This window comes from Phyllobacterium ifriqiyense (genome assembly GCF_030817885.1).
Lineage (GTDB): Bacteria > Pseudomonadota > Alphaproteobacteria > Rhizobiales > Rhizobiaceae > Phyllobacterium > Phyllobacterium ifriqiyense.
This window is the reverse complement of sequence record NZ_JAUSZT010000003.1, coordinates 1,657,491-2,580,236: the sequence shown is the minus strand read 5'-3', so window position 1 is coordinate 2,580,236 and position 922,746 is coordinate 1,657,491. Positions and strand designations below refer to the sequence as shown.

The 922,746-nt window shown below is 53.3% G+C and carries 882 protein-coding genes, 19 tRNA genes, 17 pseudogenes and 3 riboswitches (1 of these 921 cut by a window edge); of the genes and pseudogenes, 348 read left to right on the top strand and 570 right to left on the bottom strand.

Going from position 1 to position 922,746, the window contains the following annotated elements:
- On the top strand, nt 1–565 hold the 3' portion of the coding sequence (locus QFZ34_RS20260) for a PilZ domain-containing protein (RefSeq protein WP_307284779.1). Its footprint begins 44 nt before the window's first position; only the last 565 of its 609 coding nucleotides appear in the window; its start codon lies off the left edge, out of view; the stop codon is at nt 563–565.
- Nucleotides 566–898: 333 nt separating this feature from the next.
- On the top strand, nt 899–1,504 hold the full coding sequence (locus QFZ34_RS20255) for a transglutaminase-like cysteine peptidase (RefSeq protein WP_307284777.1): 606 nt from the start codon (nt 899–901) through the stop codon (nt 1,502–1,504).
- 37 nt (nt 1,505–1,541) lie between these two features.
- Here the strand turns inward: QFZ34_RS20255 and QFZ34_RS20250 are convergent, their stop codons facing one another.
- Entirely contained in the window at nt 1,542–2,069 is a 528-nt protein-coding gene (locus tag QFZ34_RS20250; RefSeq protein ID WP_307284773.1) for a gamma carbonic anhydrase family protein, read from the bottom strand.
- Between the two features lie 100 nt (nt 2,070–2,169).
- Here QFZ34_RS20250 and QFZ34_RS20245 point away from each other — a divergent pair, with 100 nt between their 5' ends.
- Nucleotides 2,170–2,895, top strand: coding sequence for a hypothetical protein (locus QFZ34_RS20245; RefSeq protein WP_307284768.1), 726 nt, complete (start codon nt 2,170–2,172; stop codon nt 2,893–2,895).
- Between the two features lie 33 nt (nt 2,896–2,928).
- Here QFZ34_RS20245 and QFZ34_RS20240 read toward each other — a convergent pair whose 3' ends face one another.
- From QFZ34_RS20240 to QFZ34_RS20220, 5 genes are all read right to left on the bottom strand, one after another.
- Nucleotides 2,929–3,135 (bottom strand): DUF3126 family protein, encoded by a 207-nt coding sequence (locus tag QFZ34_RS20240; RefSeq protein ID WP_008122972.1) that lies wholly within the window; start codon nt 3,133–3,135, stop codon nt 2,929–2,931.
- A 99-nt stretch (nt 3,136–3,234) separates the two neighbouring features.
- Complete coding sequence (gene cysE / locus QFZ34_RS20235) at nt 3,235–4,059, bottom strand: serine O-acetyltransferase (protein WP_115053171.1); 825 nt, start codon at nt 4,057–4,059, stop codon at nt 3,235–3,237.
- A gap of 209 nt (nt 4,060–4,268) precedes the next feature.
- Entirely contained in the window at nt 4,269–5,030 is a 762-nt protein-coding gene (locus tag QFZ34_RS20230; protein ID WP_370878819.1) for an alpha/beta fold hydrolase, read from the bottom strand.
- Nucleotides 5,031–5,041: 11 nt separating this feature from the next.
- Complete coding sequence (locus QFZ34_RS20225; protein ID WP_307284762.1) at nt 5,042–5,518, bottom strand: DUF192 domain-containing protein; 477 nt, start codon at nt 5,516–5,518, stop codon at nt 5,042–5,044.
- Nucleotides 5,519–5,528: 10 nt separating this feature from the next.
- Entirely contained in the window at nt 5,529–6,110 is a 582-nt protein-coding gene (locus QFZ34_RS20220; protein WP_115053174.1) for a cold-shock protein, read from the bottom strand.
- A 266-nt stretch (nt 6,111–6,376) separates the two neighbouring features.
- On the opposite strand from QFZ34_RS20220, the gene gloA reads away from it, so the two are divergent.
- The 4 genes from gloA (at nt 6,377) to QFZ34_RS20200 (ending at nt 9,478) form a co-directional block, all read left to right on the top strand.
- Nucleotides 6,377–6,817 carry a lactoylglutathione lyase gene (gene gloA / locus QFZ34_RS20215; protein ID WP_307284757.1) on the top strand — a complete coding sequence of 147 codons (441 nt, stop codon included), beginning with the start codon at nt 6,377–6,379 and terminating at the stop codon, nt 6,815–6,817.
- A 138-nt stretch (nt 6,818–6,955) separates the two neighbouring features.
- Nucleotides 6,956–8,488, top strand: coding sequence for an acyl-CoA carboxylase subunit beta (locus QFZ34_RS20210; protein WP_115053176.1), 1,533 nt, complete (start codon nt 6,956–6,958; stop codon nt 8,486–8,488).
- A gap of 50 nt (nt 8,489–8,538) precedes the next feature.
- A complete protein-coding gene (locus tag QFZ34_RS20205; RefSeq protein ID WP_307284753.1) occupies nt 8,539–8,751 on the top strand; it encodes a hypothetical protein in 213 nt (70 codons plus the stop codon).
- A gap of 295 nt (nt 8,752–9,046) precedes the next feature.
- Nucleotides 9,047–9,478 (top strand): DUF2267 domain-containing protein, encoded by a 432-nt coding sequence (locus QFZ34_RS20200; RefSeq protein ID WP_307284748.1) that lies wholly within the window; start codon nt 9,047–9,049, stop codon nt 9,476–9,478.
- Here QFZ34_RS20200 and QFZ34_RS20195 read toward each other — a convergent pair.
- The 10 genes from QFZ34_RS20195 to QFZ34_RS20150 all read right to left on the bottom strand — a co-directional run bounded on the left by QFZ34_RS20195 (nt 9,475) and on the right by QFZ34_RS20150 (nt 17,459).
- A complete protein-coding gene (locus QFZ34_RS20195) occupies nt 9,475–9,654 on the bottom strand; it encodes a flagellar FlbD family protein (RefSeq protein ID WP_115053179.1) in 180 nt (59 codons plus the stop codon). The two genes, QFZ34_RS20200 and QFZ34_RS20195, sit on opposite strands and share 4 nt — an antisense overlap.
- Nucleotides 9,655–9,711: 57 nt before the next feature.
- Complete coding sequence (locus QFZ34_RS20190) at nt 9,712–10,077, bottom strand: GFA family protein (RefSeq protein ID WP_307284744.1); 366 nt, start codon at nt 10,075–10,077, stop codon at nt 9,712–9,714.
- 109 nt (nt 10,078–10,186) lie between these two features.
- Entirely contained in the window at nt 10,187–11,365 is a 1,179-nt protein-coding gene (locus tag QFZ34_RS20185) for a BaiN/RdsA family NAD(P)/FAD-dependent oxidoreductase (RefSeq protein WP_307286517.1), read from the bottom strand.
- Entirely contained in the window at nt 11,365–12,159 is a 795-nt protein-coding gene (locus QFZ34_RS20180; protein WP_307284741.1) for a YdcF family protein, read from the bottom strand. The genes QFZ34_RS20185 and QFZ34_RS20180 overlap by 1 nt, the downstream gene beginning before the upstream one ends.
- Nucleotides 12,159–12,638, bottom strand: coding sequence for a GNAT family N-acetyltransferase (locus QFZ34_RS20175; protein WP_307284738.1), 480 nt, complete (start codon nt 12,636–12,638; stop codon nt 12,159–12,161). Before QFZ34_RS20175 ends, QFZ34_RS20180 begins: the two co-directional genes overlap by 1 nt.
- Nucleotides 12,629–14,110, bottom strand: coding sequence for an Asp-tRNA(Asn)/Glu-tRNA(Gln) amidotransferase subunit GatA (gene gatA, locus QFZ34_RS20170; protein ID WP_115053183.1), 1,482 nt, complete (start codon nt 14,108–14,110; stop codon nt 12,629–12,631). Before gatA ends, QFZ34_RS20175 begins: the two co-directional genes overlap by 10 nt.
- Before the next feature lie 10 nt (nt 14,111–14,120).
- On the bottom strand, nt 14,121–14,603 hold the full coding sequence (locus tag QFZ34_RS20165) for a GNAT family N-acetyltransferase (RefSeq protein WP_115053184.1): 483 nt from the start codon (nt 14,601–14,603) through the stop codon (nt 14,121–14,123).
- A 7-nt stretch (nt 14,604–14,610) separates the two neighbouring features.
- Nucleotides 14,611–14,898: an Asp-tRNA(Asn)/Glu-tRNA(Gln) amidotransferase subunit GatC gene (gene gatC / locus QFZ34_RS20160; protein ID WP_115053185.1), complete on the bottom strand. Its 288-nt coding sequence runs from the start codon at nt 14,896–14,898 to the stop codon at nt 14,611–14,613.
- 81 nt (nt 14,899–14,979) lie between these two features.
- Nucleotides 14,980–16,671, bottom strand: coding sequence for a hypothetical protein (locus QFZ34_RS20155; RefSeq protein ID WP_307284733.1), 1,692 nt, complete (start codon nt 16,669–16,671; stop codon nt 14,980–14,982).
- Between the two features lie 83 nt (nt 16,672–16,754).
- Entirely contained in the window at nt 16,755–17,459 is a 705-nt protein-coding gene (locus QFZ34_RS20150; protein ID WP_307284730.1) for a metal-dependent hydrolase, read from the bottom strand.
- A gap of 102 nt (nt 17,460–17,561) precedes the next feature.
- Between QFZ34_RS20150 and ruvX the strand changes: the two genes are divergently transcribed.
- Nucleotides 17,562–18,062, top strand: coding sequence for a Holliday junction resolvase RuvX (gene ruvX, locus QFZ34_RS20145; protein ID WP_115053188.1), 501 nt, complete (start codon nt 17,562–17,564; stop codon nt 18,060–18,062).
- Here the strand turns inward: ruvX and QFZ34_RS20140 are convergent.
- Entirely contained in the window at nt 18,026–18,349 is a 324-nt protein-coding gene (locus tag QFZ34_RS20140; RefSeq protein WP_115053189.1) for a DUF6105 family protein, read from the bottom strand. The two genes, ruvX and QFZ34_RS20140, sit on opposite strands and share 37 nt — an antisense overlap.
- A gap of 272 nt (nt 18,350–18,621) precedes the next feature.
- Nucleotides 18,622–20,253, bottom strand: coding sequence for an acyl-CoA dehydrogenase family protein (locus QFZ34_RS20135; protein WP_307284726.1), 1,632 nt, complete (start codon nt 20,251–20,253; stop codon nt 18,622–18,624).
- Nucleotides 20,254–20,465: 212 nt separating this feature from the next.
- Here QFZ34_RS20135 and QFZ34_RS20130 point away from each other — a divergent pair, with 212 nt between their 5' ends.
- The 11 genes from QFZ34_RS20130 to QFZ34_RS20080 all read left to right on the top strand — a co-directional run bounded on the left by QFZ34_RS20130 (nt 20,466) and on the right by QFZ34_RS20080 (nt 33,484).
- A complete protein-coding gene (locus tag QFZ34_RS20130; RefSeq protein WP_307284723.1) occupies nt 20,466–21,431 on the top strand; it encodes an aspartate carbamoyltransferase catalytic subunit in 966 nt (321 codons plus the stop codon).
- On the top strand, nt 21,428–22,714 hold the full coding sequence (locus tag QFZ34_RS20125) for a dihydroorotase (protein WP_307284719.1): 1,287 nt from the start codon (nt 21,428–21,430) through the stop codon (nt 22,712–22,714). The genes QFZ34_RS20130 and QFZ34_RS20125 overlap by 4 nt, the downstream gene beginning before the upstream one ends.
- 18 nt (nt 22,715–22,732) lie before the next feature.
- Nucleotides 22,733–23,341 (top strand): glycerol-3-phosphate 1-O-acyltransferase PlsY, encoded by a 609-nt coding sequence (gene plsY, locus QFZ34_RS20120; protein ID WP_307284717.1) that lies wholly within the window; start codon nt 22,733–22,735, stop codon nt 23,339–23,341.
- Nucleotides 23,338–24,471, top strand: coding sequence for a DNA-processing protein DprA (gene dprA / locus QFZ34_RS20115; protein WP_307284714.1), 1,134 nt, complete (start codon nt 23,338–23,340; stop codon nt 24,469–24,471). The genes plsY and dprA overlap by 4 nt, the downstream gene beginning before the upstream one ends.
- Nucleotides 24,472–24,963: 492 nt before the next feature.
- On the top strand, nt 24,964–27,573 hold the full coding sequence (topA, locus tag QFZ34_RS20110; RefSeq protein WP_307284710.1) for a type I DNA topoisomerase: 2,610 nt from the start codon (nt 24,964–24,966) through the stop codon (nt 27,571–27,573).
- 9 nt (nt 27,574–27,582) lie between these two features.
- The gene (gene rnr / locus QFZ34_RS20105; RefSeq protein WP_370878818.1) at nt 27,583–29,934 is read left to right on the top strand and encodes a ribonuclease R; all 2,352 of its coding nucleotides are present in this window, start codon (nt 27,583–27,585) and stop codon (nt 29,932–29,934) included.
- A complete protein-coding gene (locus QFZ34_RS20100) occupies nt 29,931–30,356 on the top strand; it encodes a DUF983 domain-containing protein (RefSeq protein ID WP_115053197.1) in 426 nt (141 codons plus the stop codon). The genes rnr and QFZ34_RS20100 overlap by 4 nt, the downstream gene beginning before the upstream one ends.
- 7 nt (nt 30,357–30,363) lie before the next feature.
- Nucleotides 30,364–31,104, top strand: coding sequence for an NUDIX hydrolase (locus QFZ34_RS20095; RefSeq protein WP_115053198.1), 741 nt, complete (start codon nt 30,364–30,366; stop codon nt 31,102–31,104).
- 3 nt (nt 31,105–31,107) lie between these two features.
- Nucleotides 31,108–32,280, top strand: coding sequence for an MFS transporter (locus tag QFZ34_RS20090; protein ID WP_115053199.1), 1,173 nt, complete (start codon nt 31,108–31,110; stop codon nt 32,278–32,280).
- 534 nt (nt 32,281–32,814) lie between these two features.
- Nucleotides 32,815–32,982 carry a 50S ribosomal protein L33 gene (rpmG, locus tag QFZ34_RS20085; RefSeq protein ID WP_008122896.1) on the top strand — a complete coding sequence of 56 codons (168 nt, stop codon included), beginning with the start codon at nt 32,815–32,817 and terminating at the stop codon, nt 32,980–32,982.
- A gap of 94 nt (nt 32,983–33,076) precedes the next feature.
- Nucleotides 33,077–33,484, top strand: a complete 408-nt coding sequence (locus QFZ34_RS20080; RefSeq protein ID WP_307284698.1) for a GNAT family N-acetyltransferase — start codon at nt 33,077–33,079, stop codon at nt 33,482–33,484.
- Nucleotides 33,485–33,491: 7 nt separating this feature from the next.
- Here the strand turns inward: QFZ34_RS20080 and QFZ34_RS20075 are convergent, their stop codons facing one another.
- On the bottom strand, nt 33,492–34,871 hold the full coding sequence (locus QFZ34_RS20075) for a PleD family two-component system response regulator (RefSeq protein ID WP_307284695.1): 1,380 nt from the start codon (nt 34,869–34,871) through the stop codon (nt 33,492–33,494).
- Nucleotides 34,872–34,889: 18 nt separating this feature from the next.
- Complete coding sequence (locus QFZ34_RS20070) at nt 34,890–35,261, bottom strand: response regulator (RefSeq protein ID WP_008122893.1); 372 nt, start codon at nt 35,259–35,261, stop codon at nt 34,890–34,892.
- Between the two features lie 338 nt (nt 35,262–35,599).
- On the opposite strand from QFZ34_RS20070, the gene QFZ34_RS20065 reads away from it, so the two are divergent.
- Nucleotides 35,600–35,884 (top strand): DUF3572 domain-containing protein, encoded by a 285-nt coding sequence (locus tag QFZ34_RS20065; protein ID WP_115053202.1) that lies wholly within the window; start codon nt 35,600–35,602, stop codon nt 35,882–35,884.
- 84 nt (nt 35,885–35,968) lie between these two features.
- Entirely contained in the window at nt 35,969–37,285 is a 1,317-nt protein-coding gene (locus QFZ34_RS20060; RefSeq protein WP_115053203.1) for a DNA polymerase IV, read from the top strand.
- Nucleotides 37,286–37,395: 110 nt separating this feature from the next.
- Here the strand turns inward: QFZ34_RS20060 and dnaE are convergent, their stop codons facing one another.
- From dnaE to proS, 4 genes are all read right to left on the bottom strand, one after another.
- Nucleotides 37,396–40,866: a DNA polymerase III subunit alpha gene (gene dnaE, locus QFZ34_RS20055; protein WP_115053319.1), complete on the bottom strand. Its 3,471-nt coding sequence runs from the start codon at nt 40,864–40,866 to the stop codon at nt 37,396–37,398.
- Between the two features lie 389 nt (nt 40,867–41,255).
- Nucleotides 41,256–41,936: an ABC transporter ATP-binding protein gene (locus QFZ34_RS20050; protein ID WP_115053204.1), complete on the bottom strand. Its 681-nt coding sequence runs from the start codon at nt 41,934–41,936 to the stop codon at nt 41,256–41,258.
- Between the two features lies 1 nt (nt 41,937).
- Entirely contained in the window at nt 41,938–43,224 is a 1,287-nt protein-coding gene (locus QFZ34_RS20045) for a lipoprotein-releasing ABC transporter permease subunit (RefSeq protein WP_307284673.1), read from the bottom strand.
- Complete coding sequence (proS, locus tag QFZ34_RS20040; protein ID WP_115055280.1) at nt 43,221–44,570, bottom strand: proline--tRNA ligase; 1,350 nt, start codon at nt 44,568–44,570, stop codon at nt 43,221–43,223. Before proS ends, QFZ34_RS20045 begins: the two co-directional genes overlap by 4 nt.
- Nucleotides 44,571–45,181: 611 nt before the next feature.
- On the opposite strand from proS, the gene QFZ34_RS20035 reads away from it, so the two are divergent.
- Entirely contained in the window at nt 45,182–46,156 is a 975-nt protein-coding gene (locus QFZ34_RS20035) for a glycosyltransferase family 2 protein (protein ID WP_307284668.1), read from the top strand.
- An 11-nt stretch (nt 46,157–46,167) separates the two neighbouring features.
- Here QFZ34_RS20035 and QFZ34_RS20030 read toward each other — a convergent pair.
- From QFZ34_RS20030 to QFZ34_RS19930, 21 genes and pseudogenes are all read right to left on the bottom strand, one after another.
- Nucleotides 46,168–46,438: pseudogene (locus tag QFZ34_RS20030) on the bottom strand (DUF1467 family protein).
- A complete protein-coding gene (gene mce, locus QFZ34_RS20025; protein WP_115055286.1) occupies nt 46,438–46,842 on the bottom strand; it encodes a methylmalonyl-CoA epimerase in 405 nt (134 codons plus the stop codon). Before mce ends, QFZ34_RS20030 begins: the two are co-directional and overlap by 1 nt.
- Before the next feature lie 8 nt (nt 46,843–46,850).
- Nucleotides 46,851–48,524: a ribonuclease J gene (locus QFZ34_RS20020; protein ID WP_115055288.1), complete on the bottom strand. Its 1,674-nt coding sequence runs from the start codon at nt 48,522–48,524 to the stop codon at nt 46,851–46,853.
- Between the two features lie 22 nt (nt 48,525–48,546).
- The gene (locus QFZ34_RS20015; RefSeq protein ID WP_307284665.1) at nt 48,547–49,389 is read right to left on the bottom strand and encodes a biotin--[acetyl-CoA-carboxylase] ligase; all 843 of its coding nucleotides are present in this window, start codon (nt 49,387–49,389) and stop codon (nt 48,547–48,549) included.
- A gap of 10 nt (nt 49,390–49,399) precedes the next feature.
- Nucleotides 49,400–50,836 (bottom strand): NADH-quinone oxidoreductase subunit NuoN, encoded by a 1,437-nt coding sequence (gene nuoN / locus QFZ34_RS20010; protein ID WP_307284662.1) that lies wholly within the window; start codon nt 50,834–50,836, stop codon nt 49,400–49,402.
- A 19-nt stretch (nt 50,837–50,855) separates the two neighbouring features.
- Entirely contained in the window at nt 50,856–52,361 is a 1,506-nt protein-coding gene (locus QFZ34_RS20005) for an NADH-quinone oxidoreductase subunit M (RefSeq protein ID WP_307284659.1), read from the bottom strand.
- Nucleotides 52,361–54,352, bottom strand: a complete 1,992-nt coding sequence (nuoL, locus tag QFZ34_RS20000; RefSeq protein WP_307284657.1) for an NADH-quinone oxidoreductase subunit L — start codon at nt 54,350–54,352, stop codon at nt 52,361–52,363. Before nuoL ends, QFZ34_RS20005 begins: the two co-directional genes overlap by 1 nt.
- Nucleotides 54,353–54,359: 7 nt before the next feature.
- Nucleotides 54,360–54,668, bottom strand: coding sequence for an NADH-quinone oxidoreductase subunit NuoK (gene nuoK / locus QFZ34_RS19995; RefSeq protein ID WP_115055399.1), 309 nt, complete (start codon nt 54,666–54,668; stop codon nt 54,360–54,362).
- Nucleotides 54,669–54,670: 2 nt separating this feature from the next.
- The gene (locus QFZ34_RS19990; RefSeq protein ID WP_115055298.1) at nt 54,671–55,291 is read right to left on the bottom strand and encodes an NADH-quinone oxidoreductase subunit J; all 621 of its coding nucleotides are present in this window, start codon (nt 55,289–55,291) and stop codon (nt 54,671–54,673) included.
- A gap of 155 nt (nt 55,292–55,446) precedes the next feature.
- Nucleotides 55,447–55,938, bottom strand: coding sequence for an NADH-quinone oxidoreductase subunit NuoI (nuoI, locus tag QFZ34_RS19985; RefSeq protein WP_115055300.1), 492 nt, complete (start codon nt 55,936–55,938; stop codon nt 55,447–55,449).
- Nucleotides 55,935–56,981 carry an NADH-quinone oxidoreductase subunit NuoH gene (nuoH, locus tag QFZ34_RS19980; protein ID WP_115055302.1) on the bottom strand — a complete coding sequence of 349 codons (1,047 nt, stop codon included), beginning with the start codon at nt 56,979–56,981 and terminating at the stop codon, nt 55,935–55,937. The genes nuoI and nuoH overlap by 4 nt, the downstream gene beginning before the upstream one ends.
- 16 nt (nt 56,982–56,997) lie before the next feature.
- The gene (gene nuoG, locus QFZ34_RS19975) at nt 56,998–59,079 is read right to left on the bottom strand and encodes an NADH-quinone oxidoreductase subunit NuoG (RefSeq protein WP_307284650.1); all 2,082 of its coding nucleotides are present in this window, start codon (nt 59,077–59,079) and stop codon (nt 56,998–57,000) included.
- A gap of 94 nt (nt 59,080–59,173) precedes the next feature.
- The gene (locus QFZ34_RS19970) at nt 59,174–59,725 is read right to left on the bottom strand and encodes a helix-hairpin-helix domain-containing protein (RefSeq protein WP_307284647.1); all 552 of its coding nucleotides are present in this window, start codon (nt 59,723–59,725) and stop codon (nt 59,174–59,176) included.
- Nucleotides 59,726–59,738: 13 nt separating this feature from the next.
- Nucleotides 59,739–61,043, bottom strand: coding sequence for an NADH-quinone oxidoreductase subunit NuoF (nuoF, locus tag QFZ34_RS19965; RefSeq protein ID WP_115055306.1), 1,305 nt, complete (start codon nt 61,041–61,043; stop codon nt 59,739–59,741).
- 65 nt (nt 61,044–61,108) lie between these two features.
- Complete coding sequence (locus tag QFZ34_RS19960) at nt 61,109–62,287, bottom strand: NADH-quinone oxidoreductase subunit E (RefSeq protein ID WP_307284642.1); 1,179 nt, start codon at nt 62,285–62,287, stop codon at nt 61,109–61,111.
- The gene (locus QFZ34_RS19955) at nt 62,287–63,477 is read right to left on the bottom strand and encodes an NADH-quinone oxidoreductase subunit D (protein WP_115055310.1); all 1,191 of its coding nucleotides are present in this window, start codon (nt 63,475–63,477) and stop codon (nt 62,287–62,289) included. Before QFZ34_RS19955 ends, QFZ34_RS19960 begins: the two co-directional genes overlap by 1 nt.
- 56 nt (nt 63,478–63,533) lie before the next feature.
- Complete coding sequence (locus QFZ34_RS19950) at nt 63,534–64,142, bottom strand: NADH-quinone oxidoreductase subunit C (protein ID WP_115055312.1); 609 nt, start codon at nt 64,140–64,142, stop codon at nt 63,534–63,536.
- Nucleotides 64,143–64,152: 10 nt separating this feature from the next.
- Complete coding sequence (locus tag QFZ34_RS19945; protein ID WP_115055314.1) at nt 64,153–64,734, bottom strand: NuoB/complex I 20 kDa subunit family protein; 582 nt, start codon at nt 64,732–64,734, stop codon at nt 64,153–64,155.
- Complete coding sequence (locus QFZ34_RS19940; RefSeq protein ID WP_115055317.1) at nt 64,725–65,090, bottom strand: NADH-quinone oxidoreductase subunit A; 366 nt, start codon at nt 65,088–65,090, stop codon at nt 64,725–64,727. The genes QFZ34_RS19945 and QFZ34_RS19940 overlap by 10 nt, the downstream gene beginning before the upstream one ends.
- Nucleotides 65,091–65,526: 436 nt before the next feature.
- Nucleotides 65,527–66,738, bottom strand: coding sequence for an MFS transporter (locus QFZ34_RS19935; RefSeq protein ID WP_307284635.1), 1,212 nt, complete (start codon nt 66,736–66,738; stop codon nt 65,527–65,529).
- A gap of 151 nt (nt 66,739–66,889) precedes the next feature.
- On the bottom strand, nt 66,890–67,237 hold the full coding sequence (locus tag QFZ34_RS19930; RefSeq protein WP_115055319.1) for a hypothetical protein: 348 nt from the start codon (nt 67,235–67,237) through the stop codon (nt 66,890–66,892).
- Nucleotides 67,238–67,365: 128 nt separating this feature from the next.
- Between QFZ34_RS19930 and QFZ34_RS19925 the strand changes: the two genes are divergently transcribed.
- The 3 genes from QFZ34_RS19925 (at nt 67,366) to QFZ34_RS19915 (ending at nt 70,875) form a co-directional block, all read left to right on the top strand.
- Entirely contained in the window at nt 67,366–69,186 is a 1,821-nt protein-coding gene (locus QFZ34_RS19925) for a PHA/PHB synthase family protein (protein WP_307284632.1), read from the top strand.
- Between the two features lie 304 nt (nt 69,187–69,490).
- On the top strand, nt 69,491–70,654 hold the full coding sequence (locus tag QFZ34_RS19920) for a D-Ala-D-Ala carboxypeptidase family metallohydrolase (protein WP_442439617.1): 1,164 nt from the start codon (nt 69,491–69,493) through the stop codon (nt 70,652–70,654).
- A 146-nt stretch (nt 70,655–70,800) separates the two neighbouring features.
- Nucleotides 70,801–70,875, top strand: a tRNA-Glu gene (locus tag QFZ34_RS19915).
- Between the two features lie 114 nt (nt 70,876–70,989).
- On the opposite strand, the gene QFZ34_RS19910 is transcribed toward QFZ34_RS19915, so the two are convergent.
- Complete coding sequence (locus QFZ34_RS19910; protein ID WP_307284627.1) at nt 70,990–71,166, bottom strand: hypothetical protein; 177 nt, start codon at nt 71,164–71,166, stop codon at nt 70,990–70,992.
- Between the two features lie 504 nt (nt 71,167–71,670).
- Between QFZ34_RS19910 and sfsA the strand changes: the two genes are divergently transcribed.
- The 3 genes from sfsA to radC are packed head-to-tail and all read left to right on the top strand — an operon-like array spanning nt 71,671 to nt 74,036.
- Nucleotides 71,671–72,372 (top strand): DNA/RNA nuclease SfsA, encoded by a 702-nt coding sequence (sfsA, locus tag QFZ34_RS19905; RefSeq protein ID WP_115055325.1) that lies wholly within the window; start codon nt 71,671–71,673, stop codon nt 72,370–72,372.
- Between the two features lie 18 nt (nt 72,373–72,390).
- Entirely contained in the window at nt 72,391–73,221 is an 831-nt protein-coding gene (map, locus tag QFZ34_RS19900; protein ID WP_307284624.1) for a type I methionyl aminopeptidase, read from the top strand.
- A gap of 11 nt (nt 73,222–73,232) precedes the next feature.
- Complete coding sequence (radC, locus tag QFZ34_RS19895) at nt 73,233–74,036, top strand: RadC family protein (protein WP_307284622.1); 804 nt, start codon at nt 73,233–73,235, stop codon at nt 74,034–74,036.
- Here radC and QFZ34_RS19890 read toward each other — a convergent pair.
- Both QFZ34_RS19890 and tig read right to left on the bottom strand, forming a co-directional pair.
- Nucleotides 74,033–74,722 carry a class I SAM-dependent methyltransferase gene (locus QFZ34_RS19890; RefSeq protein ID WP_307284620.1) on the bottom strand — a complete coding sequence of 230 codons (690 nt, stop codon included), beginning with the start codon at nt 74,720–74,722 and terminating at the stop codon, nt 74,033–74,035. The two genes, radC and QFZ34_RS19890, sit on opposite strands and share 4 nt — an antisense overlap.
- Nucleotides 74,723–74,840: 118 nt before the next feature.
- The gene (gene tig, locus QFZ34_RS19885) at nt 74,841–76,265 is read right to left on the bottom strand and encodes a trigger factor (protein WP_307284617.1); all 1,425 of its coding nucleotides are present in this window, start codon (nt 76,263–76,265) and stop codon (nt 74,841–74,843) included.
- A gap of 572 nt (nt 76,266–76,837) precedes the next feature.
- Between tig and QFZ34_RS19880 the strand changes: the two genes are divergently transcribed.
- Both QFZ34_RS19880 and QFZ34_RS19875 read left to right on the top strand, forming a co-directional pair.
- On the top strand, nt 76,838–78,022 hold the full coding sequence (locus tag QFZ34_RS19880) for an efflux RND transporter periplasmic adaptor subunit (RefSeq protein ID WP_307284615.1): 1,185 nt from the start codon (nt 76,838–76,840) through the stop codon (nt 78,020–78,022).
- A complete protein-coding gene (locus QFZ34_RS19875; protein WP_115055338.1) occupies nt 78,019–81,183 on the top strand; it encodes an efflux RND transporter permease subunit in 3,165 nt (1,054 codons plus the stop codon). Before QFZ34_RS19880 ends, QFZ34_RS19875 begins: the two co-directional genes overlap by 4 nt.
- A gap of 53 nt (nt 81,184–81,236) precedes the next feature.
- Here QFZ34_RS19875 and QFZ34_RS19870 read toward each other — a convergent pair whose 3' ends face one another.
- Nucleotides 81,237–81,443, bottom strand: coding sequence for a hypothetical protein (locus QFZ34_RS19870; protein WP_307284612.1), 207 nt, complete (start codon nt 81,441–81,443; stop codon nt 81,237–81,239).
- A gap of 115 nt (nt 81,444–81,558) precedes the next feature.
- On the opposite strand from QFZ34_RS19870, the gene QFZ34_RS19865 reads away from it, so the two are divergent.
- Nucleotides 81,559–82,446, top strand: coding sequence for a LysR substrate-binding domain-containing protein (locus QFZ34_RS19865; protein ID WP_307284610.1), 888 nt, complete (start codon nt 81,559–81,561; stop codon nt 82,444–82,446).
- Here the strand turns inward: QFZ34_RS19865 and QFZ34_RS19860 are convergent.
- The 4 genes from QFZ34_RS19860 to QFZ34_RS19845 all read right to left on the bottom strand — a co-directional run bounded on the left by QFZ34_RS19860 (nt 82,436) and on the right by QFZ34_RS19845 (nt 84,912).
- On the bottom strand, nt 82,436–82,957 hold the full coding sequence (locus QFZ34_RS19860) for a GNAT family N-acetyltransferase (RefSeq protein WP_307284608.1): 522 nt from the start codon (nt 82,955–82,957) through the stop codon (nt 82,436–82,438). The genes QFZ34_RS19865 and QFZ34_RS19860 overlap by 11 nt on opposite strands.
- 73 nt (nt 82,958–83,030) lie before the next feature.
- A tRNA-Leu gene (locus QFZ34_RS19855) sits at nt 83,031–83,113 on the bottom strand.
- Nucleotides 83,114–83,233: 120 nt separating this feature from the next.
- Nucleotides 83,234–83,806, bottom strand: coding sequence for a GDYXXLXY domain-containing protein (locus QFZ34_RS19850; RefSeq protein ID WP_307284606.1), 573 nt, complete (start codon nt 83,804–83,806; stop codon nt 83,234–83,236).
- Nucleotides 83,806–84,912: a DUF2157 domain-containing protein gene (locus tag QFZ34_RS19845; protein ID WP_307284604.1), complete on the bottom strand. Its 1,107-nt coding sequence runs from the start codon at nt 84,910–84,912 to the stop codon at nt 83,806–83,808. The genes QFZ34_RS19850 and QFZ34_RS19845 overlap by 1 nt, the downstream gene beginning before the upstream one ends.
- A 251-nt stretch (nt 84,913–85,163) precedes the next feature.
- Between QFZ34_RS19845 and QFZ34_RS19840 the strand changes: the two genes are divergently transcribed.
- Nucleotides 85,164–85,310: a DUF1127 domain-containing protein gene (locus QFZ34_RS19840; protein WP_081497128.1), complete on the top strand. Its 147-nt coding sequence runs from the start codon at nt 85,164–85,166 to the stop codon at nt 85,308–85,310.
- A 152-nt stretch (nt 85,311–85,462) separates the two neighbouring features.
- Here QFZ34_RS19840 and QFZ34_RS19835 read toward each other — a convergent pair whose 3' ends face one another.
- The gene (locus tag QFZ34_RS19835) at nt 85,463–86,029 is read right to left on the bottom strand and encodes a hypothetical protein (protein ID WP_307284602.1); all 567 of its coding nucleotides are present in this window, start codon (nt 86,027–86,029) and stop codon (nt 85,463–85,465) included.
- Nucleotides 86,030–86,155: 126 nt separating this feature from the next.
- Here QFZ34_RS19835 and QFZ34_RS19830 point away from each other — a divergent pair, with 126 nt between their 5' ends.
- Nucleotides 86,156–87,103, top strand: coding sequence for an aldo/keto reductase (locus QFZ34_RS19830; RefSeq protein ID WP_307284600.1), 948 nt, complete (start codon nt 86,156–86,158; stop codon nt 87,101–87,103).
- An 87-nt stretch (nt 87,104–87,190) separates the two neighbouring features.
- Nucleotides 87,191–88,600: a methylenetetrahydrofolate--tRNA-(uracil(54)-C(5))-methyltransferase (FADH(2)-oxidizing) TrmFO gene (gene trmFO / locus QFZ34_RS19825; RefSeq protein WP_307286505.1), complete on the top strand. Its 1,410-nt coding sequence runs from the start codon at nt 87,191–87,193 to the stop codon at nt 88,598–88,600.
- Between the two features lie 169 nt (nt 88,601–88,769).
- Here trmFO and lpdA read toward each other — a convergent pair whose 3' ends face one another.
- The 5 genes from lpdA to QFZ34_RS19800 all read right to left on the bottom strand — a co-directional run bounded on the left by lpdA (nt 88,770) and on the right by QFZ34_RS19800 (nt 95,180).
- On the bottom strand, nt 88,770–90,167 hold the full coding sequence (gene lpdA / locus QFZ34_RS19820; protein ID WP_115055352.1) for a dihydrolipoyl dehydrogenase: 1,398 nt from the start codon (nt 90,165–90,167) through the stop codon (nt 88,770–88,772).
- 3 nt (nt 90,168–90,170) lie between these two features.
- Nucleotides 90,171–91,472: a dihydrolipoamide acetyltransferase family protein gene (locus QFZ34_RS19815; RefSeq protein ID WP_307284596.1), complete on the bottom strand. Its 1,302-nt coding sequence runs from the start codon at nt 91,470–91,472 to the stop codon at nt 90,171–90,173.
- A gap of 1 nt (nt 91,473) precedes the next feature.
- Nucleotides 91,474–92,490 carry an alpha-ketoacid dehydrogenase subunit beta gene (locus QFZ34_RS19810; RefSeq protein WP_307284594.1) on the bottom strand — a complete coding sequence of 339 codons (1,017 nt, stop codon included), beginning with the start codon at nt 92,488–92,490 and terminating at the stop codon, nt 91,474–91,476.
- A 5-nt stretch (nt 92,491–92,495) separates the two neighbouring features.
- Nucleotides 92,496–93,743, bottom strand: coding sequence for a 3-methyl-2-oxobutanoate dehydrogenase (2-methylpropanoyl-transferring) subunit alpha (locus tag QFZ34_RS19805; RefSeq protein ID WP_115055358.1), 1,248 nt, complete (start codon nt 93,741–93,743; stop codon nt 92,496–92,498).
- Nucleotides 93,744–94,031: 288 nt separating this feature from the next.
- Nucleotides 94,032–95,180, bottom strand: coding sequence for a DUF2336 domain-containing protein (locus QFZ34_RS19800; RefSeq protein WP_307284588.1), 1,149 nt, complete (start codon nt 95,178–95,180; stop codon nt 94,032–94,034).
- 125 nt (nt 95,181–95,305) lie between these two features.
- Between QFZ34_RS19800 and QFZ34_RS19795 the strand changes: the two genes are divergently transcribed.
- Together QFZ34_RS19795 and QFZ34_RS19790 are read left to right on the top strand one after the other, a co-directional pair.
- Nucleotides 95,306–95,797, top strand: coding sequence for a MaoC family dehydratase (locus QFZ34_RS19795; protein WP_337353880.1), 492 nt, complete (start codon nt 95,306–95,308; stop codon nt 95,795–95,797).
- Nucleotides 95,797–96,666 (top strand): HpcH/HpaI aldolase/citrate lyase family protein, encoded by an 870-nt coding sequence (locus tag QFZ34_RS19790; protein ID WP_115055362.1) that lies wholly within the window; start codon nt 95,797–95,799, stop codon nt 96,664–96,666. The genes QFZ34_RS19795 and QFZ34_RS19790 overlap by 1 nt, the downstream gene beginning before the upstream one ends.
- 7 nt (nt 96,667–96,673) lie before the next feature.
- On the opposite strand, the gene QFZ34_RS19785 is transcribed toward QFZ34_RS19790, so the two are convergent.
- A complete protein-coding gene (locus tag QFZ34_RS19785) occupies nt 96,674–97,267 on the bottom strand; it encodes a nitroreductase family protein (protein WP_115055413.1) in 594 nt (197 codons plus the stop codon).
- Between the two features lie 123 nt (nt 97,268–97,390).
- On the opposite strand from QFZ34_RS19785, the gene QFZ34_RS19780 reads away from it, so the two are divergent.
- Nucleotides 97,391–98,458, top strand: a complete 1,068-nt coding sequence (locus QFZ34_RS19780) for an RgsD C-terminal domain-containing protein (protein ID WP_307284581.1) — start codon at nt 97,391–97,393, stop codon at nt 98,456–98,458.
- 441 nt (nt 98,459–98,899) lie between these two features.
- On the opposite strand, the gene QFZ34_RS19775 is transcribed toward QFZ34_RS19780, so the two are convergent.
- From QFZ34_RS19775 to QFZ34_RS19760, 4 genes are all read right to left on the bottom strand, one after another.
- Nucleotides 98,900–99,724: a lysophospholipid acyltransferase family protein gene (locus QFZ34_RS19775; RefSeq protein WP_307284578.1), complete on the bottom strand. Its 825-nt coding sequence runs from the start codon at nt 99,722–99,724 to the stop codon at nt 98,900–98,902.
- 86 nt (nt 99,725–99,810) lie between these two features.
- A complete protein-coding gene (gene thrS / locus QFZ34_RS19770; RefSeq protein WP_307284576.1) occupies nt 99,811–101,793 on the bottom strand; it encodes a threonine--tRNA ligase in 1,983 nt (660 codons plus the stop codon).
- Nucleotides 101,794–102,076: 283 nt separating this feature from the next.
- Nucleotides 102,077–103,390: a replication-associated recombination protein A gene (locus QFZ34_RS19765; protein WP_307284573.1), complete on the bottom strand. Its 1,314-nt coding sequence runs from the start codon at nt 103,388–103,390 to the stop codon at nt 102,077–102,079.
- 111 nt (nt 103,391–103,501) lie between these two features.
- Complete coding sequence (locus QFZ34_RS19760; protein WP_307284568.1) at nt 103,502–104,941, bottom strand: DegQ family serine endoprotease; 1,440 nt, start codon at nt 104,939–104,941, stop codon at nt 103,502–103,504.
- A 157-nt stretch (nt 104,942–105,098) separates the two neighbouring features.
- On the opposite strand from QFZ34_RS19760, the gene QFZ34_RS19755 reads away from it, so the two are divergent.
- Together QFZ34_RS19755 and QFZ34_RS19750 are read left to right on the top strand one after the other, a co-directional pair.
- On the top strand, nt 105,099–105,923 hold the full coding sequence (locus tag QFZ34_RS19755; protein WP_307284565.1) for an AraC family transcriptional regulator: 825 nt from the start codon (nt 105,099–105,101) through the stop codon (nt 105,921–105,923).
- A gap of 102 nt (nt 105,924–106,025) precedes the next feature.
- The gene (locus tag QFZ34_RS19750; RefSeq protein WP_115055374.1) at nt 106,026–106,637 is read left to right on the top strand and encodes a LysE family translocator; all 612 of its coding nucleotides are present in this window, start codon (nt 106,026–106,028) and stop codon (nt 106,635–106,637) included.
- 184 nt (nt 106,638–106,821) lie between these two features.
- Here the strand turns inward: QFZ34_RS19750 and rplQ are convergent, their stop codons facing one another.
- The 31 genes from rplQ to rpsL form a co-directional block, all read right to left on the bottom strand.
- Complete coding sequence (gene rplQ / locus QFZ34_RS19745; protein ID WP_115055376.1) at nt 106,822–107,250, bottom strand: 50S ribosomal protein L17; 429 nt, start codon at nt 107,248–107,250, stop codon at nt 106,822–106,824.
- 98 nt (nt 107,251–107,348) lie between these two features.
- Nucleotides 107,349–108,362: a DNA-directed RNA polymerase subunit alpha gene (locus tag QFZ34_RS19740; protein ID WP_008124954.1), complete on the bottom strand. Its 1,014-nt coding sequence runs from the start codon at nt 108,360–108,362 to the stop codon at nt 107,349–107,351.
- Between the two features lie 124 nt (nt 108,363–108,486).
- The gene (gene rpsK / locus QFZ34_RS19735; RefSeq protein ID WP_008124952.1) at nt 108,487–108,876 is read right to left on the bottom strand and encodes a 30S ribosomal protein S11; all 390 of its coding nucleotides are present in this window, start codon (nt 108,874–108,876) and stop codon (nt 108,487–108,489) included.
- A gap of 128 nt (nt 108,877–109,004) precedes the next feature.
- The gene (gene rpsM / locus QFZ34_RS19730; protein ID WP_008124949.1) at nt 109,005–109,373 is read right to left on the bottom strand and encodes a 30S ribosomal protein S13; all 369 of its coding nucleotides are present in this window, start codon (nt 109,371–109,373) and stop codon (nt 109,005–109,007) included.
- Nucleotides 109,374–109,584: 211 nt separating this feature from the next.
- On the bottom strand, nt 109,585–110,235 hold the full coding sequence (locus QFZ34_RS19725; RefSeq protein WP_307284552.1) for an adenylate kinase: 651 nt from the start codon (nt 110,233–110,235) through the stop codon (nt 109,585–109,587).
- Entirely contained in the window at nt 110,232–111,572 is a 1,341-nt protein-coding gene (secY, locus tag QFZ34_RS19720; RefSeq protein ID WP_307284549.1) for a preprotein translocase subunit SecY, read from the bottom strand. Before secY ends, QFZ34_RS19725 begins: the two co-directional genes overlap by 4 nt.
- A 213-nt stretch (nt 111,573–111,785) precedes the next feature.
- Complete coding sequence (gene rplO, locus QFZ34_RS19715) at nt 111,786–112,262, bottom strand: 50S ribosomal protein L15 (RefSeq protein WP_115055382.1); 477 nt, start codon at nt 112,260–112,262, stop codon at nt 111,786–111,788.
- 17 nt (nt 112,263–112,279) lie between these two features.
- Complete coding sequence (gene rpmD, locus QFZ34_RS19710; RefSeq protein WP_008124941.1) at nt 112,280–112,480, bottom strand: 50S ribosomal protein L30; 201 nt, start codon at nt 112,478–112,480, stop codon at nt 112,280–112,282.
- A gap of 67 nt (nt 112,481–112,547) precedes the next feature.
- Nucleotides 112,548–113,114, bottom strand: coding sequence for a 30S ribosomal protein S5 (gene rpsE / locus QFZ34_RS19705; protein ID WP_008124939.1), 567 nt, complete (start codon nt 113,112–113,114; stop codon nt 112,548–112,550).
- Nucleotides 113,115–113,282: 168 nt separating this feature from the next.
- The gene (rplR, locus tag QFZ34_RS19700; RefSeq protein ID WP_008124937.1) at nt 113,283–113,645 is read right to left on the bottom strand and encodes a 50S ribosomal protein L18; all 363 of its coding nucleotides are present in this window, start codon (nt 113,643–113,645) and stop codon (nt 113,283–113,285) included.
- 12 nt (nt 113,646–113,657) lie between these two features.
- A complete protein-coding gene (rplF, locus tag QFZ34_RS19695; protein WP_115055384.1) occupies nt 113,658–114,191 on the bottom strand; it encodes a 50S ribosomal protein L6 in 534 nt (177 codons plus the stop codon).
- A 25-nt stretch (nt 114,192–114,216) separates the two neighbouring features.
- Nucleotides 114,217–114,615, bottom strand: a complete 399-nt coding sequence (rpsH, locus tag QFZ34_RS19690) for a 30S ribosomal protein S8 (protein WP_008124933.1) — start codon at nt 114,613–114,615, stop codon at nt 114,217–114,219.
- A gap of 12 nt (nt 114,616–114,627) precedes the next feature.
- On the bottom strand, nt 114,628–114,933 hold the full coding sequence (rpsN, locus tag QFZ34_RS19685) for a 30S ribosomal protein S14 (protein WP_008124931.1): 306 nt from the start codon (nt 114,931–114,933) through the stop codon (nt 114,628–114,630).
- 25 nt (nt 114,934–114,958) lie between these two features.
- On the bottom strand, nt 114,959–115,516 hold the full coding sequence (rplE, locus tag QFZ34_RS19680; protein WP_115055386.1) for a 50S ribosomal protein L5: 558 nt from the start codon (nt 115,514–115,516) through the stop codon (nt 114,959–114,961).
- Nucleotides 115,509–115,820 (bottom strand): 50S ribosomal protein L24, encoded by a 312-nt coding sequence (gene rplX / locus QFZ34_RS19675; protein ID WP_008124927.1) that lies wholly within the window; start codon nt 115,818–115,820, stop codon nt 115,509–115,511. The genes rplE and rplX overlap by 8 nt, the downstream gene beginning before the upstream one ends.
- Before the next feature lie 10 nt (nt 115,821–115,830).
- Nucleotides 115,831–116,199: a 50S ribosomal protein L14 gene (gene rplN, locus QFZ34_RS19670; RefSeq protein ID WP_008124924.1), complete on the bottom strand. Its 369-nt coding sequence runs from the start codon at nt 116,197–116,199 to the stop codon at nt 115,831–115,833.
- An 84-nt stretch (nt 116,200–116,283) separates the two neighbouring features.
- Complete coding sequence (gene rpsQ, locus QFZ34_RS19665; RefSeq protein WP_115055388.1) at nt 116,284–116,526, bottom strand: 30S ribosomal protein S17; 243 nt, start codon at nt 116,524–116,526, stop codon at nt 116,284–116,286.
- Between the two features lie 11 nt (nt 116,527–116,537).
- A complete protein-coding gene (gene rpmC / locus QFZ34_RS19660; protein ID WP_008124920.1) occupies nt 116,538–116,738 on the bottom strand; it encodes a 50S ribosomal protein L29 in 201 nt (66 codons plus the stop codon).
- Between the two features lie 12 nt (nt 116,739–116,750).
- Nucleotides 116,751–117,164 (bottom strand): 50S ribosomal protein L16, encoded by a 414-nt coding sequence (gene rplP / locus QFZ34_RS19655; protein ID WP_115055391.1) that lies wholly within the window; start codon nt 117,162–117,164, stop codon nt 116,751–116,753.
- Nucleotides 117,165–117,205: 41 nt separating this feature from the next.
- The gene (gene rpsC, locus QFZ34_RS19650; RefSeq protein WP_115055393.1) at nt 117,206–117,916 is read right to left on the bottom strand and encodes a 30S ribosomal protein S3; all 711 of its coding nucleotides are present in this window, start codon (nt 117,914–117,916) and stop codon (nt 117,206–117,208) included.
- Complete coding sequence (gene rplV, locus QFZ34_RS19645; protein ID WP_106716807.1) at nt 117,916–118,305, bottom strand: 50S ribosomal protein L22; 390 nt, start codon at nt 118,303–118,305, stop codon at nt 117,916–117,918. The genes rpsC and rplV overlap by 1 nt, the downstream gene beginning before the upstream one ends.
- Nucleotides 118,306–118,307: 2 nt before the next feature.
- Nucleotides 118,308–118,586 carry a 30S ribosomal protein S19 gene (gene rpsS / locus QFZ34_RS19640; protein ID WP_008124912.1) on the bottom strand — a complete coding sequence of 93 codons (279 nt, stop codon included), beginning with the start codon at nt 118,584–118,586 and terminating at the stop codon, nt 118,308–118,310.
- 15 nt (nt 118,587–118,601) lie between these two features.
- A complete protein-coding gene (rplB, locus tag QFZ34_RS19635) occupies nt 118,602–119,435 on the bottom strand; it encodes a 50S ribosomal protein L2 (protein WP_008124910.1) in 834 nt (277 codons plus the stop codon).
- A 20-nt stretch (nt 119,436–119,455) separates the two neighbouring features.
- Nucleotides 119,456–119,749, bottom strand: a complete 294-nt coding sequence (locus tag QFZ34_RS19630) for a 50S ribosomal protein L23 (protein WP_008124907.1) — start codon at nt 119,747–119,749, stop codon at nt 119,456–119,458.
- Nucleotides 119,746–120,366: a 50S ribosomal protein L4 gene (rplD, locus tag QFZ34_RS19625; RefSeq protein WP_115055395.1), complete on the bottom strand. Its 621-nt coding sequence runs from the start codon at nt 120,364–120,366 to the stop codon at nt 119,746–119,748. Before rplD ends, QFZ34_RS19630 begins: the two co-directional genes overlap by 4 nt.
- Nucleotides 120,366–121,115, bottom strand: coding sequence for a 50S ribosomal protein L3 (rplC, locus tag QFZ34_RS19620; protein WP_115055397.1), 750 nt, complete (start codon nt 121,113–121,115; stop codon nt 120,366–120,368). The genes rplD and rplC overlap by 1 nt, the downstream gene beginning before the upstream one ends.
- A gap of 25 nt (nt 121,116–121,140) precedes the next feature.
- Nucleotides 121,141–121,449 carry a 30S ribosomal protein S10 gene (rpsJ, locus tag QFZ34_RS19615; RefSeq protein WP_008124902.1) on the bottom strand — a complete coding sequence of 103 codons (309 nt, stop codon included), beginning with the start codon at nt 121,447–121,449 and terminating at the stop codon, nt 121,141–121,143.
- Between the two features lie 63 nt (nt 121,450–121,512).
- Entirely contained in the window at nt 121,513–122,688 is a 1,176-nt protein-coding gene (tuf, locus tag QFZ34_RS19610; protein WP_115055874.1) for an elongation factor Tu, read from the bottom strand.
- Between the two features lie 65 nt (nt 122,689–122,753).
- Complete coding sequence (fusA, locus tag QFZ34_RS19605) at nt 122,754–124,841, bottom strand: elongation factor G (protein WP_307284497.1); 2,088 nt, start codon at nt 124,839–124,841, stop codon at nt 122,754–122,756.
- 33 nt (nt 124,842–124,874) lie between these two features.
- A complete protein-coding gene (gene rpsG / locus QFZ34_RS19600) occupies nt 124,875–125,345 on the bottom strand; it encodes a 30S ribosomal protein S7 (RefSeq protein ID WP_008121762.1) in 471 nt (156 codons plus the stop codon).
- Between the two features lie 60 nt (nt 125,346–125,405).
- Nucleotides 125,406–125,777, bottom strand: a complete 372-nt coding sequence (gene rpsL / locus QFZ34_RS19595; protein ID WP_008121760.1) for a 30S ribosomal protein S12 — start codon at nt 125,775–125,777, stop codon at nt 125,406–125,408.
- A gap of 500 nt (nt 125,778–126,277) precedes the next feature.
- Between rpsL and QFZ34_RS19585 the strand changes: the two genes are divergently transcribed.
- A complete protein-coding gene (locus QFZ34_RS19585) occupies nt 126,278–126,559 on the top strand; it encodes a hypothetical protein (protein ID WP_307284458.1) in 282 nt (93 codons plus the stop codon).
- A 365-nt stretch (nt 126,560–126,924) separates the two neighbouring features.
- Here the strand turns inward: QFZ34_RS19585 and rpoC are convergent, their stop codons facing one another.
- The 12 genes and pseudogenes from rpoC to QFZ34_RS19525 form a co-directional block, all read right to left on the bottom strand.
- Complete coding sequence (gene rpoC, locus QFZ34_RS19580; protein ID WP_115055805.1) at nt 126,925–131,133, bottom strand: DNA-directed RNA polymerase subunit beta'; 4,209 nt, start codon at nt 131,131–131,133, stop codon at nt 126,925–126,927.
- 144 nt (nt 131,134–131,277) lie between these two features.
- Nucleotides 131,278–135,433: pseudogene (gene rpoB, locus QFZ34_RS19575) on the bottom strand (DNA-directed RNA polymerase subunit beta).
- Between the two features lie 184 nt (nt 135,434–135,617).
- Complete coding sequence (gene rplL, locus QFZ34_RS19570; RefSeq protein ID WP_115055809.1) at nt 135,618–135,992, bottom strand: 50S ribosomal protein L7/L12; 375 nt, start codon at nt 135,990–135,992, stop codon at nt 135,618–135,620.
- Between the two features lie 47 nt (nt 135,993–136,039).
- Nucleotides 136,040–136,558: a 50S ribosomal protein L10 gene (rplJ, locus tag QFZ34_RS19565; protein ID WP_115055811.1), complete on the bottom strand. Its 519-nt coding sequence runs from the start codon at nt 136,556–136,558 to the stop codon at nt 136,040–136,042.
- A gap of 342 nt (nt 136,559–136,900) precedes the next feature.
- Nucleotides 136,901–137,599, bottom strand: a complete 699-nt coding sequence (gene rplA, locus QFZ34_RS19560) for a 50S ribosomal protein L1 (RefSeq protein WP_115055813.1) — start codon at nt 137,597–137,599, stop codon at nt 136,901–136,903.
- Between the two features lie 4 nt (nt 137,600–137,603).
- Complete coding sequence (gene rplK / locus QFZ34_RS19555) at nt 137,604–138,032, bottom strand: 50S ribosomal protein L11 (RefSeq protein ID WP_115055815.1); 429 nt, start codon at nt 138,030–138,032, stop codon at nt 137,604–137,606.
- 165 nt (nt 138,033–138,197) lie between these two features.
- Entirely contained in the window at nt 138,198–138,728 is a 531-nt protein-coding gene (gene nusG, locus QFZ34_RS19550) for a transcription termination/antitermination protein NusG (protein ID WP_008121728.1), read from the bottom strand.
- A 38-nt stretch (nt 138,729–138,766) separates the two neighbouring features.
- A complete protein-coding gene (gene secE, locus QFZ34_RS19545; protein WP_008121726.1) occupies nt 138,767–138,967 on the bottom strand; it encodes a preprotein translocase subunit SecE in 201 nt (66 codons plus the stop codon).
- Nucleotides 138,968–139,192: 225 nt separating this feature from the next.
- Nucleotides 139,193–139,268: transfer RNA gene (locus QFZ34_RS19540), tRNA-Trp, on the bottom strand.
- 205 nt (nt 139,269–139,473) lie between these two features.
- Nucleotides 139,474–140,649, bottom strand: coding sequence for an elongation factor Tu (gene tuf, locus QFZ34_RS19535; protein WP_115055874.1), 1,176 nt, complete (start codon nt 140,647–140,649; stop codon nt 139,474–139,476).
- Between the two features lie 240 nt (nt 140,650–140,889).
- A tRNA-Gly gene (locus QFZ34_RS19530) sits at nt 140,890–140,963 on the bottom strand.
- A 79-nt stretch (nt 140,964–141,042) separates the two neighbouring features.
- Nucleotides 141,043–141,127 (bottom strand) — tRNA-Tyr (locus QFZ34_RS19525).
- A 240-nt stretch (nt 141,128–141,367) separates the two neighbouring features.
- Here QFZ34_RS19525 and rlmB point away from each other — a divergent pair.
- Complete coding sequence (gene rlmB / locus QFZ34_RS19520; protein ID WP_307284438.1) at nt 141,368–142,225, top strand: 23S rRNA (guanosine(2251)-2'-O)-methyltransferase RlmB; 858 nt, start codon at nt 141,368–141,370, stop codon at nt 142,223–142,225.
- Between the two features lie 30 nt (nt 142,226–142,255).
- Here the strand turns inward: rlmB and QFZ34_RS19515 are convergent, their stop codons facing one another.
- Nucleotides 142,256–143,908 (bottom strand): FAD-binding dehydrogenase, encoded by a 1,653-nt coding sequence (locus QFZ34_RS19515; protein WP_307284436.1) that lies wholly within the window; start codon nt 143,906–143,908, stop codon nt 142,256–142,258.
- Nucleotides 143,909–144,171: 263 nt separating this feature from the next.
- On the opposite strand from QFZ34_RS19515, the gene QFZ34_RS19510 reads away from it, so the two are divergent.
- The 4 genes from QFZ34_RS19510 (at nt 144,172) to QFZ34_RS19495 (ending at nt 147,362) form a co-directional block, all read left to right on the top strand.
- Nucleotides 144,172–144,247, top strand: a tRNA-Thr gene (locus QFZ34_RS19510).
- A gap of 173 nt (nt 144,248–144,420) precedes the next feature.
- On the top strand, nt 144,421–145,227 hold the full coding sequence (locus QFZ34_RS19505; RefSeq protein ID WP_336441924.1) for an NAD kinase: 807 nt from the start codon (nt 144,421–144,423) through the stop codon (nt 145,225–145,227).
- 201 nt (nt 145,228–145,428) lie between these two features.
- Nucleotides 145,429–146,952 (top strand): DEAD/DEAH box helicase, encoded by a 1,524-nt coding sequence (locus QFZ34_RS19500; RefSeq protein ID WP_307284428.1) that lies wholly within the window; start codon nt 145,429–145,431, stop codon nt 146,950–146,952.
- Nucleotides 146,953–146,954: 2 nt separating this feature from the next.
- Nucleotides 146,955–147,362 carry an NUDIX domain-containing protein gene (locus QFZ34_RS19495; protein ID WP_115051638.1) on the top strand — a complete coding sequence of 136 codons (408 nt, stop codon included), beginning with the start codon at nt 146,955–146,957 and terminating at the stop codon, nt 147,360–147,362.
- A 2-nt stretch (nt 147,363–147,364) separates the two neighbouring features.
- Here QFZ34_RS19495 and QFZ34_RS19490 read toward each other — a convergent pair whose 3' ends face one another.
- Entirely contained in the window at nt 147,365–147,685 is a 321-nt protein-coding gene (locus tag QFZ34_RS19490; RefSeq protein WP_115051639.1) for a TfoX/Sxy family protein, read from the bottom strand.
- Between the two features lie 10 nt (nt 147,686–147,695).
- A complete protein-coding gene (sufA, locus tag QFZ34_RS19485) occupies nt 147,696–148,070 on the bottom strand; it encodes a Fe-S cluster assembly scaffold SufA (RefSeq protein WP_115051640.1) in 375 nt (124 codons plus the stop codon).
- A 125-nt stretch (nt 148,071–148,195) separates the two neighbouring features.
- Here sufA and QFZ34_RS19480 point away from each other — a divergent pair, with 125 nt between their 5' ends.
- A complete protein-coding gene (locus tag QFZ34_RS19480) occupies nt 148,196–148,774 on the top strand; it encodes a hypothetical protein (RefSeq protein WP_307284418.1) in 579 nt (192 codons plus the stop codon).
- Nucleotides 148,775–148,797: 23 nt separating this feature from the next.
- Here the strand turns inward: QFZ34_RS19480 and QFZ34_RS19475 are convergent, their stop codons facing one another.
- From QFZ34_RS19475 to QFZ34_RS19440, 8 genes are all read right to left on the bottom strand, one after another.
- Nucleotides 148,798–149,049, bottom strand: a complete 252-nt coding sequence (locus QFZ34_RS19475; protein ID WP_307284414.1) for a hypothetical protein — start codon at nt 149,047–149,049, stop codon at nt 148,798–148,800.
- A gap of 661 nt (nt 149,050–149,710) precedes the next feature.
- The gene (locus QFZ34_RS19470; RefSeq protein WP_370878865.1) at nt 149,711–150,112 is read right to left on the bottom strand and encodes an SUF system Fe-S cluster assembly protein; all 402 of its coding nucleotides are present in this window, start codon (nt 150,110–150,112) and stop codon (nt 149,711–149,713) included.
- Nucleotides 150,112–151,353, bottom strand: coding sequence for a cysteine desulfurase (locus QFZ34_RS19465; protein WP_307286499.1), 1,242 nt, complete (start codon nt 151,351–151,353; stop codon nt 150,112–150,114). The genes QFZ34_RS19470 and QFZ34_RS19465 overlap by 1 nt, the downstream gene beginning before the upstream one ends.
- A gap of 38 nt (nt 151,354–151,391) precedes the next feature.
- Complete coding sequence (sufD, locus tag QFZ34_RS19460) at nt 151,392–152,672, bottom strand: Fe-S cluster assembly protein SufD (protein WP_370878864.1); 1,281 nt, start codon at nt 152,670–152,672, stop codon at nt 151,392–151,394.
- Nucleotides 152,673–152,674: 2 nt separating this feature from the next.
- Nucleotides 152,675–153,430 (bottom strand): Fe-S cluster assembly ATPase SufC, encoded by a 756-nt coding sequence (sufC, locus tag QFZ34_RS19455; RefSeq protein ID WP_115051645.1) that lies wholly within the window; start codon nt 153,428–153,430, stop codon nt 152,675–152,677.
- 72 nt (nt 153,431–153,502) lie between these two features.
- The gene (locus tag QFZ34_RS19450) at nt 153,503–153,712 is read right to left on the bottom strand and encodes a hypothetical protein (RefSeq protein ID WP_307284406.1); all 210 of its coding nucleotides are present in this window, start codon (nt 153,710–153,712) and stop codon (nt 153,503–153,505) included.
- The gene (gene sufB, locus QFZ34_RS19445) at nt 153,712–155,241 is read right to left on the bottom strand and encodes a Fe-S cluster assembly protein SufB (RefSeq protein ID WP_115051647.1); all 1,530 of its coding nucleotides are present in this window, start codon (nt 155,239–155,241) and stop codon (nt 153,712–153,714) included. Before sufB ends, QFZ34_RS19450 begins: the two co-directional genes overlap by 1 nt.
- A gap of 166 nt (nt 155,242–155,407) precedes the next feature.
- A complete protein-coding gene (locus tag QFZ34_RS19440; RefSeq protein ID WP_307284401.1) occupies nt 155,408–156,583 on the bottom strand; it encodes a cysteine desulfurase family protein in 1,176 nt (391 codons plus the stop codon).
- Between the two features lie 205 nt (nt 156,584–156,788).
- Between QFZ34_RS19440 and QFZ34_RS19435 the strand changes: the two genes are divergently transcribed.
- Nucleotides 156,789–157,463 carry an alpha/beta hydrolase gene (locus QFZ34_RS19435; RefSeq protein WP_008120868.1) on the top strand — a complete coding sequence of 225 codons (675 nt, stop codon included), beginning with the start codon at nt 156,789–156,791 and terminating at the stop codon, nt 157,461–157,463.
- A 110-nt stretch (nt 157,464–157,573) separates the two neighbouring features.
- On the top strand, nt 157,574–158,827 hold the full coding sequence (gene tyrS, locus QFZ34_RS19430; protein WP_307284396.1) for a tyrosine--tRNA ligase: 1,254 nt from the start codon (nt 157,574–157,576) through the stop codon (nt 158,825–158,827).
- 54 nt (nt 158,828–158,881) lie between these two features.
- Here tyrS and QFZ34_RS19425 read toward each other — a convergent pair whose 3' ends face one another.
- Nucleotides 158,882–162,316: a YhdP family protein gene (locus QFZ34_RS19425; protein ID WP_307284393.1), complete on the bottom strand. Its 3,435-nt coding sequence runs from the start codon at nt 162,314–162,316 to the stop codon at nt 158,882–158,884.
- Between the two features lie 108 nt (nt 162,317–162,424).
- On the opposite strand from QFZ34_RS19425, the gene QFZ34_RS19420 reads away from it, so the two are divergent.
- Both QFZ34_RS19420 and QFZ34_RS19415 read left to right on the top strand, forming a co-directional pair.
- Entirely contained in the window at nt 162,425–162,898 is a 474-nt protein-coding gene (locus QFZ34_RS19420) for a peroxiredoxin (protein WP_115052174.1), read from the top strand.
- Nucleotides 162,899–163,001: 103 nt separating this feature from the next.
- The gene (locus QFZ34_RS19415) at nt 163,002–164,264 is read left to right on the top strand and encodes a M23 family metallopeptidase (protein ID WP_307284390.1); all 1,263 of its coding nucleotides are present in this window, start codon (nt 163,002–163,004) and stop codon (nt 164,262–164,264) included.
- A gap of 6 nt (nt 164,265–164,270) precedes the next feature.
- Here QFZ34_RS19415 and prfB read toward each other — a convergent pair.
- The 3 genes from prfB to QFZ34_RS19400 all read right to left on the bottom strand — a co-directional run bounded on the left by prfB (nt 164,271) and on the right by QFZ34_RS19400 (nt 169,442).
- A protein-coding gene (gene prfB / locus QFZ34_RS19410; protein WP_115051651.1) for a peptide chain release factor 2 occupies nt 164,271–165,399 on the bottom strand; the annotation gives its coding sequence in 2 pieces (ribosomal slippage) (nt 164,271–165,329 and nt 165,331–165,399; 1,128 coding nt in all).
- 105 nt (nt 165,400–165,504) lie between these two features.
- Nucleotides 165,505–167,964 (bottom strand): penicillin-binding protein 1A, encoded by a 2,460-nt coding sequence (locus QFZ34_RS19405; protein ID WP_115051652.1) that lies wholly within the window; start codon nt 167,962–167,964, stop codon nt 165,505–165,507.
- A 248-nt stretch (nt 167,965–168,212) separates the two neighbouring features.
- Nucleotides 168,213–169,442 carry an N-acetylmuramoyl-L-alanine amidase gene (locus tag QFZ34_RS19400; RefSeq protein WP_307284385.1) on the bottom strand — a complete coding sequence of 410 codons (1,230 nt, stop codon included), beginning with the start codon at nt 169,440–169,442 and terminating at the stop codon, nt 168,213–168,215.
- Between the two features lie 925 nt (nt 169,443–170,367).
- On the opposite strand from QFZ34_RS19400, the gene QFZ34_RS19395 reads away from it, so the two are divergent.
- The 8 genes from QFZ34_RS19395 (at nt 170,368) to QFZ34_RS19360 (ending at nt 179,301) form a co-directional block, all read left to right on the top strand.
- Nucleotides 170,368–173,292, top strand: coding sequence for an Rne/Rng family ribonuclease (locus tag QFZ34_RS19395; RefSeq protein WP_115051654.1), 2,925 nt, complete (start codon nt 170,368–170,370; stop codon nt 173,290–173,292).
- Between the two features lie 171 nt (nt 173,293–173,463).
- Nucleotides 173,464–174,873, top strand: a complete 1,410-nt coding sequence (locus QFZ34_RS19390; protein ID WP_307284380.1) for a M48 family metalloprotease — start codon at nt 173,464–173,466, stop codon at nt 174,871–174,873.
- Nucleotides 174,874–174,921: 48 nt separating this feature from the next.
- Nucleotides 174,922–175,713 carry a DsbA family protein gene (locus tag QFZ34_RS19385; RefSeq protein ID WP_115052176.1) on the top strand — a complete coding sequence of 264 codons (792 nt, stop codon included), beginning with the start codon at nt 174,922–174,924 and terminating at the stop codon, nt 175,711–175,713.
- Between the two features lie 114 nt (nt 175,714–175,827).
- Nucleotides 175,828–176,268 carry a type II 3-dehydroquinate dehydratase gene (gene aroQ, locus QFZ34_RS19380; protein WP_307284376.1) on the top strand — a complete coding sequence of 147 codons (441 nt, stop codon included), beginning with the start codon at nt 175,828–175,830 and terminating at the stop codon, nt 176,266–176,268.
- 39 nt (nt 176,269–176,307) lie between these two features.
- On the top strand, nt 176,308–176,775 hold the full coding sequence (gene accB, locus QFZ34_RS19375; RefSeq protein WP_115051657.1) for an acetyl-CoA carboxylase biotin carboxyl carrier protein: 468 nt from the start codon (nt 176,308–176,310) through the stop codon (nt 176,773–176,775).
- 28 nt (nt 176,776–176,803) lie between these two features.
- Nucleotides 176,804–178,165, top strand: coding sequence for an acetyl-CoA carboxylase biotin carboxylase subunit (gene accC / locus QFZ34_RS19370; protein ID WP_115051658.1), 1,362 nt, complete (start codon nt 176,804–176,806; stop codon nt 178,163–178,165).
- A gap of 14 nt (nt 178,166–178,179) precedes the next feature.
- Nucleotides 178,180–178,794, top strand: coding sequence for a leucyl/phenylalanyl-tRNA--protein transferase (gene aat, locus QFZ34_RS19365; protein ID WP_307284371.1), 615 nt, complete (start codon nt 178,180–178,182; stop codon nt 178,792–178,794).
- Nucleotides 178,795–178,878: 84 nt separating this feature from the next.
- Nucleotides 178,879–179,301 carry a VOC family protein gene (locus tag QFZ34_RS19360; protein WP_307284367.1) on the top strand — a complete coding sequence of 141 codons (423 nt, stop codon included), beginning with the start codon at nt 178,879–178,881 and terminating at the stop codon, nt 179,299–179,301.
- A gap of 7 nt (nt 179,302–179,308) precedes the next feature.
- Here QFZ34_RS19360 and QFZ34_RS19355 read toward each other — a convergent pair whose 3' ends face one another.
- The 5 genes from QFZ34_RS19355 to gatB all read right to left on the bottom strand — a co-directional run bounded on the left by QFZ34_RS19355 (nt 179,309) and on the right by gatB (nt 182,794).
- Nucleotides 179,309–179,680 (bottom strand): DUF2155 domain-containing protein, encoded by a 372-nt coding sequence (locus QFZ34_RS19355; RefSeq protein WP_307286496.1) that lies wholly within the window; start codon nt 179,678–179,680, stop codon nt 179,309–179,311.
- Nucleotides 179,681–179,827: 147 nt separating this feature from the next.
- Nucleotides 179,828–180,226 carry an NADH:ubiquinone oxidoreductase subunit NDUFA12 gene (locus QFZ34_RS19350; protein WP_115051661.1) on the bottom strand — a complete coding sequence of 133 codons (399 nt, stop codon included), beginning with the start codon at nt 180,224–180,226 and terminating at the stop codon, nt 179,828–179,830.
- A 70-nt stretch (nt 180,227–180,296) separates the two neighbouring features.
- On the bottom strand, nt 180,297–180,785 hold the full coding sequence (locus tag QFZ34_RS19345; protein ID WP_307284358.1) for a GNAT family N-acetyltransferase: 489 nt from the start codon (nt 180,783–180,785) through the stop codon (nt 180,297–180,299).
- Nucleotides 180,782–181,291: a GNAT family N-acetyltransferase gene (locus QFZ34_RS19340; RefSeq protein ID WP_115051663.1), complete on the bottom strand. Its 510-nt coding sequence runs from the start codon at nt 181,289–181,291 to the stop codon at nt 180,782–180,784. Before QFZ34_RS19340 ends, QFZ34_RS19345 begins: the two co-directional genes overlap by 4 nt.
- Complete coding sequence (gene gatB / locus QFZ34_RS19335) at nt 181,292–182,794, bottom strand: Asp-tRNA(Asn)/Glu-tRNA(Gln) amidotransferase subunit GatB (protein ID WP_307284353.1); 1,503 nt, start codon at nt 182,792–182,794, stop codon at nt 181,292–181,294.
- 190 nt (nt 182,795–182,984) lie between these two features.
- On the opposite strand from gatB, the gene QFZ34_RS19330 reads away from it, so the two are divergent.
- The 6 genes from QFZ34_RS19330 to QFZ34_RS19305 all read left to right on the top strand — a co-directional run bounded on the left by QFZ34_RS19330 (nt 182,985) and on the right by QFZ34_RS19305 (nt 188,395).
- Entirely contained in the window at nt 182,985–183,356 is a 372-nt protein-coding gene (locus tag QFZ34_RS19330; protein WP_307284350.1) for an anthrone oxygenase family protein, read from the top strand.
- A 204-nt stretch (nt 183,357–183,560) separates the two neighbouring features.
- On the top strand, nt 183,561–183,818 hold the full coding sequence (locus tag QFZ34_RS19325) for a YjhX family toxin (protein ID WP_115051666.1): 258 nt from the start codon (nt 183,561–183,563) through the stop codon (nt 183,816–183,818).
- A 171-nt stretch (nt 183,819–183,989) separates the two neighbouring features.
- Nucleotides 183,990–186,221, top strand: a complete 2,232-nt coding sequence (gene purL, locus QFZ34_RS19320) for a phosphoribosylformylglycinamidine synthase subunit PurL (RefSeq protein WP_307284344.1) — start codon at nt 183,990–183,992, stop codon at nt 186,219–186,221.
- Nucleotides 186,222–186,233: 12 nt separating this feature from the next.
- Nucleotides 186,234–186,467: a BolA/IbaG family iron-sulfur metabolism protein gene (locus tag QFZ34_RS19315; protein WP_008120822.1), complete on the top strand. Its 234-nt coding sequence runs from the start codon at nt 186,234–186,236 to the stop codon at nt 186,465–186,467.
- 115 nt (nt 186,468–186,582) lie between these two features.
- Nucleotides 186,583–186,915: a Grx4 family monothiol glutaredoxin gene (gene grxD, locus QFZ34_RS19310; RefSeq protein WP_115051668.1), complete on the top strand. Its 333-nt coding sequence runs from the start codon at nt 186,583–186,585 to the stop codon at nt 186,913–186,915.
- A gap of 274 nt (nt 186,916–187,189) precedes the next feature.
- A complete protein-coding gene (locus QFZ34_RS19305) occupies nt 187,190–188,395 on the top strand; it encodes a multidrug effflux MFS transporter (RefSeq protein WP_307286492.1) in 1,206 nt (401 codons plus the stop codon).
- A gap of 23 nt (nt 188,396–188,418) precedes the next feature.
- On the opposite strand, the gene ttcA is transcribed toward QFZ34_RS19305, so the two are convergent.
- The 3 genes from ttcA to rpsD all read right to left on the bottom strand — a co-directional run bounded on the left by ttcA (nt 188,419) and on the right by rpsD (nt 190,958).
- On the bottom strand, nt 188,419–189,276 hold the full coding sequence (gene ttcA, locus QFZ34_RS19300; RefSeq protein WP_307284340.1) for a tRNA 2-thiocytidine(32) synthetase TtcA: 858 nt from the start codon (nt 189,274–189,276) through the stop codon (nt 188,419–188,421).
- A gap of 54 nt (nt 189,277–189,330) precedes the next feature.
- Entirely contained in the window at nt 189,331–190,260 is a 930-nt protein-coding gene (locus tag QFZ34_RS19295; RefSeq protein ID WP_115051670.1) for a glutaminase, read from the bottom strand.
- Nucleotides 190,261–190,340: 80 nt separating this feature from the next.
- Nucleotides 190,341–190,958 (bottom strand): 30S ribosomal protein S4, encoded by a 618-nt coding sequence (gene rpsD / locus QFZ34_RS19290; protein WP_008120815.1) that lies wholly within the window; start codon nt 190,956–190,958, stop codon nt 190,341–190,343.
- Between the two features lie 295 nt (nt 190,959–191,253).
- Here rpsD and QFZ34_RS19285 point away from each other — a divergent pair, with 295 nt between their 5' ends.
- Entirely contained in the window at nt 191,254–192,201 is a 948-nt protein-coding gene (locus QFZ34_RS19285) for an extensin family protein (RefSeq protein ID WP_307284332.1), read from the top strand.
- Nucleotides 192,202–192,217: 16 nt separating this feature from the next.
- Here the strand turns inward: QFZ34_RS19285 and QFZ34_RS19280 are convergent, their stop codons facing one another.
- A complete protein-coding gene (locus tag QFZ34_RS19280) occupies nt 192,218–192,406 on the bottom strand; it encodes a DUF3008 family protein (RefSeq protein ID WP_115051672.1) in 189 nt (62 codons plus the stop codon).
- 62 nt (nt 192,407–192,468) lie between these two features.
- Nucleotides 192,469–192,885: a winged helix-turn-helix transcriptional regulator gene (locus tag QFZ34_RS19275; RefSeq protein WP_307284329.1), complete on the bottom strand. Its 417-nt coding sequence runs from the start codon at nt 192,883–192,885 to the stop codon at nt 192,469–192,471.
- A 149-nt stretch (nt 192,886–193,034) separates the two neighbouring features.
- Between QFZ34_RS19275 and QFZ34_RS19270 the strand changes: the two genes are divergently transcribed.
- Nucleotides 193,035–193,679 (top strand): NAD(P)-dependent oxidoreductase, encoded by a 645-nt coding sequence (locus tag QFZ34_RS19270; RefSeq protein WP_307284326.1) that lies wholly within the window; start codon nt 193,035–193,037, stop codon nt 193,677–193,679.
- 32 nt (nt 193,680–193,711) lie between these two features.
- Here QFZ34_RS19270 and QFZ34_RS19265 read toward each other — a convergent pair whose 3' ends face one another.
- From QFZ34_RS19265 to QFZ34_RS19230, 8 genes are all read right to left on the bottom strand, one after another.
- Nucleotides 193,712–194,095 (bottom strand): hypothetical protein, encoded by a 384-nt coding sequence (locus QFZ34_RS19265; RefSeq protein WP_503128821.1) that lies wholly within the window; start codon nt 194,093–194,095, stop codon nt 193,712–193,714.
- 79 nt (nt 194,096–194,174) lie between these two features.
- Nucleotides 194,175–194,957, bottom strand: a complete 783-nt coding sequence (locus QFZ34_RS19260) for a Y-family DNA polymerase (protein WP_307284322.1) — start codon at nt 194,955–194,957, stop codon at nt 194,175–194,177.
- Nucleotides 194,958–195,025: 68 nt separating this feature from the next.
- Entirely contained in the window at nt 195,026–196,816 is a 1,791-nt protein-coding gene (gene recJ / locus QFZ34_RS19255) for a single-stranded-DNA-specific exonuclease RecJ (protein WP_307284319.1), read from the bottom strand.
- A 55-nt stretch (nt 196,817–196,871) separates the two neighbouring features.
- Nucleotides 196,872–197,861: a class II fructose-bisphosphatase gene (gene glpX / locus QFZ34_RS19250; RefSeq protein ID WP_115051677.1), complete on the bottom strand. Its 990-nt coding sequence runs from the start codon at nt 197,859–197,861 to the stop codon at nt 196,872–196,874.
- Between the two features lie 169 nt (nt 197,862–198,030).
- A complete protein-coding gene (locus tag QFZ34_RS19245) occupies nt 198,031–199,347 on the bottom strand; it encodes a homoserine dehydrogenase (RefSeq protein WP_307284314.1) in 1,317 nt (438 codons plus the stop codon).
- A 72-nt stretch (nt 199,348–199,419) separates the two neighbouring features.
- A complete protein-coding gene (locus QFZ34_RS19240; RefSeq protein WP_307284311.1) occupies nt 199,420–200,637 on the bottom strand; it encodes an LL-diaminopimelate aminotransferase in 1,218 nt (405 codons plus the stop codon).
- A gap of 184 nt (nt 200,638–200,821) precedes the next feature.
- The gene (locus QFZ34_RS19235; protein WP_307284307.1) at nt 200,822–201,004 is read right to left on the bottom strand and encodes a Flp family type IVb pilin; all 183 of its coding nucleotides are present in this window, start codon (nt 201,002–201,004) and stop codon (nt 200,822–200,824) included.
- Between the two features lie 264 nt (nt 201,005–201,268).
- Entirely contained in the window at nt 201,269–202,042 is a 774-nt protein-coding gene (locus QFZ34_RS19230) for an SDR family oxidoreductase (protein ID WP_307284305.1), read from the bottom strand.
- Nucleotides 202,043–202,176: 134 nt separating this feature from the next.
- On the opposite strand from QFZ34_RS19230, the gene QFZ34_RS19225 reads away from it, so the two are divergent.
- The gene (locus QFZ34_RS19225) at nt 202,177–203,085 is read left to right on the top strand and encodes a LysR family transcriptional regulator (protein WP_307284302.1); all 909 of its coding nucleotides are present in this window, start codon (nt 202,177–202,179) and stop codon (nt 203,083–203,085) included.
- Between the two features lie 149 nt (nt 203,086–203,234).
- On the opposite strand, the gene QFZ34_RS19220 is transcribed toward QFZ34_RS19225, so the two are convergent.
- A tRNA-Asp gene (locus QFZ34_RS19220) sits at nt 203,235–203,311 on the bottom strand.
- Between the two features lie 188 nt (nt 203,312–203,499).
- Between QFZ34_RS19220 and QFZ34_RS19215 the strand changes: the two genes are divergently transcribed.
- Nucleotides 203,500–203,575 (top strand) — tRNA-Val (locus QFZ34_RS19215).
- 308 nt (nt 203,576–203,883) lie between these two features.
- On the opposite strand, the gene lon is transcribed toward QFZ34_RS19215, so the two are convergent.
- The 10 genes from lon to QFZ34_RS19165 all read right to left on the bottom strand — a co-directional run bounded on the left by lon (nt 203,884) and on the right by QFZ34_RS19165 (nt 214,106).
- Nucleotides 203,884–206,304 carry an endopeptidase La gene (gene lon / locus QFZ34_RS19210; RefSeq protein ID WP_115051683.1) on the bottom strand — a complete coding sequence of 807 codons (2,421 nt, stop codon included), beginning with the start codon at nt 206,302–206,304 and terminating at the stop codon, nt 203,884–203,886.
- Between the two features lie 329 nt (nt 206,305–206,633).
- Nucleotides 206,634–207,908: an ATP-dependent Clp protease ATP-binding subunit ClpX gene (gene clpX, locus QFZ34_RS19205; RefSeq protein WP_008120789.1), complete on the bottom strand. Its 1,275-nt coding sequence runs from the start codon at nt 207,906–207,908 to the stop codon at nt 206,634–206,636.
- A gap of 217 nt (nt 207,909–208,125) precedes the next feature.
- Nucleotides 208,126–208,755: an ATP-dependent Clp protease proteolytic subunit gene (locus QFZ34_RS19200; protein ID WP_115051684.1), complete on the bottom strand. Its 630-nt coding sequence runs from the start codon at nt 208,753–208,755 to the stop codon at nt 208,126–208,128.
- Nucleotides 208,756–208,902: 147 nt separating this feature from the next.
- The gene (locus QFZ34_RS19195) at nt 208,903–210,006 is read right to left on the bottom strand and encodes an NAD(P)/FAD-dependent oxidoreductase (RefSeq protein WP_307284286.1); all 1,104 of its coding nucleotides are present in this window, start codon (nt 210,004–210,006) and stop codon (nt 208,903–208,905) included.
- Between the two features lie 56 nt (nt 210,007–210,062).
- Complete coding sequence (locus QFZ34_RS19190; RefSeq protein WP_115051686.1) at nt 210,063–210,407, bottom strand: cupin domain-containing protein; 345 nt, start codon at nt 210,405–210,407, stop codon at nt 210,063–210,065.
- Between the two features lie 4 nt (nt 210,408–210,411).
- The gene (locus QFZ34_RS19185; protein WP_115051687.1) at nt 210,412–211,695 is read right to left on the bottom strand and encodes an O-acetylhomoserine aminocarboxypropyltransferase; all 1,284 of its coding nucleotides are present in this window, start codon (nt 211,693–211,695) and stop codon (nt 210,412–210,414) included.
- 246 nt (nt 211,696–211,941) lie between these two features.
- Complete coding sequence (locus tag QFZ34_RS19180) at nt 211,942–212,466, bottom strand: CoA-binding protein (protein WP_307284279.1); 525 nt, start codon at nt 212,464–212,466, stop codon at nt 211,942–211,944.
- A gap of 5 nt (nt 212,467–212,471) precedes the next feature.
- Nucleotides 212,472–212,705 carry a methionyl-tRNA formyltransferase gene (locus tag QFZ34_RS19175; protein ID WP_307284275.1) on the bottom strand — a complete coding sequence of 78 codons (234 nt, stop codon included), beginning with the start codon at nt 212,703–212,705 and terminating at the stop codon, nt 212,472–212,474.
- Nucleotides 212,705–213,529, bottom strand: a complete 825-nt coding sequence (locus QFZ34_RS19170; protein ID WP_115051689.1) for an enoyl-CoA hydratase — start codon at nt 213,527–213,529, stop codon at nt 212,705–212,707. Before QFZ34_RS19170 ends, QFZ34_RS19175 begins: the two co-directional genes overlap by 1 nt.
- 31 nt (nt 213,530–213,560) lie before the next feature.
- Entirely contained in the window at nt 213,561–214,106 is a 546-nt protein-coding gene (locus QFZ34_RS19165) for a hypothetical protein (RefSeq protein WP_307284270.1), read from the bottom strand.
- 83 nt (nt 214,107–214,189) lie between these two features.
- Between QFZ34_RS19165 and QFZ34_RS19160 the strand changes: the two genes are divergently transcribed.
- Nucleotides 214,190–214,618: a PaaI family thioesterase gene (locus QFZ34_RS19160; RefSeq protein ID WP_115051691.1), complete on the top strand. Its 429-nt coding sequence runs from the start codon at nt 214,190–214,192 to the stop codon at nt 214,616–214,618.
- 176 nt (nt 214,619–214,794) lie between these two features.
- On the opposite strand, the gene mbfA is transcribed toward QFZ34_RS19160, so the two are convergent.
- Nucleotides 214,795–215,778 (bottom strand): iron exporter MbfA, encoded by a 984-nt coding sequence (mbfA, locus tag QFZ34_RS19155; protein ID WP_115051692.1) that lies wholly within the window; start codon nt 215,776–215,778, stop codon nt 214,795–214,797.
- 211 nt (nt 215,779–215,989) lie between these two features.
- Here mbfA and QFZ34_RS19150 point away from each other — a divergent pair, with 211 nt between their 5' ends.
- Together QFZ34_RS19150 and cysK are read left to right on the top strand one after the other, a co-directional pair.
- Nucleotides 215,990–216,610: a LysE family translocator gene (locus QFZ34_RS19150; protein WP_115052179.1), complete on the top strand. Its 621-nt coding sequence runs from the start codon at nt 215,990–215,992 to the stop codon at nt 216,608–216,610.
- Nucleotides 216,611–216,750: 140 nt separating this feature from the next.
- Complete coding sequence (gene cysK / locus QFZ34_RS19145) at nt 216,751–217,728, top strand: cysteine synthase A (protein ID WP_115051693.1); 978 nt, start codon at nt 216,751–216,753, stop codon at nt 217,726–217,728.
- 59 nt (nt 217,729–217,787) lie between these two features.
- Here cysK and QFZ34_RS19140 read toward each other — a convergent pair whose 3' ends face one another.
- Nucleotides 217,788–218,075, bottom strand: coding sequence for a HigA family addiction module antitoxin (locus tag QFZ34_RS19140; RefSeq protein WP_307284264.1), 288 nt, complete (start codon nt 218,073–218,075; stop codon nt 217,788–217,790).
- A gap of 11 nt (nt 218,076–218,086) precedes the next feature.
- Nucleotides 218,087–218,287, bottom strand: coding sequence for a type II toxin-antitoxin system RelE/ParE family toxin (locus tag QFZ34_RS19135; protein WP_307284261.1), 201 nt, complete (start codon nt 218,285–218,287; stop codon nt 218,087–218,089).
- A 378-nt stretch (nt 218,288–218,665) separates the two neighbouring features.
- Here QFZ34_RS19135 and rplM point away from each other — a divergent pair, with 378 nt between their 5' ends.
- The 5 genes from rplM (at nt 218,666) to QFZ34_RS19110 (ending at nt 222,790) form a co-directional block, all read left to right on the top strand.
- Complete coding sequence (gene rplM / locus QFZ34_RS19130) at nt 218,666–219,130, top strand: 50S ribosomal protein L13 (RefSeq protein ID WP_115051695.1); 465 nt, start codon at nt 218,666–218,668, stop codon at nt 219,128–219,130.
- A 2-nt stretch (nt 219,131–219,132) separates the two neighbouring features.
- The gene (gene rpsI, locus QFZ34_RS19125) at nt 219,133–219,609 is read left to right on the top strand and encodes a 30S ribosomal protein S9 (protein ID WP_122084539.1); all 477 of its coding nucleotides are present in this window, start codon (nt 219,133–219,135) and stop codon (nt 219,607–219,609) included.
- Nucleotides 219,610–219,863: 254 nt separating this feature from the next.
- Nucleotides 219,864–220,826: an agmatinase gene (gene speB / locus QFZ34_RS19120; protein ID WP_307284250.1), complete on the top strand. Its 963-nt coding sequence runs from the start codon at nt 219,864–219,866 to the stop codon at nt 220,824–220,826.
- A 181-nt stretch (nt 220,827–221,007) separates the two neighbouring features.
- Nucleotides 221,008–221,943, top strand: coding sequence for an N-acetyl-gamma-glutamyl-phosphate reductase (gene argC, locus QFZ34_RS19115; protein ID WP_307284247.1), 936 nt, complete (start codon nt 221,008–221,010; stop codon nt 221,941–221,943).
- Entirely contained in the window at nt 221,936–222,790 is an 855-nt protein-coding gene (locus QFZ34_RS19110; RefSeq protein ID WP_307284244.1) for an aminoglycoside phosphotransferase family protein, read from the top strand. Before argC ends, QFZ34_RS19110 begins: the two co-directional genes overlap by 8 nt.
- Here the strand turns inward: QFZ34_RS19110 and arsK are convergent.
- Together arsK and QFZ34_RS19100 are read right to left on the bottom strand one after the other, a co-directional pair.
- Nucleotides 222,779–224,002 (bottom strand): arsenite efflux MFS transporter ArsK, encoded by a 1,224-nt coding sequence (gene arsK / locus QFZ34_RS19105; protein ID WP_307284241.1) that lies wholly within the window; start codon nt 224,000–224,002, stop codon nt 222,779–222,781. The two genes, QFZ34_RS19110 and arsK, sit on opposite strands and share 12 nt — an antisense overlap.
- A gap of 79 nt (nt 224,003–224,081) precedes the next feature.
- Nucleotides 224,082–225,179 carry a COX15/CtaA family protein gene (locus QFZ34_RS19100; protein ID WP_115051701.1) on the bottom strand — a complete coding sequence of 366 codons (1,098 nt, stop codon included), beginning with the start codon at nt 225,177–225,179 and terminating at the stop codon, nt 224,082–224,084.
- A gap of 160 nt (nt 225,180–225,339) precedes the next feature.
- On the opposite strand from QFZ34_RS19100, the gene QFZ34_RS19095 reads away from it, so the two are divergent.
- Nucleotides 225,340–225,555, top strand: a complete 216-nt coding sequence (locus QFZ34_RS19095; RefSeq protein ID WP_115051702.1) for a DUF2842 domain-containing protein — start codon at nt 225,340–225,342, stop codon at nt 225,553–225,555.
- A gap of 4 nt (nt 225,556–225,559) precedes the next feature.
- Here QFZ34_RS19095 and QFZ34_RS19090 read toward each other — a convergent pair whose 3' ends face one another.
- The gene (locus tag QFZ34_RS19090) at nt 225,560–226,375 is read right to left on the bottom strand and encodes a polysaccharide deacetylase family protein (RefSeq protein ID WP_307284236.1); all 816 of its coding nucleotides are present in this window, start codon (nt 226,373–226,375) and stop codon (nt 225,560–225,562) included.
- A gap of 360 nt (nt 226,376–226,735) precedes the next feature.
- Here QFZ34_RS19090 and QFZ34_RS19085 point away from each other — a divergent pair, with 360 nt between their 5' ends.
- Nucleotides 226,736–227,872, top strand: a complete 1,137-nt coding sequence (locus QFZ34_RS19085; protein ID WP_307284232.1) for a GNAT family N-acetyltransferase — start codon at nt 226,736–226,738, stop codon at nt 227,870–227,872.
- On the opposite strand, the gene QFZ34_RS19080 is transcribed toward QFZ34_RS19085, so the two are convergent.
- Nucleotides 227,869–230,028, bottom strand: a complete 2,160-nt coding sequence (locus QFZ34_RS19080; protein ID WP_307284230.1) for a GumC family protein — start codon at nt 230,026–230,028, stop codon at nt 227,869–227,871. The two genes, QFZ34_RS19085 and QFZ34_RS19080, sit on opposite strands and share 4 nt — an antisense overlap.
- Before the next feature lie 220 nt (nt 230,029–230,248).
- On the opposite strand from QFZ34_RS19080, the gene QFZ34_RS19075 reads away from it, so the two are divergent.
- The 5 genes from QFZ34_RS19075 (at nt 230,249) to QFZ34_RS19055 (ending at nt 235,134) form a co-directional block, all read left to right on the top strand.
- Nucleotides 230,249–230,770, top strand: a complete 522-nt coding sequence (locus QFZ34_RS19075) for a polysaccharide biosynthesis/export family protein (RefSeq protein ID WP_307286487.1) — start codon at nt 230,249–230,251, stop codon at nt 230,768–230,770.
- A gap of 9 nt (nt 230,771–230,779) precedes the next feature.
- A complete protein-coding gene (locus tag QFZ34_RS19070) occupies nt 230,780–231,916 on the top strand; it encodes a glycosyltransferase (RefSeq protein WP_307284227.1) in 1,137 nt (378 codons plus the stop codon).
- A gap of 45 nt (nt 231,917–231,961) precedes the next feature.
- Entirely contained in the window at nt 231,962–233,500 is a 1,539-nt protein-coding gene (locus tag QFZ34_RS19065) for an undecaprenyl-phosphate glucose phosphotransferase (protein WP_307284224.1), read from the top strand.
- Nucleotides 233,497–234,738 carry an O-antigen ligase family protein gene (locus QFZ34_RS19060; RefSeq protein WP_307284221.1) on the top strand — a complete coding sequence of 414 codons (1,242 nt, stop codon included), beginning with the start codon at nt 233,497–233,499 and terminating at the stop codon, nt 234,736–234,738. The genes QFZ34_RS19065 and QFZ34_RS19060 overlap by 4 nt, the downstream gene beginning before the upstream one ends.
- A gap of 213 nt (nt 234,739–234,951) precedes the next feature.
- A complete protein-coding gene (locus QFZ34_RS19055; protein WP_307284217.1) occupies nt 234,952–235,134 on the top strand; it encodes a hypothetical protein in 183 nt (60 codons plus the stop codon).
- 11 nt (nt 235,135–235,145) lie between these two features.
- Here the strand turns inward: QFZ34_RS19055 and QFZ34_RS19050 are convergent, their stop codons facing one another.
- The 3 genes from QFZ34_RS19050 to QFZ34_RS19040 form a co-directional block, all read right to left on the bottom strand.
- A complete protein-coding gene (locus tag QFZ34_RS19050; protein WP_307284213.1) occupies nt 235,146–235,868 on the bottom strand; it encodes a pentapeptide repeat-containing protein in 723 nt (240 codons plus the stop codon).
- 155 nt (nt 235,869–236,023) lie between these two features.
- Nucleotides 236,024–236,100, bottom strand: a tRNA-Pro gene (locus QFZ34_RS19045).
- Nucleotides 236,101–236,279: 179 nt separating this feature from the next.
- Nucleotides 236,280–236,558, bottom strand: a complete 279-nt coding sequence (locus QFZ34_RS19040) for a DUF982 domain-containing protein (RefSeq protein ID WP_115051712.1) — start codon at nt 236,556–236,558, stop codon at nt 236,280–236,282.
- Nucleotides 236,559–236,926: 368 nt separating this feature from the next.
- Between QFZ34_RS19040 and QFZ34_RS19035 the strand changes: the two genes are divergently transcribed.
- The 3 genes from QFZ34_RS19035 to QFZ34_RS19025 all read left to right on the top strand — a co-directional run bounded on the left by QFZ34_RS19035 (nt 236,927) and on the right by QFZ34_RS19025 (nt 238,383).
- Nucleotides 236,927–237,631, top strand: coding sequence for a DUF899 family protein (locus QFZ34_RS19035; protein WP_307284208.1), 705 nt, complete (start codon nt 236,927–236,929; stop codon nt 237,629–237,631).
- Between the two features lie 152 nt (nt 237,632–237,783).
- Nucleotides 237,784–238,035: a hypothetical protein gene (locus QFZ34_RS19030; RefSeq protein ID WP_307284204.1), complete on the top strand. Its 252-nt coding sequence runs from the start codon at nt 237,784–237,786 to the stop codon at nt 238,033–238,035.
- Nucleotides 238,036–238,053: 18 nt separating this feature from the next.
- Nucleotides 238,054–238,383 (top strand): hypothetical protein, encoded by a 330-nt coding sequence (locus QFZ34_RS19025; protein ID WP_307284201.1) that lies wholly within the window; start codon nt 238,054–238,056, stop codon nt 238,381–238,383.
- Between the two features lie 26 nt (nt 238,384–238,409).
- Here the strand turns inward: QFZ34_RS19025 and QFZ34_RS19020 are convergent, their stop codons facing one another.
- From QFZ34_RS19020 to QFZ34_RS18995, 6 genes are all read right to left on the bottom strand, one after another.
- Entirely contained in the window at nt 238,410–238,967 is a 558-nt protein-coding gene (locus tag QFZ34_RS19020; RefSeq protein ID WP_115052180.1) for a MerR family transcriptional regulator, read from the bottom strand.
- Between the two features lie 262 nt (nt 238,968–239,229).
- Nucleotides 239,230–239,550 (bottom strand): integration host factor subunit alpha, encoded by a 321-nt coding sequence (locus QFZ34_RS19015; protein WP_008128366.1) that lies wholly within the window; start codon nt 239,548–239,550, stop codon nt 239,230–239,232.
- Between the two features lie 123 nt (nt 239,551–239,673).
- The gene (locus QFZ34_RS19010; RefSeq protein ID WP_115051716.1) at nt 239,674–240,645 is read right to left on the bottom strand and encodes a beta-ketoacyl-ACP synthase III; all 972 of its coding nucleotides are present in this window, start codon (nt 240,643–240,645) and stop codon (nt 239,674–239,676) included.
- A complete protein-coding gene (plsX, locus tag QFZ34_RS19005) occupies nt 240,642–241,730 on the bottom strand; it encodes a phosphate acyltransferase PlsX (RefSeq protein WP_115051717.1) in 1,089 nt (362 codons plus the stop codon). Before plsX ends, QFZ34_RS19010 begins: the two co-directional genes overlap by 4 nt.
- A gap of 189 nt (nt 241,731–241,919) precedes the next feature.
- Nucleotides 241,920–242,486, bottom strand: coding sequence for a YceD family protein (locus tag QFZ34_RS19000; RefSeq protein WP_307284184.1), 567 nt, complete (start codon nt 242,484–242,486; stop codon nt 241,920–241,922).
- A gap of 10 nt (nt 242,487–242,496) precedes the next feature.
- A complete protein-coding gene (locus tag QFZ34_RS18995) occupies nt 242,497–243,060 on the bottom strand; it encodes a ubiquinol-cytochrome C chaperone family protein (protein WP_307284181.1) in 564 nt (187 codons plus the stop codon).
- Between the two features lie 124 nt (nt 243,061–243,184).
- Here QFZ34_RS18995 and QFZ34_RS18990 point away from each other — a divergent pair, with 124 nt between their 5' ends.
- The gene (locus QFZ34_RS18990) at nt 243,185–243,691 is read left to right on the top strand and encodes an outer membrane protein assembly factor BamE (RefSeq protein WP_370878817.1); all 507 of its coding nucleotides are present in this window, start codon (nt 243,185–243,187) and stop codon (nt 243,689–243,691) included.
- 82 nt (nt 243,692–243,773) lie between these two features.
- Here the strand turns inward: QFZ34_RS18990 and QFZ34_RS18985 are convergent, their stop codons facing one another.
- A complete protein-coding gene (locus tag QFZ34_RS18985) occupies nt 243,774–245,930 on the bottom strand; it encodes a sodium-translocating pyrophosphatase (RefSeq protein WP_115051721.1) in 2,157 nt (718 codons plus the stop codon).
- Between the two features lie 286 nt (nt 245,931–246,216).
- Between QFZ34_RS18985 and QFZ34_RS18980 the strand changes: the two genes are divergently transcribed.
- Complete coding sequence (locus QFZ34_RS18980; RefSeq protein ID WP_307284176.1) at nt 246,217–246,495, top strand: hypothetical protein; 279 nt, start codon at nt 246,217–246,219, stop codon at nt 246,493–246,495.
- Here the strand turns inward: QFZ34_RS18980 and nusB are convergent, their stop codons facing one another.
- The 10 genes from nusB to QFZ34_RS18930 all read right to left on the bottom strand — a co-directional run bounded on the left by nusB (nt 246,496) and on the right by QFZ34_RS18930 (nt 255,228).
- Nucleotides 246,496–247,002 carry a transcription antitermination factor NusB gene (nusB, locus tag QFZ34_RS18975; RefSeq protein WP_307284173.1) on the bottom strand — a complete coding sequence of 169 codons (507 nt, stop codon included), beginning with the start codon at nt 247,000–247,002 and terminating at the stop codon, nt 246,496–246,498.
- A gap of 3 nt (nt 247,003–247,005) precedes the next feature.
- Nucleotides 247,006–247,467, bottom strand: a complete 462-nt coding sequence (gene ribH, locus QFZ34_RS18970) for a 6,7-dimethyl-8-ribityllumazine synthase (protein ID WP_115051724.1) — start codon at nt 247,465–247,467, stop codon at nt 247,006–247,008.
- A 145-nt stretch (nt 247,468–247,612) separates the two neighbouring features.
- Nucleotides 247,613–248,227 (bottom strand): riboflavin synthase, encoded by a 615-nt coding sequence (locus tag QFZ34_RS18965; protein ID WP_115051725.1) that lies wholly within the window; start codon nt 248,225–248,227, stop codon nt 247,613–247,615.
- Between the two features lie 10 nt (nt 248,228–248,237).
- Nucleotides 248,238–249,332, bottom strand: a complete 1,095-nt coding sequence (gene ribD, locus QFZ34_RS18960) for a bifunctional diaminohydroxyphosphoribosylaminopyrimidine deaminase/5-amino-6-(5-phosphoribosylamino)uracil reductase RibD (RefSeq protein ID WP_115051726.1) — start codon at nt 249,330–249,332, stop codon at nt 248,238–248,240.
- A gap of 5 nt (nt 249,333–249,337) precedes the next feature.
- On the bottom strand, nt 249,338–249,820 hold the full coding sequence (gene nrdR, locus QFZ34_RS18955; protein ID WP_115051727.1) for a transcriptional regulator NrdR: 483 nt from the start codon (nt 249,818–249,820) through the stop codon (nt 249,338–249,340).
- 121 nt (nt 249,821–249,941) lie between these two features.
- On the bottom strand, nt 249,942–251,261 hold the full coding sequence (glyA, locus tag QFZ34_RS18950; protein WP_307284166.1) for a serine hydroxymethyltransferase: 1,320 nt from the start codon (nt 251,259–251,261) through the stop codon (nt 249,942–249,944).
- A 144-nt stretch (nt 251,262–251,405) separates the two neighbouring features.
- Complete coding sequence (locus tag QFZ34_RS18945) at nt 251,406–252,698, bottom strand: L,D-transpeptidase family protein (RefSeq protein ID WP_370878863.1); 1,293 nt, start codon at nt 252,696–252,698, stop codon at nt 251,406–251,408.
- Between the two features lie 372 nt (nt 252,699–253,070).
- Entirely contained in the window at nt 253,071–253,586 is a 516-nt protein-coding gene (gene ldtR, locus QFZ34_RS18940; protein WP_115051729.1) for a transcriptional regulator LdtR, read from the bottom strand.
- Between the two features lie 161 nt (nt 253,587–253,747).
- The gene (locus QFZ34_RS18935; RefSeq protein WP_115051730.1) at nt 253,748–254,176 is read right to left on the bottom strand and encodes a DUF6163 family protein; all 429 of its coding nucleotides are present in this window, start codon (nt 254,174–254,176) and stop codon (nt 253,748–253,750) included.
- Nucleotides 254,173–255,228 carry an enoyl-CoA hydratase/isomerase family protein gene (locus QFZ34_RS18930; RefSeq protein WP_115051731.1) on the bottom strand — a complete coding sequence of 352 codons (1,056 nt, stop codon included), beginning with the start codon at nt 255,226–255,228 and terminating at the stop codon, nt 254,173–254,175. Before QFZ34_RS18930 ends, QFZ34_RS18935 begins: the two co-directional genes overlap by 4 nt.
- 183 nt (nt 255,229–255,411) lie before the next feature.
- Here QFZ34_RS18930 and hemB point away from each other — a divergent pair, with 183 nt between their 5' ends.
- From hemB to QFZ34_RS18905, 5 genes are all read left to right on the top strand, one after another.
- On the top strand, nt 255,412–256,449 hold the full coding sequence (hemB, locus tag QFZ34_RS18925; protein WP_115051732.1) for a porphobilinogen synthase: 1,038 nt from the start codon (nt 255,412–255,414) through the stop codon (nt 256,447–256,449).
- Between the two features lie 69 nt (nt 256,450–256,518).
- Nucleotides 256,519–256,989, top strand: a complete 471-nt coding sequence (locus tag QFZ34_RS18920; protein WP_307284157.1) for an RDD family protein — start codon at nt 256,519–256,521, stop codon at nt 256,987–256,989.
- A 45-nt stretch (nt 256,990–257,034) separates the two neighbouring features.
- Entirely contained in the window at nt 257,035–257,451 is a 417-nt protein-coding gene (locus QFZ34_RS18915) for a hypothetical protein (RefSeq protein ID WP_162802406.1), read from the top strand.
- Nucleotides 257,452–257,553: 102 nt separating this feature from the next.
- Nucleotides 257,554–258,303, top strand: a complete 750-nt coding sequence (locus QFZ34_RS18910; protein WP_307284154.1) for an arginyltransferase — start codon at nt 257,554–257,556, stop codon at nt 258,301–258,303.
- A 79-nt stretch (nt 258,304–258,382) separates the two neighbouring features.
- The gene (locus QFZ34_RS18905) at nt 258,383–259,282 is read left to right on the top strand and encodes a DMT family transporter (RefSeq protein WP_307284151.1); all 900 of its coding nucleotides are present in this window, start codon (nt 258,383–258,385) and stop codon (nt 259,280–259,282) included.
- A gap of 8 nt (nt 259,283–259,290) precedes the next feature.
- On the opposite strand, the gene parC is transcribed toward QFZ34_RS18905, so the two are convergent.
- Entirely contained in the window at nt 259,291–261,606 is a 2,316-nt protein-coding gene (gene parC / locus QFZ34_RS18900; RefSeq protein ID WP_307284148.1) for a DNA topoisomerase IV subunit A, read from the bottom strand.
- A gap of 226 nt (nt 261,607–261,832) precedes the next feature.
- Here parC and QFZ34_RS18895 point away from each other — a divergent pair, with 226 nt between their 5' ends.
- Nucleotides 261,833–263,029 carry an aq_1923 C-terminal domain gene (locus tag QFZ34_RS18895; RefSeq protein ID WP_162802407.1) on the top strand — a complete coding sequence of 399 codons (1,197 nt, stop codon included), beginning with the start codon at nt 261,833–261,835 and terminating at the stop codon, nt 263,027–263,029.
- A gap of 76 nt (nt 263,030–263,105) precedes the next feature.
- Here the strand turns inward: QFZ34_RS18895 and aspS are convergent, their stop codons facing one another.
- Nucleotides 263,106–264,896, bottom strand: coding sequence for an aspartate--tRNA ligase (gene aspS, locus QFZ34_RS18890; RefSeq protein ID WP_115051739.1), 1,791 nt, complete (start codon nt 264,894–264,896; stop codon nt 263,106–263,108).
- 141 nt (nt 264,897–265,037) lie between these two features.
- On the opposite strand from aspS, the gene rnd reads away from it, so the two are divergent.
- A complete protein-coding gene (rnd, locus tag QFZ34_RS18885; RefSeq protein WP_115051740.1) occupies nt 265,038–266,198 on the top strand; it encodes a ribonuclease D in 1,161 nt (386 codons plus the stop codon).
- Nucleotides 266,199–266,415: 217 nt separating this feature from the next.
- A complete protein-coding gene (locus QFZ34_RS18880; protein WP_307284143.1) occupies nt 266,416–267,330 on the top strand; it encodes a DMT family transporter in 915 nt (304 codons plus the stop codon).
- Here the strand turns inward: QFZ34_RS18880 and QFZ34_RS18875 are convergent, their stop codons facing one another.
- Nucleotides 267,331–268,392: a serine hydrolase domain-containing protein gene (locus QFZ34_RS18875; protein WP_307284141.1), complete on the bottom strand. Its 1,062-nt coding sequence runs from the start codon at nt 268,390–268,392 to the stop codon at nt 267,331–267,333.
- Between the two features lie 229 nt (nt 268,393–268,621).
- On the opposite strand from QFZ34_RS18875, the gene QFZ34_RS18870 reads away from it, so the two are divergent.
- Nucleotides 268,622–269,836: an MFS transporter gene (locus tag QFZ34_RS18870; protein WP_307284138.1), complete on the top strand. Its 1,215-nt coding sequence runs from the start codon at nt 268,622–268,624 to the stop codon at nt 269,834–269,836.
- Nucleotides 269,837–269,842: 6 nt separating this feature from the next.
- Here QFZ34_RS18870 and ppx read toward each other — a convergent pair whose 3' ends face one another.
- Both ppx and QFZ34_RS18860 read right to left on the bottom strand, forming a co-directional pair.
- Entirely contained in the window at nt 269,843–271,354 is a 1,512-nt protein-coding gene (gene ppx, locus QFZ34_RS18865) for an exopolyphosphatase (protein ID WP_115051744.1), read from the bottom strand.
- A 58-nt stretch (nt 271,355–271,412) separates the two neighbouring features.
- Entirely contained in the window at nt 271,413–273,605 is a 2,193-nt protein-coding gene (locus QFZ34_RS18860; RefSeq protein WP_307284133.1) for an RNA degradosome polyphosphate kinase, read from the bottom strand.
- Between the two features lie 181 nt (nt 273,606–273,786).
- On the opposite strand from QFZ34_RS18860, the gene QFZ34_RS18855 reads away from it, so the two are divergent.
- Both QFZ34_RS18855 and QFZ34_RS18850 read left to right on the top strand, forming a co-directional pair.
- Complete coding sequence (locus tag QFZ34_RS18855) at nt 273,787–274,032, top strand: zinc-finger domain-containing protein (RefSeq protein ID WP_115051746.1); 246 nt, start codon at nt 273,787–273,789, stop codon at nt 274,030–274,032.
- Nucleotides 274,029–275,291 carry an FAD-dependent monooxygenase gene (locus QFZ34_RS18850; RefSeq protein ID WP_307284126.1) on the top strand — a complete coding sequence of 421 codons (1,263 nt, stop codon included), beginning with the start codon at nt 274,029–274,031 and terminating at the stop codon, nt 275,289–275,291. The genes QFZ34_RS18855 and QFZ34_RS18850 overlap by 4 nt, the downstream gene beginning before the upstream one ends.
- A 133-nt stretch (nt 275,292–275,424) precedes the next feature.
- On the opposite strand, the gene QFZ34_RS18845 is transcribed toward QFZ34_RS18850, so the two are convergent.
- The 5 genes from QFZ34_RS18845 to QFZ34_RS18825 all read right to left on the bottom strand — a co-directional run bounded on the left by QFZ34_RS18845 (nt 275,425) and on the right by QFZ34_RS18825 (nt 280,887).
- Complete coding sequence (locus QFZ34_RS18845; RefSeq protein WP_115051748.1) at nt 275,425–276,228, bottom strand: amino acid ABC transporter ATP-binding protein; 804 nt, start codon at nt 276,226–276,228, stop codon at nt 275,425–275,427.
- A gap of 12 nt (nt 276,229–276,240) precedes the next feature.
- Nucleotides 276,241–277,398, bottom strand: coding sequence for an amino acid ABC transporter permease (locus tag QFZ34_RS18840; RefSeq protein WP_115051749.1), 1,158 nt, complete (start codon nt 277,396–277,398; stop codon nt 276,241–276,243).
- Between the two features lie 2 nt (nt 277,399–277,400).
- Nucleotides 277,401–278,594, bottom strand: coding sequence for an amino acid ABC transporter permease (locus QFZ34_RS18835; protein ID WP_307284121.1), 1,194 nt, complete (start codon nt 278,592–278,594; stop codon nt 277,401–277,403).
- Between the two features lie 106 nt (nt 278,595–278,700).
- Nucleotides 278,701–279,729, bottom strand: a complete 1,029-nt coding sequence (locus QFZ34_RS18830) for an amino acid ABC transporter substrate-binding protein (RefSeq protein ID WP_115051751.1) — start codon at nt 279,727–279,729, stop codon at nt 278,701–278,703.
- 393 nt (nt 279,730–280,122) lie between these two features.
- Complete coding sequence (locus QFZ34_RS18825) at nt 280,123–280,887, bottom strand: phosphatase PAP2 family protein (protein WP_307284116.1); 765 nt, start codon at nt 280,885–280,887, stop codon at nt 280,123–280,125.
- A gap of 95 nt (nt 280,888–280,982) precedes the next feature.
- Here QFZ34_RS18825 and QFZ34_RS18820 point away from each other — a divergent pair, with 95 nt between their 5' ends.
- Nucleotides 280,983–282,152 (top strand): cystathionine beta-lyase, encoded by a 1,170-nt coding sequence (locus QFZ34_RS18820; protein ID WP_115051754.1) that lies wholly within the window; start codon nt 280,983–280,985, stop codon nt 282,150–282,152.
- A 77-nt stretch (nt 282,153–282,229) separates the two neighbouring features.
- Nucleotides 282,230–282,616, top strand: coding sequence for a CopM family metallochaperone (copM, locus tag QFZ34_RS18815; protein WP_115051755.1), 387 nt, complete (start codon nt 282,230–282,232; stop codon nt 282,614–282,616).
- A gap of 84 nt (nt 282,617–282,700) precedes the next feature.
- On the opposite strand, the gene QFZ34_RS18810 is transcribed toward copM, so the two are convergent.
- Complete coding sequence (locus tag QFZ34_RS18810; protein WP_115051756.1) at nt 282,701–283,039, bottom strand: BRA0787 family protein; 339 nt, start codon at nt 283,037–283,039, stop codon at nt 282,701–282,703.
- 499 nt (nt 283,040–283,538) lie between these two features.
- Between QFZ34_RS18810 and QFZ34_RS18805 the strand changes: the two genes are divergently transcribed.
- Nucleotides 283,539–283,871, top strand: a complete 333-nt coding sequence (locus tag QFZ34_RS18805) for a hypothetical protein (RefSeq protein WP_162802409.1) — start codon at nt 283,539–283,541, stop codon at nt 283,869–283,871.
- A gap of 667 nt (nt 283,872–284,538) precedes the next feature.
- Here QFZ34_RS18805 and QFZ34_RS18800 read toward each other — a convergent pair.
- Together QFZ34_RS18800 and QFZ34_RS18795 are read right to left on the bottom strand one after the other, a co-directional pair.
- Nucleotides 284,539–285,525 carry an MlaD family protein gene (locus tag QFZ34_RS18800; RefSeq protein WP_307284109.1) on the bottom strand — a complete coding sequence of 329 codons (987 nt, stop codon included), beginning with the start codon at nt 285,523–285,525 and terminating at the stop codon, nt 284,539–284,541.
- 19 nt (nt 285,526–285,544) lie between these two features.
- Complete coding sequence (locus QFZ34_RS18795) at nt 285,545–285,697, bottom strand: hypothetical protein (protein ID WP_307284107.1); 153 nt, start codon at nt 285,695–285,697, stop codon at nt 285,545–285,547.
- Between the two features lie 107 nt (nt 285,698–285,804).
- Between QFZ34_RS18795 and QFZ34_RS18790 the strand changes: the two genes are divergently transcribed.
- Both QFZ34_RS18790 and QFZ34_RS18785 read left to right on the top strand, forming a co-directional pair.
- Nucleotides 285,805–286,437, top strand: coding sequence for a LysE family translocator (locus QFZ34_RS18790; RefSeq protein WP_307286484.1), 633 nt, complete (start codon nt 285,805–285,807; stop codon nt 286,435–286,437).
- Nucleotides 286,438–286,750: 313 nt separating this feature from the next.
- Nucleotides 286,751–286,993, top strand: coding sequence for a hypothetical protein (locus tag QFZ34_RS18785; RefSeq protein WP_115051760.1), 243 nt, complete (start codon nt 286,751–286,753; stop codon nt 286,991–286,993).
- A gap of 29 nt (nt 286,994–287,022) precedes the next feature.
- Here the strand turns inward: QFZ34_RS18785 and QFZ34_RS18780 are convergent.
- The 5 genes from QFZ34_RS18780 to QFZ34_RS18760 form a co-directional block, all read right to left on the bottom strand.
- A tRNA-Arg gene (locus QFZ34_RS18780) sits at nt 287,023–287,099 on the bottom strand.
- A 13-nt stretch (nt 287,100–287,112) separates the two neighbouring features.
- On the bottom strand, nt 287,113–287,418 hold the full coding sequence (locus QFZ34_RS18775) for an ETC complex I subunit (protein WP_307284099.1): 306 nt from the start codon (nt 287,416–287,418) through the stop codon (nt 287,113–287,115).
- Between the two features lie 75 nt (nt 287,419–287,493).
- Nucleotides 287,494–287,570: transfer RNA gene (locus QFZ34_RS18770), tRNA-Pro, on the bottom strand.
- A gap of 124 nt (nt 287,571–287,694) precedes the next feature.
- The gene (gene hdaA / locus QFZ34_RS18765; protein WP_115051762.1) at nt 287,695–288,387 is read right to left on the bottom strand and encodes a DnaA regulatory inactivator HdaA; all 693 of its coding nucleotides are present in this window, start codon (nt 288,385–288,387) and stop codon (nt 287,695–287,697) included.
- 34 nt (nt 288,388–288,421) lie between these two features.
- Complete coding sequence (locus QFZ34_RS18760; protein WP_370878816.1) at nt 288,422–289,627, bottom strand: AI-2E family transporter; 1,206 nt, start codon at nt 289,625–289,627, stop codon at nt 288,422–288,424.
- 152 nt (nt 289,628–289,779) lie between these two features.
- Between QFZ34_RS18760 and purM the strand changes: the two are divergent.
- Both purM and purN read left to right on the top strand, forming a co-directional pair.
- A pseudogene (purM, locus tag QFZ34_RS18755) lies at nt 289,780–290,857 on the top strand (phosphoribosylformylglycinamidine cyclo-ligase).
- Entirely contained in the window at nt 290,854–291,480 is a 627-nt protein-coding gene (gene purN, locus QFZ34_RS18750; RefSeq protein WP_307284091.1) for a phosphoribosylglycinamide formyltransferase, read from the top strand. The pseudogene purM and the gene purN overlap by 4 nt, the downstream one beginning before the upstream one ends.
- Nucleotides 291,481–291,505: 25 nt before the next feature.
- Here purN and QFZ34_RS18745 read toward each other — a convergent pair whose 3' ends face one another.
- Together QFZ34_RS18745 and QFZ34_RS18740 are read right to left on the bottom strand one after the other, a co-directional pair.
- Complete coding sequence (locus QFZ34_RS18745) at nt 291,506–293,614, bottom strand: molybdopterin oxidoreductase family protein (RefSeq protein WP_307284088.1); 2,109 nt, start codon at nt 293,612–293,614, stop codon at nt 291,506–291,508.
- A gap of 95 nt (nt 293,615–293,709) precedes the next feature.
- Nucleotides 293,710–294,552, bottom strand: a complete 843-nt coding sequence (locus QFZ34_RS18740; RefSeq protein WP_307284085.1) for an EamA family transporter — start codon at nt 294,550–294,552, stop codon at nt 293,710–293,712.
- Nucleotides 294,553–294,695: 143 nt separating this feature from the next.
- On the opposite strand from QFZ34_RS18740, the gene QFZ34_RS18735 reads away from it, so the two are divergent.
- From QFZ34_RS18735 to QFZ34_RS18720, 4 genes are all read left to right on the top strand, one after another.
- The gene (locus QFZ34_RS18735) at nt 294,696–295,556 is read left to right on the top strand and encodes a 23S rRNA (adenine(2030)-N(6))-methyltransferase RlmJ (protein ID WP_307284082.1); all 861 of its coding nucleotides are present in this window, start codon (nt 294,696–294,698) and stop codon (nt 295,554–295,556) included.
- A 58-nt stretch (nt 295,557–295,614) separates the two neighbouring features.
- Entirely contained in the window at nt 295,615–296,061 is a 447-nt protein-coding gene (locus tag QFZ34_RS18730) for a hypothetical protein (RefSeq protein WP_307286481.1), read from the top strand.
- A gap of 13 nt (nt 296,062–296,074) precedes the next feature.
- Nucleotides 296,075–296,821, top strand: coding sequence for a ribonuclease T2 family protein (locus tag QFZ34_RS18725; protein WP_307284079.1), 747 nt, complete (start codon nt 296,075–296,077; stop codon nt 296,819–296,821).
- Nucleotides 296,822–296,978: 157 nt separating this feature from the next.
- On the top strand, nt 296,979–297,575 hold the full coding sequence (locus QFZ34_RS18720; protein WP_307284076.1) for a glutathione S-transferase: 597 nt from the start codon (nt 296,979–296,981) through the stop codon (nt 297,573–297,575).
- 73 nt (nt 297,576–297,648) lie between these two features.
- Here the strand turns inward: QFZ34_RS18720 and QFZ34_RS18715 are convergent, their stop codons facing one another.
- Nucleotides 297,649–298,293: an outer membrane protein gene (locus QFZ34_RS18715; RefSeq protein WP_307284073.1), complete on the bottom strand. Its 645-nt coding sequence runs from the start codon at nt 298,291–298,293 to the stop codon at nt 297,649–297,651.
- Between the two features lie 474 nt (nt 298,294–298,767).
- Here QFZ34_RS18715 and QFZ34_RS18710 point away from each other — a divergent pair, with 474 nt between their 5' ends.
- The 5 genes from QFZ34_RS18710 (at nt 298,768) to QFZ34_RS18690 (ending at nt 303,066) form a co-directional block, all read left to right on the top strand.
- Nucleotides 298,768–299,550: an SDR family oxidoreductase gene (locus QFZ34_RS18710; protein ID WP_115051770.1), complete on the top strand. Its 783-nt coding sequence runs from the start codon at nt 298,768–298,770 to the stop codon at nt 299,548–299,550.
- A complete protein-coding gene (gene uvrC, locus QFZ34_RS18705; RefSeq protein WP_370878815.1) occupies nt 299,547–301,625 on the top strand; it encodes an excinuclease ABC subunit UvrC in 2,079 nt (692 codons plus the stop codon). The genes QFZ34_RS18710 and uvrC overlap by 4 nt, the downstream gene beginning before the upstream one ends.
- 126 nt (nt 301,626–301,751) lie before the next feature.
- Nucleotides 301,752–302,336, top strand: coding sequence for a CDP-diacylglycerol--glycerol-3-phosphate 3-phosphatidyltransferase (gene pgsA / locus QFZ34_RS18700; protein WP_115051772.1), 585 nt, complete (start codon nt 301,752–301,754; stop codon nt 302,334–302,336).
- Between the two features lie 3 nt (nt 302,337–302,339).
- The gene (gene moaD, locus QFZ34_RS18695; protein WP_115051773.1) at nt 302,340–302,594 is read left to right on the top strand and encodes a molybdopterin converting factor subunit 1; all 255 of its coding nucleotides are present in this window, start codon (nt 302,340–302,342) and stop codon (nt 302,592–302,594) included.
- Between the two features lies 1 nt (nt 302,595).
- Nucleotides 302,596–303,066, top strand: a complete 471-nt coding sequence (locus QFZ34_RS18690) for a molybdenum cofactor biosynthesis protein MoaE (protein WP_307284064.1) — start codon at nt 302,596–302,598, stop codon at nt 303,064–303,066.
- A gap of 130 nt (nt 303,067–303,196) precedes the next feature.
- Here the strand turns inward: QFZ34_RS18690 and ndk are convergent, their stop codons facing one another.
- Both ndk and QFZ34_RS18680 read right to left on the bottom strand, forming a co-directional pair.
- Nucleotides 303,197–303,619 carry a nucleoside-diphosphate kinase gene (ndk, locus tag QFZ34_RS18685; RefSeq protein WP_115051775.1) on the bottom strand — a complete coding sequence of 141 codons (423 nt, stop codon included), beginning with the start codon at nt 303,617–303,619 and terminating at the stop codon, nt 303,197–303,199.
- 117 nt (nt 303,620–303,736) lie between these two features.
- Complete coding sequence (locus QFZ34_RS18680) at nt 303,737–304,429, bottom strand: glutathione S-transferase family protein (RefSeq protein WP_115051776.1); 693 nt, start codon at nt 304,427–304,429, stop codon at nt 303,737–303,739.
- A 65-nt stretch (nt 304,430–304,494) separates the two neighbouring features.
- Between QFZ34_RS18680 and QFZ34_RS18675 the strand changes: the two genes are divergently transcribed.
- A complete protein-coding gene (locus QFZ34_RS18675; RefSeq protein ID WP_307284055.1) occupies nt 304,495–305,007 on the top strand; it encodes a DinB family protein in 513 nt (170 codons plus the stop codon).
- A gap of 253 nt (nt 305,008–305,260) precedes the next feature.
- Entirely contained in the window at nt 305,261–307,156 is a 1,896-nt protein-coding gene (locus tag QFZ34_RS18670; RefSeq protein ID WP_115051778.1) for an ABC-F family ATP-binding cassette domain-containing protein, read from the top strand.
- 100 nt (nt 307,157–307,256) lie between these two features.
- Here QFZ34_RS18670 and QFZ34_RS18665 read toward each other — a convergent pair whose 3' ends face one another.
- Nucleotides 307,257–308,687, bottom strand: coding sequence for an MFS transporter (locus QFZ34_RS18665; RefSeq protein WP_307284051.1), 1,431 nt, complete (start codon nt 308,685–308,687; stop codon nt 307,257–307,259).
- Between the two features lie 117 nt (nt 308,688–308,804).
- Here QFZ34_RS18665 and QFZ34_RS18660 point away from each other — a divergent pair, with 117 nt between their 5' ends.
- Complete coding sequence (locus QFZ34_RS18660; RefSeq protein ID WP_307284048.1) at nt 308,805–309,440, top strand: helix-turn-helix transcriptional regulator; 636 nt, start codon at nt 308,805–308,807, stop codon at nt 309,438–309,440.
- Here the strand turns inward: QFZ34_RS18660 and QFZ34_RS18655 are convergent.
- From QFZ34_RS18655 to QFZ34_RS18635, 5 genes are all read right to left on the bottom strand, one after another.
- Nucleotides 309,419–309,970, bottom strand: a complete 552-nt coding sequence (locus tag QFZ34_RS18655; RefSeq protein WP_307284046.1) for a GNAT family N-acetyltransferase — start codon at nt 309,968–309,970, stop codon at nt 309,419–309,421. The genes QFZ34_RS18660 and QFZ34_RS18655 overlap by 22 nt on opposite strands.
- On the bottom strand, nt 309,967–310,560 hold the full coding sequence (locus tag QFZ34_RS18650; RefSeq protein ID WP_307284043.1) for a hypothetical protein: 594 nt from the start codon (nt 310,558–310,560) through the stop codon (nt 309,967–309,969). Before QFZ34_RS18650 ends, QFZ34_RS18655 begins: the two co-directional genes overlap by 4 nt.
- A 137-nt stretch (nt 310,561–310,697) precedes the next feature.
- Nucleotides 310,698–311,147, bottom strand: coding sequence for a DNA polymerase III subunit chi (locus tag QFZ34_RS18645; protein ID WP_115051783.1), 450 nt, complete (start codon nt 311,145–311,147; stop codon nt 310,698–310,700).
- Between the two features lie 13 nt (nt 311,148–311,160).
- On the bottom strand, nt 311,161–311,787 hold the full coding sequence (locus QFZ34_RS18640) for a glutathione S-transferase family protein (RefSeq protein WP_307286475.1): 627 nt from the start codon (nt 311,785–311,787) through the stop codon (nt 311,161–311,163).
- Between the two features lie 2 nt (nt 311,788–311,789).
- On the bottom strand, nt 311,790–313,280 hold the full coding sequence (locus QFZ34_RS18635; protein ID WP_307284039.1) for a leucyl aminopeptidase: 1,491 nt from the start codon (nt 313,278–313,280) through the stop codon (nt 311,790–311,792).
- A gap of 270 nt (nt 313,281–313,550) precedes the next feature.
- Here QFZ34_RS18635 and lptF point away from each other — a divergent pair, with 270 nt between their 5' ends.
- From lptF to rsmA, 6 genes are all read left to right on the top strand, one after another.
- Nucleotides 313,551–314,756: an LPS export ABC transporter permease LptF gene (gene lptF / locus QFZ34_RS18630; RefSeq protein ID WP_307284031.1), complete on the top strand. Its 1,206-nt coding sequence runs from the start codon at nt 313,551–313,553 to the stop codon at nt 314,754–314,756.
- The gene (gene lptG, locus QFZ34_RS18625; RefSeq protein ID WP_115051787.1) at nt 314,753–315,841 is read left to right on the top strand and encodes an LPS export ABC transporter permease LptG; all 1,089 of its coding nucleotides are present in this window, start codon (nt 314,753–314,755) and stop codon (nt 315,839–315,841) included. The genes lptF and lptG overlap by 4 nt, the downstream gene beginning before the upstream one ends.
- A 1-nt stretch (nt 315,842) precedes the next feature.
- Entirely contained in the window at nt 315,843–318,185 is a 2,343-nt protein-coding gene (locus QFZ34_RS18620) for an LPS-assembly protein LptD (protein ID WP_307284027.1), read from the top strand.
- 135 nt (nt 318,186–318,320) lie between these two features.
- Nucleotides 318,321–319,250, top strand: a complete 930-nt coding sequence (locus QFZ34_RS18615; RefSeq protein WP_307284024.1) for a SurA N-terminal domain-containing protein — start codon at nt 318,321–318,323, stop codon at nt 319,248–319,250.
- 75 nt (nt 319,251–319,325) lie between these two features.
- Nucleotides 319,326–320,342 carry a 4-hydroxythreonine-4-phosphate dehydrogenase PdxA gene (pdxA, locus tag QFZ34_RS18610; protein ID WP_307284021.1) on the top strand — a complete coding sequence of 339 codons (1,017 nt, stop codon included), beginning with the start codon at nt 319,326–319,328 and terminating at the stop codon, nt 320,340–320,342.
- The gene (gene rsmA, locus QFZ34_RS18605) at nt 320,339–321,160 is read left to right on the top strand and encodes a 16S rRNA (adenine(1518)-N(6)/adenine(1519)-N(6))-dimethyltransferase RsmA (RefSeq protein WP_115051791.1); all 822 of its coding nucleotides are present in this window, start codon (nt 320,339–320,341) and stop codon (nt 321,158–321,160) included. Before pdxA ends, rsmA begins: the two co-directional genes overlap by 4 nt.
- Here rsmA and gmk read toward each other — a convergent pair.
- The 7 genes from gmk to fabD form a co-directional block, all read right to left on the bottom strand.
- Nucleotides 321,157–321,774 carry a guanylate kinase gene (gmk, locus tag QFZ34_RS18600; RefSeq protein ID WP_307286473.1) on the bottom strand — a complete coding sequence of 206 codons (618 nt, stop codon included), beginning with the start codon at nt 321,772–321,774 and terminating at the stop codon, nt 321,157–321,159. The two genes, rsmA and gmk, sit on opposite strands and share 4 nt — an antisense overlap.
- A gap of 32 nt (nt 321,775–321,806) precedes the next feature.
- Nucleotides 321,807–322,697, bottom strand: a complete 891-nt coding sequence (locus QFZ34_RS18595) for a YicC/YloC family endoribonuclease (RefSeq protein WP_307284016.1) — start codon at nt 322,695–322,697, stop codon at nt 321,807–321,809.
- Between the two features lie 32 nt (nt 322,698–322,729).
- Entirely contained in the window at nt 322,730–323,965 is a 1,236-nt protein-coding gene (gene mltG, locus QFZ34_RS18590; protein WP_370878862.1) for an endolytic transglycosylase MltG, read from the bottom strand.
- Nucleotides 323,966–324,108: 143 nt separating this feature from the next.
- Nucleotides 324,109–325,371, bottom strand: coding sequence for a beta-ketoacyl-ACP synthase II (fabF, locus tag QFZ34_RS18585; RefSeq protein WP_307284011.1), 1,263 nt, complete (start codon nt 325,369–325,371; stop codon nt 324,109–324,111).
- A 108-nt stretch (nt 325,372–325,479) separates the two neighbouring features.
- Nucleotides 325,480–325,716 (bottom strand): acyl carrier protein, encoded by a 237-nt coding sequence (locus QFZ34_RS18580; RefSeq protein ID WP_008128530.1) that lies wholly within the window; start codon nt 325,714–325,716, stop codon nt 325,480–325,482.
- 278 nt (nt 325,717–325,994) lie between these two features.
- A complete protein-coding gene (gene fabG, locus QFZ34_RS18575) occupies nt 325,995–326,732 on the bottom strand; it encodes a 3-oxoacyl-[acyl-carrier-protein] reductase (RefSeq protein WP_307283997.1) in 738 nt (245 codons plus the stop codon).
- Nucleotides 326,733–326,758: 26 nt separating this feature from the next.
- Nucleotides 326,759–327,703 (bottom strand): ACP S-malonyltransferase, encoded by a 945-nt coding sequence (gene fabD / locus QFZ34_RS18570; protein ID WP_307283993.1) that lies wholly within the window; start codon nt 327,701–327,703, stop codon nt 326,759–326,761.
- A 516-nt stretch (nt 327,704–328,219) separates the two neighbouring features.
- Between fabD and QFZ34_RS18565 the strand changes: the two genes are divergently transcribed.
- From QFZ34_RS18565 to QFZ34_RS18510, 12 genes are all read left to right on the top strand, one after another.
- Nucleotides 328,220–328,960, top strand: coding sequence for a glycosyl transferase family 90 (locus QFZ34_RS18565; RefSeq protein WP_307283990.1), 741 nt, complete (start codon nt 328,220–328,222; stop codon nt 328,958–328,960).
- A gap of 279 nt (nt 328,961–329,239) precedes the next feature.
- Entirely contained in the window at nt 329,240–329,665 is a 426-nt protein-coding gene (gene rpsF, locus QFZ34_RS18560; protein WP_106664746.1) for a 30S ribosomal protein S6, read from the top strand.
- Nucleotides 329,665–329,913, top strand: coding sequence for a 30S ribosomal protein S18 (gene rpsR / locus QFZ34_RS18555; RefSeq protein WP_008128538.1), 249 nt, complete (start codon nt 329,665–329,667; stop codon nt 329,911–329,913). Before rpsF ends, rpsR begins: the two co-directional genes overlap by 1 nt.
- Nucleotides 329,914–330,066: 153 nt before the next feature.
- Entirely contained in the window at nt 330,067–331,038 is a 972-nt protein-coding gene (locus tag QFZ34_RS18550) for a DUF2232 domain-containing protein (RefSeq protein WP_115051797.1), read from the top strand.
- Nucleotides 331,039–331,066: 28 nt separating this feature from the next.
- Nucleotides 331,067–331,636, top strand: coding sequence for a 50S ribosomal protein L9 (gene rplI, locus QFZ34_RS18545; protein WP_115051798.1), 570 nt, complete (start codon nt 331,067–331,069; stop codon nt 331,634–331,636).
- Nucleotides 331,637–331,827: 191 nt separating this feature from the next.
- Entirely contained in the window at nt 331,828–333,108 is a 1,281-nt protein-coding gene (locus tag QFZ34_RS18540; RefSeq protein ID WP_115051799.1) for a cyclopropane fatty acid synthase, read from the top strand.
- Between the two features lie 322 nt (nt 333,109–333,430).
- On the top strand, nt 333,431–334,924 hold the full coding sequence (locus tag QFZ34_RS18535) for a replicative DNA helicase (protein ID WP_115051800.1): 1,494 nt from the start codon (nt 333,431–333,433) through the stop codon (nt 334,922–334,924).
- 14 nt (nt 334,925–334,938) lie between these two features.
- Complete coding sequence (alr, locus tag QFZ34_RS18530; protein WP_307283961.1) at nt 334,939–336,096, top strand: alanine racemase; 1,158 nt, start codon at nt 334,939–334,941, stop codon at nt 336,094–336,096.
- Complete coding sequence (gene radA, locus QFZ34_RS18525; RefSeq protein ID WP_307283959.1) at nt 336,096–337,496, top strand: DNA repair protein RadA; 1,401 nt, start codon at nt 336,096–336,098, stop codon at nt 337,494–337,496. Before alr ends, radA begins: the two co-directional genes overlap by 1 nt.
- A 35-nt stretch (nt 337,497–337,531) precedes the next feature.
- Nucleotides 337,532–338,131 (top strand): CvpA family protein, encoded by a 600-nt coding sequence (locus QFZ34_RS18520; RefSeq protein WP_115051803.1) that lies wholly within the window; start codon nt 337,532–337,534, stop codon nt 338,129–338,131.
- 132 nt (nt 338,132–338,263) lie between these two features.
- A complete protein-coding gene (gene purF / locus QFZ34_RS18515; protein WP_115051804.1) occupies nt 338,264–339,757 on the top strand; it encodes an amidophosphoribosyltransferase in 1,494 nt (497 codons plus the stop codon).
- A 9-nt stretch (nt 339,758–339,766) separates the two neighbouring features.
- Nucleotides 339,767–340,519 carry an SDR family NAD(P)-dependent oxidoreductase gene (locus QFZ34_RS18510; RefSeq protein ID WP_115051805.1) on the top strand — a complete coding sequence of 251 codons (753 nt, stop codon included), beginning with the start codon at nt 339,767–339,769 and terminating at the stop codon, nt 340,517–340,519.
- On the opposite strand, the gene QFZ34_RS18505 is transcribed toward QFZ34_RS18510, so the two are convergent.
- Entirely contained in the window at nt 340,516–341,568 is a 1,053-nt protein-coding gene (locus QFZ34_RS18505; RefSeq protein WP_307283953.1) for a helix-turn-helix domain-containing protein, read from the bottom strand. The two genes, QFZ34_RS18510 and QFZ34_RS18505, sit on opposite strands and share 4 nt — an antisense overlap.
- Before the next feature lie 150 nt (nt 341,569–341,718).
- Here QFZ34_RS18505 and QFZ34_RS18500 point away from each other — a divergent pair, with 150 nt between their 5' ends.
- Together QFZ34_RS18500 and QFZ34_RS18495 are read left to right on the top strand one after the other, a co-directional pair.
- Nucleotides 341,719–342,426: a hypothetical protein gene (locus QFZ34_RS18500; protein WP_307283950.1), complete on the top strand. Its 708-nt coding sequence runs from the start codon at nt 341,719–341,721 to the stop codon at nt 342,424–342,426.
- Between the two features lie 43 nt (nt 342,427–342,469).
- Entirely contained in the window at nt 342,470–343,516 is a 1,047-nt protein-coding gene (locus QFZ34_RS18495; protein ID WP_307283947.1) for an alpha/beta hydrolase family protein, read from the top strand.
- Between the two features lie 18 nt (nt 343,517–343,534).
- Here QFZ34_RS18495 and pssA read toward each other — a convergent pair whose 3' ends face one another.
- The 5 genes from pssA to QFZ34_RS18470 form a co-directional block, all read right to left on the bottom strand.
- On the bottom strand, nt 343,535–344,383 hold the full coding sequence (gene pssA / locus QFZ34_RS18490; protein ID WP_307283945.1) for a CDP-diacylglycerol--serine O-phosphatidyltransferase: 849 nt from the start codon (nt 344,381–344,383) through the stop codon (nt 343,535–343,537).
- A 3-nt stretch (nt 344,384–344,386) separates the two neighbouring features.
- Nucleotides 344,387–345,085, bottom strand: a complete 699-nt coding sequence (locus QFZ34_RS18485; RefSeq protein WP_115051809.1) for a phosphatidylserine decarboxylase — start codon at nt 345,083–345,085, stop codon at nt 344,387–344,389.
- A 124-nt stretch (nt 345,086–345,209) separates the two neighbouring features.
- Entirely contained in the window at nt 345,210–347,027 is a 1,818-nt protein-coding gene (locus QFZ34_RS18480) for an ABCB family ABC transporter ATP-binding protein/permease (RefSeq protein ID WP_370878861.1), read from the bottom strand.
- A 71-nt stretch (nt 347,028–347,098) separates the two neighbouring features.
- Nucleotides 347,099–347,458: an ArsR/SmtB family transcription factor gene (locus QFZ34_RS18475; protein ID WP_115051811.1), complete on the bottom strand. Its 360-nt coding sequence runs from the start codon at nt 347,456–347,458 to the stop codon at nt 347,099–347,101.
- A gap of 89 nt (nt 347,459–347,547) precedes the next feature.
- Entirely contained in the window at nt 347,548–348,780 is a 1,233-nt protein-coding gene (locus QFZ34_RS18470) for a LysM peptidoglycan-binding domain-containing protein (RefSeq protein ID WP_307283935.1), read from the bottom strand.
- 162 nt (nt 348,781–348,942) lie between these two features.
- Between QFZ34_RS18470 and QFZ34_RS18465 the strand changes: the two genes are divergently transcribed.
- The gene (locus QFZ34_RS18465; protein ID WP_307283933.1) at nt 348,943–349,548 is read left to right on the top strand and encodes an LOG family protein; all 606 of its coding nucleotides are present in this window, start codon (nt 348,943–348,945) and stop codon (nt 349,546–349,548) included.
- A 120-nt stretch (nt 349,549–349,668) separates the two neighbouring features.
- Nucleotides 349,669–350,559 carry a CorA family divalent cation transporter gene (locus tag QFZ34_RS18460; RefSeq protein WP_307283930.1) on the top strand — a complete coding sequence of 297 codons (891 nt, stop codon included), beginning with the start codon at nt 349,669–349,671 and terminating at the stop codon, nt 350,557–350,559.
- On the opposite strand, the gene rarD is transcribed toward QFZ34_RS18460, so the two are convergent.
- The 4 genes from rarD to cysS all read right to left on the bottom strand — a co-directional run bounded on the left by rarD (nt 350,556) and on the right by cysS (nt 355,163).
- On the bottom strand, nt 350,556–351,506 hold the full coding sequence (gene rarD / locus QFZ34_RS18455; protein ID WP_307283927.1) for an EamA family transporter RarD: 951 nt from the start codon (nt 351,504–351,506) through the stop codon (nt 350,556–350,558). The two genes, QFZ34_RS18460 and rarD, sit on opposite strands and share 4 nt — an antisense overlap.
- Nucleotides 351,507–351,607: 101 nt before the next feature.
- Nucleotides 351,608–353,245, bottom strand: coding sequence for a citramalate synthase (gene cimA, locus QFZ34_RS18450; RefSeq protein ID WP_307283924.1), 1,638 nt, complete (start codon nt 353,243–353,245; stop codon nt 351,608–351,610).
- Nucleotides 353,218–353,712 (bottom strand): GFA family protein, encoded by a 495-nt coding sequence (locus QFZ34_RS18445; RefSeq protein WP_115051817.1) that lies wholly within the window; start codon nt 353,710–353,712, stop codon nt 353,218–353,220. The genes cimA and QFZ34_RS18445 overlap by 28 nt, the downstream gene beginning before the upstream one ends.
- Entirely contained in the window at nt 353,709–355,163 is a 1,455-nt protein-coding gene (cysS, locus tag QFZ34_RS18440; RefSeq protein WP_307283919.1) for a cysteine--tRNA ligase, read from the bottom strand. The genes QFZ34_RS18445 and cysS overlap by 4 nt, the downstream gene beginning before the upstream one ends.
- 381 nt (nt 355,164–355,544) lie before the next feature.
- Here cysS and QFZ34_RS18435 point away from each other — a divergent pair, with 381 nt between their 5' ends.
- Entirely contained in the window at nt 355,545–355,712 is a 168-nt protein-coding gene (locus tag QFZ34_RS18435) for a hypothetical protein (RefSeq protein ID WP_307283916.1), read from the top strand.
- Here the strand turns inward: QFZ34_RS18435 and QFZ34_RS18430 are convergent.
- Together QFZ34_RS18430 and QFZ34_RS18425 are read right to left on the bottom strand one after the other, a co-directional pair.
- Nucleotides 355,689–356,303, bottom strand: a complete 615-nt coding sequence (locus QFZ34_RS18430; RefSeq protein ID WP_115051819.1) for a LysE/ArgO family amino acid transporter — start codon at nt 356,301–356,303, stop codon at nt 355,689–355,691. The two genes, QFZ34_RS18435 and QFZ34_RS18430, sit on opposite strands and share 24 nt — an antisense overlap.
- 29 nt (nt 356,304–356,332) lie before the next feature.
- Entirely contained in the window at nt 356,333–357,097 is a 765-nt protein-coding gene (locus QFZ34_RS18425) for an SOS response-associated peptidase (protein ID WP_307283913.1), read from the bottom strand.
- Nucleotides 357,098–357,195: 98 nt separating this feature from the next.
- On the opposite strand from QFZ34_RS18425, the gene QFZ34_RS18420 reads away from it, so the two are divergent.
- The 7 genes from QFZ34_RS18420 (at nt 357,196) to QFZ34_RS18390 (ending at nt 361,493) form a co-directional block, all read left to right on the top strand.
- Nucleotides 357,196–357,627 (top strand): NUDIX hydrolase, encoded by a 432-nt coding sequence (locus tag QFZ34_RS18420; protein WP_307286470.1) that lies wholly within the window; start codon nt 357,196–357,198, stop codon nt 357,625–357,627.
- Nucleotides 357,628–357,739: 112 nt separating this feature from the next.
- Nucleotides 357,740–358,075, top strand: a complete 336-nt coding sequence (locus tag QFZ34_RS18415) for a TIGR02301 family protein (RefSeq protein ID WP_115052189.1) — start codon at nt 357,740–357,742, stop codon at nt 358,073–358,075.
- Between the two features lie 102 nt (nt 358,076–358,177).
- The gene (locus QFZ34_RS18410) at nt 358,178–358,435 is read left to right on the top strand and encodes a hypothetical protein (RefSeq protein ID WP_115051821.1); all 258 of its coding nucleotides are present in this window, start codon (nt 358,178–358,180) and stop codon (nt 358,433–358,435) included.
- 20 nt (nt 358,436–358,455) lie between these two features.
- Entirely contained in the window at nt 358,456–359,250 is a 795-nt protein-coding gene (locus QFZ34_RS18405; protein ID WP_307283906.1) for a hypothetical protein, read from the top strand.
- Between the two features lie 90 nt (nt 359,251–359,340).
- Nucleotides 359,341–359,796 carry a carboxymuconolactone decarboxylase family protein gene (locus QFZ34_RS18400; RefSeq protein WP_307286465.1) on the top strand — a complete coding sequence of 152 codons (456 nt, stop codon included), beginning with the start codon at nt 359,341–359,343 and terminating at the stop codon, nt 359,794–359,796.
- The gene (locus tag QFZ34_RS18395) at nt 359,783–360,673 is read left to right on the top strand and encodes a sigma-70 family RNA polymerase sigma factor (protein ID WP_307283903.1); all 891 of its coding nucleotides are present in this window, start codon (nt 359,783–359,785) and stop codon (nt 360,671–360,673) included. Before QFZ34_RS18400 ends, QFZ34_RS18395 begins: the two co-directional genes overlap by 14 nt.
- 31 nt (nt 360,674–360,704) lie before the next feature.
- The gene (locus QFZ34_RS18390) at nt 360,705–361,493 is read left to right on the top strand and encodes a PhzF family phenazine biosynthesis protein (RefSeq protein WP_307283899.1); all 789 of its coding nucleotides are present in this window, start codon (nt 360,705–360,707) and stop codon (nt 361,491–361,493) included.
- Here QFZ34_RS18390 and QFZ34_RS18385 read toward each other — a convergent pair.
- On the bottom strand, nt 361,481–362,815 hold the full coding sequence (locus QFZ34_RS18385) for a dihydroorotase (protein WP_307283896.1): 1,335 nt from the start codon (nt 362,813–362,815) through the stop codon (nt 361,481–361,483). The two genes, QFZ34_RS18390 and QFZ34_RS18385, sit on opposite strands and share 13 nt — an antisense overlap.
- Nucleotides 362,816–362,889: 74 nt before the next feature.
- Between QFZ34_RS18385 and ygfZ the strand changes: the two genes are divergently transcribed.
- The 5 genes from ygfZ to QFZ34_RS18360 are packed head-to-tail and all read left to right on the top strand — an operon-like array spanning nt 362,890 to nt 366,387.
- Entirely contained in the window at nt 362,890–363,738 is an 849-nt protein-coding gene (ygfZ, locus tag QFZ34_RS18380) for a CAF17-like 4Fe-4S cluster assembly/insertion protein YgfZ (RefSeq protein WP_307283894.1), read from the top strand.
- A 13-nt stretch (nt 363,739–363,751) separates the two neighbouring features.
- Complete coding sequence (locus QFZ34_RS18375; RefSeq protein WP_307283892.1) at nt 363,752–364,390, top strand: HD domain-containing protein; 639 nt, start codon at nt 363,752–363,754, stop codon at nt 364,388–364,390.
- 3 nt (nt 364,391–364,393) lie between these two features.
- A complete protein-coding gene (locus QFZ34_RS18370) occupies nt 364,394–364,915 on the top strand; it encodes a tyrosine phosphatase family protein (protein ID WP_307283889.1) in 522 nt (173 codons plus the stop codon).
- A complete protein-coding gene (locus QFZ34_RS18365) occupies nt 364,912–365,871 on the top strand; it encodes an NUDIX hydrolase (protein ID WP_307283886.1) in 960 nt (319 codons plus the stop codon). Before QFZ34_RS18370 ends, QFZ34_RS18365 begins: the two co-directional genes overlap by 4 nt.
- A gap of 9 nt (nt 365,872–365,880) precedes the next feature.
- The gene (locus QFZ34_RS18360) at nt 365,881–366,387 is read left to right on the top strand and encodes a cupin domain-containing protein (protein WP_307283883.1); all 507 of its coding nucleotides are present in this window, start codon (nt 365,881–365,883) and stop codon (nt 366,385–366,387) included.
- Here the strand turns inward: QFZ34_RS18360 and QFZ34_RS18355 are convergent.
- Nucleotides 366,384–367,268, bottom strand: a complete 885-nt coding sequence (locus tag QFZ34_RS18355; RefSeq protein ID WP_370878860.1) for a VOC family protein — start codon at nt 367,266–367,268, stop codon at nt 366,384–366,386. The two genes, QFZ34_RS18360 and QFZ34_RS18355, sit on opposite strands and share 4 nt — an antisense overlap.
- Before the next feature lie 186 nt (nt 367,269–367,454).
- Here QFZ34_RS18355 and QFZ34_RS18350 point away from each other — a divergent pair, with 186 nt between their 5' ends.
- Nucleotides 367,455–368,003: an RBBP9/YdeN family alpha/beta hydrolase gene (locus QFZ34_RS18350; protein ID WP_307283877.1), complete on the top strand. Its 549-nt coding sequence runs from the start codon at nt 367,455–367,457 to the stop codon at nt 368,001–368,003.
- Nucleotides 368,004–368,026: 23 nt separating this feature from the next.
- Here the strand turns inward: QFZ34_RS18350 and QFZ34_RS18345 are convergent, their stop codons facing one another.
- From QFZ34_RS18345 to QFZ34_RS18335, 3 genes and pseudogenes are all read right to left on the bottom strand, one after another.
- Nucleotides 368,027–368,476 (bottom strand): thiol-disulfide oxidoreductase DCC family protein, encoded by a 450-nt coding sequence (locus QFZ34_RS18345; RefSeq protein WP_307283874.1) that lies wholly within the window; start codon nt 368,474–368,476, stop codon nt 368,027–368,029.
- An 8-nt stretch (nt 368,477–368,484) separates the two neighbouring features.
- Nucleotides 368,485–369,250, bottom strand: a pseudogene (locus QFZ34_RS18340) (HpcH/HpaI aldolase family protein).
- Between the two features lie 157 nt (nt 369,251–369,407).
- Nucleotides 369,408–369,728, bottom strand: coding sequence for a DUF1476 domain-containing protein (locus QFZ34_RS18335; RefSeq protein WP_115051835.1), 321 nt, complete (start codon nt 369,726–369,728; stop codon nt 369,408–369,410).
- 292 nt (nt 369,729–370,020) lie between these two features.
- On the opposite strand from QFZ34_RS18335, the gene purC reads away from it, so the two are divergent.
- The 5 genes from purC (at nt 370,021) to QFZ34_RS18310 (ending at nt 372,941) form a co-directional block, all read left to right on the top strand.
- On the top strand, nt 370,021–370,785 hold the full coding sequence (purC, locus tag QFZ34_RS18330; protein WP_307283868.1) for a phosphoribosylaminoimidazolesuccinocarboxamide synthase: 765 nt from the start codon (nt 370,021–370,023) through the stop codon (nt 370,783–370,785).
- A gap of 21 nt (nt 370,786–370,806) precedes the next feature.
- A complete protein-coding gene (purS, locus tag QFZ34_RS18325; RefSeq protein ID WP_115051837.1) occupies nt 370,807–371,046 on the top strand; it encodes a phosphoribosylformylglycinamidine synthase subunit PurS in 240 nt (79 codons plus the stop codon).
- Nucleotides 371,046–371,714 carry a phosphoribosylformylglycinamidine synthase subunit PurQ gene (gene purQ, locus QFZ34_RS18320; protein ID WP_115051838.1) on the top strand — a complete coding sequence of 223 codons (669 nt, stop codon included), beginning with the start codon at nt 371,046–371,048 and terminating at the stop codon, nt 371,712–371,714. The genes purS and purQ overlap by 1 nt, the downstream gene beginning before the upstream one ends.
- A gap of 78 nt (nt 371,715–371,792) precedes the next feature.
- Nucleotides 371,793–372,452, top strand: coding sequence for a glutathione S-transferase family protein (locus QFZ34_RS18315; RefSeq protein ID WP_307283863.1), 660 nt, complete (start codon nt 371,793–371,795; stop codon nt 372,450–372,452).
- Between the two features lie 72 nt (nt 372,453–372,524).
- Nucleotides 372,525–372,941, top strand: coding sequence for a hypothetical protein (locus QFZ34_RS18310; protein WP_115051840.1), 417 nt, complete (start codon nt 372,525–372,527; stop codon nt 372,939–372,941).
- 5 nt (nt 372,942–372,946) lie between these two features.
- Here QFZ34_RS18310 and panB read toward each other — a convergent pair whose 3' ends face one another.
- The 20 genes and pseudogenes from panB to rpoZ form a co-directional block, all read right to left on the bottom strand.
- Entirely contained in the window at nt 372,947–373,762 is an 816-nt protein-coding gene (gene panB, locus QFZ34_RS18305; protein WP_307283857.1) for a 3-methyl-2-oxobutanoate hydroxymethyltransferase, read from the bottom strand.
- Nucleotides 373,763–373,783: 21 nt separating this feature from the next.
- Entirely contained in the window at nt 373,784–374,629 is an 846-nt protein-coding gene (gene panC, locus QFZ34_RS18300; protein WP_115051842.1) for a pantoate--beta-alanine ligase, read from the bottom strand.
- Nucleotides 374,626–375,495, bottom strand: a complete 870-nt coding sequence (gene nadC / locus QFZ34_RS18295; RefSeq protein WP_307283853.1) for a carboxylating nicotinate-nucleotide diphosphorylase — start codon at nt 375,493–375,495, stop codon at nt 374,626–374,628. The genes panC and nadC overlap by 4 nt, the downstream gene beginning before the upstream one ends.
- Nucleotides 375,495–377,054, bottom strand: a complete 1,560-nt coding sequence (locus tag QFZ34_RS18290; protein WP_307283849.1) for an L-aspartate oxidase — start codon at nt 377,052–377,054, stop codon at nt 375,495–375,497. Before QFZ34_RS18290 ends, nadC begins: the two co-directional genes overlap by 1 nt.
- Before the next feature lie 17 nt (nt 377,055–377,071).
- Complete coding sequence (gene nadA, locus QFZ34_RS18285; RefSeq protein ID WP_115052192.1) at nt 377,072–378,151, bottom strand: quinolinate synthase NadA; 1,080 nt, start codon at nt 378,149–378,151, stop codon at nt 377,072–377,074.
- A gap of 225 nt (nt 378,152–378,376) precedes the next feature.
- Complete coding sequence (locus tag QFZ34_RS18280) at nt 378,377–378,598, bottom strand: hypothetical protein (protein WP_162802417.1); 222 nt, start codon at nt 378,596–378,598, stop codon at nt 378,377–378,379.
- Nucleotides 378,599–378,706: 108 nt separating this feature from the next.
- The gene (locus QFZ34_RS18275) at nt 378,707–379,885 is read right to left on the bottom strand and encodes a glycoside hydrolase family 5 protein (protein ID WP_307283842.1); all 1,179 of its coding nucleotides are present in this window, start codon (nt 379,883–379,885) and stop codon (nt 378,707–378,709) included.
- Nucleotides 379,886–380,006: 121 nt separating this feature from the next.
- The gene (locus QFZ34_RS18270; RefSeq protein WP_115051846.1) at nt 380,007–380,294 is read right to left on the bottom strand and encodes a PTS sugar transporter subunit IIB; all 288 of its coding nucleotides are present in this window, start codon (nt 380,292–380,294) and stop codon (nt 380,007–380,009) included.
- 27 nt (nt 380,295–380,321) lie between these two features.
- Nucleotides 380,322–380,783, bottom strand: a complete 462-nt coding sequence (locus QFZ34_RS18265; RefSeq protein ID WP_307283839.1) for a PTS sugar transporter subunit IIA — start codon at nt 380,781–380,783, stop codon at nt 380,322–380,324.
- A gap of 23 nt (nt 380,784–380,806) precedes the next feature.
- A complete protein-coding gene (locus QFZ34_RS18260; RefSeq protein ID WP_115051848.1) occupies nt 380,807–382,210 on the bottom strand; it encodes a PTS galactitol transporter subunit IIC in 1,404 nt (467 codons plus the stop codon).
- A gap of 183 nt (nt 382,211–382,393) precedes the next feature.
- Complete coding sequence (locus QFZ34_RS18255; protein WP_307283834.1) at nt 382,394–382,897, bottom strand: PaaI family thioesterase; 504 nt, start codon at nt 382,895–382,897, stop codon at nt 382,394–382,396.
- A gap of 4 nt (nt 382,898–382,901) precedes the next feature.
- Complete coding sequence (gene recO, locus QFZ34_RS18250) at nt 382,902–383,684, bottom strand: DNA repair protein RecO (RefSeq protein ID WP_307283831.1); 783 nt, start codon at nt 383,682–383,684, stop codon at nt 382,902–382,904.
- Nucleotides 383,685–383,702: 18 nt separating this feature from the next.
- Complete coding sequence (era, locus tag QFZ34_RS18245; RefSeq protein WP_115051851.1) at nt 383,703–384,641, bottom strand: GTPase Era; 939 nt, start codon at nt 384,639–384,641, stop codon at nt 383,703–383,705.
- A complete protein-coding gene (gene rnc / locus QFZ34_RS18240; protein WP_115051852.1) occupies nt 384,634–385,350 on the bottom strand; it encodes a ribonuclease III in 717 nt (238 codons plus the stop codon). The genes era and rnc overlap by 8 nt, the downstream gene beginning before the upstream one ends.
- A gap of 7 nt (nt 385,351–385,357) precedes the next feature.
- Entirely contained in the window at nt 385,358–386,140 is a 783-nt protein-coding gene (gene lepB, locus QFZ34_RS18235; protein ID WP_115051853.1) for a signal peptidase I, read from the bottom strand.
- Between the two features lie 78 nt (nt 386,141–386,218).
- Nucleotides 386,219–386,623 carry a holo-ACP synthase gene (acpS, locus tag QFZ34_RS18230; protein WP_115051854.1) on the bottom strand — a complete coding sequence of 135 codons (405 nt, stop codon included), beginning with the start codon at nt 386,621–386,623 and terminating at the stop codon, nt 386,219–386,221.
- The gene (locus QFZ34_RS18225) at nt 386,620–387,177 is read right to left on the bottom strand and encodes a DUF2062 domain-containing protein (protein ID WP_307283822.1); all 558 of its coding nucleotides are present in this window, start codon (nt 387,175–387,177) and stop codon (nt 386,620–386,622) included. Before QFZ34_RS18225 ends, acpS begins: the two co-directional genes overlap by 4 nt.
- 61 nt (nt 387,178–387,238) lie before the next feature.
- Nucleotides 387,239–387,817, bottom strand: coding sequence for an orotate phosphoribosyltransferase (gene pyrE / locus QFZ34_RS18220; protein WP_115051856.1), 579 nt, complete (start codon nt 387,815–387,817; stop codon nt 387,239–387,241).
- A gap of 37 nt (nt 387,818–387,854) precedes the next feature.
- On the bottom strand, nt 387,855–390,059 hold the full coding sequence (locus QFZ34_RS18215; protein ID WP_307283817.1) for a RelA/SpoT family protein: 2,205 nt from the start codon (nt 390,057–390,059) through the stop codon (nt 387,855–387,857).
- 158 nt (nt 390,060–390,217) lie between these two features.
- Nucleotides 390,218–390,617, bottom strand: a pseudogene (gene rpoZ, locus QFZ34_RS18210) (DNA-directed RNA polymerase subunit omega).
- Between the two features lie 291 nt (nt 390,618–390,908).
- Between rpoZ and QFZ34_RS18205 the strand changes: the two are divergent.
- Together QFZ34_RS18205 and QFZ34_RS18200 are read left to right on the top strand one after the other, a co-directional pair.
- A complete protein-coding gene (locus tag QFZ34_RS18205) occupies nt 390,909–391,484 on the top strand; it encodes a LabA-like NYN domain-containing protein (RefSeq protein ID WP_115051859.1) in 576 nt (191 codons plus the stop codon).
- 66 nt (nt 391,485–391,550) lie between these two features.
- A complete protein-coding gene (locus QFZ34_RS18200; RefSeq protein ID WP_307286462.1) occupies nt 391,551–392,204 on the top strand; it encodes a uracil-DNA glycosylase in 654 nt (217 codons plus the stop codon).
- 12 nt (nt 392,205–392,216) lie between these two features.
- Here QFZ34_RS18200 and smpB read toward each other — a convergent pair whose 3' ends face one another.
- The gene (gene smpB, locus QFZ34_RS18195; RefSeq protein WP_115051860.1) at nt 392,217–392,705 is read right to left on the bottom strand and encodes an SsrA-binding protein SmpB; all 489 of its coding nucleotides are present in this window, start codon (nt 392,703–392,705) and stop codon (nt 392,217–392,219) included.
- A gap of 24 nt (nt 392,706–392,729) precedes the next feature.
- Nucleotides 392,730–393,611, bottom strand: coding sequence for a 4-hydroxy-tetrahydrodipicolinate synthase (gene dapA / locus QFZ34_RS18190; protein ID WP_307283808.1), 882 nt, complete (start codon nt 393,609–393,611; stop codon nt 392,730–392,732).
- Between the two features lie 554 nt (nt 393,612–394,165).
- Between dapA and QFZ34_RS18185 the strand changes: the two genes are divergently transcribed.
- Nucleotides 394,166–396,259, top strand: a complete 2,094-nt coding sequence (locus QFZ34_RS18185) for a lytic transglycosylase domain-containing protein (protein ID WP_307283805.1) — start codon at nt 394,166–394,168, stop codon at nt 396,257–396,259.
- A gap of 181 nt (nt 396,260–396,440) precedes the next feature.
- Nucleotides 396,441–397,331 carry an alpha/beta fold hydrolase gene (locus QFZ34_RS18180; protein ID WP_307283803.1) on the top strand — a complete coding sequence of 297 codons (891 nt, stop codon included), beginning with the start codon at nt 396,441–396,443 and terminating at the stop codon, nt 397,329–397,331.
- A gap of 153 nt (nt 397,332–397,484) precedes the next feature.
- Here QFZ34_RS18180 and QFZ34_RS18175 read toward each other — a convergent pair whose 3' ends face one another.
- The 3 genes from QFZ34_RS18175 to QFZ34_RS18165 form a co-directional block, all read right to left on the bottom strand.
- Nucleotides 397,485–398,093, bottom strand: coding sequence for a helix-hairpin-helix domain-containing protein (locus tag QFZ34_RS18175; protein WP_307283799.1), 609 nt, complete (start codon nt 398,091–398,093; stop codon nt 397,485–397,487).
- A 159-nt stretch (nt 398,094–398,252) separates the two neighbouring features.
- Entirely contained in the window at nt 398,253–398,915 is a 663-nt protein-coding gene (locus QFZ34_RS18170) for a BON domain-containing protein (RefSeq protein ID WP_115051865.1), read from the bottom strand.
- Between the two features lie 156 nt (nt 398,916–399,071).
- Nucleotides 399,072–400,184 (bottom strand): porin, encoded by a 1,113-nt coding sequence (locus QFZ34_RS18165; protein ID WP_307283795.1) that lies wholly within the window; start codon nt 400,182–400,184, stop codon nt 399,072–399,074.
- 464 nt (nt 400,185–400,648) lie between these two features.
- On the opposite strand from QFZ34_RS18165, the gene QFZ34_RS18160 reads away from it, so the two are divergent.
- The 3 genes from QFZ34_RS18160 (at nt 400,649) to QFZ34_RS18150 (ending at nt 403,385) form a co-directional block, all read left to right on the top strand.
- The gene (locus QFZ34_RS18160) at nt 400,649–400,978 is read left to right on the top strand and encodes a DMT family transporter (RefSeq protein ID WP_115052194.1); all 330 of its coding nucleotides are present in this window, start codon (nt 400,649–400,651) and stop codon (nt 400,976–400,978) included.
- Nucleotides 400,979–401,037: 59 nt separating this feature from the next.
- Nucleotides 401,038–402,054 carry a porin gene (locus QFZ34_RS18155; RefSeq protein WP_307283790.1) on the top strand — a complete coding sequence of 339 codons (1,017 nt, stop codon included), beginning with the start codon at nt 401,038–401,040 and terminating at the stop codon, nt 402,052–402,054.
- A 386-nt stretch (nt 402,055–402,440) separates the two neighbouring features.
- A complete protein-coding gene (locus QFZ34_RS18150; protein ID WP_307283787.1) occupies nt 402,441–403,385 on the top strand; it encodes a tyrosine-type recombinase/integrase in 945 nt (314 codons plus the stop codon).
- 203 nt (nt 403,386–403,588) lie between these two features.
- On the opposite strand, the gene QFZ34_RS18145 is transcribed toward QFZ34_RS18150, so the two are convergent.
- The 3 genes from QFZ34_RS18145 to QFZ34_RS18135 all read right to left on the bottom strand — a co-directional run bounded on the left by QFZ34_RS18145 (nt 403,589) and on the right by QFZ34_RS18135 (nt 405,578).
- Nucleotides 403,589–404,338: a L,D-transpeptidase gene (locus tag QFZ34_RS18145; RefSeq protein ID WP_115051868.1), complete on the bottom strand. Its 750-nt coding sequence runs from the start codon at nt 404,336–404,338 to the stop codon at nt 403,589–403,591.
- 165 nt (nt 404,339–404,503) lie between these two features.
- On the bottom strand, nt 404,504–404,674 hold the full coding sequence (locus QFZ34_RS18140; protein WP_307283780.1) for a hypothetical protein: 171 nt from the start codon (nt 404,672–404,674) through the stop codon (nt 404,504–404,506).
- A gap of 202 nt (nt 404,675–404,876) precedes the next feature.
- A complete protein-coding gene (locus tag QFZ34_RS18135; protein ID WP_115051869.1) occupies nt 404,877–405,578 on the bottom strand; it encodes a glycosyltransferase in 702 nt (233 codons plus the stop codon).
- Between the two features lie 183 nt (nt 405,579–405,761).
- On the opposite strand from QFZ34_RS18135, the gene QFZ34_RS18130 reads away from it, so the two are divergent.
- Nucleotides 405,762–406,319, top strand: coding sequence for an AAA family ATPase (locus QFZ34_RS18130; RefSeq protein WP_307283773.1), 558 nt, complete (start codon nt 405,762–405,764; stop codon nt 406,317–406,319).
- On the opposite strand, the gene ampC is transcribed toward QFZ34_RS18130, so the two are convergent.
- On the bottom strand, nt 406,286–407,449 hold the full coding sequence (gene ampC / locus QFZ34_RS18125; RefSeq protein WP_307283771.1) for a class C beta-lactamase: 1,164 nt from the start codon (nt 407,447–407,449) through the stop codon (nt 406,286–406,288). The two genes, QFZ34_RS18130 and ampC, sit on opposite strands and share 34 nt — an antisense overlap.
- Nucleotides 407,450–407,559: 110 nt before the next feature.
- Between ampC and QFZ34_RS18120 the strand changes: the two genes are divergently transcribed.
- Nucleotides 407,560–408,429: a LysR family transcriptional regulator gene (locus tag QFZ34_RS18120; RefSeq protein WP_307283769.1), complete on the top strand. Its 870-nt coding sequence runs from the start codon at nt 407,560–407,562 to the stop codon at nt 408,427–408,429.
- Nucleotides 408,430–408,543: 114 nt separating this feature from the next.
- Here QFZ34_RS18120 and QFZ34_RS18115 read toward each other — a convergent pair whose 3' ends face one another.
- Together QFZ34_RS18115 and QFZ34_RS18110 are read right to left on the bottom strand one after the other, a co-directional pair.
- Nucleotides 408,544–409,068 carry a GNAT family N-acetyltransferase gene (locus QFZ34_RS18115; RefSeq protein ID WP_307283766.1) on the bottom strand — a complete coding sequence of 175 codons (525 nt, stop codon included), beginning with the start codon at nt 409,066–409,068 and terminating at the stop codon, nt 408,544–408,546.
- Nucleotides 409,069–409,079: 11 nt separating this feature from the next.
- Nucleotides 409,080–409,640 (bottom strand): helix-turn-helix domain-containing protein, encoded by a 561-nt coding sequence (locus QFZ34_RS18110; RefSeq protein WP_307283763.1) that lies wholly within the window; start codon nt 409,638–409,640, stop codon nt 409,080–409,082.
- 180 nt (nt 409,641–409,820) lie between these two features.
- Between QFZ34_RS18110 and QFZ34_RS18105 the strand changes: the two genes are divergently transcribed.
- A complete protein-coding gene (locus tag QFZ34_RS18105; protein WP_307283760.1) occupies nt 409,821–411,227 on the top strand; it encodes an adenylate/guanylate cyclase domain-containing protein in 1,407 nt (468 codons plus the stop codon).
- A gap of 43 nt (nt 411,228–411,270) precedes the next feature.
- Here QFZ34_RS18105 and QFZ34_RS18100 read toward each other — a convergent pair.
- A tRNA-Ser gene (locus QFZ34_RS18100) sits at nt 411,271–411,362 on the bottom strand.
- A gap of 17 nt (nt 411,363–411,379) precedes the next feature.
- Between QFZ34_RS18100 and QFZ34_RS18095 the strand changes: the two genes are divergently transcribed.
- Nucleotides 411,380–411,904: a hypothetical protein gene (locus QFZ34_RS18095; protein ID WP_307283757.1), complete on the top strand. Its 525-nt coding sequence runs from the start codon at nt 411,380–411,382 to the stop codon at nt 411,902–411,904.
- Nucleotides 411,905–412,074: 170 nt separating this feature from the next.
- A complete protein-coding gene (locus QFZ34_RS18090; RefSeq protein WP_307283754.1) occupies nt 412,075–412,239 on the top strand; it encodes a hypothetical protein in 165 nt (54 codons plus the stop codon).
- Between the two features lie 139 nt (nt 412,240–412,378).
- On the opposite strand, the gene QFZ34_RS18085 is transcribed toward QFZ34_RS18090, so the two are convergent.
- Complete coding sequence (locus QFZ34_RS18085; RefSeq protein WP_115051894.1) at nt 412,379–412,966, bottom strand: TetR/AcrR family transcriptional regulator; 588 nt, start codon at nt 412,964–412,966, stop codon at nt 412,379–412,381.
- A 180-nt stretch (nt 412,967–413,146) separates the two neighbouring features.
- Between QFZ34_RS18085 and QFZ34_RS18080 the strand changes: the two genes are divergently transcribed.
- The 3 genes from QFZ34_RS18080 to QFZ34_RS18070 all read left to right on the top strand — a co-directional run bounded on the left by QFZ34_RS18080 (nt 413,147) and on the right by QFZ34_RS18070 (nt 418,544).
- Nucleotides 413,147–414,367: an efflux RND transporter periplasmic adaptor subunit gene (locus QFZ34_RS18080; protein WP_307283750.1), complete on the top strand. Its 1,221-nt coding sequence runs from the start codon at nt 413,147–413,149 to the stop codon at nt 414,365–414,367.
- Nucleotides 414,368–414,489: 122 nt separating this feature from the next.
- Entirely contained in the window at nt 414,490–417,708 is a 3,219-nt protein-coding gene (locus QFZ34_RS18075) for an efflux RND transporter permease subunit (protein ID WP_115051896.1), read from the top strand.
- Nucleotides 417,709–418,280: 572 nt separating this feature from the next.
- Complete coding sequence (locus tag QFZ34_RS18070; protein ID WP_115051897.1) at nt 418,281–418,544, top strand: hypothetical protein; 264 nt, start codon at nt 418,281–418,283, stop codon at nt 418,542–418,544.
- A gap of 54 nt (nt 418,545–418,598) precedes the next feature.
- Here QFZ34_RS18070 and QFZ34_RS18065 read toward each other — a convergent pair whose 3' ends face one another.
- A complete protein-coding gene (locus tag QFZ34_RS18065) occupies nt 418,599–419,117 on the bottom strand; it encodes a DUF1236 domain-containing protein (RefSeq protein WP_115051898.1) in 519 nt (172 codons plus the stop codon).
- Between the two features lie 211 nt (nt 419,118–419,328).
- Between QFZ34_RS18065 and QFZ34_RS18060 the strand changes: the two genes are divergently transcribed.
- Nucleotides 419,329–420,429, top strand: a complete 1,101-nt coding sequence (locus QFZ34_RS18060) for a pyridoxal phosphate-dependent aminotransferase (protein ID WP_370878814.1) — start codon at nt 419,329–419,331, stop codon at nt 420,427–420,429.
- A gap of 14 nt (nt 420,430–420,443) precedes the next feature.
- Nucleotides 420,444–420,809, top strand: coding sequence for a DUF423 domain-containing protein (locus QFZ34_RS18055; protein WP_115051900.1), 366 nt, complete (start codon nt 420,444–420,446; stop codon nt 420,807–420,809).
- 50 nt (nt 420,810–420,859) lie between these two features.
- On the opposite strand, the gene QFZ34_RS18050 is transcribed toward QFZ34_RS18055, so the two are convergent.
- A complete protein-coding gene (locus QFZ34_RS18050) occupies nt 420,860–421,456 on the bottom strand; it encodes a hypothetical protein (RefSeq protein WP_307283738.1) in 597 nt (198 codons plus the stop codon).
- Nucleotides 421,453–421,935 (bottom strand): hypothetical protein, encoded by a 483-nt coding sequence (locus QFZ34_RS18045; RefSeq protein ID WP_307283735.1) that lies wholly within the window; start codon nt 421,933–421,935, stop codon nt 421,453–421,455. The genes QFZ34_RS18050 and QFZ34_RS18045 overlap by 4 nt, the downstream gene beginning before the upstream one ends.
- 135 nt (nt 421,936–422,070) lie before the next feature.
- Here QFZ34_RS18045 and QFZ34_RS18040 point away from each other — a divergent pair, with 135 nt between their 5' ends.
- The 5 genes and pseudogenes from QFZ34_RS18040 to QFZ34_RS18020 all read left to right on the top strand — a co-directional run bounded on the left by QFZ34_RS18040 (nt 422,071) and on the right by QFZ34_RS18020 (nt 428,749).
- Nucleotides 422,071–422,727, top strand: a complete 657-nt coding sequence (locus QFZ34_RS18040) for a TetR/AcrR family transcriptional regulator (protein ID WP_307283732.1) — start codon at nt 422,071–422,073, stop codon at nt 422,725–422,727.
- Nucleotides 422,693–423,858: pseudogene (locus QFZ34_RS18035) on the top strand (isovaleryl-CoA dehydrogenase). The gene QFZ34_RS18040 and the pseudogene QFZ34_RS18035 overlap by 35 nt, the downstream one beginning before the upstream one ends.
- A gap of 194 nt (nt 423,859–424,052) precedes the next feature.
- Nucleotides 424,053–424,925, top strand: a complete 873-nt coding sequence (locus QFZ34_RS18030) for a DUF1444 family protein (RefSeq protein ID WP_307283729.1) — start codon at nt 424,053–424,055, stop codon at nt 424,923–424,925.
- A 17-nt stretch (nt 424,926–424,942) separates the two neighbouring features.
- Nucleotides 424,943–426,550, top strand: coding sequence for a carboxyl transferase domain-containing protein (locus tag QFZ34_RS18025; protein ID WP_307283725.1), 1,608 nt, complete (start codon nt 424,943–424,945; stop codon nt 426,548–426,550).
- 210 nt (nt 426,551–426,760) lie between these two features.
- Nucleotides 426,761–428,749: an acetyl-CoA carboxylase biotin carboxylase subunit gene (locus QFZ34_RS18020; protein ID WP_307286460.1), complete on the top strand. Its 1,989-nt coding sequence runs from the start codon at nt 426,761–426,763 to the stop codon at nt 428,747–428,749.
- Nucleotides 428,750–428,779: 30 nt separating this feature from the next.
- On the opposite strand, the gene QFZ34_RS18015 is transcribed toward QFZ34_RS18020, so the two are convergent.
- Nucleotides 428,780–429,016, bottom strand: a complete 237-nt coding sequence (locus QFZ34_RS18015) for a hypothetical protein (protein ID WP_307283723.1) — start codon at nt 429,014–429,016, stop codon at nt 428,780–428,782.
- A gap of 194 nt (nt 429,017–429,210) precedes the next feature.
- On the bottom strand, nt 429,211–429,477 hold the full coding sequence (locus QFZ34_RS18010; RefSeq protein ID WP_115051908.1) for a tetratricopeptide repeat protein: 267 nt from the start codon (nt 429,475–429,477) through the stop codon (nt 429,211–429,213).
- A 479-nt stretch (nt 429,478–429,956) separates the two neighbouring features.
- On the opposite strand from QFZ34_RS18010, the gene QFZ34_RS18005 reads away from it, so the two are divergent.
- Complete coding sequence (locus tag QFZ34_RS18005; protein ID WP_307283717.1) at nt 429,957–430,304, top strand: DUF2147 domain-containing protein; 348 nt, start codon at nt 429,957–429,959, stop codon at nt 430,302–430,304.
- Between the two features lie 92 nt (nt 430,305–430,396).
- On the opposite strand, the gene QFZ34_RS18000 is transcribed toward QFZ34_RS18005, so the two are convergent.
- Both QFZ34_RS18000 and QFZ34_RS17995 read right to left on the bottom strand, forming a co-directional pair.
- Nucleotides 430,397–431,518: an ABC transporter substrate-binding protein gene (locus tag QFZ34_RS18000; protein WP_115051911.1), complete on the bottom strand. Its 1,122-nt coding sequence runs from the start codon at nt 431,516–431,518 to the stop codon at nt 430,397–430,399.
- 913 nt (nt 431,519–432,431) lie between these two features.
- Nucleotides 432,432–433,133: a glutathione S-transferase N-terminal domain-containing protein gene (locus QFZ34_RS17995; protein ID WP_307283709.1), complete on the bottom strand. Its 702-nt coding sequence runs from the start codon at nt 433,131–433,133 to the stop codon at nt 432,432–432,434.
- A 180-nt stretch (nt 433,134–433,313) separates the two neighbouring features.
- Here QFZ34_RS17995 and QFZ34_RS17990 point away from each other — a divergent pair, with 180 nt between their 5' ends.
- Together QFZ34_RS17990 and QFZ34_RS17985 are read left to right on the top strand one after the other, a co-directional pair.
- Entirely contained in the window at nt 433,314–433,478 is a 165-nt protein-coding gene (locus QFZ34_RS17990; protein ID WP_162802424.1) for a hypothetical protein, read from the top strand.
- Nucleotides 433,479–433,522: 44 nt separating this feature from the next.
- A complete protein-coding gene (locus QFZ34_RS17985; RefSeq protein WP_307283706.1) occupies nt 433,523–435,031 on the top strand; it encodes an AMP nucleosidase in 1,509 nt (502 codons plus the stop codon).
- Between the two features lie 3 nt (nt 435,032–435,034).
- Here QFZ34_RS17985 and QFZ34_RS17980 read toward each other — a convergent pair whose 3' ends face one another.
- Complete coding sequence (locus tag QFZ34_RS17980) at nt 435,035–435,796, bottom strand: VOC family protein (RefSeq protein ID WP_307283703.1); 762 nt, start codon at nt 435,794–435,796, stop codon at nt 435,035–435,037.
- Between the two features lie 68 nt (nt 435,797–435,864).
- Between QFZ34_RS17980 and QFZ34_RS17975 the strand changes: the two genes are divergently transcribed.
- Entirely contained in the window at nt 435,865–436,311 is a 447-nt protein-coding gene (locus tag QFZ34_RS17975; protein WP_307283700.1) for a MarR family winged helix-turn-helix transcriptional regulator, read from the top strand.
- 14 nt (nt 436,312–436,325) lie between these two features.
- Here the strand turns inward: QFZ34_RS17975 and QFZ34_RS17970 are convergent, their stop codons facing one another.
- Nucleotides 436,326–436,676: a VOC family protein gene (locus QFZ34_RS17970; RefSeq protein WP_307283696.1), complete on the bottom strand. Its 351-nt coding sequence runs from the start codon at nt 436,674–436,676 to the stop codon at nt 436,326–436,328.
- A 469-nt stretch (nt 436,677–437,145) separates the two neighbouring features.
- Between QFZ34_RS17970 and QFZ34_RS17965 the strand changes: the two genes are divergently transcribed.
- Nucleotides 437,146–438,153 (top strand): endonuclease/exonuclease/phosphatase family protein, encoded by a 1,008-nt coding sequence (locus tag QFZ34_RS17965; protein ID WP_307283692.1) that lies wholly within the window; start codon nt 437,146–437,148, stop codon nt 438,151–438,153.
- A 36-nt stretch (nt 438,154–438,189) separates the two neighbouring features.
- Here QFZ34_RS17965 and QFZ34_RS17960 read toward each other — a convergent pair whose 3' ends face one another.
- Nucleotides 438,190–439,857, bottom strand: a complete 1,668-nt coding sequence (locus QFZ34_RS17960; RefSeq protein WP_115051919.1) for an electron transfer flavoprotein-ubiquinone oxidoreductase — start codon at nt 439,855–439,857, stop codon at nt 438,190–438,192.
- A gap of 300 nt (nt 439,858–440,157) precedes the next feature.
- Between QFZ34_RS17960 and QFZ34_RS17955 the strand changes: the two genes are divergently transcribed.
- From QFZ34_RS17955 to QFZ34_RS17945, 3 genes are all read left to right on the top strand, one after another.
- Nucleotides 440,158–440,751: a hypothetical protein gene (locus QFZ34_RS17955; protein WP_307283687.1), complete on the top strand. Its 594-nt coding sequence runs from the start codon at nt 440,158–440,160 to the stop codon at nt 440,749–440,751.
- 16 nt (nt 440,752–440,767) lie between these two features.
- On the top strand, nt 440,768–441,652 hold the full coding sequence (locus QFZ34_RS17950) for a uracil-DNA glycosylase (protein ID WP_307283684.1): 885 nt from the start codon (nt 440,768–440,770) through the stop codon (nt 441,650–441,652).
- Between the two features lie 91 nt (nt 441,653–441,743).
- Nucleotides 441,744–442,991, top strand: coding sequence for an MFS transporter (locus QFZ34_RS17945; RefSeq protein ID WP_115051922.1), 1,248 nt, complete (start codon nt 441,744–441,746; stop codon nt 442,989–442,991).
- A 3-nt stretch (nt 442,992–442,994) separates the two neighbouring features.
- Here the strand turns inward: QFZ34_RS17945 and QFZ34_RS17940 are convergent, their stop codons facing one another.
- Nucleotides 442,995–443,918: a DMT family transporter gene (locus QFZ34_RS17940; protein WP_162802441.1), complete on the bottom strand. Its 924-nt coding sequence runs from the start codon at nt 443,916–443,918 to the stop codon at nt 442,995–442,997.
- A 369-nt stretch (nt 443,919–444,287) separates the two neighbouring features.
- Here QFZ34_RS17940 and pepN point away from each other — a divergent pair, with 369 nt between their 5' ends.
- A complete protein-coding gene (gene pepN / locus QFZ34_RS17935; RefSeq protein ID WP_307283680.1) occupies nt 444,288–446,933 on the top strand; it encodes an aminopeptidase N in 2,646 nt (881 codons plus the stop codon).
- Between the two features lie 250 nt (nt 446,934–447,183).
- Nucleotides 447,184–449,518: pseudogene (locus QFZ34_RS17930) on the top strand (PAS domain-containing sensor histidine kinase).
- 10 nt (nt 449,519–449,528) lie between these two features.
- Here the strand turns inward: QFZ34_RS17930 and QFZ34_RS17925 are convergent.
- The 18 genes and pseudogenes from QFZ34_RS17925 to QFZ34_RS17840 all read right to left on the bottom strand — a co-directional run bounded on the left by QFZ34_RS17925 (nt 449,529) and on the right by QFZ34_RS17840 (nt 472,302).
- On the bottom strand, nt 449,529–452,504 hold the full coding sequence (locus tag QFZ34_RS17925) for a bifunctional [glutamine synthetase] adenylyltransferase/[glutamine synthetase]-adenylyl-L-tyrosine phosphorylase (protein ID WP_307283677.1): 2,976 nt from the start codon (nt 452,502–452,504) through the stop codon (nt 449,529–449,531).
- A complete protein-coding gene (locus QFZ34_RS17920; RefSeq protein WP_307283673.1) occupies nt 452,501–453,898 on the bottom strand; it encodes a sensor histidine kinase in 1,398 nt (465 codons plus the stop codon). The genes QFZ34_RS17925 and QFZ34_RS17920 overlap by 4 nt, the downstream gene beginning before the upstream one ends.
- Complete coding sequence (locus QFZ34_RS17915) at nt 453,895–454,599, bottom strand: response regulator transcription factor (protein WP_115051928.1); 705 nt, start codon at nt 454,597–454,599, stop codon at nt 453,895–453,897. Before QFZ34_RS17915 ends, QFZ34_RS17920 begins: the two co-directional genes overlap by 4 nt.
- Nucleotides 454,600–454,727: 128 nt before the next feature.
- Entirely contained in the window at nt 454,728–456,263 is a 1,536-nt protein-coding gene (locus QFZ34_RS17910) for a Do family serine endopeptidase (RefSeq protein WP_307283670.1), read from the bottom strand.
- Nucleotides 456,264–456,431: 168 nt separating this feature from the next.
- A complete protein-coding gene (locus tag QFZ34_RS17905; protein ID WP_307283666.1) occupies nt 456,432–459,122 on the bottom strand; it encodes a hypothetical protein in 2,691 nt (896 codons plus the stop codon).
- 318 nt (nt 459,123–459,440) lie between these two features.
- Nucleotides 459,441–459,923: a cytochrome c-type biogenesis protein gene (locus tag QFZ34_RS17900; protein WP_307283661.1), complete on the bottom strand. Its 483-nt coding sequence runs from the start codon at nt 459,921–459,923 to the stop codon at nt 459,441–459,443.
- Nucleotides 459,920–461,938, bottom strand: a complete 2,019-nt coding sequence (locus QFZ34_RS17895; RefSeq protein WP_115051935.1) for a heme lyase CcmF/NrfE family subunit — start codon at nt 461,936–461,938, stop codon at nt 459,920–459,922. Before QFZ34_RS17895 ends, QFZ34_RS17900 begins: the two co-directional genes overlap by 4 nt.
- Nucleotides 461,935–462,381, bottom strand: coding sequence for a cytochrome c maturation protein CcmE (gene ccmE / locus QFZ34_RS17890; RefSeq protein WP_307283657.1), 447 nt, complete (start codon nt 462,379–462,381; stop codon nt 461,935–461,937). The genes QFZ34_RS17895 and ccmE overlap by 4 nt, the downstream gene beginning before the upstream one ends.
- Nucleotides 462,381–463,541 (bottom strand): c-type cytochrome biogenesis protein CcmI, encoded by a 1,161-nt coding sequence (gene ccmI, locus QFZ34_RS17885; protein WP_307283654.1) that lies wholly within the window; start codon nt 463,539–463,541, stop codon nt 462,381–462,383. Before ccmI ends, ccmE begins: the two co-directional genes overlap by 1 nt.
- A gap of 92 nt (nt 463,542–463,633) precedes the next feature.
- The gene (locus tag QFZ34_RS17880) at nt 463,634–464,059 is read right to left on the bottom strand and encodes an RT0821/Lpp0805 family surface protein (RefSeq protein ID WP_115051938.1); all 426 of its coding nucleotides are present in this window, start codon (nt 464,057–464,059) and stop codon (nt 463,634–463,636) included.
- Between the two features lie 69 nt (nt 464,060–464,128).
- A complete protein-coding gene (locus tag QFZ34_RS17875; protein WP_115052198.1) occupies nt 464,129–465,430 on the bottom strand; it encodes an ATP-binding protein in 1,302 nt (433 codons plus the stop codon).
- Between the two features lie 113 nt (nt 465,431–465,543).
- On the bottom strand, nt 465,544–466,215 hold the full coding sequence (locus QFZ34_RS17870; protein ID WP_115051939.1) for a response regulator transcription factor: 672 nt from the start codon (nt 466,213–466,215) through the stop codon (nt 465,544–465,546).
- 27 nt (nt 466,216–466,242) lie between these two features.
- Nucleotides 466,243–466,494: a hypothetical protein gene (locus QFZ34_RS17865; RefSeq protein WP_115051940.1), complete on the bottom strand. Its 252-nt coding sequence runs from the start codon at nt 466,492–466,494 to the stop codon at nt 466,243–466,245.
- 92 nt (nt 466,495–466,586) lie between these two features.
- Complete coding sequence (locus QFZ34_RS17860) at nt 466,587–466,805, bottom strand: hypothetical protein (RefSeq protein ID WP_307283646.1); 219 nt, start codon at nt 466,803–466,805, stop codon at nt 466,587–466,589.
- 12 nt (nt 466,806–466,817) lie between these two features.
- Nucleotides 466,818–470,462: a baseplate multidomain protein megatron gene (locus QFZ34_RS17855; protein ID WP_307283643.1), complete on the bottom strand. Its 3,645-nt coding sequence runs from the start codon at nt 470,460–470,462 to the stop codon at nt 466,818–466,820.
- Nucleotides 470,461–471,084, bottom strand: a pseudogene (locus QFZ34_RS17850) (terminase large subunit domain-containing protein); the annotation flags it as partial. The gene QFZ34_RS17855 and the pseudogene QFZ34_RS17850, both read right to left, overlap by 2 nt.
- On the bottom strand, nt 471,011–471,547 hold the full coding sequence (locus QFZ34_RS17845) for a hypothetical protein (protein ID WP_307283641.1): 537 nt from the start codon (nt 471,545–471,547) through the stop codon (nt 471,011–471,013). The pseudogene QFZ34_RS17850 and the gene QFZ34_RS17845, both read right to left, overlap by 74 nt.
- A 125-nt stretch (nt 471,548–471,672) precedes the next feature.
- Nucleotides 471,673–472,302 carry a LysE family translocator gene (locus tag QFZ34_RS17840; RefSeq protein ID WP_115051946.1) on the bottom strand — a complete coding sequence of 210 codons (630 nt, stop codon included), beginning with the start codon at nt 472,300–472,302 and terminating at the stop codon, nt 471,673–471,675.
- A 263-nt stretch (nt 472,303–472,565) separates the two neighbouring features.
- Between QFZ34_RS17840 and QFZ34_RS17835 the strand changes: the two genes are divergently transcribed.
- The 4 genes from QFZ34_RS17835 (at nt 472,566) to QFZ34_RS17820 (ending at nt 477,019) form a co-directional block, all read left to right on the top strand.
- A complete protein-coding gene (locus tag QFZ34_RS17835) occupies nt 472,566–474,713 on the top strand; it encodes a transglycosylase domain-containing protein (RefSeq protein ID WP_115051947.1) in 2,148 nt (715 codons plus the stop codon).
- A 35-nt stretch (nt 474,714–474,748) separates the two neighbouring features.
- The gene (locus QFZ34_RS17830; RefSeq protein ID WP_115051948.1) at nt 474,749–475,333 is read left to right on the top strand and encodes a DUF1214 domain-containing protein; all 585 of its coding nucleotides are present in this window, start codon (nt 474,749–474,751) and stop codon (nt 475,331–475,333) included.
- Nucleotides 475,326–475,871: a DUF1254 domain-containing protein gene (locus tag QFZ34_RS17825; protein WP_115051949.1), complete on the top strand. Its 546-nt coding sequence runs from the start codon at nt 475,326–475,328 to the stop codon at nt 475,869–475,871. The genes QFZ34_RS17830 and QFZ34_RS17825 overlap by 8 nt, the downstream gene beginning before the upstream one ends.
- A 104-nt stretch (nt 475,872–475,975) precedes the next feature.
- Entirely contained in the window at nt 475,976–477,019 is a 1,044-nt protein-coding gene (locus QFZ34_RS17820; RefSeq protein ID WP_307283630.1) for a YdcF family protein, read from the top strand.
- Between the two features lie 91 nt (nt 477,020–477,110).
- Here the strand turns inward: QFZ34_RS17820 and QFZ34_RS17815 are convergent, their stop codons facing one another.
- Both QFZ34_RS17815 and QFZ34_RS17810 read right to left on the bottom strand, forming a co-directional pair.
- Nucleotides 477,111–477,395 (bottom strand): YciI family protein, encoded by a 285-nt coding sequence (locus QFZ34_RS17815; RefSeq protein ID WP_115051951.1) that lies wholly within the window; start codon nt 477,393–477,395, stop codon nt 477,111–477,113.
- Between the two features lie 63 nt (nt 477,396–477,458).
- Nucleotides 477,459–477,650 carry a hypothetical protein gene (locus tag QFZ34_RS17810; RefSeq protein WP_162802427.1) on the bottom strand — a complete coding sequence of 64 codons (192 nt, stop codon included), beginning with the start codon at nt 477,648–477,650 and terminating at the stop codon, nt 477,459–477,461.
- Nucleotides 477,651–477,840: 190 nt separating this feature from the next.
- On the opposite strand from QFZ34_RS17810, the gene QFZ34_RS17805 reads away from it, so the two are divergent.
- Nucleotides 477,841–478,779 (top strand): DUF2336 domain-containing protein, encoded by a 939-nt coding sequence (locus tag QFZ34_RS17805; RefSeq protein ID WP_307283623.1) that lies wholly within the window; start codon nt 477,841–477,843, stop codon nt 478,777–478,779.
- 54 nt (nt 478,780–478,833) lie between these two features.
- On the opposite strand, the gene QFZ34_RS17800 is transcribed toward QFZ34_RS17805, so the two are convergent.
- From QFZ34_RS17800 to QFZ34_RS17790, 3 genes are all read right to left on the bottom strand, one after another.
- Nucleotides 478,834–479,181, bottom strand: coding sequence for a DUF1491 family protein (locus QFZ34_RS17800; RefSeq protein WP_307283620.1), 348 nt, complete (start codon nt 479,179–479,181; stop codon nt 478,834–478,836).
- A 141-nt stretch (nt 479,182–479,322) separates the two neighbouring features.
- Nucleotides 479,323–480,198: a peptidoglycan-binding domain-containing protein gene (locus QFZ34_RS17795; protein WP_307283617.1), complete on the bottom strand. Its 876-nt coding sequence runs from the start codon at nt 480,196–480,198 to the stop codon at nt 479,323–479,325.
- Entirely contained in the window at nt 480,173–482,047 is a 1,875-nt protein-coding gene (locus tag QFZ34_RS17790) for a sensor histidine kinase (protein WP_307283614.1), read from the bottom strand. The genes QFZ34_RS17795 and QFZ34_RS17790 overlap by 26 nt, the downstream gene beginning before the upstream one ends.
- Before the next feature lie 381 nt (nt 482,048–482,428).
- Between QFZ34_RS17790 and QFZ34_RS17785 the strand changes: the two genes are divergently transcribed.
- Complete coding sequence (locus QFZ34_RS17785) at nt 482,429–482,890, top strand: DUF5330 domain-containing protein (protein ID WP_307283611.1); 462 nt, start codon at nt 482,429–482,431, stop codon at nt 482,888–482,890.
- Between the two features lie 64 nt (nt 482,891–482,954).
- Nucleotides 482,955–483,395 carry a SufE family protein gene (locus tag QFZ34_RS17780; protein ID WP_115052199.1) on the top strand — a complete coding sequence of 147 codons (441 nt, stop codon included), beginning with the start codon at nt 482,955–482,957 and terminating at the stop codon, nt 483,393–483,395.
- A 30-nt stretch (nt 483,396–483,425) separates the two neighbouring features.
- Here the strand turns inward: QFZ34_RS17780 and QFZ34_RS17775 are convergent, their stop codons facing one another.
- The gene (locus QFZ34_RS17775; RefSeq protein ID WP_307283606.1) at nt 483,426–484,226 is read right to left on the bottom strand and encodes a DUF6456 domain-containing protein; all 801 of its coding nucleotides are present in this window, start codon (nt 484,224–484,226) and stop codon (nt 483,426–483,428) included.
- Nucleotides 484,223–484,675 carry a helix-turn-helix domain-containing protein gene (locus QFZ34_RS17770; RefSeq protein WP_307283603.1) on the bottom strand — a complete coding sequence of 151 codons (453 nt, stop codon included), beginning with the start codon at nt 484,673–484,675 and terminating at the stop codon, nt 484,223–484,225. Before QFZ34_RS17770 ends, QFZ34_RS17775 begins: the two co-directional genes overlap by 4 nt.
- Before the next feature lie 197 nt (nt 484,676–484,872).
- Between QFZ34_RS17770 and QFZ34_RS17765 the strand changes: the two genes are divergently transcribed.
- Nucleotides 484,873–485,172, top strand: a complete 300-nt coding sequence (locus tag QFZ34_RS17765; RefSeq protein ID WP_307283601.1) for a cytoplasmic protein — start codon at nt 484,873–484,875, stop codon at nt 485,170–485,172.
- Between the two features lie 165 nt (nt 485,173–485,337).
- Here QFZ34_RS17765 and QFZ34_RS17760 read toward each other — a convergent pair whose 3' ends face one another.
- Nucleotides 485,338–485,775 carry a Ros/MucR family transcriptional regulator gene (locus tag QFZ34_RS17760; protein WP_115051961.1) on the bottom strand — a complete coding sequence of 146 codons (438 nt, stop codon included), beginning with the start codon at nt 485,773–485,775 and terminating at the stop codon, nt 485,338–485,340.
- A 393-nt stretch (nt 485,776–486,168) separates the two neighbouring features.
- On the opposite strand from QFZ34_RS17760, the gene msrB (QFZ34_RS17755) reads away from it, so the two are divergent.
- Together msrB (QFZ34_RS17755) and QFZ34_RS17750 are read left to right on the top strand one after the other, a co-directional pair.
- Nucleotides 486,169–486,573, top strand: a complete 405-nt coding sequence (msrB, locus tag QFZ34_RS17755) for a peptide-methionine (R)-S-oxide reductase MsrB (RefSeq protein ID WP_115051962.1) — start codon at nt 486,169–486,171, stop codon at nt 486,571–486,573.
- A 156-nt stretch (nt 486,574–486,729) separates the two neighbouring features.
- A complete protein-coding gene (locus QFZ34_RS17750; RefSeq protein ID WP_307283597.1) occupies nt 486,730–488,835 on the top strand; it encodes a S9 family peptidase in 2,106 nt (701 codons plus the stop codon).
- 56 nt (nt 488,836–488,891) lie between these two features.
- Here QFZ34_RS17750 and QFZ34_RS17745 read toward each other — a convergent pair whose 3' ends face one another.
- The 3 genes from QFZ34_RS17745 to QFZ34_RS17735 are packed head-to-tail and all read right to left on the bottom strand — an operon-like array spanning nt 488,892 to nt 490,143.
- Nucleotides 488,892–489,308, bottom strand: coding sequence for a GFA family protein (locus QFZ34_RS17745; RefSeq protein ID WP_307283594.1), 417 nt, complete (start codon nt 489,306–489,308; stop codon nt 488,892–488,894).
- 44 nt (nt 489,309–489,352) lie between these two features.
- Nucleotides 489,353–489,817 (bottom strand): SRPBCC family protein, encoded by a 465-nt coding sequence (locus QFZ34_RS17740; RefSeq protein WP_307283590.1) that lies wholly within the window; start codon nt 489,815–489,817, stop codon nt 489,353–489,355.
- On the bottom strand, nt 489,814–490,143 hold the full coding sequence (locus QFZ34_RS17735; protein WP_307283586.1) for an ArsR/SmtB family transcription factor: 330 nt from the start codon (nt 490,141–490,143) through the stop codon (nt 489,814–489,816). The genes QFZ34_RS17740 and QFZ34_RS17735 overlap by 4 nt, the downstream gene beginning before the upstream one ends.
- 149 nt (nt 490,144–490,292) lie before the next feature.
- Here QFZ34_RS17735 and QFZ34_RS17730 point away from each other — a divergent pair, with 149 nt between their 5' ends.
- Entirely contained in the window at nt 490,293–490,631 is a 339-nt protein-coding gene (locus QFZ34_RS17730; RefSeq protein WP_307283582.1) for a metallophosphoesterase, read from the top strand.
- Nucleotides 490,632–490,660: 29 nt separating this feature from the next.
- Here the strand turns inward: QFZ34_RS17730 and QFZ34_RS17725 are convergent, their stop codons facing one another.
- The 5 genes from QFZ34_RS17725 to QFZ34_RS17705 form a co-directional block, all read right to left on the bottom strand.
- Nucleotides 490,661–490,954: a hypothetical protein gene (locus QFZ34_RS17725; RefSeq protein WP_307283578.1), complete on the bottom strand. Its 294-nt coding sequence runs from the start codon at nt 490,952–490,954 to the stop codon at nt 490,661–490,663.
- Nucleotides 490,955–491,192: 238 nt separating this feature from the next.
- Nucleotides 491,193–492,116, bottom strand: a complete 924-nt coding sequence (locus tag QFZ34_RS17720; protein ID WP_307283575.1) for a cytochrome c — start codon at nt 492,114–492,116, stop codon at nt 491,193–491,195.
- A gap of 10 nt (nt 492,117–492,126) precedes the next feature.
- Complete coding sequence (locus QFZ34_RS17715) at nt 492,127–492,576, bottom strand: c-type cytochrome (protein WP_307283572.1); 450 nt, start codon at nt 492,574–492,576, stop codon at nt 492,127–492,129.
- Nucleotides 492,577–492,713: 137 nt separating this feature from the next.
- Nucleotides 492,714–493,697 (bottom strand): D-alanine--D-alanine ligase family protein, encoded by a 984-nt coding sequence (locus tag QFZ34_RS17710; protein ID WP_307283569.1) that lies wholly within the window; start codon nt 493,695–493,697, stop codon nt 492,714–492,716.
- Nucleotides 493,660–494,169 carry a hypothetical protein gene (locus tag QFZ34_RS17705; protein ID WP_307283566.1) on the bottom strand — a complete coding sequence of 170 codons (510 nt, stop codon included), beginning with the start codon at nt 494,167–494,169 and terminating at the stop codon, nt 493,660–493,662. The genes QFZ34_RS17710 and QFZ34_RS17705 overlap by 38 nt, the downstream gene beginning before the upstream one ends.
- A gap of 313 nt (nt 494,170–494,482) precedes the next feature.
- Between QFZ34_RS17705 and QFZ34_RS17700 the strand changes: the two genes are divergently transcribed.
- Nucleotides 494,483–495,559 carry a CaiB/BaiF CoA transferase family protein gene (locus QFZ34_RS17700; protein ID WP_307283563.1) on the top strand — a complete coding sequence of 359 codons (1,077 nt, stop codon included), beginning with the start codon at nt 494,483–494,485 and terminating at the stop codon, nt 495,557–495,559.
- A 109-nt stretch (nt 495,560–495,668) separates the two neighbouring features.
- On the opposite strand, the gene QFZ34_RS17695 is transcribed toward QFZ34_RS17700, so the two are convergent.
- On the bottom strand, nt 495,669–496,268 hold the full coding sequence (locus QFZ34_RS17695; RefSeq protein WP_115051974.1) for a superoxide dismutase: 600 nt from the start codon (nt 496,266–496,268) through the stop codon (nt 495,669–495,671).
- A 154-nt stretch (nt 496,269–496,422) separates the two neighbouring features.
- Nucleotides 496,423–497,301 (bottom strand): branched-chain amino acid aminotransferase, encoded by an 879-nt coding sequence (locus QFZ34_RS17690; RefSeq protein ID WP_307283557.1) that lies wholly within the window; start codon nt 497,299–497,301, stop codon nt 496,423–496,425.
- Between the two features lie 354 nt (nt 497,302–497,655).
- Here QFZ34_RS17690 and QFZ34_RS17685 point away from each other — a divergent pair, with 354 nt between their 5' ends.
- Nucleotides 497,656–498,366 carry a L,D-transpeptidase gene (locus tag QFZ34_RS17685; protein WP_115052201.1) on the top strand — a complete coding sequence of 237 codons (711 nt, stop codon included), beginning with the start codon at nt 497,656–497,658 and terminating at the stop codon, nt 498,364–498,366.
- A 218-nt stretch (nt 498,367–498,584) separates the two neighbouring features.
- Here QFZ34_RS17685 and QFZ34_RS17680 read toward each other — a convergent pair whose 3' ends face one another.
- Nucleotides 498,585–500,117 carry a helicase HerA-like C-terminal domain-containing protein gene (locus tag QFZ34_RS17680; RefSeq protein ID WP_307283554.1) on the bottom strand — a complete coding sequence of 511 codons (1,533 nt, stop codon included), beginning with the start codon at nt 500,115–500,117 and terminating at the stop codon, nt 498,585–498,587.
- Nucleotides 500,118–500,417: 300 nt separating this feature from the next.
- Here QFZ34_RS17680 and QFZ34_RS17675 point away from each other — a divergent pair, with 300 nt between their 5' ends.
- Nucleotides 500,418–500,783 (top strand): DUF2267 domain-containing protein, encoded by a 366-nt coding sequence (locus QFZ34_RS17675; protein ID WP_115051976.1) that lies wholly within the window; start codon nt 500,418–500,420, stop codon nt 500,781–500,783.
- A gap of 56 nt (nt 500,784–500,839) precedes the next feature.
- On the opposite strand, the gene QFZ34_RS17670 is transcribed toward QFZ34_RS17675, so the two are convergent.
- Nucleotides 500,840–501,604 carry an SDR family oxidoreductase gene (locus QFZ34_RS17670; RefSeq protein WP_307283548.1) on the bottom strand — a complete coding sequence of 255 codons (765 nt, stop codon included), beginning with the start codon at nt 501,602–501,604 and terminating at the stop codon, nt 500,840–500,842.
- Nucleotides 501,605–501,792: 188 nt separating this feature from the next.
- Between QFZ34_RS17670 and QFZ34_RS17665 the strand changes: the two genes are divergently transcribed.
- From QFZ34_RS17665 to corA, 3 genes are read left to right on the top strand one after another with little or no spacing between them, the layout of a single operon-like run.
- Nucleotides 501,793–503,226 carry a methylmalonyl-CoA mutase subunit beta gene (locus tag QFZ34_RS17665; protein ID WP_307283545.1) on the top strand — a complete coding sequence of 478 codons (1,434 nt, stop codon included), beginning with the start codon at nt 501,793–501,795 and terminating at the stop codon, nt 503,224–503,226.
- A gap of 4 nt (nt 503,227–503,230) precedes the next feature.
- Nucleotides 503,231–505,363: a methylmalonyl-CoA mutase gene (scpA, locus tag QFZ34_RS17660; RefSeq protein ID WP_307283541.1), complete on the top strand. Its 2,133-nt coding sequence runs from the start codon at nt 503,231–503,233 to the stop codon at nt 505,361–505,363.
- A 1-nt stretch (nt 505,364) separates the two neighbouring features.
- Complete coding sequence (gene corA, locus QFZ34_RS17655; protein ID WP_115051980.1) at nt 505,365–506,357, top strand: magnesium/cobalt transporter CorA; 993 nt, start codon at nt 505,365–505,367, stop codon at nt 506,355–506,357.
- 196 nt (nt 506,358–506,553) lie between these two features.
- Here the strand turns inward: corA and QFZ34_RS17650 are convergent, their stop codons facing one another.
- On the bottom strand, nt 506,554–507,027 hold the full coding sequence (locus QFZ34_RS17650) for a GreA/GreB family elongation factor (protein WP_115052202.1): 474 nt from the start codon (nt 507,025–507,027) through the stop codon (nt 506,554–506,556).
- A gap of 91 nt (nt 507,028–507,118) precedes the next feature.
- On the bottom strand, nt 507,119–508,141 hold the full coding sequence (locus QFZ34_RS17645) for an asparaginase (protein WP_115051981.1): 1,023 nt from the start codon (nt 508,139–508,141) through the stop codon (nt 507,119–507,121).
- A gap of 92 nt (nt 508,142–508,233) precedes the next feature.
- On the opposite strand from QFZ34_RS17645, the gene QFZ34_RS17640 reads away from it, so the two are divergent.
- Both QFZ34_RS17640 and QFZ34_RS17635 read left to right on the top strand, forming a co-directional pair.
- Nucleotides 508,234–508,971: a DUF3750 domain-containing protein gene (locus tag QFZ34_RS17640; protein WP_307286451.1), complete on the top strand. Its 738-nt coding sequence runs from the start codon at nt 508,234–508,236 to the stop codon at nt 508,969–508,971.
- Nucleotides 508,972–509,104: 133 nt separating this feature from the next.
- Nucleotides 509,105–509,776: a class I SAM-dependent methyltransferase gene (locus QFZ34_RS17635; protein ID WP_307283536.1), complete on the top strand. Its 672-nt coding sequence runs from the start codon at nt 509,105–509,107 to the stop codon at nt 509,774–509,776.
- 9 nt (nt 509,777–509,785) lie between these two features.
- Here QFZ34_RS17635 and QFZ34_RS17630 read toward each other — a convergent pair whose 3' ends face one another.
- Nucleotides 509,786–510,952, bottom strand: coding sequence for an acetyl-CoA acetyltransferase (locus QFZ34_RS17630; RefSeq protein ID WP_115051984.1), 1,167 nt, complete (start codon nt 510,950–510,952; stop codon nt 509,786–509,788).
- A gap of 153 nt (nt 510,953–511,105) precedes the next feature.
- Here QFZ34_RS17630 and betI point away from each other — a divergent pair, with 153 nt between their 5' ends.
- The 4 genes from betI to betB all read left to right on the top strand — a co-directional run bounded on the left by betI (nt 511,106) and on the right by betB (nt 516,510).
- A complete protein-coding gene (gene betI / locus QFZ34_RS17625; RefSeq protein WP_307283527.1) occupies nt 511,106–511,708 on the top strand; it encodes a transcriptional regulator BetI in 603 nt (200 codons plus the stop codon).
- Nucleotides 511,705–513,225, top strand: coding sequence for a choline-sulfatase (gene betC / locus QFZ34_RS17620; protein WP_307283524.1), 1,521 nt, complete (start codon nt 511,705–511,707; stop codon nt 513,223–513,225). The genes betI and betC overlap by 4 nt, the downstream gene beginning before the upstream one ends.
- 7 nt (nt 513,226–513,232) lie before the next feature.
- The gene (gene betA / locus QFZ34_RS17615) at nt 513,233–514,882 is read left to right on the top strand and encodes a choline dehydrogenase (protein WP_307283521.1); all 1,650 of its coding nucleotides are present in this window, start codon (nt 513,233–513,235) and stop codon (nt 514,880–514,882) included.
- 164 nt (nt 514,883–515,046) lie between these two features.
- On the top strand, nt 515,047–516,510 hold the full coding sequence (betB, locus tag QFZ34_RS17610) for a betaine-aldehyde dehydrogenase (protein ID WP_115051988.1): 1,464 nt from the start codon (nt 515,047–515,049) through the stop codon (nt 516,508–516,510).
- A gap of 76 nt (nt 516,511–516,586) precedes the next feature.
- Here the strand turns inward: betB and QFZ34_RS17605 are convergent, their stop codons facing one another.
- Nucleotides 516,587–518,833: an AGE family epimerase/isomerase gene (locus tag QFZ34_RS17605; RefSeq protein ID WP_307283516.1), complete on the bottom strand. Its 2,247-nt coding sequence runs from the start codon at nt 518,831–518,833 to the stop codon at nt 516,587–516,589.
- Nucleotides 518,834–519,021: 188 nt separating this feature from the next.
- Between QFZ34_RS17605 and QFZ34_RS17600 the strand changes: the two genes are divergently transcribed.
- A tRNA-Pro gene (locus QFZ34_RS17600) sits at nt 519,022–519,098 on the top strand.
- Nucleotides 519,099–519,396: 298 nt separating this feature from the next.
- Here the strand turns inward: QFZ34_RS17600 and QFZ34_RS17595 are convergent.
- The 10 genes and pseudogenes from QFZ34_RS17595 to QFZ34_RS17555 all read right to left on the bottom strand — a co-directional run bounded on the left by QFZ34_RS17595 (nt 519,397) and on the right by QFZ34_RS17555 (nt 530,591).
- A complete protein-coding gene (locus QFZ34_RS17595; RefSeq protein ID WP_115051992.1) occupies nt 519,397–520,083 on the bottom strand; it encodes a response regulator in 687 nt (228 codons plus the stop codon).
- Complete coding sequence (locus tag QFZ34_RS17590; RefSeq protein WP_307283511.1) at nt 520,080–521,684, bottom strand: DUF4118 domain-containing protein; 1,605 nt, start codon at nt 521,682–521,684, stop codon at nt 520,080–520,082. The genes QFZ34_RS17595 and QFZ34_RS17590 overlap by 4 nt, the downstream gene beginning before the upstream one ends.
- A complete protein-coding gene (locus QFZ34_RS17585; protein WP_307283508.1) occupies nt 521,681–522,772 on the bottom strand; it encodes a KdpD family sensor histidine kinase in 1,092 nt (363 codons plus the stop codon). Before QFZ34_RS17585 ends, QFZ34_RS17590 begins: the two co-directional genes overlap by 4 nt.
- Before the next feature lie 13 nt (nt 522,773–522,785).
- Nucleotides 522,786–523,355 carry a potassium-transporting ATPase subunit KdpC gene (kdpC, locus tag QFZ34_RS17580; protein WP_307283505.1) on the bottom strand — a complete coding sequence of 190 codons (570 nt, stop codon included), beginning with the start codon at nt 523,353–523,355 and terminating at the stop codon, nt 522,786–522,788.
- An 11-nt stretch (nt 523,356–523,366) separates the two neighbouring features.
- A pseudogene (gene kdpB, locus QFZ34_RS17575) lies at nt 523,367–525,416 on the bottom strand (potassium-transporting ATPase subunit KdpB).
- Between the two features lie 11 nt (nt 525,417–525,427).
- A complete protein-coding gene (gene kdpA / locus QFZ34_RS17570; protein ID WP_307283502.1) occupies nt 525,428–527,137 on the bottom strand; it encodes a potassium-transporting ATPase subunit KdpA in 1,710 nt (569 codons plus the stop codon).
- Between the two features lie 171 nt (nt 527,138–527,308).
- Nucleotides 527,309–527,395, bottom strand: a complete 87-nt coding sequence (locus tag QFZ34_RS23395; RefSeq protein WP_115052002.1) for a potassium-transporting ATPase subunit F — start codon at nt 527,393–527,395, stop codon at nt 527,309–527,311.
- A gap of 217 nt (nt 527,396–527,612) precedes the next feature.
- A complete protein-coding gene (locus QFZ34_RS17565) occupies nt 527,613–528,809 on the bottom strand; it encodes an extracellular solute-binding protein (RefSeq protein ID WP_370878813.1) in 1,197 nt (398 codons plus the stop codon).
- Nucleotides 528,810–528,840: 31 nt separating this feature from the next.
- Nucleotides 528,841–529,857: an N-acetylglucosamine-6-phosphate deacetylase gene (locus tag QFZ34_RS17560; protein ID WP_307283499.1), complete on the bottom strand. Its 1,017-nt coding sequence runs from the start codon at nt 529,855–529,857 to the stop codon at nt 528,841–528,843.
- Nucleotides 529,854–530,591 (bottom strand): glucosamine-6-phosphate deaminase, encoded by a 738-nt coding sequence (locus QFZ34_RS17555; RefSeq protein ID WP_115052008.1) that lies wholly within the window; start codon nt 530,589–530,591, stop codon nt 529,854–529,856. The genes QFZ34_RS17560 and QFZ34_RS17555 overlap by 4 nt, the downstream gene beginning before the upstream one ends.
- Nucleotides 530,592–530,707: 116 nt before the next feature.
- Here QFZ34_RS17555 and QFZ34_RS17550 point away from each other — a divergent pair, with 116 nt between their 5' ends.
- Together QFZ34_RS17550 and QFZ34_RS17545 are read left to right on the top strand one after the other, a co-directional pair.
- On the top strand, nt 530,708–531,901 hold the full coding sequence (locus QFZ34_RS17550) for an ROK family protein (protein ID WP_307283496.1): 1,194 nt from the start codon (nt 530,708–530,710) through the stop codon (nt 531,899–531,901).
- A gap of 79 nt (nt 531,902–531,980) precedes the next feature.
- Nucleotides 531,981–532,343: a DUF427 domain-containing protein gene (locus tag QFZ34_RS17545; RefSeq protein ID WP_115052010.1), complete on the top strand. Its 363-nt coding sequence runs from the start codon at nt 531,981–531,983 to the stop codon at nt 532,341–532,343.
- Nucleotides 532,344–532,349: 6 nt separating this feature from the next.
- Here QFZ34_RS17545 and QFZ34_RS17540 read toward each other — a convergent pair whose 3' ends face one another.
- The 9 genes from QFZ34_RS17540 to QFZ34_RS17500 all read right to left on the bottom strand — a co-directional run bounded on the left by QFZ34_RS17540 (nt 532,350) and on the right by QFZ34_RS17500 (nt 545,603).
- Nucleotides 532,350–533,129: an ABC transporter ATP-binding protein gene (locus QFZ34_RS17540; RefSeq protein WP_307283492.1), complete on the bottom strand. Its 780-nt coding sequence runs from the start codon at nt 533,127–533,129 to the stop codon at nt 532,350–532,352.
- A complete protein-coding gene (locus QFZ34_RS17535; RefSeq protein ID WP_307283489.1) occupies nt 533,126–533,920 on the bottom strand; it encodes an ABC transporter ATP-binding protein in 795 nt (264 codons plus the stop codon). Before QFZ34_RS17535 ends, QFZ34_RS17540 begins: the two co-directional genes overlap by 4 nt.
- The gene (locus tag QFZ34_RS17530; RefSeq protein ID WP_307283486.1) at nt 533,917–534,711 is read right to left on the bottom strand and encodes an ABC transporter permease; all 795 of its coding nucleotides are present in this window, start codon (nt 534,709–534,711) and stop codon (nt 533,917–533,919) included. The genes QFZ34_RS17535 and QFZ34_RS17530 overlap by 4 nt, the downstream gene beginning before the upstream one ends.
- Complete coding sequence (locus QFZ34_RS17525; RefSeq protein ID WP_307283483.1) at nt 534,708–535,688, bottom strand: ABC transporter permease; 981 nt, start codon at nt 535,686–535,688, stop codon at nt 534,708–534,710. Before QFZ34_RS17525 ends, QFZ34_RS17530 begins: the two co-directional genes overlap by 4 nt.
- A gap of 191 nt (nt 535,689–535,879) precedes the next feature.
- Nucleotides 535,880–537,493: an ABC transporter substrate-binding protein gene (locus QFZ34_RS17520; protein WP_307283479.1), complete on the bottom strand. Its 1,614-nt coding sequence runs from the start codon at nt 537,491–537,493 to the stop codon at nt 535,880–535,882.
- A 12-nt stretch (nt 537,494–537,505) separates the two neighbouring features.
- Nucleotides 537,506–538,624, bottom strand: a complete 1,119-nt coding sequence (gene ppaT / locus QFZ34_RS17515) for a pyridoxamine--pyruvate transaminase (protein ID WP_307283475.1) — start codon at nt 538,622–538,624, stop codon at nt 537,506–537,508.
- 168 nt (nt 538,625–538,792) lie between these two features.
- Entirely contained in the window at nt 538,793–539,671 is an 879-nt protein-coding gene (locus tag QFZ34_RS17510; RefSeq protein WP_115052019.1) for a transglutaminase family protein, read from the bottom strand.
- 15 nt (nt 539,672–539,686) lie between these two features.
- Nucleotides 539,687–542,101 (bottom strand): circularly permuted type 2 ATP-grasp protein, encoded by a 2,415-nt coding sequence (locus QFZ34_RS17505; RefSeq protein WP_115052205.1) that lies wholly within the window; start codon nt 542,099–542,101, stop codon nt 539,687–539,689.
- A gap of 166 nt (nt 542,102–542,267) precedes the next feature.
- A complete protein-coding gene (locus tag QFZ34_RS17500) occupies nt 542,268–545,603 on the bottom strand; it encodes a transglutaminase family protein (protein WP_307283471.1) in 3,336 nt (1,111 codons plus the stop codon).
- A 541-nt stretch (nt 545,604–546,144) separates the two neighbouring features.
- Nucleotides 546,145–546,358, top strand: a riboswitch (cobalamin riboswitch).
- 270 nt (nt 546,359–546,628) lie between these two features.
- On the opposite strand from QFZ34_RS17500, the gene QFZ34_RS17495 reads away from it, so the two are divergent.
- The 3 genes from QFZ34_RS17495 to QFZ34_RS17485 are packed head-to-tail and all read left to right on the top strand — an operon-like array spanning nt 546,629 to nt 549,396.
- On the top strand, nt 546,629–547,435 hold the full coding sequence (locus QFZ34_RS17495; RefSeq protein WP_307283467.1) for an ABC transporter ATP-binding protein: 807 nt from the start codon (nt 546,629–546,631) through the stop codon (nt 547,433–547,435).
- Entirely contained in the window at nt 547,435–548,382 is a 948-nt protein-coding gene (locus tag QFZ34_RS17490) for an ABC transporter substrate-binding protein (RefSeq protein ID WP_307283463.1), read from the top strand. Before QFZ34_RS17495 ends, QFZ34_RS17490 begins: the two co-directional genes overlap by 1 nt.
- Complete coding sequence (locus tag QFZ34_RS17485) at nt 548,383–549,396, top strand: FecCD family ABC transporter permease (RefSeq protein ID WP_307283457.1); 1,014 nt, start codon at nt 548,383–548,385, stop codon at nt 549,394–549,396. It abuts the gene before it with no gap.
- Nucleotides 549,397–549,527: 131 nt separating this feature from the next.
- On the opposite strand, the gene cysQ is transcribed toward QFZ34_RS17485, so the two are convergent.
- The 3 genes from cysQ to cysD are packed head-to-tail and all read right to left on the bottom strand — an operon-like array spanning nt 549,528 to nt 553,213.
- Nucleotides 549,528–550,346, bottom strand: a complete 819-nt coding sequence (gene cysQ, locus QFZ34_RS17480) for a 3'(2'),5'-bisphosphate nucleotidase CysQ (protein WP_307283453.1) — start codon at nt 550,344–550,346, stop codon at nt 549,528–549,530.
- Nucleotides 550,347–550,358: 12 nt separating this feature from the next.
- Complete coding sequence (cysN, locus tag QFZ34_RS17475) at nt 550,359–552,308, bottom strand: sulfate adenylyltransferase subunit CysN (protein WP_307283450.1); 1,950 nt, start codon at nt 552,306–552,308, stop codon at nt 550,359–550,361.
- Nucleotides 552,308–553,213 carry a sulfate adenylyltransferase subunit CysD gene (cysD, locus tag QFZ34_RS17470; RefSeq protein ID WP_115052206.1) on the bottom strand — a complete coding sequence of 302 codons (906 nt, stop codon included), beginning with the start codon at nt 553,211–553,213 and terminating at the stop codon, nt 552,308–552,310. Before cysD ends, cysN begins: the two co-directional genes overlap by 1 nt.
- 348 nt (nt 553,214–553,561) lie before the next feature.
- Between cysD and QFZ34_RS17465 the strand changes: the two genes are divergently transcribed.
- Nucleotides 553,562–554,359, top strand: a complete 798-nt coding sequence (locus tag QFZ34_RS17465) for a glycosyltransferase family 32 protein (protein WP_307283445.1) — start codon at nt 553,562–553,564, stop codon at nt 554,357–554,359.
- 37 nt (nt 554,360–554,396) lie between these two features.
- Here QFZ34_RS17465 and QFZ34_RS17460 read toward each other — a convergent pair.
- Nucleotides 554,397–554,522: pseudogene (locus tag QFZ34_RS17460) on the bottom strand (helix-turn-helix domain-containing protein); the annotation flags it as partial.
- A 91-nt stretch (nt 554,523–554,613) separates the two neighbouring features.
- A tRNA-Gln gene (locus QFZ34_RS17455) sits at nt 554,614–554,688 on the bottom strand.
- 166 nt (nt 554,689–554,854) lie between these two features.
- Here QFZ34_RS17455 and QFZ34_RS17450 point away from each other — a divergent pair.
- Complete coding sequence (locus QFZ34_RS17450) at nt 554,855–555,850, top strand: MraY family glycosyltransferase (protein WP_307283442.1); 996 nt, start codon at nt 554,855–554,857, stop codon at nt 555,848–555,850.
- A gap of 12 nt (nt 555,851–555,862) precedes the next feature.
- Here the strand turns inward: QFZ34_RS17450 and QFZ34_RS17445 are convergent, their stop codons facing one another.
- Nucleotides 555,863–557,698: a polysaccharide biosynthesis protein gene (locus QFZ34_RS17445; protein ID WP_307286440.1), complete on the bottom strand. Its 1,836-nt coding sequence runs from the start codon at nt 557,696–557,698 to the stop codon at nt 555,863–555,865.
- A 175-nt stretch (nt 557,699–557,873) separates the two neighbouring features.
- Between QFZ34_RS17445 and QFZ34_RS17440 the strand changes: the two genes are divergently transcribed.
- Complete coding sequence (locus QFZ34_RS17440) at nt 557,874–559,058, top strand: DUF2793 domain-containing protein (protein WP_307283439.1); 1,185 nt, start codon at nt 557,874–557,876, stop codon at nt 559,056–559,058.
- Between the two features lie 165 nt (nt 559,059–559,223).
- Here the strand turns inward: QFZ34_RS17440 and uraH are convergent, their stop codons facing one another.
- From uraH to QFZ34_RS17405, 7 genes and pseudogenes are all read right to left on the bottom strand, one after another.
- On the bottom strand, nt 559,224–559,580 hold the full coding sequence (gene uraH, locus QFZ34_RS17435) for a hydroxyisourate hydrolase (protein ID WP_307283436.1): 357 nt from the start codon (nt 559,578–559,580) through the stop codon (nt 559,224–559,226).
- A gap of 13 nt (nt 559,581–559,593) precedes the next feature.
- On the bottom strand, nt 559,594–560,112 hold the full coding sequence (gene uraD / locus QFZ34_RS17430; protein WP_162802431.1) for a 2-oxo-4-hydroxy-4-carboxy-5-ureidoimidazoline decarboxylase: 519 nt from the start codon (nt 560,110–560,112) through the stop codon (nt 559,594–559,596).
- Nucleotides 560,113–560,274: 162 nt separating this feature from the next.
- Nucleotides 560,275–562,593 (bottom strand): xanthine dehydrogenase molybdopterin binding subunit, encoded by a 2,319-nt coding sequence (gene xdhB, locus QFZ34_RS17425; protein WP_307283432.1) that lies wholly within the window; start codon nt 562,591–562,593, stop codon nt 560,275–560,277.
- The gene (gene xdhA / locus QFZ34_RS17420) at nt 562,590–564,005 is read right to left on the bottom strand and encodes a xanthine dehydrogenase small subunit (RefSeq protein ID WP_307283428.1); all 1,416 of its coding nucleotides are present in this window, start codon (nt 564,003–564,005) and stop codon (nt 562,590–562,592) included. Before xdhA ends, xdhB begins: the two co-directional genes overlap by 4 nt.
- A 233-nt stretch (nt 564,006–564,238) precedes the next feature.
- Entirely contained in the window at nt 564,239–564,739 is a 501-nt protein-coding gene (locus QFZ34_RS17415; protein ID WP_307283425.1) for an ureidoglycolate lyase, read from the bottom strand.
- A pseudogene (gene puuE, locus QFZ34_RS17410) lies at nt 564,723–565,625 on the bottom strand (allantoinase PuuE); the annotation flags it as partial. The gene QFZ34_RS17415 and the pseudogene puuE, both read right to left, overlap by 17 nt.
- A gap of 6 nt (nt 565,626–565,631) precedes the next feature.
- Nucleotides 565,632–566,219, bottom strand: a complete 588-nt coding sequence (locus QFZ34_RS17405) for a biotin transporter BioY (RefSeq protein ID WP_307283418.1) — start codon at nt 566,217–566,219, stop codon at nt 565,632–565,634.
- Nucleotides 566,220–566,315: 96 nt separating this feature from the next.
- On the opposite strand from QFZ34_RS17405, the gene QFZ34_RS17400 reads away from it, so the two are divergent.
- Nucleotides 566,316–567,218 (top strand): MBL fold metallo-hydrolase, encoded by a 903-nt coding sequence (locus tag QFZ34_RS17400; RefSeq protein ID WP_307283415.1) that lies wholly within the window; start codon nt 566,316–566,318, stop codon nt 567,216–567,218.
- A 98-nt stretch (nt 567,219–567,316) separates the two neighbouring features.
- On the opposite strand, the gene QFZ34_RS17395 is transcribed toward QFZ34_RS17400, so the two are convergent.
- From QFZ34_RS17395 to QFZ34_RS17385, 3 genes are all read right to left on the bottom strand, one after another.
- Nucleotides 567,317–568,183 carry a DUF1499 domain-containing protein gene (locus QFZ34_RS17395; protein ID WP_307283412.1) on the bottom strand — a complete coding sequence of 289 codons (867 nt, stop codon included), beginning with the start codon at nt 568,181–568,183 and terminating at the stop codon, nt 567,317–567,319.
- A gap of 72 nt (nt 568,184–568,255) precedes the next feature.
- A complete protein-coding gene (locus QFZ34_RS17390) occupies nt 568,256–570,535 on the bottom strand; it encodes a phosphocholine-specific phospholipase C (protein ID WP_307283408.1) in 2,280 nt (759 codons plus the stop codon).
- A 78-nt stretch (nt 570,536–570,613) separates the two neighbouring features.
- Nucleotides 570,614–571,537: a coiled-coil domain-containing protein gene (locus QFZ34_RS17385; RefSeq protein ID WP_307283404.1), complete on the bottom strand. Its 924-nt coding sequence runs from the start codon at nt 571,535–571,537 to the stop codon at nt 570,614–570,616.
- 232 nt (nt 571,538–571,769) lie between these two features.
- Here QFZ34_RS17385 and QFZ34_RS17380 point away from each other — a divergent pair, with 232 nt between their 5' ends.
- From QFZ34_RS17380 to QFZ34_RS17370, 3 genes are all read left to right on the top strand, one after another.
- Nucleotides 571,770–572,096 (top strand): hypothetical protein, encoded by a 327-nt coding sequence (locus QFZ34_RS17380; protein ID WP_115052056.1) that lies wholly within the window; start codon nt 571,770–571,772, stop codon nt 572,094–572,096.
- Nucleotides 572,097–572,190: 94 nt separating this feature from the next.
- Nucleotides 572,191–573,585: an aminotransferase gene (locus QFZ34_RS17375; RefSeq protein WP_307283397.1), complete on the top strand. Its 1,395-nt coding sequence runs from the start codon at nt 572,191–572,193 to the stop codon at nt 573,583–573,585.
- Between the two features lie 277 nt (nt 573,586–573,862).
- Nucleotides 573,863–574,753 (top strand): NAD-dependent epimerase/dehydratase family protein, encoded by an 891-nt coding sequence (locus QFZ34_RS17370; protein WP_307283395.1) that lies wholly within the window; start codon nt 573,863–573,865, stop codon nt 574,751–574,753.
- Nucleotides 574,754–574,823: 70 nt separating this feature from the next.
- Here the strand turns inward: QFZ34_RS17370 and QFZ34_RS17365 are convergent, their stop codons facing one another.
- The 8 genes from QFZ34_RS17365 to QFZ34_RS17330 form a co-directional block, all read right to left on the bottom strand.
- Nucleotides 574,824–576,182: an esterase-like activity of phytase family protein gene (locus QFZ34_RS17365; protein WP_307283392.1), complete on the bottom strand. Its 1,359-nt coding sequence runs from the start codon at nt 576,180–576,182 to the stop codon at nt 574,824–574,826.
- Between the two features lie 279 nt (nt 576,183–576,461).
- Complete coding sequence (locus tag QFZ34_RS17360) at nt 576,462–577,211, bottom strand: polysaccharide deacetylase family protein (RefSeq protein WP_115052064.1); 750 nt, start codon at nt 577,209–577,211, stop codon at nt 576,462–576,464.
- Between the two features lie 74 nt (nt 577,212–577,285).
- The gene (gene ppdK, locus QFZ34_RS17355; RefSeq protein WP_307283387.1) at nt 577,286–579,955 is read right to left on the bottom strand and encodes a pyruvate, phosphate dikinase; all 2,670 of its coding nucleotides are present in this window, start codon (nt 579,953–579,955) and stop codon (nt 577,286–577,288) included.
- A 146-nt stretch (nt 579,956–580,101) separates the two neighbouring features.
- Nucleotides 580,102–583,560 (bottom strand): chromosome segregation protein SMC, encoded by a 3,459-nt coding sequence (gene smc / locus QFZ34_RS17350; protein ID WP_307283384.1) that lies wholly within the window; start codon nt 583,558–583,560, stop codon nt 580,102–580,104.
- 81 nt (nt 583,561–583,641) lie between these two features.
- A complete protein-coding gene (locus QFZ34_RS17345) occupies nt 583,642–584,328 on the bottom strand; it encodes a DsbA family protein (protein ID WP_115052070.1) in 687 nt (228 codons plus the stop codon).
- 130 nt (nt 584,329–584,458) lie between these two features.
- Nucleotides 584,459–584,959 (bottom strand): DUF721 domain-containing protein, encoded by a 501-nt coding sequence (locus tag QFZ34_RS17340; protein ID WP_307283381.1) that lies wholly within the window; start codon nt 584,957–584,959, stop codon nt 584,459–584,461.
- A 24-nt stretch (nt 584,960–584,983) separates the two neighbouring features.
- Entirely contained in the window at nt 584,984–585,958 is a 975-nt protein-coding gene (locus QFZ34_RS17335) for an NAD-dependent epimerase/dehydratase family protein (protein ID WP_307283378.1), read from the bottom strand.
- Between the two features lie 17 nt (nt 585,959–585,975).
- On the bottom strand, nt 585,976–587,295 hold the full coding sequence (locus tag QFZ34_RS17330; protein ID WP_115052076.1) for an O-antigen ligase family protein: 1,320 nt from the start codon (nt 587,293–587,295) through the stop codon (nt 585,976–585,978).
- Between the two features lie 84 nt (nt 587,296–587,379).
- Between QFZ34_RS17330 and mutY the strand changes: the two genes are divergently transcribed.
- Entirely contained in the window at nt 587,380–588,459 is a 1,080-nt protein-coding gene (gene mutY, locus QFZ34_RS17325; RefSeq protein WP_307286435.1) for an A/G-specific adenine glycosylase, read from the top strand.
- On the top strand, nt 588,456–589,067 hold the full coding sequence (locus tag QFZ34_RS17320) for an HAD family hydrolase (RefSeq protein ID WP_115052079.1): 612 nt from the start codon (nt 588,456–588,458) through the stop codon (nt 589,065–589,067). The genes mutY and QFZ34_RS17320 overlap by 4 nt, the downstream gene beginning before the upstream one ends.
- Before the next feature lie 96 nt (nt 589,068–589,163).
- On the opposite strand, the gene QFZ34_RS17315 is transcribed toward QFZ34_RS17320, so the two are convergent.
- On the bottom strand, nt 589,164–590,297 hold the full coding sequence (locus QFZ34_RS17315; protein WP_115052081.1) for a site-specific DNA-methyltransferase: 1,134 nt from the start codon (nt 590,295–590,297) through the stop codon (nt 589,164–589,166).
- A 208-nt stretch (nt 590,298–590,505) separates the two neighbouring features.
- Between QFZ34_RS17315 and QFZ34_RS17310 the strand changes: the two genes are divergently transcribed.
- The gene (locus QFZ34_RS17310) at nt 590,506–591,192 is read left to right on the top strand and encodes an HAD family hydrolase (RefSeq protein WP_115052083.1); all 687 of its coding nucleotides are present in this window, start codon (nt 590,506–590,508) and stop codon (nt 591,190–591,192) included.
- A 33-nt stretch (nt 591,193–591,225) separates the two neighbouring features.
- On the opposite strand, the gene QFZ34_RS17305 is transcribed toward QFZ34_RS17310, so the two are convergent.
- The gene (locus tag QFZ34_RS17305) at nt 591,226–591,831 is read right to left on the bottom strand and encodes a hypothetical protein (RefSeq protein WP_307283367.1); all 606 of its coding nucleotides are present in this window, start codon (nt 591,829–591,831) and stop codon (nt 591,226–591,228) included.
- A gap of 141 nt (nt 591,832–591,972) precedes the next feature.
- Between QFZ34_RS17305 and thrC the strand changes: the two genes are divergently transcribed.
- The 4 genes from thrC to QFZ34_RS17285 all read left to right on the top strand — a co-directional run bounded on the left by thrC (nt 591,973) and on the right by QFZ34_RS17285 (nt 598,283).
- The gene (gene thrC / locus QFZ34_RS17300) at nt 591,973–593,379 is read left to right on the top strand and encodes a threonine synthase (protein ID WP_307283364.1); all 1,407 of its coding nucleotides are present in this window, start codon (nt 591,973–591,975) and stop codon (nt 593,377–593,379) included.
- A 100-nt stretch (nt 593,380–593,479) separates the two neighbouring features.
- Nucleotides 593,480–594,775 (top strand): M16 family metallopeptidase, encoded by a 1,296-nt coding sequence (locus QFZ34_RS17295; protein ID WP_115052088.1) that lies wholly within the window; start codon nt 593,480–593,482, stop codon nt 594,773–594,775.
- 6 nt (nt 594,776–594,781) lie between these two features.
- Complete coding sequence (locus tag QFZ34_RS17290) at nt 594,782–595,363, top strand: GNAT family N-acetyltransferase (protein WP_307283360.1); 582 nt, start codon at nt 594,782–594,784, stop codon at nt 595,361–595,363.
- Nucleotides 595,364–595,424: 61 nt separating this feature from the next.
- Entirely contained in the window at nt 595,425–598,283 is a 2,859-nt protein-coding gene (locus QFZ34_RS17285; protein ID WP_307286432.1) for a putative bifunctional diguanylate cyclase/phosphodiesterase, read from the top strand.
- Nucleotides 598,284–598,295: 12 nt separating this feature from the next.
- Here the strand turns inward: QFZ34_RS17285 and QFZ34_RS17280 are convergent, their stop codons facing one another.
- On the bottom strand, nt 598,296–598,898 hold the full coding sequence (locus QFZ34_RS17280; RefSeq protein WP_115052210.1) for a YqgE/AlgH family protein: 603 nt from the start codon (nt 598,896–598,898) through the stop codon (nt 598,296–598,298).
- Nucleotides 598,899–599,162: 264 nt separating this feature from the next.
- Here QFZ34_RS17280 and QFZ34_RS17275 point away from each other — a divergent pair, with 264 nt between their 5' ends.
- Entirely contained in the window at nt 599,163–599,852 is a 690-nt protein-coding gene (locus tag QFZ34_RS17275) for a protein-disulfide reductase DsbD domain-containing protein (RefSeq protein WP_307283357.1), read from the top strand.
- 68 nt (nt 599,853–599,920) lie between these two features.
- On the top strand, nt 599,921–600,406 hold the full coding sequence (locus QFZ34_RS17270; RefSeq protein ID WP_307283355.1) for a peroxiredoxin: 486 nt from the start codon (nt 599,921–599,923) through the stop codon (nt 600,404–600,406).
- A gap of 43 nt (nt 600,407–600,449) precedes the next feature.
- On the opposite strand, the gene rnhA is transcribed toward QFZ34_RS17270, so the two are convergent.
- The 12 genes from rnhA to coxB all read right to left on the bottom strand — a co-directional run bounded on the left by rnhA (nt 600,450) and on the right by coxB (nt 609,995).
- Nucleotides 600,450–600,890: a ribonuclease HI gene (gene rnhA, locus QFZ34_RS17265; RefSeq protein WP_115052096.1), complete on the bottom strand. Its 441-nt coding sequence runs from the start codon at nt 600,888–600,890 to the stop codon at nt 600,450–600,452.
- The gene (locus tag QFZ34_RS17260) at nt 600,887–601,867 is read right to left on the bottom strand and encodes a homoserine kinase (RefSeq protein WP_307283352.1); all 981 of its coding nucleotides are present in this window, start codon (nt 601,865–601,867) and stop codon (nt 600,887–600,889) included. The genes rnhA and QFZ34_RS17260 overlap by 4 nt, the downstream gene beginning before the upstream one ends.
- Nucleotides 601,868–601,869: 2 nt before the next feature.
- Complete coding sequence (gene ispH, locus QFZ34_RS17255) at nt 601,870–602,874, bottom strand: 4-hydroxy-3-methylbut-2-enyl diphosphate reductase (protein WP_307286428.1); 1,005 nt, start codon at nt 602,872–602,874, stop codon at nt 601,870–601,872.
- 42 nt (nt 602,875–602,916) lie between these two features.
- Entirely contained in the window at nt 602,917–603,702 is a 786-nt protein-coding gene (locus QFZ34_RS17250) for an SURF1 family protein (protein WP_307283349.1), read from the bottom strand.
- A complete protein-coding gene (locus tag QFZ34_RS17245; protein ID WP_115052104.1) occupies nt 603,692–604,090 on the bottom strand; it encodes a DUF983 domain-containing protein in 399 nt (132 codons plus the stop codon). The genes QFZ34_RS17250 and QFZ34_RS17245 overlap by 11 nt, the downstream gene beginning before the upstream one ends.
- 10 nt (nt 604,091–604,100) lie before the next feature.
- On the bottom strand, nt 604,101–604,604 hold the full coding sequence (locus QFZ34_RS17240) for a L,D-transpeptidase family protein (RefSeq protein WP_115052211.1): 504 nt from the start codon (nt 604,602–604,604) through the stop codon (nt 604,101–604,103).
- Between the two features lie 87 nt (nt 604,605–604,691).
- A complete protein-coding gene (locus tag QFZ34_RS17235; protein ID WP_115052106.1) occupies nt 604,692–605,573 on the bottom strand; it encodes a cytochrome c oxidase subunit 3 in 882 nt (293 codons plus the stop codon).
- 47 nt (nt 605,574–605,620) lie between these two features.
- A complete protein-coding gene (locus tag QFZ34_RS17230; RefSeq protein WP_370878859.1) occupies nt 605,621–606,241 on the bottom strand; it encodes a cytochrome c oxidase assembly protein in 621 nt (206 codons plus the stop codon).
- A gap of 5 nt (nt 606,242–606,246) precedes the next feature.
- Nucleotides 606,247–606,402, bottom strand: a complete 156-nt coding sequence (locus QFZ34_RS17225; protein ID WP_307283337.1) for a cytochrome c oxidase system small membrane protein — start codon at nt 606,400–606,402, stop codon at nt 606,247–606,249.
- Nucleotides 606,403–607,347 (bottom strand): heme o synthase, encoded by a 945-nt coding sequence (locus QFZ34_RS17220; protein WP_307283335.1) that lies wholly within the window; start codon nt 607,345–607,347, stop codon nt 606,403–606,405.
- A 77-nt stretch (nt 607,348–607,424) separates the two neighbouring features.
- Nucleotides 607,425–609,086 (bottom strand): cytochrome c oxidase subunit I, encoded by a 1,662-nt coding sequence (gene ctaD / locus QFZ34_RS17215; RefSeq protein ID WP_115052112.1) that lies wholly within the window; start codon nt 609,084–609,086, stop codon nt 607,425–607,427.
- 39 nt (nt 609,087–609,125) lie between these two features.
- Nucleotides 609,126–609,995, bottom strand: a complete 870-nt coding sequence (gene coxB, locus QFZ34_RS17210; RefSeq protein WP_307283329.1) for a cytochrome c oxidase subunit II — start codon at nt 609,993–609,995, stop codon at nt 609,126–609,128.
- A gap of 353 nt (nt 609,996–610,348) precedes the next feature.
- Here coxB and QFZ34_RS17205 point away from each other — a divergent pair, with 353 nt between their 5' ends.
- Nucleotides 610,349–610,867 (top strand): invasion associated locus B family protein, encoded by a 519-nt coding sequence (locus tag QFZ34_RS17205; protein WP_115052212.1) that lies wholly within the window; start codon nt 610,349–610,351, stop codon nt 610,865–610,867.
- 80 nt (nt 610,868–610,947) lie between these two features.
- The gene (gene tldD / locus QFZ34_RS17200) at nt 610,948–612,360 is read left to right on the top strand and encodes a metalloprotease TldD (RefSeq protein WP_307283323.1); all 1,413 of its coding nucleotides are present in this window, start codon (nt 610,948–610,950) and stop codon (nt 612,358–612,360) included.
- Between the two features lie 734 nt (nt 612,361–613,094).
- Here tldD and QFZ34_RS17195 read toward each other — a convergent pair.
- The 10 genes from QFZ34_RS17195 to aroC all read right to left on the bottom strand — a co-directional run bounded on the left by QFZ34_RS17195 (nt 613,095) and on the right by aroC (nt 622,972).
- Nucleotides 613,095–614,324 (bottom strand): class I SAM-dependent RNA methyltransferase, encoded by a 1,230-nt coding sequence (locus QFZ34_RS17195; protein ID WP_307283320.1) that lies wholly within the window; start codon nt 614,322–614,324, stop codon nt 613,095–613,097.
- Between the two features lie 13 nt (nt 614,325–614,337).
- Nucleotides 614,338–615,072 (bottom strand): TlyA family RNA methyltransferase, encoded by a 735-nt coding sequence (locus tag QFZ34_RS17190; RefSeq protein ID WP_307283317.1) that lies wholly within the window; start codon nt 615,070–615,072, stop codon nt 614,338–614,340.
- A 9-nt stretch (nt 615,073–615,081) separates the two neighbouring features.
- Nucleotides 615,082–617,001 (bottom strand): 1-deoxy-D-xylulose-5-phosphate synthase, encoded by a 1,920-nt coding sequence (gene dxs / locus QFZ34_RS17185; RefSeq protein WP_307283314.1) that lies wholly within the window; start codon nt 616,999–617,001, stop codon nt 615,082–615,084.
- 104 nt (nt 617,002–617,105) lie between these two features.
- On the bottom strand, nt 617,106–617,264 hold the full coding sequence (locus QFZ34_RS23390; protein WP_370878812.1) for a pirin-like C-terminal cupin domain-containing protein: 159 nt from the start codon (nt 617,262–617,264) through the stop codon (nt 617,106–617,108).
- On the bottom strand, nt 617,191–618,030 hold the full coding sequence (locus QFZ34_RS17180) for a pirin family protein (RefSeq protein ID WP_370878811.1): 840 nt from the start codon (nt 618,028–618,030) through the stop codon (nt 617,191–617,193). Before QFZ34_RS17180 ends, QFZ34_RS23390 begins: the two co-directional genes overlap by 74 nt.
- A gap of 72 nt (nt 618,031–618,102) precedes the next feature.
- A complete protein-coding gene (locus tag QFZ34_RS17175; RefSeq protein ID WP_307283309.1) occupies nt 618,103–618,357 on the bottom strand; it encodes an exodeoxyribonuclease VII small subunit in 255 nt (84 codons plus the stop codon).
- Nucleotides 618,358–618,360: 3 nt separating this feature from the next.
- Nucleotides 618,361–619,287: a histone deacetylase family protein gene (locus QFZ34_RS17170; RefSeq protein WP_307283305.1), complete on the bottom strand. Its 927-nt coding sequence runs from the start codon at nt 619,285–619,287 to the stop codon at nt 618,361–618,363.
- An 84-nt stretch (nt 619,288–619,371) separates the two neighbouring features.
- Nucleotides 619,372–620,655, bottom strand: a complete 1,284-nt coding sequence (locus tag QFZ34_RS17165; protein WP_115052126.1) for a cystathionine gamma-synthase family protein — start codon at nt 620,653–620,655, stop codon at nt 619,372–619,374.
- 103 nt (nt 620,656–620,758) lie between these two features.
- The gene (ribB, locus tag QFZ34_RS17160) at nt 620,759–621,862 is read right to left on the bottom strand and encodes a 3,4-dihydroxy-2-butanone-4-phosphate synthase (protein WP_115052128.1); all 1,104 of its coding nucleotides are present in this window, start codon (nt 621,860–621,862) and stop codon (nt 620,759–620,761) included.
- Between the two features lie 15 nt (nt 621,863–621,877).
- On the bottom strand, nt 621,878–622,972 hold the full coding sequence (aroC, locus tag QFZ34_RS17155) for a chorismate synthase (RefSeq protein ID WP_115052130.1): 1,095 nt from the start codon (nt 622,970–622,972) through the stop codon (nt 621,878–621,880).
- A gap of 168 nt (nt 622,973–623,140) precedes the next feature.
- On the opposite strand from aroC, the gene QFZ34_RS17150 reads away from it, so the two are divergent.
- Nucleotides 623,141–623,395, top strand: a complete 255-nt coding sequence (locus QFZ34_RS17150; RefSeq protein WP_115052131.1) for a DUF1344 domain-containing protein — start codon at nt 623,141–623,143, stop codon at nt 623,393–623,395.
- Nucleotides 623,396–623,406: 11 nt separating this feature from the next.
- Here QFZ34_RS17150 and QFZ34_RS17145 read toward each other — a convergent pair whose 3' ends face one another.
- The 4 genes from QFZ34_RS17145 to QFZ34_RS17130 all read right to left on the bottom strand — a co-directional run bounded on the left by QFZ34_RS17145 (nt 623,407) and on the right by QFZ34_RS17130 (nt 626,425).
- The gene (locus QFZ34_RS17145) at nt 623,407–623,997 is read right to left on the bottom strand and encodes a histidine phosphatase family protein (protein WP_307286424.1); all 591 of its coding nucleotides are present in this window, start codon (nt 623,995–623,997) and stop codon (nt 623,407–623,409) included.
- Nucleotides 623,998–624,010: 13 nt separating this feature from the next.
- Entirely contained in the window at nt 624,011–624,829 is an 819-nt protein-coding gene (gene fabI, locus QFZ34_RS17140) for an enoyl-ACP reductase FabI (protein ID WP_008125268.1), read from the bottom strand.
- 90 nt (nt 624,830–624,919) lie between these two features.
- Nucleotides 624,920–625,828: a DnaJ C-terminal domain-containing protein gene (locus tag QFZ34_RS17135; protein WP_307283291.1), complete on the bottom strand. Its 909-nt coding sequence runs from the start codon at nt 625,826–625,828 to the stop codon at nt 624,920–624,922.
- 126 nt (nt 625,829–625,954) lie between these two features.
- A complete protein-coding gene (locus tag QFZ34_RS17130) occupies nt 625,955–626,425 on the bottom strand; it encodes an RT0821/Lpp0805 family surface protein (RefSeq protein WP_307283289.1) in 471 nt (156 codons plus the stop codon).
- 50 nt (nt 626,426–626,475) lie between these two features.
- Here QFZ34_RS17130 and pdxH point away from each other — a divergent pair.
- A pseudogene (gene pdxH / locus QFZ34_RS17125) lies at nt 626,476–627,088 on the top strand (pyridoxamine 5'-phosphate oxidase).
- Nucleotides 627,089–627,093: 5 nt separating this feature from the next.
- Here the strand turns inward: pdxH and QFZ34_RS17120 are convergent.
- Both QFZ34_RS17120 and QFZ34_RS17115 read right to left on the bottom strand, forming a co-directional pair.
- Entirely contained in the window at nt 627,094–627,846 is a 753-nt protein-coding gene (locus QFZ34_RS17120) for a crotonase/enoyl-CoA hydratase family protein (protein ID WP_307283287.1), read from the bottom strand.
- Nucleotides 627,847–627,856: 10 nt separating this feature from the next.
- Nucleotides 627,857–629,632 (bottom strand): acyl-CoA dehydrogenase family protein, encoded by a 1,776-nt coding sequence (locus QFZ34_RS17115; protein ID WP_307283284.1) that lies wholly within the window; start codon nt 629,630–629,632, stop codon nt 627,857–627,859.
- A gap of 186 nt (nt 629,633–629,818) precedes the next feature.
- On the opposite strand from QFZ34_RS17115, the gene QFZ34_RS17110 reads away from it, so the two are divergent.
- Nucleotides 629,819–631,009, top strand: a complete 1,191-nt coding sequence (locus QFZ34_RS17110; RefSeq protein WP_307283281.1) for a glycoside hydrolase family 25 protein — start codon at nt 629,819–629,821, stop codon at nt 631,007–631,009.
- A 5-nt stretch (nt 631,010–631,014) separates the two neighbouring features.
- On the opposite strand, the gene purD is transcribed toward QFZ34_RS17110, so the two are convergent.
- The gene (gene purD / locus QFZ34_RS17105) at nt 631,015–632,292 is read right to left on the bottom strand and encodes a phosphoribosylamine--glycine ligase (protein WP_307283277.1); all 1,278 of its coding nucleotides are present in this window, start codon (nt 632,290–632,292) and stop codon (nt 631,015–631,017) included.
- Nucleotides 632,293–632,430: 138 nt separating this feature from the next.
- Here purD and ubiA point away from each other — a divergent pair, with 138 nt between their 5' ends.
- On the top strand, nt 632,431–633,426 hold the full coding sequence (gene ubiA / locus QFZ34_RS17100) for a 4-hydroxybenzoate octaprenyltransferase (protein ID WP_307283274.1): 996 nt from the start codon (nt 632,431–632,433) through the stop codon (nt 633,424–633,426).
- A gap of 11 nt (nt 633,427–633,437) precedes the next feature.
- Here the strand turns inward: ubiA and QFZ34_RS17095 are convergent, their stop codons facing one another.
- From QFZ34_RS17095 to QFZ34_RS17085, 3 genes are all read right to left on the bottom strand, one after another.
- Nucleotides 633,438–634,010 carry a DUF6101 family protein gene (locus QFZ34_RS17095; RefSeq protein WP_307283270.1) on the bottom strand — a complete coding sequence of 191 codons (573 nt, stop codon included), beginning with the start codon at nt 634,008–634,010 and terminating at the stop codon, nt 633,438–633,440.
- 224 nt (nt 634,011–634,234) lie between these two features.
- Entirely contained in the window at nt 634,235–635,650 is a 1,416-nt protein-coding gene (locus tag QFZ34_RS17090; RefSeq protein ID WP_307283268.1) for an FAD-binding oxidoreductase, read from the bottom strand.
- The gene (locus tag QFZ34_RS17085) at nt 635,647–636,639 is read right to left on the bottom strand and encodes an L-threonylcarbamoyladenylate synthase (protein ID WP_370878810.1); all 993 of its coding nucleotides are present in this window, start codon (nt 636,637–636,639) and stop codon (nt 635,647–635,649) included. Before QFZ34_RS17085 ends, QFZ34_RS17090 begins: the two co-directional genes overlap by 4 nt.
- Nucleotides 636,640–636,822: 183 nt before the next feature.
- Here QFZ34_RS17085 and QFZ34_RS17080 point away from each other — a divergent pair, with 183 nt between their 5' ends.
- Nucleotides 636,823–637,194 carry a hypothetical protein gene (locus QFZ34_RS17080; RefSeq protein ID WP_115052142.1) on the top strand — a complete coding sequence of 124 codons (372 nt, stop codon included), beginning with the start codon at nt 636,823–636,825 and terminating at the stop codon, nt 637,192–637,194.
- A gap of 41 nt (nt 637,195–637,235) precedes the next feature.
- Here QFZ34_RS17080 and glyS read toward each other — a convergent pair whose 3' ends face one another.
- The 4 genes from glyS to QFZ34_RS17060 all read right to left on the bottom strand — a co-directional run bounded on the left by glyS (nt 637,236) and on the right by QFZ34_RS17060 (nt 643,581).
- Complete coding sequence (glyS, locus tag QFZ34_RS17075; RefSeq protein ID WP_307283264.1) at nt 637,236–639,530, bottom strand: glycine--tRNA ligase subunit beta; 2,295 nt, start codon at nt 639,528–639,530, stop codon at nt 637,236–637,238.
- Nucleotides 639,530–640,465 (bottom strand): glycine--tRNA ligase subunit alpha, encoded by a 936-nt coding sequence (locus QFZ34_RS17070; RefSeq protein ID WP_370878858.1) that lies wholly within the window; start codon nt 640,463–640,465, stop codon nt 639,530–639,532. Before QFZ34_RS17070 ends, glyS begins: the two co-directional genes overlap by 1 nt.
- A 161-nt stretch (nt 640,466–640,626) precedes the next feature.
- On the bottom strand, nt 640,627–642,429 hold the full coding sequence (locus tag QFZ34_RS17065) for a tetratricopeptide repeat protein (protein ID WP_115052145.1): 1,803 nt from the start codon (nt 642,427–642,429) through the stop codon (nt 640,627–640,629).
- Between the two features lie 135 nt (nt 642,430–642,564).
- The gene (locus QFZ34_RS17060; protein WP_307283260.1) at nt 642,565–643,581 is read right to left on the bottom strand and encodes a polyprenyl synthetase family protein; all 1,017 of its coding nucleotides are present in this window, start codon (nt 643,579–643,581) and stop codon (nt 642,565–642,567) included.
- Between the two features lie 259 nt (nt 643,582–643,840).
- Between QFZ34_RS17060 and QFZ34_RS17055 the strand changes: the two genes are divergently transcribed.
- The 6 genes from QFZ34_RS17055 (at nt 643,841) to moaB (ending at nt 647,478) form a co-directional block, all read left to right on the top strand.
- Nucleotides 643,841–644,062 (top strand): putative signal transducing protein, encoded by a 222-nt coding sequence (locus tag QFZ34_RS17055; protein WP_115052215.1) that lies wholly within the window; start codon nt 643,841–643,843, stop codon nt 644,060–644,062.
- Between the two features lie 3 nt (nt 644,063–644,065).
- The gene (locus tag QFZ34_RS17050; RefSeq protein WP_307283255.1) at nt 644,066–644,839 is read left to right on the top strand and encodes a tRNA1(Val) (adenine(37)-N6)-methyltransferase; all 774 of its coding nucleotides are present in this window, start codon (nt 644,066–644,068) and stop codon (nt 644,837–644,839) included.
- Nucleotides 644,840–644,910: 71 nt separating this feature from the next.
- Nucleotides 644,911–645,768, top strand: coding sequence for a S49 family peptidase (locus tag QFZ34_RS17045; RefSeq protein ID WP_307283252.1), 858 nt, complete (start codon nt 644,911–644,913; stop codon nt 645,766–645,768).
- 83 nt (nt 645,769–645,851) lie between these two features.
- On the top strand, nt 645,852–646,037 hold the full coding sequence (locus tag QFZ34_RS17040; RefSeq protein ID WP_115052149.1) for a hypothetical protein: 186 nt from the start codon (nt 645,852–645,854) through the stop codon (nt 646,035–646,037).
- Nucleotides 646,038–646,042: 5 nt separating this feature from the next.
- Entirely contained in the window at nt 646,043–646,927 is an 885-nt protein-coding gene (locus QFZ34_RS17035) for a 4-(cytidine 5'-diphospho)-2-C-methyl-D-erythritol kinase (protein WP_307283247.1), read from the top strand.
- Nucleotides 646,928–646,929: 2 nt separating this feature from the next.
- Nucleotides 646,930–647,478, top strand: coding sequence for a molybdenum cofactor biosynthesis protein B (gene moaB / locus QFZ34_RS17030; RefSeq protein WP_307283244.1), 549 nt, complete (start codon nt 646,930–646,932; stop codon nt 647,476–647,478).
- On the opposite strand, the gene QFZ34_RS17025 is transcribed toward moaB, so the two are convergent.
- Nucleotides 647,475–648,011 (bottom strand): glycosyltransferase family 2 protein, encoded by a 537-nt coding sequence (locus tag QFZ34_RS17025; RefSeq protein WP_115052152.1) that lies wholly within the window; start codon nt 648,009–648,011, stop codon nt 647,475–647,477. The genes moaB and QFZ34_RS17025 overlap by 4 nt on opposite strands.
- 108 nt (nt 648,012–648,119) lie before the next feature.
- On the opposite strand from QFZ34_RS17025, the pseudogene QFZ34_RS17020 reads away from it, so the two are divergent.
- Both QFZ34_RS17020 and rnhB read left to right on the top strand, forming a co-directional pair.
- Nucleotides 648,120–649,273: pseudogene (locus QFZ34_RS17020) on the top strand (PA0069 family radical SAM protein).
- Between the two features lie 120 nt (nt 649,274–649,393).
- Nucleotides 649,394–650,053: a ribonuclease HII gene (gene rnhB / locus QFZ34_RS17015; RefSeq protein WP_307283241.1), complete on the top strand. Its 660-nt coding sequence runs from the start codon at nt 649,394–649,396 to the stop codon at nt 650,051–650,053.
- 410 nt (nt 650,054–650,463) lie between these two features.
- Here rnhB and QFZ34_RS17010 read toward each other — a convergent pair whose 3' ends face one another.
- From QFZ34_RS17010 to QFZ34_RS16965, 10 genes are all read right to left on the bottom strand, one after another.
- Nucleotides 650,464–650,949 (bottom strand): F0F1 ATP synthase subunit B, encoded by a 486-nt coding sequence (locus QFZ34_RS17010; RefSeq protein ID WP_115052155.1) that lies wholly within the window; start codon nt 650,947–650,949, stop codon nt 650,464–650,466.
- 11 nt (nt 650,950–650,960) lie between these two features.
- Entirely contained in the window at nt 650,961–651,611 is a 651-nt protein-coding gene (locus QFZ34_RS17005) for a F0F1 ATP synthase subunit B (protein WP_307283236.1), read from the bottom strand.
- Nucleotides 651,612–651,698: 87 nt separating this feature from the next.
- The gene (locus tag QFZ34_RS17000) at nt 651,699–651,926 is read right to left on the bottom strand and encodes a F0F1 ATP synthase subunit C (RefSeq protein ID WP_008125314.1); all 228 of its coding nucleotides are present in this window, start codon (nt 651,924–651,926) and stop codon (nt 651,699–651,701) included.
- A 67-nt stretch (nt 651,927–651,993) separates the two neighbouring features.
- Nucleotides 651,994–652,746 carry a F0F1 ATP synthase subunit A gene (locus tag QFZ34_RS16995; protein ID WP_115052157.1) on the bottom strand — a complete coding sequence of 251 codons (753 nt, stop codon included), beginning with the start codon at nt 652,744–652,746 and terminating at the stop codon, nt 651,994–651,996.
- 48 nt (nt 652,747–652,794) lie between these two features.
- On the bottom strand, nt 652,795–653,205 hold the full coding sequence (locus QFZ34_RS16990; RefSeq protein WP_307283218.1) for an AtpZ/AtpI family protein: 411 nt from the start codon (nt 653,203–653,205) through the stop codon (nt 652,795–652,797).
- A 406-nt stretch (nt 653,206–653,611) separates the two neighbouring features.
- Nucleotides 653,612–654,496, bottom strand: a complete 885-nt coding sequence (locus QFZ34_RS16985; protein ID WP_370878809.1) for a bifunctional helix-turn-helix transcriptional regulator/GNAT family N-acetyltransferase — start codon at nt 654,494–654,496, stop codon at nt 653,612–653,614.
- 512 nt (nt 654,497–655,008) lie between these two features.
- Nucleotides 655,009–656,208: a cell wall hydrolase gene (locus QFZ34_RS16980; RefSeq protein WP_370878808.1), complete on the bottom strand. Its 1,200-nt coding sequence runs from the start codon at nt 656,206–656,208 to the stop codon at nt 655,009–655,011.
- 148 nt (nt 656,209–656,356) lie between these two features.
- Nucleotides 656,357–657,832, bottom strand: a complete 1,476-nt coding sequence (gene der, locus QFZ34_RS16975) for a ribosome biogenesis GTPase Der (RefSeq protein WP_307283211.1) — start codon at nt 657,830–657,832, stop codon at nt 656,357–656,359.
- A gap of 24 nt (nt 657,833–657,856) precedes the next feature.
- Nucleotides 657,857–658,537 carry a tetratricopeptide repeat protein gene (locus tag QFZ34_RS16970; protein WP_307283208.1) on the bottom strand — a complete coding sequence of 227 codons (681 nt, stop codon included), beginning with the start codon at nt 658,535–658,537 and terminating at the stop codon, nt 657,857–657,859.
- A gap of 111 nt (nt 658,538–658,648) precedes the next feature.
- On the bottom strand, nt 658,649–659,230 hold the full coding sequence (locus QFZ34_RS16965; protein WP_115052162.1) for an NnrU family protein: 582 nt from the start codon (nt 659,228–659,230) through the stop codon (nt 658,649–658,651).
- 140 nt (nt 659,231–659,370) lie between these two features.
- Here QFZ34_RS16965 and QFZ34_RS16960 point away from each other — a divergent pair, with 140 nt between their 5' ends.
- On the top strand, nt 659,371–660,408 hold the full coding sequence (locus QFZ34_RS16960) for a polysaccharide deacetylase family protein (protein ID WP_307283205.1): 1,038 nt from the start codon (nt 659,371–659,373) through the stop codon (nt 660,406–660,408).
- A 12-nt stretch (nt 660,409–660,420) separates the two neighbouring features.
- On the opposite strand, the gene QFZ34_RS16955 is transcribed toward QFZ34_RS16960, so the two are convergent.
- The 4 genes from QFZ34_RS16955 to QFZ34_RS16940 form a co-directional block, all read right to left on the bottom strand.
- Nucleotides 660,421–660,603 carry a hypothetical protein gene (locus QFZ34_RS16955; RefSeq protein WP_307283202.1) on the bottom strand — a complete coding sequence of 61 codons (183 nt, stop codon included), beginning with the start codon at nt 660,601–660,603 and terminating at the stop codon, nt 660,421–660,423.
- Nucleotides 660,604–660,611: 8 nt separating this feature from the next.
- Nucleotides 660,612–660,854, bottom strand: a complete 243-nt coding sequence (locus tag QFZ34_RS16950; protein WP_307283199.1) for a type II toxin-antitoxin system HicB family antitoxin — start codon at nt 660,852–660,854, stop codon at nt 660,612–660,614.
- Nucleotides 660,855–661,075: 221 nt separating this feature from the next.
- Nucleotides 661,076–662,326 (bottom strand): peptide antibiotic transporter SbmA, encoded by a 1,251-nt coding sequence (gene sbmA / locus QFZ34_RS16945; protein WP_115052164.1) that lies wholly within the window; start codon nt 662,324–662,326, stop codon nt 661,076–661,078.
- A 339-nt stretch (nt 662,327–662,665) separates the two neighbouring features.
- The gene (locus tag QFZ34_RS16940) at nt 662,666–663,829 is read right to left on the bottom strand and encodes a YbfB/YjiJ family MFS transporter (RefSeq protein WP_307283195.1); all 1,164 of its coding nucleotides are present in this window, start codon (nt 663,827–663,829) and stop codon (nt 662,666–662,668) included.
- A 182-nt stretch (nt 663,830–664,011) separates the two neighbouring features.
- On the opposite strand from QFZ34_RS16940, the gene QFZ34_RS16935 reads away from it, so the two are divergent.
- The 5 genes from QFZ34_RS16935 to dhaL all read left to right on the top strand — a co-directional run bounded on the left by QFZ34_RS16935 (nt 664,012) and on the right by dhaL (nt 667,339).
- Complete coding sequence (locus QFZ34_RS16935; RefSeq protein WP_115052166.1) at nt 664,012–664,368, top strand: ArsR/SmtB family transcription factor; 357 nt, start codon at nt 664,012–664,014, stop codon at nt 664,366–664,368.
- A complete protein-coding gene (locus QFZ34_RS16930) occupies nt 664,365–664,841 on the top strand; it encodes an SRPBCC family protein (RefSeq protein WP_307283190.1) in 477 nt (158 codons plus the stop codon). Before QFZ34_RS16935 ends, QFZ34_RS16930 begins: the two co-directional genes overlap by 4 nt.
- 100 nt (nt 664,842–664,941) lie before the next feature.
- A riboswitch (FMN riboswitch) is annotated at nt 664,942–665,091 on the top strand.
- 93 nt (nt 665,092–665,184) lie between these two features.
- Nucleotides 665,185–665,658: a 6,7-dimethyl-8-ribityllumazine synthase gene (locus tag QFZ34_RS16925; RefSeq protein WP_115052168.1), complete on the top strand. Its 474-nt coding sequence runs from the start codon at nt 665,185–665,187 to the stop codon at nt 665,656–665,658.
- Between the two features lie 31 nt (nt 665,659–665,689).
- Entirely contained in the window at nt 665,690–666,697 is a 1,008-nt protein-coding gene (locus QFZ34_RS16920; protein ID WP_307283185.1) for a dihydroxyacetone kinase subunit DhaK, read from the top strand.
- Between the two features lie 3 nt (nt 666,698–666,700).
- Nucleotides 666,701–667,339 carry a dihydroxyacetone kinase subunit DhaL gene (dhaL, locus tag QFZ34_RS16915; protein ID WP_307283181.1) on the top strand — a complete coding sequence of 213 codons (639 nt, stop codon included), beginning with the start codon at nt 666,701–666,703 and terminating at the stop codon, nt 667,337–667,339.
- 113 nt (nt 667,340–667,452) lie between these two features.
- Here the strand turns inward: dhaL and derI are convergent, their stop codons facing one another.
- The 16 genes from derI to QFZ34_RS16835 all read right to left on the bottom strand — a co-directional run bounded on the left by derI (nt 667,453) and on the right by QFZ34_RS16835 (nt 684,259).
- Nucleotides 667,453–667,890: a D-erythrulose-4-phosphate isomerase gene (gene derI / locus QFZ34_RS16910; protein WP_307283178.1), complete on the bottom strand. Its 438-nt coding sequence runs from the start codon at nt 667,888–667,890 to the stop codon at nt 667,453–667,455.
- Between the two features lie 26 nt (nt 667,891–667,916).
- On the bottom strand, nt 667,917–668,717 hold the full coding sequence (locus QFZ34_RS16905; RefSeq protein ID WP_307283175.1) for a triose-phosphate isomerase: 801 nt from the start codon (nt 668,715–668,717) through the stop codon (nt 667,917–667,919).
- Nucleotides 668,714–669,658: a sugar phosphate isomerase/epimerase family protein gene (locus QFZ34_RS16900; protein WP_307283173.1), complete on the bottom strand. Its 945-nt coding sequence runs from the start codon at nt 669,656–669,658 to the stop codon at nt 668,714–668,716. Before QFZ34_RS16900 ends, QFZ34_RS16905 begins: the two co-directional genes overlap by 4 nt.
- A gap of 7 nt (nt 669,659–669,665) precedes the next feature.
- The gene (locus tag QFZ34_RS16895) at nt 669,666–670,514 is read right to left on the bottom strand and encodes a TIGR01459 family HAD-type hydrolase (RefSeq protein ID WP_307283170.1); all 849 of its coding nucleotides are present in this window, start codon (nt 670,512–670,514) and stop codon (nt 669,666–669,668) included.
- Nucleotides 670,511–671,791, bottom strand: coding sequence for an FGGY-family carbohydrate kinase (locus QFZ34_RS16890; RefSeq protein WP_307283167.1), 1,281 nt, complete (start codon nt 671,789–671,791; stop codon nt 670,511–670,513). Before QFZ34_RS16890 ends, QFZ34_RS16895 begins: the two co-directional genes overlap by 4 nt.
- On the bottom strand, nt 671,788–672,837 hold the full coding sequence (locus QFZ34_RS16885; RefSeq protein WP_307283165.1) for a class II aldolase/adducin family protein: 1,050 nt from the start codon (nt 672,835–672,837) through the stop codon (nt 671,788–671,790). Before QFZ34_RS16885 ends, QFZ34_RS16890 begins: the two co-directional genes overlap by 4 nt.
- A complete protein-coding gene (locus QFZ34_RS16880) occupies nt 672,834–674,348 on the bottom strand; it encodes a glycerol-3-phosphate dehydrogenase (protein ID WP_307283161.1) in 1,515 nt (504 codons plus the stop codon). The genes QFZ34_RS16885 and QFZ34_RS16880 overlap by 4 nt, the downstream gene beginning before the upstream one ends.
- Complete coding sequence (locus QFZ34_RS16875) at nt 674,345–675,019, bottom strand: class II aldolase/adducin family protein (protein ID WP_307283159.1); 675 nt, start codon at nt 675,017–675,019, stop codon at nt 674,345–674,347. Before QFZ34_RS16875 ends, QFZ34_RS16880 begins: the two co-directional genes overlap by 4 nt.
- Nucleotides 675,020–675,029: 10 nt before the next feature.
- The gene (locus tag QFZ34_RS16870) at nt 675,030–676,070 is read right to left on the bottom strand and encodes a 2-hydroxyacid dehydrogenase (RefSeq protein WP_115055138.1); all 1,041 of its coding nucleotides are present in this window, start codon (nt 676,068–676,070) and stop codon (nt 675,030–675,032) included.
- A 17-nt stretch (nt 676,071–676,087) separates the two neighbouring features.
- On the bottom strand, nt 676,088–677,638 hold the full coding sequence (locus QFZ34_RS16865; RefSeq protein WP_307283155.1) for an FGGY-family carbohydrate kinase: 1,551 nt from the start codon (nt 677,636–677,638) through the stop codon (nt 676,088–676,090).
- Nucleotides 677,638–678,762 carry an ABC transporter ATP-binding protein gene (locus QFZ34_RS16860; protein WP_307283152.1) on the bottom strand — a complete coding sequence of 375 codons (1,125 nt, stop codon included), beginning with the start codon at nt 678,760–678,762 and terminating at the stop codon, nt 677,638–677,640. Before QFZ34_RS16860 ends, QFZ34_RS16865 begins: the two co-directional genes overlap by 1 nt.
- The gene (locus tag QFZ34_RS16855) at nt 678,759–679,871 is read right to left on the bottom strand and encodes an ABC transporter ATP-binding protein (RefSeq protein ID WP_115055141.1); all 1,113 of its coding nucleotides are present in this window, start codon (nt 679,869–679,871) and stop codon (nt 678,759–678,761) included. Before QFZ34_RS16855 ends, QFZ34_RS16860 begins: the two co-directional genes overlap by 4 nt.
- A 4-nt stretch (nt 679,872–679,875) precedes the next feature.
- The gene (locus tag QFZ34_RS16850) at nt 679,876–680,733 is read right to left on the bottom strand and encodes a carbohydrate ABC transporter permease (RefSeq protein WP_307283147.1); all 858 of its coding nucleotides are present in this window, start codon (nt 680,731–680,733) and stop codon (nt 679,876–679,878) included.
- Between the two features lie 10 nt (nt 680,734–680,743).
- Nucleotides 680,744–681,613, bottom strand: coding sequence for a carbohydrate ABC transporter permease (locus tag QFZ34_RS16845; protein WP_115055143.1), 870 nt, complete (start codon nt 681,611–681,613; stop codon nt 680,744–680,746).
- A 146-nt stretch (nt 681,614–681,759) separates the two neighbouring features.
- Nucleotides 681,760–683,202, bottom strand: coding sequence for an extracellular solute-binding protein (locus tag QFZ34_RS16840; protein WP_115055144.1), 1,443 nt, complete (start codon nt 683,200–683,202; stop codon nt 681,760–681,762).
- Between the two features lie 94 nt (nt 683,203–683,296).
- Complete coding sequence (locus QFZ34_RS16835; RefSeq protein ID WP_370878857.1) at nt 683,297–684,259, bottom strand: sugar-binding transcriptional regulator; 963 nt, start codon at nt 684,257–684,259, stop codon at nt 683,297–683,299.
- Nucleotides 684,260–685,458: 1,199 nt separating this feature from the next.
- Between QFZ34_RS16835 and QFZ34_RS16830 the strand changes: the two genes are divergently transcribed.
- Together QFZ34_RS16830 and QFZ34_RS16825 are read left to right on the top strand one after the other, a co-directional pair.
- Nucleotides 685,459–688,824, top strand: a complete 3,366-nt coding sequence (locus QFZ34_RS16830; RefSeq protein WP_307283141.1) for an autotransporter domain-containing protein — start codon at nt 685,459–685,461, stop codon at nt 688,822–688,824.
- Nucleotides 688,824–689,357 (top strand): invasion associated locus B family protein, encoded by a 534-nt coding sequence (locus QFZ34_RS16825; RefSeq protein WP_307283138.1) that lies wholly within the window; start codon nt 688,824–688,826, stop codon nt 689,355–689,357. Before QFZ34_RS16830 ends, QFZ34_RS16825 begins: the two co-directional genes overlap by 1 nt.
- A gap of 32 nt (nt 689,358–689,389) precedes the next feature.
- Here the strand turns inward: QFZ34_RS16825 and QFZ34_RS16820 are convergent, their stop codons facing one another.
- Nucleotides 689,390–690,037 (bottom strand): response regulator transcription factor, encoded by a 648-nt coding sequence (locus QFZ34_RS16820; protein ID WP_307283136.1) that lies wholly within the window; start codon nt 690,035–690,037, stop codon nt 689,390–689,392.
- 211 nt (nt 690,038–690,248) lie between these two features.
- Here QFZ34_RS16820 and QFZ34_RS16815 point away from each other — a divergent pair, with 211 nt between their 5' ends.
- Genes QFZ34_RS16815 through QFZ34_RS16800 form a run of 4 tightly spaced genes read left to right on the top strand, consistent with a single transcriptional unit; the run spans nt 690,249 to nt 692,468 of the window.
- Nucleotides 690,249–690,755, top strand: coding sequence for a hypothetical protein (locus tag QFZ34_RS16815; protein WP_307283133.1), 507 nt, complete (start codon nt 690,249–690,251; stop codon nt 690,753–690,755).
- On the top strand, nt 690,739–691,356 hold the full coding sequence (locus QFZ34_RS16810) for a sensor histidine kinase (RefSeq protein ID WP_307283131.1): 618 nt from the start codon (nt 690,739–690,741) through the stop codon (nt 691,354–691,356). The genes QFZ34_RS16815 and QFZ34_RS16810 overlap by 17 nt, the downstream gene beginning before the upstream one ends.
- Entirely contained in the window at nt 691,353–692,126 is a 774-nt protein-coding gene (locus tag QFZ34_RS16805) for a LytR/AlgR family response regulator transcription factor (RefSeq protein WP_115055150.1), read from the top strand. The genes QFZ34_RS16810 and QFZ34_RS16805 overlap by 4 nt, the downstream gene beginning before the upstream one ends.
- A gap of 48 nt (nt 692,127–692,174) precedes the next feature.
- Nucleotides 692,175–692,468, top strand: coding sequence for an ester cyclase (locus QFZ34_RS16800; RefSeq protein WP_307283127.1), 294 nt, complete (start codon nt 692,175–692,177; stop codon nt 692,466–692,468).
- On the opposite strand, the gene guaA is transcribed toward QFZ34_RS16800, so the two are convergent.
- The 5 genes from guaA to katA all read right to left on the bottom strand — a co-directional run bounded on the left by guaA (nt 692,410) and on the right by katA (nt 698,255).
- Nucleotides 692,410–693,972 (bottom strand): glutamine-hydrolyzing GMP synthase, encoded by a 1,563-nt coding sequence (guaA, locus tag QFZ34_RS16795; protein WP_115055165.1) that lies wholly within the window; start codon nt 693,970–693,972, stop codon nt 692,410–692,412. The genes QFZ34_RS16800 and guaA overlap by 59 nt on opposite strands.
- Before the next feature lie 237 nt (nt 693,973–694,209).
- Nucleotides 694,210–694,848 (bottom strand): 5'-methylthioadenosine/S-adenosylhomocysteine nucleosidase, encoded by a 639-nt coding sequence (locus QFZ34_RS16790; RefSeq protein WP_115055166.1) that lies wholly within the window; start codon nt 694,846–694,848, stop codon nt 694,210–694,212.
- Nucleotide 694,849: 1 nt separating this feature from the next.
- The gene (locus QFZ34_RS16785) at nt 694,850–695,308 is read right to left on the bottom strand and encodes a TspO/MBR family protein (protein ID WP_307283122.1); all 459 of its coding nucleotides are present in this window, start codon (nt 695,306–695,308) and stop codon (nt 694,850–694,852) included.
- Nucleotides 695,309–695,346: 38 nt separating this feature from the next.
- Nucleotides 695,347–696,636 (bottom strand): RsmB/NOP family class I SAM-dependent RNA methyltransferase, encoded by a 1,290-nt coding sequence (locus QFZ34_RS16780; RefSeq protein ID WP_307283120.1) that lies wholly within the window; start codon nt 696,634–696,636, stop codon nt 695,347–695,349.
- 122 nt (nt 696,637–696,758) lie between these two features.
- A complete protein-coding gene (gene katA, locus QFZ34_RS16775) occupies nt 696,759–698,255 on the bottom strand; it encodes a catalase KatA (RefSeq protein WP_307283118.1) in 1,497 nt (498 codons plus the stop codon).
- 135 nt (nt 698,256–698,390) lie between these two features.
- Between katA and QFZ34_RS16770 the strand changes: the two genes are divergently transcribed.
- The gene (locus QFZ34_RS16770) at nt 698,391–699,320 is read left to right on the top strand and encodes a hydrogen peroxide-inducible genes activator (protein WP_115055170.1); all 930 of its coding nucleotides are present in this window, start codon (nt 698,391–698,393) and stop codon (nt 699,318–699,320) included.
- 2 nt (nt 699,321–699,322) lie between these two features.
- Here the strand turns inward: QFZ34_RS16770 and QFZ34_RS16765 are convergent, their stop codons facing one another.
- Together QFZ34_RS16765 and QFZ34_RS16760 are read right to left on the bottom strand one after the other, a co-directional pair.
- A complete protein-coding gene (locus QFZ34_RS16765) occupies nt 699,323–699,748 on the bottom strand; it encodes an MAPEG family protein (RefSeq protein ID WP_115055171.1) in 426 nt (141 codons plus the stop codon).
- An 86-nt stretch (nt 699,749–699,834) separates the two neighbouring features.
- Nucleotides 699,835–700,752 carry a LysR family transcriptional regulator gene (locus tag QFZ34_RS16760; RefSeq protein WP_307283110.1) on the bottom strand — a complete coding sequence of 306 codons (918 nt, stop codon included), beginning with the start codon at nt 700,750–700,752 and terminating at the stop codon, nt 699,835–699,837.
- Between the two features lie 102 nt (nt 700,753–700,854).
- Between QFZ34_RS16760 and QFZ34_RS16755 the strand changes: the two genes are divergently transcribed.
- Entirely contained in the window at nt 700,855–701,913 is a 1,059-nt protein-coding gene (locus QFZ34_RS16755) for an SDR family oxidoreductase (protein ID WP_307283108.1), read from the top strand.
- Between the two features lie 2 nt (nt 701,914–701,915).
- Here QFZ34_RS16755 and QFZ34_RS16750 read toward each other — a convergent pair whose 3' ends face one another.
- From QFZ34_RS16750 to QFZ34_RS16735, 4 genes are all read right to left on the bottom strand, one after another.
- The gene (locus QFZ34_RS16750; protein WP_307283106.1) at nt 701,916–704,102 is read right to left on the bottom strand and encodes a mechanosensitive ion channel family protein; all 2,187 of its coding nucleotides are present in this window, start codon (nt 704,100–704,102) and stop codon (nt 701,916–701,918) included.
- 125 nt (nt 704,103–704,227) lie between these two features.
- Entirely contained in the window at nt 704,228–704,764 is a 537-nt protein-coding gene (locus tag QFZ34_RS16745; protein WP_307283102.1) for a DinB family protein, read from the bottom strand.
- Nucleotides 704,765–704,784: 20 nt separating this feature from the next.
- Nucleotides 704,785–706,290 (bottom strand): IMP dehydrogenase, encoded by a 1,506-nt coding sequence (guaB, locus tag QFZ34_RS16740; RefSeq protein ID WP_115055176.1) that lies wholly within the window; start codon nt 706,288–706,290, stop codon nt 704,785–704,787.
- A 197-nt stretch (nt 706,291–706,487) separates the two neighbouring features.
- Entirely contained in the window at nt 706,488–707,471 is a 984-nt protein-coding gene (locus tag QFZ34_RS16735) for an MBL fold metallo-hydrolase (protein ID WP_307283096.1), read from the bottom strand.
- Between the two features lie 190 nt (nt 707,472–707,661).
- On the opposite strand from QFZ34_RS16735, the gene QFZ34_RS16730 reads away from it, so the two are divergent.
- A complete protein-coding gene (locus QFZ34_RS16730) occupies nt 707,662–709,065 on the top strand; it encodes a DHA2 family efflux MFS transporter permease subunit (protein ID WP_115055178.1) in 1,404 nt (467 codons plus the stop codon).
- Nucleotides 709,066–709,068: 3 nt separating this feature from the next.
- Here QFZ34_RS16730 and QFZ34_RS16725 read toward each other — a convergent pair whose 3' ends face one another.
- The 3 genes from QFZ34_RS16725 to QFZ34_RS16715 form a co-directional block, all read right to left on the bottom strand.
- Nucleotides 709,069–709,779, bottom strand: coding sequence for an RlmE family RNA methyltransferase (locus QFZ34_RS16725; RefSeq protein WP_115055179.1), 711 nt, complete (start codon nt 709,777–709,779; stop codon nt 709,069–709,071).
- 45 nt (nt 709,780–709,824) lie between these two features.
- A complete protein-coding gene (locus tag QFZ34_RS16720) occupies nt 709,825–711,294 on the bottom strand; it encodes a Ppx/GppA phosphatase family protein (RefSeq protein ID WP_115055180.1) in 1,470 nt (489 codons plus the stop codon).
- A 157-nt stretch (nt 711,295–711,451) separates the two neighbouring features.
- Nucleotides 711,452–712,378, bottom strand: coding sequence for an NAD-dependent epimerase/dehydratase family protein (locus tag QFZ34_RS16715; protein WP_307283090.1), 927 nt, complete (start codon nt 712,376–712,378; stop codon nt 711,452–711,454).
- A gap of 769 nt (nt 712,379–713,147) precedes the next feature.
- Between QFZ34_RS16715 and QFZ34_RS16710 the strand changes: the two genes are divergently transcribed.
- From QFZ34_RS16710 to QFZ34_RS16685, 6 genes are all read left to right on the top strand, one after another.
- Nucleotides 713,148–713,288, top strand: a complete 141-nt coding sequence (locus tag QFZ34_RS16710) for a hypothetical protein (protein ID WP_307283087.1) — start codon at nt 713,148–713,150, stop codon at nt 713,286–713,288.
- Nucleotides 713,289–713,318: 30 nt separating this feature from the next.
- Nucleotides 713,319–713,612, top strand: a complete 294-nt coding sequence (locus tag QFZ34_RS16705) for a hypothetical protein (protein WP_307283084.1) — start codon at nt 713,319–713,321, stop codon at nt 713,610–713,612.
- Nucleotides 713,613–713,662: 50 nt separating this feature from the next.
- On the top strand, nt 713,663–713,935 hold the full coding sequence (locus tag QFZ34_RS16700; RefSeq protein WP_115055182.1) for a hypothetical protein: 273 nt from the start codon (nt 713,663–713,665) through the stop codon (nt 713,933–713,935).
- 326 nt (nt 713,936–714,261) lie between these two features.
- Nucleotides 714,262–714,471 (top strand): cold-shock protein, encoded by a 210-nt coding sequence (locus QFZ34_RS16695; RefSeq protein WP_091881096.1) that lies wholly within the window; start codon nt 714,262–714,264, stop codon nt 714,469–714,471.
- Between the two features lie 416 nt (nt 714,472–714,887).
- A complete protein-coding gene (locus QFZ34_RS16690; RefSeq protein ID WP_307283063.1) occupies nt 714,888–716,144 on the top strand; it encodes a D-amino acid dehydrogenase in 1,257 nt (418 codons plus the stop codon).
- A gap of 148 nt (nt 716,145–716,292) precedes the next feature.
- Nucleotides 716,293–716,628 carry an RcnB family protein gene (locus QFZ34_RS16685; RefSeq protein WP_307283059.1) on the top strand — a complete coding sequence of 112 codons (336 nt, stop codon included), beginning with the start codon at nt 716,293–716,295 and terminating at the stop codon, nt 716,626–716,628.
- A 39-nt stretch (nt 716,629–716,667) separates the two neighbouring features.
- On the opposite strand, the gene pbpC is transcribed toward QFZ34_RS16685, so the two are convergent.
- From pbpC to QFZ34_RS16640, 9 genes are all read right to left on the bottom strand, one after another.
- Entirely contained in the window at nt 716,668–718,752 is a 2,085-nt protein-coding gene (pbpC, locus tag QFZ34_RS16680) for a penicillin-binding protein 1C (protein ID WP_307283057.1), read from the bottom strand.
- Nucleotides 718,752–724,190, bottom strand: coding sequence for an alpha-2-macroglobulin family protein (locus QFZ34_RS16675; RefSeq protein WP_307283055.1), 5,439 nt, complete (start codon nt 724,188–724,190; stop codon nt 718,752–718,754). The genes pbpC and QFZ34_RS16675 overlap by 1 nt, the downstream gene beginning before the upstream one ends.
- Nucleotides 724,191–724,346: 156 nt before the next feature.
- Nucleotides 724,347–726,002, bottom strand: a complete 1,656-nt coding sequence (locus QFZ34_RS16670; protein WP_307283052.1) for an OFA family MFS transporter — start codon at nt 726,000–726,002, stop codon at nt 724,347–724,349.
- A gap of 49 nt (nt 726,003–726,051) precedes the next feature.
- On the bottom strand, nt 726,052–726,300 hold the full coding sequence (locus QFZ34_RS16665) for a formate dehydrogenase subunit delta (protein WP_115055188.1): 249 nt from the start codon (nt 726,298–726,300) through the stop codon (nt 726,052–726,054).
- A complete protein-coding gene (gene fdhD / locus QFZ34_RS16660) occupies nt 726,293–727,228 on the bottom strand; it encodes a formate dehydrogenase accessory sulfurtransferase FdhD (protein ID WP_370878805.1) in 936 nt (311 codons plus the stop codon). The genes QFZ34_RS16665 and fdhD overlap by 8 nt, the downstream gene beginning before the upstream one ends.
- A 2-nt stretch (nt 727,229–727,230) precedes the next feature.
- Nucleotides 727,231–730,107: a formate dehydrogenase subunit alpha gene (fdhF, locus tag QFZ34_RS16655; RefSeq protein WP_307283046.1), complete on the bottom strand. Its 2,877-nt coding sequence runs from the start codon at nt 730,105–730,107 to the stop codon at nt 727,231–727,233.
- 9 nt (nt 730,108–730,116) lie between these two features.
- A complete protein-coding gene (locus tag QFZ34_RS16650) occupies nt 730,117–731,673 on the bottom strand; it encodes a formate dehydrogenase beta subunit (protein WP_307283043.1) in 1,557 nt (518 codons plus the stop codon).
- Nucleotides 731,670–732,143: a formate dehydrogenase subunit gamma gene (locus tag QFZ34_RS16645; RefSeq protein ID WP_307283040.1), complete on the bottom strand. Its 474-nt coding sequence runs from the start codon at nt 732,141–732,143 to the stop codon at nt 731,670–731,672. The genes QFZ34_RS16650 and QFZ34_RS16645 overlap by 4 nt, the downstream gene beginning before the upstream one ends.
- Before the next feature lie 102 nt (nt 732,144–732,245).
- On the bottom strand, nt 732,246–733,142 hold the full coding sequence (locus tag QFZ34_RS16640) for a LysR family transcriptional regulator (protein ID WP_115055193.1): 897 nt from the start codon (nt 733,140–733,142) through the stop codon (nt 732,246–732,248).
- Between the two features lie 129 nt (nt 733,143–733,271).
- On the opposite strand from QFZ34_RS16640, the gene QFZ34_RS16635 reads away from it, so the two are divergent.
- Complete coding sequence (locus QFZ34_RS16635) at nt 733,272–733,610, top strand: protein tyrosine phosphatase family protein (RefSeq protein WP_307283036.1); 339 nt, start codon at nt 733,272–733,274, stop codon at nt 733,608–733,610.
- A gap of 5 nt (nt 733,611–733,615) precedes the next feature.
- Nucleotides 733,616–734,050 carry a cell envelope integrity protein TolA gene (gene tolA / locus QFZ34_RS16630; protein WP_307283033.1) on the top strand — a complete coding sequence of 145 codons (435 nt, stop codon included), beginning with the start codon at nt 733,616–733,618 and terminating at the stop codon, nt 734,048–734,050.
- An 11-nt stretch (nt 734,051–734,061) separates the two neighbouring features.
- Here tolA and QFZ34_RS16625 read toward each other — a convergent pair whose 3' ends face one another.
- Nucleotides 734,062–735,252 carry an acyl-CoA dehydrogenase gene (locus QFZ34_RS16625; RefSeq protein ID WP_307283030.1) on the bottom strand — a complete coding sequence of 397 codons (1,191 nt, stop codon included), beginning with the start codon at nt 735,250–735,252 and terminating at the stop codon, nt 734,062–734,064.
- A 147-nt stretch (nt 735,253–735,399) separates the two neighbouring features.
- On the opposite strand from QFZ34_RS16625, the gene mutL reads away from it, so the two are divergent.
- The 3 genes from mutL to QFZ34_RS16610 all read left to right on the top strand — a co-directional run bounded on the left by mutL (nt 735,400) and on the right by QFZ34_RS16610 (nt 738,044).
- The gene (gene mutL / locus QFZ34_RS16620; protein WP_307286406.1) at nt 735,400–737,262 is read left to right on the top strand and encodes a DNA mismatch repair endonuclease MutL; all 1,863 of its coding nucleotides are present in this window, start codon (nt 735,400–735,402) and stop codon (nt 737,260–737,262) included.
- Nucleotides 737,263–737,358: 96 nt separating this feature from the next.
- A complete protein-coding gene (locus QFZ34_RS16615; protein WP_307283027.1) occupies nt 737,359–737,595 on the top strand; it encodes a DUF2093 domain-containing protein in 237 nt (78 codons plus the stop codon).
- Entirely contained in the window at nt 737,592–738,044 is a 453-nt protein-coding gene (locus tag QFZ34_RS16610) for a hypothetical protein (protein ID WP_307283024.1), read from the top strand. The genes QFZ34_RS16615 and QFZ34_RS16610 overlap by 4 nt, the downstream gene beginning before the upstream one ends.
- Here QFZ34_RS16610 and lpxK read toward each other — a convergent pair.
- Genes lpxK through QFZ34_RS16580 form a run of 6 tightly spaced genes read right to left on the bottom strand, consistent with a single transcriptional unit; the run spans nt 738,039 to nt 743,624 of the window.
- The gene (gene lpxK / locus QFZ34_RS16605) at nt 738,039–739,070 is read right to left on the bottom strand and encodes a tetraacyldisaccharide 4'-kinase (RefSeq protein ID WP_307283021.1); all 1,032 of its coding nucleotides are present in this window, start codon (nt 739,068–739,070) and stop codon (nt 738,039–738,041) included. The two genes, QFZ34_RS16610 and lpxK, sit on opposite strands and share 6 nt — an antisense overlap.
- Nucleotides 739,067–740,389: a lipid IV(A) 3-deoxy-D-manno-octulosonic acid transferase gene (gene waaA / locus QFZ34_RS16600; RefSeq protein WP_307283019.1), complete on the bottom strand. Its 1,323-nt coding sequence runs from the start codon at nt 740,387–740,389 to the stop codon at nt 739,067–739,069. Before waaA ends, lpxK begins: the two co-directional genes overlap by 4 nt.
- On the bottom strand, nt 740,386–741,147 hold the full coding sequence (locus QFZ34_RS16595; protein WP_307286403.1) for a lysophospholipid acyltransferase family protein: 762 nt from the start codon (nt 741,145–741,147) through the stop codon (nt 740,386–740,388). The genes waaA and QFZ34_RS16595 overlap by 4 nt, the downstream gene beginning before the upstream one ends.
- A gap of 43 nt (nt 741,148–741,190) precedes the next feature.
- Nucleotides 741,191–741,439, bottom strand: coding sequence for a DUF4170 domain-containing protein (locus QFZ34_RS16590; RefSeq protein WP_115055200.1), 249 nt, complete (start codon nt 741,437–741,439; stop codon nt 741,191–741,193).
- Nucleotides 741,440–741,484: 45 nt separating this feature from the next.
- Nucleotides 741,485–742,294, bottom strand: a complete 810-nt coding sequence (locus QFZ34_RS16585; RefSeq protein ID WP_307283013.1) for a 3'(2'),5'-bisphosphate nucleotidase CysQ — start codon at nt 742,292–742,294, stop codon at nt 741,485–741,487.
- A complete protein-coding gene (locus tag QFZ34_RS16580) occupies nt 742,281–743,624 on the bottom strand; it encodes a TldD/PmbA family protein (protein ID WP_307283010.1) in 1,344 nt (447 codons plus the stop codon). The genes QFZ34_RS16585 and QFZ34_RS16580 overlap by 14 nt, the downstream gene beginning before the upstream one ends.
- A gap of 143 nt (nt 743,625–743,767) precedes the next feature.
- Here QFZ34_RS16580 and QFZ34_RS16575 point away from each other — a divergent pair, with 143 nt between their 5' ends.
- Nucleotides 743,768–745,600 (top strand): monovalent cation:proton antiporter-2 (CPA2) family protein, encoded by a 1,833-nt coding sequence (locus QFZ34_RS16575; RefSeq protein ID WP_115055202.1) that lies wholly within the window; start codon nt 743,768–743,770, stop codon nt 745,598–745,600.
- Nucleotides 745,601–745,602: 2 nt separating this feature from the next.
- Here the strand turns inward: QFZ34_RS16575 and QFZ34_RS16570 are convergent, their stop codons facing one another.
- The 4 genes from QFZ34_RS16570 to QFZ34_RS16555 are packed head-to-tail and all read right to left on the bottom strand — an operon-like array spanning nt 745,603 to nt 750,872.
- The gene (locus QFZ34_RS16570) at nt 745,603–746,913 is read right to left on the bottom strand and encodes a M16 family metallopeptidase (protein ID WP_370878803.1); all 1,311 of its coding nucleotides are present in this window, start codon (nt 746,911–746,913) and stop codon (nt 745,603–745,605) included.
- Nucleotides 746,910–748,379, bottom strand: a complete 1,470-nt coding sequence (locus QFZ34_RS16565; RefSeq protein ID WP_115055204.1) for a M16 family metallopeptidase — start codon at nt 748,377–748,379, stop codon at nt 746,910–746,912. The genes QFZ34_RS16570 and QFZ34_RS16565 overlap by 4 nt, the downstream gene beginning before the upstream one ends.
- A 55-nt stretch (nt 748,380–748,434) precedes the next feature.
- The gene (gene rsmD, locus QFZ34_RS16560) at nt 748,435–748,992 is read right to left on the bottom strand and encodes a 16S rRNA (guanine(966)-N(2))-methyltransferase RsmD (protein WP_115055205.1); all 558 of its coding nucleotides are present in this window, start codon (nt 748,990–748,992) and stop codon (nt 748,435–748,437) included.
- 8 nt (nt 748,993–749,000) lie between these two features.
- Nucleotides 749,001–750,872, bottom strand: coding sequence for a pseudouridine synthase (locus QFZ34_RS16555; protein WP_307283001.1), 1,872 nt, complete (start codon nt 750,870–750,872; stop codon nt 749,001–749,003).
- A 99-nt stretch (nt 750,873–750,971) separates the two neighbouring features.
- Here QFZ34_RS16555 and QFZ34_RS16550 point away from each other — a divergent pair, with 99 nt between their 5' ends.
- Nucleotides 750,972–751,403 (top strand): nucleoside deaminase, encoded by a 432-nt coding sequence (locus tag QFZ34_RS16550; protein ID WP_370878856.1) that lies wholly within the window; start codon nt 750,972–750,974, stop codon nt 751,401–751,403.
- Nucleotides 751,404–751,408: 5 nt separating this feature from the next.
- Here the strand turns inward: QFZ34_RS16550 and QFZ34_RS16545 are convergent, their stop codons facing one another.
- The 6 genes from QFZ34_RS16545 to QFZ34_RS16520 all read right to left on the bottom strand — a co-directional run bounded on the left by QFZ34_RS16545 (nt 751,409) and on the right by QFZ34_RS16520 (nt 759,376).
- Nucleotides 751,409–752,392 (bottom strand): Lnb N-terminal periplasmic domain-containing protein, encoded by a 984-nt coding sequence (locus QFZ34_RS16545; protein ID WP_307282995.1) that lies wholly within the window; start codon nt 752,390–752,392, stop codon nt 751,409–751,411.
- A 134-nt stretch (nt 752,393–752,526) separates the two neighbouring features.
- The gene (locus tag QFZ34_RS16540; RefSeq protein ID WP_307282992.1) at nt 752,527–753,207 is read right to left on the bottom strand and encodes a hypothetical protein; all 681 of its coding nucleotides are present in this window, start codon (nt 753,205–753,207) and stop codon (nt 752,527–752,529) included.
- A gap of 189 nt (nt 753,208–753,396) precedes the next feature.
- Nucleotides 753,397–756,315 (bottom strand): isoleucine--tRNA ligase, encoded by a 2,919-nt coding sequence (gene ileS, locus QFZ34_RS16535; protein ID WP_307282990.1) that lies wholly within the window; start codon nt 756,313–756,315, stop codon nt 753,397–753,399.
- A 271-nt stretch (nt 756,316–756,586) separates the two neighbouring features.
- A complete protein-coding gene (locus QFZ34_RS16530; RefSeq protein WP_307282988.1) occupies nt 756,587–757,432 on the bottom strand; it encodes a MipA/OmpV family protein in 846 nt (281 codons plus the stop codon).
- Nucleotides 757,433–757,534: 102 nt separating this feature from the next.
- A complete protein-coding gene (locus tag QFZ34_RS16525; RefSeq protein WP_307282985.1) occupies nt 757,535–758,515 on the bottom strand; it encodes a bifunctional riboflavin kinase/FAD synthetase in 981 nt (326 codons plus the stop codon).
- A 12-nt stretch (nt 758,516–758,527) separates the two neighbouring features.
- On the bottom strand, nt 758,528–759,376 hold the full coding sequence (locus QFZ34_RS16520; RefSeq protein ID WP_307286396.1) for a TIGR01459 family HAD-type hydrolase: 849 nt from the start codon (nt 759,374–759,376) through the stop codon (nt 758,528–758,530).
- A 161-nt stretch (nt 759,377–759,537) separates the two neighbouring features.
- Between QFZ34_RS16520 and QFZ34_RS16515 the strand changes: the two genes are divergently transcribed.
- The 4 genes from QFZ34_RS16515 to groL all read left to right on the top strand — a co-directional run bounded on the left by QFZ34_RS16515 (nt 759,538) and on the right by groL (nt 763,243).
- Nucleotides 759,538–760,572 (top strand): cation diffusion facilitator family transporter, encoded by a 1,035-nt coding sequence (locus QFZ34_RS16515; RefSeq protein ID WP_307282982.1) that lies wholly within the window; start codon nt 759,538–759,540, stop codon nt 760,570–760,572.
- Complete coding sequence (locus QFZ34_RS16510) at nt 760,569–760,880, top strand: ArsR/SmtB family transcription factor (protein WP_115055215.1); 312 nt, start codon at nt 760,569–760,571, stop codon at nt 760,878–760,880. The genes QFZ34_RS16515 and QFZ34_RS16510 overlap by 4 nt, the downstream gene beginning before the upstream one ends.
- A 363-nt stretch (nt 760,881–761,243) precedes the next feature.
- Complete coding sequence (groES, locus tag QFZ34_RS16505; protein WP_115055216.1) at nt 761,244–761,540, top strand: co-chaperone GroES; 297 nt, start codon at nt 761,244–761,246, stop codon at nt 761,538–761,540.
- A gap of 56 nt (nt 761,541–761,596) precedes the next feature.
- Nucleotides 761,597–763,243 (top strand): chaperonin GroEL, encoded by a 1,647-nt coding sequence (groL, locus tag QFZ34_RS16500; protein ID WP_115055217.1) that lies wholly within the window; start codon nt 761,597–761,599, stop codon nt 763,241–763,243.
- A 72-nt stretch (nt 763,244–763,315) separates the two neighbouring features.
- Here the strand turns inward: groL and QFZ34_RS16495 are convergent, their stop codons facing one another.
- Entirely contained in the window at nt 763,316–763,723 is a 408-nt protein-coding gene (locus tag QFZ34_RS16495) for a winged helix-turn-helix transcriptional regulator (RefSeq protein ID WP_115055218.1), read from the bottom strand.
- A gap of 88 nt (nt 763,724–763,811) precedes the next feature.
- Between QFZ34_RS16495 and QFZ34_RS16490 the strand changes: the two genes are divergently transcribed.
- On the top strand, nt 763,812–764,372 hold the full coding sequence (locus tag QFZ34_RS16490; protein WP_115055219.1) for an NADPH-dependent FMN reductase: 561 nt from the start codon (nt 763,812–763,814) through the stop codon (nt 764,370–764,372).
- 33 nt (nt 764,373–764,405) lie between these two features.
- On the opposite strand, the gene QFZ34_RS16485 is transcribed toward QFZ34_RS16490, so the two are convergent.
- On the bottom strand, nt 764,406–764,762 hold the full coding sequence (locus QFZ34_RS16485; protein ID WP_307282971.1) for a VOC family protein: 357 nt from the start codon (nt 764,760–764,762) through the stop codon (nt 764,406–764,408).
- A gap of 3 nt (nt 764,763–764,765) precedes the next feature.
- Entirely contained in the window at nt 764,766–765,176 is a 411-nt protein-coding gene (locus tag QFZ34_RS16480; protein WP_115055221.1) for an SRPBCC family protein, read from the bottom strand.
- A gap of 139 nt (nt 765,177–765,315) precedes the next feature.
- On the opposite strand from QFZ34_RS16480, the gene fumC reads away from it, so the two are divergent.
- Together fumC and QFZ34_RS16470 are read left to right on the top strand one after the other, a co-directional pair.
- Nucleotides 765,316–766,707 carry a class II fumarate hydratase gene (gene fumC / locus QFZ34_RS16475; protein WP_307282967.1) on the top strand — a complete coding sequence of 464 codons (1,392 nt, stop codon included), beginning with the start codon at nt 765,316–765,318 and terminating at the stop codon, nt 766,705–766,707.
- Between the two features lie 99 nt (nt 766,708–766,806).
- A complete protein-coding gene (locus tag QFZ34_RS16470; RefSeq protein WP_115055223.1) occupies nt 766,807–767,202 on the top strand; it encodes a DoxX family protein in 396 nt (131 codons plus the stop codon).
- A 59-nt stretch (nt 767,203–767,261) separates the two neighbouring features.
- Here QFZ34_RS16470 and msrA read toward each other — a convergent pair whose 3' ends face one another.
- The 6 genes from msrA to QFZ34_RS16440 all read right to left on the bottom strand — a co-directional run bounded on the left by msrA (nt 767,262) and on the right by QFZ34_RS16440 (nt 772,659).
- The gene (gene msrA / locus QFZ34_RS16465) at nt 767,262–767,948 is read right to left on the bottom strand and encodes a peptide-methionine (S)-S-oxide reductase MsrA (RefSeq protein WP_370878802.1); all 687 of its coding nucleotides are present in this window, start codon (nt 767,946–767,948) and stop codon (nt 767,262–767,264) included.
- A 21-nt stretch (nt 767,949–767,969) separates the two neighbouring features.
- Nucleotides 767,970–768,464: a peptide-methionine (R)-S-oxide reductase MsrB gene (msrB, locus tag QFZ34_RS16460; protein ID WP_115055225.1), complete on the bottom strand. Its 495-nt coding sequence runs from the start codon at nt 768,462–768,464 to the stop codon at nt 767,970–767,972.
- Between the two features lie 119 nt (nt 768,465–768,583).
- A complete protein-coding gene (gene hisG / locus QFZ34_RS16455; protein WP_307282961.1) occupies nt 768,584–769,276 on the bottom strand; it encodes an ATP phosphoribosyltransferase in 693 nt (230 codons plus the stop codon).
- Nucleotides 769,273–770,403, bottom strand: coding sequence for an ATP phosphoribosyltransferase regulatory subunit (locus QFZ34_RS16450; RefSeq protein ID WP_307282959.1), 1,131 nt, complete (start codon nt 770,401–770,403; stop codon nt 769,273–769,275). Before QFZ34_RS16450 ends, hisG begins: the two co-directional genes overlap by 4 nt.
- A 6-nt stretch (nt 770,404–770,409) precedes the next feature.
- Nucleotides 770,410–771,924, bottom strand: a complete 1,515-nt coding sequence (hisS, locus tag QFZ34_RS16445; protein WP_307282956.1) for a histidine--tRNA ligase — start codon at nt 771,922–771,924, stop codon at nt 770,410–770,412.
- Between the two features lie 87 nt (nt 771,925–772,011).
- Nucleotides 772,012–772,659 carry a DNA-3-methyladenine glycosylase I gene (locus tag QFZ34_RS16440; RefSeq protein ID WP_307282953.1) on the bottom strand — a complete coding sequence of 216 codons (648 nt, stop codon included), beginning with the start codon at nt 772,657–772,659 and terminating at the stop codon, nt 772,012–772,014.
- 190 nt (nt 772,660–772,849) lie between these two features.
- On the opposite strand from QFZ34_RS16440, the gene QFZ34_RS16435 reads away from it, so the two are divergent.
- On the top strand, nt 772,850–773,638 hold the full coding sequence (locus QFZ34_RS16435; RefSeq protein ID WP_307282950.1) for a L,D-transpeptidase: 789 nt from the start codon (nt 772,850–772,852) through the stop codon (nt 773,636–773,638).
- A 71-nt stretch (nt 773,639–773,709) separates the two neighbouring features.
- Here the strand turns inward: QFZ34_RS16435 and glcF are convergent, their stop codons facing one another.
- The 3 genes from glcF to QFZ34_RS16420 are packed head-to-tail and all read right to left on the bottom strand — an operon-like array spanning nt 773,710 to nt 777,753.
- Nucleotides 773,710–775,041: a glycolate oxidase subunit GlcF gene (gene glcF, locus QFZ34_RS16430; RefSeq protein ID WP_307282947.1), complete on the bottom strand. Its 1,332-nt coding sequence runs from the start codon at nt 775,039–775,041 to the stop codon at nt 773,710–773,712.
- A gap of 1 nt (nt 775,042) precedes the next feature.
- Complete coding sequence (gene glcE / locus QFZ34_RS16425) at nt 775,043–776,254, bottom strand: glycolate oxidase subunit GlcE (RefSeq protein WP_307282943.1); 1,212 nt, start codon at nt 776,252–776,254, stop codon at nt 775,043–775,045.
- Nucleotides 776,255–776,256: 2 nt separating this feature from the next.
- Nucleotides 776,257–777,753: an FAD-linked oxidase C-terminal domain-containing protein gene (locus QFZ34_RS16420; RefSeq protein ID WP_307282941.1), complete on the bottom strand. Its 1,497-nt coding sequence runs from the start codon at nt 777,751–777,753 to the stop codon at nt 776,257–776,259.
- Between the two features lie 158 nt (nt 777,754–777,911).
- Here QFZ34_RS16420 and QFZ34_RS16415 point away from each other — a divergent pair, with 158 nt between their 5' ends.
- Nucleotides 777,912–778,277: a metallophosphoesterase gene (locus tag QFZ34_RS16415; protein WP_307282938.1), complete on the top strand. Its 366-nt coding sequence runs from the start codon at nt 777,912–777,914 to the stop codon at nt 778,275–778,277.
- Nucleotides 778,219–778,650 carry a metallophosphoesterase family protein gene (locus tag QFZ34_RS16410; RefSeq protein WP_307282936.1) on the top strand — a complete coding sequence of 144 codons (432 nt, stop codon included), beginning with the start codon at nt 778,219–778,221 and terminating at the stop codon, nt 778,648–778,650. Before QFZ34_RS16415 ends, QFZ34_RS16410 begins: the two co-directional genes overlap by 59 nt.
- A gap of 321 nt (nt 778,651–778,971) precedes the next feature.
- Here QFZ34_RS16410 and QFZ34_RS16405 read toward each other — a convergent pair whose 3' ends face one another.
- The gene (locus QFZ34_RS16405) at nt 778,972–779,673 is read right to left on the bottom strand and encodes a type 1 glutamine amidotransferase (RefSeq protein ID WP_307282933.1); all 702 of its coding nucleotides are present in this window, start codon (nt 779,671–779,673) and stop codon (nt 778,972–778,974) included.
- 67 nt (nt 779,674–779,740) lie between these two features.
- Here QFZ34_RS16405 and QFZ34_RS16400 point away from each other — a divergent pair, with 67 nt between their 5' ends.
- Nucleotides 779,741–780,346: a hypothetical protein gene (locus QFZ34_RS16400; protein WP_307286390.1), complete on the top strand. Its 606-nt coding sequence runs from the start codon at nt 779,741–779,743 to the stop codon at nt 780,344–780,346.
- Nucleotides 780,347–780,350: 4 nt separating this feature from the next.
- On the opposite strand, the gene QFZ34_RS16395 is transcribed toward QFZ34_RS16400, so the two are convergent.
- A complete protein-coding gene (locus tag QFZ34_RS16395) occupies nt 780,351–781,250 on the bottom strand; it encodes a DMT family transporter (RefSeq protein ID WP_307282930.1) in 900 nt (299 codons plus the stop codon).
- A gap of 133 nt (nt 781,251–781,383) precedes the next feature.
- Between QFZ34_RS16395 and QFZ34_RS16390 the strand changes: the two genes are divergently transcribed.
- The 6 genes from QFZ34_RS16390 to QFZ34_RS16365 all read left to right on the top strand — a co-directional run bounded on the left by QFZ34_RS16390 (nt 781,384) and on the right by QFZ34_RS16365 (nt 786,879).
- Entirely contained in the window at nt 781,384–781,821 is a 438-nt protein-coding gene (locus QFZ34_RS16390) for an Lrp/AsnC family transcriptional regulator (RefSeq protein WP_307282926.1), read from the top strand.
- Nucleotides 781,822–781,836: 15 nt separating this feature from the next.
- On the top strand, nt 781,837–782,571 hold the full coding sequence (locus tag QFZ34_RS16385; RefSeq protein ID WP_307286387.1) for a 16S rRNA (uracil(1498)-N(3))-methyltransferase: 735 nt from the start codon (nt 781,837–781,839) through the stop codon (nt 782,569–782,571).
- A gap of 104 nt (nt 782,572–782,675) precedes the next feature.
- Nucleotides 782,676–784,049 carry a glutamate--cysteine ligase gene (locus tag QFZ34_RS16380; RefSeq protein WP_115055239.1) on the top strand — a complete coding sequence of 458 codons (1,374 nt, stop codon included), beginning with the start codon at nt 782,676–782,678 and terminating at the stop codon, nt 784,047–784,049.
- Between the two features lie 17 nt (nt 784,050–784,066).
- Nucleotides 784,067–784,810, top strand: coding sequence for an SDR family oxidoreductase (locus tag QFZ34_RS16375; RefSeq protein WP_115055240.1), 744 nt, complete (start codon nt 784,067–784,069; stop codon nt 784,808–784,810).
- Nucleotides 784,811–784,892: 82 nt separating this feature from the next.
- Nucleotides 784,893–785,831: a phosphoribosylaminoimidazolesuccinocarboxamide synthase gene (locus tag QFZ34_RS16370; protein ID WP_307282917.1), complete on the top strand. Its 939-nt coding sequence runs from the start codon at nt 784,893–784,895 to the stop codon at nt 785,829–785,831.
- Between the two features lie 76 nt (nt 785,832–785,907).
- Entirely contained in the window at nt 785,908–786,879 is a 972-nt protein-coding gene (locus QFZ34_RS16365; protein WP_307282914.1) for a DUF937 domain-containing protein, read from the top strand.
- A gap of 123 nt (nt 786,880–787,002) precedes the next feature.
- On the opposite strand, the gene QFZ34_RS16360 is transcribed toward QFZ34_RS16365, so the two are convergent.
- Entirely contained in the window at nt 787,003–787,284 is a 282-nt protein-coding gene (locus QFZ34_RS16360; RefSeq protein WP_307282911.1) for a YjiS-like domain-containing protein, read from the bottom strand.
- Nucleotides 787,285–787,485: 201 nt separating this feature from the next.
- Here QFZ34_RS16360 and QFZ34_RS16355 point away from each other — a divergent pair, with 201 nt between their 5' ends.
- The gene (locus QFZ34_RS16355) at nt 787,486–788,442 is read left to right on the top strand and encodes a LysR substrate-binding domain-containing protein (RefSeq protein ID WP_115055244.1); all 957 of its coding nucleotides are present in this window, start codon (nt 787,486–787,488) and stop codon (nt 788,440–788,442) included.
- Here QFZ34_RS16355 and QFZ34_RS16350 read toward each other — a convergent pair whose 3' ends face one another.
- Nucleotides 788,443–789,033: a DUF2585 domain-containing protein gene (locus tag QFZ34_RS16350; protein ID WP_115055245.1), complete on the bottom strand. Its 591-nt coding sequence runs from the start codon at nt 789,031–789,033 to the stop codon at nt 788,443–788,445.
- A 117-nt stretch (nt 789,034–789,150) separates the two neighbouring features.
- Here QFZ34_RS16350 and xseA point away from each other — a divergent pair, with 117 nt between their 5' ends.
- Nucleotides 789,151–790,734, top strand: coding sequence for an exodeoxyribonuclease VII large subunit (gene xseA / locus QFZ34_RS16345; protein ID WP_307282905.1), 1,584 nt, complete (start codon nt 789,151–789,153; stop codon nt 790,732–790,734).
- A gap of 182 nt (nt 790,735–790,916) precedes the next feature.
- On the opposite strand, the gene QFZ34_RS16340 is transcribed toward xseA, so the two are convergent.
- The 3 genes from QFZ34_RS16340 to QFZ34_RS16330 all read right to left on the bottom strand — a co-directional run bounded on the left by QFZ34_RS16340 (nt 790,917) and on the right by QFZ34_RS16330 (nt 794,332).
- Nucleotides 790,917–792,011, bottom strand: a complete 1,095-nt coding sequence (locus QFZ34_RS16340; protein WP_307282902.1) for an ABC transporter substrate-binding protein — start codon at nt 792,009–792,011, stop codon at nt 790,917–790,919.
- A gap of 247 nt (nt 792,012–792,258) precedes the next feature.
- Nucleotides 792,259–793,665 carry a sensor histidine kinase gene (locus QFZ34_RS16335; protein ID WP_307282899.1) on the bottom strand — a complete coding sequence of 469 codons (1,407 nt, stop codon included), beginning with the start codon at nt 793,663–793,665 and terminating at the stop codon, nt 792,259–792,261.
- Nucleotides 793,655–794,332, bottom strand: coding sequence for a response regulator transcription factor (locus tag QFZ34_RS16330; RefSeq protein WP_115055249.1), 678 nt, complete (start codon nt 794,330–794,332; stop codon nt 793,655–793,657). The genes QFZ34_RS16335 and QFZ34_RS16330 overlap by 11 nt, the downstream gene beginning before the upstream one ends.
- Before the next feature lie 503 nt (nt 794,333–794,835).
- Here QFZ34_RS16330 and QFZ34_RS16325 point away from each other — a divergent pair.
- On the top strand, nt 794,836–795,915 hold the full coding sequence (locus QFZ34_RS16325; RefSeq protein ID WP_307282895.1) for an AbrB family transcriptional regulator: 1,080 nt from the start codon (nt 794,836–794,838) through the stop codon (nt 795,913–795,915).
- Between the two features lie 14 nt (nt 795,916–795,929).
- Here the strand turns inward: QFZ34_RS16325 and QFZ34_RS16320 are convergent.
- Both QFZ34_RS16320 and QFZ34_RS16315 read right to left on the bottom strand, forming a co-directional pair.
- A tRNA-His gene (locus QFZ34_RS16320) sits at nt 795,930–796,006 on the bottom strand.
- 282 nt (nt 796,007–796,288) lie between these two features.
- The gene (locus tag QFZ34_RS16315; RefSeq protein ID WP_115055277.1) at nt 796,289–796,744 is read right to left on the bottom strand and encodes a phasin; all 456 of its coding nucleotides are present in this window, start codon (nt 796,742–796,744) and stop codon (nt 796,289–796,291) included.
- A 294-nt stretch (nt 796,745–797,038) separates the two neighbouring features.
- Between QFZ34_RS16315 and QFZ34_RS16310 the strand changes: the two genes are divergently transcribed.
- Nucleotides 797,039–800,113, top strand: a complete 3,075-nt coding sequence (locus QFZ34_RS16310) for a sensor histidine kinase (RefSeq protein ID WP_307282892.1) — start codon at nt 797,039–797,041, stop codon at nt 800,111–800,113.
- Between the two features lie 58 nt (nt 800,114–800,171).
- Here QFZ34_RS16310 and QFZ34_RS16305 read toward each other — a convergent pair whose 3' ends face one another.
- Nucleotides 800,172–800,528 carry a hypothetical protein gene (locus tag QFZ34_RS16305; RefSeq protein ID WP_115055254.1) on the bottom strand — a complete coding sequence of 119 codons (357 nt, stop codon included), beginning with the start codon at nt 800,526–800,528 and terminating at the stop codon, nt 800,172–800,174.
- Nucleotides 800,529–800,829: 301 nt separating this feature from the next.
- Here QFZ34_RS16305 and QFZ34_RS16300 point away from each other — a divergent pair, with 301 nt between their 5' ends.
- Nucleotides 800,830–802,722 carry an AsmA family protein gene (locus QFZ34_RS16300; RefSeq protein WP_307282886.1) on the top strand — a complete coding sequence of 631 codons (1,893 nt, stop codon included), beginning with the start codon at nt 800,830–800,832 and terminating at the stop codon, nt 802,720–802,722.
- Between the two features lie 82 nt (nt 802,723–802,804).
- On the opposite strand, the gene QFZ34_RS16295 is transcribed toward QFZ34_RS16300, so the two are convergent.
- The 4 genes and pseudogenes from QFZ34_RS16295 to QFZ34_RS16280 form a co-directional block, all read right to left on the bottom strand.
- Nucleotides 802,805–803,623, bottom strand: a complete 819-nt coding sequence (locus QFZ34_RS16295; protein ID WP_115055256.1) for an ABC transporter permease subunit — start codon at nt 803,621–803,623, stop codon at nt 802,805–802,807.
- A gap of 1 nt (nt 803,624) precedes the next feature.
- Nucleotides 803,625–804,536, bottom strand: coding sequence for an ABC transporter permease subunit (locus QFZ34_RS16290; protein ID WP_307282883.1), 912 nt, complete (start codon nt 804,534–804,536; stop codon nt 803,625–803,627).
- Between the two features lie 13 nt (nt 804,537–804,549).
- Entirely contained in the window at nt 804,550–805,695 is a 1,146-nt protein-coding gene (locus QFZ34_RS16285; RefSeq protein WP_115055258.1) for an ABC transporter ATP-binding protein, read from the bottom strand.
- A gap of 67 nt (nt 805,696–805,762) precedes the next feature.
- A pseudogene (locus tag QFZ34_RS16280) lies at nt 805,763–806,852 on the bottom strand (polyamine ABC transporter substrate-binding protein).
- A 489-nt stretch (nt 806,853–807,341) separates the two neighbouring features.
- On the opposite strand from QFZ34_RS16280, the gene QFZ34_RS16275 reads away from it, so the two are divergent.
- Complete coding sequence (locus tag QFZ34_RS16275; protein ID WP_115051247.1) at nt 807,342–808,211, top strand: LysR family transcriptional regulator; 870 nt, start codon at nt 807,342–807,344, stop codon at nt 808,209–808,211.
- Here the strand turns inward: QFZ34_RS16275 and QFZ34_RS16270 are convergent, their stop codons facing one another.
- The gene (locus QFZ34_RS16270; protein WP_307282876.1) at nt 808,212–809,657 is read right to left on the bottom strand and encodes a helix-turn-helix domain-containing protein; all 1,446 of its coding nucleotides are present in this window, start codon (nt 809,655–809,657) and stop codon (nt 808,212–808,214) included.
- 236 nt (nt 809,658–809,893) lie between these two features.
- On the opposite strand from QFZ34_RS16270, the gene aceA reads away from it, so the two are divergent.
- Both aceA and QFZ34_RS16260 read left to right on the top strand, forming a co-directional pair.
- A complete protein-coding gene (aceA, locus tag QFZ34_RS16265) occupies nt 809,894–811,183 on the top strand; it encodes an isocitrate lyase (protein ID WP_115051249.1) in 1,290 nt (429 codons plus the stop codon).
- A gap of 22 nt (nt 811,184–811,205) precedes the next feature.
- A complete protein-coding gene (locus QFZ34_RS16260) occupies nt 811,206–811,439 on the top strand; it encodes an SMc00767 family acetate metabolism repressor (RefSeq protein ID WP_115051250.1) in 234 nt (77 codons plus the stop codon).
- A gap of 297 nt (nt 811,440–811,736) precedes the next feature.
- Here the strand turns inward: QFZ34_RS16260 and QFZ34_RS16255 are convergent.
- A pseudogene (locus tag QFZ34_RS16255) lies at nt 811,737–812,060 on the bottom strand (inorganic phosphate transporter); the annotation flags it as partial.
- A gap of 140 nt (nt 812,061–812,200) precedes the next feature.
- Between QFZ34_RS16255 and QFZ34_RS16250 the strand changes: the two are divergent.
- Nucleotides 812,201–813,325 (top strand): beta-ketoacyl-ACP synthase III, encoded by a 1,125-nt coding sequence (locus QFZ34_RS16250; RefSeq protein ID WP_307282871.1) that lies wholly within the window; start codon nt 812,201–812,203, stop codon nt 813,323–813,325.
- 23 nt (nt 813,326–813,348) lie between these two features.
- On the opposite strand, the gene QFZ34_RS16245 is transcribed toward QFZ34_RS16250, so the two are convergent.
- The 5 genes from QFZ34_RS16245 to QFZ34_RS16225 form a co-directional block, all read right to left on the bottom strand.
- The gene (locus QFZ34_RS16245; RefSeq protein WP_307282868.1) at nt 813,349–814,635 is read right to left on the bottom strand and encodes an NAD(P)/FAD-dependent oxidoreductase; all 1,287 of its coding nucleotides are present in this window, start codon (nt 814,633–814,635) and stop codon (nt 813,349–813,351) included.
- 193 nt (nt 814,636–814,828) lie between these two features.
- Entirely contained in the window at nt 814,829–816,265 is a 1,437-nt protein-coding gene (locus tag QFZ34_RS16240) for a glutamine synthetase family protein (RefSeq protein WP_115051253.1), read from the bottom strand.
- A 145-nt stretch (nt 816,266–816,410) separates the two neighbouring features.
- Complete coding sequence (locus tag QFZ34_RS16235) at nt 816,411–817,253, bottom strand: oxidoreductase (RefSeq protein ID WP_115051254.1); 843 nt, start codon at nt 817,251–817,253, stop codon at nt 816,411–816,413.
- A 121-nt stretch (nt 817,254–817,374) separates the two neighbouring features.
- Entirely contained in the window at nt 817,375–818,124 is a 750-nt protein-coding gene (locus QFZ34_RS16230; protein WP_307282860.1) for an SDR family oxidoreductase, read from the bottom strand.
- Nucleotides 818,125–818,162: 38 nt separating this feature from the next.
- The gene (locus QFZ34_RS16225) at nt 818,163–819,638 is read right to left on the bottom strand and encodes an aldehyde dehydrogenase family protein (RefSeq protein ID WP_307282857.1); all 1,476 of its coding nucleotides are present in this window, start codon (nt 819,636–819,638) and stop codon (nt 818,163–818,165) included.
- Nucleotides 819,639–819,808: 170 nt separating this feature from the next.
- Here QFZ34_RS16225 and zwf point away from each other — a divergent pair, with 170 nt between their 5' ends.
- The 3 genes from zwf (at nt 819,809) to edd (ending at nt 823,890) form a co-directional block, all read left to right on the top strand.
- Nucleotides 819,809–821,281, top strand: a complete 1,473-nt coding sequence (gene zwf, locus QFZ34_RS16220; RefSeq protein WP_115051257.1) for a glucose-6-phosphate dehydrogenase — start codon at nt 819,809–819,811, stop codon at nt 821,279–821,281.
- Nucleotides 821,263–821,997 carry a 6-phosphogluconolactonase gene (gene pgl, locus QFZ34_RS16215; protein WP_307282852.1) on the top strand — a complete coding sequence of 245 codons (735 nt, stop codon included), beginning with the start codon at nt 821,263–821,265 and terminating at the stop codon, nt 821,995–821,997. The genes zwf and pgl overlap by 19 nt, the downstream gene beginning before the upstream one ends.
- Before the next feature lie 66 nt (nt 821,998–822,063).
- Nucleotides 822,064–823,890 carry a phosphogluconate dehydratase gene (edd, locus tag QFZ34_RS16210; RefSeq protein ID WP_307282848.1) on the top strand — a complete coding sequence of 609 codons (1,827 nt, stop codon included), beginning with the start codon at nt 822,064–822,066 and terminating at the stop codon, nt 823,888–823,890.
- Between the two features lie 77 nt (nt 823,891–823,967).
- Here the strand turns inward: edd and QFZ34_RS16205 are convergent, their stop codons facing one another.
- Together QFZ34_RS16205 and folD are read right to left on the bottom strand one after the other, a co-directional pair.
- A complete protein-coding gene (locus QFZ34_RS16205) occupies nt 823,968–824,930 on the bottom strand; it encodes a GlxA family transcriptional regulator (protein WP_115051260.1) in 963 nt (320 codons plus the stop codon).
- Between the two features lie 38 nt (nt 824,931–824,968).
- Complete coding sequence (gene folD / locus QFZ34_RS16200; RefSeq protein ID WP_115051261.1) at nt 824,969–825,868, bottom strand: bifunctional methylenetetrahydrofolate dehydrogenase/methenyltetrahydrofolate cyclohydrolase FolD; 900 nt, start codon at nt 825,866–825,868, stop codon at nt 824,969–824,971.
- Between the two features lie 200 nt (nt 825,869–826,068).
- Here folD and QFZ34_RS16195 point away from each other — a divergent pair, with 200 nt between their 5' ends.
- A complete protein-coding gene (locus QFZ34_RS16195; RefSeq protein WP_307282845.1) occupies nt 826,069–827,322 on the top strand; it encodes a sarcosine oxidase subunit beta family protein in 1,254 nt (417 codons plus the stop codon).
- A gap of 26 nt (nt 827,323–827,348) precedes the next feature.
- Here QFZ34_RS16195 and QFZ34_RS16190 read toward each other — a convergent pair whose 3' ends face one another.
- From QFZ34_RS16190 to QFZ34_RS16175, 4 genes are all read right to left on the bottom strand, one after another.
- Nucleotides 827,349–829,523 carry a GumC family protein gene (locus QFZ34_RS16190; RefSeq protein WP_307282842.1) on the bottom strand — a complete coding sequence of 725 codons (2,175 nt, stop codon included), beginning with the start codon at nt 829,521–829,523 and terminating at the stop codon, nt 827,349–827,351.
- 121 nt (nt 829,524–829,644) lie between these two features.
- On the bottom strand, nt 829,645–829,923 hold the full coding sequence (locus QFZ34_RS16185; RefSeq protein WP_307282839.1) for a helix-turn-helix domain-containing protein: 279 nt from the start codon (nt 829,921–829,923) through the stop codon (nt 829,645–829,647).
- The gene (locus QFZ34_RS16180; protein ID WP_307286383.1) at nt 829,920–830,123 is read right to left on the bottom strand and encodes a type II toxin-antitoxin system RelE/ParE family toxin; all 204 of its coding nucleotides are present in this window, start codon (nt 830,121–830,123) and stop codon (nt 829,920–829,922) included. Before QFZ34_RS16180 ends, QFZ34_RS16185 begins: the two co-directional genes overlap by 4 nt.
- 41 nt (nt 830,124–830,164) lie before the next feature.
- Nucleotides 830,165–830,317, bottom strand: a complete 153-nt coding sequence (locus QFZ34_RS16175; RefSeq protein ID WP_307282837.1) for a hypothetical protein — start codon at nt 830,315–830,317, stop codon at nt 830,165–830,167.
- A gap of 68 nt (nt 830,318–830,385) precedes the next feature.
- On the opposite strand from QFZ34_RS16175, the gene QFZ34_RS16170 reads away from it, so the two are divergent.
- On the top strand, nt 830,386–831,645 hold the full coding sequence (locus tag QFZ34_RS16170) for a lipopolysaccharide biosynthesis protein (protein ID WP_115051595.1): 1,260 nt from the start codon (nt 830,386–830,388) through the stop codon (nt 831,643–831,645).
- Here QFZ34_RS16170 and QFZ34_RS16165 read toward each other — a convergent pair.
- Genes QFZ34_RS16165 through QFZ34_RS16155 form a run of 3 tightly spaced genes read right to left on the bottom strand, consistent with a single transcriptional unit; the run spans nt 831,642 to nt 834,417 of the window.
- Nucleotides 831,642–832,502, bottom strand: coding sequence for a DUF6492 family protein (locus tag QFZ34_RS16165; protein WP_307282832.1), 861 nt, complete (start codon nt 832,500–832,502; stop codon nt 831,642–831,644). The genes QFZ34_RS16170 and QFZ34_RS16165 overlap by 4 nt on opposite strands.
- A complete protein-coding gene (locus tag QFZ34_RS16160) occupies nt 832,499–833,245 on the bottom strand; it encodes a WecB/TagA/CpsF family glycosyltransferase (RefSeq protein WP_307282830.1) in 747 nt (248 codons plus the stop codon). The genes QFZ34_RS16165 and QFZ34_RS16160 overlap by 4 nt, the downstream gene beginning before the upstream one ends.
- A gap of 2 nt (nt 833,246–833,247) precedes the next feature.
- Nucleotides 833,248–834,417: a glycosyltransferase family 4 protein gene (locus QFZ34_RS16155; RefSeq protein ID WP_307282826.1), complete on the bottom strand. Its 1,170-nt coding sequence runs from the start codon at nt 834,415–834,417 to the stop codon at nt 833,248–833,250.
- Nucleotides 834,418–834,494: 77 nt separating this feature from the next.
- On the opposite strand from QFZ34_RS16155, the gene QFZ34_RS16150 reads away from it, so the two are divergent.
- The 3 genes from QFZ34_RS16150 to proC all read left to right on the top strand — a co-directional run bounded on the left by QFZ34_RS16150 (nt 834,495) and on the right by proC (nt 837,657).
- Complete coding sequence (locus tag QFZ34_RS16150; RefSeq protein WP_370878799.1) at nt 834,495–835,493, top strand: glycosyltransferase family 2 protein; 999 nt, start codon at nt 834,495–834,497, stop codon at nt 835,491–835,493.
- On the top strand, nt 835,462–836,766 hold the full coding sequence (locus tag QFZ34_RS16145; protein WP_307282822.1) for an O-antigen ligase family protein: 1,305 nt from the start codon (nt 835,462–835,464) through the stop codon (nt 836,764–836,766). Before QFZ34_RS16150 ends, QFZ34_RS16145 begins: the two co-directional genes overlap by 32 nt.
- 72 nt (nt 836,767–836,838) lie before the next feature.
- Nucleotides 836,839–837,657, top strand: coding sequence for a pyrroline-5-carboxylate reductase (gene proC, locus QFZ34_RS16140; RefSeq protein ID WP_307282818.1), 819 nt, complete (start codon nt 836,839–836,841; stop codon nt 837,655–837,657).
- A 61-nt stretch (nt 837,658–837,718) separates the two neighbouring features.
- Here proC and QFZ34_RS16135 read toward each other — a convergent pair whose 3' ends face one another.
- From QFZ34_RS16135 to QFZ34_RS16100, 8 genes are all read right to left on the bottom strand, one after another.
- A complete protein-coding gene (locus QFZ34_RS16135) occupies nt 837,719–838,096 on the bottom strand; it encodes a hypothetical protein (RefSeq protein WP_307282814.1) in 378 nt (125 codons plus the stop codon).
- Nucleotides 838,097–838,230: 134 nt separating this feature from the next.
- Nucleotides 838,231–839,253, bottom strand: coding sequence for an LLM class flavin-dependent oxidoreductase (locus tag QFZ34_RS16130; protein WP_307282812.1), 1,023 nt, complete (start codon nt 839,251–839,253; stop codon nt 838,231–838,233).
- A 105-nt stretch (nt 839,254–839,358) separates the two neighbouring features.
- A complete protein-coding gene (locus QFZ34_RS16125) occupies nt 839,359–839,565 on the bottom strand; it encodes a hypothetical protein (protein WP_115051270.1) in 207 nt (68 codons plus the stop codon).
- Nucleotides 839,566–839,740: 175 nt separating this feature from the next.
- Nucleotides 839,741–840,079: a hypothetical protein gene (locus QFZ34_RS16120; RefSeq protein ID WP_307282810.1), complete on the bottom strand. Its 339-nt coding sequence runs from the start codon at nt 840,077–840,079 to the stop codon at nt 839,741–839,743.
- Nucleotides 840,080–840,679: 600 nt separating this feature from the next.
- On the bottom strand, nt 840,680–840,892 hold the full coding sequence (locus QFZ34_RS16115) for a hypothetical protein (protein WP_307282808.1): 213 nt from the start codon (nt 840,890–840,892) through the stop codon (nt 840,680–840,682).
- Nucleotides 840,893–841,046: 154 nt separating this feature from the next.
- Nucleotides 841,047–842,318, bottom strand: coding sequence for a glycerate kinase type-2 family protein (locus tag QFZ34_RS16110; RefSeq protein ID WP_370878798.1), 1,272 nt, complete (start codon nt 842,316–842,318; stop codon nt 841,047–841,049).
- A 5-nt stretch (nt 842,319–842,323) separates the two neighbouring features.
- Nucleotides 842,324–842,635 carry a Dabb family protein gene (locus QFZ34_RS16105; RefSeq protein ID WP_115051274.1) on the bottom strand — a complete coding sequence of 104 codons (312 nt, stop codon included), beginning with the start codon at nt 842,633–842,635 and terminating at the stop codon, nt 842,324–842,326.
- Nucleotides 842,636–842,720: 85 nt separating this feature from the next.
- Nucleotides 842,721–844,019, bottom strand: a complete 1,299-nt coding sequence (locus tag QFZ34_RS16100; protein ID WP_307282801.1) for an amidase — start codon at nt 844,017–844,019, stop codon at nt 842,721–842,723.
- Nucleotides 844,020–844,201: 182 nt separating this feature from the next.
- On the opposite strand from QFZ34_RS16100, the gene QFZ34_RS16095 reads away from it, so the two are divergent.
- From QFZ34_RS16095 to QFZ34_RS16085, 3 genes are all read left to right on the top strand, one after another.
- Nucleotides 844,202–844,345: a DUF1127 domain-containing protein gene (locus tag QFZ34_RS16095; protein ID WP_115051276.1), complete on the top strand. Its 144-nt coding sequence runs from the start codon at nt 844,202–844,204 to the stop codon at nt 844,343–844,345.
- 141 nt (nt 844,346–844,486) lie between these two features.
- Nucleotides 844,487–845,242, top strand: coding sequence for a glycosyltransferase family 25 protein (locus tag QFZ34_RS16090; RefSeq protein WP_307282799.1), 756 nt, complete (start codon nt 844,487–844,489; stop codon nt 845,240–845,242).
- 2 nt (nt 845,243–845,244) lie between these two features.
- The gene (locus QFZ34_RS16085; protein ID WP_307282798.1) at nt 845,245–845,946 is read left to right on the top strand and encodes a polysaccharide deacetylase family protein; all 702 of its coding nucleotides are present in this window, start codon (nt 845,245–845,247) and stop codon (nt 845,944–845,946) included.
- Here the strand turns inward: QFZ34_RS16085 and QFZ34_RS16080 are convergent.
- The 7 genes from QFZ34_RS16080 to QFZ34_RS16050 form a co-directional block, all read right to left on the bottom strand.
- Nucleotides 845,943–846,668, bottom strand: a complete 726-nt coding sequence (locus tag QFZ34_RS16080; protein ID WP_307282795.1) for a membrane-anchored protein — start codon at nt 846,666–846,668, stop codon at nt 845,943–845,945. The two genes, QFZ34_RS16085 and QFZ34_RS16080, sit on opposite strands and share 4 nt — an antisense overlap.
- A 129-nt stretch (nt 846,669–846,797) precedes the next feature.
- Complete coding sequence (gene arsH / locus QFZ34_RS16075; protein WP_307282792.1) at nt 846,798–847,526, bottom strand: arsenical resistance protein ArsH; 729 nt, start codon at nt 847,524–847,526, stop codon at nt 846,798–846,800.
- Nucleotides 847,501–847,923 carry an arsenate reductase (glutaredoxin) gene (gene arsC / locus QFZ34_RS16070; protein ID WP_115051281.1) on the bottom strand — a complete coding sequence of 141 codons (423 nt, stop codon included), beginning with the start codon at nt 847,921–847,923 and terminating at the stop codon, nt 847,501–847,503. Before arsC ends, arsH begins: the two co-directional genes overlap by 26 nt.
- Nucleotides 847,920–848,981 carry an ACR3 family arsenite efflux transporter gene (gene arsB, locus QFZ34_RS16065; RefSeq protein WP_307282787.1) on the bottom strand — a complete coding sequence of 354 codons (1,062 nt, stop codon included), beginning with the start codon at nt 848,979–848,981 and terminating at the stop codon, nt 847,920–847,922. Before arsB ends, arsC begins: the two co-directional genes overlap by 4 nt.
- 11 nt (nt 848,982–848,992) lie before the next feature.
- Nucleotides 848,993–849,484, bottom strand: a complete 492-nt coding sequence (gene arsN2, locus QFZ34_RS16060) for an arsenic resistance N-acetyltransferase ArsN2 (protein WP_307282785.1) — start codon at nt 849,482–849,484, stop codon at nt 848,993–848,995.
- Nucleotides 849,477–849,833, bottom strand: coding sequence for an ArsR/SmtB family transcription factor (locus QFZ34_RS16055; RefSeq protein ID WP_307286378.1), 357 nt, complete (start codon nt 849,831–849,833; stop codon nt 849,477–849,479). The genes arsN2 and QFZ34_RS16055 overlap by 8 nt, the downstream gene beginning before the upstream one ends.
- 69 nt (nt 849,834–849,902) lie before the next feature.
- Nucleotides 849,903–850,433: a DUF6428 family protein gene (locus tag QFZ34_RS16050; protein WP_307282782.1), complete on the bottom strand. Its 531-nt coding sequence runs from the start codon at nt 850,431–850,433 to the stop codon at nt 849,903–849,905.
- A gap of 40 nt (nt 850,434–850,473) precedes the next feature.
- Between QFZ34_RS16050 and QFZ34_RS16045 the strand changes: the two genes are divergently transcribed.
- The 5 genes from QFZ34_RS16045 to chrA all read left to right on the top strand — a co-directional run bounded on the left by QFZ34_RS16045 (nt 850,474) and on the right by chrA (nt 853,743).
- On the top strand, nt 850,474–850,803 hold the full coding sequence (locus tag QFZ34_RS16045) for an ArsR/SmtB family transcription factor (RefSeq protein ID WP_307282780.1): 330 nt from the start codon (nt 850,474–850,476) through the stop codon (nt 850,801–850,803).
- Nucleotides 850,804–850,835: 32 nt separating this feature from the next.
- The gene (locus tag QFZ34_RS16040) at nt 850,836–851,435 is read left to right on the top strand and encodes an MFS transporter (RefSeq protein WP_307282777.1); all 600 of its coding nucleotides are present in this window, start codon (nt 850,836–850,838) and stop codon (nt 851,433–851,435) included.
- Nucleotides 851,425–852,099 (top strand): MFS transporter, encoded by a 675-nt coding sequence (locus QFZ34_RS16035; RefSeq protein WP_307282774.1) that lies wholly within the window; start codon nt 851,425–851,427, stop codon nt 852,097–852,099. The genes QFZ34_RS16040 and QFZ34_RS16035 overlap by 11 nt, the downstream gene beginning before the upstream one ends.
- A gap of 77 nt (nt 852,100–852,176) precedes the next feature.
- A complete protein-coding gene (locus tag QFZ34_RS16030; protein ID WP_307282771.1) occupies nt 852,177–852,476 on the top strand; it encodes a PadR family transcriptional regulator in 300 nt (99 codons plus the stop codon).
- 52 nt (nt 852,477–852,528) lie between these two features.
- Nucleotides 852,529–853,743 (top strand): chromate efflux transporter, encoded by a 1,215-nt coding sequence (chrA, locus tag QFZ34_RS16025; RefSeq protein WP_307286375.1) that lies wholly within the window; start codon nt 852,529–852,531, stop codon nt 853,741–853,743.
- A 63-nt stretch (nt 853,744–853,806) separates the two neighbouring features.
- Here the strand turns inward: chrA and QFZ34_RS16020 are convergent, their stop codons facing one another.
- Nucleotides 853,807–854,556, bottom strand: coding sequence for a hypothetical protein (locus QFZ34_RS16020; protein WP_307282769.1), 750 nt, complete (start codon nt 854,554–854,556; stop codon nt 853,807–853,809).
- A gap of 508 nt (nt 854,557–855,064) precedes the next feature.
- Nucleotides 855,065–855,140, bottom strand: a tRNA-Phe gene (locus tag QFZ34_RS16015).
- Nucleotides 855,141–855,325: 185 nt separating this feature from the next.
- Between QFZ34_RS16015 and QFZ34_RS16010 the strand changes: the two genes are divergently transcribed.
- A complete protein-coding gene (locus QFZ34_RS16010; RefSeq protein ID WP_307282766.1) occupies nt 855,326–856,411 on the top strand; it encodes a Gfo/Idh/MocA family protein in 1,086 nt (361 codons plus the stop codon).
- A 26-nt stretch (nt 856,412–856,437) separates the two neighbouring features.
- Here the strand turns inward: QFZ34_RS16010 and yacG are convergent, their stop codons facing one another.
- From yacG to QFZ34_RS15965, 9 genes are all read right to left on the bottom strand, one after another.
- Nucleotides 856,438–856,647 (bottom strand): DNA gyrase inhibitor YacG, encoded by a 210-nt coding sequence (yacG, locus tag QFZ34_RS16005; protein WP_370878797.1) that lies wholly within the window; start codon nt 856,645–856,647, stop codon nt 856,438–856,440.
- 29 nt (nt 856,648–856,676) lie between these two features.
- Nucleotides 856,677–857,303, bottom strand: coding sequence for a Maf-like protein (locus QFZ34_RS16000; protein WP_307282764.1), 627 nt, complete (start codon nt 857,301–857,303; stop codon nt 856,677–856,679).
- Nucleotides 857,304–857,336: 33 nt separating this feature from the next.
- Entirely contained in the window at nt 857,337–857,555 is a 219-nt protein-coding gene (gene infA, locus QFZ34_RS15995; RefSeq protein ID WP_008122731.1) for a translation initiation factor IF-1, read from the bottom strand.
- Between the two features lie 127 nt (nt 857,556–857,682).
- Nucleotides 857,683–858,150 (bottom strand): arsenate-mycothiol transferase ArsC, encoded by a 468-nt coding sequence (locus QFZ34_RS15990; RefSeq protein ID WP_115051291.1) that lies wholly within the window; start codon nt 858,148–858,150, stop codon nt 857,683–857,685.
- Between the two features lie 17 nt (nt 858,151–858,167).
- Nucleotides 858,168–858,644: a UPF0262 family protein gene (locus tag QFZ34_RS15985; protein ID WP_115051292.1), complete on the bottom strand. Its 477-nt coding sequence runs from the start codon at nt 858,642–858,644 to the stop codon at nt 858,168–858,170.
- 7 nt (nt 858,645–858,651) lie between these two features.
- Complete coding sequence (gene hisD / locus QFZ34_RS15980; RefSeq protein WP_115051293.1) at nt 858,652–859,944, bottom strand: histidinol dehydrogenase; 1,293 nt, start codon at nt 859,942–859,944, stop codon at nt 858,652–858,654.
- A gap of 25 nt (nt 859,945–859,969) precedes the next feature.
- Nucleotides 859,970–860,407 carry a DUF2948 family protein gene (locus QFZ34_RS15975; protein WP_115051294.1) on the bottom strand — a complete coding sequence of 146 codons (438 nt, stop codon included), beginning with the start codon at nt 860,405–860,407 and terminating at the stop codon, nt 859,970–859,972.
- A gap of 128 nt (nt 860,408–860,535) precedes the next feature.
- Nucleotides 860,536–861,825 (bottom strand): UDP-N-acetylglucosamine 1-carboxyvinyltransferase, encoded by a 1,290-nt coding sequence (murA, locus tag QFZ34_RS15970; protein WP_115051295.1) that lies wholly within the window; start codon nt 861,823–861,825, stop codon nt 860,536–860,538.
- 213 nt (nt 861,826–862,038) lie between these two features.
- Nucleotides 862,039–862,230 (bottom strand): hypothetical protein, encoded by a 192-nt coding sequence (locus QFZ34_RS15965; protein WP_115051296.1) that lies wholly within the window; start codon nt 862,228–862,230, stop codon nt 862,039–862,041.
- Between the two features lie 155 nt (nt 862,231–862,385).
- Here QFZ34_RS15965 and QFZ34_RS15960 point away from each other — a divergent pair.
- A tRNA-Thr gene (locus QFZ34_RS15960) sits at nt 862,386–862,460 on the top strand.
- A gap of 157 nt (nt 862,461–862,617) precedes the next feature.
- Here QFZ34_RS15960 and QFZ34_RS15955 read toward each other — a convergent pair.
- Nucleotides 862,618–863,520, bottom strand: a complete 903-nt coding sequence (locus QFZ34_RS15955; protein WP_307282722.1) for a LysR family transcriptional regulator — start codon at nt 863,518–863,520, stop codon at nt 862,618–862,620.
- Between the two features lie 108 nt (nt 863,521–863,628).
- Between QFZ34_RS15955 and QFZ34_RS15950 the strand changes: the two genes are divergently transcribed.
- Both QFZ34_RS15950 and QFZ34_RS15945 read left to right on the top strand, forming a co-directional pair.
- Nucleotides 863,629–864,246, top strand: coding sequence for an FMN-dependent NADH-azoreductase (locus tag QFZ34_RS15950; protein ID WP_307282719.1), 618 nt, complete (start codon nt 863,629–863,631; stop codon nt 864,244–864,246).
- Between the two features lie 452 nt (nt 864,247–864,698).
- On the top strand, nt 864,699–865,142 hold the full coding sequence (locus QFZ34_RS15945) for an MgtC/SapB family protein (protein ID WP_115051299.1): 444 nt from the start codon (nt 864,699–864,701) through the stop codon (nt 865,140–865,142).
- 15 nt (nt 865,143–865,157) lie between these two features.
- Here the strand turns inward: QFZ34_RS15945 and galE are convergent, their stop codons facing one another.
- Nucleotides 865,158–866,147 (bottom strand): UDP-glucose 4-epimerase GalE, encoded by a 990-nt coding sequence (galE, locus tag QFZ34_RS15940; RefSeq protein ID WP_115051300.1) that lies wholly within the window; start codon nt 866,145–866,147, stop codon nt 865,158–865,160.
- Between the two features lie 524 nt (nt 866,148–866,671).
- Between galE and QFZ34_RS15935 the strand changes: the two genes are divergently transcribed.
- Nucleotides 866,672–870,064: an autotransporter domain-containing protein gene (locus QFZ34_RS15935; protein ID WP_307282715.1), complete on the top strand. Its 3,393-nt coding sequence runs from the start codon at nt 866,672–866,674 to the stop codon at nt 870,062–870,064.
- Between the two features lie 197 nt (nt 870,065–870,261).
- The gene (hemA, locus tag QFZ34_RS15930; protein ID WP_115051302.1) at nt 870,262–871,539 is read left to right on the top strand and encodes a 5-aminolevulinate synthase; all 1,278 of its coding nucleotides are present in this window, start codon (nt 870,262–870,264) and stop codon (nt 871,537–871,539) included.
- Nucleotides 871,540–871,551: 12 nt separating this feature from the next.
- Here the strand turns inward: hemA and QFZ34_RS15925 are convergent, their stop codons facing one another.
- Complete coding sequence (locus tag QFZ34_RS15925; protein WP_307282709.1) at nt 871,552–872,718, bottom strand: pyridoxal phosphate-dependent aminotransferase; 1,167 nt, start codon at nt 872,716–872,718, stop codon at nt 871,552–871,554.
- Between the two features lie 194 nt (nt 872,719–872,912).
- Nucleotides 872,913–873,317 (bottom strand): large conductance mechanosensitive channel protein MscL, encoded by a 405-nt coding sequence (gene mscL / locus QFZ34_RS15920; protein WP_307282707.1) that lies wholly within the window; start codon nt 873,315–873,317, stop codon nt 872,913–872,915.
- A gap of 196 nt (nt 873,318–873,513) precedes the next feature.
- Between mscL and QFZ34_RS15915 the strand changes: the two genes are divergently transcribed.
- On the top strand, nt 873,514–876,999 hold the full coding sequence (locus QFZ34_RS15915; protein WP_307282704.1) for a PAS-domain containing protein: 3,486 nt from the start codon (nt 873,514–873,516) through the stop codon (nt 876,997–876,999).
- A 27-nt stretch (nt 877,000–877,026) separates the two neighbouring features.
- Here the strand turns inward: QFZ34_RS15915 and QFZ34_RS15910 are convergent, their stop codons facing one another.
- Nucleotides 877,027–877,689 carry a response regulator transcription factor gene (locus QFZ34_RS15910; RefSeq protein ID WP_307282701.1) on the bottom strand — a complete coding sequence of 221 codons (663 nt, stop codon included), beginning with the start codon at nt 877,687–877,689 and terminating at the stop codon, nt 877,027–877,029.
- A gap of 226 nt (nt 877,690–877,915) precedes the next feature.
- Here QFZ34_RS15910 and pip point away from each other — a divergent pair, with 226 nt between their 5' ends.
- A complete protein-coding gene (gene pip / locus QFZ34_RS15905; RefSeq protein WP_115051307.1) occupies nt 877,916–878,866 on the top strand; it encodes a prolyl aminopeptidase in 951 nt (316 codons plus the stop codon).
- A 41-nt stretch (nt 878,867–878,907) separates the two neighbouring features.
- Here the strand turns inward: pip and QFZ34_RS15900 are convergent, their stop codons facing one another.
- Both QFZ34_RS15900 and QFZ34_RS15895 read right to left on the bottom strand, forming a co-directional pair.
- Nucleotides 878,908–879,351 (bottom strand): VOC family protein, encoded by a 444-nt coding sequence (locus tag QFZ34_RS15900; protein WP_115051308.1) that lies wholly within the window; start codon nt 879,349–879,351, stop codon nt 878,908–878,910.
- A 123-nt stretch (nt 879,352–879,474) separates the two neighbouring features.
- Entirely contained in the window at nt 879,475–879,915 is a 441-nt protein-coding gene (locus QFZ34_RS15895) for a hypothetical protein (protein WP_115051309.1), read from the bottom strand.
- A gap of 134 nt (nt 879,916–880,049) precedes the next feature.
- Between QFZ34_RS15895 and QFZ34_RS15890 the strand changes: the two genes are divergently transcribed.
- Both QFZ34_RS15890 and QFZ34_RS15885 read left to right on the top strand, forming a co-directional pair.
- Nucleotides 880,050–880,397: a DUF952 domain-containing protein gene (locus QFZ34_RS15890; protein WP_115051599.1), complete on the top strand. Its 348-nt coding sequence runs from the start codon at nt 880,050–880,052 to the stop codon at nt 880,395–880,397.
- Complete coding sequence (locus QFZ34_RS15885) at nt 880,394–881,491, top strand: quinone-dependent dihydroorotate dehydrogenase (protein ID WP_307282692.1); 1,098 nt, start codon at nt 880,394–880,396, stop codon at nt 881,489–881,491. Before QFZ34_RS15890 ends, QFZ34_RS15885 begins: the two co-directional genes overlap by 4 nt.
- Here the strand turns inward: QFZ34_RS15885 and QFZ34_RS15880 are convergent.
- The 5 genes from QFZ34_RS15880 to QFZ34_RS15860 form a co-directional block, all read right to left on the bottom strand.
- Nucleotides 881,488–882,843 (bottom strand): MATE family efflux transporter, encoded by a 1,356-nt coding sequence (locus QFZ34_RS15880; RefSeq protein ID WP_307282688.1) that lies wholly within the window; start codon nt 882,841–882,843, stop codon nt 881,488–881,490. The two genes, QFZ34_RS15885 and QFZ34_RS15880, sit on opposite strands and share 4 nt — an antisense overlap.
- 89 nt (nt 882,844–882,932) lie before the next feature.
- Complete coding sequence (locus QFZ34_RS15875) at nt 882,933–883,427, bottom strand: CAP domain-containing protein (protein ID WP_307282684.1); 495 nt, start codon at nt 883,425–883,427, stop codon at nt 882,933–882,935.
- 86 nt (nt 883,428–883,513) lie between these two features.
- A complete protein-coding gene (locus QFZ34_RS15870; protein WP_115051313.1) occupies nt 883,514–883,780 on the bottom strand; it encodes a DUF6460 domain-containing protein in 267 nt (88 codons plus the stop codon).
- 93 nt (nt 883,781–883,873) lie between these two features.
- A tRNA-Gly gene (locus QFZ34_RS15865) sits at nt 883,874–883,947 on the bottom strand.
- Between the two features lie 60 nt (nt 883,948–884,007).
- Nucleotides 884,008–885,099, bottom strand: a complete 1,092-nt coding sequence (locus QFZ34_RS15860) for a 2'-deoxycytidine 5'-triphosphate deaminase (RefSeq protein WP_307282677.1) — start codon at nt 885,097–885,099, stop codon at nt 884,008–884,010.
- A gap of 82 nt (nt 885,100–885,181) precedes the next feature.
- A riboswitch (SAM riboswitch) is annotated at nt 885,182–885,261 on the top strand.
- A gap of 61 nt (nt 885,262–885,322) precedes the next feature.
- On the opposite strand from QFZ34_RS15860, the gene QFZ34_RS15855 reads away from it, so the two are divergent.
- The 3 genes from QFZ34_RS15855 to QFZ34_RS15845 all read left to right on the top strand — a co-directional run bounded on the left by QFZ34_RS15855 (nt 885,323) and on the right by QFZ34_RS15845 (nt 887,455).
- On the top strand, nt 885,323–886,531 hold the full coding sequence (locus QFZ34_RS15855; protein ID WP_115051315.1) for an O-succinylhomoserine sulfhydrylase: 1,209 nt from the start codon (nt 885,323–885,325) through the stop codon (nt 886,529–886,531).
- Between the two features lie 220 nt (nt 886,532–886,751).
- Nucleotides 886,752–887,144 carry a Co2+/Mg2+ efflux facilitator ApaG/CorD gene (gene apaG / locus QFZ34_RS15850; protein WP_307282673.1) on the top strand — a complete coding sequence of 131 codons (393 nt, stop codon included), beginning with the start codon at nt 886,752–886,754 and terminating at the stop codon, nt 887,142–887,144.
- A 14-nt stretch (nt 887,145–887,158) separates the two neighbouring features.
- Nucleotides 887,159–887,455, top strand: a complete 297-nt coding sequence (locus QFZ34_RS15845) for a hypothetical protein (protein ID WP_307282669.1) — start codon at nt 887,159–887,161, stop codon at nt 887,453–887,455.
- Nucleotides 887,456–887,466: 11 nt separating this feature from the next.
- Here the strand turns inward: QFZ34_RS15845 and QFZ34_RS15840 are convergent, their stop codons facing one another.
- From QFZ34_RS15840 to QFZ34_RS15825, 4 genes are read right to left on the bottom strand one after another with little or no spacing between them, the layout of a single operon-like run.
- Complete coding sequence (locus tag QFZ34_RS15840; protein ID WP_115051318.1) at nt 887,467–887,679, bottom strand: alkylphosphonate utilization protein; 213 nt, start codon at nt 887,677–887,679, stop codon at nt 887,467–887,469.
- A gap of 11 nt (nt 887,680–887,690) precedes the next feature.
- Nucleotides 887,691–888,743 carry an Hsp33 family molecular chaperone gene (locus tag QFZ34_RS15835; protein WP_307282664.1) on the bottom strand — a complete coding sequence of 351 codons (1,053 nt, stop codon included), beginning with the start codon at nt 888,741–888,743 and terminating at the stop codon, nt 887,691–887,693.
- Entirely contained in the window at nt 888,688–889,626 is a 939-nt protein-coding gene (gene argF, locus QFZ34_RS15830; RefSeq protein ID WP_115051319.1) for an ornithine carbamoyltransferase, read from the bottom strand. Before argF ends, QFZ34_RS15835 begins: the two co-directional genes overlap by 56 nt.
- Before the next feature lie 10 nt (nt 889,627–889,636).
- Nucleotides 889,637–890,842 (bottom strand): aspartate aminotransferase family protein, encoded by a 1,206-nt coding sequence (locus QFZ34_RS15825; protein ID WP_307282660.1) that lies wholly within the window; start codon nt 890,840–890,842, stop codon nt 889,637–889,639.
- Between the two features lie 499 nt (nt 890,843–891,341).
- On the opposite strand from QFZ34_RS15825, the gene QFZ34_RS15820 reads away from it, so the two are divergent.
- On the top strand, nt 891,342–891,863 hold the full coding sequence (locus QFZ34_RS15820) for a GcrA family cell cycle regulator (protein ID WP_115051321.1): 522 nt from the start codon (nt 891,342–891,344) through the stop codon (nt 891,861–891,863).
- 63 nt (nt 891,864–891,926) lie between these two features.
- Here the strand turns inward: QFZ34_RS15820 and phoR are convergent, their stop codons facing one another.
- Nucleotides 891,927–893,192, bottom strand: coding sequence for a phosphate regulon sensor histidine kinase PhoR (phoR, locus tag QFZ34_RS15815; protein ID WP_115051322.1), 1,266 nt, complete (start codon nt 893,190–893,192; stop codon nt 891,927–891,929).
- Nucleotides 893,193–893,284: 92 nt separating this feature from the next.
- On the opposite strand from phoR, the gene ppk2 reads away from it, so the two are divergent.
- Complete coding sequence (gene ppk2, locus QFZ34_RS15810) at nt 893,285–894,190, top strand: polyphosphate kinase 2 (protein WP_307282656.1); 906 nt, start codon at nt 893,285–893,287, stop codon at nt 894,188–894,190.
- Between the two features lie 261 nt (nt 894,191–894,451).
- Here ppk2 and QFZ34_RS15805 read toward each other — a convergent pair.
- Nucleotides 894,452–895,327 (bottom strand): annotated as a pseudogene (locus QFZ34_RS15805) (glycosyltransferase); the annotation flags it as partial.
- Nucleotides 895,328–896,307: 980 nt separating this feature from the next.
- Between QFZ34_RS15805 and QFZ34_RS15800 the strand changes: the two are divergent.
- The 3 genes from QFZ34_RS15800 to QFZ34_RS15790 all read left to right on the top strand — a co-directional run bounded on the left by QFZ34_RS15800 (nt 896,308) and on the right by QFZ34_RS15790 (nt 899,337).
- On the top strand, nt 896,308–897,147 hold the full coding sequence (locus QFZ34_RS15800; RefSeq protein WP_307282651.1) for a transporter substrate-binding domain-containing protein: 840 nt from the start codon (nt 896,308–896,310) through the stop codon (nt 897,145–897,147).
- A gap of 127 nt (nt 897,148–897,274) precedes the next feature.
- Complete coding sequence (locus QFZ34_RS15795; RefSeq protein ID WP_307282648.1) at nt 897,275–898,930, top strand: lysine--tRNA ligase; 1,656 nt, start codon at nt 897,275–897,277, stop codon at nt 898,928–898,930.
- 23 nt (nt 898,931–898,953) lie between these two features.
- Complete coding sequence (locus tag QFZ34_RS15790) at nt 898,954–899,337, top strand: VOC family protein (RefSeq protein WP_307282645.1); 384 nt, start codon at nt 898,954–898,956, stop codon at nt 899,335–899,337.
- A gap of 4 nt (nt 899,338–899,341) precedes the next feature.
- On the opposite strand, the gene QFZ34_RS15785 is transcribed toward QFZ34_RS15790, so the two are convergent.
- From QFZ34_RS15785 to QFZ34_RS15755, 7 genes are all read right to left on the bottom strand, one after another.
- A complete protein-coding gene (locus QFZ34_RS15785; RefSeq protein ID WP_307282642.1) occupies nt 899,342–900,220 on the bottom strand; it encodes a thermonuclease family protein in 879 nt (292 codons plus the stop codon).
- Nucleotides 900,221–900,232: 12 nt separating this feature from the next.
- Nucleotides 900,233–900,874, bottom strand: a complete 642-nt coding sequence (locus QFZ34_RS15780; RefSeq protein ID WP_307282639.1) for a S24 family peptidase — start codon at nt 900,872–900,874, stop codon at nt 900,233–900,235.
- Nucleotides 900,875–901,042: 168 nt separating this feature from the next.
- Nucleotides 901,043–903,262: a 3-hydroxyacyl-CoA dehydrogenase NAD-binding domain-containing protein gene (locus tag QFZ34_RS15775; protein ID WP_307282637.1), complete on the bottom strand. Its 2,220-nt coding sequence runs from the start codon at nt 903,260–903,262 to the stop codon at nt 901,043–901,045.
- Between the two features lie 11 nt (nt 903,263–903,273).
- Nucleotides 903,274–904,482, bottom strand: coding sequence for an acetyl-CoA C-acetyltransferase (locus tag QFZ34_RS15770; protein WP_307282633.1), 1,209 nt, complete (start codon nt 904,480–904,482; stop codon nt 903,274–903,276).
- A gap of 27 nt (nt 904,483–904,509) precedes the next feature.
- Nucleotides 904,510–905,682, bottom strand: a complete 1,173-nt coding sequence (locus QFZ34_RS15765; protein WP_115051331.1) for an acyl-CoA dehydrogenase family protein — start codon at nt 905,680–905,682, stop codon at nt 904,510–904,512.
- A 66-nt stretch (nt 905,683–905,748) separates the two neighbouring features.
- The gene (locus QFZ34_RS15760; protein ID WP_115051332.1) at nt 905,749–907,542 is read right to left on the bottom strand and encodes an acyl-CoA dehydrogenase C-terminal domain-containing protein; all 1,794 of its coding nucleotides are present in this window, start codon (nt 907,540–907,542) and stop codon (nt 905,749–905,751) included.
- A gap of 186 nt (nt 907,543–907,728) precedes the next feature.
- Entirely contained in the window at nt 907,729–909,564 is a 1,836-nt protein-coding gene (locus QFZ34_RS15755; protein WP_307282626.1) for a glycoside hydrolase family 9 protein, read from the bottom strand.
- Between the two features lie 2,695 nt (nt 909,565–912,259).
- On the opposite strand from QFZ34_RS15755, the pseudogene QFZ34_RS23420 reads away from it, so the two are divergent.
- The 3 genes and pseudogenes from QFZ34_RS23420 to QFZ34_RS15735 form a co-directional block, all read left to right on the top strand.
- Nucleotides 912,260–913,056: pseudogene (locus QFZ34_RS23420) on the top strand (peptidoglycan-binding protein); the annotation flags it as partial.
- Nucleotides 913,057–913,309: 253 nt separating this feature from the next.
- Nucleotides 913,310–914,188, top strand: coding sequence for a sulfite exporter TauE/SafE family protein (locus QFZ34_RS15740; protein ID WP_370878855.1), 879 nt, complete (start codon nt 913,310–913,312; stop codon nt 914,186–914,188).
- Complete coding sequence (locus QFZ34_RS15735) at nt 914,185–914,979, top strand: TIGR02186 family protein (RefSeq protein ID WP_307282618.1); 795 nt, start codon at nt 914,185–914,187, stop codon at nt 914,977–914,979. The genes QFZ34_RS15740 and QFZ34_RS15735 overlap by 4 nt, the downstream gene beginning before the upstream one ends.
- A gap of 3 nt (nt 914,980–914,982) precedes the next feature.
- Here QFZ34_RS15735 and QFZ34_RS15730 read toward each other — a convergent pair whose 3' ends face one another.
- Both QFZ34_RS15730 and QFZ34_RS15725 read right to left on the bottom strand, forming a co-directional pair.
- Nucleotides 914,983–915,897, bottom strand: coding sequence for a methyltransferase domain-containing protein (locus tag QFZ34_RS15730; protein ID WP_307282615.1), 915 nt, complete (start codon nt 915,895–915,897; stop codon nt 914,983–914,985).
- Between the two features lie 5 nt (nt 915,898–915,902).
- Complete coding sequence (locus tag QFZ34_RS15725; protein ID WP_307282612.1) at nt 915,903–916,982, bottom strand: hypothetical protein; 1,080 nt, start codon at nt 916,980–916,982, stop codon at nt 915,903–915,905.
- 210 nt (nt 916,983–917,192) lie between these two features.
- Here QFZ34_RS15725 and QFZ34_RS15720 point away from each other — a divergent pair, with 210 nt between their 5' ends.
- Entirely contained in the window at nt 917,193–918,155 is a 963-nt protein-coding gene (locus QFZ34_RS15720) for an NAD(P)H-dependent flavin oxidoreductase (RefSeq protein WP_307282609.1), read from the top strand.
- Here the strand turns inward: QFZ34_RS15720 and QFZ34_RS15715 are convergent.
- Entirely contained in the window at nt 918,152–918,661 is a 510-nt protein-coding gene (locus tag QFZ34_RS15715) for a GNAT family N-acetyltransferase (protein ID WP_307282607.1), read from the bottom strand. The two genes, QFZ34_RS15720 and QFZ34_RS15715, sit on opposite strands and share 4 nt — an antisense overlap.
- A 38-nt stretch (nt 918,662–918,699) precedes the next feature.
- Between QFZ34_RS15715 and QFZ34_RS15710 the strand changes: the two genes are divergently transcribed.
- Nucleotides 918,700–919,269 carry a helix-turn-helix domain-containing protein gene (locus QFZ34_RS15710; RefSeq protein WP_307282605.1) on the top strand — a complete coding sequence of 190 codons (570 nt, stop codon included), beginning with the start codon at nt 918,700–918,702 and terminating at the stop codon, nt 919,267–919,269.
- A gap of 170 nt (nt 919,270–919,439) precedes the next feature.
- Nucleotides 919,440–919,515 (top strand) — tRNA-Thr (locus QFZ34_RS15705).
- 5 nt (nt 919,516–919,520) lie between these two features.
- Here QFZ34_RS15705 and QFZ34_RS15700 read toward each other — a convergent pair.
- On the bottom strand, nt 919,521–919,763 hold the full coding sequence (locus QFZ34_RS15700; protein ID WP_307282603.1) for a helix-turn-helix domain-containing protein: 243 nt from the start codon (nt 919,761–919,763) through the stop codon (nt 919,521–919,523).
- Nucleotides 919,764–919,859: 96 nt separating this feature from the next.
- On the opposite strand from QFZ34_RS15700, the gene QFZ34_RS15695 reads away from it, so the two are divergent.
- Nucleotides 919,860–920,186 carry a hypothetical protein gene (locus tag QFZ34_RS15695; RefSeq protein ID WP_307282600.1) on the top strand — a complete coding sequence of 109 codons (327 nt, stop codon included), beginning with the start codon at nt 919,860–919,862 and terminating at the stop codon, nt 920,184–920,186.
- A gap of 144 nt (nt 920,187–920,330) precedes the next feature.
- Here QFZ34_RS15695 and QFZ34_RS15690 read toward each other — a convergent pair whose 3' ends face one another.
- Nucleotides 920,331–920,909, bottom strand: a complete 579-nt coding sequence (locus tag QFZ34_RS15690; protein ID WP_307282598.1) for a TetR/AcrR family transcriptional regulator — start codon at nt 920,907–920,909, stop codon at nt 920,331–920,333.
- A gap of 139 nt (nt 920,910–921,048) precedes the next feature.
- Here QFZ34_RS15690 and QFZ34_RS15685 point away from each other — a divergent pair, with 139 nt between their 5' ends.
- Nucleotides 921,049–921,606: a DUF308 domain-containing protein gene (locus QFZ34_RS15685; protein ID WP_307282596.1), complete on the top strand. Its 558-nt coding sequence runs from the start codon at nt 921,049–921,051 to the stop codon at nt 921,604–921,606.
- A gap of 152 nt (nt 921,607–921,758) precedes the next feature.
- Here QFZ34_RS15685 and QFZ34_RS15680 read toward each other — a convergent pair whose 3' ends face one another.
- Nucleotides 921,759–921,935, bottom strand: coding sequence for a YegP family protein (locus tag QFZ34_RS15680; protein ID WP_115051345.1), 177 nt, complete (start codon nt 921,933–921,935; stop codon nt 921,759–921,761).
- A gap of 141 nt (nt 921,936–922,076) precedes the next feature.
- Here QFZ34_RS15680 and QFZ34_RS15675 point away from each other — a divergent pair, with 141 nt between their 5' ends.
- On the top strand, nt 922,077–922,712 hold the full coding sequence (locus QFZ34_RS15675; RefSeq protein ID WP_307282593.1) for a class I SAM-dependent methyltransferase: 636 nt from the start codon (nt 922,077–922,079) through the stop codon (nt 922,710–922,712).
- The last annotated feature ends 34 nt before the right edge of the window (nt 922,713–922,746 follow it).

The window sequence follows — 922,746 nt, the reverse complement described above, 5'->3', positions numbered from 1 at the left end:
GACAAGGTATTATAGCGTTAAAGTGCAGCTCTATGGGCGTTTTATGCTCGAAGACCGCACGGAACATGTTTGCCAGATCAGCGAAATGTCGCCTGGCAATGTTGTCATCGGCACAGATATCATGGCCCATAATGGCGAGCGCATTATCGCTTATATAGACCATATTGGCCGTGTCGAAGGAACTGTCGAAAAGCTGGTTAGTGGGGGCTTTCTCCTGTCGCTCATCGTTTCTGACCGCAAGAAAAACAAGATAGCGGCGCAGCTGACATGGCTTGCAAACAAACATGAACTGGATACGCCTGAAGATCGCCGGCATCAGCGTGTCGCACCGCGCAACCCAATCACCACGCTATCCATGGCCGATGGTCGGCAATATCCCTGCCGTATTGTTGATCTATCCATATCGGGTGCAGCGGTGGAACTGCGCATGCGCCCTGCCCTGAACAGCCAGGTCATTCTCGGCACCATGAGGGGCCGTGTTGCCCGGCATTTTGACGAAGGCGTGGCAATCGAGTTTGCTTCGGTGCAAAGCCGCGACGCCATTGATGCGGCCTTTGAGAGTTAAAGCCAGTTTTTCTCTGACTTAGTTTTTCTTCACACGGCAGAAATATTTTTGGCGCGATTGCTGCGAGAGAACGGCATTTGTCTGGCATCTGTATGGAGCGCGTTAAGCCAATGGAAATAACGACATATTTATTTAAACCGATACTTAATTCTAATATTCTGCAACTTACTTAAATCTATACTTTGTTAAACTAAATAATAATAAACATTAATACATCGTAATTGCCTAATTCCTTTATTTTTTACTACCTAATTCGATCAGATTTACTCGCCATCGTTTCCGCTCAATCAAACTCTCTCTGCCATTGTCGCCTCAACCGGGGAGACGACGGTAATGATAAAAAAGACAATCCTATTTGGCGCTGCATTCCTTTTAATGTGCATCGCCGCCTATGCTGAGGCAGGCGCTTCGGCAATGATCATGAAGACCGGCGGTCGCACCTCGCAGCCGATTGGTCATTATGAATTCTGCCAGACATATCGCGGCGAATGCAGCGTCAAGAGTAGTAATGATACGCCGCTTAGCCTGACATCAAAGACATGGAATTTGCTGGTTCTGGTCAACAGTCAGGTAAACGCGCAGGTTCGCCCAGAGACGGACATGGATATCTGGGGTAAAGCAGAAGTATGGTCCTATCCGACAACAGTTGGGGACTGTGAGGATTATGTTCTCCTGAAGCGCAAGCTGCTGAATGAAGGCGGCATTCCGCTCAGCGATCTATTGATCACCGTCGTTCGGCAGATGAACGGCGAAGGTCACGCCGTGTTGACCGTGCGCACCGGCCAGGGCGATTACATTCTTGATAATCTCGAAGCCCGTATCAAGCCATGGAATGAAACGAACTATGATTACCTCAAGCGCCAATCAACGAAGAACACCGGCGCATGGGTTTCAATCAATGATGATCGCCAGGTGCTGGTCGGCAGTATCGAGCAATGAGTCCGGATCCATTGGCCGGTGCATTTACACCGGCTTGTTAAGCAATCTCCAGACCGCTCATGAAACGCTTCCCGTTTTCGACATAGTGAGCGGCAGAAAGCTTCAACTGTTCTACCGCTGCCTCGTCCAGCGTACGGACCACCCTGGCCGGTGATCCCACGATCAGGGAATTATCCGGAAATTCCTTGCGTTCGGTGACCAAAGCCCCCGCACCCACCAGAGAATTCTTGCCGATTTTTGCACCATTGAGAATAATCGCTCCAATACCGATCAGGGTATTTTCCCCAATAGTACAGCCATGCAGCATGGCGCGATGCCCGATGGTGCATCCGTCGCCGATTGTCAGCGGATATCCCAGATCGGTGTGCATGATCGTGTGTTCCTGCACATTCGTATTGCGACCAATGTGAATGAGCTCGTTATCCCCGCGCAATACAGCGCCGAACCAGATCCCGGCATTTTCACCTAGAAAAACTTTGCCGATAATCGTCGCATCAGGCGCTATCCAGTTTGACTTTCGGTGCTCAAATTGCGGTGCTTGGCCGTTAAGTGTATAAATCGGCATTTGGCGTCCTCCAGAATCACGCGGTTCATTGATACTCAATTAACCATAAATCAGCACATGAGCAGTTAGAATGTGCCGAAGGAAACCTTCGGGCCACATCATGCAGGCGACCACAGAGAAAATAGAGGCAATTTCGGCAAGCTTTCTCTTGCGAAAGGTCTTCTATGGCGTGGTCGCACTTGGCTTCTTGTCCCTATGTCTGGCTCTTGCCGGCTTTTTCCTTGGACACATAATTTCCCTTGGCGGCCATACGGAAGATCGTTCTGCGCAGCAAATCGTCATTGGCAATGACGTGCTCGAGATTCCCGCAAATATGATCCGGTTTGATAGGCAGCGGCGCGATGGCATAGCCGAGCGCGTTGACCTTTATCTGCACTGGCCGGAAATGCAGGGGTACGCCGTAGAATTTAAAAATGATTTCAATGGCGCGGGACCAGACAAGAAATTGATCTTCCTGACATTTGAGGCAAGGCAGGGATCGCAGGATATGCCGGGGCGTTATGGTCCCGTCTATCTTCCACTGACCGAAGGGCCCGGCGCTGCCGGTCCTGCCGGTTTAACGCTCCAACGCTTCAGGGGCGATAGCGGCTTCATCAATGAGGAGCTTCTCGTTGCACCGGATCACGGTGCGAAACCTTCATTTGTTGCGCGTTGTCTTGATGAACCGTCATCCCGCGATAATCTTGCATCCTGCCAAAGCGATATTTTCGTCGGCGGTGATTTGCAGCTGACCTATCGGTTTCCGAGAGAAATGCTTGAGGATTGGCCGCTTCTGGACAAAAAGATTGCAGAATTTGCGCGTGGCCACATCAAAAGTGTTGAGTGATGCTCGAGCACCACTCAACATAGTAAGAATGGGCTAAAGGTCCATTTCCAGGATTGCCATGGAGAAATTATAAGACAATTCGCCTTCGTCTTCATCCTTGTAGATCAGACCGAGGAACTCGTCGCCCAGATAAAGTTCTGCGGAATCATCTTTCCGCGGGCGAGCCTTCACTACCAATTCCGTGTTGCGGAATGTCCGCTTGAAGTAGCTGTCGAGTTTTTTCAGTTCTTCGGGTTTCACCTAAAATCTCCTGTCTTATTCGTCGAGTCAGAGCGGTTTGCCATGTGGCATGGCGCCCTGTAAAGGGTTGACTGCAATCGTTAGTGGTAAGAACCAGGCTTATTCGAAGTTGGTAACGAGCTGATCCATGGCGCGCGAAGGCTCCGAGCAGCCTGCTTCCCCGACAATACGGGCAGGCACACCAGCCACGGTCACATTATGCGGGACAGGCTTCAGAACGACCGAACCGGATGCCACCTTTGAGCAATGACCAATTTCGATATTGCCAAGAATATTGGCTCCTGCGCCAATCAGCACGCCATTACGAATTTTCGGATGACGGTCGCCGGTCTCTTTTCCCGTGCCGCCAAGGGTAACGCCCTGCAGGATTGAAACATTGTCTTCAATAACAGCCGTCATGCCCACAACGATGCCCGTTGCATGGTCGAAAAACACGCCCTGCCCCATGGGAACTGCGGGATGAATATCTGTCTGGAAAACTGAAGATGAGCGGCTTTGCAGATAAAGCGCAAAATCATGACGACCCTCATGCCACAACCAGTGCGCAAGACGATGGGTCTGGATAGCCTGAAACCCCTTGAAATAAAGGATGGGCTCCATAAACCGCGTGCATGCCGGATCGCGGTCATAAACAGCCTGTATGTCGACGCGTAAAATCTGCGACCAGGAAGGATTGGCGTCGAGCATGGCTGTAAACGTCTGGCGCAGCAGTTCCGACTCCACATCCGGGTGGTCGAGGCGCTGGGAAATACGATGTATAACCGCCTGTTCCAGCGACTGATGGTTCAGGATGGTAGTGTAAAGAAATGTCGCAAGCAGCGGCTCATTGCGCACGACCTCTTCTGCCTCGGCCCGGATCGCATGCCAGATCGGGTCGATCTGTTTGATCGATCCGGTCATCTTTATAGGAAGGCTTGCTGACATTTTCTAGCTCCAGGCATTCAGCCGAATTTTATACTCTGCAACGGATTATACGGCAAAAGTGGTTTCTTGACACCTCAAAATCCAGTGCCGCAAGCGCAAGAAATTTTGAAGATACCATTCATCTGCCTGATGCTGATCAATGCCAGCATCGCCATGGGTAAGTTAAACTGTGCTTTTTCGCAAGGAATGAAGCATTTCCGGATCGCAAATCACACAGTAATGGGATTACGCTTCAGAAACTCCAGCACCGCCTCTTTAAAGACCTTGTCGCCTACTGCCAGCATATGGTCACGGTTCGGAATATCGATTGCTTCACCTTGGGGCATCAGCTCTGCAAGCTTTTGCGCGCTGCCGCCAATATCGTCCTTGGTGCCGACAGCTACAAGCGTCGGCTGCTTGATGCGCGCCATGTTTTCTGCGCTAATCTCTTCCTTGGAGGTGATGACGCACGCAGCCAGCGCGATCTTATCGCTCTTGGTCTTGTCGGCAAACATCCTGAACATTTTGCCGCGTGGATGAGTAATTGCATCAGGGTCGTCTGCCAGAAGAGCCTCGGCTATCGGCGACCAGTCCCCGGCACCTTCGACCATGCCAATACCAAGGCCGCCAAACACCAGATCATGCACGCGATCCGGATGCTCAAGGGCAAGAAAAGCACTGATACGTGCGCCCATGGAGTAACCCATGACATGAGCCGACTTTATACCGAGATGATCGAGTAGCGCCGCAGCATCCCCAGCCATGCGGGTTGGTGTGTAAACTGACTTGTCATGTGGCTTATCGGAATTGCCGTGACCACGATTGTCGATAGCAATTGTCCGGTATCCCGATGCGGTCAAAGTGGAAATCCAGCCCGGCTGAATCCAATTGTATAATGACGACGATGCAAAGCCGTGAATAAGCAGGATCGGTTCGCCCTCGCCTTCATCAATATAGGCAAGTTTTAAGCCGTCATTTTCAAAGAATTGCATTTTTCCGTCCGTTATTTGGCTGCAATTGCGGGATGCCGCACCTTATCGCCAACTCTTAAACCGAGACGCTGCACGGTTCCAGCCTTTACCTCAACAACAAATTTCACCGGACCGCCGGACGAAATCACATCACGCGAAAACGGCACGGCGTTCTGATGGATTGCAGTAATGCGCCCGCCATGATCGAGAAACAGCATATCCAAGGCCGACGGCGTATTTTCCATCCACATGGAGATCAGCCTGGCCTGGTCAAAAACAAACAGCATCGCGCTATTGTCTTTAAGGTCCGTGCGGAACATCAATCCGCGCTGACGTTCCTCCTCATTATCGGCGATTTCGACCGTGAAAGGCACATCGCCCTTGGCCGTATTAATGGTCAGCGCAACAGGATCGATGGGCAAATGCATGGGCATCTGCTGTGCCAGCACCGGAAAAGCGGAAATCAAGCAGAATATGACGGCGGCCAGAGATAATCTCAGACGATTCATCAACTGATCTTCAGTGGGAGACCGGCATCTGCGTGCCGATATCAGGATGAATTTCCGAAGCCATAAGACCTTTTTCGCCATTGCCGAAACGAATAAGGACGACCTGTCCGGGCCGCAGTTCAGTGAGACCGAAATGACGCAGCGTTTCCATGTGAACGAAAATGTCTTCCGTACCCTCGCCCCGCGTTAGAAACCCGAAGCCTTTCGTGCGATTGAACCACTTGACGAGAACCCGTTCAAGCCCGCTCGAAGGCGTTACCGTGACATGGGTACGCACTGGCGGTAACTCGGTCGGATGCACCGCAGTCGAATTGTCCATCGACTTTACGCGGAAGCACTGCATACCACGCTCGCCCTGCTTGACCTCGCAAACAACGCGCGCACCCTCCAGCGCGGTCTGGAAGCCATCGCGGCGCAGGCAGGTTACATGGAGCAGAATGTCGGGAAGATCAGAATTGTCGGGAACTATGAAACCATATCCCTTGGCAACGTCGAACCATTTTATCGAGCCTGAAATCTCGACAAGATCAAGACTGTCGCTTGCGCCTTGGTCGTTATGAGAGATCTGGGTCGATACTGTTCTGTCTGACATGAAGCGATCCCCTCCTCTCCATAAACTAAACACTGATTCTCTTGTTGAAGAATAACACCGGTCCGATAGCGGAGAGCAAGCATCATCTTGATGTTTTCTTTCAAACTATAACCAAAACCCGTGTTTATCCTCAATCAGTCTCGTCAAATTAGCTCCCAGATTTGTTTGCGTAAGCAATTAGTGTTATCGATATTGCCAGTCACTTGCCCTTGCTGGCGAGCAGACGTTGCTATTTCAATCCCATGAAAAGAATTCAAAGGCAAAAGATGCGTTATCTTCACACTATGGTTCGCGTTCGCGACATCGATGAATCGCTGGATTTTTACTGCAACAAGTTCGGCTTGAAAGAGGTTCGCCGCACGGAAAACGAAAAAGGCCGGTTTACATTGATCTTCCTGGCCGCGTCGGAAGATGAAACCCGTTCTGCCGCTGAACGTGCTCCCGAGCTTGAATTGACCTATAATTGGGATCCTGAAGAATATACGGGCGGACGCAATTTCGGTCACCTCGCCTATGTCGTGGATGACATTTATAAAACTTGTCAGGATTTGTCAGACAAAGGCGTCGTGATCAACCGGCCTCCCCGCGATGGCAATATGGCGTTCATTCGCTCGCCCGATGGCATCTCTATTGAGCTTATCCAAAAGGGGTCTGCACTGGCGCCACAGGAACCATGGCTATCCATGCCAAACACCGGCTCCTGGTAATCTGCACTACTACACAATACATCGCCTGCCCGGTCGTTCGGGGCAGGCGAAAACCGCAACCCGGCTAAATTCAATCCCCGGCATCTTCCAAGCCTTGACGTCTCCTGTTATCAGAAATGGTCAATGTGGAGGAACGCTATGAAGGATGTGCTTATCGAGCTTGAGCGTCGCAGGACCCTTGCGCGCGAAGGTGGCGGAAAGGCCCGTATCGAAGCGCAACACAAGCGCGGCAAACTCACAGCGCGTGAACGTATCGATATTTTCCTCGATGAAGGCTCTTTTGAAGAGTTTGACACATTCGTCGAACACCGCTCCACTGATTTTGGTATGCAGGACACCAAATTTGCTGGCGACGGTGTTGTTACCGGCTGGGGCACCATCAATGGCCGGACTGTCTTTGTCTTCGCCAAGGATTTCACCGTGTTCGGCGGCTCACTCTCTGAAGCCCACGCGGAGAAAGTTCAAAAGATCCAGGATATGGCATTGCGCAATCGCGCGCCGGTCATCGGGCTTTACGATGCGGGCGGTGCACGCATTCAAGAAGGCGTTGCCGCGCTGGGCGGTTATGCGGAAATTTTCCAGCGCAATGTACTGGCCTCCGGCGTCATTCCGCAAATCTCGGTGATTATGGGTCCCTGCGCGGGCGGCGATGTTTATTCGCCAGCCATGACCGATTTCATCTTCATGGTCCGCGACACTTCATACATGTTCGTCACAGGGCCGGACGTTGTGAAAACCGTCACCAATGAAACTGTGACGTCAGAACAGCTTGGCGGAGCATCAATCCACACGACCAAATCATCTATCGCCGATGGCGCTTATGACAATGACGTGGCGGCACTGCTTCAGATGCGCCGTCTGATCGATTTTCTCCCGGCTTCGAACACTGCCGAACTGCCTCAAATCGAATGCTATCAGCCAACAGACGAAATGGATTACTCATTGGATCGTCTGGTGCCCGATAATGCGAACAAGCCCTATGACATCAAGGAACTGGTTCGCAAAACTGTCGATGAGGCTGACTTCTTTGAAATTCAGGAAAGTTTTGCCAAAAACATCGTGGTCGGCTTCGGCCGTATCGAAGGTCGCACCGTCGGCATCGTCGGCAATCAACCAATGGTTCTGGCCGGCGTTCTCGATAGCGATGCGTCGCGCAAGGCCGCGAGGTTCGTCCGGTTCTGCGACTGTTTCAACATTCCGATCGTAACCTTTGTCGATGTACCGGGCTTTCTTCCGGGCACCGCGCAGGAATATGGCGGGCTTATCAAGCATGGCGCCAAACTGCTTTTTGCCTATGCGGAAGCAACGGTTCCTAAAATCACGCTCATTACCCGCAAGGCCTATGGCGGCGCCTATGATGTGATGGCCTCCAAACATCTGCGCGGCGACCTCAATTACGCCTGGCCATCCGCCCAGATTGCCGTCATGGGCGCAAAAGGCGCTGTCGAGATCATTTACCGGAAAGACATTGGTGATGCCGAGAAAATCGCCGAGCACACCAAGCGTTATGAGGATCGCTTCCTGTCACCGTTCGTCGCTGCCGAGCGCGGCTATGTTGACGAGGTGATTATGCCCCATTCCACTCGTAAGCGGATTTCACGGGCATTGCGCATGCTGCGCAATAAGGATCTCGAAAATCCCTGGAAGAAGCACGATAATATTCCGCTCTAATAATACCGAGCAGAACCACACAATAAAAAGGCTCCCATGGGGAGCCTTCGATGCCGTTTATGAAACTTCAAAATTACCTGCGGAAGCTGAAGCCGCCGCTTGAGTCACGTAAAATCTGGGAAATTGTACGCTTGTCACATGGCTCGCTTAGTTTCGCCGCAGCTTTTACCAGCGCAGGCTTAACTTTGGCCACTTGTGCAATCTTAAGTGCATTTGTTCCAATTGTTGACGATGTATCTTTATTTATTGTTATCATTCTTTGATACCTCCATTAAAAATACTCTCAGCGAGAGTAATCCTCTACCGGCATACAGTTTATATTCCGTTGCATAGTGAACTTCTAGAGAAACTAAACCGATTTAACAAATCACTATTTGTATCCAATTTTGACTTGTATTTGAATAAACCGATCCCGAGGTAAAAGGTTCCGCTGAGCCCAGAAAAACGCCTGCGACGTCGGCATCCGCGCTTTCGCCTGCTATCGGTGGACCTGACCCGAAAAATGTCAAAAAATGACGCTTAACTGGCTTCTACATCATGAGGAAAGCGAGACCGCGCATGACACAACCACAAGAGATCGTTCAGGCTTCGAAACAATTTCAAGATTGGTTGGCTGCGCTCAAAGCGAAATCCATGTTTTCGACCCACAATCAGAGCTTTGCGAGCATGCGCGGCGTTATGCATGGTTTGCGCCGCCACATGGACACGGACCAGATACTGACATTTGCGGACGCGCTGCCGCCTTTGCCGCGCGGCCTATTTCTAGAAGGATGGCGGCCCGCTCTTGCGCTTCCTTTGCAGTCTGAAGCGCAACTTGCCAAAGAAGTCTATGATAATCTCACGGCGCATCACAGCCCGCCCGAGACCATTGTCAGCGATGTGCTCGCCACTATCGCCCAGCATCTCGATCCGCATAATGCCAAGATGGCAGGTGAGCAGTTGCCAACTGCGCTAAAGCCGATCTGGTCAAAACATCGACAAGATCTCTAGCTGCTTTTTACGCCAACCTTGTTTTGGATGTCTTCGGCGGTTTCTTTGACGAAGAAGGTAAGTCCTTCCGTGATTGTCACGATATGAGTCCCCGTCCCATAGGGATTGAACGAAACAACATGGTCGAAATTCAGCGTGATGTGATCGCCATTAACGTCTGTGAGTTTGATCCACATGGCCATACCTCCCTGTATAGGACCAAGGAAGCAGGATTCTCTCAATGAAGCAATAATTTACCAGAGATTCCTTCCGTCAATATGATCTACCCTTAACGACGCAATATCAAAATCATCGAAGAGCCGGACATTCACGCTGACGCGCAGATTCTCAAAATCCGGTTTGAAATCCACCCAGTTGGGTACTTCCGAAAAAGTACCGCAGCCGCAAACATTGCAATGATGATGCTTGTTCATGCCGTTGCGGGAATAAATGGCATCGGCTTCCGGCTTCACCGAAATTTTCACTTGGTCGGGTGTGTAATAAGCCCAGAGCGCACCCCGCTTGGTGCAGAAAGTGCAATTGCACACCGTGACCGACTCCGGCGCTTCGCTGATTTCGAGCTTGATTGCACCGCAATGACAACTGGCAAAAATGGCCATAATTTCCTCCCGTTTGAACATGTCTCCTGGAATCGATATAGCACATCCACTGACAACCTCATGTCAGCAGGCTTTGTGCTCATTCGTTCTTATCGCGAGTGATTTTGCCCTAAACCACTTGCCCTGACACCCAGCCGGAAGACCATGCCCATTGGAAATTATATCCACCCAGCCAACCGGTTACATCGACAACCTCACCTATGAAATAAAGACCTTTCGCTGACTTTGCTTCCATAGTTTTCTGGTCCAGGCCATCCGTATCGACACCGCCAAGTGTCACTTCGGCAGTCCGGTAGCCCTCCGAACCTGCAGGTTTCACCTGCCATTCATTCACCGCTTTTTCGACCGCCCGCAATTGTTTATCGGTCAGGTCAGCCAGATGCCGGTCAATGCCGCTATTTTCCGCAATCAACTGCGCCAGACGCTTCGGCAGAAGCTCACTTAGGGCTGTTTGCAATGCCTGTCGGCCATTGCGGACTCGCGCTACGCGCAAAGCATCAAACACTTTCACACCGGGCAACATGGCAACGCTGATCGTATCGCCTTCCCGCCAATAAGAAGAAATCTGCAATATGGATGGACCACTCAATCCGCGATGGGTGAAGAGCATTGCCTCTGCAAATTTTGTCTTGCCGTGGCTTACCACTGCATCGACCGAAATACCCGATAGCGGTTTCAACGGAGCAAGTGTGTTTTCGTCAAAGGTAAGCGGAACCAGTGCAGGACGTGTGTCTGTAATTTTCATGCCGAACTGCCGGGCGATATCATAGCCGAAGCCGGTTGCACCCATTTTCGGAATGGATTTCCCACCGCACGCGACGACCAGTGACGTGCATCTCACCTTGTCTCCGGCCAGATCAACCAGATACCTATTATCTTCTCTTACGATGGAATCGATCGTAGTGCGCAACCGTAACTCGACCCCGGCCTGCCTCATTTCTGTTACCAGCATATCGATGATCTGCTTGGCTGAACCATCGCAGAAAAGCTGACCGAGGGTCTTTTCGTGCCAGGCAATACCGTATTTGTTTACCAGAGCGAGGAAATCGCGCTGCGTATAGCGGCGCAAAGCCGAGATACAGAAATGCGGGTTTTTGCTGATGTAGTTTTGCGGCGCCGCGTTAATATTGGTGAAGTTGCAGCGGCCGCCACCGGATATGCGTATTTTGTCGCCTGGTGTTGCGGCATGATCGATGATCAGCACGGAACGTCCACGCTTGCCCGCCTCAATAGCGCACATCATGCCAGCCGCGCCTGCGCCTATGATGAGAACGTCAACTTGTTTTATCATGGCGCAGGCAATAATTGTTCAGTTCGACCAGCCAGCCAATAGGCCAGCAGCCCTGCCCATTCGCGCGCAGCAATCGCCATATTCTGCAATGAATCCTGTGGGTTGTCTTCTGCAAGTCCAATGGTTTCGGCACCAGATGCGCGATAATCCGCTGGCCATGGCACCACGTCAAACCCCGCTTTGCGAAACAGGCCGATCGAACGCGGCATATGGAATGCCGAGGTGATGAGCAGCCAGGTTTCGCCCGGCTTCGCGTCCACTATCTGCTTTGTGAATAGTGCATTTTCGTAAGTGTTGCGCGACTTGCTTTCGAGAATGAGGCGCTCTGGTGCTACGCCAAGAGCTGTCAGCAGGCGCGGCGCGGTCACGCCATCGGCTTCGCCATCCAAAAGCAATGTGCCTGTTCCACCCGTAACGACAACCTTCGCTTCCGGATGTTTGCGCGCCAAAATGGCAGCCTCGACAAAGCGGTCGCCACTGGCATTGAGTTCATAGCCGCCGCGCACCAGATTTACACCGCCTTCAAAGCCGCCGCCAAGAACGATTATGCCATCCACCTTTGCCGGAAGTGCGTCTGGGCGTTGGAAACGATCCTCCAACGGATTGATCATTAAAGCACCAAGCGTCGTCCACGCGCCAAGTCCCAGAACAAGAAATGCGATAGCAGCCGTTGCCATTGCCAGACGCCGCCAGCGCCAGATGAGCAGCAGGAAAGTCAATCCCATGAAAATGATAGCGAAGTTCAGCGGTTGGGCGAAAAACCAGAAGACCTTTGAAAGCACGAAAAACACTATTTGAGCTCCGCCAGCATCTGCACTTTGTCAATTTCACGTTCAAGACTTGTAGACCATTCCGGTCCTTGTTCGACAATATTGAAGCCTTCGCGCTGATAGAGTCTGATTGCGCCGATATTGCGGGCATGCGTGCTGATGCGCGCCTTCAAGTACCCCGCATGTCGAATTGCCGCCATCATTTCACGCAGCAGCGACGATCCGACCCCTTGCCCCTGCACGGCTGGGTCCACCCAAAGATCGGAAATATAGTCGTTATTTTCTTCCCGAGCGCCCCAGCCAAGCAGCGTCTGCTCCAATTGAGCCACCAGCACCGTATTGTAAGAGCTTCGTGCGAATTCCCTGAAAGCCTTTTCGACATGCATGCGCATGCCGGGCAGTTCCGGTTCAAACGAAAAGATATTTGATGCCCAAGCGCTGGAGCCGACAGCAGCGATTGCTGTTATGTCAGCTTCTGTGGCGCGCCTGATTACCACCATTTCGGCGCGTTGAACTTGCCTGCCGCCTGTTCAATTACATAAGCGGTCTGAAACAGAGTTTCTTCGTCGAATGGACGGCCGATCAGCTGGAGACCGAGCGGCAGTCCGCGGCTGTCCAGCCCGGCAGGAACGGCGATACCCGGCAAGCCCGCCATGTTCACGGTCACGGTGAAAATATCATTGAGATACATTTTCACCGGGTCGGAATTCATTTCCTGATCAGCGATGCCGAAAGCAGCAGAAGGCGTAGCTGGCGTAAGGATAGCATCGACACCTGCATGGAAGGCGTCTTCGAAATCCTTCTTGATCAGTGTGCGAACCTTCTGAGCCTGCAAATAATAGGCATCGTAATAGCCAGCCGAAAGCACATAGGTGCCAATCATGATACGGCGCTTCACCTCTTCACCAAATCCCTTGGCGCGGGTGTTTTCGTACATGTCGACAATGTCCTTGCCAGGAACGCGCAGGCCATAGCGAACGCCGTCATAGCGCGCCAGATTTGACGATGCCTCGGCAGGCGCAACAATATAATAGGCCGGCAGTGCATATTTCGTATGCGGCAGCGAAATATCGACAATGGTTGCCCCTGCATCCTTCAGCCAGCTAATGCCCTGCTGCCAAAGCTTTTCGATCTCTTCCGGCATGCCGTCAACGCGGTATTCCTTGGGAATGCCGATCTTTATGCCCGCAAGCGGCTTGCCGATAACCGCCTCATAGTCAGGCACCGCAATATCGACCGAGGTTGTATCCTTGGCATCGACGGAAGCCATGGACCTCAACAGGATCGCGGCATCGCGCACATCGCGTGCAATTGGCCCCGCCTGATCCAGCGACGATGCAAACGCGACAATGCCCCATCGTGAGCAACGGCCATAGGTAGGCTTGATTCCGACCGTGCCGGTAAAAGCCGCAGGCTGACGGATTGAACCGCCCGTATCGGTTGCGGTCGCTCCTGCGCAAAGCCGTGCGGCGACAGCTGCTGCAGAGCCGCCCGATGATCCACCCGGAACGAGATCAACATTGGAGCCTTTTGCGCGCCAAGGGTTTTTCACTGGCCCGTAATAGGAACTCTCATTGGATGAGCCCATTGCGAACTCGTCCATGTTGAGCTTGCCGAGCATCACCGCGCCGTCAGCCCATAAATTTGCTGTCACAGTGGATTCATAATGCGGCTTGAACCCATCCAGAATATGCGATGCGGCCTGCGTATGGACACCTTCCGTACCGAATAGATCCTTGATGCCAAGTGGAATGCCTTCCAGCGCGCCGCCATTGCCAGCCGCCAGCCGTGCATCGGATGCCTTCGCCATTTCCAGCGCCTTCTCAGGCGTGGTGACGATATAGGCGTTCAGCGCCTCATTTGCGTTCTCGATTGCCTGAAGATAGGCGCCAGTAAGCTCCGTGGCGGTAATCGCCTTGGCTTTCAGCTGGTCGCGCGCCTCGGCAATGGTGAGAGCGGTCAGATCGGTCATCTTAAAGTCCTTATTGAGCAACTGCTAAAGCGAGCCGCTTTTCGTAAAATGCACTATATTCGGAATCCGGATAGTCAAGCAGCACACCGCAGCGGGTAAATCCGGAGCGTTCATAAAGTCGCCAGGCCGGTTCAAAGCCCGGTGTAGTGCCCGTCTCCAGAACGAGGCGATTCATGCCCTTTTCATTGGCCAGCGCCGTAATTGCATCGAGCAAAGCAGAACCAATGCGCTGTCCGCGCACGGTGGGCCGGGTGAACATGCGTTTCACCTCACCAATTCCATCATCATGTTCTTTGAGTGCGCCGCAGCCGATAGCCTTGCCTGTTTCATCGCGAGCTACAAAAACAGTCGTGTCTTCATCTGCCATCTGCTCGACAGTCATTTTGAACTGGAATTCCAGCGGTGAAAGCGGCGAAAGGTGATCATTGAGATCGCTTACCAGCGAGCGCACATCGTCCTGCAAGGGTGTTTCTATCGCAATGGAAACAGCCATGGTTCAATTACTCCACGACTTTTGGCACAACAAAGAAATTTTCTTCGGTTGTCGGGGCATTGGCGACGATATCTGCAACCTTGTCGCCATCGGTGACAACGTCCTGGCGCTTCTTCATCGCCATGGGGGTTACCGACGTCATCGGCTCCACGCCTTCGACATTCACTTCGTTCAACTGTTCCACGAAACCAAGGATCGCATTCAATTGGCCGGTCATCCGGGAAACATCATCCTCGGTGACCGCGATGCGGGCAAGATTCGCAACGCGTTTTACAGTGGCAGTATCGACGGACATAGGGATTCCTGAATTCAGATTTTGATGTTGAAGCTATAGTGTCCGTTACGCCCAAGCGCAACGGACAACAACAGATAAGCGTTACTGCGCCGCGTCTGGCGCAACTTCCTGCTGCTCGCTATCCAGCGGGGCATCTTCAGTGTCCAAGGCATCATCATCCGATGCAGCGGCACCGTCGTCTGTCGCAGTTGTATCATCATCGGGAGCAATCCCGAAGATGGAACTGTCAAACAGCGGCTTTCCAGCGGCATCGGGACCTTTGACGGCATTGCCGTTAACCTGGATCGATCCATCGCTTTTCTGGTCGACAATCCACTGAATGCGGCCATCGGGCAGCTCATTGCCAAAGTCTTTGGCCAGTTTGACGAAGACGATGTAGTTCTTGATCTCAGGCTCTTCTTCTGATGCCTTGTTCAGCCGGTCGACCAGCTTGTCAAACCCTGCCATTTCCCAAGTTGTCCGGCTCTGCGGCTTTAGCGTGGCAAATGTGACCTCGCCTTCGACGGTAAGTTCAGCATCTACGGTTCTCACAAGGCTTTTCGAGATCGTGACCTTTGGCGGATTGAGCATGAAGGCGGTGCCCATTTCCTCGGCAAACGCATCCGAAATCGGCTTCTCCTTGTTCAGATCCATCTCCTTGATCCCGCCACGCACCACCGTATCGAGATCAAGCCCTGCGGCGCCGAAAGAAAGCTCCACATCGGTTGGAAGGAAAGGAATGGTCCAGTCAGGAATTGGCAGAGGCGGATACTGAAGTCCATTTGTGCGCACTGCGTAATTATAGGCGCCGCTTTTGCTGATGCCGTCGAAGTTCACCTCCTGAGAAATGTTCTTCGTTACGAATGGGCCGATCGGGGTGTCGACGCTCATATCCGAGAACCGATATGAGCCAGCCAATTTTTCCCAAAGCGGCAAAGCGGCAAGCAATTTTGTTTTCAACTCGGCTTGTTCAGCGTCGCTAAGCTTCGTCTTTTCTTCCGGTGTTTTTGCAAAGTCGTCGGAATGGGCGACGAAAAACGCCCAAAGATCCAGAATCTCAACATTCCTCACACCGCTGCCTTTTGCGTCGACACCAAGGTTGGCAGCACTGATACCCACCTTCATAAACTCTTCCGGTGCTGTCGGGACGGCTGGTTTGGCTTCACCATCCGTCACTGTCTCTTCAACTGCCGGGTCAGATTTGAATGAAATCGTTTCCTTGAAGTTCTCGGCTGTCTGGACTTGTGTGAAGTCCACTCCTCCCGACGCGCCAGCAGATGCAGCCATTTCAGCCTTTGCCTTGCCGGCAGTGGCTTCCATTTCCTGCGTCGACGATGACGAACTCATTTTAAAGCCGTCATACGTGGAAGTAGCCTTGGAGAAAGTGCCGATTTTCGGATCAAAGACGCCGCGAAGGTCCATATTGTCGATAGACCACTTGAAGCTTTCCTTGCCGGTTGGCGCATTTATCTCGACAGAACCGTTCACGGTAGTTTTCGACGAAACGTCCCACGAGCCGTCAGCCAGCGGCTTGGTCAAAAAGCTATATTCGCCGAAGTCACCTTTGAAGAGGTCCTGCTTCGGCAAAATCTCCAACAGCTTGGCTGTGCTGAAGGTGATTTTGTAGCTGTCTCCTTCCGGCTTGACACTCAGAACCTTCTTCTCAAGAGCGGTTTTGCCAAAATATTTCGACAAGGTAGCTGACAGCTCTTTTGCCCCATTGGCATCGACCGTTTGCGCACTGGCAGGTGTTAGCGCCAGCAGAGAACAGGAAATCAGCAGCAATTTACGCAAGATATTCTCCAAAGCTCGGTTATCTGACGATAGGGTCAACAACCCTAGCGATCATCTTTTGCAACGGCTCTAACAAACTCAAATCAAACAGTAAAATGCTTATTTGGTTCGGCGACGATTACTTCGCTCGTACCACCTTCCATTCCGGCAACAAACTTATCGGCCGTCTGATCTATTATCGGAAAGGAAGCATAGTGACAGGGTATGACCTTGCCAAACTTGAAGTAGCGCCGCGAAGCAAGCGCTGCTACCGCACCGCCCATGGTGAAGCGGTCTCCAATCGGCACAATACCGATTTCCGGCTGGTGCAGCTCATTGATCAAGGCCATGTCGGAAAAGATATCCGTATCGCCCATATGATAGAGCGTAGGTTCATCGTCAAAATGCAGCACCACGCCATTTGCATTGCCGAGTGAATGCGAAACGCCATCCTCGGTCATTTGCGCAGATGAGTGCAGCGCATTGACGTAAGTCACTGTAAATCCGTCATAAGAAACGGTTCCACCTGTATTTGTCGGATCGACGCGCGCCACGCCTTTCGAGCCGAGCCATGTCACAAGATCAGCATTGCCGGTCACCAGCGCACCTGTATCCTTGGATATATCAACAGTATCGCCCACATGGTCGCCATGGCCATGTGTGAGGATAATGTGATTGGCGCCCTTGGTTACATCCTTGAAGTCCACGCCCTTGGCGCCGGGATTCCCATTCAGAAACGGATCAATGAGGATGATGTTCTTCGCAGTTTCGATACGGAAACCGGATTGTCCCAGCCAGATAATTTTCATTGTTCAGAATCCTTCATCATTTAGGTCAGGCCTCGCCAGAGGCGTCTAATAGCGTTATGTGAACAGATTAAACCGATCAGACAACCGCAGGAAGCAAACAGTTTGACAATTTTGGCGATTGAGCAGTTGGAAGAGCATGTTGCGGACGGTAAGACTGTTGCTGGTCTTGATCTTGGCACAAAGACGATTGGTATCGCCATATCAGATCGTGGCTTTTCCTTTGCCAACCCGCGTCCGGTTCTCAGGCGCAGCAAGTTCACCCATGATGCGCAAGACCTGCTGAAGGCGCTCGCCGCAGACAATGTCGGGGCAATTATCATCGGACTGCCGGTTAATATGGATGGTAGCGAAGGACCGCGTGTCCAGGCCACCCGCGCCTTCGTCCGCAATATGGAGAAACTTACCGATCTGCCATTTGTCTATTGGGATGAACGCCTATCCACTGTTGCAGCGGAACGCGCTCTCATCGGCATGGATGTTTCAAGGCAAAAACGGGCGGAGCGGATTGATTCCGCCGCCGCCGCCTTCATTCTGCAAGGCGCATTGGACCGCCTGCAAGGCCTGCGTCAGGAAGCTGATGCAGTCGGCAATTCTTCAGAATAACGCGCACGCTCTGCGCGCCATGCCTTGACCCATGCGATAATCTTGCGGCGACGCCGGAAGGCGATCAGCAATAGAACCAATCCTGTGTCGAAAACACATGCTCTGGCGACCAGCGGAGGAATGCTCTCAGGCGCTATTCCGAGGATGTTGCCGTAGATCATGAAGACCTGATCATGCAACTCACGGCTGAAAAAATGCATGCCCATGTTGAGATCGTAATAAGACAGAAAATACCATCCCCACAAGAAAACCAGCGGTCCGCCCCAGAAAATCAGGAAATTGCGCATTCAATGCTCCTCGAAGGGCTTGCATGGTTCATTGGCTAACCCTCGGTTTTTATGAAGGCTTTTCGACTCAGAGTGATATCTGTTAAGACGTTAGCCGCAACGTAAACCGTTTGTTAAGGTTAATTTAAGAAAATTTAATTCAAATTGAAGGAATTAGCGAGGGCCCTATCCGAGCCTTCGGCAAATTTTTTCAGCTATTTTAGGAAAATTTGACTCAAATGCCACGCAAGCGGTGGCAAGATGGCCGCCGGTCGGCATCTCTGCTACTCGAATCAGCCTGCAGATGGATAGAGTGAATTAACAATATTGGCGGCGTTATGCCGGGCGTCCAGCATGCCGTAAGTCGTGCGCCATTGGCCACCAAGGCGCGTTTCAATAAAGGCGTCTGCAATATCTTCGGACTGAAGATAGCGCAATTCCGCTCCTGCCGCAGCCAATGCCAATTGCTCAGTCAGGATGCGTGCCGCACCTTCATCATTTTCAGCAACGCGCATGGCGGCGCGGAGCACTTCCACCGTCCCCTGCCCACCACGGCCAAGCTGAGAGCCGATCCAGTTCAGCACTTCGTCGAAAAGTTGCGGTCCGCGCTTCAATACGCGAAGCACATCCAGCGCCATGACATTGCCGGAGCCTTCCCAAATCGCATTGACCGGCGCTTCACGATAAAACCGCGCCAGATTGCCTTCTTCGATGTAACCATTTCCGCCAAGGCATTCCATTGCCTCATAGAGCATTGCCGGGGCAATTTTGGCCACCCAATATTTAACGACAGGGGTCATGACGCGCGCGAATGCCGCCTCGCCGCGATCTCTGGCTGCATTATCAAATGCCCGTGCCAGACGCAGTGTCAGTGCTGTTGCGGCAGCAGAATCCAGCGCCATGTCCGCCAGAACGCGCAGCATTAAAGGTTTGTCTATCAGCGGACCGCCAAAAACGACACGGTGTCTGGCGTGATGCACTGCCTCGGCCAGGCCCGCCCTCATCAAACCAGCTGAAGCAATGGAGCAATCGAGCCGTGTCAACGTCACCATATCGATGATGGTTTTAACGCCATCACCAGGATTGCCGACCATCTGGCCAAGCGCATTCTCAAATTCCACCTCCGATGAGGCATTCGAGCGATTGCCGAGCTTGTCTTTCAACCGCTGGAATCGAAAGCCATTGGACGAGCCATCAGGCAGTATGCGCGGCACCAGAAAGCACGACAGACCTTCGCGGGCTTGCGCCAATACCAAAAATGCATCTGACATTGGCGCGGACATGAACCATTTATGCCCGGTCAGACGATAAAAGCCGCTGCCAGCGGGCTCCGCTTTGGTTGTATTCGTGTTGACGTCTGTTCCGCCCTGCTTTTCCGTCATGCCCATGCCAAGCGTCAGGCCTGTTTTCTTCGCGGGCGATTTATTACTGGAATCATATTTGCGCGGCAGGATCAGCGGCGACCATTCGCGGTAGAGATGAGGCGCAGCCATGAGCGCTGCCAGTGAAGCGCTTGTCATCGTCAATGGGCAAAGATGCCCGCATTCCAGTTGCGACGTCAGATAGAAACGGCTTGCGCGCGACTGATGCCGCAAACCGGATTCCGCCTTGCCATCTTCCCAGATCGAAGAATGCAGTCCTTGCCCGACAGACCGCCGCATGAGCGCATGGTATGCTGGATGATACTCAACCACATCAGACCGAAAGCCCTGGCGATCATGGGTGCGCAGACGAGGTGCTTCCGTATTGGCGAGCCTTGCCAGATCCAACGCATCCGCCGACAGCACAAAACGACCGCTCTGTTCCAGCTCGTCACGTACGCTTTTCGGGAACCGCTTGGTGATCTGCATCAGCAATGGATCACCCAGATAAGCGTTTTGCCCGGTCATTGGTGGTGTCTGGTTAAGAACGTCGTGGGTTTTCAAGAAACTGTCCTGATTCAAATTCGCTTTTCTTTTATATGGAGCGAACATTCTGACAAGCGGTTAATATATGGACTCTTCGATGATAGTCGATATTCATCATACTTATGCTAAGTCCGTTCCGGCTTTTCAAAATTTTTATTGGGGAGCGATGGACAATGACGCATGGCAGCGCTTGCAGCCGTGAACTATCGCGCTTATAGGGGGGACTTGATATGACATCAAAAACATCTCCTTTGCTTTTCCCCCATCGCCACTTGCTTGGCATCAAGGGCCTTTCCCCGCAAGATATCATCCATCTTCTCGATCTCGCCGACAGCGAAGTCGCCGTTTCGCGGCAATCGGAAAAGAAAAAGAGCGTCCTGCGGGGCCGCACACAGATCAATCTGTTCTTTGAAGCATCCACCCGCACGCAATCATCCTTTGAGCTTGCGGGCAAACGCCTTGGCGCTGATGTGATGAACATGTCGGTCGGCAATTCGTCGGTGAAAAAGGGCGAAACGCTAATTGATACAGCGATGACGCTCAATGCGATGCGCCCCGACATTCTTATCATCCGTCATGCGTCTGCCGGTGCCGCGGCGCTCCTTGCCCAAAAGGTAGGCTGCTCGGTGGTCAATGCCGGCGACGGCGCCCATGAACACCCGACGCAAGCCCTACTTGATGCGCTGACTATTCGCCGCGCCAAGGGCAAGGTCGCACGGTTGACGGTGGCGATCTGCGGTGACGTTCTTCATTCCCGGGTGGCGAGATCGAATATCATCCTGCTAAATGCGCTGGGTGCGCGGGTGCGCGTGATTGCGCCGTCCACCCTCTTGCCTGCCGGCATTGCCCATATGGGTGCAGAGGTCTTCCACAGCATGGAAGAAGGCCTGAAGGATGTGGACGTTATCATGATGCTGCGTTTGCAGCGCGAGCGTATGGCCGGCTCATTCGTCCCGTCCGTGCGCGAATATTTCCGCTATCACGGCCTTGATCGCGAGAAGCTCAAATATGCCAAGCCGGATGCGCTTGTCATGCATCCCGGCCCGATGAATCGCGGCGTCGAAATCGCTTCCGATGTTGCCGACGGCTCGCAAAGCGTCATTCAGGAACAGGTGGAGATGGGCGTTGCCGTTCGCATGGCGGTCATGGAAGCCCTGCTTGATCCACGCCGTAATCCGGAAGGAGTTGCCGGATGAACACCACGGTTCTTAACAATGCCCGCATTGTCGACCCCTCGCGCGGTCTCGACGAAATTGGCACGCTGATTATACAAGGCGGAAAAATCGTTGCCAGCGGCGCCGATGTCCGCAATCAGGGTACACCTGAAGATGCGACCATCATTGATTGCCGTGGCAAGGCTGTGCTTCCGGGCCTCGTGGATGCGCGCGTTTTCATCGGTGAGCCCGGCGGCGAACACCGCGAGACTATCGCATCGGCAAGCCATGCAGCTGCGGCAGGCGGTGTTACCTCAATCATCATGATGCCGGACACCGATCCGGTCATCGATAATGTTGCACTGGTCGAGTTCGTCAAGCGTACCGCGCGCGACACGGCAGTCATCAATGTTTATCCGGCGGCGGCGGTCACCAAGGGCTTATCCGGCGAAGAAATGACCGAGCTTGGTCTGCTGCGTGAGGCTGGTGCGGTGGCGATCACCGAAGGGCGCCATTCCATTGCCAATACGCAATTGTTGCGACGCGCCCTCACCTATGCGCGGGATTTCGGTGTCGTCCTTGCCCATGAAACGCAGGATGCTCATCTGGGCGTCAATGGCGTTATGAATGAGGGCCTTTACGCCAGCTGGCTCGGCCTTTCCGGCACACCGCGCGAAGCCGAAGTCATTCCTCTGGAGCGGGACATGCGCCTTGCTGCCTTGACGAAGGGCGCCTATCACGCTGCACAGATTTCCACCGCCATGTCTGCGGAAGTCGTTAATCGTGCAAAACAGAACGGCTTGAATGTCACCTCTGCGGTGTCCATCAATCACCTTTCGCTCAATGAGAATGACATTGGCGAGTTCCGGACATTCTTCCGCCTGCAACCTCCTCTGCGTCTCGAAGAAGATCGCCTCGCCATGGTTGAAAGCCTGCGGGACGGAACGATTGACATTATCGTATCGGCACATGATCCACAGGATGTCGACACGAAGCGCCTGCCTTTTGCCGATGCGGCAGCGGGTGCGATCGGTCTTGAAACCCTGCTCGGTGCGGCGCTGCGGCTTTATCACAATGGCGATGTTCCGCTTCTTCGCATCATTGAAGCATTGTCCACCGCCCCGGCCCGGATTTTCGGTCTGGAGGCGGGATCGCTTCGTCCGGGTTCGGTCGCGGATATGACCATAGTCGATCTTGACGAACCATGGATTGTCAGAGAAGAAGATTTGACGTCACGCTCCAAGAACAGCTGTTTTGAAGGCGCACGTTTTCAAGGCCGTGTTGTCCAGACATTTGTTGCTGGAAAGTCAGTTTTTTCCATCTAAAACCCGAGGGGATGGGTCATGTCGGATTTCTTCAATGCCGGAATTCCACTTTTACTCCTCTCATTGATTTTCGGTTACCTGCTGGGTTCGGTCCCCTTCGGGCTGATTCTGACACGCATGGCTGGTTTGGGTGATGTGCGCAGCATTGGCTCCGGCAATATCGGGGCGACCAATGTGCTTCGAACCGGCAATAAAAAGCTGGCCGCAGCGACGTTGATCCTTGATATGCTGAAGGGAACCGTTGCCGTGCTGGTTGCCGGTATTGCCGGTCCCGAGGCTGCAATCGCTGCTGGGCTCGGCGCTTTTCTTGGTCACATTTTTCCGGTCTGGCTGAAATTCAAAGGCGGCAAGGGCGTAGCCACATATCTTGGCGTATTGCTTGGACTGTTCTGGAAAGGTGCGCTTATCTTCGCCGCCGTCTGGCTGCTGATTGCCTTTGCCACCCGTTATTCGTCTCTTGCCGCTCTTGTAGCAGCCGTCGTCACTCCTATTGCCTTATACTTTATTGGTTATCATCAGATCGCATTTCTATTTCTCATCTTGACAATCATCGTATTCCTTAAACACCGAGCCAATATTCAGCGGCTTGTTTCGGGTACCGAAGGTAGAATCGGCTCCAAAAAATGAACGAAGAGAAGAAAGGCATTCGCCTTTCTGATGAGCAAAGGTTGAGCTGGGTTCGGCTCATCCGCAGCGAGAATGTGGGTCCGGCTACATTTCGTGAGCTGATAGCCCATTGCGGCTCTGCGTCGAACGCCATTGAGATGCTGCCTGATCTCGTTCGGCGTGGTGGCAGAGGAAAGCCCATCCGCGTCACCAGCAAAGAAGATGCCGAGCGGGAAATTCATGCCGCAGCCAAAATGGGCGCTTTCTTCATCGGCATCGGCGAACCCGATTATCCGCGTTACCTCAAACAATGCGACAATCCTCCGCCTCTAGTAGCAATAAAGGGAAATCCTGATGTTTTCCGTTTGCCGCCCGTGGCAATTGTCGGCGCACGAAATGCTTCATTGGTCGGAATCAAATTTGCCCGAACCATCGCTCGCGAGCTTGGTGAGGTTGGGTTTGCCACGATTTCCGGGCTTGCACGAGGTATCGATACCGCTGCCCATGAAGCAAGCCTGCATCACGGGACTGTCGCTGCTATGGCGGGCGGTCTTGATCACCCCTATCCCCCGGAAAATCTGGGATTATACAAGGCTATTCCCGAACATGGCGGTGCCGTCATCAGCGAAATGCCTTTGGGATGGGAGCCACGCGCCAGGGATTTTCCACGACGGAACAGAATAATCGCCGCTTTGTCTCTTGGCCTGGTCGTTGTGGAAGCAGCGGAGCGGTCAGGTTCGCTCATCAGTGCAAGACTGGCCGGTGAGCTTGGCAGACTGGTGTTCGCCGTGCCCGGATCGCCGCTCGATCCAAGAGCAAAAGGTACCAATGCACTGTTGAAACACGGTGCGATTGTGACAACGGGCGCCGAAGATATCATCAGCGCTATTGTGCCGCTGATTGACCGCCCCACTCTCGACGAGACCGGCTTTCCTGCCCCTTCAGAAGATTGGACCTCGCCAGTGCCTCCCGATCAAACCGAGAGAGACCGGCTGTTTAATCTGCTGGGGCCGGTGCCGGTGGATATCGATGATTTGATCCGAACCAGCCAGTTACATCCGTCAGTGGTAATGCTGATTTTGCTGGAACTTGATCTGGCCGGTCGACTACAGCGCCACTCAGGAGGTAACGTTTCTCTTGCGTGGGACTGACTTCACGCCCATTTGCTTGCGCAATTGGTCATTGCTCTCTATATACGCGATCTCGATCAAATAGCTTAACATATCCATATTGTTGGTTTTTGCCATTACACGTAATTCACCAAGCATTTGCTGAATAAATCTCGCGCTTTCGATTTCATTAATTTCCTTGCTGCTCATAAATGTTACCCTCAAATACAATTTAATATCTAAAATATATGTTATACGCGGCTAAGAGCATTCAAATTTAAGTTAATATAAGCTTCTGTTTTTAATGCTTTTTCCACGCAACCAAAAACAGTTGCATGAATCAGTTCTCCCTTTGCACCTGAATTCAAATTACCATTAATTGCACAAGACCGGCGAGCAACTCAGGGTTGTATTTCACGATTTTTCGCTTACAGACCTTGACGTTGTGTGTAAGCCTGTTCATTTCACAGGCCAATTCCGAACTGAAATTAGTGCTTTTGTAATCTGACAAGGGCAGGAAAGCTCAATTCTGCAATGAACGTTGTTGTCGTCGAATCGCCTGCCAAGGCCAAAACCATCAATAAATATCTCGGCTCGGGTTACACCGTCCTGGCTTCGTTTGGCCATGTCCGTGACCTGCCTGCCAAGGATGGGTCTGTGCGCCCGGATGATGATTTTTCCATGTCCTGGGAGGTGGATTCAGCCTCATCCAAGCGCCTTGGGGATATTGTAAAGGCTCTCAAAGACAGTGACGGCCTCATTCTCGCAACCGATCCGGATCGCGAGGGCGAAGCCATTTCGTGGCATGTGCTGGAGGTTTTGCAGCAGAAAAAGGCGATCGGCAAAAAGTCGGTCAAGCGTGTTGTATTCAACGCAATAACCAAGGGTGCCGTGCTTGAAGCCATGGCCAACCCGCGTGACATTGATATGCCGTTGGTTGACGCCTATTTGGCGCGCCGAGCGCTGGATTATCTGTTCGGCTTCACGCTTTCGCCCGTACTTTGGCGCAAATTACCCGGTGCTCGATCCGCTGGGCGTGTGCAATCGGTTGCATTGCGGCTTGTTGCGGATCGCGAAGCGGAAATCGAACGTTTTGTCCGCGAAGAATACTGGAACATCGCTGCGCTGCTCAAGACACCGCGCAATGATGGCTTTGAGGCGCGTCTGGTTTCCGTCGATGGCAAGAAGCTCGGCAAGCTGGACATAAAGAACGGCGAGCAGGCAGGCGAGATTCGCACCATGCTTGAAGGCGCAGCTTTCAAGGCGGCGTCTGTTGAAGCCAAGCCGATCAAGCGCAGCCCTGGACCTCCCTTTACCACATCCAGCTTGCAGCAGGCGGCATCGGGCCAACTCGGCTTCTCCGCTTCGCGTACCATGCAAATCGCGCAGAAGCTTTATGAAGGTATGGATCTTGGCAATGAGACTGCCGGTCTGATCACCTATATGCGTACGGATGGCGTGCAGATGGCACCGGAGGCTGTCCAGGCAGCGCGCCAGACCATCGGCAAGGTATTCGGCGAGAAATATGTGCCGGAAAAGCCGCGCTTCTACTCGACTAAAGCCAAGAATGCGCAGGAAGCCCACGAAGCAATCCGCCCGACGGACTTCAACCGGCATCCAAAGGATATGCGCAAGTTTCTTGATGCGGATCAGGCCAAGCTTTACGAGCTGATCTGGAAACGTGCGATTGCCAGCCAAATGCAATCGGCTGATATTGAGCGGACCACTGTCGAAATCGATGCAAACAATGGAGCGCGATCGGCCCAGCTACGTGCCACCGGTTCTGTCGTTCGTTTCGACGGGTTCCTGGGTGCCTACACGGATCATCGCGAAGAAGAAGATGTCGATGAAGACGGCGCACGTCTTCCTGAGGTTCGCGCTGGCGAGGCTCTTGCCCGCGAAAAAATCAATGCCACACAGCATTCGACCGAACCGCCGCCTCGCTATTCGGAAGCCACGCTAATCAAGAAGATGGAAGAGCTCGGCATTGGCCGTCCCTCCACCTACGCCTCGACACTCGCGACATTGCGTGACCGCGAATATATAACGATCGAGAAAAGAAAACTCATTCCGGAAGCAAAGGGCCGTCTGGTCATCGCGTTTTTGGAAAGTTTCTTCCAGCGTTATGTCGAATATGATTTCACGGCGGACCTCGAAGAGAAGCTTGATGAGATTTCCGATGGCAAGCTCAAGTGGAAAGATGTCCTGCGCGCCTTCTGGACGGATTTCTTCGGTTCTGTCGATGGAATCAAGGAGCTGCGCGTAACCAATGTGCTCGACGCACTGAATGATCGCCTCGGACCGCTTGTGTTCCCTCCCCGTGAGGACGGTAGCGATCCGCGCATTTGTCAGGTCTGCGGTACGGGCAATCTGTCGCTCAAGCTTGGGAAATACGGCGCTTTCGTCGGTTGCTCGAACTATCCGGAATGCAAATTCACCCGTCAGCTGGGCGGTAGCGAGGCTGCAAGCGAAAATGGCAATGGCGGCGATGAGCCGAAACTGCTTGGTAAAGATCCTTATACGGATGAGGATATTACTGCCCGCAATGGCCGGTTTGGTCCTTATGTGCAACGCGGCGAAGGCAAGGAAGCCAAGCGCGCCAGCTTGCCAAAAGGCTGGACATTCGATGCGCTCGACCATGAAAAGGCGCTGGCACTTCTGTCGTTGCCGCGCGATGTGGGCCAGCATCCTGAAACGCAAAAAATGATTTCGGCTGGTATTGGCCGTTATGGCCCCTATCTTACCCATGATGGCACTTATGCCAATCTGGAAAATGCCGATGAAGTTTTCACAATCGGTCTGAACCGGGCTGTGACAGTCATTGCGGAGAAGCAGGCCAAAGGTCCAGGACGTGGGCGGGGTACGCCAGCGGCTCTTAAAGAACTTGGCGAGCATCCCGATGGCGGCCCGATTACAGTTCGCGATGGCAAATATGGGCCTTACGTTAATTGGGGTAAGGTCAATGCCACGCTGCCCAAAGGCAAAGATCCGGCTGGCGTCAGCGTTGAGGAAGCGCTTGTATTGATTGCCGCAAAAGCTGGTTCGGCGCCGAAAAAGAAAGCGCCAGCCAAAAAAACAGCGGCAAAAAAGCCCGCAGTCAAAAAGGCGGCTCCTAAAAAAGCCGCAGCGAAAAAAGCAAGTTAGGATAAAGAATTGGCACGCCGTATCTCTCCACCCAGCGGAAAAAAAAGGCCTGCCCATTCTGCCACTTCCGGCCTTATCAAGCCAGTTCGTGAAGCTCGCATGCCCAGCCGCGAGGAAATTCTCCAGTTCATCAAGGAGAATCCCGATCTGGCCGGAAAGCGGGATATCGCCAAGGCCTTCAATCTGAAGGGCGATGCCCGTATTGCTCTGAAAGATATTCTGCGCGATCTGGCTGGCGACGGTCTGGTTGAAAAACGTGCCAAGCGTCTCGCCGTGCCTGGAAGCCTGCCAAGTGTAGCAGTTCTTGACATTACCGGACGCGAAGGCGATGGCGGCTTGATAGCAAAACCAACCGAATGGGAAGCAACCCATGCGGACGAACGCCCGCCGGTCGTTTTCATCCGCGCCTCGCGCGGGCACAAAGGCCCTGCTGTCGGCGTTGGTGATCGCGTGCTTGCCCGTATCTTCCAAGGTGCTGATCCAAGCGGTCCAGCCTATACGGGCCGCGTCATCAAGAAGATTGAGCATCGCAAGGATGCCGTGCTTGGCGTTCTGCGCAAACTCGACAATGGCGAATGGCGTCTTGAACCTGTCGAACGTCGTCAGGCTGAACTTGCCATCGATCCGGCACAACTCGACAACGCCAAGGTTAATGATCTGGTCGAGGTCGAGGTCTCGAAGATAAGCCGCTACGGTCTTGCCCTTGGGCGCATTACCCAGATCATCGGTTCAGTTGCCAGTGAAAAAGCACTGTCCATGATCGCTATTCATGAACATGAGATACCGCATGTCTTTCCTGACAGCGTTATGGCCGAAGCGGAAAAGGCGAAGCCCGCGACCATGGCCCACCGCGAGGACTGGCGGAAGGTGCCGCTCGTGACGATCGATCCGGCCGATGCCAAGGATCATGATGATGCCGTATATGCGGAGCCCGATACGGACGAGAAGAATATCGGCGGATATATTGCGACCGTTGCCATTGCCGATGTTGCGGCCTATGTGACGCCGGATTCGCAGCTCGACCGGGAAGCATTGAAGCGGGGCAATTCTGTTTATTTCCCTGACCGGGTTGTGCCGATGCTCCCTGAGCGCATCTCCAACGATTTGTGTTCCCTCAAAGAATTGGTGGATCGCCCTGCCCTGGCCGTTCGCATGATTTTCGACAGCGAGGGGCGTAAAATCTCGCATACATTCCATCGCATCATGATGCGCTCCCATGCGCGCCTGTCCTATCCGCAGGCGCAGGCTGCGATTGATGGCGCAACGGATGAGAAAACAGCGCCTATTCTTGATACGATCCTCAAGCCGCTTTGGGCTGCATATGCCGCTTTGAAACGTGGACGCGATGCGCGCGAGCCGCTCGAACTTGATTTGCCGGAAAAGAAGATTTTGCTGACGCCCGAAGGTGGTGTCGACAAGGTCATTATCCCGCCCCGCCTTGATGCGCACAAGCTCATCGAGGAATTCATGATCCAGGCGAATGTTGCTGCTGCCGAAACGTTGGAGCGCAAGAAACAGCCGCTCATCTTCCGGATTCACGACGCCCCATCTTTGGCAAAACAGGAAGGCCTGCGGGAATTCCTGCGCACGCTCGACATCTCGCTCGCTCGCGGCGCTGATATGCGTCCCAGCCACTTCAACAATATATTGAAGCGCGTTGATGGTTCTGAACAGCAGGACATGGTCAATCAGGTCGTGCTGCGGTCGCAATCGCAGGCCGAGTATAATCCAGCCAATATCGGGCATTTCGGCCTCAACCTGATGCGCTATGCGCACTTCACCTCGCCGATCCGCCGCTATGCCGACCTTATCGTGCATCGTGCGCTTATTTCAGCGTTAGGTTTGGGCCCCGATGGCATCACGCCCAAGGAGGAAGCCGCGCTAGCCGAGATTGCAGCGCTCATTTCCACCTCTGAACGACGCGCCATGGCAGCCGAACGGGCCACTGTGGACCGCCTGATAGCGCATCATCTTGCCGATAAGATCGGTGCGAGTTTCGAAGGCCGCGTGCAGGGTGTGACCAAAGCTGGTCTTTTTGTCTCACTTGCGACATATGGTGCCGATGGCTTCATCCCCATTTCAACTCTGGGTGATGACTACTATCATTATGACGAAACCAATCACGCGCTGTCCGGCGAACGCAGCGGCAAGGGATTTCGTCTCGGCGATAATGTCGAGGTACGTCTCGTGGAAGCCCTGCCCGTCGCCGGCGCGTTACGATTTGAAATGCTGACAGAGCCACACCCGGTTCCCAGCGGCGTGCGCTCGCATCACAAGGCGACACGCTCTGCACGCAACGGCCAGAAACGTTTTCCTGGCGGGTCGCGCGGCAAGCCGGGAGGCCGGAGAGGTCGAGGATGACAGAACAGCTTATTGGAAAAAGCATCGCACAGGCGAAACCGCATCGGCCTGTCGGTCAGGCCATGTGGCGCGGTTTTCTAGGCCGCTGCCCGCATTGCGGCCAAGGAAAACTCTTCCGAGCCTTCGTGAAATCAGTCGATAATTGTTCCGTATGCGGTGAAGATTATACGCATCATCAAGCCGATGATTTCCCCGCCTATATAACCATCACAATTGTCGGGCATATTGTGCTTGGCGGCTTTCTGGCGATGGAAACACTTGTCATATTGTCGAACTGGGCGCATCTGGCAATATGGGTACCGCTGACGATCATCATGTCGCTCGCGTTGCTCCAGCCGGTAAAAGGCGCGATTATAGGCTTGCAATGGGCAAATTACATGCACGGGTTTGGCGAGAGCAGCGATCCAAAATCATCGGAATAACAATTTAATGGCCGTGAATGAGCTGAGGAAGCCGGTTCTTGCACAACAGGGCACCCTGAAGAAGCGGATACGCCCGCGCGATGCTGCCTCTCTTCTGATTGTCGACCGTTCCGGCGATGAGTTGCGCATTCTCATGGGAAAGCGTCACATGCGGCATGTCTTCATGCCAGGGAAATTTGTTTTTCCAGGTGGCCGGACAGAACCGGCCGATGGGCGCATGCAGGCAATCGCGGAATTGTCGGAGCAGGACAGGACCAAGCTTCTCGATGATATGGCAGGGCGTTCGAGCATCACGCGCTGCCGTGCGCTGGCTCTTTCGGCCATCCGCGAGACTTATGAAGAAGCCGGGCTGTTTCTTGGTCAAAGAACTGAGTTCTCGAATGTTTCCCATCCGGACTGGGCTGCTTTTGCCGAGCGCAATGTCATGCCTGACCTTTCCGCGCTTCGCTATTTTGCGCGAGCAATCACCCCGCCCGGCATGCCTCGCCGCTTCGACACGCGGTTTTTTCTGGCATTTCGCGAGGCCGTTGCCGATTCGCTTCCCGAACAAACCGGCCCCTCACAGGAACTCGAGGAACTGGCATGGCTTTCCTTTGCTGAAGCGCTGGAACTTGATATTCCGGACATCACCAGAATTATCATCCGCGAAGCGCAAGGTTTGCTTGAAGCAAATCCTTCTCTTGATCCCGGTAATCCTGTGATCCGTTACCGTTTAAAATACGGGCGATTCGTCCGCGAGGTTATTTGATCCATGGATGCACTTAATTCTGACCGCGTAAAAGTCGGTTCGTCCTGGCGCGCGCTTGTAGCGGCCATAGCAACGATCAGCGCTGTTGGTGTCGCCATCGGCCTCGGTATTCCGCTTCTTAGCGTGATCCTCGAAAACCGCGGCCATTCCGCCACGATGATTGGCCTGAACGCCGCTGTTGCGGGCATTGCCTCCATTGTGGCAGCTCCGTTCGCGGCTCCAATCGCTGCGCGATTCGGCGTCGTGCCCACTTTGCTGGCAATGCTACTTATGGGCGGCCTCGCCTTTTTTGGCTTTCATTTTTTCACCGATTTCTGGATGTGGGTGGTCTTGCGTGTGTTTTTGCACTTCGCACTGACCATGCTCTTCATCCTGTCTGAATACTGGATCAATGCTGCCGCTCCACCCGAAAGGCGCGGCTTGGTGCTCGGCATTTATGGAACAGTGCTTTCCATGGGCTTTGCGCTTGGGCCATGGCTGTTTGCGCAAATAGGCAGTGTGGGAATCACGCCTTTTGCAGTTGGCTTCGGCATTATTGTTGTAGCCATGCTGCCCGTGCTGTTCGCATGGAAAGAGAGCCCTGATTTTCACGAAGAAGAACATGTTCCATTCGCCCCCTTCATCTGGGCAGTACCAACTGCAACCGCTGCTGTCTTTGTTTTCGGTGCTGTCGAAACAGGCGGCTTCGCCTTGTTTCCGGTATTCGGCGCCCGCATCGGCTATAGTGAGGCCAATGCAGCCCTGCTTTTGACAACAATTGGGCTTGGTAACGTTTTGATGCAGATTCCGATTGGTCTGCTCAGCGATCACGTGAAAGACCGACGCAAGATCCTTTTAGCCTGCACATTGATCGGGCTTCTCGGCATGGGGCTTTTGCCCTTTATCTACTATAGCTGGTATCTTGTCGCTGCCCTGTTGTTTGTCTGGGGCGGTGCCGTGGCCGGGCTCTATACGGTTGGCTTGGCGCATCTCGGATCACAATTGACAGGACGCGAACTCGCATCGGCCAATGCAGCCTTTGTGTTTTGCTATGCAGTGGGCATGCTCGTTGGCCCGCAGGCAATCGGCATTGGCATGGACATGATGGGACCAAGCGGCTTCGCCGTTGCCCTGGCGCTGTTCTTTGCTGCTTATGCGCTATTGGTTGGCTCGCGACTCATCAGCAGGAAGGGTTGATTGTTACAACTGCAAGGTGCTGGGACTTTCTCTAAAAGTGCCATATATTGGTTATCGGAGCGAGAGGCGAGCTTTCGCCCGCCTCTCTTTTCCTTAGTGTTTGAATTGAACCCGGACGGTCATTGACCAGCTCGTCCGGGTTTTCTCACAATAACGCTGATACAAAACGGCAGATACCGCATCGTTCAATTCCAAGTTTGAGGGCAAGGCTAGCTCCTGTTGTTGGAGAAGCCAATCTTCCCCAATGCACCGCTGGCCCAGTGCTTTCTGCTTTTGCCTTCAAAACCTGAAATTACTCGAGCTATTGATGACGTGGTTCTTCACGCTGAACAACAAACGCAGGGTTGAATGTGCCAGACACAAATCATCGCGCCGGTTGTCCATGCACTTTCTGACGCTTTAAAAATCGGGAGATCGCCAGCCAAGGGTTGACTTTTATCGAGGTTGGTTTATGTGTCCGACCAACTTTCCGCTTGATGCCACACTGCTGGACTTGAATAGCGGTCCTTCATACTCAGAACAGGTAGTTTTAAAATGGCTAAGGCTGCGAATATCAAGATCAAGCTTCTGTCGACCGCTGATACCGGTTTCTTTTACGTTACGAGCAAGAACAGCCGTACAAAGACGGAAAAGATGTCTTTCCGCAAGTACGACCCGGTCGCACGCAAGCACGTTGAATTCAAGGAAACCAAGATCAAGTAATCTTGCTTTCTTCAAACAAATCAGCCGCCTTCGGGCGGCTTTTTTGTTGTGGTATTTATTGCTGTATTCTTATTGATTATATTTTGGAAAATGCATGGAAATCGATATTTTAAACGGTGATACGCTTCGTGAAGACGAAGTGGTTAGCATTTACAAAGCCAATAATTGGTCCTCCGCGCAAAAGCCGCAAACCTTGCTGGCAGCACTCAGTAACTCCCACACTCTCCTTACGGCACGTTCCAATAACCAGCTGCTGGGATTAGCCAATGCTATTTCTGATGGCCATCTGGTAGTCTATTTCCCCCATTTAATTGTGCACCCCGACTATCAGGGGATGGGCATCGGCCGGAAGTTGATGACAGCCATGCTGCAGCGATATGCTGATTTTCATCAAATTATGCTGACGGCAGATATTGGCGCTCTATCCTTTTACGAAACGCTTGGTTTCGTAAAAGCCGGCAAAACCGTTCCCATGTGGATCTATGCAGGCGGCGACCACTAAGGCGCGGTCACGCAGCTGCAGACACGACCTTGTTGCGCCCCGATGATTTGGCTCCGTAAAGCGCATCATCGGCACGTTTCATCAGATTATGCACCGTGTCGCCCTCCTGCAGAACGCTTGCAATACCAATGCTGATTGTTACAGGTATGGCTGGGCCCATATTGTTGATCTGGAAAGGCGTCGATGCCACCTCGCGACGGATTCGCTCTGCGACGATGGAGGCCAGTGTCTGATCTGTATCTGGCATCACTATGAAGAATTCCTCGCCGCCATAGCGGCTGGCCAAATCGCTGCCGCGCACATTGCGACGCAGCCGCCTGGCAAATTCACGCAGAACCTCATCGCCGCCATCATGTCCGTATGTATCATTTATCAATTTGAAGCGATCAATATCAGTCATGAGAATCGATAGTGGACGACGACGCTCTACCGCGCGTTTGAACAGCGTTGCCAGATGAGTCTCGAGATAAAGCCGGTTGTGCAGGCCCGTCAGACTGTCAGTCACAGCCATTTCATAGGTTTTCACGACGCTGGCGCGCAGACCGTCATGATAGGCCTTACGGCGCAGCTGGGTGCGTAGACGCGCGAGAAGCTCGTTCGGATTGACCGGCCGCACCAAATAGTCGTTTATCCCTAGTTCTAAAGCCCGCCGGATCAATGGCTCTTCCCCCATATCCGCCACCAAGATGATCGGCAACGATCTGGTATTGTCCAGCGAGCGCAGCTGCGCGCAAATCCGCAATGGATCAAATGCGGCGAAGCTTGAAGAAATAATAAGGCAATCATGATTGCCTTGCACGGCCTTGAAGAAACCGGTTTGCGGATCACTCTCCACGTCGACCGAACATTCTTCGCCCAATACGCGTTTTATTTTTTCGGTGCTTTCCGGACGTTCATCAATCAACAGAACGCGTGCAAATTTCATCGCCTCGTGGACGCCAGTTGGCAGGCGCAGAATGGATTCGAGCCCCACATCACGGGTCGTTGCCACACGAAGACGCAGTTCATCCGTCAGGTTTTTCAACCGAACCAGGCTTTTGACGCGCGCCATAAGCTGGAGATCATCGACAGGCTTGGTCAGAAAATCATCAGCACCAAAATTCAAGCCGGTAATCCGGTTTGAATCCTGATCAAGCGCGGTCACGAGAATCACCGGGATGTGGGCCGTTGCCGCTCTCGATTTTAACCGGCGGCAAACTTCAAATCCGTCGAGACCGGGCATCATTACGTCAAGTAAAATGACATCGATATTGCCGCTTTCAGAAATCTCGAGCGCTTCATAACCATCGGTCGCCGTAACCACCTCATAATACTCGGCACGAAGCCGGGCTTCCAGAAGCTTTACATTGGCTGGAACGTCGTCAACGACAAGAATACGGGCCGTCATGTTCAATTCTCCCGACGTTCAAGCGTCGCCAAGGTAGGATTTGATTGTTTCGATGAATTTGGGAACTGAGATAGGTTTGGAGATGTAAGCTTCACACCCACCTTGGCGGATGCGCTCTTCGTCGCCCTTCATTGCAAAGGCCGTCACTGCGATAATGGGAATAACATGAAGGTCGTCATCGGCCTTCAACCACTTTGTGACCTCAAGACCCGACACTTCGGGAAGCTGTATATCCATGAGGATAAGGTCTGGACGATGCTCGCGAGCAAGGTCCAACGCTTCCAAGCCATTGCGTGTGCGTATGGTTTCATAACCACTGGCTTCAATAAGATCGCGGAAGAGCTTCATATTAAGCTCATTATCCTCGACGATCATGACTTTCTTTACCATTGGCAATTTCCTGTTGGTCACTCTCGAAGGATACGGTCCACGCCATGCAAACTCTTACGGCGAGACACTAAATCCTACCTTTACCAGTTTCTGAAATAACGTCTGATGATTGATGAAAAGAAAACTCTGCCGTTTAATTCAGAAATGCTGCTGATCATGTTTAACCAAGCATTTATTCAACATGTTCTTTTGGATATGTTCAACTGCTATTAGGCTCAAGACTCATTAATCTGGTCTAAATGGATTGAAGCTTTTCATTTGGATAGCAGCGCCAAGGCTTGAGGTAATGTGGTTTATTTTCAAGACCTTCAACACAACTTATGGATGAAATATTCTAGATGCAGAAGATTGACTTGGATGGAGCACACGACCTTGCCATCAATTCGCTTGTGTTCATGTCGCAAGACAGCGAATTGTTCTCCCGTTTCCTGGCTTTGACCGGCATTACCGCCGATCAAATCCGCACGGCCGCACAAGAGCCGGGTTTTCTTGCGGGCGTGTTGCAATTCTATCTGGCGCATGAGCCGACGCTGATGCGTTACTGCACTGAGACCGGCACAGATCCAGCTCTGTTTCAGCAGGCATTGCGCCTGTTGCCCGGCGGGCGTCAGGATGCCTATTGAAACGGTTGGTAAGTCACTGAGGCTTGTTGCAACGCCTCCTACTGTTCGCTAAGGTCCAGACGTTCATTTTATGTTCCGGGCATCATGGCCAGTCTTAACAATCCGCAATTCGGTTTTTGCCGTGACTGCCTGGCCAATCAGGCGCACGAGGCCAAGCGTTGCCAATCATGCGGTAGCCCTCGCTTGCTTCGGCATCCCGAACTTTATCGCCTGGGTATCGCCCACGTGGACTGTGACGCCTTCTATGCGTCGGTCGAAAAACGCGACAACCCCGAACTGCGCAACAAACCTGTCATCATTGGAGGCGGAAAACGAGGCGTTGTTTCAACGGCTTGCTACATTGCCCGCATCCATGGTGTTAAGTCCGCCATGCCTATGTTCAAGGCGTTGGAAGCATGTCCGCACGCCATTGTCATCAAGCCGGATATGGAAAAATATGTCCGAGTCGGGCGCGAGATCAGGCAGATGATGCGCGACCTCACGCCTCTCGTTGAGCCACTGTCCATTGATGAAGCTTTTCTCGATCTTTCCGGTACGGAACGGCTCCACCATGATCCTCCGGCGCGGGTCATGGCGCAATTTTCTAATCGGGTTGAACGTGAGTTGGGATTATCGGTTTCGGTCGGTCTTTCCTATTGCAAATTCCTCGCCAAGATCGCCTCCGATTTCGAAAAACCGCGTGGCTTTTCTATTATCGGTGAAGAAGAGGCCCTCACCTTTTTGCGCGACAAGCCCGTGACAATGATCTGGGGTGTCGGCAAGGCTTTTGATGCAACCTTGGAGCGAGATGGCATTCGTACCATTGGTCAATTGCAAACCATGGAGCTTGGTCCCCTGATGCGCTCCTATGGCACCATGGGTCAGAGGCTGTACCGTTTGTCTCGCGGCATGGACACAAGACGGGTTGAGCCTGAAGGTGAAAGCAAGAGTGTTTCCGCAGAGACAACGTTCAATGAAGACATCTCGTCAATGGAAGAGCTCGTCGCCATTTTGCGGGCCCTGTCAGAGAAAGTATCCCGACGGTTAAAAGCAGCCGACATTGCTGGGCGAACCATCGTTCTCAAGTTGAAGTCACGCGACTTCAAATTGAAGACCCGTAATCGTCAGCTCGCCGATCCGACCCAGCTTGCCGACAGGATTTTTCGGACAGGTGTTTCGCTGCTTGAAAAGGAAATTGACGGCACCCGATATCGCTTGATCGGGATCGGAGTGAGCGATCTCACCGACGACGGCAGAGCCGACCCGCTCGATCTTGTTGACGTGCAGGCTACTAAACGTGCAGTTGCCGAAACTGCCATAGACAAGCTACGCGGGAAATTTGGCAATCAAGCCGTGGAAACAGGATATACATTCGGCAAGATAAAATCACGCGCAAAAGAAGCGCCGGATGAAATAGATTAGCGGAAAAAAGCTGAGATAGTCTGAACTTTTGCTCAAAAATGCCAGAAAACAGGCGATTTTTGCTGAAAAAATTCAATCTGCAATTGCAATATAGTTGCGCTAAGTTGAATTCACCCCATTTCAACTTCGACAATGCCCGGAATAGCCTTCATGGCGCTCGCTATTTGCGGGCCTATCCGGTAGCGGTTAGGCAGTTCAATCTCAACTTCATTGGCACCGTTCTGCTTGATCAGAATAAGGCTGACAATCTGCCCGTCATTTTGCGGCGTCAAATAGGGCGTAATAGCCGCCAGAGGCTCGCTGGAGCGCATATATAGCCGCAACGCCTTCTGCATGCGTGTAGCTTCATCTTCAAGCGAATGTGCCGTCTGTATGCGCAGGCTAATGCCCTCAGGCCTGTCCTCTGCGCCAACTGTGATGACAACGGAACGGCCCGGTTCCAGCAAGTCGCGGAATTGCGCCAGCGCTTCTGAAAATAGGATCGCTTCAAATTGCCCTGAGGAATCAGAGAATTGGATGATTCCCATCTTGTTGCCAGTTTTGGTACGACGTTCCTGCTTTGCGGTAATTGTACCTGCCAGCCGCCCGGCATTGGCACCACGCTTCACTGCCGCAGAAAACTCTGACCAGGTTTGAACGCGCATTTTGTCGAGGATGGGTTGATATTCATCAAGAGGATGCGCGGAAAGATAAAAGCCCGCCGCCTCAAATTCCCGTCGCAGTTTTTCTGATGAAAGCCAAGGGCTTACGGACGGAAGCTGAATTGTTTGCGCAGTTGCAGCCATACCGCCGAAAATGTCCGTTTGACCGCTGACACTGTCTTCTTGTGTGCGTTGCGCATGGCCAATTATACGATCCAAACCGGCGATAAGTGCTGGCCGCTCCCGTCCAAAACAGTCAAATGCGCCGACATTGATAAGGCTTTCGAACACCCGCCTGTTGACGACCCGCGGATCGATCCGCTCACAAAAATCTTCAAGGCTGGCATAAGGCGTCGATCCGCGCTTTTCGACAATATGATCGACAGCGGCTTCACCAACGCCTTTGATGGCGGCCAACGAATAGTAGATGCGGTTTTCGCCGACTTCAAATAGCCGGTAGGACGTATTGACCGAAGGCGTGACAACCTCGATACCGAGCCGCACAGCTTCACGCCGGAAATCATTGAGCTTGTCCGTGTTCGACATATCGTAAGTCATTGACGCGGCTAAGAATTCAACCGGGTAATGCGCTTTCATATAGGCGGTCTGGAACGATACGATAGCGTAAGCGGCCGCATGGGATTTATTGAAGCCATAATCGGCAAACTTCGCCAGGAGGTCGAAAATAAAGTTGGCCTGCGGCTTTGTCACGCCCCGCTCAACGGCGCCATCAACAAAGCGAACTCGCTGCAAATCCATTTCAGAGCGGATTTTCTTACCCATGGCGCGCCGCAGAAGATCGGCTTCACCGAGCGTATAGCCCGACATTTCCTGCGCGATCTGCATCACCTGTTCCTGGTAGATGATGACGCCCTGCGTTTCCTTGACGAGATGGTCGATTTTGGGATGAATCGACGCCATCTCCTCATCGCCATTCTTGCGCGCATTATAGGTCGGGATGTTCTCCATTGGCCCCGGACGATAAAGCGCGACAAGCGCAATAATATCCTCGATCCGATCAGGTTTCATACCAATCAGCGCCTTGCGCATGCCGGTACTTTCCACCTGAAACACGCCGACAGTCTCGCCGCGCGACAGCATCTCGTAAGTCGGTTTATCGTCGAAAGGCAGATTTGAGAGATCCACGATTATATCGCGGCGACGGACCAGATTCACCGCAGTTTGAAGAACTGTCAGCGTTTTCAGGCCGAGAAAGTCGAATTTGACCAGCCCGGCCTCTTCCACCATCTTCATGTTGAACTGCGTAACCGGCATATCGGAACGCGGATCCCGATACATCGGGACGAGTTCAGAAAGTGGGCGGTCACCAATGACGATACCGGCGGCATGTGTCGATGCGTGCCGGTAAAGGCCTTCGAGTTTCAAAGCAATATCAAGCAAACGCTCGACCACGGGTTCCTTGTCACGTTCTTCGCGCAGACGCGGCTCATCCTCAATAGCCTTTGAAAGCGTTACCGGATTGGCGGGATTGGCAGGAACCATCTTTGTCAGGCGATCCACCTGCCCGTATGGCATTTCAAGAACGCGCCCGACGTCACGCAAGACAGCGCGCGCCTGCAATGTTCCGAACGTTATGATTTGCGCTACCTGATCGCGCCCATATTTTGCCTGAACATAACGGATGACCTCGTCACGCCGTTCCTGACAGAAGTCGATGTCAAAGTCAGGCATAGAAACGCGGTCGGGATTGAGAAAGCGTTCGAACAGAAGCGAGAATCGCAGCGGATCGACATCCGTAATAGTCAGAGCGTAGGCAACAAGCGAGCCAGCACCGGAACCACGCCCCGGCCCAACAGGAATATCATGCGCCTTTGCCCATTTGATGAAGTCCGAAACGATAAGGAAGTACCCAGGATACTTCATTCGGGTAATGACGGAAATCTCATATTCGAGACGTTCGGCATATTCTTCCCGTGTATGGGCTCCCGCAAGCCCTACAGTCGCAATCCGCTGTTCAAGCCCTTCGCGAGCCTGGCGCGCAAGCTCTTCCGCCTCTGCTGCCAATGCAGCTTCAGGATCGGCGCTTTCTCCGGTAAAGCGCGGCAAAATCGGAGCGCGATTCTTCGGGTAGTACGAACAGCGCATGGCGATTTCGACAGTGTTTTCTACAGCCTCCGGCAAATCAGCGAAGAGCTCCACCATCTCATCTTCGCTCTTGAGATAGTGGTCCGGACTAAGGCGACGCCTGTCGTCAATCGATAGCAGCGATCCAGATGCGATTGCCAGCAAGGCATCGTGGGCTTCATAGTCGGCACTCTTGGAGAAGAACACGTCGTTGGTGGCAACAAGCGGGAGTTCCAGCTCATAGGCCAGGTCCACCTGTGTCGCTTCCAACGCCTTGTCATAGCCGCGATGGCGCTGCAACTCGACATAAAGTCTGTCGCCGAACAGTGATTTCAGCATCAAAAGCCGCTGGCGGGCACGATCAATCCGATCATCCTTGATTGCCTTGGCAATAGCACCCTCTGGTCCGCCGGATAGCATGATAATGCCATCCGTTTTTCCTGCCAGCCAGCTGGAAACTATGTGGACCGGATCACCAGAGGGAGTTTCAAGATAAGCCCGGCTGACAAGCCGAACGAGATTGGCATAGCCCTCTTCCGTCGCCGCCAGCAAAACCAGTGGCGCGAGCCCGAGCGCTTCACGCCGGTTTACATTGCGGCTCTCCTCGGTCTGGTCGTGAAACGCGATATCCATCTGACAGCCGATGATAGGCTGCAATCCGGCTTTTGAGCCTTTCTGCGCAAACTCAAGAGCGCCGAAAAGATTGTTTGTGTCAGTAATTGCAATGGCGGGAGCCTTGCTGGCCACAGCAAGGTCGATCACCTTGGGAACCTGCAACGCGCCTTCAAGCAATGAATATGCGGAATGAACTCTCAGATGGACAAAGCGCAATGGGCGCTTGCCTGCATTGCTCATATTGCCGTGCCCATCTGCCACTTTTTATCTCCGATACTGAACGGAGAACCGATTCCACCGCGCGCATATAGTCCGATATGCGTGATGAGGTGTCTACTCAAATTGAACGTTTGGGCCGCGTGAACAGTGGATAGTCGGGGCTCGCTCAATCATCCCCGAAGGGATGTTTCTTCAGATGACGCTCACCCACATCGCGAATGTCGCAATGAAGAGACTGACGGTAACAAATGACATCACATCCTGGAAAAGTTCGCTCATCGGTAAAACCCTTCTTCGTTTGCACTATGTATATGTTTTGTTCCATTTTTGTTCTAAAGTCAAGCGCATCTCCGGCATGGTGAGTGCTATGGTTTTCAAATTGCTAATGAGAGGTAAATACTGCTGACTAATCAGAGATTGGTGATCTTGCCGTCTTTCAACGTAACACGTCGATCCATACGCCGGGCAAGTTCATGATTATGCGTAGCAATCATTGCCGACAGGCCGGATTGACGAACAAGCGCCTCCAGTGCTTCGAACACGTAAGATGAGGTAACGGGGTCGAGATTGCCCGTAGGCTCATCGGCGAGTAATACAAGCGGCGCGTTGGCCACAGCGCGGGCAATCGCCACTCTTTGCTGTTCACCGCCGGAAAGTTCGCTCGGGCGGTGAGCTGCCCTCGCCCCCACCTTCATATAGTCGAGCAGCTGCTGAGCACGTTCCGAGGCAACGCCCGGCTTCATGCCGCGAATCATCTGAGGCATCATCACATTCTCGAGAGCAGAAAATTCGGGCAGAAGATGGTGGAACTGATAAACAAATCCCACATCATTGCGACGGATGGCCGTCCGCTCTTCGTCCGACAAAGAACCGCAGGAGCGCCCGTCAAGAATTACATCGCCACTATCGGGCCGCTCAAGCAAACCGGCAGTGTGTAGCAATGTGGATTTCCCTGCACCCGAAGGCGCAACAAGCGCAACCATTTCTCCCTTGCCCAGAGAAAAACTGGCATTGTCGAGAATGATGAGTTCGCGGCCGATTTCATCATAGCGGCGACCGACATTCGTCAGCTGCAAAATAGGCCCGGCCATTTTATTCGTACCTCAGAGCTTCAACGGGATCGAGTTTGGCTGCGCGCCAAGCGGGGAAAAGCGTCGCCAAAAACGATAGGACAAGCGCCATGAGAATTACAGTAAAGGTCTCGTTGAAGTCCATTTTGGCCGGAAGAGTACTTAGGAAATAGAGTTCAGGATTGAAGAGTGTCGTCCCGGAAAGCCAGGAGAAAAACTCCCTGATCCGCTCGACATTGAGGCAGACGACGACGCCAAGCACGACCCCGGCAATCGTGCCAGTCACGCCGATGGCTGCGCCAGTCATCAAGAATATGCGCAGGATGGAATTTCGCGTTGCACCCATGGTTCGAAGGATGGCGATATCGCGGCCCTTGTCTTTCACGAGCATGATGAGTCCCGATATGATGTTCAACGCCGCGACGAGCACGATAAGCGTCAGAATCATGAACATGACGTTACGCTCAACTTGAAGCGCGGAAAAGAATGTCTGGTTGCGCTGTCGCCAATCGGTCAACATGACCGAGCGCTGTGCCGCTTCTTCAATCGGCTTTTTCAGTGCGTCAACATCGTCCGGTTTGTCGGCAAATATTTCGATCGATTGAACCTTGTTGTCCTGATTGAAATAGAGCTGCGATTCCTCGAGCGGCATGAGCACGATTGAGGCGTCATATTCTGACATGCCAATCTCAAAAATGGCAGTCACCGGGTAGGATTTGACCCGTGGCGCCATCCCAAGCGGCGTCACATCGCCATCAGGAGAAATCAGCGTCAGCCGGTCACCGAGGCCCAAGCCCATATTTTCGGCCATGCGCGTACCTATTGCCACGCCGCCTGCGGTGTTAAAACCCTGAAATGTGCCCTGCCGTACGTTCTTCGCCACAAGTTGCAGCTTGGCGATATCGTCTTCGCGCAAACCGCGGACAAGCGCGCCTGATCCGGCCCCCACATTGCCTTTGGCCAGGACCTGGCCTTCGACGACGGGGATGGCAAAAGATACGCCTGGCACGGCATCGACACGCTTGATAACAGCGTCAAAATCATCCAATGGCCGATCCATTGGCTGCATGATGACATGGCCGTTGATTCCGAGAATTCGGGTCAAAAGCTCGGCCCGAAAACCATTCATCACCGCCATGACGATGATAAGCGTCGCCACCCCAAGCATGATACCCGTAAACGAGAACCCGGCGATAACCGAAATAAACGTTTCCTTGCGCCGGGCACGCAGATAGCGCCAGGCAATCATACGCTCAAAGGCTGAGAATGGCTTTGAACCAGAGGGCGCGGTCGCTGCTTTTTCTGTCATAAAGTTCCCGCCTGAAAGTCCGCAGGACCGGCCAATTTGTTGATTGCGGCTTCGATGGAGAGCGTTTCACGCTCGCCTGTAGCACGATCCTTGATCTCGACTTCGCCAGCGGCCACACCACGCGGACCAACAATTACCTGTGTCGGTAAACCGATCAGATCCATCTTGGCAAATTTTGCACCCGGGCGATCATCCGTATCATCAAGCAGCGGCTCAAGGCCGGCCCTCGTCAAGGCGTCATAGAGCTTCAGCGCAACTGCATCACATGCATCGTCGCCGGGCTTCATGTTCACAATACCCGCACCAAACGGAGCAACTGCCTTGGGCCAGATGATTCCGTTTTCGTCATGTGAGGCCTCGATGATCGCTGCAATAACGCGCGACGGCCCAATGCCATAAGACCCCATCGAGACCAAATGCTCCTTTCCGTCAGGACCGCTTACCTTGGCCCCCATTGGTTCGGAGTATTTTGTGCCGAAGTGGAAAATGTGGCCAACTTCAATACCGCGTGCAGCCATCTGGTGGGAGCCATCCACCTTGGACCAAGCCGCCTCATCGTGCATTTCGTCAGTGGCAGCATAGGGCGTCGTCCAACGCGTGACGATATCGGCAATCTGCTGATTATCGTCGAAATCCGTATCAGCACCTGGCACTGGCAGATCGAGATAGGCGCGATCGCAAAAAACCTGGCTTTCTCCGGTTTCGGCAAGAATAATGAATTCGTGGCTCAAATCACCGCCGATTGGACCCGTATCCGCGCGCATCGGAATGACCTTGATACCGAGGCGCGAGAATGTCCGTAAATATGCAACGAACATACGATTATACGCAGCCTTGGCACCCTCAAAATCCATATCGAAAGAATAGGCATCTTTCATAAGGAATTCGCGCGAACGCATAACACCAAACCGGGGACGGCGCTCGTCGCGGAATTTCCACTGAATATGATAAAGATTGAGCGGCAAGTCCTTGTAAGATTTGACATAAGCCCGGAAAATCTCGGTGATCATTTCTTCATTTGTCGGGCCAAACAACATTTCCCGATCGCCGCGATCTTTAATACGCAGCATCTCGTCGCCATAAGCATCATAACGGCCGCTTTCACGCCAAAGATCTGCTGACTGAATTGTCGGCATCAGCAATTCAATTGCGCCCGAGCGATTCTGTTCTTCGCGGATGATGTTGCTTACCTTGTTGAGAATGCGCAGTCCCGCCGGCAACCAGGCATAAATGCCTGCTGATTCTTGGCGAATCAGTCCGGCACGCAGCATGAGCCGGTGCGAGACGATTTCAGCCTCTTTAGGATTCTCTTTAAGGATGGGCAGAAAGTAACGGGAAAGCCGCATTGAGGGTCACCAAAATTGAACAACGCCTGAGTGCTTGAAGAATCAGGCAAAACCAAGTGCAAAGTCGATATTTCTTATCGGCTTCATGGCTGATTGGGAACCCGCAACTGCATATAACACAGGATGATATTGAGGGGTGATTCACTCTGCTGCAAGATTTCTAATCAAAAGATGACAGTAACGAATATTTTTCGTGACATTTCGAAGGCAGTCCGCTATTTTTTTAAGCATAAGGAGAAAGTAAGAATATTTCTGCTTTCCTACGCGGTCAAAGTCTTGGGAGGATGTGACCCTTGGCGCGGTTTCCGCAGCCGCCACGCAAGTGGATGGGTCAGACGCGATCTTTAAATGCAAGGCGAAAGCCTTGCATTTTTTTTGTCTTCATTTATGGGTTTGACGAATATTTTTCATTTTAAATTCAATACCTTATTTTTCGTGCCTAATATCCTAATTTTAAAATAGGTGTGATTCCCGATTGACGGTCGGCTGCAACAGCGCTGTAAGTAGAAATTAAATTTATTTTAGGCACCCATTCAATGAACTTGCACGGTCGCACGTGCGAACAGCATTTTTAGTCCAAGCTATTTTATTTATTTCAGGCAGATTATTTCATGACAGAATTATTGCGCAGAATTTGCGTGGGAACCGTTACCCGCAATCGCCCGATCATGTTGCAAGTACTCCTCGCCTCCTATGCGAAAATGGCTATCCCTGCCAACACGCAGCTGCATTTTGTTATTGTTGAGAACAATTCCTTTCCGACGCTTACCGAAATTATAGAGCGCTTTCGTACGAGCGTTCCCAACTGCAGCGTACAATATGAAGTCGAATCGCGCCTTGGAATTGCATATGTACGCAACCGCGTACTCGATATTGCAATTTCCAGCGGCCACGACCTGCTTACCTTTGCCGATGATGATGAAACAGTAGAACCGGATTGGCTGGTTGAGCTGCTCGCGGAACGGGATGCTTCAAATCTTGATATTGTCGGCGGACCAGTACGGCCAGCGCCGGTAGCAGGTGTTTCATTATGGCAAAGAATGATTTGGAACGCCTTGAAAAACATGGCGGAAAAAGGTGAATGCAGCGCCTGCGCCTGTAGGTCGAAAGGTGAAGCCGGCAAACTTTGGCTCGCCACTAACAACTGGATGGGCAATCTCAACTTCTTTCGATCAAGCGGATTACGCTTTGACGAAGCACTTGCGCTTAATGGCGGTGAAGATTGGCGACTTTACCGTGAAACAAAGAAGATCGGAGCAAATACCGGCTGGGCCCCCAAAGCGATTGTGTATGACCATATACCGAAAGAAAGACTGACCTTGGCCTATCAATTCAAAAGAAGCCGCGACCATTGTGCCATTGAAACCAGAACTAAATTAGCAACGCAGCGAGTATACACATTGTATCGTATACCGGGATCAATTGCAGCCCGCCTTCTAAAAATGATAATTCAATTGATCATTGCACCCGTTACGCCTGGGGAGTCACTTGTAAAATCTGCTGCATATTTGGGAAGTATTACGGGAATGCTGCAGGCGTTTACGAACATACAGTCTCCACACTATCAAACGATTACTGGAGCCTAGCTATATACAGTTCAGTCGAGCTGCGGAAAAAATACCGGCAGGTCGTTGACGCCATAACCAAGCCGTTGATTGACAACGTAGAAAAATTGCGAAAATGACTGCGGATACAAGCGTGGTCCACAGGAAGACTCGTCCCATGCGATGCTTGTGCGGCGCGCTCGGCGTTGTGCCCAGTGTTACGTCATTCTCTTCAGCCTGCGTGCGCAGGCCAATCGGCAGCATGGTAAAAAGCGTCAACCACCAGAAAATGAAATAAACTGCCAGCGCTGTTGCAATCGGCATTACTCTTGCTCCAGTTCGATCAACGTTCCGTTGAAATCCTTCGGATGAAGAAACAGAACAGGTTTGCCATGAGCTCCAAGCTTCGGCTCGCCATCACCCAAAACCCGGGCACCCTGCTCTTTTAGGCGATCTCGCGCGCTCAGTATATCGGGCACTTCGTAGCACACGTGGTGAATACCACCTGACGGATTTTTCAGGAGGAAAGCCGATATGGGCGACTCGGAAGAAAGCGGTTCAAGCAGTTCGATCTTGGTGTTTCCGACATCGATGAACACAACTGTAACGCCATGCTCAGGCAATATCTGCGGTTCTGTCAGCTTTGCTCCGAGCGTATCCCTATAGATGGCGGACGCAGCCGCCATATCTGGAACTGCGATAGCCACATGGTTGAGCCGTCCCAGCATTGCTTACCTCAGACCTTGGTTACGAACACAGTGACAATCGGCTTTTTGCCCCATGCTTCGTTGGCGGCGGAGCGAACCGCACGGCGAATTGCCTCACGCACCATGGCAAGATCGCGTCGCTTCTCCCTCGGGATACTTTGGACCGCACCAACAGCAGCATCGTAAAGAAGATCCTCCAGGAGCTCACCTTCATCGTCTACTTCCGGAACTCCGAAAGGGACAAGCTCCGGATCTTCAAGAACGTTGTACTTGGCGTCGAGAATAAACGACACCGCAACATGGCCGACATAGGAAAGCTTTCGGCGATCAACGATGCCGACCTCTTCCTCGTCGCCGATCAGCCTGCCGTCTTTGATCAGGCGGCCAAAGGGCGCTTCACCAATGATCTCTGCCTTGCCCGGAGCAAGGCGCAATATATCGCCATTGCGCACTTGCGGCACTTCTGGAATGCCTGCCATTGCAGCCAGTGATCCCTGCCCGACAAGATGCGCAGCCTCACCGTGAACAGGAACAAGAATGCGCGGGCGAACCCACTCATACATCCGCTTCAATTCGTTGCGTCGCGGATGCCCCGACACATGCACCAATTGATCACCATCGGAAATGATCTGGACACCCTGCTCTATCAGAAGGTTTTTGGTGTCATTAATCGCCTTTTCATTGCCGGGAATGGCACGCGATGAGTAAATAACCGTATCGCCGGGCGAAAGTGCAACACTGCGCATTTCATCGCGCGCCAGTTTGGCAAGGGCAGCACGTGGTTCACCTTGGCTGCCGGTCAATATGATGACCATGTTTTCCCGCGGAATATAGCCGTAATCATCCTCCGACAGGAACTCAGGCACACCATCCAGATAACCAAGCTCGGTCGCGACATCGATCATGCGCTTCATCGAACGTCCGAGCACAAGCGTTTGCCTGCCGGCATCGCGCGCTGCCAGGGCAATAGAACGGATACGCCCGACATTGGATGAAAACGAAGTTATCGCAACGCGTCCACGGGCGTTTTCAATGATTTGCCGCAGGCTTTCGCCAACTTCTTGTTCGGATGGCGATTCGCCATCACGCAAGGCGTTGGTAGAATCGCACATCATGGCGAGAACGCCTTCGTCACCCAGAGCGCGGAATCGCGCTTCATTGATCAGCGGTCCGATCGAGGGTTCCGGGTCCATCTTCCAGTCGCCTGTATGGATGACTGTTCCAAGCGGAGTCTTGATTGCCAATGAAACCGGCTCAGGAATGGAATGCGTCACAGCCAGTGCTTCGAACTCGAAAGGGCCGACATTGAAGGTTTCGCCAGCACGGTAGATTGTGACTGGGATATCCGGTGCACCGGGTTCCGAGTGCCGCTTGGCGGCAAGAAGTCCGGCAGTAAATGGCGTGGCATAAACAGGAACATTGAGAAGTGGCCAGAGATCAAGCAGCGCTCCGTAGTGATCTTCATGCGCGTGGGTGATAACAATACCCTTGAGGTTGTTGCGCTCAGCCTGCAAAAAACGAATATCGGGCAGGATCAGGTCAGCTCCGGGAAGATCTGGGCCAGCAAAGCTCACACCCATATCGACCACGACCCATTCGCGTTTGCGCGCGGGGCCATAGCCGTAAAGGGCCAGATTCATGCCGATTTCGCCGACACCACCTAAAGGCAGGAAAACAAGTTCCGCTTGATCGGAATTTGCCATTTATGCTCCTAAAAACTGAAACTCATTCAGCGTTTGCCGATGCCACTGTTCCAAAATGGACGTCACCGGCTGCAATTTTTTGCCGTACACCGTCATTATCACGAATGACGAACTGGCAATCTTCGTCAATTGTTTCGAATATACCACGCAGTACAGCTCCGTCTATTCGAACGGCGACTTCACTGCCAATTCCTGCCGCCTGCGAGAGCCAACGTTTGCGAATGTCACTTAAGCCCCGTCCATTCGCCCAAATGCGATAGTTCTCTTCCCAGGCGTCCGACAAGGCCAGAAACACTGTTTCGGCATCGCAGTTCGCACCAAGCCGTGCCAATGACGTAGCTGGATAAGGGACATCCTGCGGATAGGCAACAACATTAACGCCGATGCCGATAACTACTGCCAAATGCCCATCCGCCATCAAGGTCGATTCAAGCAGGATACCGGCGAGCTTTGCGCCACCCGCCAGCAAATCGTTTGGCCATTTAAGCTCCACCCGTAATGGCGATTTTCCAGCACCTGCATTGCTTGCGCCATCAATGCCAACGGAAAAATTTGCTGAAGGACATACTGCGTTGAGCGCATCAGCAAGCGAAAGACCAGCTACAAAGCCGAGCGTCGCCGCACTTTTCAGTTCAAGATTTCCGGTAAGCAATAAGGAAGCCGCCAGATTGCCCTCGGGAGAAGACCAAGCCCGGCCGCGCCGCCCTCGCCCGCTCGCCTGCTTCTTGGATACGATCCACAGCTTGCCAGGATCACCCGCCTGTGCGCGCTCGAGCGCGACAGCATTGGTGGATCCAATCGTTTCGAAAGCTTCCAGTCGAAAACCATTCTGCTCTGCGATAGGCGATAGGGCAAATCCCGTCAAATTCTTCGCCCTAGAAGAAGGACTTGGATGCCGCTTCCGCGTAGGTACTAATCGGACCGCCGATCAGAACATAGAGCAGAACAAGCAGACCGGAGGCACCAAGCACGAGTCGAAGTTCGCCAGCGACTGGAACGAAACCGCCAACCGGTTCATCGAACCACATGATCTTGATGATGCGCAGGTAGTAGAACGCGCCCACAACCGAAGCCACAATGCCGATAATAGCAAGCGCATAGAGATTAGCCTGCATCGCTGCAAGGAAGGTGTACCACTTGCCCCAGAACCCGGCGAGCGGTGGGATACCTGCGAGCGAGAACATGAGGATGGTCAATATGGTCGCCATAATCGGATTTGTACGCGAGAGACCGGCAAGGTCGCTGATCTGTTCGACATTTCCATCCTTGCGGCGCATTGCCAGAATGAATGCAAATGTACCAAGCGTTGTGACCAGGTAGATCAGCATGTAAATGGCAACGCCTTTAACGCCAACCTGCGTACCTGCAGCAAGCCCAACAAGGGCATAGCCCATATGGCTGATGGAAGAATAAGCCATCAGCCTCTTGATATTGCGCTGGCCGATGGCCGCAAAAGCGCCAAGGATCATCGACGCAATGGCAATAAACACGACAATCTGTTGCCAGTCATGCGTGATCGGCTGAAAGGTATCCACTGATACGCGTGTCAGCAGCGCCATCGCCGCCATTTTCGGCGCAGTTGCAAAGAAAGCTGTTACCGGTGTCGGCGCGCCTTCATAAACATCTGGCGTCCACATATGGAATGGAACTGCCGATATCTTGAATGCAAGACCAGCAAAAATGAAAACCAATCCAAAAACAACGCCGAGCTGACGTTCGGAGCTGGCGAGAGACTGGGCAATACCTTCAAAGCCGGTATGACCCGTAAAGCCATAAACCAGTGAAATACCATAGAGGAGCATGCCGGATGACAGCGCGCCAAGAACAAAATATTTCAGGCCAGCTTCCGTGGAGCGAACGCTGTCGCGGTTGATGGCGGCGACGACGTATAGCGCGAGTGATTGCAGCTCAAGGCTCAGATATAGAGACAGCGTGTCATTGGCTGAAATCATCAGCAGCATGCCGACATTGGCCAAAAGGATCAGGATCGGGAATTCGAACTTGTCGAATTTCTCGCTTTTGGCAAAGCCGGACGACATGATGAGAGTAACGATCGAGCCTGCCAGTGTGAGTACTTTCATGAAGCCGGAAAAGGAATCATTGATGAAAGCACGACCGAAAGCGTTTCCCTGTTGAGGAAACACGGCAACAAGCACCAGTGCCAGCAACAGCAATATGATGCTGAGACCATTGACCAGCTTGTACGACTTCTCGCCGGAAAATGCTCCGACCATCAGGAGAGCCATCGCTCCCACTGCTAGAAGCAGTTCGGGAGCCATGAGCGTCAGGTTGGCAATCATATCGGTCTGCATCGGCCTTGGCCTCTTCCTGCTATTTCAACGCCAAAGTGGCCGCTGAGGACAGCGCGTTATTATATTGATTGATAAGTGCATGGACGGAGCTGGCCGTCGCATCGAATACCGGCATCGGATAAACACCGTAGAAGATCGTCAGGATCAGCAGCGGATAAATCACTGCCTTTTCCCGCGGCGACATATCCAGAAGCGCCTTCAGGCTTTCCTTGTCGAGCGAACCGAACACAACGCGCCGATAGAGCCACAATGCATAGGCCGCCGAGAAGATAACACCTGAGGTGGCAAAAAGAGCAACCCATGTATTGACGCGGAACACGCCCATCAAGGTCAGGAATTCACCGATGAAACCGGATGTGCCAGGCAAGCCGACATTGGCCATGGTGAAGATCAGGAACACGACCGCATATTTCGGCATATTGTTCACAAGGCCACCATAGGCAGAGATTTCGCGCGTATGGGTGCGGTCATAGACAATACCGACACACAGAAACAGCGCTGCCGAAACCAGGCCGTGGGAAAGCATCTGGAACAATGCACCCTGAATGCCCTGCTCGTTTGCTGCGAAAATACCCATGGTCACATAGCCCATGTGAGCGACCGAGGAGTAAGCGATCAGCTTCTTGATGTCTTCCTGCATGAGGGCGACAAGGGATGTGTAAACAATGGCGACAACCGAAAGAGTATAGATGATCGGCGCGAAATCAGCCGATGCTATCGGGAACATCGGAAGCGAGAAGCGCAGGAAGCCATAGCCGCCAAGCTTCAACAGAATACCGGCAAGAATGGCGGAAGCTGCGGTCGGCGCTTCAACGTGCGCATCCGGCAACCAGGTGTGAACCGGCCACATAGGCATTTTCACCGCGAAGGATGCGAAGAAGGCGAACCAAAGCCATGTTTGCATTGAAGCGGGGAAAGAATGTGCAAGCAAGGTAGGAATATCGGTCGTTCCAGCCTGCCAGTACATTGCCATGATGGCTAGCAGCATCAGAACCGAGCCGAGCAGCGTATAAAGGAAGAACTTGAAGCTGGCATAGACCCGGCGCTTTCCGCCCCAGACACCGATGATAATGAACATCGGGACCAGTACTGCTTCAAAGAACACGTAGAATAGCACGATATCGAGTGCGCAGAACACACCAATCATCAGCGTTTCCAGAACCAGAAACGCGATCATATATTCTTTAACGCGGTTCTGGATCGCTTCCCAGCTGGCCAGAATGCATAGGGGCATAAGGAAAGTGGTGAGGATGACGAACAGCATGGAAATGCCATCGACTCCCATATGGTACGATATACCACTATCGAGCCATGCGGCCTTTTCCACAAATTGAAAGCCCGCTTCTGCATTGTCGAAATAATACCAGATCGGCAATGACAGAAGGAAGGTAATGATCGTCGTCCACAAAGCGACATTGCGAATGTTGCGGCGTGCAGCATCGCTGTCATCCCGGATGAGCAGGATCAGAAAGGCACCGACCAATGGTAAGAAGGTAACGGTGGTAAGAATTGGCCAGTCGGTCATCAGAAGTTGCTCCCGAGCATCATCCACGTGACGAGTGCGGCGACCCCGATGAGCATCGCGAACGCATAGTGATAAAGGTAACCGGTTTGCAGGCGCACCACGCGGTTGGTGACATCAACAACACGGGCGGAAATACCATCCGGGCCATGCCCATCAATCAGCCAACCATCGCCGCGCTTCCAGAGGAATTTGCCGAGTGCCATTGCCGGGCGAACGAAGAGGAAATCATACAGCTCGTCAAAATACCATTTGTTCAACAGGAACTGGTAAAGTCCGGAATGCTGTTCGGCCAAACGGCGTGGGGTTGCCGGTGAGCGAATGTAGAAGTACCAGGCACCGATAAAGCCCGCTACCATTGCCAGGAATGGCGACATGGCAACGATGAACGGCACGTGGTGATACTCCGCCAATATTTCGTTTTCAGGCCCGGTAAACAGCGCACCCTTCCAGAACTCGGCATATTCGTGGCCGAAGAAAAACTCTTTGAACACGACACCGGCAAAGAGAGCGCCAATGGCCAGAATGAACAGAGGCACGAGCATGATGTAAGGCGATTCATGGACGTGATGCATCACATCATGGCTTGCACGCGGCTTTCCATGGAATGTCATGAATATCAGGCGCCATGAATAGAAGCTGGTAAATACAGCCGCAATCACAAGCAGAATGAAAGCGTAGCCTGAAACCGGATTATGCGAAGCAAAGGCGGATTCGATAATCGCATCCTTGGAGAAGAACCCTGCCGTGCCGATAACGGTACCTGGAATACCAAGCCCAGTCAGTGCAACTGTTCCGATGATCATCATCCAATAGGTCTTGGGGATGAGCTTACGCAGACCACCCATGCGGCGCATGTCCTGTTCGTCGGAAACGGCATGGATAACCGAACCGGCGCAAAGGAAAAGCAAGGCTTTAAAGAAAGCATGCGTGAACAGATGAAACACACCTGCGCCATAAGCACCAAGACCGAGCGCCACAAACATATAGCCAAGCTGCGAGCAGGTTGAATAGGCGATGACGCGCTTGATATCGTTCTGGACCAGACCGACGGTCGCAGCAAAGAAAGCTGTTGTTGCGCCGACGACCGTCACGAAGATCAAAGCGGTATGCGACAGCTCGAATATTGGTGACAGACGCGCCACCATGAAAACGCCGGCCGTGACCATCGTTGCAGCATGGATCAGCGCCGACACAGGTGTCGGGCCTTCCATGGCGTCCGGCAGCCATGTGTGCAGCAAAAACTGTGCCGACTTACCCATGGCGCCCATGAACAGTAGCAAACAGGCAATGGTGATTGCGCCCTGCTTGTCGAGTTCATAGCCAAGGAAGTTCAAGACAACCTTCCCTGCATCCGCAGCGCCTTCAGTAGGAAGATAGGTAGCAGCGGCGCTAAACAATGTATCGAACTGAACAGTATCGAAAAGTACGAAAAGCGAGAAAATGCCGAGCAAGAAACCAAAGTCACCGACACGATTGACTATAAAGGCTTTCATGGCAGCAGCATTTGCCGAAGGCTTCTTGAACCAGAAGCCGATAAGCAAATAGGAAGCAAGACCAACACCTTCCCAGCCAAAGAACATCTGGACAAGGTTGTCGCCGGTCACAAGCATCAGCATTGCGAAGGTAAAGAGCGAAAGATAGGCGAAGAAACGCGGGCGATGCGGATCGTGATGCATATAGCCGATGGAATATGTATGCACGAGCGCCGATACAGTATTGACCACGACGAGCATGACAACCGTCAGCGTATCAATACGAAGAGTCCAGTCGAAGCTCAACGAGCCGGATTCCACCCAATGCAGAACCGGAACTTTGAACGCCTCGCCGTGACCAAGACCTACGCTTACAAAGGCTACCCAAGACAGGATAGCGACAATGATCAGCAGACCAGTCGTTACATATTCACTCGCCTTGGCACCGATTGACGAGCCAAAAAGGCCCGCTATCAGAAAGCCGATCAGCGGCAGGAAGACAATCGCCAGATACAGCATGCCCCCGTCAACCTTTCATCATATTGACGTCTTCCACGGCAATCGACCCACGATTGCGGTAGAACACGACGAGAATTGCAAGACCGATCGCAGCCTCGGCAGCAGCAACAGTCAGAACAAACAATGCGAAGATCTGGCCAACCAGATCACCCAACGCGGCTGAGAAAGCCACGAAATTCAAATTAACTGCCAGAAGGATCAATTCGACCGACATCAGGATAATGATCACGTTCTTCCTGTTAAGGAAAATGCCGAAGATGCCCATCGTGAACAACAAGGCAGAGACAGTGAGATAGTGAGCGATACCGATTTCCATCATCAAATACCTTTGCCTGTTTCAACCTGTTTGATCTCGACCGCCGTTTCAGGCGTGCGCGCGACCTGCTGCGAGATATTCTGACGCTTGATGCCCTCCTTGTGGCGCAGCGTCAGGACGATCGCACCGATCATTGCAACCAGCAGCACAAGACCTGCAATCTGGAAGAAATAAACGTAATCAGTGTAGAGAATATCGCCGAGCGCCGCCGTATTGGACCGTGTGGCAATGTCCGGCGTTGGCTGAACGACGACCGACGCAACATTTGGCGCAAAGACTGAACCGCCGAGCACCACAATCAATTCAACTGCAAGGATAATACCAACAAGCGCCCCAACCGGAGCATACTGCAAGGCGCCGCTTTTCAGTTCGGCAAAGTCCACATCCAACATCATGACAACGAAGAGGAAGAGAACAGCCACCGCACCGACATAGACAACAAGAAGGATCATCGCCAGGAATTCAGCGCCGGTCAGCAGGAACAGTCCCGCCGCATTAAAGAAGGCAAGGATAAGGAACAGTACGGAATGCACTGGATTGCGGGCTGCAATCACCATGAAAGCACTGGCGATTGTTATGAAGGCGAAGAGGTAAAAAAACGCCGCCGCTATACCTGTCAGCATGGGTTCCCCCGATTTCCATTCCGGCAGAATGTTCTGCCATTTTCAACGAATCGGCCGCACATTCGGCAACCGGTCCTTCCAAATTTCATGCGTCTTAGCGCATGTTCATGTCTGGTTGAAGCGACCGGACATGGACACAAGCGCGCAGTCGTCAATTAACGGTAAGGCGCGTCCAGAGCGATATTGCGCGCCAGTTCCCGCTCCCATCGATCGCCATTGGCGATCAACCGTTCCTTGTCGTAGTAAAGTTCTTCACGGGTTTCCGTGGCGAACTCAAAATTCGGCCCTTCGACAATCGCATCGACCGGGCAAGCTTCCTGACAGAAGCCGCAGTAAATGCACTTCACCATATCGATATCGTAACGAACGGTGCGGCGCGTTCCATCATTGCGGCGTGGGCCAGCTTCGATGGTTATCGCCTGCGCCGGACAGATCGCCTCGCAAAGCTTGCAGGCAATGCAGCGCTCTTCCCCATTGGGGTAGCGGCGCAACGCATGCTCACCACGAAAGCGCGGGCTGATTGGTCCCTTTTCATAGGGATAATTCAATGTTGCCTTCGGCGCGAAGAACTGCCGCATCGACAAAAAGAATGCGTTGACGAACTCTAAAAGGAGTAGCGATTTGGCAGCTTGTGCGAGCGAACTCATGGTGTAAGCCCCGTGATTTTGAGAAAGGCTGCGGTCGCAACAACCATGAAGAGCGAGATCGGGAGGAATACTTTCCAGCCAAGACGCATCAACTGATCATAGCGGTACCGCGGAACAAATGCCTTCACCATGGCGAACATGAAGAAGCACATAAAGAGTTTCAGCAGGAACCAGACAACACCCGGAACCCAGTTCAGGAACCAGACATCGACCGGCGGCAACCATCCACCGAGGAACATGATGGTCGTCAATGCGCACATCAACGTGATGGCAACATACTCGCCGAGGAAGAAAAGCAAAAACGCTGTCGAAGAGTATTCGATCATATGACCGGCAACGAGTTCGGATTCAGCTTCAACCAGATCAAAGGGTGGGCGATTGGTTTCAGCCAAAGCCGAAATGAAGAAGATGATGAACATCGGGAAGAGGCCGAGCCAATACCAGTCAAGGAAAGAGCTTGGCAGGCCAGCCATTGTGCCTAGGCCATCCCTCTGCGAATTGACGATATCCGTCAGGTTCAGTGAACCCACGCAAAGCAGGACGGTGACAATCACGAAGCCGATGGAGACTTCGTAGGAAACCATCTGCGCTGCAGACCGGAGCGCGCCGAGGAACGGATATTTCGAGTTGGACGCCCAACCAGCCATGATCACGCCATAGACTTCCAGTGACGAAATCGCGAGAACATAAAGAATACCGACATTGACGTTGGCTACGGCCCAGCCTTCATTGACCGGGATAACAGCCCATGCAGCCATGGCAAGAACCGATGAAACCAAAGGCGCAAGAAGGAAAATACCCTTGTTTGCACCCGATGGAATAATCGGTTCCTTGACAACAAACTTGAGAAGATCGGCGAAGGACTGCAGCAAACCGAAGGGGCCGACAACGTTTGGACCACGACGCAACTGTACAGCGGCCCAGATCTTGCGATCTGCCAAAAGCAGGTAAGCGATGATCAACAGCATCACGACCAGCAGCAGCAGTGATTTTCCGAGGATAATCAGCAGCGGGACGATGTACGTGTAGAATATGTCTTCCATGTCAGTCTCTTCCCGCCTACTCGGCTGCCTGCTTGAAGCCGCCCTTGGCAAGCGCAGAGCACTCCGCCATGACAGCAGAAGCCCGCGCTATCGGGTTGGTTAGGTAAAAATCAGCGATCGGCGAAACGAAGGCCGTCTTTTCAATCGAAAGGGATGCATTTGCCAGCTTTGCAACATCGGCAGAGGCACCAGATTCGATTGCATCGACCGCTGCCAGATGCGGATACTCTGCATAGAGCTTCGAACGCAAGGCCACCAGAGAGTCGAAGGGAAGTTTTTTACCAAGAACATCAGACAGGGCACGCAGCACGGCCCAATCTTCTTTGGCATTGCCCGGAGCAAAACCGGCACGATTGGTCATCTGCACCCGGCCTTCCGTGTTCACATATGTTCCGGACTTTTCAGTATAGGTTGCCCCAGGCAGAATAACGTCCGCATTATGCGCACCTTGATCGCCATGCGTGCCGATATAGACTGTGAACGCACCGCTCTTGCCCGACCATGGAAGTTCGTCAGCGCCGAGCAGGAACAATACATCCAGTGCGCCGTTCATCTCGGCAACAGTCTTGCCGCCCTCACCCGGTACAAAGCCAATATCGAGCGCACCGACACGGCTTGCAGCCGTATGCACGACGCCAAAACCATTCCACTCATCGCCAAGCGCGCCGGTATCAGCAGCGATTTTCGCCGCAAGACCGAGAACTGCCGCACTATCAGCACGGTTAAGCGCGCCCTGACCGATAAGAATCAGCGGATTCTTTGCTTTCTTAAGGACGCCATGGAACTTCAGCGAACCGGCGGCAAGGTCAGCCAGGGTTTCAGCACCCGCGCCAAGATATTCGTACTTGAAGCGCATATCGGCCTGCTCGCCGATAACTGCAACCGGTATCCCAGCAGCTCGCCAACGCTTGCGCAGACGCGCATTGAGCAAGGAAGCCTCAAAGCGCGGATTCGAACCAATGATCAAAACCGCATCGGCTTGCTCAATTCCATCAATCGATGGGTTGAAAATGTAGGATGCGCGGCCATTGGCCGTGTTGAGCACCGAACCATCCTGGCGCGCATCGGTATTGGCTGAACCAAGCGACTGCATCAGCAGCTTCAGGGCATACATTTCTTCGACGGTTGCCAGATCGCCTGCAATCGCGCCGATCTTTTCGCCGCTTGTCTTCGCAACAGCGGCCTTGATCGCCTCAAAGGCTTCCGGCCAGCTGGCAGCAACAAGACGTCCGTCCTTGCGGATATATGGCCGGTCAAGACGTTGTGTACGCAAACCGTCCCAGATGAAACGTGTTTTGTCGGAAATCCATTCCTCGTTCACCTGCTCATTGACGCGCGGCAGAATGCGCATCACTTCGCGGCCTCGCGTATCAACGCGGATCGCTGAACCGACAGCGTCCATCACATCGATGGATTCAGTCTTCGTTAGTTCCCAGGGCCGCGCCTGGAAAGCGTAGGGCTTGGATGTCAAAGCACCAACCGGGCAAAGATCAATCACATTGCCCTGCAGTTCGGAGGTCATCGCCTGTTCAAGATAGGTGGTGATCTCGGCATCTTCGCCGCGACCAATCAGACCGAGCTCGGAGATACCAGCAACTTCAGTGGTAAAGCGAACGCAACGCGTGCAATGAATGCAGCGTGTCATGATCGTCTTGACCAATGGGCCGATATATTTGTCCTCAACGGCGCGCTTGTTTTCCTTGTAGCGTGATGAATCCACGCCAAAAGCCATCGCCTGATCTTGCAGATCGCACTCGCCGCCCTGATCGCAGATCGGGCAATCCAGCGGATGGTTGATCAAGAGAAATTCCATCACGCCTTCGCGGGCCTTCTTGACCATAGGCGTATTGGTAAAGATTTCAGGCGTCTCGCCATTTGGACCTGGACGCAGATCGCGGACACCCATGGCGCAGGAAGCAGCTGGCTTAGGCGGTCCACCCTTGACCTCGATCAGGCACATGCGGCAATTGCCGGCGATCGACAAACGCTCATGGAAACAGAAACGCGGCACTTCTGCACCAGCCGTTTCTGCGGCCTGCAGAAGCGTGTAGTGATCCGGTACCTCGATTTCATTACCGTCGACTTTGATCTTCGCCATCGTCTGTCCAACCTCGCGGAACATTCCGCATTCTTTTCCGGCTGCCTTAAAGGCCGCCAACAATTTCATACCGCCGGTACGACCGGCATGCTCTTTATTTTACTTCACTTACAAAACGGTTTGCCTGACCAACCCAGTCATCCCGCGAAATCCGGCCATTCAACTTCAGCTGTCCATCAATCTTGGCAATATCATCCGCTGTCCATGCTGCGATCTGCGCATAAGAACGAATGCCCATGGAGTTGAGAACTTGTTCAAGCTTCGGCCCTACCCCCGAAATCTTTTTAAGATCCTCGATTGCTGCCGATGAAATATTTTCCAACGAATTGGCGATAACATCGTTCTTGCTGCGCTGGGCCGGTTCGGAAGCCTTTGCTGCCTCGCCTGTCTTCTCACGAATGGCTGCCTTAAGATCAGCAATAGCGACAGGAGCGGTTTGTTTCACGCCTGTCGTCTTCAAATCGAACGAGCCAAGCATGGCATTTGTCCAAATACCGAACATGCGTGTGGCAATAGCAGTGCTCGCAACAGAAACAGCCGCGGCAACCTCGAGCTGAGGTGCCAATAGATTGGCAACCGGAATCATCTGTTTCGGCAAGAAAGCCGCCCAGTCAGATCCCAGTGGTTTGTTTCCGATGTTGGACATCAATCCTTCAACCCTATTCCGCAGCCACAAGCACAGGACGGCTTGCATCTGCGTTACGTGAAAACTCATCGATACGGCGTTCGATTTCCGGGCGGAAATGACGGATCAATCCCTGAACCGGCCATGCAGCGGCATCGCCCAATGCACAAATCGTGTGGCCTTCAATCTGCTTTGTTACATCAAGCAGCATGTCGATTTCGCGCTTCTGCGCATTACCGGTCACCATGCGCTCCATGACACGCCACATCCAGCCAGTGCCTTCGCGGCAGGGAGTGCATTGACCACAGCTCTCATGTTTGAAGAAGTAGGAAAGGCGGGCAATCGCACGCACAATATCCGTGGACTTGTCCATGACGATAACTGCAGCAGTTCCGAAAGATGATTTCACGGCTCGCAGCCCGTCAAAATCCATCGGGCAATCAATAATGTCAGCCGCAGGAACCACCGGACACGAAGCACCGCCTGGGATTACGGCCAGCAAATTATCCCAACCGCCGCGAATACCGCCCGCATGACGTTCGATCAATTCGCGGAAAGGGATGCCCATTTCTTCTTCAACGGTACATGGATTGTTGACATGACCGGATACCATGAAAAGCTTGGTGCCGACATTGTTTGGACGGCCAATACTCGAAAACCAGGCAGCACCACGACGCAAGATGGTCGGCGCAACAGCGATGGACTCGACATTATTTACAGTTGTCGGGCAGCCATAAAGACCCATATTGGCCGGAAATGGTGGCTTCAGGCGGGGTTGACCCTTCTTGCCTTCAAGGCTTTCAAGCAGCGCTGTTTCTTCACCGCAAATATAAGCACCCGCGCCGTGATGGACGTAGATGTCGTAGTCCCAGCCATTCTTGTTATTCTTGCCAAGCAGACCGGCATCGTAGCATTCATCAATGGCGAGCTGCAGCGCTTCGCGTTCACGGATATATTCGCCGCGCACATAGATATAGCAGGTATGTGCAGCCATGGCGAAACCGGCGATCAGGCAACCCTCGATCAATGTATGCGGATCGTGCCGCATAATATCACGATCCTTGCATGTGCCCGGCTCGGATTCATCCGCATTGATAACGAGATAATGCGGACGGCCGTCGCTTTCCTTCGGCATAAAGGACCATTTCAGACCGGTCGGAAAGCCTGCCCCGCCGCGTCCGCGCAAGCCGGAGGCCTTCATCTCGTTGATGATCCAATCACGGCCCTTGGCAATGATGCCCGCGGTGCCATCCCAATGGCCGCGTGACATCACGCCCTTCAACGACTTGTCGTGAAGGCCATAAATATTATTGAAGATGCGGTCCTTATCAGCAAGCATTTCGCACCGGTCCTACTCTCTTCGTCCATACTCGCGAATGCAAATTGCGCATCCGCCAATCCAATTTATCTCGGCTTCTTGCCGAAAACCTTGATGTATTCGGCTTCGCCGCCCTTGGCCAAAGCCTTGGCTTGCTTGACCCAATCGTCGCGCTCGATACGTCCCTTGAAATTCAGGTAATTATCAACCCATTCACGTTCGGCTTTTTTCCACGCCGCGACCTGCGCGTAGGTGAATATACCAAGATCGTGAAGAATGCCTTCAATCTTCGGGCCAACACCGGCAATCAACTTGAGATCGTCAACGATCGCTGGCTTTTCGATGCCGGCCGGGCGGTTATTGTCAGTGAGCGAAGCTGCCTTGGCAGGCGCCTTGATGGTCTGCACATCGGGCTTCTCGCCAAGCGAACCTTCCGCCAATGGCGGGTTCTTGATCATCCGGGCCGCTGAACTGGCTGTCGGCGCTGGCTTTGATGTCGCCGCCTCACCACCCTTTGCCGCCTTCACCGGAGAAGGTGTTTTGATTGCCGGATTAGTTGCATCATCATGCGTTACCGGCTTGCTCGCATTGGAGGGCGGAACCTGCGACGTTGCGCTGGCGGCCTTGCTTCCACGGCCTGATTTGGCAGTTGCGGCAGTATCAATAAGCGAAGTCGGAAGACCTTGGGGAGCCGAGAAATGACGGTCAATCTGAGGGCCAACGGGCACGGACGCGCCGTTTCCTGCCTCGAACGCATCGATAATCTCTTCAAGACGTTCTGGCGTCAGATCTTCATAAGTGTCTTTGAACACCATGATCATGGGGGCATTGACACAGGCCCCGAGGCATTCAACCTCTTCCCATGACAAAGTACCAGATTCATTCAAATGAAACTGCTCATGATGAATCTTGCTCTGGCAGACCTTTTTCAGGTCTTCCGAACCGCGAAGCATGCAAGGCGTTGTACCGCAAACCTGAATATGCGCACGCGTACCGACCGGCTTCAGCTGAAACTGCGTGTAAAAAGTTGCGACTTCAAGGACACGGATCATCGGCATGTCGAGCATTTCTGCAACATGCTCGATGGCTGCTTTGGTGACCCAGCCATCCTGTTCCTGCGCCCGCATCAAAAGCGGGATGACAGCGGACTGCTCGCGGCCTTTGGGATATTTCTTGATTGCAAGCTTCGCCCAGGCGCTGTTTTCGCGATTGAACGCGAAGGTAGCTGGCTGGACGTTATCTTCGGCTAGACGACGGACTGACATTAACGATCAACCTCACCAAATACGATATCAAGCGAGCCGAGAATGGCGGAAACGTCGGCTAGCATGTGACCACGGCATAGAAAATCCATGGCTTGAAGATGGGCAAAACCTGGTGCGCGCAGCTTGACGCGGTAAGGCTTGTTCGACCCGTCGGAAACCAGAAACACACCAAATTCACCCTTTGGCGCTTCGACTGCGGCATAAACCTCGCCAGCAGGCACATGGTAACCTTCAGTATAGAGCTTGAAGTGGTGAATCAGCGCTTCCATGGAGCGCTTCATCTCACCGCGCTTCGGCGGAACGATCTTTGCAGACGTATTGGAAACAGGCCCTACCCGCTCCTTGCCAAGCAATTGCTCGACACACTGGCGCATGATGCGAACCGACTGGCGCATCTCTTCCATACGGATCAGATAACGATCATAGCAATCGCCATTCTTACCGATTGGAACATCAAATTCCATTTCCGAATAGCATTCATAAGGCTGCGACTTGCGCAAATCCCAAGCCGCGCCAGAGCCGCGAACCATCACACCGGAAAAGCCCCAAGCCCAGGCATCTTCAAGATTTACGACGCCGATATCGACGTTACGCTGCTTGAAAATACGGTTTGGCGTAATCAAATCATCGAGATTTTTTACAGTTTGCAAAAATGGATCACACCATTTGCCAATATCTTCGATGAGCTGATCCGGCAGATCCTGGTGCACACCACCTGGACGGAAATAGGCAGCATGCATGCGTGCGCCACATGCGCGCTCATAGAATACCATCAGCTTTTCGCGCTCTTCAAAGCCCCAGAGCGGCGGTGTCAGCGCACCCACGTCCATCGCCTGCGTCGTCACGTTCAGCAGATGGGAAAGAATACGGCCGATTTCAGAAAAGAGCACGCGGATCAGCTGGCCGCGCTTAGGGACTTCGATCTTGAGCAAACGCTCCACAGCAAGCGCATAGGCGTGCTCCTGGTTCATCGGCGCCACATAGTCCAGGCGATCAAGATAAGGCACAGCCTGTAGATAGGTCTTGGCTTCCATCAACTTTTCGGTGCCACGATGCAGCAGGCCGATATGCGGGTCGACACGTGCTACAACTTCGCCGTCAAGCTCCAGCACGAGGCGCAAAACGCCATGCGCCGCAGGATGTTGCGGGCCAAAGTTTATGTTAAAGTTACGAACTTGAGTTTCAGCCATTGTTGGCTTCCTGACATTGTGCGGATGGATTGCCGTGCTCGCTCATCGGGCGGACCTCAATTCACCTTGGCCTTCTCATCGCCCGGAAGCACATAATCGGTGCCTTCCCAAGGAGACTGGAAGTCGAAGTTGCGGAATTCCTGCCTGAGTTCAACCGGCTCATAGACAACGCGCTTTACTTCGTCGTCGTAGCGAACCTCGACAAACCCGGTCAACGGAAAATCCTTGCGAAGCGGGTGACCCTCAAAGCCGTAATCGGTCAGAATGCGGCGAAGATCCGGATGACCGGAGAAGAGAACACCATAAAGATCATATGTCTCGCGCTCATACCAATCAGCACCGGGATATACAGGCGTGGCTGAAGGAACCGGCGTATCTTCATCGGTTGAAACCTTCACCCGGATGCGCAGATTCTGGCGGGGTGAAAGCAAGTGATAAACCACATCGAAGCGATTTACGCGCGATGGATAATCAACGCCGCTAATGTCAATCAACGAGATGAACTGGCACTGCACATCGTCGCGAAGGAATGCCAGCGTTGCGAGCAGCGCATCAGCATCCACCTCTACGGAAAGATCACCATAGGCAATACCAACCGACTTCAATGTGAGACCCGGCTTTTCCGTCAGATAGGTCGCAAGTTCACTCAATGCTTCTTCAAACATCGCACCCACCCTATCGCTCGATCGTGCCGGTTCGGCGAATTTTCTTCTGCAGCATCAACACGCCATACAAGAGCGCTTCAGCAGTCGGTGGGCACCCGGGGACATAAATATCTACCGGAACCACCCGATCGCAGCCGCGAACGACAGAATAGGAATAATGATAGTAACCGCCGCCATTGGCGCAGGAGCCCATCGAGATAACATAGCGGGGTTCTGGCATCTGGTCATAGACCTTGCGCAGCGCTGGAGCCATCTTGTTGGTCAGCGTTCCCGCGACGATCATCACGTCGGACTGGCGCGGTGAAGCGCGTGGGGCAAAACCAAAACGCTCGCCGTCATAGCGCGGCATCGAGGTATGCATCATTTCAACCGCGCAACATGCAAGACCGAAGGTCATCCACATCAGCGAGCCGGTGCGCGCCCAGGTTACCAATGCATCAGCGGAAGTAACGAGAAAGCCCTTATCGGCCAATTCATTATTGATCTCGCCGAAGAAAGCATCGTCAGAACCAATTGGCTTGCCCGTATTGGGATCAATGATGCCCTTTGGTTGCGGTGCCACAAGGGTGGTGGTGCTGTCGGTCAATCCCATTCCAGCGCTCCCTTTTTCCACTCATAAATAAAGCCGACCGTGAGGACGCCCAGGAATACCATCATTGACCAGAAACCGAACCAACCCACGTCACCGAACGATATCGCCCAGGGGAAAAGAAAGGCCACTTCCAGATCAAAGATAATGAAGAGGATGGAGACGAGATAAAAGCGCACGTCGAACTTCATGCGGGCGTCGTCAAATGCGTTAAAGCCGCACTCATAGGCCGACAATTTTTCAGGGTCAGGCGCGCTGTATGCAACCAGAAACGGTGCAATCAACAGTGCCAGACCGATTACCAGCGCCACACCGATAAAGATAACGATGGGCAGGTAGGAACTTAAGAGCTCGTTCATGATCCGTCTTTTTCTGCCTTGTGAACTCAGGCTGACAAGAATGCCATGTCATACACATGACTGCCGATAATGCACGGCAGATCGCGCCGTCTTTTGAAGTTGGCTCGATGGCCGAGGGTTAGCGCGTTAGCGCCATGCACGCAAGTGCAACAATCGTCGCGAAGCTGCGCGCGTATTATCATCCACACGCTATTCCGCCACGGAAATATCGTCTCATTTAGGCATTTTTACCCCCATTTTAGTGTAAAAAGGCCGCAAAAAGCTTTTTAGAATGATATTAATGTAGATTGCAGGTTGCAGCGGCCCGGCATGGCAAATCCCAACTGCGACATTCGGTCCTACAACCGATTTAGCCCTAAATGCGGACATGCATAAGTGGGCCGCAAGGCCCTTTTGACTTCCACGTGATTTGCAGACTTTACGCACTGGCAGAAGTTCAAATACCGGCAAGCGGTTCAAGGCCGAATTGCTCGCCTTCTTCTGAGATCATCCTGGCGTGATGCGCCTTGCGGTCAAGCAAAGTTGACCATACCGCCACAGCCAGCCCCATGAGAGCCAGGGCAGCACCAACGAATGGCAAATACTGGTATGGAACGCCCAGAGTAAGCGCTGCCCCACCAATCCAGGCACCGGAGGCATTCCCCACGTTGAAAGCACCCTGATTGAGCGTAGCTGCAAGATTTGGTGCTTCATCTGCAGATTCGACGACTCGCATCTGCAAAGGTGGAACAATGATAAAGGTCAAAACACCCCAGAAAAACACGGTAATGATTATCGCTGTCGGCAAACCCGAAATCTCGGCCAAGATGACATGTGTCAGCACCAGCGCAATCAAAGTCCCTATAACGGTCGGCATAAGTTTCCAGTCGGCGAGTTTACCGCCGATAACATTGCCGACAGTCATGCCCGCACCGAAAAGCAGGAGAACCCATGTTACTGCCGAAGTCGAAATGCCGGAAACATCTGTCAGGATTGGCTTGATATAGGTGAAGACCGCAAAAAGACTGGCCGAGGCAAGCGCCGATATTACCATGGCAAGCCAGACCTGCAGCTTGCCCAGCACCTTGACCTCGCTGAGAATGCCGCTTCCTTTCGGCTCATTCTTGGAAAACGGCACCAGCGCTATAATTGCAATCACAGCCGCAACGCCAATAGCGACAACGGCAAAGAAGGTGGCGCGCCAGCCGTAAACTTCACCGAGAGCCGTTCCAGCCGGAACACCAAGAATGTTGGCAAGCGTTAGCCCTGCAAACATCAGCGCAATAGCGCTCGCCCGCTTATGGCGTGGCACGAGGTTTGCGGCCACAACCGAGCCGATACCAAAGAAAGCGCCATGTCCGAAGGCAGTGACAACACGGGCGATCATCAGCATCCAGTAATTGGGCGCGATGGCGCAAAAAAGATTGCCGACAACAAAGAGCATGGCAAGCCCGATGAGCACGGGCTTTCTCGGCAGGGAAGCCGTGGCTATTGCGATGATCGGTGCTCCAATGACCACGCCTAGCGCATAACCCGTCACGAGTAGTCCGGCACTGGGGATCGATACACCAAGATCAGCCGCAACTTCCGGCAGCAGTCCCATGATGACAAACTCGGTGGTGCCTATGCAAAAGGAAGCAATGGCCAGGGCAAGAATCGGTAAAGGCATAGCGAGCAACCGCAAATGAGAGAAAGCATGATGCTGCCTATTCCGCGATGGCTGCACAACCAATTTTTGTGCAATGCAGCAATGCATAATCGGATGGCTACTTAATCGCCATTGGAATAGCGGTCAGCGCAGCGGCAAAATGAGGACGGTCCTACTGCTGGCCGCTTTCAATAGCCTTCAGATCTTCTGCCTGCTGCTGACGCAGCAAGCGGATTTCGGCCTGTTTGCGCGCAGCGGCCGCAGGATCGGCGGAAGGACCTCTTTGGCTGTTCTTTGCCGCAGTCGTGCGGTTGCGCAAAGCGTCTTTCTCTTCCGGCGTAAACTGGGTCGTTTCACCTTTAGGGTCAGGCGTAAAATGCGGATAGGTTCCGGTGTTGACCGGTCCTGTCATTGGAGAATTCGACATTGGCGCAGGGCTTGTATTGGCGCACGCGCTCAAGCCAACGATCATAACGGCGCTTGCCGAGCAGCGCATGAGCAGTTTGAGCGAGATTTTCATTGTGTGTCCTGACTCAGAAAAACGATATTTATCATGGCTACAATAAATGCACCTTGGAGGGATAGCACCAACTTATGTTATCATGTCAATAATGCTGATCGGGAGAATTGGCGGGAGGATGCCACTGTATGGATAATCAAGGCGATAAAAGCACAAAGATACCCAGCCTGGATCACTATGTGGTCAAGGACCCGGAGGCCTTTGCCCGCAATGTCGCCCATATGATCGAACAGGCTGGCAAAGCGGCCTCTGCCTGGGTCGAGCCGCGCGAAAAAGGCTTGAAGCGCGACACGCTCGCCGATCCTGTCACCGATATTGTCAAAACATTATCGAAGGTCTCCGAATATTGGCTCTCAGAACCCAGCCGCGCGCTTGAAGCCCAAACAAAATTGTTTTCGAGCTATATGGCGATCTGGTCAAACTCCATCAGGCGCATAAGCGGCGAGGAAGTTGAGGATATTGCTGCGCCGGAAAAGGGCGATAAGCGATTCACTGACGAGGATTGGGGACGAAACGCATTCTTTGACTTTTTAAAACAGGCCTATCTGGTCACTGCGAGGTGGGCAGGTGACCTGGTTGAGAATGCCGAAGGGCTCGATGATCACACGCGCCACAAGGCGTCATTTTACGTCAAACAGATCACAACCGCGGCTTCACCAAGTAATTTCCTTTTGACCAACCCGGAACTCTATAAGGAAACAGTTGCCAGCAATGGCGAGAATCTCGTTCGCGGCATGAAAATGCTTGCGGAGGACATTGTTGCTGGCGGCGGCGATCTTCGCTTGCGCCAATCGGATTTGACCAAGTTTGCTCTTGGAGAAAACGTGGCAACAACACCAGGAAAGGTCATCGCCAGAAGCGACGTTGCGGAAATTATTCAATACGAGCCCACCACCAAGGATGTGCTCAAGCGCCCTCTCCTGATTTGCCCGCCCTGGATCAACAAGTTCTATATTCTCGATCTGAACCCTGAAAAATCATTTATAAAATGGGCAATTGATCATGGTCATTCGGTTTTTGTCATTTCATGGGTGAACCCGGATCAACGGCACGCGCACAAGGATTGGACAGCCTATATCAATGAGGGCTTGCGCTTCGGCCTTGACGCAGTTGAGGCTGCAACCGGCGAACGGGCGGTCAATGCGATCGGGTATTGTGTAGGTGGCACATTGCTTAGCGCTGCGCTCGCTCTCTTTGCCAAGGAAGGCGAAGATCGAATCAAAAGTGCCACTCTGTTTACAACGCAGGTAGACTTCACCCACGCCGGTGATTTGAAAGTGTTTGTTGACGAGGATCAGATTCGCGCCCTCGAAAACGCAATGTCTGCGGAAGGCTATCTTGACGGAACCCGCATGGCGACCGCTTTCAATATGCTGCGGTCTGGCGATCTTGTCTGGCCCTATGTCGTCAACAATTACATGCGCGGGCGCGATCCTGTCCCGTTTGACCTCCTGTACTGGAATGCAGATGCGACGCGTATGAGTGCAGCCAACCACTCCTATTACTTACGCAATTGCTACCTTGATAATAATCTCGTTAAAGGAATGATGAAGCTGGCCGGCGAAAGCCTGTCACTGGCTGATGTGAAGATTCCCATCTACAATCTTGCGGCAAAAGAAGATCACATCGCTCCCGCATTGTCCGTATTCACCGGCTGCCAGTATTTTGGTGGCGACATCACCTATGTCCTTTCCGGTTCCGGCCACATAGCTGGCGTGGTCAATCCTCCTGCCAAGAACAAGTATCAATTCTGGACCGGAGATACACCTGTTGGTTCATTCGAATCATGGTTGGAGAAGAGTGTCGAGCACCCGGGATCATGGTGGAATCACTGGCATGCCTGGATAGAAAAACAGGATAATACGCGTGTCGCGCCGCACATACCGGGCGAAAATAACGTGCAGGTATTGGCAGATGCGCCCGGCACTTACGTGAGAATACGCGTGTAATTACGCAGCTATAGCATTAAATTTCACTGTAACTTTCGATTAAGGACCATGGCAGGAAAGTGTCAGATCACGCTTTTGCCTCATTGTGTATATAGTTCGTGTCTTGTGCGGATCGCTAAAAACAACTAGTTATTGTTGCTCTCTGCCGGTGTATTTGCGCCTCAATAGAACTTCGTGGGCTTAATGCTCTTATAAACGGGCCGGATTGAATTATCGAATCGTGCCGGACGTCCAGACGGGGGAATCGTTGAAAACACTGCCGCGTTCAGTTTCAGCCTTACGGGCAAGCACAGTCGTATGCGTTATGAGCCTTGCAGCTCTTATAGCAACTTCTTGCACATCTACTGGCTCCAATCCCAGCGTTACTTCCGCATTGACTGTTGCCCCAACTGATCAAGCTGCTGCGAGCGATACCCAAACCTCCCTGCCCTCTGGCGGTAATGCGCAAGTTACCCCTGAGGCGCTGGCATTGGCTGGATCAACAGAAACAAACGCCTTGCAGGCGGTCAATGGCGCGGTAAAGCCAGGCGAAAGCAAGCCTGAGCTCGCCAAGACGGATGCAAAGACCGATGTGGCGGCTGATACCGGGACAAAAACAGAAGAAGTACAAGTGGCAAGTGCAGCGACCGTTGTTGCGCAACCTCCCGTCAGGACTTCTCTTTTTGGAAGCATGACGAAAAAAACAGAGACTGCACCGGCTCCCGCGCCTGAAACACCTGCAGCGGCAGCAGAATCCACAAAGCCTGAACCCAAGGCTGCAGAAACAACCGTTGCGGACACGGCTCCTCCGGAAGAAACCAAACCGGCGGCTGCTACACAGAAGAACAATGGCGCACTTTTGCGACTGTTCTCCAATAATCGCTCCAAACCCGCCAATCAGCGGCTTGTTGCGGTAATCGAGCCTAAATCAAAGCCTGCCGGGGCATCTGAAAGCGACCTTCCATCCGCTGATTCCTTTGCTGGCCGGACTGAACATCTTGCATCCCTGCCCGGTGTACGGCCAAATGCTGGCATCCAGATCATGCAGCGCGATAGTCTCTATGAAGATGACGACATTGAAGCAGCGGGCGCTCCTGTAATTTTGGCTTCGGCGGCGGGTCTTGCACGCCTGGCACCCAATGGCCTGAAAGTTCAACGTGAAAGCGTTGATGTTGCCTGCCTGAAACCGCAACTGGTGGGCATTTTGAAGCTGATCGAGCGCAAGTATGGCAAATCCGTCATTGTAACCTCCGGCTATCGCAGTCCTCCCTATAATCGCAAAGTAAACGGCGCCAAGGCTTCTCTTCATATGTCATGCGCCGCCGCTGATATTCAGGTCCCTGGAATCAGCAAGTGGGAATTGGCCAATTTTGCTCGCGCCATGACAGGTCGTGGCGGCGTCGGCACTTACTGTCATACCGAATCGGTACATGTGGATATTGGCCCGCGCCGGGATTGGAATTGGCGCTGTTCGGGCAGAAAAGGCTGATTCCAATAGGCTTTTCTCGTGGGGTTGACGGTTTCCGGGCAACTGTCTTTTCAACAAATTTCGCATAAACTGCACTTTTTCTAAAAAAGAATGCATTATGGGGTTGCGGCGGAAATACTGTTTCACTATAAGCCGCTTCACCGGAGGCGCCCATCGTCTAGCGGTTAGGACGGCGCCCTTTCACGGCGCAAACAGGGGTTCGATTCCCCTTGGGCGTACCAGTCTTTTTCCAATAAAAATCAGCACTTTGTACGGCAAAGATAATTGCCTGTGCTTTACGCATATAAAAACGGCCAGCTCTGGGTGAGCGGGCCGTTATTTCAATCTCGGATAGGTTAATTCGCTGGTGCAGGTTGCGATGGAGCAGGCTCTGCTGGGGCCGGAGCTGCCGGTGGGGTTGCAGGCTCCGTAGTGGTCGCAGGCGGGGTGCCTGTGTCTGCAGGCTTGTTATCGCAGGCTGCAAGGGAGAAAGCCGCCACTGCCATCAGAGGCAGGAAAATCTTGTATTTCATCAAAGTCCTCCTAACGTTTGTCCCTCCGCGCAGCATGTGACACTCTGAAGAATTAGAACAGCCCGGTTTTTTTCAAGCTTTGTCACGACATGTTAGACAAAGTTATGAGGCTGAAATGGTGAGCTGGCATATCATAAATTGTTGCCACGATTCCCATTGTGACAACAGGACTCGCATTTTACCTCCAACGAGTCCGATTCTCCCACCCCAGAGCAAACTTACCTGCCTTTCCCAAGGCAGGTTTTTTGTATGACGGTCGCCTTTGTACAAACGTCATTGGAACACATTATAGGCTCGTTTTCCGCTAGGATGAATTCATGCAGGAAATCACGAGTATGAATAATAATATCAACACTACATTGAAATTTCTCGCGGCCGGATTGGCCGCTGCGACCATGGTCCTAATGGCCAACACCACTTTCGCAGATGTCATTAATGCTGTGTTGCGAAACCACTGAATTTAAACCTATCGATTTAATGACCGGCTTGCGCTAGTTCTGCCGGATGATCTTTGCTTTCCCACTTGTTACCGGCACTTTGGTGCAGCGCTATAAACGCTTTCTTGCAGACATCGTTCTGGATGATGGCAAGGCTATTACCAGTTCGGTCCCCAATACCGGGTCCATGTTGGGTTTGACCGATCCGGGAATAAAGGTCTGGCTTTCCCATAGTGACGATCTGAAGCGAAAATACCCGCACACGCTGCAAATGGTTGAAGTCTCCGGGCACATAGTTGGAATCAATACCGGCCTGCCCAACCGCATTGCAGAAGAAGCGATTATTGCCGGATTAATCCCGTCGCTTGCTGGTTATGCCGCTCTTAAGCGCGAACAACGTTATGGTGCCAATTCACGCATCGATATATTGCTCACCGACCCGAACCGTCCAACCGCCTATGTTGAAGTGAAGAACGTACACTTTTCGCGTACGCCCGGCTTGGCCGAATTTCCCGATTCTCCCACCGCTCGCGGCGCAAAACATCTGGACGAGCTTGGCAACATGGTGGAAACTGGCCATCGTGGCGTGATGCTCTATGTGATTCAGCGAGGAGATTGCGATCAATTGAGGATATGCGGCGATTTGGACCCGGTTTACGCGGCGGCTTTTGAACGGGCGATGCGGCGCGGGGTTGAAGCTTACGCCGTAAAATGCCACATCACGCCTGCAGGTATCGCTGCAGTCAGCACGATGCCGATTATAGATTAACGTCAACCGGTCAGTTCAATGGTTACCTATCTCGACGCACAAAGCGCGCCCCTGAAAAATACAGGGCAAATTCGGCTTCATGGCCCCGAAGGCTTCGAAGCGATGCGTAAGGCTTGTCAGTTAACGGCACGCTGTCTGGATGAACTCGCCTCGATCGTAGCTCCGGGCGTTACAACCAACACAATTGACCGCTTCGTGTTCGAGTTTGGTGCCGATCAAGGTGCCCTGCCCGCAACGTTGAATTATCGCGGCTACACTAAATCCAGTTGCACGTCGATCAATCATGTCGTCTGCCACGGTATTCCTGATGACAAGCCGTTGCGCGAGGGCGATATCGTCAATATCGACGTTACCTATATCGTTGACGGCTGGCATGGTGATTCCAGCCGCATGTACCCGGTTGGCGAGATCAAACGCGCCGCAGAGCGGCTTATGGAAGTAACGCATGAAAGCCTGATGCGCGGCATTGCCGCCGTTCGCCCAGGCGCACGCACTGGTGCCATCGGCGCAGCCATACAGACCTACGCTGAAGCGGAACGTTGTTCCGTCGTTCGCGACTTCTGCGGCCACGGTGTGGGGCAACTGTTCCATGACGCACCCAATATCCTGCATTACGGCACGCCGAACGAGGGTGTGGAAATGCGCGAAGGCATGATTTTTACCATTGAACCTATGATTAACCTTGGCCGTCCGCATGTGAAGGTTCTTGCCGATGGTTGGACCGCTGTTACCCGCGACCGGTCACTGACAGCTCAATATGAGCATACTGTGGGTGTCACGAATAAGGGCTGCGAGGTTTTCACCCTGTCTCCGGCTGGCCTGTTCGCACCTGGATTGAAACTCGGATAGATGGAAGCCGTATGAGTGAAGAAAAGCCCAACCTGACCTTCTTCCTCAACGAAACTTCCGCAAAACTCTCCTCAGAACAACCTGCCGTTGATATAAACAGGACCTCGCGCAACGCACAGCCGCAGTCGGCCGAAGTCGAACCCATTCCGCACTACGTCGGACATCGCGAACGCATGAAGGAGCGGTTTCAAAGCGTCGGCCACGTCGGCTTTGCCGATTATGAAATGCTGGAAATGTTGCTCTATCGCTCCATAAGACAGGGTGACACAAAACCTTTGGCGAAGGCACTCATTGCGCGCTTCGGCTCTCTGGCAGAAGTCCTTGGGGCACCTGAGCACCTCTTGCGTGAGGTCAAGGGTTGCGGTCCAGCTATTGCCTTCGACCTTAAATTCGTCTCCGCCCTCACCCACAGGATGATCCGCAGCGAAATTCGCGATAAGATCGTGCTTGGTTCATGGGCCAAAGTCATGGATTATTGTGTCGCAGCAATGGCTTATGAGTCACGGGAACAATTTCGCGTCTTGTTTCTGGACAAGAAGAACGCCCTTATCGCCGACGAGGTCCAACAGGTGGGCACTGTCGACCACACGCCTGTTTATCCGCGCGAGGTTATTGCTCGCGCCTTACAGCTCTCTGCCAGTGCTATCATTCTTGCACACAACCATCCCTCCGGCGATCCGACACCATCGAAAGCTGATATTGAGATGACAAAGACAATCGCCAATATCGGCACACAGATGGGTATTGTCGTGCACGATCACATCATTATCGGCAAAAGCGGGCACGCCAGCCTGAAAGGGCTTGGCCTCTTTTAGGCTGGCTTACTTTCAAACAAATAGACCGCACTTGTGTCCGTCGAAGCGGCGCTGCCATTGCCAAAATCGGGCACTGAATATTTTGATAAGATGCGCAAGCGGTGGTGAGGCAGATATTCTCTTCCGGGATCACCTATGAGCACTTTGATACCCGCGGTGGTGCATCTGTCGAGATAGGAAACGACCCTTCCGGCAATATCTGACGCATAGAATAAGTCACCCACAGCAATCATATCCACCTCTGGCGGATCATCGTCGAGAATGTCCTTACAAATTGTGTCGATGTTCACCGCATTAACCGCTGCATTCATACGGCTCGCTATAGCAGCGTAAGGATCAGTATCGACGCACACCACTGTGGTTGCTTGCGCTTTGGCAGCCGCAATTCCAACAATTCCGGAACCTGCCCCCAAATCGAGCACATGCAAGCCCGCGACCATTGCCGGATGGTCTAAAATATACCGGGCTAAAACTGTCCCGCCCGCCCAGCGATAGGCCCAGTATGGCGGATGATCATTGCCATATATGTCTTGATTTCCAAGTTTACCCAATCCGCTTGCTGGATGCGCCGTATAGAGCAATATCTCCGCCACAGCAGGAGTGGGCAGAATATGCAGGTTCTCCAAAATGAAAGCGCGTGGATCAGCCAAGGGGGCGCCGAGGTGAGCCAATTTGGGTTTTTTCAATTTCAACTTTCTGGGCTGTAAATATTAAACTAGGCTATCGCCCTGGGATGGAAAGAAAAACGGCCCCGCAATGCGGAGCCGTTTTTCTTAACTGGCGATAAGCCGCTTACCGAGAAGCTTACGCTTCGTCTTCAGTCTTCTTCTTGGCTGCCTTTTTTGGCGCTGCCTTTTTGGCAGGCTTCTTGGCTTCGCCGGACTTTTCTTCCGACTCGTCTTCAGCCATCAACTCTTCCTTGGTCACCTTCTTGTCGGTGACATTGATGCTGGCGAGCAGGTGGTCAACCACCTTCTCTTCGAAGATCGGAGCGCGAAGATTGTTGATCGCCTCCGGTGTCTTGCGGAAGAATTCATAAATCTGCTGTTCCTGACCAGGATACTGACGAACCTGATCGTAAACGGCGCGCTGCATTTCTTCTTCGGTTACTTCGATACCGGCCTTGTTGCCGATTTCCGAAAGAACGAGGCCAAGACGAACGCGGCGTTCAGCAAGCTTGCGATATTCGGCGCGTGCTTCTTCTTCCGTTGTATCTTCGTCTTCAAAGGTCTTGCCAGCCTGCGCAAGGTCCTGACCGATCTGAGCCCAGATATTGTTGAACTCGGCATTGATCAGACGTTCTGGCGACTCGAACTGGTATTCGCCATCCAGCGCATCCAGAATCTGACGCTTCACTTTCTGGCGTGTGAAAGAACCGTATTGGCTCTCGATCTGCTCGCGAATAACCTGACGCAGACGATCAGCGCTTTCAATGCCGAGCTTCTTTGCGGTTTCGTCGTTGATTTCGAGTTCGCCTGGCTTTGCAACTTCCTTGACAGTGATGTCGAAGGTAGCGTCCTTGCCTGCAAGATGAGCAGCCTGGTATTCAGCCGGGAAAGTAACCTTGATCTGCTTTTCATCGCCAGCTTTTACGCCGATCAATTGATCTTCGAAGCCTGGAATGAACTGGCCGGAGCCAAGAACCAATGTTGCATCGCTATCTGCACCACCGTCGAAAGGAACATCATCGACCTTGCCGAGATAATCCATGGTAACGCGATCGCCGCTTTCAGCCTTGCCCTTCTTTGGTTCGAAGGTCTGGGCAGAGCTTGCAACACGCTTAACCTGCTCTTCGACTTCCTCATCGGAAACGTCAACGATCTCGCGGGTAATGCTGATCTTGGAAGTGTCTTTGATTTCAATCGCTGGCAGAACTTCATAATTAAGCGAGAATTCAAAGTCGGCTTCGCCGGAAAGAACCTTGTCAGCTTCCTTTTCGTCTTCGGTCATGACGACTTCAGGCTGGGTAGCCGACTTTTCGTTGCGATCCGAAAGAATGGTGCGCGAAGAATCGCTCAGGATTTCATTGACGACTTCAGCCATGAATGACTTGCCATACATCTTGCGAAGGTGGCTCATTGGCACCTTGCCGGGACGGAAGCCATTGATGCGCGCCTTTGCGCTGGCACCCTGGAGGCGTTCGGAAAGCTTTGCTTCCAGATCCTTGGCCGGAACAACGACCTTGATCTCGCGCTTCAGCCCTTCATTGAGCGTTTCAGTAACCTGCATGTCCAAACCTTCACTTTTTTAACATTTGTCCCGCCGTCGCCGGCTCGTTCGCCAAATTGCGGGAGAAAAACTGTTGCCTATGTGGCTTCGGGTGCGGATGAGCAATTTTTGCTTGGCCATCCACGCTGATTCTATTGCCGTATTTCCAACTCAACTCTCGATTTATGCCACGCATTGTATCACAGACTGTGGCACAAAGTTGGGTGAGAAATCGCACCTTCACCGACTGGTCGCTCCCTTTACTCGGCTCGGGTATAAAAATCAATGGCACTGCCATGCAGGCTGGCAAAATAGCATTGTTTGGTGCCGCTACGGCCTGAGATTGCAGGGTGACAAGAAAATGGAACTATGCAAATCTATTCATGTGGGGATTTTCGGATAGGTCAATTATGGCTGCACTATGTTAAAATTGTGCAGAGCCCTCTCGTAAACGCTCCCCGCCAGCATTATGTGACTTCGCTCTACTCGACCTTATCGTCCGCAAAGACTGATCAAAGTTGATACCGTTTCAGCATTGCTGACACACCTTTGCGACACGCGTGGGACGTCTTACTGTCATGGAGGCCTACCCTTTGTCACGATCACTTTTAACAATAATCAAGGTTGGTTTGACAGCCGCTCTTCTGTCCTCTGGTGCTTCATTTGCCCAGGAAGCAGCGGCCCCGCCACCTCCCCCGCCGGTATCGGTCGCCAAGCCGGTCGTCCGTGATGTCGTTGACAGCGACGAATTCATTGGCCGCTTTGAACCTGTTGATGAAGTATCCATACGTTCCCGCGTCGCCGGATATCTCGACAAGATCGAATTTACAGATGGTGCGCTGGTTAAAAAAGGCGATCCGCTTTTTACAATCGACCAGCGACCTTTCGAAACCGCCCTGTCGCAGGCGCAGGCCTCGCTCGAAGTGTCAAAGACCACGCTTGTCTATGCCGAAGCGCAATTTAAGCGCACCGAGTCATTGGCTGCAAACGGCACGCTTTCCGCTTCGCAACTCGATGACAGGCGCCGCGACTTCATTTCGGCTCAGGCAAATGTCCGCGGCGCAGAGGCAGCTCTTGCCCGTGCGCAGCTTGATCTTGAATATACAAAGATAACAGCCCCCTTGAGCGGGCGCATTGATCGCCGCCTGATCTCCGTTGGCAATCTCGTTCAGCCAGACCAGACGATCCTTACGACAATCGTCTCACTCGACCCGATTGATTTTTACTTCAATGTCGATGAGCGTAACCTGCTTTCCTATGCACGCACCGCTCGTGAAAACGGCAGCACCTTGCAGGAAGGCGCCTCCGGTCTGGAAGTCACCGTCCGGCTTACCGATTCCGCCGAGCCGCCCGTAAAGGGCAAGGTTGATTTCGCGGAAAATCGTCTGGATGACCAGACGGGCACAATGCGCGTTCGCGCCCGCTTCAGCAATCCGAATTTTGTTTTGCAGCCAGGCCTGTTCGGCCGCGTCGATGTTGCCGCATCCAATACCTATAAGGGTATTTTGATCCCGGATGAAGCAATCGGCTCTGACCAAAATGAACGCATCGTCTTCACAGTCAGCGAAGATGGCACTGTAACCCCGAAGCCGGTTCGCCTTGGACCGAAGCTTCATGGCTACCGCGTGATCCGCTCCGGAATGACGGGCGATGAAACCATTGTGGTGAATGGCCTGATGCGGATTCGCCCCGGCGTAAAAGTCAAGCCGGAACTGGTGGTGCTACCACCGGAAGCTGTAACGGCTGACGCGACCAGAGCGCCGGAGGCTGCGCAATGAGATTCGCGCACTTTTTCGTCGACCGGCCGATCTTTGCGAGCGTTCTTTCGATTGTCTTGCTGATTGTCGGCGGCATAGCTTACACACAGCTGCCAGTTGCGCAGTACCCCGAAATAGCCCCGCCAACCATTGTCATCCGCACTTCCTATCCGGGCGCCGACGCTGAAACCATTGCCAACACGGTGGCGACGCCAATCGAGCAGGAAATCAACGGCGTTGAGGGCATGTTGTATATGTCCTCCTATTCCACGGCCGATGGCTCCATGGCATTGACCGTGACATTTCGGCTGGGAACAGATCTCGATAAGGCGCAGGTTCTTGTACAGAACCGCGTGTCCATTGCGGAGCCGCGCCTTCCGGAAGAAGTCAGACGTCTTGGTATCACCACCACCAAAAGCTCGCCTGATCTCATGATGGTTGTGCATATTCTTTCGCCAAATGGTCGTTATGATCAGCTTTACGCCTCCAATTATGCACGCTCGCGCGTTCGCGACGTGTTGTTGCGTCTGGATGGCGTCGGCGATCTGATCATCTTCGGTGAGCGAGAATACTCGCTGCGTATCTGGCTCGACCCTGAGAAACTCTCAGCCTATGGCATGACATCAAGTGATGTTGTGCAATCGCTGCGAGATCAGAACGTGCAAGTTTCGGGCGGTTCCATTGGCGGTCCGCCAACCTCCGGCACCAATGCGTTTCAATATACTGTCACCACTGAGGGCCGCTTCAGTGATGCCCGGCAGTTCCGCTACGTCATCGTCAAGGCGACAGAAAGCGGGCGCCTCGTGCAGTTGCAGGATGTGGCGCGCATCGAACTTGGTGCCAAGGATTATGTCACCAACTCCTATCTGAACGGCAATCCGGCAGTGGCCTTGGGTATTTTCAGCCGCCCGGGCACCAATGCCCTTGCTGCTGCGGATTCAATCCGAAGCACAATGGAGGAACTCAAGAAGGATTTTCCTGACGGGCTGACCTACGATATCGTTTACAACCCCACCGAGTTCATCGCGGAATCGATCAATGAGGTGTACAAAACGATCATTGAAGCCGTCATTCTCGTGGCGCTCGTCGTCCTTGTCTTCCTGCAATCGTGGCGCACCGCGATCATACCGATTGTCGCAATTCCCGTCTCCCTTATCGGAACGCTGGCATTGCTGCTCGCCTTCGGCTTCTCGCTCAATATGCTCACATTGTTTGGATTGGTCCTTGCTATCGGCATTGTCGTCGATGACGCCATTGTGGTTGTCGAAAATGTCGAACGAAACCTTGCAGCCGGCATGACGCCCAAGGAAGCCTCGCACGTCACTATGGACGAGGTCGGCACCGCCGTTATTGCCATTTCGCTGGTGCTGATTGCGGTCTTCGTACCGACTGCTTTCATTCCCGGCATTACGGGGCAATTCTACCTGCAATTTGCGATCACAATCGCAGTGGCAACGGCAATCTCCGCTCTTAACTCGCTGACGCTTTCGCCAGCGCTTGCTGCGATTGTGCTGCGGCCACACAACCACAGCGAATCGAAAAACCCGGTTGCCCGTTTGGGCCGGGCCATGGCCAATGGCTTCAATACCGGCTTTGACAAGATGGCGAATGGCTACTCTTGGGTCATTCGCCACCTCGTCAGTTCAGCCATTGGTATCACGGCCTCCCTGCTTGTCTTTGTCGGGTTGCTTGTCGCCACATGGTATATGGCAACCGCTGTTCCACGCGGCTTTATCCCGACCATGGATCAGGGGTACGCCATCGTCGTGGTACAGTTGCCTGACGGTGCGTCTCTCAATAGAACCGATGCAGTCATTGAAAAGGTTTCAAAGATCGTTCGGGACGTGCCGGGTGTGAAAAATGCCGTCGCCTTCTCTGGCTTTAACGGCGCGACTTTCACCAATGCGTCAAACTCCGGCGTGGTTTTCGCCGCCTTCGACTCCTTCGAAAATCGCCTGGAGGAAGGTCATAACGCCAACCAGATTATTGGTCAGCTTTATGGCAGTCTGCAAAGTATTCAGGAAGCCTTCATCATTGCCGTTCCTCCACCCGCCATCAGCGGTATAGGCAATTCCGGCGGCTTCAAGATGCAGCTGCTGGACCGTGACAGCTCCGACATGCGCCGCGTGCTCGCCCTGGCCTATCAGATGATGGGCGAAGCCGCACAGACACCGGGTGTAACCGGCGTTTTCACCACCTTCTCTGCCTCCAGCCCGCAATACTTCCTTGAAGTAGACCGGGACAAGGCAAGAGCGCTTAATGTGCCCATTCCGAGCATTTTCGAAACGCTTTCGACAAATCTTGGAACATCATATGTCAATGATTTCAATGCTTTCGGGCGCGTTTATCAAGTTCGTGCGCAGGCGGATCAACAATACCGCCTCGACCGGCAGGATATTTTGAACCTGAAGGTACGATCAGCCACGGGAGCGCTTGTTCCACTTGGCACGTTGATCGAGATCAGGGACACTACAGGGCCGTCGCTCGTGCAGCGCTACAATATGTACGTATCCGTACCGTTGCAGGGCAATGCTGCTCCCGGTGTATCGACCGGCGCAGCTCTTGATCAAATGGAAGCGCTGGCCGCCAAAACGCTGCCACAAGGCACATCGTTCAATTGGACGGAACTTGCCTTTCAGGAACGCGCGACCGGCAATACGGCGGTGTTTATCTTCGCCCTGTCTGTCATCTTCGTGTTCCTGGCCCTTTCAGCCCAGTATGAAAGTTGGGTATTGCCGCTCGCAATTATCCTGATTGTTCCACTGGCTGTCCTTGCGGCGCTGATAGGCGTGGCGTTGCGCGGGATGGACAATAATATCCTCACGCAAATCGGGCTCGTGGTTCTCATTGGTCTGGCGGCGAAAAACGCCATTCTTATTGTGGAGTTTGCCCGTCAACACGAAGAAGAAGGCGCAAACCCGGTAGAAGCAGCGATCGAAGCCAGCCGCTTGCGCCTGCGTCCGATCCTGATGACCGCCTTTGCCTTCATCTTTGGCGTTGTGCCTTTGATGATTGCAACTGGGCCCGGTGCGGAAATGCGTCAGTCGCTCGGAACAGCGGTGTTCTCCGGAATGCTTGGGGTTACATTCTTCGGTCTGTTCCTGACACCGGTGTTCTACGTCGTGCTCAGATCCTTCCGGCGCAAACCGAAACCTGCGGCAGAACAAGCCGCAGCGCATTAAAATAAAAGCGCGGGGCCTTAACTGCCCCGCGCTTTTGCATTGGCTTCAATATTCTATGGGAGACGATATCTGTACGCCGGTGAAAGCATATCGCGCATCTTATATGTGAATGCGGCACGCTCGCTTGGCGTAAGATTGATGTCGCGCAGCATATAGGCATTCAAATCCCCAGGGTCGCCTGCCGGCACTGAAGTCTGCTTGGAAAAGCCCGCCCAAAAAACCGCAAGCGAACTCAATCCGAATAATCGCAATTCGGTCATGACACTCTCCATCAAGCTATTAACTGTCCTGTTGTGTGGACAGATGTATTATCTTATTAACAGGCATACCAACGCGAATTTGATGATTAGACATCAATAGATTTAATGGCTCGACATGACGTCACTTCCTCTTGGTTCTATCCGGGTTTTTGATAGTGTTGCGCGGCTGCAGAACTTTACGAAAGCAGCCGATGAGCTCAACATGACCCAATCGGCCGTCAGCTATCAGATCAAATTGCTGGAAGATTTTGCCGGTACGCCCTTGTTTCAGCGCCGCGCACGCGGCGTTACCTTGACGCCGAAGGGCGAAGTAATAGCGCCGGTGATACGCAGAGCTTTGGCTGATATGGGCGAGACATTCCGCGCCATTCGCGAAGAACAAAATTCCGTGCTGGTTATTTCAGTCATCCATACATTTGCCAGCAATTGGCTGACGCCGCGCATTACCGATTTTCAAAACCTGCATCCCGAGGTTTCGGTGCGCTTCGATATTTCCTCCCGCTTGGTTGATTTTTCCAGTGAGGGAATCGACTGCGGCATCCGGCTCGGTCGTGGAAATTGGCCAGGCTTGACCTCACATCGGCTTTTATCGGGCGGTTTCACACCCTTGGCCAGCCCCGCCTATCTTGAACGATATGGCAGACCGCAAACACCGGCAGACCTCCTGCAATGTCATCTGATCACGCCAGACGATAATTGGTGGCCCGTCTGGTTTCGCCAAGCAGGTGTCGAAGGGCCATTGACCATGACCAAACCCGGGGTAACGATTGATACCCAGCAGATTATCGGCGGATTGGCATTGTCCGGCGGCGGCGTCGGACTGGTTTCTTCAGCTTTTTTCCAGAATGAAATAGAGTCGGGCACGCTGGTAAAGCTTTTCGATATCGAAGCCTCAACCGGCACTAATTATTATCTGGTCTATCCCGAAGCCGGGCAATTGCCAGCCAAGGTGAAGTTCTTTCGGGACTGGATCATAGACTGCTCATGCAACACTAAGTTTTGACGATACGATCAAGCAACACGACATCACTGTCCTTGTAGATTGCACGTGAAAACTCGTTGAACCCGAGTTTTCCGGCCAGCTTTAACGAAGTGTCGTTCCAATGATCAATCATGCAAACGGTTCGCTCGGATATTTTCCGGGCATCGTACCATTGCAAGGCCGCGTACGCTGCTTCTGACGCCAGGCCTTGGCCATGGCGGGTATATTTGATCCTCCACAATGCCTCCGGAACTCCGTCGAAAGCCGGGCCATTGGCGCGGTGAAACCTTGCCACCCCCGTTTCTCCGACCAGCTCCCCGGTTTGACGGTCGATGACCAGAAGCGGACCATAGCCAAAAACGTTCCAATGCCCGATCCAGCGCAGCAGCCTGTCCCAGCTTTGCTCATCGGTAAGTCCGGGCAAGACTTGAACACCCTCGCTTAGGTTGGGATCATTGATCCATATCGCCTTATAGAGTTCGAAATCCTCAATACGTTGCGGGCGCAACAAAAGGCGGCTTGTTTCAATCATGATCAGGTTTCCCCCACATGCACGCGAGTTTATCTGTCCAGTGCCTTATTCTCAATTGTGTTTGGAAAGATTGTGGTGCGGATAGAGGGACTCGAACCCCCACGGTCTCCCGCCAGAACCTAAATCTGGTGCGTCTACCAATTTCGCCATATCCGCATCCGAGGCACGTAGCCGAACCTCAAGCGCGGGTCTCTATAGCACCGTCTTTCTGAGGGTCAAAGGAAAAAGCCGGGTAATCGACACTATTATTTCAAACCCGTAATTTCCCGCTTATTTCTAATAGAGGGGTTCCTCGTAGAGAACCTTTCCATCGCTTCTTAAAGCCCGTATCTGGGCGTCTCCCTCATTCGATACAGCAATAACGACATCGATCTTTCTCTCGCGCTGCTGTTCTTCGATTGCCAGGCCCTGACCTTCCGGAACGTAATAGCGCTCAATGCCATAATCGACATGATAGGTGTTGTCCGAAGCAAAATAGGCGTAGTTTGGCGTACGTCCCCGAAGCTGCACTTCATCGGGCTTCAGGTCAGTGCGGGCCTGCCACGAAGCACTTGCAAAGTTCCAACGCTCATCTGCCCCTTTGACCAGTGTGACATAGACGTTAATGAGGCCCTTCGCGTCCGGGCGCGTACCGGATATCTTGTCGATGCTGACATTGGAGATATCATAGGAGAGGATCACATAGTCTCCGCGCAGGAAATCCCGGGGATCAATGGGCTGGCTTAGCAGGATCACGTCTTTGCCGCTCCGCAGGATGGATGCGCGCTGCTCAACCATTGCGTATAAAGCGCCCGATTGCAGCAAGGCGACGATAATACCCAGCCAGATAATGCGCTTGCCAGTGAACATCAGGCGGCTCCTTCCGCTTGCGCAATCTTCTTTTGCAGCCGCCGCTCCATGCGCACAACAAAGGCGGCAAGCAGCAATACCAGCACGCCCGCACTCAAGAAGAAGCTCGCGGTTCCGATAAGCGTCCCTATCGTCTTGAATGCCAGATAAAGCACTTCGAGCGAAAATACGGTGTAAGACATCCATCTGACGGCAAGATTGCGATAACCGGAGAGAACCAGCCCGGCAATCGCACAGGCCAATATACCAAAGCCGATAATGACCTGATCGCTTACTTCACTATCGAAGCGATCAAACTGAAAATAGCTCAGCACCAGAAGAAGCATCAGAAACCCGTAAGCGCCGATTGCCTTGCTCCAGCCGGTGAGCCGTTGCAGCACTGCAGTCGACAGCGCATCGCCAAGAAAGAGCGCCCCGCCCGCCATAGCGGCGAGCCACAATATCCAATCACCGCTCAAATCATCATAAAGGGCGAAAACATAGGCCATCAGTACAAGCGCGATAAAATGGCGGGCGATCTGCGCCTTGGTATACCAGACAAGTCCCGCACTGATGAAAAGCAATACCGGCAGAAGCCAGCTATAGGTGTGCGAGTCATTGGTATCCAAAACCATGAAAAGGTAGAGCGCAGTTATCGCTACCCCGGTTGCGACCAACACAGGCGAGCGTAGCAAAAGCGCCGCAACCATTGTTCCCGCAGTCCAAAGCAAGGCGGCTTCCGTTGCATCGCCTGATAAATGATACATCTGCCCGATGAGCGCTATACCGGCTCCAAAGGTGATTGCAGCAATCAGATAGAGCGCCTGACTAAAACGATTATCGCCGAGGCTCGCCCGCCATGCGCCGCCAACATAGCCGATCCATAGCACCAAGATGATCATCACGACGCGAACAAGGCGCGGCATTACTTCCCAATTTGCCGCGACGAGCGAAATGATGGCAGCACCCAAGAGAACTGCGCCGAGCACCGCAAGAATCCCGCCAAGGCCAAAGCCGGAGCGGGTTTTCTCTACGTCCTTGCGCAAAAGATCGGCTGTCACCTCGTCTATCAGACCTGCCTGCTGCCAGCGGGTAATGTGTTTTTTGATGCCGATCGAAAATGCCACGAAGTGCTCCTGAGTCGTACAGGGATTCAAATAACGCCAGCGACAGGAAAAACGCAATTGCCACCGCAGTGCCGAACCGATCGCGATTTTGACATTTGTGCGCCGCAGCAATTAAAATCGATTAATGATGCGATGCAACATATGCATAGCTGATCTGCAATCTTGTCTCTGCAAATTCTGCATGGGCTGCACTATCTTCAGTACAACGATCAAGAGTGATCAACCAAACAACAACCGAAGTGGTGATTGAAATGAACCTTATCCGCTCTTACAGCAACTGGCGCCGTTATCGCGACACGGTTACTGAATTGAACCGTCTGTCGACCCGCGAACTTAGCGATCTGGGCATTGCCCGTTCGGACATTCCGTTCGTCGCCAAGAAGTCCGCAGTACGTTAATAGTTTGACGAATATCGCCGGGGCTTTACCTCCTCCCAAAGCCTCCCGCGATCAAAGCCCGGCACTCCTCCTCCCAGCCGGTCTTTATATAACGACACCCACCGCACCTCCTCCCGCGGTGGGTGTTGTTGTTTGTAGGATGCGCTGAGACATCAGCGCTGCCCGCCATAACCCCGCTCTTTCCATTCCGACAAACGCATCACATCTGGCGCCCCTCCTGCTGGTTCGTACCAGGAGTCGACGGCCCAGGATGTACCCGAGCGATCCCGCAACACTGCGGTGAAATGCGGATAGCGGCCATCAAGGAAACTCCCGCGTGAATCCCTGTTTCCCACTGTGTGGTGGCGCAACAGCCCGGCGCGCTGCAAATAGCTGAGGAAGCCGCCTGTATTGGCTGCCTCGTCGACGCAATGCATCTGGCCTCTCTCGCGCCCTTGGCCAAAATCCATTTTCGGGCGATCCCGGATACCGATTATTTGAGCGCTGCGACGCTCAAATATCTGCACAGCGCGCCGCACCGCAGCCCGCTCGGCTTGTGCCGACTTGCCTCCGCTCTTCATGATTGACGCGATTCTGCCGCGATCGGCAGGAGAAAGCGTCACACTGGTTTTGAACGTACAGCCATAGCCATGGCAAACGCTGAATGTTTGCGCATTGGCGTTTGATACGCATGCCCAGGCAATGGCAGCGGGCAAAATAAGAAAGGCATATCTCATCATGAGAGAATATATCAGAAGTTGCCTTTCGGCCTGTTGAAGAAATTGTGTTTGCAATGACGGGGTGGAAACCCGCATCGTCACGTCCTACATTCAAGCTCCCACCTCAATAATCCCCGGGAGTTCATCATGGAACAACGTCGTCTTGGCCGTACGGGCCTCACTATCGCTCCATTGGTCTTTGGCGGAAACGTCTTCGGCTGGACCGCCGACAAGAAAACTTCCTTCGATCTGCTTGATCGGTTCGTTGATGCGGGCCTCAACGCCATTGATACTGCGGATGCTTATTCGCGCTGGGTGCCGGGCAATGAAGGTGGCGAGTCCGAAACCATAATCGGCGAATGGATGAAAGAACGCAAATCCCGCGACAAGGTGGTGATAATCACCAAGGTTGGCTCCGATATGGGACAAGGCAAGAAGGATTTGTCTCCCGCCTACATTGCAAAGGCCGCCGAAGCCTCCTTGAAACGGCTTCAGATTGAAGAAATTGACCTTTATCTTTCGCATTGGCCGGATCCGGACACACCATATGAAGAAACCCTTGCCGCGCACGAGAAGCTGCTCAAGGCTGGCAAAATCAAATCAATAGGCTGCTCCAATCTCGACGCTGATCAATTGCGGAAATCGCTTGATGTGGCCAAGAATAAGGGGCTGCATCGCTACGATGTTTTGCAGCCGGAATATAACCTTTACGATCGCGCAAGCTATGATGGCCCACTGCGCGATCTCTGTATGGCTGAAGATATCGGCGTCATCACATATTTCAGTCTCGCGAAAGGCTTTCTGTCCGGCAAATATCGCAGCGAAGCCGATCTTGGCAAAAGCCCGCGGGGCGGCGGTGTGAAGGATTATCTCAACCCCCGTGGAAATCGTATCCTCGCAGCCCTTGATGATATATCCGCCAAGCATAAGGCAAAACAGGCCGAAGTCGCATTGGCCTGGATCATCCACCGCGATGGCGTAACTGCACCAATTGCCAGTGCAACATCGCTTGAACAGCTTGATAGTCTGATCAAGGCTGCCACTATGGAACTTAGCAAAGATGATTTGGCGACGCTTGATACTGCCAGCGCCTGATCTGCCCTAGGCGTCATGAAAGCCGTCACAATCATCTGTGACGGCTTTTTCATTGAAGCCAGCAATCAAAACGACTATTGGTGCGCCATGTCACATAAACCCGTACACATTATTGGCGGCGGTCTCGCCGGTTCCGAAGCATCATGGCAGCTCGCAGAGGCTGGCATTCCCGTTATCCTGCACGAAATGCGTCCTGTTCGCGGCACAGATGCCCATAAAACGCAGGACCTTGCAGAGCTTGTATGCTCCAACTCCTTCCGTTCCGATGACGCCGAAACTAATGCTGTTGGCGTGCTTCATGCGGAAATGCGTCTGGCCAATTCACTCATTATTGCCTCTGCCGATGCCCATCAGGTTCCGGCCGGCAGTGCGCTTGCGGTTGACCGTGATGGCTTTGCACAGGCCGTTACGGCAAAAATAGAAGCCCATCCGCTCATCACCATTGCGCGTGAGGAAGTCACCGGACTGCCACCGGCAGAGTGGGACAAAGTCATTATTGCAACAGGTCCGCTGACCGCGCCCTCATTGGCGGAAGCAATCGGCAATGAGACGGGCGCCGATTCCCTCGCCTTTTTCGATGCGATTGCACCGATCGTGCATTTCGATTCCATCGACATGAATATTTGTTGGTTCCAGTCGCGCTACGACAAAGTTGGCCCCGGCGGCAATGGCAAGGACTATATCAACTGCCCCATGTCAAAGGAGCAATATGAAGCCTTCATTCAAGCATTGATTGCGGGCGACAAGACCGAATTCAAGGAATGGGAAGGCACGCCCTATTTCGATGGCTGCCTGCCAATCGAGGTCATGGCAGAACGCGGACCGGAGACATTGCGTCATGGACCGATGAAGCCAATGGGTCTGACCAACGCCCATAATCCGACAGTGAAAGCCTATGCGGTGGTGCAGTTGCGTCAGGACAATGCGCTTGGCACGCTCTATAATATGGTCGGTTTCCAGACCAAGCTGAAATATGGCGCGCAGACTGACATATTCCGCATGATCCCGGGCCTTGAAAATGCCGAATTTGCCCGGCTGGGTGGACTGCATCGCAACACTTACCTCAATTCACCGATTTTGCTTGATCCGACCTTGCAACTGAAATCCCGGCAAGGACTGCGGTTTGCCGGACAAATCACGGGATGCGAAGGCTATGTTGAATCCGCGGCCATCGGTCTTTTGGCGGGCCGTTTCATGATTGCCGAGCGTTTGGGTCAGCCAGTCACGCCGCCCCCTCTGACAACGGCTTTCGGCGCGCTGCTCGGACACATTACCGGCGGGCATATCGTATCGGATGAAGAACCCGGCAAACGTTCATTCCAGCCAATGAATGTTAATTACGGGTTATTCCCGCCGATTGAAGCGCCCGTCTCTGAGGGCAAGCGTTTGCGTGGCAAGGAAAAGACCAATGCCAAAAAACGCGCCATGAGCGCCCGCGCACTGGCAGATTGCCGTGCCTGGCTTGGCCTGCCCGCTGTCGCCGAGGCCGCTGAGTAACCCAATTTGTTCAGCAGTAGCGCTTTGCGTGCTTCGACAAGCTCAGCATGAGGTGACATTGCGCCTGGCATAATAGTCCCAAAGATTGCAGGATTTAGCGTTCTGCAATCAGACCCCGTTCCTCATGCTGAGCTTGTCGAAGCACGCAAATTGCTTTTGCAAAGGTGCTTTAAATATGCAGCGCGTGTCCCAGTGCTTTCAGCGCAGCTTCCTGGAAGCCCTCGCTCTGTGTTGGATGGGCGTGGATTGTCCCGGCTATATCTTCCAGGCGCGCGCCCATTTCCAAGGCCAGTGCAAACGCTGCTGACAGTTCGGAGACTCCGGTTCCAACCGCCTGAATTCCCAATACAAGATGATTGCCCGCAGCAGCAACCACACGGACAAACCCCTCCTCGCCTTCTTGTGTCATGGCGCGGCCATTGGCAGCAAATGGGAACAGACCAATTTTGACCTCGTGCCCGGCCTGCTTTGCCTCTTCTGGCGAAAGGCCGACAGTCACGATTTCCGGATCGGTAAAGCAGACAGCTGCAATGGCTCGCTTGTCCCAGCTGCGATTATGCCCGGCGACGATTTCTGCCACCATCTCGCCTTGTGCCATGGCACGATGGGCCAGCATGGGCTCGCCTGTCACATCACCGATGGCATAGACGCCGCGCATCGAGGTACGGCACTTGTCGTCAATGCGAACAAACTTTCCGTCCATGTCCAAAACAACTTCCTCAAGCCCCCAACCGGTGGTCACAGGCTTGCGGCCGACAGTTACCAGTATTTTATCCGCTGCAATCCTGTCATCCTTGCCATCAGCCGTTTCGATGAGCAGGGCATCACCCTTGGCGCTCACCCCTTTTGCTTTAACTCCGGTAAGAACTGTCACACCTAAGCTATTGAGACTCTTCACGATTGGCCGCGTCAGCTCTGCATCATATTGCGGCAGTATTTTTGCTTGCGCTTCAACAACAGTGACCTTTGATCCGAGTTTGGCATAGGCAGTGCCAAGCTCAAGGCCAATATAACCACCTCCCACAACCACCAGTTTTTCGGGCACAGTCTCAAGTGAGAGAGCTTCGGTGGATGAAATGACATTGCCGCCAAATGGCAATGAAGGCACCTCCACGGGCGCAGAGCCTGTTGCGATTACAATGTTTTCAGCGCGGATGATTTGCTGGCCCGTCAGGGTTTCCACTTCGACGGTTTTTCCGTCGCGGAACTTTGCCCTGCCCGTGACGATCTTCACATTGGCCTTCTTCAAAAGTCCGGCTACGCCGTTGTTCAAACGGCTGACAATTCCGTCTTTCCAAGCGATAGTTTGCGTGAAATCGATTGCCGGATTGCTGACGGATATGCCTAGAGGCGTCTGATTTGCTGCAAAATGCGCAACCTTTGCAAATTCATCAGCGGCGTGAATCAACGCCTTGGAGGGTATGCAGCCGACCATCAGGCAAGTGCCGCCGACCTTGGCCGCTTCAACGATCACCGTATCAACATTCAGCTGCCCGGCACGAATAGCGCAGATATAGCCACCCGGACCGGCGCCAATGACCAGCAGTTTGCAGGAAATATCCTTCATGGCTCAGTCCTCAACAAATATCATGGCTGGCGTTTCGAGAAGCGCCTTGATGCGCTGGATGAATACGGCGGCATCCCAGCCGTCGATAACCCGGTGGTCGAAGCTTGACGACAGGTTCATCATCTTGCGCGGTATGAAGGCAGTGCCGTCCCACATGGGCCGGATCATGATCTTGTTGACGCCGATGATTGCTACTTCCGGGTGATTGATCACAGGCGTGGTCACCACGCCGCCCATGCTACCGAGTGAAGTGATCGTTATCGTCGAGCCACTCAGCTGTTCACGTGTCGCTGTACCCGTTTTTGCAGCATCTGCCAGCAGATTAACCTCGGCAGCACAGTCCCAAAGCGTTCTCGCCTCGGCATGTTTGACCACCGGCACGACGAGGCCGCCAGGCGTCTGCGCGGCAATCCCGATATGCACGCCTCCATGCTGATGAATAATATTCGCCTCGTCATCATACAGAGCATTGAGCTGCGGCTGATCGGCAATGGCTTTGACCATGGCCCGCATCAAGAACGGCAAGATCGTCAGCTTGGCCTGATCCGGGCGCTTTTTGCTATTCAGGGCTGCCCGCAGCTCTTCCAAGGATGTCACGTCGATTTCTTCGACATAGGTAATATGCGGAATCCGGGATTTCGCGATTGCCATTTTCTCGGCAATCTTGCGGCGAAGCCCGACAACCTTGATCTCCTTGACGGAATTGTCCGGGCTGAGCGCTGCACTACCGGGTTTCTGCGAGCCCCGCGCGAAGAAGGCATCAAGATCTTCGTGAGTGATCCGGCCTGCCGGTCCTGTACCGCTCACTTGACGCAAATCAACGCCGGAATCACGCGCACGCTGGCGTACAGCTGGAGAAGCCAAAGGCTTTTCACCTTCGCTGCGCGGCGCGCTCGTATTGAAAACAGGTTTGGCAGCGGGCTTTACAGCTTCCTGTGGCTTTGCAACAACTGCTGCAGGCTTGCTCTCGGTCTTTGCAGCCTCGGCAGGCTTTTCATCCGGTGCAGGCGCTTCAGCCTTGGCAGGCTTGGAGGGCTCCGCGGCTGCCGGTGCATGGCCCTCGCCGTCGATCTTCAGGCGAATAATCGGCGAGCCGATCGGAATGACCTCACCGATCTCACCGCCAAGCCAGATAATCTCGCCATCGACCGGCGACGGGATTTCCACCGTTGCCTTATCGGTCATCACGGCGGCAAGAACCATATCCTCGCGTACCAGATCACCGACCTTTACATTCCATTCGACAAGCTCTGCTTCTGCAACGCCTTCGCCGACATCCGGCAGCTTGATGACATATTCGCCCATCTTAGAGCCCCTCCAGCGTTTCAACCAGCGCACGCCCGACCCTCGATGGCCCGGGGAAGTAATCCCACTCCTGGGCATGGGGATAAGGCGTGTCCCAACCGGCAACGCGAGCCACCGGCGCTTCAAGCTTATAGAAACAATGTTCTTGCACGAGTGCCGCCAGTTCCGCGCCAAAGCCCGATGTCAAGGTCGCCTCATGAACCACGACACAGCGCCCGGTTTTTGAAACGGATTCAATAATCGTTTCGAGATCGAGTGGGAGTAATGTGCGCAGGTCGATGATTTCCGCATCTATATTATGTTCAGCTGCAGCGGCCTCTGCCACGTAAACCATGGTGCCATAGGTCAGGATCGTTAGCTGTGAGCCTTCACGGCGCTTGATGGCTTTGCCCAGCGGCACCGTATAATGACCATCAGGCACTTCGCCGAGATCGTGCTTGGACCACGGCGTGACTGGCCGGTCGTGATGTCCATCAAACGGACCATTATAAATGCGCTTGGGCTCAAGGAAGATCACCGGATCCGGATCTTCTATTGCCGCAATAAGCAGCCCCTTGGCATCATATGGGTTGGACGGCACAACCACCTTCAGGCCCGAAACATGGGTAAAAAGCGCTTCCGGGCTCTGGCTATGTGTTTGCCCACCGAAAATGCCGCCGCCCACCGGCATGCGCACGACCATCGGGCAGGTAAAATCGCCATTTGAACGATAGCGTAAGCGTGCAGCCTCTGAGACAATCTGGTCATAGGCGGGGTAGACATAATCTGCGAACTGGATTTCAACACATGGCTTAAGTCCATAGGACGCCATGCCAATTGCAGCTCCGACGATGCCCGCCTCATTGATGGGCGCATCGAAACACCGCGTCTTTCCATATTTTGTCTGCAGCCCTTGCGTGCAGCGAAAGACGCCACCGAAAAAGCCGACATCCTCGCCGAACACAACCACGTTTTCGTCGCGTTCCATCATTGTATCCATCGCATCGCGGATGGATTCGATCATTGTTTTACGTGGCATTTGGCTTAAACCCCCGCCTGCTGACGTTGACGGCGCAGATGCGGAGGCATTTGTTCATAAACACCCTCGAACATATCGCGCGCTGATGGCTTGCCTCCGGCATGCAATGTTCCGAAGCTTTCGGCTTCTTTCTGCGCAGCGATAACTGTGTCGAGTATCTCGGCTTCGGTCTGGGTATGACGCTCTTCCGACCATGCGCCGCGTGCAATCAGGTGGTTCTTCAACCGAACAATAGGATCGCCCAGAGGCCAGGCCTCCGACTCCATCTTGGGCCGATAAGCAGATGGGTCATCCGAGGTCGAATGAGCACCGGCGCGATAGGTGACATATTCCACCAGCGTCGGCCCCAAATTGCGGCGCGCGCGTTCGGTTGCCCACTGCGCCACCGCAAAAACCGCGAGGTAATCATTGCCATCGACGCGCAGCGCCGGAATACCGAAACCAAGGCCACGCGCTGCAAAGGTACCTGAGCCACCGCGCGCAATGCCTTGAAATGTCGAAATCGCCCATTGATTGTTGACGATATTGAGAACTACCGGCGCCTTATAGGTTGAAGCGAAAACCAGCGCGGCATGGAAGTCAGACTCGGCCGTTGAGCCATCGCCGATCCATGCGGCAGCTATCTTGCTGTCTTTCTTGATGGCGGATGCCATGGCCCAGCCAACACCTTGAATATACTGGGTGGCCAGATTGCCAGAGATCGAGAAAAAACCGTGTTCTTTGGAAGAGTACATGATTGGCAGCTGCCTGCCCTTCAACGGATCGCGCTCGTTGGAGTAGATCTGGCACATCATTTCGACCATGGGATACCCGCCGGCGATCAACAGACCAGCCTGACGATAGGTCGGAAAATTCATATCGCCTTGCACCAGCGCCTTACGGAAAGCGCAACTGACTGCCTCCTCGCCAAGATGCTGCATATAAAATGAAGTCTTGCCCTGCCGCTGGGCGATCTGCATACGCGCATCGAACGTGCGCAGCGTCATCATATGGCGCAGACCTTCAACCAGTTGATCGTCGGTCAGCAGATTTGCCCATGGCCCGACTGCCTCGCCTTCAGGGTTAAGCACACGAATAATCGAAAATGCGAGGTCACGCATGTCTTCAGGGTTTGTATCGACATCGGGGCGTCTCACCGAGCCTGCATCGGGAAAGGTGACGTTGGAAAAATCCGGTGTACCGCCCGGACGCACAGCCGGTTCAGGGACGTGCAGACTTAGCGGGCCAAACTCAACACTACCATTGTCCGACATTATGTAGACCTCCCAATCGATTATGCCTTTGTCCATAATAGCATAAAAGACCAATGGGGCGGCAACGGGCCGTTTGGCACAATCGAATTGCTGTATCTTGAGTTTTGAATCAGAAATCAGACATAAACGCCTGATTTAATTAGGTTTACCGAGTATAATATTGGAAATCCTGGCTTTCAATGCCAATAAAAAAGCAATGATGCGCCGGTTCTGGTGCGGCGCATCGATTATTTCATTCAAAGAGTGGCACTATTTTGTAATGAAATGTTCGATCAAGCGGTCAGAAGCCTATGCCGCCGCTATCGACAACATGCTTCGGCGCGCATTTTCGCGAATAGCATCGCGGTGAATACCGTTGAGCAAGGAAAGCAAATCATCATTTGCGGCGGCGGGAACAGCCCCTGCATAGGCTTCTACCCTCGCGATCTGCTCAATCATTGCGCGCGCGACATCATGCAAACCCAGCTTGCGCTTGCCGTTGATAATATCGCGCCATGCCTGAACTGCGGTGCACAGGGAAGCGTGCGTGCTTTCGGCCAGACCCGCAGCGCTAAACAGCGCCCCCAGCACGTTCGGACGGCCATCAATGAGCAGGCCGCGCACGCGACTATGCTTGTAACCGGACAGCGCAACAAGGATCGCGCCGAAGAAATCGATCTGTCCTTTCGCAACCACCCGAATGACAAAAGCTGTTGTTATGTCTCCGCGCAGTTGTAGGTGTTCAACGAGAGCCGGATATTCTTCGATAGGCGTTGCGGCAACGAGGCCGATGGATGCTTTGACACAGGCATCATGTGTCATTCGTTCCGCTCTGCGACCTCCCATGAGTGCCTGCACAATATTCATCTGGCACAGCGCCTCTGCGGTCTTGACTGCAAGCGAGTGGCGGCAATCGGCTGGCAGGCTTTCATGATCGACGAGCAATGCACGCACTTCGGCAATATGTCCTGACCGTTCAAGCAGTCGACGATAACTCACCGGCATTATTTTCGCCTGTGTATTGGCTAGCAGCTCCAGTATGGCATCGGTCTCGCCAACTTCGATAATGGCGGCACAAACAGTTGGCGAAACGCGTGCCCGACCGGCAATGACGCGTTGCGCCTCTCCGCAACCACTCACAACACAGTCAATCAGGTCGCTATCGCTGAGCAAAACCGAGCGGCCGAGCATATAGGTCGAGATTTCAATCTGGTCGCGTGCGAGACTAGCAACGATATGGGCAGGAGCGCGGACACTTGTAGAAAACGCCTCAGCCAGCGCGAGGCGCACTTTTGGCGAAGAATCGTCCAGCAGGAGCGTTAGTACAGCCTCTGTCGCGCAACGCTCGTCATTGTCGAGTTCTGAATGCAGATAGATATGCGCCAAAGCCGCCGTTGCATGACAACGTTGCGCCACTGACGCATTCTCGATCATTCTGAGATATTGCTGTACCGGCATCCCTTATCGCCCCCATTTTTTCTAGCAAAAGCCTAGCGGAAAAAGGTTTACGATCAGTTCACCATATCCATTAACCATGACGACAAGGGTTTTGCCCCTGTTGCGATCCGCAGAGCACCGTCATAATGTCCCGCAAATCATTGCGGAGGTTCGAAATCATCATGGCTGGATTGTATCTGGAAGAGTTCGAGGTCGGACGCGTTTTCAATCATTCGCTGCGCAAAACGATCACTGAAAGTGACAATATGCTATTTTCGGTCATGACATTGAACACCCAGCCGCTGCATATTGACTTTGATTTTGCTAGCAAGACAGAATGGGGAAAGCCTCTCGTCAACTCATTGTTTACGTTGGGTTTAATGATAGGTATTTCTGTCAATGACACGACAATTGGCACGACAATTGCCAATCTCGGCATGACCGATGTCACTTTTCCTTCCCCGCTATTTCATGGCGATACAGTACATGTTGAGACTGAGGTTATTTCAACACGCCCGTCCAAATCCAAGCCTGATCGCGGCATTGTCGAGTTCGAACACCGTGCCTTCAACCAGCATGGTGTTCTCGTTGCAAAATGCACGCGGCAAGCCATGATGAAATCAAAGAGTGCGGCGTGATGCGCTCGCTCCTGTTTGTTCCCGGCGATTCGGAAAAGAAACTTGAAAAAGGACTCGCCAGCGAAGCCGACATGCTTTTGATCGATCTTGAAGATTCGGTAAGCGCAGAGCGCAAGGCCGCCGCGCGGCAGATCACCGCTGATTTTCTGAAATCGAACCGCGGTACGGCCTCGCCTCGCCTTTTCGTTCGCATCAATGATCTCTCCAGCGGTTTCGCCGATGATGATCTTGCCGCCATTATGCCGTCGCTGCCCGTTGGCATTCTTCTGCCCAAATCCAATAGCGGTAAGGATGTGACGCGGCTTTCGGTGAAACTGAATGTGCACGAAGCGCAGGCAGGGCTTTCTGAAGGCGTCACGCAGATCATTGCAATCATTACCGAGACTGCAATTGGTACCTTGTCTGCAGCCACCTATCCGGATGCATCCAAACGATTAATCGGCCTCAGTTGGGGTGCGGAAGACCTTTCGGCAGTTATCGGCGCAACCGCGGTGCGCAACGAGGCGGGTCATTACACGGACGTGTTTCGCATGGCTCGCGCCTTGACGGTCCTTGGCGCATCCGCCGCTGATGTTGCGGCCATTGATACGGTCTACATCGACTATCGCAATGAAGAAGGTCTTGCCCGCGAATGCACCGAAGCCGCGCGCGATGGTTTCACAGCCAAACTGGCAATTCATCCGGCCCAGGTCGCAATCATCAATCAGATTTTCACGCCTTCGGCTGAAGCGGTCGATCAGGCAGAGCGTATCGTTGCAGCCTTCGCGGCTGAGCCCGCTGCCGGTGTAATTGGTATTGATGGTAAAATGTTCGACCGCCCGCATCTGAAGCGAGCGGAGCGGCTCATTGCCAGAGCGCGATCATTTTGATCTTACGCTAGCCTTTCCACGGCCCCGAATATTCGGAAAGTACCGCATCCACTTCCGGGCGAGGCCGCTCCGGCACTTTCTGCGCGCAAGTTCCAATATGAACAAACCCCGTGACCCGCTCATGTGGGGCCAGCCCTAGCAGCGCCCGGCCCTTTTCATCCGACGAGTACCAATTGCTGATCCAATTGGTGACATAGCCCAATGCATTGGCGGCCAGGCAAAGCTTCATCGCCGCCGCACCCGAGGAAAGAAACTGCTCCCACTCCGGAATATGATGTTCAACTGGAGAGAACACCACGCCAATGACCAGCGGAGCGCGAGCAAAGCGCTTCAGTTCCTGCTCGCGGCGTTGTTCAGTCAGTGGCCCTTCACGTTCTTCACAAAGTTCGGCGAGATATTTCCCGACTTCGACACGTGCATCACCCCGATACAGAATAAAGCGCCAGGGCGTCAGACGACCATGATCCGGCACACGCGAAGCAATCGTAATGATCTTGCGAATCTCTTCGTCAGATGGTCCTGGAAGGCCGATGGCCGAGATCGGGGTGGAGCTTCGTGTCGACAAAAAATCGAGGATTGGATTGGATGAGGAAGTGTTCATGGAATAATCGTAGCGACCCTGTTGCACTATTGCGCGGACAATGGCTTCGTTTTGTCGGTCAAGTAAAGACATGAGAGCGAGAAAAGCCTTGAAATTGCCATCGGCTTCGGATCAAAAGCTTGCATGGGCGTATTCCAGACAATTGCCACGGGCAGCATTTTCCGCAAACCCTTGTTTGCTATCGCGGCATGTGCGTGTCTGGCGTCGGGACCAGTCGCATTTGCACAGTCGCTGACACCGGATTCACCGGAAGTCGCCCCGCTTGAGCTACCCACCATTGCGCCGCCCGCCGGTAAAGGCGATATACCTAAAATTCCCAATCTGAATGAATATGCCAATCCAAAGGCTCCGCAGAACAATCCGCTGGTCAATGAGCCCGAGCTTGTTCTTACTGCAAAACTTTCAGACGAGAGTGAAGCGATTGGCCGGGGGCTGGTATGGCGGGTATTCTCACCCGATCCCGGCCCCGACGGCAAGCTGGCGCTTCTCGCCACTGCCAAAGGCGGTACCACTTCGTTCAATCTTGCTCCCGGCAGCTACCTGATCCACGTCGCCTTTGGTCGTGCTGGCGCAACCAAGCGCATTTCCATGACACGCGCCAAGCGCACTGAAACAATGATTCTCGATGCTGGCGGGATCAAGCTTAATGCTGTGCTTGCTGGCGGTGGTCGCATTCCTCCCGATCGTCTGCGATTTTCGATTTATGAGGATCATGAAGACGCCAATGGCGAACGCGCTTTGATCATTCCCGATGTCAAGCCGGACAGCGTTGTCCGTCTGAACACTGGAACCTATCAAATCGTGTCAAACTACGGCACGGCGAACGCCGTCATTCGGTCTGACATCCGCGTTGAGGCTGGTAAAATCACGGAAGCGAATGTTGAACACCGCGCGGCACTGATGACGATGAAACTGGTGCGCGAAGCTGGCGGCGAAGCGCTAGCCGATACGGCTTGGTCTGTTCTCACCACGTCAGGTGATATTGTCCGGGAAAGCGTGGGGGCTTTCGCATCCATGGTGCTTGCGGAAGGTGAATATGTCATCATCGCCAAGAACAAGGACAAGATTTACCAGCGTGACTTCAAGGTTGTTGCCGGTCGCAATCAGGATGTGGAGGTCATCGCCTCCAATGGCGCAAGCACGGCGGCAAGCGCCAACCAGCCGGCGAAAGGCGAAGAGCCGCTGGACTGACCCCTAACATCTGCTCAAAACAGGCTGCATGGCTGCTTTGCGTGGTTCGACAAGCTCACCATGAGGAAGGTGGTGTTTTGCATGCCAATCTCCCCCTACCTCAAATCCCTCCCACCTGATGCATGCCAGCCTCCACCTTTCCTCATGGTGAGCGTGTCGAACCACGCATCACGCATTTGCAAATCTTGTTTGCTCGGTAACATTCAGCTCATCGCACATTGATGGATTTGCCGGGGAAAAAGGCTAAACCTCGCTTATTAGCTGCATAACCGCTTTGCGTGGTTCGACGGGGCTCACCATGAGGAAGTGTGGGGATTGCAGGGGCAAATCTCCTGCGCTGGAAGCTGGCGGGCAATTCACCACCTTCCTCATGGTGAGCTTGTCGAACCACGCACCACATGCGCAAATTCACCACAGGCCAACGACATGAGTATTGAGCTCTTATTTGCTCGATGAACCCGGCTGCAGCGAAAAAACGGCATTATAGAGATATTGCAAAAGAGTCTGGCGATCTTCCAGCACCTTCAATTCATCCCAACTGATGATATTGCCGATCCGCACATTGATGGATTTACCGGAAAGACGCCGGAATTCTCGAATCAACAATGATATGCGCAGCGTCATCGATACTTTGCTGGCGAGGTGAAATAGCCAGCCATTCTGCCCGCTGAAGTAGACTGGAATGACAGAAGCCTGTGCTTGCCTGATGAGCTTGGCAGGGAATATTTTCCAAGGCAGATCTTCCGCACGACCAAAACCCTTGCGCGCTGTCGCAACACCGCCTGCTGGAAAGACAATGATTGTCACGCCTTCCTTGAGCAAGCGCACTGCTTCGTGCCGCGTTGCCATGTTCATCGCCATGGCTTCCTTGGTTTCGTCGAAACATACCGGCAAGGCATAAGGGCGGATTTCCGGTACTTTCAGCAGATCATTATTGATCAGCACGCGGAAAGGCCTGCCCAATTGTTCGGCCAGCGCCAAAGCTGCGATGCCGTCTCCAATACCGAATGGATGATTTGCAATAAGCACCAGCGGCGTGTCAGGCAGATTTTGCGGCGGCCACTGATCCGGCCCCTCTAGCCTGATGTTGATCAGTTCCATCATGCGGCAAAAAACATCGATACCAGCGGGGACTATCTCAGTTCGCCATACATTATACAGCCCGACATAATGATTTCTGCCCGAGATCGCCTCAATCGAGCGGATCAGCCATTGCGTAAGGCGCGTCTGAGTATCGTTGGCATAGGAAAGTTCGGAAAACTGCACCGCGTGAAAACCCCGGAGGTTAATTCGGGGATTATCCCGGATATTTGTGACAGCGCGATGAAATCACCGCGCTGTCAACGGCATTGTCATTCGGCAGCCAGACGCAGAAGATCGGGCGGCGTAGCCTCGTGCTTCAATTGCTGTATTGCCTCGTCCAATGAGAGAGAAGTTTGGTTTTGCGAACCAAGACGGCGCATATTCACTGTCCGCTCTTCCGCTTCACGCATGCCGCAAACGAGAATCACCGGAACTTTCTGCAAGGAATGCTCACGCACCTTGTAGTTGATCTTCTCATTGCGGAAGTCGGTTATGACCTGAAGACCTGCGGCTTTCAGCTCCTTGGCGACCTGACGGCCATAATCATCGGCTTCCGTCGTGATCGTCGCAACCACAACTTGCACCGGCGCGAACCATAGCGGCATGTGACCCGCAAAGTTCTCGATCAAAATGCCGAGAAAGCGCTCCATGGAACCGCAAATGGCGCGATGGATCATAACCGGCTGCTTCTTCTCCGACGTTGAGTCGATATAAAATGCACCGAAACGCTCCGGCAGATTGAAGTCGACCTGCGTCGTGCCGCATTGCCACTCACGGCCAATAGCGTCTTTCAGCGTATACTCGAATTTGGGGCCGTAAAACGCACCCTCGCCCGGCAGAATTCCAGTTTTGATGTCGTTTGACTGTTGCTGGATCTGCTCAAGTACGCCGGTCATGACCGCCTCGGCACGGTCCCACAATTCATCCGAGCCGACGCGTTTTTCAGGACGGGTCGAAAGCTTGATCGTGATCCCTTCGAAGCCGAAATCCTTGTACACTGAAAGGATCAGATCATTGATGCGCAGGCATTCTGCGGCCATCTGCTCATCCGTGCAGAACACATGCGCGTCATCCTGCGTAAAGCCACGCACACGCATCAAGCCATGCAACGCGCCTGATGGCTCATAGCGATGCACATTACCGAATTCTGCAAGGCGCACAGGCAGATCACGGTATGATTTCAGGCCATGCTTGAATATCTGCACATGACCCGGACAGTTCATCGGCTTGAGCGCAAAGACGCGTTCATCGTCGGTCTCGTCGCCTGCGACCGTGACCTTGAACATATTGTCACGATACCAGCCCCAGTGACCGGAAGTCTCCCAAAGCGACTTGTCGAGCACTTGCGGTGCGTTGACCTCCTGATAGACGCCATCAAGCCGCCGACGCATATAGCTGACCAGAGACTGGAACATGCGCCAGCCCTTGGCATGCCAGAACACGACGCCCGGACCTTCTTCCTGGAAATGAAACAGGTCCATTTCACGGCCGAGCTTGCGATGGTCGCGCTTCTCCGCCTCTTCCAGCATATGAAGATAGGCATTGAGATCATTATCATTGGCAAAGGCCGTACCATAAATGCGGCTCAGCATCGGATTATTGCTGTCACCGCGCCAATAGGCACCTGCAACCTTCATCAACTTGAAGGAGTTGCCGATCTGCCCTGTTGAGGCCATATGCGGTCCACGGCATAGATCATACCAGTCGCCCTGCGCATAGATTTTTAGGTCTTGCCCTTCGGCAATCGCATCAACGAGCTCAACCTTGTAGACTTCGCCCTTTTCGGCAAAGACCTGACGGGCCTTTTCACGCGACCAGATTTCCTTGGTGAAAGGCTTGTTGCGGGCGATGATCTCCCGCATCTTCTTCTCGATCAGCGGAAGATCTTCCGGCGTGAACGGCTCGTTTTTGGCAAAATCATAATAGAAGCCGTTTTCAATAACAGGCCCGATAGTGACCTGCGTTCCGGGGAAAAGCTCCTGTACCGCTTCCGCCAGAACGTGCGCGCAATCATGACGGATGAGTTCAAGCGCGCGCGGATCATCGCGGGTCAATATTTCGATAGCGCCTGAAGCACCAAGCGGATCAGACAAATCGCGGACCGTGCCATCGACAGCATAGGCCACAGCTTTCTTGGCGAGCGATTTTGAAATGGATTCGGCAAGTTCCGCACCGGTCATGGCGGCGTCATAATCACGCTTTGAGCCATCGGGGAATTGCATGGATACAGTTTTGGCAACTGCTTGCGACATAAGACTTCTCCTATCCAGTCCCGCCAACGATTGCGGGTGGTTTTCTAAAACCCCCGGATTTCTTATCCGGTCGCGGACTTCTAAATGCAGATTGCTTTGAGGTAAAGAGGTTTGGGATAAAAGCATGCATAGATCATGTGCGTGGTTCGACGGGGCTCACCATGAGGAAACTCGTTGATTGCAGAAAGTTGAATTTTCCACGCTGGAGACCATTATTGCAGCACACCGATCTTTCCTCATGGTGAGCCCCGTCGAACCACGCGTAGCGATTGTGCAGCCAACGCTACTCCTCGCCGCGTTCCTGGCGCAGCTTTTGCCAATATTCCATGCGCTTGCGGATTTCCCGTTCGAACCCGCGCTCCGGCGGATCGTAGAAGCTTTGCCGTCCAAGCGCTTCCGGAAAATAGTTCTGCCCGGAAAAGGCGTCAGGCTGGTCATGATCATAGGCATAACCCTTGCCATAACCCTCACCCTTCATCAGCTTGGTCGGCGCATTGAGAATATGTTTGGGCGGAAGCAGTGAGCCATTGGCCTTGGCCGCTCCCATTGCTGCCTTATAGGCTGTATAAACTGCATTGGATTTCGGCGCCGTAGCGAGATAGACGCAGGCTTGCGCCAGCGCCAGTTCACCTTCGGGCGACCCCAGATAATCATAGGCATCCTTTGCTGCATTGCAGATGACCAGAGCCTGCGGATCGGCAAGGCCAATGTCTTCGCTTGCCATGCGCACGAGCCTGCGTCCCAGAAACAACGGGTCTTCACCAGCATCGAACATGCGGCACAAATAGTATAATGCCGCGTCGGGATCAGAGCCGCGCACGGATTTATGCAAGGCAGAGATCAGATTGTAATGGCCATCCTGCCCCTTATCATAGACAGGAGCGCGCCGTTGCACGATCTGCTGCACCCGTTCCGCATCAAAAACCTCGCCTTCACGCGCCGCGCGCCAAACCTCTTCAGCCAGCGTCAAAATTGCGCGGCCATCACCATCTGCCATGCGTACCAGACTTGCCCGCGCCTCGTCATTCAACGGAAGCGCTTTGCCCTCATGGCTTTCCGCCCGCTCGAGCAATGCCACAAGACTGGTTTCATCATGGGGTTTAAACACCAGAACCCGCGCCCGCGATAGCAAAGCCGCATTGAGTTCAAAGGAGGGATTTTCCGTCGTGGCGCCCACCAGCACGATCGTTCCATCCTCCATGACCGGCAGAAATGAGTCCTGCTGGGCGCGGTTGAAGCGATGAATTTCGTCAACAAAGAGCAATGTCTGGCGGCCGGACATTTTCCGTGACCGTGCCATCTCAAAGACCTTTTTCAGGTCGGCCACGCCGGAAAATATTGCAGATATCTGCTCAAATGCGAGATTTGTCTCATTGGCGAGCAGCCGGGCAACGGTGGTCTTGCCTGTTCCGGGCGGTCCCCAGAAGATCATCGATCCGAGCGAACCGGAAGCGATCATCCGCGTCAGCGCGCCTTCCGGTCCCGTCAGATGTGTCTGGCCGGTGACCTCGCTCAGGTTACGCGGTCGCAGGCGGTCAGCAAGCGGCCTGCTTCTGTCCGAAGCAGGATCGCCGCTTACTGAAAATAAATCCGCCATGCTCTTGCTGCCTTGTCGCGTCTAAAGCAATTCCAGCAAAAGTGTGAAGCGGTTTTGCGTCCGAAATTGCGTAAAAAAGTTTAGAGCGTCGTTTTTAAAAAGCAAAACGCTCTACCGAATGATCTGACGAATTATGGCACCCCCGCGCTCAAATTCGAAGCGCCAAAGCACGGGATTGGTCGACATTGCCTTGCTAAGATCGGCAATACTGTCAATTGAGGTGCCATTTATGCCCCGGATAATATCGCCGGGTTGCAAACCGATACGCGCAGCTGGAGAGTTTGGATAGACCTTGTCAACAGCAACACCGTCCGTCCCCTCCGGCAAGCGCAAACGCGCGAGGCTTGCAGGGCTTAGCTTGAGAACAAGTGCACCCGAAAGCGGGTTCTTGCCTTGAATCATCAGTTTATTGTCCGCAGAGTCAGGATCGGGCTTTTGCAAAGTCACTGAGACGGACTTTTCCTTGGAACGGCTCAATATGTCGAACTTGACTGTCTTGCCGATGCCCGCCGTCGTCATGCGATATCCAAGCCCATCCGGATTTTCAATGCGAACGCCATCAACATTCAACACCACGTCGCCAACCTGCAGTCCGCCTTTATCAGCCGGGCCACCTTTGGTGATATCGGTTACGAGCGCGCCGTAAGGCTGTCTCATTCCAAGACTTTCGGCCACATCAGCGGTCACGTTTTGGAAAGCAGCACCGATATAGGGGCGCTCGAATGTGTCTGCGCCGCCCTTGGCTGTATCAACAACTGCGCGCACCATATTGGCCGGTATGGCAAATCCGATTCCAACGGAGCCACCGGACTTGGAGAAAATTGCGGTATTCACACCGACAAGTTCTCCATCCATGCCAATCAAGGCGCCGCCCGAATTACCGGGATTGATGGCCGCATCGGTCTGAATGAAAAAATCAAAGTCGGAAATACCGACGCGCGTGCGCGCCTGTGCCGAGACGATACCGCTCGTCACAGTCTGACCGACACCGAACGGGTTACCGATAGCCAGAACCAGATCACCCACCTCAACCTTGTCGGAATCTGCAAGTTTCAAAGATGGCAGCGGTTCGCCGGCATCAATTTTCAATATGGCCAAATCTGTCGACTCATCCTTGAGAAGGACTTTCGATTCAAACTCGCGGCCATCTGACAGCGCGATTTTTACGGTGTCAGCGTCGCGGATGACATGATTATTGGTTACGATAATACCCGAACCGTCCACAATCACGCCGGAGCCAAGGGACGACTGAACGCGAGGCGGACCGCTAAACTGTCTCCCACCGAAGAACTGTTCAAAAAATGGATCACCCGCAAAAGGCGAGCGTTGCTGAACCGAATGGGCCGCGTAGACATTGACCACAGCGCCTGCCGTCTGTTTGACCAGTGGCGCAAAGGATAATTGCGCCTCAGTACGGCTTTCCGGCACTTGCTTTGTAGTATCTGCAGTTTGCGCATAAACCGGAAGAGCGGTAGCGGAAAAGACAGCCGCACCAAGCAAAATCGCCCGGGCCGAAGCGCCTATTGTCGAGCTTCGCGAAACAGAACCCATATTAATCTCCGATAGCTAATGAATCAGTCAAACTGCTTCGACCAATGTGGTGATTTCGAGCGAGGATACCAGCTATTAAACAAAGCAAATTTGAGACATATCGTTTCACCATCAGCTTATTTGATGCGACTTCATCTTTAATAGGCATTCAGATAATATGCACGAAACAGGCGATGGACGATTGGGCAATATAAGAGGCCATTTCCGGATTTATCCGAGCGGCAATCCTGGCATACAAATTGTCGAGGCGGCTACGCGCCATTCTTTTGCCCGCCATACACATGACCAGTTCGGCATTGGCGTCATTCATCAAGGGGCACAAAAATCCCTTAGCGGGCGCGGTACTGTGGAAGCCGGACCGGGTTATGTCATCACCGTCAATCCCGGCGAAATACATGATGGCGTACCAATCGGCGATTCAGGCCGCTCTTGGCGGATGATCTATTTTGACCCCGCTCTCATTGAAAATATCATTGATGATATTAACGAAGGTGGTGCGACCACAACAGAATTCACTGAACCGGCCATGGATAACGCCCTCGCCGCCAAACAATTTCAGGAGCTTTTCAGCGCCTTGACGCGCAATGCGCATGAGCCGCTTCTTCCTGAAGAAAAACTGATTGACCTGCTTTCCATCACGCACAAAAAACCAGCTAAATCAGAACCGATCCCCCCTGCCATTCATATGGTGAGGCAGCACATAGATGATGCACCAACCGCATCATATACTTTGTCGGATCTGGCAAAAATAAGCGGCCTTAGCCGTTTTCAGGTTCTGCGAGGCTTTGCAGCGGCAACTGGCTTTACCCCCCACGCCTATCTTATGCAGCGACGCGCCGATATTGCCCGCCGCCTGATCTTGCAAGGCATGGCGCTTGCAGAAACTGCGGCAGCAAGCGGCTTTGCCGACCAAAGCCACATGAACCGCATTTTCGCGCAAAAGTTTGGATTGTCGCCCGGTTCCTATGCGGCATCGGTATAGTTAAGCCTCCGGCCATCTGGCGATAAGCGCTGCAATCCTGTCCAAGACGCTGCCAGCATTCCTTGATTTAATCCTTCTCCATAAGAGTAAGGAGCTTAGACTATGAGTCTGGAATTTATCATCACATCACTGATCATTGTCATATCGCCCGGTACCGGCGTGGTTTATACGCTGGCGACCGGATTGACGCGGGGCGCAAGAGCGAGCATCGCCGCGGCGTTTGGTTGCACAATCGGCATAATTCCCCATATGGCAGCGGCGATAGGCGGGCTGGCTGCGATCATGCATACGAGCGCCATTGCGTTTCAGACGCTCAAATATCTCGGCGTTATCTATCTTTTGTTCATGGCGTGGAATGCTTTGCGCGATAACGGCTCACTACGGGTGGATCAGGAAAATACCGAAAGCTCATTTAGTCGTGTAACTTTGACCGCAATCCTCATTAATATTCTTAATCCGAAACTATCGATCTTCTTTCTCGCTTTCCTGCCGCAATTCGTAACCGCAGATGAAAGGCGGCCCGTGCTGACCATGCTCGGTCTCAGCGGTGTGTTCATGGCAATGACATTCGTTGTCTTCGCCATTTATGGGCTCTTTGCAGCTTCTGTTCGAGACAAGGTAATTTCCCGGCCCATCGTTCTCACGTGGATGCGCCGCTCATTCGCCGCTGCTTTTATCGGGTTGGGTATAAAGCTTGCTTTGACACAGCGCTAAGTTCGGGTGGGTGGCTTCACGATATCCACAATCACTAAGCTATCGGTAGGCAGTCGATACGCCTCGCTTACCAACGAGAGCCACAATGTTGCGCACCTCTGCGCTGGTTTGGATAGTCCCCGAAGCCACAAACAGAAAAAGGGAGCCGAAGCTCCCTTTAAACTTTCTACCGTAGAAGCGTTGATTACGCTGCTTCGGCTTCGTTGGCGCGCTCTTCTTCAACGCGGGCCAAATCCTTGGAACCCTTTGCGCTGACATCACGATCAACGAATTCGACAACTGCGAGCGGTGCATTATCACCGGTGCGGAAGCCTGCTTTCATGATGCGGATGTAGCCGCCATTACGCTGACCATAACGTGGTGCAAGCGTATCGAACAGCTTGGCAACCAGCTTGGCATCGCGGATAGCCGAGATGGCCTGACGACGAGCGTGCAGATCACCGCGCTTGCCGAGTGTGACAAGCTTTTCTACGATTGGACGAATTTCCTTGGCCTTGGGCAGCGTTGTCACGATCTGCTCATGCTCGATCAAAGATGCAGCCATATTGGCAAACATCGCCTTACGATGGCTGGCAGTCCGGTTAAGCTTGCGGCCTGAATTACCGTGGCGCATGAGCCTTCTCCTTCAGTTTTCTTTTCGGGCTCATTGCCCGGGCTAAATTTCTCAGTTCGGGCTCATTGCCCGGGCTTATTTGTCGGGCAGAGCCCGGATTAGTACTGGTCTTCGTAACGCTTGGCGAGATCTTCGATGTTCTCTGGCGGCCAAGCTGGAACTTCCATACCAAGATGGAGGCCCATGGAAGCCAGAACTTCCTTAATTTCGTTCAACGACTTGCGACCGAAATTCGGTGTGCGCAGCATTTCTGCTTCTGTCTTCTGAATGAGATCGCCAATGTAGACGATATTATCATTCTTCAGGCAGTTTGCCGAGCGAACCGAAAGTTCGAGTTCATCGACCTTCTTGAGCAGAGCAGGATTGAACGCGAGTTCAGTAACCTGTTCCTGCTGAACTTCTTTTTGCGGCTCGTCAAAGTTGACGAAGATCGCCAGCTGGTCCTGAAGAATACGTGCTGCGTAAGCAACAGCATCTTCACCGGAGATCGAACCATCTGTCTCGATCTGGAGGATCAGCTTGTCATAATCGAGAACCTGACCTTCACGGGTGTTCTCGATTTTATAGGAAACCTTGCGGACCGGTGAGTAAAGGCTATCGACTGGAATAAGACCAATCGGAGCATCTTCAGCGCGGTTGCGGTCAGCTGGAACATAACCCTTGCCGGTGTTGACAGTGAATTCCATGCGGATTTCAGCGCCTTCATCGAGCGTGCAGATAACGTGTTCCGGGTTGAGAATTTCAATATCGCCAACAGTCTGGATATCGCCAGCTGTTACAACGCCTGGGCCTTCCTTACGGACGACCATGCGCTTTGGACCATCGCTTTCCATGTGGATAGCGATTTCCTTGATGTTGAGGACGATGTCTGTAACATCTTCGCGAACGCCAGGGATCGACGAGAATTCATGCAGAACGCCGTCGATCTGTACCGCAGTCACGGCAGCACCGCGCAGCGAAGACAGAAGAACGCGGCGCAAGGCATTGCCCAGCGTCAAGCCATAACCGCGCTCTAGCGGTTCAGCGACGACAGTAGCCTTGGTCTTCGAGCCGGAAGTCTGAAACTCGACCTTGTTCGGCTTGATCAATTCTTGCCAGTTTTTCTGGATCATCTATGTTTTCCTTATCCTTGCCAGTGCCACCATCCAATCGTGGCCTTGAAGCGTGGAAACCCCGTCAGGGGCTTGAAGCCGATGAGTTGAAATCAACCCACCGGCCAAATCCTAGAGCAAAAGACTAGACGCGACGACGCTTGCGCGGACGGCAGCCATTGTGCGGGATCGGTGTCACGTCACGGATCGATGTGATTGTGAAACCCGCAGCCTGCAATGCGCGCAAAGCGGATTCACGGCCGGAGCCAGGTCCGCAAACTTCAACTTCCAAAGAACGCATGCCGTGTTCCTGTGCCTTCTTTGCACAATCTTCAGCAGCCATCTGAGCAGCAAATGGTGTGGACTTGCGCGAGCCTTTGAAGCCCTGCGCACCAGCCGACGACCAGGCAATCGCATTGCCCTGCGCATCAGTGATGGTGATCATTGTATTGTTGAATGTCGAATTCACGTGGGCAACGCCCGACGAAATGTTCTTCCGCTCGCGGCGGCGAACGCGTGTGGCTTCCTTGGCCATAGTAGTCCTTTCAGTTGATCTCGACGCCTCCGTATTTCCAGAGGCTCCACCGTGGTTCAGTTAACGTGTGAAACCAGCACGTCCGCCCTAAAAGGCAGAACCGGCGCAGCGAACCGCGCCGGACAATATTACTTCTTCTTGCCGGCAATTGCCTTGGCAGGACCCTTACGGGTGCGCGCATTTGTATGCGTGCGCTGACCGCGGACCGGAAGCGAGCGGCGATGACGCAGGCCGCGATAGCAGCCCAAATCCATCAGACGCTTGATGTTCATGGAAACTTCACGACGCAGATCACCCTCAACGTGGTAATCACGATCGATCGTTTCACGGATCTGCAGCACTTCGGCATCGGTCAACTGATTGACGCGACGCTCTGCAGGAATGCCGACTTTCTCGACGATTTCCTGTGCAAATTTTTGACCAATCCCGTGAATGTACTGAAGCGCGATAACAACGCGCTTGTTCGTCGGGATGTTGACGCCAGCGATACGAGCCACGTCTGTTCTCCTTGTTAACCGGCAGAGCTGGATTACCGATACGGCGGCCAGATGACGGGATGAAAATTAATATTCGAGGACAAACATAAACGATCAGCCCCGAACCTTTATTACTGGATCGGCGCCGACCGCTTTATATCCAAGCGAATTTGCGCCGTACTTGAAGGAATCGCTGTCAAAAGTCAACTCCTCCAAGAAAATTAAGTCAGTCCTAGAGTTCCGACAGAATTTTCTCGATCGATGCCGTGACCTCTTCAAAGTCGGCCATGCCATCAACCTTCTTCAACTTGCCCTTGGCATAGTAGTAGCCAATCAACGGCGAAGTCTGCTTGTAGTATGCCTCAAGGCGCGTGCGCACCGTTTCAGCATTGTCGTCCGGACGGCGTTTGAATTCCGTCGAGCCGCATTTGTCGCAGACACCCGCAACTTTCGGCTTTTTATTGGTATCGTGATACCCGGTTCCGCATTTTGCGCAGGTATATCGGCCCGATATGCGCTCGACGAGAACGTTGTCGTCCACTTCAAGCTCGATCACGCAATCCAACTCCAGATCCTTATCAGCGAGCATGCGCTCTACTGCATCGGCCTGAACCAGAGTGCGCGGATAGCCGTCGAGAATAAATCCCTTGACTGCATCCGGCTGATCAATGCGTTCGGAGACGATCGCATTGACGATCTCGTCAGAAACCAGATTGCCGGCATCCATGACGGCTTTGGCCTTCAGGCCTACATCTGTTCCCTTAGTGACTGCTTCGCGCAACATGTCCCCCGTGGAGAGTTGCGGTATGCCTAACTTTTCGACCAAGCGCTGAGATTGAGTTCCCTTACCTGCCCCCGGTGGTCCGAGAAGTATTAATCTCATCTGTTGCGTTTCCCTCCACGGAGCTTCGACTTCTTGATAAGCCCCTCATATTGATGCGCGATCAGGTGCCCCTGGATCTGTGCAACCGTATCGAGCGTAACGCTCACGACGATCAGCAGCGACGTACCGCCGAGATAGAAAGGAACACCAGCCCACGAAATAAGGAACTCCGGCAGCATGCAGATCAGAACCAGATAGGCTGCGCCGAGGACTGTGATACGGGTGAGCACAAAATCGATATATTCTGCTGTACGCTCACCGGGACGGATGCCAGGAATGAAGCCTGAATGCTTCTTCAACTGATCGGCAGTGTCCTTCGGATTGAAGACAAGCGCCGTGTAGAAGAAGGCGAAGAAAACGATCATCGCAGCGTAGAGGAACATATAGGCAGGCTGGCCATGGCCGAGCGAAGACAGGATGCTCGTCGCCCAGGCAGGCATTTGTTCATTCTGGGCAAATCCGGCAACGGTTGCAGGCAAAAGCAGCAACGAGGAAGCGAAGATCGGCGGGATAACGCCAGCAGTGTTCAGCTTCAAAGGCAGATGCGAAGTATCGCCCTGGAACATGCGATTACCGACCTGACGCTTCGGATACTGGATCAGAAGGCGGCGCTGTGCGCGTTCAACAAAGACGATAATACCGATAACAGCAACCGTCAGCACGATAATCGCCAGAATCACGCCCGTGGACAAAGCGCCGGTACGGCCAAGTTCCAGCGTACCGGAAATGGCTTGCGGCAGGTTGGCGACGATGCCCGAGAAGATGATCAGCGAAATACCGTTGCCGATGCCGCGCGCAGTAATCTGCTCGCCAAGCCACATCAGGAACATTGTGCCGCCGACAAGAGTGATCACTGTCGAGAACAGGAAGAAGGGCCCCGGATCGGTGACAATGCCCTGACTGCCCTGCAAACCGACAGCAATCGCATAGGCCTGTACAGTCGCAAGCAGCACGGTGCCGTAGCGTGTATATTGATTGATAACCTTGCGGCCCTGCTCGCCATCCTTCTTCAACTGCTCGAGAGCAGGAATGACGGACGTCATGAGCTGGACGATGATCGATGCCGAGATATAAGGCATGATACCAAGCGCAAAGATCGCCATGCGTTCAACCGCACCGCCCGCGAACATGTTGAACATGCCGAGGATACCCTGCGCCTGATTGTTGAAAGCCTGAGCGAATGCGCCGAGATTGATGCCCGGCAACGGGATATAGGTGCCAAGCCGGTAAACCAGCAATGCGCCAAGTGTAAACCAGATACGCTTCTTGAGCTCACTGGCTTTTGAAAAAGCTGAGAAATTGAGATTTGACGCGAGCTGTTCAGCGGCTGAAGCCATTATAGTCTCCGGTCTGTGCCGTCAGAGCGGTATCCCGCTTCGACTTTTGTTCTTTCGCCATTTCAAACGGAAAACCGGCAGCCACTTTTCCTGAAATTGCGTTAGAGCCCGTTCTAAACCCGGTATCGAGAATCGACGGTCTTACCCCCAAATATGATGTGGGGAGAAAAGGTACAAGCGGCGATCGTAAAGATCGCCGCTTGCCTGTCCGTATTATTCTGCTGCTGCAGGTGCAGCTGGCAGCTTGACTGTACCGCCGGCCTTTTCGATCTTTTCGATCGCAGCCTTTGATGCACCGGAAACTTCGAAAGTTACCGCAGTCGTGATTTCGCCGTCAGACAGAAGACGAACGCCATCCTTGGCGCGGCGGATAACGCCGGCAGCCTTGAGCGTTTCAATCGTGACAGCAGCCTTCGGGTCGAGCTTCTTGGCATCGATTGCAGTCTGCACGCGGCCGACTGAAACGGTGTTGAAGTTCTTCGAGAAGATGTTGGTGAAACCGCGCTTTGGCAAGCGACGGTAAACTGGCATCTGTCCGCCTTCGAAACCGTTGATGGCAACGCCCGAACGGGACTTCTGACCCTTGACACCACGACCGGCTGTCTTGCCGGAACCAGAACCAATACCGCGGCCGACGCGCTTGCGAGCCTTGGTTGCGCCTGGATTTTCACTCAGATCATTGAGTTTCATTTGTCTAATCTCCGGTATCAAGCCTCGTCCACGACGCGGACGAGATGTTGAACCTTGGCAATCATGCCGCGAATTGAAGGCGTATCTTCAAGTGTGCGACGACGATGCATTTTATTGAGGCCCAGGCCAACAAGCGTTGCACGCTGTTCTGCCGGACGGCGGATAGGGCTGCCGATCTGTTCGACCGTAACCGTCTTACCCTTCTTCTTCTCAACCATGACTTTGTCCTTTAGTCTCTACAGTGAGCAAAGCCGTAGGCCCTGCCCTGCTGCGCCACTTTATGGCCTATTCTTCCGAACCGACCACATCGCGGCGGCGAGCCTGCAGTGTCGAATACTTGATACCGCGCTGTGCAGCGATGTCCTTCGGGTGCATCTGATGCTTGAGAGCATCGAATGTCGCGCGAACCATGTTGTATGGGTTCGACGAACCGAGTGACTTGGCAACAACGTCCTGTACGCCGAGAGTCTCGAAGACTGCGCGCATTGGACCACCGGCGATGATACCCGTACCAGCTGTAGCTGCACGAAGCAGAACCTTGCCGGCGCCGTGACGGCCATGCACATCGTGATGCAATGTACGGCCCGAACGCAGCGGAACGAAGATCATTTCGCGTTTGGCAGCTTCAGTTGCCTTACGGATAGCTTCCGGCACTTCGCGCGCCTTGCCATGACCAAAACCAACGCGGCCCTTCTGATCGCCGACAACGACGAGAGCAGCAAAACCGAAACGACGTCCGCCCTTAACAACTTTGGCGACGCGGTTAATGTGTACTAGCTTGTCAACGAATTCGCTATCGCGCTCTTCGTTACGGCCACCACGATCGTCGCGGCCTCTCTTTTCCTGTGCCATGCTCCTAATTCCTTTTTCTTTTCCGGTAGCACGAATGACATTACAGCGCCGTGGATATGAATTGATCCACATAGATCGCGGTAACAGTTTTAGTACGCGAAGTCCGGCTTACAAGAGACGAGCCCTTGCAGTCCCGGACTTCGAAAGTCTTGACCCTGAAGTCCGATCTTAGAAACTAAGACCTGCTTCGCGGGCAGCTTCAGCAAGCGCCTTTACACGGCCGTGGTAAATATAAGCGCCACGATCGAAGACAACTTCCTTGATGCCAGCCTTGACGGCGCGCTCTGCAACGAGCTTGCCAACCAGTGCCGCTGCATCCGAATCTGCACCAGTCTTCAGCTTGCCCTTGAGGTCAGCTTCGAGAGTGGATGCGGATGCAATAGTGTGACCATGCGCATCATCAATGATCTGCGCATAGATATTCTTTGAAGAACGGTGGACGCTGAGCCGCGGACGGTCACCGGCAACCGCCTTGAGCTGGCGGCGAACACGCGAAGCGCGACGCTGAATGATTTCTTTCGGCGATGCCATGACACGAGTTCCTTACTTCTTCTTACCTTCTTTGCGAACGATCTTCTCGCCCGCATATTTCACGCCCTTGCCCTTGTAAGGCTCTGGGCTACGATATTCGCGAATTTCAGCTGCGACCTGGCCTACCTGCTGCTTGTCGATGCCGGTTACGACGATTTCCGTCGGCTTCGGCACTGCAACTGTGATGCCTTCCGGCACCTGATAGACAACTTCGTGGCTGAAGCCAAGTGACAGCTGCAGGTTTTTGCCCTGCATGGCTGCACGATAGCCGACGCCGCTGATTTCAAGACGCTTTTCAAAACCGTCCTTCACACCCGTGAAGATGTTGACGACCATAGTGCGGCTCATGCCCCACTTTGAACGAGCGACTTTGGAGTTGTCACGCGGGTTAACGCTGACAGCACCGTCTTCAAACTTGACCACTACGTCGTCATTGGCAACGAAGGACAATTCGCCCTTCGGGCCTTTGGCCTTGATGGTCTGGCCGTCTACGCTGGCTGTTACGCCTTGCGGGACTGCCACTGGTTTTTTACCGATACGAGACATTTTTCAAACCTTTTCAAGCCGGTGCTTAGAATATACGGCAGAGCAGTTCGCCGCCGACATTCTGTTCACGTGCCTCGTGGTCTGCCATAACGCCCTTCGGCGTCGACAGGATCGAAATACCAAGACCGTTCGCAACCTGCGGGATCGACTTGACCGACACGTAAACGCGGCGACCGGGCTTCGAAATACGGGTAATCTCACGAATTACCGGTACATTCTCAAAATACTTCAGTTCGATTTCGATTTCGGACTTGCCGTTGTCGAAGTCTACCTGGCTATATCCACGGATATAGCCTTCGGACTGAAGAACATCCAGAACGCGAGCGCGAAGCTTGGAGGCTGGTGTTGAAACCTTGCCCTTCTTGCGCATGATTGCGTTACGGATACGTGTCAGCATATCGCCGAGAGGATCTGTCATAGACATCGCGTTCTCTCCTTACCAGCTCGATTTCACGATGCCAGGCACCTGGCCGAGCGAACCCAGCTGGCGCAATGCGATACGCGACATTTTGATCTTGCGGTAATAACCGCGCGGACGACCCGATACTTCGCAACGATTGCGAATACGAACCTTGGTGGAATTGCGTGGCAGTTCTGCCAGCTGGATGGTGGCGCGGAAGCGCTCATCCAGAGGAAGCGACTGATTCATCACGACAGCCTTCAGGCGCGCCCGCTTTGCAGCGAAACGCTTAACCAGAAGACCGCGGCGCTTGTTCTTTTCGACTGCGCTCGTCTTTGCCATTTCAAATACCTCGCTACGCTTGCCGTTACTGGCGGAAAGGGAAGTTGAAGGCGCGCAGAAGAGCGCGGGCTTCATCATCCGTTTTTGCAGTCGTGCAAACGATGATGTCCATGCCCCAGATCTGATCAACCTTATCGTAGTTGATTTCCGGGAACACAATGTGTTCCTTGATACCCATGGCAAAGTTGCCACGGCCATCAAAGCTCTTTGGATTCAGGCCGCGGAAATCTCGAACGCGTGGAAGCGCGATCGTGATCAGGCGGTCAATGAATTCGTACATGCGCTCTTTACGAAGAGTTACCTTCGTACCGATCGGCATATTCTCACGCACCTTGAAGGTAGCGATCGAATTGCGCGCACGGGTAATAACCGGCTTCTGGCCAGCAATCAATGCCAGATCTTCAGCTGCGACAGTTGGCTTCTTCGAGTCAGCTGTTGCTTCGCCTACACCCATGTTGAGAACAACCTTGGTGATGCGTGGGATCTGCATCTCGTTTTCGTATTTGAACTCTTCGAGAAGAGCTTTACGAACCACGTCGAAGTACTGTGTCTTCAGACGAGGTGTAATGTTTGCATCAGCCATCGATCAGATCTCCTGAACGCTTTGCTACACGTACCTTCTTGCCGTCCTCTAGGACCTTGAAACCAACGCGAGTTGGCTTGCCGTCCTTGTCGGCAATAGCAATGTTCGACAGATGGAGCGGCGCTTCTTTCGAAATAATGCCGGCTTCCTGGCTCTGTGTCTGCTTCTGGTGACGCTTTACAAGATTAACGCCGCGAACGAGCGCTTGCTCATCCTTCGGCAAAACTTTGATTACTTCGCCGGTACGGCCCTTGTCCTTACCAGCCAGAACGACAACGCGGTCGCCTTTACGGATCTTCTGCATCGTCTGCTCCTTACAAAACTTCTGGAGCCAGCGAGATGATCTTCATGTGGCTCTTTGCGCGAAGTTCGCGCGGAACCGGTCCGAAGATACGCGTGCCGATAGGCTCTTTCTTATTATCGATCAAAACAGCAGCGTTCTTGTCGAAACGAATTACGCTACCATCTGCGCGACGGATGTCTTTGGCTGTACGAACAACCACAGCCTTCATCACGTCACCCTTTTTAACACGGCCGCGCGGAATTGCTTCCTTGATCGAAACGACAATAATGTCGCCGACCGAAGCATATTTCCGCTTCGAGCCGCCCAGCACCTTGATGCACATGACACGACGTGCGCCGGAATTATCCGCCACGTCGAGGTTTGTTTGCATCTGAATCATGACTAGCCGCCTTCTTCTTGTTCAACCGGACTGGGCTTTCTTTGCCCCTCGCGATTGTTGCGTACTTACATACAGATATTAATATTAACTTGCTGGGGCGTCAGTTACGACAACCCAACACTTGTCTTTCGAAATTGGCTTGGATTCCTCGATGGAAACCCGGTCGCCAACCTTGAACTGGTTGCTCTCATCATGCGCCTTGTACTTCTTGGACTGGCGCACAGTCTTCTGGAGGAGCGGGTGCGAATAGCGCCGCTCGACCTTGACCACGATGGTCTTGTCGTTTTTGTCGCTCACGACAACGCCCTGCAGAATGCGTTTAGGCATGGTTTTCTTCCTTAAGCCTTGCTCTCGACCGCTTTTTGGCGGGCGACAGTTTTGATGCGCGCAATATCACGGCGGATCTGCCGAACGCGAGCGGTTTTTTCCAACTGACCGGTTGCCTTCTGGAAGCGCAGGTTAAACTGCTCTTTCTTCAGCGAACCAAGTTCTTCATTCAACTGATCGAGGCTCAAGGCCCGAACTTCTGCGGATTTCATAACATCCACCCCTTATTCTGCGATGCGCTGAATAAAGCGCGTCTTGACCGAAAGTTTCGCAGCTCCGAGGCGAAGTGCCTCACGGGCGGTTTCTTCCGAAACACCGTCGAGCTCGAACATGATGCGGCCTGGTGCGACACGGGACGCCCAATAATCAACCGAACCCTTACCTTTACCCATGCGGACTTCAGTAGGCTTCGATGTAACTGGCACATCCGGGAAAATCCGGATCCACACGCGACCGGCACGTTTCATGTGACGGGTAATTGCACGGCGAGCGGCCTCGATCTCACGCGCTGTAACGCGGTTCGGCTCGAGGGCCTTCAGGCCGAAAGCACCAAAATTCAGATCCGTGCCGCCCTTCGATGCGCCGTGAATACGGCCCTTGAACTGCTTGCGGAACTTTGTGCGCTTAGGCTGCAGCATTGTTCTCTACTCCAAAATTCTCAGTTACGAAAGACGCTATTTTAAGCGTTTTCGCGACGACGGCCTGAACCCTGATGACTGGCATCGCCTTCAACAGCACGGCGTTCGGAAGCCATTGGGTCATGCTCAAGGATTTCGCCCTTGAATACCCAGACTTTAACACCGCAAATGCCGTAGGCAGTGTGCGCTTCAGCAGTTCCGTAATCGATATCGGCACGAAGGGTATGCAGAGGCACGCGGCCTTCACGGTACCATTCCATACGAGCAATTTCCGCGCCGCCAAGACGACCCGAGCAATTGATACGAATGCCTTCTGCACCAAGACGCATTGCCGACTGAACGGCACGTTTCATGGCACGGCGGAAAGCGACGCGGCGTTCAAGCTGCTGCGCGATCGACTGAGCAACCAGAACAGCGTCTGTCTCTGGCTTGCGGACTTCGACGATATTGAGCGTTGTATCCGCATTGGTCATTTCTGACAGCTTCTTGCGCAACTTCTCGATATCGGCGCCCTTTTTGCCGATGATCAGACCTGGACGGGCAGCATGGATCGTAACGCGGCACTTCTTGTGCGGACGCTCGATAACTACCTTGGAAATGGCAGCCTGCTTCAACTCATCCATCAGATACTTGCGGATCTTCAGGTCTTCGTGCAGCAGCTTGCCATATTCACCAGTGTTCGCGTACCAACGCGAGTCCCAGGTGCGATTGATGCCCAGGCGGAAACCAATCGGATTAATCTTCTGGCCCATTATGCGGCCTCCCCTTTTTCCTCAGCTTCGCGAACAACGATCGTCAGATGCGAGAATGGCTTCTCGATCCGGCTTGCACGACCGCGGCCACGAACGTGGAAACGCTTCATCACGATTGACTTGCCTACATAGGCTTCAGCAACAACCAGAGTATCAACATCCAGATCATGGTTGTTCTCTGCGTTGGCGATAGCTGATTCGAGAGTCTTTTTCACCGTTCCTGCAATGCGCTTGCGCGAAAATTCCAGATCGGCAAGAGCGGCGTTAACCTTCTTGCCACGGATCAGAGCAGCCACCAGATTGAGCTTCTGAGGGCTGATGCGGAGCGTGCGGGCAACGGCTTTCGCCTCGTTGTCCTTTAGCTGGCGCGGAGCCTTAGCCTTGCCCATCGTTATTTCCTCTTCGCTTTCTTGTCCGCGCCATGACCGTAATAGGTACGCGTCGGAGCGAATTCACCAAACTTGTGTCCGATCATCTCTTCGTTGACCGAAACCGGCACATGCTTGTTACCATTATACACACCGAAGGTCAGACCGACGAACTGTGGCAGGATCGTGGAGCGACGGCTCCAGATCTTGATAACTTCACTGCGACCGCCCTCACGTACCTTCTCAGCCTTCTTGAGAAGATAGCCATCGATGAACGGGCCTTTCCAAACTGAACGAGCCATTTCAGACTACCTCTCTTACTTCTTGCGCTGATGACGCGAACGAGCGATGAACTTGTCCGTCGACTTATTGGAGCGCGTCTTCTTGCCCTTCGTAGGCTTGCCCCACGGAGTAACCGGATGACGTCCACCGGATGTACGGCCCTCACCACCACCATGGGGGTGATCGACCGGGTTCATGGTGACACCACGATTGTGAGGCTTGCGACCGAGCCAACGGCTACGACCTGCTTTACCCAGGTTGATGTTGCCATGGTCGGGGTTCGATACTGCACCAACCGTTGCAAAGCAAGAACCATGTACAAGACGCTGTTCGCCCGAGTTCAGGCGAAGGATCGCCATTCCCTGGTCGCGGCCAACGAGCTGCGCATAAGTTCCAGCCGAACGGGCAATCTGACCGCCCTTGCCTGGCTTCATCTCCACATTGTGGATGATGGTGCCGACTGGCATGGCTGACAATGGCATCGCATTGCCTGGCTTCACGTCTGTCTGTGCGCCGGCAATAACACTGTCGCCAACTGCAAGACGCTGCGGAGCAAGGATGTAGCTCAGCTCACCATCTTCATAGCGGATCAGCGCAATGAATGCGGTCCGGTTCGGATCGTATTCAAGCCGTTCAACCTTTGCAGCCACGTCATGCTTGCGGCGCTTGAAATCAACGAAGCGGTATGTGCGCTTGTGACCGCCACCCTGGAAACGCACGGTAATGCGACCAGTGTTGTTGCGACCACCCTTCGACGACAGACCTTCGGTCAATGCCTTGACAGGCTTGCCCTTGTAAAGCTCCGAACGGTCCACGATGACCAGCTGGCGCTGGCTTGGCGTGGTTGGATTATAATGTTTGAGTGCCATTGTCTTTACTCCACGGCCCCTCAGAGACCAGTCGAAATGTCGATTGACTGGCCTTCGGCCAACGTCACGACTGCTTTCTTGACATCACTCTGGCGTCCGACGATGCCGCGAAAACGCTTCACCTTGCCTTTGCGCACAGAAGTATTGACTGCAGTAACCTTCACGCGGAACAGCGCTTCGACTGCGGCCTTGATTTCCGGCTTCGTCGCCTTCTTGGCTACATTGAAGACAACCTGGTTGTTTTCGGAAACCATGGTCGACTTTTCAGTAATTACCGGGCTGACGATCACGTCATAATGGCGAAGATCGGTCATTTGAAACGCTCCTCGAGTGCTTCAACTGCAGCTTTGGAAAGCACGAGCTTGCCGCGACGCAGAATGTCATAAACATTGATGCCCTGAATTGGTAGAACATCGATGTTCGGGATGTTCGAAGCAGCGCGAGCAAAGTTCGCATCAATCTCGGCACCGCCGATCAGGAGCGCATTCTGCAAGCCAAGCTTGGCGAACTGCGAAACAAGTGTCTTTGTCTTGGCTTCTGTCGCGAGCAGATCATCGATGATGATCAGATCGGATGCCTTGACCTTGGCGGACAGGGCATGACGAAGTGCAAGAGCGCGAACCTTCTTTGGCAGGTCATGGGCATGGCTGTGAACAACCGGTCCATGAGCCTTACCACCGCCGCGGAACTGCGGTGCACGTGCTGAATGGTGACGAGCGCGGCCCGTACCCTTCTGCTTGTACATCTTGGCGCCGGTCCGTGCGATTTCCGAACGGGTCTTTGCCTTGTGCGTGCCCTGCTGCTTGCGTGCAAGCTGATAGCGGACCATGCGCTGAAGGATGTCGTCGCGTGGCTCCAGACCGAAAATCTCTTCGGAGAGTTTCAGCTTGCCGGCGTCCGCGCCTTCAAGTGTTGTAATCGTGAGATCCATTATTCGGCCCCCTCAGTTGTCTGCGCTACTTCTGCATCAGACACAGCTGCTGCGGCGTTTGCGGCATCGTCGATCAATGCGCGAAGGCCAGCTGGCTTCGGAGCATTCTCGGGCAGCGCTACCTTGACGGCATCACGCACGAGGATCCATGCACCCTTCGAACCAGGAACAGCACCACGAACCAGAATAAGGCCGCGATCCAGATCAGTCGAAACAACTTCGATGTTCTGGGTGGTGATACGGGTTGAACCCATATGACCGGCCATCTTCTTGCCCTTGAACACTTTACCCGGGTCCTGACGCTGACCGGTAGAACCGTGAGCGCGGTGAGTAACCGAGTTACCGTGTGTTGCGCGGTGACCGCCGAAGTTATGGCGCTTCATTGAACCGGCAAAACCTTTACCGATTGAAGTACCAGTCACATCGACCTTCTGGCCTGCAACATAATGTTCGGCGGTGATCTCGACGCCGACATCTAGAAGATTGTCAGCAGAGACGCGGAATTCCGCTACTTTCGCCTTTGGTTCGACCGAAGCTGTCGCGAAATGACCGCGCAAGCTCTTCGTCGTATTCTTTACCTTGGCCAGACCAACACCGAGCTGAACGGCAGTGTAGCCATTCTTCTCGACTGTACGCTGAGCCACAACCTGGCAGTTCTCCATGCGAAGAACTGTTACCGGCACATGCTCGCCAGCGTCGTTGTAGACGCGAGTCATACCCAGTTTCTGTGCAATTACACCTGAACGCATCGGTTCATCCTTCCGTCCTCAAGCCTTACAGCTTGATCTCGACATCAACACCAGCAGACAGATCGAGCTTCATCAGCGCGTCCACAGTCTGGGGGGTCGGGTCTACGATATCGAGAAGACGCTTATGTGTGCGCATCTCGAACTGCTCGCGGCTCTTCTTGTCGATGTGCGGCGAGCGGTTAACCGTGAACTTCTCGATCCGTGTAGGTAGCGGGATCGGTCCGCGCACATTGGCACCGGTACGCTTGGCAGTCGACACGATTTCCCGCGTCGAATCGTCAAGGATCCGATGATCAAACGCCTTGAGGCGAATGCGGATGTTTTGACCGTTCATTTCATCTTTTCCTTGTTTAGCGGAGACGCCCTATAACAGGCGTCTTCCGCATAAAACCTTAATTTACTCAATGATAGAAGCGACGATGCCAGCACCGACGGTGCGGCCACCTTCACGGATAGCGAAGCGGAGCTTCTCTTCCATGGCGATTGGCACGATCAGCGTCACATCAACCGAGATGTTGTCGCCAGGCATGACCATTTCCGTACCTTCCGGCAAAGTCACTACACCCGTCACGTCGGTCGTGCGGAAGTAGAACTGTGGACGGTAGTTGGAGAAGAATGGCGTATGACGGCCACCTTCGTCCTTCGTCAGAATATAGGCTTCTGCCTTGAACTTCGTGTGCGGCTTGACCGAACCTGGCTTGGCAAGGATCTGACCGCGCTCAACGTCTTCACGGCCAACACCGCGAACCAGTGCACCGATGTTGTCGCCTGCCTGGCCCTGATCGAGCAGCTTGCGGAACATTTCAACGCCGGTAACTGTTGTCTTTGTCGTCGGCTTGATGCCGATGATTTCAACTTCTTCACCAACCTTGACGATACCGCGTTCAACGCGGCCAGTCACAACCGTACCACGACCCGAGATCGAGAAAACGTCTTCGATCGGCATCAGGAATGGCTGGTCAATCGGACGTTCTGGTGTTGGAATGTACTTGTCAACTTCAGCCATCAGCGCGCGAACTGCGTCTTCGCCGATTTCCTTGTTGCTGTCTTCAAGTGCAGCCAAAGCCGAACCCTTGACGATCGGTACATCGTCGCCCGGGAAATCATACTTGGAAAGAAGCTCACGAACTTCAAGCTCAACCAGTTCGAGCAATTCGGCATCGTCAACCTGATCAACCTTGTTCAGGAACACGACGATCGCAGGAACGCCAACCTGACGGGCAAGCAGAATGTGCTCGCGGGTCTGGGGCATCGGGCCGTCAGCGGCAGACACAACCAGAATCGCGCCATCCATCTGCGCAGCGCCGGTGATCATGTTCTTCACATAGTCGGCGTGGCCAGGGCAATCAACGTGTGCATAGTGACGCGCAGGCGTCTCATACTCAACGTGTGCCGTCGAAATGGTGATGCCGCGTGCCTTTTCTTCCGGTGCAGCGTCGATCTGGTCATACGCCTTGTACTCACCAAAATACTTCGTAATCGCTGCCGTCAACGACGTCTTGCCATGGTCAACGTGACCAATCGTGCCGATGTTTACGTGCGGCTTATTACGTTCAAACTTGCTCTTAGCCATCTGAGCTCTCCGTTATATGTTCGCCTGCTCAGGCTTAACTTCAACTGTCACGCGCAACCTTATGGTTACGCAAACTTCTTCTGAATTTCCTGCGCGACTGCTGCCGGGACAGGTTCGTAGTGGTCGAACTGCATGGTGTACTGTGCACGGCCCTGGCTCATCGAACGCAGATTGCTCACATAACCAAACATGTTGGCCAGTGGGACGTTTGCGTTGACTACAGTGGCAATACCACGCGCTTCGGTACCCGAGATCTGACCACGACGTGAATTCAGATCGCCAATTACGTCACCGACGTAATCTTCAGGCGTAACAACCTCGACCTTCATGATCGGCTCGAGAAGCTGGGCACCAGCTTTCTGTGCACCTTCGCGGAATGCAGCGCGAGCTGCGATTTCGAAGGCGAGAACCGAGGAGTCGACATCATGGTAGGCACCGTCGATCAGCGTGGCTTTCACGCCGAGCATCGGGAAGCCTGCGAGCGGACCCGCACCCATAACACTTTCAATGCCCTTCTGTACGCCTGGAATGTATTCCTTTGGTACAGCACCACCGACGATCTTCGATTCGAAGATGAAATCATCACCTTCATGCGGCTCGAAGATAACCTTGATGCGAGCGAACTGGCCCGAACCACCGGACTGCTTCTTATGCGTGTAGTCGATTTCAGCCTTGCGGGTGATCGATTCACGATAAGCAACCTGTGGGTTACCAATGTTTGCTTCTACCTTGAACTCGCGACGCATACGGTCAACGAGAATGTCGAGATGAAGCTCGCCCATGCCGGCGATGATTGTCTGACCGGATTCTTCATCCGTCTTGACGCGGAATGAAGGATCTTCAGCTGCCAGGCGGTTGAGCGCGAGGCCCATCTTTTCCTGGTCGGCCTTGGTCTTTGGTTCGATCGAAATCTCGATGACCGGATCCGGGAAGATCATGCGTTCAAGAATAACCGGCTTCAGAGGATCGCAAAGCGTATCACCTGTTGTCGTTTCCTTGAGGCCAGCAAGAGCAACGATATCGCCAGCAAAGGCTTCTTCGATGTCTTCGCGGGAATTGGAGTGCATCTGCAACATACGGCCGATACGCTCACGCTTCAGCTTAACAGTATTGTCAAGCGAAATGCCCTTGGTCAGCTTGCCGGAATAGATGCGGCAGAATGTCAGCGAACCAACAAATGGATCGTTCATGATCTTGAACGCGAGCATTGACAGTGGCTCTTCGTCCGAGGACTTGCGAACTGTTTCCGCATCGGTCTTCGGGTCGATGCCCTTGATCGAAGGAACATCAACAGGCGAAGGCAAGAAGTCAACAACACCGTCGAGCAGAGGCTGTACGCCCTTGTTCTTGAATGCCGAACCACAGAATACCGGATGGAATTCAACGCGGCATGTACCGATACGGATCAGTTCACGCAGCTTGTCATTGTCTGGCATATTGCCTTCGAGGTAAGCCTCGGTAGCAGCTTCGTCGACTTCAACAGCGGTTTCGATGAGCTTTTCGCGGAATTCTTCAGCACGATCCTTAAGATCGGCAGGAATTTCAACGACATCCCATTCAGCACCGAGCTGTTCGTCGCGCCATACAAGTGCCTTCATCTCGATCAGATCGATAACGCCCTTGAACTCTGTCTCAGCGCCGATTGGCAGCTGCATGACGAGTGCCTTGGCACCAAGACGTGTCTTGACCATATCAACGCAGCGATAGAAGTCGGCGCCGGTCTTGTCCATCTTGTTGACGAAGATCATGCGTGGAACGTGATACTTCTCAGCCTGACGCCATACGGTTTCAGTCTGCGGCTCTACACCGGCGTTTGCATCGAGAAGTGCAATTGCACCATCGAGCACGCGCAGTGAGCGCTCTACTTCAATCGTGAAGTCAACGTGACCAGGCGTATCGATGATGTTGAAGCGACGCTTCTTGCCATCACGGCCAGTCCAGTAAGTCGTGGTTGCAGCGGAAGTGATCGTGATACCACGCTCCTGCTCCTGCTCCATCCAGTCCATCGTAGCGGCGCCGTCATGGACTTCACCGATTTTGTGCGACTTACCGGTGTAATAAAGAATACGCTCGGTCGTCGTTGTCTTGCCGGCGTCGATGTGCGCCATGATACCGAAGTTACGGTAGTCTTCGATTTTATATTCGCGGGCCATGATCTGGTGCCTCTAAGAATAGGGTTTCGACGATTACCAGCGGTAATGCGAGAATGCGCGGTTGGCTTCTGCCATGCGATGCGTGTCTTCACGCTTCTTCACAGCCGAGCCACGGTTGTTTGCAGCATCCAGAAGTTCACCCGACAGGCGATCAACCATTGTCGTCTCGTTGCGACCACGGGCTGCATTGATCAGCCAACGGATTGCAAGAGCCTGACGGCGCTCCGGACGAACATCGACCGGAACCTGGTAAGTCGCACCACCAACGCGGCGCGAACGTACTTCTACGTGTGGCGCTACATTGTCGAGAGCCTGATGGAACAGGGCAACTGGCTCCTGCTTGCTCTTGGCTTCGACTGACTCAAGCGCACCGTAAACGATACGCTCAGCAATCGACTTCTTGCCATGATGCATGACTGCATTCATGAACTTTGTCAGAACGAGATCGCCGAACTTTGGATCCGGGTTAATCTCACGCTTTTCTGCACTATGGCGTCTGGACATATTCTCTGTCTCTTATCTGCATCGGGTTGACCTACCTGGTGGCCAAATTCCCGGAAAATCTTACTTCGGACGCTTTGCACCGTACTTGGAACGGCGCTGCTTACGATTCTTGACGCCCTGAGTATCCAGAACACCACGGATGATGTGGTAACGAACACCTGGCAAATCCTTTACACGGCCGCCGCGGATCATCACGACAGAGTGCTCTTGAAGGTTGTGACCCTCACCCGGAATATACCCGATAACTTCGAAGCCGTTGGTCAAACGCACCTTGGCGACCTTACGGAGAGCCGAGTTTGGCTTCTTCGGTGTCGTCGTATAGACGCGAGTGCAAACGCCGCGCTTTTGCGGGTTTTCCTGCAATGCAGGGACTTTATTGCGCTTTACCGGCGCAGTGCGCGGCTTGCGGATCAACTGGTTTACGGTAGGCATTCAACCTTCCCTCTTTGTAATGCGTATCAAAGCGCTAGCGCTTCGGCACAAATCTCGTATCTTCGCCCGTCAGGGCCGTTTCAGCGCCATGCTCATGCACGAATTCGGGCAACTAAACCACCCCAAGGGTGGTTGCCCGAATAAAAGCAGAGGAAGCCATAAGGCCTCATGCGAGCGGCAAATTGCATTTCGTTCGTAAAACGAACCCTGTTTGAGATGAACTCCAGAGCGTGTCGCTCCGAAATGGCCAATCTCACATCGGCTCAGATGGGCTGCTGATACTGGTGTTTCAGCCTTTCGTCAAGCCTGAACCCCCAATATTCTTTGAGCGCACAGCATTTGCTGGCGCTTTTGCATCCCGACGACCGATAGTTTCGTTGAACAATCGTTAATTCAAGTTAAATTTCGTCTTCTTCACAGGGATTCTTGCCGACTCGCATGCCAGACCGACTCGTTACGTCTATTCTGACTGTAGAATCGAAGAATCAGGAATCAAACCAATGCCATCAGACAAGCCTGAACCGAAAATCGTCCATCTCGTCATTGCCGATGTATGGAAAGAGAAGCAGGATGAGCCGCGACAGGTTCATCTCCTTCTTATGCGGGACGATGCTGAAGGGCTGGTCGACTTCGCCCTACAGATTCTCGCCAATGAAGGCTATGATGAAGCAGAGCTACTCGAGATCGGCACCCTCACCGAAGAGCCAACTGAAGAGCCTCATCTGTCAGCCTACAAGAATGCCCTGACCGGGCAGATCGCGATGATAGAGTTCAACGAATAGCTGTCGCCGGCCGATCTACAGATTTTTTGAAATTCGCACCAGAGCACCATAATGGGTGTTTGCTTCCGACAACGCAGGTACTGCCGAACAATACAACTGGACACTCTTATTGATTGCGAGCTCATGGGCGTTTCGGGACAATCCTTCAGATCGCCTCCCTGCCCTTTCCGACATATTCCTTCATTATCTCAAACATCGGCAACGTCTCTGAGAGATTTGAAGCATTTTTGCTGAAAAACCGCCGATTTTTGCTGAAGATTTTCCATCGTGAGTAGTAGTTTGGTTGCAGTCGGTTGAAAAGCCCATGAAAAAGGCCGCCTCGGATTTCTCCGGGGCGGCCTTTTGATTTGGTGCAGCTAACCAGCTTACTCGGCTGGCTGGCCTGTCATGTCTGTCAGCATCGGGCCAGCTTTCGCGGCGCTTGCTCCAGCTTCCTTGCGGCGCTCGTCGATGATCAACTCGTCGCGAGCTCCGGCAATGCGGCGGATCTGCTTGACCGTTCCGCCTGTACCTGCCGGGATCAAACGTCCAACAATGACGTTCTCCTTCAGGCCCTGCAGAGCATCCATCTTACCGGCAACAGCAGCTTCTGTGAGGACGCGTGTGGTTTCCTGGAAGGACGCTGCCGAGATGAACGACGGTGTCTGCAAAGAAGCCTTGGTGATGCCGAGCAGCACCGGAGTGCCGTAGCCTGGCTTCTTGCCATCTTCTTCAAGACGCTCGTTAATTTCGTCCAGCTCGATCCGGTCAACGTGATCGCCAGCAATAAAGCCGGTGTCACCAGACTCGGTGATTTCGACCTTCTGCAGCATCTGACGGACAATCACTTCGATGTGCTTGTCGTTGATCAGAACGCCCTGCAAGCGATAGACTTCCTGAATTTCATTGACGAGATATGAAGCCAAAGCTTCCACGCCCTTGATCGCCAGAATGTCGTGCGGTGCCGGGTTGCCGTCGAGGATATAATCGCCCTTTTCGATCGCATCGCCATCCTGAAGATGGAAAGGCTTGCCCTTGGGGATCAGATACTCAACAGGCTCTAGAGTCTCGTCGTTCGGTTCGATGACAATGCGGCGCTTGTTCTTATAGTCGCGGCCAAAACGAACCGTACCATCAATCTCAGCGATGATAGCGTGGTCCTTCGGACGACGGGCTTCGAATAGTTCCGCAACGCGTGGAAGACCACCGGTGATGTCCTTGGTCTTGGCGCTTTCCATCGGAATACGCGCAAGAACGTCACCAGCCTTAACGTGCGAGCCTGGCTCGACCGAAAGGATGGATTCCACTGACAGCTGGAAGCGTGCGTCGCCGCCCTTTGCCAGTTTCAGAACCTTGCCTGCCTTGTCCTTGACCACGATTGACGGTTTCAGATCCGAACCACGCGGTGTTGAGCGCCAGTCGATAACCACACGCTTGGTGATACCGGTGGACTCATCCGTCGTTTCCGTAACCGAGAGACCGTCGACCATGTCTTCGAATTCGACGTGACCTTCGACTTCCGTCATGACCGGGCGGGTATAAGGATCCCACTCGGCAACGCGCTGACCGCGCTTAACCGTGTCGCCGTCATCAACATAGATGCGCGAACCATAGGTAACGCGGTGTGTTGCGCGTTCCTTGCCCGTTGCATCCAGGATGACAACTGCCATGTTGCGGCCCATGACAACCAGATGGCCATCGGAGTTACGCACCACGTTGCGATTGCGGATTTGTACGGTGCCTTCATAACTGGCTTCGAGGAACGACTGATCGACAACCTGCGCTGTACCACCAAGATGGAACGTACGCATGGTCAACTGCGTGCCTGGCTCACCAATGGACTGAGCAGCGATAACACCGACCGCCTCACCCTGGTTGACCGGCGTACCACGGGCAAGATCGCGACCGTAGCACTTGGCGCAGATACCGCCGCGCGTCTCACAGGTGAGAGCCGAGCGAATGCGGATCGACTGAACACCAGCCTTCTCAATGGCATCGATATCGAACTCGTCGATGATATTGCCACCAGTTACAAGCACGTCGCCTGAAATCGGGTGCAAGATATCTTCAAGCGCGGTACGACCGAGAACGCGCTGGCCAATTGTCGCAACGACCTGACCCGCATCAACGATCGGCTGCATTGTGAGACCGGTTGTGGTGCCACAATCAACAGAGATGACGATGCAATCCTGAGCGACGTCAACCAGACGGCGTGTCAGATAGCCGGAGTTAGCCGTCTTCAATGCAGTATCTGCAAGTCCCTTACGGGCACCGTGGGTCGAGTTGAAGTACTCGTTCACAGTCAGACCTTCCTTGAAGTTCGAAATGATTGGCGTTTCGATGATTTCGCCCGAAGGCTTGGCCATCAGACCGCGCATACCGCCCAGCTGACGCATCTGGTTCGGAGAACCACGAGCGCCGGAGTGCGACATCATATAGATCGAGTTCATCTGCTTCTGGCGACCAGTAACAGGATCAAACTCAACGGCCTTAATGCGGGCCATCATTTCGTCGGCGACCTTCTCGGTGCACTTACCCCAAGCGTCAACAACCTTGTTGTACTTCTCGCCCTGAGTGATCAGGCCGTCATTGTACTGCTGTTCGTATTCGGTCGCCAAAGCTTCGGTTTCAGCAACCAGCTTCGCCTTGGTTTCCGGAATAACCATGTCGTCCTTGCCGAACGAGATACCGGCGCGGCAAGCATGGCTGAAGCCAAGCTGCATGATGCGATCGCAGAAAATGACCGTCTCTTTCTGTCCGCAATGGCGATAAACCGTGTCGATCATCTTGGAGATGTTCTTCTTGGTCATTTCCTGATTGCAGATATCGAAAGGCACATTGTGGTGTTTCGGAAGAAGCTCACCGATGATCATGCGGCCAGGCGTCGTGTCGAAAATCTTCGACGTTGGCTTGCCGTCAGCGTCGATGCTCTTGAAGCGGCCCTTGATCTTCGTGTGAAGAGTGACCGAACCATTGCCGATAGCATGATGAAGTTCGCCCATATCGGCAAACGCCATGCCTTCGCCCGGCTCTTTAACCGCAACGATCGACAGATAGTAAAGGCCGAGAACCATGTCCTGAGACGGTACGATAACCGGCAGACCATTTGCAGGATGCAGGATATTGTTCGTCGACATCATCAGAACGCGGGCTTCAAGCTGCGCTTCCAGCGAAAGCGGTACGTGGACAGCCATCTGGTCACCGTCAAAGTCCGCGTTGAAAGCGGTACAAACGAGCGGATGCAGCTGGATTGCCTTGCCTTCGATCAGGGTGGGTTCGAATGCCTGAATACCAAGACGGTGCAGCGTCGGAGCGCGGTTCAACAGAACCGGATGCTCGCGAATGACCTCATCAAGAATATCCCAGACTTCCGGCTTTTCCTTTTCAACCAGCTTCTTGGCCTGCTTGACGGTTGAGGAATAACCCTTTGCGTCAAGACGGGCGTAGATGAATGGCTTGAACAGTTCGAGCGCCATCTTCTTTGGCAGACCGCACTGGTGAAGCTTGAGTTCAGGACCAGTCACGATAACTGAACGGCCGGAATAATCGACGCGCTTGCCCAGAAGGTTCTGACGGAAGCGGCCCTGCTTGCCCTTGAGCATATCGGACAGCGACTTCAGCGGACGCTTGTTGGCACCGGTGATAACACGACCACGACGGCCGTTGTCGAACAACGCATCGACCGATTCCTGAAGCATGCGCTTCTCGTTGCGGATGATGATGCCAGGAGCACGCAGTTCGATCAGGCGCTTCAAGCGGTTGTTACGGTTGATTACGCGACGATACAGATCATTAAGATCGGATGTAGCGAAACGTCCGCCATCCAGCGGAACCAGAGGACGAAGATCCGGAGGAATGACCGGAACGATCTTCATGATCATCCATTCCGGACGGTTACCCGACTCCAGGAAGTTTTCGACGATCTTAAGACGCTTCATCAGCTTCTTCTGCTTCAGATCAGACGTTGTTGTCGCCAGATCTTCGCGCAGATCGCCAGCAATCTTTTCCAGATCCATGGAAGCGAGCAGCTCATGAATTGCTTCCGCACCGATCAGCGCAGTGAAGGAATCTTCACCATACTCATCGACAGCAATCATGTATTCTTCTTCCGAAAGAAGCTGGTGCTCCTTCAGTGCAGTCAGGCCTGGCTCGGTCACAATGTAGTTCTCGAAATAGAGAACGCGCTCGATGCCCTTAAGGGTCATATCAAGCAATGTGCCGATACGGCTTGGCAGGGACTTCAGGAACCAGATGTGCGCAACCGGCGCAGCAAGTTCAATATGGCCCATGCGCTCACGGCGAACGCGTGACAGCGTGACTTCCACACCGCACTTTTCGCAGATGATGCCCTTGTATTTCATGCGCTTGTACTTGCCGCACAAGCATTCGTAGTCCTTGATCGGCCCGAAGATCCGAGCACAGAAAAGACCATCCCGCTCCGGCTTAAAGGTGCGGTAGTTGATCGTCTCCGGCTTCTTGATCTCACCGTATGACCAGGACAGAATCTTCTCAGGGCTGGCGATCGAAATCCTGATGGAATCGAATGCCTGCACAGGCGCCTGAGGATTGAAAAGATTCATGACCTCTTGGTTCATGCCGTTTCTCCATGGGGCAAAAAAGTGCCCTCTCCTTGCGATGAATATCCGCCACCGCGGTCCATCTAGATCAAATGCCGCTTCTTCAGCGGCTCGAAACGAATGCCGGGGTGCGCGGAAACTAATCGCGCACCCTGACGTTTTTTACTCTGCAGCGTCAGGCAATGCCTGTTGCTGTTCCTGCTGGCGTGTATCGTCCAGCTCGACATTAAGTCCGAGCGAACGCATTTCCTTGACGAGAACGTTGAAGCTCTCGGGAATGCCTGCTTCGAACGTATCGTCGCCGCGGACAATCGCCTCATAGACCTTGGTACGACCGGCAACGTCATCGGACTTGACCGTAAGCATTTCCTGCAGCGTGTAAGCCGCACCATATGCTTCCAGTGCCCAGACCTCCATTTCACCGAAGCGCTGACCGCCGAACTGGGCTTTACCACCCAGAGGCTGCTGCGTAACGAGCGAGTAAGGTCCGATCGAACGGGCGTGGATCTTGTCGTCAACCAGATGGTGCAGCTTCAGCATATAGATGTAGCCGACAGTCACCTGACGATCAAAAGTTTCACCCGTACGTCCGTCGTACAGTGTCGACTGACCGGAGGATTTTAGGCCGGCCTGCTCCAGCATCACATTGATGTCTGGTTCATGCGCACCGTCAAATACCGGCGTTGCAATCGACACACCGCGCTTCATCTGTTCGCCAAGACGAATGATGCTTTCATCATCATAGTTGCGAACCGGTTCGTTGCGGTCATTGTCCGGGATGATCGACTCAATCGTCGCCCGAAGCGGAGCAATGTCGCCCTGCTCGCCTAGTGCGTGCTGTGCCTTATAGGCTTCGATCAGTTCCCCGATCTTCTTGCCCATTCCGGCGCAAGCCCAGCCCAGATGCGTCTCAAGGATCTGACCAACGTTCATTCGGCTTGGCACGCCAAGCGGATTGAGAACGATGTCAACATGCGTTCCATCTTCAAGGAACGGCATATCCTCAACAGCAGCAATACGCGAAACAACACCCTTGTTGCCGTGACGGCCAGCCATCTTGTCGCCTGGCTGGATCTTGCGCTTCACAGCGACAAAGACCTTGACCATCTTCATGACCCCTGGAGGCATCTCATCGCCGCGCTGGACCTTTTCGACCTTGTCCATGAAGCGCTGTTCAAGCAGCTTCTTGGAGTCGTCATACTGGTTGCGCAGAGCTTCGATTTCGCCCTGGATCTTTTCGTCTTCGACAGCAAACTGCCACCACTGCGAACGTGGGTATTCACCCATGATGTCCTGCGTAACGACTGTGCCCTTCTTGAACGCTTTCGGTCCGGCAACAGCAGATTTGCCGTTGAGAACATCAGCAAGACGGCCATAGACGTTGCGGTCCAGGATAGCCTGTTCGTCGTCGCGGTCCTTGGCCAGGCGTTCGATTTCCTCACGCTCAATAGCCATGGCACGTTCGTCCTTTTCAACGCCGTGGCGATTGAAAACGCGAACTTCCACTACCGTACCGTAAGTCCCGGGCGGCATGCGCATCGAGGTGTCACGAACGTCCGAAGCCTTTTCACCGAAAATGGCGCGAAGAAGCTTCTCTTCCGGCGTCATTGGGCTTTCGCCCTTCGGGAGTGATCTTGCCGACAAGAATATCGCCCGGCTGAACTTCGGCACCGATGTAGACGATACCGGCTTCGTCCAGATTCTTCAGCGCTTCTTCCGAAACGTTCGGAATGTCACGCGTGATTTCTTCCGGTCCAAGCTTCGTGTCGCGAGCCATAACTTCGAACTCCTCGATATGGATCGAGGTGAAGACGTCATCCGAAACGATCTTTTCAGAAAGCAGGATGGAATCTTCGTAGTTGTAGCCATTCCACGGCATGAACGCGACCAGCACGTTACGGCCAAGAGCCAAATCACCCAGATCCGTCGAAGGACCGTCAGCAATGATATCGCCCTTTTCGATCCGGTCGCCTACACGTACCAGCGGACGCTGATTGATGCAGGTGTTCTGGTTCGAGCGCTGGAACTTCATCAGGCGATAAATATCAACGCCAGACTTGCCCGGTACGAGATCTTCCGTCGCACGGATAACGATACGGGTTGCGTCAACCTGATCAACGATACCTGTACGGCGGGCACCGATAGCAGCACCGGAGTCGCGAGCAACAACCGGCTCCATACCTGTTCCGACGAATGGCGCCTCAGCACGAACCAGAGGAACGGCCTGACGCTGCATGTTCGAGCCCATCAGAGCGCGGTTGGCGTCGTCGTTTTCAAGGAACGGAATAAGCGCGGCGGCAACCGATACAAGCTGCTTTGGTGAAACGTCCATCAAATCCACGTTTTCACGTGGGGCCATCAAGACTTCACCCGCATGACGGCAGACAACGAATTCATCTGTGAATCCGCCGGAAGAGTCGAGCTCCACATTGGCCTGCGCCACGTGATACTTGGCTTCTTCCATTGCCGACAGATAAACAACGTCGTCGGTAACCTTGCCATCAATGATCTTGCGATACGGACTTTCGATAAAGCCGTACTTGTTGACCCGGGCAAAGGTTGCGAGCGAGTTGATCAGACCGATATTCGGGCCTTCCGGCGTTTCAATCGGGCAGATACGGCCGTAATGTGTCGGATGAACGTCGCGAACTTCAAAGCCTGCACGTTCACGAGTCAAACCGCCAGGTCCCAAAGCTGAAAGACGACGCTTATGCGTAATCTCGGACAGCGGGTTGGTCTGATCCATGAACTGCGAAAGCTGCGAAGAACCGAAGAACTCACGAACCGCTGCTGCTGCTGGCTTCGCGTTAATCAGATCCTGCGGCATGACAGTGTCAATTTCGATGGATGACATACGTTCCTTGATGGCACGCTCCATGCGAAGCAGACCAACCCGGTACTGGTTTTCCATCAATTCGCCGACCGAACGCACACGGCGGTTGCCGAGATTATCGATGTCGTCGATTTCACCACGGCCATCGCGCAGATCAACCAGCATCTTGACCACGGCAAGAATGTCTTCCTTGCGCAGGATACGGACAGTGTCTTCCGCATCCAGATCAAGGCGCATGTTCATTTTGACGCGACCAACAGCCGACAGATCATAACGTTCGCTGTCGAAGAACAGCGACTTGAACATGGCTTCAGCCGAGTCAATTGTCGGTGGCTCACCCGGGCGCATGACACGGTAAATGTCAAACAATGCGTCCTGGCGGCTCTCGTTCTTGTCCACGGCGAGCGTGTTACGGATGTATGGTCCGATATTGACATGATCAATATCGAGAACGTTGATTTCCGAAACGCCCGTGTCGAGCAGAACCTTGAGGGTCTTCTCGTCAAGCTCGTCGCCTGCTTCGAGATAAACTTCACCAGTTTCCATGTTGACGATATCTTCGGCTAGATAGGAGCCGAGCAGATCGTCTTCGGTCGCCTTGATGAACTTCAAGCCTTTTTCAGCAAGCTGCTTGGCGCTACGCGCAGTCAGCTTCTTACCGGTTTCGAGGATAACCTCGCCCGTATCAGCATCGATAACGTCAGTGGTCGCCTTGAAGCCGCGGAAACGGTCGACTGAGAATGGAATACGCCATGTCTCGCCGTCACGGTTGAATGTGAGCGAATTGTAGAAAGTCGACAGAATCTCTTCTGGATCCATGCCGAGCGCCATCAACAGCGATGTCGCCGGAATTTTGCGGCGGCGGTCGATACGCGCATACACAACGTCCTTTGCATCGAATTCAATATCGAGCCATGAGCCGCGATACGGAATGACGCGCGCAGCAAACAGAAGCTTGCCGGACGAATGGGTTTTGCCCTTGTCGTGATCAAAGAAGACGCCCGGTGAACGGTGCATCTGCGAAACGATCACGCGCTCGGTGCCGTTTACAATGAACGTACCATTATCGGTCATGAGCGGCATATCGCCCATGTAAACGTCCTGTTCCTTGATGTCCTTGATCGACTTCGCGCCGGTATCTTCATCGATATCGAACACGATAAGGCGCAGCGTCACCTTAAGCGGCGCAGCATATGTCAGATCGCGCTGACGGCATTCGTCAACGTCGAATTTTGGAGCTTCGAACTCGTACTTGACGAATTCGAGCATGGAAGCACCAGAGAAATCCTGGATCGGGAAAACAGACTTGAATACAGCCTGCAAACCTTCGTCCAAACGTCCGCCCTTGGGCTCTTCCACCATCAGAAACTGATCGTAGGAAGCCTTTTGAACCTCGATGAGGTTCGGCATCTCTGCGACTTCCGGAATCTTACCGAAAAACTTGCGTACGCGCCTACGACCATTGAAAGAATGGGTCTGAGCCATCGTCGCTCCTCGTCTTTATGCCAGAAACTGGCCTGTTTCTTAAAACCGCGTATGCGGCCCCGTGAACGGGACAAAACCCGTTTCCTGAAAGCACCAAATTGCCATCAGGAAAAGGGTTGAGTACCGGGCCCTCCGGAGAGGGTAGTCGGCGGACAGGTCACCCTGCCCGCCAATAACGCAAGGATTACTTGAGTTCAACCTTGGCGCCAGCTGCTTCGAGCTGTGCCTTGATCTTGTCAGCTTCATCCTTAGTCGCTGCTTCTTTAACTGCCTTAGGAGCAGCTTCAACGAGGTCCTTGGCTTCTTTCAGGCCAAGACCGGTGATTGCGCGGACTTCCTTGATCACGTTGATCTTGTTAGCGCCGGCATCGGTCAGAACGACGTCGAATTCAGTCTTTTCTTCAACAGCAGCTGCAACTGCACCACCGCCAGCAGCGGCAACAGCAACAGGAGCGGCAGCAGAAACGCCCCACTTCTCTTCAAGAAGCTTGGAAAGTTCCGCAGCTTCAAGAACTGTAAGGTTGGACAGGTCTTCTACGATCTTTGCGAGATCAGTCATTGTGATATTCCTTTACAAGGTTCGATATATTGACAGCGAGAACGGCCTTATGCCGCTTCGTCCTTCCGGGCATAGGCGCCAAAAACGCGGGCAAGCTGAGCTGCCGGTGCGTTTACGACCTGAGCGATGCGAGAAGCTGGTGTCTGGATCATACCAACCAGCTTTGCGCGCAACTCGTCGAGTGATGGAAGTGCGGCCAGAGCCTTCACGCCATCTGCATCAAGAGTTGTTGCTCCCATTGAGCCACCGAGGATAACGAGCTTTTCGTTGCCCTTGGCAAATTCAATGGCGATCTTTGGTGCCGTAATCGGATCATTGGAATAGGCAACAAGTGTCTGACCTACGAATAGATCAGAAATGCCTTCCGATTCCGTGCCTTGAAGAGCGATCTTGGCAAGGCGGTTCTTCGCGACTTTAACAGTGCCACCAGCATCACGCATCTTGGAGCGAAGATCGCTCAGCTGCGCAACGGTGAGACCGGTATAGTGGGCCACGACAACTGAACCGGAATCCTTGAAGACCCCATTCAGCCAAGTGACAAATTCGCGCTTTTCCGCTTTTTCCACTGTCTCTCTCCATTTGACAGTAATGCGATATTGCATTCCTGCCGGGTTGCCTTTTGTTGCAAGCCTTCAGTCCGAAAACTGAAACCAAACAACAGTTGAGGATCCTGTCCCCCCTGCTTCGCCGGATTGGCTGCAAGCGAAAGGCAACTACGGTTCGAACCTTGTTCTTTGGGCAAAGCCCTCAAATCAAAGTTTTTCCACGTCTCATGCAGGTTCTTACGAATTAAGGCGAACCACCCGCAATCTCGGACAGGATAACCGGATTTTCGTCCGGTTATCCAGGCCCCGAAAGGCCTGGAATTCTTTCAATCAAGCGGTTAAGCTTGAAAACTCAATCAACAGTTACGCAATGCGTACTGTTGCCGGGTCGATCTTTACGCCAGCGCCCATTGTCGAGGAAATCGCGACGCGCTTGACATACTCACCCTTGGAACCAGCAGGCTTGGCCTTGGTTACCGCATCAGCGAAAGCCTTGATATTCTCTTCAAGCGCCTTGGCATCAAAAGAAGCCTTACCGACGCCAGCATGAATAATACCGGCCTTCTCCACGCGGAACTCAACAGCGCCGCCCTTCGAAGCCTTAACTGCAGCCGTAACGTCAGTCGTAACCGTGCCAACCTTTGGGTTTGGCATCATGCCGCGAGGTCCTAGAACCTTACCGAGACGGCCAACGAGCGGCATCATGTCCGGTGTTGCAATGCAGCGATCGAAATCGATCTTGCCGCCATTGACGATCTCGAACAAATCTTCTGCACCAACGATATCTGCGCCGGCAGCCGTGGCTTCATCAGCCTTGGCACCGCGTGCAAACACGGCAACACGAACGGTACGGCCAGTGCCGTTTGGCAGATTGACAACACCACGAACCATCTGGTCCGCATGACGAGGATCAACGCCGAGATTCATTGCAACTTCGATAGTTTCGTCGAACTTGGCGACTGCACGCTCCTTGACCATGGCAATTGCCGAAGTCAGATCATAGAGCTTGTTGCGGTCAATGCCTTCACGAACCTTCGCTACGCGCTTTGCTACTTTTGCCATCGGATCAGCCCACCACTTCCAGGCCCATCGAACGGGCAGAACCTTCGACCATGCGCATTGCAGATTCAACATCTGCTGCGTTCAGGTCTTTCATCTTCGCTTCAGCGATTTCGCGGACTTTCTCGCGCGTAACCTTACCGGCAACTACCTTACCTGGTTCTTTGGAACCGGACTTCAGATTTGCAGCCTTCTTGAGGAAGTAGGAAACCGGAGCGGTCTTCATTGCAAAAGTGAAGGACTTGTCCTGATAATATGTGATCACGACTGGAACGGGCGAGCCCTTTTCCATTTCCTGCGTAGCCGCATTGAAGGCCTTGCAGAATTCCATGATGTTGATGCCGCGCTGACCAAGTGCCGGTCCGATTGGCGGGGATGGCGTTGCCGATCCTGCCGAAACCTGCAGCTTGAGCTGGCCTGCTATTTTCTTAGCCATTGTACTCTGCCTTATGGTTATGCCGGATAAACCAGCACCTTTACATTATGCTGGAAAACCAGCGGTTGCAGTTTGGTGGTTCGGTTTAAAACCCGGCTAAGGTTTCTCGCCTCCCACCTCTTCGTCACCGGAGTGACAGGACAACTTCGAGAGCCGCCCTTATGATCAGACCTTTTCCACCTGACCAAATTCCAGATCGACGGGAGTTGCACGACCAAAGATCGAAACCTCGACCTTGAGGCGCGAACGCTCCTCATCAACTTCCTGTACCGTACCGTTGAACGACGCAAAGGGTCCATCAGCAACACGAACGCTTTCACCAATCTCAAACGAGATCGATGCCTTAGGACGCTCAACACCCTCCTGAACTTGGGTCAGGATGCGCTCTGCTTCCTTGTCGGAAATTGCGATCGGCTTATTATCCGAACCCAAAAAACCGGTTACCTTCGGCGTGTTCTTGATCAAATGATATGCATCATCCGTCAAATCAGCACGAACCATGACATAGCCCGGGAAGAATTTACGCTCAGCATCAACCTTACGGCCACGGCGCACTTCAACCACTTTTTCGGTCGGAACAAGGATCTTTTCAAAAAGATGCGACAGACCCTTCTGTCGCGCCTTTTCTTCGATCGACTCGGCGACCTTCTTCTCAAAATTCGAATAGGCGTGAACGATATACCAGCGCGCGGTCATTGTTGAATTCCCAATCCCGATTTTCTTGTCAGCCTGCGTTAACGACCAAGACCGAGAATGAGATCAATCCCGTATGCCATCAACTGATCAGCTGCGAAAAAAAAGATCGCAGCAAAGAACGCCATTATCATCACCATCGCAGTGGAAATGAGCGTTTCGCGACGCGAAGGCCATGTGACCTTTGCGGTTTCAGCGCGCACTTGCTGAAAAAAAGTTATTGGATTCGTTTTGGATGCCATTTACCGCTCGTGCGTGTCATTTCGCTGCAAACACACTGCATTAATATTCAAATGCCGACTGTTCACACCATTACGGCCCGTAAAGCTGATTATTCAGCTCCACGCACCGCGTGTCTGTTGACGTTACATAGAACCGATTCCGGTAAAACACAAGGCCCCGGAGTCAATTCCTTCTCAACATCTGCAGTTACACCATCCAATCGTGTACCCAGCAGACTATATAGATGGCAGGGGAGACAGGATTCGAACCTGCGACCTACGGTTTTGGAGACCGCCGCTCTACCAACTGAGCTACTCCCCTATCTTCGGGGCGTACATTCCACAAAGCCGTGGCCTTTTCAAGGGCCAATACGCGACTTCTTGCGCCTTGCTGAAAAATTATCTGTTTAGCTTGCCAACAATTGCGCCTGGCTGCGCCTATTTTCGATTCGAAACCAAATTCTTTGCAAACAAAAAGGGCGATCCAATGGACCGCCCTTCCCGATTCGAACTGTCAGGCGACAGTCTTACTCAATGATAGAAGCGACGATGCCAGCACCGACGGTGCGGCCACCTTCACGGATAGCGAAGCGGAGCTTCTCTTCCATGGCGATTGGCACGATCAGCGTCACATCAACCGAGATGTTGTCGCCAGGCATGACCATTTCCGTACCTTCCGGCAAAGTCACTACACCCGTCACGTCGGTCGTGCGGAAGTAGAACTGTGGACGGTAGTTGGAGAAGAATGGCGTATGACGGCCACCTTCGTCCTTCGTCAGAATATAGGCTTCTGCCTTGAACTTCGTGTGCGGCTTGACCGAACCTGGCTTGGCAAGGATCTGACCGCGCTCAACGTCTTCACGGCCAACACCGCGAACCAGTGCACCGATGTTGTCGCCTGCCTGGCCCTGATCGAGCAGCTTGCGGAACATTTCAACGCCGGTAACTGTTGTCTTTGTCGTCGGCTTGATGCCGATGATTTCAACTTCTTCACCAACCTTGACGATACCGCGTTCAACGCGGCCAGTCACAACCGTACCACGACCCGAGATCGAGAAAACGTCTTCGATCGGCATCAGGAATGGCTGGTCAATCGGACGTTCTGGTGTTGGAATGTACTTGTCAACTTCAGCCATCAGCGCGCGAACTGCGTCTTCGCCGATTTCCTTGTTGCTGTCTTCAAGTGCAGCCAAAGCCGAACCCTTGACGATCGGTACATCGTCGCCCGGGAAATCATACTTGGAAAGAAGCTCACGAACTTCAAGCTCAACCAGTTCGAGCAATTCGGCATCGTCAACCTGATCAACCTTGTTCAGGAACACGACGATCGCAGGAACGCCAACCTGACGGGCAAGCAGAATGTGCTCGCGGGTCTGGGGCATCGGGCCGTCAGCGGCAGACACAACCAGAATCGCGCCATCCATCTGCGCAGCGCCGGTGATCATGTTCTTCACATAGTCGGCGTGGCCAGGGCAATCAACGTGTGCATAGTGACGCGCAGGCGTCTCATACTCAACGTGTGCCGTCGAAATGGTGATGCCGCGTGCCTTTTCTTCCGGTGCAGCGTCGATCTGGTCATACGCCTTGTACTCACCAAAATACTTCGTAATCGCTGCCGTCAACGACGTCTTGCCATGGTCAACGTGACCAATCGTGCCGATGTTTACGTGCGGCTTATTACGTTCAAACTTGCTCTTAGCCATAATCGTCGTTCTCTCGTCATCACAACCGGTCTAGAGGCCGGTACCATGTTTGTAGTCAGACGAGACAGCGAGCCGTCCGTCAGCACAGTCACCCGCCCGGCCAAACACGACCGATCCGGGTTGGGTTTGTCTTGGGATATGCTCGTTCATATGGGGACACATGAGCGGCGTACAAGCTCAAGACAAAATCGAAGAGCACCATACGCGCTCTCGCGTGTACGCGGTGCTCTCTGTCGAAACTGGAGCGGGTAGCGGGAATCGAACCCGCATATTCAGCTTGGAAGGCTGCTGCTCTACCACTGAGCTATACCCGCACAACACTCAAATTGGCACATAATCTCCACCAAGACCAATTCGTCTTGGGATTATGCGCCAGGCGGGCGGTTCCGGCAGTGGTGGAGGAGGTTGGATTCGAACCAACGTAAGCCAAGCTAACGGATTTACAGTCCGTCCCCTTTAACCACTCGGGCACTCCTCCGGTCACTGCCGATGGAACCGCGCCATTTGGCACTTCGCAAACACCCGCCGGACAGTTCATCAGGCTGCTGCTTGCGGAGGGCCTTATGCCGACTAGGTCACGTGGTGTCAACACTTACTGGCAGAAAATGAATGAGTTGTGGAAATTGCCTGACAAATTATGCGGTTCAACCGACCGAAGCCAATAAATTCAACGAATAGTCGTATCGCTGAACGAAGTGAAAGCGTATATGGTCGCGTTATGACGACACAAAAACCCACACATACGCAAAAAGATTCCCATTACGCGACATTGCGCCGCCAGTACCGCGATCAGAAGGCTGGCGGTACACCGCAACAGGCTGAACGAGCTTCGCGTCCTCAAGTCGCCGGCACACAAGCACCGGAAGGGCTTGTCCGGCTCTATGGTTTGCATACGGTCCGCGCAGCACTGGATAACCCTGCCCGCCAGATCAAACGCATGCTGGTCACGAAGAATGCTCTCGATCGACTGGAAATCGCTGATCCAGACGCCCTGGGATTCGACGTTGAAATTGTTGAGCCCCGCGCTATCGATAAGGAAACCGGCTCTGATGCCGTGCATCAAGGCGTGATGATCGAAGCAAAGCCTTTAAAAGCCCAATCTTTGAAAGTGCTTCAAGAAAGCGATCTCCTGCTGATTCTTGATCAGGTTACTGATCCACACAATGTCGGCGCAATCATGCGGTCCGCAGTGGCCTTCGGCGCTGGAGCTATCATCACAACGGCAAGGCACAGCCCACAAGAATCAGGCGTCCTTGCAAAAGCCGCTTCTGGCGCGCTTGAACTTATTCCCCATATAGAAGTTCGCAATCTTGCTGATGCGATCAGTGAATTACACGAGCTCGGCTTCACAACAATTGGGCTTGATTCGGAAGGGCCGCTCGAACTCGAAAAAACGATGAAGCCAGGACGCATTGCCTTGGTCCTCGGCGCAGAAGGCAAAGGCTTACGTCAGAAGACGCGCGAGACAGTTACCCACCTCGCCCGTCTTGATATGCCCGGCGCTATCAAATCATTGAATGTGTCCAACGCGGCTGCAATCTCACTTTATGCAGCCCAACGCTATCTGACGCGATGAAGGAACTGCCCACCACGGTATTGGCGTGATCTAAACAACCTTGGCGGCTGCCCGACCAGCAATACGGCCGGAAAATATGCAACCGCCAAGAAAAGTTCCTTCAAGCGAGTTATATCCGTGAACTCCTCCACCGCCAAAGCCAGCCGCCTCGCCCGCCGCGTAAACTCCCGGTAGCGGCTCGCCGCCTTGTTTCAGAACACGTGCATTCAGATCAGTCTCTATGCCGCCCAATGACTTGCGCGTCAGAATATTGAGTCTCACCGCTATCAGGCGCCCATGTTTTGGGTCCAGTATCTTGTGGGGAGGCACGACGCGAACGAGCTTGTCGCCGATATAATTGCGCGCGCCCCTTATCGCCGTGATTTGTGCGTCCTTCGTGTAGGTGTTCTCGACTTCGCGATCGCGTGCGGCAATTTGTGCGTGAAGTTTTTGCTCATCAATCAAATTATCCCCGCTCAGAGCGTTCATTCGCCGCACCAGATCAGTCAGATTATTTTCAACGATGAAATCTTCGCCCTTATCGAGAAACGCTTTAACAGGTGAGGGAATGCCACCGGTGGCTCGCTTCAATACCTGCCGCCAACTCTTGCTGGTGAAATCAGGGTTTTGTTCTGAGCCTGATAGCGTGAATTCTTTTTTCACAATGGTCTCGTTGAGTATGAACCAGGAATAATCATATCCCGTTTTCATGATGTGACTGAGTGTGGCCAATGTGTCGAAGCCCGGCAAGCATGGTGCAGGCAAGCGATTTCCATTGGCATCAAACCATAAGGATGATGGCCCCGGCAAAATACGGATAGCATGCCTAGACCAAATCGGGTTCCAATTGTGCACGCCTTCGACATAGTGCCACATGCGATCGCAGTTGATTAGATGCGCGCCGCTTTGTTCGCTTATACCCAGCATCAATCCATCAACATGATCCGGCACCCCGCTGATGAGGCGTTTAGGAGCTTCACCCAAGCGTTTTGGCCAATTTTTGCGCACAAGATCGTGATTGGCTCCCATGCCTCCACTGCAAACAACAATTACCTGCGCCCTTAAAATGAACGAGCTGGCAACCACACGTGAACTGGGCTCACTGCGCTTGACATTGCTAGGCTCAAGCACCTCACCCTCCACGCTGTCCACAATGCCGCCATTCGTGCCGAGCGACGTGACCCTGTGGCGAAATCGGAAACTTAAAAGTCCTTTTTGTTCAGCCTCACGGGCCCGCCGGACAAAGGGCTCGACCACGCCCAACCCCGTTCCCCACGTAATATGAAAGCGTGGCACAGAATTTCCGTGGCCCGTCGCCAATGAACCGCCCCGCTCCGCCCAACCGACGATAGGAAACCAGCGCATCCCTTGCGCATGCAGCCATGAACGTTTTTCGCCGGCAGCAAAATCGACATAGGCCTCAGCCCATTTTCGCGGCCAATGGTCCTCCTCACGATCAAAGCCCGCAGATCCCATCCAATCCTGCAATGCCAACTCGTAAGAATCTTTAATTCGCAGTCGACGCTGCTCGGGACTATTTACAAAGAACAATCCACCAAAAGAGCGCCACGCCTGTCCGCCCAATGTCTGCTCGGGTTCCTGATCAACAATGATTACCCGCTTGCCCGCATCGGTCAGTTCCGTGGCAGCTACCAACCCCGCCAGCCCCGCCCCAATCACAATAGCATCAGCATCATATGTCATCTCTGAGATCCCCCTTCAGCAACATTGAACTACAGATAACCTTTACGTCAACGTTATTACGCACGTCGATTCTTCGAGCGCCTGATTATCGTGGCGCTTACGCGCGTTTTCGATGATATCGAGACATGCTTGGCCAGACTGCTCTATTCGACCAACCCTGAAAGACAGTATCGGCCCGGTTTTCGGGCTTTTCGTAAAATTATTTCGTATAAACCACATTTTCCGTTTTACACTTCGGAGCTTTGTGCTAATCGAACGCCGCTGCCCTTATAGCTCAGTTGGTAGAGCATCTGATTTGTAATCAGAGGGTCGGGAGTTCGAGTCTCTCTGGGGGCACCACCTTTTCCTTTAATGTTTGCACGCGAGCACGCTGGTAATTCTTTACCTGCTTCGCGCATGATGCACGCTCCAGATCTTTTCGCCGGCTAGTTGTACAAGCGCTGCAGCGGCGTTGTTTCTTTACCAATATCACTTTCGCGTTTTGCCAGATCACGCCCAGCGTGCTAGGCGATATATCCTTATTCCTTTACATTTCGCAGGCAGTCATGAACCGGAAAATTGAAACATTTGCTTTTCTTTCCTCCGGCACGCCGGATTCGGATGAAGCTGCTCAAGAACTCATCAAATTCTACGGTCAGTCCGACGCTCGCGATGCTGATGTGATCGTTGCGCTTGGTGGCGACGGTTTCATGCTGCAGACGTTGCAGCACTACATGAACCAAGGAAAAATGATCTACGGCATGAACCGCGGATCCGTTGGCTTTCTAATGAACGAGTTCAGCAGCGTTGGCCTGAAGGATCGAATTGAGGCTGCGCAATCCGAGACGATCCGGCCACTGAAGATGGTAGCGGAATCGGTGGAAGAAGGCACTGTCACGGCCTTCGCCCTCAATGAAATCTCCTTGCTTCGCCAATCATACCAGGCAGCGAAAATCCGCATCAGCGTTGACGATCAAATCCGGCTGGAAGAACTCATTTGCGATGGTGTCATGGTTGCCACGCCTGCAGGTTCGACGGCTTACAATCTTTCAGCCCAAGGGCCCATCCTGCCGCTTGATGCGCGCCTTCTTGCGCTTACACCTGTTTCGGCTTTCCGGCCGCGGCGCTGGCGTGGTGCGCTCCTGCCCAATAAGGTGACTGTGCGTTTCGATATTCTTGAGCCGGAGAAACGACCTGTCAACGCCGTTGCAGATCATACGGAAGTAAAGTCGGTTTTATCGGTCACCATTGAAGAAGCTTCCCAGCTGCGAGCTACCATTCTCTTTGATAAAAACCATTCGTGGAACGAACGAATTCTAAAGGAACAGTTCCTTTATTGACAACATTAGAATAAAATGACGGACAATTGTAACAAACGGTTAAATGTGACCATACCAAAGAGTTGACTTTTGCTGGTATGCGCCGTAACGCAATTACAGCAAACGCTATGCAATCAAGCGTCAGATGCTTCTGGCAAATGCAGCTTTACGCCACTAACAGGCATGTATGGTACCGACTGCAGATAGAAAGTTAAATCTCCATTGACCACCTTTGCTGATCTGGGCCTTTCACCGAAAGTGCTCGATGCTGTAGAAGCAGCAGGATATACGATCCCGACCCCCATCCAGGCAGGCGCAATTCCACATGCGCTGCAACGCAAGGATGTCCTCGGCATTGCCCAGACGGGAACCGGCAAAACCGCTTCATTTGTATTGCCTATGCTGACACTGCTCGAGCAGGGGCGCGCCCGTGCCCGCATGCCCCGCACGCTCATTCTCGAACCCACGCGCGAACTCGCAGCGCAGGTCGAGGAAAATTTTGTTAAATATGGAAAAAACCACCGCTTGAATGTTGCGTTGCTCATCGGCGGCGTTTCTTTCGACGACCAATTGCGCAAGCTTGAACGTGGCGCAGACGTACTGATCGCTACGCCAGGCCGTTTGCTTGATCATTTCGAGCGCGGTAAACTGCTGCTGAGCGCAGTAGACATTCTCGTGATCGATGAAGCTGACCGGATGCTCGACATGGGCTTTATCCCGGATATTGAGCGCATTTGTAAACTCATTCCCTTCACACGGCAGACACTGTTTTTCTCGGCTACCATGCCACCTGAGATCACCAAGCTGACGGAACAGTTTTTGCACTCGCCAGTACGCATCGAAGTGGCGAAGGCTGCAACGACTGCAAAGACGGTTGAACAGAAGCTAGTAAAGTCCGGCAAGAAGGATTGGGAGAAACGGGCAATATTGCGCGATCTTATCCGCGCTGAGGCCGATGGACTTAAAAACGCAATCATCTTCTGCAACCGCAAGAAAGATGTATCGGAGCTCTTCCGCTCGCTCGTTAAACATGAGTTCGACGCTGGCGCACTCCACGGTGATATGGATCAACGTGCGCGCACGACAATGTTGGCGAATTTTAAGGATAACAAGCTTAAAATACTTGTTGCATCCGATGTCGCCGCGCGCGGGCTCGATATACCCGATGTGAGTCACGTGTTCAATTTCGATGTACCAATTCATTCCGAGGATTATGTTCATCGTATTGGACGCACGGGACGCGCAGGACGCTCCGGAAAGGCGTTTACGCTCGTAACACAAGCAGACGTCAAATATCTGGCATCCATAGAAAAACTGATCGGCGAAGATATCGTCTGGTACGATGGTGATCTGTCGACACTGCCCGTATCGAACGAGCCGGATGAGGCCCCTCGTCGTGGACGCGGTGGCCGTGACAAGCCAGCACCAAAGCGTCGCCGCAATGAAGGTCGTGAGCGCGAGCGCCCACAGTCCGAAATTGACATCATAGCGGCTGCTGAGAAGGCAAAAGACATTGAAGTCGAGCCTTTGGACGATCAGCCTGTTATTCGTACAGCTGATAAGCCCAACAAGGTTGCGATTAAAACTGAGAATGAACAACGTCGCGCTCGCCCCGCTGCAGCTCGGCCCGAGCAACGGCCGGAACCACGCCGCGACCATCGCAGAGACCGTGATGATATGGGGACAGCCCCCATTGGCTTTGGCGACGAAATTCCTGCGTTTATGCTGATTGATACTAAAATCTGAGCATGAATAGTCCGGGCGTTGGGTGCGGCATCGTATTTCTGAAAGAGGGGCATATTCTTCTTCTGCAGCGCAAGAAGAGCCCGGAAATAGGTTGTTGGGGCATACCAGGCGGTAAAGTAGATTTTCTTGAAACCGCCGAACAGGCTGTGCATCGCGAAGCACTCGAAGAAACCGGGCTTTACGCCAGCACCATGAGTTTGCTCGGCATCAGCGAACAGCTATTTCATGATGAACAGCAACACTGGCTGGGAGTGTTGTTTCTTGCTGAAAATTTTTCAGGTGAAGTGCAATTGCTGGAACCCGAAAAGCATGCGGGAGTAGGCTGGTTCCCGTTTCAACAATTGCCAAATTTATTGACCTTGCCCACAAGGCATGCTCTCGGCTTTCTCGAGCAGCGCGGCTTGATCTGAGACTATTTGGCCACGCGCAGAGCGGCTTCATAAGCCCGCTTGGCCCATTCGGTCATGATATCCGGGTCATCAAAAGCCTCCTCCGGAACGGACCAGTAGGGCATTTTTACCTGCTTAGACTTACCTGTGTAGGTCCATTGCTCACAGCCTGCCGCTTCAAATTCCGGAATTGATACCTCATCGGCTTTAAGAAGGACATTTCCGGTTGAAAGTTCAAGGGCGATAATTACCCCCTCGAAATAGATGCCCTTACCACCAAACATCCGCCGGATGCTAACGCCGCCCAATCCCGCAAACAAATCGTGGATCGCATCATTATCCACGTGACGACTATCAAGAAATGGCAGGCGTCAAAGCTTCAGGGCGAGCCGGTGTCAATTCAACCGATTCGCCGCAGCCGCAAGCTGACGTTTGATTTGGGTTATTGAATACAAAACCAGTGCGCAGTTTGGTAATTTCGAAGTCCATTTCGGTGCCAAGCAAGTAAAGCACTGCTTCAGGCGCAACAAAGACCTTGGAGCCATTTTTCTCGATAACGTCATCGCCCGGCTTGGCCTCAGTGACGAGATCGATTGTATATTCCATACCTGCACAACCGCCCTTCTTGATTCCGACGCGGATACCCAGCGCATCTTCACGCGACGATGTAATTTCGTCGACGCGGCTCGCAGCAGCGTCAGTCAATGTTATGACAGAAAAACGACCCATTTATCAGCTTTCTTGTTCAGACGGTGCAACAATCACCTGCCACTATAATTAGTGTTACACGGACGTCACTGCAAGTGTTCACAATAGGCATGGGCTCGAAAACAGACAAACGGAAGGCAATGACCATGAAAAATCGTTATTGTGTCCTTATCGGCATTGCAATGCTGGCTCTCCACACGGCTCCAGTTATTGCACAGGAACCAAAAGCACCTGCCGCAAGCAGCGAAACACCTGCGGTGTCTGACACACCTTCCAAAATCGAAACGGCACTGAGTCCAACTCAGACGCCCTCCGAATACCTGGATAATCGAAGCACGCCGGAAACTCTCATCAAATCCTACTACAATGCTATCAATCGACAAGAATATGCGAGAGCGTACAGCTATTACTTACCTGAAAGCCCTCCCCAGCCATTTCCACAGTTTCAGGCTGGATATGAAAATACCAAATCGGTGACGGTTCAGTTTGGAAAGGTGGAAGGCGAAGGTGCTGCAGGATCAGCCTATTGGAGCCAACCGATTGCGGTAAAATCCGAAGAGAAAGACGGCTCAATCAAAGTCTTTTACGGTTGCTATCGACTAAAGCTTGCGAACCCTGCCATACAGGGCGTTCCATTCGTGCCGCTTTCATTGATAGACGGCACGCTGCAAAAGTCCGAAAAAAGCATGGAAGAAAGTGTGCCGGAAGGTTGTGAAGCCCCTTGAATTCCGGCACTCTTTTTCGTGGATTAGATGAAGCAGATTACCGCTCCGATAATCGCAGCAATACTAAGCAGGTCGATGGTGCGATTTTTTCTGTCCTTCATCACTGCACGGCTACTATTCACCATGATCAAACGCTGGATGCCATGAGCGCCCGAAGCACCGACCCAGCCATTTCTAGCGAGAGTTCGGCGATACCACAGCGCTTGCAGCACGAAGCAACCGAAGAAAATTGTGATCAAAAAATTGATATTCGCTAAGGTTACATAACTGGTCATCACTATCGCTCCAACAACCACAAACAGTGCAGCTCTTAAAAGAGAAATGTCCTTGCATGACATTCGCTCTCATCTGCTGGTTGCAATAGAATGGAATATTTGCAGTAACAATCCGTACCTTAGTCGTACGTCTATAGTCTAATACCCTGCACGCGGCTCATTAAAACGATTTATGAATTCGTTGAAAGTTCAGAAATTTATAGGAGAGAGTGCCACAGATCGGGGCCATTGGCGCGGTATAATCGCGCCCATCAATCGAAATAACAGTATAATATTGTTGCTGTAATGACAGCGGCGCTAGCCAAACCCATTGAAACCAAGGTCTCGCGCAACAGTTTTTTCCGCTCCTTTGCCACGTCGGCCAAAAGGGTCAACGTGCAGCGCCCGTCCGACAGGCCCGCAATATCTGCCGCATTTAATATCTCAGATAATTCGTGGCTGTGCCAACACGCTTTTATTATGAATGAGAGGCTAACGGAGACCAAAAGGATCCGAGCCACAGACACACCATCAAACATTCTTATTCCACTGTAAAATAAGCAGCAAAAATGGATAAATCAGAACGAAAATTTCTGTTCCGGGAATAATGTAATGTATCGAAAAGAATAAGCTGATTCCAGCCAGACTTTAGTCTAACTCGTTGAAAAATAAAGACTGCTTATTAATACCAACCAACGGCGACTTGGGCTTCTTCAGACATCCGATCTGGCGTCCATGGTGGATCGAACGTCATCGTTACGTCGACAAAACTCACGCCCTCTACGGCGCTGACTGCATCTTGTACCCAGCCAGGCATTTCACCGGCAACCGGGCAGCCCGGCGCGGTAAGCGTCATCTCAATTTTCACCGAACGATCATCTTCGATATCAATCTTATAGACGAGGCCGAGTTCATAAATATCGGCGGGAATTTCCGGATCGTAGACAGTTTTTAAGGCGCCAATAACATCATCTGTCATGCGCGCCAATTCGTCGGCAGGGATGGCAGAGACTGGTTCCGAGTCGACTATCGGCGCGGCTTCGAGGGCCACATTTTCTGTTTCGACTTTATCGGTCATGATCATCACCCAAAAAACTTTCGCGCTTTTTCAAGCGCATCGGCGAGAACATCGATCTCGTCTCTGGTATTGTACATTGCAAACGATGCACGGCATGTGGAGGTTACGCCGAAGCGTTTCAAGAGCGGCTGTGCGCAATGCGTTCCCGCACGGACAGCCACACCGGCACGGTCAATAACCATCGACACATCGTGTGCGTGAATGCCCTGAAGCTCAAATGAGATAATGGCACCTTTGTCTTTGGCATCGCCAAAAATACGCAGTGAATTGATCTCGCGCAGCCGTTGGTGGGCATAGTCGCGCAGATCTTCTTCATGTGCCAAAATGGCATGGCGTCCAATTTTCTCGACATATTCAATTGCCGCGCCAAGCCCGATCGCCTGCGCTATCGGTGGCGTACCGGCCTCAAAACGATGCGGCGGATGATTATAGGTGACATAATCCTCAGTCACCTCCTCAATCATTTCGCCTCCGCCCTGAAACGGTCGCATCGATTCGAGTATCTGTTTGCGGCCGTAAAGCACGCCGATACCGGACGGACCATAAATCTTATGGCCTGTGAAAATATACCAATCGCAACCGAGCTCCTGGACGTCGACCGGCAAATGCACGGCGCCCTGACTACCGTCGACAAGAACCGGAATGCCTCGCGCGTGGGCGATACGCACAATATCTTTGATCGGCGTTACGGTTCCCAGCACATTCGACATATGCGTAATAGCGACCAGCTTGGTACGATCCGTCAGACGCTTCTCAAATTCTTCGACGTGAAACGCGCCCTGTTCATCGACCGGTACCCACACAAGTTTGGCGCCTTGCCGTTCACGAATGAAATGCCAAGGAACAATATTCGAATGATGCTCCATTATCGACAGAACGATCTCGTCGCCCTCGCCGATATTTGGCATACCGTAACCATAAGACACTGTGTTGATGGCTTCAGTGGCTGACTTCGTGAAGATGATCTCGTCAACCGATGCGGCATTTATAAAACGCCGGACACTTTCCCGTGCTTTTTCATATGCGTCGGTGGTAGCGTTAGAGAGAAAATGCAGCCCCCGATGCACGTTAGAATATTCATTGGAGTAGGTCTGTGAGATCGTGTCGATAACGGCCCGCGGTTTTTGTGCCGAAGCGCCATTGTCAAGATAGACGAGTGGCTTGCCATAGACTTCACGTGATAGGATCGGAAAATCCCTACGGATCGCGTCTACATCATACCCGCTATTGATGATCTTCGTATCCATGATCGCTGCACTTGTCCTTGGGATTGTCGCGTTATCGATCAGATATGCGCGCTCAGCCATTTGTCGAGAATTGCTTCAAGCGCTTCTACCAATGCTTCGCTTTCAAGTTCTTCAATAATCTCAGCAACGAAAGCTTTGATCAAAAGTCCACGCGCTTCATTTTCAGGTATTCCGCGCGCTTTTAGATAGAACAGATGATTACCATCGATTTCAGTGACAGTTGCACCATGACCGCAAGCGACATCATCAGCGAAGATTTCAAGTTCAGGCTTTGCATCAAACTCGCCGTCATCGGATAACAGAAGGGTATTGCACGCCATGCGTGCATCGGTCTTCTGGGCGATCCTGTTCACTTTAATCTGACCCTGAAACACACCGCGAGCACGATCCGTAACAACGTTGCGAACAACCTGCACCGAAGTCGTATTTTCAACCAAATGACCCAGCGTCATAGTAACGTCGGTGTGCGTATCGCCGGCAAGGAGGTTTACGCCGCGCAACTGGAAATCAGAGCCTTCGCCTTTTACCAGCACATGCACTTCCTGGCGTACGAGCTTACCACCTGCATTAACAACATAGAGTGTGAGCTTTGAATTGGTGCCAAGCGTCGCCGTTAATTGCGCCAACTGCGTTGCATTGGCACCCTGTTCACGCAAAATGATCCAGTTTACTTCCGCATCATCAGCAACAGTCAAATTACTGACGCTTGTCGAAAACCCTTCGCCATCGCCGCCGGTCTGGCGCTCTATGACTGTAGCCTTGACGCCTTTTCCGAATTGAACCGGAAAACGAACATGGCCCTGCCCGCGAAGCTGCGCATTTTGTATCTCTAATGGCGCTTCGAGTTCCACGCCATCGTCAACAATGATGCTCCAACCGTCAGTGACATAAGCTGCGTTGATCTGACCAATAGCGTCATCGCCATCCCGAATAGCCAGATGCCGTATCGCGGAACCATTGGCGAGTAACTCGCTGAACTTCGTGAACGTGACAGAATCAATCTTCGGGGCGTTCAACGCAGTACCGTTTGAAACGGTTGCTACTAATGATCCTGCGATAACCGAAGGTAGGGCCGCGCTACCCGCGGATGAATCATAGTCAGGTATGCCGCGTAACAAAGTGCGAAGATCGGTATAATGCCAAGCTTCGACGCGCCTTGATGGCAATCCTTGCGTCTTCAAAGCCTCGATTGCGTTATCGCGAGCACTAACAACCTCGGCATCGCCAGGCAACTCACCCATGCGATCAACAAAAGCGTCGACCAAAGCCGATTCCGCTGCAGTGGGCTGACGCCCTGTGTGAACATTCATGACATCAATCCTCAAGCGGCCTCACCGATGATATCGGCGTAGCCATTCTCTTCGAGATGAAGTGCAAGATTCTTGTCGCCAGACTTGATGACCTGGCCTTTGTAAAGCACGTGCACGCTATCTGGCACGATATAGTCGAGCAGACGCTGATAGTGGGTAATAACTATCACGGCCCGATCAGGCGAGCGCAGTGCATTCACGCCGTCGGACACGATCTTTAGAGCATCAATGTCAAGCCCAGAGTCTGTTTCATCGAGCACGCAAAGCTTTGGCTCCAACAGTTTCATCTGCAGGATTTCAGCACGCTTTTTCTCACCGCCCGAAAAACCAACATTCAGAGGACGCTTGAGCATTGCCAGATCCATGTCGAGCGATCCAGCTGCAGTTTTAACACGTGAAATGAATTCAGGAATCTTCAAAGGCTCTTCACCGCGCGCCTTGCGCTGCGAGTTCAGAGCAACTTTCAGGAATTCCATCGTTGCTACGCCAGGTATTTCCATCGGATACTGGAATGCCAGAAAGATGCCTTTTGCGGCACGCTCGGCTGGATCAAGTTCCAGAATGGACTCGCCATTATAAAGAATATCGCCTTCAGTAACTTCATAATCGTCACGGCCAGCAAGAATATAGGACAAAGTTGACTTACCCGACCCGTTCGGTCCCATGATGGCCGCAACTTCACCAGCCTTCACCGTCAAATTAAGACCGCGAATGATTTCGGTATCTGTGTCTGCGATCTTCGCATGGAGATTTCTGATTTCCAGCATTTTAGTACCCTTTGATATTCCGTGGATCCACACTCGTGATCCCAGTTAAATTTTATGGTAGTCGGCGCCGAGCTATGACGAACTTTCGCCACTTAAGCTTTTGAGGCGCTCGACCACCGAAACAAGCTCCTTGCGAGCTCTCATCAGTTCCGGTTCGAGGACACGTTCCGTCGCGGTGGAAGCCCGACCGAGCGTATCGGTCAGTTCATCGATGACATCGCCAAGCTCTTTATAGCGCTTGCGTAGCCGATCCAGTTCTTCCTTCGTGACGGTTACGGCCATTATCCGACGCTCCCCTCGAGACTGATACCGATCAGTTTTTGGGCCTCAACGGCGAACTCCATCGGCAATTCCTGAATGACTTCCTTGACAAAACCATTAACGATCAAGGCAATCGCCTCTTCCTCGGGAATGCCGCGTTGCATCACATAGAACAACGCATCTTCGGAAATTTTCGACGTTGTGGCTTCATGCTCGAACTGAGCCGTCGCATTTTTCGCTTCGATATATGGCACCGTATGCGCACCGCAATCATTGCCGATCAGCAGCGAGTCACACTGGGTAAAGTTACGCGCGTTTTCAGCCTTGCGATGGGCGGAAACTTGACCGCGATAGGTATTGTTAGACTTACCTGCGGAAATGCCTTTAGAGATGATGCGGCTTGATGTGTTTTTGCCAAGATGCAACATCTTGGTGCCGCTATCGATCTGCTGATGGCCATTGGAAACCGCAATCGAATAGAATTCGCCGCGAGAATTATCACCGCGTAGAATAACTGACGGATATTTCCAAGTGATCGCTGAGCCCGTCTCAACCTGCGTCCAGGAAATCTTGGAATTGACCCCGCGGCAATCACCACGCTTGGTGACAAAGTTGTAAATACCACCCTTGCCTTCCGCATCGCCCGGAAACCAATTCTGAACGGTTGAGTATTTGATCTCGGCATCGTCCAATGCAATCAGTTCGACAACTGCGGCATGCAACTGGTTTTCGTCACGTTGCGGTGCGGTACATCCTTCCAAATAGGACACGTATGCACCTTCCTCGGCGATGATCAATGTACGTTCGAACTGGCCTGTATCGCGCTCGTTAATACGGAAATAAGTGGAAAGTTCCATCGGGCAACGCACACCCTTGGGTACATAGACAAACGAACCATCCGTGAAGACTGCCGAGTTCAGCGTCGCATAAAAATTATCCGAGACTGGAACGACCGTGGCAAGATACTTCTTCACCAGTTCCGGATGCTCACGAATGGCTTCGGAAATGGAACAGAAGATGACACCCGCTTTTGCCAGCTCGGCCTTAAATGTCGTTACAACAGAGACGCTGTCGAACACGGCATCAACTGCAACGCGGCCTGATTTATAAACGTTGTCACTGGCTTCTTCGTCTTCATCGCTTGGGCTTGGTTCACCGACCTTGCGGACACCGGCTAGGATTTCCTGCTCCTTCAGCGGAATACCTAATTTTTCATAGGTACGCAGAAGCTCCGGGTCGACTTCAGCAAGCGAGGTGGGGCCTGTCTGATTCTTCGGACCGGCGTAGTAAACCATGTCCTGAAAATCGATCTTGGGATAGTTGACCCGGGCCCATGTGGGCTCTTCCATCGTCAACCAACGCTCATAGGCTTTAAGGCGCCATTCCAGCATCCATTCTGGCTCATTTTTCTTGGCTGAGATGAACCGGATAATGTCGGCGTTCAGGCCCTTTGGCGCTTTATCCATTTCGATAAGCGTTTCAAAGCCATACTTATATTGGTCCACGTCAAGCGTACGGACCCGATCAATGGTTTCCTGCACTGCAGGCATTGGCGTTCTCCATCCTCGCGGGGTTCAAGGTCCCGCAGTTGCAAACGTCAAGGCAGTATGTCGTCTTGAATATTTGCCTTTATGTAATGTGCATTCGCACGATTTAACACCGGCATTTACCGGATTTTTTGCAACTATCGACGAAAAACGTCAATAATTGAAATTTTTATGCTGCATCAGCAGCGGCGGTTCCCGAACGGTCGCTTCGAATAACGATTTTCTTCAGCGCATCGAGAAATAATTCGATGTCATCATCATCCGTGTCCGGCGCGGTAGACACACGAATCCCTCCGGTACCGTCGCCATGCCCCATGGCTGCCAGAACGTGACTAGGGCCAACTTTACCGGATGAGCACGCAGAGCCCGCAGATAAGGCGATCCCTGCCAGATCAAAAGCTATTTGCACCGTTTCTGCTTTGGCGTGTGGCAAGGAAAAGAAGGTCGTATTCGGGAGCCGTTCTACATCCGAACCGTAGATTATTGCATTTGGAGCAATGACACGAATACCACGCTCAATCTTGTCCCGCTGTAAAACGGGCCAACCGCCCTGCTCAAGGCGCTCGCGCGCAATTCGCGCAGCAGCTGCAAAGCCAACAATCAACGTCAAGGCTTCAGTTCCGGCACGATGCCCTTTTTCTTGCCCTCCACCACGTATAAGCGGCTTGGGCATGATCAAGTCTGACACGGCGATAATTGCCCCAATTCCTTTAGGACCACCAATCTTGTGCGCTGACAAAATGAAGTAATCCACGGAACTCGTTGTAATATCTAATGCAATTCGACCAGCAGCCTGGACGGCATCCACGACAAATACACCGCCGAACTGCTTTACCAGAGCGCCGATTTCTGCAATTGGTTGCAAAACACCGGTTTCATTATTGGCTGCTTGTACGGCCACTAACGGCAAGCCTTCGTTGCGATCATGAAGTGCCAACAGTTCCCGCAACCGATCACGATTCAACAAGCCCCTGCCGTCAACGGGGATAATTTCAATCTGTTCCGCTGCAAACCGACCACCAGCAAGTATGCAAGGATGCTCGCTCGCACTGACATATAGTTTGGACAGGCGCATTTCTGCACGTCCCATCAAATATTGCGGTGTTAGAAGGGTTGAAGCTGCCTCGGTTGCCCCCGATGTAAAGAATACATGATCAGGTTTGGCGTTTACGAGTCCTGCCACGTCGCGTCGGGCAGCTTGCAGAGTTGCTTTAGCGGCACGGCCCTCCATATGTACCGATGAAGGGTTACCCGGCAATGCCAGCGCATCGACAATTGCATCGCGCGCAGCTGTTATCAGCGGGGCGCTAGCATTGTAGTCGAAATAGGCGCGGTTGCGGGCCATACGCGGTCAAATCCTGTTCTTTTGCGATCAATGTGGTCTTAAAGCGCAATTTTCTTGAAATTGCACCTCAGACCAGCCTATTAAGCCGCTTCGATATAGTTTCTACACCAGTTTTGAACGGTTCTAAACTGGTTTTATGGGCGCTATTGATTGCCGTCAAGCCCGGCTGGTCAAGAAGCATCCGTTGGCGAAGACTGGAGTATACATGCCTGAAGTAATTTTCAATGGACCTGCGGGACGCCTTGAGGGCCGCTATCAGCCTTCTATGGAAAAAAATGCTCCTATAGCCATCATCCTGCATCCGCATCCGCAGTTTGGCGGCACGATGAATAATAAGATCGTCTATGATCTTTTCTACATGTTTCAGCAGCGCGGTTTTACGACACTGCGGTTTAACTTTCGTGGCATTGGGCGCAGCCAAGGTGAATTCGATCATGGTTCTGGCGAACTGTCTGACGCTGCAGGAGCGCTTGATTGGGTGCAATCCCTACATCCGGACTCAAAAACATGCTGGGTTGCGGGTTATTCTTTCGGCGCCTGGATTGGCATGCAGTTACTTATGCGCCGTCCTGAAATCGAAGGTTTTATCTCCGTTGCGCCGCAACCCAATACCTATGATTTCTCGTTCCTGGCGCCCTGCCCCTCATCCGGTCTGATTCTCCATGGCGATCAGGACAAGGTCGCACCACCCAAGGATGTACAAGGGCTGGTTGACAAGCTGAAGACGCAAAAAGGCATAACCATCACTCAGAAAACGATGGTTGGAGCAAACCACTTCTTTTCCGGCATGACTGATGAAGTTATTGCTGAATGCTCTGACTATCTCGACCGTCGCCTCAATGGGGAATTGGTCGAAGCCAAGCCTAAACGTCTACGTTAAGCCACTAGATGACGCGCCCTGAAAATTCGGGCGCGTCACACATTGCCCAAAAAGCACAGACGCCTCGGTAGCGCTTCTTTCGCAGCGCCGATCTAATCAGGAATAAATCTATGTCTGCCTTCAAATCCGAATTCTTGCATACGCTTTCCACGCGCGGGTTCATCCATCAGACCTCCGATGATGCGGGACTGGATGCACTGTTCACCAAGGAAACTGTATCGGCTTATATCGGCTTTGATCCTACAGCTTCCAGCCTGCATGCGGGCGGTTTGATTCAGATCATGATGCTGCATTGGATGCAGAAGACTGGTCACAGACCTGTCGCGCTGATGGGTGGTGGCACAGGGATGGTTGGCGACCCTTCGTTTAAGGATGAAGCGCGCAAACTGATGACGCCTGAAATTATCCAAAACAATATTAACGGCATCAAACAGGTTTTTACCAATTACCTGAATTTTGGCGACGGCCCGCAGGATGCCCTTATGGTCAATAATGCCGAATGGCTGATGCCTCTCAATTACCTTGAGTTCCTGCGTGATGTGGGTCAGCATTTTTCCGTCAACCGCATGTTGTCGTTCGACTCTGTCAAACAGCGGCTTGATCGTGAACAATCGCTTTCATTCCTCGAATTCAACTACATGATTTTGCAGGCCTATGACTTTGTCGAGCTTAACAAGCGGTACGGACTTCGACTACAGATGGGCGGCTCAGATCAGTGGGGAAATATTGTCAATGGCATTGATCTGGGTCATCGCCTTGGCACGCCGCAGCTATATGCCTTGACCTCACCTTTGTTGACCACTTCTTCAGGTGCCAAAATGGGCAAATCGATGAATGGTGCGATCTGGCTGAACGCGGACCTGCTTAGCCCATACGATTTCTGGCAGTATTGGCGTAACACAGAAGACGCCGACGTAACCCGCTTTCTCAAGCTTTACACGACCTTACCACTTGATGAAATTGAACGGCTCGGGGCGTTGGGTGGTGCGGAAATCAACGAAACCAAGAAAGTTCTTGCAACGGAAATTACGGCTTTGTTGCATGGCAGACAAGCAGCCGAAGATGCGGCTGAGACTGCTCGCAAAACTTTCGAAGAAGGTGCGCTGGCAACCAATCTGCCGACTGTCGAAGTCGCTGCCAGCGACTTGGAAACTGGAGTGGGCATTCTCACCCTTCTGGTTAAAGCTGGCCTTGCAGCATCAAACGGTGAAGCGCGCCGCCATGTTAAAGGCGGTGCCGTACGTGTGAATGATGAGAGCGTCTCAGACGAAAAACTCCAAGTCGGAGCATCCGAAGTGACGACTGATGGCGTAATCAAATTATCGCTCGGCAAGAAGAAGCATATTCTGGTTCGCCCAGCGTAAGTAAAATGCCGATGTTTGTGCGTGTTCAAAGTCACGCACAAACTTCGAGGAAAACTATTGAAACTCGAATATTGAGCGGAAAATACCCGGTGCAATTACCGAAATCGGGTTGACGATGATCTGAGGTTGCTTCAGAGGCCCCACCAATTTGTAGGTGATGCCTATCAAGCCCCGATCACGACCATTCCCTAGAAACAAACCCAATACGGGCAAGTCGCCAAATATACGATTAAGGCCATAGGCTGGCATGAAGGTACCCGTGAGAGCCATATTTCCGCTGGGATCGCTTAATACACCTTGAAAAGTCGTTCCGATAGTGGAGCCGCGGATAACCCCGTTTGCCAAGTTAATATAGTTTTCTCCCTTTTCGATTTGGGAGAAACCGCGCTCGAATGTAACTGTCGAAACATCGATATTCTTTTTCACTGCCTCATTGAGACTTGTTCCGTTAGGAGAAGACGACACAAGGCTTGCCAGTCTTGGCTCGTTGACCAGCGTGAAATTTCGCGCATCAATTTGACCGCGCAACGGCCCATCGCCTTTAGAATCCAGCGTTACATTGATATCGCCACCCTGCATCTTGTCGTAAAAGCCAAAGAAACGGAGCACGGCACCGGCATCCTTCGACTGCAGACTTATGGAGCGGGAACCGCTTTCGGAGCTGTCAGCCGCAAATATCTTTCGACCGGCCTTCGTCGATGCGTTGAACGCGAGGCCGGAAACAGCGGTCCCCACCCCCTCATAAGACAGCGACACGTTGCTGAGATCTTCTGAATAAAATCCGGTAACAGAACCTATGTCTGCATTGACCAGAATACGTTGTTTACCGCCCGCATTGGCGCTTTCGCCACGCTGTTTTCGCTCGGTAATCTGATTGAGCAGAGGTCTTGCGTCGAATGTATCGCCTTTCACATCGACACGATAACCATACTGGGTCCGCGTAACTTTAACTGCAACATCATCGCCGCGATTGAGTTTAGCTGTACTGAATTCCGCAGTTGTCAGATCACCATTGACGACGCTCACATCACCTCGGAGGCGGAATGTGTCTCCGGCCACATCGAGATTGCTGATTTCCACATTGTCGCCGTCCTGTTTGATAGCAAACTTTGCACTCGCTTTGACGCCAGCTCCCTTCGTCCAGCCGAGTTGCGCCAATCTGATCTCGGCCTTGCTCAAATCTGCCACCGCGAGCTTTGAGCCATTAGGCGCTTTTTCAATATCTACAGAAATTGGCCCAGACAGAAGCGGGGTGAGCGCCGGGAAAAGAGTGTTGCGGGTTTTATCGTCGAGCTTAAGCGTAACTTTCTGTTCACGTTGGGCGGTGTTGTCGCCCAAAGGCTCGAAAAGCTCGATTTCAGCTGGCACACCGTTGAGCTCCGCCTCTGCACCTATACGCGCTTCCGACTGGGTAACAAACAAGCTGCCATTGGCATTATCTACCTTTTGGCCATCGATTTTCTTTCCGATCGAGATATCGGACAGTTGCATATCCGCGGACCATTTAAGACTACCTGGCGGCGAATGCCTGGTGACTGGAAATGTCACCAATACATGTGACTTCACATTGCCTTTGATGTCGTCCGGACCAAAAGGCAGACTTTTCAAACCATTTATTGGCTTGAAACCAATAATTTCGGCAACAGCAGAGGCATCCCCCTCCAGATTAAGATCAAGCTCTGACAATACTGGCCTTTGCGGACCCCACGGAATGATAAGCTTGCCATTAATGATCCGCGCCTCTCGATTATTCGGCGTGAAGGACGATCCCTTTTCAAGCGTGATGGTTGTATAGGCACCACGCACGCTAATCTTTCCATTGGCATCGCGCACCGGCGGCAAGTCGCCGACAATATCAAACCGCGAATGCTCAACAGCAAAATCAACCTGAACCTCATCTTTGGTTAAAGGTGGAGGTTTTCCAGGACCGTCAAAGTGCCCTGCCTGGAATGCGACATCAATACGACCATCTTTCGCTGTGCCGCCGAAAAGGTTGTCGAGAACCCAACGCCGTGCTCCGGTAGCCGCCCAAATCGGCCATAATTGCTTAACCTGCGAAACGGGCATTTGGGGAATTCGCAAATTTAAATTCATGGCAGGCGACCCCTGCCCGAACGTTGCTCCTGCCTGTCCGTAAAGTTCGCTTTCATCATTACTGCGAACAGCAATTTCGGAAACATCCAGCCGTTTCACTGTGGGATCATATCGGCCAGCGACCCTGGCATTGAAGATCAGTGGTTGTTCGGTCGAATCCTGTGGCGCGGATTTGGCCCGTTCTGTTACAAGCTCGAACCGGTAACCGGGGTTCGAGGCGGCACTGCCGTCTATTTTAGCTGGCTCTGGTCCGATCGCTCCTTCGAGCACGCCGTCAAAAGCACCAAAATGAAGTCTCGAAGGTTTTATCTCGATTTTATCCGAACCGGAGACGTGTTCAAACGCAATGACAGAGGCAACGGTCATGTCATCAACATTGCCTATAGTGACAGGTCCTTCTCCAATATTGACAGTTCCCCAGAGTCTTGCTGACGCGGTGGCATTTGCTGCGATACCATCAAGCTTCAGATCGGAAACATTGTCGTAAGAAAGGTAAGCTCCGTCCGGCTTGATCCCATCAATATCCGGGACGGGCGCGGTTCCGAGCTTTGCAGCCAGCGGGATCTTGTTGATTGCCAGTGAGAAAGCCTCGATTTTTCCACCGGTAGCTGACCTCTTCGCCTGCGCAGATACTTCAATCTCTTTGCCTTCCCACTCGACAATTCCCTCGATGGACACAGGGCCTCCGGTCTCTGACAGATCAAGCTTTACTATGCGCAAGCGCTTTGATTCACCGGCTAAAGTGAAGTCAAACGCAGTATCCAGGATGGAAATATCCCGCGTCTCACGTTGATCAAGTAATGATACTGCGCTTTCCAGACCGGTAAAAATCGCCGCCGCTGCTCCGTCCAGATCAATAAGTCCGCGTTCATCCTTGGGAACAAGGCTCATGAAATCGAACGGCGCGTGTGACGTTACCTTTATTTGAGCGCCTTCGAGCTCCAAACGTTGCACGCGCACCTTGCCCTGAAGCAAGGGCAAGGTCGCCAGACCAATACGCACCGCGCGCACATTACTGATCGCGATCCCGCGCTTGTTATCGGTAATATTGACATTGCGAGCTTCCAAAGCCACATGCCGGCGCTGATCAAGTGAGATTTGCGCTGACTGGATTGTCGCATACGCATCGGGACCTGCGACCGATTTCAGAGCTTGTTCGGCACGCTGTGTCAGCGCTTCTCCGCCTATACCGGCAAGCAGCACTGCAAATGCTATCCCAGCAAGCACAGCGAAAAGAATAATAAAGGAAATACAAGCACTTGTGAGCTTGTGCAGAAGCGATCGCCGGCGCAAAGTGGCAACAGGCGCCTGAGCTTGAGTGCTGGCAGACGGGTGCTTGTGCAGCTTAGTGAAATCACGCTTTGTAAAGCGGACTTTTTCCGGTTTCTCTGTCAAATTCCCAAGCCAATTGAGGAATCAATTGGGAAACCGTAGATGATTCCCGTACCTCGCTATAGTTGCGTAATTGAAGACTGCACACAAGAATCAAAGAAAGGCATTCCTATGACAATTCTCGAAATTGGTAACACACCTCCGGATTTTACGTTGCCGAAAGATGGTGGTGGCGCGATCACATTGTCAGCGCTACGCGGCGGCCCTGTGGTTCTGTACTTTTATCCCAAGGATGATACCAGCGGCTGTACACAAGAAGCCATTGAATTTTCTGGACTGAAAACCGAATTTGAAAAGCTGGGAGCAAAGGTCATTGGCATGTCGCCTGACCCCGTTAAAAAACACGACAAGTTTATCGCCAAGCACGATCTGAAAATCGCTCTGGTTGCGGATGAAGACAAAAAGATTGTTGATGCATATGGCCTCTGGGTTGAGAAAAGCATGTATGGCCGCAAATATATGGGAGTTGAGCGTACAACAATTCTCATTGGTGCCGACGGCAAAATTGCAAAAATTTGGAACAAGGTCAAAGTTCCTGGTCACGCAGCCGAAGTATTGCAAGAAACTAAGGCTCTCATTGCCTGACAGCCATCGAAAGCATTGATATCTTGCACTTTATTAGAGTTTATTAACCTTACTGAAGTCTAATAATTGAAAGATTGAAGCTGCTAACAATGGTGTAGCCGCAGTGAAGAAACTTCAAAATCAACGTATCTTCAACGGTGCAAATGAGCCCCACACGATTATTGTCGCGCGGGGCGATACCATTCGCCATTTCACTTTGAAACCTTGGATGACGATTGCGGTGGGGACCCTCGCGATCGGACTGGCTGCTTGCTATCTGTTGGCCACATCCTATCTGGTCTTTCGTGACGACCTAATCCACGGCAGTGTTGCACGCCAAGCACGTCTGCAACAGGCTTATGAGGATCGCATCGCTGCGCTTCGAACGCAGCTGGATCGGGTAACAAGCCGCCAGATGCTCGATCAGAAGCTTATGGAAGGCAAAATAAGCGAACTCATTGATCGCCAGAAAATATTGAGCGAACAGAATAATCGTTTGGCACCTGTACTCCAGCGCGCGAGCGAAAGCCTACCCTTACAACTTCGGGCCGACAACACTGGTCCTGGCATTGATTCAGAAGAATCCGATGGATATTATGGAATTGATCCCATTATTACAGGTCCAACGACAACGAGCCGGAAGATCGTCCCGCCCCAAGGTAAGCCGTCAAAGCTTGGCGTTGATAAGGCTGAGCTGTTATTCGACCGTGTTGATTATTCACTTGGTAAACTTGAAACACTTCAGGCCAAGCGATTGCAGGCATTATCAATCAAGGCTTATGAACGCGCGAATTCAATTAAAGGCGCACTTGCAAATGCAGGTATAACCTCTCCTGCGCTCGGCGAGCGGGCTGGCACCGGAGGACCGTTGATCCTGGCAAATGCGAGCCAGGCTACCGATTTTGAGTCAAATATTTCTGATCTTGATGCTGCGCTTGTAGAGCTCGAGCAAGCTAAAACACTGGCGAACTCAACTCCCATCGCTCATCCTGTACCAGGCATGCCGGTTTCCAGCTCATTCGGTATCCGCAGAGACCCCCTGCTCGGGCTATTGGCATTCCATTCCGGCATGGATTTTCGAGCGGCAAGTGGAAGTTCTGTCTATGCCACGGCCAAGGGAACAGTCACTGCTGCCGATTATAATGGCAGTTATGGTAACATGATTGATCTCGACCACGATAATGGTCTTTCGACGCGCTATGGCCACTTGAGCCAGATTCTTGTAGCACCTGGGCAACAAGTCAATATCGGCGATGTCATTGGCAAAGCTGGCAGCACCGGGCGATCGACTGGCCCTCACCTTCACTACGAAGTCCGCAAAAGCGGTAATGCTGTAAACCCAGCCAGCTTTCTCAGCATCGGCCGCCAGATTGCAGCCGAGCTATAGTAATCCTTAGGCGATATCTTCCACTTCGACATCGGTACCATGCACCCGGTGCGCAAGTGCGGCTTCCATGAACATATCGACTTCGCCGTCGAGCACATCCTGAGGACTGGTGCTTTCAACGCCTGTGCGCAGATCCTTCACCAATTGATAAGGCTGAAGAACGTATGAGCGAATTTGATGCCCCCAACCAATATCGGTTTTCGAAGCGGAAATGGCGTCAGCCGCTTGTTCGCGCTTCTCCAATTCAGCTTCATAAAGCCGCGCGCGCAACATTGACCATGCGGTTGCGCGGTTCTTATGCTGCGAACGTTCAGCCTGACACTGCACAACGATTCCAGTGGCAATATGCGTGATACGCACTGCGGAATCAGTGGTGTTTACGTGCTGGCCTCCGGCACCAGACGCACGATATGTGTCGATGCGCACATCTGCTTCCGTAACCGCGATGTCGATATTATCGTCAACAACGGGGTAGACCCAAATGCTGGAGAACGAAGTATGCCGACGTGCATTCGAATCGTAAGGCGAAATACGGACCAGCCGGTGCACACCCGACTCTGTCTTCATGAGACCATAGGCATTGTGTCCCTTAACGAGAATTGTCGCAGATTTAATACCTGCTTCTTCCCCGTAATGAACTTCCAGCAATTCCACCTTATAGCCCTTACGTTCCGCCCAGCGTGTATACATGCGCAAAAGCATATTAGCCCAGTCCTGGCTTTCGGTACCACCGGCACCGGAATGCACTTCGACATAGGTATCGTTGGCATCGGCCTCGCCTGACAGGAGTGTATCAATCTGACGCCTGTCGACTTCGGTTTTAATGTCGCGGATAGCGGCCTCAGCTTCGTCGACAATGGACTTGTCGCCTTCCTCTTCGCCCATGGCGATCAACTCGATGTTGTCTTCGAGTGTTTGCGACAATGTACGAATGGAATTGATGCTGTCTTCGAGCTGTTGACGCTCACGCATCAATTTTTGTGCTTCCTGCGCATCGTTCCATAGCGCAGGATCTTCTGCAAGCTGGTTCAGATAGCCCAAACGTTTGATTGAAGTATCCCAGTCAAAGATGCCTCCTCAGCAGGCTTATGGCCTGCTTGATCTCATCGACCAGCGTCTCGATTTCGGCGCGCATGGGGTATTATTCCTTAAAGTTCATTCAAATTTCGGCGGACCATATTGACTGGTCCGCGCGATGTAAAGTCTTGAAAACTTCGACCAAGACACAAGGATTTGAGGATCAGAAGAGTCCGCCGCCGCCGCCCTGTATTGCGCGGTTGACGTTAGGTGACTGAACTTCAACAGGTGAACCTTCGGAGAAAGTATCCATGCCGATAACTGAATAGCTGCCTGCTGGGCCAGTACCCGGCTTGAAAGCCTCCATTATGACATTGGCACCACCTTCGGACGCCTGCATACCAGTTTTACGATCAATAGGCAGAACCGTCATCCCGTCGGGTACCCGGAAGTCAACTGACCTTTGATCTTTCAAGGCAGCTTCAGCAAAGGCCTTAAATACGGGAGCAGCAAGACCGCTACCTGTAAAACCGTGCCCCATGGGCTGAGGATTGTCGTACCCGAGATAAACGCCGAAAACGAGATCAGGCGTAAAGCCTATGAACCAGGCGTCTTTTTCGTCATTCGTCGTTCCGGTCTTTCCAGCAATCGGACGGTTCAGACTCTTAAGAATAGTTGCAGTGCCGCGCTGGACCACGCCCTCCATCATGGAAGTAATCTGATAAGCAGTCATCGGATCGAGCACCTGATCCCGATCATCGATCAGTTCCGGTTCGTCCTGACCATTCCATTGTTCAGCGGAGCACTTTTCGCATTTGCGTTCGTCGTGCTTGAACACAGTCTTGCCGTAGCGGTCCTGAATGCGGTCAACCATGGAAGGCGTGATCTTGCGACCACCATTGGCGATGATTGAATAGCCAGTTACCATACGCAAGACCGTCGTTTCGCCCGATCCAAGTGACATTGCCAGAACTGGCAGCATTTTGTCATAAATGCCAAAGCGTTCGGCGTATTCCGCAACGAGCTTCATGCCCATGTCCTGGGCAAGGCGAACAGTCATCAAATTGCGAGACTGTTCAATGCCGTAGCGCAGAGTCGATGGTCCAGCAAATTTGCCGCTGTAGTTCTTCGGTGCCCAAACGCCGAGGCTTCCACCTTGGTCAACCGAGATTGGTCCGTCGAGAACCACGGACGCCGGTGTATATCCATTATCGAGCGCTGCTGAGTAAACAAACGGCTTGAAGGAAGAACCTGGCTGGCGCATGGCCTGCGTTGCGCGATTGAACTCAGATTGAGCGAAGGAGAAACCGCCAACCATTGCGAGGACACGTCCTGTATGTGGATCCATCGCAACAGCACCACCTTCAATCTTGGGAATTTGGTGCAGATCGAATTCAGCCTCGCTTCCTTCTTTTTTCTGGACAAATACGACATCGCCGACTTTGAACACACCCTCCAGCGATTTGGCAGTGGTGCGCTTGTCACCGTCTATGATGCGGAACGCCCATTTGACATCATCAGCAGCGATTGTACCCTGCGTGCGTTCCTGCACAACTTTGCCAGATGCGTCCAGTTCCGGTCGCAATCCGATTACCGCCTGCTGCGGTGTGACTTCCAGAATAACGGCTAGCTTCCAATCCGGGACGTCCGAAAACTCTTTGATTTCGGAAAGTGGAATACCCCAATCACCTGCTGTCGAAATGGTTTTATATGCGCCACGATAGCCTTTGCCTTCGTCAAACTTGAAGAGGCCATGCTGCAACGCGGCGCGTGCCTGAACCTGCATTTTGGGATCGAGGGTGGTGCGGACAGACAGTCCACCCTCATACAATGCATTCTCGCCATAACGTTGAATGATCTGGCGGCGCACTTCTTCAGTGAAATACTCCGACGCAAAGAGGTAATTGCCCGTGTGACGCGGTGTTACACCCAAAGGCTCAGTCTTTGCTTCTTTAGCTTCTTCCATCGTCACATAGCCATTTTCAGCCATGCGATCGATAACCCAGTTTCGGCGCTCAATTGCGCGATCTGGCTGGCGGAAAGGATGATAATTCGAAGGGCCCTTTGGCAGCGCGGCAAGATAGGCTGCCTGCGCGATAGTCAGTTCATTGACTGACTTGTTGTAGTAGGTGAGCGCCGCTCCGGCGATACCATACGAGTTCAAGCCGAAGAAAATCTCATTGAGATAAAGCTCAAGAATACGGTCCTTTGAATAGGCTTGCTCAATACGGAATGAAAGAATGGCTTCCTTGACCTTCCGGCCAATGGTCTGATCGTTACTGAGAAGAAAATTCTTGGCGACCTGTTGCGTGATGGTCGAAGCGCCGACAGGACGCCGTGCACCCCAGTTCTGGATATTTACGACAATGGCGCGCGCCAAACCGCTGATGTCGACACCTGGATGCTGATAGAAATTCTTGTCTTCGGCTGAGATAAAGGCGGCCTTCACCCGGTCCGGAACTGCCTGAATTGGCAGATATAGCCGGCGTTCCCGGGCAAACTCCGCCATCAGTTGCCCGTCCGATGAGTGAACCCGCGTCATAACTGGCGGTTCGTATTTCGCCAAAACCTCGTAGTCCGGCAAATCCTTGGAAATACTGACAACGTAAAGTGCCACGCCTGCGGCACCCAGCAGTGCCATCACCGTGCCGATTCCGAAAAAATATCCGATCAAGCGTATCATCTGTATCCGGAATCCATTTTACCCAGTTGGCATTTAACATTGCTGCATTTGAATTTATGCAGGTCGTGTTGCGGAAAACACCAACCCCCGAAGGGTTTTCCATATCCGGTATCACATTGGCGACGCCGGATGTTGCTGACGCAATTGGGCGACAAATGTGACAAAGGCAAGGACAACCCATCTGCGTTCACAATTTAAATACTAATTGTGGAGTTTCGGCAACGCACGCATGGATGAACTCACACGGCCTAATTCTGCGCGCCAGCAGTCTTTAATCCGGAAAATGCAGCGACTGCCGTTGCAAGTCTAGTTGCTACATGGGCGCGCCACGCCGGATCAAGCATGAGTTTTTCATCTTCAGCGTTCGACAAGTAGCCGATTTCAACCAGCACGGAAGGCACATCGGGGGCGCGCAAGACCTGAAATCCTGCAAATCTGTGCGGATTATTGATCATGTTCACTTCTTTTCTGAGGGAATCCACCACGTTTTTGGCAAACCTCAGCGAAAAATTATGGGTTTCACGCCGCGTCAGATCCATAAGGATGTCGGCAATCTCCGGCGCCTCACCGTCAAATGTAATACCTGCCACTGCATCGGCTCGATTTTCTCGATCCGCCATAGCGCGAGATTCGGCGTCAGAAGCCTTGTCGGAAACAGTATAAACCGTGGCACCGCGAATATTGCCCCGATTGATCGTATCCGCATGCAGCGAAATAAACAGATCCGCCTCATATTGGCGCGCAACACGAACCCTCTCGGTAAGCCGCAGGAATGTATCGTCCGTTCTGGTCATTTCGATGCGCATACCGGGTATTTTGGCAAGCTCGTCGCGCAATTGCTGGGCAAACATCAGCGTAACATTCTTTTCCATGATGCCGCCCGCGCTTTCCGCGCCACTATCGATGCCGCCATGCCCCGGATCAATGACCACGGTAAAAGGCTTGGCAGTTTTGTTCGTTTCGTCCGGCGTAGCAGCGACGACTCTATCCCGCGTTGGGGTGCTTTCAGTAGACGCGGTGGTAGCGTTCTGTGTTCTCAGATCTTCAGCAAATTTTCGATCTGAAGACGCGACGAGATCGGCAACCAGCCGGTAGCCAGGACTATTGTCGTTCTTGATGACATCAATACGCTCTACGGCGAAGGGACCCTTGAGGGAGAAAATGAGCCTCGAACGCTCCGAATCGAGCATTCCATAACGCACATCATCTACAAGCCCCCGTGATTCAACGGATTTTTTATCGAAAGCAAAAACGGTCTTTGGCATGTCCACGACAAGCCTGTGCGGATGGTCAAGCAACATGGTTGAGATATCGGGTTCACGGTCAAAATTGATAACAACGCGTGTGCGCAACTCATCACCAGCCGCCTGGTAGGTCAGAGCAGCCAATCCATCGGACGCATAAGAACTTCCAGTCGCCGATATAAAAATGAGTAAGCCTGCAAATGCGGCTACAACTATCCGACAGATCACATTCATCTCTTTACCGATCGAGACCAACTGGGGCGAATATCCCCGCGGGCGCCTCTTCTGTATCAGATCAGGCAGGTGCCTGCACCCCGCAGGGGCCATATCCTACAATATTAGGTAGAGAGCTATGGTTAATATTGTCTTATGGGCCGCATCCCGCACATTGAATCCTTCTTTGTTCAAATAGAACTTAAAAACGATCAGTTCCAACTCGCGGATGGCAAGACAGACGACCGTCCATGGTGCGAAGCTAAACCGAACATTCGATCCAAATTCTCTTCCAAAGAACGATCCTATTTAAACAAGAAAGACACTAGAATGACACGATTATGAAGAAGCCCTTGTCATAATGCAGCACACCTCCTAAAAGCAAAGGTGGGTTAGTTTCATGCCCCTTGGAATCAGGAACTTTAATGTCACGGCTAAGACCGGATGACAAAAGTACATGATCTGGAGTGGCGAGAGCGATTTCGCTGTGGCTAACCGAAAAAGAATTTGGCGCGAGCGGACAGGGAATGTCTGTAGCGCTTTTTGTGAACGGCAGATCGCCCGGACAAGGCGCATCACGCCAGCCCTATCAAGGGTGTTACCGCATGGTCCAGAAATCTACGATTTTTGAATCATGCAGAATCTTAAGTTTGTTACTGCGTCCTTAGTGCGTTTAAGGACGCACGACGCAGTAACGGGTCGGCACAGCGTGAAAAGCGTGCCATTCATGAGGTCGTTTCGTCAGGAACAGGAATGTTTGTAACAGACAGTATCATAACCGGCTTGCAAGCCGCGGTTGCCTCAGGGCAGCTTCGCGCGACGCCAGTTTTGTCTGTTCCTGCGAACTTTAATAAATCCGGCAAATGTGAACTCCCCGCGCCAGGAGCCCCACGGGCATCTTGGCTGTTGAGGGTTGCCAGCGTTTTAGCCGGGGAGAACAGATATAATGTCGGACAAAATGCTAATCGACGCCTCCCACCAGGAGGAAACACGCGTTGTCGTGGTTCGCGGCAATCGAATTGAAGAATTTGATTTCGAATCAGAACACAAGAAACAAATCAAAGGTAATATTTATCTTGCGCGAGTAACACGCGTAGAGCCGTCTCTCCAGGCAGCTTTTGTGGAATATGGCGGCAACCGCCATGGTTTCCTGGCCTTTAGCGAAATTCACCCGGATTACTATCAGATCCCGGTTGCAGATCGTCAGGCTTTAATCGAAGCGGAAGCGGAAGCAGCCAGCCAAGATGAAGATCATGACGAAAACGCCAGCGAACAACGCACACGTGATCGTAATGATCGTGGCTCGCGTAATCGGCGGCGCGGACGCCGCGGTTCGCGTCAGGGCGACGATGCTGCAAAACTAGAGTCCGGCGATTCGGATGATAACACTGTTGCCGGTGAAGTCAGCGATGTTTCTGAAACATCTGAACAGCCCCACGTCGATCTGGAAGACAGTGATTCATCTGATGACGGCAACGGTCAGACCATGGCTGCAGCCATTGAGACGGACGTTATTTCAGAGGCAATCCAGTCTGATTTGGATGACGTGTCCCACGATGACGACAAGATCGTGGAATCGGAAGGTGGTCAAACACGCTCCAGGCGTTCACGCCACCGTTCGAACGACGATAAAGAAGAAGCACATGATGAGCTCGACGAAGTCGAGTCCGTTGGAGCCGAAGATGCCATGGAAGAGGTTCCAACGCATCAGCGCTTTCAGCGCCGTCAGTATAATATTCAGGACGTTATCAAGCGTCGTCAGATATTGCTGGTTCAGGTCGTTAAGGAGGAGCGCGGCAACAAGGGTGCTGCCCTTACAACCTATCTCTCTCTAGCCGGGCGCTATTCTGTGCTTATGCCAAATACTGCTCGCGGCGGTGGCATTTCACGCAAGATTACCAGCATTCAGGACCGCAAGCGCCTCAAGGATATAGTCAAGGATCTTGAAGTACCGAAAGGTATGGGTGTTATCCTACGCACTGCGGGCGCCATGCGCACGAAGCCTGAAGTCAAACGCGATTATGAATATTTGATGCGCCTTTGGGAAAATGTGCGCAGTCTTACTTTAGCATCCAGTGCACCTACCCTCGTTTACGAGGAAGGCAGCTTGATCAAGCGCTCAATCCGGGATCTTTACAATAAAGACATCACCGAGATTCAGGTGGCTGGCGAGAATGGCTATCGCGAAGCCAAGGATTTCATGCGCATGCTTATGCCGAGCCATGCAAAGGTTGTGCAGCCTTATCGTGACATGACGCCAATCTTTGCCCGCAATGGGATTGAGGCGCAACTCGACCGCATGCTGCAGCCGCAAGTTACGCTGAAATCGGGTGGCTATATTATCATCAATCAGACGGAAGCTCTGGTCGCGATTGATGTCAATTCCGGTCGCTCGACCCGAGAACATTCAATTGAAGACACAGCGCTCCAGACAAATCTTGAAGCAGCGGATGAAATAGCGCGCCAATTGCGTCTGCGCGATCTCGCCGGCCTCATCGTTATCGACTTCATCGATATGGAAGAAAACCGCAATAATCGTGCGGTTGAAAAGCGGATGAAGGATTGTCTTAAAGATGATCGCGCCCGCATCCAGGTTGGACGGATTTCGCATTTCGGATTGCTCGAAATGTCTCGCCAGCGCATCCGCGCCAGTGTTCTGGAAAGCACGACACAGGTTTGCGCCATGTGTGGTGGCACGGGCCATGTTCGTTCCGCTTCATCAATAGCGTTACATGTTATGCGTTCAATTGAGGAATACTTGCTGCGTCATTCGCAGAACAACATCATTGTCCGCACAACAGTTGCAACGGCACTTTATGTATTGAATCAGAAGCGTCAAAATCTTGCAGATCTTGAAGCTCGCTTTGGTTTGACTATCAGTATTGAGGCCGATGATAGCGTCGGTGCCCAGCACTTCGCCATCGACAAGGGTTCCTTGGCGGTCGGTCCAATTGTACCCCTCTCAGAAACGCAGGCACTTAATATCGCTGAAGATTTTGACGAGAGTGACCCGGTCATCGAAGAAGTTGACGACGAAACCGAAACCGTTTCGACTGAAACTTCGCGTTCAGACGATGACGCATCGCGCAAGCGTAAGCGTAAGCGGCGGCGGCGCGGCGGTCGTGATCGCCATGAAAACGGCGGTTCTGAACAAAGTGATCAGCCAATCGGCGAAGACGACTCCGATGATGCCGAGCAGCCACCTGTAGAGGGTGAAAACGCTGCTCAGGCAGCAGCCCGTGAAGAAGAAAATGAGCGTCGCAAGAAACGTCGTCGTGGGCGGCGCGGCGGGCGCAAGAACAAGCGCTTTGATGAGGGTGACAATGCAAATCGTCCCCTTGTAAATGCGGTGCCGGACGCCGAGCCTGTTTTTGTCTCGATCCCTCTTCCAGATTTCTCCAAGGCCAAGCTTGCGGATGTTTCTGTTGTGATCGCAGAAGCGCCGGTAGTTGCCCCCGAAAACTCGGAAACGGTGGCCGCTGAAGCAATTGCTGCTGAGGAAACGCCAGTAAAAGCACCCACCAAGCGTCGTTCGCGTGCCAAAGCGAGCCCTGAAAAGGTTGAGACTGTTACTTCTGAAGTGCCTGCAAACGAAGCGGATGCAGAGACTCCGGCGAAGCCGAAGCGTGCGCCACGCAAACCTAGAAAAAAGGCTGAGACCACTGTTGTCGACGATGCTGTTGTTACGGAACCTATTGCCGCAGCGCCGGAACCGAAGAGCGAGCCGACACCCGAACCCGCAGTTGAGGCTGCTGCACCCAAAAAAGTTGAGGACAGCACGCCTGTCGTCACCTCTACTGGAAAAGATAAGAATGCTGATAACGAACCAGCTCCCAAAAAAGGCTGGTGGCAAAAGAAGGGCTTCTTTTAGAAACCCAAAAAATTCTTAGAATGAAGAGAAACCGGCAAATAGCCGGTTTTTCTTTTTGGCAAATATTTCATAAAAAAAATCAAACTTTACCTAAATAAACCTAGTTTTCACATTTCAAGGAGCTTTTGAGAGCGCTCTTTCTTTCAAAGATTGATTTGGGTACGAATAGATATGATCGTATTACAAAAGACAGTTTTGTTTGGGTCCATCGCGAGTTTTATGCGCGGAGCCGTTGCCGTCGTCACAGCCAGTGTGGTTGGTATAATTCAGACTGGCAATGCATTCGCCCAGTCATCCTCTGTACCCATTGTTCGCGACGCTGAAATCGAGGCACTGGTCACAGACTATGCCGCACCGATTATCAAGACGGCTGGCCTCGGCAAACAGTCGATTAAAATCGTTCTGGTCAATAGTCCCAGCTTTAACGCGTTTGTCGATGGCCGACGCATATTTATCAATACCGGTGCGCTTCTTGAAGCCGAAACACCCAATGAAATCATCGGTGTATTGGCCCACGAGACAGGTCATTTGGCCGGAGGTCATCAGTTCAAACTGCGCGAACAGCTTGCAGCAGCAAAGACAATGGCCGTTGTTGCCGGCTTATTAGGCATTGGGGCTGCAATTGCCGGTGCTGCCAGCAAGCAAAGTGGTTTGGCTCAGGCTGGCGGTGGTATTGCCATGGGCGCTCCCGAAGCTGCAATGCGCAATCTTCTAAACTATCAGCGCACCGAAGAAATGGCTGCTGATCGTTCCGCGATTACCTATCTGGCAAATACTGGTCAGTCTGCCAAAGGCATGTTGACGACATTCGAACGTTTCTCGAATGCCTTGTCCCTTACAGGAACGCGGGTTGATCCATACCGTATCAGCCATCCCATGCCGCGTGAACGCATTGCCAATCTAGAGACATTGGCGCGGGGAAGTCCGAATTTCGATAAGAAGGACAGCCCGGCGCTGCAACAGCGGCATGATCTTATGCGGGGCAAAATTGCCGCCTATACCGCCGGAGGAGCCAGAGTCCTTCAAACATTCCGCAAAGACCCAACCAATATTGGCGCGCGTTACGGAGACGCAATTGCGACTTTTCTAAATGGCTCTACAGAGTCGGCGCTCAGCAAGATCAATGCGTTGATTAAACAGCAACCCAAAAACCCCTATTTCGAAGAAATTCGCGGCGAAATATTATTGAAACAGAGCAAGCTTGATCAAGCTGCGAAAGCTTTCCAAAGGGCGAGCGACCTGGATCCGAGAAAGTCGAGTCTGATCAGGATGAATTACGGGCGAACATTGATGCTTACCGGGAAGCCCGATAATTTGAAAATCGCGGTGAGCGAGTTGAAGGCAAGTATTGGCCGCGACCGCGAATCACCCACAGGCTATGCTTATCTGGCGCAAGCTTATGGACAGCTTGGGGATGCGGCACGTTCCGATTTAGCGAGCGCTGAGGAAAAATACTATTCCGGGAAAATTCAAGACGCTCAAATCTTTGCGATCCGCGCCCAACGCGCCTTGCAAAAGGGCTCGCCCGAGTGGATACAAGCGCAAGACATAATCAATGCCAAGCGCGGTAAGAGCAAGTGATCTGCCAAGGGCAGGCAATCTGCCTACGGAATGAAAAGGACGAATAACATGACAAAAGCCCCACTCATCGGCATTGCCGCCGGGCTTATTGGTATCGGCGCTTTGGTATTGGGTTATCAAGCGGGCCGCTCGGAAATCGCGCTTGCTGCGCCTGAACCAGTAGCTATCGCAGCGCCCGCAATCGACCGCGCCGAGGTTGAGGGTATTGTCAGGAACTATCTGATCAACAACCCGGAGGTTATGATCGAAGTTCAAACAGCACTTAATGAAAAACAGGAAGCGGCTCAGCAGGCAGCTTCTACAGAAATAATAAGTGAAAATAACAACAAGATTTTTCAATCGCCGATGGATGCTGTTTTCGGAAATCCGAAGGGCGACGTTACGATAGTGGAGTTTTTCGATTATAATTGCGGCTACTGCAAAAAGGCCCTGCCAGATATGGACGCGCTCCTTAAAAGCGATCCCAATCTCCGATTTGTCATGAAAGAGTTTCCAATTCTTGGTCCGGATTCCACACGCGCTCATCTTGTTGCGAAGTCTTTTAAAACTCTGATGCCTGAAAAATATCTTGAATTTCACCGAGACCTTCTTGGCGCGGAGGGGCGCGCGACAGAAGAATCTGCGATGGCAATCGCCGTTAAACTGGGAGCCGATGAGGCCAAGATGCGCGAAACGATGAAGCAGCCCGAGATTGCCAATGCTTTCCGCACCAATTTCGAATTGGCGCAAAGCCTAAGCATTACCGGCACGCCCTCTTATATTATAGGCAATGAAGTTGTCCCCGGGGCACTGGGAGCAGATGCATTGGCGGAGAAAATCAGCCACATTCGCAACAAATAATTGTTGCTTCTTGCCAAAACGAATTGTGGACAAGCGATAAGGCGTATTTGCAGGCTTTCCGCGTGGCCGTAAGCCGTCTATATGGGACCAGAACCTTTAACCTGCCCGGTAAACATGAAACAGCAAGTCTTCATCCTCAACGGCCCAAATCTCAACATGCTGGGAAAGCGTGAACCCGGGATTTATGGTGCAACGACATTGAGCGATATCGAAGCGATGTGCCGGGCCGAGGGCGAGGTTCTCGGTGTGGACATCGAGTTTCGCCAATCCAATCATGAAGGTGATCTGGTAAACTGGATTCAGGAAGCGGGAGAGCGCCGTGCTCTGGTGCTGATAAATCCCGCGGCCTACACGCATACTTCCATTGCGCTGCATGATGCTATTCGTGCTGCTGGTGTTATCCTGGTGGAAGTTCATATTTCAAACATTCACGCGCGCGAGTCATTCCGTCATCACTCTTACGTTTCCTCTTTGGCCAAAGGGGTGCTATGTGGCTTTGGAGTTGATGGCTATGTCATGGGTTTACGCGCACTCATCAAGCTGGCGCCGCAGTAATCGGCATTCGCCAAACAGTAATAAGGGGCTTGAACAAGCATGGCTACCAAAACTAACGGGATCGATAAGGTCATGATCCGCGATCTTGCGGAAATCCTGAACGAGACAGACCTTACAGATATCGAAATTGAACAGGGCGATCTTCGCATTCGCGTATCGCGGCAAATAACGATGCAGGCGAGTGCTCCTGTTTACGCACAGGCTCAGGCACCGGCGGCGGTTGCGCCCCCGGCTTCCGTGGCTGCGCCTGCTACTCCAGCCAGTGACCCATCGAAGAATGCGGTTCCTTCGCCCATGGTTGGCACAGTGTATTTGTCTCCTGCCCCTGGCGCTCGCGCATTTATCGAGGTTGGCACTCAGGTCAAGGAAGGTCAGACACTCCTGATCATCGAAGCCATGAAGACGATGAACCAGATCGCCTCACCTCGCGCTGGCACGGTTACCTCGATCCTCGTTTCAGACAGCCAACCGGTTGAGTATGGCGAGTTTCTGGTCGTTATCGAATAGACGGAATCGTTATTAGATCGAGAGCGCAATGTTTCAGAAAATACTCATAGCCAATCGCGGTGAAATTGCCCTGCGCGTGCTTCGCGCATGCAAAGAGCTTGGCATTCAAACGGTTGCCGTCCATTCCACCGCCGACGCAGATGCCATGCATGTACGTCTCGCCGACGAAAGCGTCTGTATTGGACCGCCGCCTTCACGTGATAGCTATCTGAATATCCATCAGATCGTTGCTGCATGCGAAATCACCGGGGCAGATGCAATTCATCCCGGTTATGGCTTTCTTTCGGAGAATGCAAAGTTCGCAGAAATTCTTGAAGCGCATAATATTACCTTCATTGGACCGACCGCAGCTCATATCCGTATCATGGGCGACAAAATCGAAGCCAAGCGGACTGCAAAACGTCTTGGTATTCCCGTCGTCCCTGGCTCTGATGGCGGCGTGACGGATGACGCTGAAGCAGCGCGTATTTGCGCCGAGATCGGTTATCCGGTCATCATCAAAGCTTCGGCTGGTGGCGGTGGTCGCGGCATGAAGGTCGCGCTCAACGAGGACGAGCTTTCAGTTGCTCTGTCGACTGCACGTTCTGAAGCTGGCGCAGCTTTTGGCGATGATGCGGTCTATATTGAAAAATACCTACAGAAGCCACGCCACATCGAAGTTCAGATCATGGGCGACGGCTTCGGTAATGCCGTGCATCTCGGTGAACGTGACTGTTCGCTACAGCGCCGCCACCAGAAGGTATGGGAAGAAGCAAACTCTCCTGCCCTGAATTCCGATGCACGCGAAAAGATCGGTATGATCTGCGCCAATGCCATGGCCGATATGGGCTATCGCGGTGCGGGTACGATCGAATTTCTTTATGAGAATGGCGAGTTCTATTTCATCGAAATGAACACACGCCTTCAGGTTGAGCATCCAGTGACCGAAGCCATAACCGGCATTGATCTTGTTCACGAGCAGATACGTGTTGCCTCTGGCGGCGGCCTTTCAGTCAAGCAGGAAGATATCCGTTTTTCTGGCCATGCGATTGAATGCCGGATCAACGCAGAAGATCCTCGGACGTTTACGCCGTCTCCAGGCAAGATCACGCATTGGCACACGCCGGGCGGGCTTGGTATCCGCGTCGATTCGGGTGTCTATACGGGTTATAAAATCCCGCCATATTATGACAGCCTCATTGGCAAGCTAATCGTGCACGGCCGCAATCGCGTCGAATGTATGATGCGTCTACGCCGTGCGCTCGATGAATTTGTCGTCGATGGGGTTAAGACAACCCTGCCCCTTTTTCAGGATTTGATTAACAACCCTGACATTGCCAATGGCGACTATGATATTCATTGGCTTGAAAAATATTTGGCTGGTGATGCTCCAGTTACGGCCGAAGAATAATTCAAGGCGTAAGCATGGCGGGTAACAACCCGGAAAAATCATTGATACTGGACCCCGAATTGCTGCTTCGTGCATATGCAACCGGGGTCTTTCCTATGGCAGAAGAGGCGGACAATCCGGAAATCTTCTGGGTTCGCCCTGAAAAGCGCGGTATTATCCCGTTTGAAAACTTCCACGTCTCACGTAGTCTGCGCAAAACGGTGCGTAAGGCACTTTTTGATATTCGCTATGATACGGATTTCGCCGGCGTAATCGATGGTTGCGCAAGTGGTAGCGGCGAGCGTGCTCGCACGTGGATAAACCAGCCAATTCGCGAAGCCTATGGCAAGCTGTTCAAGCTTGGCTATTGTCATACGGTCGAAGCCTGGCGCGATGGCCGGCTCGTGGGTGGACTTTACGGAATATCTCTTGGTTCTGCCTTCTTTGGCGAAAGCATGTTTTCACGAGAGCGTGATGCTTCAAAGGTCTGTCTCGTTCATCTGGTTAGCCATTTGATCGAAAAGAACTTCACGCTGCTGGATACACAGTTTACCACCGATCATCTTGAGACGTTTGGCGCTGTTGAGGTACCCCGCCGCCAGTACCAGAAGATGCTGGAGAATGCGCTCACCCAGCCTGCTGAGTTTTGACCTAAAATTATTTTCGTCACGGAGTAGGATTTATAGTTTCTCATTCGTCCTTTGACCGGGAATGAACCCAACAGGAGAACTCTGATGAAAATCAATGCTTATCTCAATTTCGATGGAAAATGCGAAGAGGCTTTCAAGTTTTATGAAAGCGTTCTGGGCGGTAAGATAGAAGCGATTATCCGCTATGATGAAATGCCGGAGGGCGGAGACTTTCCACCTGAATCGGCAAAGAACGTCATGCACGCCTTATTGACGATAGGCGACAATGTATTGATGGGATCGGACGCACCGCCGCCCTATTTCCAAAAAGCACAAGGCATGACGGTCGCGATCAATGTTGACACGCCTGACGAAGCAAAACGTTTGTTTGCAGATCTTTCAAAGGATGCAGAGGGCGTGATGATGCCTCTTGGTGAGACATCATGGGCTCAGCAGTTTGCAATGTTTACAGATCGCTTTGGTACACCGTGGATCGTTAATTGTGCGAAACTAATGCACACAGCATGAAATGAATCTAGCTTTTGTCGGGCGCGGGTATGTCCGACTTTAGCTTACAAGATTTGAGCCAGACGTCATAGACCGGGTGCTCGACAGCGTTCAGCCCCGGGCTATCCGCGAACATCCAACCAGAAAAAATCTTGCGAATTTTCCGGTCTAGCGTGATCTCATCCACTTCCACGAAGGTGTCAGTTTTTGGTGCTTCCGTGTCGGGACGCGTGTAACAAACGCGGGGCGTCAATTGTAATGCGCCAAACTGCACTGTCTCGTTGATGTAGACATCAAAGGTTGTGATCCGCCCGGTGATCTTGTCGAGGCCGGAAAATACGGCAATTGGGTTAGCAATCTTTTCCTGAGCCAACCCCACAGTAGGATAGCTCGCAACCATGGCGATACCCGCAAACAGTACGCTGACAATTTGAGAGAAGGGAAAGAACTGGGTCAGACGGATCATTTCACTTCCGGTTTAGCGGGACGACAAAGGGGGCATTTCCCCCTCGTCGATAAAGATTAATTGTGGCGACAAAAAATCAGCCTAGCTGCCTGGTGTCCAAGCATCGTAATCGCCAGTAACAGTCGGTCGATTATCGCCATGGGCGATCGAACCCTTTGGCCGGTAGGCAGCTGAAGAACCAGTTAAATTCTGCTGGTGATTCTTTTCCCATGGATGCGGCTTGTAGTCTTCCTGCGAAGGCGCCGTCGCTACGCGGTGGTGCATCCAGCCATGCCAACCGGCAGGAATAGCAGAGGCTTCCGCATATCCGTTATAAATTACCCAACGGCGCTTACGTCCTTCTGAGTCGAATGTACCTTCGTAATAGACGTTGCCAAACTGGTCCTCACCGACCTTCGTGCCCTTGCGCCATGTAAAGAAACGCGTGCCGATAGTCTGACCGTTCCACCATGTGAAGATCTGTGTGATGAGGTTTTTCATGGCAATCCTGCTTGCAACGAAGTCATTTTGTTACCGGGTTTATGGCCGTATCATTGGCTGATAGCAAGGGTCAAGTTGACGCTGGACCTGCTTGTAGTTTCAACTTGAAGCCCGCATGAGATTTCTTGAAACCCAGCCGCTCATAAAAACGGTGGGCATCCTGTCTCTGATTGTTCGATGTCAATTGCGCCGAATTTGCTCCACGTTCCTGTCCGATTTTCAGGCAATGTGTAATCAACAGGCCTCCAATACCCTTGCCGCGCATATCGGCGCGGGTTTGAACCGCTTCGATGATCATGCGCTTGCTTCCACGCCCAACAAGTGACGTTACGAATGTCACTTGTGCCGTTGCAACAATTTCACCGCTCATGATTCCAACAAAAATCAGATCATTCGGGCTATTTTGAATTGCGGCAAAGGCACTCTCATAGATGGGAAGAGCGGCAATATCCGTGGTGTCATTATGGCCGCCAACGACATCATCTGCAAACAATGCAACAAGCGCAGGCAAATCCTCAATCGTTACTTCCCGAAAGCTCAAACCACTTTCGATGTTCATGGCGCCAGTTCATACCCAGTCAAAGACTTTTCGAGAACGATTACCGAAATACCCGAATTGGGTTGGCCCCAATCATCGATCTTGGTGCTGGTTTTCTCAAACCCTCTGCTCTCATAAAACTCAACAGCATTCCGATTCTTGTCGATTACTTCCAGCTGTAAAGCGAATACACCGGGAAATGCACTTTCAACCTCGGCGAGCAACAGAGAGCCGACACCTTTTTTCTGATGCTCGGGATGAACATAAAGCTGATTCAGGATCGAAAGCTTGTGATCTTTTTGCGAAGCATAGGCCATACCGAGAATGTCGGCGCCATCATCCGCAATAATGAATTCCGAGTAAGGCTTGGCCAATTGTTTTTTGAGCGCCTCCAACGAGTGATAGCGAGATGTGATCTCGTTGACCCTTTCAACGCCGTAGACATCGTCATAGGTCGCATGCCAAGTTTCGACCAGCAAGTCGTGAACAGCGTTCAGATCTTCCTTGGTTGCGCTGCGAACCCACATTTATTCTGTTATCCCAAGCTTGGCTTTGACTAGATCGCTGAGAACCTGCGGGTTGGCTTTGCCGCCCGTCGATTTCATCACCTGCCCGACGAACCAGCCTGCAAGGCTGGGCTTAGCCTTTGCCTGTTCGACCTTATCAGGATTTGCAGCGATGATTTCATCAACGGCCCGTTCTATGGCTCCGGTATCCGTGACCTGTTTCATGCCTCGGCTTTCGACCACTTCTCTTGGATCGCCGCCTTCGTTCCAGATAATCTCGAACAGATCCTTGGCAATCTTACCGGAAATCACGCCTTCCTTGATGAGGTCAATTATCGCCCCGAGCTGATCCGGTAAAACTGGCGATTCTTCAATGCCTTTTCCTGCCTTGTTCAAGGCTCCGAGAAGATCATTAATTACCCAGTTGGCTGATAACTTGCCATCACGACCTTTGGCAACCGCTTCATAATAATCGGCAATCGCCTTTTCAGTAACAAGAATAGAGGCGTCGTAAACGGATAGCCCAAGACTGGATACCAGCCGCGCCTTCTTGTCATCAGGTAATTCCGGCAGATCAGCCTTCAATTCGTCAACATAGGCCTGCGTGAATTCGAGCGGCAGCAAATCTGGATCGGGGAAGTAGCGATAATCATGCGCCTCTTCTTTCGAACGCATCGAACGTGTTTCGCCCTTGGACGGATCAAACAGTCGAGTTTCCTGATCGATGGAACCGCCATCTTCGAGAATAGCTATCTGGCGGCGGGCCTCATATTCGATCGCTTGACCGACGAAGCGGATGGAGTTCACATTCTTGATCTCGCAGCGCGTGCCAAATTCCCCGCCTGGCTTACGGACAGAAACGTTAACGTCGGCCCGCATGGAACCTTCATCCATGTTTCCATCGCAAGTGCCCAGATATCGCACGATAGTACGCAACTTGGTCAGATAGGCTTTGGCCTCGTCCGACGAGCGCATATCGGGTTTGGATACGATTTCCATCAACGCAACGCCAGAGCGGTTCAGATCCACATAAGACATTGTGGGGTTCTGATCATGGAGCGACTTGCCAGCATCCTGTTCCAAATGCAGGCGCTCAATACCGATTTCTATATCTTCAAACTCGCCTTTCTTATCGGGACCGACCGAAATGATCATCGTGCCTTCGCCGACGATTGGCTGCTTGAATTGTGAAATCTGATAGCCTTGCGGCAAATCAGGATAAAAGTAATTCTTACGGTCGAATACGGATTTCAGGTTGATTTGCGCTTTCAGGCCAAGACCGGTGCGAATAGCCTGGCGCACACACCATTCATTGATAACCGGAAGCATGCCGGGCATAGCAGCATCTACCAGCGATACGTTCTCATTGGGGCCAGCACCGAATGTCGTGGATGCACCGGAAAACAGCTTTGAATTAGACGTTACCTGGGCATGGACTTCCATACCGATGACGATTTCCCAATCGCCTGTGGCACCTGAGACAAAACGCTTGGGTTCGGGCGTGCGGGTATCAACAAGAGTCATGCTGGTCTGTCGTTCCTGGCTGAAAATATCTGAATACTGGCTAGTGCAATCCGGCTTATGAGGCAAGTGATTCTGACGTTTTCGGTCGGGATGTTCGTATCTTCCATCACCCCGCATATAGTTATACGCTCGAAACGTTCAACGACCAGTACCACCACAATCATAGCGACGGGAATTTGGGAGAAGAGATATGATCATGCTTTTGCCCGTTCTAACGATGCTTGCTGCCCTGGGAAGCGGCATCATGGCTGGCCTTTTCTTCGCATTCTCCAGCTTCATCATGACGGCATTTTCAAAACTTCCGCCCGAACAGGGCATTGCGGCAATGAATTCAATCAACGTGACAATCCTAAATGCTACATTTGGCATGGCCTTCTTCGGTACAGCCCTACTTTGTATTGTGCTGGGCATTCAAGCCATCTCACCGGCGAGTCCGGAAGGCACGGCACTGTGGACACGTTATTTTGCAGAGTGGGTACCATGGAATCATGTACGCACCTTTGCCAGCACAGGATCGTTAATTGCGTTTATTCTGGCCTATGGGAAGCTGAACGCTGTCTAACAAGGTTGCACTCTTTGACAGCCACTCTGCACACCATTATATAAACGCCATCCACGATGGAGTTTTTATGTTCAATCAGTCTGAGTCCCGCTAAAGCCCCGACTTCTTTGAAGTCAGGGGCATGAAAACAGGAGCCCCGAGCCAATTTAAACCGGCTGCGGATGTGTTCTCATGGGCATTTGCCCGTTTTCCAGGACTCAACAAATGGACATTTCGCGCGATGAACAGCGCATTCTTCACTTGCTCGCTCAAGGCGGTAAAATTCTGCTTGAAAAGGACGAGGACAAAACCATTCGGGATATCATCTGCCTTACACGCGATGGTGCCCGCTATACTGCCTGCAATTTAAGGCTGTTTCGCAAACTGAAACAAAAAAAGGCCATAGCCTCTTCGGGCGGTGGACCTTATCGGGTAACGCGACGGGGCCTGCAACTGGTCCGGTCGGAACTCGACAATCGCTGAAGCTGAGGGCTGGTGGCGGAAAACTGCCGCCAGCCCTCACAGCGTCACGTACCAGGCTTGATCGGGCATTTTTCAGTGGTTCCCTGTTCTTTTTTCTCTCGAACACGGTGTATTCCCGTTGCAAATTGCTCTAAGAGAACCGCTTAACACACAACGGAACTGATATTGCTCATGGGTCTTTCCAACACTGTTCAGATCACACCGGAACTAATCGCCTCGCACGGGCTGAAGCCGGATGAATATCAACGCATTCTCGATCTGATCGGACGCGAGCCCAGCTTCACAGAGCTTGGTATTTTCTCCGCCATGTGGAACGAGCATTGTTCCTACAAGTCGTCCAAGAAATGGCTTCGTACATTGCCGACGACCGGTCCCCAGGTTATCCAAGGTCCCGGCGAAAATGCTGGCGTCGTAGACATTGGTGACGGCGATTGCGTGGTTTTCAAAATGGAAAGCCATAACCACCCCTCCTATATTGAACCCTATCAAGGCGCTGCAACAGGCGTTGGCGGTATCTTGCGTGATGTATTCACCATGGGTGCCCGCCCGATTGCTGCCATGAATGCATTGCGCTTCGGCGAACCTGCACATCCCAAGACCCGTCATCTTGTATCGGGCGTGGTTGAAGGCGTTGGCGGATACGGCAATTCCTTCGGAGTGCCGACCGTAGGTGGCGAAGTCAATTTCGACGCGCGCTATAATGGCAATATTCTTGTAAACGCTTTTGCTGCCGGTTTGGCCAAAACCGATGCGATTTTCCTGTCGGAAGCCAAGGGTGTTGGCCTTCCTGTCGTTTATCTCGGAGCAAAAACCGGACGCGACGGCGTTGGCGGCGCAACGATGGCTTCTGCCGAATTTGACGAGTCAATCGAAGAGAAGCGCCCTACCGTTCAGGTTGGTGACCCCTTTACTGAAAAGTGTCTGCTGGAAGCGTCACTTGAATTGATGGCTTCGGGCGCTGTTATCGCTATTCAGGACATGGGCGCTGCGGGCTTGACCTGCTCTGCTGTTGAAATGGGCGCCAAGGGCAACCTCGGTATTGAACTCAATCTGGACAAAGTTCCCGTACGTGAAGAGCGTATGACCGCTTATGAGATGATGCTGTCCGAAAGCCAGGAGCGCATGCTTATGGTTTTGCGCCCGGAAAAAGAAGAAGAAGCCCAGGCCATTTTCAAGAAATGGGGACTGGATTTCGCCATCGTAGGGCATACAACCGACGACCTTCGCTTTCGCGTCATTCATCAGGGCGAGGAAGTTGCCAACCTCCCCATCAAGGATCTCGGCGATCAGGCTCCGGAATATGACCGCCCATGGATGGAACCGGGCAAGCACGCTCCGCTGCCAGCTTCAAACGTTCCACAGGTTGAAGATTATAACGCAGCATTATTGCAGATGCTTAATTCGCCAGATTTGTCATCGCGCCGCTGGGTGTACGAGCAATATGACACGCTCATTCAAGGCAACTCACTACAATTGCCGGGTGGCGATGCAGGCGTGGTTCGCGTCGAAGGTCATCTTACCAAAGCACTCGCATTTTCATCAGACGTCACGCCGCGTTATTGCGAGGCTGATCCATATGAAGGCGGCAAGCAGGCTGTCGCTGAATGCTGGCGCAATCTTACAGCTGTTGGCGCCGAACCTCTCGCCGCCACCGATAATCTCAATTTTGGTAATCCGGAACGACCGGAGATCATGGGCCAGTTGGTTAAAGCTATTGGCGGCATAGGCGACGCTTGCCGTGCGCTCGCCTTCCCGATCGTTTCGGGCAATGTCTCACTCTATAATGAAACAAATGGACAAGCCATTTTGCCAACCCCGACCATTGCTGGCGTCGGGCTGATCCCTGATTGGTCCAAGATTGCCAAGATAGGCGGCATGGCAAACGGAAATATCTTGATCCTCATCGGCACAGACGGCAGCCATCTTGGGCAGTCGATTTATTTGCGCGATCTTCATAGTCGCTCAGATGGACCGGCTCCCAATGTCGATCTCGCAGTCGAGAAGAGGAATGGCGATTTCGTCCGCTCCGCAATACGCAATGGCCAGGTTACTGCCTGCCATGACTTATCGGATGGCGGACTTGGCATTGCGCTGGCTGAAATGTGCATGGCCTCTGGCAAAGGTGCATCTGTTTCGGTTGGTGAAGATGCCCCGCATGCCCTGCTCTTTGGTGAGGATCAGGCTCGGTATATTATCGCCGTGCCCGCCGATATGGCAAACTTCGTAACGCTCAATGCTGAGGGCTCGGGCATTCCGTTCCGCAAGCTTGGCGTCGTAGAGGGCAATGCATTGACGATCGGAGAGTTGGTCTCCATATCAGTAGCAGACCTGACAAATGCCCACGAATCGTGGTTCCCTGACTATATGAACGGTCCGGCGAACCAAAAAGATCAGGCCGCCTGAGGAGAACGACACATGGCAATGGACGCGCGTGATATCGAAAAAATGATTCAAGACGCCATTCCCGATGCGAAGATTACCATCCGCGATCTGGCGGGTGACGGAGATCACTATGCTGCTGAGGTTGTCGCTGAGAGCTTTCGGGGCAAGTCACGAGTTCAGCAGCACCAGATGGTCTATGATGCATTGAAGGGCAATATGGGCGGTGTGCTGCATGCCCTCGCCCTGCAGACCAGCGCACCGGAATAAACCAATTCGGGAACACCGAGCCTTGTTTTGCCAGAATTGAAGCGCTATTTGTTAGGAAAGTTCAATTTTGACCAGCGATGACGATTCGTCGTGTTTGGTAGGAAGGTTTGCCGAAATGAGCGGTATTAGCGAATTTATCGATAACGAAGTGAAGAGCAACGATGTTGTTCTGTTCATGAAGGGCACCCCAGGGTTTCCCCAGTGCGGCTTTTCCGGTCAGGTTGTGCAGATACTTGATTATGTTGGCGTGGATTATAAAGGCGTGAATATACTGACCTCCGACGAATTGCGTCAGGGCATCAAGGAATATTCTAATTGGCCGACCATCCCGCAACTTTATGTTAAGGGCGAGTTTGTTGGCGGCTGTGATATTATCCGCGAAATGTTTCAGGCTGGCGAACTGCAATCCCTCTTTAGCGAAAAAGGTGTTGCCACTAAGGCAGCCTGATTACGCAAATAAATCAGTCAGTTCCGCGGTTTAGCGGAATTATATTCTAAAGGCGTCGGATATACCGACGCCTTTGTCGTTGTTTAAGGTTCCGTAGGAACTCAAGAGATGACAGCACGATGATGTGTTTTGAGCGGTTAATGAAACGAGCGTCAGGCCCGTTAGCCGATTGCAAGGGCGACCCGGCGGTCATCGCTCGGGCATTTTATAGATGATGTTTGCAGGTTCGAAAATGAAAACCCCCTCGACAGGATTAACTCCCAAACTTGGCGCAATGACCAAGATTGAGTTTATCGCAATGATGGCAGCGCTCATGGCGCTTAATGCCCTTGCAATTGATATTATGCTGCCAGGATTGCAGGAAATCGGTGCCAGCCTTGGCGTTGCCACCGAAAATCATCGTCAATATGTAATTTCGGCCTATCTCATGGGCTTCGCGGTTTCGCAATTATTCTATGGTCCAATTTCTGATCGTTTTGGTCGCCGCAAACCTATGTTCGCTGGTTTGGTGATTTACATTCTGTCCGCGCTAGCGTGCGTATTTGTGCCGAGTTTCGCCTCCTTGCTATTTTTTCGCTTGCTTCAAGGCATCGGATCGGCAGCCACACGCGTCATCACGATTTCGATCGTTCGTGACGTTTATGGCGGCCGGATGATGGCAGAAGTCATGTCTCTCATCATGATGGTGTTTATGGTGGTTCCAGTCATCGCCCCGGGCACGGGGCAAGCAGTCATGCTGTTTGGAAACTGGCATCTCATCTTCATTTTCATGGCAATTATCGCAGCTGCCGTGATGTGCTGGTTCTATATCCGTCTCCCAGAAACACTTGATCCAGCCGACGTGCGGCCGTTTACATTGCGATCGGTCAGCCGGGGCTTCATCATCGTTCTGACGAACCGTGTGGCTCTTTGCTATACACTAGCGAGCGCATTCATTTTCGGCGCTCTTTTCGGCTTCATCAATTCTGCCCAGCAAATTTACGTCGGCATTTATGAACTCGGCGTATGGTTCCCGGTAGCGTTTGCGGGTGTCGCTGTAACTATGGCATTCTCGTCATTCGTCAATTCGCGTTTCGTCGGTCGTTTTGGCATGCGCCGCCTCTCTCACGGAGCGCTCCTGGCCTTTCTGACGGTCAACGGCCTCTGGCTGCTGGTTACATTGTTTGGACCACACCCAACGCCGTTTGTGCTCTATTTCCTGTTTTTCGCTGTGGCCATGTTCCAGTTCGGCTGGATCGGTTCCAACTTCAATTCGCTTGCCATGGAACCGCTGGGGCATGTAGCGGGCACAGCTTCATCGGTCCTTGGCTTTATGGGAACAGCCGGTGGCGGCGCAATTGGCGCATTGATTGGACAGGCTTTCGATGGCACGACAACGCCGCTGGTAGCAGGCTTCTTCGTGCTTTCATTAATCGGGCTGGTGTTTGTTCTCATTGCCGAGCGGGGCAAATTATTCAAGCCACACAATCAACCCGTTTAAGGTCTTAGCAAACCCGGGCATGTTCATTCGCCGGGGTTTGCCTTCGGTGACAGTCCTGTAAAATCGAAAATCTTGCGGTCCAGCAGATGGCTTGGACGTGTGTTGGCAAGGGCGCGAATCATAATCTCCTTGCGCCCTGGCATGCGTTTTTCAATGTCGGAAAGCATTGCCTTCATCATGTTTCGCTGAAGTCCGTCCTGACTTCCGCACAGGTCGCAAGGTATGATGGGAAATTGCATCGCCTGTGCAAATTTTTCCAGATCGTCCTCAGCACAATAGCTTAAAGGCCGAAGCAGCATCAGATCACCATCATCATTCAATAATTTCGGAGGCATTGCCGCGAGCCTGCCACCGTGGAAGAGATTCATTAAAAACGTTTCGAGAATGTCTTCCCGATGATGCCCGAGAACCAATGCCGAACAACCTTCCTCCCGCGCTACCCGATAAAGATGGCCACGCCGCAACCGTGAACACAGCGAGCAATAGGTCTGGTTTTCGGCAACCTTTTCTGTGACGATTGAATAGGTGTCTTTATATTCAATACGATGTTGAATTCCGTTTCGTGTCAGAAAATCCGGCAAAATATGTTTCGGAAAATTGGGCTGGCCCTGATCCAGATTGCAAGCAACAAGCTCGACCGGCAGCAGTCCGCGCCACTTCAAATCAAGCAACAGTGCTAGAAGCCCATAGGAATCCTTACCGCCCGAAAGCCCAACAAGCCAACGTTCGCCCGGATTGATCATGGCAAAATCTTCAAGTGCCTGTCGTGTATTGCGCAGCAGACGCTTGCGCAATTTGTTGAACTCTACTCCGGGCGGCGCATTCAGAAACATAGGATGGCAGCCGGAATCTTGGGCAATATCCAGATCATGAACAGTCATGGGAACACCTCATTTCACCTTCATTGCCCATAAATGCAGGCGATGCAGACCTTGTTATTGTCCGAATACCGACCAGCCGGTCCGTTGTGCCAAAAGTTCTAGCGCTGCCGAACCCAACTGCGAATTGCCGTTTTCGTTCAACCCCGGAGACCATACTGCTATCGAAGCCTTACCGGGTGCAATGGCCAGAATTCCTCCACCAACGCCGCTCTTGCCGGGAAGACCTACGCGATAAGCAAAATCGCCAGAACCATCATAATGACCACACATGAGCATCAGAGCATTGATCCGGCGTGCGCGGCTGGGGGAAACCACACTTCCACCACTCAAAGGATTGCGACCAGCCGACGCAAGATAGAGTCCGGCATGGGCAAGTTGGTGGCAAGACATCGCCACCGCGCAGTGATGGAAATAAACGCCGAGCACGTGCTCGGCGGGGTGATTGAGATTGCCGAACGATCTCATAAAATTTGCGAGCGCAACATTGCGATACCCGGTATTTGTCTCCGAACGCGCGACATTGTGATCAATCGCTATTGTATCATCGTCGGCCAACTGACGAATAAATTGCACGATCTCGCCGATGGCTTCTTTAGGCACATGCCCCGCCAAAACTACATCTGCCACCGCAATTGCGCCAGCATTGATAAAGGGATTACGCGGCTTTCCCTTTTCTTGCTCAAGCTGCACAATGGAATTAAACGAATTGCCTGATGGCTCACGGCCAACTCTTTTCCACAGCCCATCGCCAATCTTGCCGAGCGCCAAAGTGAGCGTGAAAACCTTTGAGATACTCTGGATCGAAAAGGCTGTAGCCGCATCGCCGGCAGAGTAGAGTTTTCCATCGGTCGTGACCAAAGCTATGCCAAACTGCCTTGGATCCACTGTCGCCAACTCGGGAATATAATCAGCAAGCTTGCCTTCCCCGATCCTGTCTGAAAGATCGTGATAAACACTATCAACAATGGATTTTAGGTCAGTCATTCCCGCATCCTCTATGATTCTGGAACAAAAAAGCCGCCAGGATTGCTCCAGGCGGCTTCTTCAAAAACTTCAAAACCCGATTAACGCGAATAGAATTCGACGACCAGATTTGGTTCCATCTGTACAGCATATGGCACATCGGAGAAGGCCGGAACGCGATTGTACTTGGCAACCATCTTGGTGTGATCAACTTCGATGTATTCTGGAACATCACGCTCAGCGAGCTGAACGGCTTCCAAAACAATCACAAGCTGCTTTGACTTTTCACGAACTTCAATCACATCACCAGCCTTGCAGATGTAGGACTGGATGTTGGTGCGACGGCCATTAACATTTACGTGGCCGTGGTTGACGAACTGACGCGCTGCGAAGATCGTTGGAACGAACTTTGCGCGGTACACAATCGCATCCAGACGCGACTCAAGCAGACCAATGAGCTGCTCACCAGTATCGCCCTTGCGACGTGATGCTTCTTCATAGGTCTTGCGGAACTGCTTTTCCGAAATGTCGCCGTAGAAGCCTTTGAGCTTCTGCTTTGCGCGCAGCTGAACACCGAAGTCGGACAGCTTGCTCTTGCGGCGCTGACCGTGCTGGCCTGGGCCATATTCACGGCGATTTACAGGGGACTTCGGGCGGCCCCAGATGTTTTCGCCAAGACGGCGGTCAATTTTATACTTGGACGATTCGCGCTTGCTCATCGCATTTCCTTTCAACAAAACCAAACCAAGGCTAAATACCCCGGTTCAAGGAAACGCGCCCTCCTCTGCCTTCCGTTTTCGAAGACTGACAGAGCGACCCACGCACGCTTTGCGAGATCACCCACGGGACACGTCAAATGAAACGCAGAGCTGTTAGGCCCTGCGCTGTTGTGGCTTCTAGTGCCAAGGTTCCTTGATGTCAAGCGCAGGCGATGTTTCAGCGGCTCATATAAATTGAAACCGATATTGGTATTTGCACGTTAGGGTAGACGCTCAAACAGGAGTAGAGCCGATAATGACCCTATTCTCGCGTCCAACGCGTTTTCATCTATTCATCCTTTTATCTCTTGCAGCATCTATTTCAAGCTTGACATTGGTGAGTTCCACCAGCGATGCGGATGCGCGATCCCGGCGCAACCACCAAACCAGAATCGCGAAGCCTGCCTTGCCTACTATTCCCCCGCTTCCGCTGGATAATCCGCGAGCAACCGTCGCGCCGGAGCAAAAGGCTGAAACGCCCGTACCGGACCAAAAACCGGCGATGGAAGCTGAACCTGCAGCAAAACCTGATGAAAAGCCAATTGTTGCGCCCAAGGCGGAGCAACAAGGTCCTAAGCCGGATCAAACAGAAGACAACAAAAAGCCGGACGAAGCCACTGAAACAAATGACGCCGCAACTTCACCGGATCGGATTTACCAAAATGCGTGCCCCGCAATCATGAATGGCGATATCCAAGGCGAATTGATACCTCCCCTTTCGGAAGGGGTTTGCGGCGAGCGTTCGCCATTGAAGGTGACGGCGATTGGCAAAGACAATCCCGTGAAATTTGCCGCGCCGATCATAACGAATTGCGCAATGGCTGGATCGTTGGCCAATTGGGTTGTCGAAATTCAAAAAGAGGCACAGAAAAACTTCGGTGCCGAGATAGAAAGCATTGCGACCGGTTCCGACTATCAGTGCCGAAAGGTCAATAATGGTCATAAGGGACGCGTTTCAGAGCATGCCTTTGCCAATGCGCTGGACATTATCTCGTTCAAGTTCAAGAACGGAAAAACGACAGAACTCGGATCAGGCTGGAAAGGCAAACCGGAAGAGCAGGCGTTCTGGTCATCACTGCACAAGCTTAGCTGCGAGCGATTCATGACGGTTATCGGCCCGGACGGGGACGCCGCACATCAGGGTAACCTGCATCTTGATCAAGGGTGCCACGGAAAGAGCTGCGAGGCGCGCATCTGCCAGTAATGCGCGCTCGCAGGGATCAATGCTTGGTTTTCTTCTTGGGCAGATCCTTGCGATCAGTTTCAGCGAACTCCTCGAGCTGTTTCTCGCTCATGGACTCATACATGCCCTTTGATGCGCCTTTGAGCTCGCTCTTCTTGGTGTCGCCTCGTTTTGCTGAAAGCGCTGCACCTGCTGCTTTCTGTTGAGCCTGAGATTTTGCCGGCATTTTCGTTCTCCCTTTAAACATTCCTTGAGGTGGAGAAACGCAATGCACTTGGGAGGGTTCCGTTATTCTGACTTTGCCGCATCAAACTCAGCGCGCGCCTTTCGCAGGTGATCGCGATTGGTCACCGCCCATTCACCCAAGGCTCCCACTGGCACCGCTATTGAATGTCCAATATCCGTGAGTGCGTAAGTGACTTCCGGAGGAGATGTCGGCTTTACGGTGCGCAACACAAGTCCGTCGCGTTCCAGCGAACGCAGGGTCACGGTCAGCATACGTTGCGAAATGCCTTGGATCATACGTCGCAATACATTGAAGCGCCGTGGTCCGGACTGCAGATTGATGATCGTCAAAAGACTCCAGGAATCACCGACAAGATCAAGCACCTCCCGCATCGGGCATAAACCACCCTCTTCGGGCTTCATAGCGGGCATTGATTCGAGCAAGGGGACGTTTCGACTGGTATTTGCGTGTATCGTCATAGCTTCATCACCAAATTTGGATATCACCCGGGCGGTTACCTAGGGGTGCCTTAAAACGGAAAAAGTGCGTTCTTTTCAGACCCACGCATCTAGCATAGATAGTTATTGTTAGTAACCAGAAAACGATGCGTACCTGCATCAAGGAGCATATGATGAAAATTGCATTGATCGGTGCCACCGGTTTTGTCGGCCAGGAAATTTTGAAAGAGGCTATTTCTCGCGGAGACAGCGTTACTGCTTTGGTGCGCAATCCCGCAAAGGTTGAAAAATTGGATGGCGTGACCGCCATCGAGGCGGATGCCTTGGATACAGCAGCTTTATCGGAGAAGCTCAAAGGGCATGACATCGTGGTTTCTGCCTATAATCCAGGCTGGACAGATCCAAACATTCAGGCTGTCCACATCAAAGCCAGCAAATCAATTACCCAAGCGACCAAATCGGCAGGCATAAAACGTCTGATCGTTATTGGCGGCGCAGGAAGCCTGTATGCTGAGGACGGCACACAATTCGTAGACGGCGAACATTTTCCCGCGGAGTATAAGGAAGGTGCACTTGGCGCACGTCAGGCACTGAATGATCTTCGCACTGAAACCGAACTTGACTGGAGCTTCGTTTCACCCCCGTTCCATCTCGTACCTGGTCCTCGCACCGGAAAATACCGTCTGGGTAAGGAAAACCCGGTTTTTGACGCTGAAGGTAAAAGTGCAATCAGCGCAAGCGATCTTGCAGTTGCGATTGTCGATGAAGTTCATAGTCCAAAGCACAAGCAGCAACGTTTTACCGCGGCTTACTAATTTTTTAGCTGCCCCACTTCACCTTGGGGCAGCTAAAAATCTTCGGGTTCAGGAATACGCCCGAATGCAATTTTAGAACCTATATAATCACCGGGGCCCTGAGTGGATCCCAGGCTGAGTGCTTTCGACCCGTGGCGGACACGAATCTTGTCTATCAAATCAGAAACGCTTTCCCACTGAGCCCGTTGTTTCACGCTCTCGCCCGTATCGAACAAATCGTGAGTGCCTTCTTGTTCGGCCGAAAGGTCGTGAAGAACGACAGTGACCGAGCTTATATTTCGCATTTCCCCTGCCTCAACCATTTTTTGGTGCAGATTGTTAAGGCAATCCAAAAAACTGCGATCATCACGCGCGGGTCGAAATTGTCCCTCCAGCGTCACGCGGTTATCGCGTCTGACGCCAACCGTATAGCTCATTGCTGCCGCTCGATAATGGGAACGACGCAAACGCCGCGCAGCGCTCAACGTCAGCAGCCGTGCGCATTGCAGTACCTTTTCAGGCGCCCTCCAATCGGCAGGCAAGTTGCGACCATGTCCGAACATGCGTTTTACGGTCTCCGGCTTTTTCAATCGCATAACCGTGCAGCGCTGAAACAAACCGCTCACCTTCAACGCTGTTCCAGATAGCCCGAGCGTGCTTGGGGGCAAGGCTCCACAAACCTTTGATGTCAATGATCCCGGCTTGGTCCAACCTCGCCTCCATACCCTTGGAAATACCAGGCAGGTCGCGCAATTCCAGATCAAACAGCCTGCCTGGCAGGTCTTCGTGATCAAGCAAGACAAATCCATCCGGCTTGTCCATCTCCGCTGCAATCTTTGCCAAAAGCTCGTTGAGAGAGATGCCTATCGAGCAGGTAAGAACTGGCCCAATTTCATCGCGCAGCACGCGTTTTATTCTCACTGCAAGAGCTTGCGCTTGGCGTGCCTCGGACTCCAGCAAATGGCAGGCGACCTCATCAATTGAACGCACCGCAGCAATTGGAACACATCTTTCGATTGTTTCCAGAATGCGGTTATGCAGCTTTACATAGACATCCGGTCTCGCTGACACAAACACGATATCTGGGCATTTCTCGCGTGCTTCCCGCACCGATGTACCCGTCTTGATGCCATAGGGTTTGGCTTGGCGACTAGCAGCAATAACACTTGTGTGCGGGGAGTCTAGCGGCACTACGGCGACGGGCCTGTCCCGCAGCGCAGAATTCAACTGTTGTTCAGCGCTGGCAAAAAAGCTGTCAAAATCCAGATAAAGCTTCTCAGCATGTGTCGGCTTGCGCATTTTCAATGTTCCCACATGAGAACAAAAACAGAACATAGCTACCCTGCAAATGCAAGCACAATATTGACTCAGACAGCCTTTGCCGCATCAAGAATGCGAAATTGTGTCGTCGTTGAGCCGTTCCAATGATTAAGAGCCAGATTGCCTGCGACATGCACAGATTGACCTAATTGCCTGAAAAGGAAGTCGCCGAGGTCACTTCCCACCGCACGAAAGGCAATTGCATTGATACGCTTACCGTCTGCACCAGCAAGCGTCACCTTGATGTGGTTGATGCCGACTGACCGAGCGTCAATCAGCCTGTGGTGGGGAAGGACAAGAACCGGTTGAGGATGACCCGACCCAAACGGACCAGCTTTTTCCATCGTTTCGTAAAGGGGAACGGTCGCACCTGCAGCGCTCAAAGCTCCGTCAATTGCCAGTGAGGCATTTCCACGCAATTGTCCCACCATCTCTGCGGATTGCTCTTCGAAAAATGCGCGCAAAGCACCCATTTTCCCACGTTCAACGGTAATTCCGGCAGCCATTGCATGGCCGCCACCCTTAACCAACAGGCCCTGCTCTACCGCGCCTCTGACAAGCTTCCCCAAATCAAAGCCGTTAATAGACCTCCCGGAGCCGCTGCCGGTTCCGTTTGCATTGAACGCGATGGCAAAAGCAGGCCGACGTGCTCGCTCCTTTAATCGCGCGGCGATCAACCCGACGATACCGGGATGCCAGTCGTCATTGGCTGTAATGAGAATAGCCGGACCAGATGAGGAGGAAAGCTCGGCCATAGCCTCGGCTTCCGCCTGTTCAAGCATGATCGTTTCCATCGCCTGACGCTCTTGATTAAGCCGATCAAGCTCCTGCGCAATGCGCATGGCTTCATCCGGGTCGTCGAGTGTTAAAAGCCGCGCGCCGAGACCCGCATCGCCGATCCGCCCACCGGCATTGATTCGCGGACCGATCAGATAAGCGAAGTGAAACGCATTAAGCGGCTCTCCAATCCGCGAGACGCGCGCCAATGCCGCAAGTCCGACATTCTGCTGGGTGCGCGCGACAAGAAGCCCCTTCACCACAAAAGCACGGTTCAATTCTTTTAATGGGACAACGTCGCAGATCGTGGCCAAAGCAACGAGATCGAGTAAAGACAGCAGATCTGGTGGATTGGTATTAAGTTTTACCCCCTGCTCCCGCAGGATTCGCGAGGTTTGCACCAACGTCAGAAAAACTACGCCCGCAGCGCAGAGATGTCCCTGGCCGGACAAATCGTCCTCACGGTTGGGATTAACGATAGCGAGTGCGGCCTCAGGCAGATTACCACCCACTTGATGGTGATCCAGAACGACAACGTCGGCACCAGCGGCTTTAGCCGCATCAATTGCGGCGGCACTATTTGTTCCGCAATCAACTGTAACTATCAGCGAGGCTTGTTTTGCCAATTCCTGCATAGCAGCGGGGTTTGGGCCATAGCCCTCAAATATCCTGTCTGGAATGTAGATTTGATTTGCGATGCCATAATGGGCGAGAAAGCGCGATAGAATGGCTGAAGAACAAGCGCCATCAACGTCATAATCGCCGAAAATAGCAACTGTCTCACCAGAAATAATAGCTTTGGCGATGCGCGCTGCTGCCGGTGCCATATCCGTCAACGACGTCGGGTCTGGCATCAAACTTTTCAGAGTCGGCTCCATAAAAGCCGCCGCGTCATCCAAACCAACGCCCCTCCCAGCTAGGACGCGAGTGACGATATCGGGGAAGCCATGATTTTGCGCCATGGCCAGCGCAATATTTGCCTCGCGTTGGCCGAGTCGATCGACCCACTTCAGACCGGTTGCCGATTGTCCAACGCCGAGAAAAAGCCGTTCAGATGTCATCTGAGCGTTCAATCACTCGGCGGCCCGGAATGCAATGCCCCGAAAGTTCATTCTATTATTGGAACTTGCTCATATCCTGATGCTTCGCCTTGATTTCGCGAACTGTCTGAGAATGTGAGCGCATCACCACCGTGTGGGTCTGAATATAGTCGCGGGCGAACTTGACGCCGGAAAGCATATTGCCATCGGTCACGCCGGTTGCGGCAAAAAGCACGTCACCTTTGGCCATTTCTTCCATCGTATAGATTTTCTTGGGGTCGCTGATGCCCATTTTGGCTGCCCGGGCGATTTTGTCATCGCTGTTGAGTTGGAGCCGCCCTTGCATCTGCCCGCCAATGCAGCGAAGCGCCGCAGCAGCCAGAACGCCTTCAGGCGCGCCACCAATGCCAATATAAATATCAATGCCAGTTTCGTCGGGGTCAGTTGTATGGATAACGCCAGCGACATCACCATCGCCGATCAGACGAATGGAAGCGCCCGTGGCGCGGACTTCCTCAATCAAACGTGCATGACGTGGACGGTCCATAATGCAGGCTGTTATCTCACTGACGGGCACGCCCTTCGCTTTGGCAACTGCCATAATATTCTCAATGGCAGGCGCATCGAGATTGATGATTCCGGCTGGATAACCCGGTCCAACGGCAATCTTCTCCATGTACACATCCGGTGCATAGAGCAGGTTGCCTTTTTCGGCGATCGCGATAACTGCCAGGGAATTTGGCAAGTTCTTGGCGCAGATAGTCGTGCCTTCCAGTGGATCGAGCGCAATATCAACCTCAGGCCCACTGCGTGTTCCAACTTCCTCACCAATGTACAGCATTGGTGCTTCATCGCGCTCGCCTTCGCCGATAACAACAGTTCCCGCGATGGGCAGGCGATTCAATTCCTGACGCATTGCATCTACAGCAGCCTGATCGGCTGCCATTTCATCACCGCGCCCGCGCAGGCGAGCGGCGGCAACGGCTGCACGCTCGGTTACACGAACCAGCTCAAGGGTCAAAATACGATCGAGGCCTACATCAGTCTGGTCGGAAGTTTTCGGCATAGTTTTTCCTGCTTTTGTGGATATGGCCGCATTTCAAGATCAGCAATGCGGCTTTAGTAGCATCGCTATGCAAATCTTTTGTCAAAGTCGCAACCACGCGGCAAGGGCTTGAGCCGAAGAAAAGCCACTTGCCGAAAAAGCTAATCGATTAAACACACTATGCCGGTTTTTAACCCGCTCTTTCAATACGAATCATCTGGGGTTTATCGGTTGCGTGACCATCCTTGACGATTCCTTCGAGAGCTTTTTTAACCGCGGCTTCCGTCGTTTCGTGCGTTACCAGAATGACTGTCTTGGTCGCCTCTGCCTGGCTATTGGCACTTTGCCGCTGCACAATCGATTCAAGCGAAATATCATTATCTGCCATGCGCTTTGCGATCGCAGCGAACACACCTGCCCGGTCATGGACAGTCAGGCGAATAAAATACCCCCCCTCATGGGCACGCATTTTAGCACGCTTATAGGGTGCTAGCGCTTTCGCAGGTGTGCCAAAGACAGGGCCATGCTGAAAACCAGGTCGGCTTTTCGCGATATCAGCTAAATCGCCGATAACCGCAGATGCCGTTGCCGCTCCACCAGCCCCAGGGCCGGATAGCAACAGCTCACCCAGGAGATCCGTTTCGATAGCGACGGCGTTAGTAACGCCGTGGACCTGTGCGATAACCGATTCAACCGGCACCATCGTTGGATGCACACGCTGTTCAATGCCGCTTTCAGTCTTCAACGCAACGCCAAGCAACTTGATGCGATAACCAAGTTCGTCGGCAGCCTTGATATCTGCCAATGATATATTGCTGATACCTTCCAGATAAATGTCATCTGCTGCAATCTGCGTTCCAAACGCGAGGCTCGTCAGGATTGCGAGCTTGTGTGCTGTGTCATTTCCTTCGATGTCGAATGTCGGATCAGCTTCCGCATAGCCAAGGCATTGTGCATCGGCGAGACAGTCCTCAAAAGAGATACCCTCGTCCCACATCCTTGTAAGGATATAGTTGCAGGTGCCGTTCATGATGCCGTAAACGCGCGAAACCGTATTGCCCGTCAATGATTCGCGAAGCGCTTTAATGACTGGGATACCGCCTGCTACGGCAGCTTCAAAGTTTAACAGCACGCCTTTTTCTTCAGCGATCTTGGCGAGATAGACACCATGCTTTGCTAATAGCGCTTTGTTTGCAGTGACGACGTGCCGTCCCGATTTAAGGGCTGCTTCAACAGCTGCCCGAGCCGGCCCCTCGTCGCCGCCGATCAACTCGATAAAAACATCAATCTCATTCGATTTGGCCAGCTCAACCGGATCATCGAACCAAGTCGCCGCTGAGAAATCCACACCACGATCACGCTTGGCATCACGCGCTGATACTGCCGTGACGATAATCTGCTTCCCGCACTGACGGGTGAGCATTTCACCCTTGTCCCGCAAAATTTTCAGAACCGAGGCACCAACGGTACCCAATCCGGCGATTCCTACGCGCAGTGCTTCACTCATCGTTCACTTCCTTGGATTTTCATTAAAGCGGCGCCAGACAGCGCCGCTGATTCCGCTTCGGTCTACGCCAACTTAACGGCGCGCATTCAGCGGAATAACATTATGTAGTTTTTCGTCAGCTGTGCTGAGGAAACGCTTCAGATTACGGGCGGCCTGACGAATACGATGCTCGTTCTCCACCAGGGCGATGCGGATGTAATCATCCCCGTGTTCGCCAAAGCCGATACCAGGCGCGACGGCTACATCCGCATGCTCAATCAGAAGTTTGGAAAACTCCAACGAACCAAGGCTGCGGAACTTCTCCGGTATTGGTGCCCAAGCAAACATTGTCGCTGCAGGAGCTGGTATGGGCCAACCAGCGCGGCTGAAACTTTCCACCAGAACATCGCGGCGATGTTTGTAGATGGCGCGAACCTCAGCAATATCTGAGCCATCACCGTTCAGCGCAGCGGCGGCTGCGACCTGAATAGGGGTGAAAGCACCATAATCGAGATATGATTTGACCCGCGTCAGCGCTGAAATCAGCCGCTCATTACCAACCGCGAATCCCATACGCCAACCGGGCATGGAAAATGTCTTCGACATCGAAGTAAATTCAACGGCGACATCAATAGCGCCTGGAATCTGCAATACGGATGGCGGTGGCGCATCGTCAAAGTAAATTTCCGAATATGCCAAATCCGAAAGAATGATGATTTCGTTCTTCCGGGCAAAAGCTACCACGTCCTTGTAGAAATCAAGCGAAGCAACGTGAGCCGTAGGATTGGACGGATAGTTCAGGATCAATGCCAGCGGCTTTGGAATGGAATGGCGGATACCGCGTTCCAGAGCCGGGATGAAATGATCGTCCGGCATTGCAGGAATCGAGCGAATAACACCGCCGGACATGATGAAACCGAATGCATGGATTGGATAAGTGGGATCTGGGCAAAGAACGACATCACCGGGCGCAGTAATGGCTTGCGCCATATTTGCGAAACCTTCCTTCGAGCCGAGGGTCGCTACGATTTGCATGTCCGGATTAAGCTTTACTCCGAAACGGCGCTCATAATAGGCGGCCTGCGCGCGGCGCAAACCTGGAATACCCTTTGATGACGAATATCGATGCGTGCGCGGGTCCTGAACAGCCTCGCACAATTTGTCTACAACACTCTGAGGAGTTGGAAGATCGGGATTGCCCATACCAAGATCAACAATGTCCGCACCCGCGGCTCGCGCACTGGCCTTCAGGCGATTAACCTGCTCGAAAACATAAGGCGGGAGGCGGCGAACTTTATGAAATTCTTCCATATTTTTGGGTCCGGTTAAAAATAGCTGCAATGGGCGTGCGCTATACACCTAAACGGAACCACGGTCGAGAGATCATTGTGATGAGAGGGTATTGATAACACCAAACGAAAAACCAGACCACTGGACAGCGGTCTGGTTTTTTGAGCCCCGGATATCAGATAATCTCGCGCCTCATCTTTAATTTTTATTCAGCTGGTGCGCCCGGAACCAACTTTTCGGAAACTTTGCCGAACGTAGCAGAAATATTGCCACCCAATGTCGTTGCCGCACTGATGATGGCGACGGAGATCAAAGCTGCGATGAGACCGTACTCAATTGCAGTCGCGCCGGATTCATCCTTGAGGAAACGTGTGATGAGAGTTGTCATGTGCCTGTCCTGTTTGTCTGGTTTTAAAATATAATTGGTTTCGTTGAACCGTCGTGAACATAGGGTGACAGGAATTGAGCACGCATTAATGGAGATGGTTACCAAAAACTATCTGATTTTATTGCTTAATCGGCCTTTACCGCGCATGATTAAATCTAATTAAAATTCGCTGCTGAAATGGTTGCGCTTGGCAAATCCTCCGGCATCCATCGGATTCCGGAGGAATTATCAGGTCGGCCTGCATACGCCGGAACCAAGCGGGCTTTATTTCGTCGTATAGCCGCCATTTACGAGAATAGTCTGTCCGGTCATCCACCAGCCCTCCGACACCATGAAGCGGATATAGGGCACGATATCTTCAATGTCGGTGAGTCCTGTCTTGGAGAACTTTGAGAGCGCAGCAGCCGTTTTGTGATAAGCGACAGCATCTTCACCTTCAGCGGGATAGAAAAACGGCGTGTCCATTGGGCCTGGACCAATCGCCGTCACCGAAATGCCTCGCTCACCAAATTCCTTTGAGGCTGCCCGCGTGAAATGCTCCACGGGCGCCTTAGTCCCCGCATAGGCTGCGTAAAATGGCGTAAACGCTCCCAGCAGCGAAGTGACAAGCGTACAAATCTTTCCGTTATCGTTGAGATTTTTGCCTGCTTCCTTGAGGAAGAAAAAAGCGGTCTTGGCATTAACTGCGCTCATCTCGTCATATTCAGATTCTGAAATCTCTGCGATAGGCTTCTTCAACACCTTGCCCACGGTGTTAATAGCAATATCTGGACGTCCTATCGCATTGACCACATCATCGAAAAGCTTTTCCATGGCGCCTGCAGTCGTCAAGTCGGCTTGAAACGCCACCCCTGTCGAACCCGCAGCCTTGATTGCAGCCAAGGTTGCCTCCGCATCTGTCTTCGTCGCCAAGCTGTTATAGTGCACAGCGATTGATTTGGCTCCATGTGCAGCCAGATCGCGAGCGATCAACCCACCGAGGTTCTTTGCGCCACCTGCGATGATGATAGTTTTTCCTTTGATCCCGTGATCAGGCATGTGTCGGCTCCTTTTGGTGCGCTCACATCATGCGGGCGCTTTCAGGTAACCAGAATATAGGCTAGGTTTTCTGGATAAAGCTGGAGAATTGGACATCACCTGTCAGAATTTCCGTACAATGGGGCGACAGCAATTTGGATCGTATTGACCTCTTCCGTATCTTTTCTCGGGTCGTAGAATGCTCAAGCTTCACACGCGCGGCAGACACGCTCGGCGTTCCGCGATCTTCGGTTTCAGCGGCGATCGCAGAACTTGAGGGACGAGTCGGCGCCCGCCTCCTCCATAGGACCACGCGCAAGGTATCCCCTACTCAGGACGGCACTGTTTTCTATGATCGCTGTCAAAGGCTCATTTCCGACGTAGAAGACGCCGAAAACCTTTTCAAGCAAACAGCAGCTCAGCCGTCGGGAAAGCTCAGAATCGATGTGCCAGGTCGGATTGGGCGATTGATTATCGCGCCTGCACTTCCGGACTTTCTTGATCGATATCCACAAATCCACATTGATCTCGGTGTTACGGATCGCGCGGTCAATCTTGTAGAAGATAATATCGATTGTGTGCTCCGCGTTGGACCGCTTTCAGACTCAAGCTTGATAGGCCGGACCATCGGCGCATTGCCGCTGATAAATGTTGCAACCCCGGAATACCTGAAGCGGTTTGGCATTCCTGATTCTCCAGCCGAACTACATTCTCACTGGGCCGTAAATTACGCATCTCCGTCCTCCGGGCGTACGACGGAGTGGGAATGGACTGAAAATGGCGAGCAATTTGCTTTGCAAATGCCCAGCCGCGTCACCGTAAACAGCGCTGAGGCCTACATAGCCTGTTGTTTAGCAAGCCTCGGACTCATTCAGATACCAGCCTATGATGTCCGTGCCCATATTAACGCTGGTGATCTTGTCGAAGTTTTACCCGAATATCGAGCAGCTCCCATGCCCATGACCTTGCTCTATCCCCATCGCCAACACCTCTCGCGGCGATTAAAGGTTTTTGCGGATTGGCTTGAGGAGCTTCTAAAGCAAGACTGCTTGCGGCCCAGCTAAAATATATTGAGCACGAGCGGGAATCGACGCCGGCCACGCGATCAGCCATTTTTCAAATTGGTGTTTTAGAAGTCCGGGAAGTATCGAATGCGGCGGGGCCCGCCACTTTTCCAGTAGTCAAACAATATTTGATTTGTCTAAGGGAAAAGTGGCGCGAGTGACGGGGCTCGAACCCGCGACCTCCGGCGTGACAGGCCGGCACTCTAACCAACTGAGCTACACCCGCGCACTTTCGTACCGAACAATTTGTCCGGCGTGAGCGGTCGTTTAAGGGGTTCGCGGGAGAGTGTCAAGCGCAAGTAGCCATGAAAAATGCGATTGTGAAAAACTCTTCAAACAATTCATAAAAGTGCTACATCCCCTCTTGCCAATGTCGTTCGAAACGCCTAAACGCTCCGGAACACACCCTGTGAGGGGCGATTAGCTCAGTTGGTAGAGCGCTTCGTTTACACCGAAGATGTCGGGAGTTCGAGTCTCTCATCGCCCACCATTCCTTTCCAAGATAAGAAATGTTGCACACGGCCTACCGGCCTGATCGCATGTGTGTTCTGGCAGTATTCTGCCTTCTTGAAGCAATCATCTACCGGACAGTGCCCTTTAACCGGCGATGCGCACCCCTTATAGCGCTGGTCGGGTATTTTGTGTTGCGATCACCAGAATCATATCACTTCCACCCCTATGACCATCTTTAACGGAATGCGAAGCAAGACCGTCAGCAAGCATCAAGCTTAGAGAGGGGCTATGGAATCAAAATGGCCGGGTAATCGCTTACCCGGCCATCTTTGAACGTGTCAGATGCTAATGGGCGATCTGCGCAGCGGCGTCATCTTCGACAGCCGGAGTTGGAACATGGGCGGGTTCAGTCCACTCGATAGGTTCCGGCTGGCGAATCAAGGCGTGTTTGAGAACTTCATTGGCATGTGAGACAGGTATGATCTCAAGGCCATTCTTCACATTATCCGGAATCTCTGCCAGATCCTTGGCATTCTCCTCCGGAATCAGAACCGTCTTGATACCACCACGCAGAGCAGCCAACAGTTTCTCTTTCAGCCCACCGATAGGCAGCACCCTGCCCCGCAAGGTAATCTCACCAGTCATAGCGATATCTTTGCGAACCGGAATACCGGTCAATATCGACACAATGGCAGTCACCATCGCAATACCGGCCGACGGTCCATCCTTAGGCGTAGCACCTTCCGGCACATGCACGTGGATATCGCGGCGATCGAATAATGGTGGCTCAACTCCAAAATCAATGGCGCGCGAACGGACATAGGATGCCGCCGCCGAAATTGATTCCTTCATCACATCACGGAGATTACCTGTAACGGTCATGCGGCCCTTGCCGGGCATCATGACACCTTCAATGGTCAGCAATTCGCCGCCCACCTCAGTCCAGGCAAGCCCGGTAACGACACCAACCTGATCTTCACCGTCGATTTGGCCGAAGCGGAACTTCTCGACACCAAGATAATCATCAATGTTGGCTGCCGTCACCTTCACCGATTTCTTCTTGGACTTTAGAATTTCCGTAACCGCCTTACGAGCAAGCTTCATCAACTCGCGCTCAAGACTACGCACGCCCGCTTCCCGCGTATAGCTGCGGATAATGGCGCGGATAGCATCCTCAGAGACCGAGAACTCCTTAGGCTGCAACGCATGATCCCGAATTGCCTTGGGCAACAGGTGCCGTTTGGCGATTTCCAGCTTCTCATCTTCGGTGTAGCCGGCAATACGAATGATTTCCATACGATCCATCAAAGGACCCGGAATGTTCAACGTATTGGCGGTCGTCACAAACATCACGTTCGAGAGATCATATTCGACCTCAAGATAGTGATCCATGAAGGTTGAGTTCTGTTCCGGATCGAGCACCTCGAGCAATGCGGAAGACGGATCGCCGCGGAAATCCTGCCCCATCTTGTCGATTTCGTCGAGCAAGAACAGCGGGTTTGACTTCTTCGCCTTCTTCATCGACTGAATGACCTTGCCGGGCATAGAGCCGATATAAGTGCGGCGATGGCCGCGGATTTCGGCCTCGTCACGCACGCCGCCCAGTGACATACGGACATATTCGCGTCCAGTCGCCTTGGCGATCGAACGAGCCAGTGACGTCTTGCCGACGCCGGGAGGACCAACGAGGCAGAGGATAGGGCCCTTGATCTTGGTCGAACGTGCCTGCACCGCCAAATACTCGACAATTCGGTCCTTGACCTTGTCCAAACCATAATGTTCGGCATCCAGCACTTCATCGGCAAGGTTGAGATCGTTCTTGACCTTCGACTTTTTGCCCCACGGAATGGACAGCAACCAGTCGAGATAGTTGCGAACAACCGTCGCCTCAGCGGACATCGGGCTCATCTGACGCAGCTTCTTGAGCTCGGCATTGGCCTTTTCACGGGCCTCTTTCGAAAGCTTCGTCTTTTTGATGCGATCTTCCAGTTCAGCGGCCTCGTCACGGCCATCTTCGCCGTCACCGAGTTCCTTCTGAATGGCCTTCATCTGCTCGTTCAGATAGTATTCGCGCTGGGTCTTTTCCATCTGGCGCTTAACGCGCGAGCGGATACGCTTTTCCACCTGAAGAACCGAAATTTCGGATTCCATGAACGACATCGCCTTTTCCAGCCGTGCACGCACGGACAGAATGGACAGCATATCCTGCTTCTCAGGAATCTTGATTGCCAGATGCGATGCAACGGTATCCGCCAGCTTCGAGTAGTCCTCGATCTGACCCGCAGCACCAACAACTTCAGGCGAAATCTTCTTATTGAGCTTTACGTAATTCTCAAAATCCGACACCACCGAGCGGGCAAGCGCCTCGACCTCAACCGGATCTTCCTCCGGTTCAGCCAGCGTTGTTGCATTGGCTTCGTGATAGTCGGTACGATCGTTGAAACTCGTAATTTCAGCGCGCGCAATGCCTTCGACAAGTACTTTCACCGTTCCGTCTGGCAATTTCAGCAATTGCAAGACGTTAGCGATTGTGCCCACCGTGTAGATTGCGTCGGCTTGGGGATCGTCATCCGCTGCGTTTTTTTGTGTGGCAAGCAGTATCTGCTTGTCGACGCCCATTACTTCCTCAAGGGCGCGAATTGACTTTTCGCGTCCAACGAAGAGCGGGACGATCATGTGAGGGAAGACAACGATATCGCGCAACGGCAAAACGGCATAAAGCCCGTTCTCGCCACCCGCCGGAGTCTTCTTGCTTGCAACCGTCATTTCAATGTCCTTTCTCAGACCATTCGGTCAGATCACCGCGTCCGGGCACCCTTTTGGTTGCATGAGTTTCCGAAAATGGATGGGAGAAAACTCCAATCCCGGAGCCATGCTAGAGCGGCGTACTACCAGTTATGCGGCTTACCTATTACTTGGAGTGGCAACCCTCCTGTTTCAAGTCACCGGGCTCCAAGCGTCTTCACAGAATCGTAATCTATCCTGCGCTCCGGATGGGTGGAGCGCAATCTTTTGCGACGCCGTACACAGCTTTGAAAACAGAAAAGCTCCGCACAACGCGGAGCTCCTCGTTATTTTGCGCTATTTCCGAAGGATTACGCGGAAACATTGCCTTTTTCTTCCTTGCGTTCAGCATAGATATAGAGCGGACGTGAATTGCCCTCTACCACATCGCCCGAGATGACGACTTCCTGAACGCCATCCAACGTCGGCAGTTCGTACATCGTATCAAGCAGGATTTTCTCCATGATCGAGCGCAAGCCGCGAGCACCGGTCTTGCGGGCGATCGCGCGCTTTGCAATTGCCTTCAATGCATCCTCATGGAAGGTCAGCTCGACATTCTCCATGTCGAACAGACGCTGATATTGCTTTACCAAGGCGTTCTTTGGTTCGGACAAAATCTGCACCAGAGCGACCTCGTCGAGATCCTCCAACGTTGCGATAACAGGCAGACGACCAACAAATTCGGGGATAAGACCAAATTTCAGCAGATCTTCCGGCTCAAGTTCGCGGAAGATTGCGCCAACACGGCGATCATCCGGTGCCTTGACTGCCGCGCTGAAACCAATCGACGTCTTTTCACCACGAGCGGAAATGATCTTGTCGAGCCCGGCAAATGCACCACCACAGATGAAGAGGATGTTCGTCGTATCCACCTGCAGGAACTCCTGCTGGGGATGTTTGCGACCACCCTGCGGCGGCACGGAAGCGACAGTGCCTTCCATGATCTTCAACAAAGCTTGTTGAACACCCTCACCCGATACGTCGCGCGTGATCGAAGGATTGTCCGACTTGCGGCTGATCTTGTCGACTTCATCAATGTAAACAATACCGCGCTGCGCCCGTTCGACATTGTAGTCGGCGGACTGAAGCAGCTTCAGGATAATGTTCTCAACATCTTCACCGACATAGCCGGCTTCTGTCAGCGTCGTCGCGTCTGCCATCGTAAACGGCACGTCAATGATGCGGGCGAGCGATTGCGCCAGATAGGTTTTGCCGCAACCAGTTGGACCAACCAAAAGAATGTTGGACTTCGCCAATTCGACTTCATTGTTTTTCGATGCGTGGGCCAACCGCTTGTAGTGGTTATGGACCGCGACAGATAGAACACGCTTGGCATGGTTCTGGCCAATGACATAATCATCCAGAACAGCCATGATTTCCTGCGGCGTCGGGACGCCTTCACGAGATTTCACCATCGAGGATTTGTTTTCCTCGCGGATGATGTCCATGCACAATTCGACGCATTCATCACAGATGAAAACAGTCGGGCCCGCAATCAACTTGCGAACTTCGTGCTGGCTCTTCCCGCAAAACGAGCAATAAAGCGTATTCTTTGAATCGCCGCCGCCGTTGCTGACTTTGCTCATTGCAGTTTCCTTTCAGTATCGGCCCCTCCTCTTGCGGGGGCCGCCACTTCCCTTAGTTGGAAGTGATTCGATCAATTATTGGTAGAATAAGCTCTGCAAACTCACCAATAACTTAACGTAGCGTCTGCTCGTCTCTATGCAAGCCGCTTATGTGGCAGAAAGTCCCCACATGGGTCAAAAAAAGTTCATTTTCGACCCATGCGGGCAATTTAGCCGGTTACTTTGCGTCGCCTTCGACCGCAGCGCGCGATTCAAACATCTTGTCGACCAATCCGAAATCAAGTGATTCCTGTGCCGTCATAAAGTGATCGCGGTCCAGAGTACGCTCGATTGTCTCGTAATCCTGGCCTGTATGTTTAACATAAATCTCGTTGAGGCGGCGCTTCATCTTGATGATATCCTGCGCGTGACGCTCAATATCGGAAGCCTGCCCCTGGAAGCCACCCGATGGCTGATGAAGCATGATGCGGGCATTTGGGAGGACGAAACGCATATCTTTTTCGCCAGCAGTCAGCAGCAGCGAACCCATGGATGCGGCCTGACCGAAACAAAGGGTTGATACGGCAGGACGAATGAACTGCATCGTATCGTAAATCGCCATGCCCGATGTTACCACACCGCCAGGCGAGTTGATGTACAGGTTAATTTCTTTCTTCGGATTTTCCGACTCAAGGAACAGCAACTGCGCGCAGATCAGCGTCGCCATTCCATCTTCGATTGGTCCGGTAATGAAAATAATGCGTTCTTTCAGCAGGCGCGAAAATATATCATAGGCCCGCTCGCCCCGATTGGTCTGCTCGACGACCATTGGAACAAGATTCATAGCTGTTTCGATTGGATCTCTCATCGGTGGGCCTCAGCTTTTAAGAGAATATGAGGCTGGAAGCGCCTCAGATTCGTGGAACAAGGATTCGTTACATAGGGTGTTGGCACCCGTTTCCGCAAGATGTTCGCGTCAGGATGCCGGTTCAATATGAAGGTGAATGGCCCGAGATTAATAAGTCTCTGCCCTCAGCCAACGCTTTAATAGCGGAACATCACCGTTTTCGACGGTTCGTGCGACACGGCGGCCAACGGCAGCGCCAAATTTATACCCATGGCCCGAACAGGCCGAGACGATGATGCATTTACCCATTTCTGTCGCAAAAAAACGTTCATCGGAGGTGAAAGTATAAGCGCAAGTCACAACATTCGTGACGCGATATTCGTTGATGCGCTTTAAAGGTGGAGCGAAAAGATCGCGGATGGTTTCGCCTTCCCCCTCGACCGGGACGCGATCAAGATCGGCACTGGGTGTTTTGCGCTTGTGGAGGCCGGAACCAAACTTCAAACCACCGCCACCGCTAGGCGGGAGAATATAGCCGTCTGTACGCCCACCCACATCAAGAACCACAGGTGACGCATCCCATGCGGCCTTCAAATCTGCCGGTGGATCGAGATAAACAACGGCAGTGCGATAGGTTGTCAAATCTTTAGTGATGTCCGGAAAAAGCTTTGTAACCCAAGCGCCGGCAGTCACGACGACCTTGTCCGCCGTCAACTTTGTGCCATCAGCAATGGTAACCGAACCATTTTCAGTATCGACGGCAATAACTTGGGTATTTTCAAGGACTTCTGCACCATTTTCGCGCAGCCAGCGCAGCGTATCGGTCGCAATTTTCTTACAATGCAAAGCACCACCTTCCGGCGAGAAGAACGCATATCGAAAGCTTCCTTCTTCAAGGTATGGATAGCGCTTTAGGGCTTCAACAGAATCATAAATTTCAAGGGGATAGCCACCATTCTCGAGGCCTTCCCGATATTCGTCCGCTTCGTCTCCAGCCTCGCGCGATACAGCGATAAAACCACGCGAATCCAGATGAACAGCACCAATGTCCGCCCAAAGTTCCCCCCATGCCTCATAAGCTTCGGAGATAGCATTGGCATATCCACCCGCAGCACCGTAGGCGCGTCTTATGATACGGTGATGATCGCCTGAAGCTGCCAGTGGATTGGGAATGGCTCCCTGTTCGATAAGCGTGACGGAATGCCCCGCCTTCGTCAACGACCAAGCTGAAGACAGGCCGCCAATACCAGCCCCAACAATAATGATTTTCATGATAAGACTCTGTTTTTACTGACCTTCTGCAAGGCTAACGAACATGTCATCATTCGTCAAAGTCTTATCACATATTCTTTTCTTGTGGTTTCGATCACTTCCCATGTTCCGCGAAAACCCGGACGCAACACGAAACTGTCACCAGCCTGAATATGACGCTCGTCTCCACCATCCTCGGTAATAATCGAGCGGCCCGAAAGGATGTGGCAATACTCCCATTCATCATAAGCAATGCGCCATTTACCGGGCGTTGCTTCCCAGATTCCGGCATAGATGCCGCCATCAGATTCGTCACAGTTCCAAGTCCGGAATTGCGGGTCTCCGGCAATAATGCGGTCTGGATTGGGTGCTCCATGTTCCGGATCAATATCGCCAAAGTCTATTTTCACTAGGTTTGTCATAGGCTTACACTTTCGCCAAGGCCTGATCGAGGTCAGCAATAATATCGGTGACGTTCTCAATGCCAATAGACAGGCGCACAACATCAGGGCCCGCACCGGCAGCAATCTTCTGCGCATCACCTAACTGACGGTGGGTGGTTGAAGCCGGATGAATAACCAGTGACTTGGTATCGCCGATATTTGCCAGATGGGAAAAAAGCTCAAGGTTTTCAACGAGCTTCACACCAGCATCATAGCCGCCCTTCAGACCGAATGTAAAAACAGCACCACCGCCGTGAGGGGAGTATTTCTTCTGAAGCGCATTATAGGGATCGTCCGGGAGACCAGCATAGCTGACCCAGCTGACTTTCGCGTGAGATTTCAACCACTTCGCAACTTCGAGCGTATTGTCCACATGACGCTGCATACGCAGCGGCAAGGTCTCGATACCGGTGGCAATCAGGAATGCATTGAAGGGCGAAAGAGCCGGGCCAAGATCGCGAAGACCAAGAACGCGCGCTGCAATGGCAAAGGCGAAATTGCCAAAAGTTTCGTGGAGAACAATGCCGTTATATTCCGAACGAGGCTCGGAAAGCAGCGGGTAATTACCGGATTTCGACCAGTCAAACGTGCCGCCATCGACAATGATCCCGCCCATGGAATTGCCATGGCCGCCCAGAAACTTCGTAGCAGAATGTATAACAATATCAGCACCATGCTCGATTGGCCGGATGAGATAGGGTGATGCCAAAGTGTTATCCACAATGAGCGGAATTCCATGCCTATGGGCAATTTCCGCAATGGCAGAGATATCAGAAATGATACCGCCGGGGTTGGCAATGCTCTCGATGAAAATGGCTCTGGTGCGTTCATCGATCTGCGCTTCAAAAGCCGTGGGATCAGTGCCGTCAGCCCAGCGAACACGCCAGTCAAAAGATTTGAACGACTGGCCGAATTGATTGATCGAACCGCCATAAAGCTTGTTGGAAGCGACAAAATTATCGCCAGGCTGCATCAACGTATGAAACACCAGAAGTTGCGCTGCATGACCCGATGCAACCGCCAATGCGGCCGTACCGCCTTCAAGCGCTGCAACACGTTCTTCCAGTACCGCATTGGTTGGATTGGTAATTCTCGTATAAATGTTGCCGAAAGCCTTGAGACCAAAAAGAGAAGCCGCATGGTCGGCATCGTCGAAGACGAACGCGGTCGTCTGGTAGATTGGAGTTGCCCGCGCCCCGGTCGCCGGGTCTGGCTGTGCTCCGGCGTGAACTGCCAATGTTTCAATTCCGGGTGCACGATTTGCCATATTCCAATTCCTCCAAAGCAAGTGATGGAGGCAAGCTAGGGGATAGTCGAGCCCCCGCCAAGGAAAGATTTTTCAATCGGCAAAGTTTGCCAGACTCAACCGGCCACAATTAAATTGCATCTCCGGATTTCAAATTTTGAGCAATTTTCGGCAGTTTTTGGGTAAGATTGCTGTGCTTTGCAGGAAATTAGCGTGGTTTCGTTGAAATGCGGTCCGAATATCGATGAATTTGATTCAAGCCACGGCTTACTTCAGACGGTTCAATCCGAAACTCTGAAAGCCTTTTCCAAGAATTGGCTTTTTGGAAGAAAGAACCCGCGAGTTCACTCCGCTCCATCCGATTTCGCCACAAAGACGCGCATATTCAATTTTCGGGCAGCGGTTCATGACCACCTGAATTCCCGCCCCCTCCGCTTTTCGCGCAGCATCGTCATTGCGTACCGTAAGTTGTGTCCAGATGACTTTCGGCAAAGGGTTGAGCGCCAGAACTTCATCGACAATGGCAGGGACAGCATCGGAAGCGCGAAACACATCGATCATATCGATGGGCTCCGGAATATCCGCCAAACGTGCATAAGTCAGTTGCCCGAGAATGTTTTTCCCGGCTTGTCCCGGATTGACGGGGATAACCTGATAGCCTTTTGCAAGGAGATATTTCATCACAAAGAAACTCGGCCTCACCTCATTGGCCGAAGCGCCAACCATGGCGATAATTTTAACAGACGAGAGAATGCCGCGAATATAATCGTCGGGGTAGTGGTCGTGATCCATGCCGCTCACTCAATTTTAAAGGCGTGTTTTAAAATTGAGTATAGTTGGCGGCCAGACGCTTCATCAAGCTGGATCGTTTGGCTTAACTTTCCTTTGTCTTGACGCGACGAACGCCCAAAAGTTGATATCTGTAATAATCGCCTATCGTCAAAATCATGCACAAAATACTTTGCTTCAATAGCGTCGTGCAATTGAAACCTTGTCATATGGCCTTCTTCAAAATTGATAATCTTCGCCATTACTCGCCCGTCCATTCAGGTTTGCGTTTTTCCATAAAGGCACCGATGCCCTCTTCGGCATCCCGGGCCAGCATATTTTCAACCATAACCTGCGCCGTGTAATCATAGGCGCTGGCAAGGTCCATTTCTGCCTGTTTGTAGAATGCTTCCTTGCCGATTTTCAGTACCAAAGGTGATTTGGCTGCAATGGCTTGAGCATATTTCCTGACAATCTGATTCAGATACTCCTGTGGCACAACCCGGTTTACCAGTCCAAACTCGCGCGCAGTTGAAGCATCAATGGTTTCGCCGGTCAGCAGCATTTCCATAGCCTGTTTGCGCGATACATTGCGCGACAGCGCGACCATCGGCGTCGAGCAAAAAAGACCGATATTTACGCCCGGCGTACAGAAGGTGGATTTGTCTGAACAAACTGCCAGATCGCAAGAGGCAACCAGTTGACATCCGGCGGCAGTTGCAAGCCCGTCAACGCCAGCAATCACAGGTTTTGGATGGCTGACGATAGCCTGCATCAATTCCGCGCATAAGCGCATGGTTTGTTCGAAAAAGGCACGGCCACGATCTTCGTCGGAGCGATGGCTCGACAATTCCTTGAGGTCGTGGCCTGCCGAAAACAATTTCAGCGATGAATCGATAATGATAACGCGAACTGCCTTGTCTTCTCTTGCCGATCGAAGGTGTTCCAATAGCAATTGCATCATCGCAATCGACAAAGCGTTGGCCGGAGCGTTTTGCAATGTCAGACGCAATATGCCGTCCAACAGCTCGTGACCGACAATAGGGCTAACCTGCCCTTCCTTGCGGATGGCGTGAACTTCTCCCATGGCATTCCTCGTACTTATGTGGCCTCGTTGCTTATTGCTGCCGTACCCACTGATTATAGAATGGCTTCAATGAGCGCAAATGACGCTCTACGATTACGATATTTTCCAGCGACGGTCTGGCATTTTGAATCTGGGCCAGACCGCTTTTCAAGCCGTTGATTGCTTCTGCTTTTTGCTCGGGCGAGAGAGCAACCATTGTGGGAACCGAGGCGATGGCTTTTTCCACTTCCTGTTGGGGTTGTGGATGGGTGGCCCAATGATAGGTGACCATGATCGTGTTGTTTGTATCGAGCCAATCGGCATAGCTGGCAAAGCCGAATTCCCGCGCCTTCGCGTCAAGTATAGCGGTCCGGACGGATGCTTCATCGTCCTCATCAAGTTCGCGCTGTGCGGCGGCGACTGGCGCATAGCCATAAAGGAAACGCGTCACGATCTCTTCATTCAAAGCCACGGCCCGATCCGGCATTTGGTAGCGTTCTATAACAGGCGCCAAGGGCGGCGCGGGCCGCGTGGCGAAAAAACCCGCATACCCAACGGTGAGCAAAACAGAGGTGACAACTATTCCTGGCGGTTTCATAAAACGGCCCCATCCTTGTAAAGACCAAGCAGCGTCAATAGTAACAGTCTAAGTGTAAACAAAACAGCAAGGGAACAGCGATAATGGCTGCATTAATGAGCGCAAAAGCCCTGACAGCGTTTCTTGAAGAGGAGTTTCCGCAGGTTAACGCAGACGGCATTGCTTACACTGTTGTTGATGCCGGCGCTGGCTATGCTGTGATGCGTCTGGAGCCGACTGTGAAACATTTGCGCCCCGGAGGCACGGTGTCAGGGCCAACCCTGTTCGCATTGGCGGACATTACCGCCTATATGGCCATTCTTGCTCAAATCGGCCCTGTCGCGCTGGCTGTTACAACCAATCTGAACATCAATTTCCTGCGCAAGCCTGAAATTGGTCCCCTGGAGGCAAGAGCTACGCTTTTAAAACTTGGCAAGCGTCTTGCCGTGGTGGACATTGCCATTACCAGCGGGGCCAGCAGCGAACTGGTTGCCCATGCAACAGCAACCTATTCCATCCCGCCAAGAAGCTGATATTCGCCGCAAAGCAGATTGCATTTCTTCTCTGCGTGCTTCGACAAGCTCAGCATGAGTGGGGGTAATGATTGCATTACCTCCACGCAACGGAATAACATCTCCATGCGATCAATCCACGTCCCTCATGCTGAGCTTGTCGAAGCACGCAAAGCGTTCATGCCAACGTATAAGCGTCAGGCATTGCCGATCAAAATGCCTGTCGCCAGCACCAATCCGCCACCAAGCACAACCTGTATGGCAGCGCGGAAGAAGGGCGTTTCCATATATTTGTGCTGGATGAATGCAATCGCCCAAAGCTCGACAAAAACCACCAGCGCGGCAATTGTTGTTGCGGTCCAAAAATTGGTGATCAGATAGGGTAAGGCGTGGCCGAGCCCGCCGATTGTTGTCATCAGACCATTGGCAAGGCCCCGCTTGAGCGGTGACCCGCGTCCGGACAGCTTGCCATCATCATGCGCAGCCTCGGTAAAGCCCATGGAAATACCCGCACCAAGCGATGCGGACAGGCCGACGAGAAAAGTTTGCCAAGTGTCCTGCGTTGCAAAGGCGGCTGCGAAAATTGGCGCGAGCGTGGAAACGGAACCATCCATAAGACCCGCCAGGCCAGGCTGGATATAGGTTAACAGAAACTGGCGGCGCTCCGTCTGCTTCTCTTCCTGCTGCACATCGTACGGCGTATGTTGCACGCCAAGGCGATGCGCCAACGATTCATGGACTTTTTCGGCGACGGCTAGATCACCAAGCAGCTTGCGGGTTGAAGCATCGCTAACGAGTTTTACCGACTCCATATAGAAGCGATAGGCCTGCTCCTCCATTTTTTCCGCCATCTCACGGACCTTATCGATTCCGAGTGGGCGCAGGAGCCAGTCAGGTTTACGCTCGATATAGCCCCGCACATGTTCGCGGCGGATCAAAGGAATGCGGTTGCCGAACCGCTGAACGTGAAGATCAATCAGCGCCTGGCGATGGCTGTTCTCCTCCTCCGCCATGTCTTCAAACACCTTGGCGCTTTGCGGAAAATCCTCCCGTAAACCATCCGCATAGGCGAGATAGATGCGCGCATCATCCTCTTCGGAGGAAATGGCGAGGGCTAAAATCTGCTGTTCCGACAAGGAAGCAAGGTCGTAACGGCGGTGACCAAAAAAACGGCTGAACATGGGATATTCCTAAATTAGAATAATTCTAAACTAGAGCGTTTGATCAAAAATTTCAAGGTAAGAGTTGGGTAGCCGTACAACCGCAGTGTGCCGATTAACTTGACCACAACCATCAATAAAATTGATAAACACTGTTGAAAAGGCCCGATAGACACGGTGTAGGCGCGGGAGTATGTTGCGCCCCATTCAATTGCCAGTGCCGGATTTCATCATGACACTTACAGGTTTTATCGCCTATTCGGGCGCACTCGCTATTGCCGCAGCCATTCCTGGACCGGGTGTAACTGCCCTTGTCGCCCGCGCGCTGGGCTCTGGCTTCCGCTCTTCCCTGTTCATGTCCATCGGGCTTGTCCTTGGTGATCTTACCTATCTTACCGCGGTCGTACTGGGCCTTGCAGTTGTGGCGCAAACGTTCGGTACGTTGTTCCTGATTATAAAATGGGCTGGTGTTGCCTACCTCACCTATCTGGCCTGGAAGCTGTGGACGACTGGCATTTCGACCGAGAGAATCGAAGCGAGTAAAAGCCGCAGCGGCAATATTTCAGCTATTCTAGCTGGACTGACGCTGACACTAGGCAATCCAAAAACCATGCTTTTCTACATCGCGCTGACACCGACGCTGGTTGATCTGAAATCCATTACTCTGGCTGACTATTCCATTCTCGCTGTCTTAACGGTGATTGTGCTGATGATTGTGCTCGTGCCCTATCTTGCGCTGGCCGCCAAGGCACGCGGTCTGCTCGCCTCTCCCCGCGCTCTCAAGCGTCTTAATCGTACCGCAGCCGCTTTTATGGCTGGCGCGGCATTGGCTATCGCTGGTCGCGCTGGCTGACTTGGATTCATATTCTAACAGGAATGGATTATTAGTTTAATTTTCCATTCCTCCCCGCCTTTGTGCACGTACCCGACTATGAATTTTCTGCCAAGAGCCATAAGATCGCGGCCAGAACAATTTCAATTCGGGAGAATATCATGAGCAGCGACACGCTACGCAAGCCGGGCCGTGGCCGTATCTACAACTCTATTGTCGATACTATTGGCGACACACCGCTTGTGCGTCTCGACAAATTCGCCAAGGAAAACGGCGTCGTTGCAAATCTTCTGGCTAAGCTTGAATTTTTCAATCCGATTTCCAGCGTCAAGGATCGTATCGGTGTTGCGCTGATCCAATCATTGGAAGATCAGGGCAAAGCTGTGCCGGGAAAGACGGTTTTTGTGGAACCGACATCCGGCAATACAGGCATTGCACTCGCCTTTGCCGCCGCCGCAAAGGGCTATCGCCTTATCCTTACCATGCCGGAAACCATGTCCGTCGAGCGCCGCAAGATGCTCAAGCTGCTTGGTGCCGAATTGGTGCTAACGGAAGGCGCAAAGGGCATGAAAGGCGCTATCGCCAAAGCCAATGAACTCGTTGAAACTACGCCGGGCGCAATCATTCCCGGCCAGTTCGACAATCCGGCCAATCCTGAAATTCATCGCAAGACGACAGCCGAGGAAATCTGGAACGATACGGACGGTGCGGTCGATATTCTCATTTCCGGCATCGGCACGGGCGGCACGATCACCGGCGTCGGTCAGGTGCTGAAGCAGCGTAAACCAAGTGTGCAGATCATTGCAGTCGAACCTAGAGATTCGCCCGTGCTTTCAGGCGGCAATCCCGGACCGCACAAGATTCAAGGAATCGGCGCCGGTTTTGCGCCGAGCGTGCTCGACACCCATATCTACGATGAGGTGGTCCAGGTTTCCAATGAGGATTCCTTTGCCAATGCAAGACTGGTCGCGCGTATTGAAGGCGTACCTGTTGGCATTTCCTCAGGCGCGGCGCTGACAGCAGCGATCGAGGTTGGCAAGCGCCCGGAAAACAAGGGCAAGAATATTGTTGTGATCATCCCCTCCTTTGCCGAACGCTATCTTTCAACAGCGCTATTTGACGGGCTGGATGGCTCATGAAAACCACCAATCGCTCCCTTCAAGGGAGAGATTGGCGAACTTTAAGGGTGCCGCTTTAACTACGACAGATTGGTGAAACGTTCGATAGGCGGTTGCTCACGATGCTCCGCTTGCCATAAATCGTAATCAGCCTGCACGCCAAGCCAGACCTTTGCCCTGCCAATACCTGCACGCTCCAAGCGTACAGCAAGGTCTGGGCTTATGGGCGCATGACCATGCATAATGCGGGACAGGGTTTCACGTGCAAACCCTAGCCTGCGCGCAAGCTCGGTCACCGATATGGCAAGCGCTGGTAAAACATCCTCCAGGAGGGTTTGACCGGGATGCGGGGGATTAAACTGTCCCATGTCGTTATTCCTCAATGATAATCCAGATAGTCGACGAGTTCGACATCATTTTCAATAAACCGGAAAATGATCCGCCAATTTCCACTAACGGAAATCGACCAAAAACCTTCCAGAGACCCTTGAAGCCGGTGAAATCTCCAGCCTGGAATAGAAAGATCCTCAGGTACGGAAGCGCGGTCGAGAAAGGCCAGTATTCGAGACAATCGCTTCACATGCGCAGCATTGATCCCCGGGCGGAACCCGTTTCAAAGAAAACCTCAAGTCCCTTATGGCGAAAACTTCTGATCATTCCTCGAATGTGATGTAATAGATCACATATCGCAACCAACGTCTGGTTGCGAGCTGCAAAAACAATGCGCCAAGATGTGGTAATATAATACCTTTCTTACAAGCTATTGATTTTGCTTATTTATTTATATTATATGTCGAAATTAACGACTTGACGCTCTCCATTTGAGCCTTTATTGAGACCCATGACTGCGGTGGGGCTTCCCGCCGTTTTTCATTGTTGTGCGGATTTCAACCATCCACACAACCCAAGCAACAAGAAAAGCCTTCTTTTATGAAGGATGATCTCAAGGACAACACAAATGGCTACCTTCACACAGAAGCCGGCAGATGTGACGAAAAAGTGGATCCTGATCGACGCGACGGATCTCGTCGTCGGCCGTCTCGCCACCATCGTCGCAAACATCCTGCGCGGCAAGCACAAAGCTACCTTTACCCCGCATGTTGACGATGGCGACAATGTCATCATCATCAATGCCGACAAGGTTGCCTTCACAGGCAAGAAGCTTTCGGACAAGATTTATTACTGGCACACCGGCCACCCAGGCGGCATCAAGGAACGTACAGCTGGTCAGCTGCTTTCCGGCCGTTTTCCTGAGCGTGTTGTCGAAAAGGCAGTTGAGCGCATGGTTCCACGTGGACCGCTCGGCCGTCGCCAGATGAAGAACCTGCGCGTTTATGCCGGTTCCAACCACCCACATGAAGCGCAGGCACCTGAAGTCCTCGACGTTGGCGCGCTGAATTCCAAGAACAAAAGGAGCGCATAAGAATGGCTGAGCTCAACTCGCTCGCAGAACTCGGTACAGCTGCTGCATCGACGCAGGCTGCTGCACCTGTTCATGTCCAGAAGCTCGATGCCAAGGGCCGTGCATATGCAACCGGCAAGCGTAAGGATGCGGTTGCCCGCGTCTGGATCAAGCCAGGTTCCGGCAAGATCGTTGTCAACGACAAGGAATATGGCGCATATTTCGCTCGTCCGGTCCTGCAGATGATCCTGCAGCAGCCAATCGTTGCTGCTAACCGCGCTGGCCAGTATGACATCATCGCTACCGTTGCCGGTGGTGGTCTTTCCGGTCAGGCCGGTGCTGTTCGTCACGGCATTTCCAAGGCCCTCACCTATTTCGAACCTGCACTGCGCGGCGTTCTGAAAAAGGGCGGCTTCCTTACACGCGACAGCCGCGTTGTAGAACGCAAAAAGTACGGCAAGGCGAAAGCCCGTCGTTCGTTCCAGTTCTCGAAGCGCTAATATCGCTTTATACGGACAGAACAGAAAGCGGGCCCTCGGGTCCGCTTTTTTGTTGCGCTGAGATATACTTGAGATAGCTTCGCCGCTGTGCGTGGTTCGACAAGCTCACCATGAGGAATCCGGGTTGCCTTCATCTGATGGGAACTCTTCGGGATATCCTACAAGATCGCCGGTTCAGGCGTCTCCCTTCCTCATGGTGAGCTTGTCGAACCACGTACAAAAGAAATGCCAGAACTCCCGGAGTTGGAAAACCAATGCCCTCGAAATCCATCGATCATGCCTTTACAGCTCGCACGCTGACCAGCGCAGCGACTGATCCCACACATGCGGGCGCGCTCTCATTCATGCGCAGGCGCTATACCAAGAATCTCAATGGGGCAGAGGCTGTTGTCTGGGGCATTCCATTTGATGCTGCGGTTTCCAATCGCCCTGGCGCAAGGTTTGGTCCGCAGGCAATCCGCCGGGCCTCGGCAATCTTTGACAATGACCCGCAATATCCCTTCCAGCGCGATCTGTTCGAAGATCTGGCCGTGATTGATTATGGCGATTGCCTGCTCGACTATGGCAATCATCAAAAGACACCGGCCACGATTGAGCGGGAAGCGGCCAAAATAATCAAATCCGGGGCGTTCCTGCTTTCGCTTGGCGGCGATCATTTCGTCACATGGCCGATCCTGAAGGCGCATGCGGCAAAACATGGACCGGTTGCTCTCGTGCAGTTCGACGCGCATCAGGACACTTGGTACGATGATGGCAAGCGTATTGATCATGGTTCATTTGTTGGCCGTGCGGCACGCGATGGTGTTATCGATCCTGCCCATTCGATTCAGGTCGGTATCCGTACCCATGCGCCGGATGATTGCGGACTGAAGATCGTTTATGGCTACGAGGTTGAGGAGCTTTCGGCGGCGGAAATTGCCCGGCAGATCATCGCCCGCACCGCCGGCAAGCCGGTCTACCTGACCTTTGACATTGATTGTCTTGATCCAGCCTTTGCACCGGGAACCGGAACGCCCGTCGCAGGCGGCCCGTCATCGGCAAAGATTCTGTCGGTTCTGCGCCATCTGACCGATCTTAATATTATCGGTGCGGATGTGGTGGAGGTCGCCCCCGCTTATGATCATGCGGATGTGACGGCAATCGCAGGTGCCACAATAGCGATGTATTATTTAGGTATATTGGCCGAACAGAAGGCCAACCGATCAAATCCAACCTGATGGCTATCTGATGCGATTTTCTGTGCTTCCGGTGCTCATGGACAAGAACGTCCACTGCGCTCCGGTTCTCGAAAATCACCCCAGCTAACTCATCAGTTTAGATTTGATTTTCGGCAACCTCCCACATTGAATCCGCTTTTCTCGCTAACTATCTGAATTCAAAGCTTCCAAGGGTATTTTGATGAAACCGAAAATATTTATCGACGGCGAACACGGCACCACAGGTTTGCAAATTCGCACCCGGCTTGCGGGGCGCGATGATCTAGAAGTCATCTCCATTCCTGAAGCCGAACGGCGTAACAAGGATTTGCGCGAGGAGTTTCTGAAGGCTGCGGATGTGGCGATTCTTTGCCTGCCGGATGAGGCTTCAAAGGAAGCCGTTGCTATTCTCGAAGGAAACAATTCCACCAAGATTATCGACACGGCGACAGCGCACCGCGTTCACCCTGACTGGGCCTATGGCTTTGCGGAACTCGACAATGCGCAGCGGGCAAAGATCGCCAAAGCGCGGCTTGTCGCCAATCCCGGCTGCTATCCCACCGGCGCGATTTCCCTGATCCGCCCATTGCGTGATGCTGGCATATTGCCTGCCGATTATCCAATCTCGGTCAATGCGGTTTCGGGCTATACGGGCGGTGGCAAGCAGATGATCGCGCAGATGGAAAACCCTGACGCGCCAGACCATATCGCGTCCAATCATTTCCTCTATGCAATGCCACTCAAGCACAAGCATGTTCCGGAACTGCAGCTGCATGGTCGCCTTGACCGCAAGCCGATCTTCAGCCCGAGCGTTGGCCGCTTTGCCCAAGGTATGATTGTTCAGGTGCCGATCTATACGAGCGATCTTAACGGCAATGCTTCGATGGCGGATATCCACGCTGCGCTGACCGCTCACTATAACGGCCAGAATATTGTTCAGGTCGTATCGCTTGAAACAAGCGCCACCCTGCCCCGTCTCGACCCTGAAGAACTGCGCGATACGGACATCATGAAGCTCTACGTGTTCGGCACGGAAGGCTCCGGACAGGTCAATCTCGTAGCCCTTTTGGACAATCTCGGCAAAGGCGCTTCGGGCGCGGCAGTGCAGAACCTTGATCTCATGTTGGGTCATGGCTGACAATCTTCTGCAAAGCCTGCCAGCCGAATGGTATCTTTCTGAACCCGAACTGTTCACAGAAACCCATACCAGCCGCATCATTATGGTGCGGTTGGAAAATGGTGAGCAGGCTGTGGTTAAGCAGTTGAATGCCACCGGCATGGAAAATGAGTTGCGTGGCGCGCACTATCTTGAATGGCATGATGGCCATGGGTGCGTGCGCGTACTCAAGCAACAAGACAATAATCTCCTGCTGGAATATGGCGGCTCGCGCACCCTGCTCGATCATCTGAATGAACATGGCGATTCATCGGCAACATTGATCTTCACTGATCTATTCCAGCGATTGCAGGAAACCTTTCGCAGCCAGAAACCGGTTTCACCGGATTTCGTGCCATTGCGGAAACAATTTTCCAGCCTTTTCAAGAAGGCAGAGAAGGACCGCAAGGCCGGTGAGCGAAGTATATTTGTAGACGTGGCCGCAATTGCAGACCGGTTGCTCGACAATCAACGTGATATTCAGCCGCTGCATGGTGACATACACCACGAGAACATTCTTTTTGGCAAACGTGGCTGGTTGGTTATCGACCCGCAGGCATTGCTGGGCGACCCCGCCTATGATGCCGCCAATATGTTTTACAATCCGGTGGAACGGACTGACCTGCGTACTGATCCGAAACGCGTGGCCACCATGGCGAAGATTTTCGAAGACGTGTTCAGGCGTGATCGCAAAGACTATCTGGAATTCGGCATGGCGCATGCATGCCTATCTGCTTCATGGCATGATGAAGACAAGAACCACGAAGAGCGTGATCGCAGCCTTGCCGTGGCGACGACTATCCGCGAGGTGCTCGCCTCAGCCGCCTGAACGTTTTACGAGTCTTGCCACCACGACGAATGTCATGACCCCCAGCATACCGATAATGGCGACGACAACGAGCGCTGCCGTCGGCCCGAAATGCTCAAGCAGAAATGCAAAAATGAAAGGCGCCACCGAAGAAACGATCAGGCGAGACGAGGTGATTTTGCCGAGAATTTCGCCATAGCCCTGATGACCGAACAACGCTAACGGCAATGTGCCCTGCACGATGCTGTTCAATCCCGATCCCATGCCAAACAGAATAGCGAACATGACCGCTCCGGCAATCAAAGGTATGGGTGCTGGCAGCAGCAACATCATGAATGCGAGTGGGATCATTACCGTGGAACCGATTGCGATGGTCATCGCAGAGAACCGGCCACCCATAAGCATATTGACGAGGCGGCTTGCAAATTGCGCCGGTCCAAACATCGTCCCGACGAAGACTGCGGAGGAAGCGCCTAGCCCAACCGCGCCGAGCACTGGTACAAAATGAATAAGCATTGATGAAAGCGAGAAGCTCGTCAGCGAAAAACCCATTGCCAAAAGAACAAGAGCAGTTTTGCGATCATCATATTGTAGCGAGCCGCCAGCCTCCATCGCATGGGGCGGTTGAGGCGAAGCATTGTGCGTCATCTTTGCCGAGCGCCGTGTCATTTGTGACAGCCAGAAGTGGATGGGGAAGCAGACTGCGACTTGCAAAACGGCGTAAAACAGGAAGATTTCGCGCCAGGTGAAGGTGTCCAAAAGTAATGTGGCAAGCGGCCAGAACAGTGTCGACGAGAAACCGCCCATCAACGTCAAATAGGTTATCCGGCGCGGCGCGAGCTGTGGGTCTACTTGTACCAGCACGGCAAAGGCAGTGTTATAAAGGATGAAAGGCGTGGCTATGCCTGTTGTGACCAAAGCGGCCGCAAACATCCACCAATTGGTTGAGACAGCGCAAAAAACAAGGGAGAGCGCCGCAGCCAGTGAGCCGAGGGTCATGACGCGCCCTGCCCCAAACCTGTCTGCCCAGCGACCGGACCATGGCGATACAATGCCGCCAATCAACAGCGTTCCGGAAAACGCCGCAAACAGCCATTCTCGGGTCTGAGCAAACTCCTGCCCTACAACCGGAGCCAGAATACTGAAACTATAGAAAAGCGTACCATAACCGATGATCTGCGTGATACCGAGGCCAACTACCGTAGCCAGCGACCGCCTCGCACTGATGATCATAATTTTAGTTTCCGATATGCATGCTTAACAGGATTAGCGTCAGGACCTGCAAACTAACTGAGTCTCTCACTGTAAGCAGTCAGTTTCCTTGTACAATCTTCGTTTCAAGCGGATATGCGCCTTTTGTTGCGCGCCAATGCGCCACAGCAAAGCCAAGCAGAACAATTGCAAAAAGCTGGTGAAGCAATCCGAGCCCGATCGGCACTTGCATAAGCAACGTGGTAATGCCGATTGCGGCCTGAGCAGCGACCAGCAGCGCGAAGAAAACTGCACGTCGGGCATGCGTTGTCTCAGGCGCCATGCGCGTGGTTGAGAAAGCATGCCAGATCGCCATGGCAAAGACGAAATAAGCAAAGATGCGATGGACGAATTGCACAGTCTTCGGGTTTTCAAAGAAATTGTGCCAAATCGGCTGAATAGGAAACATGTCGCCCGGGATGATTGAGCCATCCATTAGCGGCCAGGTATTGTAGGACAGCCCCGCATCAAGGCCAGCAACGAGGGCGCCAAGATAAATCTGAATGAATACAAGCACGACCAGCCAGCCGGAAAAGCGCTGAATGGGGCGATCTGCCGGTTTTTCAGTATAGACCGCCAAACCTCTTGCCACGTACATGACGGCTGCGAAAATAATGCAAGCCAAAGTCAAATGTGTAGCGAGACGGTATTGGCTGACATCGACCCGAACAGCCAGCCCTGAGGCGACCATCCACCAGCCTACGGCACCTTGCAGACCGCCTAGCGCCAAAATACCAATCATGGGCCATCTGAGGCGTCGCTCGAGTCGGCCCGTAAGCCAGAAGAAAGCCAGCGGCAGGGCAACAAGAAAACCAACGCCCCGAGCAAGGAACCTATGAGACCACTCCCACCAGAAAATCTGCTTGAACTCAAACAGGCTCATGCCTTTGTTCAATTGTTGATACTGTGGAATCTGCCTGTATTTATCAAACTCTTCCATCCACTGGTCATATCCAATAGGCGGAATAATACCGTGGATCGGCTTCCATTCGGTGATGGAGAGGCCCGAACCCGTCATACGAGTGGCACCACCCACAAACACGATGGTCGCCAGCACCACCAGCACCACATACAACCAGATACGGATATGCTGGCGATTTCTCGCTTCGCGATCCTGCACCAAGACAAGCGCGTCTTCGGACGTAATATGGGCGGCCATGCAAAAACTCCTTAGAGCCGGATAGGTGAAGCATCTTGCAGTGCATGACAAGCGGCGCTTACGCGACACGCCGTCGCGTTTGCAAGCCTCGCGTGGCTTTTTCGCTTTTCGAGTGAGGATTTAACAGATAGATCAACCTAACGCTCAATTGGATAGCAAAATGCCCGTAAGGCTGAAGAAACTCATCGGAACATTTTTCCTGGTCGCGCTGGTCTGCGTCTACGCCATTGTCGCGACAATTTTTGCTGTGGCTCTCCTTGGCAATGCCAGCCCGTGGATCCACCTGCTCTACTTCTTCGGCACAGGCATATTGTGGGTGGTCCCGGCGATGTTCATCATCAGCTGGATGGAGAAGGCGCCCAAGACCAAAATCTAGGCACTCAAGCCTGAATAATCCGCCTGCCCGCATTGGCGATAGGTGTGGTCGCACCACTCATCATGGTTTTCGCATAAACCAGCTTCTGGAAACGCCCATTGATCGAAATGCGCGGCAATATATGCATGTGAGCCCGATGTTCGGCGTGGATGGTGCCGTGACGGGTTGTCACTGCCGAAACAAAACCTTCCTGCGCCGCCAATGATGCCTCACGATCGCCCGCCGCTCTCACCGAGCCATAGGGATATGCGAAATGGTGCGGTCGTTTGCCCAATTTGTCTTCCAGCATATCTGCGGATTGCCGCATTTCGAAAGAAACCATCTCAGGTGTCAATCGCTTGAGATTGTAGTGATGAACGGAATGCGCGCCGATTGTGCATAGCGGATCGGTGGCGATCTGACGCAATTCCTTCCAGTTCATAACATCGCGATCGGCAGCGACACCGCAAATCATGTTCTGGGCGTCACACATTTCCCGCAAGACAGGCATTTGCTGGAGTTCGGTCAGTGTTTCGGTGAAATAGCGCATCAAGGCGTGAAATGTCGCGCGCTTCTGGAACATTGTTGCGCAACGCCATTCCTGGCCGTTCGGTGCCTTGATGAAGCTAGCCTTGGCGACGAGAAGTTCCAGCACCTCCCACCACAAAACAGCCGCGCCTTCTATAAGACCGGGCGTTGCATAAACCGCTGAAAGGCGCACGGTGTTTTTGAAAGACCGGATAGGCATGATGGAGATTATCACTATAGCCATCATCAAGCGTAACCGCCGCAAAACGGCGCCCACCCTTTGAGCCGGATGCAATGCGGGCGACAGCTTCATCCATGGAAACCAGCTCAATATCTTCCGATTTGAGGGATACCAGTATTGTGTCGAGAAAGGCCGGAGAGATTGAGAGCGAACGATTGACGCCGAGCGGACTTGTGCAGTCCGGCCGCACCCTGTGCAGCATGATGATTGAACCGAGACCGCCAAGACGCGCGCGCGACCGCGATGCAAAGCCGCTATGCCAAGCCAGCCTCATCACGGCCTTGCGTATTAAATCGGCCGCGTGGACCATTCCTTCACCAACTTTGATTTATTTAGAAGCAACAGGATAATTATTGCTCCAATAGAGCATAGTGAATGCTGATGATATATCGAATACCTTCGTCGTAAATCGTCTTTTCGTGGAACGCAAGAATGAACCATCGGCAGCTCGAAGCAAAAATACTGATCGATGGCCGTGATGTTGAGGCTGCCTGGTTTGAACTTGGTGCCGATTTCATCTCGGGAGCCTCGCAAACGCCGCGTTGGCTTGCGCTTTGGCAATCTCTGGTCAATCGCGATTGCCTTGTCGCGGCGCTTTATTGCGAGGAGCAACCTGTCCTTATCCTGCCGCTGGAAATCCGGCAAACCGGGCCGCTACGTATCGCGATATATGCTGGCGGCCCTCATGCGAATTGCAATTTTCCCGCCATTTTGCCGGGTCAAAACATTACGGCGGACGCGCTTCGTTTGCTCTTCGATGCCCTGCACCATGCGCGTCCCGATATCGACCTTGTATCGCTGACCCGTCAGATGGGCGAACTCGGCGGCTTTGCAAATCCCCTGATAAAAATTCCAAGCAGGGTTAACGCAAATATAAGCCTTGCCATCACGCTGGATGGAAATTTCGAGACGGTTCTCGCCAGGGGCAATGCGAAGCGCAAAAAGAAAAAGCACAGGCACGATATGCGTCGGTTCGAGGATGCAGGCGGCTTCAGCACCATAACCGCAACAATGCCGGAAGAGACCAATGCGATGCTCGATAATTATTTCGAGCATAAAGCAACGCGTTTGGCGCAGGCGGGGATTAAAAACACTTATGAACCAGCGGGCGTGAAGGACTTCTTCAAGCAGCTTTTTGCGGAGGAAGCCGCCGCATCCTCGCCGCGTTTTCAGTTGAAAGCCTTGAAGGTTGCCGGGCAATATCGTGCAGTCCTTGGAAAATCTTATGCTGCAGATCAGACCTTCATCGATTTCGTTGGAATTGCTGAAGACGAGCTGGTCAGCACGAGCCCGGGCGAGTTTCTGTTCTTTGAAGATATTGCCGCAAGCTGCCAGACCGATTTGCATATTTATAGTTTTGGCATAGGGGATGAACCCTATAAGCGCAGCTGGTGCGATATTGAGCTGCCAACCTATGATACCGATATCAGCCTGACGGCCAAAGGTAGGATTTTCCAGGCATGGCTTCAGGTTCGCCGCAAGCTGGTGCGCATGATGAAGCAGAATGAATTTGTCTGGGCAAAGGTGAAAAAACTGCGCTCCATGTTGCGCGGGGCGCGCCGAAGTTAAACCCGGCGCACGAGCCTGCCAGCTTCCAGCCACAACTCGCCAGGATGGAAGGGCGTCAGCAGATTGGGCTCAAGAAAGCGCGCGTCATAAACGGCTTTTGCAGTGGCAGTCACGTCCGGATCATCCGGGTTGACCACGCCGAGAATAAGCTCTGTGCCCTCAGCCAGCAAATGCTTCAGCTCGGAAACAGTAGACGGGCCGCTATCGACGACAACCAGATCATAGGCAGACTGCAAGGCGGTCAGAATCATTGGCAGACGCCAGACCGATTGCATAGCCTTTACCGGATCATGATTGCCGAGCGGAATAATTTCGGCCTGTGAGTAGTGATCGAGATGAATAACATCGCTGAAGTGTTTCTCAGAGACGAGCAGATCGGTGATGCCGGGTAAGCTACCATTATCCAGCATGGAACGCCCGATCTCCGGCGAACCGGTCATATCAACGAGAATCACGCGTACGCCCCTGTCCGCCAGTTCGCGCACCAGCAGGATCGTCAAGGCGGACGCTTCATCGCCCTCTGGAGAGACGATGACCGCCCTCGCCGCGCCACTTGCCATGATTCGATCAGCGACAATGGCGACACTGGTATGATCGGTTTCTACAGGCTGAAGCGTCTCCGGCATGATCGGCAGCGGAGCAGACTTGTATGATGCAGATTGAATCTCTTCTGTGGCCGGTGCAGCAGCCACTGCCGCTACAGGTGGGGTTGCGGGCTGATCGATGGGCCGCGCTGGCACTTGATAAGCGCCTGATACAGGACGCAAGGCCCGGCCACTGAACAGCGCGTGGAGAAGGGTCCCAATGCTCAAGATCAACAATGAAGCCACGAAGGCAGCGAGCGTCATCGGAACCTTTTTGGGGAAGTAAGGTTCGATTGGGCGATCGGCGCGAGAGAAAATGCGAGCATCAGCAGGCATGTAGCCCCGATCTGTGCGCGACGATGCCTCGCGGTAACGCGTAAGATAGGATTCAAGCAGTTGGCGCTGGGCTGTCGCTTCGCGTTCCAGCGCCCGCAACTCCACTTCTTCCTCACCGGCCCGCGATGACTGCGCCTTGAGCTGGTTCAGGTAACGATTCAGCTCTGCCTCACGCAAGCGCGCAGTTTCTGCTTCGTTTTCAAGGCTTGCCAGCACCTTGCGCGCTTCGAGGCGTATCTGATTGTTCAAATCGGCAAGCTGCGAGCGCAATGCCCTTATTCTGGGATGTCCGCTAAGCAGTGAAGCTGAAAGGTCAGCAATATCGTTGTTAAGCTGGACCTGGCGTTCACGCAGCCGCTGGATCAAAGGCGAAGCAATGACATCCGGCAGGGTTTCCGCCTGCGCGCCACTTTGCAATGCTGCCCGCACGCTTGCAGCGCGCGCTTCGCTTGCGGCCCTGTTGGCGCGAACGCGTGACAATTCACTGGAAAGTTCCGAAAGCTGCTGGGTCGCCAGCACCGCATTATTCTGCCCAATCAAGAGATCGGACGAACTGCGATAGGCCGCAACCTTGGCCTCCGCATCCTTGACCCGCTTGCTCAAGTCCGCGATCTCTGGCTGTAGCCAGCCCGTGGCATCCGTATTTATTTCGGACTTCGCCGCCTGCTGCATAGCCATGTATTCATCTGCGATGGCATTGGCGACCGAGGCAGACAAATCCGCATCTTTCGACGAAAATTGGACGACAATAACGCGGGACGCCTGAACACTGTAAACCAGCAGGCGGTCGCGCAGTGCCTGAAGAATATAGTCTGCACGCGTTTCATCGCTCAAATTACGGCCCAGCCCCACACTATCCAGAAGCTTGGACAACATTGAGGGTTCGGCGCTTGCGGTCAGCTCGGCATTTTTTGCCAGATCGAGCTTGGTGATGACGTTGCGCAAAACATCGGATGAACCGATCAATTCAACCTGGCTTTTGATCGCTTCCTGATCAACCACAGGACGATCATCAGTCTGCTGATTGGCCGGACGAGTGAATACGGATTCACGCGCTTCGATAAGGATACGTGTTTCAGCACGATATTTCGGCGAGACCATAGAGAGAGCGATGAAGGTCAGAACGGTGACAAGCAATGTACCAATGATGATGCGACGCTTGTTTTGCCATAGACTGGCAAACAGCGCCCCCATATCGATGTCTACATCAGTGCCCGTGGATTTGGCCTGAGCCATGCGATCACCCCATACCATATGCCTTAAGGGTAAAGACTTATGGTAACCACCAAGTTAAGACTTTTGCGACCAGAACAGCCTTCTCATATCGCGAGCTTTACCAGCCATTAACCCTAATGAATTGATAATGCACCCAGAGAATCGACAAGCGCGTTGCCAAGTTAGGGTCCGAATCGTGTTCAGCAAGCAGATATTTCTGGTATCAATCGGCATTGCCTGCATGATGCTTGGTGGTTGCGCCAGTTATCGCCCAGCGCCGCCTGCATTTAACGAGGCGATCAACAAGCCATATATGCTCGATGCGGGTGACCGAATCCGCCTGACGGTCTTTGAGCAGGACGGCATTACCAACACCTATAGTGTCGATCAGGCAGGCTATATTTCCATTCCGCTGATTGGCAGCGTGCCAGCGCGCGGCAAGACCATCCAGCAGATCGAGGCAGCAGTGGCAGCCAAGCTCAAGCAGGGATATTTGCGCGAGCCCGATGTTGCCGTCGAGATTGATCGCTATCGGCCCATCTTCATCATGGGCGAGGTGGGCGCTGCAGGCCAATATTCTTATGTTCCGGGCATGACCGCCCAGAAAGCCATTGCCGCCGCGGGTGGATTTAGCGCTCGCGCCAATCAAGGCGACGTCGATATTACGCGGCAATTTAATGGTGAAAGCCTCACAGGGCGTGTGACTATCTCAGATCAGGTATTGCCCGGCGACACGATCTACGTGCGCGAACGCTTTTTCTGATCTGCGCACATGAAGACCAGCCGGTCACTCCGTATTGTTCATTGCTTCAGGGCTCCCGTAGGTGGCGTCTTTCGGCATGTCCGCGATCTGGTTGCTGCGCAGAATGCCGCGGGGCATCAAGTTGGCGTAATCTGCGACGCAACAATTGGAAGCGAACTTGAGGAACAACTCCTCGCCGAACTTGGCGTCGGCCTGGCTTTGGGGCTAACGCGTATTCCAATGCAAAGGCAGATTGGGTTCCGCGATGCCATAGCGGCATTCAGGACATACAAGACAATCAAGAAATTGAAGCCTGAGATTCTGCATGGGCACGGCGCCAAAGGCGGTACCTATGCAAGAATATTCGGCTCGCTGTTACGGGTATCTGGTGCAAGCGTTGCCCGTTTTTATTCGCCGCATGGCGGTAGTCTCCATTACGATCCGACGAAACTTTCCGGAAAACTGATTTTCTGGATCGAACGGCTGATGGAGCGAATGACGGATCGCATTATATTTGTTTCAAAGTTCGAGCGCGAAACCTATGTGCGGAAAGTCGGAGAGCCCCACTGCCCCAATGCTTTGATCCATAATGGGCTGTCAGCACAAGAGTTTGATCCGGTCGTCGAGAACGACAATGCCGCAGATTTTCTCTTCATCGGAGAATTACGCGCGCTGAAAGGGCCCGATATTTTCATTGAGGCTCTTGCAAAGGCCAGCAAAGCAAGCGCGCGGAAGTTTACTGCCGTTATTGTTGGTGATGGGAGAGACCGCGCATCACTGGTGGAACAGGCCGTATTGATACGGGAGCAGACCGACATAAGGTTCCTGCCTCCCATGAAGGCCAGAGACGCTTTCCGCCTTGCAAAAATTGTGGTGGTGCCTTCGCGCGCTGAAGCCTTGCCCTATATTGTTCTGGAGGCATTGGCAGCTGGAAAGGCTTTGATCGCCAGCCGGGTGGGTGGAATTCCAGAAATTCTGGGCGATCAATCGCTAGCACTGGTCAGGCCCGACGCAACCGAACTTGCCCAGAAAATACTAACTGCCATTGGCGATGTTACAGCCTATCGCACCGTCCTGCCGGATATGGACGATCTGAAAAAGAACTTCAGCGCCAGCAGTATGGCAGCCCGGTTGGAAACCGAATATTTCGTTTCACTTGGTCGCTAATTATCAAACCTTTCTTAGTGCCTATATGCTACCTAAGGTAGTATTATGAGAGATAACAACGCAAAACCGAAGCTCACTCGCGAGTCCGTTCGTAATCTGCTGTCCGATGAAGAATCTTCAACGGGCAAAAGCAGCCTGAGCTCTGTCGCCTACACGATTGCGTCACAATATGCGCAATCAACCAACTCGCCGGTTATGATCAGCGGCATCATGCGGATCATCGAGTTCATGATCGTGGCGGTTACGGGCATCGCGATCTATATTTTCTATGTAGGCGCATCGCCGAGCTTGTTTCTGCACTATTTGCTGGCAGTCGTGGTCACCGCAACCGCGACTGTTTTCATGTTGGAGCTGAGCGACAGTTACCAGCTTGCCACGATGCGCGATCCTTTCAGCAAGTTCGGGCGGCTTGTCATCATATGGTCGGGCGTTTTCGCGATGATGTCGCTGGCAGCCTTCTTCCTCAAAATATCCGAAGACTATTCGCGTGTCTGGTTTGGCGCCTGGTTTCTTTGCGGACTGGTTTTGTTTGTTGCGTTTCGGCTCATCATGTCCCGGTTGATCCGGCGCTGGGCACGTAATGGCAAGATGGAGCGGCGGGCCGTTCTCGTCGGTGGCGGCAAACCCGCCGAAGACCTCATCCGTTCCATCGAGCAGCAACCCTATAATGATATTCGCATTTGCGGGGTCTTTGACGATCGCGACGCAAAACGTTCACCGCCTATTGTTGCTGGTTACCCGAAGCTTGGCAATATTTCAGAGCTCATCGAATTTGCGCGGATAGCGCATATCGATATGCTCATCGTTTGCCTGCCTATAACGGCTGAAGAGCGCGTACTCTCGCTTTTGAAGAAGCTCTGGGTGCTGCCCGTCGACATAAGACTATCGGCCCACAACAACCATTTGCAATTCCGTCCACGTGCTTATTCCTATATCGGCTCAGTGGCGATGATCGATCTGTTTGACAAGCCGATCAATGATTGGGACTCGGTTGCCAAACGCGCTTTTGACATCTTCTTCAGTCTCTTCGGCATTCTCGTTTTCAGCCCGATCATGCTGGCTACAGCGCTTGCGATCAGACTGGAAAGCGAGGGTTCTGTCATTTTCAAGCAACAGCGCCACGGCTTCAATAATGAGATCATCGAGGTCTGGAAATTCCGTTCCATGTATACGGAAATGTGCGACCCGACGGCGCGCAACGCAGTTGTCAAAAATGATCCGCGTGTCACTCGTGTGGGTCGTTTCATCCGCAAGACTTCCATCGATGAACTGCCCCAATTTTTCAACTCGCTGATGGGGACCCTGTCGCTTGTCGGGCCTCGTCCTCACGCCATAGCGGCCCACTCCCACAATCTTCTCTACAATGATGTGGTGGATGGCTACTTTGCCCGGCACCGGGTTAAACCAGGCGTGACAGGGTGGGCCCAAATCAACGGCTGGCGCGGAGAGATCGACTCGGACGACAAGATCAAGATGCGCACGGAGTTCGATCTTTATTATATCGAAAACTGGTCGCTTTGGTTTGATCTGAAAATTCTGCTGCTTACCCCTATCCGCCTGCTGAATACGGACAACGCCTATTGAGCACTGTTGCGCATCGCGACTTACCAAGCGGGATAGATCGCGCCACCAAGAACCGCGCGCTCATCCGGCTCATTTCGAATTTTGCGGTGGGTTTCGGTGTATTCCTGAGTGGTTTCGTCATCGACGAGCCTGCTCCATACGAACTTTACATGGCGGGCCTGATCGCGATTTGGGCCTTGTTCGGCCTCAGGCTCTCGCAGGTTAGCGGCGCGCTTCTTGCCATATTGGTGATCTTCAATATTGGCGGCGTTATCTCGATGGGACAGATGTCCGATCTGAAAACCGCACCCATGTATCTCGCCGTATCGCTGTTCTTGTCGCTGACGTCCGTCTTCTTCGCTGCCATCGTTAAAAACGACTACCGCGTGCTCAACATCATCTTTGGCGGTTATGTGCTGGCAGCGATATGTACCTCGCTGCTCGGCATTCTCGGCTATTTCAATGCCTTTCCCGGCTCAGAGCTCTTTACGCGCTACGGACGGGCGATGGGTGCTTTTCAGGATCCGAATGTTTTCGGGCCATTTCTCATGCTGCCCTTTGCCTGGTTATTGCACGGCATATTGGCGGGAAGTTTGCGCGCCCTGCCCTTGCGCCTCGTACCAATTCTGATTTTGACACTGGCAATCTTTCTCTCATTTTCACGGGCGGCGTGGGGCATGGCGCTGCTCATCATTGCCGGGATGGCGCTGCTGCTGTTCATTCACAACCCCAGCCCGTTGTTTCGCCTGCGGATCATCATCATGGCGATCGTGGCCGTTGCGCTGGCATTGATTGCAATTGTCATCGCATTGCAGATCCCCAGCGTGGCCGAGCTTTTCAATGCGCGTGCACAACTGGTTCAGGATTATGATGATGCGCAGTTCGGTCGCTTCGCCCGCCACTGGTATGGTTTATTAATGTCTATCGACCACCCTCTCGGCATTGGGCCGTTGGAGTTTGGCCCCATCTATGGCGAAGACACACATAATATCTGGCTTAAAGCACTGCTGGATTATGGTTGGATCGGTTTTGCCAGTTATTTGCTGCTCACCATGCTCACTCTCGGACTTGGGTTACGCATCCTTTTCCGTGACCGGCCCTGGCAGCCATATCTCCTATGCGCCTATCTTGCCTACCTCACACATGTGGTGGTGGGAAACGTTATCGATACAGACCATTGGCGCCATTTTTATCTGCTGGTCGGGGTTATATGGGGATGCGTTGCGCTTGAGGTGGCAAATAAACGCCAAGAAAAATGACAGTAATACTGCCATGTCCTGCAACTGAAAATAGCACAATGCGCGCGTTTTTAACGAATTGCTGTCGTTTTCTGCAATTGAATGAATCGACTTCAGCTGGTTTTTTAGTTCAATAAGGCATTTCTACCAGCAAAATCCAGAAACAGGATGAAGGCCATAGTCGATTTTTTAAAAAAGAATAACCCAAACTATTCCACTTCTGATGGTGAACTTATGCAGCAGGCGCTCGATATTGCCGCTGCAAAATTGGGAATTTGCGAAGAGAACAAACATGAGCGCAGTTCACTCATTCGGTTTGTTCGCGCTGCCTTTATCATCGGCAACCGCGATGTGGATGCCATCGCAAGTTTCACTGTGAACGCAATTCTTATCAGGCGCAAAAACTCACATCGCTGACGCCTGCTTGCCTAATCGGGTTGCTCGGGCGGACAAGGCCAATTGGCTGGTGCGGTCAGACCTTGTGGTAGCTTCGTCGCGCTATCGCCACATGCCAGATCAAGCTGTGCCTGCTGCAGACCCTTGGATGATGAAAGATCAAGTCCTTCTATTCGCGTGCGAAACATGAACGCCTTGTCAAAGTTCAGCGTTCCTTCGGTCGTCGCACCCGTCAGATCAGCGCGCGAGAGATTGGCCAGACTGAAATTGACGCCTGAAAGATTGGCCTTCTGGAAAATGGCACGCCCAAGCTCGGCTTTGGCCAAATTGGCCGATGACAAATCCGCCTGCGTGAAATTTGCGCGCTGCAACTCCGAACTGGCGAATGTGGCACTGGCGGCAGACAGTTTGGTGAAATTTGAGCGATAGGCTTCAATACGATTGAAGTTGGCTTTCGTGGCGGACGCCTCGGCGAGCGAAGCTCTTATCAGCGTGGCCTTTTCAAAATTGGCGCTGTTCACATTGGCGGTGCTCAAATCCGTGCCGGTGAAATCGGTTCCCGAAAGATTTGCACCTTCAAGGTTACTTCCAGGGATAATGATGCTGCGCTTGTTGCATTCGCTCCAGTCAAGCCCCGGCTCCGCCATGCTTCCGCATTGTGCAGCTGATGCGCTGCCCGCCACTGCCAAGCCAGCAATAACTGCAAGCAATGCCAATAAACGGCGCGCAATTTGAGGATTGGTGACAATACGCATTCATTCGCTCCCATGCCCCATTTACCAGTCATATTATTTAAGTAGCGCTGAGTGTCACAGAATAACAGTGCAAACGGCAAAAAAGGCCGGGCAAGCAATGCCGAACCTTATTCCGCTTTGAAACTATACTAGGCTTTTGTGATTCCTACAGAAAATGGTCGGAGTGGCCGGATTCGAACCGACGACCCCTTGACCCCCAGTCAAGTGCGCTACCGGGCTGCGCTACACTCCGACATTTTCTATAAGTGCGTGGTGCAACCAAGCTTTGCTCAGATGCAAGATACGCAATCACGGCGAAATCCCTAGATTACTGAGCTTTTTATAGCAATACCTAAAGCCAAAGAAATAAGACAAACTCCACACAATGCATGCCATCCAAGGAGCTTGGCGCGGATGCCAGGTAATTTCGCGTCAGTTCCGGCGCTGGTCGAGGATGGCAGGAGGTTCTTGGCCGACATAGATATTGGCTTCAATTGCGGCTTCAACGAATATCGTCCGCGCGGCACTCACCGAGACAATGCCGGATTGCGCTTCATAGCACGCCACGCGCGCTTCCAGATGCAAAGAAGATCTCTTTTTCGGCCAACCATTGAGCAAAAACGCAGCTGCCTCACTTATTGACGAAATAGTTTCGTTCCGACCGGTCTGATTATTTTCCAGGATGACAGGAAGAAATTCAAGGTTAACCATTGGGACCCCATTTAATCCCCTTCTTTTCAGTAAAGGGCTTCCATCCTTGGCAGATGGCCAAGACTGAACTGATTTTCTCATTGGTGAGTCGATATATCCGCCAATACGCGGGCCAGCGTGACGCGAGAGTGACGCGTAATTGTAATCAAGTTGCCGGCCCATTTTCGTCCAATGCCACAACCCGAAACGCTTATTTTGCGAGGATTTTTTCGCAGTAACCGGGTGGCTGCCTGACATTGTTCCTATCGAAACTTGCCAATAAGTTGATATCAACCTATTGTGGGCTGATGAATCGCATGACGGCCCAACCGGGTTTGAACTCACCTTTCCAGCAGACAGCAGTTTTGACGCATGTGAGGAGATGCCTAATGAACAGCAATGAAACGCTCGTACCCGCACAGGAATTGGCCCTGAAAAATGGTGCACGCTATCCCAATGAAAGCGAAGAATATCGAAAAGCCCGCAATGCCCTGCTTGCGGAGGAGATCGAACTTCGCAGGCATATTGAACGCGTAGCCCAACAACGCCGCGCCTTGCCACTGGGAGGAACAGTGACGGGGCCCTACAAATTTGAGGGAGAAAACGGACCTGCGGACTTTGCCGACCTGTTTGGCGACAAACAAACATTGATCATTTACAGCTATATGTTCGGTCCACAACGCCAAAGACCCTGCCCCATGTGCACATCACTTCTGTCATCCTGGGATGGCGAGGCAAAGGATGTCGGCCAACGCGCCGCACTTGCTGTCGTCGCGCGATCACCCATCGACCGGCTGATCGCTTTCAAGAAAGAGCGCGGCTGGCAGGGCCTCAATCTTTATACTGATCTGACAGGAGACTACAGCCGGGACTATGTCAGCGCGGATGACGAGGACGATACAGCCATCAACGTTTTTACCCGGCGGGACGGCACCATCCGGCATTTTTGGAGTGCCGAAATGGGCGGAGCAACAGCTGATCCGGGGCAAGATCCGCGAGGTGCACCCGATCCCATGCCGCTTTGGACCATTCTGGATATGACACCCGAAGGAAGGGGTAGCGACTGGTATCCCAAACTTGACTACAGAACCTAAGGCTCACAGGCCTTATCAACCGGTACAAACGGACCAGTAGCGCCATGGCGAAACATGGCCGCTAAAGCTATGCATTGATCCAGGTGATTAAAATCGGAACATTCGCCGAACCACACCGTTATAGCTCGTGTGTTAAACAGGAGCATTCAACTATGGCGATATTTTCCAAGAACGCAGACGATGTGCAGGGTGACGTAGAGGCGCAGATTGCTGCATTACGCAAGGAAATCTCCAAGATTTCTTCAAGTCTGTCGGATTTGGGCTCCGAGCGGTTTGACGAGGTTCGCCGCGTTGCGGTTAAACAAGCACGTTACGCGGCCGATACCGCAAAGCAAAACCCGGTTGCCACCCTCGCTATCGTAGCAGGGGCAGCATTGTTGATCGGTCTCTTCTCACGCCGTTAATTTGAAGGATCAGCATCCATGGACGATATAGCCGATGCAATTCAAAGTGAGGCCGACAAGGCTCGCCTGAAAAGCGAGATCGCCCAGTTGAAACGCGATCTTGCTGCAATAACGAAAACGCTGGCGGATAAGGGAGCCAGGGTTTTCGATGACCTTACCGAAGATGATGACGATGAAGACTATTCCTCGACTGCGCACACAATCCGGCGGCGAGGTATTCAAGCTGCCGGAGCAATCGGTCATCAGGCCAAACGGATCGGTGACATTCCGACCCAAAATTCAATTTCGACATTGGTAATGATCGCCGGTCTCGGCGTTATCATCGGAATGCTGGCAACCCGGCCCTAGTGCCGGGCTCATATGATAGGCAAACTTTAACGAACCTGATCGAGCAGGCGCTTGCATTCAAGAAGATCAAACAACGTTTCCTGCAACAGAGCGCGATTATCTTTCGACAAGCGCTTGCCATCGGCAGCTACAGGCCCTTCATCATCGCCCTTGATCAATCCGAACAGGCGGCGCCCATGTGGCGCCGCTTTTGGTGCGCCCATAACAGCGGCTTCTTCATCAGCATCTGCCCTGCTCTGTTCCGCCGCCAAGGCTTCTTCCTGGCGTGCATGAGCCTGTTTCTGCTGACTGATCGTCTCTGCCGCAGCAATATCACCACTGCCGAGAGCTATGATGAATTGCGTGCCATTCTCGCGCAGAAGACGCTGAACGCCCTTGATCGTATAACCCTGATCATAAAGAAGATGACGGATGCCCTTGAGCAGATCGACGTCGAGCGGACGGTAATAACGTCGTCCACCGCCCCGCTTCATTGGCTTGATATGCGTGAATCTGGTTTCCCAAAAGCGCAGGACGTGCTGTGGCAAATCCAGATCTTCGGCAACTTCGCTGATGGTTCTAAATGCGTCGGGACTCTTGTCCATGATTCCACCTTTGAGCCAAAGCGTTATTGCACCCTTTGCGCCGGATAGTCCAAGCCTTGCTTTCGCAAGGTCCCAATCCATCCTTATTTTCGCATCGGCTTACCCGAAAACCGGATTCCACTTTTTGGCCGATGCTACAGCGCATGGTGCGTTAAGGAGAATTCTGATTCGACGTGTATTTCAGCGGTTTATCAGCAATTTTTCAAGCTCAGTCCGAGATCGGCCCACAGCAATCTCGTCCAAGCATGCATGATAATACCGATCAGGCCGACTTTTTCTTCCGGGTTTGATGCGAACGCAAAATGCGCTGCTTCAACACATTGGACGCCTTGAATGTCATGACGCGACGCGGCAGGATCGGAACCTCCTCCCCTGTTTTCGGGTTGCGCCCGATCCGTTCATTCTTGTCCCGGACCTGAAATGTCGCAAAAGACGACAGTTTTACGGTCTCGCCGCGGACGATTGCATCACAAACCTCGTCAAGAATGGTTTCGACAAGTGACGCTGACTCGGTGCGTGAAAGCCCTACCTTGCGATAGACTGCTTCAGCCAGATCAGCGCGCGTAATGGTTTTACCCCCCATACGATCTCAAAGCTCTCGTTTTATTGCAAAACTATCGGTGACAGCGGAAGTTATAGGATGAAAACTGATCGGGCAAGCAGGATGGGGAACTTCGTTACCTAATCTGCCAACCCAACCGGATTACTACCAACGTAGCAGAACTGCACCCCACGTAAAGCCCCCACCCATGGCTTCAAGCAGCACAACATCACCCTCTTTGATTCGACCGTCCGAAACAGCCGTCTCAAGCGCTAAGGGTACTGAAGCAGCAGAAGTATTTCCGTGTTGGTCAACGGTTATGACGACCTTTTCGGAAGGCAAATCCAGCTTCTTTGCGGTGGCATCGATAATGCGCTTATTGGCCTGGTGTGGAACAAACCAATCGATATCCGCTGCTGTAATTCCTGCATCGGAAAGCGATGCTTCAATAACATCCGTGACCATGCCCACGGCATGTTTGAAAACCTCGCGGCCCTCCATGCGAAGGTGACCAACAGTCTGCGTCGAGGACGGTCCGCCATCGACATACAACTTTTGCTTGTGGGAGCCATCCGACCGGAGATTGGCTGTCAGTATGCCACGGTCAGAGGTCAAGCCGCGTCCTTCATTGGCCTCAAGAATCAGAGCACCAGCGCCATCTCCAAAGAGCACGCAGGTGGTGCGGTCATTCCAATCCAGGATGCGCGAAAATGTTTCAGCGCCTATCACCAGAACACGCTTGGCCATGCCACCGCGAATATAGAGATCGGCTGTTGTAACAGCATAGACAAAGCCGGAGCATACTGCCTGCATGTCAAAGGCAAACCCATGGGTCATACCAAGACGGGCCTGAATGTCGACAGCGGAGGCTGGAAACGTATTGTCCGGCGTGGATGTTGCCAGAATGATGAGATCAATATCGTCGGGCGTCATTCCCGCATTGTCGAGCGCAGCACGAGCCGCTGCTTCGCCCAGCGTTACAGTTGTCTCGCCCTCGCCTGCAATATATCGCTGACGGATGCCTGTACGCTGTACGATCCATTCATCAGTGGTTTCGACAACGCCTTCAAGATCGGCATTTTTTACCAGACGAGCCGGCTTTGCCGACCCTATCCCTTTGACAACGGAGCGGATCATTTAATTTCCTGTTGGTCTATTTCAACGTCCGCCTCGGCATCACCCTCACCTTTGAAGGCAACACCGACCGGGCTCTTGTGAAAGTGGCTCAGATCGGCAGCAATTTTATCCAGCAACCCATTCTTGGCCATGTCGTAACCTACGTCTATGGCAGCAGCAAAGCCGAGAGCATCCGTGCCGCCATGGCTCTTGATAACAATTCCGTTCAACCCGAGAAACACGCCGCCATTGGTCTTGCGCGGGTCGAGCTTCTCCCGCAGGCGGTCAAACGCGCCCTTGGCGAAAATATAACCGATCTTTGCCATCAGCGTGCGGCTCATGGCTTCGCGAAGATATTGGGCAAACTGTTTTGCCGTGCCTTCCGCAGCTTTCAACGCGATATTACCGGTGAAACCTTCAGTCACAACGACATCAACGGTGCCCTTGCCAATATCATCGCCTTCGACGAAGCCGTAATATTCCAGGCTTGGCAAGGGTATCTCACGCAGGATGCGTGCTGCATCCTTCACATCGTCCTGGCCTTTGATCTCCTCAACGCCAACATTCAAAAGACCAATCGTCGGGCGCTTGATCTCGAACAGCGCGCGCGCCATGGCAGATCCCATGACGGCATAATCAACAAGCTGCTGGGCATCAGCACCAATGGTTGCGCCAATGTCCAGAACAATGCTTTCGCCGCGAAGTGTTGGCCAAATGCCTGCAATCGCCGGCCTTTCAACACTTGCCATGGTACGCAGGCAAAATTTTGACATGGCCATCAGAGCACCGGTGTTGCCTGCTGAAACGCAAACATCCGACTCGCCCGTCTTGACCGCTTCAATCGAACGCCACATGGATGACTTCCAGCGGCCATTGCGTAAGGCCTGACTGGGTTTTTCATCCATCCGTACCGAGACATCGCAATGATGAAACGTGGACGCTTTGGACAAGGCTTGATGCTTTGCCAAGAGCGGCTGAACTTCTTCTTCGCGCCCGAAAATCACAAAGTGGATATCGGGGTGGCGCTCCAGCGCCGTCGCCATGCCGGGAACTACGATCTCAGGACCGAAATCGCCGCCCATGGCGTCAATAGAAATTCTAATCACTCTTGATTGTCCTGTCCTGTTCAGTTCTTAATGTTTTTTGAAAAGACTCGGCGAAAATAGCCATTTTGCTCGCAGACACAACCGGATTCTAATCGCAACCGGCTTGCTGGCGACAATAATCGTCAAGTTTCCCCTCACACCTTCATTGAATTTGCACGCGGGCGAACAAAATCGTCACGGATATGCCAATCAAGTTTTTTGTTTCCAGTCTTTCAAGCCAGCAAATGGATTGATGGGTTTTTCCTCGGTTCCTTCCGTGCCAAACGTTACCTCCACTGGCGGGGCGGCTTCCGCCTCGGGCTTACGGGGGTAAGGGTCGATTGCCAACTCGAAAAACTCCTCGGCGATAGCTCCAGCATCCAGACTATCGCCAGAAAATGTCTCCGGTATGTCCGGACCATCGGCGCTGATTATCAACTCACCATTCTCATCGAGCGGCAAGCGGGCCAGGCGCGAGTCCTGCGGAACGAAAAGGCTATCAATCTCCGCATCGATTTTTGCGTCGATAGGCTCAAGCGTAACCACGCAGGATTGAACAATATCGGCCTTAACCCTGCCGCGAATACGGATACCGTCCTTCTTCCAAGGAACGATCTGCAAATCTGCCTTGAAGGATTTTACATCCTCGAGTTCGTGAAAATCGCGCAATGCATCGCGCTCTTTCCTGTCCGCTTCGATTTTAATTGTCAGGCCCTTTTGCGGCAATCGCTTGACCTGAACCGGAAAACTCAAAGCCCCATCCATTTTTCTAGCCATTGAGGTCTCCTTAATCTCTCTGTCCGGGCAGCGTGGTCGCGGCATCGGGAAATATTACTTTTCCACTCGCCAAAACGTCGTCTGGCTGCGTTTCCAGCAGTAATACCACCTGTTCCACGTAATTTGCCAGCGCCACGCCGCCGCCAATCCAATCAGCACTATCTGGACGTATATTGCGCGCCAGCGCAGTTGCCAGCTCGGTCTGATCGTTGTTTTCGAGCGCCTTATCATAAGACTCGACACGGCCATAAAACATTCGCGCAAGTTTCTTCATGCGTTTTGGCACACCGGAATCGCCAATTCCGAGTTCTCTCAACGAATGATCAACATCGCGGAAGAACTCATCGGTGACTTCCTGCCCGATTGATTTCAACGCGTCATTCCTGCCCTTGATGCGCCGGATAAACAGGAAAATGTGCAGAGACAGCATTTCATAGCGGCCTAAGGGTGAATCGGGCACGCCAATGTCCGAATAAAAATAGGGCTGCCGCGCCGCCGCCACGATTGTTTCGTAGATGGCAATCGTTATCGCCTCATTTGCCTTGGCCTTGCGGCTGAATAAACTGAGAATCATTAATTGGGCTTTCGCTTGAACCGGGGACACAACACGAGTCGCGTGTTGCATCGGACTTCAAGGTGGTTTACCGAAGTTCTGCGGGCAGCGAAAGACTTGCGCCCACTTTGAAATGGAGATGTCGTTGCTGCAGCGGATTTTCAAGACCCATAGTTCACGCGGATATTTTCTCGCGGGAACTTTCGTTTTGGCTACAGGACTTGCCGGTTGCAATACCGCAAGCCTCAATCCTTCGGAAACATTGAGCCAAGGCTATGTCCTCGACGAGAAGACGCTTGAGTTCGTTCCTGTCGGATCAAGCCGCGAACAAGTCATTCTCTCGCTCGGCAGCCCGTCGACAACCGCGACCTTCGACAATGAAGTATTCTACTATATTTCACAGAAGCGGCACCGCAGCGTGGCTTTCATGCAGCCCAAGGTTACGGACCGGCGCATCCTTGCTGTCTACTTTGACAAGGATAGCAAGGTTTCCAGCATCGCCAATTACGGCCTGCAGGATGGCAAGGTTTTTGACTTCATCAGCAGAACCACACCGACAGGCGGTAAAGACCTGACCTTCCTCGGCCAGCTACTGCAAGGTGTAGGCAAGGCTCCGCCATCCCTTGGCGGTGGCGGACCAACCGGTCAATAGAATTTCAAGCAAACAAAAACCCGCGAAACAGCATGTTTCGCGGGTTTTTTATTATCAAGATTTGAAGCGTTTCAAATCAAAGCTAGCCGTGTGCGAGCACCGCAAGCAAAAGCAAAGCCACGATATTGGTGATCTTGATTGCCGGATTGACGGCTGGACCGGCAGTATCCTTATAGGGATCGCCGACCGTATCGCCCGTTACCGACGCCTTGTGGGCATCGGAACCCTTGAGATGGCGAACGCCATCCTTGTCAACGAAGCCATCTTCAAAGGACTTTTTCGCATTGTCCCAAGCGCCACCACCGGAAGTCATCGAGATGGCCACGAAGATGCCATTGATGATCACACCCAGAAGAGAAGCGCCGAGCGCAGCAAAAGCTGAAGCCTTCGAACCGGAAATGAGCAGCACGCCGAAATAAACGACGAGCGGCGCAAGAACCGGCAGGAGTGACGGGATCACCATTTCCTTGATGGCAGCACGCGTGAGGATATCCACCGCGCGGGCGTAATCCGGCCGCTCAGTGCCTGCCATGATGCCGGGCTTTTCGCGGAACTGGCGACGAACCTCTTCGACAACAGAACCCGCTGCACGCCCAACAGCGGTCATCGCAATACCACCGAAGAGGTAGGGGATAAGACCACCGAAGATCAGGCCGGCCACCACATAGGGATTGGACAGCTCGAACGATACTGCGCCGATTCCCTTGAAGTAAGAGAAAGCAGTTGATCCAGCCTTATCGGCCTCAGCAATGAAGAACTTCAAATCATTGGAGTAGGCAGCGAAGAGGACAAGCGCACCCAGACCTGCCGAGCCAATGGCATAGCCCTTGGTGACAGCCTTCGTTGTATTGCCGACCGCATCCAGCGCGTCAGTGGATTTGCGAACCTCCGGATCAAGACCGGCCATTTCGGCGATACCACCGGCATTGTCGGTAACAGGACCAAATGCATCCAGCGCAACGATCATGCCAGCGATGCCGAGCATGGCAGTGACCGCAATACCCGTCCCAAACAAACCGGCCAGCTGGTAGGTCCAGATGATACCGCCAACAATAACCAATGCCGGCAGAGCAGTCGATTCAAGCGATACGGCAAGACCCTGGATCACATTCGTTCCGTGACCCGTGACCGAAGCCTGAGCGATTGAATTGACGGGGCGTTTGTTGGTCCCGGTGTAATATTCGGTAATCACGACGATCAGCGCCGTGACGACCAGACCAAGAATGCCGCAATAGAACAGATTGAGCCCTGTAATGCTCTGGCCATCTACCGTACCAACCTCACCCCAACCGATAGTTGCCCACGTCGCCAATGCAAGACCGACAATCGACAGAAGACCTGTCACGATCAGCCCCTTATACAAGGCGCCCATGATGGAATTATTGGCTCCAAGCTTGACGAAGAAAGTACCCGCAATTGAAGTGAGGATACAGGCTCCACAGATCGCCAGCGGGTAGAGCATGACACTGCTCAATACTGGCGTTGCTGCAAAGAAGATCGCACCGAGAACCATTGTCGCAACAATCGTTACCGCATAGGTTTCAAACAGGTCAGCGGCCATACCAGCGCAATCGCCGACATTATCGCCAACATTATCGGCGATGGTTGCCGGGTTGCGTGGATCGTCTTCCGGAATACCGGCTTCAACCTTGCCAACAAGATCGCCGCCGACATCCGCACCCTTGGTGAAAATACCGCCGCCGAGACGCGCAAAGATAGAGATGAGCGAAGCCCCGAAGCCCAGCGATACCAGTGCATCGATGACTGTGCGGTCTGCCGGGGAATAGCCGAGAAGGCCTGTCAGCACCCAGTAATAGACTGCAACGCCAAGCAGAGCGAGGCCCGCAACCAGCATGCCGGTGATAGCACCGGATTTGAACGCGATCTCAAGCCCTGCTGCCAGGCTGCGCGAAGCGGCCTGTGCCGTTCGCACATTCGCGCGAACCGAGACGTGCATGCCTATGAAACCTGCCAGACCCGAGAGCACCGCTCCAATGAGGAAGCCGATAGCGGCTGTACCTGTAAGCAGGAACCAGACCGCTATGAATACGACCACGCCGACAATGGCGATCGTGGTATATTGACGTGTGAGATATGCCTGTGCGCCTTCTCGAATTGCACCGGCGATTTCTTGCATGCGCGCATTGCCCTGGTCCGCAGCAAGCACCGATTTGGTAGCTAGAACCGCATAGACGATGGACAGCAGACCGCAGGCAATGACCAAAAACAGTATTGTCATGCCACTCCCTCAGATTTGACCGGAAAACCCCTCCCCGGGTCAGGTTCAGTACGGCACACGCAGCTGCCAGGCCGGCAGAAACGCGACCGCATGTGTAAGGAGTAACGAAGCAAATGCGAAAACGTCAAGGTCTTTCGTATCCGGATCAAAACGATAGACCAAAGTAGGGATTGCTGGCAGGGAAATGGCGCGGCAATCTATGTGGGGAAATGGCTAGGAAGGGTATCCATTAGCGTGATCTACAATGAACGGATCAAACTATTTGCTACATTCCTGAATAGTGTGGGTGGCGATATTGGCTGTAGGAGGATTGGCACCCCTGATAACCAGCCTCAACGGGCAAACCGGCCCGACATTATTTATTTCTTTTATGAGCGCCGTTAGTTTTCTGACTGCTATTGCCTTACATAGCAAGCCGCTTCCTGAAGAGGATGAAACAGTGACAACCTTACAAATGATCTCATTTATGATTATGCCTGCGGCTGGCCTGTTGCTCGCAGGTGCTGTCTTTTTATATGACTGGAGATATCCGGCAAAGCATCAGCATCGCCGCGATATGAAGTAGTCAGCGTTTCGGGCTTTTGACGCCCTTGCTCTCGCCTCGAAGCTCAAAAGCAAGACGATCCAGAACGGCATTGACCAGCTTCGGCTCATCTTCCGAATAGAATGCCTTGGCGATGTCAACATATTCCGAAACGATAACGGCAGTTGGCACATCGGCCTTGCCGCGAAGTTCCCAAATTCCGGCACGCAAAATAGCGCGCAATGTGGAATCAAGCCGCGATAGCGGCCAGTCTTCGGTCAATGCCTGCCTGATCATGGGATCTAGTATCGTTTGATCGGCCACAACGCCGGATACAATACCTCTGAACCATTGCGGGTCAGCATCCAGATATTGCTTTCCGTCTACTTCCTTGCCAAGCCGATGCGCCTCATATTCAGCAACAACTTCCAGCACGCCGGTTCCGGCTACATCCATCTGATAAAGCGCCTGTACAGCTGCAAGCCGCGCAACGCCACGCTTGTTTGCGGTCTTTACCGCCGGGGTCTGTCCATCGTTAGAGTTGACCATGGTTCAGGCTCCGAGCTTATCCTTGAGGGCAATCATTGTCAGCGCTGCGCGGGCGGCAAAGCCACCCTTATCCTTGTCTTCGCGGCGCGCGCGAACCCAAGCCTGTTCCTCGTTTTCAACAGTCAGGATTCCATTGCCAATGGCGATGCTTTCAGCCACAGCCAGATCCATCAGAGCCCGGCATGATTCATTGGCGACGATATCAAAATGGTAAGTCTCGCCGCGGATAACGGTGCCAAGCGCTACGAAGCCATCATATTTCTTGCCGCCATCTTCGGCACCATCAAGGGCAAAAGAAATGACGGCGGGCACTTCAAGCGCGCCTGGAACAGTCACAACATCATAGGTCGCATTGGCTTCATCCAGCGCAAGCTTGGCGCCGTTCAGCAATGCATCGGACAGTTCTTCATAGAAACGTGCTTCCACAATCAGTAGATGTGGCGCACGCGCCTTGTTTTTGGACATGCTCGCTCCAGGAATTTTGATCGGCTAAGGCCGATTGTGTCGTCCCAGATCGCTATACGCCCTTACGGGCGCAAAGTGGCGATCTGGCTTTTGTTTGTCGCATCGGATGATCCGAAAACCGGATTCCACTTTTCGGTTCGATGCTTTAGGCTGATTTAGGATATTCTGCAAGTCGGGCAGCATATCGAGCCATCTGATCAATCTCGATATTAATTCTGTCTCCGACCTTACGGTCGCCCCAGGTGGTAACTTCCAGTGAGTGACGGATGAGGAGAACGTCAAACTCATTGCCATTCACCGCGTTGACTGTCAGCGACGTGCCGTCGAGCGCCACGGAACCTTTTGGTGCAATGAAGCGTGCAAGGTGTTCCGGGACACGCAAGGTAAAGCGAACGGCGTCGCCCTCCTCTTCACGCTTGATCAGGTCAGCCATGGCATCTACATGGCCTGAAACGAGATGACCACCCATTTCATCGCCAAGCTTTAGCGAGCGCTCCAGATTGATACGCGTGCCAGTCTTCCAATCGGCAATGCTGGTCAGGCGTAGCGCTTCTTCCCACGCTTCAACCTCAAACCAGCGGGCATTGGAGCCTTTTTCCGGCAATGTTGTTACGGTCAGGCAAACACCCGAACAGGAAATGGATGCGCCGATCTCGATCGTCTCGGGATCGTAATTGGTTTCAATACGCAGCAATACACCTTCATTAAGTGGCTTGATCTGTCCGACCTTGCCAATATCGGTAACAATTCCCGTGAACATTCGCGGCTCCTTAAAGCGGTCTTACATACTCGCTGTAGCGGTCGTCGCCGAAGCGGGATTCGTACAACAGCTTGAATTCATGAGCCATATGGGAGCGCAGGTCGGGGGCTGCAACCCCACCCTCACCAAGCTCCACGGGACCTTCAAACAGCACGATGCGGTCAACCAGTTTTTCTTCGAGGAACGAGGCAGCCACCACTGCCCCGCCCTCGACGATCAATGTCGAAATGCCTTGCGCGGCAAGATCATCCATCAATTCCGGGAGAGCTGTTGTTCCGCAATCGGTTTCAGTTGCTAGAATTTTGCATCCTGCTGCAATGAGCGCTTGCCGTTTGGCAGGGTCCGCATCTGCTCTGGCGGCAATCCACACCGGTACAGTTGCAGCTGTTTTAACCAACTCGCTGTCCATCGGAATCCGCAGATGGCTGTCGAGGACAATCCTGATCGGCGAGCGATGTTCCAGCCCAGCCAAGCGGCAGGTCAATTGCGGGTTATCCGCGAGCACAGTTCCGATGCCAACCAGGATGGCGTCAGTCTCGGCACGCATGACATGCGCCTGTGCTCTGGAAATGGGACCACTTATCGCTATTTGACCCTCACCTTTCCTCCCGATGAATCCATCGGTAGAAAGCCCAAGTTTTAGAGTGGCTTCCGGGCGTTTCCTGGAAGATCGAATCAAGTATCCGGCCAGTTCATCAGCTGCTTCTTCGGCGAGCACACCCGTTACTACCTCAATGCCCGCATCCCGCAAAATAGCGTAGCCTTTGCCGGCCACCCGATCGTCAGGATCATTCGCGGCCGATACAACGCGGGTTATGCCCGCAGTGACCAGCGCATTCGCACAGGGCGGCGTTTTCCCGTGATGAGCGCAAGGTTCAAGCGTAACGTAAGCTGTTGCGCCGCGTGAATGTTCGCCTGCTTCAAGCAAGGCCTGCGTTTCCGCATGGGGACGTCCGCCAATTGCCGTGACACCGCGCCCGACAATGACATTGTCCTTGACGATAAGCGTGGCGACAGAAGGATTGGTGCCGGTCAGTCCATGATGGCGGCGCGAAAAACGAATAGCCGCAGCCATATAGCGGCGATCAAGTGCAGTTGCTGCCATGGGGATCAATCGTCCTCAATCGGGCCAGTTGCGATATCGCTCGCGGTAATTTCATCGATGACGTCATGGAAGTCCTTGGCTTCGCTGAAATTGCGATAAACCGAGGCAAAGCGGATATAGGCAATGTCATCAATGCCTTTGAGCGCGTCCATGACAAGACGGCCAATCTCGTCGGAGCTTACTTCCGGTTCACCCGAGCTTTCCAACTGGCGTACAATGCCCGAGACAGCCCGCTCAACCCGTTCCTGATCCACCTCACGCTTGCGCAAGGCGACTTCGACGGAACGCATAAGCTTATCCCGGTCGAATGGAACGCGGCGGCCGCTTTTCTTGATGACGGAAAGATCGCGCAACTGCACGCGTTCGAAGGTCGTGAACCTTCCACCACACACCGTGCAAATACGTCGCCTGCGAATGACAGCCCCATCCTCCGCAGGACGGGAATCTTTCACTTGAGTATCTTCAGACTGGCAATATGGACAACGCATCGAGGAACTTTCCGAAGATGATTCTGAGATCACCGCGAAGATAGTGTTTTTCGAAGCGAGATTAAAGCGCCTCGGCGAAACGCACTGTCAATGAAGTGCGTATCGCCAAGGCAAAACAGGCTTATTGGCCCAGATAGGAGTACATAGGGAAGCGGTCAGTCAGGGTAATAACCTTCTGCTGAACTGCCTTTTCCACAGCTGCATTGCCCTCATCGGAATTGGCGACCTTCAAGCCATCAAGCACTTCCGAGATGAGATTACCGATTTCGGTGAACTCTGCTGCGCCAAATCCGCGCGTAGTGCCTGCTGGCGTTCCAAGACGGACACCAGACGTGACGAATGGCTTTTCCGGATCGAAGGGAATGCCGTTCTTGTTGCAGGTGATGTTTGCGCGGCCAAGTGCCTGTTCCGCCCGCTTGCCGGTTGCATTCTTTGGACGCAGATCGACGAGCATAAGATGGTTGTCTGTACCGCCGGAAACGATGTCGAGGCCGTTCTTTTTCAATGTCGCGGCCAAGGTCTTGGCATTGTCAGCAACGTTTTGGGCATAGACCTTGAATTCAGGCTTGAGCGCCTCGCCGAAGGCAACTGCCTTTGCAGCGATGACGTGCATCAAGGGGCCACCCTGCAAACCGGGGAATACGGCTGAATTCATCTTCTTCGCAATATCCTCGTCATTGGTGAGGATCATGCCGCCGCGAGGGCCGCGCAGTGATTTATGCGTGGTGGTGGTAACAACATGGGCATGCGGTATCGGCGAAGGGTGAACACCGGCAGCGACCAGACCGGCAATATGAGCCATATCAACCATCAGATAGGCGCCGACGCTATCGGCAATCTTGCGGAACCGCTCCCAATCCCAAATGCGGGAATAGGCAGTACCACCAGCGAGGATCAGCTTCGGCTTGGTTTCCTGTGCCTGCTTTTCAATGGCATCCATATCCAGCAAATGATCGTCCTGACGAACGCCATAGGAAACGACCTTGAACCATTTTCCGGACATGTTGACCGGAGAACCGTGGGTTAAGTGACCGCCGGAATTCAGATCGAGGCCCATAAATGTGTCGCCGGGCTGCAACAGGGCCAGAAACACGGCCTGGTTCATCTGGCTGCCGGAATTAGGCTGCACATTGGCAAAATTGCATCCAAACAGTTTCTTGGCGCGTTCGATAGCAAGTTCTTCAGCAATATCAACGAACTGGCAGCCGCCATAATAGCGCTTGCCCGGGTAGCCTTCGGCATATTTGTTGGTCATGATCGAACCCTGCGCTTCAAGAACAGCGCGCGACACGATATTTTCCGATGCAATCAATTCGATTTCATGGCGCTGACGGCCCAGCTCTTTGCGGATCGAGCTGAAAATTTCCGGATCGATATCTTCGAGCGATGCGTTGAAAAATGTATCTGCATTCGACATGGTGCCTGAACCCTCATTTGCCATTTGGATATTCGTGGGTAGTTGCCGCGCATTATCATACTTAAATGGCAGAGGCCAATGGCCGATGGACGAAAACCAATGGTTTGAAACCGCCATCATAAAAAAGACCGCTACTAGCGGTCTTTTTCAATTCTCAGTCAGACAGAATTAGGTATTGGTGCCGATCGACAGGGCTTTCTGACCATCCATCTCGTAAATATCGTCACGCAGGTGAACAACGCCGTCACCCGTGGACCATGCCGACACATAGACGAAATGCACGGGAACAGGGTTAGTCACGGCAATCGGTGTGTTGACGCGGGAGGCAATTGTCGCCTCCATTGTCTGGCGATCCCAGCCCGGGGTGTCACGCAGCAGCCAGACATTGAGATCGCGTACGTTCTGAATGCGGACACAACCTGACGAGTCGAAACGCATCAGCTTGTTAAACAGGCCCTGCGAGGGCGTGTCATGCATATAGACCGCATAGGGATTTGCGAAGTTGATCTTGGTCGAGGACATGGCGTTAATCTTGCCTGGATCCTGACGGAACATCAGCTTGACAGCATCGTCGGTTGACCAGTCAACGCTCTCCGGCGAAACTTCCTCGCGGGTGCGTTCGTCAAACAGGCGAATTTTGTTCTTCTCCAGATAGGTTGGGTCCTTACGCATCAGCGGAATGATATCCTTCTGGATAATCGACTTCGGCGCTGTCCAATATGGATTAAGGATGACCTCGTGAATCCTGGAGTCGAGGATGGGTGTCTGGCGATCAATCTTGCCGACAATGGCCGTGTGACGCTGGGCAACCCTGCCCGCTTCAACTGCTTCAATCTGCGCGGCAGGAATATTGACCATGACATAACGGGCGCCTTGATCCTCAGAAGCAAGCTTACGGACGCGCTCCAGATTTGTCTGCAACTGGCCGAGACGAACGTCAGCCGTAACGTTCATTGCTGCCAATGAATATTGGCCCATGACGCCGTCGGCGGGCAGACCATGGCGCGACTGGAAGCGCTTGACCGCCGCATCGACATACGTATCAAAAGAATTGGAAACGCCGGCGCTCTGCGAAAGATCACCCGCGATGATCAGGCGCTTGCGCATGACCGAAACGGCGGGATCGACCACGCCGAGCTGCATTTTCACATTGCCGGGGACGGTCGGCCAACCACCATTGCCGACAATCTGGCTATAGGTGTTGATAGCATTCTCGATGAAGGACACTGTTTCAGGACTGGCGATAGGCTGGAAGCTTGCGACCTTGCCACGGCTTGTCGAGCGCGCATCAAACTGATCATCCCAGTTGCCGCGTTTTGGAGCGGAGAGAATGTCACCAATATCGGATTGTTGCGCAAAGGCAGACGAAGCAACGGCCGCCATGCCTGCTGTTGCGACACCGGTCAAAAATGCGCGGCGGTCCAGCGCTGACGATCCAAATTTTTTCATGTTCTTGTCCAACCTGTTGGAAGCTTCGCAGTCAAGCTGCTCACAGCAATGCGCGCGAGCAGATATGGTTTCCAAAAATATCAGGAACATCGTTAACAAACATCAACATTCCGCGAAGTATAGCGCGATTGTGATGATTACGCGATATGCGCCCATTGAGGCGATAATGATGCTGCACTGACTTGAGTATAGGATCGTGCAGTTGCATTCCATTATGGCGGATTAATGACTTGGGCTAGAGCAGTCACCGAGATGCAGAACCTGTCTTAACTCGGCCCAAAGTCGAATTGCCCCGGTGTGGACTTCAAGTATTGTGAACCAATAGACAAAGCCCGCCTTTGCTGCGCGCAAAGCCGGGCTTTTGTTATTGCAGCTACCCCAAAATTACATGCGGTAGGCGATGCTGTCGTTCCAGAAGCGGTCAAGACGCTGAAGTGCCTTGTTCATGGACTGGAATTCTTCAGCCTTTATGCCTCCAACATGCTCGATCGATGCAACGTGGCGTTCATAGAGGCCCGCAACCAGTTCGGCCACTTCAGAACCCTTCTCCGTGAGGCTGACGCGAACCGAACGACGGTCTGTGCGTGAGCGTTCGTGGGAGATAAAGCCGAGTTCGACCAGTTTCTTGAGATTGTAGGAAACGTTCGATCCCAGATAATAGCCGCGACTGCGAAGTTCTCCGGCTGTCAGTTCCGCATTGCCGATGTTGAAAAGCAGCAATGCCTGAATGGCGTTGATGTCACTGCGGCCATTACGATCGAATTCATCCTTGACTACATCAAGCAACCGGCGATGTAACCGCTCGACCAACTGAAGTGCTTCAAGATATAATGTACGCAATGCTGTGTCATTTACTGTAGAATGCGAGCTTGCGCCAGACTTTCTCTGTATGCTGTTCATAATACCTGCCTCACTGTTGTTTCGGTGTATTTTTCTCACCGTTGAGCAGACACTATCGAATACGCATAAAATTCGACTTAAAACATAGACTTAACAGTATCTTACCATCACAGAATCAATTTCTACCTTAATGAAGACTTACCGCCAGCATATTTTGAGAATTAGCGGATTGGCATGGCCTGCTGACGTTTCTGCAAAAACAGCACTATCCGGAAGACGATGTAAAGCAGTGCAACGCAGCCATGAATAATAGCAATTTGGGGCCTGTAAAAGAAGAACTCCGAGAATACTGTAAACATCAGCGTTTCGCCGAGTGCGGCGACAAACCAGATAACCGGCCCCCAGGACACCATCATCCAAAGGCCGGTTGAAGCAACGGGATAAAGCATTGCCAGCGAAACGGAGGCGACCTTCCATTGCCATGGCATGAGGTCGAAGCGCCAGAGCAGCCCTTCATAATACCCACTGATCTGCGCCCAGTAGCCTACCCCGGCGACAAGTGAGTAGATGGCTACAAGCCGCAGCAACCAGACAAAGCCTGTTTGGGCCATAGTCGGGTCGAAAGGCAAATGGGTGGGCTTGTCATTCATGTCAGTTGTAATTCCCGCTCGCCCAATGATGCAAAATAGGCATCGACCATTTCAGGCGTTATATCTTCGATTTTTGCGGGACTCCACACGGGCGAATTATCCTTGTCCACAAGAAGTGCCCTTACACCTTCATAAAAGTCGTGATTTTCAAGCATACGGCAAAGAATGCGGTATTCCATCTGCATGCACTGGTCCATATCGAGTTCGCGTCCCTCTTCTATCTGACGGAAACTGACATGCAGACTTGTGGGCGAGCGAGTCTTGATCAGATCAAGAAGTTTTTGCGCTTCTTCGCTGCCATTCACCCCTGCGGCAGCAAGACGGATGAGACAACCACTTAATGTTGGCGAGTCAAAGAGAACGCTTATCATGTCGCGCATTGCTTCGGGTGTTTCAAAGTCAGGATTGATCGTCTTGCCCTTTAACGCCTTTTCGGGATCACCCGACCGGATCAGGCTGCGTTTGAGTTTTTCCTTGTCTTCCGCCTTGATCGCATGGGTGGCAATACCGCTTTGCAGGCAGTCGCCCTGCTTGATTCTATTGCCGGTCAAAGCGAGATAAGTGCCGAAATGCTCCGGCAGATGCGGCAGGAAAGCACTGCCGCCGACATCCGGGAAAAAGCCGATGCCAACTTCGGGCATGGCAAAAGTGACGTTTTCCGTGACGACCCTATGCGAGCCATGCACCGAAATGCCAACACCGCCGCCCATGACAATGCCATCAATCAGCGAGATATAAGGCTTGGGATAATGTCTTATATAGGCGTTGAGTCGATACTCGTCGGCAAAGAAATCATAGAGCGGGGCACCGGAACGGCCAGCATGATAAACGGCGAGAATATCGCCGCCAGCGCAAAAGGCCCGTCCCTCGCCTTCAACGATAATGCAATGGACCGCCTCGTCGGTAGACCAGGCAATCAGCGCACGATGCAATGCACTGACCATAATTCGCGTCAGCGCGTTAAGCGCTTTTGGCCGCGTCAGGCGAACCAGACCAGCTTTGCCGCGCCGCTCAAATGCGATTTCACCCATCCCGCCAAAATCGATTTCCATGCATTTCTCCGTTATTTGCAAGCGAAGGTAGGAAACTCCGGCGGGGCGCGTCAATGGATGACGTGGTTCAGGACAAAGGTAGAGCTGGCAGTTTGGGCATTTGGTCCAAGAACGAGCCGCAATTTTGGGGTTATGCTATTGTGGCGATCCTGTTAAAACTATTCCAAACAGCAGGCAGAAAACATGAACAAGCATCCCGCATTTCAAAGGCACGCGCCAAGAACCGTTGATGAAATTACCCAGAGCCGCCGTTTGCGCCGCATGCGCAAGGCCGACTGGTCGCGTCGTCTGGTCCAGGAAAACCAGCTGACAGTCAATGATCTGATCTGGCCGATATTCCTTTGCGAAGGTGAGAACCGACGAGAAGACATTGCCGCCATGCCTGGCGTACAGCGTTTTTCAGTGGATATGGCTGTGCGTGAAGCAGAACGGGCCGCCAAGCTTGGCATTCCTGCCATAGCTACATTCGCCAATATTGCCGCTGACCTGCGCGACGATACGGGTTCAGGGATTCTTGACCCTGACAATTTGATCAACCGGGCTACGCGCGCGATCAAAGATGCCGTGCCTGAAATCGGCATGATTACCGATGTTGCGCTCGACCCGTTCACCAGCCATGGCCATGATGGTATTTTGCGCGACGGTATCATCATCAATGACGAGACTGTTGCTCAAATTACGCAAGGTGCAGTGCTGCAAGCTGCTGCAGGCGCCGATATTATTGCGCCATCGGATATGATGGATGGCCGCATTGGTGCCATTCGTGATGCCTTGGATCAAAATGGCTTTCAAGATGTCGCGATCATGGCCTATGCCACCAAATTCGCTTCGGCGTTTTATGGCCCCTACCGCGAAGCAATCGGCACGTCCGGTCGGCTGAAGGGCGACAAGAAAACCTATTATATCGACCCTGCCAACACCGATGAAGCGGTGCGCGAGGCAGAGCAGGATCTTGCCGAGGGCGCAGATTCGCTCATGGTAAAGCCCGGCCTGCCCTATCTTGATATTATCCGCCGGTTGAAGGACACATTTTCTGTGCCGACCTTCGCTTATCAGGTTTCGGGCGAGTACACGATGATCAAAGCCGCCGGCGCCAATGGCTGGATCGACGAAGAACGTGTGATGATGGAAACGCTGCTGGCTTTCAAACGCGCTGGCTGCGACGGCATTCTCACCTACTTCGCACCCATTGTTGCAGAACGATTGAAGGCTGGCGCTTGAATTTATCTGCCTGAATTCCCAATTTCAGGGTAATGGCCATTTGGCTATCACTTGAAAACAGGAAACAAAATGAACGCGAAAACCCTTGATGGCGAAATAATTACTGATCGTTTCGACGATTGGCGCTTGTATCAGGGCGTGCGTACCAGCCGCATATTTGCCTTCCTGATCGACTATGCGATCGTGTTTCTGCTTTGCATTCCGGTAGCTATTCTCGTTTTCATTCTGGGGATCGCGACGCTGGGCCTTGGTTGGATGCTTTACGGCGTAATGTTTCCAGCTGTTGCCCTGATTTATATTTACGGTACCCTTGGCGGACCGCGTCAGGCTACCAAAGGTATGCAGATGATGGGGCTGAAGCTTGAACGCCTGGATGGCGGGAAAGTGGACGGACTGCTCGCAATCGTTCATACTGTGCTCTTCTGGGGCCTCAATGTCGTGTTGACCCCATTTATTCTGCTCGCAACCTTCTTCCTTGACCGCAAACGTACATTGCATGACCTTCTGCTCGGAACGGTTGTCGTCAGGGCATATAATTAAACATTGAAGGCTCCCGTCCGGGAGCCTTTCTTCTTCGGCATTGAAATGATGAACAGACACAAATCCGTTGCTGTAGCAGCTGCCCTGCTCGTTTTGTCAGGCGGCGTGAGCTATGCGGCTTCGCCTGCGGGAAAATTCTGCGGCGAAGTTATTTCCTATGGCGATTACCAGGATATCCAAACCAATCTGAGCGTGGACCGTGACGGGCGAATTACCGGGACGTATAAAATAGATGGGTTGGCCGGACGCACCGATGGCAATGTCATCGAAAAAGACCAAACCAGCCCGACAGACCGCACGCTGATTTGGACGGACAAGGATGGCACGGGCCTCGTCTCTTTACATTTCAGCAGCGATTATCAAAGTTTCAAAGCGGCGTGGGGTGGTTCAACCAATGGCCGTTTCGATCCGCCCATCCATTCATGGAGTGGGTCACGCTGCCCCGAAAGACCCGTGCACTGATACGACACACGCGACATTCACTCTGCAATGCAATATAATTGAATTGACGTTTTAGGCGGTCATACGATTCTATAGTTGTTACAGAGCGTGCCAGGAACTTGGATGACCCATCAACCGCAGCAATCACCGCAGTTTTTTCTGACAGCCCCCTCGCCATGCCCTTATCTTGAGGGACAGCTTGAACGCAAGGTATTTACCCACCTTGTGGGCGGGCGAGCCAGTGAGCTGAATGATCTGCTGACTCAAGGTGGCTTTCGGCGCTCGCAAAACATCGCTTACCGGCCAGCCTGCGAGAATTGCCGGGCATGTGTTTCCGTGCGCATTCTCGCCGGTGAGTTCACGCAGGATAAATCCATGCGACGTGTATGGAATCGCAATCGTGACCTGATCGGCAATATTCATCACGCCGAACCATCGACCGAACAATATTCACTGTTCAGGCATTATCTCAATGCGCGCCACAATAAGGGCGGCATGTCGGAAATGACCGTCCTCGATTATGCCATGATGGTGGAAGACACCCACGTGCCCACCCAGATCATCGAATATCGCCGGCGCGGCCCCGATAGCTTCATTACGCAAAAGGGCGAAGGTGAACTGATTGCCGTGGCATTGACCGATATCATGGGTGACGGGCTTTCCATGGTTTATTCATTCTTCAATCCGGACCATGCAAGCCGCTCTCTTGGCACCTTTATGATCCTCGACCATATTCAGCGCGCAGCTGCCGCAGGCCTGCCGCATGTGTATCTTGGATATTGGGTCGAGGGCTCGCGCAAGATGCAATATAAAATCCGCTACCAGCCGCAGGAACATCTGGGCATGAAAGGCTGGGAGCGCCGCGCGCCCTGATGGGTACGCTGGACGGCAGCCTGTTCTACCGCTAGACAACGCGGCATAATTCAAATGAATCCCCCCGGAAATCTGCCGCATGTCCCAGCTTCACCTCGACCATCGCAAAGGTTTGCTCATCACCGGCATCGGAGGTCTGGTGCTTTCGGCAGACATTCCTTTGTTGCGCCTTGGCCAAGGGGAAACATGGTCGACGCTGCTGCTGCGCAGCTCGACAACCTTCATCTGCGCGCTCATCATTTGGGCCGTTTGGAATCTCGTCACCGGAAAGCGCCGCAAAGTCCTTCCGGGCAAGATCGGGTATCTGGTTGCAGCGCTGTATGGCTTGGCTTCAATCGCCTTCATGACCGCAGTTTATAATACGAAGACAGCCAATCTCGTTTTCATTTTGGCGTTCAACACCGTATTCTCTGCGCTTTTGTCCTGGGTATTTCTGAAAGAACGGCCCAAGGCGATCACTTTCATTGCCATGTTCCTGATGCTGATCGGCGTCGGAATCATCGTGTATGAAGGCTTATCGGCAGGTCATGTCTTCGGCGATTTGATGGGGCTGTTGTCGACTTTCATTCTCGCATCGGCCATCACGGTCACGCGCGCGTCCGGCAAGGATATGAGCTTTGCTGCAATGATGGGCACCGCAGTGCCTATAGCCGTTGCTGCATTCATGGTATCGCAAAATGGATTCAACGTCGCCGTTCCTGGCTGGATCATCTTCAACGGCGCGGTGGTCACCACAATCGCCTTCATCTGCCTTGCAACAGGTCCGCGCTTTCTTTCAGGACCGGAAGTCGCGATGTTTTATCTGCTTGAAACAGTGCTGACGCCCATCTGGGTCTGGCTGGTATTTTCCGAACGCCCAACCGACGCCACCCTTTTGGGTGGCATCATCATCATTTCTGCTTTAATCGGCCATTCGCTCTGGCAAATGGTCCACTCACGCAGGCGAGCCCGGACGACGGCAATCCGCCATCCGATCTAGGGCTCGACTTACGAGAACTTGCCCGAGCGTGGGAAACCCTTTGGAACCATGCGGCCGGCCGTGGCGCGCGGGCCCACCCATTCCAAAAGCTCCAGTTTTCCACGCGTGAAGCTGCGGCCAGAAGCGTCCTGCCACGTCAATCCCTGCTCCATTGTGAAGATGCGGATATCGGAAACGCCACCATCCTTGTAGCGTTGCAGACGCACACCCTTGCCGCGACCGAGCTCTGGTACATCGGCCAGCGGGAAGACAAGCAGCTTGCGGTTTTCACCAACAATGGCAACGCTATCGCCGATGACCGGCACGCAATGGCGCGCTTCGTCCGGAGACTTGACGTTCATCACCTGCTTGCCCTTGCGCGTATTGGCAATGACATCTGCTTCAGGAACGATAAAGCCATTGCCGACATGCGATGACAGGAACAACTTACGCTCGGGATTGTGCACGAAAGCGGTGACAATATCCTGGTCGTTCTCCATATCGACGATGATGCGGATCGGCTCGCCATGACCACGCCCACCTGGAAGGCTGTTTGCACCGATGGTGTAGAACTTGCCGCCGGTAGTCAGAACGAGGATGCGGTCTGTTGTTTCAGCGTGGAATGCCAGCTTCAGCTTGTCGCCTTCCTTGAAGGTCAAAGTAGCAAAGTCTGCCAGATGCCCCTTCATGGCGCGCAGCCAGCCCTTTTCCGACACGACGACCGTCACCGGCTCGCGCTCGATCATGGCGTGATGAATGTCGGTCAGGTCATGTGTCGGCGCATTGGCGAAGGTTGTGCGACGCTTGCCAACCAAGGTCTCCGGTCCATACTTCTTTTGCATTTCAGCGATCTGCCACGAAATCGTCTGCCATTGTTTTGGCTCTGATCCCAGCAATTCCTCGATCTGCTTCTTTTCGGCGCTCAATCCGTCAAATTCTTTGCGGATTTCAAACTCTTCAAGCTTGCGCAAGGAGCGCAGGCGCATATTCAAGATAGCTTCCGCCTGATTATCGGTGAGTTCGAAGCGGCGGATCATCTCCTGCTTCGGTTCGTCCTCCTCGCGGATGATGCGGATAACTTCATCAATATTCAGATAGGCGATGAGCATGCCGCCCAGAATTTCAAGACGCCGCTCTATTTCACCAAGACGATGGCGCGAGCGGCGAATAAGCACTTCCTTGCGGTGTTCGAGCCACTGTTTGAGAACTTCACGCAAGGAGAGAACGTTCGGCACCTTGCCTTGCGACAGAACATTCATATTGAGCGGAAAGCGCGTTTCAAGTTCGCTCAGCTTAAACAGCGACTCCATGAGAATGTCCGGATTGACGCTTCGGCTCTTGGGTTCAAGCACAAGGCGGACATCTTCAGTCGACTCATCGCGTACGTCATCCAGCAATGGCAGCTTCTTGGCGATCAGGAGTTCCGCGATCTTTTCAATTAGCCGTGACTTTTGAACCTGATAAGGGATTTGGCCAATGACGATGTTCCACGTGCCTCGGCCCTGATCTTCCGTTTCCCAGCGGGCACGCAGACGAAAACCGCCACGGCCGGTTTTATAGGCTTCAACAATTGCTTCCCAACTTTCGACAAGAATGCCGCCCGTCGGGAAATCGGGACCACGCACCTTGCAGGTAAGCAGGGCTTTAGGGTCGTCCTTCGCCAACGCTTCGATGGCCGCCCATTCCTCCGGGGAAGTCATGAGCTCTTCCACCGTCGCGTCAGGATGCTTGATCAGATGCAGTGCCGCAGCGCAGAGTTCCGATACGTTGTGCGGTGGAATCGAGGTGGCCATGCCGACCGCAATGCCCGACGAACCATTGGCAAGCAGGTTTGGAAAGGCTCCGGGAAGAACGATTGGTTCTTCGTCTTCCTCATTATAGGTCGGGCGGAAATCGACGGCATCTTCGGTAATGCCCTCTAGGAGCAGCATGGCAACGTCGGTCATGCGCGCTTCGGTATAACGCATCGCTGCCGGGTTATCGCCATCAATATTGCCGAAGTTCCCCTGCCCGTCGACCACGGGATAGCGTACGGCAAAATCCTGGCTCAAGCGAACGAGCGCGTCATAGATCGACTGGTCGCCATGGGGATGAAACTTACCCATCACCTCGCCGACGATTCGGGCGCATTTGGCATAGGATTGATCAGGCGACAGGCGCAGCAAACGCATGGCATGCATGATGCGGCGATGAACGGGTTTTAGCCCGTCCCGCACATCCGGCAAGGCACGATGCATGATCGTTGACAGAGCATAGGCAAGATAGCGCTCTTCCAGCGCTGCCTTCAGATCAACCGGTTCGACATTATCATCGCCATTGTCTGGCGGAATCAGGCTTTTTCCCATGTGAATGGACTATCAAGACAAGGATTCGCGGGCAAGCAATGATTCGCCCAGATCACAGGCTGATAGCCCCATAATCACCGTTCTGCTGAACAAAGCTTGCCTTCGAACGGCAAATCTGACTTTCTAGCGCCCGAATCGTAAATATTGCCGCTTGGTTGATGGCTGTCACAGTTTTGCCGCGCCTCATGCAATAGGTATGATCATTGATCTCAACAAGGAACAAATTATGCGTCCAAACCCTGTGAAGTCCGGCTTGCGTCTGCTGGCTGCAACCTCTGCTCTCGTTGTCGTATTTGCCGGTTCAGCCTATGCCATCGACGGAAACGCTGTCGCTGCGCGCCTGAAGGCTGTTTATACCGAACAGGGCGGTGTCCTTGAATACAGCAATGTTGAAACAAACGGCACGACAGTCGTGTTGAAGGATGCCAAGGTTTCAACAACAGGCATTAAAGAAACATTCAATGCCGGTGACGTCACGCTTTCCGATGTGAGCGACGTTTCCGGTGGTGGCTTCAAGGTTGGATCGTTGACGGTCCCCGATGTCAGCTTTTCTCCTGAAGGCGAAGACAAGGGAACAATTAAGCTGGAAGGCATAGCGTTTGAAGGGATCACCCTTCCGGCGGAAGGCGCAACTGAGCCATTGGCAAAGTTTTTGCAGTATGAAAAAGCGGAAATAAAGCACGTCGCCTTTAATGCTAAAGGCAAGGATGTTTTCGTTGCCGACGCGCTTACCGCAACGATTTCCCCGCTGACTGAAACGTCACCTGTAGCTTTCACGACAAATGTTGAAAGCTTCAAAGCCGATCTGTCAGAAGTCGAAGATCCAAAGACCAAGGAAGCATTGACCGCTCTTGGTTATGAGACACTGACCGGGAAAATCGATATGAACGGCACGTGGAATGTTGCAGATGGCCGGTTGAACATCGAAAAGATGGATTTCATCACCGATGATGCTGGTACACTCGGCGTTAAGCTCGACATTTCCGGTTACACGCTGGACTTCATCAAGGGTCTGCAGGAAGCCACCAAGAATATGGAAGGCAAGCCTGACGACGCACAAGGCATGGCGATGCTCGGCCTTATGCAGCAGTTGAGCTTTACCGGCGCTTCGATCCGTTTTGAGGACGACTCAGTCACGTACAAGGCGCTCGACTATGTTGCCAAGCAGCAGAACGCCAAGCGCGAAGACCTGATCAATCAGGCAAAGGCAATCGTGCCAATGGCTGCGGCACAATTGGGCGATGCAGAATTCGCCCAGACACTCGGCACGGCAGTCGGCGAATATCTCGACGATCCAAAGACCCTCGAGATCAAGGCAGCTCCGCCAAAGTCAGTTCCATTCGCAATCATTGCAGCGGGCGGCATGGCCGATCCAAAGTCTCTGCTCAAAACACTTGGTGTTACGGTTATTGCGAACCAGTAATCCTGGCGATAAAACGAAAAAATCCCGGCAGCGATGCCGGGATTTTTGTTTGTCCAGAGTCGGTTAGAGAAGGTCTCTAAACTTCCTTCTTCACCGGGTTAAGACGGATATTCAGGTCGCGCAATTGCGCCTGCGAAACATCCGATGGAGCGTTCATCAGCAAATCATATGCCTGCTGGTTCATCGGGAACATGGTGATTTCACGCAAGTTCTTCGCACCGACCAGCAGCATGACGATGCGGTCAACACCAGCTGCCATGCCGCCATGGGGCGGTGCGCCATACTGGAATGCACGATAAAGACCACCGAAGCGTTCTTCCACGGTTTCGCGTGAATGACCGACAGCTTCAAATGCTTTGACCATTGTATCCGGCAGATGGTTACGAATACCGCCCGAGGCAATTTCGAAACCGTTGCAAACCATATCATACTGGAATGCCTTGATCGTCAGAGGATCCTGATTTTCGAGCGCATCCATGCCGCCCTGCGGCATTGAGAATGGGTTATGGGCAAAGTCGATCTTCTTTTCATCTTCAAGCCATTCGAAGAAGGGGAAATCGACAATCCAGCAAAGCGCAAACTGATCGCGGTCAACAAGGTTCAGCTCTTCACCAGCGCGCGTACGCGCAGCGCCTGCAAAGGATACGAACTTCTTAGGATCGCCGGCAACGAAGAAGGCTGCATCGCCATCATCAAGACCAAGCTGCACACGCAAGGCTTCCGTGCGCTCCGGTCCGATGTTCTTGGCGAGCGGGCCAGCGCCTTCAAGGCTTTCGCCTTCCTTACGCCAGAAAATATAGCCAAGGCCCGGTTGGCCTTCGCTTTGCGCCCAAGAGTTCATGCGGTCACAGAATGCACGTGAGCCCCCGGTCTTGGCAGGAATCGCCCATACCTCGACCTTTGGGTCATTGGCGATCATGTTTGCAAAGACTTTGAAGCCTGAACCGGCGAAATGCTCGGTCACTGCCTGCATTTCGATAGGGTTACGCAAGTCCGGCTTATCGGAACCATATTTGCGCATGGCATCATCATAAGCGATGCGCGGAAATTCCTTGGTAACGCGCTTGCCTTCAGCAAATTCTTCGAAAACGCCGCGCAGAACCGGTTCCATGGTAGTCAGAACGTCATTCTGTTCAACAAAACTCATTTCAACGTCGAGCTGATAAAACTCGCCCGGCAAACGATCCGCACGTGGATCTTCATCGCGGAAGCAGGGTGCGATCTGGAAGTATCGGTCGAAACCGGACATCATGATCAACTGCTTATATTGCTGCGGCGCTTGCGGCAGAGCATAAAACTTGCCGGGATGAATACGGCTTGGCACGAGAAAGTCTCGCGCGCCTTCCGGCGAAGAAGCTGTCAGAATTGGCGTCGAGAATTCCGTGAAGTTGATCTCACTCATACGGCGGCGCATCGCAGCGATGATCTTCGTGCGCTGCATGATGTTCTTGTGCAGTGTATCGCGGCGCAGATCGAGGAAGCGGTACTTCAGGCGGATATCTTCCGGATAATCCAATTCGCCAAACACCGGCAAAGGTAGTTCCTTCGCAGCCGAGAGAACTTCGATCTCACGCGCGAAAACTTCGATCTCGCCGGTCGGCATGTTGGCGTTTACCGTATCTTCGGTACGTGCCTTCACCTCACCGTCAACGCGGATAACCCATTCGCCCCGTACGGTTTCGGCAAGCTTGAAAGCTGGCGAATCGGGATTGGCGACGATTTGCGTCAGGCCATAATGGTCGCGGATATCAATAAAGAGAATTCCGCCATGGTCGCGGACGCGGTGGACCCAACCTGAAAGACGAACTGTCGAACCAACGTCCGATTTACGCAAGGCGGCGCAGGTATGGCTGCGGTAACGGTGCATGATATGTGCCTCTGATTAAATATGGCGAAAAGACCGAGGATAAGCCCTCGACACGCCAAAGAATTTGGGCGGACAAGCGCATTTTGGAGCTGATTTGTCAAGAACCGAGACAAACCCATTCTCATTCGCTATAGAAAAATCATGACCATGATTACAACCACAGATCAGCTTGAACAGGCTGTTGCCGCCCTTTCCCAATCAGACTTCGTGACTGTCGACACGGAATTCATCCGCGAGACCACGTTCTGGCCGGAGCTTTGCGTTATCCAATTGGCATCGCCCGATCATACGGCGATTGTGGATGCGCTGGCCCCTGGCCTTGATCTTGCAGCGTTTTTTAAGCTGATGGCCGACGAAAAAATCGTGAAAGTGTTTCATGCAGCCCGCCAGGACATTGAAATCATCTTCCATCTTGGCAATCTGATCCCGCACCCGGTGTTCGATACACAGGTTGCGGCGATGGTTTGCGGCTTTGGCGATGCCATCGCTTATGACCAATTGGTGCAAAAGGTGGTTGGGGCACAAATCGACAAATCTTCACGATTTACCGATTGGCGCAGGCGTCCTCTTTCCGAAAAGCAACTCGATTATGCTTTGGCGGACGTGACACATCTGCGCGATATTTACCTCCATTTGAAGGAAAGCCTTGAAGCCGAGGGCCGCACCGAATGGGTTCTGGACGAGATGAAAATTCTCACCGCGCGCGAAACCTATGACATGCATCCGGACGATGCCTGGAAACGGCTGAAGATGCGCTTGCGCAAGCCGGTGGAACTTGCCGTCCTACGCAGTGTGGCAGCATGGCGCGAACGCGAAGCGCGCGAACGCAATGTGCCGCGCGGGCGTGTCATCAAGGATGACGCGATTTACGAGATCGCACAACAGCAGCCGCGCGACGCCGAGGCCATGTCACGTTTGCGAACGATTCCAAAGGGTTGGGAGCGCTCCAGCATGGCGACAGGCTTGCTTAATGCTGTTAATCTCGCGCTTGACCTGCCGAAGGATGAGATGCCCCGCTTGCCGAAACAAAGCGCTTCCCCGGAAGGCGCTGGAGCAGCTTCGGAGCTTTTGAAGGTGCTTCTTCGGCTTGTTACCGAAGAGCATGGCGTTGCCGCAAAGGTGGTGGCTACCTCCGATGAAATCGACAGGATCGCTTCGGAAGGTGATGTTGATGACATTCCGGCATTGCAAGGATGGCGTCGCGAAGTCTTTGGAGAAAAGGCGCTTCAACTGATCAATGGCGAGCTTTGCCTGAAATTCGAAAACAAGAAAATTCGGGCGCTGGTTCTTCCCAGTGAATGAGGGTTGCAACTGACTGCACTCATTTTGCAGCCCATAGTTACAAAAATTCAGTCAAAACAGCCGGTTTTTCTGTGAAGATCCGGCTGTTTTCCTGCAAATTACTCAATTCGGCCAATCAACCCTATTGAGTTTCGATAATTCGGCCATCATCGAAGCATCGGGCTGAGAATTCAGGACATTGATCATTGCTATGATCCATGCCGCGAAGGTTTAAACCATGACTGCTTCCTCCACCACAACGCCCGCTCTCGCCAAAGAGGTTGCGCTCCTTGCTGTACTCGCAACTTTATGGGGTGCCTCCTACACCTTCATCAGAATTGGTGTTGAAACCATCCCGCCGATCACCTTTATTGCTGCACGCACATTGATAGCCGGAGGGCTGTTGGTGGCGATCATTAAAATGCGTGGACTTTCGCTGCCTAAGGACCCGGCGATCTGGAAGCGCTTTTTCATTCAAGCCTGTATCAACAGTGTTATCCCCTTTACCCTGATTGCCTGGGCCGAGCAGACGGTAAATGCCGGACTGGCGACTATCCTCAATTCGACCACGCCAATTTTCGCCTTTCTGCTGACGGTGCTGATTACGCGGCATGAAGCGGTGACGATGCGCAAGCTTTTGGGAACAATTGCCGGTGTCATCGGAATCAGCCTGATTATCGGAATGGAAGCCTTTCAGGGGGTCGGCAAGGAACTGGTGGCGCAACTGGCAATTGTGGCTGCAACAATCTCCTATGCCGCCGCTGCCATATTCGGACGGGGCTTCAAGGGGCTTGATCCGATGATGCCGGCCGCCGGTTCAATGATTTGCGGAGCGGTGATACTTATCCCCGTCAGCTTGGTTGTGGACCAGCCATGGACCATTGCGCCATCGGCTGACTCGCTGCTGGCACTGCTCGGTCTCTCGGTGTTTTCGACCGCCCTCGCCTTTGTTATCTATTTCCGGCTTATCCACACGCTTGGCTCGGTGAGCACAACATCGCAGGCCTATCTGCGCGTTCCAATCGGTGTAGGAATCGGCGTTATTTTCCTTGGTGAAACTCTGGCCTCGACCGCATTGACCGGACTTGTATTCGTTGTCATCGGCGTTGCCGCCATGACATTTCCATCGCGCAAGAAGACTGTGCCCGTCTGATCAACCTATGGCAGCTTCCGCTGCCGGAACAATTCGGGTTGCCAAAAGATCGTGCAATTGGCGCACATAGCCCGAGCGACCGGAAGGCGCTGCGGTGTTTGAGGTCATCACCGCCACCACGGATGCATGAGGCACGACATAGATCATCTGGCCGCCATAGCCCCAGGCATAATAGAACGGCTTGCCATCCGGCGTATAAGAGATGAACCAGCCCAGACCATAGCTATCGCCAGTAAATGGCGAGCTGGTTCGAGGCTTCCACGATTCTTCGATCCAGGCAGCTGGCACGATTTGCTTGCCGCCGCTCTTTCCGCCATCGAGAAACATTTTGCCAAAGGCAAGCATGGCCCGCGGCGACAATTCCATGTCATTGCCGCCGAAATAAATGCCCTGCGGATCACGTGGCCAAGGTGGAATAGTGATGTCCAGCGGTTCGCCCAGCCAATCGCGCGCAATCTGCAATGTCGTGCGACCCGTCTTGCGGGTGAGCATTGCGGATATGAGATGCGAATTGCCGGTTGAGTAAAGCATGCGCCCGCCCGGCTCATCGACGAAATCTCGAGCGAGCGCATAACGAACCCAATCGGAGCTCTCGACCCAGCGGCCATAATTGGGGCCGGATGTACGATCAAGCCCCGCCTGCATGGAAAGCAGATTGCCGAGCGTTATTCGCGCCAGCCGAGGATCACGATCCTGCGGCAGCTTATTCGACAGGATTGGCGCAACAAGCTCGTCCAACCCGGAAAAAACTTTGCGCTCAATGGCTATGCCAGCCAAGGTCGCAATGATTGTCTTGGAAACGGATTTTACATTGACGGGACGATCTATGGCGGGACCATGGAAACGGTGCTCAATCTGGGTCTGCCCGCCGGCATATACGATCATCGTCTGGAGTGCCGGAAAAGACGAAGCCTGTTCAATGATCTGGCTCGTCGCAACATTGTCCAAAGCCACAGCTTTGTTTGGAACCTGCGCAAGAGAGAACGAAGGGGCCAAAGCGCCCGCTCCACCGGCAAGGGTGGCCAAGATGAAGCTGCGGCGATTAACCGGATGGGTTTTCATGCGGCGACTTTGACGAGCATGAAGCGGTACGGCAACTCAACTCCGCTCACATGCGTGTGATCATACCGGCTTGTCGCAGAAACTGGATTGTCAGATATAAGGCGTACCCGCCAAGGCCATGACCAGAGCAAATTCCCAAAGCAAAAATTACCGATCGCAACAAATTTGAGGGAGTTCTGCAAGAAAACTGATAGAGGTCGAGGTCTCTTCCTCTCGGTGCAAACAATCCATGACTTCTTCGATCAGTTTCCGCGAGCGCATCGCTCTTTATGCTTTTCTGACCTCGCTGACATCCATTAGCATTGACGCGCTGTTGCCAGGGTTGCGCCAAATCGGAGAAGACGTTGTTGGCGGGCCGCCGCTATCCACACAGCACATCATATCGCTCTTCATTTTCGGCATGGCCGTCGGCGAGCTGCTACTAGGGCCCCTATCTGATGCCATGGGACGCAAGAAAGCGCTTGTGCTTGGCCTTGGCATTTATGCAGTTGGAACCATTATTGCGATGCTGGCCAGATCGCTGGAAGTAGTGATACTTGGTCGGATTCTTCAGGGCGTCGGCGTATCCGGCCCCAAGATAGCTACACGCGCCATGATCCGTGACCAGTTTGAGGGCGACGCAATGGCTCGCGTAATGTCCTTGATGTTCACCCTCTTCATTATGGTGCCGATGCTGGCTCCAGCTATGGCGCAGGGAGTGATTTTTATGGCTGGATGGCGTGCCATTTTCGGCATTTACCTCGCTATGGCGATGATCCTGGGTCTTTGGCTGGTGATTCGGCAACCGGAAACACTGCCGGTCGACAAACGTATATCCTTCCGGCCGAAACTCTTGATACGGAATGGCAGGCGCATTTTGGCAAAACGCCGTGTGGCGCTGCTGATCGTCGCGACCGGGATGGTGTTCGGATCACAGCTGCTTTACCTCAGCACGGCAGCCGATTTGTTTTTCGACGCTTATGAGATCAAGGAAACATTTCCCTTTTATTTTGCGGTGCTGGCCGCAGGAATTGGACTTGCATCATTTCTCAATGCCAAGCTCGTACAGCGGTTTGGAACGGATGCCATGACGCGTGCAGCCTTTATGGGATTGGCAATAGTCGGTCTTCTGATGTTGATTGCATCCGTGCTCTGGCGTGGGCACTTGCCTCTGGTGGTCCTGATGGTCTTCACCTTTTCAGCCTTCTTTACCATCGGCATATTGTTCGGAAACCTCAATGCCATGGCTATGCGCTCTCTGGGACAGGTTGCTGGCTTGGGCGCATCTTTGATCGCATCCGGATCGAGCCTTATCGCCACCCTGTTCGCCATCGCTATAGGGAGCTTCTATGATGGTAGGACAATGTATCTGGCGGCCGGATTCTTTATCGCTGGTATCAGTTCGCTCGCTTTGGCGCATTTCGCTATGAAAAGCGACGCTTCGCCGGTAGAGGCGGCGCGTTGAACAAGATTACTTGCCGACTTCCATTTTAAGCGGCTTGCCGATGAGCTTTGCCAATTGCTGCAGGCGTCCTTCGGTGACATCGCCGATGAGATCAGCTTTCGATTTATCCACCACAAGGCTGATGCCATCAGAGGTGTTTTTCCATGAAAGATACGGCACGACGCCGGACATGGAAGCCGAAAATGGATAGGTAATCCGCATGATGGCGGCCAGAAGACGCGAGAACTCCAAAAGTCGCGGGCTGGCAATCGCCGCAAGCTCCGGGTCCGGTACGCTATTGGCAACCCCTTCATGACGGAAGAAATTGGCAAGCGCTATATAGGCGCGGCCAGGATGATCAATGCCGACAAAAGCGGCATTGGAGATCATGTTCAGCGCCTGACTGCCGCGATAATCGGGATGCGCCCGCCAGCTTATATCTGCAATCAGGCAGGCCGCGCGCCGGTAGCGCTTCTCATCATCAGTCTCTTTATAACCCAGCGCCGCGAAAGCATCGCCGCTCCAGTCGGCAAGTTCACGCGCATAGGCAGGCGAACGTGCACGCAGTGTCGCCAGTTCCTCGGCGGCAGAAATGAGCGGGTCATTCAACTGCTCGCTCTCGGGCAAGAGCGAATAGAGAAAGCCCTCACGCACGCCAAGTGCCGAAAAGACTACTTTCGACGGCTTCATGATCTTGATTGTTTCAAGCAATGCAATGGCGCCGTAGGACAAGAGCGCCCGGCGGTTTTTTGAGACATCCTCAATGCCGCGCATATTGTCCACATCACCGACAGCAACGCGCTTGAGGAAGCGCTGGGCTTCTTCGAACGGAATTTCATAATGATGCATGACGTGGAGCGGATAATGTTCCGCACTCATATGCAGCTTGGCAAGGTTTCGCCACGTTCCTCCAACCGCATAAAAGGCCCTGCCCTTGCCATTGGCAAGAAGCTTGGCTGTGCCCAGGGTTTTTTGAGCGATGCTCAGCGCTTCGGTCAAATCGCCTTCAGACATATCCTGCAGGCGCAGACCACCAAGGGGCAAGGTTATGCCATCACCGATCTTACGGCCTTTGACGTCGACAAGTTCCAGACTGCCGCCGCCAAGATCGCCCGCAATGCCGTCAGGATCATGAAAACCGGAAATGATGCCAAGCGCCGAATAATAGGCTTCTTCCCGGCCCGACAGAACCTTGATGGGTTCTTCAAGGATGGCTTCCGCTTCGCGGATAAATTGCGAGCCATTTTCCGCCTCACGTGCGGCGGCAGTGGCAAGCACATCCAGCGACACGGCACCAGCCTGCTCGGCAAGCGCGCGAAACCGGCGGAGCGCGCGCAAGGCGCTCTGCACGGCTTTGGCATTCAGCTTTTTGGTTTTGACCAGTCCCTTGCCAAGACCACACAATATCTTTTCATTGAAAAGAACCGTGGGCGAGCGCGTAACACCTTCATAAACCACAAGACGCACGGAATTCGAGCCGATGTCGATGACAGCGGCCGGTCGGCGTCCCTGCACACGTCCCTGTGCTGCCGATATCATAAAGTCTGGGTTCCCAAACCGGTATATCGGCAGTCACCAGAGAAAGTCGCAATTAAATTCATTTTTCTTTCGCCGCTTTCCGCTTGCGATGGGCAATCAATCGAGGCGCAGAAGATTTCAGCGACTTGCCACGGCCTGAAAGGCTAGGATTGGTCATGAAATATTCCTGCGCATTAAAAGCATCCTCCCCATCGGCGGGAGCGATCCGCCGCGAGGTTCCATCTGCAAGTAGCTCATAACTCTGCTGGTTGTCGAGAAGGTTTGCCAGCATAATCTGTGAAAGAACCTGTTGATGCACAGTTGGATTGGTGATGGGCACCAAAGTTTCAACACGGCGGTCAAGATTACGGGTCATCATATCGGCTGAACCGAAATAGACCAGAGCGTTTTCCGATGGGAGCGGCTTGCCATTGCCAAAGCAGAAAATACGGCTGTGTTCAAGGAAGCGGCCCACGATGGACTTTGCGCGAATATTCTCCGAAAGCCCCGACACCTGCGGACGCAGGCAGCAAATGCCACGCACGACGAGATCAATTTCCACACCGGCACTGCTGGCTTCATAAAGCGCATCGATAATCTTCGCATCGACCAGCGAATTCATTTTCATCCAGATTGCGGCAGGACGGCCAGCTTTCGCATGGGCGATTTCCTCGGCAATATGCTGAAGAATGCGAGGACGCAGCGTGATCGGGGAAACGGCAAGCTGCATTTCGCCGGAAGGCGGCGTATAGCCTGTGATGTAGTTGAAGATTTGCGCCACGTCGCGGCCAATTGAAGGCTCGCATGTGAAGAACGACAGATCCGTATAAATCTTTGCGGTGATGGGGTGATAATTGCCGGTGCCCAGATGCACATAGCTGCGCAACTTGTTTTCTTCGCGGCGCACGACCAGCGACATTTTCGCATGGGTTTTCAACTCGATAAAGCCGAACACGACCTGTACGCCAGCGCGCTCCAGATCGCGGGCCCAGCGAATATTGGCCTCTTCATCGAAACGCGCCTTAAGTTCGATCAAGGCAGTAACGGACTTACCGGCATCTGCGGCATCAATCAGCGCACGCACGATCGGGCTATCATTTGAAGTACGGTAAAGTGTCTGCTTGATTGCAACGACATCCGGATCGGCAGCGGCCTGACGCAGAAATTGCACCACGACATCGAAGGATTCGTAAGGGTGATGGACGATGATGTCTTTCTCGCGAATCGCTGCGAAGCAGTCGCCACCATGTTCCCGCACACGTTCAGGAAAACGCGGATTGTAAGGAACAAACTTCAGGTCCGGGCGCGCGATGCTGACAATTTCCGAAATCATATTGAGCGCAAGCAGACCGCCAAGCACGCTGATGCGGTTATCTGGCACACCCAGCTCCGTAGCCACAAAGCTGCGCAGGGATTCAGGCATTTCATCATCAAATTCGATGCGGATCACCTGACCGCGGCGACGGCGCTTCAGGGCGCTTTCGAACAGGCGAACCAGATCTTCCGCCTCTTCCTCGACTTCAATATCGCTGTCACGGATGATGCGGAACGTGCCGGCACCCTTGACCTCATAGCCAGGGAAAAGCCGCCCAGTGAAAAGGCTGATCGCATCTTCAAGAGATAAGAAGCGGTAGCGACCGCTATCATCCGGTATCTGGATAAAGCGCTTGAGCGCCTGCGGCAGGCGCAGGAGCGCCGTCATTGGGCGGTTATCCGTGCTGCGGTTCAGCAGCATGGCAATGGTGAAGCCCAGATTTGGGATAAATGGAAAAGGATGCGCCGGATCAATGGCCAAGGGTGTTAGCACAGGATAGATGGTTTCGAGAAAATGATCCTCCAGCCATTCCTGCTCAGCTTTGGTCAAACGATCAGGCCGAACAATTTCGATATTCTCCCTGATCAATTCCTCGCGCAAGGCACTCAGACGCAGCTGCTGGGCGGCTTGAAGTTTGCCGACTTCTTCGAGAACGAATTCCAGCTGTTCCTGCGGCGTGCGTCCATCATCACTGCGACTGGAGACGTTTTCGCGCACCTGCCCGGCCAGACCGGCAATGCGCACCATGAAGAACTCATCCAGATTGGCAGCCGAAATAGACAGAAAGCGCAGGCGCTCAAGCAAGGGCTGGTGGGTATTTTGCGCTTCTTCAAGCACGCGGCGATTAAATTGCAGCCAGGAGAATTCGCGGTTGACGAAGCGATCAACGCTGGTGTGCAGATCCGGCAGAGAGACATTCTCAACAGGCTGCGGAATGGTGGGCGATTGGTCGTTCATCAATATTCTCCAGCTAAAAAAATTTCCCGCAAAATGCGGACTTAAGAGCGCACCATAGACAAGTCTTTTGACAGTTTGATAGCAATCGTCTTGAAATCGTAATCAGGATGATACAAACCGAAGCGAAAGAGAAGTCAAATGCCAAACATGCGTATTTGACGAGACGATTCAGGAGCGAAAAATGGCTGGCCACAGCATCCCTCATTTCCAGAACAGCGCAGGACATGCGACCATTGCCATCGGCGTGAAGGAATTCATGTGCGTGGGTGCCAACCCGCCTTTCGACCATCCGCATGTGTTTCTCGATCTGGGCGATGACAATGAAAAAGTTTGCCCCTATTGCTCCACGCTTTACCGCTATGACGCTTCGCTGCATGCCGATGAGACAGTCCCAGCAGGTTGCACCTATGTGGACAGGGCCGCTTGAACGCATCGCTCATCGATTTAAAGACCGAACGAAACAGGCGCGATCCCAATCCTGACCAGATTATTATCGCCGGTGCTGGCATTGCCGGATTGACGCTGGCGCTTGCCTTGAGTGCCAAAGGTTTTCCAGTTCAGATATTTGAGAAAAGCGCGACGCTGGCCGAAGCCGGTGCCGGAGTGCAGCTCTCCCCCAATGCCACGCGGATATTGCAGCGGCTCTGTGTTCTCGACCAATTAACGCCATCCTCGGTTGAACCGCAGGCAATTTGTCTTGCAGATGGTTCGAGCGGCGAAATGTTGCTTTCGCTTGATGTTGGTCATGTGGCCCGCACGAGATGGGGCTCACCCTATATTGTCTGCCACCGGGCCGATCTGCAAAATGCCTTGCTGGAACAGGCGCGAAGCCAGCCCAATATAGCCATCCAGCTGCAATCAGCGGTGACACAGTACAAGCCTGACGCAGATGGCATTATCGTTCGCGTTCAATATCACGATCGTATCGAGGAACATCGCGGGGCTTTGCTCGTAGGTGCCGACGGCGTCTGGTCGAATATGCGCACTGCCATGTCCGACATGGAGCGCGCGCGCTATACATCGACGATTGCCTGGCGTTCGACCATCGCCGCTGACCAGTTGCCAAAGAGCTTCACATCCCTGCTGCCTCAGGGCATCAATGTTGTTGCCTGGGTTGGTTCAAACGCTCATCTGGTCGCCTACCCGATACGTTCCGGTGAAATGTTCAATTTCATTGCTGTTGCCCCGGATCGCCAAGGCGGACGGCGATGGGACGCTGGGGCTGTGCCGGAAACGCCAAGCCAAAATTTTATCCGGGAATTCAATCTTTGGCATCCCGGTATTCGCGACATCATGCTGGCGGGAAGACCTTGGACTTCATGGCCATTGTTTGAGCAGCGTAAATGCCGTTACCGAATAAAGGATCGCCTGGTGCTGATCGGGGATGCTGCCCACGCGATGACGCCATATGCAGCGCAGGGAGCGGCCATGGCTATCGAGGATGCATGGGCGCTGGCATCTGCCTTGGGGGAAAATATCGCAGCATGGCCATCGGCTTTAGACGCGTTTGACAAGACCCGCAGCAAACGTATCAAAGCAGTGGTGCGGCGCGGAGCGATGAACCAGCTCGCCTATCATGCCAAAGGGCCAATCGCCATGGCGCGCAATATGATTATGCGCAAACGCCCTGCCGAAAAGTTTATCGAAGGGCTGGATTGGCTCTATGGATATGATGGCCAGATTTGAATGCAAAAACCCTCGCCGAAGCGAGGGTCATGAGCGCCCAAAAGGGCTTGCAGGCGAAATATAAGAAAAATGGATTGCATTATCAAACAGGCGGCCATAAGGCCGCCGTTTGGTAACATTGCAGAAAACTATCTCAATGAAGAATCTGGCTGAGGAATAGCTTCGTGCGTTCGTGCTGCGGATTATCAAAGAACTCGGCAGGGGCGTTCTGTTCAACGATCTGGCCCTGATCCATGAAGATAACGCGATTTGCAACCTGGCGCGCAAAGCCCATTTCGTGGGTTACGCAAACCATGGTCATGCCTTCTTCAGCAAGCTGCACCATTGTGTCGAGCACTTCCTTGATCATTTCCGGATCAAGGGCCGACGTCGGCTCATCAAACAGCATGATGCGTGGATTCATGCAGAGCGAACGGGCAATGGCTACGCGTTGCTGCTGACCACCGGAAAGCTGACCCGGATATTTATTGGCCTGTTCGGGGATTTTGACGCGCTCAAGAAAGTGCATCGCAATTTCGTCCGCCTTCTTCTTCGGCATCTTGCGTACCCAGATTGGGGCCAGCGTGCAGTTTTCCAGGATAGTTAAATGTGGGAATAGATTGAAATGCTGGAACACCATGCCGACTTCGCGCCGAACTTCGTCGATCTTTTTCAGATCGTTGGTAAGTTCGATGCCGTCAACGAGAATCTTGCCGCTCTGATGCTCTTCCAAACGGTTGATGCAGCGGATCATGGTCGACTTACCTGAACCGGACGGACCGGCAATGACGATACGCTCGCCGCGCATCACCTTGAGGTTGATGTCCTTCAGGACATGAAAATCCCCGTACCATTTGTTCATATTGATGATCTCAACGGCAACGTCTGTCGTGGAGACTTGCAGGAGCGAATGGTCGACGTGGATTTCTTCCGGGTCGATAATGTTTTCAGTTGTCATATACGTATGCTCCTAACGTTTGTGGCCAGTGTCGAGACGATTTTCCATGAAGATGGAATAGCGCGACATGCCGAAGCAGAAAATCCAGAAGACGAAACCGGCAAAAACCAGACCGGACATGGGGGTTTGCGGCGATGACCAATTTGTATCGTTGAAGTGCTGACGCACCGTCCCGAGCAAATCGAACATGCTGATGATCGAAACAAGCGATGTATCCTTGAACAGACCGATAAAGGTGTTGACGATACCTGGGATTACCAGTTTCAACGCCTGTGGCAGAATGATGAGGCCAGTTTTCTGCCAGTAACCGAGTCCAAGCGAATCCGCACCTTCATATTGCCCTTTCGGGATGGCTTGCAGACCACCACGCACCACCTCCGCCATATAGGCCGAGGCGAACAGCGCAACACCGATCAGCGCCCGCAGGAACTTATCGAATGAAACGCCCGGCGGCAGGAACAATGGCAGCATATAGCTGGCCATGAACAGGACCGTCACCAGCGGAATACCACGCACCATTTCGATAAAAATGACGCACAGCATCTTGATGACCGGCATTTTCGAGCGCCGTCCAAGTGCCAGTGCTATGCCGAGAGGAAGCGAGACGGAAATACCAACGAAGGAAATAACCAGCGTAACCAGCAGGCCACCCCAAACGGAGGTTTCGACATAGGGAAGGCCGAACCAGCCACCAACCAGCAGGAAGAATGCGACGATCGGGAATACGAAAAAGAAGACGATCGCATTCAGTACCTTGTAGGGCGCTTTTGGAATCAGAAGTGGAATCAGGAGGGCAACGAACATGATGCCCACAAGATTGACCCGCCAACGTTGGTCAATGGGGTAAGGACCATACATGAACTGGCCGAATTTGGCGTTCACGAAGGCCCAGCATGCGCCGGACCAGCCATCTGGCTGCAAACCGCCCTGTGCCACGGTCGCACATACCGACCTGTTCGGCCCGACCCACGCAGCTTGAATAAATAGCCAGTTGATCAGTGGCGGTAAAAACCATGCCAGAACGAGAAGTGCCAAGACGGTCAGAACAGCATCGACCGGCGTTGCAAGCAAATTAACCCGCACCCATCGCACAATGCCGCGTTCACCCAAGGGCGGAGTTTGACCCTGCAGCATTTCCTGACGAACGAAACTAATATTGGTGTCTGTCATGATCAGCGCTCCACCAGTGCCATTTTGGCGTTGTACCAATTCATGAACAGCGACGTCAGAATACTGAGGCTCAAGTAAACGATCATGAAAATAACGACCACTTCAAGCGAGCGGCCCGTCTGGTTCAGGATCGTTCCCCCGACGGCAAAGAGATCCGGATAACCGGCTGCAATCGCGAGTGAGGAGTTCTTGGTCAGATTCAGATATTGGCTGGCCAGCGGCGGCGTGATGATGCGCATTGCCTGTGGCACAACAACAAGCCGTGTTGTCGTGCCTGCACGTAAGCCTAGAGCATGGGCAGCTTCACTCTGTCCCTTGCCAACACCACGAATGCCGGCCCGGACGATCTCGGCGATAAAGGCCGCCGTATAGAACGACAGAGCCAGATAGAGCGAGATAAACTCAGGTCCGACCTGCGAGCCACCTTTCAGATTGAAGGCGCCAAGGATTGGATAGTCCAACGTCATGGGAAAGCCTTTGACGGCCAGCGCCAACAACGGCAGACCGACAATGAGGGCAATCGCTGTCAGACCAACCGGAAACGGCTGACCTGTTGCCATCTGACGCTTATGGGCCCAGCGTCGAACCAGCAAAGTCGCCACGACAGCTATCAGGAAAGCGACACCCGCCAGCCAGGCACCCTCACCCATAATCAATGACGGAACATAAAATCCGCGATTGTTCAGATATGTCCCAAAAGGCAGAGCTATACTTTGGCGTGCCTGGGGTAACACAGCAAGCACACCGGAATACCAGAAGAAAATAACCAGAAGCGGCGGAACATTGCGGAAAAGCTCCACATAAACCGTACAAATCTTGCGGATAAGCCAGTTATGCGAAAGCCGGCCAATACCGATAATGAAGCCGATAATGGTTGCAGTGATGATACCCGCAATCGCCACAGTCAGCGTATTCAGAATGCCGACCAGAAGCGCCTTGGCAAAAGTTGAATCACTGGAATAGGAGACATACGGACTGCTGCTGATATCAAAACCAGCGCGGCCATCGAGAAAGCCGAAACCTGTAGCGAGCCGCGCGCGCTGAAGATTGGCGATGGTGTTGTTAACGATCCAGTACCCCAGCACAACGATGATAAGCAGTGCTAAAGCCTGAAAAAGATAACCACGGAATTTTGGGTCGTTTAAAAGCGAAACTTTGCCGCTATCTGTGCCAGGCGAAATATCCTGCGATGCCATTGGCCCCTCATTTCTGCTAAGTTCTTGTTCTTATTATTTTTATTATTATAGTAAATTGAGAGGAGGCCAGCGCCCCCTCTCCGATTTCATCATTAGCTATATGCGATTAGCGAATTGGCATCGCGTATTGCAAGCCACCCTTGGTCCACTGAGCATTGATGCCGCGGGCAATCTTGAGCGGGCTACCGGAACCGAGATTCTTTTCGAAAATCTCGCCGTAATTGCCAACTGCCTTGACGATGTTGATAACCCAATCATTGGTCAAACCGAGGTCTGTACCGAGCTTGGTATTGGCTTCCTGACCAAGGATACGCTTGACTTCAGGGTTTTCACCATTCTTCAACTCTTCGACATTGGCCTGGGTGATGCCGAATTCTTCAGCAGTCAACAGGGCGTAATGAGTCCAGCGAATGATATCGGCCCATTGTGGATCGCCCTGACGGACAACCGGTCCAAGTGGCTCCTTGGAAATGATTTCCGGCAGAACAACATGGTCATCAGGAGCAGTCAGCGCCAGACGATAGGCATAAAGACCAGACTGGTCGGTCGTGTAAGCATCGCAACGACCGGAATCATAGGCTGCGTTAACCTCTTCAACCTTTTCGAACACAACAGGATTGTATTCCATCTTGTTGGTACGGAAGTAATCAGCAAGGTTAAGCTCGGTCGTTGTGCCGGCCTGAACGCATACCGATGCGCCCGATAGCTGAAGCGCGGAGTTGATTCCCGAAAGCTTCTTCGCATTGATCATGAAGCCCTGGCCGTCATAATAATTGACGCCCGGGAAATCAAAACCCTGTGTATCGCGGCTGAGTGTCCATGTGGTGTTGCGAATCAACACGTCGATTTCGCCGGACTGCAGAGCAGGAAGACGATCCTTTGCAGACAAGGGCGTATATTTAACCTTGCTTGCATCGCCAAACACAGCAGCAGCAACAGCCTTACAATAGTCAACGTCAAAACCAGACCATTCGCCCTTGTCATTCGGCGCTGCAAAGCCAGGAAGACCTGTGTTAACGCCGCACTGCAAGAAGCCCTTCTTCTTTACATCTTCAAGCACTGTTGCTGAAGCGACGTTGGCAAGAAGGACCAACGCCGAAGCCGCCAGTACGCCCTTCAAAACAAGATTTTTCATAATTAATTTGCCCTTTGGTTGTTGTAGTCGTTCCCAGAGAGGTAAGTTTACATCGGTTTATTTACCCCAGCCCCGAAAAGGGCCCCAATGCCTCTCCCATTCACCTATCTATCGAAGGGCATTCTGAGGGTTTGGTCAAGGGAGAATATTTGCTCAATTTTGAAGCAAGAACGTCAAAATTGCTGCACGCGAAGCGAAAAACCGCTGATTTTCTACTCAGTTTTTCTTTTTTCGATGAAAACGGGCGCAAAATTTTCAAATTCGCGGCCAAAGCCGGAAATTCGGACTCAGTAGATCAGCACTGGATATTGCAAGCTCTCATTGGACCGCAAAGCACTCATGCCACGATGTATTTCCATGATGTTGTATGGAATCACTACTGCCGCAAAGTATTCACGAGCCTATAACCGGGAAAAACCGGCCCCGTTCACAACGAAAAATGACGTGGCGGCGAGCAAGAAATCTTGCCAGCGTTATCGCGACGAGGAAGCCGATACTATAGCCCGCCACGGTATCGGTCGGATAATGCGCCCGTGCAACGATTCGGGTAAAAGCGATGAACATAGTGGCAAGGATGATCGGAACCCGCCAGCGGGGAAACCATAAAGCCAGTATCGCCCCGACAGCCCCCATGGTGGTTGAATGGCCGGAAGGAAAGCTGGCAAGATCATCACCACCTGCAAATGGAGAAAAATGACCCGTGCCAAGCGTATCAATGAAGGGTGGGCGGGCTCTACCGATAAAGAATTTGGCGATAGCGGTACATGTTCCGGCCAGAGAGATTGCCCAAAAGGCATAGGTTGCCTGCGTGTAAACGAGATGCAGCCGCTTTCGCCGAGGGACTGGCAAATGCTGCCAATCAATCGCGATCAGGCAGACAATGATAATGAAGGCCGGAATTACATACCATTTTGACAGTCCGATATCTGTAATCAAGCGCAGATTGCGTAGATCACTGTCCGGCGATGTGAACATGCGCGACAAATACTCGTCATAAGGATGCAGTGACAGTACAAGAAAGACGATCAACGCGACCGCCATGGACATCGATCTCGTCCAAGCCGCCGCTCCATCCGGATGTGGACGCGCGGTGACGACATGCAAATAGCGGGCAAGAGAACGATTCAATCGTTGCGCGATGGACGATGTATCAGCCAATCAAAAATCCTTCTCCTGTTGCAACCGTCATGCAGTGCGATTATCGACGTAACCCTACAAGCCTAAAATTAAGCCGATAATTTGGAGGACCTGTCATGGATAAGCAATCTCGTTCAAAACTTGGGATAAATACGAGACTTGCACATGGCGGCTATGATCCCACCGACTATCATGGTTTCGTCAACCCGCCGGTCGTGCATGCTTCAACCGTGCTGTTTCCGGACGCGCAGACCATGGCAACGGGGAATCAACCCTACACATATGCCACCCACGGAACACCGACCACAGACGCGCTTTGCCGCGCTATCGACGAGCTTGAGGGATCGGCTGGCACGCTGCTCGTTCCATCCGGCCTATTGGCGGTAACGCTGCCACTTTTGGCCTTCCTTTCGCCGGGTGATCATCTTCTGATGGTCGATAGTTGCTACGGCAATACACATTATTTTTGCAACACAACGTTGAAAAGACTGGGTGTTGAAGTCGAATATTACGATCCGCTCATCGGTGCCGGCATTGAAAAGCTGATTAAGCCAAACACCAAAGTGGTCTTCACCGAATCGCCCGGCTCAAACACGTTCGAGATGCAGGATATTCCGGCAATTGCCGAAAAGGCACACGCAGCCGGGGCCGTGGTTATGATGGACAATACCTGGGCAACACCGATTCATTTCAAGGCCTTGGACTACGGCGTTGATATTTCGATTCACGCCGTGACCAAATATCCCTCCGGCCATGCGGATATTTTAATGGGCACAGTCTCCGCCAATGAAAAACACTTCAAGACATTGGAGCAGACCTATACGGCGCTGGGTCTATGCGTCAGTGGAGATGATGCCTATCAGGTTCTGCGCGGCTTGCGGACCATGGGGCTGCGGATGGAACGGCACGCAGAAAATGCGCTGGCAATTGCCGAATGGCTGGAAAAGCAGGATGGCGTTCTGGAAGTTCTGCATCCGGCCCTGCCAAGTCATGCGGGACACGAAATTTACAAGCGCGACTTTACGGGCGGCGGCGGCGTTTTTTCGATTGTCATTGAGGGCGGCAAGGCACAGGCGCACGCTTTTCTGGATGCGCTTGAGATATTCGGCCTGGGCTATTCATGGGGCGGTTTTGCAAGTCTGGCTGTTCATGTCCGGCTCAACGACAGGCAGATCACCGGCAAGAACTATGCAGGGACCGTTATCCGGTTGCAGATCGGCTTGGAAGACAAGGAAGATTTGATTGCCGATATTGCCAAAGGATTAGCGGCCGCGCGCGCCGCATAACCCGAAGTTGATTTCAATGTGATGAGCAACGGCTGTTATCAAACAGCGCCACTATCATTTAGATGAAAGACTGAATCATGACTTTGAAACTCATCCGAAATGCTGCCCTCATCTGCCTCGTCGCTTTTGCCTCGCCTGCTTTGGCGCAGGAGCATAGCGGGCACGAGGCCATGAAACAGGATTCCATGAAGGCGCAGAAGGGTGATCAGTCCCCCTCCTCAAAAGCGTTCGTGGAAGCCAATACGAAAATGCACAAGGATATGGCCATCGAGTTCACAGGCAATGCCGATAAGGATTTCGTTCTCGGAATGATTGCCCACCACCAAGGTGCGATCGACATGGCAAAGGTTGAACTCGAATATGGCAAGGACGCCGAAATCCGCAAACTGGCGGAAACGATCATTGCCGCTCAGGAAGGCGAAATCAAAGACATGAAAGCCTGGCTGGAGAAAAATGGCGGCTAATAGCTGATCCTTTCAGCGACATAAGAAAACACCCGCTGGTCTGGATTGACCGGCGGGTGTTTTTACGCAAACTGTCGGTTTAGCCTATTGGCGTATTTCATTGCTTGCAGCGCGCTTCTGCAGGCAGAGTTCCCAAAGGCTGTAGGCGGCATCGGCATAAGTCGATGTACCGGCTTTGAATTCGGCTGAACGCAAAGGCAAAAGATCCTCCACGACAGCCAGTGTGCGCGCTGGGAGTATATCCGTACAGGTTCCCAAACGCCGGAACACAGTGCTGATAGCAACCTGTCTCTCATTGACGTCTATTACGGGTTCGTCCCTGCCGAGTTCCCAGTCTTCCAAGGCGTCAATCGCGTCCTGAAAGGCGTTATGCAAGATGATAGGCGCATGGCCTTCATGAAGTGGGTGCAGCAAACCAGGCATTCCTGTCTCCTCACTTTTGTGTTGCACTGCCGGGGGCTCCCGGAAACAGAATCATACGTGCGACATGCCATGGACCGCAAGCCAAAACTGTTAATCCATACTTATTCAATCGAGTTTTTTAATTAAATCAAACGATAGCACTGGGCTTACTGTTCATTATTAATCTGCACTCTCATTTAATTTTGCCAAAAGCCTAATATTATTGAGTTTTCCTTCTCGACCCGCCAAATAATTCAATCGTTTAGACTGAGTGTGACGATGTTTAAAGAAATGCGGGGGCTTTATACTCTTGAGTTGACGGGTAAGCGATCTGACCCAGCGAAGGATCAACCAGTGGCTTTCCGCTGCGGGATCGATTTATGCACCAAGCGAGATCGTGTTTCCGGCACATACGCAACCATAACTGGTAATTTGATGCAGATTACCCGCGTTTCGCCTTGCCAAAACAAACTCATTGCCCCATTCATGTCCCGCTGCCCACCATCGAGGATATTGGCATATGAGAACGAGGCTCTTTCCAGTAATCATGTTCACCGCCCTGCTTGCAGGTTGCGGGAATATCCAGGGACAGCTTGATAACGAGAAAATTTCGTCGCTGCGCTATGACACGGTTCAATGCCCGGCCCTGATCGCGCAACGCAGCCAGGCCATGGCGGAAGTCAGCCGCCTTACCAATGGCCAAGGCTATCAGGACCCGGACGTGATTGTCGGTCTTGGTCCCGTCCTGCCGGATTATCGTACCGAAAATCAGAAAAAGGCCGGAGCGCTGCAAGGTCAGATTGAGTCGATGAGCCGTTCGATTGATCGCAGAAAGTGCGGAGCGCCAGCCTAAAGCTTCCCAGCCGTGTCTGCCTATACCGCTATCACAGCATGTTGAATGTATCGGCCGGCGCTGATCGATCCCTTATGTCAAAATTTATTGTGCCAATAATTAATTGGGCGTATCCTGCTTGTTCGGGTGGAGAGTACCGGCTTAAACCGGCTAATATTTACTCTTCTTCAGGGAGTGACAAACATGGGAGAAGTGACCCTTCATACGCCCCATAATGCAAGCTGCGCGACCCCACAAATATTGCAGAAGGTTCGCTCGGAAATGCCTACCAAGCCGGCTAGCAGCAATAAGCTGTCGGATATATTGAAACGCGCCAAAGGTGGTTTCACTCACCGGCGTTTCAAGCAGCATTCTAAATAATTATAGGTGCTTGTGGCGCATACGCTTCAAGGAGCATTGTGATATATTATAGAAGCGTGCGCTGTGCGGCTTGGTTTGCGCGGCGCATCTTTCTATTTCGACGTATTTGTTAGCTGTAATACCTACGGATAGGCAGCTTTGAAGCCATGATGGACGAGGGTGACAAAGAAAAAGACGATTATGCGCCCTACCTGACGCCGGTTTGGGGCTATCTCATTCTTTTTCTTATTATCATCCCCATCGTATTATATCTGGGCCACCAATATGGCGGATACTGGAATTCTTTTAATCAGCCCTAACCTTTCGGTCAGCGCTTTGGTGTATATTCCGGAACGGTATCGTCCTCGCCAAAAAGCAACTTTTGCGGATCGTCCTGGAAGTTTGTAACGCCCCTCTCAATACGCTCAACAGCACGACGGCTTTCAGAAATCACTTTCTGGGCGTTGCGGAGCTTGTCACCGGTCAGAGTGTCAAGATTGCCTGCAATCGCTTGCAGGCGCGCATCCAGTTCCTTTGCCTGTTTCTGATAATCCTCAAGTTTGCCGCGTATTTCGCTGACCATGCTGTCCTTGTCATTGGAAAGCTGTTTATCAACCTTTAGCAAAGTCTCATCGACCTTCGTGGACGCCTTGTTGACGCGCGAAATTACATCGCGCGCATCATGCATTGTTGTTTCCAGCTTTTGCGCTTTGCGGCCGTATTCATCAATGGTTTCAGTGCTGCTGGCCAAATCTTCGGAAAAAGCCTTGGCGCTGCGAACGCTTTCAAGCAATGGGCCCCGCGCCTGTTCTATGTAGCGCTCGGTAACGTCAGTTGCCTTGTCCACACGCTCGATCCAGTCCTGCGCGGTCTGGACAAGCGTTTTCAACGAACTTGGATCGACATCGACGCGTGCAACCGTGTCCTCCTTGGCAGCTTCTTCAAGCAGCTTTGGCTCATAGGACTTGCCTCCGGTAAGCTCGATACGTGCAGCGCCAGCAAGTATTTCGAAAGCCAAGGTTGCCACTGTTGAGCGGGTGATCGGCGTCGTGGAAGCAATTTCAGTCTGAACGATAACCGCATCAGGATTTTCCTGATCAATAAAAAGCCTGCTTACCCCACCAACTTTCAGGCCATTGAAGAAAACCGGGCTTTTGACGGTAAGACCAGTCACAGAGCCTGGAACTCTGATTTCAAGCGTGCTCGTATCGCGCCGCTCGCCATAACGGCCGATCCAGTAAAAGAACCCCGCCGCCAGAAGCGCCACCACGACCGTAAAGACCGCCACGATAAAGTAATTGGCTTTGGTTTCCATGTATTATCTGGCAACTCCGTCATTCATCGGTCAGCATTACCGCTTTAAGCCACGGCAAATCAATGGCGAAGGACACCGGAGCGCGTTCTTGCTCAAATAGTATCGTTCTGCCGGAGAGCTTGCGCACCCTGTTGAAGACTTCAATTCTCCCGACATCGATAAGTTCCGACATGGCGGCGCTGGTGGTTTTGCAAACAGGAAGCGTTGTGGCTGGCTTAATTTTATGTTGATGGCGGGCAAGAATGAGGTCACCATGTTCTGACGTATGGGGGATAGATGATGACAAGTTTGACGATTTTGGCTTTCGCATTGGTGGCGTTCATAGGCATAGCCACGCCGGGGCCGACAGTATTACTGGCACTGACCAATGGTTCGCGCTACGGCCTTCGAACAGCAAGCGTGGGCATGGTGGGAGCAGTTCTTTCAGACTTCGTGCTCATCGGGGCAGTGGCCCTTGGCTTGGGCGCGCTTTTGACTGCATCCGAATTCTGGTTTTCCGTGGTCAAATGGATAGGCGTTGGATACCTGACCTTCCTCGGGATCATGCTTTTGCGGTCCAGAGGAACGCTCGAGGTTACGAATTCGCATAGGGAGGCTGGCGGAGGCCCCTCTTCCCGCTCGGTGCTCCTCAAGAGCTTCTTTGTCGCTATTACCAATCCCAAGGGTTACCTGTTCTTTTCGGCGTTCCTGCCTCAATTCGTTGTGCTTGATCAGCCCCAATTTCCACAATATCTGGCGCTGGCACTGACCTTTGCAATGATCGACGCCATTGTCATGTTTGGCTATGCACTGCTTGGGTCACGCGCGGTCAAGCTGTTGAAGCAATCAGGCGCATTGTGGCTGGACCGGATTTGTGGCGGCGCATTGCTGGCCCTTGCCGGGTCTCTCGCCTTCTACCGACGCGCAAGCTGACGCGAAACGCCGTTTTCATGGTACTTCATAAAGGCGATTCCTGGGGAATGCGCTCTATAGCGCAGCAATGCAAGCGGCAGGACATTGTGAAAATGGGGTTAAATAAACCTCGACATGGAATGCATACAATTTTAAGTATTATGACAACAGCTTTCACCTCGCCTTGATATTCATCAAGGTACCCAGGAGGAAATTGTCATATCGAGGTGGGCGGGGGATCTGCGTTCGCAGGCAGACCGGTGCAATGACATCAATATCCGTGTCATGCGCAGAATCGATTATATTGGATAATGGATTTTCTCGGAGCCGTTATATGGGAATTATGCATAGCGAGTTTGTTGAAAGACTGAGAAAAGCCGTCCGGGAACACGAGGAGCGGATTATCCGTTTGGAAAGCGGCCAAGAAAAAGTATTTCGATCGTCTCGCGACGGGCAAAAAGAAGATATATCTTTACAGACAGCAGATCATTATCGGCGGCTATCGCATCATTTACGAGAAATAATATCGCGGCACGATCAGAAAAACGGCCTTATTGCCGAGCCCAAAGAAACCTGAACATCCATAAATATTGAATTTTGAAGAAGTGGCGATCCCGACTGGATTCGAACCAGTGACCGTCGGCTTAGAAGGCCGGTGCTCTATCCAGCTGAGCTACGGGACCAATCTGTTGTAAATCAATGCGTCCAAGGCTGCATGCGGTCGAATCGGAAGTTCTCCGAATAGGATACAACGCGACGGCGTGTTTCCTTCGGTTCCTGCACCGAATAGGCAATGCCATTCTTTTGGGCGTAAGCTATTGCCTCATCCTTGGTTTCAAAGGAAAGGCGGATCTGGCTCTTCATATCGCCCGATGAGGTATAACCCATAAGCGGCTCAACCTTACGTGGTTGTTCCGGCTCAAACTCAAGCATCCAGGCCTCGGTTTTGGCCTTGCCGGACTGCATTGCGGTTTTTGCGGGGCGATAAATGCGCGCGGCCATTGAAGAAATCCTTTTGTCTGCAATTCCGATATATTACAGGCTTTGCTTCAGTTCCAGCAGCAATCGTCGTTGAAGTGGTCGGAGCGGAGAGATTCGAACTCCCGACCCTCTGGTCCCAAACCAGATGCGCTACCAGGCTGCGCTACGCTCCGTGTTCTTCAACGGTTGCCTGACTAGAGTTTCCGGAGACGAGAAGCAAGCTATAAATTCAACAAATCCAATAAAAAACTGAACCGTGCCGGAAGGTCGCAGGTTTGACAGCGGTTTTGGCAGCGCTCAGAGGTCGAAAGCCGCCTGCCCTTCGTCCAATGCTGTAACGACCCCCGCCGCCAGAGCGCGGGTTATCTTGGATTTTTTCTCAAGGGCGGCACGGTCGAGTCGCTCCACCACCCGATTCGCGGTCGAGAGCGACCGTTCAATGTGGCTGACCAGGAAACCAATGACATTCGGGTCCACGGCAATCTGGCGATCTGCGAAAAGCTTATAGAGTACGCCGGAGAGCAGCAGATCATCCGGCTCGCCAATCTCGACGGTGGTAGCGGCCTTCAGGCGCGATGCAAGATCCGGCAGGGTTACAGGCCAATTTGCCGGCCAGATGCGCGAGGTCATCAAAAGACTGCTGCCGCTTTGTCGGACATTATTGATCAAATGGAACAAAGCGGACTCATCGATTGGTCCTGTTCCTATATCATCGATCAAAAAAGGCCCGGTTTGACCAGCGGCGGCAGCAATATTGCGCGCATCGATGACCATTGCGTTCGATTCCGCCTTCCAGACAGCTGCAAGATGGGTTTTACCGGAGCCTGTCGGGCCCGCCAGTATGACAACCGGTGAAATCCAGTTTGGCCATCGATCCACAATGTCGACAGCGGCCATGTTGGTGCCGGAAACAATGAGATCGTCGCGGGAGTAGCCAGGCTCGTGACCAAGGTCCAGCGGCAGTTGGCGGGGCTTTGTCGTGTCATTCATGGCGCGAACAAATACAACCTAGCTCGGCGCACTGTCACCTGATTTGTTTTGTCTCGTCGGTTTTGCGGAAATCGCCTGTGTAGAGCGGGGATTGCTGATAACGATTGATGACAAACCGCACCAGCACACCAATAGCGGCGGCAGTTGGCACGGCAATCAGCATGCCTGTGAACCCCATGAGCGAGCCGAAGGCAAAAAGCGCAAACATCAGCCAGACAGGATGCAAGCCAACAGACTGACCAACCAGCTTTGGCTGCAGGATATTGCCTTCGATGAACTGGCCGATACCAAATGCGATCGCGACACCGACGATACCGCCCCATTCCGGCCAGAACTGCACCAATGCCACACAGAGGGCCAATACCAGACCAACCAGCGATCCAACATAGGGTATGAAGCTGATGAGGCCTGCGAAAAGCCCGATGAGCAGCCCGAAATTAAGACCAACAACAGTAAGGCCGACTGCGTAAATCATCCCGAGCAACAGACAGACGGTGCCCTGCCCGCGCACAAAACCGGCAATAGCCTTGTTCATGTCAGTAGCGATGCCGCGCACTGTATAGAGGTGATCGCGGGGCACCAGCTGGTCGATCTTCGAAACCATGCGATCCCAGTCAAGCAGCATGTAAAACGCCACCACAGGCGTCACCACGAAGAGTGCAACAACATCAATAAGCGTCTTGCCCGAACTCCAGATCGATTGCAGCAAGGTAGTGAGGAAGCCAGCACCCTGCTGAAGCAGCGAATCGAGGCTGTTGCGGATAACGGAAGCATCAACGCCTATGAAATCCTTGAGCCACTGCGAATCCCGGCTGGCGATCAGCTCCTGGAGCCGCGAGACATAACTTGGCAGCCGCGCGATGAAATCGCTCATCTGCGATGCCAGGACGGGCACGAGAATGATCAGCAACACCGTGAACGTGACAATGAAGAGGACAAGGATAACAACGGTTGCAAGCAGACGCGACAGACCAAGGCGCTGTAACCTGTCAGCGACGGGATCAAGAAAGTAAGCCAACACCATGCCAGCAACGAACGGCAACAGGATTGAGGAAAATACAAACAGGAACAGCGCAAACACGACCATCGCAGCAGTCCAGAAAATGGCCTGACGACGGAAACTGCTGGTAAGTGAATTTAGCTGCACCTCGACATGGATATCCTTGTCGGGAATCTCCACGGGAACGGGAGGTTTTTTTGTCGTTACAGCCTTGCCCGGAGTTTTGCTCATAACCGCCATTCTCGTTTTTCAGTCTGGAGATAGGCAGTCAGTAGAGGTGCGGTCAAGGCTCTAACTGTCAATAAGTGGCGTTTTATAGCCCCTTGCGGCACTCAGACCTTGCAGCTTGGTCAGAGTCGTGTCATTTCGCGGGCAATAATCTGGAGTTGACCATGAGCACCGAAGAACAGCCCGGCAAGAATGGCCTTACCTATGCGCAGGCCGGTGTCGACATCGATGCAGGCAATTTGCTTGTCGAAAAAATCAAGCCGCTGGTGCGTTCAACACGCCGCCCGGGCGCAGATGGCGAAATCGGCGGCTTTGGCGGTCTTTTCGATCTAAAGGCCGCGGGTTTCAAGGACCCTGTACTGGTTGCAGCCAATGATGGCGTGGGCACGAAGCTCAAGATCGCCATTGATGCGGGTGTTCATGACACTGTGGGGATAGATCTCGTCGCAATGTGCGTCAACGATCTGGTCGTACAGGGAGCCGAACCGCTTTTCTTCCTCGACTATTTTGCCACGGGCAAGCTCGATCCCGATCAGGGCGCAGCCATTGTTGGCGGTATAGCTGAAGGCTGCCTGCAAGCTGGATGCGCGTTGATTGGCGGTGAAACGGCGGAAATGCCGGGCATGTACCGCGATGGCGACTATGATCTTGCGGGCTTTGCTGTTGGCGCGGCCGAGCGCAACCAGCTTTTGCCGACCGGCGATATAGAAGAAGGCGATATTATACTCGGCCTCGCATCTTCCGGCGTTCACTCCAACGGCTTTTCCCTGGTGCGGCGCATTGTTGAGCTTTCCAGTCTTGGTTGGGATGCAGATGCACCATTCGAAACCGGCAAGACGCTGGGACAGGCACTGCTGACGCCAACACGCATCTACGTGAAAGCGCTGCTTGCAGCGATCCGCGAGACCAATGCGATCAAGGCGCTGGCGCATATTACCGGTGGCGGTTTTCCAGATAATATCCCACGCGTGCTGCCGAAGAATCTGACGGCGAGCATCGATCTTTCTGCGATTAACGTGCCTGCGGTATTTTCATGGCTGGCAAAGACCGGCGGCGTGGAACGCGATGAGATGCTGCGCACATTCAATTGCGGCATCGGCATGATAGTCGTGGTTTCGCCGGAAACATGCCAATACTGTATTGGCCGCATTGAACGCACAAGGCGAAAAGACGGTACGGCTAGGCACAATGATTGCACGCGCCGAAAGCGGCGTTGTTTATCAGGGCGCATTGGCGTTGTGATCCAGGGCGCTGTGACCAAGAAACGCGTTGCAGTGCTGATTTCCGGGCGTGGCTCTAATATGAGCGCGCTTGTGGAGGCAGCCAAACATGCCGACTATCCGGCGGAAATCGTTGCGGTCATCGCCAACAAGGCGGATGCTGGCGGCCTGGAAGTAGCGCACTTGGAAGGCATCCCTGCAATTGCCATTCCTCACCGTGACTATGCGTCCAAGAGCGAGCATGAAGCAGCTGTCTGCGCAGCGCTTGTCGAAGCCAAAGCGGATATTGTCTGTCTGGCAGGCTATATGCGGATTATCTCACCCGAATTTGTCGCGCAATGGGAAGGGAAGATGCTCAACATTCACCCTTCTTTGCTGCCACTCTTCAAGGGCCTGCATACGCATGAGCAGGCGCTTGAAGCAGGCGTGCGCGTGCATGGTTGTACGGTGCATTTCGTCACTGCCGGTATGGATGACGGCCCAATCATTGCCCAGACCGCAGTGCCTGTGAAAACCGGCGATACACCGGATATGCTTGCTAAGCGTGTGCTTTCCGTAGAGCACGAGACCTATACCCGCGCGTTGGCGCTGGTTGCACAAGGCAAGGCCGTGATGAAAGATGGGCGGACGGTTTTTAGCGATTAGAACACCAAAGCTCTGTAGCAGGGCCTTATGTCGCCGCCTTCACCCAAACTTTGTTGTCGTGAAACGCCGCGCCGCCATAGGGTGCTGGTGCATCGGCGCCAGTGAGCACATTGATCCCTTCGCCGCGCTCAAAGGACGAATTGGCGAAGATTCCTTCTGAAATCACCACGCCGCGTTTTGTCAAAGGTTGAACACGCGCGTGAAGAATAACCTCACCGCGATCATTACCAATTTCCACACGGTCGCCCTCATGAATGCCGAGCATTTCCGCATCTTCCGGATGGATCAATAATTCAGGCCTGCGTTCCTTTTGAAGGGATGTCGGCGTTTCGGCAAAAGTCGAGTTGAGAAAATTATGCGCGGGCGACGTCGCCAGACGGAACGGATGTTTCTCGTCGGCCAGCTCAATGGATTGGAAATAATCGGGCCATTGCGGCAGGGTTTGGTAAGGCCCCTGCGGTCCCATGGATTGGGGTGGCCTGTTTGGCGATAGCGTTCCCGTCCAGTCAGGCTTGAAGCGGAATTTCCCATCGGGCCAGCTGAAGCCATTCTGATAATGCGCCGTTTCAAAGTCCGGCTGCACATCGAGCCAGCGCAATTTCTTGAGCATATCAAAGCCCGGCAGATTGCTGGAATGCATCATATTATCGATCAACGTCTTTTCGTCGAGGCCAAAGCCGGGGAGATCGCCAACGCCAAGACGATTAGCCAATTCATTGATAACAAACAGATTTGAGCGCGCTTCACCGGGTCCGTCAATCAGCTTTGGGCCAAGCACAATGTGCTGCTGGCCGCCGCCGCGATAAATATCGTCATGCTCCATGAACATCGTTGCTGGCAACACGACATCTGCCAGCTTGGCGGTGTCGGTCATGAATTGCTCATGCACAGCCATGAAAAAATCATCGCGCATCATGCCCTGCCGCACGAGGCGCTGTTCGGGTGCAACATTGGCCGGATTGGTATTTTGGACAAGCATCGCCATAACAGGCGGACCACCATAAAGCGCGCTCGGATCGCCGGTCAGCGCAGCGCCAATACGGCTTTGATCAATATGGCGGATGGAAGGGTCGGCAAAGGCGCGGCCTTCAATCTCCCGCTTGTCCATGCTGTAAATGCCGCCATTCGAATAGAATGCGCCGCCGCCTTCATATTTCCACGCGCCGGTGATGGCTGGAATTGACAAGGCGGCATGCATGTTAACGGAACCGTTACGTTGCCGGGTGAAGCCAAAGCCTAGCCGGAAGAAGGTCTTCTTGGTCGTTCCAACAAGTCTGGCGAATTCTTCAATTTCAGCGACTGCAAGCCCTGTGATGGCTGCCGCCCATTCGGGCCCGCGGCTTTGCAAATGCCGCTCCAGACCTTTTGGATCATCTGTATAAGCGTTTAGATAGTCCCAATCCGCCATGCCGTCGCGGAACAGAATGTGCATGACCGCGCATGCCAAGGCACCATCTGTGCCGGGTTTCAGCACAAGACCAAGATCAGCCTGCCGAACTGTTGCAGTTTCATAAATATCGATGGCAACGATCTTCGCACCGCGATCCTTGCGGGCACGGACGGCATGGGTCATAACATTGACCTGCGTTGCCGCAGCGTTCGTACCCCATATAACCACGCAATCGGATTTCGCCATCTCGCGCGGATCGACACCGGCTAGCTTCCCCGTTCCGGCATAAAATCCGGTCGTCGCGAGATTGGTGCAAATACTGTCGAATGTGTTGGTGTATTTCTTGGCGTGGCGAAGCCGGTGTACACTGTCGCGTTGGACCAGCCCCATTGTTCCAGCATAAATATAGGGCCAGATGCTTTCCGAGCCGTATTCGGTTTCAGCTTTGAGGAAGCGCTCCGCAATCAGATCAAGCGCTGCTTCCCAACTTGCCTCTTTCCAGATGCCCTCACCTTTTGCACCGCTGCGAACCAGCGGCTTCAACAGGCGATCCGGATGATGAATGCGCTCGGCATAACGTGCAACCTTGGCGCAGATTACGCCAGCCGTATAGCTGTTGTCCTTTGCACCGCGCACACGTCCAATCATGCCTGAATCGAGTATCTCGATATCAAGAGCGCAGGTTGACGGGCAATCATGAGGGCATGCGGAATGCCCTGTACGAAGAAGGACTGGTTTGTTCATAGCCCTCTAGGCATAGCGCAAAAATTCAACGACAGAAATGCAGCTTTTTGTCTTGGTGACAAACTTGCAATCACGGTGCGCGGATTTGGTGTAAATCAGGCGATCCGCATTACGGCGGCACCCGCAGCGATGAACGCCACTGCGGCGAGACGCTTGGAGCCAATTCGCTCTTTCAGGATAAATGCGGAGATGGCGACTGCGAAGAGAATCGAGGTTTCCCGCAATGCCGCCACCGCAGCAACCGGGGCCATGGTCATTGCCCAAAGAGCGAGGCCATAAGAACCGAGTGTACCGACACCGCCGATTGTTGCCAGGCGGGTACGTTTGACAAAATGCGGCCAGAGCTCGCCGCGCCGCATGATAAGCGTCCAAACCAGAAGTGGAACAGCATTCAACACGAATACCCACATTGTATAGGCGGCGGGCGCACCGGAATGGCGTACGCCCAAGCCATCAATCAACGTATAGGACGCAATGACGACTGCGTTGACCAAGGCGAGAATAGTTGTGGCGCGATTTGCCCCTACGCGACGGCGCGACTCCAATGCGAGCGCAAGAACACCGGCGCAAATCAGGGCTATTCCTATCCATTTTTGCAAGGAAAGAACTTCCCCAACCAAAGGTCCGCTGGCAAGTGCAACGATCAAGGGAGCGGTGCCACGCATGATAGGATAGGCATGGCTCATATCACCGCTGCGATAGGCAGCGGCAACCAGCGCAAGGTAAATAACCTGTGCAACGCCTGACGCCGCCAAAAATGGCCAGCTTTCCGGTGCGGGGGCAGGCAAAAACGGCAGGCAGACAGCTGCAATCAATCCCGCTGAGGTGACAACCACGACCGTATTGAGAAATTTATCGCCCTCGGATTTGACGACGGCGTTCCAGCTTGCATGCATGAGCGCTGCAAAAAGCACAACGAGGACTACGGTTCCGGACATTGATGCATCTACCTGCCGCATGCTGCGGAATGGAGCATGCTGATCTGCTCTATGACAGAACCATGAAGGCCAGCAAGTCGTATAATTTCAACTTTAACATCAACCATCTTGCGAGAGCGCGAACATCATGAAACAAGCGGCGCATGAACTATCGTCACGCCTATCATGCCGGCAATTTCGCCGATGTGGTCAAACACATCATCCTGACGCGGATTGTCCTTTATCTGCAACGCAAGGAACAGGCGTTTCGTGTGATGGACACCCATGCGGGCATTGGCCGATATGATTTGAAGGGCACGGAAGCTGGCAAGACCGGCGAATGGGTAAACGGTGTCGGGCGGCTTATGGGAGCCAAGCTCGATCCACAGGTAGCCGAATTGCTGGCGCCCTATCTTGATATTATCCGCGCCGAGAATGTCGATGGCCAGATGCGTCATTATCCCGGCAGTCCGCTTATTGTACGGCATTTGCTGCGCAAACAGGACAGGCTTTCAGCACTGGAGCTGCACCCTCAGGATGCAAAACTGCTGGCAGAGGTTTTTGAAGGCGATTTTCAAACCCGTGTCACCGAGCTTGATGGCTGGCTGGCGCTTGGAGCCCATCTTCCGCCCAAGGAAAAGCGAGGATTGGTGCTGATCGACCCTCCCTTCGAGGTTGGCGGCGAATTCGACCGCCTGGTTGAGGGGCTGGCGCGGGCGCATAAGCGCTTTTCGGGCGGCACATTTGCATTGTGGTATCCTGTAAAAGATATCCAGCAGCTGCGGCGCTTTACGGACATGCTGGCGGATACTGGTATTCCCAAGATATTGCGAACCGAGCTGATGATTCGAGCGCCGTCAGCAGAACCGCGACTCGACGGAACGGGGATGATCATCGTCAATCCGCCCTTTACACTGGAAGCTGAGTTGCGAACCATCCTTCCGGCGTTGTCAAAAATCCTCAGTGATGAACCGAATGCAGGGTTCAGGGTCGATTGGATAAGGGATGAGCAAGTTGACGCTTGACCTGACGCTATCCCTGGTTGAAATTGCACACATAAAATATGTCCCGGAGAATATATCCATGTCACGCTTCTCGTCATTGATTGCTGCAAGCTTCGCCGTTGGTGTTGCCCTGTCATCTGCCGCCCCTGCCATGGCCGCAGATTACGTCGAAGGCCCGGCTCAAAGCTATGACGAGACCTGCGGACAGGCCCGCGTGCTTAACCGCATCGTCAACAAATTTTCTTATCAGGTAAGGCATGTTCCAAACCTGCCGCAGGTTGGTATCGACAATTTTACCGATGTGCAGCAGACACGCCACGAACCCAGTGCTGATCCTGAAATGGATGCGGTTGAACGGCATTATTGCCGCGCTACGGCTCATCTTTCCGACGGAAGCCAGCAGCCTGTCTGGTATCTCGTGGAGCACGGTCAAGGGTTTGTCGGTGTTGGAGACAATGTCGAATTCTGTCTTGCCGGTTTTGATCGCTGGCATGTTTATAGCGGAAGCTGCCGTACACTGCGCTGATTGAATTCAGCTGATGCCAGCTGGAAAGATTGCCCGCTATCTTCTGTTTGCGGCGCTGATCGGCATCAGTATTCTGACCTATTTGCGAGAACAGGACGTTCCGGCACCTCGCCCTGCAACGCAGGATAGGGAGAATGTGCCAGCCAGCCAGTTGCCCAAACAGCCTTCGGGCGAGAAATTGGCGACGGGAAGCGGATTTGATTTTTATGTTCTCGCGCTCTCCTGGTCTCCAAGCTATTGCGCGGCAGAAGGCGACCGCGCTAATGGGCAGCAATGCGCCTCCGGCAGACCTTATGGTTTTGTAGTTCACGGACTTTGGCCGCAATATGAACAGGGGTTTCCGCAGGATTGCGATAACTCGCAACCTCGCAATGTACCTTTTGCCCAAGCCAAGCAGCTCTCCGATATAATGCCTTCGACAGGCCTCGTCACTTATCAGTGGCGCAAGCACGGCTCTTGCAGCGGTCTGACGCAACGCGATTATTTTGCAACGATGCGTCAGGCAATGCAGCGGGTTTCCATTCCCTCCGCATATCGCCAACCAAGCCAGCGCAGCCCGATTAACCCGCTAGTGCTTGAACAGGCTTTCACAGCCGCCAATCCGGGTATGCAGAAAGATGGCATAGCAGTGACCTGCGATCGTGATTATTTGCGGGAGGTGCGCATCTGCCTGACAAAGGATCTGAATTTCCGTTCCTGCCCACAGGTCGATAGGTCCTCGTGCCGTAGACGCGCTGTTGATATGCCGGGAGCGTTTTAGCTTGCACTAATGTTCTTGCGTGGTTCGCCCTTCGACAAGGTATGTTTTGAAAAGAAAACACGCTTGCCGTTTTGCAACTCACTTTATCAATGCGCGCTTTTCATAATCCCACACCAAGTTTACCGTTTCACATCGAGTCGCAAAATCGGAGTTCATCGTGACTAAAGTTCTTTATTCACCCGCATCGCCCTATAGTACCAAGGTGCGTATGGCGGCGCATTATGCGGATATTCCGCTTGAAGCCGTTCTCGTTGACAGCAATGCGCAGCCGCCGGAATTGGTCAATGCCAATCCGCTTGGTAAAATTCCAACCCTGATCCTCGACGATGGCAAGGCGATTTTCGATAGCCGCGTCATTACGCAATATCTCAATCGCCTTTCTGGCAACAAGCTCTTTCCGCGCAACGCGGAAAAACGCCTTGAGGCAGAGCAGCTTGAGTCTATCGCCGATGGACTTTGTGATGTTTTGCTGGCGCATGTTTATGAGCGCCGTTTCCGCCCAGAAGAAAAAATCTACGAGCCGTGGCTGGATCGCCAATGGGTCAAGGCAGTGCGTGTGCTTGATGTTTTGAACGCGGCACCTCCCCGTCTTGGCAAGAAACTGCATGGCGGCCATATCGCGTTGGCGGCAGCCCTCGCCTATGCAAGCTTGCGGTTCGAAGGAAAATGGGAAAAGGGGCGCTCTAAACTGACACGCTGGCAAAAGCGATTCGAGGAATTGCATCCCGAACTGGCGGCATTGTTGCCGAAGTAATTTTGCGGAAGGCCTGAAACGAAAAAAGCCGGACAGTCTCCTGTCCGGCTTTTTTCGTTAAATCACCCTGGTATTAGAACTTGTAGCCAACACCCAGACGAATTTCATTCGTTGTGATCTTATTCGATACATCGTCGATACCACCGAGATCGTAGTTCTTCTTGCCGAAATCGGTGTAACGATATTCAGCACGGCCAACGATATTTTCGGTGATTTTGGCTTCTGCACCAACACCGGCTGTCCAGCCGACATGTGTCTTGGAATCGCTGCCATCAGGACCGCTAAGCTTGCCTTCAGTCATGGCAACACCGCCTGTACCGTAAAGCAGGACCGGATCAAGAGCGACACCGGCGCGGGCACGTACTGAACCCTCTACGCCCTGCTTGGCTCTATAACCAAAACTGCGTTCCTTGGCACCGGAGTAACCAACGTCGCCTTCAACACCGTAAACAAACTGGCCATTCTGAAGGTTGTAACCGCCGTAAACGCCGCCCTTCATGCCATCGGCATCAAGCTTGCCTTCGGATGTCTTGTTCTTGTTCCAGCCATAGCCGCCATAAGCACCGACGTAAGCACCATCCCAGCCGCCAACTGGCTGTTCAAACGGTGCAGCCTCAGGAGCTGGCGCCTGTTCGACGATAGCATCAGCAGCGAGAACCGGGGCGGAGAGCGTAAGCACAGCCGCCGAAGCGAGGATCATTGTTTTAAGAGTGCGCATCGCAATCTCCTTTTTAAACTCTATTTACACGCAGCGGGCCTTTGGTCGGGGGGGAAACCAAAATTACGTCCGCTTGACGAGAATGACATTCGCTCTTCAATGTGGCGGGACTCGTGCCGGACTGTGAAAAGAAACTGTCAGGAAAATGGCCGAAATGCGATGTGGTTTTTCAGCAACAATTAGAATTTCCCTGCAAATTCAATCATTTATAAATAAGCTTACAAAATAGAAATCGCACACTATTTGAATCAAATTTCATTCAAAGTCATACAATATTGCCGGTCAATATAGTATACTTAACACTTGCTTAAGATTTACATTGGACTTGGCGATAATGATGATTTTCTGTCTCTATCAGAGTTTTCCGTGTTTGATTTCCAATCCGCGTTAAAGTTCGACTAGAACTGTTCATTGCTGACGTTAGCCCCTCGCGCTTTATCGGGCTCATGCCTATATTTAGCGTTGAATCACCCCATGAAGGAGAAAACTGTGACGCTTGATCGACCGATTGCCCTTGTAACTGGTGGTGCCAAGCGCATCGGCAAGGCAATTGTTGAAGATTTGGCCGGTCACGGGTTTGCTGTTGCAATTCACAGCAACCATTCACGCGCTGAGGGTGAGGCCCTACTTGCCGCAATCGAGAGCAAAGGCGGCAAGGGTTGCGTTGTTGAAGCTGACCTAACTGATAGCGACGCAACAAGGCGGCTTGTTTCCCAGGTGCAGCACGAGCTTGGGCCGGTACAGCTTCTGGTCAACAACGCTTCGGTTTTTCAGGAAGACGCAATTGGCAATCTCGCAGATGATGTTGTTTGGAACAACCACTTTGCGGTGCATGTGAAGGCGCCGGTGCTGCTTGCGGACGCCGTTGCCTCGTTGCTGCCCGATGGACAGGATGGGCTGATTGTTAATATTATTGACCAGCGCGTCTGGAAACTGACCCCAAAATTCCTGTCATATACTTTGTCGAAGAGCGCCCTATGGACTGCTACCCAAACGCTGGCGCAGGCATTGGCTCCCCGTCTTCGCGTCAATGCGATTGGACCTGGACCGACCATGCCGAGCGACCGACAGGACCAGCATGATTTCAATCAACAAGTCAGCAGCCTCCTTTTGGAGCGAGGCCCGGACCTTTCAGAATTTGGCCGTACCATTCGTTATCTTTGGGAGACACGCTCCATTACGGGGCAAATGATCGCCCTTGATGGCGGACAGCACCTGGCCTGGAAAACCGCCGATGCGACGGGAATCGCAGAATGATCGAACCGGCAAAACAAGCGACTAACCTCGAACGGGACGACCTCGATTTCGACATGGCGGAAAACACTGACGAAACGGCCAGAGTGGCCAATGAACCGGTGCGGAACGTTGCAGCGCTGATTAGCGCTATCGAATGGGATTCAGCAATTGTCAGCGACGGCAATAGTGGCGCCGATGTCATTGCCGAACTTGTCAAACGCCTGCCCAACAAACCTGGCGTCTATCGCATGTTCAATGAAGCAGGCGACGTGCTTTATGTTGGCAAAGCACACAGTCTGAAAAAACGCGTTTCGAACTATGCACGTGGACAGGGCCACAATAATCGCATTGCGCGCATGATCCGCGAAACCATGAAAATGGAGTTCGTGGTTACCCGTACCGAGACGGAAGCCCTGCTGCTGGAAGCGAATCTTATCAAGCGCTTGCGTCCGCGCTTTAACGTGCTGATGCGCGATGACAAGTCGTTTCCCTATATTTTGCTGACAGCGCCAAAACCGGGAGAGCGGCGCATTGCCCCCGGCATTTTCAAGCATCGCGGTGCGCGGTCGAGCAAGGGAGACTATTTCGGCCCATTCGCTTCTGCCGGTGCAGTGGGCAGAACAATCACCGCGCTACAGCGTGCCTTTCTGCTGCGCACTTGCACGGATTCATTTTATGAGAACCGCACGCGCCCCTGCCTGCTCTACCAGATCAAGCGTTGCTCTGGCCCTTGTACCGGCGAAATTGACGAGCGCGATTATGATGAGCTCGTTGCCGAGACGAAGGCGTTTCTTTCGGGCAAGAGTCAGGCGGTGAAGACGCATCTTTCAAATGCGATGCGGGATGCCTCTGCCGATCTCGATTTCGAACGGGCAGCAATCTATCGGGACAGGCTTTCGGCCCTATCCCATGTGCAATCCCATTCAGGCATCAATCCGCAAGGTGTCGAGGAAGCAGATGTCTTTGCGATCTACCAGGATGGCGGCGTCACCTGCATTCAAGTGTTCTTTTTCCGCACCGGGCAAAACTGGGGTAATCGCGCTTATTACCCCAAGGCGGATTCATCCTTGTCTGGTGCCGAAGTTCTGGGGGCATTTCTGTCGCAGTTCTATGATGACAAGCCCTGCCCTTCAATGATCCTGCTTTCCGAAGTAGTGGAGGATCAGGAATTACTGGGAGTTGCGCTGACAGCCAAATCCGAACGCAAGGTCACGATCCTTGTTCCACAACGCGGCGAAAAGAAAGATCTGGTCGAGCATGCCTTGAGCAATGCGCGAGAAGCTCTAGGGCGGCAATTGGCAGAAACATCGTCGCAATCGCGTTTGCTCAAAGGTGTAGCGGAGACATTTGGTCTGGAAAAGACGCCGCGCCGCATCGAGGTCTATGATAATTCCCACATTATGGGCACCAACGCGATAGGCGCCATGATTGTTGCCGGGCCTGAGGGTTTCGTCAAAAACCAGTACCGGAAATTCAATATCCGCTCGACAGATATTACGCCGGGCGATGATTTCGGCATGATGCGTGAAGTGATTGAGCGCCGCTTCAGCCGATTGGTCAAAGAACATGGCACGCCTGAAAACAAGGATATGCCGGCACAAGACGTCGAAATCGATGAATTCGATGATGATTCAGATGCCTTCCCGGCTTGGCCCGATATTATTCTCATCGACGGCGGGCAAGGTCAGATGAGCGCGGTGCGCGGTATCCTCAACGAAATGGGTCTTACCGACAAGGTCACTGCCATTGGTGTGGCGAAGGGCGTGGACCGCGATGCGGGCCGCGAGCGCTTCTTCATGGAAGGCAAACCAGCCTTTACCCTGCCCCCGCGCGATCCGGTACTATATTTCCTCCAGCGGCTGCGTGACGAAGCCCACCGATTCGCGATTGGCACGCACAGAGCGAAGCGCAAAAAAGAGATGATAAAGAACCCGCTCGACGAAATTGCAGGCATCGGACCATCACGCAAACGCGCGCTGCTGCATCAATTTGGTACTGCCAAGGCCGTTTCCCGGGCTGCTGTCGAAGATTTGATGAAGGTCGACGGTATATCTGAAGCGATGGCTATTACAATTCGCGATCATTTCCGTACATAGGAAGGAAACTGGTCGGAGCGAACTTTGCTCTGCTATCAGACATAATTGCGCCTGACTTGGCCATGATGAGCTTGACGTAAGGTGCTTAAGTCCCTTTGATCGGTAATGATTTGAATGGTTGGAAATATGCCCAAGAACAACGCCTACTCACTACCGAATATCCTGACCTATGCCCGTATCATTGCTGTGCCGCTGGTTGTCCTGTGCTTTTTCATTGAAGGAAGCCTGCAATCAAGCGATACAGCCCGTTGGGCCGCGCTTGCCATATTCATCATTGCCAGCGTTACAGATTTTTTTGACGGCTATCTGGCGCGCATCTGGAAGCAAACATCAACAATAGGCCGCATGCTTGATCCTATCGCTGATAAGTTGCTCGTCTCCGCTTGCCTGCTTCTTTTGGCAGCAGATCAAACTATCGCCGGTTGGACACTCTGGGCCGCGATCATCATTCTTTGCCGCGAAATTCTGGTCTCTGGCCTGCGTGAATATCTGGCGGAGCTTAAAGTCAGCGTGCCTGTGAGCCGTCTGGCAAAATGGAAAACCACAATTCAGATGGTCGCGGTGGCTTTTCTCCTTGCGGGCCCGGCTGGCGACAAGATCGTGCCAATCATCACAATTCTTGGTATCGTGCTCTTGTGGAGTGCCGCACTGATAACTCTCTATACCGGCTGGGATTATTTCCGCGCTGGCCTGAAACATGTGGTGGATTGATCAATGACCAAACTCGTCTATTTCGCATGGGTGCGTGAGCGGATCGGAAAAGGCGAGGAAGTGATTGAGCTTGACCCGGCAATTGTCACAGTCAGCGATTTACTGGCTCATTTGAAAACCCGCGGCGAAGAATATGCCGCGGCTCTCGAATATGAGAATGTGATCCGCGTTGCCATCAATCAGGAACATGTGGAACACGATGCTTTTGTAAAAGGAGCAACCGAAATCGCTCTGTTCCCGCCGATGACCGGGGGATGATATGGACGCGGTGCAGCCACGGATCATAGTTCAGCGTGACGATTTCGATATCGCCGCTGAGATGAGCCAGATTTCCGGACAGAACCGGAATATAGGCGCTGTGGTAACATTCAGCGGTCTTTGCCGCGACGAAGCTGGAACGCTGGCGGCGCTTGAGATTGAACATTATCCCGGCATGGCGGAAGCAGAAATGACCCGCGTTGCAGCCGAAGTGCTGGACCGCTGGACACTTACCGGCCTCACAATCATTCATCGTTTCGGGTTGATCAAACCCGGAGAGAACATTGTTCTTGTCATGGCGGCATCAATCCATCGCGAGGCGGCATTCAATGCCGCTTCATTCCTGATGGATTATCTGAAGAACACAGCCCCGTTTTGGAAAAAAGAACATTTGAATACGGGCGAAGAACGCGGCTGGGTCGAAGCCAAGACCAAGGATCAGGACGCATTCAAACGTTGGCACAGCCTGTGAACCGGCTCGCAACAGGTTCGCTGATTGTGGGGTTTATCGCAGTGTTGGTGCTGGTTATCCTGTCAATCGTGGCATAAGGCCAATAAAAAAGCCGGGCGAACCCGGCTTTTTATTCATCAGCTTTTAAGAATCAGCCGACAATTTCTGTACCGGAGAACCAGTAAGCAATCTCTTCTGCAGCTGTTTCAGGTGCATCGGAACCATGTACCGAGTTTTCACCGATCGAAAGGGCGAAAGTCTTGCGGATTGTGCCTTCGTCAGCATTGGCTGGATTGGTGGCGCCCATGACTTCGCGGTTGCGCAGGATGGCGTTTTCGCCTTCAAGAACCTGAACGATGGTTGGAGCGGAAGACATGAATTCTACCAGTTCGCCAAAGAAAGGGCGATCCTTGTGCACTGCGTAGAAGCCTTCAGCTTCGCGGCGGCTCATCCAGACGCGCTTGGAAGCGATAACACGAAGACCGGCTTCCTCAAGCTTGGCGGTGATGGCGCCAGTGAGGTTGCGGCGTGTCGCGTCGGGCTTGATCATCGAGAAAGTGCGTTCAATTGCCATGGAAATGAAACCTTGTCATTTTGGGGAGATTGGATGGCGGGTCTATAGCGGCAGGCAGTGCGTTTGCCAAGAGACCTTTTACCCGATGCGCTTGAATGCCCCTCCTGAACTGCCCTCTTATGCCGCAGCCAATACCTTACGGGCTATGCCGCCATGCAGATCGAGACACCGCTCGAACCAGTCTGCAACCGGGTCTCCCTCATCAAACAGCTCGTAAGGCGTCAACACTCTTGCCCATTGGAATGCGCCGAAAATAATGTAGTCGCCAAAGAGCGGCGTTTCACCGCCAATGAATGGCTGCGAGAGCAGCATCTTGCGGATCGGAGCCAGGCTTTTGGTAAATGCGTCGCGCTTACTATCGCGATCAGCGGCGACATCTTCAAGCTTGCGGCCAAAAATCTGTTCGCGGCTTTCGCGAAAATAAGCCTGGTTTGGTGTGTCCAGCACATCGTGTACCGGCATCAGCACGACCAGATTGAGGAAGGGATGCAGGATCATTTGCGAATACCCTTCGACAAAACGAGCCATGGCGCGACCGCCCTCGCCTTTGAAAAGTGAAGGACGGTCCGGATAATGATCCTCCAAATAGAGCGCGATGTCGAATGAATCAGCAACGAGCTTCTCGCCATCCCTTACCACCGGGACCTTGGCGGAATAGCCGTTTTCAAGTTTCGGAATATCAATGAAAGAGACCGCATTCCTGTCAAATGGCAGGCCTTTATGAGCGAGTGACATCACTGTCTTCCAGCAATGAGGACTAAATGGGCGGCTCTTGTCAGTACCGACAAGCTCGTGCAGAACAATTCCCATGGCAAATTACCTCGCTCGATATAATATGTCAGCAATACTGACTCTTGTAATGGAGAAGTCAACGGATGGAACAGCATTTTCAGATGCTGGCGGCATATAACCGCTGGGTAAATGAGCGGCTTTATATGGCAGTGGCCGAGCTGGAGGACGAGGAATATCGCCGTGACATGGGCGCTTTTTTTGGCTCGTTGCACAGGACGCTAAACCACCTGCTGGTGACTGACCGCATCTGGATGTTTCGCTTTAGCGGCGAAGGGGATGCTCCCAAGGCTCTCGATGCGATACTCTTTGACAGGTTCAATGAGCTGAAAGCGGCGCGGGAGCAGGAAGATGCCCGCATTTTAAACTGGGTACGGAGCTTGGACAGCAAGGCAATCGCCTCTCGTTTCACCTATACGACCGTGAGTGACATGCGCACCATCAGCCAACGGCTGGCACCAGCTCTGGCGCATCTGTTTAATCACCAAACCCACCATCGCGGTCAGGCTCACGGTATTTTGACGGGTCTTGGAAAGACCTTGCCTTCGTTTGATCTCGCTCAATTTCAAAGGACTGAAGAAGGTAGGCCTTATTCTTGAACTCTTCCTTCAAACTATTGAAAATCTTTGCAAGAACGCAATAGCGCCCTTCGACAAACTCAGGATGAGGTAGGTGGTGGGTTGCAGGCATCAAGAATTGCAGCTTCAGTGATATTATTGCGGAGCATCAACCTTCCTCATGGTGAGCCATCCTGGGCTTGTCGAAGGGCGAACTACGCATAGCAGCCGTGCAATCTGACTTTTAAACACGAATACCTTGCGGAAATGAGATTTCCCGTGCAAAAGCGCGGCCATGCTTATTCTCGACGATATATCCGTGCGGATGGCCGGCCGTTTGCTGATCGATCACGCCAGTCTCAACCTGCCATCCGGCACAAAAGCCGGACTCGTGGGCCGCAATGGTGCGGGTAAATCCACGCTGTTCAAGGTCATCACTGGCGAACTCCATGCAGAGACCGGCGATTTCTTCCTGCCGAAGAATATCCGCATCGGTCAGGTGGCGCAGGAAGCGCCGGGCACCGAAGACTCGCTGATAGAAATCGTGCTTGCCGCCGACAAGGAACGTACGGAACTGCTAGCCGAGGCGGAGACTGCAACCGATCCGCATCGTATTGCCGATATTCACATCCGACTGGCCGACATTGACGCGCATTCGGCTGAAGCCCGCGCCGGAGCAATTCTTTCTGGCCTCGGCTTTGATGCGGAAGCGCAAAAACGACCGGCATCGTCTTTTTCGGGCGGTTGGCGCATGCGCGTTGCCCTGGCGGCGGTGCTGTTTGCTGAGCCGGATCTTCTGCTGCTCGACGAGCCAACCAACTATCTCGATCTGGAAGGCACCTTATGGCTGGAAGATTATGTGCGCCGTTATCCGCATACCGTCATCCTCATCAGCCATGACCGCGACCTTTTGAACTCCGCCGTCAACTCCATCATCCATCTGGATCAGACCAAGCTGACACTTTGGCAGGGCAATTACGATCAGTTCGAACGTCTGCGTTCGGAAGCGCTGGAATTGCAGCAGAAGGCGCGTACCAAGCAGGAAGCCCACCGCAAGCACATGGAAGCCTTTGTGGAGCGTTTTCGCGCCAAGGCATCCAAGGCCAAGCAGGCGCAATCACGCTTGAAAGCCTTGCAGAAGCTCAAGCCAATTTCCGCACACATTGAGGATCATGTGATGCCATTCCATTTTCCGGAACCGGAAAAGGTCGTGGCCTCTCCTATTATCGCGATTGAAAGCGGTGAAGTCGGCTATACGCCGGGCAAACCCATTCTCAAGCATTTGAACCTGCGCATCGATGCGGATGACCGCATTGCGCTGCTCGGGTCGAATGGCAATGGCAAGTCCACGCTTGCCAAGCTGATCAGTGGCCGCCTACCTTTGCAAAAAGGCAAGATCACGGTTGCTTCGAACCTGAAAATTTCCTTCTTTGCCCAACATCAGCTGGACGATCTCGTACCGGAAGACAATGCCATCGAGCATGTCCGCAAGCTGATGCCGGATGCACCAGAAGCGAAGGTGCGCGCGCGCGTCTCGCGCATGGGTCTTGCTACGGTCAAGATGAATACGGCGGCGAAAGACCTCTCTGGTGGTGAAAAAGCCCGACTTTTGATGGGACTTGCGACGTTTGAAGGGCCAAATCTGCTGATCCTCGACGAACCGACCAACCACCTTGATATAGACAGCCGCGAAGCCTTGATGCACGCGCTAAACGAGTTCGACGGCGCTGTCATCCTGATTGCCCATGATCGCCACCTGATCGAAGCGACAATGGACCGGCTGTGGTTGGTGCGCGATGGCGCAGTTGCGCCTTACGATGGCGATCTTGATGCTTACCGCTCACTAGTTCTGGCTGATGCCAAGGCCGAGCGCTCGGGCAACAAGATCGTGGTCGAAGAAGGCCAGAAGCTCAGCAAAGCAGAACAGCGGAAGCTGGCTGCCCAAAAGCGCGAGGCATTAAAGCCGTTGCAGAAAAAGATTCAGGAAGCCGAAGCACAGGTTCAGCGCTTCCAGAAGAAGATCGACTCGCTGCAAGTCCAACTCGCGGACCCGATCATCTATTCCCGCGAACCTGCAAAGGCGACGCAGATCGGCAAAGAGATTGGCTATGCCAAATCTTCACTGGCGCGTGCCGAGGAAGAATGGCTGGCGCTCTCCAGCGAATATGAAGAGGCCATGGCTGATTTATAATTAAGAACATCGCAAGAGAGGGAACGTGCAGGTCGAAACCGTCCCCTCTCCTGGATTTTTCAGAGTTTCAGAGCCAAGACCCTAGCCCTCCGAAAGTCTGTCAAAGCTTGGGTAAATCGATTGCAAGCATTGTCTTTTTGCGCAGCGGCAAAGCATAGCCGGCCAGCAGTGCGCCGAGGCCGATAATCGTCGATACGGCGAAGATGATTATCGATGCATGCCGTAAGGCATCGGGCGTCGTTGCGAGCGGATAGCCGACAGCATTTGCAGCCAGCCCCGCTATGGCGGCCCCAATCGCATAGCCGGCAGATTGCAGGGTTGGCAGCAAGGCAGAAGCTCGATCACGCTCGCCGCTCTTGGCAGCTTCCATCACCGTTTGGCTGAGGAAGCCCCAGCTTATGCCAAAGCCCGTGCCGATCAATATTTGCCCGAACATGACCACCAGAGGTTCGTCCAGCGAGAAACCAAAGACGATGATCGCAAGACCGCTGACGAGCAGCGTTGGTCCAAGGCGGATCATCCAGGCACGGCGGCGCGGATCCTGAATATTTGCAACAAGAATGGCAAAAAGGCTCCATGCAATTGCAAAAGTTGCGCTGAAAGCACCAGCTTTGGTTGGACCATAACCCCAAAGGTTTTGCAGGGTCATAACCAGATAGACCGAGGTGGAAGCTTGCGCGACCGGCATAAGCAGCACAATCCAAAGGCCAATGCCAACTGTGGAATTGAGCGAAAAGGCATCTGACGGAAAGAGTGGTGTGTCGCTGCGACGATCAATTAGGATGACCGAGGCAAGAACTATGGCTGCACCGGCCACGAAAAGCACTTCCATGGGCACGCTCTGCATGATGCTGGCTAACGCAACGAGCATGATACCGGCACCGATGGCGGATAGCCGAAAAAATGGTACGCTTAATCGCTGTATCTCGCCGGAAAAGCGCGGAACGATGCGGAATGTCAATGCGATGAAGATCAGCCCCAAGGGAACATTGATGAGGAAGGCTGCGCGCCACGAAAGATGCTCGGTCAGCATGCCGGACACCAACGGACCACCGAATGCCGCAATAGCCCAAACGACCGCTTCAGCACCAAACACTTTGGCGACAAGCCGGGACGGAAAGAGTTCCGGGATCAGCGCGTAACAGGTGGCAGCAATAATGCCCTCGCCCACGCCCTGAAGGGCCCGGCCTATCAGGACTTCGGTCATGGATGAGGCAAAGGCCGCAATCAATGTACCAGCCAAAAATACCAGGGCCGAACCGACAAGCGCGGTACGAGAGCCGAAGCGGGCTTTCAGCAAGGCACCGCTGGCGCCGCCGACAATAGAAAACACCAGATAAAGGGTAAACGCCCAGGATATCAGCTCAATACCGCCAATTTCGCCCACGGCAGTGGGAAGCGATGTCGACACCAGAAAACCGTTAAAGGCGAAAAGGGCAACGCCCAGACAAAGTGTCGTTGTGGCTGCCGAATAGTCGGCGGTTAGCAGTTCCGACCAGCGGGCATCGCTGGGTTGAGCATGGTCACTCATGGCATTTCCTCAATTTAATTAGTTTTATGTTTTTATATTCCGCTTTATAAAACAAGCAATAGCTTTTTTAATTTTTATGCCTATATTGGCACCATGCAGGATCGCACGACAAATCGCATGCTATATTCCTTGAAAGTGACCGGGGCTCAAACGGCTGCGGCATTAGCGGAACGTCTGGATATTACCGCGGTGGCTGTTCGCCAGATGCTGGGGCGACTGCATGAAGCCGGCCTTGTCGAGTATGAAGACAGCCGTGAGAGCGTGGGAAGACCCAAGAGGTTTTGGCATTTGACTGAGGCAGGAAACGCCCAGTTTCCGGATAACCATGCCGGGTTAACCAGAGATCTCATCGCTTCAATCTCTGCGGTTTTCGGGGAGTCCGGACTGGATCAACTGATTTCTCATCGCGAACAGGCGACGCTTAATCAATATCAGCTTGCACTTGAACCAATTGAAACCCTTGAAGCCAAGGTGGAACAGCTTGCAGCCATTCGCTCAGCGGAAGGATATATGGCCACCAGCACCCGCAACGCAGAAGGCAAACTCGTCCTTGTCGAGAATCATTGCCCTATTTGTGTTGCTGCAAAGGCCTGTCAAAAACTCTGCCGCTCCGAGCTTGAAGTGTTTCAAGCAGCACTTGGGCCTGATGTTGAAGTTACACGTTTCGAGCACATCCTCAAAGGTGCGCGGCGTTGTGCTTATACAATTGCAGCAAGGCCAAAACAAAGCGATCAGCTTGCGATGAAGCTGTAGACCATCGGACTGATGAAACGATCCCCTACCCGCCAATAATCGCGAAGGGGTCCGCCTTCGAGTGCAAAGTCCAGTCTCGTCGCCAATCGGATTGAAGGTGCATTATCCGGATGGATAATCGCCGCAATGCGCCGCGTTTTCAGCTCAACAATGCAGTGGGTCATGATTTTTCGAACAGCCTCCGTCATCAGGCCTTGGCCGTGATATTCGGCCCGAAGAATATAGCCAATCTCAAGCTTGCGGCTGTAGGCTTCGCGATGGTGATAATTGACCATTCCGATACATTCATCTGTCTTGATATCAACCACGGCCCAAGCAATGGCTGTTTCCGGCTGGGCTCCCTTCGCAAGAGCCCTTACCCAACCCCGTGTTTCCTGGATATTCCTACAAGGCGCGAAATCCCAATATTGCACCAACTCCTGATTGCCGAGGCAAGCATGGAGACCCTTATCGTCCTTCGGCTCAAACTGACGCAAGCGCAGTCTTTGCGTGACCATAACAGGAAATTTTGTGGCCTGACTGGCCATCATCTGCCCCATTTCGACTGCGGCGGAACCGAAACTGGCGTTGCCCCGCGGCGGCGACGCAAAAATAAAAGCCCGGCTATGCTGATTACGATCAAGGCAATGCCAGCGGGCATGATACGCCAATCGACAATTGAAGCGTTTTTTCGCAAAACCAGATCGACATGAGCCACTTCCAACCCGTCAAAATCGCCTGGCCCTATCGTGAAGAGATAATCTCCGTCTTGGGCAGGGTTGATATCGCCAATTTCATCGCGATAGATCTGCTGCCCTTGTGGCGAACCTTTATTGGTGGCTTTTGAGCCGGTATAGTTCAATGTTTCAACAAGAACGTCTTTGCCATTATGGGTCACAACTGCGGTTAAGGCGGTGCGGCTTACCGTCGGGATAAAATTGCGAAGTGTTTGCATATCGACAAAGGCGCGCACGGGCGCATCTTCAGCTTTCAAGGTAACCGTGACAGGCTTGTATGGGCCGGGCCGGTCATAAACACGCCAGGTTCCGATCTCCTCTCCAGAGAAATTCAAGGCTGCCCAAGGTCCGCCAATGCCGAAAACAACACCTAGAACAAGCAGAAACAGGAAAACGAAACGCATCGGCGCCTCCCCTCAAAAGCAATTCCAATTTACGCAATTCCGGACGGATAACCGGTGTCCACTTTTCCTGAAATTGCCTGTCTTTGTTTTACGCAATTTCGGACGGAAAACCGGTGTCCACTTTTCCTGAAATTGCTTTAAGCCTTCTTTTCCCAGCGCCCCTCGGCATTCTGCTGCCAATAGGTCAACGCATGGCCCTGATCTTTCAGTAATTTCCATTGTGCCCGAGCCTGCTCAAGCTGCTGCTGGTCATGGCCATCAAACATCAAAATAAGGCGCTCATAGTTTTCGGCATCACTTGGGACGGCTCCGTCAACGAGAAACCGGACCGTTGCCGCATTGGGATTGGCATCCGTTGTCGTCAGGATAACCGGCTGTTCTTCAGGATTGGCCTCCTGATCCGTGCCATGGGCAAGAAATGACGAATCCGACCAGGTCCATAAATGATTATCCAGACTGTCGCGCCGTTCCTGCGAGCCAGTCTGGATGACAACTCTCCACTTCCGGTCAAGCGAGCGCTCAACGAGCCCGGGCAACGCATTTTCCAGGGTCGATTCAGTCAAGTGGTAGAAGAGAATTTCAGTCATTTCATTCCGTATGTCAGAATTTCATGCAGTCCGGTCGTGTCTCGACCATACTGGCGGATACACGCATCGAATCCCACCATTCCCGCAAGCGTGGCCTCTCGTCAATCAGCGCGGCCCCTGGTTCCACTGTATCGGCAGCGGCAAGCGTGCTCATCATATAGAATGTGGCAAGTGTTAGCGTTGTGAAGCCGCAGGCAGGTGACTTGTCAAGAATTCCCTCGATAACACCCAGCACCTGTCGGGATTGGGTAATTGCCTCGTCCGTCGGTGCCAGTCCATCACGCCAATAGATCGGAACATAAAGCCCCCAGACCAATGGCCGGTAGGCATATGCATCAACAATTCGCATGAGCTGCCGCATGCGTGCTGCATCCTTTACAGATGACGGTATCAATGCAGGCTCGTCAAAAACTGCGTCGATATAATGCACAATGGCATCGGTCTCATAAAGACCGAAACCATCTATTTCCATCGCCGGGATTTTTCCGAATGGATGCAGCTGGTCATAGTGAGCCGGGAGCTTTCCTCCCTCGAAAGGGTCAGCCTCCACCATTGAAAATTTGGCTCCCTTAGTGAGGAGGACAAGTCTGACAATGCGTACATATACGCTCTCAAGCGTTCCATAGAGGTTGATCTCCACGGTCAACCCTCAAAATTATCCTGAACAAATCTGTCCAGAAGCCGCACCCCGAATCCTGAAGCCCAGGACTGGCTGTATTCATTGGTGGGAGCGCCTATCGCCGTGGCAGCGATGTCCAGATGCGCCCAAGGCGTATCGCCGACAAAGCGCTGCAGGAATTGTGCAGCTATGATCGCGCCGCCATAGCGCCCGCCAATATTTTTCATGTCGGCATTCTTGGTATCGAGAAGCTTGTCATATTCCGGTCCAAGAGGCATGCGCCAGAGTTTTTCTCCCGTAGCCTGTCCGGCCTCCAAAAGTTGCCCCGCAAGCTCGTCATTATTGGAGAATAGACCCGCATGATGAAGACCGAGCGCTATCATGATCGCACCGGTTAGCGTGGCGAGATTTATCATGAGCTTTGGCTTGAAACGATCATTGCAGTAGTAAAGCGCATCCGCCAGAACAAGACGTCCCTCGGCATCGGTATTGAGCACTTCTATGGTTTGCCCCGACATAGAGGTCACGATATCGCCCGGACGTTGTGCATCGCCGTTGATCATGTTTTCCACGATGCCGATCACGCCGACGACATTTACTTTTGCCTTGCGCGTGGCCAAAGCATGCATCAGACCGGTGACAGCAGCAGCGCCGCCCATATCGCCCTTCATCTCCTCCATGCCACCCGCGGTTTTGATGGAGAGACCACCGCTATCAAAGGTGACCCCCTTGCCGACAAATGCGATCGGCTGGTCCTTGCCCTTGCTTCCGTTCCAATGCATCACGGCCAGACGCGCCGGGCGGGTAGAACCCTGTGCAACACCGAGAAGCGAGCCCATGCCCAGCTTTTTCATATCTTTTTCGGACAATATTTCGACCTTCACGTCGAGCTTCTTCAGCTCCTCAATGCGTTCAGCAAATTCGATGGGTCCAAGCATATTGGCAGGTTCATTCACCAGATCACGCGCCAGCACAACGCCTTCTGCGACCGCTTCGGCTTGAGCAAAAGCTTTTTTTGCCGCTTGAGGATCTGCCACGTGAATGGTTATGCGGGCTGAGCGATAATCCTTTTCGCCGTCCCTGTTCTTTTTCGTTTTGTATTTGTTGAAACTATAGGAGCGCAGCAATATGCCGAGTGCAAAATCAGCGGCGCTTGTGTCCGAAATTTGCGTATCTGGAAGCGCCAGAACAATCGATATGTCTTTCACACCGGCCACTTTCGCAAGAGCAGCACCGCCCATTTTCAGCCAATCATCGGCCTTAAGTTTGTCTGGATCACCCGCTCCTATCAATACCAACCGATCAAGTTGCGTATCCGCAGGAGCGATTGTGGAAATACCCGAAGCCAGTTTACCTTTAAAATCCGAAACATTGATGATACGCGACAGCGCATCGGCACCGATAACAGATTCGGCCTCTGCAGAGATCTTACCTTCAGCATTGGCCAGCAAAATGGCAGTCTTGCCTTCGATTGGCGCGTGCTTCGCAAAACTGATGGATGGGCGTTTGGACATGATATCTCCAGATTGAACAAAACGTGATTTTCTTATTTATCAAACGTGATGAAATAAGGGACTCAACGAAGTATGTGGACTAACACCTTGTTAACCAGCTTTCTTCGCCTATTTTTAGCCAAGCCTGACTAGATTGAACTAAAGTCGATATATAGAACACGTAACGGGTTCGTCCCAAAATTCCATGGGCTTCATGGGATAAACTGAACAGCCGGTCTTTCCGGTCCGGTGGTTAAACAAGGTGGCGGAACTCTTCTTGCGAAACATGACATGCGCCTGATTGAGATATATATCTTGCGACGGATCGTCGTCATGTTTTTTGCTGTGTTGCTTTCGGCAGTCGGCGTGACGTGGATTGTCCAGGTGCTGGGGCGCATCAACTTCCTGACGACCAGTGGGCAAAGCTTTTTCTACGTTCTCAAATTCAGTTCCAACCTGCTTCCATCCGCCTTCCCGCTTGTTATGCCATTTGCGCTGGTGATTGCTGTTACGCAGACGCTTTCGACAATGAACCAGGATTCAGAGCTTGTCGTTATCAATGCCGCGGGCGCGCCGCGCTCGGCGGTGATCCGCCCCGTTCTGCTTTTTGCCGCCTTCGTCTCAATATCGTCATTCGTGATTGCAAATTTCATCGCGCCCTACTCCACGCTCAATATGCGCCAGATGATTGCCGACGCGAATGCTGACGTCGTTAATCTTGTGGTGCAGCAAGGCGCTTTTCAGGAACTGGCGGACAATCTCTACATTCAGATCGAAGCACGCGATTCCAACGGCTCCATCAAGGGATTGTTTGTTTCCGATTCCCGCGATCCAACGACAGACCTGATTTATTACGCCAAGGAAGGACTGGTCGTTGAAACGGGAAACCAGAATCTGCTGGTCATGAAAGACGGCGAAATCGATCGCCGCGATGTCCAGACCGGAAATGTTTCCATCATCAAGTTCAACACATATGCGCTTGATCTTGCAGCATTTTTGGCGGCAGATGAGAAAGAGCCGACCATTTTTGCGAAAGACCGCCCTCTGGATGAACTGTTGAATCCCGATCCGAACGACAAGCAGTATAAGAGCAACCCACTGCGCTACACGTCTGAACTATACAAGCGTTTCACTGAGTGGAGTTATGCCTTTGTGTTTGCGTTGATTGCGCTGGCGGCGGCTGCCGATTCGCGCTCCCATCGCGAGGCCCGGATTTCGGCCTCGTTTACCGCCATTACGCTCAGCCTCATCGTATTCTGGATGGCCTATTCGACGGGGCAGAACACCAATAAAAATGCAGACCTGCTGCCATTGCTGGTCGCGATACCACTGTTTGCGGGTCTGGCTGCAACCTATGCTTTGGTCACAAACCGGCAAATCGGTTTGCCTGATAGTTGGACGAAGTGGCTGAAATCAAACCTGGCAGCCCGGCAGGAAGCTTTTGCCGGCTTAGGCACGAAGCTGTTCAGTCGCAAACGCGGAGGCAACCGCAAATGATAGGTTGGACTCTGGGTCGCTATTTCTTTTTGCGCTACGTGACAATCACGGCATATTTTTTGTTGGGCAGTTTCGCGCTGGCACTCATTCTCGATTTTACGGAGCTGTCGGGTAAATTGTCGGCATTGCCTGACTATTCACCGCTCGCCGCATTCGGCATATCGGCGATGCGCATCCCTTTCATCATGCAGCAGGTCTTTCCGTTCATCGCCCTGTTTTCGGCAATGGCAACGTTGATTTCCCTGAATCGCAAGTACGAACTTGTTGTCGCTCGTTCAGTTGGGGTTTCAGCGTGGCAGTTCCTGTTGCCAGCCTGCGCAGGTGCCCTGCTTTTTGGTCTTATTGCAATATTACTGGTCAATCCCCTCGCCGCTCACGGCTACGAGCGAAGCGAGCAAATCACCTCCGCCTGGCGTTCCGGCAAAGCCAATGATGTTGGCACGAACCGCGTTCCGTGGCTCCGCCAAAAGACTGAAGATGGCGAAACCATCATCGGTGCCAAATCTATCGTCAATCGTGGTTTACGATTGGTTGACGCGACTTTCATTCGGCTGGACAAGAATCAGGACATTCGGGAACGGCTTGATGCGCGAACCGCTGACTTGAAAGATGGCTATTGGGAACTGAACAATGTGACCAAGTTTGTGCTTGGCGAAACCCCGGTTCCGTTAGATTCAATACGTATTCCGACGCATCTTCGCCCTGAATTCGTTGAAGAAAGCCTCGCCAAGCCTGAAACAATTCCTTTTTTTGAGCTGCGTAACAAAATTGCCGCAGCCCGTTCTTTTGGTTATTCAGCCAACAGTTTTGACATGCATTTCCAGTCTTTGCTGGCTTTACCGGCTTTGTTGATGGCGATGACTTTGATCGCCGCGACAGTTTCGTTGAAATTTGTTCGCTTTGGACAATCCGGAACGATGATTCTGGGTGGCGTCCTGGCGGGCTTCGTGCTTTATGTCGTCACTGTTGTGGTCAAGGCATTTGGCAATGCGGGATTCGTCCCGCCTTTCATAGCCGCATGGACACCCGTGTTGATTGCAACATTTTTTGGGGTCTCCTTTCTGTTGCACAAGGAGGATGGTTAGAGTGGGATTGAATGTAACGCGCTCGGTGTTACCGTCGTGGCTCGCACGTTTGTTGTGCGGGACGGCAGTGCTATGCCTAGCAGGCGGGATTTCGCTCCCAGCCTATGCCCAGACAAGTGATGCACTTGTGGGCACTGTCCAGACTAATCCAAATGCACAGCTTCTTCTGGAATCAGACGAGCTTGTCTACGACATCAATGCCAAGACGATTTCCGCCGTTGGTGGTGTGCAGATTGACTATGATGGAAACCGGCTTGTCGCGCGTCAGGTCACGTATGACCAGAATACCGGCCGCCTGAAAGCCATGGGCAAAGTTGAGATTGTCGAAAAAGACGGCAACCGGATTTATGCCGAGAATCTCGATGTCACCGACGATTTCCGCGAAGGCTTTGTCAATGCCCTGCGCGTTGAGTCCGCTGACAATACGCGGTTCGCAGCCGAAAGCGCCGAGCGTATTGGCGGCGAAATTACAACCTTTAACAACGGTATATATACTGCCTGCGAGCCTTGCCGTACAAAGCCGGACAAAGCTCCGCTCTGGCAGGTCCGTGCGCAAAAGATCATTTGGAACGGCAAGAAGAAGACAATTCGTTTCGAGCGTGGCCGTTTTGAAATGTTCGGCATGCCATTGGCCTTCCTGCCAGCCTTCGAAATTGCAGATCCGACAGTCAAGCGCAAAAGTGGCTTTCTCATTCCAAGCTACAAGCATGAAACCAACCTCGGATCAGGCGTTTCCGTGCCGTATTTCTGGGCCCTTGCACCCAATTATGACCTGACGCTTACGGGTACTTACTACAGCAAGCAGGGTTTCCTCGGTGAGGCTGAATGGCGCCACCGCGTGACCAATGGCGAATATTCGATCAAGGTTGCCGGCATCAGCCAGCGTGAGCCGGAAGCCTTCAACCCCGGTGAAGAGGTTGACCGCGACAACGAAGGCCGCGGCATGATCGCTACCAAGGGTGCTTTGCAGATTAATCCGCGATGGACTGTTGGCTGGAATGTCATGGCCCAATCGGACAAGGCGTTTGCCTATCGGTATGGCATTGATCAGTATGACAATTACGATATCACCAACGAAGTCTACCTGACGGGCATCAATGATCGAAACTTCTTCGATCTTCGATTCTATAATTTCCTCGTTCAGGAATCGATTGATAATGATAATCCCGGTGCTCAGGAAACAAAGCAGCCTTGGGTAATGCCAAGTTTGGATTACGCCTTCACGCCCACACAGTCGGTTGCAGGCGGCGAACTGAATTTCGATGTTAATTTGCAAGCGCTTCATCGCGACAGGCTAAGTGGTACCGGATTCAGCGACCTTACACGTGAAGGCTATATTTCCGGCATCAAAGGCAATGATGGGCGTCTGACCGCTGAAGCGGAATGGAAACGTACATTCATCGCGCCTAACGGCCTGGTTATTACACCCCTCCTCGCTTTGCGCGGCGATGGAATGTATGTGGACTCCGACACGGCCGCTGTGGTGCGTTCTGAAGCCTTCCGCGGCATGGCGACAGCAGGTCTTGAGGCCAGATGGCCTATCCTGTTCTCAACGACCAGTTCGACGCATGTGCTGGAGCCGACTGCTCAGCTATTCGTTCGTAATAATGAGCCCTATGCGGGCGAGATGCCGAACGAAGACGCACAGAGCTTTGTTTTCGACGCATCCAGCCTGTTCGAGCGTGACAAATTTTCCGGTTATGACCGGGTTGAAGGTGGCACGCGCGTCAATCTCGGCGTTCGCTATTCCGGTACATTCAGTAATGGCCTGTCGCTCAATGGTATTGCTGGCCAGTCATTCCATATCGCCGGGAAAAATTCGTTCAATACGAATGACTTCGTGAATGTTGGCGCAGAGTCTGGCCTTGAAGATGACCGTTCAGACTATGTTGCGATGATTGGTGCCAATTATGGCCGGTTCAACGTGACAACTGGCGGGCGCTTCGACAAGGACACATTTGAGGTTCGCCGCGCCGAAGTTGCCAGCACAGCGGATGGCAAGTATGGCTCAGCCTTTGTCAAATATGCATTCATTGACAAGCAGGAGACTTACGGGTTTCCGACAGACCGCCACGAGGTGACGGTAGGCGGCTCTGCCAAGCTAACACCGAACTGGCGTGTTCTCGGCTCAGGGACCTATGATCTCGTATCCGAGACGTTGGTGAAGCGCACCGCAGCGCTGGCCTATGATGATGAATGCTTCACATACAGCATGTATTATCAGCAAGAGCAGCCTGTGACCGTTAATGGCGCAGAGGGCGACAAGACGACGAAATTCGGGTTCAATATCTCGTTCAGAACGCTCTGGGGCGTTGGTGAGCCAGTTGATATTGGCGGCATCTAACCATCACGTTTGACGACCGCTCTTGCGGTCAGTCACGCTTTTGCCTTAGTAAAGCGACAGTAATTACGCTACTACACCAAAGCACTAAGGCTACAGCCCGCTTATTACATGCGGACAATGATTGGATAATTAGGAATGATGGCGAGGAACCATATTATTGCAGCGGCTTTGTTTGCCGTAATCGGCTCGAGTCTCACGGCGGGAACAATTCTACCTGCAGCCGCAAGCGAAATCAAAGTTGTTGTCAATGGTGCTCCTATCACCGATTACGATATTTCACGGCGCGCCGCCTTCCTGAAGTTGCAGCGTAAAAAGGGCGATGCCAAAGAGGAATTGACCGAAGAAGCATTGAAGCGCCAGGAGTTGCGACGGCTCAACCTTCTTGTTGGCGATGGCGAAGTCAACGATGCTTTCGCCCGCTTCGCAACCAATAACAAGATGACATTGGCTCAGCTTAATAGCGTCCTGGACAAGGCTGGCGTTACCGCCCAGCACTTTAAGGAATATATCCGCATTCAGATGAGCTGGGGCCGCGCATTGGCGACCCGCAATCGTTCGCAGGGCGGCGCTAAGTTTACCGAGCAGGATGCAGTTCAACGCATGCTCAAAGATGGCGGCAAGAAACCTGTTTCTACTGAATATCAGCTTCAACAGGTGATTTTCGTTGTACCGGCAAACAAGCGCGACAGACTTGCAAAGCGTCGCAGCGAAGCCAATGCAATGCGCGCCAAGTTCAACGGCTGCGATGGCACGCGCGATATTGCCAAAGGTACACTTGACGTTACCGTGCGTGACCTTGGCAAGTTTATCGAGCAGGAACTTCCCCCTGAATGGGCAGCTCAGGTAAAATCGACATCAGTTGGCCACGCCACCGCTACGCTTGATACCGATAAGGGCGTTGAATATCTGGGTGTCTGTGCAACACGCCAGGTCTCCGATGACCGCGTAGCCCGTATGGTATTCGCGCAAGAACAAAATAGCGGCAAAGGCGATGCGACAGCAGAGGCCGTTGATAAGAAATACCTTGATGAACTGCGCGCCAAAGCCAAAATCACCAACGAATAGCAGTATTCGCCTTCGGCACGATGCCGCGTCGAATAAACAAGACTTGCTCTACCTCATAGAAGACGGGGCGTGCCCATGACTGCCATCGCTGTAAGCTGCGGCGACCCTTCGGGCATCGGTCCTGAAATTGCCATTGCCTGTTGGTTGAAGCGCAAGCAATTGGGTCTGCCGCCGTTTTTTCTGCTCGCCGACCCGGCGCTGATTGAAGCGCGCGCAAAGCTTACAGGGCAGAATTGCACGATTGCTATTTCAACGCCGGTGAGGGCCGAAGGCCTATTCGCTGATGCACTCCCCGTCGTGCCGCTTGAAAACGCACAAATTGACCAGCCGGGAACACCGCTGGCTGAGAATGCCCCGGGAACGATGGAGGCTATCGAGCGCGCAGTTGCATTAAGCCTGTCAGGCGAAGCGCGCGCTGTCGTTACCTGCCCCATTGCAAAGAAACCGCTTTACGATGCTGGATTTCGTTTTCCGGGCCACACAGAATTTCTTGCACATCTTGCCGCTCAGCATCTCGGACATGACGTCACGCCCGTCATGATGCTTGCCGGGCCACTGCTTAGAGCGGTTCCCGTGACCATACATATAGGCATTGCTCAGGTTCCGGTTGTTCTGGATATCCCAACCATCGTTGCAATATGCCGTATCACCGCTGCAGCGCTTAAAAACCAGTTTGGTATCGCCGAACCTCGGCTTGCAATAGCCGGGCTTAACCCGCATGCGGGCGAAGGCGGCAGCATGGGTACCGAAGATGAAATCATCGTCAGGCCCGCTATCCAGATTCTTCGTGCCGAAGGTATTGACGCACGCGGGCCCCTGCCAGCCGATACGATGTTCCATCCGGCAGCCAGAGCAACATATGATGTTGCGATATGCATGTATCACGATCAGGCACTGATACCGGCAAAGACGCTTGGATTTGACGACAGCGTCAATGTTACGCTTGGTTTGCCCTTCATACGCACCTCGCCCGACCACGGCACTGCATTTAATATTGCGGGGACCGGACAGGCCAAGCCCGACAGCCTGATCGCGGCAATCCGCCTTGCCTATGAACTCGCATTGAACAAAGAAGAAAAGAATATCGCATGAGCATCGACGACCTTCCCCCCTTACGCGAAGTCATCGAACGTCATGAACTGATGGCGAGAAAATCACTCGGCCAAAACTTTCTGTTCGATCTGAACCTGACTGCAAAGATCGCCCGTCAAGCCGGGGATCTTGAAGGGCAGACTGTTATTGAAGTTGGCCCCGGCCCCGGTGGTTTGACGCGCGCGCTTTTGGCACAAGGCGCCAATGTCATCGCCATCGAACGCGATGAGCGCTGTCTGGCTGCTCTTCAGGAAATTGCCGACCATTACCCGGGCCGTCTTCGCGTCATCCCGGGCGATGCAATGGAAACCGACTTTGCGGCTCTGGCAGGCGACAGCAAGATAAAGATCGTCGCAAACCTGCCCTATAATGTTGGAACACCCCTGCTGGTCGGCTGGCTATTGGCAGAGCCCTGGCCGCCATTCTACTCTTCGCTGACCCTGATGTTTCAGCGCGAAGTGGCCGAACGCATCGTCGCACGACCGGGATCGGACTCCTATGGGCGACTTGGTGTGCTTGCAGGGTGGCGTACAGAGGCGAGAATAACCTTTGACGTGCCGCCGCAGGCCTTCACCCCGCCGCCAAAGGTTACCTCATCAGTGGTGCATCTGGTGCCACGGGAGGCACCATTGTCCTGTGATGCTACGGTTTTAGGCAAGGTTACGCAGGCTGCCTTCGGTCAGCGCCGCAAAATGCTACGGCAAAGCGTCAAATCGCTGGGTGGCGAGGCTCTGCTGGCAAAGGCGGGAATTGATCCCACCCGGCGCGCCGAAACATTGTCTATCGATGAGTTTGTGGCGCTTGCAAATTCGCTCTAGTCCAGCTTTTCTTCCAGTAGTCCGTTGACGAAATCAAACAGGCCGGGCGAGCGATCACGGCGCAGACGCTCCGCGGTGACGATAGACTGGACCTGATTATAGGCACGGTCGAGGTCCTTATTGACGATAACGTAGTCATAAGAACGCCAACGCTCGATCTCATTGCGCGCATTTCGCAAGCGCATCTCGATCACTTCTTCCGTATCTTCGGCGCGGCGATGCAGACGTTGCTTCAGATCGGCCATGGAAGGCGGTAAAATGAAAATGCTCACAACATCCCCCTTCATCTTTTCCTGAAGTTGAAGAGCACCCTGCCAGTCAATATCGAACAGCATGTCCTGACCATCGGCGAGCGCATTTTCGGCAGCCTCGCGAGGCGTGCCGTAAAAATTGCCGTGAACCTCTGCCCATTCGATCAACTCGTCGCTGTCGCGCAACCGTTCGAACTCACGCACCGAAATAAAGTGGTAATGGACACCCTCGATCTCACTTGGGCGGCGTGTTCGTGTTGTAACGCTGACTGACAGCGCCAATTCGAGCTTTTCTTTATCGTTCAGCAGCAGGCGGGCGATCGTCGATTTACCGGCACCGGAGGGCGATGAAAGCACCAGCATGAGGCCGCGTCTTTTGATAGCGTTGAGCATATCTACTCCAAATTCTGTATCTGCTCGCGCAATTGATCTACAACGGCCTTAAGGTCAAGACCTATGGTTGTAATTGATGCAGCGTTTGCTTTTGAGCAAAGCGTATTTGCTTCCCGGTTAAATTCCTGTGTCAGAAAATCCAGCTTTCGCCCAGCGCCGTTTCCATCCGCCAAGAGAAGCCGCGCTGATGCCACGTGCATTTCAAGACGATCAAGCTCTTCCTGAATGTCCGCCTTTGTTGCCAGGAACGCCGCTTCCATATGCAACCTTGCCTCATCGAGCGCTGGTGCCGCATCAAGCAGAAGGGCGACCTGTGCGGAAAACCTACCCTTTATCGCTTCAAGCGACCGGCTTGGATCGCGCTTTGCCCGTTCAACCAGCGCTTCAACGGCAGACACTTGCCGCGACAATATCTCGCCGAGCGCGCTTCCCTCTGCCCGGCGATCCTGCTCAAGCCTTACAAGCGTCTCTTCGAGAACCGCTAGCGCTAAATCATCCAGCTTCGACTGATCTTCCGGTGTGACAATATCCTGCGGCACTTCAAGTACGCCGCGCAGCGCCATCAACCCTTCCGGCGTTGAGGGCGCGAGATTGAATTCTTCACGCAACCGCCCGGCGATTGATGCCAATTCCTCAAGCAATGGCCGGTTAACCACAGTCCTGGCAGAAGCGCCTTCCGTTTTGTCGACAGTCAATGCGGCCTGAAAATTGCCGCGCTTGAAATGCTGTCCGAAAAGAGCCCGGGCTTTTTGATCAATCGCTTCAAAGCCTTGCGGCAGCCGAAAGCGTACATCGAGCCCTTTGCCATTGACCGATTTGATTTCCCACGAAATCTGCACTCCGGGAAAGGTCCGGAGGTGACGGGCAAAACCCGTCATACTCTGCAATGACATATGCTTCCCCCTTGGCCCGGCATTCTTTCCGGTTAATTTGCGACGCCGCCCTCAACCGGCACGGCATTCTCGTCCCCCGTCGCGGCTTTTGCGGCTTCATCAAGCCTGTTCTTTTCGACTTCGCGCCACCGCTTTACGTTCTCATTATGCTCTTCCAGCGTCGCAGCAAAGACATGGCCTCCAGTGCCATCGGCAACGAAATATAGATCTTTCGTCTGCGAAGGATGGGCAACAGCCTCAAGGGCGTCACGACCAGGATTGGCAATAGGACCAGGCGGGAGACCATTAATTGTATATGTATTATATGGCGTGGGCTTTTCGATATCCGACTTCAGGATTGCGCGGTCCGCAGGGCGGCCTTTTCCTCCAAAGAGACCATAGAGGATCGTCGGATCAGATTGCAGGCGCATGCGCTTGTTAAGCCGGTTGATGAATACGGAGGCAACACGCGGGCGCTCGTCAGCTTTGCCCGTCTCTTTCTCGACAATAGAAGCGAGCGTGACAAACTCTTCAATGGTTTTTAGCGGCACGCTGGGATCGCGGCGCTCCCAAATATCTTCAACCAGCTTCTTTTGGTCCGCCTGCATTTTCTTCACGAGTTCTTCGCGGGTCGTGCCACGGGAAAACCGCATCGTATTAGCAAAAAGCGAGCCTTCCTTTGGCATAATAGCTGGTAGATTGCCGGTCAGAACGTCATCCTCGCTGATACGCTGGAATATCTGCTCGACAGTCAGACCTTCCGGTATGGTGAGAGAGTGCAGAACAGATTTTCCGCTGCGCAGCAGGTCCATGATCTCGCGCATGGATGCGTGCGCCTTGATCTCGTATTCGCCGGCCTTCATGTTGCCCTGATGGCCATAGGCCTGTACGCCATATTTGAATATGCGTGCGTCAGAGATAATCCCACGGCGCTCAAGTCCGTCGGCTATTTCAATAATACCGGAGCCACTCTTGACCACGTAATTGGTGGTCACATCATTTGGGCCGGGTTCGTTAAATTCGACCTTGCCAAAATAAACAACAGCAGCCGCGGCGAGCACAACCAGCACAACCAATGACAGCATGAAGTTTGCAAAAACGACGATCTGGCTTCTGGCGCGGCGTGAGCGGCGTTTCGGCGCTGGTGGAGGCGTGCCTGGTTCTGGACGCAAAGCTTCAGATGCCGACTGCGGGACAATAGGCTTACGCTCCGGCGTACCGGAACTATTTGTCTCTCCAGACTGCTGATCTGAACTCACGCAAGCACCTCGGGACGAATTAGCGGTTATTTTGCCGTTCACCCAGTGGATGAAGGAACGGCAACTTTGCAGATGGCGCATAGTACAGCTCAAATCAAAGCTGATTCAGCCACTATGCGGTAAAATCGACTGTAATATGGCGAAAGCGCCGAGCGCCCTCGCCATAAGTCCGATCACTGTTGATAACGCCGCAGAACAAGCGAAGCATTGGTTCCGCCAAATCCGAAAGAATTGGACAAGGCGATATCAATCTTCCGTTCGCGTGCTTTATGCGGAACCAAATCGATTTTGGTTTCAACAGATGGATTGTCAAGATTAAGCGTCGGTGGCGCGATGTTGTCACGAATCGCCAATACGCAGAAGATTGCTTCCGTGGAACCTGCAGCACCGAGAAGATGCCCAATCGACGATTTCGTTGACGACATCGAAATTTTTGACGCAGAATCGCCGACAACCCGCTCCACCGCACCAAGCTCAATGGTATCAGCCATGGTCGAAGTGCCATGCGAATTGATGTAATCGATATCCGACGGGGTAATGCCCGCACGCTTGAGCGCCATTTCCATGGAGCGCTGCGCACCCTCACCGCTCTCGGAAGGCGCGGTGATATGGTAGGCGTCGCCCGACAGGCCATAGCCTATGACTTCGGCATAAATCTTGGCGCCGCGAGCCAATGCGTGATCCAGCTCTTCAAGAACAACGATACCGGCACCCTCACCCATGACAAAGCCATCGCGGTCTCTGTCATACGGGCGGGAAGCAGCTGTAGGATCGTCATTTCTTTCCGTGGAAAGCGCCTTACAGGCCGCAAAACCGGCAAGCGAAATACGGCTGACTGGAGATTCCGTTCCACCAGCGACCATCAGATCTGCATCGCCAAAAGCAATCAAACGGGCCGCATCGCCAATGGCATGCGCACCGGTAGAGCAAGCGGTGACGACCGAATGGTTTGGGCCACGCAGCTTGTGCTTGATGGAAACTTGACCGGAAGCGAGATTGATCAATCGTCCGGGAATAAAGAAGGGCGAAATGCGGCGCGGGCCTTTATCACGCAGGGTGTAACCTGCTTCAACAATCCCTTCGAGACCACCGATACCTGAACCGATGAGCACACCAGTGCGAATCTGGTCTTCATCGCTTTCAGGTGCCCATTTTGCATCAGCAAGCGCCTGATCGGCAGCTGCCATTGCGTAAATAATAAATGGATCAACCTTGCGCTGTTCCTTCGGCTCCATCCAATCGTCAGGATTGAAAGTGCCATCGGACCCGTCGCCCACCGGAATGCGGCATGCGATCTTGCAGGGCAGATCTTCAACATCAAATTCTGTAACGCGCCGGGCACCGCTCTGGCCGGCCAAAAGCCTTGACCAAGTGAGCTCAACACCCGATGCGAGAGGAGAAACCAGCCCAAGGCCGGTTATGACAACGCGCCTCATGGCCGATCCTTAATTATCATATGCGACATGGTTGTATCCCTCGAACGCATGAATGAGAAAGGCGTTACGCCACTTCATTCACTCATGCGCCGCCAGGCATAACAAAAATTAGGCTTGTGCTTTGTCGATGAACTTGACGGCATCGCCGACAGTCAAAATCGTTTCAGCAGCATCATCCGGAATTTCAACGCCGAATTCTTCTTCAAAAGCCATCACGAGCTCGACAGTATCAAGGCTGTCTGCGCCCAGATCGTCGATGAAGCTCGCACCATCGGTGACTTTCTCGGCATCAACGCCCAGATGTTCAATAACGATTTTCTTGACGCGTTCTGCAGTATCACTCATGTGGAAACCTCAACCTGTTTGTTTTTCCCTATGCCTTGGTTAGCGGCACGGATGACTCTAATCAAGCAATAAGATGATGGTTCAGTGCTGTTTAACAGCTAAAACACCAACCCCTGCGGCTTATTCCTTGCGGAATTTCTTGGGCATCTAATCGATTTGGCAAATCCATTTGATGTCACAACTGGTGCGCGACTTATCACGCTTTATTCACGGCCTCAATCTCATAAATGTGATTGTTTCCTATACTTCACTCGATCGCAGGATGCGTGAGTGATTAATCAGATCATCGCCATGCCACCGTTTACATGGATCGTCTGGCCAGTGACGTAGGCAGCCTCACTGCTGGCAAGATAAACCACTGACGACGCGATTTCCTCGCCTGTGCCCATACGGCGCATAGGAATGGCGGACATGATGCCTTCCTTCTGCTTGTCATTGAGCTTGTCGGTCATGGCTGATTCGATGAAACCGGGCGCTACACAATTCACGGTAACGTTGCGGCTGGCGATCTCCTGCGCAAGCGACTTGGAGAAGCCGATAAGGCCGGCCTTCGAAGCCACGTAATTTGTCTGGCCGGGATTTCCGGTAACGCCAACGATTGACGTTATGTTGATGATGCGGCCATAGCGCCGGCGCATCATGGGATGGGTTAATTCGCGGGTGAGACGGAACACGGCGGTCAAATTGACCTCCAGAACATTGTCCCAGTCGGCGTCGCTCATGCGCACAAACAAACCGTCTTTGGTGATACCGGCATTGTTGACCAATATCTCCACGCCTTCAAGATCCGTTTCAGCCTTCTCACCCAGCGCCTTGACTTCATCGCGATTGGAAAGGTTTGCCGGGAAAATCTTGACGCGATCGCCAAGTTCGCCTGCCAAGGCTTCCAGCTTCTCGATGCGCGTACCGTGCAAACCGACAATTGCACCCTGGGCATGCAGCGCGCGGGCAATCGCTTCACCGATACCACCTGTTGCGCCCGTAATGAGAGCCTTGCGGCCAGTAAGGTCAAACATTGCGCGTTCCTCTATTCCAGTGTTTATCAAGCATTCAGGGCGGCTACAGCCGCTTCAATATCTTCCGGCGTCCCAACTGCTACACCGGAAATGTCTTTATTGATACGGCGCGCAAGCCCTGTAAGCACTTTGCCTGCGCCAATCTCATAAAGCGTCGATACCCCATTGGCACCAAACCACTCAACAGTTTCGCGCCAGCGAACCCGTCCGGTCACCTGCTCAACTAGCAAGGCTGCAATTTCATCGGCAGAACTAACCGGCGCCGCTTTGACATTGGCAATAAGCGGCACGATGGGATCATTCTTGGCAACGGCTGCAAGAGCTTCCTGCATCGCATCAGCAGCAGGCGCCATGAGAGCTGAATGAAAAGGAGCGGAAACAGGCAGCATGATCGCACGCTTTGCACCCTTGGCAGAAGCCAGCGCAGCGGCCGCCTCGACCGGAGCCTTTGCACCCGAGATAACCAGTTGTCCGCCGCCATTGTCATTGGCGATCTGAACCGATCCTTGCGCCGAGGCCTCGGCGCACACGGATTCGACGTCCGCATATTCAAGACCGATAATGGCAGCCATAGCGCCCCGACCCGCTGGAACTGCTTTTTGCATGGCGTTGCCGCGAATACGCAAAAGCCGCGCGGTATCGGCCAAGGAGAACGTACCAGCCGCGCAAAGCGCAGAATATTCACCTAGCGAGTGGCCAGCTACAAAGGAAACCTTGTCCTTAAGCGAGATGCCCTGGGATTCCAGCACGCGGATAACCGCAATGGATACGGCCATCAAAGCCGGCTGCGCATTGGCAGTAAGCGTCAATGTCTCTTCAGGCCCTTCCCATATGATGGAGGACAGCTTTTCACCCAAAGCCTCGTCCACCTCATCAAAGACGGCCTTGGCTTGTGCAAAATTGTCGGCAAGCGCCTTGCCCATGCCGACGGACTGACTCCCCTGTCCGGGAAAGGTGAATGCTATGGACATAGAAATGCCTCCAAATGAAACCGGGCTCAATGTGCCGCGCGGTGTGCCTATCAGCAAGCGCGAAGTCAAGCTCTCTCATGGGCCTTTGAAAAAACTGACTTGCATATCACACCACTGCAATGCACGATGTTGCCAATATCGCAGGGTTCAATCCCACCTTACATATTATAACGCAATACATTTTCAGCTAACCATTTCAACCTCAGACGCCCCAATGCTACTCCGGAATTCAGCAAGCTTTTTCGGCTGTAGACGGTTGGTTCGGTTGCCAATTTTTTGAAGCCAATGTCCATCACCAGATCAATAAAGAAGATCGAATATTACTCCAGAAACATTATCAGAGACCTGTTGCCTCAGCATTTATTCCGCAGGCAGCTGAATGTTCTATGTGAAGATTTCCAGATATGCGAACGGGACCATCTCAGATCCCGCCTGAATTACTACAACAAGATTGGAGAACGATCACCGCGCATTGAAGCAAGCTCCAAAATCTCCAATTTACCGAGAAACCAGAGCATGTACTATTACGACCTGAAGGAACATGCCCGGTACTTCCCTGCTGAGTTGGAAATAGCACATGTTTTCGGCGATGTGACTTCCGTTCCTCCCGTACCGTCCATTGTGAAAAGCCGCCCGATCCACGGAGACAATAAAGAATCGGTTTTACTGAAGCTCAACAAGCTTCGCCATTTTCAAAAATTGGATGTTCCCGTAACCTTCGCCGAAAAACAGCCATTAGCAGTATGGCGAGGTGGCAACAATAACGAAAAACGCTCTTCCTTGGTTAAACGTTATTTCGACCATCCACTGTGTGATGTTGGAATGGCGAGTCATGATGCCTCCTCCCCCTGGGGCAAGCCATTCATGTCGGCGGTGGAGCAGATAAGGCGCTTCCGCTACATAATTTCGGTGGAAGGGCATGATGTGGCGACAAACCTGCAATGGATAATGGCGTCCCAATCACTATGCATGATGCCAGACCCTGTCTACGAAACCTGGTTTATGGAAGGGTGCCTGATACCAGGACATCATTATGTGCAATTGCGCCCTGATTTTGCGGATCTGGAAGATAAGATTTGCTATTATAACAAGCATGCCGACGAAGCAGTTGCCATTATCCGAAATGCCAATGCCCATGTCAGCCAATTCGATGACCAGACACAAGAAAAATTGTTATCACTCCTTGTGCTCTACAAATATTTCGCAATGAGTGGGTCATTGGAGCCAACTCCAAAGATCGCGACCCTATGGGTCTAATTTTCCCAAGCCGGGCTTGAACCCAAACCATTAAAATTGGCGAACGGGTTGCTTCTTTCACGTTTTGCCCGTATAGAGCGCCCGTTCATTGCTCGGCGTCAGCTGGGGGCTGAACGGAGGGCCGGATTTCAATCCGTCGGAGCGAAAAGCTTCAGCCTCCCGTGTCTCCTCTCTCGATCGTCTCCATACGCGTCCTTTCTTCGCCGTTCACCGGCCTGAGAGATTCGCAGAGGTTCATCCGTTGATCCGGGCAATACTAACGAAGAAAGGCAAAGACAAATGGCTCTTTATGAACATGTGTTCCTTGCTCGACAGGACATTTCGCAGCAGCAGGTCGATGCGCTTGTAGAACAATACAAGGGCATCATCGAGACCAATGGCGGCACAGTCGGGCGTATCGAAAGCTGGGGGCTCCGTGCTCTCACATATCGTATTAACAAGAACCGCAAGGCGTATTACTCGCTGCTCAACATCACTGCTCCTGCAGCGGCTGTTGCAGAGCTCGAGCGTCAGCAGCGCATCAACGAAGACGTCCTGCGTTTCATGACGATCCGCGTTGACGAACACGAGGAAGGCCAGTCGGCCATGCTCGCTCGCCGTGACGATCGCCGTGATCGCGATGACAACAAGTTCGGTGGCCGTGATGACGACCGTCCGCGTCGCCCACGCCGTCCACGTGACGAAGCCGGTGAAGGAGCAGAATAATGGTTGACATCAATCAGATCCCGACCCGCCGTCCGTTCCATCGCCGCCGCAAGACCTGCCCGTTCTCGGGTGCGAATGCGCCGAAGATCGACTACAAGGACGTAAAGCTTCTGTCGCGCTACATTTCCGAGCGTGGCAAGATCGTTCCTTCGCGTATCACAGCTGTGAGCCAGAAGAAGCAGCGCGAACTCGCTCAGGCGATCAAGCGCGCACGTTTCCTTGGCCTTCTGCCATACGTCGTGAAGTAATATTGATTAAGGCGGCGATCAGATCGCCGCCTTAATCTACCGTTTAGTACACCAGTCGCGATGGGCGCGGAGTTGGTGAAAAATAAAACCCAAGTTGAGGCATCGGTTTAAAAACCACCTCTAACTGCTTATGCAAGCAGGACAGCGAGCGAAATGTTACCTACAGCAAAAGATTTTGGCGTTGGAGTATTAGCGGGGCTTGCAGCCGCGCTGCTCTCGATTGGCGTTATCGCGCAGTCCACCCTTGCCATGACATTGCTGCTGTTCTCCCCCCTCCCCATTTTTGTCGCTGCTCTCGGCTGGGGCACTGCCACCGGCTTTATCGCAGCGCTATCCATGGCGGTGATCGTATCGGTGCTGGCTGCCCCTACGGCAGCACTCGTCCTCGTTCTGATTATCGCGCTTCCGGCGGCCGCTGCAGCCTATTTTACAGGACTTGCGCGCCCTGCCTCCGAAGTTGGCGGTCCCAGCGACGCATATGTCTGGTATCCGCTGGCAGATACACTCCTGCGGCTTACGCTGATTGTAGCGGCGGCATTCATCGCAATCGGCATGTTGATTGGCTATGGCGACGAGTTTGCCCAGGCTTTGATCAAATCCTTGGGGCAGCAACTTGTAGCGACCAACCCCCAACTCGCACCCAACGCGGAAGTTGCGCAGGGACTGGCCGAATTTGTTGTGCGCGCGCTTCCGGCAATTCAGCCTGCAGTATGGGTCATCCTCATCGTCGGCAATCTCTATATTGCCCTGCGGTTGACAGCAGCATCAGGCAAGCTTCGCCGCCCGAAAGATGATTGGCCACGGGCATTACGCATGCCGCGCCCTGGCCTTTTTGTGTTTGCGATTGCATGCGCCGCGTGTTTTCTGCCAGGCGGCATCGGATATGCGGCAACAGCAATTGCCGGGGCACTTGGTGCCGGATTCCTGATGGCGGGCTTTGCAATCATGCATGCCAGGACGCGCGGTGCAACTTGGCGGCCGGTCGCTTTGTGGCTGGCTTACCTTGCCGTCATCATTTTCACATTCACACTTTTCTTCTTTCTTGTAGCCGGATTGTTCGACACATCGCGCAGCGCACCGGTTTCGAAGGCAGGAAATAATACCCCACCCAGCAATGATAATTGAAGACACTAACCTATAAGGAAAAACTCAAATGGACGTCATTCTACTAGAACGCATTGGCCGCCTCGGCCAGATGGGCGATACAGTCAAGGTCAAGGACGGCTTTGCCCGTAACTTCCTTCTGCCACAGGGCAAGGCTCTTCGTGCAAACGAAGCCAACAAGAAGAAGTTCGAAGGCCAGCGCGCACAGCTTGAAGCCCGCAACCTCGAGCGCAAGACAGAAGCTCAGGCAATTGCTGACAAGCTTGATGGCAAGTCATTTATTGCCGTTCGCTCCGCTGGTGAGACCGGCCAGCTATACGGTTCAGTTTCGACCCGTGACATTGCCGACCTGATCACAGCTGAAGGCTTCTCAATCAACCGCAACCAGGTTGAATTGAACACACCGATCAAGACAATCGGCCTGCACAAGATTGTTCTGTCGCTGCACCCTGAAGTTGAAGCAACAGTAACCATCAATATTGCTCGTACAGCTGATGAAGCTGAGCGTCAGGTTAAGGGCGAAGACCTTACTTCTGCCGAAGCAATTTACGGCATTGAAGAAGCTCCACTTTCGGACGAATTCTTTGATGAAGACGAAGACGGCGAAGAAAACGCCTGATTTAAAGAAGATACAAAGCACTCGAAAGAGTTGTTTTCATTTGGTAAAAGTACCCGGCAGCAATGTCGGGTACTTTTTTGCTTTTCAGATTGAAAAAATCAATTAAATTTACTGAGTCCACCCACGCCCGACCAAGACTCCCTTTGAGTCGCCTTATGGCCGAGCTCTATCGTCTAAGATGGAGATTGTTCATGAATGCACTTCTACGCGCCGCCCTTACGCGCATGATTCACACTGGTACTTTGAAAATAACCGATTCCGGCGGAAAAACCCGCATGTTTGGCGACGGGACCGGCGAGGAATATCACTTCCGCATCAATACTGCCGCGGCAGAACGCAGGATCGCGTTCGACCCATCCTTGCACTTTGCAGAAGCCTATATGAACAGCGAGATTGATGTTCTGCAGGGCGACATCTACGATATTTTGAAACTTATCTTCGAAAATACCGGAGCTACGGCAGCCAAGGAACCCTGGATGCTTGCGCTTGAGGGCATACGGCGCGCTACCCGGCGTTTACACCAGATGAACAATCTGACCCGAGCATCAAGCAATGTGCAACGTCACTACGATCTGTCGGAGGATTTGTATCGGCTCTTTCTCGATACCGACATGCAATATTCCTGCGCTTACTTCGAAAGGCCAGATGCGACCCTCGAAGAGGCTCAGCTTGCAAAAAAACGTCACATAGCTGCAAAACTGCTTATCGAAAAAGGTCATAAGACCCTCGATATCGGCTGCGGCTGGGGTGGCATGGGACTGTATCTGGCAAGGCACCTCGAGGCCAATGTCACAGGCGTCACCCTCTCGCAAGAACAGCACGGCATTGCTAATAAGCGTGCTTTTGATGAAGGACTGTCATCACAGGCTCAATTCAACCTGCAAGACTATCGTACAATCGATGACAGTTTCGACCGGATTGTTTCGGTCGGCATGTTCGAGCATGTAGGCATTGGTCATTTCTCCGAATATTTTCAGCACACAGCGCGTCTGCTCAAGAAGGATGGCGTCTTCCTGTTGCATTCGATCGGGCGTTCAGACGGGCCGTCCTACACCAATGCCTTCATTCAAAAATATATCTTCCCGGGAGGTTATATCCCTGCCCTTTCGGAAGTCATTCCACATATCGAAAAAGCCGGCTTGGTCATTACTGATATCGAAATTCTACGTCTGCACTATGCTGATACATTGCGCATCTGGCGCGAACGTTTCATGGCAAATCGCGATAAGGCAAAAGCGATCTATGATGAAAGGTTTTGCCGGATGTGGGAGTTTTATCTGGCGGCATCAGAATCAGCATTCCGCTGGCAGAACCTGATGGTGTTCCAGATTCAATTGGCTCATCGACAGGAAGCCGTGCCGTTCACGCGCAACTATATCGAACAGGAAGAAAAGCGACTAAAGCGCCTTGAGTGTGAACGCAGCTCAGCCAATAGCCAAGTGAACGCAAAGGAATCGATTGCCGGGCGGTGATTGGACCTTAGTGCGATGGTACTTTAACGCATACTTCTCCGTCATCCTCGGGCTTGACCCGAGGATCTGCTATTTCTCCCATTGCCAATGAGATTGGGTCCTCGGGTCAAGCCCGAGGATGACGGAGAGGTAAGCGCTATTGCATCGCCTTTTCCGCCCGACTCACGTTATGATTGTGGGTGCAGGTCAAGCAAAGTTTCTCACACTCGCATTTGTGTGGATGGCATTGTGGATAAATGCCGATATCGGGAAATAGGAGCAAATCTGTCACTCCACAGCTCGTGTCATTAAGCCATAGTGGTGGCGAACAGGAAAATACAAAATGGCTGAAGCTACGGTACGCAAGATCAACGAAGCGCAGGGCACGCTCTATCGCGAGGCCCCCAACAATATTGAGGCCGAACAGGCTTTGCTTGGCGCAATTCTGGTCAATAATGATGCGTTCTATCGTGTTTCCGACTTCCTGAAGCCCACCCATTTCAATGAGCCTCTGCACCGGAAAATCTTCGAAGTCGCATCCGACATGATTCGGATGGGCAAGATGGCCAATCCCGTGACGCTTAAAACATTCATGCCCGCCGACGCGAAGATCGGCGACATGACCGTCATGCAATATCTGGCACGTCTTGCAGCGGAAGCTGTGACCGTCATCAATGCCGAAGACTATGGCCGCGCGATTTATGATCTGGCGACACGCCGGGCGCTGATCACCATTGGCGAAGATATGGTGAATATCGCCTATGACGCGCCGGTCGATGTAGCGCCGCAAGGCCAGATCGAGGATGCGGAACGACGCCTGTTCGAACTGGCTGAAACCGGGCGCTATGATGGTGGCTTCCAGACATTTACCGATGCGGTCAAGAATGCTGTGGATATGGCCAACGCTGCATTCATGCGCGACGGACATCTTTCCGGCGTATCAACGGGTATCCGTGCGCTCGATGCGCGTATGGGTGGATTGCAGCCTTCAGATTTGATCGTTCTTGCAGGACGTCCTGGTATGGGCAAAACCTCGCTTGCGACCAATATCGCCTTCAACATCGCCGCAGCCTACGAGCCTGAACAATTGGCCGATGGCAGTTTTAAAGCTAAGAATGGCGGCGTTGTCGGCTTTTTCTCGCTGGAAATGTCGTCTGAACAGCTGGCAACGCGTATCATTTCCGAGCAATCGGAAATCAGCTCTTCAAAAATCCGCCGCGGTGAAATCAGTGAAGCTGATTTTGAAAAGCTCGTTGCCTGTTCGCAGCATATGCAGCGTGTGCCACTCTATATCGATCAGACGGGTGGTATATCCATTGCTCAATTGGCGGCTCGTGCACGCCGCTTGAAGCGCCAGCGTGGCCTCGACGTGATTGTGATCGACTATATTCAGCTGATGCAGGGATCGTCCAAGCGCGCATCGGAAAACCGCGTGCAGGAAATTACCGAGATTACCACTGGCCTGAAAGCTCTCGGCAAGGAGTTGAATACACCGATCATTGCTCTCTCCCAGCTCTCGCGCCAAGTGGAAAGCCGCGAAGACAAACATCCGCAGCTTTCTGACTTGCGCGAATCCGGTTCGATCGAGCAGGACGCCGACGTTGTATTGTTTGTGTATCGCGACGAATATTACATCAAGAACAAAGAACCGAAGCCCGGAACCGAAGAGCACTTCAAATGGCAGGCTGAGTTGAACGAAGCAATCGGCAAGGCAGAAGTCATCGTGGCCAAGCAGCGTCATGGCCCGACAGGAACAGTACGGCTCGCTTTCCAGGCGGAGTTTACCCGCTTTACCGATCTTGCCGAGGATTCGCATCTTCCTGAACGTTTCGAGTAAGGATGACTGCTAAAATGCAACATATTGCTACGACGGGCGCTGATCCACGGCTCGCTGGCGGACGTTTAACCATTGATCTTGATGCCTTGGTTGCAAACTGGCTTCTGCTTGCCGAGAGGTCCAAGCCTGCCCGTACGGCGGCTGTGGTCAAGGCTGACGCCTATGGCCTTGGTATTATCCATGTCGTTCCGGTTTTATGGAAAGCTGGATGCCGCACATTTTTTGTGGCTCTGGCCGAGGAAGGATTGCGTGTAAAGGCTGTCGCGCCTGATGCGCAAGTTTTTGTGCTTAACGGCTTCTTCGCTGAGGCTTTTCCGGTCTACGAACAATCCAACCTCACTCCAGTGCTTGGGTCGTTGCAGGAACTTGCAAGCTGGAAGGCACTCAATGCCGGTCGCACCGAAAAACTGCCCTATGCTCTGCATGTCGATACGGGGATGAACCGCCTCGGCCTCACCGTTAACGAAGCCATCCGTTTTGCCGGTGAATCCAAAGATGACAAGCCGATCCTGCTGATTACCCATCTGGCAACGGCAGATGAACAAAAACATGAGCTTAGCCAACGGCAATTTGAATCATTTCAAAAGCTTCGCGAACATTTCTCTGGAATTGAATCAAGCATCGCCAATTCACCCGGCATCTTTCATAGTTTGAACGCTGGCTATGAGTTGAGCCGTCCCGGCGTCGCCATGTATGGCGGCGAGCCTGTTTCGGGCATTGCCAACCCAATGCGGCCGGTGGTCACGTCAGAAGCACGGATAGTTCAGATTCGCACAGGCCTTAAAGGCGAGACGGCGGGCTACGGCGCTACAGCGAGACTGACCCGTGATACGCGTATTGCGATCTGCTCTGTTGGCTACGCAGATGGCTATTTACGCTCGGCGTCGGGCAGCGGCGTCCCCCTGCGGCAAACGCTCAATAATGGTGGTTGTGGTTTCATTGCAGGCAAGAAAGTTCCAATCATCGGGCGCGTGACAATGGATCTAACCTCGTTCGATATTTCCGAACTGGACGAAGGCGAGGCCAAGGCCGGTGACTATATCGAACTGTTTGGCAGCAATATTTCGCTTGATGATGCTGCACGCGCTGCAGGCACAATCGGATATGAGTTGCTTACCAGCCTTGGAAACCGCTATCACCGCCGCTACCTTTACAGCGGAAATGAGATTTAATGGCCAAGGCTAGAATTCAATTCATCTGCCAGAATTGCGGTGCCGTTCACACACGCTGGGCCGGCAAGTGCGATGCATGCGGCGAATGGAATACACTTGTCGAAGAAGGCACATCTGGCGGCATAGGCAGCGGACCCGGTAAGCTTTCTAGCCGCAAGGGCCGTGCCGTTGCGCTGACCACCTTATCGGGTGAAATCGAAGACGCCCCACGCATCCAGTCGGGAATTGGCGAGCTTGATCGTGTGACGGGCGGCGGCTTCGTACGCGGATCGGCCATTCTGATCGGCGGCGATCCGGGTATCGGCAAATCGACCTTGCTGACACAGGCCGCCGCTGCCTTATCGCGTCAGGGACACCGCGTTATATACGTATCAGGCGAAGAAGCAGTAGCACAGATACGTCTGCGTGCGCAGCGGCTGGACGCCGCCGATACAGATGTGCTGCTGGCGGCAGAAACCAATGTTGAAGATATACTTGCGACCATCTCCGAGGCGAAACGCCCGGATCTGATCATTATCGATTCGATCCAGACGCTTTGGACAGATGCCGCTGATTCTGCACCCGGCACAGTGACCCAGGTTCGCGCCGGAGCACAGGCCATGATTCGCTATGCCAAGCAAACAGGTGCAGCCGTTGTTCTCGTCGGACATGTGACCAAAGAGGGCCAAATTGCAGGACCGCGTGTCATCGAGCATATGGTCGATGCCGTGCTTTATTTTGAAGGTGAAGGTGGCCACCATTACCGTATTCTTCGCACCGTCAAAAACCGGTTTGGGCCGACTGATGAAATCGGCGTGTTTGAAATGTCGGATAAGGGCTTGCGTCAGGTCGCCAATCCCTCCGAGCTGTTTCTTGGCGAAAGGAACGATAAAGCGCCGGGCGCCGCTGTTTTTGCCGGTATGGAGGGAACGCGGCCTATCCTCGTTGAAATTCAGGCCTTGGTCGCTCCATCAACGCTCGGCACGCCGCGCCGCGCCGTTGTTGGTTGGGATGGAAACCGCCTTTCGATGATTCTCGCCGTGCTTGAAGCCCATTGCGGCGTTCGGTTTGGACAGCATGATGTGTATCTGAATGTGGCTGGTGGATACCGGATAACCGAGCCCGCCGCTGATATTGCTGTTGCATCTGCACTGGTTTCCTCAATTGCTGGTATTGCCCTTCCCGCCGATTGCGTCTATTTCGGCGAAGTCAGTCTATCTGGTGCTGTTCGCCCTGTGGCGCATGCAGTGCAAAGACTGAAAGAAGCAGACAAGCTTGGGTTCAAGCAGGCTGTTCTTCCCAAGGGAAGCAACGATGTCGCAAAGAACGGCAATGCTCGTCTGACCGAGACCGCATCACTACCGGACCTTGTGGCCCGCATAGCAGCATCCGGACCGGGCAAGAGACAACGCGAAGACTGATCAAATGGTTGGTTTTGATATGAGGACCAAATAAAATGCCGATAACGTTGCTTGACGGAATACTATTGGGCATAACCCTTGTCTCGGCGGTCCTGGCCATGGTTCGTGGCTTCTCGCGCGAAGTATTGTCTGTCGTATCATGGGCCGCCGCTGCCGTTGCCGCCTATGTTTTTTACAAGCCAGTGGTTCCCTTTTTAGCCCCTTACATCAGCAATGACACAATTGCGCAGATTGCGGCTGCCGGTCTGGTTTTCATCATCACGCTCATCGTTGTTTCCATTATTACGATGAAGATCGCCGATTTTATCATCGATAGCCGCATCGGCGCGCTGGATCGCACACTCGGCTTTCTATTCGGAGCAGCACGCGGTGTTCTGCTCGTCGTGGTTGCGATGTTGTTTTTCAACTGGCTCGTTACCGAAAATCAGCCGGCATGGGTGGCACAGGCCAAATCAAAGCCGATGATCGACGAGCTAGGTGCAAAACTGGTTGCGCTTTTGCCGGAAGACCCGGAATCAACCATTCTGAAGCGATTGAAGCCCGGTACGCCTGCGGCAACGGATACTGCGCCAGACGGAACGACAACGGTTGAACCGAAGGAAGACATTCCTCCGGAAGGCACAACACCAGAGTAACCGGACAATAACATGAACTGCGTCAATACCGCTCTTGGGGTTTCCTTGGTAATACCCCATATAGTGTGGCATAATACAACTAGGCACAATTGACTCGATCCCAATGAACTTGGGGCGAAAGGGCTGGCGGCAATGACCGACATTTCTCGTGACGATAACCAATTGATGTCCCTTGACGATGACACACTGCATGAAGAGTGCGGTGTGTTTGGCATTTTGGGCCATCCTGATGCGGCCACACTGACAGCCTTGGGACTGCATGCATTGCAGCATCGCGGCCAGGAAGCTGCAGGTATAGTCTCATACGATGGCAACCAATTCTGCTCAGAGCGCCGTATGGGCCTTGTTGGGGACCATTATACCAACCCGGCTACATTGGCTCAGCTGCCCGGTGACCGCGCTATAGGCCATGTCCGCTACTCCACAACAGGTGACGCTGCTCTCCGCAATGTGCAGCCGCTTTTCGCCGAGCTGGAAATCGGTGGCATTGCCATTGCCCATAACGGCAATTTCACCAATGGCCTTACCATGCGCCGCAAGCTTATTGCCGATGGTGCTATCTGCCAGTCCAATTCCGATACGGAAGTTGTGCTACATCTCATTGCCCGCTCGCGCAGCACATCATCGAGCGATCGCTTCATTGACGCGATCCGCCAGATGGAAGGCGGCTATGCGATGCTCGCCCTCACCCGCACAAAGTTGATCGCTGCACGTGACCCGATCGGCATTCGTCCGCTTGTGATGGGCGACCTCAATGGCAAGCCGATTTTTGCTTCCGAGAGTTGCGCGCTGGACATTATTGGTGCCAAATTCGTTCGTGATATCGAAAATGGTGAAGTCGTGGTTTGCGAGATTCAAGCTGATGGTTCCATCAGCATTGAGACGTTCAAGCCGCAGAACCCGAAACCTGAGCGGCTTTGCCTGTTCGAATATGTATATTTTGCCCGTCCTGACTCAGTTGTTGGTGGCCGCAATGTTTATACCGCCCGCAAGAATATGGGTATCAACCTCGCCAAGGAAGCACCGCTTGAGGCTGATGTTGTTGTGCCTGTTCCTGATGGCGGAACGCCAGCAGCCATAGGTTTTGCGCAGGCGAGCGGCATCCCCTTCGAGCTTGGTATCATCCGCAACCATTATGTCGGCAGAACCTTTATCGAGCCGACGCAATCCATTCGTGCGTTCGGCGTCAAATTGAAACACTCAGCCAATCGCGCAGTCATCGAAGGCAAGCGCGTTGTTCTGGTGGACGATTCCATTGTGCGCGGAACGACATCCGTCAAGATCGTGCAAATGATCCGCGATGCTGGCGCAAGCGAAGTGCATATCCGCGTTGCCAGCCCGATGATTTTCCACCCGGATTTCTACGGCATTGATACGCCCGATGCAGATAAGCTACTGGCAAACCAATATGCTGATCTTGATGCGATGTGTGCGTATATCGGCGCGGATTCATTGGCGTTTCTGTCGATAGACGGGCTCTACAAGGCCGTAAGCGGAGCTCCGCGAGACCCGCGTTCGCCACTCTTTACCGATCACTATTTCACTGGCGACTACCCGACGCGCCTTCTCGACAAGGACGGCCCGGACAATGTCCGTCAGTTCTCACTTCTGGCAAATAACGGTTGAGTTCACTTCATGATTTCTGACGGCAGTTTTCGGCTGGATGGCAAGCTTGCGCTTGTCACCGGCGCTTCGCGCGGCATTGGCTATCACCTTGCAAAAGAACTCGCTGGACGCGGCGCGCATGTTATCGCTGTTGCGCGCACGGTGGGCGGCCTTGAAGAACTGGACGACGAAATTACAAAGGCTGGTGGCTCGGCAACGCTGGTTCCACTCGACCTGACCGATCTGCCAGCCATTGATCGCCTCGGCGGCTCAATTCACGAGCGTTGGGGCAAGCTTGATATAATGATCGCCAATGCTGGTGTGCTCGGTACCATTTCGCCTATCGGCCATGTCGAGGCAAAGGTCTTCGACAAGCTGATGACTGTCAATGTTTCCAGCGTTTGGCGCCTTATTCGGACCACAGACCCTTTGCTGAAGCTTTCCGACGCTGGCCGTGCATTGCTGCTTTCGTCCAGCGTTGCCCACTCTGCCCGCGCCTACTGGGCTCCCTATGCCGCTTCGAAAGCCGCTGTGGAAGTTTTCGCGCGCAGCTGGGCGGAAGAGACCAAACAGACAAAGTTGAGGGTGCATTCGGTCGATCCCGGTGCAACGCGTACTGCAATGCGTGCTCAGGCTGTGCCGGGGGAAGATCCGGAGACATTGCCAACACCGGCAGAAGTGGCTGCGAAGATCGCCCTGCTCTGTGATCCCGCTATTGATGAAACCGGAAAGCTGTACAAAGTGCAGTCAGGCAAACTGCTGAGCTATAACAACCCCAGTTAAACGGCGAGACGAATGACGTTTGTCTCGTCCACCTTATTGTTACGCGTGCGCCATGCTTTCGGACTCATGCCGGTGACACGCAGAAACTCGCGGTTAAAGTTTGATTTGGTCTGAAAACCAGCGTCGAACATGATGCGCGTGATTGGCTCATCGGTCTGCGTGAGAAGGTTGCAAGCGTCCTTCACCCGGTAATCATTCACATATTGTGAAACGCTCATCCCTTTGGCGCGGTTGACCGCATTGGATATCTGCCTGACTGAGAGCCCCATTTTTCGGCCCAGTCTGTTCAAATTGAGATCCACATCGCGATATGGCTGACGCGACTGCATAAACTCATCCAGCGCCAAGGCCACTGCAGCATCGTCAGAGGTAGGCTGGCTGGACAATGCAGGCTCATCGCTGCTTTCATCCGCCAAAGGTTGGCTGGCACCAGCCACAGTAGCCGCAGTTCCAAGAACAAGAAGGCCGATAATATTGGCGATAGCGACAATACGGCCCGAATGAAGTCCGCCCGTTTCCGCGAAATCGAAAGTTACCAGCAGGTCGATCACCGCGGAGCCGACAGTGGAAATCGCGGTAAGCTGCAAGGCCCGGTAAGACGTAATGACGCCATCCAGCCGCGATGCGCCCAAGATATTGGGGCCAGCCCAAGCGAGCCGGGCAAGCGCAAACCCGTACCCGAGAAAAATGAGAATGATCGTCAGTGAGATGGGGTCGGGCCAAAAGGCGACAAAACCGGCGACCGCCAACGTCGGAAGGAGATGGAGCAATAGAAAAGGCCGCTGAGACGGTGGTCGTTCAGTTCGCAAACTATCAAAACTGAGCCATGCCAATGTGGGAGCTGCGGCCGCAAGTATTGCCTGAAGCGGCAATATCTCAAGGAAGTCATAACCCCAGCGCACGCCTATAACCACAGCTTGCACGGCAGCAACAATCAGCCATGCGAAGAAGAACGTATTTGACGCTCCCTCTTCCTGCCGCCGGATCATTTGGACGAGCAGGATAAAGAGCAGAAGCGCAACGACAAAAGGTAAAGGCACAAAAAGCATTTTCAACATTATCCGAATGAGTTTGAGGCTCAATATGTCCTCAATCGTGATCGCGGACGACCTGAATTGTGATCAAGGTCGAAAATATCTGAACAATGCCGCTCCCTGATGCTGGCGCTAATCCAAGCGCCGCATTTCAAGGAGATCAACATGCCAGGATTTTTTGCTTCGCTTATTCTGCTCTTTACCACTCTTACGCCTGTCGCCGCAAAGGCCGAGACCGCAGCTCAGCTGGATATGACGAGGATCAAGCAGGTGACGATAACCGGCGAGAGCAGCCGTTTGGATTTCACCACTCTACACACGGTTCCCTATGCGGCGACTATCACAGGGACCAGGACAAGCTGGCTTGCAAGTTGGTATTCGAATTGGTTCTCGAACCGCTGCGAAACGAAAACGACCACTGAAATCAAAGATCAGACATTAACAATCGACGTTACAGAATCTCCTCTTCTCAGCCTTTCTGATTGTGAAGTTGGGATTATCGTCAATCTGCCCAAGGGCGCTGATATCAGCATTGAGCAACACGCTTTGCTTGCGCGTTTTTCCGGTGAGTATCGCAGCATTCGCATCAATGCAAATGCAGCCGATTTTTCGCTGGATGGTTATGCCTCCAGGCTCGACATCAACGGCGATGCAGTGCGCAGCGACGTTCGCTTTGAGCGAAGCAGCAATAACGAGACTATCCGTCTGGAGTCCCGCGCGCTTGATGCCGCGTTCAGTTTTTTGAAGGACACGCCGATCAGCTATGCGGTTGATGCCAAAGCATCTTTTATCGATAGCAAACTTAGGAACACCCCCGGTGCAAAACCCTCCATCGATATCAAGAGCGATTATGTCCGCGCGACAATTCGCTGAGGCCCGAAATCATTTTCATATATCCAAAACAAGGAGTTTCACTATGAAGAAATTTGCGTATCTCACCGGGCTCGCTCTCGTTACAACACTGCAAATCGCTCATGCTGACGACATGAATGTCGGGGTACGTGAATTCTTGTCCCCGTCAAAAGAACGAGGCATCAATCTTCATGTTATAATCTGGTACCCGGCACAGATTGGCGGCGAGGAAGCGCTGCTTGGCAATACCCCGTTTTTTAGCGGCACCACCAGCATGCGGGATGCGCCAATACTGAAGGGCAAATTTCCACTCATTCTGCTTTCCCACGGCACAGGTATTGCAGGGAATGCCGGAGCCACAAGCTGGATTGCCGCTTCGTTGGCGAAACATGGTTACATTGTTGCCGCACCAAATCATCCCGGCAACCAGAGTGGAAATAGATCGGCGGGTGAGGCAATGAAGCTTTGGCTACGGCCCGCGGATTTTACGTCTACGTTGGATGCCCTCAAAATAAGTACAGCGTTTCAGAATAAAATTGACTGGGAGAAAGTCGGGGCGCTTGGTCTCTCCATGGGCGGATATACGGCCCTTGCAGTAGCCGGAGCCAAGGTGAACCAGCAACGGCTGGCATCTTATTGCGACAACGGCTCGAGCAACAACTCTTTGTGTGAATGGATCAAACAAAGCGGCGTCGACCTTCACACGATGAATCTGCAGCCCGCAGGCCAAAACTACCGAGACAATCGAATTCGATCAGCAGTCGCAGTTGATCCCGCAATGGTGGGGACGCTAACCACCGAAAGCATTGCCAGCATCACAATTCCGGTCGATTTGATAAACCTGGGACGTAGCGGAGAGGTTCCACCAACGGTAGATGTGTCACAAACGGCAAAGCTCATCCCTCATGCACGTTACTCGACGATTGATGGCGCTAATCATTTCAGTATGTTTGCGGAATGCAAAGCCGGTGCGTCCGAAGCTTTGAAAGCTAAAGGTATCACCGAAGCACTTTGTGACAATGTCGAAGGACGACCGCGCGGCGAAATTCACGCGCAGATAATCAACATGGTTGCTGCCGCCTTCAAACGGACTTTTAACACTGAGCAGTAGAGGTGAGTGGCTCCGACATCAGGATTGGATTTCGGAACCATCCTTTTCGGCATCTGTGCTGGTACTGGCAGCATCCGCCTCTTCAAAACGTTTCCATGCCCTGTAGCTGAACGGCAAGGTCAGGAAGAAGGCGATTGTCGTCAATGTTAGCGTTTCCCATGTGTAACTCATCAGGAATGCCACATAGACCACGATAAACAGGAAGGTCGGCATGACCCAATCTGAACGAAGCTTGGTGCCTGCTGCCTTTCCGCTATAGACCGGTAAGCGGCTGATCATCAGCACCGCCACACCCACCGTATAGGCTGCTGCTATAAAGGCGAATGTACGCGTGGGAACAAGACCGAGGAAGCCCAGATAAACCGGCAACATAACCAGCATGGCACCTGCAGGAGCAGGAACGCCTGTAAAGAAGTTATTCTGCCATAGCGGTTTGCCGACGACGTCAAGCATGACGTTAAAGCGGGCGAGCCGCAAACAACAGGCAATGCAATAAAGCAGCGCCGCAATCCAGCCGAAGGATCGCGCCTGATCAAGCATATAGGCATAAAGGACCAAAGCCGGTGCAACGCCGAAATTGACGATATCAGCAAGCGAGTCCATCTGAGCGCCGAACTTGGATGAACCCTTCATCATGCGGGCGATGCGCCCGTCTATGCCGTCAAGGAACGCAGCCAGCAGAACCATTGAAACGGCCAGCTCGAATCTGTTTTCAAATGCCAGCCGGATACCGGTCAGCCCGGCACAGATGGCCAGAACTGTGATGACGTTGGGCATGAGGTAACGCAGGGGAATGCGCGTGCCTTTCGGTTCGGCATTCTGATGTTTCTCGTCAAACAACGGGTCTGTTTCTTGCTCCAACGGCATTGATTAGCTTATCCGGACCAGAGGTGCGCTCGGCGCGCCACCAAATTCAGCAACAACCGTTTCGCCGCCAACGGCCGTTTGGCCGACTGCAACACGCGGCACAAATCCCTGCGGCAAATAGACATCGACGCGAGAGCCAAAGCGGATCAGGCCAAAGCGCTCGCCGATTGAGATTGAGTTGCTTTCATCGACCCAGCACACAATACGGCGGGCAACCAGACCGGCAACCTGCACAACGGCTACCTCGCCATTGGGGCTTTCGATAACCAGACCATTGCGCTCATTTTCCGCACTGGCTTTGTCAAGTTCTGCATTGAGGAACTTGCCGGGTTTATGGACGATAGTGGAAATTCGGCCGCGAACCGGAGCGCGATTGATATGGCAGGAAAAAACATTCATGAAGACGGAAATTCTGGTCATTTCCGCATCACCCAATCCAAGCTCGCGCGGTGGCACTGCAGGCCCAACAGCCGAAACGAGGCCATCCGCCGGGCTTATAACCAGCTTGTCATCGGTGGGGGTTACGCGCTGGGGATCACGATAGAAATAAATGCACCAAGCGGTCAGTATCAGGCCGATCCAGAACAATGGGCCCCAAAGATAACCAAGAATGAGTGTGGCAACGGCGAAACCCGCAATGAAGGGATAGCCTTCCTTATGGATGGGCACAAAAGTATTACGGATCGTATCAACAAGGCTCATTCATCTATCCCTGATTATGCCAGCATCATATGTCGCGAACGCCGTAGGCTATGTCGTTACATGACGGCTATTTTTCAACGAGTTTTCGCGTTCTTATCGGAGATTGGCCGCCGGGGCAAACCATTCACGCGGGCATTGCAGGCTTTCCACGGACAACCACTCCAAGATCGTCCTCGGCCTGTACGCGGCGCAACCGCTCTTCGGCCTCGGTTGCCTCGCGTTGGCGATTCCACATTGACGCATAAAGGCCTTTAATTTTCAGCAGCTTGGTATGTGTACCACGTTCAGCAATCACGCCATCCTTCAAAACAATGATTTCATCTGCGCCGATAATGGTCGAAAGCCGGTGGGCGATAACAAGGGTTGTCCGGTCACGACTGACCAAATCAAGTGCCGACTGAATTTCATGCTCGGTGGCGCTATCCAGAGCGGACGTCGCCTCGTCAAGTATGAGGATGGGGGGCGCCTTGAGGATCGTTCGAGCAATGGCAACACGCTGCTTTTCGCCGCCGGAGAGCTTTAGCCCGCGTTCACCGACCATGGCTTGATAGCCCTCGGGCAACGTATTGATAAATGGCCCGATCTGCGCAAGCTCGGCGGCATTACGCATTTCCTCGTCGGTAGCGCTAACTCGGCCATAGCGGATGTTGTAGGCAATAGAGTCATTAAAAAGCACAGTATCCTGCGGCACCATACCAATGGCTGAGCGCAAGCTTTCCTGCGTCACATCGCGGATATCCTGCCCATCAATGCTGATCGAACCACTTTGTATATCGTAGAAGCGGAATAGCAGGCGCGACAGCGTTGATTTGCCCGCGCCCGATGGACCGACGATAGCCACCGTCTTGCCTGCTGGCACCTCAAAGCTGACACCCTTCAAGATCGGGCGCTTTGGATCATAGGCAAATTGCACATTGTCAAAGCGGACCGTGCCACGATCAATCTGCAAGGCCTTTGCATTAGGCTTGTCTTTCACTTCCTGCTCGACATCAAGCAGATCAAACATCTGTTCAATATCAGTCAATCCCTGACGAATTTCCCGATATATAAAACCAATAAAATTCAACGGGATGGAAAGCTGCATCAACATGGCATTGATGAAAACAAAATCGCCTATTGTCTGGGTGCCTGCCATGACCTCCCTGCCCGACATGATCATCATGACCGCCATGCCGATACCGAAAATCACCGCCTGACCGAAGTTCAACCAACCGAGCGAAGTCCAGATGCGCGTCGCGGAAACTTCGTATCGCGCCATTGCCCCATCAAAGCGGGTTGCTTCCATGGTTTCATTGCCAAAATATTTAACGGTCTCGAAGTTCAACAGCGAGTCGATCGCCTTGGAATTGGCATCGGTGTCCGATTCGTTCATGTCGCGGCGGATGTTGATCCGCCAGTCACTGGCGCGCACTGTGAACCAGGTATAAAGCCAAACAGTAGCTACGACGACCGCCACGTAAGACAGGCCATAGGTGAACGCAAATATCACTGCGGTCATCAGGAATTCGATGATCGTCGGGGCTGTATTAAGGATTGTAAAACGGACAATGGTTTCAATGCCCTTTGTTCCACGCTCGATGATGCGCGACAGACCACCGGTGCGGCGCTCGACGTGGAAACGCAGGGATAGTTCGTGCATATGAACAAACGTCTTATAAGCGAGTTTGCGCACGGCATATTGACCGACACTGGCAAAGAGCGCATCGCGCAACTGGTTAAGCCCAGCTTGAACAATACGTGCCAGATTATAGGCAGCGACCAGCATCAGAGGGCCGATGAGCAAGACTGGCAAAAGTTCGGAAACTTCCAGTTTGCCGTTTAACGCATCGGTTGCCCACTTGAAAAAGTAAGGAACCAGGATCAATACAATTTTGGATATGATGAGGTAGACCGTAGCCCATACGACCCGCATGCGCAGATCTGGACGTTCAACCGGCCACATATAGGGCCAAAGGTTGCGGATTGTCTGGAAAGTTTTTCCAGACTCGGATGATACGGTCTTTTCGGGCACGTCTAATCCTCGAGCATGTTTTCGCGCCAGACTTGCGGCTGCGGTGGAATGATTTTTTGTGGTGGACAGCAGAGCTCTGCCATTTTGTTTACAAGCATTGCAACGTGAGCGAATGCTGCCGGGTCAATGCTGTAATGCGAGCTTTGACCGGACTGGCGATAACGAACCAATCCAGCTTCAACCAAAATCTTGAGATGCTGCGAAACCGTCGATTGAGCAAGGTCGAGACCAGCGACAATATCCTTGCAGCACGATGCATCCAGACATGACAGCTGACGGACAATGCGCAGACGAGCCGGATGGGCAAGCGCGGCCAGGATACGGGCGTTCTCAATGTCTTCAAAAGATTTTTGGCAAGTCATCGTATATCGTCGATAAACGATATATATCGCAAACGCAATCCTACCCGCAAATCTTTTGCGTAAAACCGCCGGAATACAGCAGATATTTTCTATTGGACGGCGGGTTTATCCGTTTCAGGCAAGGCGAACACTTGTCCAGGAAAAATCCGGTTTGGATTGCGTATCTGCTCTTTATTGGCAAGATAGATGGTGGTGTAACGCATTCCCTCGCCATAGGTCCGGCGCGAAATCCGCCACAGATTATCACCCCGGCGAATAATGACCGAGCCCTCAACACTTTGCAGTGGTGCGGCAGCATCACCTGTTGCAGCTTGCGCTGTCGCGCTCTCGGCCTGTACAGGCTCATCGGCTTTCGGCGCAGCTGCGACGGCCGATACTCGCTCGCCTGCCTCACGTTTGAAAGGTACGGCGGATCTGGCAAGAACGGTAACACCGTCAGCCGCAAGCATATCGGCGCGAACGATATAGTCGCCAACTGCCAGCTCCTTTACGGTCTGAACAAGAAAACGCCCTTCCGGCGTTGTCATTGTTGATCCCAGCAAATCGCTGTTTGCGTAAACCTTCACGGTCAAGCCTGCTTCGGCAGTGCCAGCGATGAAGAGCTTGTTGCCTTCGATCTCGACAGCTTCCACAGCAATACGGGCTTTAACGGCTGGCTGAACAACGGGCTTGTCGCCCTTCGGGGCAGCAGTGACCACTGCCTGTGCGGCATCGGGCGCGGGCGTGGCCGCTGGTGTCGTGATCATGCGGCTTGGCTGGCCCGATTGCTCGACAAGAGCCAACACCTGTCCGGTTTTGGATTCAGGAATTGATACGATTGCGGTTTCAATCGAAGTCATGGCTGTCCCGCTGGCTCCGGTTGAACGCAGCACAAGCTGATAATCGCCGGGCTTCAACGGATCTTCGAGAACAACAACAAAGTCGCCACTTTCATTGGATTTTGTAGTGCCAATGACTTTAGAGCGTGAGAGCAGATCAACAGTGGCATTGGCCGACGCCTTGCCCGCAATGACAATCGACCCGGTCGGCTCGACACGCAATACATCAAAAGTGGGTGCGCCAGAGCTTGGTGGAACCGTTGTCAGTTCCGGTTGCGGCATTGCTGCTTGCTGTGTCGGGGCAGTGCCCGTGGAAGGCACCGAAGCAGCCGGTTCGGCGGCTGGCTCTGTTGGTGCGGCAGGCTTCACCGAAGTGTCAATATTAGCAATTGCGGCTGGTTTATCAGCGTCTGTCTTACCCGAAATATCTGCCAGATAAAGCGCAACCAACCCCGCGGCAACAACGGCGCTGACCCCCAATAATGCAATTCGTGTGCTGAGCATTGTTTTTCTACCCTCTTGTTCTTTTTTGCTCTAGCGCCTTTTATGCTCCTCTACAAGAAACGACGCAAATCCGGCCTACTATACTTTTAATTCAGCCAAAGCGGTAGGGTGTCCCGATTTGTCGCGCTTGACTGTCAGCAAAGCAAAAGGCACCAAGAATATATGAGCAAGATTCGATCCATTTGTGTTTACTGCGGTTCCTCGCCGGGCCGTGATCCAATTTACAAACAAAGCGGCAAGCTGCTTGGAAACTCTATAGCCGAGCATGGCCTTGAGTTGATCTATGGCGGCGGCACAAAAGGTATTATGGGTGCAGTCGCCGATGGCGTCATGTCGGCAGGCGGCAAAGTGACCGGCATTATTCCGAAATTCCTTATGAACAAGGAAGCCACCGAACATTCACTGCAGCAGCTGTCAGAGTTGATCGTCACTGAGGACATGCACCAGCGCAAACACAAGATGTTCGAGCGTTCCGATGCTTTTGTCACCCTCCCCGGTGGTATTGGAACTGTCGAAGAAATTGTCGAGATCATGACCTGGGCGCAGCTTGGCCGTCACAAAAAGCCGATGGTTTTTGCGAACATCAATGGATTCTGGAATCCGATGCTGGCTCTACTTGATCACATGAAAGCCGAGGGGTTCGTGCACACGTCACATTTGGTCAATCCAATTGTGGTAGACAGGCCCGAAGATATTGTACCCGCAATCCTCAGCGCTGCGTCGAAGGGGGATCGGGAAGGCAATGAAGCGATCATCGAACGCCTCTGACGGAATGAAAGGGTCAGCATCATCGACACGCTCGATCCCAAACATTTATCGCCTCGAACCGACGATTTTGTCATAGTCCATGATTTTGATACCGGCGGCAGCCTGATTACGAAATCTGCTGTGGATAGTAGCTGGTCATGGAAAAGTTACGCGCTGGTAGATGTACGCGCCAAACGTAACTTGGAAAACGACGATGCCCTGCCGGAAGCGGTCAAGGAAACCTTGCTCGCTGCGGGCGACCAATATCAGATAAGCTATGAAGACGGCTGGCTTTTCGGCGAACTTCCCGACCTGCAGCACGAGCATTATGGCGATGCACGCAAACTGGGTTATTTCCGCTTCGCTTTAAACGAGAAACTATTCATTAGCGGGCGTAGATACCCTCTGCAATCGGTCGATGATGTCCGGCAGTTCATATTGCGGGACAAGATCAGACTTGAAACTCCGCTGGATCTGTTCCACGCCATATTTCGGCGTTTTCTTGAATTGTTGAAAGCTGAAATAGCAAAACTTGCCGAGACGCTCGACTCAATCGAAGATCATATCGTCGGCGATAATTGGCAGGGCGAACGGGAGCGGCTTGTACCCGTAAGGCGCCAGATTGTGCTGTTTCATCGCCATTTAACCGCGGCCACCGGCATTTTTCGCCATATCGACCATGCTGACCGGCGTGCATTTCCCGAGAACCTCGATGACCTGATCGAAGGCCTGTCTCGCAGAGCCGAAACGCTGCATGCAGAGGGAGAGCAATTGCAACAGCGGGCTCGGCTTTTGCAGGACGAACTCATGGCAAAGCTATCCGACCAGTCCAACCAGTTTCTCTATATTTTGTCGATCATGACCGCCGTCCTGTTGCCCACAACAGTGATCAGCGGCTTGTTCGGCATGAATACCGGTGGATTGCCATTTCTGGAAAGTCCGCACGGTTTCTGGATCGTGGCTTTTGTAGCGCTGTTTATTTCAGTGATGGTTTATCTGTTTGTTCGCAAGATTGGCGGTTCGCGGCGCTAGGCCGCCGTAGTCGGGCGAGCTTTGCGCGCTTCGTGCAACATGGACCACGTATAGATGGCCAAAGCCGACCAGATCAAAGCAAAAGCGATGAACTGGATGTGTGAAAATGGTTCGCCAAATACAAAGATTGCACTCAGAAACACAATGGTCGGCGCAATATATTGCATCAGGCCAATCGTGGTGTATCGAAGCAGTTTCGCACCAAAGGCATAAAGGATAAGTGGAACGGCGGTTGCCGGACCGGCGAAAAGCAACAGAGCGATATCATGCGTATTGCCCTGCATGAAATGGCTGGTGCCCTGAATGATAGTCCAGCCGATCAGAGCAAGCGATGGGATCGACAAGATCAAAACTTCCAGCATGAATCCCTGCGTCGGGCCAATAGGTAGAGTTTTGCGGAAGAACCCATAGAATCCGAAGCTGAATGCGAGGACCAGCGATATCCACGGCAAGCCACCTGAATAAATGGTGAGGAGCAGCACGGCGCAAGCCGCCAGCGCAACGGCCACCATTTGGGGCTTGGATAGACGTTCGCCGAGAAACACTGCACCCAGAACGACATTGACCAGCGGATTTATATAGTAACCCAAGGCCGTATCGATCGCATGGCCAGAGCCGATGGCCCAGACATAAGTGCCCCAGTTAACAGTGATCAGACTGGCGGTTAGTGTAGCCATCGCCAGCATGCGCGGAGTTGTCAAAGCGACCTTGAGATCGCCAAACAGGCCAAGCCACCAGAGCAGGATACCGGCAATTGGCACAGACCAGACAATACGATGTGCGACCACTTCCAGCGCAGGAATATGAGCGACGGTCTTCAGATAAAACGGAAGGACGCCCCAAAGAAGATATGCTGAGAGAGCAAAAAGAAAGCCTTTCTTGCCATCGGACATTCCCGGCAAAGGCACGGATTGCATTGCATCATTCATTTTTGCTTGTTCGCTCATGGAGCGAAGTCCTAGACTTCAGCCTGCACTGCGTCCATTGAATTCGAATGATCGTAACATCAAGCCATTTGATGTTTTGGCTCTTTTCTAGTCAAATCAATCTATTCCGCGGCAATTTTTCCTGCAAGATCGCGATTTTTCATCAATTTATAGACCACAGAGTCCATTAATGCCTGAAAAGACGCGTCTATGATGTTGTCGGAAACCCCGACTGTCCACCATCTGACATTGGTCGAATCTGTCGATTCGATCAAAACCCGGGTAATCGCTTCCGTACCACCGTTGAGAATACGGACCTTGAAGTCCGCCAATACGAGATCGTTGATCTCATGCTGATAGCTGCCCATGTCCTTGCGCAAGGCAAGATCGAGAGCGTTGACCGGCCCGTGCCCTTCGGCCACCGACATACGCATTTCGCCGTCGACTTCCATACGAACCACAGCTTCGGAGACCGTTTTTATATTTCCATTGGCATCGAAGCGGCGCTCGACCATACAGCGGAAGGAATCCACTTTGAAAAACTCCGGCACAGTGCCCAGCGTGCGCCGGGCCAATAGCTCGAAGCTGGCATCGGCACCTTCATAGGCATAACCTTCAGCTTCGTGTTCTTTGACGAGCGAAATCAGCGTATCAAGACGCGGATCGGTTTTGGTGACAGAAATGCCGCGCCGCTCCAGTTCGTTGATGAAATTGGACTTTCCGCCTTGGTCGGAAACCATGACCTTGCGGCGATTCCCCACCGTTTCCGGCGGAACATGTTCGTAGGTCGCTGGCTCTTTGATCAGGGCAGAAGCGTGAATACCCGCCTTTGTGGCGAAGGCGGAAGAGCCTACGAAAGCGCCCTGCGCGTTTGGCGCACGGTTAAGCAGTTCGTCGAAACTGCGCGACAAGCGCGACAGCCCCTTCAGCTTTTCGAGGCTGATACCGGTCTCGAAGCGATCCGCCCATGCGGGCTTGAGCATCAATGTCGGGATGATGGTGATTAGATTGGCATTGCCGCAGCGCTCTCCGATACCGTTAAGCGTGCCCTGCACGTGGCGGACGCCAGCATCAATGGCAGCGAGCGAGTTTGCGACAGCTTGTTCCGTATCATTATGCGCGTGAATGCCCAGATGATCACCCGGAATGATTTTCGTGACCGCCTTGACGATCGCCGTCACTTCAGCCGGTTGCGTACCGCCATTGGTATCGCAAAGAACCACCCAGCGAGCACCAGCATCATAGGCGGTCTTGGCACAAGCCAACGCATAGTCAGGATTTGCCTTGTAACCATCAAAGAAATGTTCGCAGTCGACAATGGCTTCCTTGCCCGCGCTGACAGCAGCTTTCACTGACGCGTCGATGGACTCGAGATTTTCTTCGTTCGTGCAGCCGAGCGCAACGCGAACGTGATAATCCCAACTCTTGCCAACGAAACAAACCGTATCAGCCGAAGAGCCAATCAGCGCTGTGACACCAGGATCATTTGAAACAGAAACGCCGGCGCGTTTTGTCATGCCGAATGCGGCAAACTTTGCATGGTTTGTGCGTTTTTCGGCAAAGAATGCTGTGTCGGTCGGATTCGCTCCGGGATAGCCGCCTTCAACATAGTCGAAGCCAAACTCGTCCAGCATAGCCGCGATTACTTTCTTGTCTTCCACCGAGAAATCAATGCCAGGTGTCTGCTGGCCATCGCGCAAGGTGGTGTCGAAAAGGTAGATGCGTTCTTTGCTCACTTGTGCGTCTCTTCCGCGGGCCATCTGTCTGTATCGAAATCCGGATGCTGATACGAAATCATGGTTTTCAGGAAATCGATGGATTCCGGATCGCCTTCGGACGTATATCCGGGCAAAGACGAGAGATCATCGACATAAGGCAATTTGCCTTCGAGTCCCCATTGAACAGTCGGCGCTAGTTCTTCCGGTTCATCAAAGGCACCGATGGCAAGAGCTATACCATCGGGCGCTTCATAGGTCAGCGGTGTTCCGCAGTCGGCGCAGAATCCCCGCTTGACGTGGTTGGACGACTGAAACCGTTTCGGTTCGCCTCGCGTCCATGTCAGATCGGTATCCGTTACCGAAACCAGCGGCGCAAAGAAATTGCCGAATGCTTTCTGGCACATGCGGCAATGACAGATCGATGGGCTCCCCAACGCGCCAGTAGCGCGGAACCGTACGGCCCCGCATTGACAGCCTCCGGTGTAGACTGGCTTGTTATCCAAACTCACCGCTTCACCTCCCAGCTTGTCAAACGTTCACCCGTGACCGCATCCTTGCCATCTTTGAGCTGAATGCCCTTTTCCAACAATTCATAACGGATAGCGTCTGCTTCAGCAAAATCGCGTGCACCGAGCAGTTCCAGCCGTTGCATTACCTTAGCTTCAATCTCTGCGGCGAATTCAGACGACACTTCGTCGGCATCACTACTCAAATCAATGCCGAGTAATGCAAATATTGCCTTATAAGCTGCGGGATCCAGTGACCGGGATTTGCGGACTGTAGCCAGCCAGTTGATAAGGCCCGGTGTTGCAAGATCATCAGACAATATCTCCAAAGCCTCATCGGGCACCCATCCGACAGCGGCAGAGCCTGCATATTCCCGCGCTTTGGCGAGGATATTCTCAGCTTCTTCTAGCCGATTGATGGTGAAATCAATCGGCTCGCGATAATTGGTCATGAGCATAGCCAATCTCAAAACATCGCCCGGCCATTTGCGATCGCCAAATGTCGTCGTCTCCAGCAATTCGTTGATGGTGAAAAAATTTCCGACGCTTTTCGCCATCTTCTGGCCCTCAACCTGGAGGAAACCATTATGCATCCAGATATTGGCCATCCGATCCGTGCCGAATGCGCAGCATGACTGGGCGATTTCGTTTTCATGGTGAGGGAAAACGAGATCAATGCCACCTCCGTGAATATCAAAGATATTCTTCATCGGATCATCGCAGCGCAACCCACCGCCGAAGGGCTCAAGCAGCTTGGCCATAGCCATGGCAGAGCACTCTATATGCCAGCCGGGACGACCGAGACCATCAATCCCCGCCGGTGACGGCCAACCGGGCTCACCTTCCCTGGAAGGCTTCCACAAAACAAAGTCCATCTCGTCGCGCTTATACGACGCAACGTCGACGCGTGCGCCTGCGAGCATGTCATCTGCGGAGCGCCGTGCCAAAAGCCCATAGCGCGGGCCCCTCGCCGCATTCATCGCAGAGGGTGAGAACAGCACATGTCCGTCAGCAACATAGGCAACGCCGCGCTCTACCAGCCGGTCGATCATCGCCACCATTTCGGCAATATACTCGGTCGCCCGCGGCTGCGCCGATGGCTCCAGATTGCCAAGCGCTGTCACATCGGCCTGAAACTGAGCGTTCGTAGCTTCCGTCACCTTTCGAATAGCTTCGTTCAGTGGCAGATTCGGAAAATCCCGGGCGGCACGCGCGTTAATCTTATCGTCGATATCCGTGATATTGCGAACGTAAGTGACATGATTTTCGCCGTAGGTGTGACGCAAAAGCCGAAACAGCACATCAAAGACAATGACAGGTCTGGCATTGCCGATATGGGCGTAGTCATAGACTGTCGGGCCGCAGACATACATGCGCACATTTTTAACGTCGATTGGCTCGAACTTCTCCTTCGAGCGTGTCAGCGTATTGTAGAGGCTAATGTCATGCGGCATGGGTCATCTCAATTTCAGGTTCAAGGATGTACAGAATATCAACAGACGGGTCGCTTGACCGGCATATTTGCATCTTTGGTACTGGAAATTTGAGATGAAAACGACCGGGCCAGCAGGAGCTAGCTGATAATGGTCCGACAGGTGATAATAATCGTGACTGACAACGTTTTCATGATGTCTTTATGATTGAGCGCAAGCCAATCGTCAAGCACCGGCAATTGGAAGCTGGTGTGGCAAATTTGTCGGGATCACATTGGTTAATGCAAATTAACCGGAAAGCCTAAAATCCTCCCGGAAAGTGCCTTTTTTCCGGCCAATTTGAACGGGATTCCTGTCTCTTATGCGAAAGGGGAATAGGCCCCGCCCAAAAGGACCAGACCCATGATACCGACACAACAGACTGCAAAGCCGCGAGAGAGTATCTTTGCCGACCACCTTGCCCTGCAATACCGCGCCATCGGCCCGGCAGCCATTCAAGCCGCAGTACTCAACACTGTCCGTCAGCGTCCGCCTTTGAAGCACGCTTCAATTGTTCAGGAAACGGACTAAAAGACTAAGCGCGATCCCCGCCATGACAAGGCCGATGATAACATCGAGCACGCGCCAGGCAGCCGGACGGGCGAACACCGGTTGCAGCAGCCTCGCACCATAGCCGAGGCCGAAAAACCAGACGAAGGATGCAATCGCCGCGCCAGCGCCATAAGCCGCGCGGTTAGCCCCTTCGAAGCGGGCCGAGAGGCCCCCAAGCAAGACAACTGTATCCAGATAGACGTGCGGATTGAGGAATGTTAGCGCCAATACGGTGCCAATAGCCGCCTTCAGCGAGCTACTGCCAAACCGTGCAGCCTGCATTGCCTCTGGGTGCAATGCACGCCGGAATGCTACCGAGGCATACCAGAACAGGAACAGAGCGCCTCCAAGCGTTACAAATGAAATGAGTTTGGGCGACTGGGCGATCAACGTGCCAAGACCCGCAACACCTGCGGCAATGAGCAACGCATCGGACAATGCACAGATCAGGCTGAGAATAAACACATGCTCGCGCAACAATCCCTGACGCAGTATGAAGGCATTTTGAGCGCCGATGGCAATGATCAGCGATCCGCCAAGAAGAAAACCGGAAAGTGCGGCTGAAAGCATTCGAAGATATCCTGATAAACTTGGGCGAATTAAAAAAGCTTCATCTGCGTATCAGGTTCTTCGGGTTTGTTGCGAGCGGATTTTTTGGGCTCGCTCAAATTTTCAAGCACCCTTTCCTGAATATCCGGCCCGGTATTGGCAACCTTGTTGACCTTGTCGGATACGGGAATGGCTTCAAAAAAGTCCGCTTGCGCTGGCTTCAATAAATCCGAAACATGGCGTGGCTCCTGTGTCTTGCAATCGAGCCAGCGGGCAAAATCCTTTTGCTCGATGATCACAGGCATACGATCGTGAATGTGACGAATATCGTCATTGGCACGCGTCGTAAGTATGGCTCCAGTGTCCATTTCCGAGCCTTCGGCATTAGCCCAAGGCTCATAAAGTCCGGCAAAGGCAATGATGCCGCCATTGCGCGGTCTGATCCAGTAAGCTTGGGATTTTTTGTCCCCGCTGCGACGCCACTCATAAAAACCTGATGCCGGAATGAGAGCCCGGCGATGGCGCATAGCGGTCTTGAAAGAGGCCTTCTCGATTGCAGTTTCCGACCTCGCATTGATCATCAATGGGTAATCGGCAGTATTTTTCACCCAGCCCGGAATAAAACCCCAGCGGACAAGCAGCGCTTTGCGATCCGAACGATTGCTGCCAGGGGGCGGAGTTTCGCCGCTTATCACCATGAGGATTGGCTGCGTCGGGGCAATATTGAAACGTGGCGGAAAATCTTCAAGCTCCATGAGCGCAAGATAGGCCGCTATTTCTTCAGGTGTCCCAAGGAGTGAAAAACGTCCGCACATATTAACCTGCTTCCACGCTGCCGCGACCTTCGTCAATGCACCACTTGCTCAACTACCGCCATCTTGTCAAACGGACTTGCAAGGCTTACCGCTTGGATATGGACCAAATTCCACTTTCCCCAACTGTCGATGGCGTATCGGTCGTATGCATCCGCGACGGTGCATTTCTTCTGGTTGAGCGTGGGCGCGATCCTTCCAAGGGCTGGCTCGCCTTTCCCGGCGGAAGACGAGAGGATGGTGAGACGCCGCAGGAGGCGGCAATTAGAGAATTGCACGAGGAAACCGGCCTCTCGGTGGCCATCATCACCTATCTTACGACAGTGACATTCGATTACTCCACGCCTGAATTTCCCTCCCCCAGACCATTCCGCCTTGCTGTTTTTCGAGCCCATGATGTTCTTGGGGAAGCAATTGCTGCCGATGACGCGGCAGCAGTTCATTGGTTGCGGTATGAAGAAATGACCGGATTTGACGTTACGGAAAGTGTGCTTGACGTTGCACGGGAACTTGCGCGGAACTTCGAAAGCTGAGGGTATCCCACCAAACTGCCTTGAAGATGCCTTGCTTTCAGGACACAAGGGTTTGGGGAATTCAGCTCAAGGCAATTTTGTGCGTCGAACAGCGTTTATCATATTGGCATTGATGGGAATTTCGTGCGCTGTTCCAGCCTATGCAGTCGATCCTCTTTATGAAACCAAATTGATAAGACTGGCGGAAGTGCTGGGCTCGATCCACTCTTTGCGCAATATATGCGGCGAGAACAGCAGCCAATGGCGCGACAGAATGGATGCACTGCTTCTGGCCGAAAATCCAGATCCAGTGCGAAAGGCGCGTTTGATTGCCAGTTTTAACCGGGGATACAGGACCTTTAACGAGACCTATTCGACCTGTACAAGCCAGGCGATTGCGGCGATTGACCGCTATGAACAGGAAGGAACAAAGCTTTCTTCCGAAATCGTATCGGGATATGGAAATTAACCGGGCTTTAACTGTTGAAGCCAATGAACCGCATTTTAAGCAAAACCTATGGTATTGTTTAGTGGCACTTTAAGAATTGGCTTCGGCCAAGGATGGTACATCATGAACATGACCTCGACAGATATTGATAAATTGGTTGCTGAAGAGAAAAAACTCGTAGCGATCGAATATCAGAATGAAGTCTGGGCTGATGGCACGCTTGAAGGCATCGAACCGGAGATCATGGCTGAAGCAGCATTTGCCACCGCGCTGATCGAACTTATCCGCGATAACGGGGAAGTGTCCGCGTTGGCCTTGCTCGAAGCCTTGCGCGAACGTATCTCTGCTGGCGAGTTTTCGACGAATCGCATTCTGCAGTAGTTAAATTCCGGGTGACATTCATGCTTGAAAAGCATCTTTCCGCTTATCCTTTCGCCAGAACCATCATGCTGGCGACAGCGGTATGCGCATTGAGCCTACCTGCATGGTCTGCAAATTCAGGTGCGCCAGTGCAACTTGCATTGAGCGAAATCAAAAAGGAAGAACTGCCCAAGGCGGCAGAGCCTGCAAAGCCTGACGCGAGCCAGCCGACTGGCGAAACACAGACACCCCCGCCCGCATCATCAGATACGCCAGGTGCAGCGCCCACCGAGCCTACGGCGGAAGATGGCGCCGAGGGTGCCAAGGCTACCAATCCAGCAATGCCCAATGCGAAGGATGGAGCGGAAACACCAGAGGTCCAGTACGATCTCACCAAGCTACCCTTCCCCGTACAAAAGATGCATCAGCTTATTCTCGAGGCTGCGAAATCGGGCAATATTGAAGCGCTGCGGCCACTTATCGGGTCTGGTGACGATGTAACCATGCTTTCGCTGGCCGAAGTCGACGGCGACCCGCTGGCCTATCTGAAAAGTCAGGCAGGCGATCCGGATGGGCAGGAAATACTTGCAATTTTGGTTGATGTGCTGGAATCCGGCTTCGTGCACATCGATGCAGGCACAGCAGACGAATTATACGTTTGGCCCTATTTCTTTGCCTATCCGTTGGATAAGCTGGATGCAAAACAAAAAGTTGAGCTCTTTCAAATCGTTACTGCTGGCGACTATGATGAAATGAAGCAGTTCGGCACGTATGTATTTTATCGTCTGGGTATCACTCCGAAAGGCCGCTGGCGCTTTTTCGTGACCGGCGACTGATTTTTCAGATTTATTTTCATTGGATGTCACATCCGGCAATGCTGTCTCGTCTCGTATTCAGGCAACTGAATGCCACACAGGAGACAGATGATGAAAGCCAGATTAAATCCTATAAGTTTTGACGCTCTCAAGCCGATGCTTGTCATGAGTGAAGGCGTTGAAGGTAACGGCCTTGAAAAAAGCCTGCAAGAACTCGTCAAGTTGCGTGCATCCCAGATCAATGGCTGCGCCTATTGCCTCGATATGCATTCCAAGGATGCGCGTAAGCATGGCGAAACCGAGCAACGCATTTATTTGCTGAACGGCTGGAGAGAATCTCCATTATATAGCGATCGGGAGAGGGCTGCCTTGGCCTGGACAGAGGCGTTGACTCTGGTCTCGCAAACCTATGCGCCCGATAGTGATTATGAAGCCCTGAAGCTGCACTTCACTGACGAGGAAATTGTGAAATTGACGATGCTCATTGTCACCATCAACGGTTGGAACCGTATTGCCATCGGGTTCCGCTCCATACATCCGGTAGCAAAATCCAGTGTCGCAGCCTGACGACACGCTAGAAGCGTTCAACCGCCTGAGGCCTCGACTGACCCGGATTGCGTATCGCATGCTCGGGTCAGTCGCAGAGGCAGAGGATATTGTTCAAGAGGGCTTCATTCGCTGGCACAAGACCGACAAGTCGAGTGTTCGCAGTGAAGAAGCTTTCCTTGTCAGCATAGTTACGCGCCTTTGCCTTGATCATCTGAAATCGGCGCGTGTGCGCAGGGAAAGATATGTAGGAGATTGGCTGCCGGAACCGATATTCAATCCGCTCGAAGAAGAGACCGAAGGTGACATTACGCTGACCCTTATGATGGCACTAGAACGGCTGTCGCCCCTCGAACGTGCCGCATTTTTGCTGCATGATGTGTTCGGCCAAGATTTCAAGCAGATTGCCCAGACTATCAACCGGGATGCTGCGACTTGCAGGCAGCTCGCAAACCGGGCGCGCAATCATATACAAAAGGCCAAGCCGCGGTTTCCAGTTTCGGATGAACAAGGCAGTAGAATTGCCGCCGCGTTTTTTAATGCGTCACGCACTGGCGACACACAGACACTTCAAACCCTTCTGGCAGATGACGTCGTTATGTATGCTGATGGCGGTGGAGTTAGGCTTTCGGTGGTCAAGCCAATTTACACAGCTGAGAACATAATACGCTTTTTCGAGGGCGTTTCACGCCGTGCAGATTTCGAGCTTCCAACTCTGCTATTTGAAGGCCTGATTGATGGCTTGCATGGCTTTGCTACGATGGAGTCTGATGACCTGCCACAAACAACCGCTCTGGAAATCGAGAACGGGAAGATCAAGGCCATCTATGTCATGCGCAACCCGGAAAAACTTGGACATTTGCAGTTTGCGAAATTCCCGGCAAAGGGTACAGCTTGAGGCCACTCCTTTTTAAATTCACAGGTGCCCAATGAAGACGCTGACAATGTACCAGGTGGATGCATTCACCACCGAGCTTTTTCGCGGCAATCCGGCAGCAGTGCTTGTTCTTGACGAATGGCTGCCGGTTGAAACCATGCAGAACATTGCCGCCGAGAATAATCTTGCAGAAACTGCCTTTGTCAAACGCAACGCAAATGGCTGGGATTTACGCTGGTTTACGCCAGTTCACGAAGTGAATTTCTGTGGTCATGCCACCCTTGCCTCATCCCATGTGCTGCTGCATGAACTGGGCATAAAAGGCGAATTGGTATTTGAGACAAGGGTCGGAGCCCTGCGCGTCAACAAAAAGCAATCAGCCTATCAGCTCGATTTTCCAAGCTTTCCGCCAGAGCCAGTGGCCAATCTCCTCCCCGCGCTAAAAGATATTACCGCACGGGAAAATATCACGGCATTTCAGAATTTCGAGAATGTCTTCATTGAGCTTGAAAATGAGCAGGCGGTGCTTGATTTTGTTCCCGACCTGCCGAAAATTACAGAACTTGACCCGTTCGGACTGGTGATTACCGGCAAAGGTGAAGAGCATGATTTCGTATCGCGCTATTTTGTACCCCATGCCGGCATTCCGGAAGATCCGGTAACCGGATCAATACATTCAACGCTTGTGCCGTATTGGGCCGCGAAGCTTGGCAAAAATCATTTGTCCGCGTTTCAACGCTCAAAGCGTGGCGGACACTTGCTCTGCGAGCTTGCTGATGATCGTGTACTGATCAGCGGTGCAGCGGTGACGTTCATGAAGGCAGAGATTTATCTGCCTTGAAGTGCCTCACCAAATAGCACCGGCTCGCCTTGTGAGGGAGTGACGATCTCGCCATCCCACATGACTTTAATACCACGTACAATTGTGCCTACAGGCCAGCCTGTGACGATCTTGCCGTCATAAGGAGTCCAGCCAGCCTTTGAGCCCACCTGCGCATTGGTAATCGTTTCACGACGCTTCATATCGACAATTGTCAAATCCGCATCATAGCCTACGGAGATGCGACCCTTGCGAGCCATACCGAACAGGCGATTTGGACCATGCGAGCTAAGATCGACAAAGCGTTCAATGGAAAGGCGTCCGGCATTTACATGATCCAGCATGATTGGAACAAGTGTCTGCACGCCGGTCATGCCGGATGGTGACGCAGGATAGGGTTTGGACTTTTCTTCCAATGTGTGGGGCGCATGATCTGAGCCAAGCACGTCAACGATTCCCTGCCCGATTCCTCTCCAGACACCATCGCGATGACGGGCGTCGCGCACCGGTGGATTCATCTGAAGCAAGGTTCCAAGCGTTGCATATTGGCTGGCATCAAGCGTCAGATGATGCGGCGTTGCTTCACAGCTCGCCACATCCTTGTGTTGAGCAAGGAAGTCAATTTCCTCAGCGGTGGAAATGTGCAAAACATGGATACGGGTACCGGTTTCACGGGCAATCCGTACCAGACGCTCGGTGCATTGAAGAGCTGCGATCTCATCGCGCCAGACCGGATGCGAGGACGGATCATTCGGGACGCGGAAGCTTTCGCGCTCACGCAGCCGGAACTCGTCCTCGGAGTGGAATGCAGCGCGGCGGCGGGTATTTCTGAGGATTGAACGAACACCCTCATCGTCTTCAACAAGAAGATCACCGGTAGAGGAACCCATGAAAACCTTGATGCCTGCGGCACCTGGCAAACGCTCCAGTTCAGGAACATCATGCGCATTGTCACGCGTACCGCCAACCCAAAAGGCGAAATCGCAATGCATGCGATGCTTGCCGCGACGGACCTTGTCTTCGAGGGTTTCGGCTGAAGTCGTCAACGGCTTGGTATTGGGCATTTCGAAAACCGCCGTGACACCGCCAAGAACGGCCGAACGGGATCCACTTTCCAGGTCTTCCTTGTGTTCGAGGCCGGGCTCACGAAAATGCACCTGACTATCGACGACGCCGGGAAGAATATGCAGGCCAGTCGCATCGATGATTTCGCCCGCCGATGCGGTACCCAGATTGCCAATGGCCGCAATTCGCCCATTGATGATACCGATATCGCGCAAACCGACACCATCCTGATTGACAACCATGCCGCTTCGATAAATCGTGTCGAATGTTTGAGCCATTTGCATCTCCTTCACCTTGCGAACCCGTCCCGAGCGGATTACGTAACAGGAACAGATAAGGCAAGGATAATGCAATGCCATCGGCACTTTTAAACGGAAGAGCGATCCTCAACGTTACAGGCGAAGAAGCAGAGAGCTTCCTGCAAAACCTGATCACCACAGATCTCGATAATCTGCAAAGAGGCAAACTCAGACCTGGGGCCCTTCTGAGCCCTCAAGGCAAGATCATGTTCGAGTTTCTGATTTCACGATCGGCCGATGGCTTGCGTCTCGACATTTTGCAGTCTGTGATCGATGATTTTGCCAAGCGTCTGAGCCTCTACAAGCTGCGCGCCAAAGTACAGATTTCCATTGATTCTGAATCGCTTGTGGCCGTTTCATGGGGAAGTGAGTCAAGCGTCTCAGAATCTGATTCTACGGTTCGGGATGAGCGCTTTCCTGGTGACCTCAACGTTTGCCGCCACAATGGCGATACCGCTATCAATGGCGATGCCGACGCGTGGACGCGTCTGCGGATTGCTCATGGTGTGGCCGAAGCACCTATAGACTATGCGCTGGGTGATGCCTTTCCGCATGACATCAATTTCGATCAGATCAATGGTGTTTCGTTCAAGAAGGGCTGCTTCATCGGCCAGGAGGTCGTTTCCCGGATGCAGCATCGCGGAACTGCACGACGGCGAATCCTTATTGTCGACAGCCCGGTGGACCTGCCCCCAACAGGAACATCCATAACGGCAAATGGACGTGAGCTTGGTACTTTGGGAAGCGCTGCCGGACGAAGCGGGCTAGCCCTTGTCCGTATCGACCGCGTTAAAGATGCGATCGATAGTGAAACTCCCATTTTGGCAGGAGATATTGCTATCGACCTTGCCATTCCACCCGAACACCGGTTTACATTTCCCGTGACTGCGCAGGAAGCGTAACCAGGGAATTATAATGTCAGAAAGGGCCGCGCCCAGACAGGACCATTCAATCGAGCCGGAAATGCGGGCTTGGCAGCGCATGTTGTCGGGCCGACGCCTAGATTTGCTTGATCCATCGCCACTGGATATCGAGATTGAAGACATAGCACAGGGCCTCTCACGGGTAGCCCGCTGGAACGGCCAAACGACAGGCGAACATGCTTACTCCGTCGCTCAGCACTCGCTATTGGTGGAGGAAATATTTGGCCGCCTCTTCCCACAGATAACAACCGAGCAAAGACTGATCGCACTTTTGCATGACGCCCCGGAATATGTCATTGGCGATATGATTTCGCCGTTCAAAGCCGTAGTCGGAGGCGATTACAAGGCCGTTGAGTTGCGATTGCAGCACGCCATACATTTGAGGTTTTCGCTCACTCCGATCATCAGTCAGGAGCTTCGCAGGCAAATAAAACGCGCCGATGCCGTGGCCGCATATCACGAAGCGACACTGCTCGCGGGTTTTTTGCCCGATGAAGCAGTCCAGTTTTTCGGACGCCCGCGTGGTATTGACCCGCAAGGCCTGGACTTGACACCACTTCCCACACAAAATGCCCAGAACGCGTTTTTATTGCGCTTTGCTGCGTTAGATCAACAGCGCATCAAAGGATAGACTATGCCGCATCTCATTGTATCACCCGTCTCGCGTATCGCTGAAACAGCGTCACGTTTTGGTGTTAGGGATATGCTCACTCTCATGAATGTCGGCTCGCAGTTCAACCGACCGGTCGAGATTGAGGAAGCACGCCATTTATTCATTGGTTTCAATGACATCACAGAGCCATCTGATGGAATGATTCATCCCTCTGTCGATCATATCGGTCAGTTTATTGAGTTTGGGCGGCGCTGGGATCGAAAAGCTCCCTTGCTCATTCATTGCTATGCCGGAATCTCGCGTTCTACTGCTGGAGCTTACATTACTGCACTCGCACTCAATCCGGAACTGGATGAAATCAAATTGGCGCAAACACTCCGCCGCAATGCTCCATCTGCAACGCCGAATGCTTTGCTGGTTGCGCTTGCTGACGATCTGCTGGATCGCAGAGGACGCATGGTGGACGCGATAAAGGCCATTGGCCGCGGCGAAGACGCCTTTGAGGGCACCCCCTTCATTCTTCCGCTAACGGTAGACACATGACGACCGCGCTCAATGCAGTTGAAATCAATCTGAGTGCAGCAATCGCTGCTGTCGCCAATAATGATCCTCTTATCTTGACGACCTCTTCCAGTGGCCAACCGGAAAGAGATGAATTGCCCTTCGGTCCATTCAACCCACTTGAACATCGCACTTTTGAAACCGGCTTGCGCGAATGGGTGGCCGAGCAAACGCCGCTCCAACTCGGATATGTCGAGCAGCTTTATACTTTCGGCGATCGGGGCAGGCACAAAACGGTCGAAGATCGCGGATTGCACGTTGTTTCTGTCGGATATCTTGCACTTACCCGCATTTCCGAAAATGGCAGCGAGCAACTTCGCAAATCAGGCGCACGCTGGCGAAACTGGTATTCCTTTTTGCCGTGGGAAGACTGGCGCGGCGGCAAGCCCGCCATGATCGACGAAGAAATTCGCCCTGCCTTGCAGGAATGGGCGGAGGCAAACGCATTGCCGTCTCGGCTAAGCCGTTTTCGCATGGCCTTTGGTGATGAGAATATAGCTTGGGATGAAGAGCGCGTGCTTGAGCGCTATGAGCTTTTATATGAGGCGGGACTTATCGAGGAAGCGATACGCGACGGGCGGGCTGACAGGACTCCTGCACGCTGCCTGCCCGGCCTCGCCATGAGCTTTGATCACCGCCGCATCTTGGCAACGGCGATCTCCAGACTGCGTGCGAAGCTGAAATATCGTCCGGTCGTCTTTGAACTGATGCCGCCCGCCTTCACCTTGACGGCACTGCAAGAGACCGTTGAAGCTATTTCCGGACGTCATTTACACAAACAGAACTTTCGGCGGCTTGTCGAGACTACCGAATTGGTGGAGCCGACCGGTGCTGAGCAGATACAAGCACGGGGGCGTCCCGCCGCACTTTACCAGTTCCGGCATAACGTTCTTGAGGAGCGAAGTGTAGCGGGCCTCAGGGTTGGTAACCGGTCATAGGAGCTGCAAATGAATGACAAGCCTACATCCATGAACGCCGACGGCATTTTCGAGCCATTTTCCTCGGAGGACGTTCCGGTTGAAGAGTGGTCGCAAGGCACACGCTTCGGCAGCACCTATCGGTATTTATCAGGATTTGGCGGCTCAACCCATGTCGGGGTTCAGCTTGAAGAACTTTCACCGGGAATGGAATCGAGCCTCAACCACTATCACATGCTTGAGGAAGAGCATGCCTTCGTTCTCGAAGGTGAAATGACTTTGAAGCTTGGCGATAAGACATATGTCATGAAGGCAGGGCACTATGTCTGCTTTCCCGCCGGTCAAAAAGCTGGACATTCATTTTACAATCACAGCGATGCACCCTGCCGTTTCCTGATGATGGGAGAGAAAAACCCTAATGAGGTGTTGTTCTATCCGGAAAATCAACGTGTCGGCGTCCGCCTTATGGGCGAAGGCTACGTGCGATCCTCCCAGATTGAATACTGGGAGCGTGTCGATACGGATAAGCCGGGTTAAGCTTTGGCCGGAACAATACGGATAACATTGCCCCAAGGGTCAATGATCTCACGCTCTTCCTTTGCATCCGCCGAGCTGAACTCAGCCCAAGCCAAGCCGGATCGATCATTGTCACGGCGTCCGGCTCCCCGGCTCTGCCAGGCATTTGCAGCCACGTGGTGATGATAGCCGCCTGTGGACATGAACACAGCACCGGCACCATAGGCAGCAACGGTTTGAAGACCAAGCTCCTTATGCCACCATGCTTCGGCTTCCTTGGCGTTGCCGACCCGCAAGTGGAGGTGGCCGACCATGGTTCCATCTGGAGCAGCTGTCCAAGGCTGGGCTGTGGCTTCGGTCAGGAGATTGCCGACATCCAGCGGTTCCGTTGCCATTGTCACAGCAGAGCCATTCCATGTCCATTTTTCATGCGGGCGGTCAGCGTAGATTTCAATGCCGTTACCTTCAGGATCGGTCAGGTAGATCGCCTCGCTGACCAGATGGTCCGATGCACCGACAATAGGTGTACGCTTATCAATCGCGCGCCTCGCCCATCGCGCCAGATCAGCCCGCTCCGGCAGTAGAAAAGCTGTGTGATAAAGTCCGGCGCTTTGCGGGTCATCGGCACGGACGGTGGCCTGTTCTATTTCAAGCAGCGGCGTTTCGCCGGCACCCAGTATGATCGATTGTCCCTCGCGTGAGATTTCGCGCAGGCCCACCACATCCTGGTAATAGCTCGAAAGTAGATCAGCATCCTTGGCTTTTATGCCAATCTTCGACACATAAGTCGGGGCTGTTGCAGCAAAAGATACGTCCGTCATTTTTGCCTCCGCGCGCGTACTGGCCGCCGTTCCGACAAGGGCTAAAGTTCCACCAACCAGTTCCCGGCGTGTAAATTGCATCGTACTTCGCATTGTTCGTTTCGTTGTGATGAAAATCGGCTTTCACCACCTCCTGCACAAGAGCCGTGGCGGCGAACAGGCTGTTCGCAAATAGTGAACTATGAAGCGAACATTGTTTACCAGATCGAGAGGGATCCCGTTGTGTTCGATATTGCGAAATAGGCGCAACTTTCCTAAATACGGCACATGAAAGTTAAAGATACCGATATTCTTATCATTCCCGGCTACACAAATTCCGGTCCTGATCATTGGCAAAGCCGATGGGAAAGCAAGCTTTCCACAGCGCGCCGGGTCGAGCAGGCCGAATGGTCAAAGCCGGTTCGTGAAGATTGGGTTGCAGCAGTTGCCAAGGCAATAAATGAGGCAACACGCCCCGTCGTGGTGGTCGCTCATTCTCTCGGCGTGCCCACATTTATCCATGCTCTTCCTGATGTCGGCGATAAGGTCAAAGGCGCATTTCTGGTTACGCCTCCAGATGTTTCCAATCCGAAAATCCGTCCGAAGCATCTCATGACCTTCGGCCCCTACCCTCGCGAGCCCTTCACATTTCCGTCGATGGTGGTTGCAAGCCGGAATGATCATTATTGCAGCTATGAAGTTGCCGACGATCTGGCGGCGGCTTGGGGATCAGTGATTGTGGATGCTGGAGAGTCCGGTCATCTCAATTCGGAGTCCGGTCATGGGCCTTGGCCGGAAGGAACGATGGTCTTTGCACAATTCCTCTCCAAGCTTTGATCAATCAAACGACCTATTGCCGATCATCCTAAAAATCGATCAGCGTGGGATGGGTCAGGCGCGTAGCAGCTATTGCGAATGCTGAACCAGTTGAGGCGATTTCGGGCAATATAATCGTAAAGCCAATCGCGAAACAAACGCGGGGCAATTCGGGCAGCACAAGCCATCGACCAGGGAAATCCCAAGATCTCTATTGCTCGCAGCGATCCATCCGACTTGATCCGGATCATCCCCTTCTCGAGCAAAATGTTTGACTCATAGTCCTGAGAAACGAGCCCATAGTGCCGAAAAAGAGCACTGCCAAGCGAAGATTGCGCCGACAGGAACCGGAAACGCCGCTTCTTGTCGGCACGCAAAAGGAAATTGACGAAGCCGGAGCATAGGACGCAGTTTCCATCGAAGATCAGGATGGGGTGATCGTCAGGAAAGTCAGGTACCGAGGGATCTGCGCGATAGCTGAAGGCCTTGCGCATGGCTTGGTTTACACTTCTATCTCGTTCAATAGGCTTTGCACGCCATCAGTTAGATAGGTTGTGTCCACAGCAAGCGGCAAATAGGTAAATCCCAGAGCGGAAAAACGTTTCGCCAATGCTGCATTGCCGGCATAGATTCCGGCAAGTTTACCAGCGGCTTTGGAGCGCCTTGCGATTTCGGTCAAAGGCTCAATGATCGCTTCGGAACCAGCATTGACTTCCGTGCCATTGCTCCACGCAATTGAAAAATCCGAGGGGCCCAACGAAAATACCGTCGATTCCGTCGACAGCGAGAATATCGTCCAAGGCTTCATATGCTGCGCGGGTTTCGATCATGGCAAAGGCCAACGTGTCCGTGTTGGTCTGTTCGAGGTATCCGCCGGAACCGCCCGAGACATAGCCACCTGGGCGACCGCGCAATTGGCCCCAGGAACGTTCGCCCAATGGCGGATATTTCATCGCTGCGGCAAAAAGCTTTGCATCAGCCACTGTGTTGATCATGGGCGCAATAACAGCTTCAGCGCCTATATCCAAAGCCCTGCTTGCCATGTCAAAGCGGCCAACCGGCACGCGAACTGCGGTGTGCTTTCCGGCACTGCGCAACACGCCGGTCAATGCAACAACGCTGGCGGTGTCATGTGCGCCATGCTGCATATCGAGCAGGACAGCGGAAAGCCTTGTGCGGCAAAGGGCTTCCATCACCAAGGTATCGGTCATGCTGGACCAGCCGGAATAAATTGTTTCTCCGGCTCTGAGACGCGACGCTAATGACATGATTCTTACCTTCCCTGTGACCATTCATATTGCAAACGCAGAACAATGCCGGTCAAGGTCAAAGAAAACAAAATCCTTCGCGGATTGTCGCAATTATCGCTGCAATAAAAAACCGCCCCGTAGGGCGGCTTGTATAAATAATCAGTATCGGCTCGGCTTACGAAGCACTTTCGATCTGGCGAATAGCCTCGATCATCAGTTCTTCCATCGTCCGGCGGATACGATGATCGGACTTGTCGACGCCTGCGGCATCAAAATCTGCCCGGATCTTGCGGAACACATCTTCGTCACCAGCTTCATGAAAATCTGCAACGATGACTTCCTTGGCATAGGCTTCGGCCTCCTCGCCGGTCTTGCCCAGCTTTTCCGCAGCCCAAAGGCCAAGCAGCTTGTTACGCCGTGCTTCTGCGCGGAATTTTACTTCGGCATCATGCGCGTATTTATTTTCAGCTGCGTTTTTGCGATCTTCCATGCTCATCTTTTATTGCTCCCGCAAATGGTTGGGTAATCCCTATATATCTGGTCTTGCGGCGTTTTTCAGGCAGAACCACATATAGATCGTGTCCAAGTCTCCTATAAACACTTCGCAAAAAATCGAAAGTCTCAATTCAACTTCATTGCCTATAGCGTCTTAGCAGCGCTTTATAACCCATAAAACAGGGGAGCTCTACAATGCATCATTGTGAAATGCTTGCTTTTGCGATAGTTAGCGCGCCAACATGACGGCTTGGACCAAGGCCGACCGATAACTCCAATACCAGAGATTTTAAATGAACCGTCGCCGCCGTGTCTACGAAGGCAAAGCCAAAATCCTTTATGAAGGACCAGAACCAGGCACTCTGGTGCAGCACTTCAAAGACGATACAACAGTGCTCCATCCGAAGAAAAGCGAAGTGATTGACGGCAAAGGTGTCCTCAACAACCGCATTTCGGAATATATCTTCACGCAATTGAACCGTATGGGGATACCGACGCACTTCATCCGCCGCCTTAACATGCGCGAGCAGTTGATCAAGGAAGTCGAGATTATTCCGCTGCAGGTCGTTGTGCGCAATATCGCCGCCGGATCGCTCGCCAAGCGTCTGGGCATCGAAGAAGGCACCGTCCTGCCGCGCTCGATTATCGAGTTCTATTATAAAAATGATGAACTCGACGATCCAATGGTTTCCGAAGAGCACATTACGGCGTTCGGTTGGGCAGCGCCGCAGGAAATTGATGACATCATGGCACTGGCCATTCGCATCAATGACTTTCTCAGCGGATTGTTTCTTGGTGTGGGAATTCAGCTTGTCGATTTCAAAATCGAATGTGGCAGGCTATATGAAGGCGAAATGATGCGCATAGTTCTCGCCGATGAATTTACGCCGGATTCCGCAAGGCTCTGGGACAGCCAGACCGCCGAAAAGATGGATAAGGATCGGTTCCGCCGCGACATGGGCGGACTTATCGAAGCCTATCAGGAAGTGGCGCGCCGTCTGGGCATCATGAATGAAAACGATCAGACGCGCCCGAGCGGGCCGGTTCTGGTTAAATAGCACTCGACGGAGAAACAGGTAATGAAGGCACGTGTCACTGTAACCTTGAAGAATGGCGTTCTTGATCCACAGGGCAAGGCAATTGTTGGCGCGTTGGGCAGTCTGGGCTTTGACGGCATCGGTTCCGTGCGTCAGGGCAAGGTATTTGACGTCGAACTCGATGGCAGCGACAAGGCGGGTGCTGAGACAAAACTCAAGGCAATGTGCGAACAGCTGCTGGCCAATACTGTGATCGAAGATTATTCGGTGGAGCTTCTTTAATGAAATCAGCAGTCGTTCTCCTTCCCGGCCTCAATCGTGACCGCGATATGATTGCGGCGCTGACAAAAATCTCCGGCGTTGAGCCTCAGACGGTCTGGCAGACAGATACCGAAGTGCCAGATGTCGATCTGATCGTTATCCCAGGCGGTTTCTCCTATGGCGATTATCTGCGTTGCGGGGCAATTGCAGCGCGCATGCCTGTCATGCAGGCTATTCGTGAAAAGGCCAACAAAGGCGTCATGGTAATGGGCGTCTGCAACGGTTTCCAGATTCTCCTGGAAGCAGGCCTTCTGCCGGGAGCCTTGATGCGTAACGCTTCGCTGAAGTTCGTTTGCCGTCAGGTGAAGCTCGAAATCACCAATGCCAATACGCCATTTACCCGCGGCTATTCGCATGGTCAGATCATCAGCAGTCCGGTGGCGCATCATGACGGCAATTATTTTGCCGATGCAGAAACGCTTGCCCGCGTCGAAGGCGAAGGCCAGGTGGTTTTCCGCTATGCCGAAGGTACCAATCCAAATGGCTCCATCAATAACATTGCCGGCATTATCAACAAACAAGGCAATGTTCTGGGCCTGATGCCTCATCCGGAAAATCTGATTGAGGCCGCCCATGGGGGAACCGATGGCCGTGCGTTGTTTGCTGGTATTCTCGGGGTTGCCGCCTGAGTAGAATCCTATACGTTTGGTGAATGCTGTTTCAGCGGGGAGTGCGTTGAAACAGCGTTTCAAACGGAGGAACCAGACATGAAACTTTATTCGCGGCCGCTATCCCCCTATTCCTCCATCGTGCGCTGCATCGCCTACTACAAGAAGGCTCCAATCAAGGTTGTCGCCCCGCCCCCGGGTTTTCCAATCCCGGAAGAATTCCGGGCAATCTCGCCCTTTAATCGTATTCCGGTTTTGATAACCGGTTCGGGGCTTACAATCGTTGAGGCCTCCGTCATTGCAGAATATCTGGAAGAGCATTTTCCCGAACCATCATTGCTACCTGCCGATTCGCGCGATCGCGCCATCGTGCGCATGACGACACGCATCGCGGAACTCGAAGTTCTGGCGCCAGTCATGGAATTGTTCGAGATGTTCCACCGGAAGTCCAAAGACGATGCCCGTATAACCAAGCTGTTCAAACAGATGGAAATCGGTTTAACCGAACTTGAGAAGTTCTTGAGCGATGGTCCTTATGCACTCGGCAATGAAATGACATTGGCAGATGCCTGGCTGACCCCGACCCGGTTTGTCTTCAACAATTTCCGGAAAGTATCGGGCCGGGAAGATCTTCTCAGCGATTTTCCAAAGTTCGATGCCTATCAGCAACTGATTCTTCAGGATTCGGACCTATCACTGGTCTGGTACGAGATGTCGGATGGCCTCAAAGTTTTCCTGAAAGAACTTGAACCTGCCTGAATCCACGAGAATTAGACCCATATCCCGCCCGTGAGCGGCAGCCGGTACATGACCGGGTACTGGAGAATGAATATGAAGATACCGGGATTCGGCGTTGCCGTAGTTGTCACCCTTGCAGCACTCGCCGGATGCCAGTCCACCAGCAAGCCCGGTCCAGGCGGCTTGGCATTCTCCTCCAGTAAGGCAGCGCTTCCAACAATGGAACGCGTTGCGCTTGCCGCAAACAGCTGCTGGTTTAAATCCGGCGATTCAAGCTTCAAGCCTTATCGTCTTGCTCCCGAGCTTAACTCGTTTTCTGGCCGCCCGCGTATTCTGGTTGTACCCGGCAACAATCCTGGCGGACGCCCTCTGCTAGTGGTTCATGCAGAAGGAAATCCTGCCAAAGTGGAAGCATTTGGTCCGCTGATGAGCAATTCACTAGGCAATCGTATCGCATCGGATGTTCGCCGCTGGGCCGATGGACAATCGGATTGCAGCGCCAAAGGCTAGCCACGCTATTTCAGCGGATAGACGTTTTCATCGCCCGGGAACTGGCGTGAGCGAACGTCGTCCGCATAGGCCTTGACCGCTTGGTCGATTGCATCACCCACCGCGCCATAGACTTTCACGAAACGCGGTGGCTTCGGGTTATAGCCAAGCATGTCTTCCAATACCAGGATTTGGCCATCGCATTCGCGCGAGCCGCCAATTCCAATCGTAGGAATTGCAATCTCGCGGGAGATTTCGGCAGCAAGCGGCTCAACAACGCCTTCAATAACGACCGAAAATGCCCCGGCTTCAGATACGGCCTGTGCGTCTGCCTTGATAAGCGGCCAAAGCGCGGTATCGCGACCTTGAGTTTTGAAACCGCCAAGAGTGTTGATTGACTGCGGTGTCAGACCGATATGCGCCATGACCGGAATGCCGCGCTGGGTGAGGAAACGGATGGTCCCAGCCATTTGCACGCCACCCTCAAGCTTCACCGCACCACACCCGGTTTCCTGCATGACACGGGATGCGCTACGAAAAGCAGCTTCAGGGCTTTCCTCATAGGAACCGAACGGCATATCGACAACAACCATTGCCTTTTTCGAGCCGCGCACGACTGCCTTGCCATGCATGATCATCATATCGAGCGTCACGCCGAGCGTCGAATCCATTGCATATAAAACCATGCCAAGGCTGTCGCCGACGAGAAGGATATCTGCATGTTCATCGGCAATGCGAGCAGTTGTAGCGTGATATGAGGTCAAGGCAACGATGGGTGTCGCACCCTTACGGCTCTTGATTTCCGGCGCAGTTATGCGGCGTGTGATGACTTGCTGGCTCATGATTATCCCCCCAACCCGATTTCAGCCGATAACCTGCTGATCGATTAACCGCACTTTGCCAAAGCGGACGGTTAAAAGCACAACGACGGGCTGCTTAAACTTGCCTGATACAGGATCCAGTGTTTCGGCATCGCGAATATCGACTGATTCAACGATCCCGCGCTTTTCCGTCTCAAGTACAGCGCGAACGGCATTGCGTATTGCCGGTACTGAGCGCTGGCCCTGCGCTACCATCTCTTCTGCTTTTGCAAGCGATTTTGCCAAGACAACCGAGGCCTTGCGATCTTCAGGTCTCAGCATTGCATTGCGGGACGAGCAGGCCAGTCCGTCATGTTCACGCACCGTTGCAACACCTGTAATTTCAATCGGCATATCCAGATCAGCCACCATGCGGCGTATAATGGTCAGCTGCTGATAGTCTTTTTCACCGAAGAAGGCATGATCTGGCTGCACGATGTTGAACAGCTTCGTGACGACCGTCGTTACGCCACGGAAATGTCCCGGGCGGATTTTCCCGATCAGGATTCGCGAGAGCAGCGGATTATCAACAATCGTGTGTGCGCCCGGCCGATAAATTTCAGCAACTTCCGGGGTGAAAACATAATCCACACCTTCCGCTTCAAGCTTGGCGAGATCCCCCTTCATGTCGCGTGGATAGGCAGCGAGATCTTCATTCGGGCCGAACTGGGTGGGATTGACGAAAATGGACACAACCGTAATGTCACAAGCTCGCTTGGCCTCATGAACCAGCGCCATATGACCGACATGCAGATATCCCATTGTTGGGACCAACCCAACGGATTTTCCCTGCTGGCGTTCAGACTTCAGCGCAGCCCGAAGCTCCGCAGTTGTAGCAATGACTTTCATGTCAGTACAATATCCAGTCCAATATCCAGCGTTGGCGCTGCCATAGTGATTTTTGATGTCGATATGTAATCAACACCGGTTTCCGCAACAGCTTTGATCGTGTCGAAGGCAATATTGCCGGAAGCTTCCAGCTTGGCACGCCCTGCGTTGATTTTCACCGCCTTTTCAAGCAGTTCCGGCCGCATATTATCAAGAAGAATTACATCGGCATTCACGCTGAGCGCTTCCTCGAATTGATCGATGCCGTCTACCTCCACCTCAATTTTTACCAAATGTCCCGCATAGGCCCTCGCCGCGAGAATTGCCTTGGCTACGCTACCAGCCACAGCAATATGATTATCCTTTATCAAAACGGCATCGTCGAGACCAAAACGATGATTTGATCCGCCGCCACATTTCACCGCATATTTAGCAAAGGCACGCATGCCCGGAATGGTTTTTCGCGTGTCGCAAACCTTTGCATTCGTGTGAGCAATGAGATCGGCAAATTTGGCCGTATAGCTGGCAATACCGCTAAGATGCATAAGAAAATTCAACGCGACACGCTCGGCGGAAAGAATGGATCGCGCATTTCCCTCTATCCGCGCAATGTCCTCACCGGGCTTTACACGTGTACCGTCCTTTGTGAGCATTATAAAATTCAACGAAGGATCAATCAGCGCAAAGGCCGTGCGGGCAAAGCCCATGCCGCAGACGGTTCCTGCCTCACGGCTCGACAGAACTGCTCGCGCAGTCGCATCTTCCGGCAAGGTAGCATTGGTGGTGATATCGCCCGCCCTGCCCAAATCTTCGAGCAAAGCAGAACGCACGGCTTCGTCCACCAGCAATTGTGGCAGCGATGGTGGATAGGCGAGCTGCGAGACCATCAGGCGAACTCCATCAATTCATTTACCGTCAATTCGGCATCAGCAAGCGTCAGAAACGTCCTATGCTGCCATTCAGGACGTTTCTCGGGGAAATCGGTACGGAAATGCCCGCCGCGGCTCTCGTGGCGTCTGAGGGCGCTTACGGCGACGAGCTTGGCCGTCGCGAGCACGTTGCGGAAAGCGGCATCCCGATTGGAGCGCTCCAGTTCTACGATGATCCTCAATCCTGCCAGCATGCCATCTCTGTCGCGGACCACCCCAAAACTCTCGCTCATTGCCTTGCGCAGGATCGTCATCGCTTCCGTATCATTTTCGGCAGTCAGATCGTCGCGATCAACTGACCCCTTAGACCAATCCTGCGACTTCCCATCATTGGCTGCACCAATCTTGGCGGCAATGCGTGCAGAAAAGACTACAGCTTCAAGCAGCGAATTGGAGGCGAGCCTATTGGCACCATGCGCACCCGTGGACGTGCACTCGCCACAAGCCCACAGACCATCAATGGATGTTTGCCCATCCGCATCGGTCAAAATTCCGCCCATGAAGTAATGGGCTGCGGGAACAACGGGTATGGGCTCCGTTACCGGATTTATACCGGCGTCGCGGCAATATTTGTAGACGGTGGGAAACTCCTCAGCAAACGAAGCACCAACGGCCTTGGTGCAATCCAGCCAAGCGCCTCGCCCACTCATGACTTCGGCGTAAATTCCCCGCGCGACAACATCGCGCGGCGCAAGTTCGGCATCTGGATCAATTTTAAGCATGAAGCGCTCGCCATTACGATTGATCAGCGTGGCGCCGTGACCGCGCAAGGCTTCAGTAGCCAAAGGCGCCGGGTCTTTGTTCACATCCAAGGCAGTCGGGTGGAACTGAACGAACTCCATATCGGCCATCATTGCACCGGCGCGGGCAGCCATACCAATGCCCTCACCCCGTGCTTCCGACGGATTGGTTGTCACAGCATAAAGGTGCCCGATCCCGCCCGTGGCAATGACCACTGTTCGCGATTGCAGTTTCACCTGCGCACCCCGACCGGCCTCTGTGCGCGCTATGACCCCTGAAACCGAACCGTGGCTGACCATGAGATCTTCCACGACATAGCCTTCCATCACTCGGATCGAAGGCGTGTTTTCGACGGTCTTGACCAGAGCCTGCATAATAGCGCGCCCTGCCATGTCGCCGCGAACCCGAACGATCCGGCTTTCGGAATGAGCGGCCTCGCGGGAAACCTGAAGCTTCCCTTCCAGATCGCGATCGAACGGCACACCATATCCGAGCAAATCATGAACGCGCGAGGCGGCTTCGCTGGCCATCAGCGAGGCGATGACCTCATCAACGATGCCATCACCTGCCGCAACTGTATCAGCGACGTGCTTATCCTTGGTGTCTCCTTCCGATACGGCAGCGGCGATACCTGCCTGTGCCCAGGCAGAAGATGCCCCCCGCCCAATCGGCGCCGCCGCAAGAATCGTGACTGGCCGGGGTGCCAGCTTCAACGCGCAAAACAAGCCCGCTAGTCCGCCGCCAATGATGATGACGGGATCGGATTGAGTTGACATGGGTGTCGCCTCCGGCGTCAGTTGTTCAGATTGACCATGCGTTCGACAGCAAGCCGCGCACGCGCGCCTATCAGCGGATCGACATGAATTTCGTCACGCATATAGACAAGGCTTTCAAGGATATTGGGCAGGGTGATGCGCTTCATGTGCGGGCATAGATTGCATGGCTTGATGAACTTCACCTCCGGCACTTCCGACTCGATGTTGGACGCCATTGAGCATTCCGTAACGAGCAGCACTTTGGCTGGACGATTATCCTTGACGTAATCGATCATACCTTTCGTCGAACCGGTATAATCCGCAATCGCAACAACTGATGGAGGGCATTCAGGGTGAGCTATGATCTGGATTTCCGGATCAGCAGCGCGATAGGCAAGAAGTTCGTCCGCTGTGAAGCGCTCATGCACTTCGCAATGCCCTTTCCAGGTGAGAATCTTTACATCAGTTTGCGCTGCTACGTTTTGCGCCAGAAATTCATCGGGAATGCAAAGAACGCGGTCCACGCCGAAGCTTTCGACAACCTGCACTGCATTTGCCGAGGTGCAGCAAATGTCGCTTTCCGCTTTCACCTCAGCCGAGGTGTTCACATAGGTAACAATCGGAACGCCCGGGTAAGTTTCACGCAATAGCCGCACATCAGCACCCGTGATCGACTCCGCCAGCGAACAACCCGCCTTCATGTCGGGGATCAAGACTGTCTTGGAAGGATTGAGCAGCTTCGACGTCTCGGCCATAAAGTGGACGCCGCATTGGATAATGATTTCGGCGTCGACCTTCGTGGCTTCCTTGGCAAGTTGCAGCGAGTCGCCAACAATATCCGCTACGCAATGGAAAATTTCCGGCGTTTGGTAATTATGGGCAAGGATTACTGCATTGCGCTGCTTCTTCAGCCGATTGATTGCAGCCACGTAGGGCGCGTAGACCGGCCATTCGATGCGGGGAATGTGATGCGCCACACGGGCATAAAGATGCTCAGTCTCGGCAGCAACCTCAGGCGTGTAAGTAAGGTCCGGCATTTCGAGGATACCAAAGCGGTCCGCTGCGGACTGGCTCACGGAACTGCTTGCTGCAGCTTTGGTGCGGATAGTGTTGGTCATATCCATATTCCTCCTGGACATCCAATCCGGCGTAAGCCTCTCGGCACCGCCACCGATCATTTATACTCAATATGAGCATATTTATGATCAAAAGAAAAACGGCAAGGCCGCTGCGTTCTAGATAGTGGATTATTTTGTCGGCTTCAAGTGCATGATTTTTGAACTTTAGTCGAAAAACCTGCGGCGTATCAGAATATCGTCTCATACGCCGCGCAATCGAACGTTCTAACTGGATGTTTTATAGTAACGATTATTGTAATAGCGTCGGCTTTCCCGCTCACGCTTATACGGGCTATCGCCACCCACACGCTGCGTGCAATTGGTGAACACAGTTGGGTTCATGTCAGTCGGTCTATCGCACCATACGAGCGGACTTACACTACCCGAATTGGCACAACCTGTGAGGGTGATGGCTCCCAGAACCAATGCTGACAGAGCTAATTTCATTTCATTTTCCTCGGATACTTATAATGTGCAGAACGTTCGGGATTGATACATCATCCCTATTTAGAACCTAATCACATCTGTTCAACTGCTTGGGATCATTATTACGCATCAGGGTTGCAATCGTTTGCGAATGGGTTCGAATTCGGCCGTTGGCTGTCGTTTTAATGGATCAGGCTTGTTTGCTTCGATGGCATCCCAGTATTTCCAGTTTACTTTTCCGGATCCCAGCTCGTAATCCATGCCGTCCCAGCTATCCTCTCGAAAGCTATAAAATGCCCAGTGCAGCTTGTTTGCTTCCAAAGCAGTGAGAACATCATCCAAATAGGATTTGCAGCCCGCAAGGCGTCGCATACAGCCAAACTCTCCAGCAACCAGCCGATTGAGCGGTACCCCTCGCGCCTTTGCCCAATCTACCGGCAGTGCGAGATATTGCGATACTTTTTGTGCGTTCCATTCAACTTTCTCGCCACCAAACGGAACCGTCCCCGGATAAGAATAGGGTTTCTCCCGCTTCATATTGGGTGCGCTGGTTGCTTCATAAGGTTCATACATGTGAAAGCTGTAGAGCACCCTCGTGTCGGCAAGTGCAGACGGCCAGTAGCCGAAAGCATCCGCGGCGCCATACCAACCCGCATCCACCATTATAGGCGTAGCAGGATCGACCTTTCTGATTTCTTTTATCAGGAACTCATAGAAGGCTGGCAAATCGCGAGCACTACCCTTTTGTTGATCGTACCAAGCTTGCATCACATTTGCAGGAGCATGCTCATCCACACCGCCCATCTTTTCCGGAGCAGGTTCGTTGATCAGATTATAGGCCGCTATGGATGGCTCGTCTTTCAGCGCCGTAGCGAGTTCCCGCCAAAAACGCGCGGCATCCTGCCACTTCGCTTTGTCCTGCCAGAGACGGTCATCAAACTTTCCATCATTATTCTGCGCCCATCGCATCCAAGGCAAAGACAGTGGCGCAATGACAACCTTCAGCCCGGCCTTATGAGCGCGAGATAATGTTTGTTTCAGATTTGCCAAATCTTCTGGTGGTATCCCCTCGTAATGATCAGCATTTCCAATGAGAACGTCGCGCTGGGCGGGTTTCCACTTGTCATAAGACAGCCGAACCCAGGTCGCCCCATACTTTCGCAAAGCATCGAAATAGGCTTGGTCCGGAGGAAGACGATTAAAGCTATTGCCGCCATGCTGGGGATGATCCCAGAAGCCAATGAGATCGGCAGCTCTCGAATTGCCCGCCAAGCTTAGAAAAAGCAAAATTGCCGCCAGAATACGCATACAAACACCGCCTCCATAATCAAAAGCGTCGATTGCGCGAAGAGTGAGGCTTTATTTTGCCGAATACTCGCAAAACCACCGCCCGGATTAATGGGCGGCGGCTACTCCGATTGCGTTAGAATCAAGCTTTGAGAATGGCTTCAATTTTGTCGAGGACGTCGTCCTTGCCAATGCCCGTGAGGAACGCCAGTGTTGTAATGGCTGGCTTACCCAAGTCTTTTGGCAATTGCGCTGTCGATACGACAAGATCGACATCTGCGACATGACTGGCAACTTCGGTGGTTTTGCATTGCCGCGTTGCGATGCTTATGCCGCGCTTTTTCAATGCGTCTTCAACCGCATGAGCAACAACGGTCGACGTGGCAATGCCGGTGCCGCAAGCAAATAATACAGTCTTAGGCTTGGTCATAGATCCCCCCTGATTCACACATGCAACTTAGCCGAGTAAGCGCGAAACGTCTTCCACGGATTTCGATTGAATCAAAGCTTCAATGGTCTCGGGCGATTGAATTGCACCGGCGATTTCCTGCAGCATTTCCACCTGCTTGTCCTTATCATTGAGGGCCATGAGGAAAACCAGCCTGACGGGCAGCCTCTCATCCGGATCTTCCATATTGGCGAATGCCACAGGTTGGATCAGTGTCGCAAATGCCAAACCAGGCTTCAAAACATGTTCTGGATCTGTGTGCGGAACGGCGACATTGTTCACGCCGCCAAGCGGGAGCCCGGTCGGCAACTGGGATTCCCTGGCCAGCACGGCATCTGCAAAGCTCGGTTTGACATATCCCAGGGCATGAAGTCGCTCGGCCAGAAGGCTGATAACCTCACGGTCGGTTTCGGCCCTGACCCCGAGTATAATTGCCCCGGGGTCAAGATAGTTCATCAAGGCTTGCGCCATTTGGTTACTCCACTCAATGCAGTTCAGTTGGTGTCCGGGATATCGTCTTCCGCTCCAGCGGCCCGTTCCCAGGCAGCTGTGTTGCGGCGGTAAGCCCAGAATGCACCGGCGATAATCAGGGCCAGAACCGCAAGGCCGATTGCACCCAGATTGTTGATCAGCGCCATGACGACATAGGGTATCCAAAGGAACCCATCGACCACGCTTGTGATCTGAACAGCGTTTGCGGGCATTTGGAAACCAGACGACTGTGCCGCTGCTGTAAAGAGCGGCGCCAGCGCATTGGCAACATAGAAGCCGACTGCCAGCGTGAACGTGCCAACAATGACCATGCGGAAGACATTCCCCTTCAACAGCGGGGCTGTCATCGCAACGATAAAGGGAATGACCGCCAGATCAGCAAACAGAATCACGCGGTTACCGGGCAAAATAACGGAAAGGATGATCGCGATCGGCACAAGGATCAGCGACGATGAAATTGCCGCCGGATGTCCGATCAAAATTGCCGAATCGAGGCCAACAAGCAATTCGCGATCGCCCGTCCGCTTACGAACAAACTCCTGCGCTGCATCTGATACAGGGAGCAAGCCCTCCATCAGGATTTTGACCATACGGGGCAAGAGCAGCATCACCGCTGCCAAAGTCATTCCCGTTTGCAAGACCTTTGTGAGAACGACGCCAAAATCACCGGCATTGTAGTACGCGATGATACCGAGCACCAAACCAATGATCAGGCCGAGAATGACCGGCTCACCGAAGACGCCAAAACGCTTTTCAAATGTTTCAGTATTGAGTTCAATCTTGTTGATGCCCGGAATGCGATCCATGATCCAGTTGAGCACAATAGCGATTGGCAATATCTGCGCAGATGCGAGATGCGGCACGGAAATGCCTGGAATGCCATAGAATTTTTGCACGGCCTTTGCCGACCAATCAGCAAATAACAGGCAAAGCGCAACCATGAGCGCAGCTACGATCAACCCATAAACAAGGCTATTCGTGGCCGCGACAGCAAGTGAGCCGATAAAGGCAAAATGCCAGAAATTCCACACATCGACGTTCAGTGTTCGCGTCATGCGGGTCAAAAGCAGGATGATGTTGACGGCAATTGCAATCGGAATCACCCAAAGTCCCACCGACGATCCAAAGGCGATGGCCGCAGCCGATGGCCAGCCCACATCAACGATATCCCGCTGAATACCGGTATTGGTCACGATAGCCTTTGCTACGTCGCCAATGGATGTGAGCATAAGCCCCAATACGAGATTGATACCGATGAAAGCCACACCGATGGTGACCGCAGCGCGAAAAGCTCTGCCAGGCTTGGCGCCCAATATCAAAGCGATAATAAATATCACAATAGGCAACAGGACTGTTGGCCCCATTGCGTCGACCGCAGCCTTGAGGCCGCTCAAGAAACTGTCCATTTATTTCCTCCCCCGCGATCCTCCTCGACCGCTCCCCAATAGAACTTTTGCATTCTATAATGCATTAATGTTCAGCACAGCTGCATTATCAAGTCAATGACTTCATCCGGGCACATGTCTGCCACGCGTCATTTGCTAAGAAAAAGTTGCCGATTTTCAACAAATTTTATTGAAATCAAACGGCTAACTTGTCCGAACAAGGTTTTCGAGAGGAAAAATTGAACATGTCTCGGTGCCGTGCGCCAGCAATTTCCCGTTCTGATCTCTCAAGAATGCTTCGGATGTAGCTAGCGTCCGTCCGCGGTGAATAAGCCGTCCTTCGCAGAAAACCATCCCCATGTTGGCACTCAATGGGCGGACCAGATTCACCTTGAATTCTGCGGTCGTATAGGCCTCGCCCGGCTTCAGCGTAGTCATGACGCAGCAAGCCAGGGCAGAATCCATCAATGTTGCGATCCAACCACCATGGACGCCGCCCATCGGATTAAGGTGCTCGATAGAAGGCAGTCCTTTGAACACCACACGATCCTGCGCTACTTCGTGAAGCGTGAAAGATAGCGTCTTGGCGATGTGCGGCGCTGGATATTCACCGCGCAACATTGCCTGCAATATCTCCAGTCCGCTGCGTATGGCCAAGTCGCCAAGCGGAAGCTTTCCCACTCCGGCCGGAAACTCGATAGCGTCCATAATATCACTCCCCATGAGGAACCGGCCTTTCTTCGGCGGACACGACATGTCCTTCGCTGTTTTTCAATGATCTGGCGATAGCATTCAGAAAGCCGTCGCGGGCTTCAGGCGGCTTTTGCGCGCGCGGCTCCCACACATGCCGCATGAAGAAAAAACTGGTCAAACGAAATGCGTCGCTGATCTCTGCCATCGACATGGCCCGAACGCTGGAGTTGACCATGAAAGGCGGCATGACCAGCAGCTTGTCCGCCCATGGCGCACCAGCATCCCGGGATACTGCCCTACCCGACTTAGGTGACACGTAAGTCAGATCGCTGGCAACACCCGTCGCGGCGCAACTTTTCAGATCAAGGCCAAAGCCGAGCTCCTCCAGCATCAGCACTTCGAAACGCAAAAGCAATTCGCCAGCGATCATGGTGTCTTCGCAATGTTCAAGAATGACAGCGAGAATTTCGAAAAGGTTCCGGTGGGGATCACGTTCCGGCAAAAGGCGCAAATGCGAGGCAGCAAGCTGCAACCCATAAAGCGCGACGGGCTGTTCAATCAGGCGTGCAGCTGAAAAGCTGACAGGCTCAACCTGCATCATGCCAAGATGTTCATCCATACGGGCCCGCCAGATGACATCAACGCGGTTTCCGGCCTGCAACAAGGGCTGCATACGGCGTGATCGCCCACCGCGCACGAGGCCAAGATGGCGGCCATGATCACGGGTCATCAGTTCAAGGATAGCGCTGGTTTCCCCGTGCCGCCTCGTTCCGAGGATAATGCCTTCGTCTCGCCATTCCATAGCCGAGACTTGGCGCTATTATTGCGGAAATTCAAGTCCCATTTCACGGTAACGCTCGGGATCATTGCCCCAATTGTCACGAACCTTGACGAAAAGGAACAGATGAACCTTCTGCTCCAGGATTTCCATCAATTCCTTGCGTGCTGCCTGACCAATTGATTTTATCGCCTGGCCTTCATGGCCAAGAACGATCTTCTTCTGGCTATCGCGCTCGACGTAAATGACCTGCTGAATGCGAACTGAACCATCCTTCTTTTCTTCCCAGCTTTCGGTCTCAACTGTTGAAGAATATGGCAGTTCATTATGGAGGCGCAGATAAAGCTTTTCGCGGGTGATTTCAGCAGCAAGCATGCGCATGGGCATATCCGAGATCTGATCTTCCGGATAATACCACGGACCTTCAGGAAGGTTTTCCGCCAGATATTTCAGCAGATCCTTACAGCCATAGCCCTTCAGCGCGGAAATCATGAAAGTCTGATCGAATTTGACCTTTTCATTGGCTTTCTTGGCGAGTTCAAGCAGCATTGGCGCTTCAATACGGTCGACCTTATTGAGGACCAAGATCACCTTGCGCTTTTTATCCCGCAGACTATCGAGGAGAATTTCGGCTTCGTCATCAATGCCCTGTTCAACATCGATAAGAACCAGAATGAGATCGGCGTCCTTTGCACCGCCCCATGCGGTTGTCACCATGGCGCGATCCAAGCGGCGCTTCGGTTTGAAAATACCGGGCGTGTCGACCAGCACCATCTGCGTCTGATCGTGAATAACAATGCCGCGAACCAGCGCCCGCGTCGTCTGCACCTTGTGCGTAACGATTGAAACCTTACTGCCAACAAGCTGATTGACCAGCGTCGACTTGCCGGCATTTGGGGCACCTATCAGGGCAATGAAGCCCGAGCGTGTCGGAACAGCCTGTTCGGCTTCATTTGCAGGCGTTTGATTTTGTTCAGTCATTTCTTGTGTCTTCCTGCGTCTTCTGACGAACGCCTTCGCGATAAAGCAATGCGATGGCAGCTTCTTGCTCCGCCAAGCGCTTGGAACGGCCTTTGCCTACCGCCGGTTCGAAGCCTTTTACAACCACCTGGATCGTAAATTGTGGATCGTGGTCAGGTCCGGTTCGTTCAACAACGCTGTACAAAGGTTGAGCACCATCTTGCTGATGTGCCCATTCCTGCAATTCAGTTTTAGGATCGCGCTGAGCGGAATTGCTTCCCTTCGAGCGCGCATCCCAATATCGTTCGATGAAAGGTTGCGCCGCTTCGAGGCCGCCGTCCAGATAAATTGTTGCAATCAGCGATTCAACGACGTCTGCACGCAGACTTTTGAGCCGTTTATCCGCCAGCCCTTTTACATCAGAACCCGTCTTGATGAATTCATGCAGGCCGATTTCATCGGCAACAGCGGCGCAGGTATCAGCGTTCACCAGTGAATTCAGCCGCAAAGACAATTCGCCTTCCGCAGCTGTCGGGTAAGCGCGGAACAACAGGTCCGCAATCACCAGACCGAGCACCCGGTCGCCAAGGAATTCAAGCCGTTCATAGTCCGAGCCTGCCGATGACCGCGCACTGGAGTGCGTTAGCGCGCGCTCAAGGCGTCCGAGATCACGAAATACATGTTTCGTTTTTTCTTCCAGCTTATGAACAGCGTCAGTCGAAAGGCTCATCGTCGGATCAATTGTTCTGCACGGAATTTGGTGCCGCATTGACGCTGTGCAACAAGCGGTCGAACCTCAGTTCAGACGGCCAGCGCCACAGTTCCAGCGGGCTTGCCTTGCCGGCGATTGAGAAGAAGATGATGTTCGCACGTCCGATGAAGTTTTCAAGCGGAACATAGCCCACATCAAAACGGCTATCGCTGGAATTGTCGCGATTGTCACCCATCATGAAATAATGTCCGGCAGGCACAACAAATTCGCGCGTATCGTCACCAACACCATTGGGCGTCAGGTCGAGCGTGTCGTAGGTTATGCCATTGGGCAGAACTTCGCGGTAAACGTCCACCGGACCCTGCGCCTCGGTGATATCCGGATTGTCGATCTGGCCTACCTTTTCGCGAGGTACGGCAACATCATTGATGTAGAGCACGCCGCTGCGCATCTGAATCTTATCGCCCGGCAGACCGATAACGCGCTTGATGAAATCGAGCGAGGTATCATTTGGTTTGCGGAACACGGCAATGTCGCCGCGCTTGGGATCACCGCTCCATATGCGACCGGAAAACAGATCAGGCGCAAATGGGATCGAATATTTCGAATAACCATAGGAGAATTTCGAAACGAAGAGATAATCGCCTTCCAACAAGGTCGGGCGCATCGAGCCGGAGGGGATGTTGAATGGCTGGAACAGCAATGTCCGGATTACCAGCGCAAGCAGAAGCGCCTGCACGATGACGCTGACCGTCTCGCCAAGACCACCGGAATTTTTCACAACAGCTTTATCGCTCACGCTTCTCATATCTCCAAAACAAAATGTGCCCCCTCTTAACCGCTGAGGGCTCGGGGGGCAATGCTGCCCATTGCCCTTTGAATGCGGCTATTCTTCGATTTTCAACGCCTCAATAATCACGAATGCTTGTGCCAGGGGGAAATCGTCAGTGATCGTCACATGAATGCGCGCAGAAAACCCAGGCGGAATAAGCTTCGCCAGACGATCCGCTGCACCATTGGTCAGTTTCATGGTCGGCGCGCCGCTAGGAAGATTAACGACGCCCATGTCGCGCCAGAACACGCCCTGCGCCAGGCCGGTGCCGAGAGCCTTGGCGCAGGCTTCCTTGGCGGCAAAACGTTTTGCGTAAGATGCAGCCCTTTGTTGACGCCGCTCGGATTTCGCTTGTTCAACAGGCGTATACACCCGATCGATGAAGCGTTTGCCATGGCGCTCAAGAGTTTTTTCTATTCGCCTGATATCGATCAAATCGCTTCCGACGCCAACAATCATGTGGTTTCAGTAATCTTTTGCAGTTGAGCAACCGGACGCCTGCTTTGAAAACTCGCAACCGCCCAACGGATGGGAAAATAGGCGAGCGCTGCCGCTGCCAATCCAAGCGGCACTGCTCCAATCAACATCGGTTCAATGAGTGGATGCCACAAAACGCCAAAATCCAGATGGCGCAACATGCCGCCAAGATGCGGCGGCAATGGATCGCCACTCAGGCTACCGGTCATGACGAAACGGCCAACTTCGAGCGTTGCAGCCCAAATGAAAGGCAAAATTAAAGGGTTGCCTAGAGTGGTTCCAATAACGGCCGCAGCAATGTTTCCACCGATCAACCAAGCGATCGCAAGGGCTATGGCAATATGAACACCGAGAATAGGGATGAACGCAGCAAATATCCCGCAGGCGAAACCTATCGCGATGGAATGCGGCGTGGCACGCAATCGCAGTACTCGCTTGCCAAAATAGCGCAAAGACCTGCCGATCGAACGGCGCGGCCATAAAGCGAGACGAAGCCGTTCGCGAAAGCCGGGAACATTGCGCTGCCTGAAGAGCATTTTGGTTTGGTTCCTTTTATCCGACAAGAATCCTCAGGATCCACGTTGGATAGTTGTTCGATCAAATATTGCGGCTACCCGGTTTAACGGGCGGAATTGCGGCAAGTTCCGGTGGAAGCTTGTCAGCAGGATAAGCCGGAACTTCGTACTCCGCCAGCGCAATCAGCGGTACGCCGACATCGCTCTTTCCGGCAGACCTGTCGATAATACAGGCAGCAGCCACCACGTCGGCGCCCAATTCCTGCAGGCAGGCTACGGTTTCGCGAATGGAAAGGCCTGTCGTTACGATATCCTCGACGATAACAACACGGGCACCCTTGGCAATTTCAAAGCGGCGAAGCTTGAACGTTCCGTTCTCACGCTCAACCCAAATTGCGGGAACGCCAAGATGCCGCGACGTTTCATAGGCAGGAATAATACCACCTATCGCGGGGCCAACGACGTAATCAATGTGACCGAGATCTGCGGTTTTAATCTTTTCAGCAAGCCCGCGACATACGCGTTCAGTCTTATCCGCATGCATGAACACACGCGCCTTTTGCAGAAAGACAGGACTGCGTAGTCCCGACGTCAGGATAAAATGACCCTCCAAAACCGCACCGGCTTCGCGAAAAACGTCCAAAACTTCATTCGTGTTCATGCTTTCCCCGCTAATTGTTGGGCTTCGATGGAATTGCTTATCCGTTGACGCGTTGGGCATCACTGACGCAATTGCTCTCTTTCAGCTTCGACAATATTCGATTGAGGTGTTTCAAATTCCAGACTTCCAGATCAACGATCATCTGGGTAAAATCCGGTGCTGTACGAACCATCGAAAGATTGTGAATATTGGTTTCATTTTCGGCGATAATCTGCGCGATTTCCGCCAATGAACCCGGCGCATTGATTGCCGAAATATTGATGCGTGCCGGAAAGCGGTCGCGGCGGCTCTCATCCACATCCCAGCGCACATCGATCCAGCGCTCTGGCTGGTCGTCATAGGCCATGAGGGCCGAAGACTGGATCGGATAGATCGTCATGCCGGAACCCGGCTGGAGAATGCCTACAATGCGGTCGCCAGGTACCGCGCCCTCAGGCGAGAAATGCACTGGCATATCATGGCTTGCGCCCCGGATCGGCAGTGCTTGCGGCCCGCCCGGTTCGGCGCCTTCCGGCATTTTGAAGATCATGCCGGAAGTATTGCGGAAGTTGACCCAGCCCTCTTCACGCTCGATTGCGCTCGGCTTTACCTTCGCATCCTGATATTCTGGATAGACCGCCTTCATCACGTCAGAAGAAGGCAATTCACCGCGACCTACTGCCGCCAGCACATCGTCGATTTCCTTGCGAGCCAGACGTGGCAAGCCCTTCTTCAATTCATCGCGTGAATAGACCTTCCCTGCCCGTTCGAAGGCGCGCTCCAAAATCTGCATGCCCAATCCGGAATATTGTTTGCGCACCGCAAGTCGGGTGGCGCGACGGATGGCGGCCCTGGCCTTGCCGGTTACAACAATACCTTCCCATGCGGCGGGCGGAGTTTGTGACTTGGAACGGATGATGTCGACTTCATCGCCATTGTGCAGCACGGTCATGAGCGGCATGATACGGCCATTGACCTTCGCGCCAACACAGCTATCCCCGATATTCGTGTGAACGGCGTAGGCAAAATCAATTGGAGTTGCCCCCCGAGGCAGGGCAATCAAGCGGCCCTTCGGGGTAAAGCAGAATACCTGATCCTGAAACAATTCAAGTTTGGTGTGTTCAAGAAACTCTTCCGGATTGTCACCTTCCGCCAGAGCTTCGATAGTTTGCCGCAGCCACGCATAGGCATTGGTTTCAGTAGAGATGACGTGCGGATTTTGCGCGCTACCACGATCCTTATAGATCGAGTGCGCTGCAACACCGTACTCGGCGATATCATTCATCTCGCGGGTGCGAATCTGCAATTCAACGCGCTGACGCGAGGGGCCAACAATGGTTGTATGTATCGAACGATAATCGTTCTGTTTTGGCGTTGAGATATAGTCTTTGAAACGTCCCGGAACCATTGACCAGGTCGTATGAATAATGCCCAACGCATTATAGCAATCGGCCACGGTATCTACGACTACGCGAAATCCGAAAATATCGGACAATTGCTCGAACGAAAGCCCCTTGCTTTCCATCTTGCGAAAAACTGACCAAGCCTTTTTCTGACGGCTTTTAACGCTCGATTTAATACCGTTTTTCTCGAACAGGCTGGAGAGATCCGACTCGATCTGCTGCAGCGTTGCGCGGTTTTTCTCCATCAGCTCGGCAAGGCGGTTGGTGACCGCATTGAAGGCTTCAGGGTTGATGTAGCGGAACGCTAATTGCTCGAGTTCCTCGCGCATATCCTGCATACCCATGCGACCGGCCAGCGGCGCATAAATATCCATTGTCTCTTCAGAAATACGCAGACGCTTGTCTTCAGGCACATGGTGGAGTGTGCGCATATTGTGCAAACGGTCAGCAAGCTTGACCAGAAGAACGCGTACATCGTCTGAGATGGCGAGCAAAAGCTTGCGCAAATTCTCCGCCTGAACCGCTTTTTTGGAAACGAGATCAAGCTTTTTAAGCTTTGTCAGCCCCTCAACGAGCTTCCCGATATCCGGTCCGAATAATGTATCAATCTCTTGGCGGGTCGCCGAAGTGTCTTCAATAGTGTCGTGAAGAAGTGCAATCGCGATGGTCGCCTCGTCCAGATGCATGTCCGTGAGGATAGCGGCGACTTCGAGTGGATGAGAAAAATAGGGATCTCCCGACGCGCGTTTCTGGTGCCCATGTTTCTGCATGGCATAGACATAGGCTTTGTTAAGCAGCGCCTCGTTGACGTCAGGCTTGTAACGCTGGACACGCTCGACAAGCTCATACTGACGCATCATGGACGGGCACCTCACACACGGGAATTCAAATACATACCGAACAGTATGCAACCTATATGGTAATTACATTACCAAGACGCAAAAATAATGCGCCGCAGAAGCTGCGACGCATCAAAAGCCGAAACTGGCTGATAATCGCGCTTTTGCGCGATATTTGATTAGTAATCGTCGCTTTTTTTCCGGGGCTACGAGGCCCTCGATGCCTGCCAGCAATTCTTCTTCCGACATTGAGTCGAATGAAACATTGTCTTCGTCAGCAGATGCAGTCTCGGCAACCTGACCTTCAATGGCGGCAACCGGTGCAGATGCAGCAGCTTCCGGCTCATCAACTTCAACATGCTTCTGCAAGGAATGAATAAGATCTTCCTTGAGGTCGCCGGGAGAAAGTGTCTCATCTGCGATTTCGCGCAGAGCAACAACCGGATTTTTATCGTTGTCGCGATCAATAGTGATCGCAGCGCCTTGCGAAATCAGGCGGGCGCGATGGCTGGCAAGCAGAACCAGTTCAAAGCGGTTCTCTACCTTGTCAACGCAATCTTCAACAGTGACACGGGCCATGGACTGCCCCTTTCATTTTTAAACGAATTAGCGGATTAATGCCGACATAACGCGGTTGCCGCTAAAAAACAAGCAAAAGCGCATCGAAGATTAATTGTGAGAATTTGATACTAAACGGAGTTTGAGCACTTCTGTCTAGTTATGTGTACAAAATTGCAAGCAAGGGTATTGGCTTTTCTGCGAACTCGACGTACTTAATATATTAGACTTTCGTATAAGATCAGATCGGGCTACTTTACAAAACAAGCTCATTTGAAATTGACGCTCAGATTTTCGAAATGGAACCTTATTATGTTTGACCCCAGAGAAAAGATCGTCTTGTTCATTGACGGTGCAAATCTCTACGCAGCCTCCAAGGTACTGGGATTTGATATTGATTACCGCAAGTTGCTCACAGCTTTTCAAAAGCGCGGATACTTACTTCGGGCTTATTATTACACCGCGTTGGTTGAAGATCAAGAATACTCTTCAATTCGCCCATTGATAGACTGGCTAGACTACAACGGCTACAAGGTTGTAACAAAGCCTGCTAAAGAATTTACTGACTCTGCTGGCCGCCGTAAGATCAAGGGTAATATGGACATCGAACTTGCTGTCGATGCTATGCAGCTTACTGATACGGTAGATCACTTTGTTATCTTCTCCGGCGACGGTGATTTCCGCTCTCTTGTTGAAGCGCTACAGCGTAAAGGCCGCAAGGTAAGCGTTGTTTCAACGCTCTCCACACAGCCGCCGATGATCTCTGATGAATTGCGCCGTCAGGCGGATCACTTCATCGACCTGACTTCCTTGCGTAATGAGATTGGCCGCGAAGCTTCTGAGCGTGCGCCACGTCAGCGCGTTGAAGAAGAGCAAGTCGAGTATTAAGCCTTATCAACACAGTCATGAAAATGCCGCATGGAAATCCGTGCGGCATTATGCTTTTTAGCGGTTATGAGTGTTGAACCCTCCCCCGATTGCCCGATTTGCCAGCGTTTACATGACTTTATCGCCGAGTGGCGCATAAAGGAGCCGAGCTGGCACAATGCGCCTGTGCCGACATTCTTACCCGTCGGCGGGATTGATTCCGTAAAGCTTCTGATTGTTGGTCTGGCGCCCGGGGTGCGCGGCGCCAACCGCACAGGACGGCCATTTACCGGCGATTATGCCGGCGATTTACTGTATGGCACATTGTCCGAATTTGGCTTCTCCCGTGGGACCTTTGCAGCGCGTCCCGATGATGGGCTCGAACTTGTCAATGCCTCCATCACCAATGCCGTTCGATGTGTGCCGCCGGAAAACAAGCCTGTTGGCGGCGAAATCAGCAATTGCCGCAGGTTTTTGACGCCAACCATAGAACAATTCACCAATCTAAGAGCGATTGTTACACTTGGCACCATTGCGCACCAATCCACGATCCGTGCATTTGGGCAGCCCGTGGCCAAGTTCCCTTTCAGCCATGGCGGTCAAAACGACATCGGTAATATTCGTATTTTTTCGAGCTACCATTGCTCGCGCTACAATACCAATACAGGGCGGCTAACAACCGAAATGTTCAAGAGCGTCTTTGCCGATGTCAGACGCTATCTTGATGATCTTCCTGAGTAATTCAAAACAAACCTAGCCGCGATCACGCAGGAGCCGGGACTTTTCACGATTCCAGTCGCGTTGTTTCTCCGTCTCACGCTTGTCATGCAGCTTTTTGCCGCGGGCGACGGCAAGCTCCAATTTCGCTCTCCCCTGATCGTTGAAATAGAGCTTTAGGGGAACGATTGTCATCCCTTCGCGATCCACAGATTGGCCGAGCCGCGACATTTCACGCTTACTAATCAATAGCTTACGATGGCGTCGTGGTTGATGATTGAAGCGGTTCGCCTGCAGATATTCCGGAATGTAGGAGTTGATGAGCCAGAATTCCCCATTCTCAAAGCTAGCATAGCTTTCGGCGATGTTGGACTGATTGTTGCGAAGGGATTTAACCTCCGTGCCAGCCAGAACAATGCCAGCCTCCAGCGTGTCGAGAATCTCGAAATTGAAGCGTGCTTTACGGTTTTCAGCAATTATTTTGCGAACCGTGATGGGTTTTGAGGCGGATTTTGGCTTATTCATGCAATTTATATGGGATTCCGTACCTTAATTAACCAGCCCTGCATGCCGCATGGCCTGATCAAGACGAGCAGCAGTTGCAGTCTCAATCTGAACCATTGGCGAACGAAGAGCATTTTGCATCTTTCCAAGCTTTGACAGAGCATATTTGGGACCGCTTGGGTTCGGCTCAATAAAGAGAGCCTTGTGCAAAGGCATCAATTTATCCTGTATTTCCAAAGCCTTGGCGTAGTCACCGCTAAGCGTCGCCGCCTGAAATTCAGCGCAAAGGCGTGGCGCAACATTAGAAGTTACAGAGATGCAGCCGACGCCACCATGAGCATTGAAGCCCAAAGCCGTCGCATCTTCACCCGATAGCTGGATGAAATCCTTGCCGCAGGTAATACGCTGCTCAGAAACACGCTCAATCTTGCCAGTGGCATCCTTGACCCCGGCTATATTCTTGAAATCATTGGTCAACTGACCCATGGTTTCTGGCGTCATGTCGATAATAGAACGGCCCGGAATATTATAGATGATGATCGGCAGCGATACGGATTCGGCGATTGCCTTGTAGTGAGCATAGAGGCCGCGCTGACTGGGCTTGTTGTAATATGGGGTAACAACCAGAATTGCGTCAGCACCGGCCTTTTCCGAAAACTGAGCCAATTCAATGGCTTCACGTGTATTGTTTGACCCAGCGCCCGCAATAACAGGAACTTTTCCAGCGGCCTCCTCAATGCAGACCTCGACAACACGCTTATGTTCGGCATGGGAAAGCGTGGGAGATTCACCTGTGGTTCCGACTGGAACCAGACCATTCGTGCCCTCGTCTATCTGCCAGGAAACGAAGCTGCGAAAGGCTTTTTCGTCAAACGCACCATCATCGAGAAATGGCGTGACGAGTGCGGTGATTGAGCCTTTCAGCATGGGGAAACTCCAGAATAATAAACATTGTCCCCTTTCCGCTACCGGAAAGAAGGTGGCGCACCATAGTCGGACGAGCCTTATGGCACAAGTTCATTTGCGTTATGTAAATGATCAACCTCGCGCAACTATTTTGCACGCGTGGATTGATATTTTTCGGGAAAATTCGGGGTTTTTTCCAGAGTTTTTTGATATTTTTGCGCAGTTATTTTTGAAAAACAGTTCAAGCCCTGTCAAAACACGGATTTGTAGGGGCTTTTGGCCTGTTTCACACTCAAAAACGGATCAAATTAATAGAACGAACGTTCAATTAAATGATCGCTCATATGTAAGCTGACGCTTTTTTGTTTTAATTCCGTTCACTCTTGTGTGAATGAACGCGCGTCTTTCATCAGGCAGCACATGCCAGGCGGGCCATTCTCTACGCCTGTTCAAAAGCAAGCTTTGCAGATAACCTTTCGTTAATATCCCCTTCATACGTCCGCCATTATTATCTGATTTACAGGTCTCTGGATCAGGGGCCATGGATCCAACTCTTTAAGTAACCGGTAGTCTGTATGCTGAGAACTTCTGTTTTGCGTCTCGTTCTTTTCGGCTCCGCCTGCACTCTGGCGGTAACGACGGCTTATGCTCAAAATGCTGTTCCAACCCCGACCTTGCGCCCCTTTGCGCCCAGTCAAACCCGTGCCAATCCCGCCATGCAGGCGATGACGCATCCAGATCCGGTCACAACGTCTGGAATAGCTCAACCTTCAAAGCCATCGGCTATAGCAGGGAGCCTGAAAAGCGGACTTGATGCCATCGCTTCAGGCGATGTGCAGCGCGCTGTAGGCATACGCAATGGATTGCCTGCGCAGGCTCTGGACCGCCACATTTTGACATGGGCCATCGGGCTGTCAAATGCACCGGGTCTGCCCTCTTCCGAAATTGCCAATGCTGCTGCCGAGCTCCCGGGCTGGCCGGGTATGGCAACCTTCCGCAATAATTCCGAGCGCGCACTTTATAAGGAAAATCCGGCTCCATCCGTTGTCATCAAGGCTTTCGGCAATACCGCGCCTCAAACTGTCGAAGGCGTGATTATTCTTGCACGCGCCCATGTCGCCAATGGCAATGCCCGTGCGGCTCAAGCCGTGCTTGGACCATTCTGGCGCAACAAGAAGCTGGATGACAATCAGGAAGCGATGATCTTAAAAGAGTTCTCGCAGGTCATATCGCGCTCGGATCATCTGACACGCATGCTGACCATGCTTTATGAGGGCAAGGTCAAATCGGCCGGACGGGTTGCCAAGCTTGCCAATGCTTCCTCGCTCTATCAGGGCTTTGCTGCTGTGCTGCAAAAGTCTCCCGATGCCGCAAAAAAACTGGCAGCGGTCGATGACTCGTGGAAATCTAATGCGGCCTATATTTTCGCCAAAGCGCAATATTTGCGGCGCGCCGAGAAATATAAGGAAGCGGCAGACGTGATCAACACAGCGCCGCGCGACGCAGCCTCGCTGGTTGATCCCGATGCATGGTGGACCGAGCGCCGCGTCCTCTCGCGTGAGTTGCTGGATATTGGTGATGCCAAGCGCGCCTATCGCGTAGCTGCCATGCATAGCGCTGAAACGCCAACAGCTGCTGCCGACGCTGAATTTCATGCGGGATGGTATGCGCTGCGCGCGCTGCGCGATCCTAAAACAGCACAGCGCCATTTCGCACGGATTGCCGAGATCTCCTCGCGACCAATGTCTGCTTCGCGCGCCTATTATTGGCTCGGCCGTGCAGCCGAAGAAGGAAGCGCAGGCAGCGCACGCGATTATTACGCACGCGCCTCCCGCTATGGCACGACATTCTATGGACAGCTGGCTGCCGCCAAGCTTGGACAAAATGGCCTGCAACTGCCCTACCCCAAGCCGACCGATGCCGACCGCAATCGCTTTGCAGAGCGCGAAGCCGTGCGCGCCATACAACGGCTGGAGCAAACCGGTTATGACAGCAGGGCTGCATTGCTTTACACCAGCCTTGCACAGGAAATCGACAGTCCGGGCGAGCTGGCGCTTCTCGCCGTGATGGCCGAACGCAAGAACAACCATTTTGTCGCCTTGCGTGTAGGCAAGGCCGCTGCGCAACGCGGGATTGATGTTGGTGCGCTTTCGCACCCCATCGGAGCGATCCCCGGCAATGCCAATATCTCCGGTTCGGGCACCGCATTGGCCTATGCCATTGCGCGACAGGAAAGCGAATTCAATCCAGGCGCCCTATCGAGCGCCGGGGCACGCGGGCTATTGCAGCTGTTGCCCGGAACAGCAAAGGGCGTGGCAACCCGCGCCGGGATGAGCTATTCGCAAGCCCGCCTGACCACGGATGCCGCTTATAATGCGACGCTGGGAGCAAAATTTCTTGGCGAGCAAATTGCCAAGTTTGATGGCTCGTATGTGCTTACCTTTGCCGGTTACAATGCAGGTCCCACCCGCGCCAATGAATGGAAAGCCAAATATGGCGATCCCCGTGGCAAATCGGTGGACGAGGTTGTCGATTGGATTGAGCGGATCCCCTATACCGAAACCCGTAACTACGTGCAGCGGGTAATGGAAAACTATCAAGTCTATAAGGCGCGGCTTACTGGCAAGGCGCAGATCGAAAGCGACCTGACAGCGGGTCGTCGCGGCTGAGTTTTGTTGAGCTTGAAGATTGCAAACCCCCTCTCTTGCGATTTCTAGCACTTAGCAAAAGCTAAGATCTTGAAATCGCTTTCTCTCCCGCAAGGGAGAGATAACCGGCATCAGCTTTTAGATCTTCTTACAGCTTTAGCAGGCTGCTACTCAGGGAGGGGCTTTAAATGGGGCGATTATCGTGAGCGAAACTTTCACCGAGGTCTTTTACGACGCACCTGACAAGTTGACGCTTTATGGCCGGGTCTATCAACCGGCCTCCGAAACCGAAAATCTCCCGCTCATTTGTTTACCCGGTCTGACGCGCAACAGCCGCGATTTTCACGAATTGGCGTTGATACTTGCCAATCACCCGGCGACACCGCGCAAGGTCGTGACTTTCGATTATCGCGGGCGCGGGCAATCAGCCTACGACCATGAGTGGCAAAACTACAATATCCGCGTTGAAGCCGGCGATATTCTTGCCGGACTGAAAGCGCTCAATATAGATCAAGCGATTTTTCTTGGTACATCGCGTGGAGGCTTCATCATTCACGTGCTTGCTGCTGTGGCGCCGCAAGTCTTGAAGGGTGTCATTTTCAACGATATCGGACCTGAAATTGTGTCTGATGGCCTGCGGCAGATCAGCGATTACCTATCCAAATCCAAGAGTCCCGCCGATTGGCAGCATGCAACAGCGCTGCAAAAAGCAGTTCATGGCAAGGCTTTTCCCGCGCTTGGCGACGCCGACTGGGACCGTTTCGCCCGAGCCATCTATCGCGACGACAATGGAAAAATCCGTTCGGACTATGATCCCAACCTATTGAAAACACTGGAAGGAATTGACTTCAGCGTCAAACTTCCCGATCTCTGGGCGCAGTTTGAACTCATGAAAGACTTGCCATTGCTGGTAATCCGGGGGGAGAACACGACACTTCTGGCACAGGAAACCGTTGATGATATGATGCGCCGTCACCCGGCTTTGCAGTTCATCAATGTTGGCGGACAGGGCCATGCGCCATTTCTGGAAACGGGGCAACTGCCTCAATTGATTGCTGCGTTTTTGGCCGGTGTGGATCTGCGTGCTGATTGAACCAAACAGCATCATGTATTGTGCATGTTTACAGTTTCTTGTTACGAAGTGGCATTCGCGCTGTGCGTGGTTCGCCCTTCAACTAGCTCAGGAGGGCTCACCATGAGAAAGGTTGGCTCTCGGCAGTACCATTCTGCAATCAGCGAAACATCCTCATGGTGAGCTTGTCGAACCACGCAAGGTTTTTTTTGCCGCTTTTTCAGGCGTCTTTTTCACCAAAGCAGCCGCCTGTTTGACCCAATTTTCACGCAGTGCCCTACCCGCAAAGCCGATTTCCGTACTGACCCAATTAGCTTGTTCGACAGTCCATGCGGCGATCTGGTCATAATGGAAAATACCAAGGGCGAAAAGTTTGGCTTCGATGCTGGCACCAATTCCGTCAATCTCACTCAGTTTGTCAGGTTTGCCACGACGCGCGCTCTTAAGAAGAGTCGGGCGATGATCATCATTCTGATTGGGGTGGCGCGTTATAACCTTGGGCTCTGCCTTCCGCGGCGATTTTTGCGCTGTCTTGACCGGTCTCGGGGGAACCGGCTCTGCCGGAGGTATCATCGAGGCAGCCTCAATAGCTGATTTTTTTACATCATCATTGACCGCCACCAGAGTGGATTGAGATGCAAGCCGCGCATCGGCAGCGCGGGTGGAGCTTTCGGCGACTGAGGGTTTTCGCGGCGACAACCTCCTGAAAACATTACCTAAAACCGCGCCAACAACAAAAGCTGCGGCGATAAGGAATAATGATTGAAGGATAAAACTCATCATCGCCGACTATCTCCTGCCCTCAAGCCTGCTCAACTTATTTCACCCTCATGAGTGGACCAGCCGACATAGAATCCCACGAGAACAGCGACAAGCAGGAAGAACCAGAGCTGCGAAATCATGTACCACATTTACAAAACCCCCTCGCCCCGGATTCAGTTGTCAGCCACCTTGACCGACGGGTGGGACCAATTTGATCTCATTTAAAGCCGCATCCCCCGGAAGCGGTTTTTTCAACGCATCATTTATAGCAGCATAATCGGCAGAACTGGCCGGAGTGCCTCTGATCGTATAGGTTTTTCCCGAGATTTCCACTTCACCATTGATCAATTGTGCAGCCTGTCCCAAGGCAAATTGCACAAGTTCAAAGAACGCTGGCGGAGCGCCCCGCGCCACGGCCATCTCATCAAGAATCTCAATACCGGGCATGGCAAGTTCTGCTGCGCTGAGGATTTTTGCCCTTGTATCTCCATAAGGAACATTGCCCGAAAGCAGAATTCCATCATCCGATTTGGTGATGACAAAGGAAAAAGGCTCGGCCAGAGACAAAAGGGTCGTCTGATTATCGACAATTCGGACACCGGGAATCTCATTGGTGATCTTTATGGCGTCGGCCAGAGCTTCCTCCGATGGTGCCACACCTTTCAAGATAAGATCGCGGCCATCCACTTCGGCACTGGCCCAGTCATTTTGCGCTGAAAGTGCTGTGTTGGCAGCTTCTGTTATGCGGGCGTCAATCGGGCCTGCAAGAAACCATCCAGCCAGAACAGTCAGAAGCGCGACGGTAATAATACCTGGCCAAAACCAGTTCTTCAGGGCGCGCATTTCAAACCTTGTCCTTTATCCAGCACATTGAACCAATGTTCTGCCTGATGTGGACAGCGATATCAACATGCAGAGCCCAGAGAATCAGGACCTGCAAACAAAGAAAAACCCGACAGCTTGCGCTGCCGGGTTTCAATCAACCAATCCAGTGAAGGATTAGAAGTTACGCTGGAAACGTACGATACCTGTGAAAGCGTCGTCGCCTGAACCACGGCTTTCGTCAAACGAAGCGTAGTTTACTTCTGGAGTGATTACGAAGCCTGGTACGATTTCGTAGTTCACGTTCAAAGCAGCAGCGAATGTGCCAGCTTCTTCGTAAGCAACCTGTGCATTGACAGTTGCCTTCTCGGAAACCTTAGCAGACAGACCGCCCCAGATTGCGTAGTCGCCGTTCCACGAACCGTAGTAGTTGCCGCCTTCGGAAACTACATCCAGATCGTCTTCGTTAGACTGGTAACCACCCATTACGAAAGCGGATACTGTGTCTGTGAACTTAACGTCCAAACGAACCTTACCAGCGAATTCTTCAACAACTGAGTCGTAAGCTGCAACAGCGGAGATACCGCCCCAAGCCTGCTCAAACTTCACACCAGCAACAACGTGTGGCATGTAGTCTTCGATCAGGTGATCGTCGTCGCCCTGTTCCAAACCAACCATTGCAGAGAAGCCATTGCCACCAGCAAAGGTGTAGCTGATCTGGTTTGTACGGCCGCCAGCATAAGCAATAACGTCATCGGAGATTACGTTACCAGCTGAACCGGTCCATGTATCATACTGCGAGTCGGAAACACCAACGCGGAAACCACCGAGTTCGATGTAAGCATGTGAAATGTAGCCGCCGTTGCCGTAGTATGAACCTTCGTCAACGATTGTTTCTAGTTCGCCATCTGCGTTAATGAAAGTTCTGTCGCCGCGGCCGCCATATGCCTTGTGATCAAAGCGAGCTTCGATGAACGAACGCAATGTGCCAAGTTCAGTTTCGCTACGAGCGTCGAAACGGAGAGTAGCACGTGCCTGCTTTGCCCATGTGTCGAGTTCTTCACCGCTGTATGGATCGTCACCAGCAATTGCGTCGTAACGAACGTAACCGCTGATCTTCAAGCAGGTTTCGGTGCCTGGGATGTAGAAGAAGCCAGCGCCGTATGTGTCGCAAACGCGAACATATTCGACAGGCTCTGGTTCAGCGACAACAACTGCGTCTGCAGCGCGTGCGCCTGATACTGCAACGAGGGCTGCAGCGGAGCCGAGAAGTAGGCTCTTAATGTTCATTTCTGACCTCCAGTCAAAGTTAAAAATGGGTCTGGGCATTCCAATTTGGCTGAAGGACAACCTGTCCCCATCCCCTAAGTGCAAGAAGAAATGCTGTAACGCCCTTCCTCTCGACAGACCATACTCGCCAGCGCTCGCGTTTCAACCACGAATGTCCATCGGCGGGCCTTGTGCAGGCTCTATGACCGGGGGCTGTTGCACAAAAGCCACGAAATCGCCGTTCCATCTTCAATATCTTTACCACTCATTAATATAGGTAACCCGAATTTTAATAAATTCCGCATGTTCCTGCCGGTATTGGAACGGCATTTGAACACGGAATCAGCCATTACTGCGCCCTGCAAGGCGAGTCACTGAATCGAATCAAGCCTTTAACCGGCAAATCCGCCGGTCGCCACTTGAGGGCTGCGAATCATTCTTTGAGGCGTCTGTGCGTTGCCATGCGTTCATTTGATGGTCCCCACATGACATATGTTTACCTCGTTGCTGCCATAATTTTTGAAGTCATCGCCACATCCGCGCTCAAGCAGGCTGAGGGCTTTACGCGCCTATTGCCTTCGCTTGTATGCATCTTCGGCTATGGCGCCGCATTCTATCTGCTTTCAATCCCGATCAGAACCATTCCAGTCGGCGTGGTCTATGCCATCTGGTCCGGCGCCGGCATCGTCCTTATTGCGGCTGTTGGCTGGTTCTGGTTTCGGCAAACCCTGGATCTTGCCGCGATCATTGGCCTGGCACTCATTATAGCCGGTGTTCTGGTGGTTAATCTGTTTTCGAATTCGGTTGGCCACTAAACCCAGCAAAGACGGGTTTTCGCGCGTCCCCTCCAGCGAATCTTGACTGGAGGTCAGAAATGAACATTAAGAGCCTACTTCTCGGCTCCGCTGCAGCCCTCGTTGCAGTATCAGGCGCACGCGCTGCAGACGCAGTTGTTGTCGCTGAACCAGAGCCTGTCGAATATGTTCGCGTTTGCGACACATACGGCGCTGGCTTCTTCTACATCCCAGGCACCGAAACCTGCTTGAAGGTCGATGGTTATGTTCGCGTCGATGTAAAGGGTGGCGATCTCTGGGGGCGCAACACCGACAAGAATCCCGACATTGACACTTACAAGTTCCGTTCGCGCGGCGTTGTACGTTTTGATGCCCGTTCGGAAACCGAGCTTGGTACACTCAAGTCGTATATCGCAACCGAATTCACAGTAGATGAAGGCGCCGACAAAGCAGCAGCACTTCCTCACGCCTATATCGAACTTGGTGGCTTCCGCATCGGTGTAACCGATACAACATTTGGTAGCTGGACAGATGGTGGAAACGTCATCAACGACGACATGGTTGATTATGACGGCGATAAGACTAATCAGGTCAGCTACACCTTCGCTGGCGGCAACGGCTTCTCGGCTATCATCGGTCTGGAACAAGGTGACAAGGATCACCTGATCAACGATTACCTGCCACACGTTGTTGCTGGTGCGAAGTTCGAACAGACCTGGGGTTCAGTTTCCGGCGTTATTGGCTATGATTCCGTTGTTGAAGAATTCGCTGGCAAGGTTCGTTTGGACATCAAGGCGACTGATCAGCTATCCTTCTTCGTCATGGGCGGCTATCAGTCTGACGTAAAAGCCGATGATTACTACGGTGCGTGGACCGGCGATTATGCAATCTGGGGCGGTGTAACTGCCAAGGTTTCCGACAACGCAAAAGTTAATGCCCAGGTTGCCTATGATGAAGCAGACATTATCGCAGCATCTTTGAATGTTGCATATGAGCTGGTTCCTGGCTTCGTTGTTACTCCAGAGATCGACTATAAAGATGCCAAGGGCTCTGATGATGCGTTCGGCGGTGTGATCCGCTTCCAGCGCAACTTCTAATCCTTCGATTATCTTCTACCAATGCCGGGTTTTCCCGGCGTTGGCTTTTCCTCTCAAAATATAAACCAACAAGCCATTTTCAGCGCTCGCAATTTTGAATGGTGCAAGAACCCTGCTCAGAACCATTGTGGTTTGGGGTCTGCACCAGCGACGCACAGACATTAAGCGAAGAAAGGATTCCAGACCGGCCATAGGCCGAGGAGATGAGAAATGGTTGGACAGAGACCTCAAGGGTTGAAACTTGATACGGCCGGTTATGGCTTTATCAAACGAAAGTCTATTAGCCTAAAGAGGCACGGCTACACGGATTGCGCTTTTCACGAAGACCGCTACAACTCGGCATATATTTCCCGGTTTAGTGTTTTATTGACCAGAGCGCGATTTTCATGACGATTTCAGCAGCCGCTATTGCCCCGCCTTCTTGTGACTCCGCGTTTGGATCTGCATTTTCCGTCCGCTTTGACTATGATCTCAACTATTCGGCAGCCGATAATGGCACCCGGAAGCTGGTCAGGGAACACTCGTTGAGTGATTTGACTGCGCAATATATCAGCATCCTTTGGGATGAAGGCTCGCACAAAACCAATGTGCGTTCGTTCCTCGGGGAGATGAGTGAAATATTGAGCGGCCAGCGTTTCAGCGTTTTTACGCAAGAAATGCTTGATTCTGTGATCGGAACCCTGCGCGAACGTGGCAACAGCAATGCGACCATCAATCGAAAGATGGCCGCTTTAAGCAAACTGCTCAGGAAAGCGTCAAAAATGGGCGACATCTATAATCTGCCGGAATTCCGGCGGCAAAAAGAACGGCAGGGCCGAATCCGCTTCCTCGAAACCGATGAGGAATCGCGGCTATTCTCCGCTGTAAGGTTGCGTTGCGAAGACAGCTACCGGTTGAGCATATTCCTTGTTGATACCGGGTGCCGGCTCGGCGAGGCTATCGGCCTTTCATGGAATGATTTGCAGGATGCCCGTTCGACATTCTGGCTAACCAAATCAGGGCGCAGCCGCACGGTTCCCCTCACCGCTCGCGCACAAGAAACCGTCCATATCCCGCATGGAAGACTAAAGGGCCCTTTCGCCATGCTCAATCAAGTGCGGTTTCGGGCAATCTGGAATGAGGCAAAGGCAGAAGTCGGGCTTGGCAGTGACGATCAGATTGTTCCGCATATTTTACGCCACACCTGCGCATCGCGTCTTGTGCGCGGCGGAATTGATATCCGGCGTGTCCAGATTTGGCTCGGCCATCAAACCTTGTCGATGACCATGCGCTACGCACATCTGGCAACCAATGATCTGGATTCCTGTGTGGCTGTGCTGGAACGTGGATAGGGGTTCGCTGTGCGGTTATCGAATTATGTTGAGGGCTGGCCCGGGTTCAATCCGGAAAAATTGTCGGAAAGCCTCGGTTCAATCATCGGATGCAGCGATTGCCATTGATATATGCCGGTCCAGCTGATTTCATCAATGCTTGGACCGGGCAGAACCATTTTGGTTGGCGTTCGGAAGACTTCCCGATGCTGACCCGCTTTTTATCAAACCTGAGTTTGCGGCGCCCCAAGGGGAGATTGGTGAACGACGATTCGCGCGTGATACGGCACACGGTCATATAGATCGATCACATCCTGATTGATCAGGCGCACGCAACCGGACGACGTAGCCTTGCCAATCGAGCGCCATTGCGGTGATCCGTGAAGACGATAAAGCGTGTCCTGCCCGTTCTGGAATATATAAAGTGCGCGCGCACCGAGTGGATTTTTGACTCCCGGCTCCATTCCGCCATTTTCGACGGAGTATTTTGCGAGCTCCGGCTGTCTTGCAATCATGTCTGCCGGCGGCTTCCAACGTGGCCAATGCTGCCGCCAATGAACAATCCCCTCACCTTGCCAGGCAAAACCATCGCGGCCGATACCAACACCATAGCGCATTGCTGTTCCGCCCGGTTCCACCAGATAAAGGAAGCGCCCGACCGTATCGACAACAACCGTCCCTGCGGGTTCGCCGGTGGGGTCTGTCACGCGCTGACGATAATATTTCGGATCCATCTGCTGAAAGGGTATCGCAGGAATTGAATGTCCCCCATCTTGAAGTGCGGCATATCGCAGTTCAAGTTCCGATGGTGAAGCTAATCCTGTCGGCAAGGATTGCTTTACGGGACGCGGCTTGGGCGGCGCGATTTCGGCATGCTGCGTTGTCGCTGTCGTTGTGCATCCGCCAAGAGCAGCGCTCGCGGCCATGGAACCGAAAACAAAAGTGCGGCGGGATAATTGAATGGATCTGGTCATGTTCCAACACGTTCACGGGATGAGATTCGAACGCTAAATAGTTGCGTTGCGGCCATCATGTCTAAACATATAGATGTGATCGGGACCATGCCCCAAGTCATGCTAGAGCAAGTTTTGCCCATCGAATTGTTCTGCCGGAGGGATTCGCCGGCAAGGTTGAGGGATTCAGTCAGGAACCGACGAAGGAGTGACGGCGTGGTTGCCAGCCTGTTTGGTTGGCAAAAGCTGCCGCATGGTCAAGGTTACAGCAGCATTTTGAGGACTATACGGTTTCATTCGGAAGCCGAAATTGCTTTTCAACTTGTGGTGGAACTGCGCCAGGTCGCCGCCGTCCATTATTGCATTCCACCATAGTTGTTTGCGTGTAAAGCGTGTTTGCTTGCGCAATTCCGGACGGAAAACCGCTTCGCACTTTTCCTGGAATTGACCTTTGTCTACGCAATTCCGGACGGAAAACCGCTTCGCACTTTTCCTGGAATTGACCTTTGTCTACGCAATTCCGGACGGAAAACCGCTTCGCACTTTTCCTGGAATTGCTTTAGATCGGCTTGAATTCCGGGTCAATTTCCAATGCCTTTTTGGTCCAGATATCGCCATAGTCGACATTCTGCCAATCTTTGAACCATGGACCGCCATTGGTAAAATGCACGGCATGCGGATATCCGCTTGCTGGCTTCTCGTTCCAGCCTTCCAACCAGTTCCACTCTGTCGGGATTTCACCGATTTCGTCGTCCTGCGCCCATTGCATCCTGTGCAAATATGCGCCGCTTTCGCGATTGATCAATTCGGGTGTCAACTGGCGCGTCGAAGGATGTTCGCAATTGAACAGCATGAAGGATGACCAGTTTTTGCGTGGGTAGGTGGTCTGCACCTTGCCGTCCATCTTGACCCCGGCCTTCGGTTGATAGTCATGCTTGACGCAGGCTACAGCCTTGCTCTCGTCGCGATACTGCAAAAGCTCTGCCACATCGGAGAAGAACAGAAAATCGCAATCGCAAAACAAAGCCCAGCCCTTATAACCGGCGAGATAGGGCGTAAAAAAGCGCGAATAGGTGAATTCCGTTGAAGCGAGCGGGTCGACATCGCGCGTATAAGCGCCCTTATCAACGAGATCCTGCAACACGATCGGGTGTACATTCACCGGGATCGATGCGTTTTTCAGGATGGTGGATTTTGCTACCTCATATGCTATGGGCTCGCGGGAATCCCAGCCTATGTAGATATCAAGTGACCTATCCATGATGCTTCCTTTGCATGTTTGGTTTTAGTGCCATGCTGCGTTTGGCGAGAAAATTGTTTATATGACCGAAATAGTCAAGTCATGGTGTAGTTCGCGCAACATGCAACTGTGAGTATGTTTTTTTCATGCCATGACCCCAACCGAGGGCTTCCGGGCATGAATGAAACCTGTTTTGAGGAACGCATGAAAAATCTGGCTGGTAACATTCTGATTCTAACCGGGCCTCCGGGTTCCGGGAAAAGCACGGCTGCAGAGCTGCTTGTTACCGCATCCGGCATTCCGGCCGTTCATCTGCATTCAGATGACTTCTGGCACTGTATAAAAAGCGGCTTGATACAGCCCTACCTGCCAGAGGCACATGCGCAAAACGAGACTGTCATCAAGGTCCTGGCGGGCGTGGCTGAGGGTTATGCCGAAGGCGGCTTCTTCGTCGTTGTAGACGGCATCATCGGCCCCTGGTTCCTGCAAGCATTTCGCAAGGTCACTGCACCGCTCCACTATATTGTTTTGCGGCCTCTTCTGGATGAGGCGATCGAGCGATGCCGGCTGCGGGGCGGCAATACGCTGACCGACCCCGGGCCGATCAGCGCTTTGCATCAGCAATTTTCATCGCTGGGTGATCTCGAAAACCACGCTATCGATATGGCTGGGCTGAACCGCGCCCAGACGCTGGAAGCTATCAAAGCAGCGCTTCTCGATAGTAGATATTATTTGGAGTCCAGCTTGGTCAAAACTTCATAAGCAGCATTGATACGCTCTTCGTTCGGGTAATATTTGTTCGCCAGAATGACAATGCCGATCTTCTTTTCGGGCACGAATGCGACATAGGCACCAAAACCATTGGTTGAACCAGTTTTGTTGATCCACACATCAGAACGCGGTTCCGTGGGTGGATTGATCTGTTCAACAGGCACCGGCTTTGAAGAAATTTCTCGCGAATTACCCAGTCGCAAAGCACTTAACGAAACAGGATAGCTATATTGTTCCCATAATAAATCCTGGGTCATTGCTCCAACCTTGAAATAGCCCTTATGCGTATCCGCAATCGCCTGCTGCAGCTTGCTCTCCAGCTTGACCATGTTCATATTTGCTTGCATGAAACGGACCATGTCTGGCGCAGTCGTCTTCACCCCATAGGCTTCCGAGGACAGAACAGCCTTGTTTACGCGGGCAGGCTTGTCTTTGTTCGTATAGCCTTGCGCGTAATCTTTCATTTTGCTTTTCGGCACGTCAATATAGGTGCTGGCGAGACCGAGCCCCGGGAATAAAGTGCCTTCCATGAGAGAGGTGAAATCCTTGTTCATGGCTTTGGCACTGATCACGCCGAGCATCCCGATGCTTGGATTCGCATAGGTCCGGGTCGTGCCAAGCTTATAGACAGGCTTCCAGTTCTTCAGATAAATCATCATCTGATCGTCATTCTTGACGTTATCCGGCACCTGCAAGGGAAAGCCCCCTGGCGTATGCGTACCCAGATGCAGCAGCGGAATCTTACCAAATTCGGTGCCCTTAAACGCAGGAAGATAGTTGCTGGTGAGGTCGGACAGCGAAATCTGGCCATTGGCTTGCGCATAGGTTGCGAGGGTCACGACGAATGTTTTGCTGATTGATCCGATCTCGAAAATCGTCGAAGGCGTGACCGCTGTTCCGGTGTCTTTGGAAGCAACGCCATATTCAAATATATAGGACTTTCCGTCAGCAATGACGCCGACAGCCATGCCTGGTATAGCATTCTTATCCATAACGGGACGGATTGCGGCGTCTACGAGAGATTTAATCCTGTTGGCATCATCGGCCGCATGGCTAAGCGTAGCCGAAACGCCCGTGATCAAGAGAGAGCCCGCCAAAGCTGTGGCAATTTTCCGTTTCATAATGCAAATTCCTTGTGCCGTGATCGCTACCAGGCAAATCTCTATTGGCACTGTAATCTGAAAACAAACGATGATATCTGGTATCTGACATAAGAAAAACTAGGTCAGATATGGTTCGTCCCTTTCTTCCCCTGAATGGTCTTCGGGCCTTTGAAGCCTCTGCAAGGCATCTGAGCTTCACACGAGCAGCAATCGAACTTTACGTGACGCAGGCTGCTGTCAGCCAGCAGGTGAAAAGCCTTGAAACGCGGCTTGGCGTACAGCTTTTTCAACGCCTTCCGCGTGGACTAAAAATCACTGCCGAGGGAGAAGCGCTCCTGCCCGTTGTAACGGGGTCGTTTGACCAGTTGGCCAATACACTTGAGCGCATAGAGGGCGGCCATGTGCGCGAGCTGCTTTTTCTTGGTGCTGTCGGAACATTTGCCGTGGGGTGGCTGCTGCCTCGACTGCCGGATTTCCAGCGGCAATTTCCCTTTGTCGATGTGCGGATATCAACCAATAATAATCGCGTCGACACCGCCGCAGAAGGGCTGGATTTTGCCATTAGATTTGGCGACGGCTCCTGGCATGGAACAGAGGCAATTCGCCTTTTTGAGGCGCCGCTATCGCCGCTTTGCATTCCGGAGCTGGCGGAGAAATTGCAGGAGCCGGGAGATATCGTCAATCAGCCCCTGCTACGAAGCTACCGCAAGGATGAATGGAGCCGATGGTTTGAGGCGGCTGGGGTGGCTGCCTCGCCGCAACTCAGCAAAGGGATCGTATTTGATTCCTCGCTCGCCATGATGGAGGCCGCGCTCCAAGGGATCGGCATTGCGTTGGCTCCCCCGTTAATGTTTTCGCGGCAACTTTCATCCGGCGCAATCAAGCAACCTTTCCAGACTTCGATTTCACTCGGAAGCTATTGGCTGACGCGGCTGCAATCGCGCCTCCCTACCCCGGCCATGGAAGCATTTTCAGGGTGGATTACGGCGCAGGTTTGAGGGCAGCGTCGGGCACTGAATGGCCGGAACTGCGCTAGTGCGGGCTGCTTGAACCATAACCTACTGAAACGGCCAAAAGCAGGGGCAAACCACCACCCGCCTTGGTCGCAAGTATTAGATATGGCGAAACATGTAGGTGGTCGCGTGTTTCGCCTTTCCGTCCGGATTCCACGCAAAGTCCGGGATTACACCTGCAACCTTAAAACCAGTGGAGGCATAAAGGGGTTCAGCAACATCGCCGGTTCGTGTGTCCAGCGTGACAAGCGTTTTTCCAAGCTCACGAGCCCTGCTCAAGGCATGGTTCATAAGAGTTCGGCCAATACCAAGCCGGCGAGCTTGCGGGTGGACGATCATCTTGGCAATCTCACATCGATGGGGCTGATTATCAGGCATGGCGGTGAGAAGTTGCACGGTGCCAAGAAGATTTCCCGCACGTTCTGCACCAAAGAGGATTCTTCGTCCGGCGACGACTTCGGGTTGGACATTTTTGGACCAGAACAGGCTCGCATCCTCGACGGACAGCGGAGCCATGAAGCTGACCGCTGCGCCTTGCCCCACGGTCAGGGCGAGAATTTGTGAGAGGTCTTCTAACCTTTCCTCGATCGCGCGAGCATCAAGTTCGATAATCTGGACTTCCATTCCGAGGCTCCTTAAGCCATAGCGATAATATAATGGGCGGGTTGATCGCCGGTCGCGAAAGACGATCCGCCGCGCAATTGATAGCGAAGACAATCGCCCTTGCTCAGTTCGTACCGAACGTCATCGACGATCAGCGTGAGCGGGCCAGCCAAGACCACAAGATGATGTTCATGCCCCGGAAATGCCGGGCTATCATAGACAATGTGCTGATTGGGCGCGATTTCGCACTCGATCATTTCCAGCTTCAGCCGCCCGCTTGGAGGCGAGAGGGTGCGGCGGGAGAACCCGTTTTCGCGGTCCAGCCAAATACTTTGATCAGCACGGCGCAGTAGCGGAACGTAATCCGGCTCGAGCGGCGTCAAGAGTTGTGATACTGGCAGCGCGAAGGCGGAAGCCAAGCGGCCAAGCGTCTCCGCCGTTGGACTGACCTCCCCCTTCTCGATCCTCGATAGAGTGGCCCGGCTGACACCGCTGCTCAACGCCAGATCCTGCAATGTCAGGCCGCGTTTCATCCGCAAACTGCGCAGGTGCTCAGCAAGAGCGTGATTTTGGTCGCGTATGATAATTCCCATATTTGAGATTTAATCTCATTTATGGACAAATGCAAATGCAAAAATGTTGTCTCGTCTGGAAGGACAAAGTCGCTCGGGCGAGTAATATCCATGCCCATAGATTTCTATTGGAACATTCCCGTGTTATGATCCTGGTCCTGGCGTCGTCCGCCGTGGGTTCTGCAGACGGAGACTTGTCTAATGAGCGAAGTGGACGTACTTTTTGCGACCCTGCGACAAGCGGCTGACCCGCAGACGGTCAAATGCATCGAGAACGTTGTCAGACACGGCTCGGATCGCGATCTCAATCGCATCAATGCACTCGCCTTCGCCGATACGCACCATCTTGATCAAGAGAAAACCATTGCAGCGCTTCTCCATGCAGCCCGCATAGGCGCGTTCGAGATGACCTGGAACGTGCTTTGCCCGGGATGCGGCGGCGTCCTTGACAGCGGCGCATCCCTCAAAGGGGTCGTCCACGAGACTTACCATTGTGCGCTCTGTGCGGCCGGATACGAACCCACCCTCGACGAGATGGTCGAGGTCACGTTTACGGTCAGCCCGAGAGTACGCAGGATTGCCGCCCACGATCCTGATCGGCTGCCTCCGCTCGAATATTACCGCCAGATATTCTTCAGCTCCGGGGTTGACCTACCGGAGGACCTCGAAGCGCGGTTCGCACGCATTCAGCTGGAGATGATCGAGCTTGCTCCGGGCGAAAAGGCTTTCGTCTCGCTGCAACTGCCGGCGCAATTCGTGATCATCTTCGATGCGGTGACGCACTCAGCGCAGTTCATCGACGTGAAGGGCGAGCCGACCGACGAACGTCAAACCCTGTCGATGGTCATCAGTCGGGCGCATGCGCTGAACGAAACGATTACCCTCCGTCCTGGCTTGCTGCGGCTCACACTCGAGAACCATACCGATCGCCGAGTGGTACCGAATGTCTGCATCGCAGGCGATGAGCTGCACGATCTTCTGGGCCGCAGGCGACCCTTTCTGACAGCCAAGCGTCTGCTGACAAACCAGAGTTTCCGCGACATATACCGGATCGACACCCTTGATGTCGACCAGCGTCTCAAGATCATCAGCTTGACGTTTCTCTTCACCGACCTGAGGGGTTCGACGGCCCTCTACGAACGCGTTGGAGATCTGGCCGCCTTCGATCTCGTGCGGGGGCATTTCCGGGTTCTTCACGAGATCGTCGCCACGGAGACCGGGGCGGTCGTCAAAACCATAGGAGATGCCGTAATGGCGACCTTTCCAAGCCCGGACCGCGCGGTGGCGGCTGCGCTCAGGATGCGAGAGGCGATGCTTCGGTTAAACACCGAACACGGCAGCGACGATCTACTCCTGAAGATCGGTATTCATGAGGGACCATGCCTCGCAGTCAACCTGAACGACCGGCAGGACTATTTCGGCCAGACCGTCAACATCGCTTCCCGTGTCCAGGGCCTTGCCGATCCCAATGTGATCATGACGACGGAAGCGATTGTCGGGGATGCCCAGGTTTTAGAGATCCTCCGTGAGAGCGGAATCACATCGGCCTCCAGAATGGCGGAGCTTCAGGGTATCGGCAGAGAGGTCAGAATTTTTGCCCTGTCGTGAGCTTCATCCGCTCTTCGGCATCAAATCAATTTGAGCCGTTTAATGGCGGAGAGGAAGGGATTCGAACCCTCGAGACCGTTTAACGGGTCTACTCCCTTAGCAGGGGAGCGCCTTCGACCACTCGGCCACCTCTCCGAGGACGCTGACTAAAGATGAAACCCATTGTTGGCAAGGGTTTTGTTCAAATGCTCCTCAAAAATCGAAATCCTGCGCTGCAACGGGTTTTGAACAGAGCAAATTTGTCTCGTCCCTCGACATCGCCCGATCAGATGAATAGCCTGCACTTCTGGATGGGGGATGGTATGAGATTTTCAGGCAAGATCGTGATGGTGCTGCTTCTGACGGGCATTTGCGCCTGCACCACAACTGGCGCAAGCAAAGGTCAGGTTACCGCCGACGCAAAGGCACTGGTCATAACATCCTACCAGTGCCAGGCATCGCTTGGACGTGAACCCCATTATTCAGCCATTGAAAGCAGCGAAACTGTACTCAAAGCCATTGGCAAGTCGTCTGAAGAGGCTGATCAAACCGTGCGCGGCTGGCTTAGAGATGTCATCGCATCACCAAAGCAGCCTAGCGATCTTGATTCGAAAACATGCAAGGACAAGTTGCTCACTCTCGCTGAAAAGGTCCGGATTGGCTATGAATCTCTAAATCGGTTGAAAAAACAGCCGTGATTTTTCGGCTAAAAAATCGGATGTTTTTTGTAATTTTACTGCGCGGCACAGGCGATTTTCGCAACTATGCGGAGTGTAAATGAAAGTCGCAAATCTTGAATTGAGAATCAGGAACCGGCGTCCTATCTCCAACATTATAGGGGCTACAGACCTCAATTGGAGAGTGCAGAATGACGACACCTACCGTTCCGCAGGACATCTACCTCCGTCACGAAAGAGAGTGGCAAATGCTGCGTCAGGCTATCGCCGAAAAGAAGCCTTCCGTTGAAGAAAAGCAGCCGATTGAAAATTTGGCTCCCCGGCGTAAGGTCCCATTGAAAGAGCAGCATCAGTAAAATCTGAATCTCATCAAAGTTTAAAAAGCCTCGCGCGGATATCCGTCAGCGGGGCTTTTTGTTGGGCGGGTTTGAGGAACCGGAAATACAGGGCTTATTGCAGAGCAAATAGTGCGTGGAGCAATATCGATGCAGCGGCTCAATTAGACCCCGGCCAGGACCGCATGGCAATATCGACAAGGCGATGGATTTCCTCACGCCCTATGCCACTGGCAGCCTGTACCGCAGTTCCCTGCGACACGGTGAGGATATAGCGAGCCAGATCTTCCGGATTGCTATCGGATGGCAGGTCGCCCTCGCGCTTGGCGCGTTCGAACCGCCTCGTCAACGCTTTCTGGCCAATCTGCCGCCGTTCAATAATTGTTTTTTGAACCGCCTCGGCGGCCTCGCTGCATCCCATGGCAGCATTTATTCCAAGGCAACCACTCGGATTGCAATCACAGGTCTGCGCATTGGCGAAGCCAAACAAGACGTCGCGCGCTACCGAGCGGGCATCAGGTTGCTCCAGCGCTTTCCAGAAGAAGGCCATGTAATTCTGCTCATAGCGCTCAAGCGCCATACGGAAAAGTTCTTCCTTATTGCCAAAGGTCCCATAAAGGCTGGGTTTGGTTATACCCATGCCGTCAGTCAGATCGGTGATCGACGTACCTTCATAACCTTTGCGCCAGAACAGTTCCAAGGCCGTCTGCAGAGCATCGTCCGCATCAAATTCCCTCGGGCGTCCCATGGACAATACTCCCTAAAAGAATTATACCGTTCGGTATAAAATTCCATTGACAGCTACTGTACCGCAGCCTTATATCGCTGTTCTATACCGATCGGTATGGAACGTCAATGAAGAATTCGGTCAACCGGATTCCCGTTCACCATCCTCCCAATGGTGAAAAATTCAAGCAGGATGACCACGATGTCAATCAGCACACTCAAAAGAAATCTCGCCATTGGCGGCCTCGTTCTGGCGCTTGGCGTGGCCGGCGGCACCCAGATATTCGACTTTAGCAAAAGCCATGCGGAAGGCGAGCAGGCGGCCCCTGCGCAGGCGACCCCCGTTTCCGTTGCGATAGTACAGCCCAAGCTTGTCAGCCAGTGGAACGAATTTTCAGGCCGTCTCGAAGCGGTTGATCAGGTCGATGTGCGCTCGCGCGTTGCTGGTGCTGTTCAATCCATTCACTTTAAGGAAGGCTCGGTAGTCCAACAAGGCGATCTGCTCGTCAAGATTGACCCGGCTCCCTATGAGGCAGAAGTTGCACGGGCAAAAGCGCAGGTAAGCGCGGCTGAATCGAGACTGGCCTTTGCCAAGAACGAGCTGGAACGCGGCAAACGCCTGATCGATTCCCGCACTGTTTCCCAGAGTGATTACGATCAGCGCCGGAATGTCGAAGCTGGCGCGCTCGCCGACCTTGAAGCTGCGCGGGCAGTGCTCAAGACAGCAACGCTCAATCTCGAATATACGGATATCCGCGCGCCGATCAGCGGCCGTGTTGGACGCATCGAGATTACGCAAGGCAATCTGATTGCCGCCGGACCGGCTGCGCCATTGCTGACGTCTCTGGTCTCGATCAGTCCTATCTATGCAAGCTTCGAAGCCGATGAAAACGTTGTGGCCAATGCCCTTGCCGATCTTCCTGAAGGGTTGAACAACCGCGATTTCGTCGACCGCATTCCTGTTCAGATGGATGTGCAGGGCAAAGCCGATGTTCAAGGCAAGCTCCAGCTCATCAATAACAGTGTCGAAACAAACAGTGGCACGGTCAAAGTGCGCGCCGTTTTCGACAATGCCAATGGTCGCCTCATGCCCGGTCAGTTCGCCAAGGTTCGCATGGGTCAGGCAAATGAACGCCAGGAATTGCTGGTGGATGAGAAAGCTGTCGGCACAGATCAGAACAAGAAGTTCGTGATGGTGGTCAACCCGCAAAATGTCGTTGAATATCGCGAGATTTCTTTGGGCGGCAAGGCTGACGGCCTTCGGATCGTGACATCCGGCCTGCAGGCGGAAGACAAGGTGGTCGTCAATGGACTGCAGCGCATACGGCCAGGTTCTCTTGTAGCACCTGAAATGGTGGCCATGGGCGCCAATGCATCCAACCAGTTGCAGGCGCAGGCCGAGCAGGCCAACGTCAAACAATAAGATCTGCGGCGCCGTGTGCTTAAATTGAGGCACGGCATGGCAGTATTTGAAATGCGTGTAGCACCGGCCAGAAACCGAAAACGGTTTTTGGCCTTACGCGCTCATCGGCAGGCGGAATCGCTATGAACATCTCCAATTTCTTTATTGATCGCCCGGTATTTGCGGGGGTCCTGTCCTTCATCATCTTCCTCGGCGGCCTTATCGCGCTGACGACGATGCCGGTTTCCGAATATCCGGACGTGGTTCCGCCATCGATCGTGGTGCGCGCGCAATATCCGGGCGCAAATCCGAAGGTCATCGCAGAAACAGTTGCAACGCCAATGGAAGAATCCATCAATGGCGTTGAAGGCATGCTCTATATGGGCAGCCAGGCAACATCTGACGGCCAGTTGACGCTGACAGTGACCTTCGCCCTTGGCACCGATCCGGACAAGGCACAGCAATTGGTCCAAAATCGCGTTTCACAGGCAGAGCCTCGTCTGCCGGAAGAAGTGCGGGCGCTTGGCATCACCACGGTAAAAAGCTCGCCGGACCTGATGCTGGTGGTCAATCTGATTTCGCCGAACGATCGCTACGACATCACCTATCTGCGCAATTACGCATTGATCAACATCAAGGATCGCCTAGCCCGTATTGACGGTGTTGGCGATGTGCAGCTGTTCGGATCAGGCGATTATTCAATGCGCATCTGGCTCGATCCGCAAAAGACCGCGGAACTCGGTCTTTCCGCGACTGATGTTCTGAGCGAGATCAGAGCTCAGAACGTGCAAGCGGCAGCGGGTACGATCGGTGCTTCTCCAAATGAGAACGACGTCAATCTGCAACTCTCAGTGAATGCACAGGGGCGTTTGGCCACTGAAGAAGAATTTGGCCAGATCATCGTCAAAACCGCGCCGAACGGCGCGATTACGCATTTGCGGGATATTGCGCGTATTGAACTGGGTTCAGCGCAATATTCCTTGCGTTCCCTGCTTGATAACAAATCGGCGGTGGCCGTCCCTGTATTCCAGGCTCCGGGCTCCAATGCGATCCAGATCGCCGATCAGGTTCGTGCTGCGATGGAAGAGGCCAAGCTGACCATGCCGGAAGGCGTGGACTACAAGATCGTTTACGATACGACGCAGTTCGTTCGCGCCTCCATTGAGGCCGTTGTCCATACGCTGCTTGAAGCCGTTCTGCTGGTCGTTCTCGTGGTCATTCTGTTTTTGCAGACATGGCGCGCTTCGATCATCCCGCTTATTGCGGTGCCTGTATCGATTGTCGGTACGTTCGCTGTCATGCATCTGTTTGGTTTTTCCATCAACGCACTGAGCCTGTTTGGTCTGGTTCTGGCTATTGGTATCGTCGTCGATGACGCCATCGTGGTGGTGGAAAACGTCGAGCGAAACATTGAAAATGGCCTCGCGCCGCGTGCCGCAACCATACAGGCCATGCGCGAAGTTTCCGGACCGATCATCGCGATTGCACTCGTGCTGGTTGCCGTGTTCGTTCCGCTGGCTTTTATCACCGGTTTGACAGGGCAGTTTTACCGCCAATTCGCGCTGACAATTGCCATTTCAACCGTCATTTCCGCGTTCAACTCGCTTACGCTCTCTCCTGCCCTTGCCGCCTTGCTGCTCAAAGGACATGACCAGCCGAAAGATGCTTTGACGCGGTTCATGGACAAAACGCTGGGTTGGCTGTTCCGTGGCTTCAACTCCGTGTTTACGCGTGGTGCAAACGGCTACAGCAAGGGCGTACGCGGCGTGATTTCGCGCAAGACTGTTATGATGGGCATTTATATCGTGCTCATTGGTGCAACAGCGCTGATGTTCCGCACTGTACCTGGCGGTTTCGTGCCGCCACAGGACAAGCAATATCTGGTTGGCTTCACGCAGCTGCCAGATGGCGCAACGCTTGACCGGACAGAATCTGTTGTCCGCCGTATCGGCGACATGGCTCTGTCAATCCCGGGTGTGGAAAGCACGATTGCCTTTCCGGGCCTATCCATCGCCGGGTTTACAAATAGCTCCAATGCCGGCGTGGTTTTCGTCTCGCTAAAACCATTTGAGGAGCGGAAAACACCTGAGCTGAGTGCTGGCGCCATCGCCATGCAGCTCAACCAGAAGCTGGCAGGAATTCAGGAATCGTTCAGTGCGGTGTTCCCGCCTCCCCCGGTTCAGGGTCTTGGTTCTATCGGCGGCTTCAAGCTGCAGATCGAAGATCGCAATGGTCTCGGCTATGAGGCGCTGGACGGTGCAACCAAGGGATTCCTTGCCAAGGCTGCAACTGCTCCTGAATTGACCGGGCTGTTCACCAGTTTTCAGATCAACGTGCCACAGCTTTACGCCGATGTTGACCGCGCCAAGGCGCGCCAGCTCAACGTATCCCTGCCGGAGATTTTCAATACGCTGCAAATCTATCTGGGTTCGGTTTACGTCAATGACTTCAACAAGTTCGGACGCACCTACTCCGTCCGCATGCAGGCGGAGTCGAATTTCCGGGCCAAAGCAGAGGATATTGGCGATCTGAAAGTTCGCTCCGGCTCAGGAGAAATGATCCCGCTTTCGGCGCTGATCAAGGTAACGTCAACAGCCGGACCAGACCGCGCCCAGCGCTATAATGGCTTCCTTGCTGCCGATGTAAACGGCAATGCTGCGCCGGGATTCTCTTCCGGTCAGGCTCGCGCCGCCGTGGAGAAGATCGCAGCAGAAACATTGCCCGCAGGTATTGGCTTTGAATGGACAGAACTGACCTATCAGGAAATTATTGCGGGTAATTCTGCCTATCTGATCTTCCCGCTATCGATCCTCCTGGTCTTCCTGGTTCTTGCCGCCCAGTATGAAAGCCTCTCCCTGCCGCTTTCGATCATCATGATCGTGCCGCTTGGACTGCTTGCCGCTCTTAGCGGTGTCTGGCTGACGGGTGGGGACAATAATGTCTTCACACAGATCGGGTTGATCGTGCTTGTGGGGCTATCGGCCAAGAACGCCATCCTGATCGTGGAATTTGCACGCGAACTGGAATTTGCCGGATCGACACCGTTCAAGGCGGTGATCGAGGCAAGCAGATTGCGTTTGCGCCCCATCCTGATGACCTCGCTGGCATTCATCATGGGTGTCGTCCCTCTGGTCACTTCCACAGGAGCGGGCGCGGAAATGCGCAGCGCGATGGGTGTCGCCGTGTTTGCCGGCATGATTGGCGTGACACTATTTGGCCTGTTCCTGACGCCGGTATTCTATGTGCTGGTTCGTGCGATGACGGGTAATCGCCCGCTCAAGAGCCATCACGCCAGCACCTTCGAAGGCGACTCCAGCCATGATTCGGGCGCAATTGCGCCTGCAGCAACCCCGGCTGAGTAACAAAATATACGGTGGCGCAGATAAATTTATTTGCCTGCGCCACTTCCTCTAAGCCTTTGGAATGACGGTCTTTATTCCACCCGAAGTTTTTATCGAGGCCACGAGACAGCTGTTGGAATTCGTTTTTGTGCGCTTTTAGGGGTGACAAAAGATTTCAGGATGTTACAGTCTTGTGACCATGCCGATGTTCGGCCCTAACGATCATGACTTCAGTATTTCGAGGCCATCAAATCGGGAGATGCACATGACAAGCGCTGCTAATGACAACCGCAAAATCAGTGACGGTTTTATTCCTCTGGTTACATTTCTGGTGGTTACTCAAGTAGCTGCCACCGTTCTTCTAGCTTTGCCAAATTGGTATTGAAACCTCAAACCACTGCATCGAGTTTTTCGCTTCTGCCAGTAATGGCAGGGGCGATTGTCATTTTGATGATTATTGGCCTGCTATTTGTGTAGAGCCCTTACCGCGATTGCGGTTCCAGTCTGACACGACCTCTGATTGCTATTCGTTTCCCTAACACAATGATATAAATCTACTGCAAGAATGACTGCCATTTGCAGTGGAGGATATTATGAGATTGTTGATTGGATCGGCACTGCTCGCCGCATTTGTGATAACCGGTTGTACCACGATGACACCTGAAGAGCGCCGTGCAATCGATAGCCAAACCTGTTCATCGTATGGATTCAAGCGCGGCGGTGATGGCTTTGCCTCCTGCCTGCTCAATCTGGAACTGGATCGTCGCGCTGCATCACGCGCTCAGTTTGACGAGATGCGTTTCAATAATCCGCCTATCATCTTCTATGGCAATAGATATCATCGTAGGTGGCGATAAAAAGCGCCGCCGGAATTAACCGGCGACGCTTCTCTCTCCCACTAAAATCGAGCCTTAACGCACCCAGACAACCCGGCGCGTTTCTCTTTCGACCAATGCCGGACGGTCATCCACATAGATATAAGAGTAACGAGGCTGATCCGGCACTTCAACGAGCGGAACGTCAGCAGGGACAACCACACCTGTTGTCAGCTCACCTTCGATGACAACCGGATCACTTGGATGTTTTTCGACATAGGTGATTACCTCGTCCGGAAATGCGCTACCAGCGCTTGGTCCGCCTGCATCAGACAAATATACGACACGGCGGTCGTTCATCGACACGATGACGGGGCGACCTTCCACATAAATATAGCCATAGCCCGGACTTTCAGGAATTTCCCTGACTACAACATCTTCCGGCACAACATAGCCTTGTGACAGTTCATCATCGATCACGACAGGATCGGACGGGTTGGCAATCACATAGTCCCGTGCACTTTGTGGAACTTCAACAACCACTGTGTCCTGCGCAAATGTGAGACCGGAAGTGGCAAACAACGCCGCTGCGGTCAATACAAGAATCTTTTTCATTTCGTGGCCTCTCTGTTATCTTCATTGTCCCACTGGCTGCAAAACCTTGAAGAGACAGATTTGGTTCCAAATTTGCGGCACACGTCGTGCGACAGGCTGAAACATAAGCATGCCAAACAGATGTCGGCACAACGAAAAAATTAGCGGATTTCCTGGGATTTCAGGTTAAGTTTTGCTGGTTTAGCTCAGGAAAACTGCTATCGCTTTGCTTATGAACCCGAAGCTCGTTCCCCTCATAGATTCACTGCCCTCAACAGTGCCCTTTGTTGGGCCGGAAGCGCTTGAGCGCAAACGCAACGGCCTGTTTCGCGCTCGTCTCGGGGCGAATGAAAATGGCTTTGGCCCTGCCCCATCCGTCATCGCTGCCATACAGAAACATGCCGCCGAGTCCTGGAAATATGCTGATCCGGAAAACTTCGACCTGAAGCATGCATTGGCAAGTCATCTGCATGTTGCCCCCTCCAATATTGTCGTGGGCGAAGGCGTTGATACTTTGCTCGGGCTGGCTGTTCGTCAATATGTCAGCGAGGGTACCCCCGTGGTAACGTCGCTGGGTGCCTATCCTACGTTCAATTTCCATGTGGCTGGATTTGGCGGGCGCTTGATAACTGTTCCCTATCGCGACGATAGAGAAGATTTGAGCGCGCTTCTCGATGCAGTAAAGCGCGAGAATGCGCCGCTCGTCTATTTTTCCAATCCCGACAATCCCATGGGGACCTGGTGGGACGCAGACGACGTTGAACGTTTCATAGATGCACTCCCGCCAACGACAATGCTTATCCTCGACGAAGCCTATGGTGAGACTGCTCCTGCCAGCTCCAAACCCGCAATTGATATATCGCGGAGCAATGTTTTGCGGATGCGCACCTTTTCCAAGGCCTATGGTCTTGCTGGTATGCGCTGCGGCTATGCTATCGGCGCGCAACAGCAAATCACTGCTTTTGACAAAATCCGCAATCATTTCGGCATGAACAAGCTGACTCAGATTGCAGCGCTTGCAGCGCTCAAAGATCAGGATTATCTGCGACAGGTCGTGGGCAAGATCATAGCGGCAAGAGACCGGATAAGCGCAATAGCCGAAGCGAACGGATTGAAGGCCATCCCGTCAGCCACCAATTTCGTTACCATTGATTGCGGAAAAGATGGGGCTTACGCACTTTCCGTATTGAACAGACTGATCGAACGGGATGTCTTCGTGCGCAAACCAATGGCACCGGGGCTTGACCGTTGCATCAGGGTCAGCGTCGGTCTTGATGCTGAACTCGATATATTCGAGCAGCAATTGCCGCTGGCATTGCAGGCCGCAAGCTAGACAGGGAGAAGAGCGTGGAAATAAATCGGGGTTTTGTGGGTTTGGGCGGCCTGTTCGGCGCGGCGGGCATTGCAGCCTATGCAGCGGCGGCCCACAGCACCAGCGGCCATATGGCAACTATTGCGCCGATCCTTTTGATCCATGCACCGGCATTTCTGTCGCTCTCTTTGCTCGGAAAGCTCAGCCGCGCTTCTTATTTAGGTGGACTAATCCTGATTTTGGGGCTGCTTTTCTTCATCGGCGATCTGGTTTCCCGGGATTTGAACGGAGACAGGCTGTTTGCCTTTGCCGCACCGCTTGGAGGCTCGCTGCTTATCCTTGGCTGGATCGTGGTGGCCGCAACAGTCTTCAAGGCGCTGGATTTCAAGTCACCGCGCTAACGCTCAAACACGCAACGCCAGCCCTATCCGCGAATACGTTACGATCTACGTCAAAAAATCGCAGCAATAATGGCTGGCCAGTTGTTGATAATCGCGATCGAGCCAACTGCTATAGCAAGCATACTGGCAAGTTTACCAGTGGTAGGGAGGCTTTCAACACGCCCGCGTAATTCTCCCCACTCCTGGGCAGATGGCAGACTATCGACTTTTGCTGAAAGCTTACCAAAGGCTATTGCCGAGGGCAGCGCATCAACTTTGGCTTTTAGATATGCCATGTCAATTCTGAAACTGGTAAAATCGCCTTTCAGACCACCAACATCATCTTTGAGCCCTGAAAAATCGTTTTTCAGACCAGTTACATCACTTTTCAGACCGGTTACATCACTTTTAAGGCTGGAAACATCACTTTTAAGGCCGGTTACATCGCTTTTCAGGCCGGAAACATCGCTTTTCAGTCCAGCCACGTCGCTCTTTAAAACGATAACATCGCCCCTCAAATCTGAAACATCCCGGATGACGGTGTCGAGCTTGCGATCCGTCTTCTCAAATGATTTTTCCAGAAATGCGACACGTGTTTCCATGCCATGGAATGTGCCACCGCCATCGCCGGACTTCAAGCGACCTAAACGTGCAGCAGATTGAGTCATGGCTTGGCGCTTTTTAATCTGTCATTGCACTGCTTGTAGTAACCACCACCCTTTTCAATCCAGCTTGTTCCGCCGAGCGTATTGGCGGCTTTGTTTGCGCGGTATTGCTCCAGGCATGTATGCATTCGCGCCTTTGCCGGCTTTTCACTGGCAAATTTGGCGGATATGGCGGGCGGGAAATTCATCTCGCCAGACACTGCTTCGGTTTTCTTTTCAGCTTTTGCTGGCTTTTCTTCCGCAACCTTCTTTGAATTTTTGTCCGTCGTTGCGGCGGCATCTTCATTCGAAGATTTCAAGCACTGGGCCTTGCGGAATTCGCTCCACGATACGCCCTCCGCCTCGCCAGCGCTTTGCGCCGCCTTATACTTGACGCTGCATTCTTTCATTGTGATCGCACTTGCAGGCGAAGCGAGAACAAGGGAGGCAAGTGCCGTGGCCGAAATGGCTAGGACACCACGAGAAAGGCGCGCATTTATCATTAAAAATCAACTCTCTGGAAATGAGGTTTCGTTCGCAATGAGTCCAATCCTATATGCATCAATGCGCCTTCTCCAATTGGACGAAGGTCTAATATGACCCTTGAATTAATTGAACGTTCGTTTTATTAATTCACCATGGCACGCACGACCGGATCAGATGGAGAGAAAACCCGCAGCGCTATTGATGCCGCAGCCAAACGCCTGATAGCGCGTATTGGCTATGAGGCCATGTCGATGCGCCAGCTGGCGGAAGAAGTGGGCGTTCAACCTGCCGCCTTCTACCGTTATTATCCCAACAAGCAGGAATTGCTCTTTTCAGTGATGCGGGATCATATGGAGCGGCTGCTGGGCGCATGGCAGCAGGAAAACGGAAAGGCGCAAGGAGTGCGCGAGCGTTTTGCCGCCTTTATCCGCTTCCACATTCAATATCATGTGGAGCGCCGCGACGATGTTCACATCGCCAATATGGAACTGCGCAGCCTTTCCCCCGATAATCTTGCAATGATTGTCAAGCTCCGCTCCACCTATGAAGGCAGTCTGCGTGATATTCTGGATGAAGGGATTGAGGCAGGCGCGTTTGACATTGCCGATATAGCGCTGACAACCCGGGCAATCATTGCCATGACCACGGGTGTCAATGTGTGGTTTCGGGCCGATGACCGGCTGACGGCCAGCGAAGTTGCCGAAAATTATGTCGAATTGGGATTGCGCCTTGTTGGTGCCAAGAAGATCGAAACAATCGCAAAGGGAGGACGTGATGTACCAGTCGGGCCTAAAATTCGGAGTTTCTGACGAGATCGAAGCATTGCGCGAGACTGTGCAGCGGTTTGCGCAAGCAAAGGTCGCGCCTTTGGCGGAAGAAACGGATAAGAGCAACCAGTTTCCAATGCATCTTTGGCAGGAGATGGGTGCGCTTGGTCTGCTTGGGATGACGGCTGACCCGGATTTCGGTGGCTCGGGTCTTGGCTATCTGGCCCATGCCATTGCCATGGAAGAAATTTCCCGCGCATCAGCTTCAATTGGCCTGTCCTATGGTGCTCATTCCAACCTTTGCGTCAATCAGATCAATCGTTGGGGCACCGCTGAGCAGAAAGAGCGATATCTGCCAAAGCTATGCTCCGGCGAGCATGTGGGCGCGCTGGCTATGTCCGAACCCGGTGCTGGCTCAGATGTGGTGTCCATGAAGCTGCGTGCTGACAAGAAGAATGACCGCTATGTGCTGAACGGCAATAAAATGTGGATCACCAATGGCCCTGACGCAAATACGCTTGTCGTCTATGCCAAGACTGATCTTTCCGCTGGCGCTCACGCGGCATGACCGCATTCCTCATCGAAAAGGGCTTCAAAGGATTTTCGACTGCGCAAAAGCTCGACAAGCTGGGGATGCGCGGCTCCAATACCTGCGAACTGGTGTTTGAGGATTGCGAAGTGCCGTTTGAAAACGTGCTCGGCGAAGAGGGCAAGGGCGTGAAAATCCTGATGTCCGGCCTTGATTACGAGCGCGTTGTTCTGGCTGGTGGCCCAATCGGCATTATGGCTGCCTGTCTCGATGTGGTTGTTCCCTATGTGCATGAACGCAAGCAATTCGGCCAGCCAATTGGCGAATTCCAATTGATGCAGGGTAAGCTTGCCGACATGTACACGACAATGAACGCATCACGCGCCTATGTTTATGCGGTGGCTTCGGCTTGCGACCGCGGCGAAACCACACGCAAGGACGCTGCCGGGTGCATCCTCTATGCAGCCGAAAAAGCAACATGGTGTGCGCTTGAGGCTATCCAGGCGCTTGGCGGCAATGGATATATCAATGATTACCCGACCGGACGTCTGCTGCGCGATGCCAAACTCTACGAGATCGGCGCAGGCACCAGCGAAATCAGGCGCATGCTAATCGGGCGGGAAATGTTTGCCGAAAGTGCTTAATCAATTTCGGCAATCATCATTGATCAATCAAGTATTGATATGAGGACCGGCAGAAAGAGATGATCTTATCTCAGCCATATCAATTGAACCATTCCGGACACCGTCTGGAATATGCACCGTTCAGCGTTTATTTTGCTGGGCGGAAGACTATATTTTTTCGCTTTTTATTACCTATTTTCAGATCGGAATTTTTCATGAAAATCTTACTTAACCGAAGAAAATTACTGGCATTTGTTCCAGCATTCGCCTTCCTCTCATCATCAGGCGCGACTTTTGCCAAATCGCGAAAATTCTCCAGCATGGAAGAACTCCGCCTCTATGTGATCGAGATATTGAAGAAAATGCCGGGCATGACCGATATCACTGCCGATAAAACAATGGCTGCGCTTATTACCGGCAAATATAAGGACAAGGAATTCGGCTTTGATCTTGGCAATCTTTATGGGCGGATACAGGCGCAGGGCGACCCGGATGTGTTGGAGGCCATAAGACAGCGCGTGCAGATCTTAGATTCCGGCAAATCGACGCCGAATGATATCAACGACCTTGTGATTGTTCTTCGCTCACAGGAATATGTAGAAGAAACTGCAAAGCTGGGCGTTAAGATAAAGCAAGAGCAAATCGCCGGTAAGCTTCATGCCGTCTATATGGTCGATCTTCCCGAAGCGATGTCTCCTCTTTCCGTTCAGGATTTACCCGATTATTCCTTGGAGGAATTGCGCGATATTTCGCTTGAGAATGTAACGCAAAAACTATCAGCAATTCAGAAAGACAATGTTGCAGGTGTGGTAGACCGCTTTCAGGTGGACAATAATACTTTTCTTTCCACCTCGCTTGTACTGCTCGATAGTTTTTGGGATTCTCTCGACAATAAATATCCCGAGGGCGCGATCTTTGTTGTACCGCGCATGGACGAATTATTTGTCATTGACGCAGCAATTCCGGGCGCCGCCAACATAGCCCGTGACGTTATCAGGATTACCTTCAAGGAAGGTTTCAGCCTGCTGTCTGACGAAGTCTACATACGTCGCAATAACAGAATTCAGATTTTTAGGCCGTTGAAATAGCACCCTAAAGGAAACGCATGAGCATTCTGACCTCGCAAATCTCTACCGACACCGAAACCTTCAAGGCCAATGTGCTGCGGATGCAGGCTCTGGTCGACGATATTCGCGCCAAAGCGGAAGTGGTCAGCAAAGGCGGCACCGATGAGGCGCGCGCGCGGCATAGTTCGCGCGGCAAGCTTTTGCCGCGTGAACGACTTGCGCAGCTTCTGGACAGCGGCTCACCATTTCTGGAGATCGGTCAGTTTGCAGCGTGGGATATGTATGGCGACAACATCTCCTCGGCTGGCATGATTGCCGGGATCGGGCGTGTCTCCGGCAAGGAAGTCATGATCGTCATTAATGATGCGACGGTCAAAGGCGGCACCTATTATCCTCTCACAGTAAAGAAGCATTTGCGGGCGCAGGAAATCGCCATGCAGAATAATCTGCCATGCCTCTATCTGGTCGATAGTGGCGGCGCCAATCTGCCCAATCAGGATGAGGTGTTTCCTGACCGCGAGCATTTCGGTCGCATCTTCTACAATCAGGCCAATATGTCGGCGGCAGGCATTCCGCAGATCGCTGTGGTGATGGGCTCGTGCACGGCGGGCGGCGCCTATGTGCCGGCCATGTCGGAAGAAACGATCATGGTGAAGGGACAGGCGACGATTTTTCTGGCCGGTCCTCCCCTCGTCAAAGCAGCCACAGGGGAAGAAGTTTCAGCAGAAGACCTAGGCGGAGCGGAAGTCCATACGCGCGACTCCGGCGTGGCCGATCACTATGCGATGGATGACGCGCATGCGCTTGCCATTGCCCGCCGCATTGTCGGAAACCTGAATCGAAAGAAAGAGATAGGGCTCGACCTTCGCAAAGTGATTCCGCCGCTTTATGATCCGCATGAGCTTTACGGCATTGTGCCGACAGATCTCCGCCAGCCTTACGATGCGCGTGAACTTATCGCGCGGCTTGTCGATGGCTCGGAGTTTGACGAGTTCAAGCAAAATTACGGGACATCGCTGATTACCGGCTTTGCCCATCTTTACGGCATGCCGGTCGGGATCATCGCCAATAATGGCGTTTTGTTTTCGGAGAGCGCACTCAAGGGCACGCATTTCATCGAGCTGTGCACACAGCGCGGCATCCCGTTGGTTTTCCTGCAAAACATTACCGGTTTCATGGTCGGGCGCTCTTATGAGGCACGCGGTATCGCCAAGGATGGCGCAAAACTTGTGACCGCCGTTGCAACAGCCCGGGTGCCGAAAGTAACGATGATCGTTGGCGGCTCCTTTGGCGCTGGCAATTACGGCATGTGTGGGCGCGCCTTCTCGCCGCGCTTCCTGTGGATGTGGCCGAACGCACGCATTTCCGTTATGGGAGGCGAACAGGCGGCAACGGTTCTGGCACTGGTCAAGCGCGAGGGAATTGAGCGCAAGCGGGCTGAATGGTCCGCCGCAGAAGAGGCAGCCTTCCGTGCGCCTATCCTTGAAAAATATGAGCGCGAAGGCCACCCGCTCTATTCCTCGGCACGGCTGTGGGATGACGGCATCATCGATCCGGCAAAGAGCCGCGAAGTGCTGGCGCTATCCCTATCCGCCGCACTGAACGCACCAGTGGAAGAAACGCGCTTTGGCATGTTCCGGATGTAATGGGATGGCAACTCCAATGCTCATAATAAATCCCACATTAGCAATCCGGTCCAGCGTGGTTCGACAAGCTCACCATGAGGGAAAACTGAGGATTGCAAAGCCCCAGATACTCCAGCGTGCAGGCAAAGCGGCAACCTCCCTCATGGTGAGCTTGTCGAACCACGCACAAGGCGCATGCCGAACAAGCGAGATACAATGCCCATGACAAAGATGTTCTCAAGAATTCTCATTGCCAATCGTGGTGAAATCGCCTGCCGAGTCATTCGCACGGCGCAGCGCATGGGGATCGGCACTGTTGCCGTTTATTCCGATGCGGATGCGCAGTCCCCGCATGTCGCCATGGCGGACGAGGCGGTCAATATCGGACCCGCTCCGGTCACCGACAGCTATCTGCGGGCGGACCACATTATTGAAGCGGCGCTTGCCACGGGAGCCGAGGCCATCCATCCCGGTTATGGGTTTCTTTCGGAAAATCCCGGATTTGTCGATGCAGTGGTGAAAGCAGGACTGGTTTTCATCGGCCCAAGCGCCGATTCCATTCGTGCCATGGGGTTAAAGGATGCCGCCAAGCGCCTGATGGAAAAGGCCGGGGTGCCCGTTGTTCCAGGCTATCACGGCGAAGCGCAGGAACTGGTGGTTCTGGCCTCCAAAGCGCGGGAAATCGGCTATCCAGTGCTGATCAAGGCCCGCGCTGGCGGCGGCGGCAAAGGCATGCGCAAGGTCGACAATCCCGACGATTTTGCCGAGGCGCTGGGTAGTGCGCGGCGTGAGGCAAAAAGCGCTTTCGGCGATGACCGTGTGCTGGTTGAAAAATATGTTGCCAAGCCGCGCCATATTGAAGTTCAGGTTTTCGGCGATAATCACGGCAATGCCGTGCATCTTTATGAGCGTGATTGCTCGCTACAGCGCCGCCACCAAAAGGTGATTGAAGAGGCCCCTGCTCCGGGCATTACCGCCGAAATGCGCGCGGCAATGACCAGCGCTGCGGTGAAGGCTGCTTTGGCGATCAATTATTCCGGCGCGGGCACAATCGAATTCATCGTCGATGCCAGTGAAGGTCTAAAAGCCGACCGTTTCTGGTTCATGGAAATGAACACCCGCCTTCAGGTTGAGCATCCCGTTACGGAAATGATTACCGGACTTGATCTGGTCGAATGGCAATTGCGGGTGGCAGCAGGAGAAAAACTCCCGCTGACGCAAAAGCAAATCCCGCTAAATGGTCATGCCGTTGAGGCGCGGCTTTATGCGGAAGACCCTGCCCGCAGCTTTCTTCCGGCAATCGGCACGCTGCACCATCTGGCATTCCCCGACAACGTGACCAATGGTGATATTCGCATCGAGACTGGCGTGCGCGCAGGCGATACGATCTCGCCGTTTTATGACCCGATGATTGCAAAGGTTGTTGTCCACGCAGCCGACCGGACAGCAGCATTGGCAGCCATGGAAAGCGCGCTGGTGCAAACCCAGATTGCAGGCACAACCACCAACCTCGCCTTTCTCGCAGCCCTGATCCGTCATGAAGGTTTCGGCAGCGGTGATGTGGACACCGGCCTTATTGATCGCGATCTTGCCAGCCTCGTGGCGCCATCAGCCACAGCTGCCGGTGCAAAAGAACTGGCAATCATTGCGGCAAGCGGATTACTGGAACAGCCAGCCTCGGATGACCCATGGGCGACCCTGCGCGGCTACAGCCATCTCAGTTCCCCCGCCTATCCCGTAACACTCATTGAGGAAGAAAAGCCCGTGCGTTATGGCGTGGCTATACTCAACAATGAGCGCTTCGTGCTTTCCGGGCCAGCAGGAAAAATTGAAGTGAAGGTTCGGCGCGAGGCAGGTGGCTGGCATGTGACCGGCAAAGGCATCAATCTGCGCGCCAAGACAGCGGCTATACCCAATGGCATCGCCGTGCTTTCCAAAGGGGCGGTTTCAAGCTTTGCCGTCACGGACCCGTTCCTCCTTGCGGAAGCAGCGGGCAATGCTGCAGACCGTCTCAGTGCCCCTATGCCCGGCCTGGTAAAGTCAGTGCGCGTTTCAGCAGGCGATATGGTCAAAAAGGGTCAAATATTGCTGGTGCTCGAAGCGATGAAGATGGAACACACTATCACCGCGCCGCATGACGGCAAAATTGCCGAAATCGTAACGGAAAGCTCGCAAGTCAAAGAAAAATCATCGCTGGTGCGATTTGAGACGAATGAATAGCCGCCTCGGGAGGCAGCGCCGGAGTCGAACCTATCCGGACTGTTTTGGCAGGTTGGCAATAGCGGTTTCTACAGCCGCAATGTTGAGCTCAAGTGTGGCAATCTTCTGCAAAGTATTGTTGTCAGGAAAAGATTTTGATTTGGCACACATCGTTATGAGTTGTGTTTGAGCGTCAATTAAACTTGATAACAACCTCTCCAAATCGTCCAGCATATGTTTTCCGTCTTCATTATCAATCGCGCACACGCGCAGGTTGTAGCACTTCACCGCATCTTCAATACGCGAAAAGCTTGAAAATTGTCAAAGCACTATGTCGGAAATATACCATTTATTTTACCAGTCGAACAAAATATTCGACCGAACCAAGCGCCTGCTAATTAATTTTGATTATTTTCCACAAAAATCGCCAATAAACGGCATTTGATTAAAGTTTTATACTTTTATTGCTTTATCAAACGAAGTTAGTGAGTGGTCATCCATTCGCGCGCTTCGCGAAGAGCAACAGCGATATCAGCCTTTGGCATTTTTGCCCCGATCTCAGCGCGCAGCTTGGCGGCACGATCACAACCTTTGATTGCAGCGATATTGAACCACTTATGGGCAGCCACAAGATCGACGGAGCAGTCGCGACCGGTCGCATACATGATGCCCATCTCAAAAAGAATATCTGTCTGAGCCGCACCAGCAATGTGGCCATTTTCCAGATTTTGAAGATCAAAGCGTGCCATTTTACCAAACCCCTGTTGAACCTATTTCGTATGCGTCAAACGAAAGCCCTGTCAGACTTCTGAGAACCGCCTGTTTGTTTTTGGCGTGCTCTTTTGATGCTTCCGATAATGAAGGAGAGGCTTGAAATTGCTGTTAAAGGGCATGATTAACCGGGATCAAACAAAACAAAAACAATTGGTAAACTTCGGAATTCGTTAAATATAATGCTCCAGGCAATACGGGCGTTTGTCAAAAATTCGCCTAAAATGCGCCAGAGCGATTTCAAGCCTTTGCTAACCACATATCCGATTGGAATATTGAGTTCCGATTTTCGGGGCCCGCCGAAGCCCAAGTCAAACCTTCTTATAAAAGCCATTGCCCCGGAGAAAATTGCCGTTTGGGCACACTTCCCTTCCTTCGCATTTTAAATTACCTTTACGTGCGCGTAAGCACTATTGCGAACAGGCGGAGAGCTGGTTCGCTTCACCGGGAGGATATTATGAAGTTCAAAATTTTACTGGCCTGCGCCAGCTTTGCCCTTATGACTGGATCAGCAATGGCTGAAGAGCCTATCGTTGGTTCCTGGAAGCGCCCTAACGGCACAATTATCCAGTATTCATCCTGCGGCGGGGACAAATATTGCGGTACGGTGATGACCGGCGAATATAAGGGCAAGTCCATCGGCTCCATGGCAGGCAAGGATGGCTCTTATAAAGGCACCGTCAACAAGCTTGATGAGGGCAAGACTTATAATGGCAAGGCCAGCGCCAAAGGCGACACGCTTTCGCTGTCCGGATGCGTGATGGGTGGTCTCATCTGCAAAAGCGAGAGCTTGACGCGTCAGTAATCTGTGGGCCGGGATTGAAAAGGGGCAGGCAAGGTAAAGAACCTGCCTGCCCATTCTTTTAAACCCAGTTCATTGAGAGCAAGGTCCCCGCATTATTCCTTTATGGGTGCGTAAGCTCCATCATGCCAAATATTAATATCGTATTTGGCATCCTTGATATCGCCCTTTTCATCAAAAACGACAGGGCCAATGACGGTATTCACGGGCGTGCCGTCCTTGAGAATTTCCGCGACCTTTGCCGGATCATCGCCGCCTGCACGCTCAATTCCTTGTGCGAAAGTTTCAATAACGGCGTAGGAAAACAGCGTAAAGCCATCAGGTACAAAACCGCCAGCCTTGATCTTTTCCACTGCTGCTTTGGCTTCAGGCCGAACTTGCGGATTGGCTGGGAAGGTGAAGATAACCCCTTCAGCTGCAGGACCGGAAACGGCCCAGAAGTCTGGAGATGCGATGGAGTCGCCCATCATCAGCTGAAATTTGAAGTTCTGGTCTGCCGCTTGCCGCAGGATGAGCCCTGCTTCCTGATGATAGCCACCGAAATAAACGAAATCGGCCTTCAAATCCTTCAGCTTGGTAATAAGCGCAGAATAATCCTTTTCACCGGCATTGATGCCGTCATAAAGAATTTCCTTCAGCCCCGCTTCATTCATCTTGCCCTTGACGGCATCTGCAAGTCCCTTGCCATAGGCGCCCTTGTCGTGAAGAACCACGACGTTTTTGCCCTTGTACTTCTCGGCAATCCAAGGTCCGACAAATTCGCCCTGCGCATCATCGCGCGTGTAGAGGCGCATGATCGTCGGCCAGCCATTCTTTGCAGCGGCGTCGGTCAATTCCGGATTTGACGAAGCGGGCGTCATCATCAATACGCCAGCTTCAGCATAGACCGAAGAAGCCGGAATGCTCGAACCCGAGCAAGCATGACCATCGACGAACTTGATACCGGCAGCGACAATGCGGTTGGCGATGGAAACGGCCTGCTTTGGATCGCAAACGTCATCCTCCATGACGAGCTTGATCTTGCGGCCCATAATGCCGCCCTTTTCATTGATCGCGTCGGCAGCGGCCTGAGCACCCTGTTTGAACTGATCGCCAATATTGGCAAGTTGGCCGGTCATCGGGCCGGCCACCGCAATCTCGATATCTTCGGCCATAGCCGATGAGGCGCCGAAAGCAGCGGTAATCAGACCCGCATAGAAAATTTTCTTGAAAGGCATGGTTCCCCCTTTTTCTAAAGAAAAGCGGTTGGAGCCTACATGCAATTAGAATGTGCGCCAGCAAAATTTACAGATCATGGTTGAAATGAACCGATGCAGGGCTGGCTGCCGTTCCGATATCGATCGATCAGCGTCTATAAAGCAACCGCTTTATAAGCATTTGCGCATCAAACGCTTTCATCCAGCATCTGAAATGCCAAATTCATTAAAGTGGCAGTCTTAGACTAAGGTATAATTGCGCGCGAAATCCAAGTGAAGTATAGATTGGCTACATTTTAAATGTTGCTGTTTTAGTATCAATTATAAAGATTGTTTTATTCTGCGATCGATATCTACGAGGCCATAATTTTTACGCGCATCCTCCCAGCGCGTAATTGTTAAAAGTTTCAGGGTGGCTGTGCAGCGATATTTCAAACATCGCTAGCGCTGATGGCTTCATCCGGATGTATTTTATTCGGTTGACCGAAGCAGAACCAAGGGTCTGAGCCAGTATTGCTGGTTACGGGCAAAAATTATAGGAATGCCAAGCAGTCATGGATACCCTCCATGACTGCTTTTTATTGCCTGGCATTATTGGCCGCGGACTTATTGGCTGCCCGGCCGTATTGGCTCGGCTACTGCTGCCAGCTTAGCGCAGCCTTACGAGTTGATCTCGGACTTACCTGCCAACCAGATTATGGCTAATGCTACCAGTCTGGCACAGCTATCAGCTTTGCCGCAGACTTATCGGCCCGGCTATAGCCTTATCAGCTCTGCTACGGCCACCCGCTTGGCGTACCCCACCGTCTGACTGCGGGCTCGTTGCATCGGCTTTACGGTCGGCGCAGAATTAATAGGTTCTCTGCCCAAGAGAACCTATTTTGTGCCTCCTTGGCCACGGCAAGCTACTGCTACTTTTTGCTATCGTCAGCGATTAGCGGGCTGTTTGACCGAACAGAATCTTTTGAGCTTCCTTATCGTCCGCGAGATTACGGCGCTCTTCCTTACCAACGGCTACGCCACGCTCGACCGCCGGACGCGCGCGGATCGCTTCAAACCAGCGCTTCAGATTAGGGAAATCATTGAGATCCTGGCCCTGGTTGGCGTGAGAAATCGTCCAGCCATAGGAGGCGATATCAGCAATGGAGTATTCGTCTGCAAGAAAATCCCTGCCTTCAAGGCGGCGATTCATCACTCCATAAAGTCGATTGACCTCGTTCGTGTAGCGATTAATGCCATACTCGATCTTTTCGGGCGCATAATTACGGAAATGATGTGCCTGACCTGCCATGGGACCGAGTCCGCCTACCTGCCAGAATAACCACTCTTCAACAGCGACCCGCTTACGTTCGTCCTGCGGATAAAGCTTGCCAAACTTCCGGCCAAGATATTGCAGGATCGCTCCAGATTCAAAAATGGAGATCGGCTGACCGTCAGGCCCTTCCGGATCGATAATAGCGGGCATGCGATTATTGGGAGCGATTTTCAGAAATGACGGCTCGAACTGATCGCCCTTGCCGATATTCACCAGCTTCACGTCGTAAGGAACACCGAGCTCTTCAAGCATGATGGAAATTTTCCATCCATTGGGTGTGGGCCAGTAGTAAAGCTCGATCGGCTTGGTTTGGCTTGTCATATCCGTCTCCATGAGTGGGTCGATTGGATTTTAAACATAGGCAGCCATTGTCCTTTCACAAGGGGCTCGCACAGCGCTTGTTGAACAGTTGATGAACAACAAGATCAGCACCAGTTCAGCTAATCCGGAGCAAAGTCGTTCTCAGACATTACTAGCCAAGCCGCTTTCGGGGAAACGACCATGTTAAATACAACTGCCAATTACTCGCTGCTGTTTTTAAGGGCATTGATATTTTCAGCCATTCTTGTCGGTCCTGTCATTGCTTTTGCCGCAAGCTATGAAAGCCGGTCGCCCTCAAATGGTGGGATAGGTTTGGTTTTGCTGGTCAGCCTGCAAAGAGTTTAAGCTGACCGCTTTTCAAATGTCGCACTGAATCACTATATTGGGTGATGGACAAACGAATCGGAACCAGGAAAACAGCCTCCATCAGCATGCCAGCCCATGTTGAGGCAGAGGAATTTACAGATGCCAAGGCCGCCGTTCAGGCACTCAGCGCGCTTTACGAACGCAATACCCAATTTTTGCGGGATGCTTTCGACAGTGTAGCAAGAGGTGAAGCGGGAGATGCAACGCATTTTCGTGCTTTTTATCCTGAGGTGAGCCTCTCAACATCAAGCTATGCGCAGATCGACTCGCGGCTTGCCTTTGGCCATGTGTCGGCACCTGGGCAATATTCAGCGACGATAACCCGGCCGGATCTTTTCGATAATTATCTCGAAGAACAGATCCGCCTGCTTATCCGCAACCATGGCCGTCCCGTTACCGTGCAGGAATCAACAACACCGATTCCTATTCACTTCGCATTTCTGGAAGGCACACATGTCGACTCCTCGGTCGCCGACGCTTTTCTATTGCCGTTGCGTGATCTGTTCGATGTGCCGGATTTGGCTGCGACCGACGACCGGATCGTCAATGGCGAATACGAAACCGATGATCTCGATAGTATCATGCCGCTTTCGCCATTTACCGCGCAGCGCGTAGACTATTCATTACATCGCTTGTCGCACTATACGGCCACGCGCCCGATGCATTTCCAGAACTATGTCCTGTTCACCAATTACCAGTTTTACATTGATGAGTTCTGCGCCTTGTCGCGGGGGCTTATGGCGGCTGGCGGCGGCGGATATGAGCGTTTTATCGAGCCGGGCAACCTCATCACAGAAGCGGGCGATGAGGCCCCCACATCCGGCGTACCAGTCGGCAGGCTACCGCAAATGCCGGCTTATCATCTGGCGCGCGAGGATGGTTCCGGCATTACCATGGTCAATATTGGCGTAGGTCCCTCCAACGCCAAGACCATAACCGACCATATTGCTGTGTTGCGGCCGCATGCCTGGCTTATGCTTGGCCATTGCGCCGGTCTGCGCAATACGCAGGCTTTGGGCGATTATGTGCTTGCCCACGCCTATGTGCGCGAAGATCACGTTCTCGACGATGATCTGCCTGTATGGGTGCCGATCCCTGCTTTGGCTGAGGTGCAGGTTGCGCTGGAACAGGCAGTGGCGGAAGTTACCGGGCTTGAAGGCTATGATCTGAAGCGGATCATGCGCACCGGCACTGTTGCCACAATCGATAACAGAAACTGGGAACTGCGTGACCAGCGCGGCCCGGTAAAGCGGCTTTCGCAATCACGCGCGATAGCGCTCGATATGGAGTCCGCCACAATCGCTGCAAACGGTTTCCGCTTCCGCGTGCCTTATGGAACGCTCCTTTGTGTTTCGGATAAGCCATTGCATGGCGAGTTGAAGCTTCCGGGCATGGCGACTGAATTTTACAAGCGGCAGGTCGCTCAGCATTTGCAGATTGGTATTCGCGCACTGGAAAAACTTGCTGAAATGCCGCCAGAGAAGCTGCACTCGCGAAAATTGCGCAGCTTCTTCGAGATGGCTTTCCAATAGGGATTATTTACGCGGTCCGGTAAGAGCAAAATATGCGCCCTGCGGATCGCGGCCCTCGATGATCCAGGCATCACCCGGAACAGCCATGGGCTCGGTTGTCACCTGGCCGCCTTTCTCCTTGATGCGCGCGACCGCTGCGTCGATATTGTCGACGATGAAGTAGAACCGCCAGAGCTTTACATCGGCAGCGTCGGTGCTGGTCATCATGCCGCCATACATCTGGCCGTCGACATTGAATATCTGATAGGTGCCCATTGGCCCCATATCCATGGCTTCACCCTTGGTCCAGCCAAACAGCGTGGAATAGAATGTGAAAGCCTTGTCAGCATCGCCCGACACAAGTTCATGCCAGCCAATGGTGCCAGTTGTAAAAGGCGCAGGATAATTATCCGGGGCCTGCTTGGATGGCTTGAATAGCTGGAAGGGAGCGCCCAGCGGGTCGGCGACAACCGCGAATGTCCCCACGCGAGGAATCTCCATAATATCGGTGTGAACTTTGCCGCCGGCCTCCTTCACACGCTCCACATAGTCAGCCACGTCATCAACCATGATGTAACCTGACCACATGGGCGGAACGCCCTCCACCTTCGCATCCTTTGCCGACATCAGTCCCGCTACGGGAGCCTTGTCGACGGTCAGCAATGTATATTTCACCGGAGAGTTAGCAGAATCCTCCGCCCCCCACCCTACGACATGGGTATAAAAAGCTTCGGCAGCCTGCGTATCGCTCGTCAGCAATTCGTACCAGATAAAGTTTCCGCTCATGATAATTCCTCCCACCACGATCTGTATCTGAATGTTGACAAATATGTTGATATCAACATAAATAAATCATGTCAAAGACGATCTCTGTTACTTTCGAAACCACTATTCACGTTCGCGATCACTGCATGTGCCTGACCGTTCAGCGGGCCGCTCGCTCTTTGGCGCGAATGTTCGATGAAGCGCTTCGCCCCCACGAGCTGACCAACGGCCAATTTTCCTTGCTGATGTCATTGAACCGGCCAGAGCCGCCAAATCTCAGTTCTGTTGCTTCTTTGCTTGCCATGGACCGCACGACACTTACTGCCGCGCTAAAGCCAATGGAAAGACGTGGTCTGATCACGACCATGGTCGACCCAAGCGACAAGCGGAGCCGCCTCCTGACTTTGACGGATAAGGGATTGCATCTGCTCGCTGCCGTGATGCCCATATGGGTGAGTACGCATGGCGAACTTGAACAGGTCTTGACGCCTGGCGAACAAGGGCGATTGCTCAACGATCTGAGGAAGTTGCTTTAGAGAAGAATGCGGGACTAGCTCTGCTCCAGCACATTTATGATCGCGCCGGATGGATCGCGAACATAGAAGCGGCGAACACCCCATGGTTCGTCAGTTATCTGGTAAACGATCTCATGACCGGCAGCTTTGACGAGATCGTAGATCTTGTCCACATTGTCGACTTCTATTGATATCCGGGGGACGATCGTGCCGGAGCCGCCTTGGCTCGCCACGCTCAATTGAGGTTTTGTTCCTTCCGGCGAGGCAAAAGTCAAAATCCAACCATGATCCATGACAACTTGCAGATCGAACAAAGTTTCGTAGAACGAGCGCAAGGCCTGCGGGTCTTCCGCAGGCAGGTTTGCAACAATACGTTTTACAGCCATGGCAATTCTCCATCATCGCAAGACCTAATGGATAGGTTTGCTGAGCGAAAGTCCAACCACAAGTTGCTTGGAAATAGTTCCAATGATGCTATATTTGGAAGCTGAGTGAGGGGCGGATTTCCGCCCACCCCTCTATATCTTACTATTTGAAATGGACCCGGATGCTGAGCCACCAGCTAGTCCGGGTCTTTTTCACAGTAAGAGTAACGCTAAACGGCATGTACCGCATAGTTTACCTCCAGTTTTAATGGCAAGGCTGATGCCCAGTCGGGAAGCCCATCTTCCCGATGGGCCGGTTCGCTCGGCCCACACTGCTTCTGCCCTCAAAACTACGCGATATTTGGCTGGAAACCCGATGGAGGACAACGAACGCACAGTTGTATAATTTGTGCCGTCAGCGGTGCTCAGGTTGTTATTATCCAACGAAAATCGCATCTTGATTGCGTCGCAATTGCCGGGTTAATGCGGAATGATGATGACGAAGAACAAGCAATCCTGGATCAAGCTCGCAGCCGTATTGATACCGGTTCTGTTTTCCATACCTCTGGTGCTTGGTTTTTTCGGTGCTGCACATCCAGCGCTCGATTCTTTTTCGCATTTTCGTATGCATCTTGCCGTGCTCATGGCTCTGTCTGCATTGCCAGCGCTGTTTCTTCGTCTTTGGCGCGAAGGAATAATGGCAATCGTTTTAAGCATGACTGCCCTGGCTACGGTACTGACACCGCCGACCGCCCCCGGCGCAGAGGCTGCGCCCACGAGCCTGGCGCAGTACAAGCTGCTGCAACTGAATCTGCGCTATGACAATGAGCAGCAGGCGGAGGTTTTCCGGTTGATCGGTAGAGAGTCGCCCGATGTCATTGCCTTGCAGGAGGTTTCCGACAATTGGCGCCCCCGACTTAAAGCCATAGAAGCGCGTTATCCTTATACGTTTTACTGCTCTAATCGCAGCCCAATAGGAGGCGCAGCGATCCTTTCGCGGCGTCCCTTCGCATTGGGCTCAACTCCGATCTGTATTGATAGTCTCGTCGCTATTGCGAGGATCGACTTTGGCGGACGCAGCGCCATAATTGCATCGTTGCATCTGGATTGGCCATGGCCTTTCGCGCAGGACTGGAATGTCGAGGAAATCCGGCCCTATTTCGAAAAACTCGAAGGACCGTTGATTATTTCAGGTGATTTTAATGCCGTACCGTGGAGCCAAACGCTAAAAAACATCACACAATATAGCAAGACACGCATTGCAGAGGGCTTGCGCCCAAGCTGGCTGGTCAACGGAACCCTGGCGCGCGCGGCCAAATGGATTGGCCTGCCGCTGGACCACATACTGGTCTCAGACAGGATTGTCTCGACACAGGTCGAAACTCTTGAACCTGTAGGCTCGGACCACCTGCCGCTTCTGCTGCGCTTTTCAATTGCCGGTGTCGATGACGGCAACGAGCCAGAGCAGCAGACAGTGATGCTTGAAAAGTCTGAGTAGCGGCTTTCAGCATCACCGTAGCGCGTCGTTGCAGTTCTACATATTGGTGTAGACAGGACCCTCGCCACCCTGCGGCGGTACCCAATTGATATTCTGGTTCGGGTCCTTGATATCGCAAGTCTTGCAGTGAACGCAGTTCTGCGCATTGATCACGAATTTCGGGCCGGTTGGTTCCTCAACCCACTCATAAACACCAGCCGGACAATAGCGTGTTGATGGTCCGGCAAAAATATCGTGCTCGGAAGTCTTTTGAAGCGCCATGTTCTTGACGATCAGATGGGCTGGTTCGTTTTCTTCATGATTTGTATTGGAGAGGAATACTGAGGAAAGACGATCAAAAGTCAGGACGCCATCTGGTTTCGGATAGGCAATCGGCTTGTAATTTGCCGCTGGCTCCAGCGATGCCGCATCATTCTTGCCGTGTTTCCAGGTACCAAAAGGCGACCAGCCGCCAAAAATTGTATTGAGCCACATATCGAGACCACCGAGGGCGACGCCGCCAATGGTGCCAAGCTTTGACCACATCGGCTTGACGTTGCGGACACGCTTGAGGTCCTTGCCGATTTCGCTGGTGCGCCAGGCATTTTCGTAAGTAATCAGTTCATCATTGGCCCGGCCCGTCGCCAATGCTTCTGCAACATGTTCTGCGGCAAGCATGCCTGATAGCATTGCATTATGCGAACCCTTGATACGCGGAACATTGACGAACCCGGCGGAGCAACCAAGCAGCGCACCGCCCGGGAAAGATAGCTTCGGTACAGATTGCCAGCCGCCTTCGGTAATCGCACGCGCACCATAGCCAAGACGTTTTCCACCTTCGAAAATACCACGAATGGCTGGGTGGGTTTTGAAACGCTGAAATTCTTCGAATGGCGACAGATAGGGGTTCTTGTAATTGAGATGCATGACAAACCCGACCGCGACCGTGTTGTCCTCCAAATGATAGAGGAACGATCCGCCACCTGTTTTCATGTCAAGCGGCCAGCCGAATGAATGTTGCACAAGTCCAAGTTTGTGCTTTGCAGGATCAATCTGCCAGAGTTCCTTCAAGCCGATACCGTATTTGGCTGGCTCCTTGCCCTCATCGAGCTTGAACTGGTTGATAAGCTGCTTGGCAAGAGAGCCCCGCGCGCCTTCAGCAATAAGCGTGTACTTGCCCAGCAGTTCCATGCCACGCGTATAGGCTGGGCCGTGCGAACCGTCTTTTTCAATACCCATATCGCCCGTCGCAACGCCAATGACAGCACCGCTATCATTGTAGAGCACTTCGGTTGCGGCAAAGCCCGGGTAAATTTCGACGCCGAGCTCCTCGGCCTTTGTGCCAAGCCAACGGCACACATTGCCCAGTGAAACAATGAAATTGCCATGATTGTTCATCAGCGGCGGCATGGCGAAATTCGGTAAACGCACAGAGCCCGCTGGTCCGAGCACAAGAAAATGATCCGCGGTCACAGGCGTCTTGAAGGGATGCCCCTCCTCTTCGCGCCAACCCGGCAAGAGCTTATCGACACCGATCGGATCAACGACAGCACCGGAAAGGATGTGTGCGCCCACCTCGCCGCCCTTTTCAAGGACGACAACTGAAAGCTCGGGGTTGATTTGCTTGAGCCTGATGGCAGCAGAAAGGCCGGAAGGCCCGCCGCCGACGATCACGACATCAAACTCCATGCTCTCGCGCTCTGGAAGTTCAATTGTCTCGCTCATGCATTCCTCCTGCAGTAAATTCCCTTATGCGCCGGTGGCGCGTCGTTTTTTTGATTTGTAGCGCAACAATAACTGTTTGCCACAATGAGTCGCGCCTATCAGATGCGGCCAATTGCCCTCATTCCACGACTAGCCGGCATATTTTTATACTTACTTTAACGTAAACGTCAATATATCTACAGAAGAGGTCGCTCGCTAGTTCCTTACAGCTGTTGCGCCCCCGCTCTTTTCCGTCATAATCCTGCAATCAAATTGCCGACCACGTTGAACGCAATCGCTTGGGAGGGCCGGATGAGGTGGATGAGTCTGCGCTGGCCTTTAAGCCTGATAACCGGTTGCGTTCTGTTTTTCGCGAGCATCGCAGCCCAAGCTGAATCTGGAAAATTGTGGAGTGCAGGCCGCTATACTTTTTCCGATGAAATGGGAGGCTTTACGATTATCGGCGTAAGCGGAAAAGGCACAAGGCAAGACCCGATTATCCTGACCGAAGAGTTTCACTCGACAACGCCCACAGTCCTGATCATTCGAACCGAACAGACCAATCTTAAAGATCCTGCCGAAGATATCGGCATCCTGTTTCACATGCGTGTCGAAGTAACCAATGGCAGTGGTCACCCTTGGGTAGAATTTGGCTTCGAGTTGCAGGAGCAATTGAATGTGCCAAGCGACTATGGCGATGGGCTGTCCTTCTATCAGCCGGGCGACAAGAAGGACGCTATCGACTCATATGGCTATGCAAGTTTCAGCGATGATTTCGAGCCCTATGACCGGATGATATTCCGCGATGGAAAGATTGATCCCGGCGAGAATGCCAGCTTTGGCTTTCCGATAGCCGACTTTACGCCCAAACGTACATTTTATCTTGTGCAGGACCCACGCATTCCCTCCTCTTAAACGTCTTGAGCTTGCAATGCACACTGCAATTTGCGACTTCAAGGATGAGAAGGATTATCCATTGTCGACGTTAAGCGAAATCTTGCACTTTTATGCCGAGGCGGGAGTCGATACTCCGCTGGTCGACACGCCTGTCGACAGGTTTTCGCAGGTTGATACCAAGCGGGCACAGACTCAGCAGGCTCCTGTTGCCACTCGCTCAAATGCGCCCTCACCCGCCGGCTTAAAACCGCCCATCGATGCAAGCGCCTCCGCACCATCAACGCTCAGCAAGGCATCCGTGCCCGATGATGCCAAGATTGCCATGGCCCGGCAGATGGCGGCGAACGCGACGACATTGGAGGAACTGCGCGAACAGCTGGCAGCATTTGATGGTTGTAATCTTAAATTTACAGCAAAGAATCTGGTCTTTGCCGATGGCAATCCGCAAGCGGCGATCATGTTTGTCGGTGAAGCGCCGGGCCGCGAAGAAGATCTGGAGGGCATACCCTTCATTGGCCGCTCAGGCCAGTTGCTCGACCGCATGTTGGCTGCAATCGGTCTCGACAGGCAAAGCGTATATATCGCCAATACAATTCCATGGCGTCCGCCCGGAAACAGAACGCCAACGCCTTTGGAAACTGAAATTTGCCGCCCCTTTTTCGAGCGGCAAATCGAGCTGGCAAATCCGAAATTACTTGTGGCGCTCGGTGGTCCTGCGGCAAAGGCATTGACCAATGCTCCTGAGGGCATTTTACGCCTTCGTGGAAATTGGAAAACCCATTTGACAGGGTCAGGAAATCAAATTCCCGTCATGCCAACGCTCCACCCGGCCTATCTGCTGCGCAATTCAGCGCAGAAAAAGTTTGCTTGGCGGGATTTCCTCAGCGTCAAATTACGGCTACGTGCCCTTACCGATTAAAACCTGCCGCAAAACCGGAGATGCAGTGTCGTAATTTCCGGCGCACCAAGCTGTGCTGCGCGATAAGGTTCATTGTAATCAGGATAACATCATGTTTCGCCAGCTCTTGCCCATCACGGCATTATTGACCAGCACGTTCTTGATGCTGACAGCAGGGGGGCTGGCAGGCATTCTTCTGCCGCTGCGTGCCGGCATGGAGGGCTGGTCGCCCACGACAATCGGTTGGATGGGCACGGGCTATGCGCTTGCCTTCACCGGTGGGTGTATCGTTGTGCCGCGCCTTGTGCGGCGCGTCGGCCATGTCAGGGTTTTTGCGGTACTATTGACGTTGCTGGGCATGTCTATGCTGATGCATGGGCTGATCATGGACCCATGGGCCTGGACATTATTTCGGGCACTGGCTGGTTTTTCGCTGGCCGGAAGCTACATGGTCATCGAAAGCTGGCTCAATGAGCGCGTGACAAACGCCACACGCGGCATGGTTTTTTCCATCTATATGATCGTATCCATGCTGGGGTTGCTGGTGGGTCAATATATCCTGCCCTTCGGAAATCCCGCTACCCATGTGCTTTTTATGGTCGGTGCGCTGATCTACGCAGCAGCGCTTGTCCCCACGGGCCTATCCAATGCACAGTCCCCTCGTCCACTAACGCAAGTTTCGCTTGATCTGCCCGGTCTTTACCGAAAATCTCCGGCTGCCATGGTCGGCTCCTTGCTTGCTGGCATCATTGCCGGGGCTTGGAACTTTCTTTCGGCGGTCTATGGCCGGGATATCGGCCTTTCCACATTCGGCATAGCAACCATGATCGCAAGTTCGATGATCGGTGGCGCATTGTTCCAATATCCGATTGGCCGGATATCTGACTTCGTTGACCGGCGTTATGTCATGGTTGTGGCGGGAATTGGCGGCGTGCTGATCTCAATTACGATGATCCTTGTCCAACCCAACACCCCATGGGTGATCTACACGCTGATGTTTGCATTCGGGACCGTGCTATTTCCGATCTATTCGCTCAACGTCGCCCATGCCAATGACTTTGCCGAGCCGAGCGAATTCGTAAAGATTTCGAGCGGACTGCTGATCGTTTATGGCATTGGCAGCATGATCGGCCCGCAAATTGCCGGCCGCCTTATGGATATGAACGGTCCATCCGGCTTCTTCGTCACCATGGCAATCACCTATGCTGCCTATGGCGGCTATGCGTTCTGGCGCAGTTTGCGCCGTGCTCCGCAAGCTCCTTCCGAGCGCCCGGACTTTGCCATAGGCGCCCATGACAGACCGCAAACGCCAGAAACATTCAACCTTCATCCACTTAGTGAAGGCGTTCCTGACGAATGACACTCAACCCTGTGGCGTCGATGCCTTTTTGGCCCGGGCGCGCGCAAGCCCAAGACGATGCTCGCGGTAGATGATGAAAATACCAGCGCCGATGACGATCGTTGCGCCGATGATCATTTCCCAAGTGGGAATATCGCCGAACAGAAGATACCCAATGGCAAGGCCGAGCAGCATTGATGTATATTCGAACGGCGCAATGGCCGACATATCCGCATGGCGGTAGCTCTCGGTCAAAAGGATCTGCGCAACGCCACCGGCAATTCCCGCCATGATAAGATAAGTTGCCTGCAAGCCAGTAGGCCACACCCAGCCGAATGGAAAGCTAACCAAAGCAATCAGGCTCGAAGCGATTGAAAAATAGACAACAATAGTTGGCGTTCGCTCTGTCTGTACCAGCTTTCGCACCAGCAACATGGCGATAGCCGCGAGCCCCGCCCCACCCAAAGTTGCCAAGGCACCTATGGCTTGATCCCCGCCAAACTCGCTTTCCCCGGTAAAGAACGACATGCGCGGCCAAAGAATAATGAGTACGCCAATGAGACCGACACCAACCGCCGACCAGCGATAAAGGCGCACTGTTTCTTTCAAAAAGATCGCGCTGCACACGACTGTCAGAAGCGGCGTCGCGTAGCTGATGGCAATTGCTTCCGGCAGGGGCAATTTTGTCAGACCGTAAAAGCTCAAACTCATGGCACTCACGCCGACAAAGCCACGCCAAAAATGGCTGAAAGGCTCTTTGGTTTTGAACGCCACAGCAAGTTGCCCCTGCCAGGCGATGAAGGCGATGACCGGAAAGATTGCAAAGAAGGAGCGAAAGAAGACAAGCTGCCCCGCGGGAATACCATCGGAGGCTTTAAGAAGGCTCGACATGCCCACGAAGACGCATACTGATGCGATCTTCAGGCCGATTCCGAGCATGACATTCATTGTGCGAACGGTGGTGTTCGCATTGAGCGGTTCACCTTCTTTAGGGTGAACTATCGTGGACACAGTGGAATAATCCTTGGGAGCTGGAGCATTTGTAGCGAGGGTATGGAAATTTAACTGATATATCTTTAGGACGGTTTCCAAGGCGGCGCCAGACAAAAACCAATCACGTTGCGTTTTTGCGCCATATATCGGGTGAACATCCGCATTTGTTGTGCGCGATGCAAAACACGGTTAGGGTCCGCCGCAATGAAACGGTCTGTTTCTTCATTGAAGCCCCAGTGCCGTTCCATCTTTTTATTATACGCAACTCCGGACGGAAAACCGGTTCCCACTTTTCCTGGAATTGCTTTTGAAGGACAGTTATCTATGCGTACCGATACCGGCCAGGTTTTTCATCTGGAAGACTATAAGCCAACCGATTTTCTTATTCCTGAGACACATCTCGATTTTCGTCTGCACCCGGAGCGGACAATCGTTAAGTCCACGCTGAAAATCGAGCGCAGGGAAGGCGTCGCACTTGATACGCCGCTCATTTTGGATGGCGACGAGTTAAAGCTCGAATCCATTTGCATCGATGGCGTGGCGTTAGGCGATAATACCTATGTGGTTACACCCGATCGACTGGAAATTCGCGGACTGCCTGAGGCCGAAACTTTTACGCTGGAAATTACAACCGAAATCAACCCAACTGCCAATCGGCAGCTTACCGGGCTTTATCGTTCAAGCAATGTCTACTGCACGCAATGCGAAGCAGAAGGCTTCCGTCGCATTACCTATTATCTGGACCGGCCTGATCTGCTTTCAGTCTACACTGTTCGCGTCGAAGCCGAGACAAGCGCAGCTCCACTGCTGCTGTCCAACGGCAATCCGGGTGAAAAAGGCACGCTTGACGACGGCCGCCATTTCGCCATCTGGCACGATCCGCATCCAAAGCCGGCCTATCTCTTCGCTCTCGTTGCGGGTGACCTTGGCGTTATAACCGACACATTCACCACAGCGTCCGGACGACCAGTCAATCTTGGCATTTATGTTGAGCATGGCAAGGAAAGCCGTGCGCTTTATGCCATGGATGCGCTGAAGCGTTCCATGGCATGGGACGAGGAAAAATTCGGGCGTGAATATGATCTCGACGTGTTCAACATTGTTGCCGTTTCGGATTTCAATATGGGCGCAATGGAGAACAAGGGACTTAACGTCTTCAACGATAAATATGTTCTTGCCGAGCCGGACACTGCGACCGACGTCGATTATGCCGGTATTGAAGCTGTCATCGCCCATGAATATTTCCACAATTGGACAGGAAACAGAATCACTTGCCGCGACTGGTTCCAGCTTTGCCTCAAGGAAGGGCTGACCGTCTATCGCGATCATGAATTCTCTGCGGATATGCGCTCGCGCGCCGTTAAACGTATTGCCGAAGTCAAAGGCCTGAAGGCCCATCAGTTTCCCGAAGATGCAGGTCCCCTCGCCCATCCGGTGCGCCCGCGCCAGTTCCGCGAGATCAATAATTTCTACACGTCCACTGTCTATGAAAAAGGCTCGGAAGTCGTACGAATGATCCGTACAATCCTTGGTGCAGAGACTTTCCGTAAAGGCATGGATCTATATTTCGAACGCCATGACGGCGATGCGGCCACCATCGAAGACTTTATCAAGGTATTTGAAGACGCTTCGGGGGAAGATTTGAGCCAGTTCGCGCTCTGGTATGATCAGGCGGGAACACCAAATCTTGCAATCACCTATGATTACGATCAGGCAACCAAGACTTTCGAGATTGAGATAGAACAATCTTTAAAGCCAACACCCGGTCAGCCCTCCAAGAAACCAATGCACATTCCAATCCAATTTGGACTGTTGGGCACCAAGGGCCGCGAGATCCGGCCACGCGCAACAAAGGGCGGATTGGTCAAGGACGATGTTATTCATCTACGCAAGCGCAAAGAGCGCTTTACCTTTTCCGGGATTACAGAGCGTCCTGTTCCCTCGCTGCTGCGCGGTTTTTCCGCACCTGTGACGATGACCAGCGAGCTGACACGTTCTGATCTTGCCTTCCTGGCTCGCAATGACCGCGATGAGGTGACGCGTTGGCAGGCTCTGACGCAACTGCTCAATTCCAAGCTCACCAGCAATTCGAAACGCGTTCGAGGCGGTAAGCCAGCGACTATTGAAAGCTCATCGATCCGGCTTCTGGGGGAACTGGCCTTTAATAATGCCTTGGACGAAGCCTTCCGTGCCCTGTGTCTCAATGTTCCTTCCGAAAGCGATATTGCGCGCGAGCTTGGCGCCAATATTGATCCGGAAGCCATTTTGGGCAGTCGCGATGCACTTATTCTTGCCGTGGCTGAAGCCCATGGGGAGAAGTTTGAACAGCTTTATAATGAGCTGGAACATCACGGCGCGTTCAATCCGGATGCGGCAGGTGCGGGTCGCCGTTCCTTGCGCAATGTCCTGCTGGATTATTTAAGTGTTGCCGATGGTAACCCGAAGCGTGCATCCAAACAGTTTAAACAAGCAAACAATATGACTGACCGCGCTGCGGCGCTCAACGTTCTCGTCCAGCGCTTTGGCACAAGCACTGCGACCAACGACGCTTTGCAAGCCTTTGAAGCGCGATATGGAAATGATGCGCTGGTGATGGATAAGTGGTTTGTTGTGCAGGCTATGCAACCGGGTGAAAGCGCGCTCGGCAAAGTCAATGAACTGATGAAGCACCAGCTCTTTTCGCTCGACAACCCTAACCGCACACGCTCGCTGATCGGCGCATTTTCGAGCGGTAACCAGACAGGGTTCAACCGTGCAGATGGCAAAGGCTACCAGTTTTTTGCAGAGACAATCCTGACAATCGACAAGAAAAATGCCCAGCTTGCAGCCCGGCTTTTGACTGCGATGCGTTCATGGCGGTCCTTCGAACCGGAACGCCGCGAACACGCTCGGGAAGCCCTCGCCAGCATCGCCTCTGTTGCCGGTCTTTCGACGGATGTGCGCGATATTGTCGAGCGCACGCTGGCCTAAACGGTTGCGAAAAACTTATCCACCGGCCCACCACCTTATTCCCTCTGGACAATCTCCGGAGGGAATTTGAGTCTTATCAAAGGCTTATAAGCTCTTCTTTTGATTGTGATTCCGGCTGCCACAAGTGTTGATAAATATTTAACAAAGGGACTAGACACGCGGAATCAGTTTTGATTCACTACGGGTGCTTCGAATGTGCGGCGTGTCGAAGCAAATCACTGAATATAAAGGCAAATGAGGGGGCCATTCGATGGCAAATGCGGACGCGTATCGCGCGCCGACGGGGAAGAATTATGCCGGAAGCAAGTCTGGGGTGCAGTCCTCGAACAAGCTTTCAGGGCACATAAAACTTCTCGCTGACCCTGCCTATGGTAAGCTCCTTGCAGCTGAGCCCTATCTGCGCCGCGCCATTCCACCGCTCATTATTATTTTTCTTGTTGTACTTGCGATCGTCCGTTCCATGTCATTGCTGGCGTGGCGTGACGATGCGGAGCGCACGGCTCGCGCAACATTGTCAATTGCCGCCAGCCATGTGGCCAGTGTCATCGATAACCGGATAAACAAGGGCGAGACGCTCAGCACGGGCGACCTGCAGAATATACTGAGCGATATGCGTACCAACGACCTTATTCCAGATGGAATGTGGTTTGCCATCGCGACGCCGGAAGCCAATATCGTTGCCGCTTCGGACGGCGGCGACCACTGGCGTAACAGGAACCTTGAAACATTCATAACAGAAGGGCAGCCGCTCTTCCTCTTTGGGGCAAGAGCGGGCGTCATGCCGGTGAAGGTTGAAGGCACGCCCTCCCCTCGCCGCCTTTTCACGCTCCGGAAACAATGCCTATTCCGTTTTGGCTGCGCATCCTGTTGAAGCGATTTTCGCCGAATGGCGCAGCACTGTTTCCATGAATGTCACCATGTTTGCAGGCACGGCAACCATCATGCTGATCGTGCTCTACGCATATTTCAGCCAATCGGCACGGGCACAGGACGCCGACGCGCTTTATCAACACGCGCAAGCGCGGGTCGACACGGCGCTTGCACGCGGACGCAGCGGCTTGTGGGACTGGGATATGGCGCGAGGGCGCGTGTACTGGTCGCGCTCCATGTATGAGATGCTGGGCTATGAGGCCTATGATTCCATTCTGTCGCTCGGAGACATTTCGGCAATCATTCACCCGGACGATGACAAGCTCTACAGCGTCGCGGCACAGGTCGCAGCGGCGGAAATTACCCAGATGGACCGGGTTTTCCGCATGCGGCATGCAGAGGGTCACTGGGTCTGGATGCGCGTTCGCGCTCAGGTTGCCGATACTGACAATCTCGGTGATCTTCATCTGGTGGGCGTAGCTGTCGATGTCAGCGAACAGCACCGCTTTGTTCAGGCAACTGCCCAAGCGGATCAACGCATTCGCGAAGCAATTGAAAGCATCTCCGAAACCTTCGTGCTGTGGGATGCCGAAAACCGGCTTGTCATGTCGAACGGCAAGTTCAATGAATATTCAGGTCTCGCCAATGAATGCCTCTTGCCTGGTATCAGCCGAGAGGAACTGGAACCCCGTATTCGCGCCGTCGCATCTGAAAAGCGTATGGCGAATGAACATGGCCGTAATGGCGCGCTTACCTATGAGCGGCAACTTGCGGATGGGCGCTGGCTGCAGGTCAATGAGCGCCGCACGCAGGATGGGGGACTGGTTTCCGTCGGCACCGATATTACTCAGCTGAAGGTCCATGAAGAGCGCTTGATCGACAGCGAACGACGTTTGATGGCCACGATCCACGATTTAAGCCTTGCGCGTAAATCGGAAGTGGAACGCACGCTGGAACTGACCGAACTCAACAGCAAATATGCCGTGGAGAAGGAACGGGCCGAGGCTGCCAACCGCGCGAAATCCGAATTTCTCGCCAATATGTCTCACGAACTTCGCACCCCGCTGAATGCCATTATCGGTTTCTCCGAAATCATGCATACGGGAACATTTGGAGCGCTGGGATCAGACCGCTATGTCGAATATGTTCAGGATATCCACACCAGCGGCAATTATCTGCTAAACGTCATCAACGATATTCTGGATATGTCGAAGATCGAAGCCGGGCACTTTACACTCGACCGTGAGGAAATCGATCTCTGCCCGCTTATCCGCGAGACGGTACGCGTTGTTTCACTGCAAGCGCAGGCAAAAAATGTGAAGGTGGAGACACGCATCGACGAATGCGTCACACTTGATGCTGACCGCCGCGCCATCAAGCAAATCCTGATCAACCTGCTCTCCAATGCGGTGAAATTCACCAGCACGGGCGGGCGCATCTCCGTGCGCGCCCGCAAGGTTTCCGGGGCACTGGTTTTAACCATTGAGGATACAGGTTGCGGTATTCCGAAATCCGCCATGAAGAAGATCGGCCAGCCGTTCGAGCAGGTGGAAAACCAATTCACCAAATCCCATGCAGGCTCTGGACTCGGCCTCGCCATTTCGCGCTCGCTGACACAGTTGCATGGCGGCGCGCTGAAAATCCGCTCACAGGAAGGCGTCGGAACAATTGTGTCCGTGCGTATACCAACGCGTAATATTGCCGAGGCAGCGTAAGACGAAGACGCTAAACCTGCCTGGATCGCTTACGCGCTTCACCCATAATGCCATCAAAAATCTTCCGTACCGATTTTGCACTGTCTTGCAACTGGCTTTCCAAGCGCTGCAAATCCGGCAGATCGCAGGATCGGCAAAGCTGCTCCACCAGTCCTGGCGGAAAGTCTTCACGCCTCACATCACCATTCAGGCAAAGGCGAATGAGTTGGGTCACACCCGTATAGAGATTTGCCGCTTCAATCAGAGTGTCGACAGTTGCAGGCTCAGCCAAAGCCGGGCTGATCTTGCCCAGCACCTCCGCAGTCGACTGCGCGATGACCGGGCCATTTACATTGCCGGTCAGTACAGCAAATTGCGCGATAAATTCCAGATCGATAATACCACCTGGAACCAGCTTCAAATCCCAGTCATCACGGGGCGGCTTTTCTGCTTCGACCATCGCGCGCATCTCTGCAACATCCTTGGCGATTTTAGAGCTATCGCGGGGAAGTGCCAAAATTTCCGAAATGTCTTTTTCGATCTCGGTGAAAAAAGCGGGATCACCAGCAACAGGGCGCGCTCGGCTAAGAGCCATATGTTCCCAGGTCCATGCTTCGGTCCGCTGATATTTGCGGAACGAGTCTATGTGAGTGGCAACGGGGCCCTTATTGCCAGACGGTCGCAGGCGGAAATCAACTTCGTAAAGAACGCCCTCGGCCGTTGGAGCAGATAATGCGGCAATCAAACGTTGCGTCAGCCGCATATAATATTGCGACGATGCCAGGGGCTTTGCACCATCTGATTCATCGGCATCCACATCATGATCGTAAAGGAGAATGAGATCTATATCGGAGCCTGCGGTCAATTCGCGGCTGCCAAGCTTGCCCATGCCCAGAATGGCGATGCGTCCGCCGCCGATCTCGCCATGTTTGATTTTGAACTCGTCAATCACGGCGTGGAGCGCGCTATCAATAACCAGATCAGCCAGATCGGAAAAAGCTTTGCCCGCACGTGCGCCGTCGATGGCACCAGTGAGCAATCTTATTCCGATCAGAAAACGATGTTCTGCTGCAAAGATGCGCAGCCTGTCCAGTACATCCTCATAGACCTTTGAAGGGCCGAGAAAACTCGTCAATCGTTCCGCAAGATAGGCTCGCGTCGGAACATCGGCAAAAATCGCGGGATCAAGCATGCCGTCGAAAATATGCGGCTTACGCGTGATGATATCCGCCAGCCGGGGTGCAGCGCCCATGATCAGAACCAGCAGATCGAGCAAGCGTGGATTGGATTGAAGCAGGCTGAAGAGCTGGATGCCGGCTGGCAACCCCTTGATCATTTCGTCAAAACGCATCAGCGCTTCGTCAGCACGGCTCGTTGCCCCAAATGCCTTGAGCAAGACCGGTGTCAGCTCGGTCAGCCTCTCCCGTGACTCTGCTGACTGCGTGGCACGATAGCGTCCGAAATGCCATGTGCGGATGACACGGCAAATATCGCTTGGCCGCTCAAAGCCGAAATTGGCCAAGGTTTCCAGAGTGTCTGGATCGTCGACATCACCGGTAAACACAAGATTTCCGGCCTCCCCGGCCAAATCCTGCGCCTGCTCAAACAAAGCTGCATAATGCGTTTCGACAGTTTTCAGAGTTTTTCGAAAGTCTTCAGTAAATGTGTCCGTATCCCGGTAGCCCATCATATAGGCGACGCGCCGGAAGTTTTCGTCATCTTCGGGCAATATATGCGTCTGTTCGTCGGCGATCATTTGGATGCGATGCTCGACATCGCGAAGGAAGCCATATTTCTGTGCCAGCGTGTCGCGTGCTTCAGCATTGATCCAGCCCAAGCCCTGCAATGCGCCAAGCATAGCCACAGTGCTCGAGCCTCGAAGCTGAGGAAATCGCCCGCCCGCAATTAATTGTTGGGTTTGCACGAAAAACTCGATCTCACGTATACCGCCGCGACCAAGCTTCACATTGTGACCGCGCACCGCGACTTCGCCATGACCCTTATGGGCATGGATCTGCCGTTTGATAGAATGAACATCGGCAATGGCAGCGTAATCGAGATATTTGCGCCAGACATAAGGAGCAAGTTCCGCCAGGACCTGCTTGCCAGCCTCAATATCTCCGGCCACAGGGCGCGCTTTGATCATGGCGGCTCGTTCCCAATTCTGGCCCCGCCCCTCATAATAATTCAGCGCTGCACCAACAGGGATAGCCAGCGGCGTTGAACCTGGATCGGGTCGCAGCCGCAAATCGGTGCGGAAGACATAGCCGTCTGCAGTGCGATCCTGCAGGATCCGCACCAGCCGCCGCGTCAAGCGTGAGAAAGTTTCGACACATTCATAAGGGTCGGTAATTGCGGGGCTTTGCTCGTCGATGAAAACGATCAGATCAATGTCAGACGAATAATTCAGCTCGAATGCGCCAAATTTGCCCATAGCCAGAATGATCCAGCCACAATTTTTATCTGGATGTTGAACATCCGGCAGCTTTAGCTTGCCCGCATTATGCGCGTCTCGCAAAAGAAAGCGCACTGCGGCTTCGACACAAGCTTGGGCCAGTTGAGAAAGAAAAAGTGTCGTGTCTTTGGTGTCAGACTGACCAGACAGATCACCCAAAGCGATTAAAAGGTGCCCCTCAAGCTTCTTTTGACGAAGAGCCGTCATGATTGACGTTTCGGTAGCATTTTCTACTTCGGTGACCCTCGCAATTTCCTGCATGAGTTCCTGCAGGCGAACATCGAGTGGACGATCGAAAAGCGGGTCAATTATTGCTGGCAAGCGCAAAAGAGCGTTGCGCAAATAGGGCGAGAGATCGAGGACCGATGATAAAAAAGCCGCTGCTTTCTTGTTTTTCTTTAAAGCAGAGGCGGCCTTACATGTTTTTTCATCGGCACTTTCCACAAACTCCAGTAGAAATGCTGCAGCCTGCTTTTTGTCGAGTGGCGCCAGTTCACGAAGTTTTCTATCAAAGAACGGCTCTTCAGCAGTGCCCGCATCTTTCAAAATCATCCATTATCCCCTCCCGTTGGAAACGCCAGCACCGCACGCAGGCCCGGCGCATTGTCGTGCAGTTCCAATGTACCACCGTGCAATTTCATAACCGCCTTGGCAAGGCTTAGTCCAAGTCCCGAGCCCGGTTGAGAGCGGCTTTCCTCCAGGCGCACAAACCGCTCTGTAGCGCGTTCAACCTGATCTGGGGGAATGCCCGGACCATTATCGCTCACGACAATCGCGATCCCCCGATCGTGCTTTTCGACCGAGAGCCTCACTTCGACCGGCTTATCTCCGGTCGCATATTTGATGGCGTTGTCCACAAGGTTTGAAATCGTCTGCCCGATAAGCTCACGATTGGCTTTGACCGGCGTTGCGTCCATCGCACCGAGAGACAAGGTAATTCCTGCCTCTTCGGCCAGCGGCTCGTAAAGCTCAAAAACGTCTTCTACGATCACTGACAGCGGCAAAGGCTCCATCGTCTCGCTGGAGTAACCGGACTCAAGACGCGATATCATCAAAATGGCATTGAATGTGCGGATCAGAAGATCGGAGTCCGCTATCATGTCCTCAATAGCAGCGCGATAGGCCTTTGTGGTTTTCGCGTTGGAAAGAGCCGATTCAGCACGGTTTCGCATTCGCGTCAGCGGCGTCTTCAGGTCATGGGCGATATTATCGGAGACATGCCGGACGCCTTCATTCAATTCCTGTATGCGCGCCAGCATTCCATTGAGATTTTCGGACAGGCGGTCAAATTCGTCTCCCGAACCATTGACCGGAAGCCGCCCCGCGAGATCGCCGCCCATGATGCGTTGGGAAGCGACCGAAACTTCATCTATCCGGTGCAGCGCGCGCCGGCCAACAAAGAACCAGATCAGGCATGCGCCTATGCCCATCGTACCCAGCGCGGCGAAAAGCGCCCGTCTTACCACAAGGCGCACTTGCTCCGGCTCGCCGAGATCACGCCCCACCATAACGCGAATTCCGTTCGGCAATACAATGACGCGAGCTATTGCCGTGTGCGTTTGCGGGTCAGTGCCCTCAGTATAGCGCTCGTAACTTATGGGGCGCGATATCCAGCCATCGGTTTGCAAGACGCCAACTTCGATACTTTGCACATTGCCGGCAACAATGCGTCCTGCCGGATCCGCCACGAGATAGAGAAAAGCACCCGGCTGACGGCCCCGACGATCAATCGCGCGTACGAGACTGGCTATACCGCCCCGCTGATAGGCTCGCCCAATCCCTTCGACCTCCTCATTAATTGCTGTTTCCGTTTGACTGGTAAGCAGCTTCACAGAGGAGCTGGTCATATAGAAAACCAGCCCAAGGGCGCAGATTGTAAAGAGTAGAAGGTAGAGTGCCGACAGCCTCACCGCTGTCATTTTCAGCATGGAGCGAAAGCGGCTCATCCATGACTTCCGGCTGTAGCTTCAGTGAGGCTGGCTTTTAACATATACCCGGCTCCACGAACCGTGTGCAGCAAGGGCGTGTCGAATCCTTTTTCGATCTTGCCACGCAAGCGCGACACATGAACATCGATCACATTGGTCTGGGGATCGAAATGATAATCCCAAACATGCTCAAGCAACATCGTGCGGGTGACAACCTGACCGGAATTGCGCATGAGATATTCCAGCAGACGAAACTCGCGCGGTTGCAAAATAATAGTCTGCCCTGCCCTTTTTGCCGTATGCGATAGTCTGTCCAGTTCAAGATCACCGACGCGATAGACAGTCTCGGCTTCCTTTGGGCTGGAGCGCCGCTGCAGGACTTCAATTCGGGCAAGCAATTCCGAAAAAGCATAGGGCTTGGTGAGATAGTCATCTCCGCCCGCCCGCAAGCCCGTGACGCGATCATCAACCTGTCCCAAAGCGGAAAGGATCAGCGCTGGCGTATCGTTTCCCTGGGCGCGCAGTGCGGCCACCACGGAAAGCCCATCGCGGCGCGGCAGCATGCGGTCAACGACAAGAGCATCATACGCCCCCTGTTCGGCGAGCGCATAGCCTGTCTCTCCGTCACCTGCAATATCAGCGGAATGTCCGGCCTCGTTGAAGGCCTTTTCCAAATAGCGGGCAGCTTCGCGATCATCTTCAATAACGAGTATTTTCATGATCTTACTCTAATCGGATTGCTTCGATGAAACCAGAAAGAAAAGGGGCAACAGGTTGAAGAGACCTGTTGCCCATGCGTCAGCGCTTACGGGTGGGGTCCAGCGCCGCAGCATTTCCTTCCCACCTGTCAGCCTTGGCTGATAGGTAGGGCGACGAACCGCGATTGGTCCTTTGTCTGCACTTGCAAAAGCACAGCTTTACGGCCGCTTTTCGTGGCATCTGCGACTGCCGCATCTATATCGCCGCCGCTCTTGACCGGCTGGTTGTTGACTGAGACGATAATGTCGCCTGTGCTGATACCCTTGTCTGCAGCGTCGCCCTGACGATCAACATCCGTGACAACAACACCCTGGCCGTCATCGGCGGGCATGACAGTCAGGCCATAGTCATCAAGAGCGGATGACTTTTGCTCGTCTTCCTGCTGTGGTGTTGCCGAAGCAAGCTTCTCATCACCGGGCATTTCCTTGATCGACACTTTGACGGACTTGGCCTCGCCCTTATGCCAGACGGTCAGATCAACATCCTTGCCAGGCACGACAGCCGCAATCTTTTTCGCCAGATCGCGCGGATCACTGACCTTGTCGCCATTGACAGCCGTGATCACGTCACCGGCCACGATACCGGCTTTTGCCGCAGGGCCGTTCGCTTGCGGATCAGCAACGAGCGCTCCCTTCTCTTCGGCAAGACCAAGAGATTCGGCGATTTCCTTGCTGACGGGCTGAATCTGTACGCCAATCCAGCCGCGCGAGACTGTACCGTTCTTGATCAGTTGATCTACGACCTGCTTTGCAGTCTGTGCAGGGATAGCAAAGGCAATGCCCACGCTGCCACCAGAAGGTGAGAAAATAGCTGTATTGATACCCACCACTTCACCATTCAGGTTGAAAGCCGGGCCACCAGAATTCCCTTTATTAACCGCCGCATCAATCTGCAGGAAGTCATCATAAGGTCCAGCGCCAATATCGCGGCCACGAGCCGAGACGATACCCGCTGTTACAGTTCCGCCGAGACCGAACGGATTACCCACTGCAACAACCCATTCGCCAACGCGAACTTTGTTGTCATCGCCGAAATTGACATAGGTGAACTTGCGCTTGTCATCGACCTTAAGCACGGCCAGATCGGTCCTCTTGTCCTTACCTATCAGCTTCGCATCAAGCTCGGTGCCGTCATCAAGGACGACACTATAGGCAGAGCCGTCTTCAACGACGTGATTATTGGTGACGAGATAGCCATCTTCGGAAATGAAGAAACCGGATCCCTGCGCTGTTGGGCGGACTCGTTCAGGGCGATTCTGGTCACGCGGGGATTTGCGTGGCTCCATGCCGCGACGACCATCTTGGTCTTGGCCGCCAAATTCGTAAAAGAAGCGCTTGAGCGGGTGGTCATCCGGGAGTTGATCCATGCCCGGGAAACCATTGCCATTATCGGCAGTTTCCTTCACGGCGCTCTTCACCCGAACACTGACAACTGCGGGGCTGACCTTTTCGACGACGTCAGCAAAACCGGGCTGCTGGGCAGTTTCAACACGAACTGCTTCGGCCTGCGCCGGGACAATAGCGCTGAGCGGACCCGTCGCCAAAAAGCCACCGACTAATGCCGACGACAGTAGGGCCGCGGCAATACCCTTACGGTAACGGGAAGATTTGATATTGTTAGACATCGGGATGTTCTCCTTAGGCAATGCGATCGGCTAATGATCGTTCGTACCATCAGTGATACATATAAGAAGGTTACCCCACCATTTCCGCAACATGACAAATATTTAAGGTTTGCCCGGTGGAAACGCCGGTCCGTGCCCTTAGTCGGTGCTTTATATAGCGCAAAGCCTCTAGCTGTTTTGGTTCACAGCAAGAAGTAACTGCCACAAATCATGGACAGTTATATTTCGTCTACCCTCGGCTGCCGTCAACCGGGTGCCCTGATCTTTGACCGTACCTTCGGCTGTCACCAGCCGATCACCCTGGCTTTTGACAACACCGTCAATCGCCTTCAAGCCGCCAAGCATTGTCACCGGCTGCGCAATGTCCTTGCCAGTGGCATCCTTGCCAAGGCTCGTCAGACCGAAGTCGGGCAGAACAAGCTTGCCATCCTTATCCAGCGTCGTGCCTTCTCCAAGTGCTTTGGCAACAGACTGCCCGACCTTCGTCGCAGCCGTGTTGATCGACCCCTGAACCGTCGCATCCGAAAGGCCCGCAAGCTTCGTCGTTGCTGCATCCGCACCAACCTTGGCCGCATCCGCCGTCGTCTTTACTGTCGCAAGATTGCCGGTGACTGTCTTGACTGACTGGTCAACCGTGTCACCAAGCTTCTTTGCAGAAGCGTCAATGCTCTTTTGAACCGTATCATCCGAAAGACCGGCAAGCTTCGTCGTTGCTGCATCCGCGCCGACCTTGGCTGCATCCGCAGTCATCTTTGCTTCGGTAGCTTTCTCTACAACCTTGTTAAACTGACCCTTGTTCACCGCATCCGTATCGGCAGTACCTTCCGCAACATTGCTGATTTTCGTACCGTTGCTGCCCTTGAGCTGAAGCTTGGTATAGTCAACAGTTTCATTGCCAGCCGCATCCTTGGAGACGCTATATTGCACTGCGCTATTACCAAGCCGGTTAATGCCGTCATAGGCAGCATTGAGTTGGCTGCCGTTAACAGCATCCGTGCTGGTCGCGCTCACCTGCCCCGGTGCAACATTGATGATCTGGCGTTTGACATCTGCTTTACCAACACTGACAACGGCCGTTGCTTTGGTGCTGTCAAATGCGTAGTCCTTGCCGTTCAATGTAACGCTATCCACCTTATGCACATCTTCGGTTTCCGCATTTGAGCCCAGCGCAACACTGTTCTTCTTGCTCGCTTTGGACGAAGCACCAACTGCAATGGCGTATTCCTCTGATGCTTGCGAACTAGTACCAATGGCAATTGCTTTAAAGTTATTTGCCCCAGACGTATCGCCGATAGCTATAGAAGATTCGCCGTCAGACTTTGCTTGGGGGCCTATCGCCGTGCTCTTTTTCTTTGTCGATTTCGCTTCCCAGCCTATTGCAGTCGATGCCTCTTCCGTTGCCTTTGTGTCAGTACCAATGGCAGTTGCTCTCAGTTGATTTGCCTCAGATGAAGCGCCTATAGCTACAGAATATTCGCCGTCAGAGTTTGCTTTTTTACCAATCGCCGTGCTATTTTTAGCAGTCGCAGACGTAGACGCCGCCCAGCCTATTGCAGTCGATCCCCAACCCAATGCCTTTGAGCCAGAACCAATGGCACCTGCATTATAACCTGCAGCCTCAGATGCATTGCCGAGAGCTAGAGAATAATTGCCGCTCGACTTTGCACCAGGACCAAAGGCACCTGCATTCAAACCTTGAGCCTCAGATGCATTGCCGATAGCTATAGCAGAATCTTTGCTTGCTTTTGCAGCCCAACCTAATGCCGAACTGTTAAGTCCACTTGCATCACTCCCTGAACCAAAAGCAGAACCACCTACACCAGCATTTGAATTCGGGCCCACTGCAGTGCCGCCAGCGCCCGCCGCCTTGGCGTTGTCGCCGATAGCTATTGCGGGTGCAGTGATTGTCGTTACTGTAGGCGCAGCAGCACCTGCTACTGCGGGTACAGCGGCACCTGTTGCTGCGGGCGCAGTGGCACCCGTTGTTGTGGGCGTAGAAGTAGCTGCTGCGGGCGCAGTGGCATCTACTGCTGCGGGCACAACAACCGTCGTTGTGCCACCTTTTGCCCCTGCATTAGTGCCGATGGCGATGTCGCCAAGAACGGTCGTGCTCGTGGTCGCTGGCTGACTGTTTGCATCGGTGTTGATCTTGATCTGCGGAAAGCGAGTTTCCGGAATAGCCGAAAGTGCGATTGGCTTGGGAAACCGTATGGAATTGCCCATGCCAGCCACCTGTGGTGTAACAAATTCTTCAGTTGTTGGAACGCCGAGCACCACCGTTTTTGGCACACCACCACTCGGAAATATGGTACCGATTGGAAAAACCGTACCGACAGGGAAACGAAGAGGAAAAGACGTATCACTCGCTGCCATGACAACAGGTCCTTTAAAGAAAGTGCCTTTGTAAAACTCCCCCAGCGATGCAGGGAAAAAGTAATCTTTATCGAGTGGCACGTTAAGCGGCACAACTACGCCATCAGCCTTAACCACGCCGTTTGGCGAAGTAACAACTGTCCCTTTGAGTGCAGTGAACGATAAACCTGAGTGATTTATGGCTTGCGCCTCAAAACCAAAGCCATTTTCTAGCCTGACAAACCCCGCCGGCACACCGGCCACGCCCACAGCCGGAGAAGAGGCAGTTACGGATTGAGCCAGCACGGGCGAAGCCAGAGAGACAACCAGCGCAGCCGCCATCATCCCCAAACCCTTGCGGCGCTTGAAGCCCAGCACCATGCAAGCAAGACGCAGGATAGCATTGAGACGGCGACGGGCGGAACGGCTCTCAGCCGAACCGGCGAGCCAATTACCGGCAAAACGAGCAGGCATGCTGGAGGAAACAGGTGCTTTGACTTTGGTCATATCAATCTCGCTCAAAAATAATATAGCAAATACTGAGGTAAATATCGGATATGCTTACAGAAATACGTTCACAGATGTTTATTACTGTGATGGATCAATAAAATTTAAATGCGGGAATATTTTTTACTTGGAAAGGCTAATGTGCCAGACCGGAACTTAATCATTGCCGCGATTATCAACGGCTGATTAACGTGTAAACAAGCAAAATACAAGAGTAAAAACTAGTTTTCAGTGTGTTAAATTCTGTTTTATGGAAAAATTTTATTATACTTTAGTATAGTAAACCCATACTAAAGTATAATACCTTGTCGCAATTTGTTAATTATCGAGCGTTCCGACCAGTTTTTTGAGTTGCTGTTTTTCAACGTCGGAAAGAGGTCCCGATTCTATTGAAACAGTGCGGCGGCGCCTCGCCGAAACGACAAGAGCCAAAGCACCGATGAGCAAAGCGCCTATTGGAAAACCCCAGAGCACGACCGTGCTTAATCGCAGCCGGGGCTTGAGCAAGACGAATTCGCCATAGCGGGCGACGAGAAAATCCAGCACCTGCTGGTCAGTATCGCCAGCCATAAGCCGCTCGCGCACCAGGACGCGCAGATCGCGGGCAAGATCCGCATTGGAATCGTCAATGGATTCATTCTGGCAGACCATGCAGCGCACCTGCGCAGAAATGGTGCGGGCACGTTTTTCAAGGACCGGGCTTGTCAGCATCTCGTCGGGGGAAAGCGCAAATGCGCTACTTGCGCCGAAACAAAGCAGCAGGACAAGGAAAGTTGCAATTGCGTTGCGGGTGCGGCTCATTGGGACACGCGGTTTTTTGCGGGGGCAACGCGGATTTTTGCGGATTGCATCAGAGCTGCTTTACCCTTGGCGGGTGCACCGACACGCAACCGGCGGTCAAGCAAAGACAGGCAGCCGCCCGCCATCATGAACACGGTTCCAAGCCAGATCAATGTTACCAGCGGCTTCCACCATATCCGCACGACGATGCCACCATCGGCAGCCGCATCACCCAGAGCCACGTAAAGCTGGCTGAAGGCGAAGGTGCGGATACCGGCCTCGGTTGTCTGCATATTGCGAACAGGGAAGAAACGCTTGGCCGCCATGAGCGACGTTACCGGCTGTCCCTCATCGCTCAAAACGGTAAACCGGCCTTGCTCTTCGCTGAAATTGGAACCTTTGAAGGGCTCGATTTGATCGAAACGCAGCGTATAGCCGCCCGCCCGGATGCTTTCACCCGGTTTCATGACCAGAACGCTTTCGGTTGCGAAGGTGGTGGTTGCAACAATGCCCAGCAAAGTGACGCCAAGACCGAGATGAGCAAACGCGGTGCCGAAAACCGAGCGTGGCAGGCCAATGAGGCGCTGAAATGCGACTTTCAAAGAGGCTTTTCCGATACCGGCTTTCAGCGCAAGGTCTGTGAGCGCGCCGAGCATGAGCCACACGGCAAGCCCTATGCCGAAAGCCGCCAGAACGCCGGACGCCGAAGTTTGGTAAAGCACGGCAGCGACAACCAGCAAAGCACCGAGGAAAGCAGTCATGAGGCGCTGTGCCACGGCCAGGAGATCGCCGCGCTTCCACGCCATAAGCGGCCCGAACGGCACGGCGGCCAAAAGCGGGATCATCAGCGGGCCAAAGGTGAGATTGAAAAAGGGCGCGCCGACCGAGATTTTTTCGCCCGTCAGAAACTCGAGCAGAAGTGGGTAAAGCGTGCCGATCAGAACGGTCGCTGCAGCCGTGGTCAAAAACAGATTGTTGAGAACCAACGCACCTTCACGCGAAATCGGCTGAAACAGGCCGCCGGGTGCCAGACTTTGGGCACGCCACGCAAAGAGCGCCAAGGACCCGCCGATAAAGATAACAAGTATGGCAAGGATGAAAAGGCCGCGACCGGGATCGGTGGCGAATGTATGAACTGAAGTCAGTACGCCGGAGCGGACGAGGAATGTTCCCAGTAGTGATAAAGAGAATGTGAGGATTGCAAGCAGCACAGTCCAGATTTTCAGCGCCGAGCGCTTTTCCATGACCAGCGCAGAATGCAGCAAAGCGGTGCCTGCGAGCCAAGGCATGAAGGACGCATTTTCAACCGGGTCCCAGAACCACCAGCCGCCCCAACCCAGCTCATAATAGGCCCAGTAAGAGCCCATAGCGATGCCGCCTGTCAGGAATGTCCAGGCCACGAGCGTCCACGGACGGACCCAGCGCGCCCAGGCCGCATCTATCCGGCCATCAATCAGCGCAGCAACCGCAAAGGAAAAGCACACGGAGAATCCGACATAGCCCAGATAGAGTAGCGGCGGATGAATGGCGAGACCGATATCCTGCAGGATCGGGTTAAGATCACGTCCTTCGACCGGTGCCGGGTTAAGGCGCGCAAAGGGGTTTGACGTGGCGATAATAAAGGTAAGAAATGCAGTGCCAACCCAAGCCTGAACCCCAAGCACATTGGCTTTCAGCGATGGCGGCAGATTATTGCCAAAGAAGGCGACGAGCGCGGTGAAGAAGCTCAGGATCAAAACCCAGAGCAGCATTGAACCTTCGTGATTGCCCCACACGCCGGTAAATTTGTAAAGCAGTGGCTTTTGCGAATGTGAATTCTCAAACACATTCTGAACGGAGAAATCGGAAAGCACATTGGCGCTTGTCAAGGCCGCAAACGAAATCGCGACAAGGGCAAGTACAGTGAAGGCGGCGGGAACGGCAACTGCCATCATCTGGTCGTCATTGCGACGCGCGCCCAGTATCGGCAGCACGGATTGAACGATGGATAAAGCCAGAGCGAGTACCAGCGCGAAATGTCCAAGTTCGACAATCATGGCTTCTTGCCCTCTTCCTGCCAGACACCTTTGGCCTTCAGGCTATCGGCAACTTCCTTGGGCATATAGTTTTCATCATGTTTTGCCAGCACGCTGTCGGCGATAAATTTGCCCGTGGGTGAAAAGCCACCCTCGATAACAACGCCTTGATCTTCGCGAAAAAGATCCGGCAATATGCCTTCATAGGTGACGGGAATGCTTTTTATCTTATCAGTAACTGAAAAGCTGATCTTGGTTCCCTCGCCGCGAACCACTGTTCCTTTTTCAACCAACCCGCCAAGCCGGAATCGCGATTGCGACTGAATGTCGGAAGCTTGAATATCGGAAGGCATGCGGAAGAATGCGATTTTCTGTTGCAGAGCAAAGAGTACTAGCGCAGCCGCCAACCCCAAAACGGCCAAACCGCCACCAATGACCGTCAGTCTTTTTTGCTTGCGCGTCATCAATCGTTCTCCGGCTCGTAAGCTAAACCGAGATCATCCGCCACGGCATCAAGACGGGCCATCTTTTCAGCGCTCAACGCTTTTTTGGCACGATCCAACGCTTCAATGGCATCATTAGGCCGGTTAAGAACGACATAGGATCGCACGAGCTTCTCCCAGCCCTCAACATCGTCCGGAGCTTTTTCCAGTTTCGCAGCGAGGCTGGTAACCATGCCTTCGATCATTGTCGCACGGCTTTCGCTGTCGGCATTCATCATTGCCTGCACCTGAGCCGCATCCGGCGCGGTCTTGTCGACATCGCTGACATCTGGCGCATCACCATTGATCTCGGTGTCCAGCCTGGTCAACGCTGCTTGCGCCTGATCGCGCCATGGTACATCAAGTGGCGCCTCCACCAGCAGCTTGCGGATGAGATCACGCGCTTCGGTCAGGCGGCCTTGCTGCATCCACCCATCAATGATGTAGAATTGCGGGCGCATGTCTTTTGGATCCAGCGCCAATGCCTTGTTGAATGCTTCTTCGGCGCGAACCGTGATTTTACCGCCTGCTTCCGCGACCAGCGCCTGGCCCAGACCAAGCTGCCGCGCGGCGCTGTCGCCATTCAAGCGTATTGCATTTTGATACGCGGCAACTGCATTTGCAGGGCGGCCCATGCGCGTATAAATCGGCGCGAGGACCTCCCAGCCCTGACCGTCATCAGGGTTCAGTTTCAAATGCGCTTCTGCACGGGCAACCAGCTCGTCAGGCGTGCTTTGAGCGGCAGGGCGCGCAAGCCTTTCCGCCAGTGGCTGGCCGGGCAGATCCGGATTACCCGTACTTGCATAGACAGCCCATGAAATCAGGGGAATTGCGATGACCGTTATAAGTGTCATCCACTCACGGGTGGCGCTCTTGGCTGGGCGAACCACCTGTCCGTCTATTGCGGCGGCCTTGGCGGATTTCAGAAGCCGGCGCCCGATTTCCGCACGTGCCTGTTCGCCTGCAACTGGATCGATCAAGCCACGCTTTTCGTCAGCGTCTAGTTCACGCAATTGGTCTCGATAGACCTCAACATCATATTGATTGTCCGACACTGAAGCCGTGGTGCGCCGTGTTAACGGCAAAAGCACCAGCAACGTTGCGACAACGGTCAGAAATGCAGCGGAAATCCAGAAAATCATGCGTGAGACATAGACTCTCGCTTATCCAAAATCCAAACGCAATTTATTGATAGGGCAATTCGCCGCAAATACACTTCGTTGACCGATCCCGATCACAGCCGCGTCCAGCTGCCGTCCTCATTGCGACACGCCGTTCCACGCGCAGATTGCGGCGTGCCATCAATACGGATGGTATGGGTATATTGGCGGCAGTTCTGCGATCCAACTTGGTAGGGCTGAGCCGCCACAACCTCGCCAGAACGATTGTTGCTGCTTTTCCACTCTACAACCTTGCCGGCCGGAGAATATTCCAAGGTCTGATACTCAGCCTGCAATGCCTGCTTGCGGTCTGCCGGTTCAAGCGATGCATTGCCGACCAGTCCATTACCGAGGGCGGCAAGAACGCTCGTTTTTGCAGCTTGTTTCGAGCCGCCGGTCCAGGAACCTAGAACCGCGCTATCGCCCTTGCCGCCGGATGTCGTTGAACAACCGGCAAGCGCAGCAATTGCGAGAAAGGGAATAGCGACATGAAATTTCATCACAAGCTCATTTTCAGATAAATCTTCAGGCCTTTATGACCTGATTGAATGGCGGCTTGCAAGCTTCATTCAGTTCGCAGCCGTTGGTAAAATCAGTCTCGCATGTAACCCGCCGAGTAGAGAACTGCGTTCAAGCGTTAGGGTTCCGCCATATTCGCGCACAGTGTCGTTCACAATCGACAGACCCAATCCTGTGCCCGGCTTTGTTTCATCAAGCCGCTTCCCGCGTGCCAGCGCGTCCTGTATCTGCTCGGCAGCAAGACCCGGCCCGTCATCCTCGACGCTGATCTCAAATCCTTGCTCGACGCGGGCAAGTGTCAAGGTGATAATCCGGCGGCCCCACTTTCCAGCATTCTCCATCAAGTTGCCGACGATCTCCTCAAGATCTTCCTGCTCACCAGCAAAGATTGCATCGTCCATGTAATTGTTGAACTTGATGTCCATGTGGGGATTGAGCTTGGCGGTAACGCGCACCAGCCGCTCCAGTATCGGCGTTACGGGAGCGCGGAAGACAACACTATCACGCTGTGCGGCAACGCGTGCACGTTGGAGATAATGCTGCACCTGAATTTGCATAGCGGCAGATTGTTCGGCGATAAGGCGGCCTTCCGTGCCACCGATTGTCCGGCTTTCATTCACCAGAACCGATAAAGGCGTTTTCAGCGAATGGGCAAGATTGCCGACCTGCGTGCGTGAACGATCCATGATACGGCGATTATTGTCGATCAGCGCATTCATCTCGCGCGCCAGGGGCGCGATCTCGTTGGGCAAGTCTTCGTCAAGACGCGTAACCTTGCCCTCGCGGATATCGCCCAGTGAACGGCGCACACGATCAAGTGGGCGAAGCCCGAATAGAATAACGGCAGCATTGATCAAAGTTCCGCCTAGACCAAAAATGCCGAGATAGAAGTACAACGTATAGCGGAAATCTGCGATTTCTCCCTCGACTTCGCTCAGATTTCCCATCACCCTGAAACGTGCGACCCGATTATCCGCGTCAAGCACCACTTCGGTTTCAACGACCGACAATTGCTGGCCGTTCGGTCCGGCTTCCGTATATTGGCGCTGGAATGATGTATCGAAGGGAACATTGAGAGTTGAGGGTGAATCGATGTTTCGCTCTCCCAGAGAAACGGAGCGCAGCGAGCCCTTTAAATTATCCGCCGCAGGCTCGACTGACCAATACCAGCCTGAAAGCGGGCTGGAATATCGCACTTCACCGGGGTCAGGACGTCCTGCCAACGTGCCATCATTGACACTGACTGATGCGATAACACTGAAAAGATGGGCTGAAAGCAATTGCTGAAAGCTTTTCAGGCGTGCTTCGCCATAGAGCGTCGAGATGATAGTGGCGATGGCAATGAATGAGATGATGGTCCAGAGGGTCGAGAGCGAAATGACGCGGAACGACAGAGATCGCAAGCTTGGGAGATAATTTCTCAGCCGGATTGCCACGCAATACCCTCTTTAAAAGGCTTAAGACCCTAAGCCTTGCTGTCTTGCGACTTGATACGATAGCCCATACCGCGAATGGTCTCGATCAGGTCCATGCCCATCTTCTTGCGCAACCGGCCGACAAAAACCTCAATAGTGTTTGAGTCCCGGTCGAAATCCTGATCGTAAAGATGCTCGACCAGCTCGGTTCGCGATACGACTTCGTCCATATGATGCATGAGATAGGAAAGCAGGCGGAATTCATGGGAAGTGAGTTTCAGCGTGTTTCCATTGACAGTGGCTTTTGACGTTTTCGTATCCAGACGCAACGGACCGCAGGAAATTTCGGACGAAGCATGTCCCGCCGCGCGGCGGATCAAGGCGCGTAAGCGCGCAAGAACTTCCTCAATGTGAAACGGCTTGGCGACGTAGTCGTCAGCACCCGCATCAATCCCTGCCACCTTATCGCTCCAGCGATCGCGGGCTGTCAGCAAAAGTACGGGCATGATACGGGAATCCTGGCGCCATTTTTCAAGCACGGTCAGCCCATCCATCTGCGGTAGGCCGATATCCAGGATAACAGCGTCATAGGGTTCGGTATCGCCGAGAAAATGCCCTTCTTCGCCGTCAAAAGCCTTGTCGACAACATATCCAGCCTCCGTCAGCGCATCCACGAGCTGACGGTTGAGGTCGCGATCATCCTCGACGACAAGTATTCTCATGCAGTATTTCCTCGCGGACTTGTGAGATCAGTTTGCTGGAACAGCAACTTCCACACGCCGCGGTCGTTCACCGTCCTTACCGGGAACCAGAACCACCACTACGCAGACCTCTTTGCCGTTTTGGACAACAGATGTTGCACGCGCAAGGGTCCCCCCTTGCGAGTCCGCTACCTGCTGCCCCACCGACGAGCAATCCGCAGCTAAAGCAGGACCGGCGAAGACGACGCCGGCGCCCGAGATCAGACCCGCTAGGGGCAAGGAGAAGAGTAAGTGTTTCATCATGTTGTCATTAATATCGATTGCTGTCTGAACGATGAATGAACAGTTGGTGTCTCGCTGCTACAAATGCCACAGGTTCACGTCTTTTAACATCATATTTCTTTACGTGAAATGAGAGTTGTCGCGCTGATGCGTCCAAATAGCGCTACAACGCCGCTAATGGCGGTTAGGAATTGGACTATCGTATCTGTAAGAGATGCATGATCGGCCCCTTCAAGCGAGCCATTGAAGAAGCCGGAGCACGACAAGCCAATTGTTACTATCGATGCCCAGATGGTCTTGGAAGCAAACCATGATTTTTCGTTGGTCATTAGCAAATTCCTTTAAATAATTGTCGGTTCAAAAAATATTGGAGAAAATTTACAGCGGGCCTCCTGACCAAGCCCGACTGAGGCGGAAATCATCGCTACTTTAAAGTCAAAAGCGACGGACGCATTGCCCAGATCCTTCAGCCGCTCAGAAGCACTGTAAGTCCAGTTGCTAGCGGTCACTTCAAATGACCTGACAGCCCGCTCTTCAAACAGGATTTCTATATGATAGGCCTCGCGCTCTTCCCCCAGCGGTATTTCTGGAGAAAGCCAGCTATCGGCATCAATTCTCCCGCGCCTGATCCAGACTATATCCATATCGCCATTTGGGCGCATTCTGGTGCTGATATGGACGGGCGAAAGCGGTTGCAGTACCCGCAATCCTCCCATTTTTGTTTTGGTGCTGTAAAACTGGTCGGAAAACTCTTCGCCTGAGCATCCAATGCGCCAGTTTAACTCCAATCCCGCCTCTTGGGGTTTCAAGCCTGCCGGAGAAACAGCATCATTGAGCAAAATGAAGGGTGCTCCCTCCTTTTTGAGCTGCATGGCCTCGCGTTCGGTCCCGCATTGGCCACGCAACAGCCCGGTGAGTCGCCATACGTCGCTGCTTATTTCCTCCGCATTGAGAAATTGCAGCAATTCCCACTCTCCACCAGACGTTCCAACAAGTGCACTATTGGCACCGTTAAAAAGTTGGGAGCGTGTCACCGAACTCAGCTCTCCATCGTACAGCCTGACTGAAAGAGCCTGATTATTAAGCCAGCGCCCGCTGGCGCCTTCATTCAATGGTGCAACCAACTCGCCCATGACAGCGCTATGCGCCAACAATGCGCGCTGTTCAAAACCAGTCTGTTCCGGAGAGATAAATGCGCTTACTCCGTTCCAGGGCCGCGCAAATGCGGCAATCCGGAATTGATCGGCAGGACGCTCTATCCCCGGCCACATCGGAAGGTCTATCAACTCAAAATAAGGTCTGCCGCGAATAGCAAGGTCCGCACCTGATGCAACAGGCAATGCTGCCTCGGCGGGATACCGAACGTGTTTTGGTACTGCCCGCGCCTCCAGACGCCTCGTCGCCCCATCTTCAATCGAGGTGATTACAAAAGCACCTGCGGGCACTGTACCATGCGGGTCGGCAATTCTGATCCGGTCTCCAACTTTCAAATGCGCCTGTTTCCAGGGTAGCTCTAGCGTTACTGATCGCCGGGACGCACGGCGCGACTGCATCCATTCTTCGGCAAGTGACTTGGCCTGACCGCTTTCCAGTATGGCTGCAATGCCGATGCTTTCCGTTCCTTTGCCGCTCTGGCGCTCGGCAAAGGCCATCGCCGCTTGATAATCCAGCATCGGGTCGCGATAGGCCAGCTCAACGCGTTCCGGCTGCTCCATTATTTCTGTCAGCCGCCATATCAGCGCGGCAGCATCCTCGCGCTCGACGAACTCTTCGATCAATGGTGTTTGGGAATCTGTGCGGGTATTGCTTTGAAAGACAAGCGTTTTTCCGCTTTCAAATGCATCTATCCCGTAGACTGCGAGCAATGGCTCGATTGCGGATCGAACACTCGTTGGTTCGTCCAGCACGTAGCCACTGACAAATCCATCGACGCGACACGTATCGAAATCAACGATCCCATAATCTTTGAGAATGGCAGCTACCAATTCATCGAGCGCCACGCCTGAAAGCCGACCGTTCAGCCAATGACCCGATGTCCAATTGTCGCCATCAGACCACAATTTTCGGTTTAGCGGAAATTCCGGATGAGGCCGTGTATCCCAAGCCCAAACATAGAGCCGATCCTTATCAAGCATGCTACCGGCAAGGTCTGACCAGTGCGCAATATGTGCCCGCAAATAGCGATTCTGGGCCAGGTCATTTCGTCCTCGATCTGAAAAATAGGGAAATGCCCCCTCGGATGATTTCATATCGGGAAAAACATTGGGCTGGTTCGGGCCCTTATCGACAGCTGGGCAACCTAGTTCCGTCAGCCAGATTTGCTTGGCAGCGGGCTGCCATACAGTAGGTGCGGTCTGTTCCACGCCACCAATCCGATTGTAATGACTGTTCCTCCACCATGAAGAAAGGTCTTTGAAACGATAGACCCATGGCTTGCCGGAGCCATCTGAAATCGGTGTTCGCACACGCATGGTCCGGTCATTCGGCGATGCATAATACCAGTCGTAACCTTCCCCTGCAGTAATCTGCTCTTGCAACGCCGGCAGATCATAGGGTGCCACAAAGCCGTCCGGATTAAGCACCCCATAATCTTCGTCACGCCAGTCACTGAGCGGCATATAATTGTCGATGCCAATGGCGTCGATTGCCGGATGCGCCCAAAGTGGATCAAGGTTGAAATAAACATCGCCTGAACCGTCTTGCGGATAATGCCCGAAATATTCAGTCCAGTCCGCGCCATAGGTGAGCTTACATCCAGCCCCCACAACCCGGCGGATATCGGCGGCAAGACCGCAAAGCCCATTTACGAATGGGAAATGATCGTACGGCCCCCGAACCATGGTACGCCCCCGCAGTTCCGAACCAAGGATAAACGCATCCACGCCGCCTGCACAGAGAGCCAGATGCGCGAGATGCAGCACAAAACGACGATAACCCCAATCTTCACCATTGCCTTGATAATGGACGCGTTGATGCTTGATCTGATAATTTTCTGCCGTGGCGCTCCCTAGAAATTCGGCGATCTGGTTCACCGCCGCTTCTGTCTCGTTGACACTGCCAGCATGGTAAGGCGCAGGGTGACAGGTAATGCGTCCACGCCAAGGATGTGTCGCTTGATGTGTTGAACCATAGGGATCGGGAAGCTGGTTGTCCGGCGGTATATCAAGCATGATGAACGGGTAAAGCGTGACGCTCAGACCTCGCATTTTTGCGTCCTCGATGGCGGCGATAATGCTCTCATCGGATGGCGTTCCACCATAGATCACCCCCTTGTCATCGCGGGAAATGAGATGTGCACCGGCGCGGTCAACGCCTCCAGCGCACCATTTCTCGCTTTCGTTGTACTGATTCCTGTCCATGACGCCCGGGCGAATTTTGCAATTCCCAGCACGCAAATCCGCGGCAAACCAAGGCACTACGATTGCAACATGCTTAAGGGCAGGACAGAGCCCCTGCAGCTCGTCCATCGACGCCTCCCAGTCCGTATCACCTCGCAGGCAATTATGGTTCAAAGCAATCGTCTGACCTTTACCCGGCTCATTGGTTACCAGTTTCGGCGAGAGTCCGAACTCCGTTGAGCCGGGTATAAGTGCTACCGCCTTGAGACTGCTGGCGACGGCTCCGATTGCTCTGATCACTTCAAACTGAAACTGCGGTATGCGATTGCCAAAATCATCGAGTGGAAAATGCTCGAAAACCACATAGGCCGTGCCCCGATATGCTGGTGCATTGCCGCTTCCCTGTTTGGCTTCAATCAATGGATCCGGCATTTGATTTTCGCCGCCGCAATGGACGCGGATTGTGCCTCGCGTCTGGTCGTATTCCTTGCCGTCAGCCCATATGCGACGGATAAGGCTTATCTCTCCGGCGGCAACCGCAATGGCGAAATTGCCGAAGTAGGAATATTCAGCGACCTTCCGTCCGCCTTTACCGCCCTGTCGCTTTTGGGTTTTCTGCTCCTCGAAACGCGTTCCCCATATCGCCATAAAGCCCGCTAATATGTTTGACAAAACCGGGAGCGAGAAACTCCGCATTCTCGCACATCTTCATGCGGCGCACCGGAATGCTCGGATCAGCCAGCATCCTCTTTAACAAAGGCAGCGGCTTCGGTGTGGTTGTGATCACTTGCTTCGGGTTTCGGCCAAGACGCAGCCCGAACTGCAACATGTCCCATGTCGCCTGCACATTTTTCCACTTTGCCAACTCATCGCCCCAGCCAGCATCAAATTGCGGTCCGCGCAAGCTTTCAGGGTCTTCTGATGAAAACATCGACGCCGTCGCTCCACTGTTCCAGAGTAGACGACGCCTTGTCATTTCAAAGCGAGGGCGCTCGGCCCGTGAAACCGACATGATGCCGGATGGGCCGTCGATCATAACCTCGCGGACATCGGCCAATGTTTCGCCGACCAGAGCGATATGCATGGATTTCGATGTATCAAAGGGCGCAAACCCAAGGGCCATGCCATTGACCCATTCCGCCCCCATTCGTGTCTTGCCGGAGCCTCGCCCGCCAAGGATCAGCCATGTATGCCAATCAGTTCGCGGCGGCTGTTGTGTTGTCCGCCCCTGAAAAAGCCATTCCGGATGGGCCGCCAGTATCTCCCGCATGCTTAAATTTTGTTTCGACCAGCTCGCTTGCACGGATGTTGGCAAGTTCATCGATCCTCTCATCAATTCGTTTTAGAACCGCCGCGACCTCGTCGGGCGAAAGACCGCTGGCGCTTTGTGCTCTCGCCGCATCAAACCTCTCTTGAAGGTCGCTCACCTTGTCGATAGTGCGGGCCAGCAAGGCCAATGCGTCGAGCCGTGCCTTGCTTGGAATTTCGTTTTCAAAACTGGACAGTGTTTCCAGCTCCTTGCGCAAAAGCTCCATGATTTTTCTCGCAGCATGTAACTGGCTGTTACCCTGCTGTATCTCATCAAGCGAATAGCCATCGCGATAAATGCCGTTTAGAAACTGCTGTTCGTTAACGCCCAGCAATGGTGCAATCTCGTGGGGGGCAATGCAGTATTCGCGGCACAACGCAAAGGCGCTGCGCCGGCGCATGGCCATCGCATAAATAGCAGTCATAAAAAATCCCTGAAATATCGCGGCTAACCGGCGAGGAAGCCTTGGTCACAATTCCGACGATGACTAATATCTACAGCAGGACCGTTACGCAGTCAAGGACTATTTTCCTATAAAGGTAAATTTTCTTATGCTGCCTTTTTCCATGTGGCAGCCAGCAACCCCGCACCTATCATCAGCGAGCCGCCAGTACGATTGACTACGCGCTGGACGCTAGGCTTGCGAATTGTCTGCCGTGCCATTGACGCCATCAATGCATAGGCCCCGGCATTCAATGTTGCCAGCACGAGGAATGTTGTTTCGAAAATGATCATCTGGGTGAGGATCGGCCGTGTCGTATCGAGAAACTGCGGCAGGAACGCCACGAAGAAGATAATGCTTTTCGGGTTGAGCGCAGTTACGACATAGGTATGCAGGAATATACGCAGTGCCTTTTCATTTTTTGCTGGCGTCTCACCTGTCACAGCATCCGCCACGGGCGCACGCCATAGTTTGATGCCGAGATAGATCAGATAGGCCGCGCCGATCCATTTCAAGGCGGTGAAAATCGTCGCTGACGCGGCAAGCAGCGCGCCCAGGCCGAGCATGGAAGCAGTCATGGCGGTGAAATCGCCGAGCGCAACGCCCGCGACAGTCGCCATTGCAAAGCGCCTCCCATGGCCAAGCGCATAAGAAATTACCAGAAGAATGGTCGGCCCGGGGATAGCAAGAAGTATTGCCGATGCTGCGACAAATGCCAACCAATGTTCAATAGCCATGTTCCCGCTCCTGTATATCTGGCGCTCAGAAGTCCATAAGAAGCAGCCATTTGCAAATGAAAAATTCAAGCGGCATTTCGATGCTCGAAAGGCAAGTTTTTCAGGCTTCTCTTGTCGCAGGACATAAAAAAGAGCTAATCTGTCCTCTGGGGTGAAATGACAGGGCAACGCTTCAAAATAGCGAACTTCAGAAGCTGTTAAGCGTAATCGGATACACCATATTCTTTATAAGAATGTGGATATAGGGCAGGCACAGAGTTTCGATGAAAGAGACCAAGCCAGACAAGCGTAAACGTTTCAGAGTCTCGCCATTGCTAGGGCTTGATGCATGGATCGATTCAACGCTTTATGAGTTGCGCTTCCGTGCCGCCGAAACCTGGGAAGATCTGACGATATTTTTCCGCCGGTTCCATGTTTCCGGCTGGCGGCGCGCCATTATTGAAGTCTTGAGCGAAGGGTTCACCTGGGGCACGGCTGGCTCCGTGGTCATGCTGACGCTGGCGATACCTGCCTTTCACGAAACTGATAAGAACTGGCGCACGCGTGACGATTTCGCCGTCACCTTTCTTGATCGTTATGGCAATGAAATCGGCCAGCGCGGGATTCTCCACCGCAGTGCCGTTCCGATTGACGAATTGCCGGATCACGTCATAAAGGCTGTCCTTGCCACCGAAGACCGGCGCTTCTTTGACCATTTTGGCATTGATTTTCTTGGTCTTTCCCGCGCAATGACGGAAAATCTGCGCGCCAATTCGGTTGTGCAAGGCGGGTCGACAATTACCCAGCAGCTGGCGAAAAACCTGTTTCTGACCAATGAGCGCAGTCTTGATCGAAAGATCAAGGAAGCCTTTCTGGCTCTTTGGCTTGAGGCCAATTTGAGCAAGAAAGAAATTCTTCAGACCTACCTCGACCGCGCTTATATGGGCGGTGGCACATTCGGCATAGCTGCCGCATCGCAATTTTACTTCAACAAAAGCGTCAAGGACGTGAATCTTGCTGAAGCGGCGATGCTGGCCGGACTGTTCAAGGCACCGGCAAAATATGCCCCGCACGTCAATCTGCCTGCGGCCCGTGCTCGTGCGAACGTGGTGCTCAGTAATCTCGTTCAGGGTGGTCTGATGACGGAAGGACAGGTCGTCGGGGCCCGGCGCAATCCTGCGACAGTGGTTGATCGCGGACGTTTGGAAAGCCCGGATTACTTCCTCGACTGGGCCTTTGACGAAGTTCGCAAGGTCGCGCAGAATTTCAGCACCCATACATTGGTTGTGCGCACCACACTTGATACCGGCATCCAGAAGGCCGCCGAAGAATCCGCCGAGTATCATCTGCGCCAATATGGCAAGGAATATCACGTCGCGCAGGCTGCGATTGTTGTTCTGGAAAACAATGGCGCCGTAAGGGCGATCGTCGGCGGGCGCGACTATGGCCTCAGTCAGTTCAATCGCGCCACCGCCGCCTTGCGGCAGGCGGGCTCGTCCTTCAAGCCCTATGTTTATGCTGCCGCCATGGAAAAGGGCATGACGCCGAAAACGCTCGTTTCGGGAGGCGCAGTGTCTTGGGGCAATTGGTCACCGCAAAATTATTCCCGCAAATATCTGGGCAAGATTGATCTCACGACTGCTCTGGTCAAATCGATCAACACGGTGCCCGTACGTCTTGCCAAGGATTATTTGACCACGGCTCCTATCGTCGCATTGGCAAAAGCCATGGGCGTTGAATCACCGATCAGCTCGCACAAGACCATGGTGCTCGGCACCTCCGGCATGACAGTCATGGATCAAGCCACGGGCTATAACGTCTTTGCGACCGGCGGCATTGTCGGCATGCGCCATGCGTTCACGCAGATATTGAGCCAGAATGGCGACATGCTTTGGGACTGGCGCAAGGATGGCCCAAAGCCCCATCGGGTTCTGACCGAGACTGCCGCAAATAACATGAACATTATGCTCTCGCAGGTGCCGGAATGGGGTACAGCACGGCGCGCCGTGCTTCCCATGACGCGTGTCGCGGGCAAGACGGGAACGACCCAGAGCTATCGCGATGCCTGGTTCGTCGGGTTCACCGGTAATTTCACGGCGGCGGTTTGGTTTGGCAATGATAATTTCACGCCAACCAAGGAACTGACAGGCGGCATTCTTCCCGCAATGACGTGGCAGCGTTTCATGAATTATGCGCACCAGAATATCGATTTGAAAGCTATTCCCGGCATCGATCCAACCATGCCCAAGCAGGAAAACGTAGTGGCTGAAAACAGCACCACCGATGCCGATAGCGAAATTATCAAGGCTGGCGAGCGTCCGCGCGTTCTTTCGAATGCGACCGTGCAGGTGCTTCGCGAGATTGATCAGGCCCTGAAAACATCACCGAAGCTGAAATTGCCTTTGCTTCCTACAAAAGTTTCCGCGCGCTAATTGCACGCAGCAGCGCCGCCGTGTAGTCATCATTCATGCTTCGTAATGTCTTCCTCGCCCTTATTGCGCTTGTCATTGCCGTCGGCGGCGGAACACTGAGCGCATGGTATGCGGTGAATCGTTTCGATGGCTTCAACGCGCTCGCCATTGGGCAATGGACTGCCCATCCAGATGCAGGCACGCCGCTTTCCGACCCTTATGCCAAGGCGCGCGCCGCCCGCGAAGGCGCTTTTCCGCTGGGTTCAGCCGAAGGTCTGGCGTTTTACGCTTACAATGATGATACGGGCGCAGCGCTTGACCGCCAATGCACCTACAGTTTGAGCGGAAATAGCCCGAATTCACGCTTTTGGACACTTTATGCGGCAGATCGCACCTTATTACCACTCGATCCCGGCACCGGCCGCCTGCCTGCATTGCATTCACGGCAAATCCTGCGCGGTGAGAATGGCGCATTCGTCGTTTCCGTTTCGCCGAAGGCACAGCCTGAAAACTGGCTCGCCACCTCGGGCAGCGGGCGGATGACCTTGGTGATGACATTGTACGACACGCCGGTGGGCAGCAATTCCGGTCTTGTCGACATGACCTTCCCGGCAATCACAAGGATTAGTTGCGATGGGTAAGCTATTGCGCGCCCTTCTGTTCGGTCTGGTCGGCGCAGGTATTATTCACATCGCCGTTGTGTTGCTCGTCCCCTATTACTCGGATCGAAATGCCTGGTCGCGTATTTCGGCCTATGGCGAGGATTGGCAGTTTCATACGGCAACCGGCGAACCCAAGCCCGGTATGGCACGGCTCGCATTTGACCCCTTGTTTCAAGCTGCCGCCTGCCGTTTTGATATTACAGATCTGCCCGCGCATATAACTGGTATCGGCACACTGCCCTACTGGTCGATCTCGGTTTACAATCGCCAAGGCGAAAATATCTACTCGATCAACGATCGCACAGCGATCGCCGACCAGTTGGATCTCGTCATTGCAACACCTCTGCAAATGATTGAACTCAACAAATCCAAGCCCGTAGCCGCTGAAAACTCCGTGCTGATCGAAGCCGATATGGATGAGGGTTTTGTTGTTATCCGTAGTTTCGTTCCCGATGAATCATGGGGCGAACAGGTTGCGTCCTTCCTGAAAAATGCCAACTGTTCGCCGCTGCTCTAGAACCCGGTTTTGCGTCTGGGATAGGCAAATTTTCTTTGGATTGTAGCTTCGCTGTTACAGAATATGTGTACGACCAACCGGACCCGATAAAGAGAGTGGACACTATGAAGAAGATTGCTGCTGTAACCCTTGCCCTGACGCTAAGCACTTCATTTGCCTTTGCCTATGACGCGCAAAACGGCGAGCGGATCAAGACTTTGGTCGATACCGGCATGCAATATTACTGGTCGGGCGGTGACGTGAAAAAGGCCGAAGCCGAGATTTTCAAGGGCATCACCCTGCATGGCCGTTACGATGTGGTTGAGCAATCCTTTGCAGAAGCTTCCAAGCTGGCGCCCGAACGGCTGGATTTCCGATTTGCAGTCGCGTCATCGCAAATCCTGCAGAAAAACCTCGACGCAGCCCGTGCGACCTATGAGGAAATCCTTGCCAAGGACCCAACCTCTTTTGATGCACAGGCATGGCTGGAGGCTCTGGGCCGTATACGCAATGACGAAACCGAAGCAAGCCTAGCGCATCAGGCGTTGGCCGGTCTCGACCGCGAGCGCGCCGAGGCATATCGCCAGCGTTTTGTTCGTGCCGAACAGATCATTGCTGAAAAGCCGAACACCGATGTGCCTACCCTTCCAGGTAAAGTCATGATCGTCACCTTGGGTTATGCTTTGGCCAAGGATGGAACAGCTGAAAAACCCTTGCTTGACCGGCTTGATGTAGCGCTGAAAGCTGCGCAGGCCAATCCCGAAGCGCGTATCATGGTGACAGGCGGCCAACCGCAATCCGGTGTTACCGAAGGCGACGTCATGATGAAGTGGCTGGTGGAGCGCGGTGTCAGCCGCGATCGCATTCTCATTGAAGACAAGTCAAAGGACACTGTCGGCAATGTCCTGAATGTCGCCAATCTTCTTAACCGCCACAGCGCTGACAGCGTCGTCCTGGTCACAAGTTCAAGCCACATGCGCCGTGCCCGGACATTGCTGGAAGATGCGCTCAAGCAATATGATCTTCACGCCAATGTCGTACCGGTTGTGGCTCTGGATGCCCCTTCCGTGGAAGACGCAGCGAAGGTTTCAGCCGATGAGCGCCTGGTGATTTACAGGGATCTGATGCGGGTATCCGGCCTTTGGGCCTATCCGGGCGTTCAGCAGTAATATTTGCATCCACCGCTTGGCACGAATGACATGCGTGGTTCGACGAGACGAACCACGCACTGTGCTACTGCAAGCCCCCAGAAAGAGGGATTCAAAGCAATCCCTCAAGCCCCGGCTGCACTTTTGACGGCGCGAACTCCTGCACGTCAATATTGGCGAGCTTGCGTGTGTAAAACGGGTCTTCTTCAAGCACTTTGCGCAGGACTGCTTCACTCTCAGCCTTGGCGAGAATGATGCCGCCGGTACGCGGTATTTTCCGGCCCGAGGCTAAAAACATTCCGGTAGCGTAGTGCTTTTCGAGGAAGGCGACATGATCTGCCATTGCTGCATCGAGATCGGCTAGCGGCGCGATGTAGGTAAGGGAAACGATGAACATAGGGGACTCCTGATATGCGAGTCCTGATAGTTCCATAGCTGCATTTACAAGAACAGGTTCAAATCAACCCGGCTGGGGCAAATTGTCGAAAAACTGACGACGAAGCTTTGCCTTGTCACGTTTTTGCGGCTGGGCTGAATAATGTTCATAGCGCACGCCGGGAAAGATTGTGATCTCGGCTGTCGCCTGACGTTTCTTCTGATCCCGGTTGCTTCGCGTTCTGGCGCTTCCCGGAAATGCGATTACAAATCCCATTTGGTCCATCCGTAAGGTTCGTTGCTCTCCTGAACTCGAATGCTACGCAGATGCCTATTGGTACTTATGCCGTATGCGCGTGATTTGCGCCATTATTTAATAAGACACGTCGATGGTTAACGACTTGCTAACGCTTAGCGGCTAATTTTAGAAGCTGTTATTGCGTTGCGTGCAGTGTTGGAGTTTGTTCGTGAAGTATCCTGAGTTTCGGGCGCTTGAAGACCGCAGCGGCGGCAGCAAGGCTGACGATCTCCTGACCGCGTCCATTACTGCGTTCTGCAGCGTCGCAAGACCGGCAAAAAGCGATGCGCAGCAGCTTGAAGACCTCGCTGTTCCTCTCCTGCCCCTCACCTCTCCGCGCGTGCGCCGGCATGCGGCAGCCGTACTTTCCGAATTACCCCATGCGCCCCACCGTCTCATCATGGCTCTTGCCGAGGATGATGTGGATATTTCTGCGCCCATCCTGCTGCGCTCTCCCGTGCTGAAGACCGGCGATCTTATTGACATCATCCGGCGCAAAGGCCTTGGGCATGCCCGAGCGATAGCACGCCGCACAACATCCGATCCATTATTGCTGGATGCGCTGCACAGTTTCGATGATCCCGCGCTCGAACGCACATTGGCATTTCAAGTGTCGACCGATGTTGAAACGGCTGCGGCTCCAGAGTCCGAGCGCCTTCGCGAAACGCGGCAGGCACTGCGGGAACTGATGCTTAGCACTGATATCGGGCAATCCGACGATCAGGCGCTTGCCGACCGATTGATCGATGCAGCCCTGCTGGATCAGACCACTCAATTCCAGGAAGAATTTGCCCGCGCACTTGATCTTAGCATGGAAAGCACAGTGCGCATCATTGGTCACGGGCTCAATGCTGAATTGACAATCGCCTTTGCCTCACTCGGCCTTTCAGCGGAAGCGTCACACCTCATCCTTACCGGTCTTTTCGGGCTGGTGCATAAGGATCTGCATTCACTGCGGCTGTTCATCCAGTCTTATCGCCAGATTGACCAGGAAAAAGCCCGGGCTACAGTCGCACGCTGGAAGATTCAGGAAAACTCTGCGGCACTGCGCCAGAAATTGCGTGAGATGGCCAAGGATGTCGAGAATACAGCCCGAAAGGTTTCCTGACCGCTGCAATTTGCCCACGTTGGCAAGGACGATCATTGTATTCAGCTTTTTAATCTAACCATCAACCACCGAAAACAACTCAGACCGATCCCCGCGATAATCCTCAATTTCAACAATCCAAAGATCGCGGTCCCAGCGCTTCTGCTTTTCCAGATCATCATTGATGTCCATCTCAGCCGAGCCTGATTTCAGCCGTGTAAACAAGCGCTCGTCGGGCTTTGTCTCATCATAGACCATTTGCGGAGCCGGACCGAACAGGTCATATGTGCCATCGGAATTGCGAAATTTGATGAAAATCGCTCCGGCTTCCATTGCTCCCCTATTGCTTAATGCAGCAAATGCGCCGGTGTCATTGACCCTCCGCACCAGTGCTGAAACCCAAAAGTCAGATGTCAGGCGCATGGGCACAAATCCTTGCTGGGACGGAAATTTGCGTCCTGATGAGCCGAAAATGATGGATTTCGAGCACCGGAGCAGTGAACTTTTGGGTTCAGGAGCACCGGGGCACAGAAAAACGACATTTGCAGGCTATCAGGGCGTGAATTAGTTGATAAGGCCGATTTCCTGCATCTTGGCCAACAGCTTCGCGTCTGGCTCGCCCGTTACTGGCAGGCGGAAGAGTTTCTGAAATTCACTGACGGCTATCTTCGTGGATTCACCGACCTTGCCGTCGATTTCCACTTTGTCATTGCCGAATGCGCGCAAACCGGCCTGCACGCGTACGATTTCCGGTGCGGATAGGCCGCCTGTTGCGGCATCGTTCACCTCGGCATTGGCCGACGAAGCAGAAATTTTCTGTACCGTTGCTTTTTCAGGAGCAGAATCCGGCTTCTTGGCCGGAACAGCAATGCTTGCCGTCGTGTCGTCCGCATTGCCAACTGGAGCCTCGGCCTCAACACCGAGCTCAGCGCTGGCCTTGCGGTAGGCCTCGATAGCCGCGCGTGTGCCTTTGCCGGAAATACCGTCCACCGTTCCATTGTAGAAGCCGAGGGCCAGCAGTTTCTGCTGAAGCTGTGCCACTTCCGGATCGCCGCCCGGCCCCAATACCGGGTCACCATTGATGGCAGCGGCAATTGCATCCTGGCTTTTCGGAACCGGAACAGAATTGACCTTGCGGATTGGTGCATCCACAGATGTTCGTTTTTCTCCCGACAAAGCAGGCTTTTCCTGCTTTATCGGCTTGAACACCAATTCGGGCCGCGTCGAGAAAAAGACGCCCTCATGCACATGAGGCTGATACCACAGCGCATTGGCCGAGATGAAACCAAGCGTAACCAGAAACGCGGTTGTGCCGCCTGCTATGCCAGGATTGCTGGCGATCAAACCACCGGCTGCAATCAAAGCCCGCAATGCAGGGCTTCGTTTAGGTGCGCGGCGCTTGGCGGTCCGGCTGCTAGGCCGACTTGCGGGCTTCCCCATGGGAACCTCCCTTTACATCGCTGATCTCTTTGAAGTCGACAATATTGGCAGCAGGCTCGTCGCTGGCGATAATACGGCCAGAGCGGGGGATACGGACGTCAACAATTGTGCCCTGCCCTGGAACGCTCTTGATCGTCAGTTCGCCGCCATGAAGACCTATCAGCCCTTTTACAGTGGCAAGACCCAAGCCAGTGCCTTCCTGAGCGCGTGTATAGTCGTTCTGCACCTGGCGGAAAGGCTGGCCCAAAGTCTTCAGATCTGCTTCGGCAATACCGATGCCCGTATCACTGACCGAGAACATCAGCGTGTCATCTTCAACCTGCGCGTCGATCGTCACAACGCCGCCAGCTTCGGTGAATTTCACCGCATTGGACACAAGATTGATCAGAACCTGATGGATGGCGCGATTATCGGCAACGACATTGCCGATACGGGGGCTGACGCGATCGCACAAGGTGACGTTCTTCTGCAAAGCCTGATGCGCCATCATATCGTGCACCATTGTCACGGTGTCTTTGAAGGCGAAGCTTTCCGCATGGATCGGATAGGCTCCCGCTTCAATCTTCGAAACATCGAGAATGGCATTGACCACTGAAAGCAGATGATTGCCGGAACGATGCACCAACTCGACATATTCGCGCTGGCGGCTATCGGGCAGCTTGCCGCAAATTTCCTGCAACAGGATGTCGGAAAAACCAATGATGGAATTAAGCGGCGTGCGCAGTTCGTGGCTCACTGTGGACAGAAAACGGCCTTTTGTAATTTCGACTGTCTCAACTTCGCGGCGCGCTGCAACAAGTGCGTTGCGATCCGCAACGGCCTGCGAGATATCCGTTGCGACGATAAGAAAGCCCTCGCCCTGGCTGTGAGGCACAGCGCTCAAATGATAAGTTGCGAACCTGACAAGGTGTGGCTGGCCGCAAGTCTCTGCCGGCGCAACACAACGCAGCTTGACATCGACATGGGCTTTGGCCGCGCCGCGCTTCATATCGCTGAGGAAACCAAGGAATTGAACACGATCGGCCACGTGCACCCGCTCGAACAGCGGCGTGCCGATCAGCAGATTGCGTGCAATACCAAACTGTTCTTGGGCCTTGGATGAAAGTGATTTCACCAGCCCGTCGCTGCCAATACTCATAACCACGCCATCAATGGCGCTTTCGAGATCGGCAACGCGATCATCGCGGCGAGCGGCAGCAACGCGCTGAACAAGTCCTTTCGTTATCCGCACAATCAATGTTGCAGAGTAGGCCAGAGAAGCCAGCAACGAGAGCGGCGAAAGGCCAACTTCTGCATTCTTGAGCAATGACACGATAAGCAGAACAGCCAGTATCGCCGCCGATATCGCGCCAGCCAAACGCAGCGAACGCTCGCTTCTATAAATGAACCAGGCTTCAACAGGCACAGCGGCAGCCAGCAGCCAAAGCAGCAGATTTGGTGCTGATGAAGCAATCCCGATAGCGCAAATAGATGCGCCATAAGCGATAAGTGCACCAAGGCCGATCTTCAGGCCATCCTTGGATATTGCCAGAGCACCGCAGAAGATCATCGGCAAAGCCAGAACGCCAATAACTATGCTTACAATACCGGCCATTTCGCCAGCCAACAGGTGATTGGTGAACACCGCCATTGCAAGCACCAAAGGCATGGCAAGAAACGCGCCCGCCATCCGCGTATCGCGCTCACGGGTCACCGGGCAGGCAACGGATGTATTGACCCAACGCCTGCACAAATCGTGGAAGCGACCGGCAATATCAAGCCGCCGGCGCGAGCTGGCATCGGCAAAGTCATGCCGCCGGTGGGCGTCAGCCCCGGCAAAGTCAGAATGTGTGACGGAATGAATCGGCACCAATTTTTTCCTGCTTTCCGCAAAACCCTGGTTGTCGCCCGGATAAAGCGGTCATTTCATGAATGCTCTTTCAAGCACTCTTGTCAGCGTTAACTTTTGCAGACGAGGCTTTAAGGAAAGGATAAAACTGGGGGATCGAATGAGCCGTAAACCCGGTTTCGAGCGATTGTGACTGGCATGGTAAATGAAGAGTTTCGGTCAAACACAAATTGGCGTGTCGAATCGTGCAATCAACGATTTGCGCCTCAACAGTTGTTAATGCTTGGTTTCTATAGTGGCTCAAATTGAGACGCAGGCTTCAACGCTATGTTGCTAAGCCTGTGTCACAGTCTTCGCGTAGGTCGTCTTGGGACGGTGGGTTTTGCGCCAAAGGGTTGGGCTATGTTCTTTTTGATCAGATTTGCGATCAAGTTCTGCTTCTGGATGACAGTCGTGTCATTATTCATGCCTTCGCTCTCCAATGAGAAGGGCGGACCCAGCCCGCTTGAAGCCCTGCTGGCAGCGCAAGACACAATCAGCGATCTGTCGGATTTCTGTACCCGCAAACCCCAGGCCTGTGAAACTGGCAAGGCGGCGATCGCAAATGCTGGCGTACGTGCCGGTGAAGCCGCCAAAGTCGGATATGAATATCTCGATGCCCAGCTCGGCAAAAAATCCGATGATCCGGACTCGGTGGTTGCGAGAGCGCATGGCGATGCGCCAGATACCAGCGATGCTGAAGCAATCAAAGCAAAACTGCGTGAAATGGCTTTACGTGAGATTATCAACGCCGCCACCCGCGAGCGTGAAGAAACAAGCAAAATAGACGCCAAGGCCCATACGGGCTCAGTCAGTAAGAATTGAATTGCATAAAAACGGTGACGTTCGCAGTTAGGAACACTATATGTGCCCTGAACAGGACAATACCATGGCACAGACTATTGACGACATTATTGGCGATTTCGACTTCATCGACGATTGGGAAGAGCGCTATCGCTATGTCATCGACCTTGGTCGTGATCTCAAACCCTATCCGGAATCAGCCCGCGACGCCGTGCATAAGGTCAATGGCTGTGTCAGTCAGGTCTGGCTCAAAAGCACGCTTTCAGCAGGACCAGATCCCGTTATCGAATTTGTCGGCGACAGCGACGCACACATCGTTCGCGGTCTGGTTGCTATCATGATGGCGCTTTACTCAGGCAAAAAAGCTTCGGAAATTCTCGCTATCGATCCGGAAGCCGTTTTGCGGAAGCTAGGTCTTAATGAAAATCTGACGCCGCAACGCTCGAACGGTCTGCGTTCGATGGTCGCCCGCATCCGCCGGGAAGCCGAAACAGCGCTCGGCTCGGCGGATGCAACGCAGCATTAAGCCAAATTCGTCAGAGCAAAATCATTGCCCTTAGCTTATTGAGGGACGGTAACCTTCCGTGCCCCAGTGAATAATGCTTGAAGTGCGGCGCGTTGGCGCTGGCGGATTGTAATGTCTGTCGAGCACAGCCAGTGCTGTTTTCAGGATCAGTTTTGCTGAACGGACCGGCCATTGCCGCTCACGCTCGACTATTTCCAATCCCTTGAGAAAGCAGCACACATCGACCAAGACGCCCGCAAGTTCAGGTCCGACCGCATTGAGCGCCCGCTCCACACGTTGGCGAGCAGCCAAGGCCGCCTCTGTAATTTCGAGCACACCATTGGAGCGCGAACCACTGCCAGTCACATCCCAGTTAACACTGATCGAGGGCATCAGATTGCCAAGGGTGAAATCCCGACGCAATTGCTCTCCCGCCTTGAACGCCGCTTCGTTGATCAGTAGCTGGCCCGTGCCATCCTTGCGTTTACGCAGATTTGCCAGCGGCGACTCGGCCTCATTGGTGCGAACTTTGCTTGGGCCATGTTCGTCCGGGAGCGTTATGAACGCCTCATTTCTATGCTGACTGGCAAAGGCATCACCATCGGTGGCGCTCCGCAGCAGCCATGCCTTACCTGCATCGGAAATTTTCAACTCCGACTTACAGGGCACCACGAGTCCCGTCATTGCTGCATGGGCGATAACATCTCTTTTAACGCTCAACACACCATATGCGGCGCTTTCAAGCATCAATTTTTCCGGCGCTGCCGCTTCAGCGAGTTGCACTGAACCCTTGGCGAGAAATCGTAAAAGGCGCGCAATCATGGCTTGATCGGTTGTGGAGTGACCGTTCATCGACGCACCCTCCCGCTTTGAGCAAAGGCCGCCCGAATAACTGTTTCAACCATATGCACGATGCGGTCAAAATCTGTATCCTCGCGCATATCCTCAATCAGATGACAGGCATGGGCCACCGTACTGCGATCTCGCCCGAAGACACGACCGACCTGCGTCATGGACATGCCGAGTGTGACATGCACCACATACATGCCAATTTGGCGAACGCGCGCAACGGCTTGTTCGCACCGCGAGTTTGATCGCAAATCGCAACCTGAAATGTTAAAGAGAGCGGACAACACGTCTTGAACATGTTCACATATCTGGAAATGTTGCTCGCCTAAGACGTCATTCCGAGTAATGACAGCCAGAATCGGCGTAGTCCCGTCGCGACGCGCGCGCAGGGCTTTGACTATTTTTTGCGCATCCGCCGCTGACCTTATCGTATGGTTGAAATTCGGAACCATTACTCTACTCCACCTCTTTAGTAGGAATATCTTCTTATACCCCCACCATCAAGAACGTGGATAAGTTTTTGCCAATACAACCATTATCCATTTGTTTTAATTATATTATTTGTTTTTCTACTCATTATAAATAGGTCTTTTATCCTACATCACTGCCAATCCACCATAATACCGGCCACACTGAAAGGAGTGGTCCAATGTCGATATGCGAGTTGAAGAAAGAGCGTGGCGCGTTTCTGGCGGCCAAGGAAATCACCGCGGGCGAGGCCCGGCAACGTTTAGCCCTGCAAATATTTTGTAATATTGATCTCGACCAATTGCCTGGAAAAGATGAGGCGAGCCGAGTTCATATGTGCCGGCGTCTGATACGGCTCATAGAGCGCGAACGGCTCAAGGGAACAAGTGGGCATTGGAGTTATGATCTCAATCGCCACATTGGTCTGAAACAGGCGTTGGACAGGTTGCAGGGTCAGGCAAAGCCAAAAATGGCCATTTAACAAAAACGGCGCCCAAGGCGCCGTTTTTCAAATCCAAATAGTCAGTTCCAATAGTGGGAGTGCAATCTAGCCTCCCGCATCCGCTTGCCATCAGACCCATTCAAAAATGTGATCTATTGGCTTTCCGCAGGAGTTGAACTCTTACCACCCGACCGAATATCGGTCTTAAGCGGCCTTCTTGCGCTTACGACCAAGACCCATATTCTTGGCAAGGCGCGAACGAGCTGCTGCGTAGTTTGGCGCGACCATCGGATAGGAAGGATCAAGATCCCACTTCTCGCGATACTGTTCTGGCGTCAGGCTATAATGAGTCATCAGGTGACGCTTCAGTGATTTAAACTTCTTGCCGTCTTCGAGGCAAACAATATAGTCATCTGCAACGGACTTCTTTGGGTTGATTGCAGGTTTTGGTTTTTCCTGAACAGCAACAACCGCCTCTGAGCCACCGTTAACGCGACCAAGCGCTGAATGTACCTCGGCGATGAGCGTCGGCAAATCGCCGGCCGGTACAGAATTATTGCTGACATAGGCAGCAACCAATTCAGCCGTCAGCTCAAGCAAAACATCGCTGGCCGTGGAGTTTGAATTGTCGAATGTGGTCATTAAAGTCCAATTCCTTCGTCTAATTTGAAATATCGGGAGGGGAGTTAAAAAACACCAATATAAAGCTCTAGGGCGCTCTGTTTTCCGACGCCTTTGGCGATCCTCTTTTTCGGATTTTGGTGAATTTGTCAAATCAATACTTCATTTACAAAAGAAATATTTCAAACGACATCAAATTCAGAGATTAACCACCAATCGCGCCAAGAAGCCATACTAACCCCACTCAACGAATGCACGCACCTGCCGACGACGCGCATTCGAGAATTTACCTATATAACTAATACAAAAAATGGCAAAAATGAGGAATATAACGTTTCACGCAAAGCATTCTATAATAACGGATGTTGTGGAGTGCAGTGTTCATGCTTACATTTGCATTGAAAGGAACAAAAAATGAATACAAAAACGTTCAAAGTGGTAAAAACTGATGCAGAATGGCGTGAGCAGTTAACACCGGAACAGTATCAAATTACGCGAAACCATGGAACGGAGCGCGCATTCTCCAGTCCGAACTTCGATAGTAAACTCAAAGGTGTTTATAAGTGCGTTTGCTGTGATCGCCCGCTTTACAAGTCAGAAGCAAAGTATGAGTCCGGTACAGGTTGGCCAAGTTTTACAAATCCAATCGAACCTGACGCAGTGATTGCTGTGGAAGACCGGTCCTATGGCATGCTCCGCACGGAGATTAAATGCTCTGATTGCGATGCCCATCTTGGTCATGTTTTTCCGGACGGGCCCGCTCCCACGGGCCTGCGTTACTGCATGAATGGCAATGCCTTGGTCTTTGACCAGGCCTAGTGCGAACCACTGGGCCGAACGCTTCCATTTAATCTGTCCAACTATCAACTAAAGCCGCATTGACGCGATACCGGCTTATATGAAATCTGCGTTGCAGCCCGGAAAATCGTGCCGGGCTGCGAGATGGACCTTATCGCCAACCTTTGAAAGTTCTCCATGACGAATTCGCCACGCTTTTCCGCTCATCCCGTTCCAAAATCCGAAAAGAAGCCTGTTTCTGATACCCGTCATGGCATTACCCGTGTGGATGATTACGCTTGGATGCGTGCGGAAAACTGGCAGGACGTCTTCCGTGATCCATCGACGCTGGAACCGGAAATCCGCAGCCATTTAGAGGCGGAAAATGCCTATCAATCGGCGCTTATGGCCGATACCAAGCCATTGCAGGCCAAGCTGTTTGAAGAAATGAAAGGCCGCATCAAGGAGGATGATTCGTCTGTGCCCTCCAAGGACGGTCCCTATGCCTATGGAACCTCGTTCAAGACCGGCGGCCAGCATCCACGCTTTTTCCGCACACCACGCGATGGCGGCGAGCAGACAATGCTGCTCGACGGTGATCTCGAAGCACAGGACAAAGCCTATTTCAGCCTTGGCTCTGCCGATCATTCGCCCGACCACACCAAGCTGATCTGGGGCGTCGACGACAAGGGCTCTGAATATTATACGCTGAAAGTGCGCGATCTCGAGACAATGCAGGATAATGCCGAAACTGTCAGCGATACGTCAGGCAGCGGCGTCTGGAACGCGCAATCGGACGGCTTCTACTATACGCGCGTTGATGCCAATCATCGCCCTTCCCGCCTGTTCTTTCACAAGCTTGGAACGTCGGAGAGCCAAGACCGCCTGATTCATGAGGAAAAGGACCCGGGTTTCTTTCTGGGTGTTGGGGGCAGTTCCCTTGATGATTTTATCTTCATTGATATTCACGATCACGAGACCTCTGAAGTTTGGCTGATCCCGGCAAATGATGCTTCCGCTGAGCCAAAGCTTGTCGCGGAACGTCAACCCGGCGTTGAGTATAGCCTGACCGAAGGCGGCGATGTTTTCTACATCCTCACAAATGCTGATGGCGCCAAGGATTTCAAAATCATGAGCGTTCCGGTGGCAACGCCGGAAAGAGCCAATTGGAAAGAAGTCGTTGCCCACAAGGCGGGACGTCTGCTGCTTGGACACTCAGCCTACAAGAATCACCTGGTTTGGCTTGAGCGCGAAAATAGTTTGCCTCGAATTGTTATTCGTGACCGCCAGACCGGTGAAGAACATGCCATTGCATTCGATGAAGAAGCCTTTTCGCTCGGCCTTTCCGGCAGCCCAGAATATGACACCGAGGTGATCCGCTTTTCCTATTCGTCGATGACGACGCCGACGCAGCTTTACGACTATAATATGCGGACACGCGAGCGTTCATTGCTTAAAACGCAGGAAGTGCCATCCGGCCACAATCCGGACGACTATGTAACCCGCCGCCTTCTCGCGCCCGCTCATGATGGCGAAACTGTTCCGGTTTCCATCGTTTATCACAAGAACACCAAGTTGGATGGCTCCGCCCCTGCGCTGCTTTACGGCTATGGTTCTTATGGCCACAGCATTCCGGCCAGCTTCAATACCAACTGCCTTTCACTGGCAGATCGCGGTTTCATCTACGCCATTGCCCATATTCGCGGCGGCAAGGATAAGGGCTATGATTGGTATGAAAACGGCAAGCGCCTCAATAAGCTGAATACGTTCAAGGACTTTATCGCTGCCTCCGAACATCTTGTTGCGGAAGGCTTCACCAGTCATGACCGGATCATAGCGCAAGGTGGTTCTGCAGGCGGCATGCTGATGGGTGCCATTGTCAACATGGCACCACAGAACTTTGGCGGCATCATCGCCGAAGTACCCTTTGTTGATGTGATCAATACAATGCTTGATGACACCCTGCCCCTCACCCCGCCAGAATGGACGGAGTGGGGCAATCCGATTACCTCGGCAACCGACTACTCCTATATGGCATCCTATTCGCCTTACGATAATGTCACGGCACAGGCTTACCCGCCGATCCTTGCCGTGGCAGGCCTGACAGATCCGCGCGTCACCTATTGGGAGCCGGCAAAATGGGTTGCCAAGCTACGCGAGCTCAAGACCGACGATAATCCGGTGCTTTTCCGTATCAATATGGATGCCGGGCATGCAGGCGCTTCCGGGCGTTTTTCAAGGCTGGAGGAAGTTGCCTATACGCAGGCCTTTGCCTTGAAATTGGTTGGTAAGGTCGAAGCTTAAGACCAAAGGCAAACCTGGATACGCCACATGTGAAGCCTTGCCGATACCGGCTGCCTTCACATGGGCGGCATCTGTTCGAATTTCGTTAGCGAAGGATCGATCGTGTCCCACGCAAGGCCGCGGATGGCGTAAGTGACCACCTGCGGATTGAACCGACTTGGATCGTCAAGGCTGGTCGCGGGGACAGCGACCATGTCCGGCGTTGCTACCGAGTTCAAATAGACAAGCGTTCCGCAGGTCGGACAGAAGGCGTGAATCTTTTCGATCCCGCTATCGCCTGCGACATTCCATGTGCTCGCTTTGCCGGTGATTTTCATAGCGGCTCTATTGACGAAAGTCAGGTAAGAGCCATGCCCGGTCCCACTTCGTTTCTGGCAATCATGGCATTGGCAGTGGTTTTCGAAGATGGGTGCGCTGCTTATTTCATAGCGAATTTCGCCGCAGGCGCATCCGCCTGTGTAAGGTTTGCTCATAACTCTCTCCCAATAAGCACTAGATCAATGACGACGCGGTTGCGTCAGTCCTTCCCGTCGACAATGCTGCCGATATTCTCGATCACTTTCTTCCAACCTTCGCTCATGCTCTTGAACGCGCTGTCGTTTTTCGGCAGGACGAAGCCGGAATGGATAAGACGCAGGCGCGTGCCGCTTTCACCCTTGGACAGGATGAATGTGACCACGGTGTCGAGCTGTGAGCCATATCCGGAATTACTGCTATGCCCGCCTTTCCAGGCGTAGGAAAAGCGCTCATACGGCTTTACCTCAAGCACTTCGCAGTGGATGGTGCCATCCCAAGCGCCCGCTGGCGTGGTTTTGTAGGTGAAGTGTTTGCCTTCCACGGGCTCGAATCCGGACGGAATCATCAACCAGCGTCCCATCAAACTCGCAGTGGTCAATGTTTTCCAGATTGTTTCCGGCGAATGCGGAAAAATCTCGTCCACCACTATTTTTTGCGTATCAGGCTTTAATGCTGCTTCGTTCATGGATCGATTTCCTTCAGCAATGTTCTAAGATTGGCAAAACGCTCGCGCCAGAAGACACCATAATGGTCCATCCAGTTGACGAGTGGCTCAAGCCCTTCCGGCTGAGCGCGGTAGTAAACTTTTCGACCTTCGGGACGCTCAGCGACCAGACCGGCCTGCTTGAGTGTCTTGAGATGTTGTGAAATAGCGCCTTGCGTCACGCCGCTGCCGCGCGTGAGCTCGACAACAGTAATTTCCTGGTTCTCGATAACCTGTTCAAATACGGCCCGCCTTGTGGGATCGGCCAATGCGCGCATGACGGCGTTTATAAGATCTGCTTCTATCATGCCAAACCATTAGCGCATACTAATTCATTAGTCAATACTAATTAAATAAGAGGCAGGCATAAAGGAATTGGCTGTAGTCTCGCCATGAATGGCATATAGTTGAACCCTGCCCGCAGCGCGATCGACTGGTTTCGCATAGGAGAATTAGAATGAAGCGCATGACTCAGATTTTGATGTTTGGAATGGCCGTCGCCATTCAGCCTACACTTTTGTCCGCAGGCATCACGCCAGCACAAGCTGCCATTCGCAAGAATGTCAGCGAATATGCCGGTGAACGCTGCAACGCGCCGCCAATTGGCTCGGGTATAGTCTTTGGCCGTTATAGCGGGACCACGGACAATCCGATGATTTCCTTTGGTGATGACCAGACAACGGTATCCTTCCAACGCTGCTTTGGATCCATGGAGGAATGCCAGGGCTGGCTCTACACGATGCGCAGCAAATATACCGATGGAAATTCCGTGCTCATTGGTTGCAAGCGGCGATAATCATTCCAGCCAAATGTCGCCGCGACGTATTATTCTTCGCGTGAGGCAAGGCACGGATCGAGGACGATATGGGTTTTATCCAATATTCTCATGCCGCCGCGAATGAGAATATTATCTCCAAGTTTCATCCCGTTATCTGAATAGGTGATGCACATCACCTGCACGCCCGATTGCGGACATATCGCCAGATACCAAAGGGCTTCATCGCTATGAATATAGGTGAGAGGCCCCGAAGCCCATAGATCGATGCGATTGCCTTCAGGTGTTTCAAGCCCGGCAATTATTGCCGCCAGGCCTTCGCACGATGCATTTTGTTTGGGCATCTCCTCCGGTCCGGCCAAGCCTGGACGTTCGGAAAATACGGTACCCTGTGCCAACGCTGCAGAGCTAAGACCGCTGAGCATAAATAAAACGAGGCAGTAATTACGCGCTGATTTGGAAAACATTGCTCTGGCTGCCGCTCCTATCGCTGTAGAGGCCGCCAATGGATGACACAATTAGGCACGCTGCAAGCAACGATTTCCAAGGCCTGGCATAAGTAAATCTTATGTCGCCGGCAAATCACTGCGCGGCGGGATAGCCATTCGCATGGGCTGGAATAGCTTTCAGATAGGCGGCAATCGCATCCCGGTCAGACGGTTGCAGATGGGACATGTTCTGCACCACATCGGCCATGGATCCACCCAGCGAATCAAAATCAGGCGTGAATCCGCTTTCGAGCGAATAGGCGATATCCTGCGCCGACCAGGAATCAATACCGCCCTCGCCGCCGGTAATATTAGGCACTACACCCTTGCCTTCCGCCGCCTTGGCACCCGCAAGCCACAATGTCTTATCAGGTCCGCCAATGGCGTTGCGCGGTGTATGGCATTCGCCGCAATGGCCAGGGCCTTCGACCAGATATTGGCCGCGCTTGATCGCATCAGTTGCATTGGCAATCGTCAGCACCGGCTGATCGGACAGGTAAAGCCGTTTCCACAGGCCAATGCCGCGCCGCACGGTAAAAGGGAAGCTCAGCTTATGCGGGCCTGCAACATTTTCCGAGGGCGGCAAAGTCTTCATGAAGGCATAGAGGTCGGCAATGTCCTGCAATTGCATGCGAGCATAGGATGTATAGGGAAAGGCAGGATAATAGTGTCTTCCGTCCGGTGAGACACCATGGGTCATCGCATTGGCAAAATCAGACAACGACCAGCCTGCAATTCCCTGATTGGCAGGCGAAATATTCGGCGTCACAAAGGTGCCAAAGGGCGTGACCAATTCCTCGCCGCCACTTAAAACCAGTCTGGCATCACCAGTCGCGCCCGGAGCGGCGTGGCAGGAAGCGCAGCCGCCTTGCCAAAATACGCTCTGTCCGCGGGTTGCATCGCCCGGCGTGGTGGCTGCCAGCTTTGTCTCATCAAGTCGAGTTGGCGCAGACAGCAACCAAAAACCTGCGCCGCCAAGGATCAGGAGGCTGAGTAGGAATTTGAAAATCCGGCGCATCACCGGAAAATCAGTTCTTTTTTATGCGGAAAGCCTGATGACAAGTGCCGCAATTCTGCGTCACCTGATTGAATGCAGTCTTGAAGCTTTCAAGGTCTTTCGGATCAGCGGCAACGGCGGCAGCCACATCGGCTTTATATTTGTCGATAGCAGCAACAAAGGCCGCATTATCTTCCCAGATTTTCGGCGAAGCCGTTGTATCGCCTGTATCACTGCCTGCAGGGAAAAGGGTGGCAGGATCAAGCTTCTGCGCATCGTCATTGATCTTTTTCAAAGCTGTCATGACGGTGGCGGCATCAAAGGTTTTTTCTCCCTTGGCGATGGGAGCGATGCTTCCGACTGCCTTTCCCTGATCCTTCATGAGTGCTTGCCTGTCGACTATGGGATCGGCGCTTGCCGTGGTGGCAAAAACTGCAAGTGCCAGCAATGGCGCGGCAGACAAAGCAATCAGTCTTTTCATCGAATAGAGTCCTACTCTTGTGGCTAATAAAAAACTTGGCTTCAAGGGCTTGGAATCACTCTAGTCAAAAGTTTTCGAATTGCACGGGCACAGCGCAATCACATTTTCGTTTGCTGGCGGTTTCAGTAAAAACCCATTTATGCGCTGGCCGAAGTGGCAATCTCGATTTGTCCGTGAAGAAACTCTTTGAAGCTGATACCTTGCGCCGCCAGAGCTTTAGGAAAGAGCGAGGCGTTCGTTAGGCCCGGCAGAGTATTGATCTCAAGGAAGATCGGACCGTCGGCAGCGATGATGAAGTCGCTTCTCGAATAGCCGCGCGCTCCAATGGCTGAGTGCGCTTTTAAGGCCAATGTTTGCAGCGATGTATTGGTCTTCTCGTCAAAGGTGGAAGGGCAAAGCTCATTTGTCTGAGACGATAGATATTTTGCTGCGTAATCAAATACGCCATCGGCGGGCCGGATTTCAACCGGCGGCAGCGCGATCAGTTCTCCCTCATGCTCCAGGATACCGCAGGTGGCGTTTACCCCCTCAATGAATGGCTCTATCAAGTAGGCTTCTTTCTGCATCACCTGTTCGAGCTCATGAATGTCTTCTGGGTTGTTCACAAACAAAAGACCATAGCTCGATCCGTCTGCTACCGGCTTTGCTACGAGCTTTCCATAAGTGCCAAGATCGTTGGCAGCAGATGCGAGCGAGAGGGTTGGCGGAGTTGCAATGCCAAGCACGGCAACAGCTTCCTTACTGGCAACCTTGTCAAATGCCAGTCGACTGGCCTTGGACCCGCAACCGGTAAATCTGGCACCGCGTGTCTCACAAAGAGCGGCGAATTCCCCATTTTCTGCCATGCCACCGTGCAAACCAAGGATAAGCACGCGATGCTCCTGAGCGGCGCGATCAATCGCGTCTTCAATGGATCCAATAACTTCGCCAATGGCTGGCAAATCGACCTCAAAGGGGCGCGAATGCCCCATAAGATGGTCCCGCTCGCAGCTTCGGATAATCCCGTCGCTGCCCCAGAACCAAAGGTCCGCTTCCGGAAGCGTAGCGGCGATGGCTTGCGTACTTGCAACCGAAACGAGGCGCTCACGATTTTCGCCGCCGAAGAGGATTATATTGCCCATGCAGTTGAATTCCCCAGATCTTTACAATGGGCCCACCTCTTATGGATTTGATGGCTTTTTCAAGGAGCGGCCACGCCCACAACCATTCAACCGGCTGCCTGAAATTGCCTTCGAAAAGCAGGTCACACAAAAAAGCCCCTCCATCTTGTGATGAAGGGGCTTTTTTCATGTTGCCGCAGCGAGCCTGGTTACAGATCGAAGATGATCTGCGCGTTGCCTGTCCGGTAATAATGCGGACGATAGTGGCGCGGGCGATCATATCGACGGTCCCAACGGCGATAATGTGGCCGGTCCCAACTGCGGTAGTACGGCCGATCATATCGACGATAATGCGGGCGGTCCCAACGGCGATGATGGCGGCGCTCCCAGCGATCGCGGCGATCCCAACGGCGTTCGTAACGATCACGACGATGCCACCTGCGGTGATCAACCTTCTGAACCAGCGTGTCAGCACCGGTTCCAGTCGCTTCAATCGATCTTTGCACCGTTGCAGGTGCGGCGCTGGCCGATCCCGCAGTTCCCAGAGTACCAACCGATATCAACAACAGCACAAATTGCTGAAATCAGCTTTCTCATTGTTCCTCCAGTGAACACCTCTCAGAATGAGGGCATCCAGCGTGTTAAAAGTCCCTAAGGTATTAGACTTAAGTCTAATCCTCTGAACGACAGATGAACAACCAATATGGCAAGGCGAAGGCGTAAAATTTTTGCCGGATGACTCGCTGGCCACTGGGCATTAAAAATGCCAACCTGCCTCGAATAATCGCGTCCGAGGCTGGCTACTCATGGAAGATATGCCCCCACGGCAAGGTCCGCTTGCAGGCATTAAGGTACTGGAATTTATAGGACTTGGCCCTGCTCCGCATTGCGCCATGCTTCTGGCAGATCTTGGTGCAGATGTTGTGAGAATTGAACGGTTGGGAGGCAATGGCTGGCCCAACCCCGTTCAAGATCGTGGACGCCGCATTCTGCAATTGGATATACGTGCTGATTCGGGGCGCACTCGGTGTCTCGAACTAGCGGCAAAAGCGGATGTGCTTATTGAGGGTTATAGGCCCGGCGTGATGGAACGGCTTGGCCTTGGACCAGATATTTTGCGAGCTCTCAATCCCCGTCTGGTGTATGGCCGCATCACAGGCTGGGGACAGACTGGCCCGCTCGCTCAGACCGCCGGACACGACATCAATTATATCGCTCTTGCGGGGGCGCTTGCTTCGATGGGCACGAGCGGCCCTCCTCTGCCACCACTCAATCTGGTTGGCGATTATGGCGGCGGGTCGATGCTTCTGGCCTTCGGTGTTCTTGCTGCACTGATCGAGCGGCAAAGTTCAGGCAGAGGACAGGTTATCGATGCCGCGATTATAGATGGCGTCTCATCCCTGATGAGCCTTTTTACCGGGCTTGCAGCGACGGCAAGCCTTTCCATGGAGCGTGACAGAAATCTTCTCAACGGAGCGGCGCCCTATTACCGCAGCTATGCCTGTTATGATGGACGCCACATTGCTGTCGGGGCGCTTGAGCCGAAATTCTTTGCCGAATTATTGGAAAAGCTGGGCATGGATACACGGTGGCTGGCATTGCAGAACGCCCATGAAAACTGGCCCGAACTTGAAGCGGAATTTACCCGAATCTTTGCCATGCGAACGCAGGCAGAATGGTGCACATTGCTCGAATCCACGGATGCCTGTTTCGCACCGGTGTTGACGTTAAGCGAGGCACCGCATCACCCGCATATGCAGGCGCGCAAGACCTATATTCAAGTGGATGGCCAGCAGCAATCTGCACCGGTCCCCAGATTCTCCCGAACACCGGGCGAAGCAAGGTCTTCGGTTACGCTGAAGCCGGAAGATGATATTTGGTAATTTCAGGCTTGCGCTGAATTGCCGTTGCGGTTCGCCAAACCAAAACAGACAGCTCAAAATAAAACGGCCCCGATAAACGGAGCCGTTTCAGACCGTTTATTAAACTGGTTTATTTGGCTTTTTCGTAAAGCTCGGCAACATAGTCCCAATTGATCAGGCTATCGACAAAGGCTTCCAGATATTTTGGACGGGCATTGCGATAATCGATGTAATAGGAATGTTCCCACACATCGACGCCTAGAATTGGCGTTGCGCCGTGAACCAGCGGGTTTTCGCCGTTTGGTGTCTTGGAAATTTCGAGCTTGCCGTCTTTGACTGAAACCCATGCCCAACCCGAGCCGAACTGTGTTGTGCCAGCTGCGATGAAATCCGTGCGGAACTTGTCATAGCCGCCAAGGTCGGATTCAAAAGCCTTTTCCAGAGCGCCGGGAAGCTTCTTGCCGCCGCCGTCTTTCTTCAGCCAGTTCCAGAAATGCAGATGGTTGTAATGCTGACCGGCATTGTTGAACAGGCCAGCGTTCTTTCCATAGGATTGCTTGACGATTTCCTCAAGGGAAAGGCCCTCAAGACCGGCTTCGGCAGCCAGTTTGTTGCCGTTATCGACATAAGCCTTGTGGTGCTTGTCATGGTGATATTCGAGCGTTTCGCGGGACATAAAGGGTGCGAGCGCGTCATAATCATACGGCAGTGCGGGCAATTCGAAAGCCATGGAAGTCTCCTCTTCGATCTATATCTGTGACGGGATAGGCTGCCCGTTCGGGTGATGACCTATCCTGACAAAACCTGCCTTGGTTACATAGGTCCGTATTTGTTCGGGAGCAATGCGAAACGGATCAATATTTCGGCTTGAACGCATTATCGGGTCAAATTTTCGGCCCGGCATGGGCGAACTCCCAATAAAGCTCTCTCGCCTTGCGGGCTATCGGACCGACTTGCAGCTCACGGTCCTCAATTTTGATAACGGGCACAACCTTCGAATGGTTCCCCGTGGAGAAAATCTCGTCCGCCTGAAGGAAATCCTGAACCGTCAACGTCGTCTGCGTGGTACGGAAACCATAGTCAGCCAGAACATCGATAATACGCGAACGGGTAATGCCTGAAAGGAACGTGCCGTTTGGTGCCGGGGTGAAAATATGCCCGTCCTTGACCATGAATATATTGGAGCTGGCCGTTTCAGCCACATTGCCCAGCATGTCGAGAACCAGCGCATTGTCAAAACCGCGCGAACGCGCTTCCAAAATGGCCCGGCCATTGTTCGGATAAAGGCAACCGGCCTTGGCATTGGTCGGCATGGTTTCAAATGTGGGGCGGCGGAAGGGCGAAACGCTTAGCGAGAAGCCGGTCGGTTCAAGCATGGGCGCTTCGTAAATGCTCAGGCAAAAGCGGGTGGACTCAGGATCGGCCGGTACGCCCATATAGCCGCCATGTTCGCCCCAATACATGGGCCGGATGTAGACCGCTGTCTTGCCATCGAATTTTTTCAGGCCATCATGGGTCAATCCGACGATTTCGTCGGCACTCATCGTCGGCTTCAGCCCCATGGCAATGGCTGAAGTGTTGACGCGGGCGCAGTGCAGATCGAGATCGGGCGCCACGCCCTCAAACCAGCGCGCGCCATCAAACACGGTAGAAGCCAGCCACATGGCATGGGTGCGCGGACCAATCAGCGGCACGTTTCCCTCATACCAATCCCCGTCGACATAGGTCCAGGTTGCGGTTTGCGCTGCTGAATTAACTGCCATGATGCTGATTCCGTTCATGCTGATTGTGTTGAAGCAACGAAAAGCCATTTAGCGCTGAGGTCAATAGCCGTAATCGACTGCCCCACCAATAAACGGACTGCATTAATGTGATGCGTGGTTCGCGAACCACGCACAATATTAATGCAGTCACCTTTCCTCACGAAGTGTTTATCATCAGACAGGCTTAGAAAGCAGCGGATGCACCGCGTTTCTGTTGCCCGCGCGCAACAGTTGTGAGCTTGCCTTGTTTATGCCCTATTGCTAACGGTTCATCGCCATATTCTTTGTGCGTTTAGAGCATGTTACCAATAGTGACTGCGTGCTGAACTTTCCCGCCACCAACCTGGTTTAATGATGCAAAACACACTTACACGTCGCGGCTTCCTCACGGCAATGACTGCAACTGCAGCAGCCGGCCTCGCAGGATGTGCACAGATCCGCGGTGATATGCCGGTCATCAAGGTCGATGATTATGGCAATCCGCTAAGACCCGGAACTGACGTTGATCCGGCTTTGGGCTCCTATGAGGCCATGTATTCAGCACGCGAAGATGGCGGCTTCCAGCTACCGGCCATACCGGTAAAAAAGATGGACCCGCGTTATCTGCGCCAGATCGTGCGCGATCCCACGGGCGAACAGCCGGGAACCATCGTCGTCGATACAAACACAAAATTTCTTTATCTGGTGCGCGAAAATGGCGAGGCCATCCGTTACGGCGTTGGTCTTGGTCGTGAGGGTTTTGCATGGTCAGGCCGCGCCATTGTTCAGTGGAAGCGCCATTGGCCCAAATGGACTCCACCGGATGAGATGATTGCCCGCCAGCCGGAATTGGCTCAATATAGCTCTGCAAATGGTGGCATGGCGCCGGGTCTGAACAATCCACTGGGCGCGCGCGCGCTTTATATTTTCCAGAACGGCGTGGACACGCTCTACCGCCTGCATGGATCACCGGAATGGTGGACAATCGGCAAGGCGGTTTCGTCAGGCTGCGTGCGCTTCATCAACCAGGATATCATCGATCTTTATGATCGCGTTCCAAACAAGACGCCGATTCTCGTTATTTAAGCTTATGCCGCTCAAACAAAGGCTGATGGAGCAATCCATCGGCCTTTTGGATGCTGATGACAGTACTGTTACGCTAAGGTCCTGCCTCGGTGTTCAGCAGTTAAAAAACTGCACTACTGCAATCGAGCATTATCACAGGCCCAGGAGGGGTTCGCGGGAGGGGCGCAATCGCCCACTCACCATCTTTGCGCGTGTTCGGAATTCCGAAGGCGTTGAAACTAGCGTTTGCTGAGGCTTCCCAAAATCCCTCGGACCAGCGCGCGTCCGAGCGAGGAGCCGACGGAGCGGACAACGGATTTCATCGCGGCTTCCGCTACAGTTTGGCGACCACGGATCTGGCCACCGCGCGGACCGGTCTTGGTTTCACCGCCGAGAAAATCGGGAAGCTTCCAGCCACCTGTACTATCAGCCTCTGCCTGCTGCGTTTGCGCCTCTTCTTCGGTTTTCGCCTGCACTGCCTTCTTCTGCAAAAGCTCATAGGCGGATTCGCGGTCGACCATTTCATCATAGATACCGGCAACTGGGCTGGCATTGATGAGTTTCTGACGCTCATCAATATTCAACGGACCGATGCGCCCCGATGGCGGGCGGATCAATGTCCGCTGGACCATGGAAGGCACGCCCTTTTCAGCCAGCGTGGAAACCAGGGCTTCGCCCGTGCCGAGATTGGTGATTGCTTCGAATGTGTTGAAGTCCGGATTGGCGCGGAATGTATCGGCAGCCGTCTTTACGGCATTCTGCTCGCGCGGCGTATAGGCGCGCAAAGCATGCTGCACGCGGTTACCAAGCTGTGCCAGCACCGTTTCAGGCACGTCCAGCGGGTTCTGCGAGATGAAGAAGACACCAACGCCCTTTGAGCGAATCAACCGGACAACCTGCTCAACGCGTGTGAGCAGAGCTTTGGGCGCTTCATTAAAAAGAAGGTGGGCCTCATCGAAGAAGAAGACCAGGCGCGGCTTTTCCGGATCGCCGATTTCCGGCAATTCTTCAAAAAGCTCCGAGAGCAGCCAAAGCAGGAACGTCGAGTAAAGGCGCGGATTCATCATGAGCTTGTCAGCTGCAAGAATGCTGACCTGCCCCCGCCCATCGGTTCCGGTACGCATAATATCGGTGATTTTCAGTGCGGGTTCTCCGAAGAACTTCGTGCCGCCCTGCTGTTCGAGCACCAGTAGCGAACGCTGGATCGCTCCAACCGAAGGCTTGGTCACATTGCCGTAGCGTGCCGAGATTTCTTCAGCCCGCTCCGCAATATTAACCAGCAGCGATTGCAGGTCCTTCATGTCGAGAAGCAGAAGCCCCTCTTCGTCGGCGATCTTGAACGCGATATTCAAAACGCCTTCCTGCGCTTCCGTCAGATTCATCAGGCGCGAGAGAAGAAGCGGACCCATTTCAGAAATAGTCGCGCGGATCGGATGACCCTGCTCGCCGAAAATATCCCAGAAGATAACCGGCGACGAAGCCATTGTGTAAGGATCGAGTTTTACGTCAGCTGCGCGTTTGACGAGAAAATCCTTCTCCTCGCCTTTGGCTGCGATTCCCGACAGATCGCCTTTGATGTCCGAGCAGAAAACCGGCACTCCGGCTGCGGAGAAGCCTTCAGCCAAAACTTGCAGCGTGACGGTCTTACCAGTGCCGGTTGCGCCCGTGATCAGACCATGGCGATTGCCGAATTTGAGCAATAACGACTCGGCCTGATTATAGCTGTCATCCGGCTTGCGGCTTGCACCAAGGAAAATACTGTCTGCGGCCATGTCGTTCTGTCCTCGTCACTGTCGTCACTTGACCCATGGTATAAACAGCCAAATCCCGTGCGACAATGGCAGAACGTCGATGTTACAGAAAAGCACAAAATGGTGAGCGTCCCCATCAATGCCGATGCGGTTTTAGGTACGATTACGGGAAAACAAGCGCTGCAAGAGAATCTTCACCTGCAATTGCATTTTAGTTGTGCAGGGTTGAAAACATGCCCCAGATGAAAACGAACACTTGTGTGATATGAATTTCACGCATATTACGTAAACGTAATTCAAGCCAGTTGGGAGATTGCACTTATGGATGAACTTATCGCTCGTATTACCGCCAATGTCGGCACCGACCCTGAAACCGCGCGCAAGGCGGTCGGCCTCATTCTGGCGTTTTTGCAGAAGGAAGCCCCTGCCGATAAGGTTGATCTGCTGATTGCTGGCGTGCCCGGCAGCGAAGAGGCAATTGCTGAAGCCAAGGGTAGCGGCGGGTTGCTTTCCGGCCTTATGCCCGGCGTTATGGGCCTTGGGTCGAAGCTGATGGGCATTGGTCTCGGCATGGGCGAAATCAGCGGCATTTCCAAGGAAACCATTGCGTTTGCACGTGAAAAGGCTGGAAGCGGCCCGGTCGACGAGGTCGTCAATTCAATTCCGGGTCTTAGCCAGTTCGTTTAAAACGGTCATTTTCGGACGCCGTGAAAACGCGCGCTTTAAGGCGCGCGTTTTCGTTTTCACGTGCGGTTGATCGATACGCCGCCATCGACAAGCATGGCCGAGCCTGTTGTAAAACTGGACGCATCAGAAGCGAGATAAAGCACAGAGCGAGCGATCTCCGCTGGCATTGCCCTTCGCTTAAGCGCATGCAGCCCTTCCACAAAGGAGAGTTTTTCCGGCGTATCCACCCAAGCTTTGGCCATTGTTGTTTTTGTGCCGCCGGGCAGAATCGCATTGACGCGAATACCTTGCGGTCCAAGTTCAGCAGCCAGCGATTTCATCAAGCCAATGACGCCCGCCTTGCTTGCGCCATAAGCAGCCGTTCCGGGAAATCCCACGGTGTAGCCGACAAAGGTCGACGTAAAAATCAGGGAACCAGCCCCACGTTTCTGCATCGCCGGAATTTGGTATTTCGCACCCAGAAAGGCGCCTGTGAGATTGACGTTCAGCGTGTCTTGCCAGCCTTTCAATGTGATGTCGGGGGTCGCTCCCATCTCGCCATTGATACCCGCATTATTAAATCCGATATCCACCCCGCCAAATGTGTCCTCCGCCAGCTCCACCAATGCCTTGGCATAGGGTTCGTCTGCAACGTCTCCCGCAAGAGCAACCGCTTTGCCGCCCGCAGCTTCGATATCCGCAACAAGCTTATCAAGCTCGTTTTGACGTCTTGCCGCCACAACAATATTCGCACCTTCGCTCGCCAGGAGCTTTGCTGTTTCATAGCCGATGCCGGAACTTGCACCTGTGATAATAGCCGTTTTTCCATTGAGGATTTTCATAATTTAAACCTTTCGCCTGTTCGTGACGGCCAAGCTTTCATGGATCACCAATGCCAGCCACCCGAAACCGGCGGCGAGGAAAATTCATTTTATTTTCAGTGCGTTGCGCTAGCGGCACTTTGCTTTGTTGCGAAGCAGCATGGTTCCACCTAAAGTCACAAACAAAGAACAGACTGCCGGGAGAAAGCATGGACGCGTCACTGCTCAAGGAAACTGAATTTGCGCAGACGACCCACGAAAAATGGGTCAAACTTGCGCAGAAAGCCTTGAAAGGCGCTGATTTCAACGAAACCCTGGTTTCCCGCACCGATGATAACATTGCTGTCGGCCCATTGTATCAGCGCGCCAGTAAGGCGCAGCTCACTCCGCGCAAAAACCCCTCCCAAGTCTGGCACATCGTACAGCGCATTGATGATCCAGATCCCGCCCGGGCAAATAAGCAACTATTGGAAGATCTGGAAAATGGCGCGACGGGAATCGCACTGGTTTTCGAAGGCGCACCCAATGCTTTCGGGTATGGGCTGCCAGCCACCCGTGAAGCTGTTGATCAGGTTTTGCGAGGCGTCCATCTCGACATGATTCACCTGCGGATGGACGTTCATCCAAAAAGCCGCGCCTGTGCTGACTGGTTCGTCGACTATATGCGGCCACGCGATGTCAATCCGAAGACACTGAGCTTTTCCTTGGGTATCGATCCGGCGGCAACTTTGGCGGGAACGGGGCGTTTGCGCATGAGTATCGCAGCGCTGAAAGCTTCGCTGCCGCAGGCACTTGCCGGATTTTTCTCCGATGATCTCCCCGGTATTGTGCTGGAAGCCGATGGCCGCGTTTATCACAATGCCGGAGCCACCGAAGCGCAGGAGCTTGGTGCCATGCTCTCCATTGCTGCGGGGCATTTCCGGTTGTTTGAGGAAGCCCGCCAGCCCATTCACTATGCCGCGCCGCATATCGGTTTTGCGCTGTCAGTCGATCAGGATCAGTTTATTTCTATCGCTAAAATACGCGCGCTGCGCCGTCTCTGGGCGCGCTTGCAGGAGGCCTGCGATATCACCCCGTCTGCGGCGATGATCCATGCGGAAACCTCGATGCGCATGATGACGAAGCTTGATCCGGAAACCAATATTCTGCGTACCACCATAGCGTCCTTCGCCGCCGCTATCGGCGGTGCAGATACGATCGCTATTCTCCCGCACACCATTACGCACGGGCTGCCGGATGGCTCTGCGCGCCGCCTTGCCCGTAACACCCAGCTCGTTCTTGCAGACGAAAGCAATCTTGCTTTTGTTGCCGATCCTGCCTGTGGTTCCGGTGCAGTCGAAAGTCTGACCGAAGCGCTATGCGAGGCAGCATGGAAAGAATTTCAAACCCTCGAGCGTGAAGGCGGCATTCTGCAAAGCCTTGTCGACGACAAGCTCCAGGAGCGCATCGTCAATGCTCGCCATGCCCGGGCCGAGCGGTACAAATCCGGCGAGCGTTCGATCATCGGCACAACCGTCTTCCCGGCCGCCACCGAACGCCCTGTGAAAGTGCTGGACGCTCCGCACATGCCATTGCCAACGGACGGCGTGGTGCACTGCGAACCGCTGACATTTCCGCGCATCGACGAAACACTGCAGGCTTGAACCGATGAGAATTCCCGATTTTACCAAGATCGATTGGCAAGCACCGAAAAGCGCAGCCGCAAAGCCGGATGCTGCTGTCTGGAAAACGCCTGAAGATATCAAGGTCAGGCGCTCTTATGGCGATACGGCCTTGCGTGGCCTGCCACACCTTGATTCATTTCCCGGCGCTGCGCCCTTCATACGCGGCCCCTACCCGACCATGTACGTTCAGCAACCCTGGACCATTCGGCAATATGCTGGGTTTTCGACGGCAGAAGAGTCCAATGCCTTTTATCGCCGTAATCTGAAAGGCGGACAGAAAGGGCTTTCTGTTGCCTTCGATCTCGCAACACATCGCGGGTATGATAGCGACCACCCCCGTGTCGCGGGCGATGTTGGCATGGCGGGTGTGGCCATCGATTCCATTCTCGATATGCAACAATTATTCGACGGCATTCCGCTAGGCGAGATGACTGTTTCGATGACCATGAATGGCGCAGTGCTTCCCATTCTGGCGCTTTACATCGTTGCTGCGGAAGAACAGGGCGTGCCACAGGAAAAGCTCGCCGGGACCATTCAGAACGATATTCTGAAAGAGTTCATGGTGCGCAATACCTACATCTATCCGCCCCAGCCATCCATGCGGATCATTTCCGATATTTTCTCCTACACATCGGAGAAGATGCCGAAATTCAATTCGATCTCGATTTCCGGTTATCATATGCAGGAAGCCGGAGCGACGGCAGATCTCGAGCTTGCCTACACCATTGCCGATGGCATTGAATATGCCCGCGCTGGCGTCGCTGCCGGTCAGGACATTGATACATTTGCGCCAAGGCTTTCATTTTTCTGGGCAATCGGCATGAACTTCTTCATGGAAGTGGCCAAGTTGCGGGCGGCACGACTGCTTTGGGCTGTTTTGATGAAGAAGAACTTCAATCCCAAGGATGAGCGTTCGCTATCGCTGCGGACCCATTCGCAAACATCAGGCTGGTCGCTCACGGCGCAGGACCCGCACAACAACATCATGCGCACCATGATTGAGGCGATGGCTTCAACGCAGGGGCATACGCAGTCTTTGCATACAAATTCCTTTGACGAGGCCCTGGCTTTGCCAACCGACCATTCCGCCCGCATAGCGCGTAATACGCAGCTGATCCTGCAAAAGGAGTCCGGAACAACCCGGATTATCGACCCGTGGGGTGGATCGGCCTATGTTGAACGGCTGACCTATGATCTGGCGCGGCGCGCCCTTTCGCATATTGAAGAGATCGAAACACTGGGCGGCATGGCCAAGGCCATTGAACAGGGCATTCCTAAAATGCGTATCGAAGCAGCGGCAGCCCGCACACAAGCGCGTATCGATAGTGGCCAGCAACCGGTGATCGGCGTCAATTCCTACCGCCCTACCGAAGATACGCTGGTCGATGTGCTCAAGGTCGACAATGCCGAGGTGCGCGCGCGCCAGCTTTCCAAGCTTCAGCAACTCAAAGGCACGCGTGATGTTGCAGCCGTCGATGATGCACTTTCCGTGCTGACTTCGGCTGCCAAATCAGGAAGGGGCAATCTGCTTGATTTGGCGGTTAAAGCCGCTCGTGCAAGGGCAACAGTGGGTGAGATCTCACTGGCGCTGGAAAAAGCCTATGGCCGTCATGTTGCAACCATTCACACGATTTCCGGCGTTTACCGCAAGGAAGTTGGAAAGAGCGAAGTTGTTGACCGCGTTCAGGCCAAGTGTGCAGCCTATGAAAAGCGGACCGGCGAAAAACCACGCATTCTCGTTGCTAAAATGGGACAGGATGGGCACGACCGCGGCCAGAAGGTTATCGCCACTGCCTTTGGTGATCTTGGCTTCGATGTGATCGTTGGAGCGATGTTCCAGACGCCCGAGGAAGTTGCGGAACTGTCAGCGGAAAGCAATGTGCATATTGTTGGCGTTTCATCGCTTGCTGCCGGACATCTGACTTTGGTGCCTGAACTCAAGGAGTCATTGAAACGTCACGGCCGCGAGGACATATTGGTCATCGTCGGCGGGGTTATTCCGCCGCAGGACTATGAAGCTGTTCTGCAAGCTGGCGCTGCTGCGATTTTCCCTCCAGGGACTGTCATAGGCGAAGCCGCAGAGAAACTGATTGATACGCTGTTGGATTCACTTTGAAATGATTACAATTTATACGCTTGATGGCGACCGTCTCGTCTCTCACATTGCGCAGGCTGGCGATCCGGCACCGGACAATGCGGTCTGGATCGACCTTTTGAATCCAACCCATGAAGAAGATGTTCAGACCGAGAGCTGGACCAAGGCCTCCATCCCGACCAAGGAAGACATGATCGAGATTGAGGAATCCAGCCGGTTTTATGCCGATAATGGCTCGCAATATCTTACAGCATCGATCCTTCACTCAACTGAGAATAAACACCACAGCATTGCGCCGATCACCTTCATACTGACCGGCCCTATGCTCGTCACAGTGCGTTACAGCGAGCCAAAAGCCTTCGCGCTTTACATCAGCCGCGTCAGCAAAGCTGGCAATGGGCTGATCAATGTCAAGTGCAGCGGCGTCACCATTTTGCTCGGCATCATTGAAGCTGTAACGGATCGCATTGCCGATATTCTCGAAGGTGTTGCGGGTGATATCGACCATAATTCATTTGCAATTTTTCGCCGGTCGGAAAAAGATCGGCCAATGACAACCAAGAATTTTCGTGACAGCCTCACCCGTATTGGCGGGCAAGGAGCGTTTCTTTCCAAAATTCGTGAAAGCATAGCGGGTGTAAGCCGTTTGCTGGTCTACATGACGGCAATCACCGACCAGAACACCTACAAGAAAGAAACGCGAGCCTGGATCAAATCACTTGAACGCGATACGCAATCGCTGAGCACCTATGTAGATTTTCTTTCCAACAAGATTACCTTCCTGCTCGACACAGTGGTTGGCCTCATCTCCATCGAGCAAAATGCCATCATCAAGATTTTTTCCGTCGCAGCAGTGGCTTTCATGCCGCCCACGCTGGTGGCTTCGATCTACGGCATGAACTTTCACTTCATGCCCGAACTCGACAAGGTTTGGGGCTATCCCATGGCGCTTGGCGTTATGATCGCCTCCGCCGTTATTCCACTGCTCATTTTCAAGAAGAAGGGCTGGCTTTAGATAATAGCGGTTAGCTTGACGGTTTGATGCATGATCGCTGTAATCGAACTTATATTGCCCGCTATAATCTAACAGTGGACAACGAGTTGAGATTGATTGAGACGAAAGAAGGGTTTCAACCTACGCCCGTTGCCACACCTTCAAAAGAAACGGAATAGATCCCTCTTTGAGAGGGTAGTTCGCGGCTCGCCCATAGTCATTCGTTTATTTGAATTTTCACAATTTCCCACTCATGACCATTCAGCACAAAGCTGTCGCCGATTGATTTGCCAAACATCAGATTGGCAATAGGGGATATATGCGAGATTTTTCCGTGACTTGCATCGGCTTCGTCCTCGCCGACTATCTTCCAAACCTGCTTCTTGTCGTCCTCGTCGGCAATCGTAACCGTCATGCCGAAGCGCACAACATCGCTATCCGGATCAGGAATTGAGAGTTCCGCCGTTTCGCGCCTGGCCGACCAATAGCGTAGATCGCGGGATGCGCGGGCAATCATATTACGGTCTGCCTCGGCGTTTCCCTTTGCCAATTCGCCATGAGCCGCCGCCAGTTCTGCATCAATCATTGCCAATCCTTCGATTGTCACCAGATTACGATGCGTACTTAATGGGCGCTCGCCAAGATCAATCGATGAATTGCTGTCATCTTCTTTTGTAAAAGCTCTACTCATGAGGTTAAAGTAGGCATTGCGAGGGCTACCGACAAGTACGATGAGATAAGCCACCAATCCGTTGGCAAATCTCATCGGTTAGGAAAACAGATCAGTTGATCATCGCATCGGTCAGTGCTGGCGTTGGGCTGACCACACCAAAAGTCACGCCATTCCAGTTGCGCATTTCACGGTCAGCGAAGCGATCGAGCTTCGATTCCAGTTCGCTTTCATTGCGATAGATGCGGGCGAGCACTGTGGCAATGATTGCCTCGGAAGCCCGCGTCGTACCATCATCGCATTTAACGGCGATACCAAGTCCCAGTTCGGGCAGCGCGCCCACAAACACGCCTTCCGCACCAGTCTTGACGAATATGCGGCCCGGAGCCATTTCCATCAGTTTTGTGCAGGCACGCCCGGTTCCGGCAACGTAAAACGGCGCGGCCATCGCGGCGTCGAGCAGCCGCTTTGCAGCCTGTGCGCGGCGGGGCTCAAATCCGGTTCCGGTCGCCATGCGCGCAAACCCATGCGCCAGATTACGCAATGGAATTGCGTAAGTCGGGATGGAACAGCCATCCGTTCCACAATGATCCAGCGTGTGGGCTGCGCCAGTCACGCTTTCCATGGCGTCGCGTACCATGTCCTGTTCGGGCGAACCCAAAGCGGAATAACCCTGTGTTTCGATACCAAGATGCTTGCAGGTGCACAAAAAGCCCGCATGTTTGCCGGAACAATTATTATGCAAAGGCGTCGGCTGTTGCCCGCTTCTGGCAAGATCAATCAGCACGGATTGTTCAAATGGCCAGTGGGAACCACACTCAAGCGCTGTCGAATCAAGCCCGGCGCGGGACAGCATTTCGCCAGCCTTTGCGACGTGCAGTTGCTCACCAGAATGAGAGGCACAAGCCATGGCGAGTTCCTCATTCCCAAAGCCATAGGCGTCCGCAGCACCACTCTCCACGAGTGGCAAGGCCTGTATCGCCTTGATTGCCGAACGTGGAAATGTGGGGCGCTCAATATCGCCGAGCGAGAACACCACCTTGCCATCCCCATCGGTGACAACAACTGCGCCGCGATGGCGGCTTTCTGACGTTTCGCCCCGAAAAACTTCCACCAGAACCGGATTGCTCATGATACCTAAATTTTCCCATCAATAGGGCTGAAATCGGCCCGAATTTATGCCGTTATAGATTGCTCCGTATATCTTTCCAATGGAGAAACTGCTTGCTGAAGCTCTTCCGCCGTCTTGCGCTGTTTATCTTTGTGATGTTTCTAGCGCCGGCCATGATGGCAACAGGGTGGTGGATGACGCAGACCCACGCGGCGAACTGGCGTGATGCCGACTGGAGTTCAAGCGGTGTTCTGCTGGCTCAGCCTGCCGCCAACGATGCTGCAATCTATATTATGGCGGCGCGGACTGGCGGTCTCAAAGGCGCCCTCTCCCTGCATAGCTGGTTGGTACTGAAGCGGCCCGGGGCTACCAATTATGATCGTTACGATGTCGTTGGCTGGGGTAATCCCGTACGCAAGAACGCCTATGATGCGGACGGAAACTGGTATTCCAACAAGCCCACCATTATTCATGAGATTCACGGCGAGGAAGCGGCATCCCTCATCCCCCGGATTGAGGCTGCTATTACCAACTATCCTTACGCCGCGCACGGCAATTACGTTATCTGGCCCGGCCCCAACTCAAACAGCTTTGTGGCGCATGTCCTGCGAGCCGTGCCGCAAATCGGGATCGTCCTGCCTCCTAATGCAATTGGTAGGGATTTTCCTACGGAAGGCAGGCTTTTTGCTATCGATGATGACTGGCAAAATTTCCACGCAAACCTTTTCGGCTATGCAGGGATTTCAGCTGGCGCTCGCAGCGGTTTCGAGATTCAATTCATGGGCTTAGTTGCAGGTCTGGATATTTTGAATCCGGGACTTAAAGTTCCTGGATTTGGCAGAGTGGGCTTTTAAAGCAACGGGTTTTTTGCAAGGCAATTATTGTCCTCAAAATTCATGCGTCTTGAATATCAGCTTATATGTAACATATATAGTTACATGATTTAGAGTACATTCCTCTTGGCTCTGCTCCCTAAGGAGATTTTGAATGGCATCCTTTTGCGACCCCGATATTGTTTCTGGATATGCGGCAAGAACCGAACAGCTCGTGCCGGGCCTTCGCCATCTGCATAAGATGACCGGCCTGCTTTTGGCGGAAAGGGCTCCTGCCGATGCGCGAGTGCTGGTGCTTGGAGCTGGCGGAGGAATGGAGCTGAAAGCGCTCGCGGAGCTGCAACCGGAATGGCGCTTTGATGGCATTGACCCGTCAGCGGAGATGCTTCAACTGGCCGAAACGAATCTCGGTTCTCTGGCTTCCCGCGTGACATTCCAGGAGGGCTATATCGATAAAGCGCCGGAAGGCCCTTTCGACGCTGCGACCTGCCTTTTAACACTTCACTTCCTGCCGCGTGGGGAGCGGCTGCAAACATTGCGTGGCATCCAACGTCGACTGAAGCCAGGGGCACCTTTCGTCGCTGCGCACCACAGTTTCCCCACGCAAGGAGCGGAACCAGACAAATGGCTGACGCGCTTTGCGGCTTTTGCATCCTTGTCTGGGGTGCTTGCCTTTCAATCTGAAAACAATATCAGGACCATGAAGGAGCGGTTGCCGGTCCTCTCGCCTGAAGAGGATGAAGCCCTGCTTCGCGAAGCAGGGTTCTCCAATGTCGAGCTGTTTTATGCTGGACTGACGTTCAAGGGTTGGGTTGGCTATAAATAGCCCGCCCCCCTATTTGATCCGCTCAAGCACCGAAACGTAGTTTGCCACGGCAGCGCCGCCCATATTGAATATGCCGGCAAGCTTTGCGCCCGGCACCTGAATGCCGCCTGCTTCCCCGGTCAGTTGCATCGAGGAAAGTACATGCATTGAAACGCCACTTGCGCCAATTGGATGCCCTTTGGCTTTTAGCCCGCCAGATGGGTTGACTGGCAAGCGGCCGCCCATTGCGGTCTGGCCTTCGAGGGCAACCTTTGCGCCCTCTCCCGGTTTTGCCAGCCCCATCGCCTCATATTCTATCAGTTCAGCGATGGTGAAGCAGTCATGGGTTTCCACAAAAGACAGATCGTCAATCGTGACACCGGCCTGATTGAGCGCACGTTTCCAGCCCTCGGCGCAACCTTCAAACTGCAATATGTCGCGCTTGGAGATTGGCAGGAAGTCCTGCACATGGGCAGCGGCACGGAATGCTACGGCACGGCGCATCTTCAAGGCCGTCTGTGTGTCGGTCAGCACCAGCGCCGCGGCACCATCGGATACCAGTGAGCAGTCCGTGCGTTTCAACGGACCGGCGACAAACGGGTTCTTGTCACTCTCCTGACGGCAGAAATCGTAGCCCAAATCCTTACGCATCTGAGCATAAGGGTTATTGACGCCATTCTTGTGGTTTTTGGCAGCAATAGTAGCAAGGGCATCGGACTGGTCGCCATATTTCTGGAAATATGCCGCTGCAATCTGACCGAACACACCGGCAAATCCCGCTGGAATATCACCTTCTTCCGGCAGGTAAGAGGCCTTCAACAGATTCTTGCCAATCTCCGGCCCCGGCGTGGAGGTCATCTTCTCAACCCCAACAACCAGAACAACTTTTGCAGCACCGGCGCGAATGGTCTTGATACCTTGATGGACGGCCGCCGAACCTGTCGCGCAGGCATTTTCTACCCGTGTAGCCGGTTTGAAACGAAACGCATCGCTGGCTTGCAGAACGAGACTCGCGGTGAAGTCCTGCGGTGAGAAACCCGCATTGAAATGGCCCAGCACGATTTCATCGACATCTTCGGGGCCGATGCCCGCATGATCCAGCGCGCCCAGCGCCGCTTTGACGATTAGCGTTTCCACAGTTTCGCCTTCGAGCTTGCCAAACGGCAAGTGCGACCATCCAACGATGCAGGCTGTCATTTCATTCCTCCACAAAATGTCATGTACTTCAGCTAAACATGGACCTCCAGTCCTTCAAGGTAAATGTCGTATAAACACGTAATATCTGCATAAATTTTTTATTGATTGATCAGTCAATCAAGAATAGTCTTTCTTTCGAACGAGGACACTTTCATGCCAAAAGTCGGAATGGAACCACTGCGAAAACGCGCATTGATCGATGCTGCTATCCGCACGATCGGCGAGCGCGGTTCTTTGGATGTAACGGTGGCCCAGATTGCCCAGGAAGCTGGCGTTTCGGCTGCATTGGCGCATCATTATTTCGGCGGCAAGGAACAGTTGATCCTCGCCACCATGCGGCATTTGCTGAACGAGCTTGGCCAGGACCTTCTTGGCGCGCTACACAATGCACGAACGCCATCGGCACGCATCGCAGCTGTTATCGCTGTCAATTTTTCTGCCGCGCAATTTGCACCGCAGACTATCGCTGCCTGGCTGACATTCTACGTTCATGCACAGCAGTCCGATGAGACGCGCCGTCTCCTACGGGTCTACGCGCGGCGCATGCATTCCAATCTTGCTTATGCCTTGCAGCAACTGACAGACAGGGAAACCGCGCTCCAGATCGCCGAGGGAACAGGTGCCATGATTGATGGGCTTTATATTCGCCACGCGCTACGCAATGGCGCGCCTGAAGCAGCCAAAGCCATAGCCCTCGTGGAAGATTACGTTACCACCAAGCTTGCCGCCTCCGAACGCTCAAGAGCCGCCCTATGAAGCCCAATATTCTTGTCATCATGGTAGATCAACTGAACGGAACGCTGTTTCCTGACGGCCCGGCCGATTTCATCCATGCGCCGCACCTGAAAGCCTTGGCACAGCGTTCGGCACGCTTTGCCAATACCTACACGGCTTCCCCGCTTTGTGCGCCTGCTCGCGCCTCGCTGATGTCTGGCCAATTGCCATCGCGAACCCGGGTCTATGACAATGCGGCTGAATTTGCCTCTGACATTCCGACCTATGCCCACCATCTGCGCCGCGCCGGCTACTATACGGGTCTGTCCGGCAAGATGCATTTTGTCGGGCCGGATCAGTTGCATGGACTTGAAGAACGGCTGACGACGGATATCTACCCTGCCGATTTCGGCTGGACGCCGGACTATCGTAAGCCGGGGGAGCGCATTGACTGGTGGTATCATAATCTTGGCTCTGTCACGGGTGCTGGCATTGCCGAGATAACCAACCAGATGGAATATGATGACGAAGTTGCGTTTCACGCACGCCAGAAACTCTATCAGCTATCGCGCGAGTCCGATGATACGGCCCGCCGTCCGTGGTGCCTGACCGTCTCGTTTACCCATCCGCACGATCCCTATGTGGCGCGGCGCAAATATTGGGACCTGTACGAGAATTCGCCTGCGCTTGATCCGCAAGTCGCAGCGATCCCTTTTGACCAACAGGACCCGCACTCGCAGCGCCTGTTGCATGCCTGCGATCACACGGCGTTTGATATTACCCCTGAGCAGGTGCGCCGTGCGCGGCGGGGTTATCTCGCCAACATCAGCTATATTGATGACAAGGTTGGCGAGCTTATCGAAACCCTTGAAACCACCCGGATGCTTGACGATACAATCATCGTCTTCACCTCCGACCATGGAGATATGCTGGGCGACCGTGGCTTATGGTTCAAAATGAACTTCTTCGAGGGCTCCGCCCGTGTGCCGCTGATGATCGCGGGCAAGGGCATCAAGCCTCAATTAATCAAGCAGCCTGTATCGACCCTCGACCTCAATCCGACTTTGGGCGCCCTTGCCGGCATTGATATTGCTGAAATTCTGCCATGGACCGATGGCGAGGATTTGACCCCGCTGCTCAGCGGCAAGGATCGCAGCGGACCTGTGCTCATGGAATATGCTGCAGAAGGTTCAAACGCGCCGCTCATATGTATTCGCACCGGCAAATATAAGTTCGTGCATTGCGAGATCGATCCGCCGCAACTCTTTGATCTTGAATCCGATCAGCATGAATTGACAAACCTTGCCGATGACCCGGCCTTCGCTGCTACAGTGGCAAAATTCATGGCTGACGTGCGGGAGCGCTGGAATCTCAAGGCCTTTGACGCTGCTGTGCGCGAAAGTCAGGCGCGGCGATGGGTTGTCTATGAGGCGCTGCGCAATGGTTCTTATTATCCGTGGGATTATCAGCCGCTGCAAAAAGCCTCTGAGCGCTACATGCGCAATCATATGGATTTGAACGTTTTGGAAGAGAACGCCCGCTATCCGCGCGGCGAGTGAGACAGTCGTGGAAGCAGATTTCATTATAGTCGGTTCGGGTTCGGCAGGTTCCGCCATGGCATATCGCCTGTCGGAAGATGGAAAATATTCAGTGCTGGTCATCGAATTTGGCGGCACTGATATCGGCCCGTTCATCCAGATGCCTGCAGCACTCTCATTCCCGATGAATATGAGCACCTATGATTGGGGCTTTACCTCAGAGCCTGAACCGCATCTGGGTGGGCGCACGCTCGTCACCCCTCGCGGCAAGGTCATCGGTGGATCATCCTCCATCAACGGCATGGTCTATGTGCGGGGCCATGCTCATGATTTTGACCACTGGGCCGAAAGCGGCGCAACGGGTTGGTCCTATGCCGATGTGCTGCCTTACTTCAAACGCATGGAGCACTCCCATGGCGGTGAAGCCGGATGGCGCGGGACAGATGGCCCGCTGCATGTCCAGCGCGGGCGCCGTGACAATCCCTTATTTCATGCCTTCGTCAAGGCAGGGCAAGAAGCAGGCTTCGAGGTCACTGAGGACTATAATGGTTCCAAACAGGAGGGCTTCGGCCCGATGGAGCAGACCATTCACAATGGTCGCCGCTGGTCGGCCGCCAATGCCTATCTGCGTCCAGCCCTGAAGCGCAAAAATGTGAATCTGATCAATGGCTTTGCCCGGCGCGTGATCATTGAGAATCAACGGGCCGTTGGTGTCGAAATCACGCGGCGCGGTAAGGTTGAAACTATTCGGGCACGACGCGAAGTTATTATTGCGGCCTCATCCATCAATTCGCCAAAGCTAATCATGTTGTCGGGGATCGGTCCAGCCGCCCATCTGAAAGAACATGGTATAAATGTCATTGCAGACCGACCGGGCGTCGGCCAGAACCTGCAAGATCATATGGAAGTCTATATCCAGCAGGAAAGTCTGAAACCGATAACTTTGAACTCCAAGCTTGGGCTGTTCTCAAAGGGATTGATCGGCGCGCAATGGCTCTTCTTCAAGACAGGTGACGGCGCGACCAATCATTTTGAATCCGCAGCTTTCGTGCGGTCCAAACCCGGTATCGATTATCCGGATATCCAATATCACTTCCTTCCTGCAGCAATCCGCTACGATGGGAAGGCCGCGGCCAAAGGCCATGGGTTTCAAGCCCATGTCGGCCCCATGCGCTCCAAATCGCGAGGCAGCGTCACGCTCCGCTCCTCCGATCCATTCGAGAAGCCCAAGATTCTGTTCAACTACATGTCGCATCCTGATGATTGGACGGACTTCCGCCATGCGGTACGGCTTACGCGTGAGATTTTCGGCCAGGATGCTTTGACGCCCTATCGGGGCCGGGAAATTTCTCCCGGGTCTCATGTCCAATCGGACGCTGAAATTGACGATTTTCTGCGAGAACATGCGGAAAGCGCTTTCCATCCATGCGGCACATGCAAGATGGGCGCGACAAGCGATCCAATGGCAGTGGTCGATCCGCAATGCCGTGTGATCGGCGTTGAAGGTCTGCGCGTTGCGGATTCATCCATTTTCCCGCGCGTTACCAATGGCAACCTCAACGGCCCGTCGATCATGACGGGCGAGAAGGCCTCAGATCATATTCTTGGGCGTGATCCGCTGCCCCGTTCCAACCAGGAGCCTTGGATCAATCCACGGTGGAAAGTGAGTGATCGATGATCTTGCAGTACCATTATGCGTGGTTCGACAAGCTCACCATGAGGAAGGTTGATACTTTGCAAGGCGCCGCCGAGTTTTGCTGGTGCCATCATCCACCTTCCTCATGGTGAGCTTGTCGAACCACGCATAACGCCTATGCTACTTTTTAATTCAAGGAGAACATCATGCGCGCGCAGCCAAAGGCATCGCATTTCATCAATGGCCGCTTTGTAGAAGACAAGGAAGGCAAGCCGCTCGACGTGATCTATCCGGCCACCGGCGAAATCATTGCCAAACTGTATGGAGCAACGCCAGCGCTCATCGAACAGGCGGTACAAGCCGCTGCCGCTGCCCAGCCCGCATGGGCTGCTTTAAAACCTGTTGAGCGTGGCCGTATCCTTCGCCGCGCCGCCGACATCCTCCGGGAACGCAATGCAGAAATTGCGCATCTTGAAACCTTGGACACCGGCAAGGCCATTCAGGAAACGCTGGTTGCTGACCCTGCATCTGCTGCTGATGCGCTGGAGTTTTACGGGGGCATCATTGCTGGTTTCAATGGCGAGATGATCGAGCTCGGCGGGTCCTACGCCTATACACGCCGCGAGGCATTGGGCGTATGCGTTGGCATTGGGGCATGGAATTACCCGATTCAGGGTGCAGGTTGGAAATCCGCCCCAGCCTTGGCTGCGGGCAATGCCATGATTTTCAAGCCATCGGAAAATACGCCGCTTTCGGCCTTGGCGCTTGCCGAGATTTACAAGGAAGCAGGCTTGCCAGACGGTCTGTTCAACGTCGTCCAGGGTTTCGGCGATGTTGGTTCACAACTGGTTGATCATCCGCTGGTGGCGAAAGTCTCCCTTACCGGCTCGGTACCGACAGGCAAACGTGTGCTCGCACAGGCTGGCTCGCATATGAAACACGCCACAATGGAACTGGGCGGCAAGTCTCCCTTGATCATCTTTAACGATGCAGATGTCGAAAACGCTGTCGGCGGCGCGCTCTTGGGCAATTTCTATTCAACAGGACAGGTTTGTTCCAACGGCACCCGCGTTTTCGTACAAAGCGGTATCAAGGATCAGTTTCTCGACCGTCTCACCACACGCACAAAGGCCATCCGCCTCGGCGACCCGCTTGATCCGGAAATCCATCTCGGCCCGCTCGTCAACGCTGCACAACGCGACAAGGTTGTGTCCTATATTGAAAAGGGCAAAGCTGAAGGGGCCACATTGCATTTCGGTGGCGGCGTGCCTCAGATGCAGGGTTTTGAGGGCGGCTGCTTCGTCGAGCCGACCATTTTCACCAATGTGACTGATAATATGATCATCGCGCGTGAAGAAATATTCGGCCCGGTTATGACGGTGCTGGACTTCACTGAGGAAGAAGAGGTCATTGCCCGTGCAAATGACTCGGAATTTGGCCTTTCCGCTGGCGTTTTCACCAAGGACCTTTCCCGTGCCCATCGAGTGATAAGCCAAATCAAAGCCGGTACCTGCTGGATCAATACCTATAATCTGGCGCCGGTGGAAATGCCCTTTGGCGGCTTCAAGCAATCAGGCGTCGGACGCGAAAATGGCCTGGCAGCACTGTATCACTATAGCCAGATCAAGTCGGTCTATGTCGAGACCGGAAATGTAGAAAGCCCTTACTGAGGATCGTTGCGAGAACTACTAACCTCGCCGTCATCCTCGGGCTTGATCGAGGATGACGGCGAAGTGAGCGTTTAACTTACTGAGGGCGCTTCCCAACATAGTCGACATATTGCGTCAGGGCGCTGACCAGATGATAGAAGATCGAAGCTGGAACCTCTTCGGCTTTGGCTCGCCCCTTCTGATCAATAAGATCAATCCACAACCCCTTCGGCGCAGGCTCAATATGCCAGCGGAAGAGCCGTCCAACACGGGCCTCCACTTCAGGTTTCAGATCGGGCCCGCCATTTCCGTCAAGCGCGATAGCGGCCTTGACGGCTTCCGTTTGCGGCCAGCTGCGAGAGTTGGTGTCAAGTGGCAGGCCATGCCGTGAGACCGCACCATAGGCAAGTTCCGTCGAACGGTTCAGGCCATTGGCAATGGCTGAGGCGTAGAGCTTGCGGGCATAACGTATTGCATCCTTTTGGCCCGAAGATGCGGCGAAGGCCGAGAGCAAATGTGCCCATTCAAAGTGATGGCCCGGCTCGGTCCACTCGCCCTGCTCGCCCGGTGCTCGGTCCCAGTCATTGCTGAAATACTCGCCAAGCGTCCATGTTTCCGCATCGAACATGTGATGACGGAAAAGATCGACGATACGCGCGGCCCGTTGCAGATAATCGCGATTGCCGGTTGCACTATACCAGGCAAGGAAAGCTTCAAGCAGGTGCATATGCGGGTTGGAACGCCGCAGCCCCTTATCGTCAGGCATTTCCAAAAATCCTGTCATGCGCGAATCTGCCAGATATTCGTCGATGAAAGCGAAGGTCTCCGTCGCCAGCCTCAATGCTTGCGGATGCCCTGCCTTATGCGCATGGGCCAGCGCCAGGAGAACGAAGGATTGGTCATAAGTGTCCTCCGAGGCATCAAGAATGCTGCCATCCGGATTGAATGTCTTGACCCAGCCGCCCCGATCCGTGCGCCCTTTGGTAATGAAACTCAGCCCGTGCTCGATAAGGTCATGCGCCGGTCCATCCCAGCCCATTTCCTTGGCCACGGCAAAGGCATATATCTGCCGCGCCATCGTCCGCATGCGCTTGGTCTTGTTGATAGGAATTGCGTCAAACGACATGGCTTCATGAAAGCCGCCATGGCGCGTATCGACGCCCACCGTTGACCAAAGCGGCAATGTTTCGTCAAAAAGCCAATGTCTCACCCGGTTTCCATAAGCGCCAACTTGCGGCAACCGGTCTTGTGAAGGCGTGAATTTGGTTTCCAATCGGCCAGTTTTTTCAAGCTGTTCGACGATTTTCCTGACATTTTGACTCTCATTGACCGGAGCAACGAAGGTCGCATCGGCGGTTGCTACGACAGCCGTATCGCGCAAGCCGACGGCCGAGAGCAAGCGGCCTTCGCTGCGTAAATAGCTGTGCTCGCAATCAATGGCCACGACATCGCCGACCAGCACATTGCCATTGCCGTCAACCGATCCCACTTCCAGCAGAGATTGCCAGGAGCCAAGATCATTCCAGCGAAACTTTGCTGGTACCAACGCGATATCTTTCGCGTGTTCCATGATTGCGTAATCGACGGATATCGACGGTACGGCGGCATAAAGATCATGCGGCAAATAAGTGCCCGATATATTGGTGCTCGCCTCATTCAAGGCTGCAACGGCCTTGTCCCAAATCTCCGCTGCATGTTGCCGGAAAGCGTCGCGCATCACGCTGGCGCGGAAAAGAAAGATACCAGCGTTCCAAAGGAAGTTTCCCGACGCAAGATATTTCGTTGCAGTCTCCTCGTTCGGTTTTTCAACAAAGCGTACGACATCGCGTGTCTGTGTCGTCTCAGGAGCCACTTCAATATAACCGAATCCGGTTTCCGGGCGATCCGGCTTGATACCGAACACAACAATGCGTCCCGCCTTGGCCGCCTCGACACCGGCTTCAACAGTGTTCCAGAAATCGCGATCGGTTGTTATTTCATGATCGGACGGAACCACAAGCACAAGCTCATCGCCATGTTCGCGCAAGGTTATTTCTGTCGCCAGCACCACTGCGGAGGCTGTGTTACGCCCCATTGGTTCAAGAATGGGACGCCCGCCCGCCAGATCCGTTCCCGCCAGATCCTGATTGATGCGGTCCGAATGACGCTCCGATGCCAACAAATAAACGGGAACTGTCGTGTCGCTGCGTGCCGCCATGCGCTTGATTGTGCGCAGCAGCATGGAGCCCTGACCCGACAAATTGTGAAACTGCTTGGGAAAATCTTCGCGCGACAATGGCCAAAGCCTTGAACCTACACCGCCGCTCATAACAAAGCTGATGATTGTTGCTTTTTCGATTGTCATTTATGCCCCGTTATTTCAGCATTTCAGAACTTCTTGGTCAACGAATACAAGACTTATCCTAATGATCACAGAACTAAAGTCTTAACTAATCACGCCTCACGAATTTCGCGCTTCTATAATTAAAAAAGTGCTTCTGAACCATCTTGCAGCGCTTTAGTGACGGCGTTATATACCGCCCTTACTGGTCGCGGAGTGTAGCGCAGCCTGGTAGCGCACGTCGTTCGGGACGACGGGGTCGGAGGTTCGAATCCTCTCACTCCGACCAGAAAATCGAATGAAATCTTTGACGTCTTAGCCCAGATCACGCTTGGAACGAGACGTAGAGCCAGAGTAAAAGCGGGGCGATCAATGAAATTGCCAACACGCTCCAGAAAACCCGCCAGCCAGTGTTCCGCGTACCGAACTTAGCTATAAGCAGAAAAATCAGGATCACTGTCAGAGTAACAGGCCAGAAGTGTCCAAGGTAGAATACAGCTATTACCCAATATGATATCGACATATTGCCTGATTACCTTAAGCTGAAAGTTGCAGCAACACGCCGTCGCGGCGTGGAATAAGCGTCTTCAGTTTGCAATGAACCTGTAGCCCACACCGGGCTCGGTCCGAATGAAATGCGGTTGATTGGGATCCTGCTCAATCTTGGCGCGCAATTGCCCTACGAACACGCGCAGATAATGCAAATCCTCAAGATGCGCCGCGCCCCAAACTGACGCCAGCAGCTGGCGGTGCGTAACAACCAGACCCGGGTGCAAAACCAGATGCACCAGCAACTGATATTCTTTGCGCGTCAGATGAACCTCTTCCCCATGGAGCGTAACCGCGCGCTTGACCATATCGACAACGAGGCCATTGCTTTCAAATATCGACGGCACGCTGGCACCCGCCGCCTTCTGCCGCAAGGCTGTGCGGACACGGGCTAAAAGTTCGCCAATTCCAAAGGGCTTTTCGACGTAATCATTTGCCCCAAGATCAAGCGCCGCAATTTTTTCCGCCTCCCGATCGCGCGCCGATAAAACAATAATCGGCACTTCGGAAAAGGCTCTGACAGTCCGAATGACTTCCTTGCCGTCCTTGTCCGGCAGACCAAGATCCAGAATGACGAGATCCGGCGCGCTGGTCGCGATCATCCGCTCTGCATCAGCCGCCGTTGCTGCCGTCATGACATCGTAGCCGGACGCCGTCAGCGCTGGATGCAGGAACCGCTGTATTTGCGGCTCGTCATCGACAATCAGAATGCGGTTCTCGTTCATCGGCTTGCTGCCTCGCCTTCCGCTTTTTCAAATGTTGGAAGACTGATGACAAACCGCGTACCACGCTTGCGAATGGCCGGGCTTTCCGCCTTGATTGTTCCGCCCATTGTCTCGACAAATCCACGGGCGATGGAAAGTCCAAGCCCCGTCCCTGCTGCCCGGCCATCACTTTTTACGCGCCGGTAGAACTTTTCGAAAATACGATCGAGATCTTTTTCAGGAATACCTTTTCCTTGATCAGTCACACTGATGACGACCCGCCCCGCATCGTTCTTGGCATAGACCGCAATCGGGCTGTCCCCGCCATATTTTGCTGCATTGTCTAGCAAGTTAAACAGAACTTGGCCGAGCAATCCGGAATCGCCGCTGACAACTGCAAGGTCCGTGGCAATGCTTGTATCGATTGCGATCCCGGGCTTGAGCCGTTTCATTCGCTCAATCGCCGAAACAATGACGTCCGCAGCGTCAACCGGACTACTTTTGACTTTCAGCGTTCCAGCTTCAATACGCGTCATGTCGAAAAGGTTGGACACAAACCGGGTAAGACGGCCCGCTTCCTCCTCAATGGAAAGCAACAGGTCATCGCGGCTGCTTTGCTTCATTTTTCCGCCGAGTTGCCGCAGTGTTGTCACTGCGCCGGTAATGGAAGCAAGCGGCGTTTTCAAATCATGTGACAGTGACGAGAACAGAGCTGTATGGAGCTTTTCGCTTTCCTGTAACGCCGCTGTCTTGGCGTTTTCGCGCATCAGCAAAGCGCGGTCGATAGCGATGGCAGTCTGGTCCAGAATGGCCATCAGCTTACGATCTTCGTTTTCACTCAGTGAGCCCGAATGATCCGCCATGGAAATGCCGGTTACGCCGGCAACGCCGTGTGACGTGACGATGGGCAGAAATTGCCATGAAATCTGCGGCAGCGTTGCCGTATCGTGCCCGGCACGCTCATTCTTGTCGAAAGCCCAACGTGCGGCTGTCATATCCGTACTGTCGAGAGCCATATCGGGCGGCCACGCGGCCTGAAGGAGTAGTTCATCATCTTCCGGCAAAAGGATCACCACGCCGGTTTCCAGCGTCGCGTGAAGATGCGTCGCACCGGCCACCAGAACATCGTCAAGCCGCGCTGTGCCGGAAAGCTTCCGCGAGAACTCGTAAAGCGCCTGCGTGCTTTTCGCCTGATTGCGCGAACGGGCGACCTGATCGCGAAGCCGTCCCGCAAGATCGCCTATCATCAGCGCCACTGCGAGGAAAATGATCAATGAAAACAGCTGGTGCGGCTTGGCAATACTCAAATTGTGGATCGGTTCAATGAAGAAATAATTGTACAGGACGAAAGACAGGCAAGCCGCAATGATGGCTGCAAAGCGTCCGCTCGACATTGCCGAGAGAATGACGGCAACCAGATAGAGCATCGACAGGTTCTGCAGATGGACAATATTGCTCGCGCCAAGTCCGAGCAGAGTGGTCGCGCCTGTGGCCAGAACCGGAATGGCAATGGATTTTGCCAATTCAATTCTTGAGCGTCGTTGCGGAGGCGGCGCGACATAGGCCGTATCTTCCTCACTGCCCGTGACGATGTGCACGCCGACATCGGTAAGGCGCTTCATGACCTCATCGGGCAAGGAGCGCCGGAAGGGATTGGAGAAGGCCTTGCCTCTTGGGCTCGTCCCAGCACAACCTGCGTGATATTTTCGCGCCGGGACAATCGATAGATTTCTTCGACAAAATCCCGGGCGATGACACGGCGGGTTTCAGCGCCAAGCCTTTCGGCCATATCCAAAATCTTGTCGATGCGCTGGTTGGCGGCAACATCCATGCCTGCCGTACTTGCATTGGTCAATGAAACAACCAGCCAGCGCGCATTGAGACCCGAAGCAAGACGGCTCGCCGTGCGTACAACCTTTTCCGACAGGCTGTCAGGTCCGACACAGACCAGCAATCGCTCTCCCGACGCCCATGGCCCCTCGATTGCATTCTGCCGCAGCAGATCAATCATCTGGTCGTCAACGCGATCCGCAGTTCGGCGCAGCGCCAATTCGCGCAGCGCAGTCAAGTTTTCAGGCTTGAAAAATCCTTCGGCAGCACGTTCCGCATTGCCGGGGAGATATATCTTTCCTTCTTTCAACCGCGCGATGAGTTCAATAGGTGAAAGATCGACCAGCAGCACATCATCGGCCCGCTTGATGACGATATCGGGCACGGTCTCCCGCACTTTCACGCCGGTGATATTTGTCACCAGATCAGACAGGCTTTCCAGATGCTGGACGTTCATCGCCGTCCAGACATCAATGCCATGCCAGATCAGCTCTTCAATATCCTGATGCCGTTTCGGATGACGGCTGCCGGGTGCGTTTGTATGTGCGATCTCGTCGAGAACAAGCACGGTTGGCTTACGCGCCAGAGCTGCATCCAGATCGAATTCTTCCAGCGGGCGACCGCGATAGTCGATCTGTTTGCGCGGAAGAACTTCAAGTCCTTCGAGCAATTCTGCGGTTTCGCTCCGTCCGTGCGTCTCGGCAAGGCCGATGACAATATCGACGCCATCTTCCTTGAGCCTACGCGCACGCTGGAGCATCGTATAGGTTTTGCCGACGCCAGGAGCCGCGCCAAGAAATACAGTAAGCTTGCCGCGCTTTTCACGTGCGGCAAGCTCCAACAATTTATCAGGATCAGGTCGGTGACCATATTCGGCCATAAATGCCTCGGGTTTATTTCTTCAGATCATCGAGTGCCAGGTTCAGCGCCAGAACGTTTACCCCAACTTCACCGAATATACCAAGCACAGCTTGCCGCGTATTGGCTTTGACCTGTTGAGAAACTGCTTCCGGGTCCAAACCACGGGCCTGAGCGACACGCGCCACTTGCAGCATTGCGTAGTCTACTGAGATATCCGGATCGATCCCCGATGCGGAACTGGTCACTGCATCGGCCGGAACGGCCGTCGTTACACCGGCTGCCTTGAAGGATTCGACCGATGTTTTTACCCGCTCAACCAGTGCTGCCGATGTTGGGCCAAGGTTTGAACCGCTTGAGGCAGCAGCATTATAAGGATCGGGGCTGGTGGCGGATGGGCGCGGCCAGAAATAGATATCGCTGGTAAAATTCTGGCCGATCAGACTGGAGCCGACAATAGTATCGCCGCGCTTTATCTGGCTTGAATTTGCCTGTGTCGCAAACAGAGTCTGGCCGATTCCGGTCATGGTAAGTGGATAAAGCAGTCCCGTGACGACAGTCAAAATGAGCGTGAGTACGATTGCTGATCGAATTTGGTTTAGCATCGCAATTTCCTTTAAACGAGGTTGAGTGCGGCGACGATCATGTCAATCGCCTTGATGCCGACAAACGGCACCAGCAGCCCGCCGAGCCCGTAAACCAGAAGATTACGCCGCAAGAGAGCAGATGCGCCGACTGGCTTGTATGAGACACCTTTCAGAGCCAGCGGTATAAGCGCGATAATGATCAAGGCATTGAAGATGACAGCCGAAAGGATTGCCGATTGCGGCGAGCTCAGCCCCATGATGTTGAGTGCGCCAAGTTGAGGATAGGTTACGACGAACAGCGCCGGAATGATCGCAAAGTATTTGGCTACGTCATTGGCAATGGAAAACGTTGTCAACGAACCCCGCGTCATCAGGATCTGCTTGCCGATTTCGACAATCTCAATCAGCTTGGTCGGACTTGAATCGAGATCGACCATATTACCGGCTTCACGCGCAGCCTGCGTACCAGACTGCATCGCAACCCCGACATCAGCCTGCGCAAGTGCAGGCGCATCATTGGTGCCGTCGCCGCACATTGCAATAAGCCGTCCGCCCTGTTGTTCCTTGCGGATATAGGCAAGCTTCTGTTCAGGGGTGGCTTCCGCCATGAAGTCGTCAACGCCCGCTTCAGACGCGATCGCGGCGGCAGTGACAGGATTATCGCCCGTGACCATGACCGTCCTGATGCCCATGGCACGCAGGGCGGCAAAGCGCTCCTTGATATCCGGCTTGACCACATCCTTCAGATGGATCACGCCAAGCAGTTTTCCATTATGTGTCACACCAAGAGGTGTTCCGCCTACGCGAGCGATGGAATCAACCGCCTTCTGGAAACTTTGTGGGGCAGTGTCTTTTGTCAGACCTGCAACATTCAAGATTGCATCGATCGCACCCTTGCGGATTTGCTCCTTGCCAATATCCACCCCGGAAATACGTGTCTGGGCGGCAAAAGGTATGAACGTTGCCTGCTTGCCATCCAATACTGTGTTGGAGAGCCCGTAATCGGCCTGAGCCAAAGCCACAATGGAGCGGCCTTCTGCGGTTTCATCGGAAAGCGAGGCTTGAAGTGCTGCACTTGCAAGCTCTTCTTCTGGAGTTCCGTCAACCGGGATGAACTCCGTAGCCATACGATTGCCGAAGGTGATCGTGCCGGTCTTGTCGAGCAAAAGAGTGTCCACATCGCCAGCGGCTTCTACCGCGCGCCCGGATGTTGCTATGACGTTGAAGCCGATAAGCCGGTCCATGCCTGCAATACCAATGGCGGAGAGCAGACCGCCGATTGTCGTCGGAATGAGCGTTACGAAAAGCGCTGCAAGCACGGTAACAGTCATGATCGTGCCGGAATAAGCAGCAAGGCCTGAAACAGTCACAACTGCGATAAGAAACACAAGTGTCAGACCGGACAGCAGGATCGACAGCGCTATTTCATTTGGTGTCTTCTGCCTCTCCGCGCCTTCGATCAGTGCGATCATTCGATCAACGAAGGTTTCGCCTGGCTTGGTTGTAATACGCACAATGAGCCAGTCGGATAAAACCTGCGTGCCGCCTGTTACCGCTGATCGGTCACCGCCGGACTCGCGGATAACAGGTGCCGACTCGCCAGTGATGGCACTTTCATTCACCGAAGCCACACCTTCAATGATTTCACCATCGCCGGGCACAAGATCATTGACCTCGATATAGACAAGGTCGCCGACTTTAAGGCTTGTGGCGGGCACGACATCATAATCCTTGCCATTGGCAGATTTCAGCCGTTTGGCCACAAGGTCCGATTTCGTGCGCTTCAGACTGTCCGCCTGCGCCTTGCCGCGTCCTTCGGCGATTGCTTCCGAGAAGGTTGCGAAAATAACGGTGAACCAAAGCCAGGCGGCAATCTGTCCGGAAAACAAGGGGGTTCCAGTGCCGCCTGATCATGTCCCGCAACCAGAGAAGCGTGACCATAGCCGCGACGACTTCGGTGGTGAAAATGACCGGATTATGCACCAGCTTCATCGGATTGAGCTTGATGAATGATCCTTTCAGTGCCTGAACCAGAATGGCACTGTCGAACATGGATATTGATTTTGCCTCTGAAGACATTTTGCTGATCCTTAGAACGTCTGACCGGAGAGCATCAGGAAATGCTCGACGATGGGACCAAGGGCGAGAGCAGGAAAATACTGCAAGCCGCCGAGAATGATGATGATACCGATGAGCAGACCAACGAAGAGCGGGCCATCGGTCGGGAATGTTCCTGCGGAAGCTGGAATTTTCTGCTTGCCGACAAGTGATCCCGCAATTGCAAGAACCGGCACGATATAGGCAAAGCGGCCTAGCAGCATGGCAATGCCAAGTGTCGTATTGTACCAGATCGAGTTAGCCGTCAGGCCGGCGAAGGCAGAGCCGTTATTGCCCGCAGCGGATGAGTAAGCATAAAGGATTTCCGACAGACCGTGCGGACCCTTGTTAAGCAGTCCGGCAAGACCTACGGGCAATATTGCAGAGATTGCAGTAAAGCCGAGGATTGCCAGCGGCAGTACAAGAACGGCCAGCATCGCAAATTTCATCTCTCTCGACTCAATCTTCTTGCCGAGAAATTCGGGGGTGCGGCCAACCATCAGCCCTGCAACGAACACTGTGAGAATTGCAAAGATCACCATGCCGTAAAGCCCGGAACCGACACCGCCCGGCAATACTTCGCCAAGCTGGATAAGGAACATCGGAATAAGACCGCCAAGCGGCGTCAGCGATGCGTGCATCGCGTTCACGCCGCCATTGGAAAGGCCGGTTGTCACGGCGGCGTAAAGGGCGGTGCCTGCCTGACCAAAGCGAATTTCCTTGCCTTCCATGTTCCCTTGCAAGGAGTCCACTCCCAGTTGGGTCAGGATAGGATTGCCGCTTGTTTCCGCCCAGTAGACCGCACCAATGCCGATGATGAGCAGGATCGCCATTGCTGACAGCAGCGCCCAGGCTTGGCGGCGATGGCCGGCAATCTGCCCGAATGCGTAGACCATTGCCGATGACACGACGAGCATCGAGAACACGCCGAGATAGTTCGAAAAGGCGTTCGGGTTTTCAAACGGATGTGCGGCATTGACGTTGAAGAAACCACCGCCATTGGTGCCAAGCTGTTTGATAGCTTCCTGGCTGGCGACCGGCCCTGTTGAAATGATCTGCTTTGCGCCTTCCAGCGTTGTGGCTGTAAATGAACCATCAAGCGTTTGGGGCATGCCGAGCGCGATAAAGAGCAGTGCAACAATGACGGCCAGTGGCAGCAGCACATAAAGCGTCGCTCTGGTCATATCGACCCAGAAATTGCCAAGCGTGGTCATGTTTGAACGCACGAATGCCCGAGACAAGGCAACAGCGATCGCCATCCCAGTTGCAGCAGAAAGGAAGTTCTGCACGGTGAGTCCTGCCATCTGGCTAAAATGACTCATCGTGGTTTCACCACCATAGGACTGCCAGTTGGTGTTGGTGATGAAGCTGACCGCCGTGTTGAAGGCGAGGTCAGGTGCAACGCCAGCAAATCCCTGCGGATTGAGCGGCAAGATGTCCTGTAGTCTCAATATGCCATAGAGAACCAGAAAGCCCGCAGTGCTGAAAAGCAGAACACCGAATGCATAGGAAATCCAGTTCTGCTCGCGACTTTTGTCTATTCCGGCAACAGCGTAAAATGCCCGTTCAACAGGATTGAGCACCGGCGAAAGAAGCGTTCTTTCCCCGGCAAAAACATGGCTCATATAAAGACCAAGCGGCTTGATCGCCAAAAGAACGGCGAGCAGCGTCAGGCTGATTTGCAGCCATCCGACAAGTGTCATTGGTAGTCTCCGAAATGGAAAATGGGGAATTCAGCGAAAGCCTGACAATCGTTCAGGGTGAGCCGAAAATGGTAGGGTTTGAGAACCGGAGCGGAGCGTACTTCTTTGTAGGTGAGCACCGGATCGCAGACCCCTGCCATTTGCAGGCCACCCTGAACGATTTTCAAACCGCTAGAAGCGCTCGGGCGCAACAAGGGTCACGACCAAATAAGCGCAAAGGCCGGCAGCAACGCCAAGGCCGAGAATAAGCTCAAACACGGCTTAATGCCTGTGCGTAGAGGCCCAGAAGCAGCAAGATACCGCAACCGAGCGCAACGAAGATAAAGTCCAGCATGTCAGTTATCCATTTGGTTTAGCTGGACCCAACATGCGCTTATCGGCGTCAGTTATCGATTGTGAATAGAGATGCTGCACATAAGGAAAACATAAGGAAAATGACAACGGGAATGCGATGACATTCCCGTTGTCCTCAACGTTACTTGGACTTTTTCGCGCCCACAAGTTCATCCCACTTCCTGAATGCAATGACCATCTTGTCAGGCTTCAAGGGCAGTTCGATTGGATTATTGGCAATAAGGTCAGCATATTCCGGCCGCCCGAATTCCTTGATAACATCCTGGCTGCGTTGCGGAGCCATGGATAAAGGCACGTTTTTCACCGCAGGTCCGGGATAGAGATATCCCTCATCATAGGAATAAGCCTGTGCTTTTGGTGTTAGCAGAAACGCCATCAGGTCGAGCACGACTGCAACCTTATCCTCAGCTATTCCCTTGGGAACACACATGAAGAAAGCATCAGAAACCCAATGGAAGCCCTTGAGTGTGCCGATCTTTGCGGTTTCCGGGACAATGCCAAGAGCACGCGGATTTATGTCCCAGCCGGTTGTGCTGATGATGATATCGCGCGAACCCTCGCCGAATTCCTTCATCGTCACGCCGGTTCCTGCCGGATAGTAATCGATATATTGACCGATCTCGGCCAGATAAGCCCAGGTTTTCTCCCAGCCATCCACCGGATCGGAAGGATCCTTATCGCCTAGGAGATAGGGCAATCCCATCATGAATGTGCGGCCCGGGCCTGAATTTGTCGGACGGGCATACATGAAGCGGCCTGGATTTTCCTTGGCATAGGCAAGGAGTTCCTCGGCGGTCGTGGGAACTTTCTTCACGCGCTCCGGATCATATTCGAGCAAAGGTCCGGACGGATAATAATTGATGACAACACCATAGCCATCGCCCTGCGCCTTCAAAAGATTTAACGCAGCAGGTTCGTAATTCTCTTCAAGGTTTGGAAATGTCGAAGAGAAATCGGGTAGAATTTTCATCCAGGTTTGATTGACAAGACCCGCGGCAAGCCCGTCACTTCCGGTCAACACAAGGTCAATATCAACGCGATTGGCGCTTTGTTGTGCCTTTAGTTTTCCGGCAAGTTCAGTGACCGGGGCTTTGGCGAAAATGATACGCGATGCGCGCTCAGGATAAGTCTTTGCATATTCCTCAAAGGCCGGCTGACTCAAAGCCAGCGCACCGCCAACATCCATAACGGTGATGACAACCGGCGATGCAGGCAGCGCTGGTGCGGCCGCCCGTGCTCCGGTAATGCCTGTGACAACAGTGGCCGCCATGCCACCCAGCACTGTGCGGCGATTCAATCGAAAGAAGTCGTGTGTCATTCCATTCCCCTTTTTGTTTTTGGATCGATTATCAGAAAAACCGTTCTTCGTTGCCGATACGAACCCGCGTCACATTCATGGATTGAGACCATTCAAGTTCGCTTAACGCCAAGCTCACCCCATGCGCCTCCAATACCGGAGCAAGCGCTTGCAGCAGCCTGGTCGAAGCCATTTCCACGGCCTGTTCAAAGGTGGCGATGTTCCAGCGCACAAGATTGCGCACCGCATCGTCCAGGCAAAGCGAAGACCCGGCCAAGCCCGAAGAATCGCTCTGGCTGACCACACCGTCTTCCGACCGATCAACCTGCATACCGGCAAATGGATAGGTTCCAGCAGGGGCAGCAGCGGCGGCAACGGCGTCAGTAACCAACGCCGAGCGCTCAAATCCTTTGGCTCGGATCAGGCTTTTCAACACATAAGGCGGCATATGGATGCCGTCGGCAATGAAGGTTGCGAGCAAACGGTCCTCTGCCAGCTGTGCGAATAGCGGATTGTCGAGCTTGGGCAATATTTGCGGCAAGCCATTACCCAGATGGGTGGAAAGCCCCGCACCTGCATCTGCCGCCGCCGCGATAATATGATTGTCGGCTGACGAATGACCAATGGAAACGAGCCTGTTGCTGGCACGCATCGCTTTTATAAACTCGAGCCCGCCATGAATTTCAGGCGCGACAGTCACCAGCAGAATTGGCCGCTCGATTATTTCCTGTAATGCGGTGACAAGCGCAGGATCGGCTGCCGTCATGGCATTGGCTGGATGGCATCCGGAAAAACCATCGGCAGGATTGAGAAATGGACCTTCAAGGTGATAGCCGGGACACATGAGCGGCCCAAGGCGGCTTTCTCGCACAGCCCTGTCCAATGCCATGAAACGGACTTCAAGCTCATCCCGGTGTGCAGTGATTATCGTAGGCAGGCAGGTCGTAACTCCCGAAGCCAACATGGCTTCAAGAGCAAGGTCCAATGTCTCAGGCGTAATGCCGGGATCGTTGAAATCAACCCCGGCAAAGCCATTTACCTGAATATCGACAAGGCCTTTTGTAATCATGAAAGTTTCGATGCCGATGCGGGATCAAGGAAGAGCACGGTATGAGGGTGCTTCTGCACAATGGACGCCGGGTGCACCGGATCAATCTTGCCTTCCACTGCATCCTTCACCGCCTGCGCCTTACGTTCGTCCGGCACGGACAGGATGATGAGTTTGCTCTTCAAAATCTGTTTGATGCTCATGGAAATGGCTTTTTCAGGCACAGCCTCAAGGGTCGGAAACCATCCCTCCCCCATTTGCTGTTTGCGGCAGGCTTCATCAAGCGTCACAACAATATAGGGCTGGTCCGTCTCAAAATCGGCAGGCGGATCATTGAAGGCAAGATGGCAATTCTCGCCGATTCCAGCAAAGCAAACATCAATGTCATGGTCGGCAATCAAGGCGCTCATGCGCTCGGCTTCTGCTGGTGCATCGACCTCGGCATTAATTGGATGAAATGCAACGACACCGCCCAGAGGATCGACGAATCGCTCCTGCAGAAACTTTCGGAAACTTGCCGGGTGGGCAATGTCCATTCCAACATATTCATCGAGATGAAATGCCGTCACCTTGGACCAATCGATACCTTCAGCAGCCACCAGATTCTGCAAGACCTCGAACTGGCTGGCACCTGTGGCCACGATAATGGACGCTTTGCCTTTGGCTGCAATTGCTGCGCGGATTGCTTCTGCACCCAGTTTGGCTGCCGCTTCACCCAAAACAGCCTTGTCGGCTAATTGTCTTATATCGATCATATTTTATCCCTTGTGGACGTGTCATCGGCTTGCTCTCATAGTAAGCACAGCTTTATATGACACAGCAAGGTATTTTCGAATATTGAAGTTCAAAAATAGAAACGGGCAGAAACTCCATGTTTTTGACGATTGACGAAACCGCATATGACGACGCGCACCAACGCGATTGCGCGCGCGTCTCGGCCCTGCTTTCCGGCCCAGGCCCACATTCGCGAGCCAGCGTCGCCGACCAGTTGAAAATGACATCGACAGCCACCTCTCATGTGGTGAGCGATCTGACGGAGCGTGGTCTGGTTAAAGAGCGGCCGGGAACGAAGATGGGCCGGGGTCGTCCACCAGTAGAAATAGGTCTGAATTTTCAGCGTCTGGGTGCCTCTGTCATCCACATTTCCAGCCGCACTTTGCTCGGGTTTCTTCTGGATCTCGGCGGCACCCCCCTTGAACACAGGGCCGTGGAAATCCCCGCCGATGCGGACAATGCCGTCATGGCTGATGCAATGCGCCAGCTGGTCAAGTGGCTGATTGCACAATGTCCGGCTGGGATGATTCATATGGGAACTTCCGTTGCCGTGCCCGGCGTTGTCGATGTCAAAGCCCGAACATGGCTCATAACCTCCCGCTGGCCAAAAGTGCGCAATCTCGACATTGGCAGCGCGCTTGCTTCGGCGACACCTGTTGCAACTGTTTGCAGACACCTTGATGCAGAACTTGATGCACGAACGACGCAGGAATCGGCCTATCGTAGCGGCAATACGCTGCTGATGCACTGGGGATGGGGCATTGGTCTTTCCTGCAGTATCGCTGGTCAGCCATTCCTGCAAAATGGCGGTCCATTCGGAGAGATTGGCCATTGGCGTTTTAACGCCTTGAGCGAGCGCGAATGCGATTGCGGTAATCATGGATGCCTGGAAACGGGGGCCGCTTTATGGGCTCTTCTACCGCGTCTGCGGGAATTATGGCCTGACCTTTCGGACGAAGAGGAGTTGTTGGCCGGGCAATTGGCAGGCCTGCCCCTGGTCGATGTTCCTGAAGTGACGGAAGCCATAAAACTCATGGCACGCTCGCTGACAAATGTATGCCGCCTCCTGTTTCCCTCACGTGTTATCGTAACGGGCCCGTTTGTAGCCAATGAGGATGTGTGGCAGGCATTCACAAGCGCATTCAAGACGGAGGGGCTTATCGGTTCGCTGGAATTGCCAACCTTGATCGCCGACAAGTTCAGTCAAGACTATGTTATTCATGGTGCGTGTCTGCCGCTGTTGAATGCAGGACTGGAAACATTCATCAGGCAAAACAAGCGCGCCGCATAAGGCATGTTCATGGCCGGGTGCGGAACAAAATCTCTTACCAGCTATTGTTCTTTGAAATCCTCTGCAAAGGAGTTTCCCAATGGGCCTGCCCATCACTATACATGCGTTTCCCGACCCAGTGACAGTGCGATTTCTTGATGTCGTTATAGCATCCACAGACAGGGCTCTGGAGCTGCGTGAAGCCGGGCATGAACCGGTGCTCTATATCCCCTTCGACGACATCTACTTCGTCCATCTCGAAAAAACGCAGACGCGAACGCACTGCCCCTTTAAGGGGGACGCCTCCTATTGGCGGATAACCGGTCAGGGTGAAGCTGCCAATGATGCTATGTGGGCTTATGAAGAACCCAAGGCCGAGGTCGCTCAGATTGCAGGACACGGCGCATTCGACCCCCGCAAGGTAACATTTGAAGGCGTGAAGGCCCGGCAGGTTCTGTCCTGATCGGGGTTAAATCACCAAGCGCGGCACTGCATCTATCAATACTTGTGTCGCATTGGCTTGTGGATTTGCCAGCACCTCTTCCGTATAGCCCTCTTCGGCAATACGGCCCTCTTCCATGACAATCATGCGGTTCGCGAAAGCGCGGACCACAGCCAGATCATGGGAAATAAACAGGTAAGAAACGCGGGTTTCCGCTTGAAGGTCCAATAATAGATTGAGGATTTGAGCACGCACCGACACATCAAGCGCTGATACCGGCTCATCCAGCACGATCAGTTGAGGCTTGGTGAGGATTGCGCGCGCAATGGCAACCCGTTGGCGCTGGCCGCCGGAAAGTTCCAAGGGCAGACGTTGCAGATATTGCGTGCCGAGCCCAACTCTTTCCAGCGTCTGGGCGAGAATATCGCCATATTCACTCTTGCTCGCAAAGCCATGAATGCGCAGTGGGTCTTCCAAAATGCGCTTCACATTTGCTCGCGGATTGAATGCCGCCAAAGGATCCTGAAACACCATCTGGAATCGTGGCCTCATGCGGCGCAAGGCGCCGCCGCCCATATGCGTTATGTCCTGCCCCAAGAGGTGAATGCTTCCCTCGTCAGGCCGCGTTAACCGCATCACCAGCCGGGCCAATGTCGTTTTGCCCGAACCCGAGCTGCCAGCAATAGCCAAGGTTTCGCCGTGCATGAGCGAGATATTGATATTCTTCAATCCGTCATGGCTGCGGTCGCCAAAACGCTTGGCGACATTCCTTAGCTCCATAAGGGGAGATGATGAGCCATCCATCATGGCAAATCCGCTATGTTCAATTCCGGAAGGCGGGTGCTGCGTGGCCGGTCCAGCGAAATATAGGTGTCAATCAATGCCTTGGTATAGGGGTGCTTCGGCTCCCTCAGCAATTGGCTCGCCGCCCCAGTCTCCACTAGTTCTCCCTGATAGAGCACAGCAATTTCGTCAGCCCGCTCCGATGCAAGGGCAATGTCATGGGTCACGAACAATAGCGTCAAGCCGCCATCTTTGACCAACTCATCCAGCAGATCGACAATGTGCCGCTGGATAACCGTGTCCAATGCGCTGGTCGGCTCATCCGCGATCAAAATTGAAGGATTTCCCGCAAGCGCCGCTGCCAAAGCGATACGTTGTTTCTGACCGCCCGAGAATTCATGCGGATAGCTGTTGAGACGCGATAATGCCTTTGGAATTTTTACCCGGTCCAGCAATTCGGCGGCACGCACCCGCGCGGCTATCCAGCTCATGCCGAGATGCGTCGCCACAACTTCGGCGATCTGATCTCCAACCTTCATAACCGGATCGAGGCTGCCGCTGGCATCCTGAAACAAGACACCAATTTCACTGCCAAGTTTCGGGCGGTGACCGGCAAAGTCAATTGTACCATCGATACGTGCTTGTTTTGGCAAAAGACCAGCGACAGCCATGGCCAAAGTCGACTTGCCTGACCCGCTCATGCCGATCAATGCCAGCCTCCCACCCTTTTCCAATTGCAGCGAGACATCTTTGAGCGCTGTTGTGCTGCCATAGCTCACATTCAGATTCCGCACATTCAGGTAACTATCTGTCATGGCTGCAACCTTTCCGTGCGAGAAAGCCCGCGCCCGATCAGATGAACACTCAGAACAGTGACAACCAGCGCGATACCGGGCACGATTGAGAGGTAGGGAGCCGCTCGTAAAACCGTGCGGCCTTCTGCAATCATGCTGCCCCAGGTCACCCGGTTCGGATCGCCGAATCCGAGAAACGACAAGGCTGCTTCAATGAGGATCGCAGTAGCAACGGAAATAGCTGCTAGCGATGCTGTCGGCCCGAATGCATTGGGGAGTATTTCCCTGAAGGCAATCTCGAACGGGCGCATGCCGAGTGTCCGTGCAGCCGCTACGAAATCGCGTTCACGCAATGATAGGACTTCGGCACGCGTAACCCGGGCGGCTTGCGTCCAGTTGCCAAGGCTGATGGCCAGAACAAGGGTGGGCGCGCTTGGCCCGGTAACGCTGATCGTGGCAAGCGCCAATAGAAATCCCGGCACGGTTTGAAACGCTTCGGTGATCCGCATCAGCACAATATCGGTAATTCCGCCGAGAAAACCGGAAATGGTTCCAACAATGCTGCCAATGATGAGGGCGGCTGCGGCCGAAAAGAATGCCACAAGCAACGTCGTGCGCGTTCCATGCACCAGCCCTGCAAAGACATCCCGTCCAAGCCTGTCGGTGCCAAGCAGATGCGCCTCCGATTCAAAAGGACGCAGCATAGCCTGCCCGCTGATTGCCAGCGGGTCACCCGGCGCAATCACCGGCGCGAACAATGCCATCAGCACGAGTAGCAAAAGCAGGGCAGCGCCGATCCTGAACGAACTCATCGCCCGATCCTCACGCGCGGATCAAGTTTGCCATAGGCCAGATCAACGAGCAGATTGGCGATAATCACGGTAATGGCGCTACACAGCAGGACTCCGAGCAATAAAGGCGTATCGCGGCGCGCCACAGCTTCCGCTGCCAACCGGCCAAAACCGGGAATGTTGAAAACGCTTTCAACCACGACGCTGCCACCGAGCATCGCAGCCGATTGCCAACCAAGCATCGTTATCGCCGGCAAGACCGCATTGCGGGCAACATGACGCCAGACGATACGGCGGCGGCTCAAACCCCTCGCCTCAAGGCCTTTTACAAAGGGATCGCGCCAGATCTCCGCCATGCGATCGCGCATCAAGCGGAGGTAAAGCGCGAGATAGACCATCGCCAGCGCGCAAACGGGCAAAATGAGATGCACCGCAATGTCGCCTAGTCGTGCAAGGCCAGTTTTGCCGGAAGCAATGCTCTCAATTCCGCCAATTGGCAGCCAGCGCAGATCAACCGCAAAGACCACGATCAAAACCAGCCCCAGCCAGAATCCCGGTACGGCATAAAGTGCCAAGGAACCCGTCGACAATATCCTGTCGCGCAACGATCCGGGCCGGGCACCCGCCACCACCCCCAGCAATGACCCTAAGAAAAATGCCAGGCCTGTCGCGATGCTCATCAAGAGCAATGTGACGGGCAGCCTTTCCGCAATGACTGATGTTACCGGGCGCTCAAATGCTGTTGACCAGCCAAGGTCCCCATGGGCGAGCGTTGATATATAGGCCCCAAAACGATAGAGCGGCCCTTTATCCAGGCCCCACTCCGTGCGTAGCTGCGTTATTTGCTCGGCATCCATGGCGCCGGAACGCCCTATATAGGCATCCACCGCATCGCCTGAAGCTGCCTCAAGCAGCAGAAAACTGCCCACCAGCACGATGAACAAAACCGGCAGCGCAGTGAGCAGGCGTTTCAGGAAAAATGCGGCAAGAGGCGGCAAAGGGTATCCTTCAAGAATTATCTGGTTGCTCCAAACTTATGCGTGGTTCGACAAGCTCACCATGAGGGAAGTGGTAGCATTGCAAATCGGAGCGCACTCCGATTGCGATGATGCAGCCAAACCACTTTCCTCATGGTGAACTTGTCGAACCACGCATAACAGTAATGCAACTATATAATCAAAACTCGAAGTTATTTTGCCAACCAGACATTCGACCAGTTCGATACCGCCCAGCGCGGATTATCCGATACATTCCGCACCGTGTCCCTCGCCACTGTAATGAATGAAAACTCCGCCACATTGATCAGCGGCAGGTCGTCCGCCACTTTCTTTTGAAGTTCTTTGTACAGGTCGGCTCGCTTCGCGCCATCAAGCTCGGAAGCCGCGCTTTTGATAAGCTTGTCGATTTCCGCATTGGCATAGCCATACTGATTGGAGAAAGGCACGCCGGAAGGCAAACCGCTTTCAAAAAGGATCGTCGTTGAAATTGCCGGATCAGAACGATAGACCGGCGTTGCGACCGTGATATCGAAATCATGATCAGTATAGACCGCCTTCAGGTGCGCAGGCGTATCATTGCTGACAACCACCGCATCAATGCCGATCTTACCCAGAGCCTGACGAAGGTAATCGCCGAACTGCTTGGTTTCGTTGAAGAATGGCGCTGGAAGCAGTTTCAATTTAAAGCGGTTGCCATCGCTGCCGCGCTTATAGCCAGCCTCGTCCAGCAAAGCTTCAGCCTTTGCCGGATCAAAAGCATAGGTCGCCGTTCCCGGCTCGTAAAAGGTCTGGTCATAGGCAGGAACGGGTCCTGTCGATGATTTGGCAAACCCGAGGAAAATGGTTTTCACGACAAAATCGTGATCAATGGCATGCGCAATGGCTTGGCGCACTTTCACATCCGCCAATTCCTTGCGCCGATGATTGATCTCGACAATCAACTGATAAGTCAGGCCCTCATAGCCGTTCGCATAGACCTTCAGCCCTGAAGATTTTGAGATACGGCCAAGATCAGCAAGGGGAACTGCCGAAAATGCCGCCAGCTGAATTTCTTCAGCCTCAAGCGCATTTCCGGCTGCCGCCCTGTCAGGAAGAAACTGATAGACGATCTCGTCAAGCAGCGGCTCATTCTTTTCCCAATAGGCGTCATTGCGCTTCAGCAGGAAATACTCACCCGGCTTGTATTCGCCAAACTTGAACGGGCCGGTTCCGACCAGCTTCTGATTGGCCGGGTTCTTGGCAATATCCGTGCCTTCATAGACATGCTTCGGTATAACTGACGTTACGACGGGTAGCGCGTTGCGGATAAGCTGGAAAGGCGTGGGCTCCAAGAACCTGAAGATCGCAGTATGTTCGTCCGGCGTATCAACGGCCGCCAAATTCTTGAACACGACGCGCCCGAGATTTTGCAGTTTCTTCCAGACCTCGAGGGCAGAAAAAGCAACGTCCGCCGAGGTGAAAGGCTTGCCATCATGCCAGGTCACCCCTTCCCGCAATTTGAACGTCACCGACAGCCCATCTGCAGATCCTTCCCAGGACGTAGCGAGCCGCGGAGAAAGCCCGTCCTTTCCCTCGTAGGATTGTTCAGCCAAAGGTTCGATTACCTTGCTGGCGACGAAGAAAACACCATTTGATGCGACGATGGCCGGATTGAGATTGGCAGGCTCGCTATCGCCTGCAACCACAAGCCGACCACCCTTGACAGGCGCATCCTGCGCGAAGGCCAGTTGCGGCGTCAGCATTAGAGCGCCAGCGCTGGCGCTTATCTGGAGAAAGTTACGACGATTCAACAGGATGCAGGACATTGTTGGAATCCTTCAATCAATGGATTGGGACAGAATGGAGCTTAATGCTTCGATTGTCGTGCGAGCAAAGTCGGGTTGCGCAGATGCACCCATATGTGCAATGCGCAAAACTTTTCCTGATGTGTCGCCGCGCCCGAGCGAGAGCAATATGCCGTACTCATTCAAAAGCCGGTCGCGTAGTTCCACATCGGTAAAGCCGTCCGGCAGCCTGAAAGCCGTCGCCGTGGGCGCGCACCAAACCTCTCGCTTCGGCCATAGCGCAATGCCCAGTTCAAGCAAACGCTTGCGAGCGATGGCAGCCGTTTCGGCGTGACGCGCCCAGACGTTTTCCGGCCCCTCTTTGGCATATCGGTCGAGCGCGGCATCCAATGCATAAATTTCGGCAATTGAGGGCGTCACGGGGAAAGTTCTGCCGGGTATCGAAGCATCTTTCCACGCGGCAAGACTGAGAAATGATCCACGCGGAGCATCGCTATTGCGCTCAATTTTTTCCCACCCCCGCTTGCTCACACTGATCAAGCTAAGACCGGGCGTACTACCCAGACATTTGGATGGTGAAGTGATGAAAATATCTGCATGAGCACTCTGCGGGTGCGCGTCCATGCCGCCAAAGGACGATACCGCATCCACAATAAGATAAGCGCCATGCTCGGCAGCTATCGCGCCGATTTCATAAAGCGGATTGAGCGTGCCGGATGGCGTATCGTGATGGCACAGTGAAACCACGGAAATATCGGGCCTTTGGCGAAACGCATCCCTCACGGCTTGCGGGTCGATAACCTCATCGAAGGGAACCGCCAGTTCAATCACTTCCTTGCCATATCTTGCCGCCCAACCTTCAAATCCCTTGCCATAAACGCCGGATACAAGATTAAGCACCACGTCATCCTTGGCAATCAGAGCAGCAGCGCCGGCCTCAATGCCAAGGATTGCTTCTCCTTGCATGATTACCGGCGCTATATCGGTTCGAAACGCAAGCCGCAGCTTCTCGACAACAGCCGCATAGAACTCTTGAAAGGTTGGATGGTAATCATAAAGAACGGGCGCACCCAGCGCCTTGAGCACTTCCGGGTAAACCGGCACGGGTCCCGTTGTCAGCATCAATGGTGGAACAGAAAGAGGCAATAGCACTTTGGAATTTCATCCCGCATTTTGAACGCTGACGGCTCAGAATATGAACCATATTCCGCAGACTACCGAAACCCAAGAAAAACCATTCCAATAATCTTGTCACGGATGCAAATCTGTTGTGAAAACCAGAGTTATAATGTTTTCGCAAAAACATTATAACTCGCTTGGCTATTCCAGCGGGATGACATCCACCGATTGTTTGCCCTCTTGTGAGCCGCTTGTCTTCAAAACACCGACAATGGGCGAAACATCGGCATAGTCACGGCCGCAGCCGATCGTAATATGATCATTGCTGGCAGCCATATTGTTGGTCGGATCAAATTCCAGCCAGCCCGCTTCCCGTCCACACCAGGCACGTACCCATGCATGCATGGCGTCAGCGCCTTCAAGCCGTTCCTTGCCCGGCGCCGGTATGGTTCGCAGGAAGCCGCTGACATAGCCAGCCGGAATGCCCAACCCTCGCAAGCCCGCGATCATCACATGGCTGAAATCCTGGCATACACCAGCCTTGAGATCGAAGGCCTGACGAGCATTCGTGCGCACATCCGTGGCTGCGCCATCATATTTGAAATCCGCGTGGATTCGGCGGTTCAAATCGCTCACCGCTTCCGTAACGGTTCGGGTACTGGTGAGGCTCAACGCAGCATAGGCAGTAATATCCGGATCAATGGCCGCATATTTGCTTGAAGCGAGAAAATGATGCGGCGCGTCGGCCGCTATCGACCACACACTGCGAATTTCTTTCCTCAGCCCTGCAATATCGGGTGAAACATCAAGCATGACCGGAGGGCGCATGACATTGACGCGCGCGGTCATGTTTACGTCAAGCGTCTCGTGCGGATTGCGATAAACGATGGACGTAACCGAATTGGAGAAGAAATCGATGAACTCCGAGCGCTCTGCCGATACGGGATCGAATGACAGACTGGATGCAATAACACGCTGAACACCCGGCAATGTCTGCGGCATGACCCGCACATGATGCCGCCCGGCAGCCGCTGACCGCGCATAATCATAATGGAGATGAAGGCGGATATTATACAGCATCAGTTCTGGACTCGCTCACGCAAAATATGTCTCGGAAATTGCATCGGCCAAAGCACCAATATCATAGGCGACCTTGTGAAGTGTTTCCGGCGTCAATTCATGCGGTTCTGAAATGGCCAGTTGCGTGTGCAATCGCAACACATCCTTGGAGAACATTTGCATGCCCGCCGGTTTATTCCGGCCCATCTCACGCGTTGGCAGCAAGCTGAATTCCGTTTTCAGCGCGTCAAGCTGAAAGATGATCGAACGCGGATTGAGCGGGTCCAGCGCCAGAAGATCCAGAATGCTGATCCGCCCGGAATAAACACTATACTGCCGGCGATGCGTCATCACGCTATCACCAATCTCCAACAGCATTTCCAGCGAGCCTTCCGCTGCATCATGCCGGGCAAGGCGGGCAAGCATGCTCGCCATCTGGATGCCCCGCTCAATTCTGCGGCCTATTTCGAGAAAGCGCCAGCCGGTAAACCGGTACATGTTTTCGTGGACGAGACCGGAAAATCCGGCAAGCTTGCGCAGGATAATCGTCATGGCGCGGGTGGTGTCATCGCCGGGTGACACCACATCGGAAAAGCGGTGCACGGTCTTTGACAGATCGTGCAGCGCCAGCCAGCCATCGGGAGAAAACCGGTCGCGAATGCGTCCAGCCGAAAGCATCGCGCCGTCGATTGATCGTTGCAAGCCCTTAGGAACTGCCTGATCCAAATCAACGCCAAGTGGTTTGAGGTAGGCGCGCATTTCGGTCAGAAGCGGCAATTCCTGATTGGGTGCCTCGGCAAAGCGCGCATGACAGGCGCGCAATATGCGTGCTGTCCCTTCGGCGCGCTCAATATAACGGCCCATCCATAGCAGGTTTTCAGCAGCACGCGCAGGAAGGGTTCCCGGCACATTGCGCTGGAAAACATCATCTTCGCGGGGAAGCAGCGTGTCCTTTGCAACCGGTCCCTTGCTGGTGATCCAGACATCCGCCGCCTGCCCGCCGCGTTGCATGGCAATTGCCGCCGTGTCGAGCGTAAAGCCGACGCGCGCAAAACCACCCGGCATAAAGCTCCAGCCGTCCTTGTGACGCGCCGCAAAGACACGCAGCACAAAGGGTCTGGGTTCCAGCTTGCCATCGACATAGACGGGGGTCGTCGAAAGCTTGACAGCTTCCTGACCGACCAGCCCGCGCCCGTCATTCTGCAATCGGGCAAGCAGTTCGCTGCGTGCTTCAGGATCAAGATTTGATCCCAGCACAGTTGCCTGCTCGTCCTCAAATGGCAAACGTGTTGAAAGAGCCGGTCCCACCATCATCTGGTCAAACCGGTCCATGACATGCTTGCGCTCTTTTTCCTGCCCGCACCACCACGTCGCTATGCTTGGCAGCGCCAGATCCCGCTCATGCAGGGCTTTTGAAATGGCTGGTAGGAAAGCCAGCAAGGCGCGGGTTTCAAGAATGCCCGAACCAATCGCATTGACCAGCGAGACAGAGCGTCTGCGCAAGGCACCCACCATGCCCGGCGTACCGATCCACGAATCTGATTTTAGCTCGAGCGGGTCCATATAGGCACCATCCATTCGGCGCCAAAGCACATCAACCGGCTTCAGTCCTGAAACGGTACGCACCATCACCCTGCCCTTGGCAACCGTCAGGTCGTCGCCTTCAAGCAGCATGAAGCCAAGATAGCGGGCGATATAGGCGTGCTCGAAATATGTTTCATTGTTGGGACCGGGCGTCAGGATCGCGGCACGGGCCTGCGGATCGGTGACCAGCGACTGCATCGAGTCACGGAAATCCTTGAAGAAGCCCGCCAGCCGGTGCACATTCATTGAGGCGGAAATATCGGACAGAGCGCGGGTGGTTGCCACACGATTTTCCAGCGCAAATCCTGCGCCCGACGGTGCCTGTGTCCGGTCGCCCAGCACCCACCATTGGCCATTTGGAGCGCGACCCAGTTCAAAAGCACAAAAATGCAGGAAGCGTCCGCTTGCCGGTTTTATACCGGCCACCGGGTGCAGAAATTCCGGGTTCGATGCAATCAGGTCAGGCGGCAGCACGCCATCGCGTACAAGCTTTCCTTCGCCATAAATATCGGAAACGATATCTTCAAGCAGATCGGCGCGCTGGGTCAAACCAGCGGTAATCGTATCCCAATCTTCCTGATTGATAAGCAGGGGAATATGGGCAAGCGGCCATTGGCGTTCCTGCGTTCCCGTCTCGTCATAGATGCGGTAGAATACGCCAGCATCCAGCAGATATTGATTGGCGCGCGCAAAACGTGTTGCCAATTTTTCCGGGCCGATTTCATCCAGCGCATGCAGCAGCGTTTCCCAGCCGGGCCGAACGGCACCCGCAGGATCAATCATTTCGTCGGCAATTCCCGGCAAGGGCTTGTAGCCCGCCAGCAGGCTGGGAATTACGGGTGCCTTGGTTTTATTCACTTGCGACATCATCAATCTATAGGGTGTTTCATATCCGCTGCATACTTATTGTGCGTGGTTCGACAAGCTCACCATGAGGAAGGTTGAGGATTGCATTGAGTAGTTCTACGATCTCACAGCTACCTATGAGGCCAAACCACCTTACTCATGGTGAGCTTGTCGAACCACGCACAACTCAACCACGCGGCCTTCTTAAATCCAGCGTCATCGGGAATTCCGGCGATGCCTGTTCTTTTCGCAGCTCATAGGCTCCAGCCGTGTGGCCGCGGGGCTCAAACCGCGCGAGCCTGCGCGCCTCCGCTTCATTGGAGTTAATCGGGAATGTGTCGTAGCTGCGTCCGCCCGGATGGGCGACATGATAGGTGCAGCCTGCGATAGCCCGTCCCGACCATTGATCGTAAATATCAAACACCAGCGGGGTATTGACCGGGATCATCGGATGCAGGCCAGAGCGCGGCTGCCAAGCCTTGTAGCGAACGCCTGCAACAGCAACACCATTGGTCTCAGTCATTTTCAGCGGCACTTCGCGGCCATTGCAGGCAACGCTGTAACGCGCGGCATTATAGCCTTCGACCCTCACCTGCAAACGCTCGACAGAGCTGTCAACAAAACGCACCGTGCCACCAATAGCGCCCTGTTCGCCCATCACATGCCAAGGCTCAAGCGCTTGCCGCAATTCCAGTCTGACGCCTTCATTGACGATTTCACCGCAGAAGGGAAAGCGGAACTCCAATTGCGCCTCAAACCATTCCGGCCGGAAATCAAATCCGTTCTGACGCAGGTCGGCCAGCACATCGAGAAAGTCCGCCCAGACGAAAGCCGGCAGCATGAAGCGGTCATGCAATGTCGTACCCCAACGCACGAAGCTGCCTTCGATCGGGTTGTTCCAGAAGCGGGCAATCAATGCCCGAACCAGCAATTGTTGTGCGAGACTCATGCGGGCATTGGGCGGCATTTCGAAACCGCGAAATTCGACGAGGCCAAGCCGCCCGGTTGGACCATCTGGCGAGAAAAGCTTGTCGATGCAAATTTCCGAACGATGCGTATTGCCTGTCACATCCACTAAAAGGTTGCGGAACAGCCTGTCCACCAGCCAAGGCAAAGGCGGCGTACCACGACCTGGCAGAGGCACCTGCGCCATGGCGATTTCCAGTTCGTAAAGACTGTCGTGCCGCGCCTCATCGAAACGCGGCGCCTGACTGGTCGGGCCAACGAACATGCCTGAAAACAGATAGGACAAGGATGGATGTCTCTGCCAATGCAAAACCAGACTTTTCAGAAGGTCCGGACGGCGCAAAAACGGGCTGTCATTGGGTGTTTCGCCGCCAACCACCACATGATTGCCGCCGCCAGTGCCCGTATGCCGCCCGTCAATCATGAATTTATCAGCGCCAAGCCTTGTCTGGCGAGCTTCCTCATAAATCGTCTCGGTTGTTGCCACGCATTCGCGCCAGTTCGAAGCCGGATGGATATTTACTTCAATCACGCCAGGGTCGGGAGCAACGCGTATCACGCTGATGCGCGGGTCCTGCGGTGGTCCGTAACCTTCGATATGAACCGGCAAGCCGAGTTTGGCGGCAGCAGCTTCCGCCGCCCCGACAAGTTCAAGATAGTCCTCAAGCGCCTCAACCGGCGGCATGAACACGCTCAACCGGCCATCGCGCGGTTCAACCGAAATGGCTGTACGCACCGCGCCGCCAATCTCTCCCAGTTCCTGCTCCACACGCTCTTGGGCATTACCTTCGGCGGCGGTGAACGAAGCAACCGCTTGCGGCTCGTCTCTCACATCAATGCCGGTTAATGCCGGCGAATCCGGCAAAGGACCCCGCTCTACGGAAGGGTCAACCGGCACGATGAAGGGAAACTCGGAAGGCGGCACATGTGGCAGAGCGCCCAGCGGCAGGCGGTAACCGACAGGAGAGTCGCCCGGAACCAGAAAGAGCTTGCCGCGCCGCGTAGTCCATTTTTCACTGCGCCAGCGCGGACCTTGCGCAGCCTGGCTGTTCCAGCGCTGTACCGGCAATACAAATCCTGTTGGCTCTGTCAGTCCCCGTTCGAAAACACGCGCCATGCGGCTGCGCTCTTCCGGGTCTTTCAGCATGGAGTTTGAGGGGTCAACATTCTCCGGCAAATTGCCTTCTTTGACGATCCATTCTGCGGGGTCCTCATAGGCGGCGGCAACCATATCGTCTTCAACGCCCAATTCGCCAGCCATCTCCACCAGCAGTTTGCCGGCATCTTCCGGTTTGACATCCGCCTTGCTGTTTTCCGCGGCGATAAGATCAGGATTGACCCAGATGGGCTGGCCGTCTTTTCGCCAATAGAGTGAGAACGTCCAGCGCGGCAGGCTCTCCCCCGGATACCATTTTCCCTGCCCGTAATGCAGAAATCCGCCCGGCGCGAAACGATCACGCAAGCGCCGGATCAGCTTGTCAGCTTTTTCCCGCTTGGTTGGGCCAACGGCATCGGTGTTCCATTCGCCGGATTCAAAATCGTCAATTGAAACGAATGTCGGCTCGCCGCCCATGGTCAGGCGAACATCCCGTTCCTTGAGCAGCGCATCGACTTTGTTGCCAAGCGCATCGAGCGCGTCCCACGATTCATCGGAAAATGGCTTGGTAATGCGTGGATGCTCCGAGACGCGCGTTACCCGCATGTCAAAACCGAATTCGACATTGGCCGGTTCAGCCATGCCTGAAATCGGTGCAGCATTGCGATAATGAGGTGTTGCGGCCAGCGGGACATGACTTTCGCCAGTCAGCAACCCCGATGTCGGATCAAGGCCAATCCAACCGGCACCCGGCAAGTAGACCTCGCACCAGGCATGTAGATCAGTAAAATCCGTCGTTGTCCCGGCAGGCCCATCCAGCGCCACCAGATCGGGCTTTAACTGGATAAGGTAGCCGGAAACAAAACGCGCCGCCAAGCCAAGATGACGCAAGGTCTGGACGAGAAACCAGCTGGTATCACGGCACGAACCTGTACGGACATTCAACGTGGTTTCCGGCTCTTGGACACCGGTTTCCATGCGGATAACATAACCAATCTCGCGCTGGATGCGTGCATTAAGGTCCACGACGAAATTGACTGTATTGGTGCTTGAGCGATCAATCGTTGCCAGAAAATCCGACAGAAGCGGCCCAATCGGCTCCGGCTTCATATATATGGAAAGATCGTCGCGTATATCTTCAGGGTAAGCGAAGGGCCAGATTTCTCCGGCAGGTTCGACGAAGAAATCAAACGGATTATAGACGGTCATATCGGCAATGAGATCGACTTCGATCTTGAGCTCCGTGACGGGCTCAGGAAAGACAAAACGGGCCAGAAAATTACCGTAAGGGTCCTGCTGCAAATTGACGAAATGGTTGGACGGACTGACCTTCAACGAGTGACTCAGCACTTTGGTTCTCGAGTGCGGAGCTGGTTGAAGGCGGATGATCTGCGGCCCGAGCATGATGGGGCGATCATATTTATAGTGAGTCAGGTGATAGACTGCTGCGTGAATTGCCATGTCGCCCCAAAATTCAATAAAACATCGATGTCGCCAAAGGCTACATGCGAAGCCTAGCCTACTCCATCGGCTTGTTCACGCTTAAAAAACTTATTCTGCCATTTATTTTAGCACGTACTGAATCTGCACCTTAAACGGGCTGGCAAAATGGACGACACAACCAAATCCAAGAGAGGGGTAACATAATTTGCATTAGGCTTGCTGCGTGGTTCGACGGGGCTCACCATGAGGGAGGTTATTATTTGCAGGAAGTTACTTCCTGCAAGGTTATCGACCAATGTGCAATCAAACCACATTCCTCATGGTGAGCCCCGTCGAACCACGCAGAAACTCAATGCCAACAAAGGGTAGCTGCTGATTATCACCCTGGAATTGAAAAAGACCCGGACGAGCTGGACACTCACTATCCGGATCTCCATTCATTAAACCAGAAAACGGGAGGTGGGCGAAAGCCTCCCTCTCACTCCTGAGGGAAACATAGCATCTTCTATTTTTTCCAAGTGCTATCTCTTTTACCCCATTTCATTTTCACTTCGGTTCAACTACTAATCATCGTGATGGTTTCTCCGGCTAGACAATGCTGGAGATGAAAAGGGAACACGGTGAGGCGTACCCAAAAGGGACCGAAACCGTGGCTGCCCCCGCAACTGTAAGCGGTGAGCGACGCCTGATGATGCCACTGATCGCAAGATCGGGAAGGTAAGGCTTTGCCAAGACCCGTGAGCCAGGAGACCTGCCATCATAATTGAAATTCGAACCGGACGGGGTGTGCCGGGAGCGATGCGATGACCTCTGTCCGCATTAGCGGCACCCGAATGCTTTGAATAGCTTCCGGTTCATCGTCTGCGTTCTCTGTCCTCCCCTTGAAAGTTGGCAGGTATGAACGTTTCGCGCATCGTCACTTCGACCCAGCATCATATTATCTACCCTCTCAAACAATCGGCATTGACGATTGTTATAACATTACGTTATCTCCTACCCATGTCGAAATCCTCAGAATATTTCCACGGCATGGGAGCGCGCCCGTGAGCCATATACAGCTTGATGCAACAGCCGTGAGCTATAAAACCGGAACCCATATTTTGGTTGATGCTGCGTCGGTCGGCATAAGATGTGGCGCAAGGCTCGCTATTATCGGGCCGAATGGCGCTGGAAAATCCACCTTGCTGCGCATGCTGGCCGGGCTGCTGCCACCGACGTCCGGCGGAATAAGCTTCAACGGCAAAATTATCGGTACAATGTCGCCGCTTGAGCGGGCCCGGCAATTTGCCTTTGTCGGCCAGGCCGATGCCCCCGATCAACAGCTTCTTGTCGAGGATTATGTATCTCTTGGCCGCATTCCCCATCTGGGCGTCTTCACACGCACGATCGACCGGGAAATCGTCGAAGATTCCATGGAGCGAGCGCGGATCAGCCATTTCCGCCGTCGTGCATTGGGTTCATTGTCAGGCGGCGAACGGCAGCGCATGCAATTGGCGCGCGCCCTCGCCCAGCAACCGGCCATCCTGTTTCTTGATGAACCGACCAATCACCTCGATCCAAAGGCGCGCAGCGAACTGCTCCTGCTGGTTGCCGGACTTAATGTCACGACCATTGCCGTTCTGCATGATTTGCCGCTTGTTGCGCCCTTTGCAACCCATGTAGCAGTCATGCACAGCGCTCAGCTTGTAGCGTCAGGCACGCCCGACGAAACGCTGACCCCGCGCATTGTCAGCGATGTATTTGACCTTGATGTGCTGCGCCTCAGGCACCCATCCCGCCAGCGCGACCTTATGGTGTTTGAAGCACCCGAACCGATCCATGACGCCCATTCTCATTCACGGAGCATTTGATGAAAAAATCCCTTTTTGCCCTCGCATTTACTCTTCTGTCTGCGCCTGCCTTTGCTTTCCCTGTAACCGTCGATAGTTGCGGCAAACCTTTGACCTTCGACGCCGCTCCCAAACGTGTCGTCGTCAACGATATCAACATGAGCGAAATGGCTTTCGCGCTTGGCCTGCAATCTTCAATGGTTGGCGTGACCGGAATCACCGGCTGGTACAAGCTCGATGATGCCTTCATCAAGCAGCAGGGTTCCATTCCGGAACTTGCACCAAAAAATCCGACACTCGAGAATATTATCGCCGTGCAGCCTGATTTCTTCTTTGCCGGATGGAATTACGGCATGCGCATCGGCGGCGAAGTTACCCCCGATACACTTGCGCCCTATGGAATCAAAACCCTCGAACTGACCGAGAGCTGCGTCCATCTCGATAAAAACCGCCCTGCCGCTTCCATGGAACTTCTCTATGGCGACATCGAAAAGCTGGGCAAAATTTTCGGCAAGGAAGCAGAAGCTGAAAAACTGATTTCCGGCTGGAAGACCCAATTGGCACAGATCAAAAAGAAGGTCGGCACCAACAGCGGTACCCGCGTGTTCCTTTATGATTCCGGTGAAGACAAACCATTCACCGCTGGAAAGTTCGCCATCCCTTCAGCGATGATCAGCGAAGCTGGCGGCGTCAACATCATGGATGACCTGGAATCCAGCTGGGCCACCACCTCTTGGGAAACTGTTGCATCGCGCAATCCGCAGTTTCTCGTACTCCTCGATTATCAGGATGATGTTGGATATAAGAAGCTTCTCGATTTCCTGAAGAGCCATCCGGCCATGAAGGAAACCGATGCAGTAAAGAATGAGCGCTTTGTCGCCCTTCGTTATGCGGAACTTACGCCGGGTCCTGCGAATATCGAAGCCATCGAAAAGATTGCCAAGGCAATGCATCCGGAAGCATTCTGAGTGCATTTTCCGGCGGGAACAAAACTGACTTTAGCGGTAAGCACGGTGCTGGTCATCGTGCTTGGGCTCCTTTCCATTGCCTATGGCTCAACATTTATCGCGCTTGGCGACGTGTTGAATGCCTTGGCGCATTTTGCAGGGCTCAGCGATCTGGCCACGACTGTGCCCATAGAAAGAATTATTGTCGACCTTCGTTTGCCCCGCGCCATCCTCGGCCTGTGCGTCGGTGCTGGCCTTGGCATCATTGGCGCAATGTTGCAGACCGTTACCCGCAACGATCTCGCCGACCCCTTCCTGTTTGGTCTTTCCTCGGGGGCTGCTGCTGGCGCGGTATCGGTTATAAGTCTTTTCGGCGATCGCTTCGGCGTATGGACCCTGCCCATTGCTGCGTTCAGCGGTGGCATGCTCGCAGCTATTATCGTTCTGCTGCTGGTGCGCCGCGTACAAGGTCAAGGTCCCGAGCGCATGATCCTTGCTGGCCTTGCCGTATCCTTCATCTTCACGGCGCTTGCCAATTATATGGTGTTTTCCGGCGATCAACGCGCCGCCCATTCGGTATTGTTCTGGACGCTTGGAGGACTGGGAATTGCGCGTTGGGATAATCTGCCGCTGGCATTGATTGGCCTCGCCTCGATCCTCGTCTTCGCGCTTTATAACCACCGCAACCTTGATGCGTTTTTGGCGGGCGAAAACACCGCGGAAAGCCTCGGCGTCAGGGTCAATCGAACTCGGAATATCGTGTTTATTGTTTGTGCCTTTTCAACCGCGATCTTTGTTTCAGTATCGGGCGTTATCGGCTTTGTCGGGTTGATGATTCCCCATATTGCGCGGCGTTTTTCCGGCCAGCTCCATGCCGGACTGATTGTAACTTGCGCGCTTTTCGGAAGCATACTGCTCCTTTCAAGCGACCTCGTCGCAAGACTGCTGCTCGCGCCGCAGGAATTGCCGATTGGCGTCGTCACCAGCTCCATCGGTGCGTTCTTCGTCGTCACCTTGCTGCTGCGCAAAGGATGAGATGATAATTTATTGCCGACCAAAGCCAAATGGCATTTGTTAAGGCATATGCCTGTGCGAGAGGCACTATTCTCGTGACAAACAATCTAAAGGATTTCAGCCGGGTTCCAGGTCTTAAAGCTGAAAACTGGCTATAGTCTGCCCCGAGCGACGAATCCGGGATTGGCAAAATCAGCATCATCCGCCTGATTGCGGCGACCATAGCTCAGCAACTTGCCATCCAGCGTGAGCGTCGTTCCACCAGCGGCGCGAAGCACTGCATCCCCGGCAGCCGTATCCCATTCCATCGTCCGGCTCAGGCGTGGATAAATATCCGCCTCGCCCCGTGCCAACAGGCCGAATTTGATCGACGATCCAACAGAAATACATTCTTCAATATCAAAATCTTCCAGATGCGCATCGGTTTCCGGCGTACGATGAGAGCGGCTGGCGACGGCGATCATCTGCTGCGGTGCCTTGCGGCAGGAAATTTGCCGTGCCGAAACAATGCTGCCCCCATGATCCAGCGTTATTTCCCTCGCGCCATCCGGGCCACCTGTAAACAGCCAGCCACGAACCGGAGCATAGACAACGCCCAAGACCGGAATACCATATTCGATAAGAGCAATATTGACTGTGAAGTCGCCATTGCGATTAACAAACTCGCGCGTTCCGTCCAGCGGATCGACGAGATAAAACCGGTCGCCGAGATCCCCCGGCACATGTCCGCCGGAAATTTCCTCTTCCGCAACAATGGGTATATGCGGCGTTGCCCGGCGCAATGCTTCCAGGATAATTGCTTCAGCCGCATGATCCGCAGCAGTGACTGGCGACTTATCGTCCTTAAGCGCGACGTCGCAACCTTCTTCGTAGATGCGCAGGATTTCGAGGCCGGCTGCAATCGCGGTTTTCTCGAATATGGATAGCAACGATGCGTAGTCGATCGTTGTAGGTACTGGATTTACTGTCACGTTCAGCCCTGCCTAGATCGACCACGAACTATGATCGAAATTGAAGATGATTCCGCGATCAGTGAGCAGCTTTTCCACTTCCGAGGCAAGCTCTTCGGTTTTCCGTCCCACGGTTTTCAGATGAAGCTCCGGATTCTCCGGCACTTCATAAGGCGAATCCACACCAGTGAAATTCTTGATTTCACCGCGCAGGGCCTTCGCATAAAGACCCTTTGGATCTCGCCGCGCGCATTCCTCAAACGGCGTATCAACGTAAACTTCCATGAACTCGCCATCGCCAAGCAATTCGCGGACCATGCGCCGCTCGGCGACGAATGGCGAGATGAACGAGACCAGCACGATCAAACCCGCATCAACCATCAGCTTGGCAACTTCACCAACGCGGCGGATATTCTCCACGCGATCTTCTTCGGTAAATCCGAGGTCACGGTTAAGACCGTGGCGGACATTGTCACCGTCAAGAATATAGGTGTGCTTGCCAAGTGCAGCCAGACGCTTTTCGACAAGGTTGGCGACTGTCGATTTTCCAGAGCCCGACAGGCCGGTAAACCAGACGACCGCAGGTTTTTGATCCTTCTGGTTTGCGCGCGATGCCTTGTCGACATCAAGTGCCTGCCAATGGACATTGGAGGCGCGGCGCAGGGCAAAATCGATCATACCCGCACCGACCGTCGCATTGGTCAGCCGGTCTATCAGAATAAAGGAACCGGTCGAGCGGTTGGATTTATATCCATCGAAAGCAATCGCCTCCTGCGTCGAAATATTGACGACACCAACCTCGTTCAGATCAAGCGATTTGGCCGCTTCCTGCGCGAAACTATTGATATCGACTCGATATTTCAGATCAGTGATGGTTGCCGTTACCTGATCGGTCTCGGTACGCAAAATGTAAGAGCGTCCGGGGATCAATGGCGCTTCGGAAAACCAGACGAGATGCGCGGCAAACTGATCGGCCACTTCGGGGCGATTATCCGGCGAGACCAGCATATTGCCACGGGAAACCTCGACCTCGTCCTCCAGCACAATGGTGACGGCCTGCCCTTCTCCCGCTTGGTCAAGGTCGCCGTCCCACGTCGCAATTCGTTTCACGCGCGAAACTTTGCCGGATTTGGCCACCACAACCTCATCACCCGGCGAGACTGTGCCGGAAGCTATGGTGCCTGAAAATCCGCGAAAATCGAGGTTGGGGCGATTGACGAACTGAACAGGAAAACGGAACGGACGCGTTGCATCGGCATCATCCAGAGCCACATTTTCCAGATGTTGCAGAAGCGACGGGCCTTCATACCAGCCCAAATTTTCCGATGGGCCGATTACATTATCGCCAAAGCGAGCGGATAGCGGAATTGCCTGTATGGTTTTGAATCCGAGTTCGCTTGCAAACTCCTGATATTGTTTGACAATCGTCTCGAATACGTCCTGCGAATAATCAACCAGATCGATCTTGTTGACCGCAAGCACGATGTTGCGGATACCAAGCAGGGACGCGATGAAACTATGCCGCCTTGTTTGACGCAAAATCCCTTGCCGCGCATCGACCAGCACAATGGCCAGGTCTGCCGTGGAGGCGCCTGTTGCCATATTGCGCGTATATTGTTCATGGCCGGGCGTATCTGCAACGATGAACTTACGCTTTGGCGTCGAGAAGAAGCGATAGGCAACGTCGATTGTGATGCCCTGCTCGCGCTCGGCCTCAAGCCCATCGACAAGGAGAGCAAAGTCGATATCTTCGCCATTGGTGCCATGTTTGCGGCTGTCATTTTGCAGCGCTGCAAGCTGGTCCTCGAAGATCAGCTTGGTGTCGTATAAAAGCCGGCCGATGAGCGTTGACTTGCCGTCATCGACAGAGCCGCAGGTCAGGAACCGCAACAGCGACTTCTTTTCCTGCTCTGCCATGTAAGCGCTGATTTCCTCAGCTGCGGATTGTGCAACCGAAGTTTCGATATGGGCCAGCTTACTCATCAGAAATAGCCCTCACGCTTTTTCTTTTCCATCGAACCGGCCTCGTCCCGGTCAATCATGCGCCCTTGGCGCTCTGACGTCCGCGAGATCAGCATTTCGCTGACAATTTCGGGAAGCGTTGCCGCTTCGGATTCAACTGCGCCCGTCAGCGGGTAACAGCCAAGCGTGCGAAAGCGCACCATTTTCTCCTGCAATACCTCGCCCGGCAAGAGCTGCATGCGCTCATCATCGCGCATGATCAGCATTCCGTCACGCTCGACAACGGGGCGCTTGGCGGCAAAATACAGCGGAACAATCGGGATATTCTCCTGCATGATATATTGCCAGACATCCAGTTCGGTCCAGTTGGAGATAGGAAACACACGGATCGACTCGCCTTTGGCAACGCGCGTATTGTAAATTTTCCACATTTCAGGACGCTGGTTTTTCGGGTCCCAGGAGTGCTGTGCATTGCGAAATGAGAAAATGCGTTCCTTGGCGCGGGCCTTTTCCTCGTCGCGCCGTGCACCGCCAAAGGCTGCGTCAAATCCGTATTTATCGAGAGCCTGACGCAGGGCGACGGTCTTCATGATATGGGTATGCGTGTTTGATCCATGCACGAAAGGACTGATGCCTTGCTCAATGCCTTCCTGATTGCTGTGAACGCGCAGATCAAACCCGAGGCGATCAGCTTCTGAATCACGAAACGCGATCATCTCCTTGAATTTCCACGTACTATCCACATGGAGAAACGGAAAGGGCGGCTTGGCGGGATAAAAGGCCTTCATCGCCAGATGCAGCATAACGGATGAATCTTTGCCGATGGAGTACATCATCACCGGATTGGCAAATGTAGCGGCAACCTCACGAAAAATATGGATCGCTTCGGCTTCAAGACGCTGCAAATGCGTCAAATTCTTGGTCATGAAAGTCATTACCCACTCATGTCGCCAGGCATCATACCTGTAACAAATATCGCCTGATCCCAAACGCAGTTCAACACGTTTGGTCAGCGACCGCAAACATAGTGTAGCGCCCTGCCTTAGGGAAAGGATAGTTTCTCAGGCCAACCCAAATCCGCGCCAATTTGTTGCCTCTATCCGTTGATTATCAGAACATATTTCCACTCTTCCAATTGCGCGCCGTCAGCATGTTTTAAAACAACCCATCCCTAGAAAATAAATCCTTTGGGAATCGATCCGCAATTGCAGAGCGCGTAATTGACGAATGCAGCGCCCCGCCCTAGATGAGCAGATGATAAAGGGGCCGTTCGCATGGATATTTGCACATTCTGGTATGGGCCGCGATTGCGCGAAGTCGATCGTGTCTGCCTCGCTTCGATGGCCATGACCGGTCAACGGGTCAAACTCTATGCTTTCGAAGAGATCGAGAACCTGCCAAAATCCATCGAGTTGCACGATGCTTCCGAGATATTGAGCAAGGACTATTTTTTCCGGCTTGATCCCGACTTTCCCGATATCCCCAAATATACGCGTGTCATAGGCCAGTTCAGCGATCTGTTTCGCGTCACCTTGATGAAAAAACAGCAAGGCCTGTGGCTCGACACCGATATCTATCTGACCAAACAATTCCACCCCTCGCCCGATCGTCCTTATCTTGCCCGCGAAAACTTCACCCGCCTAGGTGTTTCGGCCATGTATCTGCCGCCGGACAATCCGGTTATCAGGGAATTCGACGCCTATCTGGAAAGCACGCGGATCGTACCGCCTTGGCTGGGTTTTCGCCGCCGTGTCCTGCGCCCGGCATGGTTTCGGCTAACCGGCCAAAAGGTTTCGCCAGCAATGGTGGGCATTACTGTTTTCGCCAATGACGGCATTTCCCGGCTGGCTAAGCGCTATGGGTTTTTCAAAGATGGCGCCACAAAAGAAAACTTCTATTATTGGACGGGACGGGATGCGCTACGCATTTACGATCCGGCCTTTGGCCTGGAACCGTTGAAGCATCCCGATTTCATTGGCTTCCATATCCACAAGAAGGGCCCATCAAACGAACCACCGCTCGAAGGCAGTTTCTATCATTGGGCGGTTGAGCGCGTGCAGCACCTTCTATAAGCATGGTTCTGGAGTTCACGAGCCAATTTGCTCCCCCTCAGCTTAAAACTTGCAGGCCATGCTTTTGCACCACCGCCAGCAGTTTCAGGGCCATGCCGCTGGGCCGCTTCGCACCGCTTTCCCACTTTTGGATGGTTGATTCGCTGGTATTCAGATAGCTGGCGACCTCAAATACATAAAATATGCCTGCGATAAAATCTGATCTCGAACTGGAGATCAATCAAAAGGCGCTGCTGAAATTCATAATTATGGTTTGGCTGGGGCGGGAGGGTTCGAACCTCCGAATGACGGTATCAAAAACCGTTGCCTTACCACTTGGCGACGCCCCAACATGTCTGCATCGGATGCGAAATCCTCATGCGACAGCGCGGCTTATAACCGTTGGTTTCAGCTTGTGCAACGTGAATGATCGGCCAGTTTGTCTCATCCCACAATTGTTTCGGCATTATTTTCATGACAAGGGTGCTGTATTGCACATATGACCGGGGATCAGCATTGACCATTATCATAATTCCATTTTTATCCGTCGCCATAGCGAGCGCAATTCTGCTCTGGGCTGCCATGCGGATGCTGCCGTCAAATTTTCTGGGCGCAACAATTACTGATCGATCGAATCACACCCAACCGGCGCGCCAGCTCGGCGGTCTTGCCCTTGTTCCTGGCATACTGGTTTCGCTTTGGGTTTTTGGGGCTGAGGCAGGCCTTCAGTTGCATTTCCTTATATCGGCCAGCCTTGGAGCCACGGTTTTATGGATCGTCGGCTTCCTGGACGACCGTCATCATCTGCCTGAATCCATACGTCTGGCGGCACAATTGATTGCGTCCGTGATTGCTGTTTATGGATTGGGCGATAATTTCCGCCTGCTGCCGGATTTATTGCCGTTTCTGGTGGAGCGGGCCTTGCTGGTCGCGGCTCTGGTCTATTTCATCAACATTACCAATTTTATGGATGGTATAGACCTGATGGTTGTTGCAGGACTTGGCGTCCCGCTAGCCCTGATTGCCGGTTTCTCTTTATTTGGTCTGGTGAACTTCGGAACTGGCAGTCTCGCCATGTCCATCGCGGGTGGATTGGCTGGATTTTTCTTTTTCAATCGCCCGAAAGCAACGATATTTCTGGGCGATTCGGGCAGTCTTCCAATCGGCCTGCTCAGCGGCATCACTTTCTTCATGGTCGCTCGCGAAATGACGATTTGGGCCGGGCTGATATTGCCGCTTTTCTTCATCGCCGATGCAACATCAACCCTGTTTATGCGATTGGCCGCGGGCGAAAATATTCTCAATGCCCACTCAAAGCACGCCTATCAAATTGCCAAACGTTCGGGGTGGTCTGTCTGGCTGATCATTTTGAGCGTGGTGGCGCTCAACTTCATCTTGGCAGCCTGTGCACTATTCACCACGCAGTCAGGCTGGCGCCAAGTGCTTGCCATCATCATAGCGCTTGCTGCCGTGACCCTGCTGCTCAGACGGCTAAGGTCAGGCAAACCGTAATCGAGGCGATCTTCAGGAAGCTGCGATCGTATACAGCAACTTCCTGATGCCCTCCGCATCCTGCTTTTCTATCAGCCTGCGCAACTCATCAATTGAGCCGGGCAGATGATCCAGCCCGTTAACGCGGCGCTGTGCCCGCAAAATTTTTGGGTGACGCGTCGCCGAAACACCTTGCGGATCGTAGAACAGTTCCTCGTGTAGCTTCTCGCCATCGCGAATACCGACGGTGACAATCTCGATATCCCCATCTGGATTATTAGCGTCTTTGACGGACAAGCCTGCAAGAAGAACCATGTTTTCGGCCAGATCGCGGATGCGTACGGCTTCGCCCATTTCAAGCATCAAAATATCGCCGCCGCTCGAGAGAGCACCGGCCTGTATGATGAGTTCCGCAGCTTCGCGCACCGACATGAAATAACGGGTCATATCATCATGAGTCAGCGTGATAGGCCCGCCGCCTGAAATCTGCTCGCGGAACAATGGTACAACCGATCCGCTCGATCCGATGACATTGCCAAAGCGGACGGATGCGAACACCTGGCCGGTATTTTCCGCCTGCGCCTGATTACCGTAATAGCGAACAATCAATTCCGCCCAGCGCTTTGTGGCCCCCATCACGTTGGAGGGCCGCACCGCTTTGTCAGAAGAAATAAGCACGAAATTACGAACACCTGCTTCGCACGAATTTCTGGCCAGAACCTCCGTGCCGATGACGTTGTTGCGTGCACCTTCGACAGTGTTTTCTTCTACAAGCGGCACATGCTTGTAGGCAGCGCAGTGATACACATTTTCTACCCTATGCTCAGCCAGAACCCTGCGGATCAGGATCGCATCGCTGATTGATCCGAGCACCGGTATGACGACGCAATCGCTGATTGCATTCAGCTCGCGCTGCAATTGGTAGATACTGTGTTCATTGACATCGAATATGACAAGTTTCGCGGGTGCAAGCTTCACAATCGTGCGGCAAAGCTCAGAACCGATGGAACCGCCGGCACCCGTGACAAGCACGACACGGCCTTCCACGGTCTTGTCGAGCAGTTCAGGATCAGCGGGAACCGGCGAGCGGCCAAGCAGATCGTCAATATCAATATCGCGCAGATTGCTGACAATATATTTTCCGGCGGTAAGATCGGAAATTGCCGGAAGAATGCGCACTTTCACATCGAGCGCCTTGAGACGGCCGACAAGTCTGCGCCGCTCGATTCCGGTAAGCGCGGAGGTCGTGACGATCATCTCCTTGATGCCGAAATTCTCAACGAGATATTCAATTTTCGCCGGTGGATAAACACGTATTCCGAGGATATCCATGCCCTGCAAGCTTTTATCATCGTCGATGAAACCGGCGACAAATACGTCCTTTTGCGAGCGCAAGGCATTGGCCAATTGCCGCCCTGCATCACCAGCACCAAAGATAACGCATTGGCGTTCCAGAAATTTTTCGCCTAAGGGGCTCCATAGAAGCCATTTGGCGGCAAAACGGCTGCCACAAATGATTGCAACACCCAGAACCCAATAAAGGAAGGGTATGGCACGCGGGACACCTGCGGCACCCGTCATCTGCGTGAGGAATGCCAGACAGACCCAGATGATGACCGAAATGGTCACCGCTTGAATCATCGTCCAGATCGCCTTATCAGGCAAATAGCGGATGACAGCGCGGTACAGGCCGAAGCGGATGAATATGGGCAATGCGATGAGAGGAGCAGAGATCATGAGCATGATCTGTTCGCCGTTTGGCATAAAAACTACACTGAACCTCAGCAAATAGCTAAGCCAAACCGCAAATGTCAGTGCAACCATGTCGAAGATGACAAGCAGGGACTGCTTGTAACGACGCGGCATCATGGAGATGCTTTGCCGGAATGTTTCCAAATCTTTATTCCTCGGTATTCGCAATTGCCAGAGCAGTAGCATAGGCCATTATAATTGCAATCTTTGTGTTAAGTGCCTGCAACTTATCCAACAGCTCTCATTCGGCTTTAGAGTCCTGCACTTTGGTGCATGGAAAAAGGATTACCGAATGGAACAGACGACCAACCTCAAGCTTCCTTATATCGCTCCCTCGCAAGCGCAGAAGCATGTGACTCATAATGAAGCAATAAGAGCACTCGACGCGCTCGTACAGCTATCGGCGATCAACAGGAGCACTTCTTTACCGCCCGAGGAGAACCAGGAGGGCGATCGTTACATTATCAACACGCCTGCAAAAGGCCTCTGGAAACGCCGCGAGGGACAAATTGCAGCTTGGCAGGATGGCGCCTGGGCTTTTTTCTCCGCCTTGGAAGGTTGGAATGTCTGGATTGAAGATGAGAAAAGCTTCGTCGTTTTTCACCAGAAAAAATGGATCAAGAACGAAATCAGCACCAACCCGGTATCCCGTCTCGGGATTGAGGCAACAGCGGATGATACAAACAGGCTGTCAGTTAAAAGCCCTGCCGCGCTGTTCGATCATGCCGGGGCCGGACATCAATTGAAGATCAACAAGGCGGATGACAATCAGACAGCCTCCCTGCTGTTCCAGTCGAACTATCAGGGCCGCGCTGAAATGGGAACCATGTGGGGCCGTGACTTCCGCATCAAGGCCAGCGCCGATGGCTCCAAATGGTTCGATGTGATGGTGGCCGATAGCACCACGGGTCTTGCCTGTTTTCCTGCGGGCATTGTCCATGCAACAACCGGCAAAAAGCAATCCGGAATGACGCTTGTTCCCGCCTGGGCTGGTACGCCCACAATTTTTGAAGCGCCAATGGTCCCGTCCAGCGCAACAATCGCTTCGTTGTCAGCCAATCTTTTAAACCTGAACAAAGGTGGCGCAGCGGCGATTTTTGCAACAAGTATGCGCGGTATATCCATGATTCGCGTCTGGAATATCACCCGCTCCCCCGCACAATCAGCTTGGGCGAAATGGGATACGACCGCCGATCAGTTGCAGGTTTCCAATCCGGAACACATCAAGCAATGGCTCAAGAATGACGTGATTCAGATTACCGATCCGCTCCGGAACGATATTGCCATTGATATCTCTCCGCTCATGCAGAAGGCATTGAGCGCAGTGTTCCCGCAGGATGGCGTCCTGCTCAATGCAGGTTCGACGGGGGATATCACCATCGTCTGCGATGAGTCCTCCCCCGTTTCATCAAGCAATCTGGTTTATTTCAAAGGAGACGAGAAACGCAGTTTCACCGTGACCGGGGTTTATGGATAGGCACCGGTGGTGAGCAGCAACAGCGCTGTGCGTGGTTCGCCCTTCGACAAGCTCAGGAGGGAGAACCACGCACAACGCCTAAAACATCTCAGAACAGACATCTTGCAGCTCACCCACATTCCTCATGGTGAGCTTGTCGAACCACGGCACCATAGCTTTCAACCCCTAACTCCCCCGATAAGTCGAATATGACCACGGCGTCACCAGCAGCGGCACATGATAATTGCCCTGCACATCGGAAATTGCGAAACGTATTGGAATGTCGTCAAGAAATGCAGGTTCGGGCAAAGCTACGTCTTTTCCTTTGAAATAGTCGCCCACATGAAATGTCAGCTCATACTGCCCGGCCACCATGTCCGCCGTCGATAGTAAAGGCGCGTCAGTCCTGCCATCGGCATTGGTCATTGCGGTGGCAAGCAGGTGTCGCCCGCCGGCAGCGTTTATACGATGCAGCGTCAGGCGCACGCCCTCAGCGGGTCGTCCGTCAGCCGTGTTCAGAACATGTGTCGATAGCTTGCCCATCAAGAGCCCCTTCTCATGAAATCAGATCATCAAGACGAAAACGCGCGATCTGCCCGATCTGCCGCAACGCTTCCAGAACCTCCTCGCCCGAATTGTTCTCAAGCCGCTGGCGGAAGGCTGCCATGATGGAATGCTTGTCGTGGCCGCGCACTGCAAGAATGAAGGGAAACCCGAATCTGCTCTGATAGGCATTGTTCAGGGCGTGAAACTCATCGAATTCTTCATCGGTCAACCGGTCAAGACCTGCACCCTTTTGTTCGGATGTTGAACTTGTCGTCAGCCTGCCCTGGCGCGCGGCTTTTCCGGCAAGGTCCGGATGAGCGCGGATCAATCCGAGCTGCGCCATTTGTCCTGCCTTCGCGACAACAGCCAGCATGGCGCCATGCAATTGGTCGACATTTGCAAAGGGGCGCATATCTGCGACCCCTTCCGGCACCCAAGGCGAATGTTCGAAGATGCTGCCCAGCGCCTCAATGAATTTCTGAGTGCTTGCTTCGTTCAGTTCATCAAGCGTCATTGTGATCCAATTCATCTGCTGTTGCCGATCCAACCCAGGCATGGTTCAACAAGCTGAGGCATGATGCTATTGCGATCAAGGTTAAAAACGAATGCTCAAATCTGCCTTGACTGAATTGTCCACACCTCGTTCAGATATAAAGTCGTTATAGGAAACGCCTATCAAGCCGGGTTTTGCTTATCGAGAGCCGGAGGGGGAGCTTTGTTTCACCGCCCGCAATACGGCTTCGGGTGTTGCGGGACTATCCAGTTGCGGCACTGATCCGGCTATGGAAGCGATGGCATCGCGGATTGCCAGCCAGATGGAAATTCCAAGCATCAAAGGCGGCTCGCCAATGGCTTTTGAGCGGAACACTGTTTCCTCGCGGTTGGGCATATTATCAAGAATGCGGACATTGAAAATGGGCGGCACATCGCGTGAGCCGGGTATTTTGTAGGTTGATGGGCCAACAGTCCTCAATCGCCCCGTCTTGTCCCACCAAAGCTCTTCGCAAGTTACCCAGCCCATGCCCTGCACGAAGGCGCCTTCAATCTGACCAAGATCAATAGCCGGATTGAGCGGCGAACCCACATCCTGCAAAATATCGGCGCGCAGGCAGCGTGTCTCGCCGGTCAGCGTGTCAATCGCCACCTCCGCCACCGCCGCGCCATAGCTAAAATAAAAGAATGGCCTGCCCTTCATGGTCTTGCCATCCCAGTGGATTTTAGGCGTCGCATAGTGCCCTGCTTCCGAAAGCTGCACCCGTTTCGCCCAGGCCATTTTTGCCAGTTCGCCAAAGGAAACGGATCGATTATCCGCGTGAACCCGGCCCTCGCGGTAGATAATCACCTCTTCCTCAACATCAAAATGTTCGGCGGCAACAGTGGTCAAACGGGCCTTGATCGCGGTCGCCGCCTTGAAGGCTGCCATGCCATTGAGATCGGAGCCTGTGGAGGCCGCTGTTGCACTGGTGTTTGGCACCTTGCCCGTGGCAGTTGAGGAAATGCGCACCATGTCGAGATCAACCTGAAACACTTCCGCCACGACCTGCGCCACCTTGACGAACAGGCCCTGCCCCATTTCCGTGCCACCATGGTTCAGGAAAATCGAACCGTCCAGATAGACATGCACCAGCGCGCCAGCCTGATTGAGCGAGGTCAAATTGAATGAAATCCCGAACTTGACCGGCATCATTGCCAGCCCGCGCCGAATAATTGGATTGGTCGCATTATGCGCGTCGATTTCGGCCCGTCGCTGCTGCCAGTCCGCCGAGGCAAGCACTGCCTCCGTCACCTCAACAAGCCGATTATCCTCAACCTTCTGGCCGTAAGGCGTGGTATCGCCTGTCCCATCACCATAATAATTGATCGCCCGCACAGCATTCGGATCAAGCTTTAATTCGCGCGCAATCGTGTCGATCACCGCCTCAATGGTGATGATCCCTTGCGGTCCGCCAAAACCACGAAACGCCGTATTGGAAACCGTATTGGTTTTGCAGGCATGTCCCACAAAGCGCGCATTGGGAATGTGGTAGGAATTGTCCGTATGGGTCAGCGCCCGCGTAATGACCGGCCCCGTCAGGTCCGGCAGATTGCCCGCCCGCGCAAGATATTCCGCATCAAGTCCAAGGATGCGCCCGCGCCCATCCACGCCCACCTTCCAGTTGACAACGAAATCATGACGCTTGCCGGTTCCGGCCATATCGTCACGGCGTTTGAGCCGCATCTTGCATGGCTTACCGGTCTTGGCAGAGATCAGCGCCGCAGCGCCAGCGATAATTGTCGGCTGGCTTTCCTTGCCGCCAAAGCCGCCACCCATGCGCCGCACCTGGCATTCCACGGCATTAGCGTGAATACCAAGGATACCAGCCACATGATGTTGCACTTCGGTCGGATGCTGCGTTGAGGAATGCACCAGCATTTCGCCATTTTCGCCCGGGATCGCATAGGCAATATGGGTTTCGAGATAGAAATGGTCCTGACCGCCCATTTTGAGCTTGCCGGAAAAGACATGCGGCGCACTTGCCAGCGCGGCATCGACATCACCGTCAATGACCTCCTGCACCGGCACCACATAGTTCTTGCGGCGATGTGCTTCCTCAATATCAAGCACGGCTTCCAAAGGCTCAATATCCAGCTTGACCTTTTTGGCAGCGCGATAGGCGGTTTCGAAATCACCGGCCGCAACCACCGCAATCACGCGGCCTTCATGGTCGACAATATCTTCGGCAAACAATGTCTCGCCGGTATGGATCGGCCCGACCTCATTATGGCCCGGCACATCTTTCGCCGACCAGACACCCGCAACACCCGGCATTGCCAGCGCTTCGCTTGCGTCAAAACCATTAAGCTTGCCATGCGCCACTGGAGACAGGACAAAGGCTGCATGCAGCGTTCCCGGCAGTTCGGGCATATCGTCAATGTAATTGGCCTCACCTGCCACATGGCGCGCCGCGCTGTCATGGGCGATACCCTTGCCGACAATACTGCGTTGGACAATTTTAGGGTCAATGTTCATAGCGCCATGACCTCAACTGTTTCACCTGCCACATCGCGCCGGAAGCGCTCTACAAGATTTGCTGCCACCTGCAATCGATATTCCGCGCTGCCGCGCCAGTCGCTTAAGGGCTGGAAACGAGCAGAAATTGCAGCTGCGCAGCTCTCTGCCGCGCGCCTGTCAAGCGCGGTTCCGACGAGCGCCTGTTCGGCCTCTATTGCCCGGATTGGTGTTGCCGCCATGCCGCCAAAAGCGATGCGGGCACTGCGGACCTGCCCTTCTTCGCGGAAAACTGAAAAAGCTCCGCAGACTGTCGAAATATCCTGATCATAGCGCTTGGAGATTTTGTAGACGCGAAATGCTTGGCCCTCTTTGGGTTTGGGTATGGAGATCGAAGCAATTACCTCATTGGGTCGCAATTCTGTTTTGCGGTAATCGAGAAAGAAATCCTCAAGCGAAAGGAACCTGTGCCCGCTGAGCGACGCCAGTTCGATCTCCGCGCCAAGCGCGATCAAGGCGGGCGGGCCATCTCCGATGGGGCTTGCCGTGCCGATATTCCCGCCGATTGTCCCCATGGAGCGTATTTGTGTGGAACCGAACCGGCGAATAAGCGTGGCGAGCGAGGGATAATGCGCGCTTACCCGCGCCAGCACCTCTTCCCAGGTTACCGCCGCGCCAAAGCTCAAATGATTGTCGGTTTCGCAAATCTGGCGAAGTTCGCGCACCGATGCGAGCGCTATCACCTCATTCCAGTCCGTATGATAATCCGCTAGCGCAACACCAAGATCAGTGCCGCCCCCAAGCAAAATTGCTTCGGGCTTCTCGCTTCGCAGTGCTAAAAGTTCGTTCAGGGATGCCGGTTGATGAAAAACCGCCCCGCCATCCGATAGCATTGATTGCGGTTCGATCTCGGCAAAGGCAGCCACATGCGGCCCGGCAATCGCCGCTCCTCCGGCAGCAACCACCTTACGCGCCGCCTCGACAATTGGCCGATAGCCGGTACACCGGCAAAGATTGCCTGCCAGCGCATCATGAATGGCCTCGTCATCGGCCTGCGGATTAGACGCCGCAAGCCCGGCTAAGGACATGACAATTCCGGGAGTACAAAAACCGCATTGCGACGAACCGTTTTCCGCCATTGCCGCCTGTATCGGGTGTAGCTCGCCGGTTTTCAGCCCTTCCACCGTAACCAGCGCGCGCCCATCGATCTGGCCCATGGCAAGGATGCAGCTATTGGCCGCGTGATATTTCACCTGATCGCCGTCAACATGACCGATCAGCAGCGAACAGGCACCGCAATCGCCCTCCGCACAGCCCTCCTTTGTGCCGGTCAGTCGCGGCACATTACGCAGCCAATCCAGCACCGTCGTATCGGGCCGCACATTGGCTTCATGAATTTGACCATTTAGAAAAAAACGAACGGAATTTGACATGATATCAGCTTCATCCGCCAATGTGATCGCGTCAAGAGGGCGTAAGCAGAACCGGGTGGTGATTTAGCTGCAATAACAAAGTGCGTGGTTCGACAAGCTCACCATGAGGAAGGTTGGGGCTGCAAGATAAACTCGGAGCAGCAGGATTTAGCTCCTTGCAATCAACCACCTCGCTCATGGTGAGCTATGCTGAGCCTCGAAGAACGAGCCGCGCATTATGAGGTGCGCAGGTGCTAAACCTCTTCAATCCGAAAAACGCGATCCGGCCAAAAATATTCTTCGAGATTATTCCCTTCACCGCCGCGGTCCACCACCATGAAATCCGAGCTCTGCTCCAGCGATATCAGCGGATGGTGCCAGACATTGCGGTGGTAGTTCACGCCCTGGTTGCCCTGCACCAAAAATGCTACCGGATTTGCGGGTTTGCCGCCCGCATCTTCGCCCACGACGACTAAAAACGGCCTGTTCTGCAATGGATAGAATGCCTGGCTGCCGAGTGGATGCCGCTCCAGCATATGGATATCGATGGGAGGGGCAAAAGCCTGTCCGCGAAAAATATTGATCAGGACGCGCGGCTGATCACCGGCCACGTCAACCTTGGCAAGGTCATGATAACGTTCTGTCGTACCACCATTGATCAGGCGCAGCTCCGCTCCCGCCACTTCAATCACATCGCCGAATGGCCCAAATGCTGCCTTGGTCAGCGGCTGAACATCAAGGGTGATGATGTTCATGCCAGTGCCTTGCAATATCGATGCGGCGCGCCACCCAGACATCGCTGTGTTGCTGAACATAATCGAGAAAGCGCTCCAATGCGGCAGCGCGTCCCGGACGTCCAACCAGACGGCAATGCAGGCCGACGGACATCATCTTGGCCGCTCCTTCCTGTCCCTCTTTATAAAGAACATCAAACGTGTCCTTCAGATAAGAATAGAACTGGTCACCGGAGTTGAAACCTTGCGGCGTGGCAAAACGCATATCATTGGCGTCAAGCGTATAGGGAACAATGAGATGGGGGCCTTTCGGACCTTCCACCCAATAGGGCAGCTCGTCCGCATAGCTATCGGCGGAATAGACAAAGCCGCCCTCTTCCATGACGATCTTCAGCGTATTGTCCGACGGCTTGCCTTGATAAATCCCCAGCGGCCGCGAGCCCGTAATTTCGGTATGCAGGCGCACAGCTTCCAAAATGTGCTCGCGCTCGCGTTCCTCCGGAAAATCCTTGTATTCCAGCCAGCGCAGGCCGTGGCTGGCTATTTCCCAGTCAGCCTCTTTCATTGCGGCAACGGCGTCTGGATTGCGCGCCATGGCGAGCGTCACGCCATAGACCGTGACTGGCATGTTGCGGCGCGTGAACAATCGCCATAGCCGCCAGAAACCAGCGCGCGATCCATATTCGTAGATGGATTCCATATTGAGATTGCGCTGGCCCGGCCATGATTGCGCGCCAACGATCTCAGACAGAAGGTTTTCGGATGCGGGGTCCTGATCGAGGATGCAGCTTTCGCCGCCCTCCTCGTAATTCACCACAAATTGCACGGCCAGCTTGGCCCCGCCCGGCCATTTCGGGTCGGGCGTGTTACGGCCATAGCCGATCAGATTGCGCGGATAATCAACCAAGTGAGATCAACGACGCTTGAGCAATGATCCGAGGGCAGGAACTCCGAGTGCTGCCAGTGCCAGCTTCAGAACATCGCCGATGATGAATACGCCAACGCCATAAGCGAAAGCCTTCTCGAAACCGAACAAATATGCCATCCATAGGAAGCCCATGGTGAGAATAATGACTTCGGCAACGAGCATCGACAGGCCGATGGAAATCGCGTTGCGGGCAAAGCCCTTATCGGCTGCGCGTCCGACAATCCATGCAGCTGCGAGGTAAGACAAGAGATAACCGCCAGTCGGTCCAACCATATAGGCAAGACCAATGCCCTTTTCCGGTGTTCCGGTGAATACGGGCATGCCGAGAGCGCCTTCAAGCAAATAGAGCGCCATGGTTGCCACGGCGAGACGCGAGCCATAGGCAGCGGAGATCGCAAACACGGCAAATGTCTGCATCGACACATTGACGAACACCATATCCACTTTCATTTTGGCCGAAAGCGTCAAAAGAGCCGTACCGACGAAAGCAAGCGTGACGAACCATACGGCCTTGGCCAATTGGCCTTCCGGCTGGAATGTTTCGGCGAGCGAACGAGTTTTTGCAGTGATCATGAACTATCCTCCATATTGGCTTTCGCCATCTTGGAGAAGAGGTATATTAAGCTTCATCCCGCACTGCAATAGGCGCATAAAGGTTAGCCCACATCAATGTCCTTAAGTTTCGATAGTAAATTCGCGCCCCATTATGGCGAGGCCGTGGATGTTGCCCCGCAGATTCAGCGAATCACGGTGAACAATCCGAGCCCCTTCACCTTTTACGGCACCAATTCCTATCTGATCGGCAAGGATACGCTGGCGCTGATTGACCCAGGTCCGCTTGATGATGCCCACAAGGCAACTTTGCTGCGTGCTATTGCCGGACGCCCTGTCAGCCATATTTTTGTCAGCCATACGCACCGCGATCATTCCCCGCTCGCCTCGGTTCTGAAAGACGAGCTTGGCGCTGTGCTTGTGGCGGAAGGTCCGCATCGTGCAGCCCGCCCACTGCATATTGGTGAAGTCAATCTGCTCGATGCCAGCGCGGATACGGAATTCGTCCCGGATATTATTGCGGCAAATGATACGGTCATCAATGGCGACGGCTGGGCTTTGCGCACAATCCATACGCCAGGCCATACGGCCAATCACGTGGTTTTCGCACTGGAAGACACCGGAATACTGTTCTCGGCCGACCACATCATGGCGTGGTCCACCTCCATTGTCGCACCGCCGGACGGTTCCATGTCCGATTATATGGCGTCGCTTGATGTGATGCTGGAACTGGATTCGCGTGTCTATCTGCCCGGCCATGGTGGGGCGGTCACAAAACCCAAGGCTTTCGTGCGTGGTCTGCGCGGCCATCGTAAAATGCGGGAACGTGCCATTCTGGAAAGGGTTCGCGCCGGAGACCGTACGATTGCCGCCATGGTAAAGGCAATCTACCGCGACACGGATCCGCGCCTGCATGGCGCTGCAGCCCTATCGGTACTGGCTCATCTGGAAGACATGGTTACGCGTGGTCTTGTGCAAACCGAAGGCAATCCCGCGATCGACGGTGTTTACTGGGCCTAGAGCCTTTGCGTTTTGGTCGAATCAAAACGGCGCACCAAGCCTTTGCCTTTACGCAATTCCGGACGCAAAACCGCTGCACACTTTTGCTGGAATTACTTTTAGGAAGCGTCGGCGGGCGGGACTTCTGTCGTTTCTTCCTCGGGCTGCACACCCTGCACTTCCATATCGAGAGCCGTCATGAAAGCCGCAATCCGGTCAGCATTTTCACCAAGATCATGGGTTCCATAACGCGAAACGGAGCGCATATCGACATAGGTCGTTTCACCTTCATCGCTAAGGCGGATCACTACATCGCTGGTAAAGCCCAAAAGCCAGGTCCGTGCCACGACATCAACCAGAATCTCCTCAGTCTCACCTGGCTCGCCTTTTTGGCTGATAATTACCCAGCCATTGTTGGCGATAACCGTTTTGACCGCCGTGAGAATCCTGTCGGGCGAACCCTCATAGCGGCGTCCCGTGACTTCAGGATAGGCCTTCGCCTGCAGCCCGCGACTATCCGGATCATTGATGACGGGATTCATATTGACTGAACGGCGGCCCGTTTCCAACAAAGCGGGTGGATCGGTTAAATCGGTCGAAACATCATAAATTGCCGGTAGAACCATGACTTGATAAATCGTTGTCATGAAGGGTATCAGCACCAGCAGCGCGATCAACGTGCCCCAGAATGACCGGGTGAAGCCAATATCGCCGCGCCGCCACAGGCTGGTGAAACCCTTGAGTGCCAGCAGCAATGCCAGGCATGCCAGCCCTGCTACAATAGCTAGAAGCCAGAGAAATTCGGGTGTCTCGATTTGCTCAAAGCGGTGGCCGAGGCCCGAAACGACAAAAAGTATGAGGCTCAAAAACGCAATGCGAACGGACCATTTTGCTGAAATCGAATGGCGGCGACGCCATTGGCTTGAGTGTTGCGGTCGCATGATTCCCTGAAATTCCATCAATGACAGGAAAACAGCTAATCGCATTTGTGTATGGACACAAGCATATGAAGCCGGACTTCCACCTCCTTTGGTGGTGAAAGTCCGACCATAATCAAATCAAGCGATTACGGGAACGTAAATTCGCTTCGTCTCATCATATGCTAAGCCGATTGCGGGATCGGTCTTGCTGATCTTGCCGTTCTCAGCGTGACCCGCATAGCGCCGCAGATAGATTGAGGAACTCAAGGCATCGACAAAGGATATGTCATACCAACCATCCTTGGTGGAGAATGAAACAGTTTTCGTACCAGTTTCGACTGTTTTTTCTTCGCCGGTATAGGCGTCGACCACTTTCAGCCTTCCGCTTGCCGTTGGCCATTCACCGAAAATAAACTCGATTGTCCGGCCGTCCAAAGAAGTTTTGACATCGACAAGGTGAGCAATCTGATTGTCGCTGACACTGCCCAATTCACCACGGAACTCGGCCAGATAACCGTTAGGACCATGGACTGCATAGGAATACTGGTTGTTCGACCACCCACTTTCTTTACTAATATTCATATTCCAGACGTCGGAAATATCGATCGGTGCACCGCCTAGTTTGATTCCTTCGACAGTGTCAAACCAGCCGCCATCACTCCGGTCATAGGAAAGAATGGTGAATGATGCGCCCAGCCGGCCACGGTTCCTGAATGTGATTTTCAGTTTCGGCGGCGAGTTGTTGGTAAAGCTGCATAAAGTCTGAAAATCGTAGCCGACAGGCAAGAGATCACATTGTGTCTTATCCTGCTTTACCGAAACGGGTCTGGTTGCATCGGGATCAGCCAGCACGTCCTTTATGGATGGTATGTATGCACTTGTGCCTTGTGCGATTTCTCGTTCCTCTTTCGTATAGATTTTGGTCGGCTGAATCGCATTTATCAGTTTTTCCATGGGCTTGACTTTGGTGCGATCAAAATCAAACACGCTGGTCAGATCGCCGGTAATGGCCTTTCGCCACGAAGAGATCATATCGAAGTCTGTCGGAGCCTGGACACCTTTCGCCTTAAGCCATGCTTCCAAAAACTGAAGGACCGATGTGTGATCAAACGTCTCGGAACAGACGCGGCCACCCGAAGTCCATGGCGATACGATAATCATTGGAACGCGTGGTCCCAGGCCCATAGGCTTGCCATTGGAGCCTTCCGAATTCAGATCGCCCTGCTCGCCGGTAGTGGTTAATTTTATACCGGGAGAAACCACACCGGCACTACTATTCATCGGTGGCGCTGGAGGCAGTACATGGTCAAAAAACCCGCCATTTTCATCGTAATTTATAATCAGCGCTGTCTTGTGCCAGACTGCCTTATTCGCCAGCAGCGCGCGCAAAACTTCACTCAAATAGTATTCACCAAAGTGCGGCGGGTATTTTGGATGTTCACTGAAGGCTTCCGGCGGCACGATCCACGAAATTGCAGGCAGCTTGTCATCGATGACGTCCTGCTCGAAACGGGATGGCTTATCCGCCTCGCTCCGCAGCACTGAATTGACTGTTTGACTCTTGATGTTGATGACAGACCGCTCTTCCAACGACTTGTTTGTGCCGCGGTACTGCCTGAAGTACTCAAGCGTGTTGTCACCATAATTGCCTGCAAACGGATCACGGGTCCAGGTCAGCCCGTCCTGATAGAATTTCCAATCTACCTGAAGCTCTTCAAGCCGCTCGGGATAGGTTTTCCAACTTGGTCGCAGGGGAGAATCATCGGAAACTCTAAGCCCGCTGAAAGAACTATTAGTGGCTTTGCTATGACTTGTTCCTGTCCAGAAATAGGAGCGGTTGGGATCCGTTGAGCTGTTAACGGAGCAAAAATAGGCATCGCAAACTGTGAATGCTTTTGCGAGCCGGAAATAAAGTGGAATATCCGGCTCGACATAATGCGCCATGCTGACGATTCTTTTATTGGGAATCCATTTATCGCTAAGGCCAAAGTTCCAGGCAGCAATACCATCATTGAAACCATGCGGTGGATCCTGCAAGAAAACGTCTCCCGCGTCTGTGTCAGCACTTGTGCCTTGTGGCAAGCGATAGGGCTTCACCTTGGGCGCAGACTCGGTTTTTTGAGATTGATGCCAGATTGGCTCACCATTTTTTTGTTTCATTGGCCGCGGATCGCCAAACCCGCGAACTCCGCGCAATGTCCCAAAATAATGATCAAAAGAGCGGTTTTCCTGCATCAGGATAACCACATGCTCAATATCGGCCAGCGAGCCCTTTGCACAGTCCGGAACTGCATTAAGCAAATCTGCGACCACGGTCGAACCGGCCAAGGCCTCGCTCATATAGGCCGAGCATGCCGAATAGGCTGCTGCACTTGAACCAGCCAAACCAAGCATTTTAATAAAATCGCGTCTATCCATTATTCTATCCTGAAATCAAAAATAAAATTCTAACCGTTGCGCCTTCAAATCATCGCGCAAGCAGTCCCACCTCGTGGATTATTCGCAAAGGTCTTCTCTCATGTAGTCGTTTTCAAGTTTAAGCACTGACACTGCTGTTAAAAGCGAAGCTTTGTCTGCAGCAGCCTCGTCCTTGACCTTTGCAAGCTCCAATGCTGTTTCACCCAATAAACCATCAAGTTCTGCTCTTTTGCTTTCCAGACTAACCAGCGATGCTTTGATCTCTTTCACCTGCTTTAGAAGGTCCGGACTGTCTTCACCGGGCTTCGCCAGCTCGTCCGACAGCTCTTTCAGCTTGCTCTTGTGAGCCTTCATCTCGGTAACATTGCCGGCATGCGCCTTTTCAAGATCAGCACGCGCTTTTTCAAGATCGCTGACTTGTTTCGCCAAGGCAGCCTTATCCGCTTCAGCCGTGTCCTTGACCTTTGCAAGCTCCAACGCTACCTCACCCAACAAGCCATCAAGTTCTGTTTTCTTGCTTTCCAGACTGACCAGCGATGCTTTGACCTCTTTCACTTGCTTTAGAAGGTCCGGGCTGTCTTCACCGGGCTTCACCAGCTCGTCCGACAGCTCTTTCAGCTTGCTCTTGAGAGCCTTCATATCGGTGGCATTGCCGTCGCGCGCCTGTTCAAGATCAGCATGCGTTTTTTCAAGATCGCTGACTTGCTTGGCCAAGGCAGCCTTGTCACTCTCAAGATTTCCATAGTTCGCCAACTCATCTGTCAGCTTTTTCAGCTTGCTCTTGAGCGCATTTATCTCGACTGCGGTGCTCGCACGCGCTTGTTCAAGGTCGTCAGCTTGCTTTGCCAATACAGCTTTATCATTCTCGAGATTTTCGTTCTTTGCTTTCAGCTCATTGATTTCTCTACTGAAAGTTGATGCCGATGTGTCGGACTTTGACCCGGAGTCGTTGCACGCTGCAACCAGCACGAGAAGCAATAATAGACAAAAACGATATTTCAAAGCTCACTCCTGAAACAAATAAATCAAATTATGCGTCGTAATATGAATCGTCGTCTAAACGGCCTGTATAAAATTCTGATGACAGTTCCGCTACAGATTTAGGGGCAAGAAACTCGACTGATTTAAGCCGTTTACATTTTATGAGTGTATCAGATGGCACACTCCTGCCATCATCGAATCAAGTGATTTGGCAGAAACAGAGCGCGGAGACACACCGCTGACAGAAGATAACATGACGAGGCCGGATATGATGCCTGAAGCTGGCAAAGCGGTTTCGCTTGAAGTGGTAGAAGTTGAATTGGCGCTTGGCGCGCAGGATATCGTTGCCGATGGTTTTGAAGGCGCATTGCAAAAGGCCGTGGATTTGGTTGATGGAAAGCTGATCTTCAATATCAGGGCGCCCGAAAACAGCGATTATCAGCGCGTGGCGGCAATCTCCGTTTCAGATGGATCAGCTGAGCAGACTGTCTTTGTCACGCTTGGCAATGATGGCACCACTTTCGCCGTTACAGCGGACAAATCCGATATAAATGTCGGTGGTGATTTGCCGCTGTTATAATCTCTTTCATTTCTGAATCTTCCGGAGCGACCCTTTGCCTTTCCAGCCAGTCTGGTTAGTGTTGGGAAAAACTTGCAATAACCGGAGTAACAAAATGGCGAACAGCCGCCCCCTTACCAATGTTCAGCAGCGCGATGTCAATGCGATCCTCCATCCCTATACCCCCTTGCACAAATTGCAGGAAAACGGCCCCTTGGTGATGGGGCATGGCAAGGGCGTTTATCTCTACGACACGCAAGGCAAGGAATATATTGAGGGCATGTCCGGCCTGTGGTGTGCGGGGCTGGGCTTTGGCGACGAAGAGATGATCGAGGCTGCGACGGAACAGATGCGCACCCTGCCCTATTACCACCTCTTTGGCGGCAAGGGCATGGAACCGGCGATCGAGCTTGCTGAAAAGCTCAAGGAAATAGCGCCTGTACCGATTTCAAAGGTTTTTTATACGTCGTCGGGTTCAGAAGCGAATGACACGCAGGTCAAGCTTGCCTGGTATTACAACAATGCCCTTGGCCGCCCGAAAAAGAAGAAGATCATTTCCCGCGTCAAAGCCTATCATGGCGTGACCATCATGGCTGCATCGCTGACCGGCCTGCCTTATAATCACATGGGTTGGGATTTGCCGGTCGAAGGCATTTTGCATACGGATTGCCCGCATTATTATCGCTTTGGCCAGGAAGGCGAAAGCGAGGCGGAGTTCGTTGCGCGTCTGGCCACATCGCTGCGCGATATGATCGAGCGTGAAGGTCCGGAAACCATCGCTGCTTTCATCGCCGAGCCTGTCATGGGCGCTGGCGGGGTGCTCGTGCCGCCTGCCAGCTATTTCAGCGCCATTGAGCCGATTCTGCGCGAACACGATATCATGATCATCGCAGATGAGGTTATAAACGGCTTCGGCCGCACCGGAAACTGGTGGGGCAGCCAGAGCGTTGGCATGACGCCGACAACCATTTCAGCAGCCAAGCAGTTGACCGCTGCCTATTCACCGCTTGGTGCAGTGCTGGTGCCCGAAGACATCTATCAGGCCTATGTGGATCATAGCGCTCAAATCGGTACATTTGGCCATGGCTTCACCTATGGCGGGCATCCGGTTGGCTGCGCCCTTGGCGTCAAGGCAATCGAGATTTATCAGCGCCGCAATATTGTGGATTATGTGCGCGGCCTCACTCCGCTTTTTGAAGCACGCCTTGCCAAGGTGAAAGATCACCCCTTGGTTGGGGAAGTGCGTAATTGCGGCCTGATGGGTGCGGTAGAACTTGTGGCCGATAAAGCAACAAAGCGCCCGTTCAATCCCGCCCATGCGGTCGGCCCCGCTCTGGCGCGCTTCCTGGAAGGTCATGGTGCAGTGCTTCGCGCCGTCGGCGACAGTATCGCATTCTGCCCGCCAATGATCATCACGGAGGACGAGCTGAACGAGCTGTTCAACCGCTTCGAACTCGCCTTGGCAGACACGGAAGCCTATGTTTCAACGGGCAGTTTGCGCGCCGCTTGATGCATAGCGGTTTGCAGCGGTTTTTAATGCGTGGTTCGACAAGCTCACCATGAGGAAGAATGGTAGGCTGCATGATGGTTTGCTTTCGCAGACTTCGCGCTCCCTGCAATTAACTCCATTCCTCATGGTGAGCTATCTTGAGCTTGCTGAAGGGCGAACCACGCACCACCGCTTTGCCCACGCGAGAGCAGAACGAGCCAACCTAAATTCGTGGCTTTCAAACGGCGTAAAAGTCTGCAATTCAATAGACTATAACAGGCTTTGTTAAAGGTTGTGCATGCGCATAGTGCTTACAGGGAGTTCCGGGCGTGTAGGCCGCGCTATTTTTGGCGCCTTGTCAGAAAAACATGAGGTCGTTGGAATAGATCGATCGGCCTTTTCCACAACGCATATTATCGGGGATTTCGCCAATGAAGCGCTGCTTCGCTCAGCCTTCAAAGGCGCCGATGCCGTTATTCATACCGCAGCTTTGCATGCGCCCCATGTCGGAACGACACCGGACGAGGAATTTCAGCGTATCAATGTTGAAGGAACCCGTCTTGTCGCGAAGGCGGTGATTGCTGCTGATGTCAAACGCCTGGTCTTCACCAGCACAACAGCCCTGTACGGATATGCCGTCTCCCGCGGTTCCTGCACATGGATCGACGAAAATACGCCGCCAGTGCCGAAAAGCATTTATCACCGAACAAAACTTGAGGCCGAGTGCTTTCTGGAAAACATGACCTCTAGCGAATTGGCCGTGAGGGTTCTGCGCATGTCCCGCTCCTTTCCGGAACCGGGCGATGTAATGGCTACATACAGGCTGCATCGCGGCATTGATATTCGCGACGTGGCTGACGCCCATTTGGCCGCGCTGACAAATGGCGGAGCAAATTTTCAACGCTACATTATCTCGGCGGCAACGCCTTTTACAAAGCAGGACTGTCAAGCACTGGCGATTGACGCAGCTTCCCAGATCAGATTGCGCGCGCCAGATCTTGCCGACGCATTCGAGCAGCGAGGTTGGAGCCTTCCGAACTCCATTGATCGCATATATGATTCCAGCCAGGCTGAACGCGCTCTTGGATGGCAAGCGCGCTTTGGTTTTGGCGAAGTGCTGGCACAAATGGACCGGCGCAGTCTGGAAATCTTGCCTGCGGGCGCTTTGATCAGCAGAAAAGCGGAGTAGACTTTGCAAAGCGTTGCGCTGGAGGATTGATCGCTTAAATCTCGCGACCAATCCCCAGCAGCAATATCTATTACTTCGCTTTCAGCAGGTCGCCGACTTCCAGAATGACGAATTCATTGTCATCCGCCTTGTCGACCGCGCGGCCTGCGGAGAATGGCAGATTATTGTCATTGCCGACGATGATGTGGCTATCGTCTACAATATCGACATTTTCAATGGTGACAAAAGGCATATCGTAGAAGCCTTCGCCGCCGCCTTGACGTTTCTTGTTGTCGGGATCAGCGATTTTTAGCAAATCGATATATCCGATCTTGCGCACCGCCTTATCCACATTCGCGTCGCTCATTTCGATCTTGTAGATGCGCTTGTGCTTGGATGGTTTGTCAAAGCAATCGGGCGTTGGCGCCTTGGGGTCAGCGCAAGCCTTCGCGGCAGTTCCCGCGCCATTGTCACGCTCGATTACCAGCGCCGTTGTCGCATCGATCATGTTGAAATCGCCAATGGCCTCGCCACCTGCAGAAAGGGGATAAAGCCAGCTGCGGCCCGTCCAGTTTTTGGACGAAATATCGAATTCAATTACCCGTAATGCGGGCTGGTCATCAACCTTCTCAACAGCGCCGTCGTCCCCGAAAAGCGGACCTTCAAGCAGTGCATATAATTTGGTGCCGTCTTTTGATTGCGCCAAGCCTTCATAACCGCCGGAGCGTTTCAGATTAAAAGCCGGATTTTTGAGCGTCGGATTGGCTGGTAGCGTGATTGCAGGATTATCCGGCGAGCGAACATCCTTGTCGCCAACCTTGGTCGCGACGACATCCGTAACCTTGCCATCCATTGTTACCTTGATCAAATATGGGCCGAACTCTTCGCCCAGCCAGAAACCATCGGCAACCGGCTGGATGGATTCAATATCGAGATCGCTGCCCGTCAGGTAGCGTGTGTCGCTGGCCTCCATGACAATGGGGAAAGGCACTTTCTTGTCTGGGTCAGTCAGGAAAATCGTCTGCTTGCGCTCGACTGTTCCCTTGTCCCAATCAAACGCCAGATGGTGCAGCATCAACATTGCATCGACCGAATTCAGCTTCGTTCCAAAGCCATTATCCGACAATGACCAATATGTTCCATCGCCAATCGCCTTGATGCCGGAGAAGCCCTGCAAAGGTTGTCCATCAAAGGGTAATGACAAGCCGGTCAGCCTTACCCCATCCTTGCCCGGCACTGTTCCGAGTTCCACAGCGCGCTTGCGATCAGCGGTTGTAAACTTGCCTGCATGAGTCAGATGTTCCGGCGCGTTTTCCGGTGCCTTCACCATTGTGTTGGCAGGAAGGATCGCATGGGAAACGAGTTTGGCGGGAAACTCCTGTTCAGCCGCCAAGGCCGGCAATGCCATCATGGCGGTGGTAAGAAACAGAGCAGCGGAAATTGAGCGCATGGAGCATCACCATCAAGTTTGAAGTAAAAGTGTCCAGCAACGCTTAGGTGCTCTATGTGTCCGTGATTTTATGGTTTCATGACATCCTGATGAAGGAGAGCACGCATCGTGAAGTTTGGAGGAGTAACCCCGATATTGTGATGAAACGGGCAAAAATTCTGATGGAGAACGGATTCAGGAACCGGATCACCGCAAAATTGATGAAACTTGCCGAAGAATCGCCGATTCTTCCCCAAAATTCTCTACTTCGAATTGCAATTTGATTGCGTTAAGTTGCAATCAAGCATTTGGAGTGCCTGGCTTCTCACTTTCAATCACATCGTTCAGCCGAACGAAACGGAAGCCTTTTTGCTTCAGTGCCAATATGCCTTTTACCACCCCGGCCCCTGCCGCCCGACTCGGCTGATTGATATGGGCGATGATGACATCGCCGTCTTTTGCGGCGGAAATCCGCTGCTCCACTTGGCCCGCAAGCAAGGATGCCCCCATGTCGGCATTGAGCGAATATCCTGCAACCCGGTACCCCATTTCATGAATGAGTTTCACTGCATCGTCGCTATAGCGAGCAGTCGCGTCGCGGTACCAGACAGGCTTTCCGGCGGTGGCGATCTGCATCGCATTTACACCACCTTCAATCTCAGATCGTATCGCGGGCAATGATCCGGCGGTCTTCAATCCAAACATCAAAGGCTGGTTATCGATGGCCGGAACATGGTTAAGCCCATGATTTTCCAATTCAAAAAGTTCTGGATGCGCCTTCATGATTGCCACCGAAGCAGCATTGCGCTTCAACCATCGGCCAGTAACGAAAATCGTTGCAGCGATCTTGTTCTCCACCAAAAAGCTGAGAATTCTCTGATCAGTCTGGCCTGAACAGGCGTCAAGAGTGAGCGCGACCTGCGGCGCCGCAGCTCCGCCCTTTGCAATGTAAAGTTGTGGCTCGACAAAATGCGGATGGTTCCCCGCATTGGCAGCAGTTGCTGCGAGCGCGATGGAACATGTGACTAGAACTGTGGTGATAAAACGCATGATATATTGCCGCAAGACGAGAGAACCTGCGGCGAACAGCACTTGGAACTAAGCGGAATTATGGCAATAAGCCTTTATTTTCCTTTGGTTTTTGCTGATGCCTGCGCCGCGGCAAGCCGGGCAATCGGCACCCGGAACGGTGAACAGGAAACATAGTCCAGTCCTACCTGATCGCAAAAATGGATCGATGCCGGATCGCCGCCGTGCTCCCCGCAAATTCCAAGTTTTATGTTTGGCCGGGTTGCCCTGCCTTTTTCCGCGGCCAGCTTCACCAGTTCGCCTACGCCATCCACGTCAATCGACACAAATGGGTCCTGCTCAATGATACCCTTGAGCTGGTAAGTCATCAGGAACGAAGATGCATCATCGCGGGATATTCCGAACGTCGTCTGGGTCAAGTCATTGGTTCCAAACGAGAAAAACTCGGCAGCCTCCGCAATTGAATTGGCACGGATCGCGGCTCGTGGCAGTTCGATCATCGTACCCACAAGGTAACTGATCTTGATTTCAGTCTCCTTCATCACATCCGCCGCAACCGCATCGATCCGCGCTTTCACAAAATCCAATTCAGCTCGAAGACCGACGAGCGGCACCATGATTTCCAGCTCGACCGGTGCGCCAGTCAATTTGGCAGCTTCCACCGCCGCTTCGAATATGGCGCGGGATTGCATCTCGGCAATTTCCGGGTAGGAAATTGCCAAACGGCAACCGCGATGTCCCAGCATGGGATTGAATTCATGTAAGGATTCTGTTCGCTCCCGTAATTTGTCGGAGCTGATCTTCATGGCTGCCGCGACTTCGGCGATTTCCTCGTCTGTCTTCGGCAGGAACTCGTGAAGTGGTGGATCAAGCAGGCGAATCGTTACGGGCAGGCCGTGCATAATTTCAAATAACTCAATGAAATCAGCGCGTTGCATTGGCAGCAGCTTATCCAGAGCAGCGCGTCGGCCCTTCTCGCTTTCTGCCAAAATCATTTCGCGCATGGCAATAATGCGCTCGCCTTCAAAGAACATATGCTCCGTTCGGCATAGGCCGATCCCCTCGGCGCCAAAGGAACGCGCCGTACGGGCATCATTGGGAGTTTCGGCATTGGCGCGCACTTTCATGCGGCGAGCACCATCTGCCCATTCCATGATCTTGCCAAAATCGCCCGACAATTCAGGTTGAAGCATTGGCACAGCGCCCTTCAAAACCTGACCGATTCCCCCGTCAATCGTAATGATATCGCCCTTTTTGAGGGTAACGCCCATAGCGAGCAGTGTCTCGTTTCGATAGTCAACACGAAGCGCCCCAGCGCCTGAAACGCAGGGTTTCCCCATGCCGCGCGCCACCACGGCAGCATGACTTGTCATGCCGCCGCGTGTGGTCAGAATTGCTTCTGCAGCATGCATGCCGTGAATGTCTTCAGGGCTGGTTTCAATACGGACCAAAATGGCCTTGCGGCCCTCTGACTTCAATTGTTCCGCATCTTCCGACGAGAAGACAATCTCACCAGTAGCCGCGCCAGGCGATGCGGGAAGACCCGTTCCGATAACTTCGCGCTTAGCCTTCGGGTCGATTGTCGGGTGCAGCAATTGATCCAAAGATGCAGGCTCAATGCGCAAAACAGCCTCATCGCGGGATATCAAACCCTCATCCGCCATCTCAACTGCAATCTTCAGCGCAGCCTTGGCGGTGCGCTTGCCGGATCGCGTCTGCAACATCCACAATTTACCATTTTCAATAGTAAATTCAAGGTCTTGCATGTCCGTGTAGTGTTTCTCAAGCTTGTCCGAAACAGCGCAGAATTCGGCAAATGCTGCCGGCATGATCTTTTCCAGAGAAGGTTTGTCAGAACCCGCAGCGATGCGTGCTTCCTCGGTAATATTTTGCGGGGTGCGGATACCTGCCACGACATCTTCGCCCTGTGCATTAACCAGGAATTCGCCGTAGAGCTTCTTTTCGCCCGTAGACGGATTGCGCGTGAAGGCTACGCCAGTAGCGGATTTATCGCCCATATTGCCAAATACCATGGCTTGGACGCTGACAGCCGTACCCCAGCTTTCAGGTATGTTATGCAAACGCCGGTAGGTGACGGCCCGCGCATTCATCCAGCTTGAAAAGACCGCGCCAATAGCGCCCCAAAGCTGCTGTTCAGGGTCTTGAGGAAAAGGCTCTTCCAGCTCTTCCTCGATCTTGGCCTTGTACTGCGCAACGACATTTTTCCAATCGTCGGCAGTCAGCGCAGTGTCGACATCGTGGCCCAAATTGGCCTTGGCATCCTCGAGTATCTCTTCAAAAACTGAATGATCCAGCCCCATGACAACATCAGAATACATCTGAATAAAGCGGCGATAGCTGTCATAGGCAAACCTTGGGTCGCCTGTTTCCTGGGCAATTGCTTCCACGGTTTCGTCATTGAGCCCGAGATTAAGGACCGTATCCATCATTCCAGGCATGGAGGCGCGTGAGCCGGAACGCACTGAAACCAGAAGCGGCTTCTTGCTGTCCCCAATGGTACGACCGGTTACACTGGCAATATGCTCCAGCGCCTGTCCGACTTCCTTGGCAAGCGTGTCCGGATAGCTGCGCTCATGCTCATAGAACCAGCTGCAAACTTCCGAAGTGATTGTAAATCCGGGGGGAACCGGCAAGCCCAGCGAACACATTTCGGCAAGATTTGCGCCTTTTCCTCCGAGAAGATTGCGATCTCCCGCCGAACCTTCTGCCTTGCCATCCCCAAAAGTATAAACCCATTTTACCATTGCAGCCTCCCATGCCGCTAACGCTTCATTGAGGTCTACGCGATGAATGCGGAAATCGCCAGCGCCAAATGCTGCATTGCAGCATTCAAATCGATTAGCAGGGTAAATCCGCGTTAAGTCTTGAAATGTTTAGTCATTTACGCAGCTTAGCTTGCTTCCCGCAACTGCTCTGCAGTCTGAAGATCGACTGAAACCAGTTGGCTAACGCCTTGCTCTGCCATCGTCACCCCGAACAACCGGTTCATGCGGGCCATGGTGATCGGATTGTGGGTGATGACCACAAAACGAGTATCGGTCGACGCCGCCATTTCATCCATCAGATTACAGAAACGCTCGACATTATGGTCGTCGAGCGGTGCATCAACCTCATCCAGCACACAGATTGGAGCTGGGTTCGTCAAAAATACCGCGAAGATCAAGGCCATGGCTGTCAGCGCCTGTTCGCCACCAGATAGAAGCGTCATCGTTTGCGGCTTCTTTCCTGGGGGCCGAGCAAGAATTTCGAGCCCAGCTTCCAGCGGATCATCAGACTCGATGAGTTGCAATTCCGCTGTTCCACCACCGAAAAGATGGGTGAAAAGCCGCTTGAACTGCACATTGACCACTTCAAATGCTGCCAAAAGACGCTCCCGTCCTTCGCGATTTAGGCTCTGGATGGCCTGGCGCAGCTTCTTTACGGCCTCGATAATATCTTCGCGCTCATTGATGATTGCTTCAAGCCGAACAGACAGTTCTTCCTGTTCTTCTTCGGCTCGCAAGTTCACGGCGCCCAATCGTTCGCGTTCGATTTTCAACCGCTCAAGATTGCGTTCGGTCACGTCGACGTCGGGCAGCGGGTCGTCTGGACCAAGCCCAGTCAATTTCATCGCCTCGTGCGGTGCGCAATTGAGCGCTTCGAAAATGCGCGCTTCCGTGTCCTTACGGCGCTCCTGTGCCGCTGACAGACGTTCTTCAGCCCGCGCCCTGCCTTCCCGAGCAGTGGCCAGCGACTGGATGGCTTCTGTTGCGGCCCGGTCAAGTTCCTGCTGTCTGGCCTCCGCTACAGCCAGTTTATCGCCCGCGCTTTTACGCAGCTCTTCGGCTTCGGAGAGTTGCGAAAGCAGAGCGCGGTTACGCTCGGCGATTTCTTCGGGGGCATCGGCGAGATTCGCGGCTTCCCGCTCCGCTTCCAGACGCCGTTCCCCAAGCGACTTTATCTGACGATCCGCATTCTCCGCGCGGGTAATCCAGCTTTTACGCTCAAGCCCGATCGACTCGAGACGGCGTATCCGGGCTTCCGCTTCACGTCTTAGCCCATCATAAATGGCGCGGGTTTCCGCAAGAGTTGCACGGTCCAGCGTAACCTCGGCGGTTAACGCAGCAAGACGGCGATTCAACTCTTCGACATCAGCGGCATTCTCAAGACGCATCTGCGTTTCGACCAACTGTTCCTGTGTCTCTTCAAGCGTTTCGCTCAGGCGGGACTTTCCTTCATCAAGTGCGGCACGCCGGCTGAACAGCTGGCCCGAAGCTCGCTCCGCCGCCGCCAAGGCCTCACGCGCATCATTCAAAGACCGTTGCGTGGAACGCCAGTGGTCGCGGGTAGTGCGTTCATTCTCAACGGCATCACGGACAGCTTTTTCCGCTTCGGCGATAGCCGATTCAGCAACGCGCAACTGCTTTGTCGCTTCAACAACCTCAAGATCAAGCTCTGCCAGCCGATTTTTCTGCGCCAGTCGTTGAGCTGCCGGTGTAGGAGCGTCGGCGCTTGCCGTATATCCGTCCCAGCGCCATAGATCGCCGGAAGGGCTTACAAGCCGCTGTCCCGGTTTTAATTGCGCCTGCAGCCGCCCCCCGCCTGTTTCATCGACAAGCCCGATCTGGGCAAGTCTACGGGCCAATTGCCTTGGTGCACGAACAACTTCAGCCAACGACCTGACCCCTGCCGGTAGCGCTGGATCGTCTATTGTTGTTGCAATTTCGCCCCAGAAAACAGGTGCGGAAATATCAATCGGGGCGTCCAGATCTTCACCAAGCGCTGCCCCAAGTGCTGTTTCGTAGCCCTTTTCGACTTTGATGGCCTCCACAATCGCTGGAAACAGGTCGGAAGCCGCTGCATTGATCATCTTGGCCAAAGTATTGGCTTCAGTTTCGGCGCGTCCTAGATTGCTGCGTGCTTCTTGCAAAGGTTGCCGCAACGTCGCTTCCTTTTGGCGCGCTGTCTCTACCGCTGCTTCTGAAGCAAATGTCGCCTCCTCAGCCTGAGCAAAAATCGCTTCCGCTTCTTCGACAAGTCTTTGTTTTTCAACCGGGTCAGCCAAGGTTGAAATTTGCGTCGCAACAGAATTTAGCTCCTGCTCGACATCACCTATTTGCCGCAAAAGACGATCACGGCGCTCGGTTATTTCGCGCAGGTTGCGTTCAATCTGCGCCCTCTCCGCTGCAGCCTCAGCGCGCTCGGCAGTAATTTTTGCGAGCGCTGCTTCACTTTCCTTAAGCTTTGCTTCGGCACGTTCAAAATCGGCCCGCGTTTGCAGTTCACGTGTTCCAGCATTGGCATTTTCGTCGGTGAGCGACTGCTCTTCCGTGATGAGGCGCTCCAGCACGTCATCATTGTCGCTTATCATCTGCTCTTCACGAGCAATGTCAGCAGTGAATTGCTGTAGTCGCTTCTCAATTTCTGTCTGGCGGGCACGAATGCGCTCACCTTCCTCTTGCAATTGTGATCTGGCGATTGTCAGGCGCTGCAGTATAGCGGCCGCCTTTGCCTCTGCCTCACGCAGATCAGGTAGATGATGAGCGCCGATAGCCTGCTCTTTGGCAGCATTCATCTGGCGCTGCGCCTGTTCACCAACGCCGGATGTTGCGACAGCCAAAGCTGATTGCGCTTCGCCTTCCTGAGTTTTAGCGACAGACCATTTCAGGTGCAGCAAAATTGCTTCAGAACGTCTTATATCGGCTGAAAGGCTCTTGAAGCGGTTTGCTTGGCGCGATTGCCGCCTCAAGCTTTCAATCTGCGTCTCAAGCTCGCCAACGACATCTTCCAGACGCTCAAGGTTCTGCTCCGCAGCCCGCAAGCGCAATTCTGCTTCGTGACGACGCGTATGCAAGCCGGAAATGCCTGCGGCTTCTTCCAATAGCGCGCGCCGCGCCTGAGGCTTGGCTTGGATCAGTTCACCAATACGACCCTGCCCCACCATGGAGGGCGAACGCGCACCAGTCGACTGATCTGCGAAGAGCAGTTGCACATCCTTGGCACGGGCATCCTTGCCGTTAATGCGATAGACAGATCCGGCCTCGCGCTCGATACGGCGTGAAACCTGTAGTTCATCTGCATTATTGAAAGCCGAGGGTGCAGTACGGTCTTGATTATCGAGGAAAAGCGTTACTTCAGCTGTATTGCGCGAAGGCCTCGTCCCCGATCCCGAAAAAATGACATCATCCATGCCGGAGGCGCGCATATTCTTATATGAGCTTTCGCCCATAACCCAGCGCAGCGCCTCGACGAGATTGGATTTGCCGCAGCCATTGGGGCCGACAACACCGGTCAGCCCGCTTTCAATGACGAATTCGGCAGGCTCAACGAAAGACTTGAAACCCAGGAGGCGGAGTTTGGTAAAGCGCATCAGAGGCCCTTTCCAAAAACAATGCCCAGAATCGAAACGGCGGACGCAATTTCGCGCCCGCCGGAAATTTGATCGCGGGTATTAGAGCAGGCCGTCAATGATCGCTGACATTTCGTCAACCGATAGGGCTCCCGAATACTTGGCACCATTGATAAAAAAGGTTGGAGTTGAATCCACACCGAATTCTTTGGCACCGCGCTCACGCACAGCATTCACATCATCCAGAAGCTTTTGGTTCGTCAAGCAAGCTTTGAATGACTCCTGTGTAAAACCGGCCAATTTGGAGATTTGAAGCAGTGGTTCCTCGGCATTTGCTGCCGCAGCCCACTGTTCCTGCTGTTTGAACAACACTTCTACCATTGGATAGTAGCGATCTTCCGGTGCGCAACGTGCCAGCATAAAGGCTGCAGCAGCGCGCGGATCAAACGGAAATTCGCGCAGGATCAACTTGGCCTTGCCGGTATCAATGTACTTTTCCTTGATAGTCGGCAGAGTGGTGGTGGAGAAATGCGCGCAATGCGGGCAAGTCATCGAAGCATATTCGATGATTGTTACGGGCGCATCGGCCTTGCCGAGAACCATGTCCTTCAAACCGCTTGCTGCAACAAGCTTGGCCTCGTCTACCTTACCCGTCGAGGCTGGTACTTTTACGTCCTTGGGTGCCGCAGCTTCCTGCGCCCATGCGCCCGTACCCGCCGTTAAAGCAATGGCTGCTGTAGAAATAGCCGCAAGGCCCAGGATTTTTCTGCGATTCAACAATTCAGTCATCAGGGTCACCAGTCTCCGGCGTTGATCATGCATTACAAAGTATTGCAGCGTTAAAGCTCGATGGCAGTCTCTTTAAGGCAGCTTTACCATTCTGTCTTTGAATTTTTCGTGATGAGAATGCAATCCCGTCTCAACGTCTGTTCTTTTCAGCATGAATGCTTTGACCAAGTTTTTGCAGCGCTTCGCGGAGATTTTCATCCTCAATATTCTCCACCGAATGACTGATCTTGGCGCGCGTAGTAGCATCAACAGGAGGAAGCTCACGGCGCTTTACAATAGGCAGTGCCACAGGCTTTTGCTCAATTTTGATACGTCCGACTGCTGCAAAGCCGAGAAAGGCGTTGACGCGGCTGATAATCTCACCGGTTTCATGGCTCATCCGCATCGCAGTAAAACCCTGGCAAGCAATAATCAACGTTGCAGGCTGGAACGGATCATCCTCATGCGCCCTACGGGGCCAGAGCAGCTTTAGCGGGCGTGATTGTTGGCCGAGATCTGGTCCAACGACTTCTTCCCATGACTGCACGAGTTCTATGGTGATCCCGGCGCGCTTGCGAAGGACAGGATCAAGAATGCCTGCTGCAGGATCGGCAAGGGGCCAAAAACCCTTTTTGCTGCGATCATTAGTCATGAAAACAAGTCATATACGAATAATTCATCGGCCATTATAGCCGCGAAACCACTCAACGAACAATGGAAGGCCATCCTCAAGCGCCATGGTGGGCGCAAATCCAAGATCACGCGAGGCCAATTCAATGTCGGCATAGGTGCGGACCACGTCGGCAGCCGGCATTGATTCGAATTTCTTGATAGCTTCCCGGCCACAAGCCTGCTCGATGATTTCTATGAAGCGCATAAGCGCAACAGGCTTGTTATTACCCAAATTATAGATGGGCGCGGTTTCATTCGGATGAGATAATATCCGGCGGACAGCGCCATATACACCATTGACGATATCATCAATGAACGTGAAGTCGCGCTCCATATTGCCGTGATTATAAACTTTGATCGGCTCTCCCCGCAAAATTGCATCGGTAAAGAGCCATGGAGCCATGTCAGGCCGGCCATAGGGCCCATAGACCGTAAAGAAGCGCAGTCCGGTCGAATTTACATTGTGGACACGTTTGTAGGAGTGAGCGAGTAGTTCCGCCGAGCGCTTGGTGGCCGCGTAGACAGAAACCGGTTGGTCAACGGGATCATTTTCAGCAAACGGTACCTTTTTGTTCGCGCCGTACACCGACGACGAACTGGCATAGACAATGGGCGGGCATTTGGTCATTTTGCGGGCTTGTTCAAAGATAGTCACCTGGCCCTGAACATTCGCATCGACGTAAACTGCCGGATTTTCAACCGAATAGCGCACCCCGGCCTGCGCTGCCAGATGTACTATGATATCCGCGTCAAGATCATGGGCTATCGCTGAAGCCAGCTCTTGCGGGTCGGCAATATTAGCCTGTACAAACCGATTACCCCGCCTGCCCTGTAGAACAGAAAGACGGGTCTCTTTGAGCGCAACAGGGTAATAATCATTGAGATTGTCGATCGCGAGAACGTCAAATCCCTCACTTACGAGACGGCTCGCCACGTGAAATCCGATAAACCCCGCCGCACCCGTTACAATTGCCTTCATTTAATAGATTTTCTCACTCAACTTGTTCGTTCGCCCAGGGCAATTTTATCGGTTTCCGCCAGTTCAGCTGTTTGCGAAACCGAGAGATAGACCGCTTCTCCCGCGATCCAGCAAAGCACTATCGTGAGATAAACGAACACCGCATCAGTTGCATCATGACCAAACATGATCCCGAATGTACCGGTAACCACATAACTGGTTACAAGCAGAAGTGAAATGGCAATTGCAATGTCACGACCAGGTCCACGTTTTTTTCGAAAAGCGGCGATAAGTGGCGCAGCTAACAGCGCCAATACCCCTAACAGGCCGACAATTCCTCCATCAACAGCAGCGTTTAAAAAGCCATTGTGAACATGCGTAAACAACAGTTTTTTCCCTCCGGGCACATCCAGAGCGCTATTCACCTTCTCCATGCGATTTTGGGGGCCATAACCCATCAAGGGCGCTTGGAGAAAGGCTTTCATTCCCCCTTCCCATAAAAGCATACGGGCCTTTAAAGAGCTTATCTCGTTTGGCTTTTCATCGAGCAAGGAAATATCCGATTCCAGCGCGTGATAACGCTCTTTTACCTTCAGTCCGGCAATGGCAAGCACAGCGACAATAAGAATGGCCAAGACCACCTTGATCGATCTACTGACTACTGGGAGTTCCTGACCACGCAAATACCAGAACAGGATCACAAAATTGAACGGCATGACGAGCCACGCGGATCGGGTACCCGAAAGGAATGCGCACAGAAGTCCACATGCAAACCCCGCAACCGCTATTATACGCTCCGTTTTGCTCTCTGAATGCGCGTTTAAAAGCGAAATACTGCCAAACAATACGGTAAACAGTCCGAAGACAGCGGCATTACCTGCACCACCTTCCGCTCGAATGTCGAGAAAAACGGCCTGTATGATGCTGAAAACCAAAGACCCGATCATTCCAAGCCCGGCACCGGTGATCAAAAACGGGATCAAGCGCCCCGAGATGCTAACGCGAAGCCTCGGAATGACGAACCAGATTGCCAGGAAAGGTATCATCTTCAACAGGAACGTCTTGTCATCTGATGCATTGGGGTGCATGACGACTGACAATACGGTCGTCAAAACAAACAATGTCACGCATGACGCGACTATTTTGTCGGTGCGTGTGAGTTCAAATGGAAAGCGCTTCACGGCAAGTGAGATTAATGCCCAAGCGAACGCGCAAACCAATATTACTGAAGTTCCACTTGCGAGAAGTCCTGGAAAAAGCGCAAAAATAAAAGTGAAAATACGATTGTTGCGATCAATCCCCACATAATGCCCCTTTGAAGGGATCAGTAGCGCCTTGGTCAACTGCTCTGGAAACATGACGGTTCCGAATATGACTGAAACTGGCACAATCAGCCAATTTATGAATAACGTATTTCTACCCTGTAACGCAGTTTGTGATTGATGCAACCCATAACGACAAAACTGGTAAAATGGTATGATGCCCACCACAGGATTTTGCCGTGGCGGATTTCCCCAAGTGAACGATCACAAGGGAAAATAGCAGATCCTTATCGCATCTGGCTGTCAGAAATCATGCTGCAACAGACAACTGTTGAAGCGGTAAAGCCATATTTCAACGCCTTTACAAAAAAATGGCCGACGGTTGCCCGTCTCGCCGCCGCCAGTCAGGACGATGTGCTAAGGGCTTGGGCTGGCCTCGGCTATTATTCCAGAGCACGCAATCTGAAAAAATGTGCCGACATCGTTTCCAATCTTTATGATGGCCGATTTCCAAGTGAAACTCCCGATCTGAAAGCTCTGCCGGGAATAGGTGATTATACTGCTGCGGCTATCGCATCCATTGCATTCGATAGGCCTGTGGCCGTTGTCGACGGAAACGTGGAACGTGTCATCACACGGCTTTACGCCATAACCACCCCTCTCCCTTCGGCCAAACCAGCAATACGAGCAAAGATGCAGGCGCTTACCCCGAGCGAACGACCGGGCGATTTTGCGCAAGCCATGATGGATCTCGGAGCAGGCATATGCACCCCAAAACGACCGGCATGCATTATTTGTCCTGTCAATGATAATTGCCAGGCACTGAAAACAGGAGAGCCGGAGCTCTTTCCGGTGAAAGCTCCTAAGAAGGATAAGCCTGTTCGCCTTGGAGCCGCGTTCGTCGCCATTTCTTCCGACAATGAAATCTATCTTCAAAGCCGAGCGGAAACAGGACTGCTGGGTGGCATGGCCCAAGTGCCAACAACGGCGTGGACGGCACGGATTGATGGAGATACCCGAATCGACGCAGCGCCTTTTCCCGCGGATTGGACACCAACAGGTAAAATTACGCATGTTTTCACGCATTTCGAACTGCGTTTAAGCATCTACAAGGCTGATGGTATCGCGGCCCGTCCAGGTGTTGGCGGCTGGTGGGTGAAAGTCGAAAATCTTCATCAAGAGGCGTTGCCGACGGTCATGAAAAAGGCCATTGCTGCTGCCATCCCAGACGCTTTTACGAAAAGAAGGAAACCGGAATGACGCCCGTCAAGCATATCGTATTCGACATTGGTATGGTTCTCATCGGCTACGAGCCGGATGTCGCATTTCGCGAGCTAATTCCGGATGCAGCTGAGCGGAAATGGTTTCTCGAAAACGTCTGTACAAGTGCGTGGAATATTGAACAAGACCGCGGCAGAAAATGGCCCGAAGCCGAGGCCCTGTTGATCGCAGAATATCCTGACCATGAACATAATATTCGAGCGTTCAGGCAAAACTGGCACATGATGATCACTCATTCCATTGATGGCAGCGTTGAAATAATGCGCAAACTTATTGCCGATGGCCATGACGTTACAATGCTTACGAATTTTGCTTCGGACACATTGCGTGAGGCGTGGGAACGCTTTCCGTTTCTCACCGAAAGCCGCGGCGTTACGATTTCAGGTGATATTGGCCTCATCAAGCCTGATAGGGCCATTTACGATCACCACGTCAAAACATTTGGTGTCGATCCAGCTGCAACATTATTCATTGACGATAGCCCGAAGAACGTTGTTGGCGCGCAAGCGGCGGGCTGGCAGTCGATACAGTTTATCGACCCTGATACGTTGAGAACTGATCTTAACAAACTCGGCATTCAGGTCTGATTTTATCTCACCTTGGAACAAAACAAAACGCCCGAGGCCAAGCCTCGGGCGTTGGTGTATCGGAACGGCGCTGGAGATCACCGCCGATCAGATTCCTCAAGCTCCGGCGGAAAGCATCCCGCTACGAACCTGCTTGCGCAGTTCATCGATAGGCTTCAGCGAGCCTTCATCCTCGTAGTGCCAGAAAGTCCAACCATTGCAGGCGTCGAATCCCTGCACTTTCGCACCCATGCGGTGGATAGACCCTGCATCGCCGCCTGTTGTGATAGTGCCGTCAGCCCGAACAATGGCAGCATGACGTCCGCGTGCATCGCTCAAGATCGCGCCAGGCCTTAACATGCCGGACTCGACAATGCTCCCGAACGCGACCCGGGGCTCGGCACGCTTGCTTGTCATCACTGTCAGTTCAGCGCCTGCCAGCGGCTCCACAGAATCGATCCGAGCTGTCGCAGCGTCGATATACTTTTGCTCACGCTCGATCCCGACGAAGTGCCGTCCGAGACGTTTTGCAACCGCGCCGGTTGTTCCAGAACCGAAGAACGGATCGAGAATGATATCACCGGGCTTCGATGACGCCATAAGTATCCTAGCAAGGAGGGCTTCAGGTTTCTGCGTCGGGTGAATTTTGTCGCCATTCTCATCTTTAAGACGCTCTCCCCCTGTGCAAATCGGGAAAAGCCAGTCCGATCGCATTTGCAGATCGTCATTGGCTGCCTTCATGGCCTCATAATTGAATGTGTAGCCTTTCGCCTTCTGATCACGCGATGCCCAAATCATGGTTTCATGGGCGTTCTGGAATCGGCGTCCACGAAAATTGGGCATCGGGTTGTTCTTGCGCCAGACTATATCGTTGAGCATCCAGAATCCGAGATCCTGCATGCTTGCGCCAACGCGGAAAATATTGTGGTAAGAGCCGATCACCCAAATCGTGCCATTAGGCTTCAAGACGCGGCGGCAGGCCAGTAACCAGGCTCTGGTGAACGCATCATAGGCCTGAAAACTCTCAAATTGATCCCAATGATCGTTGACAGCATCCACTTTGGATTGATCCGGTCGATGGAGATCACCTTCAAGCTGCAGATTGTAAGGCGGATCGGCGAAGATCACATCAATCGAATGATCGGGCAACCGGTTGAGGGCTGCAACGCAATCCCCCTTGAGAATCGTATCAAGCCAGGACGCTTGCGGTGCGGACTGGGGAAGTTCATTCACGCGACGGACAACAGACATGGGATACTCGATTACTGGAGACGCTTTACTGATCCTTATGGTTACCGCGTAGGGTAAATATCGCGTTAAGAGCAGGTAGATCATGAGTTGACCGAAGAGCTTTTCTTTGACGCATGGCCGATAAGGGTGTAGTCGATGCCCGTAATCCCCCCAATTGACCCGAGGCGTGCATTATTTGCCGCACACTATTCCGGACAGGTATTATTCAATGGAACCCCAACTCATAATCTTCGACTGCGATGGCGTGCTCGTTGATTCAGAATTCCTCGCTGCCGAAGTTGAATCTCAATTACTGACGCAATCGGGTTATCCGATTGACCCAGAGACAATCGCTGAACGTTTTGCGGGTCTGACATGGACCGATATACTGCTACAGGTCGAGAAAGAATCCGGCATTCCGATTTCAGCATCACTGATCGAAGAATCGGCCCGCCAGATGGACCATAAATTGCGCAATGAGTTGAACGTCATTGAGGGCGCAGAACAGATTATAGCCTCGCTGAAATACCCAAAGTGCATTGCTTCCAACTCGATCAGTTCTTCACTGAAAATGATGCTTGAGCAAAGTACGCTTTACGAGTTGTTTTCCCCTCACATTTTTTCCGCACGCGAAGTGGGGACACAAAAGCCAAAGCCAGCGCCGGATGTCTATCTGTTTGCCGCCAAGCAATTCAATGTGAATCCGGCAAATGCCATCGTGATAGAAGATTCCACGCATGGCGTGCACGCTGCACATACGGCTGGCATGCGCGTTATTGGCTTTACCGGTGGCTCGCACACCTATCCCGGCCACGCCGACAAGCTTACTGACGCCGGTGCCGAAACGGTTATCAGCCGTCACAGGGATTTGCCGGCCACCATCGAGGCCATGTCAATCTGGTCAGAAACTGTTTAAATGAAGAAAAAGCCGGCTACTGCCGGCTTTTTCTTACTTTTTTCTCGATTTTTTGGGCGCATCGCCTGATTCATCAAAACCGATAAAGACTTGAATATTTTGAGCCGAAGGTTTTGGGAAAGAAACGTTCGCATCGTTGAAAACAAATTGTGTTGCGGCACTACCGTCATTCGCTGGAACTGCCTGATGGTGCAGTTTCGAATAGAGAACTTCAGTACCCTGCACGACGGCGACACGGATCGGCACGTTCACAGTATTGGGCGAAAATTTCGGCCCGGGCACGATTTTACCAGCAATGGCAACATTCATCGTCATATTGCCTTCAACGGTGCTGCAGGATCGTGTCTCATTGGAGATTGAAGCTTGGTAAATCAGATTATCTGGAGTTTTTTCGGCTTTTCCGTAGTTCGTCAAAACGGATGTGCCCTCACGAATAGTAACTTGCGGGCAGAAAGCCAATAGTTCTGAAGCTTTGATACGCTCCTGGGCCTGGCCCAATGCCTGGGCTTTCGGACTATTGGGATCTTCCGTTTTTGAGCCACTCGTAGAACAGGCGCTCAGTCCCACAGCAAAGACCAAAGCACAAACTGGGGCGTAAAGTTGATAGAAAGGCTTGGAATTATGTGTTTTTGACTTCATGAACAGAACTTTCCCCAAAGAACGAAGCTTGACGAACCGACATGTTCTATACCAACGGTAAGCAAATAATGCGACGGGCTTCATCAGCTTTTTTACCAGCACGATATCGGCACTCTTAGACAAGGTACACAAGGCGAAAATATGAAATACATCAGTACCCGCGGCGAAGCCCCTAAACTTGCCTTTTCCGACGCGCTTCTGGCGGGTCTGGCACGCGATGGCGGTCTCTATCTTCCGGAGCATTTTCCACAGTTTTCCGCTGCAGAGCTTCGTTCGCTTCGTGGGAAAACCTATGCTGAGATCGCGATTCATGTCCTGACGCCCTTTATCGACGGCGATATTGATCAGTCTGATTTCGAGCGTATGGTACACGAAGCCTATGAAACATTTCGTCATGATGCGGTTTGTCCCATCGTTCAAACCGCGCATAATGAATTTGTTCTAGAGCTCTTTCACGGGCCCACCCTCGCCTTCAAAGACGTGGCGATGCAGTTGCTGGCCCGTCTGATGGATTACATACTGACACAGCGCAATGAGCGGGCCACCATAGTAGGAGCAACGTCCGGAGATACAGGCGGCGCAGCCATTGAGGCTTTTGCCAATCGCGACAGGACAGATATTTTCATCATGTTTCCGCACAACCGGGTTTCCCAGGTGCAGCAGCGACAGATGACGACATCCGGCGCCCCCAACGTGCATGCATTGGCAATCGAAGGAAATTTCGATGATTGTCAGTCGCTCGTCAAAGGCATGTTCAATGATTTGAACTTTCGCGACACCCTGTCATTATCAGGGGTCAATTCGATCAACTGGGCACGTATTATGCCCCAGATCGTCTATTATTTTACCTCGGCACTTTCCCTCGGCAGTCCTGATCGCAAAATATCCTTTACTGTCCCCACCGGGAATTTTGGTGATATTTTCGCTGGTTATGTGGCAAAACGCATGGGCCTGCCAATCGATCAGCTGGTCATCGCAACGAATGACAATGACATTCTGACCCGCACGATCGAAACAGGGAATTATGAAACGCGCGGCGTTCTTCATACGACATCGCCGTCCATGGACATTCAAGTGTCATCGAATTTCGAACGGCTGCTATTTGAAGCACACGGTCGGGACGCCGAGGCTGTCCTGCGCCTGATGAATAATCTGAAACAATCCGGCAGCTTCGTGATTGGGGAGCCCGCGCTGAGCAAGATACGCGAAGAATTTGGCGCTGGCCGGTCAACGGCAGCAGAAACAGCCGAAACAATCGGTCAAATGCTTAGGTCCACCGGTTATCTCATGGATCCGCATTCTGCCATCGGATTGAAGGTTTCCCGTGAGAAAATTCCAGCAGATCAGCAGAGCGTCGTTCTTGCGACAGCCCATCCCGCAAAATTTCCAGATGCTGTAAAAGATGCCAGCGGAGTAAATGCCGATCTTCCGGCGTGGCTCGGCGATCTGATGGGACGAAAAGAACAATATACGGTACTTCCCAACGACCTGAAAAATGTGAAAGAGTATATTAGCCAACATTCGCGTGCGTCACCTCATAAGCTTTAAACGGATTGAGCGGTGATGAACAAATACAAGGTGCTGCTGCGTATAGTGTGCTTCCAGTCCGGATGTACGGCGCAGCAGGGCGGCAAGTGAGGAGCATTGCATGGGCGTTGAAATCAGTCGCCTCTCCAACGGTTTGACGATTGCGACAGAGACAATGCCGCATGTGGAGAGTGTAGCACTTGGCATCTGGGTAAAAGCAGGGTCGAGAAGTGAGGCGAAGAACCAGCATGGCATGGCTCACCTCCTCGAACACATGGCATTTAAAGGGACCGAAAATCGCTCCGCGTGGAAAATTGCGGCCGATATTGAAGATGTTGGCGGCGAGATCAACGCAGCAACCAGTGTCGAGACGACATCATATTATGCTCGCGTTCTGCGCGATGACATGCCGCTGGCTATCGATATCCTCACCGACATCATGACAAGTTCCAAGTTTGATGCAGACGAACTTGAACGTGAAAAGAACGTCATTATGCAGGAAATCGGCGCTGCACATGACACGCCCGATGACGTTGTTTTTGACCGTTTTACCGAGGCATCCTTCAAAAATCAGACTATAGGCAGGACCATTCTCGGGACACCTGAGACCGTTCAATCTTTTTCCTCAGCCGATCTGCGCCAGTATATGGATGAGCAATACAGCGCCGAACGCATGGTCGTCGTTGCCGCAGGCGGCGTAAAGCACGACGAATTTGTGCGCGAAGTTGAAAAACGTCTCGGCTCATTCCGGGCAAAATCCACTGCGCCTGAGGCTGATCCAGCACATTATGTCGGCGGTGATTTCCGGGAAGAGCGGGAATTAATGGATGCTCAATTGGTCATTGGCTTTGAAGGTCGCGCTTATCACGTGCGTGACTTCTACGCTTCGCAATTGCTCTCCATGGTGCTTGGCGGGGGAATGTCTTCGCGGCTTTTCCAGGAGGTGCGGGAAAAACGCGGATTATGTTATTCCGTTTATGCTTTTCACTGGGGCTTTTCCGATACCGGCATTTTTGGCATTCATGCCGCAACTGGCCGAAGCAATCTTAAAAAGCTTGTTCCCGTCATTATCAACGAGCTACACGAAGCTGCACGCAATATCTCCCAGGAGGAATTGAATCGCGCCCGCGCACAGTATCGTGCGAGCCTGCTGATGTCGCATGAAAGTGCTGCCAGCAGGGCAGGACAAATCGCAAGGCAGATCATGCTTTACGGTGAACCTGTATCAACGGAAGCGCTGGTCGACCGGCTGTCCAAGATTACGGTCGAGCGGCTGACAGATCTTGCAGGCCGATTGTTTCTGGATACGACACCAACGATTGCCGCTGTTGGTCCAATTGGTTCATTAATGAAATTTGATGACGTTCGCAACGGTTTGACGTCAATATCGGCAAGCCCGCGAAAAATCGCTGTCTAAAGTGCGATGATCGCGCTGCCGTTCCTGAAAAGTGCACCCCCGCCCCTTCAGGGCGAGCGGCTGTATTTACGTCCACCTCAACTTTCGGACTATAAGGCCTGGGCAACGCTCCGCGCGCAAAGCCGTGATTTTCTGGTGCCTTGGGAGCCGCTCTGGGCTGTAGACGATTTGGAGCGAAGTGCATTTCGCCACAGGATCAGGCATTATGACGAGGAAGCGGCTGCCGGAACGGCCTATCCCTTTTTCCTGTTTCGCAACACCGACTCGCGCCTTATTGGTGGCATTACCCTTGGCAATATTCGCCGCGGTGTGGGGCAGAATGGCATGATTGGCTATTGGGTTGGCGAGCCGTTTGCCGGTCAAGGCTATATGTATGAAGCTCTTCGGCTAATTATACCCTATGCTTTTACCAAGCTAAGGTTGCACCGGCTGGAAGCGGCCTGTATTCCAAGCAATGAAAGATCTATCCGGCTTCTCGAAAAAGCCGGATTTCAGAAGGAAGGACTGTTACGCTCCTACCTCAAAATCAATGGTATGTGGCAAAACCACCTGCTCTTCTCGCTTATTGAAGACGATCGGTGGCGGTAACCAAGCAAAGGTATTATCGGTGGCTTTATTGACTGGACATATGCTGAGAAGCTTGTTGCGCATGTGTGTCCTTATCGTTTCGTTGTTGGCTCTTCATGCGACCGCTCAAGCATTTGAAACCATCAAGATCACCAAGGAAAGCACTGCGCTTGACCTGTCAAAGGCGGTTGAAGTTTACAGAAATCAGGGCGAGACCTTTCAGGTTTCCACCGCGCCCGGCACCGATGGTATTGTTCGCCGCATCGAAGTGCCTGCAAATGACAAACGAGCGACCGGTGACTGGGCTGCATTCGCCCTGGCAAATCCGACCGACGAACAGATCGATCGCCTGATCGTTGTACCGCATTTCCGGCTTGTCGGCTCTGGTTTTATCTGGCCAGATTTAGGCTCCACCCGCATTACTTCCATCACGCCCAGCGAAGGTTTTGCGCTCGACCGGCAGGCAAGTGAAGACGCCGATATCTTTCTGATTACGCTTAACCCGGGCTCTGTCATCACCTTGGTTGCCGAATTGGCGTCTCCCAATCTGCCGCAGGTTTATGTGTGGGAGCCCAACGCTTACAAGGATACGGTCAATTCTTATACGTTGTATCGCGGGATCCTGTTGGGTATTGCTGGGCTACTTGCCCTGTTTCTCACCATTCTGTTTGTGGTGAAGGGAACTTCTCTTTTTCCTGCAACGGCTGCTTTGGCATGGGCCGTGCTGGCCTATATCTGCGTCGATTTTGGTTTCTGGAACAAGCTGATCGAGATAACTCCTGGCAACGAACAAGTCTGGCGCGCTGGAACGGAAGTTGCGCTTGCTGCAACATTGGTGATTTTTCTATTCACCTACCTGAATCTCAATCGGTGGCACGACAATTTCAGCTATGGCGCGCTAACGTGGATTCTGGGGTTGGGCATTGTCTCCGGTGTTGCCATCTTCGATCCTCCGATTGCTGCTGGCATCGCCCGCTTCTCGTTCGCATTAACGATTCTGTCGGGCACCTTGTTGATCGGGTTTTTCTCGTTCAGGAGCTATGATCGGGCGATCATGCTTATACCGACATGGATGCTGTTATTGGTTTGGTTGCTTGGAAGCTGGCTGACCGTATCCGGCATTCTGTCCAATGACATCATCCAGCCGGCCTTGGCTGGAGGATTGGTGCTTATCGTCCTGTTGATCGGTTTTACCGTCATGCAGCACGCATTTTCTGGGGGTGCATTGCAACAAGGCCTCTTCTCGGACGTAGAGCGGCAGGCCTTGGCCATTATCGGCTCTGGCGATATTGTCTGGGATTGGGATGTGCCGCGTGACCGCGTAGTGACCACCCCTGACCTTACAAACTTTCTTGGGGCGTCGGCCAGTTCACTTCACGGTGCCGTCCGCAACTGGCTACCAACTTTGCATGCGGATGACCGCGATCGTTTTCGCACTACACTTGATGTCATTCTTGAAAACCGGCGGGGCCGGATATCGCAGACCTTCCGCCTGCGCGCCAATGATGGCCATTATTATTGGTATTCATTGAAAGCACGGCCCGTGATTGGCTCTGACGGAGAGATTGTGCGTTGTGTCGGTACGCTAATTGATGTGACTGAGCAGAAGAAGGCGGAAGAACGCCTGCTTCATGATGCTGTTCACGATAATCTGACGGGACTGCCCAATCGCGAACTGTTTCTTGATCGCCTGGGTTCAGTTATCACCATGGCGCAGACAGAAAGCAAACTGCGTCCAACGATTTTTATCATCGACATTGATCGTTTCAAGCAGGTCAATGACGGCCTTGGCATGTCCGCAGGTGATACTTTCCTGCTCACAATATCGCGTCGTCTGCACCGGCTGTTGCGGCCGCAGGATACGCTGAGCCGCCTGTCGGCAGATCAGTTCGGCCTTATTCTGGTATCGGAAAGCGAGCCTGCGAAAATCGCCGCCTTTGCCGAAGCGATCAAACAGGCAATTCGTGCGCCCATCGCCTTCTCGAAACGCGAAATCGTACTCACCGCATCGCTTGGGTTGATCACATGGACTAGCGGCACGTCGGCCTCGCCAGAAGACCTGGTCAAAGACGCCGAGCTTGCCATGTATCAGGCGAAAAGGTTTGGAGGGGACCGCATCGAGCCATTCCGCCCTGCTTTCCGTGCAGTCGGAAGTGACCGTCTTCAACTTGAATCTGATTTGCGCCGCGCGCTTGAGCGCCGCGAAATTCATATGGCTTATCAGCCGATCATACGCCTGGAAGACAATAGCATTGCCGGTTTTGAAGCCCTTATGCGCTGGGATCATCCCCGCCGAGGCTCTATACCGCCATCGGAGTTCATACCCATTGCCGAGAGTTCCGGCCTGATTGTCCAGCTTGGCCTGTTTGCAATGCACCGTGCTGCTGAAGATCTTGTGAACTGGCAACGCAATCTTGGTGCTAACCCGTTATTCGTATCGGTGAATATATCCAGCAGCCAACTGATCCGCCAGGATTTGATTGATGATGTGCGATCCGTATTGCTGCAAACACAGATCAGTCCAGCCAGCCTCAAGCTGGAATTGACCGAGTCTCTTATGATGGAGAACCCGGAGCGGTCCGCTTATGTGCTTTCGAGCATCAAAGCGATGGGTGTCGGCGTTTCGCTCGATGATTTCGGTACGGGATACTCCTCCCTGTCCTATCTGACATCTTTCCCGTTCGACATGATCAAGATTGACCGGTCTTTCCTGAAGGCGGAACAACCTCAAAAGGTTACGCTGCTGCGATCGATGATCAGCATGGCGCATGATTTGGGACTATCGGTGGTCACGGAAGGAATCGAGAACGAAAGCGATGCGCTACAACTGCGTCAAATGGGATGTGAGTTTGCCCAGAGTTTCATGTTCAGCCCTCCGCTGACTTTGGATGTAGCAACTAAACTTCTACGCGATCAGTTCCAGCAATCCAAGGCATCCTAGTTTCCAAGGCAACTATGCGTGGCCCGCAACAGTTGCCAGCCTGGATGGATCAACGCCCATATGACTGAGAATACGATCGTACTTGCGGTCCATATCGGTATCGAACAGCAATTCCTGTGGCGCTTGGCACGTTAGCCAGCCATTATTTGCTATCTCAGTTTCCAGCTGACCGGATGCCCAGCCAGAATATCCGAGTGTCATCAGGGCTTTGCGGGGACCACGACCGCCGGAAATAGCGCGCAGAATATCGATTGTCCCTGTCAGGCAAATCTCTTCGGCAACCGGCATTGTTGAATCTGTAAGATAGTCATCTGAATGCAGGACAAACCCACGCCTCATCTCAACAGGACCACCGCTGCGGACCAGGAAATCACGTGTTCTTTCTGGCATAACAATAGCCTGCTCTTCATCAAGCACACCCAGTTGAACCAGAATATCTGCAAACTCCATTTCCTGGGCGCGGTTGATAATCAGGCCCATCGCACCCTTTTCGGAGTGCGCACAGACATAAATCACCGACCGTGCAAAGCGGCTGTCATCCATCCCCGGCATTGCGAGAAGGAACTGCCCATTCAGAAATCCTGTATTTTTACTGGCGTCTCTGAAAATCTCCATAGCAGTAAAGGTATCAAGGAATTTGCAAATGACAACGGGCATGGATAACGAATCGTAACCATAGGCCTAATTCCTGGCTAACGGAAAGCTCACGCAGAAATGATGAATTGAAGCTCAAACCCTTCTTGCTCGCGTCTTAAAGGCCTGTAATGGTTAGGCATGAAGATCAGAATATTTATTTTTCTAGCGGCGTTAGCCACTGCTTTTCAAGCTCATGCTGGAAGTTCGGAATGGACAAAAACACCCGGAGGTAGCGTCCGCCTGGTGATAGACAACCCTCCGCCCAATGCAAATGTGGTACGAGGCGTCGTCCAGATCGACCTTGATCCAGGCTGGAAAACCTATTGGCGTGAACCGGGCGATGCGGGCGTGCCACCGGAGCTAAGTATCACTGGCAGCACAAATGTTAAAAGTGCTACGCTTGCCTTCCCAGCGCCACACCGCTTTGACGATGGAGGCACGCATTGGGCGGGTTATAAACAGCCGGTCTCGCTTCCCGTCACACTGACTTTGACGGAACCAAACCAGCCTGCACAACTGAAAGGCCATGCGTTCCTTGGTATTTGTGAGACAATCTGCATCCCCGTTATGGCAGAATTCGATATAGACATTGACAATTCGCCATCTGACGCTCTTTCGAGGACGTTGATAAGCACGGCTTTTGAACAATTACCCGCCAAAGCCACAACCAACTTCGGAGCGACCTCCGCATCCAGGAAGGGTGATGCTATTGAACTCGTCGTCAACTTACCTGCCGATGACCCGGATATCGACATTTTTGCTGCGGGAAACGGATCGGTAGCCTTTGGCATGGCCAAGCTTGAAAAACGTGACGGAAATCGCGCCGTATTTTCCGTGCCACTCACCTCCGGCAAGCAAGAGAAATCGATAATCCTGAACTATACATTGGTCCAAGGAAAGCAGGCCGTAGCTGGAACGATTGACGTTCAATAATAACTCGTAAAAACATGTCGGCAGCACTATGTCAGTTACGTCATACTATTTATCCAAGGAGCCAGTTCATGACGATCAAGGTGGGCGAACGTTTACCCGATGCAAGGTTCAAAACAAAATCTGACGAAGGTGTAAGCGAAATCAGCTCCGACGCGCTGTTCAAAGGTAAAAAAGTGGTGCTTTTTGCCGTACCCGGCGCATTCACTCCGACCTGCAGCATGAATCATCTGCCGGGCTATCTTGAGAACCGCGACGCCATTTTGGCAAAAGGCGTGGACTCAATCGTGGTCGTCGCAGTCAATGATCCTCACGTCATGGGCGCTTGGGCAAAAGCCACCAATGGCGAAGGTAAAATTCAGTATCTTTCTGATGGAAACGCAACCTTCACCAAGGACGTTGGACTGGAAATAGACCTCGGCGCGGGCAATATGGGCGTGCGATCGAAACGTTATTCCATGCTGATCGAAGATGGCGTTGTGAAACAACTCAATATTGAGGAATCGCCCGGTCAGACGGTCACTTCGAGCGCCGCTACAATTCTCGAACAGCTCTGATAAAGTTCAGAATGGCAAGGATCGGTTATCCGATCCTTGCCATTTACTTCCGTTTGTAAGGCGCCATGCCGGCGCGGGCCAATTCGTCGGCCCGTTCGTTTTCCGGATGCCCCGCATGGCCTTTTACCCAATGCCAGACAACTTTATGGCGCTTGCGCGCTTCATCAAGGGCTTGCCAAAGTTCGGCGTTCTTCACCGGTTTTTTTGCAGCCGTTTTCCAGCCATTCCGTTTCCAGCCCTCGATCCATCCGGAAATACCATCGCGCACATAGACTGAGTCCGTATAGACATCGACTTGGCACGGTTCTTTCAGTGCATTAAGAGCCGAAATTGCGGCCATCAATTCCATGCGATTATTGGTGGTATCCGCCTCACCGCCAGAAAGTTCTTTTTCATTGCCGTTCCAGCGCAGTACAGCGCCCCAGCCCCCGGGACCGGGATTGCCTGAACAAGCGCCATCAGTGAAAGCTTGTATCTCCTTCACGCTTTTTGCCCCTCAAAGGCCAATCCGTATTCTTCAGGAGAGCTTATCTGGCGATGAAAGCGCATGCGACGCAAATATTCCCGCGGGTCTTTTTTGACTACGAAGCTTCCCTCAGGGGTATTCAGCCAATCATAGAGCCTTGTGAGCATAAAACGCAGTGCGGAACCCCGGGCCAAAACCGGCAGACTTGCCGCCTCTTCTTTCGACAAGGGACGGACAGCGTTGTAGCCGCGCAGCAATGCCGTGCCCTTGGTCAAGTTGAACGAATTGTCTTTTTCGAAACACCAGGCATTCAGACAAACAGCAACGTCGTAGGCGAGAAGGTCTGTGCAGGCGAAATAAAAGTCGATAATCCCCGATAACTTGCTGCCGAGAAAAAAGACGTTATCGGGAAACAAGTCTGCGTGAATGACGCCAGAAGGAAGATGGGAGGGCCAATTTTTTTCCAGAAACAACAAATCTTCTTCGGTTTCCTTCGTGAGACCCGCCTCGACTTGGTCTGCATCGGTTCTGGAATTATTCCATAACGGGCGCCAGCTTTCCACCGAGAGCGCATTCTTGCGGCGCATGGGGAAATCTTCACCAGCAAGATGCATTCGCGCCAGTGCCTCTCCAAGTGCCGCACAATGCTGCACTGTTGGCCTGCGCATCCACATGCCTTCCAGAAAAGTTACGATAGCGGCCGGACGGCCTGCAAGTTCGCCGATGTTTGAGCCTGACTTCTGAACCACAGGCAAGGGGCAGCTGATACCTTTACCGGCAAGATGCTCCATGAGGCCCAGAAAAAAAGGCAGATCACTACTGTCGACGCGTTTTTCGTAAAGGGTCAGAATGAACGCAGCCCTGCTCGTGTGTAAAAGATAGTTTGAGTTTTCCACGCCTTCCGCAATACCTTTGTAGGAGAGCAGCTCCCCGATATCGTAGTTCTTTAAAAATTGTGCGAGTTCGATTTCGTTAATATCGGTATAGACGGCCATAGTCAGTGGATCCCATTGACAAAAGCCATGTCGTGACTTGTTAATTCTACATCCCGCAGATCGCGCATAACGTGGAAATTCTCTGTTTCAACTGTGGTTTCCGCCAGTTCAATCGACACCGAATACCGTTCTGAAAATGACTGGATAATTTCGTCGACGATGATCTCGGGCGCTGATGCGCCAGCAGAAAGCCCGACGGTGGCAATTTTGCCCACGCTGTTCCAGTCAATATCGGTTGCCCGCTGAACCAGAAGCGACTGTTTGGCACCGGAGCGCTCAGCCACCTCGACCAACCGCTTGGAGTTGGAAGAATTCGGCGCCCCGACGATCAGGAACAAGTCACAGCCTGGGGCAGCAGCTTTTACCGCATCCTGACGATTGGTGGTGGCATAACAAATGGACTCGGCCGCCGGTGCGGTGAGTGCCGGAAAACGTTCCTGCAAAGTCGCAATTATCCCGGCTGTGTCATCCACAGATAAGGTGGTCTGCGTTACGAAGCCAAGATTTTCTGGGTCCGCAGGCATATAGGTCGCAGCATCTTCAATGGTTTCGATAAGTGTTACAGCTCCGTCAGGGAGCTGTCCCATGGTGCCGATCACCTCCGGATGACCGGAGTGGCCCACGAGGACTACGTGACGCCCAAGACGCTGATGGCGCATCGCCTGTTTATGTACTTTGGAAACGAGGGGACATGTGGCGTCAAGATAAAACAGGTTCTTGTTTTCAGCGTCCGCCGGCACCGATTTCGGCACACCATGGGCTGAAAATACGACTGGCTGACCGCGATGCTCGGCAGGAATCTCATCCAGTTCTTCGACAAAAACTGCGCCTCGCGCCTGCAATCCTTCGACAACATAACGGTTGTGAACGATTTCATGGCGGACATAAACTGGGGCACCATACTTCTTCAGCGCCAGAATGACGATCTGAATAGCCCGATCCACTCCAGCGCAAAATCCGCGCGGTCCGCAAAGACGGATTGTAAGTGGAGCTTTCTCAGTCATCATCATATCTCAGCCAAATTTGTTCTTCTTGGAATTGGGCGGCATTCAACGCGAAGTCAACCCCGAACTATTGGATTGAACCGGTTCCTCTTTTGGATGAGTGCGCCGCCAGACCGATATGCCTGCGATAGCGAGCAGAGTTGCGGCAAGTCCATACCAGGTAACTGCATATTGCAAATGACTGTTCGGCAAATCGATAATCGTTACGCCACCGATCGGCAGACCGCCCGGATTGGGCGTTTTATCTGCGTCAATGAAGAAAGGAACTAGTTTGTCCGTCGGCACTCCAGACTGAGCCGCCATTACCGGCAAATCTTTCCAGTAGTAAATATTGGCCTTCAAATCATTATCAGGCACAATTGACGAAGGTTTGGCGTCAAGCGGATTGCGCGCCAGACCTTTAACCGCAACCGGTCCTTCTATGCTTGAGCCACGACTGCTGGGTTCTTTTTTGTCATAGGGAACAAACCCGCGATTGACGAAGATAATTCTGCCGTCGATCATCTGAAGCGGTGCATAAACATAAAAGCCTGACATTCCTGCAAATGTTGCGAAATAATGCCGTTCTTGCCCATGCAAAAATTGACCGGTCACAGTCACCGGTCGATAGTCAATATCGTGTTTTTCCACCCACAAGCTTTCAATCTCAGTGAGCGAAGCCGGCGGTGTATGGGTACGCTGTTCTATTTCCGCCAGTAGATTTTCTTTCCACTGCAGACGCTCAACCTGCCATGTCCCCAGCGCAATGAGAATGAAAAAAACAATGGAACCGAGAATCAGCATGACCCAGGGAAAGCGCCGCCGCTCCATAATATTGGGACTAGTGTTCATTTGACGATGGAATATCCAGCTGGCCTTCTGCAGCCTTGTGCTTGTACTGAAGGGCGATCAATACACCCTTCATCCAGCGGAGCGCCGTCAAGCACAATAAAAGTGCCAGCGGTATCCACAGCAGAAAGTGTACCCATAGCGGCGGATCGACATTGACTTCCATCCACAGCGCCAGCCCGACAACGATAAAGCCGATGATCAGCATAACAAGAACTGCAGGACCGTCTCCGGAATCAATAAACGAGTAATCCAAGCCGCAACTTGTGCAGCGCTTGGCTGGAGTAATGAAGCCGTCGAATAGCTTCCCCTGCCCGCAACGAGGGCATTTGGCCTTCACTCCTGCGGCGAATGGATCGACAGGCGGATAAAGCGCAGAATCTTCATTCATCAAGTATCACTCAAGGGTAAATTTCGATTGGCGTTCCATCTTGGACAAGTGCCCAGATTTCATCCATCTCCGGATTAGTGACGGCTATGCACCCGTCTGTCCAGTCGATAAGTTGAAGCACCCATCCCCACCATCCATAACCATTGACTGCACCGTGGATCATGATCGCACCACCCGGCGACACACCCATCGACTTGGCTGCCGCTTTATCTCGCGCATTCGGGTAAGAAATATGGATTGACTTGTGCGCCATACTTTTCGGATTTCGCCAATCGAGAACGTATCGGCCTTCAGGCGTACGTTCATCGCCCTCCCATTGCTTATGGCCGACCGGCCGAGCGCCAAGTGCAATCTTGTACTCTTTAATGACCGAGCTTCCTGACAAAAGTTGCATCTTTCGCTGGGATTTTTCGACCCGCACGAGATCAACTTTCTCAGCCGCATCGGCCAATGTTCCGCTCACCAAAATGAGGCCCACCAGCACAATCAGCAGCGACACGTGTTTAGCGATCATCGAAAATCCATGCCGCAGCAATGTGCTCAAATAATGAGAGCGGCCGCATTTCTGCGACCGCTCTTTTAGCATAAATACTGCCAGTTTTTAATGTCCAGCAGCGATCGGCGCACCCCACGATGCCCAGACATAGATCGTGAAAAACAGGAACAACCAAACCACGTCAACGAAATGCCAGTACCAAGCAGCAGCTTCAAAGCCGAAATGCTTGTCAGGCGTGAAATCGCCTCGGATAGACCGAAGTAGACAAATCGCCAGGAAGATCGTTCCGATGATGACGTGGAAACCATGGAAACCAGTCGCCATGAAGAAGGTGGCACCATAGATCGAATCTTTGAATGCAAATGGCGCATGAATGTATTCATATGCCTGAACAAACGAGAACAGAACGCCAAGGACAACGGTAAGGGCGAGACCCGTTATAAGACCCTTGCGATCATTGTGGATCAAAGCATGGTGTGCCCAGGTTACAGTCGTGCCGGACAGCAACAGAATAACCGTGTTGTAAAGTGGCAGATGCAGTGGATCGAGAACTTCAAGTCCCTTTGGCGGCCACACACCGCCCGTAAATGTCGTACGAGCCACCTGCTCAACTTCACCCGGATAAAGGCTGACATCAAAAAATGCCCAGAACCAAGCGGCAAAAAACATCACTTCTGAAGCGATGAACATGATCATGCCATAGCGCAAATGCAACGACACAACGCGGGTATGGTGTCCCTGTTTGCCTTCCTTGATCGTATCCGACCACCAGCCATACATTGTGTAGAGCACAATGACCAAGCCAATGGCGAAAAGCCAAGGTGTGGTCAGATTGGCTTTGAACAGGACAAACTCGCCGCCCTTATTGTATTGCATGAAACCAATACCGCCGAGGGCAAGGATGAATGCGCCTACCGAGGCAAGGAACGGCCAAGGACTTGGATCGATAATATGATAATCGTGGTTCTTTTGGTGCGCTTCGGCCATGTTAACCCCCGCAAGGTCTGTTTATTGCACTAGACATCAACGTCTCCTCAGAGCTGTCCCGATGTCGTTGTCTTGTTCACCTCTGCACTGGCCGCAACGGGCGCAGGCATTGGTATCGGAAAGAAAGTGTAGGATAGCGTAATTGTGTTGACGCCTTTGAGCTCCGGCGCATTTACAATTTCAGGATCGATAAAAAATACAACCGGCATTTCAAGATCTTCGCCCTGCTTCAAGACGGTGTCCGTAAAGCAGAAACATTCAACCTTGTTGAAATATGCGCCGGCAGCCATGGGCGTCACATTGAACAGCGCACGTCCCGAGGTCGGCTGCGATGCGACATTCCTGGCTTCATATTTAATCAGCTTGGTTTCACCGATTTTCAGCGACACGTCCCGCTGCATAGGCTTGAAATCCCATGGCAACCCGCCTGATGTATTGGCATCAAAACGCACCGTGATTGTCTTGTCGAGGATGGTGTCCGACATTTGCTCAACACGTTGTGTCGTACCGCCATAACCAGTAACTTGGCAGAACATTGCATATAATGGCACGGCAGCAAAAGCCATGCCGACCATCCCGAAGAAAAACGCCAGACAAGAAATCGCGATCGTCCGGTCTGAAACCTTACGTTTTGCCACTAGAACTTCTTTATCAGAGCCCGTTTCCATGCTCATCACATAGGCCTGTTCAGGATATTGGCACCAAGCTTGGCCCACGTACCAACATAAACGATAAGGACGAAAGCTGCGAGCGCAAGCGCAAGTGCGAGCGAGCGGCTGCGTCGAGCGCGCTTCTGCTTGTCACTTAATGTTATGCGGTCATCACTCATTTAAACACCCAGAACCAGAAGTGCTTTACGCACAAGTATCTCGCCGAGCAGGACGGCGTAGAGACTGAAGAGATAGAAGATGGAAAATGCGAACATTTTTTTTGCAGGCTTGATCATTGGCTCGCCGATTTCCGCGCGCCACACGGTCCATGCGTAAAACAAAAACGCAAAGCCCATCGCAATCGAAAACACGCCATAAACGGGTCCAGCGAAACCCATAATCCAAGGCAGAACCGCCACCGGCGCAACCAGAATTGTATATAGCCAGATCTGAAACTTCGTTGAAGCTTCGCCCATGACATTGGGCATCATCGGGATTTTAGCCTTCTCGTAATCATCGGACATGAACAGCGACAGCGCCCAGAAATGGGGTGGCGTCCATAGAAAGATAATCAGAAAAAGAACAATGCTTTCCATGCTGACCGAACCAGTCACAGCAGCCCAGCCAATCATTGGCGGGAAAGCCCCTGCCGCGCCACCAATAACGATGTTCTGCGGTGTAGAGCGCTTCAGCCACATCGTATAAACGACGGCGTAAAAGAAGATCGTGAAGGCCAGCAAGAACGCCGACAGCAAATTGACAAACAGACCGAGAGTCAAAACGGAGAAAATTGAAAGCAGCAGGCCAAAAGTCAGCGCTTCATCGCGCGAGAGCCGGCCAGCTGGTATTGGGCGTTTGGCTGTGCGCTTCATCACCGCGTCAATATCGGCATCATACCACATATTGAGAGCGCCGGAGGCGCCAGCGCCAACAGCGATGCAAAGGATCGCAATGGCGGCAATTACCGGATTAATGTGGCCCGGCGCTGCCATCAAACCAACAAAACCCGTAAACACGACCAGCGACATGACGCGTGGTTTGAGAAGCGCAATATAGTCTGATGCACTGGCTTCAGAGAGGCCAATGTTTGCATCCAGTGTTGCGTGTTTCTCAATCAATGACATGCGCTCGATCTTACAAAAGTTCAGTTTCGTTCAGGAGATAACCGGACTGTATGAATCAGCCCGGTTATCATGATCATTTACTTAATACGTGGAAGCTGTTCCCACTGATGGAAAGGCGGAGGCGATGAAAGCTGCCATTCCAGAGTGGTTGCACCTACGCCCCATGGGTTCGCACCGGCTTCGCGCTTCTTAGCAAATGCTTCAAACACGCCAAAGAGGAAGATGAGAACGGCGACACCGGAAATGTATGAGCCAATGGACGATACTTCATTCCAACCCTGGAAAGCATCTGGATAGTCGATATAGCGACGTGGCATACCGGCAAGCCCAAGGAAATGCTGCGGGAAGAATACCAGATTCACACCAATGAAGGTGACCCAGAAATGCGTGTGGGCAATCGTGTGGTTATACATGTAGCCCGTCATCTTCGGGAACCAGTAGTACCAGCCAGCGAAGATACCAAACACAGCACCGAGCGACAGAACGTAGTGGAAGTGAGCAACAACGTAGTAGGTATCATGCATGGCACGATCCAGACCCGCATTGGCCAGCTGTACGCCTGTCACACCGCCGACGGTGAACAGGAAGATAAAGCCGATTGCCCAAACCATTGGTGGCTTGAACTCGATTGAGCCGCCCCACATGGTCGCAATCCATGAGAAAATCTTAACGCCAGTTGGAACAGCGATAACCATCGTTGCGAAAACGAAATAGCGCTGCGTGTCGAGCGAAAGACCGACCGTATACATATGGTGCGCCCATACGATAAATCCGACGACGCCGATGGCGACCATGGCATAGGCCATGCCGAGATAGCCAAAAATAGGCTTTCTCGAGAAGGTCGATATGATGTGGCTGACGATGCCGAAGGCTGGCAAAATCATGATGTACACTTCCGGATGACCGAAGAACCAGAAAAGATGCTGGAACAGGATCGGGTCACCGCCGCCTTCAGGCGCGAAGAATGTCGTGCCAAAATTGCGGTCCGTCAGCAACATGGTGATACCACCAGCAAGAACCGGCAAAGCGAGCAGCAGCAGGAAGGCAGTAATCAACACCGACCATGCGAACAGCGGCATCTTGTGCAGAGTCATGCCCGGAGCGCGCATATTGAAGATCGTGGTGATAAAGTTGATCGCACCGAGAATGGACGAGGCGCCAGCAATGTGGAGTGACAAGATTGCCAAATCCATCGCCGGACCGGGCTGACCCGTTGTCGAAAGCGGCGGATAGATCGTCCAGCCACCGCCTGTACCGTAACCACCGGCTGGACCGGGAACGAACAATGACAGAAGCAGAAGAATCAGAGCTGGCGGGAGCAGCCAGAACGAAATGTTGTTCATACGTGGAAATGCCATGTCTGGCGCACCGATCATGATCGGCACCATCCAGTTGGCAAAACCACCGATCAACGCGGGCATAACCATGAAGAAAATCATGATAAGGCCGTGAGCTGTGGTGAACACAAGGTACATGTGCTTACCGGCATCGATTGCCGCATCACCCTCGTAGCCGTAGACCATGGCAGCAAGACCATGGAAAATCTGAATACCGGGCTCCTGGAGCTCGGCACGCATGGCAATCGAAAGCGCGCCGCCGATTATACCCGCGATGATCGCGAAAATCAGATAAAGCGTTCCGATATCCTTATGGTTGGTCGAATTGACCCAACGAGTCCAACCACTGGGTTTGTGGTCGTGATGATCGTCGTGGGCTTCGTGAGCAGCTGAACCTGCCATGAGATAGCTCCCGTTCCTCAAATGCAAAGCGCAGCTGACTTAGTTGCCAGCCACATTGATATTCTTGCCATCATCGATTGATGCAGCGAGTGTCTTATAGGCTCCCGGCAAATCACTGCCAGCGGCCGCGTACCATGCGTTGTACTGCTGCTCCGATACGACACGGATCGCGATAGGCATGAAAGCATGATCCTTGCCGCAGATTTCCGAGCACTGGCCGTAATAGAGGCCTTCTTTGTCAGCCTTGAACCAGGTCTCATTCAAGCGACCCGGTACAGCATCGATCTTCACGCCGAATGCAGGCATTGCGAAAGCATGAATGACGTCAGCGCCAGTCGCAAGGATGCGAACAGTCGTATTCACCGGAACGACCATTTCATTATCCACAGCCAAGAGCCGCGGATAAGCCTTGATGTCTGCCTTACCTGCAGTTGCGCGGTCGGCATCCTTGAGAATCAGCGAATCAAATGAAAGCGGCGCTTCATTGGCTTGGTATTCGTAGCCCCAGTACCACTGGTATCCCGTTGCCTTGATCGTCAGCTTGGGATCTTCAGGCGAATATTGCGCCGTCAGCAACTGGAATGATGGAATGGCAAGGAAAAGAAGAATAACGACAGGACCGACAGTCCAGACGATCTCAACTGCAGTATTGTGGCTCGTCTTTGACGGAACGGGATTGGCACTGGCGCGATAGCGGAACATCACCCAGGCCAGCAATATCATCACAAAAATCGTGATTGGAATGATAAACCACAGCGTATAGTGCTCAAACCAGACGATCTGCTCCATAATGCCGGATGCAGCTGGCTGGAATGTCATTTGCCATGGCTCTGGTTGCGCCGCGATGGCCGTACCGGCACTCAGGAAGCTACCCAGGACACCGGCCAGCTTGACAATATTCTTCTTCACCTAGAGATCTCCCGAATGAAGCATCAGTTCCATACGTTAATGCCGGACGTTCGAGGCCCGGTCGCATGTCGCGTTCAAACCACACATTAGCCTACATCGCAAGGAAGGCGAACGTGATCTCATGCGGCATTTTTGCGCGCAGCTTGTCATCGAAATGCGCCAACCTATGAAAGTTGCGATTTTTTAACGCTAGCTCACCATTTTCCGGGATAAGTATGAAGGAGGCCCACAATGCAGCCATTTTTGCATTACAACACAAGATTGGCTGTCATACCTTGGGGAGTGTTCGTGCAGCATTCTTTTCATCCGGTTCCCGGCGGTCTAACGTCTGGATGATTCGTTTTGGAGCCACCATGTCCATTTTAGCCCTTCGCAATATAGCTGCTGGTATTTTTGCCCTGTCCCTGACTGCCCTTTCCGGCAGCGCACTGGCAGCGCCGCAAAGCGGGACTGTCAAATCAACCCACGGTGCCTGGTCTATTCTTTGCGATACGCCGGCAGGCGCAAAATCCGAACAATGCGCGCTCATCCAGAACGTTGTTGCTGCAGATCGTCCCGAAATGGGTCTTTCCGTGGTGGTGCTGAAAACCGCCGACAACAAAGCAAAAATATTGCGCGTCCTTGCTCCGCTGGGCGTTCTCCTTCCCAATGGTCTTGGTCTTAATGTTGACGGCAAGGATATTGGCCGCGCTTATTTTGTGCGCTGCTTTGAAGATGGCTGTTACGCGGAAGTCATTTTGGAAGAACAGCTGGTTCAAACCCTTAAAACCGGCAAGGCTGCAACCTTCATCGTGTTCCAGACGCCTGAAGAGGGTATCGGCATTCCGGTGGAGCTCAACGGTTTCGGCGAAGGCTTCGACGCCCTCCCCTGATCTTTCCTTAAGATAGCGGTTGTCGCGCGCAGCCCGAAGGCTTACATCCGGTACACCCAAATGAAACCGGACCGGATATAATGAAAAGCCTGATCGATAGTTTCGATGCACCTCGCGAAAAAATTCTGGATACTGTCAAGCAGTCGCTGAACGGCGCTGATGATGGCGAATTGTTCATCGAGTATCGCGAATCGGAAGGTCTCGTCTTTGACAATGGCCGGTTGAAGAACGGCTCGTTTAATCAAGATCAAGGTTTTGGGCTTCGCGCTGTGGCTGGTGACGCGGTGGGTTATGCGCATGCTGGCGAACTGTCGCTGGGCGCTCTAAAGCGCGCTGCCGATGCTGCCTCTGCGGTCACGACCGGCTATGCCGGCGCATATACGGCCGCGCCCCCCGGAACCAATAGCAGCCTGTACAGCGACGAAAACCCGCTTGGGTCACCCGGCTTTGAAGCCAAGGTGAAATTGCTGCAGGAAATCGACGCCTATCTGCGTGCCAAAGACCCCAAAGTTCGACAGGTCTCCGTGTCGCTAGCCGGATCATGGCAGCAAGTCGAGATTTTGCGGGCCGATGGCCATTTCGTTCGCGATGTTCGCCCGATGGTGCGCCTGAATGTTTCGGTTGTCGTGGGAAGTGGTGACCGGCAGGAAAGCGGCACTTATGGCGCTGGCGGACGCAAGGGGTTTGGCGAATTCATTGCCACCGATAAATGGCAATATGCTGCAGATGAAGCACTGCGTCAGGCGCTGGTCAACCTTGAAGCCATTCCAGCTCCAGCCGGTACGTTCGATATCGTTCTTTCAAGCGGATGGCCTGGCGTCATGCTGCACGAGGCCGTGGGTCACGGCCTCGAAGGTGATTTCAACCGAAAAAAGACATCTGCGTTTGCCGGTCTGCTTGGCCAGCAAGTGGCTTCCAAAGGCGTAACAGTGGTCGATGACGGTACGATTTCGGAACGCCGCGGCTCGCTTACCGTTGACGATGAAGGAATGCCGACAAACAAGACCGTGCTGATCGATGACGGTATTCTTGTCGGCTATATGCAGGATCGCCAGAATGCGCGGCTGATGGGCATGCAACCTACCGGCAATGGACGGCGCGAATCATATGCCCATGCGCCAATGCCCCGCATGACCAACACCTACATGCTCGGCGGCGATAAAACGCCTGAAGAGATTATCGCATCCGTGAAAAAAGGCATCTATGCGGTGTCGTTCGGTGGCGGGCAAGTTGATATAACGTCAGGCAAGTTCGTTTTCGGCTGTACCGAAGCCTATACGATCGAAAACGGGAAAATTGGCGCGCCTGTCAAAGGTGCAATGCTTATCGGTAATGGCCCTGACGCGATGCAGAGAATATCGATGGTCGGCAATGATTTGCAACTCGATACCGGTATCGGCAATTGTGGCAAAGGCGGTCAATGGGTGCCTGTTGGCGTAGGCCAGCCCCATTTGCGCATGGACCAGATGACCGTAGGCGGAACCTTGGTTTAATCTTCCCAATCGATTCAAAGAACGCGGGTGTGGCGATCCCTTGCCACGCCCGCTTTTGCGTCTGGCTATTGAGATGGTGGGAAAGACGGGCGGTCATCGAAGCGCGTCTTTGTAGTAGGTTAAGCGATCCGAAGACCGCCCGTTCGGCGATTTTGCATTCTGTCCGTTCCGCTTGGGAGGCCTCGGCTACCCAAGGAGTGCCATTTGCGGCGCGCCATGCGTTAGCCTTGCGCCCCTTAAAGTGCTCGTCCAGCACGCCCCGTTCCTAGTAACGGCAGGGGAACCCTTGGACAGAACGTCCCCGGATGGCGGGTCCGTAACCCGCCATCGGAGGCGCCCATCCTTCCCCAAACTTCGAACGGCTCCGGAAGCTGTTCCCCGCGGGAAGGACAGGAACAGAATAATTCAGTGCCAGAGCTGTTGGATAAGTTTGTCGAGATTATTTTTGGAAAGTCTGATTTGCACAAGCTAAGTGCGTCCTTCGACAAGCTCAGGATGAGGGAGGTGGTTTGATTGCAGGGAGTCAACTCTTGCAACTATTGCAACGCTAGCAAGTTGTCGCTGCAACCCACAAAACTTCCCTCATGGTGAGCTTGTCGAACCACGCATTACATCAATGCCCCCCTTGCGCGCTCTTGAGCTTGCCTGAGGGGCGAACCACAATCAACTCAAATGCAGTCAATAAACTCTTATGGCCGGGCCGTTAATCGAGATCAGAGCGAGTAACTCGCAACCTATTTCTTGCTAAGCAAAGCCACGGCTTCCACATGTGACGACCAGAGGAATTGATCAACCGGCACAACGCGATCAATCTTATATCCCCCCTTGACGAGAATGCTCAGATCCCGTGCCAAAGTAACCGGGTTACAGGAAACCGCAGCCACCTTTGAAACCGATGATTTGGCGATTTCGATTGCCTGTGCTTCGGCACCGGCGCGGGGCGGGTCAAAAACGAGACCATTAAATGGTGCAAGTTCACGCGCCAGAAACGGGCGACGGAACAAATCACGTCGCTCGACGCTAACCGGCTTCAATCCCTGTACAAAACGGACACTGCGATCAATTGCTGCAACAGCGCCCTGATCGCTCTCTACCGCATGGACGGAAGATTTTTCCGCCATTCTAAAAGCGAAAGTGCCGGAACCACAAAATAAATCCAATGTCTTTTTCGACTTGGCAAGATGCCCGGCTACCAGATTGCACATGGCTTCTTCTGCCTCAGCGGTAGCTTGCAAAAACCCGCCCGGCGGCAAGAACACTGGTACTTTACCAAAATGGACAAGCGGCTTTCGCGGCTCGACAATGATCTCACCTTCAAAAGAGAGGCGCGCAAAATCCTTTTTGATGACCAGTGCCGTTAGTGCCTGCCGCTTTGCAGCATCGGGCGCGCCGCATCCGGAAGCGGTGATATCAAGGCCGGATGCTGTTGACGTCACAGTGAGCTTGAACAGCTTCATGCCCCCGCCCAAAACCGCAACGAGATCGCGCAGATCATCAAGGCGGGATACAATCTCTGGCACCGTGATCGGGCATTCAGCAATGTCGATCAATTCGTGGCTTTGATGTTTATTGAAGCCCAGCACGGCTCCCCGCTCACTGGTACGCACGGCAAATACCGTTCTGCGGCGCGTCTGTGGTGCGCAAGTGACAAGCGGTTCAAGTTTGAACAGCAGTCCCCTGCCGCCAAGTGCATCTTGGACCAGCGATCTTTTCCATTCCTGGTAAGCGCTATCCTGCCAGTGCTGCAATGTGCAGCCACCGCACTCTTCAAAATGCCGACATGCGGGCGCAACCCGCTCCGGTGATGGTTCGATCAAGGCCATCATCGTGGCGCGACCGTTTTCCAAGGCTACGTTGGCAACCTCTCCCGGCAGGGAAAATGGCACATAGGCGCTGCCAGCGGCCGTGGCAGCAATGCCGTCGCCCCCGGCGCCCATCCGTTCGATTGTTACGCGCGTGCTCATTGATCTTGTCTTTTCAGTTTTTGCTTTTAATACCGGCCAGAAGAAATTCACGGTTGCCATCGCCACCCTCTATGGGTGAAGGGCAAAGCCCCAATGCTTTCCAGCCCGGCAATTGATCCAACCAGTCTCTTAGATCATTTGCGACGCGAATCCCATCCTCTGGATTGCGCAAAATGCCGCCCTTGCCAATTGCATCGCGGCCAGCCTCAAATTGCGGCTTCACCAGCAGCACACAATGAGCGCCATTTTCGGCCAGATCGAGCGCAGGGGGCAAAGCCAGCTTTAGGGAAATAAAGCTTACATCCGAGACAACCAGATCAATATTCCGGCCCTCAAGATGGTCACGCGCAAGAGCACGCGCATTGAGATTTTCAAGGTTAGTAACACGCGGATCAGAGGCGATGCGAGAATGAAGCTGGGCTGTTCCAACATCAACCGCAATCACATGCTGCGCGCCGCGCTCCAACAGGACCTGTGTGAAACCACCGGTTGAGGCACCTATGTCCAGAGCAATTCCTGTTACAGCAATGGCGAAATGATCCAGTGCTGCAATAAGTTTCAATGCTGCACGGGAAACATAAGCACTTGCGGGATCATCGACTGCAATCACTACGGTTTCAGCCACCGCAGTGCCCGGTTTGGAAACGACAGAGCCATCAATCGTGACAGTACCGCGCATAATAGCGTCTCGTGCCCGCGACCGCGTGGTAAAGAGCCCGCGCTCCACCAGAAGTTGATCGAGGCGCATCAATTGAATTCAGGCACGGGCAGGCGCAACCATATGGTTACGTCCAAGTGCACCAAACACCGCTTCCACAATTCCAGCACTATCAAGACCGGCACGGGCATAAAGCACTTCGGGCTTGGCATGATCGAGGTAAATATCCGGAAGCGTCAATGTGCGAACGCGCAATCCCTGATCGAGAAGACCATCACGACTGAGGAAGTGGAGGACATGGGAGGCAAAACCGCCAATGGCACCCTCTTCAACTGTCACGAGCACTTCGTGTTCTCTGGCCAGACGACGGATCAGATCCTCATCCAGCGGTTTGGCAAAGCGTGCATCGGCGACAGTCGTTGAAAGTCCCGCCGCATTGAGTTCATCGGCAGCCATCAAGCACTCGGCCAACCGCGTACCAAAGGATAGAAGCGCAACTTTGCTTCCTTCACGGACAATGCGTCCCTTGCCGATCTCGAGAATGCTCCCTCGCTCTGGGAGGTCGATACCGATACCATCGCCGCGTGGATAGCGGAACGAAATCGGGCCTTCATTATACTCAGCAGCGGTACGCACCATATGACGTAGTTCCGCCTCATCCGAGGCGGCCATAACGACAAAGCCGGGAAGCGCAGCGAGAAAGCCAGTATCGAAAGAACCGGCATGAGTGGCTCCGTCGGCTCCTACAAGACCGGCGCGATCAATGGGAAAGCGTACCGGCAGATTTTGCAATGACACATCATGCACAACCTGATCATAGCCGCGCTGCAGGAAGGTTGAGTAAATCGCCGCGAAAGGCTTCAAACCCTCACTCGCCAAACCTGCCGCAAAAGTAACCGCATGCTGTTCAGCAATGCCCACATCAAATGTACGGTCGGGAAACACTTCGCCAAACAGATCAAGTCCCGTTCCACCAGGCATGGCAGCCGTGACAGCGACGATCCTGTCATCATGGCGGGCTTCCTCAATCAGGCTGGTGGCAAAAATCTTGGTATAGCTTGGCGCATTTGCCGGGGGCTTTGCCTGTGCGCCAGTAATAACGTCGAACTTGTTCACGCCGTGATATTTGTCAGCAGAAGCTTCCGCCGGGGCATAGCCCTTACCCTTCTGCGTCACCACGTGAATAAGGACAGGTCCGTCCATCGTGTCGCGCACATTTTTCAGTACCGGCAGCAGATGATCCAGATTGTGACCATCAATGGGGCCGACATAATAAAAGCCCAGCTCTTCAAACATTGTTCCGCCCGTCCAGAAGGCACGGGCATATTCTTCCGAGCGCCGGGCTTTCTCCTGCAGGAATTTTGGCAGTTTCTTTGCAAGCTGCTTGGCCGTTTCGCGGAAAGAACGATAGGCACGACCGGAGACAAGACGGGCAAGATAGGCACTCATCGCACCGGTTGGCGGAGCAATCGACATATCATTATCATTAAGGATAACGATAAGCCGTGCATCCAGCGCACCGGCATTGTTCATCGCTTCATAAGCCATACCGGCGGACATGGCGCCATCACCAATGACAGAAATAACATTGCGCTTTATGCCCGCAAGGTCACTGGCCACAGCCATGCCAAGGCCGGCCGAAATCGACGTGGAGGAATGCGCCGCGCCAAACGGGTCGTATTCGCTTTCGCTGCGCTTGGTGAAGCCGGAAAGCCCGCCCTCCTGCCGCAGCGTGCGGATGCGATCGCGCCGCCCGGTCAAAATCTTGTGCGGATATGCCTGATGACCGACATCCCAGATGATGCGGTCATGCGGGGTATCGAAAACATGATGCAAGGCGACAGTCAGTTCAACAACGCCAAGACCTGCACCAAGATGCCCGCCTGTCGTCGACACAGCCTCGATCAGTTCTGTGCGAAGCTCCTGTGCCAATTGCGGAAGGTCGGATTCCGGCAAAGCACGCAGCTGTGAAGGAATGGTCACGCGATCCAATAATGGCGTTTCAGGCTTGTTGTTCACTCTATAAATTCCAGTTTTAGCGTCAGAAATCGACCGGATGCGAGCTGTTGTCCTAGAGCAAATCCCCAGAACCGGCAAGCAGCCGGATTTAACGAAGGCTCACGTCAATTTTCAGGCAAAGGAATGAACTCTTCTTCGTCGCCCGGTACGATATCGAAGCGGCCAGTTCGCCATTCTTCTTTCGCCTGCTCAATACGCTCCTTCGACGAAGAGACAAAATTCCACCAGATATAGCGCTTGGGACGATAGGGTAGCGCCGCCAAACAGCATGAAATGTGCGCCTTGCGGAGCAGAAATGATAATCTCGTCGCCCGGACGGAACGCCAGAAGCCGGTCTGCCGGAAAGATTTGCCCCGCAATTTCGACGGGTCCATCCAGCGTGTATATGGCACGCTCCTCGGCCGCATTGGCGGGAATCTGGATATGCGCGCCAGCTTCCAGGCGAATATCGACATAAAGCGTTTCGGCATGCTGCTTAACGCCGGAACTTGCGCCATGAAACTGGCCCATGACGACGCGTGCGTCGAGCCCCGATTCTTGAAGCACGGGTAGTCGGCTCGCCTCGGTATTGGCAAAGGTGGGGTCAATTTCTTCCAGATGATCCGGGAGGGCGAGCCATGTCTGCAAACCCGATATGGGCAGCGGCTGCGTACGTAACTCTTCAGGGGACCGCTCGGAATGGACAATGCCCCTGCCCGCGGTCATCAAATTGACGTCACCGGGCTTGATGACCATTTCCGTGCCAAGACTATCGCGGTGGCGAATATTGCCATCGAAAAGATAGGTAACTGTTGAAAGACCAATATGGGGATGCGGGCGCACATCCAGCGGGTCGGTCGGGCGAAGGATTGCCGGGCCCATGCGATCAAAGAAGATGAATGGGCCAACCAGCCGTCGCTTGGCGGTCGGCAATGCACGCCGAACTTCCAGGCCGCCAATGTCGCTTGTGCGGGGTATGATCAAGGTTTCGATTGAATCCACGGCGATGGCATCACCAGGTTCAGGATCGTTACCGGGGAAAAAGCTCATGGGAGGCAGCTCCAGACTGTTACAGTCCTAATCATAGCTGCTCATTTACAAGGTGAACAGCCTGCGCTGGTGTCACTCCGGATCGAGCGGCTCTGTACCCACCGGCTGACCGTCACGGCCAAGCTTGATCTTTTCCACCTTGTCTTCAGCGGATTTCAACAGGGCGTCGCAATGCTTCTTGAGCGCTTCACCGCGTTCGTAGATTCGAATTGACTGTTCCAACGGCACATCGCCGCGTTCCAGATCATCAACAATCTTTTCCAGCTGATCGAGCGCCTGCTCGAAACTCATGGCAGCGATATCGGTGTTGTTCGGTGTATCGGCCATTTATCATCCTTCCATCATGCGTTTGATATGTGCGCCTGCGGAGAGCGACATACCCTTGAGGTCGTACCCGCCTTCCAGAAGACTGACAAGACGGTTTGATGCGTAGCTCCCAGCTCTTTCCATAAGCTTGCCGGTTGCCCAGTCAAAATCATCCTCATTCAGGTTTATTTCCGCAAGAGGATCGCGATGATGCGCATCAAACCCGGCGGAGACAATAATCAGCTCCGGCTGGAATGCGTCGAGCGACGGCAAAATACGTGTGTTGAACGCCTCGCGGAAATGTTCGCTGCCAGTGTCCGGATCAAGCGGCGCATTGACAATATTGCCGACGCCTGTTTCGCTTTTGGCTCCGGAGCCCGGATAAAGCGGCATCTGATGCGTTGAGCAATAAAGCACGGATGAGTCTTCCCAGAATATATCCTGTGTACCATTGCCATGATGCACGTCCCAATCAACGATCGCCACGCGCGCAATACCATGGGCCTTTTGCGCATGCCGGGCAGCGATAGCGGCATTGTTGAAGAGGCAGAACCCCATCGCCCTGTCACGTTCGGCATGATGGCCCGGGGGCCGTGACGCCACGAATACATTATCCGCCCTGCCGGAAAACACATCATCAACCGCAGCATTGGCCGCACCAATCGCTGAAAGCGCTGCTTCCCAGCTCTTTGGACTAACAGTCGTATCAGAATCGACACGAGTGAGCCCCTGTTGCGGTATCGTCATGCGAACGCGTTCCAGATAAGTTTCTGGATGGGCATAAAGAATGGTCGCTTCGTCGCCCATGGGCGCCTGAACGCGGTCCAACCCATCAAATGCGTGATCGTCCAATACTTTGCCAAGCGCGCGCAAACGATCCGGCCGTTCTGGGTGGCCTGCAGGCGTCAAGTGCTCAAGATAAATCGGATGAGTGTAAAGACGTGTGACCATAGGGCTTCCGGGTAAAGAAAAGGGGGCCATGCAAATCTGCACAGCCCCTTGCAGTTACACAAGCCCTACCTGGGATTTTATGTTTTATGCCTCACTCAAGGCATGAGCCAGATCGGCAATCAGATCATCCGGATGCTCAATGCCGATGGATAGGCGAATGGTAGAATCCAGAACACCGATGCGCTGGCGCACATCAATTGGCACGCCGGAATGGGTCATCGTCGCAGGGTGACTGGCGAGCGATTCCGTACCGCCAAGGCTGACGGCGAGCTTCAGTATCTGCAATGCATTGAGGAATTTGAAGGCTGCAGGTTGCCCGCCAAGAATATCAAACGAGAAAGTCGAGCCTGCACCTGTACATTGCGCGGCGAATGTTTTGCCCAGCGGCGATGACGGAGCATGATAAGGCAAATAGTGGATCTTCTCGACCTTTGGGTGGTCGCGCAAAAAGTCAGCTATCGCCAACGCGTTGGTGTTCGCTTTTTCCATGCGGATGCTGAGAGTTTCGAGCGAACGACCCAGCATCCAGCAGGAATGGGGATCAAGTTGCGTTCCAATGGCGCCACGCAGCGCCTTTACCTGCTTCATCACCGCTTTGGAGCCGAGGGCAGCGCCCGCAATGAGATCGGAGTGACCGCCGACATATTTGGTCAATGAGTAGAGCGAGATGTCTGCTCCGTGTTCGATTGGCCGTTGAAATACGGGACCAAGCAAAGTGTTGTCACAGGCGATGACAGGACGGTGGCCCTGCTTTTCGCCGATCGCTTCCGCAATACGGCGGATCATCGCGACATCAACCAGGCTGTTGGTTGGATTTGCAGGCGTCTCAATAAGAATGACCGAAACGCGGCCCTTTTTCATAGCCTCATCGGCGGCACTCTGAACAGATGCCTCATTAACACCATCGGCGAACCCTATGGCAGCGACGCCCATATTGAGAAATGTCTTGGCCAGCAGCGTTTCGGTTCCGCCATAGAGTGGCTGCGAATGCAAGATTGCATCGCCCGGTCGAACGAAAGCAAGCAATGTCGTGGCAATTGCTGACATACCCGACGAAAACAAGGCGCAGCTTTCGGTCCGCTCATAAACGGCAAGCCGATCCTCGACGATTTCGCTGTTTGGGTGATTGAAGCGGGAATAGACCAAACCAGCGCCGGTGCCCGCTGGCGGCTCGCGGCGACCGGAGACGAAATCGAAAAAATCGCGTCCCTCTTCTGCCGATTTAAAGACAAATGTGGAGGTGAGAAATACGGGCGGCTTAACCGCCCCTTCCGACAGTTCGGGATCGTAACCGTAATTCAGCATCAAGGTTTCCGGATGCAGTTCGTGGTTACCAATATGCGTCTTTGAAGGATGGGGTGCAGTCATAATGCTTTCCTCGCTAAGCGTGGCGTTTCGCAGCGAGGTTACAGCAAAGCCGGCGACTATTCCTTGCAAATATGCCGCCGGCTTCGCAATTGTAGAAAAGCAATCAAATAATATCGGTTTTGGTAATCTGGATGCCAAAACCCTCAAGACCCACGTAATGACGCTCACGTGACGCCAAAAGCCGAATCGATGTAATGCCCAGATCTTTCAATATCTGCGCACCAAGTCCGATTTGCCGCCACTCTTCGTCGCGCACACGGGCTTCGGCATGCGCTTCACGTTCTTGTAGCAAAGCACGGTTGCGGTCATCATCTCGGCCGACACCCACAGAGCCCTCGCGCAGATAAACGATGACGCCACGCTTTTCTTCGGCGATACGATTCATAATGCTATCAAGTGTGTTGCGGGCGCCGAAAACGTCACTCAGCACATCTTCACGCTGCAGGCGCACTGGAACATCTTCGCCGTCACGAATGTCGCCATAAACAATAGCAGCGTGGTGCATCGGCTCCCACGGCAGCGCATAAGTAATAGCTTTTGCGGTTCCCGCGCAGGTATCGATCTCATATTCGCCGATACGCTCGATCAGCGTTTCCTTGCGCTGGCGGTATGCGATGAGATCCGCCACGGTTACCTGCTGCAGATTATGCGCTTCGGCAAAACCTGAAACCTGCGGGCCGCGCATGACCGTTCCATCATCATTCACCAGTTCGCAAATGACTCCAACAGGCGGCAAGCCCGCCAGCTTACACAAATCCACTGCTGCTTCCGTATGACCGGACCGCATAAGAACACCACCTTCACGCGCAACCAGCGGGAAGATATGTCCGGGGCGCACAAAATCCACTGCACCGGCATTGGGATTTGCCAGGTTGCGCGCTGTAAGGGTGCGGTCTTCGGCCGAAATACCGGTGGTCGTACCGTGCTTATAGTCAACCGTAACTGTAAACGCAGTTGAATGCGGCGCGTCGTTATCTGCAACCATCGGCGCGAGGTTAAGCCGTTTTGCATGTTCCCGCGTCATCGGCGTGCATACAATGCCTGATGTGTGGCGCACGATGAATGCCATTTTCTCTGGCGTACAGTGAACCGCCGCTACGATCAGATCGCCTTCGTTTTCGCGCCCATCATCATCCATGACGACGACGATTTCGCCACGTTCGAAGGCACGAAGTGCATCGACGACCCGTTTCTGATTATAGGCCATGGAGTAGTCCTTTGATTAGATGCGTCCGGTCTGGCCGCGATGTCTGAGATAGTGATCAGCGATAGCACAGGCAACCATTGCCTCGCCAATGGGAACTGCCCGGATGCCAACACAAGGATCATGCCTGCCCTTGGTCATGATATCCACCTGTTTTCCATCAGCATCAATGCTTTGACGAGGTGTCAGAATCGATGAAGTGGGTTTGACCGCAAAACGCGCCACAATGGGCGCACCACTGGAAATTCCGCCTAGAATGCCGCCCGCATGATTTGACAGAAAAATCGGGTTCCCATCATTGCCCATGCGCATTTCATCGGCATTTTCTTCGCCGGTCAGTGTCGCCGCGTGAAAGCCGTCGCCAATTTCAACGCCCTTAACCGCATTGATGGACATGAGATAGCTGGCAATGTCCTGATCCAGCTTGGCATAGATCGGAGCGCCAAGCCCTGCCGGTACATTCTCGGCAATCACTTCGATAACAGCCCCGATCGATGATCCGGCTTTGCGAATGCCGTCGAGATAATTGGCGAATGTATCCACCGATCCCGCATCGGGTGTGAAAAACGGATTGTTGTCGATTTCCGCCCAATCCCAGCGGCTGTGATCTATCGAATGCACACCCATTTTGACCAAGGCACCGCGAACGACAAGTCCGGGCACAACCTTGCGGGCAATTGCGCCGGCAGCAACACGAGCAGCCGTTTCGCGCGCAGATGAGCGCCCGCCACCGCGATAATCGCGGATGCCATATTTCACGTCATATGTATAATCGGCATGGCCGGGGCGGTATTGGCGGGCGATATCGCCATAATCCTTCGAACGCTGATCGGTATTTTCGATCATCATCGAGATCGGGGTTCCGGTCGAAACCAGAGTCACGCCGTCCTCTTGCAGCATAACACCGGAAAGCACGCGCACTTGATCGGGCTCTCGGCGCTGCGTAGTGTATTTTGATTGCCCAGGCTTGCGTTTATCCAGATAGGACTGGATCTCGGCTTCGGTAAAAGAGATGCCGGGAGGGCATCCATCCACAACGCAACCAAGCGCAATGCCATGGCTTTCGCCCCAGGTGGTAACACGGAAAAGATGACCAAACGTATTATGCGACATGAGCCTACCCGTCATTTTATCAGGGGGTTTTATGGACGTTTACACCTGTGGTCAAACCCGTCCCTCAAATTCCTTCATTCATCACGAAAAAAGCAATTGTTTTGCCACAAATGGACGTTCTAACTTGACTGATTACTCGGTCGATATTGTTTATAAAGGAAATCTCAGATGCGGTTCTTCGTTGCAGCATTTATGTTTGTCGCGTCCCTCTTTCCCGTTGGTGCATTGGCTGATGATGCGCAAGGCACAATAACAAAAATCGACGAGGACAATTCCACGATAACGCTTGATGATGGCAAGGTTTACAAACTGCCTGGTGAATTCGATCTGAGCGTCATTGAACAAGGCATGAAGGTGACTGTGATGTTCGACGTTGTTAACAAGGAACGTTTCATCACCGATATCGAAGAAACCACCGAATAAGGACGGCAGTTCTACATCCAGGTAAGCTTGCCGTTTTCGAGCCGGAGAATGTGATCTTGCGTGATGGCAAGATTTGCAGCGTCATGGCCGTCAAGCCCTTCGATCATCTGAAATATCGTGCGCAGGCAGCCGCCATGGGTGACGCATACCGTCGGTCCCTTTACTTCAGATAGCCAGCTGGCAACACGCTTGCCAAGAATCGCATAACTTTCCGCGGTTTTTCCAGGTGGAACGAAGTTCCATTTGTCGCGGGCCCTTGCCGTTACGAGTTCCGGCGTCTTGGCAGCAATGTCTTCGATCATAAAGCCTTGCCAATCGCCGAAACTCACTTCCATAAGCCGTGGATCAGTGCGGTAATCATGCGGATCAATGCCCATCCGCGTTCGTATCCGCTCCATCGTCTCGCGCGTGCGCCGCAATGGGCTGGCAACAAAATCAAATCCCTCACCATCGCCGATGAGGGACTTCATCAAATCACCATTGCGGTCTGCCTGAGCCCGGCCGCGCGCATTGATATCGATGTTTTCCTGTCCCTGAATGCGTTCAGACACATTCCAGTCCGTCTCGCCGTGACGCGAGAAATAGATAATCGTGTCAGGCAAGTTCACTTTGAGATTAATCCTTGACGACTGATATGTCCGGGGCATCGACGGCCTTCATGCCTACGACATGATATCCGCTATCAGCATGATGTATCTCGCCTGTGACAGAGCGTGACAAATCCGAAAGGAAGTAAAGTCCAGCGTCACCGACTTCCTCAATCGTAACGGTACGGCGCAATGGCGCATTATACTCGTTCCATTTGAGAATGTAGCGGAAGTCGCCGATACCGGAAGCGGCAAGCGTCTTGATCGGGCCTGCAGAAATCGCATTAACGCGAATATTATCCGGGCCAAGATCAACAGCCAGATATTTTACGCTTGCCTCAAGAGCAGCTTTCGCAACGCCCATAACGTTGTAATTCGGCATAACTTTTTCAGCGCCGTAATAGGTCAGCGTGAGAATGGAACCGCCATCCGTCATCAACTTTTCTGCCCGCTTGGCGACTGCTGTCAGCGAATAGACAGAGATCAGCATGGTCTTGGTGAAGTTTGCTTCAGACGTGTCAACGTAACGGCCGGTCAACTCGTCCTTGTCAGAAAACCCAATTGCGTGAACAAGAAAATCTATCTTGCCCCAGTGCTTTTCGAGAGCTTCGAAACATGCATCAATTGTTGAAGCATCCGAGACATCGCAGTGGCCGCACAAAAACGCATCCAGCTCCTGCGCGAGCGGCTCAACACGCTTTTTCAGCGCATCGCCCTGATAGGTGAACGCAAGTTCGGCGCCGGCATCATGCGCTGCCTTGGCGATGCCCCAGGCGATCGACCGATTATTGGCGACACCCATTATCAGGCCGCGTTTACCCTGCATCAAACCAGTTTTGGCGGTCATATACCAACCCTTCATGAGACTTATGATTGTGTGCGGTATCGCACAGCCCGCGCCGGGCTTCAAGCACACTGTCACCGTGGATTTGGTTTTTCAAACCTCCGATTGACGTAAAAATGCCTCTAACGCCGGATCTCCACCCTCGGGGAGCATGATCCGAACATGCGCGAAAAGATCGCCATGACCGTCAGGTTTTTTAGGCAACCCCTTGCCTTTCAGCCTTAAAACACGGTCAGAACTGGTCCAGGGAGCGATTTTCATTGCTACACGGCCACTTAAAGTCTCAACTTCCTGACGCGACCCAAGGGCAGCATCGCGCAAGCTTACAGGTAATTCCACATGCAAGTCGCGACCCTCAACTCGAAATTTTGCGTGCGGTTTAAAGCGGACTGTGACCAAAGCGTCACCAGATGTACCACCCGGAACGGCTTCGCCCTGCCCTTTGAGACGAATCGTTTGTCCGTTTTCCACCTGTGCAGGCAGTTTGATCGCCAGTCGCTTACCATTCGGAAACACAGCCTCGACTTTCTCAGCACCGGCAGCCTGCTCCAAAGTAATGTCGATTGTCGCCTGCAAATCAGCCCCTTTACGGGGACCGGCACGGCGTGGGCCGCCCATGCCAGCTGTCTCGCCGAACAGGCTACTTAAAATATCCTCGGCTCCGAAGCCGGATGTTCCACTGCGAAACTCGAAATTGCCGGGGCGTTGCCTGCCACCAAAGCCTGCAAACGGATCTCCGCCACCGCTTGAAAAGCCTTCAAAGCCTTGCGGAGCACGTTGTTTGCCTTCGCTATCAATTTCACCCCGATCAAACTGGCCGCGGCGCTCCTTGTCGCCGACAATTTCATAGGCCTGATTGATCTCCGAAAATTTTGCTTGCGCTTTGGGATCATCCTGATTTTGGTCAGGATGGTATTTCTTGGCGAGCTTGCGGAACGCCGATTTTATTTCGTCTGGTTTTGCCGTTTTGGCGACGCCCAGCACGGTATATGGATCGCGCATGTGAGTGCCCTTCCTCGCGACATGCGAACAGGTTGTCAGATTGCTTTTTGCCTATATGGGCTTAAATAGGAAGAAATTCCAGATTTTTAAACTCAAAAAAGAACATCAAAGTTCAAATTGCCCGCATTACATAGGGGCAAAGGACTTCAACGCCCACTGGCCGCCATTTTGCATGCAGGTCTCACCCTTGTAGAGCATTACACCATCAAATGATTCGCGCGATGTCTGGAATTCACGGCAAAGGCCGGTATCATCCTTTTTCTCGGCAATTGCTGTAATGGTGCCTTGGCTACCCGTTTCCGGGTTAGACCATGGCAAGGGTTTGCTGCCCCATTGGGTAAAATTGAGCGCCGAAACAATATTGCGTATCGTCGTCTGATCGGAAGAGCTCTTCGGGTCCACCTGCTGTGCAGAGGCGACAGAACCGGTTATGGTCGCCTTGTCGGGAACAGCTTTCTCGATACTGAAATCCTTCATGGCGCAACCGGAGAGCATGCAAACGAAAACACCGGCAGCGAACCCACTCAGGGCACCGAAACCTTGCTGTTTTTTTGCAACCAACTTCTTGCTATCAGATGATAGAAACGCCAAACACATACCTCTCTTTAACAAGGTCAATCCGAAATGACTATGGGACTATGGATTAAATGAAGTTAACAACCGATGACTTCACCGAAAAATCCGAACCATTCGCACTCTTCAATGAATGGCTTGGGGATGCGGTAAAAACCGAGCCAAACGATCCCAATGCCGTGGCGCTTGCAACAGTCGATAAGGATGGGTTGCCTAATGTCCGCATGGTTCTTCTCAAGGGCTTCGACACCCAAGGCTTTGTTTTTTATACCAATTTCGAAAGCCAGAAGGGCGTTGAAATCCTTGGCTCCATGAAGGCAGCCATGTGTTTTCATTGGAAAAACCTTGCGGCGGCAGGTTCGCATTCGGGGACCGGTTGAGATCGTGAACGACGAAGAAGCCGACGCATATTATGCAACACGCCCACGCGGCAGCCGCATTGGTGCATGGGCTTCAAAACAGTCCCGCCCGCTTGAAAGCCGGTTTGCTTTGGAAAAAGCTGTCGCCGAATATACGGCTCGCCATGCGATTGGCGAAATTCCCCGTCCAAAATATTGGTCAGGCTTTCGTATTCGTCCAACTTCAATTGAGTTCTGGCACGACAGGCCCTTCCGGTTGCACGATCGTGTCGTTTTCAGCCGTGCAACGCCGGAAGGCGATTGGGGTAAAGAGAGGCTTTATCCCTAAGTTTCTCAAGGCTTCTTGCGCGAGAAGAAATTGACCATGGCATTGCGGGCCTCGTCGGCCTGCAATCGCTCGCTGAAGTGCTTTGCTTCAAGCTGCATGCGTTCCACTACCGATTCCCTTGGCATGCGCAGAAGATCGCGGGTTATTCGCATTGCTTCCGGTGGCTTGGCAGCGATATCGGTTGCGGCTTTCAAAACAGTCGCTTCCAGATCGGCAGCCTCAACGACCTTGTAGATCAGTCCGGCATCCTTTGCTTCAGCCGCACTCCATCCATCACCATTGGCAAGAAAAGCAAATGCCCGCTGAGACCCCATTAGTGCCGGACCAAGAAGGCTTGATGCTGCCTCGGGAACAAGACCCAGATCAACGAATGGCGTCTTGAACAAAGATTGCGGCGTCGCAAACGTCAAATCGCAATGGAAATGGATCGTTGATCCTATGCCTATCGCCAGTCCATCGACACCCGCCAATAGCGGCTTTGTTGCATTGGCCAAGGCAATGAGAAAATCAAACACCTCAGTGCCCATCTGCCCCGACATGGCAAAAGCCATAAAATCCTGCAAGTCATTACCCGCAGAAAATGCACCGGGAGTACCAAGAAACACATTTGCCCGAATATCTGCATCGCCATCACCTTCTACCAAGGCTGTTGTCATGGCAGCGTACATGGCGCGGGTGAGCGCGTTTTTCTTTTCCGGCCGGTTGAACCGGATGATCTGGACAGCACCTTGCCGTTCGACCTGAATATGTTCTGACATGAGGCTTTCCTTAAAGGCTGAGAGCGGAGCGCGCGCCGAGCATACTGGCTGCGCCATTGAGGACACGGTCTTTCAAAGCGACGGTTTCATTGAGAAGGTTTTCCGCAAAAAATCGCGCCAGTACCTTGTGACGATCATCGCCACCTGCCAGCGCACCTTTCGCCAGATAGGTCGCTCCTGCGGCCAAGCCGAACAGGCGCAAATAGGGCGTTGCACCGGCAAGTGCCTCGCTGATCTGCTTATTTGCCAATGTCTCCTGCAACCATATGCTTGTAGCTTCCAAATCGTTCAATGCGGCCCGCAACCGGTCTGCCGTCTCTCCCAAAATGGGATTGTTTGAAGCCGCAACTGCATCGGCAATGGTGCGAAGCTCGTCTATATAGCCCTTGATATGTTGGCCACCGCCAAGCGCGAGCTTTCGCTGCACAAGATCAATGGCTTGAATTCCGTTTGTGCCTTCATAGATCGGCGCAATCCGCGCATCACGCAAAAACTGGGCCGCGCCAGTTTCTTCGATAAAGCCCATACCGCCATGAATCTGAATGCCGATCGACGCGACATCGACTCCGATATCAGTTGAGAAGGCCTTGGCTACTGGCGTGAGCAAATTTGCTCGGTCAGACCAATAGCGGGCTTCCTCAATGGTGCCCGTTTTTGCCATGTCCAAGGCAAAAGCGCAGGCGTAGGAGATAGAGCGGGCGGCGCCTGTGAGAGCTTTCATTGTCAGCAGATTGCGCTGCACGTCCGGATGCTCGATGATCGGGCTCATGCCTTCACCGCTCCAGCCGGGCGCGCGCATCTGGCGGCGATCCTCAGCATAGGTCAGCGCTTTCTGATAGGCAGCTTCGGCAACGGCAACGCCCTGAATGCCCACCGCAAGGCGGGCATTGTTCATCATCGTGAACATACAGGCAAGGCCACGATTTTCCTCGCCGATGAGCCAGCCAATGGCGCCGGGTTCACTGCCCTTTGCAAAGCCATCGCCATAAATCATCGTGCATGTAGGCGAGCCATGGATACCCATCTTGTGCTCAATGCTGCTGCAAAACACATCATTGCGCGCTCCAAGCGAGCCATCCTCGTTGACAAGATATTTGGGCACCAGAAACAGCGAAATGCCTTTGGTTCCGGCGGGAGCGTCGGGCAAGCGCGCCAAGACCAGATGGATAATATTGTCGGTAAGATCATGCTCGCCATAGGTGATGAAAATCTTGCTTCCAAAGATCCTATAGGTGCCGTCATCGGCGCGTTCAGCACGCGTGCGCAATGCACCCACATCGGAGCCCGCCTGTGGCTCGGTCAAATTCATCGTGCCCATCCATTCGCCGGAAACAAGCTTGGGAAGATAGGTCTGCTGCAATTCTTCGGTGGCGTGCGCTTCCAGCGCCTCGATCGCCCCCAGGGTCAGTGTCGGCCCGATGCCAAACGCCATCGACCCCGAGTTCCACATTTCAAATGTCGCAATAGCCAGCATCATGGGCAAAGCTTGGCCGCCGAACTCTTCCTTGCCGGTCAGGGCGTTCCATCCGCCGGAAACCCATTCCTGATAAACGTCCTTCCAACCGGGTGGCATGCTGATTTCAGCATCTTTGAGCGGAGTACCGTGCTTATCGCCGACCTGAAGCAAAGGTGCAACGCGTGTGCTTGCAAATTTTCCTGCCTCTTCAAGAATAGCATCCACCAGATCACCGGAGAGATCGCCGAAACGGCCCTGCTCCATTGCCGCGGCCAAGCCAGCGATGTCTTTTAAAGTGTGAGCGATATCCTCGACAGGCGCGCGGTACATATCACAGTCTCCTCATCGTGATGCGGGATGACATTGCAACTCCCAGGTACCGAAAGGCAAGAGGATTTTTACGTAAACGTAAGTATTTATCTCTGATGGGCCGCTCTCCTATGGTTAACACCATGTTAACCCATTACGGCCACCATCCGTCTGGTATCTTGGGAAACTCCGTTACGAGGCAATATATTGGCGACCCGGCGATCCATATTTGCTCTTGCGGCTGCCCTCCTGGGAATGTGCTTCAACGGCAGTGCGAGCGCCACTTCCGAGTTCACGACACCTTGGTCAAATAAAGCGCGTGCAATCGTACTTGATGGCTACGAGCAAAATTCATTTAATCTTGCAGAAATCGTCAAAGACCCACGTATAGCAGCCTTCATCCATAAAGGTTCCGATGGCCTGCCTGCAAACTACCATTGCAAACGAATCGACGATGAGATGCAACAGGAGCTATGCAGGCGCATATGGCGCAACTATGCGGTTTCGCGCGAACTTTATCAGACACGTCGCATGCTCGCCAAAACTCTTGGGCTGAAATGGGGAGCATATCACCTTGGCCGTCCGGGCAATCCGATCGAACAAGCCAATCATTTTATTGATTATGCCGAACCAAGCGATGACGAGTTGATCGCAATCGACATTGAGGACAATGATCCCGAACGCTTCATGTCGTTGCGCGATGCTCAGATTTTTGCCGAGCAGATCAAGCTGCGGACTGGTCGTTATCCAGTCCTCTATACCAATGGTACAACGGCAAAATATATTGCAGACCGGCGACTGGAATTTCCCATCTTGTCGCGCCTGCAGCTATGGTATGCGCGCTATGAATCTGACATCGCTCCGCATTTTCCGAAAGGAAACTGGCAAGATTACGCTCTTTGGCAATTTACATCCCAGAGTAATTGCACCGAGCAGCGTTGCCCCTATAGGCCAGCCGGAACCAATCGCGACATTGATGTAAACGTAGCTGACATGACTGTTGCCCAGCTAAAAAACGCCTGGCCTTTGGGCGAGTTGGTTCGTGCTCTTCCGCCGGACAATCTGCCGACACCGGGGAATCGCCCTTACCCTGAGGACGACATTCTTATGGCAGCGGCAGAAGTCCCGCTGGTTGACTACCGGGCTTTATGGGAATTGGCGCAATCCGCTATTACGACAGAAGGACTCATTGCCGGTGTTCATCAATTGCTCGCCCCTGCTCCGGATACGGGAATTGATGAAACATTGACTGCTTCTGTTACCAAGCCGCAGAAAAGCATGAATATCAATGAGGCGATAAACCTTGCAGCTATCGCTCGTGGATTGAAACAGCCAACCCACAGCGCGAACTGGACGCCTCTGACAGCACCCGGCAGACATTGTATCGCTGCACGATAGGAAGATTAGCTACGTTCCCGTTCAATTGCCCGCCATCCAATATCGCGACGATAAAAACCTTCAGGCCAATCGATCTTTGAAATGGCTTTGTAAGCTGCTTCTTGGGCGAGTTGCACAGTTTTACCGCTTGCCGTCACATTCAAGACGCGCCCGCCATTAGCTACCAGATCACCATCTTTCAAAGTGGTGCCTGCGTGGAAAACCTCAACCGCATCAGCCTCAGCCGCTGCCTCCACACCTTTGATGATGCTGCCCTTCTCCGGGGAGGTCGGGTAGCCCTTTGCTGCCATAACGACCGTCAACGCAGCGTCATCGCTCCAGCGTACGGACATCTGGTCCAGAGCACCATCGGCCGCCGCTTTAAGCAGCAACAGAAGATCATCTTTCAAGCGCAGCATCAGAACCTGCGTTTCCGGATCGCCGAAACGCGTATTATATTCAATCAGCTTCGGACCATCCTTGGTGATCATAAGCCCGGCAAAGAGAACGCCGCTGAACGGCGCGCCAATTTCAGCCATGCCGCGCATGGTCGGCTCGATTAGTTCGCGCATGGTGCGGTCAATGATTTCCTGGCTCATAACAGGTGCAGGCGAATAGGCTCCCATGCCACCGGTATTGACCCCCGTATCACCATCACCAACACGTTTGTGATCCTGTGCTGTCCCAAATGGCAGCGCGACTTTTCCGTCGCATAGGCAAAAGAAGCTGGCTTCTTCTCCATCGAGATATTCTTCGACGACGACCTCCGCACCGGCACCACCAAAGGCTCCCTCAAAACACGCGTCCACTGCATCCAACGCCTCCTGAATCTCGAAGGCTACGACGACGCCCTTGCCCGCTGCGAGCCCATCCGCCTTGACGACGATGGGAGCGCCCTGCTGTCTGACATATGCTTTTGCGGCATCTGCCTGGGTAAACCGTTGATAGGCGCCGGTTGGAATATTGAAACGCGCACAGAGATCCTTGGTAAATCCCTTCGATCCCTCAAGCCGTGCCGCAGCTTTCGACGGTCCGAACACGGAAAATCCTTCAGCGCGCAAATCGTCTGCAATACCCGCTACCAAAGGTGCTTCCGGGCCGACAACCACGAAATCGATTGATTTGTCTTTGCAAAAGGCAATGATCTGCGCGTGATCCGAGGGATCAAGCTCCACACATGTTGCAACATTCGCAATGCCGGGATTGCCTGGAGCGCAATAGAGCTTTGTCAGGACGGGAGAAGCGGCCATTTTCCATGCCAGCGCATGCTCGCGACCGCCGGAACCTATCAGCAAGACGTTCATCGAAATTCCGCTCCTATAAAGAATTATTGCGGTGTCGGTATGGCTTAGACGCGCATGGGTCAAGCACGCAATAAGAATTTGCCCTGAAAATGCACATAGGGTGCTTGACTGTGCGGTTAACCGCTGCAAGGTCAAATCATGATTACAGAAAAAGATAATATTCAATCCCGGCACAGCCGTGGTCGCGTGTTCGATGCGCCATCGGGTCATTGGGTCTATCGCATTTTACCAAACTGGCTTTGGCCTTATGCACAACTTGCGCGCTGGGACCGACCAATCGGATGGTGGCTTCTCCTGTGGCCGTGCTGGTGGGCGACGGCACTTGCAGCAACAGCTGGCGCCAAGGTCGGCGAGCCATTATGGTCCGTTCTCCCCTCGCCCTACCACCTTATACTTTTTCTCATCGGGGCAATTGCCATGCGCGGGGCTGGCTGCACCTATAATGATCTTGCCGATGAGGATATCGACAACAAGGTGGCGCGGACACGTTCGCGTCCGCTGCCTTCCGGTCAGGTAACCAGAAAACAAGCCAAAATATTTCTGGTGCTACAGGCACTGGTTGGTTTTGCGGTGGTGGTTCAGCTAAACTTTTTTACCATCATTCTTGCAATCGGATCATTGGCGATTGTCGCCATCTATCCATTTATGAAACGCATAACCAACTGGCCGCAATTTGTGCTTGGATTGGCGTTTTCATGGGGCGCGCTGGTCGGTTGGTCAGCACATTTCGGCTCATTGGATTGGCCGGCAATCCTGCTTTATGCCGGATCGATCCTTTGGGTCATCGGCTATGATACGATCTACGCCCACCAGGACAAGGAAGATGATGCTCTGGTTGGCGTGCGCTCTACTGCGCGGCTGTTTGGCAGCCGCACGCGGGAAGCCCTCATGGTTCTTTATGGTGGGGCGCTAGCGCTTTTTCTCGGCGCTTTTGCAGTGGCTGAAGTTCCTATGCCCGCCGTCGCCGGTCTCCTGGCGGCAGGCGCGCATATGTACCGCCAGATCATGACACTCGACATTGACAATCCAGATGAATGCCTGCGGCTGTTTAAATCCAATACTATTGTCGGCTGGGTGATTTTTCTTGGTTTGGTCGCCGGTGGGCTGTGGACCGTGGTCAAACCCATGTTTTAAGAGCTGCAGGGTTATTTTGAACCCTGCGCAATAATCTCTTCGCCGCTTATAACCAGACGCAGGCCAAGATCGCCCATTTTGCGGCGGGCAAGAAAGCGCGGACGGCGGCGGCGCGGCTCACGGCCCTGCCGACGGGGTGTCGGAGCAGAAACAGCGACGGGGCCAATATTGTGGTCGAGCTGGCGAGCAACTCCATCTTCTTCCACCATCATCATCGGCAGCTTGAACATTGACGACCATGCGCGCCAATCGGCAGCAACATCGTTGAGGTCATGGGCGACAAGCAATGGGACTGAAAGATGCGGGTCCGTATGCATGAGTTCAAGCGTGACAGTGATATCGCCAAGCTCATCTTCCGTTGCGCGGGCCGTAACGCCGCGGAAGGCACATGGTGGAAGAGCAAGCGAAACGGGTAGATTGCTGGCTGGAAGAATCCGTTTCACCACAGCGCCCCGTTCATGCAGTGTGAAGGTGATGTCGCCGCGATCATCGCGTGTCGCATAAGTTACTGTCTGTGGCAGGTGGAATGGGTCAAGCCGGAATTCCCGACTTGCCCAAACCGGCTTTGCTCCGGCTTTGTTCATTTGACGCCTTCTGTCGATCCTGAGAGCCGGTTTTCCGGTCTTCTCTGATGTTTATTTCCCTGTAAGGACGGACCATTTTCTGGTCTCGTTAGGGACACAGTAGCGTCAACTTTCCCAATACCGCTTAACGAACTGGGTTAACTCTTTCTGATTAGATGGAATGGTTATCGAAACCCGACCTGCCCCAAGACTTTGGTAAGGAGCGTGAATAAAGGGTTGCGATTTCAGATGACCTTGCCGGGATTCATAACGCCTGCAGGGTCAAACGATTTCTTGATGCGGCGCATGAGATCGAGCGCAATGGGTGACTTGGTTTCAGACAATTCCTGTCGCTTTAACTGGCCGATGCCATGTTCCGCCGAGATCGACCCGTTATAGGCGCGGACGATATCGTGAACGCGCTTCGTTACCTCAGCCCAGCGATCAAGAAAGGCTTGTTTATCGGCGCCGACAGGCTGCGAAATATTATAGTGCAGATTGCCATCGCCCATATGGCCGAATGAAACAATACGGGCGCCAGGAATGAGGTCGAGAACGGCCTGATCAGCTTCTTTGATGAAGTCCGGAATTCTGGCGACGGGTACGGAAATATCATGTTTGATCGAACCGCCTTCGGGTTTCTGCGCATGAGACATGGCCTCGCGCATATGCCAGAACGATTTTTCCTGCGCAGTACTCTCGGCGATGGTTGCATCATCCACCAGACCGGCCTCGAATGCTTCGGTCAGGATTGCTTCAATGGTTTCCCGCGCGTCTTCGGCGGAACGCGATGAAGAAATATCAAGCAGAACGTACCAGTTATGCGGCTCCTGCAGCGGATCACGTACACCTTCCGTGTGGGCAACCGAGAACTCCACACCTATCCGCGGCATCAACTCAAAGCCCGTCAAGGATGCGCCTGCGTGGCTCTGGGCCATGTTCAACAATTGCAAGGCATTATCGGGACTGGATAGCCCAACATAGGCAACGCCTTTGCCTTTCGGCAACGGAAACAGTTTCATGACCGCAGCAGTGATAACGCCAAGCGTTCCTTCAGCCCCTATGAAGAGGTCTTTCAGATCGTAACCGGTATTGTCCTTCTTGACGGTACGCAAATCATTCAGAATTTCGCCGGTAGGCAAAACAACTTCAACACCGAGGCAGAGTTCCCGCGTGTTGCCATAGGCCAGAACTGCCGTACCACCGGCATTGGAAGAAAGATTTCCTCCAACCTGACAAGAGCCTTCAGACCCGAGGGATAGCGGAAACAGCTTGCCCGCCTGGGCAGCGGCCTCCTGAAGTTTCTGCAATACAACCCCGGCTTCCACAATGGCCAGATTTCCAGCAGGATCAATGCTGCGGATTTTGTTCAACCGCGAAAGCGACAGGACAATTTGAGTTCCACTACCATCTGGTATTTGCCCCCCCACAAGGCCAGTATTCCCGCCTTGTGGGACGATGGCGGTTTCCGTTTCAGTCGCCAATTTGAGAATGGCCGAAACTTCATCGACATTTGAGGGGCGCAATACCAGCGAGGTCTTGCCGCCAAATTTATCGCGCGGCTCGATAAGGTACGGCTCAATGTCATTGGCACTGCGTAAAGCATAAGCTTCACCTACTATTGCTACAAAACGTTCAATCAAATTCTGCGTCAGCGTCATTTTATCTGTTCCATTTCGGCTACCGACAACGAGCGGGGCGCCGCGGCGCGAACAAGGCGGTCATTGATAGCCTCACCGAGGCCGTTGAAAGGTATGGGTTCGACGGCAATCATTGTGCAATCAACCGCGTCGAGGCGCTTCATGAAGTCGAAGAGGTTGGTTGCAGCCTCGTGCAGGCTGCCCGTTTCGCTGAGATTGAGAATGGCAGCGGCTTTTGAGTATCCATTTGCACGGTGCGGTCCAAAAGCAAGCAAAGCCTCGCCTGCCATTACGTCATGGACGTTCAACCTCATTGCGGCAGAGGGAGCATAATGGGAAGCCATCATCCCCGGTGCCTGAATTGCTGCGCGCTGATCTATGCGGCCAAGCTTCCGGCCAATCACAGCCTCAATCTCTTCAGCCGGGAGGCCGCCCGGGCGTAGCATCAGGATTGTATCACCATCAACTTTGACAATCGTCGACTCGAGTCCGACTTCTGACGGGCCTGCATCAAGGATCATCGCAATCTTTGACCCCAAATCGCCTTCTACAGACAAAGCATTGGTGCCGCTTATCTTTCCGGAAGTATTGGCGCTCGGTGCTGCAAGCGGTCGATCCAATGCCGCGATGATTTTTCCTGCCACGCCACGGGGCATACGCAGAGCAATAGTGTCGAGTCCGGCCGCTACCAGGGGATGGATTCCGCAGTCCGGTTTCAATGGAAGGACGAGGGTAAGTGGCCCCGGCCAGAAAGCATTGATCAATTGACGGGAAACCGGATCGATCTCTGCATAACGTTCGGCCATGGCAACATCCGAGACATGGCAGATCAGCGGATTGAAGTGCGGGCGGCCTTTGGCCTCAAAGATACCGGCAACTGCGCTTCCGTTCGTCGCATCGGCTGCAAGGCCGTATACGGTCTCCGTTGGGATAGCCACAAGCTTCCCCTGAGCCAACGTATCGGCTGCAGCGAGGATCGCCTGTTCGTCCATACCCAAGATTGTAGCCAAGATAGCCTCCAGTGGTCGCCCTGCCTACACGAATGAGGTGGCGCGCTGCAAGTATTGGCTGATGAACAGCTCGAATGATGTCATGCCTAAAATTGAATCCATCGTGAGAAAGCTTTGGCAATGAATCCCAAATAGAGAAGGCTGGAGCGTTTGTTTATATAGAGAATCCAGGATTGATCAGCCATGCTTCTACGCCAGTTCATTGCAGCGTCAGCCATCGCCCTGATAAGCGCCTCCGCTTTAGCAGATTCAATCATTGTCAGCGGAGAAACGGCCAAACCGAATTCGGTATCCTATATTGGTTATGACAGCTTCGATGCCAACGGCAATCCAGTCTGCACATCATGCCTTGAACAGACTGCGGAGGAAGCAGCACGCTTGAAAGCTTATGCGGAAAGACGTGCTCGTTCCCGGGAGTATATGGCGCGCATGCAAGGTAATGCGGCGCCGGCAAATCCCTTGCTTGCCGCGCAGGCATCGGAACCTATAGCCGCTGGCAAATCAATGCCTGCCCCCGACTTAGCAGAAGCACCGATGCGCGCAGGCGTGAATTAGGAAACGCCTAAGACAGTTGAGAACTGCTACCTATCTTCCTGTCATCCAACAATTTTCGAGAAATCAGCGACGGCATCCGTCGCCGCGCGGATACGCGAAAGCAATGCCAGACGATTTGCGCGAATATCGGCATTGTCGTCATTAACCAGCACTTTTTCAAAGAATGAATCAACTGGTTCACGCAAAGCACTAAGTGCGATCATAGCGCCGGAAAAGTCTTCCTTTTGAATCGCTTGCGCCGCTTGGCTCTCAGCTTGATTCACCGCGACGTATAGGTTCTTTTCCGCATCATCATTGAAAAGATCGGGGTTTACCATGTCTGAAATGGCTGTCCCCTTCTTCTCCTCGGCGCTCAAAATATTGGCGGCACGCTTGGTTCCGGCAACAAGATTTTTACCGTCTTCCGTGTTGAGGAAAACAACAAGCGCCTCGACACGCCGTGCGATCAGCAAGAGATTATCCGCGTCTGGTTTAAGCACAGAATCAATCAGATCATGACGCGCACCGAGGTCGCGCAGATGTACCTTGAGTCGGTCGTGAAAGAACGCCAAGAGATCAAGAAGGATGGGTTGTGACCGCTCCGAAAGCTGGCCGCGTATCCGCTTTTCAAAACCGGATATCGCGTTGGTGACATCTTCCTCACCATCCACATCACCCGAATTCTGGGCTGCCTGCGCTTCCTCGAAATGCTCGATCCGCTGCTCGATTTTCTCTTCGCGCAATTGAATGAAAGCGTCTTGGAAAATGGGCAAAAGTTCAATCTTCCAATCGCTTGAAAGCAGAAGCCTGATCACGCCGAGCGCCGCGCGCCGTAATGCGAACGGATCTTTCGAACCGGTTGGCTTTTCATCAATAGCCCAGAAGCCGACCAGCGTATCCAATTTGTCCGCCAGTGCAACAGCAACCGAAACCAGATCGCTTGGTACAAAATCGGATGGTCCTTGCGGTTTGTAATGCTCCTCAATGGCGGCAGCCACTGATGGGTGCTCATTCTGCAGGAGTGCATATTTCCGGCCCATACCCCCTTGCAACTCAGGAAACTCGCCAACGATTTCGGTTGTAAGATCGGCTTTAGCCAAAACCGATGCGCGGCTTGCCAAAACTGGATCGGCGCCTATCCGAATCGCAAGTGCGCGTGCAAGATTTTTAATCCGCGTGACGCGCTCGCCTTGTGTACCAAGCTTTGCGTGGAAAGTAACATTCAGCGCATCCAAACGTGCCATGCGTTGGTCCAATGGCTTGCTCAGATCAAGGTCAAACTTGATGGCAGCTGGCGCCAGCGTGTGCATATCTGGCAAATCATGCTGGTCGGTATTCCAGAAGTATAGCGCATCCGAGAGGCGTGCCCGCACGACCTTGCCATTGCCATGGGCAATCTCGCGACCGCCATCAGTCGCTTCGATATTGGAAACGAGGATGAACTTATTGGAAAGCTTGTCCGCTTCGCCCTGTTTACGTGTAACAAAGCATTTCTGATTGGTCTTGATGGTAAGGCGGATAACCTCAGGCGGAATTGCAAGAAACTCCTCCTCAAATTCGCCCATCAACACCACCGGCCATTCGACGAGGCCAGACACTTCTTCAAGAAGCGCCTCATCTTCAACAAGCTCAAGTCCCGATGCAAAAGCGATGTTCTGGGCGTCGGAGAGGATAATTTCCTTGCGGCGATCCGCATCGAGCACGACCTTCGCCTTTTCAAGCTTGGCAACATAGTCGTCAAAGCGGCGGACGGTGATCGGCTTGCCATCGCTCAGGAAGCGATGACCATAGGTTACATTGCCAGCTTTCAGACCATCAATCTCAAAATTGACGACAACCGGCTCCTCGGTTTCAGGACCGAACGTGCAAACAATAGACTGTAGCGGACGAACCCAGCGCAAGCTTCCGGATTTGGAAGACGCCGCACCCCATCGCATGGATTTTGGCCATGGGAATTCGCGGATAATCTTTGGCATCAGCTCCGCAATGATCTCTTCAGCGCCGCGCCCCGGTTTCGTCAGATGGGCGACATAAAAATCACCCTTCTTAGGGTCGGTGTGGACATGCGCTTCAGAAATATCATTCAAGCCTGCTGAACGCAGAAAGCCTGCAATTGCCTGCTCAGGCGCATTGACACTTGGGCCTTTGCGGTCTTCGTGCACATCCTTGGAACGTGCTGTAAGGCCACGTATATCGAGCGTAAGACGGCGCGGCGTCCAATAGTCTCCCGCTGCCTCATAGGTCAAACCGGCTTCGACCAAAGCGTCGGTAACCAGCTTCTTCAAATCGCCAGCAGCCTTGCGCTGCATACGTGCCGGAATTTCTTCCGAGCGGAGTTCGAGCAAAAGATCAGGCATTATACGGACTCACTCTTGAAATTCACGCCACCTGCTTCCGTGAGAAGGAAGGCCTCGCCGCATTGCCGGGCAAGATTGCGTACCCGCAATATATAGCTCTGACGTTCCGTTACCGAAATCACGCCACGCGCATCAAGAAGATTGAATGCGTGGGATGCCTTGATGCACTGATCATAGGCAGGCAGGACCATTTTATGCTGAGGGCTGTTATCGCCGTTTTTTGGAGCGCCAGCGCGCAATAGCGCTTCACATTCCGCTTCCGCATCTTCGAAATGACGGAGCAAGGTGCTTGTATTTGCATGTTCAAAATTATGCCGTGAATATTCCTGTTCGGCCTGTAGGAATACGTCGCCATAGGTGACTTTCTCGTCACCCTCAAGACCATTGAAATTGAGGTCGTAAACATTGTCCACGCCCTGCACATACATGGCAAGACGTTCCAGACCATAGGTCAATTCACCCGACACCGGCGAGCATTCAATGCCGCAAACCTGCTGAAAATAGGTAAATTGCGACACTTCCATGCCGTCACACCAGCACTCCCAACCGAGCCCCCAGGCACCCAATGTCGGACTTTCCCAGTCATCCTCGACGAAACGGATATCGTGCATCAAAGGATCAAGGCCGATAGCCCGCAGCGAGCCGAGATAAAGCTCCTGCAGATTGGGCGGCGATGGCTTCATGATCACCTGATACTGATAATAATGCTGCAACCGGTTTGGATTTTCGCCGTAACGACCATCTTTCGGGCGGCGTGAGGGCTGCACATAGGCAGCCTTCCACGGCTTTGGTCCAAGCGAACGCAAGGTCGTTGCGGGGTGGAATGTGCCAGCACCAACTTCCATGTCATAGGGCTGCAGGATTACACAGCCATGCTGCGCCCAATAATTGTGGAGCGTCAGGATAAGCCCCTGAAACGAGCGGGTCGGGTGCATATGATCTGGCAAGGGAGAAGTCACCGTGCGGCCTTTTCATTACTGGAAATAACAGAGAATGCGTGTTTCGTTTGGAGCATGATCTTGTCCGTAAAGTCATGCAACTTTTCGGGATCATGCTCTAAGACGTGCATACAGACCGGTCAAGTGGAACGAAGAAATCAGCCCTTCTTGTCGGGTGCTGGAGCCGGAGCTGGCGGCGTTGGTGGCTCAGGTACCTGAACGCCGTTCTTTGCCACACCGGGATTCTTTTCTTCTGGAAGTCCGTTTTTCAGCTTTTCCTCGATCTTGACCAGATCTTCAGGCTCAGGCTTGGAATCGCGCGCATGCGCCCATTGGAAAGTCGCCTCAAGCTTGCGGCCCGCACGCCAGTAAGCATCACCAAGGTGATCATTGATTGTAGCATCTTCGGCGCGCAGTTTTACTGCCTGCTCAAGCTGAGTGACGGCTTCATCGTAACGGCCCAAACGATAATAGGCCCAGCCCAATGAATCGACGATATAGCCGTCCTGTGGCCTTGCTGCTACGGCTTTCTTGATCAAATCCAGCCCCTGTTCGAGCTTGATATTCATATCAATCCACGAATATCCAAGATAGTTCAGGACCTGTGGCTGATCGGGGTAGAGTTCCAGCGCTTTCAGGAAATTCGGCTCCGCCTTGTCCCATTCCTTCAGGCGCTCATAGGAAATTCCACGCTGATAGAAGATCGTCCAGTCATTTCGGGTAGGCTGCTTTAAAACGGCAACGGCCTTGTCGTAGGTTTCAGCTGCCTGCTTGAAATTTTTATCCTGGGCATAAATGCTGCCAATAGCCAGATATGTACGCATGTCTTCCGGATTGCTTTCAAGCAAAACACCAAGATGCTTGATAGCTTCGTCATTTCGTTTCAGAACGGCGAGATTAATCGCAAGCTGCATTTCGGCATCGCGCCTATAGGCGGAATCCTTGGCAATTTTGCCAAAATACTCGATTGCTTTCTCCGGCTGTTCAAGCTTCGCACTCAGATCACCCAATTGATAAAGGGTAGCATCATGGTCCGGGCGAAGTGGCAGGGACATTTGCAGATATAATTTCGAGAAGGCTTCCGCCCCACCATTATCAATTGCTGTCGCAACGACATATAATACCTCGGATGCTCCCTGTTGCGGGGTCTCAATCAGAGGTTTGATCGTTTTTGCGCTCGCTATCTGCTTGGCAAATTCGACAAGAACCATGCGTCCCGACAGAACATCAATTGCTTCCTTGACCAGTGCTTCAGCGCCTGCCTTGTCACCATTGCGAATTTTGAACGAAGCATATGCCTCGACCAAGCGCTCATACGTGTCAGGAGCAGCAGCTATATTGGCCTTGTTGTCCAGGGCGCTTTGATAAAACTCTGCCGCCTTTTTCTTCTGACCCGCCATGTCCGCAATCAGCGCCGAACTATAGGCCTTGAAAAGCGTGAAGCCTTCCGGCCCCTTCAACTTGTCAATCATTGCCAAAGCCTCGTTGGGCTTGCCGGCACCGGCTTTGGCAAAAGCTGCAATCAGTCCAGTCACCATACGATCCAGATCAGACTGGAGCGACAGCATCATCAATGTTTCGACCTGGCGGTATTGTTTCTTGTTGAGAGCATCAATTCCAAGCGCCAGACGCGAGAAACGCTCTATTTCAGGCACAGCCTTCAACTCGGCAGCCAGCGGCAATGCTTCCTTGAACTGGCCGTTCGTCAAAAGAACAAGCAGGAGGCTTTGACGCAGCTCCGTATTTTTGGGATCATAGGTCAGTGCCTGCCGATAAAACGCTATGGCGCTATCAAAATCATTGTCGCGCTCTGCAGTCCGAGCTGAAAGAAAAGCGCCCGACAGGTTTCCGGTATTTATGACTGGCGTCTGTGTCGTGGTCGCTGCTGCCGGGATCGCACCGCCTATCATGGCAGCCAGTGTAGCTCCTACAATCGAGCCGAGCATTTTACTGCGCTGCATGACAAATCCCTCTTTACTGCCTAATTTGAAACGATACTGCGAATCCTCAAGGGAACCATGGCCTTTTTACGGTTTTCGCTCAAGTTTTCCTAAAGACTAGCACGGGGTTAGCTTGCACCCCTCATCTGACGGGCTTCAATTTACCCGGCTGATGCAGAAATCGATTACCTCCAGCAAGGCATCCTTCTGCGGCGAGTGGTCCAGCGGAGCCAACGCGTCACGTGCTATTCCGCCAAAGTGCCTTGCTCGCTGGATCGTGTCGCTCAATGCACCATAGCGGGTCATCAAGCCCTTTGCTTTTTCCAAGCCCTTATCGTCATTAACGCCGTTTTCAAGCGCTTCCTTCCAGAATTGCCGCTCTTCCGAGCTACCCCGACGATAGGTAAGGACGACTGGAAGCGTGATCTTGCCCTCACGGAAATCATCGCCGGTATTCTTGCCTAGATCTTTGGCATTGCCACCATAATCCAACGCGTCGTCGACAAGCTGAAAGGCAAGTCCGAGATTGAGGCCATATGAACGTAGCGCCTGCCGATCGGTCTTCGACGCAGCGGCAATTATCGGCCCCACTTCCGCAGCAGCAGAGAAGAGCGCCGCAGTTTTCGCTTTGATGACGGCAAGATACTCATCTTCAGTCGTTTCAAGGTTTTTTGCCGCCGAAAGCTGCATCACTTCGCCTTCAGCAATGACCGATGCAGAGGTAGCGAGCACATCCAATGCTTCCAGCGAACCAACTTCCACCATCATTTTAAAGGCTTGACCAAGCAGGAAGTCGCCAACGAGAACGCTTGCCTGATTGCCCCAGATCATTCGCGCAGTACTTTTTCCACGGCGCAGATCGCTCTCATCCACCACGTCGTCGTGAAGCAGCGTAGCGGTATGCATGAATTCAACGCTGGTCGCCAGCTTCACATGGCCATCGCCCTCATAGCCGAACATACGTGCGGCAGCCAGTGTGATCATTGGGCGCAAACGCTTGCCACCTGAGGAAATGAGGTGATTGGCAACTTCGGGGATCATTTCAACATCAGATCCTGCTTTAGACAAAATCAGTTCATTGACCCGCCCCATATCCGCCTTGGTCAAATCGACCAGGGGCTGAACCGACCCAGAACTGCTTTTCTTCTCTTCAAGACTGACAACAACGCCCAAAATGAAACTCCTACTGTCTTGGCCTTGCGCCTGATTCCGAGGACCAGATTTGATCTTCAGAAAGGATTGCGAACCAAATCAAAATATCACTACGCCCGGTAAAATCTTGCAAGATGCGCGGCGCTGCAATGCGGCGACACCTTATTTTGACTGCCTATAACCCGCAAGCGGCGAATTGGCGCGCAGAATTGGTACAGGCCACAAATTCGTGATAAAGCCAGTGGCCCTTCTCCCCATCCCTTTCGAAACGGTAGTTCAGATGATCGAAATAATGCGCCTCAACGACCCTGTTCTGATTTCATTCGTCGAATCATTATTGAAAGATGCACAGATCAAATATTTTATCGCTGATGCCAATATGAGCGTACTTGAAGGGTCGCTTGGTGTTCTCGCCCGGCGCGTGATGGTCGATTCAGAATTTGAAAAAGAGGCGCGCCAGTTGCTGACAGACGCGGGAATCGAGCAGGAGCTTCGCGGCTAGTTCATGTCTGTTCTGGATATCCCTCATACGATCGACGCTTTCCATCGCGGTCGTTTCCGCCTCATTCAACCCTCTGCCAAAGGTCATCGCTCCGGCGTAGATGCCATGGTGTTGGCGAGCGTAGTGCCCAATGAATTCAGCGGTCGTATCGCAGATCTGGGTGCCGGTGCTGGGGCTGCTGGTCTTGCGGTTCTTTCCCGCTGCGGCAAAGCCAGTGCAACTCTTATCGAGCGATCCGAACTCATGGCGCAGTGCGCCCGCTTGTCTCTGGCTTTACCAGAGAACCACCTGTTCTCAGGCCGGTGCGATATTGTTCAGGCTGATGTAACAGCTATGGGCAAAACGCGCATGACTGCCGGAATCCATGACAACTTTTTCGATTTTGCCATCATGAATCCGCCTTTCAACGAGGCAAAGGACCGCGCAACGCCGGATGCTTTGAAAGCGGAAGCTCATGTCATGACAGATGGCATGCTGGAAAAATGGATTAAAACCGCCGCTTCCATCGTCAAACCCGGCGGATCAATCGCCATTATCGCGCGGCCAGCGTCTATGCTTGACCTGCTGACAGCTTTGCAAAGGCGCTTTGGCGGGCTCATTATCGTTCCTGTCCAGCCCAGACCTCAAGAGGCCGCGATCAGGATCATCATCAAAGGGGTAAAGGGCAGCCGCGCGGGGCTTACCTTTCATCCTCCCTTGGTGATGCACCATGAAACCGGCAATGATTTCACCGAGCGCGCAATAGCGATCAATAACGGAGTCGCTTCGCTGTTTTAGACTTTGGGACCATTGTGATTTTCTCTGCACCGCTTACATGGTCTTGAGATGAGCACGTAAAGGAGACCCGCTTGGCTCGATTTATCCGGAAGTTATTGCCCCGCCGTTGGCGCCCAGACCATATCGAAATCCCAGTGGTACGCTTGCATGGTGCGATCATGGCGGGAAGCAGCCGCTTTCGTAATGACCTGTCGCTCAGTTCTACAGCCGGCATGCTTGAAGAAGCCTTTAGCGATAAAGATGCTCCAGCCGTTGCGATTTCGATCAATTCTCCCGGCGGCTCGCCTGTTCAGTCGCGACTGATTTATCGGCGCATCCGTGACCTGGCGGCGGAAAAGAACAAGAAGGTTCATGTTTTCGTTGAGGATGTCGCAGCCTCCGGCGGTTACATGATTGCAGTTGCGGGCGACGAGATCATCGCTGACCCCTCATCCATTGTCGGCTCGATCGGCGTTGTTTCGGCAAGTTTTGGCTTTACCGAACTGATCAAGAAAATTGGCGTCGAGCGGCGTGTTCATACCGCCGGTTCGAACAAGTCAACCCTTGACCCGTTCAAGCCGGAAAACAAGCAGGATATTGAGCATCTCAAAGCGCTGCAATTGGAGATTCACGAGACCTTTATCAATCTGGTAAAGGAACGGCGCGGTGAAAAGCTCAGTGACAATCCAGACCTGTTTACAGGGTTGTTCTGGACAGGGATACGCGGATTGGAACTTGGCCTGATTGACGGGTTGGGCGATATGCGATCACATTTGCAATCTCAATATGGCCCTAAGACCAAACTCAAACTTATAGCCCCGCCACGGGGATTGTTTGGTCGCAAACTCCCTTCTGCTGAAATCGGATTTGGTGGAATAGGTGCGGGTTTTGCCGAAGGCATTGTCAATGCTGCAGAAGAACGGGCGCTTTGGTCACGTTTTGGCCTTTAACCTTGTGTGTATTTTGGCAAGAGCGACGCACCGTGTTATGATTACGAAAATATCGGTGCCTGTCATTTTCGGGGTCTAGGACGATGCCACAACTCATCTTTTTTCTGCTTATCGGTATTGCCGCCTATTACGGCTATCGTTCGTTCAAACGCGAAGCCCAGCGTGTATCAAAGCGTGTTCGCGAAGCGGAAAAAGAAGTCCAGAACCGCTCTCAAGGCACTTTGGTCCAGGATCCGGAAACTGGTGAATACCGCTTGCGTAAAGACTGACCGAGATGCTCGACAGTCTTGATCAAGCGATCAGCCTGATTGCGCCTGCCAAGATCAATCTGGCACTGCATATTACCGGCCAACGGGACGATGGATATCATCTCCTGGATACATTGGTGGTTTTTGCAGGTTATGGTGACCGAATAAGCATCGCACGCAGCAGCGCGGATTCATTTCGCATAACAGGACCTTATGGACATTCCTTACCTGCCGACGCTTCCAATCTTGTTTTAAAAGCCCGGGACAGGCTGCGTGCAGAATTTCCGGACCGGGCTTTTCCTGTTTCAATCGAACTGGAAAAACACTTGCCCATCGCCTCTGGTGTTGGCGGTGGCTCAAGCGATGCTGCTTCAACCTTGAAAGCGCTGGTCTCGCTCTGGAACATCAATATTGATCCTGTCGATCTCAATAATATTGGGTTGGCAATGGGCGCAGACCTGCCCATGTGCCTGCATGGAAGGCCCTTGATTGCTCGCGGTATCGGCGAAGAACTGGAGGCGGTCACAGCTATCCCGCGCCTGCCAATGGTTTTGGTCAACAATGGCGCCGCCGTGTCGACGCCACAGGTCTTTGGCGCCTTGAAAAAGCGAAACAATCCGGGATTGCCCAACTTGCCAAGGTTCGGCAGCGTGAACGATGTCTGCGCCTATCTTGAACAGACGGACAATCATTTGTATGCTGCCACGGTCGAACTGCTCCCCATTATTGGCGACACCATGGACGCGCTATATTCTACATCGCCGCGTCTGGCCCGAATGTCAGGTTCGGGCGCTACCTGCTTTGCGATTTATGACACCGATGAGGCCGCATCTGCTGCCGCATCTCTGATAAGCAATGCCTATCCATTGTGGTTTGTGGTCAAGACAGATAGCAGCGAAGGAGAAAACTGACCTTGGCCGACAATTCATCACGCACTTTCGTTCCGGTCAAAATCGCTGTCCTTACGGTGTCAGACACACGCTCGCTTGATGATGATAAATCGGGCAAAACGCTTGCCGAGCGCATCACAGCGGCAGGCCATATATTGGCGGCCAGAGACATTGTGACAGACGATGTTACAAAAATTCGTGAGCGTGTCATTTCCTGGTCAAAGGATGACGAGATTGACGTCATCATCACCACCGGAGGCACGGGTTTCACTGGCCGCGACGTGACACCGGAAGCACTCGAGCCCATATTCGAAAAGCGGATGGACGGATTTTCTACCATTTTTCATAGGGTTTCCTATGACAAAATCGGCACGTCCACGATTCAGTCACGAGCAACGGGTGGAGTGTTAAACGCCACTTTCGTCTTTGTGCTGCCGGGATCTCCCGGCGCATGCAAGGATGCCTGGGATAATATTCTGCAATACCAGCTCGATTATCGTCACATGCCCTGTAATTTTGTCGAGATCATGCCTCGGCTCGATGAACATTTGAAACGCGGTGGTAAGAGCTAAGCTGCTGGAATGATTTCCGCGCGTAAACGTTTCATCGCCAAACCACGGGCCAGATCAGCCGCCTTCTTTTCCGGCTTCAATAAGGCCATTGCCTGCCGCTTGGAGATCAACAGGCCATCGGCAATGGGGCTGCGTTTTGAAAATAGCCTGTTAAACAGCGGCTTACGGTGAACATGGGAGCATGAGAAGCAGGCCGGGCCTTGTGAGCGCTCGACGTGAACAGCGACCGGCTCAATCCATCCATCGAGCAATCTTGCTCCGGGTTCCACCAGCAAAAACCATTCACTGCGTGCCCGCCGGAACCCATCAATCAATGTCTGGTCCTGCAGAAAGATACAGCCAGCGGCATCAGCCACGCGGTGGGTCTGATCCGACGATCCGTAATCGACAATAATCACATCGCTGAGAAGCCCTTCGACGGCTCCACCGACCAGCCCGGCAAGGGTTCTGGCTAACAATTCGTCTGAATTATGGGTTTCAATCAGGACGGAAATCATACCTAGCCAATATATCAATGTGACTAGAATTTCCATCCATCCTTTTACCTAAATTGTTCTTGATTTGTTCTCATTATTTGATAGGAATAGATTCACGCTCGAAGGTGCCACCGAATCAGTACCACCCTGGCAGGGAGAATGCAGATGAACATTGTAGTGCAGGCGGATAAGGCTGCTTTCGGAAGCGGCCGAGCACAACATGCCAACGCATTGATCGAAGATGCTGGTTTGCGCATAGACGGTGAGCGCAGACGCGGGCGCGGTGTGCGGGTATGAATCCCACTGGCCGTTTCGAGGCGGAAAGCCGCCATGTCTATGATGATGGTTGGGAAACAATTGAAGATCTACCACCATTCAAGACTGAGGTACAACTCGAAAAGCCCCGGACAATCATCACACGCAATGACTCGCCTGATATAAGTTTCGACAGGTCAATCAACCCTTATCGCGGTTGCGAACATGGTTGCATCTATTGCTTTGCCCGCCCGACACATAGCTATATGGGATTGTCCGCCGGACTTGATTTTGAATCAAAACTCTTTGCCAAGCCTGATGCAGCAAAGATGCTGGACAGGGAATTGTCCAAGCCAGGTTATACTGCAAAGACAATCGCCATCGGCACAAATACCGATCCCTATCAGCCCATCGAGAAGAAATGGCGCATTATGCGCGATATTCTTCAGGTTCTGGAGGCTCATCAACATCCCGTTGGAATCGTTACAAAATCCGCGTTGGTTATGCGGGATCAGGACATTCTGGCGCGCATGGCTGAGAAGGGCCTCGCCAAGGTTTGTCTTTCAGTGACGACCCTTGATGGAAAGCTGGCGCGCACGATGGAGCCCCGGGCTTCAACGCCTACGCGCAGACTGCAAGCCCTGCGCAGTCTTTCCGATGCAGGCGTGCCTGTTGGTGTCATGGTGGCTCCCGTCATTCCCGGGTTGAACGATCATGAGATCGAACGGATTCTCGATAGTGCCCGTGCCATGGGTGCGCTGGAAGCTGGATATGTTCTGCTTCGTTTGCCGCTTGAAGTCAGCCCGCTTTTCAAGGAGTGGCTGCTTCGAAATTATCCAGATCGCTACCGGCATGTGCTTTCGCTTGTTCGTTCCATGCGCGATGGCAAGGATTATGATGCCGAATGGGGCAAGCGCATGCGGGGTGATGGCCCCTATGCCTGGCAGATCGGGCGGCGTTTTGAAATTGCTGCAAAGCGGCTCGGAATCAACATTAACAAGAGACGCCTGCGCACCGACCTGTTCGAGCCAACACCCGGAAACGAGCAGTTATCCTTGTTTTAGACACGCTCTTCCATCAGGTGTGATCCCCATCCCCGCCTGATGGTTACCCTGGGTAGCTTTGCCCCATCTGCTACCCGGGGACTTGCAGAGAATCAGGACGGGTGCGAGAGTCGCCGCAAGATGTCTCGATCACGTTCTGATTCTCTGCTGCTTTCCTTGCCCGCTGACAAGCCCGACTTTGCCAGTGAAAAGAAGCTCATGCGCTCCGGTGTCCAGTTTGTGGCCGGTATTGACGAGGCAGGCAGAGGGCCTCTGGCAGGGCCAGTCGTTGCGGCTGCGGTCATTCTTGATCCAAAGAAAATTCCTGATGGTCTTGATGATTCAAAACGTCTGACGGCAAAACGCCGTGAAGAACTGTTTGATATCATTACCAAAACCGCCTTAGCCTGCTCTATTTCCAGCATTTCGGCGCCAGCAATTGATGCGACTAATATCCTGAAGGCTTCGCTTGAAGCCATGCGCCGTGCGACACGCGGTCTTGCGATTATTCCTCATCATGCGCTGATTGATGGCCGGGATGTCGCTCCCGGGCTGCCCTGCCCTGCAACGGCGATGATCAAAGGAGATCAACGCTCCGTTTCCATTGCCGCGGCATCCATACTTGCCAAGGTAACGCGAGACAGAATGATGAGCCAGACTGGCAAATATTATCCTCTCTATGGACTGGAATCCCATGCGGGTTACGGAACTGAAATCCATCGCAACGCGATGGAGGCACACGGTCCTGTCGTCGGCTTGCACCGCTTCAGTTTCTCGCCTTTGAAAGAACGGCAAGCCTAGAGCAAGCTCTGTTTCTATAGAGTCATTCTGCCTGAGGGATTCGCTGACAAGGTCGAGGGGTTCAGCGAGGCCGATGTTTATCCATAGGACGAGGGTGAAGCCCGATGGATAAAGCACGTTTCGCTCACACCAGAGCCGCAGAAATGCTCTAACTCCATCCCCTCACAATTCCCGATATAGATCAGGTTTTTACATGCCGGGGATCGCTTAGTTCAACCGCATGCAACTAAACTGCAATTTGTACTTGCAATTTTTCGGCAAAAATCCGTGTTTTTGGGAATTATTCTGATTTTTTCTCGATATTTCGCTCATCGTAACGAAATTTGGTTTGCATATCGAGCATTATGCTTCGCACAAAAAAAAGCCGCTCAAAGGCGGCTTTACTAAAATTCGTTTGTATAATCTGCTTTTTAGTTCAACCGGGATTTGACTTCCGAAAGCGATGTTTTGAAGAGATCGGCAGATGTTTTGGCATCCACCTTTTCCGACAAAATCTTGCTGGCAGCAGCAATTGCGATATCTACAGCCGAAGCGCGAACCTCGTTGACAGCCTCAACCTCTGCCTGAGCGATTTTCTGCTCGGCAAGCTTGTTGCGACGGGCAACATAATCCTCAGTCTTCTTCTTGGCTTCCTCAAGGAGGCCATGTGCTTCACGCTGCGCTATGGCAACGATCTCACCAGCTTCCTTTTCGGCTTCCTTACGCTTGCGCTGATATTCAGCCAGCAGCGATTGCGCTTCTTCACGCAGGCGGCGGGCTTCCTCAAGCTCGTCGCGAATCTTGTCTGCACGAGCGTCAAGGGATTTACCAACGACACCTGGAACCTTCAAGTAGACGATAAGCGCCAGGAAGATGATAAGGCCAACGAGCGCATAAAAGGTTGCATCCAATTCCATGACGTTTCTCCTTAGCCTCGCACTGCTTTGACAGCAGCGGAGATTGCGGGCTTGTCGACGGCACCGCCAAACAGCTTTTTGACGATTTCAGCGGCTGTATCTTCAGCGATGGAGCCGACTTCCTGCATAGCCTTGTTCTTGATCGTGGCAATGCTGGCTTCAGCGTCACTCAGCTTCTTTTCGAGAGCTGCGGAAATTTCGGCCTGTTCGGCGTCGGCTTTCGCCTTTGCCTGATCACGGGCTTCCTGCGCAATTGCGCCGGCTGTGTTCTTTGCGTCGGCGAGTTCCTGGGTATAGGCAGCCAGAGCCTCATCAGACTCCTGTTTCATCCGTGCCGCCTGATCTAGATCAGTAGCGATACGGTCACGCCTCGTTTCGATGATACCACCGATACGCGGGAGAACCACGCGGGACAGGAAAACATAGAAAACTGCAAATGTGATTGCCAACCAAAGAAGCTGTGAAGCGAAATGGTTGGAATCAAAGGGAGGGAACACGGCTTTGGCATGACCGGTTTCCGAATGCGTTCCCGCTGTCGGATCTGCCGGAGCATGTGCATCAGGCGTTGTTCCGGGCGCAACCGTTTCGGTATGGGCCGGTGCTTCGCTCTGAGCGACTATTGTATCTGTTGTGGATGCGGCATTAGCCGAAGACACGAACATGCGTTGTCCCCTTGATTGAACTTCAAATCATACTGGCTGCGTTGGTCCTGAATAGCGACCGGACGCAGCCAATATCGTAAGCCGTTATTATACAGCGAAGAGAAGCAGAAGAGCGATGAGCAACGAGAAGATGCCCAGAGCTTCAGTAACGGCGAAGCCGAATACCAGACGGCCGAACTGGCCATCAGCTGCTGATGGGTTGCGCAATGCACCGGAAAGATAGCTGCCGAAAATGTTGCCAAGGCCAAGAGCCGTACCGGCCATACCAAAACAAGCCAGACCTGCACCGATGTACTTTGCTGCTACGGGATCCATATTAAACTCCTTGAGGGTAGATCGTTAGAATAGATTTGCGTTAGGCGGACATCCGCCGGTGAACTTTTTAGTGACCGCCGGGATGAACTGCGTCGTTCAAATACATGCAGGTAAGCACGGTGAAGACGTAGGCCTGAAGGAAAGCCACCAGGAATTCCAGACCCGTCAATGCCACAGTCATGGCCAGCGGCAGAATTGCGCCGCCAATTCCCACTGCGCCGAATGCGCTGAGCGAAGCCACGAAGCCGGCAAACACCTTCAGCGTGATGTGGCCAGCAAGCATGTTGGCGAACAAACGAACCGAAAGGCTGATCGGACGGGAAAGGAAAGAGATAATTTCGATTGGAACAACGAGCAGCAAGAGCGGCCCGGGCACACCCGAGGGCACAAAGACCCCGAGGAACTTGAAACCGTGTTTGGCAAAGCCATAAACAAGGACTGTTCCGATGACCAGAACCGCAAGCGCAAAGGTCACGATGATCTGGCTGGTGATGGTGAAGAAGTATGGGAACATGCCAAGCATGTTGGCAACGAGCACGAACATGAAGAGCGAGAACACGAAGGGAAAGAACTTCATTCCCGCGCTGCCTGCCGATTCTCGCAATGTTGATGCGACGAATTCATAGGCCATCTCTGAAACCGACTGAAGACGGGTCGGGATAAGGCCACGGTTTGACGATGTAAGGTAAAGAAATGCCGAGGCAACGCCAACTGTGGCAACCATAAAGGCAGAGGAATTGGTGAAGGACAGATCAACGCCGCCCACATGCAAGGGAACCCATTGCGAAATGTGGAATTGATGAATCGGATCGTTGGACACTATTACCTCGTCTCTAATTCTGTTCTCACGAACGGTGCTCGATGAGCCCTATTCCGGTTTTTCATGGTCGGATTTCTTAGTGAAATCCAGCCCACTGTTTTCCGCCACACGTCCTGCAGAGCGCAGGATATTCAGCGTTCCAGCACAAAAGCCCAGCAGGAGCAGTATGATGAGCCCCCATGGCGATGTACCCAAAAATCGGTCAGCTAACCAGCCCAACCCCGCACCAACCAGAACGCCGGCGATAAATTCGCTCGACAATTTCATGGCCTGCGCGACACCGGAGGCGGTTTCCGTCCCCTTGTCTTGCGAACCGGCTTTACGGGCTGCACCCTTGGAAACAAGTTTTGCTTCCAGATTGCGGCGCCGAAGCTCCAGCTCTTCCGAAGTTAGTCCCCCGCCAGCACCCGGCGTGTCACCGACAGAACCTGACTTATCGGGATCGTTACCCGTTGCCAATGGCATGTCCTTTACACACTGAATGCGAGGCTTCATCCCCGCTTCGAAGTCGCGCGCAACATATTGTCCTGATCCTCGCTAGTCAAGGCGAAGAGTCACGACTCTCCAAGGTAATTTTTTTACTAGAATTCAATGCCTTAGGTAAATATGACTTTCCTGCTCATCACTGAGTGACAATTTTGCATGCGAATCTGGCGTTTGGCTGTGGATACAGATTGCGCAATTCAGCTAGTTAGGAGGTTCCATGGTTATAGTTTTTGAAGGGCTTCGAAGGCAATAACAGGGGGAACTCCCCATTAACCGGAACCAGAAGCGTCGTATCAAATACCTGACCAGTTTTGCGCGTCGCCTTCGGGCCCATCGGTGCAAACTATCGCTGCTCCAATGGTTCGGGGCCGCCAATTGCCTACGCCCCTACGATTTTGCGTACAAACCGCTGCTCGAGCACTTCTTTACCCCACTGCCCACCGGGCTCCTCTTCTACAAGAACAAAACCGTGCGCCTCGTATAGGCGCCGTGCGGCATCCAATCCCTTGAACGTCCAAAGCTGTATTTCGGAAAACCGTTGCTCGATGCAAAACGAGATCGCTTTATTCAGCAATTGCCTGCCAATGCCGGCGCCGCGATAACCATCCTCCATAATGAACCAGCGCAGATGAGCCACATTATTTCCGAGATCTTCGCCGTCAATCGCCACCGTCCCGACGATTTTTTCCACATCTACCGCTGCCCAAATCTGATTGACAGGCCGCTCCAATCGCCCGGAAAATTCTGCGATGCCAGTGGCAACCTTGCCTTCGAAAAAATGACCGAAACTATTTGTTCGAGCATAGTAGCAGCCATGCATCTCGGCACACCGTCCAATAATACCCGGCTGATATCCACTTTGGATGGAGATTGCCGGCGACGATTGCGGCACCTTGCCTGCGCGCCGCTGTTCCAGCGCATCAGCATAGGCTGCAAGCCCATCCCGCACCTTTTCCTGCACAGCAGCGGAGTGACTACCCAGCGCAGAGGACACCACATCATCGGCAAAGGCATTGATCGCCGCGAGCGTATTATGCCCCTTGCTGGTCAAGGAAAGCACCTTGGACCTGGCGTCCTGCCCATTAGGCTGTTCAATCAGTTCGCCCGACAAAACAAGCTTGCGCACCATTCGGCTAACACTGGATTTTTCAAGGTCGAGTACAGCGCATAATTCGGCAGCGGTCAGCGTATCATTTCTGCCAATCTCGATGAGTGCATGAACGGAGGATGGAGCGAGATTCGTTCCCGCAAGGGTCGGGCGCATAAAACCTAACTCTCGAACAATGCGCCTAGAAGAATTACGTATTTGAGCAGTGTCCGGGAGGATACTCATTGTGTGGCTCGTAAATATAGTTGCACTATACAACTATATGCCTAACCTGCGAGTTTGTAAATGATATTGAAAGTGCAAAATGCGGCACGGGGATATTGATCCACGCAGTTTCAACCCTGCATTTCTTGCGGGTTGCACAATTTCAAAGAATAGATCGAGACGGGTCAAACACGGGAATTTGGGAGCAAAAGCAGAAGCACCGAACCAGCCGGTGCATCGGAGAAGATTGGCCTCTCCGACCTTCAAGGGCCTTGCTCTCAAAACTGGAGGTGAATCTATGTGGTCCAGGCCATTTAGCTTCACGCTCATCATGAAAAGAACCCGGACAGGCTGGACGCTAACGTTCCGGGTTCATTTTCATAAATGAGAAACGGAGGATGAGCGAAAGCTCATTCTCCACTCCAGAAACATTTATATCATTGTTTTGGCGATTTCCAAGCGGTCTAAATCCAGCCGCCGCCATAAGTGCGGTAGAAAATATGCTGCCCGATTTTATCGATGCGCTTCATTGTATGGGCCCAATTTGCCCGCACGTAGGTCGCATGATAATGCGTGGCCGAACCAATTTCGGGTAGGAATATACGGCCCGAAGTAACAGCCATGGCGATTTCCTGCGCGACTTTCCACTGCTTGGGTTCGGTTACATGCAGCTTGCGGCCTTCACAGGCAAACGAGAACTGGCAGCGATTGATCCAGTCATCATTCTGATAAACGACGTTACAGATTGTTTTCGGATAGGCAGGATTTCGCACGCGGTTGAGAATAACCTGCGCCACCGCAGCCTGGCCTTTTACACTCTCGCTTCTTGCCTCAAAATAAATGCCCGTTGCCAGGCATTTTTGCTCCGCAGCAGTGAAGACAATCGGAGGCAAGGGAGTAGCCAGCCAATCATGATCGCCTTTTCCAAGTTGCGGAATGAAGCGGCCTGCCTGCTTTGGTTCGGCAAGAATGGAATCAAACGGTGATGTTTTCGAATAATCGGGAGCAGCCGGAGCATAACCAAGGGCAAGCACATCGGGCTTGTCATTATTGATCAGGCTTGCCAGCATCGGAGCGTCCGGCTCGATTTTCTCAGGCGAGCGATTGTGAAACGCAAGAGCGATCTCGATTTCCTTGCCCGCGATTTTTGGCTTGGCAAAAGCCATATCGACTTCAATGCCATGCGTCGGTCGGATGATCATGCTTTGACGTTGCAATATCGATCCGGCGCTGAAAGCTTTTGGTGGCGCTTTCTTGCTGATCGAAACAATACGCCCCTGCTTTTCCGCCCGGTTGATACGTGCCTCGTCAGGAGTGGCGCCCAATGCCTTGCTCGAGCCATTGATGGCCACTGAGCCTATTCCCGGTGCATTGGCGCCGCTGGCGGGAATTGATCCGGTGGCTATCCTGTCCACAAAGGACATATTTGCCTTTTGTACGGAGCCTGCCGGAGATTTTTCCAAGTAAGACGACCAGCGCCCCTGCCCTGATTCGGACCCGGAAAGCAGGCTTGCCATATCCTGATAGGCAACCACTGTCGGAGACAACAAATATATCGCTGCACCAATAAGGACTGGACCTAGATATTTGCGATTTGCCTGTTTTGAAAATGGCTGGCCTTTGCGGCGGGCACTGGAATCCCGCAAAACCTTATAGAAACGCACGCCGATACCCCACACTCACGACCGAACACTATGGTCATAAAAATGAAGCATTAACCTTGATGGAGAGTTAACGAAGGCCGCTGAAACGATGTGTTGTTAAAGTTTCCGTGGCTTGAGCAACTCCTCGTGCCACGGAAAACTACCAGCCTTAGCGCTTTTTCTTCGCCCGGCCCGCAAAGGGATTGTCCGATGTGCGCAATACAAGCCGGATAGGCACGCCATGAATATCAAAGGTTTCACGGATGCCATTGGCAAGGTAGCGGACATAGGAGGTGGGGAACGCGTCGGGACGCGAGCATGAAATGACAAAACCCGGCGGGCGTGTCTTGACCTGCGTTATATATTTGATCTTCAGACGGCGACCCGCCACGGCGGGGGGCGGATGATGGGCAAGTACCCCTTCCAGCCAGCGATTGAGTCGACCGGTGGAAATACGGCGATTCCAGATTTCGTCAGTCGAGGCGACAGCGGCCATGAGCTTGTCGATACCCTGATTGCGCTCACCCGAGATCGGCACGGCGCGAATACCGCGAACCTGCGGCAAAAGCCGTTCGGTCTTCTCACGCAGATCGGCCAGAACCATCTGGCGATTTTCGACGAGATCCCACTTGTTGAAAGCGATGATCGGCGCGCGGCCCTCACGAATGATCAGATCGGCAATCTGCAAATCCTGCTTTTCAAAAGGAATTGTCGCGTCGAGGACGATAATGACGACCTCGGCGAAGCGAATGGCGCGCAGCGCATCGCCCACGGAAAGCTTTTCCAGCTTGCCCTGAACGCGCGACTTGCGGCGCAGACCTGCCGTGTCAAAAAGCTTGATCTTGCGGCCATTCCACTCCCAATCGACCGAGATGGAATCGCGCGTAATGCCAGCTTCCGGACCTGTCAGCAGACGGTCCTCACCAAGCATCGTATTGACCAGCGTCGACTTGCCGGCATTTGGACGCCCGACAATGGCGATGCGCAGCGGCTTTGACGAATCATAGCTCGGAATGTCTTCGGCGTCCGGATCGTCAATATCATCGCCGATCAGATCATCCATACCGCGCGGCGTAGCCGGGATGGTTACAGCGACGGAATCATCTGCATTGGCATCGACAGGCAGATGCTCGTCCGGGAAGACCCGCTCTTCACCCATGGTCTCGACAATGGCGTCGCGCAGATCCGGAAAGCCCTGACCATGCTCGGCAGAAATCGGGCATGGTTCGCCAAGTCCGAGCTGATAACTGTCATACATGCCGGATTCGGCGCCGCGTGCTTCGGCTTTGTTGGCAACGAGAATAACCGGCTTGCCTGAACGGCGGACAAGATCGGCAAAGGTAACGTCTGTTGGTGTCACACCCGCTTTGGCATCGACAAGGAAAAGAATGAGATCGGCTTCACCAATGGCAAGCTCCGTCTGGGCGCGCATGCGGCCTTCGAGCGAATCGGATGCGACCTCTTCAAGACCCGCCGTATCGATGACATCGAATCTCAAATCGTAGAGCTTGGCCGCATTGACGCGGCGATCGCGGGTAACACCGGGGAGATCGTCGACGAGCGCGATTTTCCTACCGACCAGACGGTTGAACAGAGTGGACTTTCCGACATTCGGACGGCCGATAATTGCAAGGGTAAAGCTCATCGGCTTAATATTCCTAATTCTTAATTAGCCAGCGGCCGCAGCGGGCGTGGCGCCAGTGCTTTTAAGCATGTCCAGCATTGTATCAGCAAACTGACGTATATTGGCGGGAGCCGCCTGATCATCGGAAATCTGCTTGAAGAGTTTGGTTGCATCCGCACCGCGACCGGCTTTCCAGGCAGCAAGACCAAGAGCCTCACGCGCGGAGTGGCGCATCGGGTTGCTATCCGACGACAGCGCTTCAACACGGCTTGCCACATCATCATAAGAACCGGTATCCACCAGGATGAGGGCGGCACGCAGCTTTGCCAGATCACGAATGGCCTGCGGCACGGATGTATCGGCAGAAACCTTGTCGAAGGCAGCAACTGCACCGGCAAGATCACCCTTTTGCGCAATCACACCGGCGGCGCGCATGCGAGCCAACACCGGATAAGCGCCATAACCATCTTTTTCAAGCTGATCGAGGGTCTTCAGGGCTTCGTCATTCTTGCCATCACGGACAAGGTTAAGCGCCGCCAAAAACTGATCGCCGGACTTTGAAGCTTCTCTTTCAGTCCAGTATTCGTAAAAGGCAAAACCAGCGGTACCGATGACGATCGCGACAACGCCGCCTATTAGCAAAGTGCTATAGCGCGCCCAGAACGCCCGCATCTTATCGGAGCGCAGTTCCTCATTTACTTCACGGAAAAAGCCGTCGTCAGTCATGGTGCCTCATGAATAGTTATCGCGCGACGGCCATGGGCAGTCACGCAAGGAGTTCAGGGGGCTTTTAGTCGGAAACTGCGCGCGATGTAAGGGGCTTGCTTAAATTAGCCGTCACATTGGTGAAACACCGATCAAAAGAACGTGCAATTTCCAGATAAACAGGACGTAAAGCACAAGGCCAATGACAATGGCGATGACATCATTGGTCACGGGTCCGGGCGTAATGACTGCAGGGGCAAGCCCAGCGCGCGCCTGACGCTTGAGCGCGATACGATCAAACACCGCCCAGGCAAGAAAGGACAAAAACAGGATAAGCGAAGCAAGATCGCCATTGGCCAGAAGATGCGCGAGCGCCCAGGTCTTGATGGATATCAACATGGGGTGCTTCAGCGCGGGCTTGATACGGCCGGGCTTTGCAATGAAAACGCCAAGAAAGACGAAGGCAAACAGCATCAGCAGCAAGGTGATGTGTTTCATCCAGACCGGAGGTTCGTAGAGTATCGGTGCCTCCAGCCGGGCCATGCCAAAGCCCCAGACCAACAGGGCAAGGCCGACGACAGACACCAGAGAATAAAGGCCTTTCCATTTGCCTTCTCCCCACTGCTCCATCTTGGCAAGCCGCCAGCGCGGCGCGACAATGCGCACTGAATGTATTCCCAGAAAAATGATGATTCCGATAATCATGACCAGCATGGCTTGTCCCCTTTTGTAACGGCACTCTACAGGGTGATTAGAATGGTTCCAACGTAAAGCATTGCGGTGGATCGCCGCGTCCGATCATCGCCACAATTGACCTGTAGCGACAGTGCTCCCTGTGGAGCTGACCTGACATCATGCAAATTTTTACCCGGATCGTTGCCGCATCGGCAGCTTTTGCAATGGCTTCGCCTGCCTATGCTGATGGTGCGACCGGACTGCGCGGCTCTATTGGTGTAAAACCACAATATGTGCTGATCTCATTTGACAATGCCGGTAGCAATGCACTTTGGGACCGTGCATTTAATCTTGCGCAGCGTTCCAACGCCAAATTTACCTATTTTCTCTCCTGCGTCTTTCTGATCGATCATTCCGACCGCAAGAGCTATCAGGCACCGGGCAAAGCTTCTGGCCGTTCCAATATTGGCTTTGCCTCTTCAAAAGAAGATATTGCAAAGCGTCTCGATAATATCTGGCGGGCGCGCAATGAAGGCCATGAGATTGGCAGCCATGCCTGCGGCCATTTCGATGGCAAGAACTGGACCAAGGCCGAATGGGAAAGTGAGCTTGTCACCTATCGACAGGTGTTGAGCGATGCCTGGGCTAAATATGGCAACTCTCCCGAGCCGGAAGGCTGGAAGAATTTCGTTGCAAAGGAAATTCGCGGCTTTCGCGCGCCTTATCTTTCAGAAAGCCCGGCCCTGATTGCTGCTTTGAAAGATCAGGGCTTCACCTTTGATGGCAGCGGCGTTTCCAAAGGCCCCGCTTTGCCGCTGCATGCGGGTGGACTTTACCAGTTTGGCCTGCCGACAATCGCCGAAGGACCTCAGAACCGGCCCGTCATTGCCATGGATTATAATATGTTCGTACGTCACTCCGGCGGCTTCGAGCGTACAGATCACATGGGCGAGTTTGAGAATCGGGCCTATGAGGCATTTAAAGGCGCGTTTGAGCGGCAATATCAGGGCAAACGCATTCCTTTCCAGATCGGACTACATTTCACACTGATGAATGGCGACGCCTATTGGCGCGCACTGGAGCGCTTTACTGCCGAGGTGTGTACGAAAGCCGACGTACGCTGCACGACCTATAGCGATTATCTGAAAGAAACCGGCGGCGTGGAAGCTGCCTCCACGCCCGATCTGACACAGCCGCAAACCGGCGGCGGAATTTAACCGCCGGCCTTTCTAGGCAGCATCGAGAATCGTAATCAGTATTTTCTTGCCGAGCACAGCCAAGGCAGCCTCAAGCAAATATAATTTGGTTGGATGATCGGGATCAAGGATACGTCGCGCTTCGGTTTCAGCTTTGCCCAACGGCCGCGCAAGCTCGGACTTGGACAGCCCTTCTGATTTGAATGCGATTATCACGGCTAGCTTCAAAGCGTCATGGACTTCAAAGGGAATATCGACAAGACCTTTCCGGCCTTTGTTGATGGCATTGGAATATCTCTATCATCAGCAAGATAGCCACGAAGCGCCAATCCGAGCGCTTCCACCGCATTGGCCTTTGCTTGGACCATAGTTTCCCCATGCATTATTGTCTCAGGGACATCGGTAAATGTCACCAGAAAACCACCATTGGGATCTTGCTCGAAATGAGCACAGTAGGAATAATGCATCCAGTTTCCCGTCTAAACGATTTCCGGCTGCTTCTTTATTAATCGGACATAGCCAGGCGTAAGTTCGCTAAATTTTATCGTGGTAAATTTCTCGCCGATCCTGACGCGGTAATGCGATCCTTTTCCACGATTAACAGTGATCTCAAATTCATTCCGGAAAGTCTCGCAACCTCGGATACCTATGAGACCAAAGTAGGGGCGGCCTTAATGCCGCCCGCCAACTATCTCTCTTCTTGCGTCCGCAAGTAATGTTCATCGATCGCTGGTAGTGGTTCGTCGTATATGACCGATTCGAAGGCGCGAAGGCGTTTGTAAATCGAAATCAGTTCCACAATCGTAGGCCAAGCCGTCACCAGATATTGGAATGAATTGCTAACTTGGCTGAAGGCAGTCGAAATCTGCTGCCACAGCCCCATCGTCAATTTCCCGGCCACAATACTCGGTATGAGAATGATGTCGAGGATAAGCCCGTCAGCCTGTCCATAGAAACTTCTGGCCACATTAAAATACGCATAGTGAAAATAGAGCCGGAAGTAGTTCTTCCGCACGTTTCGAAAGAGCTCCGCAAGCGTCAAAGGTTGAGCGCGTGTTTCGTCATCTTCGCCAAACACCAGTTCCTTGCGGTACGCGGCTTCAACACGTTGATTTTTGAACTCCAGCCCTGGAAGTCTGATCCCGACCACTGCAAGAAGCAATGTGCCAACGAGTGACCAAACAATCGATAGAACCACCAGAGAATAAGGGATTTGACCGATAATCGGCACTTCCGTGACGTAGCTTGAAAGATGCGCTAATAGCGGCATGAATGCGATCAGATTCATGACGGCCTGAATGAGACTGACACCAAGCGCTTCAACTGTTGTCGAAAAGCGCATCGTATCTTCCTGAACACGCTGCGACGCACCTTCGATATGCCGCAACTGGTTCCAGTGTTCGACGTAGAATTCGTTCATAGCCGTGCGCCAGCGGAATATGTAATGGCTGGTGAAATATGTAAAAACAACGCTCAGCCCTATTGCAAGGAACGCAATGCCGGCAAATAGCCAGTTTTGCCAATAGAACTCCGCAGCTGATACCGAGCCTGGCTGGCTGAACGCCTGTTGAAAGAGGTTCCAATAAGGCCCACGCCAGTCGTTAATGGCGAGACTTATTTGCACGGTGAAATACGTATTGAATATTATAAGAGCAGAGCCGAGAATGGACCATCTTTGCCAACGATGCGGAGCATACCACATCCAGAATGAAGCAAATACGGCGACAAAAGCAGCAAAATAAATGTAGAGCCATATATACGGCCTGGTGATGAACACGCCAACGCCAATCACCGGTGGTGCATCGGGTGCAGCTGGCGGCAGACCAAAATAAGCGCCGAGCTGCTCGCCTGCAAAAATCCAGAACAAAACCGCAAACAACGCCCACAGGACAGCTGATGTGAAAAACAGTTTGGGCTTGGGAAAAAATGAAACGAACACCGTCGTGACCCTCGTAAAAACTATGCAAATCGCAGTGCTACGAGTTGCACAAGTTTTCCAGCACGAATAGGGCAAACCGTGAGTTGGCGTAATTAAATTACCGTAATGATGGGTGTTCTTGACAGCTATTGCGTGTTTGAAGAATGCACTTCGAATTCCGAAAACTGTCCAGCGGCATTCGCGTTATGCGTGGTTCGACAAGCTCACCATGAGGAAAGTGGGTGGGTTGCAAGCTTATCATCAATGTTTCAGCTACATCGCAAATGCGACCTCCCTGCAATCACCTGCCCTCCTCACGGTGAGCTTGTCGAACCACGCAATATAGAAATGCAGTTTGGATCAGCCCGCCACTTTCCGACCCGCAGAAAATGCAAAGAATGAGCCAATCACCAACCCCGCTGCTGCAAGCAGCGTGGATGAGGTGAAATTACCGCTGATATCGGCAAGATAACCGGCAATCAAAGGTCCAACGATCTGCCCGATACCAAAGGCCGCCGTTGTGATCGCCATCATCCGGCGTGGGGATTGCGGTACGAGCTGACGCCCTGCCTGAAACACGAAGGCGGTAATGACCATGATCGTGAGGCCCAACAGCAAGCCCCCGATAAGTGGGCCAATGGGAGATGGCAGGATGACGCTGCCTGCAACACCACCGGCCAGCGCGAGCAGGCTGAAGGCAAGGGATGTAAAGGGGCCAACGCGGCGCAGCACGGGGTTCCAGATCCAGACTGAGAATATGCCCGCAAAGCCGGTGCAAAGCCACACGAAAGCTTCTGTCGAGGCGCTGCCCTCATTGGCCCGGACAATGGCCATGATGAAGGTTGCGGTGATGACATAGCCAATGCCGAACAGCGCATAGGCTATATTGAGCTTGATGAATTCTGCCGTCCAGGCGATGGCCGGTTCCTTGATGTCCGCGCCGGTGCGCAGCGGTCCTTCGCGGATTAACAAGGCAACTGCGATCAAGCCAAGCGTGGAAAGGACTGCCGCGCCTACCCAATCGGCACGCCAGCCATAGCCGGTGAATGCGACCAGCGCCACTAGCATAGCTGACAAGGCGATACCGGTACCGACACCGCCAAAATGCAGAGCTTGCAGATCCAACCTGCCTGCAGCGCCGAGGTGACTGAATACAATCGTCGCGGCGAAAACCAGCATGAAAGCGCTGGCCATGCCTGCAAGAAAGCGGATGACAGAAAACAGCAGCACATTTTCCGTAAGGCTCATTGCCAGGCACAAGGCGGCGCTTGCGGCAAGCGAGCCAAGCATGACTTTGCGCTCAATGCCTGCCGCCCACGCGTAACCGGCAACAATCGCACCAACGAGATAGCCAAGGAAATTCGCCGAGGCGATGATGCCTGCATCACCGGCGGAAAGACCAAGATCGCTCATCATGCCGGGTAGAATAGGCGTATAGACAAAACGACCGATACCCATGCCAATAGCCATAGCAACCAGCCCGCCGAGGGCGAAGCGAAGTGGAGATGCGGTGCCTGAATTCATGCGCGGACATTATCCCTGCTTGCCGCAGAGACAAGACAATTAATTTGATAGCTGCATCGACCCCGATTGATGGTTGCTGATAGCAACGAGTTTCCAGCACCAGCGCTTCGATATTTTTCGCTTGCAATACTTAGGATTTTACCTAAGTATTGCTCAATCGACATATGAGGACTCGCAGATCCATGCCCACCGCTACCGCACTGGCTGCTCCACCCGTTCCCGTTGATGCCGTTTTTCGCGCGCTGGCAGACCCGACGCGGCGGCAAGTGCTTGAACGGCTTGTCAACAGCCCGGCTTCGGTCAGCGAACTCGCCGAACCTTTCAACATGGCGTTGCCGTCCTTTGTCGAGCATTTGCGGGTGCTTGAAAGCAGTGGTTTGGTCAACTCGCAAAAAAAGGGACGCGTTCGAACCTATCGCATTCAAACCGAACCAATGAAACTTGCCGAGAATTGGCTGTCCAAGCAACGGACCCTGTGGGAACGCCGTCTCGATCAACTTGACGATTACATGCTTACACTCAAGGAGGAAAACACGTGACTTATGATTTGAAAGTTGATCCAAAGCTCGATCTCGTTCTGGAGCGTACTATCGATGTGCCGCGCGCGCTCGTATGGAAGTGCTGGACGATGCCGGAACATGTCAGCAAGTGGTTTACGCCGAAACCCTGGACCATTTCCGATTGTGAGATTGATCTGCGTCCGGGCGGGATTTTCCGCACGGTAATGAATGGTCCCGATGGAGAACAGTCGATCAATTATGGTTGCTATCTGGATATAGTGCCAAATGAACGTTTGATCTGGACCGACGCCCTGTTGCCTGGATACCGCCCTGCCGAAAATCCATTCCTGACCGCCGTTCTTCTGCTCAAGGACGAAGGAAGCGGCACGCGCTATACTGCCGTGGCGATTCACCGCGATCAAACCACGCGCGACCGGCACGAGGAAATGGGCTTTTATGACGGCTGGGGCACGGTGCTGGACCAGATGATCGAATATTCGAAGACCCTCTGATTTAGAAATGCCAAGGGGTGATTCAACGGATCGTCGCCTTTAGCGTCAGTCTTGTCGCTGGACGGATTGACCTTCGCCACGGCGTGCCTATATTCAACCTGCACGTTCTCAGGGCGGGGTGTAATTCCCCACCGGCGGTAGCAGGCAGAAATGCCTGAAGCCCGCGAGCGCTTCCAGCACCCGCTGGAAGGTCAGCAGATCCGGTCCAATTCCGGAGCCGACGGTATAGTCCGGATGAAAGAGAGCAAGCATTGGCAAGATCCCGCCACAGGTGGGGTCTGATCTGTGCGTGTTCGCCCAAAGGGATCATTGAAAAATGGCAAAACCCTGAAAGGCCTGATAAATGACTATTGTTTCCCATCCTTCTACTAAAATCGCCATCATCCGCGCACGCTGGCATGCGGATATTGTCGACCAGTGCGTCAACTCATTCGTTGAGCAATGGGCGGCACTTGGCGGTGATCGCTCCGATGTCGAAATCTTCGACGTTCCGGGCGCGCTCGAAATACCGCTCCATGCACAGACATTGATCTCAACCGGCAAATTCTCGGCCGTTCTCGGCACGGCTTTCGTGGTTGATGGCGGTATTTATCGCCATGATTTCGTTGCCGGAACCGTGCTGGATGCAATGATGCGCGTTCAACTCGACAGCGGCATTCCCGTACTATCCGCAGTTCTCACTCCCCATAATTTCCAGGAGTCGGCAGCCCATATCGCCTTCTTCAAGGATCATTTTGTCATCAAGGGTGTGGAAGCTGCCAATGCATGCTCGCAGATATTGCAGGCCCGCGCTAAGCTTGCGATGATTGACGCCTGACAAGGCAGAATATGCATCTGGGAGGATCGACGTGAAGACCAAGAAGATTATCAATGACGGCGCCAATGCTGTCGACGAAATGCTGGAAGGGGTGCTTGCCGCCCACTCCGCAAAGGTCTTTGCGCTCGATCATTCTCCCCGCTCAATTATTGCCCGGGACGGCCCCCGCCCCGGCAAGGTCGGCATGGTGATCGGCGGCGGCTCGGGACACGAGCCATCATTTCTCGGATTTGTCGGCAAGGGTCTTGCTGATGCCGCCGCTATCGGCAATGTCTTTGCCTCGCCGCCGCCTGACCCGATCATCGAATGCACCAAGGCAGTCAATAATGGCGCCGGGGTGCTTTACATGTATGGCAATTATGCTGGCGACGTGATGAATTTCGACATGGCGGCAGAAATGGTCGCCATGGAGGATATTGAAGTTCGTACCGTGCTGACGACCGATGATGTCGCTTCAGCCCCTGCCGATCAGCGGGACAAGCGACGCGGTGTTGCCGGCAACGTCTTCGTGTTCAAGGCTGCCGGAGCCGCTTGCGACAAGATGCTGCCGATTGATGAATGCGAGCGGATTGCCCGCAAGGCCAATGACCGCACTTTCACCTTTGGCGTGGCGCTTTCGCCCTGTTCACTCCCCCAGACACTCAAACCGAATTTCACGCTTGGTGAAGATGAAATGGAAGTCGGCATGGGAATCCATGGCGAGCCTGGTATCTCCAAAGAAAAGCTGAAACCGGCTGATGCCATCACCGATGAATTGATGGACAAGATATTGGATGAAATGGCCGCACCGAAAGGGGACCGCGTGGCTGTGATTGTCAATTCGCTCGGCTCAACGCCTCTCATGGAATTATATATCATGATGCGGCAGGTGAAAAAACGGCTGGATCAGGCCGGGCTTGCGCTGCACTTGAGCCTTGTCGGCAATTATTGCACCTCGTTGGAGATGGCCGGCGCTTCGATTACCGTCATGCATCTGGACGCGGAATTGCAGGAGATGATCGATCATCCGTGCGATTGCGCCATGTTTCGGGCGGGCTGATCAATGAGCGAAATTACCGCTGCAAATCTGATTTCCATGTTTGCGGAAATCGCCAAGGCCATGGCTGAATCCAAGGCACATTTGTGCGAGCTGGATGGCGTTATTGGCGATGCCGATCACGGCATAGCCATGGATCTGGGCTTTTCGACAGTTGCAACCAATCTCGCGGCGCCGGATATTACCGCAGCCGATCCCACAACCGTATTCAACACAGCGGCCAAGTCGTTTCTCAACGCTGTCGGCGCTTCCTCCGGCCCGCTTTATGCGACCGCATTCATGCGCGCTGGAGCAAGTGTTAAGGGCAAAACCGTACTGACTGCATCGGACTTTGCCGATGCCTTCATTGCCATGGCGAAGGGCATTCAGGATCGCGGCAAGGCGGAAATTGGCGACAAGACGATGATCGACGCATGGGTGCCCGCTGCCGAGGCAGTGGAGAGCGCAAAGACACAAGGGGCTTCATTGGCGGAAATATTGGACAAAGCGGGTAAAGCCGCCGAGGCCGGAGCAGAAGCAACCAAGGCGATGATCGCTTCAAAGGGGCGCTCCGCCCGTCTTGGCGAGCGCGCCATTGGCCATATTGATCCGGGCGCCGCTTCAACAGCCATACTCATCAGAGCCATGGGCAAGGGATTGGGTTAGCAAATTGCATTAGTAGAGTGCGTGGTTCGCCCTTCGACAAGCTCATGGTGAGCCATCCTGAGCTTGTCGAAGGGCGAACCACGCACAAAGGTAAAGCTAAGGCTGCTCGCTATTTACTTCCCCGCATCCAACCTATCGATTGCTTCGACATTACCTGCTGATGCGCCTTGTGGATCGAATTCGGATTCCAGCCATTTATCCACGATAGCCTTGGCAAGTTCCGGGCCGATAACCCTCGCGCCCATGGTGATGATCTGCGCATTGTTGGATTTGGCAGCACGCTCGGCGGAATAGGTATCATGGGTCAGCGCGGCGCGAATGCCCGGCACCTTGTTTGCTGAAATACTGACGCCAATGCCTGTGCCGCAGATGAGAATGCCGCGCTCATTGGTTCCATCGACAATTGTCTGTGCCAATTTTTGCGAAAGATCGGCATAAAAGCCGGACTGGCTGAGGTCTGCAATGACATGTTCCAGCTTTGTCGCAAGATGCGCAGCAATGATATCGAGCAAAGGCTTACCCGCACTATCGGCTCCAATTGCTATTTTCATGAGTTTTTCCTTTCTAGATCTGTTCTTTACGCAATTCCGGACGGAAAACCGGTTCCCACTTTTTCTGGAATTGCTTTTGCGACCCGCTGTAAAATATCAAGATAGCCTTCTACTGCCCAAGCAGAACGGCCAATGAACAGGCCATCAATATTCGGGCAGGCAATCAGTTCGGCGCAGTTTTCAGGATTGACGCTGCCGCCATAAAGGACAGGTACGGCAGTGCCGAGCACCGACCTGGCCACAGCCGCGATCTTCCCATGGCGTTCATCTGCATAGTCGGACGTTGCCGGAATGCCATTGACGCCGATTGCCCATATAGGTTCGTAGGCCAGAAGGATCGGATGCCGCTTCGCTTCACCTTCAAGCAGGCCGAGGGCAGCTTGTACTTGCGCAGCAAGCACGGCGTCGGCCTCTCCGGCCTCGCGCTGCGCCAGACTTTCGCCAATGCAGATCAACGGGGTCAATCCGTGACGCACGGCTGCCGCGACCTTGAGGCCAACCGTTCTGTCGGTTTCACCAAAAAACTCGCGGCGCTCGGAATGTCCAAGCTCGACCAGATCGAGATTGCAGTCCTTCAGCATCAGCGGCGATATTTCACCGGTCCATGCACCGGCATCATCCCAGTGCATGTTCTGCGCACCGACCTTGACGCTTGTGTCTTTCAACGCGGCTTTGACCTCGCGCACCGCTGTAAATGGCGGAATGACAAAGCGCTGAAACCGCTTGTCGCGGCTTTCATCACCGGCAGCAAGAGCTTCGGCAAAGGCCAAAGCCTCCGCCAGCGTCTTGTTCATCTTGAAACTCGTGCCAATCCAGAAATCGCTCATTTCACTTTTCCCGAGTTTGCTCCATTGAACCCCGTGTCAATATAGGGCTCCCAGAACTCCACGGACTCGCGGATCATATCCACCACCATATGGTCGGTTGGTTCGCGCTCGCGAAACGATAGTTCAAGGCAGATTTCATTATCCGTGCCGCCGCCTCGACGCACCGTTTCAAGGAATTTTTCCGGTGTGATCCGGCCATCCTTGTTATGCGCTGCGATAAACGGCCAATGACCACCCTTGTTCATTGAAGATTGCTTGATGTGGATGATCGGAGATTCCTTGGGGAAAGCTTCCGCCCAGGCATAGGGATCAATATCGGCAGGATTGCTCGATGTGACATCGCCATGATCGATATCAACCATCATCAGAAGGGGAATTGGCAAGTCTGATGCTTGCAAGCGACCATGAAGCTCACGGCAAGCCGCGATCGTGTGGCCAAATTCGCGCCCCACCGACATGGGCTCCCAAAAGAGATAGGTAAGGCCGGCAGCCTTTGCATGCGCTGCCACATCCCGCCAGCAATCAATGGCGATTTTCATCAATTCTTCGCGGCGTACCGGGTCGTCATAATCCTTATGGGTAAAGATCGCGAACTGCGTGCCGAGCGACGCCGCGCCAAGATCAGCAGAGATATTCGCAAATGTCTTGAACCAGTCGACATAATATTGCCGGACATCCGCATCTGGATGACCAAAATGATTGAGACGCCCATATGGCCCTGTCATACCCGACGTGACATTCACACCCGTGCGCGAGAGCGCTTTCTGGAACTGCTTTACATGTTTGGAGATTGTCGGTTGCGGCCACGATGGATTGATGAATTCGTGCGTCAGCTGCACATAACCGATGCGAATTTTTTCTGCGATTGTATCAATCAGATCATCGGCTTCAGCGAAGCGGTTCACCAAAGGATTGGTGTTGAGCGAGAGGGTGAAAGCCATTAGTCTCCTACCAGATAAAGCGGTCAATCGTGTAATCAGGCGATGCGCCATGTTCAGCAAAAAGGCTCTGCAGCTGTTGCGTGTTTGAACCAGCCAATATGCCGGTCTTGACCAGCACGGATTTCAGTCCAGCCCCGGCGGCCCCGGCAACGTCATGCTCTATACTGTCACCGATGCAACAGACCCGCTCCGGGTTCGGATGACCGAGAAAGTCTATGGCAGCGGCATAAATATCGGCGAAAGGTTTGCCTATCCAGCGCACTGTGCCACCCAGTTCCTGATAAAGCTCCGCAATGCGGCCAGCGCCAAAGGCAGTGCCTTCAGCTGTCAGCATGATCTTATCCGGGTTGGTGCAGAGACATGAAACGCCACGTCTTGCTGCCGGTTCCAGCAAGTTCCGGTAATAATCCAGATCATGGATATCCCCTTCACTGGCAGCGATCAGAACAATATCCGCGTTCTCGCCAGTTGCCGTGCGATCCAGATCAAGGCCATCAAGGGGCGACGTATCGCCATCACGGCTGATAAGCAGGCAGCGGCGGGCGGGCCCACCCTGTGCTTTTGTTGCTTCAGCGGCCAGCATCTGCCACGCCACCTCACCAGATGTGAGGAACCAGTCCCAACTTGCAGGGTTAAAGCCTATTTTTGCCAGACGCCGGTCATTTTCAGCGGAGCGCTTTCCCGAATTGGAAAGGATAATGATCCGAACGCCGGTCTGCTTCAGGGCGGCAAGCGTTGAATCCGCATTGGGATAGGGTCCGCGGCCATCGCGAAGCACACCAAACTGGTCGATGAGGAAAGCGTCAAAACGTCCTTGCAGATCACGTAGACCAGATAATTGTGTTGGCTGTGTCATAGAACACCCGACGATTTTGCGCCCTGAATCGCAAGCCGTGCTGCACCCGCTGCCGCTTCTTCCGACAGGACGGGCGGCATGGCCACGCCAAGCTTGCGGGCGCGAATGGCGGACCAGACAACATTCTTCGCACCACCGCCGACACTACGAACCGAGCGGAGCTCGGGTGCGCCAAGTCCCGCCAGGCGTCCATAAGCCATGTGCTCAATATTTGCGATGCCTTCAAAGATTGCTTTAAGGAACTGCGCATCACTGTCAGGACGCGGTTCCATACGCGGTTTCATCGCAGGATCATTGATGGGGAAACGCTCGCCATCACGCAGCAGCGGATAATAATCAAGGCCAGCGTCCGTTGCCGGGTCGATGCTGGCGGAGAGCCTTTCTATCTGCGCATTATCGAAATAATGCGCCAGCACATTGCCGCCCGTATTGGACGCGCCGCCAGCCAACCACATATTGCCGATGCGGTGGCTATAGAGCCCGAACTCGGGCGCGAACAGAGGACGATCCGAGAGCACCTTGACCGTCAATGTTGTGCCAAGCGCGCTGACACCATCGCCGGGCTGATCAGCGCCTGTCGCCAGAAAAGACGCACAACCATCCGTCGTTCCCGCAACGATGACCACCGATGGAGACAAGTCAAAAGCGGCAGCTGCTTGCGCAGAGATGATCGAAATCGGCGAACCCGCCGGCAGAACATGCGGCAGCATTTCCATATGGGTACCGGTACTGCCTATCCAGAGCGGCCACCGCCGTTCGATAGGATCATAGCCCGTTTTCAACGCGTTGTTTTCGTCGGAGACATTGTAAAGGCCGGTGAAATGCCCTGAAAGCCAGTCAGCCTGATGGATAATATGCGCAACACTGCGGATGGTTTGAAAATGCATAAGCTTGGCAAGGCCGGAAGTGGCTCCATGCGCTGCGCTGGATTCAGGCGCATTGGCAGCAATCGCGTCGAGAATAGCTCGGTCTGACACCGGATCATTATACATTAATGGCTCAGCCAGAGGCGCGCCGCTGGCATCGACCGGCAATACTGTGCCGGAAGTACCGTCTATACTAATCGCGCGGATCTGTTTGCGTTCAACCGACACGAGCACCTGTGACAGCGCCGATTGGACAGCAGACCACCAAGCCGCAGGATCGCGGTGATTTGGCGAGAAGGCGTCCAGACGGGCTGAAGCGCTGGCAACAACGTCAAACGAGGCAGTCATCACCACAGCGCGCGCGCCGGACGTGCCTATATCAATGCCGATGAACAGTGCTTCACCTGTCATTGCAATGCCTGACCTGCACGATTGAGTGTTTGCCGGTATTTCTCCGCATCCCAGCCAAGGAGCTCGGCATTTTCCTCATCTGTCAGGTAATTCAGACGCGCGCCTTGCGGAATCCGGGAGGTAACGTCCGCAAGGCAGCGCGCCATGGCAAGAGCCCCTGATGTTGCTTCTTTCAACACCAGAACGCCCCTGCCGGGGAACAGGATCGCGGGCGGCAGCGCCATGCCCTCTTGCTGTTTCTCTTCGATGGTCAAAGCGGTATCCGTTGGCGAGGCGATCACCGAACCTTTCCCCAAAAAGATGACATGGTCCGGATAGAGACTGCCACCGGCCGCAATAAGGCAGCTGGTCAGATCAGTCGCAACGCGGTGAATCGATGCATCCTCGGGAAGTCTGTACTGACTATTGACTGCAAGGCGTTGCAGTGCGGCAATATCCGCGTCCGGTGCCTGACGCGGCGTGACAGACAAAAGGCGGGAGACCCGATGAAGCAGGACCTCCGCTTCATCGACTGTTTCGGCCGCAACCGCGAGACCATGATTGCCCAAAATGAGAACACATGTGTCTTCTTCCAGACGCTCGGCTATGGCACGGGCCAGCGGCAATCCCGGGCGGGCATAGGGCACGAATGCATAAGGAATATCGCCCAGACGCGAGGCAACCAAGGCTGGCCCATCGGCCTGAACAGCCAAGGCAATAGTCTCGACGCAATGAACATGCACCACCACCTTTTGCGGCATAAGCGCATGGACGGTGGTTTCAATCGATGGGCGCAGGCCGGAGGGATTGCGTTCGGCAATCACATAATCCTGCGCTTTCTCGGCAGAAGGATCATAGCGGCCCAGCGCATCGAGCAAAGGGTCCAGCGCGACAGGCACCATAATATCGGTATTTCGCGCATTCATCAGCCAGAGGCCGGACGCCTTGATCCAGAGCGTGCCACCTTCTTTGATGGATGTGTTGCCGCCTGCCGCTTGTACCAGCGCCGGATCGGCGCCAATACGGGCCGATAGGTCGAGCAGGGCTTCAAACTCCGCGCTTCTCATGCCGCCACCTGCTGGCTTGTCCACCAATTCGTGAAAACCACGCGCTCTTCCTCAGTCATGTGCAAGCCGTGTTTGGTGCGCCGCTCCAGAACATCCTCTGGCCAAAGCGCCCATTCCGTTGTGCGCAAGAACTGCGCTTCCCGCTCATACAAAAGCTTGCTGAACCGTGTGCCCAGATCTGAAACAGATCGCGCCGAGCCAAGCAGGTCATGCATGCGCGTGCCGTAAAGCCGGGCGTAGTGCTTGGCGAGATCAAAGGGCAGCCAGGGATATTTGGCCCGCATATCACCCAGAAACTGTTCGAAATCCGCATTCGCCATGTCGCCTCCCGGAAGCTGCGCCTTGGCAGTCCACCCCGGGCGCATATTGGGGAAAAATGGCTTCAGGCGATCAAGCGCATGTTCGGAAAGCTTGCGGAATGTTGTGATCTTGCCGCCGAACACCGAAAGAAGCGGTGCCTTGTTGTTGTCTGCATCGACTTCAAAAATATAGTCTCGGGTAACGGCGCTGGGGTTTTCCGCACTGTCATCATAGAGCGGACGCACACCGGAAAAGCTATGGACAATGTCGGCTGGCACCAATTGCTGCTTGAAATAGCGGTTTACGGATTTCAGTAGATAGTCGATTTCAGTGCTGTCGGCCGCCACATCTTCCGGATGCCCTTCATAAGGAATATCGGTGGTGCCGATCAACGCCAGATCATTTTCATACGGATTGATGAAGATAACCCGTTTGTCCGGGTTCTGGACCAGATAGGCCTGCCGTCCTTCCCAGAATTTCGGTACAATAATGTGGCTGCCCTTGACCAGCCGGACACTACGGCTGGAGTTCAAGCCTGCCACGCGCCGGATAATGTCATTGACCCATGGACCGGCGGTATTCACCACGCAGCGCGCTTTCACGGTTCTTTTGGTGCCCGAAGCCGTGTCGGTCATTTCAACGATCCAGATACCCTCTTCGCGGCGGATCGAGCTACATGCGGTTCGGGTATGGATTTCAGCGCCGCGGCCAGCGGCATCGAGCGCATTCAAAAGCACCAGCCGCGCATCATCAACCCAGCAATCGGAATATTCGAATGCCTTGCCATACTCGTCTTTCAACGGCGCACCTTCCGGGGCAGTCTTCAAATTAAGCGTGCGCGTTCCCGGCAAGCGTTTGCGCCCGCCAAGATGATCGTAAAGGAACAGGCCGAGACGCACGAGCCAGGCCGGACGATCCGCCGGATTATGTGGCAAGACAAAGCGCATTGGCCAGATAATATGCGGAGCGGATTCGAGCAGGACCTCGCGCTCGATCAGCGCCTCGCGCACCAGCCGGAATTCGTAATATTCGAGGTAACGCAGCCCACCATGGACAAGCTTGCCGGAGCGCGAACTCGTGCCCTGGGCGAGATCATCTTTTTCACAAAGGATGACTGACAGACCACGGCCTGCTGCGTCGCGCGCAATGCCCGCACCGTTGACACCGCCGCCGATAATGAACAGGTCGTAGATATCCGTGCCTTTGTTCAATGTTCTGCCCCCTGCGGTGAAGGCTTGTCCTGAAGTCCATAGCTCGCAAAGCCGCGACGGACACCTTCGATCTCTTCTGGAGGCAGAATGACGGCTCCGCCCAAAAGCAGCGCGTGGTAATATTGCTTGGCGATTGTTTCCAGCTCGACAGCCGCCCACATAGCCTTTTCAAGGCTGCTACCCGTTGCAATCATACCGTGATTGGCCATCAGGCAGGCAGTGCGATCTTTCAATGCCTTCAACACATTATCGGACAGCTCTTTTGTGCCATAGCGGGCATAGTCACACAGCCTGATATCGTCGCCGCCAAATGCCGCAACCATATAGTGGCATGCCGGAATTGATTTATGGGCGATGGCAAGGATCGTCGAAAACGTCGCGTGGGTATGAACGACCGCATTGATTTCAGGCCGTGTGCGCAAAATATCAAGGTGAAAGCGCCATTCGGTGGAAGGTTTCTTTGGGCCTTGCCAAGAGCCATACTCGCCATCAAGCGGCATGGAGGCGATCATGTTCGGCGTCATCTCATCATAAGGAACGGCAGATGGCGTAATGAGCATGCGATTTTCAAAGCGCACACTGATATTGCCGGACGTGCCTTGATTTATGCCGGCTGCATTCATCTGGCGGCAATGGTCGATGATCGATTGTCTGAGCTTTTGTTCTTGCATGATGATAGCCTCAGCAGGGATTGACCGGCGGCAGGCCAGCTATATAGCGCCGTACCTCCTCTGCGGCCATTTCAGCCGCATAGGTGACCGTGCGCACGGATGCGCCTGCAATATGCGGCGTGAGCGTTACATTGGGCAGTTGCAGCAGTGGCCAATCGGCTGGAACCGGCTCCACGGCAAATGTTTCGAGCATTGCACTGCCAAGATGGCCACTGGTGAGCGCTTCATACAGCGCATCATAATCAACCAGCGGGCCGCGCGCAGTATTCACAAAAATCGCCCCCTGCTTCATCTTGGCAAAGGTCTCGGCATTCATGATGCCTTTGGTTTCTTCCGTCACACGCGGGTGGAGGGTTACAACATCAGAACGGGAGAGCAGATCATCCAATGCAACATGTTCTACACCCGCATTGCGGTCATCAGCCGATAGCTGGACATAGGGATCGTGCACCAGAACTTTCGTGCCGAAAGCCCGCAACAGGCGAACGACCTTTGTGCCTATATTGCCATAACCGATAACGCCGACTGTCATTTCGGAAAGCTCGCGACCAGTCTTGTCAGCGCGGTACAACTCGCCGCGCCACTCACCCTTGCGCAGGGATTCATGGCCGCTGCGGATAAGCCGTGTTTCGGCTAATATTGCGCCAAGAGTAAATTCGGCAACGGCGCTGGCATTGCGACCTGGCGTATTGACGACAAGGACACCCGCATCGCGGGCCGCCTTCATATCGATATTAACCGGACCACCGCGGGAAACCGCGACAAACTTCAAATCCGGAAGACGCTCCAGCATACCCGCAGACATTGGAGCGAGCTGGGTGATGAAAAGCTCGGCATCGCCGATGAACTCGACAACCTCATCGGGATCACCCAGATATTCCTTCAGCCCGTCCATGCCCTTGACCGCGTAGCCATGTTCCATTGGAACATCCGGCCAGGGCTGTTGCAGCGTGCGAATATCGTGCTCGTCACCACATAGCTCCACGATCTTTTCCCGGAACACTTCCGGGAGCATGAACCTGTCGCCGATAATGGCTATTTTCTTGGTCATTGCGGTCTTCCTATTCGTCAATTGCTGCTGGCTAGCATGTGCCATGTCGGTTGCAGCGCCAACCTTGACTGGCGATAGGCCGGGAAAGCCTTTTCATAAATCAGGGACAGTTCTTCATCGGCAGCTTCCGGCTGGCGCTGGAAAGGCGTTACCCAATCTTTGACGCAATCTGCCATTGAGCCATAAATACCAAGTGATACGGCTGCGATCATGGCCGCACCTGCGGCTCCTGCCTCCTCACGCTCGCTGGTCTGTACCGAAGCACCGAGAGCCCCGCCCAAAATTTTGCGCAGCGAAGCACTGCGCGCCGCGCCGCCCGTTATTCGAACCCGCTTTGGCAAAGGTCCCATCGCCGAGTAGCAATCGCGGGCAGCCAGCGCCAAACCATCAAACACAGAGCGCACGAGATCGCCGAACCTATGGCTCGAAGAAAGACCTATGAAGGAAGCACGGGCTGTCGCGTCAACAAAGGGACCCCGCTCACCCGCATCGGAAATATAGGGGTGATAAATGACCGAAGCGGCTTTCGCGTCGGCGAGCCAGGTCTCCACATAAGCGAGCAATTCCGTTTTCGACTTCTCAATCCCGACACTTTTGAAAAGGTCGCCGGCGACAGACAATACCCAATCAATATTGAGGGTTGCCGCCATATTGGACTGCATCTGCGCATATATTCCAGGGATCGGCATACACATTGTATACCCCGTCAGATCGCGGTTCAGCTGCACATCGTCGGGGCTGGTCGCAAGGCGCATATGCATGCCGGTCGACCCGATGATCGAGCATCCCGTATCTGTTCCCGGTTCATAAAGCCCAGCACCAAGCGCGGTGCAGGCCACGTCCACATAGCCCAGAACGACAGGCGTGCCTTCCAGCAAGCCCGTGCTTCGTGCTGCCTCGCCTTCAAGCTTATGATGGGTTGTAGCGCCATCGACGATTTCCGGCAGAAGATATTTGAGTTTCTCCAGCCCAAGAAAGTCAATCACGCTGTCCGAATAGCTGCGGGTACGAAAATCGCCAAAGGTGAACACGGCCTCCGACGGATCGGTGGCGCGCTTGCCGGTTAATTTGAAATAGAGCCAGTCCTTGCAATGGAACGCCGTGGTCGCACCGGCATAAAGCTCCGGAGCCTCATTCATCATCCAGCGCAATTGCGAACCCTGCTGGCAGGCGGCAAGCCCGCTGCCAGTATGGGTGAAGCGGCCAAGATCGCCGCGTTCCTTGCGCAGATTGTCAACTACTTTACCGGCACGCGCATCAAGCCACAACCAGCCCTTGCCAACAGCCTCGCCATTCTTGTCGATCATCCATGTCCCATCGCCCTGTCCCGTTACCGAGACAGCCACAGTGCGACTGGCCAGATTTTCAACCTTCCCAGCAAGTTCAAGCAGCGTCTTGGCTGCATCGGCCCAAGTGCGTGCCAGATCCTGCACAACCCCTGCCCTGCCGATAGTCTCATAGCTATTGGGGGTAGAGGCAAATGCGATCTGACGACCGGCAAGATCGAAGGCCACGGATTTGATGACGGAGGTTCCCGCATCAATCCCTATGAGGATATCGCGTGTCATCACGCAAGCTCCTGACCGTGACTAATAGCGACGCCGGTTTTGCCGTTGAATACATGCAGGCTGGCCGGATCGAGACGAACCGCAATCGTATCGCCGATTGCCACATCCGTCCGATCATGCTCGACCAGTACCAATGATCCACCGGCAAAGTCTGCCGCAATATGGGTCTGGTCGCCCAGCCATTGATTGACCGAAACACGTGCATGAACGCCGCCTTCGCTACGGCGAACCGCATAGGGCCGAATGCCAACAACGACTTTTTGGTGTTTTTTCAACTCTTCGCGCACGGCTGGCGAAAAGTCAAAAGCGGCATATTCCAGCTTCACACCTTGATTAAGACCGAAAGTAATCCTGGTGTCACTGTTCGAGACCGTCGCCTCGAAGACATTCATGGGCGGCTCACCGACAAAGGTGCCGGTGAACAGATTGGCCGGTCGCTCCTTGATCATTTGCGGTGTATCGAATTGCTGCAACTCACCGCCCTCCATGACGGCAATACGATCTGCAAGCGCATTCGCCTCGGTCTGGTCGTGGGTCACGAGGATGGCGGTTAGTCCGCGCTCCTTGATATAGTGCTTGATGCGGCCACGCAGCACCGCCCGCAATTGCGGCTCCAGCTGTCCCATTGGTTCATCAAGCAAATGCAGATCGGCATCACGGATCAAGGCACGACCAAGGGAGGCGCGCTGCTGCTGACCACCGGAGATTGAACTTGGATAACGCCCAAGAATATCCTCGATCTCCAGAAGCTTGGCGATATAGGCGACCTTCTCTTCGACAACAGACTGCGAGAGCTTTGAAGACTTCAACGCGAAGGCGATATTTTCCTTCACTGTCAAAGGCGGATAGAGCGAATAGCCTTCAAAGGCCATGGCAACATTGCGCCGGACCGGAGCGAAGGTTTGAACCTCGCGGCCTTTCAGCGAAATGGTGCCGCGCGATACGGCTTCAAAACCGGCAACCATGCGCAATGTCGATGTCTTGCCGCAACCGGATGAGCCAAGGAGAGCGATAATCTCACCCTTTTTCACATCCATGCTGATGTTGCGGACCGCATGAACACCGTGGTCAATGGGGCCATAGAATTTGTCGACGTTTTTGATCAACAGAGCAGTATCACTCATGCTGCCACTCCCTGCTCTGTCGTGCCTGCCTTGCGGATCAATGCGCCGCTGGCCTTGTCGAAAAGAAATGTGGTTTTGCCGTCGATAAGGATAAAAGCGGGCCCTGATACGGGGCCTGGTGTTCCCGCAGGACGGGAAACCAAAAGCTCGCGCTTGCCCACTGTTACGACCAGCGTGACAGTCTTTTCATTCAGCGGGGTTTCAGCCTCGACCTCAATGGGAACGGCACCCTTCACCGTGTCCTTGGCAAAGGTGATTGATTCCGGCCGGATGCCAATGACGCAAGCTTGTCCCACAACATTATCCGGCATGCCCGGCAGAGGGACGCGCACCTTGGAAATCTCAACATAAATGCCACCAGCATCCTTTTGCGGCACGACATCAAGGAGGTTGATCGTCGGGTCGCCGAACAGGCTGGCAATCCCGATATCGGCAGGCGCATTATAGATCTCCTCCGGCGTTCCGATCTGGCGAATTTTGCCATTGGCCATGACTGCAATGCGGTCACCAAGTGCCATGGCTTCTTTATAGTCCTGCGTCACATAGACAACTGTCGCGCCTTGCGAAGCGAGAAGACGCGGCAGTTCCAGCCGCATCTCAAAGCGGAGCTTCGCATCGACATTGCGCAAAGGGTCATCCAGCAATAGCAGCGGCGGCGAACCAGCTAAGGCTCGGGCCAGTGCAGTACGTTGCTTCTGCCCGTTGGAAAGCGCCTTGGGATGATGCGACAGCACATGGTCGATCTTGAGTAGTTTCGCCACTTTGCCCACACCCGCCTTGATCGCTTCGGCGGAAGAGCGGGTTGCTGTCAGAGGACTGGCGATATTGTCGTGAGCGCTCATATGCGGGAATAGCGCGAAATTTTGAAACGCCATGCCAATGCCGCGATGCTCCGCATCGACATCGGTCATGTCTTCGCCGCCAATCAGGATTTTTCCCTCATCTGGATCGATCACACCGGCGACGAGACGCAGGAGGACGGTCTTTCCGGCCCCGGACGGGCCGAACAGGACCAGCGTCTCGCCATCTGCTACGTCAAGCGACAGGTCATCGAGAACCGTATTGGTCTTGTAGCGCTTGACGATATTCTTGAGTTGTAAAGTGGTCATAGGATTATCCCTTCACCGCGCCAAGCGAAAGCCCTTCAACGAGATAGCGCTGTGCATAAAGAGCGAGCGCGAGCGTCGGAGTGACGGAAAGCACAATTGCCGCGGCGATCTGGCCGTACTGGATCCCGGATGAGGTAACAAAGGCGAGAGCGCCAACTGTGACCGGCTGTTTATCGGCAGATGCCAGGACCAGCGCAAAGACGAAATTATTCCAGGCGAAAATAAAGGCGAGCAGGCCTGCCGCCGCAATGCCGGGACCAGCCAGAGGCAAGGCGATCTTGCGGAACGTGGCAAACCAGGAGTGTCCCGCTATGCGATAGGCATATTCAACATCAGCCGAGATATCTTCAAAATAACCGCGCACAATCCACAGGATCAATGGCAGGCAGATCAACTGATAAACCCAGATGAGACCGAAATAAGTATCCGACAGACCAAGCCATTGGAAATACTGCGTTAGCGGCAGCAATACCAGAAGCGGCGGCGCGAAGCGGAAAGACAGCAGCGTGAAAGCAATATCTTCCGAGCCACGGAACTTGTGGCGGGCAAAGGCATAGGCCGCAGGGACGCCAAGCACCAGAGACAGTGCAACCGAGGTGACCGAGAGAAAGACCGAATTGCCGAGATTGCGCATGAAGGCAATATCAAGTGTACCAGCGGAGGTCGTCAGCTTGCCGGTAATGAGCGCTGCATAATTGGACAGTGTTGGCGTGAACACAATGGATGGCGGTATCTGCAAAATGGTCTCGTTCGTCTGGAACGACATAAGGAATATCCAGAGGATCGGGAACATGAAGAAGATAACGACCAGCGACAGCGCAAGGAAGCGCAGGGATTTTTCGAGTGTGGATGTGGTTTCCATAATGTACTCCTCACGCCTCGCCGCGAGCGCGTTCGCGCAGCCGCAGCCAGTTCTTGATGAAGATATTGGAGAGCAGGTAGGTGATCGCCCAAAGGATGACCATCAGAGCCGCTGACCGTCCAACATTCGTCGACTGGAAGAAGTTCAGATAGGCTTCGACCTGGAACACCGTCAGCGCGTTGCCGGGGCCGCCCTGCGTCATCGCATAGATGATGTCGAACTGCTGAATGGAGTCGAGCAGGCGGAACAGCGTCGCGGTCAAAATATAGGGCGTCAGCATCGGCAAGGTAATGCGGAAGAACACGAAGGTGCGCGGCACGCCATCAAGCGCCGCAGCTTCGAAGGGTTGGGTCGGCAGCGAGCGCAGACCAGCCAAAAGCAGGATCATGATAAAGGGCGTATAGACCCAGATATCGACCAGCACGACCGTCAGGAGCGCCGTATCGGGCGATGAGGCCCAACGGAAATTATGCAGCCCGACCCAACTTGCCAGATAGCTGAGAATGCCGAAACCCGGATTGGTCATCAGCTTCCACATCAGCGCCGCAAGCGCCGGCGCAATCATCAGTGGCAGGAGAAGCATGATCGAAATGAAATTATTGACGCGGGAGCGCTTTTGCAAAAGCAAGGCAATGCCAAGTCCGAGCAAAAGCTCCAACGTTACAGTGATACCGGCATAGAGCAGCGATATTTTCAGCGTGTTCCAGAAGCCCGGATCATTGAACAGAAAGTTATAATAGTTCTCGCCCCAGTTGAACTGGCGGCTCCATGGCTGGCTCAACCGGTAGCGCTGAAATGAATAAATGACGGCGGTGACGAACGGAATCAGAATACCGATGCAGACAAGCAATGCTGGCAGACTCAGCACATAGGGAAGCATCTTCCTGCTGATTCTGAACCTTGAAGCCGGCTTTCTGGGAATGGATGGTGAAGCCAATTTAAAGCTCCTTATTATTTAGGGCAATTACGCTTGTCGCGCACCGGAATACCCGGCACTTTGGGTGCCGGGTATTGGCGGGATGAAGATCAGCCGAGGCCTGCTTCCTTGAGCTGACGATCAATGCTCTGAGCAAGCTGGTCTAGACCCTCATCAATCGGCACTTCCTTGGCGACCATCTTCTGGAGCGTCGAGGCCCATTCGGTGGTAACGTCGAAGAAGAGCGGTTGCGGCGTGAACTTGATGCTTGCGCCAGCGGCCGATGCGTCGAACATTTCGACATAGCCCGGATATTTGCTGTTCAGCTTCTCGCGGAACATTTCATCCTTCCAGATCGATTGGCGAACCGGATCAACAAAGTCCATCTTGGTTGCGCCGAACAATGCATGCTCTGGACCGGAAGCCCATTGCAGGAAGTACCAGGTTGCGTCCTTGTCCTTGGAGAAATTGGACATCGCCAGCGACCAGATCCAGATATTCGGTGTCGATGCCTTGGCTTCCGGATTGGCTGTGAACGCCGCATAAGAAAGCTTCCCGGCCATCTTGTTGTCGCCGCCATTCATGAAGTATCCGAGGCAATCAGCATCGAAAATCATGGCAGAAGCACCGGCGCCAAGATCCGTACCTACCTGATACCAGGTATAGGTGGACCAATCCTTCGGACCGCTTTCCTGAATCATCTGCACCCACTTGGTGTGGTACGCTTTTGACTCGGCCGTGTTCATCGCTGCCGATAGCTTGCCATCAGCAGAAACGTTCAGGTCCTTCTGGTTGAAGTTGGCATAGCCGGACAGGAAGCCCGGATGAATCGTTGCCCATGAGCGTGAACCGCGCACACCAATGCCGTAAATGCCGCCAATATCCTTTTGAAGCTTGGCAGAAGTTGCGATCATCTCATCAATATTGCCCGGAACCTCGACTCCGGCTTTCTTAAACATATCGCGGTTATAGGTGATGTTGTTCTGTTCGAACGCCCATGGAATACACCATTGTTTGGCGTCTTCCGAACCAAGTGCGCCACCTGGAATCCCGTTCCATGCGCAGGAGTTTTTCACGCCGGGCAGGAAGTCGTTCCATGCATAGTTCGGATTGGTTTTCTCCGGATCATTGATCCATTCCTTCAGATCGGTGATCCAGCCCGCAGGACCATAGGTCCACGTCATATAGGCACCGGTCATGAACGCATCATATTCGGTCGAACCCGATGACAGAGCTGCCGTTACCTTGTCGAAATAGACGTCTTCCGGAAATACATCATATTTGACGTCGATGCCCGTCAGATCCTTGAAATTCTGAAGATTTGCGATCATCGCATCCGCATAGGGATGCTTGTTCAAAAGCAGCTTCAGGGATTTGCCGGAATGCTTCTTCCAGTCAAAATCGGCTGCCTGCGCATTGGTCGACATCATATTCATCAATGTGCCGGCGCTGGCCGCAGTAATGCCCATTGTGCCCAGCCCCTTTAACAGGCCGCGACGGTCAACCGATCCGCGCAGGAAAGCGCTGATAAGGTCTTTTTCCTTGTCATGCATTGGTCTTCTCCTCCTTTTTATCGGGTATTATGGACCGGATACCCCACCGGTATTTCCTCCTGGATGCGATTTCCCGCACCCTTTCCGACATGCGTCAGATAACGTTGGCGACAAGCTGTTGTGCCGTTTTCTCGTCTGTTATCAGTCCGTTAAGGCACCGGCTTTCGAGCACTGCCCGAATGGCCCGCACCTTCATCCTGCCACCTGCAACGGCAATCAATCGCTGCTTTTTCAGGTCCTCCCGGCTCAATGTGAATGTGCGATCAGACAAGGTTGTCTGTATCGCCTGACCGGCATCATCGAAGAAATGGCCGAGAAGCTCTCCCGCTCCTCCCGCATTCTTAATGTCCTCAATCTCGCTTTTCTCGATCATGCCCGTTGAAACCAGCGAGGCTTCGCGCTCAGCAGTGCCGATACCGACCATTGAGAGATTGGCGCTTTTTGCCATGTCGAATATTTCGCGCACGCCGCGCTGACTGAACAAGACATCCATGTCTTCGACCGTATTGGCAAAGAACGGAACAGGCATGACATAGGCCTCTGCACCAATACGCTCTGCCAGCCTATGGATAACATCGTGCGGATTGGCGGAAAACTTTCGGGTCAAGCCGCCAAGCAGCGAGACGAAACGCACATTGTTGCTGGCTATGCGCGGCAGATAATCAACGCAGGCCGCAAGTGTTCGCCCATGTCCCATGCCAATAAGCAGTTCGCCATCACGTTCGATTTCACGCTTAAGAAATTGAGCTCCGGCAATGCCAAGAGCCTTTAGCGGCAGTTCCTCAGGATCAAAATCTGGAACTACTTCGCAGTAATCGAGCCCGTAACGGGTGGACAGCTTTTGCTCCAGCTCGACGCATTCTGAAACTTCGCCATCAATATAGACTTTTACCAACCCTTCCTGATTGGCCTTCATGATCAGACGATGGGCTTTGAGCGATGTTAGGCCGAGACGCTTTGCAACCTCGGACTGGGTCAAACCACCGGCGTAATGGAGCCAGGCAGCGCGCGCTGCCATGCTGGACTCTTCTTCGCGAAGAGAACTGCCACTCACCATTGCCATGTCTCCACCCTGAGCAATTTTGATATTTTTATCTCTTAGTGAAAATAATTTCACTTGCTGCAAAATTTGTCAAGCGAGAGAAATTGAGTTTGGACCTTCCGATAGTCGGGATCGGACTGGGCAACCTTCATGCAAGAGCGTTTTAGAAAGGAATAGCGAAGCGTTTCAGGGGCTTCCCGCACTGCACGCAACAATCGGGGCGCCTTTCACCCGGAACATAAATTTTTGGAAAGAGCGTTGGTGGATGCGCGGTGGCGCGGAAAACAGCCTGGCATATTAATGCGATGACCTTTACAAATCACCACTCTCCAAAAGCATAGCCTCTTTATTAATCTCAAATGCTTAAATTTAAGCCTCATTTATTCGACAAGAATATTTTCAAGTAAATCAATAGCAAATCTTCACTATACGAACTTCGTTGACCTTGAGTTGCCCCATAAACTAGGGAGTTAAAAGTATTATTATACATCGCTATTGGGGGAACTTATGCGAAATATTATATTTATCAGCTGCATCGCACTGATGTTGGCTGGGTGTCAGACTGCGCAGGAATCCGCTGTGGAAGCAAAGCAAACATGTGATTCCGCCGGATTGAAATCGGGTTCGAAAGCGCATCGGCGTTGCGTATCCGCAAGTTATGAGCAAAACCGCCGGCAATCCAACGAGGCCGGAAATGCCGCGGCTCTTGGGGCCGCAGTGGGCGTTCTCGGGGGCGTAGCGCTCGGAGTTGCAGCCGAGCGGAATCATTACCCGGGCTATTATCGGCGTTGTGGTCCCTGGGGTTGCTATTACTAAGAATACATCGAAAGCCGGTGCATCTTGCGCAAGCCAATTGGTTTGGATGACAAGTTGCACGGCTGACGAAATGAGATGCTCAGCCTGCGTGCGATTGATAAGCAATCATGCGCAGGCGACCAGACCAGTTTTAAGGCTACAATTTTCAAGAAAACAATTTCCGCGACAAGCCGCCGCTGAATTGCGGCCTGCCATTTTTTTTCATGGATGCCTCCGCAAGCGCGTACTTCAAAAGCATACAAACATCCACAGTAGTGAACTTGCACTAATGGCTTAACGCCAAGCCCCTTCCCTATACTTTGAATCAGTGAGCCGGGATGCGGTATAAGAGTTGTTTGCTCTGAATGCCGTTGCCCGGCTGACACATGTAGATTCGACAGACTTCGAGGGGCAGCATCTTGAGCACTACCAGACCGAAAACATTGAAACGCAATCTCCTGAGCACAACAACTTTGGCGCACATGCGCACAGGCATCGTTTCGGGACTGACCCTCTCGACACTTATATTGGGGGCAAGTTTCACTCCAGCGCAGGCGCAGACACAATGCGTGACGACAGGCACGGGCAGCAACGCGATTACCAACTGCACTTTGGCCTCGGGTGCTGATAATTGGACATCTGCAAACGGAACGAATGGCGCTATCAACGGCGATTTGCGCGTGGGCACTGTCAACGGCGTTCAAGCGGACTTGCTGATTTCGGGCGTCAAAGCTTACAGCAGAAATGGCTATATCGGCCAAGGCGGCAGCCGGGACAATCCATACTCCGGCGTTGTGACCGTTTCGGGACCCGGCGCAGAATGGAACCTTACGGGTGACCTCCTCTATATTGGCGGCTTGGGAAATACCTACGGCAAGGGCAAGTTGATTATTGAGAATGGCGGCAAGGTTGATGTCAATTCTTTACAATTGAGCAGCGCTATTTTCGATGGTTCGCAAGGCGTTCTGGTCGTTACGGGCGAAGGTTCAATTCTCAACGCCAACGAATTTACCGGCCTTGATGGATCTGACGCGATTACTGATCCGATCTCAGTTCTGGACAAGGGGAAGATCATCACCAACACTGTTTCTTTAAACAGGCAAGGTGGCGCCGCACTCGTCAGTGGTGCTGGCTCCCAATGGCTGAACAGCGGTCACATGGCAAACCGCAGCGGACTAAGGGTTGAAAACGGCGGCGAGGTCAAGACCAAGTCGTTGCTCCTTGAGTCAGTGAGCAAGGTGACAGGACAAGGGTCTCTCCTCCACGTCGATGAGACATTTGTTCAAGACGCAGATTTCGGTGAAGGTGGAACAATCATTTCCGATGGCGGGCGTCTTGAAGCTGCAAACATCTTGGTTGATGTGGGATCAATCGGCCTCGAAAGCGGTGGTCTTGTAACCACCAAGTCGATGAGGGTGACCGATCTGGGCTCTCTGTCTGTCGCCGGTGACGGCTCGTTGCTCGATATTGACGGCAAACTGACCGCCGAGGGATTTGTCACTGTTTCGGATGGAGGGCTCGTAAAAACCACGAGCGGGATGAGCCTCAATAGCATTCTCTTTATCGGCGGCGGCGTCAAAAAAGATCAAAACGGAAATACCGTGCTGGCCGATGCAAAAGCCGCTGGCCGGATAGATTCAGAAACGGCCATCAAATTCGTGAATGACCCGCTTTCCAATAACAAGCTGGTCTTTAACCATACAAACAGCGGATACATGTTCTCCAACACGCTGACCGGTGGCGGTCAGATTGACGCCTATTCGGGCGAAACAATTGTGACAGGTGATCTTTCGCAGTTTTATACCGGAAATGGCGGTGATGGCACCATCAATGTGGATGGCAAGAACGCGAAACTTGTCATCAAGAGCAATATGGACACGACCAATCTTGACCAGGATGTGGGAGAGCAAAGCCAATCAAAATTCGCTGTTAAAAGTGGCACGTTGATTGTCGATGGCATTGCGGGGCGCACCTATAAAACGACCTCTGGCGCGGACGAATTCACGCGTTACAGCAATGACATTCAGGTTTGGGGTGCCCAGTCCAACAATGAAAATGCCGATCGTGATCCTACCCTTTTCGGACGACTTGGGGGTTCGGGTACGGTTGGTTCCGTCACGCTGGAAACGAACGCACGAATTGCTCCAGGCAACAACTCGGCTGGAACACTGACTGTCATGGGTGCGCTGGAATTTCAGGACGGCTCGGTCTATGAGGCCGACGTCGCAGGCAACGGCACAAGCGATAAGATCGTCGTCAAGGATATTGGTCCAAATGCGGTTATCGGGCTTTTCCGGCCCAGCGGCGTAGCTCAAATCGGAAATAATGTGAATGTCGAGGTCAATGCCCTCGATTCTGCAACGAGTTACCAGAACGGCCAGACCTATACGATACTGACGGCAGAGAAAGGCATTGATGGGCAATTTGCTCAAGCCGTGTCGAAATCAGCATTTCTGGACGTGTCACTGGATCAAAAGGCAAACCAGGTTGATCTGAAGATCGCAGTCAAGAGCACCGGCCCGGGACCAGGCAATCCGGGTGAACCGGGCAATCCAGGTGGCCCAGGCGACCCGGGAGGCCCCACCGAACCCAAGCCGGGTGAACCTGGACCGGGAAAACCAACACAGCCAGGTCCGATCAACCATATATTCCAGACAGTCGCGCAGACAGACAATCAGTACAACACGGCAGGAGCCTTGGGCAGCCTTGCCCAAAGCGGTCCATCACTAGCGCTATTCAATCGGATAGCGTCTTTGAGTGCCGACAACGCCCGTGTTGCTTACAATCAATTGTCTGGCGAGGTGCATGCCTCAACCAAGACGGCGTTGATCAATGACAGCCACCAACTGCGCAATGCCATCAATGACCGTATCCGCGCAGCCTTTGGCGATGTGGCTGCAGTGGATGTGCCCGTCATGGGTTATGGCCCGGACGCCAAGGCGCTTGCACCGGCAGATGTGCCGGTAATGGCTGCGTGGGGGCAGGCATTTGGTGCATGGAGCGAAACAAAGTCAAATGGCAATGCGTCAAAGCTCGACCAGTCGACCGGCGGTTTTGTTACCGGCTTTGATGCTGCTCTTGCTGAAAGCTGGCGTCTGGGTGTGATGGCAGGATACAGCCGTTCAAGCTTCGATATGGACGGCCGAGGCTCGTCCGGCGACAGCGATAATTATCATGTCGGTGTCTATGGCGGTGGTCATTGGAGTGCCGTGTCCTTGCGGTCCGGCCTTGGCTATAGCTGGCACTCGATCGAAACGTCTCGCACGGCAGCTTTCTCCGGCTTCGAAGAACATCTGAGCGCTGATTATGATGCGGCTACATTCCAGGCCTTTGGTGAACTGGGCTACCGGATCGACACAAAAAGGGTCGCGTTTGAGCCCTTTGCCAATCTGGCACATGTCCGCGTGAAGACCGATGGCTTCAGCGAAACAGGCGGCATTGCCGGACTGAGGGCGCACAGCGAGACAACCGACACGACCTTCACTACATTGGGTCTACGGGCGTCGGCTCCCTTTTCGCTGGGAGCAACGGATGTCGAGATACGCGGCACGCTCGGCTGGCAGCACGCCTTCGGCGATATCACACCATCCTCGACACTTGCCTTTGCTACCGGCAATGCCTTCTCGACAGCAGGCGTACCGATTGCCGAGGATACGGCTCTTGTCGAGGCAGGCGTTGACTTCAAGCTCAGCCACCGGGCCACGCTGGGCGTGAGCTATACCGGCCAGTTCGGCTCCGGCCTGACCCAGAATGCCGTCGATGCGAAGCTCGGCGTAAAATTCTGATGCGTCTGCAGCATCTGACTTTCGGGGTGGCGGCGAGTATACTCGCTGCCACTCCGCTTCATGCTCAGACAGACGCAACCAAGCCAGCCGCCGCCCCTTCATCTCTTGCGGAAACCTATGAAGACTGGAGCGTGAATTGCGAGGTTCGGGAGGCCAAACGCCATTGCATCCTGTTTCAACAACAAATGCACAAGAACGGCCAACGGGTTCTGACACTCGAATTCACGCCCGAAGGCGAAACCGGGCTGAAGGGCAATCTCGCCCTGCCCTTCGGCCTTCATCTTGAGAAAGGTGTCTCGTTCCGTATTGATGATAGCCCAGCGGGAAAGCCATCGCGGTTCCGCACCTGTATGCCGGGAGGCTGCATTGTCCCGCTGACATTCACCGGCGCCACCGCCAATGTGTTGCGTAAAGGAAAGGTTTTGAACCTCGGCGTTTTTGCCAGCGATACGGAAAAGGACCTCACCTTCGCGGTATCGCTCAAAGGCTTCGAAACCGCCCTCAAACGAACAGTCGAGCTTCAGCGGCAATAGCAGGTTTGTCCAAGGTTTATCCGGACTTGCGGCTATGCTCGACTGTCGAAACCTCCAATGACTGCCTTGGCGGCTGCTGCCGATCTAGAGCTTACATTCAAAACCCGCAAAAGCGCCGATACATGAATGCTTACGGTGTAGGGAGAAATGTCCAGTTTCCGGCCAATTTCTTTGTTGGTTTTTCCCTCTGCAATCAACCGCAAGACTTCGCGTTGCCGTGCTGTGAGAAAAGAAAAGTCAGATCGATGGCTGCTGGGAGATGATGTTACCGACGATGATCGTTTGATAACAAACTCTCCGTCTTCGATGCTGCGTATCGCGGCGCTTACTTCGTCAGGCATCACGGCTTTGCTGATAAAGCCATTCGCGCCCATGTCGGCAATTCGGTCGATTATTGCTGCATCATCCAGCATTGACAGAAGGATTATGGAAGAATCCCTGAATTCCTGCCGTAAATCCGCGATTGATCTGGCAGGATCGAGACCAGGAAAAACCCACTCAAGAATAAATGTGCTTGGCGCTGGTCCGGTGCGGGCCAAGGCCAACATTTCACCCAGGCTGCCCGCTTCCTGCACTTCAGCAAATGGATAAAGGCGTTGGACAATGCGGCGCAACCCTTCGCGAAACAGTGGATGATCATCCGCTATAATCGTTCGACTTTTTTCTGGTCGTTCCGTCACATTTATTCCACAGGCGTTATGGGCTTCGATCAAGAATTGAAATGCCCCCGATAATAACGGCGCGGGGAAGCACCATACACAAACGGCTACCGCAAAACCCAACGGGGAAGAATCGCCTTTCTACCAACGACGCCGCTACCGGACGAAGCGCTTGGCTTTTCTATGAACGGCTGCTTTTGATCGACGAGCGGTTCTCGACACAAGGGACGCATTGGAAGATAAAGAACATATGGGGCAAGTGAGCGAAGCAAAATTGGCGGATGGTGGGTTCTATGGTGCCAAGGTGCGCAGTGCCACGGTTTGGCTCGGCATTTTTTACTGGTCAACCGAGTTTATCATCAGCAGCATATTGTGGGGAATTCTCGGCGTCGACCCCCTCGAATCTGCTATAGGAAAACTCATTTTGATGCTGTTCAGCATCGCAATGACATTCGCGATTTCCTTCATCATTTACCGGCTGCACAATGTGCATCTGGCGGTCAAAATCATGACCTGTTTCACGTTGTCCCTCGTTGCCGCCGTGATCAACGCCTACATCGATTTTGCGATATATTATGTCTACATGTTGCCTCAAACGGTTACATTCAACTGGACGAATTTCGGTTACACCCTGGTTTATGGCATGTCTGTTTTCCTGGGCTGGTCCTGCCTCTTCGTCGCCTTGCTCTACAGCTTCGAGATAAGGGAAAACGAGCGGCGTCTTGGCTGCATCGCGTGAGGAAGCCCTGTCAGCTCAGATGCGGGCCTTGCGATACCAGGTAAACCCGCATTTCCTTTTCAACACGCTCAATTCGATTGCGGGTCTGGTTGAAGAAGGAAATACCGTGGGAGCAGGCCGCATGGTTTTATCCCTCTCATCGTTCTTGCGCACCACCCTGGAGCTTGATCCTCTCAACGATGTAAGACTGGCGGACGAGCTGACATTGCAAACCGGCTATTTAAATATTGAAGGGGAGCGCTTTTCGGATCGCATGAAGGTGCGTGTCGATGTGGCACGGGAATTGGAGAATGCGCTCGTCCCGAGCCTCATCCTGCAACCGCTCATCGAAAATGCCGTCAAGCATGGCGTCAGCGACAAGCCTGGAATGGTCGAGATTTTGATCAGCGCCGGTCGCGTTGGCGAGGTTCTGAACCTTTCCGTCGAGAATGATGTTTCTGATGCACCAAATCCGCGCCGTACGCACGGCATGGGAATAGGGTTGAAAAACGTTGCCCATCGCATGGAAACCCGCTTTCCGGGTGCAGGCTCGTGCGTGGCGGGATATATCACCCCGAGCCGCTTCAAGGCCTCCCTGACCATGCCTTTGAGGCTCGCATGAAGGACCTTTCGGTACTCATCGTTGACGACGAACCATTGGCGCGCCGGAGGTTGGTTCGCATGCTCGATGCCCTGCCGGGATTTCGGACAATAGGAGAAGCAGGCGACGTCCGTCAGGCCTATGACCATGCCCGTGAGTTAATGCCCGACATCATGCTACTCGATATTCAGATGCCGGGTGGCAGCGGGTTCGATGTGCTTGAACAACTGGGAACAGATGTGCCCGTCATTATCTTCGTGACGGCATTTGATCATCACGCTCTTCGCGCTTTCGACGCAAGCGCGGTCGACTATGTGACCAAGCCCATAGAACCATCCCGGTTGCATTCTGCTATGGTTCGCGCTCGCCTTGCCGTCGAGGCACGCAATAGTGTCGAACGTGTCGAAGAACTTCAGGAAACAATTCTTGCCCTGCGCCTGGCCTTGCGCAAAGACGAAGCGCGGCAGACCGATCTTTGGCTCAAGCATCAAGGCGATGCCATTCGGCTACCGCTGGAAAAGATAAATTGGATCGAAGCCGACCGGGACTATGTACGGATACACACCACGGATCGATATTTTCTACACCATGAAAGCCTTGCATCAATGGAACGGCGGCTTGACGCTTCCGAGTTCATGCGCATTCATCGCGGCGCAATCGTGCGTCGGAACTGCATTGCCAAACTGAAGCAAGCACCCTTCTCGGCATTGATTGCGGTTTTGGTCGACGGTAGCGAAATTCGGGTCGGTCGGACATACTCAAGAACCGTCCGCATGTTCGCAGGCACTTGAGACTTACCTGATAGGGCGCCGAGAAGGTCTGATCCCCCAGCCGATCTTGTGAAGATCGGCAAGACAAAGGCCGCTCAATTGTTTAACACGTCCGAGCCAGTGGTCGGACCCACTGGATATCTCGAGATCATCGAAATGATGCGCGTCGGCTTTCCTGACATCCAGTGGACTCTAGAGGAAACGATCGCCGAAGGCGACAATGTTGCGGCTCGCTTCACCTATGCTGGGACAACATCGCTGTTAACACGCTGCTCGATCCCGCTCTACTCTTCAGTACGCGCCTTCACTCCCATTCGATTGTGCCTGGGGGCTTCGATGTCACGTCATAAACGACGCGGTTAATGCCTTTAACCTCATTGATAATCCGAGTCGCTGCCTGGCCGAGGAAGTTCATATCGTAGTGATAGAAATCCGCCGTCATGCCATCGACCGATGTCACCGCGCGCAGGGCGCAGACAAATTCGTAGGTGCGTCCATCACCCATGACACCAACAGTCTGCACGGGCAAGAGAACAGCGAAAGCCTGCCAGATCACATCATAGAGTCCGGCCTTGCGGATTTCGTCGAGATAGACGGCATCTGCTTCACGCAGGATTTCAAGCTTCTCGCGGGTAATGCCGCCCGGGCAACGGATTGCCAGACCTGGACCCGGGAAAGGATGGCGGCCAATGAAATGATCCGGCAGGCCAAGCTCCTTACCGAGCACACGCACTTCATCCTTGAAAAGTTCGCGCAGAGGCTCGACGAGCTTCATATTCATGCGTTCAGGCAAGCCGCCAACATTGTGATGCGATTTGATCGTCACCGAAGGACCGCCGGTGAAGGAAACGCTTTCAATCACATCTGGATAGAGCGTGCCTTGAGCAAGGAAATCCGCGCCGCCAAGTTTCTTGGCTTCTTCCTCGAAGACTTCAATGAAGAGCCGGCCGATCGTCTTGCGTTTCTTTTCCGGATCACTTTCGCCCTCGAGCGCGTCAATGAAACGATCTTGTGCATTCACAAGAATAAGCGGCAGATTATAGTGCTCGCGGAACATGCTGACGACATCTGCCGCCTCGCCCTTACGCATCAGACCATGGTCCACAAGGATGCATGTAAGCTGATCGCCAACCGCTTCGTGGATGAGCAGAGCCGCTACGGACGAATCAACCCCGCCTGATAGGGCGCAGATGACTTTCTTGTCACCAACCTGCTTGCGAATGAGATCGACCGCCTTTTCGCGGTAGGCCGACATGGACCAATCACCCTCAATCCCTGCAATACGATGGACAAAGTTCTGGAGGAGCTTTGCGCCATCAGGCGTATGCACGACTTCAGGATGAAACTGCACGGCGTAATATTTTCTGGCTTCGTCTGCGATGGCGGCGAAAGGCGCGCCAGTCGAGGTGCCGACAACCTTGAAGCCTTCAGGAATCGAGACGACACGATCGCCATGGCTCATCCAAACCTGATGACGCGTGCCCTTGGCCCATATACCGTCGAATAGCGCGCATTCTTCTTGGATATCAAGAAAAGCGCGGCCGAATTCGCGATGATGCCCGCTTTCAACCTTGCCGCCAAGCTGTGCGCACATGGTCTGTTCGCCGTAGCAGATGCCAAGAACCGGGACATTGGAATCGAATACATCCTGCGGCGCGCGCGGGCTGCCAATATCGACAGTTGAATGCGGGCTGCCGGAAAGAATGACTGCTTTAGGCTTGATGCGGTGGAACGCTTCCTGAGCTGATTGGAAGGGAACGATCTCGGAATAGACACCGGCTTCGCGAACGCGACGCGCAATCAGCTGAGTTACCTGGCTGCCGAAATCGACGATGAGGACTGTATCGGGATGAGTGGGAGTGTTCATGGCGGGCCTTTAAAGCAAATGTCGGTTAGGCGCAATGGGTTGTCAAAGCTTACTGACAAACTGATTCCGATTGTTAACAGGGTGGATTAATAGCACTGGTGTTTTCTTTTGCATCCATTACGAGAGGCAACTGGAAGCCAGTTTCTCCGACGAAGATATTTTAGATTTCCCAACGAAAGAACTTCTCAATGCAATGAAGCAATGGGTTTCAGAAAGGAAGCCTGTTGAAATGTTGCATTATAAATTGATTGTTCCATCCTCAATTGCATCAGCCATGGTCTCAACGGCTACTGCAAGTTTCTCATCGATCACATGGAGATATTCAGTCCAATCCCCGAGATGCTGAAGCTCCTCTGCGCCATCGGAAATTCCACGCAGACCGATCAAAGGGAGATTGAAACGATGGCAGGCACGAAGGATGGAGAACGTCTCCATTTCCACCATATCCGCGTCAACTAGATCATAGGCTTTGCCCGAGACGATGTTGGCACCACTGGACAGTGTCGCTTCCTTTATACCCGGAATGCGATAATCGAGTGGGAGCTTCACCGGCAGGTCAAGAAATGGCGTGGCACCCTTGATAAACCCTAGCGGCGAGGCATCCATGTCCCGATAGGACACACTGGTCGCCTGATAGATTTCGGTCTGTTCAAGAATGCGGGATCCGGCAGAACCCAACGATACGACCAAATCCGGCAAGGACGATGTGGCCCCCAAATGTGCGAGAACGGACGAAACGCTGACGGCCGATTCCACGGGGCCGACGCCAGTGATCAGCGGCGTAAAAAGTTTTTGCAAGTGATGGCCATATTCGGCAGTTGCGGCCATGGCAAACAGAACGCGTTTGCCAGCAATCGGGGTGACATAATCAAACATTTCAGCCTGCCGGGTTCAGCCAATAAAGGGAAGCGTTAAGCAGGGTCGCGAAGGCCACCCATGCCAGATAAGGGAGAAACAGAATTGCCGATGTGCGCTCTGTTCTCCAGCTCACTTTGATGAAGCCTATAATCGAAATCAGCAGAAGCACGATGACGACCAGTGCAAGACCCATTTGCTGGAGCCCGAAAAAACTCGGCGACCAAAGAAAATTGAATAGAAGTTGTGCCCACCAGAATTGCTGGGGGGATGCCAGACCACGATCCCATACACGCCAGCCAGCAAGAGCGATAATGACGTAAAGAACTGTCCAGACGGGGGCAAAAAGCCAGTTCGGCGGATTGAATGATGGCTTGACCAGACTGGCATACCATTCACCCGGAAGGGCTATGTAACCAATTGCAAGCCCACCACCAACGACTAAAACCAAAAACAGCAAAAGCACCATGGAACGAGACATAGGAATATTCCTGTGAATGACTTGCGCCGGTTGTAGCCTTATTTTTCCCGCCTGAGAACCGAAATGAAGAAGCCATCGGTTGATGTTGAAAACGGAGAGAGGATCGTGGTTCCATCTTTAAACAATGGTTTGAGGTCCTTGTCTTCAGACACAGCCTGGCTCCAGATCGGCTGGCTGTCGATGACGCCGTATTCGGGGTTTGCCGCTAGAAATGCCGAAACCTGATTGCCGTTTTCGGGAGCGAAAAGCGAACAGGTAATGTAGACCAAACGTCCACCCGGCTTCACATAAGCCTTGGCGGCATCCAACACCTGGCGCTGCTCAACTTCGCGCCGCTCCAGCTGTTGCTCGCTCAATCGCCATTTTGCATCCGGCCTGCGCCGCCATGTTCCTGAACCGGTGCATGGCGCGTCAACAAGAACCAGATCCATCTGGCCTTCCAGCGGAACGAGATCGCTTATATTGGCATGGGCCTGTGCGTTGCGTACCCCTGCCCGCTTGAGGCGGTCAAAAATAGGTGCCAAACGCGCGCGTTCCGCATCATAGGCGTGGATCTGTCCCTTATTATTCATCTCGGCAGCCAGGGCAAGCGTCTTGCCGCCTGCACCGGCGCAGTAGTCCAGCACCTGTTCGCCCGGCTTAGCATTGCTGAGCTTGGCTGCAATCTGCGAGCCCAAGTCCTGCACCTCGAACAATCCGCGCTGGAAGGCTGGCTCAGCCTGTACGTTTGGATGACGACCCATGGCGCGTAAAGGCGGCACACGAATAGCCGTTTCCAGCAGCGGCGCGGGATTAGCTCCAGCGCGTGCCAGTTCTTTCAACACCTTTTCGCGGTCAGCCTTCAACGTATTGACGCGAAGATCAACAGGAGGCCGGTCGCTCAATGCTGCGGCTTCTTCCACCCATTTATCGCCGAAGATCGCCTGAAAATGCCCCACGCACCATTCCGGCACATCGGCGCGAATATGGTCTGGCGCAGATTTCAGATCACGCGACTCCCACATGGTCAATTGATCTGCATCGAGAGGTTCTGGAGCAAACTTGTCGCCTTCAAGCGCGGCATTGATATCTTCAATATTCAGTTCGGCATCGGACAGCAGAACACCAAAAGCGATATGGCGTGCCGCATCGCTATCCATGCGCCAACCGAGCGACAATTTCCGGCGAAGCGCATCATAGACAATATTACCGATGACAGCACGGTCACCAGCTCCGGCGAAACGATGCGACAACCCCCAATCCTTCAAAGCATCCGAGGCGGGACGCTTGCGATTTTCAATATCTTCGAGAACTTCGATTGCCGCCTGCAGGCGTCCGCCAAGTCGCATATGAATTCCTTGTAAGTCTTTAGAGCTTTTCCAACTCTTTCACTGTCGCATACATGGCTGCGACAATAAAAGAAAGCCGGGGCTTGCGCCCCGGCTTTCTATTGTTCGTTGTTCGCGTCGGCCTATTCGGCAGCGACGTCTTTTTCCTCGTTGGAGATAGCATTGGCCTCATAGCCATGTGCCTCTTTCAAAGCGGCACGCACACCGGCTTCATAATCCGGGTGAACACGGGCGAAATGCACCAACTGGCGCTCGATGATCTCGCTTGGAACGCCGCCCATTGCCGCAGCAATGTTAGAGAAGAGTCGCGAGCGCTGACCAGCATCGAAGAGGTTGAACAATGCGGTTACCTGACCGTAATCATCATTGCCGATGCGGTGGTTGAAGCGGTCCGCATCGCCCGAAAGCTTGAGCGGCGGCTCTTTGGCCGAAGGCTGTTCTACTGCGCCGGAAAAGCTGTTGGGCTCATAATAAGCATCCACATTGCCGGTTTTCTGGCCGAAGAAATTCATCTGGCCATCCTTGTGATAGTGATGGACAGGGCATTTCGGCTGGTTAACCGGAAGCGCCTCATAATGCGTGCCAAGACGATAGCGATGGGCGTCAGCATAGGAGAAAACACGTGCCTGCAACATCTTGTCAGGTGAGTGGCCGATGCCCGGAACAACGTTTGATGGCGAGAAAGCAGCCTGTTCGATTTCGGCGAAATAATTGTCCGCATTGCGGTTGAGTTCCATCACACCAATTTCAATCGGCGGGAATTCACCATGCGGCCAGACCTTGGTCAGATCAAATGGATTATAGCTCGTACGTTCGGCTTCAGCTTCGGTCATGACCTGAACCTGAACAGTCCATTTCGGGAATTCACCGCGCTCGATGCCGCCGAAGAGTTCTTCCTGATAGGTTTCACGAGATTTGCCGATAAGGGTTTCGGCTTCCGCGTTTGTGTAGAACTTGTGACCCTGCTGCGTCTTGAAGTGGAACTTGACCCAGAAACGTTCACCGGCATCGTTCCAGAAAGAATAGGTATGGGAGCCGTAGCCATTCATATACATCGGCGCGACTGGCAGGCCGCGATCCGACATGAGAATTGTTACCTGATGCAGACTTTCGGGTGAAAGCGACCAGAAGTCCCACATGGCAGTGGCAGAACGCAGATTGGTGCGTGGATGACGCTTCTGCGTGTGAATGAAATCCGGGAACTTCAGTGGATCGCGAACGAAGAATACCGGCGTATTATTGCCGACGAGATCCCAATTGCCTTCGCTTGTATAGAACTTCAACGCAAAACCGCGCACATCACGCTCAGCATCGGCAGCGCCAAGCTCACCGGCAACAGTCGAGAAACGCAGAAGCAATGGAGTTTCTGCACCGGGCTGCAGAGCCTTGGCTTTGGTGTAACGCGAAATATCGCCGGTGATCTTCAATGTACCAAATGCGCCCCAACCTTTGGCATGAACCACGCGCTCAGGAATGCGCTCGCGATTCTGATGCGCGAGCTTTTCAAGCAGCTGATAATCATCAAGCAGTACCGGACCACGCTCACCTGCAGTTCTGGAATTCTGATTGTCCGATACCGGTGCACCGGCGGTTGTCGTCAATGTTGGACGGTCAGCCATGGGGCTTCTCCCTTGATTGTCTCGAGCTTTGAAATGATCGGCGCAGCTTCAGCTGACCTCTGATTCCAGAATAGAACTATTCCAATCATAGTTTCCAATTGTATTTAGAATTATTATTGATAGGATTTACCTATCATGTTTTCTGTACGGCAAATGCGCTATTTTGATATCCTCGCCACCACGCTGCACTTTCGCAAGGCAGCAGAGGCGGCGCGTATATCGCAGCCTGCTCTCTCAGCCCAAATAGCGGAAATGGAAACGCGACTTGGTACGACATTGTTTGAGCGGACCCGTCGCTCGGTTGTTTTGACAGATATGGGTCGCAAATTGCTGCCTAAAATCCAGAGCATTCTTGATGAAATCCGCTCATTGGAAGATCTGGCATTGGAAAAGCGCGGCACTTTGCTGGGTCGCCTGCGTCTCGGAATCATCCCAACCATAGCGCCCTACCTGCTGCCGATACTCATCCCGCACCTGCACGACAACTATCCGGATCTTTCCATTGAACTGCGCGAAGCTTTAACCTCGAAGCTGGTGGAGGATTTGCGGCTTGGTGATCTCGATGTCCTGATCGCCGCGCTGCCTATCGATGGCGAGGGCACAGTCTCGATGCCGCTTTTCCGTGATCGTTTTCTGATCGCCACATCGAGCAACGACACGGATATTCTTTCATCGCCCATGACGCAGGAGAATGTTGCTGTTGAGCGCCTGCTGCTGCTGGAAGAAGGCCACTGCCTGCGCGATCAGGCCTTGGCTGTATGTACCAGCGTCAAGCAAAGACAACTCGTCAATTATGGCGCGACCAGTCTGGCGACATTATTGCAGATGGTCAGCCACGGCATGGGTCTCACATTGATTCCGGAAATAGCCGTTCGGACCGAGGCTGGCCGCAATAATGTAAGGATTTCATCTTTTGCCGCTCCTGAACCCGCCCGTGAAATAGGGTTAATCTGGCGAAAGCAGAGCAAACGACGCGAAGATTTTGAGGCGCTTGCGGCTGTCATCATGGATTGCGGCCGCAAATTGACCGTTTCAGAAAAAGAATTGGCTGATTTGGTGGCTTAAACTTAAACCACTGGTGGCAGCAGAAGGTGCATGGCCAGCATGATCCAAAGAACGCCATTGAGAATAAAGCCCAATACGAAAATCGGCTGCCGATAACGAAGCCGGTTCGTCGTGACGTGAATAAACGTATGAGCCAACCGCGCGCCGACAAAGAGCCAGGCGATGACCACAGCGAGATATGATACGCCGTTGACCACATAGAGTGACAGGCAAACGACATAGAACAACAGTGGCACTTCGTAGAGATTGCCCAGGTTGCGGATCGTCGTTGCGCTGATTTCCGGCTCGCTCGTTGGAATGATGAACTCTTGAATCTTGGCCTGACCGCTCATGACCGCCCGCCGGCGCCGAAGAAAAAGCAGTAAATAAACGCAATAGATCAGAAAGGTCAAAGTGATCATGGGCCAGAAAATTTGTGTCTGTGACATGGCGTTCTCCTGCTATCCGGAATGTTTCCAATAAAGGAGACTGCGGAAATTCTCCATCGTCCCTATGCATAATTTACTGACGGTGCTTATGTGCGGGAATTGACCATATGCAAGCCCGGTATCGATCTCATTTCCGCCAAAAGATATTCGACGAACAGCTTGATCTTGCGTGGCAGGAAACGCCCGCTGGCATATACGGCATGGATGTCCATCGGCGCATATCCATAATCCGGCAATATGCGAACCAACTTTCCACCATTGATCAAGGGTTGAACAAGCGGCAGCTGTGCGGCACCAATACCAAGGCCTGCGCAGAGAGCGTCATTGAGCACAAATGCGTTATTGGCGAGGAAAACAGACCTGATTGCCGCATCGACCGAACCATCTGGCCCTATCAAAGGCACCATTTCTCCCGGCGGGGACCAAATGAAACGGACAAACCCGTGCTTGACGAGATCATCCGGCGTGACCGGGCTGCCATGTGTGGTGATGTAGTCTGGAGAGGCGACCAGAACCCTGTCAAATGAGCCGAGTTTACGTGCAATCAAGTCAGATGATTTCATTGCGCCGAACCGGATAGCCACGTCGACATTATCGGTGATCAGATCGGCAATGCGGTCGTCGAGGACCAGTTCAGACCGCAAATCCGGATGCTGCTGCTGGAAATTGATTACAAAGCGAGCGAGGTACATTTGGCCAAAGCCGACGGGCGCGTGGATGCGCAAACTACCTCGTAACGCAGTGGAATAGGCGCTGGCGCCCTCTTCCGCTTCATCCACCGCATGCAATATTTCAAGGGCGCGCCGATAGTAGGTTTCGCCTCCCTCAGTCACGACAAGCTGACGCGTCGAACGATGAAAAAGGCTGATACCCAGATGACGTTCAAGAGCAGCGATCTGCTGGCTGACGGCGGGCTGTGTCAGGCCAAGCTCACGTGCAGCGGCGGACAGAGTTCCAAGCTCTGCGACGCGCACGAAAGTTTTCATCGCCGATAACCGATCCATCACTCACCTCAAAGTTTCTCTTATGAATCATATCATTATTGACGCTCTACACAAACAATTATGCATGGATGATATTCCCTCCAGTAAAATGGAGCGGTTCAAATGACGGAAAAAACGAAGAAGGCAGTTGTTGTCGGTGCCAATGGCATTATCGGCAGCAATCTTATTGCGCATCTGGTCGAGCTTGGCGATTGGGATATTGTTGGTCTGTCACGGCGAGGCGGTGAGACGGTAGGGAAAGTCAGTCATATCGCCGTCGATCTTCTTAATGCGGCAGAAGCAAAAGCCAAGCTTTCCCATCTGACCAATATCACTCACATATTTTATGCGGCCTACCAGGATCGTCCAAGCTGGGCCGAGCTGGTCGCGCCCAATCTGGCAATGCTGGTCAATGTGGTGAATGCAATCGAGCCGATTGCGCCTAGCCTTGAGCATATCAGTCTCATGCAAGGCTATAAGGTCTATGGTGCACATCTGGGCCCGTTCAAAACGCCGGCACGCGAAACCGACGCCAATCACATGCCGCCGGAATTCAACATCGACCAGCAGGATTTCCTTGAAGCCTTGCAAAAGGGCAAAAGCTGGAACTGGTCGGCATTGCGCCCTTCTGTGGTTATCGGCTTTGCTCTGGGTAATCCCATGAATCTGGCGTCGGTCATTGCTGTCTATGCGTCCATGTCGAAGGAGCTTGGTATTCCATTGCGTTTTCCAGGAAAGCCCGGCGCATATCACAGCCTCCTGGAAATGACGGATGCCGGTCTATTGGCACGCGCGACTGTATTCATTGCGACTAATCCGCAATGCGGCAATCAGGCCTTCAACATCAATAATGGCGATTTATTCCGTTGGAGCGAATTATGGCCCAGAATTGCGCAATATTTCGGCTTGGATGTTGCCCCACCTTTGCCCATGTCACTTAATGTCATCATGGCTGACAAAGCGAAACTGTGGGAGCAGATGGTGGAAAAGCACAGTCTTGCGCCAACGCCCTATTCCGACGTCTCCGCGTGGGGCTTTGGCGATTTCGTTTTCGGCTGGGATTATGATTTCTTTGCCGACGGGACAAAACTGCGGCGCGCCGGCTTTCATGAGTATATCCACACGGAGGAAATGTTTCTGCGTGTCTTCGATGATCTGAAGGCACGCAAAATTATCCCATAAGATCAGGCGGCGTCTTCAGCTGCCTTTAATACGGCTGCGCGCTTGCGGCGCGCAGTATGGTTCTGTGCCACGACCGGTGCGATTTCTTCGCCTTTCTGCACGTGGACAGTTGGGACAGGCAGTTCAATGTTGTTTTCCTTGAAAGCCTTGCGCACGGCGATGAAGAATTTGCGCTTCATTGCGAAGGCTCCGCCAGGTTTTGTCGTCATCTTCATACGCAGCACTATGCCGTACTCGCCAAATTCCTGAATACCCTGCATTTTAATTGGTTCAATGACCCAAGGGGCAAATTCTGGATCAGTTGCAAGCTCAGCTCCCACACGTTTGATCAACTTTCGCGCAGCTTCAATATCTGTGTCAAAGCCTACGGTGATATTGAACTTGTCCATCGTCCAATCGCGGCTCTGGTTCTGCACTGCTCCCAACTCCCCGAAGGGTATGGTGAAAACCGGACCACGATGGTGGCGAAGCTTGATCGAGCGGAGGCTGAAACTTTCAACCGTGCCCATATATTTCCCGCTGCTAATATACTCGCCAATACGGAACGCATCGTCGAGCAGGTAGAACACGCCGGAAATAACATCCTTCACCACGGTTTGCGCACCAAAGCCAATGGCGACGCCGACGACGCCCGCGCCCGCAATCAACGGCCCGATCTGAATACCAATCGAAGAGAGGATCATCAGGATTGCCATGATCAGAAGAGAAGCGAACAGAATATTGGAAATGATCGGCAACAGAGTACGCAACCGTGCCTGCTGCGGATCGATCTCGGCATGTTCTTCCTGTGCGTGATGATGGACACCAAGCTTGCGCTCGATCAATGCCTTTATGATGCTCCAGCCGAAGTCTGCAGCAAGAGCGATGACCAGCGTATTGACAATACCGCGAACAATCAGCGTCGTTGTCGGGTTTTGGAGGTTCTGCATGCTGGACATGCCGACGCCCCACATGCGGGCCGTAATGAATATGGCAAGCAAGATCAACGCGACGCGAATGCCGCGATCAACGACCGCAAGCGTAACGGCGGGAACAGTTGCGCCCCCTGCTTCGGCTGTTGCGGGCCGCAATATGAAATGGACCGCCTTGTGCGCTATGATGACGAGCAGCGGGATCACGAATGCAAGCGCGACAACCGAGAAAAGCACCCAGGCTCCCGTCAGCTGGAGCAACCAAAGTCCGATAAAATAGACCGTCATCAGCCATGTCGCAGCAACATGACTGACCAACTGCTTTTTGCCCTCCGCAACCGAAGCCCGCGGACGGCGCCATATAGCAACCAGCCCAAGACACAACAGGACAAAACTTGCCGGTATGGCCAGTGCGACAATCCCGTCTGAGGTCAGACCCAAAAGCGGCAGCAGCGAGAAGGTTGCATCCACAAACAGGAACCAGCCGGCAATGATGACAAGCCAATGGCTCCAGTGATCGGCGGTTTCGTCTGATATTGGCAATGCCCGCACTTCCTCCGAATGTGCGACCTGCATGCTGGATGTGATCAATCCTGCCTTGCAGAACACATTGACAGCCCATGTGCCGGTTGCAGCGGTCAAGTAAGCAAGCACGATCTCACGCAATAATGGCGGCCACTCGAAAATCATGAATGCGCCTGTGCTGCCGACGCTGAAGGCAAGGATCATGAGGCCGGAGTATAGAAAACGGGCGCTGATTTTCTTCGCCCTGCCCTGCGGCGTATCCTTCGATAAGCTGATGAGCCATCGACGATATCGCACTGTCAGGCGATAAACCAGTCTCTGCAATGCGATACCGGCAGCAATAAAAATACCTACCAGCAGGAATACACCCAAGAGACCGCGGTCGCTCAGCTCGGACATAATTGTGGAACGCGCCTGCATGAACTGTCTCGGCAGGTCCGGGATTGTTCTGGCGGTGCGTTCAATATGCTGTTTCACCGTGTCGAGAGAAGACGAGACCATGGATTTTGTCATGGTCGCGGATTCTGATGTCACTGTACCGGTAGCCACAGGAGGTGTCGGTTTTGCCAGCTCCTTTTCCAGCCATGTCTTCACTTCGGGGTCGGACAGCAGCTGGATAAACTGGTCAACTTTCGTCGGTGTGGTCGGCTCGGCAGCTGGTGCACTCTGAGCAAAAACTGGTGACGTCAATAAGAACAGCACCGCAAAAACACTAATCAGTACTTTCAGCAATGAAGAAGGTAAAACGGTCATGGGCTGCCATCAACGCAAAGAGTGACACGCCTGCATGGATTGGTTATGGCCAACCCCAGCAGTATTATGAATTATCTAGCACAATCCGGCAGGTCTTGTCTGTCAACAAAGAAGGTTGCGGCATTTCAAGTATAGGGCTCGCCTGTTCTTCGTGGCTCGTCGTAATTGAGAAAGAATTCATCAAGCTGCGGCGGCGGAACGTTTGTCCCGGCCAGCATGGCATGGGCCTGCCCGCGGTGGTGAATCTGGTGCACGAACAGATGCGACAGGACGAGAGAAATCGGTTCGCGAGATGTGTCTCCGGTTCTCCATGTGATGGATATAACCCGGGCAAGGTCAGCAGCGCTCAACCCGTCACAAAAATCGATAAGCGACTTATCAAATTCCTCCTGTGCCTTCTTCAAGTCGCTGGCAGCAGGAAATGGTACGTCGCCTTCCAAACCAATATTCGCCCGACCAACGCCGATCATATCAGCCATATATATGTGATCGACGATCAGGTTATGATTAAGGGTCAGCTGTATCGAGGGAAAGAAACTGGTGCGCTCTTGAGCAAATTCGGCAGGTGATAACTGCTCACAGGCAGTCAGCAATCGATGATTTGACCAGGCGCTGTTGCGCGCCATGGCCGAAAAATGGGCTTGAAGGGAGATGTCAGACATCACCCTCACCTTTCAGATGATCAGTTGCCGCCGGGATAGTTCGGGCTTTCACGGGTGATGGTGACATCATGGGTGTGGCTCTCGCGCAGACCAGCATTGGTAATACGGACGAATGTAGCCTTTTCGCGGAATTCTTCCAGATTTTTTGCACCCACATAACCCATGGAAGCGCGCAGGCCGCCAGCAAGCTGATGCAGAACGCCAGAAACCGGGCCCTTATAGGCGACCTGACCCTCAATGCCTTCTGGAACAAGCTTTAGCTCATCGCGCACTTCCGCCTGGAAATAGCGATCTGCCGAGCCGCGTGCCATTGCGCCGACGGAGCCCATGCCGCGATAGGCTTTGAATGAACGGCCCTGATACAAATAGACTTCACCGGGGCTTTCTTCGGTGCCAGCAAGCGCAGAGCCGGCCATGGCAGCAGATGCGCCGGCAGCCAGCGCCTTGGCGAAATCGCCCGAATACTTGATACCGCCATCGGCAATAACTGGAATATCGGCTTTCTGTGCAGCCTCCACCGCCGACATGATGGCGGAAAGCTGCGGCACACCAACACCGGCGACGATACGCGTGGTGCAGATTGAGCCGGGTCCAATACCAACCTTGACCGCATCGGCGCCCGCATCGATTAGAGCCTGTGTTCCGGCAGCGGTGGCGACGTTACCGGCAATGATCCGCACGGCATTTGACATTTTCTTGGCGCGGGTAACCGCATCAAGCACACGCTGGGAATGACCGTGCGCTGTGTCGATGACAAGAATATCGACACCTGCGGCGATGAGGCGTTCGGCGCGTTCAAAACCATCTTCGCCAACACTGGAAGCAGCGGCAACGCGCAAACGGCCCTGCGCATCCTTTGCTGCATTCGGGTTAAGCTGCGACTTTTCCATATCCTTGACGGTAATCAGGCCAACACAGTGGCCTTTATTGTCTACGACCAGCAGCTTCTCAATGCGGTGTTGATGAAGCAATCGCTTGGCTTCTTCGTGCTGAACATTGTTCTCGCGAACAGTAATCAGGTTCTCGCGCGTCATAAGCTCATAGATTTTCTGCGCCGGATCCGATGCGAAACGCACATCGCGATTAGTCAGGATACCGACGAGGCGGCCAGGCTTGCGGCTACCCTCACCCGCATTCTCGACAACCGGAATGCCGGAAATGCCATGGGCACGCATCAACGCCTGCGCATCGGCGAGCGTTGCATCCGGGCCGATGGTGACCGGATTTACGACCATACCGGATTCGAACTTCTTGACCTGCCGGACTTCTTCAGCCTGCAATTCCGGTGTCAGATTGCGATGGATGACACCCATGCCCCCAGCCTGCGCCATAGCGATTGCAAGGCGCGACTCGGTGACAGTATCCATGGCGGCAGACAAGAGAGGCAGGTTCAGCTCAATATCAGCTGCGATACGGGTGCGGATATCCGTCTGGCCAGGCATAACTTCGGAATGACCGGGTTGCAGCAGGACATCATCAAATGTCAGTGCAAGTGCGCCTGTTGCGGATTCAACGATTTTTGCCATTACCAATTCCTAACATACGGCTAATACGACTAAAGGACGCGCCACGTGAGGTGGAGCGTCGATCAAGGTCTGTTCAAGTGAATTGGCACGGGCTGGTAACATGCTTATGTCAGTTTGAAAAGCCGTAAACGCAACTGCTGGCCCTTTACGCCCTGTTCAGACACATAATATTGCAATTGCCAAAATAGAAATGCCCGTCACCCGACGTCGAACTGATAGGTCGCAGGCACGAAGCGATAGCCTGTTTCCAGCTTTTCCGCATAACCAACACTCGGGAAAGGCATGTGGTAGCCGATGAAGGGTACTTTATCAGCGGCAATCTTATCGAAAACCTTCTTACGGGTCTCTGCGGCCATTGCCTTGTCGCCGTCAAAGCTCACTTCCCATTCAGGACGTTGCAGCGACGCCACATAGTGATTGGCGGTATCGGCTGTCAAAACCAGGCGCTTGCCTGCCGACTCTACATGAAAAATCATGTGACCCGGCGTGTGGCCATAGGCTGCTTCACTGGTAATACCCGGCACAACCTCATCGCCAGCCTTGATAAAGGTAAATTTGTCGGCAAGCGGCTTGACCTTGGCATTGACCGCTTTCGCGTTATTTTCAGCGGGCGTTCCTGTGCGTGCGGCATCTGTCCAGAAATCATATTCGATCTGGCCGCCTACATAACGCGCATTGGCAAAAGCCGGTTTATCGCCATTCATGAGCCCACCAATATGATCTCCGTGCATATGGGTGATGAGAACGACGGTGACCGCATCCGGCGTATATCCGGCTGCTTTCATGTTGTTTTCCAACTGGCCCAGACCATTTTCACGCCCGCCAACGCCAAAACCGGTATCAACCAACACGACGTCAGAACCGGTATTGATCAAGACAGGGGTGAAGCCATTGACGAACTTGGTCTCCGGCAGAAAATTATTGCGCATAAGCTCTGCAACTGTTTCCTGGGTTTGATTGGCTCCGAAAGTCGGATGAGGCCCGTCTCCCGGGCGCAAACCGTCAAGCAAGGTGGTTATTTCAAAGTCACCAAGTTTGAAACGCTTGAAGCCGGGGGATTGTATATCCGAATGCCGCACGGCAGCTTCAGCGGTGCCCATAATACTGGCTGATGCCAGTCCTCCAGCCATCGCAGTGGAAGCCAGAAACAGATCGCGGCGCGAAATCTCAAATGTTGACATGGATCAATCTCCTTGAGGTGCGAATGCTTTTCAGGTTGTAACGCGGAAAGACCAAAAACAAAGACATGCGTAGATCACTTCTGTTTGATCGCGGCTTGAGCACCAGCAATGCCGGTGCTATCGCATCGCTCATGAGCTGTTGTCCGGCACCGGACCCGCTTTCTCAATGCTTTGAGAACTGGATTAGATTTTGAACCGTGTCATTCCACTCGTCCTCGCCGTCGCCCTCTTCATGGAGCAGATGGACTCGACTGTTATTTCGACATCCCTGCCAGCCATCGCGGCGGACATTGGGACGAGCCCCATTGCACTGAAGCTGGCATTGACCGCCTATCTCGTCTCGCTTGCGGTTTTCATCCCCGTAAGCGGGTGGATGGCAGACAGGTTCGGTGCAAAAAACGTGTTTCGTGCCGCGATCGTGGTGTTTGTTCTCGGTTCCATCGCCTGCGCGGTATCAAATTCGCTGCTGGCCTTTGTCGTATCGCGTTTTCTTCAAGGCGTCGGCGGCGCAATGATGACACCGGTGGGGCGTCTCGTTCTTGTGCGATCAACGCCGCGCAATGAGCTTGTGGGGGCAATGGCGTGGCTGACCATGCCTGCGCTGATCGGACCGCTATTGGGCCCGCCCGTCGGAGGTTTTCTCACGACCTATTTCAGCTGGCACTGGATCTTCCTGATCAACGTGCCGATTGGAATAATCGGGATCTGGTTTGCCACACGCTACCTGCCTTCCGTGGAAACACTGGTACGGCGGCCGCTTGATGTTATCGGTTTCTTTTTGAGCGGAATCGCCGCTTCCGGTGTCGTATTTGGGTTGTCGGTTGTCAGCCTGCCTGCGCTGCCCTCATGGGTAGGGCTGACAACACTTGCCGTTGGACTTGTATCTACCGTTCTTTATCTTTTTCACGCGCGCAACAAGCCAGAGCCTTTGCTGGCGCTCGATCTTTTCAAAAACCAGGTGTTCCGGGCATCCATCGTTGGTGGCAGCCTGTTTCGTATTGGCGTCGGCGCTGTCCCTTTCCTGCTGCCGCTCATGTTTCAGATCGGCTTCGGCATGACGCCCTTCCAGTCAGGCATGATTACATTCGTGTCAGCTTTGGGAGCGATGAGCATGAAGCTTGTGACAAAATGGTTCTACGCCAAGACCGGTTTTCGCAACTCGCTCATGTATGGCTCCGTCGTCGCGGCGGTCTTTATCGCGGTCAACGGGCTTTTCACGCCGGCAACGCCCTATTGGCTGATGATCCTATTATTGCTCGCCGGCGGTTTTTTCCGTTCGCTGTTTTTCACCGGAACAAATGCGCTGGCCTATGCGGATATTCCCAATGAACAGACCAGCCAGGCCACTCCAATCAGTTCTGTCGCACAGCAAATTTCGATAGCCCTGGGTGTTGCTGTCGCTGGCGGCATTCTTGAAGTGTCTACAAAGTTGCATGGAGGGCCGCTGCAACTATCAGACTTTCATACGGCATTCTTTATCGTTGCCGCGGTTTCCGGACTTGCTTGCCTGTCATTTCGCGGCTTGAAAGCGGACGCCGGGGCGGAGGTTTCCGGCCATCGGCCACGAATCAAGGTTGTTTCACCTGCCGAATAGCAATCAGACGTCTCTGCCCTTGAAGTCTCGGGCCAAAAGATAAAGTTCGACCGACTCTGCACGGGAAGCTGGCGGCTTGACATGATGCACGGATTTGAAGTGCTTCTTGAGAAGTGTCAGTACCTCATTTTCCGTGCCGCCCTGGAAGGTCTTGGTCAGGAAGTGGCCACCCGGGCGCAGAACAGACACCGCAAAATCGGCGGCAACTTCGCATAGGTGCGTTGTACGGATATGATCGGTACGGCGATGGCCCGTTGTTGGAGCTGCCATATCAGACATCACGATATCAGGCTCCCCACCCAAAGCTTCAATCAGTTTTTCCGGTGCAGCGTCGTCGAGAAAATCCATCTCAAGCAAGGTAACACCCGGCAGCGGATCAATATGCAGATAGTCAATGCCAACGACTGTCGGCTGATGTGCGGGCGATTCCACGATGGAAGCAGCTATCTGGCTCCATCCGCCCGGAGCAGCGCCGAGATCGATAATGCGCTGACCCTTTTTCAAGATCTTGTAACGATCATTGATTTCGATGAGTTTATACGCGGCGCGCGACCGATAGCCATCCGCCTTTGATCGCTGGACGTAGGGATCATTAATGTGGCGCTCAAGCCAACGGCGCGAGGATTCCTTGATCGTCCCGGCCTTCTTCTTGATCTTGGTGTGCAGCCCGCGCGTGCCTGTGCCGCCGCGTCCGCCTGTTGTCGTCTTAGCCATCTGGGCCCCTGTTTTCCGCGCTATATCAATCGCGCCTAATCTTGCTTATGCGCTGGGACGAAGCCAGCGATTGCGCCACGCGCCATCGCGCGACATGAGTTCGGTTAAAATACCTTCGCGAAGGCCACGATCCGCAACGCGTAATTTCTGGCTGGGCCACACATTGCGGATGGCATCCAGAATTGCGCAACCGGCAAGTACAAGATCAGCACGATCAGCACCAATGCAAGGATTTGCGACACGCTCGTCAAAACTCCACGACAATAGTCTGCTCGTCATTTCAGTCACATCGTCATTTTGCATCCAGATGCCATCAATACGGCGGCGATCATAGCGCTCCAGTCCGAGATGAATACCGGCCAGCGTCGTTACGGTGCCGGACGTTCCAAGCAAATGGAAATTCTGGCTTTTTACCAGATCGCCAAGCTTGTGACGCTCTGTAAATTCATTGATGAGTTCAGCAACGTGATCGACCATGACCGCGAAATTATCCGTCGTCACGTCGCGGCCGCCAAAGCGCTCCGCCAGTGTTACCACGCCAACCGGCAGCGAGGTCCAGGCTATGATGTGCTCCGCCAACCGGGGTGAGCGACGCTCGGAAACGTCAATCAATGCGATTTCGGAAGATCCGCCACCAATGTCGAACAGGACCACCGCGTCAGTCTCCCGCTCGACCAATGTGCCGCAACCGGAAACAGCGAGCCGGGCTTCAGTCTGGCGATTGATGATTTCGAGATCGAGTCCCGTTTCATCCTTTACCCGCGCCAAAAACTCTTCACCATTTGAAGCTTGTCGGCAGGCTTCGGTTGCAATCAGGCGCGCACGCCGCACATCATGGCTATCAAGCTTGTCCCGGCAAACTTTCAATGCCTCAATGGCACGATTCATTGCGTTCTCGTTCAGCCGGCCTGTGGCGCCAAGCCCTTCGCCCAGACGAACGATGCGGGAAAACGCATCCACGACCCGAAACTGGCCGGGGCGCGTGGGAGAAGCAACGAGCAACCGGCAATTATTCGTACCCAGATCCAGCGCGGCATAGAGCGCGGCTCCCGAGTGCCGGTTGTCTTTACGGACCGCATCTTGAATTACAGGCTGTGCCGCTGCCGATGGCTGAACTTGCAAGGTGACCACGCTGGCTTCAGCGCTCTGCACAGGGCCTTTATTGCCTGCGCGCCCACGACGGCGAAAGCGATTTGGCCGTCGCTTTTTAGCTGGTTTGGCGGCTGCGGCCGCTGGACTGACAGCGGCGGGCGCAGATGCAGCCGTCGATACGGCATTCTCCGCCAAAACAGGAGCCTGCTTTGACTTGCCACGCCGTCTGCGGCGCGCACGTTTCTTGGGGTTCGGGTCGAAGCGCCGTTCTTCGGAACCGGAAAGGCTACCCTGTACCTCTTGCACGGGATTACCATGTTGTCCGGACCCGTTCTTGGCAGAATCACTTGCACCATTTGGCACATTGATTCCACCAGACGCCCCATGCGGCGCCAATGAGGCACCCAGTTCGGGGTCTTTCACTCTTTTATCCTTTGAGCACCGCGCGAACCATCGAAGGACGCAAAGCAAGGCGCTTTTCAATTAATGTTGGAGATAATGTAACACGGATTGGCGAATATCCAAGAGACGTTTTACCGCCTAACTGTCGAGAAGGCTCGCATCGCACCTTTTAGCTCGTTCAGCCAGCCAGTTTTTCAATCTCGCCCTCGGTATTTTCTACTGCCTTCCACCCCGTGGATTGCAACAGCATTGAACTGGCAACAAGGTCGCCGTTCAACGTGGCCCAACGATCGCGCTGCCCCGTGATACGTGCCGCAATATCCATGATCCAGACAGGACATGTGAACAATGAGGGGTTTCTTTTGACACCCCGACGCAGGGCGACAAGTATCTGCGAAACTGTGACCGGGCTACTATCGGCGACGATGAAGGTTCCGCCATCGGTTTTTGGTTGATTGAGGCAATGAATTACAGCGTCACAAAGTGACGAACGATGAACAAGAGACCTTTTGCCGGCGAGGGATTTGAATGGAAGCGGGATCGGCAATGCCGCTAGTTTTATCAAAGCCGCCAGATTGCCCTTTACACCGGCACCGTAAACCAGGACTGGCCGCAATATCGTATAGTTTCGGCGGGGCATGAATTTGGCTATGTCGATTTCTGCGTGTCGTTTCGCCCGCCCGTAATCGTCAGTGGGCTGTGGATCATCTGATTCAAGCACGACACCCTGAGCAATATTAGCGCATTGCGCCCTTATTGATGACATGAAAATGAACTTGCCTGTAATGGCTTTATCCGCGGCCTTCGCCAGTCTGGCTGGAAGAACATGGTTTACTGCATTGTATATTTCAGCGCCATTTTCCAGCCTTGTATGCGCAATGGCTGCCAGATGAACCACATGATCGACGCCATCCAGAATAGTCTCGAAAGCAGCGTCGGGCTCATCATGAACTGGCAAACGAACAGTTTTTACTCCGGCAACGACACCCGTTGCTCCGTCTCTCACAGCGGCAACCACCCGATATCCCGATGCCAGCAAAAGCGGAACAAGCTCAGTTCCGACAAAGCCCGTGGCCCCGGTAACAAGAACAGTAGCCGAAGCCATGTGATTCATCCCTTTCAAGAACTCCTATTAAGAGCAAAATAGAACGAGCAATAGAAGTCAGTAATTTTAACTCATGTTCCAATACCTCATCGGAACAAATGATTTTCAATCACGTTGTACGAGGCCAAATATCAAAAGGCAGTGCTTTTGATCCTGAAGATTGACAGATGTTCTGATTGATAATTCGCGCATAAGTTGTATTAGACCATTGTCACAATTTTGAGACGAATCCCATGCTCGATAATGACCAGCAGCCAGTACAATTAACTGGATTATTGTTCTTGGCTGCAATCGCTGTGATATTTTTAATCATTGTATGGCTAATTGGTTCGACTTTTGTTCGGCCTGAAACCCCGCCGGCTCCGCAAAGCTGGAACAAGTCTGGCGTAGTGGGCGTTATCATAGGCTGAACGCTCCGCATCGGGTTAAGCGCTTCGTTAATGCTCCCGGCGCGGCTAGGCAGGAGATCGAAAATGTACTCACGAACAGCCAATTTTTGGTTCAATTTTGCAATATTTGCTGTGTTTATTGCACTGCTGCTTATGCTCAATCCGTAAGAATATTCCAAAATTGAGCAAATAAGAGCGGCAGGGCTGCCGCAATCAAAAACTGAGCCCGTGACACGCCCGAATTAAACCTCTAAGCTTCTGTATTGTAAAATCGTCTTTTGGCCAGGCTTGGCTTTTCGCGGCGTCAGAGGTTTCGGCCGCCAATTCATTCCAAACGACTGATTCCGTGAAGTATCCTGGTATAACCGGTAGGAGGCACCATGGCCAAGGGTCAGCAACGCAGCAACAAAGAAACGCGCAAGCCAAAAAAGGAAAAGGTCGCAGCGAAAGCAGAAGTTCCTTTTAGCTCGATGATGAAAAAGGCAGAGGCAACCACGCCTAAGGGCAAGCCGAAAGCTTGAATCAATATGTGCCGGCCAACATGGCAAACCATGTTCCGGCACGTTCTCATTTTGTGGAACAAAAAGAGAACAAAATCCTTTTCAAATATGTTCGGTTGTGGCAGTATTTTTGAAAAGGAGATTCCTATGAACGCCATCTTGAGACAACCAGAGGATGAAATTGATGAAGCTCTCGCTTATCATCAGGGTGATGCAAGGGCGACCGTGGCTGCTCTTTTAGCTGAGCGCGACTTTCTTTTGCGCGAAATCGAATATGCAGCTTTGGCAATGTCATATGGTTTCGCCAGGGGATGGCGGCCGTCCGGTCAAAAGATTGTAAGATAGACTTGGCAGCCGTCGCGTGTCATTATTGTAAGCTAACAATGTGAGACACGATGAAACATAGTCCAAAACAATTGCCCGAAGTCGGTGTGCGCCCGAAGCGGGTGCTCAGCCCCTCAGAGCAGAAAAGTCTGGCTACCACAGCTGCCGCCTCCGCCATCATCAATGATGAGACCAATAAGTGGGAGAGCAAGACAGCCCGGCTAAAAGCGCTTCGTCTTGCGAAAGAAGCTGCCGACGAAGCCGAACTTGCGGCGCAACCGCCAAAAGCAGCGCCTAAATCCAAAGCCAAGGCGAAAGTCTCCCGGGCGACAAAAGCCAAGTAGTTACTGCCTGCCAGAGCACCTCAAGGCCGAGACTGAAGGAGCTATTTGTGATTTTCTACACGCAGAAATCGAGAAATAGTTTTCAGTTAAAATTCTTATGTGCTAATTGATATATTAGGCTTGGCAAAGTCTTTATATTTATTTCTGGCGGTCCGCATTGACGAAACAGGTGCTTCGCCTTATATGTGTGATATCGGTATTTGGTAGTTAGTTAACAGTTTTATTGCGTCTCAGGCGCTCTGAAAGATCCTTCTTCAAAAATCGAGCTAAAAACTGCATGGCGCGTCGTGCCCTGTATTAAGATATTTCCATTGAAAGGGTTCATCATGAGCACTGGAACAGTAAAGTGGTTCAATTCCACAAAGGGCTTCGGCTTCATTCAACCTGATGACGGTTCGGCAGACGTGTTCGTTCACATCTCCGCAGTTGAGCGCGCTGGTATGCGCAGCCTCAATGACGGTCAGAAGATCAGCTTCGAATTGGTCCGTGACAACAAGTCCGGCAAGATGACTGCTGATCAGCTTCAGGCTGGTTGATTATAATTCGTCTTCGCGGTCTTTGACCACGGATGTACTGGCACTGATAGCAAAGATGAATTTGAGAAGGTCGGGTTTTCCCGGCCTTTTATTTTGCCTGGATTTCTGGCGGGCTTATAGCCACGGTCGGCAGACTTTGTTCAACCGTCATTGCCTCACGCAGAATTTGCGGTCACATCCGCGATGGACAGGTTTATGAACCCAAGCGTCTCGCCAGCTTTGCACCGTGTTGCCCCACTTCAACGCGCTTGACGCCGCGAACTCTGGGCATCCTGGGAAAAGGCGGCATTCTCCATGACATTTCAGCGCAAGCACCAAGAAAACACTGGAAAGACTGCGTTCTAACCCACAAGGTACGATTCGGTTTGACAGCCTGCTTTTCGCGGCTGATGTGTGGTTCGAAGGAGTTCCCATTCATGAAAGTTCTCGTCCTTGGCAGTGGCGTCGTCGGTGTCACGTCGGCCTGGTATCTTGCGGAGGCAGGACATGAAGTTGTGGTGGTGGATCGCCAAGCGGGGCCCGCACAGGAAACCAGCTTTGCCAATGCCGGAGAAATTTCACCGGGATATTCATCACCTTGGGCAGGTCCCGGTGTCCCGGTAAAAGCCATCAAATGGATGCTGATGCATTTTGGCCCGCTCGTCGTGCGGCCGAAATTCGATCCCTACATGGCGTTATGGCTGGCAAAAATGCTGCGCAACTGCACATCTGCACGCTATGCGCGCAATAAGGCTCGGATGGTGCCTGTTGCAGAATATAGCCGCGATAGTCTCAAGGCGCTTCGCGAAGAAACCGGCATCACCTATGATGAGCGCACGCAAGGGACGCTGCAGCTTTTCCGCACCCAGAGCCAATATGATGGCACCGGCGGTGATATTGATGTTCTGAAGCAGTTTGGCGTGCCTTATAATCTGCTTGACCCAGAAGGCTGCATTGCAGCCGAGCCCGCATTGGCCAATGTGCGCGGAAAGTTTGTCGGCGGCTTGCAATTGCCTGGCGACGAAACGGGTGATTGCCAGATGTTTACCGAAAAGCTGGCGGCGCGTTGTGCCGAAGCGGGTGTGACCTTCCGGTTCAACACGACGATCACGTCCATTAATACGAGCACGAACAAGATCGCCAGTGTTTCGACGGAAACAGAAGAACTGACCGCTGATGCCTATGTGATCGCGTTTGGCAGCTACTCTCCCTTCCTGCTACGTCGCATCGGGGTGCATATTCCCGTCTATCCGGTGAAAGGCTATTCCATTACCGTTCCGATCACCGATCCTGCTGGCGCGCCGGTTTCGACCGTCATGGATGAAAGCTACAAGGTTGCAATTACTCGCCTTGGTGATCGTATTCGCGTCGGCGGCACCGCTGAGATTTCCGGCTATGACCTGACATTGCGCGAAGCACGCCGGGGAACATTGGCTCATTCGGTCGGCGATCTGTTCCCCAAGGGCGGCGATATTTCAAAAGCAAGTTTCTGGACGGGCCTGCGCCCAATGACGCCCGATGGTCCGCCAATCATCGGCGGCGGGACAAAATATTCCAATCTTTATCTCAATACCGGCCATGGGACGCTAGGATGGACCATGGCATGCGGGTCGGGCCGCGTTCTCGCCGATCTGGTATCTGGCAAATCCCCGGATGTCGACCCATCGCCACTTAACATCAGCCGCTACGGCTGATGTTAAGACCACGTACAATCCGCACTAAGTGCTTTAAAACATTACAAATTGTTTAGGTTCACATTCAGTTTTCGTTCATCTCGCCAGAGATACAACCATTGCGTGTCTGAGGTCTTTCCCAAACCATGCAGCTCACGAGGAAACGAAAATGAAAAAGATCGCTCTGGCAGCAATTGCCATATCACTTCTAGCCACGCCCGCAGCTTTCGCCCAGCAGCGACACGACCAAGGTCGCCATTACGACCAGCAACGCGAACGTGTCGTCAAAAAGCGCATCGTTACCAAGAAGGTCGTTGTGAAGAAAACACGCTGGTCGCGCGGTCATGCATTACCGTCAAGCTATCGTCGCAACGTGGTGCGCGACTATCATCGCTATCACCTGCGGACCCCGCCACGTGGTTATCACTGGGTAAGAGCTGACGATAATTACGTGCTGATCGGCATCACATCCGGCATCATTTCGGCGCTGGTTCAAGCCCGATAAACAGAAGACTGAAAAGCGGCGACCTCCAGCGCCGCTTTTTCAGTCTATGAAAACGCGAACAGTAGCCGCCCGCCCCATCGAATCGACAACCGTCAAAGTCGAATATCCTCCACCATCCGGCGTCCATTGATTGACTCGTCTGCGCGACATATCCGGCAAAGGCTTGCCATTGGCCAGCCAACGGAACGGCGCTCTGCCGCCTTGCAGCTTCAATATGAGCGGGTTTATATGGCCTCCTTGCTTGGCGCCAAGATCGACTCGCGCACCTTCCGGTGGATAAATTATCTGCGGCGCGGGTTCCCGTGTTGATGAGGCGAGAAGCCCGCTTGGCGTCATGGAAAACCGGCGTTGACTTATGGGCAATTCCGCCTGTGCAACTCGCGCTGCTCCAGCCGGTGCACGGGCCAAAGGCGTTATTGCAATGCCGGATTTGGCAAAACCCTCAAACAGGATAGGCGCCGCGGAGGCGAACCCTGTTATACCCGGGACAGCACCATTATCCGGCCGCCCTACCCAAACACCAAGTACATAAGCCCCATCAAAGCCCACTGACCAAGCGTCACGATAACCATAGCTTGTACCAGTCTTGTACGCGATGCCACGCTGGCCCGCGCCCAAAGGCGGCATGACGCCGGACAGGATATCGGCAATATGCCAGGCAGCGACAGGTTCAAGCAAAGGCTCACCCTCAATGACCGCGGGCTTTTCCCGGATACCATCCCCTAACTGTACTGGCCTGCCCTGATTGGCCAGCGCAGCATAGAGCTGGACAAGATCTTTCAACGTCGTACCGACGCCGCCAAGTCCAATTGCTAATCCGGGGGCCTCATTGGCTGGCAGAACCGGACGCACGTCAGCGCGGCGGAAACGAACCATCAAACGCGTTGGCCCAACCACATCGAGCAGACGCACCGCTGGCACATTCAGCGACAATTGCAATGCCTGCCTGACGCTGACATCACCTTGATAGCTCATATCGAAATTGCGCGGCCGATAGCCGAAAAAGTCTGTGGGACGATCTTCAATCATCGTTTCCTGGCTGACCAGACCATCTTCAAAGGCAAGCCCATAAATGAAGGGCTTCAGCGTCGATCCCGGCGAACGATTGATGCGCGTCATATCTATCCAGCCCGAACGGCTGGCATTAAAATAATCGGCGGAACCAACTTCTCCAACGATTTCGCCAGTGCGGGCATCAGCCATCACCATGGCGACAGACAGTTTGGGACCGAGCTTCACAGCTGCATCACGCGCAACAGTTTCCAGTCCCTCCTGAACCTTACGGCGCAGGGTGGTCTGATGACGTTTGACTTGCGGTTCTTTTTTTGCGGCAGCTTCTGCAAGGTGAGCTGCAAGGGCGGGGAGTTGCAGACGGCGGGAGGAGACGGGGATCAAGCCTGCGCGTTCAGCCTCGCCCTCCCCGACAATTTTTTCCACCGCCATGCGTTTGAGTACGCGTTCTCGCGCATTTGTCGCCCCACCAGCATTACGGTCTGGCCTTCGCTTTTCCGGTAATTGCGGCAGAGCAACCAGCAATGCTGCTTCCGAAACGCTCAAGCGACGTGGTTCCTTGCCGAAATAGCTCAAGCTTGCCGCGCGAACGCCTTCAAGATTGCCTCCGTAAGGAGCGCGCGTCAGATAGAGATCGAGAATCTGCGATTTGCTTAAGCGGCGCTCGATCTGCAACGCCCGCACGACCTGCTGGAATTTTGCCGTGAGCGACCGGCCTTCACGGGGCTCGATAAGCCGGGCAACCTGCATTGACAAGGTAGACGCACCAGAGACGATGCGCCCATGAGTGACCAGCTGGAATGCAGCCCGTCCCAAGGCCAGAGGATCAACGCCCCGATGGTCCATGAATCGCTGATCCTCATAGGCGATCAGCATGCGCACAAATTGCGGGTCAACATCCTTGGTCTTTGTACCCAGTCGCCACCGGCCTTCAGTAGTTGCAAAGGCACGCAACAACTGGCCATCCGCGTCAACCACTTCAGTTGAGACCTCGCGCGCTTTTTCAAGAGGCGGCGGGAACGCATGATCCGCCGCGTCGAGTCCAAAGGCCAACAGGGTCGCCAACACAAGATTGGCAGAAACGCCGATGCAGAATGTCCGCCACGTAAGCATTATTGTGCTTCGACGACCTCCATGCGGCCAGAGGCAGTGCGGGCAGAAAATTGCGGGCGATACATGTCCTCGACGCTAGCGGCAGGATGGCTGTAATTGCCCGGTGTGACGGCGCGAACAACGTAAGCAAGCGTAATTTCGCTATTATCGCTGGCGACCCTATCAAACGCAGCAACGAAACGATCACTACGGAACTCCGTGTGAGCCGCCTCGACCTCACCTATCCAGTCAAAATTGGTCAAGCTGGCACTATTGACCAAGCCGGGATTGTCGATCTCAAAACCAGCGGGCAACAGATCCGTAACCAGAACACGCGAGGGCCATCTATTGTTCTCTGTTATCTTCAAAACAACGACATAGCGCTCATTCTGCTTGGCCTCTGTGACGTTGGCCTCGCTACCATCAAGCGTGTAATAGGTGCGTTCAATATTAAACCCATCACCGCCCGCCGGCAGGGGCTGCGACGGTGCAGCAACCGTAGTGACAACTGCGGAAAGCGGAGCGGAGCTGGTGTTCGTAACTGTCACGGGCGACGCAATCAGTTCTTCGCCTGTAAGCTGCGACGCATAACTACCTGCATGGGCTACACCGTTAATATCGAGCTTCAGATCGCTGTCTCCGTCTTGAATTGCACGCGCAGCAAGGAGCATCCATGTCTGTTCCTGGGTGCTGGTGTACCGAGCGCTTTCCCATTGTTCAGCAACGATTTTTGACAGTTGCGGAATGATAGCCGGAACCGGACGGCTCTCGGCTGCCAGAGCAAGAACGGCAGCGCCATCACGCAAGGATGAACCATAATCGGAGCGCACCAGGCTGACATTGCTCAACAACGATGTCTTACCGACAATATCGGTAAAAATGCTTTGCGAGCGCTGACCATCGCCATAAAGCGAAAGCGCAGCAGCTATGTGTGCTTTTGCAAGGGGCGTCGGAAACTCCGAAAGCATCGTATCGGCATAGTAGCGAAGATCGCTGATTGCGGCCTTGCGATTGCGGGCCAATACGTAGAGCGCATAGGCTATTTCATTTCCTTGATCCTTGACATTCACGTCATAGCTCAACGAATTCTGGAGATTATCCAGCGCCTGAACCAGCGCCTGTTCCGGCACGTCATATTTCTGTTCGCGTGCTCGTGTCAGGAAATCCGTGACATAGGCATCGAGCCAAAGATCGCCCGAACCTGGGCTCCACAGGCCGAAACTGCCGGACGAAGACTGATAGGCAAGCACGCGGTATATGGCTTCCTGAACGCGTTTTTGAACATCGCCATCATCAGCTATACCCGATTTCTTTGCCAGTTCGCTCATATATAGCAAAGGCAAGGCGCGGCTGGTGGTCTGTTCGGCGCAGCCATAAGGGTAGCGATCAAGCGTCATCAGCAGAGCAGGAATGTCGAACGCCGTTGATCGTGTAACGTTGAGGCTAACCGAAGCGCCCTGCAGGATACTCCCGGCAAGCAATTCACTGTCCACTTTGACACTGGCATTGGGTGCAAGCTTGATTGGCTTGCGCACAGTCATCGGCAATGTTGCTGGACGAACCGGAAGATTCAGCGTTTGTTCAAGCGACATGCCGGCGGTATTTGACAGTTTCACCGAGACAACGCCATCGCCGGGATGAACGCCAACAAGCGGCAAGGTAAGGTCGAATTTGCCGCCAGCGGTCAGGTTGATCGCCTGCGATGCGCCGGGCTGCTCTACCTCGACGGCAGGATTGCCGGTGACCTGCACCTGATATTCACCAGCAGGCGCGTCGGTATTGGCTATATCAAGCCGCAAGGATGCTTTGTCGCCAGGCGTCAGGAATTTTGGCAGGCTTGCTGTCACTACCACCGGGTCACGGATAATCACGTCAGAGGTGGCATGCCCAACGCCGGATTTGGACCAGGCGACAGCCATGACCCGCGCCGTGCCATTGAACTGCGGGATATCAAAACTGACGTTCGCCTTACCTTCCGCATCAAGCTTTACGGGCCCGGAGAAGAATGCGACGAGCTTTTCAGTTGGAGGATTACCCTGCATCGGCATTTGAGCGCCGTCGCCGCCGGTACGCAGTTTCCCTGTTGCGCCCTGCGAACTATCAATCAGACGCCCATAGAGATCGCGGATTTCGAGCCCAAGCTGACGCTGGCCAAAATACCAGTTATCAGGATCAGGAGCCTCGTAACGAGTCAGATTAAGAATTCCGACATCCACTGCAGCCACGGAAACAAATGCGTTCTCATTTGCGCCAGCGCCTGCAACCTGCAATGCGATGTTGAGTGGTTGGCGTGGCTCGGTTTTTTCCGGAGCTTCAAGCTTGACTGCCAGCTTGCGATCGCCGGGATTCACATTCAGCCACTTAATACCGATGGCTCGCATGGGCATATGCGTTTCCTGTGCATCGCCCGGACGGAACAACGTGGCCGTGACATAGGCTCCTGCACCCCAATCGGCGGTGACAGGAATATCAACTTCGCCGCCTTCCGCGCCAATGCTGGCTCTGGTCGTTGCCAGCAGGCTTTCAGCGCCGACTGTCACCAGCAATTCGCCAGCGAAACGCGAGGAAACTTTCAGCTTGGCGGTATCACCAGGCGCATATTGCTCCTTGTCCAGCGCAATTTCGAGGCCGTCAGGTGTTTCCGTCGATGCGGCTTCAACATAGTAACCAGCGTCGAATTCGACGCTTGATGTGGGACCATCCGCAGCAGCTGTTTCCACTTCCAACCGGAAACGTCCCCATGTCACGGGAACTGAAATCGCCCCGCCATCCGTGGTGGCATCAACTGTGCCATTGGCAACCTGCTTGGTCGACAAAATAGGCTCGTACTTCCACGAGCTGCCGTCGCGATACCACTGATAGTTCCGCTCGACGCTCAGCAGCTTCCATGACAGACCTTGCATGGCCTGCTTCTGCCCATTTGCATCAAGCGCTATGACGTTAAACTTGCCAACGGAATTCTCGCTGAGATCGCCGGAAAACTCCGGCTTGATCCCAATCATCGAGCTTTCGGATTTGACTGGCAGCGTCAATGAACGCTCAACAGCGCGTCCGCCTGCTTCCTTCAATCGTACAACCACATTTGCATTCAATAATTGTGTTGTCGAAGGGGCGTCGGCAATGGTCACGTCAAACGTCGCCTTGCCGTTTTCGTCCAATGCTTCGGCAGCTTCGATCGGCACGGATACTGGTTCACTTGCCTGTTCGTCGGCCAACCCGAAGAAGTAACCTTTGAAATCCTCTCTTTCGCGCGTGGGCTTGAGAATGACCTCGCCTTCCGCAAACAAACCCGCAGCAGGAGCGCCGTATAGATAGCGCCCGTCAATAGTGACAGATGCGGGCTGGCCGATCTCCAATGATTTGGCGTCGCTTGTCAGATCGAACTCGATACGGTCGGGCACGAAATCCTCGACCATGAATTGCTTTTCCGCAATTGAAGAGCCCTTTGGGTCGGTGAATATCTGCATCGTCCACGTGCCGCGCATGGCATTGGCCTGCAAAGCCAGATCCAGCGTGTGGCCGCCCAAATTCTCTCCATCACTAACCATCCGGCGGTCTTCTACGCCATCTGGACGCTTGAATACGAAAGTGAGTGGCAGTTTCTCGATAGCATTTGCAGCGTTGTCACGCGCGAGAGCCGAAACGTGGACCGTTTCACCTGCCCTGTAGATGCCACGCTCGGTCCAAGCCAGAATATCGATAGCGCCAGGAGCCGCGCGGCCCGTAACACCGCGATCCGAAAGGTCGAAACCGGCTCGGGTCATGTCCAGAAAGACATAATCAGCATCACCGTTGCGGGCGGTGATCACGGCGGGAACCATAGCTGCAGTGCCGCGCATTAGCCCCGCACTGAACGTTGCACGACCATCCGTATCGGTTGTCGCTGTACCAAGGATTTCGTTGTTCTTGGCGAGCAGTTGCAATTCAACGCCGATAAGCGGCTGGGCACTGGCAAGCGAGCGCACAAATACGTTCAGGCCATCGGTGCCTGTATATGTCGACAAACCAATATCTGAAACGACGAACCATTGGGTTGCCAGCGCTGCCCAATCATCCTGCTTTGCTTCAGGTGATACGGCGGTCAACACATAAACGCCGGGCTTGCGCTGCGGCAAGGCCTCGTCGACAGGGAAGCTGGTGACAACGTCCTTGTTCAAATCGGTCTGAATATCAATCGTGCCTTCCCAAATGGCTTCACCCGCCTCGTCCTGCAGTCTTTGAGCGCTGTAACCTTCCAATTGCGTAAGGAATTGCGAACTCGTCAGCAAAGGCGCAATACCGCGATCGCCGATGCGGTAGAGTTTCAGCTTGGCGCTGCTGGTATTGACAGACACAATAGGAATGCCGCGACGGGCCGTGCTGGGCAAAACGAAACTGTCACCCGTAAACCGAACCATGGCTGTGCGGTCCTTGACGTAAATATCAAGGTCGACTTGCCGCTCCAAAGATTCACCCACCGATGAAGGAAGACCGGCACGCAGCGCGAGCTTGTAGCGTTCACCATGCGTCAGACCTTCGGCGCAGATCTCACTACCCTTGGCTTCAACGCTTTTCGCCGGCACGCCGTTCAGTGTGACGAAGGGCGTGTAATCCGTCCCCATTTTTACCAATGGTTCTGAGAACTGAACGCAGGCACGTGCTGTCGCACTGTCAGCATCAATCGTGTGATTGACCACGCGGAAGCCCTGACGCGCCTGCAGATCATTGAGTGCTGCCCGAACTGTCTTTGCTTCAACCAGTTCCAAGCTAGCCTTATAGGCATTGATTGCCGCCCGGTAATTTTGCGCAATCTCCAGGGACGTTCCCAAGACGGAAAGGTCTTCTGCGCGGCTTTGTGTGGTGCGTGACAATTGATAGGCATTAAAAGCAGCCAATGCAGACTGACCACCCCTGTAGCGATCGCCTCCAACATTTCCAGCTTTTGCAAGCTCCAGCCATATGTCTTCATTGCCGGGTGCGAGCGACAAAGCAGCCATATAATTCTCGAGGGAGGTAGGAACTGCGCTGTTTCTTGCAAGCTCGATAAGCTTGTCAAAACCCATCGCTTTTTGAGCATCGGTTGCCGACAGATTGGCTTTGATCTCACGTGCATCGGTGATGAACTGCTCCGAAACAAACTGCACTTTAGGAGCGGCGCCAATATCCGGTTCGACTGAGGTCTCCACGACCTTTCCGGCAAAGACACCCGGGAAGCTCTTGAGCTCCTTGAAGTCTGATTTCAGGAAGCACCACTTTACCTTGGGATTGTAGGTGAAGGCTTTACACGCCTGATCTGCAAGACAGACGGTTTCGCATTGATCCAGCGTAACATCTTCTTCCGTGCGCAGATCAAACCCGAAATAATCGCTGTCCTTCGTAGTGACGATATCGCGGTTAATTTCCGCGGCCCCCGCCGGTAAGATGGGGGTAAAAAATGTGAGGAGAAGAGCCAGAAGCCCAAACCTTGCGCGCACAGACATATCGTCCTCCCAACGCCACTACTGATCCTGATGTTGGGCACTCTTTAAACTTCGTCGTGACTTGTCAACAGACCATGCAACTTACAGCTGAAATCTATGACATTGTTACAATAAAAAGGCCCCGAAGGGCCTTTTACTTCGAGCTGGAGCAATTGCTCACTGGAAGAGAATGATGGCCTGTTTGATGGTAACCCAAACACCCCACAGGATCGGGATACCAACAGCTGCCCAGGCAATTGCCGCCTTTGCGTCGAGACCGCCATGCCCTATGCCGAAAGATCCGCTTGTGCCCGCGTCCACGACCTTTGTCTTGGCCTGTAGCGCAGCAACTTCCGCATCCGACATGAACCATTTGTCTGCCAATGGCCGCACGAACAGATTGGCTACCAAACCGAGCGCCAACATGCCAGCCAGGATATACATTGTTCGATCATAGACCTGATCACGCGGGACACCCGCACTGATCTGGAATTCACGGATGTAATTGACCACGACGGGTCCCACGATACCGGCAGTCGCCCAAGCGGTCAGCAAGCGGCCATGAATAGCTCCAACAAACTGCGTTCCAAATATATCGGCGAGATAGGCCGGTATAGTAGCAAAGCCACCGCCATACATCGACAAGATCACGCAGAAAATAGCAACAAACAGCGCCTGGCTTCCCATATGTGCTGCGGTCGGTGCCAAGGCATACAGCGCTATGCCCAGCGCAAAGAAGGTGTAGTAGGTTGCCTTACGGCCGAGACGGTCGGAAAGTGACGCCCAGAAGAAGCGTCCGCCAATGTTGAACAGTGAAAGTAAACCGGTAAAACCAGCCGCGATAGCTGCGACCGCAGTTTTTTGCGATGCGTCCAGTTGCGTAAAACTGACATCGGGGAAGCCAATCAGCTTGCCTGCAAATATCTCCTGAAGCATTGGCGAAGCCATGCCGATCACGCCGATGCCAGCCGATACGTTGAGGCATAGTACGGCCCAAATGAGCCAGAATTGCTTGGTCTTGTGCGCATCCCGCAAATGGACGTGACGCGTGGTAATCATGGCCTTGCCGTTAACGGGCGGGGTCCAGCCCTCCGGACGCCAATTTGCAGGAGGAATACGATAGCCAAATGCGCCGCACATCATGAAAACAAAATAACCGGCGGCCATGACAAGCAAAGTCTGCCAAACGCCAACAGATTCCGGTGTCTTGAAGTAATTCATCAGAAGATTGGCCAGCGGCGCTCCGATCATCGCACCGCCACCAAAGCCCATGATCGCCATGCCTGTTGCCATGCCACGTCGATCCGGAAACCATTTGATCAAGGTCGACACCGGAGAAATATAGCCAAGCCCAAGGCCGATACCGCCGATAACGCCTGCGCCAAGCCACATCAGCCACAATTGATGTGTCATGATGCCGATGGCTGCAATGACCATGCCGCCGCACCAGCAGAGGGCTGAAACAAGACCCGCCTTGCGAGGGCCTGCGCGCTCCAGCCAACCGCCCCAAATTGCTGCGGAACAGCCGAGGAGCACAAAGAACAGCGTGTATATCCAGCCGAGATCGCTGACACGCCAGTCACAACTGGTCGTAAAGAGAGCCGTTACAAGGTTGAGATCAGCACAGGCGACGGATTGTTCAATCCCGATCGAGCGGGACAATGGCAGCCAGAAAACACTGAATCCATAGGCCATGCCGATACATAAATGAATTGCCAAAGCGGCTGGCGGGACGAGCCATCGATTGAAACCCGCCTTGGCGACAATGCGCTCGCGGTCGAGAATTCCAGCGGTTCCTACCGGACCTTCTGCTGTTTGGTCAATTGCCGACATACAATGCCCCTCCCAAGGTTTGCATTAGAAAACAAGCGATTAAGTTGGATCAGGCCGAAACGGTGCCCGGCTTGCGTATCTGCTTTGCAGCTTCAAGGACCAAGGGATCCAGACCGTTGTCCGGCTGTTCCAGTATGTCGAAAAGCTGCTGGCGCATGCGCGGTTCCCAGAAGTGGTTGATATGCTCGGCAACACCCGCCGCTGCCTCATCCATCGGTTGAGAGTGAAAGAAGGTTGCAATCTGATTGGCCATATAGACCAGTTTTTCCGCCGTGGTTTTATGGCTTTCACTATCCATATTGCACCAATCTAACAGTTGGACTTTGTATAAGGGTCGAGGCAGCAGGATCGGGATTGAGATGCGGCCGCTGCGGCTTTTCATCTGTGTCGGAGCCGATTTGCGCTGCGGCGACCGGGATACGTTCCGGGCGCGTAAACACATCAAATTCATCGCCGCGAACCAAGGCAACGAGCGTTAGTCCGGCGGCATGGGCCGTGCGAATAGCAAGCGCTGTCGGGGCAGAAACCGCAATCAATACTGAAGCACCAATGATCGCTGCCTTCTGGACCATTTCAATGGAAACCCGGCTGGTTATCACAATAGCACCGCTGCTGCCTTCAATGCGCGAGCGGCACAGATTGCCAGCCAATTTGTCGAGCGCATTGTGTCTTCCGACATCTTCACGCGCCGCTACAATGCCTTTTCCCGGTTGATAGAAACCAGCGGCATGAACAGCTCCCGTTTCCTTGTGAAGAGGCTGTATTTCTGAAAGCAGTCTTACTGCTTGCGCAATGTCATCTGGTGCCAGTTCCAATTTCACCTTGTCGACGGAGGAGACCGGTTTCAATGCCTGCTCGATTGATTCAATTCCGCAAAGACCGCAACCAACGGGCCCCGCCATGCGGCGGCGGCGATCACTCAAATCCTGCCCTGCCTCGCCTGCAAGCCTGATCTGGATATCAATGCCTTCAGCATGGTCTTCAATGTTGATTTCATCGATCTGTTCAAGCCGCGAGATAATGCCTTCGGAAAGACTGAAACCAACGGCAAAATCTTCCATGTCAGAAGGGGTTGCCATCATGACCGCATGGGTCGTGCCATTATAGCTGAAGGCGACCGGTGTTTCTTCCGGCACGGCACGGTCGCCGGTGGCATAGCTGGCGACTGCGCCATTCAAGCGGCGAGTGATCCGCGGTACGAGTTGGCGTGCGGGGCGCTGTTCCACGTTTATTCTGCCGCGTCGAGTATTTTGATCCGGCGACTTTGGCGGGCCTGTTCATCATATTGAACCTGCCAATCGCTTGGTCCGTTGGACGCACCGACCTGAACCGCAGTAACCTTATACTCCGGACAGTTTGTTGCCCAGTCGGAGAAGTCGGTCGTGATCACATTTGCCTGCGTCGTGGGATGGTGGAAGGTCGTGTAGACCACGCCGGGCGAGACACGATCCGTAATAAGCGCGCGCAAGGTAGTTTCGCCGGACCGGCTGCTGATCTTCACCCAATCGCCATCACGGATGCCGCGATTTTCCGCATCATGCGCATGAATTTCCAAACGGTCCTCTTCATGCCACATGACATTGTCTGTACGGCGTGTTTGTGCGCCGACATTGTATTGCGACAGAATGCGGCCTGTTGTGAGCAAAAGCGGGAAACGCGGTCCCGTCCGCTCATCAGTCGCAACATATTCCGTGCGGATAAACTTGCCCTTGCCCCGTGCAAAGCCATCAATGTGCATGATTGGCGTACCAAGAGGGGCCTTTTCATTGCACGGCCACTGAACCGAACCTTCTTTTTCAAGCAGCTCATAACTGACACCAGCAAAACTGGGTGTGGTCATGGCAATTTCATCCATGACCTGTGACGGATGGGTATAGTTCCAATTGAGGCCCATCGCTTTGGCAAGATTTTGTGTAACTTCCCAATCCGCATATCCATTGAGCGGGCTCATCACTTTACGCACCCGGTTAATCCGGCGCTCGGCATTGGTAAAAGTGCCGTCCTTTTCGAGGAATGTAGAACCCGGCAGAAACACATGGGCGTAGTTTGCGGTTTCGTTCAAAAACAGGTCATGGACGACTACACATTCCATTGCTTCCAGACCGGCAGCAACATGTTTCGTATCGGGATCTGACTGCAGGATGTCTTCACCCTGAATGTAAATGCCCTTGAACGTGCCGTCGACGGCGGCATCCAGCATGTTTGGAATGCGCAAGCCCGGCTCGTCCTGAATTTTGACGCCCCACAGCTTGTCAAAAATATCTCGTGTCGATTCATCGGAAACATGGCGGTAGCCGGGAAGTTCATGCGGGAACGAACCCATATCGCAGGAACCCTGCACATTATTCTGGCCGCGCAGAGGATTAACACCCACGCCCTTGCGGCCGATATTACCGGTTGCCATTGCCAGATTGGCGATGGCCATGACCGTAGTAGAACCTTGGCTATGTTCTGTTACGCCAAGGCCGTAATAGATGGCTCCATTGCCACCAGTGGCGAACAGGCGTGCCGCCTCACGCAGGGTTTGCGGGTCAACGCCTGTCAATTCTTCGATAGCTTCCGGACTATGCTCCGGGCTAGAGACGAAAGCGGCCCAATCCTGGAACTCTTCCCAATCGCAACGCTCGCGAATGAACTTTTCGTCGAAAAGACCCTCTGTAACAACCACATGAGCCAGCGATGTGACCACAGCGACATTCGTGCCCGGGCGCAGTTGCAGATGTTGGGCTGCAGAGACGTGGGGAGAGCGCACCAGATCAATCCGGCGTGGATCGACGACGATGAGTTTTGCGCCCTTGCGCAAACGCTTCTTCAGACGCGAGGCGAAGACAGGATGACCATCGGTCGGATTTGCACCAATGACCATAACGACATCCGTATGCTCAACGCTGTCGAAATCCTGCGTACCGGCAGATGTACCGAAGGTTGTCTTGAGACCATAGCCGGTTGGCGAATGGCAGACACGGGCGCAGGTATCGACATTATTGTTGCCGAAACCGGCGCGGACCAACTTTTGTACGAGGTATGTTTCTTCATTGGTGCAGCGGGACGAAGTGATGCCGCCAACGGAATTGCGCCCATATTGATATTGCAGACGGCGGAATTCATTAGCGACGTACTTATATGCCTCGTCCCAGCTCACTTCGCGCCAAGGATCTGTAATTTTCTCGCGGATCATTGGGTTGAGAATGCGATCCTTGTGTGTGGAATAACCATAGGCAAAGCGGCCTTTGACGCAGGAGTGACCACGATTGGCTTTGCCATCCTTGTAGGGAACCATGCGAACAAGTTCCTCACCACGCATTTCTGCCTTGAACGAGCAGCCAACGCCACAATAGGCGCAGGTCGTGACTTTGGAATGCTCGGGTTGTCCTATCTGGATGACCGATTTTTCCGTCAGTGTCGCGGTAGGGCATGCCTGCACGCAGGCACCGCAGGAAACACATTCACTATCCAGAAAGTTTTCGTGCATGCCCGGAGAAACGCGACTGGAAAAACCACGGCCTTCAATCGTCAGTGCAAATGTGCCCTGCACTTCTTCACAGGCACGGACACAGCGTGAACAAACGATGCATTTCGCCGGATCATAGGTGAAATAGGGGTTGCTTTCATCTTTAGGCATCCAGCGATCATTGGCAACGCCATCTGCCTTGGTGAAAACATGGTTGTCGCCTTCGTAACCATAGCGAACATCGCGCAAGCCCACCGCACCTGCCATATCCTGCAACTCACAATCGCCATTGGCAGCGCAAGTCAGGCAATCGAGCGGATGATCGGAGATATAAAGCTCCATCACGCCTTTGCGGATATCCTTTAGGCGCTTGGTCTGCGTATGGACCACCAGACCTTCCATTGCAGGCGTGGTGCAGGAAGCCGGAGTACCGTTGCGGCCTTCGATTTCAATAAGGCAAAGACGACAGGAACCAAATGCATCAACCATATCGGTGGCGCAGAGTTTCGGCACCTGAATGCCTGCTTCCATCGCGGCACGCATCAGGGAAGTTCCTTCGGGAACCGTCACCTCATTGCCGTCAATGGTGAGCGTGACCATCTTCTCCGAAAGGGAAGCTGGCGTGCCGTAGTCGATCTCGTGAACCAGTGACATGGTGAACTCCTATTCCGCCGCAACGGCAATTGGTGCCGGGCGAAAATCTTCAGGAAAATGATTAAGAGCGCTCATAACGGGATAAGGCGTGAAACCGCCCAAGGCACAGAGCGAGCCGAATTTCATCGTATTGCAAAGATCAGTGAGAACCGCGATTTGCTTTTCCGGCTCGATATTGGCTGAAAGGCGATCCACAACCTCAACGCCGCGGGTAGAACCGATACGGCATGGCGTACACTTGCCGCAGGATTCCACAGCGCAGAATTCCATGGCAAAGCGTGCCTGTTTCAGCATATCGACACTGTCGTCAAAGACGACCAATCCGGCGTGACCGATAAGACCGTCCTTGGCTGCAAAGGCTTCGTAGTCAAACGGCGTGTCGAAAAGCGAACGTGGGAAATAAGCACCCAGTGGACCGCCGACCTGCACCGCTTTTACCGGACGGCCCGTGGCAGTGCCGCCGCCAATATCATCCACGATCTCACCAAGAGTAAGACCAAAGGCAGCCTCAAACAGACCGGCATATTTGACGTTGCCAGCTATTTGCAGCGGAATGGTGCCACGTGAGCGGCCCATGCCGAAATCTTTGTAGAACGCCGCCCCCCTGTCCATGATAACAGGCACCGAGGCCAAGGAAATCACATTATTGATGACGGTAGGTTTGCCAAACAGGCCCTTATGCGCGGGAAGCGGTGGCTTGGCGCGTACGATACCGCGACGCCCTTCAAGACTTTCAAGCAAAGCCGTTTCTTCGCCGCAGACATAGGCCCCGGCGCCGACGCGAACCTCGATATCGAAAACATATGACGAACCGAGCACAGAGGCTCCCAGTACTCCAGCCTTCCGCGCAACTTCGATGGCTTCATTCATTACTGCAATGGCATGCGGATACTCAGAACGAATGTAGATGTAGCCCTTGGTCGCCTCAACGGCGATGCCGGCAATCGCCATGCCCTCGATGAGAACAAAGGGATCGCCTTCCATGATCATACGATCAGCAAAAGTGCCGCTATCGCCCTCATCCGCATTGCAGACAATATATTTTTGCGGTGCCAAAGTATCGAGCACCGTTTTCCATTTGATGCCGGTCGGAAAGCCAGCACCTCCGCGTCCGCGCAGTCCGGATTCGGTTACCTGAGCCACGATCTCGGCCCGCGACAAGGTCAGAGCGTTCTGCAGCCCCTTCAAGCCGTCATGGGCGCGATAATCATCAAGCGAGACTGGATCAGTGATGCCACAACGCGCAAATGTCAGGCGTGTCTGTTTGGACAAGAACGGGAGATGCTCTGTAAGACCAAGCCAAAGCGGATGCACCCTGCCCTCGGCCAACCCGCCATCGAGCAAGGCTGCAACGTCAGAGGCCTTGACCGGCCCATAGGCTACACGGCCGCCGGGCGTTTCGACCTCGACCATCGGCTCAAGCCAGTACATGCCACGCGATCCATTGCGTACGATTTTTGCATCCAGCTTGCGTGCGGTGATTTCGTTTTCGAGCGTCTTTGCGACTTTTTCAGCGCCGAGTGCCAAGGCACCGGAATCACGCGGGACATAGAAGGTGATGCTCATAGCCGCACCTCCGCAGCAATTTCATCGAGGCGCTCAGCGTCCAGGCGACCAATAACTTCGCCATCCAACATCGCGGCCGGCGCACAGGCGCACAGGCCAAGGCAGTAAACCGGTTCGAGCGTTACCGCGCCATCTGTCGTGGTGCCATGCCAGTCAATGCCAAGCAACTGGCGCGCGCGGTCCGCCAATGCATCGCCGCCCATTGATTGACAGGCTTCAGCCCGGCAAAGCTTCAGGACATGTCGGCCACCTGGATGATCGCGATAATCATGATAAAATGAAAATACGCCGTGAACTTCGGCACGGGAAATATTGAGGGCATGTGCGATCAAAGGAAGCGTTTCCTGTGGCACATAACCAAACTCACCCTGCAACTCGTGCAAGATGGGTAATAGCGGCCCGTCTTTGCCCTTGAATTGATCGATAATGCCTATCGCTCTAGCTGCGATATTGGTACTTGCGCTCTGCATTTTGTGCAGCGCCCTCCCTAATTTCTCCTCGTGACTTAGAACAGATCAAAAAACTGATATATAATCAATATCATTGTCTCGTTGAACGATAGAATATTTCTATCAAAAAACTTCCATTGTGAGTGCCAAAGCGCGTGCCTCATGAAGGAGGGCTGATACAAGCGGCGTGTGAGGCTCCCGATCTGCTGTGACCAATCCCACCAAATGACGCGCATCAGGCTCCACAATCGGAATGGACCGAATTGGCTCGGCAAAACCCAGAGTCTCAGAAAGATTCAGCGGCATGATGCTAACCCATTTTCCGGTGCGGATATGGGAAAAGAGGACAATCATCGAATTGGATTCGAGTGTCGGGTGAACCTCCACCCCAGCATCCTGCAAGTGCTTGTTGATAAGCCGGCGGTTCTGCATATCTTTCGTAAGCAAACATAGGGGCAGTTGACCCACCTCGGCCCATGTGACGGACGTCCTGTCCGAATAGGTATTGCCCGCCGCAGTAATCAATTGATAGCGCTCGGAATAAAGCGGGACCGAGGTCACACGCCCGAGAGGTTCATTATCAAGATAACTAATACCGGCATCGATCTCGAAATTACTGAGCAGCGTCAAGACTTCCAATGATGTTCGCGACGTAATGGAAAAGGTGACATCGGGGTGCTTCTCTCTGAAAGGCGTGGTGAGCTTGGACACCATGGCCAATGCGGTTGGAATGGCGGCAATCTTCAGGTGTCCGGCCAGTCCAAAATGCGCTGCGCGGATTTCTTCACGCATTGTTTTCGTGTCGCCAACAATTCGCCGCGCCCATTCGAGCACGCGCTGACCCTCGGATGTCAAACCATTGAACCGCGAGCCGCGCTGAACAAGAACAGCGCCCAGCGTATTTTCAAGCTGACGAATTGCTGCTGAAAGCGTCGGCTGTGTCACACCGCATTCTTCCGCAGCGCGGCCAAAATGCTTATGGCGAGCCAATGCGATAAAAAATTCCAACTTGTCGATCATCCAGACTCTCCTCCACAAAGACTCTAGAGCAAATGAGCAAGCCTTCTAATGCTGGGCCGCTTTGGTCTGGCAAAGAGTTTTGTTTGATGTATGTTGCGCTCAACATCCACGATTTCCAAGGACATGAAAATGGATATTCGTCAGATTGACGATCGCTACGCCGTGACGGGTCAGATTTCACCAGACGACGTTCGCGATATCGTTGCCGCTGGCTACGGCGCGCTCATCTGCAATCGGCCGGATGGCGAGTCGCCAGACCAGCCAGATTTTGCAGAGATCGCCAAAGTCGCAGAAAAGACCGGTATTCCCGTTTATTACGTACCGATTATAGCCGGACAGCTAACGCAAGATGATGTCGATGCCATGGCTTCCGCGCTTGAACAAGCTGAAGGCCCGGTTCTCGCCTATTGTCGCTCAGGCGCCCGCTCAACCAATATTTACGGGATTGTGCAACAGCAGAAGGGTTAGAGTTGGTGCGCCTGTTCGGCACGCTGACTGTGGTCTTCTTTATGACGCTGCCCGTTGTTGCTGGCAGCGCACAGGAGAAACCATTTTCTGCCGACGATATAGATAATATGCTGGAAAACAGCGCTCCAATGCCGCTGGCGAGCGGCACTGTCGAAGATCGGTTGAAGCAAGAGATTCAGGCGTGCTGGGTTCAGCCCATCTTCAAGCGGGGCGATACTCTGCCAGAAATAAAGGTAGCTGTGAGCGTCGGGAAAGACGGGACGCTACTCAAAGACCCCAAAGTTTTGAAGACCGGAAAGGGCACCATGGGCAAACAGCTTGCTTTAAGCGCCGTGCGTGCCATCAAGCGCTGCGCACCCTTCAAAACGGTAAAGGATAATCCCGGTTCTTATGAAAACCTTCGAACAATTATACTCAACTTTCAGCCGTCTTCGCTGTAATTGCTCACTGACTAGAAAAACGCCTGAATGCCAGTCTGTGCACGACCCAGAATGAGAGCATGCACATCGTGCGTACCTTCATAGGTATTCACCGTTTCGAGATTTTGCGAGTGCCGCATGACATGATAGCCGATCTGAATTCCATTGCCGCCATGCATATCGCGAGCCATGCGCGCGATGTCCAAAGCCTTGCCGCAATTATTGCGTTTAACCAGGCTGATCATTTCCGGCGCCATGCGGTCCTCGTCCATGAGACGGCCAACGCGCAATGAAGCCTGCAAACCAAGCGTAATTTCGGTCTGCATATCGGCAAACTTCTTCTGGAAAAGCTGTGTGGCAGCCAGTGGTCGACCGAACTGCTTACGGTCTAGGCCATATTGTACCGTGCCCTGCCAACAATCTTCAGCGGCGCCCATGACACCCCAGGAAATGCCATAGCGAGCGCGATTAAGGCATCCGAATGGACCTTTCAGACCTGCCACATTCGGCAGCAACTGTTCTTCTCCAACAATAACGCCATCCATGACAATCTCACCGGTGATCGAAGCGCGAAGGGAAAGCTTGCCGTCAATCTTTGGTGCGGAAAGCCCCTTCATGCCTTTCTCCAGCACGAATCCCTTGATCTGGCCGTCATGCGCGTCGGACTTGGCCCAAACTACAAAAACGTCGGCAATAGGGGAATTTGAAATCCACATCTTCGAACCGGAAATACTATAGCCATCCGCAACTTTGGTCGCACGGGTCTTCATACCCGCCGGGTCGGAGCCTGCATCCGGCTCTGTCAATCCAAAGCAACCAATCCATTCACCGGACGCCAATCTCGGCAGATATTTCTTGCGCTGTTCTTCCGAACCATAGGCATAAATAGGATACATGACCAAGGAGGACTGCACGCTCATCATCGACCGATAACCACTGTCCACACGCTCCACCTCGCGGGCAACAAGTCCGTAGGCAACATATGACGCACCTGCCGTGCCATATTCCTCCGGCAAAGTGACCCCGAGCAATCCTGATTGTCCCATAAGACGGAATAATGCAGGATCAGTCTTTTCCTGCATATAGGCTTCCTCGATACGCGGCTGAAGTTCGCTTTGGGCAAAGCTACGCGCGCTGTCGCGAATCATCCTTTCGTCTTCTGTCAGTTGGTCTTCCAACAAAAAGGGATCCGTCCAGACAAAGGATGGCTTGGAGTTTGCCATAGGTATTCTCCTCAAATAGGCGACAAGACCTAGCATCAAATCCGCACCGGTGACCAGATCGCGGCATTGCTAAAATTTGCTTGGATGATGAGCGACGCGCATGATTTGCGCATTTCGATACGCAGCCGAATCCACTATATCTGTGTAATGGCCATTAAACATCTCACCGAAACAATCATCAATCAGATCGCGGCGGGCGAAGTTATCGAGCGGCCAGCCAGCGTGGTGAAAGAACTCGTTGAGAATGCAATCGATGCCGGCGCAACACGCATTGATATTGTCACTGCGGGCGGTGGAAAGAACCTTATCCGCATAATTGACAATGGTTCTGGCATTCCCGCCGATGAACTTTCATTGGCGGTTTCTCGCCATTGCACGTCGAAACTGACCGATAATGTGCACGATATCAGAGCGCTTGGTTTTCGCGGCGAAGCACTTCCTTCTATTGGTTCAATTTCGCGATTGTCACTAAAGTCGCGTGTGGCCGATGCCGATTCTGGATTTGAGATCGCCGTTAATGGCGGGCGCATGGACGGCCCGCGCCCGACGGGCATGAACGGCGGAACAATCGCGGAGGTGCGGGATCTTTTCTTTTCCACACCCGCACGCCTCAAATTCATGAAAACGGACCGCGCTGAAGCCTCTGCGATCAGCGATGTGGTCAAACGTGTTGCCATCGCCTTTCCGCATATTCGCTTTTCCATGACCGGGAGTGACCGGACACCATTTGAAATGGCCGCAACGGGGGTTGGTTCAGAGGGGATGCTGGAGCGAATTTCGCAAGTGTTGGGCAAGGAGTTTCCAGAAAATGCCATAGGCATTGATGCAATGCGCGATGGCGTTCGGTTAAGTGGTTTTGCCGGTATTCCTGCTTTTAATCGCGCAAACAGCCTTCATCAATTCGCCTATGTGAATGGTCGCCCGGTTCGCGACAAGCAGATATGGGGCGCAATTCGCGGAGCTTATGCAGATGTAATGTCGCGCGACCGTCACCCCGTTGTCGTTCTTTTCCTCAATCTCGATCCGGAACTCGTCGATGTGAATGTCCACCCAGCAAAAGCCGATGTGCGATTTCGCGATCCTGGTCTTGTTCGCGGCTTGATAGTTGGAGCAATACGGGAAGCGCTCGGGCAGTCCGGTATTCGGGCGGCGACCACGGGTGCTGAAGCCATGCTGCACTCTTTTCGACCTGGCGGCGGATTCGAACCTCGCTCAACAGCGCCAATATGGGGCAAGGAAACTGTCTCTCCCGGTAATCTGAACTATTCGGTGCAGCAATCGCCGTTCCGTCCTTTTGAGAGTGTCGCCAGCGCCTCAAGTCACGGCAACGGGTTTGCTGAAACCGTGCAGGAATTCCTCTATGATGGCGCTGCCGCTCTAAGCGCTGATGCCCGCGCCAGCACGATCAGTGCTCCGCCAGAATTGCTTGCCATGCCGCTCGGCGCTGCCCGGGCACAGGTTCACGCAAATTATATCGTCTCACAAACTGACGACAGCCTCGTTATTGTTGACCAGCATGCAGCGCATGAACGCCTTGTCTATGAGGCTTTAAAAAATGCTCTGCACTCACGTCCTTTGGCAGCGCAGATGCTGCTTATCCCGGAGATTGTCGATCTTCCCGAGGAAGATGTGGGGCGGCTTGTTGCCCATGCTGAAACGCTGCAACGCTTCGGGCTTGGTCTGGAAGCTTTCGGCCCTGGTGCTGTCGCCGTTCGCGAAACCCCCTCCATGCTGGGCGAGATCGATACGCAAAAGCTGGTGCGAGACCTTGCAGATGAGATTGCAGAACACGACACGTCGGATGGCTTGAAAGCCATACTCGACCACGTGGCTGCTACCATGGCGTGTCACGGTTCAGTCAGGGCTGGACGGCGGCTTAAGCCCGACGAGATGAATGCGTTACTTCGTCAAATGGAGGCAACGCCGGGTTCAGGTACGTGCAACCACGGACGCCCGACCTATATTGAACTGAAGTTGACGGATATTGAACGGCTGTTTGGCCGGCGCTAAAGCGTTTTCCATTCTATGAAACCATTCAGGCAGACCTTGACCGCGAAAGTCGCAAAGCCGTAAATAGCGGTAAATGAACGAACTGGAACAAATGCAATGAACCGATTTGAAGGCCCCGGCTCTCGCGAAGCCAAAATTCGCTATCTAGACGGTGACTTTCAAGTCCTGTCTCCGGGGGCCTATGTCTTGTGCGCCGTCACTGGGGAAAAGATTGCTATTGATGAATTGAGGTACTGGAGCGTCGCGCGGCAGGAGCCCTATGTGGACGCACATACTTCTTTCAATCGGGAGTTGCAGGAAAATCCTGACCTGCGTCAAAGGAACAAGGCTTGAACGTGTATAATCGTCGAACCCTCCTGCTTTCGCTCATCGGCATTGGCCTTGCCATTAGCGGTTGTGCCACCAGCAAGGAGCCGCCGACCTATAGCGGACCAACCAAGACTATTCGCGGTTATTTGCAGGGACCGCCTTATGCCCGGCTTGGTGCAAGCACCGTTGTTTTCATAACGGCTTATGATGCGACAGGTGGCGTAACAGGGTCTATGCCAAAGATCGGTGCGACAAGCTTTACCCTGAATCGCAATGGCTATTTCCCGATTGCCTATGAGATCGAGATTCCCGCGAGTCATGCCGCTCCCCGCGTTTCGCTTGCCGTTGAAATGCGCCAATATGGCAGGGTAACGTTCACCAATGATCGACAATATAGTCAAACGACCGGACGTAATCTCGACATACCCGTAAGAGAAGCACCGCCAAGGGTCAGAACGCGCAACTATCTATAGAGTTTTAAGGATGCGCGCCTTAGCGCGTTCCCTTGTATCGCGAACAATATTATGCGCGGTTTGCGGATGGCTGAAAACAAGTTCCACATCCAGAACGAGCGTTTGCGTCGCCAATTCCTTGGTCACAGCACTTCCGTCAAACAATCTGACATGATCCTTTGCGGTCGTGATCAAGGTAAGTTGCTCTTTGGCTGCGTCCTTCATCAAATCAGCAGCGTCCTCATCCGTATAGGGATGGTGATCTGGAAAGGATTTGGTCTGTGCCACATCTAGTCCGGCTTCGTGCAAGGTCCTGAAAAACTTGGACGGATCGCCGATGCCAGCAAAAGCCAATAAGCGCCCCTGCTTTATCTGCGCAATGTTTTGTGGTTGAAGCACAGACTCATAAATCGGTTTTGCCGCCCTCGCAGCGCTGCGAACAAGCTGGTCGGCACCGCTGGCAGTGCCTATTCTGAGCAAGGCATCGGTTCGGACCAATTGGTCCGTGAGCGGTGCTCGTAGCGGCCCGGCGGGCAGGACTTTCCCGTTGCCAATTCCCCGGCCCGCATCGACCACCATAAGCGCATAGTCAAAATGCAGGCGGGCACTCTGAAAACCATCATCCATGATGATGAAATCACAACCCGACGCGATAAGCGCTTTCGCGCCAGCCACGCGGTCGGCGCACACGACAACGGGTGCATGACGCGCCAGCAGAATCGGCTCATCGCCAACATGGCGCGCGCTGTCTTTATCCGGGTCGACTTTGTGCAAGCCGGAAAATGCACCGCCATAGCCACGCGATACAATTCCTGGCTTCAGGCCCATTGAGGTCGCTACTTTGGCCAGAGCAATCGATGTTGGTGTCTTGCCCGCACCGCCAACAGTAAAATTACCGACGCATAACACCGGAACAGAGACGGATGGCGGCTTGGCGCGCCGAAGACGGCGACCGGCAACTGCGCCGTATATGTTGGCAAGAGGACTCAAGGCTCGCGCGCGCCAATCCGGCTTTTCCCACCAGAATGGAGGCGCTTCTGACGTCATTTCCAAGCGCTTTCGCGATTGGAAAGTCGAGCCTGCAGCACCAAAGGCTGCAAATAGGGCTCAAGGGCTGTCATGGTTCGCGACAGTGATCCGCGCATGTCCTCGACTGTCTTCAGCCCCGCATCAATCATAATCTGCCGTTCTGCCGGATTGTTGAACAGGTAGTTTACCGCCCCTGCCAGCATATCCTTGTCGCGTACAAGTTTGGCAGCGCCATTTTTGATCAAGCGTTGATAGGAGTCACGGAAATTCTGCACATTGCGACCCGAGAGAATGGCCGATTTCAGCATAGCCGGTTCAAGAGGATTTTGGCCACCTTGCGCAGTCAGAGAGCGGCCAACGAAGGCAATCTCTGCCATCCGCAGATAAAGACCCATATCGCCGATTGTATCGCCTATGAATATATCGGTGTCCGCATCGATCGGATCATTGCGGCTGCGCAATGCAACCTTCATTCCCATCGTTTCTATCAGAGCTGCTACCTCAGCAGCGCGATCCGGATGCCGGGGCACCATGATCGTCAGTAAGTCGCGATGCCGGGCCTTGAGCATCTGATGCACCTGAGCGACGATTTCCTCTTCGCCCTGATGCGTAGAGATGGCAGCCCATGTCTTGCGCGGGCCGATCATCTTTTGAAGTGCGACCAATTGCGAATTGTCCACCGGCGGAACGGCCGTATCAACCTTCAAATTGCCTGATACTGTCACCGGTCGTGCGCCAAGCGTACGGAACCGCTCACCATCAACATCTGACTGCGCGACAACGTGAGCGAGATTTTCAAACAACGCCTCTGCGATCGATGCACGCTTGTTCCACGCCGCGAAGGAACGGTCCGACAGGCGTCCATTAACGAGAACCTGCGGCACACGCCTTGTTCCAAGCTCGAGGATCGTCATCGGCCATATTTCAGACTCGCATATTACCGCAAGATCAGGCTGCCAGTGGGTCAGGAAACGATCAACCGCAGGCTTGAGATCAAGTGGCACATACTGGTGAATGACACGATCCCCAAGACGATCCTGAACCATTTTCGCCGAAGTCACCGTGCCGGTGGTCAAGACGACATGGATGCCCATTTCGACGATTGCTTCGACCAATGGCGTGACAGCCGATGTTTCGCCAACGCTGGCGGCATGAACCCAGACCAATGGTCCAGAGGGTCGAGCCACGCTGGCAACACCATAGCGCTCGCCTTGACGACCGCGCTCTTCCTTGCCTTTGCTCGCACGGAAAGCAACATAGGCTCCCACTACGGGGAAAATTATAGCACCCGCCCACCGGTAGGTGCTGAGTGCCAATCTGGCCCACTTCTCACTCATATCGCGCCATCCACCAGTGTGTGAACGCGAAGCGTATTCGCATTCAGGCTGTCCGTCAGTTCAACGCGCTTAGCTTCAAGCATGGCATCATCAGCATCCTGGGGAACGAAAATCGGATCTCCGACAATCAGTCCTGACTTGCCGAAAGGCAATGGAACGGTTGTCTTATCCCAACTCTTTTCAAGAACTTTCCGTCGCGAGGTCAAGTAGCAAATGGGGAGAATTGGACGGCCCGATAATTTTGCAAGCAGAATAACGCCTATGCCTGATTGGCGAGGCGTACCATGGGGGATATCAGCAATCATTGCAGCAGTCTTGCCATCCTTCAATGCCTTTTTTAGGGCAAGCAATGCACGTGCACCGCCTTTTTCAGCCCCCTTTGCGCGGTCCCTACCGCCTGAACCGCGAATGATCTCAACACCGAAACTTTCAGCGACGCGCGCGTTCAATTCGGCATCCTTGCTGCGCGAAAACATTGCAACAAACCGGACATTGCGGGGCATGAGAAACGGCGCCATCAAATGCTGGCCGTGCCATGCAACCGCAATAAAAGGTTCGCCGCCACGCTTCATATCTTCGACATCAGACGAACCGGCGAGCCGAGGATTTGTAGCATTCACCAGCCGGAAAAACTGGGTAATAAGCCAAACTATCATCGTCCGCACAACCGGCGAATTTGCCAAAGGACCACGGACAGAACGCCAGAACCGCTTCAGCAACCCGTTTTTCTTCTTAGGCGAAGATTTGGAAGCTACCATAATTTCGCTGGTCGGCATTTCATCGTTTTGTCGTGTCACACGATCAACCTGATTTGCCCGTTACCGGATCAAGCAGCTTGTGCATATGGACGATGAAATAACGCATATGCGCATTATCGACTGTTTGCTGTGCCTTGGATTTCCAGGCGCGCTGTGCGGTTTCGAAGTTCGGATAAATTCCGACAATATCGAGATTGTCGAGATCGCGGAACTCGACGCCGCCTAACTTCTTAAGCTCCCCGCCGAAAACCAGATGCAGCAGTTGTTTTGTATCCGAAGTTTCTTCGCTCATAATTATTATCCAGATGATTTGCCAGATTGGAAGATGTCAGTCTGTTTAACCGAAGGCAGTGTCCGCTACAATGTTCAGCATGTTATCCATTAGTAGACCACTTGCCGCAACCAAAGCGCCGTGCCGGTAATCGCCTCTTTGAGTATTGCGCAGACCGTAGGTGAGTGCTTTGCCTTTTGCTGTCAAGACATTGCCGCCCGCTTCAGACAAAATGAGATCGGCAGCCGCCAGATCCCAATCATGGGAGTTCGGTCTTACGAAGGTCCCAGCAAGGTCGCCCCGCGCTACCATCGCCAGCCTATAGGCAAGCGACGCTATATGAGGGGCGCGTTCAATAGAGCCAAGAAATGATTCCGGCAGCTTATTGAGAAATCCTCCCGGCGCAGCAACTTTGAATGGCCGGCTTTCCGCCTGGGCATGGATGGGACTGCCGTTCTGATCAGCGCCCTCACCCGGCAAGGCACTTATCGTCTCATGACGAGCCGGACACTCAAGAACGCCCGCCACCGGACGGCCATTCTCAATGACGGCGACACTGACGCACCAAACATCAACACCTTCGATGAAAGCACGGGTTCCATCTATTGGATCGACAACGAAAAAGCGTTGCCTGGGTGAATCTATACGCTCATCAAGCGTCTCTTCAGATATCCAGCCATAATCAGGCCGTGCGGTCAGCAGCACATCCTTGAGATATTTATCCGCGGCAAGATCCGCTTCGGTAACAGGGGAATTACCGGTCTTGAGCCATATCTGGGGCGATTGCCCATAAAAGGACAGGGCTACGCGGCCAGCGCCTATTGCTGCCTCACGAATCAGGTCAAGATCTGCTCTGTTTTGGTCATTTTCCGGCAAGAGTCATGCCTTCTATAAGGAGCGTTGGGCTGGCAACACTGAAATTGCGATCAATATCATTGGCTACCGTTAAATTAAGGAACATTTCTTTCAAATTCGATGCCAGTGTTACCTCGCTTACCGGGTAAGACAGCTCACCGTTTTCAATCCAGTATCCGCTAGCGCCACGGCTATATTGGCCAGTTATCATGTCAACACCCTGCCCAAACAGTTCCGTGACATAAAACCCTGTGCCAACGGCGCGGATTAATTCGTCCGGCGTTTTTTCGCCAGGCTCGATAGCAAAATTGGTAGATGACGGCACGACAGTCGAGCCCGAGCGTGTGCCGCGCCCGTTCGTGGTCAAACCCAATTCCTTGGCTGTAGACGTGGAGAGCAACCAGTGCTTCAGCACCCCATTTTCAACCATGTTCAATGGAACGCCCTCAAGGCCTTCGCCGTCGAAAGGGCGAGATCCAGAGCCCCGCACCCGCAATGGATCATCAGAGACATAAACAGCGTCGCTGAGAATTTTCTCTCCCATGCGATCTTTTAGAAAGCTGGTTTTGCGGGCAACCGATGCTCCGTTGATGGCGCTCGCCAAATGCGAGGCAATGCCACGCGCCACGCGCGGATCGTAGACGACATTGACCCGCCCCGTCTGCGCCTGACGTGCATTCAGCCGCTTGACAGCGCGCGCGCCAGCGGAACGTCCGATAGCGGCAGCATCTTCCAGCTCACCATAATAAATACGCGACGAGAAATCATAGTCGCGTTCCATCGCGGTTCCAGTGCCTGCGATAGCACTCACCGAACGTGAAAAACGTGAGCCATTATAATACCCGGCAAACCCTCCCGAAGTGACCAGAACCAACCCGCCCATGCCGGCAGATGCCGAGCCACCGCCAGAATTGGTAACGCCTTCGACGCTGAGCGCTGCTTCCTCTGCGGCAAGCGCAGCTTCAGTCAATTGTGCGGCATCGACATTGGTTGGATCGTAGAGCTCAAGATCACGAATATTGCGCACGAGCTGTTCTGTTGCCGCTAATCCTTCGTAGGCATCATCCGGCGAAACCTTGGCCATTGCGACAGCTCGTTCAGCCAGAATCTTGGGATCAGAGCCCGTATTTGCGGAAATGCTCGCGATCTTGCGGCCGACAAAGACCCGCAACGAAAATTCGTTACTTTCCGAAGATTCGGTCGACTCCACTTTGCCCAACCGCACGTTAACGCCAGTCGAGCGGGAGCGCACCACAACGGCATCTGCCGCATCAGCACCAGCACGCCTTGCGGCCTCTACCAACGCTGTGGCACTGTCTACAAATTCGCGGGAATTTACCGGCTCGACCATATTCATCTCTAAGGTTGATTGCATGAGAGGATGCGAGGACTTATCTGACAAAGCCAGACGATGTACTCCACCCTATATGGTGCAAATCAGGGTCTATCAAGGCAAACGCGCGCAACATTTTTTAAGGTCCGGATCACGAGCACATGCTTTCACAGAGCGGCAACCTCTACTATCAGGCACTTGCACTTCTTGCAGGGGCGATTATTGCGGCCCCGCTTTTCAAGCGCCTCGGTCTGGGGACCGTGCTTGGCTACCTTGCCGCCGGGCTGCTGATAGGCCCCCTTGCCAATCTGATCACGGATGGCGAACAGGTCCTTCACTTTTCAGAACTCGGCGTGGTTTTCCTGCTTTTCGTCATCGGCCTTGAACTCAAGCCATCTCGTCTCTGGACATTGCGACATGCAATTTTTGGTCTCGGCGCAGCGCAGGTAATCGTTACCGGCGCTCTTTTGACCGGCTTGATCGTTGCGCTTGCCCTTATGAATTGGCAGGCCGCCTTGATCACGGGATTTGGCCTTGCCCTCTCATCGACAGCCTTTGCCATGCAGATTCTGGAAGAGCGCGGCGAAACGACCATGCCTCACGGACAGACATCATTTGCAATTTTGCTGTTTCAGGACCTGGCAATCGTCCCGCTTTTGGCCATGGTGCCTGTCCTTGCACCGGGCTCAGCAACGCATGAGGCAGATCCGCTGGGCAAATTTCTCATCGCCGTTATCTGCGTTGGAGCGATCATTGCCGTTGGTCGCTATCTGCTTAATCCACTTTTCCGGTTTATTGCCAATACCGGCGCACGCGAAGTCATGATCGCAGCAGCCTTGTTCGTGGTTCTGGGGGCGGCGACGCTGATGCAATTTGCCGGTCTATCAATGGCTATGGGTGCATTCATTGCCGGTGTACTCTTGGCTGAATCTTCCTATCGCCATGAGCTTGAAGCCGATATCGAACCCTTTCGCGGCGTGTTCCTCGGCCTTTTCTTCATGGCTGTCGGCCTGTCTCTCGACCTTGATGTCATTTTGCAAAATTGGCAGGCAATTCTTTTGGCTGTACCGGTTTTCATGGCAATCAAAGCTTTGGTAGTTTACCTGCTCGCCCGGATATTCCGCAACAATCACAATGATGCGATCCGTGTCGCGTTTTTCCTGCCACAAGGCGGTGAGTTTGGTTTCGTCTTGTTTTCGGCAGCAGCTGCCGCAGGCCTTATGACCGGTTCGGCTGCCTCAGAACTCGTTGCGGTAACAACGCTTTCCATGGCGGCAATGCCTTTATCGGTTGCCCTTGGGAATCGTTTTCTGGTCGATCACAACAAGAAGGATGAGATTGACGAGGACTTTGACGGGGCTGGTGCCGACGTCATGATGATCGGCTTCTCGCGCTATGGGCAGATTGCAGCGCAAATTCTTCTGGCGGGCGGCAGCGACGTTACTGTTATCGATGCCTCAGCCGACCGTATACGCGCGGCGAGCAAATTCGGATTCCGCATCTATTTCGGCGATGGAACCCGAAAGGAAGTGCTGGAAGCTGCCGGTATAAGACGGGCCAAGATTGTGGCAGTCACCACGCATAAGAAAGAAACGACAAACCAGATTGTTGAAATGATTCAGGCCGAGTATCCGGATATAAAGCTTTTTGTACGATCTTACGATCGCGTACATACGCTGAAGCTACGCGCTCGCGGCGTCCACTATGAGCTGCGTGAAACCTTTGAATCCGGCCTGGTGTTCGGGCGGCGAGCGCTCGAGGAACTCGGCGTTAGCGAAGATCTCGCCTACGAAATAGTGCAGGACATTCGCCAACGCGATGAGGACAGGCTACACCTGCAGGCGGCAGAAGGCCTGTCTGCAGGTAATGATCTTCTTCTTACGCGACCGGTAACACCCGAGCCTTTGGTCAAGCCAACACGTGAGGCTCAACGTATAGACACAGTTCCGGACGAGGAGATCGACGCCAAACCTGTGCCAACGCCGGCTGAATAAACTCAGGATTGCGGCGGCCCGACGATCAACACGGCAGGGCTCGTCAAAAGCAGTTTTTGTGCCGCAGCCTTGACCTGCTCAAGCGTTACAGAGTTGATAAGATCAGCGCGTCTGTCGATATAATCACGACCAAGCTTTTGATCCTGCAAACCAACAAGAGTGCTGGCCACCGCTGACGATGAATCCAGATTGTTTACGGCATAAGAGCCAACCAGATACTTCTTCGCCTCAACCAGTTCTTCTTCTGTCGGCCCATCCTTGGCCATGCGCGCAACTTCATCTTTCAGAATTTGCAAAGTCTCATTAGACCGATCAGCACGTGTCGCGGTCGAGATTATCAGCGCGGACATATGGTCTTTGGTCGCAAGGGTCGAACCCGCGGAATAGGCAAGGCCACGCTTTTCACGAACTTCATTGTAGATACGTGAAGAGAATGTGCCGCCACCCAGAATGTGGTTCATGATGAAAACCGGAAAAAAGTCCGGATCCTGACGGCGGACGCCCGGATAAACCATTGAGATTGACGTCTGGGGCAAGACATAATCCACCCGCGTGGTTCGATCCAAGCCCAGCTTTGCGTCGCTGACGGGTTCAAGCTGTGCCTTCTCAGGAAGATCGCCAAATACCTTGTCCAGCAAAGCAGCGAAATCCTCAGGGCTGATGGAGCCGACCGCTGCAACAATCAGATTATCGCGGGCAAAATTGCGTTTGTGGAACGTGGCAAGATCATCATGCGTTATAGTGCCCAGCGTCTCCACTTTACCTTCCGACTGACGGCCATAGGGATGCGAACCATAGAGGGCTTCAGCAAATTTGCGCCCTGCTATAGTGTTGGGATCGCGCTCGGACGCCTTTATTCCAGCCACAACCTGCTGGCGAATACGGTCAATAGGAGCTTGATCGAAGCGTGGCTTATTGACAGCGAGAGCAAGCAAGTCGACAGCAGCATCACGTCTGTCCGAAAGCATACGTACTGTGCCGGAGATCGCATCATCATCGGCGCTGAAACTCATTTCAGCACCGACATCATCGAGCTGCTGCTGAAATTTTTCGGAATCCAGATCGCCCGCGCCTTCGTCAAAAAGGCCGGTCATCAGATTGGCTATCCCATCCTTACCTGATGGGTCTTGCGCAGAACCGCCTTTGAACGAAAAGCGCATGGAGATGAGCGGGACGAAATCGTCCTGCACCAGCCATGCCCGAATGCCTTTGGGCGATACTACCTCCTTGATTTCGACGGCATAGGCAGGCGCGATGGTAATGGCGGCGAGCACAACCGCAGCGGCAAATCGCTTCATGATGGATGCACTCATTGGACAACTCCCTGCGCTGGTGCTTCACCCTCGCCTGCATTCTGCGTCTGGTTTTCAGTTTTTTTATCGGGCGTGCCCGCTTCCGGCATCAGATAGCTCGTGACTGAACGGCTATCGACGAGATATCGCTTGGCCACGTCCTGGATATCCTGAACTTTCACCGCCTTTATGCGATCCGGCCACTCTTCGATATCTTTGATGGTTTGGCCTGTAGATAGTGTCGAGCCGTAAATGCGAGCCATACCGGTTTGACTGTCTCGCGCGAAAATAACGCTTTTCAAAAAGCGGTTTCTGGCTTTTTCCAGTTCGTCTTCAGTAACGCCATCCTTGATAATCCTGGCAACCTGCGCATCGATGCCATTTTCGACATCTTTTAATGTGGCATCGCCACGGGGCGATCCATAAACGCCAAAACTGCCATCATCGAGCGAAGAGCCCTGATAATATGCGCCAGCGCTTGCCGCTGAGCCATCCTTGACTACCAGTGTCTGGTAGATACGGCTGCGCGCAGAGCCACCAAGAATTTCGCTGAGCAGATCAAGTGCCTCTGCTTCGCCGGGCTTTGCATTGGTATAGGATGGAGCAAGCCACATCTTCTGGAAGCTGGGTTGAGAAACACGCGGGTCGGCCAGCGAAACCGTACGTTTGGTATTCTGTTCCGGTTCCTGCGGACGCTCGCGCTTGCCGGGCTCTGCCCGCCGTGGAACCTTGCCATAGGTCTTTTCCGCAAGTGCCTTAACGGTAGCGCTGTCTACGTCACCAGATACAACAAGCGTCGCATTATTGGGTGTGTAATATTTTTGATAGAAGGCCAGAGCATCTGTCAGATTGAGCTTCTCCATCTCATGCAGCCAGCCGATTACCGGCATCCGATATGGATGGTTCTGATAAAGCGTGGCATTCACTTCTTCCGAGAGCAATGAAGACGGATTGCTGTCAACACGCGATCGGCGCTCTTCCAAAACGACATCCCGTTCCGTCTTGACCACTTCATCGTTCAGGATGAGATTTTCCATCCGGTCAGCTTCATAGGTCATAGCCATTTCCAGCGCCTGTGGAGCGAGCTGCTGGTAGAAGGCCGTATAATCGTAGGATGTGAACGCGTTTTCCTGTCCGCCAATCTCGGCAACCTTGCGCGAGAACTCACCGGCCGGATAGGTCTTGGTCGCCTTGAACATCAAATGCTCAAAGAAGTGGGCAATACCAGATTTTCCGGGCTCCTCGTCGGCAGATCCGACATGATACCACAGCATGTGCGTGACAACGGGAGCACGGTGGTCGGGAATAACAACAACTTCCAGCCCATTTTCGAGATGGAACGAGCTGACATCATTCTTGATCGAGGCGTTAGCTGCAACCAATGTTGCAGTCTTTGTTTCCGCTCGCACTGGAAGGGTTGAAAACGAGGCGAAAACGACGCCCGACAAGACAAATGCCGCAACAAGGCGGCCTTGAGCAAGAAGCATTCAGATCAATCCAATTCTGTTTTGCAGACACTGCAATGATGGACTTCCCAAGCTATTACGACTTCAATGTGACAAGCCTTATGATTGTTCCGCCGTAAGAACGCTCTTCGATGATTTCAAAGCGGGCGTCAAAAGCAATGACAGCTTCAGCTTCTTCTTCGAGGATCAGCAATGCGTCCGGCTTTAACCACCCGCCATCAAGAGCGGCCTTGAATGCACGCTCGCCCAAACCTTTGCCATAGGGCGGATCAGCAAAGACCAGGTCAAAGGGCTCGACATTGCCTGCATCGCCAAGCTTGGTTGCATCACGGCTGAACACTTTGGTGTTTCCGTTGAGTCCAAACGCCTCAATATTCGTGCGAATCAAACCACGCCCTTGCGCAGATTCTTCAATGAAGATTCCATAGCGTGCGCCGCGAGACATAGCCTCCAGTCCCAAAGCGCCTGTGCCGGCAAATAGGTCGAGCACACGCGTGGACTCGAACTTTTCCGGGTAGTTATGCGCCAGTACATTGAAAAGGCTTTCACGCGTCCGGTCCGTTGTCGGCCGGATCGCGTTTGTTTCTGGGGTCGCCAAGCTCCGTCCGCGAAATTTTCCGCCAACAATCCGCATGTGAGGCCTTAGCTTTTAGGCTTGCCGCCGCGTGGTGGCCTGCTTCCGCCACCAGGGCCGCTACGCGGTGCACCCCTGGGTGCGGCTTTCGGTCCACCATAGGGGCGGTCGCCGCTGCGGCCATCCTGCCTGCCGGGCGCGCGCGTTGGCTTGCCGCTTGCACCATAGGGGCGTTCCGAGCGGTTTGGACGGTCACCGTGTGCCGGCGCGTCGCCGCGTGCTTCACGTTCCTTGAGTTCCGCACGCTCGCGCTTGCCAACCCGTGGGGGACGCGGTGCATTGCGGGAACCTTCTGGACGGTCTGAGCCGAATGAACGCTTCGGACGCTCCGCATTATCGCCGCCTTCACGCGGTGGGCGCGGAGAATAGCTGCGCGGCTTGTCGCCGGAATACCCCCCCGGCGCGCGAGCACCTGGCCTTTCACGGTCTTCCCGAGGACGATCCGAGGCCGGACGATCAGAGCCCCGAGCTGGCCGGCTCGCGCCTTCGCCAGCACGCGCCGGTCTTTCCGACCTTGCGCTTTCCGCGCGATTTCTTGCTTCACGCGATTCTACCGCCTTTGCCCTCGCACTGCCCATGGGACGGGCACCTGGAGCCATCCACACATTCGCTGAACGCGAACTGCGCGGTGCCATAGCCTCGTCTTCCTTGCGCTCCCGATCCGCTTTCGAGCTAATGCCGCGCGGCTTCTGATCGTTGTCACGAGCCGCGCGAGTTGGGCGCTCTTCGCGTGGTCCACGTGCAGGCCGTTCGTCACGACCGGTTCGCGGTGTGGCTGGGCGGTCAGTACGATCTGTCGACCAGCGGGAAAGGTTTTCTTCGCGCTGTTCATCCTTGGATTTACGAGGCGCGCGTCGTTTTTCTACCGGTGCGCTGGAAATCCACTCCGAGCGGCGTGCCGGAGCCGGACGTTCGGCGGGCTGCTGAACAGCTTCGCCTTTCACGGCATCATTCGAGAATACATTGATGATCGGCGCATCAAAATCAGCGCCGGATTCTTCGATCAGGCGTTCACCAAGCTGGTCGCGAAGCGTGCGGCCATTCATTTCGCGAACAGAACCTTCCGGCAAATCGCTCAACTGGAATGGACCATAGGAAATACGAATGAGCCGATTAACAGACAGACCCAACGCACCCAGGACGTTCTTGACTTCGCGGTTCTTGCCCTCACGAAGCCCCATCATGATCCAGACGTTAGAGCCCTGCTCACGTTCCAGATGGGCCTCAATTGCACCATAGAAGACGCCGTCAACAGCAATGCCATCCTTCAATGTATCAAGCTTTTCCTGGGTGACACTGCCATGAGCCCGAACGCGGTAACGGCGAAGCCAACCCGTAGAAGGCAATTCCAAAGCACGCGACAAGCCACCGTCATTCGTGAGCAAAAGCAGCCCTTCGGTGTTGATGTCGAGACGGCCAACGGACAAAACGCGCGGCATATCTTTCGGCAAGGATTCGAAAACGGTCTGTCGGCCTTCGGGATCGCGATTGGTCGTCACAAGACCAGCTGGCTTGTGATAAAGCCACAAGCGCGTCCGCTCTTTTTCAGGCAATGGTTTTCCATCAACCTCGATGCGATCACTGCGCATGACGTTGATAGCGGGACTGGAAAGTCGCTTGCCATTGACGGAAACACGGCCCGCCGCAATCATCGTTTCGGCTTCGCGGCGGGATGCTATTCCCGCGCGTGCCAAACGCTTGGCTATGCGCTCGCCCTCTTCGGGCAGCGCTTCTTCTTTACGCGGTTCAAAACCGCGCTTTGCCGGAGCAGCATTGTCGAACTTGCGGGGTCCTTTGGGACCATCATTACCGCGCTTGTCGAAACTGCGCTTTTCAAAGGGGCGTTTGCCGCCCTTGCCGTCATCATTTGAGCTTGTCATGGAATGTTTGCCTTTCAGCAGGGCTCACTACCAGCTATGGAGTGTGCTTGCGAGTAAATTCTGGATGATGAGCCACCTGTGAACCAAAAAACTGATCCTATGAGCCTGGCTTTGGCACAAGCACACGCGGCTGCGGCCCGAGGAGAGGTACCAATTGGAGCTGTCCTGGTCAAAGACGGGGCTGTTATTTCGGTAGCTGGCAACCGGACTCGAGAGCTTAATGACCCAACTGCGCATGCCGAAATTCTGGTTATCCGAGAAGCTTGCCAGATCCTTGCGGATGAGCGCCTGACCGGATGCGATCTCTTCGTTACCCTTGAGCCTTGCACCATGTGCGCTGCCGCAGTTTCCTTTGCTCGAATTCGCCGACTTTATTATGGCGCACAGGATATAAAAGGTGGCGGCGTCGAAAACGGGGCTCGCTTCTTCACGCAACCAACCTGCCATCACGCCCCGGAAGTCTATTCTGGTTTTGGCGAAGCCGAGTCAGAAGCTCTGCTAAAAGAGTTTTTCAAGGCAAAGCGGCTCTAGTGCCGTTAATCGCTGCGTATTCTTGCCGAAAAATCAGGTGACGTGTCTGCATTTATCGCGCGCTGATTGATCAAGGCAGACTTTTCCACCTCACTTAAAGGCTTCTGATTATCTATCGCGCCAAGATCATAAAGATAGCTTGGCAGATAACCGGAGAAAATGACCCGATAATCAATGGGAATATCCGGCGTGATGGCTCGTATCATATCAAAAATAACCGTCGTGCAATTCGCGGTGACGGTATTGTAGAAGCTGGCTTTTTCCGCCAGGCGATTGGCATTGTCGACATAGGACAGGAACAATGCCTGGCGCATCTCCGGCTTCATATTGATACGATAACGATACACATCTTCCTTGCGTATATTGGTGCGCAACCGAACGATATCGCGTTCGTCGGCTGCGATCATTGCCAGTTCAAATTCTTTGAAAAAACCGCCGATCTCAGAAAACGCTTCGTGCCGCTCCTTCCGGATTTCAGCAGAAAAGACAACATGCTCGCCATTCTTAAAGCCAAAACTGACAAGCGTATGCGCGATGGCGGGATTGGACCAATAGGAAAGGAATACATCGACCGATGCCAGATCTTCCATATTATACGTGCGCACTTCCCAGCGCGGCGTGAAATCCTCGCGCGTTCTCCATTCGAAGTTGCGCACATTGGACAAGGTGACCTGATTGCCTGACAAAGTTCCGGTGACCGTCTGTGCAACATCGTCAGCCCAGATGCGCGTGAGCGATGGTGTAATCGTGCTCCACCAATAGAGCAGTCCAAGCAATATTGGCACAAGAACGATCAATGCCCTAAATGACCGGCCCTTTATTTCCAGCCAAAGCACGGAAAAGGCAATCGCTATCCAGACTATAAGACAGCCGATGGTGCCGAAAACGCCAAAGGGAAGCTGATACCAAAGGGCAAATCCGCCCCATATAAAAACCAGAACCGAAACAGGGACGAGGATAATCCGTCCGATCAATCTTAAAATGAACAATTGGGAGAATCCTCGACTGGCGTAGGTTAACTTAACGAAACGCAAGCATATCTGTTCCCAAACTTTCGGAACAGATTGCGGAAACACGCTTTAAGCGGCAACCATTACGACAGGTAAGGAGCAGTAGTTCTGGATCAGTTCCAGGGAATCAAGTTTTTGAAGCTGAAGCCCTTGTCCTTCCGGGCTGCAGCTTTCCGCTCACGTTCTTTCTTGACCTCGTCTTTGCCAAGATCATCCGTGGCCGCAGTCGGTGCGGGCGCCCTATATTCCAACGGTGGTTCGCTCAAATATCTGCGTGTGGTCGGTGAGCCAGCCGTTGAGGCGAGCTTGCGCGCACGAAACTCGCTGCTCTGATCGGTTTGCGGCGAGCCAGCGGGCACAACCTTCGGTGCCTTATCATTGTAAACGCCATACTCATCCCATTTTGACGACTTGGTAGCGGTAGGAATATCGTTTTCAACTTCCGGAACAAAATTCGGGTTGTTCTGGTTGGCAGTTGCGGTATCGCGAATGCGCTTGCGCCGCTGTTCTGGCGATTCTGGCCAGTTGGCGCTGTTTTCAGATACAACATTGCCCTGCGGCTGCGGCAACTGGGCGTTTGCAGAAGCGCCAGCAGGTGGACGAACAAGCTCCGGCCTTGGATTATACGCGATCGTATTTTTCTTTTTACTGAACGAAGCAATGTTTGATACGTCGTCAAGCAATTGCGCACCGGACGTTTTGTCGGTGCCATAGGTGGGCGATGTGCTGCAGCCAGCTATTGCCAGCGATGCAAACAATGCACTTAGAACCGTGATGCGTCCGTTCAAATTCATACTCGCCACTTCCACCCAAGCCTGAGCACTGATGCCCGCCAAAAAATACGCTTGATCTATGCCCTGCCTCTAAATTCAGGCAACTCAATGGCAAGCCTTTTACATGAGGCCTGTAGCATTAAGCAAGTCGAGGCTCTTTCTTGTTAATAAATCCGCGGATTATCTCAAGGGATAACCCGCGGATTTGATTCAGGCATCAAGTTTTCCCAACTTCGCCAGCTCATGTAGCGCCGCTGCATCCCGCGCCGATACATCAGGATAGGCCGGATCTGATCCAACATCATGCGTGTATCGCCATGACCGTGCGCATTTTGTGCCGGTTGCCCGTTCCGATACGACCGCAACGCCTTTGACGTCATCAGCAACAAAGGCATCTGCTGGCGCTGCTCCGTCCGTGATGGTTATGGCACTGGTGATGCATATCTCGGCCATATCAAGACCCTTCACCGCTTCGAACAATTCAGAATCGTTGATGAAAACCAGCGGCGCAGCCTCAAGTGATGAACCCAACGTCTTCTTGGCGCGCTCCAACTCCAGCGCACCCGTAACTACGCGGCGAACATCGCGCACCTTGCGCCACTTTGCGGCCAGCGCTTCGTTCTTCCACTCTTTTGGCGTGTCCCTGAACTGCTCCAGATGAACAGAAACGGCATTCTTGTGCAGATCAAGCCATGCTTCCTCCGTTGTAAATGGCAGCATGGGAGCCAGCCAAGTCACGATACGGTCGAACAGATGCCTGACAACTTGCAGTGCAGCTTTCCGCTTGATGCTGGAAGGCGCATCGCAATAGAGTGCGTCTTTGCGGATATCGAAATAGAATGCTGACAATTCCACATTGAGGAAATCGATCAATGCGCGCGTGATCCGCTTGAATTCGAAGGCATCATAGCCCGAACGCACAAGTTCATCGAGTTCCGCGAGTCGATGCAGCATTAGCTGCTCGAGTTCTGGCATATCCGCATAGGCAACTTCATCGCCTTCGTCATGAGCCAAAGTCCCTAGCATCCAACGGATCGTGTTACGCAGCTTGCGGTATGAGTCGATATTTGTCTGGATGATGTTTTTACCCAGACGTTGATCTTCCCAATAATCGGTTGTCATGACCCACAGTCGAAGGATATCCGCCCCGGAATCCTTGATGACATCCTGAGGCGTGACAGTATTGCCGAGCGACTTCGACATCTTGCGCCCCTCTTCATCCATGGTGAAGCCATGGGTGACAAGAGTATTATATGGAGCGCGTCCGCGTGTGCCGCAGCTTTCAAGCAAAGACGAATGGAACCAGCCGCGATGTTGATCGGAGCCTTCGAGGTAAACATCCGCTGGCCATTTCAGATCAGGGCGATCCTCGAGGGTGAAGACATGGGTCGAGCCTGAATCAAACCAGACGTCGAGAATGTCGCGTACTTGTACCCAGGGTTCATTGGCTTTTTCGCCAAGGAACCGCTCACGGGCACCTTCGGCAAACCAGGCGTCAGCGCCTTCCTGCTCAAAGGCCTCAAGAATGCGGGCGTTGACCACTTCATCCTTCAAGACATTGCCATCTTCGTCGGCAAAAACGCAGATTGGCACGCCCCAGGCGCGTTGGCGCGAAAGCACCCAATCGGGACGGTCCTCAATCATTGCACGCAAGCGATTTTGCCCACCAGCAGGGACGAAACGTGTCTCGTCGATGGCGGCAAGAGCGCGCGAACGCAATGTCGTCTGATCGCCAAGATCTTTGTCCATATAGACAAACCATTGCGGCGTATTGCGGAAAATGACCGGCTTTTTCGAACGCCACGAATGCGGATAAGAGTGTTTGATACGACCGCGTGCAAACAGCATGCCGCGATTGATCAGCTCTTCAATAACAGCCTTGTTGGCATCGCCCTTCTTGCCATTATCGTCGATGACGCGCGCGGCACCTCCTTCACGGTCCGGCCCAAAACCCGGTGCATCCTTGGTGTAGTAACCCGCATCATCAACGGTGAAGGGGATTGCCGAGGAAATACCGCGTGCTTCAAGATCGCTGCGCGCATCCATCCACGCATCGAAATCCTCACGACCATGGCCGGGCGCTGTATGGACGAAGCCTGTACCTGCATCGTCGGTTACGTGATCCCCGCCAAGCATCGGCACTGCAAATTCATAACCACCGCCAAAACCTTTGAACGGGTGGGAGAGAGCGATGCCTGCAAACTCATCGGCTGTTATGGCTCTGATACGCTTGAAAGTCAGCTTGGCTTTCGTGGCCGAATCTTCCGCCAACGCATCTGCAAAAATCAACATCTCGCCCGGACGCGGGCCGAAATCATTCTCTGCCGTTTCAACCTCGTAAAGTCCGTAGGCTACGCGAGGTGAGTAGTTGACCGCCCTATTTCCAGGAATGGTCCAAGGGGTCGTCGTCCAGATGACGACATAGGCCGATGCGAGATCACCTTCGCCATTGACGATCGGAAACTTGACCCAGATCGTATCGCTTTCAACGTCGGCATATTCCACTTCGGCCTCGGCCAAAGCGGTGCGCTCAACAACCGACCACATGACAGGCTTGGAACCGCGATAGAGCTGGTCCGACATGGCGAACTTCAGGAGTTCCCCAGCAATGCGGCTTTCTGCATGAAATGCCATCGTTGTGTAGGGATTTTCGAAATCGCCTTCGATACCAAGCCGTTTGAACTCGGCAGATTGGACCTTGATCCAATTGGCAGCAAATTCGCGGCATTCCTTGCGGAACTCGTTGATCGGCACCTGATCCTTGTCTTTGCCTTTGGCGCGGTACTGTTCCTCGATCTTCCATTCGATTGGCAGACCGTGGCAATCCCAACCCGGGACATAATTGGAATTGTAACCGCGCATCTGGAAGGAGCGCGTGATGACGTCCTTGAGAATTTTGTTCAGTGCATGGCCGATATGGATATTGCCATTGGCATAGGGAGGACCGTCATGCAGCACATAAAGCGGACGATCTTTGCCGTCTTCACGCAGCTTCCGATAAAGGTCCATGTCCTGCCAGCGCTGGACGAATTCCGGTTCCTTGGCTGGCAAACCAGCACGCATCGGAAAATCCGTCTGCGGCAGATATAGAGTTTTCGAATAGTCGATTGGCTTAGGCGTATCGTTCATTTTTCTTGGCTTTTCTTGGGCCCGCGCGTTATCGCTGCAAGCAAGGATTTGAAGAAATCGAAATAAGGCGCAAAGGCGCCGCCCGGACCTTCAACACCACGAAGCAAATAGCTTCAGGTTCAGGTGAAGGCCGGGCCAGTAATTCGTATCTGAATCGGTACGGACTTGGGAAAAGCCCCGCAAACGGTTTTCATGACCGCGCTTTTAGCAACCACGCTCGCGAGAATAAAGGGGCAGATGCAATAAACTTCGTCTGTATCTGCGACATCCGCTACAGCGAGAAGTCAAATCGGTAGGTTGCCTGCAAACCAAACGTTGCCTGATTAGCTGACCCACGCTCTTTGACCAGACTTGAATCGGCAGCAGGTCCCATCAAACGGTTATACTCCGCATAGGCGCTTGTCGTGATCTTGTCTGTGGTCTTCCAGGTAATTTGTCCGCCGATTCCGAGCGACTTCAGCCCCCCTCCTGGCCGGTATTCCTTAAGGCCAGACGCAGCAGACTCTGCTGGATTAACACCGTAATATTCACGGAAGTAATCTTTCGTCGCGACAGTAGCGCGTGGACCGGCGGACACACGCACCGTTGGAGTAATATCCGTAAAGGCATCAACAGCGAAATCTGCAACCACGCCATCATGCGCGCCAATGCCACGACGAACTTCAACGCGGCCGCGGACATTATCTGTCGGATAGAATTCGGCAAACCCGCCAACTTCTACGCCCCAATCGGTATCATGCAGTCCCTTCAAATCGCGTGAGTCATCATCGTCGCGCCCGGAAACCAGCTTGCCCGTCAGACCGGCGCGAAACACGCCGGTATCGATAAAGCCGATGGAAGCATTGTCATTCAGGGACGAGAATTTTTCAGACTTGCCAGCGCGTCCAAGTGAAATAACCGGAGCGGCCAGCAGGCGATAATCGCTTGCGCCATCATAGCGCGGCGCAACAAATCCCTTTGCTCCCAATGTCAGATACCAGTCGCCCGACCACCAATGATCGCCTCTTGAGCTGCTGGCCGGTGTTTCCGCGTCACTATAATATTCATCCGCAAGCACTATGGCGGGGGACGCGAAAAATACTGCGCCAGCAAGGGCGCCAATCAAACGAACAGACATATCTTGACTCCGAAATTTGCCTTGGGAGACGGCAATTCCAGACCAAGGCTACGAAAGGATAGATAAAATTGGATTTATTCTTATGGTAAACGATTTGCCATTTCAGACAAAATTAATCGTGTTATCCAGCGGCGAGAGCGGCTTCACACCCTGTAAAAGTCCCCGTGCCTCTTCTTCATCCCTTCTGATCTGAAGCATCATAGGCTCCAGCCCATCGAATTTTTCTTCGCCACGAAGGTATGCAAAGAAGGAAACAGCGCAGATCTCACCGTATAGATCGCCGGAAAAATCGAAAACGTACGTTTCCAAAAGTGGCTCGCCATCCGTGTCAACTGTGGGCCTGCGTCCGAAGCTGGCCACGCCATCGTAAAGGGTGCCATCAGCCCGGCGAAAGCGAACCGCATAGATGCCATGCTTCAAATGAGTTTCCGGGGGCAGAACCATATTGGCAGTAGGATAACCGATGGTCCGACCAAGCTGCTTGCCGTGAACCACTTTTGCCCGAATGCGATGGCGATATCCCAACAGGCCGGCCGCCTCTACAACGTCGCCCTCCCCGAACAGCGAGCGAATGCGGCTGGATGATACGGCCTGTCCGCCTTCATCGCGAAACGCATCAACCAGCGTGACATGGAAACCGCGCTTGTCACCGGCCTCCATGAGAAAAGCGGGGCCGCCTTGGCGATTTTTGCCAAAATGAAAATCAAAGCCGGTGACGATGCGGCTTGCATGCAGGGCACCGACCAGAATCTGGTCAACGAAGTCATCGGCAGTCAATTGCGAGAATTCGCGCGTGAACGGGCATTCCACCACGGCGTCGAAGCCCAAAGCCTCCAGAATAGTAGCTTTTTCAGCTGCCGGTGTCAGCCGGTCCACCGGTTGGTCCGGCACAAAGACGCTGCGTGGATGCGGCTCGAACGTTAAAACCAGCGAGGGCCTGCCCGCAGCCTGAGCCGCTTCCAAAGCGCGTTCGAGAACTGCTTGATGCCCACGATGCACCCCGTCAAAGTTACCAATCGCGACAACAGCGTCTCTTAAATCAGCTGGCAGCTGCGTGGGGTCCGTCAAGCGCAAAATTTGCATAGCTGCTTGTCCTCAAGCCAGAGCAGGCATCGTAGCAACAGGATTGCTTCCGTGTTTCTTCAGGAATTCCAGCAGCTTTTCGACATCGTGAACGCCACCATGGACATAATCACCCGCGTGAATGCCACCGGATATATATAGGACATCTATGCCAAAGAGATCAGCACCTTTGACATCCGTCAGCATACCATCGCCTATCGCAATGACACGGTTAAGTTTGACAGGTTTGCCACGCACCTCTTCAGCTGCGGCTATGGAAGCCTCATAAATCGGTCGATGCGGCTTGCCGGCAATCAAGGTCCGGCCACCAAGCTGGCCATAATCGCGGGCCAAAGCACCGGCACACCAGATCAGACGATCTCCGCGCTCAACGACAATATCAGGATTGGCACAGATAAATGGCAGATCGCGCGAACGGAAACGCGTCAGCATTTCAGCATAATCAGCCGGTGTCTCCGTTTCGTCATCAAAATAACCAGTACAGACGACGACATCAGCCTCCCGCTCTTCCACAAGCTCAACGTCCAGTCCTTCGTAAAGCGTTTCATCACGCTCCGGTCCAAGGTGGAAGACCTTACGCGGCGAATTGCGGATCAATTCACGCGTAACATCGCCTGATGTAACGATCCGGTCATAGGCATCTTCGGGCACACCCAAGCCATGGATTTGCGCTGCCACGCTATCGAAGCGTCGCGGGGCGTTGGTTATCAGGACCACGGTCAAACCAGCGGCTCTGGCGCGAGCCAATGCTTTTGAAGCAGAGGCAAACGAATCGACACCATTGTGCAAAACACCCCAGACATCGCAAAGAAGCACGTCATAACGATCCATCAAGTCGTCCAGACTTGCCAAATGTACCATGTCGGTCATGCCGCTCTTCTCCATGCCAGTACTCCAGTTGCACCTCGCTTACCTGATTGCAGGAAAACTGTCACTTGGGATCATCATCAAAAGCTGTATCGACCGGTTGACAGTAAACACATGAACAAATATTGATATGTTTGTTATCAAACGAGGTTCAAATGGCGCATTCCCACGGCACGCACGGGCACGATCACGCACATGATCATGCTCCCAAAATAACGGCTGACAATGAGCGCAAGGTCCTGATCGCCTTCCTGATCACATTCACGTTTATGATTGTGGAAGTCATTGGGGGCCTTTTATCGGGTTCCTTGGCATTGATTGCCGACGCCGGACATATGTTGACGGATGCGGGGGCTCTCGCACTGGCCTATGCAGCATTTCGTTTTGGCAAACGCGCGGCTGATGAACGCCGCACATTTGGATATCTACGCTTTGAAGTCATTGCCGGCCTTATTAATGCGCTCGCACTTTTCGCCATTCTTGTCTGGATCGCCATCGAAGCCTTTGAGCGGTTTCGCAATCCCGGCGAGGTCCTCGCGGGTCCAATGTTTATCGTCGCAACGATAGGACTGCTCGTAAATATTGGCGTCTTCTGGATTTTGACCCGCGGCGACAAGGATCACGTCAACATCAAAGGTGCGATCTTGCATGTTCTTGGCGACCTGCTTGGTTCCGTAGCTGCCATTACGGCATCGGTCATTATCTATTATACTGGCTGGACACCAATCGATCCGATCCTTTCGGTCTTCGTGTGCTTGTTGATCCTGCGCAGCGCTTGGGCGCTCCTGCGTAATTCGCTGCATATTCTGCTTGAAGGCGCCCCGGAAAATGCCAAGCCGGAAGAAATCGAACAGCACTTGATGAAAACGGTCTCCGACCTGGCTGGCGTACGCCATGTCCACGTCTGGATGATCACATCCGGCAAGGCGCTGGCAACCTTGCATGTGAAGCCAAAAGAAGGCAGCGATCCGCGCCTGCTGGTGAAAGCCGTCGAGGCGGAGCTGATCAAAAAATTCGAGATCGAGCATTCGACCATTGCCATCGATTTTGCCGATGCTACCGGCGACTGCTGTCTTGGCAGCGACACCTCCGGCGAACATGACCACGATCACGGGGAGGATGGCCATAGCGGCCACGGCGATCATGATCATGCAGCGCATGACCATAGCCATGAAGGTCACAAACATTGAGCAAAATAACGATACCATCCCAGCTTGATACGACCATCCTCGCCGAGACATTCAAACTGCTTGGCGACCCGACGCGACTACGAATCCTGTTCTTTTGTCTCGAACACCCACGCTCCGTCGGCGACATTGCGGCAAGCCTGGATTTGTCGCAATCATTGGTCAGTCACCACTTGCGATTGCTGCGTGGGGCGCGTCTGGTGCGCGGCAACCGGCAGGCAAAGCAGATTTTTTATGAACTTGCTGACAAACATGTCAGCGACATGCTTGTCGATATGGCGCATCACGTATGCGAGGATAGTGACGACTAAAACTGCTTCATCGGATCGTTTTATACTTTAGGTAAGGCGCTCACCAAAGTTCTGGGCTCTTTTTCAAAGGACAAGTTGCCGCAATGGCGCGCAATCAAAGACAGCACATGCACATTGCTCGAGCGCTGGATGGTGAAATAGCGATGGAGCCTACCGGGGCCCTGCTATCTGAGTATGACGGCGTCCAACCTGGAACTTCGAATCCACCAATGTCATGAAAATTTCATCGCCTTTCCCTTGACTCTTTCGACCCCTCCCACTATCTCCGGCTCCAGTTAGCACTCACTATCAACGAGTGCTAATAACGCGAATGGCACAACTGTTTGCGAAACCGTTTTGACACCAACATCAAGGGTTCTAACCATGGCCAAGACCAAGTTCCGCCCGCTTCACGACCGCGTCGTAGTACGCCGCGTTGAATCGGAAGCAAAGACTGCAGGCGGCATCATCATTCCGGATACTGCCAAGGAAAAGCCACAGGAAGGCGAAATCGTCTCCGTAGGCACAGGCGCTCGTGACGAAGCTGGCAAGCTCATACCGCTCGATGTCAAGGCAGGCGATCACATCCTGTTCGGCAAGTGGTCCGGCACGGAAGTCAAGATCGGCGGCGAAGATCTGCTGATCATGAAGGAATCCGACATTCTCGGCATCCTCGGCTAATCACCGTCACCCAATAATATTTCGATCAAACCGGGTTAAATCCCAGGAGAGATAAAATGGCTTCTAAAGAAGTAAAATTCGGCCGCGACGCGCGTGAGCGCATGCTGCGCGGCGTTAATATCCTTGCAGATGCAGTCAAGGTAACGCTCGGCCCGAAAGGCCGTAACGTTGTCATCGACAAGTCCTTCGGCGCTCCACGCATCACCAAGGACGGCGTGACTGTTGCCAAGGAAATCGAACTTGAAGACAAGTTCGAAAACATGGGCGCACAGATGGTCCGTGAAGTCGCTTCGAAGACGAACGACATCGCTGGCGACGGCACCACGACTGCTACTGTTCTTGCTCAGGCAATCGTTCAGGAAGGCGGCAAGGCTGTTGCTGCTGGCATGAACCCGATGGATCTGAAGCGTGGCATCGATCTTGCTGTTGCAGAAGTCGTCAAGCAGCTCGGCAAGAGCGCCAAGAAGATCAAGACTTCGGAAGAAGTTGCGCAGGTTGGCACGATCTCTGCCAATGGCGAGACCGAAATCGGCGAAATGATTGCCAAGGCAATGCAGAAGGTCGGCAACGAGGGTGTCATCACCGTTGAAGAAGCCAAGACCGCTGAAACCGAACTCGAAGTCGTTGAAGGCATGCAGTTCGATCGCGGCTACCTGTCGCCATACTTCGTCACCAACCCTGAAAAGATGGTTGCTGATCTTGAAGATGCTTACATCCTTCTTCATGAAAAGAAGCTCTCGAACCTTCAGGCTCTTTTGCCAGTTCTCGAAGCTGTTGTTCAGACTTCCAAGCCACTCGTCATCATTTCTGAAGACGTAGAAGGCGAAGCTCTTGCTACGCTCGTTGTCAACAAGCTGCGCGGCGGTCTGAAGATTGCGGCTGTAAAGGCTCCTGGCTTCGGCGATCGCCGCAAGGCAATGCTTGAAGACATCGCTATCCTTACTGGCGGTCAGGTTATTTCCGAAGACCTCGGCATCAAGCTCGAAAGCGTTACGCTCGACATGCTCGGCCGCGCCAAGAAGGTGTCGATCACCAAGGAAAACACCACGATCGTTGACGGTCATGGCAAGAAGGGTGAAATCAACGCCCGCGTCGGCCAGATCAAGCAGCAGATCGATGAAACAACTTCCGACTATGACCGTGAGAAGCTGCAGGAACGTCTTGCCAAGCTCGCTGGCGGTGTTGCAGTTATCCGCGTTGGCGGTGCAACGGAAGTTGAAGTGAAGGAAAAGAAGGACCGCGTTGACGACGCTCTCAACGCGACGCGCGCTGCTGTTGAAGAAGGCATTGTTCCTGGCGGTGGTGTTGCTCTTCTACGTGCCTCTGCGAACCTTACTCTTAAGGGCGCAAATTCCGATCAGGATGCAGGCATCAACATCGTTCGTCGTGCTCTGCAGGCTCCGGCTCGTCAGATCGCGACAAATGCTGGCGATGAAGCTTCCATCGTTGTTGGCAAGATTCTTGAAAGCAAGAAAGAAACCTACGGCTACAATGCGGCCAATGGTGAATATGGCGATCTGATCGTCATGGGCATTGTTGATCCAGTCAAGGTTGTTCGTACTGCTCTGCAGGACGCAGCATCGGTTGCAGGTCTTCTAGTCACCACCGAAGCCATGATTGCCGAAGCTCCTAAGAAGGACAATGGCGGTGCTCCCCAGATGCCAGGCGGCGGAATGGGCGGCATGGGCGGCATGGACTTCTAAGAAGACCTCTCCCTATAGAATACGGAAAAGGCGGGTTTCGACCCGCCTTTTTTGTTGTACGAGTAAGCGTTTTTATTCGGCAGCTTGAGCGAAAGGCGGAGTGATTTCCGTAGCCTTGTTCGCGGAATCGAAGCTGGCCCGCGCATTGGCGATACGCGTTTCATTCTGGATGGCGAAGTCAGCAAGGTTGCGCACCGGCACAAGCAGATCGCGTCCAAGATCGGTAAGCTCATAATCCACACGCGGCGGGATTGTCGGAAACACCGTTCTCGTTACAAAACCGTCGCGCTCCAAGCCACGCAAAGTGCTGGTAAGCATCTTTTGAGAAATGCCATCAATCGAGCGTTTCAACTCGTTGAACCGCATTGAACCAGCGCCCAAATAATTAACGACCAGCACGGTCCACTTATCTCCGACACGGGAAAGAATCTGGTGGACCGCACCACAGGCAGGAGTTACCTCAAAGTGCTTCGGTTTCAAAAAAGTGCCTCCTTGCTAGAACTTTTAACAGTCACCTATATAGCTCCGGTCACAAATAGTTACCATCCCAAGATAAGGATTTCTGAAAATGGCAAAACTAAAAATCGGCGTCATCGTCGGCAGCACGCGCATTGGCCGGTTCGCCGAGTTTCCTGCCAAATGGATCGCTGACGTTGCAAGCCAACGCGATGATTTAGAGGTCGAGATTGTCGACCTGCTGGACTATCCTATGCATTTCTTTGGTGAAGAACGCAGCACGACGGCGGAAAGCGAAACCGCCGAGCGCTGGAAGAAGAAGATGCGCTCTTTCGACGGTTTTATTTTCACCGTCGCAGAGTACAACCACGCGCCAACTGCCGTGCTGAAGAATGCGATAGATCTTGGTGAGTTCATTCAAAAGCCAGTCGCTTTTGTGGGATATGGTGGTGTCGGCGGTGCACGCGCCGTTGAACATCTGCGTCTTATATTCGTTGAAATGGGTGCGGCATCTGTCAAGACCGGCGTCCATATTTCCTTCCCCGAATATTTGACTGTCGTTAAAGGGGAAAAGAAGCTTAGCGATTATCCGCACCTCAATGAGGCGGCAGGCGCCCAGCTTGATCAGCTTGTCTGGTGGGGCAACGCCTTGAAAGCTGCACGCGACGCCTAATGCTATTCGGCGGCTGCTTGTGCAGCCGCCTCCTTACTTGTCCGACCAGACCGCCAATTCGTAGCCTTCCGGATCAACAAAATGGAAGCGCTTCCCTCCGGGAAATTCAAATATCTCTTTTGAAATTTTTCCGCCCGCTTTTTTGACACGTTCCAGCGCATCCGCAAGATCATCGGCGAAAAGAATAACCAATGGGCCGCCAGATCTCACCCCCTCAGAATGAGCAAAACCGCCCTTGAGATTGCCGTCCGAAAACTCGCAATAGGCCGGGCCATAATCGGTGAAGGTCCAGCCGAATGCGGTGCCGTAGAAATCCTTCGCGCGCGAAATATCCTCGACGTTGAACTCGATATAGTTGATCTGTTTGTCTTGACCTGAACTATTGCTCATCCCTTACTCCAGCAATTGCGCTTCCAGCAAATCTCTCAGTTTCTGTAAGTCGCGCATAACCCATGCTGCGTCCGCAGTAAACTTTTCATCGTCAATGCCGGGCAATCGAAACAAGGTGAATATCACTTCGGAAGCATTGCCATTGGCAACGACGCGCAGGGGAATATAAACATTCTCTCCGGTTTCCGTTATTACCCAATGGTCTAACACGCCAAACTCATTATCGGGCGCAAACCGAAGACGCAGCTTTCCGGCGGGACCGTCAGCCACCCATTCATTTCCGGACTTCTGCAGGCCCGAAGTCAACCCCGATGCCCACTCCGGCAAATGCTCAGGTAAGCTTGCATAGCGGTAAACATCCTTCCAATCGCGTTGAATGGCGATCTGAAGAGTTCGTGCTTCCAGTGCTGTCATAGCTTGACCTCCCACCAGTGCTATAATCGATTTTATCTTAGCACCTTACGAAATCCAGACCAACATTCCGTGCTGGAACCTTGCCTCCCGGACCGCTTCGCAGTAGTCATTGCGCCAACTGTCACAGGAAAAATAGACGATGACTTCTACACGCACCGAAACAGACACGTTTGGTCCAATCGAAGTAGCTGCCGACAAATATTGGGGCGCACAGACCGAGCGCTCTTTGCATAATTTCAAGATCGGCGGCGAACGTATGCCCATCCCATTGGTTCGGGCACTTGGTATCGTAAAACGCGCTGCGGCAGAAACCAATATGGCTCTGGGCAAACTGGATGAAGTCACCGGCCGCGCAATTACAGTTGCCGCCGAAGAGGTTATCGAAGGCAAGCTCGATGATCATTTCCCGCTCGTCGTATGGCAGACTGGTTCCGGAACACAGTCCAATATGAATGCCAACGAGGTTATCTCTAACCGTGCCATTGAAATGCTCGGCGGAACGAAGGGCTCGAAGAAACCGGTCCATCCTAACGATCACGTCAATATGAGTCAGTCGTCAAACGACACATTTCCGACGGCCATTCATATTGCAACAGCCGTTGAGGCGACAAAGCGGCTCTACCCTGCCCTCACCCATCTGACTGAGGCGCTCGCCAAGAAGGAAAAGGTGTTCGCCGACATCATCAAGATCGGTCGCACTCACACACAGGATGCCACACCCGTCACACTTGGACAGGAGTTTTCGGGGTACCGCGCCGCGCTTGAATACGCCCGCAAACGCATCGAACAGAGCTTGGCGGACGTTTTCCTGCTGGCGCAGGGCGGTACTGCCGTCGGCACAGGATTGAATGCACCCGTGGGCTTTGATTCGGGCTTTGCTGAAGCTGTGTCAGACATAACGGGATTGCCGTTCAAGACGGCTCCAAACAAATTTGAGGCTCTGGCGAGCCATGGCGCGTTGGCGAATTTCCATGGCAGCCTGAATGCGCTTGCTACTGATCTTTTCAAGATTGCCAATGATATTCGCTTTCTGGGGTCGGGGCCCCGTTCGGGTCTCGGTGAGTTGAAATTGCCAGAAAACGAACCTGGTTCCTCGATTATGCCAGGCAAGGTCAACCCAACCCAAGCAGAAGCACTGACGATGGTTGCAGCACAGGTTTTCGGTAATCAAACTACCGTTACAGTGGCAGCGAGCCAAGGCCACTTTGAACTGAATGTGTTCAAGCCGGTTATCGCGCTCAATGTACTCCAGTCCATTCGCCTGCTTGCCGATTCGATGGTGTCATTTGCCGATAATTGTGTTGAGGGCATCGAAGCCGACGAAGTTCGCATCAAGGATTTGCTCGAACGTTCGCTCATGCTCGTCACTGCGTTGGCTCCGGCCATCGGATACGACAATGCGGCCAAGATCGCCAAGACAGCGCATAAGAACGGGACGACTTTGCGTGAGGAAGCGCTTGCCAGCGGACATGTGTCAGCCGAGGACTATGATCGTCTTGTGCGGCCGGAACGGATGATCGCTCCGGAATAAGCAGTGGATTTGATGAACAATCTGTTGTCGAAAAAGTGACTTTAGTAAACAGTATGCATCGCGTACTGACCGCGCAGTCACTTTTTTGGAGAAAAATCTATGTCTAACAATGGCATTCTGGTTCTGATCGGTCGCATTCTGCTTTCGGTCATGTTTATCATGGCTGGCTGGGGCAAGCTAACAGCTATCGGCGGTACTGCTGCCTATTTTGGCGGCATGGGTTTGCCAGCGCCAACAGTTGTTGCGGTTCTTGTCGGTCTGCTTGAATTCTTCGGGGGCATTGCAGTTCTCGTTGGCTTCCAGACCCGTATTGCAGCTCTCTTGCTTGGCCTCTTCACTTTGGCCGCCACGGCGACTGCTCACCTGAACTGGGCTGGCGATGCCGGCATGACCCAATTCATGTTCTTTCAGAAAAACCTGGGCGTAGCTGGTGGTTTCTTTGTCCTGGCTGCTTATGGAGCTGGTGCACTTTCAATCGACGCAAAGCGCGGTTAAACGAAAATATCATTCGCTTATAAAGGCCGCTTCACGCGGCCTTTATTTTTATTGTTGCGTCAATTGGTAGGCTGGACTTCACTCACAAGCACCGGCTTTTCCCGATATTCCTGCGGAAAGAGCTTGCTCAAGTTTTTGATCTTGGGCAGATCATTGTAGACGATATAGGGCTGCGTCGGATTAATGGTCGCATAATCCTGATGATAGGCTTCTGCCGTGTAAAAAGCCTTGAGAGGCTCGACCTTGGTCACTATCGGATCTGAATAGACCTTGGCTTTGTCGAGCTGGTCTATATAGGCCTTCACCACTTTTTCTTGATCTACGCTGGTCGTGAACACTGCAGAGCGATATTGCGTGCCCGTATCTGGTCCTTGCCGGTTCAGTTCGGTTGGGTTGTGAGCGACAGAAAAATAGACCTGTAAAATCTTGCCCAGGCTGACGGTCTTTGGATCAAACGTGACCTCAACCGCTTCCGCATGGCCGGTATCGCCGCCGCTCACAAGATCATAATTCGCAGTGCCCTTTTCTCCACCCGAATAACCTGACACAGCGTTTGTGACGCCCTTCATGTGCTGGTAAACACCCTGAACGCCCCAAAAACATCCGCCGGCAAGCACGATTTTTTCAGTTCCGGCCGCTATTGACTGATCCATCGCTGGCGGAGGCACCATCGTGACGCTTTCCGCGAATGCCATAGCTGGGGCAAATAGCAAGGTGGTTGCAAGTAACAAGTAACGAAGTTTCATTTGTTTTTCCTTCGAAATAGCTTAGGCAGCAGCGGGCATGAATTTCATGGCAACACCGTTCATGCAGTAGCGAAGACCGGTGGGTTGCGGGCCATCGTCGAAGACATGCCCTAGATGGCCACCGCAGCGATGACACTCCACCGCCGTACGCACCATGCCGAACGAGTTGTCGGATTTCTCGATCACCGCACCTTTTATCGGCTGCCAGAAGCTGGGCCAGCCAGTACCACTGTCAAACTTCTTTTCGGATTCAAAAAGCTGCTGATCACAACCAGCGCAGGCAAATATGCCTTTACGTTTTTCATGATTTAACGGGCTGGTGAAGGGCGCTTCCGTGCCTTCCTGACGCAGCACATCATACTGCTCCGGCGTCAAAAGTTTCTTCCATTCAGCATCCGTGTGTTCAATTTCGAATGTACCCGTAGCGTGAGCCTTGGGCATGGTCGCAAAGCGCGCGGCAACAACTGCACCAAATGTGGCCACAGCGCCTCCGAACAGGGTTCGACGTGTCATCATGGATAAGCTCCCTGCATGATGATACCGAATTATTTCGGCTTCATGCAGGGAAATACGAAGGAAGAACCCAAAAGGTTACGTTCAAGCGGACGGATCACAGAGAGTTGATGGATTTACAGCTAACCGAGCGCTGCCTTTATGCGCTGCGATAGTTCTGATACAGCCTTGGCGTCTGCTGCCGCACGCGAAGAAATCAAACATGCCTGCGACTTCAGGATGACGCCATCTTCCAGAATTTTGAGCTGATTGGCACGCAGCGTAGACCCTGTCGATGTAATATCGACGATGATATCTGCCGACCCGGAGGCAGGAGCACCTTCGGTTGCGCCAAGGCTCTCAACGATGCGATAAACCTGGATACCGTGCATCTGTGAGAAAAATTGCTGGGTTAACCGCCAATATTTTGTTGCAATACGCAAACGACGACCGTGGCGCTGGCGGAAATCGGCAGCAACGTCATCAAGGTCCGCCATGGTAGATACGTCGTACCAAACCTCTGGCACAGCGACGATCACATCCGCATGGCCAAAGCCAAGCCGTGCCTCGATTTGCACCCGATCATCGGCGGAAGACAGGGTTTCACGAATGAGGTCTTCGCCGGTTACACCAAGATCGACGCTGCCATATCCCAGTTCACGGGCAATCTCGGAAGCAGAAAGGAAAAGAATGTCAATTTGGCCCTCGCCCGCTACCTGCGCCCTGTAGTTACGCTGATCACTCGGAAGGAGGACTTCCAAACCGGCTTTCCTGAGTACTTCAAGAGCCTGCTCCTTAAGCCGCCCCTTTGATGGAAGTGCTAATGTGATGGTCATTTTGCATCTCCAGCTATCTGCTCGAGACGGTCAAGCCAGATGGAAAAGCCCACACCCGGGATCGAACCGACAGCACCAAGCATCGTCAGCAGCCGATCATAACGGCCGCCGCCAACGATAGCACCAATTTCGGCATTGCTCACTGCACGGGTTTCGTAGACCAGACCCGTATAATAATCGAGCGGACGCCCAAACGAAGCGTCGTAGATGATGGTTTCATCTCCGATACCCGCTTCCACGATCGATACAGAACGCGCCTCGAATTGTTCCAAAGCTGGACCCAAATCGAATTCATTTGCGCGCGCATATCGCAACAGATGCCCCGCTGCTGATTGCAAAGGAATGCGGATCGCCAGAAAATCCTGAAGTGCCGAAATCGCCTTGGGCTGCAAGCGCACGGAAGCAAGGGCCACTTTATCGATGAGACGGCGAGCAATTTCAACAGGTGTACGACCGGCCCCTGGAGAAATGCCAGCCGACTCCATATCCTTTTCCAATTCGGCGGCGAGCGCGGCCTCGTCACCTTTGGCAACCAGCGCTGCAAGATGGACCGGCAGATCGCCATTTTGTCTGTCGGATGACAAATCCTTCAACAAGCCCTTGAGCTGATCAGGATTGCCGAAAGCCCGGACAAGCTTTTTTTGCCAGCCGCGTGGCAGGCCGAGAGCTGCCAGAACCGCTTCAAAGATCGCTTGGTCTCCAAGCAAGGTTTCCAGCTGGGCATCGGGCGCAACGAGCCTTATGGAAGCCAGAGCGTCCGCTAGAGAGCGTGCATCGGCTCGGGCGCGATTGGCATCGCCCAAATCTTCAATACCCGCTTGGAAGAACTCATTGCCACCATCGCGCCGCTGGCGGAATACCTCGCCTAGATAAGCATAACGTTTTGGCGTCGCAGCATTGAGTTCGATATGATTGCGACAGACCGGGATTGTAAATTCAGGGCGCAGACACAGGCCTTGGCCTGTTTCATTCTCCGTGAGGAAAATCCTTCGGCGCAAATCTTCACCAGCCATATCGAGAAACTGGTCCGCAGGCTGGATGACAGGAATATCGACAAGTTCCGCTTCCCTGCTCGCTATCAACGCGGCAAGTCTATCGCTAAATAAAGGAGCACGGGAAGCAACCATTCGAGCTTACGAGGCCTTTGCTGCGTTGACGCGATCTTGGGCCTGCGCATCGAGAATCTTACGCACCTCCGCGATAATATCGCTTTCCTTTGCCGTGATCTGTGCAGGGCGGCTTTCGCGCCAGGTAATATTATCCTCGATTTCGGCCGATAAACGTGCGCCTTCGATCAAATCCTTGATCTGCACCTCGCCAAGATCACGTTCCTGCGAACCCTGAATGATGACGCAGGGAGCGCCGCGACGGTCCGCATATTTCATCTGCGGCTTCATGCCGGAGCCACCAAGATACATTTCGGCACGGATACCGGCCTGCCGCAGATCGGATACCATTTTCTGGTAGCGGCCAAGGCTTTCCGTATCGCGGTCCATGACCATTACGACAACGGGTCCGATATTGTCGGACATATCGAGCTTTCCGAGATTTTTGAGCGCGGTCATCAGGCGGGAAACACCGATAGAAATACCTGTTGCCGGCACGGGTTCAGAGCGAAAACGCGAAACAAGTCCATCATAGCGTCCGCCGCCTCCCACCGAGCCGAAACGGACAATCTGGCCATCTTCGTTTGGAATTTCAGCAAGAAGCTCCGCTTCGAAAACGGGGCCGGTATAATATTCAAGACCCCGCACGACGGATGGATCAATCTTGACGCGGCCATCATAACCGGCGGCAGAACAAAGCGCCTCTATTGTACCAAGTTCAGCGACGCCCTCTGCGCCTTTATCATTGCCGGTGACAACTTTTTCCAGATTGGCAATAGTAGCACTGCCCGTCGCAGCGCCTGCCGCAGTGAAATCAAGAACCTGCTTGATAGCGGCCTCATCCAGGTTTGCACCTTTGGTGAAATCGCCGCTTTCGTCTTTGCGGCCTTTTCCAAGCAACTCACGAACGCCCTCGACACCAAACTTATCAAGCTTGTCGATGGCGCGCAGCACAGTCAGGCGTCTGCCGGCATTCTCATCGCCGCCGAGCCCAATCGCCTCAAGCACCCCATCAAGAACCTTGCGATTATTGACGCGGATTACGTAGTCGCCGCGCTGAATGCCGAGCGCCTCCATGACGTCAGCCATCATCATGCACATCTCGGCATCGGCCGAGACATTGGGCGCACCCACCGTATCCGCATCGAACTGCATGAACTGACGGAAGCGGCCGGGGCCTGGCTTTTCGTTACGGAATACCCATCCAGCCCGGTAGCTGCGATATGGCTTCGGGATGCTTTCGTAATTTTCGGCGACATAGCGCGCCAACGGCGCGGTCAAGTCATAGCGCAGCGAAAGCCATTGCTCATCATCGTCCTGAAACGAGAACACGCCTTCATTCGGGCGATCCTGATCAGGAAGGAATTTTCCAAGCGCATCGGTATATTCAATCAATGGCGTTTCAACTGACTCAAAACCATAAAGCTCATAGACTTTGCGGATTTCCGCCATCATTTTTTCGGCGGCGCGCAAATCATCCGGTGTCCGGTCCACGAAACCGCGCGGCAGCCGCGCTTTTACCCTGTCTGCCTTGGTTGCCATGATGATGATCCGATATCCTGAGATGAAGCTGATTGCCGAAGCGGGTTTGCTCTAGCTTATCAGGCTCCCAAGGGCAAGGATTGAACGTTATTTGGGCCTTTTGAAACTTGCACGGATGGTTTCAATTTCCTGACGACATTTGCAGCCCTCGATATGATCATTCACGAGACCCATCGCCTGCATATGCGCATACATTGTTGTTGGCCCCACGAAACTCCAGCCGCGCTTCTTCAAATCCTTGGAAAGACGCGTTGACGTCGGTGATGTGGGATTGGCCACGAGGGTTGCATAATCGACAATCTTGGGGCGCTCGTCTGCGGGCGGCTCAAACGACCAGAAATAGGCGGCAAGCGAGCCGGTTTCTTTAACCAGTTCGATAGCGCGATTGGCATTGTTGATAGCAGAATTTATCTTGCCGCGATGGCGGATAATGCCAGCATTACCAAGCAGCCGTTCGACATCCTTATCGGTATACCGGGCGATCTTGTGATAGTCGAAACCATCAAAAGCTTCGCGAAAATTCGCGCGCTTGCGCAGAATTGTCAGCCATGAAAGCCCGGATTGAAAACCTTCGAGGCATATTTTTTCAAACAGTCGCGTGTCGTCCGTTACCGGCCTGCCCCATTCATTGTCGTGGTAGCGAATATATTCAGGCAAAGCACCAGGCCAGAAACAGCGCGTAGCGCCGTCATCACCTTTTATCAGGCCGGTCTTCACGGGAACATCTTCAGTCATAACCAGTCCTCTTTACTTTTTACCGGCGATTAACCAGCTTGCAACACGCTTCGGTAACCATACCAAATGGTTTCCGCCCAAAATTGCGCTTTATCGATTCTCGTTCACTTTTTTCTACCCTGCCACTGGCAAACTCAATCCGAAACCTGACAAAACCTGTCAGCAGAGTTATATTACGAGACTGAGTTCCATGAAGTCTGCGCGCCTGCTTTTGCTATCCTGCATTGGCCTTACCATCGCCTCCGGCGCATTTGCCAGCGAACGTTATGCTACCCGCCCGCCTGTGGTCATGAGTCCTGACTTATCGGCTCCATGGGTTATGCAACTACGCCAGCGGCCTGTCGGCACACCGGTTAATCCGCGCGGATATGTTGTCTTTGACGAGCAGCCAAGCCCACGTGCCAAGCAACGCGAACGCCGAGCAGCGCGTAAAAACCTTAGCTCCAATCCTGCTGTGCGCGAAGTTTCGTTTCAGCGCCCCACCGCTCCATCAACTGACGCTAAACCAAAAAAACGGGAAATGAACGCGAAGTTCCTGCCGCAGAGCGTAGCTTATGATGGTCCTGAGCAACCCGGAACAATTGTCATCGATACGGCGCAACGTTTTCTCTACCTGGTCGAAGCCGGTGGAACGGCGCAGCGATACGGCGTCGGCGTTGGCAAAGAAGGCTTTGGCTGGTCCGGTACGAACACGATAAGTCGCAAAGCAGAATGGCCGTCTTGGTACCCGCCAGCCGAGATGATCAAACGTGAGAAACGCAAGGGCCGTATTCTACCTGCGCATATGGAGGGTGGCGTTGAAAATCCTCTTGGCGCCCGAGCGCTCTATCTAGGATCCACGCTTTACCGTATTCACGGGACAAATGCGCCATGGACGATCGGTCAGTCCGTGTCGAGCGGCTGTATTCGCATGCGCAACGAAGACGTCACCGATCTCTATGAGCGGGTGAATGTTGGTACAAAAGTTATCGTCAGATAAGGTTACGGGGGCCGGCATCAGGGGTGGTGCCGGAAAAGGCAGCGGCGCATTTTTGAATGCGTCGCTGCCCTTTATTCAGCAATGTTAAGCACAGGCTTGGCTTGCGGGACGCAGGAAGGTTGCGGACCGCCATAAGCCCAATCCAGCAACTCTACCGTATGGACAATCGGCAATCTGGTTCCAGTCGCAATCTGGGTAATGCAACCTATATTACCCGTTGCAATCAAGCTGGCTCCGGTGGCCTCTATATTCTTGACCTTGCGGTTCCGAAGCGTGCGGGCGATTTCGGGCTGCAAGATGTTATAGGTGCCAGCCGAACCGCAACAGAGATGACCTTCAGCGGGTTCCTTGACAATAAAACCGGCGGCCTTCAGCAAATCCTTAGGCTGACGGGTAATTTTTTGGCCATGCTGCATGGAACAGGCTGAGTGATAGGCGACTGTGACCCCCGTTTGATACGCAGCCTCTGGTAAATCCAGCATTGTCAGATACTCGGTAACATCTTTTGCCAAGGCAGAGATGCGTGCGGCTTTCTCTTTATAGGCAGCGTCAAGTCGCAGCATATAACCATAATCCTTGATCGTCGTCCCGCAGCCTGAAGCCGTGATGACGATCGCATCAAGGCCACCATTCTCTAGCTCGCGCGTCCATATATCGACATTCCGGCGGGCATTTTCCAAGGCAGCTTCCTCGCGTCCCATATGGTGCACGAGCGCGCCACAACAGCCCTCGCCTTTTGGTACAGTTACCTCAATGCCAAGCCGGGTCAGCAGCCGGATCGTTGCCTCGTTAATTTCGGGGGCAAGGACTGGCTGCGCGCAGCCGGTTAAAATGGCGACTCGTCCCCTTTTTGCTGTTTTCGCCTTGTGCGTACCCGCTTCTGCATAGGACGATTTTGCAGCAAGCGATTTGGGTGCAAGTTCCAGCATTGCAGCCATGGGCTTCAAAGCCGCAACGGATTTGAACAGAGGGATCAACGGCCTGCCAAATCTGGCTGCCGTCAATGCAAGGCGGAAACGCGACGGATAAGGCAGAACCAGCGCAAGCAGGGCACGCGTCAGACGATTGATGAATGGCCGTTTATAGGTTTTCTCGATATGCGCCCGGGCATTGTCCACCAAGTGCATATAATTTACACCGGAAGGACAGGTTGTCATGCAGGCAAGACAGGACAGACACCTGTCCACGTGCTTGACGATCTGCTCATCCGCCGCCCTCCCATTTTCAAGCATGTCCTTGATCAGGTAAATGCGCCCACGCGGGCTATCGAGTTCATTGCCTAGCGTGACATAGGTAGGACAGGTCGCGGTACAAAATCCGCAATGCACACATTTGCGCAGTATCTTTTCCGACTCTGCGACACCGGGATCAAGTAATTGCTCGGGAGTAAAGTTGGTTTGCATCCTACACTCCTGCAACCATGCGACCGGGATTAAATATGCCGCTGGGGTCAAACTGTTGTTTCAACCTTTTCGACAGGGCTGCCAAGGGCGCGGGTTGCGGTTCGAATACGGGCAATGCGGCACGCAGAGCCACTGAAGCACGCACCAATGTTGCGTGACCTCCGCCATACTTTGCAACAAGCGCACGGACAGCCTCTGCCTCCGGATCGCCTTCCATCCGCAGCCAGATCAAGCCGCCCTGCCAGTCATAAAACGCGTCGACCGCCGCGCCCATGCGAAGAGAGGCAACCAGTTTGTAAGCCTCCATCGGCGCCATCGACACCCGCCAGACCGGACGCTCTGTTCCATCCGCGAATGGTATGACATCGCGGATTTCGCGCCACAGATTTCGGGATATATCTTCGCTCAACGTGTCAACCGCACCCGCTGACGCCAATAGTTTTTTTAGCATTTCCGCGCGATCGGCGACGGAAGGCGCAAAACCTTCAAGACGAAGCAAAGTCGAGGCTTCACCTTGAAGGGTACCGCCAATCACACGGCTGGCGACATTGCCGGGTAGATGCGCCGCGGAAGCCACCTCTCCGCTTGAACCCATTGCAATCGCCATCGCCCGGGCGGCTTCATCATCGGCTAATCCGCGCAGTACCAGAGTGGTCTCAGCTTCGGGCTTGGGCAGAACTTTAAATGTGATTTCTGTTGCAACACCCAAGGTTCCCCACGAATGTGCCATGCCTTTCGAAAGATCATAACCCGTCACGTTTTTGACGACACGGCCACCTGACTTGAACAATTCGCCTCGCCCGGAGACAACCCGCACACCCAAGACGTGATCGCGCGCTGAGCCCGCCTTAAGGCGGCGGGGGCCGCAAAGATTTGTAGCAAGAAGGCCGCCAAGACTGCCCTGCCTCGCAGCTTTACCAAGCAATGGCCCATAATCCATTGGCTCAAACTGAAATGCCTGACCGCTGGCAGCAAGCAGTGCTTCCAGTTCAGCCACCGGTGTTCCGGCCTTTGCCGCCAGCACGAGCTCGTCGGGCTCGTAGAGTGTCACGCCCGAATAGGTTGATAAGGCGATCGTGTGTTCCGTTTGCAAAGGACGTCCGAGTTCGCGCTTGGAGCCCTGACCGATGATCTCAATCGGGGCTTGTTCAGACAGCGCCCATTGCACGATCTCGACAATCTCATCTTCGGAGTGGGGATTGAATGTGCTCAAGTTCAGAATCTCGGTATATCTGGAAATGGCACCTTACCTCGATGCACATGCATCCGGCCAAGCTCCGCACAACGATGCAACTGCGGAAAGACTTTGCCGGGATTTAACAAGTGCCGTTCATCGAAAGCGCACTTGACGCGGATCTGTTGATTGAGATCGATTTCGTTAAACATTTCCGGCATGAGGTCACGCTTCTCAACACCGACCCCATGTTCGCCGGTCAATACGCCCCCGACTTTCACGCAAAGCCGCAATATATCCGCACCAAAGCTTTCTGCCTTGTGCAATTCGTCCGGGATATTGGCGTCATAAAGGATGAGCGGGTGGAGATTGCCATCGCCTGCATGGAAAACATTGGCAACGCGCAAGCCATATTTCTCAGAAAGCTCGCGCATCCCGGCAAGGACTTTCGGCAGCTCTTTTCGCGGGATTGTGCCATCCATGCACAGGTAGTCGGGCGAAATACGACCAACCGCCGGGAAGGCAGCCTTGCGCCCAGCCCAAAATGCCATGCGCTCCTCTTCGCTCTGCGATATGACGCAAGTCGTCGCGCCATTCTTGCGACCGATGGCTTCAACCATAGTGATGAGGTGGTCAACCTCGACGGCCGGCCCGTCCAATTCGATAATGAGCAATGCTTCAACGTCAAGAGGGTAGCCCGCATGAACGAAATCTTCGGCCGCGTGGATCGCCGGCCGATCCATCATTTCCATACCACCTGGAATTATCCCCGCTGCAATAATTTCTGCCACGCATTGCCCGGCCTGCTCGCTTGTAGGAAAGCCTACCATAAGCGCACGTGCTGTCGTTGGCTTTTGCAAAATGCGAACAGTAACTTCAGTGACAACCCCAAGCAAACCCTCCGAACCGGTCATGAGTCCCAAGAAGTCATAGCCTTCGCTATCGAGATGCTTACCGCCAAGCCGAATGACTTCGCCGGTTATCAGCACCATCTCCAGACCCAGAACATTGTTTGCTGTCAGCCCGTATTTCAGACAGTGAACGCCGCCGGAATTTTCTGCAACATTGCCTCCAATCGAACAGGCAATTTGCGAAGAAGGATCAGGCGCATAATAAAAACCTTCATGTTCTACTGCCTTGGTTATTCCCAGGTTGGTGACGCCCGGCTGCACAACAGCGGTTCTGTTGGGGTAATCAATCTCAAGAATGCGGTTGAAGCGGGTCATGACCAGAAGCACCGCATCTTCTAGGGGTAAAGCCCCACCAGACAATGATGTGCCAGAGCCGCGCGGAACAACCTTCACATTGTTTTCATAGCAATATTTGAGAATGAGCGAGACCTGCGCCACGGTCTGGGGAAGTACCACAACAAGCGGCAACTGGTGATAAGCAGTCAGCGCATCCGATTCGAATACGCGCATTTCGTTCGTGGCATCAACGACGCCTTCGCCCGGAACAATTGCCTGCAGGGCTGCAACAATAGCTGCACGACGCGACATGGTTGCTTCGTCAGCCTTTGGCATAACAAGTCCCGGCATTGTTCCTCCCAGTCACAGTCTTCGGAAAGAGCTATAACATCCCAATGATCCGCTTAGACTGCGTCATGCTGTTCCAGTGGTCAATTCAGACATTCATATTTGTCAAAGCATCAAACCGTGCCAAGATTTGATTTCGAAACAGCTTTCAATGACGGATCATGAAAACAGTCGATTTCAAACATGCCCGGGGTCCCGATAAATTGCGCGTCTATGCCATAGGCGACGTGCATGGCAGGCTTGATCTTTTGCAAGAGATGCATCGACGTATCTACATGGAGAATGAAAAGTCACCGCCCTTTGATTGGGTGGTTGTGCATCTTGGCGATTATGTTGATCGGGGACTTCACTCCTGCGGCGTCATCGATTTCCTGATTAATGGACAACGCAAAAATCATCGAATACTTGCACTGGCCGGTAATCACGAAGTTGGTTTTGTTGATTTTCTCAATACTGGCGACGCTTACGGTGTTTTTGCTCGCTGCGGGCGGTCGCCAGACGGGGTTGTCCTATGGTGTGAATATTGATTTCAACAATGAACTGTCGGTCGCATCAGGTCATGAAGCATTGAAGCGCGCTGTGCCGAACAGCCACGTGGATTTTATCAGACGGCTACCCCGATCAATGGTCTTTGGAGATTTTTTCTTCTGCCACGCCGGTATTCGCCCCGGCATTGCGCTTGAACGACAGAGTCAGGAAGATTTGATCTGGATCAGGTCCGAGTTTTTGGATGATCAACGGCCTCATTCAAAAATCATCATCCACGGGCATACGCCAGCGACCGAGGTCGAAATCAGGCCAAATCGAATTAATTTGGATACTGGTGCTTATGCCAGCGGACGGCTTAGCGCGATTATGATCGATGGACCGAACAAGACGTTTCTTGAAGCAACCGTATAAGGCTATCGGCGAAACGACGTGCTTATCCCGTATCCATCGCTTGATACCGGATGCCCGCCAGCATCAACGGAAAACAAACCAACGCCCATGAACAAAATAGCTGACAGCATAAAGGCGGTCAAAAGGGCGGCACTTTTGGTGGTCATCTTAGGCGTTTCCGTTGCTAGCTTTGTTCTGGCTTGATGCCAGTTGTGCGTGTGCCCACTAAAGGACACACTCGTTACCAACTAGTGAATTGAAGACACGTTCCACATATTTGAGCAGCGTTGAAGCGATTCAGAATACACATGTTGCATAGCTGCAACTAAAGCCGGATGCCCGCTATCCGATCAGCGCTACCCACGCACGAGCCAGAGCGAGCCCTGCTGCGTCTGCAGCAGCACCATCCTTCGCAACGTTACCGGCATAATTAGCAAGCCAATCCGGATAACTTTCAACTATCTGGTCATGGAACACGTGTTTCCATTCGTCGACAAGGCGCGTGTCAGCCTCAAAGTGAAATTGGATACCGTAGACTGCCCGACCGATCCGGAAGGCTTGATTGGTTGTCATCTGGCTTAGGGCGAGATGTGTTGCCTGCTCCGGCAGCGTAAAAGTATCGCTGTGCCAATGAAAGATCGGAAACCGCTCTTCGACGGCGGAGAGCACCGGATCCGACGCAGCCTCAGCCGTGCAGATCACGTCTTGCCAGCCAAATTCCGCTGGACGGCCAAGAATGTTGGTAGCGCCATAGCCCCGCGCCACCAATTGGCTACCAAGACATATGCCAAGAACCGCCTTGTCCGCATCGCCAAATTTTTTGATGAGACCAGCGAGTTGCGGGAGATAGGGATATTCTTCGTCAGCCAGGGCATTTTGATCACCGCCAAGGACGACAATCGCGTCGTGATCGTCATGGCTGCTCGGCAAAGCTTCGCCAAGATAGGCGCTGCGAAGGTCAATCGAGGCATTGGCCTCATTTAACGCGGTGCCAACCTGTCCAAGTCCGGTATTGTGATAATTCTGAACGACAAGAACGTGCATGGCGACCCTGATGTGTAATGACTATGTTCCCGGATAGCATGAGGACTTAATGACCGGAAGCCGCAAGATGCCCCTGCAAAATCGTGTCACACCCTTTGGCGACATTATTGCTGTAACACAACGCGGCTCGCTGATGGGAAACCGCGGCATTATCCATGACCCCGCTACGAAAACGCTCTTAAAAAGGCGATGGTCATCGCGCGCCTGGATCATCTGCGTTTGCCAGTTCAAGAATGTACGGCGCGATATGATGGCGCGCCGAAGCTGGACTGAGCTGTTCTTTCTCGATGAAGCTACCGCTCTTAGCGCGGGGCATCGCCCCTGCTTCTACTGCCAGCGGCAAAGAGCCAAAGAGTTTCAAGCGGCCTGGGCTGATGGAAACGCAACCGAGCTGCCATCTGCGCCACAGATGGATGCAATACTTCACGGCGAAAGGCTTGATCAAAAGGGCCGCAAAAGACACTACCCACTCAAAAGCGCAGTTCGCGACCTGCCCGATGGAACCATGCTGGCCAGCGGAGCCAATGCTTTTCTGGTCAGAAAGGGGGAGACGCTGCTCTGGTCTTGGGAAGGCTATTCATCGGCTGAAATCGAATTATCCAAGGCAACCTTGCTTACACCGCCTTCCACAGTTCGGGCTCTCAGAGCAGGCTTCACACCGCTTACGAGATAAGACTTCAAATTTTTGCATTGACAATCACCGGCCTGCGAAAGCTCCAGCCCAGACTTGTTCCGGCAGCGGCAATCAGAGTTATCGCTGAGCCTAGTAGCTGACTTGCCTGCAAAGCATGACCGAAGGCAAAATAATCAACCAGAATGGCGGCCACCGGATAAATGAAGGATAGCGAGCCAGTAATGTGAGTGGGTAGTCTCTGTATAGCGCTGTAGAGCAGGATATACATCAGCCCAGTATGCACGATGCCTATGGTTATGATGCTCGCCCACTCGCCCGTACTTTGTGGCAGAGTAGTAAAATCGGCAAGGGGCGCGAGCATCACAATGCCGACGCTCACTTGGATCAGCGCTATCAAATGCGGCGGGGTGCCTCTCAACCGTTTGGCGACGATCGCTGCTATGGCATAGAGAAATGCCGCGCCGAGCGCCAAAGCAATACCGGCCATGTAGTCAGATCCGCTATAGATTCCGCCTGGCTTCGCCTGCACGATCAACAACATGCCCGCAAATGCGAGTGCCAGCCACGCCAGCTTTGTAACTGTGAGCTTTTCCTTGAACATTAAGGCTCCCAAACCGACGAGCATGAACGGCTGTACATTATAAACTGTGGTGGCGATTGCGATGGATGCGCGCGGGTAGGCAGCAAACAGCAGAACCCAATTAAGCACAATTGCGACACCGCCTATCATGGCCAGTCCCAGAATTTTCAACGAGATCACATTAGGGCGAAGCAAACCCAAAGCGCCGCAAATAAGCAGCAATGTCAACGCGCCTATGGCGCAGCGCCAGAACACCACAGAGAAAACAGGTTGACCTGACATCAATACGAACCAGCCAATCGTACCGGAAATGACCATTGCTGCGGTCATTTCCAAACTGCCTCTGACGATATCTCTTTCCATTGCCTGTTCTCCTTAGCTGTTAAGGAACAGACTATGCGGCGGCTTCGGGATTTGATATGATTTTGAGACAGGAATATTGGCGTTCAACCTTTTTAATGAAGGCTATTTTAGCTAAGAGCCTTACGGAAAAAACATGCTTGATGAACTCGACAGGACCATTATCGAAATTCTGGTTGACGACGCGCGTATCTCTTTGAAAGAGCTCAGCCAAAAAGTGGGTCTATCATCGCCGAGCGTTTCAGAACGACTGCGACGACTGGAAGAAAAGAAGGTCATCCGCGCCTTCACTGTCGATATTGATCCACAGACATTAGGCTATAATCTGACTGCAATTGTGCGGGTACGGCCGCTCCCCGGCATGATCCACATCGTGGAAAAGCTGATCCAGGAAACACCGGAAATTACCGAATGCGATAAGGTCACGGGTGATGATTGCTTTATCGGCAAATTACAGTTCCGAACAATGCAGCAATTGGACGGCATCCTTGACCGCTTGGCCGAAAAGGCTGAAACAAACACTGCAATTGTCAAATCCTCGCCGGTAAAACGCCGCTTGCCACCCCTCGCCTGACGCCCGGAGCCAATGATGCGCGCAAACTATAAGATGCAACGGCTTTTTGTTGCTACGGACTTGAGAACGGGAAGCAAGGCTGATGCTGCACCGGAAGCAGTCAACTATCTAGTCAATGTTCTGCGGATGAAGGATGGCGATGAGATTCTTATCTTCAACGGCCGCGACGGGGAATGGCGTGCCGTCTTGCGGTTCGAGAGCAAGAAAAAGCTGTATTTTGAGCCCGTAGAATTGACCCGTGAACAGCCCGCAATCCCTGATTTGATTTACTGTTTCGCACCACTGAAGCAGGGGCGGCTCGATTATCTAGTGCAGAAGGCCGTTGAAATGGGTGCCGGCATTCTGCAACCAGTGATAACCCAACACACGCAAGTGGCGCGTATCGGCATTGAGCGTATTGAAGCAAATGCAATTGAAGCAGCTGAACAATGTGGAGTTTTGGCGATTCCTGCAGTGCGCGAACCTTTGAAACTGGAAAGATTGCTCGATGAATGGGACCCCGCGCGGCGGTTGATCTTCTGCGACGAGGGACACGACACACATAATCCCCTACCTCTGTTGGAATCATTGCCTAAAACACCTCTTGGCGTGATCATTGGACCAGAGGGCGGCTTCTCCGATCAAGAGCGGCAGAGATTACGCAGCTTGCCTTTTGTAACGGCAATTCCGCTTGGTCAGCGCATCTTGCGGGCAGACACTGCGGCGGTAGCTGCACTCGCCCTGATTCAGGCGACAATCGGAGATTGGTGAGAAGCAATTTCTGTTGATCGATCTATCAATGAAATTTGCTTGCGCTCTCATGCAAAAAATGGCCAATCACGCCCAACAATATTTCAATAATGGAAACACCAGTCATGGCGCGGGACACGACAGACGAAACACGGATCGCCAATACAGAAGAATTGGCTGCGCATCTCGCGGAAGGATCAAAGCCGGAATCTGCCTGGCGGATCGGGACGGAACACGAGAAATTTCCCTTCTACACCGAGCATAACAGCCCGGTTCCCTATGACGGGCCACGCGGTATTCGTGCGATTTTGGAAGGCATGCAGTCTAAACTCGGCTGGGAACCGATCATTGACGAAGGTAATATTATCGGCCTGGTTGAGCCAACAGGACAAGGGGCAATTTCGCTTGAACCGGGCGGGCAGTTCGAGCTTTCCGGCGCACCGCTTCTTTCCATCCATCAGACTTGCCGCGAATCCAACGCTCACTTGGCTCAAGTGCGCGAGATTGCCGAACCCCTCGGCATTCGTTTTCTGGGTCTTGGCGGCAGCCCGAAATGGACGCTTGCCGAAACACCGCGCATGCCCAAATCCCGGTACAATATCATGTCCAATTATATGCCAAAGGTTGGCAAGGATGGACTGAACATGATGTACCGCACCTGTACTATCCAGGTAAATCTGGACTTCTCATCGGAGACCGATATGCGGCGCAAGATGCAGGTTTCGGTCAAACTGCAATCCATCGCTACCGCACTGTTCGCCATGTCGCCTTTCACGGAAGGCAAGCCAAATGGCCTGCTTTCGTGGCGTTCGGAGATATGGCGGGATACCGATAATAATCGCTCGGGCGTCTTGCCCTTCATCTTCAACGAAAATTTCGGCTTTGCCGACTATGTTGAATGGGCGCTGGATGTCCCGATGTATTTTGTCATGCGTCATGGGCGCTATCACGACTGTACCCATGTGACGTTCCGGCAATTCATGAATGGTGCGCTTAAGGATTCGATACCGGAAAGCACGCCCAATATGGGTGATTGGGCCAATCATCTTTCAACGCTTTTTCCCGAGGTTCGGCTGAAACGCTTCCTCGAAATGCGCGGCGCAGACGGTGGACCATGGCGGCGTATCTGCGCCCTGCCCGCGTTCTGGGTAGGTTTGCTCTATGATGCCGAGGCTCTCAATGCAGCGGAAGCCATGACGCGTGACTGGAGCTACGAAGAAGTTCAGGCATTGCGCGATGAGGTTCCCGCCAAGGGCCTTCAAGCCAAATTACGCAATCGTTCCGTCCACGAAATAGCGCGCGACGTGCTGGCTATTTCGAAGCTTGGCCTTCGAAACAGAGCGATGCTCAATAGTGAAGGTTTCGACGAGACGCACTATCTCTCTTCGCTGGAAGAAGTCGTTGCGCGTGGTACAACATCAGCCGAACAGATGTTATCCCAGTACAACACAGTTTGGGGCAGTTCCGTCGAACCCGCATTTCTGGAATATGCCTACTGAGCAGAGGAAAAAGCCCGATGACAAAGACAATTCTGATCACAGGCGGGAGCCGCGGTATTGGTCGTTCAGCCGCAATTCTCGCTGGTCAAAAGGGCTGGTCCGTTGGCGTAAACTACGCAAGCAACAAAGCTGCTGCTGACGAAGTGGTGGAGGCCGTCATCGCAGCTGGCGGCAAGGCATTAGCCATTCAGGGAGACGTAGCCGTTGAGGCTGATGTCATTTCAATGTTCGAGCAGACCAAGCAGCTCGGCAGACTTGATGGCGTTGTGGTCAATGCGGGTATCGTGGCTCCGGCTTCCAAACTCATGGATATGGACAGCGACCGCATGCGGCGTGTCTTCGACGTGAATGTATTTGGAGCCTATTTGTGTGCCCGCGAGGCTGTACGCTATCTCGCACCGTCGCGCGGCGGCAATGGTGGCTCCATAGTGCTTTTATCTTCGGCAGCGGCCCGCATCGGCGGCCCTTTCGAATATGTGGATTATGCCGGATCAAAAGGCGCAATGGACAGCCTGACACTTGGTCTTGCAAAAGAGGCTGGCTCTGAAAATATTCGCGTCAATGCAGTGCGTCCGGGATTGATCGAGACCGACCTTCACGCCAGTGGAGGGCAACCCGACCGTGCGCAACGGCTTGGAGCCACAGCCCCACTCGGCAGGGCTGGAACCGCAGAGGAAGTTGGGGAATCGATCGTCTGGCTACTAAGCGATGCATCATCCTATGTCACGGGCGCATTGCTCGACGTGACGGGTGGACGTTAAACGTTCATATCGACAATTAGGACTCCCGTTGCGCGCTATATGTGTTATGCGGAGCAATCTCATTCACGCGGATTGACGAACCATGGCAAAACACAAAGCGCTGTCCGAAGCCTTTATCCCCGAGCTTCCAAATTACTATAAAGGCAAAGTTCGCGAGAATTATGATCTTGCGGATGGCACGCGCATCATTATCGCTACGGATCGCATCAGTGCGTTTGACCGTATATTGGCCTCGATACCGCTCAAAGGGCAGGTTTTGACGCAAACGGCGCGTTTCCAGTTTGAGCAAACGCAGGATATTTGTCCCAACCACGTTATTGAATATCCCGACCCAAATGTTTTGCTCTGCCGCAAGCTTACTATCTTGCCGGTCGAAATCATTGTGCGTGGCTATCTCGCCGGAACAACGGGCACGTCAATCCTGACACTATACAAGTCCGGCCGACGTGAAATGTACGGCTTCACCCTTCCGGACGGCATGCTGGACAATGAAAAGCTGCCGGAGCCAATCATCACGCCAACTTCCAAAGCATTTGATGGCGGTCACGACGAGCCTTTGACTGCTGAAGATATAATCGAGCAAAAGCTGCTAACCAAAGAACAATGGGAGACAATCTCATTCTACGCTTTGAAGCTCTTTGCACGCGGCCAGGAAATTGCGACAAGCCGGGGTCTGATCCTTGCCGACACCAAATATGAATTCGGTACGGATGAAGCAGGAAATATCGTTCTTGCCGATGAAATCCATACGCCCGATTCCAGCCGTTACTGGTTTGCCGATAGCTACGAAGCGGGCAAGCGCCCTGTCAGTTTTGACAAGGATTTCGTGCGAAATTGGGTCGTTGAGCGTTGCGATCCATACAAGGATGATATTCCGGAAATTCCTGAAGACGTCATTGATGCGACGACCAAGGTCTATATTCAGGCCTATGAGAAAATCACTGACCGTAAATTTGAAGCCGGTGATGCTGCAACAGATCCATTGCAACGCATCAGGGAAAATCTGAAGCGCTTTTTCTAGACTCACAAATCAGTTGATGTTCGCATTATTACGGCGGTAGTCTTCCTCAACACCGAGTGTGAGGGAGGACAGCGTTATGAATCTCGTGGACATGTTTCTAAAGGGTGATGGGGGGAAAAATATTGAAGCGCTTTCCCGGCAATTCAATCTTTCCCAACAGCAAACGCTTGCCGCTATCGAAGCGTTGATGCCCGCATTTTCGCAAGGGCTGCAGCGCAACACTGCCGATCCCATGGGCATGGGCGCTTTCGTGCAGGCACTTTCATCGGGTCAGCACGCCAATTATTTTGATAATCCTTCTGCGGCATTCAATTCGTCTGGTATAGCTGACGGCAATAATATTCTGGGCCATTTGTTTGGCTCCAAGGATTTGTCACGGGCTGTAGCTGACCATGCCGCTGCCACGACCGGCCTAGCGACTACGACGCTAAAGGAGATGCTTCCCGTTATCGCTTCCATGCTGATGGGCGGGCTCTATAAGAAGTCTACCGGCCAATTTGCCGCCTCCGGTCTTGGCGGCGGAAATGTAATCGGCGATCTGATCGAGCAGATGATGCGGCAAGGGGGTGGAGGCCAGACTGCCAGCACGCAACAAAATGCACCCAGCGCCAATCCTTGGGGGCAGATTCTCGAAGGAATGCTGGGGGGCGCAACGCAGCAACCACAAGGGCAAGGTGGTACCACCGGCAATAACCCGCTCGGAAAGATCTTTGAGGAAATGATGCGTGGGGGAATTCCTGGCAGTGCAGCTCCAAAAACCTCACAGCAAAACCAACAGCAGCCGGGCGCATGCCAAAATCCCTTTGGCGATAATCCTTTAGGCAAAATCTTTGAAGAAATGCTTGGTGGCGCGACGCAAAAGCGATCGACTCCGCAGCCAGAACCCGCGCCAGAGCCGGAAACTGCGTCTGCGCCTCCTTCCGATAATCCTTTGAAAGATATTCTAGGCCAGATGTTCGATACGGGCCGTAAGACCAACGAGCAATATCAGAAGGGCATGGAATCCATTTTCGACCAATATATGCGGGGAATGGACCGCCACAAATAGGTCAGGCACGATAAGAAAAAGCCCGGCCAAATTGCATATGCAAAATGGGCCGGGCAGGAGGCAGGCGGAGCGCCGGGAGGGGATTCCGGCGTGAATGGGCGCCTGCTAAACAGTCAAATCATACTATCTGGTTGCACTACGAACGCGTGAGCGCACGTCTGCAAGCGCTCCCAGCCTTTCGCTCGGATCATCCAGCAGCGATGTTCCAATGGCGGAATGGAGATCCGCACGCGTGACACCAATGTCATGCAGCATTGAATCGTTCCATTCGCCAAGACTCAAAATCGTTTTACGGTTCCGGCGGGCAACAATCATTCGGTTGACAAAGCTGACAGCCAGCGACGCAAGCGATGCGATCGTGCCGGTGAAACCAGTTACTTCAGTCATTCTCGTTGTTGTTGTCATCGCCCGTACTCCTTTGAACGGCAGCGATCAGAAGTTAAATCACGCGAAAAACCATTTTCCGCGCAGCACGCTCAATGTCCGTTAGACACCAGCGTTTCCTGAACATCTTTAGAATGATACAGAAGGATTGATTATTCAAACGAATGTTTTTAATGTAAACGTTCAATAATAATGATGAGTCAACAGCCTTGGGAACCTGTCATGAGCGCACCGCTTGATCTCGACCAGTTGCAGACATTCACAGCCATAGCCGACTTGGGAAGCTTCACCAAGGCAGCCGATAAGGTCAACAAGACTCAATCGGCTGTATCGATGCAGATGAGGCGCTTGGAAGAACGTGTTTCGAAGGCGCTTTTCGAACGCGATGGCCGCACGAACCGTCTGACCGAGGATGGCGAGCGGCTTCTTGCATATGCACGGCGCATGCTGCAGCTAAACAATGAAACCATTGCAGCTTTTGATGATACGCAGTTGCAGGGTCATATCCGCATCGGCACTCCAGACGACTATGCAGATCGTTTTCTACCCGAAATCATGGCGCGTTTCTCGCGCTCGAATCCGCGTGTCGAACTATCCGTTGTCTGTGAGCCAACGGTCAATCTTGATGAGATGATCCGCAAGGGCCAGTTGGATATTGCGCTGGTTACTCAATGCGACGAACAGCGCCGCTCTGAGGTCGTGCGTAGCGAACAGCTCCTATGGGTGACGTCCGCAAATCATAATGTGCATGAGGAGGTGGTTCTGCCGCTGGCAGTGGGTCGACCCACCTGCATATGGCGCGCAGCAGCTGTCGATGTGCTCGACTCGATGCATCACGACTATCGCATTCTCTTTACCAGCTGGTCCGCAACAGTTCTTGCCGCGGCTGTTCTCGCCGGGCTTGCCGTGTCAATTCTACCGGAATGTGCGTTGCGACCGGGTATGCGGGTTCTAACGGAGGCCGATGGATTTGGCCGTCTTCCAGAGTTTGGAATCGGCATCATGCGCGGTCACACAAAGCCTTCCGCCATTGTTGATGCGTTGGTGCAGCACATTGTTGAAAGTCTTGATAATCTGTCCATGCCAACGCCGGTCAGCATGACACAAGCGGCAGTTCCAGTGCCGGTCAATCAGCGCATGAGACAAGTCCGCTCGACCGAACTTGTCCCGGGTTGGTAATTATAATCCGCCCTGCCAGGCTTTGATTGCATCAAGCGGATAGAGCAACATGACAATATTAAGGGTGAGGTTGTCGCGGATAACCCACCCAGCCAGCAACTCAAATATGATCGCCAAAACGATTGTCAGCCAGATTGGCGCACGCGCGGCAAAGAAAAAGCCGAGCACCATAAACAGAATATCGCTGACGGAGTTCAGCACGCTGTCACCAACATAGCCAAGCGCAATGGTCGCTTCGCGATAGCGGCTTATGACCATCTCGGTATTTTCAAATATTTCCCAGGCTGCCTCTATGAAAATGGCTCCGAGAAGACGCTGCCCGACTGGCCTTTTGCGGGCTGCAAGCCAGAGAATCCCGTAAAACAAAAAGCCGTGAATGATATGGGAAAGCGTATACCAATCGGCGATATGCTGCGAATTGTCCGAAGAGTTTGTGTCACTCACCCATAATTTTACCGTCCCGCAAGTACAGATGGGGTTGCGGCCCATGAGCAGCAAAATCACCGCCGCAACAGCGATCATAAGCGCACCTAACAGCAAATAGTAACGCAAATTCGGGCTTTTTTTCTGTATATATGCAACTGCAGGCATATGGTGTTCCCTCTTTCCCCTATACATTCTCCCATAGGCGTTATTCGTCTGCCGCTGAGAATGCAATCGGAGATTATGGAAGGTTGATTTCCGCCATCGTCCCGATAGGAATGGAATATGACTGAAAAACTCGAAACCACATCCAATGTTGCCGAATATACCGTGTCTGAAATTTCGGGGGCGTTGAAGCGTACCGTCGAGGATACATTCGGCCATGTTCGGGTTCGGGGTGAGATTTCCGGTTATCGGGGACCGCATTCTTCGGGGCATGTCTATTTTTCCCTGAAGGATGACAAGGCGCGTATTGAAGCTGTTGTTTGGCGCGGCTCCATGAGCCGTATGCGCTTTCAGCCTGAAGAAGGCATGGAAGTGATCGCTACCGGCAAATTGACCACTTACCCCGGTTCTTCAAAATATCAGATTGTCATCGAACAAATGGAGCCAGCCGGTGCCGGGGCTCTGATGGCGCTTCTTGAAGAGCGGAAACGCAAGCTTGGTGCAGAAGGACTTTTCGACAGTACCGCCAAGCAGCTTTTGCCTTATATGCCACGGATTATCGGCGTCGTGACGTCACCTACAGGTGCAGTCATTCGCGATATTATTCACCGCATAACAGACCGCTTTCCGCTGCACGTTCTGGTCTGGCCGGTGCGCGTACAAGGTGAGACTTCCGGCAATGAGGTTGCCAATGCTGTCAATGGTTTCAATAGCTTAGCCAATAGCGCTGTTTTCCCGCAGCCGGACGTCCTGATCGTGGCGCGCGGAGGAGGAAGCCTTGAAGACCTTTGGGGCTTCAATGATGAGGTGGTGGTGAGAGCCGTCGCTGCCTCGCATATACCTATCATTTCCGCTGTTGGTCATGAGACCGATTGGACATTGATTGACCTGGCCGCCGATGTTCGCGCCCCGACACCCACTGGGGCCGCAGAGATGGCAGTGCCTGTAAAAGCCGACCTGGTTGCCCATCTTGCAACGCTTGGCGCAAGGCTTTCCTCAGGCATGTCGCGCTATCTCGACCGGCGGCGGCAGGCACAAAGGGCCTTGGCGAGAGCCCTGCCCTCGGCAGACCAGTTACTGGCATTGCCAAGACGTCGTTTTGACGAAACCGCGGCGAGGCTGGGCCGTGCCTTGCAAGCCAATACGCAGAAAAAACGCGGTGAGTTTGATGGGGCTGCACGCCAATTGTCCCCGCGCCTTCTCGAACAGAAATTTCGTGAAAAGCGTCGTGAAATCAGTGCTTTATCCGCTCGCCTGCCGCGTGCCGTCGAGATTCTTGTGCGGGACAGGCGTGCCAATTTCGCGCGCCGCTCAGTCAGGCTTTCCATAGAACAGACGTCACGTCTGGCCGAGCGCGGCAGGCAACATTTGCAGCAGCTCGACCGACGCCAGATCCAAGCTGTAAAGCTTCTGCTTGACCGCGCCAAACGCCGCAGGGACGAACAATGGCGGCTGCTGAATGGCTTGTCTCATACAAGCATTCTGGAGCGTGGTTTTGCTATCGTTCTCGATCCTTCCGGAACGCCGATCAAGCGCGCCTCGGGTATCGCTGCTGGCGATGATTTGACGCTCCGGTTTCAGGATGGAGACATTCAGGCATTGGCAAAAGACGGCGATGCAAAGCCTGCACAGCCAAAAATCGAGAAGCCTGCAGCCATCAAGAAAACACCTGTCCCGGGCGGTTCGCAGGGATCACTTTTCTAGCTCTACTCGCGTCGCCACAACTATTTTACTCGCCATGATGGAAATTTTTCAGCAAAAATCAGCCATTCTTCGGCAAAAAGCTTCAAACTTTGTTTGAAACGCAGTTGTTTGGCGCAAAACCTGTCTGAGACAGGGCTTACAGTTAGCTAAAAGCAAACATTGATTTTCCAAAACCGTTTTATCTATTCCCGATTCCATGACGGGCTGTTCAGTTCAATCAGTGATTGCGACCAATCATCAATGAAACGCTGACGTTGCGCTCTGTCCTGCACCGCCAGCAAGGCAGGTCCAATGCGGATCGGCTGCGCAATACCCGACTCCTTCAAGTTTTGCGGGCCATCAACACCGGGCGGCAGGCTGCCGGTTTCGGTAAAGTAAAACGCATTGTTTTTTGCAACCGATTGCCCCTGCTGCGAGAGGAGATAATCCAGAAATCTTGCGGCAAGATCGGCACGTTTCGCGCCTTTCGGAATCAGGGCACCACGACTCAACACCAAAGTGTAATCACGAGGAACGACAACTTTTAATTGCGGATAGCGACGTGCCGCCTCATAGGCATAGGAACCGAGCATATTATAGCCGATATAGAGATTGCCCTTGGCAACTTCCTCAAGGATTTCGCCCGTGCAGCAACGAGCCACGGCAGAGGCGCGCGCCATGCCTTCCAGCAACCGGCCAAACACGGCTGTTGTCTGACGGGCATCATTAAATGCCAACAAATATCCAATGCCGGACAGGCGGATATCATAGGTTCCGACACGTCCACGATAGGTATCGAGTTTCTCGCGCAGCAGATCTGCAAGCTCGACATGGGTGCGCGGCACGTCGCCCGGCGGCACCTTGATATTATTATATACAAAGACGGCCGGTTCGTAAGTGAACCCAAAAACCTCATCCCTCCAATTTGCCCAGTCGGCAACGCGAGCGGTTTCGGGTGAGGTATGGGCCGTTGCACAGCCATCATTGGCCAGTTTCACAAGTTGATCCACGGATGATGACAGCAGAAGATCGCCGAGCGGCTGCTGTTTGCGGCAGGCCTCGGCAGCACGCACGCTGAGTTCATTGGTCAGGTAATCGATAACGTCGACAGTTACGTCCGGCCAAATGGTTTGAAAGTCATCAATCAACGGCTTCATGACAACAAGGTCTGTGGCCGAATAAATGGTCAAGCGACCGGTTTCTGTCTGCAAGGCAGGAAAGCGGATTGTATTATCTGCGGCAAAGGCGGGCGCCGCAATGAATGCTGCGGCTAGCGCAACACATAGGCGTTTGATCATCTTCCGGCTCCCAGCCAAGTTGCCAATATAGGCATATACGAGGTTGCTGTTCTAAAGCGCAAGACAAGCTCAGGATGGCAAGGGCGTTATGCGTGGTTCGACGGGGCTCACCACGCACAAAGTTGGAGCCAATGGCAGATTTGAAGGTGGCTGTATGATCCCATCACAGCTCCCCCGCAACCTGGTCCCCGCTGCGGCAACTTGCAGGCTCTTCAGGGCCTGTCTTTTTTATAAGCAATGGTGAGGACTAATCTGCGGTTTGCTCTTTCTGGTGGAGCGGCAGTGTTAAAACCACAACGAAACCGCGTTCATTGCGTGGACGGAAACTCAGGCTTCCGCCATGAGCCTTGGCAACTTCCTGTGCGATCGCGAAGCCGAGTCCGGAGCCGCCTTCGTGCGATTTCGAGGTCGAGAAACGCTGCATCGCCTTTTCCCACCCTTCCGGTGGGATGCCTGGCCCATCATCTTCGACCTCGACAAAGGCGTGCGTTTGGTCCGCATTGACCCGCACTTCCAGACGATTACGAGTGCCATGACGCAGCGCATTATCAATGACGTTGACAATCGCCTCGCGAAGGCTGACCGCATCGCCCAGGACAAAGGGGCGGTTCTCCGGCGCCTCGAAGGAAACGACAATATCCGGATCAACAGTAATGGGCACAGCCGCACGCCAAGCGCGCCGAGCCACATCAACGAGACTGATCGGTTCCAGTTGCACAGAATCGGCGCGATGAACAACCATGGCATGGCTGAGCAATTGATTGGTCAAGCGGGATAACTCGTCCGTGCGTTCCTTGACACGATCAAAATGCTGGCGGTCTGCTTTACTCATTTTCCCTGAACCAAGCAGATCAATCTGGGCATTAAGTGCGGTAAGCGGGGTGCGTATCTGATGAGCGGCATCGGCGATGAAGCGCTGCAGCAGGTCGACCCGCTCACCAAGACGACCCATGAAATGATTGATTGAACCGACAAATGGATCAAGTTCGCGCGGCACATCGACAGAAACTGGTGTCAAATCATGCGGATCGCGGCCGCGGACTTCCGTCCCCAAATGTTCGACAGGCTTGAGCGCATAACGAATGGCAAGCATGGCCCCGACAAATGCCAGAAGGCTCATGACGATCACCAATATAGTCGCGCGCAAAGTGAGTTCGCGGGTCAATGCCGATCGCGCTTCATTGGTCTGTGCGACGATGACATAGGCGCGGCCCGTAACGGCTGGATCAGCGAGAACGCGGGTGGCGCGGGTAATGCGAACATCCTCTCCCTTATAAGTGCCCTCTTCGACACGCATTGCATCATCATTGCTTTCCGGAGCGCGCGGACTCTCAAGGTCGTCATAGCCGGTAAGCGTTTCGCCATTGGTATCGATGACGCGGTAGAAAATCCGGTCACGATCGGCAAGACCGAGGAGCTCGAAAGCCGAGGCCGGAAGGCGAACACTGAGCTTTCCATCTTCAACTGCCAGGCTTTCCGCCATTTGCAGCGCAGCGCCCACAAGCAGACGGTCATAGGCCTTGTCCGCGGCGGTGTCGGCATAATACCAGGCGGCGCTGACCAGCAGAGCTGCTCCAACACCAAGAACCAGCGAAATGCGCCTTGCAAGGCGCGCGAACAGCGAAGGTTGGGTTGCGCGCATTTCAGGCAGCATCGCCGGACACCAATTGATAACCCAAGCCGCGAACAGTGACGATGCGGGCTTTTGCTCCATCAAGTTTTTTGCGCAAACGGCCAATATAGAGTTCGATGGCATTGGCATTGGCCGCCTCATCGAATCCGAAAATCTGGTCGAGCAATTCATCCTTGCTGAAAACGCGGCCCGGCCTGGCGACCAATACCTCCAGCAAAGTCAGCTCGCGCCGCTTCAACTGTATTTCACGCTTGCCCACATGGACAGAACGCGTGGCGCGATCCACGGCAATATCGCCGCATTTGATAAGGTTGGTCGCTTCCCCGCCACCATGGCGACGCATTAAAACGCGGGCACGGGCCTCCAATTCGCGGAAGTCGAATGGCTTGACCAGATAGTCGTCCGCGCCAAGATCAAGTGCGCTCACGCGGTCGTCAATTTCCGATCTGGCCGTGAGGATCAGCACGGGAACGGCATTTCCCGACTTGCGGATTGATTTGAGAATTTCAAAACCGTCCATGCCCGGCAGCATGACGTCAAGAATGATGAGCGCGTATTCGGTAAAATCAATTATTTCCGCCGCATTACGCCCGTTGGTTTCCCAATCGACGGCATGGCCAGTCGCTTCAAAGCGCTTGACGATCGCTTCTCCCACATCGTGCGTGTCTTCTACCAGCAATATGCGCATGGTGTTTCATTGGCACGAAACAGAAAAGCCCGCAAACAGTATCGATTGCCGCCCGCGCAACTGCTCAACCCAGCCAGCATAGATGATTGCAACCCTGCATTCGTTGCAGCATGTGTGAATTCAGGCGATGGGTCAGACGCTTATTCGATTTTGAGCGCAGAAGCAGCAGCATTGAGCCAGCCAAGTGCATCAAGGAAGATTGGCTTCCTTGACTGCGGCATCAGCCTTGCTCTCAAACTTGGAGGTAAGCTATGTGGCCAAAACCGCTTAGCATTACCCTCATCGTAAAAAGAACCCGGACGAGCTGGTCACTCACGATCCGGGTTCACTTTACGAAATGAGGAAAGGGGCGGACGAAAGTTCGCCCCACTCCAAGAACAAATATAGCATCTCATCGACCATTGCTAAAGTGTCAATTCGTCTAATGCGAAACTCTTCAGGGCTGGACGGCGGCACTCAGAGTATTATTCTGCAATTTCAAAACAGGCTAGGACTCACAGACAATGCGCATGAATTTGAGCAGCCGCTCGCCAGGGTTGCAATGGCTGGCTCTGCTTGCCCTATCCCTGCTCTTTTTTGTAATTTTTCAGGCCATGCGCCTCCCCGCAGCGCTGCTTCTTGGTCCCATGGCAGCGGCGATTGCGATTGCGGCGGCTGAAGGCGCCATTCGTGTTCCGGTACGTCCTTTCATCCTATCTCAAGGTGTAATCGGTTGTCTTATTGCCCATAGTATCGAACCCTCGACGCTGAAAGAAATGGTGCATGACTGGCCGATTTTCCTGATGGTCATTGCATCTGTAATTTTTGCCAGCAACACGCTCGGCTGGTTTCTCGCACGTTGGCAGGTACTGCCAGGTACGACGGCAGTCTGGGGTTCGTCGCCGGGTGCAGCTGCCGCGATGACCCTGATGGCCGAAGCCTATGGCGCGGATATCCGCCTCGTCGCCTTCATGCAATATCTGCGCGTTGTTTTCGTAGCAGTGATCGCCTCGCTCGTTTCCCGCATGTGGATAACAGGTCCGGTCGCCGCAGCACCTGAATTCATCTGGTTCCCACCACTGGACTGGCTAGGCTTTGGCCAGACCTTGATTCTGATCATAGGAGGAAGTTGGCTCGCGGTCAGGTTGCGTATCCCGGCTGGACCAATGCTGGTGCCGATGATTCTCGGCATTATTCTTCACAATACCGGCCTGATGACCATCGTACTGCCGCCCTGGATGCTTGCAGCCAGCTATGCGCTGATCGGCTGGAACATCGGCTCACGCTTTACGCGGCCGATCCTCGTTCATGCAGCGCGCGCCCTGCCCCGCGTGGTTGCATCCATCCTTACACTCATCACCATATGCGGCGGCATTGCAGCCTTGCTGGTTTATTTCGCCGATATTGACCCGCTAACAGCCTATCTTGCCACCAGCCCGGGCGGTGCCGATTCCATCGCTATTATTGCCGCCTCAAGCGATGTGGATTTGCCATTCGTCATGGCCATGCAAACAGCGCGTTTTCTCATCGTGCTTGTAACGGGCCCAGCCATCGCCCGCTTCATAGCAAAGCGCACGGGGCTGACCGGCAGGAATGATCTTTGATAATGTGGGAAAAATGGTACGGACGGGTGGATTCGAACCACCGACCTCAGGAGCCACAATCCTGCGCTCTAACCAACTGAGCTACGACCGCACACCGTCAAGTTTTTGACTTGGCGTCACATACGGAGAATTGATGCTTTTTGCAAGCGCTTGATGCAACAAAAGGCAGGGACATTCCCAAAAAAACGCCAAGCTACCTCCAGAAAAGAAAAAAGGCCGGGGGGAGGACCCGGCCTTTTCCATAAATGCGAGAATGGCTGGGAGGAGATGCCGGTTCTCGCGTCTCCGGCGGCTGGGAGGAGGAATGCCGCTGGAGAATATCTGGATCGCCTAACGCCTTTGCAGGCAAAAATTGCGATCCGCAGGTGCCTTATCAGGCTACCTTTACGTCCTTGATTGCCTTCTCTACAGCCGACTTGACCGGTGCGGAGATTTCTTCAACTGCCTTGGAAGCAACGGCCTGAAGCTCTTTGGCCTGGCCGGAGATTGCTTCAGCCTGCTTGCGAACAAATGCAGTCTGCAGTTCGATAACTTCGCCGAACGACTTTACGCCGAACAGAGCTTCGATATGTGCAAAGCCAGCTTCTGTGTTGGTGCGCAGGGCAGCAAGCGCCTTCAACGAAAGAGCCGTGCCATTGGACTGGGCAGTTTCGAAAGTTGTTTCAAGAGTCTTCTGTGCAGCTTCAGCCTGATCCTTGATCTTGGCATAGGCTTCCTTGGACTGGGCAACACCCTTTTCAGTGAATTCGCGAACCTGATCGGTTACAGCGGTAGCGTCGAAGGCAGGCATTGCAAATGCGTCGGCAGTCTGTTTAGCAGTCTTGCTCATAATAAAGCCCTTCCTTGGTGCAGATGTTTGTCTCTGCAAGTGATTTGATAGGCCGAATATAATACATTTATTGTGCATTGCAACATTTTTCTTGCAGCGCACCATTTCCCGTTGATTTTCCAAGGAAATTATTCTGGGGACCATTAAAAGGCGCTGATCGAAGTTAACTAAACCAACAGAAAGAGCTGGCAGATAAGAGGCAGCCAGTGGACGCGCGCCGTTGTGGCTATTATTAATAAAGTATTAAGGACGTCGCATGGATGCGGTGGTCCGCTACGGAGCTGCTAAACAATAATGGCGTCTGGAACATACCCGTTCATCGACATTGCCGTTCTCGATGAAATTCGCGAGCACTTTGCCAATGGCGATGCGCTTGTGGTCATTTCACCCGATCTTGCAAATGTCATCTGGGCCAATGGCCAAGGCGCCTCCATGCTCGGCTATGCGACAGTTGATGATATATTGACTGCTGGCACGGTGCTGGGCGTTCAGGCACAGCGGCAGCTGAAGGCGCTGGACGGCTTTCCTTCCATCGGGCATGGGCGCAGCGTCTCGCTTCGCATTGCATTCGGGCTGACCAGCCGCATTCTAACCTTTCAGGCCAGCGATATTATTCTGCCGCGCGGCGAACAGGCTATCGTGCTTTCAATCGCCAATAATGACCGCGTGAGTTCCGAGGAGCAGATCGCAGCTCTGGCGATAAAAGGCTTTGGTGACGAAACAACCCATGCCGCCATGGTCGATGGATCAGGCGCTGTCATCGCAGCATCGCAACAATTCTCAGCGCTTGGCTTTAATGACAAGAGCCTTGGCGACCTGGTGCGCGAAGTCCGCCATGAGCGTAATCGGCTGGTGAAGCGCGCTGTCACGACGATAAAGGGTATTGTGCCGACAGGTATAGCCCGGCTGACTGATAGCCCTGCCCTGCATTTACTGCTGGCTATCGAACCTGAGAATGTTGGGCTGGTGGCGCCTGCCGAGAATGTAATCCCCGCTGCACCTGTTCCAGATGCCGAAGTGAAGGACATGCCGCAGGCAAGTCTGTCATTCGAACCGATTACGCCTGCCATAACTGCCGAAGATAAACAGGCGGCAGTGAGGCCAAGCGAGAGCGAACCAGTTTTCGAGACGTTTCAATATAGACCCAGTGACACATCCGCCCGTTTTGTCTGGAAAGTGGATGCGCAGGCCAATTTCAGCGAGATTTCGCCGGAATTTGCGGCAGCAGTCGGGCCGGTTTCAGCCGATATTATCGGCAAATCTTTTCGCGACGTGGCCGCCCAATATGGTTTTGATGCGGATGGCGAAATAGCCGGGCTGCTTGAACGGCGCGATACATGGTCAGGGCGGGCCGTGCTTTGGCCAATCGAGGGCACCAATCTGCGCGTGCCAATTGAACTTGCAGCATTGCCCATCTATTCGCGTGAGCGGGTCTTTTTGGGTTTTCGCGGCTTTGGTGTAGCCAAAATGGCAGAGGTCGTTGAGGACTTGACCGTCATCGACACGCCATTGGACTCGAGCGGGCTGGAAACTTCGGTCGATCAGATAGCTGCCAGCGAGCCCGATTCATTTGGGGGCGAACCGCCGGCTCTTGCCACCGCATCATCAGAGCCCAGCAATGTTGTAGCGCTGAAAACCCAGCGGCCCTTGCAGAATGATGGCCGCTTGAATGATGCAGAACGCAATGCATTTCGTGAGATTGCCGAGAGGCTGCGCCGGGAGGTTCTTGCAGAGCCCGCTTCTGTTAACGCAGAGGAAGCCGTTACTGATCGGGAAGAAAAAACGAAGCCTGTTGCTGCGAAAGCCAAGGTGCCTGAAGCCGAGATTGTTGGACCCGGATTTGCCGCTGACGCGCCGTCGAAGAGTTTTGCCAGCGACATTCGCGAGCAGGTGCGCCAGGGCGTCGACACATCGATTCTGGCAGCCTTGCCGCTTGCTGTTTTGATCCATCGTGAAGGCCAGATTCTTTATGCCAACAAAGCCATGCTTGATGCGACGGCTTATGAGAGTGCGGAAGAAATCAATGCCGCTGGCGGATTAAGCACCCTTTTCGCCGACGGCCCTGAAGACGAAGACGAGGATGAAGGCGGCATGAATTTGCGCCGCAATGACGCTTCGACGCTCCGTGTTGAAGCACATTTACAGGCAGTGCGCTGGAATGATGAAAACGGCGATGGGTCACGCGCCCTGCTTCTGGCTTTGTCGCCCCAAACAAAGGCCAATCATTTCGACGAAAGCGAACGACTGCTGCTGCAGACACGGATCGATGAGCTCAACGCCATTCTCGATACGGCTACCGATGGTGTGATCCTGCTTGACTCCGCAGGTTCCATCCGCTCGATCAATCACTCTGCTTCCGCGCTGTTTGGCTATGAACCAGAAGAGGTCAACGGCAAAGCATTCTCGCTCCTGTTCGCTATCGAAAGCCAAAGAGCGGCGATGGATTATCTCAACAGCCTTTCCAATAATGGTGTTGCCAGCCTGCTGAATGATGGGCGTGAAGTGATTGGCCGCGAAAGTCAGGGGCGTTTTATTCCGCTGTTCATGACAATCGGCAAGCTGGACGCTTCCAAAGGATATTGTGTCGTGCTGCGCGACATAACCCACTGGAAACGCGCGGAAGAAGAACTGCTAAGCGCCAAGCGCGAGGCTGAACGCACGTCCACCCAGAAAAGTGAATTTCTGGCTCGCATTAGCCATGAGATCCGCACGCCGCTGAACGCCATAATCGGTTTTTCCGAATTGATGGCGGATGAAAAATTCGGTCCCATCGGCAGCGAGCGTTACCGCGACTATCTGCACGATATCAGCCGCTCGGGTAATCACGTGCTTTCGCTGGTCAATGATCTTCTGGATATTTCCAAGATCGAGGCTGGCGCTGTCGAGATGAATTTCGAGGCAGTCTCCTTGAACGACGCCCTGACGGAAGCTGTCGCGATCATGCAGCCACAAGCCAATCGCGAGCGCGTCATTATTCGGTCAAGCCTGACCTCGCGCTTGCCGGACATCGTGGCGGACAACCGCTCCATCACGCAGATCGCGCTGAATTTATTGTCAAATGCCGTGCGTTTTACCGGCCCCGGCGGGCAGGTCATCGTTTCGACAAGCTATGAAGCCAGCGGCGATGTTTTGCTGCGGGTACGCGATACAGGCATCGGCATGACCCGGCAGGAAGTCGAGCAGGCTCTGCGCCCCTACAAGCAGATTACAACACCGGGGAATGTTCGCAGCGACGGAACAGGTCTCGGTCTGCCGCTCACCAAAGCGATGGCGGAAGCAAACCGGGCGAGTTTCAATATTGATTCCAGCCCGGGCCGCGGAACGATGGTCGAAATTACGTTCCCTTCAACGCGGGTGCTGGCCGAGTAATCTTCCATCTTCGAATAAAGATACCCCTGCTGATATGCAGGGGTATGGTCCTTATTGATCAGGCGACGATTTCAACGGGGCCATGATCATCGCAATGATCGCCATGTGGATGATGCAAATGCCCATCCACGAGATAATCAATATGATCCCCGTGGGGTACAGCCTCGTGGCCGCAGCCAGGACCATGCACATGGTCAGTATCATGCCCCGAGCAATGATGTTCCGGTGTGCAGCGATCAGGATTTTTAGCGCTTACCTCAAGCACGTGCTCATCAATATGGTCGCCATGAGGGTGATGCAAATGGCCATCGTGAAGGTAGTCCACATGATCGCCGTGACGAATGGCGGTGTGGCCGCAATTAGGCTCATGCTTGTGATCATGATCGTGGTGATGCGGAAAAGTGCAGTTGCTCATAATTCATTCCTTTCAAAAAAACTTGGTGGTTAATGTTGCTCGATCGCATTCTCGATAAGCTTCAGGACGTGATCGTCGGCAATTAAATAGATCACGGTCTTACAGTCCTTACGTTCTCCGACCAGACGCGCGCCTGTCAATTTGAAAATGCGCGCGCACGGGATTAAACAGAAGCTTAGGCAATAAAATTGCGCCAAAGCCGCTTTATCGACTTGAATTGCTGCCCATGATGGCTAAACCGTTGATAGATAGTGCAATAGCACCATGAGCTTTGGCTCACTGGCTGTAAATCGGAATACTCATGTTCTGGCTGAGACCGAGAAACCTTTTGGCGACAATCCTGCTATTGGCATTTATCGCCGGTGGGATACTCGTTGCCTTGCCCAGCCTTGTCAGCACGGATCTCATTCGCGAGCGTTTGGCTCAGGAAATCAGCAACTGGACTGGCTACAGCGTCGAAGCAAGTCAAGAGCCTCACATTTCCTTCTTTCCAACATTCACCGCGTCAATGGGCAATGTGACCATCCGCAACCCATGGGCTACGGAAGGCCAACCCTTCATGCAGGCAGAGCGGATCGAGGTTGATCTTTCCCTGCTCTCGGCATTGATGGGAAAAACCGAATTCACCGAGACCAAAATCATCAGGCCACGGTTTGTCCTCGATGAGCCAATTAAAAGCCTTGCAGATATTGGTGAAGCGCTTGCCAGGAGCGATGGGCGCATCGGCGATGTCGTGCGCGAGGCAAAGGCCGCTATCGTGGCGAACCCTGCCAAGCCGGATATGAGCACAGTGTCGTCGCAGCCATTCGGGCGTGTACGGCTGGAAGATGCAATGGTCACGTTCAAAAGGCCTATCAACGGCGCTGAAGAACAGATTTCAAGCATAAGCGGTGTTTTTGACTGGCCGCAGACATCTGGCATTGCCAGCTTTCAGGGCAAAGCAATCTGGCATGGCGAAGAGACTGAAATCGACAGCTCTGCCAGCAAGGCGCTGCTGCTTCTGGCGGGCGGGTCAAGCCCGATGCAGATCAATCTGAGTTCGACGCCATTGACCCTTTCTTTCAATGGCTCCGCCAATATTGCCAAGGACCGTTTTTTTGAAGGGACACTATCCCTCACCTCACCATCGCTGCGACGCACGCTCGAATGGTCCCGAATGGCGGAAATCCCGACGGCGCCCATTGGCAGCTTTACGCTTGATGCTTCCGTTACCGGCTCCTCTTCCCGTGTGAAACTGGATAATCTGACGGCCACGCTGAACGACAATCCGGCAAAGGGTGTGATCGAAATCACGCTGAATAACGCGGCAACGGGCACTCCGCTTGGTATCAATGGAACGCTGGCATTCGAGACGTTGGACCTTCGCTCGGTTTTCTCCGGCATCATGCCGCTGCCGGATGGCTCAGCCAATTCCGACGCTGAGATAAACACGGCCTTTCTTAAACAGCTCAATCTTGATCTGCGGGTTTCGGCGCAAAAGGCAACGGCGGGCAATGTCAGCCTGACAAAGGTGGCGGCGACTGCACAAGTGCGGAATGGCCGCGCCATATTTGACATTGGCGATGCCACTGCTTTTGACGGCTCGGTTGCCGGAAGCTTCCAACTTGCCGACGAACCTGAAGCCGGGACAACCGGGGAGTTGCGCTTGAATGGAACCGATGTAAACAGCGCTTCCATTGCCTCGCTGCTCGGACTTGGAAATCGCTTTGAGCTTGGCAAGGGCACCGTGTCACTGGTGCTGAAGGGGCCGATAACACGCTGGTCCACAGCCTTGAGCAGCGCCAAGGGCACGCTATCCATGCGCTTCGGCAATGGTCAAATCCGTAGTCTCGATCTCAATCGCTTGCTTAGCAAAGCAAAGACAGATCGATTTTTCAGCCTGAACGAAAAGACCGATGCATGGCTTAGTCTCGACAGGCTGGAGCTTAAGGCAAATATCATGGACGGAGTCGCGGCGCTCGAAACGGCGCAGATCCAGAACAAGCTTGGCACCTTTACCTTTGCAGGCATTGTAACGCTTGTGAGCAAGAGCCTGGCACTCACCGGTGACTTCGCAGCACCGATCGCTACGCCCGCGCCTGCGGAAGGCGCGCCGGCTGATGCGCCAAAGCCGGAACCTATGTTCAATCATACGCGGTTCTTCATCGGCGGCTCGTGGGACAATCCATTCATCTCGCCAATCATTTCACAATAATTCGCCTATCCCTCTGGTGGAGAGAGAAAGGTTCGCGCTTTTTTGCTGTTTACTTACGCTGCAAACAACAGCATTTCCTGCATCAATTCCGTGCGGCGGCCTGTTCATCGCGGGCGCGGTTGACCTCACGGCGCTTATTGGCAATCGAAGCGATGATTACTCCCACAGCAACAATGGCGATAAGGATCGTGCAGGCAGCATTGATCTCCGGTGTCACGCCAAGACGCACCTGCGAATAAATGCGCATCGGCAAGGTGGTTGCCCCTGGTCCAGAAGTGAAGCTGGAAATAACCAGATCATCAAGCGAGAGGGTGAAAGCAAGCATCCAGCCAGAGACGACAGCAGGAAGGATAACGGGCAATGTCACCTTGAAGAACGTCGTGACGGGCGTTGCGCCAAGGTCCATCGCCGCTTCTTCCAGCGAACGATCAAAGGTGACAAGGCGCGACTGAACCACCACGGCCACGAAGCACATGGAAAAAGTGATATGCGCGAGCGTGACTGTCAAAATGCCCCTGTCGAGACCGATGGCGACAAAGAGCAACAGCAGTGACAGACCTGTGATGACTTCAGGCATGACCAGCGGCGCATAGATCATCGCGGAAAAGAGCATGCGCCCCCGAAAGCGCGTGTAGCGGGTCATCGCCAACGCACCGAGCGTGCCAAGAATGGTAGCAAAGGTCGCCGAAATCAGGCCGACACGGATGGTAACCCAAGCCGCATCGATAAAGGCTTGGTTGTGGAAAAGCGATACATACCATTTGGTCGAGAAACCGGCCCAAACGGTGACGAGACGGGACTCGTTGAACGAATAGATCACCAGCAGAACGATGGGCAGATAAAGAAAGGCAAAGCCCAAAACCAGCGAAGCAATGTTAAAGCGGGACCAGGTTGTGTTCATTTTATTTCCCGCTTTCCTGGGCTTTGGCTTCGGACCGCTGGAACAGCACAATGGGCACGACCAGCAGCAAAAGCAGGACAACCGCAACCGCCGACGAGACAGGCCAATCGCGGTTTGAGAAGAATTCGCTCCACAATGTCTTGCCGATCATCAGCGTAGACGAGCCGCCCAAGAGATCAGGAATGACAAACTCGCCGGTAGCCGGAATGAAAACAAGGAAGCAACCGGCAATGACACCGGGCATTGAGAGTGGAAATGTGATCTTCCAGAACGCCATGAGCGGCGGGCATCCAAGATCTTCGGCAGCTTCAACCAACGAATAATCCATCTTTTCCAAAGCCGAATAAATCGGCAGGACGAGGAACGGCAGATAAGAATAGACGATACCGATGAAAATCGCCGTATTGGTGTTGAGAATATTCAGCGGGGTATCGATGACATTGGCCCACATCAGAAACTGATTGAGCAATCCTTCGGGCTTCAAAATGCCTATCCACGCATAAACGCGAATAAGAAAACTGGTCCAGAATGGAAGAATGACAAGCATAAGCAGAGTCGGGCGAACGCTTGCAGGCGCGCGCGCCATGCCATAGGCGATTGGATAGCCTATGATGAGTGTCAGAAGGGTTGAAACCGCCGCTATGAGCAGGCTGGAAATATAGGCCTTATAGTAAAGCGGATCCTCGACCAGCCAGATATAATTATCCCAGGAGAACTGCGATATGCTGTTGAAGACAGACCTGATACCCGCCGTAATATCAAGCACGGGCGTATAGGGCGGAATGGCCATCGCCACTTCGGACAGGGAAATCTTGAATACGATGAGGAATGGAACAAGAAAGAAGACGAGCAGCCACAGATAAGGGACGCTGATGACCAACCGGCTTGTGACGGATGCTATCAATTTTTGCATCGGATAGCCCTCCTCACGCGGTTAAAAGAATACCGGCATCGGTATCGAAATTGACCCAGACCATATCCTCATATCCAAGCGGGTCTTCCACCGTACGCACTGCATTCAGGCTTGCCGCCTTGATGATACGGCCATTTTCAAGCCGCACATGGAAAACTGTCATGTCACCGAAATAGGCAATGTCGTAAAGCTCGCCATAAGCGGTGTTAACTGAGGAGTTTGCAGGCTCCTTACGGCTGATTCTGATTTTCTCCGGCCGGATTGCGAAACCGACCGTTTGCCCGACAGAACAGTCGCGCGTCGCCTCCGTTCGGATCGTCATTTTATCGGTCGCAACGTCAATATCGATCTTGCCCTTTTCGACCGCCGCCGCCGTACCCTCGAACATATTCACATTGCCGATAAAGTCTGCGACAAATTTCGAATTAGGTGCTTCGTAAACTTCTGCAGGGGTCGCCACTTGCTTGACCTTGCCCTTGTCCATGACCGCGATGCGATCTGACATGGTCATTGCCTCTTCCTGATCATGCGTTACCACGACGAATGTCAGACCAAGCTTCATCTGCAGGTCCATGAGTTCGAACTGGGTTTCCTCGCGCAGCTTCTTGTCGAGTGCGCCCAGAGGCTCATCCAGAAGCAAAACCTTTGGCCGCTTGGCGACACAACGCGCCAAGGCAACGCGCTGGCGCTGCCCGCCAGAAAGCTGGTGCGGCTTGCGCTTGGCAAATTGTTCGAGCTTGACCAGTTTGAGCATCTCGGCAACGCGGGCTTCGATCTCGTTTTTGGGCATGCCATCCTGCTTGAGGCCAAAGGCGATATTGCCCTCGACTGTCATATGCGGAAACAGCGCATAGGACTGGAACATCATATTGACCGGACGCTTATACGGCGGAATGCCGCTCATATCCTGGCCATCAATCAAAATACGGCCCGATGTCGGTGTTTCAAAGCCAGCCAGCATGCGCAGCAGCGTTGACTTGCCGCAACCCGACGCGCCGAGCAGCGCAAAGAACTCACGATTGTAGATATTCAGGGAAAGATCGTCGACCGCGGTGAAATCGCCGAATCTCTTGGTAACGTTCTCGACAGCGATGAAGGGCTTTGCTTCCGGATCATTCCAGGGTGCAAATTTGCGGCGAAAACTTCCCAATGACTTCATAATATGCCCCGATATTCTGTCGCTTTTGTTAAAAGACCCCGGCAATGGCTGCCGGGGTCTTTGTTGATTATTGGCCTGTGACGACTTTGGTCCACAGGCGCGTCACCACACGCTGAATTTTGGTATCATAGGGTGTGACGGTAAACAGTTTCGACAGAACTTCAGGCGTTGGATAAATCGCCGGATCATCCATGATTTCCTTGCTGACGAATTCCTGCGAGGCCTTGTTGCCATTGGCATAGAAGACCACGTTGGAAGCCTTGGCGGCTACATCCGGACGCATCAGATAATTGATGAGCTCGTGTGCTTCGGCCACATGCGGCGCATCGGCAGGAATGGCCAGCACGTCGAACCACATTTGCGCAGCACCTGGAATGGAATAGCCGACTTCAACACCGGCCTTTGCTTCCGCTGCGCGGTCGCGGGCCTGGAAAATATCGCCCGAATAGCCGAGCGCAAGGCAAATATCGCCGTTGGCCAGTCCGTTAATATATTCTGACGAATGGAACTTGCGGATATTGGGGCGGGTCTTTTCCAGCAACTCGCCGGCCTTTGCCAGGTCGTCCGGGTTCTTGCTGTCAGGATCAAGACCAAGATAGGCAAGAACGGATGGCAGGACATCGGTTGCCGAGTCGAGAACATGAATGCCGCAATCCTTGAACTTGGCGGCCAGTTCCGGCTTGAACAATGCATCCCATGTCGGCGGCTCATCATTGCCCAGGATTTCCTTGGCTTTGGCTACGTTATAACCGAGGCCCGTGGTTCCCCACATCCAGTCAACCGCATATTCATTGCCGGGATCGTATTTCTGGACGCGCTCGGAGATGACGTCCCACATATTGGAGAGGTTTGGCAGCTTTGACTTGTCGAGCTTCTGAAATACCCCGGCAGCAATCTGGCGCTGGAGAAAGGAGGCTGTCGGAACAACAACATCATAGCCGGTTCCGCCTGCCAGAAGCTTGGTTTCCAGAATTTCGTTGGAGTCGAAGGTGTCATAGACGACCTTGATCCCTGTTTCCTTGGTAAAATCTTCAAGAGTGGTCCGGGTCAATATAGTCTGACCAGTTGTAGACATTAACGACGCGTTCCTGCGCCCACACGGATGTGGTCAGCCCCAGCGCAAGCGTTGCGGTTAACAATATTGTTTTGATACCCATTATTTTCTCCATACTGCCAGCACCTTCTACAATGCCGCTCGTTCCCAGATCGACGCTTTACTGTATCTTTGTGCATCCGCGAAGGTGCACCGCACAGGTAAGTTTCCCCTACCTTTTTAGATTGCGATGACTTCGTCAACTGGGATCGCGCAGGTCTTATGCAGAAAGTTGTTTGGGCATGAATTTTTTTGCATCAAACTCCGTGGTGTTACACACCTTTGCCCCGGAAAAACACAGAACGTATCAATGTAAAAAAGCGATTGAGCAACAGGGAAAGCCGGCTTGGTGGTCCACCGTACTTTTCATAAAACTCATCCTCCGACATCCGGCACCTTTGATTCCGGCTTATTAGCTGATGGGCCGTGCCCCACAACAGGTAAAAATCGCCACTCATATTTATCTCCAGTAAAAAACCGTTTGCACATGAGAGAAGAATGGGCAGATTAATGGCTGTTTTCTACGAGCAACGATGAAACAGGTTTTTCAAAAATGAAAAACGAGAATTGGGATGACCTGAAACTTTTCTTGCATGTTGCGCGCGAGGGTGGCTTAACCGGCGCATCGGAAAAAACCGGTGCAAGCCCGGCGACAATAGGACGGCGGCTATTGGCTTTGGAGCGCCAGATGGGGCGCAACTTTTTCATACGGCGGCAGACCGGATATTCGCTGACCAAGGACGGACAAGCGCTGCTCACACATGTTCTGGCGATGAACGAAGCCGCCCGGTCTATCGGCGCCTGGAATGAAGGCGTCAATGAGCTTCCGACGGTGCGTATTTCAGCTGGCAGCTGGATGTCGCATTTCATGGCGGTCAATCTGGCGCAGCTATGGACGCCTGACGACCCATTCCGTCTTTGTTTCAAGACGGCGGAAATCCGTCTTGATCTGGCGCATCGCGAAGCGGAAATCGGCATTCGCAACAGCTTTCCGGAAAGCAGCAATCTGGCGGCGCGACCGATTGGCGATGTTGCCTATGCACCCTACTGCGCCAGCCATTTCAACATGGTGCGTGACTGCAATTGGGTGGGGATCGGGGCTGATGACGCGGTCGCACCTTCTGCGCGCTGGCTGCTTGCTCAGACAGACCTATGGGTGACGATCTGGGCAAATAATCCGCGCATGCTGCATGATCTTCTGCGTAGCGGAGCTGGACGGGGAGTGCTGCCGTGCTTTGTCGGCGATACCGACCCTTCGCTGGTGCGGGCCGGCGAGGAGATCAAGCCGCTTTATCACCGACAATGGCTGGTGATGCATGATGATGACAGGCGGCGCCCGGAAATCCGCACCTTGGTCGAGCGGCTTGCGCAACTGATCGAAAAACAGCAGCCGCTGTTTCGTGGCCAAAGGCCGAGAGGATGATTACTGAAAATCAAACGCGCTCAACCCTGTGACCATTTCATCAAGGCCGAGCGGGCGTGTAACCGGTGGCTCGGCACGGGAAAGGCAGGCCGAGCGCTCGCACAGGCGGCAGGCGGGCCCGACAGGCGTGAGACCAACAAACTTGCCAAGAGGCGCGGCACTAATGCTGCGATTTCCCAGCGCGCTACCATAGACTGTCTCATCGGCAAAGCTGATGTCACATCCCAGCAGAAGTGCAGTACGACGCGGACGCTCATTGAAAGCGCCTTGCGGACCTTCGAGCGTGCGCGCGATGGTCAAAAACTCTGCACCATCCGGCATTTCCACCGCCTCAACCAATATTTGACCGGGCTGCGCAAAGGCCGAATGAATGGCAAGTTTGGGACAGTCGCCGCCAAAGCGCGATTGTGGAAAACCCTGCGCGCCCGCCCTGCGGAAACGGTTTCCCGCATGATCGACTTCGAGCATGAAAAAGGGAATGCTGTTACCAGGTGCGGCAAGCGTGGTGAGCCGGTTTGCCGCTTGTTCGAAGGAAACGGAGAAACGAGAGCGCAGCACATCAATGTCATATCTGGCGCGGGCAGCGGCGGTCTGGAACGCCTGATAGGGCATCATCAGCGCATGGGCGGCGTAGCGGCCAAATTCAAAGCGGGCGATACGGCGGGCTTCGTCGGATGAGAATTTGAGATCCTGAATTTCGGCGGCAATGACCACCTGCATGCGGATCAGCGCCGCCTCCATGGCCAGTTCACGCAATTGGTCGAAAGGCGACAGGCGCTCTGACAGAAACAGGCGCTGCGAGTGACGATCATAACGGCGGCGCCAGTTGGGCATGGTCGCGACCGGCAGGATGCGAACTGTGGTGCCATATTCGCTTTTCAGCCACGCCTTCAGCGCTCCTGAAAGATCATCCCCGGGCTTTATCAGACTGAGGAAGCTATCTACCTCTCCTTCAATGCGCGGGAAATAATTGGCGCGGCGCTCCATCACCTCGCGCACTTCATTGAGCGGCAGGCGCGTGCCGGAAAGCGATGGCGCCTGCCCGTCCTTGGCCAGAAGCGCCGAAAGATCCGACAGGCGCTCTTGCTGTTCGCGATAAGCGCGGTAGAGCTTGATCATGCCGGTGGCAGCATTGGGCGCAGCGTTGGAAATCTCGATCAGTTCCTGATCACCCGGCAGTTCTCCATTCAACAGCGGATCAGAAAATACCTCTTTCAGCGACGCCATGGACGAGCCGGTTTCAAGCTGCAGCGTATCCAGCTCGATCTTATAGGTGGAGGATAGCTTGAGCAGGAGCTGCACGGTGAGCGGACGTTGATTGCGCTCGATCAGATTGAGATAGGAAGGCGAAATGCCGAGCGCCTCGGCCATGGAGGTCTGCGTTAAACCTTGCTCATTGCGGATGCGCCTGATGCGCGGACCTGCGAAGATTTTCCCCTCAGCCATCACAACTCCCGCATTCTGTGACAATATTTACATTAAAGCGCTCTTTGCAGCCTATTACAACATTTACAGATTTACAATCGCGATCTGTAAATCCCATTACAAGATAACTCGATATATCGGCATAAAATGGCGATATTTCTCGCTTTCATCGCAGTGCAATGTAAATTTAGTCAAACAGAAGCGGCTATCTTGCTTCTGGTCGCCGTGAGTGTTTACATCTATTTTTGGAGACGACAATGACTGATTTTTACAACCTTGTACCGAATGCGCCAGCTGGCCGCTTTGACAATATTGAGCGTCCATATACCGCTGAAGACGTCAAGCGGCTGCGCGGTTCGGTTCAGATAAAGCACACGCTGGCGGAAAACGGCGCGAACCGGTTGTGGAAACTCATTCACGAGGAGGATTTCGTCAATGCGCTTGGCGCGCTCTCCGGCAATCAGGCCATGCAGATGGTTCGCGCCGGGCTGAAGGCGATCTATCTCTCGGGCTGGCAGGTTGCCGCAGATGCAAATACAGCCTCATCCATGTATCCGGACCAGTCGCTTTATCCGGCGAATGCGGCTCCCGAACTGGCAAAGCGCATCAACAAGACGTTGCAGCGTGCCGATCAAATCGAAACCGCTGAGGGCAAAGGTCTTTCGGTCGATACATGGTTTGCGCCGATCATCGCCGATGCGGAAGCAGGTTTTGGTGGCCCCCTGAATGCTTTTGAGATCATGAAAGCCTTTATCGAGGCAGGCGCGGCTGGCGTTCACTATGAAGATCAGCTCGCTTCGGAAAAGAAGTGCGGCCATCTTGGCGGCAAGGTTCTGATCCCGACAGCAGCGCATATTCGCAATCTCAATGCAGCGCGTCTGGCTGCGGACGTGATGGGTACGCCAACACTGGTTATTGCCCGCACGGATGCGGAAGCTGCAAAGCTGCTGACTTCAGATATTGACGAGCGCGATCAGCCTTTCGTTGATTATGATGCGGGGCGGACAACAGAAGGCTTTTATCAGGTCAAGAATGGCCTCGACTCCTGCATTGCCCGTGCTGTCGCCTATGCACCACATGCGGATCTTATCTGGTGCGAGACATCCAAGCCTGATCTGGAACAAGCACGACGCTTTGCCGAAGGTGTGCACAAGGAACATCCGGGCAAGCTACTGGCCTATAATTGTTCACCTTCCTTCAACTGGAAGAAGCATCTGGATGAAGCAACAATTGCCAAATTCCAGCGCGAACTCGGTGCGATGGGCTATAAATTCCAGTTTATTACGCTGGCCGGCTTCCATCAGCTGAACTTCGGCATGTTTGAACTGGCACGTGGCTACAAGGACCGGCAGATGTCCGCCTATTCGGAATTGCAAGAGGCTGAGTTTGCCGCTGAGGCAAATGGCTACACCGCCACCAAACACCAACGCGAAGTTGGCACAGGCTATTTTGATGCGGTTTCACTGGCGATCACAGGTGGCCAGTCTTCAACAACCGCAATGAAGGAATCAACGGAAACCGCGCAATTCCGCCCGGCTGCCGAATAGAGATAACAAGAGGAGAACGATCATGGCTTCCATTTCACGCGTAAAAGAACGGGCTGAGGAACAGGCTTCCTCCATGAATACAGACCAGCAGGCTGTTATTCGTATGGTTGCCAATGATCTCCATCGCCTCAACCAGTCTGTCATGAAGGCGGTTGATGCCGGGGTTTCGGTCGAGCTGGTCCGCTCTGCCCGTCATCATGGCGGCGATGGAAACTGGGGAGACCTTTTGATCCCCGTCGTTGTAACCCGGCAGTAAAGATCAGGACCGTAATTCTGATCGGTAAACCGGTTCCCACTTTTCCTGGAAATAAGCTTTGTCTACGCAATTCCGGACGGAAAACCGGTTCCCACTTTTCCTGGAATTGCTCTGCTGTGGCCTTCTCTGGTTTCGGTCTGGGGACCAGCACGGCAGCGCAGAACCGCCCGCGAGAAATTGCGGGCGGTTTTGTTTTAACGGTTTCCAAAACGCCTCACCTCGCCCGTCATTCTCTGGCTTGACCCGCGAACCCTAAGAACAGGAACGGCGCTATCAATGTGTGGATCCTCGGATCTCCGCGCCACTTGCCGTGAGAACGCCGAGAAAATTGAAGAAGTCGGACCAGATGACGGCAATCTCGGCGGGAAGCGAGTTTGTATAGATGACTGTCGCGACGGCATTGGCAGTGTCGTGGAAGCCGTTGACGAACTCAAAGCCCAATGCTGTGACCAGCGCCAACCCCAAAAGTATCCATGGCACAGCGACAGAGCTCGTCAGATCCTGCGTCAGCGACCAGCCCACGTAGAACATGCCGCCAATGAAAATGGCAACCACGGCATAATTGGGCAAATTTCCGAGCTTTCCGGGCTTTGCCAATGGGTGATCAACGCCCATTCCCATGTTGGTTGTATCGGGTCATCGTCATCATGAAAATTCCTCATCGAAATGACAAATCACTAGGACAATGGCATGAAGCTTTAATGACAATGGGTCTCATTTGCTCTATCGCTTTTTGAAGAAGAAAAACTCTGGAAACGCCCATGCATAAAGTCGTCATCAGCGGTACAGGCGTTTTCACGCCGGACCAGTCCATCAGCAATGCCGAACTTGTTGAGGCGTTCAACACTTATGCAACGCGGCAAAACGAGCTGTATGCGGGCGAAATCGCTGCTGGCACGCGCGATGCGATGACTATGTCAAACGAAGATTTCATTGTCCGCGCCTCGGGCATTGAAAATCGGTATGTGCTCAATAAATCGGGCATTCTGGATCCCGACATCATGCATCCCGTCCTGCCCGAACGCAGCGATGAAGATCTTTCCGTCATGGCGCAAATGGCCGTCCATGCTGCCACTCTGGCTTTAAAAAAGGCCGGGCGTGAAGCATCGGAAATTGACGCCGTCATTTGCGCGGCGTCGAACCATGAACGCGCCTATCCGGCGATCGCCATCGAAGTGCAGCAGGCCCTTGGTATTGAAGGCTTCGGTTTCGACATGAATGTGGCTTGCTCATCGGCAACATTCGGTATTCAGGCGGCCGCCGACATGATCCGCTCCGGCTCCGCTCGCGCAATTCTCATGGTCAATCCGGAAATTTGCTCGGCGCATCTCGAATGGCGCGATCGTGACTGCCATTTTATCTTTGGCGATGTTTGTACGGCAGTATTGCTCGAACGCGACGATCTGGCCACCGCAGAAGATCGTTTTGAGATCGTCTCAACGCGCTGTCTGACGCAGTTCTCCAACAATATCCGCAACAATAATGGCTTTCTGCGCCGTACACGCGAAGGTCACATGAGCGATCGCCGCGATATGCTTTTCAAGCAGGAGGGCCGCAAGGTTTTCAAACAGGTCGTGCCTATTGTTTCCGATCTTATCCTGACACATCTCGCCGATGAGAATATCGCGCCTGCGCATCTTTCACGCCTGTGGTTGCATCAGGCAAATAAGGGAATGAACGATTTGATCGGGGTGAAAGTGCTTGGCCGTGAGCCGGAACCTGGCGAACAGCCCAATATCTTGCAGGATTACGCCAATACATCATCGGCAGGCTCGATCATCGCATTTTCGAAATATTCCGATGACCTTGCGCCGGGAAGCCTTGGCGTTATCTGCTCATTTGGAGCGGGCTATTCCGTGGGCAGCGTGATTGTGCGGAAGATTTAGGCTACTCTTGTTGCAAAAGCACGTTAAATCCGGTCCACCAGAGCGTACCAGCTGAGCGCCAGAAACAGCATGGGCGAACGGAATGTTCGCCCACCCGGAAATGCCGGGACTTTGAGGTCTTCGAGAAGCTTCAGCCGGTCGCGATTGCCAGCAACAGTTTCCGCATAGAGCTTGCCGACGAAATTGGACAGCATGACGCCATGGCCCGAATAACCGCCGGCGGAAATCACATTGGGCATGACCTCCCGCACAAAAGGCTGGCGTGGCATGGTGATTCCAACCGATCCGCCCCAGGCTTGAGTCATCTCCACATTGGCAAGGGCTGGATAAATCTCGGCAATCTGCCGACGAATATGAGTGCTGATATCGAGCGGGTTATCGGCAGTATAGGCCTCCCGACCGCCGAACAGCAGGCGTCCATCTTTTGAGCGGCGGAAATAACGTACGACGAAGCGCGAATCGTCCACGCTTTCGCCACCCGGCAGCACCGGGCTATCGTCACCCAATGGCACTGTTGCGCCTATGAAGGAGCGTATCGGCATGACATGCGACGCGCTGATGGGTTCAAGGTTACCGCCATAGGCATTGACCGCGATCAAGGCCTTTGCCGCAGTGACGGTACCGGTCGCAGTGGTGACACGCACCTTGCCGTTCTCGGATTTAATGCCGGTAACCTTGGTGTTCTCATAGAGATGAGCGCCTGCCCTTGCCGCTGCGCTGGCGGTGCCGACAACAAGTTTCATCGGCTGGATATGCCCGGTTCCTTTGTCGTAAAGGCCGCCGAAATAGCGGTTGGAGCCCAGCCGTTCGGCAGTCTCATCGGCTTCCATATAGTGAATATGCGGATAATTGAATCGTGTCGTCATAAGCTCCGCATGTTCGCGGTAGCTCTTGAGGTAACGCTTCTTGTGCACAACGGACATCTGGCCGGGCACATATTCAATATCGATCTGATGGGTTTCAGCAAATTCCAGCAAATGGCTCTTTGCCTCTTCGGCAAGCTCGAACAGGGCTTTGGCGCGTTCAAAACCATATTGAGCCTCGAGCTCTTCCGCCCATGCACGCTGACCCGTACCAAGCTGGCCGCCATTACGCCCCGACGCCCCGTCGCCAAACCGGAACGCTTCCAGCAGTACAACATCAACACCTGAAGACGCCAGATGCACGGCTGCCGACAGGCCGGTGAATCCGCCGCCAATAATCACAACGTCAGCCGTGCGAGAGCCATCCAGAGGTGGATATTCCGTACGATCAGAAATCGTCGTTTCGTACCACGATATACCGGGCGAGATGGGAGACTGGTAAGCCATATATTGATGCAATCTTGTTCACTCTTGAGGCAAAAACGCCGTGCGTGGTTCGACGGAGCTCACCATGAGGAAGGTATTGCCCTGCAAGTTAATTGCCGAACAGTTTCAGCACCGCAATCAATCACTTCCCTCATGGTGGCCCCTCCCGAGCTTGTCGAATGGCGAACCACGCACGAAGATGCTGCTGCCAAACTCAAACGTTCAGCAGCAGAAATTCACGTTCCCAAGGACTGATAACCTCCATGAAGGTTTCGAACTCTGCACGTTTGATGGCGGCATAGGTGATCGCGAAAGACTCACCCAGCATGGCAATCAAATCCTTGTCCTGCTCGAACAGCAAGGTGGCCTCGATCAATCCGCGAGGCAACTCGATCAAATTGTCATTAACCGTCGTGGAAGCGGGTGCATCGGGCTCAATCCGGTTGTTCATACCGAGCAACCCGCAAGCAAGCGATGCTGCCAGCGCCAGATAGGGATTGGCATCGGAGGACGGAATACGATTTTCCACGCGACGCGCCGCCGGGTCGGAGCGCGGCACACGGAATGCCGTGGTGCGATTGTCATAGCCCCATTTGACGTTGACCGGTGCCGAAGCAGCCGGTGTCAGGCGGCGATAGGAATTCACATAGGGAGCAAACATGACCAGCGAAGCCGGAACGTGCTTCTGCATACCACCGATGAAATGCCTGAATGCTTCGCTTTCCGTGCCATCCGGATTGGAGAAGACATTGCGTCCGGTCTTCTTGTCGACGATGGACTGGTGGATATGCATGGCAGACCCCGGTTGTCCCTGAATGGGCTTGGCCATGAAAGTCGCATACATATCGTGCTTCAGCGCCGCTTCTCTGATCGTGCGCTTGAACAGGAAAACCTGATCGGCAAGTTCGACCGGATCGCCATGACGCAGGTTGATTTCCAGCTGCGCTGCACCTTCTTCATGGATCAATGTATCGATCTCAAGGCCCTGGCTCTCGGAGAAATGGTAGATGTCATCGATCAGTTCGTCGAATTCATTGACGCCCGCAATTGAATAGCCCTGTCCACCGCCGATAGCGCGGCCCGACCTGCCAACTGGCGGTGTCAGCGGATAGTCAGGATCGGGGTTTTTCTTGACGAGATAAAATTCGATTTCAGGCGCAACGACGGGCTTCAGCCCCTTCTTGTGATATGCCGCCACCACGCGCTTCAATACGTTGCGCGGCGTAAACTCGACCGCATGCCCATCCTTGTTTACCAGATCACAAATGACCTGAGCAGTAGGGTCGCTTTCCCATGGCACCTCTGACAGGGTGGAAAGGTCTGGCATCAGTTTGAGATCGCCATCATCTTCAGGATAGGCGAACCCATGGCCATCTTCCGGATAAGAACCGGAAATCGTCGCCATGAAAACAGCCGATGGCAGTGCAAGCGATGTGTTTGAAGTGAATTTCTTCGAGGGCATCATCTTGCCCCGCGCCACGCCAGCTTGATCGGGCGTGATGCATTCTATGTCTTCGATATCCCGCCAGGCCAGCCATTCGGCAGCTTCACGCCAGTTTTTTACTCCGCGTGTGGCTTTGACATAGGCAGGCGTACGCGGCCGCTTCGCTGAGGTTCGCGCGGATTTCTTTTCGGGAGTTTCGGAAGGCATCAATCACCAGGATTAGTTTCGGTGACAGGATGATAGCGCATAAAATAGGCCGATGGGAGGCTGGGCCCGAAAATTGTTTTAGCAAACTCGTGAAGGATGCGGCCACGCGAATATCTCGTCCGAAATACGCGCGTGGCCCTTCTAACTATTGCTTTGGCGCGTCCGCGCCTATGCTCACTTCAGCCCAAGCATCGAAATCGCGTTGCATTTCCGTGATTTTTTCGCGAGCGCCATCAAGGGCGATCTTGCCAAGCAACAGACGCAGCGGCGGATCGTTCGCCTCAACCGCCTTGACGATTGCCTGCACGGCTTTCACCGGATCGCCCGGCTGATTGCCGCTCGCTTCCCTGATCTGGCGCATACGCTCCCCGGCAGAGGGGCGATAATCTTCGATGGTTTCCGACGCTTCATTGGCAGAACGACCGGCCCAATCGGTGCGGAATCCGCTCGGCTCTACGATCAGCACCTTGATGCCAAGATGCGCGACTTCCTTGGAGAGCGCCTCCGACAATCCCTCGACAGCAAACTTTGTCGCATTATAAAAACCGACCGCCGGAAAGCCCCTTAATCCGCCAATCGAGGAGATATTGACCACGGTGCCGGAGCGTTGCTTGCGCATGCCCGGCAGAGCAGCGCGGGTCATGTCCATAAGACCCCAGATATTGATGTCGAACATCTTGCGCGCTTCGGCCAGATCGCTTTCTTCGAGAGAGCCAAAATAGCCGATGCCCGCATTGTTCACCAACACATCTATGCGTCCGAAGCGCGCTTCGGCAGCCTTGACCGCAGCGGCGACTTCTTCCGGCTTGGTGACATCAAGCTTCAGGACAAGAGCATTGTCTTCGTGACCCTTGGCGATATCTTCGACCTGCGCGGGGTTGCGGGCGGTGACAACAGTCGGATAACCGAGCGACAATGTATATTGGGCGAGCTCGCGGCCAAAGCCGGTTGAACAACCAGTGATGAACCAGACAGGTTTCGATGTCATGATGATATCCTTGAAAAAGCATAACGCCAGAGCGGCAGCTTGGCCGGGCAGCGCTTATTAAAGGGGGAATACATCAAAGATGTAGACCCCTATCTCATTGATTCAAGGGTAAACCCCACTTTTATATGCAACGCCCGCCGTCGACCTCGAGCGCAACGCCTGTGATGAACTGGGCTTCGTCGGAAGCCAGATAGAGCGCTGCATTGGCAACATCGAGAGGTACAGACAGACGGCCGAGAGGAATGGTGGCCTTGAATTGCGCCCGGCGTTCTGGCGTATCCTCACCGAGAAACAGCCCGAGCATGGGTGTTTCGCCTGCCGCAGGACAGAGGCAATTGACGCGAATATTCTTCGGGCCAAGCTCGACGGCCATGGATTTTGTAACGCTGATGGCCCAGCCTTTTGAGGCATTGTACCAGGTTAGACCCGGACGCGGGCGCAAGCCAGCAGTCGAAGCTGTCGTGATGATCGATCCACTGCCCTGTCGCTCCATGATCGGCACAACAGCAAGAGCGGTATAATAAATGGCCTTCATGTTGATCGCGGCGATGAGATCATATGTATCTTCATCTACGCCAAGCATGGACCCGTTTCGGTGGGAATAACCGGCATTATTGACCATGATGTCAATGCGACCGAACTTGTCCATGGTGGTCTGCACCATGGCGTCAATTTCTTCCTTGCGCGTCACATCCGTATGCACGGCAAGAGCGTTTTCACCGATGGATTGAGCGACGGCCTCCGCTCCGACAAGATTTAAATCAGCAACAACGACATTGGCGCCCTCCTCGGCAAAACGGCGCGCCATTGCCTCGCCAAATCCTGATGCCGCACCGGTAATGATCGCTGTTTTGCCTGCCAATCGGGCCATGTTCTATCCTCCATCTACTGTGATTTGTTTTATGGGATTCAATCGTGGCGGAAAACGATCGTCTTGGTTGCAGACATATCGTAAAGCGCCTCAAATCCCTTTTCGCGGCCATGGCCGGAACGCTTGAAACCGCCGAAAGGCAGCTCCACGCCACCGCCAGCGCCATAGGAATTGACGTAGACTTGCCCTGCACGCACGCGCTTGGCCACACGATGCTGACGCGCACCGTCACTGGTCCAGACCCCCGCGACAAGCCCATATTCAGTGCTGTTGGCGAGGCGAATTGCTTCCTCCTCATCATTGAAGGAAAAAAGCGAAAGTACGGGGCCGAATACCTCTTCTTGCGCCAGAACTGCCGCCGGATCGACCGCACCGAACAGAACCGGCGCGACGTAGAAACCGGAGAGAGGCGCATCCACATGGATTGAGCCGCGCGCCACGACCTCAATCCCGGCTTCGGCAGCGGCTGTTATATAATTTTCCACGCGGCGCTTTTGCGCTGCATTGATCATGGGTCCAAGGTCGAGATCCGCGTCATGTGGCCCGGCGACAAGATTGTTGAACCTTGCCGCCAACTCTCCCGCCACTTCATTATATATAGAATGCTCAATGAGAATGCGGCTTCCTGCCGAGCACGTCTGGCCGCCATTCTGAATGATGGCATTGACGAGGACCGGAAGGGCCTTGCCAATATCGGCATCGGCGAAAACAATTTGCGGTGATTTACCACCAAGCTCCATCGTTACACCGCGATTATTGGTGGCCGCCGCCTGCTGGATCGCAGTGCCAGTCACGGGTGAGCCGGTAAAAGTGACGTAATCAACGCCGGGATGGGCGGACAAGGCCGCTCCTGCTTCACCCCCAAACCCGGTGATGATATTGAGCACGCCGTCTGGAAACCCCGCTTCAATGGCGAGTTCGCCGATGCGGATGGTGGATAGCGAGGCATCTTCGGCGGGTTTGATCACCAGCGTATTGCCCATGGCAAGCGCTGCGCCAACAACGCGCGCCATGATTTGCATCGGATAGTTCCATGGGGTGATACCGGCAACAACGCCGTGCGGCTCGCGTAATGTCAGGGCCGTGTAGCCATCCAAAAAAGGTATCGTATCGCCGTGAATCTTGTCGGCTGCACCGCCATAAAACTCGTAATAGCGTATCGTTGCAGCAACGTCAGCCTTGCCCTGTCTTATCGGTTTTCCGGTATCGCGCGCCTCAAGGGCAGCGAGTTCATCACCATGTTCTTCTACGAGCTGCCCAAGACGCGTCAGCAAGCGCCCGCGCTCAAAGGCAGGCATATGCGACCAGGCTCCCTCTTCAAAAGCCAGCCGGGCCGCGCTGACAGCGCGATCCACATCGGTTGCGTCGCAAGCGGGGATAGTGGCGAAATCCGACCCGTCCGAAGGGCATGCCACAGCTATGGTTTTTCCCGTGACTGCGCCGACACGTCTGCCATTGATGATGTTCAGGAAATTCTTATCCTGTGCGATAATTCGCGAGAGATTCTGTAACATGGCTGTTTCCCGTTCGTGATAGTCGTACCGGAACTTCAGCGGATTGGAAATGCAATTTGACGCAGTTTGCGCTAAAGGACTGGTCATTTTAAATCGATTAGATTATAGAAACCATGCGCTTCGGAGCTACACTTTGTGTTGCGCAATTCAGGCATAGCGAGACTCTATTCATGACAAGTCAGATTATCCCGGTTGAACCATTTGATTGCATTGTTTTTGGCGGAACCGGCGATCTTGCCGAACGCAAGCTGATCCCGGCGCTTTATCAGCGCCAGCGGGATGGCCAGCTTTCCGAACCAACCCGTATTATCGGTGCGTCACGTTCAGCCATGTCGACTGAGGATTATCGCAAGTTTGCCCAGGCTGCGATCAAGGAATTCGTCAAGGCTGATGAATATGACAAAGCGCAGGTGGAGCAATTTCTCCAGCGCATCAGCTATGTCGCGGTTGACGCGACCTCGGATGCCGGATGGGAAGAGCTGAAGAACGAAATCGGCAATGACTCCAAGCGCATCCGCGCTTTCTACCTCGCGGTCAGCCCTTCGCTTTTCGGTGATATCGCCAGCCGTTTGAAGAGCTACAAGCTCGTTACCGACCACACGCGCATCATCGTTGAAAAGCCTATCGGCCGCGACCTCGATAGCGCCATCGCGCTCAATGACACAATCGGCCATGTGTTCAGCGAACAGCAAATCTTCCGTATCGATCATTATCTCGGCAAGGAAACCGTGCAGAACCTCATGGCGCTGCGCTTTGCCAATGCGTTTTACGAGCCGCTATGGAATTCCGCCCATATTGATCACGTTCAGATCACTGTTGCCGAGCAGGTGGGTCTTGAAGGCCGTGCCGGTTACTATGACAAGGCCGGTGCGCTGCGCGACATGGTGCAGAACCACATCATGCAGCTCCTGTGTCTTGTCGCAATGGAACCGCCCGCATCCATGGATGCCGATGCCGTTCGCGATGAAAAGCTGAAAGTGCTGCGCTCGCTGAGCCCCATCACCTCGAAAAACGCCGAAGAACTGACCGTACGCGGCCAATACCGTGCCGGTGCTTCATCGGGCGGCGCCGTCAAAGGCTATCTCGACGAACTTGGCTCTCCAAGCAGCACGGAAACATTTGTCGCCATCAAAGCGGAAATTGCCAATTGGCGCTGGGCTGGTGTGCCGTTCTACCTTCGCACCGGCAAGCGTCTCGGCGCGCGCGCATCGGAGATCGTCGTTTCGTTCAAGCCAATTCCTCATTCCATTTTTGGCGAGACAGCCGGACGCATTGTTGCCAACCAACTCGTCATCCGCCTGCAGCCGGATGAAGGCGTGAAGCAGTGGATGATGATCAAGGATCCGGGTCCGGGCGGCATGCGCCTGCGTCACGTTCCGCTGGATATGAGTTTTGCCGAATCGTTCAAGGTTCGCAGCCCTGACGCATATGAGCGGCTGCTGATGGATGTTGTTCGCGGCAATCAGACATTGTTCATGCGCCGTGACGAAGTGGTTGCGGCCTGGCGCTGGATCGACCCTATTCTCAAAGCCTGGGCCGAGACCGAGCAGGTGCCTTCTGGCTATACCGCCGGAACATGGGGCCCCTCATCCGCTATTGCACTTATTGAGCGTGATGGCCGCACATGGCACGAGCCGGAATAGGGCGCAATTCCATGGCGACAGACGAACGATTGAACAGTTTTGAGAATGGCGACGCTCTGGCCGAGGCTTTGGCAACGACTGTTGCGGGCCACCTGCTGGCGGGCTGCGAGGCAAATGGCAAGGCCGTGCTGGCTGTCTCTGGCGGGACGACACCTGCCCGCTTTTTCAAGGCTTTATCGCTCAAGGATTTACCGTGGAACACGATCACGATAACGTTGGTGGACGAGCGCTTTGTGCCGCCCACCAGCGAGCGCTCGAACGAACGTCTGGTGCGCGAAGCGCTTTTGCAAAATGCGGCAGCTGGCGCAAATTTTGTCGGGCTGTATCACGAAGCTGTTGACGCGCATCAAGGCGCGAAAATGGCGGCCGCTGAAATTGCCAGGCTCGGACAACCTTTCGATGTGGTAGTGCTTGGCATGGGCGGTGATGGCCATACGGCGTCATTTTTTCCCGGCGGCGACAATTTGAAAGCAGCAATTTCCAAAGATGAGAAAGCTTTGGTTTTGCCAATGTCCGCAGAAAATGCAGGCGAGCCGAGATTAACGCTGACACTGCCTGTCATCATAGCCGCGCGTTTCATCGCGTTGCACATTGAAGGTGCCGGCAAGATGACCACGCTGGAAGCAGCACTTGGCGAGGGTGAGGTCGAGGACATGCCTATCCGCGCCGTGCTATCCTCTCAGCCGATTGATCTTGAGATTTTCTGGGCGCCGTAAACGCCCGGATGCGTGATCGCCGGGAGGCTCCCAAACTCACCGGCAGACGCTACAAGGAGAGAACACATGACCGTCATGCAACGGGTGAAAAGCATTACAAATCGCATCCGCGAACAGTCAAAGCCAACGCGTGATGTGTATCTCGATCATTTGCGTGAGGCCGCATCGCGCAAGCCAAAGCGCTCCGCTCTTGCCTGCGCCAATCTCGCCCATGGTTTTGCCGCATGCAGCCCTTCCGACAAGGCGGCGCTTGCGGGCGATGTGGTGCCAAACTTAGGCATTATCACTTCGTATAATGATATGCTTTCCGCGCATCAGCCATTCGAGACTTATCCGAACCTGATCAAGCAGGCAGCAAAGGAAGCAGGCGGCGTGGCGCAGGTTGCGGGCGGCGTGCCTGCCATGTGCGATGGCGTGACACAGGGCCAGCCCGGCATGGAATTGTCGCTGTTCTCCCGCGATGTCATCGCCATGGCGACAGCCATCGGCCTATCGCATGATATGTTCGACGCGGCGGTCTATCTTGGTGTTTGCGACAAGATTGTTCCGGGTCTGGTCATCGGTGCGCTGACTTTCGGTCATTTGCCAGCCGTGTTCATACCTGCGGGCCCCATGACCACTGGACTACCGAATGATGAGAAGGCCAAAACACGCCAGCTCTACGCGGAAGGCAAGGTCGGGCGCGACGAATTGCTTGAATCGGAGTCAAAATCTTATCATGGTCCCGGTACCTGCACCTTCTATGGCACTGCAAATTCCAACCAGATGCTGATGGAGATCATGGGCCTGCATATGCCCGGCTCATCTTTCATCAATCCGGGCACGCCCTTGCGTGATGCGCTGACGCGTGAAGCCGCCAAGCGCGCACTTGCAATCACCGCGCTCGGCAATGAATTCACGCCTGTCGGCGAAATGATCGACGAGCGTACTATCGTCAATGGCGTTGTCGGTCTGCATGCAACCGGCGGCTCAACCAACCACACGATGCATCTGGTCGCAATGGCGGCCGCCGCTGGCATCAAACTCACATGGCAGGACATTTCCGACCTTTCCGATGTGGTGCCACTCTTGGCACGCGTCTATCCGAATGGTCTTGCCGATGTAAACCATTTCCACGCGGCGGGCGGCATGGGCTACATCATCCGCGAATTGCTTGATGGCGGCTTATTGCATGAGGATGTCAAGACAGTCTGGGGCGGCAGCGATGGCTTGCGCGCTTATACAATCGAACCCGCGCTTGGCGAAAACGGTACTGTGGTTCGCAATCCTACGCCAGCCGAAAGCGCCGACAAAAAAGTGCTCTCGACCTGCGTAGAACCGTTTCAGGTGACTGGCGGACTGAAGATGCTCAAGGGCAATCTTGGCACTGCCGTTATCAAAACTTCCGCAGTCAAAGCCGACCGCCATATTATTGAAGCACCGGCTTTGGTCTTTGACAGCCAGGCGGCGCTGCAGGATGCCTTCAAGGCCGGAAAACTTAATCGCGATTTCGTAGCCATTGTGCGTTTCCAGGGTCCGCGTGCCAATGGCATGCCGGAACTGCATAAATTGACCCCTGCCCTTGGCGTATTGCAAGATCGCGGTCACATGGTTGCGCTTGTTACTGATGGCCGTATGTCCGGTGCATCGGGCAAGGTGCCAGCCGCTATTCATGTCACGCCAGAGGCTCTGGACGGCGGCATCATCGGCAAAATACGCGATGGCGACATTGTGCGGCTAGACGCTGAGATCGGCACGCTTGACGTGTTGGAAGACCCGGCAGTGCTGGCGGCGCGTCCGGAGCCGGTCGTCGATATCAGCCATAACAGCTATGGAATGGGACGGGAACTCTTTGCTTCCTTCCGCAATGTCGTAGGCCGCGCGGATGCAGGCGCATCGGTGTTTGGACTTTAGGGTCAGCACGTGCCTATCCTGACCAAGGATGCTGGTTTCGCACTTACCGATATCAAAACAATCGGGCCGGCGAAAAATCAGTAATTGGTACGGCGCTCGTCGGAAGGTGAGCGCCCGAATTGCGCGCGATAGCTTTGGGCAAAATAAGAATGTGATGTGAAGCCGGTGGCCAGCGCTACATCCAGAATGGGCGAGTGGGTTTGCCGCAAAAGCTCGCGCGCGCGCTCAAGGCGCAGGCTCATATAGTAGCGTCCAGGCGTCATATTGAGATGACGCAGGAAGAGCCGCTCTACCTGACGAACGGACAATCCAACGGCCTTGGCCAACCGCACGGCAGATTTCGGCTGCTCCAGATTATCGGCCATGATCTCGACGATCTTGCGCAATTTCTCCGATTTGCCGGTGAGATCGCGCTCAGGGCCGATGCGCTGTCGGTCTGTTTGAGAGCGAATACGCTCATGATGAAACTGGTTGGCCACCTCATTGGCAAGGGCCGGGCTGAAATCCTGCTTGATGATTTCCAGCATCAGATCGATCGATGTTGTGCCGCCTGCACATGTATAGCGCTTGCGGTCAATCTCAAAGACATTTCCCGTGCATTCAATCTGCGGAAAACGCTCCTGAAAACCAGCCCGGTTTTCCCAGTGAATGGTGCAACGATGCCCTTCCAATTGGCCCGCCTCAGCAAGGATATAGCTGCCAATATTCAAACCGCCCAATGAGGCGCCGCGTCGTCCAAGATTGCGTAATGTCGCGATGACTTTCGGCTTGTCTTCAAATTCGGTCGTCAATCCGGCACAGATGAAAAATATGTCGGCCGAGGGCAGATCAGCAAGCGCATATTCCACATTGATCTGAAGACCATTGGATGCAGTTACAGCTGCTCCGGTCGCCGATACAGTGATCCACGAATAAAAGGTCTCTTCGGACATGCGATTGGCCGTGCGCATTGTATCGATAGCAGCCGCAAGGCTGAACATCGGAAATTTGTCAACGAGCAGAAAGGCGAAGGTTCTGCCGACCTTGATTGTTTCGGCCATACGGTGTTGTAACGAGATTCCCTATTTGAGCAAATGGATCAGAAGCGCGGCGGCGTTTTTCCAGCCGAGCGATAGGCGGCGACAAGCGTATTTGCCATAAGCATGGCGATTGTCATGGGACCAACGCCACCGGGCACCGGGGTGACCGCCGCAGCAACCGTCGCAGCATCGGCAAAATCCACATCGCCCACAAGCCGTGTCTTTCCTTCGCCTCGCTCAGGAGCTGGAATACGATTGATGCCAACGTCAATGATCGTCGCTCCGGGCTTTACCCAATCGGCCTTGATCATTTGCGGCCTGCCCACTGCGGCCACCAGGATATCAGCTGTGCGGCAGAGTGCGGCCAGATCTTTCGTTTTGCTATGGGCGATAGTGACTGTCGCATTATGTGCAAGAAGCAAATTGAACATGGGCTTGCCAACAATATTGGAGCGGCCAACCACCACAGCATTCAAGCCGGAAAGATCGCGCCCGAGAACCCGATCGATCAACAGCATCGAGCCAGCAGGCGTGCAGGGAACAAACGCAGTGTCGAGTTCGCCGGTGCCCAATTTTCCGACATTGATAAAATGGAAACCATCGACGTCCTTGTCCGGCGATATCGTCTGGATAATGCGGCCCGAATCAATGTGCTTGGGCAAAGGGAGCTGTACCAGAATGCCGTGGATCAGCGGATCAGCATTGAGCTTCTCTACCAGCGTAACAAGGTCTTCCTCGGAGGTTTCCGCAGGCAAGGTATGTTGCTCGGAATGAAACCCGCATTCGCGCGCCTTTTTGCCCTTGGATGCAACATAAACCTGACTGGCAGGATCTTCGCCGACGATGACAACGGCGATCCCCGGTGTGATACCCGTGCCCTCAATCAGCTTGGCGGCAGATAGCTTGACCTTCGAAACCACATCCTCGGCAATCTCCTTGCCATTGATTGTCACTGCCATGTGCTGCTCCTGAAACTCTTACTTCGCGGATTGAGCGTCATTCTCTTGATTTTACGCCCAAACAATACCGTCAGAACGGCGTTCCCTGACGCAATAGCGAAAGCGATACAGAACCGCAATGCGATGATACGTTGCAGGGCTTGGCTAACGCAGCAAATCCAAGCATGATTGTGAACACCTTACCGATTCCGGGAATTCAAATGCGCTATTCAGCCTTCAGCCTGCTTAAAAATGCCCTTAACGGCAACAAGGACTGGAAGCCTGCATGGCGTAAACCTGATCCGAAACCTGCTTATGATGTGGTTATAATCGGGGGCGGCCACGGACTTGCGACGGCCTATTATCTTGCAAAGGAACATGGCATCCGCAACATAGCCGTGGTGGAAAAAGGCTGGCTCGGATCGGGCAATATCGGCCGCAACACCACCGCTATCCGCTCCAATTACCTCCTTTCTGAAAATCAGCATTTCTATGAAGCGTCGATGAAGCTGTGGGAAACCATGTCCCATGACCTCAACTATAATGTGATGTTTTCGCAGCGCGGTGTGGTTAATCTCGCTCACTCCCTGCCGCAGCTCGACGTCTATGCAAGGCGCGGCAACCAGATGCGGCTGAACGGTATCGACGCAGAACTGGTGACTCCGGTCCAGATCAAGAAATTGATACCGGGCCTCGATATCAGCAGTTCGGCGCGCTTTCCCATTATTGGCGGCTTGATGCAGCGCAGCGCGGGTACGGCGCGGCACGATGCCGTGGTTTGGGGCTATGCGCGGGCTGCCGATCAACTTGGCGTCGATATTATCGAGAACTGCGAAGTGACCAGTTTTCTGAAAGACGGTGATCAGGTTACCGGCGTCATGACGACCCGCGGACCGATCAATGCCAAAAAGGTTGGCTGTGCGGTGGCGGGCAATACGAGTGAACTCATGCGCCGTGCAGGCATTGATCGTTTGCCGCTTGAATCACATGTGCTGCAAGCATTTGTTTCGGAAGCGTTGAAGCCCGTCGTCGATACGGTTGCAACTTTTGGCGGGGGGCATCTTTATTTCAGTCAGTCCGACAAGGGCGGGCTGGTTTTTGGCGGCGACATTGACGGTTACAATTCCTATGCGCAGCGTGGCAATCTTCCGGTTGTTGAAGATGTCATGAGCGAATTCGTCGCGCTTATCCCGGCTCTGGCGCGGGTCAAGTTGCTGCGCTCGTGGGGCGGTATCATGGATATGAGCATGGACGGCTCACCCATCATTACCACGGGACCACTCCCTGGCATGTATCTGAACACCGGCTGGTGCTATGGCGGCTTCAAGGCAACGCCGATTTCCGGCAAATGTTTTGCCTGGACAATTGCCCGGGATGAGCCGCACCCTCTCTCCGCGCCCTTTACGCTGGATCGCTTCTATCGTGGCTATGTCGTAGACGATAAGGGGCAAGGCCCCACGCCAAGGCTGCATTAGAGCTGATCGGAAAACGCTGGAACTACCTAAGAAGCCTGCCGCTCGGCTTCTTCACGCAATATCTCGCGCAATGCTGCAATCTCGTCCAACATCTCTTCGATATTGGAATTGTCGTGTTCACGGGGGGCAATATGGGCGTCGGCATAGGCATAAAGGAACTCGGCGATTGCCACTTCATCCTCAAGCTCGGATGAGGTTCCGCTGCTATGCACACGTTCAATGGCAGCACCCAATCGCGACTTCTCCGGCGAGGAAGCCTCATCGCTGGGCGAAGGTTTGGTTCGCCTGCCATTTCCTGTTGGGCGAGGCTCCGTTGGCGAATTTCCCGCACGAAAACTTTCAATCATGCCAAGCAGGATCGCGATACCAAGGCCTGCGAAAAGCCCCCCGAGCAAACCTGCGACAGCCACAAGCTTGCGCGACCCGCCCGTGCTTTCGAGTGCAGGCCGTGCAGGAGAAATCACGCGTATATTGGTGGTGTTGACGCCTTCAAGCTCACCGGTTTCCTTGGCACGCAGGAGAAACGCTTCATAGACTGCACGCTTGGCCGCAACTTCGCGCTCGAGTTCACGTAGTTTGACCATCTCCTGATTGTTGGAGGCGGTGCGCGCCTTTAACTGGTTCAGGCGTGTCATCAACTCCTGTTCTTGCTGTTGAGAGCGCTTGAGTTCCGTTTGCACCGATGAGGCGATGCGCTGCAATTCATTGCGGATTTCACTGCGGATACCACTGACTTGCGATTGCGCCTGAATGAGTTGCGGGTGGCGCGGTCCAAGCTTGGTGGCAAGGCCATCGGCCTGCTGCTTTAACGCACCATATTGCGAGCGCAGGGCGACAATGACGCCTGAGCGAAATTCTTCCGGCAGAGTATTGCCAAGCACACCATCAACAGAGGTACTGCGAATAGATGCTGCCTGCGCGTTCAGCCGGATTGTCTGGTTGCGCGCGGCTGTCAATTCATCATTGGTGCGCGTGATTTCGTCGTCGCTGATCAGCCGTCCCTGAACATCAACGAGGTCATTTTCAGCCTTGAACTTTTGAACGGCGTTTTCAGCCTCTTCGACCCCTGCCCGCAGGTCATTCAGCCGGGCTGTCAGTGCCTCTGTGGCCTGTCTTGCCGTATCGGACTGAATATTGCCCTGCTCTTCACGGAAGACTTCCGACACGGTATTGGCGATGAGTGCGGATTTATCCGGATCGCGTGAATCGACCGTGATGTTGAAAATGTAGTTCTTGGTGCTGCGCTCGACGTTCAAATGCTCATAAAGATTCCGAAGGAGCAGAGTCTCTCGTGTCGTGGCATCAGGCGTGCTGTCAGTGGAAAACAATTCCCTTATCGTAGCAACCAGCCCGCGCTCTTTCAGATCACCATTAAACTCCGGATCTTTGGCAAGACCGGCCCGGTCTATCACTTTCGTCAACACGCTGCTCGACTGGATGACACGCAATTGACTTTCAGCAACGGCAAGCGAGGCGTCGAGAGGAAGTTGGGTTGACGAAATCTCCTTGTCGACGATTTTGAGGTCACGAGGGTCAACAAGCAATTCAACCGTGGAGGAATACAGCTTGGGCAGGGTCATGGCGTAACCGACGCCCAGCAAAGTCCCAATGAGCGTCGTCGCCACAATTAATGATTTAGACCGGCCAACTCTGTTTATGACAATACGCGGATCGACCAGAGGCCGCCATTCATCATCCTGATAACTGGTATTTTGAGGTTCTGACCGGGCTGGTTCCGGCCGCCGCAAAGGAGAAAATACCGGCTTCTCAAACGGCACCGGCTCTTCAATTACCGGCTCGGTAATTGGGGGAATGGGGACTCGAGGCACGTCCGCAGGCTTGTTGTTCGGCAGCAGGTCGTCATAGGTCGCCTCGGGCATGCGAACTTCGCTTTCGGCAGCATCAACGCGGCGATTGAGCTCGGCCTTGATCGCCGCCATATCGGCGCGCATACGGTTTATGGCATCCTGCTCGGCTGCCTCATCACTGAGATTTTCCGGGATATCATTGAGCGGCGGCTGGATAGATTCGGACTCAGCGGCAAGGCGTAAATTGCGCATTCTATGATAATGATCGAGATTGGTCTCGTTGCGCACAGATGATGCAGGCCCAGCTGGCGATGGCTGTGCCTCCAAGCCCTCCTCGCTGGCAAACGAGAGCAGCGAGCGCCGCTTTACCGTCTCGTTTTCGCGACTAGTCATCCGCAACTGAACTCCAACATCTCAACCCAAATGCGATCAATCGCGGATGCTGAGATCCACGGTTAATCCACACTAAAGTTCTATGGAAAATAAAACGTTAATTGTCATGGCACCTTCCGGCTTACAGGGGAGTCATATCAACACGCAACTCAAATCCCGTGGCCTCAGCGTATCGTCGCAAAGTTGCAATAGAGGGGGAGACCCTCCCGCCTTCGAGCCTTGCAATTGCGGACTGCGTGGTTGCCATGCGCTTGGCCAGTTCTGCTTGAGTCATTTTGGCCTGGGTTCGGCTGCGAATAAGCAACTCTATCACCGAATATTCCAAATCTGCTTGTTTGTAATGCTTCCGGAATTCCGGATCATTCATGTATTTTTCTTTCAGTTTCCCGAGAGTTTTCATGTTTCCACCTCATTCATCCGCCGATAGGCCAATGCCAACGCATTTCGGGGTGTCCGTTGTGATTTTTTTACAAAGACATGCAAAATCACAATTCGCCTGCCTGTTACAGCCACGTATAACCCTCGTGCTATTCCTTCCGGTGCCTTGGCGCGAAGCTCCCACAGCTTTCCATCAATATGTTTTACATGGGGCTCTCGCATGGCTTCGAGCCCTATACATTCCACCATCTCCATAAGGCGGGTCAATCGCGCCTGCAACCAGAAGGCAGTGCATCCATCTCCGCTTCCGCCGAGCCTAGAATTTCAACAGACCAATCCATTTCAGTATAGCCTATATGATATAATTTTGAAATATGATGCAGAGAAAATAAGAAGCTATCTTCCGCAAGCGCCATTTACAATTGCTCCAATACGAGCCGTTAAGCCTTTTACGCTAAATCATTGAAACATTGTTATGCAGGATATGAAATTGGTCGTTCGGCACGTGAAAGCCAATGCGGGGCTCATCCGCGACTATTTCTCGGTGATCAGCGGATCGGCGGGGCGGCTGGTTATATCGCTGGCCTATTTTGTCGCGCTGGCCAACACGCTGACAATTGCAGAGTTTGGACTGTTCGCCACAGCATCGGCGACCGGCGTGGTACTTTCACGCCTTGTCTCTTTCGGTTTTGTCTCGCCGCTTTACCGTATCTCGACGGTGAAACCGCAGTTAATCGGTGCATATACGGGCGGGTTTCTGGCGGCCGTCATCATATCTCTACCGATCTTCATACTCGCTGCCTATCTGGCTCATCTGGTATTTTTCGGTGCCGATCTTGCGCTTGGAACTTTTGCCGTCATTGTCGGCACTGAGGCCCTGCTCTGGCGCTCCATGGAAGTTGTCGTCATTGTCAATAATGGCCTCAACCGATTTGGCCGGGCAGCGCTGCTTGTCATTATCGGCACGGCATTACGAGCCGGTGCAGCGGTATTATTTGCATTTTCCAGCATTGCCAATCTTGCCATCTGGAGCTGGTGGTATGCAGGCGCCAATGGCATTGCCCTGATCATTGCCATCCTGTTTTTCTATCCGAGAGTGCGGTTGCGGCTGGTGCCGAAACTTTATCGCCGCAGGCTAAGTGACTCATTTGCGGTCACCGGCGCGGAAGTATTGTTCTATGTTCAGTCAGAACTGGACAAATTGCTGGTTCTGGCTGTTGGCGGACCGCAGACAGCCGGTGTGTACACGATCATCATGCGTCTCGTTGATTTGACCGCGCTGCCGGTGCGCTCTTTCAATATGATGCTCGTTCAAAAGCTGATGCGCACGCCCGATATGCTCAAGTCGATGAAAATCCGTGGCGGGTTGGAACTGGGCGTGTTTCTGGTCTCGACTCTGGGCTTGGCCGCGCTAGCGCTTTTCCTGCATATTTTTCCACGGGCCCTGGGCGACAATGTTGCATCAGTGGTTGCCCTGCTGCCCTTGGTCATCCTCGTACCGGGCCTGCGCAATCTCGTTGAATACCAAGCGGAAATACTCTATGCCCGCGGCCAATCGGGTTTGAGGGCAGTCAATCTTGCCGTGCTCGGTATTATCAAAGCGGGGCTGCTGTCCTGGCTTTTGGTGACATTCCTTGAGGTCAATGACTGGCTTGTCTGGCTCAACGCAATGTTCGTAGTGATCTATATCGCTTCTACCGCGCTCACCTACAGTGCGATCAAGAAACCGGCGCGCCGCGTCTAAAAGAACAGTTTGCGAATGCGATCGGTGCCATCACCAAGAAATGACTGAATGCCGATTGCCACCTGATAAGGTGCCATTTCCTCAACGAATTTCACCAGTTCGGCATCGGTTGGCGCGGGTGCCGACCAATGAATCCGGCAGAATTCGCGGCCATCATGGTAATGGCCCTTGGCATTCAAAACTTCATCGACATAGCGGCCATAGATCATGCATTCTGAAAACTTGCGTGTGCGGCCAATAGCTGCCACCCAGTGCTTGCCGCTGCGCTTCTCTATGAGATTGCACATGCCGATCACCGCATCGCGCCGCCATGCAATGAGGGTTCCAATGTAATCATGCCCCGCAATACTAACCGGCGTCACGCCGAGCAGATTTCCCGAATTTTCCGACCAGATGAGCTGATCGCCCGGGACTGGCCGCAACAGATCACCATCGCGCCGGAACAGCCGCATAGTGTTACCGCGCCAGAACGAAGCACAGTCAAACGGTTTGAGAAAAGTCACGTCTGAATCAATGTAGATCAGCGCATCATCATCTGTATATTTGGCAATAGCGATGCGCCGCAACTGCTGCATATGCCAGCCACGCAACGGCATGGTTTTTGGCGACAGCCAGATACGGCGCCTGCCAAAATTCGTGGGATCAGGAAAAGGCCTTATCCAGCCGGGTAAAAGATCGTTTTCATCGATGATGATGCGGTTGGGCGTTTCGAGCTGCTTGAACAAAGCAATATCGCGGTGCTCTACCAGGATATAATGCTTGGTATAGCCCCTCACAAAACGGTCAATGGTCTCGCATAGAAGTTGGCAACGCCGGAAATCCGGCGCATAACTCGCGGTAACCAGTGCGTTCTTCAATTGCGACCCCTTAATTTTGCTCGCACGACGCGTAGCAGAAAAAGCGGGTTGCCGACAACATAGCGGCGCCACAAACGTCCCGGTTCCTGGGCTAGACGATAAAGCCACTCAAAACGCATTTTTTGTATGAGCAGCGGAGCGCGAGGCACGGCGCCCGCCATGAAATCGAACAATGCGCCGACGCCTAATGCCACGGTGCAATGCTGTGCCGTCAATTTTTGCGCCATGAATATTTCCTGGCGCGGAACGCCCATCGCGACAAGAAGAATATGCGGCGAGAAGTCGTTCAATGATTCCAGGATACGCGGTTCATCTGCCGCGTTAAAAAACCCGTCGCTGATCACGCGAATCTCGTGCTGAGGAGCGATCTGCCGGAACTTGCCCGCCGCTTTTTCAACGACATCCGGCCTTGCGCCAATCAGGCCGATGCGCAGCGGATTGATTTCGGCTTGCAACAGAGCGGGCGTAAAGTCTGTTCCATTCAAATTGGCGGGAAACGGTGAGCCATGCAGAATCTTTGCGGCGATATCTACGCCGATGCCATCGGGTAGAACCAGAAAACTATCCAGCGCTGCGCGAAATCCGGCATCTGTTTGTGCAACATTGGCGTTGTGAGCATTGAGCCAAGTGATGAGCGTAAAATCATGCGTGGCAATGCACTGGCGCAGCAGATCAATCGCTTCCTGCCATGGCAAAGCAATAACAGACACGCCGAGAATAGAGCGGCTGGGTAAAGCGCTCATGCTCATTTCACCGCTTCAATTCGGCCAAGGCCGAGCTTTAGCTGGCGATCAAAGCGGGCCTGTTGCGCTTGCCGGAAAACTTTACCGGAGCGGATCATATCTTCGCCGGACCGTACCTTGCGAACCATTTGGCTGACAGCCTTGGCGAACACTACCGGATCGTCCGCCACCACGCAGTTGTCCGGTATATCGGCAATGCCCCGTATAGACAGCGCTGTAGCGACACTCGGTAAGCCCAGCTCAAACGTTTCGATCGTTTTCAGCTGAACGCCTGTTCCCGCCCGGCTGATCAATGGAATCACCGCGCAGCTGCGAACAAAATCCGTTGCGTCCGGCACGCGCCCAGCAAAATTTACCTTTGGCCATGCCGCTTTGAGATCAGCCGGGATGCTGCCAGCAACTGTAATACCAATATCATTGTCCAGATGGGGCGCTACTTCGCGCAGAAACCATTCAAGGCCAATACGATTGGGCTGCCATGTCCACGTGCCTATCAGGCCCAAATCATGTTCAATCGTGCGGCTGGACATTTTCGCCGGGTCCGCTTCAGTTACCAAAGGCAAAGCGGCGGCACGATCAGTTGTATCAAGTTGCAATGCGGCTATGTCTTCATCAGCCAATGTAAAGACGAATGCAGCACTATCGCAAAGGCGCTTTTCCAATCCTGCCAACAGCCGGGATTCGCGATCGAACAGATATTTTTGTATCGGGCTCGTCGCGGCCTCTGCGTTTTCGCGAGCGGAGCGGTGCTCGACATTATGGGCGATGAATATTTGCGGCTTGCCGGTAAAACAATCTTCGAAAGCACCCGCAAGCGCCACACCATTCAATATATAGGCGTCGAATGGTTCCGCAGAAGCAAGTGCGGCTCGAAACTTTGCCCTGGTAATGATGCGCAGTTTTACTGAGGATACGGTTAGTCCTGTGAGCACGGCCTTGCCCAGCCAACGCAATTTGCGGCTAAAGCTCGCCGTATCGTTTCTAACATCCACCTCGCCGAGCAATATTGTATTTTCCGGATCAAGCGGCGTGCTGCCCGGCCAGACAAAGCCGATTACCGTGACCTTTACGCCAGCGCGCTTCAGCCCATCGATAATTGCCTTATTGGCTATTTCATAGCCGGTGGCCGGTTTACCGTCCGGGACGATAGATGTGACGAAAACTACATGCATTGCGGCTCGAACGTAATGAAATATTGAACAAGTGTCTTCTATATCCTCATATAGATAAATAACGGATAAATAGCCCCGTGATGAAACTGAACGGCCACGACAATATAAGTATCGTCATGCAGTCGCCCGGCCTTTCGCCGGAAACGATTGACGTTGTTGTTACTCTGCCAACCTTCAAGCGGCCCGATCACCTGCTGAGAACCCTCGCCTCGCTCAAGGAACAGGCAACAGACCGGTCATTTGCAATTATTGTCATGGAGAATGAGGCGGAGAAACGCGAGGGCGCGGCTGTCGCTTCACCGCTGTTCGAAAGCGGCGACTATAGTGGCTTGGTAATCGTCGCGCATGATCGCGGCAATTGTAATGCCTATAATGCCGGTTGGCAGACAGCGCTGGAAATCTTCCCGAACTTCACATCCCTGGTGGTGATCGACGATGATGAGATCGCGGCCCCCGATTGGCTCGAAAATCTTTGCAGAACGCGCGAAGCCTATAATGTCGATTTTGTCGGCGGCCCTCAAATCCCGATATTTGCAAAGCCGGAACACCAAATATGGGCAAAGCATCCTGTATTCAGCCCGCATTATGATACAACCGGACGCGTGCCGATTATTTACTCCTCGGGCAATCTGCTGATTGGGCGAAATGTGCTTGAGGCGATGCCTTTCCCGTTTCTCGACCTCACCTTCAATTTTATGGGTGGCGGAGATTCTGATTTTATCAGCAGGAGCGTGGTCAAAGGCTTTACCATTGCGTGGTGTGCAGAAGCGCCCGTCTATGAAACCGTGCCTGCCCGGCGCGTAGAAGCTGGCTGGATCAGAGCACGCGCTTTGCGCAATGGCGTCATCTCAAGCCTCATCGAAAAACGCAAACGCGCTGACGAACCTTTGGGCAAGGTAAAGACCGTTTTGAAAAGCCTTGCGCTGCTTGCAATTTCGCCTTTTCGCGCCGCGCTGAAAACAGCGCAAACCGGCTCGCTATCTATCGGTGTCTATCAAATTTATATTGGGCTTGGCCGCGTCTTGGCAGAATTCGGATATTCGAATGAGCAATATCGGCAACCTGAAAAGAACTGACGCGCCTATGGCGATACCGATGCGGCTTGTCGCCAGCCTTCTTGCCGGGCTGATTTTGTGTGTTCTGCTTGTGTCATTCCGGCCATTTCAACCGGCGAGCACTGCCATTGCCGGGGGCGGCGGTGATCTGGTCAACCAGCTGGGTTTTGGCGCCCTTGGCGGCGTTTCAATTCTTGCGATGATTGTGTTGGCTGATCCACGCCGTCTGCTTTCTCTTGCAAGCCCGCTGTGGGTCGTCATGTTCGGGTTTGTTTTTCTTTCAACGCTTGTTGCTGTCGATCCCGGTGCGGCACAACGTGCGGTCATCTTCACCATTATCGGGGTATTATGCGTCGTTGCTGTTCTGGCGCTTCCACCCGACATGGACGGCTTCTCGCTTGCTCTGATTATTGCTGCAACGGCAGTACTTGTTCTGTCCTATGTCGGATTGGTCGTCGTACCCGATCTCGCCAAGCATACGGCGGGTGAAATAGAGTCTGAACATGCCGGACTTTGGCGCGGTATTTTTGCCCATAAGAATGTTGCCGGGCCCGTCATGGCCTCCTTCGCCTTTGCAGGCATTTATCTCATTCGCCGTGACTGGCGAAAAAGCGGGGCAGCAATTTTGGTATTTGCGCTGGTCTTTGTTGCGCATACTGGCTCCAAAACATCCACTGCGCTGGTCCCCATGGTGATCCTGCTTGTCATGGTTCCAGGTCTATTCGGATTACGAATACTGACTGCGCTGCTCATCGTGGCTGCGCTTGCAGTCTTTTTCTGTTTCACCATTGGCACGCTTTTCTTTCCTCCCCTACACGATCTACTGGTTCAAATGGGAGCCGATGCGACCTTTACGGGCCGAACATCAATATGGCAGTTTGGTCTTGAAAAGCTCCGCGAAACGCCATGGCGAGGCTATGGACTGGAAAGCTTTTGGGAGGCGGCAGTTGTCCGGCAAGCGGAAAACCCATATTATCTGGACTGGGATGTCCGAGGCATAGTTCATGCGCATAATGGCTATCTGGATATTGCCATTGCTATGGGCGTTCCCGCGTTGATTTGCGCGATGGTCGTTCTGGTCGTGCTTCCGCTTGTGGACTATGTGCGAACTTTGAGGAAACGCGAGAATATATTTCTCTCCGATTTTCTTATGATGTGCCTGACCTTCTCGCTTATGAATGCCTTTCTTGAGAGCTTTTTCTTTCGCCGGGCGGATCCTGTCTGGTTGATTGTCGTCATGGCCTGTTTCGGATTGCGCATGACGGCCCGGGTTCCATTGCAATCGCGTTCCTGATTTTGACGGAAGCCAGTTGACCGAAGCACCCGGACCGGATCAAAGTGCCGCCCATTCAAATGGAGAGAAAAAATGTCCGATAATGTGGTTCTGGTTGGATGCGGCAATATGGGTTTTGCCATGCTTAAAGGCTGGCTGGACGCCGGGATATTGCAGCCTGACCAGGTCACTGTTGTCGAGCCAACCCCTGCCCTTCTCGAACGCGCTGCAAGTTTGGGCGTGAACGCTGTTGATGACGCATCAAAGGTTGAGGACGATCTCGCACCGCGTATCATACTTGTCGCGGTGAAGCCTCAGGTGATGCGCGACGTGCTTCCTGCCTATGCGCGATTTGCAGGAACATCGACCTTTGTCAGTGTGGCAGCGGGAATAAAAGTAGCATTCTTTGAAGAACATCTCGGCGCAAGCGCAGCGATCATCCGCACCATTCCCAATACGCCGGCAGCAATCGGCAAGGGCATGATCGTGACATTTCGCAATGCCCATGTCGCAGATGATAATGCAGCATTTGTTGACCGGCTGCTTGAAACCAGCGGCGCCGTGGCCGCAGTGGATGATGAAAGTCTGATTGATGTTGCAACAGCCGTTTCAGGATCGGGACCGGCTTATGTATTTCATTTCATAGAAGCGCTGACAGAGGCTGGTGTCCATGCAGGGCTTGAACGGAAGACCGCAGAAATACTGGCCATGCAGACAGTGTTCGGAGCAGGCGCATTGGCCGCTTCAAGCGAGGATACGCCGACAAAGCTGCGGGAACAGGTAACCAGCCCGAAGGGAACAACGGCCGCCGCCCTCGATGTCTTGATGGGTGCAGACAGGCTTAAAAACCTCGTGATCGAAGCGGTTTCCGCTGCACATAAGCGTGCTGTCGAATTGGGTAATCAGGCATAGAAATACGACCGGAAGTTTCCGGTCGTATTCACTGACTTTGCTGGAGGCAAAGAAATTTGGATTAGCTCGGCTTTTTGGTGACGAGCGTCAGCAGCCCTTTTGAATCGAGGCTGGCTATCACAACTGCTTCGGATGTGAGGCCTTTTTCCTTCAACGCGGATGTTACTTCCGGCGATTTATCGATGGAAGAACGCAGTTTCTTTACGTCTTCGTCGCTGCGCTGAGCAACGGCATCGTTGACCTGCGTTTTGGTGGCATCCGGCAATTCATTGATATCGACAATATTGATGGTCGTGATCTGCGGTGCCCCTGTTTGAGCTGGCGCTTCAGGTGATGGAGCAGCAGCGTTTGGAGCGGTCTGCGTAGCTGTCTGGGCATAAACGGCCGAAGTGGCCAAGGGGAATGCCGCGCAGAGCGCGAGCACTATCATCTTTCGCATCGTTTTTCCTTTCAGATGATTGGCGAACGATCATCTATTGATGATGCCCGCCACTTCACCTGCGAAATTCGATCTCAACCAGTCGATGGCCGGGTTTTTTCAAGGCAATATTGCGGCAAAAATGTGTCCGCCATTTATGCCAACAGACCAACCGGCGCGGGCGTCCTATCATGTCCAATCATTGTTTTGGCCAGAATTTCATATGACCGCACCCGCGCCTTATGCTCGAAAATATGGCCCGTAACCATGATCTCATCGGCGCCGGTACGATGGATAAACTCTTCGACACCGGTCTTGATGGCAGGCGCGGCACCGACGACAGAACAGGATAGAGCTTGGCGCAGAATCGCCTTTGCATGCAGATCAAGCGTTTCTTCATAGCCCTGAACAGGCGCTGGAAGCGGTCCGGGATTTCCGGTACGCAAATTTACAAAGGCCTGTTGCTGGGATGTTTGCAAAAATTGGGCTTCTTCATCGCTCTCAGCGGCAAATACGTTGAGACCAAGCATCACATAGGGTTTGTCGAGATAGCGAGATGGCTCAAAACGCGCGCGATAAATTTCGATTGCGCGCTCCATTTCCGCTGGTGCGAAATGGGATGCAAAAGCATAAGGCAGCCCCAATGCGGCAGCGAGCTGAGCGCCGAAAAGGCTGGAGCCCAAAATCCACACGGGAACATCAAGTCCCGCACCAGGAACGGCTATGACGTGCTGGCCGGGTTGAGGCTCGCCAAAATAACTCAGCAATTCGACGACATCTTGCGGGAACCCATTAATATCCTGATTGAGATTACGGCGAAGCGCCTGAGCCGTGATCTGATCCGTACCCGGAGCGCGGCCAACGCCAAGGTCAATGCGGCCAGGGTGAAGAGAGGCAAGCGTGCCAAAAGCTTCGGCGACCATCAAAGGCGAGTGGTTGGGCAGCATGATACCGCCCGCACCAAGGCGAATTTTGGAGGTCCCCGCTGCAACATGCGCGATCACAACGGCTGTCGCCGCACTGGCAATGCCGCGCATACTGTGATGCTCGGCAAGCCAAAGACGATGATAGCCAAGGCGCTCGGCATTCTGCGCGAGATCCAGTGAGTTACGAAGAGACTGCGCGGCAGTGCTGCCTGCTGCAATCGGTGAAAGGTCGAGGACTGATAATGGGATCATGAGCTGAATATAGGCCGCGACAAACGCTACACAATGAGGCCACGCGATTTCATGATTCACAAAAATTGAACGTCGATTAAATCGGGATCTTGTTAAATCCTGTTCTTATCCGACTGTGCCGCTGCGAGAGGAAGCCAAGCGCAACTCCATGCCAACAACGGGGCGTCTTTCCTGTGAAAGCTGTTCATCGGATTCGCGAATGGCGGTTTCAATGAAATAGGCAATCATTTCAAAACCCTCATCATCTGCAAGAGCGCATAACCGGGAAAGCTCTGCTTTCAGAACTTCCAATGTCTCGGTCCTCTTATTCATGCCTGCCGCTCCCACAACCCAAAGTTGCGGGACCCTAATACCACATTTGGCATTTTGAAAAGACTAAATCTTGCATGGACCACAGATTTCGTTAGTAATTTACAGTAAAATTAATTTCAAATTTTATCATGTTGCATGCAACCCTATGAGATCATTCAGTACCGTACTTGCTCAATTAAAAGCTAGACATTTGCACTTCAGGAGTTTCACACATCTTTTTTGATCCGGTCTTGGTGGCATTATCAATAATACCAGAGGCGAGGTCGGAAACGACTTCAACAGCGATATCTTCCGGCAAACCGGTCTCCGCCATGCCGGCCCGCATAGCTGCCTCACTTGCTTCAGTACCAGTACCGCAAATATAGGCCTTGGCTTCCAATACAGCCGCCCTTTGGAACTTCTTATTACTAATATCGCCGCCCTCACCTTCAGTTTCCAGAGACCCCTTGATGCTGAAAGCATGACTTGTCATAACAGGGGCGAATGCCAGAAACCCTGTCGTAAGCAATATCATTGATGATCTTAAAAGGTGCATGATTCGCCCTTTCCAGCCATATTCCAAAGCGCGGCAGTTTGCCGTTTTCAACCTCGTCAACCTATTATAAACGATGCGGAGCCGTTTGCGTTCCCCGAGCCTCTTCAACTGGCTGTGATGTCTCGCTTAAAACCAAGCAAAAATGTTGCATTGCACCAACTGCAATGCTGCTATGCAATATTGTCTGTATTAAATCACGGTGATTGAGTTATTTTCAGATCAGGAATTTTCGACAGCGTCACCTCCTCCCGACCCTGTCGAAACGGACGGTCTCTTCTCCTCCCAGAAGACCCTCCATAACCAACGAAACCCACCGCACCTCCTCCCGCGGTGGGTTTTGTTGTTTCTAGGCCTCAGGCTGCGCGGGCGCAGAACGGCCATCCAACTGCTAGCTTCCCATGGAATTGTTCAAAACCTTGCTTCCACAGTGGATTGTGCCAGTCAGGTCATTGCGGGATAGCGGCCACAATCGAAACTTCATTCTCGGATGCTCGCCTGGCTCTCATTCAAATAAAAATGCCGTTTCAGTTCTTGCGAAACGAAACGGCATTGTAATCAGGCCATAAAACGTACCAGGGCTTATTGCTTGCCCGTCTCCAGTTTGCGCCTTGCGACGCTCTCTTCGAGGGTCAATTTCTTTTCAGGCTTTGCGCGTTCGGTAAGAGACTTCGGCGGTGGGACAAACGAGACGTCCTTGACCGGCGAATTAGCGGGAACGCCACCAGTCGAACCGGTTGTGCAACCAGCAATGACGATTGCTGAAAGAATAATCAAGGTAGGTGCAACTCGCATTCAACTTTCCTTTTGCATAAAACGCCATTGAGTGGCGCAGGCCTCAAGCGCTGCGAATTTGACATTTGCTTCCCATCCGGTCGCAAACTCTTATGCAAATGTCAAACCCGTAAACGCGGACCACGGTTGACCATCGAATAATGGCGATAGCGCGTCAACGAACAAGAATTGCCCGCAAATCGTTTACATTTGTTCCAGTGGGTCCGGGTACAAAAAGATCCCCAATGGCATCGAATGCCGTCCACGCATTATTGCCATTGAGATAGGCCGATGCGTCCTGTCCCTTTGCCAGCAAACGCGCCACCGTTGTGCTATCGGCAAATGCACCTGCATTGTCTTCGGAACCATCAATGCCGTCCGTATCGGCGGCAAAAGCACTGATGCCATTGGCGCCATCAATATCCATGGCGAGCGACAACAGGAATTCGGTATTGCGACCCCCTTTGCCCTTTCCGCGCACTGTGACTGTGGTTTCGCCGCCGGAGAGGATCACAACGGGTTTCGTAAAAGGCTGTCCTTTTGCAAGCACGTGTTTTGCAAGAGCCGCATGCACATGAGCAACCTCCCTTGCCTCGCCTTCTATTGCGTCAGAGAGAATGACGGCCTCGATGCCATTTTCCTGCGCAACTTTGGCAGCAGCTTCGAGGGAAACGCCAGCCGATGCTATGACATGGTGTTCGTGACCTTTGAAAACAGCATCGCCTGGTTTTGGAGCATCCGCAGCATGTGATTGAAGATGCGCAAGAGCTGCGGCCGGCAAGTCGAGGCTATAGCGGTCCACAATTGCCAGCGCCTCTTCCCGCGTTGTTTCGTCCGGAACCGTAGGCCCGGAAGCGACAAATGCAGGATTGTCTCCGGGAATATCCGACACGACAAGCGAATATACCCGGGCCGGAAATGCCGCTGCAGCAAGACGTCCGCCCTTGATGGTGGATAAGTGCTTGCGAACCGCATTCATTGCCGAAATTGGTGCTCCTGAAGCCAGAAGAACCTTGTTCACTGCAATCTCGTCCTCAATGGTCATGCCATCCGGCGGCGATGGCAGCAATGCAGAGCCCCCACCCGACACAAGGGCGATGACAAGATCATCCGCCGTCAAATCGGACACGGTTTCCAGAAGACGTTTCGAGGCGACGAGACCCGCCGCATCGGGCACTGGATGGGACGCTTCGATAATTTCTATGTGCTCGCAGACCACGCCAAAACCATAACGGGTCACGACCAGTCCTTCGATGGATGAATCAGGATATTTGGCCGTCCATACTTTTTCAAACGCGCTCGCCATTTGCGCCGAACCTTTGCCTGCGCCGATTACAATCGTCCGGCCTTTTGGCCTTGGTGGCAGGTGAGATGCAATCACGCGCTCAGGATTGGCGGCGTCCACAGCAGCGCGGAACAGTTTGGTGAAAAACTCCTTGTCTCGCATGGGTGTCAAACTTCCAGATCGAACACAAAGACGCCGTCCGGACCGCCAATGGCTGAAGAGACGATGCGCCCGCCAATGGCTTGATGTTCCGGATGGATGAGATAGGCATCCCGCGCCGCGGCGTCAGCGAAATCAATCAGAAAGCCTTCGGTAAATCCTTTATCCATGCCCACCTCCGGGCTGACATTGACACCGGAACGGAAGGTCAGAGCGCCCGGCAGTTTCGCGCAGAGTATGGCGAGATCATCATAACAAGCCTGTCTATCCGACGTGGGAACCCCATCACGAAAACGGATAAAAACACAGTGACGGATCATGAAAACCTTCCTTCTGAATATTGGATGCGCATCCTGACGGGATTGCTGAAAATTGCGAGCAGTATTTCACCCCCTCAACAAAACGTCAGGTCAAAATGCGCTCTACGGCCATTGCCATAGCAAGCAACCTGCGGTCGGTACCGTGCTGCGCCATGAGCATTAGCCCCGCTGGCAGTGCCATATCCGGCATCGGCAGGCTGATCGCGGTCAGATCAAACTGGTTGGCCACCTGCGTATTGCGCAGCAGCAGCGTTTCTGTTTCCCGGTAGAAATTTTCATCGCTGACCGCCTCGATCGAAGGAGCCATAATTGGCACAGTCGGCAAGGCCAAAAAATTATAGACTCTCAATCGCTGATCCATTTCATGCATCAAAGACTGACGTTTCAACATGAGGTCGATGTAATCGGATTCGGACGTCTCCAACCTACGCAAGAGCGGACGCTGCACACGCTGGTCTACGTCCAGGCTTTCATCTCGCAACCATCCCGCGTGAATCCTGCTGGCTTCGATACCTGCAATCGATCCGACCAAGGTTGCTCGCGCCATGGCCTCAATCAGGTCATCTATCGAACAGTCGACAATCGTCGCACCGGCTTTTTCGCAGGCTTGAAGACTTAAATCGAATGCCTTTTCAATTTCCGATTCGATATTGCTGAATAATATACCGCGCGGCACGCCAATATGCAGGCCGGACAATGAGAACTGATCGAGGGGCTGCGGACGCTCACCCGCCAAGACCGAGTCGGTAAATGCGCAGTCTGCTACGTTTCGCGCCAAAGGCCCAATGGAATCCAGACTGGGCGAAAGGGGAAATGCGCCTTGCAGAGGAACGCGCCTGGCGGTTGGTTTAAAACCGGTCACGCCATTCAAAGCCGCTGGAATTCGTATCGAACCGCCCGTGTCCGAGCCGATTGAAATTTCGCTCGTGCCTTCCGCTATCGAAATTCCAGCTCCGATAGATGAGCCGCCAGCCACGCGCGAAGAATCCATGGCATTGCCTGCTGTCGGATAGTGCGGATTCAAGCCTACTGCGGTGAATGCAAACTCGGTCATGAGTGTTTTGCCGATGATGACCGCACCCGCTGCGCGCAATCGCTGCACGATGAGCGCATCATTGGCCGCTGCCGCAGCCGATTTCCGTATCACCGAGCCAGCCAAGGTCGCCTCCCCGGCAACGTCGAACAGATCCTTGATGGAGACTATTCGCCCATCGAGCGGCCCAAGCGTTTCGTTCTTGCGGAAGCGACTGTCCGAGGCCTGCGCCTCCTGGCGCGCTGAACCGGCATAGAGGCGGGTAAAAACCCGCTCGTCTGCCTCACGCTCCATCAAGCGCGCAAGAATATGTTCAAGCCTTTGGGAGGCCGACGGATTTGGATTTGGCAAGAAAATATCCCGCTGGAAATGTTGCGTCACGCTTTCTATAGCGCGAAGACCTTGCGGGTTAAAGTCCGGTAACTTGCCATGCACCGAGTGCAAGGGTGCGTTGCAACATTCACAGTTTTAAATCGATATTATTTGAAGCAATCTACGCAACAGGGAGGGCAACAATAAAAGGGGTAAGAGCCATGAGCCTTCGCAATCGCATTCAGAAATATCGTCAATATCGCCAGAATCTCCATGAGCTGCGCCTGTGCAGCGATCGCAATCTTGCTGATCTTGGAATTTCCCGCGCCGACATCCGCCAGATTGCCTGGATGGCGTGCAACTAATCAAACCCGTAAAGCTTTAAAAAGGCGCCGTGGGCTTTGCTCCGGCGCTTTTTGTTGAGTGTTTGGTGGCACGACATCCGATGCATCGCATTGCACGGCGCACATCAAACCGGTACTAAGAAGCTCGTGGGACAATATCCGATGATCGGAGCCCGGGGTGAGCATTCTACAGTGATCAAAGCATTCATCATACATCTGGCACGGTCTACAGACAGACAGCAACAGGTAGATTTGCTTAGCCAAACGCTCCCTGTTTCGACCGATGTCGTCGACGCTGTCGATGCCAGAAAACTGACCGATGAAGATGTCCGCCGTGTCTACAAAGCCGGACTGCATGCTCCGCGCTATCCCTTTGATCTCAATATCAGGGAAGTCGCCTGTTTCCTGTCGCACCGGAAAGCATGGCAAGCGATCGTCGACCAAAATCTCACAGCGGGGCTGGTGCTTGAGGATGATGTTGCCCTGACGCCCGAATTTGCCGCGGCATATTCCGCAGCTGCCCGATTTGCAGGCCCGACGGATTTTATCCGCTTTCCATTCCGGCCTCATCGCGAACAGGGGCCGGAGGTTTTTGCCGCTGACAACGCCCGCATTCTGCGCGCCAAACCGGTCGGGCTGGGAATGGTAACCCAACTCATCGGCTACGAAGCGGCCAAACAATTACTGGCTGTCACCGAAACCTTTGACCGTCCGGTTGATACGATGTTGCAGATGAACTGGATAACAGGACTGTCGCCGCTCGCAGTCGTTCCTGGCGGCGTCAGGGAAGTTTCTTCGCAACTTGGCGGCAGCACAATTCAACAGAAGAAACCTTTGCTGGAAAAATTAAGGCGCGAAATATTACGGCCGATTTACCGAATGCGGGTCAACGCCTATTCTCGCGGCAAGGAGGGCTGACCGTGCCTGTACCAATTCTCCTATATCATCAGATCGCCACGCCACCGTTTCGCAAGACGCCCTTTAGAAGCATGATTGTAAGCCCGGAATCCTTTCGGCGGCAGATGGGCTGGCTCAAGCGATTGGGTTATCAAGGGCTCTCGCTGCGCGAAAGCTTGCCTTACATTTCCGGTCAGAAAACCGGAAAAGTGGCCGCTATCACCTTCGATGATGGCTTTACCAATGTTTATCAAAATGCCATGCCGATCCTGCAGGAATTCGGTTTCACCGCGACCAATTTTTTCGTCAGCAACCAGATTGGCGGCTCGAATGAATGGGATCGTCCGCTCGGTGTTTTACCAGCAACCTGCATGGATATCAGCCAGATAAAACAATGGCTTTCTTCCGGTCACGAAGTTGGTGCGCATACAATGGATCATGCGCATCTCAGTCAGATTCCCGAGACGCAGGCTTTCGAGCAGCTCTCCCTTTGTAAGGAAAAGCTGCAGGAGATCGTCGGCGACAGGGTCGAGACTTTTGCCTATCCCTATGGCGACCACAATGACAGGGTGCGCGAGCTCGTAAGGCAGGCAGGCTATATAGTGGCAGCAGGCACAGAACGGCGCCGCGCGACCGGCAATGACGATCTGATGAACCTGCCAAGGCTGACAATCCGCCGCGATGATACCTGGTTACACTTCGTCGCAAAGTGTCTGCTGCGCTAAGAACCCAGAGTCCAGTTATCCGCTTTCCAGAGCGGCAATCCTGTAGATTGCGCAACGTCCGGATCAGCGGTGTAAACAGGATGGCCAGCCCGGAGAAGTGCAACCAGCACATCATGATCAGTCTGGCTATGCTGACGACCCAGATTGAGATTGTTGTAAATGTGCCCTTGGGACGCAGGATTGATGCCGGTGATGATAACGGCGCGAGCCCCACTGGCCAGCGCGTAGAGCACGGCAGTCACACCATTTGAGAATCTTGTTTCAAGATCGTCTTCAGTGTTCAGATAGCCCATAATGCGCTTGAACAATGCCATGCGTTGCAGCCTGTTCACGATATGCAGGTGGCGATAGCTGTAATTGAACGCAGCCAGCCCGTCTTCAAGCTCTTTCCTGCTCTGGGTCCAGCGCATCACGTAAAGATGCCCTGTCGACTGGTCTTTCAATGCCTTGCGTACCGCCACGGCATTGTCATTGGTGCCATAGACCTGCCTGTATTGAAGGAAAGTCACATCGGGATCGGCCAGCCCCCAACCGGTCGACACCGATTGCGACCCGTTGATCGTAAGAAGGTGGTAATTGGATTGATAACCTTCCGGCAGATTTGAAACAGGCGCAGATCCCACAATCAAAACCGGATTGCGAAAGGGCGAAGGATAGTGAGGCGGGTGCGGGCGAAGCGCATAATAACCGACCCGGCGAATGAGTGATTTATAAGCTTTCAATTTTCAAACCCGATGCAAGAGACCGAATGGTACATAGGCTATTTGCAGGGTTCTGCCCATCCTCAGTCTGCATAAGTTTGAACAGGACGGCCGTTACACGCGCCATCTCATGGAAGCCCCAAGGTGTTGCTAAACCGCTTCGTTCATTTTCACACGCTTTTCCAGCATCGCGATGCTCTCCTTTCGCTCGCTATAGCGATCTGTCAAATAACCGGAAACATCGCGAGTCAGCAGTGTGAATTTGACCAGCTCCTCCATCACATCCACCACCCGATCATAATAGGCGGAGGGTTTCATGCGACCGTTTTCATCAAACTCCTGATAGGCCTTCGCCACAGAGGACTGATTGGGGATAGTGATCATTCGCATCCAGCGTCCAAGCACCCGCATCTGATTGACCGCGTTGAAAGACTGGGAGCCGCCCGAGACCTGCATGAGGGCAAGCGTGCGGCCCTGCGTCGGACGGATTGCTCCCATTGCGAGCGGTATCCAATCAATCTGCGATTTCATGACGCCTGTCATTGCGCCGTGGCGTTCTGGACTGGTCCAGACCTGGCCTTCGGACCAGAGTGATAATTCCCGCAATTCCTGAACTTTTGGATGATCGACCGGTGCGTCGTCCGGCAGTGGCAGATCGGAAGGATCATAGATTCGCGTTTCGGCACCAAAATGCTCAAGCAACCGGGCTGCTTCCTGCGTCAGGAGACGACTATAGGCGACTTTGCGCAATGAGCCATACAGCAGAAGAATGCGTGGACGATGCGTCGACATCGGAGCACTGAGCTTTGCGGACTCTGGCAGATGCAGAGCCTCCGGATTTGTGTTTGGCAGATCAGACAAGACGATTTCCTTCCGCATCTATAACGACTTCACCGTCTTCCTTGGTGAAGGGGCCTTGTTGTGCAGCGGGTAAAATATCCAGCACCCGTTCAGATGGCCGCGCCAAACGCACGCCGAGATCCGTTACAACGAAAGGGCGGTTGATCAGGATCGGATGTGCTTCCATTGCATCTAATAATTGCTCATCCGTCAGGGATGGATCGTCAAGACCAAGCTCGGCGTAAGGCGTTCCCTTCTCGCGAATAGCCTCACGCACCGTCAAACCGGCTCGCTTGATCATGTCTTTGAGTTCTTTGCGGCTCGGCGGTGACTTCAAATATTCAATCACGACAGGTTCAATGCCCGCATTGCGAATGAGTGCCAGCGTATTGCGCGACGTGCCGCAGGATGGATTGTGGTAGATGGTGACGGTCATCCGACTGTCCTTTCAATTTTCTTGAGATTTTGAACGGCGTCACCGCTTTCGTACCAGCCCTTGCTGCGATTTACGATCCACACGACAGACAGCATGACGGGCACTTCGATCAACACGCCCACAACTGTGGCAAGGGCCGCACCGGAATTAAAGCCAAACAAACTAATGGCGGCTGCAACGGCGAGTTCGAAGAAATTGCTGGCGCCGATCAGCGCGGATGGCCCTGCCACGCAATGCTGTTCCCCGCTTATGCGATTGAGCAGATAGGCAAATCCCGAATTGAAATAGACCTGAATGAGGATGGGCACTGCCAGCAAGGCAATAATCAGCGGCTGGGCTATGATCTGCTCACCTTGAAAGCCGAAGAGCATGATGAGGGTTGCTAAAAGCGAGACCAACGAAATTGGTTGCAAGATACCAAGAAGGCGTTCAAACGCAGCATTGCCCCGTCCCAGCAACTGGCGGCGGGCAAACTGCGCAATAATCACCGGAATAACAATATAAAGCACCACTGACAGGACAAGCGTATCCCAAGGCACGGTAATTGCCGAAAGGCCGAGCAGGAGGCCGACAATGGGAGCAAAAGCCACGATCATGATCGTGTCGTTCAAGGCAACCTGCGACAGGGTGAAATGCGGCTCGCCTTTTGTAAGGTTAGACCAGACGAATACCATTGCTGTGCATGGAGCCGCTGCCAGAATGATCAGACCGGCAATATACGAGTCGATCTGCATTTCAGGCAAATATGGCCGAAACAGCCAGCCGATGAATAGCCAACCGAGCAATGCCATGGAAAACGGCTTGACCGCCCAGTTGATAAATAGCGTGACGCCGATACCACGCCAGAACTGTCCTACATGGCCAAGCGAAGCAAAATCAATGCGCAGCAGCATGGGGATGATCATCAACCAGATCAGTACCGCCATCGGAATATTGACCTTGGCATATTCCGCCGAACCTATGGCCTGGAAAACGACTGGAATGAAATGACCAAGCGCAATGCCGACGACAATGCACAGGGCAACCCACACGGTGAGGTAGCGCTCGAAGATAGACATTCTGCTTTTCCTTAAAGAGAGACCGAGCGCACCATCAAGGTAGCGATTGAAGGGCAAAGACCAGAGGCTTGCGGCGTCGCCAGAATCTCGGGGGGCGCTTCGCTTCTGGTGATGGTCTTGAAACCGAGCTTGTTGAAAAATGGCGCGGCTCCCATTGTCAGCAAATATCCAGATTCTGCACCCGCCATCTCGGCGTAGCGCAACAGCGAGCGAGTAATGGCAGTGCCGCAACCCGACTTCTGCATGCCTTGCGGGACTACGATCGAACGCAGCAGAGCATTCTTGCCATGCAATTCGATCCCACCAAATCCGGCAGGCTCACCCTTATCATCCGTGAAGCGAAAGAATGCGCCTCCGGACTGCAACAGATCGTCAATCGGCAGCGAGGCTTCCTGCAGCGCTTTTGCCAATTCCTCATCGGACGACAGAATCGATTCGGCAATGACGAAGCGGGCGGAGTTTCCGCTGCACTGGATCGAGACATTGGAGATACGGTCAGCCATTGAAGGTCTCCTTGGGCGGGCAACAGGGAACGATATCCGCAAGCAGTGGCGCACAAATGTTCGGATGTCCGGCACAGCAATCTTTCAGAAGATAATTGATCGCTCCGCGCAGGCTTTCGAAGTCCGCACGATAGATGATGGATCGACTTTGCCGTTCGGAGGAAATCAAGCCGGCCCGGGAAAGAATGCCAAGATGGGTGGACATGGTGTTTTGCGGTACATTGAGTATCCGTGAAATTTCACCCGCAGGAATGCCGTCAGGCTCATGAATAACGATAAGCTTGAACGCATCCATCCGCGTGGTCTGGGCCAAGGCGGCGAAGGCATCGATTGTGCTTTCTTTTTCCATATATCGAGATATACGGATATAATTGCTTGCAGTCAATTTGTTTTGCTGATCAACGAGAGCAAACTTGCTCTAGTTGCAGCATGTGGACGATGCACTGCTCGAGCCACAACAGCTGGTGGCAGCGGCTTGCGCCGCACGATGTCTCGGCTTGCAGATCGCCGGACGAGCAACCAGGTTCAACACAAGCCGTTCAGCCTCAAGGATCAACGTGCTCGCGTCGAATATTTGCATGGGCATATCTGGCAGCCCTACTTCGAACGTCAGGCGAGCATCGGCACGAAGCTCAACCTTCTTTCCCACCAGGCTGAGGATGCTGCTGAATTTTTCCACGGTCATAAAGTCTCTACCCTGTTCCGACGGCAAGTCTTCTACCTGCAGGACCGATTCATGCCAGCTATCGGGATTGCCACCGCAGTCCAGCGTTACAAACGAACCTGCCTTCACCTCTGTAACATGATATCCGGGCTGGATGGTCCTCCCTGCATATTCAATAACAAGAGGGCGTTCGTGATAGGGTTCGAGCGCTGACAGCAATGCATGAAGTGAAGCATCGCCATGAAAATCTATGAGTATAGGGCTGGTAACGGAGTTCATGATCATATAACCTCATTTCAACATCTTTTGAGATATTGAGGTAATTATGAATGAATTGCAAGCCCTTGACGCTTTTGCGTCGCTCTCACAAGAAACCCGGTTGAGGATTGTGCGCCTGCTGGTCAAGGCTGGCCCGGAGGGAATGCCTGCCGGAGCGGTAGGCGACGCTATGGGAGCATCATCGTCCAAGATCTCGTTTCACTTGAGCCATCTGGAGCGCTCTGGCCTGATCCAGTCACGGCGCGAGGCGCGTTCCATCATTTACAGTGCCGTCTATCCCGCGCTCTCCGGGTTAATTGAATTCCTGATGAAAGATTGCTGTCAAGGACGGTGCGACCCAGTCGAGAAAAATTGCGCTGATACCTGCACCGACTGAGCCGGGTACCCGTTTGATCCAAGAGGTCCAGAATGTCCGCTTCCTCCCATCGGGACTACCTCGTCGTTGCCGTTCTCGGCCTAACGCAAATTATCGGCTATGGCACGCTGTATTATAGTTTCAGTGTACTTGCCCAAGCTATGGCGGAAGATTTTGGCTGGCCACCGGAATGGGTTTTTGGCGTTTTCTCAATTTCGCTTCTTGCAGGTGGATTGGCCGCTCCAGTGGCGGGCAGCTGGATAGATCGCCACGGAGCAGGCAAAGTCATGAGCTGGGGCACCATTGGCGCAGTGACGGCATTGATCGCCTGCGCGATTGCCCCAAGCCCCATGACCTTTACTGCTGGATTGATAACTATAGAGCTTGCCTCCACCTTCGTTCTCTACAATGCCGCCTTTGCTGTATTGGTACAGATCAACCCTGTCACCGCACCAGCGGGCGATCACTTATCTCACGCTTATCGCAGGCTTCGCTTCGACAATATTCTGGCCCTTGACCTCAGCGCTCCACGCGTCTTTGTCGTGGCGAGAGGTCTATATCGTCTTTGCCGCGCTCCATATAACTTTCTGCCTTCCAATACATGTCTGGCTGTCCTGCCTACCCGCCAGATCGAGGGCAGATATGTCTGGTGAGGCACCGGCAACGCCCTCCGTCGAGGGCAGCCTTGCTCAAGACCGGAGACGATCAGGCTTTATCCTGATGTCCATGGGACTCGCCCTTGTAAGCTTCGTTGACGCAGCAATTCTTATCCACATGTTGCCGATGTTGACCTCATTGGGAATTGGAAGCACAAGCGTCCTGATCGGAACATTGTTTGGCCCCGCTCAAGTTGCCAGTCGACTATTCAGCATGTTCAGCGGCAATCATATCCCACCATTGGGTCTGGCGCTGATCTCAGCACTGCTCGTGCCTGTGTCCGTTTTCATCCTGCTGTTGAGCGGCTCATGGGTTCCCGGGTCCCTTGCATTTGCTATCATTTTTGGTTTGGGAGCTGGGCTTGCCAGCATCGTACAGGGAACGCTGCCGCTCGCTCTCTTCGGCAGCTACGGTTACGGACAACGCGTCGGAAAGGCCACCGCAATTCGCTTGGTTGCGACTGCCGCGGCGCCTTTCGCATTCGCATTTATCATGCAACATTTTGGTGTTCGAGCCGGCTTGATAGCCTTTGCGGTACTTGGATTAACGGCCGTCATATCGTTCGCCGCTCTCGGCAGGCAGGGCCATGGCGTTTTTGCCAAGAAATCAGCCCGCAAACCTCTATCTGACCTGGCTGAGTTGACCAGTATTCCCGATTGACGACCGGCTTCTTCTCCCTATAGATTGACGATATCGAAAATCGCTATTGTGAGCCGAATAACTATAGCCGGGCAAACATGGAACATCAGGATTTACTCAGCGGCCTCATCCGGCTCCACGTCTTGCATCACGCAGTCGAAGGGGAACTTTACGGCCAATGGATGATCGATGAGCTTGCCCATCATGGGTATAGGCTGAGTGCGGGCACGCTTTATCCAATGCTCAAGGCCATGGAAAAGAAGGGCTATCTTGTGTCAGAAAATCGGCGCGACGGACGTACGGCCCGTAAATTTTACCGTGCCACCCCTTTGGGACGCGAGGCATTGGAAATCGCCCGTCTCAAAGTAAAGGAACTCTTTGGAGAAATGATTTCTTAGAGCTCTGGAAAAGAGCGCCCGTCCATCCGCAATAAGGAACTGCTGAGTGACCATGGTCGAACCCACCCCCATCGCTTCCGCCATGAACCGGATTGTCGAAGTATTCATTGTGTTCCTGAAACTCGGCCTTACCTCCTTTGGCGGGCCCATTGCCCATCTTGGCTATTTTCGAGAGGAATTTGTAAATCGCCGCAAATGGTTGACCGATGAAGCCTTTGCCGACGTGGTGGCCCTATGTCAGTTTCTGCCCGGCCCTGCTTCCAGTCAGGTTGGCTTCGCTATCGGAATATTCCGGGGTAGCGGGGTATTGGGAGGAATCGCAGCCTGGACAGCTTTTACCCTTCCTTCCGCGATTTTGTTGATCGCATTTGCTTATGGAGCAGCAAATTTTGCGGGACCAATCGGTCAGGGCATTATCCATGGATTGAAACTTGTCGCCGTCGCCGTTGTGGCACAGGCAATCTGGGGTATGGCTCGTACGCTGACACCTGATAAAACCAGAATCGCCATTGCGCTGGCCGCAATAGCTGCCGCAGTTTTCCTTAGCAGCACACTCGGACAGATAGGCGCGATTGCAGGTGGCGCATTGGCCGGTCTGTTCTTTTGCCGCGATACCTATACTCAAGACACACATCGTCTCGGCTTTTCCGTTAACAGGCGCAGCGCCATCCTGGCCCTCATTCTGTTTGCGGCTTTGTTTGCTCTTCCTGTGATATTGCCAGATAGCTTGCACAGCCAAGCGATCTCGCTGTTTGACGCGTTCTACCGTTCTGGCGCGCTCGTCTTTGGTGGCGGCCATGTGGTTTTGCCACTGCTCGAAACAGCGGTCGTGGCTCCCGGCTGGGTGAGCCATGAGGCATTCCTTGCAGGTTATGGGGCAGCACAGGCGGTTCCCGGGCCGCTTTTTACGTTTGGTGCCTATCTTGGCGCAATCGTGAATTCACCGCCCAACGGGATGCCCGGCGCGCTTATTGCAGTGATTGCATTGTCTCTGCCGGGATTGCTTCTTGCCTATGGAACCTTGCCGTTTTGGGACGACCTCAGACGCCTCCCCTTAGCGCAAGCAGCCATGAGAGGCGCCAATGCCGCTGTGGTGGGGATTCTTGCAGCTGCATTCTATAATCCTGTTTGGACGAGCGCAGTTTTCAAGCCATCGGACTTCCTGCTGGTGACAGCCGGATTCCTGTTTCTGACAATATGGAAGATGCCGCCTTGGATTGTCGTAGTCGCTCTTGCCATTGCTGGCGCGATCATGGGCGCTGCGTAGACTTCAGTCGTTACAAGAAAAGTGGCCCCCATTTGGGGCCACCTAACATTAATTTGACGTGGATCAGATACCGCGCAGCATCTTGCAAAGAGCGACAAGCCCGCCGTCATAGTTCATTGCATTAGCGGAAATATCGCGGCAACGCACCTTCAACTTCGTACGCTCGGTTGCACTCAAGCTGGCGAACCGGGCGGATACCACACGGGCATTCAGGCGCGTACCGGGACTGACAGAAGTTCCCCTGGGAGTCACTCCAGCAGTCGTCCTGGTGCCGGGATTTATGCCACTGCCAGGATTAGTGATGGTGTTACCAATGCCGACGCCAACGCCAGCATTTATGCCACCTGCCCCACCAACGCTTAAGCCCGCCCCTGCACGGACCCCGCCAGTGACACTGGCGCCCACTCCGGCCGTAACACCACTGGTGCCGCCAACATTCGCTCCCGCGCCGACCGCCGTTCCTCCGGATCCGCCGATCGAAGCACCCGCGCCTGCATTTACGCCGCTTGCCCCGCCAACGTTTAAGCCTGCACCTGCATTGACCCCGTTATTGACAGAAGCTCCCACTCCGGTCGAAATACCGCTCGTGCCGCCGACATTTGCTCCAGCGCCGACCGTCGTTCCTCTGGATCCGCCAATTGAAGCGTCCACTCCAGCCTTGATGCCGCCGAGATCTGCACCGACGCTCGCACCGAGGCCGCCATTGCGCGAGCCACCGACGGAGATACCGCCTGCAAATGCTGGAACAGTAAGTGCTGTTATGATGACAGAATATGAGAGTAACTTGGTAACATTGGTTATAATTCTAGTCATTATGTCCTCCCTTATCCCAATTTTCAAACCAATGTGAAATACAATGGCAGCTTGGGTTGGAGAATAGTATTCATTATTTATTTCAAAATTACAAGTAAATCTAATACTAAGCTAATTACTATTCATAATACTATTAAAAATTCAAACAAAACTCTACCTCATCCAACGGGATGCGAAAACAAACAACACACTACTCAAGCATTCGCTACAATTTTATCAAAGTTGAAATGATCCTCCATTCTTTTATATCCATTCTATACTATTTTTTAACTTGCGCTTGAATATTTGCAATCATCTGTCCACGAGAGCTTCACCACAATTCGCACGCCATTGGTTCGATTGTGGGTCACTGGAGTCGCAATGATCTGACGGAATTTGAGTGGCACGTGATCGAGCCGCCGCAAACGCACTAAAAAAGGAAAAAAGTGTCCAGCTTTTCACAGTGGTATGCGTTTGCTGACCAGTCTGGGCAAAGATAATCAACAACAAAAATGGGTAAAATGAGAAGTGGTGCCCAGACGCGGATTCGAACCACGGACACGCGGATTTTCAATCCGCTGCTCTACCAACTGAGCTATCTGGGCACTTTTGGCTGCCAAAGTTGGCAGGCCATTCCGACGCGTTGGTTTTCGTTGGAAGCGGGTGGGTTATAACACTAAAAATCCTGCTGTCCAGCATCAACTAAGGATTTTTTCGCCGTTTTTCTGCCTCTTGCAAAGGGCATAGATCGATGCGTTCTTGATGGGGTTACAGACAGGATTCGTTTTATATGATTGATACGGGGGATAAAACCGCCAAAGCGACGCCTTTTGGCTGGGGCATTCTTGGCAGCGGCCAAACTGCTGGACAATTTGCCGCTGATCTGGCGCTGGTGCCCGGCGCGTCGCTTGTGGGTAATTTTTCGCGGACAACAGCCAATGCAAAACGGTTTCAAGAAAACTTTGGCAGCAAGCGTGCCTATTCCGACATTGATGCATTTGTAGCCGATCCCGAGATTGATGCGGTTTACATTGCAACGCCAAATTCGGTCCACGTGGCGCAGGCTCTCAAATCCATCCGCTCAGGCAAAGCGATTCTGACGGAAAAGCCGCTCGCACCTTCCCATACGGAAGCCTCCGTCATCGAACGGGAAGCCACCCGCGCCAATGTATTCGCCATGGAAGCGATGGGGACAAGATTCCTGCCAGCAATCGCGGCCGCGAAAGCCAAAGTGGATGCCGGAGAAATCGGAGCAATCCGCAAAATAACCGCCGAGTTATCCTATGAACATCCATACGATCCCAAGACGCGCTATTTCAGCAGATCATTGGGCGGCGGTGCCAGTCGGGATCTCGGGATCTCGTGTGTTTCCTTGGCAATGTTTTTCCTTGGTCAACCACAAAAGGTTTCGGGGCTGTGGCATGCGGCCCCAAACGGCATCGACATAAGTTCTGAAATCGTGCTGCATTATGATCATGTGAAAGCAGAACTTTCCTGCGGCTTCGACCGAAATGGCAAGAATCATTTTATCATCGAGGGCACAACCGGCACGATTCGGCTGAATGCTCCGTTCACCGAGGCAAGGGAACTGACGATCTACCAGGGGTTTTCCCGACAAGCGCTGTTCAGCCCTCTATCAGGCCCAGGCGGAACTATCGGAAAAATACTGGATCGCCTTCCTGTGCCGGGCCGAACTGTTGAGGAATACGATTTTGACGGCAATGGCCGCCAATTTGAAGCAATTGCATTGATGGATGCTATGAGGCAGGGCAAAACCGGCTCTGCTATCATGCCGATAGCAGATAGCATAAGCTCATTGCGGGCTATCAATATTGTATTGTCGCAGCCTGCAACGCAGCGGGTGATAAGACTTTAGAGCTCGTCAGCCCTCCGGGCCGACAGCTACATGTCTTCTTCGCCGTCGCTGTCTTCCGAGCTTTCGACGGCGGGTAATACATAGGCGCCCGTCAGCCAACGATTAAGGTCTACATTGCGGCAACGTGACGAGCAGAATGGATAGTGCTCACGCTGGGATGGCCGCTTGCATTCGGGGCAAGGACGTGTCGGTCGCAGGGGCGTAACATTCGCCATACTGTTTTTGTTGTCAGTCACTATTGCAGTCCATTGGAAACATATAGTTGCTAGTGGCCCGAGGCCTGCCAATTGGCATAAACGGGAAACCCTTCACCCTGCAAAAGGTTCAAGGTTTCATAAAGCGGCAAGCCAACAACATTGGTGTATGAGCCGACCAGCTTGATAATGAAGCTGCCCGCCAAACCCTGAATTGCATAGCCGCCTGCCTTGCCGCGCCATTCGCCTGACGCAAGATAGCTTTCCAGCTCCTCCCGCGAAAGCCTTTTGAAGCGAACGCGGGTTTCAATGAGGTCCTGACGCAATTTTCCTGCCGGCGTTATCAGGCAAAGGCCCGTATAAACACGGTGGGAGCGACCGGACAGCAGACGTAGGCATGCGGTCGCATCATCAAGTATTTCCGCCTTCGGCAAAATGCGCCGCCCGACAGCGACAACCGTGTCAGCGCTAAGGATATAGGCCTTGCCAAGCTCGGCACTTCCCTTCAGTTCTGCGGCAACTTTTTCCGCCTTCAAACGGGAAAGCCGACGCGCCAGCGAACGCGGATGCTCCGCCCGTAGCGGCGTCTCGTCCACGTCGGCGGGCAGCAGACTATCCGGCTCAATACCGATCTGACCGAGTAGCGACAGGCGGCGCGGCGAACCGGAGGCAAGAACGAATTTGTGCTGATCGCTCATAAAGAGAATTCCTGCGGACAGGCTGAAGGACGTTTACTTGAAACGGTAGGTGATGCGACCCTTGGTCAGGTCATAGGGGGTCATTTCAACCAGAACCTTGTCGCCTGCCAGAACGCGAATACGGTTCTTGCGCATGCGCCCAGCCGTGTGAGCAATGATTTCATGATCGTTTTCGAGCTTTACCCGGAACATCGCGTTGGGCAACAGCTCCGTCACGAGGCCAGGAAACTCCAGTACTTCTTCTTTCGCCATGCGTAGTTCTATCTCCAGAAATTGAATTTGCGGCCGTGTTCGACCGCAATTTTGCGCGGAACCTATAGTATTGCGTAGCATTTGTGAACAAGGGAGTTCGATCCAATTGTACGGACGCACAAGAGTATCAAGTCAATGGACCGAAACGATCCTCAATATGTTGTTTCAGATGATCCCGAACATCACGATAAGCGTCCAGAATCTGATCCCTGCGACCGCGCACCAATGTCGGGTCAGGCGTGGGCCAATATTCCACATGCACCGACGTCGTCCGGGTCAGCTCCAGAGCCATATGGTGCGCCTTGGGTGATAATGTAATAATCAGATCGAAATAATCGTCTTCAAGCTCCTTGAAGGTGCGCGGCGCTACGGACAGCCGCTTCAATCCGATTTCTTCGAGCACGGCATCCACAAAGGGATCGGGATCGCCCTTTTCAACGCCCGCTGATGCCACATAGACCTTTGACGGCAGTATTTTTCGAGCCAGTGCCTCGGCCATGGGAGAGCGAATGGCATTCATGCCGCATATGAAAAGAACGGCGCCCGGAATCCTCGGTTTGCCACCTGCCGCATCATCCGGCAGATGGTCGGGCATTCCCGGCACGGGTGCGCCTATCCCCGCCAATGGAGCACACATACCAGTGTAAAAAGCCGGCGGGCAGTGTCGAAATCGACATCTATCTTGCCGCCAAGTCGATCCATCAGAGCCTGCGATCCCTCGTTGTGCAGCCCTCGCCGACCCATATCGATGGCTTCGATCTTGCTCGGGCTGGATGCGCGAATGGCATCATAATAGCTTTCGCAGATAAGGAAGTAGTCCTTGATGACCTTGCGTAAAGGCGTGAGCGAAAGGATGTGCGTGACAACATCGTCGCCGCTTTCCCGTGAAATCGCAAAAATCAGACGTGATTCGACCAAAGAAATCTTCAGCTTGTAGGGCCCAGTCCCCTCATCGCTGACAGGACGGAAACTATTCTCTTCGATAAGGTCAAAAATTGCGACCGCTCGTTCATGCTCGACGTCGGGTGTTGAACGGCCGATCGTGTCGTCCAGTTCCACATCGATCAATCTCGCATCACTTGCCGTCATCAGATTCCTAAAGGTTCAACCGGATTGCAACCGAATTGCCATGCGCATCAAGCCCCTCCGCACGCGCCAGTTCAATCGCTGCCGGTCCCAAGGCACGCAGTTGCTCAACGCCAAGCCTCAGAATGGAGGTTCGCTTGACATAGTCAAGCACGGAAAGCCCCGAAGAAAAACGGGCTGAACGGGCTGTGGGCAAAACATGGTTGGAACCACCAACATAGTCACCGATGACTTCCGGGGTATAACGGCCAAGAAAGATCGCGCCTGCATTGCGGACGCCGGCCAAAAGCTCTTCTGTATCGGCGGCTGCAATCTCCAGATGCTCCGGCGCGATGCGGTTGACCAGAGGCAAAGCTGACGGCAAATCATTGACCAAAATGACCGCGCCATAATCCCGCCAGCTCTCGCTCGCGGTCTGGCCGCGCGGCAATGTCTTGAGTTGATGCTCGACAGCGGCCATGACCGCCTCACCGAAAGTCTCATCATCCGTTATGAGAATTGATTGCGCGGCGCTGTCATGCTCGGCCTGAGCCAGCAAGTCAGCAGCGATCCAATCCGGATTGTTATCAGCATCGGCTAAAATGAGAACTTCGGATGGGCCGGCAATCATGTCGATACCGACAGTGCCGAAAACTCGGCGTTTGGCAGCAGCCACATAGGCGTTTCCGGGGCCGACAATCTTGGCGACCGGCGCAATGGTTTCCGTGCCGTAGGCAAGTGCCGCAACCGCCTGCGCGCCGCCCACACGGTAAATCTCGGAGACGCCAGCAAGACGCGCTGCAACCAGAACCAGCGGGTTGAGCTTGCCGTCTGGTGAGGGAACCACCATGACAATGCGCTCAACACCCGCCACTTGTGCCGGAACAGCATTCATCAAGACAGAACTTGGATAGCTCGCAGTACCGCCTGGAACATAGAGCCCGACTGAATCAATTGCGGTCCAGCGCGAGCCAAGTTCAACGCCCAATGCATCCGTATAACGGTCATCCTTGGGCATTTGCCTTGCGTGGTGGGAATGGATGCGATCGCGCGCAAGCTTGAGTGCCTCGACCGTTGCTTGCGGCGCCGATTCCATAGCGGCATTAACCTCGTCCGCAGAAATGGCGATACCATGTTGCGCCAAATCTATACGGTCGAATTGCTTCGAGTAGTCAATCAGCGCCGCATCACCATTGGTGCGAACATTCTTGATAATCGTCTCGACCACGCGGTCAACATCTTCGGAGACCTCGCGTTTAGTCGAAAGAAATGCGGAAAAACTCTCGTTAAAGTCAGAGTCAGACTGTTTCAGCACAATTGCCACGATACATATTCCTTAGGGTCAGAAGCTAGACTTCGTGCTCTGGACGCGATTGTGTTTCCCAGGCCGGGCCCAAATCCGCCATTTGGGCTTCAATAGCTTCAACTTCGAGACGCAAGGCTTTATTGGCAGCAAAAACCAGCTCGATAAACCCGGATGGAGCCTCGGTAACGATGAAACGAATTGCCAATACGGAAAGAACGTCATCTGGATAATGGCGGTCGATGCCCGTGGCTTTGAGACTCAAGACCTGACCAAAATGGAGTGCTGTGCGCCGACGCTCGAAACTGCGATGGCGCTTGCCATCATCGGCCAGTTCCCAGACGAAGCGATTGACGCCAAGTACCAGCTTCTTTTCCGCTGCCAGATAGTCGATATCGCTGACTTTAAGCACGGAATCCTGCAGGTGCGCAGATAGGATTTGCAGATCTTCCTCATCAAGCGCGATGAGTTTGAGAGTGTCCATGTCTACCCTTTGCCTTAATTTGCGGGATCAGGGCTTCGGTGAGGAAGCCTGCTCTCTTCCCTGTTAGAGGAAAGCGAAGGCAAAGGGAATTATGCAAGATGCATAATCGACGTGGAAATTCCGGATGATCAGTCGCTGATGCGCTCAACCACCGCACCGCAACGTGTCAGCTTTTCTTCGAGACGCTCAAAACCGCGATCGAGATGATAGACGCGATTGACCGTCGTCTCCCCTTCGGCCGCAAGACCGGCAATAACCAGCGAAACAGATGCACGCAGATCTGTCGCCATGACCGGCGCACCGCGTAGGCGCTCGACACCCTCGATCTTCGCGGTCTGACCTGACAGCGAAATTTTGGCACCGAGCCGAGCCAATTCCTGCACATGCATGAAGCGGTTTTCAAAGATGGTCTCGGTAATATGGGACGTGCCCTTGGCCTTGGTCATCAGGCCCATGAACTGCGCCTGCAAGTCGGTCGGGAAGCCCGGGAATGGCTGCGTCGTCACATCGACGGGCATGATGCCATGGCCATTACGCACAACGCGCAAGCCGGAATTGGTTTCTGAAATTTCAACGCCGACCTGGCCGAGCGTTGCGAGGGCAGCAGTCAAAAGATTGGCGTCAGCACCTTCCAGGATGACATCGCCACCCGTCATGGCCACAGCCATGGCATAGGTTCCTGTCTCGATACGATCAGGAATGACGCGGACGCGCGCGCCGGAAAGACTTGTTACGCCCTCGATTGTGATCGTCGCCGTGCCAGCCCCGCTGACCTTTGCACCCATGGCATTCAGGCAGTCAGCCAGATTCACGACTTCGGGCTCCTGTGCGGCATTCTCAATGATTGTTTCGCCCTTGGCGAGCGTTGCTGCCATCATCAAAACATGGGTTGCACCGACCGATACTTTCGGGAACACGTAGCGCGCGCCGACAAGACCGCCCTTCGCGCTGGCTTTGACATAGCCGTTTTCAATCTCGATATCGGCACCGAGAGCGCGCAGGCCATCAATGAACAGATCAACCGGCCTGGTACCGATTGCGCAACCGCCCGGCAAAGAAACGGTTGCAACGCCCATACGGGCGAGAAGCGGTCCGATAACCCAGAAACTTGCCCGCATCTTGGAGACAAGCTCATAGGGTGCTACGGTATCGACGATATTGCGTGCAGTAAAATGGATCGTGCGTGAATAAGCGCCGTCCTGACGCTCGCGGCGTCCATTGACGGAATAATCAACCCCGTGATTGCCAAGGATGCGGATAAGCTGCTCGACATCCGCCAGATGCGGCACGTTTTCCAGCGTCAGCGTGTCATCGGTCAAAAGAGAAGCAATCATCAACGGCAGGGCCGCATTCTTGGCGCCCGAAATAGGAATGATGCCGTTGAGCTTGTTACCGCCAACAATCTTGATGCGATCCATAATTTGTCACTTTCGCGGGGGAAATACCCGTCCTGTCGTTAAAGGCCCTTTGCAGAGCGGGTTCATTTAAACCATCACGTGTGCTGGTTCAAGAAAGGCTTGTCATTCCTGTGCATAACGCTGATCTTCGAATCGGCTTTACACAGATCTTTCGATCTTGATTGTGAGTGCGTCGTTTCTGCGTCAAAGAAGGAGAGGCAGAAAAATAATGCTCTATTTTTCGCTATCGGCTGACTCATTTTGCGACGCCGCGGCTTTCAAACCTTCATCGCGCCCATCTTCAGCGCCTGAGCGGCGCGATCTCGTCTGCTGTTTGCGCCGCGCAAGATTTGCGCGCAGTTGTTCCGAGCGGCGTTTTTCCCGCTCCTCTTGTTCGCGGCTCGGGTTTTTGGGCAATAAGGACATTGGTTTTATCCGGTATTTTGACCAGTGCCGACAGCAATCTGCCGGTAGCCAGCCTATGTTTTTTGCTCTCTATGGATATTTTACCCAAGAGATTACGATTGCTTGCTTGCGATTTCAGCAATGATATGCCAGAAGTCCGCCGCGTTCGCAAATCGGCTGCGGTAGCTCAGTGGTAGAGCACTCCATTGGTAATGGAGAGGTCGAGAGTTCAATCCTCTCTCGCAGCACCAGTTTTCCAAGCAGACAATATGGCTATTCCTTATCGTCGGTTTTGCCCGGAACAAGGCCAATTGCGATGCCTATGACAATTCCCATTCCTATATTGCCGAAGACAGTTCTGATCGCAGTACAAGGCGATATTGAGTGGCTTGTATTGGTCATCTCGCTTTAATCGAACTTTGCCAGCTCTTGTTTGAATCGTTCAACCATCCACGTCGTTGCGGGGCCCATTGCTGCATCAACAGGATGAAGAACAACTAAATTATAAGGCAGTTCCGGATAGGGCTCCAGATCAAGGGGAACAAGCCTGCCTTCGGCAATATCATCCTTGACCATCCATTTAGGCAAACCACCCCAGCCAAGGCCAGCCAACATGAGCGAATGCTTTGTCGCGACATCAGTCAGGCGCCATGTCTTATAGGCAAACACGCCAAAGTCCTTACCCTTTGTATGTTCGCTCAAATCTGTCACCACCAATTGGATGTGGTTGCGGATAACAGCCAATGGCACCGGCCCTTCATATAGTGCCAGCGGGTGATCAGGCGCTGCCACAGGCATCATCGTTGTTTGCCCCAAGCGGCCAATGGCCAACTCGTCGTAAGGCTCCAATGGCTGCCCGCCAAATCCGATATCCGCCTGCTTCTTGAGAACCAGATCCCAGACAACACCCAGTGCGCCGACGTGCAAACGCAGGCTGACCGTGGGAAACTGCGTTTGAAATGCAGTCAACACAGCAATGAGGACAGGCGACGGCAGAGTGACATCCACCGCCACTGCAATTTCCGCTTCCAGCCCCTGTTTTAAACCCTCGGCCCGCGAGCGCAGGTTTTGAAGCACCGAAATCATGCGCCGCGCATCCTCAAGCATGGCTGTGCCAGCATCAGTCAATCGCGGTTCCCGTACTCCGCCGCGCTCGAAAAGCTGCAATTCGAGCTGTGCTTCCAGATTGGCGATTGTATAGCTGATTACTGACTGCGAACGATTGAGCCGTCTTGCGGCGGACGAGAAACTCCCGGTTTCGGCAACTGCTACAAAGACTTGCAACTGATCAAGTGTAGGATTGGGCAGCATTTAAATATCTATCTTATCGATGGGTTCAATAGATATTTTCCCAGTTTTATAGATAGATGTCCAGTGCCAAATATTGCCTATCAGTTTCGTTCCTGAAAGGACAATACGATGTCATCCATTCTTCTCGTTACTTCGAGCCCACGCGGTGAAGCATCTCACTCAACCCGTGTTGCAACCGAATTTGCAAAAAAGCTGGCTTCGGCAAAGCTTGGCAATACACTCGTCACACGTGACCTCGCCACCACTCCCCTTCCCCATATCGATTCCGATTTTGCGGCAGGCATCTACACACCAGAGGAAACACGTACAGCCCCACAAGCAAAGGTGGTGGGTGTCTCTGATGTGGTTGTCGATGAGCTTATGGCGGCCGACACCATCGTTCTGGCAACCGGCATGATCAATTTCAACATCTCGTCGACGCTTAAGTCGTGGCTCGACCATGTTATGCGTTCCGGCAAAACCTTCAGCTACGGTGCAGAGGGTCCCAAAGGTCTTGTAACCGGCAAAAAGGTTTATGTCGTTCTCGCCTCCGGCGGCGTTTACTCCAATGGTCCGGGCGCATCATTTGACCATGCCACACCCTATCTGAAGACAGCGCTTGGTTTTATCGGCATGACTGACGTGGAATTTATTCGCATCGAAGGCGTTGCCATGGGTGCGGATGCAGAAGCGAAAGCCGTTTCATCGGCCATCGAACTGACCAACGGTCTTGCACTCGCGGCCTGAATTGAGCGGCATGAAAAACAAAAGCGGGCTTAACGGCCCGCTTTTTGTTTGGTCTGCAATAAAATTGATAGTCTATCCTTGGCGATTCCGTTCTGCATCATCAAGCCGCTTCAATTGATCCAGCAGGCTTTCAGGCACGGTTTCTTCTATTTTATATATTCCGGCAGCTCTAATTGCCGACCGGTAACAAGACTGCGATATATGTCGTCGCAATATTTGAGAGAGTTGTTTTTCGTAGGTCCGGTTGCTGCCGTCCATTGTTTTAGACTCCAACTTTCTTGTCCTTTAAACCCGTTCGCTACGACGAAGGTTCCCCTTTTCCTACATTGCAAGGTCTTAACGCAATGTGTCGCTGCGCCGCAGTCTAACGTATCTCCCCGGTTTTCAACAGCTTGGTGGAACGTCTGGTCGTGCCAAACGTTAACCGCCAAATCATTTCAGGGGAAAATTCATTGATCGAGACGTTCCATTATCTCAATTCCTTGCCTGTCGTTCCGCACGTGATTGCCCTCTTTATAGCGTATGCGCTTGCCGTCCCGATTGGCATTGAGCGCGAGGCGGAAGAGCGTAGCGCCGGCGTGCGGACTTTCCCGCTGGTGGCGCTTGCCAGTTGCGGTGTCATCCAAGGGACGGAGCATTTGACCACTGATAATCCCGAGGCAATGGCCCGCATTGTTGAGGGCCTGATTACCGGTGTCGGTTTCATTGGCGGCGGCGCCATCCTCCAATTGAAGAATTCCGTGCGCGGGACGGCTACGGCGGCAAGCATATGGGCAACAGGCGCCATTGGCATTTCGGCTGGGCTGGCAAGCTATGATGTCGCGATCATCATTTCACTGTTCACATTCCTAACGCTGCGGCTGATGCTGCCCTTCAAAAAAGAGCCAAAGGAATAGGCTAATCCGCCTGACCTATCGTTGATTGCGGAATTGCAGCGCCGCCTCCCACTTCAGCGCGGACTCAACGATCTTGTCCAGATCATCCAGCTGCGGCACCCAGCCCAGCTCATTGCGGGCCTTGCTGCTGTCGGCCACAACCGAGGCGGCATCGCCCGGTCGCGCACTGGTGGGGCGGGCATCGATCGGCGCACCGTGTACGCGCTCAACACTGGCAATGACCTCCTTGACAGAATAACCACGGCCATAGCCGCAATTGGCTACCATGCTGCTGCCCCCCGAACGCAACCGCTCCAGCGCGAGACGGTGCGCTGCAACCAGGTCAGAGACATGTATGTAATCTCTTACGCAGGTGCCGTCGGGCGTGGAATAATTATTGCCAAAGACTTCCATGAAACGGCGTTTGCCAAGCGCGGTTTCACAGGCGATCTTTATCAAATGTGTTGCGCCACGGGTTGACTGGCCCGTGCGGCCCTTTGGATCAGCACCCGCGACGTTGAAATAACGCAGGGCCGTGTAGTGAAAATTATGGGCTGCGGCGGTATCGCGTAACATCCATTCGGTCATCAGCTTCGACAGGCCATAGGGCGATTCCGGACGGGGGGGATGTTCCTCATCTACCGGCAGCAGACCAGCATCGCCATATACAGCGGCGGTTGACGAAAAGATGAAATTCTTGACCTCAGACTTAACTGCGGCGTCAATAAGCGTGCGGGATTTTGACGTGTTGTTTTCATAATAGGCGAGCGGGTCGCGGACAGAGTCGGGCACAACGACGGAACCCGCAAAATGGATGATGGCGTCGACATAATTGCGCTCAATGGTCTGACGCATCAGTGCCTGATCGGCAATGTCCCCGACGACCAGCTTTGCCTCAGGCGGCACCGCCCATTTGAAACCGGTGGAAAGAGCATCAACGACGACGACAGATTCGCCAGCCTCAAGCAGGTCCCAAACCATGTGACTGCCTATATATCCAGCACCACCCGTCACAAGTACAGTCATTGCGATCGCCTATCCTTTATGTCCTCACTCCAACCTATATTGCAGCATCTGGCGCAACGGAAAAGCCTTGTGACTGCCTCGGAACGCATTTCTATCCGGTTTCCGGTCATTTATACGTCCAATTGCTGAGATACTTACCGGCCCATTCCTTCAACCGAACCTTGCTGCTGAATGCTCGCCGAAAAACTAGAGTGAAGATCAACCATCCGCAACTTACAGTAGCTTGACGTCATTTGCCAAATAACGTTTATATGAAGGATATTACTTCATATAAATTTGGGATGATTTATTATGAATCGCGTTTCTACAAAAATATTTTTTTGTATTATTCTAAGCTTATAATGCGATCAGTTGAAAATTTCTGACGTTGTCACCGATATATACTAAAGAACAATTGATTTAGGCCGGAGTGTTATCCAGCCAAAGAAATCATCTGCGATTCTTGCTTCATACTGACATGCCGTCCGCGTGTCTGCGCACAGCTCGAGTTTCATTGCGTATTTTTTATACTGGGAGGATTTAAATTGAGCATTTTACGGAAGTTCAACAGGGTAAGCACTCTGGCAATTGTTGCGGCGGCTTTGTGCATTACGCAGGCCAAGGCAGAAGAATTTGTAAGCAAGCCCTTTCCCTTTAAGCGAATGGTTACATTTGGCGACAGCCTTTCGGATATAGGGGCGCTCAAACCACCACTGGACCTCATTAGGCAAAACCAGCAAAAAATAACGCAGACGCTCAGAGATATTTCTGGTTTGATTGAGTCTCCTCCTGCGGACACTCCAGATTTCGACTGGTGGAAATCACATGAGTATTCTAATGCTCTTCGTGCATTTTCCGAGCCTCCATACTCTGTTCCCAGGCAAACTTTAGCTACGCTCGGCAAGTCTCTGTCTTCTGAGACCAAGAAAGCGATTGTTGCTACCCTGAAAGACGTTGAGAACAAAATCAAAGACATGGCAGAGTATGGCGCTAATATGCCGTTTGGCAGGTTTAGCAACGGCCCGGTCTGGAACCAGTATCTTGCGGGTGATCAGGTCCAAGCAACAAGCTATCCCGACAATGTCGACAAGCTTATATCAAGAGCGCTCATTGAGGCTGTTTACCAACAAAATGATGTTGGACTTAAATACCTCCTGAGCACCGTTGCACAGGCTACGGGACACCTTTGGGAATATCCAGCGCAGCCTGCTTCTGACAGCTCGTCGATGAATTATGCCGTCGGGGGCGCGCGCGTGGGGCGTAAGGGTGATGACCTTATTTCAACACTGCTCATCCCCGGCTTACTCGATCAGCTGGAAGAATTGGATTACGCTCACATCGAAAAGGATACGCTTATTGTCAGCTGGTTCGGCGGCAATGATTTGTTTGCGCTGAGCAAGCTCCTCGCGTCTGGTGCAAATCCTGCCCCCTTGGTGAAGGAAGTGAAAGACAATCTGGAGCAAGGGCTGGAGACGCTCTATTCTGCCAATGGGCGCATTTTCCTGCTGCCAAATGTGCCGGATGCCTCCCTGACTCCCGAGTTCAAAAACAATGGTGATACAGCTCGCGCCCTGACAAAGGTAATAAACGATACGATCGCATCGGTTGCAGCCAATTTCGAGGCAAAGCACTCCGGCGAGGTGACGATCTATAAGCCTGACATGCTGAAGCTTATGGGTGTTGTTACGCGGTACCCGAGCGCCTTCGGCTTCTCAAATACAACCGATAAATGCATTGACGATGAAACCTGTCGGCTAAATCCAACGCCATTGGAAACTGGCTATCTCTTCTGGGACGGCGTTCATGCGACCACGCGTGCGCATGGATATATCGCGAATTATTTCGCCACCCATTGGCAGCACCCTGACCTTGCCGGATCCTACTTCTCATCACCTGAAGGCTTTTACGACACGAGGCGCCACTATTTCTTTCCGACAAACGACCTCACCTTCGGCGATCAGCTGAACGGCAACAATGCTCTATACAAATTGAATGATGCGACCCTCACGCTGACCGATGCCAATAATTATACGGGCGGAACCTTCATCGAGGGAGGAAAGCTTCAGCTTGGAAATGGCGGACTGAGCGGCTCTATCGTCGGGGATGTTGCGGTATCCAAAGGAGCCGAGCTCGGTTTCAACCGATCTAATAGTTATACTTTTGCCGGCTCGATCAGCGGCGAAGGCACTGTGGTGCAATTGGGAACGGGCGTGACCATTTTAACGGGTAACAGCACCTATACCGGTCCAACAACAATTTCGCATGGCGGATTGAGTGTTACCGGTTCACTGATTTCGGACGTTACCGCCCAAGGTAATACGTTCATAGACGGAAATGGGAGCGTCGGTTCGCTTCATGCGGAAACGGGCTCCAAGATTGCTCCTGGAACGAGGGATCGTATAGGTGATCTTCGCATCGCCCGTGACGCAATCATGGAAAAAGGGGCTCTGCTCGATATTGAGATTGCTGATGATCTATCCTCTGCCGATCGAATCGACATAGGTGGCAAGGCCATGTTGCGCGGCGGCCATGTTCAGCTCCGCATGCTTAGTCACCCCGAGTTACTCACCTCGGAGCAGGTCGATCAGCTATTTCTCAAACAATATGAGATTTTACATGCGAATGGTGGAGTAGAGGGCCAATTTGAAGCGGTTTCTCCACAGTTCAACTTTATTAGCCCGTCTCTCATTCAGGATGCGAAAAACGTCAATGTCCTTTTTGATCCGACCAAATCGGTTTTGAACAGGATGCTGGCGCTGGAGGACCCCATTTACGCGAGTTCCAGTAACCACCGCAGCGTCTGGGGCGGGTTCAAGTCCTTTGGCACAAAAAGCCCGCTTTTCAATACTGTTCTATTCTCCACAAAGGACAGGCCTCTGGATTATGACACGTTGACCGGTGAGGTTCATGCCTCCTTGAGCAATACCCTTGTGCAGAACAATCAGATGATAGGCGATGCTGCCGCAAGCCGTATCCGCAGTGCATTTGACGGCATTGCTACCAAGGGGCAGTCGGCGCAGTCTGTCAGCGTGGCACCTCTTGCCTACGGACCGGACCGGACGAAAGTCCCTGAAGCTTTCGCCCTCACCGAACCAGAAGCGACAACGCAGCTTTGGGGACAGGGCTACGGCTCCTGGGCGCGGCTTGATGGCAATGGCAATGCAAGCGGCGTCAGCAGCAAGACGGGCGGTCTGGTCACCGGCTTTGACGGTATCATCGAGGATGATTTTCTCGGTGCACCGTGGCGTGCCGGTCTGCTGGGAGGCTATGGCAGCAGTTCCGTCAACACCGGCTATGGACAAGCCAGCATCGACAGCTATCAGATGGGCGTCTATGGCGGGGCAAACTGGGATGCGCTTGGCTTGCGCTTCGGCGTCAATCTGGCTCATCACGAGATCGAAACCGAGCGCGAAGTGCATTTCGGTAATATTAACGGCGATCATCATGCGGATTATGGCGCGAACTCGGTTCAGGTTTTCGGCGAACTCGGCTATGAGTTCAAACCTGTGCAGGGGCTTGTGGTCGAACCATTTGCCGGTATCAGGCATGCTTCGGTCAAAACTGAGGCATTTGAGGAAAGTGGTGCGGTCAGTCAGCTTGCGGCGCTCGCAAACAGAACGGACAGTACAAGCTCGACACTCGGCCTGCGCACTTCCTACCAAATGGTCTTTAGTGGCGATATTTCAGCCATGTTGCGCGGTACGATAGGCTGGAATCATGGCTTCGGTGACCTGACACCGCAACAAAGATTGTCGTTTGCAGGCGCATCTCCCTTCACGGTTGAAGGGCTGCCCACGGCGCGCGATGCCGCCTTCATCGAGGCAGGAATGGACTTTAATGTCAGCCAACGGACGACACTGGGTGTAACTTATACAGGCCAATTCTCGCAATCGGGCCATGCCAATGGTGTCAACGCCGATATCGCCGTGCGTTTCTGACGTAATAGCAATCGCCGGGGGATGGCCCCCGGCATTGTCCTGCGTAATTATCAAGCGCAGGCTGCTGATAGGCCAGCATTTCCATAAGGTTTCCACTGTCCATCGCGCATTATGCGAAGCGTGGCAAATTGCCCACCCCGCGGTCGTGGATTTTGGCGGGCAAAAACGGTAGTAAATGAAGCGTACAGGAGCACTTCATGGACTATCGTCGTTTTTTCGAAGACGCTATTGACCAGCTGCATGCTGAAAAGCGCTATAGAGTCTTTGCCAATCTGGAACGGATTGTGGGAAAGTTCCCGCGCGCGCTCTGGCGCTCGGCGGAGGATACGCGCGAGATTACTGTCTGGTGCTCCAATGATTATCTCGGCATGGGCCAGCATCCCAAGGTGATTGCAGCGATGCATGACGCGTCGAGCCGCATGGGTTCGGGCGCTGGCGGCACCCGCAATATTTCAGGCAACAATCACCCGCTTGTCGAGCTTGAAGCTGAACTTGCCGATCTTCACGACAAGGAGGCCGGGCTTGTTTTCACGTCGGGCTTTGTTTCCAACGAAGCTTCGATTTCAACCATTGCCCGGCTTCTGCCCAACTGCCTGATTTTTTCCGATGAGTTGAACCACGCTTCCATGATCGAGGGCGTCAAGCGTTCGGGTGCAGAGAAGCGCATTTTCCGTCACAATGATCTGGCGCATCTGGAAGAACTCCTGAAGGCTGCCGGACGCGAACGCGCCAAGCTGATTGTGTTCGAATCTGTCTATTCGATGGATGGCGATATCGCCCCCATTGATGCCATTGCCGATCTTGCCGAAAAATACAATGCCATGACCTATATTGATGAGGTTCATGCGGTCGGCATGTATGGCGAGCGGGGCGGTGGAATCACCGATCGCGAAGGCCTTTCGCATCGAATCGACATTATTGAGGGAACGCTGGCAAAGGCATTCGGCACCTTGGGCGGCTATATAACCGGGCCCAAAAGTGTCATCGATGCAGTTCGTTCCTATGCACCGGGCTTTATCTTCACAACGGCCTTGCCGCCGGTGATCGCCGCTGCCGCGACAGAATCCATCCGGCACCTGAAGGTGTCTCAGGAAGAGCGCCGATTGCACCAGCAACAGGCGCAATTGACCAAACATGTTCTTGCACAGGCCAATCTTCCGGTCATGCCCTCAGAAACCCATATTGTGCCGGTTCACGTGGGCGATCCGGAGTTGTGCAAGAAGGCCAGTGATCGCCTGCTTGAAAAGCATGGCATCTATATCCAGCCGATCAACTATCCGACAGTTCCTCGCGGCACCGAACGGCTGCGCATTACGCCAACACCGTTCCACAGCAATGAGCTGATTGTTGAGCTGAAGGATGCCCTCGTGGAAGTCTGGACCGCGCTCGGCATTCCATTCTCCACCGGAGAAGCGACACCTGTGGAAGCCAGTGACCGGGTGGTAACGCTGGCCGTATCCAAGGCAGGCGGCTGATAAGGCCGTCCGCTACCGGGACCTGATCCATTCGGCCAGTCGATCGGCAGCGGTCTCAATCTCATCGAGCCTACGGGCGAAGCAAAGCCTCAAAAAGGCCCCTCCTCCATCGCCAAAAGCTGTTCCGGGCGCGAGGCCAACCTTCGCCTGGTCGACAATATCGAAGGCAGCCCGATAAGAATCACTGATGCCTTCAATTCCGAACATGAGATAAAATGCGCCGGCAGGTGGCGATAGGTGCACACGTCCCGTAGCAGCCAGGCGGGCACACAGGATATCGCGAGCCTTGTGGGCGCGTTCTACCTGCGAACGGATGAAATCATCACCCTGATTCAGCGCGACTACGGCCCCACGCTGCATGAATTGCGCAACACCTGACGTGGAATACTGAATCAGGTTTTCAATGGTCTGGCCGAGCGAAGGATGGGCAACGAGCCACCCCACCCGCCATCCAGTCATGGCCCAGTTCTTCGAAAAACTATTGACGAAGATGATGCGATCTTCCGGATCCATGACATCAAGGAATGACGGAGCCCTGCGCGCGCCATAGTAAAAATGCGCATAAATCTCATCGGCAATTATCCATAGGCCGTGCTGGCGCGCTATTGCCAGCATCTCCCGCAATGTCTCCACATCCGCAGTCCAGCCGGATGGGTTGGATGGCGTGTTGATAAACAAAGCTTTGGTTTTTGGCGTGATTGCATCGCGAATCTTTTGCGGATCGAAGGTCCAGCCATTGCCGGTAAAATCCTGCGTCACCGCAACGGGCGTTGCTCCGCCAATGGCTGCGGCGGCAGCAAAATTTGGCCATGCGGGAGAAAGATAAATAACTTCATCGCCCGTCCCGGCGGTGGCTTGCACGGCGAGTTGAATGGACTGCATGCCTGAGCCGGTCACATAGAAATGCTCGACAGGAAGATCGACAGAGAAATGACGCTTATAATAGTCGGATAGAGCCTGCCTCAACTCGGGAATGCCGCGTTGCCAAGTGTAAAATGTCTCGCCATTGTCAAGACCTTCGCCCGCTGCGGCCCGTATGAATTCCGGGGTTGGAAGATCGCCCTCACCGGCCCAGAGAGGAATAACTCCTTCCTGCTTTCTGCCGTGGTTCATAACCGCGACGATGCCGCTTTCCGGTGCCACTGCCGCTTCGTGCCGGAGATGTTGAATTAAACTCATGGCGCTTCCCACTCAATATTGTTGCAGGTCCCCAAGGATCATTCCGTAGAGACCCATTGAGCAGAAGGCCTAACGCAACGCAGGTCTTTTATCACGCGGATATTTGTGATGTTTCCATCAGCCGAAATGATGTGCTGCTGACAGAAGATGACAAAAGAAAAACCCCAGCTTGCTGGCTGGGGTTTGGGGAAAACTTATTTCTTCGCAAGCAGATCGCGAATTTCCGTAAGTAGAACTTCTTCTCTGGCTGGAGCGGGATCGGCCGCCACTTCCTTTTTCTTGAATCTGTTCATGGCTTTAACCACCATGAACAACACCCAGGCGATGATCAGGAAGTTGATCAGGAGAGTGATGAAATTGCCGTAAGCAATGGTTGCACCGGCTTCGCGCGCAGCTGCAAGGGTTGGGGCCGGAGCACCCGACAATTGTATGTAAAGATTTGAAAAATCCGTGCCATCGGTCAAGAGGCCGATAATTGGCATCAACAGATCAGCTACTATGGATTCTACCAGCTTGCCAAAAGCGCCACCGATGATCACACCGATTGCAAGATCAACCATGTTACCTTTCAAGGCAAATTCTTTGAATTCCTTTAGCATGATATACCACTCTCCAGTATTGTGTGATAAAGCGAATCATCCGCCCCAGATAGTCTTTATTACAAGCGCCACACTAACAGAATTTGCGTATTAATTAATAGACCGGTTGAATGTTTCTACAGCTGATTTGCCGGCTGACTTGCTTGCTCCAGCGTAAATCACTCAACGTTTTCGGCCCAATACGGGGACATAGCGAATGGCAAGCTGGACCGCGATAATCGTCGCGATTCTCTACTTCTCGATACAATTCTGTACGATCTACATTACGGATCATCAGAGCGAAGCCACAATAAACCGATCACGCCCATTGCTATATTCACTCGCAATTGCCGCGAGTGGCAGTAGTTGGCTCTATTACGGGTCGACGGGCTACGCTGTACTGCATGGCATAGAATTTGTTGGTCTGTATGTGGGAATTCTACTGATCTTTACTGTCGGCTTCCCCTTCCTGCTCAAATTGCGACAGTTGGCGCGGGCAGAAGGTATCACTTCGATTTCCGACATGATTGGTGCGCGATACGGTAAAAGCTTCCTGGTGGCCGCCGTCGTAACGTCCATCACGACCGTGGGTTTAATCCCCTATTTCGCCCTGTTGATGAGTTCGATTCACTACCTCTTCGACGTGCTGGCAGGCGCTTATACGCCGCAAACCGGCCATGACCACACCGACCACCTTGTCGTTCCATTTTTGTTTATCGCACTGATCGCCGTGTTCATTGTCTTTTACAGCGGCCGGTCCAATCCTTCAGCAGAGCGCTACAATGGAATCGTTCATAGCTTGGCCTTGGACACTGTGATCAAATATGCGGCGATTTTATCCATTGGAATAGCCACTGCCACTTGGCTCTTCGGCTCGCCGTCAGAAATTCTTGCTATGATTTCGACCAATCCAAGCCACATAACCGCTCTCAAGCATGAATTTTCCGTTGGGGACTTCATCAGTCTTGTTATATTCGGAGTGTCTTCGGTATTTCTTCTCCCAAGTCAATTTCATCTCATCATCGTTCAAAACAGGAATGATAGCGAGCTGCGCACGGCCCGCTGGTTCATTTCGGCAACCATGCTGGTCCTTGGAGTTTTCATCTTTCTCATAGCGACTGTTGGCTCGATCGTTCTTCCGGCCAATGCTTCCGTCGACTTCTATTTCCTGGCGCTGCCTGTGGCCGCAGGACAATTCTGGCTGGCAATAATCGGGGTTGCGGGCGGGTTGGCAGCAGCCGCGACAATGATGCTGTTTCCATCGATATTATTGTCCGTCATGATTTCAAATGACCTGCTTTTGCCGCTTTTTCTGAAACGGACATCGGTGGGCACAAATGCAGCCAAGGATTATTCAAAAATCATTCTTAGGCTCCGCCGCGTCGTTGTTTTCGCGATTCTTCTGGCCGCATTCGGCTATCAATTTGTCCTTTCGGTGCATGTGAGCTTTGCATCACTGATACTGATCTCCGCCACGGCCATGATCCAGCTTGCTCCTGCCTTTTTGGGCGGAATGCTGTGGAGCCGTGCCAATGCGCGCGGCGTTTTTCTTGGCATATTCGGAGGCATTTCCATCTGGTTCTACACGATGGCCCTGCCAAGTCTCGTGCCGATGGATTCCAGTCTTCTCACCAATGGCCCATTCGGCATTGTAACGCTACGACCACAGGCCTTGTTTGGCTTCGAGACATCCGAACTGGTCAATAGTCTCTTCTGGACGCTGGTGGTGAATGTTGCGCTCTTCATCATCGGATCGGTTTCCAGAACCGCTACTCCAAGCGAACGCATCCAGGCATCGATATTCATTGCAGATAAGGTTCATTCAAAAAACCCACTCAATAGTGTGGAATCGAACCTCACGGTCAGGCAATTGAAGGCTACGCTGGCAAAATATATTGGCAGCGCGCAGACGGAATTTGCTTTCAACAATTTCTACAAACAGTCGAACATCACGCTGGGCGATGATGAACCGGCGGACTTTAACACCATACATTTTGCCGAACAGTTTTTGTCCGGCATCGTTGGGCCACCATCAGCCCGACTGATCTTGTCGCTGGCGATGGGACCGGCCAGCACAGCGCAACGGCAGGCGCAAATTCTGCTGGATCACGCTACCGATGCCTTCTCGCAGAACCGCCAGCTTCTCCAGACCGCTTTGGACCAGATGGATCAGGGAATTGGCGTCTTCGACAGTCAATATCGCTTGAGCTGCTGGAATTTGCAGTTTCAACTCACTTTGGATTTGCTCAGTGAACAACAGCGGATGGGGACACCGCTCGACCGGATTCTGACCGCATTATTTCGCAATGGGGATAGTTTGAACGTGCAACAGCCGCTCAATATGGACGCATTCATCAATGCCAAAGAACCCCTGCGCGTGAAGCTTCGAATGAGTGGAAAAACCATCGAAATTCGCTCCAACGCCATGCCTGACGGCGGATTGGTTGCTACCTTCACTGATATCAGTGACACCATCAATGCTGATGAATTGCTGCGGCAAATAAACGAGTCTCTCGAACAGCGTGTGCGCGATCGGACAAGCGAACTGACATTGGCCAATCAGCAATTGGCGAAGGCCCAAAAGCGTGCGGAAGAGGCCAATATCGAGAAAACCCGTTTCCTGGCAGATGCCGGCCACGATATTCTTCAACCGTTAAATGCCGCGCGCCTTTACTCATCGGCATTGATCGAACGCTTGGGCGATTTGCGTGAGCGAGAGCTTGTACAAAATGTCGACTCATCGCTTGAAGCTGTCGAGTCCATTATCAGTGCACTCCTCGATATTTCCCGGCTGGATACAGGCGCATTGAAACCGGTCATGTCTGTATTTCGCCTTGATCCGCTCCTGCAGCAGATAGTCAGGGACTTTGCTCCCGCAGCGCGCGAAAAAGGGCTGGATCTTCGCCTCGTGCAAACCTCTGCTATCGTAACGACGGATCGCAACTTGCTGCGACGTCTGATCCAAAACCTGATTTCCAATGCGATTAAATACAGCCGAAGCGGCAAAATATTGGTGGGCATGCGTAAACGCGGCCAATCTGCACAGCTGAGTGTCTGTGACACAGGCATAGGTATTGCCCAGTCAAAACTCGATTATATTTTCCATGAGTTTGCCCGGTTATCAGAAGGCATGAAAGAATCTGATGGACTTGGCCTTGGTCTGTCTATCGTGGAACGGATTGGCAAAATCCTTGACTTGGGTATCAACGTACAGTCGGTTGTCGGCAAGGGCTCGATATTTTCAGTCACGATGCCGCTTTCCGATAAACTTGCCTTATCCTCCAGTGAAACCGCGTCCACACTGCGTCCAGCGAGTTCGCTGACAGGAATGCGCATAGTCTGCATTGACGATAATGCGGATTCGCTGGCTGGTCTGCAAGAACTGTTGAATGCCTGGGGTTGCAGCATAGTGGCATTTCGAACGGGCAAAGCAGTCCTGGAGTATTGTTCTAAAAACAAGTCCCCGCCTGATGCTATTCTGGCTGACTATAATCTCGAGGACGAGAACGGACTCGACGTCATTCAATCGGCAAGGGACTATTATGGCAATGATATTGATGCGGCGTTGATTACAGCCGACAGATCTGAAGAGGTCCAGCGCCGGACAGCCGCATTGGGTGTATCGCTGATCAACAAGCCAGTGCGGCCAGCCATATTGCGCGCGCTGCTCTCACATTTCCGGCAAAGTATCGCAGCCGAGTGATTCTCGAAGGTTAGGCCAAATTTTACTCTAGACCTGTGGCAGTTCCACCGGTTGCATTTCGTCCCTGAACCGGGCCAGCCTGATAACGGCTTGGGTGCGACTTTCCACGCCCAGTTTGTAAAGCACCGCAGAAACGTGGGCCTTGATCGTGGCTTCTGACACATTCAGGTCATGGGCGATCTGCTTGTTCAGCATTCCATCCGCCATCATATCGAGCACGCGCGCCTGCTGCGGCGTCAACTTGCGGATACACCGGATCAGATCGGCTAAATCGGCGTCCAATTCACCTTCTTCGCTTCCATCCAATGGGGACCAGATACCCCCGTCAAGAATGGTTTGCACGGCTGCATTAATCACATCTGGTGTGGAGGATTTGGAAATGAATCCGGAAGCGCCCAGTCCGAGCGCAGCCCGTATGGTTACCGGATCATCCGTGGCTGATACGATAGCTATCGGAACAAGTGGCTGCAGCGCCCGCAAGGTGATAAGACCGGTCATCCCACCAATGCCGTTCAATGAGAGATCCAGTAATACAAGATCAATCTCGGCCGATGACTCAATAAGACGCTTGGCACCATCAAGATCGCCAACTTCAATAATTTCTACATGTTCGTTTGAAGAGGAAAGCGCTAATTTTAAAGCGCCTCTAAACAAGGGATGGTCATCCACAATGACAATTGTATATTTCATAGTCCAAACGATCCCTTGGTATTGAAAATAACTGCAGTTATTAATGCGAAATATCTAATTCAAACGACTAAATCCAATTCATCTGATATATCAACTAGATTTTTACAGGTCGCAATTTTACTGCGCCCTACTCAAACCTATTAGGGTCAGAGAAATGAAATGCCTTGTTAAAATCTTATTCCCAAGCGATTATCGCTTGTGGGGAAAAGTTTGAAAGTAGAACTGGATGATCACACATACTCTCTACCCTGAGGCGCAGCCTTATTCGGAAGAAATGTTGGAAGTTTCCGAATTGCACACAATCCACGTGGAAGAGTGCGGTAATCCTGATGGCAAACCTGTCATCATGATTCACGGCGGTCCGGGTGGTGGGATAAACCCCACCATGCGTCGGCTGCACGACCCGGAACTTTATCGTATTATTCTGTTTGATCAGCGTGGTTGCGGAAAATCAACGCCCTATGCCGAATTGAATGAGAATACGACATGGGATCTGGTCGCCGACATGGAGCGTATTCGTGCGCATCTTGGCGTGGAGAAATGGCAAGTATTCGGCGGATCATGGGGATCAACGCTTGCGCTGGCCTATGCGCAAACCCATCCTGAAAAAGTAACCGAACTTATCTTGCGCGGCATATTCCTTATTCGCCGCTTCGAGATTGATTGGTTCTATTCAAACGGTGCCAGCATTATATACCCGGATCGCTTCGAAGCCTATCAGGAGCATATTCCTGAAGAAGAGCGCGGCGATATGATCGCGGCCTATTACAAGCGCCTGACCGATCCTGATGAAGCTGTGCGTCTGGCAGCGGCCAAGCTGTGGGCGCGCTGGGAAGGTTCAGCCCTCTCCTTGCTACCTGATCCCGCCAGAGCGGATGCCTTCGCCTCCGACCATTTCGCCATCGCTTTTGCGCGTATCGAATGCCATTACTTCCAGAACAAGGGCTTTTTCGATACGGATGATCATTTGCTGCGCAATGCACATCTGATCCGCGATATTCCAGGGATCATCGTGCATGGCCGTTACGACATGTGCACTCCCCTTCTGAACGCATGGCATTTAAAGAAGGTGTGGCCGGAAGCCGACTTGCGTATCGTGGAAGATGCGGGACATGCGGTAAGCGAACCCGGGATAGTGCATGAGCTTGTGGCGGCGACGAAACGCTTTGCCACCTGATGTCGGCAGTATAAAAGGCCGGCATCCATTTTTCTGACCAGTCACGCTGCCAGATGCTTGCGGCGTGACTTGATGACCCAAATATGGCCGAACGGGTCGACCAGCACGCCAGCGCGATCGCCGCTCTCAAGCGTCTCCACTTCGTTGCGTGCCGTTCCACCTTCCGAGATTGCATGATGCATCACGCGATCCGCATCATCCACATGAATATCCAGCATAACGGGTGTTGCGCCAATAGCATGGGCAGAGCGAGGACCACCCAGCGAGGCATCAGCATCACGTTTCGGGTTGGCTCCCACAATCATAATTACCGATTCACCCATGCGTATTTCGGCGGCAATCAAAACACCGTCATGCAAATAAGGACGACCCGCCAGTTTTGCCCCGAATACATTCTCATAAAAATCGAGGGCATCCTGCTGATCACCATGTCGCACAAAAAGCCTGATCGAAACCTCTCCAATCAATGTTGGTACGGCAAACATTTCATCGCTCCCAGAGAAGAATTCCAAGCGATAAAGGTGCACGAAGTTGCAGAACAAATCAAGAACAAATGCGATTCAATGCACAGTGCCTACTGCCAACTTACTGTCAAAAATCAAGGCATTTCAGGTTTTTTGCGGAACAGCCGGATTTGACGGCGCATCCTTGTTTTCGCCATCGAGTTCCTTGGCCAATCCCATGAAGCGCCGCATGAACTTTTCCATGTAGCTCAGGCCTTTTTCAAAATCCTCATCTGAAGGAAGATTATCGCGGACCACCGGCGGCAGCTTGCCGATTCCGGCCACCGTATCTTCCAGCTTGGCAACACGAGCCTTCAGATCGGCAATGTCTTCTTCGTAAAGCGTGCGTTCTTCCGCTGCAACTTTGCAGACCAGTTGGCCAAGCTTTTCATGACAGATCGACATTTCACCAGTTTTATTATTCATCCGGACATAACCGTCTGCGGTTTTCTCCAGCGAGTAACTTGTTGTTTCTTGTGCCGTTGCTGATCCTGCAAATAGCGATGCAGCAGCAAGAAAGGCGAATGGTGCGAGTGTGCGTGACATTGAGTTCCTCCAGCCTTTGCAGACGATCCATCATGATCAAACAATACGCCAAAAATCCGAAAACGACCGATATTTCTGTTATCGAGTGCAGTCTACGCTTTGCGCATGGCGGTTTTGCGTCTAGTAAATCTGTAATGACACAAATGATTTATAAGCTGACACCGCGTGCGCTTTGGCAGGTGGCCGAAAGTAAGGGTGTATTCGATGGCGCGCCTATCGACCATGCCGATGGCTATATCCATTTTTCGACAGCAGAGCAGGTTCGGGAAACGGCCGACAAGCATTTTGCCGGACAAGATAATCTGCTTCTGGTCGCTGTGCGTGCCGACAGACTTGGTCAGGCGCTCAAATTCGAAGTATCGCGGGGCGGCGCCCTCTTCCCCCATCTTTATGCACTATTGCCGCTCGATGCTGTTGAATGGGTAAAGCCGCTGCCTCTCGGCAGTGATGGCAAACACATATTTCCGGAGCTAACGGCATGAGCGGCCTGTTTCAATCAATCGGTCGCAATCTGCTCTTCAAATTCGATCCGGAAGACGCTCACGGCCTTTCGATCAAGGCGCTCAAGACTGGCCTTGTCCCAGCCTGTGCCCCGATCAGCGACCCGGCATTGCGTGTCAACGTAGCAGGCCTCGACTTTCCCAACCCGCTTGGCATGGCGGCTGGCTATGACAAGAACGCTGAAATTCCCGATGCCTTGCTCAAGCTCGGATTTGGATTTGCTGAAGTCGGCACGTTGACGCCGCTGCCCCAGGCGGGCAACCCAAAGCCACGTATTTTCCGTCTTGTCGAGGACGAGGCAGTGATCAATCGCCTTGGTTTCAACAATGGCGGGCACGATGCTGCATTTAAACGTCTGAGTGAGCGACGCGGGCGCGGCGGTATTGTCGGCGTCAACATTGGCGCGAATAAAGATTCCTCTGATCGGATCGCCGATTATGTGGCGGGAATTCGCAAGTTCCATGATCTTGCAAGCTATTTCACCGTCAATATTTCATCACCAAACACGCCCGGCTTGCGGGATTTGCAAACTCGAGACAGCCTGAAAGAGTTGCTTGGCAAAGTTCTGGAAACGCGTGACGATCTCGCTGCGCGCTCTGGAGTCAAACGACCGGTTTTTCTCAAGATTGCACCGGATTTGCCCGATGCAAGCCTTGATGACATCGCGGCGGAAATTGCCTTGCATCCGCTCGATGGGCTTATCATTTCCAATACGACCTTGGCTCGATCTGGCTTGAAGAATACCGGCAACGCTGCCCAATCCGGCGGCCTCTCAGGCCGTCCTGTTTTTGAGCGTTCAACGATCATACTCGCCAAAATGCGCCAGCGGGTCGGCGTACGCTTTCCCATCATAGGCGTAGGCGGTATAGACAGCGCCGCAGCGGCGATTAGCAAAATTCGCGCAGGAGCTGATCTTGTGCAACTTTATACCAGTATGATCTACCAAGGGCCGGGTCTTGCTGGCCAGATCATCAAGGAAATTTCGGCAATAATGCGCAGGGAAGCTATCTCCAATATTGCAGAATTGCGCGATCGCGATGTCAATGATTGGGCATCAAGAAGCACCCCGGACTAATCGGCAAACTGTACGCGTGCTCTGTTGGGCAGGATGTATAAGAGCGATATTCCACGCAGTCCGAGAAACAGGTACAAGGCAAGCCATAGCCCGTGATTGCCCAAATATTTCGGCAATATGAAGTAGGCCACAAAATAGCCCAGCAATGACAGAACCATCATGTTGCGCATATCGCGTGACCAGGTTGCGCCGATAAACACGCCGTCCATATGGAATGCCAACAGGCCGACGACCGGCGATAGGGCCGCCCAGGGCAAATAGATCGCGGCAAGAGCCTGCACTTCGGGTGATTTTATCAGCACCGCGACAATGGCATTGCCATAGATCAGAAAAAACAGCGCCATGAGGGATGCCAGCACCATCCCCCACAAAAATGACAGCCTGATACCACGGTCAAATGCCGGGCGATAATGCGCACCCACGGCCCGCCCGGCAATCTGTTCTGCGGCAGTGGTAACGCCGTCGATCAAATTGCCCGAGATCAGCAGGAAATTCATCAGGACAGCATTGGTCGCAAGCGTTACAGCGCCTGCTTCCGTCCCTGCGCGCGTGAAATAGGTATAGGCGATCAACAGGAAGAACGAACGCAACATGATATCGCGATTGACGGTAAACATCCTGCGTATTTCGTGCATATCCAGAATGCGCGCGCGGGATGGATTGGGTACAGCACGAAACTGCCTGTAAACGAGGGCGAGCCCGACAAGAAGCGCGGCGGTTTCGCCAAGCACTGTGCCCCATGCAATACCCACAACGCCCCATCCCATAACAAGTCCGAGCCAGATCGTCATGACGACATTGATGCCGTTCAGCAGGAATTGAAGATAAAGACCCTGCATCGCCTTACCTTGCCCCAAAAGGAGGCCGAGCACCACAAAATTGCCAAGCGCCATGGGCGAGGAAAGCAACCGGATCGATACATATGTCGATATGGCATCGGCGATTGCCTTACCCGGATTCATGAAGCTGATCGTAGCACTGAGGATAAGTGGCGTTGCCGCTATAAAGACGAGTCCCGCAACAACCGCGATGCCGATAGCGCGCCAGAAGACCGCCTGTTGCTCAATATTGTCGTGCCGCCCCATGGCTTGCGCAACCAGCCCGGTCGTCCCGGCGCGCAGGAAGTTCATGGTCGAAAACAGAAAATCGAAGACCAACGCCCCAATGGCAAGACCACCCAGCAAATGCGGATCACCAAGCTGACCAACCACGGCAGTATCGACGAGCCCCAGCAATGGCGTTGTCAGCGATGCCAGCATTACTGGAATGGTAATGGCCAACATGAGGCGATTCGTTACCTCAAAGGGACGAATAGTTTTTGAACTGAGAACAGGTGGCGTATCGATCATCATCTATGGCACCGGCATTGCAACCGGAATCAGCTGCTGTTTCTCTATGCCACCGCGCATCAAACCTTGCCAGAGTAATTGCGACAACTACCTTAGCTTGCAAGAACCAGCGCCCAGTATCGCTCTCCGCTACCACCCTTTGCCTCGGCATAGGCCAAGCCATAGCGTTTGAAACGAGCATCCAGCATATTGCGACGATGCGGCGGGGACGCCATCCACATCGCGAAAAGCCGGTCGATGTCCATGCGCCCCATTGCAATATTCTCTGCAGCGGCACCATGAATTTCGTTGGTCTTGACCCGTGCTTCGAAACTCTTTCCCCAGCCCGTGGTGTGAACCATGCGCCCGGCCTTGGCCATATAGGCTGCCTGTTGCCCGGCGGCTCGCTCCAGAGTGGCATCGCTCTCCAAACCAGAAAGTCCATTGCCGTTACGAATATTATTGATGTTTGCGCTCGCAGAAGCCGAAGCGCCCATGCTGTTTCCGGCAGGCCCGATGGTCTGACAGGCGGCCAGCGGGAGCAAGGTTCCGACGGCAGCCAGACCGATAAAGTGGCGGCGGGAAATTTGAAAACTGGTGTTTGGCATGAGCAACCCTTGAATATCGAGCGCATGCGGGTAGCGCCCAATTATGGCTGCTTCACGTTAAAGCTGCTGTGCAAGTAATTTTTGTTTTACCGGCGGTAATTCAAAATCCGCAGGATGATGAAACATGGAACAACAACCGCTGCTCCAAGCAGCAAGTAGGATGCAAAACCTTCAATCGCCCCGAATCCGAGATTCCAGATACGCCGGACGAAGTTTTCGACCCCGTAAACAATATCCATCGGTGACCAATTGAAGGCGCTCATGACGACGCCAACAACCAGCGAAACAATTATCAGTTTCAGCAATACCCTTCCCGGCGTATCTCCCAAGAAACGGTTTGTGCGTTCTGACATTTTAACTCCGGGGCTCGCTCTTCATCGCGATAACTCTTATGGCCTTTGCAGACTGCAATCAAGGCGGAGCTATCAGGCTTGAAGGTTTGAATCTGGAGCGGGTGAAGGGAATCGAACCCTCGTATTCAGCTTGGGAAGCTGCTGCTCTACCATTGAGCTACACCCGCATTACCTTATCAGGATCGGTTGAGCCCGGCTTTGTCAAGCCGGGCTTTAGCACCGTAAGTCTATTTGAAATGCTTGGAGAGTTTCAAGCCTTGAGCCTGATAGTTTGAACCGAGGTCAGTGCCGTAAAGCGCGGCTGGGCGTTCCAGCATATGCTCGTAGATCAGTCTTCCAACGATCTGCCCATGTTCAAGAATGAACGGCACCTCATGGCTGCGCACTTCCAGTACAGCACGGCTTCCTGTGCCTCCGGCAGCGGTATGTCCAAAGCCGGGATCGAAGAACCCTGCATAGTGAACACGGAACTCACCAACCAGAGGATCAAAGGGCGTCATTTCAGCCGCATAGAGGGGGGGGACATGCACTGCCTCCCGGGAAACTAGAATATAGAACTCGTCTGGATCGAGCACGAGCTCACGCGCACCGCGATCATGGATTGGTTCCCAAAAATCGAACAGATCGTGAGCGCCGCGCTTGTCGACATCGACCACGCCCGTATGATGCTTGCCGCGATAACCGACCAGCCCGTTTGCATCGCCTGTCAGATCGATAGAAAGCGCTATACCTCCGCCCGATATATTCGGCGTCTCCGAAGCCACCAATATTTCATTGGCATGGAGCGCTGTCAGCTCAACTTCTTCCAATTGCGCCCTGCCTGTACGAAAACGTATCTGTGACAGCCTGGAGCCTGCTCTTGCAACGATAGGGAATGTGCGCGGGCTGACTTCCAGATAAAGTGGCCCCTTGTACCCTGCGGGCACCTTGTCGAATTCCTGCGCACCGTCGACTATGACACGTGTGAAAATGTCGAGCCTGCCAGTTGAGCTTTTCGGATTGGCTGAAGCAGAAATGTCCGGCGGAAGATCGAGGCTTTCCAGAAGCGGGACGATATAGACACAGCCGGTTTCAAGAACAGCGCCCTCGCTCAGGTCGATCTCGTGCAGCTTTAGACGCTCCAGCTTCGACATGACAGCCGTTCCAGGCCCCGGCATGAAACTGGCGCGCACCCGATAGGCTTTGGTTCCAAGCCGCAAATCCAGACTCGCCGGTTGAATTTGATCGCTGTCAAAATCACGCGCAGTCTTTAGCGACCCCGCCTGATACAATGCCCTGATACCGTTATCGGCAAGAATGCCCGCTTGGTGTCTGCTCATGTTAGCCGTTCAACCCCGTAAAACATGAGGAAAGCTTTAGCGTTTCACCCCGTTGACGCAAGCGCCAGAGAGGATTAAAGCAGTTTTATCCCGTGGTGATTTGGCCGGCCGGCTTGCAGCCACGTAAAATAATTTGCTAAAAGAGGCCCGGTATCGTTCCGGCCTTTTTGCGAGACACGCAAGGCCGGTTTTTTATTGCCTGATCAGGCAGATTGAGAAGACGATGCCAGAAGATACAAAAATCGGGAACATTGCCCGCACGCTCCGCCCTGCCACTCAGCTCGTTCATGCCGGAACGCTTCGCTCCGGTTTTGGCGAGACATCCGAATCCCTGTTTCTGACGCAAGGGTTTGTCTATCCCAATGCGGAGGCGGCGGAAGCCCGTTTCAAGGGCGAAGAACCCGGTTTCATTTATTCGCGCTATGCCAACCCGACGACAGACATGTTTGAAAAGCGCATGTGCGCCCTCGAGGGCGCTGAGGATGCACGCGCCACTGCATCGGGCATGGCAGCGGTCGCAGCGGCCATTATCTGTCAGGTCAAGGCCGGTGATCACGTGTTGGCCGCCCGCGCCATGTTCGGCTCGTGTCGGTATATCATCGAGACATTGTTGCCGCGCTATGGCGTGGACTTCACCTTGATTGACGGTTCCAAAATTGAGAATTGGCAAAATGCCATTCGGCCGAATACAAAGGTCCTGTTCCTGGAGAGCCCGACAAATCCGACGCTAGAAGTCATTGATATCAGCGCGGTGGCAGACGTCGCCAATTCGGTTGGCGCAAAGCTGATCGTCGATAATGTGTTTGCCACACCGCTCTTCCAGAAGCCGCTAGAACTTGGCGCCCATATCGTCGTTTATTCAACAACCAAGCATATTGATGGACAAGGCCGTTGCCTCGGCGGCATGATCCTTTCGGACAAGGCATGGATCGACGAAAACCTGCATGAATATTTCCGCCATACTGGTCCGGGCCTGAGCCCGTTCAATTCATGGGTGATGCTCAAGGGTCTGGAAACACTATCCGTTCGTGTTCGGCAGCAAACTGAAAGTGCTGCGAAAATCGCAGACTTCCTTTCCACTCATTCCGCCATCTCGAAAGTCATCTATCCGGGGCGTGCGGACCATCCGCAAGCCGATATTATTTCCCGGCAGATGAAGGGCGGTTCCACCCTGCTTGCCTTTGAAGTAAAGGGCGGCAAAAAGGCAGCATTCAAATTTGAGAATGCTCTTGAGATTGTCCTGATTTCCAACAATCTGGGCGATTCAAAAAGCCTCGTTACGCATCCGACGACGACAACCCATAAGAACCTTACCGATGAAGCGCGGGCTGAGCTCGGAATTTCCGACGGATTATTGCGCTTGTCTGTCGGGCTGGAAGATGCTGACGACCTGATCGAAGATCTCGACATTGCATTGAAGGCTACTCTTTGATCGGGTAGCTGTCGCGCCGGGAATGAAACCGGCGCGGTTTGTCTCATTTGAAGCTCCCAAGCTGCGATCACAAATGATTTAGATTGAGAAGGTTGACGTCACGGCTTTGAGCCGTGATATCAAATACATACATCACGATGATTGTACTGATCGCGGATACTTCAATTGCGCGTAATGCTTTCCGGATGAGATGGAGAAGGCTCACGCGATGAGAGCAGGAATGTATAAAGCCACCACGTGCGACATAGAGGTTAGTGTCGAACCGCTTTATCTGGAGGAGCAATCCGACCCGGCCGCTAACCATTATGTGTGGGGCTATCGTATAACCATCGCCAATGAATCTGAGCGTACGGTTCAATTGCGCTCCCGGTACTGGAAGATAACCGATGCCCATGGCCGCGTGGAAGAAGTAAGCGGCGCTGGCGTTATTGGAGAACAGCCCGTACTCAATCCAGGAGACAGTTTTCAGTATTCATCTGGTTGTCCGCTCAAAACCGCTTCGGGCGTCATGGTTGGGCACTATGTCATGCAAACCAATGGCTGCGATCGTTTCAACATAGAGATTCCAGCATTTTCGCTTGATCTTCCCGATCAATTGCGGACATTAAACTGATTATGGAAGAAATAATGCAGGAAACCAACCGAACCCAATCGCCTTACATCAAGGCGCTTAGCTGCTCCGCCATTGCCTTGTTGGTTGGACTTACCGCGCTTTTTTTCGGATTTCGGCTTCCAAGCTTTACCACAAATGCAGAAGCCGCCAGCCAGCTCGTGGCACTCGTTGCCGTGCCCGGATTGATCGTTGGCCTGCTGGCCAAGAAGTCAACCCGGCCATGGCCGCTGTGGCTGATCGTCAGCGCCTTTATCGTCCTGTTGATTGTGGTAACGATCGCACATGAAATGACGGCCGAGTTTCGAGCCTAGGCTCTCACAGGTCAGGCCTTCTTGACGAACTCTGTCTTTAACACGAGCCCTTTTACCTGCTTCGTATTGCACTCAATTTCACCGTCGCGCCCATTCAAGCGGATATTCTTGACCAAGGTTCCCCGCTTGATTGTTTCCGACGTACCCTTAACTTTGAGATCCTTGATCAAGGTTACAGAATCGCCGTCGGTCAGTTCGGCGCCGTTACTATCCCTGATTGTCATAATGCGAATTCCTAGTTTTTTGGCAGAAATTCTGCCGGATCGAAATCATATTGTGTCGAGCAAAATTCGCAGGTAACGCTGATTTTGCCTTCCTCGATACTGTCATTGATTTCTTCAGCGGTGAAACCTGAAAGAACCCCGGCAATCTTCTCGCGAGAGCAGGAACAATCATCATTGACCGGAACCGCGTCGAAAACCCGGACGCCCCGTTCGTGGAAAAGGCGATAGAGCAATCGCTCTGCGCCCACCTGCGGATCAGTAAGCTCTGAGCTTTCGATCGTGGAAACCAGCGCCTTTACTTCCGCCCAATCATCATCCTCGAAGAGTTCGGCATCATCTTCAGAATCGCCATTCGGAGCATCGCCAGCAGGCAGATCACGCTGCCGCATGCGCAACTCAGACTCGGGAAGGAATTGGACAATCAAGCCGCCAGCACGCCATTGCTCAACAGGCTTGCCATCTTCTCCGCGCTCGATCAACTTGGCGACCGACAACCGCAAATCGGTAGGAATCTGCTCCGACTGACGAAAGTAGGTTTTCGCGATTTCTTCAAGATTGGAACCGTCAAGCGCGACAATGCCCTGATATCGCTGCGAATACTCACCCTGATCCACGGTCAATGCCAGCGTGCCGCTGCCCATGAGTTCGACCTGGGAAAGCTCGTCCGCTTCAATCGCATCAGCAAGACGTTCTTCATCATAGCGTGCATAGGCACGCACAGAATTCGGGGTGCGGAAATCAACAACCAGCATGTCGACGGGACCGTCTGACTGCGATTGAAAAATGAACTTGCCTTCAAATTTCAATGAAGTGCCGAGCAGGACAGTCAGAACAATCGCCTCAGCCAGGAGTTGCGCAACAGGCTCCGGATAATCGTGGCGGCTCAATATATCATGCAGCGCAGGCCCAAGCTGGACCGCTCGACCGCGGGCATCCAGACCCTGAACCTGAAACGGGACTACAGCGTCATCGCCTGCAAATACATATTCATCGGGAAAGCTTGATGATTCAGACACCAGGGCGCCCTCCTTCAAGACACCATGCGAGAATGGCCTTTTGCGCATGCAACCGGTTTTCAGCCTCATCGAAAACCACCGAGTGCGGTCCGTCAATAACAGAATCCGTAACTTCCTCGCCCCGGTGCGCGGGCAGACAATGCATGAACAATGCATCAGGGTTTGCATGCTTCATCAACGCATCATTGACCTGATAGGGCATGAATACATTGTGACCACGGGCGCGGTTTTCCTGCCCCATGGAAACCCAGGTATCGGTGACAATACAATCCACACCTTCAACAGCAGCAACAGGATCGGTGGTAAGCTTGATCTTGCCCCCGGCATTACGCGCCCAATCGAGATATTTCCGCTCCGGCTCACTGCCGTCGGGCGTTGCAATATTCAGATTGAAGTCAAATCGCGCTGCCGCTTCGACCAATGAATGCAGAACATTGTTGCCATCGCCTGTCCAGGCAAACGTCTTGCCCTTGACGGGGCCGCGATGCTCTTCAAACGTCATGATATCAGCCATGATCTGACAAGGGTGTGTATCATCGGTCAGCGCGTTGATAACCGGCACAGTGGCATTTTCCGCCATCTCGATGAGCCGTTCATGGGTTGTCGTACGCATCATGATAATATCGACATAACGCGACAAAACCTTGGCGGTGTCGGCAATGGTTTCGCTACGCCCCAGCTGCATTTCCGAGCCGGTCAGCATAAGTGTTTCACCACCGAGCTGACGCATGCCAACATCGAAAGACACGCGAGTACGGGTCGATGGCTTGTCGAAAATCATCGCCAACACCTTACCGGCGAATGGCTTTTCAATATTGCCGGATTTCAAGCGCGTCTTGCGCGCGCGCGCATCGTCAAGAATAAGCCTAAGATCGCCTGATGAAAGCGCCGAAAGATCCGTAAAGTGACGGAGATCCTGCTTGATTGTCATTGGATTACCCTCACGCGATCTTCTGTCTGGATGCAGGAGCAAGACGTGCTGCCGCAGCTTCGATTTTCGACAATGCTTCGCGCATTTCTTCTTCGCTTACAATCAATGGTGGCAGAAGACGAATAACATTGTCGCCGGCACCCACAGTCAAAAGATGTTCATCGCGCAGCGCCTGTACCAGCGTCGTGTTCGGAACAACCGCTTTAAGACCAACAAGAAGGCCACGCCCCCGGACTTCGGAAATAACATCCGGATAGCGATCGGAAATAGAAGCCAGTCCCTGCTTTATCAGCAAAGCCATTTGTTGCACGTGATCAAGGAAGCCGTCCGCAAGAACGATATCGAGCACGGCATTGCCAACGGCCATTGCCAAGGGATTGCCACCATAGGTAGTGCCATGCACGCCAGCGGTCATGCCCTTTGCAGCTTCAGCTGTTGCAAGACATGCACCCAGCGGAAAACCGCCTCCAATACCTTTGGCCACAGCCATGATATCAGGCTTGATGCCTGACCATTCGTGGGCAAAAAGCTTGCCGGTACGACCCATTCCTGACTGCACTTCGTCCAGGATGAGCAAAATACCCTCGTCGTCGCAAAGCTTGCGCAGGGCTCGCAGATCCGCATCGGGAACCGGGCGAACGCCGCCCTCGCCCTGGATCGGCTCGATCAGAATAGCTGCGGTCTGAGGACCAATTACGGCTTTCAAAGCCTTCTCGTCACCAAAAGGCACCTGGTCGAAACCTTCAACCTTGGGACCAAATCCTTCGAGATACTTCGCCTGTCCACCTGCGGCGATTGTCGCAAGCGTCCGGCCATGGAAAGCACCCTCGAAAGTGATGATGTGGAAGCGTTCCGGATTGCCATTTACATAATGATAGCGGCGTGCGGTCTTGATGGCGCATTCAAGCGCTTCGGCACCGGAGTTCGCAAAGAACACTTTATCGGCAAATGTATTGTCGACAAGGCGCTGTCCCAGCCGGGTTTGGCCGGGAATTTCATAGAGGTTCGACAAATGCCAAAGCTTTTCGGCCTGGACCTTCAGAGCTTCGACCAGATGCGGATGCGAATGACCAAGCAGGTTCACGGCGATACCGGCAGCAAAATCAAGATAGTTTTCGCCACTCTCGGTCGTCAGCCATACACCGTTTCCTCGCTCAAAGCGCAGATCCGCACGAGCAAAAGTGTCGTATAGCGGTTGCGCGTTTGCGTCCGTCATTTTTTCCGGGCCTCCATAACCCTATTTTTCGTACTGCTGACCCTTAAAGGAAATCGGCAATGATTAAATCAAAAAGCCGCCCCACAATGCCATTTTTGGGGGCGGCCACACCAAAGCAATATCATCATTCAGTTTCCAATTGTCAAATAAACAGTTCAAAAGACTTACATCACAAATATTGCTGTATTTTGACTGCAACCGGCGGGCTCAACGGCCCGGTATTATTTGGTTTGTCGACAAAGCCGTAAAACGTCATTTTTGCAACAGTTTAACGCGCAAGTTGGGGAAAACCAAAAAAAGCACCCCTGCAACCCAAGCCTGACTCTTGTCACGGAGTCATCGCATATTGTAGCTTGGGAAACGAAATAGCTAGATTTCGTACGGCGTCCTCGTCATCTGAATAGATATAGTATTGATACAATCTGGAGCAATCCAGATGCGAGGAAGGATTCAGTCCGCAAGCCGTACAAAACAAAGCCCCATATGGAGCTAGGGAACAATGAACTGGACAGATGAGCGCGTAGAGCAGCTGAAGAAACTTTGGGCCGAAGGCCTGAGTGCAAGCCAGATCGCAGCACAACTGGGCGGCGTCAGCCGCAATGCCGTCATAGGCAAAGTGCACCGGCTAAAGCTGTCCGGACGCGGCAAGACAACCTCGTCGCAGACCCGCAGCAAGAAGGTCAATACCGCAGCATCCAGCAGCCAGCGCAGCAGCAGTGCAACCGTCGGTCACATGTCGAGCCGCGTTGTAAATCGCAGCGTTGGAGCGACCGCATTGCAGGCGGAATACAGCACCGATCTCGTGCCCATGGTTACGCGGACGGTTACCGATGTTGTGGTGCCGATCTCTCGCAAGCTCGAATTGGTCGAGCTGAGCGAACGCACCTGCAAGTGGCCGGTTGGCGATCCATTGCTGCCCGGCTTCAATTTCTGCGGCAATGATGTGGGCGAAGGCGGGCCTTATTGCACATACCACTCGCGTCTGGCCTATCAGCCAGCTTCGGATCGTCGCCGTCGCTAATTGAGCCGCTATCAGAGTTCTACAAAAAAGGCGCCAATTGGCGCCTTTTTTGTAGGTCGGCGGCTACACTTTTTGCGGACCGAAAACTACCGTGAAGGATGAGCCTTCTCCGACCTGCGAGCGAATTATCAGTCGCGCGCGATGCCGCGTCAGAATGTGTTTTACAATGGCAAGTCCCAGACCAGTGCCTTTTTGCGCCCGGCTTGTTTCCACATCGATCCGGTAAAATCGCTCGGTGAGGCGCGGAATATGTTCATCGGGTATCCCCGGCCCGAAATCCTGCACGGTCACCTTGGTCATATCGCCCGTCTGCTTGAGCTCCAGAATGACACGTTTTCCGGATTGTCCATATTTGCAGGCGTTTTCCAGCAGATTTTGAAACACCTGCGTGAGCTCGTCACGATCCCCAAGCACGTTGACTGGCCCCGGATCGATATCCCGCTCGATAGTAATACCCAAATCGGAGGCAACGGGACGAAGTGAATCGGCAACGTGATTAAGAATAGCGGCCAGATCAACCTGATCTTTCACAGCAATATGCGCCTTCATTTCGATGCGCGACAGCGACAGAAGATCGTCTATCAGCCGAGCCATGCGTTCGGCCTGTTTTTGCATGATTTCCAGGAAATTATCGCGAGCCGCTTCGTCTTTACGTGCCGGGCCTCTCAATGTCTCAATGAAGCCTGAGAGCGAGGCAAGCGGCGTGCGCAGCTCATGGCTGGCATTGGCGATAAAATCTGATCGCATGCGCTCAAGCCGACGGGCTTCTGTCTGGTCGCGGAAGGATAGAAGATATTGCCGATCACCCGCTCGCGCTTGATCCAGCAAAAGAACCGTCGCGCTGTACCAGCGCTCGACCGGCACCCGCTCAAAATAATCCACCGAACGTGCTACGCCATCCGCCATGACCGAATGAACCAGCGACTGCATTTCCGGCGCGCGGAAATGCAACATGAGAACCCCGCCGCGCTCCACCGAGCGAAATGCGCCGCTCGCCGCCGGGTTGACGTAAAGAATAGTGCCCTCATGATCAAAAATTATCAACGGGTCCGGTAATTGCGCCGCCAATTGCTGGCCCGACAAGTGGAATATCGCCGGATCGCCGGGATCCGCTGTTACGGGTTTTTCCGTCCTCGGCAATGCTGCGGATACCACCACGACGCTCACAAGAACGATCATCAGAACGGCAAAACTTAGCCACCAGGATTCACTTACTCCAAGTATCAAGGCGGTAATGAAAGCGGCGGCGGCAAGTATGAAACGCGAACGGATAATGCGCTCCAATGCCCGGCGCCTTAGCCCGCTACCATCCTGCCCCCAGATACTCATCCACTAACCTCCCGATCAGTCAGTGTTTTTAACCACTAGACGCCACACTGCTGTCCCAATAACATGGATTTATGTCAATTGAGGACCTCGCATTGGGCAAAGATTCAAAAAAGAAATCAACATCATCCAAACCCGAGATCGCGACCCTCAAGCTGAAGATTGATGGCAAGAAGCGTAAGTTTGATATCAACAATCCAACATTGCCAGACTGGATTGATGATGGAGACCTGACATCGGGAGGCTTTCCTTACACCGAAAAAATGCCCAGCGATGAGTATGCGGAGACACTGGAGAAGCTCCAGATCGAGCTTGTAAAGATGCAAAGCTGGCTTCAGAAGACAGGCGGCCGCTTGATTTCGGTGTTCGAGGGAAGAGATGCAGCTGGCAAAGGCGGCACAATATTCAACTTGCGCCAATACATGAATCCGCGTTCTGCACGTAATGTCGCATTGCCCAAGCCAAGTGAAACCGAGCGAACACAATGGTATTACCAGCGCTATGTTTCGCATTTCCCAAGTGCAGGTGAGTTCGTGACCTTCGACCGCTCCTGGTATAATCGTGGCGGTGTAGAGCCTGTTATGGGGTTTTGCACGCCCGAGCAGCACGAGTCTTTTCTGGAGGAGACGCCCGGCTTCGAACGCATGATCGTTGCGGATGGTATCCACTTCTTCAAATTTTGGCTGGACATTGGCCAGACGATGCAGCTGAAACGTTTTCATGATCGCCGACACAGTCCACTGAAAAACTGGAAGTTTTCGCCTATCGACATTGCCGGTGCCGAAAAATGGGATGATTATACCAAAGCACGCGATAGCATGCTGGCGCGAACCCATACGGCATATGCACCTTGGACGATCGTCCGATCAAACGATAAACGTCGTGCGCGAGTTGCCGTCATACGGCGAATTTTGTTGAGCCTGCCCTATGCGGATCGTGACCTGGCGGTAATCGGCAATGAAGATTCCCTGATCATCGGAAACGGTCCAGATTTTATTTGAAAGAAATTGCCGAGTGGACGGGACGATGCGGCGTCTTTTCCCAAAGAAAAGGCGCGACATATAATTGCCAAAGCGCGCGCCACGCCGCCAAAGATATGAGCGCCCAATAGATTGGCAAGCCCGGTAATATCCAACCCGACATTTTCTCTTTTTCAGAGCCGCCCGGCCGAGGGAATGAAATGAGAGGAAACCCGAAACAATATTCATCAAATCAAAAATGAGGATGGGACCCGCAAAACCGGTACTCTTAACAAGCGTGATCATAAGCAGCATGTAGCTGACGAAAAGCACCATGAAGGGAAAGAGCAGCGCAGAACCCAAAACGCCTGCCGTCAGGACATGGTAAACCAGAAAGCGCTTTAATCCGGTCTGCTGGAGCATTTCCCTGGGTTGCCGCATCTCAACCAGCCATGTTTGCATCCAACCTTTCAACCATCGCGTTCTCTGTTTCAGCCATATTCCAACTTCGATTGGTGCATCCTCTGCTGTGGGCAGAGTGAGCATTTCGATGCGATATCCATGACGCGCAAACCTTGAACCCAACTCTGCATCTTCGGTGACATTGAAGGGATCCCAGCCTCCAACCTCCACCAGACACTCACGACGAAAATGGTTGGATGTGCCGCCGAGCGGAACCACAAATCGACCATCGGCCAGCCAAGGCAAGAGCCCTCTGAAATGCGCTGCATATTCAAATGCAAATTGCCGTGCGATCCAGCTGTCCCTTTCATTGGTAATGACGAGCGGGGCCTGAAGACACGCCAGCTTCCCGTCGGTGCTTTCTGAAAATCTTTGCCAAGCCTCGCGCAACTGACCGGGATGCGGGCGATCCTCCGCATCATAGATAACGACGTAATCGCCCTCCGCCAATTGCAGGCCATAATTAAGCGCTTTCGGTTTGGTTCGTGGGCCTGTGCAAGGCACGCAGATAATTTTGAAACTGGCGGGTAGCATTTCTTTTTCGAAGGCCCCGCGGGTGTGATAATCGTCCGTTTCGCAAAGGAACAGAACTTCAAGACGCGAGCGCGGCCAATCAAGCTGCTTCATCGCTTCTACAAGCTGAGGAACCACCTCAGCTTCCTTATACAGCGCCACCATAACGGTGTATTTTGGTAAGCTGCCGCTCGTACTCTTCATGAGTTGCACGGTTTGATTGGAGGCATGGCGGCCCGCCAGAAACCGCAAAAGAATACAGCCCATAAACAGCAGAGAGAAAAGAGCGTGAAATGCCTGCCAAAGCGAGTTCGGAGCGAGCATTGCGAGGAACAGGCAAACAGTAATTATCATTCCGATAATAACGCCTTGCTGACCGTCGGCCACGGTGCGAGCCGAATGTCTTGGACCATTCTCAAGCATATTAACAGCGTTGCGTGCTAGATGATCCGAATGCTTTGCCAGAAAAAACTGCGTCAGGCGTGCTGGGGAAATTATGTTGACGGGAGGACCCTCAACACTTCTATCGACAAGACCCTGCTTGATCCGGGCAATGGTTGAGAGCGTGGGTGCGGTATAAATCTTCAGCGTAAAGTCCGCAGTGACTCCCACGATATGCCGCCTGTGGCGCACATCCACAAATTCCGCGCCGCTTGGTGAGATAATATGAAGATCATCGTCTATGTTCTCAAAGACCAGACCTGCTTCCTCTGCGAGACATTGCGTGAGCAGCAAATGGTCTATGCCATTTACCGCGTAAAGTTCCTCGATAAATGACGTGCCGTTTTGACGATACCGCGTGAATGCCTCTACCAAGGCGGTTTTTGGCAGGCCCGCATAACAAAGCCGTGCTGCAATGGATGGCTCCAGACGGCGCTCCGTCATCGCAAACTCAATATCGCAAAAGGCTCATTCCGTGCCCACACATAGATACGAGAATAATCGTCTTTTGGTTGCATCGGAATATACCTACAATTATAAGTAATTATTGCTTTTTATAAAGCAATTATACAATAAATCACTATAATTGTTCAATATATACGCGGGTCAATAGTATTTTAGTCTATATACAACACTGCTGCGTGCAGCCCGCGCAATTATATAAACCTATGCGTTCAAATAGCGGTTTCGGTTTTCCGCCTTATGCGCTAGCCTCTGTGCAAATCAGTGCGTTCCGAGACCTCATGTATTTTCGATCTATCGTCACCTTTGTGTTGGGGCTTCTTCTGCTAATGATAGCGCAGACGGCTTATGCCGGGGATTTTCCCCACTATTGGGACGGACGCGAGCGGGTGTCCAAACCTGATCTGACGGCGGTCAAGCGCATCCGTTTTGTTACAACCGTCGACTACCCGCCATTTAATTTCATTGACAATACCGGCCGCATATCGGGTTTCAATATTGATCTGGCGCGGGCGATATGCGCCGAGCTTGATGTTACAGCGATCTGTCAAATAGAAGCGCGGCCATGGAACGAACTGCAGACAGCTCTGGAGAGCGGTGAGGCGGAAGCCATACTTGCCGGACTAAGACCTACGGCTGCGCTTAGGCAAAAATATGCCTTTACGGCACCATATATACGCTTGGTGGCGCGCTTTGTGACATTAAGAGACAATCAATTGAGCGACCCAATCGACAAAGTATTGGAAAGCAAGAATGTCGGCGTGATTTCAGACTCCGTGCATCAGGCGATATTCGCAGATTACTTTCCAAAAGCTCATTGGATTGGCTATCCCACACGCGATCTTATGCTCAAGGATCTTAAAGCAAAAAAGATTGATGCCGTATTTGGTGATGGTTCAGATTTGTCATTCTGGATCGGCAGCACCGATGCTGCAAACTGCTGTGTCTTTGCAGGACGCCCCTATACCGCCCCGCAATTTCTCGGCGACGGATTGATGATTGCTACAACGCTTCAAAACAATGACCTTGCCGAAGGCTTCAATTTTGCCCTGAAGTCAATGGAAGCAAAGGGTACGATATCGGAGCTGTATTTGCGGTATTTCCCCGTCGATTTTTATTAACGGCACCCTATAAGCGTAAAAAATCAATTCTGACCGGGCGCTGCAGGGACACATGCGATTGACGCGGGATATCTGCCGCCATAGTGTCCGCCCGCTCCACAATATAGCAGCAATACAGGATAAACGAATGACTTCGCGCCCAAACACCCATATCGAACTGACCCCCGAATTGATCGCGGCGGCAGCAGAGGCCAAAGCTTGGCCCTTCGAAGAGGCGCAGAAGATTGTCAAACGCTACCAGAAGACCGGATATCCAGAGACGGTTCTTTTCGAAACTGGTTACGGCCCTTCCGGCTTGCCGCATATCGGCACATTCGGTGAAGTTGCTCGCACTACTATGGTGCGGCATGCCTTCCGGGTTTTGACCAATGACACCGTGAAAACGAAACTTTTGTGCTTCTCCGACGATATGGATGGTATGCGCAAGATACCGGACAATGTGCCGGACCCGTCAATGCTGCAACCTCACCTGCATAAGCCGCTGTCATCGGTCCCTAATCCCTATGGCGGTGACTATAAGAGCTTCGCTGACCATAACAACGTCATGCTGTGCCGGTTTCTCGATACGTTCGGCTTCGATTACGAATTTGCCAGCGCAACTGAATATTACAAGGATGGCCGCTTTGATGAGGTCTTGCTGCGCGCCGTCGAACGCTATGATGACATAATGAAGGTCATGTTGCCGACACTTGGTGAAGAGCGTCAGGCAACTTACAGCCCATTCCTGCCAATTTCGCCAACAAGCGGGCGGGTTCTCTATGTGCCGATGAAGAAGGTCGACGCGAAGAACGGCACGATAACCTTTGACGATGAAAATGGTGAGGAAACGACCCTTTCCGTAACGGGGGGCAACGTCAAGCTGCAATGGAAGCCGGATTTCGGCATGCGTTGGGCAGCCCTTGGTGTTGATTTTGAGATGTTCGGCAAGGATCATCAAACAAATGCGATTATCTATGATCGTATTTGCGAGATACTGGGCGGACGCGCGCCCGAGCACTTCGTCTACGAATTGTTCCTCGATGATATCGGGCAGAAGATTTCCAAGTCCAAGGGAAATGGCCTCAGCATCGATGAGTGGCTGTCCTATGCTCCGACTGAAAGTCTGGGGCTGTACATGTTCCAGAAGCCGCGCACCGCAAAGCGCTTGTATTTTGATGTTATTCCCAAGGCTGTAGACGAGTATTTCACGTATCTTTCGGCCTATGAGCGGCAATCATGGAAAGACCGGCTGAATAATCCGGTTTGGCACCTGCACAGCGGTAATCCGCCAACCGTGGAAATGCCTGTGCCCTTTGCCCTGTTGCTCAATCTCGTCAGCGCATCCAATGCGGATAGCAGCAGCGTTCTTTGGGGATTTATTTCGCGCCACGCCGCAGGTGTTACGCCGGAGAAAAACCCAGAGCTCGACGCATTGGTGAGCTACGCCATTCGGTACTTCAACGATTTCGTCAAACCCACCAAGAAGTTCCGCATGCCCGATGAGGTAGAGCGGGTCGCGCTGCAAGAAATGTCGGAAAAATTGTCGACATTGCCGACCGGTGCCGATGGCAATACCATACAGAATGCAATTCTGGATGTTGCGCGTGCAATAGAGCGTTATCAGGATCACACCAAGAAAAGCCCGGAGGGTGGCCCCGGCGTCGCCGTATCGTTCTTCCAGATGCTCTATGAAGTTCTAATCGGTCAGGAACGCGGGCCACGTTTTGGTTCATTCGTGGCATTATATGGTATCGAGGAAACACGTGCTTTGATTGCTAAAGCGCTGGCTGGTGAGTTACTCTGATCGGAGTTCATTTGGAGACGTGAATGATTGACCATACCGGGATAATCGTCAGCGATTTCGAGCAGAGTAAAAAGTTCTACGCCAATACGCTGGCTACAATCGGATACACGTTGATTACCGAAATCCCGGCTTCGATCACCGGCCATGCCGACGTCGCCGGTTTCGGCGAAAATGGTAAACCTGATTTTTGGGTGATCAGCGGCACACCGAACAAGCCGCCCCTCCACGTGGCCTTTAGAGTGAACAGCCGCGATATTGTCGATGCTTTCCACAAAGCGGGATTAACAGCAGGCGGCAGTGACAATGGGCAACCCGGGTTACGGCTTCACTACCATCCAAACTATTACGCGGCGTTCATTCGTGATGCCGACGGGCACAATATCGAAGCCGTATGCCACCTGCCTTGAGACATTACTGTGGGGCGGGCGGAAACGGAGCGTCGGGAGAGGTAAGTGGCGGGGGTGCGACGGGATTTTCAATGATCTCGGGTGTTTCTGTCGGCTGAGGCAGCGGCAGTTCCGTGTCCGTTGGTAAGGATGGCGGCGCACTGCCGAACATACCAAGCTTTTGCTCCTGGGCTTTTTTCATCATCTCAACCGCAGGCGTACCGTCTTGGGCACGCGCCCAGCCATTTGACACGAGCCAATCGGCAATATCCATACTTCCCAGCTTGCATTCAGTTGCAATCAGTTCATCCGAGGGCTGCCCCGGTACGTTGCACTCGATTGCGCGTGAGCGCAGCCAATTGCGCAAGGCAGTGCGCGCAGCCATCCCACAGGGCCAATCAACGCCATCGGCATTGCAGGTTTCTTCAATAGCCGGCGCATTTATCCCCTTAAGTGAAATCTTGTATCCGGATACTTCGATGTCGCCTGCACTTGTCGCGACAGGCCGGTAAAGCAAGGCCGGTTTTGCGGTATCGTCCACTGCCACAGGTGCGGGGGGTGGAGCAGGAGGCGTAGCCTGACCGATATCGCTTAAAGGCTGGCGGGGAGCTATGCGCTCCAATGGTCCCACCTTCGTGGGAGCAGTGCCATCATCCGGATCCACCTGACGCAGAGGAAGCTGATCAATGGTTGATTGAGTCTCATCTTGTGGGGCTGGTTGATCCTGCTCTGGCGAAGCTCCGCTCTGCATTTCGGCCGGCAGCTCAAAATCCTCGACAGCAGCACTCACTTCCTGATCCGACGCAATGGTTGACTCAAGCGCTCCATGGAAGGGTGCAATGAAGGAATAAGCCAGCGCCAGCGCGACCAGACTGGTCAGGATATAGAGCGGTATCTGGCGCATGAGTGCGAATTCCTATTGGCTCGCCCAAAGGATACGCGCAATCCAATCAATATGGGCTGCGTCAAAAGTCCTGTTTGTATGCTCGGGATTCATTGACTGTAGTTCTATTGTCCGAGGCGTCTGACGTGAAAGAATTTTTGCCATGACTTCGCCGTCCTTGGTTCGAACAACCACACGGTCACCCCGCCTTATAGCTGCGCCGGGCGCCACGATGATTGTATCGCCATCCCGGTAAAGAGGCAGCATTGAGTCCCCCGACACTTCAAGCGCATAGACCGCATCGTCCGGCCCGATAGGAAATTCCACCACATCCCATCCCTGGCCGACAGGAAAGCCGCCATCGTCGAAAAATCCGCCTGCACCAGCTTGCGCGAAACCCAGAAGCGGGATGGATCGCATCGCTGCGCCAGCAGCATTGAATGCTTTTCCGTGCACTAGCGTCATGAACTCATCCAGAGAAGCGCCAGTTGCTTGCATGATCTTTGCCAGTGACTCGGTTGAGGGCCAGCGCGCGCGGCCATCCGCAGCATATCGCTTGGATTTGTTGAATGTCGTTGGGTCAAGGCCGGCACGCTTCGCCAATCCGGACACGGAAAGAGAATGACGTTGAGCCAGCGCATCGATGGCCGCCCATATGCGGTCATGTGAAAACATGGACATATCCAAGTAAAAGGAAAAAATACCTTGAACATGATTTTAAGCGGCATCTTAACAAAAGTCGAGAGAAATTACGGAAAACTTTCTTATTCCGCTTATTCAAACCGCCATTATTCTATTATTCTAGAAAAGGCGGGAACCGTTCAAACGGTCCCCGCCTTGATACTAGGCGGCTTTCTTTGTCTTTGCCGCAGGATAGGGATTGAAGCGCTCGTAAAACGTATCGCCCTTTTCAGCCATATCGAGCAAGAGCTTTGGAGCTTTGAATTGCGCTCCATATTTCCGCTGCAGACCTTTGGCGATCTCAACGAACTTCGCTGCGCCGATACCGTCAATATATGACAGCGTTCCACCCGTATAAGGAGCAAAGCCGAAGGCCAAAATGGAGCCAACATCTGCCTCGCGCGGATCGGTAACGATCCCCTCCTCCATCACGCGTGCCGCTTCCAGAGCGATCGTTACAAGGAAACGCTGTTTAAGCACTTCAACGTCGATCTTATCGGCATCCTGTTGCGGATAGAGTGTCTTCAACTCCGGCCACAAATGTTTTTTCGCAGGCTTGGCAGGATAGTCGTAGAAGCCCTTGCCATTTTTGCGGCCACGACGATCATATTTATCAACCAGCGTATTGATCAGCTCTACGTGACGCGGGTCGACCGCCTTGGGGCCAAGATCAGCAAGCGTCGCCTTCAGGATTTTCTGAGCAAGATCGATTGCCGTTTCATCGCCGAGAGCCAATGGGCCAACGGGCATCCCTGCCATGCGAGCCGCATTCTCGATCATTGCTGGAGGAACGCCCTCAATCAGCATGTTGTAGGACTCTGACATGTACCGCAGGACGCAGCGATTGACGTAGAACCCACGGGTATCGTTGACGACAATGGGCGTCTTCTTGATAGCGCGCACATAATCGAGCGCCACGGCAAGCGCCTTTTCGGAGGTTTTCTTGCCCATAATGACCTCCACCAGCATCATCTTGTCGACGGGCGAGAAGAAATGAATGCCGATAAAGTTTTTTGGCCGGACAGAAACTTTTGCTAGACCAGTAATGGGAAGCGTCGAAGTGTTTGACGCGAAAACAGCGCCGGGTTTAAGCACGGCCTCGACCTTTTCCGTCACGACCCGTTTCACTTCACGATCTTCAAACACCGCCTCGATAACAAGGTCAGCACCATCAAGATCGGCATAGTCCGACGAGGTGGTGATCAGGTCGAGCAACGCCTCTTTATCCTGAGCAGTCGCTTTGCCCTTCTGTACTTCCTTGGTAATCAGATCAGCAGAGTGAGCCTTACCCTTCTCCGCGGCTTCAACGCTTTGGTCGATAAGAACGACAGGAATGCCGGCTTTCGCGGTAACATAGGCAATACTTGCCCCCATGAAACCAGCGCCGACAACGCCGACCTTCTTGAATTTCGTGGGCTTCACATCGTCAGGACGGCGCGCGCCCTTGTTCAATTCCTGCAGGGAGATGAACAGCGAGCGGATCATCATGCTTGCTTCAGTGGTCTGCAAAATTTTCGTGAAGTAGCGCTGTTCGATCTTGAGAGCTGTATCGAAGGGGACGAGCAGACCTTCATAGACCGATTTCAGGATCGATGCGGCACCTGGATAATTGCCATAGGTTTCACGGCGCAAAATAGCCGTGGCAGCTGGCCACAGATTAGCACCGGCGGCAGAATAGATTGCCCCACCTGGCAGTTTGAAACCCTTTTCGTCCCAAGGCTGCACCGGCTTCAAGCCATCCTTGATCATCTTCTTGGCAGCTTCGACCAGTTTCTTGGCCGGAGCAATTTCATGCACCAATCCCATAGCCTTGGCGCGCGATGCAGTCAGGCTTGAGCCAGTTGTCATCATCTGCAAGGCATCTTGCTGATTGGTCAGGCGCGGGACGCGCTGCGTTCCGCCGGCACCGGGGAAAATACCGACCTTGACTTCAGGCAAAGCCATCTTGACCGAAGGATCGTCAGAAACCACGCGGCCATGGCAAGCGAGCGACATTTCAAAAGCACCGCCCATGCAAGTGCCATTGATCGCCGAAACCCAGGGCTTGCCCGATGTTTCGAGTTTGCGGAACAGCCCGCCCATTTTGCCTGTCGTTTCGAAAAGCAGCTCTACTGCTTTTTGAGGATCTTTTGCTTTCTCGTCCTGAAAGAGCTGGAACATGCGCTTGAGCATGGTCAAATCCGCACCGCCAGAGAACGTATCTTTGCCGGATGTTATCACAGCGCCCTTGATCGCAGCATCACCTGCAACCTTGTCGACGATGGCATCCAGTTCCTTCATGACCTCTTCTGTGAAGACGTTCATGGATTTGTCGGGCATGTCCCATGTGACGAGAGCAATACCATCTGCATCGACGTCGAATTTGAAGTTTGTATAAGTCATATTCTCTCTCCTCAAACGCGTTCGATGATGGTTGCAGTGCCCATGCCTGCACCGATGCATAGGGTTACCAGCGCGATATTCAGATCGCGGCGCTCAAGTTCGTCGAGAACCGTGCCAAGAATCATAGCGCCTGTTGCGCCGAGTGGATGGCCCATGGCAATCGCGCCGCCATTGACGTTGATCTTGTCACGCGGAATGTCGAATGCCTGCATGTAACGCAGAACGACAGCGGCAAAGGCTTCGTTGAGCTCAAACAGATCTATGTCCGAGATTTTCATCTTGGCGCGCTTCAACAGCTTCTCTGTCACATCGACAGGACCAGTCAACATCAGAGCCGGATCAGAACCTATATTGGCAAATGCTCGGATGCGGGCACGCGGTTTGGCCGATAGCGCCTTACCAGCATTCTTGGAGCCAAGAAGAACTCCAGCGGCACCATCAACAATACCGGATGAATTACCGGCATGATGCACGTGATTGATAGTTTCAACTTCCGGATGAGCCTGAATGCCGACAGCGTTAAAACCGCCCATTTCGCCGGGCATGACAAAGGAAGGATTGAGCGATGCCAAAGCCTGCATATCTGTTGTTGGACGCATATGCTCGTCATGGTCCAGGATTGTCAGACCGTTAACATCCTTGATGTTCAGGACGGAATTCTTGAAATAACCCTTCTTCCAGGCTTCGCCCGCACGCTTCTGACTCTCGACAGCGTATGCATCGACATCATCGCGGGTGAAACCATATTTCGTGGCGATAAGATCGGCCGAGACGCCCTGAGGCATAAAATAGCCCGGCAAGCCGACTGACGGATCCATATACCAGGCACCGCCGGACATGCCCATTCCGACGCGTGACATGGATTCAACGCCGCCAGCGATAACGATATCATCTGCGCCTTGCACAATCTTGGCCGCAGCAAAATTTACTGCATCGAGGCCGGAAGCGCAGAAACGCGATATCTGCATGCCTGGAGCTTTGAAATCATACCCGGCTTCAAAAGCGGAAGAGCGAGGGATAACAGCGCCAGCTTCGCCGACCGGATCGACGCAGCCATAAATGATATCGTCCACCAGGCCAGTGTCCAACCCATTGCGGTCACGCAAGGCTTCGAGAACATGCGCACCAAGGCGAACGGCAGGAACCTCATGCAGGCTGCCATCTTTCTTGCCCTTCCCACGCGGTGTGCGGACGTGATCGTAAATATATGCGTCGGCCATAATATACTCCCTGTTGCTACCGCAGACTCAAAGGCTGCGGGCGATCAAAAGCTTCATGATTTCGTTGGTGCCGCCATAAATCCGCTGGACGCGAGCGTCACGGAACATGCGGGCGATTGGATATTCATTCATATAGCCGTAGCCACCATGTAGCTGGAGGCACTCATCCACGACCTTGTTTTGCAGGTCTGTCAGCCAATATTTGGCCATCGAGGCTGTCACCGGATCAAGCCCGCCATTTACATGCCGCTCAACACAATGATTGTAGAACACCCGGCCTATCGTTGCTTCGGTTTTTAATTCCGCCAGCTTGAACTGGGTGTTCTGGAACTCGATCACAGCCTTGCCGAAGGCTTTACGCTCCTTCACATAGTCACTGGTAATTGCAATGGCGCGTTCCGCCATGGCAATGGCAGTACCGCCAATTTGCAACCGTTCCTGCGGCAATTGCTGCATTAGCTGGACAAATCCCTGTCCTTCTTCGGTGCCCAAAAGATTAGATGTCGGTACCCGCACCTCGTTGAAGAACAGCTCGGATGTATCATTGGATTTCAACCCGACCTTATCGAGGTTACGGCCACGCTCAAAACCCTCCTGCCCGTCAGTCTCAACAATCAGCAGCGAGGTACCTTTGGCGCCCTGAGCCGGATCAGTCTTGGCGACAACAATGACCAGATTTGCCAATTGACCATTGGTAATAAAGGTCTTTGAACCATTGATGACATAGTGATTGCCATCTTTCTTCGCGCTGGTCTTAACGCCTTGCAGATCGGAACCTGCACCGGGTTCAGTCATGGCAATAGCGCCGATCAATTCGCCAGTTGCCATTTTTGGCAACCATCTCTGCTTTTGCTCTTCTGAGCCATAATGCAGGATATAGGGTGCTACGATGGAATTGTGCAGGGCAATGCCAAAGCCATCGACACCGACATGGCTGATCGCTTCGAGAATGGCGCTTTCATGGGCGTAGGTACCGCCAGAACCACCATATTCCTCTGGCATAGAGGCGCAGAGAAGCCCGTTTTGGCCTGCCAGTTCCCATACGGAACGGTCAAAAATTTCCTGCTTTTCAAAGCGGTCATAATGCGGCAGGACCTCGGCCTCAAGGAATTTTGCGGCCATTTCCTGCAGCATGACGACGTCGTCAGTTTTCCATTCAGGCCTTGGAACACCCAACACGTCTTCTGGTCGCACACCCATGACAATCCTCCCGAGATTTGTTAAAGCAGGCCGCGCGACCGCGGCCCGTGGCTGCGTTGCATCAGCTTAGAATGCTTCTGCCGCAAGCGCCATCATTGTATCGGCTCCAGTCTGGATACGTGCCAGATGGGCAGAGGTCTCAGGCATTACACGTTCCATGAAATACTTGCCCGTGATCAGCTTGGTTTCGTAAAACGCTTTGTTTTCTGCGCCATCAGCCAATTTGGCATTTGCCGCCTTGGCCATCTGCGCCCACATATAGCCCAGCGACACCAAGCCAAAGAGATGCATGAAATCGGTGGATGCCGCTCCGGCATTGTCCGGATTGGCCATGCCATTTTGCATCAGCCACATGGCCGCTGCCTGCAGGTCATTGAGACCTTTTTTCAAATGCTTGGTGTAGAAGGCAAGCTTCTCGTCACCACGATTTTCTTCGCAGAAGTCGCCGACCTCCTTAAAGAAAGCCATGATAGCGCGGCCGCCATTGGCGCCAAGCTTGCGTCCGACCAAATCCAAGGCCTGAACACCGCTTGCGCCTTCATAGATCATGGCAATGCGTGCATCGCGGACATATTGGCTCATTCCGTGCTCTTCAATATAGCCATGGCCACCAAAAACCTGCTGTGCCATGACGGCATGCTCAAAACCCTTGTCCGTCAGAACGCCTTTGAGCACAGGGGTCATCAGGCTGAGAATATCGTCGGCCAACTGCTTTTCCGCTTCGTCTGCGGAGCGATGTGCAACATCGGATTTCAATGCAGACCAGAGAATGAAGGCCCGCCCTGCCTCGTTGAACGACTTGATCGTCATAAGGATGCGGCGCACATCAGGATGAACGATAAGTGGATCAGCCTTTTTATCCGGCGCTTTTGGACCTGTCAGAGAGCGGCCCTGAATACGCTCACGCGCATAAATGGCGGCGTTCTGATAAGCGATCTCGCCAATTGAAAGGCCCTGCAAGGCAACACCAAGCCGAGCTTCGTTCATCATGGTGAACATGGCGCGCAGGCCCTTGTTCTCGCCACCGATCAAGAAGCCCTTGGCTTCATCATAGTTCATCACGCACGTCGAATTGGCGTGAATTCCCATTTTCTCTTCGATGGAACCACAGGAGACGCTATTGCGGGTTCCCGGATTGCCATTATCGTCGAGATTAAACTTGGGGACAATGAATAGGGATATGCCCTTTACGCCCTCTGGCGCGCCTTCAATGCGAGCGAGTACCAGATGGACAATATTCTCCGCCATATCGTGCTCGCCAGCGGAAATGAATATTTTCTGCCCTGAAATCTTGTAAGAACCATCGCCATTTGGAACAGCTTTTGTGCGCAACAGTCCAAGATCAGTGCCGCAATGCGGTTCTGTCAGGTTCATGGTACCGGTCCAGGTGCCGTCAACCATCTTTGGCAGATAGGCTTGCTTTTGCTCATCCGTTCCGTGCGTAAGGATTGCGGCAATAGCCCCTTGCGTAAGTCCCGGATACATGACCAGCGCCATATTGGCAGAAGCCATATATTCACCAACCGCCACATGGAGCGCGTATGGCAGGCCCTGCCCACCGAACTCCTGGGGTACAGCCAATCCGACCCAACCACCTTCGCGATACTGATCAAATGCCTGTTTGAAGCCTTTCGGCGTTGTTACCGAACCATCGGCATTGCGTACACAGCCTTCCCGGTCGCCTGATTGATTAATCGGGAACAGGGTGTTTTCCGCAAGCTTTGCGCCTTCGCCGAGGATTGCGTCAACGATATCCGGCGACGCATCTGCAAATCCTTCAAGATTATTGTAACGCTCAAAACCCAGAACATCATTGAGAACAAAAAGCGTGTCTTCAACGGGCGCGCGGTAACTCGGCATAAGCTTCCTCCAAAACAAAAACGAGTAAAAACAGCACGCAGAGCATCCGTGCTGCCAATATTTCGTACTTCTTAGCAAATTTTGACGTTTCCGTAAACGTCAAAATTTGCGGGCACTGGCTTTTTTGAAACGGCAGAGCATGTACATCATGATTTGAAATGAACAATGCAAGATCAGAAATACGGATCACTTCGTGCGTGTATTGTCGAGAAAATTGGCAATGTAGACCAGAGGGGCATTCCAGTTGATCGTAATCTCGTTGGAGCCATAGGCTTCAATATCGTCAAGATAGCATCGCTGGGGAGCACAGCCGGCAAGCTTCTCCTTGGAAATATCATCAACAAGCGACGAGTTTGCGCCTCCCGCAAGAGAACCCGGCGGCGGATTTGGCAGGTCGGAATCAATTTGGTGAGCAAACCAGCGGCTATGCTGATTCTTTGAAAAAACCGTGCCGTATCCTGTAATATAAGAAATGTTCATGGCATTGCGGCCCAAAAGATAATCCATGCTTTCGCGAACGTTATCGAGATATTCCTGCTTATCGCTCAAATCGTAAGCAGCGGACACGACGATCATATTCTGCAGGATGATATGATTGCTCCCCCAATCATATCGGCCATTGTCGGGATGATATATTTGTCCGAATGGCTCTTTCTTCTGGAGTTCAATAAAATCCGCGGCAGCACCAATTACAGAGGTTCTAGCGTCATCCCCGTCCTCCCTTCCCAGCAGCTTGCTTCCGTAAAGAGCGAGGTGCAAACGAGCAAGCCCGGCAACATTCGCCCAGTCGAAGGCACCATGCCCGCCCCGGCCGAAGACGTCACCACGCCAGTGCGGCGAGCTTTTGATTGCGGAAAGATAGATCGTATCGCCCGTCGCAAGATAAAGTTCAGCGGCGGCCCAATAGAATTCGTCACTGACATCATCATCGCCATAGGCGCCACCGCCGTCGAAATTTGCCGATGGCGCAATAATATCAGGATGGCCTTGTGCGGCAGACCATGCCTGTTTTGCCGAGGTCAAAAGCCGTGTTGAAAATGTTTCGTCGTAATTCTTGAACACGCGGGAACCCTGGGCTGCGACGGCCGCCAGATTCAGAGTGGCTGCCGTGGAAGGAGCATAAAGTGCGCGCGGTTGCGGATCATTATGAGGCAGCATGGGCACACCGGTCCAACTTGTATCGTGAACCTTATGATGAACCATGCCAGCCAATCGCTCCTCATGCGGAACCACCATTTTCAGCATGAATTCCAATTCCCACCGCGCCTCATCGAGAATGTCCGGCACGCCATTGCCCTGCTCCGGCAAACGTGACCGCCTGTCGCTCAGGACTTTTTCGGCATTGCTGGCAAAGAGCTTTCCCCGCTCGACTGTGTCCATAAGCTGGGAAACAGCGATACCACCATTCACGACATACTTGCCTTGGTCACCTGCATCATACCAGCCACCCGTCACGTCGAGCTTGTAGCTGCAGTCCCATTTTAATTCGGTATAAAACTTTGCAGCGGCGTCGCGATCAAGACATGGAACAGATGTGTCGCCCACGTTCGGTGCAATGCCCAAATGTCCTGCGGGGCGCGCATAGAGTGATCCGGCAATATCCTTTCTGATTTCTGTGCCACTTCGGGCCAGATAAAACCAGGATTGCGCATCCACACTCAACCGATCATAGATATTGGCTTCAATGGAAAAAGCCGGGCTCGTGCTTTCGCCCACGACCAGATGATAGCCTTCGCCTGTCTTACGATAATTCGTGAAATCCGCCAGATGGGTTTTCAGTCCCGCCATCGCGTCGAAACCCATAGGCCTCGTCCTGCCCTGCAACACCGGTACATTTTCAGCATCCACAAGCTGAAATTCCAAAGGCGCATCTGACGGCGATATAATCGTCGCCAGCTTTGGTCCATCCGGCAAATAGCCAAGTTGGTTGGTGCGAATGGACAATTCATCTGCAAAGGCGACCGCTGATGCAATATGGGCAAATACCGCGACCAGCAGCAGCAATAAACAGCGATGTATCATTCAATATTTCTCCGCAGGATGCAGACTGCAATCGGTTATCTGAGCTTTCGCGCGTTGTATCAGATCACTGCCACGAAATTAGTCGTTATTTTAGCGCTTTAACCGGGGTCTTAACCACTTGTTTACCACGTTTCGCCAATGTCAACGCGACGGTGAACCGTGTCTATAAGTGATTTGTTTTTCACGGCTTGTCGGAACGCATGGGGCATGGGCCCCGGCTCTCCGGATTGGCCCCGACGCGCAACGCGGCCTCGGCTTTCCTTCGAGCATCCACAGTATAATTGCCAGGCAACTGGCGAGTTAATTTGAGCAGCAGACGTTCATGACGAACCAGAGGTCACTGATGGAACAGGTCAATGTCAATCGCGCCCGCCGCGATGCCACGTCGCTGGACAATCTCAATCGCACGCTCGAAGCACTCGAAAGCCAGTTGCGCAATGCCATGCGGCCCAAAGCGCCGGAAAACGAGCAGGACGGCAGTGATATTGCTGATCGCTTTGCTGCATTGGCTTCGCGCGCCGGCTTGGCATCACCATCCCGCCGTGAGGTTGCGCCTGCAAGCCCGCTGCAAAATGGCAAGCATGACCTTTCTGCCATAGCCGCGCAATTAAAGCAGTTGCGTACGGAAATGCGCGATGATGCTGAAACATCCAATAATTCGATCCTGCACAATACGACGCTAAATCGGCTGCAGCAGTCATCGGCACCTGCCAACCATTTTAACAATAAGCAGTTGGACAACGATCCGGCAGCGATTTCCATGCTGCGGGGCGACCTTAACGAATTGAAGCAGGCAGTAGCCAAACTTGGCCGCAATGATGCACCTCAACACAATGCTTCAATGCCAGTCCGCTATATGCAGCAGATCGATGATCGCCTCGACGAAATAAGTCGGGCGCTCGTTGCGACCTCCCACCAGACGCCAGCACGCTTTGCCGAAGCCGATGCTTTTGAACGCCTGGAAGCGCGCATCGCATCATTGGCAAGCAGCGTGCAAGCAACAACGCCAGATCGCACTTCTGATGTCATACTGCAACGCATGGGCGAACTGGCACAGCGTGTTGACCATCTCGCCGAACAGGCCAAGCGCCCCGCTATCAACATTGATGCGCTTTCCGAACATCTTGCCGCCGTAGCGCGTCATTTGCAGAATGCGCCTGCCGCCATCAGCATTTCGGATTTCCGCGATCTTGAAGATCGGGTACTGCAGGTCATCGAAAAGCTCGAAGTCATGCCGCAGCAGTCTGCGATTGATCCCCTCTTCAGTGCCACGATCGATCAGCGATTTGCAGAGCTTACGCAGCGGCTCGACGATCACCACCAGATGAGCGAGCATAGCGGTATCCGACTGTCAGACAGTATTGAATCGCGCTTCGATGATATGGCCCGCTTCATTTGGGAAAGCGCTCCGCAAAATGATAAGACTTCCGACGCTATCCATAATCTCGAATTGCAGATTGCGGGTCTTGCAGAGCATTTAGCCAAGTCCAATGATCACTACGCTGAAATGGCCGCCATTCCTCCCCGTCTGGAAGCAATTGAGGAATCAATCGCCGCCAACCGGGATTTCATTGTCGAAACCGCGCGCAATGCTGCCGTTGAAGCTGTACGCAATATTTCTGGCGTGACGAATGTCCATGATAGCGCGGTTGCACGCGAACTTGCTGGCGACCTGAAGACTCTTGAAAGTCTTGCCCGTAAGTCGGAAGACCGGAATACAAAGACATTTGAAGCGATCCACGACACGCTGTTGAAGATCGTTGATCGTCTGGCATCTTTGGAAAGCGGACCTGTTCCAGTCTATCGTCATGTTCAGGATACCGTAACAAATGAACCGACGATAACCGAACCTGCTTTTGCAACTCCGACGTTCTCCAAGTCCGAAGAAATGTCTCCCGAAGCAACAGCCGCTTACAATAGCGAGATGGCTGACCCTGAGCCGAATGCAAAGGCATCGATATTTGGAGGTCTGACCCGCGGTCTGAAGAGCCGTAGCAAACAAGCTCCGGCACAAGACCCAGAAACCAACATGGGGCGCGATGAACCCGATTTGAAGCTGGATATCGATCCAAGCCTGCTTAATCGTCCGCTTGAGCCGGGTTCCGGCATGCCTGATCTGAATTCCATTCTCAAGCGTGTGCGTGAAGATCGGCGCGAGATGCAACTGGCTGGATCCGGCAACGGCAAGGCGGACTTCATTGCCGCCGCACGCCGCGCAGCACAGGCTGCGGCATCGGAAATGGAGAATCAGCAAAATTCACCATCCACGGCCGATGAACTGGCTGGCGAGGATCACCCCAAGCGGAGTTTTCTCGCAAGGCAGCGCAAACCTATTCTTTTGGCCATTGGCGCCATTATGATTGCTATTGCCGGACTGCAGTTGAAGGCAACCTTTCTGGACCACCCTGTCGCACCTCAAGCCACAGCGTCCAAAGCCGCGCCAGCCAAGGTCGTGGAAAAGCCCGCTCCGGTAGCAGCTGCACGCGAACTTGCAGCGGTGCAACCTGCGCCGGTAAGCGTGGAAAGCGTTATTGCTGCGCAGCAACAAATGCCGGCGACCGTCAATGAAGCGGTCGACACCAGCATGACGACCCAATCCGTGCCGCCGAAGTCATCTGAGCCCGTGGCGATCCCTGCCATCCCAACCGATGGATTGCCGGATGAACTTCACACAGCTGTCGTCTCGGGCGATAACAAGGCGCTGTTTGAAATTGGCGACCGCTACATGGATGGGCGTGGCCTTGCGAGCGATTATGGCAAAGCCGCCGAGTGGTACAGGCTGGCCGCAGAGCGTGGTTTTGCTCCTGCTCAATACAGGATCGGCAACTTCTACGAAAAAGGGCTTGGCGTAGACCGCGATGCCGCGAAGGCCAAGCACTGGTACGAACTTGCCGCCAATCAAGGCAACGCCAGCGCCATGCATAATCTCGCAGTTCTGTTGGCCGCCGGGACAAATGGCGCACCGGACAATGAAGCGGCGGCACGCTGGTTCACGCGTGCTGCCGAGCTTGGCGTCAAGGATAGCCAGTTCAACCTTGCCATACTTTCGGCGAAGGGCGTTGGCATGAAGCAAAATCTGGAAGAAAGCTACAAATGGTTCGCCATCGCGGCGCAAGCCGGTGATAGCGATGCTGCTTCCAAGCGTGAGGATGTTGCGCACGCGATGACTCCCGATCCGATCAGCTTGCCCGTGCCAAGGCTGCCTTTGCCCTGTGGAAGCCAAAGGCGATGGATGCCGACGCCAATGCGCTGAATATTCCTGAACAATGGCGCGAAACGCCTGTGAAGACCGGTTCGCTCGACATGGAAAAGGCCGTGCGCAACATCCAGCTGATTTTGAACAAGAACGGCTATGATGCTGGTGGTTCTGACGGGAGAATCGGCTCCAAAACCCGCGAGGCGATCATGGCATTCCAGAAGGATAATGGTCTGAAGCCGACCGGCAATATCGACAAGGATCTGGTACAAAACCTGTTGAAGAAAAACGGCTGAACGCTCCAAGCGCTTTGCCGTGATAAAATTGCCTCAGGACCCGAAAAAATCCATTGCGACAAAGGGTTTCGCGTTTAAACCTATATTAAAGTCAAACTCTCAGTCTAAACTCCAATAAAGCCCGCAAGCGAGCAAGAAACCTTAAAGAATTGCTGTCATCGTGGTGCTTGAGCACCATAATGGGGTTTGAAGAGACTTGGGTATTTACCTGCCAATAGCCGAGATTTCGGTCAATATCTTCGTGCTGTTCGGCATGGGAGCGGCTGTGGGATTCCTGTCTGGCATGTTTGGTGTCGGTGGGGGATTTCTCATCACCCCGCTCCTGATTTTCTACAACATTCCCCCTGCCGTCGCCGTTGCGACGGGTGCAAATCAGGTCATCGCCTCTTCTTTCAGCGGCGCTCTTACGCATTTCAAGCGCGGCACGCTGGACGTCAAACTTGGGTCATTGCTGGTTATAGGCGGCATTGTTGGTGCTGGCATAGGCATTTATGTTTTCGTTCTCTTGCGCGAACTTGGTCAGCTGGATCTGATAGTTTCCCTGCTTTACGTGGTCTTCCTGTCAACAATCGGTGGTCTGATGCTTTATGAAAGCGTCCAGGCCATGCGACGAACCCGAGCAGGACAATTGGCAACGTTGAAAAAACCGGGGCAGCACAATTGGGTGCACCGGCTTCCATTCAAAATGCGGTTTCGTGCCTCAAAGATCTATGTGAGCATTATTCCCATTCTGGTATTGGGCGCAGCAATCGGCTTCCTGTCGTCAATTATGGGTGTGGGTGGTGGCTTCATCATGGTTCCAGCCATGATCTATCTGCTTAAAATGCCGACCAATGTCGTTATCGGCACGTCGCTCTATCAAATCGTCTTCGTTACCGCCTTTGCAACAATCATGCAGGCAACTACCAACCAGTCGGTCGATATTGTGCTTGCGTTTCTGTTGATGTCCGGCGGTGTCATCGGCGCGCAATATGGAGCGCGTATCGGCCAGAAATTGCGCGGCGAGCAACTGCGCGCCTTGCTGGCTATGCTGGTTCTCGCTGTTGGCCTGCGTCTTGCTATCGAGCTTTTTGTCACTCCTGATGATCTTTATTCGATCAGCCTTGCAGTTGTAACCGGGGGCGGCTTATGAGGCTGGCCCGGTATTCATTCATTCTGGTTGCCGCATTTCTTGCCGGGCAACCTGCCCTGGCCCAGCAGCGCCCAGCAAATACGGAAACGGTGGAGATTGGCCTTTCGACCGATACGATTGCAATCACCTCGGGCTTTCGCGGCACTGACCTGATCGTATTCGGGGCCTTGGATAATGCCGACCCGCTCATTCAACGGCAGGGGCGCTACGATATTGTCGTGGTTCTAGAAGGACCGGAACGCAGTTTTGTTGTCCGCCGCAAGGACCGCTATCTGGGTATTTGGGTCAATGCCGAATCTGCCTCGTTCCAGCACATTCCAGCATCCTATTCCCTTGCCTCCACGCGAAATCTACAGGACATCGCGACGCCGAAAATCTTCACGCAGCTTGGGCTTGGCGTGAACAATATGTACTATGAACCGATGCCGGACGGTTTCAGCTCCAGTGAATCACTCAAGGAATTCACGACCGAATTGCCGCGCCTCAAGCTTAAGCAAAGGCTGTATAACCAGCGTCCCGGCGATGTTCAGTTTTTGTCGGCGACTCTTTTCCGCGCGACGCTATCCCTGCCTGCCAATGTTCCTGTTGGCAAGCATGTGGCGCGGGCTTTTCTCTTCCGCAATGGTGAGTTCTTGCGCGAAAATGCCACCAGTCTCAATATTGTAAAGGCTGGGCTTGAGTTCCGCATTTATCGTGCAGCGAACCAATATAGCTTGCTTTACGGTATTTTCGCCGTGTTGCTGGCCGTGGTCACCGGCTGGGCTGGCCGCCTGATTTTCCGTAAGGATTGATCCTCAATCCCGCAGTCTTGCAACAATAATCAGCCCTTGCAGAGGTTCGCCGCGATCAAGCCGAATGGTTTCTCTGGCAAGCGAGACCAAAGCCATGCCCTGCGCCGACAAAAGCCGCTCTATATAGGATTGCGAGTGGGTATAGCGTAGCGAAGGTTGCAGGATCGGCTCATCGCTGCCCTCTTGATTTTCGACCGAAAAGACAAAGAGCCCATCCACCGCCAGTGACTTTGCGATCGTTGCAAAGGCGCGCTCAAGATCGCCCACATATACGAAAACATCGGCGGCGATCACAAGATCGAGGCTACCGGGTTCCACCTCGAATTCGTTGACATCGCTCTTGCGTAGATCATCATAGATTTGCTTTTCGGCAGCCTTTTGCAACATGGCTTCCGACAGGTCCATTCCGTCCAGACAATCAGCGACCGGTCGCACATATGGACCCATCAAACCCGTGCCGCAGCCCAGATCAAGCGCCCGATGATATCTGCGTGCACCGCCATGCACTTCAATGGCTTGTGCCAAAAGCTCTGGAACGCGATAGTCGAGTTTGTCCAGCAAGGCGCTTTCAAAAGTCGGCGCATAGGCGTCAAAAAGAGTTTCGACATAGGCCAAAGGCGGCGTTGCAGGCACTTGCGCATAACCGGTCGCGGCAAGCTTCAGGCCTGCACCAAAGCGATCTTCCGGATCGCATTCCAGCACCTTGCGCCAAGCCGCAGCAGCTGATTCATGCTGCCCGGCGGCTTCCCACATTTCACCGAGGCGAAACCGCCCTGCAGTCCAATCCGGAACAAGTTCCAGCGCCTGCGCCATAAGATCGGCAGCAGCGGCATGATCGCCGCTGTCGAACAGCATATCGGCATAGGAAGCGCGGCGGTCGGCTATCAGATCACCGGATGAGTGGAACGCACGCGCCACTATTGTCAGTTCGTGATCTGCACGCGGATGGCGATAATATCGACAACCTTGCCGGTTTGGGAAATATCCGAATTGATCCTGATGGCGCCATTGCCCGAAGGTTTCTTGTCGGCGGGAAAATCAACCTGCACGAGATATTCCTTGCTGGCGTCGGAAACATCGTAGCGCTTGCGGCCACATTCGCCAAGATTGCCGAAGTTGCAACTGACCGCCATTTGCGTCGCGGTGCCATCCGGCGTCCTTGCCACGATATCAAACAGCGCGGTCTTGCCCGCCAGTTGCTGTAATACGCCCTCACCGATCTGGAAGCTGATCTCATCTGCTTCGCCCGGCGATTTTATACGCAGATATTTCTGCACCTGATCGCCATCAATGGTTGCCGTTGCGCGCCCCGAAACGGAAACCTGTGTTGTATCCGAAGGTTCGAAAATGCCAATCCACGTACCTTCGCTGGGCAATTGCCCTTCTTTCAAAGGTTCGTGGCTGCCGCTGGCAGCGGGATTGCCTGTGCTGGCCGGGACGCTGGAAGGCTTCGAATTGATTATGCCCGTCGCCACCATCCACAATACAACGATCGCGACGACAAACAGGGCAAGAACAATCAAAAGCTTTGTCAGGCCTGTAGCCTTCTTGCTCTCCTGGCGCTGCTTTTTCTCGCGCCGGTAACGATCTTTCTTCACATAGTCCGGGCGTTCATTGCCGGCAGTAAAAGGCCTGTCTGTGGCCAGTTCCGGGGCACCGAGCTCTGGGGCTGGTGCGTTGCCGATGGTCGGCTCGATACGTGCATCACGGCCACGAGGGGCCGCAGGCGCTGCGGAAAAGCTTGGCTCACGCGGCTCGACAACCGGCGCTGGCGCAGCATTAACTACCGGGCGCGCAGCCTGCGCTTCATTTTCGATCTTGGTAATGGCGAGCTTCAGGCGCTCGCGCCGCTCCTCGCGCTGCGCGTCGTCAAGCGCCCCGTTGGCCGCCAGCGAACGCTCATGCGCGCCCCAGGCCGACTCGTAAACCTTCTGCCGTATTGCAGGGTTCTTGGCATCAGCCTTGGCCAATGCATTGCGGATTGCTTGTTCGATCGCTTCCAAACCGACGATTATCCCTTAAAAGAATCAGAGGCTAGCCATAACCTATCTGACTGCTTATTCAAGACAGAGGCGGCGCAATCATGGCCGCATCATACTTTTTGCTGCGATCATTTTTGGCCCACATAGCTTTTGCTTGCTCAAAATCAAAGGCATGATAAAAAGGCTTACGTTTACGCAAACGTCAAAATTTGCCACATCTGGGAGGTATCCATGGCATTGCCGGAAATTCTGAAGAAAAACCTGCGGATTCCGGTTGTCGGAGCGCCCTTATTCATCATTTCCCATCCGGCTTTGGTCATTGCGCAGTGCAAGGCTGGCATTGTCGGCTCCTTCCCCGCGCTCAATGCAAGGCCGGAAGCTCAGCTTGATGAATGGCTGGCGGAAATCACCGAGGCTCTGCGCGACCATGACGAGAAGAACCCGGACAACCCCGCCGCGCCTTTTGCGGTCAATCAAATCGTCCACCGCTCCAATAAGCGGCTCGAACATGACCTGACCATGTGCCTGAAATACAAGGTGCCTATTGTCATCTCGTCGCTGGGCGCAGTTCCCGAGGTAAATGACGCGATCCATTCCTATGGCGGCATTGTCCTGCATGACATCATCAACAACCGCCACGCAAACTCCGCTATCCGCAAGGGCGCCGATGGGCTGATCGCCGTTGCCGCCGGTGCAGGCGGCCATGCGGGCCCGCTCTCCCCCTTCGCGCTTGTGCAGGAAATCCGCGAATGGTTTGACGGCCCGCTGCTGCTTTCCGGCGCTATAGCCACAGGCAAGGCCGTGCTGGCCGCGCAGGCCATGGGCGCAGACCTTGCCTATATCGGCTCCTCCTTCATCGCCACTGAAGAAGCGCGCGCTGTTGACAACTACAAACAGATGATTGTCGATAGCGCCTCTTCCGATATTGTCTATTCCAACTATTTCACCGGCATTCACGGCAATTATCTGAAACCATCCATCGCCAAATCGGGCATGGATCCGGATCATTTGCCCGAAGCCGACCCTTCCAAGATGGATTTCGAAGCGGCGACCACCGGCGCAAAAGCCTGGAAAGACATATGGGGCTGCGGCCAGGGCATCGGCGCAATCAAACAGATTGTTCCGGCAGGCGAACTCGTCGCGCGGCTTGAGCGGGAATATAAGGAAGCCAAGGCAGCGCTCTGCACCGCCTAACGCGCAGCCGCCTTGTCCAGGACGATCTGCATAAATGTCAGATCAAGCCATTTGCCGAATTTGGTTCCTACTTCCGGCAGATGGCCGACCACCTGAAAGCCAAGTTTTTCATGCAGACGGATGGACGCTTCGTTGCCGGATTCAATACCGGCAACCATTACGTGCTTGCCCAACTCGCGCGCTTTTTCAATCAACGCCAGCATGAGCATCTTGCCGATACCACCGCCACGCGCAGTCTTATGGACATAGACCGAATGTTCCACCGTGTGGCGATAGCCCTCAAAGGCTCGCCAATCGCCAAACGATGCATAGCCGGTGACTTGCCCCTCATTATTAACACTGACAAGCACGGGAAAACCCTTTGACTGCCGATCCCGCAGCCAAGCCTTGCGATTATCAAGATCGACCAGCGTCTCATTCCAGATCGCCGTCGTGTTGAGCACAGCATCATTGTATATTTCCAGGATAATTGGGAGATCCGATTCCACAGCCGCACGCACAATCACAACTTGCACCTTTAATATTTGTCTACTATAATTTTAATATGTCTCATAAAATAGATAATGTCGATCAAAAAATTGGCTCCCGCATCCGCATAGAACGAGAAGCACGCGGCTGGTCTCTGACAGAACTTGCACAAAAATCCGGCGTCTCCCGCGCCATGATCAATAAGGTGGAACGCGGCCAGAGCAGCCCGACAGCCATGCTGATGGCGCGGTTTTCCGGCGCCTTTGGCTTGAGCATGTCAACATTGATGGCGCGAGCGGAAATGCAGGCGGGGCGTTTGCTGCGCCGTGGTGACCAACCCATATGGATCGACCCGGAAAGCGGCTATACTCGGCGCCATGTCTCGCCCGTCTCGGACCTTCCCATGGACGTGGTTCATATCGACCTGCCGCCACAGACGCGTGTGCCGCTGCCTGCCTCGGCCTATATTTTCCTGCGCCAGTTGATCTGGGTTCTTGGCGGGACACTGACCCTCATCGAGGGGGAGACGACCCACACCTTGCAAGAAGGCGATTGCCTTGAGCTTGGCACCCCCAGCGACTGCGTGTTCGCCAATGAGACGAGTGCGCCCTGCCGCTATGCCGTGATCGTGCTGAGCAAGCGCTAGAGTGCACTGACGAGAGGGCTTGCCGCTTGTTCAGGCAAAAAGAGATTGTGGGTATTTGCGTCAAAGCTGGCATCGCAAGGCTTGCAATTCAGCCACAATGACGATATCAGGCGCGTCATCCACGGCCAATCAAGTTTGGCCGCTTTTGGATCAGGGAAACCAGCGTTCCCGCCGCTTTAGCTCAGTTGGTAGAGCACATCATTCGTAATGATGGGGTCCTCGGTTCGATTCCGGGAAGCGGCACCAGCCGGTTATTTAACACGCTTTACATACTCTTTGAAAGCTTCAATTGGGTCTACACCTAAAGCGCGCGTATAAGCGATGAATTCCGCAATATCTATTCGTCGTTCGCTCCCTTCCACTTTCGCAATATATGATTGTGGCTTTCCAAGCCTTTCAGCAACGAACTTTTGTGTAAGTCTGTTGTCTAGCCGAATGCCCTTGAGCAACAAGACCAGTTCTGTATAGCCATCAGAATGTAGCGATTTCATCATATGCCTCAATCGGATCATGAGGCATTTGGAATAATCCCACTTTCGGATTATCCCATTTTAGGATACTACTCATCTAGCCAATGGATGTTTAGATAGATGGATAATTACAATTTCTGGGCTGATTTTCTTGATACCTTTCAATCGTCACCCGACTGGATCAAGGCCCTATGGCTGCTCATCCCGCCCGGTTTTCTGCTTGGCCTTATAGCGATTGTGATGCGCTTCAGCATGGCAAACAAACAGATGAATCATACCTCAAAGGGTGAACTGATTTATTCAATCCACCGCGATGCGGGAAATCAGCTGCATATCGTCAGGCATATCCCACTTATCGACGGTAACCCGGCATTGCTCATGCTTGATCCACCAAAAGCCAATGAGCACGCCTCTCAAAATGCAAAACGCCTTGCTCCGCCCGCATAGGAAGGCGTCAGAGCGCGCAAGTAGCTAGTGCCAGTATTAGCGCGGGCCAAGCAGCCGCCAAGCCTGCCTCTGACGAGCTCTGAGGCCGTCTGAGCACCTATGGCTGTGGTAAAGGCAAGCGTAGCGTTAATGCTCTTCCGCTGATTACTTCGTCAGTTTGGCAATCTGGCTGCTGATGATTGCGATGAACAATCCGGGATCGTCAAAGGCCCTTGCAGAGAGCATAGCCCCATGAACCGAGGCCATCAGCATTTGGGCCTCCTCTTCCGGGGACCTGTTCAACCGGAACAGACCCTGCTCCGCTCCTGCGCTCAGCACCGCCGCAAGCCATGTTGCAAGGCTTTGGAAATGGGCGCGCACGCGCGAGGCGACCTCATCGGGCAGCATTTGCATCTCACCAGCCAGCATCGCGCAAACGCAAAAGGGCTGCGAGGCATCGCGGATGCATGTGTCCCAGTAATTCAAATAGGCCTGCAACTGTTCGTCAGGGCTAGCAACCTGGCTTCGCAGCGAGCTCAAACCCGCTTCAGCCTGCCCCCGGTAACGGTCCACCAGCACGGCAACCAGCTCGGCCTTTGTCGGAAAGTGGTGGTGGATACTCGCCTTTCGGATGCCTATTGCAGCCGAAATATCAGCATAGCTGAATCCGTTATAGCCCCCCGCGACAATGAGAGACTGCGCGATGTCGAGAATCTTTTCTGAAGTGGAAGCCATTGATTTCATAAGCTCGCCTACCTTCTGGTAGGCTGGATGTCAAGACCATGCGCCGCGCCGCCCTTTCACAACGAGGTGTTCAGAAACAGGGTTGACTCTCGATTTTAACCTTCCTACTAGTAGGTAGATTTTAAACAGGAAAACGTCCATGCAAACTCAACCTTCAACCCCGTCCAACTGGCTGCGAAACTATTATTTCACACGCGCTATCTTCTCTGTCGCGTGGGTTACCGCCGCCATTCTTTTCAACGCGCAATCTTCTTTCGTCGTGCTTCTGCTCGTCATCTATCCGGCATGGGATGCGCTCGCCAATCTGGTTGATGCCCGTGTCAATGGCGGCTTGAAAGCCAATCCGTCTCAAGGGTTCAATGTCGTGGTTAGCACGATAACAACGATCGCCGTTATCCTTGCTGTCAGCAACAGCATGTATGCGGTTCTGGCCGTGTTCGGCGTTTGGGCGATCTTTTCAGGTTTGTTGCAGTTAAATACGGGTCTGAAGCGCTGGCGTTCTTATGGCGCGCAATGGCCGATGATCCTGAGCGGCGCACAATCGGCCCTTGCCGGTGGCTTCATGATCAGCCAATCCATCGGCACTGTGGTGCCGACGATTCTGGAAATCGCTCCCTATGCAGCCTTTGGCGCGTTCTATTTCCTGCTTGCGGCAATCTGGCTTGTCGTCACAGTCTATCGCAAAGCAGAGGCGTAGGGGTCGTCGCTCTCTATTTGCGATCCGATAAAGCTTAGCTCTCCTGTTAAGCACAGACCTAAACCAGACGTGCCGTCGCAGTAGCAATGCGGGCAAAAAATTGGCTGGGCAGGCGCAGTCTATGCGCCTGCCCAGCGCCATATAATGTAGGCTTAGCTTATGTCTTCGACAGGAGCGCTTGGACCATTTTTCTTGATTGAATCAATGGCGTTCTGCGCGCTGGACTTGGATGTATAACCCTCGGTCGAGAACATCACTTCGCTGTTATATTTAAAGCGAACGCGAAACTCGCCAGCTTTGTCTTTATAAATTTCGAACTTGTGGGCCAAAATATAGCTTCCTTTTGCAAGCGTGAATCACACAACCTCAACGTGCCATTTGCAAAGACTATTGACAAGGGTTGCATTGGTGCCAGTCTCCCCTCGACTTGGCCGGTCCACCTGCCACTCAAACAAACAAAGAGCGCCATTATGAACACTGCGAGTGACGCCCGTTTCTGGGACCGATCTTCACGGAAATATGCGGCGGGCAAAATCGCAGATCAGGCCGGATATGAGCAAACGCTGGACCGGACCCGCGCTCTGTTACAGCCGGACGACAGAGTATTGGAGCTCGGCTGTGGCACAGGCACGACGGCGCTGCGTCTTGCGGGCAGTGTACAAGCCTATCTCGCGACGGATATTTCCAGCGAGATGATCGCGATTGCCGAAGGCAAGCGGGCGGCAGACCCCATTGCAGGGCTTTCCTTCCGCGTCACCACAGCCGAAGGATTGGCGCTCAGCGATGGCCCATACAACGCCGTTCTCGGTTTTAATTATCTCCATCTAGTCCGCGATCTGCCCGGCACGCTGCGCCATATCCATGCCTTGCTCGCGCCTGGCGGGCTGTTTATCTCCAAGACGCCCTGCGTCGGCGAGATGAACCCACTCATTCGGCTGGTCTTGCCGCTTATGCGAGCGGTCGGGCTTGCGCCCTACGCCGGTGTCTTCCGGGCTGCGAAGCTTAGCCAGATCATCAGCGCCGCTGGCTTTAGCATTCTTGCCTCGGAGAACCACGCAACCAAGGGAAATGACAATCGGCCCTATATCGTGGCGCGCAAGCAGTGACCAGCGTGGTTGTCACGGTAGCGGGCGGGAGAAT

Bases quoted from the DNA above. Each gene is read 5' to 3' on its own strand.
- QFZ34_RS17530 (WP_307283486.1), bottom strand. From the start codon at position 534,711: ATGAGTTCGTTCAGGATCGGCGCTGCCCTGCTTTTGCTACTCGTGCTG.
- QFZ34_RS16095 (WP_115051276.1), top strand. From the start codon at position 844,202: ATGAGCCTTCGCAATCGCATTCAGAAATATCGTCAATATCGCCAGAAT.
- QFZ34_RS17395 (WP_307283412.1), bottom strand. From the start codon at position 568,183: ATGCGATTAGCTGTTTTCCTGTCATTGATGGAATTTCAGGGAATCATG.
- QFZ34_RS16400 (WP_307286390.1), top strand. From the start codon at position 779,741: ATGCCCCTGCAAAATCGTGTCACACCCTTTGGCGACATTATTGCTGTA.
- QFZ34_RS16440 (WP_307282953.1), bottom strand. From the start codon at position 772,659: ATGACTGAAGATGTTCCCGTGAAGACCGGCCTGATAAAAGGTGATGAC.
- QFZ34_RS18425 (WP_307283913.1), bottom strand. From the start codon at position 357,097: ATGTGCGGACGTTTTTCACTCCTTGGGACACCTGAAGAAATAGCGGCC.
- QFZ34_RS18875 (WP_307284141.1), bottom strand. From the start codon at position 268,392: ATGAAAACCCATCCGGTTAATCGCCGCAGCTTCATCTTGGCCACCCTT.
- QFZ34_RS20045 (WP_307284673.1), bottom strand. From the start codon at position 43,224: ATGACAGAAAAAGCAGCGACCGCGCCCTCTGGTTCAAAGCCATTCTCA.
- QFZ34_RS19395 (WP_115051654.1), top strand. From the start codon at position 170,368: ATGTCGGACAAAATGCTAATCGACGCCTCCCACCAGGAGGAAACACGC.
- QFZ34_RS16850 (WP_307283147.1), bottom strand. From the start codon at position 680,733: ATGGAAACCACATCCACACTCGAAAAATCCCTGCGCTTCCTTGCGCTG.
- arsC (WP_115051281.1), bottom strand. From the start codon at position 847,923: ATGACCGTCACCATCTACCACAATCCATCCTGCGGCACGTCGCGCAAT.
- guaB (WP_115055176.1), bottom strand. From the start codon at position 706,290: ATGGCAAAAATCGTTGAATCCGCAACAGGCGCACTTGCACTGACATTT.
- tuf (WP_115055874.1), bottom strand. From the start codon at position 140,649: ATGGCTAAGAGCAAGTTTGAACGTAATAAGCCGCACGTAAACATCGGC.
- QFZ34_RS17250 (WP_307283349.1), bottom strand. From the start codon at position 603,702: ATGAACACTAGTCCCAATATTATGGAGCGGCGGCGCTTTCCCTGGGTC.
- pbpC (WP_307283057.1), bottom strand. From the start codon at position 718,752: ATGCTTACGTGGCGGACATTCTGCATCGGCGTTTCTGCCAATCTTGTG.
- QFZ34_RS17365 (WP_307283392.1), bottom strand. From the start codon at position 576,182: ATGCGCTCAATTTCCGCTGCTCTGTTTCTTACCACCGCCATGATGGCA.
- QFZ34_RS16010 (WP_307282766.1), top strand. From the start codon at position 855,326: ATGATTGATACGGGGGATAAAACCGCCAAAGCGACGCCTTTTGGCTGG.
- QFZ34_RS18615 (WP_307284024.1), top strand. From the start codon at position 318,321: ATGATGGCGAGGAACCATATTATTGCAGCGGCTTTGTTTGCCGTAATC.
- sufC (WP_115051645.1), bottom strand. From the start codon at position 153,430: ATGCTGGAAATCAGAAATCTCCATGCGAAGATCGCAGACACAGATACC.
- QFZ34_RS17380 (WP_115052056.1), top strand. From the start codon at position 571,770: ATGACGAGGCCGGATATGATGCCTGAAGCTGGCAAAGCGGTTTCGCTT.
- rpsQ (WP_115055388.1), bottom strand. From the start codon at position 116,526: ATGCCTAAACGCATTCTGCAGGGCGTTGTCGTGAGCGACAAAAACGAC.
- groL (WP_115055217.1), top strand. From the start codon at position 761,597: ATGGCTTCTAAAGAAGTAAAATTCGGCCGCGACGCGCGTGAGCGCATG.
- QFZ34_RS18155 (WP_307283790.1), top strand. From the start codon at position 401,038: ATGAACATTAAGAGCCTACTTCTCGGCTCCGCTGCAGCCCTCGTTGCA.
- QFZ34_RS17135 (WP_307283291.1), bottom strand. From the start codon at position 625,828: ATGCGCGATCCATATACCGTGCTGGGCGTCGCCAAAACGGCAAAACCA.
- QFZ34_RS17310 (WP_115052083.1), top strand. From the start codon at position 590,506: ATGGAACCCCAACTCATAATCTTCGACTGCGATGGCGTGCTCGTTGAT.
- QFZ34_RS17130 (WP_307283289.1), bottom strand. From the start codon at position 626,425: ATGTGTTTGGCGTTTCTATCATCTGATAGCAAGAAGTTGGTTGCAAAA.
- QFZ34_RS17780 (WP_115052199.1), top strand. From the start codon at position 482,955: ATGGCACAGACTATTGACGACATTATTGGCGATTTCGACTTCATCGAC.
- QFZ34_RS18335 (WP_115051835.1), bottom strand. From the start codon at position 369,728: ATGAGCATGGAAGATCGCAAAAACGCAGCTGAAAATAAATACGCGCAT.
- QFZ34_RS16155 (WP_307282826.1), bottom strand. From the start codon at position 834,417: ATGCATGTAGTTTTCGTCACATCTATCGTCCCGGACGGTAAACCGGCC.
- QFZ34_RS19240 (WP_307284311.1), bottom strand. From the start codon at position 200,637: ATGGAAGAATTTCATAAAGTTCGCCGCCTCCCGCCTTATGTTTTCGAG.
- QFZ34_RS19725 (WP_307284552.1), bottom strand. From the start codon at position 110,235: ATGAGATTAATACTTCTCGGACCACCGGGGGCAGGTAAGGGAACTCAA.
- QFZ34_RS17000 (WP_008125314.1), bottom strand. From the start codon at position 651,926: ATGGATCCCGTAGCAGCAAAGTACATCGGTGCAGGTCTGGCTTGTTTT.
- QFZ34_RS17375 (WP_307283397.1), top strand. From the start codon at position 572,191: ATGGCGAACAGCCGCCCCCTTACCAATGTTCAGCAGCGCGATGTCAAT.
- nuoF (WP_115055306.1), bottom strand. From the start codon at position 61,043: ATGCTTGCTGATAAGGACCGCATCTTCAATAATATTTATGGCCTTCAC.
- QFZ34_RS16125 (WP_115051270.1), bottom strand. From the start codon at position 839,565: ATGAATAAGAGGACCGAGACATTGGAAGTTCTGAAAGCAGAGCTTTCC.
- QFZ34_RS19910 (WP_307284627.1), bottom strand. From the start codon at position 71,166: ATGAAATACAAGATTTTCCTGCCTCTGATGGCAGTGGCGGCTTTCTCC.
- QFZ34_RS16685 (WP_307283059.1), top strand. From the start codon at position 716,293: ATGAAAAAGATCGCTCTGGCAGCAATTGCCATATCACTTCTAGCCACG.
- edd (WP_307282848.1), top strand. From the start codon at position 822,064: ATGACCGTCATGCAACGGGTGAAAAGCATTACAAATCGCATCCGCGAA.
- QFZ34_RS17735 (WP_307283586.1), bottom strand. From the start codon at position 490,143: ATGATAGAAGCAGATCTTATAAACGCCGTCATGCGCGCATTGGCCGAT.
- QFZ34_RS17490 (WP_307283463.1), top strand. From the start codon at position 547,435: ATGAAAAAATCCCTTTTTGCCCTCGCATTTACTCTTCTGTCTGCGCCT.
- katA (WP_307283118.1), bottom strand. From the start codon at position 698,255: ATGGCTGACCGTCCAACATTGACGACAACCGCCGGTGCACCGGTATCG.
- QFZ34_RS18895 (WP_162802407.1), top strand. From the start codon at position 261,833: ATGCGTCCAAACCCTGTGAAGTCCGGCTTGCGTCTGCTGGCTGCAACC.
- rpsJ (WP_008124902.1), bottom strand. From the start codon at position 121,449: ATGAACGGTCAAAACATCCGCATTCGCCTCAAGGCGTTTGATCATCGG.
- QFZ34_RS16645 (WP_307283040.1), bottom strand. From the start codon at position 732,143: ATGCAGAGCGCAAGTACCAATATCGCAGCTAGAGCGATAGGCATTATC.
- QFZ34_RS16000 (WP_307282764.1), bottom strand. From the start codon at position 857,303: ATGAGCGATCAGCACAAATTCGTTCTTGCCTCCGGTTCGCCGCGCCGC.
- QFZ34_RS19185 (WP_115051687.1), bottom strand. From the start codon at position 211,695: ATGGCAAATCGTGCACCCGGAATTGAAACATTGGCAGTTCACGCCGGA.
- QFZ34_RS17630 (WP_115051984.1), bottom strand. From the start codon at position 510,952: ATGACAGCCTGCATCGTTGGATGGTCGCACTTGCCGTTTGGCAAGCTC.
- QFZ34_RS17230 (WP_370878859.1), bottom strand. From the start codon at position 606,241: ATGGAAACGGGCTCTGATAAAGAAGTTCTAGTGGCAAAACGTAAGGTT.
- QFZ34_RS19875 (WP_115055338.1), top strand. From the start codon at position 78,019: ATGAGATTCGCGCACTTTTTCGTCGACCGGCCGATCTTTGCGAGCGTT.
- QFZ34_RS19830 (WP_307284600.1), top strand. From the start codon at position 86,156: ATGGAACAACGTCGTCTTGGCCGTACGGGCCTCACTATCGCTCCATTG.
- QFZ34_RS16230 (WP_307282860.1), bottom strand. From the start codon at position 818,124: ATGGCCCGATTGGCAGGCAAAACAGCGATCATTACCGGTGCGGCATCA.
- gmk (WP_307286473.1), bottom strand. From the start codon at position 321,774: ATGCTGGTGCTTTCATCGCCCTCCGGTGCCGGTAAATCGACGATCGCC.
- QFZ34_RS16390 (WP_307282926.1), top strand. From the start codon at position 781,384: ATGCTTGATGAACTCGACAGGACCATTATCGAAATTCTGGTTGACGAC.
- QFZ34_RS16900 (WP_307283173.1), bottom strand. From the start codon at position 669,658: ATGGCTTTCACCCTCTCGCTCAACACCAATCCTTTGGTGAACCGCTTC.
- chrA (WP_307286375.1), top strand. From the start codon at position 852,529: ATGGTCGAACCCACCCCCATCGCTTCCGCCATGAACCGGATTGTCGAA.
- QFZ34_RS15860 (WP_307282677.1), bottom strand. From the start codon at position 885,099: ATGAGCAGACACCAAGCGGGCATTCTTGCCGATAACGGTATCAGGGCA.
- argF (WP_115051319.1), bottom strand. From the start codon at position 889,626: ATGACAATCAAGCAGGATCTCCGTCACTTTACGGATCTTTCGGCGCTT.
- ribH (WP_115051724.1), bottom strand. From the start codon at position 247,467: ATGTCCAAAAACAAGGCGCGTGCGCCACATCTACTGATTGTGGAAGCA.
- QFZ34_RS16020 (WP_307282769.1), bottom strand. From the start codon at position 854,556: ATGACTAGAATTATAACCAATGTTACCAAGTTACTCTCATATTCTGTC.
- QFZ34_RS19095 (WP_115051702.1), top strand. From the start codon at position 225,340: ATGCCCGTAAGGCTGAAGAAACTCATCGGAACATTTTTCCTGGTCGCG.
- QFZ34_RS19450 (WP_307284406.1), bottom strand. From the start codon at position 153,712: ATGGCCGTAACCGTCACGAAGGAAGAACTGGATCGGCTACGCAAGCGC.
- aspS (WP_115051739.1), bottom strand. From the start codon at position 264,896: ATGCACCGTTACCGCAGCCATACCTGCGCCGCCTTGCGTAAATCGGAC.
- QFZ34_RS16580 (WP_307283010.1), bottom strand. From the start codon at position 743,624: ATGGTCGAGCCGGTAAATTCCCGCGAATTTGTAGACAGTGCCACAGCG.
- QFZ34_RS16790 (WP_115055166.1), bottom strand. From the start codon at position 694,848: ATGTTTGATTATGTCACCCCGATTGCTGGCAAACGCGTTCTGTTTGCC.
- QFZ34_RS17505 (WP_115052205.1), bottom strand. From the start codon at position 542,101: ATGTCGCAAGTGAATAAAACCAAGGCACCCGTAATTCCCAGCCTGCTG.
- QFZ34_RS18030 (WP_307283729.1), top strand. From the start codon at position 424,053: ATGAAAATCTTACTTAACCGAAGAAAATTACTGGCATTTGTTCCAGCA.
- QFZ34_RS18405 (WP_307283906.1), top strand. From the start codon at position 358,456: ATGCTTGAAAAGCATCTTTCCGCTTATCCTTTCGCCAGAACCATCATG.
- QFZ34_RS17465 (WP_307283445.1), top strand. From the start codon at position 553,562: ATGGATATTTGCACATTCTGGTATGGGCCGCGATTGCGCGAAGTCGAT.
- argC (WP_307284247.1), top strand. From the start codon at position 221,008: ATGAAACCGAAAATATTTATCGACGGCGAACACGGCACCACAGGTTTG.
- QFZ34_RS18820 (WP_115051754.1), top strand. From the start codon at position 280,983: ATGGATAAGCAATCTCGTTCAAAACTTGGGATAAATACGAGACTTGCA.
- guaA (WP_115055165.1), bottom strand. From the start codon at position 693,972: ATGAACACTCCCACTCATCCCGATACAGTCCTCATCGTCGATTTCGGC.
- QFZ34_RS18785 (WP_115051760.1), top strand. From the start codon at position 286,751: ATGGGAATTATGCATAGCGAGTTTGTTGAAAGACTGAGAAAAGCCGTC.
- QFZ34_RS19200 (WP_115051684.1), bottom strand. From the start codon at position 208,755: ATGAGAGATCCAATCGAAACAGCTATGAATCTTGTTCCAATGGTCGTC.
- QFZ34_RS17635 (WP_307283536.1), top strand. From the start codon at position 509,105: ATGGCATCCTTTTGCGACCCCGATATTGTTTCTGGATATGCGGCAAGA.
- rplO (WP_115055382.1), bottom strand. From the start codon at position 112,262: ATGAAACTCAATGATCTGAGTGAAAATCCAGGCGCAACCAAGGCTCGC.
- betB (WP_115051988.1), top strand. From the start codon at position 515,047: ATGCGCGCGCAGCCAAAGGCATCGCATTTCATCAATGGCCGCTTTGTA.
- QFZ34_RS17670 (WP_307283548.1), bottom strand. From the start codon at position 501,604: ATGAAAATCCTCAATGGAAAAACGGCTATTATCACAGGTGCAAGTTCC.
- QFZ34_RS17320 (WP_115052079.1), top strand. From the start codon at position 588,456: ATGACGCCCGTCAAGCATATCGTATTCGACATTGGTATGGTTCTCATC.
- QFZ34_RS17205 (WP_115052212.1), top strand. From the start codon at position 610,349: ATGTCCATTTTAGCCCTTCGCAATATAGCTGCTGGTATTTTTGCCCTG.
- QFZ34_RS19020 (WP_115052180.1), bottom strand. From the start codon at position 238,967: ATGGACAAGAGTCCCGACGCATTTAGAACCATCAGCGAAGTTGCCGAA.
- radA (WP_307283959.1), top strand. From the start codon at position 336,096: ATGGCCAAGGCTAGAATTCAATTCATCTGCCAGAATTGCGGTGCCGTT.
- der (WP_307283211.1), bottom strand. From the start codon at position 657,832: ATGAGCTTTACCCTTGCAATTATCGGCCGTCCGAATGTCGGAAAGTCC.
- rpsN (WP_008124931.1), bottom strand. From the start codon at position 114,933: ATGGCAAAGACGAGCGCAGTCGAAAAGAACAAGCGCCGCGGTCTTCTG.
- QFZ34_RS19385 (WP_115052176.1), top strand. From the start codon at position 174,922: ATGACAAAAGCCCCACTCATCGGCATTGCCGCCGGGCTTATTGGTATC.
- arsN2 (WP_307282785.1), bottom strand. From the start codon at position 849,484: ATGGCTGACCGTATCTCCAATGTCTCGATCCAGTGCAGCGGAAACTCC.
- QFZ34_RS18315 (WP_307283863.1), top strand. From the start codon at position 371,793: ATGAAACTTTATTCGCGGCCGCTATCCCCCTATTCCTCCATCGTGCGC.
- rsmA (WP_115051791.1), top strand. From the start codon at position 320,339: ATGAGCATCGACGACCTTCCCCCCTTACGCGAAGTCATCGAACGTCAT.
- QFZ34_RS19190 (WP_115051686.1), bottom strand. From the start codon at position 210,407: ATGACAAACCTAGTGAAAATAGACTTTGGCGATATTGATCCGGAACAT.
- QFZ34_RS16380 (WP_115055239.1), top strand. From the start codon at position 782,676: ATGGCGCGGGACACGACAGACGAAACACGGATCGCCAATACAGAAGAA.
- QFZ34_RS16570 (WP_370878803.1), bottom strand. From the start codon at position 746,913: ATGAGTGCATCCATCATGAAGCGATTTGCCGCTGCGGTTGTGCTCGCC.
- QFZ34_RS17855 (WP_307283643.1), bottom strand. From the start codon at position 470,462: ATGGCGATATGGGGAACGCGTTTCGAGGAGCAGAAAACCCAAAAGCGA.
- QFZ34_RS19010 (WP_115051716.1), bottom strand. From the start codon at position 240,645: ATGATCCGCTCCGTTGTCAAAGGGATAGGGTCGGCAAAGCCGGCTCGT.
- QFZ34_RS18725 (WP_307284079.1), top strand. From the start codon at position 296,075: ATGCCAGCTGGAAAGATTGCCCGCTATCTTCTGTTTGCGGCGCTGATC.
- ldtR (WP_115051729.1), bottom strand. From the start codon at position 253,586: ATGAACAGCATACAGAGAAAGTCTGGCGCAAGCTCGCATTCTACAGTA.
- topA (WP_307284710.1), top strand. From the start codon at position 24,964: ATGAACGTTGTTGTCGTCGAATCGCCTGCCAAGGCCAAAACCATCAAT.
- QFZ34_RS19055 (WP_307284217.1), top strand. From the start codon at position 234,952: ATGCAGCAGGCGCTCGATATTGCCGCTGCAAAATTGGGAATTTGCGAA.
- QFZ34_RS16330 (WP_115055249.1), bottom strand. From the start codon at position 794,332: ATGCGCATATTGCTGGTAGAAGACACGCACGATGTGGGAGAAGCGATC.
- QFZ34_RS17040 (WP_115052149.1), top strand. From the start codon at position 645,852: ATGCCACAACTCATCTTTTTTCTGCTTATCGGTATTGCCGCCTATTAC.
- rpsL (WP_008121760.1), bottom strand. From the start codon at position 125,777: ATGCCTACCGTAAACCAGTTGATCCGCAAGCCGCGCACTGCGCCGGTA.
- rpsE (WP_008124939.1), bottom strand. From the start codon at position 113,114: ATGGCACAGGAAAAGAGAGGCCGCGACGATCGTGGTGGCCGTAACGAA.
- QFZ34_RS15855 (WP_115051315.1), top strand. From the start codon at position 885,323: ATGCCAGAAGATACAAAAATCGGGAACATTGCCCGCACGCTCCGCCCT.
- QFZ34_RS17770 (WP_307283603.1), bottom strand. From the start codon at position 484,675: ATGGTTCCGAATTTCAACCATACGATAAGGTCAGCGGCGGATGCGCAA.
- QFZ34_RS15990 (WP_115051291.1), bottom strand. From the start codon at position 858,150: ATGCCCGACCATCTGCCGGATGATGCGGCAGGTGGCAAACCGAGGATT.
- QFZ34_RS16965 (WP_115052162.1), bottom strand. From the start codon at position 659,230: ATGCTGGTCATGATTATCGGAATCATCATTTTTCTGGGAATACATTCA.
- QFZ34_RS18830 (WP_115051751.1), bottom strand. From the start codon at position 279,729: ATGAAAAATCTTGTTTTGAAGGGCGTACTGGCGGCTTCGGCGTTGGTC.
- QFZ34_RS17895 (WP_115051935.1), bottom strand. From the start codon at position 461,938: ATGATTGTCGAACTTGGACATTTCGCGCTGGTACTCGCTCTGGCTTTA.
- cimA (WP_307283924.1), bottom strand. From the start codon at position 353,245: ATGGCCCGCGGAAGAGACGCACAAGTGAGCAAAGAACGCATCTACCTT.
- QFZ34_RS18280 (WP_162802417.1), bottom strand. From the start codon at position 378,598: ATGAAATTAGCTCTGTCAGCATTGGTTCTGGGAGCCATCACCCTCACA.
- rplP (WP_115055391.1), bottom strand. From the start codon at position 117,164: ATGCTGCAGCCTAAGCGCACAAAGTTCCGCAAGCAGTTCAAGGGCCGT.
- QFZ34_RS16405 (WP_307282933.1), bottom strand. From the start codon at position 779,673: ATGCACGTTCTTGTCGTTCAGAATTATCACAATACCGGACTTGGACAG.
- QFZ34_RS17730 (WP_307283582.1), top strand. From the start codon at position 490,293: ATGAAGCGCATGACTCAGATTTTGATGTTTGGAATGGCCGTCGCCATT.
- purQ (WP_115051838.1), top strand. From the start codon at position 371,046: ATGAAATCAGCAGTCGTTCTCCTTCCCGGCCTCAATCGTGACCGCGAT.
- QFZ34_RS20150 (WP_307284730.1), bottom strand. From the start codon at position 17,459: ATGAAAATTATCTGGCTGGGACAATCCGGTTTCCGTATCGAAACTGCG.
- QFZ34_RS16785 (WP_307283122.1), bottom strand. From the start codon at position 695,308: ATGTCTCGTTCCATGGTGCTTTTGCTGTTTTTGGTTTTAGTCGTTGGT.
- rnhB (WP_307283241.1), top strand. From the start codon at position 649,394: ATGTCTCGATCACGTTCTGATTCTCTGCTGCTTTCCTTGCCCGCTGAC.
- QFZ34_RS16735 (WP_307283096.1), bottom strand. From the start codon at position 707,471: ATGTCAACATTTGAGATTTCGCGCCGCGATCTGTTTCTGGCTTCCACT.
- QFZ34_RS19810 (WP_307284594.1), bottom strand. From the start codon at position 92,490: ATGCCACGTAAAACAATGATCGAATCCATCCGCGATGCGATGGATACA.
- lon (WP_115051683.1), bottom strand. From the start codon at position 206,304: ATGACGGTTGCAAGCAAGAAGACTCCGGCGGGTGGCGAGAACGGGCTT.
- fabD (WP_307283993.1), bottom strand. From the start codon at position 327,703: ATGTCCATAGCATTCACCTTTCCCGGACAGGGGAGTCAGTCCGTCGGC.
- QFZ34_RS16525 (WP_307282985.1), bottom strand. From the start codon at position 758,515: ATGCAAATTTTGCGCTTGACGGACCCCACGCAGCTGCCAGCTGATTTA.
- QFZ34_RS17280 (WP_115052210.1), bottom strand. From the start codon at position 598,898: ATGGAGATTTTCAGAGACGCCAGTAAAAATACAGGATTTCTGAATGGG.
- QFZ34_RS16825 (WP_307283138.1), top strand. From the start codon at position 688,824: ATGCGTCTGCAGCATCTGACTTTCGGGGTGGCGGCGAGTATACTCGCT.
- QFZ34_RS19330 (WP_307284350.1), top strand. From the start codon at position 182,985: ATGATCATGCTTTTGCCCGTTCTAACGATGCTTGCTGCCCTGGGAAGC.
- QFZ34_RS18710 (WP_115051770.1), top strand. From the start codon at position 298,768: ATGAAGGAGAAAACTGTGACGCTTGATCGACCGATTGCCCTTGTAACT.
- QFZ34_RS18105 (WP_307283760.1), top strand. From the start codon at position 409,821: ATGAGCGAAGTGGACGTACTTTTTGCGACCCTGCGACAAGCGGCTGAC.
- QFZ34_RS19950 (WP_115055312.1), bottom strand. From the start codon at position 64,142: ATGTTTGAAGAAGCATTGAGTGAACTTGCGACCTATCTGACGGAAAAG.
- QFZ34_RS16035 (WP_307282774.1), top strand. From the start codon at position 851,425: ATGTCTGGTGAGGCACCGGCAACGCCCTCCGTCGAGGGCAGCCTTGCT.
- QFZ34_RS16515 (WP_307282982.1), top strand. From the start codon at position 759,538: ATGGCGCATTCCCACGGCACGCACGGGCACGATCACGCACATGATCAT.
- proC (WP_307282818.1), top strand. From the start codon at position 836,839: ATGTCCGATAATGTGGTTCTGGTTGGATGCGGCAATATGGGTTTTGCC.
- QFZ34_RS19755 (WP_307284565.1), top strand. From the start codon at position 105,099: ATGCACGAAACAGGCGATGGACGATTGGGCAATATAAGAGGCCATTTC.
- QFZ34_RS16665 (WP_115055188.1), bottom strand. From the start codon at position 726,300: ATGGATAGTGAAAGCCATAAAACCACGGCGGAAAAACTGGTCTATATG.
- QFZ34_RS19780 (WP_307284581.1), top strand. From the start codon at position 97,391: ATGGGCGTATTCCAGACAATTGCCACGGGCAGCATTTTCCGCAAACCC.
- QFZ34_RS16635 (WP_307283036.1), top strand. From the start codon at position 733,272: ATGGATATTCGTCAGATTGACGATCGCTACGCCGTGACGGGTCAGATT.
- QFZ34_RS18255 (WP_307283834.1), bottom strand. From the start codon at position 382,897: ATGGACGCTATCGAGTTTCCGGCCGGAGTGGGAAAGCTTCCGCTTGGC.
- QFZ34_RS17345 (WP_115052070.1), bottom strand. From the start codon at position 584,328: ATGACTGAATTGTTGAATCGCAGAAAAATCCTGGGCCTTGCGGCTATT.
- QFZ34_RS20095 (WP_115053198.1), top strand. From the start codon at position 30,364: ATGGCCGTGAATGAGCTGAGGAAGCCGGTTCTTGCACAACAGGGCACC.
- QFZ34_RS16180 (WP_307286383.1), bottom strand. From the start codon at position 830,123: ATGCGAGAGCCCCATGTAAAACATATTGATGGAAAGCTGTGGGAGCTT.
- mce (WP_115055286.1), bottom strand. From the start codon at position 46,842: ATGCTGGGACGGCTCAACCATGTGGCTATCGCAGTTCCAGATATGGCG.
- QFZ34_RS18270 (WP_115051846.1), bottom strand. From the start codon at position 380,294: ATGACCAAGCCTAAGACTGTATTATTTGCTTGCGGCACCGGCATTGCC.
- rpsI (WP_122084539.1), top strand. From the start codon at position 219,133: ATGGCTGAGCTCAACTCGCTCGCAGAACTCGGTACAGCTGCTGCATCG.
- QFZ34_RS19315 (WP_008120822.1), top strand. From the start codon at position 186,234: ATGGCAATGGACGCGCGTGATATCGAAAAAATGATTCAAGACGCCATT.
- QFZ34_RS16135 (WP_307282814.1), bottom strand. From the start codon at position 838,096: ATGCGAAAGATGATAGTGCTCGCGCTCTGCGCGGCATTCCCCTTGGCC.
- QFZ34_RS18095 (WP_307283757.1), top strand. From the start codon at position 411,380: ATGAAACCCATTGTTGGCAAGGGTTTTGTTCAAATGCTCCTCAAAAAT.
- QFZ34_RS17915 (WP_115051928.1), bottom strand. From the start codon at position 454,599: ATGAAAATACTCGTTATTGAAGATGATCGCGAAGCTGCCCGCTATTTG.
- QFZ34_RS19405 (WP_115051652.1), bottom strand. From the start codon at position 167,964: ATGATACGCTTGATCGGATATTTTTTCGGAATCGGCACGGTGATGGCA.
- QFZ34_RS17920 (WP_307283673.1), bottom strand. From the start codon at position 453,898: ATGAGCCGCTTTCGCTCCATGCTGAAAATGACAGCGGTGAGGCTGTCG.
- QFZ34_RS17980 (WP_307283703.1), bottom strand. From the start codon at position 435,796: ATGAGCGGAAACTTTATCTGGTACGAATTGCTGACGAGCGATACGCAG.
- QFZ34_RS16765 (WP_115055171.1), bottom strand. From the start codon at position 699,748: ATGTCACAGACACAAATTTTCTGGCCCATGATCACTTTGACCTTTCTG.
- QFZ34_RS17535 (WP_307283489.1), bottom strand. From the start codon at position 533,920: ATGACAGATAGTTACCTGAATGTGCGGAATCTGAATGTGAGCTATGGC.
- QFZ34_RS16305 (WP_115055254.1), bottom strand. From the start codon at position 800,528: ATGAGCAACTGCACTTTTCCGCATCACCACGATCATGATCACAAGCAT.
- cysK (WP_115051693.1), top strand. From the start codon at position 216,751: ATGAGCAGCGACACGCTACGCAAGCCGGGCCGTGGCCGTATCTACAAC.
- dprA (WP_307284714.1), top strand. From the start codon at position 23,338: ATGAACGAAGAGAAGAAAGGCATTCGCCTTTCTGATGAGCAAAGGTTG.
- QFZ34_RS18650 (WP_307284043.1), bottom strand. From the start codon at position 310,560: ATGCGTTTCGTTTTCCTGTTTCTGCTTGTTCTAGGTGTTGTTTTCGGC.
- thrC (WP_307283364.1), top strand. From the start codon at position 591,973: ATGAAATACATCAGTACCCGCGGCGAAGCCCCTAAACTTGCCTTTTCC.
- QFZ34_RS17970 (WP_307283696.1), bottom strand. From the start codon at position 436,676: ATGGCTGTAAAACGTATTGTTGCAAACCTGCCTGCGGAAGACCCGCAG.
- QFZ34_RS17910 (WP_307283670.1), bottom strand. From the start codon at position 456,263: ATGTCTAACAATATCAAATCTTCCCGTTACCGTAAGGGTATTGCCGCG.
- QFZ34_RS17330 (WP_115052076.1), bottom strand. From the start codon at position 587,295: ATGTTTCCAGAGCAGTTGACCAAGGCGCTACTGATCCCTTCAAAGGGG.
- QFZ34_RS19840 (WP_081497128.1), top strand. From the start codon at position 85,164: ATGAACCTTATCCGCTCTTACAGCAACTGGCGCCGTTATCGCGACACG.
- QFZ34_RS17945 (WP_115051922.1), top strand. From the start codon at position 441,744: ATGTTTCGCCAGCTCTTGCCCATCACGGCATTATTGACCAGCACGTTC.
- rpsF (WP_106664746.1), top strand. From the start codon at position 329,240: ATGGCTCTTTATGAACATGTGTTCCTTGCTCGACAGGACATTTCGCAG.
- QFZ34_RS16340 (WP_307282902.1), bottom strand. From the start codon at position 792,011: ATGATCAAACGCCTATGTGTTGCGCTAGCCGCAGCATTCATTGCGGCG.
- nrdR (WP_115051727.1), bottom strand. From the start codon at position 249,820: ATGCGTTGTCCATATTGCCAGTCTGAAGATACTCAAGTGAAAGATTCC.
- dapA (WP_307283808.1), bottom strand. From the start codon at position 393,611: ATGCTGAAAGGCTCAATCACCGCACTCGTCACGCCATTTCTCGATGAT.
- QFZ34_RS17340 (WP_307283381.1), bottom strand. From the start codon at position 584,959: ATGACTAATGATCGCAGCAAAAAGGGTTTTTGGCCCCTTGCCGATCCT.
- dnaE (WP_115053319.1), bottom strand. From the start codon at position 40,866: ATGAGCAATGCAGGCAAGCGCCCATTGCGCTTTGTCCATCTGAGAGTT.
- QFZ34_RS15795 (WP_307282648.1), top strand. From the start codon at position 897,275: ATGACTTCGCGCCCAAACACCCATATCGAACTGACCCCCGAATTGATC.
- QFZ34_RS18775 (WP_307284099.1), bottom strand. From the start codon at position 287,418: ATGGCCGCGCGCATTTATCGCCCCGCAAAAACCGCAATGCAGTCCGGC.
- mbfA (WP_115051692.1), bottom strand. From the start codon at position 215,778: ATGTTCAGCCGTTTTTTTGGTCACCGCCGTTACGACCTTGCTTCCTTG.
- QFZ34_RS16450 (WP_307282959.1), bottom strand. From the start codon at position 770,403: ATGGTTGCTTCCCGTGCTCCTTTATTTAGCGATAGACTTGCCGCGTTG.
- QFZ34_RS16225 (WP_307282857.1), bottom strand. From the start codon at position 819,638: ATGTTACAGAATCTCTCGCGAATTATCGCACAGGATAAGAATTTCCTG.
- pdxA (WP_307284021.1), top strand. From the start codon at position 319,326: ATGACTGCCATCGCTGTAAGCTGCGGCGACCCTTCGGGCATCGGTCCT.
- QFZ34_RS17080 (WP_115052142.1), top strand. From the start codon at position 636,823: ATGCTTCTACGCCAGTTCATTGCAGCGTCAGCCATCGCCCTGATAAGC.
- QFZ34_RS16245 (WP_307282868.1), bottom strand. From the start codon at position 814,635: ATGGCTTACCAGTCTCCCATCTCGCCCGGTATATCGTGGTACGAAACG.
- QFZ34_RS19585 (WP_307284458.1), top strand. From the start codon at position 126,278: ATGCCATCAGACAAGCCTGAACCGAAAATCGTCCATCTCGTCATTGCC.
- QFZ34_RS16805 (WP_115055150.1), top strand. From the start codon at position 691,353: ATGAAGGACCTTTCGGTACTCATCGTTGACGACGAACCATTGGCGCGC.
- rplM (WP_115051695.1), top strand. From the start codon at position 218,666: ATGGCTACCTTCACACAGAAGCCGGCAGATGTGACGAAAAAGTGGATC.
- apaG (WP_307282673.1), top strand. From the start codon at position 886,752: ATGTATAAAGCCACCACGTGCGACATAGAGGTTAGTGTCGAACCGCTT.
- QFZ34_RS18385 (WP_307283896.1), bottom strand. From the start codon at position 362,815: ATGGCTCAAACATTCGACACGATTTATCGAAGCGGCATGGTTGTCAAT.
- QFZ34_RS16565 (WP_115055204.1), bottom strand. From the start codon at position 748,379: ATGCTTCTTGCTCAAGGCCGCCTTGTTGCGGCATTTGTCTTGTCGGGC.
- QFZ34_RS17950 (WP_307283684.1), top strand. From the start codon at position 440,768: ATGCACACTGCAATTTGCGACTTCAAGGATGAGAAGGATTATCCATTG.
- QFZ34_RS18465 (WP_307283933.1), top strand. From the start codon at position 348,943: ATGAGCAAGATTCGATCCATTTGTGTTTACTGCGGTTCCTCGCCGGGC.
- rplN (WP_008124924.1), bottom strand. From the start codon at position 116,199: ATGATTCAGATGCAAACAAACCTCGACGTGGCGGATAATTCCGGCGCA.
- QFZ34_RS19960 (WP_307284642.1), bottom strand. From the start codon at position 62,287: ATGTCAGTCCGTCGTCTAGCCGAAGATAACGTCCAGCCAGCTACCTTC.
- rplK (WP_115055815.1), bottom strand. From the start codon at position 138,032: ATGGCTAAGAAAATAGCAGGCCAGCTCAAGCTGCAGGTTTCGGCAGGA.
- QFZ34_RS16365 (WP_307282914.1), top strand. From the start codon at position 785,908: ATGAATCTCGTGGACATGTTTCTAAAGGGTGATGGGGGGAAAAATATT.
- QFZ34_RS18845 (WP_115051748.1), bottom strand. From the start codon at position 276,228: ATGACAACTGAAAACATTATCGACCCGGAAGAAATCCACGTCGACCAT.
- QFZ34_RS16170 (WP_115051595.1), top strand. From the start codon at position 830,386: ATGAAATTGGTCGTTCGGCACGTGAAAGCCAATGCGGGGCTCATCCGC.
- QFZ34_RS19160 (WP_115051691.1), top strand. From the start codon at position 214,190: ATGGCTGCATTAATGAGCGCAAAAGCCCTGACAGCGTTTCTTGAAGAG.
- QFZ34_RS17165 (WP_115052126.1), bottom strand. From the start codon at position 620,655: ATGACTGCACCCCATCCTTCAAAGACGCATATTGGTAACCACGAACTG.
- QFZ34_RS19865 (WP_307284610.1), top strand. From the start codon at position 81,559: ATGACGTCACTTCCTCTTGGTTCTATCCGGGTTTTTGATAGTGTTGCG.
- QFZ34_RS16375 (WP_115055240.1), top strand. From the start codon at position 784,067: ATGACAAAGACAATTCTGATCACAGGCGGGAGCCGCGGTATTGGTCGT.
- rpsG (WP_008121762.1), bottom strand. From the start codon at position 125,345: ATGTCCAGACGCCATAGTGCAGAAAAGCGTGAGATTAACCCGGATCCA.
- lpxK (WP_307283021.1), bottom strand. From the start codon at position 739,070: ATGACGTCAGAAGCGCCTCCATTCTGGTGGGAAAAGCCGGATTGGCGC.
- phoR (WP_115051322.1), bottom strand. From the start codon at position 893,192: ATGAGTATCTGGGGGCAGGATGGTAGCGGGCTAAGGCGCCGGGCATTG.
- QFZ34_RS16160 (WP_307282830.1), bottom strand. From the start codon at position 833,245: ATGAGCGCTTTACCCAGCCGCTCTATTCTCGGCGTGTCTGTTATTGCT.
- QFZ34_RS19235 (WP_307284307.1), bottom strand. From the start codon at position 201,004: ATGACAACTCTCATCACACGTTTCCTCAAGGATGAATCCGGCGCGACT.
- QFZ34_RS18760 (WP_370878816.1), bottom strand. From the start codon at position 289,627: ATGGCGGTTATGAGCAAAACTCCGGGCAAGGCTGTAACGACAAAAAAA.
- QFZ34_RS17955 (WP_307283687.1), top strand. From the start codon at position 440,158: ATGAGTCTGCGCTGGCCTTTAAGCCTGATAACCGGTTGCGTTCTGTTT.
- QFZ34_RS19750 (WP_115055374.1), top strand. From the start codon at position 106,026: ATGAGTCTGGAATTTATCATCACATCACTGATCATTGTCATATCGCCC.
- QFZ34_RS18645 (WP_115051783.1), bottom strand. From the start codon at position 311,147: ATGACTGAAATTCTCTTCTACCACTTGACTGAATCGACCCTGGAAAAT.
- rplR (WP_008124937.1), bottom strand. From the start codon at position 113,645: ATGGCATCGCCGAAAGAAATCATTCAGCGTCGCGCTTCGCGTGTTCGC.
- fabG (WP_307283997.1), bottom strand. From the start codon at position 326,732: ATGTTTGACCTTACTGGCCGCAAGGCTCTCATTACGGGCGCAACAGGT.
- QFZ34_RS16540 (WP_307282992.1), bottom strand. From the start codon at position 753,207: ATGAATTTGAACGGACGCATCACGGTTCTAAGTGCATTGTTTGCATCG.
- QFZ34_RS18880 (WP_307284143.1), top strand. From the start codon at position 266,416: ATGACTGCTTCCTCCACCACAACGCCCGCTCTCGCCAAAGAGGTTGCG.
- QFZ34_RS20225 (WP_307284762.1), bottom strand. From the start codon at position 5,518: ATGAATCGTCTGAGATTATCTCTGGCCGCCGTCATATTCTGCTTGATT.
- QFZ34_RS17555 (WP_115052008.1), bottom strand. From the start codon at position 530,591: ATGATCGATATAAGACAATTAGCCGACAAGGCTGTTTTGGGTGAAGCG.
- QFZ34_RS18020 (WP_307286460.1), top strand. From the start codon at position 426,761: ATGTTCTCAAGAATTCTCATTGCCAATCGTGGTGAAATCGCCTGCCGA.
- QFZ34_RS18470 (WP_307283935.1), bottom strand. From the start codon at position 348,780: ATGCTCAGCACACGAATTGCATTATTGGGGGTCAGCGCCGTTGTTGCC.
- pepN (WP_307283680.1), top strand. From the start codon at position 444,288: ATGCGTACCGATACCGGCCAGGTTTTTCATCTGGAAGACTATAAGCCA.
- cysN (WP_307283450.1), bottom strand. From the start codon at position 552,308: ATGAGTAAGCTGGCCCATATCGAAACTTCGGTTGCACAATCCGCAGCT.
- QFZ34_RS18740 (WP_307284085.1), bottom strand. From the start codon at position 294,552: ATGTCCGGAACCGTAGTCCTCGTTGTGCTTTTTGCAGCGCTCATGCAT.
- glpX (WP_115051677.1), bottom strand. From the start codon at position 197,861: ATGCCGAAAACTTCCGACCAGACTGATGTAGGCCTCGATCGTATTTTG.
- QFZ34_RS19280 (WP_115051672.1), bottom strand. From the start codon at position 192,406: ATGCCGGCAAAATCTCAGGCTCAACAGAAAGCAGCAGGTGCAGCGCTT.
- glyS (WP_307283264.1), bottom strand. From the start codon at position 639,530: ATGCCTGATCTTTTGCTCGAACTCCGCTCGGAAGAAATTCCGGCACGT.
- QFZ34_RS18010 (WP_115051908.1), bottom strand. From the start codon at position 429,477: ATGGCACGCTTTGATCTTCAAAATCTGGAAAATGGCCACATTGCTGGT.
- QFZ34_RS19765 (WP_307284573.1), bottom strand. From the start codon at position 103,390: ATGGCGGATTTATTTTCAGTAAGCGGCGATCCTGCTTCGGACAGAAGC.
- QFZ34_RS16615 (WP_307283027.1), top strand. From the start codon at position 737,359: ATGAACCGATTTGAAGGCCCCGGCTCTCGCGAAGCCAAAATTCGCTAT.
- copM (WP_115051755.1), top strand. From the start codon at position 282,230: ATGACTTTGAAACTCATCCGAAATGCTGCCCTCATCTGCCTCGTCGCT.
- ppx (WP_115051744.1), bottom strand. From the start codon at position 271,354: ATGATATCGGCAGCACAGGGACGTGTGCAGGGACGCCGACCGGCCGCT.
- QFZ34_RS16700 (WP_115055182.1), top strand. From the start codon at position 713,663: ATGAAACATAGTCCAAAACAATTGCCCGAAGTCGGTGTGCGCCCGAAG.
- QFZ34_RS20035 (WP_307284668.1), top strand. From the start codon at position 45,182: ATGACAGAATTATTGCGCAGAATTTGCGTGGGAACCGTTACCCGCAAT.
- QFZ34_RS15700 (WP_307282603.1), bottom strand. From the start codon at position 919,763: ATGATGAAATCGCTACATTCTGATGGCTATACAGAACTGGTCTTGTTG.
- ppdK (WP_307283387.1), bottom strand. From the start codon at position 579,955: ATGGTAAAATGGGTTTATACTTTTGGGGATGGCAAGGCAGAAGGTTCG.
- QFZ34_RS18000 (WP_115051911.1), bottom strand. From the start codon at position 431,518: ATGCCTTTCAAGAAAATTTTCTATGCGGGTCTGATTACCGCTGCTTTC.
- QFZ34_RS20090 (WP_115053199.1), top strand. From the start codon at position 31,108: ATGGATGCACTTAATTCTGACCGCGTAAAAGTCGGTTCGTCCTGGCGC.
- msrB (WP_115051962.1), top strand. From the start codon at position 486,169: ATGAATACAAAAACGTTCAAAGTGGTAAAAACTGATGCAGAATGGCGT.
- QFZ34_RS19400 (WP_307284385.1), bottom strand. From the start codon at position 169,442: ATGAATGTGATCTGTCGGATAGTTGTAGCCGCATTTGCAGGCTTACTC.
- QFZ34_RS18565 (WP_307283990.1), top strand. From the start codon at position 328,220: ATGTACTATTACGACCTGAAGGAACATGCCCGGTACTTCCCTGCTGAG.
- QFZ34_RS20125 (WP_307284719.1), top strand. From the start codon at position 21,428: ATGAACACCACGGTTCTTAACAATGCCCGCATTGTCGACCCCTCGCGC.
- QFZ34_RS20070 (WP_008122893.1), bottom strand. From the start codon at position 35,261: ATGGTAAAGAAAGTCATGATCGTCGAGGATAATGAGCTTAATATGAAG.
- ygfZ (WP_307283894.1), top strand. From the start codon at position 362,890: ATGCCATCGGCACTTTTAAACGGAAGAGCGATCCTCAACGTTACAGGC.
- QFZ34_RS16350 (WP_115055245.1), bottom strand. From the start codon at position 789,033: ATGCCTGCAGTTGCATATATACAGAAAAAAAGCCCGAATTTGCGTTAC.
- rplD (WP_115055395.1), bottom strand. From the start codon at position 120,366: ATGGATCTCACGATTACAACACTTGAAGGCGCGGACGCCGGCAAGCTG.
- aceA (WP_115051249.1), top strand. From the start codon at position 809,894: ATGACTGATTTTTACAACCTTGTACCGAATGCGCCAGCTGGCCGCTTT.
- QFZ34_RS19925 (WP_307284632.1), top strand. From the start codon at position 67,366: ATGGATAATCAAGGCGATAAAAGCACAAAGATACCCAGCCTGGATCAC.
- QFZ34_RS18540 (WP_115051799.1), top strand. From the start codon at position 331,828: ATGAATGCACTTCTACGCGCCGCCCTTACGCGCATGATTCACACTGGT.
- QFZ34_RS17750 (WP_307283597.1), top strand. From the start codon at position 486,730: ATGACGAATTCGCCACGCTTTTCCGCTCATCCCGTTCCAAAATCCGAA.
- QFZ34_RS18130 (WP_307283773.1), top strand. From the start codon at position 405,762: ATGAAAAATCTGGCTGGTAACATTCTGATTCTAACCGGGCCTCCGGGT.
- QFZ34_RS16575 (WP_115055202.1), top strand. From the start codon at position 743,768: ATGCTTTCACAGAGCGGCAACCTCTACTATCAGGCACTTGCACTTCTT.
- QFZ34_RS17710 (WP_307283569.1), bottom strand. From the start codon at position 493,697: ATGGGCAATATAATCCTCTTCGGCGGCGAAAATCGTGAGCGCCTCGTT.
- smc (WP_307283384.1), bottom strand. From the start codon at position 583,560: ATGCGCTTTACCAAACTCCGCCTCCTGGGTTTCAAGTCTTTCGTTGAG.
- QFZ34_RS18345 (WP_307283874.1), bottom strand. From the start codon at position 368,476: ATGCGCAAGGCCTTCAGCTATCGCGCAGATCCCTCGGTACCTGACTTT.
- purC (WP_307283868.1), top strand. From the start codon at position 370,021: ATGAACCGTCGCCGCCGTGTCTACGAAGGCAAAGCCAAAATCCTTTAT.
- QFZ34_RS16090 (WP_307282799.1), top strand. From the start codon at position 844,487: ATGATCGGAGCCCGGGGTGAGCATTCTACAGTGATCAAAGCATTCATC.
- QFZ34_RS18635 (WP_307284039.1), bottom strand. From the start codon at position 313,280: ATGTCCAAACGCCCATCCATCAGTTTTGCGAAGCACGCGCCAATCGAA.
- rpmG (WP_008122896.1), top strand. From the start codon at position 32,815: ATGGCTAAGGCTGCGAATATCAAGATCAAGCTTCTGTCGACCGCTGAT.
- QFZ34_RS17775 (WP_307283606.1), bottom strand. From the start codon at position 484,226: ATGAACGGTCACTCCACAACCGATCAAGCCATGATTGCGCGCCTTTTA.
- QFZ34_RS20210 (WP_115053176.1), top strand. From the start codon at position 6,956: ATGAAGGATGTGCTTATCGAGCTTGAGCGTCGCAGGACCCTTGCGCGC.
- QFZ34_RS18075 (WP_115051896.1), top strand. From the start codon at position 414,490: ATGAACATCTCCAATTTCTTTATTGATCGCCCGGTATTTGCGGGGGTC.
- QFZ34_RS16705 (WP_307283084.1), top strand. From the start codon at position 713,319: ATGTTCCGGCACGTTCTCATTTTGTGGAACAAAAAGAGAACAAAATCC.
- QFZ34_RS17585 (WP_307283508.1), bottom strand. From the start codon at position 522,772: ATGGCCGAATATGGTCACCGACCTGATCCTGATAAATTGTTGGAGCTT.
- QFZ34_RS16985 (WP_370878809.1), bottom strand. From the start codon at position 654,496: ATGCGCCCGACCCTTGCGGGAACGAATCTCGCTCCATCCTCCGTTCAT.
- QFZ34_RS18905 (WP_307284151.1), top strand. From the start codon at position 258,383: ATGTCCCAGCTTCACCTCGACCATCGCAAAGGTTTGCTCATCACCGGC.
- QFZ34_RS17150 (WP_115052131.1), top strand. From the start codon at position 623,141: ATGCGGTTCTTCGTTGCAGCATTTATGTTTGTCGCGTCCCTCTTTCCC.
- ttcA (WP_307284340.1), bottom strand. From the start codon at position 189,276: ATGACTGTTCATGATCTGGATATTGCCCAAGATTCCGGCTGCCATCCT.
- QFZ34_RS19515 (WP_307284436.1), bottom strand. From the start codon at position 143,908: ATGACATATGATGCTGATGCTATTGTGATTGGGGCGGGGCTGGCGGGG.
- QFZ34_RS17445 (WP_307286440.1), bottom strand. From the start codon at position 557,698: ATGATGCCGCGTCGTTACAAGCAGTCCCTGCTTGTCATCTTCGACATG.
- QFZ34_RS19245 (WP_307284314.1), bottom strand. From the start codon at position 199,347: ATGAGTGAAGCACTGCGCGTAGGAATCGCCGGATTGGGTACCGTTGGT.
- QFZ34_RS15880 (WP_307282688.1), bottom strand. From the start codon at position 882,843: ATGATGATCGATACGCCACCTGTTCTCAGTTCAAAAACTATTCGTCCC.
- rplB (WP_008124910.1), bottom strand. From the start codon at position 119,435: ATGGCACTCAAACATTATAATCCAACCACGCCAAGCCAGCGCCAGCTG.
- QFZ34_RS19945 (WP_115055314.1), bottom strand. From the start codon at position 64,734: ATGGGATTGACCGACAGCACCACCACCCTTGTGGCACCGCAACCAAAG.
- QFZ34_RS19175 (WP_307284275.1), bottom strand. From the start codon at position 212,705: ATGGCGAAGATTATCAATTTTGAAGAAGGCCATATGACAAGGTTTCAA.
- QFZ34_RS17985 (WP_307283706.1), top strand. From the start codon at position 433,523: ATGGACAAACGAATCGGAACCAGGAAAACAGCCTCCATCAGCATGCCA.
- ribB (WP_115052128.1), bottom strand. From the start codon at position 621,862: ATGGCCTATAATCAGAAACGGGTCGTCGATGCACTTCGTGCCTTCGAA.
- QFZ34_RS19350 (WP_115051661.1), bottom strand. From the start codon at position 180,226: ATGAAAAACCTCATCACACAGATCTTCACATGGTGGAACGGTCAGACT.
- QFZ34_RS15835 (WP_307282664.1), bottom strand. From the start codon at position 888,743: ATGCGCAAAAGGCCATTCTCGCATGGTGTCTTGAAGGAGGGCGCCCTG.
- QFZ34_RS18360 (WP_307283883.1), top strand. From the start codon at position 365,881: ATGAATGACAAGCCTACATCCATGAACGCCGACGGCATTTTCGAGCCA.
- QFZ34_RS15735 (WP_307282618.1), top strand. From the start codon at position 914,185: ATGAGGCTGGCCCGGTATTCATTCATTCTGGTTGCCGCATTTCTTGCC.
- QFZ34_RS16480 (WP_115055221.1), bottom strand. From the start codon at position 765,176: ATGACAGCACTGGAAGCACGAACTCTTCAGATCGCCATTCAACGCGAT.
- tuf (WP_115055874.1), bottom strand. From the start codon at position 122,688: ATGGCTAAGAGCAAGTTTGAACGTAATAAGCCGCACGTAAACATCGGC.
- QFZ34_RS18480 (WP_370878861.1), bottom strand. From the start codon at position 347,027: ATGTGGCCGGTTGAACGTCCAGATCTGCGCATGCGGGTCGTATGGGCT.
- QFZ34_RS19230 (WP_307284305.1), bottom strand. From the start codon at position 202,042: ATGCCTGATCACGGGATCAAAGGAAAAACTATCATCATCGCAGGTGGC.
- QFZ34_RS19970 (WP_307284647.1), bottom strand. From the start codon at position 59,725: ATGTCCAACATCGGAAACAAACCACTGGGATCTGACTGGGCGGCTTTC.
- QFZ34_RS17540 (WP_307283492.1), bottom strand. From the start codon at position 533,129: ATGATGGATGGCTCATCATCTCCCCTTATGGAGCTAAGGAATGTCGCC.
- QFZ34_RS16055 (WP_307286378.1), bottom strand. From the start codon at position 849,833: ATGGAAAAAGAAAGCACAATCGATGCCTTCGCCGCCTTGGCCCAGACC.
- QFZ34_RS19835 (WP_307284602.1), bottom strand. From the start codon at position 86,029: ATGATGAGATATGCCTTTCTTATTTTGCCCGCTGCCATTGCCTGGGCA.
- QFZ34_RS16240 (WP_115051253.1), bottom strand. From the start codon at position 816,265: ATGCCTTCCGAAACTCCCGAAAAGAAATCCGCGCGAACCTCAGCGAAG.
- ccmI (WP_307283654.1), bottom strand. From the start codon at position 463,541: ATGATTTTCTGGATTTCCGCTGCATTTCTGACCGTTGTCGCAACGTTG.
- QFZ34_RS18795 (WP_307284107.1), bottom strand. From the start codon at position 285,697: ATGTCGGAACTTATCGATGTCGGGAGAATTGAAGTCTTCAACAGGGTG.
- mutL (WP_307286406.1), top strand. From the start codon at position 735,400: ATGGCCATTAAACATCTCACCGAAACAATCATCAATCAGATCGCGGCG.
- QFZ34_RS17090 (WP_307283268.1), bottom strand. From the start codon at position 635,650: ATGACGCTGACGCAGAATTTGATTGAACGTTTTGTAGCAATAGTAGGT.
- QFZ34_RS16950 (WP_307283199.1), bottom strand. From the start codon at position 660,854: ATGCATTATTCCTACTGTGCTCATTTCGAGCAAGATCCCAATGGTGGT.
- QFZ34_RS17700 (WP_307283563.1), top strand. From the start codon at position 494,483: ATGGAAGATATGCCCCCACGGCAAGGTCCGCTTGCAGGCATTAAGGTA.
- QFZ34_RS17180 (WP_370878811.1), bottom strand. From the start codon at position 618,030: ATGAGCTTTTTCCCCGGTAACGATCCTGAACCTGGTGATGCCATCGCC.
- QFZ34_RS18205 (WP_115051859.1), top strand. From the start codon at position 390,909: ATGTTTGACCCCAGAGAAAAGATCGTCTTGTTCATTGACGGTGCAAAT.
- QFZ34_RS18595 (WP_307284016.1), bottom strand. From the start codon at position 322,697: ATGTCATTGCAGAGTATGACGGGTTTTGCCCGTCACCTCCGGACCTTT.
- QFZ34_RS17925 (WP_307283677.1), bottom strand. From the start codon at position 452,504: ATGATTTTGAAAGATGCGGGCACTGCTGAAGAGCCGTTCTTTGATAGA.
- thrS (WP_307284576.1), bottom strand. From the start codon at position 101,793: ATGTCGCAAGCAGTTGCCAAAACTGTATCCATGCAATTCCCCGATGGC.
- QFZ34_RS18090 (WP_307283754.1), top strand. From the start codon at position 412,075: ATGACGACACCTACCGTTCCGCAGGACATCTACCTCCGTCACGAAAGA.
- arsB (WP_307282787.1), bottom strand. From the start codon at position 848,981: ATGTCTATCTTCGAGCGCTACCTCACCGTGTGGGTTGCCCTGTGCATT.
- QFZ34_RS16625 (WP_307283030.1), bottom strand. From the start codon at position 735,252: ATGGCAAACTCCAAGCCATCCTTTGTCTGGACGGATCCCTTTTTGTTG.
- rplA (WP_115055813.1), bottom strand. From the start codon at position 137,599: ATGGCAAAAGTAGCAAAGCGCGTAGCGAAGGTTCGTGAAGGCATTGAC.
- QFZ34_RS18535 (WP_115051800.1), top strand. From the start codon at position 333,431: ATGGCTGAAGCTACGGTACGCAAGATCAACGAAGCGCAGGGCACGCTC.
- QFZ34_RS16130 (WP_307282812.1), bottom strand. From the start codon at position 839,253: ATGATCCCATTATCAGTCCTCGACCTTTCACCGATTGCAGCAGGCAGC.
- QFZ34_RS16860 (WP_307283152.1), bottom strand. From the start codon at position 678,762: ATGAGTGATACTGCTCTGTTGATCAAAAACGTCGACAAATTCTATGGC.
- QFZ34_RS19015 (WP_008128366.1), bottom strand. From the start codon at position 239,550: ATGGGGGGTAAAACCATTACGCGCGCTGATCTGGCTGAAGCAGTCTAT.
- QFZ34_RS15760 (WP_115051332.1), bottom strand. From the start codon at position 907,542: ATGCCGAGTTACCGCGCGCCCGTTGAAGACACGCTTTTTGTTCTCAAT.
- QFZ34_RS17005 (WP_307283236.1), bottom strand. From the start codon at position 651,611: ATGTTCGTGTCTTCGGCTAATGCCGCATCCACAACAGATACAATAGTC.
- QFZ34_RS15870 (WP_115051313.1), bottom strand. From the start codon at position 883,780: ATGTCAGAACGCACAAACCGTTTCTTGGGAGATACGCCGGGAAGGGTA.
- uvrC (WP_370878815.1), top strand. From the start codon at position 299,547: ATGATCGAACCGGCAAAACAAGCGACTAACCTCGAACGGGACGACCTC.
- alr (WP_307283961.1), top strand. From the start codon at position 334,939: ATGCAACATATTGCTACGACGGGCGCTGATCCACGGCTCGCTGGCGGA.
- sufB (WP_115051647.1), bottom strand. From the start codon at position 155,241: ATGCCTGCAGTGCAGGAAACCATTGATCGGGTCCGTACGCTTGACGTG.
- QFZ34_RS16490 (WP_115055219.1), top strand. From the start codon at position 763,812: ATGGCAAAACTAAAAATCGGCGTCATCGTCGGCAGCACGCGCATTGGC.
- QFZ34_RS19440 (WP_307284401.1), bottom strand. From the start codon at position 156,583: ATGGCCCGCAACCGCGCCTATTTCGACTACAATGCTAGCGCCCCGCTG.
- tldD (WP_307283323.1), top strand. From the start codon at position 610,948: ATGAAAAGCCTGATCGATAGTTTCGATGCACCTCGCGAAAAAATTCTG.
- QFZ34_RS16110 (WP_370878798.1), bottom strand. From the start codon at position 842,318: ATGCGAGACAAGGAGTTTTTCACCAAACTGTTCCGCGCTGCTGTGGAC.
- QFZ34_RS17740 (WP_307283590.1), bottom strand. From the start codon at position 489,817: ATGAACGAAGCAGCATTAAAGCCTGATACGCAAAAAATAGTGGTGGAC.
- QFZ34_RS16595 (WP_307286403.1), bottom strand. From the start codon at position 741,147: ATGGTAGCTTCCAAATCTTCGCCTAAGAAGAAAAACGGGTTGCTGAAG.
- nuoL (WP_307284657.1), bottom strand. From the start codon at position 54,352: ATGCTGTATCTGGCGATTGTCTTCCTGCCGCTGATCGGCTTTCTGATA.
- QFZ34_RS16715 (WP_307283090.1), bottom strand. From the start codon at position 712,378: ATGGCTTCGGCTACTGTTCTTGTTACCGGGGCCACGGGCTTTGTCGGA.
- QFZ34_RS17595 (WP_115051992.1), bottom strand. From the start codon at position 520,083: ATGAACGAGAACCGCATTCTGATTGTCGATGACGAGCCGCAAATACAG.
- QFZ34_RS19850 (WP_307284606.1), bottom strand. From the start codon at position 83,806: ATGTTCACTGGCAAGCGCATTATCTGGCTGGGTATTATCGTCGCCTTG.
- rplQ (WP_115055376.1), bottom strand. From the start codon at position 107,250: ATGCGCCACGGTAATTCAGGCCGCAAGCTTAACCGGACTGCCAGCCAT.
- QFZ34_RS16835 (WP_370878857.1), bottom strand. From the start codon at position 684,259: ATGGTGAGTGGCAGTTCTCTTCGCGAAGAAGAGTCCAGCATGGCAGCG.
- QFZ34_RS16315 (WP_115055277.1), bottom strand. From the start codon at position 796,744: ATGAGCAAGACTGCTAAACAGACTGCCGACGCATTTGCAATGCCTGCC.
- QFZ34_RS17290 (WP_307283360.1), top strand. From the start codon at position 594,782: ATGATCGCGCTGCCGTTCCTGAAAAGTGCACCCCCGCCCCTTCAGGGC.
- QFZ34_RS19860 (WP_307284608.1), bottom strand. From the start codon at position 82,957: ATGATTGAAACAAGCCGCCTTTTGTTGCGCCCGCAACGTATTGAGGAT.
- QFZ34_RS16105 (WP_115051274.1), bottom strand. From the start codon at position 842,635: ATGATCCGTCACTGTGTTTTTATCCGTTTTCGTGATGGGGTTCCCACG.
- QFZ34_RS18070 (WP_115051897.1), top strand. From the start codon at position 418,281: ATGAGATTGTTGATTGGATCGGCACTGCTCGCCGCATTTGTGATAACC.
- QFZ34_RS16755 (WP_307283108.1), top strand. From the start codon at position 700,855: ATGACGGAAAAAACGAAGAAGGCAGTTGTTGTCGGTGCCAATGGCATT.
- QFZ34_RS16050 (WP_307282782.1), bottom strand. From the start codon at position 850,433: ATGATCATGAACTCCGTTACCAGCCCTATACTCATAGATTTTCATGGC.
- QFZ34_RS18050 (WP_307283738.1), bottom strand. From the start codon at position 421,456: ATGACTCAATCTGCTGCACGTTTAGGTCGCTTGAAGTCCGGCGATGGC.
- QFZ34_RS18005 (WP_307283717.1), top strand. From the start codon at position 429,957: ATGAAGTTCAAAATTTTACTGGCCTGCGCCAGCTTTGCCCTTATGACT.
- QFZ34_RS17175 (WP_307283309.1), bottom strand. From the start codon at position 618,357: ATGGCCGATACACCGAACAACACCGATATCGCTGCCATGAGTTTCGAG.
- mscL (WP_307282707.1), bottom strand. From the start codon at position 873,317: ATGCTAAAGGAATTCAAAGAATTTGCCTTGAAAGGTAACATGGTTGAT.
- QFZ34_RS17900 (WP_307283661.1), bottom strand. From the start codon at position 459,923: ATGAGCCGCACCCGCAACGCAATTGCAACTTTCCTTGTCCTGCTGCTT.
- QFZ34_RS19340 (WP_115051663.1), bottom strand. From the start codon at position 181,291: ATGTGGGTTCGCAGCGCAACCAAGGAAGATCTGAACGCTGTTCACGAC.
- QFZ34_RS15965 (WP_115051296.1), bottom strand. From the start codon at position 862,230: ATGTCCTTATTGCCCAAAAACCCGAGCCGCGAACAAGAGGAGCGGGAA.
- ubiA (WP_307283274.1), top strand. From the start codon at position 632,431: ATGATTACAGAAAAAGATAATATTCAATCCCGGCACAGCCGTGGTCGC.
- QFZ34_RS16195 (WP_307282845.1), top strand. From the start codon at position 826,069: ATGCGCTATTCAGCCTTCAGCCTGCTTAAAAATGCCCTTAACGGCAAC.
- QFZ34_RS19790 (WP_115055362.1), top strand. From the start codon at position 95,797: ATGCGCTCGCTCCTGTTTGTTCCCGGCGATTCGGAAAAGAAACTTGAA.
- smpB (WP_115051860.1), bottom strand. From the start codon at position 392,705: ATGAATAAGCCAAAATCCGCCTCAAAACCCATCACGGTTCGCAAAATA.
- QFZ34_RS15675 (WP_307282593.1), top strand. From the start codon at position 922,077: ATGAACACTGCGAGTGACGCCCGTTTCTGGGACCGATCTTCACGGAAA.
- uraH (WP_307283436.1), bottom strand. From the start codon at position 559,580: ATGGGCAAGCTATCGACACATGTTCTGAACACGGCTGACGGACGACCC.
- QFZ34_RS19990 (WP_115055298.1), bottom strand. From the start codon at position 55,291: ATGCTGACAGGTATAGCGGCGGCGTTTTTTTACCTCTTCGCCTTCATA.
- nuoG (WP_307284650.1), bottom strand. From the start codon at position 59,079: ATGGCGAAGATCAAAGTCGACGGTAATGAAATCGAGGTACCGGATCAC.
- ribD (WP_115051726.1), bottom strand. From the start codon at position 249,332: ATGGCAGCAACTGCACTTGATCGCCGCTATATGGCTGCGGCTATTCGT.
- arsK (WP_307284241.1), bottom strand. From the start codon at position 224,002: ATGATCATCAGTGCGAGGCGGTCGCTGGCTACGGTAGTTGGCCTCGGT.
- QFZ34_RS19295 (WP_115051670.1), bottom strand. From the start codon at position 190,260: ATGACTGACCTAAAATCCATTGTTGATAGTGTTTATCACGATCTTTCA.
- hisS (WP_307282956.1), bottom strand. From the start codon at position 771,924: ATGGCAACCAAGGCAGACAGGGTAAAAGCGCGGCTGCCGCGCGGTTTC.
- QFZ34_RS19040 (WP_115051712.1), bottom strand. From the start codon at position 236,558: ATGGTTAACCTTGAATTTCTTCCTGTCATCCTGGAAAATAATCAGACC.
- parC (WP_307284148.1), bottom strand. From the start codon at position 261,606: ATGGGAAAAAGCCTGATTCCGCCAGACAATGGCGATGATAATGTCGAA.
- rsmD (WP_115055205.1), bottom strand. From the start codon at position 748,992: ATGCGGATTGTTGGCGGAAAATTTCGCGGACGGAGCTTGGCGACCCCA.
- QFZ34_RS19170 (WP_115051689.1), bottom strand. From the start codon at position 213,529: ATGGGAGAAGTTCACGCCATCCGCAAGGAAGGGCAGGTTAGCCCTATT.
- QFZ34_RS16760 (WP_307283110.1), bottom strand. From the start codon at position 700,752: ATGGATCGGTTATCGGCGATGAAAACTTTCGTGCGCGTCGCAGAGCTT.
- QFZ34_RS17050 (WP_307283255.1), top strand. From the start codon at position 644,066: ATGTCTGTTCTGGATATCCCTCATACGATCGACGCTTTCCATCGCGGT.
- QFZ34_RS20065 (WP_115053202.1), top strand. From the start codon at position 35,600: ATGCAGAAGATTGACTTGGATGGAGCACACGACCTTGCCATCAATTCG.
- QFZ34_RS18200 (WP_307286462.1), top strand. From the start codon at position 391,551: ATGAGTGTTGAACCCTCCCCCGATTGCCCGATTTGCCAGCGTTTACAT.
- QFZ34_RS17675 (WP_115051976.1), top strand. From the start codon at position 500,418: ATGGATGAACTTATCGCTCGTATTACCGCCAATGTCGGCACCGACCCT.
- QFZ34_RS20130 (WP_307284723.1), top strand. From the start codon at position 20,466: ATGACATCAAAAACATCTCCTTTGCTTTTCCCCCATCGCCACTTGCTT.
- QFZ34_RS19050 (WP_307284213.1), bottom strand. From the start codon at position 235,868: ATGCGTATTGTCACCAATCCTCAAATTGCGCGCCGTTTATTGGCATTG.
- QFZ34_RS15890 (WP_115051599.1), top strand. From the start codon at position 880,050: ATGACACAAATGATTTATAAGCTGACACCGCGTGCGCTTTGGCAGGTG.
- QFZ34_RS18910 (WP_307284154.1), top strand. From the start codon at position 257,554: ATGACCCATCAACCGCAGCAATCACCGCAGTTTTTTCTGACAGCCCCC.
- QFZ34_RS18505 (WP_307283953.1), bottom strand. From the start codon at position 341,568: ATGCTTTTTGTGCCTTTACCTTTTGTCGTTGCGCTTCTGCTCTTTATC.
- QFZ34_RS17500 (WP_307283471.1), bottom strand. From the start codon at position 545,603: ATGGCAATTCACGCAGCAGTCTATCACCTGACTCACTATAAATATGAT.
- QFZ34_RS17690 (WP_307283557.1), bottom strand. From the start codon at position 497,301: ATGGCAGTTAATTCAGCAGCGCAAACCGCAACCTGGACCTATGTCGAC.
- QFZ34_RS17820 (WP_307283630.1), top strand. From the start codon at position 475,976: ATGAAGAAGATTGCTGCTGTAACCCTTGCCCTGACGCTAAGCACTTCA.
- QFZ34_RS17195 (WP_307283320.1), bottom strand. From the start codon at position 614,324: ATGAGCACGCGCGTAACAATCGAACGGATGGGCGCCGGGGGCGACGGC.
- QFZ34_RS18790 (WP_307286484.1), top strand. From the start codon at position 285,805: ATGACAAGTTTGACGATTTTGGCTTTCGCATTGGTGGCGTTCATAGGC.
- QFZ34_RS18375 (WP_307283892.1), top strand. From the start codon at position 363,752: ATGTCAGAAAGGGCCGCGCCCAGACAGGACCATTCAATCGAGCCGGAA.
- fabF (WP_307284011.1), bottom strand. From the start codon at position 325,371: ATGAGGCGCGTTGTCATAACCGGCCTTGGGCTGGTTTCTCCTCTCGCA.
- QFZ34_RS17520 (WP_307283479.1), bottom strand. From the start codon at position 537,493: ATGTCCTGCATCCTGTTGAATCGTCGTAACTTTCTCCAGATAAGCGCC.
- QFZ34_RS15845 (WP_307282669.1), top strand. From the start codon at position 887,159: ATGCAGGAAACCAACCGAACCCAATCGCCTTACATCAAGGCGCTTAGC.
- QFZ34_RS18840 (WP_115051749.1), bottom strand. From the start codon at position 277,398: ATGACAGACACCAATATTAGTTTCGTTCGTCAGGAAATGCTGCAGGGT.
- QFZ34_RS16710 (WP_307283087.1), top strand. From the start codon at position 713,148: ATGGCCAAGGGTCAGCAACGCAGCAACAAAGAAACGCGCAAGCCAAAA.
- QFZ34_RS15875 (WP_307282684.1), bottom strand. From the start codon at position 883,427: ATGCCAAACACCAGTTTTCAAATTTCCCGCCGCCACTTTATCGGTCTG.
- rplC (WP_115055397.1), bottom strand. From the start codon at position 121,115: ATGCGTTCAGGTGTAATTGCACAGAAACTGGGTATGACTCGCGTCTAC.
- QFZ34_RS17390 (WP_307283408.1), bottom strand. From the start codon at position 570,535: ATGGATAGACGCGATTTTATTAAAATGCTTGGTTTGGCTGGTTCAAGT.
- ctaD (WP_115052112.1), bottom strand. From the start codon at position 609,086: ATGGCAGGTTCAGCTGCTCACGAAGCCCACGACGATCATCACGACCAC.
- QFZ34_RS16695 (WP_091881096.1), top strand. From the start codon at position 714,262: ATGAGCACTGGAACAGTAAAGTGGTTCAATTCCACAAAGGGCTTCGGC.
- QFZ34_RS19475 (WP_307284414.1), bottom strand. From the start codon at position 149,049: ATGACCAGTTATGTAACCTTAGCGAATATCAATTTTTTGATCACAATT.
- QFZ34_RS19080 (WP_307284230.1), bottom strand. From the start codon at position 230,028: ATGGCTCAGGCCAAATCCACGGGCACTGATGTAGACATCGATATGGGG.
- QFZ34_RS15975 (WP_115051294.1), bottom strand. From the start codon at position 860,407: ATGGACACTCTCAAACTCATCGCGCTTGATGAGGAAGATCTGCAAATC.
- QFZ34_RS17305 (WP_307283367.1), bottom strand. From the start codon at position 591,831: ATGAAGTCAAAAACACATAATTCCAAGCCTTTCTATCAACTTTACGCC.
- QFZ34_RS16335 (WP_307282899.1), bottom strand. From the start codon at position 793,665: ATGCTGCCTGAAATGCGCGCAACCCAACCTTCGCTGTTCGCGCGCCTT.
- QFZ34_RS16905 (WP_307283175.1), bottom strand. From the start codon at position 668,717: ATGAGCGATTTCTGGATTGGCACGAGTTTCAAGATGAACAAGACGCTG.
- QFZ34_RS15950 (WP_307282719.1), top strand. From the start codon at position 863,629: ATGTCATCCATTCTTCTCGTTACTTCGAGCCCACGCGGTGAAGCATCT.
- QFZ34_RS17995 (WP_307283709.1), bottom strand. From the start codon at position 433,133: ATGACAAGCCAAACCAAGCCGATCGAGCTTTACTACTGGCCCACACCC.
- QFZ34_RS19000 (WP_307284184.1), bottom strand. From the start codon at position 242,486: ATGGCTAGAAAAATGGATGGGGCTTTGAGTTTTCCGGTTCAGGTCAAG.
- QFZ34_RS15925 (WP_307282709.1), bottom strand. From the start codon at position 872,718: ATGAGTTTAATTCAACATCTCCGGCACGAAGCGGCAGTGGCACCGGAA.
- ispH (WP_307286428.1), bottom strand. From the start codon at position 602,874: ATGATGACTGAGAAAGCTCCACTTACAATCCGTCTTTGCGGACCGCGC.
- rnd (WP_115051740.1), top strand. From the start codon at position 265,038: ATGACCATGATTACAACCACAGATCAGCTTGAACAGGCTGTTGCCGCC.
- folD (WP_115051261.1), bottom strand. From the start codon at position 825,868: ATGGCAGTGACAATCAATGGCAAGGAGATTGCCGAGGATGTGGTTTCG.
- QFZ34_RS18355 (WP_370878860.1), bottom strand. From the start codon at position 367,268: ATGCAATTTACACGCCGGGAACTGGTTGGTGGAACTTTAGCCCTTGTC.
- QFZ34_RS18660 (WP_307284048.1), top strand. From the start codon at position 308,805: ATGCTATATTCCTTGAAAGTGACCGGGGCTCAAACGGCTGCGGCATTA.
- QFZ34_RS19935 (WP_307284635.1), bottom strand. From the start codon at position 66,738: ATGCCTTTACCGATTCTTGCCCTGGCCATTGCTTCCTTTTGCATAGGC.
- QFZ34_RS15780 (WP_307282639.1), bottom strand. From the start codon at position 900,874: ATGTTTTCACATGACCGCATATGGGCGGCCATCGATGCGCTGGCTCAA.
- QFZ34_RS18930 (WP_115051731.1), bottom strand. From the start codon at position 255,228: ATGGAAATCGATTTTGGCGGGATGGGTGAAATCGCATTTGAGCGGCGC.
- QFZ34_RS20165 (WP_115053184.1), bottom strand. From the start codon at position 14,603: ATGGCTGTTTCCATTGCGATAGAAACACCCTTGCAGGACGATGTGCGC.
- nusG (WP_008121728.1), bottom strand. From the start codon at position 138,728: ATGACCGCGCGCTGGTATATCGTTCACGCCTATTCGAATTTTGAGAAG.
- QFZ34_RS18185 (WP_307283805.1), top strand. From the start codon at position 394,166: ATGCTGAGAACTTCTGTTTTGCGTCTCGTTCTTTTCGGCTCCGCCTGC.
- QFZ34_RS17065 (WP_115052145.1), bottom strand. From the start codon at position 642,429: ATGCAGCGCAGTAAAATGCTCGGCTCGATTGTAGGAGCTACACTGGCT.
- acpS (WP_115051854.1), bottom strand. From the start codon at position 386,623: ATGATTGTTGGCGTCGGAAGCGATTTGATCGATATCAGGCGAATAGAA.
- tig (WP_307284617.1), bottom strand. From the start codon at position 76,265: ATGCAGGTTACTGAAACGCTCAATGAAGGGCTGAAGCGCGAGATCAAG.
- QFZ34_RS19435 (WP_008120868.1), top strand. From the start codon at position 156,789: ATGCCTGAAGTAATTTTCAATGGACCTGCGGGACGCCTTGAGGGCCGC.
- QFZ34_RS16045 (WP_307282780.1), top strand. From the start codon at position 850,474: ATGAATGAATTGCAAGCCCTTGACGCTTTTGCGTCGCTCTCACAAGAA.
- QFZ34_RS15885 (WP_307282692.1), top strand. From the start codon at position 880,394: ATGAGCGGCCTGTTTCAATCAATCGGTCGCAATCTGCTCTTCAAATTC.
- fabI (WP_008125268.1), bottom strand. From the start codon at position 624,829: ATGACCGCCAAAACTGGTTTGATGCAGGGTAAACGCGGCCTGATAATG.
- QFZ34_RS16865 (WP_307283155.1), bottom strand. From the start codon at position 677,638: ATGACACGCGATATCCTCATAGGGATTGATGCGGGAACCTCCGTCATC.
- rlmB (WP_307284438.1), top strand. From the start codon at position 141,368: ATGACGACACAAAAACCCACACATACGCAAAAAGATTCCCATTACGCG.
- kdpA (WP_307283502.1), bottom strand. From the start codon at position 527,137: ATGACACTTGTCGGATGGCTGCAAATCAGCCTGACGCTGCTCGCCGTT.
- QFZ34_RS18150 (WP_307283787.1), top strand. From the start codon at position 402,441: ATGACGATTTCAGCAGCCGCTATTGCCCCGCCTTCTTGTGACTCCGCG.
- QFZ34_RS16260 (WP_115051250.1), top strand. From the start codon at position 811,206: ATGGCTTCCATTTCACGCGTAAAAGAACGGGCTGAGGAACAGGCTTCC.
- QFZ34_RS16530 (WP_307282988.1), bottom strand. From the start codon at position 757,432: ATGTCTGTTCGTTTGATTGGCGCCCTTGCTGGCGCAGTATTTTTCGCG.
- QFZ34_RS17865 (WP_115051940.1), bottom strand. From the start codon at position 466,494: ATGAAACACTTACTCTTCTCCTTGCCCCTAGCGGGTCTGATCTCGGGC.
- QFZ34_RS18690 (WP_307284064.1), top strand. From the start codon at position 302,596: ATGGACGCGGTGCAGCCACGGATCATAGTTCAGCGTGACGATTTCGAT.
- QFZ34_RS18140 (WP_307283780.1), bottom strand. From the start codon at position 404,674: ATGGACGGCGGCGACCTGGCGCAGTTCCACCACAAGTTGAAAAGCAAT.
- recJ (WP_307284319.1), bottom strand. From the start codon at position 196,816: ATGACATCTGAACGGCTTTTTCTCGGCGTTGGACAATCGGCAACCGGT.
- pgsA (WP_115051772.1), top strand. From the start codon at position 301,752: ATGCCCAAGAACAACGCCTACTCACTACCGAATATCCTGACCTATGCC.
- QFZ34_RS19035 (WP_307284208.1), top strand. From the start codon at position 236,927: ATGAACAGCAATGAAACGCTCGTACCCGCACAGGAATTGGCCCTGAAA.
- sfsA (WP_115055325.1), top strand. From the start codon at position 71,671: ATGATCTTTGCTTTCCCACTTGTTACCGGCACTTTGGTGCAGCGCTAT.
- QFZ34_RS16185 (WP_307282839.1), bottom strand. From the start codon at position 829,923: ATGAAAACTCTCGGGAAACTGAAAGAAAAATACATGAATGATCCGGAA.
- QFZ34_RS15915 (WP_307282704.1), top strand. From the start codon at position 873,514: ATGGCAAGCTGGACCGCGATAATCGTCGCGATTCTCTACTTCTCGATA.
- QFZ34_RS17785 (WP_307283611.1), top strand. From the start codon at position 482,429: ATGTTCTTTTTGATCAGATTTGCGATCAAGTTCTGCTTCTGGATGACA.
- QFZ34_RS18390 (WP_307283899.1), top strand. From the start codon at position 360,705: ATGAAGACGCTGACAATGTACCAGGTGGATGCATTCACCACCGAGCTT.
- QFZ34_RS15825 (WP_307282660.1), bottom strand. From the start codon at position 890,842: ATGACGGACGCAAACGCGCAACCGCTATACGACACTTTTGCTCGTGCG.
- QFZ34_RS19420 (WP_115052174.1), top strand. From the start codon at position 162,425: ATGACAATTCTCGAAATTGGTAACACACCTCCGGATTTTACGTTGCCG.
- recO (WP_307283831.1), bottom strand. From the start codon at position 383,684: ATGGAATGGCGAGACGAAGGCATTATCCTCGGAACGAGGCGGCACGGG.
- pssA (WP_307283945.1), bottom strand. From the start codon at position 344,383: ATGCCGTTGGAGCAAGAAACAGACCCGTTGTTTGACGAGAAACATCAG.
- QFZ34_RS18985 (WP_115051721.1), bottom strand. From the start codon at position 245,930: ATGACAATACTGTTTTTGGTCATTGCCTGCGGTCTGCTGTCCATCGTC.
- QFZ34_RS18580 (WP_008128530.1), bottom strand. From the start codon at position 325,716: ATGAGTGATACTGCAGAACGCGTCAAGAAAATCGTTATTGAACATCTG.
- nadA (WP_115052192.1), bottom strand. From the start codon at position 378,151: ATGACCAACACTATCCGCACCAAAGCTGCAGCAAGCAGTTCCGTGAGC.
- QFZ34_RS16295 (WP_115055256.1), bottom strand. From the start codon at position 803,623: ATGAACACAACCTGGTCCCGCTTTAACATTGCTTCGCTGGTTTTGGGC.
- ccmE (WP_307283657.1), bottom strand. From the start codon at position 462,381: ATGACGCGCAAGCAAAAAAGACTGACGGTCATTGGTGGCGGTTTGGCC.
- era (WP_115051851.1), bottom strand. From the start codon at position 384,641: ATGACTGAACAAAATCAAACGCCTGCAAATGAAGCCGAACAGGCTGTT.
- QFZ34_RS19325 (WP_115051666.1), top strand. From the start codon at position 183,561: ATGGACATTTCGCGCGATGAACAGCGCATTCTTCACTTGCTCGCTCAA.
- QFZ34_RS17940 (WP_162802441.1), bottom strand. From the start codon at position 443,918: ATGAATGTCATGCTCGGAATCGGCCTGAAGATCGCATCAGTATGCGTC.
- QFZ34_RS18065 (WP_115051898.1), bottom strand. From the start codon at position 419,117: ATGAAAAAGATTCTTGTATTGACCGCAGCGGCGTTGTTTGCCACTTCC.
- rpsC (WP_115055393.1), bottom strand. From the start codon at position 117,916: ATGGGCCAGAAGATTAATCCGATTGGTTTCCGCCTGGGCATCAATCGC.
- QFZ34_RS17120 (WP_307283287.1), bottom strand. From the start codon at position 627,846: ATGTCAGAACATATTCAGGTCGAACGGCAAGGTGCTGTCCAGATCATC.
- QFZ34_RS17815 (WP_115051951.1), bottom strand. From the start codon at position 477,395: ATGTTCATCGTTTCCCTTACCTACATCGCGCCGCTAGCCGATCTCGAT.
- QFZ34_RS18485 (WP_115051809.1), bottom strand. From the start codon at position 345,085: ATGAGCCTTGTTGATACGATCCGTAATACTTTTGTGCCCATCCATAAG.
- purS (WP_115051837.1), top strand. From the start codon at position 370,807: ATGAAGGCACGTGTCACTGTAACCTTGAAGAATGGCGTTCTTGATCCA.
- rpmD (WP_008124941.1), bottom strand. From the start codon at position 112,480: ATGGTTGAGAAGAAGAAGGGTAAGACGGTTACGGTCGAACAGATCGGC.
- xseA (WP_307282905.1), top strand. From the start codon at position 789,151: ATGACTGAAAAACTCGAAACCACATCCAATGTTGCCGAATATACCGTG.
- radC (WP_307284622.1), top strand. From the start codon at position 73,233: ATGAGTGAAGAAAAGCCCAACCTGACCTTCTTCCTCAACGAAACTTCC.
- glcF (WP_307282947.1), bottom strand. From the start codon at position 775,041: ATGCAAACCAACTTTACTCCCGAGCAATTACTTGATCCCGGTGTCGCA.
- QFZ34_RS16745 (WP_307283102.1), bottom strand. From the start codon at position 704,764: ATGTCTGACATCTCCCTTCAAGCCCATTTTTCGGCCATGGCGCGCAAC.
- QFZ34_RS15900 (WP_115051308.1), bottom strand. From the start codon at position 879,351: ATGTTTGCCGTACCAACATTGATTGGAGAGGTTTCGATCAGGCTTTTT.
- QFZ34_RS16175 (WP_307282837.1), bottom strand. From the start codon at position 830,317: ATGGCGCTTGCGGAAGATAGCTTCTTATTTTCTCTGCATCATATTTCA.
- QFZ34_RS18870 (WP_307284138.1), top strand. From the start codon at position 268,622: ATGACTTCTTCGATCAGTTTCCGCGAGCGCATCGCTCTTTATGCTTTT.
- rpsK (WP_008124952.1), bottom strand. From the start codon at position 108,876: ATGGCCAAGGAAGCCACACGCGTTCGCCGCCGCGAGCGGAAGAACATT.
- QFZ34_RS18510 (WP_115051805.1), top strand. From the start codon at position 339,767: ATGATTTCTGACGGCAGTTTTCGGCTGGATGGCAAGCTTGCGCTTGTC.
- QFZ34_RS15820 (WP_115051321.1), top strand. From the start codon at position 891,342: ATGAACTGGACAGATGAGCGCGTAGAGCAGCTGAAGAAACTTTGGGCC.
- QFZ34_RS17400 (WP_307283415.1), top strand. From the start codon at position 566,316: ATGTCCTTAAGTTTCGATAGTAAATTCGCGCCCCATTATGGCGAGGCC.
- QFZ34_RS16205 (WP_115051260.1), bottom strand. From the start codon at position 824,930: ATGGCCGAAACAATCAAGGTCGGCAGAACCTTCGCCTTTCTGCTCGTT.
- aroC (WP_115052130.1), bottom strand. From the start codon at position 622,972: ATGTCGCATAATACGTTTGGTCATCTTTTCCGTGTTACCACCTGGGGC.
- QFZ34_RS19260 (WP_307284322.1), bottom strand. From the start codon at position 194,957: ATGCGCAAGCCGACACATGCTGAGAAGCTTTATCTGGATTTTGACAGC.
- panC (WP_115051842.1), bottom strand. From the start codon at position 374,629: ATGAAAGTCATTGCTACAACTGCGGAGCTTCGGGCTGCGCTGAAGTCT.
- QFZ34_RS16670 (WP_307283052.1), bottom strand. From the start codon at position 726,002: ATGTCGGCAATTGACCAAACAGCAGAAGGTCCGGTAGGAACCGCTGGA.
- QFZ34_RS18520 (WP_115051803.1), top strand. From the start codon at position 337,532: ATGCCGATAACGTTGCTTGACGGAATACTATTGGGCATAACCCTTGTC.
- QFZ34_RS17745 (WP_307283594.1), bottom strand. From the start codon at position 489,308: ATGAGCAAACCTTACACAGGCGGATGCGCCTGCGGCGAAATTCGCTAT.
- QFZ34_RS19180 (WP_307284279.1), bottom strand. From the start codon at position 212,466: ATGGATCACGACCACTACCCCGACGATTATATTCGCGGCATTCTCTCG.
- QFZ34_RS17840 (WP_115051946.1), bottom strand. From the start codon at position 472,302: ATGGCTATTGAACATTGGTTGGCATTTGTCGCAGCATCGGCAATACTT.
- QFZ34_RS17650 (WP_115052202.1), bottom strand. From the start codon at position 507,027: ATGAGTAGAGCTTTTACAAAAGAAGATGACAGCAATTCATCGATTGAT.
- QFZ34_RS18025 (WP_307283725.1), top strand. From the start codon at position 424,943: ATGAGCATTCTGACCTCGCAAATCTCTACCGACACCGAAACCTTCAAG.
- QFZ34_RS16970 (WP_307283208.1), bottom strand. From the start codon at position 658,537: ATGACTGACGACGGCTTTTTCCGTGAAGTAAATGAGGAACTGCGCTCC.
- QFZ34_RS16415 (WP_307282938.1), top strand. From the start codon at position 777,912: ATGAAAACAGTCGATTTCAAACATGCCCGGGGTCCCGATAAATTGCGC.
- QFZ34_RS18665 (WP_307284051.1), bottom strand. From the start codon at position 308,687: ATGAGTGACCATGCTCAACCCAGCGATGCCCGCTGGTCGGAACTGCTA.
- QFZ34_RS17590 (WP_307283511.1), bottom strand. From the start codon at position 521,684: ATGAAGCGCCTTACCGATGTCGGCGTGCACATCGTCACGGGCAGTGAG.
- QFZ34_RS18805 (WP_162802409.1), top strand. From the start codon at position 283,539: ATGAGAACGAGGCTCTTTCCAGTAATCATGTTCACCGCCCTGCTTGCA.
- QFZ34_RS19920 (WP_442439617.1), top strand. From the start codon at position 69,491: ATGAGCCTTGCAGCTCTTATAGCAACTTCTTGCACATCTACTGGCTCC.
- QFZ34_RS16290 (WP_307282883.1), bottom strand. From the start codon at position 804,536: ATGCAAAAATTGATAGCATCCGTCACAAGCCGGTTGGTCATCAGCGTC.
- QFZ34_RS18165 (WP_307283795.1), bottom strand. From the start codon at position 400,184: ATGAACATTAAGAGCCTACTTCTCGGCTCCGCTGCAGCCCTCGTTGCA.
- QFZ34_RS16250 (WP_307282871.1), top strand. From the start codon at position 812,201: ATGCATAAAGTCGTCATCAGCGGTACAGGCGTTTTCACGCCGGACCAG.
- QFZ34_RS19165 (WP_307284270.1), bottom strand. From the start codon at position 214,106: ATGAAACCGCCAGGAATAGTTGTCACCTCTGTTTTGCTCACCGTTGGG.
- QFZ34_RS17440 (WP_307283439.1), top strand. From the start codon at position 557,874: ATGGAACAGACGACCAACCTCAAGCTTCCTTATATCGCTCCCTCGCAA.
- QFZ34_RS19265 (WP_503128821.1), bottom strand. From the start codon at position 194,095: ATGAGCTATACGGTTGGCGTCAGACGCGATAACCGCGTGACGCTGGAG.
- QFZ34_RS18745 (WP_307284088.1), bottom strand. From the start codon at position 293,614: ATGAACAAACCAGTCCTTCTTCGTACAGGGCATTCCGCATGCCCTCAT.
- QFZ34_RS18115 (WP_307283766.1), bottom strand. From the start codon at position 409,068: ATGGAAGTCCAGATTATCGAACTTGATGCTCGCGCGATCGAGGAAAGG.
- QFZ34_RS16040 (WP_307282777.1), top strand. From the start codon at position 850,836: ATGTCCGCTTCCTCCCATCGGGACTACCTCGTCGTTGCCGTTCTCGGC.
- QFZ34_RS19070 (WP_307284227.1), top strand. From the start codon at position 230,780: ATGAAGACCAGCCGGTCACTCCGTATTGTTCATTGCTTCAGGGCTCCC.
- grxD (WP_115051668.1), top strand. From the start codon at position 186,583: ATGAGCGGTATTAGCGAATTTATCGATAACGAAGTGAAGAGCAACGAT.
- proS (WP_115055280.1), bottom strand. From the start codon at position 44,570: ATGCGGCTTTCCCGTTACTTTCTGCCCATCCTTAAAGAGAATCCTAAA.
- QFZ34_RS18435 (WP_307283916.1), top strand. From the start codon at position 355,545: ATGATACCGACACAACAGACTGCAAAGCCGCGAGAGAGTATCTTTGCC.
- QFZ34_RS19630 (WP_008124907.1), bottom strand. From the start codon at position 119,749: ATGACCGATCTTCGCCATTATGACGTGATCGTCAGCCCGGTAATTACT.
- QFZ34_RS18860 (WP_307284133.1), bottom strand. From the start codon at position 273,605: ATGAACGACCAATCGCCCACCATTCCGCAGCCTGTTGAGAATGTCTCT.
- aat (WP_307284371.1), top strand. From the start codon at position 178,180: ATGGCGGGTAACAACCCGGAAAAATCATTGATACTGGACCCCGAATTG.
- gatA (WP_115053183.1), bottom strand. From the start codon at position 14,110: ATGACCGATCTGACCGCTCTCACCATTGCCGAGGCGCGCGACCAGCTG.
- QFZ34_RS16145 (WP_307282822.1), top strand. From the start codon at position 835,462: ATGAGCAATATCGGCAACCTGAAAAGAACTGACGCGCCTATGGCGATA.
- QFZ34_RS17860 (WP_307283646.1), bottom strand. From the start codon at position 466,805: ATGACCAACGAAAAATCATGGTTTGCTTCCAAGACCATCTGGGCATCG.
- QFZ34_RS20190 (WP_307284744.1), bottom strand. From the start codon at position 10,077: ATGGCCATTTTTGCCAGTTGTCATTGCGGTGCAATCAAGCTCGAAATC.
- speB (WP_307284250.1), top strand. From the start codon at position 219,864: ATGCCCTCGAAATCCATCGATCATGCCTTTACAGCTCGCACGCTGACC.
- QFZ34_RS20200 (WP_307284748.1), top strand. From the start codon at position 9,047: ATGACACAACCACAAGAGATCGTTCAGGCTTCGAAACAATTTCAAGAT.
- mutY (WP_307286435.1), top strand. From the start codon at position 587,380: ATGCAACCCATAACGACAAAACTGGTAAAATGGTATGATGCCCACCAC.
- QFZ34_RS17800 (WP_307283620.1), bottom strand. From the start codon at position 479,181: ATGCGCCTGACATCTGACTTTTGGGTTTCAGCACTGGTGCGGAGGGTC.
- QFZ34_RS16925 (WP_115052168.1), top strand. From the start codon at position 665,185: ATGACTATTGTTTCCCATCCTTCTACTAAAATCGCCATCATCCGCGCA.
- moaD (WP_115051773.1), top strand. From the start codon at position 302,340: ATGACCAAACTCGTCTATTTCGCATGGGTGCGTGAGCGGATCGGAAAA.
- nuoI (WP_115055300.1), bottom strand. From the start codon at position 55,938: ATGAGTTCGCTCGCACAAGCTGCCAAATCGCTACTCCTTTTAGAGTTC.
- QFZ34_RS19285 (WP_307284332.1), top strand. From the start codon at position 191,254: ATGACCCTATTCTCGCGTCCAACGCGTTTTCATCTATTCATCCTTTTA.
- QFZ34_RS16840 (WP_115055144.1), bottom strand. From the start codon at position 683,202: ATGCATGACAAGGAAAAAGACCTTATCAGCGCTTTCCTGCGCGGATCG.
- QFZ34_RS15690 (WP_307282598.1), bottom strand. From the start codon at position 920,909: ATGAAATCAATGGCTTCCACTTCAGAAAAGATTCTCGACATCGCGCAG.
- QFZ34_RS17370 (WP_307283395.1), top strand. From the start codon at position 573,863: ATGCGCATAGTGCTTACAGGGAGTTCCGGGCGTGTAGGCCGCGCTATT.
- QFZ34_RS17560 (WP_307283499.1), bottom strand. From the start codon at position 529,857: ATGATTACAAAAGGCCTTGTCGATATTCAGGTAAATGGCTTTGCCGGG.
- QFZ34_RS19085 (WP_307284232.1), top strand. From the start codon at position 226,736: ATGAACCATCGGCAGCTCGAAGCAAAAATACTGATCGATGGCCGTGAT.
- QFZ34_RS16235 (WP_115051254.1), bottom strand. From the start codon at position 817,253: ATGACATCGAAACCTGTCTGGTTCATCACTGGTTGTTCAACCGGCTTT.
- cysD (WP_115052206.1), bottom strand. From the start codon at position 553,213: ATGACCAAGAATTTGACGCATTTGCAGCGTCTTGAAGCCGAAGCGATC.
- QFZ34_RS17695 (WP_115051974.1), bottom strand. From the start codon at position 496,268: ATGGCTTTCGAATTGCCCGCACTGCCGTATGATTATGACGCGCTCGCA.
- QFZ34_RS17975 (WP_307283700.1), top strand. From the start codon at position 435,865: ATGTCAAAGACGATCTCTGTTACTTTCGAAACCACTATTCACGTTCGC.
- QFZ34_RS20080 (WP_307284698.1), top strand. From the start codon at position 33,077: ATGGAAATCGATATTTTAAACGGTGATACGCTTCGTGAAGACGAAGTG.
- QFZ34_RS19815 (WP_307284596.1), bottom strand. From the start codon at position 91,472: ATGGGCGAATATGTCATCAAGCTGCCGGATGTCGGCGAAGGCGTTGCA.
- QFZ34_RS16485 (WP_307282971.1), bottom strand. From the start codon at position 764,762: ATGAGCAATAGTTCAGGTCAAGACAAACAGATCAACTATATCGAGTTC.
- QFZ34_RS17725 (WP_307283578.1), bottom strand. From the start codon at position 490,954: ATGCCCAAACAAAATGCATCGTGCGAAGGCCTGGCGGCAATAATTGCC.
- QFZ34_RS18260 (WP_115051848.1), bottom strand. From the start codon at position 382,210: ATGGACAGTTTCTTGAGCGGCCTCAAGGCTGCGGTCGACGCAATGGGG.
- QFZ34_RS15800 (WP_307282651.1), top strand. From the start codon at position 896,308: ATGTATTTTCGATCTATCGTCACCTTTGTGTTGGGGCTTCTTCTGCTA.
- QFZ34_RS15785 (WP_307282642.1), bottom strand. From the start codon at position 900,220: ATGCGCCAGATACCGCTCTATATCCTGACCAGTCTGGTCGCGCTGGCG.
- xdhA (WP_307283428.1), bottom strand. From the start codon at position 564,005: ATGTCAAATTCCGTTCGTTTTTTTCTAAATGGTCAAATTCATGAAGCC.
- nuoK (WP_115055399.1), bottom strand. From the start codon at position 54,668: ATGGAAATCGGTATCGCTCACTATCTCACTGTCTCTGCCTTGTTGTTC.
- QFZ34_RS19140 (WP_307284264.1), bottom strand. From the start codon at position 218,075: ATGGGACAGTTTAATCCCCCGCATCCCGGTCAAACCCTCCTGGAGGAT.
- fdhF (WP_307283046.1), bottom strand. From the start codon at position 730,107: ATGTCACTGGTTCACGAGATCGACTACGGCACGCCAGCTTCCCTTTCG.
- QFZ34_RS18915 (WP_162802406.1), top strand. From the start codon at position 257,035: ATGATGAACAGACACAAATCCGTTGCTGTAGCAGCTGCCCTGCTCGTT.
- QFZ34_RS18810 (WP_115051756.1), bottom strand. From the start codon at position 283,039: ATGCCTGGTTTGCTGCACCCACTTCATGAAGGCCATGCGCCTATCATC.
- QFZ34_RS19025 (WP_307284201.1), top strand. From the start codon at position 238,054: ATGGACGATATAGCCGATGCAATTCAAAGTGAGGCCGACAAGGCTCGC.
- QFZ34_RS19195 (WP_307284286.1), bottom strand. From the start codon at position 210,006: ATGAAAATCATTATTGTTGGGGCTGGTATTGGCGGCCTGTCTTCAGCT.
- QFZ34_RS17360 (WP_115052064.1), bottom strand. From the start codon at position 577,211: ATGCGTTTTATCACCACAGTTCTAGTCACATGTTCCATCGCGCTCGCA.
- QFZ34_RS16385 (WP_307286387.1), top strand. From the start codon at position 781,837: ATGCGCGCAAACTATAAGATGCAACGGCTTTTTGTTGCTACGGACTTG.
- rpsD (WP_008120815.1), bottom strand. From the start codon at position 190,958: ATGAGCAAGCGCGAATCGTCCAAGTATAAAATTGACCGCCGTCTTGGC.
- QFZ34_RS16520 (WP_307286396.1), bottom strand. From the start codon at position 759,376: ATGGTACATTTGGCAAGTCTGGACGACTTGATGGATCGTTATGACGTG.
- QFZ34_RS18680 (WP_115051776.1), bottom strand. From the start codon at position 304,429: ATGGGAATTGTTCTGCACGAGCTTGTCGGTACTGACAAGAGCCGCCCA.
- QFZ34_RS16935 (WP_115052166.1), top strand. From the start codon at position 664,012: ATGCCCACCGCTACCGCACTGGCTGCTCCACCCGTTCCCGTTGATGCC.
- purD (WP_307283277.1), bottom strand. From the start codon at position 632,292: ATGAACGTCTTGCTGATAGGTTCCGGCGGTCGCGAGCATGCGCTGGCA.
- QFZ34_RS17960 (WP_115051919.1), bottom strand. From the start codon at position 439,857: ATGAGCGAGACAATTGAACTTCCAGAGCGCGAGAGCATGGAGTTTGAT.
- QFZ34_RS19760 (WP_307284568.1), bottom strand. From the start codon at position 104,941: ATGGGTTCTGTTTCGCGAAGCTCGACAATAGGCGCTTCGGCCCGGGCG.
- QFZ34_RS16885 (WP_307283165.1), bottom strand. From the start codon at position 672,837: ATGAGAAGCGCGGAGTTTGAAGCCCTGCTCGACCTATCGGCCCGTATT.
- QFZ34_RS16780 (WP_307283120.1), bottom strand. From the start codon at position 696,636: ATGCGACTTGGCGGACGCCTGCAGGCGGCAATCGAAGTTCTCGAAGAT.
- QFZ34_RS17270 (WP_307283355.1), top strand. From the start codon at position 599,921: ATGACGATCAAGGTGGGCGAACGTTTACCCGATGCAAGGTTCAAAACA.
- QFZ34_RS19270 (WP_307284326.1), top strand. From the start codon at position 193,035: ATGATGAAAATTGCATTGATCGGTGCCACCGGTTTTGTCGGCCAGGAA.
- QFZ34_RS19075 (WP_307286487.1), top strand. From the start codon at position 230,249: ATGATGCTTGGTGGTTGCGCCAGTTATCGCCCAGCGCCGCCTGCATTT.
- hisG (WP_307282961.1), bottom strand. From the start codon at position 769,276: ATGACCATCACATTAGCACTTCCATCAAAGGGGCGGCTTAAGGAGCAG.
- lptG (WP_115051787.1), top strand. From the start codon at position 314,753: ATGATAGGTTGGACTCTGGGTCGCTATTTCTTTTTGCGCTACGTGACA.
- QFZ34_RS19305 (WP_307286492.1), top strand. From the start codon at position 187,190: ATGACCAAGATTGAGTTTATCGCAATGATGGCAGCGCTCATGGCGCTT.
- QFZ34_RS19470 (WP_370878865.1), bottom strand. From the start codon at position 150,112: ATGATCATGACCGATAAAGTCGAAACAGAAAATGTGGCCCTCGAAGCC.
- nusB (WP_307284173.1), bottom strand. From the start codon at position 247,002: ATGGTCAACTCTAACGATGGACAGACCCCGGCGGTAAAGACCGCAAAC.
- QFZ34_RS16550 (WP_370878856.1), top strand. From the start codon at position 750,972: ATGAGCCTGGCTTTGGCACAAGCACACGCGGCTGCGGCCCGAGGAGAG.
- QFZ34_RS17010 (WP_115052155.1), bottom strand. From the start codon at position 650,949: ATGGAATTGGATGCAACCTTTTATGCGCTCGTTGGCCTTATCATCTTC.
- clpX (WP_008120789.1), bottom strand. From the start codon at position 207,908: ATGAGCAAAGTCAGCAACGGCGGCGGCGATTCAAAGAATACGCTTTAT.
- QFZ34_RS16370 (WP_307282917.1), top strand. From the start codon at position 784,893: ATGGCAAAACACAAAGCGCTGTCCGAAGCCTTTATCCCCGAGCTTCCA.
- hemB (WP_115051732.1), top strand. From the start codon at position 255,412: ATGAACAAGCATCCCGCATTTCAAAGGCACGCGCCAAGAACCGTTGAT.
- msrB (WP_115055225.1), bottom strand. From the start codon at position 768,464: ATGATGACACGTCGAACCCTGTTCGGAGGCGCTGTGGCCACATTTGGT.
- lptF (WP_307284031.1), top strand. From the start codon at position 313,551: ATGCGCCTGATTGAGATATATATCTTGCGACGGATCGTCGTCATGTTT.
- QFZ34_RS20075 (WP_307284695.1), bottom strand. From the start codon at position 34,871: ATGACGGCCCGTATTCTTGTCGTTGACGACGTTCCAGCCAATGTAAAG.
- QFZ34_RS19800 (WP_307284588.1), bottom strand. From the start codon at position 95,180: ATGCCGGTACAGCAATATCTCAGAATGATCGAGAATGCGTCAGTGGCG.
- QFZ34_RS20205 (WP_307284753.1), top strand. From the start codon at position 8,539: ATGCCGTTTATGAAACTTCAAAATTACCTGCGGAAGCTGAAGCCGCCG.
- QFZ34_RS18965 (WP_115051725.1), bottom strand. From the start codon at position 248,227: ATGTTCACGGGAATTGTTACCGATATTGGCAAGGTCGGACAGATCAAG.
- QFZ34_RS20060 (WP_115053203.1), top strand. From the start codon at position 35,969: ATGGCCAGTCTTAACAATCCGCAATTCGGTTTTTGCCGTGACTGCCTG.
- QFZ34_RS15755 (WP_307282626.1), bottom strand. From the start codon at position 909,564: ATGATACATCGCTGTTTATTGCTGCTGCTGGTCGCGGTATTTGCCCAT.
- QFZ34_RS19940 (WP_115055317.1), bottom strand. From the start codon at position 65,090: ATGAACGAGCTCTTAAGTTCCTACCTGCCCATCGTTATCTTTATCGGT.
- QFZ34_RS19065 (WP_307284224.1), top strand. From the start codon at position 231,962: ATGAGAGATAACAACGCAAAACCGAAGCTCACTCGCGAGTCCGTTCGT.
- QFZ34_RS18735 (WP_307284082.1), top strand. From the start codon at position 294,696: ATGAACTATCGTCACGCCTATCATGCCGGCAATTTCGCCGATGTGGTC.
- QFZ34_RS17720 (WP_307283575.1), bottom strand. From the start codon at position 492,116: ATGCGCCGGATTTTCAAATTCCTACTCAGCCTCCTGATCCTTGGCGGC.
- sufA (WP_115051640.1), bottom strand. From the start codon at position 148,070: ATGGGTCGTTTTTCTGTCATAACATTGACTGACGCTGCTGCGAGCCGC.
- QFZ34_RS16300 (WP_307282886.1), top strand. From the start codon at position 800,830: ATGTTCTGGCTGAGACCGAGAAACCTTTTGGCGACAATCCTGCTATTG.
- QFZ34_RS15740 (WP_370878855.1), top strand. From the start codon at position 913,310: ATGGGAGCGGCTGTGGGATTCCTGTCTGGCATGTTTGGTGTCGGTGGG.
- QFZ34_RS16270 (WP_307282876.1), bottom strand. From the start codon at position 809,657: ATGGCTGAGGGGAAAATCTTCGCAGGTCCGCGCATCAGGCGCATCCGC.
- QFZ34_RS19360 (WP_307284367.1), top strand. From the start codon at position 178,879: ATGAAAATCAATGCTTATCTCAATTTCGATGGAAAATGCGAAGAGGCT.
- QFZ34_RS18110 (WP_307283763.1), bottom strand. From the start codon at position 409,640: ATGGGAATTATCATACGCGACCAAAATCACGCTCTTGCTGAGCACCTG.
- QFZ34_RS17415 (WP_307283425.1), bottom strand. From the start codon at position 564,739: ATGAACATCATCACCCTTGATGTTCAGCCGCTGACCAAGGCAGCATTT.
- QFZ34_RS20245 (WP_307284768.1), top strand. From the start codon at position 2,170: ATGCAGGCGACCACAGAGAAAATAGAGGCAATTTCGGCAAGCTTTCTC.
- QFZ34_RS17335 (WP_307283378.1), bottom strand. From the start codon at position 585,958: ATGAAGGCAATTGTAACGGGTGCGGCGGGGTTTATCGGATTTCACGTG.
- QFZ34_RS20005 (WP_307284659.1), bottom strand. From the start codon at position 52,361: ATGACCGACTGGCCAATTCTTACCACCGTTACCTTCTTACCATTGGTC.
- gatC (WP_115053185.1), bottom strand. From the start codon at position 14,898: ATGTCCGTCGATACTGCCACTGTAAAACGCGTTGCGAATCTTGCCCGC.
- QFZ34_RS16190 (WP_307282842.1), bottom strand. From the start codon at position 829,523: ATGACTAGTCGCGAAAACGAGACGGTAAAGCGGCGCTCGCTGCTCTCG.
- QFZ34_RS17405 (WP_307283418.1), bottom strand. From the start codon at position 566,219: ATGATCACTGCAAAAACTCGTTCGCTCGCCGAAACATTCCAGCCGGAA.
- QFZ34_RS18550 (WP_115051797.1), top strand. From the start codon at position 330,067: ATGTTACCTACAGCAAAAGATTTTGGCGTTGGAGTATTAGCGGGGCTT.
- QFZ34_RS18170 (WP_115051865.1), bottom strand. From the start codon at position 398,915: ATGCGCGCCCTGAAGAACTGGTTTTGGCCAGGTATTATTACCGTCGCG.
- betC (WP_307283524.1), top strand. From the start codon at position 511,705: ATGAAGCCCAATATTCTTGTCATCATGGTAGATCAACTGAACGGAACG.
- fusA (WP_307284497.1), bottom strand. From the start codon at position 124,841: ATGGCCCGCGAATATAAAATCGAAGACTACCGTAACTTCGGTATCATG.
- arsH (WP_307282792.1), bottom strand. From the start codon at position 847,526: ATGCGGAAGGAAATCGTCTTGTCTGATCTGCCAAACACAAATCCGGAG.
- waaA (WP_307283019.1), bottom strand. From the start codon at position 740,389: ATGAGTGAGAAGTGGGCCAGATTGGCACTCAGCACCTACCGGTGGGCG.
- QFZ34_RS15985 (WP_115051292.1), bottom strand. From the start codon at position 858,644: ATGACGGCAAGTGATGCGAGATTGATCGATGTGGAACTGGACGACACG.
- QFZ34_RS16420 (WP_307282941.1), bottom strand. From the start codon at position 777,753: ATGCCGGGACTTGTTATGCCAAAGGCTGACGAAGCAACCATGTCGCGT.
- QFZ34_RS17685 (WP_115052201.1), top strand. From the start codon at position 497,656: ATGCAAAACACACTTACACGTCGCGGCTTCCTCACGGCAATGACTGCA.
- QFZ34_RS16275 (WP_115051247.1), top strand. From the start codon at position 807,342: ATGAAAAACGAGAATTGGGATGACCTGAAACTTTTCTTGCATGTTGCG.
- QFZ34_RS17810 (WP_162802427.1), bottom strand. From the start codon at position 477,650: ATGGGATTTGTAATCGCATTTCCGGGAAGCGCCAGAACGCGAAGCAAC.
- QFZ34_RS17905 (WP_307283666.1), bottom strand. From the start codon at position 459,122: ATGACCAAAGTCAAAGCACCTGTTTCCTCCAGCATGCCTGCTCGTTTT.
- QFZ34_RS15910 (WP_307282701.1), bottom strand. From the start codon at position 877,689: ATGAAATATACAATTGTCATTGTGGATGACCATCCCTTGTTTAGAGGC.
- QFZ34_RS17680 (WP_307283554.1), bottom strand. From the start codon at position 500,117: ATGGCCGCAGACAGTATTTTCCTTGGTGCAAGCCGCAAGCCGGATGAC.
- QFZ34_RS17095 (WP_307283270.1), bottom strand. From the start codon at position 634,010: ATGAACAAAGCCGGAGCAAAGCCGGTTTGGGCAAGTCGGGAATTCCGG.
- gloA (WP_307284757.1), top strand. From the start codon at position 6,377: ATGCGTTATCTTCACACTATGGTTCGCGTTCGCGACATCGATGAATCG.
- QFZ34_RS19390 (WP_307284380.1), top strand. From the start codon at position 173,464: ATGATCGTATTACAAAAGACAGTTTTGTTTGGGTCCATCGCGAGTTTT.
- secE (WP_008121726.1), bottom strand. From the start codon at position 138,967: ATGGCATCCAAAACGAATCCAATAACTTTTTTTCAGCAAGTGCGCGCT.
- purL (WP_307284344.1), top strand. From the start codon at position 183,990: ATGGGTCTTTCCAACACTGTTCAGATCACACCGGAACTAATCGCCTCG.
- QFZ34_RS18475 (WP_115051811.1), bottom strand. From the start codon at position 347,458: ATGACTTGCCAAAAATCTTTTGAAGACATTGAGAACGCCCGTATCCTG.
- QFZ34_RS15895 (WP_115051309.1), bottom strand. From the start codon at position 879,915: ATGTCACGCACACTCGCACCATTCGCCTTTCTTGCTGCTGCATCGCTA.
- QFZ34_RS18310 (WP_115051840.1), top strand. From the start codon at position 372,525: ATGAAGATACCGGGATTCGGCGTTGCCGTAGTTGTCACCCTTGCAGCA.
- QFZ34_RS17715 (WP_307283572.1), bottom strand. From the start codon at position 492,576: ATGAAAAGACTGATTGCTTTGTCTGCCGCGCCATTGCTGGCACTTGCA.
- QFZ34_RS17170 (WP_307283305.1), bottom strand. From the start codon at position 619,287: ATGGTCACACGTCTTTACACTCATCCGATTTATCTTGAGCACTTGACG.
- QFZ34_RS18935 (WP_115051730.1), bottom strand. From the start codon at position 254,176: ATGAATGACAAGCCCACCCATTTGCCTTTCGACCCGACTATGGCCCAA.
- QFZ34_RS16895 (WP_307283170.1), bottom strand. From the start codon at position 670,514: ATGACACAGCCAACACAATTATCTGGTCTACGTGATCTGCAAGGACGT.
- QFZ34_RS17510 (WP_115052019.1), bottom strand. From the start codon at position 539,671: ATGCTGTATAATATCCGCCTTCATCTCCATTATGATTATGCGCGGTCA.
- ndk (WP_115051775.1), bottom strand. From the start codon at position 303,619: ATGGCAATTGAACGCACTTTCTCGATGATCAAGCCCGACGCGACACGC.
- QFZ34_RS17605 (WP_307283516.1), bottom strand. From the start codon at position 518,833: ATGACAATCGAAAAAGCAACAATCATCAGCTTTGTTATGAGCGGCGGT.
- QFZ34_RS18135 (WP_115051869.1), bottom strand. From the start codon at position 405,578: ATGGATAGGTCACTTGATATCTACATAGGCTGGGATTCCCGCGAGCCC.
- QFZ34_RS18145 (WP_115051868.1), bottom strand. From the start codon at position 404,338: ATGACCAGATCCATTCAATTATCCCGCCGCACTTTTGTTTTCGGTTCC.
- rplF (WP_115055384.1), bottom strand. From the start codon at position 114,191: ATGTCTCGTATCGGTAAAAAACCAGTGGCAGTCCCGCAAGGCGTAACA.
- QFZ34_RS16310 (WP_307282892.1), top strand. From the start codon at position 797,039: ATGGCGTCTGGAACATACCCGTTCATCGACATTGCCGTTCTCGATGAA.
- msrA (WP_370878802.1), bottom strand. From the start codon at position 767,948: ATGAAACTTCGTTACTTGTTACTTGCAACCACCTTGCTATTTGCCCCA.
- QFZ34_RS18265 (WP_307283839.1), bottom strand. From the start codon at position 380,783: ATGGCGCAAGCCTTGATGAACTATCTTGACCCCGGGGCAATTATACTC.
- QFZ34_RS18420 (WP_307286470.1), top strand. From the start codon at position 357,196: ATGGACCAAATTCCACTTTCCCCAACTGTCGATGGCGTATCGGTCGTA.
- QFZ34_RS18855 (WP_115051746.1), top strand. From the start codon at position 273,787: ATGGCTGGCCACAGCATCCCTCATTTCCAGAACAGCGCAGGACATGCG.
- infA (WP_008122731.1), bottom strand. From the start codon at position 857,555: ATGGCGAAAGAAGAAGTACTGGAGTTTCCTGGCCTCGTGACGGAGCTG.
- QFZ34_RS17035 (WP_307283247.1), top strand. From the start codon at position 646,043: ATGCTCGACAGTCTTGATCAAGCGATCAGCCTGATTGCGCCTGCCAAG.
- tyrS (WP_307284396.1), top strand. From the start codon at position 157,574: ATGTCTGCCTTCAAATCCGAATTCTTGCATACGCTTTCCACGCGCGGG.
- QFZ34_RS18670 (WP_115051778.1), top strand. From the start codon at position 305,261: ATGCTTATTCTCGACGATATATCCGTGCGGATGGCCGGCCGTTTGCTG.
- map (WP_307284624.1), top strand. From the start codon at position 72,391: ATGGTTACCTATCTCGACGCACAAAGCGCGCCCCTGAAAAATACAGGG.
- QFZ34_RS19355 (WP_307286496.1), bottom strand. From the start codon at position 179,680: ATGGTTGCGAGCTATCCTACTGTGGGGTTGGCTCAGGAAAAGATTGCT.
- QFZ34_RS20100 (WP_115053197.1), top strand. From the start codon at position 29,931: ATGACAGAACAGCTTATTGGAAAAAGCATCGCACAGGCGAAACCGCAT.
- derI (WP_307283178.1), bottom strand. From the start codon at position 667,890: ATGAAAATAGCAATTGGAGCCGATAGTGCGGGTAAGCCTTTGCTCGAT.
- QFZ34_RS18275 (WP_307283842.1), bottom strand. From the start codon at position 379,885: ATGCGTATTCTGGCGGCAATTTTGCTTTTTCTAAGCTTGGCGGGCAAT.
- rpoC (WP_115055805.1), bottom strand. From the start codon at position 131,133: ATGAACCAAGAGGTCATGAATCTTTTCAATCCTCAGGCGCCTGTGCAG.
- QFZ34_RS18225 (WP_307283822.1), bottom strand. From the start codon at position 387,177: ATGCTCTTCAGGCAGCGCAATGTTCCCGGCTTTCGCGAACGGCTTCGT.
- QFZ34_RS16750 (WP_307283106.1), bottom strand. From the start codon at position 704,102: ATGACCGTTTTACCTTCTTCATTGCTGAAAGTACTGATTAGTGTTTTT.
- QFZ34_RS16470 (WP_115055223.1), top strand. From the start codon at position 766,807: ATGTCTAACAATGGCATTCTGGTTCTGATCGGTCGCATTCTGCTTTCG.
- accC (WP_115051658.1), top strand. From the start codon at position 176,804: ATGTTTCAGAAAATACTCATAGCCAATCGCGGTGAAATTGCCCTGCGC.
- QFZ34_RS20050 (WP_115053204.1), bottom strand. From the start codon at position 41,936: ATGGCCGGGCCTATTTTGCAGCTGACGAATGTCGGTCGCCGCTATGAT.
- QFZ34_RS16435 (WP_307282950.1), top strand. From the start codon at position 772,850: ATGAAGTCTGCGCGCCTGCTTTTGCTATCCTGCATTGGCCTTACCATC.
- QFZ34_RS17830 (WP_115051948.1), top strand. From the start codon at position 474,749: ATGCTTCGTAATGTCTTCCTCGCCCTTATTGCGCTTGTCATTGCCGTC.
- QFZ34_RS19785 (WP_115055413.1), bottom strand. From the start codon at position 97,267: ATGAACACTTCCTCATCCAATCCAATCCTCGATTTTTTGTCGACACGA.
- QFZ34_RS16725 (WP_115055179.1), bottom strand. From the start codon at position 709,779: ATGGCTAAGACGACAACAGGCGGACGCGGCGGCACAGGCACGCGCGGG.
- pgl (WP_307282852.1), top strand. From the start codon at position 821,263: ATGGCACGAGCCGGAATAGGGCGCAATTCCATGGCGACAGACGAACGA.
- rplV (WP_106716807.1), bottom strand. From the start codon at position 118,305: ATGGGCAAGGCTAAGGCTCCGCGCCAGCTAAAGGACAACGAGGCGAAA.
- secY (WP_307284549.1), bottom strand. From the start codon at position 111,572: ATGGCTTCAGCCGCTGAACAGCTCGCGTCAAATCTCAATTTCTCAGCT.
- QFZ34_RS18410 (WP_115051821.1), top strand. From the start codon at position 358,178: ATGAACATGACCTCGACAGATATTGATAAATTGGTTGCTGAAGAGAAA.
- corA (WP_115051980.1), top strand. From the start codon at position 505,365: ATGATTACAATTTATACGCTTGATGGCGACCGTCTCGTCTCTCACATT.
- QFZ34_RS16675 (WP_307283055.1), bottom strand. From the start codon at position 724,190: ATGTCTGTGCGCGCAAGGTTTGGGCTTCTGGCTCTTCTCCTCACATTT.
- cysE (WP_115053171.1), bottom strand. From the start codon at position 4,059: ATGTCAGCAAGCCTTCCTATAAAGATGACCGGATCGATCAAACAGATC.
- QFZ34_RS16115 (WP_307282808.1), bottom strand. From the start codon at position 840,892: ATGCGAGTTGCACCTACCTTGATTATTCTTTCAGCAATCGTCATTGCT.
- QFZ34_RS16890 (WP_307283167.1), bottom strand. From the start codon at position 671,791: ATGACAGGTGAAGCACTGTTCATCGGCATTGATATAGGCACGTCCGGC.
- QFZ34_RS19870 (WP_307284612.1), bottom strand. From the start codon at position 81,443: ATGACCGAATTGCGATTATTCGGATTGAGTTCGCTTGCGGTTTTTTGG.
- QFZ34_RS16855 (WP_115055141.1), bottom strand. From the start codon at position 679,871: ATGACCACTTTACAACTCAAGAATATCGTCAAGCGCTACAAGACCAAT.
- QFZ34_RS16285 (WP_115055258.1), bottom strand. From the start codon at position 805,695: ATGAAGTCATTGGGAAGTTTTCGCCGCAAATTTGCACCCTGGAATGAT.
- QFZ34_RS19275 (WP_307284329.1), bottom strand. From the start codon at position 192,885: ATGACGATACACGCAAATACCAGTCGAAACGTCCCCTTGCTCGAATCA.
- QFZ34_RS16690 (WP_307283063.1), top strand. From the start codon at position 714,888: ATGAAAGTTCTCGTCCTTGGCAGTGGCGTCGTCGGTGTCACGTCGGCC.
- QFZ34_RS16640 (WP_115055193.1), bottom strand. From the start codon at position 733,142: ATGATCGACAAGTTGGAATTTTTTATCGCATTGGCTCGCCATAAGCAT.
- rpsR (WP_008128538.1), top strand. From the start codon at position 329,665: ATGGTTGACATCAATCAGATCCCGACCCGCCGTCCGTTCCATCGCCGC.
- QFZ34_RS18495 (WP_307283947.1), top strand. From the start codon at position 342,470: ATGAAGAAATTTGCGTATCTCACCGGGCTCGCTCTCGTTACAACACTG.
- QFZ34_RS15710 (WP_307282605.1), top strand. From the start codon at position 918,700: ATGTCTCATAAAATAGATAATGTCGATCAAAAAATTGGCTCCCGCATC.
- xdhB (WP_307283432.1), bottom strand. From the start codon at position 562,593: ATGAACATTGACCCTAAAATTGTCCAACGCAGTATTGTCGGCAAGGGT.
- QFZ34_RS16875 (WP_307283159.1), bottom strand. From the start codon at position 675,019: ATGCAAGAACAAAAGCTCAGACAATCGATCATCGACCATTGCCGCCAG.
- QFZ34_RS16940 (WP_307283195.1), bottom strand. From the start codon at position 663,829: ATGAATTCAGGCACCGCATCTCCACTTCGCTTCGCCCTCGGCGGGCTG.
- QFZ34_RS18995 (WP_307284181.1), bottom strand. From the start codon at position 243,060: ATGATTCTCAGTTTATTCAGCCGCAAGGCCAAGGCAAATGAGGCGATA.
- QFZ34_RS19100 (WP_115051701.1), bottom strand. From the start codon at position 225,179: ATGGCCGCCCATATTACGTCCGAAGACGCGCTTGTCTTGGTGCAGGAT.
- QFZ34_RS18040 (WP_307283732.1), top strand. From the start codon at position 422,071: ATGGCACGCACGACCGGATCAGATGGAGAGAAAACCCGCAGCGCTATT.
- QFZ34_RS15765 (WP_115051331.1), bottom strand. From the start codon at position 905,682: ATGGGTGTGCGACCAGAAGACGTGTTGGGTGTTCCAAGGCCTGAATGG.
- QFZ34_RS20020 (WP_115055288.1), bottom strand. From the start codon at position 48,524: ATGGCAAATTCCGATCAAGCGGAACTTGTTTTCCTGCCTTTAGGTGGT.
- QFZ34_RS18800 (WP_307284109.1), bottom strand. From the start codon at position 285,525: ATGGAAACCAAAGCCAATTACTTTATCGTGGCGGTCTTTACGGTCGTG.
- rplE (WP_115055386.1), bottom strand. From the start codon at position 115,516: ATGGCTGATGCAAACATTACACCTCGTCTGAAGACACAGTACTTCGAC.
- QFZ34_RS20175 (WP_307284738.1), bottom strand. From the start codon at position 12,638: ATGGTGGTAATCAGGCGCGCCACAGAAGCTGACATAACAGCAATCGCT.
- QFZ34_RS20140 (WP_115053189.1), bottom strand. From the start codon at position 18,349: ATGCGCAATTTCCTGATTTTCTGGGGCGGACCGCTGGTTTTCTTGTGG.
- ampC (WP_307283771.1), bottom strand. From the start codon at position 407,449: ATGAAACGGAAAATTGCCACAGCTTTGGCGGGCTCTCTCTTGATCACG.
- QFZ34_RS17295 (WP_115052088.1), top strand. From the start codon at position 593,480: ATGGGCGTTGAAATCAGTCGCCTCTCCAACGGTTTGACGATTGCGACA.
- panB (WP_307283857.1), bottom strand. From the start codon at position 373,762: ATGAGCCAGCAAGTCATCACACGCCGCATAACTGCGCCGGAAATCAAG.
- galE (WP_115051300.1), bottom strand. From the start codon at position 866,147: ATGACTGTACTTGTGACGGGTGGTGCTGGATATATAGGCAGTCACATG.
- nuoH (WP_115055302.1), bottom strand. From the start codon at position 56,981: ATGGAAGACATATTCTACACGTACATCGTCCCGCTGCTGATTATCCTC.
- QFZ34_RS17235 (WP_115052106.1), bottom strand. From the start codon at position 605,573: ATGGCCGAAGCGCACCAAAAGAACCACGATTATCATATTATCGATCCA.
- QFZ34_RS15790 (WP_307282645.1), top strand. From the start codon at position 898,954: ATGATTGACCATACCGGGATAATCGTCAGCGATTTCGAGCAGAGTAAA.
- QFZ34_RS17260 (WP_307283352.1), bottom strand. From the start codon at position 601,867: ATGGCCGTCTATACCGATATTAACGAAATCGAACTCGCACAATTTTTA.
- plsY (WP_307284717.1), top strand. From the start codon at position 22,733: ATGTCGGATTTCTTCAATGCCGGAATTCCACTTTTACTCCTCTCATTG.
- QFZ34_RS17880 (WP_115051938.1), bottom strand. From the start codon at position 464,059: ATGAAATTTCATGTCGCTATTCCCTTTCTCGCAATTGCTGCGCTTGCC.
- trmFO (WP_307286505.1), top strand. From the start codon at position 87,191: ATGTCACATAAACCCGTACACATTATTGGCGGCGGTCTCGCCGGTTCC.
- QFZ34_RS18160 (WP_115052194.1), top strand. From the start codon at position 400,649: ATGACATATGTTTACCTCGTTGCTGCCATAATTTTTGAAGTCATCGCC.
- accB (WP_115051657.1), top strand. From the start codon at position 176,308: ATGGCTACCAAAACTAACGGGATCGATAAGGTCATGATCCGCGATCTT.
- QFZ34_RS20230 (WP_370878819.1), bottom strand. From the start codon at position 5,030: ATGCAATTCTTTGAAAATGACGGCTTAAAACTTGCCTATATTGATGAA.
- QFZ34_RS19345 (WP_307284358.1), bottom strand. From the start codon at position 180,785: ATGAACATCGAAAGTGGTTTGAGCTTTCGGGAAGTAACGATTGAGGAT.
- lepB (WP_115051853.1), bottom strand. From the start codon at position 386,140: ATGAGAAGCGTGAGCGATAAAGCTGTTGTGAAAAATTCCGGTGGTCTT.
- QFZ34_RS20250 (WP_307284773.1), bottom strand. From the start codon at position 2,069: ATGCCGATTTATACACTTAACGGCCAAGCACCGCAATTTGAGCACCGA.
- QFZ34_RS18085 (WP_115051894.1), bottom strand. From the start codon at position 412,966: ATGGGACGCCCGAGGGAATTTGATGCGGACGATGCTCTGCAGACGGCC.
- QFZ34_RS16120 (WP_307282810.1), bottom strand. From the start codon at position 840,079: ATGATATTGCTTACGACAGGGTTTCTGGCATTCGCCCCTGTTATGACA.
- QFZ34_RS17115 (WP_307283284.1), bottom strand. From the start codon at position 629,632: ATGTACCGCGCGCCTGTCGAGGATATCGCTCACACTTTAAAAGACATC.
- QFZ34_RS18835 (WP_307284121.1), bottom strand. From the start codon at position 278,594: ATGGCATCGCAGGATATTTCGCCTGGCACAGATAGCGGCAAAGTTTCG.
- QFZ34_RS19930 (WP_115055319.1), bottom strand. From the start codon at position 67,237: ATGAAAATCTCGCTCAAACTGCTCATGCGCTGCTCGGCAAGCGCCGTT.
- rpsS (WP_008124912.1), bottom strand. From the start codon at position 118,586: ATGGCTCGTTCAGTTTGGAAAGGCCCGTTCATCGATGGCTATCTTCTC.
- QFZ34_RS17565 (WP_370878813.1), bottom strand. From the start codon at position 528,809: ATGACACACGACTTCTTTCGATTGAATCGCCGCACAGTGCTGGGTGGC.
- hemA (WP_115051302.1), top strand. From the start codon at position 870,262: ATGGACTATCGTCGTTTTTTCGAAGACGCTATTGACCAGCTGCATGCT.
- QFZ34_RS18920 (WP_307284157.1), top strand. From the start codon at position 256,519: ATGAACGCGAAAACCCTTGATGGCGAAATAATTACTGATCGTTTCGAC.
- QFZ34_RS20195 (WP_115053179.1), bottom strand. From the start codon at position 9,654: ATGTGGATCAAACTCACAGACGTTAATGGCGATCACATCACGCTGAAT.
- QFZ34_RS16770 (WP_115055170.1), top strand. From the start codon at position 698,391: ATGTTTTCTGTACGGCAAATGCGCTATTTTGATATCCTCGCCACCACG.
- QFZ34_RS17795 (WP_307283617.1), bottom strand. From the start codon at position 480,198: ATGGGGAAGCCCGCAAGTCGGCCTAGCAGCCGGACCGCCAAGCGCCGC.
- QFZ34_RS16325 (WP_307282895.1), top strand. From the start codon at position 794,836: ATGCGCATGAATTTGAGCAGCCGCTCGCCAGGGTTGCAATGGCTGGCT.
- QFZ34_RS17760 (WP_115051961.1), bottom strand. From the start codon at position 485,775: ATGACCACATTCGACAATTCAAACTCCACGGCCAGCGATGTTTTGCTT.
- QFZ34_RS19480 (WP_307284418.1), top strand. From the start codon at position 148,196: ATGAAAAATCGTTATTGTGTCCTTATCGGCATTGCAATGCTGGCTCTC.
- pyrE (WP_115051856.1), bottom strand. From the start codon at position 387,817: ATGAACACGAATGAAGTTTTGGACGTTTTTCGCGAAGCCGGTGCGGTT.
- QFZ34_RS17835 (WP_115051947.1), top strand. From the start codon at position 472,566: ATGAAAGAGACCAAGCCAGACAAGCGTAAACGTTTCAGAGTCTCGCCA.
- QFZ34_RS16870 (WP_115055138.1), bottom strand. From the start codon at position 676,070: ATGACCAAGAAAATAGCCATTATCGGCGACAGGTTCATGCTCCCGGAA.
- QFZ34_RS17870 (WP_115051939.1), bottom strand. From the start codon at position 466,215: ATGAGAATACTTGTCGTCGAGGATGATCGCGACCTCAACCGTCAGCTC.
- scpA (WP_307283541.1), top strand. From the start codon at position 503,231: ATGAGAATTCCCGATTTTACCAAGATCGATTGGCAAGCACCGAAAAGC.
- QFZ34_RS19090 (WP_307284236.1), bottom strand. From the start codon at position 226,375: ATGAAGCTGTCGCCCGCATTGCATCCGGCTCAAAGGGTGGGCGCCGTT.
- QFZ34_RS19030 (WP_307284204.1), top strand. From the start codon at position 237,784: ATGGCGATATTTTCCAAGAACGCAGACGATGTGCAGGGTGACGTAGAG.
- QFZ34_RS18045 (WP_307283735.1), bottom strand. From the start codon at position 421,935: ATGATAAATGCGCGCCTTTCTCGTGGTGTCCTAGCCATTTCGGCCACG.
- QFZ34_RS18430 (WP_115051819.1), bottom strand. From the start codon at position 356,303: ATGCTTTCAGCCGCACTTTCCGGTTTTCTTCTTGGCGGATCGCTGATC.
- aroQ (WP_307284376.1), top strand. From the start codon at position 175,828: ATGAAACAGCAAGTCTTCATCCTCAACGGCCCAAATCTCAACATGCTG.
- murA (WP_115051295.1), bottom strand. From the start codon at position 861,825: ATGGATCGCATCAAGATTGTTGGCGGTAACAAGCTCAACGGCATCATT.
- QFZ34_RS16960 (WP_307283205.1), top strand. From the start codon at position 659,371: ATGCAAATTTTTACCCGGATCGTTGCCGCATCGGCAGCTTTTGCAATG.
- QFZ34_RS18730 (WP_307286481.1), top strand. From the start codon at position 295,615: ATGTCACGCTTCTCGTCATTGATTGCTGCAAGCTTCGCCGTTGGTGTT.
- nuoN (WP_307284662.1), bottom strand. From the start codon at position 50,836: ATGCAGACCGATATGATTGCCAACCTGACGCTCATGGCTCCCGAACTG.
- QFZ34_RS18365 (WP_307283886.1), top strand. From the start codon at position 364,912: ATGACGACCGCGCTCAATGCAGTTGAAATCAATCTGAGTGCAGCAATC.
- QFZ34_RS17055 (WP_115052215.1), top strand. From the start codon at position 643,841: ATGATCGAAATAATGCGCCTCAACGACCCTGTTCTGATTTCATTCGTC.
- QFZ34_RS17025 (WP_115052152.1), bottom strand. From the start codon at position 648,011: ATGGAAATTCTAGTCACATTGATATATTGGCTAGGTATGATTTCCGTC.
- rplX (WP_008124927.1), bottom strand. From the start codon at position 115,820: ATGCAGAAGATCCGTAAAGGCGACCGCGTTGTCGTTCTGGCTGGTAAG.
- purF (WP_115051804.1), top strand. From the start codon at position 338,264: ATGACCGACATTTCTCGTGACGATAACCAATTGATGTCCCTTGACGAT.
- QFZ34_RS17220 (WP_307283335.1), bottom strand. From the start codon at position 607,347: ATGTCATTGATTGAGAAACACGCAACACTGGATGCAAACATTGGCCTC.
- QFZ34_RS18675 (WP_307284055.1), top strand. From the start codon at position 304,495: ATGGAACAGCATTTTCAGATGCTGGCGGCATATAACCGCTGGGTAAAT.
- QFZ34_RS16360 (WP_307282911.1), bottom strand. From the start codon at position 787,284: ATGACAACAACAACGAGAATGACTGAAGTAACTGGTTTCACCGGCACG.
- QFZ34_RS18060 (WP_370878814.1), top strand. From the start codon at position 419,329: ATGAACCCGAAGCTCGTTCCCCTCATAGATTCACTGCCCTCAACAGTG.
- QFZ34_RS19110 (WP_307284244.1), top strand. From the start codon at position 221,936: ATGGCTGACAATCTTCTGCAAAGCCTGCCAGCCGAATGGTATCTTTCT.
- betI (WP_307283527.1), top strand. From the start codon at position 511,106: ATGCCAAAAGTCGGAATGGAACCACTGCGAAAACGCGCATTGATCGAT.
- zwf (WP_115051257.1), top strand. From the start codon at position 819,809: ATGACAAGTCAGATTATCCCGGTTGAACCATTTGATTGCATTGTTTTT.
- QFZ34_RS15720 (WP_307282609.1), top strand. From the start codon at position 917,193: ATGGCATTGCCGGAAATTCTGAAGAAAAACCTGCGGATTCCGGTTGTC.
- rplI (WP_115051798.1), top strand. From the start codon at position 331,067: ATGGACGTCATTCTACTAGAACGCATTGGCCGCCTCGGCCAGATGGGC.
- fumC (WP_307282967.1), top strand. From the start codon at position 765,316: ATGACTTCTACACGCACCGAAACAGACACGTTTGGTCCAATCGAAGTA.
- QFZ34_RS15840 (WP_115051318.1), bottom strand. From the start codon at position 887,679: ATGACAATCAGGGATAGTAACGGCGCCGAACTGACCGACGGCGATTCT.
- QFZ34_RS18415 (WP_115052189.1), top strand. From the start codon at position 357,740: ATGGGAATTTCGTGCGCTGTTCCAGCCTATGCAGTCGATCCTCTTTAT.
- QFZ34_RS16845 (WP_115055143.1), bottom strand. From the start codon at position 681,613: ATGCTTCCCTATGTGCTGAGTCTGCCAGCATTGCTTGTCTGCATCGGT.
- QFZ34_RS16590 (WP_115055200.1), bottom strand. From the start codon at position 741,439: ATGAGCGAAGAAACTTCGGATACAAAACAACTGCTGCATCTGGTTTTC.
- QFZ34_RS20255 (WP_307284777.1), top strand. From the start codon at position 899: ATGATAAAAAAGACAATCCTATTTGGCGCTGCATTCCTTTTAATGTGC.
- QFZ34_RS17550 (WP_307283496.1), top strand. From the start codon at position 530,708: ATGTTTTTGACGATTGACGAAACCGCATATGACGACGCGCACCAACGC.
- QFZ34_RS17225 (WP_307283337.1), bottom strand. From the start codon at position 606,402: ATGAGTGATGACCGCATAACATTAAGTGACAAGCAGAAGCGCGCTCGA.
- QFZ34_RS20220 (WP_115053174.1), bottom strand. From the start codon at position 6,110: ATGTCAGACAGAACAGTATCGACCCAGATCTCTCATAACGACCAAGGC.
- rpmC (WP_008124920.1), bottom strand. From the start codon at position 116,738: ATGAAATCCGCAGAAGTTCGGGCCTTGAGCCTCGATCAGTTGAATGAA.
- QFZ34_RS15685 (WP_307282596.1), top strand. From the start codon at position 921,049: ATGCAAACTCAACCTTCAACCCCGTCCAACTGGCTGCGAAACTATTAT.
- QFZ34_RS16355 (WP_115055244.1), top strand. From the start codon at position 787,486: ATGAGCGCACCGCTTGATCTCGACCAGTTGCAGACATTCACAGCCATA.
- QFZ34_RS17315 (WP_115052081.1), bottom strand. From the start codon at position 590,297: ATGTCTGTTGTCCGTCGCGTGAATGAACTTCCCCAGTCCGCACCGCAA.
- QFZ34_RS18120 (WP_307283769.1), top strand. From the start codon at position 407,560: ATGGTTCGTCCCTTTCTTCCCCTGAATGGTCTTCGGGCCTTTGAAGCC.
- gatB (WP_307284353.1), bottom strand. From the start codon at position 182,794: ATGACTCTTGTTGATACCCGCACGCCCGAACCCAAGCGTTTTGTCTCA.
- pip (WP_115051307.1), top strand. From the start codon at position 877,916: ATGATCACACATACTCTCTACCCTGAGGCGCAGCCTTATTCGGAAGAA.
- QFZ34_RS18350 (WP_307283877.1), top strand. From the start codon at position 367,455: ATGAAAGTTAAAGATACCGATATTCTTATCATTCCCGGCTACACAAAT.
- QFZ34_RS15770 (WP_307282633.1), bottom strand. From the start codon at position 904,482: ATGGCCGACGCATATATTTACGATCACGTCCGCACACCGCGTGGGAAG.
- QFZ34_RS17990 (WP_162802424.1), top strand. From the start codon at position 433,314: ATGTTAAATACAACTGCCAATTACTCGCTGCTGTTTTTAAGGGCATTG.
- QFZ34_RS16030 (WP_307282771.1), top strand. From the start codon at position 852,177: ATGGAACATCAGGATTTACTCAGCGGCCTCATCCGGCTCCACGTCTTG.
- QFZ34_RS17070 (WP_370878858.1), bottom strand. From the start codon at position 640,465: ATGCACCCGACCCGCTCGTTTCAGGGGCTTATCCTGACGCTCCACAAT.
- rarD (WP_307283927.1), bottom strand. From the start codon at position 351,506: ATGAGCGAACAAGCAAAAATGAATGATGCAATGCAATCCGTGCCTTTG.
- nadC (WP_307283853.1), bottom strand. From the start codon at position 375,495: ATGGTCTCGCAGCTCGCCTATCCACCATCGCTGCCACAATTGCTGGTG.
- QFZ34_RS19150 (WP_115052179.1), top strand. From the start codon at position 215,990: ATGACACTTACAGGTTTTATCGCCTATTCGGGCGCACTCGCTATTGCC.
- QFZ34_RS16555 (WP_307283001.1), bottom strand. From the start codon at position 750,872: ATGACAAGCTCAAATGATGACGGCAAGGGCGGCAAACGCCCCTTTGAA.
- kdpC (WP_307283505.1), bottom strand. From the start codon at position 523,355: ATGCTAAACCAAATTCGATCAGCAATCGTACTCACGCTCATTTTGACT.
- QFZ34_RS19740 (WP_008124954.1), bottom strand. From the start codon at position 108,362: ATGATCCAGAAAAACTGGCAAGAATTGATCAAGCCGAACAAGGTCGAG.
- QFZ34_RS18215 (WP_307283817.1), bottom strand. From the start codon at position 390,059: ATGATGCGTCAGTATGAGCTTGTCGAGCGTGTCCAGCGTTACAAGCCT.
- QFZ34_RS17665 (WP_307283545.1), top strand. From the start codon at position 501,793: ATGGACGCGTCACTGCTCAAGGAAACTGAATTTGCGCAGACGACCCAC.
- QFZ34_RS18370 (WP_307283889.1), top strand. From the start codon at position 364,394: ATGCCGCATCTCATTGTATCACCCGTCTCGCGTATCGCTGAAACAGCG.
- QFZ34_RS19955 (WP_115055310.1), bottom strand. From the start codon at position 63,477: ATGGCTGAAACTCAAGTTCGTAACTTTAACATAAACTTTGGCCCGCAA.
- hdaA (WP_115051762.1), bottom strand. From the start codon at position 288,387: ATGAATGACACGACAAAGCCCCGCCAACTGCCGCTGGACCTTGGTCAC.
- QFZ34_RS18500 (WP_307283950.1), top strand. From the start codon at position 341,719: ATGCCAGGATTTTTTGCTTCGCTTATTCTGCTCTTTACCACTCTTACG.
- QFZ34_RS16395 (WP_307282930.1), bottom strand. From the start codon at position 781,250: ATGGAAAGAGATATCGTCAGAGGCAGTTTGGAAATGACCGCAGCAATG.
- QFZ34_RS18400 (WP_307286465.1), top strand. From the start codon at position 359,341: ATGAAAGCCAGATTAAATCCTATAAGTTTTGACGCTCTCAAGCCGATG.
- dhaL (WP_307283181.1), top strand. From the start codon at position 666,701: ATGAGCGAAATTACCGCTGCAAATCTGATTTCCATGTTTGCGGAAATC.
- QFZ34_RS15955 (WP_307282722.1), bottom strand. From the start codon at position 863,520: ATGCTGCCCAATCCTACACTTGATCAGTTGCAAGTCTTTGTAGCAGTT.
- lpdA (WP_115055352.1), bottom strand. From the start codon at position 90,167: ATGAAGGATATTTCCTGCAAACTGCTGGTCATTGGCGCCGGTCCGGGT.
- QFZ34_RS18175 (WP_307283799.1), bottom strand. From the start codon at position 398,093: ATGATGAGTTTTATCCTTCAATCATTATTCCTTATCGCCGCAGCTTTT.
- QFZ34_RS18655 (WP_307284046.1), bottom strand. From the start codon at position 309,970: ATGATGGCCAGTCAGGCCACAAAATTTCCTGTTATGGTCACGCAAAGA.
- QFZ34_RS19495 (WP_115051638.1), top strand. From the start codon at position 146,955: ATGAATAGTCCGGGCGTTGGGTGCGGCATCGTATTTCTGAAAGAGGGG.
- QFZ34_RS18290 (WP_307283849.1), bottom strand. From the start codon at position 377,054: ATGTCAACTCAATCCGATCCCGTCATCATCATTGGCGGCGGACTAGCG.
- QFZ34_RS19465 (WP_307286499.1), bottom strand. From the start codon at position 151,353: ATGGATACGAAGATCATCAATAGCGGGTATGATGTAGACGCGATCCGT.
- QFZ34_RS17245 (WP_115052104.1), bottom strand. From the start codon at position 604,090: ATGAATGAAGATTCTGCGCTTTATCCGCCTGTCGATCCATTCGCCGCA.
- rplL (WP_115055809.1), bottom strand. From the start codon at position 135,992: ATGACTGATCTCGCAAAGATCGTAGAAGACCTGTCCAACCTTACAGTT.
- rnc (WP_115051852.1), bottom strand. From the start codon at position 385,350: ATGAGCCTTTCGACTGACGCTGTTCATAAGCTGGAAGAAAAAACGAAA.
- glyA (WP_307284166.1), bottom strand. From the start codon at position 251,261: ATGGCAAATGAGGGTTCAGGCACCATGTCGAATGCAGATACATTTTTC.
- QFZ34_RS17845 (WP_307283641.1), bottom strand. From the start codon at position 471,547: ATGACTGCTATTTATGCGATGGCCATGCGCCGGCGCAGCGCCTTTGCG.
- QFZ34_RS17825 (WP_115051949.1), top strand. From the start codon at position 475,326: ATGGGTAAGCTATTGCGCGCCCTTCTGTTCGGTCTGGTCGGCGCAGGT.
- QFZ34_RS15695 (WP_307282600.1), top strand. From the start codon at position 919,860: ATGGATAATTACAATTTCTGGGCTGATTTTCTTGATACCTTTCAATCG.
- uraD (WP_162802431.1), bottom strand. From the start codon at position 560,112: ATGAATTGGATCACAATGACGCTTGATGAACTGAACGAAGCAAGCACT.
- ileS (WP_307282990.1), bottom strand. From the start codon at position 756,315: ATGAACGATACGCCTAAGCCAATCGACTATTCGAAAACTCTATATCTG.
- QFZ34_RS19795 (WP_337353880.1), top strand. From the start codon at position 95,306: ATGTCCCGCAAATCATTGCGGAGGTTCGAAATCATCATGGCTGGATTG.
- QFZ34_RS16650 (WP_307283043.1), bottom strand. From the start codon at position 731,673: ATGAGCATCACCTTCTATGTCCCGCGTGATTCCGGTGCCTTGGCACTC.
- groES (WP_115055216.1), top strand. From the start codon at position 761,244: ATGGCCAAGACCAAGTTCCGCCCGCTTCACGACCGCGTCGTAGTACGC.
- QFZ34_RS17765 (WP_307283601.1), top strand. From the start codon at position 484,873: ATGTCGATATGCGAGTTGAAGAAAGAGCGTGGCGCGTTTCTGGCGGCC.
- QFZ34_RS15775 (WP_307282637.1), bottom strand. From the start codon at position 903,262: ATGACTTATACAAACTTCAAATTCGACGTCGATGCAGATGGTATTGCT.
- QFZ34_RS18080 (WP_307283750.1), top strand. From the start codon at position 413,147: ATGTCAATCAGCACACTCAAAAGAAATCTCGCCATTGGCGGCCTCGTT.
- rpsH (WP_008124933.1), bottom strand. From the start codon at position 114,615: ATGTCTATGACAGATCCTCTCGGCGATATGCTGACACGTATCCGTAAC.
- QFZ34_RS17240 (WP_115052211.1), bottom strand. From the start codon at position 604,604: ATGATCGCTAAACACGTGTCGCTGCTGATTGTGCTGGTGGGCCTCATT.
- QFZ34_RS19805 (WP_115055358.1), bottom strand. From the start codon at position 93,743: ATGTCGGACAATGGTAGTGTTGAGTTTGGCCCGCTAAGTCTGCACGTC.
- QFZ34_RS17285 (WP_307286432.1), top strand. From the start codon at position 595,425: ATGTGTGTCCTTATCGTTTCGTTGTTGGCTCTTCATGCGACCGCTCAA.
- QFZ34_RS18715 (WP_307284073.1), bottom strand. From the start codon at position 298,293: ATGCGCACTCTTAAAACAATGATCCTCGCTTCGGCGGCTGTGCTTACG.
- QFZ34_RS17190 (WP_307283317.1), bottom strand. From the start codon at position 615,072: ATGCGCCTCGATCAACTTCTGGTGGAGCGCGGGCTCTTTACCACGCGG.
- QFZ34_RS17545 (WP_115052010.1), top strand. From the start codon at position 531,981: ATGGGCCTGCCCATCACTATACATGCGTTTCCCGACCCAGTGACAGTG.
- QFZ34_RS17965 (WP_307283692.1), top strand. From the start codon at position 437,146: ATGATGATGACGAAGAACAAGCAATCCTGGATCAAGCTCGCAGCCGTA.
- cysS (WP_307283919.1), bottom strand. From the start codon at position 355,163: ATGCCGCATGACATTAGCCTCTACAATACGCTGACACGCTCGAAGGAG.